This window comes from Streptococcus parasanguinis ATCC 15912, from assembly GCF_000164675.2.
Lineage (GTDB): Bacteria > Bacillota > Bacilli > Lactobacillales > Streptococcaceae > Streptococcus > Streptococcus parasanguinis.
Window position 1 is genome coordinate 1,038,089 of the sequence record NC_015678.1, and the last position, 922,746, is coordinate 1,960,834.

The window sequence follows — 922,746 nt, forward strand, 5'->3', positions numbered from 1 at the left end:
TAAGTTCGCGTTTTTAACGGCAAATCTATGTTATCAAAAAGTCGTAGAATTTCCTGTGTCTGTTCAGTAGGTAAATGCTCTAGCGCTACCTCAATATGATTTCGTAAATCCTCGCTTGTTGCTCTCTTGTTTTTAAAACTGATATAATCATTTGTTACGTTTAGCTGAAAATATCTTTTATTGTGCGTAGTCATTACATTCTTGGCCAAATCCCAGACGGATTCTAGCCTCTCTAGGCGTAACAATTCTGGATCTAATTCCATCTTGAAAAATTCTAACAAGCTATCGCAATGAGCTAAAGACTCTGACCACTGCGCAAAGTCTGAGCTTTCCGTAGTACCTTTCGGTCTTTCTCTATGACTTTGTGTATAGATCAGACCACCGCCTACGTGTTGGTTAATCTGTTGCAAATAATCTCCCAAGGAACCCCCGAACTGCAGTGATTTTAAATTATCAATACTATCAATAATAACCACTTGAAAAGCGTTGTTTGGTACTTTTTCTTTTACAACTTTGGCTAAATCTTCTAAGGCTGTTGACTTTGGAAGAGTTAAGATAGAAATATTGTCAAGATCTTTTTGCTCAACTTCTAAAAGTTGGGCAATCTGCATGAACTTACTAAAACAGTCGTTTTCTTTATGATTTGTATTGATATACAAGACGTTGAAAGCTCTTTTACTCTTCCACTCTAGCCAATTACTCCCCTGGGCTAAAGATAAAGCTAGGGAAATAACTACGCTAGTCTTTAAGGATCTTCTTGGCGCCGATATACCCAATACTTGCCCGCGTCTCAACAATCCTGTCAAAATGCTAGCAGATGGCCCTATTGTCTCTGCAGGAACTTGTCCTAGTTTTTTAATTTCTGTCATTAGTTATCCTTTCTGGTTTTTCAATCTTTTCTTTTTCATTTTCTTTAATTGTTGTAACTCTTTGCGTTGCTCAAGCGTTAATTGTCTATTTTTCCAAGTGTAGCCGTTGGTAGTCCGGACAGATTTTCTCTGTCCGGGGAATCTTTCAAAGCTAGCCATTTTCCACCCCCAGAAACTTCAGCAAGTCAGAAACTCTATAATAGATTTTCCTAGTATCTTCTAGCGGGGGCTGGTAGCGTCTTAGACCTGCATTTTCCCACTTTTGTAACGTCTTATATTTTATGTCCAATTCTTCCATAGCTACCTGAGCTGAGATTAAACCTGTCAAACGCGGTTTAAGTATATCACGCGCCTCCAGGTATTTTTCTACAAGGTTTAAAACACCATGGGCTAACTCGTTTTCACTTTCTTTGCTTAAACTAAACATAGTCTTCCGCCCCCTTCAGTAGTAACTTATAGCTCTCTAAATCGGCATTCAAAAGGACAGTTAGGCGCTTCTGCTCCTCTTGTACTTGGTTATAGAATGCCTTTGCTCCGTCCAGTAGCTCCTCTTTGTTAGCTGGGATAAAGTAGTCTCCGAAAGCCCCATGACGTACCCCAACGATAGGAACGCCGTAGCGCGTGATCAGACGGCTGATAATGTCCTGGACGGTTCTTTCTGCTAGTTTAGTGATTAAGCTGATTTCAGCCCCAGTGATAGAGTTCTCAGCCCCTACCTTGATTAGTTTTAATACTCGCTTGTCATTCAGTGTTAGATTCATTCAATTCCTCCCCATACATTGACCCCTGCAAGTTGAATATAACGCCCATAATCAGGGCTTAAATCCTCGCTAGGTGTTTCTATTGTCTGTTTGCTTTCTCGCTCAATTTGGGCGCTTTTTTTGCGGTCTCGGTGGTTTAGATAAAGCAGCAAGCCAATCAATACCACAACAAAGACAATCGCCTGTGTGTTGCTTAAATCTAGTTCATTCATGCTATGCCCTCGCTTGATAGCTCTTGATATAGTCCACTTGTTTTCTATGATCCATCTTCAGGAAGTTGTCCACCTCTTCGGTGCTTACTTTTCGATCTACAAAATCAGCAATAAACTGAAAGAGGTTTGGGCGTTTCTCCTTGATTTCAGCCATTTGTTTATCAAATTCTGCTTGTGTCATGTTGTTTAGGTCTGTTGTCATATTCTTCCTCCATTGGCCTTTTAATTGTCATTTCCTATACAGTTAATTCCCACGCCTAGAGTCGCCAAAGTTTGAAAGCGTGAGAAAGTACTAATTTTAAGAGTTAGCGCTCTCCGTATGGTCAAAATGTCCTAAATATGCTATAATTTAGGTATAAATCTTTACTAAAACCCTTTTAATAATAGCTTGCCTGCTTTGTTAAATTCATTTTAGTGTTAGTGTGAAAGGCTTTGCTGATTGGTCTCGGTAAGCCTTTTTTGTTGCAATCACGCGCTTTCTAGGCGTGTTTTTTTATTTCTGAATACCATGGACTTGATTTCCTGATAACTCATATTCAAGCCAATCATGGCTATTACCATGTCCTCAAATGCTTGGTACTGCTCCAGCTCGTCACTGGTCAAGCTATCAATGCCGTTATAGCCCCCACGTTCTTCCCTTAACTGTTTAGCGTTCCTGTCGGTTACTACCTTTAGTAGTAAGTTATTCATGGTACTATGCGCGTGCTTTGGTGCTTGTTCCCAGTTCTCAATACTGTCATGCAGTTTTTTTCTTTTTGGCTTTTCTAGAGCCCTCTGCATACGAAACTTAGAAAGTTCCTCACGCATTTCAAAGAATGCTTTGACTAGGTTAGTTTTGAAGTTGGCCACTTGCTCGGTATTCTTTAAGAATGTAACTAACAAGGTCGCCTGTTGCTCATTTAAAATATAGTCCTTGGTATTCTGGCCACTTTCCATAGCTTGGATTTTAAATCCAAGCTTTCCGAACTGTTCAAACCTTGTTTGATGTTTGCGGATAGTTCTTGTAATTGTATGATGTTGCAATCCCGTACACCCTGCCACAATACTACTCAGTGTATACGGCTCTTTTTTGCCGTCCATGTAGACTAGTTCCATTTGTTTGCTCCTTTCTATTTATCCAACCTTTAACAAATCATCAATCGTAACTTCTAAAAAGTCAGCTACTTTCTGCAATGTCTCAAAAGTCGGATTTTTTGAACGCTCATAATACAATGCCGTCAAAGTGCTTTTTGATAGCCCTGTTTCTCTTGCAACATCTGCCACCTTCAAGCGTTTCTTTGCTAAAATAACACGCATATTATTTTTCAAATGTCTTACCCCCTTCTATTATCTTTAAAAGCTATCTCCAGCATAATAGATTGAAAAGTGTTACGCTGGAAATTTTAACGGACATTTTCTGTCCGATTCGGTTTGATTATACAGACATTTTTTGTCTTTGTAAAGGGTATTTTTTATTTTATTGGACTTTTTTTGTCTGTTTTGAGAAAAAGGATGATATAATACGTTTGAAAGGTGTTGATATAAATGAATAGATTGAAAGAGTTACGTAAAGAAAAAAAGCTATCTCAAAAGGAAATAGCAAAAGAAATGAGCATATCAGAAAAGACTCTATCACGCTGGGAAAACGGAGAAAGCCAAATTAAACCAGAAAAAGCCCAGCAACTAGCTGACTGCTTCGGGGTAAGCGTTGGGTATCTGTTGGGGTATAGTGAGTATAGAGATAGCCAAGAAGCAAGTTATCAACTTTACCAAAAGGATCCCGATGATCCATATAACCATGTAAAGGCTAGGGTTTATTCTATTCTTGGCGATGATTTAATGAAGGTGCTGGAAGAGCAATATATAACTGGTCATGATGAGCCTGATTATTCCAATCTCACTTCATTCTTATCTGCAGTAAACCAACTTTCATATACCGATGAAGAAGAGTTATTACTAAATTATGGAATACTCCCTAAGGAAGATAAAAAGATAATAAAGAATCTGGTTTCTGATATGGCTGAAAAAGTAAAAATAGCCAATAAAAAAGAGCCTTGGCGAAAAGGATTCTAAACCCACGCGCCACAATATAGAAAATCTTGTAAGAAAGGAAACGTATGGAAGATTTAAGTAAAAGATTAGTTAATAAAAGTATCGAAGCTTTTATTATGGGGCTTGAAATATATAACAAACCTACAATTAAGTATAGAATTGAGGGGTTTAGTTTTTTTATCTGTAACGCCTGGGAATTAATGCTAAAGGCTTATATCATTAATAATAATGGTGAAGAATCAATATATTTTAAGGATAGTAAGGATAGAACGATATCATTAGAAAATGCAGTTGAGACAGTATTTCCAGATAAACATGGATCATTACGAAAAAATCTAATTCGAATTATAGAACTTAGGAATACTAGTACCCACTTCATAACAGAAGATTATGAACACATCTATGCCCCATTATTTCAGGCATGTGTTTCTAATTATATTTCTAAAATGCAAGAATTTCACAATGAGGATATCACAAAACAGATTGCACAAAATTTCTTGACTTTATCAGTCCGCATCGACCAACTTAATCAAGAAGAAATTCGAGCCAAGTACTCTCCTAAAATGGCAGAACGTATACTCGCCGAGCAAGATAAAATTGAAAATGAAATATCTACTAATAATTCTGACTATGCTGTACCTGTTGAAACTCGATTTTATATCACTAAGCGAAAACAAGATGCTGATTTATTTGTTAAACTTGATAATACTGCGGAAACGAGTATAGGTATAGTTAGAGAAATTAAAGATCCAAATGCTATCTATCCATTAACTACTAGGGAAGTTATTAAAATTGTTAATAGACATCTTAAATCAAAAGGGATTCTATTAACAAAAATAGTCGGTGGAGAAAAACAAAAAAAGACGTTTACAACAAACGACTTACAACTTTTTAATACATTTTATGATATCAAGACAAATCAACGTTATTGCTACCATTATAAAATTGGTAATCGATACGGATACTCTCAAATCCTCTGCGATTTTATAATTGAGGAAATCGAACGAAATCCTGAAACGTTCGTAGAAAACTTGAAAAAAAGACAAAAAAAATAAGATAACCCCAGGCATATGTGAATTCTCGTCCATCGACTTACTCCCCTTTGGGAACACAACGTTAATCCTTCGCAAGTTATCTTGTTAATTCTATTATACCACGCGCGTGGGAAATGTAAAGTGTTTTGTTAGCTAACTGGTAAACTAACTTTAGAAAAAAAACTCTCAAAAAACACTGTAAAATAAGTGTTTTTACCACTTAACAATTAAGCATATAATTTACCTATCTAACTCTTTAAAATCGAATACAGAGCAATCTGTGAAGCCCTAGCATGATTTAAACCACACACTAAAACCTTTTTAATAATAGCTTGCCTGCTGATGAATTAGAAAGGTTTAGATCATGAAAATTACAGAACATAAAAAGAAAGACGGTACAACTGTATACCGTGCTAACATTTACTTAGGGATTGACCGAGTAACGGGAAAAGATGTAAAAACTAGTATCACGGCTAGAACTAGAAAAGAGGTCAAACAGAAAGCCAAAGAAGCTGAAATAGACTTCATTCAAAATGGTTCTACTAGATTCAAAGAAGCGACAATTAAAACATATAAAGAACTCGCTGAATTATGGTGGGAAAGCTATAAGCATACAGTAAAACCAAATACTCAAGGCAACATGAGTAAGATTTTAAATAAACATATCCTGCCATTATTCGGGGCTTATAAGCTGGATAAACTAACCACTCCACTAATTCAAAACATAATTAACAAGTTAGCTGGAAAGACAAATAACGGGGAGCAAGGGGCTTATTTACACTATGAGAAAATCCATACTGTAAACAAGCGTATCTTACAATATGGTGTGGTTATGAAAGCCATACCATTTAACCCAGCTCGTGAGGTCATTCTCCCAAGAAATACCCAGAAAGAAAAGCGCCAAAAGATTAAACACTTTGATAACATTGAGTTAAAAACGTTTTTGGACTATCTGGACAACTTGGATAGTGATAGATACCGCTATTTTTACGAGAAAACACTTTACAACTTCCTGCTTGCTACTGGTTGCCGTATTAATGAAGCGTTGGCGCTGGAATGGTCTGATATTGATCTAGACAATGCTATTGTTCACGTCACAAAGACACTAAACCGTATGCAAGAGGTGAATAGTCCTAAATCAAAATCTAGTTACCGTGATATCGATATTGACCCCAAAACGGTTACAATATTAAAACAGTACAAACGTAGGCAAACCCAAGAGGCTTGGAAGATAGGACAAACTGAAAAAGTAGTCTTTTCAGATTTTATCCATGAATACCCGAATAACAGTACTCTTTTTACAAGATTAAAAACACATTTTAAACGTGCTAAAGTGCCTAATATTGGTTTTCATGGTTTCCGCCACACTCACGCTAGTTTGTTATTAAATGCTGGAATACCATATAAAGAACTCCAACATAGACTAGGACACTCCACCTTATCTATGACAATGGACACATATAGTCACCTCTCAAAAGAGAGTGCAAAAAAAGCCGTTTCATTCTATGAAACAGCTCTAGGGAGTTTGTAACTGAACAAATAACTGAACAAAGTCAGAATACAATGTATTACGACAAGCAAGAAACCCTATAACAACGGGTTTTCTGATAATTCTATCTTTAAATTAAAAGATTTTATGATAGAATAGAGGGGATTTTAATCAAAAGGATGAAGTTATGAATAATTTGATTGAACTACAAGACGTCAATTTGATCCGCAATGGAAAATCTCTTTTAAAAGAGATTAACTGGCAAGTGAAAGAAAATGAATGCTGGGCCATTTTAGGCCTCAATGGGGCAGGAAAATCGACTCTCCTCAAACTTCTCATGTCTGAATATTGGGCTAGTTCTGGCCAGATAACTGTCCTTGGAACCCGCTTTGGAGAAGGAGGCATTCCTGAGTTGCGTAAGCGTATTGGGATCGTTAGCTCCTTTATTTCAGAAAGACTGCCAGAGCATCTTTTGACAGAACAAATTGTCCTAACTGGTCAATACAAGAGTAGTATTTTATATGTTGAATACGGGGAGGACGAACTGAATTGGGCACGGGATATGCTAACTTCAATTGGAGCTAGCTCTTTGATCGGCCGCAAATACCGTGAACTCTCCCAGGGAGAAAAGCAGACCGTCCTCATTGCACGAAGCCTCATGGACCAGCCAGATCTGATCATTTTCGACGAAGCTTCAAGTGGATTGGATCTCTTTGCCAGAGAAAAACTACTCCGTCAGATCCATCATATCAAACAACTGGATCACGCGCCAACCATGATCTACGTCACCCACCATGCAGAGGAAATTACAAAAGACATGACCCATGTTCTCCTACTCAAACATGGCCAAGTTGTCGAACAAGGACCAAAGGAAAATATCCTAACTCCTCATGTCCTTAGCAAGTTTTATCAAGCACCAGTATCCCTTATTGATCTTGGAGATGAGCGACTTTTTGTTAAACCAGATATCAGGAATGACAAAGACAATGAATCTAAATAATCCTATAACAAAATAGTGCTAAGACAAATGAGCTTAGCACTTTTTAAATCTTTAAATATCTTTTCTAGATGACCTCACTATCAGTATGAACGCTACACCGAGCAAGAATAACCCTAGAATTTCCAAAGCTATCATGATCTTTGTACCAGTTTCTGGAAGGAATTTCTTAGAGGTAGACTTGCTAGTTTTCTCTGGTTTCCCTGGTTTTTTTGGACTCTCTGGTTTTTTAGGTATATTCGGTGTTGTAGGTGGGGTAGTTGGCTTATGACTATTGGTTAGAACGATATTATTTCCATCTTGTACCGTTTCTGTCAATACATAACCTTGAGGTACTTCCACTTCACGAACCGTATAGGAAATCGCTTTTCCTTTAGAATTCTCAGGGAGATTTGAAAAAGTATAGGTCCATTTATTGGCTTCACTTAACTCAACTACATCTCCACTTTTTTGACCATTTGCATATAGTTGTACCTTGATCGTCTTAGGCCGAATTCCATCCTTGTTATTTTCATCATCCCAATATTTAGTTACAGTGAGATGCGTCTGACCCGGTACATAGGTATTGGTCAAGATATAGTTAACTTGGTCAATACTTGCAGAATAATCTGACACCTTTTCTTCCTCAAGGGTGTAGACAATTTCTCGACCATTTTCATATTTTGGAAGATGATCAAAGCTACCTGTCCAAGCTGTGGTAGCTGTTACAGTTCTGCTCTCAACCTTCTTTCCATTCGCAAGTAAGTTAACAATAATAAAGTTCGGACGTACACCATCTTGATTATCAAAATCTTTCCAAATTTTTGTAAATGGAACAGAGACTACTTCTGGTGTATAGGTATTTGTGAGATTATACCCCTCTACACTTGTTTCATAGTCAGGGACACCTTCTTCCGAGATCGAATAATCCACTACTTGACCGTTTTCATATTTTGGAAGATCTTTGAACTGATAGTTCCAGTGACCGTCTTTATCCGATTTGACTGTTGTTTGATCAATCTTCACACCATTTGCAAGTAGATTTACTGTAATTTCTTTCGGACGTTTTCCATCTCGATTATTGTCATCCTTCCATATCTTACTACCAGATACTTCTATCGTTTCCAAAGTATTCACAAGGACGATATGTTCCATGTCTTCATTATTGGTAGCTTCAACAGTTGAAATATAACCTGATACTCCTACTTCTTCTACAGAGTATGTTCCTGTCTCATCCAATTCCGTAAAAATACCACTCCATTGGTTATCAGCATTCAATTCTAATGTCTTGCCTTCTACCTCAACTCCATCTTTTAATAACTTAACTGTAATAGAGCTTGGTCGATTCTTATATTGGTTATCCTTATCGTTCCATTTTTTTGTCACCTTAAGTTGACGATGATTAGCCTTTTCATTAGAAATAGTCAGTGTCAATACTCTACTATTTACATCATATTGGGAATTTTCTGGACTAAAATCATTTTCTGAGATAGATACAGGGTCTTTCAACAATTGATAGCCATTAGGAGCCACAACCTCTGCCACCGTGTAATTATCTCTTAAAAGGCCTGGAACAATCAAGTCACCATTGGCATCACTTGTAAATATTTCTGACTCTTGACCATTTTCGGTATGTGTAATCGTTTGGTTATTCGATACACGCGTGATCTTAAATTGAGCCCCCTGTAAAGGATCACCATTATTATTTTGCTTATGGAGTTTGATGCTATAAATATAGCCATCTAACCGTCCTCCAGGAATTTGCCATAATACTTTTGATTGAGCTCTACTCTCTTCAATTTGATAACCATTTAGGGTAACTTTATTATCAAATTTTTCACCATCTTTTGGTGAATAGTTTAGTTTTACATTATAACGAATACGATAGGAGTCATTCTCTGAAATATCCCCTAATTTTATTTCAAATGTTTTATCAGAAGGAAATGCAATCTCATATGGTACAGATTGGGCATTTTTAAAGACCCAATCACCACTTTCCCACAGCCATTGCCCCTTCTCAACAATAAACGAATTGCGATCATATTGCGCATTAGAGAATTGTAGTGTATCCCGTATAATTGCATTTTTTATATTGGTTGGTTTACGATTGACTCCAATTGTATAATTTATAATCGGATCATTGGTATCACGATTGATAGAGCCTACCTTCGATATTGGATAATTTTGGGGTTGTGCTATACCGATATATTTAACGGGAGGTTGAGGTGGTGTGGTTTGAACCACTTTGTTCTCTACAATCAAATTGATTGGAATTTCTTTTGCATTTGGTACTAACTTATGATCTATACGAACATAGAAAAAAACATTTCCTGTGATATCAGAGTTATGCTCCACATAATCAGTATAGGTAAGAACTATTTTCTTTCTATCTTTGTCTACTTTTGCAGATGCAGCAACCTGACCTTTCCCATCTAATACTTCAAAATCCTGACTATTAATGATCAAATCTGTTGGAACCGCAATAGTTGTTGTATCTCCAGCTTTAACTTGATGATTTGGAAGTTTTAGTGTGGCATCAATTCGAAAAGTCGCCCATGGTTCTAATGACCAATTTAAAAGTCCTCCTTCATTATTAGTATATTTCACACTTGTAATCACATCATCAACTGCTTTTGGAGTATTGACTGTCGCGACTCTATCTTCTCCCGATGTTGATAGAGTTCCAGAAACAGGATCATTACTATTACTTAAAGCTTCACTTGCTAGTACGGCCTCTGTACTAGAAGAAGACGTGGTGGTGGTCTCTGCCAATATACCTACTGGCATCACAAACATTGAAGAGACCAGAATGAATAGACTTGCTAGATGTATCCATTTAGCAGGCCATTTTTTTGTTTCCTTTAACCGTTTCATAAAATTTCCTTTCCCACTTGAGATAATCCCAAAAAAACAATGGATCGAATACCGAATAAATTAAAAAATATATCCATATATACTCTGCTATCCACCTCGATTATAGTACATTTAAAATAAAAGTCAATACTTTATCGCTGTTTTTTTATCAAAAATATTCCCCGAAAATCTAAAGTTGTAGAATTTTAGTGAAACTCGTTTGAAAGTTACAATATTTATTTTCCAAATAGAAAAAAGGAAGGGCAAAATGTCGGCTCTATAATTTCTGTAGTGGGTAAAATCACCATAGGAATTACGGAGCCTATTTTGTTGTAGAAAAAAAGTCCCATAAGACCTATAATGAAAAGTGACCAAACCATCATTAGAAAGAATCTTATGGAACAATTAAATTTTATCACAAACTTACTCGGAATTAAAGACAAGAACATCAAAATCTTGGATTATCTTGATGCTGGAACGCATAAAGAAGTCATCGCTAAGCTCGATTATCCTGCCCCTAAATGTCACAACTGTCAAGAACAAATGGCTAAATATGACTTTCAAAAAGAATCTAAAATTCCCTACCTCGAATGTGCAGGATACAAGACTCTCATTCGATTGAGAAAACGTCGTTTTCGTTGTAAGGTCTGTGGGAAAATGGCTGTATCAGAGACCTCCTTAGTCAAAAAGAATCACCAAATCTCAGCGATCGTCAACCAGAAAATCACTCAAAAATTAATCGAGAAAGTCCCTATGACGACTATCGCAGAAAGTCTATCTGTCTCTACTTCGACAGTCATTCGTAAATTGAAAGAATTCAAATTCAAGACAGATTTATCTTTCCTTCCAACTCACATGTCTTGGGATGAATACAGCTTCAAGAAGGGGAAGATGAGCTTCATTGCACAGAATTTTGATTCCAGAAAGATCGTAGCTATTCTGGATGGGCGGACTCAAGTAACTATTTGCAATCATTTCCTTCGTTATTCTAGACAGGTGAGAAATCGTGTGAAAATCGTTACCATGGACATGTTTAGCCCCTACTATGATATTGCCAGAAAACTTCGCTTTCGAATTTCAAGGCTCAGGCTGAAACAGTCCCCCAGACTGTTTCACTCCCAAACGCTAAAATCGTTCTGGATCGTTTTCACATTGTCCAGCATCTCAGTCGAGCTATGAACCGTCTTCGCATCCAAATCATGAATCAGTTTGATCGGAAATCGCACGAATATAAGGTACTGAAACGTTACTGGAAACTCATTCAACAAGATAGCCGTAAACTCAGCGATAAACGTTTTTATCGCCCAACTTTTCGATCACACTTGACCAATAAAGAGATTCTCGAAAATCTTCTTTCATACTCTCAAGAACTTAGACAGCACTACGACCTCTATCAACTATTACTCTTTCATTTTCAAGAGAAACAAGCTAACCATTTCTTTGATCTTATTGAAGAAGCAATTTCTTGTGTAAATCCTATTTTTCAAACTGTTTTTAAGACCTTTTTGAAAGATAAGGACAAGATCATGAACGCACTGGAGTTGCCATACTCAAATGCAAAACTAGAAGTTACCAATAATCTTATCAAAGTCATCAAGCGCAATACTTTTGGCTTCCGGAACTTTGAAAACTTTAAAACTAGAATCCTCATTGCTTTGAACATCAAAAAGGAGAGAACCAAGTTGGTCCTCTCCAGGTTATAACTTTTCATCACCCACTACAGTTGACAAAGAGCCAGATATTAAGCTTCATCTTCTTTTTTACGTTTCGCAACCAAACCTAGACCTACAAGACCAAGTGCAGCACCAAGTGCGGCAACTCCAGATTTAGATTGTTCACCAGTGTTTGGCAACTCACGACCTTTAGGTTTTTCTGGTGTTACCGGTGTTGGTGGTGTTGGTGGTGTTGGTGGTGTTACCGGTATTACCGGTGTTGGTGGTGTTACCGGTGTTGGCGGTATTACCTTATTGTTAAACTCAGTATCTTCAGGCATTTGTGAAGTAAGAGTCAACACTTTACCATCTTTAGTTACAGTAACTCCAACAGTCGCTACCATCTTATCGTACTCAACTCCAGCATCTGTACCTTTCACTTCTTCTACGTGATAGATATAAGTACCTTCTTGACCACGTTTGAACTCTAGAGCTGAAAACTTGATCTTACCTTCAGCATCATTGCTTACAGTTTCAATCACATTTCCTTTTTCGTCCTTCAGAATAAAACTAAACTCACCAGCCTTCAAGGCACGACCATCAAGTTTCTTAGTGAAATTAAACTGTGCTTTAACTGGAGCTACAAAGTAGTTATTGAAAATTGTGTCATCTGTACCAGTTGCTTCACCTCCCGATGCAATCATTTCAGTCTTAGCACTTAAAAGACCTGTAGTAATATCTTTAGTAACAGTAACTTTAACTGCGATAGTCATACTATCATAGTCGATGTCTGTATCTGCTCCGACTACTTCACGAACAGTGTAAGTATGAGTTCCTTCTTTATCATATGAAATAGCGTCAAATTGGATCGTGCCGTCTGCCGCATTCTTCTTCGTTTGGAGAACTTGACCGTTTTCAAGCAACTCGAAGCTGAAAGCATCTGCCTCTAGGGCTTTGCCTTCAAGTTTCTTCGTGAACTTGAATTGGGCACTGGTTGCTGCTGGGGTGAACGTATTATTGAACTCTGTATCTGTTGGAAGAGCTTTGGTCGCTGTAAGGGTATGACCATCTTTCGTGACAGTAACTGTTACCTCTGCCTTCATTGGGTCATAACTCATTCCTGCTTCTGAACCTGCTACTTCTTCTACAGCGTACTTATGAATACCAACCTCATTATTCTTATATGTGAGCGCATCGAAGGCTACTTTACCTGAAGCATCATTGGTCTTCGTTTGAAGAACCGTACCATTCTCATCTTTCAAGACGAAGCTGAACTCACCATCTTTTAGAGTGCGTCCTGCCAAGACTTTACTAAAGTCAAATTGCGCTGTCACTGGGGCTACCGCATAGTTATTAAACTCGCTATCCGCTGGCATAACAACATTGGCTGTCAAGATACCAGTTGTTGCGTCTTTTGTGACCTTAACTGTCACTTCGGCGTTCATAGTATCGTAATCAATATCTGTATCTGTTCCGGCTACTTCACGAACAGTGTAGGTATGTGTACCTTCTTTATCATATGAAATAGCGTCGAATTGGATCGTGCCGTCTGCCGCATTCTTCTTCGTTTGGAGAACTTGACCGTTTTCAAGCAACTCGAAGCTGAAAGCATCTGCCTCTAGGGCTTTGCCTTCAAGTTTCTTCGTGAACTTGAATTGGGCACTGGTTGCTGCTGGGGTGAACGTATTATTGAACTCTGTATCTGTTGGAAGAGCTTTGGTCGCTGTAAGGGTATGACCATCTTTCGTGACAGTAACTGTTACCTCTGCCTTCATTGGGTCATAACTCATTCCTGCTTCTGAACCTGCTACTTCTTCTACAGCGTACTTATGAATACCAACCTCATTATTCTTATATGTGAGCGCATCGAAGGCTACTTTACCTGAAGCATCATTGGTCTTCGTTTGAAGAACCGTACCATTCTCATCTTTCAAGACGAAGCTGAACTCACCATCTTTTAGAGTGCGTCCTGCCAAGACTTTACTAAAGTCAAATTGCGCTGTCACTGGGGCTACCGCATAGTTATTAAACTCGCTATCCGCTGGCATAACAACATTGGCTGTCAAGATACCAGTTGTTGCGTCTTTTGTGACCTTAACTGTCACTTCGGCGTTCATAGTATCGTAATCAATATCTGTATCTGTTCCGGCTACTTCACGAACAGTGTAGGTATGTGTACCTTCTTTATCATATGAAATAGCGTCAAATTGGATCGTGCCGTCTGCCGCATTCTTCTTCGTTTGGAGAACTTGACCGTTTTCAAGCAACTCGAAGCTGAAAGCATCTGCCTCTAGGGCTTTGCCTTCAAGTTTCTTCGTGAACTTGAATTGGGCACTGGTTGCTGCTGGGGTAAACGTATTATTGAACTCTGTATCTGTTGGAAGAGCTTTGGTCGCTGTAAGGGTATGACCATCTTTCGTTACAGTAACTGTAACCTCTGCCTTCATTGGATCATATGTCATTCCTGCTTCTGAGCCAGCGACTTCTTCTACTGTATACTTGTGAACACCTACTTCCTTGTTCTTGTAAGTGAGCGCATCGAAGGCTACTTTACCTGAAGCATCATTGGTCTTCGTTTGGAGAACTTGACCGCTCGCATCTTTCAAGACAAAACTGAACTCTCCATCTTTTAGAGTGCGTCCTGCCAAGACTTTACTAAAGTCAAATTGCGCTGTCACTGGGGCTACCGCATAGTTGTTAAAGGTCTTATCATCTGTACCAGTTACTTCGCCACCTGTTGAGGTCATCTCTGTTTTTGCTGTTAACAGACCTGTTTCCTCATCTTTCGATACAGTTACTTTCACTGCAATCGTCATATCATCGTAGTCTACATCTGGTTTATCACCCTTCACCTCTTTTACTGTGTAGTTGAAAACACCAACATGATCAAATGATAAGTCACTGAAAGTAATTTTCCCATCAGCTTTGTTAGTAACTGTTTCATTAACATTGTTATCACCAATTAGTGTAAAGCTGAAATCCCCCGCATTTAGACTACCATTGGATAGGACTTTGTTAAATTCTAGACCTACTTTTACTGGGGAAGGAGTATAGGTGTTATTGAATTCGGTGTCCGTTGGCATAATTGTATGAGCTATGTACGAATTACCATCTTCATCTACTGTGATACTCACTTCTGCTTTCATTGCATCGTAGTTAATACCTGCTTCCGTACCTGGTACTTCTTCAACCGTATAGTGATAAACACCAGCATAGTTAAATAACTGTGGAATAAAAGTAATATGGCCAAAACTATCATTTTTTTGTGTATCAACCACATTACCACTTTGGTCAACTAGATTAAAGGTGAACTCACCAGCCGTTAACTTTCTTCCTTCAAGACGTTTTGTAAACGCTAAATCAACCCTTGCTGGTTGTTTTGCCTTTGAAGCTGAACCTGAACCACCTGCTTTAAATGCAAAAGTTGCTTGGTAACTTTGTTCTTCACCAGTGTTGTAAGTGATTTTGATATTATTACCGTGTTTTTCTTGTAACTCCTCATTGGTATTAGGTACATTTTTTAATCGCGTCATATAGCGAACATAAACAAGCTCATTCAATTGCGCTATCTTAAAAGAAAAACCAGTTGGGCTTTCTTTGATATTTTCCAATAATTGAATTGCATTACCTTTGGAAACCCATGGAGTAATTGACTGAACTCTTTCAGCTCTAAGAGCTTTACCGTTCCATAAATCTACATTATCTGAAGGAATAGATGTCGCAAGTCCTAAACGCCAAGTTTCTTTCGTTTTAGTATCAAATTCATCCAAAACAGGATCCCCATCTTGAACTAGGACTTGGTCATCTGGAAGCGTATCAATTAGTTGGTAATTTGTCAAAACTTGAGGAGCTACCAAACTACCTGAGTTTAGACGGATAGTCCATCTGATTAGTTCAGGATGACCAGTTACCGCTTCACCATATTTTGTTACCTTTGTTTTTTCTACCGGTACAGGAGCACTCTCCGGACCTACTGTTACTGTAATTTTTCGTCCACTAAAATTGAGTTCTGTTGGAACATTTGGTTTAACATATGATTTCCAACCGGTACTAAAGGTTAAGGTAAATTGTTTTGCAATTTTGTTTTTCTCATAGTAATCTGTAAAAGTAGTTATCACTTTATTACTGATTGAATCTAGAAAAGCATTACCTATTATTTCACCACTAGGACCAGTTACATCATAATGCAAACTTGTAGGAATTCTAATTGCATCGGGAATATCGACAACGACTTTATCATTTTGTTTTATCTCTAATTCATCAGGTAGTTCCATATGAATGACTGTTTCTGCAGGAGCATATAGACTGTTCCCATTTGGAAAATTGACTTCAACATTAGGATTTTTCACAGTAATTGTGTCACCTGTTTTTTCATAAGTTGTTGTACCACCTGATGAAGGCAATTCTCTTTTAGACCGTCTTGACCTAGTTGTAGGTTGTGATTCAGTTTTTTTCTCGCTAGCTACAGGCACAGAGCCTTCGGCACTGGCTTTTGAAGTTGGAGAAGCTGACTCAGCTGGTGCAACACTAGTGCTAGCTGGTGTTGCAACTTCATTTGATTGTTTTTCAGTCTTTTCCCCTTTAACCACATGTGCAGGGGCTTCGGCACTAGCTTGTGAAGTTGGAAGGGCTGATTCACTCGGCGTAACACTAGTGCTAGCTTGCGTTACAACTTCATTTGCTTCAAGACCAGATTCCTTGTATCTCTCGCCTTGATTCTCTTGTGCAACAACTGAAATTTGTGAATCTGTATTATTCTTCACTTCGTCCGCATAAACGTTTCCTTCCACAAATACCAGTGTTGATAACAACACAGAAGCAACCCCGATAGTGTACTTTCTAATAGAAAAACGTTCTTTAGAGTCGGAAAATATATTTTTCATGCTTTTTTCTTCCTAGTTAGTGTTAATAGTTTGTTTAAATTGTATCATATTACGCTTTCATAGGCAAATATTTAAAATTTTCTTCAATTGTTTTCAACACGTGGAAAATTTATGAAAATATTACAAATATCTACAATTGACAAAGAGCCGCTTTTCATCACCCACTACAGTTGACAAAGAGCCTATATGCTCTGCTATCCACCTCGGTTATAGTACATTTAAAATAAAAGTTCAATACTTTATTGCCGCTTTTGTCAAAAAAACTCCCCTAAAATCCTGCATTGTGGATTTTTTGTGAAACTCATTTGAAAGTTACAATATTTATTTTCCAAATAGAAAAAAGGAAGGGCAAAAATGTCCAACCTTTAATATATAGTTATCAAACCAGTTGATTGTTCATTGGGCTACCTTGAACAAGTAGATAAAACTTGAGAAGCAAATTACCTAGTTCCTCATTTTCTTTTTTAGATCAGAAAAGTAGCTAATGGACGAACCGAATATCTCATATCTACGATGAATCAAACGGGCCACTAGAAGAATTAATCCTTGCAGAAGCGAGGGGCTTTCTTACAAAGAACTATCGATTTCGTGCATACTCGATCATATCGTATGGAAGAGTGTTGGCACTTTCTCTTAGGGAGTAGCTTTCTAATTCATTGACATTTTGACGCATGCGACGCGCTTGCTTGGCGGTAATCAGGTGTTGCGCTTCGTATTCAAAAATAATCTTACGCTCCAAATAATAGCCTCTCAACATTTCATCGATATTATTCGGTTTCACGCGATTAATAACCCGCTCCACAAAGGCTCCACTAGTAATAATGGCCGTCTCTCTCAGACGAGATTCTTGTAGAAAAGAGATCAAACTGCTCCTATAAACCCCTTTGAGGTCTTCCAAACTTTCGATGATGATTTCTGTATTGGCCAGATAAAGGGCTGCAATCTGGTCATAATCAATGGCCTCTAACTTGCTGTCTTCTCGGGTCAACCAGTTTCGCAAGCCAGACCCAAAAGTTAAGATCTCATGAACTAATAAACGCAAGAGACGGAAAGACACCAAGAAGTAATAGGTTAAGCGAGACGAAAGGTTGCGATTGACCCGTTGCTCCATATTACGAAGATAGCGTTGGTAGACACGGTAGCCCCGCTCGCGCATCTTTCCTTCTTCGTAGGCTTGTTCCAAGCCGTCACTTTCAATACTCAAAATCAAGAGCTTCAGCTGTTCCCAGTCCTTTTGAATGAGCTTATTTTCTTGGCTTAGAATCAAATTTTCAATCCGATCATGATAGTTATCAATCGCCGCATACAAGGGCCCCTTGTGCTTACTATTCTTTAGGTCTGCTTCTAATTCCATGACGACATCATTTAAAATCGCGATCTGCATCAGGTAGTTATTGGTTTCTTCCTTATCTTCTGATAATTTTGGAAGCACCACTAAGCCAGCAATAAAGCTGACAAGGGTAACTCCTGCCACTAAAAAGAGTAGGACGGGGTATTCTTTTTCGATTTTGGTTGGAATCAAAAGGATCGTCGCAATCGAAACTGTTCCCTTCACACCCGAAAAGGTCAGCAATAAGGCATCTTTCAGATAATTTCTCAATGATTTTTTTAGTCGAACCGTTCGAAACCAATAAAAGAGGTAAACCATGACAAAACGAATTAAAAAGAGCAAGGTTGTCAAAAGAAAGACAGAAAGAACTAAAAGAAGATTGTTGTAAATAGGACTACTTAAGATGGGCTTAGCGATCATTTCTAGTTCCATTCCCAAAATCACAAAGACTGACCCATTTAAGATAAAGTTGACCGTATTCCAGACGGTATGGCTCACAGTATCCACCCGAGCTTCAAGAAGGGTAATGTGCTTAAAGCGACTGGCTTTTAGGATCCCTGACACGACCACAGCGATGATACCAGACACATGGAGTTCTTCTGCTAAGAAAAAAGTCAATAACGGGAGACTCAATTCTAATAACAATTCACTGGCAATATCACTAGCGCGAACACTCAAGAGTAAGGTTTGCAGCCAACGGTTCACAAAGGCCGTCAAGATTCCTACTGCAAATCCTCCTATAATGGAGATTCCTAAGGAAATCCCTGCCTCTCCAAGGGAGAAACTTCCGGTCGCAAGGGCTGCCAAGGCCACTCGAAAGGCAACTAGACCTGAGGCATCATTTAGTAACCCCTCTCCTTTTAAGATATTCGAAACCCGCTTTGGAAAGGTAAAGCGCTCAGACAGGGAAGCAAAGGCTACTAAGTCTGTTGGACCTAGAGCTGCCCCTACGGCCATACAGGCTGCTAAAGGAAGACTCAGCCACAAGGAGTGAGCTGCCCATCCCAAACTAATGGTTGAGATAAAAATCACTGGAAAAATCAAATAAAGAATGATGCGCCAGTGCTTTAAGACAGAAGTAATATCTGCTTCTTCTGCCTCTCGAAATAACAGAGGGCCAATGACCAAGGCCAGAAAGAGTTCTGTATCTAGATGAAAATTTTCTTCTGGGACAAAGAGGGCCCAAACGATCCCTAGTAAGATTTGAATCAAAGGCAGAGGAAGGCTCGGCACAAGTTTATTGGTGACATTTGAGACGATCAAGATCATCGAGAAGATCACTGCATAAAGGAGTAATTCCATCTTCCTCCCTCCCTAGCGTTCTTGGCAACAAGTCTCAAATTGCTGTTTTAACTCCGCAATCTTTTGGTCTGTCTTGGTTACATCCTTGTGCTCAATCTTCTTTTGGCACCGTTCCATCTCAAGCGCAACCAATTTCTTTTTTATTTTGAGCATCTTTTTGGTCATATGGGCTTCATCATAAAAACCGATTGCACGCTCGTGAATGGTTGATTCAACAAAATGGTGTCTCAATCCTTCAATTTTATTTTTTAAATATTCTTTATCCATGACGATAGCTTTCTAATTTTTCAATCATGACCAAAAACGGTGGTTGGTTCACTTGATTCAGTGTCCGGTAGATGGTCGCTGTATATTCTTTTTGTGGGAGCTGGCTGACAAAGTCCAGCACTGCATCACGCTCGATGTCTCCTCCCTCATGACCATAATAGATCATCAAAGCCATTCGACCACCTTTTTCTAGGCGAGCACAGATTTTTTCCATCGCTTCAATAGTAGTAGCCGGAAGAGTAATGACCGATTTATCCGCAGATGGCAGATAACCTAGATTAAAAATAGCTGCTTTGAGGGTCTCCACATATTGGTCCACATGCTGGTGGCCATCTAAAATCAACTGAACATGCTGAAGCCCCAACTTTTCCAATCTTTCTTGGGTATTTACAAGGGCCTGTTCTTGAATATCAAAGGCATAGACCTGGCCTGCTAGTTTGGCTAAAAAGGCCGTATCATGTCCATTTCCCATGGTGGCATCTACCACGACATCTTCTTTGGTGATGACTTCTGCTAAAAATTGATGGGCCATTTCAAGTGGTCGAAGCATTGGCACTCTCCTTTTCTTCTAGCTTACATCCTTGAGTACTTCCACGACGACGCATTTCAGTTTCAATAGCGTTTAAGACTTCCCATTTGTTGAGGCTCCACATAGGGCCAATCAACATATCCCGTGGTGCGTCTCCTGTAATCCGGTGGATGACGATATGTTTGGGGATAATTTCTAACTGGTCACAGATGACCTTGACATATTCTTCCTGGCTCATGAGTTGGAGTCGTCCTTCATGATAGTCTCGTTGCATCCGTGTATTGGTCATCAAATGCAAGAGATGCAACTTGATACCATCAATTTCATTATCGGTCACACAACGGCGAACATTTTCTACCATCATCTCATGCGTTTCCCCCGGAAGGCCATTGATCAAATGGGACACGATCTCAGCCTTCGGCACCTGTTTGCGAATCCGCTTGACTGTTTCAACATAGAGGTCATAACTATGGGCCCGATTGATTAATTGAGACGTCGCTTCATAAGTCGTCTGAAGCCCCAACTCAATCGTCACATGCATGCGATCGGTCAGCTCTGCTAGATAGGCCAAGGTATCATCTGGTAAACAATCCGGACGCGTACCGATGTTGATTCCTACTACTCCTGGTTCATTGATGGCCTGCTCATAACGCTCTCGAATGACGTCCACCTTATCGTGGGTATTGGTGAAATTTTGAAAATAGACCAGATACTTCTTCACATCCGGCCATTTCCGATGCATAAAGTCAATCTCTTTGTAAAATTGTTCTCGAATCGGAGCTTCTGGGGCCACAATGGCATCTCCTGAACCCGAGACCGTACAAAAAGTACAGCCACCGTGGGCGACTGTTCCGTCACGATTAGGACAATCAAAGCCTGCATCAATAGGGACTTTAAAGGTCTTTTCTCCAAATAAGGTTCGATAATAATCATTCAAGGTATTGTAGGATTTCATACCCTTCATTATAGCAAAAAAAGAGTCGAACTCAAAACACGAGTCCAACTCCTAGTTGTTAGTTATTTTTGCTTCCCTGTAAAGCGCCATTGAAACCGCAAGCGATCGTACAAGGGGTACTCAAATTGCAAGACAGCAAAGCCCAAAATCATACTGCCGAGAACGTCTGAAGGATAGTGGACCCCGACATAAATACGGGAGACCACAATGGTCACAATTCCCATAACCAGCAAACCTTGAAGACAATAGCGGGCTGTTTTATGTTTTACATGCTGGCCGATCATGAGGATCAAGCTTCCCAAAACAAGGGTAGACGCCAGTGAATGACCACTTGGAAAAGAAAAGCCTTTTTCCTCTACTAGATGAAGAATACTTGGTCTCGGTCTCTGGTAGATATTCTTTAGAAGAAGAACCAAAAGACCAGTCAATACCAGATTGCTCCCCAGAAAGAGGGCTTCGCTGTACCATTTCTTACAGGCAAAGACAGCTAGCAAAAGACCCACCCAGATGACAATGATCTTGGTATCCATGACATGGGTTACCTTGGTAAAGAAGGCTGTCAGTGGTGCAGGCAGATCGCCTCGAATAGTAGATTGAAGCGCGCTATCAAAACCAGTTAATTGTTGCGGGTAGAAACGAATCACATACCCGAGAATGACAAAAATGAGAAGGGCGAAGCTTGCCTTCGCCCAATGTTGTTGTTTATTTTTCATATTTTTTTCAAAATCGGTTGCAAAAGAGTGTAGATCAATCCAAATGCGATGGCCCAAATCACTCCTTCGATCAGGTTAAATGGTGCAACCATTGCGGCTAAATAGTGGACAAGCCCTAGTGTTTTCGAAATATCATAGTTCATAAAGCGAGCATACAAAGGGATTGCATAGACATAGTTCACCAATACCATCGTGATACTCAAGCTGATCGTTCCAATAATCGTAGCTAGGACAAATCGGCCATGGGTCCGTTCCTTGTTCCAAATCCATGCAAAAGCAAGAACAAAAACAAGAACTCCAATGATATTGATTGGTAGTCCGATCAAGGTTTCAAGCCCCTTATTATTAAGAGCTAATTTAAGAACAGATCGGATCAAGGTCACCCAAACAGCACTTTTAAAATCCAACAAGACCAAAGCCAACAAAATGGCGATGATACTCAAATCAATTTTGAAGAAATCTATCAAGAAAGAAAATTGATAGAACATCAAAATAAAAGATAATGCGGATAAAACAGCCACTAGGGTCAGTTTACGTGTATTTGTCATAACAGGTTCCTCCAATTTTTTAAAAATTAGAGAAGCTGGAAAGACGTCTACCCCATCATTCTACTCTAAACTATTTAAACAAAGCTTAAACTAGAGAACATTCTAGTCACTTTAGCTGGTCCCCATAGAAACACACCGCTAGTCAATCATAGCACCTAACGTTTTATTCCTATGCATCAGCTCTAAACAGATCAGAATAGCTGTCAGTCTATTCGTCTCTCGTCTTCTCCCATCCAGACTATACTGTCGGTTGTGGAGTCACACCACATCAGCTTGCGCTCGCGGACTTCTTTTAGAGTATGGAAATGGAGATTTTTCTTTTAAACGATACGACAAGCTGTAGGCATAACTTCTCGTTAAGCAAAGCTTAGCAACAAAGTATAAAAGAAAAAGAACATTTCCTAGTAAAAGTCACCGCCGGTCGGGAATCTCACCCTGCCCTGAAGACCTTTTTATGATAACAAAAAAAACCTGCCTAGGCAAGTTTTTGTAACGTTATGGATTACATGGTTCGGTTTTTAATTTTTCGTCCTTATTTGAGCTTGTCGTGCTCATAACGATGACTCAACTCCAGCCCCTTAAAGCCCTGCTGGCGAAGCGCCTCATAGACAATCATGCAGACGGTATTGGAGACATTTAAACTACGGACATGCTCATCATTCATCGGAATGCGAATGGCCTTCTCTTCGTACTGGCGCATAAAATCTTCCGGCAATCCTTTGTCCTCGCGTCCAAACAAGAAATAATGGGATTTCCCATCCTGATAAGAAACGTCCGAATAAGTCTGATTTGCAAACTTAGACACCAAGTGCACCTGACCGTCACGCGCTGCTTCCATAAACTCTTCTAAGCTATCATAGAAACGGACATCCAGCTTGTCCCAGTAATCGAGTCCTGCTCGCTTCATCTTGCGATCATCGATCGGAAAAGCCATGGGACGAATAATATGTAAGGGAGAATTGGTTGCCGCACAGGTCCGTGCAATATTGCCCGTATTTTGTGGAATCTGAGGTTGGAACAAGACGATGTGGTTTTGAGCTGCTGACTCTTGGTAGTCCAGTTCTTCAATATTCATACTCGATCTCTTTCTGATAAAAAAATAGCCACACTGCCCGGAGTCAAGCTCAGCAAACAGCGTGGTTACAGCTTCATTAACTTAACTCACAACAGGTTTGAGGTAAATCAACGAAGGTACTTTTTAAGTATATCACTTTTGAAGCTCCTGTCAATAGTTTTTTTAGATTTTTTTAAGAAACTTTATCAAAGTTTTCGATCCCTCCTCATTCTTCTATTTTGACAATTTTTCCCACTTGTTCTTAGCTTGGTAAGATTCCTCCAGAAAGTCCTTAAAATAGATGAATTTTTCTTGAAAATAGAGTATGATAGAAGCATACTCTGGAGGTAATCTATGAAAATTATTGTTGTTGGTGGAGGAAAGGTCGGAACGGCCCTTTGTCGTTCTCTCGTTGCTGAAAACCACGATGTTATTTTGATCGAAAAAGACGAATCCGTTCTCAACCATATCACCAAACGGTTTGATATCATTGGGATTTTAGGAAATGGCGCAAACTTCAAGGTCTTGGAGCAAGCAGATGTTGAAGACTGCGATATCTTCATTTCCATGACCGAGTACGACGAAGTGAATATGGTTTCTGCTGTTTTAGCTAAAAAAATGGGAGCCAAAGAAACCATCGTTCGGGTGCGGAATCCGGAATATTCCAATTCCTACTTCAAGGAAAAAAATATCTTGGGCTTCTCCCTGGTTGTCAATCCTGAATTGCTGACAGCTCGTTATATTGCTAATATCATTGACTTCCCAAATGCCCTTTCTGTGGAGCATTTTGCAAACGGCCGTGTTGCCTTGATGGAATTTAAGATCAAGCCAGATAGCAATCTCTGCGATATGAGCCTATCCCAATTCCGAAAGAAATACGGAAATGTCATTGTTTGTGCGATCGAGCGTGGCAATGAACTCACGATTCCAAATGGAGACTTTGTTTTGCAGCCCCAAGACAAGATTTTCGTGACAGGAAATAGGATCGAGATCGTTCTCTTCCACAACAATGTCCGACCTCAAGTCATTAAGAGCATGATGATGATTGGTGCCGGAAAAATTGCCTACTATCTGCTCAATATTCTCCAGGATGTGCGCCGCAAAATCGATCTCAAGGTCATCGAGGTCAATCGCGAACGAGCTGAATTCTTTAGCCAAGAATTCCCTGACCTCTATGTCGTCCATGGAGACGGAACCGCTAAAGACATTCTTTTAGAAGAGAGTGCCAATAATTTTGATGCTGTGGCTACTTTGACAGGGGTCGATGAAGAAAACATCATCACCTCCATGTTCTTGGATTCTGTCGGAGTCAAAAAGAACATTACCAAAGTCAACCGAACCAGTCTGTTGGAGATCATTGGCGATCAGGATATGACCAGTATTGTCACTCCAAAACGCATCGCTGTAGACACCATTATGCACTTTATTCGCGGGCGCTACAATGCACAGTTCTCAAACCTAGAAGCCTTGCACCATGTCGCAAACGGCCGGATTGAAACCTTGCAGTTTCAAATTAAGGAAGACAACAAACTAACCCAATATCCCCTCTCTGAATTGAAATTGAAGAAGGGCGTTTTGATCGCTGCCATTATTCGAAACGGCAAGGCTATTTTCCCGAATGGGGATGACCGTTTGATGGTAGGGGATCGGATTATCGTGACCACCTTGATTCAAAATGTCACTAAAATCTACGATCTACTTGAGAGGTAAGCCTGATGAATAGAAGCATGATTCGTTACCTCTTATCCAAACTCCTCTTAATCGAGGCAGGTCTCCTAATCGTTCCCCTAGTGGTCGCTGCAATCTATCGGGAACCTGCCAAGGTCTTTGTCTCCATTGGAGCAACCATGGCCATCCTACTTGCGTTTGGCCTCCTTGGTAGTTTTCACAAACCTAAGGATTTTCACATCTATGCTAAGGAAGGAGTCCTGATTGTAGCACTTTGTTGGATCCTATGGTCCTTCTTTGGTGCCCTTCCCTTTGTCTTTTCGGGCCAAATTCCAAACATTATCGATGCCTTCTTTGAAGTCAGCTCCGGCTTTACAACAACAGGGGCAACGATTTTAGACGATGTGGGTGTCCTCAGCCACTCTCTCCTCTTTTGGCGTAGTTTTACCCACTTGATAGGGGGGATGGGAGTATTGGTCTTTGCCCTTGCGATTATGGACAATAACAAGAACAGCCACCTGGAAGTCATGAAGGCAGAGGTTCCTGGTCCAGTATTTGGCAAGGTCGTTTCCAAATTAAAAAACACGGCTCAAATTCTCTACTTCTTGTACTTGGGTTTGTTCTTTCTCTTTGTGGTTCTTTATTTCCTTGCTGGCATGCCCCTGTATGATAGTTTCGTCATCGCCATGGGGACGGCTGGTACTGGGGGCTTTACCGTCTTTAACGATGGGATCGCCCACTACAATAGTAGTTTGATCACCTATTTGGTCAGTATCGGGGTCTTAGTCTTCGGGGTTAACTTTAACCTCTACTACTTCCTCATGATTCGAAAATTCAAGGCCTTCTTTAAAGATGAGGAATTGCGGACCTACATTACTATTGTAATCCTATCTAGCGTATTGATTGCCTACAATTGCCTCCACCTTTATGCTAATGTTGCGAAGAGCTTTGAGATTTCCTTCTTCCAAGTTTCCAATATCATCACCACCACCGGTTTTGGTTATGGGACAACGGAAAAATGGCCTCTTTTCTCACAATTTATCCTCTTGATGCTGATGGTGGTCGGTGGGTCTGCTGGCTCGACCGCTGGTGGGCTAAAAGTCATTCGGTGCTTGACCTTATGGCGAATCGCAAAAAATCAGGTTCTTTCGACCTTGTCTCCAAATCGCGTTTTGACCTTGCATGTCAACGATACGGTACTCGATAAGGATACCCAACATCAGATCCTCAAGTACTTTACAATATACAGTTTTATTACGATCGGCTTACTCTTTGTAGTGAGTCTAGACAACAATAACTTCATGACGGTTGTCAGTGCTGTCTTTAGTTGTTTCAACAATATTGGACCTATGATTGGTACGGGTCAAACCTTCTCCATCTTTAGTCCGATTTCAAAACTGTTACTTTCCTTAGCCATGATTGCCGGACGGCTTGAAATCTATCCAATGATTCTGCTCTTCCTGCCTAAAACATGGTCTAAACGCTGATAAAACGAGAGTGTTATAAAAAAATGAGGCTGGGACAAAAGTCCTAGCCTCTTAATTGTTTTTGGATTGTCGAGCAAGACGCAGTGGTTGAGTGGGCTCTACAACGCTGATTTCATCAGCATTTACAGCCCTACTCAACTGTGCGGAGGTGGGACAACGAAATCGAATTCTAACGAATTACCGATTTCTGTCCCACTCTCATTTCTGTTTATTTGTGATCGTCCTATTTTGATTCTTCATTTCGTCTCAGACTAAAGTGGTCTGGCAGAGGGTCTGGTCCCGCTTGGGTACCAGGATGGCATCGCAAGATTCTCGCAACCCCCATCAAGACACCTTTCACACCAAAGCGTTCAATCGCTTGGATCATATAATTGGAACAGGTCGGTTGAAAGCGACAAGAAGGCGGAAATATGGGAGAGATCCATTTTTGATAGCCTCTGACCATAGCAATCAGGATTTTTTTCATGATTTTTTAGATTTAGTCACTGCTAGATTGTGCAACTGGCTAATTTCTTTTTTGTTCAAGCGACGGTATTCACCCGGACGAAGTCCTGAGACATCTAGGTTTCCAAACTGGGTTCGGGAGAGTTTGTCCACTAAAAGTCCTACAGCTTCAAACATCTTTTTGACCTGGTGGTTGCGCCCTTCATGAATGGTCAACTGAACCACTGAACGGTTCTTTTCAACATCCACTTTTAAGATCTCGTAAGTCGCTGGCTTGGTTTTCTTGCCATCAATGGTCACCCCTCGTGTCAAGGGACGCAAATTTTCCTTATTGGCAATCCCTTTGACACGCGCCACATAGACCTTATCAATCTCATTACGTGGGTGAATCATCTCATCTGTAAAATCACCATCATTGGTCAAAATCAAGACACCAGATGTATCCCAGTCCAAACGTCCCACTGGGTAGATACGCTCTGGCACTTGAGATAAAAGGTCAACGACTGTTGTCCGCCCTTTATCATCAGATACACTAGAGATGACGCCACGTGGCTTATTTAAAAGATAGTAGACCTTTTCTTCGTTGTAGATTGGAGTGCCTTCTACTTCAACCTGATCACCGGTCTTAATAATAGTCGCTAATTCACGCACAACTTGGCCATTTACTGTAACCAAGCCTTGCTTGATCAGTTCTTCGGCCTTGCGACGACTAGCCACGCCTGCATGGGCAATATATTTGTTAATTCTCATCTAGTTCCTCTGTTCTCTCTGAAAATAATTGACCTTCCTCTGGATCAATGTCCACTTCCTCAACCTTTGGTAATTCCTCCAAATGATTGATTCCCATATAATCCAAAAAATACTCCGTCGTGACATACAAATTGGGACGCCCGAGGACTTCTTTTTTCCCATCCTCTCGGATCAGATCAAATGACAGTAGTTTGGTAATGGCACCGCTGGAATTGACACCCCGAATATCATCGACCTCCACACGGGTGATTGGTTGCTTATAAGCAATGATTGATAAGGTTTCGAGGGCAGCCCGAGACAAACTTTGATTCATGGGCGTTCTAGAATAGTCTCGTAAAACTGAAGCGTAGTCTGCCTTTGTCACCAATTTATAACGGGAAGCTGTCTCCATCAAACACAGACTGGTATCTGTGTCCTCCTGGTATTTTTTGCTTAATTTTTCTAAACTTTGCACCACACCTGTCGGAGGTAAAGAGAGAAGGTCTGCGATTTGTCTGGCAGTAATTCCTTCTTCACCTGCTACAAATAAGAGTGCTTCAATTTCAGCTAATTTGCTCATGTTCAATCCTATTTAAGTAAATTTCTCCAAAAGCCCTATCCTGGATCACCGTTACTTCTTGAATCTTGATCAATTCAAGGGTTGCAAGAAATAGAGTAATGACCTCTTGGAGATCCGTTGCTTCTAGAAACAAGTCCTGCAAGAGAACTTGTGAGCGATCGTGGAATCGGTGACGCAGCTGGTCCATCAGATCCTCAATCTTGTATTCATCCTTTACAATGGTCGTATGGTTCTGACGGAATTCTTCTTTTTTCTTGGTCAATAGTTTTGAGAAAGCCAAGAAAAGATCCACCGTTGTACGATCGTGAAGCAATTCCGTATCGTCGTAGACCAATTCCATCTTGGGTTTTGAATAATAGAGGGCGCGCTCCTCGTGCTGTGAGGCCATCAACTCTCCTAATTGCTTGTAAGTACGGTACTCTTCCAATTGAGAAAGGAGGTCCTGCTCGAGATCCTCTGCTTCATCCATCTCCTCTGCAACCTTAGGAAGAAGTCTTCGACTCTTGATCAAGGTTAGTTGACTAGCCATCAGCATGTATTCCCCTGCTACCTCTAGTTTCATCGCCTGGAGAGTCGCCAGATAAGCCAGATACTGTTCGATCACCTCAATCAAGGGGACCTCATAAATATCCATCTGGTATTTAGAGACCAAGTGGAGCAAGAGGTCCAAAGGCCCTTCAAAATCTTTAATTTTAATATCCATTATTTATATTTTTCTAATGTCACCATGGTTTTTAGGCCCAATTCACGCGCAATACTAAAGAGATCCACACCGAGTTCACGTTGTTTCAAAATATATTGCTCACGAATCGATTGCGCCGAAAGGTCTTGATTCCCTTTTTCGATCAAGAAGGCTTCTAATTGTCGGAATCCCCACTGACGGGAGTAGCATTTTCCTTTATTATCAAAGAGATAAATACCATCTAGGAAGAGTTGCAATTCATCCAGTAACGGCTCTGGAACCTTTAAAACCCGTTTTTGGCCATCTTTGCCCACTCGAATGACATGAAAGTCCAGCTGAATATCTTCGACCTTGACTTGGAGGATCTCACTTGGCAACAAGCCCATCTCCAGAATCAACAAGGCCATCAAGCGTCCCTGTGGGTTAGTTGATTCTTCCCAAAAATGGGTCAGATCCAACAATTCCCGATCATGGGTCTTGGCCGGTTGAATTTTAGGCAAGACCAAACGATGGTATTCAGAAATAAAGCGTTCTTGATACAAATAATATAAAAATTGGTTGACGGCGGATAATTTTCGTTTTTGAACCGCCGGTTTAAAATCTTTAATCGAAGCTTGGTAAATTCTCAAATTTGTCGGTGTCACTTTTCCATGGATCGACTCAATAAATTGGTCCAAATCATAAAAATAGGCAGACTGAGAATTTTCACTTAATTCTTTTTGATCAATAAAACTTGCAATAAATTCTTTCATTTTGGAATCATCTCGTATTCATTTGAAAAACCATGCATTAGCGAATTGATGGCTTTAAGAATCGATTTCCGTGTAATAATCCCTTGGAAATAGCCTTCTTCATCCACCACCGAAAGGAAGGAGTCATCCACCAACTTGTGCAGGACTTCTGTCAAATTGAAGTCTAAGCCGATGACCCCGACCTCTTTTTTTGCAACGTCTACGATATCCATCGAGGCAAAAGTCTCCTCAGGAATCTCGTGTTTCAATTGATAAGATAGAATATCCGTTAGGGAGATCGTCCCCACAAACTTGCGTTCATCCGTCACTACCGGAATACGACTATAGCTAATCTGGCTCAACAACAAGACAGCATGGTCTACATTGTGGTTATCAATCAAGACCGCTAAATTTTTGGCTGGAGTTAAGAACGTCTCTTCCTGCGCCAGCAAGAAACGTTCAAATTCCTTTGCTATCATCTGCTAAACTCCTTTGTCAATTCAGGATACAATACATGGTCTCTCGTGTAGTACTCTACCTTGTAATGAGAATCATCTATCTCAATTTTAGCATAGAGACACTCTCGAATCAGACCGCGTGGTTGACTGATCGATCCAGGATTCACAAAGAGGGTTCTTCCTTCCTTCCAAGCATCTGGGATATGAAGGTGGCCGTAAAGACAGATATCTGCTTCTTCCTCTTGGGCCCACAGATCCAATTTTTGAAAACTAAAATTGATCTGGAAGAGATGCCCATGGGTCTGGATGATCCGTGTTGGCCCTAGTTGGGTCACCAAGCGTTCTGGATAGCCATCATAAAAATCCATATTTCCTTGGACAACGTGGATCCCTTCCCAGACAGGATCGTCACTTTTTAGCTCAGAATCCCCATTGTGAAAGATCCCATCGACCTGGCCTAGGTATTTTTCTTTAATAGCTTCAACAACGGAGCGGTCTCCATGCGAGTCACTCATCACGATGATTGTTTGCTTTGCCATGATGGAAATACCTCCAATAACTTTTTAACAGCTAAAGCACGATGCGATTGTGTATTTTTTTCTTCAAGTGTTAATTCAGCGGCAGCACGGCCCGTTTCCCCAACTAAGAAGAGTGGATCATAGCCAAACCCGTTTTCACCCTTAGGTTCAAAATTAATATACCCTGGCCAATCAGCTTCAACCACCAAGCTTTCCTTGCCTGGCCTTGCAACCACCAAGGTCGTATGGAACTGGGCTGAACGATCTTTCAAGTCAAAAACCATGGCCAATTCATGCAACAATTTCGCATTGTTTTCCGTATCTGTCGCACCAACTCCCGCAAAACGAGCTGACCAAACTCCTGGTAAGCCTCCCAAGATATCTACCTTCAAACCTGAATCATCCGCTAAGACTGTTTTCCCAGTTAGCTCTGCGATGGTTTCAGCTTTTAGGCGGGCATTCTCCTCAAAAGTCATCCCTGTTTCTTCGACTTCTGGAAGCTCTGGATACTGATTGAGGTTTTCCACTTCAAAGCCTAGCTTTTCAAACATATTACGGAATTCTTTGGTTTTTCCCTCATTTCGAGTCGCAATAAGAATCGTATCTTTGACCTTGTCTTGCCCTAAAAAAGCTTCCAAATCCACCCCATCACTTGGCAAATGCAAATAGAGCAATTTCCCTTTTTCAACCAAGAGCAAGGCACCTTGACGCTGGACAATTTCAAAAGATCTTCCCTTGACTTCATTCAAGATTTTCGTCAAAAAGGTTAGGAAACGAAAGGCTGATCCATAGCGCATCACCGATAGATTGAGAGGAAATCCTTCAGGATCCTTGGCAAAGAGAAGTTCCAGCTGGTCTAACAGAGTGGAAGCTTCCGCAGGCACTTGACTAAATTGGTTGTAGTCTGCATCTTCTCCCCATTGGGCAATATACCAATCTTGGGAATCTTTGTATTCAAATAGTTTGTCACTCATAAATTTACGTGCTCCACATTCACTGAACGTTCTAGCCATTTTTCGGCAATCGCTGCAAAGCTATTGGCATTTGCAGTGGTATAAAAGCGGTGGGTCTGCTCTAAGAGTTCGCGGCTCTTATTGAGCTCAAAATAGTTTAATAAGACGGAAATATCCCGAACACACTCCGCTCCACTATCAATCAATTTGACATCCGGTCCCATCACATTTTGAATAATCGGTTTTAACAGGGGATAATGGGTACATCCCAAGACCAAGGTATCAACCTTTCCAACTAGTGGTTTTAGGGTTTCGTAAACCACCTTTTTGGTCACACTGGATGCCAACTCGTTGGATTCCACTAAAGGAACAAACTTGGGACAAGCTAAACTGGTGACTTTCATATCTGGTGCCAGACTTTGAATCTTCTCTTTATAAATTCCAGAAGAAACTGTCATCGGTGTCCCAATGACCCCAATTTTTTGATGGGTCGTTGATTTAATGGCTGCAGAAGCTCCGGGCAAGATCACTCCCAAGACAGGAATATCAAGTTTTTCCTTTACTTCTTCCCAAACCACTGCCGTCGCTGTATTACAAGCTAAAACAATCATCTTGACATTTTTGGTCAGAAGGAAGTTCACCATCTGCCAAGTATACTCGCGAATTTGGTCTGCTGGTCTAGGACCATAAGGTGCACGTGCTGAATCTCCAATATAGACGACATCTTCGTGAGGAAGCTGACGGAGCAATTCGCGGACAACAGTCAAGCCCCCTACTCCAGAATCTAAAAAACCAATCGGTCGGTTATCCATATCTCTTCCTTCCAAAAGGAGGGACTAAGAAATTCCTCCAAGCCCCTCTCATTTATTATCGTGAGATTGCCCCACTCTTATTTTTTCTTGTTTTTCGCCATTGCTGATTTTTGTTGGGTCACAATTTGGCGATAGACTTGTTGAACTTTTGCTTCGCTTGGACGTTGGCCACTCGCACCTAAAAGTGTGCGGACTGCTTCAACATTCAAACGTGGATTTGATGCAAATTCTTTTTCAAATTGACGACGAAGCAAGAACATTCCTGCAACCATCCCACCAAAGAAAGCCAAAATAATCAACAAAATTCCTAAAAAGAGATTCATACAATTTTCTCCGATCCATTATTTTTACATAACTATCATTATATCAGACAATCGCTTATTTTTCAATGTCAAAGCCGTAGAGTGTCGCAAGATAATCTTCTGGTTTTTCTGCTCGACGAATCAAACGGGCCTGCCCATCTTCTTGAAGCAAAACTTCTGCAGAACGCAATTTGGCATTGTACTGATACCCCATTGAAAATCCATGGGCTCCGGTATCATGGATCACGAGCAAATCTCCAATCTCCGTCACTGGTAATTCACGTTGTTTAGCAAATTTATCGTTATTTTCACAGAGACTTCCCACAACATCGACCACTTCAGTCGGTCCATCTGGACGATCCATATTGGTAATATGGTGATAAGCACCGTACATAGCCGGTCTAAGAAGGTTCACAGCTGAAGCATCGACACCCACATAGGTCCGGTAGGTTTTCTTTTTATGCGTCACTCTGGTTACCAAAAGACCGTGTGAAGCTAGCATAAAGCGACCAAGTTCGGTATAGATTTTCACATGGCCAAGTCCTGCCGGTTTGAGAATCTCATCAAAAACGCGGTGCACGCCTTCCCCAATAATGGCAATATCATTTGGTTCTTGCTCTGGCTTGTAATTGACCCCAACTCCACCAGAGAGGTTGATGAAGCCCAAATGGACACCTGTTTTCTCGACGACTTCCACTGCCAATTCAAAAAGTTGACGCGCTAGCTCTGGATAGTAATCGTTGGATACTGTATTAGAAGCTAACAAGGCGTGAATGCCAAACTCTTCCACACCCAGTTCTTTCAACTCGATAAAGGCTTGAATCAATTGCTCCTTGGTCATTCCAAACTTGGCTTCTTCCGGATTGTCCATAATATCGGTTCCCAGTTCAAAGACTCCACCAGGATTATAGCGACATGAAATAACCTTGGGGATGCTGGTCACAGACTTCAAGAAAGCAATGTCTTCATAGGCATCCAGATTGATGGTTGCCCCTAATTCACGAGCATAGACAAATTCATCGGCTGGCGTGTTGTTAGAAGAAAACATGATCTCTTTTCCACTAAAACCAAGTTTATCTGCCATTAACAATTCGACGTAGCTGGCAGTGTCAACTCCACAGCCCTCTTCTTGCAAAATTTTTAGGATCGATGGGTTCGGAGTCGCCTTAATGGCAAAGTATTCTTTAAAACCTTCATTCCAAGCAAAAGCTTGATGGAGGGCACGAGCCGTTTCACGAATTCCTGCTTCATCATAGAGATGGAAAGGGGTAGGGAATTCTTGGGTCAAGCTTTCTAATTGTTCACGGGTTACAAAAGGTGTTTTCATAAGCGCTCATTTCTATTCTTTAGTCACTATTAGTATAGCACAAGTCGAAAGACAAAAAAAGCCGAGGCAACTGCCCCAGCTCAATTTCTCTTTGATTAGTCGTTTCTTCCGAAGATACGAAGAAGGCTGATAAAGAGGTTGATAAAATCAAGATAAAGTTCCAAAGCCATCGCTACTGCCCAGCCTGTCGCAGGTTGACCATTTGTTTGATCATAGACATAGCGAATTTTTTGGTTATCCCAAGCTGTCAAGCCTGCAAAGAGGAAGACAGAGATAATACTCAAGATATAGTCCATTCCAGAACTTCTCAAGAACATGTTCACAACAGAAGCGATGATCACACCGATCAAGACTCCCATCAAGGCTCGTCCCATACCTGAAAGGTCTTTTTTCACGACGCGTCCGATAGCTCCCATGACAATAAACATCAAGGCACTGACCAAGAAAGCCTTATAAACTGTCGCTTGCATGTAGCGAGCAATGATAAAGCTCAAGGTAAAGCCATTCAAAGCTGAGTAGATCAAGAAGATCGGAAGAGCAGACGGGCTATTTTTAACAGCCTTCCCACTGGCAACAAAGACCAAGATCAATTCTACAACGACTGCTGCATAGTAAACCATTGGTGCTGTTGTCAAGATTTGAACGAAGAAATCTTGAAAGACTGTCATCATCAGGCCAGACACAAGGGCTGAAATCCCTACACCGATCCCAACTAATGAATAGATTTTATTATAAAAAGCATTCAATCCACTTTGTTCTTGGATTACTGAATCATTATACATATAAACAAGTTCCTTTCAAATTTGTTTACTATGATTTTAACATTTTTCGATGAAAAAATCTCCTTTTGGCCATCTTTTTACGCCAAGGTTCTGAAGCTTCCTTAACAGCCCAGTATTTATCCACCATGGTCACCACGAAGGATTCTTTGTAGCGAGGCGGAGCAAGGGTAGCTCCCCACATGTGTTTAATGATGATATCTTCTTCCTTAGCATTAAGATCTGTAATCTTTCGCGCATTTCTCACGGCAATGCGTGGATGGATCCAGGCGTGACTCTTGGTAAACTTGGTCTCGCGCCAATCATAGTAAAAGAGGTCATGCAAGAGGCCACCCCGAGCCGTACTTTTAGCATCCCAGCCAAATTTTTTAGCCAGTTTATAACTAGTATAGCTAACATGAATGGAATGCTCCAAACGATTGGAATGAATATGATGAGGGATGTCGGCTAATTTTTGAACCTTAGGGTGCTGGATCAACTGTCCCACATAGGTCATGTATTCTTTGTCACGATGATATTGCATCAGATCACCACCTTTTCTTGATAGGCTCTCCCAATAAGATTTCCACCAATTTCTTTTTTCAACTTAAGTATACTGCTTTTTCTCAAAAATTCCTTAAATAAAACATCAAAATTCCAGCTGCTACTGCAACATTCAAACTCTCAGCCCGACCCGGCATGGTAATATGAACCAGCTGGTCGGCTCGTGTAGCCATTTCTGGACTGATGCCCTTGCCTTCATTGCCCATTACCAAAATCAATTGATCAATCTGAGGGAGTTGACGGTAATCGATGGAAGCTTCTGATAGCGTCGTTGCGAGGACCGCTAGATTGGATTGACTAGCTCGTTCAAACAGTTCTTCTCGGTCCAGTTTCCAGATAGGAAGATGGAAATGACTACCCTGCATGGATCGAAGAGTCTTGAGACTATAGAGATCTGCGGATGCTTTCGAAAGCATGACACCATCAAAGCCGGCTGCATCTGCTGTTCGAATCATGGTTCCCACATTACCTGGATCTTGGACATCCTCCAAATAGAGGTAACGACCTTGTAACTGATATGGAAGGACGGGTTGCTCTAGAAGAATCTCTGCGACAATTCCTTGAGGGGTCTTCGAATCAGCCAAGAGACTCAAGATCTCCGAAGTCACGACAGTGACGTTTTGGATATTCTCTACCCGGTCTAAATAGGCTTCTAAAACAAAGACCTGACGAATCTCCGCCTGATTTTCTACTGCCTCTTCAAAGAGATGCCAACCTTCAATGAGATAGGAATCTGTCCGATATTTTTTTTGATGTAATTTTTTAGCATTTTTGATTACATTATTGGATTTAGACGTTATAATATTCATAGACCTATTATAGCATAAAGAAAAAGAAGAAATCATACCTCAGATAGATTTCTTCGAGTCAAGGAGGATGAACATGCAAAAGGTAAAAATGATTGCCCAAGGACGGGTTCAAGGAGTTGGTTTTCGCTGGGGAGTCTGCAGTCTTGCTTTAGAGATCGGTGGGATTACTGGCCGTGTCTGGAACAATGACGATGGGACGGTTGGTATTCTAGCTCAGGCAGAGTCTAGCAGTCAAATGGCCAAATTCATCCAAGAAATACGCAAAGGTCCTACGCCGTTTGCGCATGTGACTTATTTGGATGTTACGCTAGCAAACTTTGAAAACTATAAGGACTTCAAAATTTCAAATTAAGACTAGAGAACTATTGTGTATTTTCAAAAAAAACAGTAGAATAGAAAGGTAACATTTTAAAAAAGAAGGAACGATTTGTGAAAAAAAATAAACTTGCATTATTGGCATCGATGGGACTAGCTTCGCTCGTCTTCTTATCAGGATGCGTGAGTGTCGATCGGAAAACTGGAAATCCAACTGGATTGATTTGGAATCTTCTTGGCCGTCCAATGGGCGAAGCCATCAAATTCTTTGCTAATAACCTTGGCTTGGGCTTTGGGATCGGGATTATTATCGTCACCTTGATCGTGCGTTTAATCATCTTGCCACTTGGTTTGTACCAATCATGGAAGGCAACCTACCAATCTGAAAAGATGAACTACTTGAAGCCTATCCTTGGACCAATCCAAGAGCGCATGAAGAACGCTAGCACACAAGAAGAAAAGCTATTGGCGCAACAAGAATTAATGGCTGCTCAACGTGAAAATGGGGTCAGCATGTTTGGTGGAGTTGGATGTTTACCACTCTTGATCCAAATGCCATTCTTCTCTGCCCTTTTCTTTGCGGCTCAGCACACCAAAGGGGTAGCAGAAAGTAGTTTCCTTGGTATTGCTCTTGGAAAACCAAGCTTGCTCTTGACAGCTATCGTAGCGGTTCTCTACTATATCCAAAGTATGCTCTCTCTTCATGGGATTGAAGATGAAACCCAAAAGGAAAGTATGCGTAAAGCATCACTGATGAGCCCGATTATGATCGGTGTCTTCTCATTGATCTCTTCAGCCGGAGTGACTCTTTACTGGGTAGTCGGTGGGGTGATCCAAATTATCCAACAATTTGTCATCAACTACTTGATTCGTCCAAATCTTCGCAAACGGGTCGCTGAGGAATACAAAAACAATCCTCCAAAAGCGACTAGTCACCGTGTGAAAAAAGACGTTACACCAACTGCAACGACACAAATTCAACACAAACCAAAAAACAACCGCAATGCAGGAAAACAACGCAATAGAAAGTAGTACAAACTTCTAAATTCTAGCGGAATTACTGAAGCACCTGAACCCTCTAGTTCAGGTGCTTTTTTAATCCCTTTCAATCAATCAACGAAAAATTTACACCCTCACAAGTGGATTAAGAGCACAAAGAAGCAAGTCCTCTTTGAGTGCTTGCTTTAAGACCGTTTTTACCTAAGTAATGTTAAAAAATAAAATGATATAAACTATTAGGTTCATAGAGCAGATACCGAAACTTTCCGCCGTGAGAAAAGTGCCTGAAACAATTATGTTTCAGGCACTAGGGGAGTTTTGAAACCTTAGGTTCAAAACTAAGTCATGGAACTTCGTAGAAGTTCGCTGACGTCCGTACTCACTTAAGGAAAGGTTCTAAGAGGACTTTGTCTTTAATCTGAAACAAGCCCTTTTGGAGAGCCTGCCCTTTATATTTATGCTGTTTTTTCTACGTTCAAAATTTTCACTTGGTAGCTTCCAGCTGGTGTCTCAACAGTGACAACGTCACCTGTCTTCTTACCAATCAATGCGTGACCGATTGGGCTTTCGTTCGAGATCTTCCCTGCAAAGGCATCTGCCCCTGCTGAACCGACGATGCTGTATACTTCTTCATCTGTTTCGCCAACTTCTTGAACTGTAACGGTTTTTCCGATCGCTACTTCGTCTACTGCAACAGCGTCACTATCGACGATTTCCGCATAACGGATTTTTGTTTCCAAACTAGAGATTTGACCTTCCACAAAAGCTTGCTCATCTTTTGCTGCTTCGTACTCAGAGTTTTCTGAGAGGTCACCGTATGAGCGAGCGATCTTGATCCGTTCTACCACTTCAGGTCGACGGACCAATTTCAATTCTTCTAATTCTAGTTCTAATTTTTCTTTTTCTGCTAGGGTCATTGGGTATGTTTTTTCTGCCATTATTCTTCTCTTTCTATTATTTGAATGAAAAAGCTGTGGACGCGCCACATGCTTTTTCTAGTTTGAACTTGCTTGTGTCAATTTACTATTGACGTGTTCTTCTACATTTTTATTGTGTTCTTCGTATGTCTTAGCGAAGAAGACTTCACCATTTTCGACATTTGCAACAAAATACAAGTAGTCTGTCTTACTTGGGTTCACCGCCGCTTCGATCGCTGATACTCCAGGGTTATCCACTGGACCAGGCATCAAACCGGTATTCTTATAAATATTATAAGGTGAATCCAGCTCTGTATCGATCGTTGCATCTTCTTTCAAGGTCGTCTTTTGACCAAGCTTCCCTTCGGCATAAAGAATTGCAATATTACTTTGCAAAGGCATGTCTTGGTTCAAACGGTTATAGAAGACACTTGCGATATCTTTGCGGTCTTGATCCGTCGCCCCTTCTTTTTCAACCAAGGAAGCAAGGGTCAATACTTCGTTTACATTGATGTTCTTGCTCTCAAGTGTTTCATAATACGGGGTTAAGTTTTGATCCATGGCCGCCAGCATCTGATCGATCATTTCTTTCACTGTGGTATCTTTCCCATAGTTATAAGTTGCTGGGAAAAGATAACCTTCCAAACGGTAGCGAACACCAGAATCCTTACTTGGCAGGTTAGCCAAGAGCTTAGGATATTTGGCCACCATCTTCTCAATAAAGGCATCATCCTGGACAGCCTTCAAGAAATCTTCTTTCTTAAATGGAGTCTTTCCTGCCTTCTTACTAGAGACATCTGCTGTGATAGCCGTCGCAATCTGATCAATGGTATAGCCTTCTGGAATCGTCACCTTTCCAAGAACTGGAGCCTGAGGAGTTTTGGTCCCCTCTTCCTGCAGTTTTTGGATAATGGTTTCTAGATCCATGCTCTTTTGAAGGTTGAAATAACCGGATTTAAAATTGCTATAGTTCTTGAATTTGGTATAGTAGTTAAAGAACTGACCATTTTTCACGAGTCCTTTTTTCTCAAGGATCGCGCCAATCTCACGATTACTTGAACCTGCTGGAATCTCAACCGTCACGAATTCTGTTGCATTTTTATCCATTGGCTTGACAGCTGAGTGGATATAGGTCACTGCAAAGATCCCTGTAGCCACGATCACAACCAGCAAAAGGCTGACCACTGTCCGCACAATTCGTTTAGCGATTTTATTTTGTTTCTTTTGTTTTTGTTGGCGCTGGTTACGAGAAGAGCGCGATAAGCTTTCCTCTACCGGTTCCTGACTTGGTTCTTTTATAAAAGGCTTTGTGGACTCACTCTTTTCTTCTACAATAGGAGTCGCCTTTTCTGGCTCCACTGGTATTTCTGTGGAAGCCACAACAGCTTCTTCTTTTGGAGGTGGTGTTGCTTCTTCCTCCTCTTTCAGTGAAGAAGGGGTTTCAATGCTTCGATCAGGTAGATCATACTCTTTTTCGATCTTTAGAAGTTGCTCATTTGCCTCTTCTAAGTCTCTGAGGATCTGCTCTTTGAAGCTTAATAACTTCTCACTGTCTTGTGATTTATCAGTCAAATAATTGACCTCCCTCATCATAATCCTTAATATTATATCTTAAAAGATTTAGAAAAGCAATACAAATCGCCCTTCTTCTTCAAAATACCTATTTAATCAAGGTTTTCATTTCCCCAGACCAGATTGTGCCAAACTTCACCCGCATATTGGGATTTCGAAAGACCTTCATTGGTGAATCCTTGCTTCTCGTAATAAGGAATCAAATAATCATGACAGGTTAGATTGATCCCTTGACGATGATCTTTCACCGCAATCTCTTTCATCGCCTCAAGCAAGAGGGTTCCAACCCCTAGCCCTTGGGCTTCTTTGGCAATGGATAGACTCGTAATGGAAATAAAACCCTGTTCTAGATGGCTTAGATCTTCAACCTCTGAAAAAGAGGAATCGATCAAATAGCGCTCCGGTCTAACAGGTCCTTCTAAATACCCTAAAATCTGACCTTGGCACTCTGCTACAAGAAAAGTCGCTTGAATCTTTTCGATATGATCTCTTAAAATCTCACGCGCAATCGCTTCTTCTTCTGAGAAATTCTCAAGCTCAATGCGCTCGATAGCATCCAAATCCTGCAGCTCTGCTTGTCTAATGTGAATTTTTTCTTTCATCATTTACTCTTTCTATCGTTCCCAAACCATATGGACACCTCGATCAGACTCAGCTTCATCTCGAAATCCTTGCTGGGCAAAGTAAGAAAGTAAGTTTTCTGAACAATCGATCCAAATAGCTTTCTTTTCCTTTTGAACAGCTAGATCCTTTAAAGCAGCGATCAGAATAGCACCATATCCTTGACCTTGAAAAGTTGGCCTCACTGCTAATCGCAATACGATGAGGTCCCCCTTTAAATGATGGTCTTCTGTCGCCAACAAGTAAGCCACAGTATCGCCACCTTGCTCTGCAAGCAAAGAAATGGCTTCCTTCGAACCTAGCGCTTCCTCAAGAGTGGCCCTGTGCTCCTTTCCTTCATTGTCATGAAGTTCTTCTTCTAGCAATAACAGCTGTTCTTGATCAGCCGGGGTGATTTGTCGAATCATCATCCTGCTCTCCTCATTTCATGATTCTTCAGCGGACAGATAAATTTGAGTCTGGAACCAATCGATTCCAGACTCAATCATCTCTTTATTGTACACTATGTGTCAAACTAGATAATAAACGCTCAAATGAGTATTCATAGGTTTGAATATCTCCAGCTCCCATAAAGACATAGACCGCATTGTCATGGTCAAGAAGAGGAGAAACATTCTCAGCTGTAATAATCGCTGAACGTTTGACAATTTTTGCTTCCAAATCTTCAACCTTCACATCTCCGTGATCGACTTCCCGTGCAGAACCATAGATCTGTGCCAAGTAAACAGCATCTGCTTGATTCAACGCTTCAGCAAATTCATCTAAGAGGGCAATGGTCCGTGTAAAGGTGTGTGGTTGGAAAATGGCTACGATTTCTTTACTTGGATATTTTTGACGAGCCGCATCCAAGGTAGCAATAATTTCTGTTGGATGATGCGCAAAGTCATCGATGATCACTGTTCCGTTAACCACTTTTTCAGTAAAGCGGCGTTTCACTCCAGCAAAAGTCTTCAAATGCTCGCGGACCAAATTTAAGTCAAATCCTGCAATATGAAGCAAGCCAATAACTGCTGTAGCATTCATGATGTTGTGGCGACCAAAAGTTGGGATATGGAATTGCCCCAAGTCTTCTCCACGGAAATGAACATTGAAGGTTGACCCAGTCGTTGAACGAAGCAAATTGCTTGCTACAAAATCATTATTCTCTTTGTCAAAACCATAGTAATAAATTGGTGCAGATGAGGTAATCCGACGCAATTCTTTGTCTTCCCCGTAGATGAAAAGTCCCTTACTGATTTGTTTAGCATAATCGTTAAAGGCATTAAAGACATCTTCTAAACTTGTGAAATAGTCTGGATGGTCGAAGTCAATATTGGTGATGATACTGTATTCAGGATGATAAGGCATAAAGTGGCGTTCATACTCATCTGATTCAAAAACAAAGTATTTAGCTGCAGCAGAGCCACGACCTGTCCCATCACCAATCAAATAACTGGTATCGGTGATATTTGATAAGACGTGAGAAAGCATCCCTGTTGTTGAGGTTTTTCCGTGTGCTCCGGCAACCCCCATGCTGACGAAGTCACGCATAAATTCACCAAGAAATTCATGGTATCGTTTATAGGTTAGGCCGTGCTCATCTGCATAAGCGATTTCCACATTGTTATCTGGACGGAAAGCATTCCCAGCAATGAGGATTTTGTCCCCTTCTAAATTTTTCACATCAAATGGATAAATTTTAATTCCTGCTTGTTCCAAGCCACGTTGCGTAAAGTAATACTTTTCAACATCTGACCCCTGAACTGTATGTCCCATTTGGTGAAGCATGAGAGCTAAAGCACTCATCCCTGCTCCTTTAATTCCAATAAAATGGTATGTGTTAGACATGTTTTCTCCTTATTCTTGATCTAGATGGGTTAAATCCAATTCTTGCTTGATCGGCTGTGGTTTCAACTTGTGCTGATCGTTATTGTATATTTGGCTGGTCTTTAAGAAATCATAATTGTTTTTCTTTTCAGTAGGTTCTGCGACTTCTGGTTCTTCTGCAGATTCGAACTCAGCAAGGATCAACTGATCCTGACGCAAGCGTTTGCTATATTTCAACAATTCGCCCGGGTTTTCCTTTTGGAAAGGTGCTGTTGGCTGGCCAGGTTTTCGTTCTGAAATAAACGGTTTTTTCCGCTTACTTGTGGTAGCCACTGGCTCTGTAGTCAGGTAGGGAGCTGTACGTTTCTTTTTCAAATCTTCACGCGCACGCTCTCTAGCTTCCTCTGCATAACGATTGGCAGGACTTTTTTTATCAATCGGTTCTTTAAAATCAGGTTTTCTTACTGGCCGTCTTTTTGGCAGGGGCTCTTCTAATGATTGATGATAAGGATGCTTGGGTTTGGTATTTTCAGCAATTGGTTGCCATTCCAAATAATTTTTATCTACATAATCGCCTGTAATGTTACTAATCAAGTCTGTATCATCATACAGGTTCATGTGGGGCATCTCTGTTAACATCAACTCATTATCCCCTACTTGAGGAAAATATTTTTCTGTCATGCTTTCTTCCTTTCGACACTCCTTTAATTATAAACTATTCACAGAATTTTTCAAGCTATTCTGATTGAATTCCAAGAATCTCACGAATTTCCTCAACAGATAAACTAGATCGTGTTTCCGTTCCATCTAGAATCGTTGAGACCAAGTGTCTTTTAGATGCTTGGAGTTCCTGGATTTTTTCTTCAATCGTTCCACGGGTGATCATGCGGTAAACCTCAACATTTTGTTCCTGACCCATTCGATGGGCACGGCCAATAGCCTGGTCTTCCACTGCAGGATTCCACCACAAATCGACTAAGATGACAGTATCGGCTCCAGTGAGGTTCAATCCGACTCCTCCTGCCTTCAAAGAAATGAGAAAAGCATGGCGCTCTCCAGCATTAAAGGCATTGGTCATTTCTTGACGATCTTTAGCCGGGGTGGAACCCGTGATTTTAAAGGAAGTCATGCCAAGCTGATCAATCTCTTGCTCTAGGATATCCAACATACCTCTGAACTGGGAGAAAATCAAAACTCGATGGTCACCATCCTTGATTTGACCCAAAAGATCTCGAAGGCTCTCCAATTTTCCACTATCTCCTTGATAGTCTTCCATAAAGAGGGCTGGAGTATCACAGATTTGACGAAGGCGCATGAGACCTGAGAGAATTTCAACCTTACTCCGATTTAATTCTTCCTCACTAGAACTTCGAACCCGATCTTGAATTTGCTTTAATTGGGCTAAATAGATCGTTTTTTGGCTTTCGTCCAACTCATTGTGATAGGTTGTTTCAATCAAGTCCGGTAATTCTTGGAGTACTTCATCTTTTTTCCGTCTCAGGACAAAAGGTTTGACAAATCGCGCAATGGTCTCAGGACTCAACTTTTGAAATTCTTTTTTAGCTGGAAACAGACCAGGAAGAACAATTTGGAAAATGGACCAAAGCTCTCCCACATGGTTCTCAATCGGTGTCCCAGATAGAGCAAATATATGCGGCACCTCAAATCCACGTAAGTGTTGAGCAATCTTGGTTTGGGCATTTTTCATGACCTGAGCTTCATCTAAAATTAGGTATTCATATTGATTTTTCTGGTATTCCTCCACATCCTGACGGAAAGAGGCGTAACTCGTAATGACTACCTGAGGATTGGTTGCGATAAGTTCATCGCGATGTTGCTTGAGGCCGTAAACGACTGTTACTTCCATCTGAGGAGCAAATTTTGAAAATTCTTGTTTCCAGTTGTAGATGAGACTAGACGGAGCTAGAATCAAGATTTTAGTTTCTTTTTTTGCAACACTGGTCAAAAAGGAAATGGTCTGTAGGGTTTTCCCAAGCCCCATATCATCCGCTAAAATACCACCAAAACCATAATGATTTAGCATGGAGAACCATTTGACCCCGATCTCTTGATAATCCCTTAGGGTTGCTTGGATTGTCATCTGAGGAAGTTGGTAATCTTCTGGATGAGTCAGATCATGAGCCAAATTTTGAAATTCTTCTGAAAAATGAACATTGTCTTGATCTGCCAACAAATCAGATAGCTGATAAGCAGCAATCCGGCGGGCTTGTAGTTTCCCACCCTTGCTCATCTTAGCGCGCAGATCTGCTAAAGCCCGACTGATCTTCTTGGTTTCTTCATCAAAGACAAGAACTTTCCCTGTATGGCTGACAAAATAATCTTCTTGCCCCACCAGTGCTTTGAGGACCTGGTCCACTTCAGCTGGATCTACACTCTCAAAGTCAAAGCCAATCTCCAGTAGACTGCCATTGGTTTTCACATCAATTTTTGGACGCTCCACTTGATAAAGATCTAAAAGGCTATCAGAGAGGACGACCTCTCCTAAGGCTTCAAAAGTCGGGATCTGTTGGTGAAAGAATGGATAGATTTGCTCACTTGATAAAGGACTTCTTTGAGAAGAAAAATCATCCGTAAAACCTGCTGCTAGCATGGTTGCAAAGACTTCTTGTTCCTTATCAAAATCACTGGAATAAGGAAGATTGAGAAGCTCCTCACGCGTGGTCACCGCACGATCTTCGTATTGAAAGACCACATCTAGTAAAACAGTCTGGTCCTGTGCCAAATCAAAATGAAATTCTGGAGTGAAATCATGGATTAGAAAACTCGTCGGTGCTGTTATTTGCCCCAGTTTTTTAAACTCTTTTAAACTATAGGAAAGTTTGGTCTGGTCCGTTGGATCAAAATGCAGGCGTTTTTTTCGATCCTGATCCATTGGAAGATCCTGGATAGCCTTCCATAGGGTCCGCTGTTGGGGGGTCAGGTGATAGAAGACACCATTTCGAAACAGATAAACAGCAGACTCGACGACCTTCACCTGTGGCTCAGTAATGATCAATTCGTAAAAATCACCATGGTCTTCCACCTGAAAATGAAAGAGATCTTCCTCCCCATGGACATCCTGAAAATAGACCTCTGAAAAGTCATACAAGCTATATTGCAGGAGAAAAGAATCCAAATTCATCAGTAATTCCACAGCTTCTTCAAAAAGAGTCGGTGGAAAATAGAGATGGCGCCCAGCATTTGGAAAGAAATCTTGCTCTTTCGATCCACCATCTGTGACCAAGCCCTGTAGGAAATTGATCACATCCTGGCTAGCCCTATCAAATTCTAAGTAAGAAATAGGTTCATAATAACTTTTACCGATAGCAAAATGACCTTCTTTTTGAAGGGTCTGCAAAAAAGCTAGCACATCTCTGATCACATAAGAGCGCTCGTCTGGCAAGCGACGAATGCGAAGGGTCCACAAGAATTGACCAGAGTATTCATCCTCCTGCCCAACGGCTGATAAGACATAGCGGGTTTCTTTCTTTTCGATTTTTGGAAGGACCTGGTCTAAAAACAAACTTCCAAAAGAGACCTTTTCCTGAGTTTCCTCTGTTGCAGTGGCATCTTCTTCAAGACTTGCAAGAGCTGCTTTCCCACTGTCATCGTTCTTCAGATAAGCTTCTACAGCTGCCAGATGTGTACAGAATTTTTTCTTTTGAAAGAAAGCACAGCTACAAAAAACGGCATCGTCATCCAAACTGTAACGCAAGCTTTCTTCTTCCACCCGAAAATACAGGTATTTTTCTTTTACTTCCTGAAGGGAAACTTTCCCAGCTTCATAGAGAAGGCTCCCTTGTGAACGAACCTTCCCAGGAATTAATTTTGCCATCTTTACCACCTTAGATTAATCCCTTTATTATACCATATTTCAAAGTATAGTTAAAATTAATTCGATAAAACTGATTAAAATAGGCGTTTTCGGGCAATCTACTATTCAATGATACTCACATAAAAAGTCCTTAAAGCTCCTAAAAAGTTCACAAAAAATGCCCCTCAAGGGGGGCAATCTATTCACGAGTTCAGCAGGCAAGATCTCTCACTGTCACACGATGCTTTTTTATATTCTACATCTATATCTTTCCCGTTAATGATCGACTTGATCTTGTGAATTGTCTTTTATTAAGGCATTTCCAATCATCATGTACAATGTTCCCAAGCATAAAAGTTTGATGAAGGACCAAAAAATCCCAAGGACAGCTAACCCTTTTACCAATAGAGAGTAATAACTTTCTTGGACAATCTCTCCATAAAATGTCATCGATGATATCATGATCACCCATTCCCAAATGATTAGAATGAGTGAGGCACCATAAAGAATAGCCATCCCCCAAAAGATCAAAGAATTCTTTAAAAATTTTCTCACGACACGTACAAGTGCCCATAAGCATAACAAAGAAACAAACAAACTTAATTCTATTTCAGACATAGTTTCACTTTCTATTCAACCCATTTAAAGACATTAGTCTTTTTCTTCTACTTAGTTAGTCTTTCAGATGTTCATATAAAAAGGACCCTTTTTGTCTCTTGCAGTTGACAAAGAGTCCTTTTTTATTTTTCAGTCATGTTCAAACTTTACTGAACCTTGACCATCCCATTTTCTTCTAACATTTTTTTCGTTTTAATATAGTCAGTTAAGTCCTTCAATTTATTATTCGACTTAAAAGCTTTGTTCCAAGTTTTTAGGTCCAATTTTGAAAAATCTGTCACTATATGGATCTGCAAATGGCCTGATTTAGATTTTTCAACAGAATAGTCCATTCCCTTTATATGCCCATAATTTTCAAGCAAACTATCCTTCGCTGAGTTAAATTCCAATGAGTCAGAAGCATCAATATCGGGCAGTTCTTTCCAGAACTCCGTCTTAAGAATCTCCTTATTTTTTATGGTCAGAATAATTGATTCATCCCCATTCCCATAGGATCCCTTATACTTTTCTTGACGTATTGATTGACAGGCTGTTAAAAAAATAATGATGAGGCTGGGAAGCAAAAATTTCATCAAAACAGTTATTTTTCGCATATTCCCTACTTCCGTTTTCGCGCAATCAAATGGATTGGAGTTCCTTCAAAAACAAAGGCCTTGCGAATTTGGTTCTCCAAGAAGCGGAGGTATGAGAAGTGCATCAGTTCTTCTTCATTTACAAAGACTACAAAGGTTGGTGGCTTGGTTGCCACTTGTGTCGCATAGAAGATCTTGAGGCGTTTTCCTTTGTCGGTCGGCGTTGGATTAATGGCAATGGCATCCATAATCACATCGTTCAAGACAGCTGAGGGAATCCGCGTATTTTGACTCTCACTGATCTGTTTAATCATCTCTGGCAACTTGTGCAAGCGTTGTTTGGTAAGAGCAGAGACAAAGACAATCGGAGCATAAGAAAGGTATTGGAATTGATCCCGAATGTCATCCTCCCACTGCTTCATGGTATGGTTGTCTTTTTCAATGGTATCCCATTTGTTGACAACAATGATCATACCTTTACCAGCTTCATGAGCAAAGCCAGCGATCCGCTTATCATACTCCCGAATCCCTTCTTCGGCATTAATGACCATCAAAACCACATCTGAACGGTCGATGGCACGCATGGCACGCATAACAGAATATTTCTCAGTGTTTTCATAGATTTTACCAGACTTGCGCATACCAGCTGTATCGATCATGGTAAATTCTTGGCCATCTGCATCGGTAAAATGGGTATCAATGGCATCCCGTGTGGTTCCTGCAACCGGGCTAGCAATCACGCGGTCTTCTCCAAGGATCGCATTGATCAAGCTTGATTTCCCAACATTCGGGCGGCCAATCAAGCTAAATTTGATGATATCTGGATTCTCTTCTTCTGTTTCATTCGGAAGATTTTCGATGATGGCATCGAGCACATCCCCAGTTCCTATCCCGTGGACAGAGGATACCGGTAGTGGCTCACCCAGTCCTAAGGCATAAAAGTCATAGATATCATTGCGCATCTCTGGGTTATCCACCTTGTTGACAGCCAGAATCACTGGTTTATGGGTCTTATACAAAATACGAGTGACATATTCATCCGCATCCGTGATCCCTTCTTTTCCAGAAACAACAAAGACGATCACATCTGCTTCGTCCATGGCGATTTCTGCCTGATGCTTAATTTGTTCCATAAATGGGGCATCTACGTCGTCAATTCCCCCTGTATCAATAATACTAAATTTCCGATTCAACCACTCAGCTGTTGCATAAATGCGGTCACGAGTGACTCCTTCTACATCCTCAACGATGGAAATCCGCTCACCGGCAATCCGGTTAAAGAGTGTAGATTTTCCGACATTGGGACGGCCTACAATCGCAATAGTTGGTAGGGCCATGATTTCCTCTTTTCTAATGAAAGGCGAGATTTCGGTTCAAGAACGCCTCTCTTCATTTCATAATAGTTTGTGTTTTTCTAGTAGTTTTTTGGTCTCTTCTTGTTCAGGTTGACCAAATTGAGCTGCAAGGCGCTCGCTCCAGCTGTCTGTTACACGCGCTCCAGCATAATCTGCCTGAACCTTGTCATAGGCAGTCACAACTGATAGGTCTTGTTCTTGGTATTCTTCTTCAAAAGCAATCTGCTCCAAGGGTAAGCGTGGTTTCACCGCATGCTGCTGATTAGGTACTCCAAGAGCAATCCCAAAAACAGGGTAGGTATAGTCTGGCAGACGGAAGAGTTCTGCAACTTCCTCTGAACAGTAGCGCAACATGCCGATAATGACTCCACCATAGCCGAGACTTTCAGCTGCCAATAGCGTATTTTGAGCTGCTAGAGCCGCGTCCACTGAGGTGATCAGTAAGTTGTCCACCCCTTCAGGATGGAAATCCTGCTCATGAAGTTTGACAGCTTTTTCAGCACGGTTTAAATCCCCAACAAAGAGAAGAAAGACGTCTGATTGGCGAATCGCTTCTTGGGGAAGCAAGTCGTAGAGAGCTTCTTTCTTTTCCTTGCTTTTGACCACAATCACAGAATAAGACTGAAAGTTTTTCCAACTTGATGCCATCTGCCCAGCTGATAAGATTTCCTTGAGGTCAGCTTCTTTGATGGCTTCTTCCTTAAACCGGCGAACAGAAAAATGAGCATTCATTAAACGGATGGTTTCATTCATCGGCGATTGACTCCTTCCAAATGGATTTCCTTGGCTAAAAATTTCACGCGCTCCATGACACGTTTGGCCTGCCAGGTTTCATCCCCATTGCGCGAAGACGCAAAATGACGTTCCAACTCTTCAAAATTAAAGTTAGAAGTAAAGAAGGTTGGGAGATTTTCCTGCATCCGGTGCTGCAGAATCACTTGTAAGATTTCGTCTCGTACCCAGGCTGACATCTGTTCCGCACCGATATCATCGAGAATTAAAATTTTGGCTTTTTTCACCTGATCGACGGTTTCTTTGACCAAGCCCGAACTGATGGCATTTTTGACATCGATAGCAAAACTTGGGAAATGTAGTAGAGTGGTAGAGGCCTGGCGTTTTTCGGATAAATCATGAGCCAGGGCTGCCATCATGTAGCTCTTTCCTACTCCAAAATCACCATAGAGGTAAATTCCCTTTTGATACTCGGGATAGTTGGCTACAAAATTAGCTAATTCCTCAAAGGCCACAAATCGTCCCTTATCATCGAGCTCTACCTTGGCTAGACTCGCTTCTTTCAAAGTTGAAGGGAGATTGATCAAGTTAAGACGTTGGTTGATCGCAGCACGTTTTTGAGCTTCGATTAACTCTGGTGTCTCCTCATAAGCGACATCCGCATATCCTTCATTCATGGTGAGGATGGGTTTATAACCTTTGGCAATATAATCCGGATCTCCCAATAAGAAACGGTTGCGCTCACTGATGTATTGATTAAATTTTGAAATACTACGACGAATTTCTTGCTCAGACAAAGACCGGTCTTTGATAAAGGCAGCGACTTCTTGGTCTGCCAAGATCTGTGCGACCAAATCCTCATAGTTAAATTGACGCGCACGATTCATGTGAGACATGGTTTGACCTACACTTTCCATCTACTCACCTCCTTGATTCAGTTTTTCTAACAGGCGTTGTTTCTCTTTAGCGAGATCCACCTTTTCTTCTTGACTGGTTTGATTTTGATAGTTCGGTTGACTCCACTTAGGAACATTACTTGGCTTGCCCTTGGCTGATGTAGGACTCGTCCCCTTGTTTCCTTGAACCTTAGCCTGTTTCTGGCGTTCCCGGACTTTTAAAATCGCCAGTTCCGCACTGTTGACTCCTTGGTAAGAAAAGTCATTTCCCACTTTCAAAGCATACTTTTCATTGAGATTAGCAGACTGGGTCTTGTTAAAGGTCAACAATAAGATAATATTGATCACCTCATCTAGTAAACCTAGATCAGCTAACTTAGATAGAGTCTTGCGTTCACTCTGCGTAATGGTCGCATGGCGCGCCTTCTTAATCTCCGCTAAAAATTGTAAGCTAGATTTTGCCTTAGCTTCCCTAAGAATGGTTTCTTCCTGACGGCTATAGGACATACGTGGTTGCTCTTGGCTAGCCTGAGCTAATTTTTGTTTCATTCTCTTTGGAGAGACGATACGGTCTACAGCTGTTTCTTTCGCCAGGAGATAAGTTTCATACCAGGTCCATTGTTGCTCTTCTGCGATGGCAAAGAGGGCAAGAGTTGCTTCTCCTTCATCCGCAAAACGAAGTCCATCACGCCCCATCATTCGCTTAAACATCTCCATATCAAACTGCTGTTTCTTACTTGGAACAACAGTCGCTTCCCCAGCATCTAGTCCAAAGACTTGCGAGAAGGAAACTTGCCTTCTACTCCCTAAAGAGCGCGCTGGGAGCAAATTCTCTACGGCCTTTTCCCCGATTTTCTTTTCAAGCAAGCGTTTATAGACGGCATTGGAAAAGAATTGCTCCGCCTCAAGAGGAGCGTGCAACCGGATCGCGATGCCAGCTTCCTCCTCAAAGATATCGATCAATCCCATAGCAATCAAACGATCAAAAGCAAGTAACAATTGAGGAAACCCCATATCAATGTGGTTTAAGATTTGGGCAAGTAGATGTTTTTTTTCACCTTGATCATAAGATGCGAGCAGAAAGCGATAGACCGTCACGGTTTCCATCTCTAAAATAGGCAGGTAATACTGCTCTAATGCAGGCCCTGCCGGTGGAAGAATGTTATTTTTTAAAAATGAGAACGGAGTATTGGGCTTCATCTATTTTTCCTTTTTCTTCTTGGTTCCCTTCGTGATTTGTTTCAAGAGGGTCTCTAATTCACCGACATCCTTGAAACTCCGGTAAACACTAGCAAAACGGACATAGGTAATCTCATCAAGGTCCGCCAACTCATCCATAACCAAAGAACCAATACACTCACTGTTAATTTCATTATCGCTTTGGCTACGAACCTTTTGTTCGATCCGGTTTACAATTTCTTCGATTTCATCACTGGATACAGGTCGTTTTTGTGCCGAGCGGATAATACCATTAAAGATTTTATCACGAGAAAATTGCTCACGTGTTCCATCCTTTTTAACAACCACTAGGGTCCGTTCTTCCACTCGTTCGTAGGTAGTAAAGCGATAATGGCATTCTTCGCATTCACGACGACGACGAATGGTGTTCCCGTCTTCAGCTTGTCGACTATCCACCACACTAGACTTACTTCCACCACATTTTGGACAACGCATTTGCTACCTCCTTAAACTGTTTTAACACTTCATTTTACCATAAAATGAATCGTAAAGAAAGCAGAAGAACAGGAGATCTCCTTGTCCCCACTCCTCTTTTACAAATTAAAAAAGTCCTAAAACAATTTAAAACTAAAATCATTCTAGAACTCTCATTTGATTTTAAAGAGATAATTCAGCTTCTAAGCCATAGTGATCACTCACAAGCGGTTTATTTTGACCATCAAAAATGACATGTAGACGCTTAATTTCCCATTCTGGACTTGCAAAGACGTAATCAATTCGCAGTGGTACCTGATTATCCGTCCAGCCATCGATTCCAGGGCCTACAGTATAAGTGCCCTTTGTTTCTTTGGCTTCAATAAAGCTATCTTGGAGCTTTAGGGAACTTGATAAAATCGTTTCATACCCCTCTTGGCCAGCAGGATTATTGAAATCACCCGCTAAAATAAAGGGTTTTTCTACTTGGTTAAAATACTTTTCAATTCGTGGCCACTCAAATTGGAAACCTTTGTCCCACCAAGAAAGATGAACACTGCCAACAACGATCTCTTTTCCATCCACACTCGTATGAGCAACGGCCACTCGACGGGTATGGTAGTCCGTTGGATCATCCATATTGGATACCAAAATCTCATCTGCCTTCAAGGGTTGACGTGAAAGAACTGCCACCCCTTCATTGAGGTGATCATAGCCGATATGGTTGTAGGCCCAAGTCCAATAGTAGTGAAGCCCTTGGGCAGCCAACTCTTCAACCAATACGTGAACAAAGTGATCCTTGTGAATAGCCACGGCTGATGGCGCGGCTTGATAATACTCATCTGTTTCAACTGTTTCTGAGGCCATCTCTTGATTGACCTCTTGGAAACAGATCACATCATATTGTGCTTCTAAAATTTGTTCCTTGAGGGTTTCAAATTTTTGCTGGGCATTCTCTTCCATCCAACTATGGGAATTTAATGTTAAAAATTTCATCCCCTGATTTCTCCTTCTTTCCAAATCAAGAAACGGCAAGAGGCCGGGTGCACTGCCCCAACCTCATTTTCTTTGCCGACGTCTCTTATAATTCTACTGTTGCAACTGGAGCATTTGCTGCCAATTTACCAGTATGTTCGACCTTAACAGATTTAATCGCATCTGCATTTGTGAAGACAACAATTGTTGAAGTTTCACGACCTGCTTCACGGATCGCATCAAGGTCTGCTTCTACCAAGAGGTCTCCAGCAGCCACTGTTTGACCTTCAGTAACTTTAACTTCAAATGGTTTTCCTTCAAGACTAACTGTATCTAGACCGATATGAACCAAGACTTCCAAACCATTATCTGTTACCAAACCAAGGGCATGTTTGGTTGGGAAGACGCTAGTAACTTTACCAGCAACTGGTGAAACGATATGGCCATTTTCAGGCTCAACCGCAAATCCGTCACCCATCATTTTTTGTGAGAATACAGGATCTTTCACATCTTCAATGTTAATCACTTCACCATCTGCAACGGAGTGAACTTCATCTGTTACCCCTTTAAAGGTTGCTTCAGCCTTTTGAACTGCTGTCATTTGGCTAGGAAGTGTTTCAGGAATGACTTCACCTGAATCAAGAACGTCTTGAATATCAGATTTCAATACGTCAGCTTTAGGTCCGTAGATCGCTTGGACACCTTGTCCTTTCATGACAAGACCCATAGCACCTTCAGCTTTCCATTGTTCTTCTGTTCCGACTTTTTCAGCGTCCTTAACGGTTACACGAAGACGAGTCATACATGCGTCAACGTCTACGATATTGGCACGTCCACCAAGAAGGTTGATGATGTTAATGACTTGTGAGCTTGCTGAGCTTGTAGCAGCACCTGCTGCTGCACCATCTCCTGCAGGGGCATCATCATTTTGTTCATAGTTACCGTTACGTCCTGGAGTTGCATAATTGAATTTCTTAATCATGAAGTTAGCAATAAAGTACATGATAAAGGCAAATAGGACTGTTACCCATACAAAGTTAAAGATATCTAATGCCAAACCAGCGTTGATGGCCATTGGGGTACGTGTCAAGAACTCGATTGAACCGAATGAGTGGACACGAAGGTGAACCAAGTCAGCCATTGCAAAGGCAGCTCCTTGAACAAAGGCATAGATTAGGTATAAAGGTGTTGCAATGAACATGAACATGTATTCAATTGGTTCCGTAACACCTGTCAAGAATGTAGCAAGGGCAGTTGCAAAAAGCATCCCTTTGTATTTTTCTTTCTTATCTGGGTCCACATTGCGATAGATAGCAACTACAACCCCCATCAAGATACCGAAGGATCCGATCATTTGACCAACTTTGAAACGAGCTGGTGTGTACGCATGAAGCAAGTGTTGATATTGGCTAGGGTCTGCCTTCTTCAAGTTAACAAGGTCTGTTACCCAAGCTAACCAAAGTGGATCTTGTCCAAATACAGTTGTTCCTTTGGCAGCACCTGTAAGAACTTGGTAACTACCACCCAATTGAGTATAGTTGATTGGAATGGTCAACATATGGTGAAGACCAAACGGCAAAAGAAGACGTTCCAAAGTACCGAACAAGAAAGGTGCCAAAACTGGAGCTGTTGATTGTGAGTTGGCAATCCAAATACCGAATCCATTAATTCCTGATTGAACTACTGGCCACAAAGCTGCTAAAAGCAAGGCTGTAATGGCTGAACGAACGATAACAACGAATGGTACAAAGCGTTTCCCGTTGAAGAAAGAAAGGGCTTCTGGGAGTTTACGGTAGTTGTAGTATTTATTGAAGGCTGTTGCTCCAACGAAACCTGAGATAATCCCTACAAATACCCCCATATTAAGAGCTGGAGCTTCAAGAACACTGATAAAGTAGTCCGCAACTTTAATCGATCCACCGAAGATTGTGTGTACTGTAGCAGCCTTATCAGTCAACATTGCTGATGTGACTCCGAAAACTGCACCGGTAATACGGTTAATCAAGATGAAAGAGAGACCAGCTGCAAAGGCACCCCCTGCACGCTCTTTGGCCCAGCTACCACCGATAGCGAGTGCAAAAAGGATGTGAAGGTTACCGATAACCCCCCAACCGATTTGTTCGAGAATCCCACCTGTAATAACAAGTGGAGATAAATTCGGGTTGATCATAGGGATTGATTTCCCGATTGAAATCATCAACCCAGCCGCTGGCATGACAGCGATAACGACCATCAAGGCCTTACCAAACTTCTGCCAGAATTCAAAGCTAAATAAACTTTTGAATGATCCTTTGTTCATCATTCAACCTCCTTATATTGTTTAAGGCTCTGTTTTAAGAAAACGTTTGCGCTTAATTTGTTTCTAGTATACCATATTTTAAAAATTTGTAAAGCCTTACATTCATTTTTTTCTCCAAATTTTATCTTTTTTTATCTTTTTTAAGCCAAATTCTTTTTAAAACTCATTCTTTTTTCAACGCAAACGATTTCTTTGAAACTAAAAAACATTCGAATCCTTAAAGGATTCGAATGTTTCATTCTAACTCATCTTGCATGGCATAGCCAATACCACGAACTGTTTTAATATAGCTTTTTTGACCTGGGAGATCAATCTTCCCACGGAGATAACGGATATAGACGTCAACAATATTGGTTTCACCCGTACTTTCATACTTCCAGACACTCTCCAATAACTGCTCACGTGTTACCGCTCCCTTGCTTCCCATCAGGGTCGCTAGGAGGTCATATTCTCTGCGGGTCAAACTAATCATGTCCTTCCCACGATAGACGGTATGGTGTTCCACATCAATGCGCAAATTGCGGTATGACGTTGGGATTTTCATCTGGCTACAATGTTGGTCAATATAATCACGTCCTCTAAAAATGGCTGTGATCTTATCTACCAAATCGCTGATAATAAAGGGTTTGACCATATAGGAAACGGCAAAGCGCTGAATACTCTCTTTGTGCTCAGCAATTTTTTCGCGACTATCCAAAACAATCAAAACAGAAGCTGGGCGAATCCGACTGATTTCCTCTGCGAATCTTTCACCAGACATATCTGACAGATCGTAATTAAACAAGATCAGATCATATTTGGTCGCAGCAATCAACGCCAGACCTGCTTTTCCATCTTCGACCACATCAACTTGATACCCCTCTTTTTGAAGTTCCAAATCAATGAAGCGAGCGATTTGCTTCTCATTTTCTACTAGTAGAACTCGTTTGACCATAGGGCAAGATTATTTTTCGTCGTACCAAGAATAGTGGAAGGTACCTTCTTTGTCTTTACGTTGGTATGTGTGAGCACCAAAGTAGTCACGTTGTGCTTGGATCAAGTTCGCGGGAAGATCCGCTGAACGGTAGCTATCGAAGTAAGTGATGGCTGCTGAGAAGGTTGGTACAGGTACACCTGCTTGAACAGCAAGAGCTACAATGTCACGAACTGATTGTTGGTACTTAGCAGTGACATCCAAGAAGTACTCATCCAATAGAAGGTTAGCAAGATCTGCATCGCGGTTGTAAGCATCTGTGATCTTTTGCAAGAAACGAGAACGGATGATACATCCATCGCGCCAGATAGATGCGATGTCCGCAAATGGCAAGTTCCAATTGTTTTCTTTAGAAGCGACGCGCAATTGAGCAAAACCTTGTGCGTATGAGATGATTTTTGAGAAGTAAAGGGCTTGACGGATTTTTTCAATCAATTCAGCCTTATCTCCTTCAAATTTGAATGCAGCTGGTTTTGGAAGAACCTTGCTTGCATGAACACGTTCTTCTTTGTAAGTAGAGATGTAACGAGCAAATACTGACTCAGTAATGAGTGACAATGGCACACCAAGGTCAAGCGCTGATTGACTAGTCCATTTACCAGTTCCTTTGTTTCCTGCAGCATCCAAGATGTAGTCTACGATAGGTCCATCTTGACCTTCATCGTCTTTGCGTCCAAGGATATCAGCAGTGATTTCGATCAAGTAGCTGTCTAATTCACCCTTGTTCCATTCAGTAAAGATTTCAGCCATGTCTTCTGCAGAAAGTCCAAGCAAGTGTTGCATGAGGTCATAGCTTTCTGCGATCAATTGCATATCACCATACTCGATCCCGTTATGGACCATTTTTACGTAGTGACCAGCTCCATCAGGACCGATGTAAGTCACACATGGTTTTCCATCTTCAGGCGCTTTTGCAGAGATTTCTTCAAGGACGTCAGCTACCAAGTCATATGCTTCTTTTTGTCCACCAGGCATGATAGAAGGACCTTCAAGGGCACCTTTTTCACCACCAGATACACCAGTACCGATAAAGTTGATACCAGAGTTCGCCAACTCTTCGTTACGACGGATGGTATCTTTATAGAAAGTATTTCCTCCGTCGATCAAGATATCGCCTTTATCCAAATGTGGAAGAAGGGCTTGGATGGTTGCGTCTGTACCAGGTCCTGCTTGAACCATAAGCATGATACGACGTGGTTTTTCGATTGAGTTTACGAAGCTTTCGATATCATAGCTTGGCACAAAGTTTTTATCAGGATGGCAAGCAATTACATCTTCTGTTTTTTCTTTACTACGGTTATAAATGGCAACTGTGTAGCCACGAGATTCGATATTAAGGGCAAGGTTACGACCCATTACGGCCATACCAACAACACCAAAGTTTGCTTTAGTCATGTGACACTCCTCTTTATAGTTTGCCTTTATTCTACCATTTTTCCTCCTCAAAAGAAAGCAGAAAATAGCTTCCCGCCTTCTCTAAGAGGGAGAAGATCATGCAAGTCATTTGATCTTAAAAACAAAAGTGCCCGAGAAACAGTTCTCAGACACTTCCTGATGAATGACATTAATCTTCTTTAGAAGCTAACTCCTCTGCTTCAATGACCGGTTGTTCTCCTTCTTTGAGTTTATTGACCGTCATATTAACTCCAAGAGCTCCTGCTAGCAATTGACGAATATCAAATCCAGCTCCTTGAGAGACTTGGTCGATACTTTGCATGATATCGCCCACCATCTTAGAAGCATTGCCTTCCCCGTACATGGTGATCTTATCAACCTTGGTTAATGGTTCTGCGACAGCACGCGCAATTTCAGGCAACTTGTCAACGACCATTTCAGTAATGGCTGCTTCTTGCATTTTCTTCATCGCTTCGGCCTTTTGGTCCAAACCTTTGGCCTCGGCTTCCAGTTTCAAGCGAATGGCTTCGGCCTCGGCACGACCTTTGGCTTCAATAGCTTCAGCCTCTTGCAATTGGGCAAATTTCTCAGCTTCGGCTTGGGCTTTCCGAGCTTCGGCTTCTTTTTGTGTTTCGAAGAGTTCTGCTTCTGCCTTGCGTTGGCGTTCAATCAATTCTGCTTCTGCAGCTTGTTGACGAGCATATTTTTCAGCTTCAGCTTGTTTGCGGATGTTGGCATCCAATTCCTGTTCACGAACCTTTACTTCGCGCTCTTTGACTTCCGCTTCTTTTTCCTGTTTCATGATATTAGCTTCGGCTGCCACGCGCTCTTGTTCACGACGTTGCACTTCTGCCTCAATCCCTTTAGCGGCATCTGCTTTTGCTTGGGCAATATCTGCTTCTTGCTTGAGGGCTGCTTGTTTGAGTTTTAATTCATTTTGTTTTTGCGCGATTTCAAGATCGGCAGCGACGCGTTTGTCGTTAGCCAATTTATCTTGTTCTGCTTCAACTTCCTTGCGTTCACGTTCTGCTTTGGCTTTGGCAATCAAGGCATCTTTCTTAATGGTTTCAACATTCTCAATCCCGAGGTTATCGATGACTCCCCCTTCATCAGAGAAGGATTGAACCGTAAAGGCGATGACTTCTAGACCCATTTTAGCCAAGTCTGGCGCTACGTTGTCTTGCACTTTTGAGGCAAACTCTTGACGGTCATTGACCATCTTACGGAGTTCCATCTGACCGATCACTTCCCGCAGGTTTCCTTCCAAGACATCTTGGACAGAATTGGAAATATCTGTCGTATTCCAGTTCAAGAAGTTTTCTGCAGCCCGGGCAATCATTTCATCGGTTGTACCGATTTTTAATTTAACAGCTGCATCGGCACGGACGTTAATGAAGTCCAGTGTTGGGACTGCTTCGGACGTCCGAACATCTGTCGAGAATTGCTCAATATCAAGATAAGAGCGTTGTTCGACAAAGGGAATCATAAAGCCAGCTTTCCCACGCAAGTGACGTTGCTTCCGAAGACCGGTAATAACCACGACTTCGTTGGGTTTAGCGTTCACATAACCTTTAACAAGCAAAATCAAAATAATAACTGCGACTATTAGGCCGGTAATCAACCAACCTGGAATAAATAAAGTATCCATACTTTTTCTCCTTTTTTAGAGGTCTCCCCTCTGTTATTTATTAATCCTAGTATATCAAAAGAAGGCCTTTCCTCAAAGAAAAGACCTGTATTTATGTCTAAATTTATCAAATGCAATCTCTAGCTTATTCTTCGTCAAACAAGCCATTTAGACCGGCGAAAGGACTGTTTTCTTCTTTCTTAATCGCTTGAGCGGCTTGGTATTCTTCTTCGGATAGGATTTTCCAATCATTGCCTTCGATAAAACCTTGTCCAGCCTCTTCTTCTGGAGTGAGAACCTTGAGAGGAATATTGAGCAGGATATTATCCGCTACACTCTCACTCAGATCAATCTTCCCACCTTCGATTGGCAGGATCAAGTCTTCCTCTAGGGCCTCGATATCTGCATCAGACTGTACATCCTCAGCAAACACCTCTGTTACAGGATAGCTCTCTTGAAGCTCAACAGGCTCCATGCTACGACTAGATGCCAAAACGATGGTGTAGCTCAACTGATAATCCAAGACATAGAGGCCTGTATCATAGGCTACTCGTCCTGTCGCTGTCACATTCTTTAAATCAAGAATTTCTGGATTACGCTTTTGCAATTCCTTGAGTAAATCCAACTCTTGATCAAATGCTAGTCCTTCAGGATTTTTACGGATTTCTTGTGTATATAAGTTCATTCTTTTGTCCTCAAATCTTCTAGATACTACTAGTATATCATGAAGCCGCCCCTCAACCAAGAAGTCTCCTCAAAAATTTGTTATAATCATGAAAAAAGATGAAGGAGATCTGATGGCAAGAGTTTACAATTTATCATTTTCAACTGTATACACAGCTTTAGTCCAAAAAGTCTTACGAAAGGGTGGAAAAGAGATAAGCCTTGACCAAATCACCTCGCGATTAACAGGCTATTCTCTGGCGGAACTAAAAGAATGGAAAAAGAGTGACGGAAGTTATGGAGATTTCTTTCGCCAAGCTCCCGCCTATCACCCCAACCGGACATTGATTACTGGGAAAATTTGTGGCGTGCAAATTGAAACGATTCAGGATCCTTTGATGCAAGAAATTCGCCGCTTAGATCGTCTGGCTGATTGGTTAAGTAAGGGAAAGACTGTTGAGCAATTGGTTGAAAAATACCAGCTAAAAAAGGAGAAGTCATGAAAGAAATCGGAGCTGTTTTTCGACAAATACGTGAAAGTCGCCACATCTCTTTAGAGGAAGCAACTGGAGGCGAATTTTCACGCTCTATGCTGTCGCGATTTGAAAGAGGAGAAAACGATCTGACGACGCAACGGTTTTTTCAGGCTTTGCAACAGATCAAAACCAGCCTCAGTGAGTTCTCTCATCTAGCAGGAATCGATCAGCACTCCTTTATTCCCAAATTGTTGAAAGAGCACTATGAAAACATGAGCTTGGAACACGATCAAGCCTTGTACCAAAGCTACCAGCTAGCCTATCAGAAAGATCAGAAAAAAGAAGACTTCTTAGCCAGCATTATTCTCAAGGCCAAAATCCTTGGCTTATATCCTGAGGTAGAGTTGGCTGCTAGCCAAGAGGAACTAGATTTCCTCTATGACTACCTCTTCTCTGTCATGGTCTGGGGAAATTTTGAGTTAAGCCTATTTTCACTGACCTCTCCTCTTTTCTCTAGTCAGCTCTATCGACAATACACAGAGGAGTTGGTCCAACGGGAGGATTTCAAGCTTCTCCTAGATTCCTCTCGTCCTGCCATCAATTCTATTTTCCTTAATGGCTTTTTTCTCGCCATTAGTTCAAATGAATTTGAAGATGCAACCTATTTTGATCAGCTGATCAAGGACCACTTTTACTCTGAGAACGAAGCCTACCTTCGGACGGTTTATCTCTACGCCAAAGGAGAATTTCTCTATCGAAAGGGAGAAAAAGAAATCGGTCTTGAAAAGATGGAACAGGCCATCCAGGTTCTCTCTATTCTGGATTGTAAGGACAGTGCCAACTACTACAAACAGGGCCTGCAAGAACTGATCAATAAATCCTAAAAACTCACAGATCTACTCTGTGAGTTTTTGTTGAAAATATGCAACATTAATTTTTTCTTGCTTTTTAGGTTTACAATAGGACTATCAAGTAAAGAAAGAAGGTTCTTCCCATGATGACCAAACTAAAAAACCACTTCCTCCGCTTTCTTCTCTCACATACCAGCGTTTATCTGAAGGATCAGGAACTTCTTCTCTCTGATGATGAGAAACTAGACCTCTTCAAACAGATCTTTCGATCCATCAAACAAGTCCTACAAACTAATCACGTGAAGGAGGAAGGCTCATGAAACTCTTAGCTCGTAATAAAATTTTTGCCTTACTTAGTCTTTCTCGCTTTTTGAATACCCTTGGCGCTGCCATCTACAATCTGGTCTTTGTGGTCTTTGCTGCCAGTATGCCACAACCGAGCCTAGCAGTTGGCATTGCCAATCTCATTGTATTTATTCCCAGCCTCTTTACCATTTTTGTCGGCATGAAGGCTGACCACACGAAGAAAAAAGCTAACTGGTTGATCCGCATCGGCTATCTCCAAGCGATGCTCTTCATCCTTATTGCTCTCATGACCAAGATTCCGGGTTACCTAGCCTTTTCGATTGTTTGCTTCTTAAACATTGTTTCAGATTGTTTGAGCGATTATCGAGGAGGCTTGCAACTCCCCATCATGAAAAAGAACATCCCCGACGAGGATTTGATGGAGGCCTATTCCTTCAACCAACTACTTAGTATGGTCTGCTCGATTTCTGGACAAGCCCTAGGGGTTTGGCTGCTAGCCATCAGCCATCAAAATTTTGCTCTGGTCGCTTCAATCAATGCGCTGGCTTTTCTCCTGTCTTCCACTTGTCTCCTGATGAGAAAAAAGCAGCTGACACATGATCCCGTCATTGAGCCCAAAAGTAAGAATTCTTTGGTACACGAATGCCAAGAGATGTACCAGAACGCCAAAAGTATTTTTGCAGATGAGGAGGTTCACCACTTTGGCAAGTTGCTCTTCTCATTGGTTCTCATCAATGCCCTTGGGGGATCCATCTCAGGTATCTACAATCTGCAACTGCTTCACTCCCCCTTCTTTCAGTTGAGCTTTAGCCAATCCCTCTTGATCTTAGAGGCAGTGACTATTTTAAGCATGGTCTGGGCTAGCCTGACACCCCACGATTATTTTTCCAAGCAATCGCTCCACCATATCCTCCTGTGGATCGCAGGTGGGCTGACCATGCTTGGTCTCACAAATATCCTGGTACACTGGGACATTCTTTCCCTTCTACTCATCACTTTCCTTGGTTATCTTGTAGCAAAAATCAACCCAAAAGTTTCCAGTCTTTTAATGAGTAAATTGCCCGCTGAAAAATTAGCTTCTACCTCTAACTTTTTGGGACTGATGGTCAGCTTTGCCATGCCACTTGGGACAGCTCTCTTTTCTAGTCTAGCTATCTGGAGCCTTCCCCTAGCGTGGGGGATCTTTGCCATCCTTGGTTTCACTACCCTCCTCTTAACTACCAAATAAAAAATCCACCGTTTGGTGGATTGATCTTGAAGACAAAGTTATCTTAAAAACTTTCCTTAGGTGAGGACGGACATCAGCGAACTTCTTCGAAGTTCCATGACTTAGTTTTGGACCCAAGGTTCCAAAACTCCCGAGTGCTAGAAACACAATTGTTTCTAGCACTTTTCTCACAGCGGAAAGTTTCAATAGATGAGTTAATAATTCTAAAGAATAAATTTCTTTTATTTGTATAGAATTTATTAGATTTATAAAGAAAAACAGTTTTCCCACACTCTCAATCCTGCTAATGATGGATTTTTTTACATTTTTCTTAAACGTGCCACCCGCTCAGCAATGGGTGGGTGGGTATAAAAGAGTTTTTGCAATCCGGATTCTTTTTTAGGATCGTTGATAAAAAGAGCACTGCTCGCATCATCGACATGTCGTTGCATTGGTTCGCTATTGTCTAGTTTTAACAAAGCATTGATCATCCCTTGAGGATTCCGCGTCAATTCAACACTTGAAGCGTCTGCTAGGAACTCCCGTTGACGAGAAATGGCTAACTGGACCAAGGTCGCTGCTAATGGCGCTAAAACGATGGTAAGCAGGGAAAGGATCAACATAACAATCTCCAAACCACCGCTACCTTCTCGATCATCGTCCCGGCTACGGCCACCGCCCCACCACATCATCCGGCCACCAATACTAGAAAGCATGGTGATGGCACTGGCAAGGGCAACCGCAATCGTGGAGATGCGGATATCGTAATTGCGAATATGGCTGACTTCATGTCCGATAACTCCCTCCAATTCCTCACGGTTCATCACAGCCAGTAGACCTGTTGTCGCTGCAACGGCTGCATTTTGAGGATTAGACCCTGTCGCAAATGCATTCATGGATGGATCATCTACAATATAAACTCGAGGCATAGGGATTTGAGCTACCATGGCCATATCTTGTACAATATGGTAGAGTTGAGGGGCTTGCTCTTCCGTTACCTCACGCGCCCCGTTCATCCGCATGACAACTTCAGTTGATTGGAAAATCATGCTAAAGGCATAGATTCCACCAATAATCAAAGCTAGGATGACGCCACCAAGGGAAGAGCCTAACCAGAGGTAGCCAACGGCTGCTCCGATGATAGCCAAGAGTATGAAAAAAGCAATAAGGAGAATCCAGGTTCTCCTTTTATTGCTTGCAATTTGGTCAAACAGCATATTAGTCTCCTAATCCGCTAAAGTCCACCTTTGGTACTGCTTTTTCTTCTTCAGGCACTTGAAGGAATTCAGCCTGTTTGAAGCCAAACATTCCAGCAATCACGTTTGTTGGGAAAGTTTCCAATTTCACATTATAGTTGCTTGTGACACTGTTGTACAATTGACGAGCATAAGAAATTTTATTTTCTGTGTTGGTCAATTCTTCTTGCAATTGCATGAAGTTGGTGTTAGCTTTCAAGTCTGGGTAGTTTTCAGCCACCGCAAAGATGCCTGCTACTTGACGAGAAAGAGCATCGCTGGCCGCCATTGCTTCTGCAGGTGAAGAAGCTTGCGCTACTTGTTGGCGAAGTTGAGTCACTTTTGCAAGTGTATCTCCTTCGTACTTGGCATAGCCTTTAACGGTTTCGATCAAGTTTGGAATCAAGTCATTCCGACGTTTCAATTGCACATCAATTTGACTCCATGCTTCGCGAGTTTGCATCCGGCTTTTCACCAAACCGTTGTATACTCCTACTACAATTAACACAAGGACCACAATGATCCCAAGAATAATCCAAATCATTTTATTGAATTCCTTTCATTTCTTTCTACCAGTATATCAAATTTCCCTTATTTTGTGGTAAAATAATAGCATGAAACCAGAAGAATTTTATGTCCGTTTAGCCGATCTCGGCTTCCCATTAACTGATCGCCAAAAAGAGCAATACGAACGGTATTTTGAGCTCCTCGTTGAATGGAATGAGAAGATTAATCTCACTGCCATCACCGCAAAAGAAGAAGTCTATCTCAAGCATTTTTATGATTCTATCGCACCCATTTTACAAGGTTTGATCGAAAACCAACCTATCCGTCTCTTGGATATCGGAGCTGGTGCTGGCTTTCCCAGCCTTCCTATGAAGATTCTTTTCCCTGAGCTGGATGTGACCATCATTGATTCCCTTAATAAGCGGATCAATTTTCTCCACTTGCTGGCTGAAGAGTTGGGCTTAAATGGGGTTCATTTCTACCATGGACGAGCTGAAGACTTTGCGCAAGACAAGGCCTTTCGTGCCCAATTTGATATCGTAACTGCCCGCGCCGTTGCCCGCATGCAGGTCCTCTCTGAACTGACCATCCCTTACCTGAAAGTAGGGGGACGGCTCCTTGCTCTCAAGGCTAGCAATGCTCCAGAAGAGTTGGAAGAAGCCAAAAATGCCCTGAGCCTGCTATTTAGTAAGGTTGAAGACAATCTACAGTATGAATTGCCAAACGGGGATCCACGCTATATCACTGTTGTCGAAAAGAAAAAAGAAACCCCCAATAAATACCCAAGAAAAGCAGGTATGCCCAATAAGCGGCCATTGTAGTAAGATACAAAGGGCCAAGCGGATAAAGTCAAATAAGAGGCTGGGACAAAAGTCCTAGCCTCTCAATTATTTTTGGATTGTCAAGCAAGACGCAGTGGTTGAGTGGGCTCTACTACGCTGATTTCATCAGCTTTTACAGCCCTACTCAACTGTGCGGAGGTGGGACGACGAAATCGAATTCTAACGAATTACCGATTTCTGTCCCACTCTCTTTTTTATTTTTGTTTCAATTCTGTTCGCAGGGCTTCTTGCTGCTCTTTTGTCAGATGAACGCCCTTACTCGCAACAATCTGGCTAGAGACTTTGTTAGCAAATCTTAAGGCTTGCGTCATATCTAAACCTTCTAAACGAGCGGATATAAAAGCTCCCACATGGCTATCTCCAGCACCTACTGTGTCGACGACTTCTGTTGGAAAACCGTCTGCCTCATACCAGTTGCCATCGTAGGCAACCGCTCCGTTTTCACCCAAGGTGACAATGACTAATTGTCCCGTTCTCTGATACAAGTGTTCGATGGCTGGCTGGATCTCTCTACACCCTGAAAAAGCCAGTGCTTCAGCCTCATTAACATGGAGAATTGGATGCAAATCATAAATTGCTTCCAGTCGTTCCTTTGGAATCAAGAGTCCACGTGGCCCAGGTGCGAAAATCACCTGGCCTTCTAGTTTCGAAACAGACTGGACCAATGCAAGACCGGTTGGCTCCTCAACTTCAAGGCCACACAAGTAGATGTAATCAAACGGATCTGTCTCGATCTCTTTTAGCCACTCTGCTTGGAAGCTATACTCCACTCCGTGGTCCGATAAGAAAGTCCTCTCACCATCAGACTCTACAAAGCAGTAACAGCAACCATTGGCCCCTTCTAATGAGAAGCTAGAGGAAATCCCTAATTGTTTCAGCTCTCTCCGGATAAAATCACCATACATCCCAGAACCGACTGGCGAGACAAACTGGTAGGGTTGCGACAAAAAATGAAGGATATTGACGACATTAAAGGCACAACCTCCCACAGACCATTGCTGGTGATCAATATGGGCATCTCCTTCACGACTTGGCAAACAATCCAAGTAAATCATCACATCACAAACTGTAGAACCAATAATTAACGCAGCTGTCATCTTTTTCTCCTTACTTTGCCTTCTATTATACCAGAGGAAACATAAAAAACAACCAACCCCTTGTGGAGTGGTTGCTTCTCATTTTAATCACGGTAAACGGGTTGAGGGCCAAAGGTTTGGGAAACCGGCATGATTTCAATCCGATTGACATTGACATGCTTGGGCTGTTGGATCAACCAAGCTACGGTGTTGGCAATGTCTTCAGGCTGAATGGCATGGGCATCGCGATAGAGGGCCTCTACCCGTTTTTCATCCCCTTTAAAGCGAACAGAAGAGAACTCTGTCCCTTCACAAAGACCGGGTTCAATATTGCTGACACGAATCTTCTTGCCAGCTAGATCCGCCCGAAGATTGAGGGAGAATTGCTTGACAAAAGCCTTGGATGCCCCGTAAACATTGGCCCCTGGATAAGGCACAGTTCCTGCTGTAGAGCCCAAATTAATAATATAGCCATCATTTCGTTCCACCATCTGAGGCAAGATTTTCCTTGTCAGATAGGTCAAGCCGACAATATTGGTCTGAATCATGGTCAGCCAGTCTGCGACCTCTGCTTCATAAGCTAGGGCGAGGCCTAGAGCCAAGCCAGCATTATTAACCAAAACATCCACTCTCTCCCAAGCTTTTGGCAAACTGGCAAGTGCATGATCTACCTGAGAAAGATCCGTCACATCCATTTGCAGGGGATAAAAGGCTTCTCCCAGCTCTTCTTGGAGAGCCTGTAATTTTTCAATGCGTCTAGCTGATCCGATCACACGGTATCCATCTGCTACTAAGCGACGGCAAATCGCTTGACCAAAACCAGCTGAAGCTCCTGTTACTAAAATCGTTTCTGACATGTCATTACCTCCATGGATTGTAAAAACGTCCCTGATTGAGAAAGATCAGGACAATACTCAAAACCAGAACAGCCAAGGCTGATAGAATCATCCCATAATCTTTCATTTCCATGGCTTGATGAGAATACCAGGTCCGCTTTTTATTTTTACCAAAGCGACGTAATTCCATGGCTGTAGAAATACTGTCAATCCGCTCAAGGGAGCCAAAGATTAAGGGAGAGATGATTTGTAAATTGCCTTTGATCCGCTGGATCAGCTTGGCCTTTTTGGACAATTCCACCCCTCTAGCTTCCTGAGACAATTTAATCGTTTGATATTCTTCTTGTACGTCAGGAATGTAACGCAGAGTCAAGCTGACAGAATAGGCAATCTTGTATGATACGCCAATTTGGTTGAGGCTTGAAGCAAACTGACTAGGATGGGTCGTCATCAAAAAAATCAAGGCTAGAGGTATGGTACAGACATACTTAAGAGCTAGATTAAAAAGATAAAAGAGTTCCTGCGAGGTGATACTATATGAACCCCACCCCTTCATCAGTACCGTTTTTGCCCCATAGATCTCTACACCATACTGAGGGGCAAAGAGATAGACCATGACAACATTTAACAGTGCAAAAACAAGAGCAAATGCAAGTACAAATGAAATATCCCGAAAACGAATGCGGGCAGTAGAGAACAAGGCCAGAGCACCCAGACCAATTCCTAAAAGGAGCCGAGTATCATAACTCAACATGGCGGCAAGAGATACAAAAAGAAGAAAGAGTAACTTACTCGCACCTGAAAGGCGATGAAGAAAACTCGTCCCCTCATGGTAGCCGACTAATCGATGCTTCATGATCTACTCCTTTCTGTTGCATATAAAACTGCGTTAGCGCCAAGGGATCCATTCCTAATCGATTGGCTAAGGCAAAAATCGAAGTCTCTTTGAGATTAGCCTCTTGTAAAATATCCGGATGAGTGAACAGCTCTGCAGGTGAGAGATCAGCTAGAATTTGTCCGTCTGATACCACAAGTGCACGATCAGAATAATCCAACATCAGTTGCATATCATGGGTAATCATGACAATGGTATGGCCTTTTTCTTGCAAGCTATCTAGAAATTCCATGATGTCAGTGTAATTGCGCTGGTCCTGACCTGCTGTCGGCTCGTCCAAGACCAAAATTTCTGGTCCTAAAACTAGTATAGAGGCGATGGTCACCCGTTTCTTTTGCCCATATGAGAGGGCAGAAATCGGCCATTTACGAAACTCATAGAGACCACAAGTTTTCAGTGCTTGATAGACACGCTCCTTAATATCTTCTTCCGATATCCCCCGCAAGCGCAAACCTAGAGCGACTTCGTCAAAAATCATATTGGTTGAAATCATTTGATTGGGGTTTTGTAGGACATAGCCTACTCGCTCAGCCCGTTCCTTGACACTCTCCTGCTTGATATCTTCGCCTCTAGAGGTGTATTGTCCTTCTGTGGTAATGAATCCACAGATGGCTTTCGCAAGAGTTGATTTCCCTGCCCCATTCTTCCCGACAATCGCTAAGCGCTGCCCTTTCGGAATCGTGAGGGATATATTTTTTAAGATCGGATGATTTTCTTGATAAGCAAAGGAAATCTGCTCCAACTTCAATAGTTCTTCTGCTTCACCAGTTTTAGTAAAGGTCGCTTCTGGAATCACACAATTTACATCATCCAGTTGGATATCGTCCAAACGATCCAGATGCTCCAATTGATTGATATCCTGACCAAGCTGGCGAAGAGTTGTTAAATAGAGGGGTTCTCGAATCCCATTTTCAGCCAGAAGTGTCGTTCTCAACAACTCATCTGGTCGACCATTAAAGAGAACTTGTCCTTGATTGATCAAGATAACCCGATCGACAGGACGATAGAGTACATCCTCTAAACGGTGTTCGATAATAATGGTGGTCGTCCCCTGTTCTTCATGAATCTGATCAATCAGATCAATAATATCCTGACCCGATTTGGGATCTAGATTAGCCAGTGGCTCATCAAAGAGGAGGATCGGACTTTCGTCAATCAGAACGCCCGCCAAGCTGACCCGTTGTTTTTGCCCACCGGATAAATCTTGAGGCCGATGATCCAAGAGCTTCATCAAATCTAAGCGTTCTGCCCAACTCTGCACACGCTCTTTCATCGTTCCCAGCTCAACCATGTCATTTTCAAGGGCAAAAGCCAAGTCTTCTGCGACACTCAAACCGATAAACTGGCCATCTGTATCTTGCAAAACCGTACTGACCAAATGAGATTTCTCATAAATACTGAGATCAAAGGTTTCTTTCCCCTGAATGAGGAATTGCCCACTACTGGTTCCCTTATAGATATTGGGGATAATCCCATTTAAGCACTGGCCAATGGTTGACTTGCCAGAGCCAGATGGCCCAACAATCAGAACCTTTTCCCCCTTATAAATGGTTAAGTTGAGATTTTTCAAGGTTGGTTCAGACTGTGCCTTGTATTGGAAGGAAAAATCCTTCAGTTCAATCATTGCTTCTTTCATTTAGTTTGCCTTTTCCCAAAAGAGCGCAAATTGGATGGCTAACTCCGCGATGCGATCCTTGCTATCTAAATCCTCATGACTAGATAAGGTTCGGATATCCCATTTTTCTTCCGAGAGGTGGTCAGCTGCATAGAAGAAATGGCAGAGCTCAAAGCCCCTATAAGCTGCTAAAGCTGCCACTGCCGAACATTCCATATCCACACAGATGGCTCCTGCTTCCTTTCGTCGCTTCATCTTGTCGATGGTTTCTCGGTAGGGTGCATCTGTCGTCCACACTTTTCCCGACTGATAAGAAACCTTATGACTGTCCAGAAAGGCTTGGAAGAGAGGGAGGGTTTTCTTATTTACTTCCACTTCATCACTAGCCGGAAGATAGTGGTAACTAGTCCCCTCGTCGCGAAGAGCAGCTGTTGGAATGATGATGGAAGTCGCTTCAATATCTCGATCTAAAACTCCACAGGTCCCAAAAAGAACGAGTTTTTCCATCCCAAATTGAATCAGATCCTCTATAATCCCCACACAGGAAGCAGCCCCAACGGGTGCATTAAAGGCACCAATCTGTTGGTCTCCAATAGTGATCCCATAGACCAAGACTTCAAAATTGGCCATGGAGGTTCTTGCAATGACCTCATGATCGTAATTCTCAAGGAGGCGAGCAAAAGTTACTCTTGAAAAGCAAGAGATGACAACTTTGGGAAATCCTTCAATTGGTTGGTGTAAGTCTTGTGGATTGATAATCGCCTGTCGATTGGCATCAAATTCTTCTAACAGCATTTCGTGCACCTCTTTCATTCTACTTCTAGGCCCCTATTATACCATAATTAGCCTAGTCATTGGTTTTTGATCAAAGGAAGAGTATAAAAAAAAACTGCTCCCAGACGTTAGATTTTTCGGATCAAATGTCTGAGGGACAGTTCACTGCGATATTTTTTACTTGTTTTCCAATTGCGCTAATTCTAGCAACCGTTCTTTGGACAATTTTTTAATTTCAATTTGACTAGCATCTAGCAGCTGGAATTCATCTGGCTCTAGCGCTGCCAATAGATTCTTCAGTGCAAGAGACCCAATTGGATGGTAATTTTCTGGCTTATCCGGATCTCCATCGATCGCAACCAATAGAACTTGCCAATCAATGATACCCGCTAAGCCCACAATTTCTACATATTCTGCAGGAACATGTGGCACGCTTGGCAAGACCGTATCCGTATCTTCTGTCAAGCTATAGCTGGCTAAGAAGGCTCCTGTCTCCTCCTGTTGATAAAAACGGACTTGACTGAAATAAGCTGCACTATATTGAATCTTCTTGATAAAGGCAGAGTAGGCTTCTAGTGGATGGACATGGTTCAAGACTTCCTGCACTGTATCCCGATCCAAATAGACTGGATGAGCGAAGCCTTGTACTTCAAACTCTTTTATATCTTTTTCTTTCGTCACATTACCCAACGTTTCTAGGATAACGACTTCATAATCAAAATGGAAAATAGAATCTGGAGTATAGCTCACGCCGTCACTAGCCACAATCTCCGTTCCTAATACTTCTGCGAGGCGACTAAGCCATCGAAGGGCCAACTGCCAATCTTCTTCTATCGCAAAAGAGGGCACCTGAATTTGATAAGACTCTTCTTCATCAAAATAGCGTAACTGCAGAGGAAGACCGCTCTTACCAAATACGATACAGTTCAAGCCTTCAAAATCATTTAAAGGACGATGAAGGGTGGCAGGATCATAGTTGTAGGTCGTCAACCCTTCCACCAATTTAAGAACTTCCTGTGCTGCGAGTACTTTCTGATAGCCAAATAAGCTCTTTTTATTTTTGATTGAAAACACGATACTCATTTGTTTTCTCCTTTGTGAAATCGCTTACCTAAAGTATAGCACAATTTTCAATCAATTTCCATATAAAAACAGCCTGAGCTTTCAGACTGTTTGTTTCCATTATGCAGGTGCTCCATCAAGCGTTTCACCGATAAGGGCCAAACGCTCAGCAACCTCTGCTTGTGACAAGTTGTGTTCTTCAACATAACGATTGCGAGGGTGAACCCGGCACTCATGTGAGCAACCACGGAGGTACTTGTCTTCATTTTCTTCTGAAGTCAAGATGCGACGGTTACAGAAAGGATTTCCACAGTTGACATAGCGTTCGCATGGCGTTCCATCAAACCAGTCTTTGCCGACAACGCTTGGATCGACATGGTTGACGTCGACTGCAATCCGCTCGTCAAAGACGTACATTTTCCCATCCCACAGTTCGCCTTGAACTTCAGGATCTTTCCCATAAGTGGCGATTCCACCATGCAATTGACCAACATCTTTGTAGCCTTCACGGACCATCCAACCTGAGAATTTCTCACAGCGGACTCCACCCGTACAGTAGACGACAACACGCTTGTCCATGAATTTTCCCTTGTTATCACGAACCCATTGTGGCAATTCACGGAAATTGCGGATGTCAGGACGAATAGCGCCACGGAAGTGACCAAGATCGTACTCGTAGTCATTTCGAGTATCAAGGACAACGGTATCTTCGTCGAGAAGAGCTTCTTTAAACTCTTTTGGAGACAAGTAAGCACCTGTTGTTTCAAGAGGATTGATGTCATTATCGAAATTATCATCTTCTAAACCAAGGTGGACAATCTCTTTCTTATAACGTACAAACATCTTCTTGAAAGCTTGCTCTTCTTCCTCATCAATCTTGAACCAGAGATCTTCCATCCCTGGAAGGCTGTGAACGTAGTCCATGTATTTTTGCGTTGTTTCGTAGTCACCAGAAACAGTTCCATTGATTCCTTCGTCAGCCACTAGGATACGCCCTTTAAGACCGATTGATTTACAGAAAGCCAAGTGGTCGGCTGCAAATTGTTCTGCATTTTCAATGGGGGTATAGAGATAATAGAGTAATACGCGAATAGGTTTTGCCATGTCATTCTCTTTTCTAAGATTAAATTATCAGAATTTTTAATTCAACTATACCAGTATACTCTCCCAAGAAAACGAATGCAATTTATTTGACTGAAAAATAAAAGCCTGGGATTCCAGACTTTTATACGACGAAACCAAAGCTCCTCCTTCCTACTCTTCCTTTTCCAACTGATCCAGATAGGCTTCATAGCGTCTTTTCTCAACTTTTGCAAGAAGCATCACAAGGGTATTCACTCCCCATACAATTGGAAGATTCAGTAAAAAGGTAATAGGAAGTACTAGTAAGAATTTTGAATGAAAGGGATTTGCCTGATAGACAGCCTGGTTTAATTGAAAATTTTGAGCCCAGATGAACAAGGAGAGAATAGAGGTTACTGCTACAATTCCCGTCACATTTAGATAGCTATAACTGATAAATCTCACACCCAATCGTTGACAACGCACCGAATAATAAAATCCTGAGACGATGAGTAAGGCTACCACCATGATTGGACTCAGCCCCACCTTAGATGTAAAAATGGATCCCACACTAAAAACAGTTAAGGCAAGGAAAAGAAAACCAGCTGTCTCAGCCCCAGCCTTATTAGCTAAGCCTTCTTCTCGTTCATCTATGATTTGTTTGTTCAGCAATTGTAATCTCATCTCTTCCTCCTTATTCTTCATCCTCTAACTCTGCCTCGATCTTCTCTTGTTTTTTCCGATTGATAAGAGCAAGTGGTTTTTCAAGCAGATCTGTCAGGAGGGCAAAGACGAGAATTTCTAATAGAATTTTGACCAGATATTTGGGACTCAACATAAAGCTCGTTGCTTCTCGCTTTCCAATCATATCCATAGCTGTCACAAGCACAGCAAAGAATAGACCTGACCCAAGGCGACTCAACCAGCTATCTTTTTCTAACATATCTCGAACATCAATCCCTGAACTGATCCTTCTTAGCAGAGCATAAGTTCCCATGGCAATCAGAAGGAACATCTCAGGTAGATAAGCGACGAGATCTAAGTCCAGGATACTGGATTTCACAAAGGCGGATAGGGCAATAAAGCAGGTCATGCCAAGGACAAGTTCTCCTGCGATTTTTCCATCCAGTAGCATGGTCCGTTCATCTTTTACAATTGGTTCTTTCTTTTGTTTCATATGTTTCCTCTTTCTATGTTAAAACTGTTACTCCCAGAACAGTTGATCCAGCGTCTTATCCAAGGTCTTACAAATGGCAAGGCAAAGGCTGAGGGTCGGATTGTATTTCCCTGCCTCGATCAGGCCGATGGTCTGGCGTGTCACCCCGATAGCATCTGCAAGATCCCCCTGGGTCATATCATGCTCGACCCGGGCCATTTTTAATTTGAGATTTTTCGCCACATGCTTTTCCTTTCTTGTTTTTATAACTTTATTATACACTATATTTTCTATTTTGCAATATATATCTTACATTTTGTAAAAAAATATTTTTTACAAAACAAAAAAAGCCTGGTTTCCCAGACTTTATCTTCTTATTTATGATTAGTCTTTAGACAAACTTCCGTCTTTTGTTTGGGTACGAGCATAGGCAATCAAGAGAAGAGAACCTGCAACAGCTACTGTTAAAGCATTAAAAGAACCCGCAACAACACCTTGTAGGAAGACTTTATTGGCACTTTCCTTGTAGATCAAGACATCTCCAACTGGAGCAATCAAGCCCCAGATCACAAGGTTGGATACGATTTGAACGACGTTAAAGACAATTAATTCTTTCTTTGTCACTTCCCCCTTGAGTTCACCGATTTGTTTGCGGAAGAAACCAACAAAGAGTCCAAACAAACCACTTGAAATGATCCAAGTCCACCAAAGACCACCTGACATAGCGTCCTTAATAGCATGACCAATCAAGCCGATTAAGAAGCCGACAATCGGGCCAAAGACTACACTAAAGAGAGCTTGAAGGGCATATTGCAACTGAATGCTCGTATTCGGTGCAGGTGCAGGGATTTGCAACATAGCAATCACGACAAAGAGGGCTGCTCCAACCCCAATAGCTACAACATCTTTAATTGAAAATAATGATTTCTGTTTCATTATGATATCTCCTGTTAATTTTCCATTTTTCTAATCTCGATATGCCAAGAAGCCCCAACTCCTACATTATAGGCCTTGGCAAAGGATCCCTGGTTGATGGCAAGACCAACACGGTAAAGGGAATTGATATAAAGGATTGGCTGTCCAATTCGCACGTCGGCGAAAGACTTACCGTAGGTTACTTGGTTTTGGTAAACCAGCATGTCATTGTTATAGATGGTTACTTCAAAACGTTCCCCAAATTCGGGTGCCAAATGATTGAACTCTTCCCGAGTAATGGAAGTCCAAAGAGAACCAAAGCGCACATCTAGGATGTCAACTGCACCTTTAACAAGATCGTCCTCAAAAACCGTCTCAACCACTGGGATTTCCACAATATGTTCGACACTGAGTTCTGGTCCGACTTCTTCAAAACTAATATGGCCACTGGCCAACTTAGCCCCTGTATAGGCGTAGACATCACGCCCATGGAAGGTATAAGAAAACTCTGTATTGGCTCGACGGTTCTTCACCTCTGAAATCTCACGGATAGCAACAATCCCTACATGTTTCTTGATAAAAGAGAGAGTTCCATTATCCGGAGTGACAATGTATTGATTTTTCGCCGTTTTAGCTACGACACTCTTTCGTTTGGAACCGACACCCGGATCGACCACCGAAACAAATGTTGTCCCTTCTGGCCAGTAATCTACTGTCTGAAAGAGACGGTAACTCCCTTCAAAAATATTGTAGGGGGTAATATCATGAGTTAAGTGGTGAATTTTAAGGGTTGGTGATTCTTCTAAAGCAACCCCAATCATAGCTGATACTGCCCCATCCACCAGACCGAAGTCTGACTGAAGAACTAGTAAATTATTGTGCATCTTTATCTCCTTTTTTGGCCAATAATGGAAGAAGGATGTTCGATAGTCCCCATCCTAATCCAGCACCTAGTATGACCGTGAGGACAAACCAAGTGATGGTCGCTAGATCTGGTGATACCATCACCCGATTGACATAGTCTATCGATTTACCACGATCCAGTAACGACATGCGGTAACTGGCTGGATAGAACCACATCATAAGAATGGGCCCTGTCGTCGCAAAGGCAAAAATGACAAAAGACAAGGCATTTCGTAAATTCGAGCGAAAACGACCACTTGAAGCGACCATCTCCGCAAAACTTCCGGCGATCAAGGCTGGAATAAAGGCCCCTGCACCATGACGTGAAAGGAGAAAGAAGGATCCGATCACGCAGCCAACTATAAAGATAGATCCAACTCCTTTTATTTTTTCTAGAAAATAGCGGTAGATCGTCCCGCCAAACAAGGCTGAAAAGGCAGGAGCATAAAACATATTTCCTTGATGATCGACCAGATTTCCAACTAAGACCCCCAGTCCAATCGCAACAAAATAGAGGAAGACGAAGGCTCCGACTTGTTTCATATGATTCACATTTATTCTATTCATTGGATACTGATCCTAACGGTGGCTAATTTTCTTCGAAAGGAAGTCCCCGATAAATTGGACTAGAACGATAAGAATCAGGATCAATAAGGTCGCCACAAAGATGACATCATTGTTAAACATGTTTTTCCCATAGTTGATGGCCAAGGTTCCTAATCCTCCAGCACCAACGGCACCCGCCATGGCGGTTTCTCCGATCAAGGAAATGATGGTCACTGTTGTCACACGGATCAAATCAGGAAGCCCTTCACGAAGGTAGACACCAACAATATCCCAGAAGGTTGCCCCACTAGCTTGCGCTGCTTCAATCACACCTCCATCCAATTCGGACAAGACCACTTGGACTTGGCGGGCAAAGAATGGAAAGACAGCCAAAGACAGCGGAACAAGGGCTGCTGTAGGACCGATGGTATTTTTCAAGAGCAAGTAGGTCAAAGGATTAATAAAGGCCAACAAGATAATGAAAGGAATGGCGCGGAACAAGGAAGTAATCTTATCCAAAATTTGGAAAACGATTCTATTTTCGATGACACCACCTGGACGGGTCAAGACTAACAAAAGCCCTGTCACCAAACCTAAAAATCCACCAATAATGAAGGAAATAACGGTCATGTAAAGAGTCAAGTAAATAGCGGTTCCCCATCCATACTGGCCAGACCACCCTAATTTATAGACATTTGGTAAATATGTTTGAATTAACTGGATCATGCTTTTCTCCCATCTTTCACAATAGTCACGGAAACTCCTGCGTTTTCTAACTCAGCTTTGGCCGTTTCCAGATTTTGATTTTCACCTGATAAGATGACCACCAATTCTCCAACAGGCGTGTTATCAAGGATCTCGATGTTCCCAAATAAAATGTTGGCGGATACTTGGTACTGCTTGTAAATATCATTGATGATAGCTGTATCTGTCACAGAACCCGCATACTTGAGATGCGCTAGAACCGAATCATCTGGTAAGTTCTTAACAATCGCTTGTTGGTTGATTTTCACCATGGCTTCATCGATTCCTGTTGCAACGGTGATAAAGTCTTGCGTCAAGGCATTTTTCGGATTCGAGAAGATATCTAAAACAGATCCTTCTTCAATCAGCTCACCATTTTGCATGACAGCTACCCGGTTGGCAATATCTTTAACAATTTGCATCTCATGGGTGATCAAGACAATGGTTAAACCAAGTTTTTTGTTTAACTCTTGCAACAAAGCTAGAATTTGTTTGGTCGTCTTTGGATCCAAGGCTGAAGTTGACTCATCTGAGATCAAAATCTTTGGATCGTTGGCAAGGGCACGCGCAATCGCTACCCGTTGCTTTTGACCACCAGACAATTGTGCTGGGTAGTTTTCTGCACGGTCAGATAGACCAACCAAATCCAACAATTTCGCTACTTTCTCATTCTTTTGTTCTTTGTTTAATTTAGAATGTTTAAGAGCAAATGCTACATTTTCTGCGACAGTCATTTGAGCCATCAAGTTGAAGTGTTGGAAAATCATTCCGATATCCCGACGTTTCTCCCGAAGGGCAGCCGGTTTCAAGGTCACCTGATCTTGATAAATCACATCTCCGTCCACAGTGATGGTTCCGGCGCTGGGCACTTGCAAGAGATTGATCACCCGAACCAAGGTCGATTTCCCCGCTCCGGAATACCCTACAATCCCATAGATATCGCCTTCATTAATATGAATGGTCACATCTTTGACGGCTTGGATCTGACGTTTCTTTTGCTGGAAGGTCACATCAATGTGGTCCAGCTGAATCATTGCTTTACTCATAACTTGCTATTAACTCCTTTATCAATTCAATATGGGTGTAATAATCGGCAATTTTCACATTTTCGTCGCCCCCATGATCACGGCTATTGGCATTGCCAATTCCAAAGGCTGCCATCGGCACCTGCAAAGCCTCAAATACCGTATGCATTGGCCCTGTTCCCGCTGTTGTTGGAAGAACAGAAACTCCTTCTCTATAGAAGTCTTTGGCCAGCCGAATGACATTTAAAATCGATGGGGCACTCATATCACTTCGGTAACTCATTTCACCGAGAGTATAGACCAATTCGACCTGATCATAGCCATTTTTCTTCAATTGCTGATTGATCTTTTCTAAGACATCCTTGGGATCCAGTCCAGGAACCAAACGCACCTCCATCTTAGCACGCGCCTCTGCTGGAAGAATCGTTTTAACACCTTGGCCTTGGTAACCAGAGCCAAAACCTTCAATATTCAGGGCTGGTTCAAAATAGAAACGGCGCAGGAATTCTTTTCGGTCTTCCTTCAAGATTGGGAGGGTTAGACCATAGGTTTCCGTAACATCTTCTGGCCCTTTGTTGGCATATTGCTCGATCAAAGCTAGCTCGCGTTCATTGGGTTCTTGGATCTGATCGTAAATCCCATCCACCAAGATTCGGCCTTCTTTGCCACGTAGGCTTGCGATGGCATTTAACAAATACCAGGAAGCAGAGTCTACTACACCGCCATAGCTGGAATGAATATCCACTTCTGCACTCTTCACCACCATATCAAAGGTGACGATCCCCTTGCTACCACCGGAAATTTCCAACTGACCCTGATTATTTCGGGTACCTTGTTCCCAGACTAAGAGGTCTGCCCCACGCAAGTGTTTCTTGTGTTTGGCCAAATATTTATCCAAGTCCGTCGATGCAGACTCCTCTGCCCCTTCGATGATAAAGGTGATATTGACTGGCAAATCGCCACTTTCACGAATGTATTTTCGAAGAGCTGTGAGACGAGCCGTGATATGCCCCTTGTCATCATCAACCCCTCGACCGTACATGGTCCCATAATGAACTGATAAGGTGAAGGGATCTCCCGTCCAAGGTTGGTCTCCATCAGCTGGTACCGTATCATAGTGGTTATAAAAAATGATGGTTTTGGCTTCAGGATTTGGCGAGAAAAATTTGGCAATCACAAAAGGTGCTGTATAGCTATCATCCACTTCGACTTTAGCTCCTGCAGCTGTAAAAATTTCCCCCAAGTAGTTGGCTACTTCCTTGAGACCAACTTGTTGGGCAAAGATGGATTTTTTTGAAATCAAGGTTCGCAACACTTCAAAATAATGTTGTGCGACCTCATCATTTTCAAATTTACGGATTTGTTCCGCTTCTGTTGCAAAAGGCATGCATTCCTCCTAATACACGATAAGAGGTAGAGAATTGCTTCTCCACCTCCTTCATACACTTGAGATCGAATCTTAGAAGACTGGTTGGTCCATTCCTTCTGAAGATTCTTCGATCACTTTCTTCACATTGTCTTTGTGATAGGCTTTGATGATTTCTTTGATAGCTTTTGCTTTATCAGATTTTTCCCAATCTTTCTTAGCAGCGATCAAGTTGTACCATTGTTTTGAGTTGTTGTCTTTCTTTTCAACATAGATAGCTTTTTTGAAATCAACGCCTGCTTCACGAACGAAGGTATTGTTGATGACTGCAGCATCTACTGATGGAAGAGCAGATGGCGTTTGTGAAGCATCCAATTCAGAGATCTTCAAATCTTTTGGATTTTCTTTGATGTTTGACACGTTAGCCAATTGTCCATCCTTAGTATCCAATTTAATCAAACCAGCTGATTGCAAGACATACAAGGCACGGCTTTCATTTGTTGGATCATTTGGCACAGCGATTGTTCCACCCTTAGGAATTTCTTTAATTGAAGTGTATTTGTTTTTACCGTTTTCTGTACCAGAGTAAAGACGGATTGGAGCGATGTAAGTATCTGCTACTGCAACAAGGGCCTTGTCGTTTTTAGAGTTCCAGTTATCAAGGAAGTTGTAGTGTTGGAAAGCATTGATATCCACGCTACCATCTTTTACAGCCACGTTTGGTTGTGAGTAGTCTGTAAATTGAGTGAATTCCAATTTGATTCCTGTTTTAGCGTCATCCAAGTTCTTTTGAACTTGATCCCAACGAGCTTTTTCAGTGTCGCTCAAAGTCATGACACCTACTTTTACAGTTGTTTCACCATCTTTGCTAGATGATTTTGAAGAACCACATGCTGCAAGAGCAAATGTTGCAATAGCTGCAAGAGCTGTTAAACCAAGAATTTTTTTCAATTTCATTTTGAAGTCTCCTTTAATTAAATATTATTCTTTAATATCTTTTGCTTCTGGTAGATAAGTTCCACCAAAGTATTTTTTAGACAGTTTTTCAAGGGTTCCATTGTCATAGAGTTCCTTGATACGTTTGTTGACAAATTTTTGAAGATCTTTATCTTCCTTTGCAATAATTGGATACACATAAGGTTGTTGATCGCTTGGAAGCTCGATAACCTTCAGGTTGTCATAGCCTTGATCACGAATGATGGTATCCACTGAGATCCGTTCGAAAATCTTGTAATCTGTACGACCATCCGCTAGATTAGCCATGATGGTTTGAATGGTTCCATCTGTGTATTGCAAGTTAGTTGGATTATCTGAATGTTTTTTATTGTAATCTTCTAATTGTTTAGCAGTAGATGTTCCTTGAACAACTTCTGTTTTCTTACCACCCAAGTCATCCAAAGATTTAATAGAAGAATCTTTTGGTACGACCAATACTAATGGATTTCGAGCATATGGATTTGGATAGAGGTATTTTTCTTCCCGCTCTTTTGAGTAGCTAATGTTGTTGGCACCGATTTGGAAACGGTCACTATCTAAGCCAGCAAAGACTGAAGACCACTCTGTTTTGTTAAAGTTTACTTCATATTTGTCTGAACCTTTGAAGATTTCACGCAAAACTTCGATTTCATAACCGGTTAGCTTGCCATCTTTTTCTTCGTAAGAGAATGGTTTGGTTGTCCCAACAGTCCCAACTTCAATGGTTTTCTTACCACTGGCTGATTTGCCAGATGAACATGCTACTAAAGCACTGGTTGCAAGGACTGCAACTAATCCTAAAGTAGAATACTTAATCACTTTTTTTAGATTCATAGGATCTCCTTATTCGTTTCAGACACATAAAACACCATTTTAAAAGTATTTTTTTATTTTATCAAAAAAGCATTTGCTTGCCTAATATATATTTTTTATGGAGGTGATAGTTTTTCTTTATCACACTTCTTTGGCTTTAAAATATCGCAATAAAGCTTGCGCATTTTCAACATAATAGGGAACTGATACCTCAAAGGCTGCATCATCGATGGTCATGTGATCATGATGAAGGTCTGGCGCATCCGGCTCTCCGTTTGAACCGATAAAGGCAAAGACTCCAGGAATTCGCTCTTGGTAAAAGGCGAAGTCTTCTCCAGCAGTAGAAGGATTTGCTGGAAGCACCTCAGCCAAATCTTGTGAAGCTTCCCAAACTACTTTCGTTAATTCCTCATCATTAAAGGTAACGGGCGGGGTCACACCCCACTCAAAAGCCACATCCACTTCAAGGCTTTTCGCTATGTGACGAACGATAGAAACAAAGTGTTCTTTCAACTCCCTTTGCACACTCGGATTAAAGGAACGAATGGTTCCTTCAAAATAACCTGATTTAGGAAGTACATTCCAAGTAGAACCCACATCCAGGTGCGTAATGGACAAAACAGCAGTTTCAAAGGGAGAAACGGTCCGTGAAATTAATAATTGTAAGTTCTGAACCATGGTTGTGACAGCCGTTACAGTGTCAACTCCCAAGTCTGGTCTCGCAGCATGACTACTGACCCCTGTCACGGTAACCTTGAATTTCTCAACCCCTGCCATCATAGCTCCAGCATTCAAGGCAAGTTGCCCTGCTTTTAGCTGGGGAATATTGTGAAAACCAATAATTCCTTGAACATCCTCCAACAGTCCTGTTGCTAAAACATCAGAAGCACCCTCTGAGATTTCTTCTGCTGGTTGAAAGATCAAGCGTACGGTTCCTTCAAGCTGGTCTTCTTTTTCCTTGAGAAGAGCTGCTGCTCCTAGAAGACTGGTTTGATGAAAATCATGGCCACATGCATGCATGACTCCTGGATTCTGACTTTTGTAGGGCAGATTTGTTTGTTCCAAAATTGGAAGGGCATCGATATCTGCTCGAAGTGCCACCACCGGTTGGTCGGACCCAATTTCTGCAATCAGACCAGTTTTTAATCCACTCTCTAAAATATGAATCCCCAACTCCTCTAAACGCTCCTTTAGAAAGGCAGTTGTCTGGTATTCTTGACCAGACAATTCCGGGTGTTGGTGGATATAGTGGCGAATCTCTGCTAACTCTTCATAAGAAAAAGACACAAGCCTTCATCTCCTTTCAAACTTAAAATTATTTTATCACGAATAGGTGTTTCCGTCTAATTCCTGTTTCTTGGGTTTTGATATAGTTTTAAACTATAGATAAAAACATTCCTAGATCTATGTCCTAGAAGTGCCAACTTCCGCATTAAGAAAGATTTCCCTCGAATTTTTCCATAAAGCTATCACTATTATAGGCTTTTTCTACTTCCCACTTGCCATCTTTCTTAACAAAGGGCAACTGGTAGTCGTATCGATCTGGCGTCGTCAAGGGACGATCTGCAAGAGAAGCCATCATTTCCTCTCTATAGGCTTTGTTTTGAGCCTGATTCGCCTCGATGATCCCTGGGTAGTCTTTACGATGTTCTTGATAAAAGGTCTGCATGTGGTTTAAGATCGTCTTTTCCATGCTGACAGTCTCAGGATTTAGACTAATAACCACCTTGTCCGGGAGATATTGTTTAACCTTGTAAGTTAATTTAGCGCGCTTTGCATTTTCCTTTTCATAAGCATCGATAAACTGGGTCACTTCTTCTTCAGGAAATTGATAATCGTATAGTTTGCGAGTAAAGTCAGCCGCAAATTTCGCACGGAAATCACTGGCTTCCTTTTTCAAATCAGTTCCCAAAACAAAAACATCATCCTTTTTGACCTTTCGTTGGCCACTGAAGTAAACTTGATTGATGTATTCATCTGCTAGAAGAGTGGAAGCTTCCACCTTGTCCTCATACTGAGAAGAATCCACCGCAAATTTTAAAGGCTTGGATTTTTTATCAGAGCTATAGGTTTTTCGTTCATACTGCACTTCATATTTTTTACCTTTTTCGACTGGAAAAACGATATAGCCAGTTAATTTTTTATCCTGGGCCAACTGATCACTCTTGAGCAATTGGAAGGCTTCACTTTGGTCATAAATTCCTGACTGCAATTTGACCTTGTTATTATCCTCATCGTAAATGGTGATATCTGAATCTGACACGTTGATAGATTCTTTGGCAACATTTTTAAATTCTAATTGAAGGGCTAAATAGGTCCCGTCTTCTGAGTCATTGAGGACAGGTGGCTTGATGTATTGCCCTCCTTTTAAACTCACCTCGACTTGACCGTCAGATGCGGAACTTTTCGCTGCTTTTTCTGTCTTTGCTTGCTACGAATTTGTCTTTTGAGCAGTAGTTCCACAAGCTACTAGACTCAAGGTCGCCACAGCAAATAAGATCCATTTTAAAATCTTTTTCATCCTCATCTCCTTAAAAAATTCTTTCCCTATTCTAACATCTTTTTCTAACTATGTATACGCTATATAGTGATAACTCTCCCTCAGAGGACGAGAATCACAAAAAGGCCAAGACTTTCGTCTCAACCTTTTTACTGAAAAAAAATTGGTTTTGGTTTTACAAGATTCCTTTTTCTTTTTGAATCATGAGATCCTTGAGGGAAATCAAGAGAACTGCAAGAAGGATCATGGCCATCCCGATAAAATCAATGGCAAAGAAATGTTCATTCATAATGGCAAAAGCAAAAAATACAGCTGAAATGGGCTCAATCGAAGCAAGAAGGCTACCTTTGACCGGTCCAACTAAGCTAGTTCCTTTCAAAAAGACGGTATAGGCAAATATGGTCCCAATTACCACTAAGCCAATTAAGCCCATCAGATTATCCATGCTATATTGGCCATGAAAAAGTCTTCTTCCTGTAAAGGGAATCATCATGAGTCCTGGGATGAGCATACCGATACCAATCACCAACATACTACCCCATTTTTGAATTAATTGAATAGGCAGAATGATGTAGAGGGCATAGGCAAAGGCAGAAACAAGCCCCCAAGCTAGCCCTTTAGGAGTGATCGCCAATTGATTGAGTTGACCATGGGTTGCAATGAGAAAGGTCCCTGCAATGGCTAAGACCATCGAAATGATTTCAGATACCGTAGGAGCTACCCGGTCTTTGATACACGAGTAGGCCAAGACACCTACTGGACAAAGATACTGTAAAACAGTTGCCGTACCAGCATTTGTCGCATGAATCGCTTCTAAATAGGTCAATTGAGTCATTAACAAACCCAAAAATGCAAACAAGAGCAAGGGCAAATAAGACGAACGGTCTGTTAGAAAGGCTCTCACTCTTTTCTTATCCGCTAGAAAGGCTAATAGCAATAGAACTGCTCCCGAAATAATTAAACGAATCGTTGTCAAACCGATCGCTGTAAATCCATGAGCCATCAGGTATTGACCACAAGCTCCTGATAAGCCCCAAGCGATCCCAGCAATCAAGGTCATGAGCGTCCCCTTCATCGTCTTTGACATAGTCCCCTCCCAAATCTGTTCCTTACTTTTATTGTATCATAAAAGGCCGAAACTACACGTTTCAGCCTTTCATTATTTTATATAAGTTTATTAGCTTATTCAGGTTGAACCAAGATCTTGATTTGGGATTTATCTTGTGTTAATTCAATAAATCCTTCTTCAACGATATTTTCCAATTTAATTTTCTTGGTAACCAATTTCTCAGCAGAGAAGTAACCTTGTTCCATCAATTCCAAGACTTTAGGGAAGATATGACGGTAAGCAATAATTCCTTTGAGGGATTTTTCTTGAATAGCGAATTCATTTGGATTGATGCTCGCTTCACGTTCCCAGATAGATACAACCATACATTCCCCAGCTTTATGAACAGCTGCAAGGGCTTGGCCTAAAACAACTGGAACCCCAGTGACTTCATAAGAAACATCTGCTCCACCACCTGTCAAACGATGGATGGCTTCTACGACTGTTTCTCCTTCTTCTGGGCGAACAACGATCGCTCCCAATTCTTCTGCTTTAGCTTGGCGTTCAGGAGACAATTCAACCGCATAGATTTTTGATGCTCCTGCTGCACGGAGGGCTTCAACGATCAAGAGACCAATTGGGCCTAAACCAAAGATAACAGCTGTATCACCAGTTTTCAAAGCAGATTGACGAACTGCATACACAGCTACAGCAGCAGGTTCTGTAAGAGCGGCTTGTTCATAGCTCAAGCTATCTGGAATCACATGGACAAGATCACCATCAAGGACACAATATTTAGCAAAACCACCATCTGCAGCGAGGCCGACGAAGTTCAAGTTTGGATCAAGGTTATAATCACCAATTAAGTTGTGCTCTGCAAGAATTGGTTCGATGGTTACACGATCCCCAACTTTGACACGAGTGACATCACTTCCGACTTCTACAATTTCACCAGAGAATTCATGTCCCAAAGTAACTGGTGCTTTTTGACCAGAATAAACATGTTCTTCTGTTGGAATGAAGATTGGGCCGTCCAAATATTCATGCAAGTCTGTCCCGCAAATCCCCGTGAACTTAACTGCCACCTTTACTTGATGTGGTTGTACTTCAGGTACTTCCACCTCTTCAATACGAACGTCTTTTGCTGCATGCCAGCGTGCTGCTTTCATAGTAGCCATAGGATGGTCTCCTTGTTTTCATGATTTTTAGTTTTCTTTTCAGGAAACTTTATATACCACATTGTAAACGTTTTCTTTCTGCTTGTCAAGGAAAAACTGAACAAAGAAGACAATGAAGAAATAAACCTAGTGATGACTTCTTTTCCTCTCCACATTACAAGACTTTTTCTGTATCCGACAAACCTCCAATCTCCACCCCAAAATCCAACCAAGGACCAGGAGATAATTTTCAAGCGCACCGATCCCATTGACTGGCAAATGATAGTTGAGATAAGCAAATAAATGATTCGTCCCAATTCCAATCCCACCTAGGATCAAAGCCAATAGAACCGTCCGAAGATAAAACCAATCGTATTTGAGATTGACAGCAATGAGAATCACAAGAACTGCCACATTCCAAATTCCAATCTCCCGTTGCCAACCGACAGAAACACCATATCCCGAATGACTTCCCATATAGGATGGAAAGAATAGCTGGAAGATAATCGCTCCAGACATGGCGATGATAAGTAAAATAAATAAGAATCTTAACAACCGATTCATCTTCTTCCTCCTTTAAGAAAAAACTGATTAATCTCTTGACACTTGTTTTCTGTTAAAACAGGAACACCGCTACTGTTTAAATAAAATGCAATATAGTCTAATTTTTGTGAGAATGAGATCATTTCTTCACCTGATATAGTTGGATCAAGCCACACATCAATTAATAGAGATAGTGTTGTGGCTGTCTCTAAAGGATATTTACAAGAAAACTCGCCCTTCTCATTTCCTTGATGAATGATTATTCCTACATATTTGGAAAGAATATTCACCGTATTTTTTAAAGAAAACAACAAACCAAACGGTATTTTTTGTGCCCAGTCAATACCAGTAAGCTGTTCCATATTCTCATTGCCTATTAAATAATCTACTAATTGTAATAGACGATCTGTTGATGAAACTTCTTCGTTCTTTGACAATTCTTCTAGAAAAGTTGAGAGGGCAATCGTTTCTTTTTCCATTAAGAGTTGTAGAATCTCTTCTTTACTTTTGAAGTGATGGTAAACAGCCCCTTTTGACAATCCTGTCGCCGTTACTAAATCAGCCATCGTTGTTTCATTATAGCCTTTATTTGAAAACAAGGATAAAGCCACTTGAATAATTTGATCTTTACTTCTTTTTGATTTTATTTCTTGTTTCAAGTAACTTCCCTCCTTAAAAAACAGACCATCGGTCTGTTTTTAATTTTATTAAATTCAGAAGACTTTGTCAATTAAATTCCATTTTTCATCCCCTCTGAAAAAGTAAAAACAGACACAAAAAGGTGCCTGTTAGAATGTAAACATATACTGAAACTTTCCGCCGTGAGAAAAGTGCCTGAAACATAATTGTTTCAGGCACTCGGGAGTTTTGAAACTTTAGGTTCAAAACTAAGTCATGGAACTTCTTCGAAGTTCGCTGACGTCCGAACTCACTTAAGGAAAGTTTCTAAGATGTCTCTATCATGAATCCGACAGATACTTCCTAGTAACTGTTCCTTTTATTCACTATCTTTCAACTTAGCCAATTCTTGGGCAAGTAACTTGAGTGCTACTTGTGGGTTGGCTTGGCCTTTGGTTGCTTTCATAAGGAAACCTGTGAAGGCCTTGTCAGCGTTACGTTTACCTGACTTGAAGTCGGCTACGGCTGCTTCATTGTCTGCAAAGACTTGGTGGATGATTGGGATTAAGACTTCAGGATCTGAAATCTGTACCAATCCAGCTTTTTCGACGTATTCACGCGCACCGCCACCATTTTTCGCCAAGTGAACGAAGACTTTCTTGGCAATTTTAGATGAGATGGTTCCATCTTCGATGATGGCAATCATTTCAACCAAGTTTTCTGGTGTCAATTGGATTTCTTCCAGCGTTTTGCCTTCTGCATTCAAGAATTGTGCCACTTCACCTTGGAGCCAGTTAGACACTTGTTTAGCATCGCCACCAAGAACTACAGCTGCTTCAAAGAAGTCAGAAGTGACTTTCGTCGCTGTCAATTGGTTGGCATCATAGTCAGACAAGCCAAGCTCTGCAACGTAGCGAGCACGACGGTCTTTTGGAAACTCTGGCAACTCAGTACGCATTTCCTCGATCCACTCATCTGAGATTTCAAACAATGGTAGGTCTGGTTCTGGGAAGTAACGGTAATCCGCTGCTCCTTCTTTGACACGCATAAGAATCGTGCTCTTGTTAGCTTCATCATAACGGCGTGTTTCTTGACGAATGACCCCACCTGAACGCAAGATTTTCGCTTGGCGCTCAACTTCGTATTCAAGACCCTTACGGACGTTTGAGAAAGAGTTCAAGTTTTTCAACTCCGTCTTGGTACCAAATTCCTCTTGACCGTATGGGCGAAGGGAAATGTTGGCATCGACCCGCATCGATCCTTCTTCCATCTTGACATCAGAAATACCAGTGTACTGGATGACTTCTTTCAAAGCTGTCAAATAAGCATAGGCTTCTTCAGGAGAACGCATATCGGCTTCAGAAACGATTTCAATCAATGGAACCCCTTGACGGTTAAGGTCTACATAAGAGAATCCATCTGTTCCGTGGGTATTCTTACCGGCATCTTCTTCCAAGTGGGCCCGTTCAATCCCGATTTTCTTAGTTGAGCCGTCTTCCAATTGCACTTCAATCCAACCGTTGTAACCGATTGGCTCGTCAAATTGCGAAATTTGGTAGGCCTTTGGATTATCAGGATAGAAATAGTTCTTCCGGTCAAAGTGCATATGCTGATGGATATCCATATTCAAGGCCAAAGCAGCCTTGATACCAGCATCCACAACACCCTTGTTCAAGACAGGAAGCACCCCTGGGAAAGACCAGTCAATCACATTGGTATTGGCATTTTGCTCGTTCCCAAAGTGGGCAGAGGTTGGTGAGAAAATTTTTGAGTTTGTATTCAATTCAACGTGGACTTCAAGTCCGATGACTGTTTCAAAGTTCATTAATTGTCACCTCCGAAAATAAGGGGTTGTTGCTTGTGGTAATCCGTCGTTGCTTCAAAGGCAGCAGCAGCTTGATAGATGGTTTCTTCAGAATACTTCGGACCAATCAACTGCAAACCAACTGGAAGACCTTGCGCAAAACCTGCAGGAATCGAAATCCCTGGAAGACCTGCCAAGTTGACTGGAATAGTCAAGAGGTCCGCCAAGTACATGGCAACCGGGTCATGGTTGAGCGAATCCAAATCAAAGGCTACACTTGGAGCTGTTGGACCAAGGATAAGGTCGTAATCCGCAAAGACTTTTTCGAAGTCTTGGATAATAAGGGTACGGACTTGACCAGCTTTCTTGTAGTAAGCATCGTAGTAACCAGATGACAAACTAAAGGTACCAAGCATGATCCGGCGTTTGACCTCATCACCAAAGCCTTGACTACGAGTGTTCACGTAGATATCATCCAAGTTTTTAGCATCTTCCGCACGGAAACCATAGCGAATCCCATCGAAACGTTGCAAGTTTGAAGAAGCTTCAGATGAAGCGATGATGTAATAAACGGCAACCCCATATTTAGAGTGTGGAAGGCTAACTTCTTCGACAGTTGCTTCCAATTTTTCAAAGTGTTTGGCCGCATTAAGGATGGTTTCTTTGACTTCTGGGTCGATCCCTTCACCGAGGTATTCCTTTGGAAGGGCAATCTTCATGCCTTTGATGTCTTGACCAATCTTAGAAGTAAAGTCTGCTACGCGCACTGGCGCTGAAGTTGAATCCTTAGCATCTTCACTGGCAATAACATTGAGCAAGAGGGCATTTTCCTTAACGGTTGGAGCGAAAGGTCCAATTTGGTCGAGTGAGCTACCAAAGGCAATGAGACCAAAACGGGAAACCGTTCCATAAGTTGGTTTGAGACCAACAATCCCGTTGAAGGCAGCCGGTTGACGGATAGAACCACCTGTATCTGAACCAAGGGACAAACGGACTTGCCCTGAAGCGACAGAAGCTGCTGAACCACTAGAAGATCCACCAGGCACCTTGCTGTGGTCCCAAGCATTCTTGGTTGGTCCATAGTAAGAAGTTTCTCCAGATCCACCCATGGCAAATTCATCCATGTTGGTCTTCCCGATGACAATCATATCTTTGGCTTTGGCATTGGCAACAGCTGTCGCATCAAAGATTGGCTCGTAGTTGTAGAGCATTTTTGATGCCGCAGTAGTCAAGATGCCATCTGTTGAGATATTGTCTTTGACAGCGAGTGGAATCCCTGACAAGAGGTTATCTGCATCAATTCCCTTTTCATCAATGGCCTTGGCTTGCGCAAGAGCCACTTCTTCTGCCACCGTTACAAAGGCATTGACGGCTTCTTCACGCGCCTTGATATCGTCAAGCGTCGCTTGTGTCAATTCCGTTGCCGAAATTTCCTTAGAGACAAGGAGGTCGTGCAACTCTTCAATGGTTTTATGGTTGAATGACATTAGGCATCTCCTCCATCTTCTAGGATAGCTGGTACCTTGATGTAATAATTGTCTTTTTCCGGTACATTTTTAAACAAGCGGTCACGGTCAGTCCCTTTTTCAGCAACATCCGGACGCAATACAGTCTTACGATCAGCCATGGTCGTTGTTGGGGCAACACCGGTTGTGTCCACTTCTTCCAACAATTCTACCATGTCGACAATCTTCGACAAGGTTGTCGCAAACTCAGCAGTCTCTTCTGGGGAGAATTTCAATTTTGAAAGATTGGCAACGTGGGTTACCTCTTCTTGCGTAATTTTCATCTTGCTTCCTTTCGTGAAATGATAATTTCCAATACCTTCTATTTTATCATAATTTTAGCTTTTCATGTTGCATTAAAATAAGAAAAAGAGATGAGACTAATTGAGAACTGCACTCAACTAATTCCATACTCTTTATTTATTTTCACTTAAAGTTTTATCTACCAAGCTTGCCCCTAAGACATGCTTGAAATGATTCAAGGCAAACTGATGATTTTCATGAGTGAGCGACGCCACTGCAGGTTCCACGACTTCGATCTGATAGCCGAGGTTGTAGGCATCAACCGCTGTATGGAGGACACAGATATCAGTCAAGACACCTGTCAAAATAACGGTATCTACATGACGTTCTCGAAGGCGGATATCTAGGTCCGTTCCTGAAAAAGCAGAATAATGACGTTTGTCCATCCAAAAGACGCGTGGATCCGCTTTGTGCTCCCGATAAAAATCTGCCAAAGGGCCGTACAAATCACGTCCGCTGGTCCCAATGATATTATGAGGTGGGAAGAGCTTGCTTTCAGGATGAAAAGGATCCTCTACATCATGCGCATCAATGGCAAAAAAGATATAGGCTCCTTGGTCAAAGGCCAATTGGGTCACCTGAGCAATGGTCTCGGAAATGGCTTGTGCAGGAGCACCTGCCGTAAGCTTACCATCATCTGCTACGAAATCGACAGTGTAGTCAATTGAAATCAAGGCTTTGGTCATTAGTAATCTCTTTTCTTAATTTCTTCAAAGATATCTGGAATCAACACTTTGAGATAGGTTCCCTTCATTCCAAGAGAACGGCTTTCAATAATGCCAGCTGACTCCAATTTCCGAAGTGCATTGACAATCACAGAGCGGGTAATCCCAATACGATCCGCGATGATAGAAGCGGTCAACTGCCCCTCGTTTCCTTTCAATTCACTAAGGATAGCAGATACGGCCCGCAATTCAGAGTAAGATAAGGTATTGACGGCCATATTCACTGCTGTCCGGCGACGAATATTCTTCTCATCTTCCTCGCGTTGGTAGTTCAACATTTGAATTCCTACCACGGTACTAGCAATCTCAACCAAGATCAAATCATCGTCGTCAAACTCTTTATCATTCCGCCAAATGATCAAAGACCCCAAACGAATCCCAGAAACATGAATGGGCGCAATTGTCGTCAAGCCTTCAGGAAATTCAGACTTGGTCTCTACTGGAAAGACTGTCAAATCATGCTCGATGGGAAGGTTTGCTTCTGTATCATAAACTAAGCTTGCTGCCTTGGCATAATCTTCTGGTAATTTTTTATTTTGAAAGAAAGCTTCTACTCGGTCATTGTTAGTCTTGTAACGCATGAAATAACCAAGAAGGGTTCCCTTGCTATTAATAATACAAGCATTACAATTGATAATATCCGCCAATTGTTGGGCAATATCATTGTAAGGCATCTCGACTTGCAACTGCTCATCAGTCCGTTTCAAGATGGATGTAATTTTACGTGTCTTTTCTAATAAGTTTGCCATAATAAACCTCGCATATAGTCAGCTAAAGTATATCATATAAGTGTGGGAATTTCAATCAAATTATCTGAAAATTATTTATTTTTCCTACAATTATGCGCAATTCAGAAAAATGTCGATTCGATGGCATGGAATTTATAGAATGAATCAAAAAAAGATTGAAGACCTTCATCTTCAATCCTTCATGATAATTAGCGTTTGTATTGTTTCAAGAAACGAGTCATTTTTTCTTGAATTTGAGCCAATTCATCCACACGTGGGAGGTAAACGATCCGGAAGTGATCTGGGTCCTTCCAATTAAAGCCACGGCCATGAACCAAGAGAATTTTTTCTTGTTTCAAGAACTCTAAAACAAATTGTTCATCATCATCCACGCGATACATGTCCCGATCAATCTTAGGGAAGATATAGAGACCAGCTTTGGGCTTAACAGCTGAGAGGCCTGGAATATCATTGATAGCTTTGTAAATAAAGTTGCGTTGTTCGTAGATTCGACCACCTGGAAGCAAGAGTTCATCCACGGATTGATAGCCTCCAAGAGAGGTTTGCACAACTTGTTGAGCCAAGACATTTGAACAAAGACGCATATTGGACAACATGTTCAAACCTTCGATATAGCCCTTCACATGATGTTTTGGTCCGGATAGAACCATCCAACCAACACGGAAACCGGCAATCCGGTGAGATTTTGACAAGCCATTCATACTCACACAGAAGAGATCAGGCGCTAAACTTGCGATAGCCGTATGTTTTTCACCATCCATGACCAAACGATCGTAAATTTCATCCGCAAAGATGATCAAGTTATTTTGACGAGCGATCTCTACAATCTCAAGCAGGATCTCATCTGGATAGAGGGCACCTGTTGGGTTATTCGGGTTGATGACAACGATAGCCTTGGTATTCGAGGTAATTTTCGACTTGATATCCTCGATATCTGGATACCAGTTTGCTTCTTCGTCACAAAGATAGTGAACCGCGTTCCCACCAGCTAGGCTGACTGCCGCCGTCCAAAGAGGATAGTCTGGCATCGGTACCAATACTTCATCCCCATTGTCCAAAAGCCCTTGCATGGACATGACGATCAGCTCACTCACCCCATTTCCAAGGTAAATATCATTGATATCGACATTTGGAATTTTCTTCAATTGACAATACTGCATGATGGCCTTACGGGCTGAAAAGATCCCTTTTGAATCCGAATAACCTTCACTATCACGCGCATTCATGATCAGATCATGGATGACTTCATCTGGAGCTGTAAAGCCAAATTCAGCAGGATTTCCTGTATTCAAACGAAGAATCTTTTCTCCATTTGCTCGCATGCGCATCGCTTCTTCCAAGACTGGACCACGAATATCGTAAGCGACATGTTCGAGTTTGCTTGATTTATTATATTCCTTCATTTTCTGCCTCGATTCACGAAATTATCTCTATTATACCACTAGTTCAAATAGAGTACAAACCGAGGACTTTAAAAATCCTGCAAAAATATACTAGAAAAAGCGAGACTTTACCTTTACATTCTAGCCTAAAAGGGATAAAATATAAGTGTATAAGGAATAGAGTTACCTTCTATTCTATCCATGTTTTCAAGCTATAAGGAGGTAGGATTATGTCTCAAAAATACGAAAACATTATGGTCGCTGTCGACGGTTCCCATGAAGCAGAATTAGCCTTTGAAAAAGGGGTTAATGTTTCTCTTCGCAACGGCTCTAAATTGACTATTGTCCACGTCATCGATACCCGTGCCCTTCAAAGCGTCTCAACTTTTGATGCTGAGGTCTACGAAGAATTGCAAGAAGAAGCCAATGAATTGCTCAAAGGCTACAAGGAACGTGCTGAAAAAGTCGGCGTTCAAAATGTTGTGACTGTTGTAGAAATGGGAAATCCAAAAGTCCTCTTGGCCAATGATATCCCAAGTAAAGAAGGGGTTGACCTTATTATGGTCGGAGCTACCGGACTCAATGCATTCGAACGGTTAATGGTCGGATCTTCCTCAGAATATATCCTTCGCCACGCCAAAGTAGACTTACTAGTGGTACGTGATAAGGATAAAACCATGTAAGCAACAAAAAGTTTGGAACAAAGGTTCCAAACTTTTTGAATGTAGACAAACTATTGTTTTACATAAAACAGCTAGATGATTTTCAAAAAATGACTTTTATTTTTTGAAGATTAAATACTTTCCGCCGTGAGAAAAGTGCTAGAAACACTATTGTTTCTAGCACTCGGGAATTTTGAGAGTAAAACAGTTCCGGGAACTGTTTTAGCCTGAGCCCAGAAATTGAAAAGCGAAGGGGTTCAAAACGAATTGAACACGGGCTGCGGATTGTGTCAAAAGCGTAAAATACATTAGTACTAAATCCAAGACACAGTAGCTGATTGAATTCTTCTCCCGCCTTTTAGCCCGGAGGAAGAATCCTAATCAGCCTTGTGGGGGCAGGACAACGAAGCAATCCCATACAACAGTGCTTCTGTCCTACTCCCTATTTTGACTTTATCCGCGAACGCCCTTTGTATGTATCTTAATAAGTCATGGAACTTCCTGGATTGCTGAAATCATCCACTGGATCATTTCACCTAACGTCCGTACTCACCTAATGAAAGTTTTTCAGAAGACTTTATCTTCAATCTGAAGAGGCTGGGACAAAAGTCCTAGCCTCTCAATTATTTTTGGATTGTCGAGCAAGACGCAGTGGTTGAGTGGGCTCTACTACGCTGATTTCATCAGCTTTTACAGCCCTACTCAACTGTGCGGAGGTGGGACGACGAAATCGAATTCTAACGAATTACCGATTTCTGTCCTACTCTCTTTTTAGTTGTCTTTCTTTGCTTCTTTTTGTTTTGCATGTTTTTCGTAGGCCTTCAGCTGGCGATCAAGTTCTTTTTTGATGGCTGGTTCTGGAGCGTATTTTTCTTCCCAATCATCTGGCTTCAGAATTTTGTGGGTTACTGGATCAAAGTGCGCCTTTCCATCTGGGAAAATCTTGCCCATATTGGCCCGGTGAACAATCTCAAAGACCTCTTCAGGATCGACCCCCATTAGAACAAAGCTACCATAAGTCAGATAGAGGGTATCAATCAAGGCATCAACCTGCCCTACCATGGAGATCTCAGCTGGATGTTTGCTACGAACCTTATCTGCAGCCTTATCCAAAGCTTCGTGAAGAGCTGCTACCGAGCGGTCAAATTCTTCCTCATTACGGCTAGCTGCTCGGACAAATTCTACCAACTCCTCTTGCTTGAACATGGTTCGATAAAGGGCTTCTTGAGGCTGCCAGACAACAGGTTTTTCTTGAGTTTCTCCATCCATCACGCCATGGAAGGTTTTGACCTTATTGAAGTGATCATCCTTAGAAAGAAAGAGTTCTTTCTCTGAGAGAATACCAAAGTGTTGCAGGGCCTTTTGGATGCCATCCTTGCCATTACTAGTCGTTGTATGCTTGGCAATCGCCTTGACACTGGTCGTTCCATTTCCCATCGCAATGGACAAGCCAACACCTGAAAGCATCTCTAAGTCATTATCAGAATCTCCAAAAGCCATCACCTCATCAATGTCAAAGCCAAATTCCTGACCAACGATGCGAATCCCTTCTAACTTGGAAATCCCCGGGTTGAGGACATCTGCCGCAAAAGGACTGGAACGTGTGAATTTCAGATGTGGAAACTCTTTTTCAATTTTTGCAGTCTCTTCTGGACTCGATAAGATCAACACTTGGTAGATCGGTTCTTGCGCGAGTGCAAAGAGGGTGTCCTGATCTTGTGGGACGACCTTGCTGACCACTTTGTTAAATCCACGACTGACTGTACGAGCCATTTTGCGGGGTACAAAGCGACTAGACCAGGTTGAAATAGGACTCATCCCAAAACTCATAATCCGAGAACCAAATACCCCATCCTTGCTACCGAGAGCAATTTCCTTACGGTGTTCTCGAGCATAGTCAATTAGTTGGTGCAGACTCTTTTTATCGATTGGGCTGGTAAACAACACGCGGTCCTTGGTCAAAATATACTGACCATTATAGGTCACTGCGAAATCAAAACCATAGCGTTCCATAAACGGTTTGACAAAGGCCGGTCCCCGCCCTGTCGCAAGGCCTACATAGATCCCTTCTTCCTTTAAAGACTGAATGGCTTTTTCTGTTGATTTTAGGACTGCTCGACTATCATTAACCAAGGTTCCATCGATATCAAAAAAGACTGCTTTTATTTCCATGTCTACTGTTTCTTTCTTTTTATGATAAAATAAATTATATCACATATTCCAAGGAGCTTCACATGTTTAAGAAAATTTTAGCACTACATACTGGAGGGACCATTTCGATGGCAGCAGATGACTCTGGAGCAGTGATTACCAATGAAGTCAATCCCATGACCCAAGTCACTTCACCAATTGAAGGAATTGCAGTCACCTCAGAGGACTTCTTCAACCTTCCCAGCCCTCAAATGACCCCTCGTCACATGTTAGCCCTATATCAAAAAATCAAAGAGGAAGCTCACAACTACGACGGCATCGTTATCACCCACGGGACAGATACGCTGGAAGAAACGGCTTATTTCTTGGATACCATGGAGTTACCAGAGATCGCTGTGGTCATTACAGGAGCTATGCGAAGCTCCAACGAGCTCGGAAGCGATGGCGTCTATAATTTTCTGACAGCCCTTCGAGTGGCTGCCGATCCAAAAGCACGCGATAAAGGCGTCTTAGTCGTCATGAACGATGAAATTCATGCGGCTAAGTACGTCACCAAAACCCATACCACCAATGTCAGCACCTTCCAGACACCAACCCACGGTCCACTAGGTTTGGTCATGAAAAAGGAAATCCTCTTCTTTAAAACAGCCGAGCCAAGGGTGCGCTTTGATCTCAATACCATCGATGGGTTCGTTCCGATCATTGCTACCTATGCAGGGATGAAAACCGATCTACTGGACATGCTGGATCTTTCAAAGCTCGATGGCCTCATTATCGAAGCCTTTGGAGCAGGAAACATCCCTAAAGAAACGGCACATAAACTCCAAGAATTCATGGATGCAGGACTTCCAATCGCTTTAGTATCACGCTGCTTCAACGGGATCGCTGAACCCGTCTACGCATATGAAGGAGGAGGCGTCCAACTCCATCAAGCAGGTGTCTTTTTCATCAAAGAATTAAATGCCCCCAAAGCTCGCATCAAACTTCTCATCGCCCTCAATGCTGGCCTGAAAGGACAAGAACTCAAAGACTATATCGAAGGGTAAAATAAGATACAAAGGGCATAGCGGATACAGTCAAAATAGAGAATACGACGAAGAATCCAAAAGATTCTAGGAGGATTCATCTTTTTGACACAATCCGCAGCCCGTGTTCAGTTAATAAGATACAAAGCCCGTAAAATACAATCTTAAAGGGAGTAGACTGGAATCCAAAGAATTTCCTCTCTACTCCTTTTTTATATTTTAGTCTAAATGTTCTTTCTTTTCTAAATAAAGCGAGAGCAAATGCCAATCGGGGTGTTCGCGCCAATCTGGCGTGGCTACGATCTGGCTGGCAACTTTCCTTGCTTCTTCCAGAATGGGATAATCTTCTACCAAATCCGCCACTTGAAATTCTGGAATCCCAGATTGACGGGTTCCAAAGATTTCACCTGAGCCTCTCATTTTCAAATCTTCTTCCGCCAGCACAAACCCATTGGTTGTCTCTGTCATGATTTTCATGCGCTGCTTGCCACTATCTGTCTTAGGGTTGGCTACTAGAATAGCATAGGATTGCTTGTTTCCCCGCCCAACCCGGCCTCGTAGCTGGTGAAGCTGACTAAGACCAAACCGATCTGCATCCATAATGACCATAACGGTTGCATTGGGTACGTTGACTCCTACTTCAATAACGGTCGTAGACACCAAAACATCGACTTGGTGCTCTTTAAAGGCCTGCATGATGGCATCTTTTTCTTCACTTTTCATCTTCCCGTGAAGAAGAGAAATGCGTGCTCGCTGACCAAAGAAGGCCTCTAGCTCTTCTTGGAGAGCAAGGGCGTTTTTCAAATCTAGCGCCTCTGACTCCTCAATCAATGGGGAAATAAAGTAAGCTTGAGAACCTTTGCCAAGTTCTTTGACTAACCAATCGAGAACCACTTCTAACTGCTCATGCTTGACCCAACGTGTGATGATTTCTTTGCGTCCCGCAGGCATCTGATCAATAATGGACACATCCATATCTCCAAAGGCTGTAATAGCCAAGGTCCGAGGGATGGGGGTCGCCGTCATCATCAGAACGTCTGGATTTTGTCCTTTTTCTCGAAGAATACGGCGCTGGGAAACCCCAAAACGGTGCTGCTCATCAATAATGACCAAGCCAAGATCTTGGTAGTGAACTCCCTCTTGAATCAAGGCATGTGTTCCCACAATCAGTTGAACTGTTCCTGATGCGATCTCTTCTAAGACTTCTCGTTTCTCAGCCACCTTTAACCCTCCTGTTAGAAGGGCAATTGGCAAATCTGGAAAAAGATTTTGCAAGCTTTCCTTGTGCTGCTCTGCCAAAATCTCCGTTGGAACCATCAAGGCTGCTTGCTTCCCAGCGCTTAAGGCTGCATACATAGCAAGACCGGCCACGACTGTCTTCCCGCTTCCTACATCCCCTTGAAGCAAGCGGTTCATATGATAAGGAGAAGCCATATCTGTCAAGATTTCATTCAAGCTGTTTTCTTGAGCTTGCGTTAGCTCAAAAGGAAGCTGTTTTTTTCGTTCTGCTAATTTTTCTGGATCACAGGCCAAGGAAATCCCTTGGCTGGCATCGTGGTTTTCTTCTTTTAGCACTTGGAGTTGCAGCTGGAAAAAGAGGAGCTCTTCAAATTTTACCCGGCGAAGAGCTTGCTTGTACTCTGCCAGATCCTTAGGAAAATGCATAGCTTGCACTGCTTGGGAACGAGACATGAGTTGATAACGATCTCGTAAGATTTGGGGTACATTCTCTTCTAAAAGCTGGTCCAAGCCCTGGTCGAATGCTATTTTGATCAATTTCACCAGGCTGTTTTGGCTGACTCCTTGTGTCACTCGATAGACCGGCTGCAAATCATCTTCCACTTGAGCCAGGAGTTTCATCCCTGTCAAACTCCCCTTGGCCTTGTCCCATTTCCCAAAAATCGCCACTGTCTGCTGAACCTCAATTTTGTCTGCTAGATAGGGTTGGTTGAAAAAATTAACCGCAATGACCTGGTCTCCCTGTTTGATCGAAAAACGCAAGCGATTTCGTTTGTAGCCATAATATTGGACATTGGCTGGTGTTGCTACCACCCCAGAGATGACGGCTTTTTCCCCATCTTCCAACTCTAAAACATTGCGCGTTTTGAAGTCTTCATAGCGAAAGGGGAAATACAAGAGCAGATCTTCTAAGGTTTCAATCCCTAACTTTTTAAATTTTTCCGCCGATTTTGGACCGACTCCAGGCAGTACCGATAAGGGTTGGTGTAGATTCATTTCTCCTCCTTTCTTTTATAAAAAAGCAGGTCCATCCGGGAAAATCCCACCTGCTTCTTCTTATTCTTCACCTGTATAGTCACGAGGAATCCGATCACTCAAGAGACAGACCACTTCATAATTAATAGTACCACGGTAATCTGCAACCTCTGTTGCCGTGATTTCTTTCTCGCCCTCGCGTCCAATCAGGGTAACCTTGGTCCCCAGAGGCAATTCTTCGGGAAGGCGAACCGTTACCTGGTCCATCGAAACGCGACCAACAATGGGACAATAATCACCCTTAATCAGTACATGGAAATTTTGCATCTCTCGGATCCAGCCATCCGCATAGCCGATAGGAATCGTCCCGATCCATTGGGATTCTTCCGTCGTATAGGTTGCCCCGTAGCCAATATCTTGACCAGCTTCTAACTGTTTCACATGAACTAATTCGCTCACCAAACTCAAAGCTGGCTTGATTTCATAAGGCAAGGCTAGCACAGAACCACTCGGATTCAAACCATACATGACATCTCCCAAGCGCACAGCTGTGAAAATCGTATCCGCATGCCACAAAGAGGTAGCAGAATTACTAGCATGGACAATAGGAGGAAGGGTTTCAAGAGCAGCCAATACTTCTTTGAAAAAGTGGTATTGCGCTTGGAATTTTCGATCATCTGCTTCATCTGCTGTCGCAAAATGAGTAAAGATTCCTTCAATTTCAGCTCCAGCTGCCAAGAGGAGGCGTTCAGCCACTTTGATGTCTTCGATAGTTCGGAATCCGATCCGCCCCATTCCTGAATCCACCTTGATATGGACCTTCAATCCTGAAAGATCTGCTTCTTCTCCAAGCAATTGGTCCAACCAAGCAAGACTGGCCACCGTTAAGCGGATGTCATGCTCTTTGGCTAGATTCACTGTTTCACTTGGCACAACTCCCAAAATCAAAATAGGGTGTTGCAAGCCTTCTTCACGGATTTCGAGGGCTTCATCCATATTGGAAACACAAAAACCATCTACCTGAGGCGCCAATTTTTGGGTTACTGCAACGACCCCATGACCATAGGCGTTGGCCTTGACGACTGCATATTTCAAAGCTTGACTCGGAATATGCTCACTGACTTGTTGCACATTAAAGGCAATGGCATCCAAATCGACTCTTGCAACAGTTGGTCTATGTTTACTTGCTTTCATTTTTTTCCTCCAAAATGACACTGGTCGACACTAGGTCTCCCTTGTGACTGATCGAAATCCATACCTTCCCAGAAAAAGGAGACTTGGAAAAATAGGGGGCTCCGTGGGCATCATTTAAAATTTCTAAATCTTGAAAACCAACCGGTCCAATCCCTGTTCCCATTGCCTTCGAAAAGGCTTCTTTGGCGGACCATCGGCCCGTTAAATATTCCATTTTCCGTTTCCCAGACAATTCCTCAAAGCGCTCTCGCTCAGCCTCGGTTAAGACCTTTTCAGCGAATCGAGTATTCTTCTGATAGGCTTTTTCAATCGCAGCGATCGATTCGATATCGATGCCATGTCCTTTGATCATCTTGTTTTATCCTTATTTATTGTTTCAGTATCGTTTTACTGACAAAAGAGAAGGGGCTAAAGAATCACTCCTTCCGCCCCTGCCTTTTACTTATTCATCGTTGCAATTTCTTTGACCAAAGCCTGTGTTTTTTCCCAACCTAGGCAAGGGTCTGTGATGGATTGACCATAAACCACTGGCTCATTTTGACGGCCATCTTCTAGATAGGATTCAATCATGAAACCACGAACTAAAGTTGCCAAATCCTTGTTCCAAGCACGGTTCATCATGGTTTCTCTCACGATGCGTACTTGCTCTTCGAATTGTTTGCCAGAATTGTCATGGTTGGTATCCACCAGAATGAAAGGATGTTGCAAGCCCATTTCGCTATAGCGTTTTGCTGCCGCTAGCAAATCTTCATAATGGTAATTAGGAATATTCTTACCACTTGCATCCAAGCCTCCACGAAGGATCGCATGGGCTAAAGGATTTCCTGATGTTTCCACTGCTTGGGCATTGAACAAAAAGTTTTGGGGGTGTTGAGCCGCATAAATCGCATTGAACATAACAGAAAGATTTCCAGAAGTTGGATTCTTCATACCTGTCGGAGCAGAGATCCCACTAGATACAAAGCGGTGCTCCTGATCTTCAACCGAACGCGCTCCAATGGCATGATAGGAAATCAAATCTTCAACATAAGGAAGACTTGCTGGATAAAGCAACTCATCCGCAGTTGTCAAACCAGTTCCTGTAATCACACGATAGTGGAGATGTCGGACTGCCTTCAAACCATCCACAAAGCTTGGTGCTGCATGTGTATCTGGTTGGTGCATCAAGCCTTTATAGCCATCCCCATTGGTCCGAGGTTTAGCCGTATAGACCCGCATCACAATGAAAATCTGATCTTTGACTTGCTCTTGCAAGTCTGCCAAGCGACGGGCATAGTCCATCACAGCTTCTTCATTATCAGAAGAGCAAGGTCCAATCACAAGAAGGATCCGTTGGTCTTCTCCTTTGATAATAGCTTCCAACTCTCGATCACGCGCTTCTTTGCGCTCCAAGGCTGGACCTTCCAAGCGGTAAAGCGAAGTGATCTCTTGCTCATCAATCTTATTACTCTTTGTAATGAATACCATACAGCCTCCTTTTGTTTCTATACCTTCATCTCTCTTCTCATTGAGAAAAAATCAAAATTTACGTCCGTGACAGTTTTTAAATTTCTTACCTGAACCACATGGACACAAATCGTTACGTTTCACTTGTGACAAATCAATGCCTGACGGAATATCTTGTTGCGCTGCAATATTGCGAGTCGCAGTTGTTGAAATACTGTGTTCCGTACGTGGACGTTCTTGCTCGTGAATTTGGGCTTTCATCATGAGACGAGTCACATCAAATTCAATCGATCCGATCATATCGTTAAACATACGGAAACTTTCCGATTGGTATTCTACCACTGGGTTATTTTGCGCATATCCACGGAGTCCAACGGCATTTCGCAATTGATCTAAGGCATCAATATGGTCAGTCCACTTGCTGTCCACCACACGAAGGATCAAGACTTTTTGGAATTCTTGCACAGACTCTTCGTCACGCAATTTCGCTACTTGACTAGCATAGATTTCTTCTGCACGTGCATACAAGTAATCAATGACTTCCTTGTCAGATTTTCCTTCAATATCACTTTCAGAAATGGTATCTTCAGGAACCAAATTGTATTTGGCAAAGTTCAGAATCGCTTCAATACGTTCTTCCTTGCTTGAATGGCTAGCTCCTTCAACAATTCGTTTGATGGTCCGTTTGATCATGGCCTTGATTTCAGGTGCCAAGTCACGGTTAGCTGTGATGACATCATAGCGTTCAGCGTAGATAATTTCCCGTTGTTCCCGCATCACGTCATCGTATTGAAGGACTTGTTTACGGGTATCGTAGTTGTTTCCTTCAACCCGTTTTTGAGCACCCTCTACCTGACGGGTGAACATGTTTGAACGAATCACCGATTCTTCTTCGCTCAACTTGAAACGATCAAGCACTGCTTTGATCCGTTCAGAACCGAAACGACGCATCAATTCATCTTCAAGAGACAAGTAGAATTGAGATTCACCTGGATCCCCTTGACGTCCTGAACGTCCACGAAGCTGGTTATCGATCCGACGGCTTTCGTGACGTTCTGTCCCGATGACACAAAGACCACCGAGTTCGCGAACCCCTTCACCAAGCTTGATATCGGTACCACGCCCGGCCATGTTGGTCGCAATGGTAACAGCACCACGTTGACCAGCGTTCATGATGATTTGCGCTTCTTTGTAGTGGTTTTTCGCATTCAAAACTTCGTGAGGGACACCTGCTTGAACCAACAATTGAGAAAGGTAATCACTGGTTTCAACGGCAACGGTACCTACTAGGACTGGTTGACCTTTTTCATGACGAGACTTGACATCTTCCACAACAGCCTTGAATTTTGATTTCAAGCTTGGGTAGAGAAGGTCTGGATGGTCAATACGGGCAATCGGACGGTTGGTTGGAATTGGAATCACGCGAATGTTATAAATTTCACGGAATTCTTCTTCTTCAGTTTTCCCTGTCCCTGTCATCCCTGATAACTTCTTGTACATACGGAAGAGGTTTTGGTAAGTAATGGATGCAGATGTTTTGGTTTCTTCTTGAACTGGAACACCTTCTTTAGCTTCGATCGCTTGGTGAAGACCATCAGAATAACGGCGACCTTCCATGGTCCGACCAGTAAATTGGTCGACGATCAAGATTTCTTGATCTTCGCTAACCACATAGTCGATATCCAAGATCATGATGTAGTTTGCGCGAAGGGCGTTGTCGATAAAGTGAGTCAAAGCTACGTTTTCAATATCATACAAGTTTTCAAGATTAAAGTAGCTTTCCGCCTTATCGATTCCTGAATCAGACAAACCGATGGTTTTAGATGGGACATCGATAATGTAATCATCCTCTGTCAAAGTCTTCACATAAGCATCTGTCATGTGATAGAGCTGGCTCGTATCAGAAGCTGTCTGACCAGAAACGATCAACGGTGTACGAGCTTCGTCAATCAAGATCGAGTCTACCTCATCAACCAAGGCATAGTTCAATGGACGTTGAACCATGTTTTCTGCACGAACAACCATGTTGTCACGCAAGTAGTCAAACCCGATCTCTGAGTTGGTTGAGTAAGTGATATCACAGAGGTAAGCTTCTTTTTTCTCAGCTGGAGATTTCGCTGCAAGGTTGATCCCTACTGAAAGGCCTAGCCATGAGTAAAGTTCTCCCATCTCTGTTGCATCCCGCTCTGTCAAATATTCATTGACAGTAACAACGTGCACCCCTTTGCCAGACAAGGCATTCAAGTATACCGGCATGGTTGCTGTCAGGGTTTTTCCTTCCCCTGTACGCATCTCTGGAACGTCACCATGGTGAAGGACGATTCCCCCCATGACCTGAACCTTGTATGGGAACAAACCAAGGACCCGTTTTGCCCCTTCACGAACAACTGCAAAAGCCTCGTACAAGAGATCATCTAAAGACTCACCATCTTGGTAGCGTTGCTTAAACTCAACTGTTTTCGCTTTTAATTCATCATCTGTCAAAGCTGCCATTTGCTCTTCATAAGAAAAGACCTTGTCAGCCATTTTTTCAAGGCGTTTGATTTCGCCTCGATCATTTTCAATAATTGTTTTTAATAAATTTGCCATTTTTTTCCTTACTTTGAAACTTCCAAAATCTAAAATGTTCTTTTAATTTTAGCATTTTTCTAATATTTTTTCAAGATTAAGACTATGTCTTACAGGACTTTTGAATGGATACTATTCCTCTCAGATCATTCAAAAAATGCCTGCCAAAGCAGACATCTTATAACATAGAAAAAACTATTTTTAAGTAGAATAAGTTAAGTGATTCTGTATTGAAATCATAATGAGTTCTAATATTTAAAATGAATCAAGAATATACTAAAACTTTTCTAACAGCGGAAAGTTTTTTAGACAGCTTTATTTTTAATCCGAATTGCCTCTCAAACAGATATCTTTTCTTTATGCGATGGTTATTCAGACAAATGGTAAGAATAACTTGCCACAACTACTTCTTCATGCCAACGAAGAGCGTACTTCAATTTCAAACTCATTTGGTTGTGGAGAATATTTTGCCAATGTTTTTTAGGAATGAATTGAGGGACTAAGACTGTGACGGTGTTGCCTTTTTCCTTGGCCTCCTCAGCTACTTTTGAGACAAATTCAACTGTTGGTTGGATAATATCCCGGTAACTCGTCATGACATTTTCAAAGCGAATATGAGGGAAATAATGCTTAAATTCTTCTGCTACCTCGGCATCTTTGACCTTGGTTTCTTCCGTTGAGACGTGCATTGCCACAACATCGTTTCCTAGGCTATTTGCATAACTCATAGCTCCCACACTTACCTGAGTGACATTCCCAACAAGGACAATCACGGTATTCCCCACATAACTTGTCTTTTCAATCTGACCTCCCAAGCGCAATTGGGCCGCAACTTTATCATAGTGATTACGAATGCTCAAGAACATCCAAAGCAAGAGACCAATAATAGGGAAGAAGGGCCAAATCTCACGCAAACGGAATAATAAGAGGATCAAGACAATCCCATAACAGATGGCTGCCCCCAGGATATTGGCAAGCGAATACTTAAGAAATCCTTTTTGATATTGGCGTTTCCAGTGGATCACCATCCCTGTTTGAGAAAGGGCAAAAGGAATGAAGACCCCAATGGTATAAAGCGGAATCAAACTTTCTGTTTGCCCATCAAAGATCAAGAGCAAGACGATGGCACCAATCGCCAAGGTTAAAATCCCATTGGAATAGCCCAGACGATCCCCTTTTTCCATATACATGTGTGGCATGTATTTGTTTTTAGCCATGTTAAAGGCCAACATTGGAAAGGCTGAGAAACCGGTATTCGCCGCAACTGCCAAGATCAAGGCTGTTGATAATTGGAAGACGTAAAAGAAGGCTTTTCCGACTGGGGAATTCCCTAAGATAGCTTGGGCCATTTGGGCTAGAGTTGTTACCCCTTTTGCTGGAACGACACCCACCCAGTAATTGAGGAAGGTAATCCCTGCAAACATGATCCCCAAAATCAAAGCCATAATGGTCAAAGTAGAGGCCGCATTCTTTGCTTTTGGTTTCTTAAAGAAAGGAACCGAATTGGAGATAGCTTCAACCCCTGTTAGGGAAGCTGATCCACTTGTAAAGGCCCTCAATAAGAGAATGACACTAACCCCTGAAATGGTTTGACCCACATGAGCAGTTGCGTTATAGGCCAAATGGCCCGTCAAAATTTGGATCACACCATAGCCAATCAAGGCAATGGTACTGACAATGAACAGGTAGACCGGAATCATCAACGATGTGGCCGATTCGCGCAGTCCCCGAAGGTTCATCAGCATCAAAATCAAGACCAACAAAATGGAAATGTGAAGATTATAAGGATGAAGAGATGGAATCGCTGACGTGATGGCATCTGCACCGGAAGAAACAGATACCGCTACTGTCAGCATGTAGTCGACCAAGAGACTGCCACCAGCGATCAATCCCGCTTTGGGAGACAAATTCTCCGTAGTCACCATGTAGGCCCCTCCCCCTTGAGGGTAGGCATGAATGACCTGACGATAAGAAATCGTTAAACTAGCTAGAAGAATCAGGACCACAATCCCAATTGGAATGGACCACCAAATAGCTCCTGCTGATACCGTCATCAAGACCAAGATAACTTGCTCTGGACCATAGGCAATAGAAGAAAGTGCGTCACTAGAGAGCATGGCCAAGGCCTGCATTTTCCCAAGCAATCCGCCTTCACCTTCTGCACCAGATTTCAACGGACGGCCAATAAACCATTTTTTCAATGTTGAAAACATAAAAAACTCCTTGAAAAAAGATCATGAGGCCGGGAATTCCCTGCCTCTTTTCATAAAACAGGGGTTATTCTACTCCTTTTTTTCAAGACTGTCAACTAAAATTGTGAAATTTTCATAAAGCTTTCATTGTGTTCATTCAAGCTCTCTTAGATCGGTCCGCTTCTTTTCAAATTGATCCAAGCAAAAAACGAGGCTGGGACAAAAATCCTAGCCTCTCAATTATTTTTGGATTGTCGAGCAAGACGCAGTGGTCGAGTGGGCTCTACTACGCTGATTTCATCAGCTTATACAGCCCTACTCAACTGTGCGGAGGTGGGACGACGAAATCGAATTCTAACGAATTACCGATTTCTGTCCCACTCTCACTTTTTTATTTTGCTTGATTTTCGACATAAAAGGCAATGACATCCGAAGTGTACTGGGCTGTGCCAGCTCCAAACTTGTCGATGTTTTCCTTGAATTCTGGATTATAGACATAGCCTTTGCCGATATGGCCAAAAACCTCTATAGAGCAGTCAAATCCATACGTTCGAATCGCATCTAAAAGTTTGGCGGCTTCTTCTTGGTTTTCCGATGCTGTTACTGGCAAACCAGCTTGGAGGTTTTTCGCCAAGACTTGGAAGACTTGATTAAAGGCTCTTGTCGCCTCCTCTTCTCGACCTTTTTGACGTTCAAGCGCTTGGTCCATGACTTCTTGACCGTACTTATCTACCGCCTCTTGCCGGTATTTTTGAGTATCTTGGTAGCTAAATCCAGTAAATTTTTCCTCAATGGTCATTTTTCTTTCTCCTTTTTGTTCTTGAATGGTTTTTTGCAAGGTAGAAATCAAGGTATCCAGACGTTGTCTTTTTTGAGTCAAATAGTCCAACTGTTTGGTCAAATGGAGCAATAAGTTAGATTTTTCTTCGGCTAAGAGTTCTGCTATTTGGTCTAAGGAAAATCCTAGATACTTGTAGTAGAGAATCACCTGTAATCGTTCTAAATCTTCTTGACTGTATGTCCGATAACCATTTTCAGATTTCACAGGGACGAGAAGTCCTATCTTATCATAGTGGTGCAAGGTCTTGACAGAGACACCTGACAGCTCTGCAGCTTCTTTGATATGGTACATGATTTCCTCCTTACAAGGATAGTATAATCCCTCCCCTTAGGTCAGAGTCAAGACTTAACATAAAAAATTGTTTTCAGATAAAAAAGGCTTGAGTTGTTTCACAGCTTTTAACCCAAACCCTTTCTTTTTTATGGATGACTTACGATCAATTCTAAACCTTGCCCTTCCAAAGTCCAAGATTCAACATCGCTCGGTAAGATAAAGTGGCTTCCCTTTTGAATAGGATAATCCTTTCCATCTACCGTCAATTTCCCTTCTCCGGCTAAGACACTCAATAAGCTGTAATCAGCAGTCTTTTCAAAATCAGCTTTTCCAGTCAGTTCCCACTTATAAACAGTGAAGAAATCACTGGCAACCAAGGTGGTCATTCGAAGATCATCGATCACAACTGTATCTGGATGGCTATTGGCAGGCTCTCCAATGTTCAAGACATCAATTGATTTTTCCAAGTGAAGTTCCCGCAAGTTTCCTTGAGCATCCTTGCGGTCAAAATCATAAACCCGGTAAGTGGTGTCACTCGACTGTTGGGTTTCAAGAATCAAAATTCCAGATCCAATGGCGTGCATGGTCCCACTTGGCACATAGAAGAAATCTCCAGCCTTGACAGGAACTTTTGTCAGCAAGGCATCCCAGTCCTTATCCTCAATTTGCTGGCGGAGTTCTTCTTTTGACTTGGCATTATGTCCATAGATAATCTCAGATCCTTCATCAGCCGCAATCACGTACCAACACTCAGTTTTTCCAAGTTCTCCTTCATGCTCCATTGCATAGGTATCATCTGGGTGCACCTGTACACTGAGCCAATCGTTGGCATCCAAAATCTTTGTTAATAAAGGAAAGACAGGCTCTTTACGATTACCGAATAATTCCCGATGCTCTTGATAGAGCTGATCCAATCCCATTCCTTCGTATGGACCATTGGCTACTTTAGAAACTCCATGTGGATGGGCTGAAATCGCCCAAAATTCACCGACATGGTCGCTCGGAATTTCGTAACCAAATTCTTCTTTCAGACGAGTTCCTCCCCAAATTTTTTCCTGCATGACTGAATGTAAAAATAATGGTTGTCCCATAATATCCTCCTCGCATTTCATGTTTCTATTATACAAAAAAAGAAAGTTTTTGAAAGCCCTTTCTATTGTTTTCCTCTCTCGCCAGAAACTTTATTTTTGTGTATAATGAAAGGGATGACACTAAAAGAAAACATTATCCAACTGGCGCATTCTATTGGGATTTCAAAAATTGGATTTACAACTGCTGATGACTTCGCTTATTTGGAAAAATCGCTCCGCTTGGCCGTTGAGGAAGGACGGAATTCTGGATTCGAGCATAAGAATATTGAAGAGCGCATCCAACCCAAATTAAGTCTCTCCTCCGCCAAGACCATCATCTCAATCGCTGTCGCCTACCCCCACAAACTCAAGCAACAACCTCAAAAAACAGCCTATAAAAGAGGAAAATTCACTCCCAACAGCTGGGGATTAGACTACCATTATGTCCTTCAAGACAAGCTCAACCGTTTAGCTGCTGGGATTGAAGAAATGACGCAAGATTTTGAATATAAGGGCATGGTCGATACTGGAGCACTGGTTGATACGGCTGTCGCCCAACGAGCAGGGATTGGCTTTATCGGAAAAAATGGCTTGGTCATTTCAAAAGAATACGGTTCTTACATGTTTCTGGGGGAATTGATTACCAATCTCGAAATTGAACCAGATCAGCCTGTCGACTATGGTTGTGGAGACTGTCGACGTTGTTTAGATGCATGCCCAACCTCCTGTTTAATCGGAGATGGCTCTATGAATGCCAAACGCTGTTTGTCCTTCCAAACTCAGGACAAGGGCATGATGGACCTAGAATTTCGCAAGAAAATTAAAACGGTCATCTATGGATGTGACATCTGTCAGATTAGCTGCCCTTATAACAAAGGGCTAGATAATCCCTTAGCAACAGAAATCGATCCAGATCTGGCTCATCCAGAATTGCTTCCCTTTATAGAACTGTCCAACGGACAATTTAAGGAAAAATTCGGGCATGTTGCTGGAAGCTGGCGAGGTAAGAATATCCTCCAACGCAATGCCATTATCGCACTGGCCAATGCCAATGACCGCTCATCCATCCCTAAACTCCTGAACATCATCGAGACCTCGCAAAATCAGATCCATATCGCAACGGCTATCTGGTCTTTAGGGCAACTGCTACGTGAAGTCACGCCGGACCTTGTTGAGCTCTTACGGAATATCAAACATCCGACCGATGCTATCATAGAAGAACGAACAGCTTTCTTTGAAAAATTCGGCATTCAGGCAGATTCACAGCTACAATGAAAAAACACTAAGATTGTAACCTTAGTGTTTTTTTAGTTCCTTCAAGAAATACCAACTACCCATCTCTACTTGGTTAAAGCAAATCTCACTTGAATAGACTTCCTTGTAGCCATTTTTTGTATAAAAATAGACATTTCCTTTGGTATTGGTATAAAAGGCTAGTTTTTTTCCTTGGATCTCTTCCAAGAAAGGCTCAATTCCTTCTGTCATAAATCGACTGCCATAGCCCTGCCGTTGGTGTTTAGGGGCGACTGCGAGAAGCATCAAATACCAATCAAAGTCTACATTTTGCTCCAATTCCTTATCCGTGTCCTCCATAAATTTAAAGTAGGCCAACATATTTTTCAAGGAAATAAACTTGAGCAAACCGAATCCCCCATTTAAGAGATAGGCCCGAAAAGGAATCGGTCCCTTTTGCAACAAGGCAACTGCATAAATTTCATCATTTTGTTCTGCCACAAGGCACATATGGTGCTTAAGAAAAACCTTTACCAGGATGCGCATCATTGCCTCAACAAAGGCAGGATATTGCTTGGGATCCCGAACCAAATCCTTGATGACTTTTAAAAATAGATAGTCCTCAAAGGCTGTACTGGCTACTCGAACCACCTGATCCAGATCTGCTTTTTCTGCTTTTCTGTACTTCATCGCCTCTCCTCTTCTATGTTATCTTACTAGTATACAATACCAGTCGCCATTATACAAAGGTCATTTTTTAGCAATTTGTTCATTTAAACCAGCCAAAAAAGTCCTCCCCAGGCGAGTCCCAGTCCCCAAGCGACGAGGACATCCTTGGGATAATGAACCCCTCCAAGAACTCGGACAAGGGCTAATAGAAGAGATAGAAGCATGGAGCACATTCCTAGCGGAAGAGACAACTGACAGACACACATGGAGATAATGGTCGCCGAAAAAACATGTCGGCTAGGAAAGGAATGACCGGATGAATTTTTTTCTAATAAGGGTTGAATGTCCCATTTCTCATAAGGTCTCGGAACATTGACCCAATGACGAAAGAGGCTAAATAAGACAAAACCCGACGCAGGAATCCAGATGAAAGACCAGATTCCTCCCATTGAAGTTTTCTTTAAAAACAGCCAACAAAAGACCAGGACGTAGATGCCTGGCATGGCAAACGTCAAAATTCGATTCATCCTTTGAAGGACCTGTACAAGATATGGTTCTCTCGAAAAGGGCAGGGTTAGCCAACGATAAAATTTCGGATAATCTCGAAGGTTCGTTTTCATATTGGTCCCCCTGTCTTTTATCATTTTTTCGTACTACTAGTATACGCGATCCTTAGAAAACCTGTCAAGCAAGGCTTCTTTTTTCTTATTTCTAGCTTTTTTCTCACTATCAGGCATCTGAAGTCAATCTTATTCTCAACAAGATTCGTCTTTTCCATTCCTTCTTCCAGCATAAAAATAGGATAGAAGCACTCAGAATTGCCTTCTATCCTATTTTTCACTTTACATTTCACGCCCTTTGTATCTTGTTGTTACGCCACTTCTTCTGTGAATTGGCTATTATAGAGATCAGCATAGAAACCATTTTGGCTCATGAGTTCTTGGTGGTTACCCTGCTCGATAATATTTCCATCTTTCATCACAAGAATCAGATCCGCATTGCGGATAGTGGACAAGCGATGGGCAATAACAAAGGAGGTTCGGCCTTCCATGAGTTTGTCCATGGCTTTTTGAATCAACTCTTCTGTACGGGTATCGACAGATGAGGTTGCTTCATCCAAGATAAGAAGCGGGGCGTCCTTCAAGAGGGCACGCGCAATGGTCAAGAGTTGCTTTTGACCAACGGACAAGGTCACTGAATCATCTAATACAGTATCATAGCCATTCGGCAAGGTCCGAATAAAGTGATGGACCCCAACCGCTCGGGTTGCCGCTTCGACTGCTTCATCTGAAATATCGGTTTGATTGAAGACAAGATTTTCCCGAATGGTCCCTTCAAAGAGCCAGGTATCTTGTAAGACCATCGAAAAGGCATCATGAACTTCTTCGCGGCTTATGGACTTAGTATCCACACCATCGATGGCAATTTTACCAGCTTGAATGTCATAAAAGCGCATCAAGAGATTGACCATAGTGGTCTTACCAGCACCTGTCGGACCAACAATAGCCACTTTTTGCCCCGGTTTGGCTTCAGCAGTAAAGTCATGGATAATAGTCTTATCTGGTGAATAACCAAAGCGCACATGCTCAAAGGTGACATGACCTTCGGGTGTTTCCAATTGACGTGTTTTTTGGGATTCATCTTCCATTTCTTCTTCGTCTAAGAATTCAAAGACACGCCCCATAGCAGCACTAGCTGATTGCAATTGGGTAATTCCTTGCGCCATTTGACCAATTGGTTGGGTAAAGATGCGGACATAGGTCATAAAGGCCACAATGGTCCCGATGGTAATATCCCCATTAATGGTGAGGACAGCCCCAACGATACAGACCATGACATAACCAAAATTCCCTACAAACTGCATCAAGGGCATCATGATTCCTGAGAAGAATTGGGATTTCCACATGCTATGGTACAAATCTTGGTTGATGGCATCAAAATGATCTTTGGCCTGATGACGGCCATTGTAGGAAATGACGACATTGTGTCCACTATAGATTTCTTCGACATAGCCTGAAACTTTGGCAAGATTATCTTGTTGCTGTTTAAACAAAGGCTGACTCTTAACCATAATAATGCTAGAAAGAGCAAAGCCACCAAAAACAGAAAGGATGGCGGTCAAAGCTAAATGCCAGTCCGTCTTAAACATCATAAAAATGGAGCCGATCAATAAGACGATGGAGGAGACCATTTGAACCAAGCTTTGGTTAAAGGATTGGGTCATCAAATCCACGTCATTGGTCACACGAGACAAGGTATCTCCTTGTTCATGGCTATCAAAATATTGGAGGGGCACGCGATTGATCTTCTCAGCAATGGCATTGCGCAAGCGTTCTGCAAAGCGCTGAATCATGGTTGAGATAATGAAACTACTGCTGTAGGACACCAGTGCTCCAACTCCATAAAGGATGGCTAAGGTCAGGGCAATCGAAGTGATCTTATCAATATCAATGGCGCCTCCCATCCCTTTTGTAATGGTATCTGTAATTTCTTTTAACTTATCCGGTCCAATAACCGTGATTACACTCGATACGATCGAAAAGAGGATAGCAATTCCCAAAAATAGGTGGAAGCCCTTCAAATAGGGAGAAAGTTGGCTCCAAAGGGATGTTTTTTGTTTTGTCTTATGCATGTTCCAACTCCTCCTTAGATAATTGTGAATAGGCAATTTCTTGATAGACTTCATTGGTCGCAAGCAATTCCTTGTGGGTACCTTGACCGACGACCTTCCCTTGATCCAAGACCAAAATCAAATCTGCATCCATAATAGTCGAAATCCGTTGGGCAACGATCAATCTAGTCGTATCTGCAAGCTCTTCTTTCAAGGCTTGTCGCAGAATCCGATCCGTTTTGTAATCCAGGGCTGAGAAGGAATCATCAAAGATGAGGATCTCGGGCTTGCGAGCCAGGGCCCGTGCAATGGCCAAGCGTTGCCGTTGACCGCCAGAGAAGTTGCTTCCTCCTTGCGCTACTTCTGTATCCAAGCCTTTTTCTTTTGCGGCCACAAACTCTTTGGCTTGGGCCAATTCAAGAGCTTTCCAGATGGCTTCATCCTCTAATTTTCCTTGACTACTTTCTCCAAATTCCATATTGGAGCGAATCGTGTCGCTAAAGAGCACTGCTTTTTGGGGAATGTAGCCGACTTTATTGTTCAATTCTTGGTGGCTATAGCCCTTGACATTGACGCCATCCACTAAGATCTTTCCTTCTGTCGCATCGTAAAAACGTGGGATTAAATTGACCAAAGTGGATTTCCCAGAACCAGTTGATCCGATGAAGGCAACAGTTTGTCCTTTCTGAGCTGAGAAGGTCACGTGTTCAATCACAGCACGAGAAGTCCGTCCATAGCGAAAGGAAACATCTTGAAATTCTACACTTCCTTTTTCTCCAGACTCAGTATTGGACTCAGATGGAAAATCAACAGACGGCTCTAGAGCCAAGACCTGATTAATCCGTTTTGCGGATACCAAAGCACGAGGAAGAATAATCAAGATGGCCACCATCATCATAAAGCCAATGACAACCTGCATGGCGTAAGAGGAGAAGGTGATCATATCGGAGAAGACCTTGGTCCGATCCGCTAATGCAGGACTGGTGAAGATCTTTGTAGGATCTTTTGGCATGGCGATATCATTGATCAAGTGCGCCCCAATCCAGTAGATAGCAAGGGTCAACCCACTTGATACCACTGTCATGACAGGGTTCATCAAAGACATCAAACGGTAAACAAAGAGATTTAGACGGGTTAAGCCCTTGTTTTCAGCCTGGAATTTTTCATTTTGATAAGCTTCCGCATTGTAAGCACGAACGACCCGCACCCCAGTCAAACTCTCCCGTGTCGTCGCATTCAAGTCATCGGTCAAGCCCTGAACCTTTTGCTGGCGCGGAAAGGCAATCAGAACCAGAACAGAAAGCAGAATCAAGACCATCAAGACTGCTATCCCAACAGACGTTGTCCAAGCATCGCTCTTGCCCCAAATCTTGGTCAAAGCCCAAATTGCCATAATGGGACCACGCGTCACGACTTGCATCCCCATGACGATCATGATTTGTAACTGGGTCAAATCATTGGTCGTCCGAGTCAAAAGAGAGGGAACGGAGAATTTCTTGATCTCGGCATCAGAGTAATCCATCACTTGATGAAAAATCTCTCCTCGAAGTCGCGTCGTAAAGCTGGCAGCGACTCTTGAAGCTAAAAAGCCCACAAAAACTGCCATCAAAAAGCTTCCAAAAGAGAAGAGCAACATCTTGCTTCCCGGATCCATGATATCCGAAACCTTGGTCCCCTCCTTGGCTAAGAGGGTCGTGATATCGGATAAGTATTCAGGAGTCTTTAAATCCATCCAAACAGCCAGACAGATAAAGACCGTACTAAGGGCAATCATGCCCCATTCTTTGGCGGTTAACCGCCGAAACATATTGATCATTCCTCGCTCCTTTTTTTCATATTCTCATAAAATTGATGCATGACCTTGAAAAAGATGGCCAATTCTTCTTCTGATACACCAGCCATCATCTTCTGGTCCACTTCCTCAAAGAATTGTTTCATGTCATTCAACTTGTTTTTTACACTGTCTGTTAGGTAGACATACTTGGCCCGTTTATCGGTCGGACTAGCCTTTAAATAAATAAAGCCATTTTTCTCCATCCGCTTGATCAGGTTACTCGTCACGGATTTTGCGATATGAAGTTCCTGCTCAACATCCCGAATCAAGGTCACTTTTCCCTCCTTTTCACGATGAGATAAGAAGCTCAATACCTGACCTTGGGGTCCTGCGCTAAATTCGAGCCCTCTCTTCTTGGCCTCTCTTTCTACCATGAGGTGAATGAGATGGCCGATCTTTTTAAATTCTTGTAACGGTTTGTCCATCATTCCTCCAAATAGTTCTCTTAAGAACTTTAAAGTTACTATGAGAACTATTTTAACACGAAAAAGATCCCTGTCAAGAAAAAAGTTTCCATAAGAACTAAAAAAATGGAGCCGAATCGACTCCATCCTTCATCTTTAGATAATAATGCCTTCTAGATGATCCATTTCATGCTGACAGATCTGGGCTGGAAATCCTGACAAATGAATTTTTTTTGCTTTCCAATTCACATCTCGATAGGCCACTGAAATCTCCTCATAACGAGTGGTCGGCCGACTCCCCACCAAGGACAAGCATCCTTCCTCTGTTTGGTAAGGCTTTTTCTTTTCAAGGAGAACAGGATTAAACAGGACCAGATTTTCGCTTCCCATTCGGATAATAATCGCCCGCTTTTTCACCCCGATCATATTAGCCGCTAAACCGACACACTCAAGGAGATGAGCATTTAAGGTGTCCTGCAAATCCAAAGCCAAAGTGCGATCCTCAGGTGTCGCTTCTTCTGACTTTTGACCCAAGAATAAGACATCTTTTACAATATTCTTTTTCATTCCTTCCTCACTTCTTGATAGATAGACGAAAGAAGAGAGTGGGACAGAAATCGGTAATTCGTTAGAATTCGATTTCGTCGTCCCACCTCCGCACAGTTGAGTAGGGCTGTAAAAGCTGATGAAATCAGCGTAGTAGAGCCCACTCAACCACTGCGTCTTGCTCGACAATCCAAAAATAATTGAGAGGCTAGGACTTTTGTCCCAGCCTCCTCGCTCTTGTTTCTAACCTCTAAGAGACAATTGCTTCTTATTTTTTAAGCTTCTCACTCACTTCTTTTGCAAGGACAAAGTTCCCCAAGGTCGCTGAACCATTGCCAGCAACTGCAGGTGTCACAATGTAATCTCTCACATCTGGTACAGGGAGGTAACCGTTCAAGAGAGCAGTAAATTTCGTGCGAACACGATCTAACATGTGTTGTTGAGCCATGACTCCTCCTCCAAAGACAATGACGTCTGGGCGGAAGGTAACTGTCGCATTCACTGCTGCTTGTGCGATGTAGTAGGCTTGAATATCCCATACATTGCTGTTGAGTTCAATGTTTTCCCCACGAATACCTGTACGAGCTTCCAGACTAGGACCAGCCGCAAAGCCTTCCAAACAGCCATTGTGGAAAGGACAAACACCCTTGAATTCTTTTTCCACATCCATTGGGTGTTGAGCCACATAGTAGTGCCCCATTTCTGGGTGTCCAGCTCCCCCGATAAACTCGCCACGTTGGATGACACCAGCTCCGATTCCTGTTCCGATTGTATAGTAAACCAAGTTTTCGATATGACCACCCGCATTATTGCGTGCGACCACTTCTCCATAGGCAGAACTATTCACATCTGTCGTGAAATAGATAGGTACATTCAAGGCACGTCGGAAAGCCCCAACGATATCTACATTGGCCCAATTTGGTTTTGGAGTCGTTGTGATGAAACCATAAGTGTTTGAATTTGGATCGATATCAATTGGTCCAAATGAACCAATCGCAAGCCCAACTAGATCCTCAAATTTTGAGAAAAATTCAATACACTTATCAATCGTCTCAATTGGCTTGGTTGTTGGAAATTGTACTTTTTCCACAACATTATAGTTTTCATCACCAACTGCACAAACAAATTTTGTACCGCCAGCTTCCAAACTTCCATATAATTTTGTCATGTTGGCTCCTTTTTTATTATGAAAAATATCCTGTATTTATTATAGCATATTTTGTAGTCAATCTTTTTCTCTTCTCTAAAGAAAAAACACACCTTTTTTGAGAAATAAAATTCAAGGACTGGAGATGATAGACCAGTCCTTGAGAACTTATTTTTCGATTAAGCTTTAACTTCGATGATTGCATCACCCTTCGCAACAGATCCAGTTGCAACAGGTGTGACAGAAGCAAAGTCAGCTGTGTTAGTGACGATCACCATAGTTGTGTCTTCAAGACCAGCTGCGGCAATTTTCGCTGCATCAAATGTACCAAGGACATCACCAGCTTTAACTTTATCGCCTTGAGCTACTTTTTGATCAAATCCTTCACCGTTCATTGATACTGTATCAATCCCAACGTGGATCAAGATTTCAGCACCATTAGCTGTTTTCAAACCGTAAGCGTGACCCGTTGCAAAAGCAATGGTTACTTCAGCATCCGCTGGTGCATAGACAACGCCTTCAGTTGGTTTGATAGCAATTCCTTGTCCCATCGCTCCACTTGAGAAGACAGGATCATTCACATCAGCAAGAGCTACTGTACTACCAACGATAGGAGAGATGATCGTTTCGTCTTGAAGAGATGCTGGAAGAGCTCCAGTTGTTTCTTCTTCAACCAGACGTTCAGTTGTCGCATTTTCAGAAGCAACCACAGGAGCTTCATCTTCATAACCAAACATGTAAGTCAATGCAAATCCAAGCGCAAATGAAACTGCTACCATAAGCAAATATTGAGCAAGTTGACCATTACCAATATAAAGCATTGTACCAGGAATGATAGTGATACCATTACCTGTTCCAGCAAGTCCAAGGAGAGATGCCAATCCACCACCGATTGCACCTGCGATCAATGAAAGGAAGAATGGTTTACGGAAACGCAAGTTAACCCCGAAGATAGCAGGCTCAGTGATACCGAGGAAGGCAGAAAGTGCTGCTGGGAAAGCTAAAGCTTTCAATTTTGCATTTTTAGTTTTCACAGCTACTGCAACTGTCGCAGCACCTTGGGCTGTCATTGCTGCAGTAATGATCGCATTAAACGGATTAGCATGATCGGCTGCTAACAATTGAACTTCAAGTAAGTTAAAGATATGGTGGACACCAGATACGACAATCAATTGGTGAACTCCACCAATGAGCAATCCACCAAGACCAAATGGCAAATTAAGAATTGCTTTTGTACCAATTAAGATATACGTTTCAACTACGTGGAAAACTGGCCCAATAACGAATAATCCAAGAATTGACATCACGAAGAGTGTCACAAAAGGAGTAACCAAAAGATCTAATACATCCGGAACTACTTTTCGAAGTGATTTTTCAAATTTTGCACCAAGAACCCCGATAATGAAGGCTGGAAGAACAGATCCTTGCAACCCTACGACTGGAATAAAGCCGAAGAATTTCATAGCAGTCACTTCACCACCGGATGCAACCGCCCAGGCATTTGGAAGCGAACCAGACACAAGCATCATACCAAGAACGATACCAACTGCTGGATTCCCACCAAAGACACGGAAGGTTGACCAAACGACAAGACCTGGCAAGATGATGAAGGCCGTATCCGTCAAAATTTGAGTATAAGTCGTAACATCTTCTGGAAGAGTCACACCAAGGGCATTCAAGAGTCCACGGACACCCATGAAGAGACCTGTCGCAACAATAACTGGGATGATTGGTACAAAGACATCACCGAAAGTACGGATCGCGCGTTGGAACCAATTTCCTTGTTTAGCTGCTTCAGCTTTCATCTCAGCCTTAGTTGAGGTTGGTAATCCAAGAGCTACTACTTCATCGTAGATCTTGTTTACAGTACCAGTACCAAAGATGATTTGGTATTGACCTGAGTTAAAGAAAGCACCTTGTACTTTTTCGATATTCTCAACAACATCTTTGTTGATTTTTGATTCATCTTTTACCATCACGCGAAGACGAGTCGCACAGTGAGCAACACTGCTAACGTTCTCAACCCCACCGATTGCATCGATGACCTGCTTTGCAATTTCTGTATTTGACATTTTGCAAAAATCTCCTTGTTTTTTTGTAATGTAAACGGTTAAACCGTTTCTACGTTTTCAATTGTACCACGTATTGAAAATATGTCAACCGTTTTGCAGGATTTTTTTGAAACTTTTTAAACTATTTTGACAGTTTTTGATAGGATGTAAGAATTTTCATTCGTATAATCGTTTTAACAACGCTGTTAAGGGGTACTTCTTAGTTTTTTTGTTTTCAAAAACTTTCACATTTTCATTCATTTTCATTTTTAAACCTCTTTAAAACACCTTCTTTTAGATGTCAAGCGTTTGACATTTTTAGCTGTTTTTTCCATTTATCACTTGCATTTTTAATGGGAAATCTGTACTATGGAAGTAAGAAAAAATTCGGAGGAATAAAATGGAATGGACAACTGAACGTCGTTACCGACGTTACGAAGACTGGACAAGGGAGGAAAAGCAAGCCATCCAAGATCTTATGGCGAAATCTCCTTGGCATACACACTATCATGTTGAGCCAAAAGCTGGTCTCTTAAATGATCCTAACGGTTTTTCCTACTTTGATGGAAAATGGATCTTGTTTTACCAAAATTTCCCATTTGGTGCAGCCCATGGGTTAAAATCATGGGTACAAACAGAAAGTGAAGACTTGGTTCATTTCAAAGAAACTGGGGTAACGCTTCTTCCAGACACAGATCTGGATAGCCACGGAGCTTATTCTGGTTCTGCTATGCAGTTTGATGACAAACTTTTCTTATTCTATACTGGAAATGTTCGTGATGCTGAATGGGTCCGTCATCCCTACCAAGTCGGTGCTTTAATGGACAAAGAAGGAAAGATTGAAAAAATTGACAAAATCTTGATTGATCAACCGGCTGACTCCACTGATCACTTCCGCGACCCACAGATTTTTAACTTTAAAGGCCAATACTACGCCATCGTTGGCGGGCAAGACCCTGAGAAGAAAGGATTCATCCGTCTTTACAAGGCTGTAGATAATGACTATACCAACTGGGTTGCAGTCGGTGATTTGGATTTTGCAAACGATCGGACAGCTTATATGATGGAGTGTCCCAACCTCGTCTTTGTTGGAGACCAACCCGTTCTCCTCTACTGTCCTCAAGGATTGGACAAATCAGTCCTCGATTATGACAATATCTATCCAAATATGTACAAGATTGGGGCAAGCTTTGACCCAGAAAAGGCCAAAATGGTCGATGTATCTGAATTACATAATCTTGACTACGGTTTTGAAGCCTATGCCACTCAAGGATTCAATGCACCTGATGGGCGTGCCTATGCTGTTAGCTGGTTAGGTCTTCCTGACGTTTCTTATCCAACCGATTCCTATGACTACCAAGGTGCTCTTTCGCTGGTCAAAGAATTAACCATCAAAGATGGCAAGCTCTACCAATACCCAGTTGAAGCAATCAAGGACTTGCGCGCTGAGAGTGAGGAATTTGCCAACAAGGCACAAACCAAGAACTGCTATGAATTGGAATTGCAGTTTGAAAAAGATAGCCTGAACGAAATCGTCCTCTTTGCAGATGCAGAAGGAAAGGGCTTAGTTCTAACATTTGATCTAGCTAAAGGATTGGTCACAGTGGATCGTAGCCAGGCAGGCGAGCAATATGCCCAAGACTTCGGTACGAGCCGTAGTTGCACGATCGCTAACCAAGCGACAACTGCTAATATTTTCATTGACAATTCGATTTTTGAAATCTTTATCAATAAAGGAGAAAAAGTATTTTCTGGTCGGGTCTACCCACATGCAGATCAAAATGGAATCTTGATCAAGTCTGGAACCCTTACTGGAACTTACTACGAACTTGATTATGGTCGCAAAGCTAACTGATGTCGCCAAACTTGCTGGCGTCAGCCCTACTACTGTCTCACGGGTGATCAATAACAAAGGGTACCTGTCTGAAAAAACGATCCAAAAAGTCCAAGAAGCCATGAGAGAATTGGGCTATAAACCCAATAATGTCGCACGTAGCTTGCAAGGAAAGTCAGCCAAGTTAGTTGGCCTAATCTTTCCCAACATTAGTCATGTTTTCTACGCTGAATTGATCGATAAATTAGAACACCAACTTTTTAAACATGGCTATAAGACCATCATCTGCAATAGTGAACATAACTCTGAAAAAGAGCGCGAATATATTGAAATGTTGGAAGCGAATCAGGTAGATGGCATCATTTCAGGAAGTCACAACTTAGGAATCGATGATTATAACCGGGTGACCGCTCCCATCATTGCCTTTGACCGCAACCTCTCCCCAGAAATCCCTGTTGTCTCTTCAGATAACTACGCCGGCGGGGTCCTAGCTGCAGAAACCTTAGCTAAAACAGGTTCCCAAAACATCATCATGATCACAGGAAATGATAATTCGAATTCCCCGACAGGTTTGCGTCATGCTGGCTTTGCTTCCGTCCTTCCTGATGCTCCAATCATTAATGTTTCCAGTGATTTTTCTCCTATTCGCAAAGAAATGGAAATCAAACAGATCTTAACCCACCAAAAACCAGATGCTATTTTTGCATCAGATGATTTGACGGCTATCTTGATCATGAAAGTTGCAAAAGAGTTAGAACTCCAGATTCCTCAAGATCTTAAAGTAATCGGCTATGATGGCACTCAATTTATCGAAAATTATACTCCTGAACTGACAACCATCCAACAACCTCTTAAAGATATTGCGATCCTCATGGTTGATCTTTTACTTCAAAAAATTGAAGGAAAAAAAGTAACGACAACAGGTTATTTCTTACCTGTTAGCCTCCATTCTGGAAAAAGTGTCTAAAACAACCCCTACAGTTCTATACTGTAGGGGTTATTATTCGTCAAAAAAAGGCTGGGCAAAAACTGTCTAGCCTTTTATATTTAATAGAAATAACTGTATGACGCAGTGGTTGATTGCTCAAAGCACTGCTTTGAGGTGGTGGATAGGACTTGCGAAGCAAGTTTCCTAAGTATTTGTTCGCCTTTTAAGCTCCAAAGATGACCTAATGAGGGAAACAAAGTTTCCTTTATCCACAACCTTCAACAGTCTCCCATACTGTTGAAGCTATGCGTGGGTGGGAAAATTGAAAAGGTTTGGGGAACCTTTTCAACCTTATTTAATTTTAAGAGTTCTTTCCCACTCCCTTTTCATTATTCTTCTGTCACAAATTGACTGAGGACACCATTGACAAATCGTGAAGAGATTTCATCTGAAAAGGCTTTGGCCAATTCAACTGCCTCATTGACTGCGACGATCTGTGGTGTATCAAACTCTGTTATTTCATAAATTCCAAGACGAAGGATGTTTTTCTCTACCAAGGTCAAGCGTTCTACTGTCCAACCTGCTTTCAAATGTTGACCGATTTGTTGGTCCAATTGATCTTTAGACTGATAAACACCAGTCACGAGATTCATGAGAAAGGCAGGAAGATCAACTTCTTTGTCTTCTGCTATGTCCTTATCATGTAGATAAGCAAAACGACAAGCTTCAATAATGTCCCCATCGTATTCCAAGGCCATCAAGGCTTGAAAAGCACGCTCGCGCAGCTCTCGACGTGATTCTAATAAAATTTCATCAGTCATTGAGAAAGTCCTCGTTAAACAAGTCTTTCAAATCTGGTTTTGGAGATTTTTCGGTTGCGATCCCAACAACGTGAATGTTGACAGCATCCAAGGTTACATCTGCCATATCATAAACCGCTGACTTGACCGCTTTTTGAATCGCTACCGCGACAGATGGTACAGCAACTCCGTATTCTAAATAGAGATAGATGTCTACTGAAACTTGACCATCTTCCTCGGTATGAAGGTATACGCCACGTCCAAGCGAACGTTTTGATAAGCTATCTGAAACACTTTTATTTTCAAGTGAATAGACACCTTCTACTTTTGCTGTCGCAATCGCAATAATTTTTTCTAATACACGTGGTGCAATAACGATGTCACCAAATTGTTCAGTTGCCATAGAAGTTCCTTTCTATTTGACACCCTGAGATGTCTCTTATGCACGAGAAACGTAAGTTCCTTCAGTAGTGTTAATGACCAATTTTTGTCCAGCTTCGATGAAGTCAGGAACGTTTACGACCAAACCAGTTTCCATTGTAGCAGGTTTACCAGAACCAGTCACTGTAGCACCCTTGATAGATGGTTGAGTTTCTGCAACAGTCAATTCAACAGTTGTAGGAACTGTTACACCGATCACTTCGCTTCCGTAGAATTGAATTTTTACTTCTGAGTTTTCAAGGATGTAAAGCAATTCTTGTTCTACGTTCACAACTGGAATTTCATATTGGTCATATGTTTCAGTGTTCATGAAGTAGGCTGTATCATCCATTTTGTACAAGTATTGAGCTGGAACAGTTTCGATAATCGCTTGTTCAAATTTTTCTTCTGGACGGTAGCTTGTATCAAATGTTGAACCAGTACGGACATCACGCAATTTCATACGCATGATAGTGTTTCCTTTACCTGGTTTGTGGTGGCTAGCTTCCAAAACGCGGATCAATTTTCCATCAGCTGTTTCAAAAGTCATACCAGCTTTCAATTTACTTGCTTCGATCATGTTTTATTACCTCTTTTTTAAAAATAGATTACTCTTTATTGTAACACACTATTTGATTTTTCTCAAACAGCAATCTTCTCTTTTTGAGAAGAAAGGATTGCTATGGACCGCCCCTGATCCATACACATCCAAATTCCCCTTTGCTTCTTTCGTGTTTTGTTATTGTAGTTCCTATACCAAAATGGATAGGACTCCAAATAAGATGTCTGGGAGAAGAATTACTCTACAATTCATTTCATAGTCTTCTCTTCACATCTCTGTCTAAACAGAAGTTAAGAAAAACGTATACTTTAAAGGACAATCAATTCTTTAGGAGCAAGGGTCAAGACTTCACAGCCTGTTTCTGTGATCAAGAGGTCATCTTCGATCCGCACACCAGAGAGGCCTTCGATATAAATACCTGGCTCATCTGTTAAGACCATCCCTGCTTGAATCGCTTCTTTAGACGTTTGGCTGAAGTATGGTTCTTCGTGAATATCTAGTCCAATTCCATGACCGATTCCATGCGTAAAGTATTGGCCATAGCCGGCTGCTTCGATCACATCACGTGGGATTTTATCAAAATCACGGAAGCCAAGTCCATCTTTAGCAGCAGCAATCAAGGCTTGATTGGCTTTCAAAACGGTTTCGTAAATTTCTCTTTCCTTGTCGCTGACATGTCCTGCATAGATAGTCCGTGTCATATCACTGACATAGTGGTCATACAAGCAACCAAAATCAAGGGTCAAGGCATCTCCTGCTGAAATGACCCGATCACTTGGAGTCGCGTGAGGCATCGCAGAGCGTTCACCAGCTGCTGAGATAATATCGAAAGATACACCAGAAGCTCCCAACTCCCGCATTCTAAAATCGAGGAAAGTCGCTGCTTCCAACTCTGTCGTTTGCCCTACCTTGATATAATCCAAAATATCATGGAAGGCTTGGTCAGAGATGCTACAAGCTTTTTTAATGGCCGCAATCTCCGTTTCATCTTTAATCAAGCGCAATTCCATCACAAAGTTCGCTAGGGATTGAAGGCTAATGCCATTGAAAACAGAAGCCATGCGGGCATGGTAGGCTACTGTCACTTCGTCCTCAAAACCAAGTTCTTTGATTCCAAGGTCTTTAACGATCTCTGCAGCTGCAGTCAACTCATCGCGGGTTTCCACAATCTCTACCAAGGGGAAACAAGTCGCATGGGCATGGATGGTGTAGCGCGAATCTGTAAAGAGGACCACACGTTCTTCTGTCACCAAAGCAGTCCCGTTTGAACCCCAGAAATTGGTCAAATAATAAACATTTTTCAAATTGTTAATCAATACCGCTTTGAGGTTTTGGGCTTTCATTTTGTTTCTTAAGTTGCTGATCCGTTGATTCATTGTAATTTTCCTTTCAAATATTGTCCTGTGTAACTGGCAGGATTTGCTGCTACTTCTTCTGGCGTTCCAGTCGCAATAATGGTTCCGCCACCGACACCGCCTTCTGGTCCTAAATCGATGATATGGTCTGCTGTCTTAATGACATCCAAATTGTGCTCAATCACAAGGACCGTATTGCCATCATCCACAAATCGCTCTAAGACTTTGATCAAGCGAGAAATGTCTTCGGTATGAAGTCCGGTCGTTGGTTCATCCAAAATATAGAAGGATTTTCCTGTAGAGCGCTTGTGCAATTCAGAAGCCAACTTCATCCGCTGCGCTTCCCCACCTGAAAGGGTGGTCGCTGGTTGCCCCAGCGTTACATAGCCCAAGCCCACATCTTGGATGGTCTTGAGTTTGCGTTCAATTTTTGGAATGTGCTTGAAGAATTCAACTGCCTTGTTGACCGTCATATCCAGCACTTCTGCGATATTTTTTTCCTTGTAGTGGACTTCTAATGTCTCACTATTGTAACGACGTCCATGGCAGACTTCACAAGGAACAAAGACATCCGGCAAGAAGTGCATTTCAATCTTGATGATCCCATCTCCTGAGCAAGCTTCACAACGCCCACCCTTGACATTGAAACTAAAGCGACCTTTTTTATAGCCCCGAATTTTGGCTTCATTGGTCTGAGCAAAGAGATCGCGAATATCATCAAAGACACCTGTATAGGTCGCTGGATTGGAACGAGGAGTCCGACCAATCGGGCTTTGATCAATGTCGATCAAGCGATCGATATGCTCAATCCCCTGAATGGTCTTGTATTTCCCTGGTTTTTCCGAATTGCGGTTGAGCTTTTGAGCGATGGCTTTTTTCAAGATGCCATTGATCAAGGTCGATTTCCCAGAACCGGAAACGCCAGTGACCGCAATAAATTTTCCTAGAGGAAAACGCGCCGTGATATCTTGCAAGTTGTTCTCACTGGCCCCTGTAATTTCAATAGAACGACCATTTCCTGAACGGCGCTCTGTTGGAACCGGAATCTTGCGCTTGCCGGACAAGTACTGTCCAGTGATGGATTTGCTGTTGCGAGCCACCTGCTTTGGAGTTCCTGCTGCAACGATCTCTCCACCAAAGACACCGGCACCTGGGCCGACGTCGATCAGGTAGTCTGCCTCTCTCATGGTATCTTCATCATGTTCGACGACGATCAAGGTGTTGCCTAAATCGCGCATCTTCTTGAGGCTGGCAATCAGGCGGTCATTGTCCCTTTGATGGAGGCCAATAGACGGCTCATCCAAGATGTAAAGGACACCAGAGAGGTTGGAACCGATCTGGGTTGCTAAGCGAATGCGCTGGCTTTCTCCACCTGATAAGGTTCCAGCCGATCGTGACAGGGTCAAGTAATTGAGCCCCACATTGTTTAAGAAGGTCAAGCGATCCTTAATCTCTTTTAGGATCGGTCTTGCAATCGTAGCTTCATTGTCCGTTAAGACCAGCTTGTCCACGGCTTTTAAGTGGTCCGCAATCGAAAGATCTGACACTTCCCCGATATGCATCCCTTTTTCTCCTCCGACACGAACAGAGAGAGCCTGGTCATTGAGACGGTAGCCATAGCAGGTCGCACAGGTCAATTCGTTCATATAAGAGCGCATTTGGTTGCGAGTGAAATCACTATTGGTCTCACGGAAACGACGGTGAATATTGTTTACGACCCCTTCAAAAGGAATCTCAATATCCCGAACTCCACCAAACTCATTTTCATAGTGGAAGTGGAATTCCTTGCCATTTGAACCATAGAGGACCAAGTCCTTTTCTTCTTGAGAAAGATCGGAAAACGGCTGATCCATATCAACGCCAAAATGGATCATGGCCTGCTCCAACATCTGTGGATAATAGTTGGAAGAGATCGGATTCCAAGGCGCTAGTGCTCCTTCCCGAAGGGTTAAACGATCATCTGGCACCACCAAATCCAAGTCCACCTCTAGCTTAATGCCCAGCCCATCACAGTCTGGACAAGATCCGAAAGGCGCATTGAAAGAAAAGAGGCGGGGCTCTAATTCAGGAACGGTAAAGCCACAGACTGGGCAAGCATAATGCTCAGAAAAGAGTAGCTCCTTGCCATCCATGGTATCAATCACCACATAACCATCCGCAATCCGAAGAGCTGCTTCAATCGAATCAAAGAGCCGCGAGCGGATGCCCTCTTTGATCACGATTCGGTCCACCACCACTTCAATCGTGTGCTGCTTGCTTTTAGATAGTTCTGGAACCTCTGTCACATCATAGATCTCACCATCGACCCGCACCCGGACATAGCCGTCTTTTTGCACCTTTTCAATAATATTCTTGTGCTGGCCTTTTTTCTTGCGAATAATAGGGGCTAGAATTTGCAGGCGTTGGCGCTCTGGTAATTCCAAGACTTGATCGACAATTTGCTCAACCGAAGAGGCTGTAATCGCTCCATGCCCATTGATACAATAAGGCGTCCCTACACGCGCATAGAGCAAGCGCAGGTAGTCATTGATCTCTGTTGCCGTCCCCACTGTAGAACGGGGGTTTTTACTGGTCGTTTTTTGGTCGATGGAAATGGCTGGACTCAAGCCGTCAATGGAGTCCACATCTGGTTTTTCCATATTTCCCAAGAATTGCCGGGCATAGGCCGATAAGCTCTCCACGTAGCGGCGCTGGCCTTCTGCATAGAGGGTATCAAAGGCCAGACTGGACTTTCCAGAACCAGACAAACCCGTCACCACAACTAATTTGTCCCGTGGAATTTCCATGTCTATATTTTTTAAATTATGGGCGCGTGCCCCATGAATGACAATTTTATCTTGCATGTTCTTACTCTAATCACCTTTTTGTTAACCTCCATTATAACAAATTTTTTAGTATTCTTTTATCCAAAACCGTCCTTTTTCTGATATAATGTTAAGGTGTAAAAAAACAAGGGGAGGCACCATGAAACAGGTCTTTTTATCGACAACGACTGAATTTAAGGAAATAGAGACGCTGGAACCCGGTAGCTGGATCAACCTTGTTAACCCTTCTCAAAGTGAATCGATGGAAATCGCCTCTGCTTTTAATATCGATATTGCAGACTTACGGGCACCACTCGATGCGGAAGAAATGTCCCGTATGACCATCGAAGATGAGTATACCTTGATCATCGTCGACGTTCCCATTAAGGAAGAGCGGAACAATCAGACCTACTACGTGACCATTCCGCTAGGGATTATCCTGACAGAAGAGGCTATTATCACGACTTGCTTGGAGAAATTGCCACTTCTCGATATCTTTATCAACCGACGCTTGCGGAATTTCTATACCTTTATGCGGTCGCGCTTTATCTTTCAAATCCTCTATCGCAACGCTGAACTCTACTTGTCTGCGCTTCGTACCTTGGATCGCAAAAGCGAGCAGATTGAAAGTCAATTGCACAAATCAACGCGTAATGAAGAGCTGATTGAGTTGATGGAGTTGGAAAAAACCATCGTCTACTTTAAGGCCTCTCTGAAAACCAATGAGCGCGTGATCAAGAAATTGACCAGTGCTACTAGTAACATCAAGAAATACCTAGAAGACGAGGATCTGTTGGAAGATACCTTGATCGAAACCCAGCAGGCCATCGAGATGGCAGATATTTATGGAAATATCCTGCACTCCATGACCGATACCTTCGCATCGATCATCTCCAACAACCAGAACAACATCATGAAGACCCTGGCCCTCGTCACCATTGTCATGTCCATTCCGACCATGATCTTTTCGGCCTACGGGATGAACTTCAAGGACAATGAGCTTCCGCTCAATGGCGAACCCCATGCCTTCTGGCTGATTATTTTCATCGCCTTTGCCCTGACTGGGTCTCTTGTCGTCTACCTCATCCATAAAAAATGGTTCTAACACCTACTAATAACACTAAGGAGTATTTATGTCTCAATTTGATTTGAATCAACTAAGCAAGAAAAACCAAGAATTTATCCGGATCGCCAAACACCAATTGCTTGAAAACGGAAAGACAGAGGAAGAAGCAGAAAGCCTCATCCAAGAAATTCTTCCAGCTATCCATGAAAACCAAGGAAAAGGAATTCCGGCACGGACCCTTTTTGGAGCTCCAACTGTATGGGCGAACTCTTTCAGCGAGAAAGAACGCTATGAAAAAGAGCATCCGAAATTAAACGATGCTCCCTCTCTCATGATTTTGGATTCCTTCCTCTTTATCTTTGGTGTCTTTGCTGCGATTAGTGCCTTCATGAACTTGGTCGCACCGCGTCGTACTGGCTATGGTTTGATCACCTTGATCCTTGGAAGTTTGACAGGGGCTTTGCTCTTATATCTCATGTACTACTTCTTCTATCAGTATATGGATGGCACCAAAGATCGCAGCGAGCGTCCTTCTCTTTGGAAATCCATGCCGATTCTTGTTGGAGTCATGTTCCTTTGGGTCATTGTCTTGTCCTTTACTTCCTTACTTCCACAGGTTCTCAACCCAACTATTCCAGATGTCCTTGCCATCGTTTTAGGAGCTCTAGCGCTTGTCCTTCGCTTCTACCTCAAGAAACGCTTTAATATTAAAAGTTCGAGCACAGCACCTGCAACTCGACGTTAAAAAGAAACGGATGAAGTTTTCATCCGTTTTTGTTTTACTGTATTTCCCTGTTCAATCTTTTTGAAAAGGGAACTATATATCTGTTTACACAACCACAATATGTAGTATTTCGACAATATTAAAAAAGGCGACTTCCAAATTGAGGAAATCGTCTTTTTATTAAATTAAATTTGCGTAGGGTAAACTTTTTATATATTCTTCTATATAAAGCCAATCTATCTCTCCGAGATTATTTTTGGGGAGATATAACTCTGTGTTTTTGAAACGTTCTCCACTCCAGCTTCTACCGAAAGAATATTTGTAACGTTCTTTGTCTAAAATAGTTATCAAAAACATTGCAGTATACTTGTTCAAATGCTCGCTATATCCAACAGAAGTTTTACCATTCATTCCTATGAATGGTTCTGGTTGATATGTTGAATATCCTCCGCTTCCATCACCCAAGTTCACAAAAACTATTCCGTTTCCATTAGAAATATACTCTTCATTTCCTTCTTTTGAGACAAATCTATCAAACCCATTGTCTTTTTTCTTAGCTGCAATATATGGAATATCCATGCCTTGAATGAGGTCAAAAGTAGTAGCTCCTTTTGTTCCTTCAATATTATCAAAAACTTTGTTTATATTGAAGTAATCCCAATTTATTTCATCAATATTTTTATCGGGTGTAGGAAATATAGTCGTTGAATTACTCAATTTTTCACCTACAAAATTTGAAAGTAAATTTATTTCTTGAAATTCTGATAGTCCCGTTTCTTCAAGTAACGACAATTCTTGTTTTGAACGATAAAGAAGGTAATCAGATATAGTCTTAACAAAATCCCTATTGGATAACTCATCATAGTTTGTTCGAGAATGAGCATATACTGTCCATTCATCACCTTTTTTGATTTTAGTTCGAATAATGTTGTACCCATCCGATGTATTTCCGTGAATAAGTTCATTGAGTAGTTTTTCTTCAATATCATTCCAATGGTCGTATATATCTGTTCTACCCTTGTTTTTGGATAATATAAAACCATCATTTTTCAAATCATAAAAAACAACATCATTATTATAATCGTGAGGAAGATGTGTTTCAAAAACAGCTATTGCTGTACTGGTTGAAGCGTTAGGTTGAAATAGGTCTTTTGGCATATTGATGACATATTTCAAAGTATGCTTAGATAGAATCTTATTTCTAAGCGATTTATCCTTGAAGTACATTGATAATGGAGCAATTACCACCCCATACCTTGAACAATTGTCTAACAGTTTTTTCAAGAATGTTATTTCTTTTGGAGTAGGGTCATCCTTGTTTTCTTTACCTGAATATGGCGGATTGATAAATCCAATCGTCGGTTTTACTTCTTTTAAAATTTTGTCAGCTTCTTTATCATTAACAGAATCCAGATTGTATATTCTAGATTTTCCATCTCCTCTGAACAGCATATTTGAGATAGCACAAATATACATTGTAGAATTAATTTCAAATCCGAGTAACTGATTTTCTTTTATGTTTTTTTCATCTGCACCCTGTATAGATAGTAGTTTATTCATTCCAGCAATCAAAAATGCACCAGTACCACAACAAAGGTCTAAAATTACATCGTTTGCTTTTAAGGGTATGAGTTTTGTAAATAAGCCAGTTATATGCCTTGGGGTTAGCACAATCCCTTTCTTTACGTTAGATACTCCTGCAAATTTTAGAAATTCTTCATAAAATTTACCCATAATATCATAGTTTGAATTGGTTGAGAAATGATTATTAAACAGTGGGATGACTTTTTGATTCAACTCATCTAGAATTTGTTTAAGAATTGCAGTGTTTTGCAAATTTACATCTGTTTTTATTGAACCCAACTCTCCTTCTAAAGCTCTCAGTTTATTTTCAGGAATACCTTCTTTTTCTAAAATTCCCTTTACCGTAGGATATAGGTTATCAAGTATTTGAATTGGAGTATAGCTAGGGTATAAATCGGGAAAATTATTGTAAAAATTCTCAGATTTATTGTAGAGACAAATCATTAGTACAGCAAGTAGTGTAGGTCGTTTTTGCGAATCAATTGACCGTAACAGATTATTTACCTTCTTACTTACTTTTGTTATATCTTCAATCGCTTTTTCTTCGTCAAGGTTGTTGAATAGTGCCAAAAATTCCGTCTCAGTAAGAAAATTAGACACCTTGTCAATATATTTGATATTTTGTTTTGTGTCTATATAATAGCAGCTAAACTTATGCTTGTACTCATCATACACATCCCCGCTAACAGCAATTCCAACAACTTTCCACGTGGAGAACTCTTTAATCGCAAATTTACTTAGATACCATTTGAGTCCTTCTACACATCCTTTTTTGATACTATCTAATTCGTGTTCCTGTATTGTTGGTTTTTCTTCAACAAGAATTAATAATCTTTTTTCCTTATTACAGTAAATTCTATCAGGAATACCATTTTTCCCGTTCATTTCCTTAGAAGAGTGCGATAGAACTTCAATTATTTCACTTGTTAATTTTGATTCTGTCTGGCTATCATCCCAATCAGAAACATTATAACCTAATTCTTGAAGTTTTTGAGTGACGCTTGGTGTAACTATCTTATCTTTTCTAACCATTTACGCCACCTCATTTCTGACAACAGAAAAGACCTTCTCACAAAAACATGAAAAAGTCTTCAAAAGGGGTTGACAAAAAGGCTGACTAGCTACATAATCAGCTTGATTTGATTTGATTTGATTTGATTTGATTTGATTTCTGTCATATTTTTCTCCTTGCTTATATAACAATACTATTATATCATAAAATACTAGTCTTGAAAAGAATTATACCCAAAACTACACCATTTTGTTGATTTTTGTGTTTTAAATGATATAATAGTTTTAGAATATAAAAGGAGCAGAGAGATGTTAGGTGAGTTTAAGTCATTGTACGATTTGATGAATGCTTTCCCAAGTGATTATCATTGTGAACAACATTTAGAAAAAATTCGTTGGAATGGCTATGTAGTCAGTCCTTTTGATGAAACATCTAAGGTTTATAAATGCAAGAATGGTAAATATAGGTGCAAGAATACTGGTAAATATTTTAGCGTTAAAACTGGTACGATGTTTGATAATACTAAAGTCTCTCTTCAAAAATGGTTTATCGCTATTTGGATGGTGACTTCTCATAAAAAAGGTATTTCCTCACTTCAACTTTCAAAAGACATTCACGTTACTCAGAAAACTGCTTGGTTTATGTTAGAGCGTATTCGTAGATGCTTTGGCTCAGAAAATAACAATGAGTTGGACGGAACTGTCGAAGTAGATGAAACCTATATTGGTGGTAAAAATAAGAATCGTCATAATTCTAAAAAGGTCAAAAATACACAAGGTCGTTCTCTAAAAGATAAAACTCCAGTTGTCGGTATGGTTGCACGAGAAGGAAAATTAAATGCTTATAAAGTAAGGGATACAGGTATAAAAACTCTGACAGAACAAGTCGTTAAATTTGTTAAAGATACCGCTCAACTTTACACTGATGAATGGTTAGGTTATAATAAAGTTGCGAAGATGTATGACCACGCTTTTGTAAACCATGGTGCTCATGAGTATGTCATTGATGATATTTATACAAACACGATTGAAGGTTTCTGGGCAGGACTTAAACGAGGGGTATTAGGAATTTACCATTCATGGTCTAAGAAACATTTGCAGGACTACGTGGATGAATTTGTATTCCGCTATAATACTCGTAGTATGGCGGATAATGACCGCTTCAATCTTCTACTAGCATCTTCAGGAGTTCGTACAAAATACAAGGAGCTAATCCATGGATAAACTACATGCAGAAATGGAGCGAACAGTTTCCAAAACGATTGACAATAAGTTAGTAGATTACCAAATTTCTCTATCTGATAATTTTTACAAGAAATATCTCAGTTATTATAATTGCCCTTATACTCAGGCAGTTGTTAAATCGCATCGGAAATTTTTCCAAGATTTATCGTATTATGCAATTTACCAAAAGCTCGACGATATTACAAAAATCAGCATACAGAATCGACTTTCCGAACTAGATACTCTAGTAGATATTTCAGATAGCAAAGAGGAGTTCAACACTTTCTTTTATAAAAAGTTTCGGTTTGAATTGCCTGATATTCCTTTTGAAGAGAAAAAGTTAGAACTTTCTGATTTTGATTTAAAACTACAACAGGCTTTGAATTATAATCCTAAAGAAGATAAACAGTTAAGAAAGAGAAAAAGTTAGACTTTTAAATATAAACGACAATAACATGAACTAGATTTCATAGGAGGAAGACGATGGATTGGTATGATTATATGATAAATGCATCCAAGCAATCACGTTTCAATTCAAGTCATTGGTTTCGTTATTTGCGAAAAGTCATTTTTGAAGACCATTCTTATTTAACAAATGAGGATGTTGAGAAATTACTAGTCTCCAAAGAATTAACTGATTTTCAAAAGGTTAGCTTAAAGTATGCCATTCAAGAGCACACACCAACTCATGAATATGTGATTTCGTTAAATAAGCCAGCTAAATTAGCCAATGTTCAAAAAATGATGGAGAAATATAAACATGGATAAAATGAAACCTGTCTTTGAAGCCTTGAATAAGGAATTGGTTCAGGCAAATCTTACTTTGACCATTATCTGTGTTGGTGGCTATGTCTTGGAATATCATGGTTTGCGTGCAACGCAAGATGTGGATGCTTTTTACGAAGAAAGCCAAAAAATCAATGAAATTATCGCTCGTGTCGGACAAGAGTTTAATCTTAACACTCACGAAGAGCTATGGCTCAACAATAATGTGGCAAATATGAACAAACAGCCGCCGTTAAGTTTATGTGAAACCTTGTACTCGTTTGAGAATCTAACGGTTTTAGCAACCCCGATTGAGTATGTGTTGGGAATGAAGATGGTGAGTACTAGAAAACAGGATTTAAAAGATATTGGTGCGATTATTAAATACAAGCATTTTCGTTCGCCATTCAACACCTTTGATGGTTTGAAAAAAATGGGCTTTGATAGTATTGACTTCTCAGTTCTCCTAGAAGGTTTTAGCTATGCTTATGGCATGGATTGGTTAGAGAACTTTTTCAAAGAAAATCAAGATAAACTTAGAAAATATTATTGACATCACATTAAAAGACGATTTCCATTTCGGAAGTCGCCTTTTTTGTATATTTCGGAAGCACTCCATATTGTGGTTAGTGTAAACAGGTATATAGTTCCCTTTGAAAAATAGAGGACTAAGTCATCATTGTTTTCACAAGAACTGTAAGGGGCCAAGGGGTGATCCCTAAACCAAACCCCAGATCCATCTGGGATATAGCCCCGTTTGACATACAGTCTTTGAGCTGGGCCATAACCCGAGTGTAAACCAACCCCTAAAGTAACAATCTCTGATAGTAGCCAGACTCTTTTTTCTGCCTCCTCTAAGAGTTGATTCCCAATCCCTCGATTTCTAAATGGTTCAAAAACATTAAAATCAGATAGTTCAGGATAGACTCCCACGAAAGGGCCGTGCTTGGCAGCAGGCAATATAGTGATATAGCCTGCCACAAATCCATCCGACTCAGCTACTAATACGTCCCTCTCTCTATTCTCCTGCTCCTGAAAATAGCTAGTCAAGATATCCTCTCTACCCGGCCACCCTTGGTGGATAAAAGCTTGAGAGATGTGCTCAATATCTGCCTTTATCATCCTCCTGATGATTACACCTTCCTTCATAGTTCCCTCCTTGATACCTTTCTCCCCTCATTATAGCATAATCAGAGCTTGGGAAAGGTCAAAGAGCTTCACACGGACCTAACACACTATCACATTTCTATGCTCGCAAAAAAAGATCCAAAGGATCTGAAAAAGAGGTCCACTGGACCTCAACTCGCTCTTACATTTCCACGCTCGTGAAAAAAAGACCCGTTAGGGTCTTAATTCGCTCTCTTGTTTTCTAGCTCATGAAAAAAAGACCCGTTAGGGTCTTTTTTTTAATCTTCGTTTACGAAAGGCATCAAAGCCATTACGCGAGCGCGTTTGATAGCTGTTGTTACTTTACGTTGGTTCTTCGCTGAAGTTCCAGTTACACGACGAGGAAGGATTTTCCCACGTTCTGAAACGAAACGGCTAAGAAGCTCAGTATCTTTGTAATCGACATATTCGATTTTGTTTGCTGCGATGTAATCAACTTTTTTACGGCGTTTGAATCCGCCACGACGTTGTTGAGCCATGTTTAATTCTCCTTTATAGTTTTAATTCGTTAAACCCATTCTTAGAATGGAAGATCGTCGTCTGAGATATCCATTGGATTGGCTCCAAATGGATTTTCTTCACGACCAAAGTTTGGCGCTGCATTGCTTGGTTCAGATCCACCAAAGCTTGGGGTTGCATTTCCAGCAAAACCACCGTTGCCTGATGAATAGCCACCACCTGCATGCCCTTCGCGTGCTGCACGGCTTTCCAATAGTTGGAAGCTGTCTGCTACGACTTCAGTGACATAAACACGTTGACCTTGCTGGTTTTCGTAATTACGTGTTTGAATGCGACCGGTAATCCCAATCAAAGCACCTTTCTTAGCCCAGTTGGCTAAGTTTTCTGCTTGCTGACGCCAGATCACACAGTTGATGAAATCGGCTTCGCGCTCTCCATTTTGACTCTTGAAGTTGCGGTTGACAGCTAGGCTGAAAGTAGCAACTGCTTGATTGCTTGGAGTGTAGCGAAGTTCAGCATCACGGGTCATACGACCGACAAGTACAACATTGTTAATCATAAGTCACCTCTGATGATTTCTTACGCGTCAACTTTTACGATCATGTGACGAAGAATGTCACCGTTGATTTTTGAAAGACGGTCGAACTCGTTAAGAGCTACAGCGTCGTTCGCTTCAACGTTTACGATGTGGTAAAGTCCTTCACGGAAATCTTGGATTTCGTATGCAAGACGACGTTTTTCCCAATCTTTTGATTCAACAACAGTTGCACCGTTGTCAGTCAAGATAGAATCGAAACGTGCTACCAAAGCGTTTTTAGCTTCTTCTTCAATGTTTGGACGAATAATATAAAGAATTTCGTATTTAGCCATTGATAATGTTCCTCCTTTTGGACTAATGACCCCCTGTCTTTGCAAGGGGTAAGTGAGGTTTACTCACAAGAAACTATTATACCAGACTTTTCGAACAAAGGCAAGAATTATCTTTAGGATTTAAAAAATGATTTCGGACGTTCCCTTCTAAAGGAAAAAAATGCCCTAAAAAATGACATTTTATAGTAGAAACTACTCCCCTTCTTCCTCTCCTTTCCTTAAAGAAAACTGATATCAGTTAGCTTTAAGCTTGAGTCTTTATACTGGCTACAACAAATCTCAAGAAACGAGGAACGATTATGAATTATCTTATCATCCCCGCCTATCAACCGGATCTGAATCTTGTCAAACTGGTTCGCTTGGTCCACGCTAAAAGCGATCTCCACATCATCGTGGTCGACGATGGGAGTGACGCTGACAAGAAAATGATTTTTGACAAATTGGAGGGTCTTGCGACAGTTCTGACTCATGAGCACAACCAAGGAAAAGGGCAAGCTCACAAGACTGCTTATGACTACATCCTAGAAAGAGGCACCTGTGGAAGCATTGTTACAGCTGATGCAGACGGTCAGCACAAAATTTGGGATATTTTCAGGGTTGTTAACCAATCTCAAGAGCATCCTGGAACACTTATTCTAGGAGCCCGCGCCTTCTCTGGAAAAGTTCCTTTACGTTCTGCTTTCGGGAATAAATTGACCCGCTTCTTGTTTAAGCAACAAACAGGAGTGGCAGTCAGCGATACCCAAACGGGCTTACGGGCTTTCACTACGAATCTCTTGCCTTTCATGCTTGAGGTTGAAGGACAACGGTATGAGTACGAAATGAATGTGCTCCTCGCAGCAACCAAGTCCTTCCCCATCGTGGAAGTTCCCATCGAGACGGTCTACATCAATGACAACGAAGGCTCCCATTTCCGACCTATTCGAGATGGCCTCATGATCTACAAGGACATGTTTAAGTTTGCCCTCTCTTCCCTCAGTAGCTTTATCGTGGATTATCTGGTCTACGCCTTCTTTCTTTTCGTGATGATGGCCGTGCCCATTAGTCTACGTATTCTCCTAGCGAATGGGATCGCTCGTGTGACGAGTTCCATCTTTAACTACTCGACCAATAAGCACCTGGTCTTTAAGAACAAAGACAGCGTCACTAAAACCGGAAGTGGCTACTTTGGCCTAGCCCTTGGTCTCTTTATTCTCGATACGCTCTTGATTCGACTCTTCTATACTGCTTTCGGGCTCAATCTCCTGATCAGTAAGATTGTCGTCGGCTTCCTCCTCTTTCTGGTCTCATGGGTGATCCAGAAAAAAGTGATCTTCAAAGAAAGGACTGCTACCCACCATGAAATTCTTTAAAAAATCCTACACCTATGCTGCCTGCTTTGGCCTGCTTTTGACCAGCAGTTTTAGCTACTCGATGCTCAAGACATTTGTCTTATCCGATGCCATCCAAACCGTAAAAGCTACGACTACGGACACTAAGGCAGCCAAAAAAGCAGCTGCATCGGCTACAACGACTGATACTAGCTATTCAGATGACAATATCCAGGTGAGCCTAACAGAAAAAACGATTGAAAATACCCAGGTTTACATTGCAGATATCACAGTCAGCTCATCTGACTACCTCAAAACAGCCTTTGCACAAAACACTTACGGAACCAACGTGACTGCTAAGACCTCTGTCACAGCTGCCAACAACAGTGCCATTCTAGCAGTGAATGGTGACTATTACGGGGCTAACAGTACAGGATACGTCATCCGAAATGGAGTGGTCTACCGCGATACCGTTCGGGAAGATTCAAGCAATGGGGACCTAGCCATTTACAAGGATGGATCCTTCAAAATTATCTATGAAGATGAGATCTCAGCGGATCAATTGGTCAAAGACGGGGTCGTCAATCTCCTCGCTTTCGGTCCTTCCTTAGTTGAAAATGGAGAAATTACCGTCGATACCAACTCAGAGGTCGGGCAATCTATGGCGTCAAATCCACGGACAGCGATTGGGATCATCGATGAAAACCACTACATTATCGTCGTATCGGACGGCCGGACTTCAGAGAGTGAAGGGCTTTCTCTCTACCAATTAGCGGAAGTGATGAAGTCTTATGGCGTTAAAACAGCCTACAACCTGGATGGTGGTGGATCTTCTACACTTTACTTCAATGGCCAAGTTATTAACAAACCAACTACAAATGGTACTATCTCAGAAAGGGCGGTGAGTGACATTGTCTACATCGGTTACTAATCCTATTAAACAACGCTTGAAAAAGACCATCCTATGGTACATTCTTATCTCGGCTTTCTTCTTTGTCGGAAGTCGCATCTATGAACACTTTAGTTTTGGCGAAACCTCTGCCTTCATGCACTACCTCTTCTTGATTCCTTTGATCGGTGGTGCCCTACTAGTGCTTCTACAGTTGATAGTGAAAGGCTTCTCTCGCCTGAGTCTCAATCTTTGGAATTCAGGAGTGGCTACCCTCACAGCCGGAGCCCTCTACCGAGGGATTGTCAACCTCTCTGGTCGATCTACCACAATGGATCAGCCCTATTATTACCTTGGAGTTGCCTTTCTAGCACTGGCTCTGATCAGCCTCTTCTTTGTCCGCAGTGTCTGGGTGGAGAAGGCATCCGCTTAGTCAGAAAACAATCTTAAAAAGAAATCAGATTTCCAGAAAGGCTCCAGCTTTTATACGAGATAGCTATTTTGCCAAGGATACTATAGAGTTTTCATTCTTTTTAAGGATGATTTCCTATAAAATACTCAAAAACGAGCAGTTCTATGTATAGAACCGCTCGTTTTTGAGTAACATTTTTGCAACTTATTCCTGTCGCATTTACTTGACCCGTTTAAACTTTGCAAATTTGGATATAAGAGCTGCCTGTTCGTCCGTAAGATCAACATTATCCCCTTGAAAAGTTAATACATCTCCCTCAATTTTGTATCTCACTTTTTCGTCATTTTCTTTAGAGGATATCAACTTCTGCTTTTGATCTACTTTTAAATCTACTGATTTTTCTGTCTTGTTACCAAGTATACTAACAAAACCAGATATTTTTCCTTTCTCACCCTTTATTTCAAGGGTGAGTTTAATTTTAAGTTGATCAATGAATAGTTCTGCTCCTTCTATGGAATTTCCTTGTTCTTTAAGGATACTTTTTATATCTTCTGTACTAGGTTCAAATACATAAACCCCATTATCACTGCGTGTAAAACTGGAGCAAGCTACGAGAATTACAGCAACAAAAGCTAATAATGTGGCAAATACAATACGCTTCATATGTTTCATAGAGAATCTCCTTTTCTAATCAAGACAATTTTATCACAAAAATAAACCGTTTTCAACGCACTGCTTATCCTTCTTTAGAAAGGCTAAAGACTTTCTTGTTACTACCAGCATGTTCTTGTTGTTTTCCTTTTAGTTCCATCTGTGATGAGTTATCTGATATCATTTTTATCATTTCCAGCTATGAAATAGAAAACGAGCAGTTCCAACTATAGAATTGCTCGTTTTCCGACATGTCAACAATTTTATTTATGTTTACAAATCTTCACGTTTTTTGCTAGCTACAAAGCCTGCTAAAGCTAGTGAGGTCATGCCAAAGAGGCTAAGGACTGTTGAAGTCAAGGCTTCTTGTCCTGTTTTTGGAAGGCCAGTTGCTGGTGTAGCAGCTACTTCTGCTTGACCACCCGTATGATAAGTGACAGCAACTGGTTTGTTTGTTGCCACTTCTTTTGTTTCGCTTGCAGCTGGTTGAGCTGGAGTTCCTGGACTTTCGGATACCGCTAGTTGGTCTGGGGTCACTGGGGTTTCTGATTGACGACTTGGCACTTCATCTATCACTAGTGTCGGATTTTCTGGTTGAATCCATGGTTCCACAATCGCTCCACTGTGCACCTCTGGGGTTGGCTTGATAACGTCTTTGACCAAAGAGAGAAGATGGTAGTTGATCCGATTGCTCACTTCATAAAGGAAATCATTTTCCGCAACATGATAGCCTGCCGGGAGATCGACATGAACACGATAGGAACCGTTCATCAGCACGGTCTCAAAGCGCAGCAGATCATAGATGCTTTGTGGAAGAAGTCGGCTGATACCGTCATTCCCTACCACTTTTACAACCGTTCCGGCTGGGACTGGCTGATCAAATCCAATGGTCAATTTGTTTTCATCTAAATAATGGAAGGCAAAGGTTACTTTTGGATGTGGATTCTCAGGTGAAACAGTCACCTTTTTCACCAGCTCTGTTCCCCAATCATAATGGTAATCAGATAGGGTGATCTTGGCTGTATAAGTACCAAAAGGCAAGTCTGGGAAGCTACCACCATTGTAGGAAGCATTGAACTCTCCTTCCACTACACGTCCTTGGTCGTCCACCACTTGGTAACGAACGACGGATGGATAATAAGAAATGACTTCGCCACTGCTATCTGTGAAGACGACTTCTAAGGTCCCCTTTTCAGCCTTCGGTTTTTCAGACTCTGTCTCACTTGGTTGTTCATCTGAACTGGCTTCATTCGTCGAAGTCGTTGCCTCTACTTTCTTTCCTTCGATGTCCATCTCAGTGGTATTGTAGACCTTATCCCAGATGGTATAGCGAACAGTAGAAGGGTCCACCCCTTCTGGAAGAAGATAGCTACCGTCCTCTTGGGGTTCCAAGGCCACTGTTTCCCCGTCCTTGACATAGGACAGATAAGTCCCTGCTAAGCCACTACCGGTTTCAAGTACCTTACCTGGGCGGAAAATCCGTGTTGCTGGATCGTACTGAGCACTTCCAGACTCGATGCTTGGAGCCGTATTGTCAATCTTAACCTTGAAGTTAAGCTCTTGTTGCTTGGCACCTGAAGCAGTTGGACGGTAGGTGATCACAAATTGGTATTCCCCATCTGGTAATTGCTTGCCGTCTTTGTCCAAGCCTTCCCAAGAGATTTCATAAAACTCTTCACTGCGATTCCCAATCCGGTAACTCCAGTCCGTCTTACGGTGGACTTCATTTCCAACCTCGTAAATTGGATTAGCACGAGTTGTGTCCTCCTTCTTGTAGACTGATAGGTGTACATTTTCAACATTGCGAAGCATGACGGCTTTTACCTTGACACTATCAAAGCTGGAATCGTTGTTCGGAGAGAAGTAGAGTTGATCCCCGTCAAAGCGATCCCCATCCTGACCAAGAGTTTTGGCTACGGATTCTCCATTTTCATAGACATAACTAATCAAAGAGGTAAAGTGATTGTCTGGATGACGCTCTGGAGTTTCTGGGACTTTTCCATCTGGGTAATCGGTCTTATCCTTGTAGTAGTAAAACGGCTTGTCGCTACCTGTATATTCGTAGATAGGCTTTTCAATGCCACGCAGATTTTGGTAATCCCCATGGAAACCAACATAAGGGAGGCTGACCAGATGTTTTTGACTGCTGGCATCTTTAACCAGTACAAAACCTTCTAAGAAATAACCATTTGGCATTTGCTTGCTGAGTTCTTCCTTGTACTTGCTTGCATCAACTGCTACGTGGATGGTCCGCTGACCATTGGCTGGGATAGTGACCGTTTCCTTACCGTCTAGCGTTTTTAATAGACGAGGATGGAGGGTGAATTTGCCATCTTGAACTTGATCTGTCTGAAGAGTAGTTTCATATCGGACAGACTTATCTTGATTGGAAAGATTGTGGATGGTCACATCAAATTCAAAGGTATCTGTGACATTGCCAAGTGTCAGGCTACTTTTAGCATCTTTTGCTGTCACATAGAGGTCTCCTAGAGCTGCTGCTGTGACATCCATGACCCCTGCTCCTTGCTGACGAACAGAGGAATAGGCATGTGTTTCCTCATCTACATGAGGGATCGCTGTACTCATAGTCATTTGTTTGACTAGAACCTGTAGTTGTTCTGGGCTAAGATGAGGGAAGCGCTCCTTCAAGGCTTGTTTCACCAGTGCAGTGGCTCCCGCAGCATGAGGAGAGGCCATGCTGGTTCCCCTATCCATATAGTACTCTCCATTATTAACAGATGAGTAGATCATTCCTCCTGGAAGGGTGACATCCGGTTTGAGATCCCCATCAGCTGATAGCCCCCAAGATGAGAAGTCAGATAGTTGATTGGCTGCATCGTAAGGCACACGTTTGAATTTATTGGCAATATGGAGCTGGTAATCATTGGCATGTTGAGCCAAAACAAGTCCAGCAGCGTGGCCAATAACCCCAACTGGGAATCGTTCTCCGAGCCCTTCTAAATCAAAGCCTACAGGATTATTTCCCTGTTCCTCTGTTTGGTAAAAGATCACACCTGTAGCACCAGCTCTTTTGAGCTCTTTGACCTTGTCCACATCCGAAACTTCGCCACCTCGCTCAGTAAGAACTAAGTGCCCATTGATACTATCTGCTTGGTAGTGGTCGATCCCTCCCTTGTCCACATGGAGATAGCTTTGAGGGATGGTTGTCCGAAAAGCGTCGCGTTCTACAAAGGAATGCATCGGAATCTTGCCATCTGGGAAGTCCACGGAACCTTTTAACGCATCTACGGTCAGGCTTGCTTCTGTCGACTCATGCTTGGTGAGACTATTAATAGACGCGACTGAGATGACATTTGGATTGACGGATGGCGTCCCTGTCATTCCATAATCTGGTGTGGTAGCCAGTGGTTTGCTGTGCCAGAAGCCATTAGTCGCCATATTGGTAGAGGCAACTGTAATGGTTACTCCCGCCTTTCTTGCTGTATCAAAGGCCTGGCGGGTGATCTCTCCAACATCATAAACAGAACCTGATGCTGTTCCCAAACTCATATTGATGGAATCCGCCCCTAATTTGACCGCATCTTCTACCGCCTTAGTGTAGATGAAATTTTGAACTTGACCGCCCTTGGTATCTGAGAAAACACGTAGAAACATCAGTTGGGCTTCTGGAGCAACACCACGGATAATTTCACCATTTGGAGAGGGTTGAGAAGCATTTCCCACAGCAGTTCCTGCTACGTGAGCTCCGTGTGAAATTGGATCGTCTTCTTTGACATTGTCATCCATATCACTGTAGTTGTGAACGTAGACGATTTTATTGTTGTACCATTTACCGTAAGTGATCCCCGCTTTTTTCTTAGCCTCTTCAATTTCCGCCTCACTCTTGTACTTGGCCTTACTGATATCTGTTAGACGGAAAACATCATGGGCAGGGTCCACACCGGAATCAATGATCGCAACTACCTGCCCTTGACCCTTGATTCCCTTATCCCAGAGTGGTTGTAAATTGATCAGACTATTTTCTTCACTGACCTTGGTCGTAGTTGAAGTCGGTGATGCAGGTGCGGGCTGTGTTTCCGCCACTCTGGTCCGACCAAGTGGAGCATAATCTACAGCATCCACACGCGCTAGTCCTCGAATCTTTTTAGCATCTCCATAAGTCGTCTCTAGAGCCAAGCCGTTAAAAAGCAGATTAAAGTCATACAATTTTTTGAATTGAATGGATTGCTTTTCGAGCTCTTTCAAAAACTGTTCATGATCCTGATTGGTTTTTTCAATGCGAGTTTCTTTTGAAGTCGGAGATACCTCTCCAATCCCATCAGAAACCTTTTCTTTCAAGCGAACCAGGATCTCAACTGGGCTTGTTTCTTCTAAATTTTCCTTTACTGGTTCAATAGGGGTCGTAATTGGAGCAGCAACCCCATTTTCGTTTGGTGCTTCCGCAACTGAAGGTGAAGCCTTCTCTGCCTTTACTTGATTTGTAGTCGAACTGCTTGTATCGATTGAAGATGAAGGTAGAGACTGATTTGTCTTTTCCTTACTCTCAATCTCAGCTGTAGCAAGGTTCTTAGAAGCAACATCTTCTATAACTGAAGTGGGCATACTGTCCTTAGTAGCCGAAAGCGGTTCTGCTGTTTTCTCATCTGTTGTCGCGGTTTCTGGCACCACTACAGAAGGCTCTAAGATGGACGGTGTTGGTACGATCGCATCAGCTGAAACCGCTGATCCCATTAGAAAGGTACCAATCAAAACAGAAGCGACTCCAATCGCATATTTACGAATGGAAAAACGCTGTTGTCGATGAAATTCCATAAAAACTCCTTTATACACAACAGGTTAAGGAAGTTGTCATACTCCCTTAACCTCAATGCTATTCTCTTATTCTTGATCCGGACGATTCTTCTTCAATCGGATAGCACCAAAAGTGAGAAGAAGAACCATCAAACCGATCATTCCTGTTTGTTCATTTTCTTGTCCTGTATTTGGAAGAGAAGGTGATGATTGACTTGTAACCTCCTTAGTCGACGGATCCATTTCTGATACTCTTTCAAGATCTTTCTGGAACATTGGACGGATATCTGTCTGTTTCGCGACTATTGGATGTGTCTCGTTTTCATCTGGCCGTTTTCCTTTTTCACCTTCTTGCGTCGTCGTTGACGGTTGAGGAGATGGAATAGGAGAAGATGGAACAATCGGATCCTCTACCTGATTATCTGAAACTTCGACAAAACTAGTTAAGTAGCGATTAATGCGCTCACCTACTGTATAGAAGAAATCATTCTCTACTGCGCGATAACCTTTTTGCAAATCAATATGGATCTGATAATCTCCATTAACTAGAATCTTTTCAAAGGTCTTTGGTTCGTAAAGGGTTTGATCCAACTCCACTTTTTGCCCCGTCCTTTTATCGATGGCAAAGACACGGGTTCCGTTTGGAAGCTCTTTATCAAAGACAAGATCAAAGCGATTTTTATCAATATAATGATAGACAAATTTGACCACACCTTCTGGATGCTCTTTGCTCAATTCCACCGTTACCGTTGTTGGAGATACCCAAGAGTAGTTTTGGTCTTGACCGACGACTTTTACAGTGTAGGTTCCAAATGGAAGAGTTGGTAATGGATCTTCATAATAAATATTAAATTCCTTATCAACCCGATTTCCTCGACTATCAAATACTTGGTAACGCATCATTTCTGGATATTGATTGGTCGCTTCTCCTTTTTCATTGACAATTTGTACCTCTAAGCGTCCCACTGTGGCTTCACTAGTTTCATGTGTCGGACTTGCTTCCTCTGTTCCAGTATTTTCTGTCGTCACCTCGTCTGAAACGGTCTTTCCATCCAGAGTCATGGTATTGGTATTATTGACCCGGTCCCAAATATAGAAGCGTACTGTTTCTAGATCCACTCCGTCAGGGATAAGATAGGTTCCATCTTCGTTTGGAGTGATTTCTACTTCCTGACCATCTTTTTGGTAAGAGAGGTATTTACCAGCTAGCCCACTACCCGTTTCAACAATCTCACCTGGCTTAAAGAGGCGAGTTATCGGATCAAAAAGATCTGTCGTTTTTGCCAGTTGAGGTACTTGCTTATCGACCTTGACCTTTAAGACAATCTCTTGAGGTTTGGCACCAGGTGTGCTTGGACGATAAGTGACCACATATTGATAATCTCCATCTGGCACAAGCTGATTATTTTTATCTTTTCCACTCCAACGTGTCGCATACAGAATCTTACTACGATCGTTGATCCGCCAGCCATAATCTGATTTCTTCTGGCTCTCATTGCCTTTTTCAAAAATTGGATGTTCTCTCTTGACGTCATCCGCACGATAAACCGTCAAATGAATATTGTCCACATTTCTTAAGACCACTGCATTGAGTTTGACACTATCATAGGATCCATCCCCATTTGGCGAGAATACGAGACTATTTCCATCATAGTGCCCGTCTTTTTCTCCCAAGACAACCTGTACTTTTTTGCCCCCTCTCCAAATAGAGCTGACTAAGGCAGTAAAGTGATCCCCTGGGTCTTTTTCAGGGTGCTCCGCTTTTTCATTTGCGTAATAATAGAATGGTTTTTCATCCCCAGTGAAGGCATAGATGGGTTTTTCAATTCCTGGTAAATCTTGATAGTTTCCTTTAAAACCAATATATGGAAGACTCACTAGGTCTTTCTTAGTTTTGGCATCTTTAAAGAAGACAAAACCTTCTAAAAAGTAACCGTTTTTCATTTGATTCGTGAGCTCACTTGTATAGTTACTGGTATTCACAGAAATCGGAACCGTCACACTTCCCATAGCAGGAACATGAATAGTTTTTTCTCCTTCTTGATCCAGTAGTTGGCGCATCTTCAAGGTAATACGTCCATTTTCTACTTGATCGGTATTGACGACCGTATGATAAGTGAATTCTTTTGCTTCTGAACTAAGATTATGTACAGTGACATCAAACGTGAAGGAATCTTTAACATTTCCAAGGGTCAGACTACTATTTGCTCCTTTTCCACCTGTTACAAAGACATCGCCAAAAGCTGCTGCTGCAGCATCCATAAGACCAGATCCTTGTTGACGAACCGAGGAGTAACTGTTGCTTTCCTGATCAAAATGAGGTTTGGCTGTACTCATGACTAATTGTCGCAAAAGCGTATGGATTTGCTCTGGGCTATAATTTGGGAATCGTTGTTCTAAAGCTTGCTTAATCAAGGCTGTCGCCCCTGCCGCATGTGGTGTCGCCATACTCGTACCTGCATCCAAGTCGTACGAACCATCTGGGATAGCAGAGTAAACATTTCCACCCGGCAAAGTAACATCAGGCTTCAACATTCCTTCAGCGGTTAATCCCCAGCCTGTAAAGTAGAGCATCTTATTCGCTTCACTATAGGGTACTTTCTTAACTTCTTGATGGAAAGTGATCGTATATTCCCCAGCATGTGTAGCTAGCTCTTTCCCGATAGAATGACCAAGTACACTGACAGGATAGAAGGATCCCCAATACCCCATGGAAAGATTTTGAAGGGTATCTCCTTGTTCTTCATTTTGATAAACCAGGACCCCTTTTGCTCCAGCTTGTCTGAGGGCATTGACCTTATCTTCATCTGATACATCGCCACCACTTTCAACCAGTGCAATTTGGTCTTTTACAGCAGCATTTCGATAAGTATCTTCTCCCCCCTTCGGTACATAAACATAAGACTGTGGTCCTTCTACTGGAAAGATCAAGCGATAGACAGGAAGGTCAATCAGACCATTCTGGAATTCTTCCTTATTTTTTAGAGCTGGAACTTCTAAACTAATTTTTGTTTCATGTGTAATGCTATTATTGAAAGCACCAATCGCTAGAACTCCCTTTTCAACAGCTGGTTCATCCATTGTTCCAGTATCCGGTGCATCTGCTTTTGGCTTAGACTGCCAGTATCCACTCACGGCATAATTCCCTGCTGCAGCATTAATGATAACACCTGATTTTCTTGCAAACTCAAAAGCTTGACGCGTCAACGGATTGGTATCAGCTTCTGCCCCATTGACACCCCCAAAACTCATATTGATAGTATCTGCCCCCAACTTCACAGCATCTTCTACAGCCTTTGCTACAATAAAACCTTGTTCGGTCATCCCTTTCTTATCTGAGAAGACCCGCATAAAGATGAGTTGTGCCTCTGGAGCTACCCCCTTAAGTAGTTCTCCTGTTGGCACTGGTTTTGTTGCATTTCCTACTGCAGAGCCCGCCACGTGGGTCCCGTGCGAACGCGGATCATCCTCCTTGATCTCATCATTCATATCCGAATAGTTATAAGCATAAATCACCTTATCGTTGTACCACTTACCATAAGTAATTCCGGCCTTCTTCATGGCCGCTTCCATCTGCTCTTTATTCTTGTATTTGGCTCTACTCTTATCCGTTAAACTAAAGAAATTATGATCATAGTCTAGGCCAGTATCTAGGACAGCAACCACGCTCCCTTGCCCCTTGATTCCCTTATCCCACAATGGTTGAAGATTAATCAATTCATTTTCATCACTTACCTTGGTTGGGACCAGGGTCGTCTGCTTCTTCGGAAGATTCTGGTTTTCTATAGTTGTAGAAAGAGGGGTAATCTCAACGTTTTCAACTCGAGCTATCTTGCGAATCTCCATGGCATCCTTGTAATTCGTCTCCAAGACAAATCCATTAAAGACCAAATCAAAATCAGCTAATTTTTTATATTGAATTCCCTTTTCATCTAGCTCTTTTAAAACTGCCGTTTTGATTGGGAGATTATTCCGAATTTGGTCTGCAATACTTGGAGAAGTTGCTACATCCTGTTTTTTCGTCTCCAAACGTACCAAGGCCTGAACACGTGCTTGATCTGTTACAGTTTCCGAAACACCTTCTTTATTGGCTACTGAAGAGTGTTCTGCTACTTTTTTCTCCAGTTCCTCTTTCTTTTCGACTCCCTTCTTTTCAGATTTAGGATTAGAAGCGGAATCTACATTCCCATTTGAATCTGCTGTTTCAGGAGATTTCTCAGGTGTTGGTTGCTCTTGCAAAAAAGTTTCCTTACTTGATTCGTCAGTTGGAAGAGCTTCCTCCGAATTTTTTTCCAAACCAGATAACGGTTGAACCTCTTCTTTCCCTTCTTGCGCTACAATTGCAGGTGGTTCTACCGTTCCCTCCTGTTCCTGCGCTAAAACAGCCGGACCAAAAAAAAGGCACCCGACTACCACTGATACTAAACCAACGGCATATTTACGGAAAGAAAATCGTTGTTGTCTGTCATTTCTCATAACCAGACCTCCTTGTTTGTTGTAAGCGTTTACTACGCCTTCATTTTAGTCCTTCTTTTATGTAAAGTCAATGCGGTCTGTCAAAATCTAAAATAAGTATAATATTTAGTTTATTTCTGACAATTTTTCTTTATCAATAATGAAAGAAAGCGATTGGTTTTGAAGATGAAACCTTTTGGTAAAGACACCCCTCTCAATTAAAAACAAAAAGGAAGCCCTCTTAGAGAGGATGCTTCCTAGTTTTGATTAATTTTCTTCACGCTTTTTGCTAGCTACAAATCCTGCTAAAGCTAGTGAGGTCATGCCAAAGAGGCTCAGGACTGTTGAAGCCAAATCTTCTTGACCTGTTTTTGGAAGACCAGTTGCTGGTGTAGCAGCTACTTCTGCTTGACCACCCGTATGATAAGTGACAGCGACTGGTTTGATACTTGCAACTTCTTTCGTTTCAGGTGTAGTTGATTTAGCTGGGATAACTGGGCTTTCAGGTTGAGGAGTTGGGGTAGCCGGAGTTACTGGAGCTACAGGATGGACTGGATTTTCAGGACTGACTGGATCGACTGGCGCTGGCTGTGGTTCTGGAGTTGGTTGAGGTTCTGGAGTAGGTGTATCTTCTTCCACTTTTTCCACAAAGGTCTTATTGCCCAAGATTGAAGCAGACAACTTCTTCCCTGCCTTATCCAAATCTTGGATGTACTGGATAAAGACTTCTGTATCCGGATTGATAGCCCCGATCAATTTGGTATCGCGGAAGACTGAGAAACCATCTCCACCCCCATACAAGAAATCATTGATAATCGCTTTATAAGTCTTGTTGCGATCGATTTCGGTACCGTCTGCCTTGTAAGCTTTCACGACCTTATAAGGATTTTCTTCTGTGGCATCCGCTGGTTTTGTGTAGGTATACTTGATGCCAGCCATTTGCAAGAAGTAGAGTTCTTTCTCATCATACTGTTGGTCTAATGCCTTGTAGATTTGGTCTCCAGTAATTTCAACTACTTGAAGGATATTTCCAAATGGTTGCACCGCTTGAGCTGCACCCCAAGTTACTGTTCCGTCTGGTTTCACCACGAGGTCTGCACGGATTCCTCCATTGTTGGTGAAGGCAAAGTCAACATCTGGATAACCTGATTTTTTGGCAATATCTAGTTGTGCAACTGTGACCAAATCTCCAACAGCACTTTCTTTTTGCGCATTCAATTCACGGGTAATATTTTCAGCCTTGTCTGCTGTACCGATTTTTGCTTCTGTTACCTTTTTAACCGTCGCATTGGCATCATCGATGATCGCTTGAACCTTGGCATCTTTTGCTTTGCCTTTAGATGGATCTACCGCAATAATTTTAGCAGTTGGAGCTTTGACAAAGTCAGCTGTATCTGTATCTAGGACCCCACGGACATCCGAGTAGGCTTTCCCTTGAGACGTACCTTGAACGATCAAGGTATTTCCGACCATCCCGTTTGTATATTGGTGATTATGACCTGCAAAGACGATATCCACTGAGTTTTCAGGATAGATTTGATTTAATTTTTTGATCATGTCTGCAGCCGGACCTTCTGCGACACCGTTTTTACTTGTTGCAGCGACGTGAGCTAAAACGACGATCGCATGAACCCCTTGGTCATTCAATTCGCGGGCATATTTAGCAATTGATTCCGCTTCATCTAAAACACGGTATTGTTCATGATTTTTACGCAAGACGAGATTTGGGAATTCTGTCGTAACGACCCCAATAAATCCAACCTTAACCGTCTTGTCATTCACTGGGATTTCTTTAATTGCATATGGTTTCCAATCAAATGGAATTTTATTGGTATCTTTGTCCACCAAGTTGGCAATGACAACTTCCTGTTTGGAAGCTTCATGATGATAATCATCCACAATTTTGTTGAATTGACCAGGCGTTGGGGCTTCCCCCTTCATGATCCGGTTGTATTCAGCGAGCCCTTCATCAAACTCATGGTTTCCAAGGGTTCCGTATTCAAAGTTCATTTCATTGAAGACTTTTACAGTCGGTTCATCTTGAAGCAAGGCAGAGTTAGCTGGACTAGCTCCGACCATATCTCCAGCTTGTACACGGATGCTGGCATTTGGCGTTCCTGCATTCTCCGTTTCAAAGTCTTTTTGTGAATCATTTAGATAGGTTGCCAAAAGTGGGGCTGTTCCTGCATTCTTCACAGTTTCACCTTCTAAACGAGCTGTCCCAGTTTGTTCCAAGGCGCCGTGGAAGTCATTGACTCCCATGAACTGCACTGGCAATTCATCCGCAAAAACGCTATTAATCGTAAAAACACTGAGACCCGCAACAACCGCTAGGATACTGCTTTTCAAGATAACTTTTTTCTTCATAGAATACTCCATTTTCTAATTTACGCTACTCCTCTAATCAAAAGGAGAAAGTAGAAGAATTGATTTGCTACAATCAGCTCTTCCATTTTACTATTTTTTCGACTTTACTTCAATGTTTCTCTGAAAGCTCTTTCATTTTTTAGAAAAAATGTGTTTTCCAAACATCTTTTTTCATCCTTTTTCTTTCGTCACTTGATTTTCATCACAAAAGAGGCTGGGACAAAAGTCCTAGCCTCTCAATTATTTTTGGATTGTCGAGCAAGACGCAGTGGTTGAGTGGGCTCTACTACACTGATTTCATCAGCTTTTACAGCCCTACTCAACTGTGCGGAGGTGGGACGACGAAATCGAATTCTAACGAATTACCGATTTCTGTCCCACTCTCTTTTCTTATTTATTCACGTTTTCCCATTTCCAGTTTTGAACTTCTGGAATGTCGTCTCCGTTTTCACGGATGTAGTCATGGTGGAAGGCGATTGTTTCATCCATCTTCGCTGCAAATGCGCTTGCTGCTTCTCCAAGAGCTGCATTAGCTGCATCTTGTGCCAAGTGGAAGCGATCCAACTCAGACATCACACGCATATCAAATGGTGTGGTGATATCCCCGTTTTCACGGTAACCATGTACACGAAGGTTATGGTTGTGACGGTTAAAGAAGATATCACGGATCATGCCTTCGTAACCATGGAAGGCAAAGATGACTGGTTTATCAGTTGTGAAGACTTTGTCGAACTCTTCATCTGAAAGTCCACGCGCATCCACGGATGGGTGACGCAATTTCAAGATATCCACAACGTTGACAAAGCGGATCTTCAATTCTGGGAAGGCTTTGTGCAAGATTGTGATAGCTGCAAGAGCTTCTAAGTTAGGCTCAGTACCTGCAGCTGCAATAACAAGATCTGGCTCTTCATCTGCTGAAACAGTTGATGCCCAATCGATCACCTTGTATCCTTCACGAACCAATTCTTCTGCTTCAGCTGCTGAGTAGAATTGAGGACGTGGGTGTTTAGAAGAAACGATCAAGTTGATCATATCTTCTGCCTTGAAAGCTTCATCCATCACCGCAAGCAAGCTATTGGTATCTGCTGGCAAGTACTCGCGGATATATTCAGGAGTTTTTTCTGCCAAGTGAGTCAAGATACCTGGATCTTGGTGAGTGTAACCATTGTGGTCTTGTTGGAAGACAGTTGAAGTTGCAATCAAGTTCAAGGCTGGGTAGTTTTTACGCCATGTTGTATGTGTCTTAGACTTACGCAACCATTTGAAGTGTTGAGTAATCATAGAATCCACGACACGAAGGAAGGATTCGTAAGAAGCGAAGAATCCATGACGACCTGTCAAGACATATCCTTCAAGCATACCTTCTGCTTGGTGCTCTGACAATTGAGAGTCAATGACACGACCAGCAGGGCTCAAGGCTTCATCGTAGTCTGGTTTCATACGTCCTAACCATTGACGGCTTGTACGAGTGAAGACTTCTTGAAGACGGTTTGATTTGGTTTCGTCTGGACCAAAGATACGGAAGTTATCTGGGTTCGCATCTACCAAGTCTGCCGCATACTTACCAAATTCGATCATGTCTTGAGCCATGATTTCACCTGGTGTGTTGAATTGAAGGGCATGTTTCTTCCAATCAGCTGTGTTCATTGGTTTGATCACACCAGCATTTGTGATTGGGTTCATAGCCATTCGACGGTCACCTTTTGGTGCAATTTCGGCAATTTCAGGAACTAGTTTACCAGTTTCGTCGAACAATTCAGCTGGACGGTAAGATTCCAACCATGAAAGAAGGGCATCGACATGCTCCATGTGGTGAGCATCTACTGGGATTGGAACTTGGTGCGCACGGAATCCACCCTCGATTGGTGTTCCTTCCCATGCTTTTGGACCAGTCCAACCCTTAGGAATACGAGCAATCAAGACAGGATATACTGGTTGAGTTGCTTCTTCAGCAGAACCTTTACGAGCTTCTGCTTGGACTTTCTTGATTTCTTCAATTGCTTCATCCAATTTTTCAGCGAACAAAGCGTGGGCAGCTTCGTGGTCTTCTGAAATCGCAGTGACATTCGCAAAGATTGGTTTCCAACCAAGACCTTCAAAGAAGAGGGCCAATTCTTCGTCTGTTTTGCGCTCGAAGATCGTTGGGTTGTGGATCTTTCCACCATTGAGGTAGAAGATTGGAAGGATAGCCCCATCGTTGACTGGGTTCAAGAAGGTATTTGACAACCAACCAGCCATCAATGGACCTGTTTCTCCTTCACCGTCACCGATAACTGTGGCAGCAATCACATCTGGATTATCCAATACAGCACCTGCAGCGTGAGAAAGGGCATACCCAAGTTCTCCACCTTCGTGGATAGATCCTGGTGTTTCAGGCGCCGCGTGAGAAGCGATTCCTCCTGGGAATGAGAAGATCTTACATAAGTGTTTGAAACCTTCTTCATTTTGTGGGATGTTTGGATTTAATTCAGTATAAGAACCATCTAAGTATGAGTTAGACACCATTACTTGTCCACCATGACCTGGTCCTTCAATGTAGAACATATCCAAGTCGTATTTGTTGATGGTACGGTTTAAGTGAGCATAGATAAAGTTTTGCCCTGGTACAGTTCCCCAGTGTCCGATTGGGTGAGCTTTCAAGTCATTTTCAACGACTTCGCGCTTCAACAATGGGTTATCTTTCAAGTACATTTGAGCAGCTGAAATGTAGTTGGCTGCACGCCACCAAGCGTCTACTTTATCCAAGTAAGCTTTGCTGTTATAATCGACAGTCATCTTGTCTCCTCACAATTTCTAGACAGGTCTGTTGAACAACCTGTTCGTTTGATTAATAGTTTAAACAATCTGTTTTCGAGTCAAACAGATGATATTGAAGAAAATATTCAATATTACTTCTATTCTATCAAGAATTTCCCTTTTTGTACATTAGAAAGTAAGAAAAATATTCTTTGAACGTCAAATTTTATTTTCCCACTAAAGCGGTACCATTCCCTAGAATGATACAATTTAAAAAAGACTTCGCTGATTTTTACAAACCAGCAAAGTCCCAAATGAAATGGAGTCGGTTAAATGACTTTTTGACCTTTCTTGTAGACATCTGTCACTAGATTTGTCGCAAAGAAATAGAAAAGATAATCTAGATTTGGTGCATCAAAGATGGTAATGTCAGCCTGTTTGCCAACATCGAAAGAGCCGATTGTTTTAGCACGATCAACTGAATAGGCTGCATTGATGGTCACCGCATTGAGAATCTCTACTGGAGTTAGGCGCATCATGAAGCAACCCAGATGCATGGCAAACTGGAGATTGGCTGTCGGACAAGACCCTGGGTTGCTGTCCGTTGTTAGGGTAATGGCCATCCCAGCGTCCAACATCTTACGAGCCGGTGCATAAGTATCTTCCATCAAGCTAAAGGTTGTGGCTGGTAATAGATTGCCAATCACTTTTGCTGCAGCTAGTTTTTGAATACCTTCATCCGTAATCACCATCAAGTGTTCTGCGCTGGTAGATTCCAATTCAGCCGCCACATCAACACCACCAATGGATTCGATCTCATCGGCATGAATCCGCAGTTTGAATCCCATCTCCTTAGCTTTAGAAAGAAGATAGCGAGATTCATCTGCTGTAAAGACACCTTTTTCACAGAAGATATCACAGAACTCAGCTAGCTTTTCTTCCTTCACTTTGGGAAGCATTTGTTCCACAATGAGATTTAAATACTCTTGGGAACGGCCCTTGTACTCTGTGGGAATCGCATGGGCTGCCATAAAGGTTGATACCAAGTCTATTTGATGATCCCGATCCAGTGCAGCGACAACATCCAACTGACGTTTTTCTGTTTCCCAATCCAAACCGTAACCACTTTTGGCTTCAACAGTAGTCACCCCATGACGCAACATGTAATCCAACAGTCGTTCGGATTTGTCATAGAGATTATCGAAGGAAGCTTCTCGTGTCGCCCGAACTGTGCTCAAAATCCCTCCGCCTTGGGCGAGGATGTCTAAGTAAGAAACACCTGCTAACTTTTTCGCAAATTCATGCTCCCGACTGCCTCCATAGACCAAGTGGGTATGGCAGTCAATCAGGCCAGGGGTCGCAACTTTTCCCTCACAGGATTTCACTTCCGTATGGTCGTCAATCAGTTCTGGATCTGGTTGACCTGTCCCAACCGCAAGAATCTTTCCATCTTTAATGGCGATATAAGCATCTGAAAGAATTTTTGCCTCTGCCATCTCCTTGCCATAAAGAGGATGACCCAGATCATTCGGACAAAACAACTGGTTAAAGTGGGTTAATAGGATATCAGCAGACATATGAAACATTCCTTTCTATTTCCATTGTTATTCATTTTACAATTCTACAGGAAAAGCGTCAAAAAAAAGTCAAAAAGTTTTTCCCTCATTTTTTTTTGCTTTATTAAAAATTATATTTTTTTTTGACTCTTTATTGACGTTTCTTCGATACAATAAAGAAAATATAAATTCACAGTCCAACTATAAGGAGGGTTCTGCTATGTCATTTATAGACGAGAAAGAAATTGCAGCTGCTATGTCTGTCAAACTTGACTTTGATGTCCTACCTGAAAAGGCGACTTTTCAAGAAGGCATCCGTCGTGCACCTGATAGAGGCTTCCGATTAACGCAAGCTCAGACTGAAATTGCCCTTAAAAATGCTTTGCGTTACATTCCTAAAAAATTCCACCAAGAGTTGATCCCAGAATTTCTGGAAGAACTAAAAACTCGTGGTCGGATCTATGGCTATCGCTTCCGTCCAAAAGATCGGATCTATGGAAAACCAATCGATGAGTACAAAGGAAAATGCACAGCTGCTAAGGCTATGCAGGTCATGATTGACAACAACTTGAGCTTTGAAATTGCTCTTTATCCATATGAATTGGTCACTTATGGGGAAACAGGATCTGTCTGTGCCAACTGGATGCAATACAACTTGATCAAGAAATACTTGGAAGTCATGACAGAAGACCAAACCTTGGTGGTTGAATCGGGTCACCCTCTGGGTCTCTTCAAATCGAAACCAGAAGCTCCTCGTGTCGTCATTACCAACGGTCTCTTGATCGGTGAGTATGACAACATGCGCGACTGGGAAATTGCTGAAGAAATGGGAGTGACGAACTACGGTCAGATGACGGCTGGTGGCTGGATGTACATTGGTCCTCAAGGGATCGTTCACGGTACTTTCAACACCCTTCTCAATGCCGGTCGTCTCAAACTTGGTGTGCCTGATGACGGCGACTTGACCGGTAAACTCTTCATCTCGTCTGGTCTCGGTGGTATGAGTGGAGCTCAAGGGAAAGCAGCTGAAATTGCAAAAGCGGTTGCCATCGTTGCAGAAGTAGACCGCTCTCGGATCGAAACCCGTCACTCTCAAGGTTGGATTAGCCAAGTAACCGACAGTGCCGAAGAAGCTGTGAAATTGGCTCAAGCAGCACTGGAAGCTGGTGAATCAACTTCGATTGCCTACCATGGTAATATCGTAGACTTACTCGAATATGTCAACGAACACCAAGTTCATGTTCACCTCTTGTCTGACCAAACCTCTTGCCACAACGTCTATGATGGTGGCTATTGCCCAGTTGGCATTAGTTTTGAAGAACGGACACGTTTGCTGGCCGAAGACAAAGAAACCTTCCATCGCTTGGTCGATGAAACCTTGGCTCGTCACTTTGCAGTGATTAAAGCTTTGACGGCTAAAGGTACCTACTTCTTCGACTACGGTAATGCCTTCATGAAATCTGTTTACGACTCAGGCATCAAGGAAATTTCTAAGAATGGCTTGGATGACAAGGACGGCTTCATTTGGCCATCTTATGTAGAAGATATCATGGGACCTATGCTCTTTGACTATGGATACGGTCCATTCCGTTGGGTCTGCCTCAGCGGTAAACACGAAGACTTGATTGCAACTGACCATGCAGCGATGGAAGCGATCGATCCAACTCGTCGCTACCAAGACCGCGACAACTACAACTGGATTCGCGATGCGGAAAAGAACCAATTAGTCGTTGGTACACAAGCTCGTATCCTCTATCAAGATTGCATGGGCCGTGTCAACATTGCTTTGAAATTCAATGAACTCATTCGCCAAGGTAAGATCGGACCGGTCATGATCGGACGTGACCACCACGACGTATCTGGTACAGATGCTCCATTCCGTGAAACATCAAACATCAAAGATGGTTCGAACGTTACTTGTGATATGGCGGTTCAATGTTACGCTGGTAACGCTGCTCGCGGTATGAGTCTCGTTGCTCTCCACAACGGTGGTGGTACTGGTATTGGTAAGGCCATCAACGGTGGATTTGGGCTCGTCCTAGACGGTAGCCACCGGATCGACGAAATCATCAAATCTGCCATTGCCTGGGATACCATGGGCGGAGTTGCTCGTCGGAACTGGGCACGGAATAACCATGCCATTGAAACAGCGATCGAGTACAACCGTCTCCATGCAGGAACAGACCACATCACCATTCCTTATCTGGCAGATGAAGATTTGGTCAAAGAAGCCGTTCAAAAATTGTTTTAACATCAAAAAATAAAAACTGAGAAAGGGGAGGAAATACAAAGACCTCTCCTCCCCACCTTCTCCTATAAAAAGAGGTAATCATATGGCAAAAATTGTTGAGTGTATTCCAAACTTCTCTGAAGGACGCAATCAAGCTGTGATTGACGGATTAGCAGCCACAGCAAAAAGTATTCCAGGTGTTACGCTACTGGACTACTCGTCTGATGCCAGCCACAACCGCAGCGTCTTTACACTCGTTGGGGATGAAGAAAGCATTCAAGAAGTGGCTTTCCAATTGGTGAAATACGCTTCTGAAAACATTGATATGACCAAGCACGAAGGCGAACACCCCCGTATGGGGGCAACAGACGTTTGTCCATTCGTTCCCGTTAAAGATATCACTACTGCTGAATGCGTTGAGATCGCTAATAAAGTGGCCGAACGCATCAATCGTGAATTAGGTATTCCAATCTTCCTTTATGAAGATGCTGCAACTCGCCCAGAACGGAAGAACTTGGCCAAAGTGCGTAAAGGACAATTTGAAGGAATGCCCGAAAAATTGTTGGAAGAAGACTGGAAGCCAGACTACGGTGAACGCAAGATTCACCCAACTGCAGGGGTTACAGCTGTCGGTGTCCGGATGCCACTCGTTGCTTTCAATATCAACCTTGACACAGACGACCTAGAGATTGCCAATAAAATTTCTAAAATCATTCGTGGATCAAGCGGTGGATACAAATACTGTAAAGCGATCGGTGTCATGCTAGAAGATCGTAACATCGCCCAAGTCTCTATCAATATGGTCAACTTGGAACAATTCCCATTATATCGTGTTGTGGAAACTGTTCGTTTCGAAGCGCAACGTTACGGTGTTCGCATCATCGGAACAGAACTCATTGGACTGGCTCCTGCTAAAGCTTTGATCGACTCTGCTGAATATTACTTGCAATTAGAAGACTTTGACTACAGCAAACAAGTCTTGGAAAATCACTTGTTGGGTTAGAAAGGGAGTTCTATGAAACTAGTTGACTTAAGTATTACGGAGTTTGCCAAAGTCCTTGGTTCGGATGCTCCAGCTCCAGGTGGTGGTTCTGCTGCTGCCCTATCCGCTGCGAATGGGATTTCCCTTACAAAAATGGTCTGTGAACTGACCATTGGAAAGAAAAAATACGCTGAATTCGAAGACCACATCAAAGGGGTTCACGAAAAAAGCGCTCAACTCCAAGACCAGTTACTAGAAGCCATTGACAAGGATACAGAAGCTTTCAACGTCGTATCAGCTGTCTTTGATCTTCCAAAAGAAACGGAAGAAGAGAAAGCTGCTCGTCGTGAAGCCATGCAACAAGCTTTGAAACACGCAACAGTATCTCCTTTCTCTATGATGGAGCTCATCGTTGAGGCTCTTAAAACCACCAAAGAAGCTGTCGGCAAGTCCAACACCAATGCGGCTAGTGACCTAGGGGTAGCTGCTCTGAATCTTAAAGCTGGCCTACAAGGTGCTTGGCTCAATGTCTTGATCAACATTTCAGGAATCAAGGACCAAGACTTCGTCCAAGAATACCACGGCAAGGGACTTAAACTCCTCCAAACAGGCTCTAATCTTGCAGACAACATTTACCAAACCATTTTAGAAAGTCTATCATAAACCTAACAAACAAAAAGAAAGAAGGGATTCTATGGTTTTATCGGATATTGAAATTGCCAATTCTGTCCAAATGAAGCCCATCACCGCTATCGCTGCTGAACTTGGATTGACCGAAGACGACATTTCGCTCTATGGAAAATACAAGGCAAAAATTGATAGCAACCAACTGGTACAACTCAAGAATAAGGAAGATGGAAAGCTGATCCTCGTGACAGCCATCTCTCCGACACCTGCTGGAGAAGGAAAGACAACTACCTCTGTTGGCTTGGTCGATGCTCTTTCAGCTATTGGTGAAAAAGCCGTCATTGCCCTCCGCGAACCTTCTCTTGGCCCGGTCTTTGGGATCAAGGGCGGAGCTGCCGGTGGCGGGTACGCCCAAGTGGTTCCAATGGAAGATATCAACCTTCACTTTACCGGAGACTTCCATGCCATTGGGATTGCCAATAACCTCCTTGCAGCCTTGATTGACAACCATATCCATCATGGGAATGAGTTGGGCATCGATTCTCGTCGCATTACCTGGAAACGGGTGGTCGATATGAACGACCGTCAACTCCGTCATATTGTCGATGGCCTTCAAGGAAAAACAAACGGGGTTCCTCGTGAAGATGGCTTTGACATCACAGTGGCTTCTGAAATCATGGCTATTCTCTGTCTCTCAGAAAATATCCTTGACCTCAAAGAACGTCTTGATCGCATCATTATCGGGTACAACTACCAAGGACAACCGGTCACAGCCAAAGACCTCAAGGCTGGAGGTGCCATGGCAGCTGTCCTCAAAGATGCCATCCATCCAAATTTGGTGCAAACCCTGGAGCATACCCCTGCCATCATCCACGGCGGACCATTTGCCAATATCGCCCACGGCTGTAACAGTGTGCTGGCTACTAAACTAGCCCTCAAATATGCAGACTATGTTGTGACAGAAGCTGGTTTTGGAGCAGACCTCGGTGCTGAAAAATTCATCGATATCAAGTGCCGCATGGCGGGACTCAAACCTGCTGCCGTTGTCCTCGTCGCAACCATCCGTGCCCTCAAAATGCATGGTGGAGTTGCCAAAGCAGACTTGGCTACTGAAAATGTCCAAGCCGTTATCGATGGTCTACCAAACCTAGACAAACACTTGGCCAACATCCAAGAAGTCTATGGTCTACCTGTGGTCGTTGCCATTAACAAATTCCCACTGGATACAGAAGCCGAACTAGAAGCTGTCTATGAATCTTGTAAGAAACGTCACGTAGATGTCGTCATTTCGGATGTCTGGGCAAAGGGTGGGGCTGGTGGCCGTGACTTGGCTGAAAAAGTCATTCAACTGACTCAAGAAGAAAACCACTTTTCTTATGTCTATGACGAAGAAGACAGCATTGAAACAAAATTGACCAAGATCGTCACAAAAGTCTATGGTGGTAAAGGCATCAGCTTAACACCAGCGGCCAAACGCGAACTCAAAGAATTGGAAGCTCTGGGCTTCTCAAACTACCCAATCTGTATGGCCAAAACCCAATACTCCTTCTCAGACGATGCGAAGAAGATGGGAGCACCAAAAGATTTCACAGTTAAAATCAGTAATCTCAAGGTAGCTGCCGGAGCTGGCTTCATCGTAGCTCTCACTGGTACCATTATGACCATGCCTGGCCTACCAAAAGCACCTGCCAGTGAAAAGATTGATATCGATGCCCACGGCAATATCACTGGTCTCTTTTAAGAAAGAAGGCGTCCTATGGTGACTCTCCTTCATCTTACCCCCGCAGATTATCAAATTTCTACTTGGTCCGGTGGCCAAACCACCCAACTCTTTCTCTCCCCAGAGGGAGGAAGTTATCCAGATCGGACCTTTGACTTCCGCCTCTCTACTGCAACGGTAGAGGTTAAAAAAAGTAACTTTACCGATCTTACCGGCTACCACCGAATCTTGATGCCCTTGAATGCCTCCATTAGGCTCACCCATCACCATAAAGAAGTGGTTTTGAACCCCTTTCAAAGCTACTTCTTTGATGGGGGAGATCCTGTATCTAGCCAAGGGACTTGTCAAGACTTTAATTTGATCTACAAACCTTCTTATCAGGGGCATATGAGTGCTATATCCCCAAAAGATAGTGTCAAAAGTCAGAGTCGCTATCAATTGATCTATGCTCTCTGTCCGCTAACACTCAAATGGGGAACCAATCATTCTCAAACCCTCCAAACTCACGAGCTCCTGGTGATCGAACAAGCATCTCCTCTTCAAGAGATGACAATCACGTTTTTACCCCATCAGTCTGGGGAGCAACCGATTGCTATCTGGACTGGACTACAATAATGTTCACAAAGGAGAAACATTATGAACGGAGCACATAAACAGTCGATTGAGGAACAAGAAAAAGCGAAATTCAGCTTTAGCGGTGCCACTCTTTACGGTATCAACGCCGTAATCGGATCTGGTATCTTCCTCCTCCCTCAAAAAATTTATTCTGGCCTCGGACCAGCTTCTCTAGCTGTCATGTTCGGAGTAGCCATTCTCGTCATGCTACTATCAGCCTGTCTGGCTGAAACAGCTGGCTACTTCGACAAAAACGGTGGAGCCATGCAATACTCAAAAGCCGCTTTCGGAGACTTCGTTGGCTTTAACGTTGGGATTCTCGGTTGGGCCGTTACCGTTATCGCTTGGGCTGCCATGTTAGCCGGCTTTGCTAAGATCTTCATCATCACCTTCCCAGCATTTGAAGGCTACAACCTTCCGATCAGTATCGGTATGCTGATTCTCTTGAGTCTGATGAACATTGCCGGTCTGAAAACCTCTAAGATGTTTACTCTGACAGCTACTGTTGCAAAATTAATTCCAATTGTCCTCTTCTCACTCTTTGCCATCTTCTTCATTTCCGGTGGCGTGAGCAAGGGCAACTTCACACCTTTCCTTCAATTGGAAAGTGGAACAAGCCTCTTCAGTTCTATTTCTAGTACAGCCGTCTACATCTTCTACGGTTTCATCGGATTTGAAACCATGTCTATCGTTGCAGGGGAAATGCGCAACCCTGAAAAGAACGTTCCCCGCGCTATCTTGGGATCCATCAGTATCGTATCTGTCCTCTACATGTTGATCATCGCTGGAACAATCGCCATGCTTGGTGGTCGCATTATGCAAACCGGTGCACCAGTACAAGACGCATTTGTCGAAATGATTGGCCCTATCGGAGCTCCCCTCGTTTCTTACGGAGCCCTTATTTCAATCGCCGGTCTAAACATCGGTGAATCCATCATGGTCCCTCGTTTTGGTGCCGCATTAGCAACTGAAAAACTCTTGCCAGAAGGGCTTGGAAAAACAAACTCTAAGAATGCCCCTGTCATTGCCATTATCATCTCTGGTATCTTCGCTTTCTTACTCTTGTTATCTGGCTCTTTTGAATCCTTAGCAACCTTTAGTGTTGTCTTCCGTTTCTTCCAATACATTCCAACTGCTTTGGCAGCCATCAAACTCAGAAAAATGTACCCAGACAAAAAGGTTACCTTCCGAGTACCATTTGGTCCCGTTATCCCAGTTCTAGCCGTTGTGGTCAGTATCTTGATGATTGCAGGGGACAACCTAATGAACTTTGTTTGGGGTGCCATCGGTCTAGTGATCGCAAGTGGACTCTACTTTGTTTTCCACGGCGATAAACTACATAAATCTAAAGCCCTTCCTCACTAATTTTCTTTACACAGTAGATGGGAACAGAGACGGGAGCGAAGCTCGGTTTTGCTCCCTAACCCATCTAGGACTCCACGAATATCAAACCTGAGCCCTTTTCTCTATGAATCTTTTCATTTTTTTAGATCCATAGACAATGGGCCCATGTTTGGTATTCAAACCGAAGTAAACAACACTACTTCCACAGAACAACTATTCATAATCGGAGGTTTTATATGACTCAATTGATTCATTTAGATGGTAATAGCTTAACACTCGAAGAAGTCATCGCAGTAGCTCGTCACGGTGCCCAATGTGAGCTTGATGAACAAGCCAAAGAAGCCGTTATCGCATCCCGTAAAATCGTTGATGACATTGTCCGGGAAAAACGAGTCGTCTATGGTGTAACTACTGGCTTTGGTTCCCTCTGTAATGTCAGCATCTCTCCAGAAGATACTGTTCAACTGCAAGAAAACCTGATCCGAACTCACTCATCTGGCTTCGGTGATCCACTTCCTGAAGATGCTGTTCGTGCCATCATGCTGATCCGTATCAACTCACTCTTGAAAGGTTATTCTGGCATTCGTCTGTCAACTGTTGAAAAACTGTTAGAATTGCTCAACAAAGGAGTCACTCCTTATATCCCTGAAAAAGGCTCTCTCGGAGCTTCTGGAGACTTAGCACCACTTGCACATATGGTTTTACCAATGTTGGGTCTTGGACGTGCCTACTACAAAGGAGAACTTCTCAGTGGTCAAGAAGCCTTAGATCGTGCTGGAATTGAAAAGATCCAATTGGCTGCTAAAGAAGGGCTTGCCTTGATCAATGGTACGACTGTTCTAACGGGTATCGGGGCTCTTGCGACATATGATGGAATCCAATTGCTTAAACTATCTGACATTGCCGGTGCTCTCTCAATGGAAGTCCACAATGGGATTACCAGTCCATTCGAAGAAGATCTTCATACCATCCGTCCTCAAAGTGGACAACTGGCAACTGCTCACAATATCCGTAACCTCCTTGAAGGAAGCAAGAACACAACCGTTGCGACTCAACAACGGGTCCAAGATCCTTATACACTCCGCTGTATCCCTCAAATTCATGGAGCCAGCAAGGATTCTATTGCTTACGTAAAAGAAAAAGTTGAAATCGAAATCAACTCTGTCACAGATAACCCAATCATTACCAAGGAAGGACACGTCATCTCAGGAGGTAACTTCCACGGTGAACCAATGGCGCAACCATTTGACTTCCTAGGGATCGCCCTTTCTGAAATCGGGAACGTATCTGAACGTCGGGTGGAACGCTTGGTCAACAGCCAACTCAGTAAATTACCATCCTTCTTGGTTAAACACCCTGGACTCAACTCAGGCTTCATGATTACCCAGTATGCTTGTGCATCCCTTGCATCGGAAAATAAAATTTTGGCTCACCCTGCTAGTGTCGATTCTATTCCATCTTGTGAAAACCAAGAAGATTTCGTCAGCATGGGAACGACTGCCGCTCGTAAAGCAGCAGAAATTCTTAAAAACTCGCGTCGCATCGTTGCTACTGAAATCATGGCAGCTTGCCAAGCCTTGGATCTCAAGCCAGAAAATCATGAACTTGGTAAAGGGACAAAACCAGCTTATGAGCTGATTCGTCAAAAACTGAACTTTATTGAATTTGACAAAGATATCGAAATCTTCGAAGAACTCAATAAAGCATCTGCTGTTGTCGAAAGCGAAGAATTCTTAGCAACCATCGAAAAAGCAGTTGACTTAAGGATTCAATACTGATACAGTAAGGATAAAGCAAAAACAGAGGCTGGCGATCTTCTCAGCCTCTGCCTGCTTTCAGAAAAATAAGGGAGGCGACAAGCTTGCTCACAAACTACTATCCAATGACCTACAGCTACTACCAAGGTAGCATCGAGGACAATCCCTACACTGCCAAATGGGGAATGGTCACCAAATTTTTAGACCTAAACGACGAGACTCTCACACCATTTGAGGGGATGACCTTTGGGATCATCGGCTTTAAGAGCGACAAAGGAGTCTATATCAACAATGGGCGTGTAGGAGCGGTTGAGGGTCCTACAGCCATCCGTTCTCAAATCGCTAAACTTCCATGGCACTGGGGAACCAATGTAACAGTATATGATGTGGGAAATATTGACGGGCCCAACCATTCGCTAGAAGAACTCCAAGAAAGTCTCTCACAAGCGATCCAGCGCATGTACCAATTAGGGATCCAACCTATTGTCCTAGGAGGCGGTCACGGAACTGCTTACGGCCACTATCTAGGGATTCAATCCAGTTTGGAAAAAGATGAACAACTGGCTGTGATCAATCTGGATGCCCACTTTGATTTGCGTCCTTACGACCAAACCGGGCCCAACTCTGGAACAGGATTTCGTCAAATGGCTGATCATGCGAAAGACAGGGGTCAGGACTTCCCTTACCTCATCCTTGGGATCCAAGAGCACAATAATAACCTCTTCCTCTTTAATTACGTTGCTAAAACACCAAGCATTGATTTCTTAACCGGACAAGACCTCTTCCAGATGAGCCACCAAGCCATTCTGGATCGAATCGATCAATTTTTAGAAAACCAAACTGCGATCTATCTGTCTATTGATATGGATTGCTTTGCGGTCGGCTCTGCTCCTGGTGTTAGTGCCATCCAATCACTTGGTGTCGATCCTAAACTGGCCCTCATGCTTCTCCAACACATTGCTGCCAGTGGCAAACTAATCGGATTTGATGTCGTGGAAGTTTCTCCTCCTCATGACATTGACAACCATACTTCAAACCTTGCTGCGACCTTTATCTTTTACTTGACCCAAATATTGGCGCAACAAAAACTGAACTAAGAAGATTTCTACACACATAAAAAGCATAGAAACACCCATTGCTAGGGTATTTCTATGCTTTTTTTTATTTTCAGACACAATGATCTTTGCCTGAAAGGAGGACAGGCCACTTAGCCTTCTCTTATGATTTAGGCAAGAGACACTACAGGTCTTTTAATTTCTTAAGAAACTGACGATCTCTATAGGGATTTAAGTGTTGCTCTGCCACCTTTTTGTAGTAATTCTTATCTTCTTTCAAGAAGGTGCTCAGGGCAGGAGCGAGCTCTTCTCCCTTCTCCTTTTGATTAGATAAGAATGCTAATAGATAATGAACCATCCCCTTATCCCGTGAATTAGCAGATGGTTTCATCGTCCTTTCTTTTCGAGCCAGATAATCCGCAACCTTCTCCTGATCCCCTTGCTGACAAGCAATCAAGGATTGGTAAAATTCGAGCAATTCTTCCTTCCAAGGGAAACGAACACTGGACAAAATCTTCTGAGCTCTGTCAAAACAGAGGCGAGCTTGGATCAAATCTCCCTTCCAATAATAGGCGATCCCAAGATCAATATCAAATACGACACGGACGGAATCAACAGCTTGATCTCCCACCAAACGTAGAACCTCTTCTAAGTGGGTGACGGCTACTTGGAAATGGCCTCTCACTTGCTCGATTTCAGCGAGGTAGGCCAAAGAAGCCGCAATTTGAATGGCATACTTGGCCTGCATGCTATTGGTCAAACTAAAGCAATCAATAGAACGATACAGATGCCGGGTCGCCTGCTCCTCATCCCCAACCATCAGGTGATACAAGCCCTTCAAACGCAACTGGATCGCGATGACCTCATGATTATTAGCTTGGATGGCATCTTCCAAAGCCAAATCTGTATAATAGGCCATCTCAGAGATATTTTCAGTTTGAATGCAATAATAAATGATTTGCCGATAACCCTCTAAGAGGAAGTCGGATTGCTTGAGTTCCCGCGCATAGGAGATGACTTTTTGGATATCATGAATCCCCTTTTGATACTCCCCACTTCGAATAAAATAGCGACCTTCTAGGTACAAGTAACGCAATTGTAAATACTTGTATTCTCTATCTCTTTGGTGCCTTGAAAAGAGGTTATCTAATTCTTGGCGTATGCGGGATAGCTCTCCAAAAATGTCCAAATGACTATTTGTACCATCTGATAGGACCCCCTCATCTACCTTGGAATATATCGGAAACAGCTCATGCTCCAGCTGAAGGATTTCTTCTAAATAGGTCAACTCAAAAGATAAGGAACGCAAAAGATTTTGGGATTGCTTGTATTGGTAGGCAATTTCCTTATAAAGAAGAAGGTCCGTCGAATCTTCTAAAGTTTCTTCCAATTTTTGCGCAATTTGTTGGTGGAAGAGCCGCCGTCTAGCTGGCGAAAGAAGATGGTAAAAGTACATGGCTACCAATTGCTTGCAGAATTGAACCATGAGAGCCTCGCCTTCTTCCACGATTGAGACGATCGCTCTTTCAGATAAAGTCTCGATTAATTCTGTCAAAACAGGAAGCTCTGTAGCCGTCAATTCCGCCAGGATGGACAGGGAGATCGGCTTATGAAAACAAGATAAGTAGTGAAGAAGGGCCTCTTCCTCACTGCTCATGTCCCCGAGTTCCTGAGAAAGATAAGCTTGAATGATATCCGGCAAGGGCTCTAAATTTTCATTTTCTTTCCACTCTTCGATATAGCTGGACAGCAAGAACGGACTGCCTTCACTCCATTCGACCATCTGCTCCATCACTGCCGGCTCTATTGCTCCCAGTTCCCCTTTCAAGAGAGCACGACTTTCACTAGGATCAAAATTGGTCAACTCTAGTTGAGACAGCCGTTTCTCTACCTTTAAGCTCCCCAAGAAGTTAACGAAGAAATCTGGCAGAGGCTCTTCAGCCGTAAAAATTAGTTGCCATTTCTCCTGGTTTCTTCTCTCCTCAAGTTGTTTCACTTTTTCTAGAGACGCTACATCGATCCACTGAGCGTTTTCAAGCAGGATCAGGAGCGGTTTTTCTTTGCTAAGGCCTTGAAGCTGATTCCATACAGAAATGAGATCATCCTCCTCTTCCAGAAGGGAAATCCCCATCTCATCCCCCAGTTTCTCTAGCGCTTGTCTGAGATCATTCCAGCTGCTTCCTTCGTAGCGTTGACTGGTAGCTTTTCCTTCCACCTTGATAAAGTTAAAACTGCGATTGGACATCAAGACCAACTGCCGCAAGAGACGTTTCTTACCTGTTCCAGATTGCCCCATCACGAGAAAAGGACCTACCGCCTCACCCGTCTCGACTAAGGAAAGGTATTCCTCGAGTTGCGAGAGTTCTTGTTTCCGACCAAAGAAGGAAAGTTCACGGATATTCAAGCAATTGGTCAGTTTATGAGTTCGTTTGGCTTCCAAAACGGAGTGATAAAGTTCCTCAATCGCTCGACTGGGACGCACACTGAGCTCGCGATCCAATAAATCAACTAGCTTATAATAGGTCTCGAAAAATTTTCCTAGCTGGTGATGGAAGCTATAATACTCCATCAAGAGCTGGTAGTTTTTCTCTTCATATTCATCCAGCTCTACCAAATGATGGAGTAACCATTCTATACTAGGATCTGCAAAACCGACCTGCTCAATTTTTTGATAGCAGCTTTCGACATAGAGCTTCCTATAAGCATCTCGTTTGCGAGAAGCCCACTGATCAAAGTCTTCATCATCCTTGACATAGAAGCCCTCTAAAAAGTCTCCCCGATAAAGATCCAAGGCACTTAGTGGATCTTTTTCAAAAAGCTGAACATCCAAAGAAAGACTCAAGTCGGGATTAAGGGCCAAACTGCTCCGACTTGGTGAGACAATGATATCTCCTTCAAAGATTTTATTGGCTTGGTAAACCGTATTCCGTAAGTTTTTGCGAGCTACTTGGTTTTCCTTATCTCCCCAAAGAATACCGGCGATTTCATCGCGGTTGACCTGGCCCATGACTGCCAAGTAATAAAGTAAGGCCTCCATCTTCGAAAAAGAAAACCGAATATCTTTCTGATTGAAAACAACCTTAGGGGGTCCAAATAACTTTAACGTGAGATCTTTCTTCATTGCAAGCGCCTCCAAAAACTTCATATTAATACTATAAAAAAAAAGTTGGCTTTTAGCAAGTGATTTATCCAAATAAAAAGAGATTGAGAACGATTCTTTCTCAATCTCTACACTTCCTACTAAAAGTGTTGATTAATTCACTTCAAAATTCGGTTGATGATCAAATAACGCCTTTGTTGCTTGGTAGACGTGGTAAGCGACATCTTCATTGTTCATGGTGTAAAGGTGGACACCTGCCACATCTTGAGTAACCAAATCAACGATTTGATCAACTGCATAAGCCAAACCAGCTGCGCGAAGAGACTCTGGATCATGCTCATACTTGTCCAGAATGGCTTTAAACTTCCGTGGGATATGAACATTTTCACAAGTCTTAAGGAGACGAAGGGCCTGATTGCGATTGAGAATCGGCATCACTCCTGCATGAATGGGAATATCGATCCCAGCCAAGGTACACTTATCTTGAAAATCATAGAAACGCTCATTGTCAAAGAAAAGTTGAGTGACCAAGCTAGAGCACCCTGCATCTACCTTCTTTTTAAGATTTTGAATATCTGAAATTTGGTTTGGAGAATCTGGGTGTCCCTCAGGATAACAAGCACCAATCACCTCAAAATGGGGAGCCTCTGTTTTAATAAATTCAATCAGATCCGTTGCATAACGAAAGTCTTTTAAAGGTTCCACACCAGGGATAATATCCCCACGCAGAGCCAAAATCCGATGCACCCCAACTTCATTTAACTCCTGAAGAGTATCAGCCACTTTTTCCTTAGTCAAATAGACGGCTGGTAAGTGAGCAATTGTCGGAATAGACAATTCATTTTGAATGTAATTGGCTAAAGCAACCGTCGTCTCTTTGATATTGTATTTATTATTGCTAGCGGTCACACTAATAAAGTGAGGAGCTAGCTCCTGCATATTTGCCAAGGCACGTAAGAGTTTGGCATTGCCTACTTCAGGATTTGGAGGAAAAACTTCAAATGACAAAGACGGTGTGTGTTGTGACATATTCTATCCTTTTCTTTTGTTTCGTTGATCAAGAACTCTGAGCCACTATTTCTAGGATAAGGGATGAGTCGAAAACCCTCTACACGATGATAGAAGGTCCTCGAAGCATTTCTTACAAGTGTTCACGCGCTTCTTTAGCGGCATTAACCAGCTTGATCAAGCTTTCTTTTGTTTCTTTAATTCCGCGAGTCTTCAAACCACAGTCAGGGTTGATCCAAACTTTGCCACTTGGTACTTTAGCCAAGATTGCTTCGATAGTGTGATCAATTTCACCGTCTTGTGGGACACGTGGTGAGTGGATATCGTAAACCCCAGGTCCAACTTCTGTTTGGAAGTTTTTCGCTTTCAACTCATCCAAGATTTCAAGGTTTGAACGGCTTGCTTCAAATGAGATAACGTCCGCATCCAAGTTATCGATCGCTGGGATGATATCTGTAAATTCTGAGTAACACATGTGAGTGTGGATTTGTGTGTCTGGGGCTACTGTTGAGTGTACCAAACGGAAGGCTGGAATCGCCCAATCAAGATAGTCTTCGTACCAGTCGCTACGACGAAGTGGCAATTTTTCACGAAGAGCAGCTTCGTCGATTTGGATGATTTTCACGCCTGCCGCTTCAAGGTCAAGAACTTCATCCTTGATTGCAAGAGCAATTTGAAGAGTAGAATCCTTGATAGAGATATCTTCACGTGGGAATGACCAGTTAAGGATGGTAACAGGTCCAGTCAACATCCCTTTAACCGGTTTGTCTGTACGGCTTTGTGCGTAGCTAGACCATTTCACAGTGATTGGGTTAAGACGAGTCACATCACCCCAGATGATTGGTGGTTTCACCCCACGCATACCGTATGATTGTACCCAACCATTCTTAGAGAAGAGGTAACCAGACAAGTTTTGACCGAAGTACTCAACCATGTCGTTTCGTTCAAACTCACCGTGTACAAGTACGTCAAATCCAACTTCTTCTTGCCATTTGATCCATTCGTCAATCGTTTCAGCAAGGAAGGCATCGTATTCTTCTTGTGTTAATTCACCCTTACGGAAGGCCAAACGTTTAGCACGAACTTCCTTAGTTTGAGGGAATGAACCAATGGTAGTTGTTGGAAGTGCTGGAAGCTTGAAGGCTTCTTTTTGGATTTCTTCCCGTTCTGCAAAGGCTGGCAAACGAGTGTAGTCTGCTTCTGTCAAGGCTGCGATACGAGCATGAAGTTCAGCATTTGCTCCGACACGTTCAGTTGCAAAGAGTTCTTTGTTGGCAGTAAGAGCTGCTTCACCTTGACCGTTGCGGATAGCATCCAAGTCACGAAGTTCTTCCAATTTTTCAACTGCAAAAGCAAAGTGGTTCAAGATAGCTGGTTCAAAGTCTTCATTAGCAGTTGTAAATGGCACATGAAGAAGGGAGCAAGAAGTCGTCAAGACAATCTTTTCAGCTGGAACTTGATCCAAGATTTCCAAGCTCTTTTCATAGTTGTTGCGCCAGATGTTTTTCCCATTCACAATACCAGCATAAAGGGTCTTATCAGCTGGGAAGCCACCTTTCACTAATTCAAGTGTTTTCTTCCCTTCAACAAAGTCAAGACCGATACCATCTACTGGCAAGTTTATAAGGTCATTGTAGACATCACGAACATCACCAAAGTAAGTTTGGATCAAGACTTCAAGGCCTTTCTTGTCAGCCAAGAGTTTGTTGTAGAGGTTCAAGAAAAGAGCCTTTTCTTCAGCTGACAAATCTTTGACAAGAGCTGGCTCATCGAGTTGAATACGAGTCGCACCAAGCTCAGCCAATTTGGCAAAGACTTCTTGGTAAGCAACAACCAAGCTGTCTACGAAGTCTTCAGCTTTCACACCATCTTCAAAGTCAGATAATTGAAGGAAAGTGAATGGTCCAACCACTACCGGACGAGTGTTGATCCCCAATTCTTTGGCTTCTTGGTACTCATCAAAAATCTTGTGACCAGCCAATTTCACTTCTGTTGTTTTTTCAAATTTAGGAACGATGTAATGGTAGTTGGTGTTGAACCATTTTTTCATTGGAAGGGCACGGACATCCCCTTTTTCACCTTGGTAACCACGCGCCAAAGCGAAGTATTGTTCAAGGTCTGTCAAATCCAAGTTTTGAACAGATGCAGGCACGACGTTGAAAAGGAAGGCTGCATCAAGGAAATTGTCGTAGTGTGAGAAGTCATTTGAAGGAATCTCTGAGATGCCTTGTTCTTTAACAATGTTCCAGTGTTTTGCACGCAAGTCTTTAGCAGCTGCCAAGAGCTCGTCTGCTGAGATTTCTTTTCTAAAGTATTTTTCAGTTGTAAATTTTAATTCACGGAATTCACCCAAACGTGGGAAACCGATAATTGTAGTTGACATGTTGTGTCCTCCAAAAATTCTAATTGACACTATCATATCAGAAGATAGGAATCTTGTATAATTGCTTTTACACGAATTTTGATATAGTCAAAAACTATAACACAGATTTAATGGGCCTTGAGACCAGAGATCAAAAGCAAAAACTAGGACTTCTTATAAAGATTTCCTATAGCCCAAGCATCCCCCAAACCATTTTTGAGCGGTTTTTGAGCGGATTGCACTAGAAGAACAGTCCTTAAAAAGTAAAGCAGGCCTTCTCTACTGAGAAAGACCTGTGCAAGCATAAACAAACTGCTTCTGTTTACAAATCTAAGAAATTCTATAAAAATGTATTCGTTAAAATGATTCTATTATCTACTGAAACTTTCCGCCGTGAGAAAAGTGCTAGAAACACTTTTGTTTCTAGCACTCGGGAGTTTTGAGAGTAAAACAGTTTGGGAAACTGTTTTAGCCTGAGCTCAGAAATTAAAGAGCGAAGGGGCTCAATACGAATTGAACACGGGCTGCAGATTGTGTCAAAAAGATAAGTTTTCCTAGAATCAAAAGATTCTGCGTCAAACTTCCTATTTTGACTTTATCCGCAGACGCCCTTAGTATCTTGATTTAGTCATGGAACTTCTTCGAAGTTCGCTGACGTCCGTACTCACCTAAGGAAAGTTTTTTAGATGACTTCGTCCTCATTCTGACAGGCCTTCTCTATTGAGAAAGACCTGCTTCTACGAGGAAGTAATTTCCTCTATTTTTTCATTTGCTTCATTAGGCTAATTTGACACAGAAGGCATCCCAAGGGGCTAACTTGCCTGATTCGAGGACTTGTTCGACCTTGGTATTGGCAATGAGAACCTCTTCAACCCCATTGACGAGTGGCAACTCTTGCTCTTGACTGGAGAGATTGACAACCACCAAATATGCTTGCTCTCCTTCTACCCGCTTGTAGGCAAAAACCTTGTCTGCTGCGTCCACCAATTCATAATCAGCAGTCACAAGCCAAGGGTACTCCTTTCTCAAAGCAATGAGGGCTTGGTAGGTATAGAAAATAGAGTCTGGATCTGCTAGGGCAGCCTCCACATTGATCTCTTTGTAGTTTGGGTTGACCGCAAGCCATGGACGACCTGTCGTAAAGCCGGCTTCTGCTTCATCATTCCACTGCATCGGTGTCCGGGCATTGTCCCGACCAATATGGCGGATTTGATCCATGATCACTTCGAGCGGCACGCCTTTTTCTAAGGCTTCATGAGCATAGTTGATCGACTCAATATCTTCTACGTCCTCAAGGGTCTTAAATGGATAGTTGGTCATCCCGATTTCTTCCCCTTGATAGATATAAGGAGTTCCCTTCATCAAGTGAAGCAGAATCGCTAAAGCCTTGGCAGATTTGACACGATAGTCCCCATCATCCCCCCAAGTTGACACAATCCGTGGCAAATCGTGGTTGTTCCAAAAGAGGGAATTCCAGCCCTCCTCTTCTCCTAATTCCGTCTGCCACTTGGTGAAAATTTCTTTCAATTTTGGTACATCCAATTCCTTCGCGTAGTGCCACTTTGGTTGACCCGGTTGGTATTGAAGGCCGATGTGTTCAAATTGGAAAACCATGGACAATTCTTGATTTTTTGGATTGGAGTATTGCTTGGCAATCTCTGGAGTCGCCCCCCAAGTTTCACCCACTGTAAGCAGATCCTTATCACCAAAGGTCGCTTGATTCATTTCCTTCAAGTAAGGATGGAGCATGGGACCATTGCTGATGATTTCCTGATCTGGAATCTTACCGATCATATCGATCACATCCATACGGAAGCCACCAATTCCCTTGTCAATCCAGAAATTCATCATGTCATAGATGTGATGACGGAGCACCTCATTTTCCCAGTTAAGGTCTGGTTGCTTCTTACTAAAGTTATGCAGATAGTATTGGCCTGAAGCTTCATCGAACTCCCAAGCAGAGCCACTAAAAGCAGAAATAATGCCATTGGGTTCATCGCGCCAAATATAGAAATCCCGCTTTGGACTGTCTGGATGTTCACGCGCCTCGATAAACCAAGCATGCTCATCAGAGGTATGGTTGACCACCAAGTCCATGATAATTTTGATCTTGCGTTTCTGACCTTCTGCGATCAATTCTTCCATATCTTCCATGGTACCAAAGATGGAGGCAATATCCTCGTAATCCGAGATGTCATAGCCGTTATCATCCATGGGACTCTTGTAAACTGGTGAGAGCCAGATGGCTGTAATCCCTAGATTTTCCAGATAGTCTAGCTTGCTCGTGATCCCCTTGAGATCCCCGATGCCATCGCCATTACTATCCTTGAAACTTTTTGGATAAACTTGGTAAATTACGGCATTATGCCACCATTTTTGTTCCATTTTTTCTTCTCCTTCATGATTGTGAAATCACTTTCATCATACAAAAATAGGGGTGAAATTGCAAGAATTTACAAGTCTTCATTCTCTTCACTGGAATAAATCACTTCAAAGAGACGTTGGCGCAAGCCTTCCTCCAAAGGCGTGATGACCTTCATCAACTGTTTCCAATCCTTGGCTCTTGAACAGGCCGCAAATAAATCATTTTTCCTATCGTAGGCCAGGTTGGCAGATTTTAAGAGCTCAAACATCCGATCTTCTTTGGCAATCGGACGCGATTGCAGCTCACCCATCGCAATTTCTTGACTTTGATTGTCCACTATGATAGGGTCCGTCTCAAAGGTATGGAGCAAGAAACGGTGCTGTCTCTTTTCAGGAAGCAGCGCTAGATCACCTGATAGATCCAGCCTAATCTTTCTTTCATCCCAATCGACTGTTAGGCGGGTTTCAACCTTGCCAGCTCCTTCTCCTTCAACGAGTACGAAGGAACGATTGTCACCTGGGAAGAGATGCCAGTCTAGCATTTCTGGAAGGTCCACTCCTGTCTGTGGTTGTGCATCCATAGGGATGATGGCTCCTGCACGTGCAAAGACTGGAATATCCTGGCTGGTCCTAAAGACCGTGAGCTTGCCTCTTCCTTCATACTTCCAATCATGGAAGAAATCGTACCAAACGCCGTCTGGGAACCAAACACTCACAGAAGCACTATGAAAGACAGGATCCAGCGCTTCGGTAATTGGCGCCACCATGAGTTCACTGCCAAAGAAATATTGATTTTTCGCTTCATAAGCCTCTTCTTCATTTGGGTAGTGGTAATAGAGGGGTTGAACCAAGGGCAGCCCTTCTTCGTGCGTTGCCACATTCATGGTGTAGAGATAAGGCAGTAAGCTATGGCGCAGGCGCAAATACTGCTTCATCAAGCGACAGGTCTCAGGAGAGTAAAACCACGGTTCCTTGCTGTTAAAGGCATTACAAGAACTATGAAGACGATTGATCGGGCTAAAAACCCCAAACTGCAACCAGCGAAGAGCCAAGTCTTCATCATAGTAGCCCCGCATATGGCCACCGATATCGTGACTCCACCAGGTGTAGCCGATATTGGAAGCTGTGCTGGTAAAATAGGGTTGAAAGGCTAGGGATTCCCAAGTCACAATAGTGTCCCCTGAAAAACCAATCGGATACCGATGGCTGCCGGGACCCCCATATCGTGATAAGATGAGACCAGCTTGGCCTGTTCGGCAATTATCTACATAATGATAGTGATTTAACAACCAAAGGGGATCCATCTTGCCATGACTACCTTGCTGCCAATCAATCCACCAAAAGTCCACTCCTTGATCTTCCAAAGGATGGTGGACATCTTCGAAATAAGCTTCGCGAAAGGCTGGACTGTAAAAGTCAAAGCCAGCCGCTTCTTCTTTTTCCGCATCCAGTCCCAAGCGTTTTGCGACCATGGGATAAGCATCTTCGAAAGCGCGAATTCCATCTGCCGGATGGACATTTAAGGTCACCTTTAAACCACGCTCATGCAGGCCATTTAAGAAGGTAGCTGGATCAGGAATCAAATCCCGGTTCCAACTATAGCCAGTCCAACCACTTCCAAAGCGAGCAGGAATCGCCGTCTTGTGCCAGTCCATATCGATCACACTGACTGCAAGAGGCACTCCTTCTGCTTTGAAACGATCCATCAAATCTGTATACTCCTGACTGGTATAAGGCCAATAGCGGCTCCACCAGTTTCCCAGAGCATAACGTGGCAAGAGGGGTGGCTGTCCTGTCAGATGGTAAAAATCTTTCAAGGCACCTAGATAATCGCGCCCATAACCGAAGAAATACAAATCCACTTCTGGATAGGGCCGTGCTCTAAACCCGCTTTCGTCATCATACAAGTAGGAAGCGGAATCGTCTAAAAGAGCATAACCGGCCTTGCTCAAGATCCCATCTTGCAACTCCATAGCCCCATCGACCTCGTCAAGCGTCCGACTGGTCCCCTTTAAGGTCTCCGGCTGATCTCCATAATGCCACCGGCTCCCATAGACTGCATACTGACCCTTGAGTTCGATAAAAAGCCGATCCGGGGCAAAAGGTCCCTTTTCAAAATGGAGGTGGAGATGCTCTGTATGAAGATCGAGGACCTCTTCTGTCTCTATAACCTCGCAGGCAACAGGTCCAAAATCTCGATTTTGTACAACTTGCGTCTGACCATCTTCAAAAACACCATCCTCTGAGTATTCCAAGCGCACCAAGGATTCCGTTAATACGGAGATCCGATAGTTTTCTCCCTTTATCACTGGTCCTGCCATTTATTTTTCCTCCTCTTTTTATAGGGCATCTGACTCGCCCTCTTTTCATCTGCTTCGCCTCACAAAGTAAGCGCTTACGATTTTACTATAGCACTCAAAAAAAGGCCTGTCAACACTTGACAGAGCCTTTCCTAAAATTTTATAAGATCAACTCCCCCAATTGATCAAGAGATACATGAGACTCGAGCCAAACATATCTGCCAAGGCATGCATGAGGAAAAATGGCAAGAGATTCTTGACGACTTTCTTGTACATGAAGTAATAAAAGAGTCCATAAATGACGCCAATCACAAAGGCCCAGAGAAGCCCTTGATAGGTGTGGAAGGAAAAGCGGATCAGGGTTGAAAAGGCCAGCGCCTTCCACTTGTTCTTCTCACTTACCGAAGTCATTAAGCCCAAAAAGAAAAATTCTTCATAAAATCCATTGAGTAAGCCATAAGCAATCGCCATGGGACTCAAAGCCATGAACTTATGGAGGATCTGCATAGGATCGATAAAAGGCCAAAGACTCGGACTTAGGTAATTGTATTCACCCGAAACCGTTGAGATTACATCCCCAAAAAGTCCCATCGCTGCAAAGAGCAGGGGCACCCAGATCAAGGTGGACCACTTGAAGCGGATTGGCAATTGTTTAAAATCAAAGCGACGGAGCAACAAGTAAAGAAGAGCTAGAGTCAGCAAGATCAACTGCAAGGTCATATTGCTGGAATAAGCAGCCCCTTCACTTGCAGTATTGCTACTGCTTGTGGCTACTGCAGTCTGCGCGACTGGCTGAAAACTGGCTAAAAACAGCTGGGTCGAGCGGACAATGAATTGCCCAAAGAGAATGACCGTCACAATGCCAATATCAAACCATTTGAGCTCTTTTAAGGGCTGTTTGGGTCGTATTCTGTTAAAAAATGTCATCTTTCATCCTTCTATTCCCACAATGGAAGTATTTTTGTTTCTCTTACTTTAGCAATCAATGCTTAAAGAAGAGTTAACCTAGAGAAGAAAAAAACGACCTTTGGGCCGTTTCCATTACACTATTAGTCTAACAAATCTTGGATTCTATCTAAATATTGGTTGTCTGTCACTGCCATCACGCGCACCCCTTCAGGCCAGATAAAGTCGGGACCAATCTGAATATGAAGCGGTTGGTCTTCCGCATCTCGATAGCCGATAATATTGAGATGGTACTCCTCTCTGACAGCCAAGTCCTGAAGGCTTTTTCCTACCCAGCTAGCTGGAACCGTAAACTCAGCCACCACCACTGCTTCATCCAACTGGAAGACTTCAATCCCGTGTTGGAAGAGGATCATCTTAGCGAGGGACATCCCCGCTTCTACCTCTGGTAGGATGACCAAATCAGCTCCAATCTTCTCAAGGACTTCCTTGGTCACTTCATTCTTGACCTTGGCAATGACGTGCTCGACGCCAAGTGCCTTACAGTGCATGACCGCCAGGACACTTGATTCCAAGTTTTCTCCCGTCGCAATGACGACTGTGTCACAGTTCCCAATATCTGCCGCATCCAAGAGGTCCATTTCCGTAATGTCTCCAACAATCCCAGTTGTAATCATAGATTCATACTGGTTGATCACATCTTCATGATCGTCAATTGCAATGATATCCACATCCTGGTCCTGCAGGGTTTTTAAGACACTCTGTCCAAAAATCCCTAATCCCAGAATTCCAATGGTTCGATTTGCCATAAGTCTCTCCTATCCGATAATGATGTCTGCCTTGGCATATTGCAAGGCATCTGCCTTTTTGGCCTTGTAATTGTTCAAGCTGACCATAAGGGTCAAGGGGCCGATCCGCCCAATAAACATGAGCAGCATGATGATGCCCAGCCCTGCTCCATTTAAGGTCGAGGTCACATTAGCCGTCACGCCCACTGTCGCTAAAGCCGATACCACCTCAAAGACCAAGTACAGAAAACGTTGACCATCCGGAGTCACGAGACAAAGACCAAAGAGTCCAAGGAGAAAAGTCAACTGGAAAATCACTGCCGTCCCCAAAGAGCGTTGGACCAAGTCTGGAGCGATGGTGCGCTTACCCAGGTTGGTATGTGGCAAGCCGAGCAACTCTTTGCGCGCTAAGAGAATCAGCACCAAGAAGGTGGTGATCTTCATCCCTCCTGCTGTCCCACCTGGTGCCCCACCTAGGAACATCTGGAGGATATAGACAAAGAGTGTCACAGGTCGGACTGCTGTATAATCCAGTGAGGCAAAGCCAGCCGTCCGCATACTGACCGTTTGGAAAAAGCTGACCAAGATCTTCTCTCCCAATGGCAGGGACCCAATCGTTGCCGGATTATTAAACTCGGTCAAGAGGCTGGTTACTGTCCCAAAGAGGAGAATCGCAGCTGTTAACCAGAGAACCACCTTGGTATGAAAGCGAAGAGTCCGTCGTCCTGATTGGTTACGGGCCTTGGTAGCTAGGTCAAACCAGACCATGAAGCCCAAGCCCCCAGTAATGATCAGAGCAGATAAGGTCAGATTGACCAACCAATCGGTCTGGAAACTCATCATACTATCGCCCCCAAAATTATCAAAGCCCGCATTACAAAAGGCGGAAACCGCAACAAAGATGGAGTTGAAGATCCCATGACCCCAGCCAAAGCGAGGAATAAAGCGAGTCATGAGAAGCAAGGCCCCGACACCTTCGATGGTAAAGGTGGTAATAAAGATGGAGCGGACAAAACGGGCCAAACTTTGGTTATTGCTAAAACTAAAGCTATCCCGAATGGTCTGCCGGTCCTTGTAACTGAGCTTTTGTCGGCTCTCCATAAAGAAGAGACCGATAAAGGTCAAAATACCTAGGCCTCCGATCTGGATCAAAAGCATACAGATCAATTGCCCCCAGCCATTATAGGTCGAAGCCACCGACTGGGTAAAGAGCCCTGTCACACAGACCATGGAAACCGCTGTAAAAAGATGGTCGATATAGCCTGCTGTTGAGCTTGCTTGCTGGACAAAGGGCAGACTCAGTAAGAGCGAGCCGATCAAGATGACTAAGGCAAAACTGAGAAAGATCCGCCTTGCTGGAGACAGGCCTTTAATCTTGGACTGCCATTGTTTAAAAAATGATTTGACTAACATAGCTTCATTGTATCATAAAAGTGGATTGGACTCACAAGTGATGAACCATTTCTAGGCATAATTCTAAGGCCTTCTCGAAAGCTTCTGAACCCCAGTCACGCTGGTCATAATTTTCCAGGTCTGCAAGCGAATCTGCCGTAAATAGGAGCAAGCCCCAAACCGCCCCACGAAGTTGGGCCACTGCAGCAAGGGAGGCACACTCCATCTCCACCACACTACACCCTTCTTCGATGCGATAGGCCACCTTGTCAGGTGTTTCCCTATAAAAACCGTCGGTCGACCAGGTCATGACCTCTTGATAAGGAATGGACTCTTGTTTGAGAACTGTTTCAATAGCAGTCAGGGCACGACCGTCCACCTCTATATAACGGGAGGGCGCGACATAATGGTAACTGGCTCCCTCATCTCGCAAGGCCTTGGTCGGGATTAAAAAAGCATTTTCTTCTATATCCACCAAGACCCCACAGCTACCTGCCGATATAATCTTCTTCACTCCATAGCCAATCAACCAATCCATGAATTGAGCAGCAGCTGCAGAGCCAACTGGTGCTTGCGCCAAGCAGATTTCCTCTCCTTGGTGCTCCATGACATAGACCGGATAGGTCTTGGTAGCTGAGACAAAGCTAGCTACTTGTTTGGCTCCGACAGTTTCCGCAAAGCGCTCAATCTCATCTTCCAAGAAAGCATAGATGCATTTTTCAGGTAGGTGCAGATCGAGTCCCTCATGAGTCGGCATAATGACTGCTTGCGGATTGTCATCAAACTCTAAAATGGGTATTTCATGTCGATGGATCATTCCTTCTCCTTTTTGACGGGTATTTCTTTGATGACACGGGCTGGATTTCCTGCAAGGACCACATTGTCTCCAAAGGACTTGGTGACCACTGCTCCTGCGCCAGCAACCACATTGTCACCCAGCGTCACACCAGGAAGAATGGTGACACCTCCTCCTGCCCAGAAGTTGTCTCCTATCGTAATCGGCGCCCCGTATTCGAGACCAGAATTGCGCTCATCTGGATCCAGTGGGTGCAAGGGCGTCAAAAATTGGCAATTGGGACCAATCATGGCATTATTGCCGATCGTAATGGGACAAATGTCCAACATGGTCAAATTGTAATTGGCATAGAAATTTTCTCCCAGATGGATATTGACCCCATAATCTACAAGAACCTGTCGATTAAGATAGAGGTTTTCACCGGTTGATCCAAACCACTCTTTGATGATGGATGCCCCTTTTTTGGGATCCACCTCTTGGTTAAAGGCCTCTTGTTTCTCCCGAGAGGCTTGGGCTAAAGCCCGTAATTCAGGGTCCGCAGGTCTATAATAGTCACCCGCAATCATTTTTTCATATTCACTGGCCATAAGGAAACCTCCACGTTATTTTGACATATTATAGCAGAATTCCCCCTTTAAAACAAACGTCAGTAATAAGGTTTTCTAAGAAAAAGATCACAAGCACTTAAATACACTTAAGAAAACTTGCACCCGCTTACAAAATGATGTACAATAAAGACAAGAACAGCAAGAAGGAGCGAATTCATGTACCAGGAACAACGGCTCGAAAAAATCCTAGAACTTTTAGAAGAGCGAAAACAGCTATCCGCTAAAGAAATGGTCGATTATTTCAAGGTCTCAAAAGATACTATCCGCAGAGACTTTGCCCTTCTGAGCCAACGCCAGCTAGTCCGTAGGACCCATGGTGGACTTCTCCCCTTAAACAAAGAACCCGTCCCTTCTTACCTAGACCGCAGTCAGAAAGCCAACAAGGAAAAGACTGCCATGGCTCAAAAGGCCCTGCAATTGATCCAAAATGGACAAGTGATTTTTCTCGACGTTTCCACCTCGATGACCCTGCTTGCTGGCATGCTGAAGAAGGAAGTCACGGTCTATTCGCATTCCCTTGACAATGCCATCCAGCTCAGTAGCCATTCCCAGGTTGACGTTCATCTCTTAGGCGGGAAATTCTACCCTAAAAACCGCTTCTACTATGACGCGAATCAAGCACACATACTGGACAATCTTCGCTTTGATCTTGCTTTTTTTGGAGCGAGTAGCTTAGCCAATGGCGAAGTCACCTTTGAGGATGCTGAAGACGTTGCAGTCAAGTCTCTCGTTTTTGAACGGACTCGTACCAAGGTGCTGGTGGCAGAAAGTGCCAAGTTCCACCAACATGCCAACTACTATCTCGCTCGACTCCAGCAATTTGACTATTGGATTACCGATCAAAAACCAAGTCCTGACATCCTTAAACAAATCGGCAGTGAAACCACTATTCTCTATTAGGAGGTCCTCATTATGTCTCACATTCGTCTCATCATCAGCGATATCGATGGCACCATCTTAAATGACCACCATCAGATCGATCCACAGTTGGCAGCATTGATTCCGGATTTAAAACGCGAAACCATTCCTTTCGTACTGGCCTCTGCTCGCTCTCCAAAAGGGATGGCTCCCATTGCCAGAGAACTCGGTATAGAAGACTGCCCCATGGCTTGCTACAATGGTGCCTTGATCCAAAAGGGAGAGCAGGTTCTTTTCGAGCATCCTTTGGACAAGACGGAAGCCCGGAACTTTATCGACTGGGCCAACCAACACTTTCCTCAGGTTTCGATCAACCTCTATAGTGGAAAAGACTGGATGACCGACCGCCTTGACCAATGGAGTCATGAGGAGGCCCGGATTACAGGGGAAAAACCTCTCATTCTTCCCCTATTAGATCCTTTGCTGGATCCGACAAAGCCCCTTCACAAATTGCTCTTAATCGGGGAGCCAGAAGAGATCCAAACTCTCTATCGCACTATTTCTGCCGACGACTTCCCTTCTACCGCCTTTTATCTCTCCAAAGCCAACTACCTAGAAGTCACAGCTAAGAACGTTTCCAAAGAAGATGCTCTGATTGAGCTCGCCAACTACTACCACTTGAACTTAGAAGAAGTCCTCACCATGGGAGACAACTTCAACGACCTCCCTATGCTCAAAAAAGCAGGCATCGGGGTCGCTATGGGCAACGCTCCACAAGAAGTGAAAGAGGGAGCAGCAGTCGTGACAAAGACCAACAATGAAAACGGGGCTGGACAAGCGGTTGAAACCTATGTGTTGATTTAGAAACATAAATAAAGTGATCAACTAATATTTTTTTGCTATTTAAAGTATGAGATATTTACTAACTAAAAAAATTCTAGTAGATTTAAGATTCTACTAGAATTTTTCATTATCTGACATCAAGCATAGACTCGCCTTCGTCCATATCCTTGTACGATGGGGACAGCTCTTGACTTTTCAAATAAATACCTTGGGTTTCAATTTTTCTCATTACTTTTCAAAATCTGATAAATGACCGTATTTTTCATCTAAACCACGGCTGAACCACCGGCCGTTTAGAACTTGAGAAATGAGAACTTCTTTTCTTTCCTGACTAATACTACTGTCAGATGCAATTTCTTCTAATAAACTTATTTACCCCACAAGAAAGCAATCATCGGCTCATCAACTAAAGCTGTTTCATGAAGTTTACTGTGTTGGCCATCAGGACCTGTGATTTCCTTTTCTTGATAGGATTTGACATGTCCTTTAAGCAGGTAGCCCAAAGATTGACTAGACAAATTGGTCACGCGCTCATCATTTCCTTTATCTGTATTGCCATAGATGTTAAGAACTTCAACCTGATCTTGAGGGTAGTGATTTCCAAGAGACAAGAGCTCTTGATAGGACTCTGTCATGCTAGATGGTTTTCCTTCGTCATCTAGTGTGATATTTTCCTGTTCATCCATACCTATGATTCCGTTAAAGTGACCAGCAATATCCACTTGTTTGACCAATTTAGGTAGTCTCGTATCACTGCCGTGTTGGAGCATATAGTAGACGATGGCCGTATTCCCGTATGAGTGAGCAACCATATTCATCTCCGTAATTCCATAAGTATCTTGGAGAGCCTTGACAACAGCGTAGGCATAGTTGCCCTGATCCTGAGTGCTAGCTCCTCGATTATTGTCAAAATTGACTAGGACAATCGGATTGACAGCATCTTTAGGAATGGTTCCTTTTAGAGTGACTGTCCCATCCTCAGCTACCTTAGCTTCGATGATGGTTTGAGTAACTCCAGCTTTTTTAGCCGCATTAGCCATATGTCTTTCTACACGACTACTCGAACCCCAACCATGAAAAAAGATGGTCGGACGGCTTGATTGGATATATGTTTTTCTTGCTTCTGCTTTTACGGTCTGCGCTTGGTTTTGATGTAGTAAATACCAACCACCAGCACAAACAAGGGCAAACATTGCTAAAAGACTGAAAAGTAACGTTTTTTTCTTCATAAATACCTTTCTGATTGGCTTTTTGTAGGAGTTAGATGATCCTAAACTCTTTAACTAGCAAAGCTGTTTACGAACTCATTTATCTTACATATTTTCCTTTAGGAAGCGTTCCATCTCTTCAAATGGAATCACATCCAACTGATCGTAAAGGTCTGTGTGACTAGCCCCTTCGACCGTAATCATTTTTTTATTATCGCCTGTGAGTTTTTCAAAAGCATCTTTTCCCATGTAATAGGAATGCGCTTTGTCACCATGAATTACGAGCACAGCATTTCGAATTTCATCTGTGTAATAGAGGAAACGGGTATTGGCAAAGCTTGTATTGCTCTGAACAGCCCAACCATTGTTTGAATTAAGACTGCGTGCGTGGTAACCCCGAGGTTGTTTGTAATTATCAAAATAATCTTTCACAAAGTATGGAGCATCTTCTGGCAAAACATCAGGCACCCCACCTGCTAGTTGCATTTCGCCAGTTTGTGCATCCAAGGTCCGTTGTTTGGCAAGTGCCAGACGTGCTTGGTAACGAGCTTCTTCATTGTCCTGATCATCAAAGTAGCCATTTCCTGCAATACGAGACATGTCATACATGGTTGATACAATAGTCACCTTGATACGAGGATCGATGGCAGCTGCATTCAGGGCAATACCACCCCAGCCACAGATACCGATAATCCCGATACGGTCGGCATCCACCTGATCATGAGTCACTAGGTAGTCTACAGCTGCTTGATAGTCTTCTGTATTAACATCCGGTGAGTTGATAGAACGTGGGTAACCACCTGATTCACCAGTATAAGAAGGATCAAAAGCAATCGCTAGATAGCCACGTTTCGCCATTTCCTGAGCATAAAGGCCAGAAGATTGTTCCTTCACCGCTCCAAATGGACCAGATACCGCAAGTGCTGGTAGTTTTCCAGTCACCCCTTTTGGTTGATAAAGATCTGCTACTAGAGTGATGCCGAAGTGATTGGTAAAGGTAACCTTTTATGTTCCACTTCCTCGCTGAGTTTAAAAGTCTTATCCCATTCTTGTGTGAAATTCATTGTTTCAGTCATTAGTTTTCTCTTTTTTCTTGATGAGTTTATTATAGCTTCTCTGAATAATATACTCCAATATCTATTTTCTATACCTTCTATGCCTAAAAAGCATTATATGTTATACTAGAGCTATGGATATTCGGATTTTACATTACTTTGTCACCATCGCTCAGGAGAAAAACATCACTCGCGCTGCTGAACGCTTGCTCATTACCCAGCCAACCCTATCTCGACAGCTCAAAGAGTTAGAAGAGGGATTAGGTGTTTCTTTGTTTCATCGAGCCAATCGTGAGATGACACTAACAGAAGATGGTCAGTATCTTTATAATCGGGCACAAGAAATTTTACAATTAGTCAGTAAAACAGAGGAAAATCTGACCCGAAAAGGCGAGATTGGAGGAGACCTTCATATAGGTACAGCTGAAACAGCTAGTTTCGATCTCGTAGCAGATGCCTGTCGCAGTTTGCTAGAAATCTACCCTCAAATACGTCTCAACTTTTACGACGATAAAGCGGATAGCCTTTATGAGAAGCTGGACAAAGGCACTCTTGATTTCGCACTTGTATTCACACGTACTGTCCCAGCCAAATACAAGATGATTCAACTTCCTAGAAAAGACCGATGGGGTGTTTTGGTCCCTAAGAATCACCCCTTGACAAACCTCGAACAAATCACAGTAGAGGAAATTGTGAGCTATCCGCTCATTGTCTCTAATCAATCCGACATTGACAAATCAGCTTTTGCTAACTATGACTATAAAGTAGTTGCTACTTATAATCTTCTCTATACCGCAAGTCGTCTGGTTCAAGCAGGTCTTGGCATCGCTCTGTGTCTTGACGGAATTGTAGATCATCCTGAACTGGTTTTTCTTCCTTGTACTAACCAAGGTGATGAAGGTTTCTACCTTATTTGGAAGGACAGCCATGATCAAACCGCCACTGAGAAAGCCTTTCTAGAAGAAATTGAAGCGCAACTTTATGAAATGGAGAATTAATCTCACTTCTATCGAAGCAAGCATCAAACCTTATTACAGCCCTCGCAACCTGTACGAGAGGCTTTTTCTTTTTTATCATTTATTGGAGAAAATCTATTTCCCCTTTTATGGTATAGAAAAAGGCTTGGGAATACAACTAACTGTTGCATCTCCAAGCCTTTGATAGAACTAGAACTGACCTAGTCAAACACAATCATAGACTTAATAGACTTGCGTTCATCCATGTCTTTATAAGCTTGATTAATATCTTCCAATTTATAACTTGTGGTAAAGACACGTCCTGGATTAATATCGCCATCAAGAACTGCTTTTAACAAAACTTGTTTGTCATAAGTAGTAACTGAAGCTGCTCCACCTGCCACCGAAATGTTTTGGGCAAAGGTCGAACCAAGGGCACGGTTATTGTAGTGAGGAACGCCGACAAATCCCATGCGCCCTCCATTGTGAAGAACACCAAGGGCTTGGTCTACGGCTGCTGCGGTACCCACACATTCAAGAGCCGCATCTGCTCCGCCGCCGAGGATTTCACGGACCTTGGCAATCCCTTCTTCACCACGCTCAGCCACAACAGCTGTCGCACCTGACTCCAAGGCCATTTGTTGACGGTCTTGGTGGCGACTCATAAGGACAATTTGAGAAGCTCCACGCATCTTAGCTGCGATCACCGCACATTGACCCACGGCACCATCCCCGATAACGACCACCTTGTCACCTTTTTGCACATTAGCTACACGCGCTGCATGGTAACCGGTCGGCATGACATCAGCAAGTGTCAAAAGTGACTTGAGCATGGCTTCTGTATAATCAGATGGTTGACCTGGAATCTTGACAAGGGCCCAGTTAGCATACTCAAAGCGCATGTACTCTGCTTGAACCCCATCAGACCAGTTGGTGCCGATATGGCGGTCACAAGTCCCATCATAGCCAGCACGACAGGCGTCACACTCCCCACAACCATGGGTGAAAGGCGCGATGACAAAGTCTCCTGGTTTGACCGTTGTAATGGCCTCACCGATTTCTTCAACGATCCCAATAGCTTCGTGGCCACTATTTTGATGACCTGCTTCAATATCTGGATTGCGGTAACTCCAAAGGTCTGAACCGCAAACGCAAGTACGGACAATGCGAATAATGGCATCATCTGGTGCTTCGATGTGTGGACGCTCCACTTCTACAAGGCCCACTTGCCCAGCTTTTGTATAGACTGTTTTCTTCATAGGAACAACCTACTTTCTATTGCTTACTTACCTATAGTATACACTTTTTATCGAGCTCTAGCCCACTTCCTGATTTAAAACTCCATCATTTAATCATATTTTTTCCATACTTCTTTTCTAGCATTTTCTTAATCAGATAGGGCATTTTGACATTTTCGCGGCCTTTCTTGGCAATTAACTTCTTCACAAAATCTGGCATTTGGATATCATTCTCTTCTTCCAAAATCTGACTCGTGCTTGATGGAGCTTCCAACTCATCAAAGGTCTCCAGCTGAGGTTGATAGTCACTATAGTCACCGTCTATATGAGACTGAATTGTCGAAAGAAGTGCCTTGATTAAACGAGGATCGCTATTTGGCATAGGAGGTCTGTGATAGGCTACACCTAGCTCTTGGCAAAGCTCCTTACATTCCACATCATTGTCAAAAAGAACCTCAATATGCTCACTAATAAAGGCAATCGGAACAAAAATATAGTGGTCAGGATGCTCCCTCTCATTACGAAGGTATTCTAAGACATCCGGCTTAATCCAAGGAATACCAATATCACTCTCACTCTGCCAAGTATTGGTGTACTGCTCCTCTTCAAGCCCTAAAATCTCCGCAATCAAGCGACTATTGTCATAAATCTGATCGATATAAGGGTCACCAAAATCTAGTGCCAAAACTGGGACACTGTGGGCTGAAAAAATCACCTTATAACTGTCGTCTCCAATCTGATCTAAAACCTTTTGGATCTCATCAGCCCAATAGTGGAGTAGGTCAGGTTCTCGGTACCAGTCCTTGATAATTTGGAACTTTATCTGACCACTTTCTAAAAATTTTTCATAACCCATGACAGAATAGTAGGAATAATGGGGCTCTAGAATCAAACACAAACACTCTTCAATTCCGTCATTCTCCATCTCTTTAATCGTATCAGTGATGAAAGGACGGGAAAATTTATTAGCAAAGTAGACCGATGCTTGATTTCCAAGAGCAGTAGCAACCAAGTCCACTTCTTCCTTTGTTATCCTTTGGAGCGGCGTTCCACCGATTCGGACATAATTGTCATATAAAGTCTGAATTTCATGCGGTTCAGGACGTACCCCACGGCGTATATTTGTGAAAAATTCCGCTACTCCTTCATAGGTAATCTCTTCTGGCGAACCAAAAGTCATCATCAACACAGCTCTTTTACTCATAATTACTCCTTGTTCCACATTTGTTCTATTTTATCACGAAAAGGCTTACTTTAGTGAGCTTAGTATCAAAAAAACTCCTAGAGATAAACTCTAAGAGTGAAAATAACTATTCTTAATGGTGATGAATATGTCCATGACTTTGATTCACTTCCAACTCTTCGATCTTGCGTTTGTGAGCTCGGTGAGTTGCCAGGTCTTCATCAACCTCAATGGTAACGTTTTGAAAGCCACAATCTTTGAGCAAGGTGCGAATAGACTCTTTACAGACCTCCATATGGTTGACATGCTCCAGACAAACATGGACAATGGCATTTTTCTCTAAGCCGTCCATGGTCCAAAGATTGAGCTGATTGATACTAGCGACATGGTCCAACTCTTCCAAATCCGTCTTGATCTTCTGGATATCCACTCCTTCTGGTACAGCATCAAGGAATATCTTGAGTGTGCTCCAAAAACGTGGAATGGCTTTTGACAGAATAAAGAAGGAAATCGCAAGAGACAAGAGCGGATCCAGAATATACCAATCGGTAAATCGCAGAACAATCGCCATCAGGATGACGGCCAACCAGCCCAAGGTATCTTCCAAAAAATGCAGGCTGAGAATGGATTCGTTCTTGGTTTGCCCCTTACGAATGACGAGGCTCGCTAGCACATTGATGCTGACGGCAATAATTCCAAGCCAGAGAATCCCCTCATCATTGACAGGTTGTGGGTGAAAGAGTTTCGTTATATTTTCCAAAATAACCAGAACGGACCCTGTCATGAGAATCACAGCTGTTACCATGGCCCCTAAAAGGCTAAAACGCTTGTAGCCCAAGGTATAGTGGCTGTCTTCTTCACGGTTGGAAATACTCTCCAAAAAGGCGGAGATCCCAATAGCGATCGCATCTCCCAAGTCATGGACCGAATCCGCAAGGACTGCGCTGGATCCAAAAATCCCTCCTGCAATAAACTCAACAATGGCATAACTCAAATTCAAGAAAAAAGCGATCCAGACCGCATGTTTTGTCTTCATAATCCTATTTCCTTTGTTATAATAGATTCATGAACATCATGTTCATTATCATTATCTAACATTCACAACAGAAAGGATAGGGGCAAACCGTTTAGGGTGTACGTTACTGAACAGTTTGTTCAAAGTGTCCATATGACTGCTCAGGATCGTCGCATTACTAAGACTCGAAAAGCCATCTATCAAGCTTTTTTACAATTACTCAACCAAAAAGACTACGAGGCCATCACGGTTCAGGAAATCATAGACCTTGCTGATGTGGGGCGATCAACCTTTTACAGCCATTACGAGAGTAAGGAGTTATTGCTAGATGAACTCTGTCAAAAACTCTTTCATCACCTCTTTGAGCGTGCTGAACACCTCTCTCCGCAAGACTACCTGGCCCATATCTTCCAGCATTTCAAGAAAAACCAAGACCATGTGACCAGTCTCTTGCTCTCTAAAAACGATTATTTTATCCGTCAGCTGCGAAAAGAACTAGAACACGATGTCTACCCAATGGTATCCGACGAACTTATCAAGTCCCATCCAACCATCCCTCACTCTTATCTTCAGCACCTGGTCATTACCAACTTTATCGAAACCCTCAGCTGGTGGCTCAAAAAAGGAAAAAATTATAGCGAACAAGAAGTGATCCAGTTTTATTTGGAGATTTTAAAAGTGGGCTCGAACTAGAAAGGAGTATTTTCAATGACCAGCGTGCAATTTTATTTTCTCTTTCCAGCGCTCTTCATGCTTCACGAACTGGAAGAAATCATATGGATGCCATCCTTTGTCAAAAAATTATCAGCACAGTTTCCAAATAATCGAATCCTTTCTTATTACACGCCTTTTGCTTTCAATGCTATTGTCTTGGAGCAATTTCTAATCCTGCTTCTATCACTTTTTCTTAGTTACTGGTTTAGCAACTATACTATTTACTCAACCATTGTGATTGCTTATATCTACCATGTGTTCGGACATCTGATTCAGACAGTCGTTATTCGAAAATATGTGCCTGGATTGTTAACGGGCATTTTAACGAGTTTGTTTACTGTATGCAATCTCAAAAATGAAATTCCAATTAAACTCTATGGTTACTCTCTTTTGACTTTGTTGGTTATCATTTTGAATCTTGTATTATCATTTGTGGTACTTCATAAAATGAGTCGTAGGTCTTGATATATAATCCTCATATCCAAAATCTCTTCTTTGAAAGGAAACTCTATGTTCTTCTCCATTCTTCTCAGCTTTTTTACAGCCTTCTTTGCCCTTGCTTTTGCTCTTCTTCACTTATTGGCTTCTCTTTCTGAAGTTAAAAAAGGGAATCACACTCTAGGAAATACATTTCTCCTCATCGGAAGTAGTCTTGCGACCTTATCTCTCACCCTCTACTTCTTTTTACCGATTGTCGCTCTAGTCCTTTGGCTGATTGGCTGTGGTTTGATTTGCTACGGGGCCTATTGGAATGGGAAACACAAAGGAAACTTCCACCCAGCCCACCACCTGATTCGGATGGGCATCGCTCTGGTTCTTACCATCTTGTTAGCCTTGTTATAAGAAAAGCTCAAGTTTTAAAAAAACTTGAGCTTTTGTATTTGCTATTTGTTAAGCCATCAACAGCATGAGAATAGGGATCACCACCATGGTTGCAAGGGTCGTCTCTGTCACCATGACTGCTGCATAGTCACTATCAGCACCGTAGAGTCTGGCAACAACTGGCGCATTGGTCATCACAGGCATGGCGGACTGGATGATAAAGACTTGCTTCATCAGGCTTGGAAGAGGCAACCAGTAGACGATGGAAGCCATCAAAAGAGGGGCAACCAGGAAGCGACCTAGTAGAATCAATAGCTGATCTTTTCCCAGAACCAACTGCTTCACACCTACATGAGACACTGACAAACCGATGAATATCATGGATAAGGGGGTCGTTAAATTGCCCAGATACTGCAAATCACTGGCTAGAAAAGCTGGCAACTTGATCTGCAGCATCACCATGACTAGCCCCAAGAGAAAGCCCATCAGGGGCGGAGAAAAGACTTTTTTCAGACTCGTTTTGAGATCAAACTGCGCTTCTCCCTCACCATCCCTCTGAATCAGATAGGTTCCCAAGGTCCAGAAAAAGGTCGTATTACACATGTAATAGATCAAAACATAGGGAATGCTGGCATCCCCAAAGAGGGCTTGGTTAATGGGAAGCCCCACGAAGATGGTATTGGAGTTAAAAAACATGGAAATAAAGAGGCCACGACGATCCTGTCTCACCGCAAAGATCCTTGCTACTCCTGTCGCGATGCCAAGTAAAATAACCATAGACAGGGCAGGAAACCGCAAGGCTGGCAACATTTTAAGTAGATCTGCTGCTGTGAAGCGCTGCGTAATGGTGTAGAGCATATAGCAGGGAAGAGCAACTTGAGTGACCAATTTAGCGAGTAGGCCACGCGACTTGTCATCGAACCAGCCTTTTTCACCAATGACAAAGCCCACTAAAATCATACCCAGAATGACGAGAATCCCTGATATGCTCCTCAAAAATATGTCCATGTTCTCCCCTTTTCTTTTTTAAATTTGAACTAAAAAAACCATTTTTTACAAGTCTCAAAAACTACTCTAGTATATCATAAAAAGAGGTGGGGCAACATGCCCAACCTCATGCATTTTATTAATTGTCACTAATACCCCTTCTTAGCAGCTTTCGTCCATTGGTACCAACCAACTAGACTGTTGATAAGGTAAATCAAGAAAAACCAATAAAATGGTGGGGACTATGGCGAAAATAGATGATTCAGTTAAAAAGAATGTTCCAGAATTGCGATTTAAAGGATTCACGGATGAATGGGAACAGCGTAAGTTGGGAGACGAAGTTCGAATAGTGATGGGACAGTCTCCTAATTCAGAAAATTATACTGATGATCCTAATGGGCGCTAAAAATGCGAAGACCTATGAAGACCTATTTTGTATTAGTCAAACAAAAGATCCAAAAGAAATGGTATATGATTATGACCATGAAACAAAGTAAAATCAAACCGAGTGATCTGAGGAAGCACCCGATGATCATGAAACGTTATTAAACACAAAAGTCACCCATGTGAGTTCTTGCCAGAAGCTGAAGTTAATCCTTCAACCTGGAAAACCCGCAGAGGTGACTTTTTCTATACATCTCGATTTTTCTGGTAATAATCATTAACCGATAAATATGTCTGTGAATCACCCAGCGACTCCGCTATGTCCATAATCCGCGGTGGTAGTAATCCCACTCGCTGGACAAGTTCGTGATCGCTGAACAATTCCCGTGGACTGCCGGCGAAGCCAAACTTCCCGTGTTCCATAACATACACCGACTCAAACTCGGCGGCGACCCAATCCATGTCATGGGTGATGGTCACAACTTGGTGGCCCGAATCAGCCAACTGATGGAAAATTGCGGTCAACTTGCGCCGGCTTTCCCAATCAAGCGACATCATCGGCTCATCAAATAAATAAATCGCCGGATCCACTGCCAAAACTGTGGCAACGCTTAACAGCTTGCGTTCCGACAATGACAGGTCATATGGACTTTCAGCTTTTTTATCATCCAAGCCAACTCTTTTTAGAGCCGCTAAAGCCCGCCTCGTAATCATGTCGCGGTCATCCATGACCTGCGCGACACTCCACTCCACCTCTCGTTGAACGGTCGGGTTGAAAAGCTGATCGTCAGGATTCTGAAAAGTAATCCCAACCTTCAGTAACTTTTCGACTGGTTTAAGATCATTAAAATTTTCTCCATCGATCTTAATCACACCGGTTTGTGGTGTCAGCAAGCCCGTCAACAATTTGAAGAGCGTTGATTTGCCGGCACCATTTTGGCCGACAATCGCCACCATCGGATCGGCGAAGTGTTTGTCTTCAACATCCAAGCTAAAGGACCGTTCCGGATAAGTGAACGTCAGGTGATTCAGTTCAATTGTGGACATAAAAAACCTCCTTCAGTTCAGCGTCATTCACCGGATACCGGCCATCAGCCAAGTGCCAATCCATTTTTTGAGCAAGTTGCTGGATTGTCGGGGCTGGAATCTGCCAGTCAGCTGCCAAATGATTAAACACCTCACCCGGCCTGCCCTGGGCTACCATTTGACCCTCGTGCAGCACCCACACAACGTCGGCGACTTCGCACAAATCGTCAATTTCACTGGTGACAATGAAGACAGTCGTCTCTTTGACTTGGGCCAGCCATTGGAAAAATTGTCGGCGGCCAAGGGGATCCATCTGACTGGTCGGATCATCCATAATCAAAACAGCCGGGTTAGTCGCAATCGCCGTGGCAATTGCCAACCGCTGGCTCTGACCACCGGAAAGGCTCTCGGGACGCAAATTCAGCTGTTCAATCAGCCCCATTTGCGTGGCAACTTCTTCAACCCGTTTTTGAATCAGTCCTTCAGCCATTCCCTGATTAATCAAGTCAAAGGCGATTTCATCGGCAACCGTGTCTGCCAACCCGCTTAGTTGGCCAGCTGGATTTTGCAGTACAACTCCATTCATGGCATTATAAACGGGCCAATTGTCGGACACTCGCTGGCCAAACATGTGCCAGTCGCCCTCAATCTCAGCAGACACCATTTTGGGAATGACCCCTGCCAGCACACGGCACAAAGTCGATTTGCCGGAGTGGCTATTCCCGATAATCCCAACCACCTGGCCGGTATGAACCTCCGCGTTAATCTGACGCAGTTGTGGTTGCTCAGTACCCGGATAACGGGTGGTCAAATTTTCAATTACAATCCGTTTATCTTCGTCCATATCTTCCACCCAATCAATAAAATTGCCAATCCAGTCAGACCAATGTGCAGCGTCCGCGACAGGCGATACACGCGCTGGGAGGTTCTGACAGTCCTGTTGAGATTATCAAAACCTCTCAGTTGGAGAGAAATCGACCGCGCCATCGATTGATCCAAGGTCTTAATCACCAATGGAATTAGAACCGGTAGGACTGACTTTAATTTCTGAATCAACGTTTTTTGCGGATTGGTTCCGCGAACTTTTTGTGCCTGCTGGATTTTCCGCATATTGCGCATCATTTCCGGCAAAATATAACACACCGACATCAGAACGTAGACGGTTTTATAAGACAATCCGGACAGTTCCAAATAGGCCGCGTTTTCTGAAATACTCGTGGTCACCATAAAAAAGCCACTGGTCAAAATAATCACCAATACTCGACAACCCAGAGTGGTGGCGTAAATCAGGCCTTCTTTGTAGAACGACACCCCAAGCACAGAAAACAGCACAGTTTGATTCCGACTGTAAAATAACCCTTGGATGATCAGCATGGTGCAAATCAGAAACAGGCTGAATCCCAGCGCCTTAAAGATGGTAGAACTCAATTTGGAAAATAACAATAGCAGTGTTGCGACAAGAATTAATCCGGCCTGAAACAATAAATTCATACTGGCAAAGCTCAACAACGTCATGTCCAAGATGAACAAGAGCTTAGTAATCGGATCGATCACCTGGTACCACTTGAGCTTGACCCGTGGCGCTCCAGAAATCAATGGTTGATCAGTCATCATTTATCACCGCTAAAGAAGTGCACCATCCGCTTCGGCAGCTGACGATAGATGAAGAATGCCAGGTAGGCCACGCAGACTTTATCCAAAATATCCAAGACAAACTCATCGGTAAATGAGGCCAGCCACACTGGTGCATGATTGGCGACCATTACCGCAAACAATGAGTCACCCCAAGCGATACCGGTCTGACCACCCCAAAAGATGACGTTGAGTGGCGTTGAAATGACAGCTGAAACGATGGCAATAATAATAGCAGAAACAAATACTCGTCGCACTGACGAGAACCACCCATTGGCGTGCAAAACTCCGACAGTAATCCCAATTCCGATGCTGGTAATCGCATACACGGTTGAAATTGGCGATAAGGTCAGCCCATAGATCACGTTGTTGATGAAACCACTGATGGCACCTGCAACCGGCCCAGCCAACATGCTGGCAAGAAAGGTTCCCAAAGACCCCAGCCAAACGGGCAACTTTAACCCCTCCGCCAAGGCTTTGGCAACATAGTTAATCCCCACGGCAGCGGGAATCAAAGTCATGGTGGCAGCACTTAACTTAAATTTCCACATACTGGTACGATGAATCGGTTCTGTTTTCATAATCTTCTCCTTTTGTTTTTAAAGAGCCGTGTCTGTTTAGACTTTCGGACGCAACGCTCTATAGATTTTTGATTTGAACTGTCTTTCCTTTCACAGATCCCTTAGTCGACATCAGGGACTCTCTTGAAAATGATTGTTCAACAGTTCACAACTAATCATACGCCGATTTCATCAGAAGTCAAGAATTTTCTGAAGTTTTCTTGAAAACGTTCGGGAATTGAAAAAAGCTACACAAAGCTAGAGGAAATTGCCCTTACTAAGTCATAAAAAAGACTTCATCTTAGCCTAGATTGGTGAAGTTTTTTGATTTTTCTTCTTATCTCGTACCCACAGCATAGCTAGCCCAAAGAGGTGACTGCCAAACAGGCCGGTCACAAAAATCAGCTTGCCCCTATCTGGATAAGTAAGGGGGAGGCTGCTAAAGCCATAGCGAGCCCACTCGATAAAGATCGGATGCGAAAAGTAAAGGGCTATACTCATTTGCTTTAAATACTGCAAATCATAGCTTTTCAAAAAGGACGATCGCAGGCAGGCATTGACCAAATAAACGGTCACAAAGGGAAGTAGAAAGAAAAAGTTCTTATCAATTCCTTCGTGTTGAAAAATGATGATTCCTTCTAGACAGAGCAAACCAAAGGCAAGAGCTAGCTTTTGCCAACGGTGAATTCTAAAAGCTTGTGCATGAAAATGATCATACAGATAGTAACCCATATAGATAAAAATGGGCGTGTAAAAGAGACCATTTCGCGCTGTAAAAAATAAATTGCTGTAGAGCTGGTAACCTTTGAGAAGACTTGTGGTGTCCAGATAAGCCGAATAGGTCTCGATCAAGCCCCAGCAATAGAGGAGCAAGGCCAGGAAACCCGTCCAAACCATGCCTAGGCGTTTGACTAATTGATTGACCAAAAACAAGCCCAGCAAAAAGGCCGGGATATACCAGAGTTGGTAGCACATGCCCAGATAGATCAGTGCGATGAGAACACCTGCAGGAAAGAGATAGACAGGAAGATGAAGACTAGAAAAAAAGACCCAGGCATACGGAAGGTAAACAAAACTCCAAAACAAATAGGTTTTTACGATTTTGACCAGATAGGCCTTCATTTTCTGAGAATCCCCTAGTGATTGCTTGAGGAAAAAGCTGGCACAGACGATAAAAAATGGAACCGCTAGCCGGCCGAGCATACTCTTAAGACCAAAATGCAGTGGCTCATAGGAGGTCAAGCGACCACTATGCACCAATATCACTGCAATCGCAAAGAGGTATTGAAAAAAGCTGATACTAGAGGTGTTATAGAGGGGATTCTTTTGCATATTCCTACTCCTTGCCCAATGCAGTTTCTATGGTTATTTTAGCATGAAAGGGAAGGCCAAGCAAGGAATCTTACATCCTTATCTACCTTTTTTCCTCTATTTTTGATATACTCAAAGCATGCATAAACAAACCATTATTGATTTTAAAGAGCTTGGATTGCGCCACCTTTTCACCAAGCCCATAAAGGAATTAAAAACTAGAAACCTCGACCAGGTAGAGGCTCTTCTTAGAGAAGTCGAAGCCTACCAGGAGCAAGGTTTTTATGCTGTTGGCTATGTCAGCTATGAGGCTGCTCCTGCTTTTGAGAAGAAATTTGCTGTCCATCCAGCACCTCTTATGGGAGAGTATCTCCTCTATTTTACGATCCACGAGGAGGTCGAAACCCTTCCTTTTCCAGAGGACTATGGGGCAGTGGATCTTCCAGCCAATTGGAAGGAAGAGGTAGAGGCACCTGCTTATCAAGAAGCTATCGAGACCATCCATCACCATATCCGCCAGGGAGATACCTACCAGGTCAACTACACTGTCCAGCTTTCTCAAGAGCTTAAGTCTGACCCTTTGGCCATCTACAACCGCTTAGTGGTTGAGCAGAAAGCCCGTTACAATGCCTTCATCCAGCACGATGATGTCTCCATCCTCTCCATCAGTCCTGAGCTCTTTTTTGAGCAAAACGACCGGCTACTGACCACGCGCCCTATGAAGGGAACGACGCGCCGTGGTCTCACAAACCAAGAGGATCTTCAAGAGGCTGCTTGGCTAGAAGCCGATCCAAAAAATCGAGCAGAAAACATGATGATCGTGGATCTCCTCCGCAATGACATGAACCGGATTTCGGAAATTGGAAGTGAGCAGGTGACCCGTCTTTGCCAAGTCGAGCAATACTCCACCGTTTGGCAGATGACCTCGACCATTGAAAGTCGCTTGCGAGCTGAGATCGACCTGGTCCAAACCTTCCGAGCTCTCTTTCCTTGTGGCTCGATTACAGGAGCACCGAAGATCTCCACTATGGAAATCATCCAAAAGACGGAGAAGGCTCCTCGAGGTGTCTACTGTGGAACGATCGGCATCCTTCTTCCAAAAGGGAAACGGATTTTTAATGTAGCCATCCGGACTCTTCAAATGCAGGGAGATCAAGCCATCTATGGCGTGGGAGGAGGCATCACTTGGGACAGCAAATGGGAAAGTGAATACCAGGAAACCAAGCAAAAATCGGCTGTCCTTTACCGGCAAGAGCCTCACTTTGAGCTCCTGACGACCGGCCGCATCCACCAAGGAGAGTTGTCTTTCTTAGACCAACATGTAACACGCTTGAGAGAAGCTAGTCGCTACTTTGCCTATCCTTATGATGAGCAAAAACTCCTGAAAGAACTTCAAGAAGAGCTCGCTCATTTGGAGTCCAACCTTGACTATCGTTGTCGGATTGCCTTGCAAAAAAACGGGACCTTCCACCTAGTGATCACGGAGCTGACAGACTTGCCAGCTGGCTATCTACAGGCCCAACTGACAGAGCAGAAGCTTGATTTAGCAACGCCATTTACTTATTTCAAAACGAGTCAGAGAGACCATCTCAACCAGTCAGATCACGAGCAAATTTTCCATCTGCCAGACGGAAGCTTGCTAGAGACGACGATTGGCAATCTGGTGCTGGAGATAGAGGGACAACTCTACACCCCACCAGCTCACCTCCCCTTACTCGATGGCATTTATCGGCGCCATCTTCTTGAGACCCAGCAAGTTGAAGAAAAACTCTTAACTCTGAACGATTTAACAGACGCTGATCGTATTTATGCCTGCAATGCTCTTCGTGGTCTCTACGAACTCGATTTTCAAAGAAAGGATTCCTGATGAAACTTATTTTTTTACATGGACTAGGGCAAGATGTCCTCTCTTGGCAAGGAGTCCAATTTGCACTTTCACCCTTGCACTCCAAAACTTTTGATATTTTCTCCCATCCAAAAGAAAGCTATCAGGAAGTCAAAGAAAGGTTGATGGAGCGCCTCCAGCAAGAAAGCGAACCCTTTATTCTGGTAGGACTCTCACTAGGTGGCGTGCTCGCTCTTGATCTCTCCAGACAAGACTTCCCGCAACTCAAGGGCTTGGTCCTTGCAGGAACTCAATACAAACTCAACACCAACCCCCTCTATCGGCTCCAGATCCTTCTCTTTCGTCTACTTCCCAAGCATGTCTTTGAAAAACAAGATGCCAATAAACAACAGATGATTCAAATCTTGACCGAATTAAAAGGGCTCAATTTAACCGATACCGCAAAAGCTTGCCCTCTCCCTAGCTTGGTTGTTTGTGGTAGCAGAGATTGGGCCAATCAATCTTCTTCTAAAAAATTGGCCAAGCTCCTGCCAAAAGGCCGCTATCAAGAAATCGCAGACGGAGGTCATCTACTCAATACCGAGAAACCCTATGAACTCGCGCAAGCCATCAAAGAGTTTGTTGCTGGGTTCTAAAATTAAGAGGCTGGGACAAAAGTCCTAGCCTCTCAATTATTTTTGGATTGTCGAGCAAGACGCAGTGGTTGAGTGGGCTCTACTACGCTGATTTCATCAGCTTTTACAGCCCTACTCAACTGTGCGGAGGTGGGACGACGAAATCGAATTCTAACGAATTACCGATTTCTGTCCCACTCTCTTTTTTTAGAAATATTTGAGAATTGCTTGATAGTTATTTGAAAAGCAAGCTGTATACTAAGAGTGTAAAGAAAACAACTAGTCATTTGGACGAAGGAGAAAACCATGGAAAAAGTATTAGAAATTTCCCATTTGAGCAAAAAATTCGGTCATCAATACGCCTTAAATGATGTGAATCTCACCATTCGCAAAGGCGACGTCTACGGCCTGATCGGTAAAAATGGCGCAGGGAAAACCACCCTCATCAAGGTCATCACCCAGCTGATTCAAGAAACCAACGGAAGCGTCTCTCTCTTTGCTTCTACAAGTCGCTCCCAGTGGACGCAAGCCCTGAAACGGGTCGGATCCGTCATTGAGAGTCCCGTGGCTCACAAGCATATGACCGCCTATCAAAACCTGGTCTACTATTGCAAGGCTCGCCATATTCCCAATCCCGACCAGGTCATCAAAGAAACCTTGAACTATGTCGGCCTGAATAATACGGGTAAGAAGAAATTCCGCGATTTTTCACTAGGGATGAAACAACGGTTGGGAATTGCGATTGCGCTCATTGCCAAGCCCGACTTCCTTATTCTGGACGAACCCATCAATGGCCTTGATCCAGTCGGAATCAAGGAATTCCGTCAGATGATCAAGCGCCTCAATGATGAACTCGGCATGACCATCCTCATTTCCAGTCACATCCTCTCTGAACTCTATCTGGTTGCCAATCGTTTTGGCATTGTCGACCAAGGGCGCCTGATCAAAGAAATTAGCAAGGCTGAATTCGAAGAACAAGGAGAAGACTACATCATCCTCAAGACCAGTCAGCTAGCCCTTGCGAGTCAACTGATCCAGGATCAGCTCCATCACCGTATCAAGGTCATCGATAAGGATGGAGAAATCCATATCTTCGGACAGACTCACGATATTAAAGTCATTGTCAAAGCCCTCGTTCAAGCGGATATCGACGTGGATGAAATCTACTATGCCCGCCAGGATCTGGAAAAATTCTTTACGGACTTGGTAGATTAGTCAAACCACCGTCTCGTATTACTTATCCCACATATTTCATTTAGGAGATTTATCATGTTGCATACCATTCAAGCAGATTTTTACAGACTTTTTCGCTCCAAAGGTTTTTGGATTACAGAAGCCATTCTCGTTCTTAACATCCTGTCTGGAGTCATCTTTGGAGCTACCGGCCACGTTGGCGTCAATACGGAATCCAAATTACCCCAAGCAACCGAAGTTTGGACGGGCTTTAAAGCCTTGACCAACTACTCTTCCAGCATCAGTGTGACCATCCTCTTTACCATTATTGTCATCACCTTGGTCCTGGGAACAGACTTAACGCAAAACTTATACAAGAATAGCCTGGCCTATGGCGTTTCTCGCACTAGCTACTACTTTGCCAAAAGCGCAGTCGTCCTGACCATTGCTCTCTTTCAATTTCTTGTTTCTTATGGTCTCGTCTTCTTGATCGCGACCCTCTACAATGGACTTGGCACCATGCCAGAGCACTTCTTGGCTCATTTTGGTCTGACTGTGCTGATTCAGTTCCTCTGCACCTTGGCTTGGGTCAGTATCATTTCCTTCCTCCTCTACGCCAGCCAATCCATCACCTTGGCCTTCGTTGGCTACTTCATCGGAAATATCCTCTTAAGCCTGCCTGCGCTCTTCTTTAAAGATATTGACATTTTCCACTTTATAAACTTGGAGTTCCAATATTCCTTGGTCCAAAGTACAACAGCAACGACCAACACTCTCTCGATTGCCCTTGGATTCATCCTTGTTTTTGGCTTCCTAGGACTCGCTACTTTTAAACACAAAGATTTATAACAAACAGGCTTGACGATTGGTCAAGCCTGTTTGTTTAGTGTAATGGTCAAGATAAACCAGTCTGCCTCCGTTGCCAATTGCAAGTCGCCCCCTAAGATCTCTACAAAATTTTGAATAATGTAAAGGCCCAAGCCAGATGACTCTTCTGTGTCCGATAAATTCTCAGAGTAGAAGCGACTAGCCAGTTGGTCTAAATGCTGGATCGGTTGTTGCACGATATTGCGCAGCTCGACCCGAATCGTGTCCACGTCCGAGGTCAAGGTCAAACGTGCCTGCTCCTTTCCATGCTTGAGGACATTGCTGAGCATATTTTGCAAGAGGCGCTCCCAGAGCTCGGGATCCGTAGCATAATGAAGATGCTCTTCTAGCTCTACCTCTAAGGCAATCCCCGCCTCAGACAAGCTATCGTAATACTGGAATAACTGCTGAGTTAGGACTTGGCTGAGATCGACGTCTGAAATCCGAGGCTGAATGGCTCCCTCCATCAAGCGTCTGTATTCCAAGAGAGATTCCAGGCGTTTTGAGACGACTTGAAGATTGGAAGCAATTTTCTTCAGCTTTTCCTCTTCCTGCGTCCCACCCTTGATGATTTGTTGGGTATAGCCCGACGCAATGGTCAAAGGCGTCCGAATATCGTGAGCAATATTACTGATAGCCATATCCAAGGTCTTTTTCTCTTGAAAGGCAATCCGATTGGTCCGCTCGATCTGATCAAAGAGATCACTGACCTGCTTGGTCAAGGCGACCAATTCTTTTTTTGAGACCTGGGAGGTCAGTCGTACCCCACTCCCACTTTGAAGCTTCTTTTGAATCTGCTCCCGCAAATCCTTTAAGGCAGAAAGCAAGCGAGCATAGCCCAAACCCAAGAAAAGGACAAGGACGACAAGAATTAGAACTAAAACCCACATTACTTGTCTCCTTTCAAGCGAACACCCAAGCCCCAGACCGTTTCAATATAGTCCTCATCTGGATCGAGCTGAGCAATTTTCTTTCGGAGATTGCTCAATTGGGCATTGAGCGTATTGTCTCCAGGCAGATAAACTTCTTCCCAGACCGCCTCATACAATTCTTCCTTGGTGAAAATCTTCTTTGGATGAACCAGCAAGGTCTCAAAAATTTGAAATTCTTTTTTGCCCAAACGAAGCGTCTGTTCTTCAGACTCCAGTTCAAAGGTTTCTGGATTTAAGACCAAATTCTTAAAGGAAAGCTTTTGCGACGCTTGAGCTTCCTGTACTACCGTCGGTTGATTTCTCAACTGCACCGTCACCCGAGCTGCCACTTCGTCCAGATTAAAGGGCTTGACAATATAATCATTGGCACCTGCAAGGAGGTACTGGCTAATGAGGTGTTTGTCTCCAAGAGCCGTCATCATGATGACTGGCACCTGACTCTGCATACGGATCTCCTCAAGGACCTGGTCCCCATTCTTCCCTGGAAGCATGATATCCAGAAGGACCAAATCAATGGCTTCTTGCTGGAAGAGCCGTAGCCCTTCTGTACCTGAAAAAGCCTGAAGGACCTCATGATCTTCACTTAAGAGACTGTATAAAATTTCTTGGATATCATTATTATCCTCGATTAATAAAATCCGTGCCACTTGCCTCGCTCCTTTTTTCTTTTCTTGCGAAATCAGTTCTATTCCCCTAGCCTATCAAATAAAGGGACCTTCGTCAATCAAAAATGCAAAGAAAACACTCGACCAAGTGAAGGATTCCTCTTGATCGAGTGCTCATTTAATTGACAGAAGCCCCATTTGTCGCAATGACTTCTTTGTACCAATAGAAGGATTTCTTACGTGAGCGGGCCAAGCTTCCCTTGCCTTCGTTGTCCCGGTCGACATAGATAAAGCCGTAGCGTTTCTTCATTTCTCCTGTCCCGGCAGAGACCAGGTCAATACAGCCCCAAGTCGTATAACCCCAGAGGACAACGCCATCTTCGTTGATGGCCTCCCGCATGGCCTTGACATGGGCTGCGAGGTAATCAATCCGATAGTCATCCTCAATCTCCCTGGCTTCATTTGGGGTATCAACGGCACCTAGTCCATTTTCTACAATAAACATGGGTTTTTGATAACGATCCCAGATGGTGTTCAGCGTAATGCGGAGACCAAGAGGGTCAATCTGCCAACCCCATTCTGAGCTTTCTAGGTAGGGATTCTTCAGAGAGGCAAAGATATTGCCCGCTGTTTTCTCCCTTTCAGCTGGATCCCCTGAAGCGACCCGACTAGCATAGTAGGAGAAGGAAATAAAGTCCACTGTATGGTCTTTCAACAATTGCAGGTCCTGCTCCGTCATCTCAACCGTGATTCCCTGACGCTCCCACTCTTTCTTGGCATAGTTAGGGTATTCCCCACGCGCCTGCACATCGATGAAGAAATAGTTTTTGCGGTCTTCTTCTAGACCAGCCCAGACATCTCGTGGAGCACAGGTATGCGGATAGTTTTGCCCTGCTGCAAGCATACAGCCGACCTTATTGTTAGGATCAATCTCATGGGCTAGCTTGGTAGCAATGGCTGAAGCAACCAATTCATGGTGAGCTGCCTGGTATTTGACTTGCTCCTCATTCTCCCCTTCTTCAAAGCAGAGACCTGCTCCCATAAAAGGCGCATGGAGGATCATATTGATCTCATTAAAGGTCAGCCAGTATTTGACCAAGCCCTTGTAGCGAGTGAAGAGGGTCCGGCAGAGTCGTTCATAACATTCCAACATCTTACGACTACGCCAACCTCCATACTCGGTAATCAAATGCATGGGACAGTCAAAGTGGGTAATGGTCACCAAGGGTTCAATGCCATACTTATGGCACTCCTTAAAGAGGTCTTCATAGAACTGTAGGCCTGCCTCATTCGGCTCTAGTTCATCTCCTTTAGGGAAGATCCGAGACCAGGCAATGGACAAACGATAGGTTTTAAAGCCCATTTCCCCAAAGAGAGCAATGTCTTCCTTGTAGCGATGGTACATATCAATGCCATCCTTAGCTGGATAAAAATAGCCCTCTTCAAAGTCGAACATCTTTTTCTGACCCGTAATAATGGCGTGACGATCAGGCCCAATCGGCACCACATCCACATTGGCCAAGCCACGGCCATCTTCATTATATGCTCCCTCACACTGGTTAGCAGCCGTCGCACCACCCCAAAGGAAACCATCTGGAAATTGAAGTTTGTCGGTCATCTCTCTACCTCACTTGATTTGATAGTTCTATTATACCCTTCTCTTTCCAAAAAATCCTACAAGATCCTATGAAAAACTGATACTATTCTAAGGTAACTCCTACACTTGGGAACATAAAAAGACCGGATAACTCCGATCTTTTTAAGTTCCACTCCAAGAACGTTTAAATTTTTTGATGAAAAATTTGATAATAGAATTACCTACTTCATACGATAAAAATCAAGCACTAGTCCGGAAGGGCCTTCAACTAACAGGCTTTCGGTTCCCCAATCGGTTACAACTGGGCCGTTTAAAACCTGGATACCAAGCTCTTTCAACCGTTTGTAGTTCTGGTCTACATCCTCAACCTCGATATGAAGAATGATTCCTGACTGAAAATTTTCCAAAGGAATCAAATGATTTTGAGACAACATGAGACAGTGACTGCCAATCGTGAACTGAGCAAAACTATCATCAACATAATCAGCCTTTTTATCCAAAATACGCTCCAAGCTAGCACAAACTTGGGTAACATCTGAAACGATAATATCTAATTGATTTAAATTCATTTCTTATCCTCCACAAAAAGACCGGATGGCTCCGATCTTTTCAAGTTTCTCTCTATGAAAATCAATGAATAAAATTTACAAACTTTACATTTGATTTTCGACGAGAAGAATTATTTGATTGCGCGTGATTGCAACCCTTCTTCTTCCAAGAAGAGGCGGAATGGTACGAGTTCTTCTGCTTCGTATTTTTCCTTGAAGGCTTTGATAGCTTCTTCTGAGTGCTGTTTTGGATCCAACTCAAGAACTTCTACTGGAAGCGGACGGTGTTGCGTGATACGAGCATCAATCACAACTGTCTTACCTTCTTTGTTGAGTTTCACAGCTTCTGCAACGACTGCATCGATATCTTCAATACGGTTTACTGTGAATCCAACAGCTCCTTGTGCTTCTGCAATTTTCGCGTAGTCAGCGTTAGGGAAGTCAACACCAAACAAGTGTTTGTTTGTGTCTTCGTATTTGTTCTTGATGAAGGCATACTCAGCATTTGAGAAGACCACGTTGATGACTGGAAGGTTGTATTGAACGTTAGTAATCACGTCTGGGTAGCACATATTGAAGGCTCCATCACCCATGATGTTCCATACTTGGCGATCTGGATTGTCTTTCTTAGCAGCGATACCACCAGGAAGGGCGATCCCCATCGTCGCAAAGAGTGGAGATGTCCGCCACATGTTCTTCGGTGTCATGTGAAGGTGACGAGTTGATGTTTGAGTTGAGTTACCGACATCGATTGAGTAGATTGCATCCTCATCAGCGTATTTGTTAATAGCGTTGTAAACTTGGTACAATTGAAGCGCACCCTCAGTTTTACCTTCGAGTTTGTTCATGTAGTCGCGCCAGTTTTGGTTGTTCTTCACGTTAGCACGCCACCATGGAGTAGACTCAACTGGGTTTACTTTATCAAGGATTGCTTTGGCTGCTTGACCTGCATCTCCAAGGATAGAAGCGTCAAGGGCATGGCGTTTACCAAGTTTGTAAGGGTCGATATCCACTTGGATGAATTTTTCAGTGTTCTTGAAGGCTTCGTAAACTTCAGCAAATGGAAAGTTTGAACCAAGGAAAAGAACAGTATCTGCTTCGAAAACCACTTCGTTGGCTGGTTTCCAACCAACACGGTAAGCAGAACCTGTCAATCCTTCATAGTTCCATTCGAAGGCTTCAAAGTTTTTACCAGTTGTGATGATTGGTGCTTTGATCTTGCGTGATAATTCAGTGATGACATCACCCGCACCAACTCCACCGAAACCAGCGTAGATCACTGGACGTTCCGCATTGTTCAAGATTTCAACTGCTTTGTCAATTTCAACTTCGTTCAAGGCAGGAGCGATAAAGTGACGTTCATAAGAACCTGATCCGTAGTATGAGTTTTCGTCGATTTCTTGGAAGCCAAAGTTTACTGGAATTTCAACAACGGCTGGACCTTTTTTAGAAACGGCAGCACGGCAAGCTTCGTCGATTACTTTTGGCAATTGTTCTGCGTAAGCTACACGTTTGTTGTATACAGCGATACCGTTGTACATTGGGTTTTGGTTAAGCTCTTGGAAGGCATCCATGTTCAGCTCGTTGTTTGGACGTGATCCAAGAATGGCAAGGAATGGAGTGTTATCCATCGCTGCATCGTAAACACCGTTGATCAAGTGAGTCGCACCAGGTCCACCTGAACCAACTGCAACCCCGATAGAGCCACCAAATTTAGCTTGCATAACTGCTGCAAGAGCACCAGTTTCTTCGTGGCGAACTTGCAAGAAACGGATATCTTTGTCTTCAGCCAAAGCGTCCATGAGTGAGCTAAGTGTTCCAGATGGGATACCGTAGATCGTATCTACACCCCATGTTTTCAATACGTTAAGCATTGCTGCAGATGCAGTAATTTTTCCTTGAGTCATTTTAACTCTCCTTTATAATCTATTTCGATCCTTTAAAAATGCAGCATAGCGCTTCTACTTCATCTTTGCGATCATCTCGCCTTGAAAATGAGTTTTTTCAGACTTTTCTAATGAAAACGATTTACAAAACGATTACAGTATTAATTTATCACAAAGAGATTCACATGTATAAAGATCTGCTCAAAGATGCTCAATCCCTATTCCATAACAGATGACTATTTTGAGAAAATTTCACAAACTATCCTACAATAGGATTTTATGCTATATTTTGTTACCTGATTTTTTCCCTTAGAGCTGTAAGAAAAGATAAAAAAGAGAGTGGGACAGAAATCGGTAATTCGTTAGAATTCGATTTCTGTCCCACTCTCTTTTCTCACGGCGGAAAGTTTTTGGTATTTCTTGATTCAATCTAAAAATTGAAACTCATTTGTCTTTCTTCGTTGAATCACTTAACTTATATTACTTAAAAAAGTTATTCTACATTCTAAGCGATACTGCATGCTATACCACTTCTTATTTTCATTAATCAATCTTCGCGACATTGAGGAGTAGCGAGCTGGTCAAAACAGACAAAGAACTAAGGGCCATAGCAAGACCTGCTAGTTCTGGATTGAGGGTCAATCCCAGTCCTACAAAGACTCCAGCAGCAATTGGAATCCCAAGGATATTGTAGATAGAGGCCCAGAAGAGATTGAGTAAGATCCGACGGAAGGTCTTTTGACTCATGTCAAAGGCGCGCACAACGCCAAGTAAATCATTTTGCGTGAGCACGATACCTCCAGACTCGATCGCAATATCCGTACCCGATCCCATAGCAATCCCAACATCTGCAATCGAAAGAGCAGGAGCATCATTGATCCCATCTCCAACAAAGGCGACCTTACTAGCTTCTTGCAGTTTTTGGATGGCGCTAGCTTTTTCTTGAGGAAGGACATCAGCAATGACGGTGTCAATTCCCACTTGCTTAGCAATAGCTTGGGCCACCCGTTCATTATCCCCCGTTAACATGACCGTTTTCAAGCCCCGTTCTTTGAGCTTTTTGATCGCTTCTTTTGAGCTAGCCTTCGGAGCATCTTGAATGGCAATCAAGCCAATCACTTGCCCATCCACAGACAAACTGATCACTGTTTTGGCCTGCTCTTGCAAGTCTACCATCCGTTTTTCAAGCTCCGGATCCATCGCTGTCCCGTCATGAAGTTTGCCATTTCCCAAGGTCACCAACTGCTGGTCGATCTGACCTTGGACCCCTTTTCCTTCAATCGCTTGGAAGTTTTCCACAGGGGATAGCACCAAACCTTTTTCTTCTGCTTGGGATAACACCGCTTGGGCTAGTGGATGTTCTGAAAAAGTTTCAAGACTAGCAGCCAGTGTCAAGACACGCGCTTCATCTCCTACCACATCGGTTACGAGCGGTTGGCCAATGGTGATGGTCCCTGTCTTATCAAACACAACGGTTTGAATCTTTTGCACTTCTTGAAGAACTGTTCCATTTTTAATCAGAACCCCCATCTTGGCACTACGGCCGGTTCCGACCATGAGGGCTGTTGGGGTTGCTAAACCAAGGGCACAAGGACAGGCAATAATGAGGACAGAGACTGCGTAGAGCATGGCCTCTTGAAGCGACGCACCCAGAAGCACGGACCAAACCCAGAAAGTCGCAATGGCCAAAATCGTCACCACTGGAACAAAGATACCTGAAATCTTATCCGTCAAATCTTGAATAGGAGCACGACTGGATTGGGCCATTTTGACAAAGTCCACAATTTGAGATAAGAGGGTCTCACTACCGACTTTTTCAGCCTTAAAGAGAATGGTCCCATTGCTGTTGATAGTGGAGCCGATAACTGCATCACCAACTGATTTTTCCACAGGCAAGCTTTCACCTGTCACCATCGACTCATCAATGGTCGTACTTCCTTCTACAATCGTCCCATCAACCGCAATCTTTTCCCCAGGACGGACCCGAATCAAGTCATCAATTTGGATATCTTCTGCCGCCACCTCGACATAGTTCCCATCACGGAGAACTTGAGCCGTTTTTGCCTGCAAATCCAACAACTTTTCCACGGCCTCGGAGGCATTGTTACGCATCCGTTCTTCAAAGATTTGCCCTAAGAGGATAAAGAAGATGATAAAACCCGCAGCCTCAAAGTATACTGGCTGACCAGTAAAAAGGGCAAATACACTATAGACATAGGCTACCAGGGTTCCAAGAGCTACCAAGGTATCCATATTGGAATGGTGCTTCTTAAATGAGGCCCAGGCACTCTTGATAAAAGGAACTCCTGCTACCAACATGATCGGCGTTGTCGCTAGAAAAGTCCCCCAGCGACTGACTGGATGGGATACAAAGCCTGCCATCATCCCGATCATCAAGATCAATAAGGGAAGAGTAAAGATACTAGTAATCCAAAAGCGACCCAGTAAACTCAAGACACGACGGCGTTTTTCCACAACCGTGTAGGAACCCTTTTGCATCTTCATTCCACATGAAAACTCAAAGTCCCCTGTTTCTGTCGGGGTAAAGGAAATGACCTTATCCACACCGACTTCCAAAGGCTCTAAAATCCCCTGATCTTCAAACAAAATCTCCTTGTAACAGCCGGAAGGATTGACCCGATGGAAGGTGATTTCAGCAGGAATCCCTTTTTGGAGTTGAAATTCTTTGGGACTATAGCCCTTTTCTGCTGTAATACGGATCTTTTGCACTCCGTTTTCCACAACTGCTTTTTGTTTTTCTGCCATACCTACTCCTTTATTCCACAATCATGTGACCATGCATCATATTCATACCACATGAATACCCATATTCGCCCGCTTTTTCTGGCGTAATTTCAATGACATGTTTTTCACCCAAAGGCAAATCTTCATGCACCCCAAAGTCTGGAAAGACCACTTGGTCAAGACATGAAGAGGGATCCTTGCGGTTAAAGATGATCCGGGCTGGAACATTCTTTTTCAGAACGATGGTTTCAGGCGAATAGCCCCCCATGACTTCGACTTCAATTTCTTGATAACCTGATTTTTGACGAGCGTGGTCACTCATCTTTTCATGTTCTGCAAAGAACCACCAAGCAATAAAGACAACCACAAGTATACAAACAATACTAATCACCAATCCAAACATGAAATTTCCTTCTTTCTATTACATACAATTGCAAGGGACTATTTCGACAGCCTCTGCTTTCTTTTCTTCAAGGACCTGCTGCAGCTGATTAAGATCTGCTAGCGTAAAGTCACTCGCCTGAATCACGTTTTCAAGCACCTGAACAATCCTTTTTGAACAAACCTTGTCCTTCACATCCTCAACGACCAAGTCTAAACTCTGGTCCTGCGTCAACAGAGCCGAGTAGACAAAGGCTTTGCCTGCTTTTTCTCTAGTCAGACACCCCTTTTCCACTAAGCGCGTCAAGAGGGTCTTGATCGTCGACTTCGACCAATCAAAGCGCTCGGACAAGACTGCGATCAAATCCGTGCTGGTCTGCTTGCCTTCCATCCAGATAATCTTCATGATGCGCCATTCCGCATTGGAAATTTGCATAGCCTCTCCTTTCAAAATCTACATTTGTAAATCTTATAATGCTATTCTACTCCTAAGATTTACATTTGTCAACCTTAAAAAATAAAAAAATTTCCTCTTGGAAATAGGGGAAGGTAGACAATCTGTTTTTACAAAAAATCATCTAAAGAGCTCTAAAAATAAATAGAAAAAATTTCAATTATAAGAACCATCAAAGCATCTATTGAAACTTTCCGCTGTGAGAAAAGTGCCTGAAACAATTATGTTTCAGGCACACGGGAGTTTTGGAACCTTAGGTCCAAAACTAAGTCATGGAACTTCTACGAAGTTCGCTGACGTCCGTAACTCACCTAAGGAAAGTTTCTAAGAGGACTTTATCTTCAATCTGAAAGCTTCCTTTGAAGATTTGTCTGATTGGGCTTTTTTTCGCTCCCTATTTTTGTCTCTATAACGTCTCCTGCAGAGCTTGAGCTAGGATGCGGTAACCAGCCACACTTAAATGAAGGCCATCTGTCGTATAGGCTTCTGCCAACTGCCCCTCTTCATCCAATAAAGACGAATACACATCGACATAGCTGACCTGGTGGTAGGCCTGGGCCAATTCTTGATAGGCCTGGTTGAGGGCTTGAATTTTTTCATTGGTCCGGATATAGACTTTTTGTTTGTAGCGCTCTCCTTGACTGACTGGTAGAACCGAGATCAGGTTGATGTTCGTCAGTGGAAAGTCACGCATGATCGCTTGTAAGACTGCTTCTACATTATCTAAGGTATCCTTTTGAGGAATTTCTTTTCCGATATCATTGGTCCCAATCAAAAGAAAGATCTGATCCACCGCCGTTCCAAAGACATGGGCGTCTAGATGCTCACGAAGGAGAACCGTCTTATAGCCTCGCACTCCTCGATTGACCATGTGCTTGGGACTTTGTAATAGTTCATGAATGGGAAAATACTCTACGATGGAGTCTCCGATAAAGATCAAACCAGGCTCCTTCAGAGGGTCTTGATTGAGTTCCCGATAGGTTGTTATGATTTTTTCCTGCTCCTTTAAGAGCCAGTCTTCTAACAGTTGTACTGCCATCTAATTCTTTCCTTTCACTTGTTCCCAGGGGGTCAATCCTAGATACTCTTCGATCACCTGGTAGACACCACCTTCTTGATGGCTCGGCGCTAAGTGTTTGGCAACAGCCTTGACAGCTTCTTCTGCATTGGCCACAGCATAGGAGTGAGTAGCCATTTCAAGCATTTCGATGTCGTTTCCGCTATCCCCAAAGGCCATGACCTGGCTAGCATTAAGCTGCCACATTTCCATTAATTGAGCCAATCCCCAAGCCTTGTGAATGCCTGCTTGTAAGAGATCCATGCTGCCAAAACCGCTCGAAACCGCCATGAGCTGATCTCCAAAAGCCCGCTGGACTTCTTGGCTCACTTGATCGAGACGATCCAAGCCAACCACCAAGCTCATTTTAAGCACCTGATCAAATAGATCTGCTGTCAATTCCGGAACAAACTTCATCCGCTTGTACAAGGCTTCAATCACTTCCGGCTGCATGAATTTCTCAACTTCTGTAAAGACCGTGCCTTCCTTGACAAAGCCACCATTGACAGCTGAGACAACCAGCTGGTCTGAAATTTCTCGCCCCTTAAAATAAGCAAGAACCGCCTCTACAAGTTCTCGATCCCAGAATTTTCCTAGAATCATCTGGTCATCCTCAAAAATCCGAGCTCCATTGGCTACGACCAGAGTCACCCGTTTGACCAAAGGACCCAAGAGCTGGCGCATGCGATGAATTTCATTTCCCGTCGCAATGACAAAGCGAATCCCTTTTTGATCCAAGTGGTCCAACAGCCTTTCCAGACGCGGAAGATCCACCTCTCCTCGCTCATCTAATAAGGTCCCATCCATATCTGTTGCAATCAACTTAATCATACAATCTAACCTTTTCCCTTTCAAAGGGTGTAAATTATCTGGTTCCATTATACCACAGATCAAGCAAGTCAAAACTGCCCGTGAAAACAGGTGGCTTCCTCTTGGGCTGAAAGTTGTTACTGATGGCCAAAGGATCTTATAAATATAAGCCCTTTTCTACACTTTCCTGAACCAACTCTTCCGTCAGTTTCCATAACACTTTGGATTCACTTTTTATAAATTTTTTCTTTTCTAATACCATCTCTGAACGGATATGATCGGGATTATAATCGACCTCTGACACTTCCAAGTGATTGATCAGTGGTACCAATGCATCAATCACTCTTGCATATCTTGCCTCGGCACTCTGTCCTTTTTCAAACTCCAACCACGAATTTTTCATATTCACATATGTTGCTTCTGGAAGGAGGCTCATTGTTTTTTCTATAGATGCTAGCTCTCTATCATGAGCATGAAGCTTTTTTTCATCATCAAACACCCAAGTATCTCCAGCATAAATCTCACCTAAATCATGGATCAGTAACAGAGACATGACCTTTTCCATATTCAATTTTTCAGGATAATAATCTTGCAGAACCATCGCAGCGATCGCACCCTGCCAAGAATGCTCGGCACTATTTTCAAACCGTCCATCAAGAGTTCTATTAAACCTTGTTACTGACTTTAATTTCTCGATTTCTTTAATAAATTCAACTGTCTGATTCAAATCACTCATGACGACTCCAACCTCCCTATTCGAAATTACGACTATCATACCAAAAATCAGGTTTTCCATAAATGAATTCCCGTATTTGCAAAAGAAAAGGAAAATAATTCAGATTGGATACAAAATCATCTTAGAAACTTTCCGTTGTGAGAAAAGTGCCTGAAACAATAACGTTTCAGGCACTCGGAATTATTGAGACCTTAGGCTCAATAATTAGTCATGGAACTTCTTAGAAGTTCGCTGACGTCGTACTCACCTAAGGAAAGTTTTTAATATGACTTTGTCTTAAATCTGAAACTACTGCTTAGCTTCTATTTTTCACCCAACAAAGGCCCAAATAATGGCAATCAGCACTGCCGGAAGGAGATTGGCGACCTTGATTCGTTTGCCCCAAATGAGGTTGATCCCTACACAGAGAATGAGGCTGGAGCCAACTAGGGACAGATTCGAAAGGGCTTGTGGAGTCATGATCGGTGCGATCAAATTGGCCAACAGCGTGATCAAACCTTGAAGGATCACAAGTGGTACCACTGCAAAGATCGCTCCCTTTCCTTTTGAAACGGTCAAGACCAAAACGATAACCATATCGAGAATAGCCTTGGCCAACAAGGTCGAGGTGTCGCCTGTCAGGCCATCCTGGACGGCTCCGACCACCGCCATAGCCCCAATACAAATGGTCAAGGCCGTGGTCATAAAGGCATCAACAAAGCTGGTATCGCCTTGGTTGCCCGTCTTTTCCTTCAGCCAGGTTCCCAAGCGCTCAAAGCCTTCCTCAATCTTCAAGAGTTCCCCGATAACGGTCCCGATCACTAGACTCAGAATCAACATCATACTGCCGTGACTTTCTACATGACTTCCATGCACCACCAGCATCTTTTCCAAGGTCCCTGCGATGCCCAAGACAAAAACAGCAACTCCTGTCACTTTCAGAAGGGTCTCATGAAAATCTTCTGACAAACGTTGACCGATGAGCAATCCTAAAAGCCCACCAAATACGACCCCTAAGGCATTATAGAAGGTCCCCAAACCGATCATTTACAAACTCCTTCGTTCATTTTTATTCTTTTTCAATTTCTTTCAAAGACCAGTGCCCCGTCTCTTCATACTGGTCAATCAAGTCCTTGGCTGTTTGCGTAATCTCCTCTGGATAATGCAGGCTTTCTAGTGTATTGACCGCATTCTTGGTCACGGCTGACCCTGGCTTGATCTGGTAGTCAAAGACGATCTTGCCATCCACATAGCGACTGTCAAAATGGTAATTATCATTGACTTCACCGGAGGCCGCGACCAGCTCAATATCATGGCTGGAAATCATGTAGAGACAGTTTTGGGCAGCCAACCAGCGGACAATTCCAAGGCCTGATCCGATCCGCTCGATGGTATTGGTCCCCTTAAAGAGCTCGTCAATAAAGAAATAGTGAAAACCAGGCTCGTTCAAATGCTGAATCATACGCAAAATAGCTTTACTTTCAGTGATAAAGTAGCTATCTCCAACTTCAATATCATCGCTTACATCCATAGCCGTTAGGACATGACCGTAAGGCAGGGCCAAGCTTTCTCCATAGGCAAAGCCCAGCCCTTGAGCCAGAATAGCATTGATAGCGACGGTCTTCAAATAGGTCGATTTCCCAGACGCATTGTCCCCACTGATGACCATATTTTTTTGAAAATGCACATCATTTGCAATCGGATTGGACAGCAAGGGATGATAGAGCGTCTCACCTTCAATTCCACCCGTCTCTGTAAAGACTGGCTGACAGACCACTTCTAGATCCCGCTTATGGCGCAAGAGACTAATAGCAACTTCCATCTCCCCTAGCAGATCCAGAAGCTTCTGGGCCTCTTTTTGATGAGCTTTCACCTGATTGTAAATATAAACCTGAGCGATCTGCGGGAGTAAAAAGAGGACATTGAGGTAGAGGAGAATAATTTCCATCTCAGAGGTCCCCGTTGGACTCTGCAAAACACTGGCAAGGATCCGCGTTTTCTTAAAGGGTTTGACTGCCTGCTTGAGCTCTTCTTGTTGTGGCAAGGCTAGATGGCTCAAGCGTTCTGCCGAAGCAAAGATGCGGACCAGATAACTAACATTGTCCAGACGGATTTTATTGGACCAATTGCGCAAACTTGAAAAGACGATATTAAAGACCACACTGATCACCAAGAGGGTAATCGCCCCAACTGGCTCAAAGGGAATGGCAAAGAGACAGAGGATTGGAAGACAGGCCAAGGCTATATAGAGGGGCAAACCTGCATAATGCTTGCCAGGATTTGCGACAATGCTACGCGCCATGTTGTGGTTCTTCTTGCCCAGTTGGTTGAAAATGACCTGGACCTTGAGGCGCAAATCAGGATGCTCTTCAAAGAAGGCTTCTAAGTCATGAAGCTGGTCCTGAGGCTGGAATTCCAGCAGGCGCATTTTTTGATAGAGAGCTTCTGCTCCAAGGCTCGATTGGGTATAGTTGAGCTGATCAAAAACCGCATCCAAAGCCAAATCATGCCAAGTCTGATCATCCACTTGGCTATCGATCGTCCTTCCCTTAGCTGGATAAGCCAGACTGTCTATCAAACTTTCTTCTGTGTCTTTCTTGCGAAAGAAAGGCGCTCCATCCCAAGCTTTTTTCAGCTTTTGCTTGAGGCGGATAGCCGTCAGAAATTTGGTTGCCCAAATTACCACCATCAATCCTAGAATCCCAAGCGGAATCCAGTTCACATTTCCTTCCATGTTCTATTCCTTTCCACTCTGAGGCCAGTCCAAGTGAACATGTTCCTTCATTTCTCGGTAAGCCGCGTCCACTCTCTCCTTGGTCTCCTCATCTAGCTTGTCGCGGTATTTGCCACCTTGAATAAAATCTTCCAAAATATAGGTCTGGTACTTGTACAACTCATAGCCTTCAGGAGAATAGGTCCCCTTCGGAGTTCGACTAACCCAGGTTGGATGAGCAGTAGCTGTCTTAATCTTTGTCTTGCGGCCGACCTTTTCGATGGTCACATCCATCAAGACTCCTCGCTCTGTCCACTGGGCAGTCTCCACGTCTCCCATGGTTTCCAGACGCTGATTAGAAAGGAAATTCCCCATCGAGTAGATGATGAGCTTGTTTTGACCATCTTTATTGACCACTTCAGCAGGCTCTACAACATGGGGATGCCCGCCAAAGACAATATCAGCTCCCCATGAAATCATCTTATGGTAGAGCTCTTTTTGCTCTTCTGTCGGCTCCAACTGGTACTCGATTCCCATCTGGGGCATGACAATAGTAATATCGGCCTCTTGCTCTGCCTTTTGGATCTCCGCCTTCATCCGCTCTTCATCCAGATCAGACAAGACATCTGCTTGCTCTTCTGGAGTAAGGGTCGTTTCCATTCCATTAAATCCATAAGCGTAGGCTAGAATGGCAATCTTGATGCCATTCACTTCCTTGATCACCAAGGGGGCCTGGCCTCTCTTTTTATGCGTGTAGACACCGACAGGTGTGATACCTGCATCTTCAAAGGCCTTGGCTGTCGAATAGACCCCTTCTAGACCTGAATCCAGGATGTGGTTGTGTCCCAAATCCATGACATCATAACCAGCATCCTTGATGGCTGGTACGACTTCGCTCGGCGCATTAAAGAGGGGGTAACCTGACAAATAGTAATTCGGGTTAATAGTTCCTTCAAAATCACCCAAGGCTAGATCCGCTTTTTGTAGCCAGGGTTTGACATACTCATAATTTTCATGAAAATCATAGCTCCCATCTTCTTTTTGCGCGCTCATATAGACCAAATCATGGTAGAGCTGGTCTCCATTGGCCATGATCCGAGCTGTATGAGGAATCTGATCAGCCGGTGTTTTTGCCTTGTACACTACTTCTGGCCGTTCAGTTGCGGTGATCGGAAAACCTTGGAACTTTTGTACCCACAAGATGGCATTGGCCACGATGAAAACAACAGACAAGAGCACATAGACAAACTGTTCATTGGTCAGATAAATCTTTGAAAAGAGACGATCAAAAGCCCAGTCAAAGGCTGCCGATAGCTCTTTTCCTATTGTTTTGATGGTCCCTTTCACACTCTCCCACTTCTCTAACATTCCTACCTCTTCTTCGTACCTAGTTTCTCCAATGATCCACCAACAGATTGAGCTGTCATTGAAATACTTTCTCTTCATTGTATCACAATTTTTAAGAAGAGAAAAAAGAGAGCAGGACAGAAGCGCCATTGTTTAGAAACGCTTCATCGTCCTGCTCTTGCACAGTTGATTGATTCATATAAATGGTCGCAAATCACTTCTTATCGTTTGATTTGGACAAGCTAATCGCAACCATGACAAGACTTAGGAAAAAGCCGAAAGCAACCCTTTTGTCGTCCGATTCATAAAAGGTTGATGAAATACAAAATGATTATAGGCAGTAAATCCTAATCCAATTAGAGTCACCATAGCTGAAAGCGCAAAAACTATTCGCCATAAATTTCTATTTTTCATCATAAACTCCGTTTTTTGATCTGCGAGAAAGCCCCTCTTATTTCAAAGCTTTTAACAAATAACCATAGCCTTCTTGCTCCATTTCCTCTTTTGGAATAAAGCGCAGAGAGGCCGAATTGATACAATAGCGAAGACCTCCTTGGTCTTTTGGTCCATCGGTGAAGACATGGCCGAGATGGGCATTGCCTGAGCGGGAACGAACTTCGATCCGCTCCATCCCGTGGCTATGATCTTGGTAATAGTGGACAACATCTTTGGCAATGGGACGAGAGAAACTTGGCCATCCACAGCCAGAAGCAAACTTATCCTTGGCAAAAAAGAGAGGTTCCCCCGTCGTAATATCCACATAAATCCCCTCTTCAAAGGTCAGATCATAGGCATTGTGGAAAGGACGTTCTGTCGCGCTTTCTTGAGTGACTTGGTACTGCTCTGCTGTCAGTTTCGCCTTTAGGATTTCTTGATCTGGCTTCTGATAAGCTGCTGGATCAATCAAGGGCTGCTCAGCATCTGTCACATCGATATGGCAATAGCCTCCAGGATTCTTCTTGAGGTAGTCTTGGTGGTAGTCCTCAGCTAGGATGTAGTGGCGCAAAGGTTCTAGTTCAACCGCTATTTTGTTGCCCAGTTGCTTCTCTTCTTCCGCAAACACTTGGGCGATCACCTCACGGTCTGCCTCGTCTGTATAATAGACACCGGTCCGGTACTGGCGTCCTCGATCATTTCCTTGCTTGTTAATGGACAAGGGATCGATCACCCGGAAATAGTAGAGCAGAATCGCTCGTAGGGTGATTTTATCTGGATCGTAAATGACCTGAACGGTCTCTGCATGATCCGTTTCCTTGATCAGTTGGTAATTGGTCGTTTCTACCTGGCCATTGGCATAGCCCACCGTCGTCTCTTCTACACCCGGGATCCGTGAAAAATATTCCTCTAAGCCCCAAAAACAGCCACCTGCTAGATAAATCTCTGCCATCTTTTTTCCTCGCTTCCTGCATTCCCCACAAGGAACGCTTGACATCTATTAGCTCCATCATAATCCAAGAGCCTCAGATTTTCAAGGATTCTGCATCAAAAATCCCTTCTACTATACTAGTAAAAGGGATAAAGGCATTCCCACTTATTTTTCAAATAAGAAAAAGAGCGAGTAATAAAAATTCCAAAACGATAGGGTTAACTGATGTAGAAAATCATGAAGGACTACCATGACCAACACCTCCTCTGAATATCTGTGGACAAACTCAAGGCACATCAACTACAAAACCACCGTCGGTCCATAGACCTGTAACTGAGGCTTCACAACCTCGTAATGCCAGTGATCATAAGCTCGCCAAGCTTGAAAGGCCTCTTCGTTCAAAGCTAGCCCACCCAGACCAATCAATAAACTGGCGGTCTGATAAAACTTTTCCAACTCAATCAACAGACGATTGTCAACCCGCCTAGCCTTTCGTAAACCTTTCAACATCTGATCTAGATTTTCTCGAAATCGAAGGGCATCTGGACTGGGGGTGAATCCTTTAGAAAAGGCTGTTTGAAGAAGGATGATCGTCGTCCTTGCCTCTTGAATCACGTCCCTTTCTTCCATATAAATCACCTTCCTTTTCACCTCCATTGTACACCTTTTTCTCTCTATAAAAATGGATAATTCCTAAAACTAGGAACAGAATGATCTCTCTTGATAAGAAACCATAAAAAAATCCCCAAGTTTCCACTTGAGGAAGTTCTTTTCGAAAGATTAGTCAATGTAGTGCAATTTCCCACGGAAGTCTTCCAGACTTTGGTAGCCTTTTTCTTCCATGATGGCTTTGAGCTCCGCAGTGATGCGGTCAAAAGCTCCTACTCCTTCTTTATGCAGCGTCGTTCCGATTTGCACCATACTAGCCCCACAAAGGATATGCTCAAAAGCATCCCGACCAGTCAAGACACCCCCAGTCCCCACAATCTGAATTTCTGGATTCAACCGTTGGTAAAAGGCATGGACATTGGCGAGAGCCGTTGGCTTGATGTATTCTCCACCAATCCCACCAAAGCCGTTCTTAGGACGGATCACCACGGATTCATCCTCAATGTAGAGGCCATTTCCGATCGAATTGACGCAGTTGACAAACTTGAGCGGGTATTTGTTAAAGATCGCTGCTGCTTGATCAAAATGAACGATATCAAAATAAGGTGGCAACTTGATCCCAAGAGGTTTGGTAAAGTAGGCAAAGACCTCGGACAAGATCCGATCTGTCGTATCAAAATCATAGGCAATCTGAGGTTTTCCAGGGACATTGGGACAAGATAGGTTCAACTCTGTCAAGCCTTTAAAGTCACTGTCTTGCACCTTTTTCAAGATGGTATGAGTTTCTTCAGGAGACATGCCGACGAGAGATAAGAAGAAGGTCCGATCTGGATCCGTTTCTTGCAACTCCAATAAGTAATTCAAATAATAGTCCAACCCTTGGTTAGGCAGCCCCATCGAATTGATCGAACCAAGTGGCACATCTTGGTAGCGTGGCTCTGGATTACCAGCACGGAATTCTAAGGTCGCTGTCTTGGTCACAAAGGTCCCAGCAGCTGAGTTCTTCACTTCTTCTAATTCCTCAGTGGTCATACAGGCTACACCTGCCGCATTCATCAAGCAGTTGTCAAATTCAAAACCAGCAATTTGCGTCTTTGTCGATACCATCTTGTACTCCTTTTTTGAAACACCACCAACAGAATCGTTCGGGATGCTCTCTATTTTCTTCTTTCATTATACCATCACTTGGAAGCTTCCGGACAATCAAAGCTAAAAATTCTTCCAAACATTCGGACTTTCCTAGTCGCGATAAAATTTTCAGAAAATTCAACTTTTTTCTTTACAAGCCAAAAAAAGTCTGCTATAATGATCCATGTAATAAAACATGACATTGTTTGTCAACTGTCTCAAAACCACTCCCCTAGCGGGTTTGCTGGTTTTCGTTTCATTCACAAAGGAGAATTAACATGACAACTGCTAAAGAATATATCCAAAGCACCTTCGAAACTGTAAAAGCTCGTAACGGCCATGAAGCTGAATTCCTTCAAGCTGTTGAAGAGTTCCTCAGCACTTTGGAACCTGTTTTTGAAAAACATCCTGAATACATCGAAGAAAACATTTTGGCTCGTATTACAGAACCTGAACGCGTGATTTCTTTCCGTGTTCCTTGGGTTGACCGTGAAGGAAACATCCAAGTAAACCGTGGTTACCGTGTTCAATTCAACTCTGCTGTAGGTCCTTACAAAGGTGGTCTTCGTTTCCACCCAACTGTTAACCAAGGGATCTTGAAATTCCTCGGTTTCGAACAAATCTTCAAAAACGTCTTGACTGGTCTTCCTATCGGTGGTGGTAAAGGTGGATCTGACTTCGATCCTAAAGGAAAAACAGACGCTGAAGTGATGCGTTTCTGCCAAAGCTTCATGACTGAATTGCAAAAACACATCGGTCCTTCTCTTGATGTCCCAGCTGGTGATATCGGGGTTGGTGGACGTGAAATCGGATACCTTTACGGTCAATACAAACGCCTTCGCCAATTCGATGCTGGTGTCTTGACTGGTAAACCTCTTGGTTTCGGTGGTAGCTTGATCCGTCCAGAAGCAACTGGTTATGGTTTGGTTTACTACACTGAAGAAATGCTCAAAGCAAACGGCGACAGCTTTGCTGGTAAGAAAGTCGTGATCTCAGGTTCTGGTAACGTTGCTCAATACGCTCTTCAAAAAGCAACTGAACTTGGTGCAACTGTTATCTCTGTATCTGACTCAAACGGTTACGTGATCGACGAAAACGGTATTGACTTCGACCTTCTTACAGACGTCAAAGAAAAACGTCGTGCACGTTTGACTGAATACGCTGCTGAAAAACCAACTGCTACTTACTACGAAGGTTCTGTATGGACTTATGCTGGTAACTATGATATCGCTCTTCCATGTGCAACTCAAAATGAAATCGATGGCGATGCTGCAAAACGTTTGGTCGCTCAAGGTGTAAAAGTTGTCTCTGAAGGAGCAAACATGCCAAGTAACATCGATGCCATCAACGTATACAAAGAAAATGGTATCCTTTACGGACCTGCTAAAGCAGCCAATGCTGGTGGGGTTGCTGTATCTGCTCTTGAAATGAGCCAAAACAGCCAACGTCTTTCATGGACACGCGAAGAAGTGGACGGACGTTTGAAAGACATCATGACCAACATCTTCAACACTGCTAAAACAACTGCAGAAACTTACGGTCTTGGTAAAGATTACCTTGCAGGTGCCAACATCGCTGCCTTTGAAAATGTCGCAAACGCGATGATTGCACAAGGTCTTGTATAATCAATCGATATTTTTCTTTAAGACCTTCGGGTCAAAGCCTCTCAACTCCTGAAACCAGTATGTTTCAGGAGTTTTTTTATAGCTACCAGCCTCTGTCAAGACAACCCGACCAAGGGAGGAAAGCCATTTTTAAGACAAGGGACTCGACCGTCTCTAGTGAGGAGATGTGAGCCATCTCTTTTTCTGTATCTTTTTCTAAAAAAATTTTATTTTTTTACTTTTTCCCCTTGCATTTTTAATAAATTAGTATTAAACTGTAGCAAAAGGAGGTGTGCTTATGTTTCTTTTAGCTCAAGAAAAATCAGATACGATCGAATTCCTTAAGTCTGAATTGGTCCAATTACTCTCCAATATGCGACAAGAAATCGCAGCTAGCCGTCAATCACAGACTGGCACAGCTTGCCATCATATTGAATATTGCATGGACAAGATCCAAAGGGCAAAAAGTTCCGTAGCCATTGCCCTCCCGATCGAATCCTTAAATCTTGAAATCACGACTATGTTGCGCCAGCAACTCATCGTTTTGCCACCAGAGGCTCGAAAAAATTGGGACCAGATTAAAAAGCTGGACTTCAAATACTGCCACTTAAAATAGACCAAAAAAGAGAGTGGGACAGAAATCGGTAATTCGTTAGAATTCGATTTCGTCGTCCCACCTCCGCACAGTTGAGTAGGGCTGTAAAAGCTGATAAAATCAGCGTAGTAGAGCCCACTCAACCACTGCGTCTTGCTCGACAATCCAAAAATAATTGAGAGGCTAGGACTTTTGTCCCAGCCTCTTTTTTGTATTACATGATCCCATTCTTTCCTGTCGGTAGGCTAATCCCTGCTTCCATCAAGGCATCATGGTAGAGTTTATAGTAGGTGTGATAGACAGTCGTCTGGGTTCCATTTTGCGCAGTCATCGCGATGCGGAAGGAATAACGACCATTTTTTTCGATCTGTGGGCCTAAAATCGTAGGACCTGTCAACACCTCTGGGTGTTTATCTTGTTCAGACTGATTGACCTGAGCAATCACCTGATAGATCTTGTCGAGATCGGTATTTGCATCTAGCGGAATATCGATCAGCACGCGCATATCGCCACGTGAGAGATTGCTGACGACGGTGATGTTGCGATTCGGGACAAAATGGAGAGTTCCATCAAAGTCTCGCACCTGAGTCGTGCGAATCCCGACACTGCTGACGATTCCGGCAATATTGATAGATCCATTCGTGAGACGAACATTGTCTCCCACATCCAACTGCCGTTCTAAAAGGATGAAGAAACCATTGACCAAATCGGAAAGAAAGCCCTGGGCTCCCATCCCAATCGCCACCCCAGCAATCCCAGCACCAGCCAAGAGACTAGAGACTGGAAGGCCCAGAATCGACAAAATCCAGTAGATCAAGATGAAATACAAACAATAGTTTAAGAGGCTCTCAACCAAGCGGAGAATCGTATTTTTACGGGCTTCATCCTGCACCGTATACTTAAAGGAAGGGGTTAATATCCGCTTAACCAGGCTATGGATGACCTTTTTAGCGATAAAAAATAAGAGAAAGACAAAAATCAGAGAGATACATTTTGATATCAGATCATCAAAAATCTTTGTCCAGTCTATTTTACTGAAATAACGTTGGAGAGCTTGACTCATTTATTCGGGCCTTTCTATCAAAGAATAGTATGATTATATCAAATATTCGGAAATAAGGCTATTTTTTGAAAATTTCATTGCTTTTCCCCCCTAACTATCGTATAATATTCCTTAATTATTTTTTTAAGGAGGTCTTACATGATTCATCGATTGATTACCACTTGGAATAAAACCAACCTTATGAAAAGGATCGCAATCGGGATTGTACTTGGAGTCATCCTAGCACTTATCTTCCCGAAAGCAACTGGCATTGGACTCTTAGGTCAGTTCTTTGTTGGGGGGCTCCGTGCGATCGCACCTCTTCTGGTCTTTGCGCTCGTCGCAAATGCCCTCTCCCAACACCAAAAAGGGACAGAGACCAATATGAAAAAGGTCATCGTCCTCTATCTCCTAGGAACCTTTGCTGCTGCCTTCGTTGCTGTTTTGGTCAATTACATCTTCCCGATCACCATTACCCTGACTGGAAAGGCCGCTGAAGGATCCTCTCCAAACGGGATTGGCGAAGTGATTAGTAACCTCTTGCTCAAGATCGTCGACAACCCGGTCAATGCCTTGCAGCAAGCCAACTACATTGGGATCCTTTCTTGGGCAACCGTCTTTGGGATCGCCATGAGAGAGGCGAGCGAACATAGTAAGGACCTCCTCCAAACCCTAGCAGACATCACTTCAAAAATCGTTGAGTGGATTATCAACCTAGCTCCATTTGGGATCTTAGGCTTGGTCTTCACGACCATCGCTGGCCAAGGACTCAGCGCCCTTAGTAACTACGGGATTCTCTTACTTGTTTTGGTTGGTACCATGGCATTTGTAGCCCTGGTCATCAATCCATTGATCGTCTTTTTCATGATTCGCAAGAACCCTTATCCCCTTGTTTTTAAATGCCTCCGTGTCAGTGGGGTAACAGCCTTCTTCACTCGAAGTTCTGCAGCCAACATCCCTGTCAATATGCGTCTCTGTGAAGAATTGGGGCTGAATCCAGACACCTATTCTGTCTCCATTCCACTTGGTTCAACTGTAAACATGGCAGGCGCAGCCGTGACGATCAATATTTTGACGCTCGCTGCTGCCAATACCTTGCACATTCAGGTTGACTTTGGAACGGCGCTCATCCTGAGTGTCGTAGCGGCTATCTCTGCTTGTGGAGCATCTGGAGTTGCGGGAGGATCTCTCCTTCTCATCCCTGTTGCTTGTAGCCTCTTTGGCATCACCAATGATTTGGCCATGCAAGTCGTCAGCGTCGGCTTTATCATCGGGGTCATCCAAGACTCTTGCGAAACAGCCCTCAACTCTTCGACAGATGTGCTCTTCACTGCCATCGCCGAAATGAGCAGCTGGCCAAAAGAAAAACGCTATTAAATGAGCCTATCTCAAATAGACAAGAAAACCCAGACCTCGCGATCTGGGTTTTCTTATTTCTTAAAGTATTGTTTGCTTTCTTTGATGATGACAGGGGAGAGAGCTAAAAGGGCGATCAGGTTGGGCAAAGCCATCAGCCCATTCACAATATCCGCAATCACCCAGACCAGATCCAGCTTAAGGAAGCCTCCTAGTCCAACCATAAAAACAAAGAAGGTCCGATAGAGGTTGATATGTTTGACGCCAAAAAGGAATTCGAAACACCGCTCTCCGTAATAAGACCATCCAAGTATGGTCGTGGTCGCAAAAAGCACCAAGCATAGCGTTAGAATGATGCCTCCGACTGGACCAAAGACGCCTGTAAACGTATCCTGAGTCAAGGTACTAGTGCTGCCCTTAGCCATCCACTCACCTGAAACCAATAACGAAAGTCCTGTCAAACTACAGATGATAATGGTATCAATAAAGGTTCCTGTCATGGAGATCAAGCCCTGCTCGACTGGCTCATTGGTCTTCGCCGCTGCTGCTGCAATTGGGGCAGATCCGAGACCAGATTCATTAGAGAAAACTCCACGCGCCACCCCTTTTTGGATAGCCATTTTAACCGTTGCTCCTGCAAAACCTCCCATGGCTGCGGTCCCTGTAAAAGCACCCGAAAAGACTGCTTTTAAGGCTGGAAGCAATTGGTCCAGATGCAAGACAATAATCGTGACAGTCGCAAAGATATAGGCTGCAGCCATAAAAGGAACCACTTTTTCAGAGACTTTGGAAATCCAGTGAATCCCACCAAAGATGATAGTCGAAACCACTAGCGCAATCACTACACTAGCCACTTCTGGAGCTGTTCCAAAACTGGCTTGAAGGGATCCCGTAATGGAATTAACCTGGGTCATGGTTCCGATCCCAAAGAGAGCCACCAAAACTCCTGCAACCGCAAAGAAAATAGCCAGTGGTCGCCACTTCTCTCCCATCCCGTGAAGAATGTAGTACATCGGACCACCTGAGATATGACCGTTGTCATCCTTGGTCCGATAACGAATGGCTAAGAGCCCTTCTGCATACTTGGTCGCCATTCCAAAGAAGGCTGCCATCCACATCCAAAAGAGGGCACCTGGGCCACCTGTCTGAATCGCTGTAGCTACCCCTACAATATTCCCCGTCCCTACAGTAGCCGCTAGAGCTGTCGCAAGGGCTCCGAAACTCGAGATATCCCCGTGTCCCTCATCTTCTGTAAAGATCAAGCGAAAAGCTTTTGGAAGGTAGCGTATCTGAAGCAAACCCAAGCGAAGGGTCAGGTAGATCCCTGTTCCTACCAAGAGCACCAACAGCGGGGCGCCCCACACTAAATTATCGAGTTGCTGAAAAAACTGCAATACATGATCCATTTTCTGTCTCCTTTTTCATCGACCGCTCGACAGAAAAGAGAAAAAGAAAGAGCACATGTCAAACATGTACTCTGGTCCTGCTTAAAATAGGCGCTTTCCCTATCTTTCGCTCTGTCCTTTTACCTGAGAGTTTGAGTAGATGCATCCTCTACCTTGCCCCTTCGGTGCCATTTATGGTCTCTCCAGAGTTCCGTCCATTCACAGTCACTCACGCTCCTGCAAACTTCATTCGGTCGTATATAATTTTCTCTATTTTAATCGATTTTCAAAAGTTTGTCAATCGTTTCTGAAAATATCTTGTAAACCACCTGAAAATACACGGTTTTTAATCACTCAAGGAGAAGTGATTGGTCATAAGGTTGCTAGCATCGAGCAAAATCTTGTCCAAGAGTTGATCTGTCGCTTCCTGGATTTGATCACTCATGGCTTGGTTTTCCGCTTCAAAATCAACGGTTTCACCTGCTGCAAGTGCACGATCGACTTTATTGATGCGCGCATGTCCCCAGGACATTGTCGTTTCTTGGTAATCGTCCAAATCACCAACATGGTGAGCATAGTGAGAATCTGCCAGTCCCGCAATAATCCGGTTGGCCCAGTAGAAGGAATCCGTTGTTACCTTAGCCGTCGTATTGGCAAAGTAGTCTGGCGTTGTATCCACTTGGGTAAAGAAAGGAACAGCTGTATTGTAAGGCATGGAGCCATAAGAAATCCATTGGATGCCTGTCGTTTCTTGTGGTTTATTGGGACGCAATTGCAGAATCGCTGTCTGGCTGGTCCGGTTGATCCCGATCGTCCGGAAGGTCCGCTGACTCACGTGATCTCCTTCAGGACCATAAGGATCGTAGATAGTGTCTTGGTAGTGGTTGCTCAAGACATATTTGACATCTTCAATCGTCACCTTACGATAGGGTTTTTGACACCAAGGAATCTCAAAGCTCCGTGGATCCTGCTCGATTTCAGGATTGAGGAAACGCTGGATGGCCCAAGCCCGCGGTGTATTGTAGTGACGGTCCTTGTCTTTTTGGCTACCAAAGGCATAGCGTGGATTAAAACCTTTCCCTTCTTGATCCAGAATCAAATGGTGCTCTGTGACAAAACGTTCAAGATCCGGGTCACAAAGAAACTCATCTGGATTGCCAAATTCAAAATAATCACTTCCCAGTTGGTTTGGGTTGGTCACATAGGCATCGTCAGGGACACGGCGCGCCATCCAGTGGTGACCTCCGATGGTTTCCAACCACCAGATTTCATTCACATCTGAAATCGCGATCCCGTTAGACTCATAAGTTCCATACTCTTCCAAGATCTTTCCGAGACGCAAGACCCCTTCGCGGGCAGTCTTGACATAAGGCAAGACCAAGGTCAGCATGTCTTCCTCACCGATGCCACTCTCTACAAGAGGATCTGCCCCTAGCACACGGCTATTGGTCGTAATGGTCTCTGTCTCACTCATGGCTACATTATAAACATTGATCCCAGCTTCTCCCCAGATCCCGTCTTTAGGAATCGCATCTGGAACCGCTGTATAGCGAACTGGATTATCTGGCAAGTCGATTTCAAAAGTTGATAAAACAGACTTGTAATGACGCGGTTGATCTTCTGGTTTGACCACGATCAATTTCTTGGGCGTAAAAACGCCATTTTGAGAATCCTCCGTTCGTGCTACAATGGTCGAACCATCATAGCTAGCATTTTTTCCGACTAGAATCGTTGTACACGAATCTGCACTTTCACGTTTACGCATGCGTATCCTCCCAAATCATTCATTGCCTCTATTATAACACTTTTAAAAGGGAGGACCTACTGAAAATCAGATATAAAAGCGAATCCTTTTCAACAACTTTCAAATATTTTCATTATGTAAGATTTTAAAAAAACTAGCTGATAAACAGCTAGGATTTAGAATGTAGATAAAATTTTTTACTTAAAACAACTTAAGTGATATAGAATAATTAAAACTGATACATACTAATAGGCTCATTCAAACATATATTGAAACTTTCCGCCGTGAGAAAAGTGACTGAAACACAATTGTTTCAGTCACTCGGGAGTTTTGAGAGTAAAACAGTTTGGGGAACTGTTTTAGCCTGAGCCTAAAAATTGAAAAGGGAAGGGGCTCAAAACGAATTGAACTCGGGCTGCGGATTGTGTCAAAAAGATAAGTTCTCCTAGAATCAAAAGATTCCGCGTCAAACTTCCTATTTTGACTTTATCCGCAGACGCCCTCTGTATCTTAATTTAGTCATGGAACTTCTTCGAAGTTCGCTGACGTCCGTACTCACCTAAGGAAAGTTTCTAAGATAACTTTTTCTTCAATCTGAATCTAGCTGATGAACAACTAGGGCTTAACTTATCCTTTAAACGTAACAATAGTCGCGCCGCTTCCGCCCGCATTTTGGGGGGCATATTCAAAACTCTTGACATGTTTGTTGCGGCGGAGATACTTGGTCACCCCTTCACGAATAACTCCCGTCCCAATCCCGTGGATGATATCGACTTGGGCCATATTGTTGAGGAGGGCCTGATCGATAAAGCCATCTAGCTCTTGCATGGCCTCTTCATAGCGTTTTCCACGGAGGTCCAGACGCGCTCTCGGACCACTCGTGTTCGAGCGTTTGACGACATTCACCTGGTGTTTCTTAGGTTGAGCCGCTTCTTTTTCAGCCTTGATGAGGTTGAATTCTTTTTCTTCCAAGGTCATCTTGATCAAGCCGACTTGCGCCTCCCAGCGGCCATCTTTGAGTTGCTTGACCAGGGTTCCACGTTGGCCATAGCTGATAACCAAGATTTCATCTCCTACCTTAGGAGCACGCGCCTTTTTGGCTTTTTTCAAAACCATATTTTTTGAAAGGTCGACGGTCTCAGGCGCTAGTTTTTTCAACTGAGCCTTGGCCTCAATAATTTCATGTGGTTTCAACTGGGATTTAGCATGAAGGCCTTGAAGGATCCGGTCACTCTCTGAAAGGGCCATGTCCACAATTTCCTTGGCCTCTTCTCTCGCCTTATTGAGCTCTGTTTCTCTCTCTCGGGTCAGTTCGTTATAGAGTTTTCGAAGAGCGCGATTGAATTTGAGATTTTCTTGCTCGACCTCTTGAATGGTATCCAAGCGCTTGCGACTTTCTAAGGTCTGCGCCTCCAATTTTTCAATAATTTGATTGACATCATTATCCGTATTGGTCATCTTCATGGCATCCTGGATAATAGTCTCAGACAAGCCCAAACGGCGGGCAATTTCAAAGGCATTGGAGCGGCCAGGAACTCCTTGCATGAAGCGATAGGTCGGACGTAGACTCGCTGTATCAAATTCCATACTGGCATTTTGCACTCCTGCAGTCTCAATTCCATAAGCCTTGAGCTCTGGATAGTGGGTTGTCGCCATGGTCTTAATCCCGCGTAAACGCAGGTCTTCTAGGATAGCAATAGCAAGGCCAGCCCCCTCTTGAGGATCGGTTCCAGCCCCCAACTCATCCAGAAGGATCAAGGAGGCAGTATCCACTTGATGTAAGATAGATACGATATTGGTCATATGACTGGAGAAGGTCGACAAGCTCTGCTCGATCGATTGTTCATCTCCAATATCCGCAAAGACCTGTGAGAAGATGCCCACACGACTACCTGGATCTGCTAGGATGGGAAGACCAGACTGGGCCATAATTTGCGCTAATCCCAGCGTTTTTAGCATGATGGTTTTCCCCCCTGTATTGGGACCGGTAATCACGATTTCTGTCAAGTCCTCGGTAAAATGTAGGTCATTCGCGACAGCATTTTCAATCAAGGGATGACGTAGTTGCAAGAGCTGAACAGAGCGATTGCTGCTAACCTCTGGTACCACTGCCTTACAATCGCGCATAAACCGATACTTGGCTTTGATCAAGTCCAAGTGACCGATAATCCAAGCGTTATTTGCAATCTCTGCTGCATGAGGGCGCAGGGTGTCAGACAATTCCTCCAGAATCTGAATGATTTCATACCGTTCATCGGCTCGATGGTTGGCAATTTCTTCATTAAGATTGACGACTGCCCGAGGCTCGATATAAACGGTATTCCCGCTGGCTGAGATATCGTGGACCACCCCTGCAATGCGGTTACGATAGGTGTTTTTTACTGGTAGAACATTGCGGCCATTCCGACTAGCAATCACAGCATCCGCTAACATATCGGCCTTGCTTTTCAGCAGGTCTTGGAGAATCTCTCTGACCTGGTGTTCATTTTCCTGGATTCGACGGCGGATTTTGGCCAATTTTTCACTGGCAAAAGACTCGACAAAGCCTCCTTCGTTGATAGCTTGAAGCCCACCTTGTAGGCGTGGTAAATCCACCAAGTTGTCAAAGAGGCGATTGAGCCTTTCCAGACGGACATTTTCCAAGTTGTCGTAGAAATCCTTGAGCTCATGTGTCACCCGAAGGACCGCTTTTAGCGCTAGTAATTCATCGATATTGAGGGATGCCTCCATCTCCAAACGCTTGGCCACTGGACGGACATCTTGAATCGTCGACACGGCAAAGCGAGGCTCTTCCAAGAGGATCTGCTCCATATCTTCCAACTCCATAAAGGCCGTTTCGATGCTTTCTCTTTTATCAGTTGGAGTAAGGGTTGCTAGCTCCATCTCCCCTTGTTCTGTCTGTAGATAGGGTTCAAAGAGTTGCTTGACCTTGTCAAACTCCAGAATATCTAAGATTTTTTTATTCATATTTCTCCTACAAAAAAAGTGAGCGTCCTTCCTTGAATCGGACTTGTCTCACTCCTTTCTTCATTTTTGCTCCTTAAGCTCCGATAATCGCAGTCACCCACAAGTTGTGGAACAGACTGGAACTGATCGGGGTATGAAGGATGATAAAGCGGATCAATCCACTTGCATTTAGTCTATTTTGGATGGAAGCCATGGGAACCGTTGAGAGGACAGTCAAGCCCATCTGGATGACCAAGAGAGTTATCACGACGGCGATCACACCCGCTCCAATTTGATACTTGCGATCCTCCAGTTTTTCTGGCTGGGGTACCAAGTGCATAAAAATCCCAATCACACGACCAATCAGATAGACTATCGCAAAAATCAATACATAAGCTAAACCTGCATAAAAGATGTCATCTAATTGAAATAGGTAGCGGTTGGCATAAAAATAATTCACCGATTGCCGAGTAGGACTCGAAAAAGGAACCCATAGAGACAACACCTTGGCCAGTCCCTTGTAGCTACCACCTGCAATCAAGAGGGCCACTAAGGTCACTAGAAAGTAATAAGACTGGAGGATAATCCCTCTTGCATAGCCAATATAAAAGCTCCATGCCAAAATCAATAAGATTAAGAAAGTTAACATGTATCTCCTCTTATTTGGATGATTTATCCTTTAAGTCGTCTAAAGCCTTGCGACGAAAATCATCTAATTCTTTTTCTTTGTCGTCAAACTCAATCTCGCGATTCAATTGCATGGACAAACTGTTTACTGCCAATAAGATCGCGATGGTTTCGTCATCTGCCTCTGGCATTTGTTCCTTAATTGCTTGGTATTTTTCTTTCGCAACACGTTCGACTTCTTCCATAAACAAATTATCATGGTTGGTTGTTAAAGTGAGCGCTTTGTTTCCAAATGTAAATTTATATCTATTTAAGCTCGCCATAAAAATCACCTCACGGTATTATACCAAAAAAGGCTAGCTTTGTCAGTAGCAAAGCCCCTCTTCACAGGGATTTTCCAGTGAATTCTTTCTTTCTTTTTGCTCCCTCTCTCCCTGAATTTGTGGTACAATAGTGGTTATGGAAAGTATGACACTCACTCCAACACAGGAGCAAATTCTTGATTTTGTCCATACCTATCGCAGTTCTCTCACTCAAAGCAAGAACCCTCATATGGATTATTTCTTTCGACTAGAGGGAGCGACCGTTTCGATCTACAAGTCTGGAAAAGTCTTGCTTCAAGGCAATGACCTTACTCCTTACCTGACCTTTTTCGGGCATGATGCTGAGAACCCCAAGAGTTCTACTACTTCATCTGCACGACAAGATCTCGCCATGATCGGAACCGACGAGGTCGGAAACGGCTCTTATTTTGGTGGACTCACCGTCGTCGCATCCTTTGTCACACCTGACCAGCACGACTGGCTCAAAAAGCTCGGTGTTGGGGATTCAAAGACCTTGGATGATCGAAAAATTCAGCAATTGGCTCCTCTCCTTGAGGAAAACATCCAGCACCAAGCACTCTTATTATCCCCAAAGAAGTACAATGAAGTCATTGCTTCTGGCTACAATGCTGTTTCAGTCAAAGTGGCCCTGCACAATCAAGCTATCTATCTTCTATTAAATAAAAGAGTCCAAGCAGAGCGAATTGTGATCGATGCCTTTACGACGGCTAAAAACTACCAAAAATACGTGAAAGCTGAAAAAAATCAGGTCTCCCAAGCTATTGAGTTGGAAGAAAAAGCAGAAGGTAAGTATTTAGCTGTTGCAGTTAGTTCCATCATCGCCCGCAATCTCTTCCTTCAAAATCTGGAAGATCTGGGCAAGGAACTGGGCTTTAATCTCCCTAGTGGAGCAGGGGCTAAATCAGACCAAGTCGCTGCTAAATTGCTTCAGACCTACGGGATGAAAGCTCTGGATTATTGTGCCAAACTCCATTTTAAAAACACAGAAAAAGCAAAGAAATTACTAGAAAGATAAGTTATGTCAAAAAGAAGTTCAAAACATTCATCTAGCTCACCAGTGGTGAGGTTCCTTAAAGAATGGGGCCTCTTCAGCATCATTGTTGGTCTCATCATCGCCTCACGTATCTTCCTTTGGGCTCCGGTCAAGGTGGATGGCCATTCAATGGATCCAACCCTGGCTGATAGCGAGTACCTCCTTGTGGTCAACCACCTCTCGATTGATCGTTTCGACATTGTCGTTGCCAGTGAAAAAGACGACGACGGCAAAACCAAGGACATCGTCAAGCGGGTCATCGGTCTTCCTGGAGATACCATCCAATACGATAATGATACCCTGTATATCAATGGAAAAAAGACCACTGAGCCCTATTTGAAAGACTACATCGCTCGTTTCAAAAAAGATAAATTGCAATCGACCTATACTGGAAAAGGGTTCGAAGAAAATGGAGAACTCTTCCGCCAATTGGCCAATACAGCTCAAGCTTTTACTGTAGACAAGGATGGCAATCCTAAATTTACCTTGAAGTTGCTCGACGATGAATACCTCTTACTCGGAGATGACCGGATCGTTTCAAAAGATAGCCGTCAGGTCGGAGCTTTCAAGAAAGAACAAATCAAAGGGCAAGCCGTCTTTAGACTATGGCCTATCTACCCTTTCAAAACTTATTAGTATAGATCAAAAAACTAAGGCTGAGGCAATACGTCCCAGCCTTGCTTTATAAAAAGGAAAGAAATGATGGAATATTATTTTTCTGGTACTATTGAGCGCATTATTTTTGAAAATCCTAGCAGTTTTTTTCGAATCCTCTTACTCGACATTAGCGATACAGATGCAGAAGACTTTGATGATTTTGAGATCATTGTGACAGGCACCATGGCAGATATCATGGAAGGCGAAGACTACACCTTCTGGGGGGAGCTGGTCCATCATCCTAAATACGGAGAACAACTCAAAATCAGTCGCTATGAACGTGCCAAACCCTCTAGCAAGGGCTTGGTGAAATATTTTTCCAGCGATCACTTCAAAGGAATTGGTCTCAAAACGGCTCAAAAAATCGTGGACCTCTATGGGGACAATACCATTGACAAAATTCTGGAAGCTCCTGAAAAATTAGAAGAAATTACTGGTCTCTCCAAGAAAAACCGCCTAGCTTTTGTGGAAAAACTTCGTCAGAATTACGGAACGGAACGCATTCTCGCCCAACTAGCCAATTATGGCATTCCCAATAAATTGGCCTTTCAGATCCAGGATTTCTACAAGGAAGAAACTCTCCAGATCGTGGAGCAACAGCCCTACCAATTGGTGGAAGACATCCAAGGTATGGGCTTTAAAATCGCGGACCAACTAGCAGAAGAATTGGGTATTGCAAGTGACGCTCCCGAGCGTTTCCGAGCAGGTCTGATCCACAGCCTCTTTAGCTACTCTATCGAGACTGGAAATACCTATATCCAAGCCAAGGACCTCCTGCGCTATACCATTGACCTTCTAGAATCAGCTCGTCCAGTAGAATTGGATCCTTCCACTGTCGCCCAAGAATTAGGCCACCTCATCGAGGAAGACAAGGTCCAAAACGTGGACACCAAGATCTTTGACAACAGCCTTTTCTTTGCGGAAGAAGGGATTCGCAGCCATATTGGCCGATTGCTGGAGAAGGGTAAAAAAGCTTCGTTTGACCCTGAGAAAATCAACCAAGCTATCGAGGAGGTTGAAAAAGATCTGGGGATTCGCTACGATGCGATTCAAAAAGAGGCGATTCACCAAGCTATCCAAAACAAGGTCTTTATCCTCACCGGGGGACCAGGGACAGGAAAGACTACCGTTATCAATGGGATGATCAGCGTCTATGCCCAACTCCACCAGCTGGATCTTCGGAAGAAAAAAGACCTGCCGATCCTGCTGGCTGCCCCAACGGGACGAGCAGCTAGGCGCATGAATGAGCTGACAGGACTTCCGAGTGCCACTATCCACCGCCATTTGGGGATGACTGGGGATGATGACACCAGCCACTTAGAGGACTATCTGGATGCAGACTTTATCATTGTGGACGAATTTTCCATGGTTGATACCTGGCTGGCTAATCAATTACTTAGCAACATCGCAACAGATACGAAACTCTTGATTGTGGGGGATGCCGACCAATTACCTTCCGTCAGCCCTGGTCAGGTCTTGGCTGATCTCTTGCAGATCCCAAGCATCCCTCAGACCAAACTCGAACATATTTTCCGTCAGAGTGAGGACTCGACCATTGTCTCACTAGCAGGAGACATTCGCCAAGGCAAGCTACCTCAAGATTTCACAGAACGAAAAGCTGACCGCTCTTATTTCGAAGCTGGAAGCGAACACATCCCTAAGATGATCGAACAAATCACTTCTGCTGCCCTTCGTAGTCAAATCCCTGCTCGAGATATCCAAGTCTTGGCACCCATGTACAAGGGCCAGGCCGGCATTGACAATATCAATACGCTCATGCAAGACCTTCTCAATCCAGCTGTCAAAGATCAGGTTGTTTTTGACACACCAGACTGCCAATACCGCGATGGAGACAAGGTCATCCATCTGGTCAATGATGCAGAAAGCAATGTCTTTAACGGAGATATTGGCTACATCACCGATCTTCTCCCAGGAAAATATACAGAATCCAAGCAAGATGAATTGACCATCCAATTTGATGGCAATGAAATCGTCTACCCGCGCAATGAATGGTACAAGATTCGCTTAGCCTATGCAATGAGTATTCACAAATCGCAAGGAAGCGAGTTTCCGGTGGTGATTCTACCCATTACCAATCAAAGCCACCGGATGTTGCAACGTAATTTGATCTATACTGCCATCACGCGCTCTAAGAGCAAGCTGATTCTCTTAGGGGAATACAGCGCCTTTGATTACGCCACTAAAAATACTGGTACTGCGCGCAAGACCTACTTGGTTGAACGCTTTAAGGACCTGGACGGAGGCGAGGCGACCAAGGACTCTTCTTCATCCGTTGACACCGCTTCTGCTACAGTCGAATCCGCACGAAGCAAGGAAGGGACTGTTGAAACGAAGACTGAGCCTGATGAACCGACTGTCTATCGACTGACTGAAGACAATCTCCACACCATCTCTCCTATGATCGGACTGACTGAAGAAGAGATTGCAGCCTTTTTTGATGTCAAACAACCTAATTGATATCCCAAAAAATTAAAATAATCTATTTTTTAAGGCACATTCAAATACAGCTGAAATTTTTCGCCGTGAAAAAGAGGCTGGGACAAAAGTCCTAGCCTCTCAATTATTTTTGGATTGTCGAGCAAGACGCAGTGGTTGAGTGGGCTCTACTACGCTGATTTTATCAGCTTTTACAGCCCTACTCAACTGTGCGGAGGTGGGACGACGAAATCGAATTCTAACGAATTACCGATTTCTGTCCCACTCTCTCAGGAGTTTTGAAAGTAAAACAGTTCGGGGAACTGTTTTAGTCTGAGCCCAGAAATTGAAAAGCGAAGGGGTTCAAAACGAATTGAACACGGGCTGCGGATTGTGTCAAAAGCGTAAAATACATTAGTACTAAATCCAAGACACAGTAGCTGATTGAATTCTTCTCCCGCCTTTTAGCCCGGAGGAAGAATCCTAATCAGCCTTGTGGGGGCAGGACAACGAAGCAATCCCATACAACAGTGCTTCTGTCCTGCTCTCTATTTTGACTTTATCCGCGAACGCCCTTTGTATGTATCTTAATAAGTCATGGAACTTCCTGGATTGCTGAAATCATCCACTGGATCATTTCACCTAACGTCCGTACTCACCTAAGGAAAGTTTCTAAGATGACTTTGTCATCAATCTTAGGCGACTAGTGAACAGACTAGTCGTCTTCTTTTTCTTCCACCAAAGGCAACTCGGTATGAGCCACGAAATTGGTCATGGTGACACCCAAGAGGCGGATTCCAGTATTTGTCGATTCAATTTCTTGAAAAATATGACGAGCGGAACGATTGATCCGCTCAGCCTCTCGTGTTGGCTCCGTCAGGGTGATCCGCTTGGTCAGGGTGGTGAAGTCTCCATAGCGCACTTTTAAGACCAAGGTCTTGCCTTGCTTGCCGTGTTTTTCCAGCGATTGGGCCACCTTACTGGACAGATTGGCAATTTCTTCTAAAATATCATCTTCAGCATAGAGGAGCTTGCGGTAGGTCCGCTCTTTTCCGATCGACTTGCGGATGCGATGGCTCTTGACAGGGCTATTGTGAATGCCTCGCGCCTTGCGGAAGAGATCATAGCCAAAGCGTCCAAATCGATCAATCAAGGTCATCTCTGGGATGGCTAAAAGATCCGCACCAGTATAGACCCCCATCTCATGCAGCCGCTCCACTGTCTTCTTTCCTACCCCGTGAAATTTGGCAATGTCCATCTGGCTCAGGAAATCCTCGGCATCCTCCGGCAAGACCACCGTTAGGCCACGGGGCTTTTGGTAGTCACTTGCCATCTTGGCCAAAAACTTATTATAAGAGACACCCGCTGAAGCTGTGAGATGCAGCTCTTCCCAGATCGCATGCTGAATCAAGCGGGCAATCTTGACAGCTGATTTGCTCTGGATTTTATTTTCCGTCACATCTAGATAGGCTTCGTCAATACTCATGGGCTCGATCAGATCTGTATAGCGCTTGAAAATTTCACGAACCTGTTCGCCCACCTCTCGGTACTTCTCATAATTTCCAGAGATAAAAATGGCTTGAGGACAAAGGTCCAGCGCTTCTTTGGAACTCATGGCCGAATGAATCCCATATTTCCTTGCTTCATAGTTACAGGTCGAGACCACACCTCTCCCACCTGACTGACGAGGGTCCTGGCCAATTACGACAGGCTTCCCCTTTAAACTAGGGTTATCTCTTTCTTCGACGGCAGCAAAAAATGCATCCATGTCAATATGAATAATCTTGCGACTCGTATCATTCACTAATGGAAATATCAGCATTTTTCACCCTCCTTCTTTACCATTATAAGAAGAAAATTTCAGAATTGCAAAAATCGACTCTCCAGAAAACATGAAAATTGATGGAAAACCGTGTTTGTTTTCAAAAATATAGTACAGTATCGCAGAGGATTTAAAACTGTATTATAAAAGAATCTGTTGTTTTTCGCAATTCACCTTTGTGTAACCGGTTTCTGTATGGTATACTACTAGTGTAAATGCAACAGATGTAGTTGCTAGAAAGATAATAGAGGAAAATAGTAATGGTTGTTAAAACAGTCGTTGAAGCACAAGATATTTTTGACAAAGCCTGGGAAGGCTTCAAAGGTGAAGATTGGAAAGAAAAAGCAAGCGTTTCTCGCTTCGTTCAAGCTAACTACACACCATATGATGGAGATGAAAGCTTCCTAGCTGGTCCAACTGAACGTTCTCTTCATATCAAAAAAATTGTTGAAGAAACAAAAGCTCATTATGAAGAAACTCGTTTCCCATACGATAACCGTCCAACATCTATCGCTGATATCGCAGCTGGATATATCGACAAAGAAAACGAAGTGATCTTCGGGATCCAAAACGATGAACTCTTCAAGTTGAACTTCATGCCAAAAGGTGGTATCCGTATGGCGGAAACTACTTTGAAAGAAAATGGATACGAACCAGATCCAGCTGTTCATGAAATCTTCACTAAATATGTAACTACTGTAAACGATGGTATCTTCCGCGCTTACACTACAAACATCCGTCGTGCCCGCCACGCTCACACTGTAACTGGTCTTCCAGATGCATACTCTCGTGGACGTATCATTGGGGTTTACGCTCGTTTGGCTCTTTACGGTGCTGACTACTTGATGGCTGAAAAAGCAAGCGACTGGAACTCTATCACTGAAATCGATGAAGAATCAATCCGCCTTCGTGAAGAAGTAAACCTTCAATACCAAGCTTTGAAAGAAGTTGTTCGCTTGGGTGATCTTTATGGTGTAGACGTTCGTCGTCCTGCCTTCGATACAAAAGAAGCAATCCAATGGACAAACATTGCCTTCATGGCTGTCTGCCGTGTCATCAACGGTGCTGCTACTTCTCTTGGACGTGTGCCAATCGTTTTGGATATCTACGCTGAACGTGACTTGGCTCGTGGTACTTACACTGAATCAGAAATCCAAGAATTCGTTGACGATTTCGTTATGAAATTGCGTACTGTTAAATTTGCTCGTACAAAAGCTTACGACCAATTGTACTCAGGTGACCCAACCTTCATCACAACTTCTATGGCTGGTATGGGTAACGATGGACGTCACCGTGTTACTAAGATGGACTACCGTTTCTTGAACACTTTGGACAATATCGGTAACTCTCCAGAACCAAACTTGACAGTTCTTTGGACTGACAAATTGCCATATAGCTTCCGTCGCTACTGTATGCACATGAGCCACAAACACTCTTCTATCCAATACGAAGGTGTAACAACAATGGCCAAAGACGGATACGGTGAAATGAGCTGTATCTCATGTTGTGTATCACCACTTGACCCAGAAAACGAAGAACAACGCCACAACATCCAATACTTCGGTGCTCGTGTTAACGTACTTAAAGCTCTTCTTACTGGTTTGAACGGTGGTTACGACGATGTTCATAAAGACTATAAAGTATTTGACATCGAACCAGTTCGTGACGAAGTTCTTGACTTTGACACTGTTAAAGCTAACTTCGAAAAATCTCTTGACTGGTTGACAGACACTTACGTAGATGCTTTGAACATCATCCACTACATGACTGATAAGTACAACTACGAAGCAGTTCAAATGGCCTTCTTGCCAACTCACCAACGCGCAAACATGGGATTCGGTATCTGTGGATTTGCCAACACTGTTGATACCTTGTCAGCAATCAAATACGCTACTGTTAAACCAATCCGTGACGAAAATGGATATATCTACGATTACGAAACAATTGGTGAATACCCACGTTGGGGTGAAGATGACCCACGTTCTAACGAATTGGCAGAATGGTTGATCGAAGCTTACACTACTCGTCTTCGTAGCCACAAACTTTACAAGAACGCTGAAGCAACTGTTTCACTTCTTACCATCACTTCTAACGTTGCCTACTCTAAACAAACTGGTAACTCTCCAGTCCACAAAGGGGTATACCTCAACGAAGATGGTTCTGTGAACTTGTCTAAATTGGAATTCTTCTCACCAGGTGCTAACCCATCTAACAAAGCTAAAGGTGGATGGTTGCAAAACTTGAACTCACTTGCTAGCCTTGACTTTGGTTATGCAGCTGACGGTATCTCATTGACTACTCAAGTTTCACCACGTGCTCTTGGTAAGACTCGTGACGAACAAGTTGATAACTTGGTAACCATCCTTGATGGATACTTCGAAAACGGTGGACAACACGTTAACTTGAACGTTATGGACTTGAACGATGTTTACGAAAAGATCATGTCAGGTGAAGACGTTATCGTTCGTATCTCTGGATACTGTGTAAACACTAAATACCTCACTCCAGAACAAAAAACTGAATTGACACAACGTGTCTTCCACGAAGTTCTTTCAATGGATGATGCATTGAGCTAAGATTCAAGCAAATCATATAAACCAGTCGGAAACGGCTGGTTTTTTCATCCCATCGCAAGATTATTCTGAATTTTGAAAGAGTTTAAGAGCCTACCACATAGAGTTTGACAGCGCTTTCTTCGAATGTTATAGTAGAGCTGTAAATAATATAGAAGGGGTGATCCTATGTTTTTAACATTTGTTCTCGCTATTATTTGGCTCTTTATCTTGATTGCACTGATCTTTTTAGCAACCCTTCTCGTCCAGGATATGACCGTGCAGCATCACCACCCGAGTTAACGAATGATAAGACTAAACAATAGCTATTCTAAACGAATTCAGAAAGGATAAGAAACAAACTAGAATTGTCAGATTTTAGTTCTGTCTCTCGTCCTTTTTTGCTATAATAGAAACAGATTATTTAGTAAGAAGGAAATTATGGAAGAGTCAAAACAGATCAACCAAGTGATCGACGTTCTGATGTTAGCTGGAACTCTCCTGTTAGAAAGCGGTTCTGAGATCCACCGAGTCGAAGATACGATGATCCGGATTGCCCATTCACAGGGAATCGACGATTGCAATGCTTTAGCGATGCCGGTCGCTATTTTCTTTTCAATCGAGAATGCCAATATCACGCGTATGAAACGGATCTTACGGACCAATTACAATATTGAAAAGGTCTGTGATGTTAACCAGATCTCTCGTCAACTGGTCTCTGGAGAGATGGATCTCTCTCAAGCCTACCAGGCCTTGAGAGAGTTAAAAAATAAGCGCGTTCCTTATACCAATCTCCAGTTGACCATTGCGGCGACTCTCAGTGCGCCTTTCTTCTCCATCATGTTTGGAGGAAATGTCTACGACGCGATTGGGGCAGTCATCGCAACTGTTTTTGCCTTTTCTTTTTCACTTGTCGTTGAGAAATACGTTCGTATTCCTTTTGCAACAGCCTTTGCGGCCGCCTTTATCTTTGGATTTTTAGCCCATATCTGGGCCAAATATAGTGGTTTTCCTTCCAATACGGATCTCATTATCGCTGGCTGTGTCATGCCCTTCGTTCCTGGAATTGCCATGACCAATGCTGTACGGGATCTTATGAACAACCACCTCAACTCAGGGATGAGTAAACTTTTTGAGACCCTCCTTATCACACTTGCACTTGGTGCCGGAACTACGGTCGCCCTAGTCCTTATGAAATAAAATGATGAACCTAACTGAATTTTTAATCCAAGCGGTGGCCAGTTTGATTGCCATCATTACCTTTTTAATCGTCCTCAATGTGCAACGCTCCATGCTAATCCCTGGAGGAATCCTAGGCATGAGCATTTGGTTGCTTTACTATGTACTAAAAGGGCCTACCAATGTCATCGTAGCAACCTTTATCGCCGCTATTGTAGGATCCTGTATCAGTCAGATTTTAAGTATCGTTCTCAAGACTCCTGTTGTGGTCTTTATGTTATCCATTCTCGCCCCCTTAGTTCCTGGATATATTTCCTATCGGACGACTTCCTTTTTTGTCAGTGGCCAATATCGCCAGGCAGTGACCAGCGTGACCCTGGTGGTTATTCTGGCCTTGGTGATTTCCATCGGGATGGCTAGTGGCTCTGTCGTCTTGAAACTGTATCATTCTTATCAACGTTATCAGAAAAGAAAAGCAGCTAATGTAAACTAGCATTGATTACTTTTCTTTTTATGATTGTCTGTAGACTTATAAAATACATACGCGAATGCTCCAAGCAAATCACTAGGAACTAAAAAGATCTCTAACTATTAAGTAGGAGCTGTATAGAAACTGGTGAATAGAAAACTGATTTGATGCTTTTCCCTCCTTAAAATATCATCAAAGACACAGATAATTGAATTTTCAAGGACCCCCTATTACCTAAAATTAGGACCTTTTAGAATCATCTACTCTATCATTCACCCATTCCTTTTAGTAAACAAAAGTTGAGTCTTTTTCTTTATTATTCTCTATTTTGACCTTCCACATTAATTTCTAACCAGCAACGATTCAAATTCGATCCTAAGAATGATTTCCAATAGGATCTAGCTTTTTCAAGGGAATTTTGCTCTTAAATATGGTAGAATAGTAACGAAATATACTAGTAGATATCAAATAAAAAAGAGGTTAAGAATGACAATTGGGATTGATAAGATTGGTTTTGCGACGAGTCCTTATGTCTTGCGTTTAGAAGATTTGGCTACTGCTCGTGATACCGATCCCGAAAAACTAAGCAAGGGTCTTCTCTTAAAAGAACAAAGTGTTGCGCCGATCACAGAAGACATCGTCACATTGGCTGCTACTGCAGCAGATGATATTTTAACAGACGAAGACAAAGAAGCGATCGACATGGTGATTCTTGCGACAGAATCTGGAATTGACCAGAGTAAGGCTGCTGCTGTGTTTGTCCATGGCTTACTAGATATCCAGCCTTTCGCCCGCTCTTTTGAGATGAAAGAAGCCTGCTATGCTGCGACTGCTGCCTTGGATTATGCTAAACTCCATGTTGAAAAATTCCCACAGAGTAAGGTTTTGGTCATTGCCAGTGACATTGCTAAATACGGAATTGGGACTCCTGGTGAACCAACACAAGGGGCTGGAGCAGTTGCTATGCTGATCAGCCACAATCCTCGTATTCTATCTTTTAACGATGACAATGTTGCCCAAACACGTGATGTCATGGATTTTTGGCGTCCAAATTATGCGACAACTCCCTTCGTGAATGGAATTTATTCAACGCAACAATATCTAGATTCTCTGAAAACAACTTGGGCGGAATACCAGAAACGAACTGGCCTTGCCTTGACAGACTTTGCAGCTGTCTGCTTCCACTTGCCTTATCCGAAATTAGCTCTCAAGGGCTTGAAAAAAATCTTGGATAAGTCATTATCAGAAGAGAAAAAAGATCAATTACAATACAACTTTGATCAATCGATTCTATACAGCCAACGCGTGGGAAATATCTACACTGGATCTCTTTTCCTAGGCTTGCTGTCACTACTGGAAAATCAACCCCAACTCAAAGCTGGGGACCGAATCGCCCTCTTTAGCTATGGAAGTGGAGCGGTTTCTGAGATCTTTAGTGCCAATCTCGTTCCTGGTTTTGAGCAACTCTTAGATCACAAACGCATGGAAAAACTGGACCAACGTACGGTTCTTAGTGTTGCTGACTACGAACGACTCTTTTATGAGGAAGTAGATCTAGATCCTAGTGGCAATCAAGTGTTTGAGCCTGCTACGCATCAAACTTTTGCTTTGACAGAGATCAAGGAACACCAACGCACTTACCAGAAAGTAGAAAAATAATGGCACGATTACCAGGTTTTGCAAAACTTTCTCCCACAGAACGCATAGAGGCCTTACTGAAGGAAGGCCTCTTAACTTGGGATGAAGCACAGATCTTAAAAGAACAAAAGGGACTTCCCCTTTCTATTGCAGATCAATTGACGGAAAATGTCTTGTCGACTTTTGACTTGCCTTTTAGCCTTGCTCCTTATTTTCTGATCAATGGTCGTGACTATGTCCTTCCCATGGTCACAGAAGAGCCTTCCGTGGTCGCGGCTGCCAGCTTTGCAGCCAAGCTCATCCAACGTTCGGGCGGTTTCACCACCCAGGTGCACCAGCGCCAAATGATTGGTGAGATTGCTCTGACGGATGTTGAAGACGTAGAAGTTGCTAGCAAGCGCATCCTAGAGGACAAGGAAACCCTTCTTCAGCTCGCTAATGAAGCCTATCCTTCGATCGTTAAGCGTGGAGGTGGAGCGAGGGATCTTTGGGTCGAAAACAAGGGGGACTTTCTTATTGTCTACTTGGCTGTCGATCCCAAAGAAGCCATGGGGGCCAATATGCTCAACACGATGCTGGAGGCTCTGACCGATCGCATCCAGAAACTCTCTGGTGGTCAGGCCTTGATGGCAATTTTATCCAACTTGGCTACTCGCTCTTTGGTGAGTGCACGGTGTGCCATCGATTTTAAAGTACTGAGTCGAAATCCTGAGGAAGCCATTGAGATTGCCCACCGGATGGAGCTAGCTAGCCAACTGGCTCAAGTGGATCCTTACCGTGCGGCCACTCATAACAAGGGAATTTTTAACGGGATTGATGCCCTGGTCCTTGCAACAGGCAATGACTGGCGGGCCATCGAAGCAGGAGCCCATGCCTATGCTGCACAAAGTGGTTCTTACAAAGGCTTGAGTCACTGGACAAGTCAGCCGAAAGAGAAAAAACTCTATGGAGAGATCACCCTGCCAATGCCGGTTGCGACAAAAGGAGGCTCGATTGGCCTCAATCCAACGGTTCAAGTCAGCCACCGTTTGCTAGGAGAGCCTTCTGCTATTGAATTAGCTGGTATCATCGCTTCGCTCGGTTTGGCGCAGAATTTCGCGGCCCTCAAAGCCCTTGTCACCACAGGGATTCAAGCAGGACATATGAAACTCCAAGCACGCTCCCTAGCCCTTCTAGCAGGAGCTAAGGAAGAGGAAGTTCCACGATTGGTCAGCCAACTCCTTGAAAACAAACCCTTTAACTTAGAAAAGGCACAAACACTCTTACAAGAATTGAGAAAATCATGACCACCCGTCAAACGGGTGGTTTGTACCAGGGCTATAAGCCCAGACAACTAGCCAGCGCCTAAAGACGCTGGCTTTCACTTTGTTCAAGCCTTATTGCATTTGACTCGTCACAAGCCTCTCAAAGAGGCATATGTACTACTTGCCACTATCCCTAAAGGGATCTTCATATTCTTTTACACTCAACTTATCTAAAGCAATATCTTTTCGCTCTTGTTCCTGAATGTATTTCTTTATTGTGGCTTCGTTGAGGCCAACTGTACTTACATAATATCCCTCTGCTCAAAAATGTCGATTTCCAAACTTATATTCCAGATTTGCGTGTTTATCGAACATCATTAGAGCACTTTTACCTTTTAAATATCCCATGAAGCTTGCAACACTAATTCTAGGTGGAATGCTTACCAACATATGAACATGATCTGGCATTAAATGGCCTTCGATAATCTCAACACCTTTATAACTACATAATCTATGGAATATTTCTCCCAAACTACTTCGATATTGATTATAGATCACTTTTCGTCTATACTTAGGGGTGAACACAATGTGATATTTACACATCCATTTTGTGTGTGATAAACTATGTGCTTTTTGAGCCATATTTTTCTCCTCTCGCTTTACAATTGGCTTGAACACCTTAATTGTATCGCGTTTGGAGTTTTTTTGGTATAACCTTCGATGCGCACCCGCATAGCGGGTGGTTTTTTTGTCTCGCACCTAACGGAGCGAGACGGACTGAAAGTCACATAATAAAAGAACTAAGACCCATGTCTTAGTTCTTTTGTGTTTGAAAAAATTTTCTTATTGTTTTAAAAATGGCAACTCGGGATGTTTCTTGGTATAGAGCACCACTTCGATAAAGGTCCCTACTTGGACGGCAAAGAGCAGTCCGACGAGAAGATTAATCCGATGGTCTGTTTCATAAAACGGAGAGTTCCATAAGAAGTGATTGGCTACTGTTGAGAGAACACACCAGAGCCCAAAGAGTTTTTCCTTTTGCTGGGTCACTTGAGACAACAAGAGGAAGACACCAACTGATACAACAGCTGTATAGAGGGCATGTGAAGCTAATCCACCAGAGATACGGTTAATGGCCTCAGTGACAGCGGCTAATTGGCTGGTTTTTGTTTGGCGGGCAACGTACCCTAAATCCTCAATGATCTGAAAACCAAAGCCAGAGCCCAAGCCGGCAATTAGAATCGCTTTTAGATCTTTTTTGCTAACCATCAAGACTACCCAAAAGGCAACCAGGGCCTTAAAGAATTCTTCTGAAAATGGTGCCGTCAAGGCATCGGTCCACTTGTTAAAGACAGTGGCATCCTTGATCACCTGGCTATTCATAATATCAATCAAGCTATTGCCTGAAAAGCTCAACCAGCCTGCTACGAAGGCTCCTCCAAACATGGCAATCCATAGGATGTAGGTTGGTACGGACAACTGCTTGCCCAATCGTTTTGAAAAGAGATAGAGCGGGATAATAATAGCAGCTAAGACAGACAAGTTTAAGACCAAGTCTCTGCCTGCAGACTGGCTAAATTCTTGTTGAGAAAGATGACCGAGTTCAAACTCCAAGCCAATTCCTGCAAACAGTAGAAAAAGATAAATCGAGGCTCTTTGAATTTTAGTCATCTTGTTTTCCTCCCTTTTGTTTCTTTGAGCGAATCAGGTAGATCACAATCGCTAGAAGGGTTGCCCCGAATAAGCCTGCTGCTAGAATGTAATCATAGTCAAATTCAACGAGATCAATCTTTTCTTCATAAGCAGCATCTTCTTCGTCATCTAGATCTTGCAGGGCACTTTTTCCGTGTTCATCTGCTACCTTTTGTTCTGCTTCTTTTCTGATTTCTTGCAAGCGTTCGAAGGTTTTCTCAGCTCTTGCCAAGCTTTCCTCTGTTGCCTTCTTACTAGCTTCTTCAGGCTGAGAAGCAAGGGCGATTTGTTCCTGATCACTCAGATCTTGTTCGACCATCCACTGAGACTCCAATCGTTCCATTTCAGTACGAATCGCCCCATCTTCGAATAAATCTGGATACTTGGCCACAAGGTCATTGATTCTTGAAATGGTCCAATACCAAGAGCGATCATTGTAATGATCCCCTAATTCTTGGTAGGCCTGATAGGTGTTGAGAATATTGCCATAGTAGGGTAGGTATGGAGCATTTCGTGGACTACCCATCGACAGCCACATGGTGCCTCCACCTGCACTCGCTGGGACATCATCTTTCAGTTGGAAAATATGGGCCTCCATGACATTTGGATTGGAAATAGGGTATTTATAAACCGCATCAAACTCTCCTTTTTTCGGAATGCCTTTTCCATCCAGCTCCATTTGGTCCTGTGGTTTATATTTGGTTCCTTCCAAACGATTGCGTTGGAGATTCATGGCATCGCGGAGAGTTAATTTCCGATCTGTTGTATGAAGAAGTTCAAAGGACGAATCGTCATATTTAACAGGAGAGCTTGGGTCTAACGATTTGATTCCCGACCAAACCCGTGAGCGATCTGCTTCTTGCAAAGGCGGATTATAGGATTGAGAAACGTGGAATTTTCCGTCCACTTCCTTATAGCTATTGGCTTCTTTGGCGACTTTTTCAAGATCTTTTGAAGCGATCGTGCGTTCGGTATCCGATAGATCGACATGCCCTAAGAAGAAGGTATTTGGAAAGACCGCAAATCGATCCTCTGGGAATAGAATCGCCGCATATTGATGGCCAGATAGGATTTCCATATACCAGACGCCTTCTTTATCGGCAATGGTCACAATATTTCCTTCTGCAGCGCCTTTTTCTTCAATGATTTTAGCAATGAGTTCGACCCCTTCTCTTGCGGTTTTCACACTAGGGAGAACGATACTTGTCAAGCCCGATTCTGCGAGGCCATCCTTGACATAGGGATCCACCTTTTGGATCTTGTCATTTGCTGAAGCAGATACAGTGGCAGAAATGGAAACTCCATATTCATTGAATCCTGCTTCGTCAAAAATTCCCTGATCAGGGGTGACATCTGGAACCGCTGTATACTTATAGCTAATCTCTGGCAAGGGATACTGAAAACCGTTGGCAGCATCTTCAAAGATGGCTCCTTTTTTATTGTAGACACGCTCTCTGACCACAAAATTTTTATTATGGTTGGGCTCTAAATCTTCGGTACGCCCTACCAAGGTCGAGCCATCGGCAGTCAATTTCTTCCCGATGATGAACCCTGTACAAGCCTCAACAGGTTGAGCAATCAACAAAAGCGGAAGCAAGGCTGCTACAGCTGATCGAAAATAGTGCTTCTTCATCCTAAACTCCTTTTTAAAAATGTTTTTCCTTATTTAGTATACTCTTTTACAAGCCTGTTTTGCAAGCGATTCCAGCAACCGTAAACGATTCGTAAACTATCAGAATTTTTGAGGTGAAACACTTTTTCAAAAAAGAAGAGGCTGGGACAAAAGTCCTAGCCTCTCAATTATTTTTGGATTGTCGAGCAAGACGCAGTGGTTGAGTGGGCTCTACTACGCTGATTTCATCAGCTTTTACAGCCCTACTCAACTGTGCGGAGGTGGGACGACGAAATCGAATTCTAACGAATTACCGATTTCTGTCCCACTCTCTTTCATTTTTTCTGTTGATTCGCTTGCCACAATTTTCCATAGAGGAGATAGTCGACTTCACGGAGCTCTTTCAGGTTCTGACAACCGAGCGCACAAAGGAGCAATCTGAGGTCTTCTTTCCATCCTTGGACAAGGACGATCACTTCTTCAATGCTCTTAGTCTCTACCATCTCAAGAAAAACGCGGGAAAGTCCTACGCCACGTGCTCCAAGGACCAAGGCCTTGACCATATCAAGGGGATGACGGATGCCCCCACTTGCTAGGACCTCAACCTGATCTATCTGATCCTGTAACTGTAAGAGACACTGCGCAGTTGACTGTCCCCAATCATCCAGATAAGCGCGATTGCCACCACGACGATTCTCAATATAGGCAAAACTAGTACCACCACGTCCAGAAATATCAACGGTTTTAATCCCAGCCTCTAGCGCTGCCTGAACTGTTTTGGGATCCATACCAAAGCCAACTTCCTTCAGGACTACAGGTACATGAAAGCCCTGCCCATAGCTCTTGAGATGGTCTTTCCAAGTGTGGAAAATCCGCTCCCCTTCGGGCATGAGCAACTCTTGCATCAGATTCACATGGACTTGAAGAAAGAGGGGGTGTAGCTCTTCCACTGTCCGCAAGCCCAAATCTGGCTCTTTATCGATGCCAATGTTGGTTGCTAAAAGAAGATGAGGATGGTCTTTTTTGACCGCATACGATTGATCGTTCGGATCCTTCAGTGCTGCGCTGTAAGAGCCAGTCACAAAGAGAATCCCACAGGCTTCGGCTACTGCTGCCAACTTTTGATTGATCTCTTTGGCCCGTTTACTCCCGCCTGTCATGGCATTGATATAAAAAGGAACCTCCCAATCACGCCCTGCGAAATGGGTTGTCAAATCAATCTCCGCTAGATCCACAAGGGGGAGGGATCGGTGAATCAGCTCGATCTCATCAAAGCTATTATAGGAGGAGCTTTGCTCCAAGGCATAGCGAATATGCTGGTCTTTTCGATTTTCGCTCACGAATCTCCCATCCTTTCTTGGTAAATGACTTCAATATTCTTTTCCTTCCAGCGCTCTATCAAGGTCTGAGTCTCAACTGGGTCAAAACTAAGGGCGATTCCACAGTCGCCTCCTCCAGCACCACTGGATTTGGCACAGACAGAAAGGCCCTCTGTCGCTTCTTGCAGCTCTTTTAGAGCTGGGGTATAGATCAAAGGGTTCAAAGACTTTAGGTTCTTATCGGCACGTTTGATACTGGTCTCAATTTCTTTTTGGTTCCCTTCACGGAGACCTTTTTCAAGAATCTTCACTGCGCTCTGACTTTCTTTGAGAAAGACTTCATTAATCGCCCCCTTGACCTGGCGGATCAAATCACTTGAAATCGCTGGTTCCTTGGTCCAACCGACCAGAAAATCATAAGAGATGGCTGGCTGGATCAAGCGGATCTGGTAGTCCCAATCCAGGTCTAAAACTTGTGAAAGAGGCTGAGAAGTCAAGACTTCATGCAACCAAGCCCGATCAAAGGATTGGTAATAAATTAAGTCCTCGTAGGCAATACAAGCCAAATCGCCCATGGAACCATTGTCCCCTCTTTGCACCAAGACCACTGCTGCTAGTCGAAAGAGCAGGTCCGGATGTAGGTCTAGTTCATACAGAGCAGCCATGGCCTTGATCACGAGCAAGACCACACTTCCGCTGGAACCAATCCCATACTTTTTCCCCTCTTCGCCCAACGTCCCTCTAAGGTGAAGATCAAAGGGTTTAGGGGATATCCCCTGATCTTTCAGCCACTCTTCCATGAGCTGTATGGTCTCTTGAATCAAGGCGTAGTCCTTATTTGGGGTCAAATCCACCTGGTAACCAAAAAGGTCTGAGGCTAGCTGGTAGGCTGTTGCTTCTTGGATGGTAGCTGACAGATAAATAGGAATAAACTGAATCACAGCTCCATAACCAGGTGTTAGCACTGCGTATTCTCCAGCTAGATAGAGCTTGCCTCCGGTCTGTACCTGATACTTAGTCTTCATCTTGAGGATCCTTTGTCTTAGATACGATGGTCCGATAGCGGGCATCAAATAAAGGCATCAGCTGATCCAAGTCTTCTTCTAAACAGAGAACCTTAACGTTTGGCCCTGCATCCATGGTGAAGTAACAAGCATGGCCTGCTACGCGAAGCTCACGGACAAAGTCCATGGCTTTATGGCTTTCTTCTGTCAAGTAGCTAAAGGCTGGAGTGGCTGTTCTAGTCGTCGCGTGCATAGCAAGGGCATTGCGCTCTGTCAACTGACCGACCTGTTCAAAATCATTGCCAGCTAGATAGTCCAGCATGTCCTTGTAATCTTGTCGAGACTCTTCGATCCATTCTTTGAAATTAGTCGAAGTCTCCATGCAGCGTTTCATCCCTTCCCGGCTGGAAACGGGCTTTTGCTTGTCATTGAGGACCAACATGATCATTGCTAATTTCAGGTCTGTCTTGACCTTATAAATTTCTCCACTTTCTTTGTCCCAGGCTGCTAAGGGACCAAAGAAAGACCGCGAAGAAGAGCCCGAAGCAAACTTGGCTTTTTGAGCTAATTCCTCCTGGGTCAAGCCCAAATCATAGTACCGATTACAAGCCTTGACGAGAGCAGAGAGCCCGCTTGAGCTAGAGGACAAGCCTGCTGCGGTTGGCATGTTGTTGCTGGTATCCACCCGAACAAATCCCGCTTCATTTACTGGCTTCAAGCCATCAATCACAGCTCCAATTTTGGCTTGCTCAGCTGGATTTTGGAATTCCCCATCGATGTAAAATTCATGTGCAGTCGCATCTGCTGGCAAGGGAGAGAGACTCGTCTCTGTATACATATTCTCTAAGGTCAACGAAATCGAACTGGTCGAAGGGACCATCTGTTTGGCATCTTCTTTTCCCCAGTATTTGATAATCGCGATATTGGCATAGGACTTAGCCTTTACAGGTTTTCGATCCATGTATGGTGCGCTCCTTCTTTTTCTAATGCATGGGCAATGGTTGCTGCTTCACGAGAATCCTTGACGAGGGCAATCACACAACCACCAAGACCACCCCCGCTCATTTTAGCGCCTAAGGCCCCGTTTTCAAGGGCAACAGCGACCAAATGGTCTGCTTCAACACAGCTGACACCGACGGCTCTCAAGTGGTCATGACAAGTAGTCAGAGCCTGTCCTAGGCTCGTTAGATCATTCATTTTCAGAGCCTCTTCCACCTGCTGGGTCAACTGACCAATCTCATGGAAATGGGACAAAACTTCCTGCCCTTTGGCTTCAACCTTTTGAATCGCCTCACGGGTATTGCCGTGAATTCCCGTATCCGCAATCACCAAGCTCGCTTTTATACCCAGCTCCAGCGGGTAAAAGCCGACATTTCGGATGAATTTAATGGCTTGATCGCTCAAACAAGTCTTGGCATCGAGCCCACTTGGATTCATATGGGCAATGGTTTCTGCTCGATTGACCAGGATTTCTAAGGTCTCATCATCCAGCTCCTCTTGATAATAGTCAAAAACGGCGCGAATGGCTGCGATACTCACCGCCGCAGACGATCCCATCCCCCGTTTTTCCGGTACCATGGACTGAATCCGGCAGCGAATCCGGGCTTCTTTTATCCCGAGGTGCTCAAGAGACGCAAAAACTGCCATGGACAAGGTGTCATCTTCAAACAAAACCCAGGGACTGTCTGCCGGAATGATCTGGCAGATCACTTCGATATGATGGAGAGGCAAAGCAATAGCCGGATAACCATAGACCACCGCATGCTCTCCAATTAAGATAATTTTACTATGCGCCCTTCCGACGCCTATCTCTTTGTTCATATTCATCTCGTTCTATTAAGGTCATTACTATTTTAATATAAATCAGCCAAAAAAGCGATGCTTTTGAAGGAAATCCAACCTAAGACGGAGTTGAGTTCTATCTGACAGATAGCAAAAGGCCAGGATCCATCATCCTAGCCTTCCATTTCTATTTTTCACATTCTTGTTTGATCAAGTCCATCAAGGAGTTGCGGTCCAGGATCCATTGGGCCCGTTCATCCTTCTCATAGGTCCGGTTGGACAAAAAGATCACAGCTTCCTGCCTCTTGCGATTGTACATGATGAAGGTTCCTGTATAGCCCGTATGATCCAACCAGTCCCCCTCTAGATTCCATCCAAGAGCGCGGGTCTTGCCCTCTTCACGCGCAAAATTCTGAGACAAGTCACGCGAAAAATCCTCCTTCAGATAATGCTCTAAGAAGCGCTCTAGATCAGCAAGAGTTGAAAAAAGTCCAGCACTTCCCGCATGACAGCCCAGAACTCTCGCTTTGGGATCATGAACACTTCCAGAAGCAAGGCCACGAACCGTTGGCACCGCCTTTTCGACCGGTCCAAACCGTGTTTCTGTCATCTTCCAAGGTGTAAAAATCAGCTCGTCAAATAAACGATCCAAGGGCTGGTGAAACCTGTCTTCTAACCAAAAGCCCAGCAGAAGAAAATTGACGTCGGTGTAATGAAAACTCTTGTCTTCTTTCAACTGCAAATTTTCAAGGGCTGTTTTCAACTGTCTCGCATCCAATTGATCCCGGTTGGGGATAAAAGGATCGAGCCCAGAAGTATGGGTCAAGAGTTCCCGGATGGTTGTCTTCTCATGAGCAAAACGCGGGTAAAACTCTTTAAAGGGGCGATCGAGCGCAAGCTCCCCTTTCGCATACAAAAAGGCACAGATGGTAGCGACTCCGACGACCTTACTGACACTGGCCAGATCATAGACCAGGTCAGCCACTACTGGCTCTCCTTTTTCAGGATCCGCTAGTCCCAGATAGTGCTCACTCCACTGACCATTGCGGTAGAGCGCAAGAGAGGCACCTGGATAGATGCCTTCTTGGATTTGTTCGGTAATTTTTTCGATGATTGCATTCACGCTCATCACTCCATTCTTATTCTTCATAAGAAATATGGACCTGATCTTGATTGGCTTCAAACCAGAGTTCGATCTGACTTGGATCCTTGGCAATCAAGAAAGTTCCCTTACGGTGCACAAAATCGACAGCTTCTCCCAAGCGTTCTTTCAAGTCTTCCACATCAAAAGATGCCAATTCGACCTTGATCATGCTCAAATCCCAAGTAACCTTGTTCTCCACTTGGAGATCTTCTCCTTGGGCTTCCTGTAAATGGATAAAGTGGGCCAAAGCTGGCAAGTTGCTATGGAACTTCTCAGACTCAGCAAAATCGGCCACATTGACCTCAAGAAAGTCCACATCAAAGCTCGTCAAACCTTTGAAATCTTCTGGAAGTTCAACAAGAGGCGCTTTCTCCAAAGGTTCTAGGCTTTCAAGATTTTCTTCAGCATGCACGAAAATGGTATCTCCTTGAGGAGACACAACTTCAAAGGCGCGGCCATTAACTCCTTGGTAAAGGGCGCTTGTTTCTGGCTGGCGGGCCAACAAGTAATCAATTTCTTGAGCTTGTGCCACTTTCACCACGATGCGACCCAATTTCTTTGGACCTTCGACCTTACGCGAACGCATACTCGGTGACTCTTCTAAGACAATTTTTTCTACTTTTGAGGCATCTCCTAAAGATAGGAGAGCTCCTTCTTCCACTAATACTTTCATTCCCAATATCTCTTCATAAAAGCGTTGATTGACATTTCGGTTATTCACTTTCAAGACTGGGATCACTCTTACGATCTGATTTGCTGTCATAACTTCCTCCAAGCACTTTTTATTGTAAAAGATTTTCTGGCTTTTTACAAGAAATTTTGCGCAGATTTATGAAAAACTCTATCGACAAGCGCTTTCCTTATTTTCTTTAGACAATCCCTTTTTGATTCAGTATAATAGAAATTGGAACGATGACAGCGCTGATGCGACTGCTCACTCAAATCGAGATGTGAACAAGATAGGAGAATCCACCATGAAATTTAATCAATTTAGCTATATTCCTACAGCCAATGACACGATGAAAGAAGAGTTGGCTCTTTTGGGCTTTAACTTCCAAGAAGAGAGCGATCCGAAAAAAATGTTGGGAGCCTTTGTCCGCCAAGTATCTTTCCAATATAAGGACACAGACTATGCCTTATCGACTCTTGTAGCAGATAAAGAAACCGATTTGCTGGCCTTTTTCAACTCTGAAAAACCCTTAACAGCAGATATTTTTTATACAGTTGCCTTTCAATTACTGGGCTTTAGCTTTTTTGTCGATTTTGATGATAGTGAAGCCTTTCGCAAGGAGACGGCTTTTCCCATCACATATGGCTCTCTCCTAGAAAATCTCTACCAACTCTTAAACACCCGCACCAAACGAGGCAATACCTTGATCGATCAGTTGGTCAGCGATGGTTTGATTCCTGAGACCAACCAGTATCACTATTTTAATGGTAAGAGCCTCGCGACCTTTACAAGCCAGGATGCTATCCGTGAGGTCGTTTATGTCGAAAGTCGGGTCGATACCGACAAGGATGGCCTGCCAGACTTGGTTAAGGTCAGCATTATCCGTCCTCGCTATGAAGGCAAGATTCCAGCTGTAATGACCGCAAGTCCTTATCACCAAGGGACTAACGATAAGGCCAGCGACAAGGCCCTCTACAATATGAATGTCGACCTGGAGGTCAAAGAACCTCATACCATTCAACTAGAAGAACCTCAATTAACAGTAGTCGAACCTGTCGGTCAAGCTGAAGAGGTGGAGGAAGCCGAAGAGCTCCTGACCCATATCAACTCCAGCTATACCTTAAACGACTACCTGCTGCCACGCGGATACGCTAATCTCTACGTATCTGGAGTTGGAACAAAAGATTCGCAAGGGCTGATGACCAACGGAAATTACCAACAAATCGAAGCCTACAAGAACGTTATCGACTGGCTCAATGACCGTTGCCGAGCCTTTACAGATCATACACGCAAGCGTCAAGTCAAGGCCGATTGGTCTAATGGAAAGGTCGCAACCACCGGGATCTCTTACCTTGGAACCATGTCTAACGGCCTTGCGACCACAGGTGTGGATGGTCTAGAAGTCATCATTGCAGAGGCTGGGATCTCTTCTTGGTACAATTACTACCGTGAAAATGGTCTCGTGACAAGTCCTGGTGGCTATCCAGGTGAAGATTTTGATTCCCTTGCCGAATTAACCTATTCACGCAACCTTTTAGGTGGGGATTATTTACACCACAATGCGGCCCACCAAGCCGATCTAGACATCGTGAAAAAAGAGCTGGACCGAGCTTCTGGAGACTACAATCAATTCTGGCACGATCGGAATTATCTCTTAAACGCAAATCAGGTCAAGGCAGAGGTGGTCTTTACCCATGGCTCCCAAGACTGGAACGTCAAACCACTTCACGTTTTTAACATGTTCCAAGCCCTTCCAGCAAGCATCAAAAAACACCTCTTCTACCACAATGGTGCCCATGTCTACCTCAACAACTGGCAGTCCATTGACTTCCGTGAGAGCATGAATGCCCTTCTCTCTAAAAAATTGCTGGGCTACGATTCAAGCTATGAGTTGCCAACTGTCATTTGGCAGGACAATACAGGAGAACAAAGTTGGACTTCCTTGGATGATTTTGGCAACCAAACAAGTCAGCGGACCTTCCTACTCGGAGATGGTGAAAAAGTCATCCAAAACCGCTACGAGACAAAAGATTACGAGCGCTATGGCAAGGCTTATCCGACCTTCTTAAGCGATCTTTACCAAGACAAGGCCCAACAGGTGACAATCGATCTTCCAATCGAAGAAGACCTACACCTCAACGGGAAAGCTCGCCTTCACCTGCGACTTCACTCCAGCACCAATAAAGGCCTTCTCTCAGCCCAACTCTTAGAGCTTGGAAGCAAGAAATACCTCCAACCCTATCCTGCAGTCTTATCGGTCCGTACGCTGGATAACGGTCGCTACCATATGTTAGACAACTTGACTGAATTGCCATTTAAGGAAGCCGGCCAACGAGTGATTTCTAAAGGTTATCTCAACCTCCAAAACCGGCATGACCTCTTAGAAGTTGAGGCCGTAACGCCAGGCGAGTGGATGGAATTTGACTTTGAACTCCAACCAACCATCTACAAGCTCGAAAAAGGCGCAACCCTTCGCTTGGTCCTCTACACGACGGACTTTGAAATCACTGTGCGTGATCAAACCGATTACCAACTCACCATCGACTTAGCACAATCAAGCCTCCATCTTCCTGAAATGACAGAGGCCCACTAATCGTGGTATCAAGGCTTAGCCTTTCTTTGCTTCATTTGACAGCTTAGCCTACTTATGTTACTATCTAATAGAGTATTTCATAGAAAAAGATATTAGAGGAAGTTATGGCGATTGAAAAAACTGTCAGCGAAATTGCTGAAATTTTAGGAGTCAGCCGCCAGGCGGTCAATAACCGTGTCAAGGCGTTGGCTCCAGAAGATACACAAAAAAACGAAAAAGGGGTTACCGTTGTAACCCGTAGTGGCTTGATCAAGCTCGAAGAAATCTACAAAAAAACTATTTTTGAAGATGAGCCAGTCAGCGATGATGTGAAGCAACGCGAATTGATGGAAATTTTGGTAGATGAAAAAAATGCTGAAATCGTCCGTCTCTACGAGCAACTCAAAGCCAAAGACGAGCAACTCGCTAAGAAAGATGAACAGTTGCGCGTGAAAGACGTTCAAATTGCTGAAAAAGACAAGCAATTGGACCAACAACAACAATTGACTTTACAAGCAATGAACGACCGCGATACCTTGAAACTTGAACTCGAACAAGCCAACGAAAAAGTTCAAGAGCAAGAAAGCAAAGGTTTCTGGGCACGCGTTTTCCGTCGATAATCCGGGGCTGGATCCTACCAGTCCCTTTTCTTTTCTAGCACAGGAGATTTCCCATGAAAGCATTAGAAGATTATATCGCCTTTGATCTCGAATTTAACCAATACGAAGGCGCCTATCAGATCATCCAGGTGTCTGCCGTACGCTTTACGGACGGTAAAGAAGTCGATCACTACGACTCCTACGTTTACACCGATAAGCCCCTAAAAAGCTTTATTAACGGCCTGACTGGCATTACCCAGGACAAGATCCAAAATGCCCCACAACTAGAACAGGTCCTCAGCGAATTCAAGGCCTTTGTAGGAGACCGGCCCTTGATCGGATACAATGCCAAAAAAAGCGACCTACCCATTCTGCTTGAAAATGGGCTGGATCTAGAAGACCAGTACGCTGTCGATGTCTTTGACGAGGCTTTCGAACGTCGTCCATCTGACCTCCACGGCATTAAAAATCTCCAACTCCACACCGTTGCAGAATTTTTGGGAGTTGCAGGAAAATCACACGATAGCTTAGAGGACGCCCGCATGACAGCCCTTGTCTACGAACAATTCCTCGAATTTGATCAAGGCCGCACCCTCCTTGAAGAGCAAGAGAACTTCTCCACCAACCCCTTCGGAGGCTTGGACTTATCCGGATTTTTTGATGAATAAAAAGAGGCTCAACACTGAGCAGTACTCCTAGAGTTAGATGTTTTCATATCTTTCTTTGGGGGTGCTTTTTATTTCATTTCTGTAAAGATTGACTAAAGTAAATTTTCATCCGACAGACAAATAGAGCATTTTCAAAGGCTTAACTTAAAATATTAGTTATTAAAGATTTAATCATTTCTAATTTTTTGAATATTCATTGACCAGACTTATTTTTAGATGTATAATGAGCATGTAAAATATATCACAAAGAATAATATGTAATAAGATTTAATGATTATATCTGATATTTCTCAATCATAGGGTTCTATTTTCTAGGAGAGATTTATGATTAATATCTTTAAATATCTTGATAAAAAAACAAAATACCTAACCATTATTGGGGCACTGGCAAATGGGGGTCTCGCTTTGGGGCAACCCTTGGTTGTTGCCAAAGCATTATCGATAGATCAAAATAACCTTACCTATTCTTCTATTTGGAAATTTGCCTTCTTTGGTTTTTCTGTCTATTTCGCTTTGTATAGTCTAATGTTATTTTGTAATCATGCAAATAATGTCTTTCGACGTGAAATTCACATGAATATCCGAACGGCACTTTTTCAGAAGTTAATGGAAGACAGGGAATATAGTGAAGATGAAAAGATTACCATGCTGACACAGGATATGGAATTTTTAGGAGATAACTTTTTTGAACGCTATATGTCTATTTCATGTTGGGGATTTGGGGCACTGATTACGGCGATCTATATCATTGCCCAAAATGTTTTATTGGATTCTATCTTTGTTTTCTTCACGATCTTACGTCCCATTCCACAATTCTTGATGAATAATAAGCTAAAGAATTCAGGGGATGAAATGTCTCAGGGAAGAACAGCCGTTCATAACCAAATCTCTGATAGTATTCGAGGGGCTCAAACCTTGCGGATGAATCAGGCCTTGCCTGAAAATTCTCAGCGCGTCTGGAATATCAACCTACGTTATCAGCGAGCCATTCAAAAGTTTGTTTTTACTCATAATATTGTTTTCTTTTGTAATGGTTTTATGGTCTTTCTGAGCCAAGTACTCCCCTTGGTATTAGGGTTCTTCCTTGCTATGCAGGGTCATCATGTTTCAGTAGCTAGCCTAGTGGCTATGTATATTGCTGCTGGTCAACTGGTAGGGCCTATCCAAAATATCATGTATGATGTGGTTGAAGTACAAGGAGCCAAAACAACGGCAGAAAAGATTTTCGGAATTTTAAATCGAGCAGATGATAGTGAATCGGACAATCATTCGATCTCTCAAGTAGAAGAACTAGAAATTTCTCATTTAAGTAAATCTTATAATGGTAGAGAGATTCTTCGCGATCTTAATCTAGCCATTCGACAAGGCGAAAAAGTCCTCATCAAAGGGCCAAGTGGCTGTGGGAAATCAACCCTCTTCCGAATGATCACATGGGAAGAAAAGCCGGATGCCGGAACGATTACTTGTCGTACAAGGGATGGAGTTAAAACAAGTCACTTTGTTCGTCAGGTAGGTATCATCAGTCAGCATCCTTTCCTCTTTAATGATACTATTCGCTACAATCTCAGTTTGGGACAAGAGTTTTCAGATCAAGAATTGGAAAATGTTTTGAGACAGGTCAAACTCGACCATGAACTAACTGATGGACTTGATTTTGTAATCACTAATAACGGAGAAAATATTTCAGGTGGACAACGAGTCCGGATTGAACTAGCCCGCTTCCTTCTTCGTAAAAAGGATATTTTATTAGCAGATGAGGTAACTGCAGCTCTTGACGTAGAAAATAGCCAGATGGTTCGTGACTTGATTTTCTCACTACCGATGATGGTGTTAGAAATCGCTCACCATATTGATGATGAAAGTCGATACGATCAAGTCATTGAACTAAGAAAAGAATAAAACTACTGACACTAACCTGAAAACAAATCGTTAGTATATCAAAGAAAGAAAAAAGAGAGTGGGACAGAAATCGGTAATTCGTTAGAATTCGATTTCGTCGTCCCACCTCCGCACAGTTGAGTAGGGCTGTAAAAGCTGATGAAATCAGCGTAGTAGAGCCCACTCAACCACTGTGTCTTGCTCGACAATCCAAAAATAATTGAGAGGCTAGGACTTTTGTCCCAGCCTCTTTTAAATGAGTTCTAATTTTGAAATGAACCAAGAAAAAATACTAAAACTTCCTTAGCTTAAAATGGCAATTTCCCTGCGAAAGCACCGAGTTTTTTCTTGGTTGCAGCATCAATTTCTTCAATGGCAGCATTGATGGCTTGAACCGTCATATCAGAAAGAGTTTCTGTATCTTCTGGGTCGACCACTGCAGCATTGAAATCGATGGAAACAACCTTCTTATCACCTGTAAGAGTTGCAACAACCAAGTCCTGAGCAGATTTCCCTACAAATTGAGTTGCAGCTAATTCTGCTTGGCTTTGCTCCATTTGCTTTTGCAATTTTTGAGCTTGCTTCATCATATTTTGCATATTCATCATAGCAATGACATTCCTTCCAACTTCTGAAATTTACAGTTCATTATACCATTTTTTAGACGCTTGGAAAAGCTTTGGATAGTAATCATGAAAAGCTTCTTTCACTCTAGATTGATTTTTAAGCTTTCACTACAAAATGAAAGAGACCCTTCTTGAGCCTCTCTCAGAAAATAATAAAATGTATTAGGATAAAATCATCGAAGCCACAATTGGACTAATGAATACATACAAAATTCCTGTGATCCCTATTGCCAATCCTGCCATAGCACCGGCCACATGACCATACTTAAACGCTGTCCCTGTTCCTACTGCATGTCCAGTTCCTCCAAGGGCTAACCCAATAGCTACTGGATCTTTTATTTTTAACAGTTTCAATATCGTTGGACCCAAGACACTTGTTAATAATCCAGTTGCTACAACTACCACAAGAGTGATGGTCGTAATTCCTTGCATTTTTTCAGTAATCCCAACTGCCATTGCAGTCGTAACCGATTTTGGAAAGAGCGAAATGGCTAGAAAGTACTTCATTCCAAATGCTTTCGCAATCAAGGCTGTAAAAATCGTATTCACAATAACTGCCACTGTCGAGCCAATCAGAATACTCCGTGCATGATGCTTCATCAAATGGAAACTTTTATAGAGAGGAATCCCCAAAGCGACTGTCGATGGTCCAATCAACTGATTTAACAGGGAACCACCGACATAGTAATCTTTATAAGAAATTCCTGTAATCATTAAGAATAAGATAACGATTACTGTAGCCACTAAAAGTGGCGTTGTTATTGGATGGGGATACCTGCGGAAAATTAACATTCCAATCAAATAAGCCCAAATAGATAAGACAATCCCAAATAAAGGATTACTCGCAAAATTAGCCATGCTTGCGTCCTCCTTCTGGATAATCACCTTCAAAACGATTTTTTATAAAACTAACCACGATTGCAATTAAAGCCACATTGATGACCAAGGCTCCAACTAGAATCAACATGATCGGAAATAGATAAGGAGCAATCACATGGAATTTATCCATGATACCGACCGCAGGGGGAAGAAACAGAATCGTCATGTTAGCTAACAAAAAATTTCCTACCATATTTACGTGGCGCATGCGTAATAATTTAAACTGCAATAATAAAAATAGGATCAACAGCCCGATCATACTCCCAGGAATTGGTAAGTGCAACCCATCCGAAATGATTTCACCAATTAATGAAATCGTGAAAATAATCGTCAGTTGTACATATAATTTCATCTTCATCTCCCTTTTTATAGATCATTTCCAATAAGGATTCATATCCTCGCTTCTGTCTACTTAGAAGTAAACATCCATTTATCCCTATCAGTTTACTCCTTTTCGGAAAATTTGCAAGCTTTTTTCTAAAAAAATAAAACAAATTACCAAAAATTGAAGCTACTATTTTGATTCATGGCATCCATTTTATGATACAATGAAACCAAAAACGGTTAAGTTACCACGAAAGGATCTACATGACTCATTTTCACACCATTGTCATCGGTGGTGGCCCAGCAGGTATGATGGCGGCCATTGCCAGCGTCTCTTATGGCCAACCTACGCTACTGATCGAAAAAAATAAAAAGCTCGGTAAGAAACTCGCTGGTACCGGAGGAGGCCGCTGTAATGTCACGAACAACGGGACCTTAGACGATTTGATGGCCGGTATCCCTGGAAATGGCCGTTTCCTTTACAGTGTGTTTTCCCAATTTGATAATCATGATATCATCCAATTTTTCACCGATAATGGCGTCAAGCTGAAAGTCGAAGATCATGGTCGGGTCTTTCCTGTTAGTGATCAATCCCGCACCATTATTCAAGCTTTAGAGAATAAGATCCTTGAGCTAGGTGCTAGCATTGCCACCAACTGTGAAGTGGTCTCTGTCACCAAGCCAGAAGACGTCTTTATCGTCAAATCTGCTGAAAAAACATGGACAGCTGACAAGCTGATTGTCACAACTGGTGGCAAATCCTACCCTTCCACTGGCTCTACCGGCTACGGACACGATATTGCCCGCCACTTCAAGCATAGCATTACGGATCTAGAAGCGGCAGAAAGTCCTCTTTTGACAGATTTTCCACACAAGGCTCTCCAAGGCATTTCTCTGACAGATGTGACCCTCAGCTACGGTAAACACATCATCACACACGACCTTCTCTTTACCCATTTTGGACTTTCTGGCCCTGCAGCCCTTCGGATGTCCAGCTTTGTTAAAGGCGGGGAAATCTTATCTCTGGACCTCCTTCCGACCACTTCTTCTCAAGAGTTAAAAGACTTTCTAGAAGAGCATCGAGAAAAGGCGATTAAAAATAGCCTCAAAACCCTTCTTCCTGAACGGTTAGCTGATTTCTTGGCGCAAGGATTACCTGAAAAAGCCAAGCAACTCACTCCTAATCAGACAGAAGAGCTCATCCAAAAGATCAAAGAGATGCCTATCCCCGTCACTGGGAAGATGTCTCTAGCCAAGTCCTTTGTGACCAAGGGCGGTGTCAGCCTTAAAGAAATCAATCCTAAAACCCTAGAAAGCAAGCTCGTTCCTGGACTCCACTTTGCAGGAGAAGTCCTCGATATCAATGCCCATACAGGCGGTTTTAATATCACATCCGCCCTCTGCACCGGTTGGGTAGCAGGGAGCCCTCATTACTGATAGAAATTCACTAACTTTATTCTCATCTATTGAAATAAAATTTTTAAAAATTCTTTACAAGTTAGTATTTACTTGATAGAATGGATTGGTATAAAATTTATAAAGGAGATTATTAGAATCATGGATTTTGATTTTAGTGTTAAACTCTTTTCAGAGTTTATTGGAACGGCTTTGCTACTTATCCTCGGAAATGGTGCAGTTGCAAACGTCGAATTAAAAGGAACTAAAGGTCATCAAAGCGGTTGGCTTGTCATTGCGATCGGATATGGGATGGGAGTAATGATTCCAGCCTTGATGTTCGGTAATGTTTCAGGAAACCACATTAACCCAGCCTTCACTCTTGGACTTGCAGTTAGCGGACTCTTCCCATGGGCAAATGTTTTACCATACATCGTTGCTCAACTTCTTGGAGCTATGTTTGGACAATTGGTTGTCGTTGCGACTCACCGTCCATACTACATCCAAACTGAAAATCCTAACAACATCTTAGGAACATTCTCAACCATTTCTAGTTTGGATAAAGGAACTCCTGAATCACGTAAGGCTGCTACCATTAATGGCTTCATCAACGAGTTTGCCGGATCATTCGTCCTTTTCTTTGGTGCCCTCGGCTTGACGAAACATTTCTTTGGTGCAGAGGTTGCAGGTCTGGCTCAAAAAGCTGCTGCTGAACAAGGAGGAGTCTTTGATGCTACCACATCAGCAGCAAAATTGGCTTTATCACAAGCACACGCTTCAGGTTTAGGAATTGCTCACTTGGCTCTTGGTTTCCTTGTTATGGCTCTTGTTACGTCACTTGGAGGTCCTACTGGACCTGGTTTGAACCCTGCACGTGACTTTGGTCCTCGTTTGGTCCATGCCTTCCTTCCAAAGTCTATCTTGGGAGAACACAAAGGGGATTCTAAATGGTGGTATGCTTGGGTACCAGTTGTAGCCCCAATTCTTGCTGCTATCTTAGCTGTATTATTGTTCAAAGTTATCTATCTTCGTTAATCTATCTAAAAAAACGAACTCGATTTTCCATCGAGTTCGTCTTTTTATTTTTCTTTGGTTAATGAAAAACGGAAATCATTGTATTTGTTGTAGTCAAATGGTGTATTGGTAGCCGTTGTGAAAACAATCGGTGTATAGTGTCCTTCTTCCAAGATAAAACCAGGTTCGAGTCGGAAGTCAGCGACACCTAGACCTGTGATCCCAGGAAGCAAGGCATCAGCTCCATCAAGACCTTCAGCATCCCAATAGTAGATATTGCCTGTTGCTTGGACGGCTCTTGCTGTATAGGTAGCTGTCCGAGTTGGTTCGCTATCATTTTTGAAGCTTACAACCGTCGTCACGTTCCCATTGGCATCCACTGTCATTTTAATCGCATCCGCTTGTGGGCTAGATCCTACCCAAGTTCCCACCAATTCTGCAGGGACAGTAGCTTGCGTCGTAGTAGACGCATTCTCGGTCTTACCAGAGTCTTTTGAAGTTGTCGCGCTACTTGCTTGAGTCGAAGAGCTAGCTGTATCGTTTGCCTGAGAAGAAGATGCTGCACTCTTTTTGCTATTAGTTTTGGCTTTTTTCTCTACCTTGCTGGTAGATGCTTTTGCGGATGAGGTAGCTGTCTTTTTATCCTTTGCACCACAACCACCGAGAGCTAGACCAAGTGACGCAGCCACCAGAACAGCGGCACTCCAACGGAAGATTGATTTTTTCATAAGATCACCTCTTTATCTTTCTGACTCCCATTATACTCCAATTGTTACAAAAATCAAGTTTTTTTGTAACAATTGTAATTTTTTTGTAACATATTTTTACATTTAAAACACCAATCGTAATAGGGCGATCAAGACAATTCCAAACAAGACGGTTCCCATAAGGTTTTTGTAACGAAAGGCTACAAAGAGACTGGGAATGGTCACCACTAGGTCCAACCAGTGAAACTGCGGGAGACTTCCAATTTTTCCATCTACTAAGCTTGATAAAACCAAGGCAAAGATAATGGAAATGGGCAGGTATTTGAGAAAGCGGGTCACAGGAGCCGGCAGTCCCTTGTATTTGACTAAGAGGAAGGGCAAGATCCGAGGAATCCAGGTAACGAGGGCTGAGGCCAGAATGGCCATGAAGATATAACTATTCACGCGCATCACAGACCACCCCCACAAAACAGCCGATCAAGGTCGCAGCTAGCACAGCTAGCGGTTGCGAAACAAAAAAGAGTAAGAGAAAGAAACTCACTGCTACTGCTAACAGCACCATGAGCATGGTCTTGGTCTTTTCTGTCAGTTGCATTCCTTGAAACTGGGCTGCAAAAATCCCAATAAACATAGCCACTAAGGCAAAATCAAGCCCAAAAGCCTTTGGATCAGGTAGGAGAGATCCCAGAGCTGTTCCGATAACCGTCGCACTGATCCAAGCCACATAGCCTACTAGATTGTTCCCATGCATCCAAGGAACTGTAATGGTGTCCGTCTTTAACTTCTCACTCAAGTAGACCCCATAGCTCTCATCGGTCAGGAGACTACCAATCCCAATGGTATGAGCAAGACTAGCATACTTAAAGTCAGACGACGTATGCAGACTCATCAACATATTACGGAGATTGATCAAACACACCGTCAAGGCCATATTCAAGATCGAAGAATGGGCCGCAATCAGAGAGATCATCGCAAACTGGGCCGCCCCAGCATAGACCAAGACACTCATCAAGGCCATCTCCAAAGGAGAAAGATAGGGAGACGCCACCACACCGCAAGCCAGGCCAATACTGATATAGCCCAAAGCCGTCGGTAGCGCGTCCCTCACCCCCTGCCAAAAATCTTTTTCCACTCTCTCGCTCCTTTCTGAATCATTGACTTCTATTATAACACAAGAAAAAAGGTTGAAAAAGGAGATCTGGTATAGAAAGGATAACCCCTCATTATACTCCTATCTTTCCCCTACTGATTCACTTTTAAATCCGACATCTCTAATGACATCTTTTCTTCTTGTGTCATGGTCTCAACAATTTGTTTTTGCTTGCTAGATATTGGCAGGATCAAAATCGTAGCAGATTGATCCGGCAATACTCCACTGTCACTAATTTTATAACCAATCCGTTGATGTTGATAACTGAATTGCCCATCATATTTCCAACTCAATGAAAACTCAAAATCCTTATCAATTTGAAATCCAGCTTTGTTAATCAATAGAAAAACGGCATATTCTTGTTGATTTGATGAGAAAGTTGCACCCGTATAGTTGATCGATAGGCTTCCTTGATTTCCAAGATCTGGGTATTCCTTGGTTAATTTCTTCCCTAGTTCAATTACATTTGATTCTTTCCCTTCATATTGTGGTCCCACCACAAACTGCAAGCCTTTTTCATTTTTAACAGATGTGGACTCTTTTGAAGTCTGCTCCGTTTTGCTTGGTGAAGAATCTTTTGATTCCTGTCGAGACTGGGCGCATGCTGTTAATGATAGAAGCGCTATGAACAAAATGATCGTTTTGTTCATGATTTTTACTCCTTTATTCTTGTCCATTTCATTCTAGTTACTTTTTTCGATAACTATCTCTTCTACACTATCAAGCCTTAAATTCCCTGTTTTCGCTCCTAAAAGAACTGGAACTTTACCAAATTCGAAGGTCAATAGAAAAGCCATAAGAATACCACCTATCACTAAAAAGATCCCTTCTGTTCCATTGTTGGTGAATAAATACATGGCTAAACAGGCCAGTAAGACAAGATTTAATAGATGGGCATCAAAAATTTGCTTTCTTTCTGGTATCGGCTTGAAAGTCACCCTGTATCTCTTCCTAGCTGTAGGAAATAGATTCTTAACCTTTTTACGAGCCTTTTCTATAGAAAATCGAAAGAGCACAAAAGATATAAGCATGGCAACCACAAATAAGACTATCTTTAGAAAAATTTGCTGACTAATGGCGTACTCACTGAATCGATTTTTTAAGAGACTATAAACCGCTCCAACAAATGGCTGGACTATGATAGCTGCTGTCGCCCATTTAATTTATTGATGGGTGTGCCAGGAATTTCATCTTTTTTATCTACTTCCATCATCTCAACAGTGATAGCTTCCGTCGGCCACCCCCAATAATAGAGCTTAGGCTTCATGGTACTAGCATCTAACAGAAATTTTTTACCATTGTACTCTACCAGTTGGTGACAGAAAATACTTGTTTCTTTATATTCTAACATCCTATTTACTTCCTACATGCTTTCAACATAGCATCCTAGACGGTACCAACCTGATCAAATCCAGATTTCTTCTCCCAATCTTCCAGATAAGGCTTTACTCACTCAATTCACCACCTTTTCCATTGTAGTATTGTTTAAACTCATCATAAGAACGTATTTCATGTTCTTGACCATCTATTGAGTACCGAGCTTCAATTTTTACACCAGGTAAGGTGTCCTGTCCTTTAGGTGCAAACCAATAAAGAAGAGTATCAAACCATTCCTTACTACTTAACAACTGTAATCTAGGTTCAATCCAGTACTTACCACTCAACATTTTCTCTTTGAACTCCAGATAATGTACAAATAAATTGATATCTGTATATACATTCTTAGCCTGTTTCTGAAATTTAAATCCTGCTTGAAGGTCAAAACCGGTATTCTTATCGATTAATTCCATTAAATTTGTATAGTCTATAATTTTTTCCTTAACTGCACTGCCCTCTGGGACGGCATACTTGCTGTAGTATTTCTGTTCATCCAACTTGTAATAAATATTTTTCTCATCACCGATATCACGTTCCATTGCTCTACGAGACACATAATAGCCCATATCCACAACACTCACTCCGCTATTAATATTTATTTGATAATCATTAATAAAAGCTTTTGGTTCTGTCTTTCGAATCTCATCTAAAACATTTACGGTTGTTTCTTTAAATTGATTGTCAATATCGTAATATCGGAATCCGACATACTCCCATTTTATTCTGTCATCGCTTTTTACATAGTCAAAACCAACCAGATACTTCCCATCAGCCAAGGTTAGATCTTTACTCAAAACAAATTGATTTTTCTCACCAAATAGCTTAACATCCTTGAGATTCCCTTCATGGATGACTTTGGTTGAGCTAGGTCTTTTTCAACAGAATTTTTCTTAGTCTCTGAAGGTTTAAAATAGAGTACTAAACCAACTACAATGATTGCTAGGAAAACCAGTTTCAAACTTAAAAATTTTTTCAACATCTCCACCTACTTTTTATAGAACTATACTTGTTCCACCAATCTTTCATTCCTTCTATCATACCGAATTTTCTTTGGACTCGCAAATCCGCTACTAGTTGGTGAGATCCCAGCAAAAAAGCCATTGGAATCGCACATCCAATCGGCTCCTTTTTCTTATTCAATTCCTTCAAAGGCTAGGCTTGGTTTGGCGTTGAGGTCCCAGCCTGCGAAGTTTTCTTTGTTCCATTCGCTGACGCTGGCATAGGCGATCATCCCTGCATTATCCCCGCAGAGGCGCAGAGGCGGAATGATGACCTTGACATCGGTGATCTCAGAAGCCAAGCGTTCACGAAGGCCTTGGTTGGCTGCGACCCCACCAGCAACGACTAGGGTTTTGACTGGATATTTCTCCAAAGCCTTCTTGGTCTTGGCCATGAGAATGTCTAATACGGCTGCTTGGAAACTCGCTGACAGGTCTGCATTGGAGAGGCTTTCTCCTTTTTGCTGCGCATTATGGTGCAGATTGATAAAGGCCGATTTGAGCCCTGAAAAAGAGAATTCCAGATTGTCTTCCTTGATCATGGCCCGTGGGAAATCGTAGATATCAGCCCCTTGGTGGGCTAGTTGATCAATTTCACGTCCTGCTGGATAGGTCAAGCCCATCACGCGCCCGACCTTGTCATAAGCCTCTCCGACAGCATCATCACGGGTCTCTCCGACGATCTTATAATCACCCGCTTCACTGACGTAGACTAGTTCTGTATGTCCTCCACTCACCAGCAAGGCCAAAAGTGGAAATTCTAAGGGCTCGACGCTTTGAGCGGCCATCAAGTGCCCTGCCATATGATTGACAGGAATCAAAGGAAGTCCATGCGCCCAGGCAAAGGCCTTGGCTGCTGCTAGGCCGACCAAGAGAGCTCCAACCAGGCCTGGACCGTAGGTGACAGCTACAGCTGTGACATCGACTTCTGTGATGCCAGCTTCTTCCAGGGCTTCTTCAATACAAGCGGTGATGACTTCCACATGGTGACGAGAGGCTACCTCAGGCACCACCCCACCAAAACGCTTGTGACTTTCGATTTGACTGGCAATGACATTGGACAAGAGTTGGTCGTCATTTTTCAAGACAGCCACACTGGTCTCATCACAAGATGTCTCAAAAGCCAAAATATATCTATCTTTCATTTGGGTTCCTCTTCATGATCACAGCATCCTCTATGGGATCGTGATAGTAGTTTTTCCTCCGTGCAATTTCTTCAAAATGCATTTTTTTGTATAGGCCTTGGGCCGGTTGATTGGACACGCGCACTTCTAAGAAAATCTCTTTTTGGTCTGGCAACTGCGCGAGTAACTGCTGAGCTAGGCCTTGGCCTTGAAAGGCGCGCTTGACCGCAATCTGTAAGACCTCTGCTTCATAAAGAGTCTCTTGAATGGCAACAAACCCAAGGACTTGTCCTTCATCCACAGCTAGGAAATAGAAAATCGATTCCTGCTCTAAATCAGCTTGGATCTGCTCCAACTTCCAGGGACTAGCTTCATAGACATCTTCCAGCACAGCGAGAATAGCAGCCGCATCTTGGCTACTCCCTTTCCTGATTGTTCCTTTCATCATAGGCGCTTGATGTAAGAGGTCGTTGTTTCTGTGTGGTCTTTGAGCCAATTTTCCTCTGCTTCGACCCGTTTGAGATAATGAGGGACAAAATCATGGAGGCTGGCAGGCGCTTGTTTGAGACCGAGACGTCCGATTTTCACTGCATCTGGCAAGGTTTCATAGTAAGTAGCACTTGGCAGACTAGAGGCGATCTGCTCCTTAAAGGCCGTGACTTCTCCGACAAAGGTGACCTGCTCACTCGTCGCTGCACGGTCTATAACTTCCTCAAGTGGAAAATGCCCTTCTGGTGCAACCAGCTGATCATTTTGGTAAAAACCCGCATAAACGTTGTTCCGACGGGCATCCATGACGGTCACTACCAAACCTTCTAGATCATCTGGCACTAAGGCTAAGAGGCTCGAAACCCCGACCAAGTCAATCCCTAAGGTATGAGCCAAGGTCTTTGCGGTTGCGACTGCAATGCGCAGCCCAGTGTAGCTCCCAGGACCTTCTGCCACCACAATGCGATCCAAGTCCTTGGGTGTCAAGTCAATTTGTTGCATCAAAAAATCGATGACCGGCATCAAGGTAATACTATGATTCTTTTTAATGGTTAATGTTGTTTCTGCAAGTAGAGTCTCATCTTCTAAAATCGCTACAGAAAGAGCCTTACTCGAGGTATCAAATGCTAATAATTTCATTTCCTACTCCTCTTGAACTGGATTATATTATACTACAAATTCCCTTCAAATCCCAGCGAAACTCTCCTCTAGAGCGCAGGATTTTCATATCCAAAACCGCTCAAAAGCTTCTCTATTATAGCCCTTTGCCTCTCTGACTTTTCCAGTCTATCTTTTACTTACAGGCAAATTTATGATATAATGATAATTAATTGTATCGAATCAGGTCCACTAGTTGCGAGTAGGAAACTCTAGTGATTACACTCCTTCGTAGCTAACAAATAGACCGAAATAATGAAAGGAAAATTACTTCATGATTTACAAAGTTTTTTATCAGGAAACAAAAGACCGCAACCCTCGTCGTGAAACCACGCATGCACTTTATCTCGATATTGATGCACCAAATGAACGCGAAGGACGCATCCAAGCTCGTCAATTGGTTGAAGCAAACACAGATTTCAACATTGAATTTATCACACCACTTTCTGAGCAACACCTTGCTTACGAGAAAGAGTCAGGTGCTTTTGAACTAACGGAGTATTAATCCATGGCTTATACCTTAAAACCTGAAGAAGTTGGTGTATTTGCCATTGGTGGACTTGGAGAAATCGGAAAAAATACCTACGGGATCGAATACCAAGATGAAATCATCATTGTCGATGCCGGGATCAAATTTCCAGAAGATGACCTCCTTGGGATCGACTATGTAATCCCAGATTACTCTTATATCGTTGACAATATCGATCGAGTCAAAGCGGTCCTCATTACCCACGGACACGAAGACCACATCGGTGGGATTCCTTTCCTTTTGAAGCAAGCCAATGTCCCTATCTACGCTGGACCTTTGGCGCTTGCCTTGATCCGTGGAAAATTAGAAGAGCATGGTCTTCTTCGTGATGCCAAACTCTACGAAATCAACCAAAACACTGAGCTTCAATTTAAAAATCTTAAAGCAACCTTCTTCCGTACGACTCACTCGATTCCAGAACCTTTAGGGATTGTGATTCACACCCCTCAAGGAAAGATTGTCTGTACCGGAGACTTCAAATTTGACTTCACACCTGTTGGAGAACCGGCTGACCTCCATCGTATGGCGGCCCTTGGGGAAGAAGGCGTTCTCTGTCTGCTTTCAGACTCAACCAACGCGGAAATCCCAACCTTTACTAACTCTGAAAAAGTGGTTGGCCAATCCATCATGAAGATCATCGAAGGCATCCATGGGCGCATCATTTTTGCCTCCTTTGCTTCGAATATCTTCCGTCTCCAACAAGCTGCTGAGGCCGCTGTTAAGACCGGTCGTAAGATCGTCGTCTTTGGACGCTCGATGGAAAAAGCCATCGTCAATGGAATCGAGCTTGGCTACATCAAGGTCCCTGCTGGAACCATTATCGAGCCAAATGAGATCAAAGACTATGCGGCCAATGAAATCCTGATCATGTGTACAGGAAGCCAAGGAGAGCCAATGGCAGCCCTCTCTCGGATTGCCAACGGAACGCACCGCCAAGTGCAACTCCAACCAGGAGATACTGTGATCTTCTCTTCTAGTCCAATTCCTGGAAATACAACCAGTGTGAATAAATTGATCAATACGATTTCTGAAGCGGGGGTCGATGTCATTCACGGGAAGATCAACAATATCCATACTTCTGGACACGGGGGGCAACAAGAACAAAAACTTATGCTCCGCTTGATCAAACCAAAATACTTCATGCCTGTCCATGGTGAATACCGGATGCAGAAGATCCACGCAGGACTTGCGCGTGATTGCGGAGTGGAAAAAGACAATATCTTCATCATGAGTAATGGTGATGTCCTCGCTCTAACAGCCAACTCTGCTCGAATCGCAGGAAGCTTCAATGCTCAAGATATCTATGTCGATGGAAACCGCATCGGTGAAATCGGGGCTGCTGTCCTTCGTGACCGGAGAGACCTTTCCGAAGACGGTGTCGTGCTTGCTGTTGCGACTGTTGACTTCAAATCGAAGATGATCCTGGCTGGACCAGACATCTTGAGCCGTGGTTTTATCTACATGCGTGAATCAGGAGATCTGATCCGTGAAAGCCAGCGCATCCTCTTCAATGCAATTCGCATCGCCTTGAAGAACAAAGATGCCAATATCCAAACCGTCAATGGTGCGATTGTCAATGCTCTTCGTCCATTCCTATACGAAAGCACGGAACGTGAACCCATCATTATTCCAATGATTCTCACACCAGATGACGAAAATTAAAAAACAACCAGTTGAGACCACTGTCTCAACTGGTTTTATGATGACTTTTTGAGGATCAAAAAGAGAGTAGGACAGAAATCGGTAATTCGTTAGAATTCGATTTCGTCGTCCCACCTCCGCACAGTTGAGTAGGGCTGTAAAAGCTGATGAAATCAGCGTAGTAGAGCCCACTCAACCACTGCGTCTTGCTCGACAATCCAAAAATAATTGAGAGGCTAGGACTTTTGTCCTAGCCTCTTTACTCTTGTTTCTTAATAAAGATCTAAATAGTTGTCTACTTCCCATTGAGATACGAAGGTCGCATAGCTTGCCCATTCGATTCGTTTGGCTTCAAGGAAGCTGGTGTAGATGTGTTCACCCAAGGCAGCTTTCACCACTTCGTCTTCTGTCAAGGCTTTCAAGGCATTGTGAAGGGTAGAAGGAAGATCTGTGATTCCAGCTGCTCTACGTTCTTCCGGTGTCATCACATAGATATTTTCTTCGATCGGAGCAGGTGCTTCGATTTTATTTTCAATCCCGTGAAGGCCAACTTCAAGCAAGACTGCCAAGGCTACATAAGGATTGGCCATTGGGTCTACGGAGCGTAATTCCAAACGAGTTCCCATACCACGTGATGCTGGCACACGTACCAATGGGGAACGGTTGCGGCCTGCCCAAGCGATATAAACAGGTGCTTCATATCCAGGAACCAAACGTTTATAAGAGTTGACGGTTGGGTTGGTCACCGCTGTAAAGTTATATGCATGCTTGATCAAGCCACCCAAGAAGTGATAAGCTGTTTCTGACAATTGCATACCCTTTGGATCTTCTGGATCAAAGAAGGCATTGTTGCCATCTTGGTCAAAGAGAGACATATTACAGTGCATACCTGATCCGGCAATTCCAAATTTTGGTTTGGCCATAAAGGTTGCATACAAGCCGTGTTTACGGGCGATGGTCTTCACAACGAGTTTAAAGATTTGGATCTTGTCACAAGCGCGAAGAACTTCGTCATACTTAAAGTCGATTTCATGCTGACCAACGGCTACTTCGTGGTGACTGGCTTCTACTTCAAAGCCCATCTTGGTCAAGACATTTACGATTTCACGACGAGTGTTATCTGCAAGGTCTGTTGGAGCCAAGTCAAAATAGCCACCTTTGTCGTTTACTTCAAGAGTTGGATCTCCATTTTCGTCCAACTTGAAGAGGAAGAATTCTGGTTCTGGACCAAGGTTAAAGGATTTGAATCCAAGTTCTTCCATATGACGAAGGGCACGTTTTAAGTTGCCACGTGGGTCGCCCGCAAATGGTTTCCCTTCAGTCGTATAGACATCACAGATCAAGCCAGCTACGCTACCATTTTCATCTCCCCAAGGGAAGACTGTCCATGTATCTAAATCTGGGTAAAGATACATATCTGACTCGTTGATACGGACAAATCCTTCGATAGAAGAACCATCAAACATGGCTTTATTTGAAAGAACCTTGTCCAGTTGCTCATCGGTAGCTGGAATTTCGACGTTCTTCATGGTTCCCAAAATATCAGAGAACATCAAGCGAATAAAAGTAACATTTTTTTCTTTTACTTCACGGCGAATATCTGCAGCAGTAATTGACATTTTTGTCTCCTTAAAATAGATTACAAGCATATGAAATGATCAACGAAATTGACCATATGGCGATGGGGAAGATGTGAAGCGACTTTGCTGAATAATGTCACGATGAAGAGCCTTACGGATCTCTTCTTGACTGACAACCTTGGTTTGCTCTTGCTCTTTTTCCGCATATTTCTTCTTAATATCCGCAATATTGAAGCCATCTGAGATATAATCTTTGATCTCAAGCAGGCGGTCCATATCGTCCAACGAATACATGCGGCGATTGCCTTCTGTCCGATCAGGAGAAATCAATCCCTGATCTTCATAATAACGAATCTGGCGAGCTGTCAAGTCGGTCAGCTTCATAACACTGCCAATCGGAAAGACTGCCAGCGAGCGTCGTAATTCCTTTTCCTTCATACCGTTCCTCTTTCTATTCTATTATATCGAAAAAAAAATCTATGTCAAGATTAAATGTTATATAATCTTACATAGGTTTTTTGTGTTTCTTGAGAAAATCGCGAATGCGATCCACATCCGAATTGACCAAAATCGCAACGAAAACGCCAATAAAGGTCTCAAATATTCGGGCAAAAACATACAAGAAGGTTTCTCCGTTAGGAATTGAGAGGGTAATGATCAGCATTGCCGAAACTCCTCCGATAATTCCTGCTTTATTATTCATAGCGACATTTGTCATAATGGTTAACATGGTCGCAATAGGTACAAAAATAAGAGTCACCCAATACGCCCCATGAAAGAGCGTTTTTAAAAGGAAGAACAATACGGCATAAAAACCTCCGATACTGTTGCCCATGACACGCGAAGCCCCGAAGTAGACACTCTTATCAAAGTCTTCCCTCAAACTAAAAACAGCTGTCAAAGTCCCGATCTGAAGGCCTCGCCAGCCAAATATTCCAAAAATAAGTAGTACAATAAAAACGGCAATCCCTGTTTTAAAGGTTCTCATCCCCAAACGGAATTTGGACCAATCAAATTTGTGTCGTTTAAAGTAATCCATGGTCACCTATCTTTCTATTTCTATTATTCTACCATATTTTCAGAAAGGAGAGAACAGTTATCAATAGAAAGAAAAAAGAGAGTGGGACAGAAATCGGTAATTCGTTAGAATTCGATTTCGTCGTCCCACCTCCGCACAGTTGAGTAGGGCTGTAAAAGCTGATGAAATCAGCGTAGTAGAGCCCACTCAACCACTGCGTCTTGCTCGACAATCCAAAAATAATTGAGAGGCTAGGACTTTTGTCCCAGCCTCTTTCATTCTATTTAGATTATTTATCTGTAAGAGCAGCCAATCCTGGAAGTTCTTTACCTTCAAGGAGTTCCATAGAAGCACCACCACCAGTAGAGATCCATGAGAATTTGTCTGCACGGCCAAGGTTGATCGCAGCAGCAGCTGAGTCACCACCACCGATGATTGATTTAACGCCTGGTTGTTTCACGATAGCGTCCATCACACCGATTGTACCAGCTTGGAAGTCAGGGTTTTCAAATACACCCATAGGTCCGTTCCATACAACTGTTTTCGCACCAGTCAATTCTTGGTCGAATTTAGCGATTGATTTAGGACCGATATCAAGACCAAGGAATCCTGGATCTACTGCTTCACCTTCAGTGTCTTTCACTTCAGTGTAGTCAGCAAATGCGTTCGCTTCTTTTGAGTCAACTGGCAAGATCAATTTGCCGTTTGATTTTTCAAGAAGAGCTTTCGCCACATCCAATTTATCTTCTTCTACAAGTGAGTTACCGATTTCGATACCTTGTGCTTTGTAGAATGTGTAAGTCATCCCACCACCAATAAGGACTTTATCAGCTTTTTCAAGCAAGTTTTCGATAACACCGATCTTGTCAGATACTTTAGATCCACCAAGGATAGCTACGAATGGACGTTCTGGAGCTTCAACTGCTTCTTTGATGTAAGCAATTTCATTTTCAAGAAGGAATCCAGCAACAGCTTTATCAACGTTTGCAGAGATACCAACGTTAGATGCGTGTGCACGGTGAGCAGTACCGAATGCATCGTTTACGAAGACACCATCTCCAAGTGATGCCCAGTATTTACCAAGTTCAGGATCGTTTTTAGATTCTTTCTTGCCATCAACATCTTCGAAACGAGTGTTTTCAACCAAGAGAACTTGTCCATCTTCAAGAGCGTTAACAGCTGCTTCCAATTCAGCACCACGTGTAACACCTGGGATAAATTTAACTTCTTGACCCAATTTAGCAGCCAAGTCAGCAGCTACAGGAGCAAGTGATTTACCTTCTTTATCTGCTTCTTCTTTTACACGTCCAAGGTGAGAGAAGAGGATTGCACGTCCACCTTGTTCAAGGATGTACTTGATAGTTGGAAGAGCTGCAGTGATACGGTTATCGTTAGTGATCACGCCATCTTTTACAGGAACGTTGAAGTCAACACGAACGAGAACTTTTTTCCCTTTCAAGTCAACGTCTTTAACAGTCAATTTTGCCATTAGATATGACTCCTTCTTTTTTTAATACATGATAATTATATCACAAAAGCTGTAAAAGAGGTAGAAAAATCCAATGCTTTTCCCCTCTAATTCACAGGATCCGAACGACACTTCTAGATACAAGATCAAACCTCTCTAGTTTTCACCAGAGAGTTTTTTTTGAGAGTGACTTTTTAAGTGAACGAAAGAATCCTGTAAAAGCCTTACTCTTCTTTCTTCTTACCAGCCAAGAGGAAGGCGCCTAAGGCTGCTAGGAGAACAGCTTCAGCTGCAAAGGAAGCTTCTAGGCTAGCCGTATTTGGCAAGTGTTCCGATTGACTTTCTTTGCTTGCATCTTTTGTTTCTTGCTGAACAGTCGGCTGTGAGTTTACTCCTTGGTGGGCACTTAACAACTGATGGATCTCTTGATCAACCATATCCTTGTGTTCTTCCTCTTGATGACCCGGTTGAGTAGAAGTCGTTGGGGTCAACTGATCCACTTGAGAAGACTCTGTAGGCTTCAATGAATTAGCTGGATCCGAAGTCACTGGGGCAGCTGGTTGGACTGGCTGATTTGGTTGAACTGGTTGAACAGGCTGATCTGGTTTAGCCGGTTCCTCTGGTTGGATCGGTTGGTCTGGTCCTTCCGTTTTGGCTGGCTTATAGACAATCGCATAGTGGGTAAAATGAGGAGCGGTAAAGATGACCACATCTCCAACTCTCTCAAAGGCCAAGGATTGAGGAGCTTGACCTTCAGGGAAGAAGAGGACTTGCTCCACTTCTTTATCCTTATCCACAGGAATCTTCACAAGGGATGAATAGTGCGTATCGATGTCTTGACCGCTTGCATCCACGCCTTCAATATCAAAGACGATTCCTTCTCGGCCCTTCAGCTCTTCTTTTTCTTCCTGATTGGCTTCAACTTTTGCGACTTTTAGTCCTTTGACAACGGTTGGCTCTAAGTTGGAGAATTGAACTTCGACTCCAGTCGCAGGGTCTACAAAGACCGCTGGCTTATCTTCTTTCAGGAGTGCAATCAAGGTCTCTAGACTTGTCTTAGCTGTTTCAAGCGCTTCAGGAGTGAGTTCTGAAGAAGCTAGGAGCTCTTTATTTTTCTCAATCAGTGCCTGCAAAGCCTCACCAGAAGGGTGATTTGGCTTGCTTGCTAATAGAGCAGTCGCTTCTGTTGTTAGGGCAGAGAGAGCTTCTTTTTCTTTTGTTAGATTAGCTTGACCATCCAAGGCTTTCAAGAGAGCGGTCAATTGGTTCAACTGCTCATTGACTTGATCTTGTGTGCTGGTATCATGCTCTTTCAAGACTTTTTCAGAAGCAGCCATTCCAGCCAGCAAAGCTTCTTTGACTTCAGGAGTCGCAAAAGTAAAGTCTACTTTGGCTTTTGCAGCTTCAGCCAATTTTTGCTTGAGGTATTCATCGTTGAGAGCTGGTTTTGGATTGACGAGGACATCAAAGCTTGTGCTAGCTCCTTTGTAATGGACAGTGAGGGTTTGACGACCTTCCTTAGTCGTATCAAAGCCAGTTACTTCCACACCTTCATCTGTCAAGGCATGCGTTTCGGTCGTTTCATCTTCAAAGACGACTGTAAAGCGTCCGCCTTCTTTCTCCAATGCTTCTCCGACAATATATTCCACTTTTGGTTTGTCGGTCAATTCTAGACCAGCAACTGCTTTTTCACCCGCTTCCTCTGCACTGACCACAAAAACAGTGAGAGTCTTATCCAATTTCTGACCAAGGTAAGAAACTTCTAGGTGTTGTTCTCCAAGCTTGCTACTGTCAAATCCATGGATCTCTACACCTGAGTTGGTGAGGTTGACCAGTTGATCTGCTTGGCCATCTTTATAATGAACGCGGAGAGTCGCCCCTTTTAAGGAAAGGGCATCGCCTTCCCGGTAGACCTTCTTAGTCAATCCATCTTCAAATTGAAGTCCCGCAATTTCTTTATCATTCTTTGGAACTTCGATCGCCAAAACATTACTGATATCTTTACCAGGTTCTTGCGCACGATAGTATAGAAGAGATGGGGTTGATTCAAAAGCAAGCGGTTTAAAAATGAGATTTCCAGCTTGATCGGCTGTCATGGTCGCAATTGGGCTAGTCGCTTCTTTATCGGCATAAAGAGTCAGAGTAGTATTAGCTGGAACATCTTTGAAACCGACTTGGACAAAATGATTACCTAGGTTTTGCGCTGCAGCATGTTTCATCGGGATGTTGACCGTTTCCGTATCCAGACTTTCATACATCTTCCAGTTGTAAATCCGGATGGCTTGCCATGGAGTTCCGTTATCTGCCGTAATGACATGGAGACGCCATTCTTGAGCCTTGATCGGATGATCAAGTGTAATGTCAGACACATGGGCTTTATTGCCACGAACTTCCTTAGCGAGCTTCCATTCACCCGCTTCATCCTTGTAGTAAAGGTCGAAGTCACGGGTATTCATCTTGCCATCGTCGACAGATTCTCCACCCGCACCGGCATGGTCCATGACCCAACGAACAATGGTCCGTGGTTGTGTCAAGCGAATATCGACGGTTCCACTCAATTGAGCAGAGGACCATTTATCTGAAAGACTGGTAATGGTACCATTTAACATCCCCTCGATGCCTTCACTACCATCCGCATCTGGGAAGCTCGAACCGATCACTTTGGCTCCGATGACCACGTTTGGTGCTAGGGCTTTTGGAAGACTGGTATCTGACACGGTCATACCCCAATCAAAGGCCACAGTTCCTGCATCTGAACGTTGGCCGTTCTTCCCAACTGCCACAACCTTGAGGTCCTGAGTCGTTCCTTCAGCACTTGCTGAACGGCTAACTTTTGGTAGATAGACGGTTGTTGCAGAAGACCCTGTTAAGAGACGCCAGTTGTCGCCATCTTTTTCATAGACTTCATAATAATCCGCATCTGCTACCCCTTTAAAATTAAGGACTGCTTCTGCTTCTTGCGCATTTTGTAGGCGTTTTGCACGAACGGATACTTCTGCTGGAGTAGCTGGTTTCTCTTGGTTCGACGTAATCGACAATTGGCCAAGATTAAATTTGTAGTCTTTGACATCCGTATCATGGTCAAAGAACATCTTCACAGCATAAATGGTTTTGCCAGCCAAACTTCCCAAATCAAAGGTTTGAGTAGACCAATCCGCACTCGGTGTCAATTCTTTCCATTCGTATTCAGAGTAGTCTTCTTTTGTGGCAACAGCTACCCAGGCAGCTGCTCCGACCCCACCTTTATGACTGACGCTTAATTTTGTCGTTTCTGTCACAGGAATCTTGGTCGAATAGAGCATGACATTTTGACTGCTATTGGCTTTTAAATCTCCTTCAAAGGCTAGAGAATTTCCTCCATTGTAGGCTTGATCAAAATCATAGCGACCTTTCAATGGTGTACTATCTTCACTATGCTCTACCCACCAACGCCAGGTTGGAAGGTAGCCTGAAACAGAACGGTAGTTCCATTCCCCTTCTTTAGAAATCTTGCCGTCCACAAACCAGTGTTTGCCATGTCCAGTATTAAAGGAAGTATTGAAATCTTCACTTGTAATAGGAGTTTTGTCCACAACCAAATTAGACATTCCATACCAAGATTGGTCTGCTGGTTTCCCTTTAGTCGGATCTCCTTGGAAACCTGTCCAGAATAGATCTTCATGGGTATGGTATCCTTCTCCAGTTTTTCCTAGACCTGTAATCGTATCTGGCGCATAAAGACCAAGGGATAGACGCAACTTGCCATGTTCATCTAAAATGGCATTCCAGTCTACATTAGTCTTATAAGAGCCTCCTTTTTGGAGCTCGAGTCCAGCAAGAACATCATAAGGATTCCGGTTAATCCATTTGGCTGTACTGATGGAATAATCAACTTCTGATTTGCCCCAGTTAAAGTTAGCAAAGAAGGTATCCACTGGATTTTCCCCATTTTCTGGCTGCATGAAATTGTAGTTGTATTCTCCCAGCGCATTCTCATGGTAACGGCCATATTCATAGGTCATAGCATCATACCAGGAATACTTAATCGGATAATTCAGACTCTTCGCATATTCCTTGGTATAAAGAAGAAAATCTCTCAATTTTGGACCCAATGGTTCTACAAGATTTCCGGTCGTTTCTTGGTTGATAAAGTAACCATCAAAGCCATAGTACTTGGCAAGTTCGACTAATTTACGGGCGATCGGGAAGGTTTTAGAGCCTTCACTATCTTCTTTCAAGGTTTCTGCAAAATGTTCTTGATCCTTGATGCTGCTAGACCAGTTATAAAAGATTGTCCCATAAATAGGAACCCCATTTCGGTGGGCAGCATCGATCACATCTGCTGATGGGACCAGCCCTTCCCAAAAGACCATAGAATCCAAATATTGCCAGTAATCAAAAGCATAGGCCTTAAACTCTTCCCCGCCGACAGACGCATGATCCTTGGCTTTGGAGTTCATGTTTGACAGCGCTTGGATCTTCGCTTCAGGGTTGGCTTGTTCATTAATTTGTTTTCCTTGGAAACGACTCGCAAGTGGAACGCTTGCTCTGTTCATATCGTCATCCACTCGTTTTCCTGGTTCCCACTTCAAGAGATCGTCCCAGGTATCGAACTTAACTTCTTTGGGTCTTAATTGTTTTTCTTCATTGGTTGGTAAATCAGCCACTTTTTCAGCAGTAGCTTTCGGTTTTTCAGTCTCTGAAACAGCTGGATGATCTGTAGTTGTCGAGCTAGCTTCTGTACTTGTAGGGCTAGCCTCTGGAGTGAAAGCTTCTGTGGCCGGTTTTGCAGGATCAGCTGTAGGAAGTGCCGCATCTGCAGTATAGACGCCAGCTTCTCTCACTAGATGATTGACCTCTTCAGTCGCTACTGAAGAGGTTTCCAAGGGTTGTTCACTAGTAGAAACCGTCTCATCTGCAGAGACAGCGCCTGTTCCTAAAAATGCTAACCCAATCAATGCGGAACAAACTCCCACACTGAATTTTCGTATACTAAATCGTTCTTTCTTTTCAAATAGATGACCTTTCATCTTGACCTCCTTGTATGTTTTTTTCTATTTCTTGAGCGATTTCCATTGGCTCCTTTCTATACGACCTGTAATCGCTTTCATTTCGTTGTATTAGAAATCTCCAATCAAGAATAGGATACCTTAATCTATTTAGCACTGTCAATCTATTTTGGCAATTCCTATAATATGATGAGAAAGCCCTAAAAAAAGTACAAAAAAAGAGGAGGTTTCCCTCCTCTCATCATACGCATGAATTATTTAGCAATTTTTGCGAAGTATTCAAGAGTACGAACAAGTTGTGCAGTGTAAGACATTTCGTTGTCATACCATGAAACAACTTTAACCAATTGTTTACCGTCAACGTCAAGAACTTTAGTTTGAGTTGCGTCAAACAATGATCCGTAAGACATACCTACAACGTCTGAAGAAACGATTGGATCTTCAGTGTAACCGTATGATTCGTTAGCTACTGCTTTCATAGCTGCATTTACTTCATCAACAGTAACGTTCTTTTCAAGAACAACTACCAATTCAGTAACTGATCCAGTTGGAGTAGGAACGCGTTGTGCAGCTCCGTCCAATTTACCGTTCAATTCAGGGATAACCAAACCGATTGCTTTAGCAGCACCAGTTGAGTTAGGAACGATGTTAGCAGCACCAGCGCGTGCACGACGAAGGTCACCTTTACGGTGTGGACCGTCAAGGATCATTTGGTCACCAGTGTAAGCGTGGATAGTAGTCATCAATCCTTCAACAACACCGAAGTTATCTTGAAGAGCTTTAGCCATTGGAGCCAAGCAGTTTGTAGTACATGAAGCACCTGAGATAACTGTTTCAGTACCATCAAGAATATCGTGGTTAGTGTTAAATACGACTGTTTTAACATCTGATCCACCAGGAGCAGTGATAACAACTTTCTTAGCACCACCAGCATGCAAGTGTTTTTCAGCAGCTGCTTTAGTAGCAAAGAAACCAGTTGCTTCAAGAACGATTTCTACACCGTCGTTAGCCCAGTCGATTTGTTCTGGATCACGTTCAGCAGAAACTTTAACGAATTTACCGTTAACTTCGAATCCACCTTCTTTAACTTCCACAGTACCGTCGAAACGACCTTGAGTTGTATCGTATTTCAACAAGTGTGCAAGCATAACTGGATCTGTAAGGTCGTTGATGCGTGTAACTTCAACACCTTCTACGTTTTGGATACGACGGAAAGCAAGACGTCCGATACGACCGAAACCGTTAATACCAACTTTAACTACCATTCGTGATTTCCTCCTTATGAAAATCAAAAAAATTTTTTGTGAAAAGAGTAACTTGACACAGCGCCAAACATCTTTTAACAGTCTCTATTATATACTTTATTGCATTAAAAAGCAACTATTTCCCAACGAAAAGCAAGATTTATCATAGTTCGAGACCTTTTTTATTAAAGTTTTTCACAAAGTCTTAGTCCATGGAAATGACGTTTCCTCTACTACCATTTAACCTCTAGCCTTTCCAGACAAACAAAAACCCTTCCCTAAACGGGAAGAGTTCTCAGATTTGGTAAATTAAGCTTCACCTTTAGCTTTTTTAATGATTTCTTCTTGTACTGATTTTGGTACATCTTCGTAGTGGTCAAATACCATCATGAAAGTACCACGTCCTTGAGTTGCAGAACGAAGAACAGTAGCGTAACCGAACATTTCGGCAAGCGGTACATAAGCACGAACGATTTGGCTTGCACCGTGTGCTTCCATACCATCTACACGTCCACGACGAGCAGTTACGTGCCCCATAACATCCCCAAGGTTTTCTTCAGGAACTGTGATGGTTACAAGCATCATTGGTTCAAGGATAGCTGGTTGTGCAGTCTTAGCAGCTTCTTTAAGTGCAAGAGATGCAGCGATCTTGAAGGCAGTTTCAGATGAGTCGACATCGTGGTATGAACCATCGTAAAGCTTAGCTTTCACGTCAACCATTGGGTAACCAGCAAGAACACCGTTAGCCATAGATTCTTGAAGTCCTTTTTCTACTGCAGGGATGAATTCACGTGGAACCACACCACCGACGATCGCATTTTCGAACTCGAATCCTTTACCTTCTTCGTTTGGAGTAAATTCGATCCAAACATCACCAAACTGACCTTTACCACCAGATTGACGTTTGAAGAATCCACGTGCTTGTGTAGAAGCGCGGAATGTTTCACGGTAAGATACTTGAGGAGCACCAACGTTAGCTTCAACCTTGAATTCACGTTTCATACGGTCAACAAGGACATCCAAGTGCAACTCACCCATACCAGAGATAACTGTTTCACCAGTTTCAGGGTTTGTTTCAACGCGGAATGTTGGATCTTCTTCAGCCAATTTTTGAAGGGCGATACCCATCTTGTCTTGGTCTGCTTTAGATTTAGGCTCAACCATCAATTGGATAACTGGTTCTGGAACTTCGATTGATTCAAGGATGATTTTTGCTTTTTCATCTGTCAATGAGTCACCAGTTGTAGTATCTTTCAAACCAACGGCAGCAGCGATATCTCCAGAGTAAACTGTTTCGATTTCTTTACGAGTGTTGGCGTGCATTTGAAGGATACGTCCGATACGTTCACGTTTACCTTTAGAAGTGTTCAATACGTATGAACCTGAGTTCAAGACACCTGAGTAAACACGGAAGAATGTCAAGCGACCTACGAATGGGTCAGTCATGATCTTGAAGGCAAGAGCTGCAAATGGCTCTTCATCAGATGCTGGACGTTCTTCTTCTTCGTCTGTATCTGGGTTTACACCCTTGATTGCAGGGATATCAAGTGGACTTGGAAGGTAGTCAAGGACTGCATCCAACATCAATTGAACCCCTTTGTTCTTGAAGGCAGAACCACAAAGTACTGGGTAGAATTCAACGTTGATTGTCGCTTTACGGATACCAGCTTTCAATTCTTCGTTTGTGATTTCTTCCCCTTCAAGGTATTTCATCATCAAGTCTTCATCAGTTTCAGCAACTGCTTCAACCAATTTTTCACGGTATTCTTGAGCTTGTTCAAGGTATTCAGCTGGAATATCTTCTTCAAGGATATCTGTACCAAGGTCGTTCGTATAGATTTCAGCTTTCATCTTGATCAAGTCAATGATTCCGCGGAAGTCATCTTCAGCACCGATTGGCAATTGAATTGGGTGAGCGTTTGCTTGAAGACGGTCATGAAGTGTGCTTACTGAGTAAAGGAAGTCAGCACCGATTTTATCCATCTTGTTTGCGAATACGATACGTGGAACTCCGTATTCAGTTGCTTGACGCCAAACTGTTTCAGTTTGAGGCTCAACACCTGATTGTGAGTCAAGAACGGTTACAGCACCGTCCAAAACGCGGAGTGAACGTTGAACTTCGATAGTGAAGTCCACGTGTCCTGGTGTGTCGATGATGTTTACACGAGTGTCTTTCCATTGAGCTGTTGTAGCGGCAGATGTGATAGTGATACCACGTTCTTGCTCTTGCTCCATCCAGTCCATTTGTGACGCACCTTCGTGAGTTTCACCGATTTTGTGAATCTTACCAGTGTAGTAAAGGATACGCTCAGTTGTAGTTGTTTTACCAGCATCGACGTGAGCCATGATACCGATATTACGAGTTTTTTCAAGTGAAAATTCGCGTGCCATGAGGTTTGTTTCTCCTATATTTTTTATTTCTATATTCTATTATAACATGATTTAATAAAAACGGATAGGCAGGACCTACCCGTTCTCAGTGTTTTCATGCTAAGTTTTGGTTCCAACTTGTAAGAAAAGTTGAATTGGGTTCAAGAGCCGACAAAGCTTAATTGAACCCGGGCCAAAAGCTCGGAAAATAGATAAGCTTTCCTAGAATCTTCGATTCTTCGTCAAGCTTCCTAATTTTCAGTCGCTTTTTTAACACCCTCAGTATCTTGATCTTACCAGCGGAAGTGTGCGAATGCACGGTTAGCTTCAGCCATACGGTGAGTATCTTCACGTTTCTTAACAGCTGCACCAGTGTTGTTCGCCGCATCCAAAATTTCTTTTGCAAGACGATCAACCATTGTGTGTTCACCACGTTGACGAGCGATTGTTACCAACCAACGAAGTCCAAGTGTTGTACGACGTTCTGGACGAACTTCAACTGGGACTTGGTAGTTAGAACCACCGACACGGCGAGCACGTACTTCAAGTACAGGCATGATGTTTTCCATAGCTGTTTCGAATACTTCAAGAGCATCGTTCCCAGTAGCTTCTTTAATTTGTTCGAAGGCTCCGTAAACGATTGAAGCAGCTGTACCACGTTTACCATCAAGCATAACGCGGTTGATAAGACGAGTAACTAATTGTGAATTGTAAAGCGGATCTGGCAATACATCGCGTTTAGGCGCACGGTTTTTACGACTCATTTCTCTTTATCCCCTTTCCTTATGCTTTTGGACGTTTAGTACCGTATTTAGAACGGCCTTGTTTACGATCGTTTACACCTGCAGTATCAAGTGCTCCACGGACGATATGGTAACGTACCCCTGGAAGGTCTTTTACACGTCCACCACGAAGAAGAACCACGCTGTGTTCTTGCAAGTTGTGTCCGATACCTGGGATATAAGCAGTAACTTCGATCAAGTTGCTCAAACGTACACGGGCAAATTTACGAAGGGCAGAGTTAGGTTTTTTAGGTGTCATTGTTCCAACACGAGTTGCAACACCACGTTTTTGTGGTGAAGAAACGTTTGTTTGAACTTTTTTATGACTGTTGTAACCAACGTTCAAAGCTGGTGATTTAGATTTTTCTACTTTTGATTTACGCGGTTTGCGAACCAATTGGTTAATTGTAGGCATCTACATTCTCCTGTGAATTTTTTTATTTTTGGTGATGATACACTTGGTGACAGCTACCATCTGTGTGTACTTTTGCAACATTTGTCAGCACGTCCCTGTACACTCTTGAGAGACCAAAAGTAAAAAGTACCGTCTATTATTATAACATGACGGCACTTTGTTTGCAAGATCTTTTTTCTGTTTTTTCAAGAAGTCTAAAAGTTAAACTATTGAGCTGTTTGAGACGGAGTTTGCGTCCCTGCATCTACAGTGGGTGTATATTGTTGTTGCTGTTGTGATTGGATTGTCGCGTCTGTCGTGTTCGCTCCTGTATCTGTATTTGAATCTGTTTGATTCTGATGAACAGCCGTTGTGTCTTCCTCATAGGTTAAACCATAATAGTTCGCAATGTATTGGATACGAGCTTCTAGTGATTGTTTTTGAGTTGCATCATTCACTTTCTTAACAGCTGTTTGCGCAGCAGTTACAGATTCTTGACTCGGATTTTTCTCCATTTGGTCTACTGCTTTCTCTGCAGCTTCAATATTTTTCTTTTCTTCCTTCTTTTCTTTTTCTTCCTTTGTTTCCTTTTTCACTGGAAGAGCCCCTGTCTTTTTAGCGGGTTGGATCTCTGTCGTTACTTGGGCTGCCGTATTCTTTTTCACTGTATACAAACCAGCTACTAAAATAAAGGATAAGGCTAAAACAGTCACTAAGCGAATCCACAAAGGGCTGTTATCAAATCGATCTAAGATTCTTTTCACTTTTTGATCCTCCTTTGTATCCTTTAGTCAAAGATATTTCCAACTTCAACATTCAATTTATTTTCTTTCACATCAATATTGGTCACTCGTAATAAGGATTTGTGTTCAAAGAATTCGCGATCTGTTGAAGCATTATCAGCAAAAACAGCTACCCCTGCTAATTCCGAATCGAATTCAGCCAAAAGACTGACCATCCCGTTGATCGTTCCACCGCCTTTTAGGAAATCATCCACAATCAAAACCCGACTTCCTGCTTTTAGACTACGTTTTGAAAGGAACATTTTTTCAATACGGTCGCCACTAGATCCTGAAACATAGTTAACACTGACGGTTGATCCTTCTGTGATTTTTAAATCACGGCGGACAATAACAAAAGGAACATTCAAGACGTTTGCCACTGCATTGGCTAGAGGAACTCCCTTGGTCGCTACAGTCATGACAGCATCAATCTTCTTATTACGGAAGGCTTTAGCAATGATACGGCCGATACGATTCAAAATCTTTGGATTGCTTAAAAGATCAGATAAGTAAATGTAACCCCCAGGAAGAATACGGTCACTTTCAGACAATTGCTTGCAGAGGTCTTGAACGATTTCTTTTGATTCCTCGTCTGAGATAGAGGGCGTAAAAACAACGCCTCCTCCAGCTCCTGTGATGGTTTCAATATTTCCAATTTCCATCTCTTCAAAAGCCCGCTTAATAATCACGATATCTTCTGAGATAGAAGATTTAGCAGACTCATACCTTTCTGCAAAGGTATTGAGGCTAGTCAATTCATAGGGATGGTTGATCAAGTAATTAGAAATTACAACCATCCGTTCACTTCTTCTTAATTTCATTTTCTCACCATGTAGTTTTTTCTATCATTATACCATAAGAAGCGAAAAAAACGAACATTCTGATTTACAGAAGGCCGTTTTTCCCTAATTTTTTCTTTTTTTTGGAATAGTTTCCGTATTTATCTCTGTTTTTACTGATCGATATTCGGTTTATAGAAAGATCGGTTTTCCATAGCGAAAATCTTGTTGGTCATCTCGCCAGGACCAACCAAACCTAGAGCTGTTGTCATCATCATCATTTCTGCATCCAAATTGTCGATCATATGAATAATCTCTGCTTCCATGATCTTTGGACGAACAGGACTACCGTATTCGAGTAATCCATGGTGACTCAAGATCACATGGCGAAGGACAATTACCTCTTCTTTTTGGTCATCAATCTTCAAGTCTTGCAAGACTTTGGTGATTTCTTCATCTATCAAAGCAATGTGACCAATGAGATTGCCCCGAACAGTGTATTCTGTATTTTCAGGACCCGTCAACTCGATCACTTTAGCCAAATCGTGTAACATAATCCCTGCAAAGAGCAAACTCTTATTCAATTGAGGATAGATATCGCCGATACTATCTGCCAAGCGGACCATGGTCGCTGTATGATAAGCGAGACCTGCTTCAAAGGCATGATGGTTGGTCTTAGCAGCTGGATAGCTATAAAACTCTTTCTCATATTTTCCATAGAGGGCACGGACAATCCGTTGCCAAACTGGATTTTCAATTTTGAAAATCATGTTTGACAGGTATTCATGCAATTCCTTGGGATCTACTGGTGGTTTTTCCTTGAAGTCTGCTGGATTGTTGGGCTCTCCTGCTTGTGGCAAGCGCATATTCAATTGATTAACTTGTGGAGTATTATTGTAGACCTCCCGACGACCAGCCATATGGACCACGCGCCCAGCTGTAAAGCTCTCTACATTGTGTGGTTGGGCATCCCATAGTTTGCCTTCGATCGTGCCGGTCTCATCCTGAAAAACAAAGGCTAGATAGTTCTTCCCAGCCCGCGTTTGACGCACTTCTGCTGACTTGATCAAATAGAATCCTTCGAACAATTCATCTTTTTTCATTTGGTTAATTTTGACCATCATCTTCTCCATCTTCTATATATACATCTAGTCCCAGCAGGTCCTCATCGCTTTCGATTTGGCGGAGTGTCCGCTCGATGGCACTGGTCCGTCTGGTTAGCAAATCATCAATATTATTGGAAGCATTCTTTAAATGGCGTTGAGTCTTGGCCAAAATCCCTCCAAACTTATGGAATTCTGATTTGACCGATCCCAACACTTTACTAATATCGTCTGCACTCTTTTGGATGTTGAGCGTTTTAAAGCCAACAGACAAGGAGTTCAAGAGGGCTGATAGGGTGCTTGGACCTGCCACTAAAATTTGTTCGTCCCGACGCAAGCGATCGAAGAATTCTGGATTGCGAACCACTTCGGAATAGAGGCCTTCGGTTGGCAAAAAGAGAATTCCGAAATTAGTTGTCGCTGGTGGAAAGAGGTATTTTTGTTGGATATCCTTAGCAAAACGCTTGATACTAGCAAGAAGAGCCTTGCGGTAACGCTCAATTTCCTCTTTCTCTCCTGATTCATAAGCTTCTTCCAGACGATAGTAGTCTTCCAGTGGGAATTTAGAGTCAATCGGCAGATAGACTGGCTCCTCTCCTTGCCCTGGAAGCTTAATGGCATATTCCACGCGCTCACTGGATTGAGGAACGGTGACAAACTCTCGCTCATACTGGGCTGGGGTCAAGATATCTTCAATGATTTGGCCCAGTTGCAATTCGCCCATAATCCCACGCGTCTTGGTATTGGAGAGAACTTTATTAAGGGTTCCGACATCCCGCGCCACCGTCTGCATTTCTCCCAGCCCTTTGTTGACCGACTCCAATTGTTTTGAAACCGTCTCAAAGGAGGTCTGCAAACGGTGTTGCAAGGTTTTCTCCAATTTTTCTTCTACCGTTTGGCGCATCTGTTCTAGCCGCACTTCATTGGACTCTTGGATCTGGCGCATGCGCTCATCTGTTTTGTCCCGATTTTTAGTAAAGTGCTCATTCATCTCAGCGCGCAGAGCCGTCGTCTGCTGGTGGATCTCCACTCGCATCTCGGTCAAGCGATCTGTCAGGGCGATCTCTAACTGCTGATTGGTAATCTGGCTTGCTTGTCTTTCTTTTTCAAAACGATAGTCCAACTGGTCTGTCAAATGATCCTCGTGGTCTTCCAGCATCTCTCGTAAAGCCGGTCTTGTATCATCTGACCGTTGCAAGAAATAGATGAGGAGGCCCAGATTGAGCAGGCCAATCAGAAGCAGAATGATATTCATATTAACCTCTGTCTTTACTATAAACAATGACAAGATAGCCACGATCAAGACTCACTTGAATCGGTTGATCCAAAAATTCATTGGAGCCATACATGGCCTTCAAAAAATAATTCTCCTGATGGATCGGATACTTGGCCCCTGTGATCTCTAAGTGGCCTTCTCCGACAGGCATAAAACCAACATAGGACATGGCTGGATCCGGCTGAATCTCATGGCAACCAGCTGGTCTGTAGATCAAGCGATTTTGACCATCGACTAATTGGATCTGGTCCATGTAGGGAGCTAGGTCTGGATCGGTTGGCAAAAAGATATTGGACAAAAAGTGATCCAAACGACCGCCAAAGGCACCATAAACGGTGACAGCAGCCTCTGGATAGGCCTCAAAGGTCGCTTTCAAGGCCAATTCCAAATCCGTATCGTTCTTTTCAGGAACGGATTGAACAACTTGTTTGGCTTGGGTTCGGATCTGGCGCAAATCGGTCTCAGAGACAGAATCGAAATCCCCCACAGCTATATCTAAAGGCAGACCTTTTTCCAGTAACTTCAAACAGCCACCATCAACGCCTACATAAACGTCATGATCTTTTGGCAAGAGCGCGCTGTCACCTCCTGCCAGTATTGCGATGTTATCCATTTACAGCATCTCGGAGCGTTTGAACGCGCTCATTGACATCTCCATTAAAGACATAAGAGCCTGCTACAAAGACATTGGCCCCGGCTTCTTTGGCTTGCGAAATACTTTGGTCATCAATTCCACCATCCACTTCGATATCAAAGTCTAAGCCTTTTTCTTCACGAAGAGCGGCTAATTCGCGCACCTTGTCCATGGTTTCAGGCAAGAAGGCTTGGCCACCGAATCCTGGATTAACGGTCATAACCAAGACTTGATCCACCAAATTCAAGACATGTTTGATACTGTCTACAGGAGTCCCTGGGTTGATCACGACACTAGCCTTCACACCCGCTTGACGAATTTTTTGAAGAGCTCCGTGAATATGGGGAGTAGCTTCTACATGGATACTGATGATATCAGCTCCTGCACGGGCAAATTCTTCGATATGGTGTTCGGGATTGGTGACCATCAAGTGGCAATCAAAGACCAACTTGCTATGTGGACGCATGCTCTCTACGACACCAGCCCCGAAGCTAATATTAGGCACAAAATGGCCATCCATGACATCGATATGGGCATAGTCAGCTCCAGCTGCTTCTAAGCGTTTCAATTCACTTTCAAAATTGGCATAATCGGCACTCAAAATTGAGGGGGCTAATTTCATTGTTTTCATTCTTGTATTGTCTCCTATTTTGGCATTTTTTTCGAAACTTTTTTATAGGTTTCGCGACGATTTTCAATCTCACTTAAAAATTGCAAGTAATCCTCATAACGGAAAGTCGCAATTTCCTCTCTTTCAACGGCTGGTTTCACCGCACAAGCTGGCTCATGCGTGTGGGTACAGGTACGAAATTTACAAGAGTGGCTCACGTCGGCGATCTCTGGGAAGGCTTGATTTAAGTCTTCACTGGTCGTCACTTCATAATCAAGGGAGGAGAAGCCAGGCGTATCTGCGATCTTTCCTCCATTTAAATGGTAAAAGCTGACAGCTCGAGTCGTGTGTCGACCGCGCCCCAGACTATCTGAAATCTCACCCGTTTCAAGCTCCAGATCCGGAGCGATTTTATTGAGCAAGGTCGATTTTCCTACACCGGTCTGTCCCATAAAGACTGTGGTTTGATTGGTCAAAAGGGGCAAGAGTTCCTCAATCGACAAGACAAAATCATAGCCAATAGCCTGGTAGATTCCTTGGTAGTAGTGGATGTCTTCCATATTTTCTAACAAGTCCAGTTTTGAAATATAGACAATGGGATGAATCCCCTTATGCTCCAAAAGAACCAGAAAACGATCTAAAAGATTGGCGTTGAAATCCGGTTCCTTAGCTGACATGATGACTACTGCCTGATCAATATTGACAATAGGAGGGCGCACGAGGCTGTTTTTTCGAGGCGCAATGCTCAAAATGTAGCCTTCTGAATTCTCTTCAGCAGAGAACTCCACCTGATCCCCCACATAAGGAGTCTGTCCTTTTTTTCTAAAATTTCCACGAGCCCGTGTCTGGTAAATGTACCCGTCTGACTCCACGTAGTAGAAGCCAGCCAAGGCCTTGACGATGGTTCCTTGCAAATCGCACTCCTTTGAGTTTAATACTCCTATTATACCAAAAAATGCGAAATAAGGCTGGAATGCTTGTTAAGAAAATCTGGAACTAGTTTCAGCAATTTTTTTAAGGATAATAAGGAGAGAACTTGCAACCGCTTCCAAATTTAGGTATAATAAATGTGAAAAACATTCATAAATAAGTTGCATGTGGGAAACTAGAGACAAGCATGATAGAAAGGAAGTGAAGACCAGAAACGCACCTTGTTTCAACGCTCACTTGGCTGAACAAAAAATTTTTCTTTGTTCTTCGTTTTTAGATGGAGGTTCTTTATGAGTCTTTCTTTTCTTTCTAAGCAAAATCCCTTGATTGACAATATCAAAAAGGGAAAATTTCTGACACCTTGGTTTTTGGCTCCGTTCATCTTGTATTACATCACAGAGTACATGTCCCCTGTTAGTACGGCATCGACTAGCTTCTTTCTCAATAAGCAACACTGGATCCCAGACTGGTGGAATATCCTTGACCTTTGGTCCTTCCTCTATACCATTATTGCCTTTTTCCTTTGGGTTCGCTTGATTGAAAAACGGCCTATTCGAACCATGGGATTTTCCAAAGGAAATGGGCTTTCTGAATTCGCCAAAGGTTGCCTTGTGGGAGGCATCATGATCACAACAGTCTTGATCGTCTTTTTAGTCACAGGGAATGCCACATTCCATCGCATTCAATTTAGTATGCCATTTCTTGTATCTTGGATTTTGGTCTTGATCGGCTATATTTTCCAAACTGCGGCAGAAGAAATTTATATCCGTGGTTGGTTGATTCCAACTATCTCCTACCATACCAATGCCCTTCTAGCTATCCTCATCTCAGCTACTATGTTCTCCTACTTCCATATGAATAACAACGGTGCTTCTTGGTTCTCTACTGTTCATCTCTTCTTCTTTGGGGTCTTTACAGCAGTCTATGCCCTGAAACGCGGGAATATTTGGGGACCTTGTGGCTTCCACTTTGCCTGGAATTTCCTGATGGGAAATGTCTATGGTTTTCATGTCAGTGGCTTTGATAGCGAATCATCCTTGATGTACTTCACAACTTCAAATCACACCTTGATCACCGGTGGTGAATTTGGTCCTGAAGGGGGTATCCCGGGATTAGTGGTCTGCATCTTAGCTCTTTTATGGGCCATCTTTATCCTCAAAGATACCTCCAAGGAGCAAGATAGCCTATATCCTGCGGCATTGAAATGATCTATTGATAAAGGAACAGGAGCCATCTGTAGGCTCCCTGTTCCTTTTTTTCCTTGGCATTTTTCCTAAAAAGTGTATAATAGAACTATGCGGAGGTGGTGGAACGGCAGACACGCATGCTTCAGGCGCATGTGCCCTTTCGGGCGTGAGGGTTCAAATCCCTTTCTCCGCATCTTGGAAAGGTGGCCCAGCTCGGTACGGCACCGGACTCGAAATCCGGCAAGTGGATTTTATTCACGCGCGGGTTCAAATCCCGTCCTTTCCTTCAACAATAAACAAGACATGAGCTACGAAGCTCATGTCTTTTCTGTTATTTTATTCCTGCTTCTAGAAGGCCATCTGCTAGGCGAGCGAAGTCTTCTAAGCTAAGAGCTTCTCCTCGTACAGAAGGTTGCAGGCCTGCAGCTTGGATTCCTGCTTCCAGTTTGGCTTTGATTTCTTCGGTCTTGCCAAAGCGACTGGTCAAGTTGTTCCAAAGGGTTTTGCGACGGTGGACAAAGCTAGCCTTGCTGACAGAGAAGAAGAAATCTTCATCCTTGACGGTTACTGCTGGTTTTTCACGACGGACCATCTTGAGGATGGCAGAGTCGACGTTTGGTGCTGGCACAAAGACGGTGCGAGGCACAATAAAGGCTACCTTAGCAGTCATATAGTATTGGACTGCAATGGATAAAGAACCATAAGCCTTGGTGTTGGGCTCAGCTGAGATGCGGTCTGCCACCTCTTTTTGCATCATGACCACAAATTCTTGGAAAGGAATCTTGGATTCGATCAAGTGCATGAGGATGGGAGTTGTGATGTAATACGGAAGGTTGGCCACTACCTTAATCGGAAGGTCTGGATTTTTAAACTCTGCGATGTACTGGTTGAGGTCTACCTTGAGGATGTCTTGGTTGACAACCGTGACATTGTCAAAATCACGCAAGGTATCCGCCAAAATGGGAACCAAGCGGTCATCAATCTCAAAGGCCATGACTTCTGCAGCATTTTCTGCCAAAAACTCAGTGAGAGCTCCAATTCCGGGACCGATTTCGATGACATTGACCTGCTTATCAATCTCAGCAGTATCCACAATCTTTTGAAGGATGTTGGTATCGGTCAAGAAGTTTTGACCGAAGGATTTTTTAAAGGTAAAACCGTGACGCTCCAGCACTGCCTTGGTCACGCTATAATCTGCAATTCTCATTTTTTCTCTTTTCTAATCAGTTTAAGGGTAAAGGATCCCCTCTACTTCCGTCTTAATAACGGGCCATCGCCTCTTCGACTTGGGCCAAACAAATTCCAAACAACTCCAAGCGTTTGATCAATTGTTTGCCATTGCAGTAGCCGATGCGCAAGGCTTCTCCTAGATATTCCCGTCGTTTGCGACTATCGTTGCCCATCAACAGACCAAGACGCATCAAATCAGTCTTTGTGATATCAAAGAAATTCTCATCTTCATAGGAGCCCACAAGTCCAGCTAGGGCTTTTTCTAAGTCTTCAAAACTGGCATGCTCCACTCCAAGAGAACGCCCCTTAGTCTTGGATTTGGGGACTGCTTCGCCACGATTTAAAAAGGCATGTTTGGCCTGGGGCACCTCTTGCATAATGATCTTGCGAATTCGCTCGCCATTATAGTCTGGATCGGTAAAGACAATGACCCCACGCAACTCTTGCAAGCTAGCAATTCGTTCCAAGTCATCTTGATCGATCGCAGAGCCTCGGGTTTCATAGGTATCCACCTCATAAAAACGACGGAGATTGGCTGTGTCGTCCTTGCCCTCCACGACAATCACTTCTGGTATTTTTCTTTTCTCAGTCAAGGCCAAATACCTTTCTTGCATTGTCATAGGTTGCCTGAGCCACTTCTTCTGTTGTTAAGCCACGTAGTTCTGCAATAAAATCTACCACATAACGAGTGTAGGCTGTTTTATTTTCCCGACCACGTTTGGGAACTGGTGCCAGGTAAGGGGCGTCTGTTTCAACCAAGATCTTCTCGAGCGGAAGGCCAGCTGCCGCTTCTTGGACATCTGTTGCCTTCTTAAACGTCACTACTCCAGAAAAGGAGATCATCATTCCCAGATCCATGAAGCGTTTGGCTTCTTCTAGACTTCCTGAGAAAGAATGCATGATCCCACCGCGAGGACCGACTCCTTCACTCTTGATGATGGCATAAGTATCTTCTAAAGCATCGCGTGTATGCACCACAAAGGGGAGGTCCAAGTCCTTAGACAATTGAATCTGACGACGAAAAACCTTTTCTTGGACATCTTTTGGTGCCGTCATCCAGTGGTAATCCAGACCGATTTCTCCGAGTGCGACGACTTTGGGATGTTTCAACTGTTCAAGTAAATAGGCCTCCACTTCAGGACTATAATCGCCTGCCTCAGTGGGGTGCCAACCCAGCGTGAGATAGAGTTCTGGGTGCTGGTCTGCCAAGGCTATTCCTCGCTCAATCGTCGGTTTGTCAAAACCAACGATATTATGGGCTACAACGCCCATTTCCTTGGCCAAATCGAGCTCTTCTTGTTCTTTTCCTGCGAATTCTTCCACATTGAGATGGGTGTGGGTATCAAAAATCTGCATGATCTTCCTTTTCTTCCGAGTTTTTCTTCTTTCTATTATAGCAGAAAGCGCCTCTAAATTCACTTTCGGACAAAACAAAAACCAGTAGTCTCGAGTTTCTACTGGTTTTTAGGTTTTTATCTGAATTACGCAGCCAAAACTTTGCGTCCTTTACGACGACGAGCTGCCAATACGCGACGACCGTTTTTAGTTGACATACGGTTACGGAATCCGTGTTTGCGCGCACGACGAAGTTTACTTGGTTGATAAGTACGTTTCACGATGAATACCTCCTCATAGATTTTGTATTCGTTTAGCCGGCTAGTTGTGATCAGTTACTAAACATACTTTACTATTCTATCGGATTCAACTCTATTTGTCAATAGCTATGGCAAAATTGTTGCAAATACAGGTCGGAGAAAACCTTTCTACACCTGACGGGTTGCCAAGTAATAGGGTTCCAGAGCCACCAGCGCCTCTTGCAACTGATCCAGGATATCCTCAAGAGAATCTTCCTCAACTAGAGAAATATCGTATTTGACGAGGACCTTACGAACCGCCCCTTCTGCTACTGCTTGCAACAGATCATGGCGATTTTTTTCTGTTCCTTCTACCCTTTGACTCTCTCCATTTTTCTGGACGAAATAATAAACCGGCTGAGAGATAGGAAGGACGAGAACCTTATGTTGTTTTTGAAGACTCTGCTCGTCTTTTTTTCGCTCGATAAAGCTCACCTCTAAGGAAACACCAAAATCAACTGCGTCTCCATAAAGTCTCAAAGCAAACATGGGTTCTGCCATCGTCCCTTCTCCTTTTAGATAGGCCCAAAAATGAGGCCGCAAGACTTGAGCCTGGTTCATCCATTGGCTAGTCCGATCCTGCTCCAAGTAAGGGTGACGCTTCTGAAAGGCTGAGACTAAATCGGTGAATTCCTTACGAGCCACTTGAGCTAGTGCACGATACTGCTCCATCTCCGAGGCTAGCCCCCCTGCCTTTGCCGGTGTCTGGTAGTGAATTCCTTGAAGCTTTAAAAACTCTCGAATCGCTGCAAATGTCATCTGCTTCCTTTCTAATCCTAACAAAAAGGGAGAGATCGGCTCAATCCCGTCTCTCCCTTATGGGAAATAATAGCTAGATTATCCTTCGATGTCTACCACCACGTAACGGTTTGGTTCTTCCCCTTCAGAGTAGCTAGTGACTCCTTCCATCTTAGAGACGATCCGGTGAATGATTTTCCGTTCACTGTTTGACATTGGATCTGTCTGTTGGGCTTGCCCATCTTCGAGAGCACGTGTTGCCAACTTCTGAGCATAGCTTTGAAGAACTTCTGCCCGGTGTTCTACATAGTCATTAACATTAATGGTAATGTAAAAATTCTTTGAGTAGCGGTTATAGAGGTAATTTTGCGCCAAGAGTTGAAGAGCCTTCAAGACTTTTCCATGATAACCAATCACGCGCCCAGGCTCATTGGTATCAATTTGCATATTGACCGTACGGCGGTTGTGACTGCTTGAAATGGTTGCATCGACATCCATTTCATCAACCACTGTTTGAACATAGGCTGTCACATCAGCTACGACTTCTTCGATATTGTAGTTTTCCTCTACCTCGATACCAAGGTTTGAGAAATCAGACTCGCTTGATTCTTTTGTCGCTGGTTCTTTGACTTTCTCAAGGATATGCTCATGCCCTTTTTCTTCAAGAACCGTATTCGCTTCTTTTTCATGTTTGAGAATCTCCGTCTTGATTTCTTCAGAGACGACTTCTCCCTCTTTTTCAACCTTCTTAATCGCAGCAACCACGCGCCCAAGGTCAACTGTTGCTTCGCTCACGGTCTTGACCGGCTCGTTTTGTGCATTAATTTCGTCCGGTACGCCTTTGACAGCTTTTTGATTGGCTTTGACGACCGTTGTTTCTGCAATCGGCTCAATCTCTACTTGGGCTGGCTTCTTCCCAAAAAAGCCAAGAAAACCTTTCTTCTCACGTGCTACAACTGTAATATGTGCCTTCATACGGGGAATATCTAAATCGTTCAGGCCTTTTTGAATCGCTTCTTCAACAGTTGCTCCAGTATATAGGACCATATGTCCACCTCTTTCTTATTTTTTCTTTTTCTGTGCTTTGTTTAGGGCACGGCGTTTTTGTTTTTCCATGTCGCGCGAAGCTTGCTCTTTTGCTTCACGCTCTGCAATAATCTTGAAGGGGTTGTTCAAGAGATAGGTTTGCCCGACTTGGTAAGCATTTGAAGTCACCCAGTATAGTGCGACCCCACTGGCTGAGAACAAGGCAAAGAAGAAGATCATCACAGGCATCACATACATCATAGTTGTTGCACTTCCATTGCGCTCTGGCATGGCTTTATTGGTCAACCAACTACTGAAAAATGTGAAGAGAGCTGCAAGGACTGGCAAAATATAAGTCGGGTCGATCGCGCCAAGATCCAACCAGAGGAAGTGACCAACTTTAAGGAATTCGACACGGCTCAGTGCTTGGAACAAGGCCATCAGAACCGGCATCTGGATTAAGAGAGGAAGGAAGGCTGAAGACGTTTTGACACCTTTTTCCTTGTAGAGGGCCCGCATCTCTTCAGAAAGCTTGGTCCGACTATCTAGGTCCTTCCCAGGATACTTAGCTTGTAATTCCTTGAGTAGGGGTTGAATTTCCTGCATCTTGCGGGTTGAATTCATTTGATACTGGAAGAGGGGCAAGAGGACCGTCCGAATAACAATGGTAAAGACGATAATCCCTACACCGATATTGCCGCCAAACGATAAGAAGCGGATAGCTTCTGCAAAGAAGTAGACGAAGCGTTCCCAACCACCTGTCGACTGAGCTGTCACTTGAGAGGTTCCACAAGCTGTCAAGACCAATAAGGCCGCTCCTAATAATCCAGTTAACTTCAGTTTCTTTTTCACTTTATTCCCTTTCTTGGTAGACATGCGCTAATTTTAAGACATGTACAAGATTTTTCTCTACTTGATGAAAGTCGAGCTCCTCCACTCCTTTACGAGCAATAACAACAAAATCATCGGTCGTAAGGAAGGCTTGGTGTTTGATCAAAACATGGCGAATCAAACGTTTGATGCGATTTCTGGTCACAGCATTTCCCAGTTTCTTACTAACAGATAGACCGACTCGAAAATGTGGTTGGTCTTTGCGCAAGCGGTAAACAACGAATTTCCGATTGGCAACATTTTGACCACTTTTAAAAATAGCATTAAAATCTTTGTCACGTTTGACGCGGTAGCTTTTTTTCAAACCTCAACTCCCTCTTTTAAATTTATTCTATTATACCATATTTTCAAAAAAAACCAATCTCACTCAGGAAATCGGTTATTACTTGAATACAGATAAAAGTAAAGGCAAGGTGTAGTAGAGATTGAGCAAGATATGAGCCAAAATAGGAGAAAGGAGCGTCTTACTCCGATAATACAGGATCCCAAAAATCACACTCGGCAGGAGATAGATGATACAAGCCCCCAGCGAAAAGGGATTGTGGAGAAAATGTAGGCCACTGTAGATGAGGGCTGGAAGCCAAATCTCAGCATAGAGTTTCCAGCCTTTGAAGTAGGCATTCACCAAGGCTCCACGAAAGATCAGCTCTTCTGTCACCGGCCGGATAATAACCATTGCAATCACTAGGATAAGCACCCCTGTGGGGCTAATTTCCCGTGGAAACAGACTCAAAACGGCTGCCCGTCCTTGAACAAAACCACTGATGAAGTAGTCCAACCAGTAAACCAAACAGGCCGCAAAAACGGCTTCTATCAGAGCTTGAAGAGGGTTCTTCCCCAGCTTAAATTGCGCTTTTTTAGAAAAACGGTAGACCAAAAATCCTGTAAAGACTGCATAGAGGCCTTCTAGGCCAAATAAGGTCCAATAATAGCTATTGGCGCTTGCTACACTATTGGAGACGTACTGGCCCAAAGGGCGAAATTGGGGCCGAACATAAAAATAAAACAAGAGCAGAAAAAGGGGATAAAGCAGCGAGATCTTTCCTTTAATGAATTTCATAGATACCTTTCCTATAGAGTATGACAAATCGTATAGTGCATCTTACCATAATCGTGACAAGGTTTCAATGAAAAAGGATGACTTCCTACTCCCTGAGATAGACCACATAACCTCCTAAAACAGCGACTAAAATCAAGAGACAAAGAAGAGTTTCCATCCATACGAGAGCTGTCAAGAAAGGCCACTGCAACAAGCCTTGGGCCATTTTCAAAGAGGTCGCTGTGATGACCGTTGGAAAGGTCAGGGCTGAAAAAGCAGGTTGAAAACCTTCTTTGATCATTCTCGGTAGACGCGTCAAAACAAAGAAATAAAAACCTTGTGAGGCAACTACCATGATCAGTAAGAACCAGACAGGAAGGCTCGCTCCACCCACACGAACCAGAGCTGCTAAAAGAAGGGAAAATGGAGCGCAATAGATGCCTTCTTGGCCCAACAGATGACTGGGCAAGGGGGACTTCTTCAAATCATGATAGATAAGGGGATAAAGAAGAAAGGTCAAACCAAAACCAATCACTAAAGCGAGATAAGCAATCTCTCTTATTCCTACAACTGGATAAGTCAAGGCTGCTACTGCAATGCCCACATAGAGAACGGTCCAACTTGGAGTGGCATTGGCTCTTGGTCGCGCTAGGATATGGGTCTTGGTAAAATAGAGAATTAAGCCCAGATCCAAGAGAAAGGCAGACCACCAGACCAACTGTGATAGACCTCCAAAGGCGGGAAAGAGGCGCAAAAGATAGGTGGATAGAATCATCCCTGCCATGGGAAAAGTCGCCATCCCAGATAAAAGGGCTGGTTGTTGGAATTCTATCTTGGTTTCTTGCCAGCGAATCGCATGGTAAACTACAAAGAAAAACCAGAAGAACAAACCTGTCAGACTAAAGGCGTGGGCAAAGAAAGGTAGCGAGTCTGCAAGAAGGTTGCCAGCGCCAACCAGTCCTAACAGACAGCCTGAAAATACTAAGGGGATCTTTTTCATCGGGAGCTCCAATCATGTTGTCGCTTTCAGTATACCATAAAAACAGAGGGAACAGCATCAAAAAAGAAGTCATACAAATATGTGCTTCCCCCAAAAAAGAGGCTGGGACAAAAGTCCTAGCCTCTCAATTATTTTTGGATTGTCGAGCAAGACGCAGTGGTTGAGTGGGCTCTACTACGCTGATTTCATCAGCTTTTACAGCCCTACTCAACTGTGCGGAGGTGGGACGACGAAATCGAATTCTAACGAATTACCGATTTCTGTCCCACTCTCTTTTTGGAGGGCCATACAATATCCGACTTCTTTTTTAGTATCGGTGATTTTTCTACATCATTGATTACATTCGATGCTAATGGAAGGAGGAATCAGCCCGTAGAAACAGCATAAATTCCTCCTTCCTTTTAATCATTCAGCTTGCATGCCTATTTCTTCTTGCAAACGAGCTCGGAAAACAGCTGGTTCAATGCTACTTGATTGGGTAATTTGCTGAACCACAGCTTCTTTGTATGTCTCTACAGATTGGTAGATTTCCCGGATACGCGCTACAAAGTCAGCTTCCTTTCCTTGTTCAAAGATATTTTCTTGCGCAATATAACGTCGATCATGTAAAGTGTGTGAAAAGCCTAGAATAATTTGCTGGTGTTCAAATGCTTTACGAACAATACCTTGTACCTCGCCATAGTGGTTAATATCCAAATAAATACTTGACTGAACCAATAATTCTTTGATTCGATCTTGACTAATATTTTGGTATAAGACAACGTTAGGATAGCGGACCATTGAAGAAAGTACTGGAGACATTTCCGTTAACGCTGCAATTCTAAAAGTAACATCCGGCAACTTCTCTACTAGCTCCGTTAGAGCCTCAATTTGATCAGAATTAGTCAAGACAAAGGTATCCTTACGAATATCTTCTTTAACCTGAAAATCATAAATGTAGCCCAACGGCATAAAGAATCTGTGTTGTTCTGCTGATGTTAATTCTAAAGCACGTTGGTAGGTGCTATTCTGAGGAATCACAATTTTATTGGTACGCAAATTTGGAGTAGATAAAATAAACTGCATATTTCCAGGCAATTCATCATAAAGAGGTTCCTGCCAAATTAAGAGATCATGCCCCTCAACACCTTTATTTCCCAAGTGTAGACTGACATTGAAGGAGAGGGCCAGTGTATTATAGATCACTTTATCTAGATTAAAACCTCTATATTCTAGATAGAACATGAAATAATCTAAGCGACTCTTGAAAATTTTCATAGGGGAATTAGGCAAGGTTAAGATCAAATCACCTGTTTGATGATTTTCTGTCAGGCGCTCAATCGTTCCCTCCAAATAAGTGGTCACTAAGGGTTGTCCTTGACCATCACAAGTCGTAACAGCAATCTTGCGACCGTATTGATCATAGCGCTCGATCATCACAACTTGATTTTTGTCATCCAACCACTCTACACGTTCAACAATACGCTTATAAGAAGCTATATGATAATAAATACGAGCCTTCTCCTGACCATAATAAGTCACTTTCCCCATATTGTTATCACCAGAAATTTCCCAAAAATCTGGAACTAGGACTTCATTAAAATAACGTCCTCGTTTTTCACCTTCTGGCTGTCCTAAGAAATAAAGGAAAGGAGACTCTACACCGTCTGGCAAGAAACCATCTGGCTCTAGAACGACTGTCGGATGATGAAAACCTGACTTCTGCATAGAATGAAGCAAATCTTGGCTCTCACGAGAATAACTATCAAATACATTCAGCATGTGTCACCTCTTCTATCAATTGAGACCAAGCTTCTTCTACTCGGCTGGTCAAAAAGTCTTCCGCACGCGTATAAGATGCTTGGCGCATATTCGCTAGCTCTTCATTTTGGTAGAGCAAAACAATCTTTTCAGCATAGGAAGAAGCAATATGATCCACCACTTGATCAGAAGAAGATGGAATCAGATAGCCATTTCTTCCTTCTGTTACAAAGGTCTGATTGCCATAAGGAACATCAAAACCAATAATCGGAAGACCAGAACCGATAGCCTCCATCAAAGTCAAACCAAAGCCTTCGCTAGTCGATGCAGATAGGTAAACTTCATAGTTCTTATAAATCTCTTCAAGATTGGCATGTCCTTTGAGATGGACATAATCTGTCGCCCCCAATTCATCGATAAGAGAGCGCAACTTCCCCTCTTCTCCACCATTGCCATAGATATCAAAGGATAGCTCCGGTAACTCTTTTTTGGCACAGACCACTGCTCGGACCAACCAATCAATATGTTTCTCAGTAGCTAAGCGAGAAGCTGTAATCATAGAGAATGGCTTGCGATTTTCATTTTGTGGCAAGCTTGCAAGACTACCAACCGGAATGGTATAGATAGCAGGTCGATGGTTGGTGTATTTGGCAAACTGCTCTGCTAAGATTTCTTTTTGACGGTCGGTAGCGACAATAAAGAAATCCACCTTGTCCGCATTTGTAAATTGGTAGTCGTAATAGTTATTCCACAAGATGTACTGATCATCAACATTATTGGCACTGAAATGCTCTGCATGAACAACCACACCCAGGCGAGCTTTTTGGGCTTCTTCAAAGATAGGCTGCCCGATATTGGTTTCCCGATCTAAAATAACCAAATCTTGTTTGGTCAATTGAAGGGTCTGCATGAAGTAACGAATCAATTCTTGCCGACCAACTAGGAAGCGATCTGGAAAACGGTAGACTTCACGACCATCCGCCATCTGCATGCTGTAGGCAACCGTCCCGTCTTCATTGTAAAATCGGCGCTCAATCAAGTTGGCTTGATTATCCTTAGGAATAAAGTACTCGGTACAGTAACGAGTGTAGGAGAAATAATCCTTTCTCACCAAGATCCCTCTGGACACATACTCGCAGCGTTCTACATAGGGACTGTTTTCTTCCCGCAGGTAGCAGGTCAAAAAGTTGTCTTGGTCCTCATAAAAGAAGCGCTTGATCTTACCATCAACTTCTTCACGAGTGGGTTTTCCTGCAAATCCTGCTAAGACCTGATCAATCGTATAGGTCGTAGGTGCTATCTTTATATCCGTGAAATGGCTGTAGAGCCAGATGATTTCATCATTTTTAAAACCGATATTTTCTGTTAGATGCTGGATATTATCGGCAAGGATCATATCCATAAACACAAATTTGGCTGGTTCATGGATATTGCGTAACAACTGAGCACGATAGGCCTGGGCATACTCGACACCACTGCTGGCCCAACCAATTCCCAGGTTGATATTATATACTGTCATAATGTCCTCTTTTGTGGAAAATGCAAGGCGCTTTTCCTTTTTTAATTTCTACATTACAGAATGTGGAGGGAGATATATGCCCCAACCACATTTTAACCGATTAGAAAAAACTAATCTTTTCCAATTAGTACGACTAACATTATAACACACAATTTACTATTAAACACTGGATGAATACTTCAAAAAACAACATCCTACTCCCTCGAAATACTTGTTCTTCAATTATTATTTTAAAAGTTTCCTTTTATCCTATCCATTAAATATAAAAAGGGAGTGAGACTGAACGAATTTAAACTAAATTCGTTCGTAGTCCCACCCCTTTAAAGGTTATATAGCCTAAGATTATAGCTAAAAGAAACTTTCTTTGTAAGTTCTCACCACTGCCTCGAAGCAGTGTTTCAAGCACTTATAACTATTAGTCATCGAAGGTTGGGCACTTTGTTTCCAACCTCTCTCGTACTGAAGAATAAAGGTGAACAAACTTCACTACTGTTCAATTACTCCATCTTCATCCTCATCTTTTCTTCTTTTAGCAACAACTCCTAAACCAAGTAAGCCTGTCAGTAGACCAAGTCCTAGGGTAGCTGTATTAGCTGACTGATCACCTGTTTGTGGCAATTTCGCATGTGTCTCTGACGACTGTGCTGAGGCCGAAGCAGAAATACTTGTACTTAGAGAAGCGCTTGTGCTGGCTGATTCACTGGCACTGGTTGAAGCACTTTGTGAAGCTAAGGTACTTGCAGATTCACTCGCACTCGTTGATGCACTTTGGGAAGCCGATGTACTTGCGGATTCGCTCGCGCTGGTCGAAGCGCTTTGTGATGCACTGGTGCTTGCAGATTCTGATGCACTCGTTGACGCGCTCAATGAAGCTGAGGTACTTGCTGATGCTGAGGCGCTCCTTGAGACACTTTGCGATGCAGAGATGCTCTCAGATACAGACACACTAATAGAATCCGAGATAATAACACTATTAATATCAATGCTATCAAGAGAGTGGATCGCCGGATCTCCCTTACTTGTAATGACAGAGTTTGATGCACTGGTTGAAGCACTCATTGATGCAGACGTACTTGCGGATTCGCTGGCGCTGGTCGATGCACTCATCGATGCTGAGGTACTTGCTGACGCTGACGCGCTCGTTGAAGCGCTTTGTGAAGCACTTGTGCTTGCTGATTCTGACGCACTTGTTGAAGCGCTTTGTGATGCTGATGTACTTGCGGATTCAGAGGCACTAGTTGAGGCACTTTGTGAAGCTGAGGTACTTGTGCTTGCAGACTCACTTGCACTTGTTGATGCACTTTGCGATGCTGAGGTACTTGCTGATTCAGAAGAACTTGTTGATGCACTTTGCGATGCACTTGTGCTTGCGGATTCGCTCGCACTTGTCGATGCGCTTTGCGATGCAGACGTACTTGCGGATTCGCTTGCACTTGTCGAAGCGCTTTGTGAGGCTGACGTACTTGCTGATTCACTTGCACTTGTCGATGCACTCATTGATGCACTGGTACTTGCTGATTCACTTGCACTTGTCGAAGCGCTTTGCGATGCGGACGTACTTGCGGATTCGCTCGCACTGGTTGAAGCGCTTTGTGACGCTGACGTACTTGTGCTTGCAGACTCACTTGCACTGGTTGATGCACTTTGCGATGCGGACGTACTTGCTGATTCACTTGCACTTGTCGAAGCGCTTTGCGATGCGGACGTACTTGCTGATTCGCTCGCACTGGTTGAAGCGCTTTGTGACGCTGACGTACTTGCGGATTCGCTTGCACTTGTCGAAGCGCTTTGTGAGGCGGATGTACTTGCGGACTCTGACGCACTTGTTGATGCACTTTGCGATGCTGAGGTGCTTGCTGACTCTGACGCACTTGTCGATGCACTTTGCGATGCTGAGGTGCTTGCTGACTCACTTGCACTTGTCGATGCACTTTGTGAGGCGGATGTACTTGCTGATTCGCTCGCACTTGTTGAAGCGCTTTGTGAGGCTGAGGTACTTGCTGATTCGCTCGCACTGGTTGATGCACTTTGCGATGCGGACGTACTTGCTGATTCGCTCGCACTGGTTGAAGCGCTTTGTGAGGCGGACGTACTTGCGGACTCTGAGGCGCTAGTTGAAGCACTTTGCGATGCGGACGTACTTGCGGATTCGCTCGCACTTGTCGAAGCGCTTTGGGATGCGGATGTGCTTGCTGATTCAGACGCACTTTGCGATGCGGACGTACTTGCGGACTCTGACGCACTCGTTGAGGCACTCTGTGACGCTGACGTACTTGCGGATTCGCTCGCACTGGTTGAAGCGCTTTGGGATGCGGATGTGCTTGCTGATTCAGAAGCACTTGTCGAAGCACTTTGCGATGCGCTAGTACTTGCTGATTCAGAAGCACTTGTTGAGGCACTCATTGATGCACTTGTGCTTGCTGACTCACTTGCACTTGTTGATGCACTTTGCGATGCGGATGTACTTGCAGATTCAGAAGCACTTGTCGATGCGCTCATTGATGCACTTGTGCTTGCGGATTCAGAAGCACTTGTCGATGCGCTTTGCGATGCTGAGGTGCTTGCTGACTCTGACGCACTTGTCGAAGCGCTTTGTGATGCAGACGTACTTGCTGATTCTGACGCGCTGGTTGAAGCACTTTGCGATGCAGATGTACTTGCTGACTCTGATGCACTTGTTGACGCACTCTGTGACGCTGAGGTACTTGCGGACTCGCTCGCACTGGTTGATGCACTTTGGGAAGCCGATGTGCTTGCAGATTCAGACGCGCTCGTTGATGCACTTTGCGATGCTGAGGTACTTGCGGATTCGCTCGCACTTGTTGAAGCACTTTGTGAAGCTGACGTACTTGCGGACTCGCTCGCACTTGTCGAAGCGCTTTGTGAAGCACTTGTGCTTGCTGATTCTGACGCACTTGTTGATGCACTTTGCGATGCGGATGTACTTGCAGATTCGCTCGCACTGGTTGAAGCACTTTGTGACGCTGACGTACTTGCGGACTCGCTCGCACTGGTTGAAGCACTTTGTGATGCAGACGTACTTGCGGACTCACTTGCGCTGGTTGAAGCGCTTTGTGATGCGGACGTACTTGCGGACTCACTTGCGCTGGTTGAAGCGCTTTGTGATGCGGACGTACTTGCGGATTCGCTCGCACTTGTTGAAGCGCTTTGTGATGCGGACGTACTTGCGGATTCACTGGCACTGGTTGAAGCACTTTGCGATGCGCTAGTACTTGCGGATTCAGAAGCACTTGTTGAAGCGCTTTGTGAAGCTGATGTACTTGCGGACTCACTTGCACTTGTTGACGCACTTTGCGATGCGCTAGTACTTGCAGATTCAGACGCGCTCGTTGAAGCACTCATTGACGCTGAGGTACTTGCGGACTCTGAGGCGCTAGTTGAAGCACTTTGTGAAGCTGACGTGCTTGCGGATTCACTTGCACTAGTTGAAGCACTTTGTGAAGCACTTGTGCTTGCTGATTCTGACGCACTTGTTGATGCACTTTGCGATGCGGATGTACTTGCAGATTCGCTCGCACTGGTTGAAGCACTTTGTGACGCTGACGTACTTGCGGACTCGCTCGCACTTGTTGAAGCACTTTGCGATGCTGATGTACTTGCTGATTCGCTCGCACTGGTTGAAGCACTTTGTGACGCTGACGTGCTTGCGGATTCACTTGCACTAGTTGAAGCACTTTGTGATGCTGAGGTGCTTGCTGACTCTGATGCACTAGTTGATGCACTTTGCGATGCTGAGGTACTTGCTGATTCAGACGCGCTGGTTGAAGCACTTTGCGATGCGGACGTACTTGCGGATTCACTTGCACTCGTTGAAGCACTTTGTGAAGCGGACGTTAATGCAGATTCTGAGGCGCTTGTGCTTGCTGACTCTGATGCCGACGTTGACGCTGATTCTGATTCTGATGCTGACGTTGAAGCTGACTCAGAACGATATTTCTTCTCTGAAACAGTTTCATCTTGACTATAGACTATCGGTGAATATGGCTGGCTACCCGATGCTACTTTAGCATTATCTTTATAGTAGACAGTTGCAATTCCATCCTCACTTACATCAATGCTAGAAATACGATTGCGACCGTTTGGAACAATCTTGTCGTGAGCTTTTTTAATCTCTTCGCGAACTTTTTCCTTATCAGTTTCTGTTAAGTGATTTTTATCCTTAACTTCTGTCACATCAATAACAGGCTTGTTAAACAAGTTTTGCAACTGATCTTGTTGAATTCGAATTTCTCCTACATCAACACTGTTTCCACTAGGATCTGTAGCAGTGAGCCATCGTCCCCAAGTGTTTCCTGATCTCCACGCAAGATCTTCATTAGTATTAACATTTATAGTAAAGGTAGTTTGGTCATCATTTGTTAAGGTACTGATTATGTTCGTGATAGGACCAGTTCCCCACTCAGGTCTATTTTCGAAGAAGTCTGTTAGGTCTTTTCTATTACCAGAGACCTTCAGTGTGACTAATTTACCACTATTATCTTTACCTGTATAAGTAATCTGGATATTATCCCCAGCATAGAACAGATATCGACCATTACTATCTTTCTTAGGTTCTTGACCATTTACTTTGACTGTGTAAGTGATTGTTGGTTTTACACGCTCTGGAGTGATTGTTCCTGAGGCGACTTCTGAGTTCAATCCATCAACTGTTGACTTAGCTGTCACATTACCTGTCGGAAGAAGACCATTATTACCATCATAAGCTTTCTTCAGATCTTGGGGATCAAAAGTGACGCTATTATCAGTAGCTTTTACATCTTTAGTAAAAGTATGTCCAGCTAATGTCAGGGTTACAGTTGATCCCGGTGTGACATTTGTTACCACAATCGAGCGATTTGGCAAGCCACCTGTCTCATTAGTTGAATCAATAGAAATCTCTGGAGTTTGCGGATTAACTGTGTAAGTGATTGGAACTCGTTGTTTGACACGTACTCCCGTACCATCTACAGGTAGTTCAACTTCCACATCTTTTGTAAATCGTCCCACTTGTGAAAGATCTGGAGCACCATCAGCCCATCTGAAGTTCGTCTTATTTACATTATAATCAGGCGCACCTGTCACTTTCGTAATAGAATCTTTTGGATTGGCAACTACTTGTTTATATGTATCATCATTTATTTGACCCTGAGTAAAGATGTAAGAACGATTAGTCTCAAACTTATAAACATTATGAATAACATCTACTGTCTTGCTGAGCAATTTCGAACTATCTGTCTCACCAAGACGACCTTTAGGATATGTAAAAGTTAATTTGAAGCGTTGTTGCCCAGCTTCTGTCGTAGTGATAGGAGCTTCTGACAAGCGAGCTCCATCTTCATTTGTCCATGTTTGTCGAGAACCACTTGGGAACCAAGCATCTCCCGACTTATACACATAGTCAAGCCAGTTTGAACCATTACCATTGTGAGGAGTTGTTCCTTGGATATCATTGATAGGATCTTTAGACGTGATTGTAGACATGGTACTGTATGTAACAGTAACATCATCTGTAGATCCATCTGCGTATGTGACTGTCGCTACAGCTGTTTTATTATCCCCAGAGTTAGTTGTGTCAATTGGTGTTTTCCAAGCAACAGTAGCACCTTGCGGTAATTGTTTCCCACCTTCAAGCTGAACAAAGTTAGCCGCATTTGACAAATCACTAGCTGTTTCGCCTACATATGTATAGACAGTTGGAGTCTTAGCCACAGCGTTATATTTATCCGTCTGATTTTTGATCACAAACTTGACATAACCATTGTCAGCAACACCATTCTTCGTATGAACACTATCTGTGACGCCACGATCATCCGTCGCTATCAAATAGCGTTCAAATGATTTGCCCGCCGGGATACTTTTATCAAGCGTGCCAGTAATGGTAATAGTTGCATTTGACTGGTTAGTTAAGCTAGTAATTGGATTTGAACGATTAATTCCAGTATATCCTGCATAGTTTGTACCATTAGCATTGTCAGCTGTACCTTGTGTTTCAAACTTCAAAGAGGAAATTTCCCCAGAATCATCTGTCGCACTAAAGGTTAGGTTAGTAGGCTCACCACGATAGATATCGATTTCTTTGACATCTGGTCTATCATATGGAATCACCAATTTTGGACGTTCATTAACTGTCACTGACTGTGGAATCGGAGTGCTACGAGTTTCATCTTTATAGACAATCGTTGCTGTACCATTTGCTTGAACTTCAATATCTTTGATACGGTGAGTTGTCTGATTATTCTTAGCATAGATGGCATTCTTAACAGCTGTTTTTTCAGTTTCTGTCAAGTTATTTTTATCTGCAACAGGTGTAAATTCAGGATTTGTCACTGAAAGACGGTCTTTAAGTTGTCCTTGAGTGATACGAACATTACCGGTACCAACAGTCCCGTTGACATTTCCTACTTGGTCTGTTGCGACAGCATTTCGTTGCCAAGTATTCCCTGACTTCCACTCCAGATCATCTTTCATATGAGCGTTGACTGTGATTGTAGCAGGATTTGCTGGTGTAGCTGTAATATCACCTGTCAAGAGTCCTACAGAACCTGTACCGTATTTAGGGTCTTCAAAGAAGTTATCTCTCAATCCTGGTTGGCTTCCATCTGCTTTAGGAACAATCTTGAACTCTTTTAACTTACCACTATTATCAGTTGCAGTAAACTTAATTGTGAAGTCATCACCAGCATAAACGATATGTTCATTTCCACGACTAGCGACTGGACTTGGAGTCGCTGGAATAGTCTGACCATCACGCGTCACTGTAACAGCGGGAACAGGCACTTCCGTTTCCGCTCTTACGCTGGCTTGGACGATGTCTACAGTGTTATCACGATAGGTAATGGTGATTTCACCAGTGTTAGACACTGTAATTTCTTTACCACCTTCAGAACCCTTCACGTAGTCAGCACTTGATAGGATCGTAGCATTTTGGTTCTTGAAGTTTGCTAGGATTTGAGCTTTCTCAGTCTCGCTTAAAGATGACGGGTTGTTAACTGTAACAGTGTCGCCACTAACAGGATTGTTACGCTCGTTGAAACCTTTGATGTTAAGCGTCAAGCGACCCAAAGTACTTTGTTGAGCAGTGTCAAACACTTTGAAGTCGAGATTGTAAACGCCTGGAGTCATTGGCTTCCATCCGTTATCACGGCCAATTGTCCCACCTACAACTGAAGTATGTTCTTTAGGATTCTGTCTATTAGAATAATAAGGTTTAAATCCTTGATTACCAATTGGGGTACGACTCATGGTCAAACCAGTGATGATAGTATTATTCGGATCAGCTAACATAGTTAGCACCCCTTTGTCATCTCTCATAACAAAAGGAATTCCGTTTGCTCCACCTAGAACCTCATCATTATATACTTCAACATAAGAAGGGGTGATCGAGATAGTAGGTGCTTTATCGGTTGCTCTTTGACCTGTACCAGTAGGAACCGAACCATTCATAACTTGGGTGTAATTGCCCGAAGTGGTAGAACCATCAAACGGTCTACTACTTGTAGCCACTTGGGCATTCAAAGTAGCTTCACTAGAATTATTATTTACAGTAGCATAGATCCAAATAGTCGCTTCAAGATTCCTATTCAAATCATGACGCTTATTGAAAATATATTCATTTCCTGAACCACCATTTTTTCCATAGGTTGGCCATTGAAAAGAACACGAGTGATGGTTGTATTTTTATCCACTTGAGCAATTAGACCCGCGTAATTAAGCGGACTCTGTGAATGCATATTAATACGCCAGCTTACCTCTCGACTCCCACTCACAAAGGTTCCTTGTTCGAGAGAAGCAGTTGTATGCTCATTTTGTGTAATAGGCGCAAATCCTCTAAGATTTTCTCCCTTTGGTATTATTTGTCCATTACGGCTATCACGTTTACCTGAGTTTGCACGTAAAACCGCATTAGCGATAGAGTTACGAGCCGAAGTAGCGGATTTGATCACTTGCCCTAGGTCAACATTTGGTTCCTTGAGCGCTGACTCAATCTCAGTAGTAGCAGTCTTAACTTTGAGAATAGCTGAATCTGTATCCGGTAAATCTACTGCCTTAGCAAGGTATTCGCCCATTTCGGCAGACAATTTTTCAAGTTTCTTGCGATCTTCTTCTATTTTCTTATATGTTACTTCAGATGTTGATGTTATCGCAATAGTTGCTGTAGCTGTAGAAGTAATATTCGTGGTTTGACTATTTAAATCTACCAAGCTAGAAACCATGTGAGAATCAATAACTTGAACTTCAGAATCTACTCTAGAATTTAATTTTTCACCAGAAACAACTTGAGAGTCAATAGGCTCTGATGACATAGAAAGTGATGAACTCATCGATTCTGAGGCACTGGTTGAAGCGCTTTGGGACGCTGAAGTGCTGGCTGATTCTGAAGCCGATGTCGATGCTGACTCTGATGCAGACGTGCTAGCTGATTCTGACGCACTCGTTGACACACTCAATGAATGAGACACAGAAGCTTCTACAGAGGCTGACTCTGAAACAGAGGCTGACGCTGCTTCTGTTTGTGATTGTGTTTGTAAAGGCTCTGTTGAGTGACCTAAAACAGCTGAATCCGATGCCGCCAAAACATCTGTCGCTGGACTTACCGCACGCTCAAGAGCAGATGCATCATTCGATTCATCTGCTTGTACACGATATGTCGTAGCTGCTCCAGTTAACAAGGCCCCCGTGGTTAACAGTCCCTTTAATAAGTGCTCTTTTACTGAAGAAGGTGCGTTTTCTTCGAGCTGTGTCACTCGGACGCTGGCCTTATCAACTCCTCCCTTGAGGACTCGGAACAGTCCAAAATAAGAAGTCGCTGCACGGAGCCAATGTTTTCCTGATTTTATTAATTTGAAACGTGTCACGCGATCTGTTTCGCGATATTCACCTTTGGTTCGTTTAAAATGCATACGTTCTTTTTCCTACCATATAGTATTTTTTTACAATACTTTTTATTATATCAAACCATCTCTGCTATGACTAGTATCTTGTTGAAATTTTTTCAACTATTTTAAATATCCAAGTTCTCCTTCTAGACGCTATCCCTATCCAAATAAATTACTGGTACTACACACTCATTTTTGTTCTAAAAAAGTGCATCTAAAATGATGCACTTGACTCAATCTTAACTTGACCACTAATTGTAAACGAAAATCATCAGGAAAAGAAGTAACACTAAAAGAGCTAAACTCGTCACCAAGGTCCCGATTTTTAGCAAAGGCTGGCTTGACCAGTAACTACCTTTTCCGATATTGCTCATAGCATCATTAGAAAAAATCTGTGTTTGCCGTGGCTGTAGTGTAATCAATACAATTAGTAGAACACTTAAAACAATCAATAGGATTAAACATAAAACTTCCATAATCACCTCAACAAACCAAGCAGGGTAAAGAGAAGACCGACGATAATCACCAAACCAAACAAAGTGGTGAAGATTTTATTAATCCTTTCGCCTGTTGTCGCTTTTTCTTTTTTGATTGGCTTTTGCTTTAATTTTTCCATGCGCCCTTCAACTTCTTCGTGAAATAGATCTTTCTTTGACATAGTTTCCTTTCTTTTTATGGGAAATGGGTCACAATCTCACCATTTGGTGAGACTAAGATTTGGCTTAGTAGCAGATTACGTACCATATCTTTTTTGATTTGTGATTTCATTGCCTCAAAACCAGCAAAGGCTTCTTGGTAATATTCAACGATAGGGTTTTTGCGGCTTGCTTGTTGCCCACCAATAGCCTGTTGCAACTGTTGCAAATAGTCTACCTGTTCAACCCAGTTATCATCAATTGCTTTTAACATCGCTAAACATTGGAAATAGCGAACAAGGTCAAAAGCTTCTAAGAGTTCTTTTTTTCGATTCAATTCTTCATACGCGAAATGATAGATCAAAGAAGCAACTGCTCTTTCATCTAGTAAATCAAGGTTTTCTGGTATTTGATCAATCTGAAAACTGATATTGTTGAGAATAAAGTGATACAAATCTTCCTTTTTTGTTAGGTTTCCCTCTTTTACGACATTTTCTATATAATCATGAAGGACAGCATCTATGGTATCATTCAAGTCTTGGTCTTGATAAATCAAGTGATCACGTTGTCCATAGATTAACTCCCGCTGGATATTCATACACTCAGCATATTCTAATGTCTGACGCCGTGAAAAACGGCTTGCACTATCACTTGCTCTTTGGGCTTTTTCAACCAACCTACGGTAACGACGCCCTGTTAGTTCCTGATAATGAACACGATCGTCCACATTGTAATCTTTGTAAAAATTATGTACCCACTCAGGCCCGAATTTTTTGATGACATCGTCTTCTAAGGACACAAAGAACTTCGATATTCCTGGATCTCCCTGACGTCCAGAACGACCGCGAATCTGTAAATCTATCCGTTGACTTTCCATTCTTTCTGTCCCAACGACCACAAGACCACCCAACTCTGCTACACCAGGACCCAATTTAATATCGGTCCCTCTTCCGGCCATAGAAGTCGCAACCGTAACAGCACCCATCTGACCTGACTCCGCAATCATCTCAGCTTCTCTGGCAACATTATTGGCATTTAAGAGGTTATGAGCGATTCCTTCTCTGAGGAGCAAATTCGAATAAAGTTCAGACATCTCAACAGATCCAACAAAAATGAGAAGAGGATTGCCAAGTGCATGGTAGGTCTTAATACACTCTAAAGAAGCATAAACTTTTTCTGGCAAGGTCACATAGAGATTATCTGGGTAATCTACCCTTTGTTTGGGACGATTGGTCGGAATCTGAATGACTTGCATTCCAAATGTATCTAGAAATTCTTTCTCAGCTGTCTTCCCGGTCCCAGTCATTCCTGAAATCTTCTTGAATTTTCGAAAGAGGCTCTGATAAGTAACGGAAGCCATCGCACGCGTCTCGGGAGAGAGTTTGACTAACTCTTTTGCCTCAATTGCTTGATGGAGCCCACCTTGTAATTTGGTCAACTCCATTAGGCGACCTGTTGCTCGATCAAGTAGGACAACCTCAGCTCCCATATCTCCTTGGCGAACGATGTAGTCTTTATCTCTTTTAAAAAGTTTATGGGCTCTCAATGCATAGATGAGATGTCGAGCAAATTCTCCATTATCTTTTGCATAAAGATTATCAATTCCCAGATAAGCTTCTGCTGAATGGGCTCCTTTTTCTGTCAGCCAAACCTCACCTTTTTCTTCTTTAAAAATGTAGTCTTCCCCTTCAACCATTGTGGTCATAAGGGTATTGATCATGCCATAATAATTTGATTGTACACGAGGAGATCCCGAAATGATTAATGGCGTTTGAGCACTATCTAATAAAACCGAGTCAACCTCGTCGATAATCGCGTAGTTAAATGGACGTAAAAATTTCCCTTCTTCATTCGATGCCAGATTATCGATTAAGTAATCAAATCCGAGACCGCTATTCGTCGTATAGATAATGTCAGACGCATAAATCGCACGTTTATCTGATGCTTCCAGATCTTCTCCATCTGGTGCAAATGGAACGCCGATAGATAAGCCTAGAAACTCATAGACCTGTCCCATCTCTTCCGCGTCACGTTTGGCTAGGTATTCATTGGTTGTGACAAGAATAGCCCCTTCACCCGTCAAAGCATTTAGATAAATAGGCATGGTAGCTGTCAACGTTTTTCCTTCTCCCGTACTCATCTCAGCGATATGGCCCTGGTGCATCACAATAGCTCCCATGACCTGTACATCGTAAGGAAACATCCCTAAAACACGCCGATCGGCTTCACGGACCACTGCATAAGCTTCTGGCAATAAATCATCTAGCGTTTCACCTTGTTCCAGACGCTTTTTAAAGGTAATCGTCTTATCCCTTAATTGTTGATCTGTTAATGGTTCGATCTGCTCAGCCCAACTATTGACTTGATGAAGTAATTCTTTGACAGATTTCATCGGTCTTAAACGTTTAAACATGTCCATCACCTACTTCTTCAATGTCCATCCCTTTAAAGTTCAACTCCAGCACGCCTGCACTCAACAAAGCAATACTATAATAATAGGCTTCCTTAGGGTAGACAAATGTCACCGAATGACTCTTTTCAATAATTTGTTTCACTTCCTTATCATAGCGATCCCAAAAACTTACTTTGAGATAAACCGAATCTTGCGGAACCGTCGTATAAAAAGCATCTAGTCGGTAGGTCTGACCCTTTTTCAATAAAGGCAAGACTGGCTGGGTCCGACTTCCTTGATAATTTTGTATGGCAGTCCAAGAATGTATCTCCGTTCCTGAAGCCACTAAAGGATTATAAAAACGAACCGAACCATCTTGAAATTGTTCAACTTGTGAACCATGCATATAGGTTCTCATATTCGCTCCCCATAAAATTTGAGGTGTTTTCATATATGTCATCTCTATCCTTTTCTTCCAAAATCATTTTCCAGTATCATTCGATAAAAATTGATAAACCAGGTTGTCGCAGTGGTCGAATCATCATTGTGTCGTCCTGTGGTTCCCTTGCTGAGGATTTTAGCACCTGAATAATAAAGTGCAGTGGTCAAATCGTCATAGGCAGTTGGATCCATATCTTCATCCTTCATATAAGAAAGGCCAAAGGTTGTATTGCTAAAATCTGCCTGCTTAAACTTGTCCCAAAAACGGTTATCCAGTTCCTGAACCTCAGCATTCTCTAAACCACCTGTCTGCATATGAAGGACATCAATTCCTGTTGGAAAGACTTCCGGCGCTAACAACCGTGCTCTATTTCCAATCGTTCCTATATTTGTAAGAGGCTTTGCAACAATAATGGCATGCGGCTCAAAATCAGCACCATAATACAAAGAAGGATAAGTCCCCATTGACATTCCAGAAAAAATCAGTTGGTCCTGATCAAATCCCAAATAATCTAAATAGTGCTGGATGGTATCTCGTACACCTTGCTCTAACTCATCACTCCCCATATAAAATGCCCCACCTAGTAATCGGGGATCTGAAAATAGAAGAAAGGGAGTCCCCATCGAACGCATCATCCAATACCCCTCAAAACCTTCTGCCGGGCGAAAACCTGCAAAATACACGGATAAGGGTGGCTTGAAATCTCCTGGATGAAAGAAGTAATTCAATTCTTGACGATGACGATCATGTAAGATGCCTCCTCCTAATAGGTACTTCCCAAATTGGAATCGTGTCCAACGTTGATGAAGATTCCCAACTATGAGACGCCCTTGCCCCTTGGCTTCAAGAGTTGCAGATATCATATAGGTCATCTCTTGGTCTAGGACAATCGCGCCTTCACGCATCTCTTCTTCACTGACAATGACCGTCTTTGCAATATCGGTAACAGCACCTTCTGGGATCACTCTTAAAACCAGCTGACACTGACAAGTCTCTTCTTTTTCAAACTCCAACCACAATTCGACAGGTCTATCTTTATCGACTCGTATATTATAAGACCAATTTAATAGGGGTTTAAAAGAAGAACCATAGTCTCCTTCAAGGCACATATTCTCATGACCATTATAGGTTACCTTCCCTTTAAATCGTGGTTGTACCTGAATTTGGAAAGGAAACAGTTTATCACCGTACTGGCCTGAAAATAGCGCCTTCGGTAAGATCCGAAGGAGTTCCTGAGGACGAGAGAAGTCAGCCGGTACTGCACACACCTCTTTTGTAAATTGTTTTACACGCGGATCGACAATTTTGATAGTTTCATCATAGAAAACAGTATAGGGGGCCAAATAATCACGTAAATCCGATAACAGCCACAAGGCGAGCGGATCATTTACTAAAACTGCATCAAAACTTTTTATTTTCCCCTGCTTCATTCGTGCCTTAATATCACTTGCTAGCCCGGCACGCAGGTAGATCCATGTTATATTTTGGGGAAGCTCTAACTGGTTCATCCAATTATCACGTCCAATTTGCAAAATAGTCACTTTAGACATTTTATTTCTCCTTCAAGTCATTTTCCCATTTTGCGACAAAGCGATCCCCTGTATTTTCTCTGATCTTATCAATTGCAGCAATTAAAGCTTGATTCCAATGTTTTAATTGACCTAGATAATAGTATGCGGCTTCCTCAAAGTCTGCTAATTGTTCTAAAATATAACCATTCTCTAAGTGACTAACATAATCAGAAGCTACAATATTTATCTGAGGGATCCCTGCGCTGATACCAGCAAGCTGGGTGTATCGATGAGGTTCAGGACTCAGATCGACAATCAGACGTGTGTACTCCAATTCCCTCATCAAAGTTGTTTCATCAAGAAGGTTTACAAAGTCAAAACGATACTCCATTTCTTGATTTTCTACTAACTTATTTTCAGCCCCTTGACTTTCTTTAATAGATACAAAATCATCTAGTCGAAAGGACCTTGAAATGAGGTCTTCTACTCCTTTTTTCAAACTTTCAAAGTCAGCATGCTGGGCATTGAAACAACCAAACAACACCTTCGTTCTAGGGTATTTAGCTACAAATGCCAATACTTGATAAATGGCATCCATATCCAACTGGTCTAAATCGATCTGATAAAAAATTTTTGATTCTTTTACACGTTGACTCATCCCTAGAGAAAGTCGCGTATCATAGGGCGCCATATGTCGAACTTTTGACGCCTGATCTGGGAAATATTCACAAACCTGATCCACAAACTTCTGATGATCACTAACCACTAATTGGGTTGCCTTTAAATAGGGTTCGTAATCTTCTATTGAATCTGATTGATTCCTCTCTTTAAACCAGGTTAAAACCTTTTTGCTCTCCTGAGGAAGATGCTCAAAAACATCTCGGTTCATCCTTCGTTCAGAAGCCACTACAAAACAATCCGAGCTTTGGGCCTGTTCTTCAAGATAGCGATCAAAGAACTCCCAAATAACCTCTTCCAAATTAAGATAGTAGTCTTTTTTAAAGCGATGCTTCATATCCGGATTGCAGACAATTCCACGTCCATCAAGAAAATGGCACAACTGCCATATCCCTTCTGAATTCATATAGGCACGATAACTTGCCTGCCCATCTTGAAATTGAAGAACACTGGAAACAAAGCCACGATCATCATAAATCACTTCTCTCAAGATTTGACCATTTCGAAAATAGCGGATCATGCTCAGATATCCTTCGGGTCCTAGTTCAATTTCGGCGTAACGTTGCCCCCTCTTCTCTACTACAATTGCAAAGGGGGTATAGATAAAATCACAATCATCTCCCCAGCTTAAATCCTTCACTTGAAGGCAACGCATGGGTTGATCGAGAATTCCTTGAATCGCATCAAAAACTGAGAAATAATTGGCTTCTAAAAGATCGTATCGATGCAAAAAATACCGTAAATGAGGTTGGTAGGTCAACAACAATAGGGTCGGATCCAGATCCTGTTCTTGAAAGATTCTCACTTGATGGAGTGTATCATCAAAATCAATTTTTTTTCTTCTATTGTACCATGGGGTCATATCTGGTTGCCAAAACTCAACCCCTTGCCCGTACCAAGCAGGAATAAAATAGTACATAGTGCTCCTTTTCAATGACTTTATTTTGATTAAAATTCACGCGCTTATCCCCACAACAAAGCGGGGGGATAGCATTAAAGATGCCTTTTCTATAGAAAACCAATCTTCCATAAGCAAAGACCAAAACTTTTTCTACTGGGCTACGAACATCGTAGTGATAGGTAGCCAGACAATTGATTCATCTAGCTGCCTATCACTCTCAAAACATTCTTGAGAGCGATCGTATTTGCACCAGCATTTCTCACTATCATTCTACTCAAACAATCCCTTGTAGGATTCATTTAGTGTCAAGGCTTTTACTTCTTCTCGAATATTATAAACCATCCCACTAAAAATCAGAAACATACCTGGGATCATACTTAATTGTAGATATTGTGGATCCATTAAAACGACCAACATGGGGCCTCCCGCCATCAAAACAGTATATACTGCTCCAATAACTGCAAATCTCATGACTAAACGATTCAGGAATCGACTAGTATCGGGACCAGGATAAATACCATAGATATATTCGCCGGACTTCCGCATCCGCTCTGAGATTTGTTCACCACTGACATTTACAAAGGCAAAAGCAATGGACAAAACAAACAGAATCAGTTGGTAGAGCACCAGCCAAAGAGGTTGCCCAATTGTGAGAGCCGATATCCATTTAGGAATCCAGTCAGCTTTAGGAAGTACCATCCGCAACAAGAGCAGCACATACTGAGGAATAGAAACCATTGAAATGGCATACATAAAAGGCATCCCACCTGCTGGTGTCAACATAATATCCAAATAAGAGTATTGTTTAAACCGATTATGAATATCAATTTTATTTACTGGAATCCGATAGCGCGCCTCCTGGAAAGTAACAGAAACGTAGAGAAAGATCACACCCATGACAACCAGTAAGAGAATAAAATCCAAGCCAACATGCAAGCGTTGGATACTCGTCACAATCTGTTGTGGAATATTCGCTACCATACTAGCCATCAAAATCACAATAGAACCGCCAATTCCCATGAAAGAATTCAGGTCTGACAGCCAAACCAGAAAGAAGGCCCCCGCTATTAAAAGCAACGTATTTGTGGCAATTGCTAGTCCCTTGGGGATGCCCGCCTCAATCGGTAAGTTGAGAGAAACAGCCAATGACTGGATCAAAGCAATCCCTAATGTCAAATACATTCGTCTCCGATCTTGAATTTCTATTGGTAATTTCCCTAAGTTTGACTTTTTCGAAAGTGTGAACATTTGCCAGAGAATCATGGCAGACATCCAGGGGGATAAGCCGACAGAGAAGACAGAAAGCGACTTTAGATTCCCTCCCATCATGGCACTTGTAAAAGTTAACGAGTAAGTGGCTCCACCTAAAAAGTTAGGATCATCTAGATTGACAAAAGGTAATAGCAATTGGCTTCCTAACATATATATAAAGAGGAAAAACAAGGTCCAAGAAATCCGTTTTAAAACAACGGTATGTCGAAATCTGCTCACAATAAGTCTGGCCCCTTTCTATTACTTCTACGCTCTTCAATATAATGACGTATAGCTGCCACCATTTCTTCTGGATGTTCATGAGAAAAAACAGCCTGATAAGTTTGTCCCTGTCCCTGGGTATTTTCAAATGCAAACATCGCGATTCCGGCCTGACCAACCAACTCATATATCAATGGAATTTTATCAAAATGATTGATATCTAAATAAAGATCTACCTGTGGTAACTGTTGCTCAATCAAAAGCGGATACGTATTCGGATAAAGACTCACATTCGGATATTGTGATAAACGTAATAACTCTACTGCCATATAAGTATAAGCAGCGATTTCAAAATGAACTTCCGGAAGGTGTTGGACCAAATATTCTATCTGTTCTAAGAGATAAGAATTCGTTAGTGTATAACAGGTTAGAAGGGGCTTGGAATTTTTTGGTCCCAACTCAAAGCCACGTTCTTTCCAATGACTCATCACCTCAGACCATTCCATTAGATGATACCGCCACCATTGGTCACGTAATCTCACTACTGAAAATTGGTTCCACGGTTTATCAGGAGAGATATAATGAAGAATCAAAGGAAGCGGGACCAAAGGGATTTCAAACACAAAACGATGACCAGCTTCCCCTGCTCCCGCATCAAAGCCAATTTGAAAATTGTAAATATCATCCAATTTTAAATAGCGATCTTCAAATACCATATTGAGAATCGACTGATCCCCTTCTCCCACATTTGCATGTTCGCGCTCTGTCGTTTCGACTAGAACCTGACGGATTTGCTGATCCTTCCAAAGACGGTTATTGATCAATAATACGCCCGCATTAAAACCGATTCCCGCATCAAAACAAGAACGAACGGCAGCAACATAATTCTCTCCCAACTCCTGATTGAAAAGAGAATCAAGATTCCCAGTCACAACAAGATCACTATCCAAATAAAGAACCTGATCCTCCTGAACAAAATCTGGAATAAAATACCGTGCAAAGGTCATATGGTTGATATGACCCAGTTTGTTCGTCCAATTCATCTGGAACTGTGGTCCAATCAACTTAATATCAAGAAGCTCTCCTCCAAGTCTCTCCACATGCTCTCTCGTGGCACGGAACCACTCAACTGGGATATCTTGATTGAAAAGGTATATTTTAAGCTGGCGATTGTGATAGCAAAGAGATTTTAAAGTGGTCTCTATCTGACGAATATAAGCATAATCTCCTGCCAATACTACTGCATTTTTATTATTCATGTATCTTTCTTATTCTATTGGCAAACGAGATAAGTCTGCCACGATTTGTTTGGTGTAGGTTTCATCCTCGATGAATTCAATATCTTGGTCAAAATTATATTCTGCCGTGTGTTTGTGTTTCAACTTGACTTTCGTCTGTGCTCCCATCTGCAGCCACTCGTATTCTGAATCAATATGCCCAATATCCAGTGCTTGGTAACCATCATTCGCCAAATGAGCAGCCAATACTTTTGCGGTTGGGCCTAACATAATCAGAATTAAGCGATCCTCCGCATATTGGCGAATCGTGGCCTCGATTGTGTCCACATCCTTATAAGCATTGTGTGAAGAACAAACAATTCGTAGGATGGAGTTTGCACGATCAAACAGATCATTACCCACCCCAGTACGAGAAGTTGCTCCTTCAACAATCAGAATATCCCGATTCTCCCACAGTTTTTTAAGTTTGTCAAACTGGGAGGCTGCTCGACTTTTATCTTTAAAGTCAATATAAGGGCGTGAAATAAAGGTAGATCCATAGCAAGGAGCTGGAGCAATTTCACGATAAAACTGATCATAATGATCCAAATGCTTTTTCCAAAAATCTTCTGCCCACCATGTAAATTGGAAGCGATCTTCGAAAGCATCTGGCAAACAGACTAAGAGTTTTTCTGAACTGTTCATTCCAACCAACTCACGTAGAGATCGTGCCAGTTCAGGATGATAATCTTGGTAGGCGATAGAATGGCCAGCTATTAGATTGATTTCACCATCTCCAAAACGAATGACAGATGAATGATTTTCCCTAATGAAGTCCAGACTCTCATCAATGGACTTAACCGTTGGTAGAGGGAGAATTTTAGGCAAGCTTCCTTCCTCATCCAACTGTTCAATCGCCGTGATCAGTTCCTGTAGTCGCTCACTTGAAAAAAGAAACTGCCCATGGTTCCCGTGTTGGGTTTTATAAAAACCAAAACTAGGAATCCCCACCAATTCTACCTGTGATAGAATCTCACCAGCTTCATCGCCATGATTAATATCCAAATAAAGATCCGCACTATGAATCAGCTGGTTCAACCGCTCCTGATTGATCGCAGGATACAAACTAACATTGGGATGTTGCTTTAATTCGACTAACTTAGGCCCCATAGCTGTCCAAGCACCGATATGAAACTGTACAAAAGGAAGAGCACAAACCAGTTCTTCGATTGACTCGAGATCTTGCGTTTGGGTCATGGTAAAGGAGTGCAATCGTGGAAGCTCGTGAACTTCTCCCCATTTCCCTGTCTTTATACGCTCTTTAATGAGTGAATGCATTTGTTCAATCGTGTTGACCTCTAACTGCGCTTGCTCACTATGTCTGGTTTCTGGGAAGGACAAGATCGGTTTCCCTATTTTCGCATAAGTCGCCAAGGTTGCTTGATCAGCAGTACCATAGTTAATATCTAAATAGGCAGCAGAACGATGGATAAGTTCTTCCAATACTGGAGGGACGACTTCTGGATACAATCTCACATTTTCATATTTTGCAAGACGCACCAATTTCTCTCCCATTTCCGTATAGGCTGCAATATGGAACAAGACCTTCGGATGTCCCTGAATCAATTCCTCAAGGTTTTTAAAGGTTTGAGAATTGGTCAAATTGAACAGATGGAGCTCATAATCTGGATCCATTTCTATCTGGAAGTCCCCCATATGGTGAGACAAGACCTGACTGTAATCCATATCATGAAAGGCCCACCATAATTGGCGGAAACGATTGGCACTTAGCGTCGTCCATGGTTTTCGGTGAGAGACAAAATGCACAATATAGGGATCTTCACTATCTATAAAGTGATTTGGCCAATGACTCATAAAAGCAGTCACGTCATGACCAACTTGGAGGTTCATCCTTTTATCCAAGGCCAACCATCTATCACGAAAGACCTTATTAAAGATTGTCTGATCCCCATTAAATTTAGGAATATTTCCTTCTAGAGCTTGCTGGAGTGAACCATTCGTCTCATTCACCAACTGCTCTGTCATATTTTCTCGTTTCCACAAACCATTGTCAATTAATAAGACACCCGCATTAAAGCTTTGGTTATCTGTGTCCATCACGGCTGCAATCGGGTAGTCCTTCATATCTATTTCAAAGATATCCTCTAAGTTCTTTAGAACCAGCAAATCCGCATCGAGATACAGCACCTTTTCCTCTGAGATATACTTGGAAATAAAATAGCGAGAATACGTATCCATACTAATATGTTCCTGAGTCCACCAGGTATCCTTCAGATCATCTGGATTCAATTTGACATCAATGAGGTCGCCCCCTAAGAGCTGAGCCATCTTCCGTGGTTTTCGAAACCAGTCTGGAAGGATATCTCGATTCAAAACATAAATTTTCACATCTTTATTGTGATAAAAGATGGATTTTATAGTCGTCGATAACTGAGCGGTATAGTTCTGATTTCCTGCTAGAACAATCGCTCGACTTTTTGTATCATGCATGAACACTCTTCTCCTTGATCCGTCTTTTTACCAGTACTTGCTGGTAAGCTTCCATGTCTCCATGTTTTAAGGTCTCTTCTTCATGAATGGCCAATCGCCACTTGTAAGCAGCAATTTCTGCATCTATTAAGCCCTTTGGAGCTCCGATCAATTGAAGAATCATCATGCGTTCTTCGATACTTTGTAACGGATAAACATCTGCAAGATTGACCGTTTTGGTCACACTTGTCTCACGTTTACGATGCAGATAGATGGCACGGTTCATATAGACAATTTTATCAGCTTGTAGATAGACCTTGTAGGTCGTATAATCATCCTCTACCGTTTTATCTGTTGGATAAACAATCTCTTTAAACAATTCCGCCTTATAAAGCTTTGCCCAAGGGACCGTGAAACATTGGCTCAGATTATACTGCCCATCATATTGATGTTGGAACCACTCAAAAGGAGAATAGATACGCTCGAAATAATCATTTCCCCCAACATGGATTAAAAAATTCCCCTCTTCTTCCATAAATTGAGTGAAATTTCCAATTGCAATATCTGCATCTGCTTTTTTCAGCAAATGATATAAACTCTCGATATGATCCAGTTCCAACCAATCATCATTATCCACAAAGAGAATGTAGTCTCCCGTCACCGCTTCTAAAGCACGATTCCGACTAGATCCAACTCCTCCATTAGGCTTATGATAGACCTTCACTCGAGGGTCCTGAGTCTTGTAGCGTTGGCAAATAGCGGCAGAACCATCCGTTGAACCATCGTTGACTAAGATAATTTCTAAATTTTGATAGGTCTGTTGGATGATACTATTTAAGCAATTTTCAAGATAGGCCTCTGAATTATATACAGGGACGATGACACTAATTTTTTCCATTTTTTCCATTTTCTTTTATATTTTAGCAGAGAGTGCGATGTGAAAGGTATTCATCACTTGCAGGCCAGACAAAAGATTGAATCAACTAACAACTTCTTAGTGATATAGCCCTCTTTAAGGAGGAAAGCAAAGCCTTGGGCCCTATTACTGATTTCTTGATACATTTTTGGATCCATATTTTGAACCAATTGATTGGCTTCTTCCAAACTGTTCACAGCAAATCCTAAGCCACGCTCTTCTATCAGGTGACTATTTGATAAGGTGTTGGGTACAATCACAGGAATTCCTGCTGCAAGATAGGTGCTAAGCTTATGTGAAATATTCATTTCGTAGTAGTCAACATTCTCCCCATCGTTGTACTGGGTATTCCAGACAAGACCAAATCCTCCTTTAGATAGTTCCATCAGGAGTTCTTCATTTCGCTTCCACCCTTCAATCACCAAATTGGCTTCTGGATTGCTCTTTGGCTCATTCGCAAAAACTCGCAAAGGAGTTTCATAAACCCAATTTTGCAACTCTGGAAAACGTGTCAAAGATCCTGCAAAGAAAATCTCTTTTTTAAATCCTGGTTGGTTCAAACTGAGGTTATGAGGATGATCCCAAAATTCTTGAATCAAGACTTTTTCCACCGTTAGCCCTTCTTTACGCAGACGATCTACCATCTGCTGTGATGGCGCGATGATAACATCTGCTTGGTTGAACATATCCATATAAACTGGCATGAGGTAGGCATTATCTCGGAACATCAGTGGAACAACATCATGGATGAACACCACTAATTTGACCCTCAGATCCTTCATCTTCGCTACAAATTCCGCATCAAATTCCCAACCATTCCAAGTTGGTGATTGAAAGATAACAATATCTCCAAATGAGATACTAGCCATGATCCCATCCAGACGCTTGCTTCGTTCCCCTGGACTATCTGTCGTGATATTATAAAAATAGATTCCGATTTCACGAAAACCCATTGAACGTGCAATTTCTGTCACAGCATTCTGAGCTAAGATAACAGTGCTATCGCCTGCCATACCATATAGATTTGTAATATGTACTTTCGTCATAGTTTCCCTTCTTTATTTTCTGTCATTTGAACTATCCTCTTTAACTCTTCTTTTGTTGCTAGCGTCGGATGCATCTTTTGCTTATCATAGGCTGATTGATATCTTTTAGGATCTTCCAGCTGAGATAGTTCATCGATCAAGTCTGTAACGGCATCTTTTTGAAACAAGTGATCTTTTGTATAAACATTTGGTCGGTGACAGGTTTCTTCAAAGGCATATAAGATCATTCCTTTTTCAAGAGCCATTCGATTTCCGTCTAAAATTTCATTTGCATAAGCGATATCTAGGTAGATACGGCATTGATCTAATAACCGCTCATAATTCTCACCTGAAATTCCTGGATAAAGGTGAACATTTGAGTAATCATTGAGACGCACTAATCGTCCCCCCATTTCTGTCAAGGCTGCAATATGAAACTGAAAATGAGGAAGAGCGTTCACAAGAACTTCAATTTGTTCGATCTCTTGAGTGTTTGTCAAAATGAGAACCTGTGGCTGAAATTCCCTCAAGTCTCCCAAATAAGTAGGGAATAATACTAGCGAATGAGGCGCCATAACAATGTTAGGCTCACGAACGAACACTTTTACACCCTTGTTCACCAGAAGAGCAAGTTCTGCTTCAGAAAGAGTTGACCGACCATAGAAGATAATCTGTTCCTTCTCAAGTTTGGGTAAGGCCTTCAACAATTCTGGATCAGACAAAAAGACTGTTTCAGCCTGCAAAAGGGCTTCTTGAAGAAGGACCTTTTTCGCTTCTTCTATAGAGGAAACCCCCTGTTCTAACCCATCGATCGCTTGATAGATCGCACGATCATGTTGATGAAATAGATAGAGTTTCCCCATTCTATCATTCGTATAAATAGAGAGATGGCGTTCATTTGCACTCCAAACTTCTTTCAGAAAGAGGCTACCAGATCGATCATAGTGGTCACTCGCAGAGCAATGACCATCTGGATCATACCAATCTACTTTTTTAACCCTTTGAGGGTGATCCTGAAAACAGTCTATCTTTCCCCTCTTCATTCCATCAGAAACAATATCCCCATTCGCACACACTTCCCAAAACGGGGGTAGCGGAAGGCTGGTCATATGCAGAGGTGAGTCCACTTTCTGATTGAAAAAAATAGAATCCAGAATATTTTCTAACTGTAGAGATTGGATCGATAGCCCAATTTGTTCTAAGTCCTTCCTCAATCTCTCGTCGTCTAAGGTCCATTCATTGACTAGATAATACATCGCTATTCTTCCCCTATTTCACCAAAAAATCTCTCCATTGTCCAATCATTTGATCTGTCATATAGTGTTTCGCCAATTCATAAGAACCTTCTCTTAGTCTATTCAATTGCTCGAAAGCCTTCTGCATCGCTCCATTCAAGTCAGCAACCACTTCTTCATGTGATCGATCTACAAACGGAACGATAAAACCATTTCGATCATTTTTTATAAAAGTGGGATTCCCATAAGGGACATCTGTCCCCACCATGACAAGACCAGATCCTATCGCCTCTAGCAAGGTTAAGCCAAACGTTTCCCACTCGGAAGTGGCCAAATAAAGTTCATACTCCTTAAAACGAGTTTGAAGATCTTGGTGCCCCTTGAGATGAATATAACTTTGAGCATTTAACTGCTTAATTTTTTCTTCTATTTCTTGCCAAAGCATACCTTGACCATAAATGTCCAATGTAACCTCTGGGATTTTTTCATGCAAGGCCACTACCGCATCGATCGCTAGGTCCAATCTCTTTCTCCGCTCAAACCGGGCCGCAATCATCAAGCTATAAGATTTGCGATTATCAGCATATTGCAAGCCTTCAAGCCCACCGACAGGCAAGACCGATACAGGCTTAACAGTCGACAGATCCCGTTCTAATTCTTCCTTTTGCGCTTCCGTAGATACAATGATATGGTCGAAATAGTTAGCATACTGAAAAAGAAGGAAATATTCGGAATTGATACGGTCACCCCAATGGTGTATCGAATGAAGGACACACGATAAGGTTGCTTCTCCCTTCATTTTTAAAAGAGTCTGTGTAAAGGGAAGACGCTCTAAACGATCCACAATGATATGGTCTTTTGCAGAGAACTGTAAGGTGCCGATCGCTTGGCTCAAAAGCTCCGACTCATTATAAAACCAATGATCCCCCTGCCGATAGACCGATTTCGTCAGATCACCTGGTGTCTTTTTCATTTCCTCTAAAGCTACGGAACCATCCAAATTATAAAAAAGGCGCTGAAAGACTCTTGCTTCTAAGCCCGCATCAGTGGGAACAGCTGTAAAATATTCTGTATAAAGCTTTACACTCCCGTAATGTTCCCTACGAAGAAGATGACCAGCTACATAATAATCGACATAATCAACATAATTTGACTTAAGAGTATTTCGATGAAAGACAAGTGAAATCCCATTCTCTTCCGGAAATATTAACTCTTGATCTCGTTCAATTGGAGTGGAATGAAGATTCAAACCTTGCTTCATTTTCTCCACACTCATTGTCAAGGTCATATCACGCTGATCTGTTAGTAACATATGTGCTAGAATGATTTCATCTTCCGCATATCCCAAAGATAAATAGTAATCCCATTTATATCTAGGAGGAACTTGTGTAAAGACAAAACGTGCTGGGCACCCCAGTTTCCTAAAGATTTGTCCACGGTAAGCCTGGGCAACATCAACACCGTTAGGCTCTAATTCCACCATCAGATTAAAAGTGTAAATCATTTCTCCTCCAAGCAAGTTCCAGTTGTACTCTGATAACGATCTTTCTCTCTCCACAAGCCTAATCAGCCAATGTGACCAGATAAGATTTAATTTCTTCCACCATCATTTCAGGGTTCTGAACCGGATAAACATGACTTGCACCAGACTGGTCCTTGCTGGTATTGTCAAAGGCGTAGATTGGTTTTCCAAGTTTATGAACTTCCTGTGTAATCGACATAATTTCATTAAAATGATTGATATCAAGATAAAAATCTATTTTTTCCAAAACGGTTTCAAAATTATATCGGTTAAAGCAAGGGTAGATTGTCACATTAAGATAGCGTTGAAGATCAACGACTTGCGATGCAAAAGTTGTATGGGCTAGAATATGGAAATGTACATTGGGCATGGCTTGAATCAGGTACTCCAAATGTTCCATTTCACACGCATTTGTGAAAATAGCCGTATTATAGGGTTCCTGTACAGTTAAAGCTCCTAAATCACGATTTGTGATTTCTGTGCGCAATAATACATCTGACCAATCTAGAGCATAATAGAACCACCAGCGATCACCTAAACGGTTATTGAACACCGCCTGCCAGGGCTTACCAGCCGTATAATGGATAATAGAAACCTTTTTATGCTGTTTTGATTTGATATACCATTCATCACTTTGAGGAGAAGAAGTAGCCACACTATCCATACCAACCATGAAATTATAGCTTATATCTAATTCTTTCCACTGGCCAATAAAATAACGATTTAGAAGACCTTGATCACCATATTCATCTTCATGGTATTGATCCGCCAATTCAAACAGTTGTGTGGAAATGTCATGTTCTCTCCAATACTTATTATTAATCAGCATGACTCCTGAATTAAAATTTGTCTGTTGTAAATCATCTCGAACAGCAGCTAAAGGACTATCACCGAGGTCTATCTCAAACAAATCCGTCAAGTCCCCATCTACAATAATATCTGAATCAAGGTATAAAACCTTTTCCTCCTCTACTACCTCAGGAATAAAAAAACGGAAATAGGCCGCATAAGATAAATGAGCCATTGGAAGATGATACTTTCGTAAGTGGTTATCTGAAATCTTCGCATTGACAATTTTTGAGTTGATTTTCTCCAAACGTTTGCTCATCACACGAAACCATTCCGAAGGAAGGTCATCATTAAAAACGTAGAATTTAATGCTATCATTATGCGCACAAACTGACTTGATTGTTGTTTCTACCTTGTCCATGTACCCATTGTCGGCGCCTAACGCTATAACTTTATTCATATAAACCTTTCTATTTCAATCTAACTCCAACTTAATCTCATTTATCATCAAATCCACCTCAGAAACGGGAAAAACCTTGCTTCGTCCGCAATCATCATGATTTGTGACATCAAAAGCATAAACAGGCTTTCCCATATTATGTACCTTATTGATAATATCAGCGATTTGATTTCCATGATTAATATCCAAGTAAAAATCGAGCTTTCTTATAATGTCATCAAGATTAAATGGTGTGAACCCTGGATGAATCGATACATTTCCAAATTTTTGTAGATCGATAACAGAAGAGGCAAAAACGGTATGAGCCAATATTGTAAAATGCACTTGTGGAAGTTCTTTTAGAAGTATTTCAATTTGTTCTAGTTCACAAGAATCCGTAAAAATAGCTGTATAGTACTTTGGTGGTTCTATGAGAGTATACCAATCACCCACCTCATTTTCATTAACGGGATTTTTTCTTAACAGAACATCTGACCAATCCACACTATAGTAAAACCACCACGTCGAACGATAACGATTGTTTGAAAGATGATACCATGGTTTATCACCTGTATAGTGAATAATTAGCGGATAAACACCTTCCGGTAAGGCCGAATCATACCAAGATCGATCATTTACGCTTTGTGCCAATGTATCCATACCGAGCATAAAATTATTTAAGCGATTTAGTTTTTTCCATTGGCCTCTAAACAAGATATTTAAAATTCCTTGATCACCAAATACAGTTTGATGATACTGTTCTGTCAATTCTAGCAATTGTGAGGCAACTTGCTCCTGTTTCCATCTTGCGACAGGAACAACCATCATACCAGAATTAAAATCACCTGTATAATCACCATCAAAATAATCAGGTACCCCCGCCAACATATATTCTTCTAAGTCAACATTATATAAGTTATCTAGACTTCCCGTTACAATGATATCCGAGTCCAAGTAAATTGCTCGTTCTTCCTCAACAAATTCACCAATAAAGTAACGAAAATAAGCCGCATAGGATAAATAACTAATGGCTAACCGATAATTTCTAAGCGAATGGTCTGAAATTTTCACATTTACAATTTCTGAATGGATCGTTTTCAATCGTTTGTTCATCACACGAAACCATTCCGAAGGGAGGTCATCATTAAAAACGTAGAATTTGATATGGTCATTATGCGCACAAACTGACTTAATCGTTGTTTCTACCTTATCCATGTAGCCATTATCGGCCCCCAGTACAATTGCCTTTTTCATTTCTATTTCCTTTTTTCAGTTTACTATATCCACAGCATATCCAAACAATCGTCTTTGAATTTCTCCCACCATCATTTCAGGCTTTTGATAGGAAAATACACTACCTCCCAACTCTGTCCTGTGAGCCACATTATCAAAAGCGAAAACCGGTTTCCCCTTTTCAAATGCCCGATCCACAATAGAATCCACCTGATCCCAATGATTAATATCCAGATAGATTTCTGATTGATCTAATAAATCCTCTATAATATCATCATGGTGGACATTTGTATATAAGGTTACATTCTCGTACTTCTTAAAGGCTTCTAAGCGATCTGAAACATTGGTCTTGGCTGCAATATGAAACGAAACTTCTGGAAGATTTTCTACCAAATACGTCAGGTTTTCCAGAGTGTCTGAAGCTGTCAGAGTAAAGACATGATGCTCTAATTGCGGACGCTCTTTTATGATGAGTTCCTCTTTACTTACAACAATGGAGTTACTTGGAATATCCTTATGAATGACTGCTCCTGCACCAATAATAACATTGTCACCGATCGTGACTCCCTTAAGAATCACAACATTGGCACCAATCCAACAATTTTTTCCGATCGAGATCTTTCCGTAATTAAAAGCGATTTTTTCTACGTGGTAGTTGGAATATTGATGATTACTATCGAAAATACGAACGCCATCTCCAAACATGGTATCCTTACCAATTTCAATATGATATCCACAATGAATGGAACAGTTAATATTAAAAAAAACGCGATTTCCGAGTTTCAGGGTTGCTCCATTCCCCACCTCTAGGCAAACAAAAGAACGCAAGGTAACATCCTGCCCCAGTTCGACATGAGCTGTAGGGTCAATTGAAATCTGTTGAAATTTACCATCCAATTGAAATTCTGTCATTTATTCTCGTACCTTTCTCATATTACAAATCGCATCAACCAATCCTTGCCAATCTTCCATTGGGAATACCTGTTGATGATGCTCTGTCGATTTCACTTCTTCAAAAGCCAAGATTGGCTTATCTTCCAACTGAAAACGATCTAAGATTTCTATTGTCTTTTCGCCAGGATTGATATCCAGTAATACATCACTCAAGGTAACTAACTCTGCATCTAGGTTAGGCATGTTATTAATTCCTGAGTATACAGTTACATTTGGGTAGACGAGCAGGCGTGCAAGCTCGTCGGATACTAGAACACGCGCAGCAATCTTAAAGCAAACATTCGGTAAGCGTTGAATCAGATCCTCCAAATGAGGAATTTCTGCTACACTCGTATAGACCAAGCAAGTAAGCGGACGACCTTCTGGGTAGAGATCTACTTCACGCAGTGGAGATAAATCAAGATTATTAGAAACTTCCGACCAATCCAATTGCGCATAAAACCACCAAACATCCCGATAGGTCTGTGCCGCTAGCGGAAACCATGGTTTCCTATGAGATAAATAATGGAGAACCTTTGGAAACTCTTGACCTTCTGGAATTTGATAATCTGTAAAATGATTGTGCAGCACAACATGATTCAGATCAAATGGCAGTTCATACCAATTGTTTTCAAATACCATATTTAAAATAGATTGATCTGCCTGGTCCACTCGATCGTGCCATTCATTCGTCATTTCAATCAGGTATTGACTCATTTGTTTGGCTCTCCAATAAGCATTGTCAATCACTAAAAAGCCGGCATTGAAGATTTCTCGGTTGTAAAAGACACGTCCCCCATAATCTCGGACTGCTGCGACAGGATATCCCTTTAGATCCATTGTAAAGAGATCATCAAGTGGCCCCGTCACTACCATATCACAATCCATGTAAATCACGCGCTCTTCTTTAACAAAATCCGAAATAAAGTACCTCAAGAAAACAGTATAAGATATATCTGTCTTGTACTGTTGGATCTGCGAACTCGTGACACGACAATTTACAATGTCACTATCAAAACGAACAAGATGACGATTCATCCCCGTAAACCACTCCTGTGGGAAATCACCATTGATGAGGTAAAAACGGATATTCCGATGGTGGTAAAGGACTGATTTCATCGTTGCCAAAACCTGATCTAGATAAGGATAATTGGCAGCCAAAACAATAGCCCGTTTTTCTCCACGATGCGGTTGTGATATCAAACTCAAGGCTTGGTATTTTTCCGAAATTTGTCGATAAGCCTCACTATTCTCTAAACCATGAAATCGACTGTTCGCCAAGCACGCCTTTAATACCATTTGATAAAGATTGATCGTTTTTTCAAGAGGATACCCCCGGTTGGCTAAAAGCGCCAATTTTTCTTCCATCTCACAAACCAAGGCAGGCATCCACTCCCCAGTCCAAGTATGAGAGAAACTACCCGTGCGTTCTCGATAAGCATATAAACCTTTATTCAGATAGACCACTCTCTCACTGCTCAAAAAAGCCTTGAGGCTCAAGAAACGATCCTCTCCTATTCGATCCTTTGAAAATTGTAACTCATCAAACAAGGAACGTTTATAAAGTTTCCCCCAAGCAGAGAGGAGCGCAAAACTCTTATTAAACTTTGTCTCATAAAGTCCATCAATCAGCTGTACAGGGGTATAGAGGCGCTCATAATAATCCTGCTCCCCCATAAAGAAATAAAAGAGACTCTCTGCATCATTAAAGAGATAATAATTAGCGGCCACTATATCTGCATGATAAGTTATTAGTTTATCATACAGTTCTTCAATATAAGTTTTCTCTATCCAATCATCTGAATCAACAAAGGTCACATAGGCACCAGATGCTTCTTGCAATCCTATCATTCTGGTGTCAAAAACACCGGAATTTCCCTTAATATGATAGGTGATTCGTTCATCTTTTTCAAGATACTCTCGACAAATCGCATCACTTCCATCTGTTGAGCCATCATTGATGATTAGAATCTCAAGATTTTGATAGGTCTGCTGAAGAATGCTATCCAAACACTGTCTAAGGTATTTTTCAACGTTATATACGGGTACAATTACACTAACTTTTTCTGTCATTTTTACTTTTTACTTTTTTTATTTGGGAAGATATTCTGCAATAAAGGCAGAGAGATCCTTACTCATCATACTTTCTAGTCGTTCTGCAACGACTTGTTCTGGCCAATCCCACCAGGAAATCTTTTGCATTGCCAAACGCTATTCTTCATCTTCAATACGATAACGGATGAGTTTTGCTGGATTTCCTCCAACGATTGCATACGGCGCTACATCCTTTGTCACAATAGATCCAGCCGCAATTACCGCTCCATCTCCAATTGTAACTCCCGCCATAATTTGGACATTGTTACCAATCCAGACATCATTCCCTACAAGGGTAGGTTTACAAAGAACATGATCATCCGAAATTGGCAAAGACTGATCTGTATAAAATTTTTCTAAGCTCTTAAAAGGATACGTCGTCACCAAGTCAAGAGCATGATTGGCGGTCACAAAGTAGACATTCTGTCCAATAGAGCAATAATCCCCTATGATAACCTTTCCACCATGATCAAAGTCAACCAACAAAGGAATGCCATAAGTATGTGGCCCCACAGTTAAGGCACCATAATCAATTAAATGACGACTTGTGAATTTCGTTTTGAAATCGAATAAATCTGATCGCAAATCATAAAGACGCAACTCGAGCGGAATGGTTTGCTGATGCATTCCTTCCCAATAGGAATAGCCTTCCTCCTCATAACAACAGGTAAAGGTGGCTGTCAATTGCTTATCCTTGGAAAACAAACGAATCTGATGATTTTCAACATCCCAATATCGTTCGTTATCATGACCTTCTCCACCAATATCTTGGATCTGCCCATCAGGTGACAATCGAAAATAACGCGAATATTGCTTATTCTTATGTGAAAACACACAATACCGACCGACTACAACTGCCATTTTTCCTCATTTCTATCTAACCATATTTTTTTACATCAATAACTAGTACAAATAGGCTGAAATAGTTGGAAAATCAACCTCCAACCGGCCTTATTGCCACGTTATTATTATACCTTATTTCAGATAGTCGATCCATACCTTTGGCTGAAATTATCCGTATCTGATGGAAAAGTTAGAGACAAAATAATACAAAAACAGGGGGATCTGAACAAATCTTGAAATGTTCTCCATGATCACCCCTATTTCATATTTTATTTTGTAATTTTTTCCAACATGCTTTCAATGTGTTGGATGGATTTTTCGCGTCCAAGCAAGTAGATGGTATCTGGCAATTCAGGACCATGCATCTCACCTGAAACGGCGATTCGGATTGGCATAAAGAGGTTTTTCCCTTTGATACCAGTTTCTTTTTGAACCGCTTTGATTTGTGGGAAGATATTTTCTGCCACAAACTCATCGTCTGACATGGCTTCGAGTTTCGCTTTGAAGGCTTCAAGTACAGTTGGCACTGTTTCACCAGCCATGACTTCTTTCTCTGCTTCTGTCAATTCTGGGAAGTCTGAGAAGAAGAGGTCTGTCAATGGAACGATTTCATCCACTGATTTCATTTGTGGTTTGTAGAGTTCAACCAATTTCTCAGCCTTGTCTGTCAAACGTCCTGCTTCTTCGAGGAATGGTTTTGCCATTTCAAAGATGGTCGCAAGATCCGCATTCTTGATATACTCATTGCTCATCCAGTCCATTTTCTTCTGGTCGAAAGCTGCTGGAGACTTGCTGAGACGATTTTCATCAAAGAGCTTGATGAGTTCTTCGCGAGAGAAGATTTCGTCTTCCCCACCAGGGTTCCAACCAAGAAGAGCGATAAAGTTAAAGACTGCTTCTGGAAGGTAACCTTTCTTCCGGTAATCTTCGATGAACTGAAGGGTATTGGTATCACGTTTAGACAACTTCTTACCAGTTTCAGAGTTGATGATCAAGGTCATGTGACCGAACTCTGGCGCTTCCCAGCCAAGGGCTTCATAGACCATGAGTTGTTTTGGGGTGTTGGCAATGTGGTCATCTCCACGGATGACGTGAGAAATTTGCATATCGTGGTCATCGATCACAACGGCAAAGTTGTAAGTTGGATAACCATCTTTCTTTTGGATGACCCAGTCCCCACCGATATTGCCACCTTCAAACTCGATATCGCCTTTGACCATGTCATGCCATTTGTAGATACCAGACTCATTCACCACCAGACGAACAGTTGGAATGATGCCTGCTGCTTCACGTTCTGCGATATAAGCTGCTTTTTCTTCTTCGCTCATGCCGAGGTATTCATTGATGTAGCGAGGTGTTTCCCCAGCTGCTTCTTGACGTTCACGTTCAGCTGCCAACTCTTCTTCAGTGACGTAAGATTTATAGGCTTTTCCTTCAGCTAGCAATTGGTCAATGTATTTTTGATAGAGTTCCAAGCGTTCTGATTGGCGGTAGTTTTCATGCGTCTCTGGACTTTCGTCCCAGTCCATGCCCAACCAACGAAGGTTTTCAAGCTGTGAACGTTCTCCGTCTTCGACGTGACGTTTGCGGTCCGTATCTTCGATACGGATGATAAAGGTTCCACCATGGTGACGCGCATACAAGTAGTTAAACAATGCTGTACGAGCGTTTCCGATGTGTAATAGCCCTGTTGGACTTGGTGCATAACGCACACGAATATCTTTTGCCATATTTCTCTCCTCTTATCTTGTTCGCTATTTCTAGCGCATTTATTCAATCGTTCCTATTATACCACAAAGAAAGCGGGACTGAAATGAATAAGTGAGCTTTCTAGCTTTTCTTCCTATATATGAAAAAAGTCAGAACAAATGCTCTGACTGATATCCAATCTATTGGTATCTTATTTTAACCGTTCTTCTAATTCAAAATCGATTGGCAGGGTTTGTAAAAAGTGCTCCAACTCACGTTCCCAGTAGAACCATTCGTGCTTGCCTGGACTGTGGGTATAGGTGACATCCAAACCCAACTTTTCTAATTCCTTGACTTCAAAATTATTGGCCTCATAAAGGAAATCCTGCTCCCCACACCAGATCCAGAGTTTGGTCTTCTTATCTGAAAACTTCTTGGCAGCAGTCTCTAGCGAATAGGGACTAGTCGTCCAATCCTCAATCTCTCCAAAGATCCCCTTCCAAAAAGCTGGTTGCTCCAAGTCATTGTTTTCAAGGTCTCTATCGTGGAAACTCAGAGCACCGGAAAAACTAGCCGCATGGGAGAAACGATTTGTCTTGAGAGCCAAGAGCATCGATCCATAGCCACCCATGGATAGACCAGCAATAAAGGTCTTCTCCCGTTTCTTGGTCATATTAGGGAAGAAGCGAGAAAGAGTCTCTGGCAATTCCTCCGCAATGGCCGTGTAGTAATTGTAGCCATACTGGGTGTCTGTGTAAAAGCCATTATTGGTATTAGGCAGGACCACGATCAGATTGGTATTTCGAAGAATGCGCTCCACATTGGTCCGTTTCAACCAGGAGTGGTGGTTTCCATTCATCCCGTGCAAAAGATAAAGGACTGGAATATCCGTATCTGCTGGATCTTCCACGCGCGATGCATCGGGATAAAGGACGGAAACGCCCCACTCCATCTTCAAGGCTTCTGAATAATACTCAATCTGCATAACTGCCATTTGATTTCCTCTTTCTACTGTTAAAAACACTCGGCAAGCCTTCGGCCACCAAGCGTTTCGTTTTCTACTATTATTTCACTTCCATCACAACTGGTAGGATGGCTGGACGGCGTTTGGTTTGTTCAAACAAGAACTTAGACAAGTTGTCGCGTACCAAACCTTTTAACTCACCCCAGTCAAAGCTGTCTTGTGCCAAATAGCCTTCAACGCTTTGGTTGACCAATTCGCAACTTTCACGAAGAATATCCCGACTCTTCTTAACATAGACAAAACCACGGGTGTGCACGCGCGCTTTGGAAATAATTTTCTTCTCTTTGCGATTCACTGTGATCGCCACGATAAAGATCCCGTCTTCTGACAAGACCTTGCGGTCACGAAGGACAATATTCCCCACATCACCAATGGCATTCCCATCGATCATGACATCTCCAGCTGAGACGCTACCAGCAGGGACAAAGTCCCCCTTTTCGTACTCCATCACAGTTCCGCGTTTTGGAATAAAGATATTTTCAGGCAAGATACCGACTTCCATCGCTACCCGCGCATGGGCATCCAATTCGCGGTATTCCCCTTGGATCGGGAAGAGATATTTAGGACGAAGAAGGTTGATCATCAACTGCAAGTCCCGTGCGTTTCCGTGACCAGATACACGCAAGCTTGACGTGATCAATTTGACAATTCCACCTGCTTGGTAGACCATGTTTTCCACACGAGCCACCACAGCTTCTTTAGCAATAGATGGTGTTGTAACGATGTAGACCAAGTCCCCATCTTTGATTTCCACATAGCGGTGACGGCCAATAGACATCTTGCGCAAACCGTTGATCGGCTCACCCATCCGGCCTGTTTCCAAAATGATCAATTCATGATCTTCAAAACGGCTCATTTCTTTTGGCTTGATCAAGAGTTTTTCGTTGGCAAGAGACAATTTGTTCAAGCGAATAGCTGTCCGGACGATGTTTTCTACATCAAACCCTGTCAAGACCACTCGACGGCCAGTCTCAGCCGCAGCATCAAAGACCTGCTGGATCCGTGAGAGGTTGCTGGCTACCGCCGCCACGATGACACGACCATCCCAGTCCGCAATGGTGTCCAGGATCTCATCGCCCACTTCTTGCTCACTAGCAACTTGAATCTTACTATCCGCATTGGCTGAATCACTCAAGAGCGCAAGGACACCCTCACGTCCAATTTCAGCTAGGCGGGCAAAATCAGTTGCATACGACTCACTTGCAGTTTGGTCAAATTTAAAGTCTCCTGTATAGACGATATTGCCCTCAGAAGTACCAATCACAATCCCAATACTTTCAGGGATGGAGTGAGTTGTTTGGAAGAAGGAGACGACGGCATCTCCAAAGTCAATTTCAGAATTTTGATCGATGACATGGAAGTCATTGAATTTCTTCACACTGTCATTGCCTTTCACAAAGAGTTTGGCCAACTCAATAGTCAACTCTGTCCCGAATACAGGGACCTTCGCTTCCGCCAAAAGATAAGGCAAGGCCCCAATGGCATCCGCATGACCATGGGTCAAGAAAACACCCGCAATGCGGTCCTTATTTTCAAATAGATAGTCCATATTAGGGATGACGACATCCACCCCAAGTTGCTCATTTTCTGGATACTTCAAACCTGCATCCAAGACAAAAATCGAATCGTTCACTTCGGCAACGTAGAGATTTTTCCCATTTTCTCGAACACCGCCAAGAGTGACTAATTTAATACTACTCACTGTTGTCTCCTTTAGTGTGATTATTTTAATACTTACGGTCCTTGGTCGCCCAAGTCGAATTACAGCTTTGCAAATACTTGCATATCCACTCTATTATACAATTTTTTTCTCTTTTTTTCAAAAAGCTTTCCACAGCAAAAAAGTCCTCTCATCTGAAGTAGATGAGAGGGCTTCTAGGCGCCTATTTTTAGGGGGAAAAGACCCTAAAGATGGTAATCTCCCCGTTTATTTTCAATGATCCGCATAGCTGCCTTGATCACATGAAACTTGCCTAACAATTCCTCTAGGCGCTTACTATTTCGCTCGCTCAATTGGCCGTTCTTTACTGCTTGGGACAGGCGATAAAAATCATCCAAGTCCTCCCCAATGTTTTCAAACAGCTCTTTGGCTTCCTTGAGTCGGTAGCGATTGACTAGGTGGTTCACATCTTTTTTGAAGGAAGTGACATTGCTTTCATGAATGTCCGTATAAGCTTCCTCTTCTTCCTTAGATTCTTGGTAATTGACCGCCTTAAAACAAGTGATGAATTCCCGACTTTTGATATTGCAGACAAAGATAACACCATCATTGGCTACATAGGCTTCCGTGTTAGCTGGTTGAACCACATTGCTATCATAAGGAGAGAGGGAGGGGAGGTGTTGGTTGATCCACCTGTTCAGGTGCTGATCATCTACGCCAAAGCGCTCAAAAGCTCTCTGCCGAAAATGGTCACGACAACTATATTCTTGCGCATATGACAATCCCATACTCTCACCTCCTCCTGAATATTTTATAAAAATGGCCTCCAGTCTTACGGGACTAGAGGCCTGGTCTGCTTTACTGACTTGGTGCAATTAACCTTTTGGCTAACAAAACAATGTTTATGATGTTGATTTCATTTAATAGTATTTGTGTAAAATACCAGAGGTTTTCTTTGCTATCCCAAATCCAAATGATTAGTTTCCGACTGGACGCATTGAAGTTTGAAAACCTTTACAAAAAGCTTCTACCTACTATTTCCACGTTTTCTTATGTCTCCGAGCAAACTAAGCAGGTTCGCCCGACCGTCCAACCGATCCGACACACACGACATGACTGCTCTTTTACGATAAGAGCATGAACAGATATCAGCAAAACAGACCTAAAACGAAGTAACCTAAATGATATCTCTACAAGGCATTGGTATCAATCCCTTCTTCATCTTTCTAACTATATTATACTCACCTACCAGAATAATTGCAAGCGATTTCAGCTGAAACTAGTTCCTATTTTTATGTGGTTTTATTGATGATTTAAGAAAAAGAAAAGAGGCTGGGACAAAAGTCCTAGCCTCTCAATTATTTTTGGATTGTCGAGCAAAACGCAGTGGTTGAGTGGGCTCTACTACGCTGATTTCATCAGCTTTTACAGCCCTACTCAACTGTGCGGAGGTGGGACGACGAAGCGTCCACAATCGTATAGATTCTGTCCTACTCCCTATTTTGACTGTATCCGCTACGCCCTTTGTATCTTATTCTTTCTCAAATAATTGATAGTAGTCTGCGATGGTCATTTGGGCTTTTTCTTCTTGACTGAGGTCTTGGACGATGTGCCCGTCTTTCATCACAATCAAGCGATTTCCATATTTCAAAGCATCTTCCATGTGGTGGGTGATCATAAGAGCAGTAAGAGCGTCTTGTTTCACAAACTGATCCGTCAAGGTCATGAGGGCCTGACTCGTTTTTGGATCCAAGGCTGCAGTGTGTTCGTCTAGAAGCAAGAGTTCTGGACGTTTCAGTGTCGCCATCAACAGACTCAAGGCTTGTCGTTGCCCACCCGATAGAAACTCAACGGCTGTATCGATATGATTTTCCAAGCCATTGCCGATCTTAGCAAGGACTGTTTGAAACTCTTCTTTATAGCTGGCCAAGTGACGCGGGATCAAGCCACGTTTTTCTCCACGAAACTTCGCTACCAAGAGGTTTTCCGCTACTGTCATGCGAGGCGCTGTGCCCATTTTAGGATCTTGAAAGACCCGCGATAAGTACTTGGCTCTTTTTTCAGGAGAATAGTTGGTTACATCTTCCCCCAAAATATAAATCTTCCCACTGCTCACCGGAAGCGTCCCAGCAATAGTATTAAAGAGGGTTGATTTTCCAGCTCCATTGCCCCCCAAAATTGTGATAAAATCATGCTCTCGAATTTCCAAGGAAACATCATCCAGAATGACTTTTTCTTCGTTCATCCCATTGCTCACAGCTTTGGTTACATTTTTTAATTCTACAATTGCTGTCATTTACTGAATTTCGCTCCTTTCATGATTTTTCCCTTAAAGGTTGGAATCATCAGGCAGATTGCTAGGATCAAGGCACTGAAAATCCGGATATAGCTGGTATTGATACCAAGCGCAATCACAGCCCAAATCAAAAATTGGTAGGCGATCGATCCGACTGCGACGCTGAGCAAACGCTCCGTCAAGGTGACATTTGAAAAAAGAACTTCCCCAATAATGAGACTAGCAAGTCCAATAACGATGACACCAATCCCACGTGAAGCGTCGGCATAACCTTCTTGCTGGGCCATCAGTGCACCAGAGAGGGCAATAATCCCATTTGAAATCACCAAACCCATCAATTCCATCTGGTCGGTATTGATCCCAAAACTTTTAGCCATGTCAGAATTGTCACCTGTCGCGATATAGGCTTGACCCAAACGTGTATCTAAAAAGAAAATCAAGCCAAGAATCACAAGCGTTACGAAAATCAAGCCAATTAAAATTTCACTTAAACCTCCAGCAAAGGGAAGATAATCTTGAATTTTTTTATAACCCAAGAGTCCCAGATTGGCCCGTTGCATCACAAAAAGAATGACTGAGTTACAAGACGTCATCACAAGAATTCCTGACAAGAGCGTAGGGATTTTCCCTTTTGTATAGAGAAGACCCGTCGCAAGTCCTGCCAAGCATCCTGCACCAATAGCAGCAAGCGTCGCTATAAGCGGATTGACCCCCTTGGTAATCAAGGTCACCGCCACCGCTCCTCCAAGCGGAAAGGAACCTTCAGTTGTCATATCTGGAAAATCTAGAATTCGGAACGTCATAAAGATTCCTAACCCTAAAATGGCCCAAATCAAACCTTGTGAAACAATTGAATTTATCATAGTTTCTCCCTTCGATAATAGTAGTTTAATTGTAACATAAATATGGAGGAGAACCTATAGCTTTGGAAGAATTAATTCTAATCTGTGTTCTAACTTCCTAAAATTCATTTTCCTTTTTCAGTCGATTCGAACAAACCATCTCACCGGCATCGCAGAGATCAATAGAAAAAAACGAACGATAGGTACCTTGCCTTTGTGAAAACCAAGGTTTTTCATTCGTTTTTTCTATCATCAAGTTTGATCTTTGGAAGTATTTCTAGTCGCTTTGTTTCCTATCTTGCTCTACGACAATAAGGGTGTGAAGTTCTTCCACTCCAAACCCTACTGTTATTCCAATTTCAAGTGGATTCATTCCCCTTGTTGCCGACAGTTTGATCTTTCAAATTGCTGTACTAGTATACTGTTTTCTCAATTTTAAGTCAATGAAATTCTACTGAAACTAGTAACAGAATTATTTCTGATATATTTCACACCTCTATTTACATGGTTTTTCTACTTCTATAATAGATAAACAAAGAGGCTTGCTCTCTCAAGCAAAGCCTCTTCATTTTTGAACTAAAATGGTCACCTCATCAACAAATTTGTCGATGCCACCTCCATTTTAGTCTTCGCGTTTTTTACGTTTTGCAAGTCCCGCAAGTCCGACCATACCAAGTGCCGCACCTAACAATGCAGCAGACGCTGATTGCTCTTCACCAGTTTCAGGAAGTGCTGGAGCTGGAGGAGTTGTAGGTGTTGGTGGTGTTGGCGGTGTTGGTGGTGTTGGCGGTGTTGGCGGTGTTGGTGGTGTTGGCGGTGTTGGCGGTGTTGGCGGTGTTGGTGGTGTTGGCGGTGTTGGCGGAATAACAGTGTTATTAAACTCTGTATCTTCTGGCAACTTAGTAGTAGCTACTAATACCTTACCTGCTTTATTTACCACGATACCAACAGTTGCAACCATCTTATCGTATACAACACTAGAATCAGTGCCACGGATTTCTTCTACATGATAGATATAGGTACCTTCTTCTCCACGTTTGAATTCAAGAGCGGTTACTTCTTTTCCTTCTTTATTGGTATATTTAATTGGAGTGAATTTGATGTTTCCGTTAGCATCATTTGTTACTGTCGTAACCACAACACCATCTTTGTCTTTAAGCACGAAGCTGAATTCGTTAGCTTTAAGCTCACGGCCTTCCAAGCGTTTAGTGAAGTTGAATTCCACTTCAACTGGTACGTTGTTTACACGTTTTTCAGTTGGTTTGCTTGGTTTTTCAACTTTCTTAGTTGTTGGGTTGTAGTAGTTTACTACTTGAGCCGCAGTGTTTTCGATATCTACACCACCAGGTACATCAGCTTTCACTGTTGTTGGGATGTCGAACTTGTAGTAACGTCCAAAGGCGAACTTAGTTGTATCGATAACTTGTGTGTTGTCTGCGTCGCCAAGTGACTTAGTGAAGCCATCTTTAAGGGTTGCAGTGATCACACCGTTGTTCACAGTGATATCGAATTTATCTGTTACTTCTGCGCCTGTTACTGAATCGTAAGCTTTGATCTTAGTAGAATCAAGTTCCAATTTAGCTTCATCGTAGTCATCTGAGATTCCTACTGATTGGATGTTGTCCTTGTTAGCTGCGTCAAATTTAGTTGTATCCAACCATACTTGGTAAACCAACTTGTCGCCACGGTTCACAGTCTTAGTGTTCAAGTTTTCTTTTTCGTTGTTTGATGCATCGTCCGCATATGGGTCCGCATTGGTATCTGCGTACTTGTCTGCCAACTCTTTATCATCATCAACGAGCTTGTCACCTGTGATATCGTATTTCTCTTTAGAAACAACGTATTTCTCTGGTTGGAACTTAGGTTCTTCTGGAGGAGTCACACGGTTGTTAAACTCTTTATCCGCAATTTCGCCAACAGTCGCGATCAGAACTTTAGCTGTTCCGTCGTGTTTCACTGTGACTGTCACATTCGCTTTCATAGTGTCGTATGTAACGGTTGCGTCGCTTCCTTTAACTTCTTCTACTGTGTAGTTGTGTACGCCTTCTTGACCCTTCTTGAATTCAAGAGCTTTGAACTTAACGTTACCAGCCGCATCATTGCTTACAGTTTCAAGAGTATTACCTTCTGAATCTTTAAGAACGAAGCTGAATTCGTTAGCTTTCAGTTCACGACCTTCCAAGCGTTTAGTGAAGTTGAATTCCACTTCAACTGGTACGTTGTTTACACGTTTTTCAGTTGGTTTGCTTGGTTTTTCAACTTTCTTAGTTGTTGGGTTGTAGTAGTTTACTACTTGAGCCGCAGTGTTTTCGATATCTACACCACCAGGTACATCAGCTTTCACTGTTGTTGGGATGTCGAACTTGTAGTAACGTCCGAATTCGAATTTAGTTGTGTCGATGACTTGTGTGTTTTCAGCATCCCCAAGTGACTTCGTGAAGCCATCTTTAAGGGTTGCAGTGATCACACCGTTGTTGACAGTGATATCGAATTTATCAGTTACTTCTGCGCCTGTTACTGAATCGTAAGCTTTGATCTTAGTAGAATCAAGTTCCAATTTAGCTTCATCGTAGTCATCTGAGATTCCTACTGATTGGATATTGTCCTTGTTAGCTGCGTCAAATTTAGTTGTATCCAACCATACTTGGTAAACCAACTTGTCGCCACGGTTCACAGTCTTAGTGTTCAAGTTTTCTTTTTCGTTGTTTGATGCATCGTCCGCATATGGGTCCGCATTGGTATCTGCGTACTTGTCTGCCAACTCTTTATCATCATCAACGAGCTTGTCACCTGTGATATCGTATTTCTCTTTAGAAACAACGTATTTCTCTGGTTGGAACTTAGGTTCTTCTGGAGGAGTCACACGGTTGTTAAACTCTTTATCCGCAATTTCGCCAACAGTCGCGATCAGAACTTTAGCTGTTCCGTCGTGTTTCACTGTGACTGTCACATTCGCTTTCATAGTATCGTATGTAACGGTTGCGTCGCTTCCTTTAACTTCTTCTACTGTGTAGTTGTGTACGCCTTCTTGACCCTTCTTGAATTCAAGAGCTTTGAACTTAACGTTACCAGCCGCATCATTACTTACAGTTTCAAGAGTATTACCTTCTGAATCTTTAAGAACGAAGCTGAATTCGTTAGCTTTCAGTTCACGACCTTCCAAGCGTTTAGTGAAGTTGAATTCCACTTCAACTGGTACGTTGTTTACACGTTTTTCAGTTGGTTTGCTTGGTTTTTCAACTTTCTTAGTTGTTGGGTTGTAGTAGTTTACTACTTGAGCCGCAGTGTTTTCGATATCTACACCACCAGGTACATCAGCTTTCACTGTTGTTGGGATGTCGAACTTGTAGTAACGTCCAAAGGCGAACTTAGTTGTATCGATAACTTGTGTGTTGTCTGCGTCGCCAAGTGACTTAGTGAAGCCATCTTTAAGGGTTGCAGTGATCACACCGTTGTTCACAGTGATATCGAATTTATCTGTTACTTCTGCGCCTGTTACTGAATCGTAAGCTTTGATCTTAGTAGAATCAAGTTCCAATTTAGCTTCATCGTAGTCATCTGAGATTCCTACTGATTGGATATTGTCCTTGTTAGCTGCGTCGAATTTAGTTGTATCCAACCATACTTGGTAAACTAATTTTGATCCACGTTCAACAGTCTTAGTGTTTAAGTTTTCCACTTCATTATTGATGGTATTGTCCGCATATGGGTCCGCATTGGTATCTGCGTACTTGTCTGCTAACTCTTTATCATCATCAACGAGCTTGTCACCTGTGATATCGTATTTCTCTTTAGAAACAACATATTTCTCTGGTTGGAACTTAGGTTCTTCTGGAGGACGAACTGTGTTATTGAATTCTTTATCAGCTGGTTCTGTCACGTTTGTGATTAAGGCTTTGGCTGTACCATCATGAGAAACAGTAACAGTTACAACAGCAGCCATTGTGTCGTAATCGACAGTTGCGTCTGTACCCTTAACCTCTGTTACAGTGTACTTGTAAGTACCTTCTTGACCCTTCTTGTATTTAAGGGCAGTAACCGTTTCACCAGCTTTATTTGTGTAATCTACTGGGGCAAACTTGATCTTACCAGCTGCATCGTTGGTTGCAGTTGCAATCACAACATTGTCGCTGTCTTTCAACTCGAATGTGAATTCGCCAGCTTTCAGATCACGGCCTTCCAATTTCTTAGTGAAGTTGAATTCTACTGAGATTGGAACACTGTTGACACGTTTTTCAGTTGGTTTGTTTGGTTTTTCAACAGTCTTGCTTACTGGGTTGTAGTAGTTAACAACTTGTGCTGCCTTGTTTTCGATATCTGCACCAGCTACGACATCGTCTTTCACTGTTGCTGGGATATCAAATTTATAGTAGCGTCCAAATTCAAACTTAGTCGTATCAATGATTTGAGTATTTTCAGCGTCTCCAAGTGACTTAGTGAAGCCATCCTTAAGGTTCGCTGTCAGAACACCATTGTTATCAGAGATATCGAATTTAGTCGTAACGTCTGCACCAGTAACTGAATCGTAAACCTTGATATCTGAAGCATTAACAGTCAATTTATCCTTGTCGTAGTTATCTGTGATTCCTACTGTTTGGATATTGTCTTTGTTGTTTGCGTCAAATTTAGTTGTATCCAACCATACTTGGTAGTAAAGTTTTTGACCACGTTCAACTGGTTTCGTATTCAAGTTTTCATCTTCGTTGTTGGCAGTTGTATCGACATATGGGTTTGTATTTGTTTCACCATATTTATCTGTCAATTCAGAATCGTCATCAACGAGCTTCGTACCTGTGATATCGAATTTCGCTTTAGAAACAACGTATTTCTCTGGTTGGAACTTAGGTTCTGTTGGTGGAGTGACACGGTTGTTGAACTCTTTATCAGCAGGTTCTGTCACGTTTGTGATCAAGGCTTTGGCAGTACCATCATGACTTACTTTAACAGTTACCACTGCAGCCATTGTATCGTAAGTGACAGTTGAATCTGTACCCTTAACCTCTGTTACAGTGTAAGTGTACGTACCTTCTTGACCCTTCTGGTATTTAAGGGCAGTGACAGTTTTACCAGCTTTGTTTGTGTAATCAACTGGAGTGAACTTGAAGTTACCGTCTGCGTCGTTGGTTGCAGTCGCAATCACAACATTGTCGCTATCTTTCAACTCGAATGTGAATTCGTTAGCTTTAAGAGCACGACCTTCCAATTTCTTAGTGAAGTTAAATTCTACTGAGATTGGAACATTGTTGACACGTTTTTCAGTTGGTTTTTCAGGTTTTTCAACTTTCTTACTAGTTGGGTTGTAATAGTTTACAACTTGAGCCGCAGTATTTTCGATATCTGCACCAGCTACCACATCGTCTTTCACTGTTGTTGGGATATCAAATTTATAGTAACGTCCGAATTCGAATTTAGTTGTGTCGATGACTTGTGTGTTTTCTGCATCGCCAAGTGACTTCGTGAAGCCAGCTTTCAAGTTAGCAGTGATCACACCGTTGTTGACAGCGATATCGAATTTATCAGTTACTTCTGCACCTGTTACAGAGTCATAAGCTTTGATGTCAGCTGCATTAAGATTTAATTTAGCTTCATCATAGTTATCTGAGATACCAACTGTTTGGATGTTGTCCTTGTTAGCTGCGTCAAATTTAGTTGTATCCAACCATACTTGGTAAACCAATTTAGAACCACGTTCAACAGTCTTAGTATTCAAGTTTTCTGCTTCGTTGTTTGATGCATCGTCCGCATATGGGTTCGCATTTGTATCTGCGTACTTGTCTGCCAACTCTCTATCATCGTCAACGAGCTTGTCACCAGTGATATCGTATTTCTCTTTAGAAACAACATATTTCTCTGGTTGGAACTTAGGTTCTTCTGGAGGTGTTACACGGTTGTTAAATTCTTTATCAGCTGCATCTGTTACGTTGGCAACGATTGCTTTAGCTGTACCATCGTGTGAAACAACCACTTTAACAGTAGCAACCATTGTGTCGTATTTGACAGTTGCATCTGTACCAGGAGTTTCTTCTACTGTGTAGTTGTAAGTCTTACCAAGATCATCACGACCAAATTCAAGAGTCTTGAAGACAATCTTACCAGCAGCGTCATTCTTCACGCGTTCAACTTCAACGCCGTCTTTCTTCAATACGAATTCGAATTCCTTGGCTTGAAGTTCACGACCTTCCAAACGTTTCGTGAAGTTCATTTCCACTGGAACTGGAACGCTGTTGACACGTTTTTGTGTTGGTTTTTCAGGTTTTTCAACTGTCTTGCTTACTGGGTTGTAAACGTGAACTGTTTGGTTGGCTGTATTTTCAATATCAGCACCAGCTTTAACAGATTCTTTCACAGTTGCTGGAATATCAAATTTATAGTAACGTCCAAATTCGAACTTAGTTGTGTCGATAACAGGAGCATTGACTTTATCTTTGATAAATTCATCTTTAGAAGTTGCAGTGATTGTACCATTTTCAACTTTGATGTCGAATTTATTGGTTACTTCTGCACCAGTTACTGAATCGTATGCTTTGATGTCAGCTGCATTGACGTCCAATTTATCAGCGTCGTATGTATCAGATACACCAACGTATTGGATGTTGTTTGCTTCAGTGAATTTAGTCGTATCAAGCCATACTTGGTAAACCAATTTAGAACCACGTTTAACTGTCTTCGTATTCAAGTTTTCTGGTTCGTTGTTGTTCGTCTTGTCTACATATGGATCTGCATTTGTTTCAGTGTACTCATTTGTCAACTCATCGTCGTCATCCATCAACTTCTTACCAGTGATGTCATATTTCTCTTTAGAAACGACAAATTTTTCTGGTTGGAATTCTGGAGTTTCTGGTGGAGTGACTTTGTTGTTGAATTCTTTATCTGCAGTACCATCAGTAGCGTTACCGTTGGCATCTTTACCACCTGTTGATGTCACGTTTGTAACAGTTGTCAATGAATGACCGTTCTTCGCAACTTCAACAGTCACTGTAGCCTTCATTTGGTCGTAAGTCATTCCGAATTCTTTGTTTTCAGGAATAACTTCTTCTACAGTATAAGTGTGAGTACCAACTTTAGTATTGTCGAATGACAATTCTGAGAAGGTAACATTACCGTCAGCATCATTCTTAACTGTTTCAACAACGGCACCATTCGCATCTTTCAATACGAAGCTAAATTCACCATCTTTAAGAGTACGACCTGCAAGAGCTTTCGTAAAGTCGAACTTGGTCTTAACAGGAGCTACAACGTAGTTGTTAAAGACTTTGTCATCTGCGCTTGAAGCAAAACCGCCAGTACCACTGTATTTAACAGTTGCTTGTAAATCACCATGAGCATCTTTTGTAACCTTTACAGTCATAGTTACTTCCATAGCATCATAGTCGACATCCTTGTCTCTGCCAGCTAATTCAGTGATAGTATATGTATAAGTACCTTCTTTTGTATATGACAATTCAGAGAAGGTTGCCTTACCATCTTTATTTGTAACAGTTTCTTCCACACCAGGTGAAGATGAGTTTTCCTTAATCTTGAAGCTGAATTCACCATTTACAAGGACACGGCCTTCCAATTGTTTTTCTACTTCTGGTTTCACCTTGATAGTTTCTGTCTTATCGTAGTAATAAATTGGTTGTTCATACGGTGTCAAAGTGTTGAGCAAGTCAACGTTTGTACCGCTACCATAAACTCCACGTTCTAATTGAGCGTTAGTTATACCATATCCAATTCCATCTCCTAAGAATGGTACGAATACAGTATGATATGGTGTATATCCTGCAGATTTTTGGAAATCAAATGGAACTTCTTTACCGTTTGGATAGTTAGTTTTTGCTCCCGTTTTTGGATCAGTTACAGTATGTGCAATAGTGTAAAGAGGTGATTTTTTAACGACTAATTCCTGTGAATTCCATTCAGCTGGTTTAATCGGCTTAGTTTCTGCGATTAACATATAGCCATCGGTACTTAATGAACCATCAGAACGTTTGCTTTGTTGTCTTGGATCTAGCAAGTAAATACGAATAACGACTGAACCATCCTCTCCAACAACTTCTTTAATACGTTTAATACCATAACGGTCCGCATCCATAAACCTGGTACCAACCGTATACGGACGACTGACATATCCAGAAGTCGAATCTGGATTGGCAGTTTGATAGAGCTTGTAAGTTGTCTCTTTGGTAACATTATATCCGAGGCTTTCAGTTCTTTTAAACTGACGCTCTCCAGATGCTGTGAAGTTTTGACCTTCCATAGCTTTAAGAGTGTATGAAGCCAAGTTTACTTCATTGCCATTTTCTTTATAATCTTGAACAGTTTTATCTGTTTTATTGGCGTTAAATGTTGGGTTATTTTCATCAACTACTTTATAGTAAGTTGTTTTATTGATTGTTACTGGTATTTTAGCGTTTGAGTCAGTAATTGTACGACCATTATAAGCTGGTTCAACAGCATTTAAAATATCAGTTGTAACACGAGCGTTATAGACCGCAGTAAAAAGTGCTTGCTCTGCAGGTGTAAGTTGGTGTCCAGAAGCCACTAAATCTGTGATACTCTTTCCAACTTCATATCCATTTTGAATAAATGGTTGAGTTGCTCTACCTCTTCCAAAAGTACCTTCTTTATAATCTACTTGGAAAGTTAATTCACTATTAGACGCCGCTGTAGTAGTTGTAAATTTTTGAACACCACTAGAAGCGGTAATCGTTCTAGTCTCAACTACACTACCAGTATTTTTGTCGAGCAATTCAACAGTTGTATCGGTAGAGTCATCAAATCTCTTATAGGCACGCACATAATATTTTGTATTATAACGCTTATTGAATTCAGTTAAATCCCAAATAGCGTATGTATACCAATCTCCTTCTTTTCTCGCGTAACCAGCTGGTACAGTTTGAGAACTTACAGTTGCACCGTTCGGATCCGTCATGTCAGGTGTAGCAACTTCACCATCTTTTAGGTAAGTTGTTACAGTAAGCGGCTCGTTATTATGGTCTGTCAAAGCACGACGGTTACGACGGCTACGACTTGTTGCCAAAGCACCAGCATTCGCTGTTTCTGTTGAAGCAGCTGAAAGGGTTGTCGCAGAGGTAGTCGCTGTAGAATCCGCAACTGGTTTGTTTGCAGATGCATTTAAGGGTTGAACAGCTGGGTTGGCTGCAAGAGAAGTTGTTGCTGTCTCAGCCCCTTCAGAGGAAGAGGTTGCTTCAGTGGTTGCAGAGGTAGTCGCTTTTTCAGCCTTCGCCTCTGTTGAAGACTTCTTATCCTCAGATTTCTTATCTTCAGACTTCTTATCTTCAGACTTCTTATCTTCAGATTTTTTATCCTCAGTTTTCTTTTCTTCTTTTGACGCTTCTTCTGTCTTCTTTTCTTCTTCAGAAGCTTTGGATGTTTCGGTAGTTGCCTCAGCCTTTTCACTGGAAGACGTCGTAACTGGCTCAGAAGTTGCTACTAGCGCTGCAGGAGCTTCATAGCTTGAGCTCTCAGTAGTTGTCGTTTCAGCCACTTCTTCTGTCGATGATGCTGTTTCTGTTGCTGCTGTTTCTGTAGAAGATTCAGGCGTCGCTGTTACTTCCTCAGCAGATGCAGATGGAACACCCGCAACAAAAAGTGCTGTCCCTAGTAAAACTGAACAGACACCCACACTATACTTGCGCAAAGAAAAGCGCTGTCGTCTATTAAATATATCTTTCACTTATATCATTCTCCTTATTCATTTCATGGCAAAACCATACATAAATCATAGTATCAAAAAGGTAAAAAAGCTGTCAAACTAATGATCCAAAAGATTCCAAATCCTTCGCCTTTTGCACAAATTAGCTAGTATTCCTGAAATCCTTCAGCCTAAATATCATATTTTTCCCCAATCGTGCAATTTCTCAATCTAGAAAGCAACACTGTCCTGACGGGGAATGGAATAGCTTGTAGACTTTTTACAAATGTACCTGTTGAATCCATCCAGTATCCACATCATAAACTGCCCCTGAAATCACTACGTCATTTGGAATCAGTGGAGACCTTTTGAGGAGCAACATATCTTCACGGACACTCTCTTCAACATCTTGAAAAGGTAGGAAATCTTGATTCCCAACATCAACACCAAGTTCCTTCTTTAAATGCTGTCGAAAGGCTTCGTTTTCAAAGGTTTGAGCGCCACAATCTGTGTGGTGTAAGACTACGATTTCTCGGGTTCCCATCTGTTGCTGAGAGATGACCAGGGACCGGATCATATCCTCCGTTACGCGTCCACCAGCATTCCGTAAAATATGGGCATCTCCAAGAGCGAGACCAAGCGCTGGGGCAACGTGAAGACGAGAATCCATACAAGTCACAATCGCCACTTGCGTTTTCGGCTTGATAGGAAGATGAAGATCTCCGTGTAGTTCAACATAAGCTTGATTAGCTTTTAAAAAATTCTCAAAGTAGGACATGGCCACTTCCTTTCTGGAAAACAAAATATTTTGAATTCCAAATTATTTATACCCTATCTTACCATCTTTCCGTTAGCTTGTCAGCTGATTCTAATCTGCCTAGCCAAAAACCTTCTTCAAGACTTCACCAATGGTCGTCACCCCAATTACCTGAATCCCAGCTGGCGGGGTAATCCCCGTCAGAGAATTTTTCGGAACATAAATCTTGGTAAAACCAAGTTTAGCAGCTTCATTGATCCGTTGCTCGATCCGGTTGACCCGGCGGACTTCTCCAGTCAAGCCCAACTCTCCAACGAAACACTCTTGCGGGTTGGTTGGCTTGTCCTTGTAGCTGGAGGCAATGGCTACGGCCACGGCTAGGTCGATAGCTGGCTCATCCAATTTGACGCCACCTGCAGACTTAAGATAGGCATCCTGATTTTGGAGCAAGAGGCCTGCGCGTTTTTCTAACACCGCCATGATGAGACTGGCCCGATTGAAATCAAGCCCAGTTGTCGTCCGCTTGGCATTTCCAAACATGGTTGGCGTCACCAAGGCCTGCACTTCGGCTAGAATCGGACGTGTTCCCTCCATAGTAACTACGATAGAGGATCCAGTCGCGCCATCTAAACGCTCTTCTAGAAAGACCTGACTAGGATTGAGGACCTCGACCAGGCCACCTGATTGCATCTCAAAGATTCCGATCTCATTGGTCGAGCCAAAGCGGTTTTTGACGGCTCTCAGGATTCGGAAGGTGTGGTGGCGTTCGCCTTCAAAGTAGAGCACCGTATCCACCATATGCTCCAGCATCCGAGGCCCTGCCAAGGTTCCTTCCTTGGTCACATGACCGACGATAAAGATGGCAATGTTATTAGTCTTAGCCAACTGCATGAGCTCAGCTGTTACCTCTCGCACCTGAGAGACTGACCCCTGCACCCCTGAAATTTCAGGAGACATAATGGTCTGGATAGAGTCGATGATGAGAAAATCTGGCTGGATGCGCTCCACTTCTGCTCGCACGCTCTGCATATTGGTCTCAGCATAGAGGTAAAACTCACTGTCGATATCCCCTAAGCGCTCTGCTCGGAGTTTGATCTGCTGGGCCGACTCCTCCCCACTGACATAGAGGACCGTTCCCACTTGAGACAGTTGAGTCGAGACTTGAAGGAGCAGGGTCGATTTCCCAATCCCTGGATCTCCCCCGATGAGGACCAGACTTCCCGGCACCACACCTCCACCAAGGACGCGGTTAAATTCCTCCATCTCGGTCTTGGTCCGATGGACATTGATAGAGGTCACGTCCGCCAATTTCATGGGTTTGGTCTTTTCACCCGTCAAGGATACCCGTGCATTCTTGACCTCTGCGACCTCGACCTCCTCGAAAAAAGAAGACCAAGAACCACAGTTAGGACAGCGCCCTAGGTATTTGGGTGAATTATAGGCACAATTTTGACAAATAAATGTCGTTTTTTTCTTAGCGATGATAAACCTCTTTCTAAATCTCTATCTCACACTCAATCACTTGACAAAAATCAATCTTCTCATTTGGCACAAACTGGCGCATGAGCATTCCGTGAGTTACAATGATAATAGTTTTATAATTTTTATATTTTTCCAAAGCTCTTAAAAAACGATGGCGCATCTCTATATCAGTTTCATAGCGATAAGGAGAATCTTCAGATAAACCTCCTTGATGTTTTAGATAATATTCATGAGCTACCAATACACTAGTTAAATCAGAGTTAGTGCCATCTAAGTCTGGACGCCACTCATGAAAAAATGGCTCCACAAATAAGTCCAATCCTGTTTCAACTGCTATATAATGTGCTGTTTCTAAAGCCCTCGTCACAGACGATGAAATAATAATCTCTGCCTTTCCAAAACATGCAGTTTTAGCAACTTCTTTTGCCAGACTGCGACCTTTTTCTGTCAATGGTGCTAAATCACGACCAAAACCACTATAGAGTTGGGGATTTTCAAGTTTATCAAGCATACTATAATCTGGCTCCCCATGACGGACAAAGATAATCTTCATCTTAGTACCCTGTTGACCCAAATCCACCCGTCCGCACGCCGTCTGCTTCATCCCCATCTGCAATCAAGAAAGGAGCAAAGACAGCCTGAACTACACGTTCCCCAACTTCAAGGACGACTTCTTGGTCCGTAATATTTTTCATCTGAGCAAAGATATGGCCTTCATTCCCTGGATTGCCGTAGTAGTCTCCATCAATGACACCCACAGAGTTAATCAAGACCAGACCTTTTTTACGAGGGTTAGAGGAACGATCATAGAGATAGAGCACCTCGCCCGCTTGCATATAGGCCTTAACACCAGTCGGAACGAGGACGATTTCCCCAGGAGCAATCACCGTGCGTTCTGCCACTTTTAAGTCATAGCCGGCCGCATGCGCTGTCTCCCGCTTTGGCAGCAAGTCCAGATTAGTATAGGCTGATACAAGTTCAAATCCACGAATTTTTATCATCTTCATTTCCTTTCTTTCCACTAGAAAACTTAAAATATCTCGCCTCCTATTATACTACATCTGTAAGCAAAAAATACTGTAGTCTCACTTATATTATTCGCAAGACAGTCGAAAAAAGTTTAATTCCAATTTTTGGGTTCATCCTTTTACTCTGCCTGTAGATAATGGCGCGCCCCTGAGACAGAACCCTGCTTATCATGCGATTTTTATGTTTGCCATCTAAAAAGAGACTCTGTCCTTTGGGACAAAGCCTCCTTAATAATTGCACAGTACCCTTCAACCTAAATTCGATTGGGCGATCAATTATTCATTTTTATCTTTTTTGCGTTTTGCAAGACCTGCAAATCCAAACATACCAAGTACAGCCCCTAACAATGCAACAGCCGTTGATTGTTCTTCACCTGTATTTGGAAGTTTAGCAGATTCAGTTTTCTTAGAAGAAACCGTTGCTACACGATCTTGATGATCAGTTTGTCCATTCATTTCTTCAGTTGAAACTATCAATCGTTCTGACGGAATTACAACAGTCTTCCCGTCTAATTCTACAGTAGCATTACCATAATGATCTACCTTAACTGTTGAACCTGGATTCACTTGTTTGATCTTAGCAGCAATTTCTGAACGCTCTTCATCAGTTAGATTTGATGGATCCTTAACTAGAGTCTTTTCACCTGGAATTTTAACAAAGGTATTCGAAGTCTTATCAGGATTGTTATCTGAATTTGAATTATTGTTACCCTTATTACCAGATTCTGAAACTTTTGTAATCGTTTGTTCTGGTGCCAAAATTGCTGTTGTACCATCTGGGAAGGTTACTGTAGCTGTACCATCGTTACCCACTTCTACCTTACTTGCTGTAGGGTTAGCTTTCTTAACTTCGTCTGCTATCTTAGCTTTTTCCGCATCTGTAAGAACTGATGGGTTCACTACTGGGGTAACAGCTGGAGCCTTAACAGCTTTATCAGTGGCTTGAACTGGATCACTTGCGTCTGATGTTTGACCATCTTTCGTTGCTTTTACAGTTACTGGGCCTGCTGGAATATCAACTGTTGGTGTAATAGTAGCTTTACCAGTGTTATCAGCTGTAGCTTCACCAATCTTGTTGCCATCTTTATCGTAGAGGGCTACTGTTGATCCTGGTTCTGCTGTCACTTCAACTGGGGTCTTAGTGCCGGCTTTACCTGTTAGATCTGTATCGACAACTGGTTTAGATGGAGCTGTTGGAGCTTTAGTTACAAATTCTGACAATGGTTTTGTATCTTTAGAACCATCTTTATAGGTTACAACAACATTGTTTCCATCTTTTTCTACTTTATCAACAACTTTTGAAGCATCTTCTACTTCTTGACCTTTTTTGTCAGCTAAACGTGCATCTGGATTGTTTTGAGAATATTCAACTTTAACTTTCTCTTTAATTTTTTCAAACTCTTTATCAGTAACATTGTTAGCATCTGATATGGCTACTTTATCTGCTTCTGATGGAGTTTTGATATCATATTTCTTAGTTTGTGCTTTTAATACGAAAGTTACTGCACCTGGGTCAGTTAGATATGTACCAACAATTTCTCCATTATTTTTAGTTTTGGTTGCATTATTAGAAATCTCTGCACCATCTGTATCAGTTGCAGTGGCAAAACGAGTTACAAGTTCTAATGAATCTGATTCTGTTTTTGGTAATCTATTTTCAGCAATACCAGAAACTTGTCCTGTTACTTTGATTTTTGCTGGGGTATTTGTTTCAGAATTAATCGCTGTTACAGTGTAGCCCCATTCATTATCTTGTTTTTCTGGATTCCCATCAACGTTATTTAGGGCAATATTTCCACCTTTTTTGAGTGAAGCTGATTTAATTTTTCCAGAATCGTCGTTAAATGTGATATCAACGTCTGCATCTTCACCAGTATAAAGATAAACTTCTTTTTTGTTTGGAGCAGGATCTGAATACGGAATCTCTACTGTTGGAGCCTCGTTTTGACGTGCAGGATTTACAACTACAGTAACTTCAATCTCGCCTGACTCTTTACCTTGGCTATCAACAGCTTTATACTTAACTGTATAAGTGCCTAGGGTATTTGTATCAACTGTCTTGGTTGCTGCGTTACCGTTTACTGAAACAACTTCAGCATGAACCTTATCACCTAGTGTTGCTTGAGCATCATCTTCTTTATCTGCTACTGTCACAAGAGATGCAAGGTCAAGTTGATCACCTTGTTGAACAGTTTTTTTGTTTCCTTCAACAGCTGATGCAATAGTTGGAGCTTGGTTTTCTACACCGCGTGGTTGCCAGCCAGCCACACTTGAGAAACCACCTTCCATCACGTTTGAGATAGATGATACTTCTGTACCTGCAATCTTATCAGCCATTGTAAGGACAATCGTATCTTGGAACTTCCCGTGTTCGTAAGATTTGACAGTTGCCTTATCTGACTTCTGTGACACCCATGCAGCTGAGGCATTGTCACGTTTGACTGGAATCTCGACTGATTGACCTGCAGTATTTGTATAGCGCATGTAGGCAATCCCTGCATCGTGAGGAACCTTAAGAGTCACCTCTTTTTGCCCTGCAATAACAGCATCTTGATTAGTAGACAAGTTTGAAGGTTCAACCGTTGTCGCACCGATAGATACTGGAACTGTACGACGACTACTTTCTGTTCCGTCAACCGTTTGAGTCACCTGAACAATTTGACGTGGTTTAATAGTTGCACCATCACCCTGATTGTTGTTCAAGGCTGTTGGAAGCTCTCCTGTAGTCCAGTTCCCACTACTATCAACAGTTACATTGCCGATATTCTGTTCGCGACCATCGACATAAAGCTTGATAGTTGCCCCTGGAATTCCTGTTCCAGAAAGTGTACTTGAAGTTGAAGCCACTGTCTGAACTGGAACGTTGACAGAGGTATTGTTCAAATTCGGAGTCACATTTGGTGTTGCAACCTGACTAACCAAGTGCTTGTCATACTTACCTGAAATAGCATACCAGTTATTTCTTGGTAGCCCTGTCTTGGATTCAATTCCGGCAATATAAGAAATGTTTTGTGATGAGTCTTCAACTACTGTACGGTACTTAATAGTAAACTTGCGAGCGCTAGAAGCGTTAGCTAATTGAAGGACATAAACCTTTTTAGTGTCCCCCATGACACCGCTAAGACCATTTACATTATTGTAATCACTTCCGACAGTATTTTTGACACGCCATTCAAGTCTATTCCCGTCATCAATGAACTGAACACCTTCTTTATTTGCTACACCGGCATTAGGCTCCTTGTTTGCATCTTTCCAACCATATCGGTCAACGAAAGCACCATCATACTACCAAAATAAGCGAGCAACCAAATAAGAAGTGTTTCCCCTTTTTAATCATCCGCCAATTTTTTTGTTCTGTATTTCTCCTATTAAAATACATTTAAACATCTCCTTTTTACTATATAGTGCATTTTCGCAATTAAATTATATTATAAAATATAAATTTTATCAAACAAAATATGCCTAAAATGTCTCGCTTAAGAAATTGAAGGGAATTTTTGTGAAAATGTTGTTTAATACTATTAACTAAACTAAAATAAATATACAAAAAGATAATAAATATTTTTTAAACATCACATAGGACATCTGACAAAAACAAAAAAAGACAAATACCAAAAATGATATTTGTCTTAACAGGCTCAATTATTTCTGTAGTGGGGAAAACCACTGTAGGAATGACGGAGTCTATTTTGTTGTAGATAACAACGAGAAAAGAGGAAAATCATACGATTTCCTCATTTCTCAAATAGATACATCTAATCTATCAGGTTATTTACTCTTCATCTTTTCTTTTTTTTGAGATTAGTAAACCACCTGTTAGAGCAGATAGGATTGCCAAGACAATTGATGCTACTGATTGTTCTTCACCTGTATTTGGAAGTTCTCCAGATTCAGATTTCTTAGAAGAAATAGTTGCTACTCGTCTTTGGCGAACAGGTTGAACCTTGATTAAATCTAGTTCAGATTTATCAGCTAATGTAGTACCACCTGCCTTAACTGGGTTCACAACTGGCGCTGTTGGAGTTGTCTTATCATCTGCTTTCGCTACTGTTGCTGTAGTTGGAGTAGATGTATTACCTGCATCATCTGTCGCTGTTACAGATACTGTGGTGCCTTCCTTCAAGCCACTGACTGGAACGCTGAAGTTACCATCTTGGTCAGCTTTAGCTGAAACTTTAGAACCATCTGGAAGAGTGACTTCCACAGTTGATCCCGCTTCAGCTGTACCTGTTACTGCAGTATCACCTGCCTTAACTGGGTTCACAACTGGTGCTGTCGGAGCTATCTTATCATCTGCTTTCGCTACTGTTGCTGTAGTTGGAGTAGATGTATTACCTGCATCATCTGTCGCTGTTACAGATACTGTGGTGCCTTCCTTCAAGCCACTGACTGGAACGCTGAAGTTACCATCTTGGTCAGCTTTAGCTGAAACTTTAGAACCATCTGGAAGAGTGACTTCCACAGTTGATCCCGCTTCAGCTGTACCTGTTACTGTAGTATCACCTGCCTTAACTGGGTTCACAACTGGTGCTGTCGGAGCTGTTGTATCTTGAAGTTTTCTAAAGATATGAGTTACAGTACCTTCAGTTTCATCAGTTAGAGTTCTAACAAATACATAACCATCAATCTCACCATGTTCAAATGCTTCATTAGATTCACCTAATTCAGATGGAGCTTTTGCATCTGCTGGTTTCAATTCATTACCATCTTCATCAACCCATTTAGTAATGATTAATTTCGGCAAATCAAATGAATCTGGTAATTCACCTTTTTCTGAAGAATAGACAGTCTTAGCACCTGTAAGAGTTGCTGTTGTACCATCTGGGAACGTTACGGTTGTGTCACCATTCGCTGATACTTCCGCTTGTGCTCCTGGGTTCGCTGCTTCTACTGCGGCTTTAACGGCATCTTTTTCTGGTTGAGTTAAGGCTGTTGTATCTTGAACTGGTGTCTTAGTCGTTGGAGCTTTAACACCTTTAGAATCAGCTTCTTTAACTGTTTGAGCACCTGTAAGAGTTGCTGTTGTACCATCTGGGAACGTTACGGTTGTGTCACCATTCGCTGATACTTCCGCTTGTGCTCCTGGGTTCGCTGCTTCTACTGCGGCTTTAACGGCATCTTTTTCTGGTTGAGTTAAGGCTGTTGTATCTTGAACTGGTGTCTTAGTCGTTGGAGCTTTAACACCTTTAGAATCAGCTTCTTTAACTGTTTGAGCACCTGTAAGAGTTGCTGTTGTACCATCTGGGAACGTTACGGTTGTGTCACCATTCGCTGATACTTCCGCTTGTGCTCCTGGGTTCGCTGCTTCTACTGCGGCTTTAACGGCATCTTTTTCTGGTTGAGTTAAGGCTGTTGTATCTTGAACTGGTGTCTTAGTCGTTGGAGCTTTAACACCTTTAGAATCAGCTTCTTTAACTGTTTGAGCACCTGTAAGAGTTGCTGTTGTACCATCTGGGAACGTTACGGTTGTGTCACCATTCGCTGATACTTCCGCTTGTGCTCCTGGGTTCGCTGCTTCTACTGCGGCTTTAACGGCATCTTTTTCTGGTTGAGTTAAGGCTGTTGTATCTTGAACTGGTGTCTTAGTCGTTGGAGCTTTAACACCTTTAGAATCAGCTTCTTTAACTGTTTGAGCACCTGTAAGAGTTGCTGTTGTACCATCTGGGAACGTTACGGTTGTGTCACCATTCGCTGATACTTCCGCTTGTGCTCCTGGGTTCGCTGCTTCTACTGCGGCTTTAACGGCATCTTTTCTGGTTGAGTTAAGGCTGTTGTATCTTGAACTGGTGTCTTAGTCGTTGGAGCTTTAACACCTTTAGAATCAGCTTCTTTAACTGTTTGAGCACCTGTAAGAGTTGCTGTTGTACCATCTGGGAACGTTACGGTTGTGTCACCATTCGCTGATACTTCCGCTTGTGCTCCTGGGTTCGCTGCTTCTACTGCGGCTTTTAACGGCATCTTTTTTCTGGTTGAGTTTAAGGCTGTTGTATCTTGAACTGGTGTCTTAGTCGTTGGAGCTTTTAACACCTTTAGAATCAGCTTCTTTAACTGTTTGAGCACCTGTAAGAGTTGCTGTTGTACCATCTGGGAACGTTACGGTTGTGTCACCATTCGCTGATACTTCCGCTTGTGCTCCTGGGTTCGCTGCTTCTACTGCGGCTTTAACGGCATCTTTTTTCTGGTTGAGTTAAGGCTGTTGTATCTTGAACTGGTGTCTTAGTCGTTGGAGCTTTAACACCTTTAGAATCAGCTTCTTTAACTGTTTGAGCACCTGTAAGAGTTGCTGTTGTACCATCTGGGAACGTTACGGTTGTGTCACCATTCGCTGATACTTCCGCTTGTGCTCCTGGGTTCGCTGCTTCTACTGCGGCTTTAACGGCATCTTTTTCTGGTTGAGTTAAGGCTGTTGTATCTTGAACTGGTGTCTTAGTCGTTGGAGCTTTAACACCTTTAGAATCAGCTTCTTTAACTGTTTGAGCACCTGTAAGAGTTGCTGTTGTACCATCTGGGAACGTTACGGTTGTGTCACCATTCGCTGATACTTCCGCTTGTGCTCCTGGGTTCGCTGCTTCTACTGCGGCTTTAACGGCATCTTTTTCTGGTTGAGTTAAGGCTGTTGTATCTTGAACTGGTGTCTTAGTCGTTGGAGCTTTAACACCTTTAGAATCAGCTTCTTTAAATACATACTTCAGTAACTGTCCACCACTTCTAAGTGTTACAGTATTGGCTCCCGAGTTATATGTTTCTGCTTTATCAGAATTAACTTCTTTAAGTGTATAACCTTTAGCTTTTATTTTCGTAATAGCTTTTTGTACTGCTTCGATATTACTCAAATTAACAACTTGATCTCTATCTCCTGGGATCGCACTACTTGCTGCGAGCTCATTACCCGCTTCATCATAAAAGGCTACTTGTACAATTTGTGGTGCTGTAAACTCAAATTTTTCGATTTGTACACGTTGCAAGTTGGTACCAGAACCTGTACTTCCTAAGAATGACAAAGCATAAGTTGCATTTGAGTTATTAAGAGCAGTCTTAGCATTTGGTGCAATGGTTGAAGCATTCGCAGTCTTCAAATTAGTTGACCATTTTTCATTACCGTAAGTTACAATAAACTCTTTTGTTTGACCTTTATATTCGATTTTAAAATCTACCCATTGACCATTTGGATTTGGATTTAATGCTTTCGCATCACCTACAGTCGTTACTCTTCCTGCAGCATTTGATGAGTAGAAGGCACCAAAAGCATTACTTCTCCATGCATTACCACCATATTTAGGGTCAGCTGGCGCATTGTGGCTAGCATTTGGAGTAGTTGTATTATGCCATGAGTCAAGTTTGAAACCGAAGGCGTTTTTAATAGTCCCCATACCGATGGAAGCACCAGATTGACCAATAGTATCTACATTCCCTGTATGGAAAACGAAACCGACTCCATCTCCACCATCTCGACCATTTACTTGATGTCCTTCATATTTATCACCAATATCTACCTTACCAGTAAAGGTAAAGTCTTCCTTAGGATCGATTTTAAAACGAAGGTAAGCACTACCAACTTGACCAGATACATCATCTGTTAATTTAATCGTACCTGACGTTTCATCATAATTTGCCGTACCACCTTCTTTAAAGAAACTATCAAAGTTATCTTTCGTTACTGTAACACGATCAAGCCTTGTTTCGTCCACTGCACGTGATGTGCCCTCAGAAAGTGATCGCCTATTTCTTACTCTAGTAGTAGTTGTTGCTTCTGTAGTTACTCCAGACGTCGCCTCAGTAGCCACTGTAGTAGCTTCTTTAACACTTGCTACAGCTTGAGTCAAACGTTCAACACTTTGATTAACTTCTGCTTGGCTTGCAGTTCCGTCAGCAACTAATGCTTCTGCTTCTGCAATTGCTGCTGCCACTTCAGCTTTAACTGAAGCTTCTTGACCATCCAAGTTTTTAGCTTTTGCTTGGGCCAAAACAACCTCTAATTTAGTTTTATCAACTAAAGGTAATGACGGTACTGTCTCAGCTCCTGTTGAAGCTGTCGTTGCTGAAGTAGCTGTACTCGTTTCAGTTGATGTAGTCACTGCCGGAGCCACATAGGTAGTTGAATTCCCAGTGGCTTCCGATGAAGTAGGTACTGTAGCTTCAGCCTTATCTTCAACACTATCAGCTTTAACTGTTGGAGCAGCTAAAGTAGCCCCAATCGCAAAGACAAGCGAACAACCAAACAAGAAATGCTTCCCTTTTTTGATCATCCGCCAGTTTTTTTGTTGTGCATTCTTTCGATTAAAATACATCAAACAATCTCCTTTTTTATATTCCACTTATTTTAACAAATATTACTACATATGTCTATTTATTTGTACTTATAAAAATTGACTCTATAATTTCTGTAGTGGGTAAAACTATCATAGAAATTACGGAGCCTATTTTGCTGTAGAAAAAGGTCAAAAATAAGAGGCTGGGACAAAAGTCCTAGCCTCTCAATTGTTTTTGGATTGTCGAGCAAGACGCAGTGGTTGAGTGGGCTCTACTACGCTGATTTCATCAGCTTTTACAGCCCTACTCAACTGTGCGGAGGTGGGACGACGAAATCGAATTCTAACGAATTACCGATTTCTGTCCCACTCTCTCCTTAATAATTGCATAATACCCTTCAACCGAAATTTGGTTGGGCAATCAATTATTCATTTTCATCTCTTTTGCGTTTTGCAAGACCTGCTAAACCTACTAAACCAAGTGCAGCACCTAACAGAGTTACTGTGCTTGCATCAGTCACACCTGTTTCTGGTAAAGCTGGTGCTTTTGGAGCATCAGGTGTTGCTGGTTTTGTTGGTTCTGGCTTCACTGGTTCTGGCTTCACTGGTTCTGGTTTAACTGGATCTGGCTTCACTGGTTCTGGTTTAACCGGATCTGGTTTCACTGGATCTGGTTTCACTGGATCTGGTTGAGGAGTTGGGACAGCTTTCTTTCTATACAAGACAATTGTCACAAAATCTTTACTTTCAGCTGTTAAACCAGTGATGGCATCCACCACCAGTGGACTTGCTTCATAACCTTCAATAACAGGAGATGTTACTGCATCAAAAGTTGTGTCTCCATTATCTGCAACCCAAGAAGTAGCACTAAGGACTTCATTGGTTGCTGGATTTACCATCACCACCCGACGGAAAGTTACTTGGTCTGTATGATCTGGAGCCAGAGTTTCTCCCGTAATAGCATCTTTATAGTGAATAGTTTCGTTAACTACTTTGGCCTCTTGACGAGGGACAGCTTGAAGTTCCAAAAGAATGGTGGTGTTGCGACCAATCGCATCTGGATCTGTTGGATTATTCGGATCTACAGTTCCTGCAGTTGCATCGTACCCATAGACTGTTTGGCCTTCTTTGATCTTGTAACCAGCTGGAATTGCAGGAAGTGCTGTAGGAGCTGCCTTTGTTGCATCTGTTTCGTTGTTCTTATAGATTGTTTCCGCCAAGACATTTCCATTTTGGTCTACCAACTGAATATTACCAAGCTTGAATAATTGAATTTTTTTAGCAAAATTCTTATCAACTTCTACGGAACCATAACCATCCTCCGGTATATACAGAATCGCATCAACCTCTTTCACCTTTGTGTAGGCTCCTGGAGTTACAGGCGTAGGAACTTTAATAAATGTATAGCTACCACTTGAAGGCACCTCTGGGGCATCTGCTAAGGCACGACGTGAACGTGTCCGCGGTGCTACACTTTCCAAACTTGCTACTTCTGTATGAGATACAGGAGCGTCTGCCAAGGAACGACGTGAGCGAGTTCGTGGAGTATTTGGCTCATTATCTGAAATTGGAGTCGCACTAACAAACTTCCATGCCTGAGGTGTCATTTCTCCAGTTACCAAATTGACAAGGACAATCCGCTCGAAGACCACTCGTTCACGGACCGGTTTCGGTACGATAATGCCTTCTTCTTTAGTAAAGTAACTTACAGTACGTGTCGCAGTGGCACGACGATTTAAGATCTTATCAACGTTCTTCGGCCAATTTGGTGTGTTTGGATCTGTTGGATCGTATGGGGTATCAGGAGTTGGATTTGGATCCTCTGGCCCCACTGGTACCACACGTTCACGTACAACTACCGTGAATTCTTGATCTACTGATGCATCAAAGTCGAAGTTCTTGCTTGAAGCACTTGTGAAGCCATCACTTACCAACTCGTAACCTTTACGATGGAGTTCGTTAATCTTATCAGTAGTGGTGTAGGCAATCACTTCACCCGATTTACCATTAACAGTATCACGAGCTACCTCTACATTACCTTTTTCATTGATATACTTGATGATCGCTTTTTGTGCATCTTTGACATAGGTTACAACTTCTATAGTATCTGCAGCTCCGGCTTGTACTCCTGACACAGCTGGCACAACCAATTTATCTGCTGTATAACCCTTAATCACTGGTGATGTAACAGCATCAAAGGTGTCATCTGTTGTTGTCCAAGGACGGTAATCAATGTGACCTGTTACCAAATTGACATAAGCGAAGCGTTTGAAGTGAAGTGTTTCTGACACATCTTCTTTCGCTTTTGAACCATCTTCGTAGACATATTTCACAGTACGAGTGACATCATCTTTGTTAACAATGTCTTTAACTGGATCTGGCCATTTTGGTGTATCTGGATCTTTTGGATCAACTGGTTTGTCTGGGGTTGGAGTTGGTTTGTCTGGATCGATTGGTTCGATACGTTCACGAAGAACCACGGTAAATTCTTGATCCACTGATGCATCGAAGTCGAAGTTCTTGCTTGAAGCACTTGTGAAGCCATCGCTTACCAATTCATAACCTTGACGTTTGTATGATGAAATCTTAGCTGCTGTGCTGTAGTCAATTGCTTCACCGGATTTACCAGCAACTGCATCACGACTCAACTCTACATTGCCTTTTTCATTGACATACTTGATGATCGCTTTTTGTGCATCTTTGACATAGGTGACAACTTCTACAGTATCTGCAGCTCCGGCTTGTACACCTGATACAGCTGGCACAACCAATTTATCTGCTGTGTAACCTTTAATCACTGGTGATGTAACGGCATCAAAGGTGTCATCTGTTGTTGTCCAAGGACGGTAATCAATGTGGCCTGTTACCAAATTGACATAAGCGAAGCGTTTGAAGTGAAGTGTTTCTGACACATCTTCTTTCGCTTTTGAACCATCTTCGTAGACATATTTCACAGTACGAGTGACATCATCTTTGTTAACAACGTCTTTGACTGGATCTGGCCATTTTGGTGTATCTGGATCGTTTGGATCAACTGGTTTGTCTGGAGTTGGAGTTGGTTTGTCTGGATCGATTGGTTCGATACGTTCACGAAGAACAACGGTGAATTCTTGATCCACTGATGCATCGAAGTCGAAGTTCTTGCTTGAAGCACTTGTGAAGCCATCGCTTACCAATTCATAACCTTGACGTTTGTATGATGAAATCTTAGTCGCTGTGCTGTAGTCAATTGCTTCACCTGATTTACCAGCAACTGCATCACGACTCAACTCAACATTGCCTTTTTCATTAACATACTTGATGATTGCTTTTTGTGCATCTTTAACGTAGGTGACAACTTCTACAGTATCTGCAGCTCCGGCTTGTACACCTGACACAGCTGGCACAACCAATTTATCTGCGGTGTAACCTGGGATCACTGGTGATGTAACGGCATCAAAGGTGTCATCTGTTGTTGTCCAAGGACGGTAATCAATGTGACCTGTTACCAAGTTGACATAAGCGAAGCGTTTGAAGCGAAGTGTTTCTGACACATCTTCTTTCGCTTTTGAGCCATCTTCGTAGACATATTTCACAGTACGAGTGACATCATCTTTGTTAACAACATCTTTGACTGGATCTGGCCATTTTGGTGTATCTGGATCGTTTGGATCAACTGGTTTGTCTGGGGTTGGAGTTGGTTTGTCTGGATCGATTGGTTCGATACGTTCACGAAGAACCACGGTGAATTCTTGGTCAAATGCTGTATCAAAGTCAAAGTTCTTGTTTGAAGCACTTGTGAAGCCATCACTTACCAATTCGTAACCTTGACGTTTGTATGATGAAATCTTAGTTGCTGTGCTGTAGTTGATAGCATCACCTGATTTACCAAGAACTTCATCACGACTCAACTCAACATTGCCTTTTTCATTGACATACTTGATGATCGCTTTTTGTGCATCTTTAACGTAGGTCACAGTTTCTTCAATATCAGGCGCTGTAGGTTCAACCCCTGTTACGGCAGGGATCATATTTTTATCAGCCGTATATCCTTTGATAGTTGGTGTAAGTACAGAGTCAAATGTTCGATCATTTGAAGTCCATTGACGATATTCTACATGACCTGTTACCAAGTTAACATAAGCGAAACGTTTAAAGTAAAGTGTTTCAGTAACATCGTCCTTCGCTTTTGAACCATCTTCATAAACATAATGGATTGTCCGAGTTACAGTTTCTTTATTGACAATATCCTTGACTGGATCTGGCCATTTTGGTGTATCTGGATCATTTGGATCAACTGGTTTGTCTGGGGTTGGGGTTGGTTTATCTGGATCGATTGGTTCGATACGTTCACGAAGCGTTACGACAAATTCTTGATCCACTGATGCATCAAAGTCAAAGTTCTTATTGACAGAATTTGTGAAACCATCATTCACCAATTCGTAACCTTGACGTTTGTATGATGAAATCTTAGCTGCTGTGCTGTAGTCAATTGCTTCACCGGATTTACCAGCAACTGCATCACGACTCAACTCAACATTGCCTTTTTCATTAACATACTTGATGATTGCTTTTTGTGCATCTTTAACGTAGGTTACAACTTCTACAGTATCTGTAGCTCCAGCTTGTACACCTGACACAGCTGGCACAACCAATTTATCTGCTGTGTAACCTTTAATCACTGGTGATGTAACGGCATCAAAGGTGTCATCTGTTGTTGTCCAAGGACGGTAATCAATGTGACCTGTTACCAAGTTGACATAGGAGAAGCGTTTGAAGTGAAGTGTTTCAGTAACATCATTCTTCGCTTTTGAGCCATCTTCGTAGACATATTTCACAGTACGAGTGACATCATCTTTGTTAACAACGTCTTTGACTGGATCTGGCCATTTTGGTGTATCTGGATCGTTTGGATCAACTGGTTTGTCTGGGGTTGGAGTTGGTTTGTCTGGATCGATTGGTTCGATACGTTCACGAAGAACAACGGTGAATTCTTGATCCACTGATGCATCGAAGTCGAAGTTCTTGCTTGAAGCACTTGTGAAGCCATCGCTTACCAATTCGTAACCTTGGCGTTTGTATGATGAAATCTTAGCTGCTGTGCTGTAGTCAATTGCTTCACCGGATTTACCAGCAACTGCATCACGACTCAACTCAACATTGCCTTTTTTCATTAACATACTTGATGATTGCTTTTTTGTGCATCTTTAACGTAGGTGACAACTTCTACAGTATCTGCAGCTCCAGCTTGTACACCTGACACAGCTGGCACAACCAATTTATCTGCTGTGTAACCTTTAATCACTGGTGATGTAACAGCATCGAAGGTGTCATCTGTTGTTGTCCAAGGACGGTAATCAATGTGGCCTGTTACCAAGTTGACATAAGCGAAGCGTTTGAAGTGAAGTGTTTCTGACACATCTTCTTTCGCTTTTGAGCCATCTTCGTAGACATATTTCACAGTACGAGTGACATCATCTTTGTTAACAACATCTTTGACTGGATCTGGCCATTTTGGTGTATCTGGATCGTTTGGATCAACTGGTTTGTCTGGGGTTGGAGTTGGTTTGTCTGGATCGATTGGTTCGATACGTTCACGAAGAACCACGGTGAATTCTTGGTCAAATGCTGTATCAAAGTCAAAGTTCTTGTTTGAAGCACTTGTGAAGCCATCACTTACCAATTCGTAACCTTGACGTTTGTATGATGAAATCTTAGTTGCTGTGCTGTAGTTGATAGCATCACCTGATTTACCAAGAACTTCATCACGACTCAACTCAACATTGCCTTTTTCATTGACATACTTGATGATCGCTTTTTGTGCATCTTTAACGTAGGTCACAGTTTCTTCAATATCAGGCGCTGTAGGTTCAACCCCTGTTACGGCAGGGATCATATTTTTATCAGCCGTATATCCTTTGATAGTTGGTGTAAGTACAGAGTCAAATGTTCGATCATTTGAAGTCCATTGACGATATTCTACATGACCTGTTACCAAGTTAACATAAGCGAAACGTTTAAAGTAAAGTGTTTCAGTAACATCGTCCTTCGCTTTTGAACCATCTTCATAAACATAATGGATTGTCCGAGTTACAGTTTCTTTATTGACAATATCCTTGACTGGATCTGGCCATTTTGGTGTATCTGGATCATTTGGATCAACTGGTTTGTCTGGGGTTGGGGTTGGTTTATCTGGATCGATTGGTTCGATACGTTCACGAAGCGTTACGACAAATTCTTGATCCACTGATGCATCAAAGTCAAAGTTCTTATTGACAGAATTTGTGAAACCATCATTCACCAATTCGTAACCTTGACGTTTGTATGATGAAATCTTAGCTGCTGTGCTGTAGTCAATTGCTTCACCGGATTTACCAGCAACTGCATCACGACTCAACTCAACATTGCCTTTTTCATTAACATACTTGATGATTGCTTTTTGTGCATCTTTAACGTAGGTTACAACTTCTACAGTATCTGTAGCTCCAGCTTGTACACCTGACACAGCTGGCACAACCAATTTATCTGCTGTGTAACCTTTAATCACTGGTGATGTAACGGCATCAAAGGTGTCATCTGTTGTTGTCCAAGGACGGTAATCAATGTGGCCTGTTACCAAATTGACATAAGCGAAGCGTTTGAAGTGAAGTGTTTCTGACACATCTTCTTTCGCTTTTGAACCATCTTCGTAGACATATTTCACAGTACGAGTGACATCATCTTTGTTAACAACGTCTTTGACTGGATCTGGCCATTTTGGTGTATCTGGATCGTTTGGATCAACTGGTTTGTCTGGAGTTGGAGTTGGTTTGTCTGGATCGATTGGTTCGATACGTTCACGAAGAACAACGGTGAATTCTTGATCCACTGATGCATCGAAGTCGAAGTTCTTGCTTGAAGCACTTGTGAAGCCATCGCTTACCAATTCGTAACCTTGGCGTTTGTATGATGAAATCTTAGCTGCTGTGCTGTAGTCAATTGCTTCACCGGATTTACCAGCAACTGCATCACGACTCAACTCAACATTGCCTTTTTCATTAACATACTTGATGATTGCTTTTTGTGCATCTTTAACGTAGGTGACAACTTCTACAGTATCTGCAGCTCCAGCTTGTACACCTGACACAGCTGGCACAACCAATTTATCTGCTGTGTAACCTTTAACCACTGGTGATGTAACAGCATCGAAGGTGTCATCTGTTGTTGTCCAAGGACGGTAATCAATGTGGCCTGTTACCAAGTTGACATAAGCGAAGCGTTTGAAGTGAAGTGTTTCTGACACATCTTCTTTCGCTTTTGAGCCATCTTCGTAGACATATTTCACAGTACGAGTGACATCATCTTTGTTAACAACGTCTTTGACTGGATCTGGCCATTTTGGTGTATCTGGATCTTTTGGATCGACCGGCTGATCTGGAGTTGGAGTTGGTTTGTCTGGATCGATTGGTTCGATACGTTCACGAAGAACGACAGTAAATTCTTGATCCACTGATGCATCGAAGTCGAAGTTCTTATTAGCTGCATCATAGAAACCATCGCTTACTAATTCAAAACCACGACGACGATAGGAGCTCACTTTTTCATTTGTGCTATAATCAATCGCTTCACCGGATTTACCGACTACTTCATCACGGCTCAATTCTACATTGCCATTTTCGTTCACATATTTGATGATCGCTTTTTGAGCTTGTTTTACAATGACAATTTTTGTATCTCTACCGATCGCATCTAAGTCATCTTTTTGGTTTGGATTCACCGTTTGGCGCGCCGCATCATAACCATACACATTTTGACCCGGTTTCACTTCCCAGCCAGTTGGGGCAGTAGGAACTTTTGTAAACCAGGCACGAGTTGGATCTGATGGATCATTCTCATATTGTTTGTGTGCTGCATCAGCCTGGTTTGTAGCAATTTCTCCCGTCGGGGTGATATAGTTTCCTTGCTCATCAACCAATACAACTGATCCGAGTTTCTTGTACCATACTGCGAAGTTGAAATCTTCCAAATGATCTGGATCGACTACTAGGGCCTCAATACTGGCTTTATCTGCATAAAATCCAGGAAGGATTGGTGTCATGACCTTCTTAAACTCATAATCTGGATTTTCTGACGTTCCAGCCCCCGCTTCACGGAAGCTACTACGTCTATTGTAGTTACGACGTCTTGCAATGTACGCTTCCAATGAAGAACGATATTGTTCTTGAGCTTCTTTTGAAAATGCAATATTAAAACCGCCGTCAGGATTTTCTGTAGCATTCTTAAGATCAAGACCAGGAACTTTTTTATCTACATCCAATTGCTCTTTCTTAAGATCAACTGGTTTATCTTCTGATTTTTTATCGGTAGAATCTGCTTTTTTCTCAGCTTCCTTCACTTCTGATTCTTCAGATTTCACTTCAGTTTCAGGTGCTTTTACTTCTGATACTGTTTCTTCCGTTTTCGCTTCGTTCTTGCTATCCTTGGCATTTTCTTTCACTTCTGCCTGAGAAGCTTGTTCTTTAGCAGGTGTTTCTGTTTTTGCTTCTACCTTTGGTGCTTCCGCTTTTTCAGTAGATACCAAAGCCGCATTAGCAGAATAAGTAGGTGCTTCTTGCGTAGATGCTTCTTGAGCAGAAACTGCCGACACCTTTGGTGCTTCTTGAGTCGAAGTCACAGGTGCTTTTGAGGCATCATCAATTTTCACTTCTGTATCTGCTGAAGCAATAGTTGTCCCTGCTAAAACTGATCCAATCAAAACAGAAGCAACACCTATAGAGTATTTCCGAATTGAAAATCGTTGTTTCCTATCAAAATTCATTTTTTTCTCCTTTTTTCAAATTGAGTATTGGCTGTGCTAGCTTTTTAAAACTGCACAACCAATCCTCCTTGATGTTTCCTAAACTTTTGGTGGACGACGCGAGCTTCTGCCACGTGTCAACACTGGTTTCGCAACATAAACATGCTTGTTCGCAGTAACAGGTGCCTTACGAGACGGACCAACCACTGTCCGTTTTTCAACAGCTGGTGATTCACTTGGTACAAGTGGTGCTGGACTCTCAACAGCTTTTGTCTCTGTCGGCTTCACAACTGTAGTCGGAGTCGGTGAAACAACCTTCGGACTAACACTTGCTTTTTCAGGCGCTGGAGTAGCTACAACCTCTGAAACTTCTAGTTTTGAAGCGGTAGGTGCGCTTGAAGGTGCTACAGAATGAGCATTAGCTTTCAAACTTCTTACACTTGGTTTAGGTGCAACCGCATGAGGGCGAGATACTTCAGACGAAGAGTTCCCAACAGGTTGAACCGGCCCCTCCTCATTCACAACTTTACCAATACGCCAATTAGAGTAATCGATATGTCCTGTCACTAAGTTGACATAAGCTGTTCTTTCGAATGTCACCTTGCGAATAATCGTCTTAAAGACTTCTTTTCCACTCTCTTCTTCTCTGAAGCGGATTGTTTGCGTCGCTGTACGTTCCAGCTCCTTCATATCCTTGACTTCTTTTGGCCAACTAGCTGGATCCTCTGGAGTTACTGGAATACCTGGAACTGGTTTCGGATCTTGTGGTGTTACCGGTTCAATCCGTTCTTCAAGAGTAACGACAAATTCTTGGTCAACAGACACATTTGTATCATAATGCTTATCCGCAGCATTCGTAAAGCCATCTTCAAGAAGTCGATAACCTGCTTTCTTATAAGCAGAAATTCTATCAGCTGTACTGTACTCAATCAGAGCTCCACCACGGCCTTCCATCTCATCTTTTGCAAGTTCGATATTTGAAGTGACGTTAACATATTTAACACTTGCTTTTTGCTTATCTTGCTTATAAACGACAACTGTCTCATAATTTGTCAATTGGACATTGTCTACAATGTTCCGCCAATATGTTTCTGAGACTGTGCGACGACCACCTTGAGTCACAACAACATCATCTTTAATATTTGCAGGATTAAATGTCACCGTTACACGGCTAGCTTTCGTTCCCACTGCCAAACCTGGTACGTTCGTAGATAGAATTTCAGCTTTATAGCCTTCAACTTCAGGCGAGACAACAGTATCATAGGTTGCCTTACTATTTGTAGTACCCGCAAGTTGCCAGCCAGTGTCTCCAATGCCATCCCCATCAATATCACGGACGATATATTCTGTCTTACCGTAGGCAGCTAAGAATTCATCTCCATTCGCTACGCTGGAACTCTTCAGCACCTTCTTGAATTGATCTTGATCAATTGCCACTTCTAATAGACGTTTCCAATCCGATGTTTGAACAACAACTTTTGGTTTTCCATTTGCATCTAAAACAGGTGAACCATCTTCGTAAACGTAACGAATCGTATTTGTATGGGTTGCATGTGGATTAATACTTGTTCCATTTGATACCCAGATATTTTGGCGGTTTGCTGTGACTGGATCAATTCCATATGTCTTATCCGTTGCAAGAACCCCACCTGAAGAAGAACCTGTTTGAACAGAGGTGGATGAGCTAGGATTGATTTCTGGTTTTCCACCAGGTTTAAAGCCGGCAATACTCATTGCCCCGCCTTGGATATCTGTCCAAACTGAACTCATCCTGTTTTTGCTCACAACATCTCGACCATCACGGTTCAGTGAGTATACTGTATAAGTACCAGCACCACGGTTTACACGAGTACCAGTCGGACCATTAAATTCAATATGGTTACCAGATTCTCTTGAACCATTAGAAATGTAAAGAATATTACCATGACCAATTTGTTCTGGATTGTTTCCTTGGGCAATTCCAAATGGAAGCTTACCTGTAATCTCTCCAGCCGAGCGTCCTTCAGAATTTGTGTAACGCATAAAGGAAACATAGAGTGGATTATTGAATTGGAAGACTACATTCGTACTTGCACCAAGTGGCACCGAAATGAGCTCTGCATAATAGTCCGTATTATCATCGCGAACGTCAACAATTGAACCTTTATTCGCTTGGAATAACGGCTGATCTTTCCGACCATGTTTTGAATCCAAGTTGATGACATCATCCCAAGGATTGGCTCCACGATTATCCATTTGAACACGGAAAGTTGCATAATCATCTACTAAAATAGAGCCATTTTCATTCAAACCAATATAGTTGTAGGCATTGTAACTTCCTGAAGGTCCTCCACCACTCTTAGGACCTTTTCCTACAGAGTGGAAGGTATTCGTTGATTTCTTACCAAATACAACACGTGAATTGTCTCCAAAATCAATAGCTGTTCCACGCCCCTTGTTTTCAAAACGAACGCGTGAGTTCTCTCCAGTTGTGAAGGTTGCGTTATTTCCAAAAACCAATCCATCACGACCAGTGAAATTGAAGCTTGCATGTTCTCCAATGGTAAGACTACTCTTTCCATTTCGACGGAAGGCATTTCCTGTTCCGTAGCCTCCCCAACGGTCCAGGTGGGTTAACCCATCTGCTGGACGTCCCATTCCAAGTGAGATAGCCTGACCAATGCTTGTATTTAGAGTAAGTTTCGAATCTTTACCAGTTACGACCGTTCCTCCATGTTCCATGAAGATACCAGCATTATGGTAACGAGCACTTTCCGTTCCATTGTTCGTATTCATGTTAATAGTGAGGCTTGCTCCATCATTCACACGAACAGTTGAACCACCTGCAAGGTTGATACCGTCCCCTTGTGAAGAACGATTCAAGGTCAAACTCGCTCCGTCAGCAACTGTGACAGATTTAGCATCGTGAATATTTGCTTCACGTCGCAATACTGAGTGCCCAGCAGATCCAACATTCCGTTGCACATACTGGGTCTGACCGTTTGCAGAACGGTAGCTATCACTAACAGTCGAACTTGTTTCCCCTTTTACAATGACGTCGGTATTCCCGCCACCACCATAAAGGGAAGAACCTTGACTTTTTACATTTTCAAATGTAACGGTATTGGCACCTGTTGTTGAAGAAAGATCAACAGCACCTTTTGAGTTACCCGTAGCAAGTTGAAGATTCTTGAAAACCAAATTCCATGCACTTGAACCTGTAAACTTCAAGCTATTTGATAATAGATCCAAGCTTGCTTGATCATTTCGACCTTGGATAACTACATTACGGCCTTGTGAGTTGATCGCAACTGTACGGTCAACCGAATTCACACGACCATTATCAGTATTACCATTGTCTCCAGTCGCTACGACGTTTCCTGAAATGGTGATATTCTGAATAGAATTATCATTCAATGCAGAAACAAAACCATTCCAGTTTGAAACCACACGTGAAGTTACTTCACCACTATTACGAAAACCACTTGTACCTGTAGCTTCACGAGATACAGTTTCAGTTGGCTCAGCTGTAGCTTCCTTCCCTGCTTCTTTATCACCCTCATGTTGCGAATCAGTAGCTACAGAAGGTTGCACAACTGCTGCAACATTGTACGAAGTTGGTGCAGACGATTCCCCTGTGACCGGTTTTGAAAGAGCAATCTCTTTGTCCGATGTCGCTTCACTAGAAATTACATCTGAAGACGAGTCAGCAGGATTTTCAACTTCATCAGCCAAAACCGTCTGAGTACCAGCTGCAAACAAGGCCGTTCCCAACAATACGGAACAAACGCCAACAGAATATTTCCGAAGGGAAAACCTTTGGCGTCGATTGAATATATCCTTCATGTCCATAAAACTCCTTTTCATTTCGAAATTTAAGTATTTAAACCTCAAACTAATTCTAGCATAAATGTCATGATATAATTCTATGTGTGACAACTTCTGTCAAAATCATATGGTTTTGACCATTTTTTCTAAAATTTGTTTAAAAATATAAAGCAAAAACCGAATGTTTTTAAAAAATTATAATTTTTAAGAACTATTGGTTCACTTTTTTAAACATGTATTTTATACTGTCATAGATCTTTATTTTTTTATTCCTGCTATTTTTACTCCTCCTTCCATTTGCATTTCCATCTCCTCTACATTCGCTTTTTGCCCATATTTTATAAGAACTTTCGACGATTATTTTAAACTTTCTATATTATTAGAAAATCAGATGAGAGATAAAACGATATCATTTTCCCACATTTCCTTCAGGAAAACTCTCCCTTTGGTCTATTTTCACTACATAGTAATTTACGAAAATTCTAAACAAAATTTTCAAAAACGATCTTTTTTCCACCAATTTATTGTGTGCCATTTTTTCACATATAAACCACAGTATTTCATTAGATCCTTTCTCATCTTGTAATGAGCAGTGAATCATTTCTATCAAACTATGAGGAGAGTGCTCATCTTTTGATAGCCTACAAAAATGCAACAACGGCCTTGTCCCTCTTAAAACGAGGAACAAGGCCGTTGCTCAATCTTTTATACATTCATTTTCTACTTGATAAAAGGTCCTTCCGTTATAGAACTTCGTGTGCGCATTACAATTCCTGTAATAAATAACGGAAGAGTTCTAAATTCCCTTCTTCTTCATTGACCAAGTATTCTGGATGCCATTGTAATCCCATAATCCGATGACCGTCTACTGCTTCTATCGCTTCGATGGTGTGATCGCGCGGATCAAAGGCAGTCGCACGGAAATTTGGTGCAAGATCCTTGATACTTTGACGGTGAACGGAATTGATTCGACTGGCCTGTCCAAAGAGTTGCTCCACCACACTACCTTTTTTAGTCTCGATAGAATGGGAAGTCCCAAACGGAAGTCCTTGCCAATGTCCCTCGATCTCTTGATTGAGTGTTCCTCCAAAAGCCACATTGATCAACTGAACCCCACGGCAGATTCCTAGAACCGGTTTGTTTTGGCGTACTGCTTCCTTCAGTAGGGCAAGCTCAAATTGGTCCCGTTCGATATTGTAATCATCACTCTCAATGGTTTTTTCTTCGCCATAGAGACTAGGATCGACATTTTGGCCTCCACTTAAGATCAACTTGTCAATCGTTTCAACATAATCCTTGACTAAGGAAGGATCTCCCATCGGGATGACCATTGGAAGTCCTCCTGCTTGACGGATTCCTTCCGCAAACTGACTAGACACGGAGGAATGAAGGTTTTTCCCTTCCGGGTCAACCGGACAGAGATTAGCGGATACTCCAACAATTGTTCTGCTCATATTCATTCCTCCTTCATTTTAACTACTACTTATCTTACCATCCATTAGTGATCGTGTCTAATATGTATTTTTTAAAACCGTGATAGATTTTATTTATCACCCTCACCTTCCTCACAAAACAATTGATGATCATACAAGTTTTTTTACCTATATTATGTTAAAATAGAGAGGAAAATAGAATCGTCCTTCAAGGCACACATTAGGCCGTTTCGAAGGCGCAAGCGCTAGATTCCTAGCCTTGTTGAAAAATAGACATAGAAATGGAAGATACAATGGAAAAACAAACCGTTGCAGTATTGGGTCCTGGTTCATGGGGAACAGCCCTTTCACAAGTCCTCAATGATAACGGCCATGAAGTCCGTCTCTGGGGAAATATCCAAGAACAAATCGATGAAATCAATACCGCTCATATCAATCAACGCTATTTCAAAGACATCGTTATTAGCGATCAAATTACCGCTACGACTGATCTGAAAGCTGCCTTGGACGGAGTAGACGCTATCCTTTTTGTAGTTCCTACAAAGGTGACCCGCTTGGTCGCAAAACAAGTCGCTGAAACACTAGATCACCCTGTAACAGTGATGCACGCTTCTAAAGGGCTAGAACCTGGTACACACGATCGGATTTCTCAAATCCTTGAAGAAGAAATTCCTGCTTCTCTTCGCAGTGAGGTAGTGGTCGTCTCTGGACCGAGTCATGCAGAGGAGACCATCGTACGGGATATCACCCTCATTACAGCAGCTTCAAAAGATTTAGAGGCTGCACGCTATGTTCAAGAACTCTTTAGCAATCACTACTTCCGCCTGTATACCAATACAGATGTCATCGGAGTGGAAACTGCTGGAGCCTTGAAGAATATCATCGCTGTCGGAGCTGGGGCCCTGCACGGTCTTGGTTATGGTGACAATGCCAAAGCAGCCATCATCACGCGCGGTCTCGCTGAAATCACGCGCCTTGGCGTTAAACTCGGAGCTAGCCCATTGACTTATAGCGGTTTATCTGGGGTCGGTGACTTGATCGTTACCGGAACTTCTGTTCACTCCCGTAACTGGCGAGCTGGGGATGCTCTCGGACGTGGGGGAAAATTGGAAGATATCGAAGCCAACATGGGCATGATTATTGAAGGGATCTCTACGACAAAAGTCGCCTATGAGCTGGCGCAAGAATTGGATGTCTATATGCCGATTACACAAGCTATTTACCAAGTCATCTATGAAGGAAAAGATATCCGCGAAGCCATTCACCACATGATGAGCAATGAATTTAAAGAAGAAAACGAGTGGAAATAAGTTAACCACCCTAACATCAATCCTACCTTTTAGAAAGGAAACTATATGACTAAAGTTAGAAAAGCAGTCATTCCTGCGGCTGGTTTGGGGACACGCTTCCTCCCAGCTACTAAAGCCTTGGCCAAGGAAATGTTGCCAATCGTTGACAAACCTACGATCCAATTTATCGTAGAAGAGGCTCTGAAATCTGGGATTGAGGAAATCCTTGTCGTAACAGGGAAGGCCAAACGTTCGATCGAAGACCATTTCGATTCTAACTTCGAATTAGAATACAATCTCGAGCAAAAAGGCAAGACTGACTTACTCAAGTTGGTCAATGATACAACAGCGATCAATCTTCACTTCATCCGCCAAAGTCACCCTCGAGGTTTAGGAGACGCGGTTCTTCAAGCCAAGGCCTTTGTTGGAAACGATCCTTTTGTCGTCATGCTGGGAGATGACCTCATGGACATCACTAATGATGATGCCTTGCCACTTACCAAACAATTGATGAACGACTACGATGAAACCCATGCGTCAACTATCGCTGTGATGGAAGTCCCTCACGAAGAGGTTTCTTCTTACGGTGTGATCGCACCTCAAGGCGAAGGGATTAACGGTCTTTATAGCGTTGAAACTTTTGTCGAAAAACCAAACCCAGAGGATGCGCCAAGTAATCTCGCTATCATTGGACGCTACCTCTTAACTCCTGAGATCTTTGCGATCCTTGAAAATCAAGAACCAGGTGCTGGAAATGAAATTCAATTGACGGATGCGATTGACACGCTCAATAAAACACAGCGCGTCTTTGCTCGTGAATTCACTGGAGATCGCTATGACGTCGGTGATAAATTCGGCTTTATGAAAACTTCGATCGACTATGCCTTGAAACACCCTCAAGTCAAAGATGATCTCAAACAATATATTATCGAACTCGGAAAAGAATTAGAAGCGTCTGAAAAAACTGCAGACTAATCATTCACAAATCTACAGAATACAAAAGAGGCTGGATAAAAATCCGGCCTCTTTCGTTTCATTGGACTTGGTCCAATTCACTTTTTAATTCTTATTGTTTAAGGATGAACATTGTAAGAATAATTTGTATTTGGGAAAGTTTCAACAGTTGCTTTTGCGAAAGATGAACCAAAACGATTGTTCTCATTGCCACCATTACCAGCTGAAACTGCTTCGGATGGATCTTGAGCTTTTGCTTCTGGTTTCACAAATGTTTCAACTTTAGTAGAAACATAAGATTCCTTATCTTTTGTAGCTGCATAACCGAAGCGGTTATTTGGATTGCCTTCTTCATTGACTTTGGTTTGAATTGGCTGAGTTTTTTCTGGCTGTACTGGTTTTTCAGGTTGAACTGGTTTCTCAGGTTCTACTGGTTTTTCAGGTTGAACTGGTTTTTCAGGTTCTGGATCTTTGTAATTATCTGGCAATGATGCACGATATGGGTCATCCTTGCGTCCAGCTTCAACTAAACGAGCATGCATGTCTGCTTCATAAGATTTGAAGTGTTCAAACATCTTCTTAGATAGTGCAAGAGCATTTGCTGTAACTTCATCTTCTACTGCTTTAGCAGCTTCTGGATTGTCTTTCAGAGCTTTATATTTCGCATCACTAGCTTCTTGTTCAATAATCAATTGTTTTTCCAATGCTTTCCAGTGATCTTGAACAGTTTTACCAAAGATATCTTGATTATTGATCGCCATGTTGTCAATATGCCATACTGTCCAATACCATGAATTCGGATCATAGGTAGCAGTTTGAGGTTTAAAAGCCTTATAGGTATCTTTTACATTTCCATAAAATGGAACATACGGAGTGTTCCGAGATGGTCCCATACCAAGCCATAAAGTACCACCAAATGATTTTGGAAGGTTTGGATTGATTTGGTAGACATGGGCATCGATGACGTTTTCATTTCCTAAAGCATACTTGTATTGGTCTTTCCGAACAGTATCGTTACTACCATTGTCTCCTTGTTTCTTGACACCAATTTGATCATCTGGTACAAAACGACCATTCAAATGTTCAAAACGGTTCCGTTGGAAAGCAAAAGCATCTTCCAAAGTAAATTTCTTGTTAGGATCTGTTGGTGAGCGGAAGAGTTCATACTCATCATCTTCATAGGTCACTTTCGATTTTGGATCCAAAAGGGTGATTCCTGCATAAGTACGTGAACGGTCCCCTTCAGCATATTTATCTGGTCCATAAGATTTTGCAATATGGAAGTTGCCATCTTTGTCTGTCTTGTAGTTACCAGATTCTTTGGCTACTTTTTCAACATCTTTCGAAGCGATCACATTTTCCTTGTCATTTAAATCAACATGACCAAGGTAATAGGTATTTGCAAAGACTGCATATTTGTCTTCTGGGACTTTTACCGCTACATATTGGTGACCAGAAAGAATTTCCATATACCAAGTTTCTTTTTGGTCTGCAAAAACGACAACATTCCCTTCTGCTGATCCTTTTTCTTCAATGACTTTAGCTAGGAATTCAACCCCTTCACGAGCAGACTTAACGCGCGGTAAAACCACGTCCAACATAGCAGCTTCTGGAATTCCGTTTTCTGTCAATGGGTCGGTCTTCAAGACTTTTTTGTTTGGAATTGCTGTAACAGTTGATGTCATAGAGACGCCGGCTTCGTTAAATCCGTGTTCACCAAAGGCACCGTTACTACCATCTCCACGAGCAGAGTCATAAGTCGCTGTGTATTTCATTTCACTAGCAGCATGTGGATAGGTAAAACCATTGGATTCGTCTTCCAGTTGATCCCCTTCCTTATAGTTCTTCGCATCAACAACCACAAAGTTTTTGTTGTGCTTTCCACCATTTGGATAGTAAGGGTAGTCTTCTGTCCGACCAAAGAGAGTGGTCCCATCCTTGGTCAATTGGCGACCAATGATAAAACCACAACAGGCTTGAACAGCTTGAATCGGTAGGAGCAAAAGCGTCATCACTACCAATGAGAGTTTTAACAACCATTTTTTCATGGCAAATCTCCTTCATTTTTTGTACTCTTCTTAACATAAGAGTACATTTTTGATTTTTATACCTCCAGTCTACACCTTTTTTCAAGTTATTGCAAGCGCTTTCTAAAGTGAATTTTTATACCTATCTTAGGACTGACAAGCCATATACTCCCAAACTAACTCACTATTTATTTGAATTTCTTAATTATGTTATTATAAAAACATAGAATTCATTATAATTCAATCAATTTTCTGTCAGTTTACAGTTTGACTACATTTTTTAGAAAAAAAAGGAGGCTGGGACAAAAGTCCTAGCCTCTCAATTATTTTTGGATTGTCGAGCAAGACGCAGTGGTTGAGTGGGCTCTACTACGCTGATTTCATCAGCTTTTACAGCTCTACTCAACTGTGCGGAGGTGGGACGACGAAATCGAATTCTAACGAATTACCGATTTCTGTCCCACTCTCTCTTAAAATAGATTCAAGATTTTACCTAAGAAATATAGTAAAAGCAAGAGATAAGATAGGGCCGCACTCATCTGATAGGTTCTGTTCATAAAGCGAGCTTCCCCTCTTACTGGAAAGACATAAGCCAACATGACCCCAGCTACTAATCCACCGATGTGCCCCGACATACTGATCCCTGGCATGAAGCTAAAGATCAAATTGACCACAATCAAGCTGGTATAGGACTGACTCAAGTGGCGAATATAGGGACTTTGGACAATAAAGCGCAGAGCACCAATGGTCCCAAACAGTCCAAAGAGGGCTGTAGAAGCTCCTGCTGCAATCACATCTGGCGTAAAAATAGCGACAAAGACATTGCCCATCATGCCTGATAAGAGATAAAGAGCTAAGAAAGCCTTCGATCCAAAGAGATCTTCTGCCAAACGTCCCAAGTAATAGAGAGTGATCATATTGAGCACAAAATGTTCTAGACCGATATGAACAAATGTAGCTGTCACGATTCGCCATAACTGGCTAGGATCGACTTTCACAACCTCTCCAATAATCCCACCGCTATAGTAAACAGCTGCACCTGTTTGGTAGTCACTTCCAAATCGGATAAACATGGAAAGAAAGACTGCCGTTGTGACGAGCAACAAGATGCTGGTCACAGGATAACGACGATCAAAGAGTAACTTCATAGACTAGCACCTCCTGAACTGCCTGATCAAAAGTATCTGGCTGAAAATCCTTCTGCTGAATGGAATAAATCGTACTAACCGTTTTTCCAGTAAAATCTTCCAAATAACGATCATAATAGCCACCACCATAGCCAATTCGGTAGCCTTTTGACTGGAAGACCACGCCTGGTACATGGATCAGATCAATCTCTGACTGATCCACAACCCTTCCTTTTTCATTGGGCTCCAACAAACCAAAGCGTGTCTTTTCCAAAATGTCAGGATCGTATTCCACAAATTCCATCCGCCCTTGTGCATAGGTACGGGGAACACAGACGCGTTTTCCAAGTTGAAGAGCTTCCTCGATCAAGCCAGCTGTGGAAACTTCATGGTCAAAAGACAGATAGGTCGCAAGGGTCTTTGCCTCCTGAAAAGCTGGTAGCTCCAAGAGGCGCTGAGTCAGCTCTTCATCTGCTTGAGTTTTCACGGATTCTGGCAACTGTTTCATGGCTGCTATAGTTTCTTTTCGTAGTGTTTTCTTCATACCTACTCCTTTTGTCTAGCTTTTATTGTATCATTTTTTAGGAAAGATCCGAACAGTTTTTATAAAACAAAGAAAAATCCAACTCCAGACGGAGTTGAATCATTCATTTATTGGTTAGCCTTCATTTTCAAAAATTTACCAATGTTTTCCACAGCAAAGGGAAGGGCTGCTTCATTTGGGCTCATCTTCGGATGGTGCAGGGCATAAGGGGTATCAATCCCCAACCAGAACATGACCCCAGGGACCTTACTCAAGAGAAAGCCGAAGTCTTCTCCTGTCATCGCAGGCAGAATATCAATCAGGTTCACGTCTTCCTCAGCTGTGAAAAAGTCCATGAGTTCTTTGGCCAATTCTGGTTGGTTTTCCACAGGCAGGTAGCCTCCTTGCTTGAGTTCCAGGTCCAATTTCACATCAAAGGCTGCTGCAACTCCTTCTGCAATGGCTTTGACCCGTTTTTGAGTCAGAAGGTTCATCTCCATGGTCAAGGTCCGAATGGTCCCATGAAGGAAGGCTGTCTCAGCAATCACATTATTGGTTGTTCCTGCATGCATGGAACCAAAGGTCACCACAGCACCTTCAATCGGATCGACATTTCGACTCACAACCGATTGGACTTGGGTAATGAAGTAAGAGGCTGCTACAAGAGCATCATTGGCCTTATGTGGAAAGGCCGCATGCCCTCCCTTACCTGTAAAGGTAATCTTGACTTCACAGGTCCCCGCAAAAAGGGTACCCGTATTGGTCGCAATGTCCCCCACCTTCAAATCAGGGCGTACATGCAGACCATAAAATTCATCAGGGAGCCAGTCTCCAAAAGCATTGTCCTTATACATGAGCATACCACCAGCCTCATTTTCTTCAGCTGGTTGAAAGAGAAAAAGCAGGTTATTTTTTGGTTGTACTTGAACCAGTTGATCCAAAAGCCCAAGAGCTGTCGTCATGTGCATATCATGACCACAAGCATGCATCCGTCCTTCGTGCTTGGAGGCAAAATCAAGGCCCGTTTGTTCCACAATAGGTAAGCCATCGATATCCGTCCGCCAGCCGATCGTTTTTTCAGGTGCAGCCCCATGGAGATAAACCAGGATCCCGGTCCGCCAAGTCCGTTGCTCTACAAAGTCCTTGCCCGCTGTGATCTCTGCGATTCGCTCTAAGAGGTAGGCTTGGGTTTCAAATTCTTCCAAGCCAATTTCAGGGATTTGGTGCAAATCCCGTCTGATTTTGATTAAATCCAATGTCATAGTCGTCTTCTTTCTATTAGAATAGAGGCCTTGCGGCCTCTACCATTCCTATCTTACAAATTACGCAAGGCGTCTTCCAACGCTGTTTTTTGTTGGGTTTTTTCATCGATTTCCTTGATGATGCGAGCAGGGACACCAGCTACGACCACATTTTCAGGGACATCTTGAGTAACGATAGCTCCAGCGGCAACGACTGAACCGTTCCCTACTTGAACCCCTTCAATCACAACTGCATTGGCACCAACCAAGACATTGTCACCAATCCGAACAGGCTCAGCAGAAGCTGGCTCAATGACACCCGCAAGAACGGCACCTGCACCGATGTGGCTGTTTTTACCAACTGTTGCACGGCCACCAAGGATAGCCCCCATATCAATCATGGTTCCTGCACCGATTTCAGCGCCAATATTGATGACAGCACCCATCATTACGACAGCATTGTCTTCGATGGTCACTTGGTCACGAATAATAGCACCCGGTTCGATACGCGCATTTAGATAGCGCTTATCAAGCAAGGGAACAGCTGAATTACGGCCATCTTGTTCTACCACATAATCCTTGTTCTCTGTCAAGTTGGCAAGTAGAGGCTCGATATCTGTCCAGTCACCGAACAAAACATTGCCAAGCTTGGTGACAGAAGCAGGAACAGCTGTTGCCAATTCCCCTTCAAAGGTTACTTTCACATTTGTTTTCTTTTCTGCATTTCCAATAAAAGCGATAATTTCTTGAGCAGACATTTTTTGTGCTGTCATAAGATTCTCCATTCATTTCAATTAAAGGTATTCATATTATACCACAAACCCAAAGAGATGAACACCTTGGCTATCGTTGAAACCGATGGCGATGTAGGCATTCTGAATCGGCTTCCTTTGAATGGACTCAGGGCTCTACTAGTTATCCTTCGCAAATAGACTCGTGTGTTCATTTCGAAATACACTCCATCTTTGTTTCCCATTGTCATTCACTTTCAGTTATTTTAGCACCAGTTTACTTCCCTTTTTCTTCAATTCCATAACTACTTCTGGCTCTCCTGGCATTTGATAAGTCGCTTGAAAACCTTCTCCACCATCTAGAAGCTCGCCCCAAACCAAACGTTGGGGATTTCCTAGTTTCTTAATGAGCTGGGCGAATTCTGTACCTTTTTTTCCTTTTTCAATAGTGATTTCTTTCTTACTGGTTGCCTTCTCTTTTGCTTCTAATAAATTCGTCGCATCAACCATCGTTAAGCGATACCCCTGGTCTTTCTCTTGTTCAAACCACAGACTGACATTTTTCTTCTCTTGATCTGTCTGATTGGCTACATAAGTCAAAACGAGAACCGTTTTAGAGCTATTGGCTGTTTTAGTGTAACGAACTTTTTGAGCCTTTCCCCATTTAGTCACAACCGTTTCCAAGCGTGTCCCCGCTTGTCGGCTCTGTTTTAAACGAACCTTCAAATTCACCACAGCTTCGATCGTCCACTGAAACCGCTTGGCTTTTTGTTCGCCTGCCACCAGATTTTGGTAGTTTTTAGGCTGGAAACTGGTGAGGCTTCTATCTTCCTTGATATCAGTATCCTGTTCTTGCACCTGGATAGTCGAAATCGACAGTAAAAGACCTAAAACAAAACACAAAGAAGGTAGTAAGAGTTCTTTTCTGTTCTTTTTGATCCACTCTAGCATTCGCTTTACCCCTTCTTACTCAAACGATACTGGCCACTCTGATCACGCTCAAAAGTCAAAGATACCAATCCATCTGTCACCTGGTAAGACAGGGCCAAAAGGTGTTTATCCTGAGTTCGCGTTAAACTAAGTGAGTTAGGAAGCCCTGATTTTTTCAAGACTTCCTCTACCATTGTTCCTTTTTCCTTTTTCCCATCTAGTGTCTGATAGCCCGTAAAATCTGCCAACTTCAAATCCTTTTTCTTCTTGTAGAGAGACGAATGAGGGACAAATCCTTGAACTGCACTTAGATAAAAGACACCATCCTGCTCATGAAATTCTATTTTATAAGGATAGATTCCTTTCACAGGAGTCCCATAGCCTAGCTGGACTTGCGCTCCAAAACTCGTATCTTCTTGTGTAAAACTCACTGCTTTTCCAAATTTTTTGACGAATGCAGATAAAGTCACCCAATTTTTTTGTGTCTTTCCTTCTCCCCTTGCAAGCTCCAGTGAAAGCAAATTTTCTAGATCCGGCTCTTTGGAAGAAGAAGCGACAAATCGCTGACTATTTTCTTTCATTTGAGACAAACTCAACAAGCGATCTTTTGGCAAGGTTTTAACTGGATGAATCACAAAAACCAAGCTAGCACCAACGACAAAAGCTAGCAAAGCACTTGCAAGTGTTTGGAGGATTTTCTTATGATCTCTGATCCACTTTTTAATTTCTTCCATCCTTTATGCTCTTTCTATTCAAACTCTTTCTATTGTATAGAAAATTAGCGTATTTGTCTCGTCTTATGTGAAAGAAAGAGGCGCTTGCCTCTTTCTTTTCTTTTATTCATTGATTTAGTAACTGTCTTTACTACTCAAGAGGAAATCTCCATTTTCTTGGCGAATAAAGGTCAAATCTACATAGTCCCCATTTTTCTTTTGGAAGTCCATGAGCATTTCCACCTTGTCTGAATAATCAGATGAACTCACCGTCAGATTGACTGCATCACCGTATTTTTCTAAAAGCTCTTTGTAAGAGGTCCCTCCAGCACCGGTCTCACTATTTCCAACTTTGAATCCATCTGCAAAGTTATCCTCAACCGTAAGATTTTTCCCAAATTGATTAAATTCAAATTTGACAAGCTGTAATTGTTTTCCCTTCTTAGAGAAGGTCGCTTTGACCTCTTTATTATAAGAGTTATCATCCCAGAATAATTTCAATTCTCCACTATCAAATTGAACAGAACTAGCCTTTCCATAAGCGTCGACCATTTCCTCAGGAGTCTCCCCATCATCCGTTCCAGTCAAAAACTGAAGTTGCTCGATATCAGATTGTTCCCAGCTAAAATTGGCTTCCACATCTTCTGCGGTCAATTGCTCCAAATCGATATTGGAAGAAGAACCAGACTGGTTGCCTGACCAAGAAGTCTGCTTTCTAGATGATGATGTACTAGGGCTGGCATGACCAATTAAATAGCCACTGACTCCACCGATAAGGAGACCCACTAAAATTCCAAGGGCAAAACGAATAGCCTTCTTGTCTGCAGTATCCATCGGTCTTCCAACAGGAGAAAGAGGAGCTTGTGGAATAGGTGTCTCAGGAACAGGCACTGTTTGCGGACTAACTGGTTCAGATACTGTGTTTTGAGGAGCTTGAGGCGCAGGCTGGAATGGAGGAGCCGGTTGGGAAGCAACAACTACATCTGGATGTTCTCCAACAGTCGTTTCAGCCATCTCTGGAAGTTCCACCGTTTCTGAAATGGCTGATTCCTTTAATTCCTCCTTACCATCTGTTGCCTCTACCTCTGGAGTTCCCTCAGATTCTGGAACCTTCAAATCTTCGGCTTCTTCTTTTGGGACAAAAATTGGCGCAGCCACATCAAAATGAGGCGCTCCATCTAAGGGAGTATGTTTCATAAATTGTTCTTGATCTTTCTCGGACATTTCGAATTCTCCTTTTTATTCTTCTATTCTACTATAACATAAAACCAAGCAAGGACCAACTCCTGTCTTGATGGACTAAAAAAGATCGGAGAGATATCCGACCTTTTAGATGCTTATCTTAAAATTTCTTGCGAAGGGAGACAATAGCAATTCCTGCAAGTGAGAGCAAGCCCAATGTTGCCAAAACGACACCTGTTTCTTGACCTGTTTTTGGCAATAAACGGCCAACTACAGATTTGCTTGAGTCGCTTGAATTTGAGGAAGAACTAGAAGAAGAGCTTGAGCTCGATGAAGAAGTCGAACTTGAGGAGCTTGAAGATGAGCTGCTTGAAGATGAGCTCGATGAACTACTTGAGCTAGAAGAGGAACTGCTTGAGCTACTTGAACTTGAAGATGAGCTACTTGAACTTGAGGATGGGCTTGTTGTACTTGGTGAAGTCGACCCATCTGTCCCAGGACTTTTATAGCCTGTAATGAAATTACGATAAATTGGGTTGGAACTTTCAAGTGAATCCACCATCAAGCGTCCTGACTCATCATAAGCAAGGGACACTGTTACTTCCCCTTCTCCATTATCCAACTGTTTAAAGCGACCATCATTTTTTGTAGTTTGACGAATATAGAGTTTAACAGTTCCAGAATTCAGTCCAGAGAGATCCACATCATCAAATTCAATCGTCCCATCTGCTGTATTTTGCCCTTTAGCAACGGTCTCTTCTTCGCCACCTTCAGATTTGTAGATCAATGCAAATTGGTAGGCTCCTGCATCATGCGCACTTTCTTTCTTGCCTTCACGCGCTCCCACTACATCGACACGACCTGTTTTCAATTTCAAAGAAAGCTGATTCGATTCGAAACCTTCATATGTTGGTTTTTGAACAAGGTCTAGCTGACCATTTTTGTACTCATAAATCGCAGCTTTTGTATTCGCAGAAACTGGGTGGGCAATAGCCATTCCACCAAGCATAGATGAAAGTAACAAGAATTTAGCCAAGTTCTTTTTCATAATTTTCATTCCTTTTTCAAATATTTTCATTCGTTTTATATTTTATAATATGAAACGACAAATGACAACTTTTATGTTCAAATAACTTTTTTTATTAAAGGATTTGAGTATAAAATCCGTGTCTATAGCCATTGTCTAGCTAGAACCCCTTTATCATCAGTATTTTAGAAATGAGATTAGCAAATGATCGAGAATAATGACTAATTAGTGTTTTTATAATTGAATCCAAGGGGAAAAAATATGAAATTATTTTACAAGTAAAAAAACGACCTCTGGCGAGATCGTTTTGTCTATTGATTAAAGACGAGCGTTGAGTTCTGCTCCAAGTTCTTCAAATCCTGGTTTACCAAGAAGGGCAAACATATTTTTCTTGTAGGCTTCAACACCTGGTTGGTCAAATGGGTTGATCGCGTTCAAGTAACCTGAAAGGGCGATCGCCAATTCGAAGAAGTAGATGGCATAACCAAGAGTGAAGGCATCTTGCTCAGGAAGAGTTACGTACATGTTTGGTACATCACCGTCTGTATGGGCAAGAAGAACACCGTCAGTTGCTTTTTTGTTTACGAAGTCAACGTCTTTTCCTTGGAGGTAACCAAGTCCATCAAGGTCTTCTTCCAATGTAGGGATGATCACGTTCTTACGTGGTTTGTCCACACGGACAACTGTTTCAAACATGATACGAGTTCCTTCTTGGATAAATTGACCCAATGAGTGCAAGTCTGTTGAGAAGTTTGCTGAAGTTGGATAAATACCTTTTTGGTCTTTTCCTTCTGACTCACCAGCCAATTGTTTCCACCATTCTGAGAAGTATTGAAGAGATGGTTCGTAGTTAACCAAGATTTCAGTTGCATATCCTTTACGGTAAAGGATGTTACGAACAGCTGCGTATTGGTAAGCTTCATTTTCAGAAAGTTTGTCTGAAGTGTATTCTTTACGGGCTGCATTCGCACCTTCCATAAGGGCTTTGATATCAGCACCTGATGCAGCAATTGGAAGCAATCCAACTGGTGTCAAGACTGAGAAGCGTCCACCGATATCATCTGGAACTACAAATGTTTCCCAACCATTGGCATCTGCTTCTACTTTTACAGCACCTTTGGCACGGTCAGTTGTTGCGTAGATCCGTTTGTTGGCTTCTTCTTGACCATATTTCTTCACCAAGAGTTCTTTGAAGACACGGAAAGCGATCGCTGGTTCAGTTGTTGTACCTGATTTAGAAATCACGTTGACTGAGAAATCTTTATCTGAAACATACTCTACCAAGTCAGCAAGGTAAGTAGATGAGATGGAGTTTCCAGCATAAAGGATTTGTGGAGCTTTGCGTTCTTCTTTTGTTTGCAAGTTTGCAAAGTGGTGGTTCAAGAAGTCAATGGCAGCTTTCGCTCCAAGATATGATCCACCGATACCGATCACGACCAAAACATCGCTGTCTGCTTTGATTTGTTCAGCAGCTTTCAAGATGCGGTCAAATTCCTCACGGTCATAATTTTCAGGAAGGTCCAACCAACCTAGGAAGTCACTACCAGCACCTGTTCCTTTACGGATCAATTCATCAGCTGCAGTCACTTGTGGTTGCATATATTCCACTTCATGTGGGGCAACAAATTTACCCAAAACTTTTGAGTAGTCAAATTTAATATGAGACATGTTATTCCTCCAATATTTCTTCTCCTCTATGATATCGCTTTACAGGGATTTAATCAAGGAAAACCATCCTATAAAACGTTTTCATTTGCTAATTTTTTTATTTTCACAAATCAAGCAACGACGCAATAGCAATCGTTTGCATATTTGTACTATTTTTGACTAGAAAATCAAAAAAAAGAGGCTTCTTCCGAAGCTCTATTTTCACGCTATTATTCTTTGAATCCGCTAATGAATTTCAAGATGACTCTAGTGAGTGATAGCCCTCACGTCGCTTCACTCCTCAGGATCAATATCTCTAAGTTCAGTTGCGACTTCCAGGCTTACCTCACTAAGAGCTATAGAAAAAGAGCACACAGTTCACTTCGCTTAGGGCTGCTGGATTCCTCCCCTGACCCGCTTCACGCAGAACTGTTGCTCCGATAGGTATTATATCATAATTTGTGGATTTTGCAAAGGTCCGGTTTTTATTCTTGTGTTTCGGCCTTGGCTGCGAGTTTGGCTTGTTTTTTTCGTTCTCGACCTTGGCGGAAGAAGGTCTGCATGATGGCTGCACATTCTGCTTCCAAGATTCCTGTTTCTACTTCGACTCGGTGATTGAGGCGTTCATCTGCCAAAATGTCGTAGAGACTACCTGCTCCACCGAACTTCTGATTGGTCGCCCCGTAAATCACCTGGGGAATCCGAGCTAGACCAATGGCACCACTACACATGACACAGGGCTCAATCGTGACAAAAAGCGTCGTATCCAGCAGGCGCCAGCTATTTTCACGCTGATTGGCCTCCTCGATCGCCATGATTTCCGCATGCATGACCGCCCGCTGCAGCTCCTCACGCGCATTATGTCCACGCCCGATAATCTGACCATCCTTGACCAAGACACAGCCAATCGGTATTTCATCATTGGCGAGGGCAATCTCCGCCTCCTTCAGGGCTTCCCTCATAAACATCGCTTTTTCCTCTATCGTGTAGTCCATCTCTTCCTTCTTCCTTTTAGTTTCTTTGTTCATTATACCATAGGCAGCTTACGACTCACAAAAAAAGCCGCCGATTGGGCGACTCTTATGGGAGATTATTATGAAAAAGTTTAGGAGGTTTAAACAAAGTTAGGAGGTCTTTGTTTATGCTTCTAGTATAGCTGGCCTATCTTAAATAAAGCTTAAGTTCTCTGAGTATTGATGATTTTGGAAATATCACCACTTAGAATCTCAAAAATATCTGACAAATTGCTGGCTTACTACTATCCGCTTTGTCGCAGAACCAACTATTGTGGCATCGCTCATCCTTTACGTAACTCAAGGATTTGGTCATAGCGCTCTTCTTCATCAATATGATGGGCTATTTCTAGTACCGTGATCGGCAAAGAAAAGATTAGGTCTCTAACCAGACGACTATTTTTTTCGTCCAAAGCTGATGTCACTTCGTCCGCTAATAAAATATCCTTCTCGCGTAAGAGAAAACGAGCCAACTCTAATCTGACACGCTGACCTCCTGAAATGTTTTCACCATTATTATGAATTTCTACATTCAAAATATCCTGAAATTCATCTATTAAGCCAACTCGGTCCAATACCTCCAATAATTCATGGTCCTGAAAAGGCTGACCAAAAGTTAGATTATAGCGGATAGTATCGTTAAACAGGAAGGGATGCTGGCTAATTAAACCGATATTCCCTTGGAAATGACTCGTTATTTGATTTCCATCATACTGAACGAAAATGTCACCCTCATCACATACTTCTTCTCCTAAAATCAAGCGAAAAAGAGTCGTCTTTCCAGACCCGCTCGGTCCTTTGATTAAGACCTTCTGACCTACTGAAATCGTCGCCGTCAAATCAGAAAAAAGCTGACGTTCAGCAAAACTTTTTGAAATATGATTTAAGCGCAACGATTCGAGATTTTCAACAAATTGATCCTTTGTCTCTTCGAAATCAGGTTCTTCCTCGATAATCTTAAACAGGCGGTTCGCAGTCGGCAAGGCACCTTGGAGATTGGCTGCACTGTACATCAGAGTTTGGATCGGTTCTACCAGCATCCCCGCAGCAACATACATAGAGATGAGGCTTGTAATAGAAATAGAATTTCCCTGTAAACTCAAATAAAAGCCTAAAGCAAGAGGAACAACCTGACTAAAAAAGACCATAAATCCATTAAAGAAAAAAATAATATTATGTGTGAAACAAAATCTTTGGATGGCTTTTTGATATTCTCCGTTTAAATCATTCACGCGCTCTTCATTCAGCCTCATGGCCTGATTAATCCGTAAGGTTTGGCTGCCTTGCATACTATCCGAGACAAGCCCATGTAATTTCGTTCTAAGCTTGGACCAGCTGTCTCCCGAATCTTGTAAACGACGATTCATGATGAACTGAGGAATAGGTCTCATAATCGTAAAAATGACAAAAATAAGTCCTAAGAGAAAATTTTGTGAAACAATATAAATGGCTGTAACAAGGGCGACAAATCCCCAACTCACCATAACATTTATATTTTCCAAATAATTATCGCCCACATATTCCATATCTTGAGTTAGCAGACTAACTTTTTCATCATTGGAAAATTTAGGATTCAATATGACTTTCTTAAATAAAAGGGCACGGACACTTTTGTTGATTTCTCTTCGGAATATATTGTGCGAATAGTTTGAAAACAGCATCAGACTATAAATAACAAGATAGACAGACAAACCAAATAAAACAAAATTGAGAATTTTTCCATAAGAAAGGCCGTCTTGATCTAACTTCAAGGCCTTCGTTAAAATCAGAGGTTGCGCCAACACCAAACCACTATTCACAATACGCCCTAAAAAAATAGGAAAAAGATACTTCTTATCAATGTACTTATAAATATTTCTCATAATTATCATCCATCAAAATAGAGGGATAGCACAACCCTCTTCTCTAATTTATTTAAAATCGTGATTATTTACAATCACAATTATAGTTAAATACTCTAGGTTTAGCATTCATTTTGTCATCGAATTTGTTATTCACTTTAACCTTCATGATATCTTCCTTTCTAGTCCACATCTAAAATGTCATTATAAGATTTTGACAAAGCGAAAAGTGCTAAATTTTTACGAATTTTTTCCTTCACACTTTTACATAGATAGCGTGAATTTGTCTTCGTAATTCGCTTGGCCATCGGACAATAGCCAGATTTACAGATTAAAACAAATGGGCACTCTTTGCAACTTGCATCAAGCCGAATAACCCAATCATTCAGTTTACTGTAATTCACAAAACCTTTATTAATGTTACCGAAAATATTTTGAGGTTCATATAAAGCAACTGTACATGATTGAACAATTCCTCTTACATTAAACATAAAATGATTTTTTCGATTAGAATAGCAGGTATAATTATTATTCACTACAACTTCTGGGGAAGAGATATGATATCCTGAAGTTACAGCTAACTTAGATAATTCAAAACTTGCATCTTTATCCAGTAAAGTAACGCAGTAATTTATATCTCTATCTCCTTTGCCCCAATTTCCAATATTATGATAAGAAATCTTAAATCTGGAATCATCTTTGAAATAGATACCATCATGTGTTAAAAACTCTTTAACATTTTGATAGTTATCTTTACTTACATTAAAGCGAATCACACAAATAAAATCAAATTTACTTTCTTGCATTGCTTTCAAATTATCGAATATACGATTATACGACAACCCACCGTTTTGCAATACTCTCTGATTATTATGACTTTCTTCATCTCCATCCAAAGTTATCTGGTAACTAGTCACTTTAAATTTTTCATTCAAATATCGAAACTTATTCTTAGTCAATAAATAACCATTCGTAGTGATTGCACTTTGATAATGAATCTGATATTTCTCACATAAATCTATAAAAACAGGAGACAACCGCTTGATAGTTTTATATCCCAACAGTGGTTCTCCTCCAAACCAGCCTACTGACAAATACTTATACTTCCCGGACTGAAGTTTTTCTTTCAAAAATTGGACAATGGCATCTTCTGTCTCTGTTGACATAGCAATATTTTCAAATTTTTCATAACAATACTTACACCGAAAATTACAATCTCCATGTGTCAAAATTGTTAGTTCCAATAATTCAGCATCTGTATCGCTTATTTTAGATAGATACTTTTCGACCTCATACTCACCCTCACTTAAATATTTATTTTTATCAAGATAAGCATGAAACTCTTTCCTAATCACATCATTGCTGTCGACTACTCTATTCAATTCATTCGTAAGAAAAAATGAATGATTGGTTTTAGTATTAAAATACAACGTACCATCATCAGTACTATATTTTAATATATATCGTGACAAATTCATATTATCACCTCTTAATCTGTGTGACTTAACCTACAGTAAGTGTACACCGATAGAAATATTAAATCAAGCAATATTCAGCAGACTAGAAAAGTTCCAACTTTTAATATTTTGGAAAAGGTTATCCTATAAAAGCTGCAATTTCGCCAACTTCTTGAGCAATATAGGTGGCGCCGGCTTCTTCCAATTCTTCCCTGCTTCCAAAGCCATAAAGGACACCGATAGAATCAAGCTTTTGCGCTTGAGCGCCAAGCACATCGTGCTCCCTGTCTCCAATCATGATGGTATGCGCCAAATCTGTAATCCCATTTTGCTCCAAGGCATACTGGATAACATCGCTTTTTTTACTACGTTTTCTATCCATGGTCGCACCAGCGACAAAGTCAAAATAATCATACAAACCAAAGTGTTTGAGAATTTGAATGGAAAATTCTTCAGGCTTTGACGTAGCTACAATCAACTGTTTGCCAGCCTGCTTGAGAGAAGCCAGCAAGTCAGGAACGCCTAGATAGACCTCATTTTCATAAAGGCCTTTTTCGGAAAAATACTCATGATAGTAGTCAATGGCCTTTAAACATTCTTCCTTAGAAAATCCATAAAAGCGCTCAAAAGACTCCTGCAAGGGCGGACCGATGAAAACTCTCAATGCTTTCTTGTCTGGCACTTGAATCCCATATTTTCCTAAGGCATAGGCCACCGAGTTGGTAATCCCTAGTTCTGAATTGGTCAAGGTGCCGTCTAGGTCAAATAAAATCGTTTGATACATTTTTTCCTCTTTCTGCTTTCAAAAAGAGGCTGGGACAAAAGTCCTAGCCTCTCAATTGTCTTTGGATTGTCGAGCAAGACGCAGTGGTTGAGTGGGCTCTACTACGCTGATTTCATCAGCTTTTACAGCCCTACTCAACTGTGCGGAGGTGGGACGATGAAATCGAATTCTAACAAATGACCGATTTCTGTCCCACTCTCTTATCTTCATTTGCTTATAAACTAGACCACACACTTTCAAGGATATTGGTTTGGTCACGATCTGGTCCGACTGAGAAGGTTGAAATGCGCACACCAACTAATTCACCGACACGGCGGACATAGTTGCGGGCATTTTCTGGAAGCTCATCCAAGTGGCGGACACCTGTGATGTCTTCTGACCAGCCTGGTAATTCTTCATAGATTGGTTTGCAACGTTTGAGTTGCTCCAAGCTTGCTGGGTAGTGGTCGATGCGTTCCCCATCCAAGTCGTAGGCTACACAGATTTTCACTGTATCCAAGCCGGACAGAACGTCGATCGAGTTCAAGCTAAGGTTGGTAATTCCTGACACGCGACGGCTATGGCGCATGACAACTGAGTCAAACCAACCAACACGACGAGGACGACCGGTTGTTGTCCCATACTCATGGCCGACTTCACGGATCCGATCACCCACTTCATCGAAGAGTTCCGTAGGGAATGGGCCATCACCAACACGGCTAGTGTAGGCTTTACATACACCGACAACCTTGTCGATCTTGCTTGGGCCGACACCTGATCCGATGGTCACCCCACCTGCGACTGGGTTTGAAGAGGTTACAAATGGATAGGTTCCTTGGTCGATATCCAACATAACCCCTTGGGCTCCTTCAAAGAGCACGCGCTTGCCGTTATCCAAAGCATCGTTCAAGATAACAGAAGTATCGGTTACATATTGCTTGATTTGTTGACCATATTCATAGTATTCTTCGAAGATATCGTCAAATGACAGAGCCTCTGCATCATAGAGTTTGGTAAATTGACGGTTCTTTTCTTCCAAGTTGATACGAAGACGTTCCGCAAAGACGTCGCGGTCCAAAAGGTCCGCGATCCGGATTCCCACACGCGCAGCCTTGTCCATGTAGGCTGGTCCAATCCCTTTGATGGTCGTTCCGATTTTGTTGTCGCCTTTAGACTCTTCTTGGAGACGGTCCAATTCGATATGGTAAGGAAGGATGACATGGGCACGGTCAGAGATACGAAGGCTGTCCGTTGATACTCCTTCTTCATGGAGATAAGCTAACTCTTTGACCAATGATTTAGGGTTGACCACCACGCCGTTTCCGATGACAGAGATCTTTTCAGGGAAGAAGATACCAGAAGGAATCAAGTGCAACTTGAACTTTTTGCCATCGATTACGATGGTGTGCCCGGCATTGTCCCCACCTTGATAGCGAGCAATGACTTCTGCATTGGCTGATAGGAAGTCTGTAATCTTCCCTTTTCCTTCATCACCCCATTGGGTTCCTACTACAACAACTGATGTCATAATTCTTTTTCATATACCATAGATAGTTGCCTATCTATGCCTTTCTTCAAACTAAGGGCAGGAGTCTCACCTGCAAGTTTGTCTTACACTCTATTATAAGCAATTTTTAATGTTTTTTCAAGATCCACTCGGCTATCGTTTATTTTTCTCCTTTCTTTTTAAACCAACTTCTCTATGAAACTCGTCTTTTACTTGGAAATTGCTTCTTTCTAGAAATAACGTTCGGAATTTTCTTTTCTTCTCGTCCTTCTTCTGAAACGACTGATTTTCAGAATTCTCCTTGTCCCCACTTTGCTTGATTTGTGCTAAAATAGTAGGTATGGACAAAATTATTAAAACTATCTCAGAAAGTGGTGCTTTTCGTGCTTATGTACTAGACAGTACAGAAACTGTACGAACAGCCCAAGAAAAACATCATACACAAGCTAGCTCCACGGTCGCACTTGGCCGTACCCTCATTGCCAGCCAAATCTTGGCGGCAAACGAGAAAGGAGATACTAAAATTACGGTCAAAGTCCTTGGAACTAGCTCACTCGGAGCCATCATCACCGTGGCAGATACCAAGGGAAATATTAAAGGCTACGTGCAAAATCCTGGAGTGGATATCAAGAAGACTGCGACTGGTGAAGTTCTGGTGGGACCATTTGTCGGAAACGGAGAATTCTTGGTCATCACAGATTATGGTACGGGAAATCCTTATAACTCCATGACCCCTCTTGTAACCGGTGAAATCGGAGAAGACCTGGCCTTTTATCTGACGGAAAGCCAACAAACACCATCTGCAGTTGGACTCAATGTTCTTTTGGATGAAGAAGACAAGGTCAAGGTGGCTGGTGGCTTCTTGCTCCAGGTCTTACCCAATGCCAAGGAAGAAGAAATCGCGCGCTTTGAAAAACGCATCCAAGAAATGCCTGCCATCTCCACACTTTTGGAATCTGAAGACCATATTGAAGCTCTTCTTGCCGCTATCTATGGGGATGAACCTTTCAAACGCCTCTCTGAAGAAGAACTTCGCTTTCAGTGCGACTGCAGCCGTGAGCGTTTCTTGAACGCTTTAGCAAGTCTGCCAGCTAGTGATTTAAAAGAGATGAAAGATGAAGATCACGGTGCAGAGATTACCTGCCAATTCTGCCAAACCCACTACCACTTTGACGAAAATGACTTGGAGGAACTCATTCGTGACAAATCTTAATACGCCATTTATGATCGGGGATGTCGAAATCCCTAACCGTACTGTCCTAGCCCCAATGGCTGGAGTGACCAACTCGGCTTTCCGGACCATTGCCAAAGAACTGGGAGCAGGGCTCGTTGTCATGGAAATGGTCTCTGACAAGGGAATCCAGTACAACAATGAAAAGACACTGCATATGCTCCATATCGATGAAGGCGAAAATCCTGTATCGATCCAACTCTTTGGAAGCGACGAAGACAGCCTCGCACGCGCAGCTGAATTTATCCAAGAAAATACCAAGACCGATATCGTCGATATCAACATGGGTTGCCCGGTGAATAAAATCGTCAAGAACGAGGCTGGTGCGATGTGGCTCAAGGACCCAGACAAGATCTACTCCATCATCAATAAGGTTCAATCCGTCCTAGATATTCCATTGACGGTCAAGATGCGGACGGGTTGGTCGGACCCTTCCCTAGCAGTTGAGAACGCCCTCGCTGCTGAAGCTGCGGGTGTCTCTGCCCTTGCCATGCATGGACGGACTCGGGAGCAAATGTATACGGGGCATGCGGATCTTGAGACCCTTCACAAGGTTGCACAAGCCCTGACTAAGATTCCATTTATCGCAAACGGAGATATCCGTACGGTTCAAGATGCCAAACAACGGATCGAAGAAGTCGGTGCTGATGCGGTCATGATTGGTCGCGCTGCTATGGGTAATCCTTATCTCTTCAACCAAATCAACCACTACTTTGAAACAGGTGAAATCCTGCCTGATTTGACTTTTGAAGACAAGATGAAGATTGCTTACGAACACTTGAAACGCTTGATCGATCTCAAAGGTGAGCACATTGCCGTTCGTGAATTCCGTGGCCTCGCCCCTCACTACCTCCGTGGTACCTCAGGTGCAGCCAAACTCCGTGGCGCCATCTCCCAAGCCAGCACCCTAGCAGAGATTGAAGAACTCTTACAATTAAAAGCATAGAAACACAAAAAGCAGAGAGTGGGACAGAAATCGGTAATTCGTTAGAATTCGATTTCGTCGTCCCACCTCCGCACAGTTGAGTAGGACTGTAAAAGCTGATGAAATCAGCGTAGTAGAGCCCACTCAACCACTGCGTCTTGCTCGACAATCCAAAAATAATTGAGAGGCTAGGACTTTTGTCCCAGCCTCTTTTTATAGATTATCTGTTTGCAGGCCGAGTTGTTTGACTCTGGCGGTGTAGTAGCTCATGATCAAAAAGAGGTTGGCTGTGATCAGCCAGATGGCCCATTGGTGAATGAAATGCATGAGGATGGCTACGCTAATAGCTCCTGCAACAAAGCTTCCAACAACAATCCCGTAATTCATGGCCTGACGCCGATACTCGTCCAAATCTCCCTTTCCTCGAGTGATTCGGTACAAGGCCGTCAGCATCTTGCGATAATTTCCGGAAGTCATAAAGATCACATAAGGGTGATTTTCGATGAGGCTCCCTGTAAAGGTCAACATCATCATCCCTGTCCCAAAAGCAATAAAGGGAACTTCTACAGGTGGTATGACAGACACCAAGGGAATCAGGAGTGTCACCACAAACAAAGGAAGCAACATCTTGGTCCGCCAAAAGGCTGTCTTGCGATATTCTTTGATATGGAGGGCAACCAGAAAGCCGATCGAGAAAAATATAATCGATGAAAAACGCATGACGGTATTTTCGACACGGGGATCGTGCCAATCAGCGATGAGAAGCAGGAGGTTCCCCGTTTGGGTCGCGACCAAACTCCGGTAGTGCATGTGGCAAAAAACATCAAGACCCCCTCCGATAAAACCAAGCAGAGCCCCCATCAGTCGTGTATTTTGTGGTAAAATTATTTTTTCTTCCATCGTCTTGTCTCTTTTGATCTCAATTATGTTTATTATACCACTTTGCACACAAGTGGAGCAGGAAAAATCAGAAAAAGCCCTTCCGTTACTAAAAGTAAGGGAGGGCTGGTAGAATGAACCCCGCTCGATCTACTGTTTTAAGCGATAGGTCTTGCGTGGTTTTTTCTTAGGTACCCGCTTGACACCCACTTCTTCCACGAATTCTCCGAATTTTACGAGGAAGTTATTGCTAACGATGGGACGTCCTGGATTGATCAAATTGACCAATTCGGTTGCTTCATAAACGGTGAAAGGCTCCTCTAACAGATAGAGGAAGGTTGGATTCCAGTCTAAACGCCCCTGAATCCGCTTGATCGATTCTTGAATGATTTGATAATGGTCAAAGGCAAAATCAGAAGCAGCTAAGGGTTCTCCATCGAGCAAACACTGGGATTTTTTGAAATCGACATCGAGAAAAACGACTTCCTTGGCATCGTCACCTGCATGGGCTAAGTCTACTGCTTCTGCTGGCAGATAGACCAGATGGGCGATGGTAATGACCCAGCCTCTGGGGTCCCGCCCAGGGGTGGAAACGGTCATGAGCTGCTCCACCTTATTCACTGGCAGATCGAGCCCAACTTCTTCTTTGACTTCTCGGATACAGGCATGAGTCGCATCTTCATCCTTGTTCACAAAGCCCCCCACCAAGGCGAGGCGGTGTTGATAAGGGTGGGCTTTGCGGCGAATAGCTAAGAGCTTGAGCTTGCCTTCAACAAAACAGTAAGCTACCATGTCCGCTGTGACACTTGGAGTTTCATAAGTCGGCAGGTCTTGCTCCTTATACCACTTGAGAAAGTCTGCTTCACTAGCGACCGTCTCAAAATACTCTTTCTCCGTCATTCCTGCTGGAATCGAAAGAGTTTCCATCTAAGCCACCTCCTTCTTGAGGGCTTTGGTCCATTGGTACCAGCCCACTAAACTATTGAGCGTGTAAACCCAGTACATCCCTTGAATGTGAAGACTCTGATCCCACCAGAGATAGATACTAAAGACGTTGGTCGCAATCCAGAAGATCCATTGCTCCCGGTAAAGGCGGGTCATTAGGAGCTGGCCGACCCCGTTGGTCGCATCGGTGATACTATCACGGAAAGGGCGAGCGCTATGGATACTTTGATACGCGAAGCCCATACCGATCCAAATCACAGCACACAAGGCCAAATAGCGCATCCACTCGATTAAGTTCAATTTCTTGGCTTCAAAGTGAGATTCTTCGACCTTACCTTGATCATTGATCCGATTAGAGAGCCAAACATAAAGACCGATCGGTTGCATGATGAAGAAATAAAGAGTTGTCAGAACTTCCCCGTAGAAGTTTTTATTGAGGGCTAAAACAAGGTAGATAGCGGAATTCACTGCTCCAAAGAGGTAGTTACTAGCACGCCCTTCGGCAACCAGGATAACACAGACAATGCCTGTCCAAGAGGCAAACAGTCCCAGCCAATCATGCTGTCCTGTATGATTGGTCCATTCTAAGAAGAAGGGAACACTGGAAAGAAGCAGGAGATAGACCCATTGAAAGGCTGTGCGTCCTACAAAAAGGTCCTTCCATAGAAGTTTCATAATATTGACAAAGCCTTGCTTTTTCGCTTCTCGGTGAACATTTCTAAAGTCTTGGCTAAAAGTTGCGAATTTTTCAGATAGGTTTTTCATAAGCTGCTCCTCAGTCGGCTTGGTAGATGGCATCGATCACCTTCTTGGCTTCTTCGTAGTTGCCGAGGTAGTCTGATGCGAGGAAAGTGGTCGGAATGTTTCCTAGGTATTGCTGGCGCAATTGGTCCAGGTAATTTGAAAAGCTGGTACGGATCTCTTCGTCAGCCATGGTCATGTCTCGGAAACCATCATTGACATAAGAGCCGATCGGCTGTACAAAGAGGATCAAATCCCATTTTTCTTTGGAGAGAATACTGACAAAGAGGTTATCGAAGGTATCGGTCATGCTGGTATCCTGACCTTCGACCTCCATGTAGTAGTCGTAATAACCCTTGGTCACCAGGGAATTGGTATCTGCGATGACAAGGCCTCGATTGGCACTACTATCGATGAGCTTGGAGGTTTGATCATACTGTCCTAAGAGTAGGTAATAGTAATCTTTTGGAGTGAGCTCATCATCTCGAACATTGTTCTTGATCTGGTATTCACGGGCATACTCAAGACTAACAGGTGCATCGTAAAAGCGGGCTAAGTCCTTTGCAAGGGTCGTTTTCCCGTTGCTGGCGCTCCCCATGATCAAGACTTTTTTCGTGAACTGGCGACGGAAGGGCTGGGCGATGTATTTCCAGTATTTGCTTGGATTTTCCCGGATCATGGTGGCAGAGATCCCGAAGCGACGCTCCTCTAAGTGAACTTCAAACCCTCTCGCTTCCAACTCTTCCTTGTAAGCTTTCTCCCCCACATAAAAGATCAACTCTTCTGTCTCTGTTTGATACTGGATGGTGTTTAGGGCTGTCTGTAACCAAGGCTCCCAGCCCAAGGGATAACGAGGAAGTTTCGTCTCATCTAGCTTATAGATTTGAGTCAATTCATCATTAGAGAAGGCTTCGCGGATATAACGGAAGCGTTTTTGTAAGGTCAATCCCACTTCTTCGCCACGATCCCCTTCATAACCAGAAACGATGACACGAACGCGATCACACTGACGCTTGGCCCGCTGGATCAGGTCAATATGCCCTTGATGAAGAGGCGCAAAGGTTCCAAAAACCAGGGCAATTCTTTCTTTTTTCATACTGACTCCTTTTTATAATTTTTTATAAATAGATTTTCTTTATGTTTTTATTATAAACTATATTTTCTATCTGTCAATAGTTTTTTATAAAAAAATATATTTTTATTCGAACCAACAAAAAAAGATCTGAAAAGAGAAGCTTATCCTTTCAGATCTTTCGAATTTTATTCACGAGTGAGGGAGTGGCTGACACCGTCTTTCAGAACTGTCACACTGGACACAGAGCCATCTTTTCCAACTACGATATCTAGAGTCGCTGCAGACCCATCGCCTGCTGAGAGATTAGCATGGTAATGACCATCATCCAAAGTATAGTTATAAGCGCTGATACCATAGGCTACGGGTTGGCCCCCAGGAAGTTGGATGGTCACTTGACCACCTTGGCCAATAGTAACTCCAGTGTCGCGTTTGTCAGACCAATTCCCAGCTGCTGCAGAGAAATCCCCTGCTGCTACCGAATAGACTCCCTTGTATTGGGCATTCTCCGTAGCAGAAGCTTGCTTCTTAGCATGGGCATGACCGTCTTCTAGACTTGGCAATTTTGCTTTCGCTGGTGTTGCTGGAGTGGCTACTTCTTTTGTTACGGGTGCTGCTGGTGTCGCTTCTTCAGCTGGAGCAGGTGTTTGACTAGCTGCAGCTTGGTTATTTTTGCTACCAACGGTATGACTTTCTTCTGATTTGCTATCAGAGGATGAAGAGGCAATCGGATCTTTACTAGTGATCACTTTTTTCTTAGAAGAGCTTGTTTGTTTGACTTGACTGGTCTTTGAACTGCTTGCTTCTGAAGTTTTTTCTTCTTTATTCCCGCCACAAGCTCCTAGGAAAAGAATAGCTGTCAAGGCTAGGGCTGCTAGGGAAATGATTTTTTTGTTTTTCATAACAAAACCTCTTTTGTAACATTTGTAATATTTTGTAACATTATTGTAACACTGTTATATGAGGCTGTCAATAGTTTCTCAAATATTTTTCTAATTTGAAAGAAGTTTTAAATAAGCTCCTAAACTTTAACAAAAAAAGCCGGACAAACTAGCCGACTAGAGCACGTAGACAAATTGTTCTTTTATACAAATATAATACCTCCTATAAAGATAATATAATTTTATTCGTTAGGGGTACTCAATGATCTACTGAAACTTTCCGCTGTGAGAAAAGTGCTAGAAACACTATTGTTTCTAGCACTCGGGAGTTTTGGAACCTTAGGTCCAAAACTAAGTCATGGAACTTCTTCGAAGTTCGCTGACGTCCGTACTCACCTAAGGAAAGTTTCTAAGATAACTTTATCTTTAATCTGAAGCCGGACACACTGTCCAGCTCCTCATTATTGATACACTTCTTGATAGAATTCGATCTTGTCTCCTTTTTTAACAGTGGTTTCAGCAGCACCTTTTGGAGCCATTTCGCCATTGATCTTGTACATCCAGTAAAGACCTTTGGCTTCATCTTGGCTGTGACCGTCAATCGAGGTGATCATGCCATTTTTTTCTTCAATCTTGTAGTTGGCTTTGAGCACTTTCATGAGGTTACTCTCTTCTGCCACTTTCAAGGTTTTCGATTGCGCTTTTTGACCTTCTGGCGTCACGCTAATTGTAATCGAAATTTCGTTTTTCTTGGCAACTTCTGTGCTAGAAGCAGTTGTTTGATTGTTTGTGCTATGAGACGGAGCGCAACTCGCTAAAAGAAGAGCTGCAAGTAAGGTCATCAAGCTAGAAATGATTTTTTTCAACATAAAATCTCCTAAAGATTTGATAGATAATGGGATAGAAAATGATCGTCGACAGAGCATGGGCAAGGTTAAAACTAAAACCATTGACCAAAGCATAGGTCCACCAAGGAATATGGTAAATCAAGGCATAAACACTATCGATCAAGACCCCATAAGCAAAGGACAGTAGGCCCACAAAAAGGATCTGAAGGACAAAGGGCAACCACTTGTAACAGATACGCCAAAGGAGCATCAAGCAACCAAAGGCGACAATCTGAAAGAACACAATCAGGCTCATCCCCAGGAAAAAGGCGGAGACAAACATGGTGATCATCATCACAAGAAAAGCAAAGCTATACCCTTCAAATATCACTAAGAGAAAAAAGATGGCAGAAATAGGTTGGACATTTGGAAAAGGGGCAAAAGCCTGACGTAGAGCGACACAAAGGGCCGCCAAAAGCGAAATACGGGTTAATCGCTGAAGCGTCATGACGTCCTCCTAGACAATCTCGAACTTGATCGTTCCGGCTGTCGTTCCAACCTTGATGGTTTGCCCTTCTTGGGCTTGCCCTTTCAGCAATAGCTCTGCTAGTTGATCTTCCACTTCGGTCTGCAAGACACGACGCAGTGGGCGAGCTCCCATTTCTGGATCGTAGCCTTTGGTTGCTAGCAACTTGAGCGCTGAAGGCTGGAATTTGAGAGTCATGTCTTGTTCGGCCAAGGTCGCGATGAGCGGTTTGACCATGACTTTCACCACCTGCTGCATGTCCTCGCTTGAGAGACTATGGAAGACCACCTTTTCATCAATCCGGTTGATAAACTCTGGACGATAGGTCTTCTTCAACTCTTCAAACATGCGTTTTTCCATATTGGCCTGATCAAAGCGAATATCTTTGGCACCAAAGCCAACTGTCTTATCATCCCGAAGGGCTGTTGCTCCCAGATTTGAGGTCATGATGATAATGGTATTGGAGAAATCAATCTTCCGGCCTTTGCTATCGGTTAAGACTCCGTCATCCAAGACTTGCAAAAGGACATTAAAAATATCTGGGTGGGCTTTTTCCACCTCATCAAATAAGAGAACTGAATATGGTTTGTTGCGAACTTTCTCGGTCAATTCGCCTCCTTCTTCGTAGCCCACATAGCCTGGAGGGGCACCGTTGAGGCGGCTAGCCGCAAATTTTTCCATGTACTCACTCATATCAAAACGGATGAGGGCCGATTCATCATCAAACAGAACTTCTGCCAAAGCTTTGGCTAGCTCTGTTTTTCCGACACCGGTAGGTCCTAGGAACATGAAAGAACCGATCGGACGTTTATTGCTACGAATACCTGATTGATTGCGTCGAATAGCCCGACTGATACTCGAAACGGCTTGGTCTTGACCAATCACGCGCTTGTGCAATTCTGCTTCTAAGTTTAGGTACTTCTTGGCATCGGTTTGGGTCAGTTTTTGAGTTGGAATACCCGATAATTGGCTCAAGGTCACCAAGACATCTTGGTCAGTGACTTCTTTTTTGTAGACAATGGGAGCGGCCTCTACTTCTAAGAGTTGGGCTGCTTTCTTCCACTTGCCATCCATCAAGGCCCGATCCAAGGCGGTCAACTCTTCTTTTACATGACCGTTGGAATCGCGGTTTTGTACGGTAGCTGCCGCTTCATCCAAGAGATCAATGGCTGAATCTGGCAATTGACGGCTGGTCAAATAGCGGTGGGCATATTTGACAGCTGTTTCGATCGCTTCATCAGTAATGGTCACATGATGGTGGTCCTGATAGGTCTCTTTCAAGCCTTGGAGAATTTGGATGCTATCTGCAACACTTGGCTCTTCAATGGTGACTTTCGCAAAACGCCGAGAGAGGGCTGCATCTTTTTCGATATGCTTTTGGTACTCATCTTGGGTCGTTGCTCCAACTGTACGCAAGGTTCCTCGTGCCAAGGCTGGTTTTAGAATATTGGCTGCGTCTAGGGTCGAATCAATGCCGGATCCTGACCCCATAATGGTATGCAGTTCATCGATAAAGAGAATCACGTGACCGTCTTCTTCGATGTCCTGGATGATATTGTTCATCCGTTCTTCGAAGTCTCCACGGAAGCGCGTCCCTGCAACGACATTCATGAGATCCAATTCCAGGACACGCATTTGTGCGATTTCAGCTGGAACATTGCCACTAGCGACACGCTGGGCCAGACCTAATGCAAGGGCGGTTTTCCCGACCCCTGCTTCTCCCACCAATACAGGATTGTTCTTCGTCTTGCGGCTGAGGATTTGGATCATGCGTGAAATCTCTGCATCCCGGCCGATCACAGGCTCAATCTGGCCTGCCCGCGCCATTTCTGTCAAATCACGGGTATAATCTTCAAGACCTCCACTGGTGCTTGGGGGCATGCCCATCATATTTCCCATGGTTTGGCGGTTAGGGTTTTGAGCCCGATAAAGACTCCGAATGGCTTTGATATCATTCTTGTCCCAGCCTGCCTTGTCTTCTAAATTCTTGCGAAGGGAGGCAATAGGAACTCCCTTGTCTTGCTCTGTAAAGGCAAAGCCGGCAAACTCCATGACTTGGCTAGCCAAGGTCCCACGGTCTGCTAGAAGAGAGAGGAGCACATGCTCTGTTCCCAAAGTCTTGGCATGAAGGACCTGGGCAATCTCTCTTGCGTGCTTCATAATCGCTTCCATCCGATAAGAAAATGGGAAGATTTCATACCGATTGTCGCTTTGAAAAGCTTGACCTGTAATATGCTCCGCTGCATCCTGAAACTCATCGATCTGCATAGGATAATCGTTCAGTACAGAACCTGCCACGCTATAGGGATTATTGGCCATAGCCGTCAGGAGATGCCAAGTATCTAAGGTATGCCCCTGATAGTGGCCTGCTAGTATTTGGGCCGCTTCTATACTTTCTAACAGTGCTGTTGAATAGTTCATCTAGTCGGTATTTCCTTTTCTATCTACTTGTTGAATGATTTTTTTCAGCATCGTTGCTCGTAGGATGAGAGCATCTCGACCTAGGACCTCATCGGAGGTCGTCGCAAGCAAGAGCTGAGCCTCACGTTTTGTCAATAATTTTTCTTCATAGAGCATCTGGAGGATATCATTGAAGACCTGCTGGCTGATGGTCTCTCCAATATTGGCTGCCAAGTCTTGGAGCATCTGATGGTGATCTGAAAACTGGACCTTGCCAATGCGGATATAGCCACCACCACCGCGCTTGCTCTCTACAATATAGCCTCGGCTCTCGGTAAAACGAGTCTTAATGACATAGTTAATCTGACTGGGTACGACCTGAAAGACATCGGCTAACTCACTTCTTTTGAGCTCTGCCATGCCAGCTTGAGCCAGCAAGGCCTTAATATAAGCTTCGATGCTATCAGATGTGTTCTTATTTGCCATGATGCTCCTTTCTGGCTTGTTTTTTTCTAGATGGATGCTCTGTTCTTTGGCCCATAAAAAATGGCCTTGGAGTGTTCCTTCTCATCATTGACCTTATTTGACTATTATACAATTTTTACGGCTGTAAATAAAGCAAAGACTCCATGGAAATAGGAATCTCTTAAGGAAAGGAGAAAATAAAAGAGAGTGGGACAAAAGTCCTAGCCTCTCAATTATTTTTGGATTGTCGAGCAAGACGCAGTGGTTGAGTGGGCTCTACTACGCTGATTTCATCAGCTTTTACAGCCCTACTCAACTGTGCGGAGGTGGGACGACGAAATCGAATTCTAACGAATTCCCGATTTCTGTCCCACTCTCTTATGACAAGAATGAACTACTCTTTGCGACGAGCGAATTTCGCGCCTCCGCCCAAGAATCCTAGACCAAGAAGGCCTAACCAAGCAAAGAAACCACTTTCTTTTGTACCGGTTTGAGGAAGTTTTCCTTCCGATTGCAGAGTCGGACTTTCAACACCTTCTTTTTCCGAATGGTCTGAAGTCAAAACAGAAACTGCTTCTGGGGTTTTCAGTTGCAAGAGAACGGGTCTTTCTTTTTCTTTTTTGTCTTCTGTTTGAGAAAGAGTCATAACTTCTGGCTGCTCCTTACTTGGAGTGACAGGAGTGGTAGGAGTCGGCATATCAGCTATCAACGAACTTTCTTCCGCTTCCTTCGTTCCGACTTCTGTGATCTGGTCCTGAGCCTCCACTTCGACAAAGGCATCGACTTCTGTCCGAATTTCTTTGCCTTCTTCTTGTCGAACCTCAATCAATTTCAGCCGGCGTCCGACCTTCCCTGCTTGAAGGATCCGGCTCTCGCCCTTGGCCAAGTCCTTGTTCTCACGTGTTTGACTCTCAAATGGAATCTCCTCCGCTTCGATGAGAAGTTCTGGTTTTTCAAGAATCAAATCCCGAACACCTTGATCTGGTCGTGTCTGCGTCAGCGGTTCATAATTGCGAGCATCTTCTAAGATAGTTTCAAGGGCTTCCACTTGATTAGCTGCAGCAACCAAATCTGGTCGCTCTTGATCCAACAACTGCGTCAAGTCCGTCAATTGTCCTTGAACCGTCGGTTTGAGGTCTGCTTTCAAGCGCTCGAGAGAAGTAGCCTTGATCTTTTCTACTCCTTCTCTGATGATCTGTTGTAGCTCTTCTTGACTGAGCAACTGGCTATCTTTCCCTGATAGGATAAATCGATCTACCTGGATGGCTCTAGATGACTGAGGGTCATTGAGGGCTGGATCTAGGTGCAAGCGTAGCTGGTGGTAGCCTTTTGCTAGACCTTGCAGATTGACCAAACTCTGGTCGAGCTTGCGTTGGTCTCCATAGCCACTGAAATAATGGTCGCCGTCGATCTCATAATCATGGCCACGCCCTTCTTCGAAGGCTATTTCTTTTCCATCCAGAGTGACGCTGTAGAGACCATGACTTGGGTCGACTACTCCTCGGACCTCCACACCGGTTCCCTTAAAAGTGATGGTCACTTCAATGTGTTTCTTGCCTTCTTCATCGGTCACTTGGTTAAAGCTCGACCAAGATTCTGTGCCATTTGAGAAGTCTTTGTTGTCCGTCTCATGGTGCCAACCTTGGCTATAGTGCAGTTTCGGATCTTGGTCATCTACTTCTTTGCGATTTTTTGGCAACTGGTCCTCGTTCATTACTTGGACTGTCAGTTCTGGAATAAAGCCGACCAGACTTCCTTGATCCGGATGGAGCAATTTGACCTTAAAGTCATAGACGTCGGTCGCTTTTCCTGCAAAATCAAGGGTTGGAACTTGGACTGTTTTTTCTGTTTCGCCATCAGCGAACTCAAGGGTGACATTGGTATCTTTGTAGACCTTACCATGAACCCCTGTTCCTGGTTCTGTGATTAATTTCAGACTGGCACTTCCTTTAGAGCCACCTTTTCTCTTGACGACGACTTGCGCTGGGTCGCCTTTCTTAACGGCTAGGGTTGGCTGAGCAAACTCAAAGAGACCCTTTTCTTGGTTATTGAGAGCATAAATCCCTTCCGTTGCGATCGCATCTCCCTTGCTATTGACCAAGGTCAAGGTGTGGGATCCTGCTGCCAAGTCCGGTGTTTCATAGACCTTTTGGCTACGTTTGCGGCTTGGACTTTGGGTATTGACGGTCGCTAGCTTTTGGCCATCGACATAGACATCCATTTCCCCGTGACCAGGGTCGACAGTTGCGACCACATAGGCTTTGGTGCCTTCAAATTGATAGGTCACCGAAGCTCCCTTTTTCTTGGTCCACATAGAGGTGCCTCGAACACCTTCTCCCTCTTCATTCCACTGGCCATTGGCCCGCTCAGCTGTCCGATCAGAATGATAAGTCAAACCAAGCGGATAGCCATCGGTTTCTTCAATGCTAGCTGGGGTCTTATAGACAGAGACTCCGTTCAAGATTGGAGTAGCTTGGGCATCAGTGATGGACACCCGGATATAGCGACTATCAACTGGTTGCCCTTTGATCAATCGGCGGTATCCCACAGTTGAACCAGCTCCATAAGGAACCCATTGGCCATTCACTGCCACATCAATAGTAAAACCGGAAATCCGTTGGCCTTTCTCAATCGTTTCTTTGAGCTCTACTACATCAAAGTGTCGCTCTTTTCCAAGATCGAGAACAAAAGAGCCGGTCTTGGCATCATCTGCAGGTGCCCAACTGGTCTTTTCATCGCCATCTGTCAAATGGCTGGCCTTGTAGAGCGGATTGCATCGTGTCGAGTCAGCTTCTACTAAAGCTCCTGCCGCATAGTTCACACTGTAGAGTTGGTCCAAGGTCTGACGGAATTCTTTCAAACGGGCCACATCGGCATCCGCAAATTTCCCGTCTTGGTTGGGTGGAATATTGAGCAGAAGCGGGGTTCCACGGCCGACCGATTTGAAGTAAATGTCCATCAATTCGCGCAAGGACTTAGGCTCTTGATTGTCATGATAAAACCAGCCGGAGCGAATAGAAACATCCGCTTCTCCCACTGAGTATTGCTTCCCTTCCGGATCCCCGTGATTGAGGTAACTATTAGATGGATTGTTGCGGATCTTATCTGGATTGACCTTTTGCCAAACCGGATCTCCGGCAATCCCCTTTTCATTTCCAATCCAACGAACATTGGTCGGCTCAGCTGAGAAGATGGCAATATCCCCTTGGGCCTTGCGAATGGCTTCAAACCACTTGTCAAAGGTATAGGTGACTTTTTGAGCCCCATCGCCACGCGCTCCATCCATCCAGACTTCTACGAATTTACCCTTGTTCCCATATTTTGGATCTTCAAGGATTTCCTTAAGCTGGTTGAGATAGTATTCATTGTATTGGTCCTCTGTATCCACATGGTAGAGCGGGCTGTGAGCATCCCAAGGAGAGAGATAGACCCCCATGCCCATGTCATACTTGCTGGCAGAAGCAGAAACCTCGGCTAGGACATCGCCTTTTCCATCTTTCCAACCACTTTTGGCAATGGTATGGTCGGTGTATTTGGAAGGGTACAAGAGGAAGCCATCATGGTGCTTGACGACCATGATGGTCCGTTTGAAGCCCGCGTCCTTGAGTGTTTTGATCCACTGATCGGTATCCAGATGCTCTGGATAAAAATAATAAGGGTCTTCTTGCCCATCTCCCCATTCACGATCGTAGTAGGTATTCATCCCAAAGTGGATGAAGGCTGCTAGTTCTTCGCGGTGGTATTGCATTTGGGCCTTGCTTGGAAGCGGACCATAGTCTGCAATCTCAGGCTCCTCATCTAGAGAAGTGGCTGGTTGGCTTGCTTCTGTCCCTTGACTGACTGCGCCGTTTTCTTTCTCACTAGTAGCTGCTGAGGCATGCTCTGATTCTTCTTGGTGCTCGTTCACAGTTTTCTCCTCCTTTCCTTGGTGATCGACATCGCTTGTTTCAACCCGTTCTTCACGTGGTTCACTATTCTCAGCTTGTTCCTCTGCGTAACTGGTAGTAGCTCCTAAAAAACAAGTCGCTACGACTACCGAGCAGACGCCTACCGAGAGTTTACGAATGCCAAATCGAATTCTCTGATCAACTAATCTTTTTCCCATATTCTATTCCTTTATGTCATCAGGTAAAGAGGGTGGGGCTTCCCATCCTCCTTCTTTTACCTGTGAACTTTTCACCGTTTTTTACTAGTTTCTCTAGCCGTCTTACTTGGCCTTTTTGGATCTTTTTTTCTGATCGTCCAGCACAGCACTGGCAAGGCCTGCTGCTAGGATTCCAGCAACGAGGCTTGCGACGCTTTCTTCCGTTCCCGTATTTGGTAATCTACCTTCGGAAACTGGAGCAGCTGAAACTGCTGGTGTTTGAGCGGTTTTCTCGACTTCCTCCCCTGCTGCATCTGTCCCTTCCTGGCGCACCGCTTTGACCTCAAGAGATGCTTGAGGAGTTGCGGTAGCTACTGGTCCTTCTGAGACATGAGAAGTCTCTGGGTTCGGAAGCGGTTGTGGCTCTGGCTGCGGTTGTGGTTCTGGTTGTGGAGTGTCTGGAAGCACTTCTTTCGTGCCCACCTCTGTGATTTCTGCCACTGGATCTAGCTCTACAAAGGCATCCAGTTCCTTCCGGCTTTCCACACCATTTTCTTGAGAAACTTCCACCAAGCGCAATTTGCGGCCTTTTTGACCTTCTTGAACCACACGTTTCTCACCTTTTGGAAGATCCGCATTTGGACGTTCTAGGCGTTCAAAGTCCATCTCTTCTGGCTCAATCACCAACTCTGGTTTGGTGTGGACCAGATTCTTAACCCCTTCTTCGGGAATGGCTGAGCCTGTAGGTGCTTTTGCGGATAGAGAAAGTTGATATACTTTTTCGAGCTTGCCATCTTCTGAGACAACCTTGACAAGAACCGGAGCATTGGCACTTTTAGCATCGATGACCGTAACGGCTGTTCCATTCTTGCCTTGTGCTGAAACGATTGGACGATCCCCCTCATACTCTAGATGATAATCTGTCACATCTGGTTTAAAGCCTTCTAGATCTTTGCCATTGACTTGGATCGTGACATCAGTTGTTGCCTGAGCCTCTTCTGTTGGGGCATAGGCACTCAATTCAATGATTCCGATTCCTTTAAGATTTTCATCACGAACCATTCTTAAACGGATGGCTTTGGTTCTGGTTTCATTGAAGCTGAGGTTAGAGATATAGCCAGCTTCAAAGTCATAATCTAAGCTATAAGGAATTTCTTCCCAGTTAGAGGCTTGGTTAAATGGATGATCTGGAAGATTCTTCAGATTGCCATAATCATCCGGAACCTCAAAGTCTGGACCAATATAGCGTTCAAGAACGGTTTTCGTTGGTAGGCCTGTTTCCTGATCTGCAAAGAAGTCGACCGCTACTTTATTGACCAAACGCTCTGTTACTTGACCATTTTTCTTGAAGATGAGACCAGCAAAGGCTTCGGTTTGTTCTGGTTCTCTCTTCCAGTTGGTCCAACGATAGTATTCGTTGTAGCCACCATCGTTGATGTAATCGATATAGTCGATTTGATTTGGATCGAGATCATTGGTTTCACTGGCAAATGCCCTGGTATCCTCTGCATTGTAGTCACGGTTCACAGAAAGGTTCTCTCCTGTCTTTTCTGACACCCGGACAGTCAGCTGAGCTGTCAGATCATAACCGAGGACCTTTCCTTCTAACGTGAAGCTACCTTCGTGAGAAAGCGCATCAGCTGGGATAGCCTGCCAGTCCACCGTAAGTTCCTTGCGTTCATAGCCTGTGTCCCCTTGGAAGTAAACGCCTACGGTAGATGGTAGAACCAGATCTTGACCGACTTTCACAAAACGGCTACCTGCTTCCACTGCTACTGGGACAGCTTGTTTCAATTTTTCTGCATCGCTTGTGAGATGGAGGCGGTATTCTTGTAAGATGGTGCCGTCTTCTGCTTTATGGATGACACGGATTGGCTCCCCTTCATGGACACTTGGCACAACCGTTGCAAGACCGTGATGGCTGGCTGTCGCTTCCACTTGTGGATAAGCCCGATCACGCGCATCGATGTAGTAATCGGTCACACTTGGATTAACACCTGGTAAAACCTCACCGTTGACACGAATGGTCACCTGGCTCTTTTCTTCTGCCGCAACCTTATTGGCAAATACCTGAATCTCTGAAATAGAGCTTCCACGTTTGCCTTCTGGTGTCTTCATGCGGATCCGAACGGCATAGGTGTCGACTTTATCAAAACTGAAATGATTCATCTTGCCAGCTGCTACCGGTTCTTCAACGGTTAGGTTGCTGACTTCTTTCCAGTTAGCTGGATTGTTAAATGGATGGTCTGTTTCGTCTTTAACACGATTTGGATTGCTTGGAACTGTTGGGATTTGTTCCCCTGTATAGTACTCAATCACATATTCACTTGGAGCTCCAACGCCGTGGTCTTCGTGGAAACCTACATGGAGGTTGTCCACTGCTCGCTTAGTCAAGATACCAGAATCCCCAAACAAGATCCCAACCGAATCTTCCGCATTATCACGGCCCCAGTTGGTCCAACGGTTAGCTGGAGCATCGGTAAAGGAGATGACCTTATCATTGACCTTAGCAACTGGATCCGCATCGTTAGAATCACTTGCAAAAGCGAGTGGCAAGACAGAGCCTGTCCATTGCTCTGCTACGTTGGCCCCCTTGACTGTGTTTGCGGAAACACGAATATGAAGACGCGTTGAAAGATCGGTTCCTTCTACACGACCAGAGAGGATAACTTCTCCTTCTTTGGCCAAGAGTTGCGGATCGACCGCATCCCATGCCACCTTGGCAGTATAGGTCTTGCCATTAGAGTGATAGGTCCGTACGCTTTCTGGAAGAGCTGGTTTTTCGCCGACTGGAGTGGTAGTGCTGACTTCTTCTACAGCGATAATGCCTTCAACCGTCACTTGAGCTTGGGCTTCTTTCTCCACACCCTCTACATGACCGGTGACTGTAAAGCTATGGTAATCCCTAACCTGATCCGCTGTTACAGCATCCCAGGTCACGTGTTTTTCTTTAGGGAATCCCTTGTCATACTCAACCAAGACGGTTTCTGGAAGAGCTGGCAACATGTTTCGATCGGTACTGATTCGTACAGGACGCACCTTGACAACCGTCTTTTCTTCTGGATTTGGCGTGATGGTAAAGCTGACTTCTCCTGTTTGTCCTTGGAAGTTGGCTTCTAAATGAACCAGCCCTGCTTCCCGCAATTCCAAACCTTTCTTAGTCGTAACTGCTTTTCCTTGACTACCAGCTCTTGTCTTCACATCGATTTGATCTGCTTTCAGACTCGCTAGACTACCATCTTGGTAATGGGCAATGACTTCAAGTGGTACCGTTTGGTCTTCCTTGAGTTCTTGCCCTTCTGGCAGACGCAATTCTAGGCGCTCAATCCGTGGACTTTCTTCTTGGAATTGTACCACATAGGTCTGTACTGCTCCCGTATCCTTAGCAGTTACAAAGATTTGAGCTTTCAAACCATTTTCGCGGCTAGCTTGTAGGACCGTCACTTGGGCATTTTCTGCACTTGCTGTGACTTGACCTGGCTCTTGACCATAAGCGAGGGAACGGAAAATAGTATGGTTGCCACTACCAAATTTTGGAAGAGCTACTCCATCTAGCTGAACCGTTGGTTTCTTAGCCTCGGCTACATCTCCTCCTGCAACCACTAGTGTCGCTTGGACCGTTTCCCCATTGCCTAGGAGTCCTGTCGCTTTCAAGCGTGCTCCTGGTGTGGACAACTGATCTTCTTGACCAGCTTCCAAGGTCCATTGATCGACCTCATAGTGGGCAGTGGTCCCATCGGTGAAAACTAATTGCACAGCCTTATCCACCGTCGCTAGATTTGCTCCCTGTGGGATTTGTTTGATGACTGGAAGGACTTGTTCCACGCCGATCACATCGACCAGAGCTTCGACCGTGCGTCCTTGAACATGACCTGTCACACGGACTTGGCCAGCACGGCTATAGTCTGCCGCATCCCATTCAACGGCTTCTTCTTGGGCTTTGCCATCGCTATAGACCACATTGACCTTACTTGGCAAGGTTGGTTCTTCTCCTAGATAAGCACTTTGTCGAACAGGTTCCACACCTAATACAGTGCGTTCTGCTTGGTCCTTCTTACCTGTAAAGAGGCTGACTTGGTCTGATTGCAAGCGATCTGAGTCTGCATACAGAGTAAAGGCACCCGCCTGCTCAGTTGATTTGACAATCACAACCCCTTTGCCATTGAAGGCTTTGCGTTGCCATGAGCCATCTTCCTGCGCTTTGTAGCGTTCACGGCTGGCTTGTTCCCCATTATCGACACCAACAATTTGGCCCTGTCCATGCAAATGGAAATGCACCAAATTATTGGCTGTTGGTACGACACGACCTTCTTTATCGACGATTTCATAGGTAATATAGGTCAAATCCTTACCGTCCGCTGCGATCGCATGTTCTTCTTTCAACAAACGAACACCCGCAGCCTTGCCGGCTGTTTCGACTTGATCTTTCGCGATCACTTCTCCTGCTTCGTTGCGCGCAATAGCTTCCACTTTACCTGGTACATAAGGGACCAACCACTCTAGATAGAGTTCATCCGGATTTGCCCCTTCTTGGTAAGTCCGGCCATCAGCTGTGGTCTTCTTGGTAAAGGTCTTCACTCCTTGTGATTCCCCATTGACAATCAATTCCACACTGTGGGCATTGGAGAAGGCACGAACAGGAATCCGACCTTCTTCATCCATGACACGATTGGCTAATTCTGGATTGTCCCAGTTCCAATGTGGCAAAAGATGGACCATCGGATGTTTCTCAGCCGATACCCATTGACTTTGGTAAAGATAAAAATCATTCTTTGGAAGGCCGGCAGTATCGACAATACCGAAATAAGAACTTTTCACAGGTGTGTCATTTTGGTTGTGCCATGGGGTTGGCTCACCGATATAGTCGGTACCGGTCCAGATAAATTGTCCTGCATAGCCGGCATGATCACGGTCAAAGGTCCAAGAGGCTGTCGCTGTCCGACCCCAACCAACCCGGTCATTGCCGTAGTCTGATTGTTCATAGTGGCGGTCTTCTTGGTTGCTTCCTACCCATTCTCTTTCAGGATGGTAGTAAGAGCCCCGTGTCCGCGTCGCAGAAGAGGTTTCAGAACCATAAATGAGCCAGTGTGGATGTTTCGCCCGTAAGCTTTCATAGTTGGCTTCTGAATAGTTGAAGCCAACCGCATCAAGCTCTGCTGCTACCTTTTCATGGCCTCCTGAGCCATCACCAAAGCGGAATTTATCGGCTCCCATAGTGACATAGCGGGTTGCATCCACGTTCTTGATGGTCTTGACCAACCGACGAACAGTTGCGACAGATTTGTCTGAACCATCTGCTTCACCGACTTCGTTACCGATCGACCACATGACAATGGCTGGATTGTTCTTGCCCCGCTCTACCATGGTCCGTAGATCGTAATCGGACCAAGTATCGCCTTTCCGTGCTTCTGGGTGAGTGGCATCCTTTTCAAAGAAACGACCGTAATCGTATTGTTTCTTGCCACCATACCAGGTATCAAAAGCTTCTTCTTGGACCATCAAGCCCAACTCAGCTGCAATTTGCAAAGTTTGTTCACTCGCTGGGTTGTGGGTCGTCCGGATCGCATTGACTCCCATATCCTTCATCTGTTTGAGACGACGGTATTCAGCCTTGTAATTTTCCTCAGCTCCAAGAGCCCCGTGGTCATGGTGAAGAGATACCCCGTGGAATTTCGTCGCCACCCCATTGAGGAAGAAGCCACCTTCTGGCGTCCAGTTCAGATAGCGATAGCCAAAGCGTTCCTTTTGCACATCGACCAACTGCGAATCCCGATAAACCCGCGTATACAAGGTATAGAGAGCTGGATGATCCGTTTTCACATCCCAGAGGGTTGGTTTTTCAACATGCAAGGTTTGAGATAGGTTGATCTCTTGACCTGCTAGAACAGCTTGTGCTTCACTGCGCGTTTTTTCGCTCACCACTTGGCCATTTTGATCGACAATTTCATATTCTGCATAAATACTATGGGCTTGATCATCCTGGTTAACAATGCGACTCTTCACCACTGTATCTACTGCCCCATTTTGCTGTTTTTCCAACTGAGGGGTCGTAATCGTAGTCCCATACTGCGCTAAATGAACCTTGTCCGTTACACTCAGCTTAACATCCCGGTAAATCCCACTACCTGAATACCAACGGCTACTTGGTTGTTGATTGACCACATGAACCGCAATGGTATTCTCGCTTCCATCCGCATTCAAATAAGGGGTAATATCATAAGAAAAGGCATTGTAGCCATTTGGATAATGACCGACGAATTGTCCGTTTACATAGACTTTGGAATCCATATAAACCCCGCCAAATTCCAAGCGGACCTTCTTATCTAGATCTTTGTCGTCCAAACGGAAGGTCTTACGATACCAAGCATCCCCTCCGTTTAATTGCCCCCCTTCATTTTGAGCAGGAGAGTTGTGATCGAAATCAAAGAAAATAGACCAGTCATGAGGAAGATCTAATTTTTTCCAATCCTTGACATCCACTTGACGCCCTTCTGCACCAGGAGCTGCATTTAATTTAAAATACCAATCTTTATTAAAATCACGTTCTCGATCTTGCACAATATCCTCCGCTACACGATTTTGGTCTGGAGCAGCTGTTTCTTCTGTTCCTGTAGCACGCTCAGATGAAGCTGAAACGGGCTGGCCTTCGCCTTGAGGCGCTGGCTTTTCCTCAGCTCTGGTAGGGGTGATGACAGCTGGAGCTTCTGAAACCCTTGCACCAGCTTCAGGAACTTCCGTTTCTGAGTTTTCCGTCACAACACTTAGTGTCTCCATCGAAGTCGGTTCACTTTCGAGGGCTGGCTTTTCTTCCGCATGGACCCTTGAAAGACCCAAGGCAGAAATCCCAATCACAACAGAACAAGCTCCAACTGAGAGCTTACGAATACTAAAAACAGGACGCTTTTCAAAAAAAGACTTTCCCATAAAAACCTCCTCTTAGGATTAAAACTCTTATTTGTAAGCGCTTTCTTACAATCGTAGACGCTTCCAAAAATCACATATTAACTATACCAAAAAAAGAGGACCGATAGGTCCCAATTTCACTCCAACTATAGTTAGATTAAGAACTCCTTTAATTAGTGGAAATCTCCGTAACCCAAAAAAGAGGCTGGGACAAAAGTCCTAGCCTCTCAATTATTTTTGGATTGTCGAGCAAGACGCAGTGGTTGAGTGGGCTTCACTACGCTGATTTCATCAGCTTTTACAGCCCTACTCAACTGTGCGGAGGTGGGACGACGAAATCGAATTCTAACGAATTACCGATTTCTGTCCCACTCTCTTTTATCGTTTCTCTTATAATCCTGGTTCTTGACCAAGTTCAGCAGCAAGCATCCAAATGTTCTTTTCAAGCTCTGCTTTTGCCCCAACAAAGATATCGTTGGTTACATCGTCGCCTTCAGCGTCGGTAACATCCAAAGCTTTTTGGTAAAGTCCATCTAGGTAATGGAAGATTTCAAGAACACGTGTTAAGCTTTCTTCTACATTTTTCGTAAATGTTCCACGGCGTTCTTCAATATTGCTGTGTTCCAAAAATTCAGTCATGCTAGAATAAGGAGCGCCACCAAGAGTGATCAAGCGTTCGCTCACTTCATCCAAGGTTGCATCCAAGCTGTCCATGTATTCGTCCATTTTTGGATGCCAAACCATAAAGCCACGTCCACGCATATACCAGTGTACTTGGTGAAGGGCAATGTGAGCGACGTAGAGATCTGCTACGACTTGGTTCAAGAGGGCTTTTGTTTCTGGAAGAGTTTCTTTATTAGAAGGTGCAAAAGTTGCTACATCAGTAGCTGCTTCATGTTTCATAGTTGTCATATCGTTTCTCCTTTTTATAATGATTCTAATTAACTATATCTTTATTATATGCTTCCTCCATCAGAAAGTCAAGATAAAAGATTTAAAAAGATTATTCCAAAGCTGGAATTGTTGCCAATTGAAAGAAGATACGATAGAATGAAGAAGACTAATCGAAAGGCTTGACCAATGAAATATATCTTTACATTCCTAATCTCCATGGTTCCCCTTGTTGAATTGCGCGGGGCCATCCCTTTTGCCATTGCAAATGGTATTCCCTTATGGACAGCGCTCCTAATCGGAGTGATCGGAAATCTTCTCCCTGTCCCTCTGATCTTCTTCTTCGCCCGCCATATCCTCACTTGGGGCGCAAAAAAACCGATCATCGGAGGCTTTTTTAGCTGGTGTCTCAATAAAGGGCATAGAGGCGGACAGAAATTAGAAAAAGCTGCAGGAGACAAGGGAATCTTCTGGGCCTTATTGCTCTTTGTGGGGATTCCTCTTCCGGGAACTGGTGCCTGGACTGGTGCCCTTGCAGCTTCTATCCTTGACTGGGACTTCAAACGCAGTAGCCTCGCAGTCATGCTGGGAGTGATCCTAGCCGGCCTCATCATGGGAACCCTGTCCCTGCTCTTAGGAATCGATACCTTCGCACATTAAGCAAAAGAATGAGCCCATGATATCAATTCACATAATATTTTCTCTGAATCTTTCCTTAGGTAAGTACGGACGTCAGCGAACTTCTATGAAGTTCTATGACTAATCAAGATACAAAGGGCGTCTGCGGATAAAGTCAAAATAGGAAGTTTAACGAAGAATCTTTAGATTCTAGGAAAACTTATCTTTTTGACACAATCCGCAGCCCGTGTTCAATTAGTTTTGAACCTAAAGTTTCAAGCACTTTTCTCACGGCGGAAAGTTTCAGAAAATATTTGGATGAATCTCCGGTAACGTCTGTTATTTTTGAAAACAAAGTTTGTTTAATATTATAAAACAGCTTAAACAATGATATAAGATATTTTCCACACAAAAAAGAGGTTCCCTTCGAAACCTCTTATTTTTTTATTCTTAGTTATTAAGAGCTGCTGCCATTGTAGCTGCAACTTCTGCTTCAAAGTCATTTGAAGCTTTTTCAATACCTTCACCAACTTCAAAACGAACGAATTCGATAACTGAAGCATTTACTGATTCAAGGTAAGCTTCCACTGTCTTGCTGTCATCCATGATGTAGACTTGTGCAAGAAGAGTGTAGGCTTGGTCAACTTTTGTGTTGTCCAAGAAGAAGCGATCCATTTTACCTGGGATGATTTTATCCCAAATTTTTTCTGGTTTACCTTCAGCTACCAATTCAGCTTTGATATCTTCTTCAGCTTGAGCAACCACTTCGTCAGTCAATTGTGCTTTTGAACCGAATTTCAAGTGTGGAAGAGCTGGTTTACCAACCATTGCACGGCTTTCGTTATCTTGGTCGATAACGTGATTCAATTGTGCCAATTCATCTTTCACGAATTGTTCATCCAATTCTTTGTATGAAAGAACAGTTGGTTTCATTGCAGCGATGTGCATTGAGATTTGTTTAGCAAGTGCTTCATCTCCACCTTCGATCACAGAGATAACACCGATACGTCCACCGTTGTGTTGGTAAGCACCGAAGTGTTGTGCATCTGTTTTTTCAAGCAAAGCAAAACGACGGAATGAAATTTTTTCACCGATTGTAGCTGTTGCAGATACGTATGCAGCTTCAAGAGTTTCACCTGAAGGCATTGTCAAAGCAAGAGCTTCTTCGTTGTTAGCTGGTTTACCTTCAGCGATCACTTTCGCTGTTGCGTTCACCAATTCAACGAATTGAGCGTTTTTCGCAACGAAGTCAGTTTCAGCATTTACTTCAACTACTGCTGCAACATTTCCGTCTACATAAACACCAGTCAAACCTTCAGCGGCAACACGGTCAGCTTTTTTAGCTGCTTTAGCCATACCTTTTTCGCGAAGCAATTCAATCGCTTTTTCGATATCACCTTCAACTTCAACCAATGCCTTTTTAGCGTCCATGACACCGGCACCAGATTTTTCACGCAATTCTTTTACAAGCTTAGCTGTAATTTCTGCCATTTTGATTCTCCTATATTTTTTAATAAAATAAGAGGGTCGGGCTGAGCCCTGCCCTCTTAGGTTCGTTACTTATTGAATGAAATTAAGCGTTGTCGCCTTCTACAACTTCAACGATTTCTTCGATTGAATCAGCTTGACCTTCAGTAGCTGCCAATTCAGCTTCTACTGTAGCAACACTGTCTTCACCTTGACGTCCTTCGATAACAGCGTCAGCCATTTTCGCAGTGATCAATTTAACAGCGCGGATAGCGTCATCGTTCGCTGGGATGATAACATCGATATCATCTGGGTCAGTGTTTGTGTCGACCATCGCTACAACTGGGATACCCAATTTCTTAGCTTCTTTAACAGCGATTTGTTCTTTATGTGGATCCACAACGTACATTACGTCTGGGATACGAGGCATGTCTTCGATACCGCCCAAGAATTTTTCAAGACGAGCGCGTTGTTTGTTCAACAATGCAACTTCTTTCTTAGGAAGAACTTCAAAAGTTCCATCTTCTTCCATGCGTTTGATTTCTTTCAAACGAGCGATACGTTTTTGGATTGTTCCCCAGTTAGTAAGAGTTCCACCCAACCAACGGTGGTTGATGAAGTATTGACCTGAACGAACAGCTTCTTCTGCAACAGCATCAGCAGCTTGTTTCTTAGTACCTACGAACAAGATCACTGCATCGTTTGCAGCTGCATCACGCATGAAGTCGTATGCTTGGTCTGCATATTTTACAGTTTGTTGCAAGTCGATAACGTGGATTCCGTTACGTTCTGTGAAGATGTACTTAGCCATCTTAGGGTTCCAGCGACGAGTTTGGTGACCAAAGTGTACACCAGCCTCAAGAAGTTGTTTCATTGAAATTACTGCCATGAGTAAGTTCTCCTTTTTTGTTTTTTTCTCCTCTCTCAGACGTCAACTTGCAGCACGACCACAAGGGCAACGGCGCCACAATGGATCCGAGATGAGTATTTTGTTGTTTTAGACAACTCTATAAGTATAGCAGAAATCCCTAGAATTCGCAAGCCATTTGAGAGATTTTTTCAACTTCCTCCTTCTACAATCATTTGAGCCAAAAAGTTTTTCTTGACCAATCTTATTTTTTAGGTTACAATAATATTTGTTATGGCGGTATAGCCAAGTGGTAAGGCACGGCTCTGCAAAAGCTTGATCGTCGGTTCAAATCCGTCTACCGCCTTGATAATAAAATTTTTTATCATCTTTTATCTTTTAAAAATTCCCCTAGCAATAGGGGTTTTTTTGTTGCACTTCAGGTTTCTTTCTTAATGATGGATTTCCTAAAGCTCTTCTTTTCTATGCCAAGCACACCTCAAAAAATCCTAACAAATACTCTATGTAAACCAAGGGTCCCCAAAAAATGATAAAATTGTAATTGTCCTATCTGCTGCAACTACCAAGTACTTTAAAATTGTTACCGATCTAAAAAAACATCGAAGAAAAGAGAGAGTGGGACAGAAATCGGTAATTCGTTAGAATTCGATTTCGTCGTCCCACCTCCGCACAGTTGAGTAGGGCTGTAAAAGCTGATGAAATCAGCGTAGTAGAGCCCACTCAACCACTGCGTCTTGCTCGACAATCCAAAAATAATTGAGAGGCTAGGACTTTTGTCCCAGCCTCATTTCGTTTCTTACAATTCAGCAATTTGGTTCAAGTTCACTTCTGCAACCGTATCGTTACCGAACATAGAAATGACCATTTTCACCTTGTTGTTATCAATTTCAGTGATCTTACCAGTATAGTCTGTGAAGGCACCGTCGATGATACGAACTGTATCGCCCACCTTGACATCCAAATCAAACTCTTGAACAGTTTGACCCATAGAGAGCAAGATACTGCGGATTTCTTCTTCCAACAATGGGGTTGGTTTTGAACGGTTCCCGTGTGATCCGACGAAACCAGTAACGTTCGGTGTATTCCGAACGACAAACCAAGCTTCATCTGTCATGACCATTTCTACCAAGACATAACCTGGGAATCGGTTTTCTTCGATTTCTTTTGTTTTACCATTTTTCTCAACTTGTACGGTTTGAGTTGGAATCTCTACACGCAAGATATTTTCTAACATATTGTAAGTTTGCGCACGTTGCAAAAGATTCTCTTTTACCTTGTTTTCATATCCTGAGTAGGTTTGTAGTACAAACCAGCCTTTATCAAAACTGTCCATTTGGGCATCCTTTCTTTCTGTTTAGCCTGCTCGAGCTTTTGTGAACATACTAAAAAAAGCCTCTTGGCTTTCCTTTTCCTAGCTTCATTATACCACATTTTGTAAGAATGCAAAGAGGTTTGCTGATTTATTTTTAAGAAAAGACCACAAAAAGTGGGAGTGGGAAAGAACTCTGATATAAAAAGGTTGAAAAGGTTCCCCAAACCTTTTCAATCTTCCCACCCCCGCATAGCTCCAACAGTCTAGGAGACTGTTGGAGGTTGCAGATAAAGGAAACATTGTTTCCGTCCACATAGGCCATCTTTGAAGCTTAAAAAGCGAACAAAGACTTAGGATACTTGCTTCGCAAGTTTTATCCGCCACCTCAAAGCAGTGCTTTGAGCAATCAGCCACTGCGTCTTGCAGTTATTCCTATCAAAAATCAAAGGCTGGACAGTTGTTGCCCAGCCTCTTGGCTTCTTTTCTTAAAAGAAATTGATCATGTGCAATAGGCCACGTGCAATGACTTTGTCGAACAAATAAATCAAAGCTACAAAGAAAGCGGTGTACTCAATCACTGAGATAAAGTTTTTCCATCTTTCCTTGCGATTTGGCCAAGTTGTATCTTTTAGTAAGACGAAAATATCTTTAATGAATTTCACAACTCTCTCCTATCGTGTTTCTTTATGGATGGTATACTTACTGCAATGCTTGCAGAATTTATTGACTTCTAGACGTGTTGGTTTTGGTGTCCCACTCAACTTAATGGAGTAATTGCGTGATCCGCAAACCGTACACGCTAGACTTGCTTTTTTTAGTGCCATAACGCCTCCGTTCACCCCATTATAGCAAGATTTCTACATTTTGACAAGAATAGAAAATCTAGTGTCCAGAAAAAAGCAAATCTAAAGCGTTATCCCACTGGTTTTCTCCTCATTTTTGGTAAAATAAAACAAAAGGAGACGAATATGAAAAGTGATCACCTAAAAGAGAGTAACAACATTGAAGATCGGCGAGGGCAAAGCTACTCCCAGTCTTCTAGCAACAGTAACCTTGGCGGGGGGATTTTACAGATCTTACTATCGCCTGGAAGCTTCAAGAGTAAGATCATCATTATCCTCCTCATAGTCTTTCTAGGAGGAGGAGCTAGCCTTGGAGGTCTCTTTGGAAATGGGACTTCTTCTCAACCTTACCAGTCCACCCAAGTCACGCGCACCAACAAGACCCATGTCGACGATGCAGATGCCCAGTTCGTCAGCAAGGTCCTTGCCACAACAGAAGATCATTGGCACAAGGTCTTTCAAGCCGAAGGACGGACCTACCAGGAGCCCAAACTAGTCTTCTATACTGGACGGACAAAGACAGGCTGTGGGGTAGGTCAAGCATCGGCTGGCCCTTTCTACTGTCCAACCGACAAGAAAATTTATTTGGATATGAGCTTCTACAAGGAATTGACAACCAAATACAAGGCTAGCGGTGACTTTGCCATGGCTTACGTGATTGCCCACGAAGTCGGGCACCATGTACAAAACGAGCTGGGAATCCTTGGCAAATACCATCGGATGCAACAAGGTCTTTCTGAAAAGGAACGAAATGCCATCAGTGTCCGCATTGAGCTACAAGCCGATTACCTAGCAGGTGTCTGGGCCCGCTCCATTCAAGACCGAAATCTTCTAGATATCGGCGATATCGAAGAAGCTATGAATGCAGCCCATGCCGTCGGTGACGACACTCTCCAGGAGCAAGCCTACGGCTACTCGGTGCCAGATAGCTTTACCCACGGGACTTCGGAACAACGCATGCGCTGGTTCAAACGGGGCTACCAGTACGGAGATCTCCAACACGGCGATACCTTTAGTTTGTCAGATAGTGAACTTTAAACAAATAGAGGCTGGGACAAAAGTCCTAGCCTCTCAATTATTTTTGGATTATCGAGCAAGACGCAGTGGTTGAGTGGGCTCTACTACGCTGATTTCATCAGCTTTTACAGCCCTACTCAACTGTGCGGAGGTGGGACGACAAAATCGAATTCTAACGAATTACCGATTTCTGTCCCACTCTCTTTTTGATTAGAAACCAAGCCAGCCTTTGAAGGTATCCCAAGCGTTTTTTGCTTTTCCTGGGATATCGGCCTCGTCGATTGCTTTTTTCGCATCATCGACCATATTCGACGCCTTCTCTTTGACATCCTCAAAGAAACCTTTGTCTTCTTTGCTGTCTGTTTCTGTATTTTCTTCTCCGACTGGCGCAATGCCATTTTCAGCATAAGAGTTCTTCACCGAGTCAAACTGAGTACCGTCTGTATAAGGCAGGACACTGTTGGCAACATTGCGGAAGATCTCTGACGCCGTTCCAGCACTACTGTCCGTCAGGTAGTGATTTTCATCGGTCGTTGGGAAACCAAGCCATTGACTGATGACCACATCTGGCGTGTAGCCGATCACCCATTGGTCTCCAGAGAGGTCCTTGTTAAAGCTGGTCTCTGTCGTACCGGTTTTCCCTGCCATGGTATAGCCATAAGGTGCAGCATTAACCCCTGTACCATTACTAAAGGTACCAAGCATCATATTGGTCATCTTATCTGTCGTTGAACCACTAAGCACTCGGGTTGATTTCTGGCTGTGGCTCTTGACCACTTGGCCACTTGCATTTTCGATCTTGGTAATGAGGTGAGCATCATTCATGACCCCGCCGTTAGCAAAGGTTCCATAGGCCTGAGCCATCTGCATCGGATTGGTTGTCACACCAGCTCCCAAGGCAACGGCAAGCGACTTGTCCACCTTGTCCATGTTGAGTCCGAATTTTTTCCCGTATTCAAAGACCGTATCGAGACCCAAATCATTAGCGGTCGCTACGGCAGGAAGGTTAAGGGATTCTGCCAAGGCCTGGTACATCGGTACCGTTGGGCTAGACTGGATTCCCGCGTAGTTATTAACCTCATAGCTTCCATATTGAGTGGTACTATTGTCCAATTCCTTATTGGTCGACCAACCTGCCGCAACGGCTGGGCTATAGACCACTAAAGGTTTAATGGTAGATCCTGGACTACGGGCAGCCTGGGTGGCATAGTTGTAGGTACGGAAACCTGGATTTTCATCACTGCCGACGCGCCCTACGAGAGCCCGAACCCCTCCGGTCTTAGGATCGAGTGCCACACTACCAGATTCCGCGCGCGTGCCGTCTTCCGCTACTGGGAAGAGGGCTGTATTGTCATAGATCACCTGCATACTTGCTTGGTAATTTTGATCCAGCTCAGTATAGATCCGGTAGCCATTTTTGACAATGTCTTCTTCGGTCAGGCCGTATTCATTGACCGCTTCATTGATAACCGCATCAAAATAGGATGGGTAGCGATAATCCTCCGACTTACCTTCATAGGCATCGATCAGCTGGCCATGGATATCGACAGCAGCAGACTGATCAGCTGTTTTCTGGTCAATATAACCAGCTGCCACCATATTTTGGAGGACCGTATTGCGGCGATTGGTCGCATTCTCTACCGAATAGAGCGGGTTATAGATTTCAGGCCCCTTGAGCATACCTGCGAGAACCGCAGACTGATCCAAGCTTAATTGACTGGCTGAAACCCCAAAATACTTCTTGGAAGCATCCTCAATACCCCAAACCCCATTTCCAAAATAGGCATTGTTGAGGTACATGGTGAGGATCTCTTTTTTACTGTATTTCTTATTGATTTCAAGCGCCAAGAAGAATTCCTTGGCCTTGCGCTCCACCGTCTGGTCCTGAGACAGGTAAGCATTCTTGGCTAGCTGCTGGGTGATGGTCGACCCCCCACCTGAGCGACCCAGAGTCAAAATCGCTAAGAAGAAACGACCATAGTTGATCCCGCTATTCTTGTAGAAGCTCCGGTCCTCTGTTGCGACCACGGCATGTTGCAGATTCTCACTAATGGCATCGAGTTCGACATAGGTTCCTTTTTGCCCGGTCAAACTTCCCGCCTGGTCCCCATTCTTATCATAGATAATGGTAGTCGCCTTCAGTGCATTCTGCAAGTCCTTGACGTTGGTCGTCTTAGCGAGGTAGAAGAGATAGCCTCCCGTCAAGAGGCTAAAGCCTAGCCCAATGATCAGGAGAATCTTGGTCAAATGGAAACGACGCCAAAAACGACGGAAGGGATGCTGAGAGAGAGGCTTGCTTCTGTGCTTGCCTGAGCGACTATAGGTCGGCTCTACTGTCTCTTCCGGTAGTTCCGTGTCTGGCACTTCTTCTGCCACCGCTTTGGGCGGATGATCCTTTCTAAAAAAAGTGATCAGGTTCTCAAATAATTTTTTTATTCTATTCATACCTGTTATTGTAACACCTTATCCTTGTCCTAGCAAGAAAAGATCGCTCATTCCCTTCTCCCATTTAGTTTTCTTTAAGCTTAGATTTTGCTACAATAGGGTCATGAACTATCAATTTACCATTCCACATTCCTTTCCCCAAATGACTGTGAAAGAGCTGCTTGAGGACTACTTCCTCATTCCCCGTAAGATCCGGCATTTTTTACGAACCAAGAAGCACGTCTTGGTGAATGGAGAGACCATCAACTGGCAGAGCCCCGTTCAAAAAGGAGACCAGATCCAGCTGATCTTTGACGCGGACGATTACCCTGAAAAAGAGCTCCCAGCCGGAGACCCGAATCTGGTCGAAGAACTCTATCAGGATGAGCATGTCATCATCGTCAATAAGCCTGAGGGCATGAAAACCCATGCCAATGAACCGACAGAAATTGCTCTTCTCAACCATGTTTCCAGCTATGTTGGATCTACCTGCTACGTCGTGCACCGCCTAGACAAGGAAACCAGCGGAGCGATTTTATTTGCCAAAAACCCTTTTATTCTGCCCATTCTCAACCGCATTTTGGAAGATAAAAACATCCAACGCGAGTACTGGGCCTTGATCCAAGGTAGCTTAGCACAAAAAACCATCGTCTACAAGGATAAAATCGGACGCGATCGCCACGATCGGCGCAAGCGCCTGGTCGATCCACGAAAAGGACAGTATGCAGAAACTCAGGTGACGCAACTGAAAAAAATCGGGCGAAACAGCCTGGTCAAATGCCAGCTCAAGACGGGACGTACCCATCAGATCCGGGTTCATCTCTCCCATCATGGACACCCGATTGTCGGGGATCCTCTCTATAACCCTGCACGTGGAGAGCGACTCATGCTCCATGCTCACCGCTTGACCTTTACCAATCCATTAACCCTTGAAACCATCCAAGTCGAGGCCCCTTCCAAGAGTTTCGAAGAAGGATTGAAAAACTGAAAAAAGAAGCAAAAGAACATAGCCCTGTCAATCAAGGCTATGTTCTTTCAATTTTCGTAGTTGAAATTTTAACGGTCATCTGACTCTTTTAATGTCTGTTTTTTCCCATTTTTTGAAAACAAAAACAATCCAAGTATAGTTGTCAGTCCTCCCAAGATACTCAGAATCCATTGAGAACCTGTGACTCCTGTACGTGGCAAATGTTGTTGGCCCGAGTCAACTTGCTTGTAATCAGCAGTAGCTGTCGAGTCAACTATCTCTTTAAATGTCGGATCCACTGTTTCTTTTGTTACATTTTTCGATGGTTTTAGAACATCTTGTTGAGGATGATTTATCGGAGTATGAGGTTGAACAGGAATAGGTTCTGGTGTTGGCGTTGGTGTTGGTGTTGGAGCTGCCATTTCATACTCATATACGACATGAGTTGTTCCTTCTTTTAAGAAACCTGATGTAGGTGCAGATGATGGAGAAAGACCGACTAATACATATTTTTGACCATTCACTATGAGTGATTGAGGTTGCTCATTCACATTCTCCGCTGCATTATACGGTAACGGTTGTCCATTTGAACCATAAATTGGTAGCGTTGGAGTATCGATATAACGGTCCCGCAGTTGCCTATCGGTCCCTTTCAAGACATAATCCACAACAACATCCCCTTGGGACAAAGTTGATACATCCTGATCAGCCATATCTTCTGTCTCTGATACGTAATATGTAGCAGAACCATTTCTTAGCGTATAGATTCGAACAAAATTAAAAAATGTCTGTTCATCAATATTCGTATCATTTGGAATCGTAGTCCAATCACCATTGTTCGGAGTAATATAGGTTTTCGGGTTCGATACAGATCTAATCAAGTGACCATCACGAACATAACTCTCATTAATTAAGGCTGGATTCGCTAAAACACCAAGATCCTCAACATCATTATTTGAGTACACACTATGCGAAGAATACTCCTCCAAATGTTGAGATCCGTTCTCATAGCCAGAGAGCCCACCCTCGCTACTTGACTTCCAGTCCATTCGAGCATCAATCGCTAAATACTTGATTTTCTTGGCCTCTTCTAGTGGAAGAGTGACAGCAACTCGAACTGCTTGACTTTTAGAAAAATTCGTATAAATGCTATACGACAACATTTTTTCACTATCAACAAAATCGTATTCCTTATTATTAACCACATAAGGAGTCTGACCAGAAGCGACTTCTTCTGCAGTTGGAAGATTAAATGGTATGTTGTCGTGATCCTCATTCAGAGTTTCACGATCAATCACCTTCATAGGGGCATTGACCGCAACAGGATTTCCATTTTCATCCCTTGTCCCAACTAATGTAAAATCCACCTTTGCTTCTGCAAGATTCGGAATCCGAATTGCAAGATCACTCACCGTCAACATTTGATCACTAGAGTGCATTCTTTGATAAGCAACTGTATAGGAGTAGGTGACATGTTCTCCATCGCTACTGAGTGTTGCAGGATGACCTTCTACATTCACATGCCCACCGTCACTTACAATATTATCTTGTTGAGAAGAAGCCACGCTCTCTGGTTGCATCACAGGACTCGCTTCATTTAAATCTTGAGAATTAGATGTCAAAACAGTTGATGGTGCTGAAGAAGCACTATCTGTATTCTCATCTGCGTAGGCAATTGTTGACGTAAAGGCATTTAAAGTAACTACTGAAAATACTGCAATTCCTAATTTTGTCAATTTTTTCATTATTCGTCTCCCTTTCATAAAAATAATAGACCGGTTCACACCAAATATTATTTTTATCACTATTTATTGAAATGGTACGACAAAGAAATCCTATTGTCAAATAATTATTTCAACTTCAAATTATCCTACACAAATTCCGAATAATAGCCTAAAAAACAGAAACATCATCAAATTTTTTCCCCCTTTATTACAAATTAAACAAAAAATAACAGAATGTAGACAAATCCTTTCAGCAATAAAAATTTCCCCTTTTAGAGACTGGATACAATATATTGAAAACTCTTAGAAATGCTGGTATACCACTATTTTTTAAGAGTTTTTACTTTCTATAATAAAAGAAAAAGATTGAAGAAAATTGTCCAAAATGGACTTTTTCTTCAATCTGAAAAGAAGCAAATGTTTCTTTTTTATTATTGATAACGTGGGCTAGCAAATCCTCGGATATTGCCATGACCGATTCGGTAGGTTTTTCTACGAACCTGATCATTTGAGTTTCCTTCAATGGTATGAATAATCCCATTTGAAACGCTCTCAACAATTCCAATGTGGTCTGCAAAACCATTGTTAGGTTGGCTATCTTGATCCCAGTTGAAGGTGATAATATCCCCTGCTTTTGGTGTAGAACCTCCATCTTCATTCCAAATTCCAAGACGTTTGAAAATCTGAATGTGACGTTCGACCCCACATTCACGACCAACTAAATCGCTAAGACCTTCGCGTTGGAAAATCGTTGTTACAAAGACATCACACCAGTCATCTGTATTCTTCACTGCATAACCTACAGGGAGAGGACGCACACTGTTATAATCATTCACTAATTGTTGATGTGCCGCACTACCTCCACGGATCCCAACCAGACTGGCTGCAGCTCGTAGAACACGATCCCGTTGACCACTGTCAACACGAGGACTCAAGCCTGTTTGTCCAGTTGTACCACGCGGATTCAAGGCCGTTTGACCAAGGTTAAATCCTTCAACTCCACCATCGACATAGTCTACATAAACGTGTGTCGTATAGTTGCCAGCAAGATTCTTATGGTTAACAGCCGAAACATGAACATCCGTCTGCGTACCGGTCGGTGCTGTTGAATACCAGTAAAGATTTTCTTGGTGATCTTGAGACCAGGCTGCGACACGAACATTTTTAATTTGACGACCCTGAGGGGCTTGATCCACTTCTACCGTATAAGTCCCTGCTTCTACATTGACATTTTTAATAAAGGCACGTGTTTTCGTATTGGCATTACGGAACTCAACTTCAGTTGAAGAAGCCAACACGCCAACTCGACTACCGTCATTTTGAATATAGTAAAGGTGGACATAGTACAAGCCTGTAGAATTTTTGTGGTCGCTCGCTGTGACGGATACTTTGTAATCTCCATTCGCTTGACGCGCTGCTTCATACCAGCGGATATCATCTTGGCCGTCCTTAGCAGACCAGATAGGAACCTGAACAGTACGAACGCCCTTAGGACTGTAGACATCCTTGATGATGACGTCAAAGGTACCTGTATCCTTGTTGTTGTTTTCGATAGAAAGGGTACCGGATAATAGTTGTTCTTTCTTATATTCCGCAAAGGCTTTTTGAACAAATTGGCGTTGGCCCTGTGCATCGTAATAGAAGATCTGCGCTTCATAGCGCCCATCGACATTTTCATGGTCGCTTGCCTTCGCTACAACTTTATAAGAGCCATCTGATTGACGAACTGGGGTATACCACTTGATATCATCCATACCTTTGGCATGTGACCAAAATGGGATCTTGATCTCTTTGTAATTCTCAAACCCTTTTAAGTTCTTAGCGGTTATCGTAAAGGTTCCTGCTGACTTATCTACATCAATTGAAAGATCTGCCGATACTGGTACGTTTGGCTTACCTGTTGAATATTCCGCAAAGGCTTTTTGAACAAATTGGCGTTGGCCCTGTGCATCATAATAGAAGATCTGTGCCTCATAGCGCCCATCGACATTTTCATGGTCGCTAGCCTTCGCTACAACTTTATAAGAGCCATCTGACTGACGAACCGGGGTATACCACTTGATATCATCCATACCTTTGGCATGTGACCAAAATGGGATCTTGATCTCTTTGTAGTTCTCAAAGCCTTTTAAGTTCTTAGCGGTTATCGTAAAGGTACCTGCTGACTTATCTACATCAATTGAGAGATCTGCCGATACTGGTACATTTAGCTTACCTGTTGAATATTCCGCAAAGGCTTTTTGGACAAATTTACGTTGACCCTGTGCATCGTAATAGAAGATCTGTGCCTCATAGCGCCCATCGACATTTTCATGGTCGCTTGCCTTCGCTACAACTTTATAAGAGCCATCTGACTGACGAACCGGGGTATACCACTTGATATCATCCATACCTTTGGCATGTGACCAAAATGGGATTTTGATCTCTTTGTAGTTCTCAAAGCCTTTTAAGTTCTTAGCAGTAATCGTAAAGGTACCTGCTGACTTATCTACATCAATTGAAAGATCTGCCGATACTGGTACATTTGGCTTACCTGTTGAATATTCCGCAAAGGCTTTTTGGACAAATTGGCGTTGGCCCTGTGCATCATAATAGAAGATCTGTGCCTCATAGCGCCCATCAACATTTTCATGGTCGCTTGCTTTTGCTACAACTTTATAAGAGCCATCTGATTGACGAACTGGGGTATACCACTTGATATCATCCATACCTTTGGCATGTGACCAAAATGGGATCTTGATCTCTTTGTAATTCTCAAACCCTTTTAAGTTCTTAGCGGTAATCGTAAAGGTTCCTGCTGACTTATCTACATCAATTGAAAGATCTGCCGATACTGGTACATTGGGACGTTTGCCAATAGATACCTCTGTTGAAGATGTCGTTACGCCAATTTGTTTCCCATTTAGCTGGTTGTAGTAGAGATGGATGTTGTATTTACCCGTTGAATTTTTATGGTCGCTGGCTTTCACACTAACCTTGTAGGTACCATCGTTTTGTTTGGCAGCCACATACCATACCAAATCATCCTGACCATTCACATCTGACCAGATTGGAACGGATACAGATGCAACGCCATTTGGAGCCTTGACATCTGAGATTAAAACATCAAAGCGTCCTGTCATTGTGTCATTGTTAATGACGGAAATCTTTCCACTCAAATTACCTTGGGTTGGATCCGACGTCTGTTTATAATTTGCTGTAAATCGCCCTGTATAATCAATATTATGATCAAAAAGGTGTTTCCCTGGAAGTAATTCTGCTTGAGAAGAGAACTGCCAAGCTCCTGCCTTTCCATTATAACGAAGAGTTTTAGCATCATTCGCAGAAAGTTTCGGTGCTGGATACTGAGCAACCCAAAAGTTTTCAATCCCAAACTGCGCAGTATTAACAGGTCCTTTTTTATGGAGATTATTTTCATCTAACCAGCTAGCGCTCGTGTAAAACATGAGATTGGTATAGCCATTTTTTCGCATCTCATCAGCCCATGCTTGGGTATTGCGGTTAATATTTGGTTGCATTTTAGCATCCTCAAAGTCATTGACCATAAGAGTGCTTTTTGGAAGCCCCAATCTTTGAGCCGCAGCTATATAAAATCTTGCTTCTGCACGCGCAGCTTCTTCCGTTGTATAACGTGAAAAATGGTAAGTGGAAACTTGCAACCCAACCGCCTGTGCATTTCGAATTTGTGAAGCCGCATTTGGATTGTTATACCAAGTGTTTTCTGTTAATTTAACAACCACACCACCAACGCCCTTATTTGCAAGAACGCGATAGTCTTCTACACTGATATCCCCATTGTGACTACTAACATCCACGAAGGTCTTTGGCTGTACAGCTACATCTGTTGAGCGACTGGCAGGAGCATGAGAACCCGCGTCAAAAAAAGTAGACGCTCCTACTGAAGGTTTTTCTTGAGGAGCTGCTGTAGTTGACTCGGTTGCAGAGGCTGTTTCTTCAGAACTCACAGACGACGTAACTGCTGAAGCTACAAGTTGAGAAGCTCTTTCTGTAGATTCGACAACAGTCGCTGGAGCTGTGTAGCTTGTTGCAGGGACAAGCTCTTCTCCCGTTTTCGTTTCAACAGACGGTGCCACTTGTTGGTGATTGTTATCCGCTGTAACTGGTTCGTTTGAAGTCACTTCATCAGCTTTCGCTACTTGTGCAGATACAGAAAGTAACAAAGCTGCACTTGCAAAATAGATTAGATCTTTCTTTCTCATCGTTCTTCCCTTATACATATTTTATACTTTACCTATTTTACCACACGGCTTAATTGATTGAAAGTTTTATAGTGGAAATTTTCTAAATTAGTGATAAAAAATGGAGATAGCACTTGGCTTCTCCATTGTTAAATATACATCTATTTTTATCACCTATAAGATTTCTAAAAATTTTTTTATAGTTGCTTCCTTCAGTATCACAAGCATAATGAAGTAAAATAAAAAGTATAAAATTCCAGATAATCCTAAATGAAAAATAAGATTATTTATTACAACTAAATGGTTTATCCCCAGAACAAAAATTCCTGACAGAAGTGCTGAAGATGCGAATTTCATAATTGATCTAAACGGAATATTTCCCCTTAAATAATCTACAGAATATCTATACTGAACAAACATTTGCGTAAACTCAGCTATCAAAGTAGCAAGAGCTGCGCCTAAAACGCCTAGTATCGGCATAAGGAAGAAATTTAACATTAAATTCACAAATGCTCCACTAGTCACTGCGTTCATAAAATATTTCTCTCTCCCCGTTGGGATTAAAATCTGATTCCCTGTGATATTTGAAAAACCAGAAATCAGCAATATAGGCATTAGCATTTGCATTGCTACAGTGGCTTCCACATACTCATTGCCTCCCAATAATAGAATACTGTTTTTAGCCTCCAACATAAAAAATACAGTTAATGGAATCGAGATGAAAAATATGACAGATATCGATTCACGCATAATAGAATTAAATTTCGAGGTTTGTTTCTGACTTATATAGAATGAAAAACGAGGCAATAGAACTGTACTTATTGATGTTACAACAGATAGTAAGATCCACTTTACCTTAGTCGCAACAGAATAAAGTCCAACAGCTTTATTTCCATTTATAAACCCTAACATTACTGTATCTAGATTAGTGTAGACGTTCACCGCAAGCAATGACGCAAATAAGTACCACATCGGTTTTACATGATGTCTAAATTTCAAATCCTTTCTTATCTTGAATGAGACGTATCTTCTACATTGAATAATATTTAAAGCATTAGAACTTAGAACTGAAAACAATGTTATCCCAGCATATATAACATAATTATCTGCCTTACGCACCAATAAGAATGTTAATATCAGTGATACAAATTTTAATAATATAGAACGCTTTGTAATATAAGAATATTCCTCAATACCACTGTAAAACCAATTAAGAGAAAGTGGGGATACAAGAATCGTAATACAGGTGATCAGCAATAATCCCATTTCAGATCTCAATTGTTCAACACCAAAGCTAACAAATAAAAGTAGAATTGAGACAATGACCGACATAAAAATATTAATCAATGTTAATTCTTGAAATACTTTTGTTAATTCTTCTTTATCCTCACGAACTTTTGCAACTGCTCGTATCCCATAAGTCGAAATTCCTAGAGAAGCCACCAAAACACAATAACTACTGATAGAAGTGAAAAACGAGGTGGTTCCTAGTCCAATTGGGTTTAGTATTCTAGATACGTATGGAAATGTAACCAGAGGAAAAACAATATTAGATAATGTTAAAAGAATATTATAAATTGCATTTACCTTGATTGATTTTTCTTTCATTCTTAAATCCCATCCTTTAATTTCAAAACCAACCTTCTAATTCCAAAAACAATCGTGCAATATGTTTTAGGCAGTATGGTTAAGAATGGTACTTTATCAAACAATTGATAAGAAAAGTCTACCCACAACAAATCTTTTTTCGCTACTAGTAATCTTTTTCTCGAAAATCTTACTTTTTCTTTAACAACAACTTCTCCGAAGTTTTCGACAACCTCTTCTCTAAGAGAGTTTCGTAAATTGTATAGTTTTGGAACAAACACACATTCTTTTTTCAACGAATTAACAAGAAATAAATCATATAATTCATATGGAAGAAATTCTGTCCTAGTATAGGCATCTAATAAGATATCGATCCCCTCAATCAACTTTTGTTGAAAATCATTAACTTTTTCAAATACTTTAACATGTTTGAAATGCTCGTCTAAAATCGGTAATATCTTACCATTAACATTATCATAGGCAACAACTGGACCATGATCAGCAACAAAAATATCCTCATAAATTTCATAATTTCGGCTAATAATATCAAAAAAAGGTGTCTTATGAGGGAAGTCATTAAACATGATCCCAAATTTATTATTTTTAGATATCGATTGATAACCATTGTACTTAAGACCAAAATAATATCCCACAACTTTCTTATCCGGTAATGCCTTTTGAATATTATCTTGGATAGTCCCTTTCCATCCTATATCAACGATATAAATGCTGTCATCTTGAGTCAAACTCGTTACATAATTCCTAAAATTGCTGTCTTTTGCTTTCTCCAATTTATATCTTTTTATAAAACATGGATTTGATTTCAATTTTTCAAGAACTACTGAATTTCTATCAATTTTATGAGTCATATCAACTTGCAAATCAGAAGATATATTGCTGATCTCATCTCTTGAAAAATTTAAATTAAGTAAAAAATTCTCTAGACTAATCCTTTTATATTGCCTAAAAATAATATCAAAACTTTCTATTTCTAATTTTTCAAGTGATGGGTATAGAGTTGATCTTCTCGATACATAAAAATAGTCTGTATTGATTTTATTTTCATGGAAGTAACTATTTTGATACTGATCAAACAACGTTTTTAATAGTTGACCTTCACGTGAGCAAAATAAAATTTGTTTGACCCCATCTTTAACTAGCTGGACATGCAACTTCGAAATAAAATACAGTATATCTGCAATGAATCCGTTAAACGGAGCAATTTCTGCATTAAAGTACAACGTTTTTCTATACAAGTTTTTTAGTTCTTTTTTATCAACAATAGAACCTGTTACATGTTTATACTCTTTAAAATAAGATGCCAGACCGAGATTCATTGGATTTATTACATCAGATTTATAATTATCTCCAATCATCGTTACACTTTCAGGTGCCACATTCAACCGAGATAAAAAAACTTCATATAATTTTCCTGTCGATTTTCGAGCATTATATTCACTTGAAACAAAAATATCTTTAAAATATTTCCTGATTCCAAAATGAATTAAGACTTGATTCAATAGAGAACTATCTGCGTAAAAGTCAGAAATAATATAAAGCAATTTTCCGTTTTCATATGCTTGACAAATAAACTCTACCGTATCATTATCTAAGTATATATGCTCGATCTCGATTTTAGTTTCTAACTCTTTTGCAAATGTTAGAAATTCTTCTATCGTTGCTATAATAGGCGAATCTGCTAATCTATTTAATTCTTTAAATAGCTCTCTTAATAAATTATCATAAGGGACCTCTTCCAGCCCTTGTTTTTTAGTGTCATATTCAACTTTTTTTCTGGCTTTGTAAATCGAGGATGGGGTCACAGAAAAGTTTAAATATAATGAAATTTCCTTAGCCCACTGAAATAAAATAGTTTCAGGATCACAATCACGATGAACAATCGTATCAAAAAAATCAAAAGCTACGATATTCGTATCTATTTTCTTTTCATTAATTGTAGTCATGTTTCCACCTAATTATCCATCAGAATCCTAACAATCTGTTTACAAGCCGTACCATCTCCATAAGGATTACTTGCTTGACTCATTTTATTGTACTCTGTTTCGTCTTCAAGGAGGAGTTTAAAATTCTCATAAATATTCTCCTCATTTGTTCCAACCAACTTCAAGGTTCCTGCAGCAATACCCTCTGGACGTTCTGTCGTATCACGCATTACAAGAACTGGTTTTCCTAAGGAAGGGGCTTCTTCTTGGACACCTCCTGAATCCGTTAAAATTAAGTAACTTTGATTCATAAAATTATGAAAATCAATAACTTCTAACGGCTCAATAATTTTCATACGTTCATTTTCTCCGAAAACCTTACTTGCAAGTTCTCTTACTCTAGGATTTTTGTGAATTGGGTAGACTACCTTCACATCTTTGTACTCATTTAATATACGTTTCACAGCTTTAAACATATGTTCCATTGGTTCCCCAAGGTTCTCACGTCTATGGGCTGTCAACATAATTAATTTACTTCCCTTAGCCCAATCTAAAATAGGATGACAATAATTTTCCTGAACGGTTGTCTTTAGTGCATCAATTACAGTATTGCCAGTAACAAAAATATTTTTTCGTCCCTCTTTTATCAGATTCTCTTTTGAAACTTCTGTTGGAGCAAAATTATATTCTGAGATGATAGAAGTTGCTTGTCGGTTAAATTCTTCTGGAAATGGGCTTTTTAGATTATACGTCCTTAAACCAGCTTCAACATGCCCAACTTTAATCCCCATATAAAATGCAGCTAAGGATGTTGCAAATGTCGTGGTCGTATCCCCATGCACAAGAACAATTTCTGGCTGTTCTTTTTCTAAAACCATTTGAATTTTATCCAAAATAGATGTTGTGATTGTGAATAATGTTTGGTTTTCCTTCATAATCCCCAAATCATAATCTGGTTCAACTTTAAAAACCTCTAACACTTGTTTTAACATTTCTTTATGTTGGCCTGTGACACATACAATCGTTTTTATTGAATCATTCTGTTTTAATTCGTTTACCAAAGGACACATTTTAATCGCTTCTGGACGTGTTCCAAAAACTAACATTACTTTTTTCATGATATACTACTTTCCACTCAAAAAATTAAGATTTGATTACAATAAAAGGGTAGGCTGCATCAATTCTATCTGTTACACCATCCCAATAATACTTTAAGATCTTTATATTATTTTCCTTACCTATCAATAGCCTAAAAAGAAATCTAGCATACAGGTATAATAAAAATTTGATAAACTGATATCGACTTCCTATATTTCTTTTCACAAATACCACTCTGTTCCTGTTCATTAAATACTCTTGTAAGCCAGATACCGATTTTATTGAAACAGAGCCTTTATGATATATAAAATAATTTGTTAAACAAATATTTTTATAGCCCATTAGTGTGGCTTTATAACACCATTCAGTTTCTTCAAAAAACAAAAAATAATTCTCAGGAATATAGCCTATTTCCTTAAGGAGACTTGTTCTAAATAGCATACATGCCCCACCAATATAATCACTTTGTACAATAGCAGGTAATTCTTTTCTTGATAAATGATGATTTTTTAATGTAACATATCCCTTATCTAAAAAAATATCTCCCCCTGTCGATTGTATAAGATCTCTATTCTTGTATTCTACAAGAGCAGGGCTGACAAAAGCAATTGAATTATCATTATGCAACTTTTGTACACATGCAGTCAAAAAATCCTCTTCAATAAGGGTATCATTATTTAATATACAGATAAATGGGTAACCTCTTTTTTCTGCTATTTTTATACCAATATTATTTCCATTAGCATACCCATGATTCACTCTACTTGGAATCACCTCAATATTATTTAATGAATTTTTTAATTTTTCAATGCTATCATTGGAAGAGTTGTTATCTACCACAATAATATCAAATTTTTCATTCTCAATACTTGATTGTAGACTTCTAACGCAATCGATTGTGTCCTGATAATTATTATAGTTCAAAATAATAAAACATACTTTATCCATTCTTATTGTCCTTCCGCTTTAATTGATAATCATAAAAGAATACCATAGCAAGAATTATTACAAGAGAATAACTTCTCTGACTGCCAAAAATATTAAGAGAAGGGGCTGTAATCAAAATATTTGCCATCAGACCTATGAATAAAGATCGTTCATAAATGTATTGTTTCGTTTTCATTCGTCGGATTAATTTCGTTAACATGTATAAAAGATAACCATATAAGAAAATAGCCAGTAGACCAAATTGAACAAATAACTCTATAAAACCAAGGTCGTCTAAATACATTTGAACTCTTCCTGGTCCAAATAAAATGAAATAACTATTAGGGTTTGAACTAGTTAATATCCCCAGCCCATTTATCCAACGGTAATCTGTTAATAGTCCTAGATAGTATTTTAACTCCCAATATCTATATCCTAATCCCATATCAGAGGTACCATTATTAAATGCATCTATCCAATTCTTAAACCATTCACTTCCTCCAAAAAAGAAGAAACAACTGATGCCTACAATGACAAATAATAAATATAATGGCATATAAGGAAATTTATGATAAACATACATTAGAATCATCGAAAATATTTGAGGAAATATTAACATTCTCGTTTGATTTACAAATATGGCAAATAGCAACATAAACATCAATGTATAAAGATATTTCTTATCTCTATACTTGAGAAAGAGATAAAATGTTAAAAACATAGCAATGGAAATTAAAGGAGTCCCATCCACTCTAATTGATGTTTCGTTTCTATACCATAATTTACCAAATTCCATCAATATATTTGGAAAGAGATTGGCCTTCAAAAATGTAAATGAGAACCACGAGAAAAATCGAAGTAGCAAAGATACGGACAGAATACTTAGTGTATTATCCAAAATTCTTTTCATTTTTTTCTCATCATTCGCAAAAAGATAAATCAAAACAAAAAATAATAGAACCCAAGTATATTGTCTTATAGCATAGAAAATTTCAATGGAAGAATAGAAATAAGTATTGGTTGCTCTTATGATTTGATAGAGAACACACGACAAAAAAGTAATACCGAAAAAAAATGCTGATCTCGATATATTTCTGATATTTAGAAGTAGCGTTGGAATCATAAGAATTAGAGTAGTTATCGATACCACGGTTAGTAAATTTCTATGAACAAACAGACTAACATTTAAAAACAAAAACAAACCCACAGAAAGCGCTACAGAAATATAATAAAGTAATTCCACTAATTCTATACGAATTCGTCTCACATTTGCCTCCATTATCTCAATTCCTCAATTAATTTTTCAATTGTAGAAACTCTGTTTTCCCAATTGTTGGCATTTAAGAATTGCTCTCTTGAATCCTGATCGTATTTAATATCTGTTGCCTGCAATAACAATTTTAGTTGTTTCTTATATTCATCATAACTATCATATGAATAAGTAAACTTACTAAATCTCTCTATTTCCTTATACCTAACCGTCAAGATATCTTTATTAAAATTGATGTACTCATACAATTTTACAGGATCAACTGCTTCAACAATATCATTTAATGTAAATGGCATGATGAGTGCATCAGCATCTTTTATATTAGAATAAATATCTTGGTGGTCAACACTACCAAGGTACTTGATTCTATCGTTTTCAGGGATAGTCACTCCACTTACTGGCCCAATTAATCGATACTCAATATCCTCAAATTCATTTAAACTTTTCAACAGAATATCAAAATCAAACCAATGGCTGATGGTCCCAACATAAGCGAAAATATATTTTGGGCCTTTTCTTTTTTCTGCTGGTACTTCTAATATCTCCCCATTATATCCGTTTCTAACAACTTTAAGTTTAGAGTCATCGATTACTTCTTGAAAATCTTTCAACAAATTGGAGCGTAATTTTTCACTAGATACCAAAATGAGGTCTGCCTTAGCAATTAATTTAGTTTCAAGTTCCTTGATTCGTTGCTGCTCGCTATTTTCAGTAATGAAAGCTGTATGATAATCCATACAGTCATAAATAACCTTTCCTTTATAGTTATTATCAAATCTTTCAAATTGATTAGGATGTGTTAAATAAACAATATCTGGATCAAACTTTCTTGCTACTTTTTTTATCTTTCGGGAAACAATCCAATCATTTACTGCCTTAAGTTTTGCAAATCTAGTTATAAAGGGGATACTATAAATGCGGGAAAGCTTCACACTATTTTCATTCCTATTTAGAGTGAGACCTTTTCTATTATACCAATATCGATAAAGAACTTCCACATGGTAATTCTTAGACAATCCTTCTGCAATGAAGTGAGGTCGTTGTTTTATCCAATTCCATTCAACGTTCATTACATAAAGTATTTTTTTCATGTTATCTTTCCTTCCCCATCAATTCTAAGAAATAACTAGAAGATTCAAAATTACACTTGTTTGAAAAGATAGTTTTTTCTACCAAATTTGAATATACCTGATTTGTCGCAACATTTTGATGATGGAGAACTTTTATCTCTGGTGTATATAAACGTTTGTATCCTTTTTTTTCACATTCATAGTCCAGAATTTCTGTTTCAAAATAGAAAAATGTATTTGGATTAAAAGCAAACTTCTCATTTTTTATATAATCTTTAGAGTATACGATAAAAGAGCCATGTAAAATTGGATTTACGACGGTTTTCTTATAATTGCTTTCTGAATTTCTTCTTTTCCGATAGATAAGTGTTCGTAATTTTTTACTTGCTTTAAGCCAACACTTTATTTTCAAATAAAGACTGATCTGACTTTCTTTTTTATATTTTTGATTTAATTTTTTGACTTCATCATAAGTATAATGTGAACATCGTTTTGGATTCTGATGAAGATGATAAGTCGTTGAATAAATATCAGGACCGAGTAAATGAAATTTTTCTCGCTCATATATTTCACTAACTTTTTCCTCGAAATTGTTAGTTTCTATTTCCACATCATTATTCATAATGACAATAAAATCAGGGTTATATTTCAATTTAGAATATTGATAGGCGACATTATTTCCTTTAGCAAATCCTAAATTTTCGTCATTTATTAACACATCAATTTCTTCATCATCTTTATAAAATTCCTGTAACTGTTCTCCTGTTCCGTTATTTGAGAAATTATCAATGATGATTATTTTTTTCTGATTGCAATTACTTTCCTGTATAGATTTCACACAAGAAACCGTCTCATCATAAACCTTGTAATGTAAAATGATATAACAAAACAAATTCTTACCCTCCTATATGCGACTTTCTATCTTCTTCAGCAGGTTCTTCGTAAAAATAGTTTTCACCATACAGCCTCTTCAGATAATTATCATAATCAGACGGAACTCTATACTCTGTGTCTTCAAATCTCAAAAAAACACCTTTTCCCCAAATCTCGGAAGGCATCACTTCTTTAGTGAATAAAGAAGCATTTACTGTACCAGCATAACGTTGTTTTTTCCAATCATATCGCTTATACAACCTATCCAGTCGGTTGTAAACTGAATTTTGAGGAAACAGTTTTGCAAAACCTAGTTTTTTAAACAATCCAATCAGCAATTTCTGCTTTTTAGAATGCATATCAATATGATCGCCTTTATAAGTTGTTCCCAAACTAGCTAAAAAACGGTACCAATACACTTTAAGGTAATACACCTTTCTGACTAAACTATTGTTAGGAGCGCCATCAAGAGGTATGATATCAATAAGATGCAAGCCAAGATTTGTATTTCTGGGTAGTCCCAATTTTATTCTCTCATCTTCAAGTAGGAAAAGACGTGGAAAATAACAGTGTAATTCTTCACAATACTGATGACAAAGGACCTGATACTTGCCTGCAATTATTTTATTTTCAAAAATTTGTGGTAGCCGATCATAATCTTCCCTAGGAACAGCAATATCCACATCATCATCCCAAGGGATAAACCCTTGGTATTTAACTGCTCCCATCACACTTCCGCCTCTCAAGAAGAACATTAGATTATTTTCTTTACAAATCTTGTTGAATTCTTTTAAAGCATCCAGCTCAATTTCTTGAATTTTTTTTAAGACTTCAAACTGTCCCATTATTTCACCCGCTTTTTCTCTTTTACAACTTTATAAATAAAACTAACATTTCCCACAAAATAACGCTTAAAGAGCCGTTTGGGTTCATTGGCCACACGAAACAACCACTCTAAATTTGCTTTTTGCATCCACATTGGCGCGCGCTTGATATGACCTGATAGGACATCAAAACTTCCTCCAACTCCCATAAAGACAGAGTTTACTCCATTGTCCATAAACTTCTGGATCAAGTACTCCTTTTTAGGAGAAGTAATGCCGACAAAGACAAAATCTGGATCTTTTTTTCGAATATCTTCTTGAATAATTTCTTCCTCTTCAGCAGAAAAATAACCATTTCGACGGCCAACTACCTGTAAATTTGGATAATCTTTTTTAAAGACGGCTAACATATCAGTTAATACTTCCTCTTTTGCTCCAAATAAATAGACAGAATAACCTTTTTCATTGGCTAAATGAAGAAGTTCTTGCATCAAATCAATTCCCGCTACACGCTCCGGTATTGGAGAACCTAAAAATTTACTAGCTAAAACCACAGATGCCCCATCTGCATTGATGATTCCTGATTCATTAACAATCTTTCTAATCTCCTCATCATCATGGCATTGATTGATCTTATCAGCATTTACTCCCATTAAATGGAGAGCCTTCTTTTCAAGTACATAGCGCTCAACTGAATTGACCGTCTCTTGCATTGTTAACGGGTCTATATCTATACCTAATATGTTGATTCTTGCTTTTTTCATCTTTCTCCTAACATGGAAAGGACGAAGCAGGCTTCCCCTACTTCGCTCCTTCTTTCCTAAGCACAACCTTTATGGTTTTAAGCAAGATCTGAATATCTCTCCAGATCGTCCAATCGTCCATGTACGCAACATCCAGTTTGACAACCTCGTCAAAGTCGGTAATCTCACTGCGTCCGCTCACTTGCCAAAGGCCAGTAATTCCCGGCTTGAAACTGAGGCGCCGTTTTTGAGCAGGTGTATATTCTTGGTATTCATCGACCGTTGGGGGACGAGTCCCGACTAGACTCATATCCCCAATTAAAACATTGTAAAACTGTGGTAACTCATCGAGGCTGGTCTTACGGATAAAGCGACCAATCGGTGTTACTCGCGGATCGTTCTCCATCTTGAACATGCCACCTGTCATGGTATTTTGAGCCATGAGATCTTTTTTAATTTCCTCAGCATCCACGCGCATAGAGCGGAATTTATAAAAGTTGAAATACCGTCCGTTCTTACCGACCCGCTTTTGTACAAAGAAGGCAGGACCGCCATCCTTACGGATCAGAGGGACTAGGACGATACTCGCCACCCCACAAATCAAGAGGCCAAAGAGAGCCCCCACAATATCCAAGAGACGCTTTGCAAAAACATGGCTCGGTTTGTAAAAATTGGTCGAGAAGGTGACAACACTTAGTCCCCCAACTTCTCGAACCCGTTTATTGCCTAGGGATGCGAAGTTAAAGGCATTGAGGTTGACCGATACGTCAATTCCCATACTCTCAAACTCTGAAACCAATTCACTGATATTATAATCCTCACTTGGCAGGTTAATGAATACCTCATCCACCACTTCCTTGGTAACGAAAGCCATCATTTGATCCGGTTGCACGATCCGCACACCAGAACGGGTGAAACGTGTAGTATCCATAACCGTCACACCAATCAGTTCCCCATGAAAAAGACTTCCAGAATGTAACGTATCTAAAACTTTTTCCATCCGACTAGTTGCTGTAATCAGGAAGATCTTCCTACTACTTTTCAGGTGGGAAGCAACCGACCGTCTATACCTTTTGAGCATAAGGTCCATGACGTAAACAGAGAGCGTATTAAGAAGGAAAAAATAAATCATCCCTCGACGAGAGATCGAAAAAAAACCTTCCATCATAAACCAAGTAAATGTGATGGCTACTGAAAAGAATACATTGTATTTCAGTACTTGTAGCAACTCATCCAAATAACCTCTTGCATAAAAACGGTTGGCCAAATTGCTGATGTAAAATACAACAAAATGCAAGAGATAGAGAATAGCAATCGACTGAGGCGTGTATTCTGCATTCTTAAAGAGACTTACAATGTATGCCGAAAATAGGACTGCTAAACTTTGAAAGAGAACAATAGTTAATTTTTCAAGTTCGATTCTTTCTTCTCCCATTTCCTTTAATTCCTATTCCTTATTTCTTTCCGTACTCTCCGTAAGATCCGTATCCTCCGTACGAACCATACTCAGCAGCTTTGATGTTAAATTTATTGAGAATGACTCCTAAGAAAGGAGTTCCCGTTTGTTCCAATTGTTCTTTAGCTTTTTGAACCATTTTACGTCGGTTTGTACCGGATTCAACCACCAATACTGTTCCATCACAGCGTTGGGCGATAATCGCCGCATCAATTACGACTCCAATTGGAGGGGTATCCACAATAATGTAGTCATAGTGCCTGCGCAAAGCTTCCATCATCATCGTAAAATTCTTACTTTGCAAAAGACCTGTTGGATTGGGCGCTATCTGACCCGACTCAATAATATCTAAATTTGGGAATTCTGTCGTATATAGGACTTGGTCCAATTGGCTCTGACCAGATAAGAAATCAGTCAAGCCTTGGATCTTCTCACGACTACGGAAAACACCTGTCATCACAGAGTTCCGGATATCGCAGTCAACCAAGAGAGTTTTGTAACCCGCACGTGCAAAAGCTACTGCTAAATTGGTCGATGTCGTTGATTTTCCCTCATTTTCTTGAACAGATGAGACAGCGATGACTTTTAGGTCTACCCCGCTTAATTGAATATTGGTCGCAAGAGCATTGAAATACTCCTCCGCCTTATGGATTTCTTGTAATTTATTTTTTGAAATTTCTAATGTATTCATGCTATCCTCGGTCTACAATTTCTTAATATCTGGCACAACACCAAGTAGGGGCAAGCCCATGAGTTCCTCTACATCTTCTGGTTTCTTGACACGATCATCTAAGACTTCTACCACTACCAAGAGGACCACCATCAGGCCAGCTCCAGCAACAAATCCGAGAAGGACATTGCGCTTGATGTTTGGTGAAGACGGTGATTGGGGCACTTCCGCCTCATCCAAAGTTGTGACATCGGACACCTTGGTCACGGAAGTAATCTTCTCAGCCGCTACATTTCGAAGGCCATTCGCAATCCGGGCAGCTTCTTTCGGATCTCCATCTTTAGCTGTGATCGAGAGGATCCGGGTATCTGTTGGAACAGAAACATTGATCTTTTTTGATAACTCAGCTGGCGTCATATTGAGTTTAAGTTCCTCGATAGCCTGACTCAAGACATTTTGAGAAAGGATAATTTCACGATAGTCTTTAACCAAGTAGGCACCCGCTTGTAAATCTGAGTTTGTCAAGGCATTGTTGTCCTGATTTTGACGGCTGACCACATAGATACGGCTAGTACTTTGGTATTCTTTCTTGGCTAAAAAGGCACTATAGCCAAATGCTGCAATGGCAAAGACAAGCGCGACCAAAATGATTGAAAATTTGCGTTTCCACAGAACCTTCAGCGTAGCGAAAACATCGATTTCCACTGCTTGATTTTCTTGATTATTCATGTTCTAATTTACTCCTTCATGTGGATTTTTCTCCACGTGTTTTATGGTTAGATTAATTCATCTGCTAACAAGAGTTCTTGATTGCCGACAAAGAGAGCTTGTGCGCGTTGTTCTCCGTATTCTTCCTTGATCAAGTGATAAGCTTCTGCCATATAGGGTGGCCGTTTATCCACATTGTGCATGTCACTGGCCACAAAGTGTACCAAGTCTTTTTCTAAGAAATACCGAGCTCGTTTTTTCAGTTGTTTTTGCTCATCCCCAAAGAGACGAGGCTTGAGAACACTCGAGCTATTGATCTGCATGTAACACCCCATATCAATCATCTCTTGCACGCGCTCCTCATTTTTCTCCAAGCACTTGTAGCGCTCGATGTGGGCCACTACTGGTGTGATGCCTAGATGAAGCAAGCGATCCAAAGCAGTATGAATCTCCTTATAAGGCGTTCCCATGCTGAATTCGATCAGAGCAAAACGCGTCTCTGCCAGACTGGGAATGGTCTTTTCTTCCAGTTTTTTCAAGACATCATTGGTAAAGTAGATTTCTGCCCCGTAATAGATCTTCAAATCTGGTGCGACTTGCGCCGCAATTTTCTTCACTTCTTGAAAATTTTCTGCAATTTTTTCTTCAGGGGTTTCAAACATCCCCTTGCGACGATGAGAAGTAGAGATAATAGTCCGTACACCTTGGCGATAGCTTTCTTCCAATAAGGCACGCGTATCTTCTCTTGTCTTTGGTCCATCATCCACATCAAAGACGATGTGCGAATGGATATCAATCATTTTTCATTTCCTTCCATTACCTTTTGAATGGTTTCCTTAGCTTTTGTCAAGCTTCCTTGATCCAACTCCATGACATAGAGGTTGGATCCAGGCATAGCATAAGATGGCAAATCGGTACGCCCTTGTCCGGTGATTGCTTGGGAAGTCACTTCATAAGAGCCACCCGTTTCCAATTGGGTATTGATCAGGTTCATCATAGTTGGTAACTGCATGTTGGTTTGAACGGAATCTTGGAGGTTTCCGATAATCTCATTGTAGTTACTCAAGACCTTTGTAGAGGTCAACTTTTTGATAATCGCCGCAATAACTTTTTCTTGGTTTTTCCCACGGTCATTGTCGCCACCTTGAAGAGAGTAGCGTTCTCGAACAAAACCGAGTGCTTGCTCTGAATTCAAATGGACCTTTCCAACTGGGAAATGGAACTTGCCATGAAGGCTCGTGAATTCTTGGTCATTTTCCACATCGATTCCCCCTAGAAGGTCAATTAACTTGAGGAAGGAAGTGAAATTGAGACGAACGTAGTAGTTAAGCTTGATATCATAGAGATTCTCAAGGGTATGAATAGAAGCATCCACTCCGTAGATCCCCGCATGGGTCAACTTATCATTTTGGTTGTTACCTCCATCCGCAATCGGTACATAGGCATCCCGTGGTGTCGTTGTCAATAGGACTTGCTTGGTCTTACGATTGACCGTCATGATGATATTGACATCTGATCGAGAAACCGATGTTACCGGACCATAGGTATCGATCCCGCTAACATAAATGTTAAAGACATCCGCATTGGCAGACACCTTGCTCGTCGCTGCCACTTCTTTCCGGATTTTGTAGGAGTAGATTTTCTTTAATTTCTTCGCATAATCGGCATCTTCTGTAGCAATCGTATCCTCAAAGGTACTATTCAACACTATAGCAGTGGCACTACCGTCTTGCAAGCTCTTATAGGCATCCAGATAAGTCGGTGCGTCTACTACGGAGATTTCCTGTCCCTTGGTCTTTTTGATATTGTCCAAAAGAGCCGTAAGGTTGGCTTCATTATTGTTGCCCTTTGGCGTCACCACTTCCTTGATTTCTTTGATATCTTTAATGTCACTGTCTTTCTTGACATAAACTGCCATCTCAAACTCTGTATAGTTGGAGTGCCCATTGACATTGCTAGTCAGATTCAAGAGTTGTTGACTGGCAAACAGAACTCCTGAGCTAATCAGCAAACCGCCCAAAAGCAAGACTACGGTCGTCTTTTTAGCCTGGTTTCTAACAACAAACCAAGTAGATAAGAGCAAGAAGACAGCTAGTAGTGCAATCACGAGAACATTGACATAGCGAAAAGCCAAGATATTATTGGCTAGCATGGTATAGATCGCCCAAATAGCTGTTAGAAACAAAAAAATAAGCAAGACGGAATTAATGATTCGCATTTGCCCCCATTTTTGAATTGAGCGACGGCTTCGTCTCCTTTGCGACATAAAAACCTCCAATTAGTAGTTTGTCATATTTATTATAACACATTTCTACTAAATGACGCATTATTTATCACTTTTTTGTCCATTAAGTACAATTAAAATGCAACGAGCCTCTGTAAACGATCGTATGCCTTGCATATTTATGCATAGAAACTAAAAAAAGGCTGGACCAAAATGCCCAACCTCCAATGAATGATCGTCATCACTATATAGCGCGCTGATATATTGTTCAAAGTCCCGCTTTGAGGGAGTGACTTACGAAATAAATTTCTTTCATTTTTTTCGTATTTCTATCCCAGAGCTCATCTCGCATCTTCTACCTCCAACACTCTCCAGGGGCGTTTGCCCATTACGAATCTGAGACTATTGAAAAAATTTGGAAGTCTTTTTAAACTAAGACTAGAAATACGAAAGCAGAACGATTTTTAAATAAAATTCGTTCTGCCCTACTTCTTTACAAATGCTCTATAGCAAATCATCCCGTTTGACCTGTTCAAAACTTTCTTTGCCATCATTGAGCTTGTCCCAGATGACAACCTTTCCTTCTTTTAATGATTTTTGAACATCAATAATCCGCTGGTTAGAAGACCCTCGGAACTGCAACATGAGGTTGCGTTTACTCTTATCATAGCGGCCATCGACCAGAATATCAATCAGTGAGAGAAGCTCTAGTTTGTCTGGTGTCTCTAGCATCATTTCTTCCCAGGTGTAGCCTGTCCATGACCAGATGTCTTTTTCCGGCAATTCTTTCCGAATGCGTTTAACGAGAGGCAAAAGAATTCCAGTATTCAGGAATGGCTCTCCACCGAGTAGGGTCAAACCTTGAACATAAGGTTGGGCCAGATCTGCCATGATCTGCTCTTCTAACTCTTTGGTATAGGGAATGCCTGCATTGAAAGACCAGGTTGCTACATTGTAACAGCCCTCACAGTGAAACATACAACCCGCCACATAAAGGGAGTTGCGCACCCCTTCTCCATCGACAAAGTTAAAAGCCTTGTAATCGATGATGCGTCCTTGACTCAGCTCCTCACTCTTCCATTCGCCTGGTTTTGGTGTATTCCATGTCATCCTTCTACTCCACTTCTATCCAATAACGCTCCGTTCCATTTCGAACATCTTCAAATTGGCCGCCATTAGCTAAGATAACCGCTCGGCTGGCAGGATTTTCCGTGCTACAAGTCACCAGAGCACGATGGATGTTCTTTTCTTTAGCTACTTGCAGACCTTGATGGAGAGCTTCCTTGGCATAACCTTTTCCCCTTTCAGAAGGGCGGATGGAATAACCGATATGACCAGCATAATTCAGCAATCCCTCATTTAGTCTCAGCCGTAGATTCAAAAAACCTAAAGCATGACCTGAGTCATCAAACAATACGAACTGAATTGATGGGACGCGATTTTCAGGCAATCCTATTCCCATTTCTTTATTAAGGTTAGTTTCTAGCCACTCCTCATAATCAAAGTTTTCAGCATCCCAAAAGCCGCCATCGTGGGCTGATTGAGTCTGTTCAAACTCTGCCATCATCTCTAAAATTGTTTCTTTATCTGCCAATGTCGGTCTGCGTAATTCCATCCTTACCTCCCCATAAGAGAAAAGCGAGAGCGGACTCTCACTTTTTCTTATTTTTATTTAAAAATTGCTCTCTCAGGCTGGCTACTCGGTCTTTTTTATTGATTCCACCCTTTGAATGCTTCTCGTGGAATCGTTGAACCTGAGCCTTACCTTTATCATCTAATTGATATTTTCCCATAATGTCCTTTTCTAACCTGTCACTTGGTGGCCAGCTGATTTGATAGTGGATCCATTCATGTGTTTGACCCGTGCAGCGATTTCCTTATGACGGCCATTGACCATCGGACGAGCTTGAGGGTTTCCTAGATAACCACAGGTCCGTTTGACCACATCAACCGTTTTCGGATCGCTGTTGCCACAGTTTGGACAAGCAAATCCGCGCTCAGTCGGCGTGAAATCTCCTTCAAAATCACACTTGTAACAACGGTCAATCGGCGTATTGGTTCCGAGATAACCGACCCGGTCATAGGCATAATCCCAAACCGCCTCAAGGGCTTTTGGATTTTGTTGGAGCACAGGGTATTCACAATAGTGGATAAAGCCACCAGAAGCTCCAGCTTCAGGATAAACTTTTTCAAAATCCAACTTCTCAAATGGCGTTGGGTTCTTACGAACATCGTAGTGGAAACTATTGGTGTAGTATTCCTTGTCTGTGATATCCGGAACCTTACCAAATTTCTCCGTATCCAGACGACAGAAGCGGTCTGTCAAGCTTTCTGACGGTGTCGAATAGATAGAGAAGTGGTAATCATACTGGTCAGACCATTCTTCCACGCGCGCTTTCATATCCTTGATGATATCAATCGTGAATTGTTTTGCTTCTGGATTGTGTTCCCAATTTGGACCATAAAAGACGGTTGCGACTTCATAGAGTCCGATATAGCCAAGAGAAACAGTTGCTCTGCGATGACGGAAGAGCTGATCTACCTGGTCATATTTACCCAAGCGTTTCCCGAAAGCCCCATATTGGTAGAGAATCGGTGCATTGGCTGGTGTTGCTTCTTTGGTGCGTTCCACCCGGTAAACCAAGGCATCTTCAGCGATGTTCATCCGTTCATTAAAAATTTGCCAGAATTTTTCCTTGTCGCCGTCCGACTCCAAAGCAATCCGGGGTAGATTGACTGTCACGACTCCAAGATTCATCCGGCCAGAATTGACTTCCACACCATTCTCGTCCTTCCAACCTTGAAGGAAAGAGCGACATCCCATCGGCACCTTGAAGGAGCCTGTTAATTCTACAATCTTGTCATAAGACAAAACGTCTGGGTACATGCGCTTAGTGGCACATTCCAAGGCCAATTGCTTGATATCATAGTTAGGAGTTCCAGGTTCTAGGTTGAGCCCCCGCTTGAGGGTAAAGATCAGCTTTGGAAAGATGGCTGTCCGATGTTCCGATCCAAGTCCCTTGATTCTAATTTCCAAAATCGCCTTTTGGATTTCCCGTTCGAAGCGATTGGTTCCAAGACCAAAGCCAAGCGAAGTAAAGGGAGTTTGTCCGTTCGAGGTAAAGAGCGTATTGATCTCATATTCCAGCGATTGCATGGCATCATAGATATCTTTTTGAGTCTTGCTCCAAGCATAGTCCTCTTGCTTTTCAGGAAGTACCCACTCTTTGGCATCTGCCAAGTGTTTTTGGTAGTTCTTTTCTGCATAAGGGGCCAAGACTTCATCGATCCGGTCAGCTGAGCACCCCCCGTACTGACTAGAAGCTACATTGGCAATAATCTGCGAGATTTGTGCCGTTGCAGTTTGGATAGACTTAGGACTTTCGACTTCTGCATTCCCAATCTTAAAGCCATTTCTGAGCATGCCTTCAAAATCGATCAAACAGCAGTTGGTCATCGGTGTATAAGGACTATAGTCCAAATCATGGTAGTGGATGTCCCCTTTTTGGTGGGCATTGGCTACGTGTTTGGGCAACATTTTAAGACCAATAGACTTACCAACGATCCCCGCCGTCAAATCCCGCTGGGTATTAAAAACGTCGCTGTCTTTATTGGCATTTTCATTGACGACAGCTTGGTCCTTGTTAAGGAGTTTGCCGATGGTAAAGTTGATGTCCGTCGCTTTTGAGCGCTCAAAATCCCGCTGCGTCCGATAAGTAATGTAGCTCTCAGCAATCGCATATTCGTTAGCTTGAAGCAATTCATGTTCAACGACATTTTGGATCTCATAGATCTTCACGCCATTTGGGAATCGCTCCAAGATCTCTGCGATCACACGATCGACAATGGCTTCTAGTTTGGCTTCCAGCACGGGAGTGAGAGAAGCCACTTCTTCTGTCGCCTTCAACAAGGCTTTATAAATTTTTTCAACATCGAATTGAACACGACGGCCATCTCGTTTTTCAACAAAAATATCCGGGGCCATTCTCAGTTTTTCTTCTCTCAAGGTGATCATACCAAACATGCCTTTCTTCATTCATTTACATACAAGTTGTATTATACCACTCCAAAAATAAAAATCAATATCTTGTGGTGAAAATTCTAAAAAACTTTCCAAAACACAAGATATTGATTTCATTAAGACCGTTGATAGAGTTTGAAATGACGGTATTTCTTCTCAACTAGACGGTAATTTTCTTTCAGCAAGTTCTTCATATCAGAGGTCAACTCTACCTGATTGTTGACTACAATATACTTGGGTTCAGACCGATCGATTTGTTGAATCACATTGGTCCGATTTTCATTTATCCCCAGATAAGAAGTTGGGGTCAATAAAGCAGATGCCGCCAAACGATCGCTTTCTTGATAGAGAGTAGCCGTCGCATCCCAAGCATAGATGGTATCCTTCGACTTGGTGTGATGGTTAATATAGCTGGCAATAGCGCTCCGTTCACTTGATTGGCCAGACTGAAGCACGACATCTTGAACCACTGGATTCGCCAACAGATAGACAAGGGCTACTAGTGGTAAGAAAACTTGGCTCGTAAAGTAAGCAGCCCAGACTTCCTTGTTTTTCTTCTTCCGACCACGACGTTCAGTACCCTCGCTCGCTTCCCCATCACGTGAGAACCAGACTGCAAACAAGGGAAGAACAAATGGCAACATCGGTAACAATTGGTAAGCGCCCTGTTCAGGAAGACCAATAGACACAACGAGGACAACCAGACTACCTACCCATCCCATAAAGCGGAAGATCCGGCGAGCACTGCTACTTTGCTTGGTAAAGGACATCAAAAAGGCAGAAACTAGACCGAAGGCGAGCGCCAACAAGCCATAATAAATGGCATTACTGAAGGCCTGTCCATTACTAAAATTCAAGGCATTAAAGACATAGGTTACTTGGTTAATGGCATAGCCAAAAGTTTGATTCCAAACGGTCACATACCCAATTGGATAAAAGACGAGTGAAAAACCAAGAAGAGTAGCCAGCAATTGATAAAAGCCACGCGCCCATCTTTTCTGCTTGATATTAAAGGCTGTTAATCCAAGGAAGGCCAAGAAGTAGAACAAGGCACTGGTCATTGGATCAATCAGGAAAGCCACAGCTGCAATCGCACCGTAAAGGATAAAACCTTCGTCCTTACGATGCCCAATCAGATAAGCCAAAATAAAATTCATGCTAGCAAATAGGATTGGAAAACTAAAGAAAGTTACATAAGTCCCGCCAAAACCAAGGCCTAGCACCAAGAAATAAAAGAGTAACTGGACATTATTCGCTGTGTCTTTATCAGACACCAGTAAACGCACAACCCGATAGAGATAGGTACCCGAAAAGAAGAGGGCAATCGCTTGGAGAATCATCAAGAGCCAATGGCCACCAGCCAAGCTTCCCAACCAGTTAATCGCATAATAGAGCAGACCATTGGTTCCGTAAAAATCACCAAACGGTACTTGGCCTTTGGTCATAGCCCAGCCAGCATACAAGTTTTGAGATTGTTGATTGGTTGCAAAACGGGTTAAAAACGGCACCCCGACATGCAATAAACTAATCAAGAGACTCAACACAAAAGGAATCGCTAGGGGCACTGGACGCTTGGATTGACGACGGATCGACTCAACTGCCACATCTGCCTCTAGCTCTTCCGTATTCTCTTCTACCTTAGATGCTTCCACTTTTGTCGCTTCAACTCCCGCCTTACGCGAACGACGACTCATCCGACTAAGCGGTTGCTCCGGTTCCTGTTCCGATTCTTGTGTAGGTTCTGCTACTGCTTCTGGCTTTGCATCACGAATAGGCTCTGATACCTCCATTGCAACCGGCTCCTCCAAAGCTTCCGCCTGCTGGCTATGAGTCGGCTCTTCTTCACGAAAGACTGATTTATCTAGCACTTCGCGAATCTCACGTGTATCCTGAAAACTATCTCCCACGTGAATCCCTAATTTTTTCGAAGTCATTTCTTGCTCTTTTTCGCTCATTCTTTTTCCTTTTTCTAGATCTTTGCTCTTTCCTTTTAGAAAAAAGCCCATTATCTTCTCTAGTATACCAAATTCTGCCGACCCTGTCAGCCTCTTATCACATAGTCATATGTAAAAAGAGTCAGGCATCTCGATTCCTGACTCTGATTTTCGTTTTTATACATTTACAACATCGGTGCGAACAATTGCATAATTTCCTTGATTAAGCTTTGGTGCCATGTAAAGCGGAAGGTATCCTCTGTAATTTCTTGAGACACTTCAAAGATATGGTCAAAGTCCTCCCGAATCTTTTTCAAGGCAGGCGTCCGATACATCCAGATGGCATTTTCATAGTGATGGACCAAACTGCGGTAGTCAAAGTTAATCGACCCTACAACCGCCATTTCGTCATCTGCCAGGACTTGCTTGCTATGGACAAAACCAGGTGTATACTCATAAATCTTTACTCCTGCATCCATCAGATCCAAGTAAGCCCCACGAGTTACGATTTGGATCAATTTTTTATCTGGAATATGCGGGGTCACGATCCGAACATCTACCCCTCGAAGGGCTGCATTGCGGATATCCTCTGTCAAATCATAGTCAATGATCAAGTAAGGAGTTGTGATGTAGACATAATCCGTTGCTTGATTGATCATATTTTGATAAACCGTCTTTCCGACCTGCGACTTGTAAATCGGCTTTGGTCCACTCCCATAAGGAATGTAAAGCCCTTCTCCCTCAACCGCCTTGTTTTCAATATGGTAGCGGTCAAAATCCTCGATTTCCCCACGATTGATGTACCAGTTCATGAGGAAGAGTCGCGTTAAGGCCTTAACAGCTCGTCCATCCAAACGGATGGCACTGTCCTTCCAGTGACCAAAACGCTCAATGTGATTAATGTACTCGTCTGCCAAATTGACACCACCTGTATAGCCAATCTGCCCATCAATAACCAAAATCTTGCGGTGGTCACGATTGTTATAAGCCACTGTTAAGCGGGGGATCACCTTGTTAAATTTATGGGCATCAATTCCCATCTTTCGCAACCGTTTGGTATAGTTCCCTGCTAAGGTCGCCATACAGCCGATATCATCATAAAGGAGTTTGACTTCAACCCCCTCTTTTACTTTCTGTTCTAAAATCTCTAGGATGCTGTTCCACATCAAGCCCTCGTCAATGATGTAAAACTCGATGAAGATAAATTTTTTCGCTGCTCGCAGATCCTCTAGTAGTTGCGCATACATCTCCTCCCCTAGAGGGTAAAAGGTCGATGCCGTCCCATTGTAGAGATCCGCATTGTGGTCCATGGATAAAATCGACTTGACCAAGCCATAAACCGCCTTGCTTTCTTGCTTGAGCTCCTTACGCAACTGATGACTATTGTCCTCTCGAAACTTCATAGACTCCATATTTTCCAACTGGATCATTTCCTTCTTGGACAAACGTCGCTCTCCAAACATGAGATATAAGAGCGATCCAAAGACAGGAATGACAGCAATCAAGAGCCAGGTCACCTTATTTTCAGGAGGGGTATTGCGATTGACAATAGCCAAGATCGTCGTCACGTATAAGAGCCCAATGACTGCAACAGATAGCCAATGAGGGAACCACCTATTGAGCCAAAAGAAGGCTGCAAAGGATGCCCAAAGTTCAAAGCCCATAAACAAAATACTAAATCCATATTTGGACATTAACAGACGTAATTTTCGAAAGGTCACAGCATCCTCCTTTTTTCTTTCTACTAGTATACCAATTCTTTTTACCCGATGCAACGACCAGCTAAACCTCCTTTTAGATAGACAAAAAGACTAAAGATATGTCTTTAGCCTCTCAATTATTTTTGGATTGTCGAGCAAGACGCAGTGGTTGAGTGGGCTCTACTACGCTGATTTCATCAGCTTTTACAGCCCTACTCAACTGTGCGGAGGTGGGACGACGAAATCGAATTCTAACGAATTACCGATTTCTGTCCCACTCTCTCTTGTTTCGTCCCTTATTGCTTGGTCAAAACAATAATCCCTTGATCATCCTCTGCTTGCTCCAGATCTTCTAGCGATAACTGATCCCCTTCGATCCGATAGCGATAAGGCTCATCCCCGATACGCATGGATTGATTGACCGGATCAATACTGACCTCTTTGGTCTCTTCTTCTCCATCAGTATCTTGCACCGTAAACGTGCCTTTTTGCCCCGCCACAACTAAGAGAATCATATTTTCCTCGTCCTGTCCTCGATAACTGCCATCTATGGACACTCCTTCTTTCTGTTCTTCACTCGCTGAAGTCACAGTCTGTGATGAAGCAGACGTCTGTTTGCTCGAAGTCTGTGTTGCTTTTTCTTGCTGGCTACAAGCAGTCAGAAAAAGGGCTACCGCCAAGGTCATTATAAACATGATTTTTTTCATTTAGATCGACTCCTTTCGCTATAACCGTACACTATCTACCACCAGTATACGCCAAGAAAGTCTTTAGGTCAATTGTTTACCCCTCTAATAAAAATGCCCTTACCTCCGCAATAAAATACAAGGATCCTGTGACAAATAAGACTTCATCTGGACGACTCTGATCCATAAATTCTTTGATATAGGCCTTGTAGTCAGCTACATAGGGCAGGTCTTGTCGGTCTCCTTGTGCCACCACTTCTCCGTAATGGAAGGTCGTCAAAATCAATTCAGCTTCTGGCAAACCTGTTTGAAGCGTTTCGAGCATCCCGCTATAATCTTTTCGCTTAAGGGCTCCAAATAAAATCTTCACGCGTTTTCCTGCTAAGCTATTGGCAAACTCGATCAAACGCAACATAGCGTGAGGATTATGGGCGCCATCCAAATACAACTGGTCGCCAAACAACTCTAGACGTCCCGGCCACCGCGTCTCTTGTAAGGCCAGTTTGACCTGATCCATATCCACTTCTTGATCTAGACCCTCCATGTAGAGGAAAAAGGCCTCCAAAGCCACTGTAGCATTTTCCCGTTGGTAATCACCCTTCAAGCCCAGAGACGGCAAGACAAGTTCCACGCTTTCATTCCAAAAATGATCCTGCTCTAAGCCAAAATCTTTCTCGAAGGCGTGGAGATCCACAGCTAATTCCTTCGCTTTTTCTTGACAAACAGCTGCAGCTTCATCGGATAAGGGTCCCACTACAGCTTTCTTGCCCTTCTTAAAGATTCCTGCCTTTTGCTGAGCAATTGCGGCAACAGTCCCTCCCAGCGTTTCCTGATGATCAAGGCCAATCGAAGTGATCACTGCGATCTCTCCTGTCACTACATTGGTGGTATCTAGAAGTCCACCGATACCGACTTCCAACAGGACCACATCCACTCCTTGTTCCTTAAAATACAAAAGGGCCATGAGACAGATAATCTCAAAATAAGAGAGTTGATCCTGGGTTTGAAGCAAGGTCTGCTCCATTTGTTGGACTTCTTGACCAATCCGAGTAAAATCTTCATCTGAAATCGGCTGATCCCCAATACAAATCCGATCATGGATACTGATCATATGAGGAGAGGTAAAGGTCCCAACTTTCTTTTCGTGAGCCATCAACAATTGACGCAGAAAGGCGATTGTGGATCCCTTCCCATTGGTTCCTGTCACATGAAGAATCGGATAAGCCTTATCCGGCCTCCCTAAAAGGCTCACTGCCTGCTCCATACGATCCAGTCCCGATCGAAAATTCAGACCGATCCGACTATTCATCCATTGCTCAATCTTATTCACATCTTCCTCCTAAAAGAAAAAAGCGACAAAACCTCTTCTGACGTTTGCGCTCCTTTCTTTTGTAGTTATTTCTTTCTCATTTTTACAGCAAGTCCCCGGGCTTACCAACTTCTTTCCAATTTCTTGGAGTTGGGCTGATACAGTCTCCCAGACTGTATCACTCCTCCATAAAGCTGTTGAAGACTTCTTCGATCATGTCCCATTCTGCATCTGAGTCTTCTGGGATTGGTTGAAGGTCACCTTCTGTTCCGTCTTCGTTTTCTGTAAATGAATATGCTTGGATTTCAACTTCGCCATTTTCATCTTCCTCTGCATTTGCAGGGATCAAAAGGACATAGTTCTTTCCAAATTCTTCTTTGCCATCGATGGTCAAAAGAATTTCAAACAAGGTTTCATTTCCTTGTTCATCCACCAATGTGATTAATTCACGTTCTTCATGGTCGTGGTTATGATCATGTGCCATACTATTCTTCCTCGTTTTCTTTCTAAAAATTACGATCTAAATAATTTTGTAAAATGAGCTGCGCCGCTAACTTATCAATAACTTTTTTGCGTTTGCTACGGCTAATATCTGCTTGCTCAATCAACATCCGCTCTGCAGCAACTGTTGTCAACCGTTCATCTTGATAGTCGACTGGCAACCCAAACTTTTCAGCAATCATCGTGCCATAAGCCTGACTGGCTTCCACACGCGGTCCGCTGGTGTTGTTCATGTTTTTCGGCAAACCCACAACAAAACGGTCCACCTTGTATTGAGCCACTAATTCGGCTAAGCGCTCCAAACCGAATTCTTTTTTGTCTTCATCGATTTGGATGATTTCAAGACCCTGAGCTGTAAAACCGAGAGGATCACTCACAGCAACCCCAACTGTCTTTGAACCAACATCCAATCCCATAATTCTCATTAGAGGTCTATTCCTTGCCCTTTCAAATAATAACGTACCAATTCTTCAACGATTTCATCTCGTTCATATTTACGAATTTGGTTCCGTGCATTATTATAACGAGGTACATAGGCAGGATCACCACTGAGTACGTATCCTACGATTTGATTAATTGGATTGTAGCCTTTTTCATCCAGTGATAAGTATACATCTTTCAAGGTCTCGCTAATTTCCTTACGATTTGAATCATCAAGATTAAAACGTACTGTTTCATCTGTAAATCCCACAAGAACACCCTCTTTCCTTAGAATATTACTATTATACCATAATCAAGAGTTTTCCACAACGGTCAAGTCCTTGATTTTACGGCTTTTTCAAGCATTTTTGAGCTTTTTCAACTAAACTGTTTTTTATTTTTGCTCACTCGCTCCAGCATTGATGAGGTTGTCCGCAAATTGGCTCGGTGTCAGCTTCAACAACTCCGGCAAGTGATTGTTTTTGAAGTAGGTCATACCTTCAGCCTTCTTCACATCCATTGCTTCAAAGTCATAGGTGATGGTCACCTTGTATTCATTCTCATTTTCCAAGGTCAAATCAGCTGTGAAGCCAGGAACTGTCAATGCTTCCTTAAAGGCATCATCCTTGGTAAAAGATTCTCTCAATTGCTTTTGCGCTTCTTCGACTCCAACCTGTTGGATCCCTTTTTTCAGTTCCTCATCAGTTGCCGTCACATTGACGGTCTCTAATTTTTTAAAGGTATTCCCCACATAGGTGACAATTTGCGTCTGTTGTGTGCCCTTATCATCCTTTGGAAAGACAAAGGTTCTTGTAATTACTTGATTTTCTTCAGCTTTTTGTAAGATACTCTTATTATCCTTTTGTAGCTGTTCTGCTTTCGCTTTGATTGCTTTTTGCTCACTTGAGGTTGGCGTTTTCACTTGCTTTTTTTGACCACATCCTGTCAAACACAAGGCAAGTGCACCCAATAAGAAGATTTTTCTTTTCATTTTTCATTCCTTACTAGTTATTGTTTTCTAAAATATTGTATCATAGATTTCGTAAATTGGCGCAGTAAACTGCTATCCATTTCTATTTTGAACAAGAAAAAATCAGAAACAAACCGTTTCTGATTTCAATCGCTTTAAAGTGCAGCACGCATCCGTGCTTCCGCATTTTCTACATTTCGAACAGATCGTGGCAAGAAAGCACGAATATCATCTTCTTTGTAGCCCACTTGTAGACGTTTGTCATCTACTAAGATCGGACTTTTAAGAATACGAGGTGTTTCCATGATGATGTCAATGACTTCATTGACACTCAAGTCTTCGATGTCCACTCCTAGATTTTTAGCGTATCGATTTTTTGAAGAGACAATACTTGCCACTCCATTTTCAGTCTTTGTAAGGATATCCAACAATTCTTCTTTGGTGATTCCTTCCTTACCGAGGTTTTGTTCTTTATAAGTTAGCTGGTGAGCGTTGAGCCAAGTCTTTGCTTTTTTACAGCTGGTGCAACTTGACACTGTATAAATTTTAATCATGCATGCACTCCTTTCGCTACACGATAATACTATCGTATTAAATTATAACACAAAAACCATCAGTCTAGCGACCTATTTTGAAAAAAATTAATCTTCAATTTCAATTGCGTCATCTAAATCTAGAGTTACTTCTTCTACGACAGGAGCTACTTCTTCAGTTTTATCAAGGCTTTTCACCGCTTCGTCTTCTTCGATCAAACCAAAATGTACCCGAACCTTGTGGTCGATTTCGTCAAAAATTTCTGGGTGGTCAGCCAAGAATTTCTTAGCATTTTCAGATCCTTGACCAATTTTTTCGCCATTATATGAGTACCACGCACCCGCTTTTTGAATGATATCCAAATCTGTTGCAATTTTAACCAATTCACCCGTACGTGAAATTCCTTCCCCGTACATGATTTCAACCATGGCTTCTTTGAACGGTGGAGCTACCTTGTTCTTTACAACCTTGATCTTAGTTTCCTTACCAACGTTGGTATCTTTTTGGTCCCCAGTCCCCTTGATTTGAGTATTCCCACGGACATCTAAACGAACCGAAGCATAGAATTTAAGGGCACGACCACCAGGTGTGGTTTCAGGATTCCCAAACATAACCCCAACTTTTTCACGCAATTGGTTAATAAAGATGGCAATGGTCTTGGTCTTGTTGATGGAAGCTCCGAGTTTGCGCATCGCTTGGCTCATCATCCGCGCTTGCAAACCAACGTGGCTATCCCCGATATCTCCATCGATTTCCGCACGTGGTACCAAGGCAGCAACAGAATCGACAACCACCAAATCAACCGCACCTGAGTCGATCAATTTACCAGCAATTTCAAGTCCTTGCTCCCCTGAGTCTGGTTGAGACAAGAGAAGTTCGTCGATATTTACTCCAAGAGCCGCTGCATAAGATGGATCCAAGGCATGCTCCGCATCGATAAAGGCTGCAATGCCTCCTTCTTTCTGTGCTTGAGCTACTGCATGGAGGGCAACGGTTGTTTTACCAGATGATTCTGGACCATAGATTTCGATGATCCGACCTTTCGGATAACCACCAGCACCCAAGGCAATATCAAGCGCCAAGGAACCAGAGCTCATGACTTGTACTTTTTGCTCTGCACGTTCACCCAAACGCATGATGGATCCTTTACCAAAGTCTTTTTCGATCAACTTCAGGGCATCGTTGAGCGCTTTTTCACGCTCATCTCCAAATTTCTTAGTGATATCATCTAATTTTTTCTGTTTTTTCGCCATTCTTTTCTCCTATTTTTTGCTATACAGGAAATGCACTCCACTCACCAACGATTTCCGTCCTTTGAAGGCACATTTTCTATCCATTTTTAGAATTATTCTTCCATTTGGCACAAGCTTCATTATACCAAATTTTCACCATTTAATACAGCCAAGCGTACCAAATTAAAGGCATGAAGAACTGCAATTTCGCGGACATCCGCCCGGCTACGTCCAGCGATATTGACTTGGACACTATCCACTCCATTTGGAGTCGCAAGTCCGATAAAGACGGTCCCTGCTGGATGCCCTTCTAGACTATCTGGCCCCGCAACTCCGGTTAGGCTAACACCATAATCGGATCCTGTTAACTTACGGGCCTGTGACGCCATGGCTTGAGCTGTAAAATGAGACACTACTCCATGTTGCTCCAACTCTTGAGCTGGAATGGACAACATCTTGCTTTTTTCTTCCAAACTATAGGTGACAAAACCACCCGCGAAGATGCTGGACGCTCCTGAAAAATCTGCCAGAGTCGCTTGGAAGAGGCCAGCCGTCAGGCTTTCTGCAGCTGTAATAGTCTTACCAGTCTGTTTCAAAAGATCAAAGGCAACTTTGGCCATCGAATTGTCATCCCCATAACCGTAAAACAGGTCGTGTAAGGGTTGATGGTCCAGGGTGTGGCGTGATAAGATTTCCTTTTCTAAGACATCGAGCTTAGCATCCGCTGAGGCTTGATCCTTCGCCTTTGTAGACAGACGCAAGGTCACTTCTCCTGTCTTGGCATAAGGGGCCACCGTCGGATCACTCTGCTCTTCAATGATATCTGCTAGGATCGTAACCAGCTGGCTTTCCCCAATCCCAAAGAAGCGCAAGACTCTTGAAAAGAGCTGTTCCCCTGTTGTCAAATGAGGCACCAATTGTTCATTGACCATGGGTTTTAACTCACTTGGCGGACCAGGTAGAACGACATAGGTCACATCATCGACTTCAATCAAACCTCCAACCGCGAGACCTGTACGGTTTTGAAGGGGGATTGATCCGGCGATCATTTGTGCTTGTCGCTCATTATTGGGCGTCCGGACATAATCAGGGCGACTGGCAAAGAAGGTGTCGAGTTTAGCAAGCGCTGTCGGATCAAAAACCAGTTCTTTCCCTAAAAACTTAGCAAGGGTTTGCTTGGTCAAATCATCCTCTGTTGGCCCAAGTCCACCGCATAAAATCACCAAATCACTGCGTTTTGAAGCTGTCTCAATGGTCGAGAAGAGACGGCCTTCATTGTCTCCTACCGCCACATGATAATAGACATCAATTCCTAAACTAGCCAATTTTTCAGACAAGAATTGAGCATTGGTGTTCACAATTTGTCCTGTTAGAATTTCTGTTCCAACTGCAATAATTTCCGCCTTCATGGTGCCTCCCACTTATACTATTCGTAATTATCATTTCATTTTAACACAATTTCCTAAATTATTTAAAAAACAGATTGAAGATAAAGTCCATTTTGGACAACTTTCTTCAATCTTTTTCTTTTAGAGTATAAAGTAAAAAACTCTTAGAAATACTATTACATCAGCATTCCTAAGAGTTTTAACTATGTGGTAATCGACTTCTAAAGGGCTATTTTCTATTGTGGATAGAGCTTATCTCTATTCTGAAGCAACCATATCGTGGTTGCTTTTTACTACTTTCTTGATCTAAAAGCCTTCTTCTGACTCTAATTCTTGTTGTTCCCCCTCATCTTTTGTGATACAATAGCATCAATTTTTTTAGGAGGATAATATATGGCTTCTACTATTGGTATCGTAAGTTTATCTAGTGGGATTATCGGAGAGGACTTTGTCAAGCACGAAGTGGACTTGGGGGTCCAACGACTCAAAGACCTGGGACTCAAACCTATCTTTTTACCTCATTCACTAAAAGGCTTAGACTTTATCAAAGAACATCCTGAAGCTCGTGCGGAGGATTTGATTCAGGCCTTTTCTGATGATAGCATTGACATGATCTTATGCGCCATCGGTGGAAACGATACCTATCGTTTATTGCCCCATCTTTTTGAAAATGACCAACTACAAAAGGTTATCAAACAAAAGATTTTTCTTGGCTTCTCGGATACGACCATGAACCATCTCATGTTGCATAAACTAGGAATCAAGACTTTTTATGGGCAATCCTTTTTAGCAGACATTTGTGAATTAGACAAGGAAATGCTGGACTATAGCCTTCACTACTTTAAAGAATTGATTGAGACTGGAAGAATCTCAGAAATCCGCCCTAGTAACGTTTGGTATGAGGAACGGACTGATTTTAGTCCCAAAGCCTTGGGAACACCTCGTGTCAGCCATGCAAATACAGGTTTTGACTTGCTACAAGGCAATGCTCAGTTTGAGGGAGAAATCCTCGGTGGTTGTCTTGAGTCTCTCTATGATATTTTTGACAACTCTCTACACGCAGATAGCATAGACCTCTGCCAAAAATACAAACTTTTCCCTGACTTGTCAGACTGGGAAGGAAAGATCCTCTTGCTAGAAACAAGTGAAGAAAAGCCTGAACCTGACGACTTCAAAGAGATGTTGCGGACTTTGAAGGACACTGGCATATTCGCGGTCATCAGTGGACTCTTGGTCGGAAAACCTATGGATGAAACTTTTTATGACGACTATAAAGAGGCACTATTGGATATCATTGATAGCAATATCCCGATTGTCTATAATCTGAATGTCGGACACGCAACTCCAAGAGCCATTGTCCCCTTCGGAGTCCACGCCCATGTAGATGCAACGGAGCAAGTCATTCGCTTTGACTATAACAAATAAAGCTGAGATGAATTTCTCAGCTTTTTTTCTATATTCTCAGATACTCTAGTTACCTATACTCACTAATCACCGTTTTTCCAGTCACAATCATTCTCATGATCATTGACCAGGCCTGCTGCTTGTAGGTAGGATAGGACCGCAACGGGGCCTGTAAACTTAAAGCCACGCTTTTTGAGGTCCTTGGATAATTTCTCAGATAAAGTCGTCTTAGCTGGTGCTTGACTGTAATCTGAAACATCATTGACGATGGTTTTCCCATCGACAAAAGACCAAAGATAAGCATCAAACGATCCAAATTCTTCCTGGACTTGTAAAAAGGCTTGAGCATTGGCCCGTGTCGCATAGATCTTAGCACGATTTCGGATGATAGCTGGATTGTCCATCAAAGCCTCCAGTTCCTCATCCGTCATCTCCGCGACACTTTGAAAGTGATAGCCATGAAAAGACTCTCGGAAAGCCTGCCGTTTATTGAGGACCGTTTCCCAAGATAGTCCAGCCTGATAGGTCTCCATACAGAGCAACTCAAAAAGTGCTTGGTCATCATGGAGAGGCTGACCCCATTCCTCATCATGGTAGGCTACATAGAGAGGGTTGCTCATTTTGACCCAGCCACAGCGTTTTGGCATCCTCTTCTCCTATTTCACCAACATCTTAAGGGCAGACTTGATATAGTTTTCAGCAGTATCAGAAGTTCCTTCAAAGAACTTCTTGATTTTCTTGAGTTCCGTTGCCTTGTAGCCTAGAGCCAACATGGCTTCCATGGCTTCTTCCAAGGCTTGGTTTTCTTCTGCAACTTTGGCTTTGGACTGAGCCGGTGCATCTTCTAGATCAAGATTGATCTTACCTTCTAGGTCCAAGACCATCTGTTGGGCTGTTTTCTTGCCGATCTTCGGAAACTTGGTCAAGTAAGTGATGTTCTTGCTTTCAATGGCTTGGACAAGGCCTGCATTGTCATCCGCAGCAATGATAGCCAGAGCTGAGACAGGTCCAATCCCAGAGACTGAGATCAAGTTTAAAAAGAGCTGTTTCTCTTCCTCTGTCGCAAAGCCATAGAGAAGGTGAGCGTCTTCACGGACCACTTGGTGCAGATAGACTTGCACCTCTTGATTCATTTTGCCAGAGTAGGCATAGGGATTGGCCACATGCAAGAGATAGCCGATCCCAGCTGTTTCTACCACAATGTATTTAGCAGTGATTTTCGTTAAAATTCCTTTAATGTATTCGTACATAATCTTCCTTTATTGTTTGTTTAATACTTGCCCAATTCCCGTAGACTGGTGTGATTTTCTTGAATACGTCGGAACATCTTTTCCATATCTGACTTGGTAAAGTTAACCAAGACGGGACGGCCGTGGGGGCAGTTATAAGGGTTGTCACATTGGGACAGTTGATAGATCAGGTCGCGTGCAGAGTAATCGTCCAGTGTGTGGTTGGCCTTGATAGAGCGTTTGCAGGACATCATGATAGCCAACTCAGCCCGGTATTTCTTGATGGACACTTCCTTGGTCAAGAGGAGCATATCACACATTTCATAGATACCCGACTCGATCTCTTCCTCCTTCATCCAGATCGGATGCTCACGTAAGATCAACTGGTTGGCTCCGTATTCTTCTAAGTAGACGCCCACTTCTTCTAGGAGGTGCTTGCGCTGTTGTAGGCGGATTAGATCGTCTGCAGGGAACTCAAAGATATAGGGCACCAGCAGTTGTTGCTGACTGCCGTCTACGTCCCCGATGCTCTCCCGGTATTCTTCGTATTTGACCCGCTCTTGGGCCGCGTGCTGGTCAATGATATATAGGCCCCCATTTCCTTGGGCAAAGAGATAGGTTCCATGCATCTGACCAAAATATTCCAACTCTGGGAAGGTCGAATGTTCTTCCCCATCCAATTTATCATAGGCCTTGTCTAGACTAGCCAGATCCAACTCTGGATGATCCAGTTCATCATAAACCACAGCCTTTCTTTCCGCAAACTTGATCGCGCTTGTTGGTTTTTCTACTGGGTTTTCTTGGATTCTAGCTTCAGTAGCAGTCTCATCTGCTAGAGGTCGTTGAGGATCTGCCACTTCTGGTCGAAGCTTGAAATCTTGGCTCTCTCGGTCATAATAGAGGCGGTTTTCTTTTAAAGGCAGGGTTGTCTGTACTGGCTTTTCTGTTCGGCGAATGGTCGACTTGGCTAGATTTTCTAGAGCATCCGGAATCAGGTCCTGCTCTTTCAAAGCGTTCGCAATAGCCTGGGAGATCAAGGCCATCAGTTCTCGTTCTTTGGAAATACGAACCTCTTGCTTGGTCGGGTGAACATTGACATCCGCTAAGTAAGGATCGATCTGGATATTAATGATCGCGAGTGGAAAGCGCCCCACCATGAGTTTACTGCCGTAGCTGTCTAAAATAGCTCGATTGAGCAAGAAATTCTTGATGTAACGGCCGTTGATAAAGAGACTGATGTAATTGCGATTGGCACGAGTCAATTCAGGCAAAGACACAAAGCCCGTCACTTCAAAATCTAGGTCGCGATTTTCAATGGCCACTATCTTCTTAGCAGACGCAAGGCCATAAACACCCGCAATGGCTTGCCGGAGATTGCCAGTCCCCGCTGTTTTGGTCATTTCTTTTCCATCATTGATCAAGGTAAAGGCAATCTCAGGATGGGCCAAGCTCAAGCGATTGAGAATATCCACGATATGGGATAGCTCTGCCTGCTGGCTCTTTAAATACTTGAGACGAGCAGGTGTATTAAAAAAGAGATCTTCCACTGTGATCTTGGTCCCGACAGGGCTTGTCGCTGGCTCCACTTCCTCAATTTCACCACCCTTTGCGACCAATTTGGTCCCGTGGACAGCTCCTTCTTGCGCCGTTAGAAGGGTTAGAATACTGACAGAAGCAATGGAAGGCATGGCCTCACCACGAAAACCAAGCGTTCGAATACGAAAAAGATCCGCTTGACTCTTGATCTTACTGGTCGCATGTCGACGGAGGGCTAAAGCGACCTCATCGTGCGCAATTCCTTCCCCATTGTCTGTAATCCGAATCGACTTCAATCCTGCTTCTTCGATTTCAACAACGATCTGGCTAGCCCCAGCATCGATCGAGTTTTCAACCAACTCCTTGACCACACTAGCAGGTCGTTCAATCACTTCACCCGCCGCAATCTGATTGGCTAAGACTTCTGGCAATTCAATAATCTGTGACATGTCTGCTCCTTTACCTATTTTTTCACCGATACATGTAGCTCTATTATACCACAGATCTACAAGACTCCCTTTCTTAAAAAACGTAGGCTTGTCCCCATCTTCTTCCTTAAAAACCGCATAGGCAAAGAAAACGACCACATAGACAAATCCCCTTGTCTTCCCTTTGGAAAAAGTGTTTAATAGTAGTGTAAAGAAGGAGCCGGGCTAGCAGGCCAACCGACTTTACCCAAAGGAGGGAGAAACGATCTTATGAAAGTTGAAGTACAAATTGATTCCCACTTCCAAGAAGAAGCGGTGATGATCACAGCACCTGCACTGTCTGCGCGTGTAGAGAAAATCCGAGACTTTGCGAGAGAGCTGGATCAAAAAGGGCGCTTACGTGCCAAAAAAGATGGGGAAGCTTATCTGATCGAAAGCCAGCTATTCCAACGTTTTTACATTGAAAATCGGCAAGTGATTGGTGAGACCATGACAGATCAATTTATCCTGACTGGTCCACTCTATCAGCTATCTGAAGACTTACCGACCTTCTTTCTCAAAATTTCCCAATCTGAAATTATTAACACCCAATCCATCGATCACCTGCACTTTACCAGTGGAGGATCGGTGCAAATCTATCTCAAAAATGGGAGTCTGACCTACTCCTCCCGTCGTTACTTAAAAGCCATTAAGGAGAAATTATCATGCTAAAACAATCTTTTTCTGACGCCCTGAAAGGGATTCTCATTGGGCTCATCTTATCCATCTTCTTTTCCTATCTCTTCTCACCTGAGTTGTACCTTCCCTTAAGTCCCAACTCTGCAGTCGGCCACTGGATGTTCTTGCATCATGTTCACGGCTCACTGGTCATGCTCTATTGTGCCCTCGTTTGGGGTGCAATTGGGGTCCTCTTTAGCTTCGGAAGTCTCCTCTTTCAAAAAGACTGGAGCCTCTTACGGGCTACTCTGAGCCATTACCTACTCATGTTACTTGGGTTTATTCCTCTGGCTACTTTGGCCGGCTGGTTTCCAGCACGACTCGGATTTTACCTCTCACTCGTTGTCGAATTCACCCTCGTTTACGTGATCATCTGGTTAGTCTCTTATCATTTTTATAAAAAACAAGTTCAAGAAATCAATCAAAGCATTACTAACCACTAAGAGAAAAAAGACTGGGCAAAAACTGTCCAGTCTTCGATGTTTAATAGGCATAACTGTATGATGCAGTGGTTGATTGGTATCTTTGTTCGCTTATTAAGCTCCAAAGATGACCTATGTGGACGGAAACAATGTTTCCTTTATCTGCAACCTCCAACAGTCTCCCAGACTGTTGGAGCTATGCGGGGGTGGGAAAACGAACTCTTTTTATCCAATCAGAGTTCTTTCCCACTCCCTTTTTTACAATTTCTTTTTCAATTCGGCGACTGCCATCATGACTTCCATGGGAGTCATATTGTAGAGATCCAGATTCTTCAATTCTGTGATCACTGCATTTTCTGTCTCTTCCTCAAAGAGGGACATTTGTTCAGCAACCTGTGAAGACACTTCCTTTTTAGGAGTTGCATCCACAAGCGGTACTTGCTGGGCTTGTCCTTCGAGCTTGGTCAAAATCGCATCCGCCCGCTCCAGCAACTCTTCTGGCAAACCAGCGATCTTGGCCACGTGAATCCCATAGGACTTATCCGCTGGGCCGGGTTCAATCTTGTGCAAGAAGGTAACCTGACCATCTCGCTCCAAGGTCGCAATATGGACATTTTCCAAATGGGACAAGGTCTCTGAGAGTGCTGTCAACTCATGGTAATGGGTCGCAAACAAGGTTTTGGCACCGGTTCGATCGTGAATGTATTCGATGATGGACTGGGCGAGGGCCATCCCATCATAGGTCGCCGTTCCCCGTCCCAACTCATCAAATAAAATCAAGGACTGGGGCGTTGCCTTGCGAATGGCGTGATTGGCTTCCATCATTTCCACCATGAAGGTAGACTGACCCGATACTAGGTCATCAGCAGCTCCGATTCGGGTATAAATTGCATCAAAGATTGGTAACTCGGCCCTTTGCGCTGGAACATAGGAGCCAATTTGGGCAAGAATCACAATGATCGCCAATTGGCGCATATAGGTAGACTTCCCGCTCATGTTTGGCCCCGTAATCAGCTGAATATCCCGTTCTTCATCCATAAAGATGCTATTAGGAATATAGGACTGGGCTCCCATCACTTTCTCAACAACCGGATGACGACCTTTGTCGATCGTGATTCGTCGTTCTTCATGAAAGAGGGGACGATTCAACTGTTGTGACTCAGCGACGCTGGCTAAACTTTGTAAAACATCAACCGTCGCAATCGCCTGAGCTAACTGTTGCAGACGTTGGATATACTTGCCAACTTCTTCCCGAATCCGCATAAAAATCGTATATTCCAGATTTGCAGACTTCTCACGCGCCTCCAGCATATCTCCTTCGATGCGTGCCAATTCCTCCGTACCAAAGCGTTCTGAATTTTTCAAGGTCGCCTTGCGGAAAAAGTGAGCAGGCACGTGACTCAATTGAGAATTGGTGACATGAAAATAGTAGCCGTCCTTCTTGTTGTAATCGATTTTGAGACCTGTAATGCCGCTGGCTTCGCGCTCCTTGGCTTCAATCTCAGCAATCCAACCGGTACCATCCCGAAGAACAACACGGTACTGGTCCAATTGCTCGTCAAACCCAGTACGGATGATATTTCCCTCTGTAATAACAGCAGACGCTTCCGGAGCAATAGCTGAGGTAATCAAGCGATGCAACTCGGGAAGTTCATCCAAGCGTGCAATTAAGACATCTAAGACTGGATCACCAATCCCCAGTAGAATCGACTTGATCGTCGGCACATGCCCCAGAGTATCTCCTAGCCACAAGAGATCCTTAGGATTGATCTTACCAAAGGAAATCCGACTCGCTAAGCGTTCAATGTCATAGACCCCTTTGAGGCTGTCGGTCAAATCGCTCCGTTCAAAGAAATGATCCATAAAGACCTGAATGATGTCCTGGCGCTCTCGAATCCGTTTCAAATCGACTAAGGGTTTCTGAATCCAGGACCGCAACAAACGGCCTCCCATGGCCGTCTTGGTTTCATCCAAATACCAATACAAGCTACCATGTTTCTTCCCAGTCCGTGCATTCTCTGTCAAATCAAGACTAGCCTTGGTCGCAAAGTCCATCTGCAAGAAATCGCAAATCTCATAATGATGGGCTTTTTTGAGGTGACTCAATTCCCGCATTTGTGTCTGGTGGACATACCGGAGAAGTTTTCCAGCCGTTTTCTTTTCTAGCTCACTCAACTGATCCCCTAAGAGTTGAACATCGTCAAGCGCCGTCTCTACATGTGACAGCAAAAGATTCATCTGGCTAACAAACACACGCTCTTCTTGTTCTGGCAACTCATAACCCAGGACCACCTCACGCGCACGTAAATTGCGGATTTCTCCACAAACCATGCTAAAGTCATTGAGGGTCGTCACCTGAAACTCCCCTGTCACCAGATCCATATAGGCTAGCCCAAAATCATTTCCTGAACGATCCAAAGCAACCAGGAAGTTATTCTCACTATCCGGCTTGGTCGAATCCACCACTGTACCCGGCGTAATCACCTGTACGACTTCACGCTTAACGACCCCCTTGGCTTCTTTGGGGTCTTCCATTTGTTCTGCAATCGCGACCTTATACCCCTGTTCAATGAGAACATCAATATACTGCTGGGCCGAGTGGTAGGGAACACCCGCCATAGGGATCGGATTCTCTGCATTTTTATTCCGTGAGGTTAAGGAAATCTCTAAAATTTGAGCTGCAGTCACTGCATCTTCATAAAATAATTCGTAAAAATCTCCCATTCGAAACAGCAAAAAGGCATCCGGATAGTCTTTTTTGATATCTAGATACTGCTGCATTCCAGGGGATATTTTTTCTACTGTCATACTTCTTTATTCCTTACTGTTGCATCATTTGCTGACGCAAGCTCCATAGATGAAAACAGGAGTAGATAGCTCACTATCTTCCTCCTTTTGACATCTCTCTTTCTCTCCAACGGGGCTTGACTACTGCATCATCCCTAAAATTTCATTTTGAATTTCAATGGCTGCATCTTGGTCACGACAGACAATCAAGAGGGTATTGGCCCCTGCTACTGTTCCCAAAATACGCTCATCTGACATTTCATCTACACCATTGGCCAAGAGAGCTGCTTCTCCTAGCTCTGTCCGCAAGACCAAGGTGAATTCTGCTCGTGAGACAGACTTTGCATGGCTGGACAACATAATATAAATCTCTGCCACCTCAGGCTCATTTGGCAAAATATAATACAACTGGTCTTTTCGTTTCACCTTGACTAGACCCAGATCTCGCAAATCTCGTGATAGAGTTGTTTGCGTTACAGCAATTCCTTTTGCTTCTAATCGATCCTGAATCTCTTTTTGAGTCGACAATTTTTCATTTCGAATCATTTGTTGAATCAAAAGGTGACGTTCTGTCTTTTTCATTGGACCTCCACTTTTGAATAAATATACTTTAAATTATACCAAAAAAATTGAAAATTCGCTCAGAATTGTGTTAAAATAATAGTTAAAAGGACTAAGGAGCTAATATGAACAATAAAGAACTCATTGCTAGTGAATTGGCCAAAGTGATTGACTCTCTTGACCAAGATGCTATTTTAAATTTGCTTGAACAACCAAAATCATCTGATCTTGGTGACATTGCTTTTCCAGCCTTCTCACTTGCAAAAGTGGAACGCAAGGCTCCTCAAGCAATCGCTGCAGATATTGCTGAAAAGATCGACCAAAGCGCCTTCGAAAAAGTCGTTGCAACTGGACCTTACGTGAACTTCTTCTTAGACAAATCTAAGATCTCTGATCAGGTAATCAAATCCGTCATCGAAGCAGGTGCAGACTACGGTCAACAAGACGAAGGTCATGGACAAAACATTACCATCGACCTTTCAAGTCCAAATATCGCAAAACCATTCTCAGTTGGTCACTTGCGCTCAACCGTTATTGGGGATGCTCTTTCAAACATCTTCCGCAAAATGGGCTACAACACGATTAAAATCAACCACTTAGGGGACTGGGGTAAACAGTTCGGTCTCTTGATGGTGGCCTACAAAAAATGGGGTAGCAAGGAAGCTGTCGAAGCCAACCCAATCGATGAATTGCTAAAACTTTACGTTCGAATCAACGCTGAAATCGAAAACGATCCTGAGCTTGATGAAGAAGGACGTAAATGGTTCAAAAAATTGGAAGATGGGGATCCAGAAGCAACTGAATTGTGGCAATGGTTCCGTGATGAAAGCTTGGTGGAATTCAACCGTATCTACAAACTCCTCGGTGTTGAGTTTGATAGCTTAAACGGAGAAGCTTTCTACAACGACAAGATGGATGAAGGGGTTCAAATCCTTGAAGACAAAGGCTTGTTGAAAGAATCTAAAGGGGCTAGCATCGTTGAGTTGGATGATGTCAACCTTCCACCAGCTATGATCAAAAAATCAGACGGTGCAACCCTTTATATCACTCGTGATATCGCAACTGCTATGTATCGTGCACGGACTTACAACTTTGTGAAAAACATCTATGCTGTAGGTCAAGAACAATCCAACCACTTCCGTCAGTTGAAAGCTGTTCTGAAGAAAATGGGATTTGACTGGAGCGACGATATGGTTCACGTTGACTTTGGTTTGGTGACAAAAAACCGCCAAAAATTGTCAACTCGTAAAGGAAATATCATCCTTCTCGAACCAACTCTTCAAGAAGCGATCTCTCGTGCCAAAGCTCAGATCGAAGAAAAGAATCCTGAACTTGAAAACAAGGAAGAAGTGGCACATGCAGTCGGTGTTGGCGCGGTTAAATTCTACGACTTGAAGACGGACCGCCGCAACGGTTATGACTTCGACCTCGAAGCCATGGTATCCTTCGAAGGAGAAACTGGACCTTACGTTCAATACGCATACGCTCGTATCCAATCGATCCTTCGCAAAGCCAACTTTACACCATCAACAGATGCTACATACAGCTTGAGCGATCCTGAAAGCTGGGAAATCATCAAGCTTCTCCAAGACTTCTCTCGTGTTGTCAAACGTGCTGCTGAAAACTATGATCCATCCTTGATCGCAAAATATGCCATCAACTTGGCTCAAGCCTTCAACAAATACTATGCACACACTCGTATCTTGGATGAAAGCCCTGAACGCGAAAGCCGTCTTGCTCTTAGCTACTCAACAGCAGTCGTCTTAAAAGAAGCCCTTCGCTTACTTGGTGTCGATGCACCTGAGAAAATGTAAAATGCCACAAGTAGTTGGAACAACTATTCCCAAATAGAAAAAAGGAGATGATTGATCTCCTTTTTTCTTTAAATGAACAAAAAACGCTGAGAAATCAGCGTTTTTTATAAATGATACAAATCCTCTATAATAGTAGCCACTTTTTTGATGTCTCCCAACATCCCCCGCATTTCAAAATCGGCTAACATAGGGAAACCAAAACGTTGGCTGTATTGCTTAGCAGTTAGACAATATTGATTGTTAAAATTCCGATTGCCTGATCCAACCACTCCTAAGCACTTGCTGGCGTTGTCTCCATAAGCAATAAAATCCGCAACATCTGTCGTCAAAATTTCCACATCACCATTATCAACACCATTTCCACCCTCCAAATAGGTTGGCAAAAAAGTGATAAAAGGATTGGTCATTTCAAAGAAGGGCTGGCCCTCTTTGACTAGGTCTTTCACATGAACTTTCTCGATTTCAAGTTCAGGATGGGCTTCCAGCAAGTAGTCACTTAAGCGACGGACAAAACTCTCTGTATTCCCACTCAGACTAATATAAACAAAGGATACTTTCATCTTTTTTCTCCAATCAAGAAGCTCTCTTATCCTCTAAGAGAGCTCCATTCAAACTTATCTATTATGCCCTAGCTTGAGCTTTTCTCAAACGCAAGGTTTTATACAAAACAATTCCAAGGAAGAGAAGGGATAAAGCAGTCAAGAGTAACAAAGCAATGGACGAAGATGCCAGATATCGTTGGCGAAGGGACGGGGTTGAAAAACTAGCTAATAGTGGACGCCCTGCAAAATAATTATAGCAAGAGAAGGCTTGACTTAATAAAATCTGCCCCATGTAAGTATAATGGGCTGTTAACAGATCCTGCTTCATAAAGAGGAAATAGAAAGTTGCCAGTAAGGCAATCAGAATCAGGGAAACAAATAAAAAGGTTAGTGGAGACTGATTGAGTTGGGCTGATTTCTCATAATATGCCACATAGTCAGCCTTGTCTTGAGCCGTTGTTAAACCAAGTTGTTTCGCAAAATCATCTGTCAGCTCAAAACTCTTTGAAGCTCCAAAGGTTGAGACAGCTGAAGTCAGGGTTCCAACCGTAGAGAAAAATAACAGGATGTAAAGATAGATAGGTTTCTTTTTCATACAAACTCCTTTTCATTTCTTACACCCTATTATATCGCGATACAGATAGAAAGGCAAGCGCCTCAAAACCGTGGAAGCACTTGCCTGATCACTGATTCGTTCAAATGAAATTCATTCGGAAAAATAATGTGTACAAAAGATGAAAAAAGACATCGTAACTGTTTTATTGGGATTACTAGAGATATAACGGAGTCCTATAAACATTCATTCGAACACCACCAGTATATCTCATTTCTTTCTTCTTGTGTCATCTATTTCTATTCTGCTTCATTTCGACACGATTTGGTCTATAAAAGCCATTTCCTCTCCTCATCCAAAAACTATTCTGTTCTTTTTCTCAACTATTTGGTCATCACTCTATCAAAAAAGCCAGAAGAGCTTGCCTTCTGACTTTCTTTATTTAGATGAATGAACGAAAGAAATAAGAATTAATCCTCTTTCTTCTTGCGAGCAAGACCTAGTCCGAACAATCCAGTCATCGCACCTGCAAGAACAGCTACAGTTGAGCTTTCTGTACCTGTATTTGGAAGCGCAGGTGTTTGTGGTTGTGCAGATTGTACGGGTTGTTCCGGAACTTCCGGAGTTGGTGGAACAATTGGTGTTGGTGGGGTATATGAAGTTGGTGTTGGTGGAATTTCTGTTTTCCTTACCACTTTGTTCTTATGCCATTTCACTCTAACTTCTGGTTTCACCGGTTTAGCATTTGGAACAACTTCCAAAGTCGGTGGAGTTGGAGCAGTGGGTGGAATTGGAGCAGTAGGCTTTTCAGGTTCTTTACCTGGATTTTTAGGAACTGCCACCTCTGAATTAATGGCAAACCAATAAACCGTCGGTTGTCCCATTGCATTTGCTCCATTTGCTGTAAATACAAGATGCCCGTCTAACATCTTAAGTCCTGCACCACCATAATAGAGATACTTCGAATCTGGATTGTCCCATCCTTCGAGGGCCGAAGAGGTCTCCCCATTAAACGCTGAACCATGTTCAATATATTGATTATCTTTCAGTGATTTCACTTCTTTGGTAGTAGGATCATAAGACACACTAGAATTCGGAATTGCGATATACTTATTATTTCCAATATTCACCGATTCTATATGTTCTAATGTTTCAAACTTTTTCTTCGGTGTAAAGGTTAGCTTTCCTGTTGTAGAATTAATAGTATAAACGCCAATAATATCATCTTTACCATTCAACGTATAGTTGTCTGTCCCAATATTGTGACCATTCCCAGTACCTGATACATTGACGCTTGTCGCATCGATAACTGTTTCTTCACTAACTACGAATTCACTTCCATTAAATGTTGTTTTCTGAGCTACAATTTTGATTGGATTTTCCGCAGAGATGGTTACCTCGGCAGATCCAAAGTCAGGGATCCCATTTTTTACAACAACCGCATTGTGTTCAATGCTCATCGATGACCCGTCTGCATAGGGGTTCCAAGTCCCACGAACCGTATTCCCATTCTTATCCTTAGCTTCCACTGTAAGAGCACGAGGTTTATCTCCACTTTCGACATAAGAAGCACCTGTCCAGTGATTCAACGAATTTAAAGCAACTATGGCATTGTGTTTAGTAAGATCAAACCGACGACCATTCCCATCATAAAATTCAACATCGACAGCAACCTTAACTGGTTTAAGTTTATTGGTCGAAGCACCGACCGTCAAAGTGACGGTTGGATCAGCACTCACAGCTGCGATTCCTTTCCCGTCATTTGAAGGAAGACTGATAATTTCATATCGATAAATTACACGTTTGATTGGATTTACATTCACATTTTCACGCATACTCGATTTATTTAAATTATCATAAGTAACTACAAATTTATCTCCCTCTCTAACAAGGATGTATTCCGTTTCCCTGTTTGTCCAAGGGCTTGTAGAAACGATATCCGAACTCATCAATTTATTTGAGTCATATTGATGTACATTGCTCGTATTTAGACGGGCTTGGGCATCTTTGGTAAGATAGGTATTAATTCCATCGATTTGATGGATCGCATTCGTTTCACGTTGGAAGGTTAAATCTTGAACAGTTTCTAAATTTTTGAGATCGCTAAACCCATTATCTTCCATGTAGCTGTCGTACATTTTCTTAGCAATCTTGTACTGTTTCAATAATTCTTGATATTGTGCTAATTTAGCTTGGTAAGAAAGAAAATCCAATTCATACTGCTCTCTCTTCTCGTTATAAGTAGCAAGTTCAGATTTGTATTTTGCTTCCGCTTCCGCATTTCTCTTTTCAATCAATGTAATTTCTTGAGTTTTTGCTTCATACTCTGCTTTTGCTTTTTTGTAGTTTTCGACTACTGTGTTGATTTCAGCTGTTTGAGCTTTATTATCTGCTTCGGCTGCTGCGATAGACGGTTGGACTTTTTCAGCTTCTTCTGTAACTGTCACACCTTCTGCAACTGCAGCTGCTTTTGCTTTTTCAAGTTCTGGTGATTCTACATATGTTGTCGTAACTGTTTTATTTCCTTCTGTCACAGTTGTAGACGTCAACTTAGAGCTTGCTACTGTATCTGTAGCGGTTACTTCAGTAGCCGGTCCCGTCTCCTCGTCAGCTTTTACTTCTGCTCCGTAAGTGTTTACAGTAGCCAATCCAGCAACGGCCAATGAAACAACACCGACTGATAATTTACGAATTGAAAATTTTTCTTGCTTCGAACACTGTTCACGATAGCTTTTCATTTTCAATATTCTCCTTTTTAGTCAAAAAATCTCACGGCAGGTGCAAAAAAATGCTACTACCAGTTAATTACATTGTATCACAATCAACTATTTTAAAAGATGTGTTAATATAATTTTTTATTTTACTCTAAATATATAGCGCTTTTATTTGCTAACATTTCCAATTTTTTCGTTGAAAATAAATGCACTATGTATTGAAAAAATAATGGATTTTCAAGGCATTTCCTCTGTTTTTTATTTTTAAAACTTTCACCACTAAACAAAGATAGGTACAATAAATGTTTATATTCCATCGGTAAAGAACAAACTCCAGAAACTTAAATTATGTAACTTTTTCCCTTATGTATTTTGCAGATTCAAAAAAAAAGACATCGTTAAAATTCCCATTTGATAGCCATTAGGTTTCATTTTTTATCTTTTTCCTTCAAACAAGAAAACCATTCTCAATTATGAGGAGCTTCTCAGTTTATTTGAAAAAAATGTCGTATCTCTATCTTCATCCTGTTGCACATCCCTAAAAGTTCACCAGTGGCCTCTCTCAAAGCTACAAAAAAGACCAAGATCTGAAGGACCTTGGTCTAACAACTAGTGATTAGTTTAAGTGCCAGATGTCTTCGTTGTACTGAGCGATCGTACGGTCAGATGAGAAGAATCCTGCTTTCGCAATGTTAACGATGACTTGATCCAACCATGCATCACGATCTTCGTAGTCAGCCAACATGCGTTCTTTAGTTACAATATAGTCTTCCAAATCAAGAAGAGTCATGAACCAGTCTTTGTTGATCAATTCATCGTGAAGACGAGTCAAGCGTTCTTTGTTCCCAACTGCAAGAACGGCATCGCTGACGATGAAGTCTACCAATGGTTTGATGGCTTCACGTTCATAGAAGTCTGCTGATTTGTATGCTGATTTGGCATAAAGATCGATAACAGTTTCTGAATCTTCACCGAAGATGTAGATGTTGTCACGTCCAACCAATTCAGCGATTTCCACGTTGGCTCCATCCATAGTACCAAGTGTCAATGCACCATTCAACATGAATTTCATGTTACCAGTACCTGAAGCTTCTTTCGAAGCAAGAGAGATTTGCTCAGAAATATCGCTAGCTGGGATCAAGTAGCTTGCAGCAGTTACGTTGTAGTTTTCTACCATAACAACTTGCAAGTGTGGAGCTACTGCTGGATCGTTTGCAATCACTTCAGACAAGCAAAGGATCAAGTGGATGATATCTTGTGCAATGGTGTAGGCAGGAGCTGCTTTACCACCAAAGAGAACAGTGATTGGGCGAGCAGGGATATTTCCAGCTTTGATGTCCAAGTATTTGTGGATCACATACAAAGCGTTCATTTGTTGACGTTTGTATTCGTGAAGACGTTTGATTTGGGTATCAAAGATAGAATTTGGATTGATTTCCACACCTTGATGGTCTTTCAAGAAACGAGCCAATTTCCGTTTGTTGTGAGACTTGATGTTTTCCAATTTTGCTTTGACTGCATCTTTATCTTCATAAGAAAGAAGGTCTTCCAATTTAGATGCGTCATGGTGCCAGTCACGTTCGAGGATATCATCCAAGTAGTGTGACAAGGTTGGGTTAGCGTGCATGAGCCAACGACGGAAAGTGATACCATTTGTTTTGTTGTTGAATTTTTCAGGGTAAATGTCGTAGAAGGCTTTCAACTCAGAATTCTTCAAGATTTCTGTGTGAAGTGCTGCTACCCCGTTTACGCTAAATCCATAGTGGATATCCATGTGTGCCATGTGTACGCGATCATTCTCATCGATGATTTGAACAGCTGGATCTTTGTATTCAGCGCGAACACGGCGGTCCAATTCTTCAATGATCGGAACCAAGTGAGGAACCACTTCTTGCAAGAAATCAAGAGGCCATTTTTCAAGGGCTTCCGCAAGGATTGTGTGGTTAGTGTAGGCCGTCATGCTACGAACGATAGAGATGGCTTCATCCATTCCAATACCACGTTCTGTCAAAAGACGGATCAATTCAGGGATGACCATTGATGGGTGAGTATCGTTGATTTGGACAACAGCATAGTCAGCAAGGTCATGCAAGTTGCTTCCTTTTTCGATGGCTTCGTCGATGATCAATTGTGCACCATTTGATACCATGAAGTATTGTTGGAAGATACGGAGCAATTCCCCTTGACGGTTACTATCATCTGGGTACAAGAAGAGGGTCAAGTTGCGAGCGATATCTGTCTTGTCAAAGTTAATACCATCTTCAATAATAGATGAATCAACTGAATCCAAGTCGAACAAACGCAAACGGTTCTTGGTATCAATCTTGTAACCAGGGACATCGATATCATAAAGGGTAGAAGTCAATGTGAAGTGTGCAAATGGCACTTTGTAGCTACGGCTTGAACGAACGAGCCAGCTTTGGTCAGTTAACCATGCGTTTGGAATGGTTTCTTGTTGGTTGTTTTTTAATACTTGTTGGAACAAACCAAAGTGGTAGTTCAAACCAACCCCATCCCCTGTCAAACCAAGGCTTGAGATAGAGTCGATAAAGCAGGCTGCCAAGCGTCCCAAACCACCGTTACCAAGTGATGGTTCCAATTCCACTTCTTCGACTTCGATCAAGTCTTTACCAGCATCTGACAATTCTTTTTTAACATCGTCGTAAAGACCCAAGTTGATCAAGTTATTAGACAAGAGTTTACCGATCAAGAACTCAGCTGAGATATAGTAAACTTTTTTCTTACCAGTATTTAATTTCTTTTGGGCACTTGCTTGCTTGGTGTAATTAAGCAAAGCAAGGTACAATTCTTCATTTGAACATTCTGCAATTGTTTTTTGATGATGGTCAATCACATATTTTTGTAATGATTCCATGTTGAGTGTCTCCTTTGTTTCAACAATTTTTTAATAGGGGGAAAGATTATTTTTCTGCTTTTTTAAAGTCTTTGTTTTCACGACGATAGATCGTTGTGAAATCAAGCAATTCTTGCTCAACAGCTGGAGTTAATTGATCCGCTGTCATTCGCCATGACCAGTTACCACCGAGAGTAGATGGGAAGTTCATCCGAGCTGAGCCATCTAACTCAAGCAAGTCTTGCATCGTAGCAATCGCCATGAAGCTGACGGAAGCAAAGACTGTGCGAAGCATAGCATGTGGGACAGATTCGTACTCTTTCCGGTTGGTATAACGAGCAAGGTACTCACGAGTTGGATCGTCGATTTCATTTCGGTACCATCCAAGAACTGTGTTGTTATCATGTGTTCCAGTGTACATCACAGAGTTGTTTGGTGCCAAGTGAGGGCTATCGATACTTTCATCGTCAGGATTGAAGGCAAATTGAAGAATCTTCATTCCTGGGAAGCCAGTACGTTCGCGAAGCTCGATGACTTCGTCTGTCATGAAGCCAAGGTCCTCAGCGATGATGTTCAAATCACCGAGCTCTTCCTTCACGGCTGCAAAGAGTTTGTAGCCAGGACCTTTGACCCATTTACCAGGTGCGGCAGTTTCAGAACCAGCTGGGATTTCCCAGTATGATTCGAAACCACGGAAGTGGTCGATCCGAACGATGTCATAGATCTTGAAGCTTTCACGCAAGCGTTCAATCCACCATTGGTAGCCATCTTTGTCCATTGCTTCCCAGTCATAGATTGGGTTCCCCCAAAGTTGACCAGTTGCTGAGAACTCATCTGGCGGGCATCCTGCAATGCAAGTTGCTTTTCCGTTTTCATCTGTTTTGAAGAGATGAGGATTAGCCCACATGTCGCTTGAATCTTCTGCTACATAGATTGGCATATCTCCCACAATTTCAATGTGGTGGTCGTTAGCATAAGCTTTCAAGGCCAACCATTGTTGGAAGAAGAAGAATTGAGTCACACGATGGTAAGTCAATTTATCAGCCAATTCTTCACGGTATTTAGCCAAAGCTTTTGGCTCACGCGCACGAATAGCTGCATCTGGCCACTCTGTCCAAGCTTTCAAATCAAAGTGTTCTTTAATAGCCATGTATTCTGCGAAGAGCTCCAACCAAGAAGCATTGGCTTCACAAAATTCTTGGAATTCTTTTTGATCACTTGATTTTAAGAAATTCGCAACTGCTTTTTCAAGCAAGGGACGACGTTGTTCGAAAACCTTTGCATAATCCACTTGAGTAGGATCTTGACCAAAGTCCACTCCTTTAAGGTCTGCTTCTGTTAACAAACCTTGCTCGATCAAAAGATCGAAATCAATAAAATGAGTGTTCCCAGCAAAAGCTGAGAAAGATTGGTATGGAGAATCTCCATAACTAGTTGTACCAAGCGGCAAGATTTGCCAGTAACGTTGCTTGGTTCGAACGAGGAAATCAACAAAATCATATGCTGATTGTCCGAATGATCCGATTCCGTATTGTCCAGGAAGGGAAGAAATGTGCATCAAAACACCACTTTGACGTTTTTTCATGGGTTACCACCTCTTTTTATTTCTTTGAAGCCTGCGATTCGGTGCACGGTATGGGTATCGTTGCAGAGTCGTATCCAGCTCTCAAGCGGCTCTACTCTTTGTTAAAAATCGAACAGGCGCAACTCAGTTTACGCAATTTTTGCGAAAACGTTTGCGTACCATGCCATTATAAACTTTTTCCATATTTTCTGCAAGGGGTTTCTTAAAAACTTTTTAACTTTTTTTCAGAGTGCCCTCATCCCTAGTGTATTCTTTCCTTTGGCTAATGTCAACAAAATAATCTATTTTATAGAAGAAAGTTCGGAATTAAAATATTTTTAAAAAATTTTTTCAAAAGCACTTGCAAACGTTTTCGTCTTGTGATATACTTAAGTCGTTTTAGGAAAACATTTGTCTAAAACGCTTTCTAATTATTATCTTTTTTTTATTCTTTAGGAGGAATAAATCATGAAACGTACAATTTTACGTAGTGCTGCTGTACTTGGTACAGTTGGTTTTGCCGGCTTCTTACTTGCTGCTTGTAGCAATAGCTCATCAGGTTCTTCTGAGGCAAGTAAAGAAATCAACGTCTATGTAGACAAAGGCTACAAATCTTATGTTGAAGAAGCTGCAAAAGCTTTTGAAAAAGAAAATGGCGTAAAAGTTAAAATCAAAACTGGTGATGCTCTTGGTGGATTGGATAACCTTTCCCTTGATAACCAATCTAAAAAAGCTCCAGACGTTATGATGGCACCATACGACCGTGTAGGTGGTCTTGGTAACGATGGTCAATTAGCTGAAGTGACATTAAACAAAGATAGCCATACAGATAAAACAACTGAAGCTCTTGTAACAAACGGTGGTAAAGTTTACGGTGCACCTGCCGTGATCGAAACTTTGGTTCTCTACTATAATAAAGACCTTGTAAGCGAAGCTCCAAAAACATTTGGTGACCTTGAAAATCTTGCAAAAGATAGCAAGTACGACTTCGCTAGCGAACCTGGTAAAACAACTGCCTTCTTAGCTGACTGGACAAACTTCTACTACACTTACGGTTTACTTTCAGGTAACGGCGGTTATGTATTTGGTAAAGACGGTACAGATCCTAAAGATATTGGATTGAACAACCAAGGTTCTGTCGATAGTATCGAATATGCAAAAACTTGGTATGCTAAATGGCCAAAAGGTATGCAAGATAGAAAAGGTGCTCCTAACTTCATCCAAACACAATTCCAAGAAGGAAAAACAGCTGCTATCATCGATGGTCCTTGGAAAGCTGCTTCATTGAAAGAAGCTAAAGTAAACTACGGTGTCGCAACAATTCCAACCCTTCCAAACGGAAAAGCATACTCTGCCTTTGGTGGTGGTAAAGCTTGGGTTATCCCTTCAGGTGCGAAAAACCTTGACGGCGCTCAAAAATTCATTGACTACTTGACAAGCACTGATCAACAAAAAGCTTTGTTTGACAAGACCAATGAAGTTCCTGCTAACACAGAAGCTCGTAAATATGCGGTTAGCAAAAACGATGAATTGACAACTGCCGTTGTTGATCAATTCAAGAACGCTCAACCAATGCCAAATATCTCAGAAATGAGTGCTGTTTGGGATCCAGCTGCTACTATGCTTTTCGATGCTGTAAGTGGTAAAAAATCTGCAAAAGCATCTGCTGACGATGCAGTGAAATTGATTAAAGAAACCATCGAACAAAAATTCGGTAGCAAATAAGACAGTTTTTAGGTGTGAGTAAGAGGTTGGAGACAAAGTCCCAACCTCTTATGTTCAATTTTCAAGCACAACTTACTGTCTGACTTGTCTTCTTGCTCTCTAGCAAGGACATTATAAGGAGATTTGAATGACTACAGAACAAAACCCAAAAAAGGCTATGTGCCTCTCTTTGATCCCGGGTCTTGGGCAAATTTATAACAAACAAAAAGCTAAAGGCTATATTTTTCTTGCAGTGACTGCTCTCTTTCTCGTTTACTTCATTGGAATTGGAGCTGGAGAATTATCGAAGTTAGTCACACTTGGAACCGTTCGTGGACAAGATAATTCCCTCTTTATCTTGATTCGTGGGGCCTTCCACTTGATCATCACTGTTGTTTACTTCCTATTTTACGCCTTAAATATTAAGGATGCTGGAACAGTTGCTAAACGCATCAACAATGGGATTACCGTTCCAAAAACCTTGAAAGATATGGTTCATGCGATCTATGAAAATGGGTTCCCTTATCTTTTGATTATCCCTTCTTATATCGCTATGACCTTTGCGATTATCTTCCCAGTTTTGGTTACCTTGATGATCGCCTTTACCAACTATGACTTCAAACATACCGCACCAACAACCTTGTTGGATTGGATCGGGTTCCAAAACTTCACTAACATGTGGACCTTGAGTACCTTCCGTTCAGCCTTTACATCTGTTCTTGGCTGGACCTTGATTTGGGCTCTCGCAGCATCAACTCTTCAAATTGTACTCGGTATTTTGACAGCCATTGTGGCAAACCAACCATTCGTAAAAGGAAAACGAATCTTTGGGGTTATCTTCTTGCTTCCTTGGGCTGTTCCAGCCTTCATCACTATCCTTACATTCTCAAATATGTTTAACGATAGTGTCGGTGCCATCAACGCCCAAGTTATCCCATTGTTTGCAAAGATCTTCCCATTCTTAGATGGTGTCTTGATTCCTTGGAAGACAGATCCTACTTGGACAAAAATCGCTTTGATTATGATGCAAGGTTGGCTTGGCTTCCCTTATATCTACGTCTTGACTTTGGGGATTCTTCAATCGATTCCAAACGATCTTTACGAAGCTGCTTATATTGATGGTGCCAATGGTTGGCAAAAATTCCGCAACATCACTTTCCCAATGATTATGGCTGTTGCAGCACCAACCTTGATCAGTCAATACACCTTCAACTTTAACAACTTCTCCATCATTTACTTGTTTAACGATGGGGGACCCGGTTCTGTCGGAGGAAATGCTGGATCTACAGATATCTTGATTTCTTGGATCTATAAGTTGACAACTAATACTTCTCCTCAATATTCAATGGCCGCAGCGGTAACCTTGATTATCTCTGTGATCGTGATCTCAATCTCAATGATTGCCTTCAAGAAACTACATGCATTTGATATGGAGGATGTATAAAATGAAAAATTCAGTTCAATTTAAACGCCGCCTCAATCATTTCTTGACTTACCTGTACATGGTGGTTCTTTCAATCATCATTATCTACCCGCTGTTGATTACGATCTTATCAGCCTTCAAGTCAGGGAACGTCAGTGCCTTTACACTTGATTTTAGTGGCAATCTTAGTTTTGATAACTTCTCAAAACTTTTCTCTGAAACTCCTTATGGCACTTGGTATATGAATACCTTGATCATCGCGATTATTACGATGGTGGTACAAACCAGCATTGTCACCTTCGCAGGTTATGCCTATAGTCGTTACAACTTCTTAGCGCGTAAGCAAAGTTTGGTCTTCTTCTTGATCATCCAAATGGTCCCAACTATGGCAGCCCTCACAGCCTTCTTCGTTATGGCTTTGATGCTGAATGCCTTGAACCAACCTTGGTTCTTGATCTTCCTTTATGTTGGTGGTGGTATTCCAATGAATGCTTGGTTGATGAAGGGTTACTTCGATACCGTTCCAATCTCACTTGATGAATCTGCTAAATTGGATGGTGCAGGACACTTCCGTCGCTTCTGGCAAATTGTCCTTCCACTTGTTCGTCCAATGATTGCCGTTCAAGCACTTTGGGCTTTCATGGGTCCTTTCGGAGACTATATCTTGTCTAAATTCTTGCTTCGTGATGAAGTGAACTATACTGTAGCCGTTGGTCTTCAAACCTTTATCAGTGACCAAAAAGATCAAAAAATCGCCTTCTTTGCAGCCGGTGCTATTTTGATCGCGGTTCCAATCTGTATCCTATTCTTCTTCCTACAAAAGAACTTTGTTTCAGGCTTGACAGCTGGTGGGGATAAAGGATAAAATAGAACCTTATTTCAAACACATTTTATTTTTAAGTTAAGGGTAGTATGGTGGATGCTTTACTACCCTTCGTTAAGAATAAAATCAATCAAAGAGATTCCTCTTTGCATCTCTGATTCTCTTATGTTTAGAAAGGTCATCTCATGCCCTATCCTTTTAATTATTTCGCAAGTATCTTCAATTTCCGCTCTTCTTTTGCAAACCGCAAAAAGCTGAGTTGGTTCCAAATGATTTTTACTTCTTTCTTTCTGATTTCTGTCACACTATTACCAGTGGCTCTTCAAAACGCTCAACTCAAAACCTATCCCTTAACAACCTTTGTCAGCGATGTGTTTGATCCCTTATCAAATGACGTCATGAAAGATATCCAAGAACACGTCGTGATCAAAGACCAAGAGCTCACCTATACAGGAACTAGCCCTGTACACAAGACTTCAAAAGGACAGGTTGTCTTGGGCCAAGAAGCAAAGGCGAGTGAAGGCAAGGAGTTAACCCTCCATTTTGGTCGAAAACAGTTGATCATCTCAAAAGAAAATAAAGAACTCGCTACCGTCTCATACCAGGCTATCAATCAAGAGAGCCTCCGGGATAAAAAAAGCTTCACTCAAGCTATCTCTAGCGATTGGTTCCGTGAAAATCGACTCCCTGTCAGTCTCTTTCTCGTGATTTTCTCTGGCTTCTTATCGACAGTCAATTATTTGATTCTCATCGTAGGGGCATCTTTCTTCCTCTACTTGACACGAAAATCTCGACTCTTTTCACTACAAACTTTCAAGGAATGTTTCAATTGTATTCTGAATTGCTTGGGACTCCCTATTTTACTGAGTGTCTTCATCAGTTTACTATTCCATCAAGTATTTACTACGACGATCATGATCCAAAATGTCTTATTTGTACTCTATCTTGCTATGGTATTTTATAAGACCCACTTCCGTGATCCAGACTATCACCGCTAGGAGGTTTTCTCATGCGTGTTACCATCAAAGATGTGGCGAAACTCGCTGGCGTCGCGCCTTCAACTGTCACGCGCGTCATCCAAAACAAATCCACGATTAGTGATGAAACAAAAAAACGTGTCCGTGAGGCCATGGTCGAATTGGACTACCATCCCAATCTTAATGCTCGCAGCCTTGTCAGCCAATCTAGTCAAGTCATTGCTTTGGTCCTACCAATCGACAGTGACGTCTTCTACCAGAATCCTTTCTTCCCAACTGTTTTAAGAGGGATTACCCAGATCGCGTCAGACAATGATTATGCCATCCAAATCTGTACGGGGCAAAATGAAGAACGGCGGCTCGACAACCTCAAACAACTCATCTACGGAAATCGTGTAGATGGTTTGATTTTCCTTTATTCCAACCCGAATGATCCCCTCGTTGAATTTGCGATCAAAGACAAGTTCCCCTTCCTCATTCTCGGAAAGGCAGCTTCACCTTTTGTATCGCTAGTGGATAATGATAATATCAAGGCTGCATTTGATGCGACGGATTATTTCATTCAACAAAACTACCGAAAAATTGCTTTTATCGGGGGAAACAAAGAACTGTTCGTATCTCAAGACCGCTACGAAGGTTATAAAGAAGCCCTCCAAAAAGCAGGGATTCCTCTCGATGAAAAACTGGTTCATTTCTCATTTGGTTTTATGTTGGAAGACAATTCTTATCAAATGATGGAGAGCCTTCCCCTAGCAGAGTTAGATGCCATCATGACAACCGATATTCTCGTTGCTGAAGGGGTGCGCCAATACCTATTAGAACACCAGCTGACAATCCCGATTATTTCCTTTGATTCGATTAAGCCACGACTCGATATTGAAGCCTATATTGACATCAATGCAGTGGAACTCGGACGTGAGTCTGTTCGGACAATTCTACAAATTATCAAGGATCACAAAGAAGGAAAAACCGTTTGCTACCGTCAATTGATTGACCATACCATTACGAAACTCTAGGAGTCTTTATGTCTACATTTACTGCTTATTTAGATGACCAAGACCTCATTCGTATCCAAAAGGGAGAGGAGCATATCCTTCCTTTTTATTTGAAAACGAACCAAGGTCATCTTGCCTTAATCCCTGTCAAAACGTCAAGTGCAGCGACTGACACAGGAGACTATTTCTTAAGCCCTATTCCACTTGAACTCGGAGAAGAGTACACCATCTACGATGCTACTGGAAATTCTTCTATACTCCACTATCGAAACATCGTTCGCAAACCCATTTTCGATCAAACCTTCACCTATAGTGGAGAGGATCTAGGAAGTTTCTACACACCAAGTCAGACGCAATTTAAATTCTGGGCACCCATTTCTCAAAATGTGACCCTCCATATTGAGGATCGTATGTATCCAATGACCCGTACAGAAAACGGTGTCTGGGAACTCATGCTCAAAGGGGATTGGGAAGGAACTGCCTACCACTATGAGTTTCGTGTCAATGGCCTAGAACGTCGGATTCATGATCCCTATGCTCTATCCTCTTTAGCGAACTCTGGAGATAGCTTCGTCATCGACCGGAAGAAGATCACACGTCCTATCAGGCGTGCCACTCGTCAATTAGACCCAACAGAAGCAATCATCTACGAGATGAGCGTTCGGGATTTCTCTGCCCAGAAAGAGGCTGGCTTTAAACATCCGGGTAAGTTCAAAGGCTTGACAGAGTCGCCCCAACTCAATGGTGAGATCCTTGGATTTGATTACCTTCAAAAACTGGGCATTACCCATGTACAGTTACTTCCTGTCTATGATTTCGGTAGTGTCGATGAAGAGGATCAATGGAAATCCTACAACTGGGGTTATGATCCTGTCCAATACAATGTTCCAGAAGGAAGCTATGCGAGTGATCCTAACGATCCTTATGCGCGAATCCTAGAGCTCCAAGACACTATTGACACTTATCACCAGGCTAATCTGAGTGTCATCATGGATGTAGTATACAATCACGTCTACCAGGCAGATGAGTACGCTTTTGAACAGATCGTTCCTGGTTATTTCTACCGTTATAATGCAGAGGGAGAGCGGACCAATGGAACCTTCTGTGGAAATGACGTAGCAAGTGAACGCTCCATGGTGAGACAGTATATCAAGCAATCCCTCAAACAATGGGTTTCCCTCTACGGCTTTGATGGGTTTCGCTTTGATTTGATGGGAATCCTAGACATTCAAACCATGACAGAGATTGCAGAAGAACTCCGTGAAATCTATCCTAACATCTATCTCTATGGGGAAGGGTGGAAGATGGATACGGGCCTCTCTGAAGATCAGCTCGCTCACCAGTATAATTCGAAACGATTACCAGCCTTTGGCTTTTTCAGTGATAACTTCCGGGATACGGTCAAGAGAACACTTGTAGCCGGTCACCGTCGTGAGAGTCAACATCCTGCAAATGATTTTGCTAACATCCTAACAGCAAATGTTGGTAAAGTAAGGCCTGCTCATTTCACCCAACCTCAACAAGCCATTCAATACGTCGAATGCCATGATAATGCAACTGTTTTTGATTATTTCCAACTTGAAAGGGAAGAAATTCGCCTAGAGGAGCGAAAAGCTCTCTCACGCCTCGCTCTTCATCTGGTATTATTATCCCAAGGAGTACCTTTTATCCATGCTGGCCAAGAACGTTACCGCACAAAAGGGCTCGAAGACAACACCTACAACTTGCCAGATAGTCTCAACCAATTGGACTGGACATCCCTTTCAAAATGCCAAGAAGAAATTTCTTTTCTTGAAGAATTGATTGCTTATCGAAAATCACAGCCACTCCTTCGTTTGAAAAAAGGGCAAGAGATTCGAGACTACTGTGATGTCAAATGGTTGTCTGACCATCATTTTATCTACACGATTGAGAAAGATCGTGAAAAAATAACGATTCTTGTCAATATCAGTGATCAAGAACAGACCTATCAACATCCGAGCGATAGTCAGCTGCTATTTGCTTATCCTCATGCCAACCTCCAAGCGCCTATTCCTAAAGGAAAGAAACTTTCTATTCCTGCCCATAGTTGGCTCCTTCTCCGCGAAACTAAATCAACAAAATAAGAGGCTGGGACAAAAGTCCTAGCCTCTCAATTATTTTTGGATTGTCGAGCAAGACGCAGTGGTTGAGTGGGCTCTACTACGCTGATTTCATCAGCTTTTACAGCCCTACTCAACTGTGCGGAGGTGGGATGACGAAATCGAATTCTAACGAATTACCGATTTCTGTCCCACTCTCTTATTTTTATTCTTCTGTTTCTACAAAGCGTCCAATGATATGAACGTTTTCTGAAATGGTGATAAAAGCTTGAGGATCAGCTTTTTTCATAATATATTTGAATTCATTAAACTCTGCACGCGTAATAACTGTCAGCAGAACCGCTTTTTCCTGATGGTTATAGGTTCCCTCTGCATTGTGGATAATGGTTGCTCCACGATGCAATTTTTTATGAATCTTTTCAATAATGGCATCCGGCTGGCTCGTTACGATCATTGCCTGCATCCGTTTTTGCTTGGTAAAGACAGCATCCGTTACTCGACTCGATACGAAGATGGGAATCATAGAGTAAAGAGCATACTTCCAACCAAAGGTCAGACCAGCGATCAACATAATGGTCCCATTGACCAAAAAGGAGATGCTGCCGACATTCTTTCCTGTCCGTTTTCGAATCGTCAAACTGACAATATCCGTTCCTCCACTGGAAATGTTGTTCCGAAGAGCAAAACCAATCCCTGTTCCCATGACAACCCCACCAAATAGGGCATTCATGATCGGATCGTTGGTCAACGTAATCACTGGCACGAACTGAATAAAGAGGGAACTCATCGAAACCGTAATAAAGGTAAAGATGGTAAATTTATGGCCAATTTGATACCAAGCCACAATCATCAAAGGGATATTGATGGCATAAAAGGTTAAGGAAACGGGAATCGTAAAGCCAATAAAGCGTTGGCTCAGAACAGATAAAATCTGAGCTAGACCTGTTGCACCGCTGGAGTATACATGTCCTGGTTGAAAGAAGAAGTTGACGGCAATCGCTGATAGAAAACCATACAGCAAGGAAGCTGACACTTTTTCATCGTATTTCTCACGGGAGATGCTCTTCAGCACGCGCAATAATTTAATGTTATAAGCTAGTCGCCGCACATGATAGCGAAATAGCTTATGAAAGCGAATTTTTTTCATTTTCAATCCATCGATTAGAAGAAAAGGAAAATCTTAGAGCAACTGATTCCTAGACTCTCCCTTTTCTCTCTTGTCCTATTCTTGCTCTGCTACTTCTACTTGAAGATTTAACTCATCCAATTGCTTTTCAGAAACGACAGAAGGAGCTTGTGTCATTGGATCTGTCGCCTTGTTATTCTTAGGAAAGGCAATGACTTCCCGAATATTATCTTCACCTGCAAGAAGCATCACGAAGCGGTCCAAACCAATCGCCAATCCTCCATGTGGTGGGAAACCATAATCCATTGCTTCCAACAAGAAACCAAATTGTTCATTGGCAGCTTCTTTTGTAAATCCAAGTGCCTTAAACATCCGTTCTTGTAAATCTTTATGATTAATCCGTAGGCTTCCTCCACCTAATTCATAGCCATTTAAGACGATATCATAGGCAATTGCTCGAACTTTTGAAAGATCTCCTTCCAATTCATGCTCTGTTTCAGCTTGTGGGAGTGTAAATGGATGGTGAGCAGACATATAACGGCCTTCTTCTTCAGACCATTCAAACATTGGCCAATCCACTACCCAAAGGAAGTTGTATTGATTGTTGTCAATCAAGTCAAGCTCTTTCGCAAGACGAACACGCAAAGCACCAAGCGTTGCATTGGCTACTTCAAGAGTATCTGCTACAAAGAGAACTAGATCTTTGTCTTCTAACTGTAAAGCAGCTGTCAAGTCACTTGTCAAGTCTGTCAAGAACTTCGCAACAGGACCGTTCAAAGTACCCTCAGCATATTTCACCCAAGCAAGACCTTTTGCACCGTATTGCTTCGCAACTTCTGTCAATTTATCGATGTCTTTACGAGAGTAATGATCCGCTGCACCTTTGACAACAATCGCCTTAACTGTTGGAGCTTCTGAAAAGACTTTAAAGTCTACACCCTTGACAAGATCTGTCAAGTCTTGAAGCAACATTTCAAAACGTGTATCTGGTTTATCTGAACCATACAAGGCCATGGCATCATCATAATTCATCCGTGGGAATGGGAGTGTTACTTCAATTCCCTTGGTTTCTTTCATAACACGGGCAATCAAGCCTTCTGTGATATCTTGGATTTCTTGATCACTCAAGAAAGAGGTTTCCAAGTCGACCTGTGTAAACTCAGGTTGACGGTCTCCACGTAAATCCTCATCACGGAAACACTTCACGATTTGATAATAGCGGTCAAATCCAGCATTCATCAACAATTGTTTTGTAATCTGAGGACTTTGTGGAAGGGCATAGAAATGACCCTTATTGACACGAGAAGGAACCAGGTAGTCACGTGCTCCTTCTGGAGTTGACTTAGAAAGAAACGGTGTTTCCACATCAATAAATTCTAATTCATCTAAGTAATTGCGGATCGAATGAGTTACTTTTGCACGGAGTTTGAGATTTTCCAACATCTCAGGACGACGAAGGTCTAAGTAGCGGTAACGAAGACGGGTATCATCATTGGCTTCAATTCCGTCCTTGATTTCAAATGGTGTTGTTTTAGCAGTATTAAGAACCGTAATAGCTTCTACCTTGAGTTCTACTGCTCCAGTTGGCAAGTTCGGATTAGCTTGTTCACGAGCTTCCACAAGACCTGTCACTTCTACAACATATTCACTACGGATGCTTTCAGCTGTAGCCATCACTTCTGCACTAACTGTTTCTGGATTGATCACCAATTGCATGATTCCTTCGCGGTCGCGTAGATCGATAAAGATCAAACCACCCAAGTCACGACGACGGCTAACCCATCCTTTCAAGGTAATATGAGTTCCAATGTGTTCTTCACGAACACGTCCAGCATACATTGAACGTTTCATTTCTAATTAATCTCCAAACTAATATTCTTCCTTCTATTTTACCATAAAGACCAACAGAAAGTGGCCTTTAGCTCAACTTTTTCAGTCAGCAACTTCTTTAGTTATCGTGGCTGACTTCTTCCTTCTTTTTGGGATCATCGTAGAGAGTGGGTGCTAGCACCTTCATTAAAGTCGCTGTCCCAAATCGCAAGACAGCTGCTGCTAGTCCAAAAATAGGGGATAGGTAGCGGAAAAAGAAATCTCCCCTAAGTGCGTAGGTCATGCCACCCACAATAAAAAAGATCACAATTCCCTGAACGATTGCGTAAAACCAAATTTTTTTCACACTATTTCTCCTTTTCACAAACTAGCTGACTTATCCACTGTTTTTTATTACTTATCCACAAAAATGTGGATAACTTTAACCTGTTTTCCCCTCAAAAGAGGAAGTTTCATCAGCATCAGGACTTGCTTTCACCCATTTACAAGTAAGTTTCCCACAGCCTGTGGGTAACTCTCTTGCTTATTTGTGACTTTCTCGTCACTTTCCTCACAAATCAAGGAGCCAGGATTCGATCCTGCCCCCTTTGATCAAGCATTATTTAAATTCGTCCGGTGTCCCTTTATATTGGGCCCAGTCTTTACTGAAGAAGCGATCATTTAGATGGTAAGTTGGTGCTTTTTCAGCCTTTGTGACAAAGGGATTGACCGCTTTATCAAAGGCTAGCCAACCATTCCATCCCATATGAATCGTGTCTTCCATAAAATAGGACTGATCACCATCTTTAGAAAAGTCTGCAATATTAGTAAAACCTTGACTTTCCAATTGGTAACGAATCTTTTGAACAGCCTGTTCATACATGTCTTGGCTCAAGCCTGTGTATTTCATCCATTTGGCATTAACTGGAGGAATGACAAAGATAACATTGGTCCGAGATTTAGCAAACTGGTCTAGAACCAATTGCAAGTCATTGTACTCTGGAGATTGAACATAGGATTCGTTTTTTTGGAAACCTTTTAGTTTCTTCAACTTCATTTTTAAACGGGTATTGTAAAAATGATTGCTGATCCCAAGGTCGTTGTTATTGGTTTTGACTTTTGCTTCAGCCGTTGCAATTTCTTCCAATTTCTCATATGAGAATTGATCTGGTAAATCTTGTAGACGTTTTTTGACCTTCTTATCGTAATTCCCGTTTGTACGCGTTGCAAGATTACTAAACAAAGCATCTTCGCGTTGGACAAGGTGGGAAACAAGCTGGTTCAAAGACTGATCAAATCTGGAAATTTTCTTTCCTTGAGAAATATTCGTTACAACACTTTGAAAGGCGACATTTGGATACTGTTGTAACAGACGCTTTGCAGCATACTGGGATGCAGCATCCTGTTGGTGATTTGCAATAAAGCTATTCAACTGATCGCTATTAAAGAATTGTTGAAAGGCAGAGGAATCATAGCCCTTCTTAGTGAACCATTGCGGAGAAACTACATAAACAGCTGTATTGTCCTTGAGTTCTGGCAAAATCTGTTGCATCCCAAAATACTGGTTCAAAGAAGCCGCACCACGTTCTCCTAAAAAGTAGGGTCTGTAATTGCGGTCATATTTTTCAGCCAAAACTGCTGGATGCACCACATCAAAACGCAACCATTCACTTGAGCCGAAATAAGGAACAAAGCGATGCTGTGGATCCGAAAGTGCTTCTTGCTTCTTTGTACGACTCTTGAAGCCTTCTGCATTCAGACTAACCGCAGCTTTTTTCTCTTCAGTATAGTTGTGCTTATGATTGATTGGATAAAAGAATAATAAAGCTGCTACCATGAGGAGCGCGCAAAATACGGGCCCTAAAATCAGCCACAAACGCTTAAGCATTCTGAAGCTCCGTTACACCTTCTACGATCTTGTTAGCAGTATTCCAATCATCGCGTCCAAATTCAGATACAGGAACACGGATTCCAAAGCGATTTTCCAGTTCCACAATCAATTCGACTGTTCCCATACTATCAAGGACACCCGCATCAAAGAGATCCTCATCCATCATGTCTGAGACATCTTCCATAAACAATTCGTCAATAATTTCAATTACTTGTGATTTTACATCCATTTTTCTATACTCCTTTTATTTCAATTTTGGAAACCATTGTTGATCCAAGAATCCTGAGAAAATCAGGAAGGACAGCATTACCGTGTTAAAGGTGATAAAGATCCCTAAAGCTTTGGTCCAACGATTGTCCGGTATAGGATCCAATCCTTTTGCTTTTCTTTCTTTATTGATGGTCTTTTTCTTGCGAATCCAAGCATCATTGATAACCAGTCCAAGCCCATGGAAGAGCCCATAAGCGATGTAGTACCAGGTCACCCCGTGCCAGAAGCCCATGACCAACATATTGATAATATAGGCAACATTTGAGGTGGTAATCCGGCTCTTGAATACTTTATTGCGCATCAATACCATCACGAGACGCATAAATACAAAATCACGGAACCAGAAAGATAAACTCATATGCCAACGATTCCAGAATTCCTTTAAGTCACGTGATTTAAAGGGACGATCAAAGTTGATGGGACTTTTAATCCCCATCAGATTGGAAGCTGCTAAAGCAAACATCGAATAGCCCGCGAAGTCAAAGAAGAGGTCAAAGCCATAGACATACATGACTCCCAGCGTTCCGATATTGAAGAATCCACCTTGAGACAAGGCATAGGTCTGCACATGACCTAACAATAAGTGGCCAAAAATATGAGCTAGGATAAATTTGTAAAGGAAGCCATACATGATATACTTAACAGCTTGCTCCAACATATCCAATAATTCTTCACGCTCAGGAATGGCTTTATAATCCTCATTAAAACGCTTGAAACGATCAATCGGCCCACTTGAGAAGGTCGGCATAAAGAGCATGAAGCGTAAGAATTCCCAGAGTGTGAATTCTTTCAAGACACCATCTCGCATTTCGATGATCATTCCGACAGCCCGGAAAGTTAAATACGAAATCCCTAAAAATCCAAACAAGGATTGGTGCCCATTCTTGATCGCTGGCTCCACCTTAACAAAGATCAGGGGCAAGACAGACAAGAAGGAATGAAGATAGAAAATCCACTTATTGTCCGCTTTCTGACGATAAATCTTGTAGGAATACACAATCAAGATTTGCCAGACTACGTAAAAGAGCAGGGCATAAATTTGCTTGAGATTCGAACCTGTCAGCATCAAAATGATAAAGATCAGACTCACAAGTCCTTCATATACCGGAAATCTCTTTTTGAAAAAGAGGCCCACAAAGATCGGCAAAAAAGCTAGAATGAGGTAGATAAAATAGATCGGTGTTCCATAGTGTTCTAAATGAGGGAGCTGTTTCAAAAACTCGATCATCGGTTGTTAACCTCGCTAATCAACCCTTTGATGTCGATTTTCCCGTTTGGTGTTAATGGCAGGTTGTCACGATAGAGGAATTTTGAAGGCATCATATAAGACATCATGATGTTTTCTAAATCTTCCTTAATAGCTTTCGTGATATCAATTTCGCGCTCAAATTGTTCTTTGACGCCCTCTTTTAAGATGACATAGGCCAAGAGATTTTGGACCTTGTGATCTTTATTATAACGCGGTACTGCGACTGCTGAGTCAATATACTTCGATTTATTCAAGTTTTGAGAGACATCCTCTAGCTCGATACGATAACCGTTAAACTTAATTTGGAAGTCCATCCGTCCACCGTAGAGAAGGAGACCTTCATCCGTCATGGTTCCGACATCTCCCGTATGGTAGGCTGGAAGACCTTCAAATTCGAAGAAGGCTTCTGCTGTTTTCTCTGGATTATTCATATAACCTTTTGAAACGGCTGGGCCAGATACGATAATCTCCCCTTGCTCACCATTTGGCAATTTGTTACCTGCCTCATCAATGATGAAGGTTGGAGAATCTTCTTTGGTATAACCAATTGGTAGACGTTTCAAAGTAGCTAACATCTCATCTGTTACGGCTACAGCCGAAAGAGCTACAGTTGCTTCCGTTGGGCCGTAGGCATTGATGATGCGTGCATTTGGGAAACGCTCACGCAATTTCTGAGCCGTTTTAACGGTCAACTCTTCCCCATCAAAGTAGAAATGGGTGATTCCTGGCATCTTTTCAGCATTGAAATCCTCAGACAACATGGCCATATCTGCGAAAGATGGTGTTGAAGTCCAGATAGCAATCGGAAGAGAAAAGATCGTCGCAAAGAGTTGTTTGAAGTCTTGAGTGATAGCTGATGGAAGGGCGAAAAGCGTTCCTCCAAGAGCTAAGGTCGGTGCCCAGTACATGACAGACAAGTCAAAGGAATAGGGCGGTTGCGCCAACATTTGCGGACGCTCTGGCGTTGCAAATTCCTTGTCCGTAATCATCCAGTTGGTAAAGCTGAGCAAGTTATCGTGCGAAATTTGCACCCCTTTTGGCTTTCCGGTTGTCCCTGAGGTAAAGATGATGTAGTAGTTATCATCCCCTTTGACTGGATGTTGCAAGTCATAGGCATGCTGAGCCGCATAAGCTTCACGCACTTGCTCCAAAGACATGATTGGAGCAGCTGGGTTTTCCAATGGAAATTCATTGATGGCAATAATCAAGCTTGGCTCTGCTACTTCAACAATGGCAGACACGCGCTCCAAGGCAGAGTGGCTATCAATTGGGATATAGGCATGGCCAGATTTTGTCAAGGCCACAAAGGTTGCTAACATTTCATATTCTTGTCCACCAAAGACCACTACAGGTGACTTTTCAGGAAGTCCCATTTGGTCAAGGTGGGCAGCCAAGCTATCTGAATCAGCCTTCAATTGGCCATAGGTATGCTCCTCACCAAGGACATTGTAAACCGGATAGTCTGGTTGTAGTTGCGCATAACGTTCAATTGTCTCGATCATATCAGTAATTGGTTGGTTTGACACGGCTAGGAGTCTCCTTTTCTAAAATTCGTTGTAGATAAAGCCACCCTGACCTTGACCAAGGTAACTAAAGAAATAAAGTAGGGCTAGGAAAATGGCGAAATACAAGACCGTCTGCCCGATAAATTTATAAAGTGTTTTATGTTTCATAAGTTTCACTCTTCATTTTGGTTGTTACTCACTATTTTACCATTTTTTATACCAAGTAAGCAATTTTAAACATAGTGAGAATGTGGTAGAAAACGTTATCATTTCAGATCATTCAAGCCGTCTAACAAAAGTATTTTTCTTTAATCAGTTTTCTGGTTGAAATCTTATTCTATTTCACAGTCCCCTGATGAATCAACTCTAGACACTTGTCCAGATCCACGTCTCTTTCAAAATGGGTAGGTGTCCAAGGAATCTCTATATCTGGTAGAACACCCTGATCCGTCATTCCTTTACCTTGATCCACGCTTAAACAGCGAGAAGTGGGAAACATTAAACAAAAATTATCATAATCAACCGTACAACAATTAGAGTAGTCTAGAATTCCGAGAGTTGGTCGACCCACCACCGTTACCTTCTTAAACTGCTTCATCATATGGACGAAATTATCTCCAGAAGAAGCGCAGTAGATATCTGACAAGATAAAGATCTGTTCAGGATAGTGACTTCCTCTGACCTCTGGGAAAAATTCCTCGCTTTCTTCCTTATACGGTACATAGCCTTCTCCCCGATGGCGGAGCAAATCCTCTCTCATATCTTCAAGCAGCTTAACTGTTTCAGGACTAATTTCTTCCTGTTGCATCCAGTTCTCAAAGTCTTTCAAGCGCAGGTCAACATTTCGCTCCGTGTAGAGAATTTCCATGCCATCATCATCCCAATCAATGCCTTCATAGCCCTGATCCTTCTCTAAACCTAGATGCAATAGAGGGATATATAAAGAATCTGTCCCTCCTCCGTTCTGTCGGACATCAATGAGAAGAAACTTGATTTCCGTCATCATCGGTAAACACTCTTGATATACCCGACTAATAGCTTTCTCATCCATAAAGTTATCCAGACGAAGATAAAGAATCTCATCGTCTAATCGTTTCCAAAAAATATGATCCTGGATCGGTTCTCGACTGGGTACTACTTCAATGGACTTTTCTATCCCTTCTCGAAGCAGGGTGACACTAGTTGACTGAGAGACCAAATCTGCCCATTCTCTATAATGTCTTTCGGGGTTCTTGCTAATAAAATAGTCTTTATGAAGAGAAGCTATCTGATCCAAGTCACTCCCATCCAGACCTAGGATCTGATCTCCTACTTGAAGACCAGTATCTTCATTAGCTTCCTCAACATACAATTTCTGTCCATTTATTCTCAAAAGAAACCCTTTTTGACTGGCTTTTTTATCTCGAAAGGAAACATGCCCGATCACCCCAAAACTAGCTAGGTAAGTCTTGACTTGATAGAGAAAGGCATCATCTGTCATATCATCTGTAATGTTTTCTCGAAAAGGCTCTGGATCGCATCCTTTTCGATCCTTGATGGTAGATGAATCATGGGTCATAATAGAGACGACATCTTCAAAAATAGCAGTCTTTTTCATAAAGGATTCCTTCAATTTTTTAGAAACAGTATACCACTTTTTCTTAAAAAGTTCTTAAAACCTTAAAAAACTATCCTAAAGTAGGATAGCCGTTATAGATTCTTTCTTTTCTTCGCTTTCTTTGTCAGAGCGACATCACAATTTTCAATCTTGCTAATCAATAGATTGGCAAGGGCAAAATCATCGATGTTCGATTTCATATTTACCTCATAGTTCAAGGTCAGTTGTTCTCCAGCTTGGGCCGTTGTGACAGAAATAAAGTCAATTTCTGAACAACTTTGGTCTAACAACTGGCTGATTTGTTCTGCAACAGACTCCTGTTTTGTGACGGTAATGGTCAAATGACGGCGCCGTTGATGGTCTGCCTTACTCTGTTTGCTCTCTAATACCAGCCACACCCCTAGTAAAGAAAGGGTTGATAAAATGGCCAATAAAAGATAGCCCGATCCAGCTGCCAGTCCTATAATCATGGCTAAGAAAATGGCAATCAGCTCTCTCGAACCACTCGTAGCCGAACGAAAACGAATCAAACTAAAGGTCCCTGCCACTGCAATCGAGGTTCCCAAACTTCCATTGACCAAAAAGATGACTAAGGTCATCATACAAGGAAGCAAGGTCAAACTAATGACAAACTCTCGAGTGTAAAGTGTTCGGTATTTATAGGTCCAAGATAAGGCCATCCCTAGAAAGAGGCTGACCAAAAGGGCCAGCAGTAAGCGCAAGGGATCCACCGTTGCTGTGGCATTATTAAAAATAGAATCAAATAGATTAGACATAGGCAGCACCTACCGTTTCTTGAACTGGCCTTGGGGCATAATCCAAACCTTGTGATTTATGATAAGCACAGCTATATTTTGAAAATTTTTGCTTCACCAAACCATACTTCTCTAAAATATCCTTTAGCCATTTAGGTTCTTGGCCAGGAGCCTTAATTTCCATGATCACGAAGTCATCCTCTAGTAGAGGTTCTCCTTTCTTCCCATCAAAAAGGCTAACAGCCTGATCTCGAAAGACTAGGTTTTGATCGATTGTCACGCGAATCTTCTGATAAGGATAAACCTGAATGGATTTCTTTTCTTTGAGAGACAGACGATCATAGTAAATGAACATCCGCGGTTCCAATCGATGACCATAACGTTTGCGCAATCTCTGAATCTCTTGCACTAAGTCTGGATCTTGTATCTGATGATCTACTGTCCCATCTGTCATCAAGTTGATAATGGCTTGCGAAGTAGCAACTAGACGGAATTTATGGCCAATTCCTTCTTCATCTTTTGACTTCACCTCTAGAAACACTGGACTGTCTGCTTGAGGTTTTTCTATATAAGTCCGCATCCGAATTTTTTCACGGCGGTGTTGTTTGGCAAGAGCATCTTGAATGACATCAAAATTTTCCGTATCAAAATAAATGTTTGAAATGGTTGAGGTTGGGTAATCATCTTCTACGACGTATTCTTTTAAGTCTTTGATCAAGTCCTTCGCGTCATCTTTTGCGACGATATATTTTGTTTCGATTCGTTTGAAACTTGTCTCAATTGTTTTTTTCATGTTTCTTCTCCTTTAAGGGGGGCTATTGTTTCTAAACTTCAGTAAGTATGAATACGACTTACGTACTTTCTAGTTTAATGGGACTTTCTTAACTGGTCATTAAGCCAAACTTAAAGAAAACTAAAGTTAAGGTTCCTTTCAGAAAAACTTTAGGAAACTTTCAGCTAGCAACTTTAGACTAGGAGCATATCAATTGAACGAGAGGAAAAGCTCATGAAATCAAACAAATGGAAATTTTTATTAACGGGGGCCGCAACCCTCACCTTACTGACAGCTTGTACCCAGGCATCATCACAATCAGCTACAAAAAGCAATACTGCACAAACAACCGCTACTTCTACTTCAAAAAATAAAACAAACAATTCCAACTATTTTACAGATAAGGACAAGGACAGCTCTTATGATGAAAGCAAAGCCTCTACTGTAAAACTGTCTGGATCTTCTGCAAGTGTATCAGGTGACGGCGTAGCTGTATCTGGATCAACTGTGACCATCTCAAAGGCTGGAACCTATGTCATCTCTGGTGAATCCGATGGGGTTCAAATCAAGGTCGAAGCAGGTGACTCAGATGATGTTCACATCGTCTTGAAAGGCGTTACCATGACCAACACCAACGCGCCAATTTCTGCTACGAAAGCCGGGCATGTCTACCTGACTCTAGCGGATGGCACGACCAATACCTTGTCTGATTCAAGCTCCAACACTGATGAAGATGCCGATGTGGTGATCTTCTCTAAGGGCGACCTCACCATCAATGGTTCAGGTACGCTCAACATTGACGCCAAGAAGAACAACGGGATCAAGGCCAATGACACTCTCCATATCACAGGTGGAACCTATAAGATCACGGCTGTAGGAGATGCCTTCAACGTCAATGACGAACTCAATATCACTGGTACGACCATGACCATCGATGCAAATGAAGATGCAGTCAAGGTGGATAATGATGAAGATACTTCGGTCGGAACCATGTATCTTTCAGATAACAAAATGACCATCACCGCAGGAGACGATGGGATCCATGCTTCTGGTGATCTGATCATCGATAGCGGAACCTATGAGGTAACAGAGTCTGTCGAAGGTCTCGAAGGAAAATCGATCACCATCAACGGTGGAGATATCACCATCTATGCAACCGATGACGGTGTCAATGCAGCCAATGCTAATGCCAACCAAGATGAAATTTTCTTCACCATGAATGGTGGAACACTCAACGTTGAAGTTGGCCAAGGCGATACCGATCCAATTGATTCGAATGGAAATATCACCGTTACCGGAGGAACCATTAAATTAACGGGACAATCTGGATTCGACTTTGATGGTACTGCTACCTACACTGGCGGAGACATCTATATCAACGGTGAAAAACAAACGGAAATTGTCAACTCCATGCCTGGAGGCGGTGGGGCTCCAGGCGGTGGCGGACCTCAAGGCGGTGGAACTGGAGGTGGGCATCCATAATAACAAATAAAGGCAGGATTTCTTCCTGACCTTTTTTTGTTATCCTTTTTATGATAGAATAGAAAATCAATCAGCTTATCGAAAGGAACATGATGAAAAAACAAACACTCCCTCTTTTCTTCACACTCTTGCTGTCTCTTCTTTTTCTCTCAGCCTGTGTGCCGGACCTTAAGATCAATTTTAAAAAAGAACCCACTACTAGCACCTCAAAAAAGAAAACCTTTAAAAAAAGTAGCTCGAGTCGTTCAACTAGTTCAAACAGCTCAAGCGACTCCTCTAGCTCGCCTTCAACCACTACGCAGTCCTCTTCTAACATCGTCACAACCGAAGGACTCCCTAAAAATGCTCAAGAAGCTCCAAAAGATAAGATTTATGCGACAGGGAACCTAAAAGTGACCTACTCTAGAAATGGCGATAATATTTTTGCCCAGACGCCGGATTATGAAGGATATACCACTGCCCTTGTCCAAAAAATACTTGGGAATCCAGAGAAACAAATAACAGACCCTACTTATATTGCCGAATCTTTTGAAAATACCGAATTAGAAAATATTAAAGGACTCTACCACGAGGGGAAAATCACAGGAGAACAAGCTCACGCCTTTTTAATGGGAGCCGTTGATCTCAAACAAGCTTCTAAATTTGGAGTAGACTATACCATTTACACCTATAAAAACAACACCATCCAACTGGTCTTTGAAAACGACCAACTTCTCTATATTACACCAAATCCTGATGTTGTCTTCTTTAAATAATAAGAGAGTGGGACAGAAATCGGTAATTCGTTAGAATTTGATTTCGTCGTCCCACCTCCGCACAGTTGAGTAGGGCTGTAAAAGCTGATGAAATCAGCGTAGTAGAGCCCACTCAACCACTGCGTCTTGCTCGACAATCCAAAAACAATTGAGAGGCTAGGACTTTTGTCCCAGCCTCTTGTTTCACATGAAACAAAAAACTCCCAACACATTCTGTTGGGAGTTCCTGAAGATTAGTCCTCTTCATATTTTTTTGGATTATAGAACCACATTCCTAGTCCTGCAAAAAGGACAATGGTCATCAGAAGGAAGGCCACTTGATTTCCAATTTCTCCTGTCATCGAAATCGTTTGACGAAGACCAGAAACGGTATAACTCATTGGCAAGAATGGATGAATGGCTTGGAAAAAGCCATTTGTCAAAGCAAGAGGATAAGTTCCTGCACTAGAAGCCAATTGCAAGAGCAAGAGGATCAAGGAAAGGAAATCACCGATCTTTCTTTGCCATGTTGTCAAAGCAGTCACGATAGACATGAAGGCCACACTACCAATCACACAAAGGAAGAGAGTAGCCATCTCATGATTAGCTGATAAACCAATCAAGTGAACGGCACCATAGACCAAGACTCCTGCAATCACCGCAATTGTTCCGTTGACCTCAAAGCGAGATTTAAACCATGCCCAGCGACTTTCAGGATGACGACCGGATGGCAATTTTGCAAAGATCATATTGGTTGACAAGGCACAAACAAAGAGTGCTACCGAGATCATATAAGGAGCCATTCCGACACCATTCACCGGGACATTGTCACGGTCTGTTTTAGACAAAGTGACAGGATCTGCTAAGGTTTTAGCGTTTTCTTTTTCAGTTGTAGCCACATTCAATTGTCCCTTAGCATCGTTTAATCCTTGACTCAAGGTTTGGCTTCCTGTTGCTAATTCACCTAAACCATTTGTCAATGTTTGGCCACCTGCTGCTAATTTGCTGGACCCATCCGAGATTTGATTTGCACCGTCGGCTAGTTTATCAGCACCAGTCACCAATTGACCTGATTTTTCTGTCAACTGATTGACACCAGTGACAAGTTTGTTGACACCACCTGCCAACTCTGGAGTTTTGCTGTTCAATTGCCCTACACCGTCAGCTAATTTTCTAGCACCGGCAACCAATTCACCCGACTTACCTGTTAATTGGGTCGCGCCTGAAGCCAGTTGATTCATGCCTGATGTCAAGGCAGGCATCTTCCCATTTAACTCACCTAGACCAGAAGCCAATTGATTGCTTCCTGCAAGTAATTCTGATGATTTACTATCTAGTTGCCCAACACCTGCTGCTAACTGACTAGCCCCATTTGTTAAAGTACTGCTATTCGTCTGAAGTTGGGTTGCTCCATTAGCGATTTTATCGACACCAGCTGTATAAGCGCCGATCCCTTGACTGATGGTTTGACTAGCTGGCAACAATTGTCCACTAACTGCGGATTGGATCTTAGACAAGCCACTTGACAAGTTTGTCAAGGTAGAAGAAGCTGTCGGTAAAACTTGATTGGCTGCCGTTTGCAGTTGTGTCAAGCTATTCCCTGTATTCAAACTACCTTGGATCGTTTGAATCGTTGTCAAGATTCCTTGAGCCGCCGTTTCACTCGAGCTTGGGCTCGATGAGATCGCCGCATTGATCTCCGCTTGTTGGTCAGCTGTCATTGCTTGATAGGCTGCTGTTCCTTGCACACTTGCAAGGGCATTTGCACGATCTGCTTGGGCTGAAGCAAGGATTGATTGAGCTGAATTCGCAATACTCGTCAATCCAGACGAAAGTTGACTGGTATCTACTGAAGCATTTTGAATCGCCGCATTTAATTGGTTTAAACCAGCTGCCAATTGATCAATCTGAGCAGATTGGCTTGTAGAAGCTTGTAGCTGGCTTGATAATGTTTGAATACCTGATTCTAATTGTGAAACCCCATTTCGAAGGGTAGCAGATTGACTACTTAATTGACCCGCTCCCTCGGATAAAGTGGCAACTCCATTTGTATAGGTCACTAAACCATTTGAAAAGTTAGATAGACCCGAATTCAATTGACGCACACCATTGGTATAATTTCCAAGACCATCATTGAGGGTCCCCATACCACTAGTTAACTGACCAACTCCTGAGGCCAACCGAGGGGTTTGACTCGCCATTTGATTGAGACCATTTCCTAATCGATCCACTCCGGTAGCGTAAGCCATCAAGCCTGTATTAAAAGTACCAAACCCATTATTTAATTGATTGACGCCAGATACCAAATTTGGAAGTTGACCAGCCATTTGATTGAGACCATTTCCTAATTGACCAACACCATCTGTATAGGCTGCTAGACCTGTACGAAGAGTAGTAGCACCATCTGAAAATGCTAAGCTTGAACGAGCCAATGTATTCAAATTAGTAGATAGTGTTTGACCACCATCTTCCAATTTACTTGCACCATCTGCTAATTTAGCACTTCCATCTGCCACTGTCCCCATACCAGTTTTAAGCGATCCCATTTTGGAAAATAAAGCTGTTGTATACGTATTGGTCACTTTTTCAGCCACTGACTGCTTCATTTTTGTCATCGCAGTGTCGCTCATTTTCCCTGCGATAAAACTATGACCACTGGACGTTTGGTAATCAATGGTCATCTGTTCCGGATGATTGGTTAAGATGGAGCTAGCTTTTTTTGAAAGATCCTCAGGCAGGGTTACAATCATATAATAATCGCCATTTTTGAGACCATCTTTCGCAGCTTTCTCATCTACAAAATGAAAATCAAGTGAGTCATTGTCCTTCAAATTGGACACCATGTCTTTTCCGATTTCCATTTTTTGTCCATTATATGTAGCAGATTGATCCTTATTGACAACCGCTACAGGAAGATCCGAAACCTGGCCATATGGATCCCACATGGAAGATAGAAAAATAATATTATAAAGAGCTGGAATCAAAGCAACTCCAATCATGACAATGATAAATGTTGGCTTTTTAAGAACAGCCTTCCATTCTTTCATCATATTTTTTGTCTCCTTTTTATACACATTGTCTAAATTTCTGATATAATAGATTATACAGTTTTTAGAAATTTTCACAAGTAGAAAATCTTATTTTTAGACACTGTGTACAATTTTGTGCAAAAAGGATTAACAGATGACTGAGAGCAATAAACGATTAAAAACAAAACGAAATATCGAGGAGGCGATGGTTCGACTACTCGAAAAGGAATCATTCGATCAAATCACAACGGTTGAGTTAGCACAAGAATCCGGCATTAGTCGCTCTAGCTTTTATACCCACTATCGAGACAAGTATGACATGATCGAGCGCTACCAACAAGCACTCTTTCACAAGCTTGAATATATCTTTGACAAACACCAAGATGACAAGCGCCAAGCGATTACAGAAGTGTTCGAATTTCTAACCAAGGAACCACTCTTTGCGGTTCTTCTGACAGAGAATGGAACCAAGGAGATCCAAACCTTCTTACGACATAAATTACAGATTCTTCTGGTTGATAGTCTGCAAGAGCGCTATAGTCATAAATCATTAACAGATATTGAAAGAGTCTACAGTTCTGTCTATCTGACCAATGCCTTCTTCGGAGTCTGTCAAATGTGGGTTTCGCGCGGAAAAAAAGAAAGCCCTCAACAAATGGCTGAATTTTTAATGAAAATGCTACGGTAACAGTCCCTCCTGATCTATCTAGATCAGAAGTTTTTTTATTAGCAGGTTTAGGTTTTTTTAAAAAAAAACTGTCTCATGTAATAAAACAGCTTTAGAGAATTTGTAAGTGAACAAAAAGGGGAGCAAAGCCAGAAATCAACTCTTTAAGACAAAACAAAAAGCCCACTGTTGTAGGCTTTCTGTTAAGTATATCTTAAAATTAAAGCATTTTGTTGTAGAATTCAACGACAAGTGCTTCGTTGATTTCTGGGTTGATTTCATCGCGTTCTGGAAGGCGAGTCAATGAACCTTCAAGTTTATCAGCATCGAATGATACGAATGCTGGACGTCCAACTGTAGCTTCAACAGCTTCAAGGATAGCTGGAACTTTAGCTGATTTTTCGCGAACTGAGATCACTTGACCTGGAGTTACACGGTATGAAGGGATATCAACGCGTTTTCCGTCAACAAGGATGTGACCGTGGTTAACGAATTGACGAGCTTGACGACGAGTAGTCGCAAGTCCAAGACGGTAAACAACGTTATCCAAACGACGTTCCAAAAGAAGCATGAAGTTGAAACCGACAGTTCCTTCTTTAACTTTAGTAGCTTGTACGAACAAGTTACGGAATTGTTTTTCACCAAGTCCGTAAGAGAAACGAAGTTTTTGTTTTTCAGCTAATTGCAAACCGTATTCTGACAATTTTGAACGGTTGTTTGGTCCGTGTTGACCTGGTACGTAGTTACGACGTGCCAATTCTTTACCTGTACCTGTAAGTGACAAGCCAAGACGGCGAGATTGTTTCCAAGATGGTCCTGTATAACGTGACATTTAAAATGTCCTCCTATAAAAATAATTTTTGTAGGAAATAACGTTTTAGACAAACCTGATTCGTTCAGAAAGCCTTCGCCCAAACAGCAAAGGTTACTTTTCTAGCTGACTTCCTGTTGACGAGCTTCATTTTGTCCTGCTGTCATTTCGCACAAATTCTATTCTATCACGGAATAGAAACTTTGTAAAGTCCTTCAAAACAATTTCAATGAAATTCAGACAATAATTCTATAATTCGTTTTTTATATTGCAATTGTTGCCAGTCCCTATCCGTTGCTGGATCCCATTTTAAAGGAAGATCTGCAATAATTTCACCGGGATTATGATTCAAGATATAGATCCGGTCACTCAATGTCAAAGCTTCTTCGATACTATGAGTGATCACTAGAGTGGTGAGGCCAAGACGTTCCTTACTTTCTAGATACCAGTGATAAAGATCCTGCCTTGTCAATTCATCTAAGGCACTAAAAGCTTCATCTAATAGGAAGACAGCATGACCCAGAAGATAGGTTCTCAATAGCGCCACCCGTTGCCGCATCCCCCCACTCAGCGCATTGGGATAAAGGTTAGCGATACTTCCCAATTTAAATTCATCTAACAATTTTAGAGCTGTAAATGTCGCCTCTTCCTTAGGAATCTTTTTTAATTGAAGGGGAAGAATAATATTTCCCAATACCGTCTTGTGTTCTAACAAAAGATCCTTTTGTAGCATATAGCTGACTTTCCCAAAGGAGATAGGGGCATTATCTACTTCTATAGCGCCCTTTTGTAAGGGAAGGATCCCAGCAATTAAATTAAACAAGGTTGATTTTCCTACCCCACTCGGACCTAGAATAGAGACGATTTCTCCTTTTTGCACTTCTAGTGATACATTATTTAAAACTGCTTTATCTCCAAAAGAGAAACTTACATCTTTTACGGTTAAAATATCAGTCACCTACCAATTCGTTTGTAAAACCTTTGTCTTCTAAGTCATTTGAAACCAATCCTTGCTCTTTTGCCCAAGCATAAAAAGCATTCCAACGTTTGGAGTCAAACTGCCCCCATTTATCCTTGTCTGAAGCATATTGACTGGAAAGATATTTTTGAGAAGCTAAAACAAAATCACGCTGATTAGCTAAGGCAGGGGCCTGTTTGATCAAGATATCCGCTGCTTCTTCTGGATGCTCTATAGCATATTGGTAGCCTTTTTTTACCGCTTGAATGAATTTTTTTGCTTCCTCTTTATGAGACTTCAAATAGTCATTGTTAGCAATAATAACAGGCGAATAGTAGTCAAATGCAGGAACAAAATCTTTCATATAGAAGAAATTGGTCTTCATTCCCTTTTGCTCAGCCAAAATTCCATCCCAACCGTGATAAATCCAAGCAGCATCAAAGACCTTATTTTCAATCGGAGTAATGGAATTTGAATCACTATTTGGAACCAATTTTACTTGATTAAAATCAGCCCCTTCTTTTTTCATCATCGATTTGATCATTTCCAACTCAATCGGATCATTCCAGGTACCATACTTCTTACCAACCAAATCTTTTGGACTTGTGATCGCTGCATCTTTTCTTGAAATAATCCCTGACGTATTGTGTTCGACAATAGCTGCAACAGCGGTAATACCCGCACCTTTATCCAATTTCTTGGCCATAGAATCTTGGAAATAAATTCCAAATGGAGCTTTCCCATTGATAATCAAATCAGAACTACTGTCTTCCGGAGGAAGTTTTATATCTACATCCAGTCCTGCATCTTTAAAGTACCCTTTTTTCTTAGCTACATAGAGACCCGTATGATTGGTATTCGGGGTCCAATCTAGAATAAAATCAATCTTTTTCAAATCGCTTGACGATTGCTTTACAGAATTTTGACAAGCACTCAAGAAAACAAATCCCAATATTATTGAGAAAAATAAACCTATTGACTTTTTCATCATTCATACCTCTTTTACATTTTTGTCAATTTTATTTTACAAGCTTTACAAGTTTGTCAACCCTTTCTCCATTTTAGAATGGGTTTTTCTAATTGGTCAACGAGAAACATACCGAGCAAACTAATAGCAGAAATCAATACAATGATCGCAAACATCGTATCATACTGAAATAACTTCTTCGATTGAATCATATAGACCCCCAATCCATCAAAACCTCCTAACCATTCTGAAACGACTGTACTGATAAAAGCATAGGAAACGCTCACACGTAAACCTGCAAAAAAATAAGGAAGCGCTGCAGGAATTTTATAATGGACTAAGGTCTGAAAGCGATTGGCTTGCATAATCTGAAACAATCTCAGAATATCTTGATCGCAATGCCGAAAACCATCTAACAGACTGACTACGATGGGAAATACCACCGTAATAATGATCAAAACCAGTTTTGGAAGCATACCATAACCAAACCAAAGAACCAGGATAGGGGCCAAGGCAATCGTCGGAATGGTTTGAATAACAACCATAAAAGGATAGACCAGATCATTCACCCATTGAAAACTATCCATGAGAATCGCAAAGCCAGCAGCAAGAAGAACCCCTATAACAAGTCCGATCAAGGCCACTTGAAGGGTAGACAAACTGTGATGAATCAAAAGAGCTCTATCTCGTACAAAGGCATTCCCAATTTCAAGTGGCGTTGGTAATACAAATTTGGGGAGGATATTTAAAAATCCTGCTAACTGCCATAAGACAAGAAGACTGCTAAAACCTGCAAATCCTATCAATTGTTTTGAATATCTTTTTACAAGAGACATCGTAACCTCCTTTCTAACAAATAAAAAACGCCTCCAAAATAGGAGACGGATTGCACAAGGTCACTCATAACGAAAAATACATTTCATTTGTTTCCTACGCTGGCATTACCCAGATCAGGTGCGGTCGAAGCTTACACTTCCTCTCAGACTGTACACAGACTCCCATATGTATTTATTATAATAACTGATTTAGACGATAAAAGCAAGGAATTAATCCAAATAACGAATTAAATTCTTCTCTGTTAAAATATCTGAATAGGTGTAAGACTCCACGTAGGTATTAGCTGGTTCACCTGGTAAGCTATTGTCGTTCGTATACTCGATAATAAATAAAGAAGGATAGACCTCAATCAAGCGTCCAAATTTATTTTTTTGACGTTTCCGTCCATTTTCAAGTGTCATTTCAACCACTTGTCCTTCATGAGCCTTGATCTCTTCTTTAATTTTTTTCATTTTTGCAACATCTGTAAATGCATCACTCATCTTATTGATCCTCTCTCTTTGAAATACTTGAGAATTTATTGTATTCCTTTTGGAATATTAATTCGACTGTCCCACGCGCACCAGAACGGTTTTTCTCGATAATCACTTCAACCGTATTATTGGGCATTCCATCTTCTTCCTCTTCACCAGCTCGATCATAATAATCATCACGGTACAAGAAAGCAACAATATCCGCATCCTGCTCAATCGATCCAGATTCACGAATATCAGAAAGAACAGGACGTTTATCTTGGCGCTGTTCCACGCCACGTGACAGCTGACTCAAAGCAATAACCGGAACTTTTAGTTCCTTTGCCAAAATCTTTAACTGACGAGAAATTTCTGAAACTTCCTGTTGACGGTTTTCTCTTCCAGTCCCTGTAATCAGCTGCAGGTAGTCAATCAGAATAAGACCGAGATTCCCTGTTTCCTGCGCTAATTTTCTTGCTCTCGAACGAATCTCAGTGATCCGAATTCCTGGGGTATCATCGATGTAAATACTCGCATTGGCTAAATTTCCTTGAGCAATGGCATATTTCCGCCATTCTTCATCCGTCAATTGACCTGTACGAATCGAATGGGATTCAATCAAGCCTTCAGCTGCTAACATCCGGTCAACCAAACTTTCAGCTCCCATTTCTAATGAGAAAATAGCAACTGTCTTATCCAACTTTGTCCCGATATTTTGAGCAATATTTAGAGCAAAGGCTGTTTTACCTACTGCAGGACGAGCTGCTAAAATAATCAACTCTTCCTCATGTAGCCCCGTCGTCATATGGTCCAAATCTCGATAGCCTGTCGCAATACCCGTGATATCAGAGGTTTGAAGCGAGCGGGCTTCTAAGCTACCAAAGTTTATATTCAAGATGTCCCGAATATTTTTAAACCCACTACGATTTGCGTTTTCACTAACATCAATCAGAGCTTTTTCAGCACCCGCGATGATTTCATCTGAAGTACTTGCTCCATCATAGGCTTGATTAATACTTTCCGTCAATCGAGAGATCAACCGACGTAGAACAGCTTTTTCGGCTACAATCTTCGCGTAGTACTCTGCATTGGCTGAAGTTGGTACTGAATTAATGACTTCTACCAAATAGGAGAGACCACCAATATTTTGGAGATCTCCTTGACTATCTAAAATATTTCGAACAGTCGTTGCATCAATCGCATCCCCACGGTCAGCTAGATCGATCATGGCCTTAAAAATTAAGCGATGTGAATACTTAAAGAAATCCCCAGGCTCAATATATTCACGAACAAAGACCAATTTCCCCTCATCAATAAAGATGGCCCCCAGCACTGATTGCTCCGCCTGGATATCCTGAGGTTGTGTTCTTAATTCCTCTATCTCAGCCATAAAAAACCTTTCTATCGATCGTGTTTACCCTTCGTTTACACGAATATTAATCACACCTGTAACATCTTGATAAATTTTAACAGGAACATCAATCAAACCTGTTGAACGAATTGGAGAGGAAACTTGAATATGACGTTTATCAATTTTAATACCAAATTGTTTCTCAAGCTCTTCTGCAATCTTTTTATTGGTAATAGAGCCAAAAGTACGACCATCTGGTCCAATTTTTTCGGTAAATTGAACAACCGTAGCTTCTTCTTCCAATTTCGCTTTAATCTTTTGCGCTTCTGCTAACAATTCAGCGTGGGCTTTTTCTTCTGACTTTTGCTTTCCACGAAGTTCACCGATTGCTTGGGCATTGGCTTCTTTCGCAAGATTTTTCTTGATCAAAAAGTTTTGTGCATAACCAGTAGGCACTTCTTTAATTTCGCCTTTTTTACCTTTACCTTTTACATCCGCTAAGAAAATAACTTTCATTCTACATTCTCCTTTTCAATAATTACTTCGTTTTCAATAGTCTCAATCAGTTGTTGACGAATACTCATCAAATCTTGACCCTCAATTTGAGAGGCTGCCGAATTAAAATGACCTCCTCCACCAAGTTGTTCCATGATACGCTGTACATTGACTTTGCTTCGACTTCGTGCAGAAATCGAGATGGTCCCACTTTGGTTGCAAGCAATGACAAAGGTTGCTTCCACTTCAGACATGGCCAACATACTATCAGCTGCCTTACTAATAGTTACTGAATCATAGGCTTTAGTCGTGTTGGCACAAGCTACGATGATATGTGGCAAAATCTTTTCACCTGTTAAGATCAGCTCGTTCACTTCGCGGTACTCGTCAAACTGAATTGCAGAAATCTCTTGAATGGCTACGCTATCACTCCCTCTCGAGCGAAGATAGCTTGCCACATCAAAGGTCCGACTCGTAACACGTGCAGAGAAGTTCTTAGTATCCAGCATGATCCCAGCCATCAAGACACTTGCTTGAATTTTCGTTAACCGATTTTTCTTCGATTTCTGGAACTGAATGAGTTCACTAACCAATTCACTCGCACTACTTGCACCACTCTCGATATAAGTGATCAGAACATTTTCAGGAAAATCATCATCACGACGGTGATGGTCAATAACTATAATCTGTTGAAATTCCTTATAGAATTCTTTAGATAGGGTCAATGCTGTTTTAGCATGGTCCACCATAATCAGCAAGGAGCGATCCGTTACCATTTGCAAAGCTTCCTCTACAGTAAGGAGTTTTGTAACCTGCTCATCCTCTAGTTTTGCAATCGCTCTTGAAATATCACTAGCCATTGCATGCGGGTCATAGACCACATAAGAGGAAGCCAAAATATTGCTTGAGAAAAACTGCATTCCCACAGACGCTCCTAAAGCATCCATATCCAAGTTTCTATGTCCAACAATGAAGACTTGATCAACGGATTTAATCTTATCCGAAATAGCTGTCATCATAGCGCGTGTGCGAGTCCGAGTCCGCTTCACAGCCGAAGCTGTTCCCCCGCCAAAGAAAATAGGGTTTTTCTGTTCATCATTTTTCTTGACAACTGCTTGATCCCCACCACGAACTTCCGCAAGGTTTAGGTTCAAGAGAGCCACTTTACCAATCTCATCATGCTCGCCGTCACCGTAAGAGAATCCCATACTTAAGGTAATAGGTAGCTCACGCTTTTTAGCTTCTTCACGGAATTGATCGATGACTGAAAATTTTGATTCCATCAACTGTTCTAAGACCGTATAGTCTGTAAACAAATAGAAACGATCCATCCCCACACGTCTGTAAAACATATGGTAATGAGCTGTAAACTCTTCTACAAAGTTGGCAATAAAACTATTGATATTGCTAATATCAGAGTCTGAAATGACATCCTCTAGATCATCATAGTTATCAACAGAAATAATACCGATAACGGGACGAGTTGTCACCAATCCCACAGTTGCTTCATACTCACTGGAAACATCAAAAAAGTAAACAACACTAGACGTCTGATCAAAGTAAACGGAATATTTCTTATCGGCTACAGTGACAAAATGACCTTTATCCTCAAACAGAGTGTTGAGTAACTTTTTCAATGATTCAACATCAAAGTCCCCATCATCTGTTGAAAAAATCAATTCAGCATAAGGGTTGAACCACTCTACTTCATTTGATTCTTCATTAATTTTGATAACTCCAACAGGCATTTTATCAAGGAGGGATGCTAATCCGCTTTCTGCCTGATGGTTAACATATTGTATTTGTTCTAATTCATCTAACTCTGAAATTTGTAACTGGTATTCAAATAAAGCAATCAATCCAGCTAAGACTAAAAAAATTGCAATGAGAGTTACATAGCCTTTGCCAAAGATTCTTAAAAAAATTGCTAAAATTGCAAATGAAATAAAACCAATTAACACATAATGGATGAACGATAAACGAAATTTTTTCATCATAAACCTCTTCTCGGAATTATACCATAAATAGAGGTAAAAAGCGAGGTTTCTCTCTATATTACAGAGAAGATTGACCCGTAAAAAGCTCTCTCTATGCTTCACTACTTTGTAAACATCGTTTACAGATGTGTAAATAGCAACAAAAGATTTCAATCCATAAAATTGAGGCTGAAACATCATCTCAGCCCCATTTTATTAGTGGTTTGCTTTGTTTTTGGAGATGCTCCGAGATTTACCTTCTAAGTAAACCATTAAAATAGAGATATCCGCTGGATTGACACCTGAGATACGACTTGCTTGACCAATCGTTTCTGGATTAATTAATTTAAATTTTTGACGCGCTTCGGTTGCAATAGAGTCAATATCATCCCAGTCAATATTCGCAGGGATTCGTTTTTCTTCCATACGCTTCATTTTTTCGACTTGGTCCATTGCTTTTGAAATATAACCTTCGTATTTAATTTCAGTTTCAATCAATTCAATGATTTTATCATCCAGTTCTTCAGCTGCAGGACCGATAAATTCTACCACATCTTGGTAAGAGACTTCTGGTCGTCTCAAGAATTCTTTAGCAGTGACAGCATCTGTCAATGGTTTAAAGCCCATTGTAGCGACCTTCTCATTGGTTTCCTTTACAGGCTTTAACTTAATGCTATCCAAACGCTTCATCTCATTTTCAAACTGATACTTCTTGGTTTCGAAACGTTGCCAACGTTCATCATCTACCAATCCAATTGCTCGTCCCATTTCTGTCAAGCGCATATCTGCATTATCATGACGCAAAATCAAACGGTATTCTGCACGACTTGTTAACAAACGATACGGTTCGATCGTTCCCTTTGTTACCAAGTCATCGATCATAACCCCAATATAGCCATCACTACGTTTCAAAATGAGTTCTGGTTTTCCTTGGATTTTTAGAGCAGCATTGATCCCCGCAATAATCCCTTGACCAGCGGCCTCCTCATAACCAGACGTTCCGTTGGTTTGGCCAGCTGTAAAGAGACCTGAAATTTTCTTGGTTTCCAAAGTTGCGCGCAATTGATGAGGCAAAACCATATCATACTCAATCGCATAACCCGTTCGCATCATTTCAGCCTTCTCAAGTCCCTTAATAGAATGAACGAGATCCCGCTGAACATCTTCTGGTAAACTCGTTGACAGCCCCTGAACATAGACTTCTTCTGTATTTCGTCCCTCTGGTTCTAAGAATAGTTGATGACGCTCTTTGTCTGCAAAACGGACAATTTTATCCTCAATGGACGGACAATAGCGAGGACCTACTCCCTTTACAACCCCTGTAAACATAGGTGCCCGGTGTAAATTATTCTGGATAATTTCATGGCTATGCCCATTCGTATAAGTCAACCAACATGGAACCTGATCCTTTACATAATCTTCATCACGCGATGTATAAGAAAAATGATTTGGAGCTTCATCTCCAGGTTGAATTTCCGTTTCGTCATAGTTAATTGACGACGCCTTTACACGAGGTGGGGTCCCTGTTTTGAAACGTCCAATTTCTAATCCTAGCTGTTTGAGATTATCGGCTAAATTGATAGAAGCTAGACTATGATTAGGCCCTGATGAATACTTGAGATCTCCAATGATAATTTCTCCGCGTAAAGCTGTCCCAGTAGTGACAATAACAGCCTTTGCCCCATACTCTTGGTGAGTCGCAGTCCTTACACCAACAACCTTACCATTCTCCACCAAAATCTCATCAATCATAGTTTGGCGAAGAGTTAAATTATCTTGGTTTTCAACCGTTTTCCGCATTTCTTTTGAGTAAAGTTCTTTGTCTGCTTGAGCCCGAAGTGCACGAACCGCAGGACCTTTACCAGTATTGAGCATTTTCATTTGGATGTAGGTCTTGTCGATGTTCTTCGCCATTTCTCCACCGAGGGCATCGACTTCACGCACGACAATCCCCTTAGCAGAACCACCAATAGAGGGATTACAAGGCATAAAAGCCAGCATTTCAATGTTAATAGTCGCAAGTAAGACCTTACAACCCATACGGCTAGCAGCTAGAGAGGCTTCTACTCCCGCATGCCCCGCACCGATTACAATGATATCGTATTCTTCTATAAAGTTATAATTCATTCTATTTCTCCTATTCTTTAAGATGGATGTGTCGTAATTGTCCGTCCCATTCTGGTAGGGCTGATTTTAAAAAGGCTGGTTTCAGGTCAACAGTGTGTAAATCATCTAAAGCAATCCAACGGCAAGGTAATTGCTTTGTATCTTCCTGCATGACCAAAGGTGCATCTTCCAGTAAGTCCACCAAATAATGAAATTCAATGTTATGGTAGTGGATTCCAGCTTGTTCAAAGTGATTTTCAACCACGAAAGCTAACGGACCTGCTGTAGATGTAACACCAAGTTCCTCTTTGACTTCCCGAACTACAGCATCTTCTGTAGTTTCATTGACTTGAATAGCACCTCCGATTGTATAACAGCCGTCCTCATCTTCTATGACGAACAAGCGATTATCTTTTACAATCAAAGCAGTCGCTCTCACACCAAAAACAGTAGAACCTATTTTCGTCCGAAAATCCTGTTGCCTCATTTTACTTCCTTTCGAAATCACACAAAAATAGTCAAAACTCTGAGAAGTGCAGGACAAAAAAGCCTACAACATCCATGAGCTTTGACCATCATGACTATTGTTAAAGTTATTTTATCAAATCAAATCGTTTTGTCAATGCAAATCACTATTTGAGCAAGGTCTGCACACTGACGATAATCATCTGTATTCCTATCGAGAATAGTAAAAGTCCCATCATTTTCGTTATAATTTTCATCAAATTTTCTCCCAAGAAGCCTGCAATTTGTTTTGCACTTCTTAACAGGAGATAAGTGATGACACATAGTAGAGCAAAAGCAACTACGGTTATCAGTTGATTCTGCAAACCTCCATTAGCCAAATTTAAAGCAGTTGTAATTGTACCCGGTCCCGCAAAAAGTGGCATTGCAAGAGGAGAAATAGCAATAGACATTGGATCTGAATTTACTGCTTGCTGCTCCATTCCTTTATAGCTGGGTGAATGATTACCATTAATCATATGATAACCGATAACGGCCACTAATATTCCACCAGCAATTCTGAAAGAAACAATTGTAATTCCAAATACTTTAAAAATGAAATCTCCTGAAAAGATAAAAATAGTTACAATAACAAAGGCAATCAAAAGACTCCTAAAAGCAATTTTTCGTGAAATTTTTTGACTATCATCTGCTACTAAAGCCATGTAAGCAGGAAGATTTGAAATTGGGTTCATTATAGCGAAAAATGCCATAAATGCATAAAAAAATTGAGAACTCATCGTTTTTACTTAACTCCAGTTAGACATACTGACAAACTTTTCCGTCTTTATACGCTTGGTCAATAATACCGCCGCCCAAACATTCCTGACCATCATAGAAAACAACGGCTTGACCAGGTGTAATAGCACGCTGAGGTTCAGCAAAAATAACCTCTGCTTTATCACCTTTAACCTTTACAGTAACTTTACTATCAGGTTGACGATAGCGGAACTTAGCTGTACATTCTAACGTAAACTCTTCTGGCATCTCTCGTGTAAAATGAACTTGACTAGACTGTAAACTTGTTGACATCAATGCTTCATGATAGAAGCCTTGACCAACATAAAGAATATTTTGACTGAGGTCTTTACCAACTACAAACCATGGAGCATTGTCTCCACCTTGTTGGCCCCCAATTCCAAGTCCACCCCGTTGACCGATTGTGTAATACATCAAACCAGCATGTTCGCCCATATCTCGTCCATCGATGGTCATCATTCGACCTGGTTGGGCAGGAAGGTAGTTCCCTAGAAACTCTTTGAAATTCTTTTCTCCAATAAAGCAAATCCCAGTTGAGTCTTTCTTTTTAGCTGTTGCCAATCCAGCTTCTTCAGCTAGACGGCGAACCTCAGGCTTTTCCAAATGTCCCAATGGGAACATGGTTTTTTGAAGTTGTTCTTGTGACAGCTGGCTTAAGAAATAAGTTTGATCCTTCCCGTTGTCAACGCCACGTAACATATGGACAATGCCGTCTTCATCGCGAACAACTTGAGCGTAATGTCCTGTAGCTACATAATCCGCTCCCAATGTCATCGCATAATCTAAGAAAGCCTTAAACTTGATTTCCTTATTACACATAACATCTGGATTAGGGGTACGGCCTGCACGGTACTCTGCTAAGAAATATTCAAAGACACGATCCCAGTATTCTTTTTCAAAGTTGACAGAATAGTAAGGAATGCCAATTTGGTCTGCAACCGCTGCTACATCTTTGTAATCTTCTGTAGCTGTACAGACGCCATTTTCGTCTGTGTCGTCCCAGTTTTTCATGAAGATGCCGATGACATCGTAACCCTGTTGCTTTAATAATAAAGCTGTTACAGATGAATCAACACCACCACTCATACCAACAACAACACGTGTTTTCGAGTTATCACTCATAGATTTCTCCCATCTTTTCGTTTCTCACGATTGAAGGTCGTGGTTTGCTTCAACGATTGAAGGTCGTTTTGAGCAGTTACCATTTTAACACGCTTTATATTAGAAAACAAGCATCTTACTATTCTTTTTGTTGATCAGGATCGATGGGTTTACAAGTCTGTAAATTTAAAAAGAGTCCTATTAAAGAACTCTTTTCAAACGAATTTAATACCAACCATTTGCTAACCAGAAATTTTTAGCTGCTGACCATGATCCATAACGGTTGACAACATATTGATTGGCCACTTTTTCTTGGTTTGCAGGTGATAAATCACCATTCAAATAAGTGATAGTCAATTGGTAACGACCATAATATTGGCCATTTTGTGCTGTATAACTACCACTTGACTCTTTTTGGGCAATCCATTCCTTAGCAGCTGCATCTTCCGCACTCAAGCCATCTGAAGCAGAGACAGTAGTTGTTACTTGTGTAGTATCAGTTTTACTAGTAGTAGCTTGCTCCGTAGTTTTCTGCGTTGTATTTGCATCTTCAATCTCAAGAACTTGTCCAACTGAGATGAGATTCACGTTACTAATCTTATTTTTCTTAGCAATCGCATCAACCGTTGTGTTTTTCTCTTTAGCAATAGCTGATAAAGTATCACCTGATTTTACAGTATAAGAATCTGCATTCGCTACAATTGGAAGGAAAAGTCCTGCAAGTAAACTAAGTCCAATAATTCGTTTCATCATTTGTTTTTTATTCATTATTATGTACTCCTTTATTGGTATACCTCTATACTACACAAGAAATATTTCATATTTATTGAAATTATATGTCAAATATTTCAGTCAGATGTTAGAAATACTAAAAATCCAGGATAATATAAATGCTTTAAGCCCCCTTTAAGATTTCTCAGATATTTCGGGAAAAATAGAAGAAATCATCAGCCATATCTGATATAATGAAGTAAAGTGATCACAAAGGAGCAGAGCATGAACTCTTTAAAATTCCAATCAGTTTTTGATATTATTGGACCTGTGATGATTGGCCCATCCAGTAGTCATACTGCAGGTGCTGTTCGAATTGGTAAAATTGTTTCTTCTATCTTTGGAGAGGAGCCAAAAGAAGTTGAGTTCCAATTATTTAATTCCTTCGCTAAAACCTATCGTGGTCATGGAACAGATTTAGCCTTAGTAGCAGGCATCTTAGGAATGGACACAGATGATCCTAGAATCCCAGATAGTCTAAAAATTGCACATGAACGAGGCATTCGGATTGTTTGGTCTATTCAAAAAGAGAGCAATGCTCCTCACCCAAACACAACAACCATTACTGTTAAAAATGATCATAAAACGATTTCTGTCACTGGAATCTCAATTGGTGGTGGGAACATACAGGTTACTGAGTTAAATGGCTTTGCCATCTCGCTAAATATGAATACTCCAACCATTATCATTGTTCACCAGGACGTCCCTGGGATGATCGCCCATGTCACAGAAGCTCTTTCTCGCTATGATATTAATATTGCACAAATGAATGTAACACGGGAAAAAGCTGGAGAAAAAGCGATTATGATTATAGAAGTTGACTCAAGGAGTTGTGAAGTAGCGATCGAAGATATCCGTAAAATTCCTCATCTTCATAATGTCAACTTTTTCAAATAAGGAGTTCATATGTTTTATTCAATTGTAGACCTCGTAGAACAAGCAAGCACACAATACGAAGGAAACGTCGCAGAGTTAATGATTGCAACTGAATTTGAACTAACTGGTCGTGAACGAGAAGAAGTCCTACGATTAATGACCCGTAATTTAGAAGTGATGATTGATTCTGTAAAGTTAGGGTTAAATGAAAACCACTCTCGTAGTGGGTTAACCGGTGGGGATGCCGCAAAATTAGATCGCTATATCAAATCAGGAAAAACGTTATCTGACTTGACCGTCCTAACCGCAGCGAAGAATGCTATTGCTGTCAACGAACACAATGCTAAAATGGGACTGGTCTGTGCAACACCCACTGCAGGATCTGCTGGCTGCCTTCCCGCAGTTCTCACTGCAGCAACCCAAAAATTAGGGTTAAACCGTCAGCAACAATTAGATTTTTTACTGACAGCTGGGGCTTTTGGTTTAGTCATCGCCAATAATGCTTCTATTTCAGGTGCAGAAGGTGGTTGTCAAGCAGAAGTTGGTTCTGCTTCAGCTATGAGTGCGGCAGCATTGACACTAGCTGCTGGGGGAACTCCTTATCAAGCGAGTCAGGCAGTCTGTTTTGTCATCAAAAACATGCTTGGGCTCATTTGTGATCCAGTGGCAGGACTCGTGGAAGTTCCGTGTGTCAAACGGAACGCAATGGGAGCCAGCTATGCCTTTATTGCTGCTGATATGGCCTTAGCAGGCATTGAATCAAAAATACCTGTTGATGAAGTTATTGACGCCATGTACCAAGTTGGTTCTAGTCTTCCAACTGCCTTTAGAGAAACAGCTGAAGGAGGATTGGCAGCAACACCAACCGGACGTAGATTACAAAAAGAGATATTTGGGGAATAATATGCAAGCCTTATTTTTTGACTTAGATGGAACATTAGTTGACAGTTCCAAGGGAATTACAGAGAGCTTTCAACATACATTCGATACTTTGAAGGTTCCTCAACCCGATCTCAAAACCATCCGTAGTTTTATGGGACCACCTTTGATTTCTAGTTTTGAAGCTACTCTTCCTGAAGCTTTGGTAGATCAAGCAGTGACTATCTATCGCCAGTATTATCATGAAAAAGGGCAATACAAATCAACTCTATTTCCTCAAATAGTTGAAACTTTGAAAGCAATACAAGATGAAAGCATTCCCCTTTATATAACTACTTCAAAACATGAACCAGTTGCTTTACAGATGTGTCAAGATTTAGGTATCTCTAAATACTTTAAAGGAATTTATGGATCAAGTTCTGATCGTACCCACAAAGCCGATGTCATTCGATACGCCTTGTCAATCAATGACCTTCCAAAAGAGGAAACAGTGATTATTGGAGACACAAAATTTGACCTCATTGGAGGTCAAACAGTTGGTATAAAAACCATGGCAGTCACTTGGGGTTTTGGAGATCTTGAAGAACTACTTCTTTACTCACCAGATTTTATTTGTCATTCTCCACTTGATATCCTTGAGGCATTAAAAAAATAGGTTTACAAATTTGTAAACCTATTTTTTTAATAACCCCAAGCTGACAAACCTTGTGAGTTGTATGCATTATATGCTGCCTGGATTTGATCATCAACTGTTGCAGTTGAACCCCAACCTGGCATTGTTTGGAATAAACCACTTGCACCAGAAGCATTTGCTGCATTCACCTGACCATTTGATTCACGGGCAATGATTGCTTCCCAAGTAGAGGCAGGTACACCTGTCATCTCAGCCATGCGAGAAGCTGCATATGCTCCTTGCTCACCAGCAGTATTACCATTTGATAGAACAATTCCACCATTTGTTGATTGTGCAGAAGTCACTGCAGCATTTGCTGCATAAGTTGTTTGTTTTTGAGCAGTTTGTGCTGTTGCAGTTGCTGTAGGTGCACTTTCAGCAGGTTTTGCCTGCTCTTGCGGAGCAACCTTATCAACCATTGATTTAGAACGCTCACCTAATTCAATAATTTGTCCTGCATAAATTAAATCTTCATTGGTAAGGTTGTTAGTTGAAATAATATTTTCTAATGAAGTGTTATTTTCAAGTGCAATTTTTGATAGAGTATCTCCAGACTTCACTTCGTAAGTTTCAGCATTCACTGTAGCAATACCAGAAATGAAAAGTGATGCTGCTGAAATTAGGGAAGTAACTGTCCATTGGAACTTTTTACTGTTCATGAATCCTATTCTCCTTTCGAACATAATTCTATAATACACACAAAATGTTACAATTCGTTATAAAATATATTACAAATGTTACAAGAATATGAGAATTTAATGTAAAAAGCGCCATATATAGCGCTTTTTCTTTATTTTTGAATCAAAATGGCTCCCTTTATCCATTTTTTAGATAAAAAACGAATAACATCAGGCATAGAATAACTAGTAATGCTAAGGTATCTTTTAATCTCCACTGTAAACTCCGATAGCGCGTCCTTCCTTCCCCTCCTTTGTAGCCTCTCGCTTCCATCGCAATCGCAAGTGCATCTGCACGTTTAAAACTAGAAGCAAATAGAGGAATGAGGATAGGAATAAAGGAACGAATCCTTTTTAATAGATTTCCTTCTCCAAAATCTACACCACGCGCCCTTTGAGCATTCATGATTCGATTCGTATCATCCACTAAAGTTGGAACAAAGCGCAAACTCATAGATAGCATTAACCCAATTTCATGTGCTGGAACCTTAATCAATTTTAGCGGTGTGAGGATCTTTTCAACAGCATCTGCTAAACTTAATGGTGTCGTCGTCACTGTTAAAATCGTCGAATAAAAAATGATTAAAATAAACCTACAAAATATGATAGCAGCTTGCATCAATCCTTGATCGGTTAATTTTAAAAACCACCATTGATACAAAATTGTTCCTTGAGAGGTCGCAAATAATTGGAAAATAGTTGTAAAAGCAATGATAAAAATCATTGATTTTAAGCCTTTGACATAAAAACTAACCGAAATCTTCGTTAGATACATTAAAACAAAGATGAAACCAAAGAGCAGGAGATTTGTCTGCAAGTTATTGGCCCAAAACAGAAGAAAAATGAACAAAAACATTGAGAGCAACTTCCCACGAGGATCTAGTTGGTGGATAATGGAGTTTCCAGGAATATACCTTCCCAAAATCATATTATTCATGAAGTAACAGCTCCTTTAGTTCCTCAATTTTGATTGGTAGTCTGCCCAGAGAAAGCCCTCTTCGTTTCAATTGAAGAGCAAAATTCGTAATTTGTGGAACTCCTAATTGAAGTTTTTGTAAATAATCAACCTGTTGAAAGACTTCCCTTGGGGATCCTTTTAGGACAAGTTTTCCCGCTTCCAAAACAAATACGGTATCTGCAAAATTGGCTACATCATCCATCATATGAGTTACCAGAACTAGGGTCATCCCATTTTTATGTAATGCCTCAAACAGCGCCATCAATTCCTTTCTCCCAGCAGGATCTAGCCCTGCTGTCGGCTCGTCCAATACTAAAATCTCTGGTTCTATAGCTAAAATACCCGCGATCGCAACTCGCCTCATTTGTCCACCAGATAGTTCAAATGGACTTTTATCATAGATAGCCTCTTCTAGACCAACGATCGCTAATTTTTCTTTAGCTATTTCCTCAGCTTTGTCCTTAGGTACCCCAAAATTCTGTGGTCCAAAGGCTACATCAGCTAGAACGGTTTCCGCAAATAGCTGACTTTCTGGAAATTGAAAAACCAAACCGACTTTTTTTCTCAGGCACTTCATTTCTTTTGGCTCAGAATTGTTATCTAAAACAAAATTTTCAAATTGAATCGTTCCTTTAGTCGGACGCAGTAAACCATTTAGTAATTGCAACAAAGTAGACTTGCCACTACCAGTATGCCCAATGATGGCTGTATAAGATCCATCTTTTATTTCCAAACTAATATCAGAAAGCGCCTGCCCTTCAAAAGGACTTCCCTCTTGATAAGTATAATAGACATTCTTTAAAGAAATTCCCATAGTTGGTCTAATAACTCACTTTCTGTTAGATAGTCCTGCTTTAGCGGAAAATGCGAGCTGAGAGATTCTTGGACCTGCTTACTAAAAGGCTTATCTAGTCCAATCTCATTCAGATCATTTCTTGAAAACAATTCCCGCGGCGTCATAGAAGACTCTAGTTTTCCTTTTTGAAACACGAGTGTTCGATCACTTAAGGCAATTTCGGATAAATCATGGGTAATGGAGATAATCGTTAATTGGAACTTTTTCTGAAGTTCTCTCATTACTGCCATTAGGTCCTCTCGGCCTTCCGGATCTAACATACTAGTTGCTTCATCAAGGATAATAATAGTTGGTCTCAAGGCGATAATACCTGCTATAGCCACTCGTTGCTTTTGACCACCTGACAAACGAGATGGTTCACGATCTTTAAACTTCAGCATACCAACTTGGTCAATAGCCTTTTCCACACGTTGAAGCATTTCTCCCCGTGGAATTCCTTGATTTTCTAAACCAAAGGCTACATCATCTTCTACTGTCGCACCAACAAATTGGTTGTCAGGATTCTGAAATACAATTCCAATTTTACTACGGATTTCCCATATAGTTTCACGAGTCAGTTTTTTTCCATCAATGTAAATCTCACCAGACTCAGCTTCCAAAAGACCATCAATCAAGCGTACAACTGTAGATTTCCCACTACCATTGTGTCCGACAATCGAAAGCCACTCTCCTTGTTTCACGTGAAACGAAACCGTGTCAATTTGATATTCTTCTACTGTTTTATCGTATCGAAAGGATACATTTTTTAGCTCAATAATCTGTTTCATTTATTTAAATGTGTCTTTAAAGAGATAACTACTTCCCTTAAAGTAGTCGTAACCAGAATAAATTGTGAAAATCAATGCAATATAAAGCAACACTTGCCCTGGAAGAGTCCAATGGCAAAGCAAAAAGATAATGGCAAACATTTGGCTAAAGGTTTTAATTTTTCCTGGCATAGCTGCAGCAAGAACTGTACCACCTGTCTCAACAAGTAGAAGACGCAAACCAGTAACAGCTAACTCACGACAAATGATAACGGCTGCAATCCAAGCAGGAACCATTTTTAATTCAATCATCATGATAAAGGCTGACATAACCAATAATTTATCCGCCATTGGATCTGCAAATTTACCAAAATTACTAACCACATTCCATTTTCGTGCTAGAAAGCCATCCAAATAATCTGTAATACTTGCAATTGCAAAAATAACTGCTGCTACAATATGTCCTAGATAAGAATGACTTAAACTTAAAATAGCAATAAAAATAGGAATCATCACAACCCGAATTAATGTCAATGCATTAGGAATATTTTCTTTTTTCATACTTCCTCCAAAAAATAAACTATCTTTCCATCTATTTTACAGATGCTGTAAATCCATAAAAATATACGATATAAATCACAAAACCAAGAATAGCAAAGCTAATTAGTAGATAATACAAGATTGGTAACCAGCTTGCTTTCTGTCTTAATTTCCTTGAATGAAGCTCTTCGTCATCTACAAGGATTTCTTCATCAAATAACAACTCTTTTCCTTCACGAAAAGCTGTCAATAGAATGGACTCATCTAACCCCAAAGCCCATGATAGCTTTTTTAGATAGATCTGGGCATAAAACGGACTTGGTAGTAGATCAAACTCATCGTTTTCCAACGCTTCTATATAAGGAATTTCAATGGCTGTCTTATTTGACACGTCCTGTAAACTTAAATGTAAATTTACTCTTGACAGTCTTAATACCTGACCAATTGTTCTCTTCTTCATTTTTTCCCTTCTTGATACATTGTTTACTACTTTTGAAAAATCATATAGTCAACCATCTCAGCCTGATCAATGAATTTATGACCTAATTTGATGATATCTTGTAAACTAATACTTTGTAAAATCTTTGGAAGATCATAAGATGTGCTACCGTCTGAAAAATAATCAAACTGAGTTGCACTATACTCAAGCGAATTTAAACCTTGTAAGAAATCACCAAACATTTCGCTTTTAATCGTATCCAAATGTTCCTGATTCACATCTGGATCCTTATCAAATTGTTTGATAGCTGACCTAAATTGATGAGATAAGGAGACTGGTTCTTTGGTATCCATTGTCAAAATAACAAAATGAAATAATTCTTCAACCTCCACTTCGAGTGTCAATGAGTTGTCAATCTTCCCTGCTTCATATAAACTTTGAAACCGTTGCGAAGTCCAACCAAACATCATCGAAAATAGTAATTTTAACATTAATTTATAGCGGAATTTTTCCTCTTCTTTAATGTCATCATTTCCCCGAATTCCAATTGCCAATTTAGGAGTCGCCACATCCATTCTGCAGGATTGATTCAGTTTCACTTCGTTTTTTTCTACAGGAAAACGTTCCATCTTGATCGAAGGAAGTTGGGAAATTTGATCATATTCTTTTAAAACTTGTAATATCGGATCAACATCGAATTTTCCTATCACTAATAAGTGCATTTGAGAGGGATGATAGAATAGATCAAAATTTTCATGGAGATTATCGATTGTAATATCAGAAATTGAGTCTCTTGTCCCAGCAATATCATCTGCTAACGGTGTTCCAGGATATAAATTTTCTAAAGCACCAAAAAACAATCGATAGTCTGGACTATCTTGGTACATTCCAATCTCTTGTTGAATGATTTCTCTTTCCTTAGATACAGATTTTTCTGTAAAGGAAGCCTTTGAAACCATCTCCAATAACAATTGAATATTTTCAGGGACTTTTGAAGTTGTTGAGAAAAGATAACTTGTCTTTGTAAAGCTTGTAAAGGCATTACTTTCCGATCCTAAATGAACAAATTTTGTTAGATAATCTTGACCTTTTTCATCTTCAAATACTTTGTGTTCTAGAAAATGAGCAATTCCTGCAGGATATTGTCTTTCATCACCATTCACTAGAATTCGTGTGTCCACTGAACCAAATTTGGTTGTGATCATTCCATAGGTTTCATAATAATCTTCTTTTGGGATTAAATGAATGGTCAATCCGTTTGACAAGCGTGTAAAGTAGACCTGCTCGCCTACTGATTCATAGTATTTTTCTTTAATTTTCAATCTTTACACTACTTTCCTTCCATAAAATAAACAGACTGTAAATTAATTGTTTTTGCCGTCTCAATAATTTCTTCTTTACTAACCTTATTGATAGATTCTAACCACTCTTCTAGAGAAAGAACCTTCTTTCCAAGCATCGTTTTCAGATATTCCCTTTCAATCAGGGTATTTTGTCGATCCTGTGCTAATAAGGTCGTATTTATCAACATTTCTTTTGTCAATTGAAGCTCTGACTCTGTAAACTTGCCTCGTTTTAAATCATTCAACTGTTTCATAATCAAAGTCATTACTTTGGTACGAGATCCCTTATCAATGCCTGCAAAAACTCTCATAAAGCCTGTAAAAATATCAAAATGGCTAGAGATGGTATAAGCAAGACCTTCTTTCTCACGAATTACTTGAAAAAGTCTTGAATGCGAGAAAGCTCCCAGCATCCCATTTAATACAACTAGTGGGATATGGAGAGATTCTCCATACTGGGTAGAAAAATGATAACCTAATTCTAAAATAGATTGTTGATTTTGTTTTTGCTCTAACTTTTCTCTAACAACATTTGTAAAAGGTTGTTGATAGTTGACAGACAAATTGTTATCACGTGGCTTGAATTCAAACTGGTTCACTCGATCCACAATAGCGACCTCATTAAAATCGCCTATGAAAAAGAAGTCAATGTTATCTAATTGGAGCATCTGATGAAACTGTTCAAGAGAACTTTGAGCTGTCTCTTGTCTCACTAAATCAACTTTCCCCAATCTTGACATCCCGATTGTTTCGTCTTCAAAAAATAGTTGATTCAATTGCCCATGTGCATAATAATAAGGCTCTTCAATTTCCGACTCCAAATCGGAAATTGTATTTTTCTTTTCAACGTCAAAGGTATCACTGTCAAAGTGATCTTCTACTACCAAAGGTAAAAAGAAGATGGTTTCTATAATGTCCAAAACCTCATCAGTAAGAACATTTTTCTTGCTCAAAAAATCATCGCGCACAAAGGAAATATTCAAATCAACATAATGAACACGCCCCCTCTTAGAGACTGACGTTGACAATTCTACCCCGTATAGACTCGCTAATTTTTCACGGAATAATTGTGAAGTTGGATATTTTTGATTTGCAGTTTCCATCATACAAGCTGCCAAAACACGCGCAGCCACGGTATTTTCATCTAATGGCGATGAAAAACGGACCTTAATTTTATTGGTTTTAAATTTTTTTGATTGAAGAAAGTGAAGATTCACGCCCTTTACTAATTCCATTTTCATCCTCGTTCTACTCAATAGTAACTTTCATTATAACACGAAATCACACTAAAATCCTAATTCAAACTGTGAAAAAGCTTCTCAAATCACTCAACATTCTCTACCCTAGATAAACTAAAAATATGGTATAATAACACGCAAAGAGGTGAACTATGAATTACAAATTATTTGATGACTTTATTACATTGCAAGCAATCTTAAAAGAACTCGGTATTATACAGAGTGGTGGTGCAATCAAAGCCTTTCTTCAAGAAAAAGAAGTCTTTGTTAATGGTGAATTAGAACAACGGAGAGGCCGTAAACTTCGTGTCAACGATCAAATTAACATTCCTGAACTGAGCATGACTATCACCATTCTTGAACCTTCTCAAGAGGAAATAGAAGAGCATCTTAAAGAGAAGGAAGAAAAGGAACGTGTTGCTGAACTTGTCAAGCAACTCAATCAACAACAAAAGAAACAACCGACAAAGACTAACAAAAAAGAAAAAGCAATTCGCTTTCCTGGTATCTCGTAATGTGGTTAAAACAGTTATCCATTCAACATTTTCGTAATTATCAAGAACTAGAAGTCGAGTTTCATCCTGGATTAAATATTTTCCTAGGTCAAAATGCTCAAGGAAAGACCAATATTCTCGAATCAATTTATTTTCTAGCTTTAACCAGAAGTCATCGAACACGAAATGATAGAGATCTCATCTATTTTGAATCCACAGATTTTAAAGTTTCTGGTCAATTACAAAGAGAAACTGGTCCTCTTCCATTGGAAATCTCCTTGACACCAAAAGGTCGGATAACTAAGGTAAATCATTTGAAACAAGCCAAATTATCGAACTATATTGGCCATATGAATGTTGTCCTTTTCGCACCCGAAGATTTGCAACTGATCAAAGGATCACCTGCAGGACGTCGAAAGTTTATTGACATTGAATTAGGTCAGATGAAACCTCTCTATTTATCCGACTTATCTCAATACAACCATGTACTGAAACAAAGAAATAGTTACCTAAAAAATTCGGAAAAAATTGATGCTACATTTTTGGAAGTCTTAGATTCACAACTAGCTAGTTTTGGAAGTCGCGTCATCTATCATCGGCTTGAGTTTATTAAAAAATTAGAAGCTAAAGCAAAAGAAAAACACACTCGACTTTCTGACAACAAAGAAGACCTATCGATTCAATATCAGTCAACTGTTTTTTCTGAAGATGGAAATGATATAGAAGAGCAGTTTCTCTCTATGTTGGAAAAAAACCGTCAGAAGGATATTTTTAGAAAAACAACAAGCATTGGACCCCACAGGGATGATTTGGCATTTTTTATCAATAATATGAATGCTACCTTTGGTAGTCAAGGCCAGCATCGAAGTGTTGTTCTCTCTCTAAAATTAGCAGAAATCGAATTGATGGAAGAAATCACAAGAGAAAAGCCTATTTTATTACTTGACGATGTCATGAGCGAACTTGACAATTATCGTCAACTTCAACTACTTGAAACTATCTCTAATAATATTCAAACATTTATTACAACGACAACTCTTGATCATTTAAAAGAACTGCCTGAGGAGTTGAAAATTTTTACTATTCAAGCCGGTCATATCAAAACAGCATCTTGACAACGCTGTCAAGATGCTGTTATTTTTGTTTACAAATGTGTAAATTTATTGTGCTGAGTAGTTAGGCGCCTCGTTTGTAATTTGCACATCATGAGGATGGCTTTCTTTCAATCCGGCACCACTCATTTCGACAAATTGTGCATGATCATGTAAATCTTGAATAGTTGCTGCACCAACATAACCCATACCTGAACGAATACCACCGATCATTTGGAAGACCATATCTGCTACAGATCCTTTATAAGCAACGCGTCCTTCAATTCCTTCAGGGACCAATTTATTGGCTTCATTGACAGATCCTTGGAAGTAACGGTCGCTAGAACCTTTCTTCATTGCTGCAATAGATCCCATACCACGGTATGTTTTAAATTTACGACCTTGGAAGATTTCTGTTTCACCTGGTGCTTCATCTGTACCTGCAAGCATTGAGCCAAGCATAACCGCATTTCCACCAGCTGCGAGTGCTTTGACAATATCTCCTGAATACTTGATACCACCATCAGCAATGATCGTTTTTCCATATTCACGAGCTACAGCGGCTGCATCATAAATGGCAGTCACTTGAGGAACACCAACCCCTGCAACAACACGAGTTGTACAGATTGATCCTGGACCAATTCCGACCTTAACTACATCTACCCCTGCATCAAATAATGCACGAGCACCTTCAGCAGTTGCAATATTTCCTGCAATCAAGGTACGATCTGGGAAGTGAGCACGAATTTCTGCAATCTTACGAAGAACACCCGCAGAATGTCCATGAGCAGTATCAATGACAATTGCGTCTGCACCAGCTTCAAAAAGAGCTTCTGCACGTTCAAAAGTATCTGAAGTAACCCCTACGGCACCAGCCACAAGCAAACGACCAAATTCATCCTTAGCCGCATTTGGGAACTCGATAACTTTTTCAATATCTTTGATTGTAATCAAGCCAGAAAGACGACCATTTTCATCTACCAATGGTAATTTTTCAATACGGTGCTCTTGTAGAATGCGTTCAGCTGTTTCCAAATCAGTTCCAACCGGTGCAGTCACCAAATTTTCACTTGTCATATGATTTGAAATAGGTTGATTGTAATCAGAAATAAAACGCAAATCCCGGTTTGTAAGGATACCAACTAATTTACGATTTTCAAGTGTTTCAACAACAGGAACACCACTGATTCGGTATCGTCCCATCAACTCATCTGCTTCTGCAATTGTATGAGACGGAGTCAAATAGAACGGATCAATGATAACCCCATTTTCAGAGCGTTTTACTTTGCGTACTTCATCTGCCTGTTGCTCAATTGACATGTTTTTATGGATAACACCAAGTCCACCAGCACGTGCCATAGCAATTGCCATTTGACTTTCAGTCACCGTATCCATAGCAGCAGTAATGATTGGGATATTCAAGCGTAAATTACTTGCTAATTGTGTACTTAAATCTGCATCATTAGGCAATACGTGACTTTCTGCTGGAATCAAAAGCACGTCATCAAATGTAAACCCTTTTTTTAAAAACTTTGTGTCCCAATTAGACATTAGCTGGATCCTCTTTTCTTTTTATTTGAGCAAGGCTCGAATTTTTATTGTTAATATCATACCATTCTATGGCAATTTGTCAATCATTTATTGGTAAATTATCAATGAGCAGTAAAGAAATGTTCGCTATTAATGAAGTCGTTTTATTTTTTAAAATAGGTAATTCCCATCGCAGATTTTACTTCATCCAGTGTTTGAGCTGCTACATTTCGAGCGCGCTCACTTCCTTTTTCAAGAATAGAGTAGACTTCGCCCATATCCTTTGCAAACTCAAGACGTCTTTCACGAATCGGTCTTAATTCACGATCTAAAATTTCTAAAAGATATCGTTTGGTCTTTACATCACCAAGTCCACCACGTTGATAATGTTCTTTCATTTCTGCAATTTCAGCTGCATCTTCTGGACGGCCAAATACATCCAGGTAATGAAAGACCATATTACCTTCAATTTTTCCTGGATCCTCTACTTTAATATGATCAGGATCAGTATACATACTCATCACTTTTTTCTTTAAAGTATCTGCATCATCAGCTAGGTAAATGCCATTATTCAACGATTTAGACATTTTAGCATTTCCATCTAAACCAGGTAAGCGCCCTGCTGCTTCATTTTCAGGATAAATCCCTTCTGGCTCCACCAAAGTATCTGTATTGTAAGCATGGTTAAAGGAACGAACAATCTCACGAGTTTGTTCAATCATTGGCTTTTGGTCATTTCCTACCGGAACAAAATTCGCTTTAAATGCCGTAATATCGGCTGCTTGCGAAATAGGATATACCAAAAATCCTGTAGGTATACTCTCACCAAAACCTTTTTGAGAAATCTCGGTTTTTACAGTTGGGTTTCTTTCAAGTCGTGCCAAAGATACAAGATTCATGTAGTACATGGTCAATTCTGCCAGTTCAGGGATCTGACTTTGAATGAAAATCGTTACTTTTTCAGGATCTAGTCCAGCTGCAAGATAGTCCAAAGCGACATTTCCAATAGACTCCACAATCGTTTTTGGATCTTTTGCATGATCCGTCAAAGCTTGCTGGTCTGCCAAAAAAACAAACATATTATATTCGTCTTTATTCTGTAGCAAGACCCGATTTTTTAAAGAACCAACATAGTGGCCAATGTGGAGTTTTCCTGTTGGTCTATCTCCTGTCAAAATGATGGGTTTTGTCATATTCTTCTCCTTAATCGTTATCCCTATCATTATAGCACTTTCTGGTTCAAAATGTTAGTCTATCCTCTATGTTTGTAATGAATTAAAAGTTTACTACTTTGTCAACTTGATTTACAGGGTTGTAAAAATAAATTGACACTAAAAAAGTTGAATTTTCCCCTATTTTCTAGTAAAATTAAGACATTATAGAAAGAGGAGAAAATCATTGCTTACAGTATCAGACGTCTCACTACGTTTTAGTGATCGAAAATTGTTTGACGATGTCAATATCAACTTTACAGAAGGAAATACATACGGTCTTATCGGTGCCAACGGTGCTGGAAAGTCAACCTTTTTAAAAATTTTAGCTGGAGATATTGAACCAACAACTGGTCATATTTCTCTTGGCCCTGATGAACGTTTGTCCGTTTTGCGTCAAAATCACTTTGACTACGAAGACGAACGGGTCATTGATGTTGTCATTATGGGAAATGAAAAGCTCTACAACATTATGAAAGAGAAAGATGCTATCTACATGAAAGAAGATTTCTCTGATGAAGATGGTGTCCGTGCAGCTGAACTTGAAGGTGAATTTGCCGAACTCGGTGGATGGGAAGCAGAAAGTGAAGCATCTCAATTGCTTCAACATCTAAATATTTCAGAAGACCTTCATTATCAAACTATGAGCGAGTTAGCCAATGGGGATAAAGTGAAAGTTCTCCTAGCTAAGGCACTTTTTGGTAAACCAGATGTTCTTCTTTTGGACGAGCCGACCAATGGATTGGATATCCAGTCCATTACCTGGTTAGAAGATTTTCTGATTGATTTTGAAAATACAGTTATAGTTGTATCCCATGACCGCCACTTTTTGAATAAAGTCTGCACTCATATGGCGGATCTCGACTTTGGAAAAATCAAACTTTACGTCGGAAACTATGATTTCTGGAAAGAATCTTCTGAACTTGCAGCAAAATTACAAGCAGATAGAAATGCAAAAGCTGAAGAAAAAATTAAACAATTACAAGAGTTTGTCGCACGTTTCTCAGCCAACGCTTCAAAATCAAAACAAGCAACTTCGCGTAAAAAAATGCTTGACAAGATTGAACTTGAGGAAATTGTTCCATCTAGTCGGAAGTACCCATTTATCAACTTTAAAGCAGAGCGCGAAATTGGTAACGATCTCTTGACAGTTGAAAATCTTTCTGTCAAGATTGATGGAGAAACCATCCTTGACAATATCAGCTTTATCTTACGTCCTGGTGACAAAACCGCCCTTATCGGACAGAACGATATTCAAACAACCGCTTTGATCCGTGCATTGATGGATGATATTGAATATGAAGGAACTGTCAAGTGGGGAGTTACAACTAGTCGATCTTATCTACCAAAAGACAACAGCCGGGATTTTGCAGGTGGTGAAAGTATTCTTGATTGGCTTCGTCAATTTGCAAGTAAAGAAGAAGATGACAATACTTTCCTTCGTGGTTTCTTAGGACGTATGCTCTTTTCGGGTGACGAAGTTAACAAGTCTGTCAACGTCTTGTCAGGGGGAGAAAAAGTTCGTGTCATGTTGTCTAAATTGATGCTCCTCAAGTCAAATGTTCTTGTACTGGATGATCCAACCAATCACTTGGATTTGGAGTCTATTTCAAGTTTGAATGATGGATTGAAGAATTTTAAAGAATCGATTATCTTTGCCAGCCATGACCACGAATTCATTCAAACACTCGCCAACCATATTATCGTTCTTTCAAAAAACGGCGTAATCGATCGCATTGATGAAACCTATGATGAGTTTCTTGAAAATGAAGAAGTTCAAGCAAAAGTGAAAGAACTTTGGAGTCAATAATAAAAATTAAGAGCCCTGGAATAATGATTTCAGGCTCTTTCAGTAGAAATATATGAATAAAACAAAGCTAAAAACATCCCTATTTATAGTATCTTCTTTCCTGATTCCAGCTATCATAATGTTCTTTATTTACCTTTCACAAGGAATCTACTGGAACAGTGATACATCCCCATTGTTAGGAGATGGTTATCATCAGTATGTCATTTTTGATACTACACTTCGAAATATTTTACATGGGACAGATAGCCTATTTTACAGTTTTCAAAGTGGACTAGGTATTAATTTCTATGCACTCAGTAGCTATTATCTAGGAAGTTTCTTTTCTCCTCTTGTATACTTCTTTAATGTACAATCCATGCCGGATGCTGTTTACCTCATCACTCTTCTTAAATTTGGAGCAATTGGGCTAAGCGCTTATATTAGTCTACATGGAATCTTTTCTAAAATCCCTAGATGCCTGGTTCTTACTCTTTCAACCTCATTTGCTCTTATGAGCTTTGCCATCAGTCAAATTGAAATCAAAACTTGGCTAGACGTTTTTATCTTGGCACCATTAATTCTTTATGGATTCAAAAAACTAATTTACAATGAGGGAGAGGTTCTCTACTTTATCAGCTTAACCAGCTTGTTTATCCAAAATTATTATTTTGGATTTATGATGTCTATTTTTCTCATTTTATGGTACTTGACACAACTGTCATGGAACATCAAAAAAATTGGAAAACGGTTCTTTCATTTTGTGATTGTATCTCTTTTATCAGTTATAACAAGTCTTGTGATGTTATATCCTACCTTCTTAGATTTACGCACTCATGGAGAAAGTTTTTCAAAGGTTGACAGTATCTTTACAGAAAAAAGTTGGTATCTTGATGTATTTGCAAAAAATTTCATTGGAAGTTTTGACACTACTAAATATGGATCAATTCCAATGATCTACGTGGGATTATTTCCACTTCTATTAGCGATCACCTTTTTCTTTGTAAAGTCGATCAAGTTTCACGTGAAACTTTCTTACATTATACTCTTGACCATTCTTATTTTGAGTTTTCGTTTTCAATTATTAGATCTCCTTTGGCAAGGTATGCACGCGCCAAATATGTTTCTTCATCGATACTCTTGGATCTTTTCTTTGACGATTATTCTGATGGCAGGAGAAGTACTAAATCGAATAGAGGAGATCACTTGGATTCGTTTTAGTTTTGCTAATTTCCTCCTCATTCTAGGATTTGGAGCAACTGTCCTTTACAGCAATCACTATAAATTTTTAGATGCAGTCAATTTCATTGTTACTTTTGAATTTTTAATTGCTTTCTATTTGGTCTGTCTAGGATTTATCCTAAAAAAAATACCGCCTAGACTTTTCTATCTTTCGATCCTTTTTTTCTCCATCTTTGAATTATCGGTGAATAGTTATTATCAAATGGAAGGAATTGCGAATGAATGGGTCTTTGCTTCTCGGTCATCCTACGAACGCGACTTAAAAGCCATCCAATCCTTAGTAAGAAGGAAGACAGACTCAAATTATCGGACTGAGATTCTACAGCCACAAACGGGCAATGATAGTATGAAGTATGGTTATAATGGAATTTCTCAATTTTCATCTGTACGAAATACGGATGCGAGCTCGACATTGGACAAACTTGGATTTAAATCTGAAGGAACCAATCTCAATCTTCGATACCAAAATAATTCTATTTTAATGGATAGTCTATTTGGTGTTCGCTATAATTTGAGCCAACAACCTGTTCAAAAATTTGGATTTAAAGAGATTGCAACCAAAAATGGAGTCTCACTTTCAGAGAACGAATATGCCTTACCAATCGCCTTTTTGTCAGCAAAAACTTATAAAAATGCTTCCTTTACAAATTTAACACTGGATAATCAAACACGATTCATCCATCAAATCACGGATGAAAAATATAAATTTTATAAGAAATTAAATATTCTGTCGCATACTTCACAAAATACTACATCTTCGTTGCAAACTGCAAAAATTGAAGAAGATAGTCATCTATCCTACGCAAGTATTCAATATGAAGTAATGGTTCCTGCCCATAGCCAACTATATGTCAATGTTCCAAATTTACAATTTTCAAATGATGATCGGAAAGAGATTGAAATCAGCTACAATGGACAGAACCAACGCTATACTATTGATAACGCCTTTCCATTCTTTTCGATTGGCCATTTTGACACAGGGGAAACAGCTACTATTCGTATGAGTTTTCCAGAAAATTCGACAGTCTCCTTTGATACACCAGAATTTTTTGCTCTGGATCTTGACCAATATACACAGGCTATCACCACCATTCATCAACAAGAAGTTGCCATTCACAAAAATAAAAATAGAGTGGTAGCAGCCTATAACGCAGATAGAGATACTACCCTTATTTTTACACTTCCTTATGATAAAGGCTGGTCAGCTAAACAAAATGGAAAATCTATCCAAATTCATCGCATCCAGAAAGGATTGATGGGAGTTCATGTTCCAAAAGGATCAGGAACTGTCACCTTAACATTTATTCCCCAAGGTTTAGTTGAGGGAGGCATTTCCTTTTTCGTTGGAATTATTCTCTTTTTCCTCTACGAATGGAGACAAATAAAAAGACGAAAAAACTAAGGAATATAAATATCGTTCACTTATAAATAAAAGGCTAGGATAGCAATTATCCTAGCTTTTTCAAAATAAAAAAACACCCAAATGGGTGCTATACTAGCTCCGCCAGTAGGACTCGAACCTACGACATCATGATTAACAGTCATGCGCTACTACCAACTGAGCTATGGCGGAATGAGATATAGTCCGTACGGGATTCGAACCCGTGTTACCGCCGTGAAAAGGCGGTGTCTTAACCCCTTGACCAACGGACCATATATTCATTAACAGAACATATCTCATTATATCAGAATATAACTAATTGTCAAGCACTAAATTCTAAATTTTGCTCTTCAATTAATTTTTTGACACGTTTGATATTACTTCTTGAAATTGGACAAGAATACCCTTCTTTCAACAGCAGCTGTTTCTTTTTCTTATCCATTCCAATGATCATACTTCTATTTACGATAAAAGATTGATGAGGACTAAAATATCTCTCCTCCACATCCTTCTCCAAGACATCTGATAAACTTCCTGCAATTTCTTTTTGAAAATTTTTCCCAACTAAGTTTAATTTATAAGCTGAACCAACCGTTTCGATATAAAGAATATCCTTAAATGGAATTTTAATTTTTTTATCTTTAAAATCATACTCAAAATAATCTGTCAAATCATCATTTCCAATTTGAATAGTTGTCAAGTACTCAATACACTCCTTAATTTTTAATCTAAATAAATCTTCATTCAAATTTTTATCAATAAAATCCAAGGCAGATACTTTATAACGATAGGTAATAGAAGCAAATTCCGATTTTGTAGTAATAAAAACAATAATGGCATAAGGATTTGCTTCTCGTATTTTTTGAGCAATTTCTAGCCCACAATACTCATTGTCTTGGATGTGAATATCTAGAAAATATAATTGGTGGATCTCAGAATGCTGGATATAATTTTCAAATTCTGTAATTTTACCGGTAGAAATCACTTCAAGTTTAATTTCTAATTCCTTAGCAATTTCTGCAATATGTTTTTCTACCCGTATCTGTTGAGAGAGCTCATCTTCTAATAAAAAAATCTTCATTCTTGTTCATATCCTCCAATCTTCAAAACTTGTAAAAAACGATTTCCTTGCAATTCCGTTTCTAAAAACATCGTTCCATAATTTGCTAAGATTTTTCTCACATTATTTAATCCTAGCCCTCTGTTTTCTCCTTTTGTCGAATACCCTTCTTCATATATTTTTCTTATATCAAAAGTGATTTCGTTTGTCGTATTATGAATCACTAAGTAAACAATTTTTGAAATGGAGAAAATAGCAATATGAACCTTCTTTTCTTCTGCTTCTTTTGAAGCTTCCAAAGCATTCGTCACTAGAATCCCAACAATTCTCACGATATCCAATAAATCGACTGCTAGTTGCTCAATTGGTTCACTTGTTTCAAAGGTCATTTCTACCCCAGCATCTCTTGCATCCAACCAACCTCGAATCAAAATACTTCGTAAAGCAGAATCTCTTATATTGACTAAATTAAATCCTGATAATTCTTCTGCGTTAATTTTTTTATAACTTTTTTCCAATACTTCTCTATGGATTCTTCGAATTTCTGGAATATTTTCTTCCTCAATGGCTAGTGACATAGAAATAACTAAATTTCCTAAATCATGACGAAACCCCCTTACAATAGAATAGAGACTTTGAATCTCAGCCATATAACGACTCATTTGTTGCTCAGAAAATTCTTTATACTCCAGTTCCAAATTTTTTCGATACTGATCTCGCTCAATTTTCATGTGGAATAGGCTGACTACAAAAGTGAAAAAACAAATCGTTGCCAACATACTTCCAAAATTTTTAAATTGCGCTTGTTCACTAATCCATAAAGCAAAATTGATCACTACAAATATAGCAAAATAGACAGAAATCAATATCTTTAAATACTTTTCAAATTCTTCTTCATAAAAAGGAGTGAAATCAAATTCAAATAAGTCAATTAACTTCAAAATGATTCCTAAAGAAACCAAACGAATAAACATATTATAAACAATCGAATGAGCTGCTACAAAAGCATCTCCTATTACTGAAGAGACAATAATCGTCAGAAATGTTGCTGTTCCTTCAACCGCTAAATAAGTAAAAAAAGAATAAAAAATAGAACACAAACGATTCGTTCGATTGGCATAATGATAATAAGGGTATAAATAAACCGGCCACAAGAGCATATTCAAATCGGAAAGTTGAATATTTGAAAATAAAGTCATGTCTAAAAATACTAAAAGGCTCTCAAAGAGTAAAACAAAGGTACTCAGAAGAAAGATATACGGAAATCGATGTTCTTGATATATTTTTTCGTCTACTAATGCAAACGTCAGAACAATGATCCCCCCTAAAATAAAGGACAAGACTAATGACTGAAACACACAAACTCTCCCACTCTGTTTTTCTATTTTATTATACTCTGGTATTATTATAAAAAAATAAATTTTTATATACAAAAATTATAATATAAAATAGAATAAAATTAAAGGGATCAGATGAAATTGTAATGTTTTTAATGAATTTGTTACACGATTGAAAACTACTTTACATGATTTTTATAATTTAAAATCATTACTATCTAGGGATTTTAACTATTTTTAAGAAAATTATGACTTGTTTTTTTAAAATTTTTATCTTTCTATTCCATTTTTACAAAAAATAAGCAATGATGAAATAATATACATTTTGTAAAAAAAAAAAAACGTAAGTACAAACCACGTTTTTTATTTGATCCCAGCAGGATTCGAACCTGCGACCGTTCGCTTAGAAGGCGAATGCTCTATCCAGCTGAGCTATGAGACCGAACTTACTTCATTTTAGCAGAAAAAGGAAGGAGCGTCAAGGTTATTTATGGTAAGGACTCCCCTGTTGAATCATGAAAGCACGATAGATTTGTTCCACCAACACTAATTTCATCAACTGATGAGGAAGAGTTAATTGACCAAAGCTCATTAATAGATTTCCTCTTTTTTTCACTTCAGGAGACAGACCAAGACTGCCTCCAATAACAAAAGTAAGGTTTGAATAACCAGATGTCATAATCTGGTCAATCGTTTGACTAAATTTCTCTGAAGGAAATTGTTTTCCTTCGATGGCCAATACAATCACATATTCCTTATCTGAAATTTTAGAGAGAATTCGTTCCCCCTCTTTTTCAAGAATTTGTTGATTTTCGAGTTGACTAGCACGATCTGGAGTTTTTTCATCAACTAACTCAACCTGTTCTACTTTTGCAAATCGACCAAGCCTTTTAATATACTCCGCGATCCCATCTTTTAAGTATTTTTCTTTTAATTTTCCAACGGTTATCAATTTTATTTTCATTCCCCTATTGTAGCATAATTCTTCAATTCCACAAATAATCCACAGCTATAGAAAGGAAATCTATTCTATAAAGTCCTTTTTAAAGCCATTTCTCAACTAATTTCTACAAGTTATCCACAAATTGTGGATAACTTTAGTTATTTAAGATATAATTAAGAAAGTTTGTCTATACTTTAGACAATTTGATAGCCTTAGGAGGAAAATATGAAATCTTCATCTAATTTACTGAAAAAAGTTGGGAACATAGCCCTCATTTTTGTTGTAGGTTTTCTAGGTGGGATTCTTGGAACCTTTTTAACCTTAAAAACATCTCATTCTTCTACTTCAAATACTGAAAGTAAGCAAGTCCACTCAACCACTGTTAAAACAGCTTATAAAAACACAACCTCAACTAGTGAGGCCGTCGATAAGGTGAAAAATGCTGTAGTTTCTGTGATTACTTATTCTGATTCTTCGAATCAAGGAGTGTTTGAAAAAGAAGAAAACCCTGACTCACAAATTTCTAGTGAAGGTTCTGGGGTCATTTATAAAAAAGAAGGAAAATATGCCTACCTTGTTACCAATACCCATGTGATCAATGGTGCTAAAAAAGTAGATATTCTTTTAGCAGATGGTAATAAAGTCTCTGGAGAAGTAGTTGGGTCAGATGTCTATTCTGATATTGCAGTAGTTCGAATTAGTGCGGATAAAGCAAAGGCAGTAGCTGAATTCGGAGATTCAAACCAATTAACGGTCGGTGAGACTGCAATTGCAATTGGCAGCCCTCTTGGAACAGATTATGCTAATTCTGTTACCCAAGGGATTATTTCCAGCCAAGGTCGCAATGTGAAATTGAAAGCCGATAATGGACAAAATATCTCTACACGCGCTCTACAAACAGACGCAGCCATCAACCCAGGAAACTCTGGAGGTCCATTAATCAATATTCAAGGACAAGTCATCGGGATTACCTCAAGTAAAATTTCAAATAACGGACAAACTTCAGTAGAAGGAATGGGATTTGCAATTCCTGCAAATGATGTTGTCAATATTATCAAGCAACTAGAAGAAAAAGGAAAAGTAGTTCGACCAGCTCTTGGAATCCAAATGATGGATTTATCCAACCTTTCAACTTCTGATTTAAGCCAATTAAAACTACCTGAAAAAATCTCTGGAGGAGTACTGGTTCGTTCAACACTTGAAAATATGCCTGCTTCAGATAAATTGCAACGCTACGATGTGATCACAAAGATCGACGATACAGATATCGAGTCAACTGCAGATTTACAATCTGCCCTCTATTCTCACCAAATCAATGATACGATCAAGGTCACATTCTATCGTGATGGAAAACAACAAACAACTTCTATCAAGTTAACAAAATCAACTGAGGATCTTAGTGAGTAATTCTTATCCTCTTGACATACTTGTAAACACACCTTTACGAATTTGTAAAGGTGTGTTATTCTATTCATAAGATGGAAAAATTAGAAAAGATAGCGGTAAAGGACATTCGAACTAATCCTTTCCAACCAAGAAAAGTATTTGATCAAGAAAAATTAGAAGAACTGGCTCAGTCAATAAAAGAAAATGGCTTAATTCAACCCATTATTGTCAGAAAATCTCCAATAATTGGTTTTGAATTGCTTGCAGGTGAAAGACGTTTTAGAGCTTCAAAAATTGCTGGATTAGAGCTTGTTCCTGCGATTATTAAAGAGTTAACGGATCAAGAAATGATGCGACAAGCCATTATCGAAAATCTTCAACGAGAAGATCTCAATCCAATCGAAGAAGCTATATCCTACCAGAAACTAGTTGATCATGGCTATAAGCACGACCAAATCGCTCAATTTATGGGAAAATCTAGACCCTATATCAGCAATATGCTTCGCTTGTTACATCTAGCTCCCTCTGTTCAAGAAGCAGTCATTCAAAATGATATTTCTTCGGCTCACGCTCGTGTTCTTGTTCCTCTTGATGAAAAAGAGCAATGCTTTTGGTTGGAGCGAATCAAACAGGATCATTTAAATGTTCGAACATTAGAAAACAAGATCAGTTCAAAAAGAAAACAGAAAAATAAAAGAGTAAAAGAAAACTTCCTACTAGAAGAGGAACAACGATTGAAAAAAATATTAGGAACAGATGTGACGATACACTCCTCTTCTCAAAATAAAGGAACTATCCAAATTTCTTTTTCAAGTCTTGATGAATACCAACGAATTATCAACAGCCTCAAATAAGGCTGTTATTTTTATTTTTGTATCGACAAGCTTTTCCACCATAAAAATCTTTTACAAATAGTAGAAGAACAGGGATATTCTCTAGTTATCCCCACTTTGTGGATAACTTTTAAAAACAATGTGAATTCAAATCCACAACTTGTGGAAAAGTTTTAAAATATAATTTACTTCCTAAAAATTTAGCCTGTGGAAAACTATTTTCGTTTGTGGTAGAATAGGAGTAAGTACGATTTGATACAATTCCAGAAAAGGAGGGGAGTCTTATAGTGTCACAAGAAGAGCAATTTTGGACTCGTTTTTTAGAATTAGCCCAATTACAACTAAAAGATAGTGCGTATGACTTTTTTGTCGCCGATTCAAAATTAGTTAAAATCGATGGAGAGACAGCTACCATTTATCTTGATGGTAATTATAAAGAATTATTTTGGGAAACAAATCTAAAAAACGCTTTGATCACAGCCAGTTTTGAAGTCTACAATACAGATTTAAAATTCCAGTTTATTTTTGAAGATCTCGAAGAACTTCCTAACAGTCATAGCAGTGAGAATAGGAGACTATCTTCAGGTAGCTTGACAACCGAACCGTTGCCTAAAATTGATACAGGTCTGAAATCGAAGTATACCTTTGATAATTTTGTGCAAGGAGATGGAAATATTTGGGCTAAAGCAGCAGCGCTTGCAGTTTCTGAAAATCTTGCAACAACTTACAACCCTCTCTTTATCTATGGTGGACCAGGGCTTGGAAAGACTCACTTACTGAATGCAATTGGAAATCAAATCCTAGAAAATATTCCCAATGCACGGGTCAAGTATGTCCCAGCAGAAACCTTTATTAATGAATTTTTAGAGCACCTTCGATTAGGAGAAATGAAGACTTTCAAGAATACCTATCGAAGTCTTGATCTTTTATTAATCGATGATATCCAGTCACTTGGTGGGAAAAAAGTAACCACTCAAGAGGAATTCTTTAATACTTTTAATGCCCTCCATAGCGACAACAAACAGATTGTTCTAACAAGCGATCGAAGTCCAGATCATTTAGATAGTCTCGAAGAGCGGTTGGTTACTCGTTTCAAATGGGGATTAACGCAAAATATAACACCACCTGATTTTGAAACTCGAATTGCCATCTTACGGAATAAAATTGAAGATCTAGACTATATTTTTCCTAATGACACACTTGAATATCTAGCTGGTCAGTTTGATTCAAATGTCCGAGACTTAGAGGGTGCCTTAAATGATATTTCCTTAATGGCAAAGGTGAAAAAACTAAAAGAAATTACGATCGATGTTGCAGCTGAAGCTATTCGAGCTCGTAAAAACGACAGTAGCCAGATGCTTGTCATCCCCATTGAAAAAATTCAAGAAGCTGTAGGGGCTTTCTATGGAGTCAGTGTAAAAGAAATCAAAGGTTCTCGAAGAGTTCAGAATATTGTCCTAGCACGACAAGTAGCCATGTATCTTTCAAGAGAGATGACGGACAACTCACTTCCTCGAATCGGAAAAGAATTTGGAGGAAAAGACCACACAACTGTGATTCATGCCTATGAAAAAATTAAAAGTATGGTAGACACGGATGATAATCTACGACTTGAAATCCAAAGTATCAAGAAAAAATTAAATTAATCTGTGGATAACTTTCTCTAAACCTCTAGGGGTTATTCACATTTTTTAACAAGTAACTATTCAATTCGTATATAGGGTTCCGAGAGTTTTCCACAATTTTCACACAACCTACTATTACTATTAACTTACTAATAATAAAATAATAAAAAGGAAAGACCATGATAAATTTCTCTATTAATAAAACTTTATTTTTACAAGCACTAAATACTACAAAAAGAGCTATCAGTTCAAAAAATGCTATTCCAATCCTCTCCACGATTAAAATTGATGTAACTCCAGAAGGAGTAGCCTTATCTGGATCGAATGGCCAAATTTCGATTGAAAACTTTATTTCTATCAAAGATGAAAATGCTGGTTTATTGGTGACTTCTCCAGGTTCTATTTTATTGGAAGCAACTTTCTTTATTAATGTGGTTTCAAGTTTACCAGATGTTACTTTAGATTTTAAAGAGATTGAACAAAAACAGGTTCTTTTAACAAGTGGAAAATCAGAAATTACACTTAAAGGAAAAGATGCAGATCAATATCCACGTATTCAAGAAATTGTTGCAAGTAATCCATTAGTTTTGGAAACAAAATTATTAAAACAATTAATTAATGAAACGGCATTTGCAGCAAGTGTACAAGAAAGTCGTCCAATTTTGACAGGTGTTCACTTTGTTTTATCAGATAATAAAGATTTAAAAACAGTGGCAACTGATTCTCACCGTATGAGTCAAAAAGTGATTACACTGGAGAAAAATGGAGACAACTTTGATGTTGTCATCCCAAGTCGTTCTCTTCGTGAATTCACCTCTGTCTTTTCTGATGATATTGAAACAGTTGAAGTTTTCTTTGCTAACAATCAAATTCTCTTTAGAAGTGAACACATTAGTTTCTATACCCGTTTGCTAGAAGGAAATTACCCTGACACAGACCGTCTGATTCCAACAGAGTTCAATACAGAGGCAACCTTCAATGTGGCTAACCTTCGATTTGCAATGGAGCGTGCTCGTCTTCTTTCAAATGCGACTCAAAACGGAACGGTTAAATTAGAATTCAAAAATGGGGTGGTTTCTTCCCATGTTCATTCACCAGAAGTTGGACGAGTAAATGAAGAGATCGATACTAGCGCCGTTTCAGGAGAGGATTTGTCCATTAGCTTTAATCCAACTTATTTGATTGAGGCGCTCAAAGCTATTGACAGTGAACAAGTTGTTATTCGCTTTATTTCTTCTGTTAGACCGTTTACATTGGTTCCAGAAGGAAATGAACAAGGGTTCATTCAATTAATTACGCCAGTTCGCACAAATTAACAAAGGTGAATCATGTATACGTTAGGTGATTTTGTAGAAATGAAAAAGCCACACGCTTGTGTGATAAAAGAAACAGGCAAGAAGGCAAATCGTTGGGAAATTACGCGACTTGGTGCAGACATAAAAATTAAGTGTAGCAATTGTGATCATGTGGTCATGATGAGTCGCCATGATTTTGAACAGAAAATGAAGAGAGTATTATGAAAGGTTCGGTCACTTATGTGACCGAACCTTTTCGATTATTTTAATTCTTCAAATTTTCCATTTTTAACTTCTTTGAAACCACTTTGTTTCATCAGATCTACAGTTGATTTGTAGCTGATATAGTCGACTTTTTTATCTTGTTGTGTTGTTACTAATTTCTTTTCAATTAGTTGATCTAAGTCTGCCTTTTCATAATTTAGTGTTGTTTTTTCAACCATATAATCGTCTTTGTATTCAGCAGAATGTGTGAATCCTTTGACATCCTTGTATTCTTCATCATATTTATCGATCATTTCCTTTAATTGATCTTTCGTAACTCCCGCTTCTTTGTAATAAATAGTAGTGGTGGTTTGGTTACTGATCGCTTTATCTCCTTTATGTTCTATTGTAATACGAACATCTGTTTTCTTTTCTTGGCTGATTCCCTGAAGATAGGATTTTTGAACAGATTGTTGTCCACAAGCTCCAAGAAGAAAGAGAGTAAAGATAGCAATTAAAGAAAGAAAAATAGATTTCCATGTTTGTTTTTTCATCTGAAAAACTCCTTTGTTCATTGTTAAATAGAGTATACCATATTTATCTTTTTAGAACGTTACAGTTTGATGAAAAATCTAGTTTCAAAGGTCATGAAATATTTCATTTTTCATCACTTGTCTTTTGAATTATGTTATAATGAAAGAGATTGAAATTTGAACGGAGAAAAAAGAAAAATGGCATTAACAGCAGGTATCGTTGGCTTACCAAATGTTGGTAAATCAACCCTATTTAACGCAATTACAAAAGCAGGAGCAGAGGCCGCAAACTATCCCTTTGCAACTATTGATCCTAATGTCGGGATGGTAGAAGTTCCAGATGAACGACTTCAAAAATTAACTGAAATGATTACTCCTAAGAAGACGGTTCCTACAACATTTGAATTTACAGATATTGCGGGGATCGTTAAAGGGGCTTCTAAAGGAGAAGGACTTGGTAATAAATTCTTGGCTAACATCCGTGAAGTAGATGCCATTGTCCATGTGGTACGTGCTTTTGATGATGAAAATGTCATGCGGGAGCAAGGTCGTGAAGATGCCTTTGTCGATCCACTGGCAGATATTGATACCATCAATTTAGAATTAATTTTAGCCGACTTAGAGTCTGTCAATAAACGCTATGCGCGTGTAGAAAAAATTGCTCGCACACAAAAAGATAAGGATTCTGTTGCGGAATTTAATGTTCTACAAAAAATCAAACCAGTTCTTGAAGATGGAAAATCAGCTCGGACCATTGAATTCACGGAGGAAGAACAAAAAGTGGTGAAAGGACTTTTCCTTTTGACTACCAAACCAGTTCTTTATGTAGCAAATGTGGATGAAGATGTTGTTGCAGATCCAGACTCTATTGACTATGTGAAGCAAATTCGTGACTTTGCGGCAACAGAGAATGCGGAAGTAGTGGTGATTTCTGCGCGTGCTGAGGAAGAAATTTCTGAGCTAGATGATGCAGATAAACAAGAATTTTTAGAGGCGATTGGCCTAACAGAGTCTGGAGTTGATAAACTTACGCGTGCAGCTTATCACTTGTTGGGACTTGGCACTTATTTCACAGCTGGTGAAAAAGAAGTGCGTGCTTGGACCTTCAAACGTGGCATGAAAGCTCCTCAAGCAGCTGGAATCATCCACTCTGATTTTGAAAAAGGATTTATTCGTGCCGTGACCATGTCCTATGATGATTTGGTCAAATACGGTTCTGAAAAGGCTGTTAAAGAAGCAGGACGCTTGCGCGAAGAAGGAAAAGAATATGTTGTCCAAGATGGGGACATCATGGAATTCCGTTTTAATGTATAAGATAGCTAAAAAAATGTAAAGGTTGGAAAAAATATTTCCAACCCTTTTAGTGTTTTGAAAGGAAAGAGATGACGAAATTAATTGTTGGATTGGGAAATCCAGGTGATAAGTATTTTGAAACGAAACACAATGTAGGCTTTATGTTAGTTGATCAAATGGCAAAGTCTTTAAATCTTACTTTCTCCCATGATAAGATTTTTCAAGCTGATATCGCCTCAACATTTTTGAATGGAGAAAAGGTCTATTTTGTAAAGCCAACCACTTTTATGAATGAGAGTGGAAAAGCAGTTCATGCCCTTCTGACTTATTATGGTCTGGATATTGAAGATCTTTTGGTTATTTACGATGATTTAGATATGGAAGTTGGCAAGATTCGTCTTCGAGCTAAAGGATCAGCTGGAGGTCATAACGGAATTAAATCGATTATTAATCATATTGGAACTCAGACTTTTTATCGAATTAAGATTGGAATTGGAAGACCTAAGCAAGGCATGTCAGTGGTTCATCATGTCTTAGGAAAATTTGATAAAGACGATTACATCACTATTCTACAAACAATCGATCGAGTAGAAGAAGCGGTTAACGATTACTTGGTAGAAGAAAATTTTGAAAGAAGCATGCAGAAATACAACGGGTAAGTAGATGAATGTAATTGATTTAGTGAGTCAAAACTCCAACCTTCTATCCTGGCAACAAGGTTTGCAAAAAAATAATAGGGAATTGATCTTAGGATTGTCTGCGACCACAAAGGCTATTGTAATGGCTTCAGCATTTGATTCTATTGAAAAAGCAGTCCTCATCACTTCCAGTTATAACGAAGCAGAACGATTGGCCAGTGATTTTATTGCCTTACTTGGAGAAGAGAAAGTCCATACATTTTTGGGAGATGATAACCCTTTAGCAGAATTTGTTTTTGCTTCACAAGAAAGGCAATTTGCACGATTAGAGGCTTTGAACTTTTTATGTCAAGAAGATCGTCAAGGCATCCTTGTGACCAATGTGAGTGGTATAAAACTACTATTACCTTCTCCTAAAGTTTTTGCATCTAGCATTTTTCAATTGAAGGTTGGTCAAGAAATAGACTTAACTACTCTGAGTGACACATTACAAAAGATTGGCTATCAAAAGGTGAGCCAAGTTTTGCAACAGGGAGAGTTTAGTCTACGAGGAGATATTTTAGATATCTTTGAGATTGAACAACTCAAACCCTATCGGATTGAATTTTTCGGAGATGAGATTGATGGAATCCGAATCTTTGACCCAGAAAGTCAGCGTTCTGTTGAAAATGTTGAAGAAGTTCAACTGAAGGCAGTGAGTGATCTATTGTTGCAAGAGGAAGATTTTATCCGTGGTCAGCAACAAATCGAACAATTGCAAGAACAGAGCGCGAATGAAGAATTTAAATCTTATCTAGCAGAAATTCTAGGAGATATTTCTCAAAGGAAACTCCATCCGGATCTTAGAAAATTTATTAGTTTCTTTTACAAGAAACAATATACCCTATTTGATTATCTCCCTAAACATACTCCAGTCTTTCTGGATGATTATCAAAAAATAGCAGATCAAATAGCAAGATTTGAACTAGATACAGCTAATCTTTTGACGGAAGATTTACATAAAAATAGAGCTTCTTCTCGCCAAGTGTATTTTGCAGATACCAGTACAACATTACGAAAATATACGCCTGCAACTTATTTTTCAAACTTTCAAAAAGGATTGGGAAATCTGAAGTTTGATCATTTGTATCAATTCAATCAATATCCAATGCAGGAGTTTTTTGGACAATTTGATTTACTAAAAGAGGAAATTGAACGGTATCGAAAATCAAACTATACTGTTATTGTCCAAGCAACTTCTCATCACAATCTTCAACAGCTCCATAAAAATTTAGAAGAGTATGGGATTCGATTAGATTATATTGATGGGGATACGATCATTCCTCAAGCTAGTCAATTAGTCGTTGGAGGATTAGCTCACGGTTTTCAATTTGTTGATGAAAAAATTGTCTACATTACAGAATCAGAGATTTATCAGAAAAAGATCAAACGAAAGATTCGCAGGCAAAATATTTCCAATGCAGAACGCCTAAAAAATTATAATGAATTGGAAAAAGGGGACTATGTTGTTCACCAAGTTCATGGTATTGGTCAATATTTGGGAATTGAAACGATTGAAATTTCGGGTGTCCATCGTGATTATGTTTCAATTCAATATCAAAATGGAGATCGCATCTCGATTCCTGTCGATCAGATTCAGATGTTGTCCAAATACGTTGCAAGTGATGGAAAAGCGCCAAAAATTAACAAGTTAAATGATGGGCGTTTCCAAAAAACGAAGCAAAAGGTTCAGACCCAGGTGGAGGACATTGCAGATGATTTGATAAAACTTTATGCTGAGCGTAGTCAATTAGAAGGATTTGCCTATTCCAAAGATGATGAAAATCAAGAGGCTTTTGAACAAGATTTTCCATATATTGAAACAGATGATCAATTACGTTCCATTGAAGAAATCAAAAAAGATATGGAATCGAATCGTCCGATGGACCGATTGCTGGTTGGAGACGTCGGTTTTGGGAAAACAGAGGTCGCTATGCGAGCAGCCTTTAAGGCAGTAAATGATCATAAACAAGTAGCAGTGCTGGTTCCTACCACTGTGCTTGCCCAACAACATTATGCCAATTTTAAGGAACGTTTTGAATCTTTTGCAGTAGAGGTTGCTGTTTTAAGTCGTTTCCAGAGTAAGGCAGAGCAGAAAGAAACGCTTGAAAAGTTGAAAAAAGGACGAGTGGATATTATTATTGGAACTCACCGACTCTTGTCCAAAGATGTTGTTTTTTCAGACTTAGGCTTAATCGTGATTGATGAAGAACAACGTTTTGGAGTGAAGCACAAAGAAACCTTGAAAGAATTGAAAAAAAAGGTGGATGTGCTTACCTTGACAGCTACCCCTATTCCTCGAACTCTTCATATGTCTATGCTAGGAATTCGAGATTTGTCTGTCATCGAAACACCTCCGACCAATCGGTATCCTGTGCAAACTTTTGTATTAGAGACCAATCCAACCATTATTCGAGACGCTGTGTTGCGGGAGATGGATCGTGGAGGACAGGCCTATTATCTTTACAATAAGGTAGATACAATTGAACAAAAGGTGTCTGAATTAAAAGAGTTGATTCCAGAGGCTTCGATTGGCTTTGTTCATGGCCAGATGAGTGAAGTTCGCTTGGAAAATACCCTATTGGATTTCATTAATGGCGAATACGATGTCTTAGTGACGACAACCATTATTGAGACAGGTGTGGATATTCCAAATGCCAATACACTCTTTATTGAAAATGCGGATCATATGGGACTTTCAACTCTTTATCAACTAAGAGGTCGTGTGGGACGAAGCAATCGAATTGCTTATGCTTATTTGATGTATCGTCCAGACAAATCTCTTACAGAAGTGTCTGAAAAACGTTTAGAAGCTATTAAGGGTTTTACTGAGTTGGGGTCTGGATTTAAAATTGCTATGCGAGATCTATCGATCCGTGGAGCAGGGAATATCCTTGGAGCTTCTCAATCTGGTTTCATCGATTCAGTTGGTTTTGAAATGTATTCCCAATTGTTAGAAGAAGCTATTGCTAAAAAACAAGGCCAAGAGCATCGCAGGCAAAAGAGTAATGCAGAGTTGAACCTTCAAATAGATGCGTATTTACCTAATGAATATATTTCAGATCAACGTCAAAAAATTGAAATTTACAAACAAATTCGTGAAATGAATTCTGCGACTGACTATGAATACTTGCAAGATGAATTGATCGATCGTTTTGGAGAATACCCAGATGTTGTCGCCTACCTACTTGAAATTGGTTTAGTGAAAGCATATTTGGATCAAGTCTTTGTCCGTCTTATTGAGAGAAAACAACAAAAAGTGACAGTGAAATTTGAACCTATTGCAAAACAACTGTTTTTAACACAGGATTATTTCAAAGCTCTGTCAATGACGCAGTTGAAGGCACAGATTGCAGAAGAAAAGGGATTGATTGAAGTGATCTTCGATATTCGAAAGAAGAAAGATTTTGAAATTTTAGAAGCTCTGAAGCAATTTGGTCAAACCTTATTGGAAATTAAACAGGAAAAAGAAGAGGACTACAGTTCTTAGCTCATTTTTCGCATTTTATGTATAAAAAATGATACAATACTATGTTAGAGGTGACAGTATGAGATTAGATAAATATTTAAAAGTTTCTCGCATTATTAAGCGTCGTCCTGTTGCAAAGGAAGTTGCAGATAAAGGGCGAATCAAAGTCAATGGAGTATTAGCCAAAAGTTCAACGGATTTGAAAGTGAATGATCAAATTGAAGTTCGTTTTGGAAATAAAGTATTGACGGTTAAAGTCTTGGAAATGTTGGATAGTACAAAAAAAGAAGATGCATCCAAAATGTACGAAATAATTAGTGAAACAAGGATAGAAGAAGATGCCTAAAAATATCGTTCAAATGAACAATAAATATATCAAAGACGAAAGTCAGCGAAAACGTTTTTTAGAAGAAGAAAGAAAAAAACGCAATCGTTTTCTAGGGCTCGTTTTGATATTGGTCATGTTACTGTTTATTCTTCCAACTTATAATTTAGCCCAGAGCTATCAATCGCTACAAGATAAAAAAGAACAATATAAACAGTTGGAAAAAGAGTATAAAGAAACAAGTGAACAAAAAGAATACCAACAAGACATCGCTAAAAAATTAAAAGACGATGATTATGCAACAAAATATGCACGCGCCAAGTATTCTTTTTCAAAAGATGGTGAATATGTTTATACCATCCCAGATTTACTCCCCCAATAATCGATGGAAAATATCTTACAAACAGTTAAACAATTTCTTGAATTTTCGGATGAAAAATTAGAGGAATTAAAAAAGAAAAACCAAATGGTCAAACTTCAAAAGGATGAAAAGGAAAGGAATACAAGTGTCTAAACGATTTCTGCTCCTATTGTTAGTTCCAATTTTATTTATTGGGTCTCAAGCAGCGAGTGTCGAGCAGTCTGAGTCTTCTCAGACAATGGCTCATCCATCAGAAATTTATTTTTCTTCAATTCCAGCGAACCCTAATGTCTATCGCAAAATTTCTGTTTTTTCTGATCCTCAGTTGAAAAAAGCAAAAGGAGAAATTCTTCCCAACACACCGTTTACAATCGAACAACTCTTTGTAAATGATGAAAGAAAAGCTGTATTTAAAATAGCAGATAAAGGATATGTATTAGCAGATTCTTCTGTCATTTTTTCTGATGTTGTACAAGAAACACAAGAAAAAAAACAAGCCATGTGGCTAAAACCTGGTTTTAAAGTGTACGACCGACCCTTAATAAATGGTGCACAAGAAAAAAATACACCTCTTTCTCCTTATACAAAAGTGACAGTCTTACGTACAGCTAAGACTTTACGAGATGAGTTTGTGGAGATTGAAGGTCAAGGCTGGGTGAACAAAGCATTCGTCACTGAAAAAGATAATCGAATGGAAAAAGTCCAGGACTTGTTAAATAGTAAATACAATTCTTCTTCGTATGGAATCTATGTGAAACAATTAGAGACTGGAAATACTGCTGGGATCAATCCGCAAAAAGAAATGTATTCTGCCAGTGTAACGAAATTACCATACTTGTACTATGTCCAAGAACAACTCAATAAAAAAGCCATTTCTCCATCTACAACCTACAAGTATATTCCAGAAGTAAATGATTTCAAAGGAGGCTATGAACCAGAAGGAAGTGGTAGTCTTTCAAAAACACCAGATGGAAAAGAATATAGTGTTCAAGAGTTGGTAGATAAAATTGCAAAAGAATCAGATAATGTTGGACATAATATCTTAAATTATTATGTCACTCATCAATCAGATCAAGATTTCCAAAAAACTTTGGATAAAATTGCAAAAAAACATTGGGATGTTGAAAAAAGAGAAGCATCCGCTGAAATGGCTGGCAATGTCATGGAAGCTGTTTATCAACAGAATGGCCCTATTATTGATGCGCTCTCCTCTACAAAATATGATGATCAACGGATTGCGCGTGACCTTCCAGTAAAGGTTGCTCATAAAATTGGAGATGCCTATGATTTTAGGCATGATGTTGCGATTGTATACACAAATTCACCCTATGTAATAGCCATTTTTACAGATCATTCGAATTATGATACGATTTCCAACATTTCAAAAGATATCTATGAGGTATTGAAATAATGGAAAAGCGATTTTTAGAGTTTTGTGAAAAACAAGATCTATTTACTCCCCATCGCCGTGTTTTGGTTGCCTTATCTGGTGGATTGGATTCAATGAATCTGTATGAACTTTTATATAAGAATAAAGAACGATTGAAAATCCATCTGGTACTCGCTCATGTCAATCATGGACAAAGACCAGAATCAGATTTAGAAGAAAGTGAACTTCGAACGCTAGCTGATAGGCGAGAGACACGTATTCATGTGGCTCACTATTCGGGTGATTTTACGGAAGCAAAAGCTCGTACCTTTCGTTATGATTTTTTTAAACAGATTATGGAGAAAGAGGATTGCACCGCTTTAGTAACGGGTCATCATGCAAATGATCAAGCTGAAACAACTTTCATGCGCTTGATACGAGGAACAAAATTACGCCATTTAAGTGGTATTCCTGTACGCCAACCATTTGGCAAGGGTGAGTTAATCCGTCCTTTGTTAACTTTTACCAAAGATGAGTTGATGGAAATCCCTCACTTTGAAGACAGTAGCAATGACTCACAGGACTATTTTCGAAATCGTGTACGCCATCAATACCTTCCAGAATTTGAAAAAGAAAATCCCCAAATGCAAGTAAGTCTTCGTTATTTAGCAGAGGAAGTGACTCATTGGCACCAAGCACTGAAAGAATTGACTAGCGAGTTAACCATTCAAGATTTATCTTCTTTTAGAACGTATTCTCATTCTGTACAATCATTCTTATTAGAAGAGTATCTGGCACAATTTCCAGATTTGCAACTTGGTAGGGTACAGTTTCAAGAATTATTAGATTTACTGCGAAAAAAAAGAAATTGCGTTCATTATTTAAAGTCGAATTATGAACTACATCAAGAATATGATTTCTTTGAAATACAAAAAATCAGTCAAAAGTCGGATGACCAACTCCTTCCATTTTTGTTAGAATTTGGGAATATCTTTGAAATTGCAAATTATAAACTATCTTTTGGACAACCATTAGTAGGGGAAAATGTAGAAATTCTTTCTGTTTCACGCGAAACTCCCATCTTAATTAGAAGGAGAAAGGAAGGAGATCAGCTGCTTGTTAATGGACACCATCAAAAATTAAGACGATGGTTTATCAACCATAAAATTCCAATCTCTCTTCGGCAAAAGGCTCTCATTATAGAACAGAATCATAATATTCTTTCTGTAGTGGGATTGGTAACGAGTGATTTGAGTCAGCCCTCAAAAAGTGGTATAATGAAAGATAGTCTTTATATTCAAAAAATAGATAGGTAAAAACATGTTAGAAAAAGATATAAAAAAAGTATTAGTTTCACATGATGAAATTGTAGAAGCAGCAAAGAAATTGGGTGAAACCCTAACAAAAGAGTACCAAGGAAAAAATCCAATTTTTGTTGGAATTTTGAAAGGCTCTGTTCCATTTATGGCAGAGTTGATCAACCACGTAGATACACATATTGAATTGGATTTTATGCTGGTTTCAAGTTATCATGGTGGTACAGCAAGCTCAGGTATTATTAATATTATCAAGGATATCGACCAAGATATTACTGGTAGAGATATTTTATTTGTAGAAGATATTATCGATACAGGCAAAACCCTCAAGAGTCTGAAAGAACTCTTTGAAGAACGAAATGCAGCATCTGTAAAGATTGCTACCTTACTGGATAAACCTGAGGGACGTTTGGTTGAGATTGAAGCAGATTACACTTGCTTTACGATTCCAAATGAGTTTGTTGTCGGATATGGTTTAGACTATGATGAAAATTATCGTAACTTACCATATGTTGGTGTATTAAAAGAAGAAGTGTACTCAAAATAGAGGAGACTAGATGAATAACAGAAAAAACAACGGTTTTGTTCGAAATCCTTTTCTGTATTTGTTGATTATTGTAGCGGCTGTGACAGGATTCCAGTACTTTTTTGCGGGTAATGGAGTTGGTCAAAGTCAGCAAATCAACTACACAGAATTGGTCAAGGAAATTAAAAATGACAATGTAAAGACGATTAGTTACCAACCGAATGGTAGTGTGATTGAAATTGCAGGGACCTATAATAAAGCAAAAGAATCAAAAGAAGATACAGGAATTCAATTTTTTACCCCAAGTGTTCAAAAAGTATCTCGCTTTACTAGTGTCATCCTTCCATCTGATATCACCGTCAATGAATTACAAAAATTAGCAGCTGACCACAAAGCAGAAATCACAATCAAGCGTGAGAGCTCAAGTGGCATGTGGATAACAATTCTCACTTCAATTGTTCCATTTGTTATCGTCATGTTCTTCTTCTTCTCTATGATGAACCAAGGCGGTGGCGGAGGTGCCAGAGGCGCAATGAACTTTGGTCGCAATAAAGCCCGTGCTGCTAATAAAGAAGATATTAAAGTTCGTTTTTCAGATGTGGCAGGAGCTGAAGAAGAAAAACAAGAACTTGTTGAAGTAGTTGAGTTTTTGAAAGATCCAAAACGCTTTACTAAATTGGGAGCAAGAATCCCAGCAGGAGTGCTTCTTGAAGGCCCTCCTGGAACTGGTAAAACCCTTTTAGCAAAAGCAGTAGCTGGTGAAGCTGGGGTGCCATTCTTCAGTATCTCTGGTTCTGACTTCGTTGAAATGTTTGTCGGAGTCGGTGCTAGCCGGGTTCGTTCACTTTTTGAAGATGCTAAAAAAGCAGCACCAGCCATTATCTTTATCGATGAAATTGATGCTGTTGGGCGCCAACGTGGTGTAGGTCTTGGTGGCGGAAATGATGAACGTGAACAAACCCTCAACCAACTTTTGATTGAGATGGATGGTTTTGAAGGCAACGAAGGAATCATTGTTATCGCAGCAACTAACCGTTCTGATGTCCTTGACCCTGCCCTTCTTCGTCCTGGCCGTTTTGACCGCAAAGTATTAGTTGGACGTCCAGATGTGAAGGGGCGTGAGGCAATTCTTCGTGTTCATGCTAAGAATAAGCCACTTGCTCAAGATGTGGACTTAAAATTGGTTGCTCAACAGACACCAGGATTTGTCGGTGCTGATCTCGAAAATGTTTTGAATGAAGCAGCCTTGGTTGCAGCTCGTCGAAATAAAAAAGTAATTGATGCTGCTGACATCGATGAAGCAGAAGATCGTGTTATTGCAGGTCCATCTAAGAAAGATCGGACGATTTCACAAAAAGAACGAGAAATGGTTGCTTATCACGAAGCTGGTCATACAATTGTTGGTTTGGTCTTATCAAATGCTCGTGTGGTTCATAAAGTTACCATTGTTCCACGTGGTCGCGCAGGCGGTTACATGATTGCCCTTCCAAAAGAAGATCAAATGTTACTTTCTAAAGAGGACATGAAAGAACAATTAGCAGGGCTCATGGGAGGACGTGTTGCCGAAGAAATTATTTTCAATTCGCAAACAACAGGTGCTTCAAATGACTTTGAACAAGCAACCCAAATGGCACGTGCGATGGTAACAGAATATGGTATGAGTGAAAAACTTGGACCGGTTCAATATGAAGGAAATCATGCGATGTTTGGTGCTCAAAGCCCACAAAAAATGATTTCAGAACAGACGGCTTACGAAATTGATGAAGAAGTTCGTGGTCTATTGAATGAAGCCCGTAATAAAGCTGCGGAAATTATTCAAGGAAATAGAGAAACGCATAAACTGATTGCTGAAGCTCTATTAAAATATGAAACCTTGGATAGTGTTCAAATTAAATCATTATACGAAACAGGAAAAATGCCTGAAAATTCAGAGCATGAATTAGAAGAAGAAGCAAAACCTCTATCATATGATGAGATTAAGTCAAAATTAGAAGAAAACAACTAATTTAAAAGAAGGAAAATATTTCCTTCTTTCAGAACGTAGACAAACCCTACCAGCAATAGAAACATTGCTATTTTGTAGGTTGGGTACCATATAGTGAAAACTCTTAGGAATGCTGATATCGCGCTATTCTTAAGAGTTTTTTACTTTCTCTATTTTTTAAAAAAGACTGAAGAAAATCGTCCAAAATGGACTTTTCCTTCTTTTTTATTAAAAAAGTGTTGACAGAGTAAAAATATTCTGTATAATAGAATATGTTGTAAAAATGGTCCGTTGGTCAAGGGGTTAAGACACCGCCTTTTCACGGCGGTAACACGGGTTCGAATCCCGTACGGACTATTGATAAACTGTCACCAAGTGGCAGTTTTTCTTTGTATTTGGACAAAATAGTTAAAATAATGACCAAATAGTTGAAAAAACGTGCAGAATAGAAAAAAAGTCCATTGGGCTTCTTTATTTTTATAAAATACAGATAAAAGTAAAGGAGAGCTTATGGAATTTAATAAAATGTATCAAAAAGTAAAATATATCGTAAGAAAATGTGAAAAGGAATATTATATTCAGTTATGGGAAAAGGATGATTGGGAACAAGAAGGACAGCTAACTCTCTTTGAACTTTATCAAAAAAATCCTGAAATTGAAACAAATGAAGAATTACTTTATAAATACTTTAAAACGAAATTTAGAAATCATATTAAAGATAAAATAAGACAACAGGAAAGTGATAAAAGAAAAATAAATAGACTTCCCTATGTTGAAATAGGAGAAATTAGCCACAGAATTTCATCAAGAGAAATATATTTAGATGAGTTGGTTGTACTAAGAGATTCTTTAAAACGTTTTAAAGAAAAATTAACAGTAAAAGAAAAAGAACAATATGAAGCATTACTAACAAATAGAAGATGTCTAGGAAAAACAAAAATGAAAAAGAAATTAGAAAACTATCTAAAAGATTTTAAAAATTCTATTTAAAAACAAAAAGTTAAAAGAGTTAAAAAAACTTGCCCTGTTGTAAAATGAAGTGCAACAAAAAAGACATGTTCATCTGACATACTAGAGTTGCGAAAAACAGTATAAAGGAAAATGAACGTGTCCACAAATTATTCTACCACAAATCAAGCCTACAAACACTTATCTGAAGGTGAACGAGGAAAAATTGAGGCTTATTTATGCTCAGGAATCAAACCTGCGGAAATTGCTCGTCGACTGGGGAAAAATCGCTCTACTATTACTTGTGAAATTAATAAAGGTTCCATAACACAAGTGAAAAAAGTAAATGGGCAGAAGGTTTACTATCAACACTGTTATGCAGATGCTGTCCAAAATCGTTATCGTTATGCTAGAGAAGCTAGTTATTATCTGAAACTGGATCGTGTTTCAGACGACTTTCTGATAGAATTTACAGAAGCTATGAAAGAGAAACCAAGAATACATAGCGTGGATACATTTGTTCACACCTATAAATTAAAACATGTAGATGTAGTTGTACCTTCAACCAAGACGCTCTATATCTATATCCATCATGGATTGTTAGAGATTATGGTTATTGATTTGCCAAGAGCAGTGCGGATCTGTAAGAAATTTAGCAAGCGCCCCTTTACCAAGAAACATCTAGGAAAGTCAATTAAAGAAAGACCAGAAGAGATCAATAATCGTTCCCGTTTTGGAGATTGGTAAATCGATTCTGTTCTGGGGGGAAAGACAGTAGGAGAACCTTCTATTCTGACCTTGGTAGAATGACAAACACGTTATGCTATCACAAAGAAACTCGTAGAGAAGAAGACAGAGTATGTCAATCAAGCCGTATTAGAGTCTATGAAGCTTTACCCGATTAAGTCCATCATTACGGATAATGGAAACAAATTTTTTCATTGGGTGAGATAGAGGGCTTAGATGTTTATTTTGCTCATGCCTATTCATCTTATGACCAAGGTACAAATGAACATTTCAATGGACTACTAAGAGAGTTCATTTCAAAGGGCATCAATGAAAGACCGAGACGAATCCTTGGTTATCAGTCCGCAAAAAAAGCCGTTTGAGCTAAATCAAACAGCTTGAGAAAAACTCACTTAATCAGAGGGACACCTTTGTTGTACTTGACTTGACAATTGGTAAGTAAAAAAACTTTCAAAAAAAATAAAAAAAAATCAAAAAAAGTGTTGACAGTAAGGAGAGGTCATGATATACTAATATAGTTGTCGCGAGAGAGCGACAAAGACCTTTGAAAACTGAACAAGACGAACCAATGTGCAGGGCACTACAACTGAAGTTGTAGTAACTGAACAATAAAAAAACAATAAATCTGTCAGTGACAGAATGAGTTTAAGACAAACAATTATTTTAATGAGAGTTTGATCCTGGCTCAGGATGAACGCTGGCGGCGTGCCTAATACATGCAAGTAGAACGCTGAAGCTTGGTGCTTGCACCGAGCGGAGGAGTTGCGAACGGGTGAGTAACGCGTAGGTAACCTGCCTCTTAGCGGGGGATAACTATTGGAAACGATAGCTAATACCGCATAAAAGTCGACATTGCATGATGTTGACTTGAAAGGTGCAAATGCATCACTAAGAGATGGACCTGCGTTGTATTAGCTAGTTGGTGAGGTAACGGCTCACCAAGGCGACGATACATAGCCGACCTGAGAGGGTGATCGGCCACACTGGGACTGAGACACGGCCCAGACTCCTACGGGAGGCAGCAGTAGGGAATCTTCGGCAATGGACGGAAGTCTGACCGAGCAACGCCGCGTGAGTGAAGAAGGTTTTCGGATCGTAAAGCTCTGTTGTAAGAGAAGAACGAGTGTGAGAGTGGAAAGTTCACACTGTGACGGTAACTTACCAGAAAGGGACGGCTAACTACGTGCCAGCAGCCGCGGTAATACGTAGGTCCCGAGCGTTATCCGGATTTATTGGGCGTAAAGCGAGCGCAGGCGGTTAGATAAGTCTGAAGTTAAAGGCTGTGGCTTAACCATAGTACGCTTTGGAAACTGTTTAACTTGAGTGCAGAAGGGGAGAGTGGAATTCCATGTGTAGCGGTGAAATGCGTAGATATATGGAGGAACACCGGTGGCGAAAGCGGCTCTCTGGTCTGTAACTGACGCTGAGGCTCGAAAGCGTGGGGAGCAAACAGGATTAGATACCCTGGTAGTCCACGCCGTAAACGATGAGTGCTAGGTGTTGGGTCCTTTCCGGGACTCAGTGCCGCAGCTAACGCATTAAGCACTCCGCCTGGGGAGTACGACCGCAAGGTTGAAACTCAAAGGAATTGACGGGGGCCCGCACAAGCGGTGGAGCATGTGGTTTAATTCGAAGCAACGCGAAGAACCTTACCAGGTCTTGACATCCCTCTGACCGCTCTAGAGATAGAGCTTTCCTTCGGGACAGAGGTGACAGGTGGTGCATGGTTGTCGTCAGCTCGTGTCGTGAGATGTTGGGTTAAGTCCCGCAACGAGCGCAACCCCTATTGTTAGTTGCCATCATTTAGTTGGGCACTCTAGCGAGACTGCCGGTAATAAACCGGAGGAAGGTGGGGATGACGTCAAATCATCATGCCCCTTATGACCTGGGCTACACACGTGCTACAATGGCTGGTACAACGAGTCGCGAGTCGGTGACGGCAAGCTAATCTCTTAAAGCCAGTCTCAGTTCGGATTGTAGGCTGCAACTCGCCTACATGAAGTCGGAATCGCTAGTAATCGCGGATCAGCACGCCGCGGTGAATACGTTCCCGGGCCTTGTACACACCGCCCGTCACACCACGAGAGTTTGTAACACCCGAAGTCGGTGAGGTAACCTTTTGGAGCCAGCCGCCTAAGGTGGGATAGATGATTGGGGTGAAGTCGTAACAAGGTAGCCGTATCGGAAGGTGCGGCTGGATCACCTCCTTTCTAAGGAAAAGGAACCCTGTACGTTGGTCTTGTTTAGTTTTGAGAGGTCTTGTGGGGCCTTAGCTCAGCTGGGAGAGCGCCTGCTTTGCACGCAGGAGGTCAGCGGTTCGATCCCGCTAGGCTCCATTAACACTGTAAGGGTGTTAAGCTTGAACATTGAAAATTGAATATCTATATCAAATAGTAACAAGAAAATAAACCGAAACGCTGTAAATATTTAAAGAGTTTAGGTCGCAAGACCAAAAATAAGGTTAAGTTAATAAGGGCGCACGGTGGATGCCTTGGCACTAGAAGCCGAAGAAGGACGTGACAAACGACGAAATGCTTTGGGGAGCTGTAAGTAAGCGATGATCCAGAGATGTCCGAATGGGGGAACCCACTAGCTAATGGCTAGTACTCCTATCTGTTAAGGATAGGTAGAGGAAGACGCAGTGAACTGAAACATCTAAGTAGCTGCAGGAAGAGAAAGCAAAAGCGATTGCCTGAGTAGCGGCGAGCGAAACGGCAGGAGGGCAAACCGAAGAGTTTACTCTTCGGGGTTGTAGGACTGCAATGTGGACATAAAGAGTATAGAAGAATGACATGGGAAGGTCAGCCAAAGAGAGTAAGAGCCTCGTAATCGAAATAGTCTTTATACCTAGCAGTATCCTGAGTACGGCGGGACACGAGAAATCCCGTCGGAATCTGGGAGGACCATCTCCCAACCCTAAATACTCTCTAGTGACCGATAGTGAACCAGTACCGTGAGGGAAAGGTGAAAAGCACCCCGGGAGGGGAGTGAAATAGAACCTGAAACCGTGTGCCTACAACAAGTTCGAGCCCGTTAATGGGTGAGAGCGTGCCTTTTGTAGAATGAACCGGCGAGTTACGATATGATGCGAGGTTAAGTTGAAGAGACGGAGCCGTAGGGAAACCGAGTCTGAATAGGGCGCAATAGTATTATGTCGTAGACCCGAAACCATGTGACCTACCCATGAGCAGGTTGAAGGTGAGGTAAAACTCACTGGAGGACCGAACCAGGGCACGTTGAAAAGTGCTTGGATGACTTGTGGGTAGCGGAGAAATTCCAAACGAACTTGGAGATAGCTGGTTCTCTCCGAAATAGCTTTAGGGCTAGCGTCGACATTAAGATTCTTGGAGGTAGAGCACTGTTTGGGTGAGGGGTCCATCCCGGATTACCAATCTCAGATAAACTCCGAATGCCAAAGAATTATGGTCGGCAGTCAGACTGCGAGTGCTAAGATCCGTAGTCGAAAGGGAAACAGCCCAGACCACCAGCTAAGGTCCCAAAATAATTGTTAAGTGGAAAAGGATGTGGGGTTGCACAGACAACTAGGATGTTAGCTTAGAAGCAGCTATTCATTCAAAGAGTGCGTAATAGCTCACTAGTCGAGTGACCCTGCGCCGAAAATGTACCGGGGCTAAAACAATTTACCGAAGCTGTGGATACCTTTATAGGTATGGTAGGAGAGCGTTCTATGTGTGGAGAAGGTGTACCGTGAGGAGCGCTGGAACGCATAGAAGTGAGAATGCCGGTATGAGTAGCGAAAGACAGGTGAGAATCCTGTCCACCGTAAGACTAAGGTTTCCAGGGGAAGGCTCGTCCGCCCTGGGTTAGTCGGGACCTAAGGAGAGACCGAAAGGTGTATCCGATGGACAACAGGTTGATATTCCTGTACTAGAGTATGTAGTGAAGGAGGGACGCAGTAGGCTAACTAAAGCGTGCGACTGGAAGTGCACGTCTAAGCAGTGAGGTGTGAATTGAGTTAAATGCTTAATTCTGTAACATTGAGCTGTGATGGGGAGCGAAGATTAGTAGCGAAGTTAGTGACGTCACACTGCCAAGAAAAGCTTCTAGCGTTAATCATACTCTACCCGTACCGCAAACCGACACAGGTAGTCGAGGCGAGTAGCCTCAGGTGAGCGAGAGAACTCTCGTTAAGGAACTCGGCAAAATGACCCCGTAACTTCGGGAGAAGGGGTGCTGGCTTTGAGTCAGCCGCAGTGAATAGGCCCAAGCAACTGTTTATCAAAAACACAGCTCTCTGCTAAATCGTAAGATGATGTATAGGGGGTGACGCCTGCCCGGTGCTGGAAGGTTAAGAGGAGTGCTTAGCGTAAGCGAAGGTATGAATTGAAGCCCCAGTAAACGGCGGCCGTAACTATAACGGTCCTAAGGTAGCGAAATTCCTTGTCGGGTAAGTTCCGACCCGCACGAAAGGCGTAATGATTTGGGCACTGTCTCAACGAGAGACTCGGTGAAATTTTAGTACCTGTGAAGATGCAGGTTACCCGCGACAGGACGGAAAGACCCCATGGAGCTTTACTGCAGTTTGATATTGAGTGTCTGTGCCACATGTACAGGATAGGTAGGAGCCATAGAGATCGGGACGCCAGTTTCGATGGAGGCGTTGTTGGGATACTACCCTTGTGTTATGGCCACTCTAACCCGGTAGGTTTATCATCTACGGAGACAGTGTCTGACGGGCAGTTTGACTGGGGCGGTCGCCTCCTAAAAGGTAACGGAGGCGCCCAAAGGTTCCCTCAGAATGGTTGGAAATCATTCGCAGAGTGTAAAGGTATAAGGGAGCTTGACTGCGAGAGCTACAACTCGAGCAGGGACGAAAGTCGGGCTTAGTGATCCGGTGGTTCCGTATGGAAGGGCCATCGCTCAACGGATAAAAGCTACCCTGGGGATAACAGGCTTATCTCCCCCAAGAGTTCACATCGACGGGGAGGTTTGGCACCTCGATGTCGGCTCGTCGCATCCTGGGGCTGTAGTCGGTCCCAAGGGTTGGGCTGTTCGCCCATTAAAGCGGCACGCGAGCTGGGTTCAGAACGTCGTGAGACAGTTCGGTCCCTATCCGTCGCGGGCGTAGGAAATTTGAGAGGATCTGCTCCTAGTACGAGAGGACCAGAGTGGACTTACCGCTGGTGTACCAGTTGTCTCGCCAGAGGCATCGCTGGGTAGCTATGTAGGGAAGGGATAAACGCTGAAAGCATCTAAGTGTGAAACCCACCTCAAGATGAGATTTCCCATAACTATATGTTAGTAAGAGCCCTGAGAGAAGATCAGGTAGATAGGTTAGGAGTGGAAGTTGTGTGAGCAATGGAGCGGACTAATACTAATAGCTCGAGGACTTATCCAAAGAGTCAGAAGATATTGACAAAGTTAGGTTTAGTTTGTTAGAATATAGATATTCAATTTTGAATGTTTAAACATTCAGAGTTAAGTGACGATAGCCTAGGAGATACACCTGTACCCATGCCGAACACAGCAGTTAAGCCCTAGAACGCCGGAAGTAGTTGGGGGTTGCCCCCTGTGAGATAAGGAAGTCGCTTAGCAAGAGATTGAGCCTAGATGATCTAGGCTCATTTGGGAGTTTAGCTCAGCTGGGAGAGCATCTGCCTTACAAGCAGAGGGTCAGCGGTTCGATCCCGTTAACTCCCATAGGTCCCGTAGTGTAGCGGTTATCACGTCGCCCTGTCACGGCGAAGATCGCGGGTTCGATTCCCGTCGGGACCGTTAAGATAATGAAAATTATTTTAAGACTCGTTAGCTCAGTTGGTAGAGCAATTGACTTTTAATCAATGGGTCACTGGTTCGAGCCCAGTACGGGTCATATTTTGCGGGTTTGGCGGAATTGGCAGACGCACCAGATTTAGGATCTGGCGCTTTACGGCGTGGGGGTTCAAGTCCCTTAACCCGCATAGAAGAATAATAATGAGCCGGCTTAGCTCAGTTGGTAGAGCATCTGATTTGTAATCAGAGGGTCGCGTGTTCAAGTCATGTAGCCGGCATTTTTTTATATAAAGAAAGCGATGCGAACGTAGTTCAGTGGTAGAACACCACCTTGCCAAGGTGGGGGTCGCGGGTTCGAATCCCGTCGTTCGCTTGAGGAGGCCGGGGTGGCGGAACTGGCAGACGCACAGGACTTAAAATCCTGCGATTGGTAACGATCGTACCGGTTCGATTCCGGTCCTCGGCATAGATTTAGGTTGAAAGAAGCACCCTTAGCTCAACTGGATAGAGTACCTGACTACGAATCAGGCGGTTAGAGGTTCGACTCCTCTAGGGTGCATGGTCGTGAGACTATGTAAGAATAGAATAAGGAAGAGCACCCTTAGCTCAACTGGATAGAGTACCTGACTACGAATCAGGCGGTTAGAGGTTCGACTCCTCTAGGGTGCATAAGGCGAAAGCTTTAGATCGGGAAGTAGCTCAGCTTGGTAGAGTACTTGGTTTGGGACCAAGGTGTCGCAGGTTCGAATCCTGTCTTCCCGATATTATGGCGGTGTAGCTCAGCTGGCTAGAGCGTCCGGTTCATACCCGGGAGGTCGGGGGTTCGATCCCCTTCGCCGCTATATTGTTGATCTTGTTGGACCTTTAGCTCAGCTGGTTAGAGCTCTCGGCTCATAACCGAGTGGTCGTAGGTTCAAGTCCTACAAGGTCCATTATAAGTTTTGGAGGATTACCCAAGTCCGGCTGAAGGGAACGGTCTTGAAAACCGTCAGGCGTGTAAAAGCGTGCGTGGGTTCGAATCCCACATCCTCCTTTTTAATTAACGCGGGATGGAGCAGCTCGGTAGCTCGTCGGGCTCATAACCCGAAGGTCGTAGGTTCAAATCCTGCTCCCGCAATTTGGCTCGGTAGCTCAGTTGGTAGAGCAATGGATTGAAGCTCCATGTGTCGGCGGTTCGATTCCGTCTCGCGCCATTTCCTTTGTTAATAAGCGGGTGTAGTTTAGTGGTAAAACTACAGCCTTCCAAGCTGTTGTCGCGAGTTCGATTCTCGTCACCCGCTTTGAACAATTGTTCATTTTTTACCAAGTTGTTTAACTTGGGCGCGTAGCTCAGGTGGTTAGAGCGCACGCCTGATAAGCGTGAGGTCGGTGGTTCGAGTCCACTCGTGCCCATTTTGGAGAATTACTCAAGAGGCTGAAGAGGACGGTTTGCTAAATCGTTAGGTCGGGTAACTGGCGCGGGGGTTCGAATCCCCCATTCTCCGTATAACTATGAAGTTTGAGATAGGATCTCAAACTATTTTTTGTATTTTTGTAGGTTTTTTATGTTATTGAAACGTTTTTTTAAGATATTTAGTCTCTTGTTTGTTTTAGTTGTAGCAGGGGTTCTGTTTTTATTCCCATCAGTTCGAAATACTATTGTTATAAAATCTTCTGATGTTTTAACTATTTTTGATCAAGCTATTTCTATTCCGTTTTCTGTGATTGAGTCTAAGTCAAATGACATTAAAAATTTATCAAAAATTAATGATGAAAATATTTCTTTAAAGTCTAAAATATATCAGATAGATATTAATCACTCTAAACTAAATCGTTTAGAGTCTGAAAATAAAGAGTTAAAGGATTTATTGAATTTAAAAAATTCGGTATCAGGTTCAAAACAAGTTGTTGGGGAGATTGTTGACAGAAATTACAGTTCTTGGAATGAACAATTTGTGATTGATAAGGGGAGTTCTGATGGAATTTCAGACTCAATGTTTGTTCTTTCTTCAGGGGGGGTTATCGGAGTTGTTGATAACTTGGAGAAAAACTCTAGTAGAATTAAATTACTGGTTGGGAATGATATTTCTTCTCAACATTTGACACTTAAGATTGAAGATAAAACACAATCTATCTTTGCTTTATTAATTGGCTTTGATGATAAAACGGGTGAATTTCGTTTGCTGCAAATTGGTGATTCTGTTGACATTAAAAAAGGGTCTCTTGTTTCGACAAGTGGGCTTGGTAAATATAAGACCAGTGATTTACCTGTTGGTACGGTATCTTCAGTAAAAAAAGCATCAGATCAGTTAGGACAAGAAATTAGAGTAAAACCTAAAGCAAGTTTGGATGTTAATCGTTATGTACTTCTGATTGGAGAATAATGTGAGATTATTACGCAAATACTATTTTTTTCCTTTGTTATTGTTTTTGTCTTTGTTTATTGATGGGCAATTTTCTTTCATTTTCTCGCGTTTTATTCCAAATCAATTTGAAGCTATTTCATTTCTATTTTTTTATGGCTTTATGATGTTGAGTCTCTATTTTTCAGAGATATCTTGTATTTGGTTGGGTATTTTCTTTGGTTTTTGTTTTGATGTGTATTTTCTAAATACTCTTGGAATCTCCTTTTTGCTATTTCCATTATTACAAATAATATTTTATCATTGGAATCAAGTTATTCTACTTAATCGTTTAACTCGCTTTTTAACATTTTTACTAACGATTTTTTGTTTTCAACTTCTTGCTTCATTTCTTGAGATTTTTTTAATTGGTATTAAATTTGATTTATTTTCGTTAGTTGTTTTTCAAATTGCACCAAGTTTACTTTTGAATTTATTTTTATTACTAATTTTTCAACCTCTATTTGAAAAGATTTATTTATAAATTCGAAACAAAAATGTAACAATAGCGTAACATAAATTAGTGATAAAATTTGTTATACTAGTTAGTGTCTTATTGGAAAGGGAAAATTATCTAATGAAGAAAAAATTATTTGCTACAATCTTGTTGAGTACAGTTGCCTTGTCACAAGGTGCTGTGGTGGCTGGTGTGTCAGCTGACTCCACAGATGATAAGATTGCTGCTCAAAATAACAAAATCAATAGTATTAACCAACAACAACAAAGTGCACAAGCTCAAGTAGATCAAATTCAAGGTCAAGTATCCGAAATTAAAAAGCAACAAGCGGATCTTCAAGCTGAAAATGATCGATTGAATGAGGAATCAGAAAAATTGTCTGCTGAGATTGATGAGTTATCAAAAAATATTGTTGCTCGTCAAGAATCGCTTGCAAATCAAGCACGTAGTGCTCAAACGACAGGAACTGCTACAAGCTACATTAATGCGATTGTGAGTTCTGGTTCTTTAACAGAAGCTATTTCACGTATTTCTGCTATGAATGAAATTGCAGATGCTAACAACAAGATGTTGCAAGAGCAAAAGCGTGATAAAGAAGATATTGCTCAGAAACAAAAAGAAAATAATGATGCCATCAATACTGTTATTGCAAACAAACAGCAATTAGAAGATGATGCGCAGGCTTTGACTACAAAAGAAGCTGAATTGAAAGTGGCACAATTGAACTTGGCGGCTGAAAAATCGACTGCTGAAAATGAAAAGAATGCTTTGTTGCAACAAAAAGCTGAGGCTGAAAAAGCAGCGGCAGCGGCAGCAGCAGCTGAAGCAGCTTACCGTGCTAAACAACAAGAACAACAGGCTGCTGTGAAGGCTTCTGCTAATACGACTCTTCAAGCACAAGTACAGGCAGCAGCACAAACACCTGCTACGGCTTCAGCAGCACAACCAGTTGCTCAAACTCAAGCAACAGCTCAAGCGGCAACTGTTTCTCGTCAAACATATAGTTCATCTGCATCATCTTATCCAGTTGGTGAATGTACTTGGGGTGCGAAGACATTGGCTCCATGGGCTGGCGATTACTGGGGTAATGGTGGTCAATGGGCAGCAAGTGCAGCAGCAGCTGGTTTCCGTACTGGATCTCAACCACAAGTTGGTGCGATTGCATGTTGGAATGATGGTGGTTATGGACACGTAGCTGTTGTTACAGCCGTTCAATCTACAACAAGTATCCAAGTCTCTGAGTCTAATTATTTAGGTAATCGTAGTATTGGTAACTACCGTGGATGGTTTAATCCAGTTAATGCTCAAGGTACTGTTACTTATATCTATCCAAACTAAGAATAACATTGAAGTAGAACATTAGTTCTGCTTCTTTTTTTGAGAGAATTTAGGTAGTGATAGTTTTTGTATTTTCCATAAATTAATATTTGAATATTTGATAAAAAAGCGATAAAATGATTACAGGAGAAATTTGTGCTGACTGTACAATTTGGTTTTAGATTTTAGTGGAGGAAATCATGTCATTTTCTGATTTAATGCTCTTTGCCTTGTCGTCAAATCAAGAATTGGCTCAACGTGTGTCTCGTGAAATGGGACTACCGCTTGGAAAGTCAACGGTTCGTCAATTTTCTGATGGAGAAATTCAGGTTAATATTGAAGAATCAATTCGTGGGAAAGATGTTTATATTTTACAATCGACTAGCTCACCGGTTAACGATAATCTAATGGAAATTTTGATCATGGTAGATGCGTTGAAACGTGCTAGTGCGCAATCTATTAATGTGGTGATGCCGTATTACGGCTATGCTCGTCAAGACCGGAAAGCTCGAGCTCGTGAACCAATTACTTCTAAGTTGGTAGCCAATATGCTTGAGGTTGCTGGAGTTGATCGTCTGTTGACAATTGATTTGCACGCTGCTCAAATTCAAGGTTTCTTTGATATTCCTGTGGACCACTTGATGGGAGCTCCTTTAATTGCTGATTATTTCGAGCGCCGTGGTATGATTGGAAAAGACTATGTTGTTGTCAGTCCAGACCATGGTGGAGTAACCCGGGCACGTAAGTTAGCTGAGTTTTTGAAGACGCCAATTGCAATTATCGACAAACGTCGGAGTGTTGATAAGATGAATACGAGTGAGGTCATGAACATCATTGGGAATGTTGAAGGTAAGACTTGTATTTTAATTGATGATATGATTGATACAGCAGGTACGATCTGCCACGCGGCTGATGCTCTTGCAGAAGCTGGTGCTGTTGAAGTCTATGCGAGCTGTACACACCCTGTCCTATCAGGGCCAGCAATGGAAAATATTCAAAAGTCAGCGATCAAGAAGCTGGTTGTCTTGGATACAATTTATTTACCAGAAGAACGCTTGATTGATAAGATTGAACAAATTTCGATTGCGAAACTTCTTGCTGAGGCTATTATTCGTATCCATGAAAATCGGCCACTTTCACCTTTGTTTGAAATTGGAAATGCGAAGAAATCTTAAAAATAATGAAGAGGCTGGGGAACTAGTCTCTTTTTTAGGAAAGGAGATGTTATGAAAGTAGTAGAATGGTGGCAGAAACGGGAAAAAGAAAAGAAACAGAAAAAATTGCTCACTGCAGCACAAAAGTTAGAAGCTAAGGCGGATCCGAGTTTACCGAAGAAAAGATTACCAAAGAATGGCGCAGTGAAATAAACAAACCAAATATGAAAGAGATCGTTGGGCGGTTTCTGAAAGAATGATAGTAAATATCATGGAACGATTCATGAAATTGTTTTGGATAGGTATTTGAAAGAATGAACAGGATGTAATATAAACAACCAAATACTTAGTGGAATTATTAATGTAAACTAGGATTTATCACTATTGTGAAGCTGTAGGAAGTGTATTCGGAATGGCTCTCAAATCTTGTATGTTTTGCATTTAAATAAATAGAAATCTTAAACTTTTTTTAAAAAATAAGAAAAAAAGTCTTGACATAGGAAGAATATCCTAGTATACTAGTCATAGTTACGAAGTAACGATTAATTTTTGAAAAGAAAAAAGGAGATAAAACAATGAAAAAAGTTTTATTATCATCAGTAGCAGCTCTTGCAGTATTTGCTGCAGCAGCACCTGTATTTGCACAAGGTGAAAACCCAAGTGCATCTAACCAATTGATCCAAAAGAAATATGTTTCATGGCGTGATGCAGCAGATGAAGCTAACACTCAAGTAGCAGCTCATGAAGCAGAAATCAAAGAAGAAACTCTTCGTCAACCAGGCGTTGTAGCAGCACAACAAGCTCTTGATAAAGCTAATGCAATTGTTGGTCATGACCACGAACAAGCGGTAAAACGTGCTCAAGAAGACTATAACACTGCTTATAACGAAGCATACAACACAGTTCGCAACCGTTACATCCAAGTTCTTCAACAAAAATACATTGAAGCTGCTAAAGCTCAAGGTAACTACTACGATGAAACAGCTGTAGAAGCTAACCGTACAAATGAACAACGTATTGCAGATGACATCAAAGCTCAAACTGGTAAAGACGTTACTGTTACTAAAGATGAAAATGGTAACTATGTAGTTAAAGACGAAAAAGGTAACGTTGTTGCTACTGTTGACAAAGACGGTAAAACAGTTAAGGCTGATGCTAAAGCTGGTAAAGCTCTTCCAAAAACAAGCGCAGTTAAATAATTTGATTATTAATTAGCTCGAAACGAATATCACTGAGTCCTAGGGCTCAGTGATATTTTTTAGAGAAAAAATCGTCATAAGGAGATCAATGAAATGAAAAGAGCTGAGAAAAAAGCTTCAAATAAATTAGTTGGGATCATGATTGCTCTTGCTGCAGTTGTCGTAATTGTTGCTGGTTTTATTTTCTTCAATCCATTTGGGGGAGGGAAATCTTCTAGCACAGCTAAAAAGACAACTAGTACAAGCTCAACCAAACAAGCAGCTAAATATGAACCAAGTCAAGAAGAAAAAGATTATTTAAAAAATCGTTTTGCCCAATTAACTGCGGTTAATCCAGAAACAATTGGTTATGTTTATGCACCAGGTACTGAATTGGATGAACCAGTAGTTCAAACGACTGATAATGAAACCTATTTGAATAAGACTTTTGATGGTGGGAACGAACCTCTTATGGGAACTGTTTTCATGGATACCGATAACAAAAAGGACTTTAGCGATCGTTTGACTTGGCTCTTTGGTCATGCACGTGGCAGTAAAGTTGCAGATCATCGCATGTTTAATGATGTTAATTTCTATGATAAACAAGATTATTTTGATCAACATCCCTATGTTGTGATTGAAACTCCTGATCGTAAATATTACTACGAAGCGATGTGCTTGGTTATCGTCCCAGAGGATACTGCTTTTTATCGTACAAGCTTTACAGATGATAAAGATTTTACAACGCAGTTGAAAAAAGTTTACGAAGATGGGCAAACGAAGAATCCTAATATCAAGATTAAGGCATCTGATAAATATTTGGTATTGTCAACTTGTCGCGAAGAGGATGAAACCATTCGTGCAAACCTTTATCTTCGTCAAATCCCTGATTCAGAAATGAAGGATTTTGTGGCGAAACATGCAGATCAATTGAAATATGTGGCAACACGTGGTCAACAATAATAACAAAAAGGCTTAGGCCTTTTTTGTTATGTCTAGTATTTGTAGGAAATGTCTTGTAATCTGTTCATCTATCTTCTTTTTATCCTATATCTAGTAGGTTGAGCCTTTGCGATGGACTTCCATTTATAGTATAATGAATATAAGTGTATTTGGAGGTGTTTTATGGATTTAACGAAACGCTTTAATAAGAATCTAAATCGGATTGAAGTTTCTTTGATTCGTCAGTTTGACCAATCAATTTCTTCCATTCCTGGTGTCTTGCGTTTGACTTTGGGGGAACCGGATTTTACAACTCCTGAACATGTGAAAGAAGCTGGAAAGGCTGCTATTGACGCGAACTTTAGTCATTATACAGGAATGAGTGGCTTGCTGGCTTTGCGTGAGGCTGCGAGTCAGTTTGTGGCTGATAAATATGGTATTTACTATTGTCCTGAGGATGAGATATTGGTGACGATCGGTGCGACTGAAGCCCTGTCTGCAACTTTGACAGCAATCTTGGAACCTGGAGATGTAGTATTACTCCCAGCACCGGCCTACCCTGGTTATGAACCCATTGTGAATTTGGTTGGGGCGGAGATTGTCGAAATTGATACGACAGCAGATCGTTTTGTCTTGACTCCTGAAAAGTTGGAAAAGGCGATTCTAGAGCAGGGTGAAAAATTGAAGGCTGTTATTCTCAATTATCCAGCTAACCCAACGGGTGTTACTTATTCGCGCGAACAGATGGCGGAATTGGCTGCTGTCTTAAAAAAATATGAAGTCTTTGTGATTTGTGATGAAGTCTATTCAGAGTTGACTTATACTGGAGAAGCGCATGTCTCTATGGCATCCTTCATTCCTGAGCAGACCATTGTCATTAATGGCTTATCTAAGTCTCATGCCATGACAGGCTGGCGCCTTGGCTTTATCTTTGCCCCAGCTGCATTGACGGCCCAACTTATCAAGAGTCATCAGTATTTGGTAACAGCTGCTGGAACTATGAATCAGTATGCTGCGATTGAGGCCTTGACTGCTGGTCGGGATGATGCGGAGCCAATGAAGAAGGAATATGTGAAGCGTCGTGATTATATTATTGAAAAAATGTCCGCGCTTGGGTTTGAGATTATTAAGCCGGATGGAGCTTTCTATATTTTTGCTAAAATCCCAGCTGGTTTTAATCAAGATTCCTTCGCTTTCTTGCAGGATTTTGCGCGTGAAAAAGCGGTTGCTTTTATTCCTGGTGCTGCTTTTGGTCAATATGGTGAAGGTTATGTGCGTTTGTCGTATGCAGCCAGCATGGAGGTTATCAAGGAAGCTATGAAACGCTTGAAGGAGTATATGGAAGAACATGCTGGAGTCAATTGAGACCCGGGGAATTGTCCTGTATAATCGGGAATTTCGTGAGGATGACAAGTTGGTCAAAATCTTCACGGAGAAGTCAGGCAAGCGGATGTTTTTTGTGAACCATGCAGGAAAATCACGGTTGAATTCCATGTTGCAACCATTGGTAACGGCAGATATGTTGCTGAAAATTAATGATGATGGGTTGAGTTATATTGATGATTTTCAAGATGTGCAGGTTTATAAGAAAATCAATGCAGATCTTTTTGCCCTTTCTTATGCGACCTATGTTCTAGCGCTTGCGGATGCAAGTATTCATGATAATCAGGTGGATCCGGCCTTGTTTGCTTTTTTGGAGAAGACCTTGTTATTGATGGAAGAGGGACTGGATTATGAGGTTTTGACCAATATTTTTGAGATTCAGATTCTATCACGGTTTGGAGTTATCTTGAATCTGCATGAATGCTGTTTCTGCCATCGAGTTGGACTTCCTTTTGATTACTCTTTTCGGTATAGTGGGGTCCTTTGTCCGGATCATTATGATCGGGATGAGAGACGAGCCCATTGGCATCCGAATGTTCTCTATTTATTGGATCAATTTCAAGCGGTACGATTCAGTGAGCTAGAGACCATTTCCCTACAAGCGGAGATGAAAGCAGCTTTGCGTCAGGCAATCGATCAGTTGTATGAGGAGTATGTAGGGATCCATTTAAAAGCTAAAAAGTTTATTGATTCCTTGAGTGATTGGGGAGCGATTATGAAAGATTCATCTGGAGGTGAAACATGAAAAAAATTGCAGTAGATGCAATGGGGGGCGATAATGCACCTCAAGCCTTGGTAGAAGGCGTGAATCAAGCCATTCGTGATTTTGATGATATTGAGATTGTCTTGTATGGCGATGAAACAAAAATTAAAGACTATTTAACCGCAACAGAACGTGTCTCGATTGTGCATACGGAAGAAAAAATCGATTCAGATGATGAGCCAGCGCGGGCTATTCGTCGGAAGAAACAGGCTTCTATGGTCTTAGCTGCCAAGGATGTGAAGGCTGGTGATGTCGATGCCATGCTATCTGCGGGAAATACAGGTGCCTTGTTGGCAGCAGGTTTCTTTATCGTTGGACGGATCAAAGGGGTGGAACGTCCAGGTTTGATGTCCACACTTCCGACGGTTGATGGTCGCGGGTATGATATGCTAGACTTAGGTGCCAATGCGGAAAATACACCGGAGCACTTGCATCAGTATGCTCTGATGGGGTCTTACTACGCGGAAAATGTTCGTGGGATTCAAAAACCACGTGTGGGTCTATTGAATAATGGGACAGAAGCTAGTAAGGGAGATCCTTTGCGCAAGGAAACTTATCAATTGTTATCTGAGGATGAGTCGATTCATTTTGTTGGAAACGTGGAAGCGCGTGACTTGATGGATGGCGTTGCTGATGTCGTTGTGGCGGATGGTTTCACGGGAAACGCTGTTTTGAAAACGATGGAAGGAACGGCTTTTGGAATCTTGAAGCAATTGAAACAAGCGATTGCCACTGGAAACTGGAAGGCGAAATTGGGAGCTTTTCTGCTCAAGGACCGTTTGAAATCATTGAAACAAACCTTAGATTTCTCAGATGTTGGAGGGGCTGTCTTGTTTGGTCTTCAAGCACCTGTTGTTAAAACGCATGGTTCGAGTGATGCCAAAGCAGTCTATAGTACCATTCGTCAAGTTCGAACCATGTTAGAGACAGATGTTATTGGAAAATCAGTGAAGGAATTATCGAAAAAGGATTAATATATGAGTAAACAGAATGAAATTTTAGCTACGATTGAAACATTTCTTAAAGATCGCAATGGGGAAAATTTTCAAGTATCCTTGGAATCAGATTTACGCAAGGATTTACAGGCGGACTCTGTTGAGTTGATGGAATTTATTATCAATCTTGAGGATGAATATCAAATGGAGATTCCAGATAAGGCCATTGATGAATTTAACACAGTGGGAGACGTTGTCGACTATATCGAAAAACGAACTGCTGTCCATTAATTGAAAAAGGATCGTTCAGAGATTATTCTGAATGGTCTTTTTTTCTGTTCTTTTCATTCGGATTCTGCTTATATTGTACGGAATTTTATTGAAAATACACTTTGTATGTGATAGAATGAAGGTGATAAAATACGAAAGGCGAACAAAGTCATGACCAATCAACTGATTTATACTGGAAAAGCTAAGGATATCTATACTACTGAGGACGAACATGTGATTAAGTCGGTCTATAAGGACCAGGCCACTATGCTAAATGGGGCTCGTAAGGAGACTATTAAGGGAAAAGGTGTGCTAAATAATCAGATTTCGTCTCTTATTTTTGAAAAATTGAATGCTGCGGGTGTTGCGACGCACTTTATCGAACGTATCTCTGATACCGAACAATTGAATAAGAAGGTTAAAATTATTCCTTTGGAGGTGGTTCTTCGTAACGTGACGGCAGGTTCTTTTTCTAAACGTTTTGGCGTTGAAGAAGGTTTGGATCTGGAAACTCCAATCGTTGAATTTTACTACAAGAACGATGATTTGGACGATCCATTCATCAATGATGAACATGTGAAGTTTTTGGATATTGCCAATGATGAGCAAATTGCCTATATCAAAGAAGAAACACGTCGCATCAATGAATTGCTGAAAGATTGGTTTGCACAAATTGGTCTTCGTTTGATTGACTTCAAATTGGAATTTGGTTTTGATAAGGATGGCAAGATTATCTTGGCAGATGAATTCTCTCCAGACAACTGTCGTCTTTGGGATGCTGAAGGACACCATATGGACAAGGATGTTTTCCGTAGAGATTTGGGTAGTTTAACGGATGTATATCAGGTTGTGTTGGAGAAATTACAGGGCTTGAAGTAATCTTTTTGAAACGGAAAACCTTCGTCTTCGATAACATGTTTGAATAGAAATAAAGGAAATAAAATGGATAAACGTATTTTCGTTGAGAAAAAAGCTGATTTTCGTGTGAAATCGGACTCTTTAGTAAAAGAATTGCAGCATAATCTTCAGTTGAAAACGTTGAAGGATCTTCGGATTGTTCAGGTTTACGATGTTTTTGGTTTGGCAGAGGACTTGTTTGCGCGTGCGGAAAAACACATCTTCTCTGAGCAAGTGACCGATACTGTTTTGGATGAAGCTACGGTTCAGGCTGATCTTGAGAAATATGCTTTCTTTGCGATCGAAAGCTTGCCTGGTCAATTTGACCAACGTGCAGCATCTTCACAAGAAGCTTTGCTTTTGCTTGGTAGTTCAAATGATGTAACAGTGAACACAGCACAACTTTACTTGGTTAACAAGGATATTGATGCGAATGAGTTGGAAGCTGTCAAAAACTACCTTTTGAACCCAGTGGATTCTCGTTTCAAAGATATCACTGTTGCCATTGCGAAACAGGATTTCTCTGAGTCTGACAAGACTATTCCAAGCTTGGATTTCTTTGAAACTTATACGGCAGAAGATTTTGCACAGTATAAGGCTGAGCAAGGATTGGCCATGGAAGTGGATGACCTTCTCTTCATTCAAGATTACTTCAAATCCATTGGACGGGTGCCAACTGAGACTGAGTTGAAGGTTTTGGATACTTACTGGTCTGACCACTGCCGTCATACAACTTTCGAGACTGAGTTGAAAAACATCGACTTCTCAGCTTCTAAATTTGAAAAACAATTGCAAGCGACTTATGACAAGTATATTGCCATGCGTGATGAGTTGGGACGTACAGAAAAACCTCAAACTTTGATGGATATGGCGACTATTTTTGGCCGTTATGAGCGTGCAAATGGTCGTTTGGATGACATGGAAGTGTCTGATGAAATCAATGCCTGCTCTGTTGAAATTGAAGTGGATGTCAATGGTGTCAAAGAACCATGGCTTCTCATGTTCAAGAACGAAACGCACAACCACCCAACGGAAATCGAACCATTTGGTGGAGCGGCTACTTGTATCGGTGGTGCCATTCGTGACCCATTGTCAGGGCGTTCTTACGTTTACCAAGCCATGCGTATCTCAGGTGCTGGTGATATTACAGCTCCAATTTCAGAAACTCGCGCTGGTAAATTGCCACAACAAGTGATTTCTAAAACAGCGGCTCACGGTTATTCTTCATATGGTAACCAAATTGGTCTTGCAACAACTTATGTTCGTGAATACTTCCACCCAGGTTTCGTTGCTAAGCGTATGGAGCTAGGTGCAGTTGTCGGTGCGGCTCCTAAGGAAAATGTTGTCCGTGAGAAACCTGAAGCAGGTGATGTCGTGATTCTTCTCGGTGGGAAAACTGGACGTGACGGTGTCGGTGGTGCGACAGGTTCTTCTAAAGTTCAAACGGTTGAATCTGTTGAAACAGCTGGTGCTGAGGTTCAAAAAGGGAATGCCATCGAAGAACGGAAGATTCAACGTCTTTTCCGTAATGGGGATGTGACACGTCTGATCAAGAAATCAAATGACTTTGGTGCTGGTGGTGTCTGTGTGGCTATTGGTGAATTGGCAGATGGTCTTGAAATTGATCTAGACAAAGTGCCATTGAAATACCAAGGTTTGAATGGTACAGAAATTGCCATCTCTGAATCTCAAGAACGGATGGCTGTCGTGGTCCGTCCAGAAGATGTAGATGCCTTCGTTGCTGAATGTAACAAAGAAAATATTGATGCTGTTGTTGTTGCGACAGTGACTGAAAAACCAAATCTTGTCATGCACTGGAATGGTGAAACCATCGTTGATTTGGAACGTCGTTTCCTTGATACAAACGGTGTACGTGTGGTTGTAGATGCTAAGGTGGTTGACAAGGATGTCCAGCTTCCAGAAGAACGTCAAACATCTGCTGAAACCCTTGAAGCTGATACTCTTGAAGTCTTGGCTGACCTGAACCATGCCAGTCAAAAAGGGTTACAAACTATCTTTGATAGCTCAGTTGGTCGTTCAACAGTTAATCACCCACTCGGTGGTCGCTACCAAATCACACCAACGGAAGCTTCTGTACAAAAATTGCCAGTCCAACATGGCGTGACAACAACTGCATCTGTCATGGCGCAAGGGTTCAACCCATATATCGCAGAATGGTCTCCATATCATGGTGCTGCCTATGCAGTCATCGAAGCAACAGCTCGTTTGGTTGCTGCTGGTGCAAACTGGTCTAAGGCTCGTTTCTCTTACCAAGAATACTTCGAGCGTATGGATAAACAAGCAGAGCGTTTTGGTCAACCAGTATCAGCTCTCCTTGGATCAATTGAAGCTCAGATTCAACTTGGTTTGCCATCTATCGGTGGGAAAGACTCGATGTCTGGTACCTTTGAAGAATTGACAGTACCACCAACCTTGGTTGCTTTTGGGGTAACAACTGCGGATAGCCGTAAGGTTCTTTCTCCAGAATTCAAAGCTGCTGGTGAAAATATTTACTACATTCCTGGTCAAGCTTTGGCACAAGAAATTGACTTCGATCTTATTAAATCTAACTTTGCTCAGTTTGAAGCCATCCAAGCTGACCATAAAGTCACAGCTGCATCAGCTGTTAAATATGGTGGTGTGGTTGAAGCTCTTGCCCTTGCAACATTTGGTAACCATATCGGAGCAAATGTCGAATTAGCTGACCTTGACACTAGCTTGACAGCCCAATTGGGCGGATTCATCTTCACATCGCCTGAAGAAATTGCAGGTGTTGCCAAGATTGGACAAACAGTAGCTGACTTTACACTTACTGTCAATGGTGTAACGCTTGATGGACACAAACTTGACAGTGCCTTCCAAGGTAAATTGGAAGAGGTTTACCCAACGGAATTTGCACAAGCAACTGAGTTGGAAGAAGTACCAGCTGTGGCATCAGATGCTGTGATCAAAGCAAAAGAAACAGTTGAAACACCAGTGGTTTACATCCCAGTATTCCCAGGTACCAACTCAGAATATGACTCCGCTAAGGCCTTTGAAAAAGAAGGTGCCAAAGTTAACCTGGTACCATTTGTTACACTCAACGAAGAAGCGATTGTCAAGTCTGTTGACACCATGGTTGACAACATTGAAAAAGCCAACATTATCTTCTTTGCAGGTGGTTTCTCAGCAGCGGATGAACCAGATGGATCAGCTAAATTTATCGTGAACATCTTGCTCAATGAAAAAGTACGTGCAGCTATCGATAGCTTCATCGAAGGTGGTGGTTTGATTATCGGTATCTGTAACGGATTCCAAGCCCTTGTTAAATCTGGTCTTCTTCCATATGGTAACTTTGAAGATGCAAGTAGCACGAGTCCAACCCTCTTCTACAACGATGCCAACCAACACGTGGCTAAGATGGTGGAAACACGGATTGCCAACACGAACTCACCATGGCTTGCCGGCGTGAAAGTTGGTGACATTCATGCCATCCCAGTATCACACGGTGAAGGTAAATTTGTCGTGACAGCTGAGGAGTTTGCAGAGCTTCGCGACAATGGTCAAATCTTTACCCAATATGTTGACTTCGAAGGTAAACCAAGCATGGATTCTAAATACAATCCAAATGGATCTGTGAATGCGATCGAAGGTATCACCAGTAAGAACGGTCAAATTATTGGGAAGATGGGCCACTCAGAACGTTTCGAAGACGGTCTCTTCCAAAATATTCCAGGAAATAAAGATCAACATCTCTTTGCATCAGCAGTTAAATACTTTACTGGAAAATAAAAGGTATACAAAATGACATACGAAGTTAAATCTCTTAATGAGGAGTGTGGAGTCTTTGGGATTTGGGGACATCCAGACGCAGCAAAACTCACCTATTTTGGTCTTCACAGTCTCCAACACCGAGGACAAGAGGGAGCAGGCATCTTGGCTAATGATCAAGGAACCTTGAGACGTCATCGGGATACAGGTCTGCTTTCAGAAGTCTTTCGGAATCCTACTAACTTGGATAAGTTGACAGGAACGGGAGCGATTGGCCATGTTCGCTATGCGACAGCTGGGGAAGCTTCGGTGGATAACATCCAGCCCTTCCTCTTTCGCTTTCATGATACGCAGTTTGGACTGGCCCACAACGGGAATTTGACCAATGCTAAGTCCCTCAAACGGGAGTTGGAAAATAACGGAGCGATCTTTAGCTCAACTTCTGATTCAGAAATCTTGGCCCACTTGATTCGTCGGAGCCACAACCCATCCTTCATGGGTAAGGTGAAAGAAGCCTTGAATACAGTGAAAGGTGGATTTGCTTACCTTCTCATGCTGGAAGATAAGCTGATTGCGGCCTTGGATCCAAATGGTTTCCGTCCTCTTTCGATTGGGAAAATGGCTAATGGGGCCATCGTAGTTTCCTCTGAAACCTGTGCCTTTGAAGTGGTTGGCGCAGAGTGGATTCGGGATGTAAATCCGGGTGAAGTCGTGATCATCGATGATAACGGCATCACTTACGACAACTATACAACGGACACCCAATTGGCTGTTTGTTCGATGGAATATATCTACTTTGCCCGCCCGGACTCCAATATCCAAGGGGTCAATGTCCATACAGCTCGTAAACGTATGGGGGCTCAATTGGCACGTGAATTTAAACATGAAGCAGATATTGTGATCGGTGTACCGAACTCTTCACTTAGTGCAGCTATGGGATTTGCAGAAGAATCCGGCCTACCAAATGAAATGGGCTTGATTAAAAATCAATATACCCAACGGACCTTTATCCAACCAACACAAGAACTACGGGAGCAAGGGGTTCGGATGAAGCTCTCTGCCGTATCCGGTGTCGTGAAAGGCAAACGGGTTGTCATGATCGATGATTCTATCGTACGTGGGACAACATCACGTCGAATTGTGAAGTTATTGAAAGAAGCAGGAGCTACAGAGGTCCACGTAGCAATCGGTAGCCCAGCCCTTGCCTACCCATGTTTCTACGGGATCGATATTCAAACACGTAAGGAATTGATTGCTGCCAATCACACAGTAGAGGAAACACGCGATATCATTGGTGCAGATAGCTTGACGTATTTGTCAATCGATGGCTTGATTGATTCTATTGGAATCGATACAGATGCCCCAAATGGCGGTCTTTGTGTGGCTTACTTTGATGGAAAATATCCAACACCTTTGTATGACTACGAAGAACGCTATGTGGAAAGTTTGAAAGAACATACTTCTTTCTATTAAGAGCAGTGCAAAAGAAAAGGAATGAAACAAATGACAAATAAAAATGCTTATGCTCCACGTCTCACTACTGACTAAAAGCTAAAGCATTTGTCAGTAGACGCTTTGCCCTATGGGACCAAAGCTAGAGACCTGACTAGTATTTTTAGATAAAATAATTGTTTATCTAAAAATACGTCGCACTCTTTCTCAAAAAAAGAAAAGGATTAAAAAATGACAAATAAGAATGCATACGCTCAATCTGGCGTAGACGTTGAAGCAGGTTATGAAGTTGTTGAACGGATCAAAAAACACGTAGCTCGTACGGAACGTGCAGGTGTTATGGGAGCTCTCGGTGGTTTCGGAGGCATGTTCGACCTTTCAAAATCAGGTGTCAAAGAGCCCGTTTTGATCTCAGGTACAGATGGTGTCGGTACTAAACTCATGCTTGCTATTAAGTACGACAAACACGATACGATAGGTCAAGACTGTGTCGCTATGTGTGTTAACGATATCATCGCTGCAGGTGCGGAGCCCCTTTACTTCCTTGACTACGTAGCAACTGGTAAAAATGAACCAGCTAAATTGGAGCAGGTTGTTGCTGGTGTTGCTGAAGGTTGTGTGCAAGCTGGTGCAGCCCTTATTGGTGGTGAAACTGCTGAAATGCCTGGTATGTATGGTGAAGACGACTATGATTTGGCAGGTTTCGCGGTAGGTATCGCAGAAAAATCTCAAATCATCGACGGCTCAAAAGTAGCTAAAGGGGATGTGATTCTTGGACTTGCTTCAAGCGGTATCCACTCAAATGGTTACTCACTTGTTCGTCGTGTCTTTGCGGACTATACAGGTGAAGAAGTTCTCCCAGAATTGGAAGGGAAGAAACTCAAAGACGTTCTTTTGGAACCAACTCGTATCTACGTCAAAGCAGCATTGCCACTCATCAAAGAAGAATTGGTCAACGGAATTGCCCACATCACAGGTGGTGGTTTCATCGAAAATGTACCACGTATGTTCTCAGATGACTTGGCTGCTGAAATTGACGAAAGCAAAGTCCCAGTTCTTCCAATTTTCAAAGCTCTTGAAAAATATGGCCAAATCAAACATGAAGAAATGTTTGAAATCTTCAACATGGGGATTGGTCTCATGCTTGCGGTGAAACCAGAAAACGTTGAACGTGTCAAAGAACTTCTTGACGAACCTGTTTATGAAATCGGTCGTATTGTGAAGAAAGATGGCGCAAGTGTGGTGATTAAATAATGGCTAAAAGGATTGCTGTATTTGCCTCTGGCAACGGCTCAAACTTCCAGGTGATTGCAGAACAATTTCCAGTAGAATTTGTTTTTTCAGACCACCGGGATGCCTATGTCTTAGAACGGGCCAAGAATCTTGGTGTGGCTAGTCATGCCTTTGAACTCAAGGAATTTGACAATAAAGTAGCTTATGAAGAAGCGATTGTTCACCTCTTGGATGAACACCAAATTGACTTGGTTTGCTTGGCGGGTTATATGAAAATCGTCGGTCCAACCTTGCTAGCAGCTTATGAAGGCCGTATCATCAATATTCACCCGGCTTATCTCCCTGAATTCCCTGGTGCTCATGGTATTGAGGATGCTTGGAATGCAGGTGTTGATCAGTCTGGTGTGACTATCCATTGGGTGGATTCTGGTGTTGATACCGGTAAGGTTATCAAGCAAGTCCGTGTACCGCGCCTTGAAGGGGATACCCTTGATACTTTCGAAACGCGCATCCACGAAACAGAGTACAAGCTCTATCCAGAAGTCTTGGAACGTTTGGGAGTAGTACGGAAATAAGGAAGCCATTGATCGGAAAGAACATTTTCGACTGTAGCAGATAAAGAACTTTTTTAAAAAAGGAAAAGAAAGAAAATGACTAAACGCGCACTAATTAGTGTATCAGATAAAGCGGGCATTGTTGAATTTGCCCAAGAACTCAAAAAACTTGGTTGGGACATTATCTCAACAGGTGGGACCAAAGTTGCCCTTGACAATGCTGGAGTAGATACCATTGCCATCGATGATGTGACTGGTTTCCCAGAAATGATGGACGGTCGTGTAAAGACCCTCCACCCAAATATCCACGGTGGTCTCCTCGCTCGTCGTGACCTCGATAGCCACCTTCAAGCAGCTAAGGACAATAATATCGAATTGATTGACCTTGTTGTGGTCAACCTTTACCCATTCAAGGAAACCATCCTTAAACCAGATGTGACTTACGCTGACGCGGTGGAGAACATTGATATCGGTGGACCATCCATGCTTCGTTCAGCAGCGAAGAACCACGCTAGCGTAACGGTTGTGGTAGACCCTGCTGACTATGCTGTGGTGCTTGACGAGTTGGCAGTCAACGGCGAAACCACATACGAAACTCGCCAACGTCTGGCAGCTAAGGTTTTCCGCCACACAGCAGCCTATGATGCCTTGATCGCAGAATACTTCACAGCTCAAGTGGGTGAAAGTAAACCTGAAAAACTTACTTTGACTTACGATCTCAAGCAACCAATGCGTTACGGTGAAAATCCTCAACAAGACGCAGACTTCTACCAAAAAGCTTTGCCAACGGATTACTCCATCGCTTCAGCAAAGCAGCTGAACGGTAAAGAATTGTCCTTCAACAATATCCGTGACGCTGATGCCGCTATCCGGATCATCCGTGATTTCAAAGACCGTCCAACTGTTGTGGCCTTGAAACACATGAACCCATGTGGGATCGGTCAAGCTGACGACATCGAAACTGCTTGGGACTACGCTTATGAGTCTGACCCAGTATCCATCTTCGGTGGGATCGTGGTTCTCAATCGTGAGGTGGACGCTGCGACATCTCAAAAAATGCATGGCGTTTTCCTCGAAATCATCATCGCGCCAAGCTATACAGATGAAGCGCTTGAAATCTTGACAACCAAGAAGAAAAACTTGCGGATCCTCGAATTGCCATTTGACGCTCAAGATGCTAGTGAAGTGGAAGCAGAATACACTGGTGTTGTTGGTGGTCTCCTCGTTCAAAACCAAGACGTCGTCAAAGAAAGTCCCGCTGACTGGCAAGTGGTTACCAAACGCCAACCAACTGATACAGAAGCGACAGCTCTTGAGTTTGCTTGGAAAGCTATCAAGTATGTGAAATCAAATGGGATCATCGTGACCAACGACCACATGACACTTGGTGTTGGCCCAGGTCAAACCAATCGTGTGGCATCTGTCCGTATCGCTATTGATCAAGCTAAAGACCGTCTTGACGGCGCTGTTCTTGCTTCCGATGCCTTCTTCCCATTTGCAGATAACGTAGAAGAAATCGCAAAAGCGGGTATCAAAGCCATCATCCAACCAGGTGGTTCTGTTCGTGACCAAGAGTCAATCGAAGCGGCTGATAATTATGGTTTGACCATGGTCTTTACAGGTGTGAGACATTTTAGACATTAATCAAATAAGGCGCTCATTCAACGATGAGTGCCTTTTCTGCTGGTTAAGAAGACCTTAATCGGGGTAGATGTAGGTGACGGTTCCCCAGATGGGGTTGGTTGGATCGAACCAACCGCGGAAGTTGTCGATATAGCGGTGGCCGTTGTAGTTAGCCTCTTGGATCTGAATTTTTTGGTCATGTTCGACGTCCGTAACCAAGGCGACATGGCCATATCCCCCATTGTCCCAACAGGCGATGGCACCGACCTCTGGAGTGTCTCCTGTCCGGAATCCCGCAGCGCGTGCACTAGCTGCCCACATGCCGCCATTTCCCCACCAGTTGTGAGCCCAAGGGGCTAATTCTTTGGCTCCCCAGGTACACTCACCGATTGGATAGGTATTTCCCGGGTGTGTCGCGAGTGGAGTGAGCCTTGGCTTTGCCTTTTCCACTTGAAAGCTAGTGGGGAATAGTCCTTTTAGTTGTCCCTGGCTTTTCTGGTAGACGTGGAGATGAAATAGCCCGCTTCCCTTGTGTTTTTGAACTTGAAATCGCAGTTGGAAATGTCCAGGTGCGATCTTCTTTGCGGGATACCAGACCAGATCATCCTGCCCATTTTCTTCAGACCAGATGGGGAAGACAATCTCGTCAACGTCTTCGAATAACTTGAGCTGGATGTCAAATTCTTGTGAGGAGATGGGTGTGATCGTGATCTTGGGTTGGGAGGAGGCGAGGTCTTTTTGCTGGACGCTGGTCGTGAGAGGGTAAAGGCCGGTTAACTGTTCATTTGCCTCCACCCCATAGACATGAACATGATAAAGTCCGGCTTGATCAGAATGGTTGGTCAATGGCACTTGTAGGTCAAATCCCTTGTCACTGCGTTCCACAGGATACCAAATCAGGTCATCTTGGCCATTTTGATCAGACCAGACGGGAACTTGGATCTTTTGATACTTATCCGGGACGTTTCCAAGATGAATCATCAGCTGCCCTTTTTCGGCATAGATAGCATTGGTTGCTTGATCTGCATGGGCAATAGAGGCTTGCATCCCCCATGTCGCACAAGTCAGTACAACAAATTTTTTGATCGTTTGCATAATACTCCTTTTCGTCAATTAGTAGGTCTCACCTATACTATTCGGAAAAAAATGAGAAATAGGAGAAAATAGCAAAAAATGTTTGGATTCTACTGGAAATAGGAGACTTTTGCTGAAATCATTAGAATAAAACGAACGATTATGATATAATTTAATAAAATAATTCGCAAAAGAGGTTCGAGATGAAACTTTTGGTTGTTGGATCTGGCGGTCGTGAGCATGCGATTGCTAAGAAATTGTTGGAGCCTACAAACGTTGAGCAGGTTTTTGTGGCTCCTGGTAATGATGGGATGCGATTAGACGGTCTTGATTTGATCAATATCGGAATTTCCGAACATTCTAAGCTGATTGACTTCGCAAAAGTCAACGATATTGCTTGGACCTTTATCGGTCCAGATGATGCCCTTGCAGCTGGTATCGTGGATGATTTCAATGTGGCTGGACTCAAAGCCTTTGGTCCTACCAAGGCTGCGGCTGAGCTGGAGTGGTCTAAGGATTTTGCTAAGGAAATCATGGTCAAATACGACGTTCCGACAGCAGCCTATGGAACCTTTTCAGATTTCGAGGAAGCTAAGGCTTATATCGAGGGGAAAGGCGCTCCAATCGTCGTCAAGGCAGACGGCTTGGCCCTAGGGAAAGGTGTCGTCGTTGCGGAGACGGTTGAGCAAGCAGTTGAAGCCGCTCACGAGATGCTTTTGGACAATAAATTCGGTGATTCAGGTGCGCGTGTGGTCATCGAGGAATTCCTTGACGGAGAAGAGTTCTCTCTCTTTGCCTTTGTCAACGGGGACAAGTTCTACATCATGCCAACGGCACAGGACCACAAACGTGCCTACGATGGGGACAAGGGTCCTAACACTGGTGGGATGGGTGCCTATGCGCCAGTTCCTCACTTACCACAGAGCGTGGTTGACACGGCGGTTGACACTATTGTCAAGCCAGTTCTTGAAGGCATGATTAAAGAAGGGCGTCCGTACCTTGGTGTCCTTTACGCGGGGCTTATCTTGACAACTGATGGACCAAAAGTCATCGAGTTCAACTCACGCTTTGGAGACCCTGAAACGCAAATCATCTTGCCTCGTTTGACATCTGACTTTGCACAAAATATCACTGACATTTTGGATGGCAAAGAGCCAGCCATCACTTGGACGGACAAGGGTGTGACATTGGGCGTGGTTGTAGCCTCAAACGGCTACCCACTCGCTTATGAGAAGGGTGTCAAGCTTCCAGCCAAGACAGATGGTGACATCATCACTTACTATGCTGGTGCCAAATTCGCTGAAAACGGGCAAGACCTCCTCTCAAACGGAGGACGCGTTTATATGCTCGTCACAACAGCAGATACTGTCAAAGACGGCCAAAACATCATCTACAACGAACTCAATAAACAAAACACAGAAGGCCTGTTCTATCGTACGGATATCGGTAGCAAGGCGATAAAGTAGAAGTACAAGAATAGCGCGACGAAGTCGCTAAACCCGATAATGGTCGCCGTGGTGAAAAGACCGGAACAGCATCTGTTCTGGTCGGGGGAAACTTTGAGACCTTAGGCTCAAAGTTTAGGAATGAAACCGAAGGTTTGCTTCCGTCCCCACCACCTAAGACCATTATCAAAAAAAGAAAAAGGAAAAATTATGACTAAACCAGTAATTTCCATCATCATGGGCTCAAAATCCGACTGGGCAACCATGCAAAAAGCCGCTGAAGTCCTCGACAACTTCGGCGTTGCTTACGAAAAGAAAGTTGTTTCCGCACACCGTACACCGGACCTCATGTTCAAACATGCCGAGGAAGCACGTAGCCGTGGCATCAAGGTCATCATCGCAGGTGCGGGTGGTGCTGCTCACTTGCCAGGTATGGTTGCTGCTAAAACAACCCTTCCAGTTATCGGGGTACCCGTCAAATCACGTGCCCTTAGTGGTGTGGATTCGCTCTATTCCATCGTTCAGATGCCAGGCGGAGTGCCTGTCGCAACTATGGCGATCGGTGAAGCGGGTGCGACCAACGCTGCCCTCTTTGCCCTCCGTCTTCTTTCGGTAGAGGACCAGGCTATTGCGACAGCGTTAGCAGATTTCGCAGAAGAACAAGGAAAAATCGCAGAGGAGTCTACAAATGAGCTCAACTAAAACCATTGGCATCATCGGTGGTGGCCAGCTCGGTCAGATGATGGCGATCTCAGCTATCTACATGGGACACAAGGTTATTGCGTTGGACCCAGCAGCTGATTGCCCAGCCTCCCGTGTGGCAGAAATCATCGTGGCCCCTTACGACGACGTGGATGCCCTTCGTCAGTTGGCGGACCGTTGTGATGTTCTCACTTATGAATTTGAAAATGTCGATGCTGACGGTTTGGATGCTGTTATCAAAGATGGACAACTCCCACAAGGGACAGACCTCCTCCGAATCTCCCAAAACCGGATCTTTGAGAAGGACTTTCTTTCCAACAAGGCCCAAGTCACTGTAGCACCATATAAGGTCGTAACTTCTAGCAAAGACTTGGCAGATATCGACCTCTCGAAAAACTATGTCCTCAAGACAGCGACCGGTGGTTACGACGGCCATGGTCAGAAGGTCATTCGTTCAGAAGCAGACTTGGAAGAAGCATACACTTTAGCGGACTCAGCAGACTGCGTTTTAGAAGAGTTCGTCAACTTTGATCTTGAGATTTCAGTCATCGTGTCTGGTAATGGCAAGGACGTGACGGTTTTCCCAGTTCAGGAAAATATCCACCGCAACAACATTCTTTCAAAAACCATTGTGCCTGCTCGCATTTCAGAAAGTCTAGCTGAAAAAGCCAAAGTCATGGCAGTACGAATCGCTGAACAACTGAATCTCTCTGGTACACTTTGTGTAGAAATGTTTGCGACAGCAGATGATATCATTGTCAATGAAATCGCGCCACGTCCACACAACTCAGGTCATTACTCAATCGAAGCCTGCGACTTCTCCCAGTTTGATACCCATATCTTGGGAGTTCTAGGAGCACCACTCCCAGCAATTCACCTTCATGCTCCTGCTGTTATGCTCAATGTTCTCGGCCAACATGTCGAGGCTGCTGAAACATATGTGACAGAAAATCCGAGCGCTCACCTCCACTTATATGGTAAACTAGAAGCAAAGCACAACCGCAAAATGGGACATGTGACTTTGTTTAGTGATGTGCCAGACGAGGTTGAAGAGTTTGGGAAAGGGATTGATTTTTAAGTGAAAATAGCGATTCTAGGACTTGGAGTCATCGGGACCACTTATGCCTACGCCTTTCAAAAAGCAGGCCATCAAGTAGAGCACGTACTGAGAGATAGTAAGAAAAGCACTGCTCCGAAGGAGTTGTCGGTTGATCTGCTAGATGGTCGCTATCATTCCAAAGGTGAAAATAAACACGACACCTATGAGGTTCATGTGGCGGAAGCTGATTCGGAATATGATTTTATTTTTCTGAGTGTGCGTCATGGATTTGTCAAAGAAGCTGTGGAAACCTTGCGAAATAATCAGATCAAAGGGACTCTTGTTTTCTTCTGTAATTTCTGGGATACTCGAAAAGTGGTACAGGAGTGGGCAGGAGATTATGACTATATTCTGGCCTTTCCGACAGCGGGCGGTCACATGCAGGAGGACCATTTGGATGGTGTCTTGTTTGACCATTTAATGCTAGAAGGTGAGCAAAAAGCACAGATTTCTAACTATGCTGATCTGACAACTTTACTGACTTCTGCAGATTTGAAGTGGGAAGTGCCTCATGATATGGTCGAGTGGATTTGGATTCATATGGCGATTAATGCGGGTGTCACTTCAACAGCTGCTCGCTCAGGAAATCTGGAAAATCCAGAAGAATTGGCTCTGAACTTGATGAATAGTTCATCGGAATTGTCATTGGCCATCAAGACCATTCGAGAAGCTTTGAAAGTCGTAGAAGCGCGTGGCGTGAATTTGAAGCTTTATAAGGCAGAACTCTTACCCTACAAAATTCCCGCTTGGATAGCCGGTAAAGCCATGAAAGTCATGTTTGCGAAAAATGAGCTGACCCGAAAAATCATGACCTTGCACAATGACAAACAGGACATCTTCTATTGTTGTCAAAGTGTTTATCAAACTGGTCAGGAATTAGGTGTCAAGATGCCTATTCTGGAAGCAAATATGAAGGGCATTTCGATTTAGGAGGTTTTATGATTCAACTCATTGTCAACGCCTTTGTTGAAAAAGAGAAGACAGGGGCAGTCGTCGAAGTCTTGTATGCTAGTAGCGATCACGAAAAAGTGAAAGCTAAGTATGAAGAGCTGACTGCTCAATATCCTGAAAACTATTTAGCCATCTATGATGTCCCGATGGATACGGATTTGAATACACTGGATCACTATCCATCTGTGTGGATCGGGAAAGAAGAATTTGAATAAAAGACTGTTGGTTGCTAACTGATGTGAAACATCAAAAGAAAGGAAAATTAAACATGATTGATAGATATAGCCGCCCTGAGATGGCGAACATTTGGACTGAAGAAAATAAATACCGTGCTTGGCTTGAGGTGGAAATCTTGGCTGACGAAGCATGGGCTGAATTGGGAGAAATCCCTAAGGAAGATGTGGCTTTGATTCGTGAAAAAGCGGACTTTGACATCGACCGTATTTTGGAAATCGAGCAGCAAACTCGTCACGATGTGGTGGCTTTCACACGTGCGGTTTCTGAGACGCTTGGTGAAGAACGTAAGTGGGTTCACTATGGTTTGACTTCTACTGACGTAGTAGATACGGCCTATGGTTACCTCTACAAACAAGCCAACGACATCATCCGCAAGGACCTTGAAAACTTCCTTAACATCATTGCTGACAAAGCGAAAGAACACAAGTTCACCATCATGATGGGTCGTACGCACGGTGTGCACGCTGAGCCGACAACTTTTGGTCTTAAATTGGCAACTTGGTACAGCGAAATGAAACGGAACATCGAGCGTTTCGAGCATGCGGCTGCTGGCGTGGAAGCTGGTAAAATTTCTGGTGCGGTTGGTAACTTTGCCAACATCCCACCATTCGTTGAAAAATACGTCTGCGACAAATTGGGTATCCGTGCTCAAGAAATCTCTACACAGGTCCTTCCTCGTGACCTTCACGCTGAGTACTTTGCAGTTCTTGCGAGCATCGCAACATCTATCGAACGTATGGCAACGGAAATCCGTGGTCTTCAAAAATCTGAACAACGTGAAGTGGAAGAGTTCTTTGCCAAAGGTCAAAAAGGGTCTTCAGCAATGCCTCACAAACGTAACCCAATCGGTTCTGAAAACATGACAGGCCTTGCGCGTGTTATCCGTGGTCACATGGTGACAGCTTATGAAAACGTAGCCCTTTGGCACGAACGTGATATCTCTCACTCATCAGCTGAGCGTATCATCGCACCAGACACAACAATCTTGATTGATTACATGCTCAACCGTTTCGGAAACATTGTTAAGAACTTGACAGTCTTCCCAGAAAACATGATCCGCAACATGAACTCTACATTTGGTTTGATCTTCAGCCAACGTGCGATGCTTACTTTGATTGAAAAAGGCATGACACGTGAGCAAGCTTACGACCTTGTTCAACCAAAGACTGCCCAATCATGGGATAACCAAGTGGACTTCAAGCCACTTCTTGAATCAGATCCAGAGGTAACTTCACGCCTCACTCAAGAAGAAATCGACGAAATCTTCAATCCAACTTACTACACCAAACGGGTGGATGAAATCTTCGAACGCATCGGTTTGGGTGACTAATCGCAACGAAAAACGGGAATTTGAAAAATAGACGAAAGAGGCTGGGCAAAAACTGTCCAGCCTTTGATGTTTGATAAGAATAACCGCAAGATGCAGTGGTTGATTGCTCAAAGCACTGCTTTGAGGTGGTGGATAGGACTTGTGAAGCAAGTATCCTAAGTCTTTGTTCGCTTATGAAGCTCCAAAGATGACCTATGGTGACGGAAACAATGTTTCCTTTATCTGCAGTCTTCAACAGTCTCCCAGACTGTTGAAGCTATGCGGGGTGATAAGATCGAAAAAGTTCGGGGAACCTTTTCGATCTTTTTTAATTCCTCGGAGTTCTTTCCCACTTCCTTTTTTAAACTTTTTATAGCCAAACTATCACTAATTATATATATTTTTATAGAGGGCTTTAGAAATCGCTTTCAACGTGTTATACTGAACCTATAAAAAAAGACCGAGGTGTCTCAGTCTTTTTGGTTCTTAGTGATCGCGACTACAGGAGATGAATTTAATCTTGTAGTAGTCACCGCGTTTATAGGTTTCCGTGTATTCAAGGATTTGGCCAGTTGCTTCTAGCTTGGTCGTCTTCACTTGTTTGACCGTTGGGAAATTTTCGTCGATCTTTAATACTTTGGCCACCTTGCTAGGTGTAGGGAAGACGATTTCGTTGACTTCTTCGAAGTGCTCATCATTCATATGAATGTGGTAGTCTTCTTTGAAGCGATCATAGATAGAGCTATAGTATTCCAAATTTGGATAGTTTGGATTGATGTATTGTTCAGGAATATAGGTTTGGTGGAAGATATACGTATCATCCTCTATTTGACGAGTCCGTTCGATCTTATAGTAGAATTGCGTTGGATTGAGGCCTAGTTTGTCTAGGATGTTCAAGGTATTTCCGCGTTTAATAGAGAGAACTTTGACTTTGGCCTTTTGGATGGGGAAAGTTTCAACATCTGAAAACTCAACCAGTTTGTGTTTTCGAGCACGAGAAACAAAGGTCCCTTTTCCTTGCTGGCGGACAATGTAACCATCAGTAGCGAGGTCGTTCAAAGCACGGACAACGGTGATAGAGCTGACATCATAAATTTTAATGAGTTCAGCTTCCGTATAAAATTTATCTCCATTTTCAAATTTTCCTGAGATAATTTGCTGCTTCAATTCATCTTTGATGTGTTGGTACTTTGGAATTGCCATAGTGCTACCTCTCTTTAGATTTCTCTTATGTAACCTTATTTTAACATATTTTTTACAAAAGTGTTGACATTTTTAAAATAATTTATTATATTAATAAATGTAAGTGATTACATACAAGAAAGGGAGGCGTTTATGGATGTTTTTGAAATTCGCGATGATTTCTATTTAAAAGGTCAACCTTTCAAGATTTTGTCTGGAGCGATTCATTATTTTCGAATTGATCCTGCTGACTGGTATCATTCCTTGTTTAATCTAAAGGCCTTGGGGTTCAACACGGTTGAGACTTATGTGCCATGGAACGTGCATGAACCCCGCAAGGGGCAGTTTGACTTTAGTGGTCGATTGGATCTAGAACGTTTCATTCAAACAGCCCAGTCCCTAGGACTTTACATGATTGTAAGACCGTCGCCCTTTATCTGTGCAGAGTGGGAATTTGGTGGATTGCCAGCCTGGCTCTTGGAAGAAGATATGCGCATCCGCTCATCGGACCCAGCCTTTATCGAAGCGGTTGATCGTTATTATGATCACTTGCTTGGGTTGTTGACACCCTACCAAGTGGATCAGGGTGGTCCAATCCTCATGATGCAGGTGGAGAATGAATATGGCTCTTATGGAGAGGACAAAGCTTATCTGCGTGCCATTCGGGATTTGATGAAGAAAAAAGGTGTGACCTGTCCCCTTTTTACATCAGATGGTCCATGGCGAGCAGCGCTAAGAGCAGGAACCTTGATCGAAGAGGACCTCTTTGTGACAGGGAACTTCGGCTCCAAAGCAGCTTACAATTTTGGCCAGATGCAAGAATTCTTTGACGAATACGGCAAGAAATGGCCCTTGATGTGTATGGAATTCTGGGATGGCTGGTTTACCCGCTGGAAGGAACCCGTGATTCAAAGGGAGCCAGAGGAGTTGGCAGAAGCTGTACATGAGGTCTTGGAGCTTGGCTCCATCAATCTCTATATGTTTCATGGCGGAACCAATTTCGGCTTTATGAATGGTTGCTCAGCTCGGGGAACGCTCGATTTGCCACAGGTGACGTCCTATGACTATGGGGCTTTGCTCAATGAGCAGGGCAATCCGACAGAGAAGTATTATGCTATTCAAAAAATGATGGCGACCTATTATCCGGAATACCCACAGCAGGAACCGCTTATCAAAGAGTGTTTGCCAGAACAAACCTTGCAATTGGCAGCCAAGACTAGTCTTTTTGGGAATCTGGACAATCTGGCTCAGGTTGAGACCAGCCTTTATCCCGAAAAGATGGAAGAGTTGGGGCAAACCACAGGTTATCTACTATATGAGACAGACCTTGAGTTGGATGCGGAAGAAGAAAAACTGCGCATCATTGATGGTCGGGATCGGGTACAAATTTACCTAGATGATCGCCATGTAGCAACACAATACCAAACAGAGATCGGTGAAGATCTTTTTATCAAAGGAAAAAAGAAAGCGGTTACGAATTTAAAAATCTTGCTTGAGAATATGGGACGTGTCAACTACGGGCACAAGCTCTTAGCTGATAGCCAGCACAAGGGCATTCGTACAGGTGTCTGTGTGGATTTGCATTTCCACCTTCATTGGAAGCAGTATCCACTGGATTTACAAGATCTCAGTCAGCTCGATTTTTCAAAGGAATGGCAGGCAGGTGCTCCAGCCTTTTACCGATATGATTTTCAGCTGGACCACACCCTTGATACCTATCTAGATATGACAGGATTTGGAAAGGGGGTCGTCTTTGTCAATGGCCATAACCTTGGCCGCTTCTGGGAGGTCGGACCGACCACTTCACTTTATGTGCCTCATGGTTTCCTCAAAGAAGGAGCCAATAGCCTGATCGTCTTTGAGACAGAAGGGCGGTACCAAGAGACACTTCAGCTTGTTCAACAACCTACATTCAAAGAAGTAAAGGGGGAAAACTTATGACTATTGTAGGATGCCGTATCGATGGACGTTTGATCCACGGGCAGGTAGCCAATCTTTGGACTACCAAACTAAATGTTTCACGTATCATGGTGATCGATGATGAAGTCGCTCAAAATGATATCGAAAAAAGTGGCTTGAAACTAGCGACACCACCTGGTGTTAAGCTTAGTATCTTGCCAGTCGCAAAGGCTGCGGAAAATATCTTGGCTGGAAAATATGATAGCCAACGACTCTTTATCGTAGCTCGCAAACCAGATCGTTTCCTTCGTTTGATCGAAGCAGGCGTTCAGCTTGAAACGCTGAATGTCGGCAATATGTCTCAATCCGATGAGACCCGCGCGATTACCCGCTCGATCAATGTGGTGGACGCGGACGTGGAAGACTTCAACAAGATCCACGAAAAAGGTGTGAAAATTACGTCTCAGATGGTGCCAAACGACACTGCAGAAGACTTTATGAAGTTATTAAAGTAAAAGAAAATTTTTAGGAGGAAATTGTCATGATACAATGGTGGCAAATTTTACTACTTACTTTGTACTCAGCTTATCAAATCTGTGATGAGTTGACGATTGTTTCATCAGCAGGCTCACCAGTCTTTGCTGGTTTCATTACAGGACTTGTTATGGGGGATTTAGGAACAGGTCTCTTTATCGGAGCTTCTCTTCAATTGACAGTACTCGGTGTTGGTACTTTTGGTGGAGCTTCTCGTATTGACGCAACATCTGGTGCCGTTCTTGCAACTGCCTTCTCAGTAGCGCAAGGCATTAAACCAGAAATTGCGATTTCAACTATTGCCGTTCCCGTAGCTGCTCTCTTGACTTATGCAGATATCCTTGGCCGTATGAGTACTACTGCCTTTGCACACCGTATTGATGCGGCAATCGAACGCTTTGATTATAAAGGGATTGAACGCAACTACCTTCTTGGTGCGGTTCCTTGGGCTCTCTCTCGTGCCCTTCCAGTCTTCTTGGCTCTTGCCTTTGGTGGTGCTTTTGTCCAATCTGTTGTTGACTTTGTTGCAAAATATCAATGGTTTGCAAACGGCTTGACACTTGCAGGTCGCATGCTCCCTGGTCTTGGTTTTGCAATCTTGCTTCACTACTTGCCTGTGAAACGTCACCTTCACTATCTTGCCCTTGGTTTTGGCTTGACAGCGATGTTGACAGTGCTTTACAGCAATGTTCAAAGTGTTGGTGCTGCAATTTCTTCTATGCTTGGAACAGATGCTTTTGCAAAACTTCCAAAAGAACAAATGGTTGCTTTCACAAACAACTTCAAATCTGTATCTATGATCGGGGTTGCCATCATCGGTATCTTCCTTGCAGTGCAACACTTTAAAAACAGCCAACGTACAGTTGTAGCTGCTCCAGCAAGCAATGTAGAAAGCGGGGAAATTGAAGATGACGAATTCTAAGAACTACAAACTCACTAAAGAGGATTTTAAACAAATCAACAAACGTAGCCTCTTCACCTTCCAATTGGGTTGGAACTACGAACGGATGCAGGCTTCTGGTTACCTTTACATGCTTCTTCCACAATTGCGGAAAATGTATGGAGACGGCACACCTGAATTGAAAGAAATGATGAAATTGCATACGCAATTCTTCAATACTTCTCCATTCTTCCACACCATTATCACTGGTTTTGATTTGGCTTTGGAAGAAAAAGATGGTGTCAACTCTAAAGATGCGGTTAACGGGATCAAGACAGGTCTCATGGGACCATTTGCCCCTCTTGGAGACTCTATCTTTGGATCTTTGGTTCCAGCTATTATGGGATCTATTGCAGCAACCATCGCATCACAAGGTCAACCATGGGGGATCTTCCTTTGGATTGCTGTAGCAGTTGCGTATGATATCTTCCGTTGGAAACAGTTGGAATTTGCTTATAAAGAAGGTACCAACTTGATCAACAACATGCAAAGTACCTTGACAGCTTTGATCGAAGCAGCTTCTGTACTTGGTATCTTCATGGTCGGTGCCTTGATTGCAACCATGATCAATGTGGATGTAACCTGGATGCCACACATCGGGGACAAAGCCATCGATATCCAAGACATGCTCAATTTGATCTTCCCACGCTTGGTTCCAGCTATTATCACAGGTGTGATTTACTGGTTGCTTGGACGTAAAGGAATGAACTCAACTAAAGCCATCTTGTTGATTATCGTCGCAGCGATTGCCTTTTCTGCCTTTGGTCATTTCTGCTTCGGCATGCAATAATGGAGTAAGGTATGGCAAAAGAGTTAGTATTGGTCAGCCATGGTCGCTTTTGTGAAGAGCTTAAAGCGAGCACAGAGATGATTATGGGACCACAAGAATCCATCCATACGGTTGCACTCTTACCAGAAGAAGGACCAGAAGACTTTACTGCTAAATTTGAAGCAACAGTCCAAGGTCTAGAAGACTATATTGTATTTGCTGATCTCTTGGGAGGAACTCCTTGCAACACCGTGAGCCGCTTGATCCTTGAAGGACGTGCGATTGACTTATACGCAGGGATGAATCTTCCGATGGTCATCGAATTCATCAATAGCAGCCTGACTGGTAATGAAGGGGACTACCCTGAACGTGCAAAAGAAAGTATTGTCAAGGTCAATGACCTCTTGTCAAACCTTGATGATGATGAAGATGAGTAGGTTGGTATGGGAGTCTGGGAGCATTATCTCAGACTCCTTTCCCATTTATCAACGTTAGATTGTAGAAAGGAATAACAGTTTCTATGTTAGACTATACAAAAGAAGACTTGCAGGAGCTAGGAGCAGAGATCACCAGTCGTGAGATCTACCAACAACCAAGTGTTTGGAAAGAAACGGCTCGCTTGTACCAAGAAAGAAAAGCGGAAATAAAAGCTTTCTTAGAAAAAATTGGGCAAGAGTATGACTATATCAAGGTCATCTTGACAGGGGCTGGGACCTCAGCCTATGTGGGAGATACCTTGGTTCCATATTTGCAGGAAGTGCATGATGAACGCCACTGGAATTTCCAATCGATTGCGACGACGGATATCGTAGCTCATCCTCAAACCTATTTGAAAAAAGAGGTTCCGACGGTTTTAGTATCCTTTGCCCGGAGTGGCAATTCGCCAGAAAGTGTCGCAACCGTGCAGTTGGCCCAAGATCTGGTTGATGAACTCTATCAGATCACCATTACCTGTGCCGAAGAAGGAAAACTGGCCCAGCAAGCCCACGGGGATGAGCGCAATCTCTTGTTTCTCCAACCAAAAGAAACCAACGATGCTGGCTTTGCGATGACCTCTAGCTTCACCTCCATGCTCTTGACAGCTCTCTTGGTCTTTGATCCAAGCGAGGAAGAGATCAAGGAAAACCGAGTATCAGAGCTGGTTCATCTGTCTGAGCAAATCTTGGAGAAGGACCGTGAGGTCAAAGAAGTGGTCGATCTAGACTTTGAGCGGGTGATCTATCTGGGGGCAGGACCTTTCTTTGGCCTAGCCCATGAAGCCCAGCTCAAGATTTTAGAATTAACCGCAGGCAAAATCGCGACCATGTACGAGAGTCCTGTCGGCTTCCGTCACGGTCCAAAATCCCTCATCAATGACCAAACCCTCGTCTTGGTCTTTGGTTCCATTGATCCTTATACCCGTCAGTATGATCTGGACTTGGTTCGAGAAGTTGCAGGGGATCAAATTGCCCGTCAAGTTGTCCTCTTGACGGATCAAGTTGCAGGGATTGAGCATGTACGGGAAGTGTTAGTAGAAGCATCAGCAGACTCACTAGATATTTACCGTGCCTTCCCATACATTATCTATGGTCAATTGATTTCTCTCTTGACTTCGCTCAAGGTGCAAAATCGCCCAGATACGCCTTCACCGACTGGTACCGTCAATCGGGTTGTGCAAGGGGTGATCATTCATTCATTTCATAAAGAATAGCCACTAATTTTCTATAAAAAGTGGAGTGTTTCTTCTTGTGAAACTGATACAATGGAGAAAAACAGTGAGAGGAGAAGGTTTGTGAAACAGTATCAAGAAAGCGTGTTTGGAGAATGGCAGAATCAAGAGGTTCGGGCTTATCGCCTCGAAAATGACAAGGGCTATCAATTATCTGTCATGACCTATGGGGCGACGATCTTAGAATATGTGACGCCTGATAAAGAAGACCAGTTTGCTAATATTATACTAGGCTTTGATCGCTTTGAGGACTATGTGGGTAATAGCCCTAAATATGGGGCTAGTATTGGCCCGGTAGCAGGCCGGATTGCAGGAGCCAGCTTTGAACTCAATGGTCAAACCTATCGTTTGGAAGCTAATAACGGTGCCAACTGCAACCACAGTGGACCGACGGGTTGGGACAGCGCCTTGTTTAGCGTGGAGTCGGTAACGGATCAGGAAATCACTCTCTACACAGAGCGTGCAGATGGTACCGGCGGTTTCCCTGGAAATCTCAAGATCTGGGTAACCTATGGTTTGACGGAAGATGGTGAACTCGAGATTGCCTATCGGGTAGAAACGGATCAAGATACCTTGGTCAACCCGACAAACCACAGCTATTTCAACCTATCTGGGAACTTCACCCAAGCGATCAACGACCATGTCTTTCAGATCAACCATCAAGGGCTTTACCCTATCCATCCTGACGGTGTCCCTCTTCAGACCGTGGATAGAGAAAGTCCAGTTGTTCAGCATCTCTATCAAGCTATGCTCTTGGAGGATCTTTTTAAGGACTCTGATCCGCAAATCCGCCTGGTAGAAGGATTAGACCATCCATTTGCTCTTCCAGAAGGGCATGAAAATGCTGGCTTTCTTTACCATCAGCCATCTGGACGCTTTTTGACCTTCAAGTCAGAAGCCCCAGCCTTGGTAGTGTATTCAGCCAATTTCGTAGACGAGACTGTTCATCTGCAAGGTCAACCAATGGTTCAGCACAATGGCTTGGCTCTAGAATTCCAAACAGTGCCAGACGCCATTCACAGTGACCAAGCTGAAAAGGTCATCTTGAGAGCAGGTCAAGTCTTTACCAGTAAGACTAGCTACCATGCCATCGCTAAGAAATAAGGAGGAAAGGGGTGACTCAAACAAGGATGTGAAATCCTTGCTTGGGACATCCTCTTTTTCTCGAAAAAAATTTTTTAGAAAAACTATAAGGAAAGTTTAAGCTTCCTGTCGTATACTAATACCATCATCAAAGACCTCCTAACTTTGAATGATAAAACTCCTAAAACTTTTTCATAATAATCTCCCTATAAGAGCCACCAAAACCGGTGGCTTTTTTTCTGGGAGTGAGACAGAACAATTTTTTAAAATTGTTCGTTGTCTCACCCCCGCACAGTTGATTAGGTAATCTTTGAAGCTATAAGAGCGAACAAAGATACCAATCAACCACTGCGTTATGTAATTATTACTAAACCTATTTCATCTAACCAAGCCTGATAGGGACGTAGACGAGTTTAGGTGCGTTGACGCAGTTCGAACGACAGAGAGAACTAGGATCTTTAAAAAACACATTCTATTTGTGGTACCGAAGGTATCATTTTTTGCTATAATAGACTGTATGAGTAGAATTTTAGACAATGAAATCATGGGCGATGAAGAGGCTGTTGAACGGACGTTGCGCCCGCAATATTTACATGAATATATTGGTCAAGATAAGGTCAAGGACCAGCTGAAAATCTTTATTGAGGCGGCTAAGCTTCGGGATGAAGCACTGGATCATGTCCTTCTTTTTGGCCCTCCGGGGCTTGGGAAAACCACCATGGCTTTTGTCATTGCCAATGAACTGGGCGTCAACCTCAAGCAGACTTCTGGTCCTGTCATTGAAAAGGCCGGTGACCTGGTAGCTATCCTCAATGATCTAGAGCCTGGCGATGTCCTCTTTATCGATGAGATCCATCGTCTGCCTATGTCAGTCGAAGAAGTGCTTTACAGCGCCATGGAAGATTTTTACATCGACATCATGATTGGCGCTGGTGAGAGCAGCCGGAGTGTCCATCTGGACCTTCCTCCCTTCACTTTGATTGGGGCGACAACGCGAGCAGGTATGTTGTCCAATCCCTTGCGCGCTCGCTTTGGGATTACCGGACACATGGAATATTATGAGCAAGATGATTTGACAGAGATTGTCGAGCGGACCGCGGAGATATTTGAGATGGAAATTACCCACGAGGCTGCCGAAGAGCTTTCTCTTCGTAGTCGTGGAACTCCTCGGATTGCCAACCGTTTGCTTAAACGGGTGCGCGATTTTGCTCAGATCATGGGCGATGGCTTGATTGACGATAGCATTACCGACAAGGCCCTCTCCATGCTAGATGTGGACCATGAAGGACTGGACTATGTCGATCAAAAGATCCTGCGTACCATGATTGAAATGTACGGCGGTGGCCCGGTCGGTCTTGGGACTCTATCAGTCAATATTGCCGAAGAGCGAGAGACTGTTGAGGACATGTATGAGCCTTACTTAATTCAGAAAGGCTTTATCATGCGGACCCGGACAGGGCGCGTGGCGACCCGTAAGGCTTATGAACACCTGGGTTATCCCTACAATGGAGACTAGAAGAAGATGCTGACGGAAGAAGCGATAGTAGAACAGATCCAAGCGGATCAAGAGATGATGAAAGTCTTGACTATTATTCGAGATCTAGACTTGGCAGATGCCTGGTTAGCGGCGGGTGCGGTCCGCAATTTCATCTGGAACCAGCTCTCTGGAAGACCAGGGTTTGATGCGACGACCGATATGGATCTGGTCTTTTATGACCCTGAGATCAGCTATGAGGAGACGCAGCAGATCGAGCAGAAATTAAAGAAGACCTATCCTCAGTACGCTTGGGAAGTGAAAAATCAAGTCTATATGCACCAGCATAGTCCGGGGACAGCTCCTTATCGCAGTGCCTGTGATGCGGTTTCTAAATATCCCGAGCAGTGTACGGCTCTTGCGGTTCGCTTAAGGAAAGAGGGACAGTTAGAACTCTTTCTCCCTTATGGGACAAGCGATATCGAAGACTTCATCGTTCAGCCGACTCCACATTTTTTAGCCAGTCCAGATCGCTTGGCGGTTTATACAGAGCGGATGAAAAAGAAAAATTGGCAGAGTAAATGGCCTCCATTAGAGGTTCGTTTTCCAAAATAGAGAAACAGATCAGATTTGAAAAAGGAATCTGATTTTTCTTTAAAATGATGGAGCCCCTTTGTCATCTTTCTGTCACATTTTTGTTATAATAGTAATAGTATGCTGGTTTTCCTTAGTGGAAAGTGAAGAGCTCAGCTAGGTTGGGCAGTCCGAACAAGGAGTTAGGTGGAATCATGAAAAAAATCGTCTTTGTCTGCTTAGGAAATATTTGTCGGAGCCCCATGGCGGAGTTTGTCATGAAGGATTTGACAGATCAGTATGAGATTGAAAGCCGTGCCACCTCTAGCTGGGAACATGGCAATCCCATCCATCGGGGAACCCAGAGAATCTTTCAAAAATACCAGGTCCCTTATGATCCAGCCAAGACTTCTTTACAGATCAAAGAAGAGGATTTTTACAACTTTGATTTGATCCTAGGGATGGACGCAAATAATGTGGCAGATTTGAAGCAAATGGCTCCTGTAGGTACAGAGCACAAGATTCATCTTTTTGCTGCTGAAAGTGTGCCAGATCCATGGTATACTGGTGATTTTGAGGAGACCTATCGCAGGGTTCTGGCTGGCTGTGAAGTCTGGTTGGGTCAGCTGGCAACTTCCGAAGAGTTTGATATGTGAGAGAATACAGGATATGAAAGAATTATTTGAGACCTACAAGGTCTATCTGACACGAAAAAATTTAGAAATAGTCGCATTGATCGTCATGATCTTATCTGTTTTAATGGTCTTCCTTTCAGCCATTCCTGGTCAGGGAGCCTTGACGCTTGATAAGGGGTCTATCCGTTATAACGGAACCTTAGTCCGTGGTAAGATGAATGGCAAGGGAACCGTCACTTTCAAAAATGGGGATACCTACACAGGCAACTTCGTCAACGGTTCTTTTAGTGGTTATGGCAAGTTTAAGGCCAAGGATGGTTGGACTTATGAAGGCTATTTTGTCAACGGGCAGCCGGAGGGTAAAGGTACCTTAACCACAGAAGCCAACGTCGTATACAAAGGAACATTCAAGCAGGGGATTTATCAAAATGCGCATTAAATGGTTTTCACTAGTCCGTGTCACAGGACTCTTATTGGTATTGCTTTACCATTTCTTCCAGAAGGCCTTTCCTGGAGGCTTCATTGGGGTAGATATTTTCTTCACCTTCTCAGGATTTTTGATTACAGCGCTCTTGATCGATGAGTTTGCGCGCAAGCAAGAGATCGACTACCTGGCTTTCTTGAAGCGACGCTTTTATCGGATTGTACCGCCCCTCGTCTTTATGGTCTTGGTCGTGATGCCCTTTACCTTTATGGTCCAACGTGACTATGTGGCTAGTATTGGCACTCAGATTGCGGCGGTCTTTGGTTTTGTGACCAATTTCTTTGAGATGGCAACGGGTGGTAGTTACGAAAGTAACTTCATTCCGCATCTCTTCCTTCATACCTGGAGTTTGGCTCTAGAAGTTCATTACTATGTGCTATGGGCACTTTTGGCATGGTTTTTGGCTAAGAGGGCTAAGACTGTTGGGAAATACCGAGGTATGCTCTTCCTGGCGTCCAGCGGACTCTTTCTCTTTACCTTCTTGTCTATGTTCATCCGCGCCTTTCTGACAGCCAATTTCTCAACCATCTATTTCTCAAGCTTTACTCACATCTTCCCTTTCTTTGCGGGATCATGCTTAGCGACGGTGACAGGAATTGCCAATGTCAGTCCTAATTTCACACGGATGGTACAGTCTTGGAGCATGAAAAAGACACTATCAGTCTTGGGTGGAAGCTTTGCCTTCTTGTTTGTGGTCAGTCTTTTCTTGCCATTTGATAGCTTATGGACCTATCTATTTGGCTTTCTAGCAGCGACAATCGCAGCTTGTGCTATGATTCTGTCGGCCCGCATTCTCCATGAAAAGACGCCAGACAAAAAAGAACCAGCCATCCTTAATTTCTTGGCAGATACCAGTTATGGCGTTTACCTTTTCCACTGGCCTTTCTTTATCATCTTCTCTCAACATTTGGGAAATATGATGGCGGCTATTGTGACGACTATCCTATCCTTGATTTTGACAGCTTTATCTTTCTATATCTTAGAGCCAACCATTGCAGGCAAGGAACCTCGTGTCTTTGGCATGAAGATGGATCTCAGTTTTTTGACCAAGCCGATCTTTTATCTTATGATTCCTTTGACCTTGCTGATGATTGGAATTTCGGCCTTTGCGCCAACAGTTGGGGCCTTTGATGAGAGCCTGGTTGTAAGTGGCCTCAATCAAGCAGATAGCAAAATGCAGGTTACACGGACGCAAGTGGACAATGCGACTGCAACAGACTATAACGTCTCAAATGGTGTGACTATGATCGGAGATTCGGTCAACTTGAGGGCACAGGATTACTTGACAAATGCGATCCCTGGGATCCAGATTGATGCTGTAGTGAGCCGTCAGTTAGAAAATGGGATGAAGGTTTTCGAGACGGATATCTCCAATAAAGTTCTCCTTAAAAATGTGGTCATTGCCCTAGGAACTAACACCGTCAGCAACTACAAAGAGCTACTGGATCAGTATGTTGAAAAACTACCAAAAGGTCGTCGTTTGATTCTTGTGACACCATATGACGGTCGTTATGCGAGTGATCAGTCCAGTGAATCGGTCCAAACCCGTCTCTATGAGTTGGAATTGGCTAAGAAGTACGACTTTATCACCATTGCGGATTGGTACCAAGTGGCGGTGGAAAATCCAAACATTTGGGTCGGAACTGACTCGGTTCACTTCAATATGGAAACAAATGGTGGGGAGCTCTATGCCCAAACGGTCAAAGAAGCCCTAGATAAAGCGGAAAAAGGTCCAGTTAAGAAGTAGGTAGACTTCTTTGAAATTGCAATAAAACAAATAAATTAAACAGAATAAAAGCAACTTTTTACTTGTGGAAGGTTGCTTTTTTTAGTAAAATATAGAAAACGCTTACAAAAATTAAATGAAAATGTCACTTTGTGAAGAAAAAATTTTTAAAATAATTTCTTCACAATATAGCTAAAGAAAACCTAGTGAAAAGAGTGTATAGATAAAAACTTCACAAACTTATAGAAAAATCTTTGTGAATGTTGCTTGGAAGTGTTTACAAAAATCTTAAAATAGAGTACAATTATATTGTGAAATAATTAACAAAACGAAATTTCTTACACTATTCTTGAAAATTTCCGAAAACATGAAAAAGTTCTAGAAAAGGATAAGGGTTTCAAACATTGGAGGAAAGCATCAAATGGCTGATAAAAAAACTCTCTCACCTGAAGAAAAGAAACTCGCTGCTGAAAAACACGTAGACGAGTTGGTGCAAAAAGCGCTGGTGGCGCTTGAAGAAATGCGCAAATTGAATCAGGAACAAGTGGACTACATTGTTGCGAAAGCATCTGTAGCTGCTCTTGACGCACACGGTGAACTCGCTCTTCATGCATATGAAGAAACTGGTCGTGGGGTCTTTGAAGACAAAGCGACCAAGAACTTGTTCGCTTGTGAACACGTTGTGAATAACATGCGTCACACGAAGACAGTTGGTGTCATTTCAGAAGATGACGTCACTGGTTTAACGCTAATTGCTGAGCCAGTCGGAGTTGTCTGCGGGATCACTCCTACAACAAACCCTACTTCAACAGCAATCTTTAAAGCATTGATTTCCTTGAAGACACGGAACCCTATCGTCTTTGCCTTCCACCCATCTGCTCAAGAATCATCAGCTCATGCGGCACAAATCGTACGCGATGCGGCAATTGCAGCTGGAGCACCTGAGAACTGTGTGCAATGGATTACCCAACCTTCTATGGAAGCAACCAGTGCCCTTATGAACCATGAAGGAGTTGCTACGATCCTTGCGACCGGTGGGAATGCCATGGTGAAAGCGGCATACTCATGTGGGAAACCAGCTCTTGGGGTCGGTGCCGGAAACGTACCTGCTTATGTTGAAAAATCAGCTAATATCCGCCAAGCAGCACACGATATCGTCATGTCTAAATCATTTGACAACGGAATGGTTTGTGCGTCTGAACAAGCGGTCATCATCGATAAAGAAATCTACGATGAGTTTGTTGAAGAATTCAAATCTTACCACACTTACTTTGTTAACAAAAAAGAAAAAGCCCTTCTTGAAGAGTTCTGCTTCGGCGTAAAAGCGAACAGCAAGAACTGTGCGGGTGCGAAATTGAATGCGGACATCGTTGGGAAACCAGCAGCATGGATCGCTGAACAAGCTGGCTTCTCAGTCCCAGAAGGAACCAATATCCTTGCTGCAGAATGTAAAGAAGTTGGTGAAAAAGAACCGTTGACTCGTGAAAAATTGTCACCAGTCATCGCTGTCTTGAAATCTGAAAGCCGTGAAGACGGAATTAACAAAGCTCGCCAAATGGTTGAATTCAACGGTCTTGGTCACTCAGCAGCCATCCATACTGCTGATGAAGAATTGACCAAAGAATTTGGTAAAGCAGTCAAAGCTATTCGTGTTATCTGCAACTCTCCTTCGACTTTCGGTGGTATCGGGGATGTTTACAATGCCTTCTTGCCATCATTGACACTTGGATGTGGTTCTTACGGACGCAACTCTGTTGGGGACAACGTTAGTGCCATCAACCTCTTGAATATCAAAAAAGTCGGACGCCGGAGAAATAACATGCAATGGATGAAACTTCCTTCAAAAACATACTTTGAACGTGATTCAATTGAATACCTACAAAAATGTCGTGACGTTGAACGTGTCATGATCGTTACAGACCACGCTATGGTAGAGCTTGGTTTCCTTGATCGTATCATCGAACAGCTTGACCTTCGTCGCAACAAGGTGGTTTACCAAATCTTTGCAGACGTAGAACCAGATCCAGATATCACAACCGTTGAACGTGGTACAGAGATCATGCGTGCCTTCAAACCAGATACCATCGTCGCTCTTGGTGGTGGATCTCCAATGGATGCGGCTAAAGTAATGTGGCTCTTCTATGAACAACCAGAAGTGGACTTCCGTGACCTTGTACAAAAATTCATGGATATTCGTAAACGTGCCTTCAAGTTCCCATTGCTTGGTAAGAAGACCAAATTTATCGCTATCCCAACAACATCTGGTACAGGATCTGAAGTAACGCCATTTGCCGTTATCTCTGATAAAGCAAACAACCGTAAATACCCAATCGCAGACTACTCATTGACGCCAACCGTTGCCATCGTAGACCCTGCCTTGGTATTGACAGTTCCTGGATTTGTAGCTGCTGATACTGGTATGGACGTATTGACTCACGCGACTGAAGCTTACGTATCACAAATGGCAAGTGACTACACTGATGGTCTTGCTCTTCAAGCTATTAAACTTGTCTTTGAAAACTTGGAAAGCTCAGTCAAGAATGCGGACTTCCATTCACGTGAAAAGATGCACAATGCGTCAACGATCGCAGGTATGGCCTTCGCCAATGCCTTCCTCGGTATTTCTCACTCAATGGCCCACAAGATCGGTGCGCAATTCCACACCATCCACGGACGGACCAATGCGATCTTGCTTCCATACGTTATCCGCTACAACGGTACACGCCCAGCCAAGACAGCTACATGGCCTAAGTACAACTACTACCGTGCAGATGAAAAATACCAAGATATCGCTCGTATGCTAGGACTTCCATGTTCTACTCCAGAAGAAGCCGTTGAAGCTTACGCAAAAGCTGTATACGAACTCGGTGAACGCTGTGGTATCGAAATGAACTTCAAAGCACAAGGAATCGATGAAAAAGAATGGAAGAAACATTCTCGTGAATTGGCCTTCCTTGCTTACGAAGATCAATGTTCACCAGCTAACCCACGTCTTCCAATGGTAGACCATATGCAAGAAATCATCGAAGATGCTTACTATGGTTACAAGGAACGCCCAGGACGTCGTAAATAAGACGCTAACGAACTATTGATGTTTATCAGCTACCCCTACTCTTTCGAGTGGGGGATTTTTGATGGGATTTTCAAATTTTATGCTGACTATGGAAATTGTAAAATCGACTTTATCTTGGCAATTTAGGGTTGGAATTCTCTTTCTTTCATAGAAAATTAGACTTTTTTTAATAATCTGTGCTATTTTTATAGCATTGCGAGCTAATTTATGTTACCCTATAATGTGTGAATCTGCTTGTAGTTGAAGGGTTATGATAGCTTTTCAGTTATAGGAAACAAATAATAAGGAACTTAGAAAGGAGGCCATCTCATATGGAGTTAGAAGGTGAAGTGCAAGGAAGACAAGATCAGGCACAGAAAATTATTGACATACCCCAAAGAGATCAGGAAACTTCCACTTCAGAAAATCAGCCATCATCTGCTTCGGTGGTCTCCATGTATGGGCAGGAAAGGCCTGGTCAAGGTAGTGGGCAATCGTCCAGCATTTCTAGCCTCCATCAGCAACTAGCGAGTGCGTCTGGGACCCAGACCATTCAATTGCGGGAGAAATTAGTGCTGGCAGTAGCGCAGAATGCTTCAGCGCAAGCCACTGTGTTTGAGGCAGAGGTCAAGGATAAACTGGAAGAGGCCAAGGAGATGGTTTCCCATAAAGTTGCTGAGGTGTCTCAAATGGCCCACAGTATGGCTCAATTTTTAACAGACACAGAAGTGGAGCAACTATTAGGGGAGTTCTCCATGGATACTTGTTGGGACCAAGCAGTAGAGGAGGAGAACCTCGCCCAAGCAAAGGCCTACTCTACTCGCTTGTCAGATTTGGCGGGTCAGTTGGAGGCTGCATCAGCTCAATTGGTGGACTTGGACAAGGGACAAGCGACGGCCTTTGATTTTTCATAAGTAGGAGAAAAAGATGTTAGAGATCCTGGGAGAGGACAGAGAACGAATTGAGGAGCTCCATCGAGAGATTAAAAAGGAGCAAGAGCGGATTGCGATCAGAAGTTTGATTGCAACGCAAAAAGCCTTGATGATGTTGGAAGGGATGAGTTTGCAGGTAACCTTGGGCGGTCAATCTGAAAAGATGCGCTCTTTTGCTACAACGACCCTGGTTAGTGATTTGAAAGATGGATTTACAGGAGGAGCAGCGGACGCGGTAGAAACAGCACTGAAATCAGTGAAGAAGCCGATTTTATTGAGTCCGATTAAAGGAGGTATGTGATGTACCATTCAGGAAATAGTGAATTGGAACAACTAGAAGATCGACATTACCGCTTCAATCAAAAGCTTAGTGAGCTGGAGTGGGATTATGCGGATATGCGTATGGATGTTCGCCAACATACAGAAAATTTAGTGGACTGGCTGAGTGCCCTACATTTTCAAGCCCCAAGTGCGGAGGCTCAAAGTGGCTTGGAGCGTTTATTTGCCTTGCAAGAAGAGTTTGAGGCAGAACTCAAGCGCTATGAAGAGCGCTTAGAAGAAGAGCGTGAGCGCGAACAGCAAGAGTACTACAAGCAGCGTCAACAATTAGAACAAGGTGATTGAAACATTCCTCTGGTAGAGATAAGAGGAATGTTTTTGTTTGCTCAAAAAACTTTTTAAAATATGCTCATAAATTCTTGTAAGCGTTTGCTTAGTATGTTATAATATTCACAAATAAACGAAAATAAAATGGTTTTATCAAACCAACAAAGAAAAGGAGTCTCTTATGAAAGCTGCAACCTATGTATCTGCAGGCAATCTGCAACTGCTGGATCAACCAAAACCAGTGATCAAAAATCCAACGGATGCCATTGTGCGTGTCTTGAAGACAACCATCTGTGGGACAGACCTCCACATCCTAGGAGGAGATGTGCCAGCTTGTAAGGAAGGCACAATTTTAGGCCACGAAGGAATCGGGATCGTCGAAGAAGTCGGTGATGCGGTTACGAACTTCAAGGTGGGCGACAAGGTCATTATCTCTTGTGTCACAGCTTGTAACACCTGCTACTACTGTAAACGTAGTCTGCCTTCTCACTGTGAAGATGGTGGTTGGATTTTGGGTCACTTAATCAATGGGACCCAAGCAGAGTATGTCCACATTCCACATGCTGATGGTAGTCTTTATCATGCGCCTGAAACTGTGGATGACGAAGCTTTGGTCATGCTCTCAGATATTCTCCCAACGTCTTATGAAATTGGGGTGCTTCCATCTCATGTAAAACCAGGCGATAATGTCTGTATCGTTGGAGCTGGTCCAATCGGCCTTGCGGCTCTCTTGACCGTTCAGTTCTTCTCACCTGCTACGATTATCATGGTAGACTTGTCTGAATCTCGTCTTGAAGCAGCCAAGAAATTTGGGGCAACTCACACCATCTGCTCAAGTGATATCGCTGAAATCAAGGCCTTTATCAATGAAGTGACCGAAGGTCGTGGTGTCGATATCTCCATGGAATGTGTGGGCTATCCTGCTACTTTTGATGTCTGCCAAAACGTCATCTCTGTCGGTGGTCATATTGCCAATGTCGGTGTCCACGGAAAACCAGTTAGCTTCAATTTGGACGATTTGTGGATCAAGAACATTACCCTTAACACCGGTCTTGTCAATGCCAATACCACTGAAATGTTGCTCAATGTCTTGAAATCAGGTAAGATTGATGCGACTAAGCTCATCACCCACCACTTCAAACTCTCAGAAGTTGAAAAAGCCTATGATGTCTTTAAACATGCGGGTGAAAACCATGCACTCAAGGTGATTATCGAAAACGATATCAGTGAATGAAGTGGCAACTAATGTTTGTTCATAGTTTTTTTAGACGGACCAGAGATATTCTGGTCCTATTTTCAATCCCAAATAGCAGATGATTCCTTGCAAAATAAATTCATTATCTTATAATAGAAGTGCAGAAAACGATTACATAAAGAGAAAGGTGTGATCTTATGAAACGGTTTTGTTATCATCGTGAATTCTGGATGGACTTCCATTTCTGGATCTTAGTCTTGCTTTTAGCGGCTGTAGCTTTGACGATGCGAGCTCCGCTTTCGGTAGTTAGCCTAGCTTATCTTGCTTTTGTTGGGATTTTGATCCTTCTTCAGGTCTTTCAACCACCTGTATCGACACGTCAGTATCCAGAAGGTAGCTACCATTTCAATTGGACCTTCTATCGTGATACCCGACTGTATATCGATCTCTTTTTACTAGCAGGTCTCTTGGCAGGCCCAATTGCTTCATCGGATATGGTCTATTGGATCTTGCTTGGAGCCGTCGTCGGCTCTATCGGCTTTGTATTTGTCGTAAAGGAAAAAGCAACTCAAAAGATGGCCTAGGGAATCATCATGTCCTAGATCCCTGAAACTAGTTTCAGGGATCTTTTTATTTTTTCTAAAATGTGAAACTATAATCCAATTACACGATTAACATTGTAAGCGCTTCAAAAATAGATTATAATCATTTTACAAGTACTCGAGTTGCCTTATTATCAAAGGAGAAGGAGTTATGTCAAAGATTACAAAAGATGAACTGATTGAACAAATCAAAGATGGCATCATTGTTTCTTGTCAAGCCCTCCCTCATGAACCGCTCTATACAGAAGCAGGAGGAGTCATTCCTCTCTTGGTCAAAGCGGCTGAGCAGGGTGGAGCTGTCGGAATCCGAGCCAATAGTGTCCGGGATATCAAGGAAATCAAGGAAGTGACCAAGTTGCCGATCATTGGGATTATCAAACGCGATTACCCACCTGAAGAACCCTTTATCACGGCTACTATGAAAGAAGTCGATGAGTTGGCAGCTTTGGATATCGCGGTCATTGCGCTTGATTGTACTAAACGTCCGCGTCATGATGGGTTTTTGATTAGTGACTTTATCCATCAAGTCAAAGAGAAATATCCAGACCAACTCTTGATGGCTGATATCTCTACTCTGGAAGAAGGATTGACAGCTGTCGAAGCGGGAGTGGACTTTGTCGGAACGACCCTTTCGGGCTATACGGACTACAGTCCAAAGGTTGATGGTCCAGATTTTGAACTGATCCATCGCCTCTGCCAAGCAGGAGTGGATGTCATCGCAGAAGGTAAGATCCACTATCCGGATCAGGCCAAGAAAATCCATGATCTCGGGGTTCGCGGCATCGTTGTAGGTGGTGCCATTACCCGACCAAAAGAGATTACAGAGCGCTTCGTCGCGGCCTTAAATTGAGAAAACAAAACAGTAGATTGAAGGAGGAGGAGACCGAATAGAGAGTAGTCGAATCTGAAACAAGAACAAGAATAGGCGTCCTCATTGAGGATAACCCCCTGTAAGAGTAATCTTACCGCAATTGTGAGGAGAAATCACATGAAAATGAAAAAAGTATTGTGCTCGTTGGTAGCTGGTGCAGCTCTTCTAGCACTCGCAGCTTGTGGCTCTGGCGGAGGATCAAAATCAGAATCTTCTGGTGGAAATTCTGGTAAAACAGAAATTACCTGGTGGGCGTTCCCAGTCTTTACTCAAGAAAAAGCAGAAGATGGTGTCGGAACCTACGAAAAATCAATTATTGCAGCTTTTGAAAAAGCGAATCCAGATATCCACGTGAATTTGGAAACGATTGATTTCAAGTCAGGTCCTGAAAAGATCACAACGGCTATTGAAGCAGGAACTGCTCCAGATGTGCTCTTTGATGCGCCTGGACGGATCATTCAGTATGGTAAAAATGGAAAATTGGCTGATTTGAACGATCTCTTTACCGAAGATTTTGTCAAAGATGTCAATAATGAAAATATCATTCAAGCCAGCAAGGCAGGCGACACAGCTTACATGTATCCAATTAGTTCAGCACCATTCTACATGGCGATGAATAAGAAAATGCTCAAAGATGCAGGCGTGTTGGATCTTGTCAAAGAAGGCTGGACAACAGACGATTTTGAAAAAGTCTTGAAAGCCTTGAAAGACAAAGGCTACACACCAGGATCACTCTTCAGTAATGGTCAAGGTGGAGACCAAGGAACTCGTGCCTTCATTGCTAACCTTTACGGCGGTTCTGTTACAGATGAAAAAGTAACCAAGTATACAACCGATGATGCGAAATTTGTCAAAGGTTTGGAAAAAGCTTCTAAATGGATCAATGATGGCTTGATGATGAATGGTTCTCAATTCGATGGTGGAGCAGACATCCAAAACTTTGCGAATGGTCAAACTTCTTACACCATCTTGTGGGCGCCTTCACAAAACGGTATCCAAGCTAAATTGTTGGATGCAAGTAAGGTCGAAGTAGTAGAAGTGCCATTCCCATCTGACTCAGGCAAGCCAAAATTGGAATACCTTGTCAATGGATTTGCCGTCTTCAATAATAAAGATGAAAAGAAAATTGCTGCTGCTAAGAAATTTGTACAGTTCATCGCAGACGACAAAGAATGGGGTCCAAAAGATGTTGTGCGTACAGGAGCCTTCCCAGTTCGTAGTTCATTTGGTAAGTTGTACGATGACAAACGGATGGAAACCATCAGCACTTGGACAAAATACTACTCACCATACTACAACACAATCGACGGTTTTGCAGAAATGCGGACCCTATGGTTCCCAATGTTGCAATCTGTTTCAAACGGGGATGAAAAAGCAGAACCAGCTTTGAAGACCTTTACTGAAAAAGCAAACGAAACCATTACGAAAAAATAATCAGTCTATGAAGCGGACCTAAGTCTTTCATAGAAATGAGAATTTGCAGGCCCCTTCGAATCCGTATCTCTCTTTTTGGAATGGAACGAAGGGGTCTTCATTCTTTCTGGATCTTCTTTTCTTAAGTCGTAAGATATGTTTAGAAAAGAAAATAGAAAAAGAACACTAGGAGGTGCCTTACTGTGAAGGTAAACAAAATCCGAATGAGGGAGACACTCGTTTCCTACGCATTCCTAGCACCCATTTTACTCTTCTTTACGGTCTTTGTCCTAGCACCCATGATCATGGGCTTTGTGACAAGTTTCTTCAACTATTCTATGACATCCTTTAAGTTTGTCGGTTTAGAAAATTATTCCCGTATGTTTGCGGATAAGGTCTTTGTGAAGTCCTTGATCAATACCGTCATCATCGTTATCGGATCCGTTCCGATCGTCGTATTGTTCTCCTTGTTTGTGGCTTCTCAGACCTACCATCAAAATGCGATTGCACGTTCCTTCTACCGTTTCGTCTTCTTCCTTCCAGTTGTTACAGGGAGTGTAGCGGTAACGGTTGTGTGGAAATGGATCTATGATCCACTATCAGGGATTTTGAACTTTGTATTGAAATCTGGACATGTCATCAACCAAAACATTTCTTGGTTGGGGGACAAACACTGGGCTTTGATGGCCATCATCATTATTTTGTTGACCACTTCAGTTGGTCAACCGATCATCCTCTACATCGCTGCTATGGGAAATATTGATAATTCCCTCGTAGAAGCCGCGCGTGTGGATGGTGCGACAGAACTGCAAGTTTTCTGGAAGATCAAATGGCCAAGCTTGTTGCCAACAACTTTGTACATTGCCATCATCACGACCATTAACTCTTTCCAATGTTTCGCCTTGATCCAATTGTTGACATCTGGTGGTCCTAACTACTCAACGAGTACCCTTATGTACTACCTCTATGAAAAAGCCTTTAAACTCTCTGAATACGGTTATGCCAACACCATGGGTGTCTTCCTTGCGGTGATGATTGCCATTATCAGTTTTGCGCAATTCAAGATCCTTGGAAACGACGTAGAATACTAAAGAAAGGAGCCTCAGATGAAACCAACACAAAAGAAACCCATCACTGCCTTTACAGTGATTTCAACGATCATTTTGCTCCTTTTGACAGTCTTGTTCATTTTCCCATTTTATTGGATTTTGACAGGGGCCTTTAAGTCTCAACCAGATACCATCATGATCCCACCTCAATGGTGGCCAAAGACACCAACCATGGAAAACTTCCAACAGTTGATGGTACAAAACCCAGCCCTACAATGGTTGTGGAATAGTGTCTTCATCTCTCTAGCAACCATGCTTTTGGTGTGTATGACCTCTTCCTTGGCAGGTTATGTCTTGGCTAAGAAACGCTTCTATGGGCAACGAATTCTCTTTGCTATCTTTATCGCGGCCATGGCCCTTCCTAAACAAGTTGTCTTAGTTCCATTGGTACGGATTATTAACTTTATGGGAATCCATGATACCCTTGCAGCGGTTATTCTACCATTGGTTGGATGGCCATTCGGGGTCTTCTTGATGAAGCAATTTAGTGAAAACATCCCAACAGAACTCTTAGAATCTGCTAAGATCGATGGTTGTGGAGAGTTGCGAACTTTCTGGAGCGTTGCCTTCCCAATTGTCAAACCGGGATTTGCAGCCCTTGCCATCTTTACCTTTATCAACACCTGGAACGACTACTTTATGCAATTGGTAATGCTGACCTCTCGTCAAAACTTGACTATTTCACTAGGGGTTGCGACCATGCAGGCTGAAATGGCCACCAACTATGGCTTGATCATGGCTGGGGCAGCCCTAGCTGCAGTGCCAATCGTTACGGTCTTCCTCGTGTTCCAAAAATCCTTTACACAAGGGATTACCATGGGAGCGGTCAAAGGATAAGTCGTCTGCTTGGACAAACGATAGTTGTGTACAGATCGGTTTGCTAGGCTGAGAAGTATCGAAAGGATGAGAATATGATATTTGATGATTTAAAAAACATCACCTTTTACAAAGGAATCCACCCCAATCTGGATCAGGCCATTGACTTTCTCTATGAGCATCGGAAGGATTCTTTTGAATTGGGGAGATACGATATTGATGGGGATAAGGTCTTTCTCGTCGTTCAAGAAAATACCCTCAACAAAGCAGAAAATGATCGCTTTGAACACCACAAAAGATATGCCGATTTGCATTTATTAGTAGAAGGGCATGAGTTTTCGAGTTATGGATCTCGTGTGACAGGTGAGGCTATCGCATTTGATGAAGCATCGGACATCGGTTTTGTCCATTGTCAGGAGTCTTATCCGCTTCATCTAGGCTATCATAATTTTGCGATTTTCTTTCCAAGGGAGCCTCACCAACCCAATGGCTATGCAGGGCAAGAAGATATCGTGAAAAAATATCTATTTAAAATTGCGATCGATTGATCACGTTTGAAAGGAGTGCCTATGTCATCTAAGGGGGCAGGATTGATCAAAACCGTTTTTAACACGGACAATGTAGTGATGCGTATCAGTGAGAAGGTTCTTGACTTGGTAACCGTTAATCTTTTATTTGTGCTAAGTTGTTTACCCGTTCTCACGATTGGAATTGCGAAAATTAGTTTGTATCAGACCTTATTTGCCATGAAGCACCAGCGTCGTGTTCCGGTGATTCGTAGTTATGCGAAGGCTTTTCGGGACAATTGGAAAATAGGCTTGCAACTAGGAAGTTTAGAACTGATTGTTGCAGGTATTTGTCTCTTTGATTTATTCTTATTTTGGGGGCAAACTTCCCTAGCTTTCCAAGCTTTGAAAACCATTTGTTTAGGCCTCTTTCTCTTTCTTGTGTTGATCTTATTGGCTGCTTATCCGATTGCGGCCCGCTACCAATTGGATTGGAAAGAGTGTTTGCAAAAAGCCATGATTGTGACAGGCTTGCATTTTCCTTGGTTCTTTGTCATGGGAAGTGCTCTCTTGCTTCTATGTATGGCTCTTGCAAGCTCAGTTTTAGCTTTCCTATTGGGGCTTATGATCTTTTTCTTGTTTGGCTTTTCAAGCTTGGCTTTTGCACAAGTTGGATTAATGGAAAAGATTTTCGCCCAGTACCAAGAATAAAATGAATTTATTAGTGACAAAAGGAGAAAAAATGTCAGATTTAAAAAAATATGAAGGAGTCATCCCCGCTTTTTACGCCTGCTATGATGACCAAGGAGAAATTAGCCCGGAGCGGGTACGTGCGCTGGTAGAATATTTTATCGCGAAAGGTGTGCAGGGCTTGTATGTCAACGGATCCTCTGGCGAATGTATTTACCAGAGCGTGGCCGATCGCAAGCTGATCTTGGAAGAAGTGATGGCAGTAGCTAAAGGGAAATTGACCATCATTGCTCACGTAGCCTGCAACAACACCAAGGATAGCGTGGAATTGGCACGACATGCAGAAGAACTAGGAGTGGATGCCATTGCGGCCATTCCGCCGATCTATTTCCGCTTGCCAGAATACAGTGTGGCCCACTACTGGAATGAAATCAGTGCAGCCGCACCCAATACAGACTTTGTCATCTATAATATCCCGCAATTGGCAGGGGTTGCTTTGACACCGAGTCTTTACAAGGAAATGTTGAAAAACCCACGGGTGATTGGGGTCAAGAATTCTTCGATGCCTGTTCAGGACATTCAAACCTTTGCTTCTTTCGGAGGCGACGACCACATTGTCTTTAATGGTCCAGATGAACAATTCTTAGGTGGCCGTCTCATGGGAGCGCATGCTGGGATCGGTGGTACCTATGGTGCGATGCCAGAACTTTTCTTGAAGCTCAATCAGCTGATTGCTGAGAAAGATTTAGAGACTGCGCGTGCCTTGCAGTTTGCCATCAATGATATTATCGGAGTCTTGACGTCTGCTCATGGCAATATGTATGCAGTCATCAAAGCGGTTTTGCGCATCAATGAAGGTTTGGACTTGGGATCTGTTCGCTCCCCTTTGACGCCAGTAGTAGAAGCGGATCAAGAAGTGATTCAACGTGCTGCTCAACTCATTCAGGACACAAAAGCCAGATTCCTTTGATCAAAGGAGGTCTAGATGAATCCATATGTTGTAATTGATATCGGAGGGACCAGTATCAAGTATGGTCTAGCTGATGCAAAAGGGCAACTCCTAGAGACCCATGAAATGCCAACGGAGGCCCAAAAAGGAGGACCTCACATTCTTAACACAACAAAGGAAATCGTAGCCCGTTATTTGAAGAAGCATCCCTTGGCAGGGGTTGCGATTTCTTCGGCCGGAATGGTCGATCCTGATAAGGGAGAAATCTTTTATGCAGGCCCACAAATTCCCAACTATGCAGGCACCCAATTCAAAAAGGAAATTGAAGAGACCTTTCAGATCCCTTGCGAGATTGAAAATGATGTCAACTGTGCCGGTCTCGCAGAGGTCACTACAGGCCATGCAAAAGGATCGAACAATGCTGTTTGCTTGACAATTGGGACAGGGATCGGCGGTTGCCTCTTGCTCGATGGTCAAGTCTTTCATGGCTTTAGCAATTCAGCCTGTGAGGTTGGCTATCTTCATTTGCCAGACGGTGCCTTTCAGGATCTAGCTTCAACGACGGCTTTGGTCGAGTATGTGGCAGAACATCATGGTGATCCTGTGGAACAGTGGAATGGTCGTCGGATCTTCAAGCGGGCAACGGAAGGAGATAAAATCTGTATGGCTGGAATTGATCGGATGGTGGCCTATCTTGGAAAAGGACTGGCCAATATCGTTTATGTGGTCAATCCAGAGGTCATCGTTCTTGGAGGGGGGATTATGGCTCAGGAAGCGATCCTGAAACCTAAAATCTATCAAACACTGTGTGCGGAACTCGTTCCTAGCCTAGCAGATAAGATCCGTTTGGAATTTGCCCACCATCAAAACGCCGCGGGTATGTTGGGGGCTTACTACCACTTTAGACAAAAACATGGAACATAAAACAAGTCGCGCTGGCGACTTGTTTTTGATTCATCAAAAAAAGCATGAAAGATGAAGAAAATCTGATCTTTCATGCTTTTTAAATAGGGAGACCATATTAAGATTTTCGAGAACGTTGACTAGAAAGCTTTTTGTTTTCCCAGTAGCTATTAAAGACAATTTCCTTTTGTTCTCGGCTTTTATTAAGGAAATGAGCATAGATCAAATCGACCACAATGAGGAGTGGTAAAATCGCAGAGATTCGATCGATATAGGTACTACTAGGAAGGGGTGCGGCCGGTAACACTTCTGTGAATCCTTGGTGGATAGCAGCAGGATTAGCGGTCACAAGAACCGTCTTAGCCCCTTTTTCTTTGGCATCCAAAAGACTGTCTGTAATGGAATTTGTGCTTCCTGATAATGAGAAACCGATGACTAAACAAGAGGAATCGAGAATACTGGTCGTCCATGTAAACCCATCTTGATCGGTTAGGGCTTCACAAACAACCCCCAGGCGCATAAAGCGCAATTTCATTTCTCGAGCGACTAAACCGGAACTACCAATCCCGAAGAAATAGACTCGGTCCGCTTGATCAATTAGTTCAGCTACCCGATCTAATTGGGAATCTTTTACCAGACTTTCAGTGACGTTACTGATATGGTGGTAGCGTTGCAAGACACTGAGAGTGAGTTCGTCATGCTCTTGCACCTGTTTTTGATTTTTGGTTTCTTCGTTAAAGTGATAGACAAATTCCCGATAGCCAGTGAAGCCACATTTTTGAGAGAAACGCGTTAAAGCTGCCTTTGAGACATGGAGTAACTCCGTTACGCGAGAAGAGGACAGGGAGTGCTGTCGTGCTTCGGATGATAAAAAGTACTGGGCAATGTCGCGTTCCATATCCGTTAACTCAGCTTCGTGGCTGGCGATAATAGTGCGTAAATCTTGATCTTGTTTCACAGCAATCCTCCTTTCTCACGAGATGAAATAACAGGATGCTCCTATAATATATTACACATTATAACATGGGTAACCGCTTTATTCAAGTAAAAGCAAGTAAGAAATACTGAAACTAGGAACAGGATAGGAGAAAAGAAGAGAACGCTACCAATCTTGGCAGTTGGGGCTTGTTGGTTGTCCACAATCTTCTGAAAATTCCCGGTTGGGCCTGAACAAACGATATGAATTGTGGTATAATTTAAGATAATTGTACTGTTGTTGGAAGAACAATAGTTGAATAAGGAGGTGTGACGATGTCGAATGCAACACTCGAGATGATGCAAGAGATCGAGCAAGCCGCTCAGGGCGTGATCGTAGGCTATGAAGCTCAAGTTGAACAAATCCGAACGGATTCACGCGATCGCCTTGCAACAGTGGCACAGCATTACGATGAGGAAACCAAGCAATTGGTCACAGAGGCAGAAAAAAACGCCCAGGAAAGACTCGTCCGTTTAACGAAAAATCTGGAAGAAACGGTTGCGCGCAATGATGCCAAGGTACAAGAGGCGATGACCGATAAACGAGCTGGGTTAGTTGAAGCCATTGTAGAAAAGGTGGTAGCAAGCTATGGCCGTTAGTCAGATGCAAAAACTGTCCCTCATCTTGCCCAAAGATGACTTGGACAGTCTCCTACTAGCGCTACAGTCTGAGGCAAAAATCCAGATTTATGACCTCAGTGAACAGGAAGAATGGCAGGCTGCCTTTGAGGCAAATACCTTGTCTCAACCCTTGACAGAGGACAATCGTCAAGCCTTGGTAGAGCTGCAAAAACGTCAAGAACAAGTTGAAAAAATGATTCAGACTCTAGAGCCCTACATGCCTGAGAAGAAGGCTCTGCAAGCTCTGAAGGAAGAACCCTTAAGCTTGTCTTTTGATGACTTGCAGGCTCACGGGATGATTCGAGACGAGGATCTCCTATTGACCAAGTTGAAACGTCAATTGCGCGTGTTAGACAAGGCTCGTCAGAAGATTGCGGATGCAAAGGGAGAGATAGAGCGCTTAGAAAAATGGCGACCGTTAGAGGTGACACCAGCTGCCCTCGCTACTTTTCACTATGTGCATGGCTTGATCGGGACGATTCCGAATAGTGATACAGACGCTGTTCGTTCTTCCTTAAAAGCTCATCCAGAGCTGGAGTTAGAAGAAGTCTTTACGTCTGAGACTGAACACGGCTATGTCATCTTGTATCGTTCGGGAGACCGTGTAGCTGTTCAGGAACTTCTGGAAGAACATGGGTTCAAAGAATTGGACTATGAAGAAGAGCAGGTCCCGGCCGCCTACTTGGATCGCCTAGAAGGGGAAATCAAAGAGCAGGAAGCTGTAGTTGCAGCCACCCTAGCCGAGTTGCAAAACTCCCAGAAGGAGTTGGACCAGCTCAAGTACCAGATGGATTACTTGTTGAGCTTGGGAGCTCGTGAGGAAGCCAAGGCGCTTCTTGCCAGCACGCAAAGTTTGGTAGCCTTAGAGGGTTGGATTGAAACATCCCAAGTGGCCTCATTACGAGACTTCTTGCAAGAAGGCTTTGGATCTCGGGTCCTACTAGAGACACGAGATGTGACGGAAAAAGATTGGGATGACGTTCCGATCCAGTTGCGAAATAATGCCTTGGTAGAGCCTTTTGAATTAGTCACAGAGATGTACGCCCTACCTAAGTATTACGAGCAAGATCCGACACCGATCGTTTCTCTCTTCTACTTTGTTTTCTTTGGCATGATGGTCGCAGATATCGGTTATGGACTGTTACTAACGGTAGCGACAGGCTTTGCCCTTAAAGCCTTCAAGCTCAAGCCTGGTACAGCGAAGAACCTTCGTTTCTTCAGTCTCCTCGGGATTTCAGTTGCCCTTTGGGGTGTGGTCTATGGCTCTTTCTTTGGATTTGAGATGCCTTTTGCCCTGATCAGTACGACCAGTAACGCCATGACCATCCTGATCCTTTCAGTGGTCTTTGGTTTTGTCACTGTCTTAGTGGGACTGTTCCTAGGGGGGATGAAAAATATTCGCCTCAAAGACTACACGGAAGCCTATAATGCTGGCTTTGCTTGGGTCTTGATCCTACTTGGTTTAATGCTTCTAGCAGTAGGCAATATCTTGCCAGGAATGAGCCTTCTAGTTCCGATCGGCAAGTGGCTGGCTATTTTGAATGCCATTGGGATCTTGATTGTTTCCATTGTCAGTGCCAAGAAGCTATCTGGTCTAGCCTCTGGTCTCTTTAACCTCTACAATGTTAGTGGGTATGTTGGAGACTTGGTCAGCTTCACCCGTTTGATGGCCTTGGGCTTGTCTGGAGCTAGTATCGGTTCGGCCTTTAACCTCATTGTCAATCTCTTCCCACCGCTTGGACGGTTTACGGTAGGGCTTCTGCTCTTTATCGTCCTACATGCCATTAATATGTTCCTGTCCTTCTTGTCAGGATATGTGCATGGAGCCCGTTTGATCTTTGTGGAGTTCTTCGGTAAGTTCTACGAAGGAGGAGGCAAGCCATTTCGTCCTCTCAAACCTTCTGAACGCTATATTAAAACAAAAAAATAAGTATTATCTTTAATAAATAGGAGTATATTCATGGAATCTTTAGCATCATATTTTTCAGCCCATGGGGGCGCCTTCTTTGCAGCATTTGGTGTAGCGATCGCCGTTGCACTTAGTGGAATGGGATCTGCCCTTGGGGTTGGTAAAACGGGTCAAGCAGCAGCAGCGCTCTTGAAAGAACAACCTGAAAAATTTGCCCAAGCCTTGATTTTGCAATTGTTGCCAGGTACACAAGGTTTGTACGGTTTCGTTATCGGGATCTTGATCTGGTTGCAAATTAAGCCAGATATGCCACTTGAAACAGGGGTTGCTTACTTCTTTACAGCTCTTCCAGTTGCGATCGTTGGTTATTTCTCAGCCAAACACCAAGGAAATGTTGCGACAGCAGGGATGCAAATCTTGGCCAAACGCCCTGAAGACATGATGAAAGGGGTTATCCTTGCGGCCATGGTTGAAACCTACGCCATCTTGGCCTTCGTTGTGTCCTTCCTATTGACCCTACGCGTCGGCTAAGACCTAGCTTTGATGGATTCGCCTCGCGAGGCGAAAAACACAAGACGCATGCAATAGGAGAAAAAACGATATGGATGAACAAACCCAATTAAAGGATTCAATCTTGGCCCAAGCCCACGAAAAAGGGCGTAAACTCTTAGAAGAGGCCAAGGAAACCATCCTAAAAGAAGAGACTGCGCAAGAAGAGCGTTTGATTCAAGATAAACTCAATCAACGCTCCGAGCAGCTCAAGCGGATTCAACGTCAATTGCAACGTGAAACCCAACAAATCGAAAATAAAAAACGCCAATCAACCCTTGTCACCAAGCAACGAGTCTTAAAGGATCTCTTTGCAGATGCTTATGAAGCGATGGTGGCTTGGCCCCTTGAAAAGGAAATGCAGTTTGTAGATGCGGTCTTAGAGCGCTATCAGGGACAAGTTGTGACCCTGACCTTCGGGGCGGTGAGCGCTGCTAAATTTGATTCAGCAGCTCTCGAGAGATTGAAGCAGACGCATCAGAATGTGACAGTTGCAGATGCAACAATCCCAGCTCAAGCAGGCTTTGTCCTGTCGGTTGGGAAGATTGATGACAACTATCTCTACCGTGATTTGGTGGATTCCATTTGGGAGCAAGAAAGCTACCAGATGGCAGCCAGCATTTTCACAGATGAAGAGAACTAGGAGGTTGCAATGAGCGAACGGACCTATTCTCAAGTCAATACAGGAATCAGCGTACGTGAGGCTAGTTTTGTCAGTCCCAGTCAGTTCGAGCAGTTGCTTGCAAGTCCCTCCAGCGAGAGTCGAGAAGTCTTGCTACAAGGTACACCTTATGCTTTAGATAGCAAGGAGATCAAGGATTTAGCAGCCCTTGAAGCCCGCCTGATGGCAGCCTTGTTGGCAGAATACCAATGGGCTTTCGAAGTGGCCCCTGAGTCAGACTTGGTTAGCCTTTTTACCTTGAAATACACCTATCATAATCTCAAGGTTTATCTAAAACACAAGGCGACAGAGCGCAAGTTAGGGCACTTATTGATCCCTATCGGCCCTTATTCTCTCGATGTGCTCGAGCATTTGGTGGCGACCTTTTCTGCGGAGCATTGTCCGGCCTTTATGGCGGAAGAAGTGGCTGCAACCTGGCAAGAATTCCAAGACTATCAGGACTTGCGGGTTCTCGAAATCGGGATGGATTTAGCTTATTTTAAACACCTGAGATACTTAGGGGACAGTCTAGATCATCCAATTCTGAAGCAGTTGGTGGACGTGACCATTGACTTTTACAATGCGATTACGGTCAAGCGGGCCTTGGATCAGCAAAAACCGCATAGCTTTATGCACCAATTACTTTCAGATGAAGGGAGCCTCAGTGCCCATCAGGTGATCGACCTGCTAGAATCCGGTCAGTGGTTGACCTGGTTTTATCAAGTTAATCCACTGGCCTACGATCTCGCCTTAGAGACTTATGAAGAAAAGATGCGCACCGGTCAACTAAAGACCGTAGAGTTGGAGTATTTAGAAAGTTTGGTGAAATTCAGTCTTCTAGACGCTGGCCGTTTTGAAGTCGATGGACCACTCCCTCTTGTTCGTTATCTTTACGGAAAAGAGTTAGAGGTGACCAACCTTCGTTTGGTCCTCTCTGGTTTGGATAATGGTTTTCCGCTAGCAGAAATCAAAGAAAGGATGAGACCGATTTATGGACAAACAGACCTATAAGATCGCCGTTGTGGGCAATCGGGACGCCATCCTTCCTTTTCGCCTGATTGGCTTTCAAACCTATCCGGTCACAGAGCCACAAGAAGCGATCAATACCTTGCGAAAACTCAGTCGGGAAAACTTCGGGATTATCTACCTGACAGAGGATATTGCTCAGGCCATTCCAGATACAGTAGCTTTTTACGACCAGCAGCTGACACCGGCTCTGATCCTTATCCCGACCCATAGAGGGACTACAGGACTGGGCCAACAGCGGATTCGTGATAATGTCGAAAAAGCAGTAGGACAGGATATTTTATGAGAACAAATGAATTTGGTCAAGCGATTGGCGATGCACTGCCGGATTTTACACCGGGGCTTCTGCCAGCTATTGAGCGGATCGAAGGTCGCTATACCGTGATCGAGCGCCTCTCAAAAGAAAAACATGGAGCAGATCTTTATCAGGTCTACGGGCCGGACTCTCCAGCGGCTATGTGGACCTTTCTGTTCAAAGGCCCTGCCCGCAATGAGGAGGAGTGGGACCGCTTATTAGATGATCTTATGACAGCCCAAGGTCGCTTTTACTATGCGATTGTAGACAAAGATTCAGGCAAGGCTTTGGGAACTTTCTCTCTCATGCGGATCGATCAAGCTAATCGGGTGATCGAAGTCGGAGCAGTGACCTACTCACCAGCGCTCCAAAAGACACGCATGGCTACGGAAGCCCAGTATCTGTTAGCGCGCTACGTGTTTGAAGATTTAGGCTACCGCCGCTATGAGTGGAAATGCGATGCCTTAAACCAAGCATCTCGCAAAGCAGCTGAGCGCTTAGGGTTCACCTATGAAGGCTGTTTCCGTCAGGCTGTTGTTTATAAAGGTCGGACCCGTGATACAGACTGGTTGTCCATCATTGACCAAGAATGGCCAGAAATCAAACAGCGCTTCGAAGCCTGGTTGGATCCAAGCAATTTCGACGCCAATGGCCAACAAAAGCAATCTCTAAGAGAGATAGCACAAAAGTAAAACAAAGAAACAAAGGATTCCCAGGAGGAATACATGACTCAAGGAAAAATTATCAAAGTTTCCGGTCCCTTGGTGGTTGCATCAGGGATGCAGGAGGCCAATATCCAAGACATTTGCCGGGTCGGCGATCTTGGTTTGATTGGCGAAATTATTGAGATGCGGCGGGACGAAGCCTCTATCCAAGTATATGAAGAAACGTCTGGAGTTGGTCCAGGAGAACCAGTTGTAACAACCGGAGCTCCCCTTTCTGTTGAATTGGGACCAGGCTTGATCTCTCAGATGTTTGACGGGATCCAACGCCCCTTGGAACGCTTCCAAGAAGTTACTGCCAGTGACTTTTTGGTTCGTGGGGTGCAAGTTCCAAATCTAGATCGTGACACCAAATGGGCCTTTGAACCAAGCGTGACAGAAGGAACAGAGGTGGTTGCAGGAGACATCGTCGGTACCGTTCAAGAGACCAATATGGTGGAGCACCGCATCATGGTGCCCTTTGGTGTGAGTGGACGTGTGACCAAGATCGCAGCAGGTTCTTACACAGTAGAAGAGCCGGTTTATGAGATCGAGCGGGCAGATGGTAGCCTCTTTACTGGTACTTTGATGCAAAAATGGCCGGTTCGTCGAGGCCGTCCCTTTGCACAAAAACTCATTCCAGTAGAGCCTTTGGTCACGGGTCAACGGGTCATCGATACCTTCTTCCCTGTGACTAAGGGTGGAGCTGCAGCTGTTCCTGGTCCTTTCGGAGCTGGAAAGACAGTTGTGCAACACCAGGTAGCCAAGTTTGCCAATGTAGACATCGTAATTTACGTTGGTTGTGGGGAACGTGGAAATGAAATGACGGACGTTCTGAATGAATTTCCAGAATTGATCGATCCAACGACTGGTCAATCCATCATGCAACGGACCGTTCTGATCGCCAACACTTCGAACATGCCAGTAGCGGCGCGTGAAGCTTCCATCTACACAGGGATTACCATCGCCGAATACTTCCGTGATATGGGCTATTCCGTTGCCATCATGGCGGACTCTACTTCTCGTTGGGCAGAAGCTCTCCGTGAAATGTCTGGTCGTCTAGAAGAAATGCCAGGGGATGAAGGCTACCCAGCCTATCTTGGTAGCCGGATCGCCGAATACTACGAGCGTGCAGGTCGGGTCAAGACACTTGGAACCACTGCGCGTGAAGGTTCGATTACCGCCATCGGTGCCGTTTCCCCTCCAGGTGGAGACATTTCAGAGCCGGTGACCCAAAATACCTTGCGGATTGTCAAGGTCTTCTGGGGACTAGATGCTCAATTGGCTCAACGTCGTCACTTCCCAGCCATCAACTGGTTGAGTTCTTATTCGCTTTACCAAGATGAAGTCGGTCGCTATATCGATCTACATGAACAAATCAGCTGGTCTGAAAAAGTGACCCGCGCTATGAATTTGCTTCAAAAGGAAAGTGAATTGCAAGAAATCGTCCGCTTGGTTGGTCTAGATTCCTTATCTGAAAAAGACCGCTTGACCATGAATGCGGCCAAGATGATCCGTGAAGACTACCTGCAACAAAATGCCTTTGATGAGGTCGATACCTATACCTCTTTCAGCAAGCAGGTGGCCTTGTTGACCAACATTTTGACCTTTGACCAAGAAAGTCAAAAAGCACTAGAATTGGGAGCTTACTTCACAGAAATCATGGAAGGAACCGTAGCTCTTCGAGACCGCATTGCCCGGAGCAAATTCATCCATGAGGACCAGTTGGCAACCATTCAAGCCTTGAAAGAAGAAATCGTAGAAACCCTACACCAAATCGTCGCAAAAGGAGGAGTAGACAATGAGCGTGATTAAAGAATACCGTACTGTCAGCGAAGTTGTTGGCCCCTTGATGATTGTCGATCAGGTCGAAGGGGTTCACTACAATGAACTGGTAGAAATCAAGCTCCATGATGGAACGACCCGTCAGGGACAAGTCCTCGAAGTCCAAGAAGACAAGGCCATGGTCCAGCTCTTTGAAGGATCTAGCGGGATCAACTTGGAGAAAGCCAAAGTCCGCTTTACCGGACGTCCCCTAGAACTTCCTGTGTCTGAAGACATGGTCGGACGCATCTTTAACGGGATGGGCAAACCGATCGATGGCGGTCCAGAGATTATCCCAGAGAAGTACTTGGACATTGATGGACAAGCCATCAACCCTGTTTCGCGGGACTATCCGGATGAATTTATCCAGACAGGGATCTCAGCCATTGACCATTTGAATACCCTAGTTCGGGGCCAAAAACTCCCAGTATTCTCAGGTTCTGGTCTTCCTCACAAGGAATTGGCGGCTCAGATTGCTCGTCAAGCGACGGTTCTTAATTCGGAAGAAAACTTCGCCGTGGTCTTTGCGGCCATGGGAATTACCTTTGAAGAAGCCGAGTTCTTTATGAACGACCTTCGGGAGACAGGAGCCATTGACCGCTCTGTCCTCTTTATCAACCTAGCCAACGACCCAGCTATTGAGCGGATTGCCACTCCTCGGATCGCCTTGACAGCTGCCGAGTATTTGGCCTATGAAAAAGACATGCACGTCTTGGTTATTATGACCGACATGACCAACTACTGTGAGGCCCTTCGAGAAGTATCTGCTGCCCGCCGGGAAGTTCCAGGACGTCGGGGCTATCCAGGTTACCTTTATACCAACCTCTCAACCCTCTACGAACGTGCAGGACGCTTGGTTGGAAAGAAAGGATCTGTGACCCAAATTCCGATTCTCTCTATGCCGGAAGATGACATCACCCACCCCATCCCTGACTTGACAGGCTACATCACCGAAGGTCAGATTATTCTGTCCCGCGATCTCTACAATAGTGGTTACCGCCCACCGATCAATGTTCTTCCATCCCTTTCTCGTTTGAAGGACAAGGGTTCTGGTGAAGGCAAAACTCGGGAAGACCATGCGGCGACCATGAACCAACTCTTTGCGGCCTATGCCCAAGGAAAACAAGCCAAAGAACTGGCTGTAGTGCTTGGGGAGTCTGCCTTGTCAGATACCGACAAGCTTTATGTTAAATTTACGGACCGCTTTGAGCAAGAATACATCAATCAAGGTTTCACCACCAATCGGACGATTGAGGAAAGTTTGGATCTCGGTTGGGAACTCTTATCCATCCTTCCACGAACAGAGCTTAAACGGATCAAGGATGAGATGATTGACAAGTATCTGCCAAACAAAGAGGATTAGCCTATGGCACGATTAAATGTAAAACCAACTCGGATGGAGCTTAATATTCTCAAAGAGCGCCTCAAGACAGCAACCCGGGGGCATAAGTTGCTCAAGGATAAGCGGGATGAACTCATGCGCCGTTTTATTGAAGCTGTGCGTGAGAATAATCGTCTGCGCCAAAAGGTAGAGGCAGCGCTGGTGGGCAATATGCAAGATTTCGTGATGGCCAAGTCCTTAGAGAGCGACCTCATGGTGGAAGAAATCTTTGCCGTTCCTACGCGAGAAGTGATGCTTCATATTGAGGAAGAAAATGTCATGAGTGTGCGCGTGCCCAAGCTCCATGCTCGTATCGATAATCCATACGGAGATGATGAAGGGGACGTGGTTTATAGCTACTTAGCCTCCAACAGTCAAATGGATAGCACGATCCAAGAAATGGGGGATCTACTCCCAGATTTGCTCAAGTTAGCGGAAATCGAAAAAAGCTGCCAACTCATGGCAGATGAAATCGAGAAAACCCGCCGTCGAGTGAACGGACTCGAGTATGCGACCATCCCAGACCTCAAAGAGACTATCTATTATATCGAAATGAAACTCGAAGAAGCCGAGCGCGCCAACCTCGTCAGAATCATGAAGGTAAAATAAGATACAAAGCCGTTAAGCAACTCAAAGGAAAATAGGGAGCAGGACAGAAGCACTGTTGTATAGAATGCTTCGTTGTCCTGCCCCCACAAGGCTGATTAGGATTTTTCCGAGCTCTTAAAGCGAGAGAAAAATCCAATCAGCTACTGTGCCTTTGAAGTTAGTACTATTACAGTTTGCGTTTTTCACCCAGCTTTTCAGCCCGGCCTCAATTACTTAAAAAATACAAGAACCTCATCGAGGAACGGCTCCTGGATGAGGCTTTTTTTCACCCTCTCACTCTTCTTCCACTACCCTATTTTTATGTTACTAGTTTGTAACAATGTGACAAGAAAGACGAAATATTACAAGAAAAATACAGTTTTGTTAAATAGACAAAAAGACCTTTTATTATTTTTAAATTGTGATAAGATAGAGTAGTAGTTCATTTGTTCAAGAAAATATTGAGCAAAAAAACAATGAAAAAAGAGGATAAAAGATGAAATTAAAAGTTAATACGAAAGCCTTGATCGCTTCAACAGTAGCTCTTGCAGTGATTCCATTTACAAAAGCCACTGCAGAAACACTTGAAGATTGGGTAGCTCGCTCAGTAGATGAAATCAAACATGATATCCAACAAAGCGGTGAAAACCAACAAACTTATACCATCAAATATGGTGATACATTGAGTTCGATCGCAGAAGCGCTTGGAATCGATGTACATGTGTTGGCAAACTTGAACAACATCAGCAACATGGATTTGATCTACCCAGGTACTGTTTTGAAAACAACAGTAAATGATCAAAAAGAAGTAACTTCAGTTGAAATCCAAACTCCTCAAGCAGGTTCGACAGATGCAACCGTTGCAAGTGCTGACTTGACAACAAACCAAGTGACAGTTGATGACCAAACAGTCGCTGTTAACGATTTGTCTAAACCAGTAAACGAAGATAACAAAGCTGTTCCAGTTGCTCCAGCAGCGGGCACTCAAGAAGCTCCAGTAGTTGAAGTACCAGCAACAGAAACGCCAGCACAACCAGCTGTTCCAGAAACACCAAGCTACGGTGCTCCAGCTACCAATGTTGAAATTCAAAATCAAGATGTAGCGCCAGCTGCTCCTCAATCTGCTCCTGCAACAGAAGCACCTGCTGAAACACCAGCTTCTGCTCCTGAAGCTCCAGCAGAGGAAGCTCCAGCACAACCAGTAGCAGAAACGACTGCTACACCTGAAGTGCAACCAGTAGCATCAACTCCAACAAGCGGAAATACGATTCCAACTGATCCAAATCTTAAACCGCAAGCGGAAGCTTTCCGTCAAGAAATCGCGGCGAAATTTGGTATCACAAACATCGGTGGTTACCGTAAAGGGGATCCAGAAGACCATGGTCAAGGACTTGCAGTAGACGTAATGGTTCCAACAAGTTCTGAACTTGGAGATCAAGTTGCTCAATATGCAATTGACAACATGGACCGTGCAGGTATCTCATACATCATCTGGAAACAACAATTCTACATGCCAGTCAACAACATTTACGGACCAGCTAATACATGGAACCAAATGCCAGACCGTGGTGGAGATACAGCAAACCACTACGATCACGTACATATCTCATTTAACGGATAATAAAACTTCGAACTAGGACAAGTGCCTAGTTCTTTTTTTGTATGCACAAAAAAGGCCGGAAGACGAATCTTCCAGCCAGACGATGGTTATAAAATATGATCGACTTTTTCCACCTGATAAAGAGCAAAGGCCATGATAATGGTTAAGACCAGTAGCATGAGGATAGCTGGTGTCCAAGAGTGGAAGAGAGATTTGCTGTAGCCGAAGAGGATGGGACCAAAGGCTGCAAAGACGTAGCCTCCTGTTTGAGCAAGACCGGAAAGTTGAGCTGTTTTTTCAGGTGTGCTGGATTTCATGGAGAAAGCGACCATGAGGTAAGGGAAGAGCGAACTAACGGAACTTCCAATTAGGGCATTTAATACCAACCAGTAGAAGAAGTTGCTAGTTGGGATTAAGAGCATGGCTACCCCCAGAATCCCTGCTCCGACAACAATCGTAAGCATCAAGCGTCGATTGCGATCGGATAACCGTGTCGTTAAACTTGGGATCGTTAAGGAGAATGGGAGACTGATCAGGGTGAACACGGAGGCCAGTAGTCCAGATTCAACCTTTGAAAGGCCAGCTTGAACAGCCATGGTCGGAAGCCAAGTCATACTTGTGTAGAAAAGCAGTGACTGCAAGCCTCCAAAAATCATGATAGCCCAAACATATTTATTGGTATACCACTTGCTACTAGATTCCGTAGTAGCTGTCTTTTTTAGATGGTGGTTGTAGCGAAGGTTAGGAATCCAGATGACCAAAGCAAGAGCACATAAGGCTGTCAAGATGTTGACCAAACCTTGCCAAGAAGTGGCTTTGGTGATCGGAACGGCCACAGAAGAGGCGATCGCTGTGGACATCCCCATAGAGGTGATGTAGAGAGTTGTTAGCACACCGAGTTGCTTAGGCCGATTGGCCTGAATCAAGCTTGGAAGCAGCACATTGAGAAAGGCAATACTTGCTCCAATCAAGATGGTTCCCAGATAGAGAAAGGGAAGATTGATAATCCGAATGGCAGATCCGATCGTAATCACGATCAAAACTAGGAAAAAGAGGCGCTCAATCCCCAACCTTTTAGCAAATTGAATCGCAAAAGGTGAGAAAATGGCAAAGGTGAGAAGTGGTAAGCTAGTCAATAGTCCCAGAGAGCTCACATCTACCCCCAAACCAGCAGCGATGTCAGACAAGACCGTCGGAAGCGTAGTAAATGGTGTTCGTAAAACAATCCCAAGCATAATGATGCCCGGGATGAATAGCATAGAATGTGTTTTTTTCATAAATCCTCCTCAGACAAAAATTCCCTTCATTATAACATAGATCGAGCATAAATTGGAGTATTTGTACAAATGAAGGAGAAGGACCGTAGTTTTCGCTGTCGCTCGAACTGCATCAACGTACCTAAGCTCACTAACGTTTGCTAAAGGAATAAGGACCGTAGTTTTCGCTTCGCTCAAACTGCATCAATATCTCTAAATTCGGTTGAACTCTCTGAGTTCACCTCATTAAGTATTAAAAGGATCGTAGTTCTCACTGTCGTTCGAACTGCGTCAATGTACCTAAGTTCGTCTAAGCCCCTATTGGACTTGACTCACTAAGGTACATAGAAAAAGCCACCGGTTTTGGTGGCTCTTATAGGGAGATTATTATGAAAAAGTTTAGGATTTTCTATCAAACAAAGTTAGGAGGTCTTTATTTGATGGTTTTATTATATGGCGGTTTGCTTAAAGAAATCTTAAGAAAAGGCGCTGATCGAAAGAATCGGTCTGAAGTCTGAGACGCCTTTATTCGCTGAAGAAATCAATGCCGGTTTTGTTGAGTTCATTGACCCGTAACATGAATTTTGTTTTGATTTGAACAAGCGGGCTTCCGAAATTTTCGAGTGCAATCAAACCTTCCAGGGCTTTTAGGACCTGCTTGGCACGGTAAACCCCTTCCTTGTCATTTAAGCCAAGGAGGGCATAGACCTGCATAAATTCTAACTGCATGGAAATACTGGTGTTTAAAATCGGTTTGCGCTTGCGAAGCTGGTTAATCGATTGAAGAAAATTTAGAGCTTCTAAGTAGAGTTCTTTTTTAATAAGATAGTTGGCTAGATTTAACAGTAAAGAGGCCAATGCATTGGCAGAGTAGGCAGAATAACTGCTTTCAAAAAGTTCCAAGGACTCCTTTCGAATCTTAGCGACGACTTCATAGGGCAAGACAGATAAAAGGGCAATGGTGAAGTCTTGCTCAATTTCATTTTGATAGGCAAACGGTACTTCTTGAGCGATTCGTTGAATCGAGACAGGTGCATCCTCCAAGTGGATTTCTTTTCCCATCGCGTTATTGACATTGATTTCAAGCGAACGCAAATAGAGTTGCCAGAGCTTTTTGTTCTCCTCTGCAACAGGTGATTTTTCGTGCTTTAAGCGCTCAATAATGGACAGAAAATCCATGTTTTCTTGATTGATGTGTTTCATCAAAATGGGGCTGAAATTTTGAACGGTTAAGCCAGGATAATGGGACAAAAAGGTGTCCCAATCCACCCCCATAGACAGCAAGAGGCGAGAGAAGGTCTCGATGGTTACTCCTTTTTGAGAACGCTCAAATTGGCTGAGGAACTGAGGAGAGACAATGTCTGCAGCGACTTCTTTTAGAGAAAGACCGCGTGCTTCACGAATTTTACGGAATGTTGGACCAAATGACGAAGATGAGGACATAGAGGGACTTCCTTTCAATTATCATACCATTAGTATACCTCAAAAAGGGATGGAATTAAACTCAGAGTTTAATTTTTGACAAAAAAACTAGAAATTCTTCGATTTTTAAGAAAAATGAAACTATAGTTTACATGGCTCTTTTTTAGGGAGGGATTTTTGATAAAATAAGGTCAATTCTAGAAGATAAGCTTATAACAAAAGGAGATTTACAATGACGACACAAGAAATTTTACAACTATTAGATGAAAAGCGCGTGCTAACAGCCCCTGCAGCAGTTGCTTGGGATGAAGTTCAGCGGCAACAAAACCGTTTAAATAAAGCAGCGAAGAGACTCAATGGGCCAATCACGGTCACACTGGCCCTCAATCTTCTTTTTGCTTTTACTATTTTTCTCTTAGAACAAAGTCACCTGATGCACGGTTTTCTATTGATGCTCGGGTTGATGGGCGGGCTGATTGCTTTCAAATACTTTGTATTTGTAGCCCCAGCCAAGCAGGCTCTTGCCAATGCCCAGGCCCTTTACAACCAGGAAATCAGCCAACCAGCCTACCAACAAGGGATGCAAGGTTTCCCGCAAAAATTTTACAATTACCACGACCTCTTCCGACTATATAACTTAATCGCAGAAGGCCGTGCCTCTACCTTGCCAGAAGCCTACAATCTGCTTGAAATGCAACAATTCCATGAAACGCAAGTCAATCTGCAAGAAGAAGCCAATGCCCTACAAGCCGATATTGCACGTAGCTCAAGAGTCAGTGCCGTTGCTAATGTAGTCACTGCTTACAATACTTATCGTATCCACAAAGATATGTAAGAAAAGATAAAAGATAAAAGATGAAAAAGCCCTTCAAGAATTCTGATCGAAAATCAGAGCTCTCGTGGAGGCTTTTTTATTGTCTTGTAAAAAGTAGTTCCGAACGGCATCCATGTATTTAAGCTCACTGGTGCTCGTAAAGAGAATAAGGAACGTAGTTCTCACTATCGTTCGAACTGCGTCAATGCACCTAAGTTCGTCTAAGCGCCTATTGGACTTGACTCACTAAGAATAGTAAGGAACGTAGTTTTCGCTTCGCTCAAACTGCATCAATATCTCTAAATTCGGTTGAACTCTCTGAGTTCACCTCATTAAGCATTATAAGGACCGTAGTTCTCACTGTCGTTCGAACTGCATCAATGTACCTAAGTTCGTCTAAGTCCCTATTGGACTTGACTCACTAAGGTACATAGAAAAAGCCACCGGTTTTGGTGGCTCTTATAGGGAGATTATTATGAAAAAGTTTAGGATTTTCTATCAAACAAAGTTAGGAGGTCTTCATTTGATGGTTTTATTATAAGGCTGATTTCTTAAAGAAAACTTAAGAAAAGACGCTGCTTATAAGAATCGGTCTTAGGTCTGATATTTTTTTACAACAGAAACTATTTAGATCTTTTTTCTAAATAGAGTTGACAAGCCCATCCGAAAGTGCTAGAATCTATTTAGAAAGAAATCTAAATAGATTAGAGGAGATAGAGAATGAATTTTGCGCAAACATTTAAAGCTTTATCGAATCCGATAAGAAGAAGTATCTTAGAACTGCTAAAGGCGGGGAAATTATCTGCTGGAGATATCGCTGGTCACTTTGATGTGGCAGGAGCGACCATTTCCCATCATTTAAGCCTCCTCAAGCAGGCAGATTTAATTCGAGAGGAAAAAGAGAAGAATTTTATCTACTATGAACTCAATACTTCTGTCTTGGAGGATTTAATGGTCTGGCTCGTTGATTTGAAAGGAGACTCTACTGATGAAAACGAATAAAAAACTATTGCTATTAACTTCTATGGTGATCCTTTTCCCCATGCTTTGGGGGCTGATGATTTGGTCGCAATTGCCTAACCAAATCCCGATTCACTTCAATTTTGCTGGCCAGCCCAATAACTTCCAATCGAAACCCCTGGTTGTGTTTGGTCTTCCTATTTTCGATCTCATGGTGCATCTGTTTATGATCTTTATGATCGGTCGCGATTCTAAGAATAGCGCTATGAATGAAAAAATGATCAGAGCGATTTACTGGTTGACCCCAATCGTTTCCTTAAGTACCTCCTATCTCATCTATAGCAAGGCGCTAGGATCTACTACCAATCCATCAGTTTTTGTTTCGGTTCTGCTGGGTCTCATCTTTGTAATCATGGGCAATTACATGCCTAAGCTAAAAGTGAATCACACGGTTGGAATCCGTCTGCCTTGGACCTTACAGAGTGAAGATAACTGGCACAAAACCCATCGCTTGGCAGGAAAGTTGTGGGTTCTCGGAGGCTCGATCCTTCTTCTTGAAGCAGGCCTTCAATTCGCGCTTTCTTATGTACTGGTGGTAGTCATCCTCGCCATTGTGTTTATCCCTATGGTGTACTCTTATCAATTAAGTCGGAAAAATCGTTAGTAGGGAGGAAATTAGATTTTTAAAGAAAACAACCGGAGAAGAAAACCTATCTGCTGGGATTTTCCATATGTGGATAATAAAAGTATTTCAGACTGAAGAAAAAGTCCATTTTGGACAATTTTCTTCAGTCTTTTTTTAAAAATAGAGAAAGTAAAAAACTCTTAAGAATAGCGCTATATAAGCATTCCTAAAAGTTTTCACCATATGGTACCCAACCTACAAAATGGCAATGTTGCTATTGCTGGTAATGTTTTTAGTAATTTTGTTGATTTTGCCCTCCATTTGTAGTATAGTTATGATGGCATATAAGCTACTATATAGTAAAAAGGAGATCATTAAATGTATTTTAATAGAAAAAATACAGAACAAAAGAATTGGCGAATGATTAAAAAAGGGAAACATTTCCTATTTGGCTGTTCTCTTGTACTGGCAATCGGAGCTGTGATGGCAGCACCATCCGTTAAAGCAGATGAAGCAGATGCTAAGGATGCAAATGGAGTATCTGCTTCAGCAAGTGAAAATGAAAGTGCTACGATTACATCTGGAACAAACCCTTCAACGTATTCGGCACCAGCAGAAACAACTGCAACACCTGTAGTAACTACCTCAAATTCCTCAGCGTCTGTGGAATCAAGTTCTACAACTCAAAAAGAATCAGATTCTGTTCAAGCGCCAAGCTTAACTACAGTAGCAGATGCATCAGCATTAACTGCTGAAGAAATTTCAAATGTTACAGAAGCAATTAAAGGTTCAAATCCGACTGCAGTTTCTGTTCAAGTTAGCAATGATGGATCTGCGGTTGTAACATTTGCAGATGGCTCAAGCGCAAGCTTGTCAGCTTCTCAAACAGTTAAAGTAAAGGTGGAAGCTACATCTGGTTCAGAAACTCACTCACGTTCTCGTCGAGCTGCTGCTCCAGCAAATGGAACTACACGCTCTTTTGACTCTGAACTTCAGAATGAAGCTCAAAGGAAAGCTATCTACAGTCCAGGTGTGAAGGGTGAAAAGCAAACTTACGAAGGAACAGTTTGGCTTTACCGTAATGGAACAGTCAATAACGATAGCCAAAAAGATGCAAAACGCCTTGGTGGTGTAAATGTCTACCTTCAGTATGTAACTGGTAAAGGTTTTGTGTCACCAGTTTATAAGACAACAAGTGAACAAGATGGAACTTTTGTATTTGACTTGTCTAAACCATTAGCAAACCGCCTAGGAGCAACAGGTGAGTTCAAACTTGCAGGAGACCCTAAGTTTGCTATCCGTACTTGGGTAGAAAATCCAGATCCAACAAAATACACTGTCATCAAATCAGGTGACCAACGTACAGGTTTCCACGGACGTCTTAGCCGTTTGAATGAAACTTGGGATTTCACGGCTGGTATCAACCGTATTGTTGGTGGTCAAGTAGTTCTTCAAGAAAAACCAAATTCTGAAGACTATCTATTGAAACCAGAAGCAGATCGTCAGACAGGTGACCAAGCGGACGGCCAATTTTCACGTAAAGGTGATTATGGTACAATCCGTGGTAAAGTGTGGTACGAACTTCGTGACCCAAGTGGTTCTGACGCACGTATGTATAAAAAAGACAGCTACGACATTAATGCTACAAATGTTAAGGTAGCAGCTTCATACGTTAATGATGAAGTGACACGTCTTTTTGACAAATGGAAAAGTGAACACTCTAATTACAAGCTTGACGATTTCAAGGCTGCTCAAGCTGAAATTATCAGAGATTATGAAGCGAGAAATGGGAAAGGTTCTCATATCGCTGAAACTGTCGTAGTACCAGTTGATAAAGACGGGAACTATCGTATTCCATTTCGTGGTCTTTATGGTGTGAGCGCTACTCAGGCTAATAGCGGTCTTAAAATTTCACATAAGATTTCTGACCAAGAGTTTGGAACACTTGTTAAAGATGAAGATTTAGACAATGAACATCTTATGAAGTGGAATGGAACTATTGGACAAAAACACCGTCACATTAATACGGATTATGTTTATGCCACTGTTCTTGTCAATGACTATGCTATTTGGAGCAATAACTACCAATCAAATATGTTTGAAGGTACGTCTGATGCTGTACTTCCAGTGGGACCTTCATCACTTGCGGCAGCAAATATTTCAAATACAAACTTTGCTCTAATCGCACCACAACCAATGCACGACATCTTGGTGTATGACAACTCTGATCACTTTGCTAAACCAGGAAATACTGCTGAAAGTACCACTGGTGGACTGATGCCGTCACGTGAATACCAAATCCGTTGGTTCAAAAATGGTCAAGCGATTGGAACAGCAACAACTGTAACGTCGACAGCAGATGGAACTGCTAGCTCAGTACCGTTTACTGTGCCATCTGATCTTACAGAAGCAGCTATCTATACGTCTGCTGTATTCCTTCAAGGTGAAAACACAGATGATCTCCATTCAGCTTTGGCACTTGATTCATTTACAGCCGTTCCTAATGAAGATGCAGATAAGTATACTCCAACACCTAAGGACCAAACAGTCAATGTAGGTGAAACTCCAGATCCTAAGAAATCAATTGGTAACGTAGGTGATCTTCCAAATGGCACTACATTTGAATACAAGACACCAGTAGATACAACAACCCCAGGTGATAAGAGTACAACCGTCGTTGTGACTTACCCAGATGGATCTAAGGATGAAGTTCCAGTAACAGTTAAGGTAGTAGATCCACGTACCGATGCGGATAAGAACACGCCAACACCTAAGGACCAAACGGTCAATGTTGGTGAAACTCCAGATGCCAAGAACTCTATCGGTAATGTTTCAGATCTTCCAAGTGGTACAACCTTCGAGTACAAGACACCAGTAGATACAACAACCCCAGGTGATAAGAGTACAACCGTCGTTGTGACTTACCCAGACGGTTCTAAAGATGAAGTACCAGTTAAGGTAACTGTTAAAGATCCACGTACCGATGCGGATAAGAACACGCCAACACCTAAGGACCAAACGGTCAATGTTGGTGAAACTCCAGATGCTAAGAAATCAATTGGTAACGTAGGTGATCTTCCAAATGGCACTACATTTGAATACAAGACACCAGTAGATACAACAACCCCAGGTGATAAGAGTACAACCGTCGTTGTGACTTACCCAGATGGATCTAAGGATGAAGTTCCAGTAACAGTTAAGGTAGTAGATCCACGTACAGACGCGGATAAGAACACCCCAGTAGCGAAAGATCAAACTGTTAAAGTTGGTGACACACCAGATGCCAAGAAATCAATTGGTAATGTCTCAGATCTTCCAAGTGGTACTACATTTGAATACAAGACACCAGTAGACACAACCACAGAAGGTGACAAAGACGCTACAGTAGTGGTTACTTACCCAGATGGTTCTAAAGATGAAGTACCAGTTAAGGTTACTGTAGCCGCAAATCCAACTCAAGCTGATGTAAATACTCCTGTAGCTAAAGATCAAACCGTTAACATTGGCGACACACCAGATGCCAAGAACTCTATCGGTAATGTTTCAGATCTTCCAAGTGGTACAACCTTCGAGTACAAGACACCAGTAGATACAACAACTACAGGTGATAAGAGTACAACCGTCGTTGTGACTTACCCAGATGGATCTAAGGATGAAGTTCCAGTAACAGTTAAGGTAGTAGATCCACGTACCGATGCGGATAAGAACACCCCAGTAGCGAAAGATCAAACTGTTAAAGTTGGTGACACACCAGATGCCAAGAAATCAATTGGTAATGTCTCAGATCTTCCAAGTGGTACTACATTTGAATACAAGACACCAGTAGACACAACCACAGAAGGTGACAAAGACGCTACAGTAGTGGTTACTTACCCAGATGGTTCTAAAGATGAAGTACCAGTTAAGGTTACTGTAGCCGCAAATCCAACTCAAGCTGATGTAAATACTCCTGTAGCTAAAGATCAAACCGTTAACATTGGCGACACACCAGATGCCAAGAACTCTATCGGTAATGTTTCAGATCTTCCAAGTGGTACAACCTTCGAGTACAAGACACCAGTAGATACAACAACTGCAGGTGAGAAGGATGCGACAGTAGTGGTAACTTACCCAGACGGTTCTAAAGATGAAGTACCAGTTAAGGTAACTGTCAAAGATCCACGCACAGACGCGGATAAGAACACCCCAGTAGCGAAAGATCAAACCGTTAAACCAGGCGATCAACCAAACGCTAAGGATTCAATCGGTAACGTAGGTGACCTTCCAGAAGGAACTAAGTTCGAGTACAAGACACCGGTAGACACAACAACAGAAGGTGACAAAGACGCCATTGTTGTGGTGACTTACCCAGATGGTTCTAAAGACGAAGTTCCAGTTAAGGTAACTGTTAAAGACCCACGTACAGATGCAGATAAGAATACCCCAGTAGCGAAAGATCAAACTGTTAAACCAGGCGATCAACCAAACGCTAAGGATTCAATCGGTAACGTAGGTGACCTTCCAAAAGGAACTAAGTTCGAGTACAAGACACCGGTAGACACAACAACAGAAGGTGAAAAAGATGCCATTGTAGTGGTAACCTACCCAGATGGCTCTAAGGATGAAGTACCAGTTAAGGTAACTGTTAAAGCCCCACATGCAAATACGGACAAGAACACACCAACTTCTAAAGACCAAACAGTGAACAAAGTTGAAACACCGGATGCTAAGAACTCAGAAAAAGAAATTCAAGTACAAAAGGTATCTGTTTCTGATAAGAAAGCTGAATCTGCTAAACTTCCAAATACAGGTGAAGAACAATCAACATCTATTGCATTGTTAGGTGCTGTACTTGGTATGTTTGGACTTGCAGGGCTTGCAAAACGCAAAAAAAACGAAGACTAAATTAGGTGACCTTGATATTTTTGTTGATTAGGTTGTAGTCTTTGTTCTAAATAAAACTTTTTGTCAACCGTAGTAAGGTTGATGAAAGGTTACAATCTGGAGAGGACCAAATTGGTTCTCTCTTTTTGATGTATAAAGAGATAAGGATTTTGGTTTTAAAAGCCTCTCTAACTTTTGTAGGAGAGGCTTGTTTATAATGATCCGTCTTTTTATTTTATCTTAAAAAGGTAGAGTTTGAATTGAAATATAGCGCAATATACAGCATTTTGCAAAAAGAAAAAAGCCTTTGAAATCAACGTTTCAAAGGCTTTTTCCTACTTAATTATTTAACTTCTGTAAACACAACGTGTTTGCGAAGTTTTGGTGAGTATTTCTTCAATTGAAGACGGTCTGGAGTGTTACGTTTGTTTTTAGAAGTAAGGTACAAGCGTTCACCAGATTCTTTGTGTTCAAGTGTAATATTTACGCGCATGGTATCTCCCTTCTATTATTCAGCTGATGCAGCTTTAGCGATCTTACGTCCTTTGTAGTATCCTTTAAGTGATACACGGTGTGAACGTGAGTAATCTCCAGTTGCTTCGTCAAAGTTTACAGATGGAGCTGTTACTTTGTAGTGCGTACGACGTTTGTTTTTCTTCGCTTTTGATGTGCGACGTGCAGGTACTGCCATTTCGTTTTTCTCCTTTTAAGATATAAATTCAATTAGGTTTGATTTTCATCAACTTTAACAGTATAACAAAACTTTTTTGTAAAGTAAAGTTACTTGACAAAAAAATTGAAATTTTTGAAAGAAACTTTTCTGTTGTCTGTTCCTTCAAAGTTCTTGCCTATCTTTGTGGCCTCTTTTATGCTATAATGGTAAAAAATATAACGAGAGGAATGACATGACAGAATTAGACAAACGCCATCGTAGTAGTGTCTACGATAGCATGGTAAAATCTCCCAACCGTGCCATGCTTCGCGCGACGGGAATGACCGATGAAAGCTTTGAGAAACCGATTGTCGGAGTGATTTCGACATGGGCGGAAAATACCCCTTGTAACATCCACCTCCATGATTTTGGGAAATTGGCCAAAGAAGGTGTAAAAGATGCGGGAGCTTGGCCGGTTCAATTCGGAACCATTACGGTTGCCGATGGGATTGCTATGGGGACTCCAGGAATGCGCTTCTCCTTGACGTCACGTGATATCATTGCGGATTCTATCGAAGCTGCTATGGGCGGTCACAACGTGGATGCCTTTGTAGCCATCGGGGGCTGTGATAAGAACATGCCTGGTTCGATGATCGCCATTGCCAATATGGATATCCCAGCGATCTTTGCCTACGGAGGAACCATTGCACCGGGTAATCTGAACGGCAAGGATATCGACTTGGTTTCTGTTTTCGAAGGAATTGGGAAGTGGAATCACGGCGATATGACCGCTGAAGAAGTGAAGCAATTAGAGTGTAATGCCTGCCCTGGCCCTGGTGGCTGTGGTGGGATGTATACGGCCAATACCATGGCGACAGCGATCGAGGTCCTTGGTATGAGCTTACCAGGTTCATCTTCTCACCCTGCTGAATCAGCGGATAAGAAGGCCGATATCGAAGAAGCAGGTCGTGCTGTTGTCAAGATGCTGGAAATGGGACTCAAACCATCGGATATCTTGACCCGTGAAGCTTTTGAAGATGCGATTACAGTGACCATGGCGCTAGGTGGTTCCACCAATGCCACTCTTCACTTGCTTGCGATCGCTCACGCAGCTAACGTGGACTTGACGCTTGAAGACTTCAACGATTTCCAAGAGCGCGTGCCTCACTTGGCTGACTTGAAACCATCAGGTCAATACGTTTTCCAAGACCTTTACAATGTCGGTGGGGTGCCAGCCGTCATGAAATACCTTCTTAAGAATGGTTTTCTTCACGGAGATCGCATCACATGTACTGGTAAGACTGTTGCTGAGAACTTAGAAGCCTTCGCTGATTTGACGCCAGGTCAAAAAGTTATCATGCCGCTTGAAAATCCTAAACGTGCCGATGGTCCATTGATCATCCTGAAAGGGAACTTGGCTCCAGAAGGGGCGGTTGCCAAAGTATCAGGTGTGAAGGTCCGTAACATCACGGGTCCTGCTAAGGTCTTTGACTCTGAAGAAGCTGCCATTGAAGCCGTTCTTTCAGACGAGATCGTGGATGGCGACGTTGTTGTTGTTCGTTTCGTAGGTCCTAAGGGTGGTCCTGGTATGCCGGAAATGCTGTCCTTGTCATCCATGATTGTTGGGAAAGGACAAGGAGACAAGGTGGCTCTCTTGACAGACGGCCGCTTCTCAGGAGGTACTTACGGTCTCGTTGTTGGTCACATTGCGCCTGAAGCTCAGGTTGGTGGCCCAATCGCCTACCTCCACACTGGGGATCTGGTGACAGTTGATCAAGATACCAAAGAAATCACCATGCATGTCTCAGACGAAGAATTGGCGAAACGGAAGGCTGAAACAACTTTGCCACCACTGTATAGCCGTGGGGTTCTGGGTAAATACGCCCACATCGTTTCTTCAGCATCACGTGGTGCTGTAACCGACTTCTGGAATATGGAACAGTCTGGTAAACAATAATTGCAAGGACGACTTTGTCCAAAGAGAGAGTGGGACAGAAATCGGTAATTCGTTAGAATTCGATTTCGTCGTCCCACCTCCGCACAGTTGAGTAGGGCTGTAAAAGCTGATGAAATCAGTGTAGTAGAGCCCACTCAACTACTGCGTCTTGCTCGACAATCCAAAAATTATTGAGAGGCTAGGACTTTTGTCCCAGCCTCTTTTTTGGCTCAAAGTCGCTATTTTTAACCCTGTCGCTGAAGCGTATGAATATTACTTTTTGGGGGATTTGAGTGTATTATCTGTCATTTTTCTTGTAAATCCGTCTATAATTTGCTATAATTGTGACTAATCGAATCAATCCTTTAATACTGTCCAGAGAGGCAGGCAAGGAGCTATGGAAATGAAAGGCCTGGGAAGACCAGCCTATATTTTGTGTATCTCCTTGTTGTGGGGGATTTTTTTGTATAGTTGAAAAGTGGTTTGATGAAAAAGAGAAATCGTCGATGATGGAGCATGAGCACTCCCTTATGATTCGGTCATCGAAGGTAGATGTTTTTATTCAGCCATAACTTGTTGCATCTTTAATTTAGGAGGTTTTTACGATCGTGAATAATGTAAAATATGATGTATCTGATATGCCAAAACCAGGCTTGCTGGTTGGTCTGTCTTTCCAGCATTTGTTTGCCATGTTTGGGGCGACAGTACTGGTACCAATTTTGGTTGGAATTGATCCTGCCATTGCCCTCTTCTCATCTGGTTTGGGAACCTTGGCTCACTTAACCGTGACCAAGTATAAGATTCCAGCCTACATGGGATCTAGTTTTGCTTATATTGCTGCTATGCAGATGTTGATGAAGACAGATGGAATCGCAGCAGTTGCCCAAGGTGCCATGGCGGGTGGTTTGGTCTACCTCTTGGTGGCCTTGATTGTCAAGTTTGCTGGGAATGCCTGGATTGATAAAGTACTTCCACCGATTGTAGTGGGCCCAATTATCATTGTGATCGGCTTGAGCCTTGCCTCAACAGCTGTGAGCGATGCGACCATGATCGATGGAAAATACAGCGGTACGAGCCTGCTTATTTCAATGGTCACTCTTTTTGCTGTTATTCTCTTTAATATGTATGGCAAGAAAATTATCGGAGTGATTCCTATTTTGCTAGGGTTGATCGTAGGTTACCTCTTCTCTCTTGTCTTAGGTCTGGTTACCGGCCAAGAGATTGTCCACTTTGCATCCGTTGCTTCAGCCAAATGGTTCCAAATTCCAAGCTTTGATATCCCATTTGTTAATTATGATTTTAAATTGTACCCAAGTGCCATTTTGACTATGGCTCCAATTGCTTTTGTGACGATGACAGAGCACTTTGGTCACGTGATGGTCTTGAATAGTCTGACAGGTCGAGATTTCTTCCAAGATCCTGGTTTGGACCATACTCTTACAGGAGATGGTTTGGCACAAATCATTGCAGGATTTTTCGGAGCTCCTCCGGTTACATCTTATGGTGAAAATATCGGGGTGATGGCCTTGAATAAGATCTATTCAGTATATGTCATCGCAGGTGCAGCAGTGATTGCGGTTGTCATGAGCTTTATTGGTAAAGTATCAGCTCTTTTGAATTCGATTCCGACCGCTGTTTTGGGTGGTATTTCGATCGCCCTCTTTGGAGTAATTGCGGCCAGCGGTTTGAAAATCTTAGTTGAAAACAAGATTAATTTTGATAATAAAAAGAATCTCTTGATTGCAAGTGTGATCCTAGTATCAGGAATCGGTGGTTTGGTTTTCCAAATTGGGGGACTTCAAATCACTGGTGTCGCAACGTCAACAATTCTTGGGATTGTGTTGTATCAAATCCTTCCAGAACCAAAAGTTGATGAGGCTTAGTCCATTCTGGTAGTGAACAAGTTTGAATGGATTCAAACATCATAAAAAACGAGGAACAAACTCTGATGGCAGAGCTGGTGTTCCTCGTTTTTTATGATGGATCGGATTTCCAAAGAGGTCTTCCTTCATTAGTTGACTGCGTTTCTTAAATGGTAATAATTGTTATCGTGGTGGAAGACCAAGGGCGATGCGCCCGTATCGGCTGATTCGTGTAATTTTCCAAGCGGGTGACCAGGTCACTTCGACCTTGACATCTTCGATCCCTTCGATCTCTTTTAGGCGAGCGACGATTTCGATCGGAAGGCTCTCAGCACAGCTACAAGCCGTATCGGTAAAGGTCATAACCACCTTGCAAGTGCCGGCTTCATCTAGATGGATCTCGTAGATCAGTCCCAGATTATAGACATCTAACTCAACATCGGTATCAAATACAAGCTCCAATTTTTCGATTAACGACTTCTCTAGTGCCAGGGCACGGTCATTGATTTTGATATCCTCTCTCATCGCAAGATCCTTTCAGTGTAGTATGGATTCCATTTTCTCATAATTCAGGCTATAAGGCAAGAAGAGAAAGAGGTTTTGAACGTGTCGAACGAAGGAAATTCAGTCCAGCCTCCATTTCTCTTCGAATTTGTGGTAAAATAGAGGCAAAAGTAAGACAAAGGATGAAGGCTATGAAATTACAAAAACCAAAAGGGACCCAGGATATCCTTCCTGGCGATTCAGCGAAATGGCAATATGTAGAAGGCTTTGCACGCAAGGTCTTTGCGCGATACCATTATGATGAAATCCGCACACCGATCTTCGAACATTATGAAGTCATCAGCCGTTCAGTAGGGGATACGACGGATATCGTTACCAAAGAAATGTATGACTTCTATGATAAGGGAGACCGTCATATCACGCTTCGTCCAGAAGGAACAGCTCCTGTTGTCCGCTCCTATGTAGAAAATAAACTCTTTGCGCCTGAGGTACAAAAACCAAGTAAGTTCTATTACATAGGCCCAATGTTCCGTTACGAACGTCCTCAAGCAGGTCGTTTGCGTCAATTCCACCAAATTGGGGTAGAATGCTTTGGATCGAGCAATCCTGCAACGGATGTCGAAACCATTGCCATGGCAGCGCAATTCCTGAAAGAATTAGGAATTGACAATGTGATCTTGCACTTGAACACCTTGGGAAGCCCTGCCAGTCGTCAGGCTTATCGTCAAGCCTTGATTGATTACCTCTTGCCAATGAAGGATCAATTGTCTAAGGACAGCCAACGTCGCTTAGAAGAAAATCCGCTTCGTGTCTTGGATTCAAAAGAAAAAGAAGACAAGGCGGCGGTTGAACAGGCTCCTTCCATCCTAGACTATCTTGATGAAGAAAGCCAAGCGCATTTTGATGCGGTTCGTCGGATGTTAGAAGACTTGGGGGTAGCCTATGTCATCGATACCAATATGGTGCGTGGCTTGGATTACTACAACCACACGATTTTTGAGTTCATTACAGAAATTGAAGGCAATGAATTGACAGTCTGTGCAGGTGGTCGCTATGATGGGTTGGTTGAATACTTCGGTGGCCCTGCGACAGCTGGTTTTGGATTTGGTATCGGTGTGGAACGGATCCTTCTCGTTCTTGAAAAGAAAGGCATTGAATTACCGATCGAAACAGGCCTAGATGCCTATATCGCTGTCCTAGGAGATGAGGTCAATGAAGCAGCGCTTAGCTTGGTTCAAGCCCTTCGAATCCAAGGTTTCAAGGCAGAACGTGATTACCTTGGACGCAAGCTCAAGGCACAATTTAAGTCAGCAGATGTCTTTGCGGCCAAAGCCTTAATTACCTTAGGAAGTAGTGAAGTTGAGAGTGGTCAAGTTACTGTGAAAAATAACCAAACTCGTCAAGAAGTAACGGTAGCTCTTGAAAGCTTGAAGAAAGACTTTCCATCTGTTTTAGCAGAGTTGGGATTGGCTTGATCAAATCTTTCAGACACCTGTAAAACAGATTCGCATGGGAGTAGGAGCAAAATCGTTGCACCTGCTCTCTTTTATCTAGCTTCTGTTTGCCGACCTTTGCCAAGATTTGGCGAAAAGCCGTTAAATTTTCTGACATTTATGATATAATGAGAAGACTACTAGTAAAGGAATGAATCAGTCATGACATTAGTTTACCAATCAACACGAGATGAAAAAAATACTGTAACAGCTAGTCAAGCCATCCTTCAAGGATTGGCGACAGATGGCGGTTTGTTTACCCCAGTCTCTTATCCTCAAGTAGAGCTGGATTTTGATACCCTCAAAGACGCTTCTTACCAAGAAGTGGCCAAGCTTGTTTTGTCAGCCTTTTTGGACGACTTTACAGCAGAAGAGTTGGACTACTGTATTTCTCATGCTTATGACAGCAAGTTTGATACTCCAGCTATTGCTCCTCTTGTCAAACTCGATGGGCAGTACAACTTGGAACTCTTCCATGGTTCCACCATTGCCTTTAAAGATATGGCTTTGTCGATCTTGCCTTACTTTATGACAACAGCAGCTAAAAAGCACGGTTTGGAAAATAAAATTGTCATCTTGACGGCGACTTCTGGAGATACAGGAAAAGCTGCTATGGCAGGTTTTGCCGATGTTCCAGGGACAGAGATCATTGTCTTTTATCCAAAAGATGGTGTCAGCAAGGTGCAAGAATTGCAAATGACGACTCAAACGGGGGACAATACCCATGTCATCGCGATCGATGGAAACTTTGACGATGCCCAAACCAATGTCAAACACATGTTCAATGATGTGGCGCTTCGTGAAAAATTAGCAACCAACAAGATGCAATTCTCATCAGCCAACTCTATGAACATTGGTCGTTTGGTGCCTCAGGTTGTCTATTACGTATACGCCTATGCGCAATTGGTGAAGACAGGCCAAATCACAGCGGGAGAAAAAGTCAACTTTACCGTCCCAACAGGAAACTTTGGAAATATCTTAGCAGCTTTCTATGCCAAACAAATCGGTCTTCCAGTTGGAAAATTGATCTGTGCGTCAAATGAAAACAATGTCTTGACAGACTTCTTCAAAACACATGTCTATGATAAGAAACGTGAGTTCAAGGTGACCACTAGCCCATCAATGGATATTTTAGTCTCTTCAAACTTGGAACGCTTGATTTTCCACTTGGTAGGCAATGATGCCACAAAGACCAAAGAATTGATGGAAAGCCTCGTTGCAACAGGTCAGTACCAATTGTCCAACTTTGATGCAGACATCTTAGATTTGTTTGCGGCTGCATACGCAGATGAAGCAGAAACTGCTGCAGAGATCAAGCGGGTTTATGAAGCGTCTGATTACATCGAAGACCCTCATACAGCCGTAGCATCAGCCGTTTATCAAAAATACCGGACCCAAACAGGGGATACTGCTAAAACAGTTATTGCCTCTACAGCAAGTCCTTACAAATTCCCAGTTGTAGCAGTAGAAGCGGTGACAGGCGAGACAGGTCTAGGCGATTTCGAAGCCTTGGCTAAATTACACACACTCTCAGGTGTTCCTGTGCCACCGGCTGTAGACGGCCTTGAAACTGCACCGGTTCGCCATCGTACAAGCGTGGCAGCCAAAGACATGCAAGCAGCCGTAGAAGACTACTTGGGACTTTAATTCTCTGTATTAGAAAGATCAAAAGAGCCGTTTGGCTCTTTTATATACTCATGAATTCGTACAAAAAAATCTTAAACATCGCCCTTCCTGCCATGGGTGAAAATTTCTTACAAATGCTGATGGGCATGGTGGATTCTTATTTAGTGGCTCACCTGGGCTTGATTGCCATTTCAGGTGTTTCCGTCGCAGGGAATATCATCACGATCTATCAAGCCATCTTTTTGGCACTGGGTGCGGCAGTTGCCAGTGTCATGTCCAAAAGCTTGGGCGAAAAAAATCAAGAAACCATTGCCTACCATGCGACAGAGTCACTGAAGGTGACCTTATTGTTGAGTGCTCTCTTAGGAGGGGCTTCGCTGTTATTTGGACGCCAGATGATTTCGCTGTTGGGGACTGAAGCTGCAGTAGCCGAAAGCGGGGGGATTTACCTTTCCTTGGTCGGCGGGACCATTGTTCTCTTAGGATTGATGATGACCTTGGGCTCCTTGGTTCGGGTGGCCAACAATCCACGTCTTCCTATGTATGTGAGCCTGTTGACCAATCTATTAAATGCTCTGTTCTCCTCTGTGGCCATTTTCCTTTTTGGCTGGGGCATTGTCGGCGCGGCTTTGGGGACGGTGCTGGCCCGTCTGGTGGGCGTCCTCCTCTTGTGGCAAAAGGTTCGTCTGCCCTTTGCACCCCTTCGTTGGGGATTGGATCGTAAGCTCTTGAACTTAGCACTTCCAGCTGCCGGAGAGCGCTTGATGATGCGGGCTGGAGATGTGGTGATTATCGCGATCGTGGTCGCCTTTGGAACCGAGGCAGTCGCAGGAAATGCCATCGGAGAGACCTTGACCCAGTTTAACTACATGCCGGTGTTTGGAGTGGCCACAGCGACGGTCATGCTCGTAGCACGGAGCCTGGGTGAAGGTGATCTTGAGCAGCTTCACCGCCTTCGAAAGCAGTCTTACTGCTTGTCCTTTGTGTTGATGTTGCCCATTGCTCTGGGAGTTTTTTGGGGGGGCACTCTTCTGACCCATCTCTACACACAGGATGTGAAAGCGGTAGAAGCTAGCCTATCGGTTGTCCTCTTTTCTTTGTTGGGAACACCATTTACAGCAGGAACGGTCATCTATACAGCTGTTTGGCAAGGCTTGGGAAATGGGAAACTTCCATTTTATGCAACGACGATTGGCATGTGGGTCATTCGAATTGGAGCCGGTTATCTGCTTGGAGTAACCCTTGGCTTTGGCCTTCCAGGGGTCTGGACGGGGACCTTGCTAGACAATGGCTTTCGTTGGCTATTTTTGAGTCAGCTATATAGACGAACAGTAGGAGAGGAGAAAAAATGACAAAACGAGCCTTTATTTGGGATTTGGATGGGACCTTGCTGGATTCCTATGATGCTATTTTAGCAGGTCTTGAGGAAACCTATGCAACTTATCAGCTTCCGTTTGACCGAGCGAGGATCAAAGACTACATCTTGAAACATTCGGTTCAAGATCTTTTAGTAGCGGTGGCGGAGGAGCATCATCTGGATGTGACGGACTTAAATCATCGCCGAGCTGAAAGTCTAGCAGAGAAAAATGCCCAGGTCCTTCTGATGGATGGGGCGCCTGATGTCCTAGCCTGGGGACAAGTAGCTGGAATTGAGCAGTTTGTCTATACCCATAAGGGAGAGAATGCCTTTGTCATCCTACGGGACTTGGGCCTGGAATCTTTTTTTACAGAGATTTTGACCAGTCAAAGTGGTTTTGCCCGCAAGCCTGACCCAGAAGCTGCCATGTATCTGATGGAGAAGTACGGGTTGGAGCCAGAAAATACCTACTATATTGGGGATCGGAGCCTGGATATTGACTTTGCAAGAAATAGCCAGATTCAGAGTATCAATTTCTTGACGTCTGACTATCAAGGCAATCATCAGATGAACACCTTACTAGATATCCCAGGTATTTTAAACGCTGAAAAGAATCTGTAAAGAATTTGTTTTCATTTTGAAATAAAGTCGTAAGCTTTCTTTAAGAAATGTCCGCTATAATAGAATCATAAACAAAGACCTCCTAACTTTGTTTAGAAAAATCCTAAAACTTTTCTTTTTCATAATAATCTCCCTAAGAGTCGCCAAATCAGGCGGCTTTTTTTGTGTAAAAAAACAGTGCAAGCTCTTTTCCTTGCAAGAGGATATGAAATATTTTATAATTGATTAGTCAATTATTGATTTATCAAAAATAATACGGAGAAGGAATATGGCAGAAATAAATGATTTGCTCTACCAACTACGTTTGGCAGATCAATCAACTACGCAACTTTTTGAAAAGCGCCTAGGGATTAGCTTAACGCGTTATCAAATTTTGCAGGATTTATTAGAACAAGCGCCTTGCAATCAGATCGCGGTTCAGGAACGCTTGCAGATTGATCCAGCGGCCTTAACCCGGCATTTCAAAATATTGGAAAAGGAAGGGTTTGTCCATCGGAGTCGAAATCCAAAAAACCAGCGGGAAATCTTAATTCATTTGACGGATACGGCCTATAATCGTTTGGTCAAACATCCCCCTCGCCATCATGTGGCGGTGAAAGAACAGATGAGTCGGATTTTGACTGCTCAAGAACAAGAGCAATTTTCTTACCTGCTGGACAAATTAGTATCTGGCATTGAACAAATAACAGTCGAATAAAAAGGAGAATCTACGATGTCATTACTGACGATTATTTTAGCAAGTCTTGCTGCACTGGAGCATTTATATATTTTTTATTTGGAGAGCATCAGAACCACATCTGATACCACAAGTCGGGTTTTCAACATGGATAAAGAAGAACTCGTCCGCCCATCTGTGACCTCTTTATTTAAGAATCAAGGAATATACAATGCCTTGATTGGTGTCTTCCTCTTGTATGGATTGTTTGTCTCTAAAAATAGTGAAGTTGTTACGATTTTTGTGCTCTTTATTATTGGAGCAGCGGCCTACGGTGCGATGACAGCCAATAAAAAGATTATCTTGACCCAAGGCGGTCCTGCAATTTTAGCTTTGTTGAGTATCCTATTTTTGGGATAAAAAGGACGTGCCGATAGGAATCTTTGAGCTGATTTTATTAAATTAGTGTAGAAAAAAGTATAAAAAAAGACTAAAAATTTTATTGACTTTCGAAAAAAAAGGGTTATAATGGTAGCAACAGAAAAGTAATGAGTCGGCTATTTTCAGGGAGCTTGTGGGAATTGTGAACAAGCAATAGCGACTGATGAAAATTGGACTGTTATGATCAATGAATTCTAACCCATGTGAATTCGGTTGGCACCCCTTACCGTGCAACTCCTTGATAGAGGAGATAGAGATGTAGGGAAAGACCAGCTAATTTTCCCTATAAAAGAGGTGGCACCGCGGACACTACGCCCTCACACAGTTTTTGTGTGAGGGCTTTTCTATGTGCCTTAGCAAGCAAAGCGAGCTTAGGCACATTGATCCCAAAGCGCAAACAGAGCGATGGGATAACCTTGATCGCCTTAGCAAGCGAAGTAGGGTGCGGTTGAATTCCTTAGAATAAAAGAGTTCTAGAAGAGAGGTTTCTGATATGAAAAAAGTTTTATCTGCTGATGTGTTGAGTCCAATTTTGGCTTATATGCGATTGGATGCGCCCCATAAAATGATCTTGGAGTCGATCCCTCGTGAAAAAGAGAATGCGCGTTTTTCAATTGTAGCCTATCGGCCGGTCAGTGAAGTCAAGTTTGAAAATGGCGTCCTCTATAACAATGATCAAATTGTTGAAGAGGATCCTTTGGACTTTTTGAATCGCATCACGGTCAAAAGGAAAACTTCAGAAGAGCTTCCTTTTAACGGTGGGGCAATTGGATTTGTCGGCTATGACTTGATTGGCCTCTATGAGAACATTGGTTCCATTCCGGAAGATACGATCGGCACACCTGATCTCCACTTTTTCTTATATGAAAGCTATGTGATTTTTGATCACAAAAAGGAAAAGGTCTATGTGGTGGAAGAGAACCTCTATAGTGGACGGAGTGAAGCAGAGCAAGCGTCGAGCTTGGAGCAAGTATTAGCGCAATTGGCAAGACCTGCAAAAGAAGAGTTTCAGGACAAGGACCTGCATGCGCTTCATTTCCACAATCATTTGGAGCAAAAAGAGTTTGAGGAAATGGTGGCCCTAGCGCGGGACTATATTCGAAAAGGAGATATGTTCCAATGCGTGCTCAGTCAACGTTTTTCAGCTGATTTTTCAGGTAAACCATTGGATTATTACCGCAATTTGCGCGTGACCAACCCTTCGAATTATCTCTACTTTTATGATTTTGGGGAGTACCAAATTATCGGTGCCAGTCCAGAAAGTCTGGTGTCGGTCAAGGATCGAGTGGTGACGACCAATCCCATTGCTGGCACACGTCCCAGAGGGATCGATGAAGAGGCTGATCGGCAATTGGCAGCTGATTTGGCAGGGGATCCAAAAGAAGTCGCAGAGCACCGGATGTTGGTGGATCTAGGGCGAAACGATATTGGGCGTATCGCTCAAAATGGGTCAGTTGAAGTGACCAAATATATGGAAGTGGAATTCTTTCGTTATGTGATGCACCTGACGAGTGTGGTCAAGGGGCAATTACTTCCTGGACTAGCCTCCATTGAGGCTCTGAAGGCGACTCTTCCAGCTGGGACCGTTTCGGGTGCTCCCAAGATTCGAGCCATGAAGCGGATCTATGAAGCAGAAAAAGAGAAACGCGGGGTCTATGCAGGTGCTATTGGCTATCTCTCTGTGACGGGGGATCTCGATTTTGCTATTGCGATTCGAACCATGATCCTCAAAAATAAGAAGGCTTATGTGCAGGCAGGAGCAGGAATCGTTTATGATTCGATCGCTGAAAATGAATACCAAGAAACCGTCAATAAGGCAAAATCAATGACAAGGATTGGAGAAGAAGGATGATTTTATTAGTCGATAATTACGATTCATTTACCTACAATTTAGCACAGTATATCGGAAAATTTGATGAGGTCCAGGTGCTTCGAAATGATGATCCGGATTTGTACCAAGTTGCCCAAGAAGCAGATGCCTTGGTCTTTTCTCCAGGTCCAGGTTGGCCAAAGGACGCGGGCAAGATGGAGGAGATGATCCGAGATTTCGCAGGGGTCAAACCAATCTTGGGGATTTGCTTGGGGCATCAAGCGATTGCGGAAGTTTTTGGAGGGCGCTTGGGATTGGCACCACAGGTCATGCATGGCAAACAAAGCCAGATCCAGCTAGAAGCTCCCTCTCCGCTATACGCGGGTGTCGCAAAAGAAGTCCCAGTTATGCGCTACCATTCGCTGACGATTGAAGACATGCCAGAGGATTTTGTCATTACCTCTCGAACGACGGATGATCAAGCGATTATGGGAATTCAACACCGTAGCTTACCGATTTATGGTTTTCAATACCATCCAGAAAGTATCGGGACGCCAGATGGGCTCAAGACCATCGAAAATTTTGTCAAACTAGTCAAGGAGCGGAAGATGAAACAAGTGCTTGCAAAAGTAGCGGAAGGAATGGATCTAACCAGTGCAGAGTTAGAGGCTGCTATGGAGGAAGTCGTTGCTGGTCGTGCTTCAGAAGCACAGGTGACGGCCCTTCTTCTAGGCCTCAAAATGAAGGGGGAAACGGTTGAAGAGCGGACGGCTATTGCAAAAGTGATGCAGGCCTATGCAGTCGCTATTCCTACAGAAGTTCAAGGAGCAATGGACAATTGTGGAACGGGGGGCGATCGTTCTTATAGTTTCAATATTTCAACAACAGCTGCCTTCGTCCTTGCTGGTGGTGGCATCAAGATGGCGAAACACGGAAATCGTTCGATCTCTTCTAAATCTGGTTCTGCGGATGTGCTAGAAGCGCTAGGGATTAACCTTGATTTGGGTCCAAAAGACTTGGGACGAGTGTTTGAAAAGGCGGGAATTGTCTTCCTATTTGCCAAAAATCTACATCCTGGCATGCGCTATATTATGCCCGCTCGCTTGGCATTAGGGGTTCCAACGGTGATGAACTTAACCGGTCCTCTTATCAATCCGATTCCTCTAGAAACCCAGCTATTGGGAACCAGTCGTCCGGATATGCTGGAAAGTACGGCAGAGATTCTAAAGAATTTAGGTCGAAAACGCGCAGTGGTAGTGAGTGGTCCACAAGGTTTGGATGAGGCAGGCCTTGATGGAGAAACCCAGCTGGCTATTCTGGAAAATGGACAGGTTACCTTATCTAGCTTTCAACCAGAAGATATAGGAATGGAGCGCATCGAAATTGATCAAGTACGTGGTGGAGACGCCAAACGCAATGCGGAAATTTTGCTCAGTGTCTTGAAGAATGAAGCAAGTCCCTTCTTAGAGGTGACTGTCTTGAATGCTGGCCTTGGTTTTTATGCCAACGGCAAGGTAGATTCTATCAAGGAGGGGATTGCCTTGGCACGTGAAGTGATTGCCAGTGGGGCTGCCCTTGAGAAATTGAGATTATTACAGGAGTATCAAAAATGAGTCAAGAATTCTTGCCAAAGATTCTAAAGGAAAAGGCGCGTGAAGTGGCTGAGATGAAAGAAGAGGAACTCCAACCTTTGCGCGAGACCTACCGCCTGTATGATTACCTAAAGAGTCATCCAGAAAAGCTTCAGGTCATTGCGGAAGTGAAAAAGGCTAGCCCGAGTCTGGGAGATATTCATGTCGATGTGGATATCGTCGCGCAGGCTAAGACTTACGAAGAAAATGGGGCCGTGATGATTTCTGTCTTGACTGATGAAGTGTTTTTCAAGGGCAGTATCGAGTATCTCCGGGAAATATCTAGTCAAGTACGTATCCCCACCCTCAACAAAGATTTCATTGTGGATGAAAAGCAAGTGATTCGGGCGCGAAACGCAGGGGCGACCGTGATCTTGTTGATTGTTGCAGCCTTATCAGAGACTCGTCTGCAAGAGCTCTATGAGTTTGCGACCCATCTTGGCCTGGAGGTCTTGGTGGAGACCCATAATCTGACAGAACTAGAGGTAGCTCACCGGATTGGTGCTCAGATCATCGGGGTGAATAATCGCAACTTGGTGACCTTTGAGACTGATCTTCATACTAGCCTAGAATTGGCGACCAATTTTGAACAAGAACCGGTTTACATCTCGGAGTCTGCTATTTTCGCAGCAGCAGATGCGCGCATGCTGGCTCCTTATTTTAGTGGCATTCTCGTTGGGACAGCCCTCATGAAGGCAGACAATGTGGCTGAAAAAGTAAAGGAGTTGCAGATTGACAAAGGTTAAAATTTGCGGATTGTCCACTCCGGAAGCCGTCCAGACCGCTATTGAAGCCGGTGCGGACTACATTGGTTTTGTCTTTGCACCAAGCAAACGGCAAGTCACGTTGGAGCAAGCTCGGCAGTTGGCTACAGGCATTCCAAAGGGAGTTCAAAAAGTCGGTGTTTTTGTATCCCCACAAAGAGAAGAAGTGGAGCAAGCTTGCCAAGTTGTGGGCTTGGACCTGATACAATTGCATGGACCGATGGATGAAACCATCTTGCAAGACCTTCCCCAACAAACGATTCGCGCTGTTCAAGTGGGGAAAGATGCAGTTCTTCCTGAGACCAGTGCCGATTATCTGCTCTTTGATGCTCCTGTAGCAGGAAGTGGGCAGACCTTTGACTGGCAAAAGCTCGAAACCCAAAACTTTACAAAGCCCTTCTTTATTGCAGGGGGCTTGACAGTAGATAATGTAGCAGATGCTATTCGCTTCTTTCATCCTTATGCGGTGGATGTATCCAGTGGGGTCGAGACAAATGGAATAAAAGATCAAGAAAAGATAAAACGATTTATAGAAAGGGTCAAGCATGGCATATAAACAACCAGATAAAAACGGATTTTACGGGCGGTTCGGGGGACGATTTGTCCCTGAAACCTTGATGACAGCAGTTTTAGAATTAGAAGAAGCCTATAGAGAAAGTCAAGCAGATCCTTCTTTTCAAGCAGAATTGGATCAGCTTCTGAAACAATATGTCGGTCGGGAAACACCGCTCTATTACGCTAAGAATCTAACCAAGTATGTTGGTGGAGCCAAGATTTTTCTTAAAAGAGAAGACCTCAACCACACAGGGGCTCATAAAATTAATAATGCCCTAGGACAGGTTTTATTGGCACATCGGATGGGCAAAAAGAAGATCATCGCAGAAACAGGGGCTGGACAGCACGGTGTTGCAACTGCAACGGCTGCTGCTTTATTTGATATGGAATGCACCATCTACATGGGGGAAGAAGATGTCAAACGCCAAGCCCTCAATGTCTTTCGGATGGAATTGTTGGGCGCCAAGGTTCAATCAGTAACAGATGGGTCGCGTGTCCTCAAGGATGCGGTCAATGCTGCTCTTAGAGCTTGGGTAGCAAATGTGGAGGATACCCACTATATCATGGGATCTGCTCTAGGACCTCACCCATTCCCAGAGATTGTCCGTGATTTTCAAAGTGTCATCGGTAGAGAAGCCAAACGCCAATTTGCAGAGCAAAATGACGGGGCGCTGCCAGATGCCGTCCTAGCCTGTGTAGGAGGTGGATCGAACGCTATTGGGCTCTTTTATCCTTTTGTTGAGGATACATCTGTTGCCATGTATGGGGCAGAAGCTGCTGGGCTTGGAGTGGATACAGACCAGCATGCAGCAACCTTGACCAAGGGACGTCCGGGAGTCCTTCACGGCGCCTTGATGGATGTTTTACAGGATGCCCATGGACAGATTTTAGAAGCCTTTTCGATTTCAGCAGGTCTCGATTATCCTGGGATTGGGCCAGAGCATTCTTATTTCCATGACATCAAGCGGGCAACCTATGTGCCTGTGACAGACAAAGAAGCCCTAGAAGCCTTTCAATTGCTTTCGAAAGTAGAAGGAATCATTCCAGCTCTGGAATCGAGCCATGCTATCGCCTATGCGGTGAAATTGGCTAAGGAGATGGGGCCTGAAAAATCCATGATCGTTTGCTTATCAGGTCGTGGGGACAAAGATGTGGTACAAGTCAAAGACCGCCTAGAACAAGAGAGAGGAGAGTAAGATGGGAAAGACCTTAACAGATCATTTACAAAAGTTGAAAGACCAGCAGCAAGGGATCTTTGTTCCTTATATTATGGCAGGAGATCATGAAAAAGGCTTGGCAGGTTTGCAGGAAACCATCCAATTTTTAGAGGGGCTTGGTGTCTCAGCGATTGAGGTTGGCATTCCTTTTTCGGATCCGGTGGCAGATGGTCCTGTGATTGAAGAGGCAGGATTACGCAGTTTAGCCCATGGGACGACGACAGAGGAACTGGTGCAAACGATCCAGCGTCTGGAGACAAGTGTTCCTTTGGTCATCATGACCTATTTCAATCCCTTGTTCCAATATGGTCTAGAAAACTTTTTTAGAGATGTAGAAGGAACAGCAGTCAAAGGAGTGATTATTCCCGATCTTCCTCATGAGCATGCGGATCTGGTAGAGCCTCTATTAGCGGATAAAGACATCGCCTTGGTGCCACTAGTGAGCTTAACCACAGGAATCGAGCGCCAAAAGAAATTGATCCAAGATGCAGAAGGATTTATCTATGCCGTTGCTGTCAATGGAGTGACGGGGAAAGCTGGTAGCTATCGAGATGATTTGGATCACCACTTGGCCCAATTACACGAAATAGCATCCATTCCTGTTTTAACAGGTTTTGGAGTTTCCAGCATGGAGGATGTTCACCGTTTCAACAAGGTCTCAGATGGGGTTATTGTGGGGTCTAAAATCGTTAAGGCTCTCCACCAAGGGGAGACAGACGCCATCGCTCGTTTTATTTCTCAAGCAGTGAAGGGCTAGAAGGTTCATTCCATTCATCATCAGCTTGATTCTCCTAGATCAAGCTCTTTGTCTACTATTTTAAACATTCCCCTCGTTTGTCTTTACAAACGAGGCTTTCTCGTTACAATAGAGGTAGTAACAAGAAAAGAGGAGAAGAGAATGATAAGCCCTGAAGAGATTGATCAAGTTGTCCAGTCAGGTCCTTTTGAACCAAGCTGGGACTCTCTTAGCCATCAAGTCTGTCCAGATTGGTATCGAGATGCCAAATTTGGAATATTTATCCACTGGGGCGTCTACAGTGTACCTGCCTTTGGTTCGGAATGGTATTCGCGAAATATGTATATCCAAGGGAATCCTTGCTATGACTATCATCGAGAGCATTTTGGAGACCAGGCCAGCTTTGGCTATAAGGATCTCATTCCTCTTTTTACAGCCGATCGCTTTGATCCGGCATCTTGGCTGGATCTCTTTCAAAAAGCGGGAGCCCAGTATCTTTTTCCAGTTGCGGAGCACCACGATGGTTTTCAGATGTATGCCTCTACTCTCTCGCCTTATAATAGCTTAGAAATGGGGCCGAGACGAGATGTCTTAGGAGAGCTGAGGAAGGAAACAGAAAAACGTGGCCTGCACTTCTGTACGTCCTCTCACCGGGCAGAACACCAGTTTTTCTTTTCACATGGCAAGGAATTCACTAGTGACATTCCGCAAGAAGTCCCAAGAGACAGCCTTTATTGGCCAGCAGAGCCAGAGCCCAAGGATCATTTTGATCTGACTTCCAAGCCTTATCCAAGCAAAGAATTCTTGGAAGACTGGCTTTTGCGAACCTGTGAACTGGTGCGGGACTACCAACCAGAGCTCCTATATTTTGACTGGTGGATCCAGCATGAGAGTTTCCGTCCCTACTTGATGCGCTTTTTGGCTTATTATTACAATCTAGCAGCACAAGAGGATCACAAGGTGGCTGTTTGTTACAAACAGGACGCCCTCCCTTTTGGTTCAGGAATCGTTGAGATGGAGCGGGGAGGATACGGAGAGATGCAAGTCTTTCCGTGGCAAATGGATACCGCGATCGCCCGTAATTCTTGGTGTTATACCCAGGATCTAGCCTATAAGACCAGTAAGGAATTGCTGCAAAATTTAGTTGATGTTGTGGCCAAAAATGGCAATCTTCTGCTCAATATTGGACCCAAGGCAGATGGCACGATCCCTGAGCAAGACCAAGACATCCTCACAGAGATCGGAGACTGGCTGGCGGTAAATGGAGAAGCCATTTATCAGAGTCGGCCTTGGCGGGTGTCATCAGACGGACCGACCGAGGCCCAGGAAGGTTCCTTCTCAGATGGGCAAGCGCCACTCTATACTAGCCAAGATTTCCGCTATACCATGCGTGATGGCTTTCTTTATGCTATCCAGCTGGAACCAAGTGGAAGGACGGAAGGGTTGACCTTGCCGTCTCTCGCCTATGATCTCAAGCAACCGAGAATTCTTCATGCGCGCATTCAAAAGCTAGAGCTCCTTGGAGAAAGCCAGCCCCTTTCTTGGAGCCAAGATGAGACAGGGCTCCATCTTCAGTTACCAGCTTGTAGCAAAAAACAACCGCGTGTTTTGCGCCTCAGCTTTTAGTTTTCTTGAAGCTTTCTATAAGGAATTGTTTAGGTTTCTCTTGTATACTGTACTCATTCAATAAGAAATGAGGTACAGAAAATGAAAATCTCAGTTAATTATCCAAAACGCTTTAAGAAATTGCCACAACAAGGTTCTTGTTACGGCGAATAAACACTTCTCTTCATTTTTCATAAGAAACTCCTAAAGAAGGCTCTACCCGGAAGGGTAGAGTTTTTATGTACCAGAGACCTTGTGATTCGTGGTATAATAGGCCTATGGAAAAAAAGAATAAATTATTACTCATCGACGGGTCTTCCGTCGCTTTTCGTGCCTTTTTCGCACTCTATCATCAAATCGATCGCTTCAAAAATGCCAATGGTCTGCATACCAATGCGGTCTATGGCTTTAATCTCATGTTGAGCCATCTCTTGGAGCGCATCCAACCAACCCATGTCCTCGTTGCTTTTGATGCAGGAAAGACGACCTTCCGGACGGAGATGTATGCCGACTACAAAGGGGGCCGTGCAAAAACTCCAGATGAGTTCCGTGAGCAGTTTCCTTTCATTCGTGAGCAATTAGATCATTTGGGAATCCGCCATTATGAGCTGGCCCAGTATGAAGCGGATGATATTATTGGAACGCTAGATAAGATGGCAGAAACTACCTCGGTGCCCTTTGATGTGACCATTGTCTCTGGGGATAAGGATTTAATCCAGCTGACAGATGATAATACGGTGGTTGAAATCTCCAAAAAAGGGGTGGCAGAGTTTGAAGAATTCACTCCAGCCTATCTGAAAGAAAAGATGGGACTGACACCAGAGCAATTTATCGACCTCAAGGCCTTGATGGGAGATAAGTCGGATAATATCCCGGGTGTCACCAAAATCGGAGAAAAGACCGGGATCAAACTACTCCTAAAGTACGGCTCTCTTGATGGCATTTACGAGCATATCGACGAGATGAAGGCTTCTAAGATGAAGGAAAACCTCATCAACGACAAGGAGCAGGCCTATCTGTCTAAGACTCTCGCAACCATCGATACCAATGCTCCCATTGAAATTGGGCTGGACGATATCACCTATACGGGCCCTCATCTAGAAAATCTCGCCAAGTTTTATGAGGAGATGGGCTTCAAGCAACTCCGTCAGGCCTTGGATCTCAGTGGAGAAGAAGCAGCTCCTGTAGCTATTGACTATACAGAAGTCGAGCAAGTTGCTTCAGATATGCTCACGGAAGATAGTTTCTTCCATTTTGAGATTTTTGGGGACAATTACCATACGGAACCCATCATCGGTTTCGCATGGGGGACCAAGGGTCAGCTCTACGCGAGTACAGATACTGGTCTTTTACAAACACCGATTTTCAAAGAATTTCTCGAAAAAACGCCCCTCAAGGTCTATGACTTCAAGCGGGCCAAGGTCTTGCTCAGCCACTTGGGCATTACCCTTCAAAATCCCGCGTTTGACAGTCGATTGGCCAAGTATCTCTTGTCGACCGTAGAGGACAATGAAATTTCAACCATTGCGAGTCTCTATAGTCAGATTGCGCTGCCGTTGGACGAAGTCGTTTATGGCAAGGGAGTCAAAAGAGCCATCCCAGAAAGGGCGGTCCTATTAGAACATTTGGCACTGAAAGTCGCTGTTCTACTGGATACCGAAGAGCCCATGGTGGAGCAGTTGCAAGCCCATGACCAGCTAGATTTGCTCTATGATATGGAGCAACCACTAGCAGCTGTTTTGGCCAAGATGGAAATCGCGGGGATCAAGGTAGAGCGCCAGACCCTAGAAGACATGCAGGTGGAAAACGAAGTGGTCTTGGAGCGCTTGACCCAAGAAATTTACGAGCTGGCGGGCGAAGAGTTTAACATCAATTCTCCAAAACAATTGGGGGTCATCCTCTTTGAAAAATTGGAACTTCCTCTTGAATACACCAAAAAGACCAAAACCGGCTATTCAACAGCCGTTGATGTCTTGGAACGCCTGGCTCCAATTGCACCGATTGTGTCTAAGATTCTTGAATACCGCCAAATTGCTAAGATCCAGTCGACTTATGTCATCGGTCTTCAAGATTGGATTTTGGAAGATGGGAAGATCCATACCCGCTATGTACAGGATTTGACGCAGACGGGCCGTTTGTCCAGCGTGGATCCCAACCTGCAAAACATTCCTGTCCGTTTGGAACAAGGCCGTCTCATCCGCAAGGCCTTTGTCCCAGAAGAGGAAAATAGTGTCTTGTTGAGTTCGGACTATTCACAGATCGAACTGCGCGTCTTGGCTCATATTTCGGGAGATGAGCATTTGATTGATGCCTTTAAACATGGGGCAGATATCCATACATCGACTGCTATGCGAGTTTTCAATATTGAAAAACCAGAAGATGTGACGCCGAACGACCGGCGGAATGCCAAAGCAGTGAACTTCGGTGTGGTTTATGGAATTTCCGACTTTGGACTGTCTAACAACCTAGGGATCAGTCGAAAAGAAGCCAAGGCCTACATTGAGACTTACTTCGAACGCTACCCTGGTATCAAGGACTATATGGAGAGAGTGGTACGGGAAGCGCGTGACAAAGGCTATGTAGAAACCCTCTTCAAGCGTCGTCGGGAGATTCCAGATATCAATTCTCGCAACTTCAATGTTCGAGGCTTTGCGGAGCGGACGGCTATCAACTCACCAATCCAAGGATCTGCAGCAGATATCTTGAAAATTGCCATGATTCACTTGGACCAAGCGCTAGAAGCAGGAGCATACAAGACCAAGATGCTTCTTCAGGTGCACGATGAAATCGTTCTGCAAGTACCAAGTGATGAACTGGCAGCGATCAAAGAACTTGTCAAAGAGACCATGGAATCCGCTATTGAACTTGCAGTACCACTGGAAGCTGATGAGAACGAAGGCAAAACATGGTATGAAGCCAAATAAGATTAAGTTTGTTCAAAACAGAAAGCGGTAGGAAACTTTTCAGTTTCCTACCGCTTTTAACTACAAACACTTGCAATGCCCTCCGTATTGTTATACTATTTAAAGAAAGGAAACGCATACAAAAGGAGATTCTTATGGCTTATTCATTTCGCAATCCTAGTGATGGTATTATCAAACATTACCTAGAAACCAGCAAGATCATCGCTGTGGTTGGATTATCTGACCGTGAAGATACGACCAGTCATCGTGTTAGCAAGGAGATGCAAGAGCGGGGCTATCGGATTATTCCTGTCAACCCTCGTGCAGCTGGTGGCCAGATTCTTGGAGAAACGGTGTACGCTAGCTTGCAGGAGATTCCTTTCCCAGTAGATATCGTCGATGTATACCGTCGCAGTGAGTTTTTACCAGATGTGGCACGTGATTTTATTGAGACGGATGCAAAAATTTTCTGGGCACAATTGGGACTGGAAAATCAAGAAGCAGAAGAAATTCTTCAAGGAGCAGGTCGAGAAGACATTGTCATGAACCGCTGTATCAAACGGGAACACACCCGACTGATCTTAGGAGACTCCCTATACGGTTTATAAATGATAAACAATTGAATAGAAGAAAACCCCAGCAAGCTGGGGTTTTCTTCTTACTCTTATTCAGTTTCATGGCTTGGATAGTCTGTGAAATGGCGCGGCCCTTGTTTAATCTGCTTGATTTGATCATAAAATGCAATTTGGCAGTTGATAAAGTAAGGCATGGTATAGAAGCCGATGACATCGCGCGTGAAGTAATTCAAGAAGTACCAACCAATCAAGGTTAGATCGAGCACCAAGCGATTGCTGCGGAACCCTTTCATGGTTTCACGACTTTGGCGAAGCACTCCAAAGGCTCCCTTGTAGTCGCCGTCTCGTAATTGCTCATAGAGGATCAATTCGACCAAGCTGAGACTGTAGTATTGTGGCAGGTAAAAGAGGAGGCCGAGTAGGCCCAGCACGACACCGGTAGTCATCAGAGGCATTTGTTGCATGAGAGATTGGAATTCAGGACTGGAAGCACTCAGAGTGCTAGGGTTGCTCACCTTGTCGTAAATCGCCAAAAATCGAATGCTGGCGTAGGTGCTGATGAGGCTCCCTACATAGAGGATGAGTCCCCATAAAAAGAGGACGACTTGCTTCAAGATCAAGGTGGCAAATACAGAGGTAAAGCGATCTTGTTTAAAGATATCTAACACGCGTGTTCGGTGTTCGATCTTGGGATTAATCGTATCTAAATAGCTAAAAGTCGCACCGACCACTAAAATGGAGATGACAAAGGAGACGACAGAAGGAAAGAGCTGCCGCTGGATCATGTAGATACCTGCTTGCTGCAAGGTCATGTCCGGTAGTAGATCGACCAGATCTTGCCCACTTAAGAGAAAATTAGCAAGAATGGTCAACAGGACCGGTAAGGCGAAAAGGATAGCTAAGCCCGGTTGCTGGACTTGCATGGTACGTGCCCGGAGGCGAATCAGTTTAAGGTTCATAGATGACACTCTCTTCATAGTAGTACTTTTTATTATAACATAAGTCCGTGACAGAGCCGGTAAAATTTGGTACAATCGTACAGGTGCTCACAGGAAAACTGTGACAGGAATAAGAAGGCTGGGACTGTTTTTCCCAGTACGGAGGTAACCATGACAGATTCACCGATTCAATATCGATTAATCAAAAAAGAAAAGCATACAGGTGCTCGTCTGGGAGAAATTATTACCCCTCACGGGACCTTCCCGACCCCAATGTTTATGCCTGTAGGGACTCAGGCAACCGTTAAGACCCAATCGCCAGAAGAACTCAAGGAAATGGGTTCCGGAATTATCTTGGCCAACACCTACCATCTCTGGCTTCGTCCGGGGGACGACTTGGTCGCAAAAGCAGGAGGACTGCACCAGTTCATGAACTGGGACCAGCCCATTTTGACAGATAGTGGAGGCTTTCAGGTCTATTCATTGGCGGATACCCGCAACATCACCGAAGAAGGGGTAACCTTTAAAAATCACCTCAACGGCTCGAAGATGTTCCTCTCTCCAGAAAAGGCCATCTCCATCCAAAACAATCTAGGAAGCGACATCATGATGTCCTTTGATGAATGCCCTCAGTTCTATCAGCCTTATGATTATGTGAAAAAATCGATCGAACGGACCAGTCGTTGGGCAGAACGTGGGCTTAAGGCTCACCGTCGCCCTCATGATCAAGGTCTTTTCGGGATTGTCCAAGGGGCTGGATTTGAAGACTTGCGCCGTCAGTCTGCTCAAGATCTGGTCAGCATGGACTTCCCAGGCTATTCTATCGGTGGCTTAGCTGTTGGGGAAAGCCATGAAGAGATGAATGCCGTGCTGGATTTCACAACTCCACTCTTACCAGAGAACAAGCCACGCTATCTCATGGGAGTAGGAGCTCCAGACAGTCTGATCGATGGCGTTATTCGTGGAGTGGACATGTTTGACTGTGTCTTGCCGACGCGGATTGCGCGAAATGGTACCTGTATGACCAGCCAAGGACGCCTAGTGGTGAAAAATGCGCAATTTGCAGAAGACTTTACACCGCTGGATCCTGAATGTGATTGCTACACTTGTAAGAATTACACCCGAGCTTATCTTCGCCACCTCCTCAAGGCAGATGAAACCTTCGGCATTCGCTTGACCAGCTACCACAACCTGTACTTCTTGATCAACCTCATGAAGCAGGTCCGTCAAGCCATCATGGATGACAATCTTTTAGAATTCCGTGAGCATTTCGTCGAAAAATATGGCTATAATAAATCAGGACGGAATTTCTAGGAAAAGCTAAATAGGAAGAAAAAAGACTACAGCCATCTGAGAATAATAGGAATAACTGCTAGACGCAGTGGTTGATTGGTATCTTTGGAGCTTGTTAAGCTCCAAAGATAACCTAATCAACTGTGGGGGGGCGAGACGACGAACAAATTGGATATAAATTTGTTCTGTCTCGCTCCCTTTTCCTATATAATAGCAACTTTTTTAGCACTCTATTTCTTCCGAAAACACTTTCATCAAAAAAACGAAAAAAATCTTCTCAAATCCCTTGCATTGGGCCTTTGTTTGTGTTAAACTACTATGGTGCTGTGAAAAACAGCTATTAGCTTTGATGCAAGAGGTTGCGACACGCTCGGTTGCATTGCCACGCAACACGCGTCGGTTTTCTTGTGGAGCTAGCCTATTATCTTAAATAGACGAAAAGGAGAAAAAGATGGCAAACAAAAAAATCCGCATCCGTTTGAAAGCGTACGAACACCGTACACTCGACACAGCGGCTGCAAAAATCGTAGAATCAGCTACTCGTACAGGTGCACAAGTTGCGGGTCCAATCCCACTTCCAACTGAGCGTAGCCTCTACACAATCATTCGTGCGACTCACAAATACAAAGATTCTCGCGAACAATTCGAAATGCGTACACACAAACGTTTGATCGACATCATCAACCCAACTCAAAAAACAGTTGACGCTTTGATGAAATTGGATCTTCCAAGTGGTGTAAACGTAGAAATCAAACTTTAATCTAAAGGTTGATCCAGAGCATGAAAAACGCTCGTTAAAAACTTTTTGAATAAAAAACTATAGAAAAGGAACTATTTTCTCATGACAAAAGGAATCTTAGGGAAAAAAGTGGGAATGACTCAAATCTTCACTGAAGCTGGCGAATTGATCCCTGTAACAGTTATCGAAGCAACTCCAAACGTTGTTCTTCAAGTTAAAACTGTTGAAACAGATGGTTACAACGCTATCCAAGTTGGTTTCGATGACAAACGCGAAGTATTGAGCAACAAACCTGCTAAAGGACATGTAGCAAAAGCTAACACGGCTCCTAAGCGCTTCATTCGTGAATTCAAAAACGTTGAAGGCTTGGAAGTTGGTGCTGAAATCACAGTTGACACTTTCGAAGCTGGAGACATTGTTGATGTAACTGGTACTTCTAAAGGTAAAGGTTTCCAAGGTGTTATCAAACGCCACGGACAATCACGTGGACCTATGGCTCACGGTTCTCGTTACCACCGTCGTCCAGGTTCTATGGGACCTGTTGCACCTAACCGCGTATTCAAAGGTAAAAACCTTGCAGGACGCATGGGTGGCGATCGTGTAACGATTCAAAACCTTGAAGTTGTACAAGTTGTTCCAGAAAAGAACGTTATCCTTATCAAAGGTAACGTACCAGGTGCTAAGAAATCTCTTATCACTATCAAGTCAGCAGTTAAAGCTGGTAAATAATAAGGAAAGGGGAATACAGTCAAAATGGCAAATGTAACATTATTCGACCAAACTGGTAAACAAGCTGGCGAAGTTGTTCTTAACGATGCGATCTTTGGTATCGAACCAAATCAAGCAGTTGTGTTTGATGTCATCATCAGCCAACGTGCTAGCCTTCGTCAAGGAACTCACGCAGTTAAAAACCGTTCAGCTGTTTCAGGTGGCGGACGCAAACCATGGCGTCAAAAAGGAACTGGACGTGCTCGTCAAGGTTCTATCCGCTCTCCACAATGGCGTGGTGGTGGAATCGTCTTCGGACCAACTCCACGTAGCTATGCGTACAAACTTCCTCAAAAAGTTCGTCGCCTTGCACTTAAATCTGTTTACTCAGAAAAAGTTGCTGAAAACAAATTTGTAGCCGTTGATTCTCTTGAATTTACAGCTCCAAAAACTGCTGAATTTGCAAAAGTTCTTGCAGCTTTGAGCATCGATTCTAAAGTCCTTGTTATTCTTGAAGAAGGAAATGAATTCGCAGCTCTTTCAGCTCGTAACCTTCCAAACGTGAAAGTTGCGACTGCTACAACTGCAAGTGTTCTTGACATCGCAAATAGTGACAAACTTCTTGTTACTCAAGCAGCTATCTCTAAAATCGAGGAGGTTCTTGCATAATGAATTTGTATGATGTTATCAAAAAACCTGTTATCACTGAAAAGTCAATGGCTCAACTTGAGGCAGGCAAATATGTATTCGAAGTTGACACTCGCGCTCACAAACTTTTGATCAAACAAGCTGTTGAAGCCGCCTTTGAAGGTGTAAAAGTTGCGAATGTGAACACTGTAAACGTAAAACCTAAAGCAAAACGCGTTGGACGTTACACTGGTTTTACTTCAAAAACTAAAAAAGCTATCATCACGCTTGCAGCTGATTCTAAAGCAATCGAGTTGTTTGCTACTGAAGCTGAATAATCTAAGGAGGAAATATCGTGGGAATTCGTGTTTATAAACCAACAACAAACGGTCGCCGTAATATGACTTCTTTGGATTTCGCTGAAATCACAACAAACACACCTGAGAAAACTTTGCTTGTTTCTCTTAAAAACAAAGCAGGTCGTAACAACAACGGTCGTATCACTGTTCGTCACCAAGGTGGTGGACACAAACGTCATTACCGTTTGATCGATTTCAAACGTAACAAAGATGGAGTTGAAGCAGTCGTTAAAACGATCGAATACGATCCAAACCGCTCAGCTAACATCGCGCTTGTACACTACACTGACGGTGTGAAAGCTTACATCATCGCCCCTAAAGGTCTTGAAGTAGGTCAACGCATCGTATCAGGACCAGAAGCAGATATCAAAGTCGGAAACGCTCTTCCACTTGCTAACATCCCAGTTGGTACTTTGATCCACAACATCGAATTGAAACCTGGTAAAGGTGGAGAATTGGTACGTGCTGCTGGAGCTTCTGCTCAAGTATTGGGTTCTGAAGGTAAATATGTACTTGTTCGTCTTCAATCAGGCGAAGTTCGTATGATTCTTGGAACTTGCCGTGCTACAGTTGGTGTTGTCGGAAACGAACAACATGGACTTGTAAACCTTGGTAAAGCGGGACGTAACCGCTGGAAAGGTGTTCGCCCTACAGTTCGTGGTTCTGTAATGAACCCGAATGATCACCCACACGGTGGTGGTGAAGGTAAAGCACCAGTTGGACGTAAAGCGCCATCTACTCCTTGGGGTAAACCTGCGCTTGGTCTTAAAACTCGTAACAAGAAAGCGAAATCTGACAAACTTATCGTTCGTCGTCGCAACCAAAAATAATCATAAGCAACTAGCTTACACTTTCCGCCAGCTCGGTAGCGCTGCCTAGCAGCGCAAGCCGCTGTGGTACTAAATTTTAAAGGAGAAAATTACAAAATGGGACGTAGTCTTAAAAAAGGACCTTTCGTCGATGAGCATTTGATGAAAAAAGTTGAAGCTCAAGCAAACGACGAAAAGAAAAAAGTAATTAAAACTTGGTCACGTCGTTCAACGATCTTCCCAAGTTTCATCGGATACACTATCGCAGTTTATGATGGACGTAAACATGTACCTGTTTACATCCAAGAAGACATGGTAGGTCACAAGCTTGGTGAATTTGCACCAACTCGTACTTACAAAGGTCACGCGGCAGACGACAAGAAGACACGTAGAAAATAAGGAGAACATAAATGGCAGAAATTACTTCAGCTAAAGCAATGGCTCGTACAGTGCGTGTTTCACCTCGTAAATCACGTCTTGTTCTTGACAACATCCGTGGTAAAAGCGTAGCCGATGCCATCGCTATTTTGACATTCACACCAAACAAAGCTGCAGGGATCATCCTTAAAGTGTTGAACTCAGCAGTAGCAAACGCTGAAAACAACTTTGGTTTGGAAAAAGCTAACTTGGTAGTATCTGAAGCATTCGCAAACGAAGGACCAACAATGAAACGTTTCCGTCCACGTGCGAAAGGTTCAGCTTCACCAATCAACAAACGTACAGCTCACATCACAGTAGCTGTTGCAGAAAAATAAGGAGGTAAACTCGTGGGTCAAAAAGTACATCCAATTGGTATGCGTGTTGGTATCATCCGTGATTGGGATGCCAAATGGTATGCTGAAAAAGAATACGCGGATTACCTTCATGAAGATCTTGCAATCCGTAAATTCATTCAAAAAGAATTGGCTGACGCAGCCGTTTCAACTATTGAAATCGAACGCGCAGTAAACAAAGTTAACGTTTCTCTTCACACTGCTAAACCAGGTATGGTTATCGGTAAAGGTGGAGCAAACGTTGATGCACTTCGTGCAGCTCTTAACAAATTGACTGGTAAACAAGTACACATCAACATCATTGAGATCAAACGTCCTGACTTGGATGCTCACCTTGTTGGTGAAGGAATCGCTCGTCAATTGGAACAACGTGTTGCTTTCCGTCGTGCACAAAAACAAGCGATCCAACGTGCTATGCGTGCTGGAGCTAAAGGAATCAAAACTCAAGTATCAGGCCGTTTGAACGGTGCAGATATTGCCCGTGCAGAAGGATACTCTGAAGGAACTGTTCCACTCCACACACTTCGCGCTGATATCGATTACGCTTGGGAAGAAGCAGACACTACTTACGGTAAACTTGGTGTTAAAGTATGGATCTACCGTGGTGAAGTTCTTCCAGCTCGTAAAGACGCTAAAGGAGGTAAATAACCAATGTTAGTACCTAAACGTGTAAAACACCGTCGCGAATTCCGTGGTAAAATGCGCGGTGAAGCAAAAGGTGGAAAAGAAGTAGCATTCGGTGAATACGGTCTTCAAGCTACAACTAGCCACTGGATCACAAACCGTCAAATCGAAGCTGCTCGTATCGCCATGACTCGTTACATGAAACGTGGTGGTAAAGTTTGGATTAAGATTTTCCCACACAAATCATACACCGCTAAAGCTATCGGGGTACGTATGGGATCTGGTAAAGGGGCTCCTGAAGGTTGGGTAGCACCAGTTAAACGTGGTAAAGTGATGTTCGAAATCGCTGGTGTATCTGAAGAGATCGCACGCGAAGCACTTCGTCTTGCTAGCCACAAATTGCCAGTTAAAACTAAATTTGTGAAACGTGAAGCAGAATAAGGAGAGGTCATGAAACTTACAGAAGTAAAAGAATTTGTTAAAGAACTTCGTGGTCTTTCTCAAGAAGAACTCGCGAAGCGTGAAAATGAATTGAAGAAAGAATTGTTTGAACTTCGTTTCCAAGCAGCTGCTGGTCAATTGGAACAAACTGGACGTTTGAAAGAAGTGAAAAAACAAATCGCTCGTATCAAAACTGTTCAATCAGAAGCTAAATAATAGACTAGGGAAGGAGAATTTCAATGGAACGCAATAATCGTAAAGTTCTTGTTGGACGCGTTGTGTCTGACAAAATGGACAAAACAATCACAGTTGTAGTTGAAACTAAACGTAACCACCCAGTCTATGGTAAACGTATCAACTATTCTAAAAAATACAAAGCTCATGATGAAAACAATGTTGCTAAAGAAGGCGATATCGTTCGTATCATGGAAACTCGTCCGCTTTCAGCTACAAAACGCTTCCGTCTTGTAGAAGTCGTTGAAAAAGCGGTCATCATCTAATCATACCTGAAAGGAGAAAACGTAAATGATTCAAACAGAAACTCGTTTGAAAGTCGCTGACAACAGTGGCGCACGCGAAATCTTGACAATCAAAGTTCTTGGTGGTTCAAAACGTAAATTCGCGAGCATCGGTGATGTAATCGTTGCATCTGTAAAACAAGCTACTCCTGGTGGTGCGGTTAAGAAAGGTGACGTTGTAAAAGCTGTTATCGTTCGTACTAAATCAGGTGCTCGTCGTAAAGATGGTTCATACATCAAGTTTGACGAAAATGCAGCAGTGATCATCCGTGACGACAAAACTCCTCGCGGAACTCGTATCTTTGGCCCAGTTGCACGTGAATTGCGTGACGGTGGTTTCATGAAGATCGTATCACTTGCTCCAGAAGTACTTTAATCAATCAAAAACAAACACAGTCCCCTGGCTTAGCCAGGGTGCCCATCGGGCGTAAGAATAAAAGGAGAATAAAATGTTTGTAAAAAAAGGCGACAAAGTTCGCGTTATCGCTGGTAAAGACAAAGGCGTAGAAGCTGTTGTTCTTACTGCTCTTCCAAAAGTAAATAAAGTTGTTGTAGAAGGTGTAAACATCATCAAGAAACACCAACGTCCAAATAACGAAAACCCTCAAGGCGCAATCGTTGAAAAAGAAGCTCCAATCCATGCTTCTAACGTTCAAGTTTTGGACAAAAACGGTGTTGCTGGACGTGTTGGCTACAAATTTGTAGACGGCAAAAAAGTTCGCTACAACAAAAAATCAGGCGAAGTGCTTGACTAATCACGAAGGAAAGGAGAAGTATAATGGCTAATCGTTTAAAAGAAAAATACCTTAATGAAGTAGTACCATCATTGACTGAACAGTTCAACTATTCATCAGTTATGGCTGTGCCAAAAGTTGATAAAATCGTTTTGAACATGGGTGTTGGTGACGCAGTATCAAATGCTAAAAACCTTGAAAAAGCTGCTGAAGAGCTTGCTTTGATCTCAGGTCAAAAACCATTGATTACTAAGGCTAAAAAATCAATCGCCGGCTTCCGTCTTCGTGAAGGTGTTGCGATCGGTGCAAAAGTTACCCTTCGTGGTGAACGCATGTACGAATTCTTGGATAAATTGGTAACAGTTTCACTTCCACGTGTACGTGACTTCCATGGTGTTCCAACAAAATCATTTGATGGACGCGGGAACTACACACTTGGTGTGAAAGAACAATTGATCTTCCCAGAAATCAACTTTGATGATGTTGATAAAACTCGTGGTTTGGATATCGTAATCGTAACTACAGCGAACACAGACGAAGAATCACGTGCATTGCTTACTGGCCTCGGTATGCCGTTTGCAAAATAATATAGGAGGTAAAACTAATGGCTAAAAAATCTATGATTGCTAAGAACAAACGCCCAGCGAAGTTCTCTACTCAAGCATACACTCGCTGTGAACGTTGTGGACGTCCACACTCAGTTTACCGCAAGTTTAAACTTTGCCGTGTTTGCTTCCGTGAATTGGCATACAAAGGTCAAATCCCAGGTGTCACAAAAGCATCTTGGTAATATTATGATACAAAGAGCGTAACAACCCCAGCAAAAATAGGAGATTTGGTGCAGGAGCGTTGCTCCAAGACAAATCTATCTTTTTTGCCCAGGTTGTAGCTCGTGTTCAAATGAGTATATTCTCGTTTGCATGTATCAAAACTATCTGAGCCTAGCTCAATCATTAACTAGCAAGTGCAACTTGCAAACTACTAGTAAGAGGAGAAATTATAATGGTTATGACTGACCCAATCGCAGACTTCCTTACACGTATTCGTAACGCTAACCAAGCAAAACACGAAGTACTTGAAGTACCTGCATCAAACATCAAAAAAGGAATTGCTGAAATCCTTAAACGCGAAGGTTTTGTAAAAAACGTTGAATTCATCGAAGATGACAAACAAGGCATCATCCGTGTATTCTTGAAATACGGACAAAACGGTGAAAAAGTTATCACAAACTTGAAACGTGTATCTAAACCAGGTTTGCGTGTTTACAAAAAACGTGAAGATCTTCCAAAAGTTCTTAACGGACTTGGAATTGCTATCCTCTCAACTTCTGAAGGTCTGCTTACTGATAAAGAAGCACGCCAAAAGAATGTTGGTGGAGAAGTTATCGCTTACGTTTGGTAATATTTAGCTCCCAATTTCGTTGTGACTCTTCATTATTGTCTCTTGTCTAACCCAAAGTTATGTCTGCGAGACAATGCCTCGATTCACTTAGAAATTGAGACCTAAACATTAACTTTTAAATCAAAAAGATTTAAACCCCGTGAAAACTGGCCCGCAAAGGCCTGACAATTTAACAGGAGAATAAAAAACATGTCACGTATTGGTAATAAAGTTATCGTGTTGCCTGCTGGTGTTGAACTCACTAACAATGACAACGTTGTAACTGTAAAAGGACCTAAAGGAGAACTTACTCGTGAGTTCTCAAAAGATATTGAAATCCGTGTGGAAGGTACTGAAGTAACACTTCACCGTCCAAACGATTCAAAAGAAATGAAAACAATCCACGGAACAACTCGTGCCCTTTTGAACAACATGGTTACTGGTGTATCAGAAGGATTCAAGAAAGAACTTGAAATGCGCGGGGTTGGATACCGTGCACAACTTCAAGGATCAAAACTTGTTTTGGCTGTTGGTAAATCACACCCAGACGAAGTTGAAGCTCCGGAAGGAATTACTTTTGAACTTCCAAACCCAACAACAATCGTTGTTAGCGGAATTTCAAAAGAAGTAGTTGGTCAAACAGCTGCTTACGTACGTAGCCTTCGTTCACCAGAACCTTATAAAGGTAAAGGGATCCGTTACGTTGGTGAATTCGTTCGCCGTAAAGAAGGTAAAACAGGTAAATAATGTAGTTTGGTTGTTTTTCAACCAATCTTCATCTTACCAACTCAGTGCTTAGCACATGATTTTAAAATTAAGAGGTGAAAATTGTGATTTCGAAACCAGATAAAAATAAAATCCGTCAAAAACGCCACCGTCGCGTTCGCGGAAAACTCTCTGGAACTGCTGATCGCCCACGTTTGAACGTATTCCGTTCTAATACAGGCATCTACGCTCAAGTAATTGATGACGTAGCGGGTGTAACGCTCGCAAGCGCTTCAACTCTTGACAAAGAAGTTTCAAAAGGAACTAAAACTGAACAAGCCGTTGTTGTCGGCAAACTTGTTGCTGAACGTGCAGTTGCTAAAGGTATTTCTGAAGTGGTGTTCGACCGCGGTGGATATCTATATCACGGACGTGTTAAAGCTTTGGCTGATGCAGCTCGTGAAAACGGATTGAAATTCTAATAGGAGGACACTAGAAAATGGCATTTAAAGATAATGCAGTTGAACTTGAAGAACGCGTAGTTGCCATCAACCGTGTAACAAAAGTTGTTAAAGGTGGACGTCGTCTTCGTTTCGCAGCTCTTGTAGTTGTTGGTGACCGTAATGGCCGTGTTGGATTTGGTACTGGTAAAGCTCAAGAAGTTCCAGAAGCAATCCGTAAGGCTGTTGAAGATGCTAAGAAAAACTTGATCGAAGTTCCTATGGTTGGAACAACAATTCCACACGAAGTAACATCAGTATTTGGTGGAGCTCGCGTATTGTTGAAACCAGCTATCGAAGGGGCTGGAGTTGCTGCAGGTGGTGCAGTTCGTGCCGTTGTTGAATTGGCAGGAATCGCAGATGTGACATCAAAATCACTTGGATCAAACACTCCAATCAACATCGTTCGTGCGACTGTTAATGGTTTGGCACAATTGAAACGTGCTGATGAAGTTGCTGCTCTTCGTGGTATTCCAGTTTCTGACTTGGCTTAAGAAAGGAGATTCAAATGGCTCAAATTAAAATTACTTTGACTAAGTCTCCAATCGGACGCATCCCGTCACAACGTAAAACTGTTGTAGCACTTGGACTTGGCAAATTGAACAGCTCAGTCATCAAAGAAGATAATCCTGCAGTCCGTGGTATGATTACTGCAGTATCTCACTTGGTAACTGTTGAAGAAGTTAAGTAATTAAACTTAATTATAAGTGTTTTAGGGGTTATGAGATTTATTCTCAGCCCCTAAAACTAAATTTATTCGTATAGGCGAGTTTGTAGTTGGGACACCTTTTCCTGATTACATGCGTTAGCAATTTACAAAAGAGGAGAAAATATATAATGAAACTTCATGAATTACAACCTGCTACAGGTTCACGTAAAGTCCGCAACCGTGTTGGTCGTGGTACATCATCTGGTAATGGTAAAACTTCTGGCCGTGGTCAAAAAGGTCAAAAAGCTCGTAGCGGTGGCGGTGTTCGTCTTGGTTTTGAAGGTGGACAAACTCCATTGTTCCGTCGTCTTCCAAAACGTGGATTTACAAACATCAATGCTAAAGAGTATGCTATTGTGAACCTTGATCAATTGAACGCCTTTGAAGATGGTGCTGAAGTAACTCCAGTAGTACTTGTAGAATCAGGAATTGTAAAAGCTGAAAAATCAGGTATCAAAATTCTTGGTAACGGAGAATTGACTAAAAAATTAACTGTGAAAGCAGCAAAATTCTCCAAATCAGCTGAAGAAGCTATCACTGCTAAAGGTGGTTCAGTTGAAGTCATCTAAGTGAGGTGACCTATGTTTTTTAAATTATTAAAAGATGCGTTTAAGGTAAAACAAGTACGATCAAAGATTTTATTTACGATTTTTATCATTCTTGTTTTCCGCATTGGAACCACGATTACGGTGCCAGGTGTAAATGCGAAAATTCTGAACAACCTTCAAGATGTGTCCTTCTTGAACATGCTCAGTTTAGTTTCGGGAAATGCTATGAGGAACTTCTCGGTTTTCGCTCTAGGGGTTAGCCCATACATCACAGCTTCGATCGTCGTGCAACTTTTGCAGATGGATCTGTTACCTAAGTTTGTTGAATGGGGCAAACAAGGGGAAGTTGGTCGAAGAAAGCTCAATCAAGCGACACGCTATATTTCTTTGGTTTTGGCCTTTGTCCAATCCATTGGGATTACAGCCACCTTCCACACCTTGTCTCAGGCGAAATTAGTCGCTACTCCAAATGCCAAAACTTATCTGTTAATCGGTGCGATTCTGACGACCGGTTCCATGATTGTCACTTGGCTTGGAGAACAAATTACAGATAAAGGGTACGGAAATGGTGTTTCAATGATTATCTTTGCAGGGATTGTGTCATCAATTCCTGAGATGATTAAAGAAATCTATGAAAATGCATTTGTGAACGTTCGCTCTGGTCAAATGACCAATTCCCTCATTTTTGTTGGAGTTTTAATTCTTGCAGTTATGGTTATCGTTTACTTTACAACCTTTGTAGAGCAAGCACAATACAAGATTCCAGTCCAATATACAAAGATTGCTCAAGGAGCTCCATCAAGTTCTTACCTTCCTTTGAAAGTGAACCCAGCAGGAGTTATTCCTGTCATCTTCGCTAGTTCGATTACAGCAGCGCCGGCTGCAATTTTCCAAGTGATTAGCGCTATGGGCTATAATGCAGGATGGGTGAAAACAGCTCAAGCTATGTTGGCAACAAATACACCAACTGGTGTAGCGATGTACGCCTTATTGATCATTCTCTTCACCTTCTTCTACACGTTTGTTCAGATTAATCCTGAAAAAACGGCAGAAAACCTTCAAAAGAGTGGCGCCTATATTCCGGGTGTTCGTCCTGGTAAGGGAACAGAAGAGTTCATGTCTCGTTTGCTACGTCGTTTAGCAAGTGTTGGATCAGTATTTCTTGGTTTTATTACTATCATTCCAATCCTAGCTCGAGATTTATTTGGTTTGACAGACGCAGTTGCTCTTGGAGGAACTAGTTTGTTGATCATTATTTCAACAGGTATTGAGGGAATGAAACAATTAGAAGGCTACTTATTAAAACGTAAGTATGTCGGATTTATGGACACAACAACAGAATAGATTAAGGTTGACTTTGTCAGCCTTCTATTTTGTTTTTAAATGGAAATAGGAATTCGCTCCTGCTTCCATTTAAAAACAAAATAAGGAGAATTCATCATGAATCTTTTAATTATGGGGTTGCCTGGAGCAGGTAAAGGAACTCAAGCAGCTAAAATCGTTGAAGAGTTTCACGTAGCGCACATCTCTACTGGCGATATGTTCCGCGCAGCGATGGCTAACCAAACTGAAATGGGTGTGCTTGCAAAGTCATACATTGATAAAGGTGAGTTGGTACCAGATGAAGTTACCAATGGGATTGTCAAAGAACGCCTTGCTCAAGATGATATCAAAGAAACAGGTTTCCTTTTGGATGGGTATCCACGTACAATTGAACAAGCTCATGCTTTGGATCAAACTTTGTCAGATCTTGGCATCACATTGGAAGGTGTCATTAACATCGAAGTAAATCCAGAAAGTTTGTTAGAACGCTTGAGTGGCCGTTTCATCTGTCGTACTTGTGGTGCAACTTACCACAAAGTATTTAATCCAACAAAAGTTGAGGGAACTTGTGATAACTGTCAAGGTCATGATTTCTACCAACGTGAAGATGATAAACCAGAAACGGTTAAACGTCGTTTGGATGTCAATATTGCACAAGGAGAACCTATCATTGAGTTTTATCGTTCAAAAGGACTCGTACATGACATCCAAGGAAACCAAGATATCAATGATGTATTTTCAGACATTGAAAAAGTCTTGTCAAATTTGAAATAAAAGCGTTTTTCATGCTTGCAATATTGGACAACTAGTGTTACAATTAGTTAGTCTGACTTATAATTGTTACCTCTGTGCTCAGAGGAATGAATCGAAATTTATGGAGGTACTTTTGCGTGGCAAAAGACGATGTGATTGAAGTAGAAGGTAAAGTAGTTGATACTATGCCGAATGCTATGTTTACGGTTGAACTTGAAAATGGACATCAGATTTTAGCAACAGTTTCTGGTAAAATTCGTAAAAACTATATTCGTATTTTAGCGGGAGATCGTGTTACAGTGGAAATGAGTCCGTACGATTTGACACGTGGACGTATCACATACCGCTTTAAATAATCGAAAAACTTGGAGGGATAAAAATGAAAGTAAGACCATCGGTCAAACCAATTTGCGAATACTGTAAAGTAATTCGTCGTAATGGTCGTGTTATGGTAATTTGCCCAGCAAATCCAAAACACAAACAACGTCAAGGATAAAATAGAAAGGAGAAAACATGGCTCGTATTGCTGGAGTTGACATTCCAAATGACAAACGTGTAGTAATTTCATTGACTTATGTGTACGGTATCGGACTTCCAACATCTAAGAAAATCCTTGCTGCTGCAGGTGTTTCTGAAGATATTCGTGTTCGTGATCTTACACCAGATCAAGAAGATGCTATCCGTCGTGAAGTTGACGCAATCAAAGTTGAAGGTGACCTTCGTCGTGAAGTAAACTTGAACATCAAACGTTTGATGGAAATCGGTTCATACCGTGGTATCCGTCACCGTCGTGGACTTCCAGTTCGTGGACAAAACACTAAAAACAATGCTCGCACTCGTAAAGGTAAAGCTGTTGCGATTGCAGGTAAGAAAAAATAAAATAAAATAAGGAGGTAAAAATCTTGGCTAAACCAACACGTAAACGTCGTGTGAAAAAGAATATCGAATCTGGTATTGCTCACATTCACGCTACATTTAACAACACAATTGTTATGATTACTGATGTGCATGGTAACGCAATCGCTTGGTCATCTGCAGGTGCACTTGGATTTAAAGGTTCTCGTAAATCTACACCATTTGCTGCTCAAATGGCATCAGAAGCTGCTGCAAAAGCTGCTCAAGAACACGGACTTAAATCTGTTGAAGTAACTGTTAAAGGTCCTGGTTCAGGTCGTGAGTCTGCTATTCGTGCACTTGCTGCTGCTGGTCTTGAAGTAACTGCAATCCGCGATGTAACTCCTGTACCACACAATGGTGCTCGTCCTCCAAAACGTCGCCGTGTATAATCATCAACAATTACACAGCTTTTCGTTTAAGAGGGAGTATAGCAAATGATTGAGTTTGAAAAACCAAATATAACAAAAATTGATGAAAACAAAGATTATGGCGTGTTTGTCGTAGAACCACTTGAACGTGGTTATGGTACAACACTTGGAAACTCACTTCGTCGTGTACTTCTGGCTTCACTTCCAGGTGCAGCTGTCACTTCAATCAACATTGAAGGTGTACTCCACGAATTTGATACCGTTCCAGGAGTCCGTGAAGACGTTATGCAAATTATTCTTAACGTTAAAGGGATCGCCGTTAAATCTTACGTCCAAGACGAAAAGATTATTGAACTTGATGTAGAAGGACCTGCAGAAGTAACTGCTGGAGATATTCTTACTGATAGTGACATCGAAATTGTAAACCCTGATCATTATCTATTTACAATCGGAGAAGGAGCATCTTTGAAAGCAACGCTTACTGTAAACAGTGGACGTGGCTATGTTCCAGCTGATCAAAACAAAAAAGATGATGCACCAGTGGGAACACTTGCTGTAGATTCAATCTATACGCCAGTGACAAAAGTCAATTACCAAGTTGAACCAGCACGCGTTGGTAGCAACGATGGATTTGACAAGCTAACCCTTGAAATTTTGACAAATGGGACAATTATTCCAGAAGATGCCTTAGGTTTGTCTGCCCGTATTTTGACAGAACACCTAAATCTATTCACAAACTTAACTGAAATTGCTATTGCGACAGATGTTATGAAGGAAGTAGATACAACTTCTGATGATCGCATTTTAGAACGTACGATCGAAGAATTAGATCTTTCAGTTCGTTCATATAACTGTTTGAAACGTGCTGGCATTAATACTGTTTACGATTTGACTGAAAAATCAGAAGCAGAAATGATGAAAGTTCGTAACTTGGGACGTAAGAGTCTAGAAGAAGTTAAAATCAAACTTGCCGACTTAGGCCTTGGGTTAAAAAACGATAAATAGAGGAGGAATACATGGCTTACCGTAAACTAGGACGCACTAGCTCACAACGTAAAGCGATGCTTCGCGATTTGACTACAGATCTTATCATCAATGAAGCAATTGTAACAACTGAAGCACGTGCGAAAGAAATCCGTAAATCAGTTGAAAAAATGATTACTTTGGGTAAACGTGGTGATTTGCATGCACGTCGTCAAGCTGCTGCATTCGTACGTAACGAAGTTGCATCACAAAACTTTGATGAAGAAACAGGTAAATACTCAGAAACAACTGCACTTCAAAAATTGTTCTCTGAATTAGCACCTCGTTATGCTGAGCGCAATGGTGGATATACTCGTATCCTTAAAACTGAACCACGTCGTGGTGATGCTGCGCCAATGGCTATCATCGAATTGGTATAATATCATCAATTTTGTTGAGTGTTATGATGATGGAATACACTGTTATTCTTAGTCTAGCTCTGGTCTACCGCTGGGGATTTTCCCCAGCGGGAACACTCATCATATTGAATGAATGGTAGACGCTTGTTTACGAAATTGCTTTAACTTAAAACAATTTCGTAAGCAGGCGTTTTGTCTTGCTTTTCATGATGAGTAGTCGAGAATAGCAAAAAATGATATAATGGAACCCATATCTCCAATAGAAGAAAAAAGGATTCAATGACAAAACAACAAGCAATTAAATTACTAAAAGAGAAGTATCTTAGTAATATGAAAGAGGATTCGGAACTCTTTGTCGGAGTTGAATTAGAGTTTCCGATTGTAGAAACAAATGGAAATAAAACAAATATAGAGGTGACGAAAAATCTTTTTCGAACCTTAGCAAACTTATCAGATTTTGAAGTCGAAAAAAAGGATGACGATCAAAATCCAATTCAATTGGTTCACTGCTCTTCTAAAGATCGTATTCTATTCGAGTTGAGTTACAATACAATTGAATTTGCATTTGAGAGAGCTCATTCTATAGATGAGGTAGCCAAACGTTTTGAGGCCTATTTGAAGATCATTCAACCGATTTTGCAAGAAAATAATCACGAAATTCAAGGGCATGGAATCCATCCTCTATGGAAAGAAAATGATAATAGCCCGGTGAAAATCGAACGATACAAGATGTTAATGGCTTTCCTTGCAATGAATGGTACAGGGATGAAAACACACCCCTATCCTTCGTACGGAGCATTTATATGCGGAAACCAAGTTCAATTGGATGTAAGGCGCGATAACTATATTCGCATCATTAATGCATTTAATAAAATTGAAGCAGCAAAAGCATATTTGTTTTCTAACTCAGAATTTTCATCAGAGGCTTGGGATACAAAAATTGCAAGAGATATCTTTTGGGAAGAATCCTTACATGGTTATTATAGGGAGAATGTAGGAATTTTTCCTAAGGACTACCAAAGCGAAGAAGAGTTTTTTAATAATCTTGCTAGAACGGCTATTTTTACAGTAACTAGAGAAGGTAAATCTTATTATTTTAAACCAATTCGAGTGGAGGACTATCTAGATCAAAAAGAAATTATAGCCTATACGACTGATGGAAATGAGAAAAACATTAACCCCGTAAAAGAAGACCTAAAACAACATCGAACTTACCAATTTCAAGATCTAACCGCCCGTGGTACAGTGGAATTTAGAAGTGTTTGTACACAACCATTAGAAACAACCTTTGCCCCGATAGCATTTGAGCTAGGCTTATTTGTACAGTTAGAAAAACTAGAAAACTATTTAGAACATTGTTCATTCTTAAAAAATGAAAAACAGGACTATAGGAACCTCAGAAAGAAATACTCAAAGAAAATTCTAAGCAAAGAAGAAAAAGAAAAAATAAAAACCTTTTCAAAGGAACTTTTAGAAATATCTAAGTCAGGATTGCTTGAAAGAGGCTATGAAGAGGAAAAATATTTAATCATTGAGAAAGAATTAGACTAAGAGAAAAGCCTGTATTATGGGCTTTTTTCGATTTTTTTAAAAAAATCTTAAAAAAAATAAAAATTTTTTTAAAAAAGTGTTGACAGTAAGGAGAGGTCATGATATACTAATATAGTTGTCGCGAGAGAGCGACAAAGACCTTTGAAAACTGAACAAGACGAACCAATGTGCAGGGCACTACAACTGAAGTTGTAGTAACTGAACAATAAAAAAACAATAAATCTGTCAGTGACAGAATGAGTTTAAGACAAACAATTATTTTAATGAGAGTTTGATCCTGGCTCAGGATGAACGCTGGCGGCGTGCCTAATACATGCAAGTAGAACGCTGAAGCTTGGTGCTTGCACCGAGCGGAGGAGTTGCGAACGGGTGAGTAACGCGTAGGTAACCTGCCTCTTAGCGGGGGATAACTATTGGAAACGATAGCTAATACCGCATAAAAGTCGACATTGCATGATGTTGACTTGAAAGGTGCAAATGCATCACTAAGAGATGGACCTGCGTTGTATTAGCTAGTTGGTGAGGTAACGGCTCACCAAGGCGACGATACATAGCCGACCTGAGAGGGTGATCGGCCACACTGGGACTGAGACACGGCCCAGACTCCTACGGGAGGCAGCAGTAGGGAATCTTCGGCAATGGACGGAAGTCTGACCGAGCAACGCCGCGTGAGTGAAGAAGGTTTTCGGATCGTAAAGCTCTGTTGTAAGAGAAGAACGAGTGTGAGAGTGGAAAGTTCACACTGTGACGGTAACTTACCAGAAAGGGACGGCTAACTACGTGCCAGCAGCCGCGGTAATACGTAGGTCCCGAGCGTTATCCGGATTTATTGGGCGTAAAGCGAGCGCAGGCGGTTAGATAAGTCTGAAGTTAAAGGCTGTGGCTTAACCATAGTACGCTTTGGAAACTGTTTAACTTGAGTGCAGAAGGGGAGAGTGGAATTCCATGTGTAGCGGTGAAATGCGTAGATATATGGAGGAACACCGGTGGCGAAAGCGGCTCTCTGGTCTGTAACTGACGCTGAGGCTCGAAAGCGTGGGGAGCAAACAGGATTAGATACCCTGGTAGTCCACGCCGTAAACGATGAGTGCTAGGTGTTGGGTCCTTTCCGGGACTCAGTGCCGCAGCTAACGCATTAAGCACTCCGCCTGGGGAGTACGACCGCAAGGTTGAAACTCAAAGGAATTGACGGGGGCCCGCACAAGCGGTGGAGCATGTGGTTTAATTCGAAGCAACGCGAAGAACCTTACCAGGTCTTGACATCCCTCTGACCGCTCTAGAGATAGAGCTTTCCTTCGGGACAGAGGTGACAGGTGGTGCATGGTTGTCGTCAGCTCGTGTCGTGAGATGTTGGGTTAAGTCCCGCAACGAGCGCAACCCCTATTGTTAGTTGCCATCATTTAGTTGGGCACTCTAGCGAGACTGCCGGTAATAAACCGGAGGAAGGTGGGGATGACGTCAAATCATCATGCCCCTTATGACCTGGGCTACACACGTGCTACAATGGCTGGTACAACGAGTCGCGAGTCGGTGACGGCAAGCTAATCTCTTAAAGCCAGTCTCAGTTCGGATTGTAGGCTGCAACTCGCCTACATGAAGTCGGAATCGCTAGTAATCGCGGATCAGCACGCCGCGGTGAATACGTTCCCGGGCCTTGTACACACCGCCCGTCACACCACGAGAGTTTGTAACACCCGAAGTCGGTGAGGTAACCTTTTGGAGCCAGCCGCCTAAGGTGGGATAGATGATTGGGGTGAAGTCGTAACAAGGTAGCCGTATCGGAAGGTGCGGCTGGATCACCTCCTTTCTAAGGAAAAGGAACCCTGTACGTTGGTCTTGTTTAGTTTTGAGAGGTCTTGTGGGGCCTTAGCTCAGCTGGGAGAGCGCCTGCTTTGCACGCAGGAGGTCAGCGGTTCGATCCCGCTAGGCTCCATTAACACTGTAAGGGTGTTAAGCTTGAACATTGAAAATTGAATATCTATATCAAATAGTAACAAGAAAATAAACCGAAACGCTGTAAATATTTAAAGAGTTTAGGTCGCAAGACCAAAAATAAGGTTAAGTTAATAAGGGCGCACGGTGGATGCCTTGGCACTAGAAGCCGAAGAAGGACGTGACAAACGACGAAATGCTTTGGGGAGCTGTAAGTAAGCGATGATCCAGAGATGTCCGAATGGGGGAACCCACTAGCTAATGGCTAGTACTCCTATCTGTTAAGGATAGGTAGAGGAAGACGCAGTGAACTGAAACATCTAAGTAGCTGCAGGAAGAGAAAGCAAAAGCGATTGCCTGAGTAGCGGCGAGCGAAACGGCAGGAGGGCAAACCGAAGAGTTTACTCTTCGGGGTTGTAGGACTGCAATGTGGACATAAAGAGTATAGAAGAATGACATGGGAAGGTCAGCCAAAGAGAGTAAGAGCCTCGTAATCGAAATAGTCTTTATACCTAGCAGTATCCTGAGTACGGCGGGACACGAGAAATCCCGTCGGAATCTGGGAGGACCATCTCCCAACCCTAAATACTCTCTAGTGACCGATAGTGAACCAGTACCGTGAGGGAAAGGTGAAAAGCACCCCGGGAGGGGAGTGAAATAGAACCTGAAACCGTGTGCCTACAACAAGTTCGAGCCCGTTAATGGGTGAGAGCGTGCCTTTTGTAGAATGAACCGGCGAGTTACGATATGATGCGAGGTTAAGTTGAAGAGACGGAGCCGTAGGGAAACCGAGTCTGAATAGGGCGCAATAGTATTATGTCGTAGACCCGAAACCATGTGACCTACCCATGAGCAGGTTGAAGGTGAGGTAAAACTCACTGGAGGACCGAACCAGGGCACGTTGAAAAGTGCTTGGATGACTTGTGGGTAGCGGAGAAATTCCAAACGAACTTGGAGATAGCTGGTTCTCTCCGAAATAGCTTTAGGGCTAGCGTCGACATTAAGATTCTTGGAGGTAGAGCACTGTTTGGGTGAGGGGTCCATCCCGGATTACCAATCTCAGATAAACTCCGAATGCCAAAGAATTATGGTCGGCAGTCAGACTGCGAGTGCTAAGATCCGTAGTCGAAAGGGAAACAGCCCAGACCACCAGCTAAGGTCCCAAAATAATTGTTAAGTGGAAAAGGATGTGGGGTTGCACAGACAACTAGGATGTTAGCTTAGAAGCAGCTATTCATTCAAAGAGTGCGTAATAGCTCACTAGTCGAGTGACCCTGCGCCGAAAATGTACCGGGGCTAAAACAATTTACCGAAGCTGTGGATACCTTTATAGGTATGGTAGGAGAGCGTTCTATGTGTGGAGAAGGTGTACCGTGAGGAGCGCTGGAACGCATAGAAGTGAGAATGCCGGTATGAGTAGCGAAAGACAGGTGAGAATCCTGTCCACCGTAAGACTAAGGTTTCCAGGGGAAGGCTCGTCCGCCCTGGGTTAGTCGGGACCTAAGGAGAGACCGAAAGGTGTATCCGATGGACAACAGGTTGATATTCCTGTACTAGAGTATGTAGTGAAGGAGGGACGCAGTAGGCTAACTAAAGCGTGCGACTGGAAGTGCACGTCTAAGCAGTGAGGTGTGAATTGAGTTAAATGCTTAATTCTGTAACATTGAGCTGTGATGGGGAGCGAAGATTAGTAGCGAAGTTAGTGACGTCACACTGCCAAGAAAAGCTTCTAGCGTTAATCATACTCTACCCGTACCGCAAACCGACACAGGTAGTCGAGGCGAGTAGCCTCAGGTGAGCGAGAGAACTCTCGTTAAGGAACTCGGCAAAATGACCCCGTAACTTCGGGAGAAGGGGTGCTGGCTTTGAGTCAGCCGCAGTGAATAGGCCCAAGCAACTGTTTATCAAAAACACAGCTCTCTGCTAAATCGTAAGATGATGTATAGGGGGTGACGCCTGCCCGGTGCTGGAAGGTTAAGAGGAGTGCTTAGCGTAAGCGAAGGTATGAATTGAAGCCCCAGTAAACGGCGGCCGTAACTATAACGGTCCTAAGGTAGCGAAATTCCTTGTCGGGTAAGTTCCGACCCGCACGAAAGGCGTAATGATTTGGGCACTGTCTCAACGAGAGACTCGGTGAAATTTTAGTACCTGTGAAGATGCAGGTTACCCGCGACAGGACGGAAAGACCCCATGGAGCTTTACTGCAGTTTGATATTGAGTGTCTGTGCCACATGTACAGGATAGGTAGGAGCCATAGAGATCGGGACGCCAGTTTCGATGGAGGCGTTGTTGGGATACTACCCTTGTGTTATGGCCACTCTAACCCGGTAGGTTTATCATCTACGGAGACAGTGTCTGACGGGCAGTTTGACTGGGGCGGTCGCCTCCTAAAAGGTAACGGAGGCGCCCAAAGGTTCCCTCAGAATGGTTGGAAATCATTCGCAGAGTGTAAAGGTATAAGGGAGCTTGACTGCGAGAGCTACAACTCGAGCAGGGACGAAAGTCGGGCTTAGTGATCCGGTGGTTCCGTATGGAAGGGCCATCGCTCAACGGATAAAAGCTACCCTGGGGATAACAGGCTTATCTCCCCCAAGAGTTCACATCGACGGGGAGGTTTGGCACCTCGATGTCGGCTCGTCGCATCCTGGGGCTGTAGTCGGTCCCAAGGGTTGGGCTGTTCGCCCATTAAAGCGGCACGCGAGCTGGGTTCAGAACGTCGTGAGACAGTTCGGTCCCTATCCGTCGCGGGCGTAGGAAATTTGAGAGGATCTGCTCCTAGTACGAGAGGACCAGAGTGGACTTACCGCTGGTGTACCAGTTGTCTCGCCAGAGGCATCGCTGGGTAGCTATGTAGGGAAGGGATAAACGCTGAAAGCATCTAAGTGTGAAACCCACCTCAAGATGAGATTTCCCATAACTATATGTTAGTAAGAGCCCTGAGAGAAGATCAGGTAGATAGGTTAGGAGTGGAAGTTGTGTGAGCAATGGAGCGGACTAATACTAATAGCTCGAGGACTTATCCAAAGAGTCAGAAGATATTGACAAAGTTAGGTTTAGTTTGTTAGAATATAGATATTCAATTTTGAATGTTTAAACATTCAGAGTTAAGTGACGATAGCCTAGGAGATACACCTGTACCCATGCCGAACACAGCAGTTAAGCCCTAGAACGCCGGAAGTAGTTGGGGGTTGCCCCCTGTGAGATAAGGAAGTCGCTTAGCAAGAGATTGAGCCTAGATGATCTAGGCTCATTTGGGAGTTTAGCTCAGCTGGGAGAGCATCTGCCTTACAAGCAGAGGGTCAGCGGTTCGATCCCGTTAACTCCCATTTAAGCGGGTGTAGTTTAGTGGTAAAACTACAGCCTTCCAAGCTGTTGTCGCGAGTTCGATTCTCGTCACCCGCTTTGAACAATTGTTCATTTATTACCAAGTTGTTTAACTTGGGCGCGTAGCTCAGGTGGTTAGAGCGCACGCCTGATAAGCGTGAGGTCGGTGGTTCGAGTCCACTCGTGCCCATTAATAGTATGGTCCGTTGGTCAAGGGGTTAAGACACCGCCTTTTCACGGCGGTAACACGGGTTCGAATCCCGTACGGACTATATTTTTGGAGGATTACCCAAGTCCGGCTGAAGGGAACGGTCTTGAAAACCGTCAGGCGTGTAAAAGCGTGCGTGGGTTCGAATCCCACATCCTCCTTTTTAATTAACGCGGGATGGAGCAGCTCGGTAGCTCGTCGGGCTCATAACCCGAAGGTCGTAGGTTCAAATCCTGCTCCCGCAATTTGGCTCGGTAGCTCAGTTGGTAGAGCAATGGATTGAAGCTCCATGTGTCGGCGGTTCGATTCCGTCTCGCGCCATCAATTCAATAATTCGGAAGGGTAGCGAAGAGGCTAAACGCGGCGGACTGTAAATCCGCTCCTTCGGGTTCGGGGGTTCGAATCCCTCCCCTTCCATCCTTTACGGGCATAGTTTAAAGGTAGAACTAAGGTCTCCAAAACCTTCAGTGTGGGTTCAATTCCTACTGCCCGTGTTAATAATTATGGCGGGTGTGGTGAAGTGGTTAACACACCAGATTGTGGCTCTGGCATGCGTGGGTTCGATCCCCATCACTCGCCTATTTATTATTTGTATTATTGGGGTATAGCCAAGCGGTAAGGCAAGGGACTTTGACTCCCTCATGCGTTGGTTCGAATCCAGCTACCCCAGTTTAATTTATGCCGGCGTGGCGGAATTGGCAGACGCGCTGGACTCAAAATCCAGTGTCCGCAAGGACGTGCCGGTTCGACCCCGGCCGCCGGTATAGATTAAAAGACAAGATTTTTCAATCTTGTCTTTTTTGTTTTCGAATTACTTTTTATTTCATTTTCAATAAGTATGTTCTTTTTGGAGTATTCTATAGATTCGAGGTAACATTATCATCGTATAGATCAGGAGAGAAATTCCTCCAAATATGAATATCAGACCTCCGTTTATTTCTTTTTGAAATAGATAAGTAAATACAATGGTACCTATCGGCATGATAGACGTATTTAGTGTGAACAAAGTACTCATTACTCTTCCTAAATAATTTGTTTCAATACTACTTTGAAGATAGGTCATGACAACAATATTTAGAATAACAAGAGTGAATGCGATAATTCCCATAAATAAACCGCCAACGGAAGAAATAATCACTTGGGTGTTACTAGTTTCAAATGTAATTCCCAAACCAACGATAGCGATGGTTAGAAGAAAAAGTGGAATGCGAATTCTATTAGAGAGAAGTGTGTTATTTTCTTTTTTGTCTGGCAATAGTGACATAGATACACTGGCTAATAACATTCCAAACGCAGACATAGTTTCTAGGATACCTACTGTTGCATTATCTAATAAGAGTTGCTCTTTGACTACAAATGGTACTCCAATGCTAATGGAAGTATAGAAAAAATTCAGTACAACACTAACAAGAATAATATATTTGACAATCTGATTTTCTTTTAAGAAGTGGATAATTTCTTTGACCCCGTGTTGATGCTTTTCATTCTGTTTAATCTTAGCTTCTTGCTCTTCATGTTCATAGAAGAATTTCATGGTAAGTAAGACACCTAAAGAAAGGATATTTGCAATGATTTCTATAAGAATAAAGCCTGAGAAGCCTAACCAATTATAAAGAATGACTCCAATAGCTGGGGAAAGCATGGTTGCGATAGCAATGGCGGTTTGTGTAACAGAGCTTAATCGTTGAATTTTTGTATCATTTACTAACTCGTGGATAGAGGCTGAATAACAAGTATCATTGATGTTGACTGTAATAGAGTGGAGTACGACAAACGGGATTACGAGGTATAAGATAGTAGACGAATTCGTTAAAAAATATAAAGCATAAAACAGAAGAAAGATTATAAGCCTAAAGATAAAATTATAAATTAAGATCTTTTTATGACGATAGTGGTCTACGAAATTACCGATTGGGACCAAGAAAATCAAACTAACTAAAGGATAGATGATCATGTTGATTCCAAAACTCATTGCAGATTTTGTTTGGTCCAGTAACATTAATCCTAAAGAGAAATTAAAAGCTTTTCCACTTAAAGAACTAATAAAACTACTAATAAAGTCTTTAATGATTTGTCTATTAGACATTTGATCACTTATTAAATTCTTAATATTAATCCCCTCCATTCGTTTCAACATTGCTTCGGTTATCTAGTCCTATTCAATCAACCTGTGTTGTAAGGTAATTGGAATATTAGATAGACCATAATTTTTGTTAATTAAGATTTTACCAATTATACTAATAAAAGTATAATAAAAAATGTAAAAAATATTTTATTTATGTTTACTCATTATATTTCTCTCTTGCTTTGACAATATCTAAATTGGTACCTTCTCACGTACAACTTTTAAAATAGAATATATTTTACAATCGTTAAAGGATTTCAAAATGGAACAGATTGCTTTATTTTGCTTTTTATAGGCTTTAACTTCATTCTAGATATTAATACTATTTGTCACAATTCTTGACATCGCTTTCGAACGAGAGTACAATAATTTTGAGGGCAAGATGGTTTATCTCTTTTATTTGGGAGGTGTCAGACATGCAAATCTATTTTGTTTATTCTATTTTCTATCTATTATCACGCGTAGTAGCACTTGTAGTTCTAGCTTATCTTATTAAGTTACTCATTGCTCGTTTAAAAAGAAACTAAGTAACATTTTGCCCAAATAGTAGTTATTTGGACTTTTTGCTATACTTTAGCCTAGTGGATTAAATTTATAAAGGTAGTGTTTAGCATCTTCTTGTTGAGAGATTTTATTTTATGAAGGTTGTTTATAGTTGAAAGGGGAAAATAGATGGTCTCTAAAATTGATACAGCTTGGGACTTGTTTCTGGAGGGAAAAACATCAGAAGCTAAAAAGTTGGTTGAACAAGATTTTTCCATTGATACCTGTACAGATTTTAGCCTTTTAAATCTGATGGGGTATTTATTATTGGCAGAAAAAGACTATGCCTCGTGTACCCGTATCTTTGAGAAATACATTTTATTAGCTCAACAAAATGAAGATAAAGAACATGAACACATTGGATTACATCAATTAGCGATGATTTACAGAGATCAGGGTGATTTTCATAAGGCTTTAAAGCTCATTGAAGATGAAGAGAAGATAATTGAAGAGTATTTTCCAAATGATAATCTAAAGAAAGCTGTAAATAACTACGAACAAGGCTATGTGAGATTGAAATTAAACAATCTTGATGAAGCTCTTACATTCATGAATCTGTCACTGGAACAATCTTTAGAGACAGATGATGTGATTTCTCAAGCTTGTAGCTATAGAGGGTTAGGGGAAATCTATTTAGCCTTGAAAGATACGGAATTATCCAATAGACATTTCAAACGAGCTATAGAACTTTTCGAAAGTGTTGGAGAGTTTGAAGGGGTAAAGGAAATTGAGGAATTGATTAATCGATGATTTTGCATTTAGATTTTGTCATTAGTTTGTTCTTAAAAAATGTAGATATGAAATTGACAGTATAGACTAGGATTCAGGACCTTGTTTTTTTCTCTAGAGGATATCTATTATTCCTTGAGGCTATGGGAACGTTAGACTATCTTTAACATATATTTACAAAAGAGTATAATTCCTTTCTTCAAAAAAGCAGTTTTGATATACTATATTTAATTAGAATACAAAAAATTTTAGAGAGAAGGAGATAAAAAGAGTGGACAAACAAACCATTTTTTACTGCTATAGAATGACTCATGATTATGGTATCAATCCTTGTGTTTTTACAGAAAATTATGATACAACTCCCAATCTTCTTACCGAAGGAGGGTGTATGCTTCAGTTAAGAAGGAATATTAAAAAGAACTGGGCGGATAAAATAAACTCTAAGTCGGTAGATGCTTACATAATGGCTGTAGCAGGGCATTCAAATGATGGGAAAAAATGGAGAGATGATCAAGGGATGTTTATCACTCCAAAATATAATCATCTAATTTTTGTTGCTAAAATTAGTGAAATTTTAACAATGAAAGAATATTTACTTTCTCCAAAATCTAATAATAGAAGAGATGCTTATACTTATCAATGGCTGATTGAAAAGAATGGATTAAACCAATCAAGTTTTATGAATGAAATAGTGATTCTTGCAGACCGTTTTAATTATTTTGGTAAGTCTCCACTTAAAATTCCTAAAAAAATTTTAGACTTTTTTCCGATGGGAGAACGAGCAAGAATAAATGGGAAACCATTCCCAAGATGGAATGCTAAAAATGGATTTTATAATTCGGAAGAGAGATTTACTGATGTGTTAGAATTAATGGAATTTGCTGAAACTATACTAGGTTCACAAAACAAAGTAATGGATTTGCCCTATCATCCATTCTTTATACGAGGAAAAGAATTGTGAAAATAATTTTATCAAGAAAGGGATTTGATTCATCCAATGGTTCCATCCCGAGTCCTATATTACCTGACGGGACGCTACTTTCATTGCCAATACCTGCCAAGTTTGATAGTATCTCTTTTGACGACTTAAACTATAACGGAGTATTATTTTCAGATATCTTAAGACAACTAAAAGGGAAAGAAGATAAAACAAATCATTATAATTGTCATCTTGATCCAGATATAAGAGGAAATCTTAGGAATACTCCTGTTTCTAACTGGAGAGCAGCATTTGGTCAAATTAAAAGCTCACAGGGATTATTAAGAAATCAAAATGTTTCTATCGGCGATCTTTTTCTATTTTTCGGATGGTTTAGACAAACCGAAGGAGATATTTACAACGGAACATTGCAATTTAAAAAAGATGCCCCGGATTTAAATATCATTTATGGTTATTTGCAAATTGGTAATATGATGAATGATAAAGAATCTCTGCAAAATATGTATCCATTTCATCCTCATTCTTGCGACCATATGAGTAATTTGCAATCAAATATGCTTTATATCCCAAGTGAAAACTTATCATTTTTACCTCAAGAAAAAGGATATGGAACTTTTAATTTTCACGATGACAGAGTATTAACAATGAATGGTAAATCAAGAAGTGTATGGAAAGAGATACCAGCGCTTATGCCTGAAAATATAAATGGGAATCATAAAAATTCTGCTAAAGATTGTGGTTTAAAATATTCTGGTATATGGCAAGAAAAAGTTTTGTTAGAAAATGAATTATCAAATTCTTGGGCTAAAGAGTTATTTTTGTTATAATAAAAAAAAACACTTACCTAATTAAAGGAGAAAATAAAATGATTACATTAACTGTTGAAAAAGATTGGACTGGGAAATACACGTTTATAGTTTCGAATGGATTTGATAGTCAAAGTTTGACACCAGGAACATTTGTTTCAGATTTTCAAATCGACCAAGCTAAACAAAACATTCAGTATGCCGGAAGTATTGATGATGGTATTAGAGTAGTAAAAAATGCTTTAGGAATTTTCTAAAAGAAAAATATTAGAGTCATTTATACAAAAATTAGACCTAATTTATGTCTAGTTTGTTAATATTCCATATACCTAAAATAATCGTACAAGTGTCTTGAATACCTCTGGATGAATATAACCTATTGGGACATATCGTCTATTCTCTGATGATGCTCTTAGAACGATACGGTATGAAGTGTTACCAAAAAGTTACTAAAATTTGAAAAATGAGTCTATTTTTCAAGATTCAAAAGGCTTAAAACCCTATTAAATCAAGGTTGTAAGATTTAAATACTGTAGTTATGGAACTCAAAATCCAGTGTCCGCAAGGACGTGCCGGTTCGACCCCGGCCGCCGGTATAGATTATAAAGGAGTTTTACTCCTTTTTTTGTTTTAATTTTTTCTTTTTTATGATATAATTAACCGGTAAAGTTTCTTTTGGTGAATTAGAAGGAGTTAATTTTGTCTGAAGTTGCAAATAAAATCGATCGATTTTTAAATTCTATTTTATTGTTATCAGAAAATCAGCATGAAATTTTGGTTGGTTCTTGTACAAGTGGTGTTTCATTAACCAACACTCAGGAACATATTTTGATGCTGGTTGCTGATGAAGCTCTAACCAATTCTGTCTTAGCTAAGAAATTGAATGTTAGTCAGGCTGCTATCACGAAGGCCGTGAAGCCCTTATTAAGTCAGGGAATGCTGGAGACTTATCGCGATGAAAATGATGCTCGGGTTCTCTATTACCGTTTAACTGAGATTGGTAAGCCGATTGCATTAGAGCATCAGCACCACCATCAGCATACCCTTCACACTTATGAGGATGTTTTGTCGAAGTTTACTAAGAATGAGCAAGGGGTCATTTCGCGGTTTTTAGATTTATTGGAAGAGGAGTTATAGTTTGAGGTATATTACGGTTTCAAATTTATCGTTCTATTATGATCGAGAACCGGTTCTGGAAGGGATCAATTACTACTTAGATAGTGGAGAATTTGTTACGCTGACTGGTGAGAATGGAGCTGCTAAGTCAACCTTGATTAAGGCTAGTCTTGGGATTTTACAACCCAAGGTCGGGACTGTTGAGATTTCAAAGACGAATATTAAAGGAAAGAAGTTAAGGATTGCTTATTTGCCACAACAGATTGCTAGTTTTAATGCAGGGTTTCCCAGTACGGTCTATGAATTTGTGAAGTCAGGTCGGTATCCTCGTAAAGGATGGTTTCGAAAGTTGAATGAGCACGATGAAAAACATATTCTGAAGAGTTTAGAATCTGTTGGAATGCTGGAATTCAAGGATCGGGCGATTGGTTCTTTGTCTGGTGGTCAGAAACAGCGGGCTGTCATTGCTCGGATGTTTGCTTCAGATCCGGATATCTTTGTTTTAGATGAACCGACGACAGGGATGGATGCGACGACAAAGAGTGATTTTTATGAGTTAATGCATCACAGTGCGCATCACCATCAAAAATCTGTTTTGATGATTACGCATGATCCTGAAGAGGTTAACCAATTTGCGGATCGGAATATTCATTTGGTTCGTGACCAAAGCTCTCCTTGGAGATGTTTTAATGTCCATGATAATGAAGGGGAGGGTGACCATGCTTGATTTATTCCAGTATGATTTTATGCAACGGGCCTTGTTGGCTATGGTTGCCATGAGTCTTTTTTCTCCTGTACTAGGGATTTTCTTGATTTTAAGACGGCAGAGTCTGATGAGTGATACGCTGAGTCACGTCTCTCTTGCGGGTGTCGCTTTTGGGCTTTTCCTTGGGATCTCTCCAACGCTCTCGACCATGATCATTGTCATTATTGCTGCGGTTTTTCTTGAGTATTTGCGGACCTTATTTAAGGACTTTATGGAGATCGGGACGGCAATTTTAATGTCCACAGGTCTTGCCCTAGCTTTAGTACTGATGCGCGGTGGTGGGAAGAGCTCCATGAGCTTGGATCAGTATTTGTTTGGTTCTACCCTAACCATTACGGATGAACAGGTGATCGCCTTATTTGTGATTGCTTTCGTTGTATTAGTGTTAACGGCCTTATTCTTGCGGCCTATGTATATCTTGACTTTTGATGAAGATACGGCCTTTGTAGATGGCCTTCCGGTTAGGACCATGTCTATCTTATTTAATGTGGTGACAGGGGTTGCTATCGCTTTAATGATTCCTGCAGCAGGATCGTTATTGGTTTCAACCATCATGGTCTTACCGGCTAGTATTGCCCTGAAATTAGGGAAGAACTTCCGTGGGGTCATGCTGATTGCGGTCATCGTTGGTTTTATCGGGATGTTTAGTGGGTTGATTTTGTCTTATATTGCAGATACACCGGCAAGTGCCAGCATCACGCTTTTATTTGTGGCCTTGTTCTTGCTTGTGAATCTTGGATCACGTTTGAGGAAGTAGATATGAACTTTAAAAAATTTGGTTGGTTTTTATTAGTGGCTTTGACCCTTGTTTTGACAGCTTGTGGCAAAAGTCAGAGTCAAAATGGGAAATTAAAAGTGATGACCACTTTCTATCCTGTTTATGATTTTACAAAAAATATTGTCGGAGATGAAGGAACGGTAGACCTGCTCATTGGAGCGGGATCAGAGCCTCATGAATATGAATTGTCTGCTAAGGGGCGGGCTATGATTCAAGATTCGGATGTTTTCGTCTATGAAAATGAAAATATGGAAACGTGGGTTCCAAATCTTTTGAAATCAATGAAGGATAAGAAAACCAAAGTGATCGATGCTACCAAGGGCATGGTCTTGCTTCCTGGATTGGAAGAGGAACATGAACACGAAGGGGGCGAAGAACACCATCATGAATATGATCCTCACCTTTGGCTCTCTCCCCATCGTGCCATGAAGATGGTAGAGTCGATTCGTGATCAGTTGGTGGCAGCTTATCCAGATAAGAAAAAGACGTTTGAGAAAAATGCCCAAGCCTATCTGAAGAAATTACAGGCCTTGGATCAAGCTTATCAGGATGGGTTGAAAGATGCGAAACAAAAGAATTTCGTGACCCAACACGCGGCTTTCCGTTACTTGGCCTTGGATTATGGCTTGAACCAGGTGGCTATTTCAGGGATTTCACCTGATAGCGAGCCTTCTGCTGCACGATTGCGTGAATTGACAGAGTATATCAAGAAAAATGAGATCAAGGTGATTTATTTTGAGGAAAATGCTTCTAAGTCCTTGGCGAAAACCTTGTCTTCTGAAGCTGGTGTTGAGTTGGCTGTCTTAAATCCTTTGGAAAGCCTGACGGATCAAGAAATGAAAGATGGCGAAGACTACGTTTCTGTCATGAAGGAGAATCTGAAGGCGCTAGAGAAAACAACGTCACAAGCTGGTAAGGATATTCAACCGGAACATGAGGAAGATACTAAGACGGTTCAAAAGGGCTATTTCGAGGATCGTCAAGTGAAGGATCGTAGCTTAGCAAATTATGCGGGCGATTGGAAATCAGTTTATCCATACTTGCAAGATGGAACTTTGGATCAGGTCTTTGATTATAAGGCAAAATTAAATCCAACTATGACGGCTACTGAGTATAAGGAATATTATACAAAGGGTTACCAAACAGATATTGATCGGATTAAGATTGATAAGGATTCAATGGAGTTTTATCAAAAAGGATCTTCTAAGAAATATACCTATAAATACGTAGGTAAGCACATTTTGACTTATAAGAAGGGGAATCGTGGTGTTCGTTATCTCTTTGAAGCCAGGGAGAGCGATGCGGGAGACTTCAAATATGTTCAATTTAGTGACCATGAAATTACTCCGGTAAAGGCAGCTCACTTCCACATTTTCCATGGAGGAAAGAGTCAAGAGGCGCTTTATGATGAGTTAGAAAATTGGCCAACTTATTATCCTTCGAACTTATCTGGTTTAGAAGTGGCACAGGAAATGCTGGCTCATTAAGAGCTGTATCAAAAGAGAGACTAGGACTGATTATCCCGGTCTCTTTTTGACTAAAAATGAGGAGTGAAGCTTGTCAAATGCTTGAAAATACGTTACAATGAAAGGGCTTTAAACTAAAAAATGTATGAGGAATTTTAAATGAAAAAAGTTGGTGCAATTCTTGTGAGTCTTCTCAGTGTGGTCCTGTTGATAGCTTGTTCGCAACAGGGAGCGAGCAAAAAATCAACCGCCTCCTCTAGTCAAACGACGACCTCTTCTGAGGTCAAAAAGACGGATGCGTCTAGTTCGGAAGTGAAGGAGAAAGAAAAAAAGAAGAGAAAAAAGAAGTGAAGAAAATGGATCTTGAAGCGATTGCCAATGGAGATTACAGCAGTATTGCTGGTGTCTGGCAAGATGATAAAGGAAATAAGCTGGTCTTTAACGACAAAGGTTTGGTTTCACAAGAGTTAGAGGGCTATGGAGCTTCTTTGACGGATTATGGAACCGCCTCAGAAGGCATTTATGGTGGTCGTGATGGGGGCTTCTTGTTGGAGTATATTCCTGCTGGAGTAACTATTGGTGATCAGGTCGATGATCAAGGACAAGTCGTCTTTAAGGATACATCAGATGCCTCTAAAAACCGTTTGTGGTCTGGTGTTGGTATCGCTAGTTTTGGGGAACAAGGCTCGATCTACTATCATGTAGGAGATGAATAATGGAAAAAAGAGGCTGGGACAAAAGTCCTAGCCTCTCAATTATTTTTGGATTGTCAAGCAAGACGTAGTGGTTGAGTGGGCTCTACTACGCTGATTTCATCAGCTTTTACAGCCCTACTCAACTATGCGGAGGTGGGACGACGAAATCGAATTCTAACGAATTACCGATTTCTGTCCCACTCTCTTTTTCTTATGCATGTGGTGGGAGCCAAGAAAGCTCAAATTGGAGCAATTGGGCTTTAAGGAGATCTTGATGGGAAACCTCTTGTTTCTCTTTGCCATCTAATAGGGCTTTTTGGATGAAATAGGCGCCTGCAGTATGTGAGTTGGCGCAAATTTTGAGCTCTTGCTTGGGAAGATGGAGAAGGACTTCTTTAAAGAGAGGGAGGCCCAGATCATAGATTGGTTTTCCTGGACAGGTTGGATAGAGCCCAAGGGCTGACCAGAGGTACCAAGCAGATAGACTACCATTGTCCTCATCACCTGGATAGGCTTGGAAATCTTGATGGAAAGCTTGGGAACGGATCTGGTGGATCAGGAGATTGGTGTATTCGGGATGAAGACTGTAACGGAAGAGGTAGGGAATGTGAAAGCTCGGTTGATTGGAGATGGCAATCTGCCCAAATGGGGCTTGGGCCATTTCACTCATTTCATGGATTTCATAGCCATATCCTCTTACATCAAATTGAGGTCTTTGATTGGCCAGATCCAGCAGTCGTTGGGTGAAGGCTTTTTTACCGCCCATTAGCTCTATCAGGCCGGAGAGGTCGTGTAAGACTCCAAAAGTAGCCTGGGTTGCAGAACATTCTGCATAATCTCCTCCCCAGCTGGTAGGAGAGAAGGGCTCTTTAAAGTTTCCATTGGTGGATCGTGCCCTCATAAAGCCTGTTTGGGCATCATACAATGTTCGGTAGGAGAGGCTGGAAGCAGCATAGCGAGCGGCTGTTTCTGTATGCCCCAATTGCTTGGCAACGGTAGCAATGCAAAAATCACTATAGGCGTAATCTAGGCTATGGCTCACACTTTCGTGAAAATCATCGGGTAGGTAGCCAAGGACCTTGTAGCTTTCATTGCCATGGCGACCAAAATGTTGAGTAGGATCTGTTTTTTGGGCCGTCTGGAGCATAGCTGTGAGCATGTTTTCATGTAGGTCTGGTGAGATCCCTTTTGTGACAGCATCCGCAAAGACTCCATCGATGAGGATACCTGGCATCATTCCTCGTTCATCTGGGGCCAACCATTTTGGTAGAAAACCAGTATCCTTGTAAGTATTTAAAAATCCTTCGAGAAAGTGACGGTAATAATCGGGGTAGACAAGGCTAAAGAGCGGAAAAGATGTTCGGAAGAGATCCCAGAATCCGATATTGGTATAAGCTTTTCCTGGTTTGATTTCATTATGAGTGACATCCAGGTGCCAGTCATTCCCCTTGCTATCTGTTTCATAAAAGGTTTGAGGGAAAAGGAGGAGTCGGTACAGGCAATGGTCGAAAAAGGCTTGGTCACGCCCTCCGGCATCTTTTACTTCAATTCGTTTTAGCAGCTGATTCCATTGATCGGCTGCTTCTTTTTTAGCTTCCTCTAGGGAAAGGTGGGGAAGATGACTGTGAGCCATGTCTTGGGACAGATAAGAAGTTCCTAATTGGACGGTCACTTCATTGCTAGCAAAGGTCAGAAAAAGATCTTGATCGATGTGAGTGACGCTCTCAATCGGCTGGCTAAATTGCCACTGGAGATAGAAAGAGTAGGAAGTATCTGCAGTATGGGCCTGATCCAGAATGCGGAAGTGGCAGGTTTGGTCTGTCAGGGTCAAGTCCTCTAGTTCATTTGCTGCATGAAAGCAGAGAGTCAGCTTTTCTGGTGCTCGAAAGCGCATGACAGCCCCATAGTGGCTTGGAACCAGCTCGCTTTGAATCTGATAACGTTCCGAACAAATACGGAGGTAGTGGGGCTGGAAAACGGCTTCTTTCATCGAATAACTGCTTTGACGACGGAAGAGATCGGAACTTGCAACTTCCCCTATGATGGGCGTGATGAGGCACCAAGCGTAGTCTCCTATCCAAGGACTAGGCTGGTGGGTAAGGCGAAATCCCTGAAAAATAGGGAGATTGGGGTTGAAAAACCAAGCCCCTTGTTCGTGTGTCGTCTGGGGAAGGAAGTAGTTCATCCCAAAAGGGACTCCTGTATAAGGGAGGGTATTTCCGTGGGAATAGTGGGGATGATTATCACTTCCCCAGCGGGTATCGATGGTCTGGCAATGTGTGCGCATCTTGTCTCCTTTTTCTTCATCAACCTTAAATGATCTGTGTTTTTTCTTGGAACATGCGGTGGTATTTTCTTCATTGTATCAAAGTATTGTCAAATATGATAGCGTTCTTATCAAATGGAAAATTTTGTAGAAAAAGGGCTATAGTTTGCGTATGTATTTCCCATTTGAAATCTTTTATACTGAATAGGAAAGAATCGATACGTGTGAGGAAAATAAATGACCTATTCAAAAGAAATTGTGCGAGAATGGTTGGATCAGGTGGCTGAGCGAGCTAAGGAGTACCCTGAGTGGGTGGATGTCTTTGAACGTTGTTATACAGACACTTTGGATAATACAGTTGAAATTTTAGAAGACGGTTCAACCTTTGTGTTAACAGGGGACATCCCAGCTATGTGGTTGCGTGACTCAACGGCTCAATTGAGGCCTTATCTTCATGTGGCTAAAAGAGATCCCCAATTGCGCCAGACCATTGCTGGTTTGGTCAAACGTCAGATGACCTTGATTCTCAAGGATCCCTATGCTAACTCTTTTAATATTGAGGAGAACTGGAAGGGTCACCACGAGACCGACCATACCGATTTGAATGGCTGGATTTGGGAGCGCAAGTATGAAGTGGACTCGCTTTGCTATCCCTTGCAATTGGCTTACCTCCTGTGGAAGGAAACTGGTGAGACTAGCCAATTTGATGAAACCTTTGTCACAGCGACCAAGGAAATCCTTCATCTCTGGACAGTGGAGCAAGACCACAAGAATTCCCCTTATCGCTTCGTTCGGGATACGGATCGTAAGGAGGACACGCTGGTGAATGATGGCTTTGGGCCAGATTTCGCTGTGACAGGGATGACCTGGTCAGCCTTTCGTCCAAGTGATGACTGCTGTCAGTATAGCTACTTGATTCCATCCAATATGTTTGCAGTAGTTGTTTTGGGTTATGTCCAAGAAATCTTTGCAGCATTGAATCTAGCTGATAGTGAGAGTATCATTGCAGATGCCAAACGCCTCCAAGCGGAGATTCAAGAAGGGATCGAAAACTACGCCTACACGACTAACAGTAAGGGCGAGAAGATCTATGCTTTTGAAGTAGACGGTTTGGGAAATGCTAGCATCATGGATGATCCAAACGTGCCAAGCTTGTTGGCAGCTCCTTATCTTGGCTACTGCGCGATCGACGATGAGGTCTACCAAGCTACTCGTCGGACTATTTTGAGCTCTGAAAACCCTTACTTCTATGAAGGGAAGTACGCAAGTGGACTCGGAAGTTCTCATACCTTCTATCGCTATATCTGGCCGATTGCTTTATCCATCCAAGGATTGACAACGACAGATAAAGCTGAGAAGAAATTCTTGCTGGATCAGTTGGTTGCCTGCGATGGTGGAACAGGTGTCATGCACGAAAGTTTCCACGTGGATGATCCAACCAAATATTCGCGTGAATGGTTCTCTTGGGCCAACATGATGTTCTGTGAATTGGTCTTGGATTACTTGGATATTCGCTAATGAGCTGTCGCTCAACAGATTCTGGGAAAGAATCAAAAATATATTTTTAAATTTAAGTTAGAATGAGGTTTTACTCATGGAAAATGTTGTTGTACATATCATCTCTCACAGCCACTGGGATCGTGAGTGGTATTTACCTTTTGAAAGTCACCGCATGCAATTGGTGGAACTCTTTGACAATCTCTTTGATCTTTTTGAAAATGACCCTGAATTCAAAAGTTTCCACTTGGATGGACAAACCATTGTCCTTGACGACTATTTAGAAATTCGCCCTGAAAACCGTGACAAGGTGCAACGCTATATCGACGAGGGCAAGCTCAAGATTGGTCCCTTCTATATTTTGCAGGATGATTACCTGATCTCTAGTGAAGCCAATGTCCGCAATACCTTGATCGGACAGGCTGAATGCGCTAAATGGGGCAAATCTACTCAGATTGGTTATTTCCCGGATACCTTTGGAAATATGGGACAAGCTCCTCAAATCCTTCAAAAATCAGGCATTCACGTAGCAGCTTTTGGGCGTGGTGTCAAACCAATCGGCTTTGACAACCAAGTCCTCGAAGATGAGCAATTTACCTCTCAATTTTCTGAAATGTACTGGCAAGGGGCGGATGGTAGCCGTGTGCTGGGTATTCTCTTTGCCAACTGGTACAGTAACGGGAACGAAATTCCAGTGGATAAAGATGAAGCTTTGGCTTTCTGGAAACAAAAATTGGCAGATGTTCGCGACTATGCCTCAACCAACCAATGGTTGATGATGAACGGTTGCGACCACCAACCGGTTCAACGAAACTTGAGTGAAGCTATTCGTGTGGCTAACGAACTGTTCCCTGACGTGACCTTTATTCATAGCTCCTTTGATGAATATGTTCAAGCAGTGGAAAGTGCGCTTCCTGAACAATTATCTACGGTTACGGGAGAATTGACCAGTCAGGAAACCGATGGTTGGTACACACTGGCAAATACGTCTTCCTCTCGGATTTATCTCAAGCAAGCCTTCCAAGAGAATAGCAACTTGCTCGAGCAAGTGGTGGAACCTTTGACCATCATTACTGGTGGGCATAACCATAAGGATCAATTGACCTATGCCTGGAAGACACTCTTACAAAATGCGCCACACGATAGTATTTGTGGATGTAGTGTGGATGATGTTCACCGTGAGATGGAAGTTCGTTTTGCCAAGGTTAATCAAGTCGGAAACTTTGTCAAGACTAACCTTCTGAACGAATGGAAGGGTAAACTAGCAACTCAAAAAGCCCAGAGTGAGCACCTCTTTACGGTCATCAATACTGGCTTGCATAATAAGGTGGATACCGTCAGCACGATTGTCGATGTAGCAGTTTGTCCATTTAAGGAATTGCACCCGACAGAGGGCTTCAAGAAAATGGCCACTTTGACCTTGCCAGACTACCACGTAGAAGATTTAGATGGGCATCTTGTAGAAGCAGAGATTGAGGACTTGGGGGCAAGCTTTGGCTATACCCTGCCTAAGGATAAATTCCGCCAACCCTATATTGCGCGTCAAGTGCGCGTGACGGTTCCAGTTCATTTGGCAGCCTTGTCTTGGACAACCTTCCAGCTCTTAGAAGGCAAAGCACCTCATCATGATGGTCTGTTCCAAAATGGGGTGATCGATACGCCATTTGTAACCCTTAGTATCGATGATGGCTTGACCCTCTATGATAAAACGACCAATGAGGCTTATGAGGATTTCCTTCGCTTTGAAGATCGTGGGGATATTGGAAATGAATATATCTACTTCCAACCAAAAGGAACAGAGCCGATCTATGCGGAGTTAACAGCTTATGATGTCTTGGAAAACAATGCTCGCTATGCCAAAATCTTGCTCAAGCATGACTTGACGATCCCGGTCAGCGCGGATGAACAATTGGATGCGGAGCAAAGAGGCATTATCGAGTTTATGAACCGCAAGGCAAGTCGCTCAGAAGAGCTGACAACCATCCCTCTTGAAACGGAGATGACCATCTTTGTAGATGATCCGCAAATTCGCTTCAAGACGCGCTTCACCAATACTGCCAAGGATCACCGTATCCGTCTCCTGGTCAAGACTCACAATACACGTCCAAGCAATGATTCTGAAAGTATCTATGAGGTGGTCACACGGCCAAATAAACCGGCTGCTTCTTGGGAAAATCCTGAAAATCCCCAACACCAACAAGCCTTCGTCAGCTTGTATGATGACGTCAAAGGGGTAACAGTGGCCAATAAAGGATTACATGAATACGAAATCCTTGGAGACGATACGATAGCTGTAACCCTTCTCCGTGCTTCCGGTGAACTTGGTGACTGGGGCTATTTCCCAACACCAGAAGCACAATGTTTGCGGGACTTTGAGGTTGAATATGCAGTAGAATGCCATCAAGCTCAGGGGCGCTTCTCCGCTTATCGCCGAGCGAAAGCTTTGCAGACACCGATGACCAGCCTTCAAGTTGAAAAACAAGAAGGAAGTGTAGCAGCGTCTGGTAGCTTACTCAAGCATACAGCCTTGACGCATCCTCAGGTTTGCCCAACAGCCTTTAAGGTAGCAGAAAATGAAGAAGGTTACATCCTTCGCTATTACAACATGAGCCAAGAAAATGTGCGCGTGTCAGAAGGACAACAAACGGTTGTCGATCTTCTGGAACAACCGTATCCGGTTCATACAGGTTTATTGGCACCGCAAGAAATCCGGACAGAATGGATTAAAAAAGAAGAAGTATAGCTGGTTGCAGCTGAAGAAACAATAAAAGGAAAGGAGGAGCGAAAAAGTAAGAACCGACTGCTGACTCGCTCCTTTTTACAGGTAAAAGCAATGACCATTGCAACGATCGATATCGGAGGGACTGGGATTAAGTTTGCTAGTCTCACTCCTGATGGAAAGATTTTAGATAAGGCCAGCACCCCAACTCCAGAAACTCTAGAAGATTTGTTGGCTTGGTTGGATCAACGCTTGTCAGAACGTGACTACCGTGGGATTGCCATGAGTGTGCCAGGAGCCGTTCATCAAGAAACAGGGGTGATTGAGGGGATCAGCGCCATTCCTTACATCCATGGTTTTTCATGGTATGAGGCTCTTTCTCATCATAAGCTCCCTGTCCATCTAGAAAATGATGCCAACTGCGTTGGGCTGAGTGAACTCTTAGCTCATCCTGAGATTGAAAATGCAGCCTGTGTCGTCATTGGTACAGGAATCGGTGGGGCTATGATTATCAATGGCAAGCTTCACCGTGGTCGTCATGGCTTGGGCGGTGAGTTTGGCTACATGACAACCATCGAACCTGCAGCAAAGCTCAATAACTGGTCACAACTAGCATCAACAGGAAATATGGTGCGCTATGTCATTGAAAAATCTGGTCAGTCTGACTGGGATGGCCGCAAGGTGTACCAAGAGGCGGCAACCGGCAATGCCCTTTGCCAAGAAGCTATTGAGCGCATGAATCGCAACCTAGCCCAAGGACTGCTCAATATCCAGTATCTCATCGACCCAGATGTCATTAGCCTGGGTGGCTCTATCAGTCAGAATCCAGATTTTATCAAAGGGGTTCAAAAAGCAGTGGACGCCTTTGTGGACAGATATGAAGAATATACAATTGCTCCAGTGATTCAAGCTTGCACCTATCAGGCAGATGCCAATCTCTACGGTGCCCTTGTGAACTGGTTACAGGAGGAAAACCAATGGTAACTTTTACAGGACTTAGTCCCAAACAAGCCCAATCTATCGAAGTATTAAACAATCACATTTCTCTACCAGATGTAGAAGTGGCAGTCGCTCAGTCTGACCAAGCTTCTATCTCTATCAAGGGTGAGAAGGGGCAGTATCAACTGACCTACCGTAAACCTCATCAACTCTACCGTGCTTTATCTGTGCTAGCAACAGCTTTAGCAGAAGGGGACAAGGTAGAGATTGAAGAGCAGGCGGCCTATGAAGATTTAGCCTATATGGCGGACTGTTCGCGCAATGCCGTGATCAATGTCGCATCAGCCAAGCAGATGATCGAAGTTCTAGCTCTCATGGGCTACTCAACCTTTGAGCTTTACATGGAAGACACCTATCAAATCGAGGGGCAACCTTACTTTGGTTATTTCCGTGGAGCTTATTCTGCTGAAGAGTTACAGGAAATCGAAAGCTACGCCCAACAGTTTGACATGACTTTTGTCCCCTGCATCCAAACCTTGGCTCACTTATCAGCCTTTGTCAAATGGGGTGTCAAGGAAGTGCAGCAACTCCGCGATGTAGAAGATATCCTCCTCATCGGTGAAGAAAAAGTCTACGACCTGATTGACGGTATGTTTGCGACGTTATCTAAACTACAAACTCGCAAGGTCAACATCGGGATGGATGAAGCCCACTTGGTTGGTTTGGGACGCTACCTTATCTTGAACGGTATTGTGGACCGTAGTCTCCTTATGTGTCAACACTTGGAGCGCGTGCTGGATATTGCGGACAAGTACGGTTTCCACTGCCAGATGTGGAGCGATATGTTCTTCAAGCTCATGTCAGCAGATGGCCAGTACGACCGTGAGGTGGAAATTCCAGAAGAAACGCGTGTTTACCTTGACCGTCTCAAAGACCGTGTGACCTTGGTTTACTGGGATTATTATCAAGATAGCGAGGAAAAATACAACCGAAACTTCCGTAATCACCATAAGATTAGTCAGGATATTGCCTTTGCTGGTGGTGCCTGGAAGTGGATTGGTTTTACGCCCCACAACCAATTTAGTCGCTTAGTAGCTATTGAAGCCAATAAAGCCTGCCGTGCCAACCAGATCAAGGAAGTCATCGTGACGGGATGGGCAGATAATGGTGGGGAAACAGCCCAGTTCTCTATTCTACCAAGTCTGCAAATCTGGGCGGAACTCAGCTACCGCAATGATTTAGAGCGTTTATCTACTCATTTCAAGACCAATACAGGCCTCTCAGTTGAGGACTTCATGCAGCTGGATCTAGCCAACCTCTTGCCAGACCTACCAGGTAATATACATGGTATCAACCCCAACCGCTATGTCTTTTATCAGGATGTCCTCTGTCCAATCCTTGACAAGCACATGACTCCTGAACAGGACAAACCACACTTTGCCCAGGCAGCTGAGATTCTTTCTGACATTAAAGAAAAAGCTGGTGTTTACGCCTATCTCTTTGAGACCCAGGCTCAGTTGAATGCTATTTTAAGTAGTAAAGTGGATGTAGGTCGACGCATCCGTGAGGCCTATCACGCAGGTGATAAAGAGAGTTTGCGACAAATTGCTAGAGAAGAATTGCCAAAATTAAGAAGCCAGATTGAAAACTTCCATGCTCTCTTTAGCCACCAATGGTTGAAAGAAAACAAGGTCTTTGGTTTGGATACCGTAGATATCCGGATGGGTGGACTCTTGCAACGGATCAAGCGAGCAGAAAGTCGGATTGAAGACTATCTAGCTGGTTCCATCACATGTATCGATGAACTAGAAGTAGAAATCTTGCCATTCAACGATTTCTACGGAGATCAGGACTTCGCAGCCACAACGGCTAATCAATGGCATACCATTGCGACTGCTTCGACCATTTATACAACGTAAAGAATGCCAAGTTGGATGACAGATATCTCATCCACGGTCGATAGGAGTAGAAGAGGGATTGTACTTACGATCACCCTTTTCTACTCTTTTTTTAAAGCTATGTCATAAATTTGTAGAATTTTTTCTATAATTAGGAGTTTGAAAATGTAAACGGGCTATCTTATAATAGGTGATGTAAACGCTACCAAAGCGAAAAACACGCTCAATGCTCAAAGGGGGGAGTTAGATGAAAAAGTTTGTAAGGACTCTGAGAGAAAATTTCATTTTTCTTTTAATGGTCTTACCTGGTGCAGCGTGGTTAATCTTATTCTTCTATATTCCGGTTTTTGGAAATATCGTAGCATTTAAGGACTATCATATTACGGGAGAGGGCTTCATCGACAGTGTCATGAAGAGTAAGTGGGTTGGCTTTGACAACTTCAAGTTCCTCTTTAGTTCCAAAGATGCTTACATTATTACAAGAAACACGGTATTGTACAACTTAGGATTTATCTTCTTAGGATTGATTGTTTCCGTAGGGATTGCCATCATCTTTAGTGAGTTGAGATCAAAAAGAGTGGTCAAGGTGCTTCAAACCTCCATGCTCTTCCCATACTTCTTATCATGGGTTATCATCAGCTTCTTCACCGATGCCTTCCTTAACGTGGACAAAGGATTGGTCAACCACATCTTAGCTTCATTTGGTATGAAAGCCATCAATTTCTATTCGGAATTGTGGATCTGGCCAGCGCTTCTCCTCTTCTTAGGAATCTGGAAAGGCTTTGGTTATAGCAGTGTCATGTACTATGCAACCATCATGGGAATCGATCCAACCTTCTATGAAGCAGCGACCGTGGATGGTGCGTCTAAGTGGCAACGCATTCGCAACATCACCATTCCTCAGTTGTCTTCCTTGATTACAGTTTTGACCATTCTTGCAGTCGGAAATATCTTCCGCGCAGACTTCGGTCTTTTCTACCAAATCCCGCATAATGCTGGAGCGCTCTATAGCGTGACCAACGTTATTGATGTTTATGTCTACAACGGTTTGACCAAGTCAGGGGATATCGGGATGACAGCAGCAGCCGGTCTTTACCAATCGGTTGTCGGTTTAATTCTTGTTTTGATCTCAAATATCTTTGCTCGCCGCATTGATAAGAATTCCGCTCTCTTCTAGAAAGGAGGATCGTATGAAAAAATCAACCATTCAAAAAGAAAAAATTGATAATGTCGGGATCCATTCTTTCAGTAAGAAGAGCAACTTCTTCTTTACCTTGTTGTTGACCTTGGTCGGCTTGACCTGTGTGCTTCCCTTCATCTTCGTTGTCATGATCTCTTTGACAGACGAACAAAGTTTGGCAGTCCATGGATTCCAATTCTGGCCAGCAAAATTTGGATTTGATGGTTACCTCTTCTTGGTACAGTTCAAAGACAAAATCTTGCAAGCCCTCTTCATTACCTTGTTTGTGACCATTGTGGGAACAGCATGTAATGTCTTTATCACAACGACCTATGCTTACGCTATCTCACGGAGTACCTTTAAATACCGCAAGTTCTTTACCGTATTTTCACTCCTTAGTATGCTCTTTAGTGCAGGGTTGGTTCCAAGCTACATTGTGACCACTCAACTCTTGCAGTTGGGTGATACCATCGGGGCTTTGATTATCCCAATGTTGCTCAGTCCATTTAACATCATCTTGATGCGGACCTTCTTTAAACGGACCATTCCAGAAGCCATCCTTGAATCCGCTCGGATCGATGGGGCAAGTGAAACACGGATCTTCTTCCAAATCTGCTTGCCATTGTCTCTACCAGGGATTGCGACTATCAGTTTGTTCACTGCTTTAGGGTTCTGGAACGACTGGTTCAACGCCCTCCTCTATATTAAGAGTGACAACCTTTACCCATTGCAATACCTCTTGATGCAAATCCAAAACAATATGGATTACATCGCTAAAAACGTCGGGGTATCCGGCCAATTGGCAGGAGCTGTACAATCCATCCCACGGGAAACGGGACGTATGGCCATGGTGGTTGTGGCAACAGTGCCAATCGCCATTCTTTATCCATTCTTCCAACGCTACTTTGTAAAAGGCTTGACCATCGGTGGTGTGAAAGAATAAAATCGTTCATTGAAAATCAACAGAATTTTCAACATATAACTTAGTCTATAAAGAAAATAACATAAAGGAGATTTTTCTTATGAAAAATTGGAAAAAATACGCGTTAGCATCTGCTAGTGTCATCGCTCTTGGAGCTACTCTTGCTGCTTGTGGAAACCTTACAGGGAACAACAAGAAATCAGCAACAACTGAAGACGGGAAACCAATCATCAAGATGTACCAAATCGGTGACAAACCAGATAACTTGGATACCTTGTTAGAAAATGCCAACAAGATCATTGAAAAGAAAGTCGGCGCAAAATTGGATATCCAATACCTTGGTTGGGGTGACTACGCACAAAAAATGAACGTTATCATCTCATCTGGTGAAAACTATGATATCGCCTTTGCTAATAACTACGTGATCAACGCTCAAAAAGGTGCTTATGCTGACTTGACAGAATTGTACAAGAAAGAAGGGAAAGACCTTTACAAAGCACTTGACCCAGCTTACATCAAAGGGAATACTGTAAACGGCAAGATCTATGCTGTTCCAGTAGCAGCTAACGTTGCATCTTCTCAAAACTTTGCCTTCAACGGACCACTTCTTGAAAAATATGGTATCGACGTTTCAAACGTGAAAGACTATGCTTCCCTTGAACCAGTCTTGAAAGCCATCAAAGAAAAAGATCCAAACGTTGTTCCATTTGCAATGAACAAGAGCTACGGTGGACCTTCAGATGACTTCGACTATGTGGCTGTTGATGGACTTCCATTCGTAGTTGACTTGAAAGGTGACACCACTAAGATCGTTGACCGTTATACAATTCCACGTTATGTAGAAAACTTGAAGACTCTTCACAAATACTACGAAGCAGGATACATTCCAAAAGACGTAGCAACTAGCGACACTGGTTATGATCTTTCTCAAGATACATGGTTGGTTCGTGAAGAAACAGTAGGACCAGCTGACTACGGTAACAGCTTGCTTACTCGTGTAGCAAACCGTAAGATCGACATCAAACCATTTACTGAACTTTACAAGAAGAACAACACTACTCAAGTAGCTAACTTTGTTATCTCAAACAACTCTAAGAACAAAGAAAAAGCCATGGAAGTGTTGAACCTCTTGAACACTGATCCAGAACTTTTGAACGGCCTTGTTTATGGACCAGAAGGCAAGAATTGGGAAAAAGTTGCCGGCAAAGAAAACCGTGTCAAAGTCTTGGATGGCTACAACGGAAACACTCACATGTCTGGATGGAACACTGGTAACAACTGGATTCTTTACATCAACGAAAACGTAACAGATGAACAAATTGCACAATCTAAGAAAGATTTGGAAACTGCAAAAGAATCCCCAGCACTTGGCTTCATCTTTAACACAGATAAAGTGAAATCAGAAATCACAGCTCTTACAAATACTTTGAACCAATTCGCAGGTGCGATCAATACTGGTACTGTGGATCCAGAAGTAGAAGTTCCTAAGATGCTTGAAAAATTGAAATCAGAAGGTGCTTACCAAAAAGTACTTGATGAAATGCAAAAACAATACGACGAATTCCTTGCTTCTAAAAAATAAGAACAGGTAGTGCGAAAAGGCTTTGGGGCTGTCTCCAAGGCCTTTTCACTCCTCTATGAAAACAGATCTTGGAAATGAAAATTGAGATTTCAATAGAAGAATGCAAATTTGAGGAAAGCGTTTTATTTTTATGATATAATAGAATGACTAATTGGAAAAGAGGCTGAAACATGGGAAAAATCATTGAGTTCATTTTTACGAGAGTCTATGTTGCTATGCTGGTAACAGGGATTTTTTGGGTTTTGACGATCTGTGGGGGTGTTCTGCTAGGAGTAGGACCAGCCGGCACCACAGTTATGAGCCTCTATGCAGAAAATGGCATGTCTTACAAAGACTATCACTGGTCACGCGCTTGGGAACTCTTCAAAGAAAATCTGGTCCCAGCCAATCAAGTCTTTTACACCTTCTTTGCGATTGAAGGGGTTCTCCTCTATGGCATGTATCTCATGATCCAGATTCCTCACTTGAATTTCTTCCAAATTTTGGTTCTCTTGTTTAATCTGGTTTTCCTCTTGGTTGCGCCTTTAGCTTATGCCGTTTATTTGAAATTGCAAGTTCATTTCGATCTCTCTTATGCCAACAGTATCAAGCTCAGTTTGATCGGAATGTTGCTGGATATTCGTCCAGTTCTGAAGCTCATCCTTGGAACAGCGCTACTTGGCGTCATTAGCTACTATATGCCAGCCCTTCTCTTTTTCGTCTTGATCGGTGTATGGCATTTCTTTGTCAATGATATCTTTGACCCTGTCTATCAAAATATCCACGAAAAATTGGTATCCTAACGATGAAAAGAATCTGGTTAAGTACGCTTTTAAAATTTTACGCCTATGTCATGGTGGCCATTTTGACCATCATGGGCCTGGTCGTCGCGGGGATCTCTTGGAAAAACCAGCAAGCTGATGCAGATCGGATCGCCCAACGGGTTTTGACCGAAGTCGTGACGGATCTCGAGACCTCTTATCAGCGGGTTACACAAGAAGGCCGTAGTCTCGTTGAAAACCCTGCAAAATTAGAAGGAGTTTATCGCTATTTTACCTTGACGCCATCGGAATATGAGACTTGGCGATTGAATGCCCAATTCCCTTCTTATATCCAGTTGTCTCTACATAAGAATATTGATAGCCTCTATTTGAGCAATAAAAACATAGAGGGCATCGATGTCACCTTGTCTGATTACAAGACGGTATTTGTCTCCACACGGCAATCGAAGGGGGGCAAGCAGGTCTCAGCGGACCATTACAAGGCTCCTGTGACAGCTATTCCGGTTCCTTTGACAGACCCGACAACGGGAGCCGGAGTTGGGATTGCTTATATGACCTTGGACCAGGAAATTTTGACGGCAACGATTGATAATGCCAGAGGCGATCTTCCAATCGCTGTGCGGATCTTTACGCCCTTTGGGAAAGAGATGTACCATGAAGGGGATAAGGGACAATCGAAGGATATTAAATGGCAAACCCGTAGCACGATCTATGGCTACAAGGTGGATGTAGCTGTTTCTGAAAGTTATCTGGTCAAAAAGGGTCTAGCTAACCTGACCACTTTTCTCTCTATTGCTTTCCTAATTTTCTTGATCCTTTACTTGTTATTAGGTCAGATTTTCAAAAATTACCGGCGTCAAGTCCTCGATTTGGTCGATACCATGAATCTGATCAGTCAAGGCGATAGTGAACGAAGGATTGATACCTCGACCAAGGACCAAGAACTGCTGGTTATTGGTAATATGATCAATACCATGTTAGACAATATGGATAAGAATATTCGGGATATCGACCAGCTACAGCTCAGCCAAAAAGATGCCAATATGCGGGCACTACAAGCCCAGATCAATCCCCACTTCATGTACAATACACTGGAATTTATCCGGATGTACGCCGTCATGCAAGAGCAGGATGAATTGGGCGATATTATCTATGAGTTTAGTAGTCTCTTGCGCAATAATATCTCAGATGAGCGAGTGACGACAGTTGAAAATGAGCTCGAATTTTGCCGCAAATACAGCTACCTCTGTATGGTGCGTTATCCAAAATCGATTGCCTATGGCTTTAAGATCGATCCAGGCTTGGAAAAAATGAAGATTCCAAAATTTACTATCCAGCCTTTGGTTGAGAACTATTTTGCACATGGGGTGGACCACAAACGCAAGGATAATGTGATTAGTGTCAAAGTCTTGCAAGGAGAAGGGCAAGTCATGATCCTGGTTAGTGATAATGGGCGTGGGATGGAAGAAGAACAGCTAGAAAAAATTCAAGAGATACTAGCCAATCGCAATCCACGCTCAGAAATCGAAGAAAAGAGTGGCCGGCAGTCCATCGGAATTGTCAATGTCCATGAACGCATGCTACTCTATTTTGGAGATCGCTACCATATCCATGTCTTCTCCCAACCTCACCATGGAGTGACTTATACGATAACCATTCAAGATGAATAAAGGAGACAGAATGTACAAAGTCTTATTAGTAGACGATGAGTATATGATTACAGAAGGGTTAAAAAAATTAATCCCCTTTGACCACTGGAATATGGCAGTGGTCGCAACTGCTGAAGATGCAGACCAGGCTCTTGATTATGTGCGAGAGCATCCGGTGGATGTGGTGATCACGGATGTCAATATGCCTGGCAAGACCGGACTTCAGATGATTGCAGAGATGAAGGATTTGATGCCAGATGTTGCTTTTATCATTATGTCAGGCTATCAGGATTTTGAATATGTCAAAACAGCCCTCAATTTGCGCGTGGCAGACTACTTGCTCAAACCTGTCAATAAGGTGGAGATGGGCAATATCCTAGAAAAAATTCGGAACCAAATCCAGCAACCAAGCCAAGAGTTGGCCAACCGTTTGATTCACGATGATATCTCTGAGGAAGAGTTTTGTCGGTATATCGCAGACCGGAATTCACTGTGGATTGGGGTTGCTAAGGAGAAAAAAGGTTTTATCAGCTCGTCTTACCAAGTTCTAGGGCAAAATCTTCAACTCTTTATCTCAGATCAAGAAGAAGAAGCCATGATTGAGAAGGCCTTTGAGCCTCCGTATAAGGAGCACTTTCATCAATTTAAGGACCTAGTAGAGCGGAGCCTCTTTTATGGGGCGATCCCTCTCAATCAAGATGAAGAGGTCTTCATTACTACGAACCGGCCTACCGGGTGATCATGCAAGGAAATATCCAACAGATCTTAGAAGAACTGGACTGGTTAGAAAAAATGATCCTTGAGAAGACACCTAAGGTTTCACTGACCAAGCAGCTCTTTATCCAATTTTTGATGGATGTCTTTCATTTGTTTGAATACCTGCAAGGAGATGATTTGGCCGATGTGGTTAAGAAAGTCCATGATGCTGCCACCTTTAGCGAGATGATTGGCTTTATCCAGGAAGAGTTGTCACGTTTCTTATCCCACTATCGGATGAATGAAAATGTAGCGAGTGTCCTCCAAGTGATTAGCCGTGATTACCAAAAAGAGCTGTCACTCAAGGACATCAGTCAGGCTCTCTTTATCAATCCAGTCTATTTAGGCCAATTGATTAAACGAGAAACCAATGCGACTTTCGCAGAACTCCTCAACAAACAGCGGATTAAGGCTGCCCAGCAGCTCCTCTTATCGACCAATGACAGCATTGAAGATATCTGCTATAAAGTCGGTTACAGTAATGTAGGCTATTTCTACAAGGTTTTCCGTAAACTCTGTGGAAAATCGCCTAAAACCTATCGCTTACAAGTCATGACAGAGCATGCAGAAGATGAGTAAAAGGCTGAGACAAATCGTCTCAGCCTTTTAATTGAAGACAAAGTCTTCTTAAAAACTTTCCTTAGGTGAGTACGGAACAGAAGGTTAGAGACTCTGAAGCTAAGTTTTGAGTATTTTTTTATTTGACAAATATAAGTAGACAATGTATACTTTATAAAAAGTAGACGGCGTATACTTTGGTAAGGAAAGGTGGTCAAATGAAACGGAATACGGAAGAACTGAAAGAAAAGTTAATTTCGGTCGGCATTGAAGAAATCAGAACTAACGGGATTGACCGGATGTCTATGCGTACAATAGCTCAAAAATGTAGGGTGACTCATGGAGCTCCCTATAAGCATTTTGGAAGTAAAGATAGATATATTCAAGTGGTTATGGAACACTTATCAATGTTTTTTTTGACAAATATGATACAAGGGATTGATACTTCCATAGATGCAAGAACTCAACTAACTCTGATGGGCTGTAACTTTGTAAGGTTTGCCCAAGAAGAAACCTATCTATTTGAAGCATTATTTATCAAATTTCCATATAACTATTTGGAGCTATCCCAGGAAACTATTTCAGTCAACTCCTCTTTACCAGGATTTGAACATTTTAAGTCGGTAGCGTTAAGACTTAAAGATGAGGAATATCTTTCTAGTAGTGACGCAGAAATTTTGATCCATTTTTGGAGTTTTATTGCTGGTTTGGCTCTATTGGTAAGGAGTCCCGTTGGAGAAAGCTTTAAAGAGAATGATGTTCAAAAGACCGTCAGAACGATGCTTGATATTTATATAAAAGGAGATAGCTGATGAATGTTTTAATAATCTATTCACATCCGAATGAAACAAGTTATAATGCATCAATCCTTCAAACTGTGCAAAAGCATTTAGCACCAGAGCATAGGGTTAAAATAGTAGACTTATATAAAGAAAACTTTGATCCGGTTTTACGTTTTGATGAAAGGCATAAAAGGAGAGATTTACAGCATAATGAAGACATGAAACCGTATAAAGATTTATTGAGTTGGGCGGATCAGTTGATTTTTATTTTCCCTACTTGGTGGAGTGGAATGCCAGCTATTTTAAAAGGTTTTATTGATCGTGTTTTTGTTGCAGGTTTTGCTTATCAGAATGGACCTCGAGGTCCGGTGGGGCAACTAGATGGAAAAGCGTGGATCATTACGACGCATAATACGCCAAAAATGTTTCTTCCTTTTTCTCAAGACTACGCAAAGGTTCTAAAATCCCAAATCTTGAAACCCTGTGGTATTAAACCGGTTAAAGTGACACAAGTTACACGAGTGGAGTATATGAGTGATCGTCAACGGAAAGAAGAACTCGAAAAAATCGCACAAATAGCCAAAAGGATTTAAAAAAGTGCTTTACAAGTCATGACAGAGCATGCAGAAGATGAGTAAAAGGCTGAGACGATTTGTCTCAGCCTTTTAATTGAAGATAAAGTCTTCTTAGAAACTTTCCTTAGGTGAGTACGGACGTTAGGTGAAATTATCCAGTGGATGATTTCAGCAATCCAGGAAGTACCACGACTAATTATTGAACCTAAGGTTTCAATAATTCCGAGTACCTGAAACAAATGTGTTTCAGGTACTTTCCTCACGGCGGAAAGTTTCAGTAGATGATTGGATAATTCTAACGAATGAACTTTTTTAGGATTTTATTAGATTTGTAAAGATGTCTCCTCCTAGAATCTAATGATTCTGCATCGAATACCCTATTTTGACTTTATCCGCTACGTCCTTTGTATCTTGATTTTCCCAACCAGTAGCTCAGCTTCAATGGTGATTTCTGTGAGTTGGGTCCAGTCGATTTTTTCTTGGTCTACGTGAAATAGAAGAGGGGTCATGGCGAGGAGCGCCTGGCGTTCTTCAGGAGTTAAACTCTTGGTGAGGCTGACCGTTTCGGATGAGAGGATCTGGCAGTGGTCTTCAAAGTGCACCAAAATTTCCTGGTTGGAGTAGGACTGCTTGGTCAATTGATCTTGGGCCAACTGACGAATTTCTTTTAGATGAGAAGAGGTTGGAACGACCTTAATGATGACACCTTCAGCCTTTAAGACACGCTCAAATTCAGCGTAATTAGCCGGGGAGAAGATGTCCAAAATGACATCCATACTCTTGGATTGAATGGGTAGATGAGCCAAGTCTCCTACAAACCAATTGACCTTCCAGCTAGCGTCGCTCTTGGCAGCTAGTTGCACAGATTCCTTGGAAAGATCAAAGGCATAGAAAGTAGCCTTGGGATAGGCTTCTTGTAACTTTCGGGAGTAATAGCCTTCTCCGCAACCGATATCTAGAATTCTGGCATCACTGGTCGGAATTTTTTGTCCGATCGCTGTTAGAATCAGCTCATAAAAACCTGCTTCCAAGATTAGCTGGCGATTCTGGAAATTTTCTTTGTCATAGTCCTTCGATTGTTTGATCTGGGGAGCCAGGTTGACATAGCCAAATTTCGCTAAATCAAAAGAATGGCCCTTGGGACATTTAAAACTGGTCCCCACAAGTTCTAGGTCCAATTGACAGATGGGACAGGCAAAAGCAGTGGCTGTTTGAAATCGTTGTAATTTTGGTTTAATCGGTGTATTCATATTAGTAGTGTAACAAAAGAGCCTCTAGATAGCAACCGATGCTTTAATGAGGCTCCAATTGGTTGAGAAATATGATTTTGAGTCTATGCCACTCCATACAGAATATGAGCTGACAAAAAAAGGTAAGTCACTGATGCCGATTTTAAAGGACTTGAATCAATGGGGAAAAGAATGGTTGTAATAAATTTTTTCCTCATTTTAATCTCTTCTATCTCGCCACTCATCTCTTCATTTTAACCACTTAGCCCCAAAAGCCGTTTTTTAAACGGCTTTTTTGCTAGACTGGTTCTATCAAAAGGAGAGAGAACATGATATTACAAGCTAAAAACATAAGCAAACAGTATGGAAATCATTTAGCCGTAAACAATATTCACTTACAGTTTGAAAAGGGAACGTTTAATGCGATTCTAGGACCAAATGGGGCGGGGAAATCAACTACGATTTCCATGTTGATTGGTTTGAAACAAGCAACGCAAGGTGAAATCATCTATGAACCAGGTACTAAAATTGGTGTGGTCTTCCAGACTAGTGTCTTAGATGAGATGCTAACGGTTAGAGAAAATCTGACCATTCGTGCCAGACAGTACAAAGGCATAAAACCAAATCATGTGTCTGATCTTATTGATCATCTAGGCCTATCAGCTTTCCAAAAGCAGAAATACGGGACGCTTTCAGGTGGCCAAAAGCGTCGGGTTGACATTGCGCGTGCTCTGCTCTCACAACCAGACATTCTTTTCTTAGACGAACCAACGACAGGTTTGGATATCCAAACCCGGAAGTCTATTTGGGATTTGCTCTATCAATTGCAGAGAGAAGAGAAAATGACTGTTGTTTTGACCACGCATTATCTTGACGAGGCAGATGAAGCTGATCAGATTTATATTGTGGACCATGGGAAAGTGATTGCTCAGGGATCAGCACGAGATATTAAGAGCCAGTATGCAAAAAACATCTTGAAGATTCGTTTCAAGGAGATGCAGCAGATAGAAAGTCCTGAAAATTCAGGAATGTCAGTAGAACAACAGGGATCATTAGAATATGTTTTTCAACCCGAGAGTGAAAGGGAAGCCATTGATTATCTGGCACAAGTTAGAGATAAAATAGCCCATTTTGAGTTTCGTCCAGGGACCATGGATGATGCCTTTATTGCACTTACAGGAAGGGAGGTTCGCTAATGCTAACCTTACTAAAGCGAAATTTTTTATTGTACTTCAGGAATCGTTCAGGAGTTTTCTTCTCCCTGTTGGGAGCCTTGATTTCCTTTATTCTTTATATTATTTTTCTTCAAAAAAATCTAACAGATGCTTGGGCTCAGCTCCCCAATAGTGGTCCTGTGTTAAATAATTGGTTAATGAGTGGGACGCTGGCTGTGACAGGGATTACGACGAGTCTGGCTGCCCTGACTCAGTTGGTAAAGGACCGTGAACGTCAAGTAGATCAGGATCTTTATTTATCGGATCAAGGGAAGTGGCGGTTACCATTTTCGTATCTAACGAGCGCAATCATCATCTCTTTTTTCATGCAAGTCTTTATGTATGTGCTGATGTGTGGCTATTTTAGAGAAGTTCCATCCCTATCTCTATTACCTGAAGTGCTCCTTATTATGCTGTTTAGTAGCCTGCTTTCTAGTTTAGTGAATGCCATTTTTGTTTATTTTTTCCAATCCGTAGATAGTCTTGGAAAGTTTGCGACCATAGTGGGTACAGCTTCTGGTTTTTTGGTAGGGACTTATGTACCTTTAGGTGTTCTACCTGATTTTGCACAATTACTAATGAAGTGCACTCCAGCAACTTATATTGCATCACTTTATCGGCAAGTACTCATGAAAGAAGCATTAAGTGAGACCTTTAAAGGTCAAGATAATCTTCTTCAAGAATTTCAAGAAAAAATGGGTGTTCAGCTGAAATGGCAAGCTTTATTGACAAAGGAACAAACATACCTTATAGTGTTAGGAGGCATTCTTCTAGCTTTGAGGATTTGGATTTCCTTAGCAAAAAGATCGAATAAAAGAAAGTAAGTGAGAATTGGAGTAGGAATGAAGATTCGTTTTGAGGAAAAACAGGATATTCCAGAAAACAACCCCTGTGTGGTCATTCAAGCCAAGCAATTATCTGATCAAGCACGAGAGGTGATGGATTACCTCGAACAATTTTCGACAGTGAATCAAGTAGTGATTCCTATCAAAACAGATGATCATTTAATCATGGTGAAAATTGATGACATTATTCTAGCCGAGATTGATAAGAATCAGCTAACCATTTATACGACAGACAAAACGTTCACCGTCAGAGATACTTTGACAAAGTTTCAACATCGGATTAATCGTCGTAATTTTTTACAGATATCACGCCACGCGGTGATGAATATCGACCATTTGGAATCGCTATCGGATAGTTTTTCAGGCAATATGATGGCTAAACTGACACGCGGAGTAAAATCAAGTGTCAGTCGGAAATATGTCAAATCCTTGATGGATTATTTAGGGGTATAGGAGAAAGTGATGAAACGAGTTATAGCTTATTTTGTATCTGGTATGAGGACAGGTTCCTTCTTTTATTTGTGTTTGGTGTTATTATCCCATCTCTATACCAACATCGTCTATCCCGCTGTAAATGCCCGCAACATCCTGGCGATCTTTTTAATGAGTGGAACAATGGGAGTCTTGACGTTCATTCTTGAGGAAGAAGAGTTTTTGACCTATAGTTTGCGTGTGGCCTTGCATTTAGTTGTGACAGCTACCATCTTAGCATTGACCTACTTATTTTTTGGCTGGGGGGCAGCCTTACGGAGCCCGATTCCTTGGTTGATCTTTCTAGCCATTTACGGCCTGATCTGGCTGTACCAGATTTGGCAACTCCATAAAAAAACTCAACGAATCAACCAAGCATTGTTGCATCGCAGAAAAGGGAAATAGTCCCAGAAAAAAGTGTATAAGAAAACCACGAAGTTCATACCAAACTTCGTGGTTTTACTTTCTTAATAAGTCAAAACAAAGTATTTTTTCTTACCGCGACGGATAACGGTCAATTCATTTTCTAATTTATCGCTATCGCTCAAGACATAGTCAAGGTCTTGGATGCGTTCGCCGTTGACGTAGATAGCTCCATTTTGAACATCTTCGCGGGCTTGGCGTTTAGAATTGACCACACCAGCTGTGACCAAGAGTTCAACAATGTTGAGGTTGTCTTCTGCTTGGACCTGGTAGTTTGGCACACCACGAAGGCCTTGTTTGAGTTCTTTGACAGAAAGGTTTTTGATGTTTCCTGCAAAGAGTTGTTCTGTGATGTTGAGGGCTTCCTTGTAGGCTTCTTCGCCGTGGACAAGGGTGACCACTTCACGTGCCAAGATCTTTTGAGCTAGGCGTTCATGAGGAGCAGCCTCAAACTGTTTGCGGATCTCTTCAATCTCATCAAGTGACAAGAATGTGAAGATCTTCAAGAAGCGCACAGCATCCGCATCCATCACATTCATCCAGAATTGGTACATTTCGTATGGAGATGTTTTGTCTGCATTGAGCCAGACCGCATTGCCTTCTGATTTACCGAATTTCTTACCAGTTGCATCTGTGATCAAAGGCACAGTCATAACATGACCAGTTTTATCTGCTTTACGACGCATCAACTCAGTACCGGCTGTCATGTTTCCCCATTGGTCAGATCCACCGATTTGAAGGGTTACATTGTGCTCTTGGTTGAGGACGTAGAAGTCATAGCCTTGCATAATTTGGTAGGCAAACTCTGTGTAAGAAATCCCTGTCTCAATCCGTTTTTTAACAGATTCTTTACTCATCATAGCATTGACCGTAAAGTATTTCCCGACATCACGAAGGAAGTCAATAAAGCTAATGCTTCCGAACCAATCGTAGTTGTTGACCATTTCGGCTTTATTGTCCCCATTTTCAAAATCGAGGAAACGAGACAATTGCCCTTGAATGGAGCGAACCCATTCTTGAACAGTTTCTTTTGTTTGGAGACTACGTTCAGCATCTTTGAAGGACGGATCTCCAATGAGACCAGTCGCACCGCCAACGAGCGCGTAAGGTTTGTGGCCTGCTAATTGAAGACGACGGCTCGTCAAGATGGCAACCAAGTGGCCAAGGTGAAGGCTGTCAGCAGTTGGATCATAACCAGTATAATAAGAAACCTGACCTTCTTCCAGTGCTTTGCGCAAGGCTTCTTCATCCGTCGTTTGAAATACCAAACCACGCTCTTTTAGCTCATCAAAAATGTGCATGTGTCTTTTCTCCTTTATAAGTTTATTCATTTCTCTATTCTACCATAAACCACAGAAATGGCAATGCTTTCCATCATTTTCTTGATCTTATCCAAGAAGAGTGAGTGACGATTTCTACGCTCTTGTGATTGAAAACAAAGGGCCTAATCTGCTATAATATAGGGAACAAGGAGAAAGAATCAGTGAATCAATTAAAAGAGAAGTTGCAAGATTTTTGGAAGAAAGTCCAAAAATTCTTTGCAAATATGTATACAGAAACTCCAAATAAGGAAAAAAAAGAAGAGAGCAGTTGGTCTATTGGTGATATTTTTGCGACCTCTTTACGGACCCTCAAACTCTTGTGGGATGTCATGATTGCCCTTTCTATTTGCCTCTTTTTATTTGGTGCAGGGATCGGGATTGGTTATGCTGCGAGTCTCTTTAACAATGTTAAGGCTCCGAAGACAGAGGAATTGGTCCAGCAGGTGCGTAATGTTAGTAGCGTTTCAAAACTGACCTATTCTGATAAGAGTTTGATTTCAGAAGTAGACAGTGATTTGATCCGCACACCAGTAGCTGGAGATGCTATTTCAGACAATGTCAAAAAGGCTGTGATTGCTACTGAGGATGAGAATTTTGAAAGCCACAAGGGGGTTGTGCCCAAAGCCGTTCTTCGGGCGACGCTTGGATCTGTAGCCGGCGTTGGCTCCTCTAGTGGGGGATCGACCTTGACCCAGCAGTTGATCAAACAGCAAGTCGTCGGAGACGCTCCGACCTTTACTCGTAAGGCGACAGAAATTGTCGACGCCCTTGCCTTAGAGCGAGGGATGGATAAAAACGAAATCCTGACCACTTACTTAAATGTTTCACCTTTTGGACGAAACAATCGTGGACAAAACATTGCGGGTGTGGAAGCTGCGGCTCAAGGGATCTTTGGAGTCTCTGCGAAAGACCTGTCCGTTCCACAAGCGGCCTTTATCGCAGGGCTGCCACAAAGTCCGATTGTCTACTCCCCTTATGCTGCAGACGGTAGCCTAAAGAGTAAGGAAAATCTAGAGTTAGGTTTGGCGCGTGCCAAAGACGTCTTGTTCAATATGTACAGGACAGGAGTCTTATCGAAAAAAGACTACGAAACCTATGCTCAGTATGATTTGACCAAAGACTTCATCGCTTCGGATGGCATCGAGAAAACGCCACATGACTACCTCTATTTCCAAGCCATGAAAGAGGCGAAAGAGGCCATGTATGATTACTTGATCAAACGAGACAATGTGACCAAGCAAGACTTGAAAAATAATGAGACGGTTAAGTCTTATCAAAAATTAGCTGAAAGTGAGTTGCGTGAAGGTGGCTACACCATTCAAACAACCATTAACAAACCGGTTCACAATGCGATGCAGGCTGCAGTGGCGAATTTTGGAAACATCTTGGATGATGGAACGGGACTTGTAGAAGTTGGGAATGTCCTCATGGACAATCGAACCGGTGCGATTTTAGGTTTTATCGGTGGACGTAATTTTGATGGCAACCAAAACAACCATGCCTTTGATACTGAACGTTCACCAGGGTCGACTATCAAACCGCTGTTGGCCTATGGGATTGCCATTGACCAAGGCTTGATGGGAAGCAATAGTATCCTTTCTAACTACCCAACTAATTTCTCAAGTGGCGAACCGATCATGCACGTAGATAACCGAGGAACGGCCATGATGGATCTTCGTGAGGCTCTCAATACTTCATGGAATATCCCAGCCTATTGGACCTACCGAACCCTACGTGAAAAAGGGGTGGATGTTCCCTCTTACATGAAGAAGATGGGCTATGATATCTCTGAATACGGAATTGAGAGTCTGCCGATGGGTGGGGGCATTGAGGTCACTGTTGCTCAACATACCAATGGTTACCAGACCATAGCCAATAATGGAAACTACCTCAAGCGTTACATGGTAGAGCAAATTATTGATCGGGATGGGGATGTGGTCTACAAGCATGAAGCAGATCCTGTTCGTGTCTACTCTCCAGCAACGGCAACGATTATGCAAGATCTCTTACGTGGAGTGCTCACATCTGGGGCAACCACAACCTTCAAATCACGGCTTAGTCAAGTCAATCCAACGCTGGCTGGTGCTGACTGGATTGGAAAAACTGGTACCACTAATTCAAATGGGGATATGTGGTTGATGTTGTCCACGCCAACTGTCTCTCTAGGAGGGTGGATTGGTCATGACAACAATGCCTCCATGCAGGCACTAACAGGATATAACAATAATGCTCAGTATATGGCACAATTAGTGAATGCGATCTATCAAGCAGATCCGAGTCTTTTGGGTGTCCAAGACAAATTCACTTTCGACAAGAGTGTGATCCGTTCTGAAGTACTCAAATCGACTGGTGAAAAACCAGGCCGCGTCAATGTGAATGGTCGAGATGTCGATGTGAGTGGTCAAATGGTAACCAGCCTTTGGGCAAAAAATGGAGCTCCAACCACTCAGTATCATTTTGCGATTGGAGGTTCTGACAGCGATTATCAGAACGCTTGGGCGGCTATTCTAGGTAATGCTGGTGGCAATCAAAACACTAATAACCGAAATAATAATACAAATAGTAGTGAAACAAGCAGTAGTTCAAGTAGTAGCAATTCAAGCAATAATTCTACAAATCGAAACAGCTCAAATCGTGACAATCGGCGCTAGTCTGATCTAGTAGAAAACCTAGTGAAAGTCTTGATTTTTGAAGGAAAAAACGATATAATAGTTACAACTAATTTGTCGTGTGCTTTATTTGAAATATTGTCCAAATAAGAGCTTACAGCAGTTAAATCTTACTTGAATAAGTCGATTTAGCTGCTCTTTTTGTGTCTATTTTTAGGGAAAATTATAGCTTGTTACAGAAACTTAATTTTTCTAAAAATTACAAAAATGACAAATGAGGGGAAGAGACAGCTCTTCACGTGATGCAAATCACACTAATGTAGTTAAAATCGGATAGGTGGTAGAAATCGTTTTACTAAGCTATCCTAGTATGGAAAAAGGAGTAAAAAACTTTGGCAGGACATGACGTTCAATACGGGAAACATCGGACCCGTCGTAGTTTTTCAAGAATCAAAGAGGTTCTTGATTTACCAAACTTGATTGAAATCCAGACAGACTCATTCAAAGATTTCTTGGATCATGGCTTGAAGGAAGTATTTGAAGATGTGCTTCCCATCTCAAACTTCACGGATACAATGGAATTGGAATTTGTGGGTTATGAAATCCGCGACCCCAAGTATTCGCTTGAAGAAGCGCGCATCCACGATGCCAGCTACTCAGCACCAATCTTTGTGACCTTCCGCTTGGTCAACAAAGAAACAGGTGAAATCAAGACCCAAGAAGTTTTCTTTGGTGATTTCCCAATCATGACTGAAATGGGAACCTTTATCATTAATGGTGGAGAACGGATTATCGTATCTCAGTTGGTCCGCTCACCAGGTGTCTACTTCAATGATAAGGTGGACAAGAATGGTAAGGTTGGTTATGGATCAACTGTTATCCCGAACCGTGGGGCTTGGTTAGAGCTTGAAACTGACTCAAAAGATATTGCTTACACGCGCATCGACCGCACACGTAAAATTCCATTTACAACTCTTGTGCGTGCTCTTGGATTCTCTGGAGATGATGAAATCATCGATATCTTTGGGGACAGCGAATTGGTTCGCAATACCATTGAAAAAGACATCCACAAAAATCCAATGGATTCACGGACAGATGAAGCCCTCAAAGAAATCTACGAGCGTCTTCGTCCAGGTGAACCAAAAACAGCGGAAAGCTCACGTAGCTTGTTGGTAGCCCGTTTCTTTGATCCACGTCGTTATGACTTGGCACCAGTTGGTCGCTACAAGATCAACAAGAAACTCAATATCAAGAACCGCTTGTTGAACCAAACAATCGCAGAACCATTGGTAGATGCTGAAACAGGGGAAATCCTTGTAGAAGCTGGTACTGTTATGACGCGCGATGTGATCGACAGCATCTCAGAACAATTGGATAACGGTTTGAACAAAATCACCTACATTCCAAATGATGCTGCTGTTTTGACAGAACCAGTTGAATTGCAAAAATTCAAAGTTGTCGCTCCAACAGATCCAGACCGCGTTGTCACCATCATCGGAAATGCCAACCCATCTGACAAAGTACGGATTGTGACTCCAGCTGACATCTTGGCAGAAATGAGCTATTTCTTGAACCTTGCAGAAGGCCTTGGCCGTGTAGATGATATCGACCACCTTGGAAATCGTCGGATTCGTGCCGTTGGTGAATTGCTTGCCAACCAAGTGCGTCTTGGACTTTCACGGATGGAACGAAACGTTCGCGAACGGATGTCTGTACAAGATAACGACGTCTTGACACCACAACAAATCATCAACATCCGCCCAGTGACTGCAGCAATTAAAGAATTCTTTGGATCTTCACAGTTGTCCCAGTTCATGGACCAACACAACCCGCTTTCTGAGTTGTCTCACAAACGTCGTTTGTCTGCCTTAGGGCCTGGTGGTTTGACACGTGACCGTGCCGGATATGAAGTGCGTGACGTGCACTATACCCACTATGGTCGTATGTGTCCAATCGAAACACCTGAAGGACCAAACATCGGTTTGATTAACAACTTGTCATCCTACGGACACTTGAACAAATATGGTTTCATCCAAACTCCATACCGTAAAGTAGACCGTGAAAAAGGTGTGGTGACCAACGAAATCGTTTGGTTGACAGCCGATGAAGAAGATGAGTACATTGTCGCACAGGCTAACTCTAAGTTGAACGAAGAAGGTGGTTTTGCTGAGCCAATCGTTATGGGACGTCACCGTGGTAATAACCAAGAATTCCCATCTGATCAAGTCGACTACATGGACGTTTCTCCAAAACAAGTAGTTGCTGTTGCGACAGCATGTATTCCTTTCTTGGAAAACGATGACTCTAACCGTGCCCTCATGGGTGCCAACATGCAGCGTCAGGCTGTCCCATTGATCGATCCAAAAGCACCTTATGTGGGTACTGGTATGGAATACCAAGCAGCCCATGATTCAGGAGCTGCAGTGATTGCTCAATATGATGGTAAAGTCACTTATGCAGATGCGGACAAGGTAGAAGTTCGTCGTGAAGACGGTTCGCTTGATGTCTACCATATTCAAAAATTCCGTCGTTCAAACTCAGGTACTGCCTACAACCAACGGACCCTTGTAAAAGTTGGCGATGTCGTTGAAAAAGGCGACTTTATTGCTGACGGTCCATCGATGGAAAAAGGGGAAATGGCCCTTGGTCAAAACCCAATCGTCGCTTACATGACTTGGGAAGGGTATAACTTCGAGGATGCCGTTATCATGAGCGAACGCTTGGTGAAAGAAGATGTCTACACATCTGTTCACTTGGAAGAATTCGAATCAGAAACACGCGATACCAAGTTAGGCCCTGAAGAAATTACCCGTGAAATTCCAAACGTCGGGGAAGATGCTCTTCGTGACTTGGATGAAACAGGTATTATCCGTATTGGTGCGGAAGTAAAAGAAGGCGATATCCTTGTCGGTAAGGTAACACCGAAGGGTGAAAAAGACCTTTCTGCTGAAGAACGTCTCCTTCACGCGATCTTTGGAGATAAATCTCGTGAAGTGCGTGATACTTCTCTTCGTGTACCTCACGGTGGAGATGGAGTCGTTCGTGATGTTAAGATCTTTACGCGTGCAAACGGAGATGAATTGCAATCTGGTGTGAACATGTTGGTTCGTGTTTACATCGCACAAAAACGCAAGATTCGCGTCGGAGATAAGATGGCCGGTCGTCACGGAAACAAAGGGGTTGTGTCTCGTATTGTTCCAGTTGAAGATATGCCTTACCTTCCAGACGGTACACCGGTTGATATCATGTTGAACCCTCTTGGGGTGCCATCACGTATGAATATCGGTCAGGTTATGGAACTTCACCTTGGTATGGCAGCTCGTAACTTGGGCATCCACATCGCAACACCAGTCTTTGACGGAGCAAGCTCAGAAGACCTCTGGGATACTGTGAAAGAAGCTGGTATGGATAGCGATGCCAAGACCATCCTTTACGATGGACGTACAGGTGAGCCGTTTGACAACCGTGTTTCTGTCGGTGTCATGTACATGATCAAGCTTCACCACATGGTTGATGATAAACTCCATGCCCGTTCAGTCGGACCATACTCAATGGTTACCCAACAACCACTCGGAGGGAAAGCTCAATTTGGTGGACAACGTTTCGGGGAAATGGAAGTGTGGGCCCTTGAGGCTTATGGTGCATCAAATGTCCTTCAAGAAATCTTGACTTACAAGTCAGATGATGTCAACGGACGTTTGAAAGCTTATGAAGCGATTACCAAAGGTAAACCAATTCCAAAACCAGGTGTACCAGAATCCTTCCGCGTTCTTGTCAAAGAATTGCAATCTCTTGGTCTTGACATGCGTGTCTTGGACGAAGATGATCAAGAAGTGGAACTTCGTGACCTCGATGAAGGGGAAGACGATGATGTGATTCATGTGGATGACCTTGAAAAAGCACGTGAAAAAGCAGCCAAGGAAGCAAAAGCGGCCTTTGATGCTGAAGAATCAGAAAAATAATCAGTAAAAATGATTGTCCTGCGAGAAACCAATGTTTCTGACAGGATGATTCGATAACAAGATGCAGACACAAGGAGGTGGCAAGAAAGTTTCCTTTCTTCCCCCACCTAAGCTGTATCCAAATGAAACAAGTATGAAAACAAGGAAAGGTAAGAAATAGTGGTTGATGTAAATCGTTTTAAAAGTATGCAAATCACCCTAGCTTCTCCAAGCAAGGTCCGTTCATGGTCTTATGGAGAGGTCAAGAAACCTGAAACAATCAACTACCGTACATTGAAACCAGAACGTGAAGGTCTCTTTGATGAAGTCATCTTTGGACCTACAAAAGACTGGGAATGTGCGTGTGGGAAATACAAACGGATCCGTTACAAAGGGATCGTTTGTGACCGCTGTGGGGTTGAAGTAACACGTGCGAAAGTTCGTCGTGAACGCATGGGGCACATCGAGTTGAAAGCACCTGTATCACACATCTGGTACTTCAAAGGAATCCCTTCTCGTATGGGATTGACTTTGGATATGAGTCCTCGTGCCCTTGAAGAAGTCATCTACTTCGCAGCTTACGTGGTGATCGATCCAAAAGATACTCCACTTGAGCACAAATCCATTATGACGGAACGCGAATACCGTGAACGCTTGCGTGAATACGGACCAGGTTCCTTTGTAGCTAAGATGGGTGCAGAAGCGATCCAAGACCTCTTGAAACAAGTGGATCTGGAAGCTGAAATTGCTCTCTTGAAAGAAGAATTGAAGACTGCAACTGGTCAAAAACGTGTGAAGGCTGTGCGTCGTTTGGATGTCTTGGATGCCTTCTACAAATCTGGCAACAAGCCAGAATGGATGGTCCTCAACATCCTTCCGGTTATTCCACCAGATCTTCGTCCGATGGTCCAATTGGATGGTGGCCGTTTTGCTGCCTCTGACTTGAATGACCTTTACCGTCGTGTGATTAACCGGAACAACCGTTTGGCGCGTTTGCTTGAGTTGAATGCCCCTGGTATCATCGTGCAGAACGAAAAACGGATGCTCCAAGAAGCTGTTGATGCTTTGATCGACAACGGTCGTCGTGGTCGTCCGATCACAGGACCAGGTAGCCGTCCACTGAAATCATTGAGCCACATGCTCAAAGGGAAACAAGGACGCTTCCGTCAAAACTTGCTCGGTAAACGGGTGGACTTCTCAGGACGTTCCGTTATCGCCGTTGGTCCAACTCTTAAGATGTACCAATGTGGTGTGCCACGTGAAATGGCCATCGAGCTCTTTAAACCATTCGTGATGCGTGAAATCGTTGCGCGTGATATCGTACAAAACGTTAAAGCTGCAAAACGATTGGTCGAACGTGGAGATGAACGCATCTGGGATATCTTGGAAGAAGTGATCAAAGAACACCCAGTTCTCTTGAACCGCGCACCGACCCTTCACCGTTTGGGGATCCAAGCCTTTGAGCCAGTCTTGATTGACGGGAAAGCTCTTCGCTTGCACCCACTTGTCTGTGAAGCCTACAATGCTGACTTTGACGGTGACCAAATGGCCATCCACGTACCACTTTCAGAAGAAGCCCAAGCAGAAGCTCGTATCTTGATGTTGGCTGCTGAGCACATCTTGAATCCGAAAGACGGGAAACCAGTCGTTACCCCATCTCAGGACATGGTTTTGGGGAACTACTACCTCACTATGGAAGAAGCTGGTCGTGAAGGGGAAGGCATGGTCTTCAAAGATCGTGATGAAGCAGTGATGGCCTTTCGTAATGGCTATGTTCATTTGCATACACGTGTCGGAATTGCGACCGATAGCTTGGACAAACCATGGACAGAAGCGCAACAACACAAGATTCTCTTGACAACTGTTGGTAAGATCCTCTTTAACGATATCATGCCTGCAGAGCTTCCATACCTTCAAGAGCCAAACAATACCAACTTGACAGAAGGCGTTCCAGCTAAGTACTTCTTGGAGCCTGGTCAAGATGTGAAAGCGGCGATTGAGAAATTGGAATTGAACGTTCCATTCAAGAAGAAAAATCTTGGAAATATCATTGCGGAAATCTTCAAACGCTTCCGTACAACCGAAACTTCTGCTTTCTTGGACCGCTTGAAAGACTTGGGTTACCATCATTCAACCCTTGCTGGTTTGACAGTGGGGATTGCCGATATTCCGGTCGTTGAAGATAAGGCAGAAATTATTGAAGAATCTCACAAACGTGTGGAACAAATCACCAAACAATTCCGTCGTGGTTTGATCACGGATGACGAACGCTACAATGCCGTTACAGCTGAATGGCGTGCAGCTCGTGAGAAATTGGAAAAACGCTTGGTGGATAACCAAGATCCGAAGAACCCAATCGTTATGATGATGGACTCTGGAGCCCGTGGTAACATCTCAAACTTCTCGCAACTTGCCGGTATGCGTGGTTTGATGGCCGCTCCAAACGGACGGATCATGGAATTGCCAATCCTTTCAAACTTCCGCGAAGGTTTGTCTGTATTGGAAATGTTCTTCTCAACTCACGGTGCCCGTAAAGGGATGACCGATACGGCCCTTAAGACAGCCGACTCAGGTTACTTGACTCGTCGTTTGGTTGACGTTGCCCAAGACGTCATTATCCGTGAAGATGACTGTGGAACAGACCGTGGACTTGTGATCCGTGCCATTACTGATGGTAAGGAAATGATCGAGCCATTGGAAGAACGCTTGACAGGTCGTTATACGAAGAAATCTGTTAAACACCCTGAAACAGGTGAAGTGATCGTTGGTCCAGATACTTTGATTTCAGAAGACTTAGCACGTGAAATTGTCAATGCTGGTGTTGAAGAAGTCACTATTCGCTCTGTCTTTACATGTAACACCCGCCATGGTGTCTGCCGTCACTGTTATGGTATCAACTTGGCGACTGGTGATGCGGTTGAAGTGGGTGAAGCAGTCGGAACCATCGCTGCCCAATCTATCGGGGAACCTGGTACACAGTTGACCATGCGTACCTTCCACACGGGTGGGGTTGCCTCAAATACCGATATCACTCAGGGTCTTCCTCGTGTCCAAGAAATCTTTGAAGCCCGCAATCCAAAAGGGGAAGCGGTCATCACTGAGGTCAAAGGGGAAGTCACAGCGATCGAAGAAGATGCTTCTACACGTACCAAGAAAGTCTTTGTTAGTGGAGCAACTGGTGAGGGTGAATACGTTGTCCCTTACACTGCCCGCATGAAAGTCGAAGTGGGAGATCAAGTCTCTCGTGGTGAGGCTCTTACGGAAGGATCTATCCAACCAAAACGTCTCCTTGCCGTTCGTGATGTCTTGTCTGTTGAAACTTACCTTCTTGCGGAAGTACAAAAAGTATACCGTAGCCAAGGGGTAGAAATCGGCGACAAACACATCGAGGTAATGGTTCGTCAAATGATCCGTAAAGTACGTGTCATGGATCCAGGAGATACAGACCTTCTCATGGGTACTCTCATGGATATTACAGACTTTACAGATGCTAATAAGGATGTCCTTATCTCTGGTGGAGTTCCTGCGACTGCGCGTCCAGTTCTTATGGGAATCACCAAAGCCTCGCTTGAAACCAATAGTTTCTTGTCAGCGGCTTCCTTCCAGGAAACAACTCGTGTTCTTACTGACGCGGCGATCCGCGGTAAGAAAGACCATCTCCTTGGGCTCAAGGAAAATGTTATCATCGGTAAGATTATTCCTGCTGGTACAGGTATGGCCCGTTACCGTAACTTGGAGCCACAAGCGATTAATGAAATTGAAATCATCGAAGAAGTGCCATTAATAGATGGAACAGTCGATGAAGTTCAAACAGCTGAAGTCGTAGAAGAATAAGGGCCTGTTGCCTCTAGTAGGGCGATGAAAGAAAAGCTAAAAGAGAGAAGATCGAATGGTCTTCTCTCTTTTTATACGTAGAATAGTCCAAAGAAGTCAGAACCAAGTGTTCTGTTTTTTTGGGTTCTAAAAATAATAAAAAATAACTAATAAATGTATAAAAAACCTATTTTTATTTTACTAAAAATTTAAACATCTCAAAACAAAAGGGGTGAAATATTGATAATTAGTGATTTTATTGGATATGTATTACAAAGCCTAAAATAAATAAATGACTAACTATTAGTAATTTGTAAATAAAACACGAAAAAATGTTTGACAATTAAACTAATTGGAGGTAGAATGAGAAAAGATGTACATATATTAAAAAAATGTTGATATAGCATGCATTTCAACGGGAGAAGTTTATGGAAAAATTGAAAATAGTGGTTGTTTTTGGAACTCGACCCGAGGCTATAAAAATGGCTCCTTTGGTGTTGGAATTGCAAAAACAAAGTGAAATGATTCAAACTGTTACAGTAGTCACTGCTCAGCATCGTCAAATGCTGGATCAAGTCTTAGAGACCTTTAAAATTGTACCAAATTACGATTTGAATATCATGGGGAAAAGCCAAACCTTATTAGAGATTACAACTAAGATTTTAGATAAACTAGATCCAATCATTAAAAAAGAAAAACCAGATATGGTATTGGTTCATGGAGATACAACAACTACTTTTGCTACCAGTTTAGTTGCTTTTTACAATCAAGTAAGAATTGGTCATGTCGAAGCTGGTTTGCGGACTTTTGATAAATATTCTCCATTTCCAGAAGAGATGAATCGCCAAATGACAGATAATTTAGCAGATCTGTATTTTGCACCGACTGGCGAAAGTAAGGCTAATCTATTAAAAGAAAATCATTCCGATTCTTCCATTGTGGTCACAGGGAATACAGCTATTGATGCACTGAAACTCACTGTTCAGGAAGATTATCATCATGAGGTCTTGGATCGATTGGATCCAATCAAAAAATTGATCCTCGTAACGATGCATAGAAGAGAGAATCAAGGATCCCCGATGAGAGCTGTATTTGCTGCTTTAAGGGAAATGGTTGATCAAGAACCAGATATAGAAGTGGTATATCCGGTTCACCTGAGTCCGGCAGTACAAGAAGTAGCGTATGATCTTTTGGGAAATCATGAACGAATCCATCTCATCGAGCCATTAGATGTTTTTGATTTCCATAATTTAGCTTCTAGAAGTTACTTTATTATGTCAGATTCTGGGGGTGTCCAGGAAGAGGCCCCATCATTAGGAAAACCAGTATTGGTATTGCGAGATACGACAGAACGCCCAGAGGGAGTTCAAGCAGGAACCTTAAAATTGGTCGGTACGGATCCTGAAACCATTAAATCTACGATGACAGAGCTGTTAAATGATGAAAAACTGTACTTTGAAATGGCAAATGCACGAAATCCTTATGGGGACGGAAAAGCCTCTGCCCGAATTGTACAAGCTATTAAACATTATTTTGCTTTGGGAGATGCCGTTGAGGAATTTCATGAGGGAGATGAAAACTAATGAAAAAAACTGATAAGTTAAGTAGATGGTTGCTGATTCTGATCGTTTATGAAGTTCTTCTATTTCTGTACTGCTTATTTTTTGCAAAAGAAATTCTTATTGAAGAAGGACTGTTCTTGATAACAGGGTTATTTGCTGCTATTGTTTTGTCTGATTTATTATTGACGTGGACGATCCTTCTTTCATTTGCCTTTGGAATTGTATTCTTAGTTGCAGGTATTGTCTATATTCCATTTCACCAGTCTTTGCTACTACTCTTCAGTTTTCCGCTATTGATTGCAATCTTAATTCAAGTTCGAGATCATCTTTTCAAAGAACATGCAAAAATAAAGGATCAAGAATCAGAAGCTGATGTAGATTATTGTAATCGATTTGAATCCTATGAAGATCGAAATAATACGAAGATCCAAGCCTTATTAATTCACTGGTCTCATGAGGAATTATTTTTCAAATTACAGCCTGGAGAATATAGCCAAATGTTGAACCAAATCCACGATCTTTTATCCCAATATGTCAAACAAGATGAAAGTTTGTATTATGTATCGGATGGTAATTATTTATTTTTATCTTCTGATAGCCAGAGGGATCTGAAAAACGAATATGACTCCGTGATAAAAAATCAATTGGAAAACCTTGTTTTTTGTGGAGAAGATGGAGAGCAATCGGTGCAATTTCAATCAGGATTTGTTGTAGTGGATCAAACAAATAAAACAAAGTATGGTGATTATAAAGATTTGATTAGTCATTTAAAACGTCAACTAGAGACAGATATCATTGTTGAATATTAGGAGGGAAACATGACATTAACGAATTTATTTTTTAACATGGCCGTAGGTATCAGTGTATTTTTTGTTTTATGCTTCATTGTATTATTTGTGGATTATATGATGATTTACCATTCTGTGAATAAAAATTTTAAGGCGGTGCACCATGATTAGTCAAATTGTGATGATTATTGCCCTGATTTCGATTTGGTTATCTTTAGCCTGGGGACTGGTGATTCTCTTCTCGGCCGTTCATTTTTGGTTCAAACATAGTGATTTTCGTGTCAATACGGATCCCCTTCCGTATTACCCTAAAGTGACCATTGTTGTACCAGCTCATAACGAGGATGTGGTTATTGCTCAAACAGCCAAAGCGATTCTTGACATGAACTATCCACATGATCGTGTCGAATTATTGCTGTTTGCAGATAATTGTTCGGATAGGACCTATGAAGAGTGTCTTTCAGTCCAAGCATTGCCAGAGTACGCAGGACGCGATTTAACAATTATTAATCGAAGCGGAACAGGTGGAAAAGCAGGTGTTCTTAATGATGCTTTGAAGATGGCTACAGGAGACTATATCTGTGTTTACGATGCAGATGCTATGCCTGAAAAGAATGCACTTTATTTTTTAGTGAAGGAAGTACTTAAAGATCCGGAACGTCATGTGGCATCCTTTGGTCGAAATAAGACGCGAAATGCAGGGCAAAATTTTTTAACACATTGTATCAATCAAGAAATTGTCGTCACCCAACGGGTTCACCATGTCGGCATGTGGCATCTCTTTAAGATTGGACGGATTCCAGGGACAAACTTTATTATCCAAACCGAATTTGTAAAGAGTATTGGAGGCTGGAAAAATGGTGCCTTGACAGAGGATACGGATATCTCCTTTAAGATTATGCAAAGTGGGAAGTTGATTGCTCTCGCGTATAATTCAGAAGCTTTTCAACAGGAACCAGAAACTCTGAAGAGTTATTATATGCAACGTAAGCGTTGGGCAAAAGGAAATTATGAGGTAGTTCTTTCCAACTTTAAACATCTATTTGGAAAAGGAAATTGGCGTGTGAAGTTGGAAGTCATTAATTACTCCTGCATCTTTTTTTGGTTTAATGCAGCGATCATTTTATCAGATTTGATTTTTTTCGCAAACATTTTAGCTATCTGTATCCATTCAGTCGTCCCAGGAATTCAAATACCATTTGCCTTTGATTCTGATAATATTTATATTGCTCAATTAATGTTGTTTAATTGGATTTTGATGATTGGAATTTATCTTCTTCAGATCAATGTTGCACTAGCATCGCAGTTTGGTCAGGCAACGATCAAACAAATTTGGTTAGCCCTGGCCGCGTATTTCACCTATTCACAACTGTTTATTATTGTATCTGTTGATGCTGTTTCTTCTATTGTGATGGATAAACTGTTGCATCGTGAGGGAACAAAATGGGTTAAAACAAAACGATTCGCGGGGTAGGAGATTTTATGAAAATGAAAAAGTTTAGATATTTATGGTTTGTGATTATTCTTTGCATTTTCTGTATGACCTTATTTTTTGCGAGAACTAGAAGCAAGATAGAGATGCGAAATCGAATCTATCGCCAGTGGAATCAACAGTTTGTTGTTTCAAAGGGGAAGGAATCTTATATTCGTACTACCAATGATTCAAATCAGACAGTCGTCTTATCTGAGGCGCAAAGTTACGGGATGTTGATTACAGTAGAGGCTGCAAAAAAAGGCCAGGCCTACCAAGAAGACTTTGACCGTCTCTATCAATACTATCTGAAACACCGCTTAGGGGATACCCAGTTGATGTCTTGGAAACAAACGATCTCAGATGGAAAGGTTTCAGCTGAGGATCATAATGCAACAGATGGGGATCTTTATATTGCTTATTCTTTGCTAGAAGCGTCCCATCAATGGCCAAAGCAAGCTAAAAAATACCAAGCTCAAGCTAAAGCTATTTTAGGAGATATCTTAAAATATAATTACAATGAAGAAACAGGTGTTCTAACAGTTGGAAATTGGGCTAATGGGGATTCGGATTTTTATCATTTGATGCGGACTTCTGATACACTGCCAGCACAATTCCAGGTCTTTTATGAAGTTACGCAAGATCCCAAGTGGTTAGATATTAAAGAAAAGATGTTGAAGCAACTAGATACGATTAGTTCGCAATCGAATACAGGTTTATTACCTGATTTCATTTGGGTAGAGGAACAGGGAACTCGTGTGGCAGATCCGAACACGATTGAATCTAAGTATGATGGGTCTTATTCTTATAATGCTTGCCGTCTTCCATATAATCTCGTTCAAAGTAAGGATCCAGTCAGTCAAAAAATGGTAAAAAAAATGTTAGGTTTCTTTAATGATCAGAGAAACTTATATGCTGGATATGATTTGAAAGGGAAGGCATTGAATAATCATCAGGCTGCAAGTTTCCTTGCACCAATAATTTTTGCGTCTGAAAGAGAAAAGAGTTATTTAAAATTGGTTCAACAGAATAAATATATATTTACACAGGATCTTCCTCTTAATAACTATTATGACGCAACAATGACAACCATGATCGCACTTGAACTGTTCTAATCATTTGAAGTTAGAAAAAGAGTCTCACAAGATAGCACTTCTATTTTGTAGGGGCTCTTTAATTTATTTTCAAAAAAAAGTCCCAAACTGAATCTGACCGTCTATTTTCAAAAAAAAGAAATGGGAAGTTTATGAAAATTACTTGAAAATTCATTCTGTGAGCAGAAAGCTTTTATTCTCAAAGGATTTTCTATATAATAGAGGATATAAAGGATGGAAGAGTTTATGTATCGAGTGATTGAAATGTTTGGGGACTGTGAGCCCTGGTGGTTTTTGGATGGATGGGAAGAAGATGTCGTCAGTAGTCGGAAATTTGAAGACTATTATCAGGCTTTAAAATACTACAAGCAGAAGTGGTTAGATTTAAATGCGCACTTTCCAAGTTATAAGAGTAGAAGTGATCTCATGACAGTTTTTTGGGATTCCAAAGAGCAAGAGTGGTGTGAGGACTGCAGTGAAGATGTGCAGTTATTCCACTCGCTCGTTCTTTTGGAAGATGAACACAAAATTCCAAAAAGCAAGCTCCGTCCAGGTTACGAAAAGGAAAAAGGGAGTCGGAAACACCGTTCTTGTCAATTTACTCTTGACCCGAATAAGAGTACAAAATCCCTGTCATAAGAAAAATCAGAAGATTTTTTAGAGCGATCTAGAAAGTCTTCTTTTTTGTTTTCTTTTTCGAATAGTATAAGTGAGAGGAGGAACTATGGTTCAAGAAATTGCAAAAAAATTGATCCGTATGGGGAAGAAGGAAGAAGCTCAGGATCTCTACTTCATTCCTCGGAAGGAGGAGTATCAGGTTTTTATGAGGGTTGGAGATGAGAGGCGTTTTGTGCAATCCTTTCCTTTTGAGGAGATGACGGCTATTATCAGCCATTTTAAATTTGTAGCAGGGATGAATGTGGGAGAAAAAAGGCGCAGCCAGCTAGGATCGTGTGATTACCCTTTGGAGAATGGAGTGGTTTCGATTCGCTTGTCGACGGTGGGGGATTATCGTGGCTATGAAAGCTTGGTCATTCGGCTTTTGCATGATGAGGAACGCGAATTGCGGTTTTGGTTTGATCAGTTGCCAGACTTGAAGAAGAAATTGGCTGGTCGTGGGCTTTATCTCTTTGCGGGTCCCGTTGGTTCGGGAAAGACCACTCTCATGCACGCTCTGGCGCAAGAGCGCTTTGCAGATCAGCAAGTCATGTCCATTGAAGATCCTGTCGAGATCAAGCAAGAGAATATGCTTCAGCTCCAGCTGAATGACCAGATCGGCATGACCTATGACAACCTGATCAAACTCTCCTTACGTCATCGACCGGATCTTCTCATTATTGGGGAGATCCGAGATAAGGAAACGGCCCGTGCAGTTGTACGAGCTAGTTTGACAGGGGTCACCGTCTTCTCTACGATTCATGCCAAGAGCGTTAGAGGTGTTTATGAGCGCCTTTTAGAGCTTGGAGTGAGTGAGGAAGAACTCAAGATTGTTTTACAAGGTATTTGCTACCAACGATTAATTGCAGGAGGAGGTGTTGTCGATTTTGCAACGGAAAACTACCAAGAGCACTCGGCCAGCCGCTGGAACCAACAAATGGATCTCTTGGCTCAATCGGGATATATCCAGCTGGCTCAGGCGCAAGCCGAAAAAATTATCTACCGCTAAACAAAAGCAAATCATCGAATTATTTTTGAATCTTTATTCGAGTGGTTTTCATCTGTCTGAGATCGTCGATTTTCTGGGTCGCTCCCACCTAGTGGAGAGTCGGTTGGTCTCTCAGATGCGGGAAGATCTCTCTCGTGGGAAGAGTTTCTCAGATATGATGGCGGGGATCGGTTTTTCAGATGCGGTCACGACACAGCTGTCTCTCGCTGAGCTCCATGGCAATCTTGCATTGAGCTTGGAGAAAATCAGTGCTTACTTAGAAAACATGTGCAAGGTCAAGAAAAAGCTGATTGAGGTCAGCACTTATCCTCTTATCTTGCTTGGATTTTTGGTTCTGATTATGCTAGGCTTGCGCAATTATTTGCTCCCTCAAATGGATGCTCAAAATATTGGGACGCAATTGATCAGTTCCTTCCCCCAACTCTTTTTGGCCTTAGGAGCGGGACTGGTGACCTTCTTCTTACTCGGCTTTCTCTATTACCGCCAGTCAGGCAAGATCAACGTTTTTAGAACTTTGTCTCATCTGCCTTTCGGGAAAGGCATGATTCAAGCTTATTTGACAGCCTATTATGCCAGAGAATGGGGAAATCTGATTGGGCAAGGATTGGAATTGTCTCAGATTTTTTCCATGATGCAGGAGCAAAAATCCCAGCTTTTTCAAGAAATTGGAAGGGATTTAGCTCTTTCTTTAGATCGTGGCCAGTCCTTTTCAGAGACGGTCAGGGGGTATCCTTTTTTCAAAAAAGAATTGCCCCTTATGATTGAATATGGTGAAGTCAAATCAAAGCTCGGAAGTGAGCTAGAAATCTACGCTGAAAAAACCTGGGAAGATTTCTTTCGTCGGGTTCACAAGGCTATGAATGTGATACAACCTTTGGTGTTTGTCTTTGTAGCTCTTGTGATTGTGTTACTCTATGCAGCCATGTTGCTGCCGATTTATCAAAATATGGAGGTTCATTTATGAAAAAATTAAAAACCTATAAGGTTAAAGCCTTTACACTTATTGAAATGTTGGTGGTCTTATTGATCATCAGTGTGCTCTTATTGCTCTTTGTGCCGAATTTGACCAAGCAAAAAGACTCCGTGAAAGAGACAGGAAATGCAGCGGTTGTGAAGGTGGTCGAAAGTCAGGCTGAATTGTACGAGCTCAATCATACCAATGACCAAGCCACTCTAGCAAAACTGATTGCTGATGGAAATATTACCAACAAACAAGCAGAATCCTACCGTTCCTATTATGCGAAAAATAGTGGAGAAACTCGTGCGGTTGCAGATTAAGGCCTTCACTTTGGTGGAGACCCTTCTGACCTTGATGATCGTTAGTTTTATCTATCTGGGCTTATCGGGATCGATCAAGACGAGCTTTCAGCAGGTAGAAGAAAAAGTATTTTTTGCAGAGTTTGAACACCTCTATCAAGAAAGCCAGAAAATAGCGCTGGCAAGGCAAACGGAATTGGATGTTGAAGTGACTGCAAGGAAGATTCAAACGCCTTATCAGACGGTGGAGATTCCTGATTCTGTCATTTTGCAAGATCCTAAAACTATTCGTTTAGACCGTGCAGGTGGCAATTCATCCCTGGCCAATGTTCACTTTCAGACACAGAGAGGAGTGGTGACCTATCAACTGTCGCTTGGAAATGGGAAAATTAAAAAAAGAATCCGTTCCCGCTAGTATTCTCATAGAATCTTTGGTAGCCTTGAGTTTATTTGCCATGATTACGACCTTATTGTTAGGGGAGATCCGCCGTTCGCGCAAGGAGCGACTAGCGGATTTTAAAGAGGTAGAAGTCTTATCTGTCGCTCAAATGGCACTTCAGACAGGGCAAAATCATCTTGAGGCCAATGGTATTCAGGTTCAAGTCGAAAAAGATGCCGATCAACTCACGGTCTATCATCAAGGAAAGGTGGTGCTGCATGTGGAATAAAGAAAAGGTCAAGGCCTTTACCCTTCTCGAAGCCTTGGTCGCTCTCTTAGTGCTTAGTGGGGGAGTGTTGGTCTTTCAAGGCTTGACCAAGCTTCTGCATGCTGAATTGGACTACCAGGCGCATCAAAAGCAGGAAGAATGGATACTTTTTCAGCAACAATTGCAGGTGGAATTGGACCGGAGTCATTTTGAAAAAGTAGCGGACAATCATATCTACTTGGTTCAGGATCAAAAACCAATTGCTATTGGCCAATCTAAAGGAGATGATATCCGAAAAACAGATGATAAGGGCAGGGGCTATCAGCCTATGATTTCAGGTGTTCGCTCTAGCCAAATTTGGCAGGAGGGAGATTTGCTTCATCTGCGGTTGGATTTTGAAGAAGGTCTAGAAAGGGAGTATGTCTACCATGTGGTACCAGCGATACAAAATGAAAAAAGTTAAGGCTGGTGTCTTGCTTTACGCTCTCTTGATGGCAGCGATTTTTAGTCTCTTGCTTCAGTTTTACCTGCACCGTCAGGTTGCGGAGAGACGAATCTTAGAGACGAGTCAAGAGCGTCTTCGGGCCTATGCTTTGGTGCAATTGGCTCTTGAAAAGAGAAAGAGTGATGAGAAGACATCAGAGATTCATTTAAAGTCTGGAACAGTTCAGCTAAGGCAGGATACTGGTTTTCTTCATGCCCAAGCTGAGATAAATGGCGAAAGCTATGAGTTTATCCTTCCTGTAAGGGAAGAAAAAGAAAGTAGCAAGAGTCAAAAAGAAAAGAAGAAGACACAGAAAGATAAGGAGAAGGCAGGGAGCGAAACGCCTTCTGAAGAGACGCCAAACGAGACCAAGGAACCATCAGAAAATAGCGAAAAAGACTAATTTTTGGTATGATAGGGTGCGGAGGAAATCATGAATTTCGAAAAAATTGAACAAGCCTATACCTATCTATTAGAAAACACTCAAAGTATTCAAAATGAATTGTCGACCAACTTTTATGATGCCTTGATTGAACAGAATGTCATGTATTTGGAGGGCAAGACAGACCTAGACATTGTTAAAAACAATAGCAAAAAATTAAAAGAACTAGGTTTAAGTAAGGAAGAATGGCGCAGAGCCTACCAATTCCTTTTTATGAAAGCTGCTCAGACAGAACCTTTACAAGCGAATCACCAGTTCACACCAGATGCGATTGGTTTTATCATTACATTTTTGATCGATCAGTTGGCTAAAAGCGACCAACTGGATGTCTTAGAAGTGGGAAGTGGAACCGGAAATCTCGCTGAGACTATTGTCAACAATAGCCGTCTCACGATTGATTACTTGGGATTGGAAGTAGATGATCTCTTGATTGACCTATCTGCTAGTATCGCAGATGTGATGGAGTCTAGCGTTGTCTTTGCACAAGGCGACGCGGTGCGTCCACAAGTTTTAAAAGAAAGTGACTTGATCGTTAGCGACTTACCGATTGGCTATTATCCAGATGATGCGATTGCACAGCGCTATCAGGTAGTGAGCTCCGAAGGCCATACCTATGCCCATCACCTCATGATGGAACAGGCTTTGAAATATCTGAAACCTCAAGGAGTTGCCATCTTTTTAGCTCCAAATAACCTCTTGACAAGCCCTCAGAGTGATCTGTTGAAAGCTTGGCTAACAGACAAAGCCCAAATCCTTGCCATGTTGACCTTGCCAGAATCTCTTTTTTCAAATCCAGCCTATGCTAAGACGATTTTCGTCCTACGAAAACAAGAAGAAGAGTCTGTTCAGCCCTTTGTCTATCCTTTTACCGATCTCCAGGATCAAGATCAGGTGGTTCACTTCATGGAAAGTTTCCAAAACTGGTTAAAGGATAGTGAAATTTGATCAAAGATCTGATATAATAGAGGAAGTGAAAACGCTTAATGAGGTGAATATATGTCGAAAACAATTTCTATTAATGCAGGAAGCTCTAGTTTGAAATGGCAATTGTACCAAATGCCAGAGGAAACTGTTCTTGCAAAAGGGTTGATTGAACGGATCGGTTTGAAGGATTCTATTTCAACCGTTAAATTTGATGGACGCTCTGAAAAACAAGTATTAGATATCCAGGACCATACACAAGCTGTAAAAATTTTGTTGGATGATTTGATTCGTTTTGATATTATCAAATCCTACGATGAGATTACAGGTGTGGGCCACCGCGTCGTTGCTGGCGGAGAATACTTCAAGGATTCTGCCTTGGTAGATGACGAAGTCCTTCGAAAAGTAGAAGAATTGTCTTTGTTAGCACCTCTTCATAATCCTGCAAATGCAGCTGGAATTCGTGCCTTTAGAGAGATTTGTCCAAATATTACCAGTGTTGTGGTATTTGATACTTCTTTCCATACAACCATGCCGGAAAAAGCTTATCGTTACCCTCTTCCAACTAAATATTACACAGAAAATAAGGTTCGTAAATATGGCGCTCATGGAACCAGTCATCAGTATGTAGCTGGTGAAGCTGCTAAACTTCTTGGAAAACCATTAGAAGAATTGAAATTGATCACCTGCCACGTTGGAAATGGTGTATCTGTTACAGCGGTTGACAAGGGAATCTCTGTCGATACCTCAATGGGCTTCACCCCTCTAGGTGGAGTCATGATGGGAACCCGTACAGGGGATCTCGATCCAGCGATTATTCCTTACTTGATGGAGCATACAGAGGATTTCAATAAGCCTGAAGATATCAGCCGTATCCTCAATCGTGAATCAGGTCTTCTGGGTGTTTCTGGATCTTCTAGCGACATGCGGGATATTCATACAGCGATGCACAATGGAGACGAAAAAGCCAAATTGGCATACGATATCTTTATCGATCGTTTGCAAAAATACATCGGTCAATACTTAGCTGTCTTGAACGGGGCAGATGCCATCATCTTTACAGCAGGAATCGGTGAAAATGCAGTAAACGTTCGTTCTTCTATTATCAATGGAATCAGCTGGTTTGGCTGCAAGGTCGACCCTGAAAAGAACGTCTTTGGAGCTATCGGAGATATTTCCACAGATGATTCACGTGTGAAGGTATTGGTGATTCCAACGGATGAAGAGTTGGTGATTGCGCGTGACGTTGAACGTTTCAAAAATCAGTAAACTGAAATAAAGTGAGAAGGCTGGAGGCGAAAGCCCCAGTCTTCTTATTTTATACAAGAAAGAGGTTGTCCATTGAAAAATATACAGTCTTTTATTCGAGAGCACCCATTATGTCAGAATGCCCTCTGGCTCCTTCTTTTTGTGCCCTTATTCTTTCTCTCACAATTCCCCCTCATCACCATGGTTTATTCCCTTCAAGAAGGAGTAGATGCAAGGTGGGTCACTATCCTCACTCTTTTGGCGACAGTGGCAGTACTCTTTGTTTTTTATAGGGTCATCAAGATGAGCCCTCTGGAGAACTTAGATGTTCGGGTCATAACCTGGCCGGCTCTGGGGAGAAATTTTCTTTTTCTTCTCTTGTTGATGGCTAATAACCTGCTAGCCTATCCCTTGTTGAAACAAGAGGCAGGTGGTACGACGGCAAACCAAGCGGCTCTGAATGAACTACAATCTCATGCTCCTTTTCTTGCTATGGGAATGGTCGTGATCCTTGTCGCTCCGATTCTAGAAGAGCTGCTCTGTCGGGCCATCATCCCTCGTTTGATCTTTCGAGGGGCAGAACCGATCGGTTACTTAGCCGGTGCTCTCTTTTTTACTTACTTGCATGGACCGAGTACCCTAGGGGAATGGGTAGCTTACGGAGGCATGTCCTTGATCTTAACTTGGGTGGCTTATCGCTACCAGCGGATCGAGTATAGCATCTGTCTCCATATGACCTTGAATGCGCTAGCTTATTATTATCCAGCTGTATTCCTCCTTTGTTTATTGCCGGTATCGAGAGTTTTCTTCCATGATAAATTATGATAAAATGGTAGGTACCAATGAGTTTTGATGCAGAACCTTCGTACAGAAGGTCAGAAAAATAAGCAATCCGTATGGAGAATGAACTCAGAGGTTTAGAACATTTGTTCTAGCCTCTTTTGTTCGCAATCATGCTGTAGGAAGGGAATCAAAGGAGGACGAAAATGATTGATAATAAATGGCTGAGTGGCCAAGGGACCCTTCTTTGTGGGATCTTAAATGTCACTCCGGATTCATTTTCTGATGGCGGTAAGTATACGAGTGTAGATGCAGCCTTGCAGCAGGCGAGAAAACTGATCCAAGAAGGAGCTCAACTCCTCGATATCGGAGGAGAATCAACCAGACCAGGTAGTCATTATGTGGAGATCCAAGAAGAGATTGACCGCGTGGTTCCGGTGATTAAAGCCATTCGGAAAGAAAGTGATGTCTTGATCTCAGTAGATACCTGGAAGTCACAGGTGGCAGCCGCAGCGCTGGAAGCTGGAGCTGATATTGTCAACGATATTACTGGTTTTCTTGGAGATCCTAAGATGGCTGCTGTGGTTGCGGAGCATGAAGCGAGCGCGGTTCTCATGTTTAATCCAGTGATGGCAAGACCGCATCATCCAAGTTCCACTATCTTTCCACGTTTTGGTTTTGAACCAGTCTTTTCAGAGCAAGAACTTCAACAGATGGCTCAAGAACCGATTCAAGACTTGATGTGGACCTTCTTTGACCGCTCTCTTGCGGTAGCGAAAGCAGCTGGTGTCCAGATGGATCGTATCATGCTGGATCCTGGGATTGGTTTTGGTTTGACCAAGCGTGAGAACTTACTCTTATTACAAGAACTTGGGACGATTCACCAAAAGGGGTATCCGATCTTTCTAGGGGTCTCCCGCAAACGCTTTGTGGTCAACATTATTGAGGAGGCTGGATTTGAGACAGATCCTGCAACGGAGACTGGTTTTTGGAATCGGGACCTGGCTTCGAGCCATTTGACCAGTATTGCAGCCAGTCAAGGAGTCGAAGTAGTACGGGTGCATGATATTCCCCTTCACAAGATGGCAGTCAGTCTGGGGCAAGCCATTTTCCAAGCCCAAGAGGCAGCAGATACCAATTTAAAACAATACAAGTAAATGAAGACAAAAGAACATCAGTTGGATCTTCGTTGGCTAGAAGCCTATCGTTCCCAAGATCCACATTTCGGTTTGGAGCGCATGGAAGCTCTCATGGCTTTGAGAGGAAATCCTCACTTAGACTGTCGGGTCATTCATGTTGCGGGGACCAATGGCAAAGGCTCTACCATTGCTACCTTATCCCAACTCTTGAGGCTGGCAGGTTTACGCGTTGGAGTTTTTACCTCTCCTTATCTGATCCATTACAATGACCAAATCACCATTAATGGCGAAGCTATTGCGGATCAAGACCTGCAAACCTACCTGGATAGTTACCAGCAGCTCCTGGAAGCTGAAGAATCAAGGGCTATCTTTCAAGGTTTGACTGAATTTGAAGTGATGACGGCGATTGCCTATGATTATTTTGCTCACGAGGAGTTGGATTATGTGATCATGGAAGTCGGTATGGGGGGACGACTAGACAGTACCAATGTCTGTCAGCCCGTTCTGACTGCGATCACTTCGATTGGCTTGGATCATGTCGCTCTTCTTGGGCCAGATCTGGCTTCCATCGCCCGTGAAAAGGCAGGCATCATTAAGCCAGGAATTCCTCTGGTTCTAGGGAAATTAGAAGCAGAAGCCAGCCAAGTCATTGAAGGCATTGCGATTCAGGAGCAGGCACCGATAACAGCCTATGACAGAGATTACAAAGTTGAGCTAGAAACCTCTTGTCTATCAGGTCAATCCTTTTCTTATCACAGTTCCAAAAGAGAAAAAGCCTCTTATCAAGTAGCGCTCTTGGGTCATCACCAGGCTAGAAATGCAGCTCTTGCGATCAGTATCTGTGATGTACTTTTTGAAAGAGAAGGGCGTGAACTCTTGTCAAGAGAGTTAGTGGATGAGGCCTTGCATCAAGTCGTCTGGCCTGGCCGGATGGAAGTGGTCTCGCAAAATCCCATGATCTTGCTAGATGGGGCCCATAACCCCCACGCCGTTGCGCCTTTAATCGCAAGTCTTCGGGAACTGTTCCCAAGTCAAAAAAAGACCATTCTTTTTACCTGCATCCGGACCAAAGCGTTAGAAGAGATGCTCATTCAGTGGCAGGAACTGGAAAATAGTCGCTTGATCCTCACGACCTTTGAAGATCCAAGAGCCTATTCTCAAGAAGAGATAAAAGCTGCTGCGAAAAAGCATCAGCTTGAGAAAGTCAACTGGCAAGAGTTTCTACAAAACTGGCAAGCTGAAGGCGATGAGCTCCTCATTGTAACGGGGTCGCTCTACTTCCTTAGCCAGGTACGACCTTATTTATTAAAAACAGAAAAATCCAACTAGGAGATGATATGGATACAAAGAAAATTGAAGAAGCAGTGAAAATGATCATCGAGGCAGTCGGTGAAGATGAGAACCGTGAGGGCCTTCAGGAAACGCCGACCCGCATTGCCAAGATGTACCAAGAAATCTTTGCGGGACTAGGGCAGACAGCAGAAGAGCACCTGTCTAAATCATTTGAAATCATTGATAACAATATGGTGGTCGAGAAGGATATCTTCTTCCATTCCATGTGTGAGCATCACTTTTTACCATTTTATGGAAAAGTGCACATTGCCTACATTCCAAATGGCCGTGTGGCTGGGCTTTCAAAACTGGCTCGTACGGTCGAGGTTTATGCTAAAAAACCACAGATTCAGGAACGTTTGACGGTAGAAATCGCAGATGCCTTGATGGAATATCTTGGAGCACAAGGAGCACTTGTCTGGGTAGAAGCAGAGCATATGTGTATGAACATGCGTGGTGTCCGTAAACCTGGGACCGCTACAGTGACAACTGCAGCGCGTGGAGTGCTTGCGACAAATAAAGACTTAAAAAATGAAGCCTATAAACTCATGGGCCACTAATGGCTGGCTATAAGAGGTGAACAGAGTGGATCAATTACGGATCAAGGACTTAGAGGTATACGCCTATCACGGTGTTTTTCCGGCAGAAAAAGAATTAGGACAACGCTTTGTCCTAGACCTATGGGTAGATTATGAGATGACTCGTGCTGCCCGCACAGGTGATTTGGAAGCTTCGATTCATTATGGGATCTTGGCGGAACAGTTGACCGAGTGGATGCAGGCAGAAAAAATCGATCTGATTGAAACGGTGGCCTTTCAGTTGGTTCAAAAGATTTTCGAAAGCTATGCCTTTGTAGAAAAAGTTCGTCTGGAGTTGAAAAAGCCATGGGCTCCTGTTCCCTTGCCATTAGAGACTTGTTCGGTGACAATCGAACGGGAGAAAAAACGGGCCTTTATTGGGCTTGGCACCAATATGGGAGATAAACAACTGCAACTAGAGACGGCGCTAGAAAAAATCAAGGATCGAGGCATTCGCCTTCTTCAGACATCCACAAGGATTGAAACAGAACCTTGGGGAGGAGTGGAGCAGGACACCTTTTTGAATCAAGTGGCAGAGGTTGAAACCTGGATGACCCCAGAGGATTTACTAGAGACCTTACTTGCCATTGAGCAGGAAATGGGGCGTGTCCGTGAGGTCAAGTGGGGGCCGCGTGTGATCGATCTAGATCTGCTCTATATGGATGACACCATTTGTTACAGTCCGAGCTTGATCTTGCCACATCCTTATGTGGCAGAACGTGCCTTTGTCCTAGAGTCTTTGAATGAAATTGCTCCTCATTTTGTGGACCCTGTTCAAAGAAAGCCCATTCGCCAATTATGGGAGGCTGTCAAATAGTCCCTCTTCTTTGCATCATAAAAAAACAATCCCTATTCGAGGGATTGTTGAGAGCGTTGAGAAACGAATCTTTAATAAAATCTAATCAATTCTTTAAAAATTATACTCGTTATAGTTATTCAATCATATTCTGAAACTTTCCACCGTGAGAAAAGTGCCTGAAACGACTCAGTTTCAGGCACTCGGAATTATTGAGACCTTAGGCTCAATAATTAGTCATGGAACTTCGTAGAAGTTCGCTGACGTCCGTACTCACCTAAGGAAAGTTTTTTTAAGAAGACTTTGTCTTCAATCTGAACACTCCCTCGAGCAGGGAGTGTTTTTGTTTGTCTTAGTTTATTTACGATACAAGCGATCGTATTGGTAGACAGGATCCATGGTAACGTTGATACCGAGCTTGCGAAGGACGTTCTTGTCTTCGTCTGTCAGCATCACGGTTGAGTGGGCTTCACTGCCTTTCAACTTGCCTAATTCTTGCATAGCAAGCTTAGCATCTTCGTTGCTCATGGCTGTAATGGCAAGGGCGATGAGGATCTCGTTCGAGTGAAGACGAGGATTGCGGCTACCCAAATGATTAATCTTCAGACCTTGGATAGGTTGGACATATTCTGGCTCGATTAATTTGGTTTCTTTATCAATATGCGCCAATTTTTTGATCGCATTGATCAAGAGGGCTGCGGTTGGGCCAAAGAGATCAGAGGTTTTTCCGGTCACCATCTCGCCGTTTGGCAATTCAAGGGCCAAGGCTGGCTCACCTGTTTCTTCTTCTTTCTGACGAGCAAGAACGGTCACTTTCCGGTCATTTGGAGTAATGCCCAAATCATTCATCAAGAGCTCAATCTTCTTGACAGCTCCTTCACCGACACGCTCTGCTTTAACATCCAAAATGGTTTGGTAATAGCGACGGATGATTTCTTGTTGGGAAGCTTCAATCGCAGCGTCATTGTCCACAATGGCAAAGCCAACCATGTTGACGCCCATGTCTGTTGGAGAAGCATAAGGTGAGGTTCCTAAGATGCGTTCCAACATGCGCTTCAAGACAGGGAAGATTTCGATATCGCGGTTGTAATTGACAGTTGTTTCCCCGTAGGTTTGAAGGTGGAAAGGATCGATCATATTGACATCGTCTAGATCTGCAGTCGCTGCTTCATAAGCCAAGTTGACTGGGTGGTGCAAAGGAAGATTCCATACTGGGAAGGTTTCAAACTTGGCATAACCTGATTTGATCCCATTTAATTGGTCATGGTACATATTGGACATACAAGTTGCCAGCTTACCAGAACCAGGTCCAGGAGCCGTCACAACGACCAAATTGCGACTAGTTTTGATGTAGTCATTTTTCCCCATCCCTTCAGGAGAGATGATGTGGTCCATATCAGTCGGATAGCCCTTGATCGGATAGTGGAGATAAGAGGCGATCCCGCTCTTGTCCAGTTGTTTGCGAAAGGCGTCTGCTGCAGCTTGTCCAGCATATTGGGTGATGACAACGGATCCAACATAGATGCCGAGTTCATTGAATTTGTCGATCAAGCGCAGTACTTCTTGGTCATAAGAAATTCCTAGATCTCCACGGGCTTTTGAGTGCTCAATATTGTTGGCATTGATGGCAATGACAATCTCCACCTGGTCGCGCAATTCTTGGAGTAACTTGATCTTATTGTCTGGTTCGTATCCAGGGAGGACACGAGCAGCGTGGAAGTCCTCTAACATCTTACCACCAAATTCAAGGTAGAGCTTGCCATCGAATTGGTTGATCCGCTCAATAATGTGGTCACGTTGCAAGTTCAAATACTTTTCAGAACTAAAAGCTTGTTTTTTCATGTAAAACTCCTGTATATAAGGGAAGGGCCTGCCACACGAATCCAAGGATGAGTGTTCCGTTCCCTACCATTTCATTCTTTCATATTATATCAGAAAACAGATGGAAGATAAAATATTCTAAGATACTTTCCTAAGGGGAATGTGGATGCCGAGGGGCTCAATGGTGACTCACGCTGGAAAGTTTCAAAGAGAACCTTGTTTTCCCTCTAAAAAAGCCCCTTACGGGGCTCCAGATCGATGCTACTTAATAGTGTTTAATCAAATCAACTGTAGAGCGATCCAATTTCTTAACCAATGCTTGTAAGAAGGCTTGCGCTTGCAAGAAATCATCCATGGCATAGAGGGTTTGGTGAGAGTGGATGTAACGTGCACAGACACCAATGGTTGTTGATGGGACTCCGCCATTCTTCAAGTGTGCTGCACCTGCATCGGTACCACCTTTGGCACAATAGTATTGGAATTTGATGCCCGATTCTTCAGCCGTAGTGAGCAAGAAGTCTTTCATATTTGGTAGCATGATGTGACCTGGATCGTAGAAGCGAAGCAGTGTTCCTTCCCCAATCGCACCTTGGTCTCCAAAGACATCGGCTGCTGGCGAACAATCTACAGCAAGGAAGATTTCAGGATCAAATTTAGTGGTTGAAGTGTGGGCTCCACGAAGTCCCACTTCTTCTTGAACGTTGGCCCCTACATAGAGTTCGTTGTTTAAGGCTTGTCCAGAAAGGCTCTTGGCCAATTCGCTGACCATCAAGACACCGTAGCGGTTATCCCATGCTTTTGAGATGACGTTTTTACCATTAGCAGTAAGAATAGCAGAGCTATCTGGGACCAAGGTATCTCCAGGACAGACCCCATAGCTTTCAGCTTCGGCTTTAGAGCTAAAGCCAGCATCAAAGACGATGTCGCTAATGGCAGGTACGGTTGGTCCACCTGTTCCACGTGTCAAATGAGGAGGAACAGATCCTGAAATAGCAGGGTATTCACGTCCGTCACGTGTAAAGAGTTTGAAGCGTTGGCTGCTGACGACCATCGGATTCCAACCTCCGATTGGGACAACACGGAAAGTCCCATCAGCTTTGATTTCGCTGATCATAAAACCAACTTCGTCCATGTGGGCAGCTACTAAGATACGAGGAGCATCGGCAGCTGTTGAATGTTTGACCCCAAAGATCCCACCAAGACCATCTGTCACGATTTCGTCCACATGAGGGGTCAATTGTTGGCGCAAATAATCCCGTACAGGAGCTTCATGACCTGAGATAGCAGGGATTTCAGTTACTTCTTTGATTTTAGAAAATAAATCAGTCATAGGTTACCTTCTTTCTGATGTTATTTTATCACTTTTTCTACAAGGATGGTAGCGTTATTATGGAAATCAGTCTCTAAAAGCGGAGGGAGAGATCTAGCCTAGACCGTTGTCCCTCTGCTTATTTTGTGTTACAATAGGCACTATGAAAGCTAAAAAAATTATTTTGTCTAGTCTGGCTGTAGCAAGTGCAGGAGCTCTTGCGGCCGGTGTTTATAAAATTGCCAAAGATCAAAATCGTCTCCGTACCCAAGAAGAGTTGGTAGCAGAAGTGCGGGAACAAATGGAAGCCATGGGGACGATTGCGACTCTGTATGTGGAACTCTACGAGTCTAGTGAAGAGCGCTTAGTAGGTGGTGTCATTTTTGAAGATGAGCGCCATTACCGCTTTGTCTATGAGGATGGTCTCTTGCATTATGAAGAGGAAAAACTATGATTACACCAAATTCTCTAGAAGAAATTGCTTCTTATGTAGAGCAAGAGGGCAAGAAAGTCTTTGTCTTTTCAGCCGACTGGTGTGGGGATTGCCGTTACCTCAAACCTTTTTTGCCGGAGATTGAGGCTGAAAATCCCGAATTTACCTTTATCTTGATTGACCGCGATGCCTATATGGATCTGGCGAAAGTCTGGGATGTTTATGGGATCCCAAGTTTGGTGGTTCTGGAAAAGGATAAGGAAATCGGTCGGTTTGTCAATCGGGATCGGAAAACCAAAGCGCAGATTACAGCATTCTTAGCAGGATTAAAATAGGAGAAAATCATGATTGTAACATACAACAAAGAACAAGTCGGCGATGTATTGATGCTGACCTTGAAAAATAGTGGAGAAGCAAAGCTCGCGGTTGAGAGAAAAGGAAAAGTAGCTCGCGTTTACCGTGAGGACAACCAAGAAACCGTTGCCTGGAATATCTTTGATGCCTCATCTTTCTTCGCCATCGAAGGCAATGGCCAAGTCTTTTTGACAGATGAGCAAGTAGTTCGTTTGAATCAAGAATTGGAAAGAGAAGGTTTCGCAGAACGTTTGGTCAACGATCGGGAACCAAAATTTGTGGTTGGAGAAATCCGTGAAATGGTAGCCCATCCAGATAGTGACCACTTGAATATCTGCCAAGTAGCAGTTGGACCAGATAAGACAGTTCAGATCGTAGCAGGAGCTCCAAATACGCGAGTGGGTCTCAAGACCATTGTCGCTCTTCCAGGTGCCATGATGCCGGATGGTAGCTTGATTTTCCCTGGGGCCCTTCGTGGAGAAAAAAGCTATGGCATGATGTGCAGTCCACGTGAATTGCACTTGCCAAATGCTCCTCAAAAACGAGGCATTATTGAATTGGATGATGCAGAAGTAGCAGGGACACCTTTTGATCCTGCTCGTCACTGGAACGAATAAAGAGAAGAATCTAGGATGTTTTGGATCCTAGATTTTTTTGATAATTTTGGTTTGTCACCTCCATTTTTTGAAATTTTTTCGAATAAATAGATAGGAGGTAAATGATGTATAATAAAGTTATTTTAATCGGTCGCCTAGTAGCGGCTCCAGAATTGCATAAAACCAGCACAGACAAATCCGTTGCCCGAGTGACCGTTGCGGTCAATCGTCGCTACAAGGACCAAAATGGAGATCGAGAGACGGATTTTGTTAATGTGGTTGTCTGGGGGAAATTGGCTGAAACCATGGCTAGTTATGCCAGTAAAGGAAGCTTGATCTCTTTGGATGGAGAGATTCGGACACGCCGCTACGAGAAAAATGGGGTCATGCAGTATGTGACAGAGGTCCTCTGCCAAAGTTTTCAGTTGCTAGAGAGCCGCGCTCAGCGAGCGATGCGTGAAAATGGTGGAACGGGAGATTTGGCCGATATTATCTTAGAAGAGGAAGATCTTCCTTTTTAGAGGAGATAAAGAAAGCTGGTTTGTTAAAAGACCAGTTTTTTAATATTTTTCAGAGAGATTATTCGGTGTTTATTCTTTTTAAAAGGATTGGAAAATTGATCTGCACAATAAAAACCAGCACTTTTTTTGAAAAAGTAGTAAAATAAAGTAATATATATTCAAAATTTTCAGAAAAGGAACGGAGTTTGAAGGGGAAAGAAGAAAGAAAAGAACTGTTAAAATGGCTGATAAAACGGGTTCTACTGGTGATTCCAGTGACCTGCATCCTCTTGTGGATCTATGCCGTTTGTCAAACCAGTAGCATCAAGGATCAGACCAAGATCGGTGTCACCTATATGACCATGAACAATGAGTTCTATAAAAGTATTCATTCGGAAATAAGTCGAATTGCCGATGAGAAAGAGGCTCTTGTCTATGTCCGAGATCCAGAATTGGACGAAAAAAGGCAGAGCCAGCAGATCGATGATTTTTGCGCTCAAAAGGTAAATGTGATTGTGATTAATCCGGTCAAAGGAGATAGTCAGCCCATTTTAAGGGCTCTTAAAAAAGCTAGAAAACAAGGAATTAAGATCATTGCAGTTGATACCCAGATCAAGCATTTTAAGCCGGATGCCAGCATTGTCTCCGACAACTACCAAGCAGGAGTCTTGATTGCAAAAGAGCTGATGAAACGCTCTTCAAATGCTCGGATCCTTCTCTTGGAGCATAAGGGGACTGTTTCAGCAGATACGCGGATTCAGGGATTTAAGGATACCATCAAAGGACATGGGTCATATGAGATTATCTCGGAACTAGAAACCAAGGGTCAGACGGAGATCGCTATGCCAGCTGTCCGTAAGTTCTTGCAGTCAGGGGGAAATGTCGATACTCTAGTTTCCTTGAATGACCGTTCAGCTATAGGAGCTTTAGCAGCGATCAAGGAGCAAGGGATCACCCATTCCATTGCGATCTATGGGATTGATGGCTCACCAGATATGAAAACCTTGCTGCACTCGACAGATGATGTTGTAGGAACCGTTGCCCAGTCTCCTTTGAAGATGGGAGACCGCGTGATGGAGGTCATCCAAGATATGGCTGATGGGAAGAGCTACCAAAAAGAAATAACCATTCCGGTTCAGATGATGACAAAGGAAAACATCGATCAATTTGATGTGAATGGGTGGCAGTAATGAGAAAATTTAGAGGTGTGAGATACAGTTTGGCCATCCTGATGGTCGTGAATTTTATCGCTGTGATGCTCAACAGTATCATCTATCTTCAAGCAACCAATTATATCATTGCCCAACGACAAGCTTCCCTATTAGTAGAACGCTTAGAGCGCATTCCTTTTGCGCCCTCTACAACTTTTTGGTTGTCTGCACTCTTATTTGCTGGGATTGCCTTGATTTCCATGAGTCGTTATCGGTCTCAAACGAGTCGATGGTCCATTTTTGATAAGTGGAACATTCTGGAGATCCTCCTGATGTTGCTCTTGATGTGGGTCCAAAATGTAGCTTATAACGGGCTCATTCTCTTGGTTTTTGCGGATATCTTCTATGGTTCCAAAGAGTTGAATACCAAGCGAGACCGCAAGTATTGGTTTGCGTTTATCCTAGTGAGTTTCTTGATGCTTCTTGTGACCAATTCAGACGTCTTTTCGCTTTTCTTTCCGATTCCTTCTCTGGATGTCTATATTCATTTTTATCCTGCCTCCATTCGGATTCTGGCCTTTTTCTTAAAGAATTCCCTCTATGCCTTGAATATGGTGCTCTTCATTATTTCGCTTTTGTTCTATATTATGAATGTTCTTGCGGAAAACCACGAAGTGGAAGAAGAGTTGGCCATGGTTTCGAAGGTCAATACGGAGTTGAACAACTATATGGCCTTGTCTGAGAAGATTGCAGAAGATCGGGAGCGCAAGCGGATTGCTCGGGAGATTCACGATACCTTGGGACATGCGCTAACAGGGATCTCGGCAGGTTTAGATGCTGTTGGAGTCTTGATTGATATCGATCCCAATCGGGCAAAAGAGCAGGTAAAAAGCGTATCAGAAGTTGTCCGGGAAGGGATTCAAGATGTGAGAGGCTCTCTCAACCGCCTCCGTCCAGGTGCCCTTGAGGGACGAACCCTCAAAGATGCTTTGGAAAAGATGATCCGCGAGTACCAGACACTTTCCAACTTGCAGGTTGATTTATATTATGAATGGGTCGATGTCGATATGGACGTCATGATTGAAGATACGATCTTTCGTGTGATCCAAGAGTCTATGACCAATGCGGTTCGCCATGGTCATGCCAGTCAGATGAGCCTTCATTTTTTTGAGGATGAAGAAGATTACCTGATCGAGTTGCAGGACAATGGGGTTGGGTTTGAAACCTTGACCTATGGCTATGGGCTCAAGCAGATGATGGAACGAATTTCTATCCTAGGAGGACAGCTTCAATTTGAAAGTCGCGATGGATTTTTCACGCGCGTCAGTTTACCGAAATATAAAGAAGGGAGATAGAGATGGTGATAAAAGTAATGGTGGCAGATGACCAGGCCTTGATTCGAGAATCTCTGAAAATTATTTTGTCAGCCCACCCCGATATCGAAGTGGTGGCCACGGTGGAAGATGGGAATCACGTCTTATCTAGCATTCCGCAGACACATCCTGACCTGATCTTAATGGATATTCGGATGCCAGGCATGGATGGGGTTTTGGCGACAAAAGAAGTAAAAGAGCATTATCCGGATATCAAAATTATTATTTTAACGACCTTTGACGATGATGAATTTATCTATAGTGCGCTCAAGTATGGTGCTTCAGGTTATCTTTTAAAGGGAGCTTCGACAGAGGAACTCTATGAAGCGATTAAGGTGGTGTATCAAGGCGGAGCCATGATCAACCCGAATATCGCTAGTAAAGTCTTTCAAATTTTCTCACAAATGGCCAAAACCAACTTCTCTATTGCTGTGGATGAGGACAATGTTAAGGATTTGAGCACGACGGAATGGCGCATTATCCAAGAAGTCGGCTATGGGGAGTCCAATAAAGAAATTGCGGCCAAACTTTTCTTATCAGAAGGAACCGTGCGCAATTACTTATCAACGATTTTGGCGAAATTAAACCTACGAGATCGAACGCAATTAGCGATCTGGTCAGTCCAAACAGGAGTGACGAGACGTGATTTTTCTAAAGGAAATACAGAATGAAATTGAAGCGAAAGCATCTTTGTTGGGGGATCGGTCTCCTTGTTGTGCTCTGTGCAAGCGCAGGTTTTTATTGGTGGAAACAGCAACCGACCGTACTCCATATCGGCGTTTATGCAGGTTCTAGCTGGGATGTGCCAACTAGTCAACGTTCCCATGCCTTGGATCGTGCGATTCAAAAATTTGAGAAATCCCATCCCCACGTCCGTGTAGAGTATGAAAATGGGATTCCGCAGTCAGATTATTCAGATTGGCTCTCTGAAAAGATTGTTTCAGGAAAGACGCCAGATGTGTTTATGGTCTCTGAGCAAGATCTTTCCTTATTAGCAGCGCGGGGTGTGCTAGAAAAGTTAAACGGCTATATGGATCGAAAAGATCAAGCTGCCTTTTATCCCGTTGCCTTTGAATCGGGTGTCTTTCAGGGGCAAACCTATGCCTTGCCTTATGAAAGCAATCCGATTTTGATGTGTGTCAATAAAGATCTCTTGGATAAAGAAGGCATCGCGGTTCCCAAAGAAGGTTGGACCCTTGAAGAGTTCTATACGATTTGCAAGAAACTAACCAAAGATACCAATGGGGATGGGCAATTGGACCAATTTGGGAGTACAGAATACACCTGGAAAGAAGCCTTGGCGGCAAATGGAGGTTATCTCTTCCAAGGTGGCATGCTCAAGCTGACAGCTCCAGAGGTGAAAGAGTCTTTGACTTTTCTGCAAAAATTGGAAGATCTAAATAAAAATTACAAGGTGAGCTCTAAAGATTTTGACCAGGGGAAAGTCGCCTTCTATCCCATGACCTTAGCCCAATATCGGACCTATAAACCTTATCCCTACCACGTTTCTAAATATTCAAACTTCACCTGGACCTGTATCCCGATGCCTGCTAAGTCAAAAACGACCAAGGCAACCTTAGTCACGACGACTTCTTTTGCTATGTCGGCTCGAAGTTCTCATTCCAAGTTAGCTTGGGAATTGATGCAACTCTTAACAGAGGATCCAGACATTCAACAAACCCTCTTTGCCCAATCCCAAGGGATCTCTGTCATGCCACAGGTCGTCAAGAGTCGCTCTAGTAAAGACCTTCTGCAGGTGGATGATTTTGGAACAGATTCCTTGACCAATCAGACCTTGAACCGCATCATGGAACAAGCTGTTGAAAGTAGTCCTAAAAATGTCTCAAAAGAGGTGCTAGAAAAGCTAGACTACTTGATTGGCAATGCCTTGCGCGATCAGGATGTCGAGAACCGCTTGCCTCAAATTCAGAGGGAGATTGAGAGTAGTCTACAGGTAGGAGTTTAGAGCAAAATAAGATGGCATTTTGTCAAGTGACAGATGTCATTTTTTAATTGCTAAATGTCATATTGGGAATGTGACATTTGACAATATAAAAACGCTTTCAAATAGTCTACAATAGAGTCAAATAAAGGAGGCGTAGAAAAATGAAATACCTCGTTTTGGTCAGTCATGGTGGACTGGCAGAAGGTCTAAAAACATCACTGGCCATGTTTGCTGGTGACAAGTTGGATCAGGTCATCGCAGTTGGACTCAAAGAAGGAAAATCGGTTGATGACTTCGCAGTTGATTTTAGAGAGAGCATTTCAGGATTGACAGCTGATGATTCTGTTTTGGTCTTGGCAGATATCGTAGGTGGTAGTCCATTAACCACTGCAGCCACGGTTCTAGAAGAAGCTGGAAAGCTCGATGGAGCCTTGATCCTTGGTGGGATGAACCTTACCATGGCCTTGACGGCAGTTGTGATGAAGGATGTGTTGGATGGAGACGATTTATCAGCCACCATCTTATCAGAAGCACGATCTGCACTACAGCCTTTTGAAGTTTCAGCCACTAGTGCTGAAGAAGATGATGACGATATTTAATAGGGAGGTACCTTATGGTAGTAACATTTGTACGGATTGATGACCGCATGATTCACGGTCAGACAGTCACACGCTGGGCAAAAGAAAAACCATGTGATGGTTTGATTGCCGTAAACGATGCAGCAGCATCAAACAAGGTTTTGATCCAAGCTTACAAAGGCGCATCAGACAAGAAAACCTTTGTATGGACAAAGGAAGCCTTTAAGGAAAAATCAGCAAAAGTAACAGAATCAGATAGTCGTTACTTCTTGATCACCAAAAATCCAATCGATATGAAGGAAATTTTGGTCGACCAAGGGTTTGTCCCAGGTGATGTCAAAGAAATCATCGTTGGCCCTGCAAATGATCGTCCAGGTGCTGTGAAATTGGGGAATAACCAATCCATCACTCAGGAAGAAGCAGAAGCCTTCCAAGCCATTCAAGCAGCAGGCTACAAGGTGAAATTCCAATTGTTGCCAGATGTTTCCATCGGTTATTGGGATGATTTCAAATCAAAATTTGGTTTTTAAACCCAACAGTCTTATCTGTTAGGTAAATAAATTTACAAACAAAAGGAGCGTTTGTTATGACAATTTCATGGATTCAAGCAATCTTGCTTGGTATTTTCGCCAGCTTGTCTTCAATGCCTGGTATGGGAGGTTCCAGTATCGGGAACTATACACTCGGTCGTCCCTTGATCGGTGGGTTGATTTCAGGTTTAATTCTTGGAGATGTGACAACTGGTATTATGGTCGGGGTTGCCCTTCAAGTCGTTTATATCGCCTTGGTAACACCTGGTGGTACCGTATCTGCCGATGTTCGTGCCATCTCTTATATCGGTGTTCCTCTTGCTATCTTGTTTGTGCATGCCAATAACATCACAGATGAAGCAGGAATCGCCGCAGCTGCAGCTCCAATCGGTGCAGCTGTTGGGACAATCGGTACAGTTCTTTTCTACGGTACCGCTACTATGAACTTGGTATGGCAACACATTGGTTGGAAAGCCGTTGAAGAAGGAAACTTCAAAAAACTCTACGCAGTTGACTGGGTTTACCCTTGGATCTCTCACTTCCTCTTCTCTTTCCTTCCAACAATGATTATCACCAAATACGGTGAAAATATGGTTGATTTGATGAAACAATACCTTCCTATGGATGGTTACTGGATGAAAGCCCTCTTTACAGTCGGTGCTCTTCTCCCATGTGTCGGTATTGCCATCTTGTTGAAACAAATTGTTACAGAAGCAACTGACTTCATTCCATTCTTTGTTGGATTTACCTTGGCGAAATCTCTCGGATTGAACTTGGTATCCAGTGCCGTTGTTTCATTAATCTTTGCAGTAATCTACTATGAACTTGAAGTGATCAAATCGATGAAAGCTGCTCCTGCTGGAGCGGTGGATCTAGACGATGATGAGGAGGATATTTAAAATGGCTGATAGAAAGAAAATTTCAAAGAAAACATTAGCAAAAGCATTCCATCATTGGTATTATGGTCATTTGACTTGTTTCTCTCAAGAACATATGCAAACCTTCGGGTACTTGACTTCTATGCTTCCAATCGTAGAAGAAATGTATGACACAAAAGAAGAACAAAAGGATGCTATGCAAACCTATACGGCCTTCTTCAACACTGAACCACAACTTGGATCTCTTGTTGTAGGGATCACAGCTGGTTTGGAAGAAGCGCGTGCAAACGGAGATGCAGTAGATGGCGAAACCATCAACGGTATGCGTGCCGGTTTGATGGGACCAATCGCTGGTATTGGTGACTCATTGGTCGTTGGTACCTTGATTCCAGTTCTCTTGGGGATTGCCCTTGGACTTTCTAAAGGTGGTAACATCGCTGGTGCTCTCTTCTACATCGTCGTATGGAACCTTTTAGTCTACTTTGGTATGCGCTTTGCCTTCTTCAAAGGTTACCAATTAGGGGATAAAGCCGTTGAATTCCTTGTAGGACCAAAAGGACAAGCTCTTCGTAAAGCGATCAGCGTTGTCGGTGGTATGGTTATCGGTGCCGTAGCAGCTACTTGGGTATCTGTTACAACAGCCCTTCAATTTAAGAATTCTGAAGGAAAAGTCTTCTTGAACATTCAAGAAAAGATCGATGGTGTTTATCCAGGTCTCTTGACAGCAGCCTTCATCACTCTTTGCTGGTGGTTGATGTCTAAGAAAAAAATTTCACCAAACAAAGTTATGTTACTTCTCGTTGTAGTTGCTTTGATCGGTGTTGCCCTTGGTATCTTCGACCCACATCTTAAATACTAAGGAAAATAAAAAACGGATTTGCTAGTAGGAGTTTTTGAGAATGAAGTGAATTGACCTCCTTTACTTGCACTTCATTCTCAATTTTTATCAGGAGGAATCCCATGGTTACAAAACAAGAACTTGTCAATGGATATGAAACTGAAATCAAGTACCAACGTCACATGCTTGAAAACCTTGGTCGTTGGTTCAGCTTACTCTTTATCATTGCCAGTATTGGTGTGGTATTGATCTATCTCTTTCACAAAAGTTTCCTCCCACTCTTGATCCTCGGGATTTTACTAGCCTTGGTTGGAATTTTAGGCATGATTGTTTTTGGATACGGCATCTACCGCGGGCGGATTAATCTTCAAAAAGTGATCGATGATTTCAATCAAAAATTGACAATTTTAAATTGATATTTTAGAAACATCTCATTTATTTTTGAGGTGTTTTTTTCTTGACTATTTCTGACCAAGTGATACAATAGAAACATAAGTTAGCACTTACGTATAGAGAGTGCTAAAAACACGTATGGAGGAATGAACATGTTAAAACCATTAGGAGACCGTGTGGTCTTAAAAGTAGAAGAAAAAGAACAGACTGTTGGAGGTTTTGTCCTCGCAGGTGCGAGCAAGGCCGATACAAAAACAGCTGAAGTAGTGGCCGTTGGTGAAGGTGTGCGTACCCTAAGTGGTGAACTCATCGCCCCAGCTGTAAAAGCAGGAGATCAAGTTTTGGTTGAAAGCCACGCAGGAATTGAAGTTAAAGATGGGGAAGAAACCTACACTATCGTTGGAACATCAAACATTCTTGCAATTGTAGAGTAAGAGAGGAAAGAGGTAAGAGAAATGGCAAAAGATATTAAATTTTCATCTGATGCACGTTCTGCAATGGTCCGTGGTGTCGATGTCTTAGCAGATACAGTGAAAGTTACGTTGGGCCCTAAAGGACGCAATGTGGTTCTTGAAAAATCATTTGGTTCACCCTTGATCACAAATGATGGGGTGACCATCGCAAAAGAAATCGAATTGGAAGACCATTTTGAAAATATGGGTGCCAAATTGGTGTCAGAAGTGGCTTCTAAGACCAATGATATCGCAGGTGACGGTACAACGACCGCAACGGTTTTGACTCAAGCCATCGTCCGTGAAGGGATCAAAAACGTCACTGCAGGTGCTAACCCAATTGGCATCCGCCGTGGGATTGAGACCGCTGTTGCAACAGCAGTAGAAGCTTTGAAAAACAATGCGATCCCAGTATCGAGCAAGGAAGCGATTGCTCAAGTAGCTGCTGTGTCTTCTCGTTCTGAAAAAGTTGGTGAGTACATCTCTGAAGCCATGGAAAAAGTTGGTAAAGATGGAGTCATCACGATTGAAGAGTCTCGTGGAATGGAGACAGAACTGGAAGTCGTTGAAGGTATGCAATTTGACCGTGGTTACCTCTCACAATACATGGTCACTGATAATGAAAAAATGGTGGCAGACCTTGAAAATCCATACATTTTGATCACTGACAAGAAGATTTCAAATATCCAAGAAATCTTGCCATTGTTGGAAAGCATTCTTCAAAGCAACCGTCCACTCTTGATCATCGCAGATGATGTCGATGGCGAAGCTCTTCCAACACTTGTCTTGAACAAGATCCGCGGTACCTTTAATGTCGTAGCTGTCAAGGCACCAGGATTTGGAGATCGCCGCAAAGCCATGCTAGAAGATATTGCCATCTTGACAGGTGGTACAGTCATTACAGACGATCTTGGTTTGGAATTGAAAGATGCAACCATTGAAGCACTTGGTCAAGCAGCTAAAGTTTCAGTCGATAAAGACAGCACGGTCATTGTCGAAGGTTCTGGTAACCCAGAAGCGATCGCTAACCGTGTCGCTGTTATCAAGTCACAAATCGAAACCACAACCTCTGAATTTGACCGTGAAAAATTACAAGAACGTTTGGCCAAATTGTCTGGTGGTGTTGCCGTGATCAAGGTCGGTGCTGCAACAGAAACAGAATTGAAAGAAATGAAACTCCGTATCGAAGATGCCCTTAATGCGACTCGCGCAGCCGTTGAAGAAGGGATCGTTGCCGGAGGTGGTACAGCTCTTGTCAATGTCATCTCTGCAGTCGCAACCCTTGAATTGGAAGGGGATGAAGCGACCGGACGCAATATCGTTCTTCGTGCTTTGGAAGAGCCAGTGCGCCAAATTGCCCACAATGCCGGTTACGAAGGATCTATTGTGATTGATCGCTTGAAAAATGCCGAAGTCGGAACAGGTTTCAATGCTGCAACAGGTGAATGGGTGAATATGATTGATGCAGGAATCATCGACCCAGTTAAAGTGAGCCGTTCAGCCCTTCAAAACGCCGCTTCTGTAGCGAGTCTGATCTTGACGACTGAAGCAGTCGTAGCTAACAAACCAGAACCAGTAGCCCCAGCAGGACCAGGAATGGATCCAAGCATGATGGGTGGGATGATGTAAGACACTTCGGCAAGCACCATGGTGCCTTGCCGAAGTGTCTTACTAAGAAAATAAAGAAGGCGTTATCGTCCTTCTTTATTTTCCGTCGTAACCGCTACAAATGATTGAGGCTTTGCCTCTAATCATTTGACGCCAGCCGCTATGTTGCGGCCTACCTAATCATCTTACTAGCTCAAAGGGAGTGGAAGATTCTTTCTAATCTTCGCGACCAATCATAGGGTGAGCTGACTGACGCAGTAGTTGATTGCTCAAAGCACTGCTTTGATGTGGCGGATAGGACTTGCGAAGCAAGTTCCCTAAATCTCCCTTCGCTTCTTAAGCTCGGAAGAGCTCTAATCAGCCTTGCGGGGGCGAGACAACGAACGAGTTTTTATAAAAACTCATTCTGTCTCGCTCCCTTTTTATTGTGCTTTGGGATTTTCATTGGTTATGGAATAATATTTTTATTTTAAATTTTGTAACAGAAATGATAAATACTAATTAAAGAGGACTTGCGTAGATGCTTGAAAATCAAGCGTTTGCGGTGTTTTAAGGCGGAGAAATATTTGCCAACAAATTGCAATACAAATTAACTGATTTTGTAATAATTCTAGTGTATACTAGTAAGAGTAGATCACAGGTCTACATTGTTGCAAGGGGAGAACTTCCCACATACATGTCTATTGACAATAAAACTTGATCGTAATATCGCTGCTAGTAAAATGAGAGTTTGAACATAGCGTAGATTTTATCGACCTTTTTCATATTAAAAAATATTTTTCAAATTCCCCTTGCGCAAGCTCTTCCGGATTCCTCCGGGAGAGTTTTTTTGTTAAGGAAAAAAGGTAGAAGGCCTTTTGAGTCTCTTTTGAAAGAGTGGCTCAGCAGGCATCATTTATGGTAAAATAGAACATATTCGTAGAGGGGAAGGAGTGAGGACTTTGTTGAAGATTTTTGTGTTAGAAGATGAATGGATCCAACAATCGCGTATCGAAGCGGTCTTGCAGGATCTCATCCGTCAAAAATCCTTGCAATGCAAAGCGCTAGAAGTGTTTGGGAAGTCAAGCCAGTTGCTGGATGCTATCACAGAGAGAGGCGCTCATCACCTATTCTTTTTAGATATCGAGATTAAAGGTGAGGAGAAAAAAGGTCTGGAGATCGCAAAAGAGATTCGTAAGAAAGATCCCCATGCGACCATTGTCTTTGTCACCACCCACTCTGAATTCATGCCCATTACCTTTCAGTACAAAGTGGCTGCCTTGGATTTTATTGATAAAACGCTGGGTGAGGAAGAGTTCAGAGAGAGAATCAGCTCAGCCATCGACTATACCTTGGAGCAAGCTGGGACCACGATTGCGCAAGATGCCTTTACATTTGAGAGTGCGATGGCGCGTGTACAAGTTCCTTTTAATAAGATTTTGTATGTTGAAACGTCTCCAACCATTCACAAGGTCATTTTACACACCCAGGAAGAGCGCTTGGAATTTTACGCTAGTATTGCCGATATCGAAAAAGCAGATCCCCGCTTGTATCGGTGCCACCGCTCCTTTGTGGTGAATCCGCAAAATATTACGAAGATTGATAAAGAAGCCAAGAAAGCTTTTTTTGAAAATGGGGACAATTGCTTGATCTCACGGACCAAGTACAGAGGCTTACTGGAAGCTTTGAAAAAATAGAAGGGAGAAAGAATTGCTGTTAGATATTCTAATGTCTTACCTAAAGTTCTTCGTCAGCATGCTGATCTATCGTCATATCAGTAGACAAGAGTTCACCTTGCGCTGGCTCTTTTTGTGCCCCTTCTTCTTTGCAATTATCTTTACCCTTGTGCCACCGGTAGGCTTTTTTGGCTATTTCTTAGTATTTATTGCCTATAGTTTCTATCGAAATCGTAACATACGACACCTTTTGAATATTTTTTACGGGCTCTACCCGGTTGTCATGGAGAGTCTCATTGGGCGCCTCCTAGCCTTTTATGTCTTTCCAATGCTAGGGATCGTACTTGTTCATGAGGCATCTGTCAGCTGGTATGATGCTCTACTTGAATTGCTGGTCTTTCCTGTTTATATAGGAATCACTAAATTGTTAAAACTAGATTTTACAGATCTAAAAGTAGGATTTCAACGGCAGTATTTTAATCGTTTCTTACTTCCAATGGATCTTTCCATGTTTGTGTATTTGCTCAGTGTTGTAGGTCTGGTGGTTTTTGAGGATATTATTCCGCATGCAGATGCTTTGCGGAAACAGTTAAATGGTATTTATTTGATTTTGTTTTTTGTGATGCTCTTGTATTTCAATGCAGTGTCCAAAGAACGATTGAAACAAGAGATTCTGGAACAAAAAGATAGGCAACTGCAGGAGTTAGCCACCTATAGCCAACACGTCGAAATGCTCTACGGGGAGATTCGTGCCTTTCGTCATGATTACCTGAATATTTTAACCAGTCTCAAATTAAGTATTGAGCATGAAGACCTCAACGCGATCAGGGAAGTCTATGAGAATGTTCTTCGAGAGAGTGGCCAACAATTTTACGATAGCAAGTTTGATATTGCCAAACTCAGTCACATTGAAAATCCAGCTGTAAAAAGTGTTCTGTCCGCAAAATTAATGGAGGCTCAAAACAAAGGGATTGGGATCTCTGTCGAGATCGATGAACCTGTTCGTGATTTATTCATCGAGGTTTTAGATTTCATCACCTTCTTATCCATCCTTTGTGACAATGCTATCGAAGCGAGCCTTGAATCAGAGGACCCCCAGCTGACTCTTGCCATGCTTCAGGAGACGAACTCCCTCATCTTAATAGTTGAAAATAGTACAAAAGCTGAAAAAATAGAGTTAGCGAGAATTTTTGAAAAAGACTACTCGAGTAAAGGAGAGGGCCGCGGTCTTGGCTTGTACAAGATCCAACAATTACTGGAAAAGTATCCCAAAACGACAGTGTCTACCAAGAGTTCAAACTACCGATTTACTCAGAGCCTGACCTTTTGGAAGGAATAATGGAAGAGAGAGTGGGACAGAAATCGGTAATTCGTTAGAATTCGATTTCGTCGTCCCACCTCCGCACAGTTGAGTAGGGCTGTAAAAGCTGATGAAATCAGCGTAGTAGAGCCCACTTAACCACTGCGTCTTGCTCGACAATCAAAAATAATTGAGAGGCTAGGGCTTTTGTCCCAGCCTCTTTTTTGACCATTCACGACGATTTTCTGACCGATTCTGACAGAGAGCTACAAAGACTGTCCCTTTGAAGTATACTGTATACAAGATCAATAAGAAAAGAGGGATCGTATGTTTCAGGTAGCATCTATTACAAAATCATTTAAGGAGAAAGCTGTATTAAAGGGAGTGTCTTTTTCGATAGAAGAAGGAGACAAAATTGCCTTGCTGGGAAATAATGGGGCAGGTAAAAGCACCCTGTTCAATATTATCGCTGGACAGCTCCAGGCCGATTCGGGGACGATAAAGACTTCGCTTGATTTTCAAAGAGAAATTGGGATGATGCCTCAGGGGGATCTGCTCATCGAGGATCTAACCGTTGCTGAATTCGTCGAATTAAAAAGCCGGATGAATCAGCTGAAGCAGGCTGATATCAATGGACTCTTAGAAATGGTCGAATTAAGAGAATCAAGAGAGCAGATGGTGGGAAGTCTTTCCGGTGGTCAAAAGAGACGCTTGTCCTTGTTGGTAACTATTTTGAATCATCCAAAGTTGATTTTTTTAGATGAGCCAACGACTGGCATGGACTTGGAAGCAGTGGATAACTTTTGGAAACTACTGGAGCAGCAAGAATTTACATCTGTTGTGGTGACCCATGATTTCAACCAAATTGATGCCTTTTTTACAAAAGTCCTGATTTTAAAAGATGGTCGAATTGCTGCCACAAAGGTTGTTGAGGATATTCACCAGGCTGGTCAAACCATTGAGCAGTATTTCCGAGAAGAGATGAATAAAGGAGGGGAACAAGCATGAAAAAGATTCAATTAAAACAAGTTTTACGAAATAAGCGCTTTGTATTATTCACCATTATTTTACCCATAGGCTGGTATCTCTTCTTTTATCAGCTTCAAAAAGGGGTTTCGCCAAGTATTTTATTAGGTATTGCCGTATTTATCGGGGTCATTGGCAATAGCCTTGCAACCTTTAGTAAGCGTATCGCCTCAGATATTGGGTTTTATTCTTTTGAATCCCACTTTACAAGCTATAGTGTCAAGAACTATTTATGGGATCAATCGATCGTACAACTGATTCTGAACAGCTTGATCTTTTTAGCAGTACTAGTAGTTGCTGTTCTAGGTTTTCACTTTCCAGTGACGACTAGCCTGTTGGTACAATTTTTCCTCTTATCCTTGATGGGGATCTATTTTAGCGTGATTGGCTTTGTACTTGGGGTCAGAGTAGATGCCAAGACGATTGATACCATTGGCTTTCCTGTTATTATTTTGGCAGCTATGACCATTATTCCCTTTGATACGCTTGGCGCAAGTGGAGGATTTATGGACTTAGTTGGCAAGCTACAACGGGCTTTCCCAGGTTATTATTATACAAAGCTGATCCAAGATTTAACCGAGAAACAAACGATCGATGCTAGCCAATTAGGACTCTTTGTTGCCGTATTTGCATTGAATTTGTTATTTTTCTATCTGCTCGTACCCAAAGGAAAAATGGGGAACTAAGAGCAGTTAAAAAGAGAGTGGGACAGAAATCGGTAATTCGTTAGAATTCGATTTCTGTCCCACCTCCGCACAGTTGAGTAGGGCTGTAAAAGCTGATGAAATCAGCGTAGTAGAGCCCACTCAACCACTGCGTCTTGCTCGACAATCCAAAAATAATTGAGAGGCTAGGACTTTTGTCCCAGCCTCTTTTGTGCATAAAAAAATGCCCCCTACAGGGCTCGAACCTGTGACCCATAGATTAAGAGTCTACTGCTCTACCAACTGAGCTAAGGAGGCAAATATAAAAAGCTGTATTGGTGCCGAAACTTCACGATTTGTATTGAACCCGCGCAATTAAGCAGGTGGGCAACTCGCTCTGACTTAGCTGCTTCCGCGTGAAACGGCCTGCATACTGCCAGAAGTCTTTTGTTTCCCTAATAATACAAAAAATAGTCGGTCAACACTTAAGTGTGAAGTCGTACACCACAGCGTTTCTATATGTATATGATACCACATTTTGAAAATATTTCAAGGGAAAATCTCAATTTTTTGAAACCGATGTCACTTTTTCTTAAATTGATCAATCTTCTCCTTGGTGGCTCCGAGAGCACGCTCGTACTTGCCGTTTTCATTGGGAATAAAGTAGGACGCGTGTTTGAGCTTGTCTGGCAGGTAGTCCTGATTGACCCAGTTGCTAGGGTAGTTGTGAGGATATTTATAGTTTTGCGCATTTCCCAGTTCCTTGCTTCCAGCATAATGACCATCGCGGAGGTGGCGAGGAATAGGAAGGTTGCCAGAACTTCTAAGATCAGCCAGCGCCTTGTCCATCGCAACGTAGGCTGAGTTGGATTTAGGCGAAAGGGCTAGATCGATGACGATGTTGGCGATGAGAATGCGGGCCTCAGGAAAGCCGATGCGCTCAGCTGCTTGAAGGGCTGTTACGGTATGAATCTGCGCATCTGGATTGGCCAGACCGATATCCTCATAAGCGATGACGGTCAAGCGACGAGCGAGGCTGGGTAGATCTCCGGCTTCGATCAAACGAGCGGCGTAGTGGAGACTAGCATCGACATCCGAACCACGGATAGATTTTTGCAGAGCAGAGAGTACATCGTAGTGGCCATCTCCATCTTTGTCCATGGTGATATAGCTGCGCTGGAGGCTGTTTTCCATGATCTCTAGCGTAATATGGCGAATCCCTTCTGCATTTTCAGAGGTCGACAGCACCGCCAGATCGAGAGAATTAAAAGCAGAGCGAAGATCTCCATTGGTCGAGGTAGCGATGAAATCCAAAGCGTCCTCATCGAGAACGACAGGAAAGTCAAAGCCACGCTCGGGATCATCTAAGGCCGTTTTCAGAGCTTGCTTGACCTCCTCCGTCGTCAACGGTTCCAGCTCAAAGATCTGTACGCGGCTACGAATAGCGGGTGTGACAGAGAAAAAGGGATTTTCAGTTGTTGCACCGATCATGATGACCAGACCGCTTTCGAGCAAAGGCAGGAGAAAATCTTGCTTGGTTTTATCAAGGCGATGGATTTCGTCCAAAAGCAGGACCAAACCACCAGAAAATTTGGCTTCCTCTGCGATTTCTTGGAGGCGTTTTTTACTGTCAACCGTTGCATTAAAGGTCCGAAAGGCATACTTAGTCGTTCCTGCGATCGCAGAAGCAATACTGGTCTTTCCGATCCCCGGAGGTCCATAGAGAATCATAGAGGACAGACGATTGGCCTCGACCATGCGACGAATGATTTTGCCTTCTCCGACCAGGTGCTGTTGACCGATGACTTGATCGATCGTCCGTGGTCGCATACGGAGTGCGAGATTGTCGGGCATTTCCTTCTCCTTTCTAGCTTTGTCTCCTTTCAAAGAGGCAGTTTTTATGGTAAGATTGTAGTAACTATTGTATCATATTCCGCTCTAAGAGTGGGAAATTAGAAAGAGGACGCTATGTCTAAATACGGATTTTTGGATGTTTTAGAAGAGGAGATGGACAAGGTTTTTCCCTTTGATTTTGAGATCAATTGGGATAAGAAAAACCATGCGGTAGAAGTGGCTTTTCTCTTGGAAGCGCAAAACACAGGCGGGGTTGCCCTGGTTGATGAAGCTGGAGAAGAGTCTGACGAGGATATCTTCTTTGAAGAAGCCGTCATTTTCTACAATCCAGCCAAGTCTCATGTGGAAGAAGATGCCTATTTAACAGCGATTCCTTATGAGCCGAAAAAAGGCTTGTCTCGTGAGTTTCTAGCTTATTTTGCGACTTTCCTTCGAGATACAGCTGAGCTGGCCTTGGATGAGCTCATGGATTTCTTAGCAGACGAAGAAGCAGAGAGCTTTGAGATCGTCTGGAACCAAGAAGTTTTTGAAGAAGGCAAAGTCGGCCTAGAAGAAAGCACCTTTTATCCTTATCCGAGATATTAGGAGGGAAAGCTCATGCTTGAGGATTGCTTAGAAGAACGGTTCGAATTTACGGGTTGTAAAATTGCCTTGATTTGTGATGGGCAAATTTTGACCATCTTGCGCGATGACAAGGAGGATATTCCCTGGCCTAATATGTGGGAATTACCAGGTGGTGGTCGGGAAGGAAATGAGACCCCTTTTGAGTGTGTGGCGCGTGAGATTTATGAGGAATTGAGCATCCAACTGTCGAAAGCCGATGTGATCTGGTCCCGGCTCTACCCCAGTATGCTAGATGGAAATAAAAAATCCGTCTTTTTAGTTGGGAGGTTGACACAGGAACAGTTCGAAAGTATCATCTTCGGAGACGAGGGCCAGGGCTATAAGTTAGTGAGCTTTGAAGAATTTTTAACTTCAGATCGAGTTGTTCCCCAATTGCAAGAACGAGTGAGAGATTATATGGAGGAAAGTTTATGATAACACTTGAGAAAGCAGGAGCAGAGGATTTAGAAACCATTATTGCCATTCAAAGAGCCAGTTTTAAGGCAGTCTATGACAAATACCAAGATGAATATGATCCCTATCTAGAAGATCGCGAGCGAATCAAATGGAAATTAGTTGAGCGGCCCCATAGCTATTACTACTTTGTGAAAGAAAACGAAGAGAAGATTGGTTTTTTACGAATTCATACCAATGAAGAGTTAACGGAAGCTTGGTTGGGGACTGCAGCGATTCTGCCTCCGTATCAGGAAAAAGGGTATGGATCTGAAGGATTACGCTTGCTAGAAGAGGAATTTTCAACCGTTAGACAATGGGATTTGTGTACGGTGTTTCAGGATGCAGGCATGGTCGCCTTCTACGAGAAGAATGGCTACCAACAAACCCATATCGAACCTGAAAAAGAAGGCATGGATATGGTCTACATGAAAAAATTGATAGAGAAATAGAAAGGATGGTTCGGTTAAATTTCTAAACTGAACCCGCCCTAAACACTGTGCTAAAAAGATAAACTTCTCATAGACACAAGCGTCTTCAGAGAGTTTCCTATTTTGGCTTTGTGTTTTAAGGGCTTGGTATCTTAATTATGGAAACATGGCAAGAGTTAAAAGTTACAGTGAAGCGTGAGGGAGAGGAGCTAGTCTCTAACCTCTTGATTGAGCTGGGCGCCCAAGGGGTAGCGATCGAAGACAGCATGGACTATGTGGGAAATGTCGACCGTTTCGGTGAGATTTTCCCAGAGGTTGTGCAACAAGAAGAAATCGTGGTGACGGCCTACTACCCGGACACGGTTGATGTAGCAGCGGTTGAAGCGGATTTGCAGGCGCGTCTTGCAGAATTGACCGACTTTATGGATTTAGGAGAGATCAAGATGGGAACGACTGCCTTGGCTGAGGAAGACTGGGCCGACAACTGGAAGAAGTACTATGAACCAGCTCGTATCACTCATGACTTGACCATCGTGCCGTCATGGACAGACTATGAAGCGACTGCTGGAGAAAAGATTATCAAGCTGGATCCAGGGATGGCATTTGGAACAGGAACCCACCCAACAACCAAGATGAGCCTCTTTGCCTTAGAGCAAGTTCTTCGTGGTGGGGAGACAGTGCTAGATGTGGGGACAGGATCAGGCGTCCTTTCCATTGCTAGCTCCCTTCTGGGTGCTAAGGAAATCTTTGCCTATGACTTGGATGATGTAGCGGTTCGCGTCGCTCAGGAAAATATTGAGCTCAACCCGGGCATGGAAAACATCCATGTAGCTCCAGGCGATTTGCTCAAGGGCGTGGAGATTGAGGCAGATGTCATCGTGGCCAACATCTTGGCGGATATCCTTATCCATCTGACGGATGATGCTTATCGCTTGGTCAAGGACGAAGGTTACCTGATCATGAGTGGCATTATCAAGGACAAGTGGGACATGGTACGTGAGTCGGCTGAGTCAGCTGGATTTTTCCTTGAAACCCACATGATCCAAGGGGAATGGAATGCCTGTGTCTTCAAGAAGACCAAGGACGTCTCCGGTGTGATTGGAGGCTAGCATGCAGCAGTATTTTGTAAAAGGCTTGGCTAGCTCACCTGTCACCATCGAGGACAAGGAAACCAGCAAGCACATGTTTCAGGTTATGCGCCTGAAAGAAGATGATGAGGTTACTCTAGTCTTTGATGATGGGATCAAGCGCTTGGCGCGCGTGGTAAATGTAGAAAGCCGTCAGTTAGAGTTAGTTGAGGAATTGGCTGACAATGTGGAGCTACCAGTCCAAGTGACCATCGCATCAGGCTTTCCCAAAGGAGACAAGCTGGAGTTTATCACTCAAAAAGTGACAGAACTAGGTGCTAGCCAGATCTGGGCATTCCCCGCGGACTGGTCCGTTGCCAAGTGGGACGGCAAGAAATTGAGTAAAAAAGTCGAGAAACTAGAAAAAATCGCCCTCGGAGCAGCTGAGCAAAGTAAGCGGAATCTTGTTCCAAGCATTACCCTTTTTGAGAAAAAGGCAGACTTTCTAGCCCAACTCGACCAGTTTGACCGCATCGTGGTGGCCTATGAAGAGTCGGCTAAAGAAGGAGAGGCGGCTGCTCTGATTCAGTCGCTGACAGGATTGGAAGCTGGAAGTAAACTACTCTTTATCTTTGGACCGGAAGGTGGTCTTTCACCTGCGGAAATTGAGTCTTTTGAAGCTAAAGGAGCAATCCTTGCAGGACTTGGCCCTCGTATTCTTCGAGCAGAAACAGCACCACTCTATGCTCTCAGCGCCGTGAGTGTTGTTACAGAATTAATGAACTAACGAAGTGAAGGAATCACTTCGTTAGTTTTTTTTACAAAAATCTTCTATTTTCAAAAATTTTTACGAATTATAAAAGTAAGGAGAGGATGCATATGAATAAAAAAGAGAATAGACGACGTTTGATATTTTCTGTGATAGTTGTTGGACTCTTGATCTGGGTTGGGTCAAAAGTAAAGGATCATCTAGAATTCCAACAAGAAATGGTCCGAATTGTACATAGTAATGAAGTAAAGGAGTTGATTGTATATGATTTGAAACAGAAAGACCCGGAGGCGTTTACAGATCAAGGCAAGATCCAATCGTATGAAATCGATGATGAAACGATCGAACACAATCCAATGGGAGGGATTATGTTTGAGGTGATTATAAATGGAAATAAAAAAATAACAGGTAGTATGGGATTAAGGAAATATAGCGAGGATGGGCCGATTGAATCTGTGGGAATGGATGAATCTGAAGGCCTTCAAAAGCTGATGGAAGAGTAAGCTTACTGTTTGCTGGTAAACAATCATCAATCTGAGAAAGTAACTCATTCGGTTTGATATCTGTTCCAAAATTTTAAAAAAATTTAGAAATTGCTGTCACGTTTTCGAAAATTTTTACGAATTATTAAAGTAAGAGTAATAAAATTGAAAACTAAATAGTGTAAAGTGATACTACTAACACTTTATGGAGGATGAGGATGAAATCAAAAAGAAAAATCGGTCGTTATCTATTTGGAGTACTACTATTAGGAGTCTTGGTATGGGGAGGTCTACTTGTAAAGAACCATCTTGATTTTCAAAATGAAATGGTTGAGATTGTGCATAGTAAGGAAGTAGAAAAGTTGATAGAAGAAGAATTAAAGGCAACAGATCCAGATGCCTTAACACCAAAAGGCAAGATTCGCTCCTATGCGATTGATAATAAGACGATTGAACACAATCCAATGGGGGGGATCATGTTTCGTATCATTATCAATGGAGATAAGGAAATAACTGAAAATTTTGGATTAAGGAAATATAGCGAGGATGGACCAATTGAACAAGTGGGAGTGAGTAGATCTGTAGAGTTGCGAAAATTATTGGAGGAGTAAGTTTGGTATACACAGACAAAGAAAAAAATGACATCGCTTGGCAAGAATATTCTAAATTGAATGTTGGTAAGGATGTTTTAATTGGGAAAGGAAAACAAGAAAGAAGAATAGGCTATGTTTCTGAAATTTTTGGTCGACCACCAGAAAAGGATATGGTCACCTCTCCTCAAGACTTGGAAGCACGATTTCTAGGAGACATATCTGGTTTAAATGGTTATATTGTGACAGATAAAGAAATCACTCAGGAGACCAGACCAGAAGATGTGCATGAAGTAACAATTTTGTTTGAGGGATCGGAAGCTAAATTTGATCAAAATTTTATGGGAGCCTTGAGAGACTGGGGGCTAACCGATGCTCCAACTGCATTACAAATATCAATGGCTAAAAGACTCGGGATCAAAACGGGGAAAACCTCCCAGCTTGACGCGGCTTCGAAAGAAGTAAAAGCAGCAATGGATCGATATCCGAATGCGCGTTTCAAATTTTATGCTCATTCTTTAGGGGGCTTAAATATCCAATCTTCACTTGGTTCTTTGGAGGATAAATATTTAGATAGAATTGATGGGGCTTATATATATGAAGCACCCAACCTTTATCCACAGTTAAGTGATGCAGAAAAGAAACAGGTCGATAAGATTAAATATAAAATTTTTAATTTTATAGACAAGCGTGACTTGGTCACATGGGAACATTCTGAAGAAGGGAATGAAGGAGTTGTTGGAACACTTGTTCGGATTGACAGTAAGGATGCAGGTGGTTTTATAAAACAACATATGTGGGGAGGTTACGACTACAAGGCTGGCTACTTGAATGTCAAAGAAGAGAGTTTAGATGATTATCGGTTAGCTCGAATAAAGCAGACAAAAGAACAACTGCAGTTAAAGAAACAAGCGCTGGAGTCTTGGAAGAAAAGCGGACTCTCCGGAAGTGACCTCATTTCCATGGACACCATTCAGGCAATGGGAATAGTGGAGTCGCTGAAGGAATTTGCTCTCATAGCCTCTGATTATATTTTAGCTGTCTGTGATTTCGGTATTGCAGATATAAAAGGAACCTGGGAGACATTATTAGCTTCTTGTCGTTCAACTGTATCAGGGACCCGTTGTACAGAAAGTGATATCATAAATGCACTTGCTCAAATTGGCGCAACGAAAGAAACGATTGAGATGAATCGCATTACAGAATTAGAAAAAATTAAAAAAGATACTCTAAAAATAAAAGAAAGTATTTTTAGTCTATCAACAGACATGGCGAAAGGAATTGCAACTGTAATAGGCACGGATGTTGCTCTGGCAAGCCAACTTCAATTGCAATGGTAAAGAATGGGTAACAAAGAGATTGAATACATTAATGCGATTAGAGAAGTAGAAGAAAAATGGAATGGTACTGAAGAAGAATTAAAAATGGAGATGAAAGAACTAGAGAAAAGAATGAATCATATCCATGATCAGTATTGTTTTACAAAACAAAACATTGAAATGATGGAAGAGGAAGTCGGATATTTCTCTAAGATGATGGATAATACGGAAATTTTATCGGATTATTATCGGGAATTATCAGATGTTTATGAAGAATTGAATGCAGAGCACTATCACGAACTAGCTCATATTGAGCAATTGCGTCAGTTAAAACAAAAAGAATTACAGCTAGTCTCTGAAAAATATGCGAATGAGATTGCAAAATTACGAAAGGAGATGTATGTCGAATATTGATCTTACAAATGATTTAACATACGAAGATAAGCGTTTCATGGCAGCTCTTCTTAGTGTTAAATTTATGGGGAAAATAGCCTTAACAAAGGCTACTATTGATCAAAAAAGCATTAAAAAGAGAATTTCATCTAGTTTAACAGAACTTGAAAGTTCTCTAGATCAGGTTATTGGAACTATTGATTCGGATTTGGCTGGAAAATTTTCAAACTCTGTTAAAGAAGGGGTTGGAAGAAAGAAATTGGAGTTAAACGCTTTGCAAGAGTTTTGTAAGACAAAGTAGTATCCGTATATTAAAGTAGCTTCATTGGTTCCCATCTGCTTCTAAAAGTGTTAAAATAGTATCCAAGAAACTGGAGAAAATGAATGCCGAAAGAAGAGAATTTAACAGGGGACCAAGTCGTTGCCCTTACAAAAAAATATTTATCACCTGAAGATGTTGCTTTTGTGCAAAAGGCATTGGTCTATGCGGTTGATTGCCATAGTGGGCAATTCCGTCAATCTGGCGAGCCTTATATCATTCATCCGATTCAAGTGGCAGGAATCCTTGCCAAGCTGAAGCTGGATGCTGTGACGGTCGCCTGTGGCTTTTTGCATGATGTCGTAGAAGATACGGATGCGACTTTAGATGATTTAGAGCGCGAATTTGGTCATGATGTGCGCGTGATTGTCGATGGGGTGACCAAGCTCGGGAAGGTCAAGTACAAGTCCCATGAAGAGCAGTTGGCGGAAAACCATCGCAAGATGCTCATGGCCATGTCTCAAGATATCCGTGTCATTTTGGTCAAATTGGCAGACCGCTTGCATAATATGCGTACTCTGAAGCATTTACGCAAGGATAAGCAAGAGCGCATTTCGCGTGAGACCATGGAAATCTATGCGCCACTAGCCCACCGTCTCGGGATTTCCAGCGTCAAGTGGGAGCTTGAGGATTTGTCTTTCCGTTATTTGAATGAGACAGAATTCTACAAGATTTCTCATATGATGAAGGAAAAACGTCGCGAGCGAGAAGAGTTGGTCGAAGAGGTTGTCCACAAGATCGAAACCTATGCTGGGGAACGCCATCTGCATGGGAAAATTTATGGTCGACCAAAGCATATCTATTCGATCTATCGCAAGATGCAGGATAAGAAGAAACGTTTTGATGAAATCTATGACTTGATTGCCATTCGCTGCATTCTGGATACTCCAAGTGATGTTTATGCCATGTTAGGCTACATCCATGAGCTCTGGAAGCCAATGCCGGGGCGTTTTAAGGACTATATTGCCAACAGGAAAGCCAATGGCTATCAGTCTATCCATACGACGGTCTATGGCCCTAAAGGACCGATTGAATTCCAGATCCGAACCAAGGAAATGCACGAGGTCGCTGAGTATGGGGTTGCGGCTCATTGGGCCTATAAAAAAGGTATCAAGGGTCAAGTCAACAGCAAGGAATCGGCTATTGGGATGAACTGGATCAAGGAGATGATGGAACTCCAAGACCAGTCAGGCGATGCCAAAGAATTTGTTGAAAATGTGAAAGAAGATATCTTGGCAGAAGAGATTTACGTCTTCACACCAGATGGAACTGTGCGCTCGCTTCCGAAAGATTCCGGACCGATCGATTTTGCCTATGAAATCCACACCAAGGTTGGGGAAAAAGCGATTGGTGCCAAGGTCAACGGCCGGATGGTGCCCCTCAATACTAAACTTCGGACGGGAGATCAGGTGGAGATTATCACCAATGCCAACTCCTTTGGTCCGAGCCGTGACTGGCTGACACTTGTTAAAACCAGCAAGGCGCGCAATAAGATTCGTCAGTTCTTTAAAAATCAAGACAAGGAATTGTCGATTAACCGTGGTCGGGACCTCTTGATGGCCCAGTTCCACGAGCATGACTTGGTAGCCAATAAGTTCATGGACAAAAAGCACATGGACAAAGTGCTACAAAAATCAAGTTACAAGACAGAAGAAGCCTTGTTTGCGGCGATTGGTTTTGGAGAGATCGGAGCGATTACCATCTTTAACCGCTTGACGGAGGATGAACGCCGGGAAGAAGAGCGGGCTAAGGCACGCGCAGAAGCAGAAGAGCTGGTCAAAGGTGGCGAGGTCAAGGTTGAAAATAAAAAAGACACCTTGAAGGTCCGTCACGAAGGTGGCGTGGTTATCCAAGGTGCTTCTGGACTCTTAATTCGGATTGCTAAGTGCTGTAACCCAGTTCCAGGTGATGAAATCGTCGGCTACATCACCAAAGGGCGTGGTGTTGCGATTCACCGCCGAGACTGTATGAATCTTCGCGCTCAAGATAACTACGAGCAACGATTGATTGATGTCGAGTGGGAAGACAATAATACGACCAAGGACTACATCGCCCATATTGACATTTATGGACTCAACCGTGCAGGTCTTCTTAACGACGTGCTCCAAGTCCTCTCCAATACAGCTAAGATGATCTCAACTGTCAATGCTCAACCAACCAAAGATATGAAATTTGCCAATATCCACATTTCCTTTGGGATTCCGAACCTATCGATGTTGACAACAGTTGTGGATAAGATTAAGAGTGTGCCGGAGGTGTACTCTGTTAAGCGTACCAACGGCTAGTCTTCTGCGAAAATCTACTTCATACTGCGTTAGTTTCGACTGGCCTAACTACAGTTATGCCTGCGTCTCACTGCCTTGTCTGATGTTGATTTTCTTTGAAGAAGCTAGGATATGTTCAGAACTCTTTTATTGCTTGGTTAGCTCGTCGTCTGAGGTTGATGTTTTTTGAAGGTCAGCAGTGAATGTTCGATAGATTTATAAAATAGGATAATAAAATGAAATTAGTGATTCAACGGGTCAAGAGTGCCTCGGTTTCCATTGATGGTCAAGTCTACAATGCGATCCAGCAAGGTTTGCTGCTTTTGGTGGGAGTAGGGCCTGAGGATGACCAAAAGGATTTGGAATATGCGGTTCGAAAGGTATCGCAGATGCGTATTTTTTCAGATGAGGAAGATAAGATGAATCTTTCAGTCAAAGATATCCAAGGAGAAATTTTGTCGATTTCTCAATTCACCCTCTTTGCGGAGACAAAAAAAGGCAACCGTCCTGCTTTTACAGGGGCTGCCAAGCCAGATATGGCCAGTCAGTTATATGATGCCTTTAATGATCAATTAGAAAAAGAAGTCCCTGTCAAACGAGGGATCTTTGGAGCCGATATGGCGATTGAATTGATCAATGATGGTCCAGTGACGATTTTGCTAGATACAAAAAATCCATAAATAAGAAAGCATGTGGTCGGATTAGACTGCATGTTTTTCGATATAAAGTTGTTGGGCGATCACTTGGTTGATAGAAATTTCTTGTCCATGGATAACGAAGTGATAGAGGCCTGTGTAGTCATCGTACCGTTGAAACGCGATGGTATCACCAATTTGGAGATGGATCTGGTCTAAGAATTTTAACAATTCATAGGTGTCGTAGACCCTTTGCAGAATATACAGACCAGGTTGGGTCGTTTCACTGAGACGGCCTTGGTGGGCTTCGACAAGCCTTTCGCCTTTCTTTGGAATTGTCCCACCGTGAGGGCAGGTCTTAGGATTCCCAAGCATGTGATCCAGTCGGTCGATGAAATGTTCAGAAACGGTATGCTCGAGAACTTCTGCCTCTTCATGGACTTCCTCAGTTGTGTAGCCAAGATTTTCCAGCAGAAATACTTCGATCAAGCGGTGCTTGCGGTAGAGATCAGAGACCAATTGCGAGCCCAGATCTGTTAGTAGATAGCCATGGGTCTTATCTTTCACCAAGAGGCCCTCAGAGATCATGCGCTTAATCATCTCGGTCACAGCGGGTGGAGAGACCTGCATGCGACTAGCGATTTCCTTATTACTGATTTTTTCTACTTCTGTGCCAATTTCATAAATACACTTGAGGTAATCTTCTTTGTTTGGTGTCATGCTTTCCTCTTTTCTTCGCTCACTTCTAGTATATCAAAAAAATCCTCAAAAACGCTAGTGGAGTAATGAGAATTGTCTCAAGCTCCAAAAGATGGTAGTATAGAATCATAGAAAGGACGGCATCATGAACAGACGGGAATTAGCGAGACTAGGCTGGAGAGAAAATAGTTTAGCCTATCTAGAGAAGCACTTGCAGGGATACAAAGATCCACAAGCCTACCAAGAACAATATCAGTCTGTCTTTTTCTTTGCCAGTCCTCTGTTTCAAAACATGTGGTTTCAAGAGATCAAAGATCTAACGGAAACTGCTGCCCAAGACTTGCTGAGGGGAGTCATGAAAATTCTTCTTATGCCAAGTGACTTGTCTGGAACTTGTGAAGAAACAGCCTTTCTTCTGAGTAGGATGGCTCCAGATTGTCCACCAGGTTCCGACTTTTGGAAGGCTTTTTCACGCGTCGTGCAAATCGCTTTTAAAAAGGATCACTTAGCAGATCAGTCGGGAGATCAGCTCTTGAAACGCCAGGTTCACCAGTTGCGCTACCTACTTTCAAGTTACCAGGCACAATGGATTCGGACGCATGAGGCAAGAGCTGGACAGACTGACGAAGAGGCCTTACAAGCTTACCTACAGGAGGCTAGAGCGATCACGGTGGATGCTTATGCGGCTGCTCGTCTTCACAATAAGGTCTCCCTAAGGTCAGATGGTCACCTTCATTATCCATCAGGGGCTTTCCAACAAGTCAATTTCAAGGTCTTGTTAAATTTTCATACGGAGTATATTCTCGATCTAGCTGGGCATTTCCTCAATGAAGTCGATCCAGTAGAAATTTCTGAAAATGGCATTGTCAATGGTGCCAGTTTTAACTACGGGTTGGCTAGGGGCCGGACCCATAAGGACTTAGATATTGACCCCGTCAAAGCTTGGGACCCAGCCTTTCGCAAGCAGGTCCTCTATCAGCAAGGTGTTCGCTATCTAGCTCCGAAGAATGACCGCGGTATCGAGGGATACTGGAGTCGAAAAGGAGTCTTTGCACAAGGAGGCCAGAGCTACAAGCAACAAGTAGCAAGACGCGTGCGAAGTTTCCTCAGAGGCATCCCTCGCTTACGCTGGCGGGTTCTCCTCCAGAATGGGCTCCATCGGATTTTATAACAACGAAAGAACTGTTATTTTACATAAAATAGCCTAAGAGATTCTTAAAAGAAGTTAAAACAGTTAAGTTCTTAGAGCTGATCTATCAGGTGATGAGCCTTTCCGCTGTGAGAAAAGTGCTTGAAACATTGTTGTTTCAAGTACTCGGGAGTTTTGAAACGTTAGGTTCAAAACTAATTGAACACGGGCTGCGGATCGTGTCAAAAAGATAAGTTTTCCTAGAATCAAAAGATTCTGTGTCAAACTTCCTATTTTGACTTTATTCGCGAACGCCCTTTGTATCTTGCTAAGTCATGGAACTTCCTAGAAGTTCGCTGACGTCCGTACTCACTTAAGGAAAGGTTCTGAACAGATTTTGTAGATATAGAAAAGAGGTCGCAGACCTCTTTTTTCGTTTATCCAAGTACTTTGACGGCTTCGATTGCAGCGTCGTAATTTGGTTCGCTGTTGATGTTATCTAGGTATTCAACGTATGTGACCTTGTTATCTGCATCTAGGACCAAAACAGCGCGCGCAAGCAAGTGCCACTCATTGATCAAGAGGCCGTAGGCTTTTCCGAAGGAATGGTCGTAGTAGTCTGAGAGCATGATAGCATTGTCGATCCCTTCAGCAGCACACCATTTACCTTGAGCGAAAGGAAGGTCGACAGAGACCGTCAAGACGACAGTGTCTTCCAAGTCCGATAAGGTCTTGTTGAAGTGACGTGTTTGCATCGAACAGATCCCTGTGTCGATGGATGGGATGATGCTGAGGACTTTTTTCTTCCCAGCAAAATCAGCTAAAGATTTCTTCTCCAGAGCTGGAGTAATCAATGAAAAATCATGGGCCATTTCCCCTACTTGAAGTTGAGATCCGGTAAAGGTAACAGGGTTTCCTAAAAATGTTGCCATAAAAAGACTCCTTTTTTGTTTTTATTGTACCTCAATACCGGAGGAGGGGCCACTGATTTGTTTAGAAATCTGAAGGGTTACTGACTCAATCCTTCTGCGATCTTGTCTAAGTTCCACTTCATCATGCTGTAGTAGCTATCGCCCTTTTCTCCTTCTTTGGCAATGGAATCCGTGAAGATCTTTGCATAGATTGGGATGTCGGTATCTTTAGAGACAGTTTTCATAGGACGTTCATCGACGCTGGATTCAACAAAGAGGGCCGGCACCTTGGTTTGACGGAGCTTTTCTACCAGTGTTTTGATTTGGTCAGGTGTGCCTTCTTCTTCCGTATTGATTTCCCAGATATAGGCAGATGGGACGCCATAGGCTTTTGAGAAGTACTTGAAACAGCCTTCGCTGGTCACAATCATCTTTTTCTCTTCTGGGATGTTATTGAATGCTTGTTTGGCTTTTTGGTCTAGCTTGCTGAGTTTTTCAGTGTAGGCTGCTAGATTTTTTTCGTAGAAGTCCTTATTTTTCGGATCTTTGGCGATCAATTGTTTGGCAATGTTTTTAGCGTAGAGGATCCCGTTTTCGAGATTGAGCCAAGCATGTGGATCTTCTTTTCCAGCTTGGTTTTGGCCTTCTAGGTAGATGACGTCGACTCCCTCGCTCACTGCGAAATAGTCCTTGTTTTCTACTTTATTGGCATTTTTGACCAACTTGGTAAACCAAGCATTTCCACCGGTTTCGAGGTTGATCCCGTTGTAGAAGATCAGGTCTGCTTGCGAAGTTTTTTTGACATCTTCTGGTAGTGGTTCGTATTCGTGGGGATCTTTGCCGACGGGAACGATACTGTGCAGTTCGATCTTATCCCCAGCAATATTTTTGGTCATATCTGCAAGGATGGAGTTGGTGGTGACCACTTTCAATTTACCAGAAGCTCCAGAAGAAGCCCCCTTGCTACAGGCTAGAAGGCCAAATAAGAGCGCCACAAAGAGGGCGAGGACAGAAGCGATTTTTTTCATGTGTTTCTCCTTTAATGAGATGAAAGAGCGTGCTTGTTCTTTCTCTGCTTAGGAGCGATAAAAAAGCTGATGAGAAAGAAGACGGCAGAAGTGAGGACAATACAAGATCCAACGGCGATGTTCAAGCTATAGCCAATAAAGAGTCCCAGAATGGATGCAAGAGCTCCTAGGCTAGAGGACAAAAGCATCATGGACCAGAGGTTATTGGCATAGAGGTAGGCCGTCGCAGCGGGTGTAATAAGCATGGCGACGATGAGAATGGTTCCGACACTTTGCATAGCAGTAACAGAAACCAATGTCAAGAGCACCATAAGGAGGTAGTGGTAGACCTTGACCCGGATGCCCATGGATTGAGCCAAAACTGGATCAAATGAAGTGAGAAGCAAGGGGCGAAAAAGCAGGACAATCACCAGCAAGACCGCCACCCCAATACCGATGGTCATCCACATATCCTGGTCTTGCACGGCCAAGATATTCCCAAAGAGGATGTGGAAGAGGTCGGTGGAACTTTTTGCGACTCCAATCAGGATGACTCCTAAGGCGAGGAAAGAAGAAAAGGTAATCCCTATCGCTGTGTCGCTCTTGATGATGGAGTTGCTCTTGATATAGGTGATAAGGATGGAAGCTAGAAGTCCAAAGACAATGGCGCCAATAAAGAAATTGATGCCAAGGATAAAGGACAGGGCCACCCCTGGAAGGACTGCGTGCGAGATGGCATCTCCCATGAGAGACATGCCTCGCAAAATAATGAAGCATCCGACAGCTCCAGCGACAATACCGATGGCAATGGCTGTGATCAGGGCATTCTGTAAGAAGTGGAATTGCTGTAATCCATCGATAAATTCTGTAATCATCCGACGCCACCTCCTATAAAGAGTTCATGCCCATAGGCTGCATGCAGATTCTCCTTGGTAAAGGTTTCCTCTGTTTTCCCAAAAGCGATCAGCTTGCGGTGAAGGAGGAGGACCTTGTCAAAATAAGCTGGGACCTTGCTGAGGTCGTGATGGACAATCAGGATGGTCTTGCCTTCTTGTTTCAAGGTCTGGAGGGTCTGCATGATGATGTCTTCGCTGACAGAGTCAATCCCTGCGAAGGGCTCATCCAAAAAGATGACATCCGCTTCTTGGACCAGGCAACGGGCAATCAGCACCCGTTGGAATTGCCCTCCCGAAAGCTGACCAATCTGGCGATCTGCTAGATCAAGAAGATTGACAAGTTTCAAGGCATTTTCCACTTTTTTGAGGTCCTCTTTGCTTTTTCGCTTGAAGATAGAAAGATGGGGATAGAGACCCAGTGAGACACACTCCCGCACCGTGATGGGGAAGTGGAAATCAATAGCGGATTTCTGTTCGACGTAGGCCACTCGTTGAAGAACTTGGCTGAGATCTTTTTGATCGAGCTGGACCTTTCCCGAATGGGGGAGAAGTCCTAGCATGGCCTTGATCAGGGTTGATTTCCCAGCTCCGTTGGGCCCAAGAATTCCTAGGATGGTTGGCCCCTGGATGGTGAGGGAAAGATCCTCCAAGGCCAGTGTTTGCTGGTAGGCAACACTTAGATGTTCAATTTGAATCATGATTTTGCTCCTTTAGTATTAATATACATGAATAAAAAAATTAAGTCAAGTTAATTAATAAAATAATTCAGCTTAAATCACTTGAAATCATTGAAAAAAGTTCCTATTTTTGATAAGGTTATTAGAAAAGAATGAAAGCGAGAAGATCATGGTACGTTTACAAGATGATTTTTATGATTACGTCAATGGGGAATGGGCTGAGACAGCTGTGATCCCTGATGACAAACCGTCAACTGGTGGTTTTATGGACTTGATCCAAGATATCGAAAACTTGATGTTGGATATCACTGGGAAATGGCAACGGGGAGAAGAGCTACCTGAAGACAGCATTCTGCAAAACTTTGTCAAATACCACAAAATGGTGGCAGATTTTGATGCGCGAGAAGCAGCTGGTGTGGCACCAGTCATGCCTTTGATCAATGAAATTAAGGCTTTGTCTTCTTTTGAAGACTATACCAGCAAGTTGGGTACCTATGAACTAGCTGGCAAACCAAATCTCATGCCATTTAGCGTGTCACCAGACTTTATGAATGCCCAAATGAATGTCTTGTGGGGAGAAGCACTCGGTTTGATCTTGCCTGATACGACCTACTATGAAGAAGGCAATGAAAAAGGCCCAGAGTTATTGGCTGTTTGGCGTCAAATGGTTGAAAAGCTCTTGGCAAAATTTGATTTCTCAGAGGAGGAAATCAAAGACATTCTGGATAAAGTGATTGCGGCGGATGCAGAATTGGCCAAATATGTCTTGTCAAACGAAGAAAAATCCGAGTACAATAAACTCTACCATCCTTATGAGTGGGCAGATTTCAAGGCCTTGGTTCCAGAATTGCCACTCGATACCTTCTTTACAGAAGTGATCGGGCAAACGCCAGATACTATCATTGTTCCAGAAGAGCGCTTCTGGAAGGAATTTGCGCCAAAATACTACTCGGCAGCCAACTGGGAAACCATTCATGCCAAATTGAAACTCAGTGCAGCTCTTTCTTGGACGTCTTTCTTGACTGAAGAAATCCGTGTCTTATCTGGTGAGTATAGCCGTACGATTACAGGGACACCAGAAGCCCGTCCGAAAGAAAAAGCCGCTTTGGCTTTGGCAGAAGGACCTTATAGCCAAGCACTTGGCCTTTGGTATGCAGGAGAAAAATTCTCACCAGAGGCGAAAGCAGACGTAGAGCATAAAGTAGCGACCATGATTGAAGTCTACAAGGATCGCTTAGAAAAAGCAGACTGGCTCGCTCCTGAAACTCGTGAAAAAGCCATTGTCAAGCTCAATGTCATCACACCACATATCGGCTACCCTGAAAAATTACCTGAAACATACGCCAAGAAGATCATCGACGAAAGCAATACCTTGGTGGAAAATGCTCAAAAATTGGCTCAAATTTCCATCGAGCATGTCTGGAGCAAGTGGAACCAACCAGTTGATCGGAGCGAATGGCACATGCCAGCTAATATGGTCAATGCTTACTATGATCCGCAACAGAACCAAATCGTCTTCCCAGCAGCGATTTTACAGGCACCTTTCTATGACCTTCACCAATCATCATCAGCCAACTACGGCGGAATCGGTGCGGTCATTGCCCATGAAATCTCCCACGCCTTTGACACCAATGGAGCATCCTTTGACGAGAACGGTAGCTTGAAAGACTGGTGGAAACCAGAAGATTACGAAGCCTTTACCGCTCGGACTCAAAAAGTCATCGATCAGTTCGAAGGCCAAGATTCATACGGTGCTAAGATCAACGGGAAATTGACTGTTTCTGAAAACGTAGCAGACCTCGGCGGTATCGCTGCAGCTCTTGAAGCAGCGAAAAAAGAGGAAGATTTCTCAGCAGAAGAATTCTTCACTAACTTTGCTCGCATCTGGCGCATGAAAGCTCGTACAGAGTACATGCAACTCCTCGCAAGTGTCGATGTCCACGCACCAGGAAAACTCCGTACCAATGTTCAATTACCAAACTTTGACGAATTCTTTGAAAACTTTGATGTCAAAGAAGGTGACGGCATGTGGCGCGCACCAGAAGACCGTGTGATCATTTGGTAGTTTAAGATACTAAGCCCGTAAAAAAAGCGAGAAGAAAATAGGAGATTGACCATGTGGGCCATGCCCACCAGGCAATCTCTCTTTTTCTCGACGCTTTTAGGGCGAGTTCAATTTCGCGATACTAGTTTCGCTGATTAAAGGAAGTAGTCTCGACTTCAGTTAGGCGATTGATTGATTTTCTTGATTGCTCGTGAAAAAAACTAAAAATCCCCAAAGCCAAGTTTCAACCTACTGAAACTAGCTGTGGGGATTTTTGAGTGGATTAGAAATAACAATGGATGTCATGATCTAAAAAAACTTGCTGGTAGTCATACAAGTCTTCGGGGTGCAGAGCCTTTATTCCTTCCATTTCATAACGACGTCCTAATAGTTTGTATTTATTCTCACCAAACTGGTGAAATGGGAGAAGTTGTACTTGATCAATATCTAAGGAGTTGAAAAGAGTGGAAAATTCTTCTGCATCGGCTAAAGAATCATTAAACTGAGGGATCACAGGTATACGTAAAACAATCTTTTTTTTCTCTTTAAAAGCGTAATGGATATTTTCGATGATTAAACTATTATGAACACCGACTTTCTTTTTGTGTTTGAGGCTATTGTAGTGCTTCAAATCGGTATAAATGAAATCAACATATTGGATCAGGTCAATAAATTTTTCGTGTTCCACAAAAGCAGTTGTCTCGATGGCAGTATGAAGACCTCTCTCTTTAGCAGCTTTCAGTAGTGCTTTTGCAAATTCGAATTGGGCAAATATTTCACCACCAGATAAGGTCATACCGCCTCCAGATTCCTCATAGAAATCAATATCTTTCATGACTTCATCAATAATTTCATCTACTGTTTTTTCTTGTCCAGTTGTTCCGGGAGCTTTAGTAACCGCATCAAGCATCGGTTCAGGGTTCATTCGCTGTGATTCGGGATTAGAGCACCACGGACAACGCAAAGGACATCCTTTCAGAAAAACAGTTGTTCGAATTCCTGGTCCATCATGAATACTGAAGTGTTGAATATTGAAAATAATACCGCGTGTCGTTCCCATATCTATTTCTCCTTCTTGCTGATATTTGTATTATATATTTTTTTAGAAACAAAATCAATTACGAATGAAACTTTTCTCCCTTATATTTTTTAAGAAAATTTGATAAAATAGAGAAGAGGTAAGAAATATGAAGCGTTTAGAAGAAATTTTAAAACTAGTTTCGCAATATGAAAAAATTGATGTCAATACACTTTCTGAAACTTTAGAAGTCTCAAAAGTAACGATTCGAAAGGATTTAGATAAATTAGAATCCAAGGGTCTTCTTCATAGGGAACATGGTTATGCTGTATTAAATAGCGGTGATGATATAAATGTCCGCCTGTCTTTCCATTATGATACCAAAAGAAAAATTGCCCAAGAAGCAGCAAAATTAGTACAGGATAACGAAACTATTCTCATTGAATCAGGTTCAACGTGTGCTCTATTAGCGGAAGAAATCTGTCAAACAAAGAAGAATGTGAAGATTGTGACAAATTCTTATTTTATTGCAGATTTTGTTCGAAATTATGACTCTTGCAAAATTATATTATTGGGAGGAGAGTTTCAAAAAGACTCCCAGGTGACAGTTGGTCCTTTGTTGAAGCAGTTAATCCAATCTTTTCGTGTAAAAAATGCATTTATTGGTGCAGATGGCTATGATGACGCATTGGGGTTTACTGGTAAAGATATGATGCGTAGCGAAGTTGTTCAATATATGTCTCAGGTTTCTGAAAATATAGTGATCCTGACAGATTCCAGCAAATTTCAAAAGAAGGGCAATGTCAGAAATTTTGCCTTGTCTCAAGTACAACGCGTGATTACAGATAAGGAAATATCATCAGAGGCGATGAGAAAACTTGAACAAGCAGGGATATCCCTTACCATGGTATAGTTAGGAGAAGGATTGTGAAATATGAACGCAAAAAACTGTTAGCTAAGCTTGCTTATCTATACTATATTGAAGAAAAGAGTCAATCGGAAATTGCTACTGAAACAGGAATTTATCGAACAACAGTTAGTAGAATGTTGACAGAGGCTAAGAAAGAAGGGATTGTCAAAATCGAGATTGAGAATTTCGATAGTAAACTGTTTCGTTTAGAGAATTACGTCAAAGAAAAATACAATCTGCATGAATTGGAAATTGTCCCTAATATTGCAGATGAGTCTTTGAAGGATTTAGAACAACGCTTGGCCCAATCGATTGCTAGTATGGTTCGCTCTCTTTTACAAGATGGAATGAACATCGGTTTTTCCTGGGGGAAAAGCCTTAGTCTTCTTGTTGATTGTATTGGGAGTAAGCGTCTAGAAAATGTATACTTCTATCCATTGGCTGGTGGTCCTAGCCATATTCATGCTCGTTACCATGTGAATACCCTCATTTATAATATGGCTAGCAAATTTCATGGAGAGTGTCGTTTTATCAATGCGACAATCATTCAGGAAAATAAGGAATTGGCAGAAGGAATTCTCACTTCAAAATATTTTGATGACTTAAGAGACAGTTGGGAAAATTTGGATATTGCGGTAGTAGGTATTGGTGGCCCTGCTGATACACATAATCCACAGTGGTTTGATATGCTAACAGAAAAAGACTTTACAGAACTCAGATCTGAGGCAGCAGTCGGAGAGGTTTGTTGTCGATTTTTCGATCAGGAAGGAAAACCAGTGTATCAAGATTTACAAGAAAGAACAGTTGCTATCAGATTGGAAGAATTGAAACAAATCCCAAAAACAGTTTCTTTGGCATATGGAGAAAGAAAAGCGGGGGCAATACTATCAGTGATCAAAGCTGGTTATATTAATCATCTCGTAACTGACGAAGCAACGATTATAAAAATGCTAGAATTGGATGGAGATGCTAATTTTTTAGAATAATAAGAAGATTGCTTACATTTGTGGGCAGTTTTTTTATAAGGTGTAATAGCACAAAAGTGCAACAATAATAAAAAGACAAACATATGTTTCAAAAATCGTTGACGGTGAAAGATAAAGATGATATATTGTTGTTAGAAATAAAAGCGCTTTCAAAAAGTAAAGGAGGCTTCGTTATGGAAGTCATTGTTGCGGACCAAATTATTATGGGATTGATTTTAAATGCGGGTGATGCTAAACAGCATATTTACCAAGCTTTATCATATGCTAAGGAGGGCGATTTTACATCTTCTGAAGACGAAATTGCGAAAGCAGATGCAGCATTGCTAGAAGCGCATAACTTGCAAACACAATTTTTAGCCCAGGAAGCAGGTGGGACAAAGACAGAGATTACAGCTTTGTTTGTGCACTCACAAGATCACTTAATGACTTCAATCACAGAGATTAACTTGATCAAAGAAATGATTGACTTACGTAAAGAACTTTCAGCGAAACAATAAGGAGGAAAATAAGATGAAAATTGGATTGTTTTGTGCAGCAGGATTTTCAACAGGAATGTTGGTAAATAATATGAAGGTGGCGGCTAAGGAATTAGGGATTGATGCTGAAATCGATGCCTATTCTCAAGCAAAATTAGCAGATTTTGCTCCTGAAATCGATGTCGCTTTGTTGGGCCCTCAAGTAGCTTATACTTTGGATAAATCAAAAGCGATTTGTGAGGCAAACCATATTCCTATTGCTGTCATCCCTATGGCAGATTATGGGATGTTGGATGGTAAGAAAGTACTAAATCTAGCTCTAGAATTGCTAGGAGAAAAATAAGGAGGCTTCCCATGTCTAATTTTAATTCTCAGAAAATTATCGCTCCAATCATGCGGTTTGTAAACTTGAAAGGAATTATTGCTCTTAAAGATGGGATGTTAGCGATCCTTCCATTAACGGTAGTTGGTAGTTTGTTCCTGATTATTGGGCAATTACCATTTGAAGGCCTTAATCAGGCTATTGCTAGTGTATTTGGCGATACGTGGACAGAGCCATTTATGCAGGTTTATTCAGGAACATTCGCCATCATGGGCTTAATTTCGTGCTTCTCCATTGGTTATTCATATGCTAAAAACAGTGGAGTAGAACCCTTGCCAGCAGGAGTTTTGTCCCTATCTTCATACTTTATCTTGTTAAAATCTTCTTATGTACCAGCTAAGGGAGAACCAATTGGTGATGCCATTGCAAAAGTATGGTTTGGTGGTCAAGGGATTATCGGGGCTATTATTATAGGTCTGGTAGTTGGTGCGATTTATACTGTGTTTATCCAAAGACACATTGTTATTAAAATGCCAGAACAAGTACCTCAAGCCATTGCCAAACAATTTGAAGCGATGATTCCTGCTTTCGTGATTTTCTTACTATCAATGATTGTCTATATCGTATCAAAAGTAGTGACAAGTGGCGGTACTTTCATTGAAATGATCTATGATGTCATTCAGGTTCCTCTACAAGGTCTAACAGGATCACTTTACGGAGCGATTGGAATTGCCTTCTTTATTTCGTTCTTGTGGTGGTTTGGTGTGCACGGACAATCAGTTGTCAATGGTGTAGTAACAGCATTGCTACTTTCTAACCTGGATGCCAATAAATCAATGTTGGCAGCTGGGAAGCTATCCGTTGAAAATGGTGCTCACATTGTAACGCAACAATTCCTAGATAGTTTCCTTATTTTGTCTGGATCAGGTATAACCTTTGGTTTGGTTATTGCTATGCTTTTTGCAGCAAAATCAAAACAATACAAAGCTTTAGGTAAAGTAGCTGCTTTTCCAGCACTATTTAATGTCAATGAACCAGTTGTGTTTGGTTTTCCAATTGTCATGAATCCAGTGATGTTCCTTCCGTTTATTATGGTACCTATATTAGCGGCTGTTGTAGTGTATGGCTCGATTGCGATCGGATTTATGCAACCATTTTCTGGGGTTACTCTACCTTGGAGTACACCAGCTATTATCTCAGGATTTATGGTTGGTGGGTGGCAAGGTGCCATTGTACAGGTAATTGTTTTAGGAATCTCAACGCTTGTTTACTTCCCATTCTTTAAATTCCAAGATAAATTGGCTTATGCGAATGAACTAGAAGCCGAAAAATAGTGTCCTAAAAGATAGTGGCACATATGTGCTGTTTTAGATAGAACTAGCTATTCTACAGAGTATTTATTGAATTTCAAACGATTAAATGCTACTATAGTTACGAAAGAAAACAAAATAATTTCAAAAGAAAGGTTTATCAGATATGACAAACACAGTAGAAGTAGCAAGAACATCTATCAAAACGGACTATTTTGGTAGTCTAACCGATCGGATGAACAAATATCGGGAAGATGTATTGAACAAGAAACCTTATATTGATGCAGAACGTGCTGTTTTGGCAACAGAAGCCTATCGGGAACACAAGGAGAAACCAAATGTTTTAAAACGGGCCTATATGTTAAAACAGATTCTTGAAAATATGACCTTGTATATCGAAGATGAAACGATGATTGTTGGGAATCAAGCCTCTTCGAATAAGGATGCTCCTATTTTCCCAGAATATACATTAGAGTTTGTATTAAATGAATTGGATTTATTTGAAAAGCGTGACGGGGATGTCTTCTATATTACAGAGGAAACAAAAGATCAGCTAAGAGCAATTGCTCCTTTCTGGGAAAATAATAATCTCCGTGCACGTGCTGGAGCACTTCTTCCAGATGAAGTACAAGTCTATATGGAGACTGGATTCTTTGGTATGGAAGGAAAGATGAATTCAGGGGATGCCCATTTAGCTGTTAACTATCAAAAACTTTTGCAGTATGGTTTGAAAGGTTTTGAAGAAAAGGCGCGTGAAGCGAAAGCTAATCTTGATTTAACAGATCCTTCAAGTATTGATAAATATCATTTCTATGATTCGATTTTTATCATTGTGGATGCAGTTAAAACCTATGCAGAGCGTTTTGTGAAGTTAGCAACTGAAATGGCAGAGACAGCAGGTCCTGAACGTCGAAAAGAATTATTGGAGATTGCTCGTATTTGTTCGAAGGTTCCATATGAACCAGCAGAAACTTTTGCAGAAGCTGTTCAATCTGTATGGTTTATCCAGTGTATCCTACAGATTGAATCAAATGGTCACTCTTTGTCGTATGGACGTTTTGACCAATACATGTATCCTTTTGTAAAGGCTGATCTGGAAGCAGGTCGTGAGACAGAAGCAAGTATTGTAGAGCGTTTGACCAACTTATGGATCAAAACAATTACAATTAATAAAGTTCGTAGTCAAGCTCACACCTTCTCATCTGCAGGTAGTCCCCTTTATCAAAACGTTACCATTGGTGGCCAGACACGGGATAAAAAGGATGCTGTTAATCCATTGTCTTACTTAGTATTGAAGTCAGTTGCTCAAACCCATCTTCCACAACCGAACTTAACCGTTCGTTATCATGCTGGTTTGGATGCCCGCTTTATGAACGAATGTATTGAGGTTATGAAGCTTGGCTTTGGTATGCCAGCTTTCAATAACGATGAAATTATTATTCCATCCTTTATTGCAAAAGGCGTGCTTGAAGAAGATGCTTATGATTACAGTGCAATTGGATGTGTTGAAACTGCAGTTCCAGGGAAATGGGGTTACCGTTGTACGGGTATGAGTTATATGAACTTCCCTAAAGTATTGCTCATTACAATGAATGATGGAATCGATCCAGCATCTGGCAAACGATTTGCACCAAGTTTCGGTCATTTTGTGAATATGAAGTCATTTGATGAGCTAAAAACTGCCTGGGATAAAACATTACGGTATTTGACACGTATGAGTGTCATCGTTGAAAATGCAATTGACCTTGCTCTTGAAAGAGAAGTACCGGATATCTTGTGTTCTGCTTTGACAGATGACTGTATTGGTCGTGGTAAACACCTTAAAGAAGGTGGAGCAGTCTATGACTACATTTCTGGTCTTCAAGTTGGTATTGCGAATCTATCTGATTCTCTTGCGGCGATAAAGAAATTAGTCTTTGAAGAAGGACGACTAACACCACAAGAACTTTGGCATGCTTTAGAAACAGACTACGCAGGTGAACGTGGTAAAGAAATTCAAGAGATGCTGATTCACGATGCTCCTAAATATGGAAATGATGATGATTATGCGGATCAATTAGTTACGGATGCTTATGATATTTACGTAGATGAGATCGCTAAATATCCAAACACACGTTATGGTCGAGGTCCAATTGGTGGTATCCGTTACTCAGGAACTTCCTCTATTTCAGCCAATGTGGGGCAAGGACGAGGTACTTTGGCGACACCAGACGGCCGAAATGCTGGAACTCCATTAGCTGAAGGATGCTCACCATCTCATAATATGGATCAACATGGACCAACATCTGTTCTGAAATCAGTTTCAAAATTACCAACAGATGAAATTGTTGGTGGTGTATTATTAAACCAAAAAGTAAATCCTCAAACTTTAGCAAAAGAAGAGGATAAGTTAAAATTAATTGCTTTACTCCGTACGTTCTTTAATCGTTTGCATGGATACCACATCCAGTATAATGTAGTTTCTAGAGAAACGCTTTTGGATGCGCAAAAACATCCAGAAAAACACCGTGACTTAATTGTACGTGTAGCAGGCTATTCAGCTTTCTTCAATGTACTATCAAAAGCCACTCAAGATGATATTATTGGACGGACAGAGCATACCCTATAGTAAAGAGGTTTGTTTATGGAATTTATGCTTGATACTTTAAATATAAATGAAATAAAAAAATGGGCTCGAGTGTTACCCCTTGCTGGGGTAACCTCTAACCCAACAATTGCCAAAAAAGAAGGAGAAATCGACTTCTTTAAACGGATTCATGAAGTTCGGGAGATCATTGGCGAAGCTCCTTCTATCCATGTGCAAGTTGTTGCGAAAGATTATGACGGTATTTTAAAAGATGCTGCGAAAATTCGACAAGAATGTGGCGGAAATGTTTTTATTAAAGTTCCGGTTACTCCTGAGGGGTTGGCAGCTATCAAAACATTAAAATCAGAAGGTTATAAAATTACTGCAACCGCAATTTATACTGTATTTCAAGGTCTTTTGGCTATTGAAGCAGGCGCAGATTACCTTGCTCCCTATTATAATCGAATGGAGAACTTGAATATTGATTCAGCACAGGTAATAGCACAATTGGCAGAAGCAATTGAAAAAAATCATTCATCAAGCAAAATTCTGGCAGCGTCCTTTAAGAATGTTGGTCAAGTCAATCGGGCATTCAAAGAAGGAGCACAAGCGATTACTGCTGGAGCAGATGTGTTTGAAGCAGCCTTTGGAATGCCATCAATTGGGAAAGCAGTGGATGATTTTGCAAACGATTGGGCAACCATTCATCATCAGAATATGATTTAATGAAAGGAGAGGAAGATGCGAATTTTTGCAAGTCCCTCACGCTATATTCAAGGTGAAAATGCCTTGTTTGAAAATGCGAAAACGATTCTTGAATTGGGAGATCATCCAATTCTTCTCTGTGACCAACTAGTTTATGAACTTGTAGGGGAAAAATTTGAAAAATATCTCTTGCGGTTTGGATTTGAAGTATTACCTGTCTTCTTTAATGGAGAAGCTTCAGACAATGAAATTAATCGTGTGGTTTCTTTAGGGAAAGAGCAAGGTTGTAACTTGATTATTGGTTTAGGTGGAGGAAAGACTATCGATAGTGCTAAAGCTATTGCCGATCTTTTAAAATCACCAGTTGTGATTGCTCCTACCATCGCTTCTACAGATGCCCCAGTTTCAGCCTTGTCTGTTATTTATACAGATGAGGGTGCCTTTGAGCGCTATATCTTCTACTCAAAAAACCCAGAATTGGTCTTGGTGGATAGCAAGGTGATCTCTCAAGCACCAAAACGCTTGCTTGCTTCTGGTATCGCAGATGGATTAGCGACTTGGGTCGAAGCGCGTGCAGTCCTTCAAGCCAACGGAAAAACTATGTTAGGGAAGCACCAAACTCTAGCGGGTGTCGCCATTGCACAACGTTGTGAAGAAACCTTATTTGCAGACGGTCTTCAAGCCATGGCTGCTTGTGAAGCCAAAGTCGTAACCCCTGCTCTTGAAAACATTATTGAAGCTAATACCCTTCTCAGTGGTATTGGATTTGAAAGTGGGGGATTAGCAGCTGCCCATGCCATCCATAATGGCTTTACAGCCCTTACTGGGGACATCCACCATTTGACTCATGGTGAAAAAGTAGCCTATGGAACCTTGGTTCAATTGTTCTTGGAAAACCGTCCTAAAGAAGAATTGAACAAATACATTCGTTTCTATCAACAAATTGGTATGCCAACCACTCTGAAAGAAATGCATCTTGAAAATGCAAGCTACGAAGATCTTCTTAAGGTTGGTCAACAAGCCACCATCGAAGGAGAAACCATCCATCAAATGCCATTTGAAGTGAAGGCTTCTGATATTGCCCAAGCCATCGTAGCAGTAGATGCCTACGTTCAAGGTTTGGCCTAAATCAACATCTATCATTCACAGAGAATGTAGACAAACCAAGAACTCCCATACCTTACGGTAATGGGAGTTCTTTCTCTATTTTCTTCTTTTTGGATCGGTTTGTTTAAAGATCAGGTATAAAATTCCGGCAGGCAGGAAGCAGAAGAGCCACATGGCATCTAGTCCCTTGCTTTTACTGCTAGAGTTCGTTGCTTTAGACTCACTTACGGTCATCCCAGCTTTAATGCTTGGGGATACCTGTTGCAAGCCGTTCTGGACGACTAGGCGGTTGTCTTCCAGTTTAAGGGCTGGCTTCGTCCCCTTCTTAACGGTCGCATAGAAGTCTTGCTTCAGTTGAATGGTCTTCCCATCGATTTTGTGCTCACCTGCAGAGAGGACTTTTTTATACTGGTAGTCTGCGAACATTTTCTCAGCCAGGGTATTCCCGATTTGATTGCGGTAACTTTCGGCGATCTCGACATCGTAGTTCCCAACCCCCAAAATCACTTCGATAATCCGCTGTTTACCTCGCTTGGTTGTCGCGGTGTAGTTGTAGTCAGCAGTTGGGCTGGATCCAGTTTTGAGTCCATCTGTCCCTTTGAGGGCGAACTTTCCACCTTCGAGGGAAGTATTGTAGTTATCGTAGCTTTGCTCGTAGGGGGTTCCTTCCATGATAGTAGTGTGAGCTTGCTTGGTGTATTCCAACATTTCTGGTAGGTCGTTTACGATGTGATAAGCCAGAATAGACATGTCCCGCGCTGTGATTTCGTTATTCGCATTGACATCGTAGCGCTGAGGATTGTAGTAGCCCTGAAGGACCGAAATCATCGCCCCATTTGGATTATGCCATTTAGTATGACTCATCCCCATTTCTTGTGAGTACTGATTCATTAAGTCCAAAAACTTATCGGGATCATTGTCAGTGACGGCGTTTGCGAGCATAATCACGGCCGCACTGGAAGATGGAACAAAGAGCATCTTGATCAATTCAGATACTTTGTAGTCAACACCAGCTACAATAGGTGAGTTACTTAACAGATTGTTTTCCGAGATGGCTTGGTCTGCCTCTGTTGCTGTAACCACGGTATCATATTTGATCTTGCCTTCTTTGAGGGCCCGAAAGACTACATAGGCACTCATGAGTTTGGCCATGCTTCCTGAGTCCCGGACCGTGTCGATATTGTCTCCGTACAATATAGCTCCAGTATTGGCGTCGATGACGATGTCAGCCTTAGGCTTGTAAAAATCATCCAATACCAGTCCAGCATCGGCTGCGATTTTCATGACATCTTCTTGCTGGTAGATGTCGTCCGCAAAAGCAGTGGAAATAGGGCCAAATGCCAAGACTCCTACAAGGAGGGACAAGAGGCTGTGTTTTAGTCGTTTGTGTAAATGTCTCCCATAATTCATAGATTCCATTATATCATACAGGTCAGGGATTCAACTTTAAAAAATTCTAGAAAAAGAAGAAATTGAAAAAATAAAGAAGAAATAGAATAATTTCGCAGTAAAAGCGTTTACATTTCCCTAGAAAGTGCTATAATTTAAATTGAGTATAACATTTTTTACAATGAGGTGATTTATATGAACAAAGGGAAGGTACTCTTAGCTACCAGCGCTCTGCTTTTATCAGCTGGTGTACTGGCAGCCTGCTCAGGAGGGAAATCTAGTAGCTCTGGTGGTCAGACCTATAGCTATGTCTATACCCAGGATCCGGATACACTGGATTACTCGATTTCCAATAAAAAATCGACTTCCGAGTTTACAGGAAATGCGATAGATGGCTTGTTGGAAGTGGACAAGTACGGGAACTTGATCCCATCGCTTGCTAAAGACTGGACTGTTTCCAAGGACGGCTTGACCTATACTTATAAACTCCGCAAAGGGGTCAAATGGATGACTTCTGAAGGGGAAGAATATGGAGAAGTCAAGGCCAAAGACTTTGTCACAGGTCTCAAACACGCGGCAGATAAGAAATCACAAGCGATTTACTTGGTCCAAAAATCTGTCAAAGGTTTGGATGATTATGTTTCAGGGAAAACATCCGATTTCTCAACTGTTGGAGTAAAGGCTATTGATGATTATACCGTTCAATATACCTTGAGCCAACCAGAAAGTTTCTGGAATTCTAAGACTACAATGGGGATCTTGATGCCGGTCAACGAAGAATTCCTGAAATCTAAAGGAGATGATTATGGCCAAGGAACTTCTCCGTCTAGTATCCTCTACTGCGGTCCTTATTTGATCAAATCTATCACTTCTAAATCTTCTGCGATATTGGAAAAGAACCCAACATACTGGGATGCGGATAATGTTAAGATCAGTAAAGTGAAGTTGACCTATTATGATGGACAAGACTCAGAATCCTTGATTCGTGGGTTTGATAACGGCGACTATACAGTTGCCCGTGTTTTCCCAAATGGTTCCAACTATAAGAGTGTAGAGAAGAAGCACAAAGACGATATCGTCTTTACTGACCAAGGTTCATCTACCTACAACCTTTCCTTCAACATTGACCGTCAGGCTTATGAAATCACTAAGAAGACCACTGATGCTCAAAAGACTTCAACTAAGAAAGCAATCTTAAATAAAGACTTCCGTCAAGCCATTATGTTTGCCTTCAACCGCAAGGCTTATGTAGCGCAAACTAACGGGGAAGCGGGTGCCAATAAGGTTATCCGTAATACCTTTACGCCACCAAACTTTGTCCAAATCGATGGCCAACAATTTGGTGATGCAGTAGAAAAAGACTTGGAAGCTTATGGGGATGAATGGAAAGGGGTCTCTGTCGCAGATGGAAAAGACACCCTCTACAATCCAACCAAGGCCAAAGAAGAGTTTGCCAAAGCCAAGGCAGATTTGCAGGCTCAAGGAGTTGAATTCCCAATTCATTTGGACCTTCCAACTTCTTCAACTTATACAGAAGGGATCAAACAAGCTCAATCCTTTAAACAGTCAGTTGAATCTACACTAGGAGCAGAAAATATTGTCATCGATTTGAATATGATTTCTGAAGATGATCTGCAACGGGTGACTTACTTTGCTGAAAGTGCTTCGCAACAAGACTGGGATTTGAACAATAACTTGGGTTGGGGACCAGACTATACGGACCCATCTTCTTACATCGACATCACTAGTGGTAAATCCGGCGAAAACGCCAATTCTTACTTTGGATTCGATGCTGGTACGGATAATGCAGCCGCAAAAGCAGCTGGCTTTGATGAGTACGATCAATTAATTGAAGACGCTCAAAAAGAAAACACCGATGTCAACAAGCGTTATGAAAAATATGCTGCCGCTCAAGCTTGGTTGACCGATAGTGCCCTCTTGATTCCGATTCATTCGGATGGAGCCTCTCCAGTCGTTCGTAAGACTGTACCATACTCTGCAGCCTTTGCATGGACAGGCCACAAGGGTCAATCCTTCAACTACAAGTATTTAGAAGTTCAAGATAAGGTCGTAGCGGCTAAAGACTACGACAAAGCGCGTGAACAATGGAAGAAAGAAAAAGAAAAATCCAATAAAAAAGCGCAAGAAGAACTTGAAAAGCATGTGAAATAGACTTTTCTTGAAGAAAACAGGAAAGACAGGTCCCGTATGGGACCTGTCTTTTTCTTTGTCTGAACCTTTAAAAATCGCCTAAAAATGGTATAATAGGAGCATCACGAAAATTGGAGAGACGCTATGAGTTTTTACAATCATAAAGAAATCGAGCCTAAGTGGCAAAAATACTGGGCTGACCATCACACCTTTAAGACAGGAACAGATGCTTCAAAACCTAAGTTTTATGCATTGGACATGTTCCCTTATCCATCTGGAGCGGGTCTTCACGTAGGACACCCAGAAGGCTACACAGCGACTGATATCCTTAGCCGTTTCAAACGTGCGCAAGGTTACAACGTCCTTCACCCAATGGGCTGGGATGCCTTTGGTTTGCCTGCAGAGCAATACGCTATGGATACAGGGAATGACCCAGCGGAATTCACAGCAGAAAACATTGCCAACTTCAAACGCCAAATAAATGCGCTTGGCTTCTCTTACGACTGGGACCGTGAAGTCAATACGACAGATCCAAACTACTACAAATGGACGCAATGGATCTTCACTAAACTTTACGAAAAAGGTTTGGCTTATGAAGCTGAAGTACCAGTAAACTGGGTTGAGGAACTAGGAACAGCTATCGCTAACGAAGAAGTTCTTCCAGATGGAACCTCTGAGCGTGGGGGCTATCCAGTTGTCCGCAAACCAATGCGTCAATGGATGCTTAAAATCACTGCCTATGCGGAACGTTTGCTCAACGACTTGGATGACCTTGACTGGCCAGAGTCTATCAAGGACATGCAACGCAACTGGATTGGTAAATCAACTGGTGCTAACGTTACTTTCAAAGTAAAAGGGACTGACAAGGAATTCACCGTCTTTACAACTCGTCCGGATACCCTCTTTGGTGCGACCTTCACTGTTTTGGCGCCTGAACATGAACTAGTAGATGCCATCACGACACCTGAACAAGCTGAGGCTGTAGCGGACTACAAACACCAAGCTAGCCTTAAATCAGACTTGGCTCGTACAGACCTTGCCAAGGAAAAAACAGGGGTTTGGACTGGAGCTTATGCGATCAATCCTGTCAATGGTAAAGAAATCCCAATCTGGATTGCGGACTATGTTCTTGCTAGCTACGGTACAGGTGCTGTTATGGCCGTACCTGCCCACGATGAGCGTGACTGGGAATTTGCTAAACAGTTTGGTCTTCCAATCGTAGAAGTCTTGGAAGGTGGAAACGTTGAAGAAGCTGCTTACACAGAAGATGGCCTTCACGTCAACTCTGACTTCTTGAACGGTCTCAACAAAGAAGAAGCGATTGCTAAAATCGTGTCTTGGCTAGAAGAAAAAGGCTTTGGTCAAGAAAAGGTTACCTACCGTCTTCGCGACTGGCTCTTTAGCCGTCAACGTTACTGGGGTGAACCAATCCCAATTATTCATTGGGAAGATGGGACTTCGACAGCTGTTCCAGAAAGTGAACTCCCACTTGTCTTGCCAGTAACCAAGGACATTCGCCCTTCAGGTACTGGTGAAAGCCCACTAGCCAACTTGACAGACTGGCTGGAAGTGACTCGTGAGGATGGTGTCAAAGGTCGTCGTGAAACCAATACCATGCCACAGTGGGCCGGTTCAAGCTGGTACTACCTCCGCTATATCGATCCACACAACACTGAGAAATTGGCTGACGAGGACCTCCTCAAACAATGGTTGCCAGTCGATATCTACGTGGGTGGTGCAGAACACGCCGTGCTTCACTTGCTTTACGCTCGTTTCTGGCATAAATTCCTCTATGACCTTGATGTTGTACCGACTAAAGAGCCATTCCAAAAACTCTTTAACCAAGGAATGATCTTGGGAACTAGCTACCGTGACCACCGTGGTGCTCTTGTGGCAACTGACAAGGTTGAAAAACGTGACGGTTCCTTCTTCCATGTGGAAACAGGGGAAGAGTTGGAGCAAGCGCCAGCTAAGATGTCGAAATCCCTCAAGAACGTTGTCAACCCAGACGATGTGGTGGAACAATACGGTGCGGATACCCTTCGTGTCTATGAAATGTTCATGGGACCACTTGACGCTTCTATCGCTTGGTCTGAAGAAGGCTTGGAAGGAAGCCGTAAGTTCCTCGACCGTGTTTACCGTTTGATTACAAGTAAAGAAATCGTTGCGGAAAACAATGGCGCTCTGGACAAGGTTTACAACGAAACCGTTAAATCTGTCACTGAGCAAATCGAGTCGATGAAATTCAACACAGCCATTGCTCAACTCATGGTTTTTGTCAATGCGGCCAACAAGGAAGACAAACTCTATGTGGATTACGCCAAAGGCTTTATCCAATTGATCGCCCCATTTGCACCTCACTTGGCAGAAGAACTCTGGCAAACAGTCGCAGCAACAGGTGAGTCTATCTCTTATGTGGCTTGGCCAACATGGGACGAAAGCAAATTGGTTGAAGACGAAATCGAAATCGTTGTCCAAATCAAAGGTAAAGTTCGTGCCAAACTCATGGTTGCAAAGGACCTTTCACGCGAAGAATTGCAAGAAGTCGCTCTAGCTGACGAAAAAGTCAAAGCAGAGATCGACGGTAAAGAAGTCGTAAAAGTGATTAGTGTACCGAATAAATTGGTTAATATTGTTGTAAAATAAAAAATGAATCCTTCAGAGTTCAGCTCTGGAGGTTTTTTTGTATTGCTATATGCTATAATAGTCCCAACTAAGATAAAAACACAGTTCTGGTTGGTAGTCCAGACGTAGGCAAGCCTATCAGTAACCTTCCTCCTTGGTTGTCCATTCTTAGGGATAGATTTAAGGAGGTGCTGTCGTGGAAACAATTTCAATTGGATTGACAGTTTATTTTGAAGATGGATTTTGGCATGGTTTGTTCGAACAAGTGTATCGAGAAACTTATCAAGTTTGTCGTGTGACATTTGGTCAGGAGCCAAAAGATGATGAAATTCTAGAGATGTTACAGACTCAGTTTACTCATTTATCTTTTAGTCCAGAAGCTACAGTTAAGCAACCTGTAAAAATCAAGAATCCTAAACGATTACAGCGATCTGTGAAGAAACAAGTAAAGAAGAAAATTTCTTCCAAGTCGAAAGAACTATTGCAGTTGCAGTATGAGGAAAGGAAAAAGATTTCAAAACATCAATCTAGTGTCCAAAAGCAATTGCTCAAACAAGAGAAATTCGAACGCAAACAGCAAAAACGAAGAGACAAGCATAAAGGACATTAACCCTTATCTCTTTCATAAAAAAGCTTCGGTAGGAAGAAACTACCGAGGCTTTTTTAATAATTTCATTCTGCATTACAGTGAACAGATGTAAAACTCAGTGTCGTTCTAAAAGGAGTTTAAATGTTGCTCTTCTTCCAAGAAAAATTGTGAAAAAAGAGAAAAAGTCTGGCAATTTTGAGGTCGTCAAGAATTCTTTAAACATCATCTTAGAAAAAAATATTATTTCTATATCGAAATAGTTGACAGATGTAATTGAAGGTGTTACAATTCGGGATATAAAGTTCGATATCGAACTAAAATCCAAAGAAAGATATGGTGTTTTATAATGGATTATTTGAAAGTACTAGTCGAAGAGATTCATTCGGTTGTAGTGGCAACGGTTGATGAAAAAGGGCATCCACATACAGCTGTTATGGACATGATGTGGGAGGATGGCAAAACAGTTTATTTTTTGACTGCAGATTTTAAACCCCTCTACAAACGGCTTAAGGAAGATGGACGTGTTGCATTAACAGGGATGACACAAGGAGCCAGAACCATGGATCGTAAATCCATTTCCTTAACAGGTCAGGTAGAATGGATTGGAAAAGAGTATCTAGAAAAGTTGCTAGAAGCTAATCCATACATGTATGAGATTTATCCGACAGAGGAGGGGCGTAGTCACCTACAAGTCTTTCGTTTTAAAAAAGCACTAGGGGACTTTTATGATTTGACGCAATTGCCTCCCTACCAAGCAAGATTTGAAATTGAGGGATGATAAGATGACAAAGATTCAAGAAGCAAAGAAAATCATTGAAGAAGCAGATAAAATTGTGATTGGAGCGGGAGCTGGCTTATCTGCAGCGGCTGGCTTAACCTATTCAGGCTCACGTTTTGAGGTTTTCTTTAAAGATTATATTGCTCGTTACGGCATGCAGGATATGTATTCTGCCGGATTTTATCCTTTTGAGACTCCTGAGGAGCGTTGGGGGTATTGGGCCAAGCATATCTATCATAATCGTTACCAGCCAGAGGGACTTTCGCTTTATAGAGATCTTTTCGACTTGGTTAAGGACAAGGATTATTTTGTGATTACGACCAATGTAGATGGGCAGTTTATGAAGACAGGATTTGCTCCGGAGCGTTTCTTTGAAGTGCAGGGCAATTACGGAGAATGGCAGTGCTCCGTTCCTTGTCGTCAGAAAGTCTTTGATAATGAAGGAGCTGTCAGGGAGATGATAAAAGAAATCAAGGACTTGAAAATTCCAACTGACTTGATACCGTATTGTCCTCATTGTGGGACTCCAATGACCATGCATTTACGTGTAGACCAGGCTTTTGTCCAAGATGAGACTTGGGAGGCTTCTTATGAAGCTTATCTAGGATTTATAGAAGGGATGGAAGATCAAAAGGTTGTCTTCTTAGAATTGGGTGTCGGATACAATACGCCGACCATCATTCGCTATCCTTTTGAGAAAATGACAGCAGTATTTCCAAAGGCCCATTTGATTCGCCTCAATCGTGATGATCTTGAAGGTTTTGCTGCTACAAAGGAAAAGACAATTTCTATAAATGATGATATGAGGGAGGTACTCCAACAATGGCTAGCAGACTAGAATATTTGATTGATGTTTTAAAAAGCGAGCAGGGATTGACAGAACTAGAGATTCCTGAAAAGGTAGAGGAGCAAGAAGTGTTATATCGGGCTCTTCAAAATGTCCGCTATCCAGCACCAGTAACAGCCGACTTTCTCTACCAACAAGACCGTTATTTACAAGAAAAACTAGTAGAAAAAGGAGTTGTGGACTTGAACGACTTAACTCCCATTCAGCCCAATCTCTACCTGTGGCAAGGAGATATCACTCGTTTGGCGGTTGATGCCATTGTCAATGCGGCCAACAGTAAGCTTTTAGGTTGTTTTGTACCTAATCATTCGTGTATTGACAATGCCATTCACACAGCTGCAGGGGTTGAATTGCGTCTAGCCTGTCATGAGCTCATGCAGGAGCAAGGAAGGGATGAAACTACAGGTCAGGCAAAAATCACCAAGGCCTACAACCTACCTTCTCGCTATGTCCTTCATACAGTGGGACCCATTGTCTATGAAGAAGTGACGGAGTTGGAAAAACGTCAGTTAGCGTCATCTTATGAAGCGTGTTTGACCTTGGCTTATGAAAAAGGTCTGAGAAGCTTAGCCTTCTGTTGTATCTCAACAGGAGAATTTCATTTTCCAAATGAAGAGGGAGCCAAGATTGCGATAGAGACGGTTTTACAGTTTCAGAAAAAACACCCTGATATGATAGTTGTATTCAATGTTTTTAAAGATCTGGATCACGCGATTTACGCAGACTTATTAAAAAAATAATATTTCGATAACGAAATAGTTAACAGATGTAATGAAAAGAATTACAATGAGTTCAGAAAGTTCGATATAGAACAAAAAGGAGATGAAATGAACAAAATGATAGGGGGCTACCAAGCTTTACAGATACGCTTATTGAACGGGCGACTTTTTCAAAAACTCTTGAGCAAGGAACCAGATGCTCAATACAGAAGTGAACAAGGGAAAATTTTAACGATTTTGTGGAAGCAAGAGTTGGGGTGCGCTACTGCAACAGATATCGCTCTTGCGACGGGTCTAGCCAATAATACATTGACCAGTATGGTTAAGAAATTGGAAGAACAAGGCTTGGTCACGATTCAACCTTGCACGCAGGATAAAAGGAAAAAATATATCTCTTTGACAGACCTCGGTTGGGCGCAAAAAGAAATTGGAGACCGCGTTAGTAAAGAGTTGGGTGAGATTTTCTACCAAGGATTTTCGGATCAAGAAATTCAAGAATTTGAAGCCTATCAAGAGCGGATTATCACAAATCTAAAAGCTAAAGAAAATGACATCTAGGGAAAGGAGGCAACAGTTATGATTGGAATGACAGGTGTAACAGGGAAATTAGGTTCCTATGTGGCTGATCTTGTCGATAAAAAAGGAATTGCTTCTATCCATCTGGCAAGAAGTCCAGAGCGTGTAAAAGTCTACGCATCAGCGGAAATCCGTAAGATGGTGTATGCCAATACTCCAGAGGTGGTTGAGGCCTTAAAGGGTATCGATGTCTTATTGATGGTCTCTGCTCGGGAAAATCCAGAGCGTGTTGAGGAACACAAGAGTTTTTTAGATGCCGCAAAGCTTGCTGGGGTGCAGCATATCGTCTATACCTCCTTTTACGGAGCAGATGAAAAAGCAACCTTTACCTTGTCTCGAGATCATGTCCAGACGGAAGCCTATATCAAGAAGTTAGGATTCACCTATACATTTTTGAGAGATAATTTTTACTTGGACTTCTTTATTGATATTGCTCTTGAAAATGGAGAAATTCGTGGTCCGGCTGGCAGGGGCTGTGTGTCAGCTGTTGCCCGTAAGGACACTTCTAGGGTCGCAGCAGAGATTCTCTTAAACCCTAAGGAATGGGAAAATCAAACCTTGAATCTAACAGGACCAGAGGATCTTTCCATGGAAGAAATCGTAGCGCTTCTCTCAAAAGAGACCGGTAATGCCATCACATATGTAGACGAATCGGTAGAAGAGGCCTATGAGTCACGGAAAAAATGGCCAGCACAAAACTGGGAGTACGACGCTTGGGTCAGTACCTATACAGCTATCAAAGTTGGGGAACAAGCTGGGTTTTCAACAGATGTCGAAAAAGTCCTAGGGCATCCAGCAAGTAGTCTATTGGATATTCTTAGAGACAGAAAACTTATTGAGGAAAAATATGATTGAATACAAACATGTAGCCTTGCGCTACACGGATAAAAACATTTTAAAAGATGTCAACCTCCGCATTGAAAATGGAGAATTTATGGTGCTAGTGGGTCCTTCAGGATCTGGAAAGACCACCATGCTCAAGATGGTCAATCGTCTCTTGGAGCCGACTGATGGCAATATCTATATGGATGGGAAACGCATCAAAGACTATGACGAACGGGAGTTACGTCTCAGTACCGGCTATGTCCTTCAAGCTATTGCCCTATTTCCTAACTTGACCGTTGCGGAAAATATTGCTCTCATTCCTGAGATGAAAGGGTGGAGCAAGGAGCGAATTGCTTCTAAAACAGAAGAACTCTTGGATAAGGTGGGGCTCCCTGCTTCAGAGTATGCAAAGCGCATGCCTAGCGAGTTATCGGGTGGGGAACAACAGCGGATTGGCATTGTGCGAGCTATCATTGGGGAACCAAAGATTCTATTGATGGACGAGCCTTTTTCAGCCTTGGATGCCATCTCTCGCAAGCAGTTGCAGGCTCTTACCAAAGATTTACATAAAGAATTCGGTATGACCACTATTTTTGTTACACACGATACTGACGAAGCCTTGAAATTAGGGGATCGCATTGCGGTGCTACAGGAAGGAGAGATTGTGCAGGTGGCGGATTCTGAGACCATTCTAGCCCAGCCAACCAACGACTTTGTCGCAGATTTGTTTGGAGGTGCTCACCATGTCTAAACTACTTACAACCTTTCAAGAACGTTTTGGGGACTGGCTTACAGCCCTTGGACAACACTTACAATTGTCTCTGTTGACCTTATTGGTTGCTATTTTTCTGACGATTCCGCTGGCGGTTTATCTAAATAGCCACAAAAAAGTGGCGAACTGGGTGCTACAAGTGGCGGGTATCTTCCAGACCATTCCCTCAATGGCTTTGTTGGGTCTCTTTATTCCTTTCATGGGGATTGGAATCTTACCGGCCCTTACAGCTCTAGTCATTTATGCTATTTTCCCGATTTTGGAAAATACAATCACAGCCTTGAACGGCATTGATCCTAGTCTTGAGGAGGCTGGGGTTGCTTTTGGAATGACCAAGTGGGAGCGGCTCAAGAAATTTGAAATTCCACTGGCCATGCCTGTCATTGTATCGGGGGTTCGTACAGCAACCGTTATGATCATTGGGACAGCGACTTTAGCCGCTCTTGTTGGAGCTGGAGGATTGGGTTCCTTTATCCTTTTGGGGATTGATCGTCGGAATGCTAGTCTCATTTTAATCGGCGCAATCTCATCAGCCATTCTGGCCATTCTATTTAATCTTATTCTCAAATGGTTGGAAAAGGCAAAGTTGCGTACGATTGTTGCAGCCTTTGCGGTGATGCTCCTTGGTTTGGGAGCGAGTTATGCTCCAAGCATGATGCCTCAGAAAGAAAAAGAAAATCTAGTCATCGCTGGGAAATTGGGGCCTGAACCTGAAATTCTCATGAATATGTACAAACTTCTCATTGAGGAAAATAGTGACATGACGGTGATGGTTAAGCCTAACTTTGGGAAGACAGATTTCCTTTATCAAGCGCTTAAAAAGGGCGATATCGATATCTATCCAGAATTTACAGGGACCATTACAAGCTCTCTCTTGCAACCAGCTCCTAAAGTGAGCAATGATTCTGAAGAAGTTTTCAAAGCTGCGCGTGATGGGATAAAGAAACAAGATAATCTAGCTTTGCTCAAACCCATGGCTTATCAAAACACCTATGCGATTGCTGTTCCGAAAAGTATTGCGAAAGAGTATAATCTGAAGACAATTTCTGATCTCAAGAAGGTTCAAGACAAGCTCAAAGCTGGTTTCACCTTGGAATTTAATGACCGTGAGGACGGGAACAAAGGGCTTCAATCAGTTTATGGACTAAATCTTAATGTAGCTACCATGGAGCCGGCACTTCGCTATGAGGCAATCCAACAAGACAATATCCAAATAACAGATGCCTATTCAACAGACCCAGAAATTGCTCAATATGATCTAGTTGTTCTAGAGGATAACCAACACCTCTTCCCACCTTACCAAGGAGCACCCCTCATGAAAGAAGCTCTTCTTAAGAAACATCCAGAATTGGAAGGTATTCTTAATAAGTTATCTGGTAAAATCACAGAGAGCCAAATGAGTCAAATGAACTACCAAGTCGGAGTAGAAGGTGAGCCTGCTGCTAAAGTAGCGCGTGACTTTTTGGTAAAAGAAGGGTTGATGAAAAATTAACAAACCATTCTCAAGTCTTTGCACTTGAGAATTTTTTAATAGAAAGCAATTTTATATCCTTTCAGCAAGCTTTTGGGGTAGAAGGGGAGACCTTCTCTTCAAAAAAACTCCATTGAGTCTGGCTTAAAATTGTGTTACAATAAGCCTTGAAAATGAATGAAAGTATATGGAAAAAGCATGAAAAAACGACCAGTAATTGGAATTACAGGAAATGAAAGACCCTTCCCGGATGATCCAGACGCGAATATGAGCTATGCGGCGACTGGTTTTGTCGAAGCGGTCAAAGAGGCAGGAGGGATTCCCTTGATCTTGCCAATTGGAGATGCAGCCTTGGCTAAAGACTATATATCGATGATTGATAAGCTCATCATCACCGGTGGACAAAATGTCTTGCCCAAGTTTTACGGAGAAGAAATCACCATCGACAGTGATGACTACCTCTTGAAACGTGATCTCTTTGAGTTGGCCTTGATTGAAGAAGCGCGTGCGGCTAAAAAAGCGATCTTTACCGTTTGTCGTGGGACCCAGCTCTATAATGTCGCTCTAGGGGGAACGCTGTATCAAGACATTGAACACCATTGGCAAGACAATCCAGGTCAGTACACCAGCCAAGAGTTGGTGACCAAGGATCAGACAATCCTGCAAGAGATCTATGGTAAGACCAGTCGCATCAATTCTTTCCATCATCAAAGTATTAAAAACTTGGCAGATGGCCTAGAAGTGATCGCGCGGGATCCTAAAGATGACGTCATAGAAGCCGTTCAATCCATAGATGAGAGTCGTTTCCTCGGCGTTCAGTGGCATCCGGAACTGCGTTTTGACAAGAGCCCAGCAGATCGTAAGCTCTTTGAATATGTCGTGAATGACTTATAATGAGGACCAGCTTCCTTAGGAATTTTTCCTAAGGGGCTTTTTCTTTAATCTGCGTAAGAAAGACTGTAAATTGTGCCTAGGTTTTGGAGGAGGATTCGCTACAATAGAGCTAGTAGAATGAGGAGGATTAGGACATGTATCAATTTCCAAAGGATTTTTTATGGGGGAGTTCGACCTCGGGCCCTCAAACAGAAGGGCGTTTCGCCCAAGATGGAAAGGGAGACAATCTCTGGGATTACTGGTATAGGATCGAGCCCAACCGCTTTTATCAAGGGCAAGGACCAGAGAAAACATCGACTTTTTATGAACACTGGGAAGAAGATCTGGACCTCTTGTTAGAAACTGGGCACACCGCCTTTCGAACCTCTATTCAGTGGTCCCGTATTTTCCCAGAAGGACGAGGGGAGATCAATCAAGCAGGCGTTGATTTCTACCGTCGTGTCTTTGAAAAGATAAAGGAAAAAGGGATTCACCTCTTGGTCAACCTCTATCATTTTGATTTACCGATGGCTCTTCAAGAGCAAGGGGATGGTTGGGAAAATAAAGAAACCGCCTATGCTTACCAAGAATATACGCGTTTTTGTTTCAAGACCTATGGAGATCTGGTCGATCAGTGGATCACCTTTAATGAACCCATTGTCCCTGTGGAGTTTGGTTATTTTTATGATGCCCATTTTCCTCATAAGGTAGATGCAGCAGCAGCAGTAAAAGTAGCCTACCACACCCAGTTAGCAAGCTCTCTAGCAGTGAAGGCCTGTCACGAGGTGGATCCTAATTTCCGTATCGGAATTGTGCTCAATTTGACACCAGCCTATCCTCGGAGCCAGCATCCAGAAGATGTGAAAGCCGCGCGCATTGCCGAGCTCTTTCAAGCCAAATCCTTCTTAGATCCATCTGTTCTTGGTCATTATCCTGAAGAATTAGTGGAGATCCTACGAGAGCGTGATCTCTTACCGGATTATGATCCCTTTGAATTGCGCTTGATCGAGGAAAATACGGTGGATTACCTAGGAGTTAACTATTACCAACCACTCCGTGTGGCGGCTCCTCGTTATGCTCCAAATCCAGCATCTCCCCTACTCTTTGAACAATTTTATGAACCCTATGTTATGCCAGGCCGCAAGATCAATCCCCACCGTGGTTGGGAAATCTATGAGCAAGGTTTGTATGACATTGCCCAAAATATCAAGGAAAACTATGGCAATATCGAGTGGATCCTGACAGAAAATGGAATGGGGGTTGAAGGAGAGGAAAAATTCCGCAAGGACGGAGTGATCCAAGACGACTACCGGATTGACTTTGTCAAAGACCATCTTCGTGAGCTCCACCGGGCTATTCAAGATGGTGCCAACTGTAAAGGCTATTTGATCTGGACCTTTATTGACTGCTGGTCATGGCTCAATGGCTACAAGAACCGCTATGGTTTAGTTGAGTTGGACCTCGAAAGTCAAAAACGAACCCTCAAAAAATCCGGTCATTGGTTTAAAGAACTAAGCCAAGCCAATGGATTTGAGAAGTAGACAAACTGCTCTTTTATAAGAATCAATCAACTTCTATAAAAATAAAAAATTTTATTCGTTAGAGTTATTCAACAGTGAGAAAAATGCCTAAACTATTCAGTTTCAGGCACTTTTTTCACGGCAGAAAGTTTTTAAGATGATTTTTACTTCAATCTTAACTCTGACTTAACTAGACCAATTTTCTTGAATTTCCTAGTTGACAAACTGGAAGAAGCATTGTATACTGACTCCGCTGGTTGCTTTTTAGGTAAATTAGACTAGACCAATTTTAAAGTAACTGAGAAATCGACCATGGGTCGTTTGACTAAGTAAAGGGGAAAGTATAGCAAGGCTATATCGTAAAGACTATGTGCGGAATCGTTGGTGTTGTAGGAAATACAAATGCTACTGATATTTTGATTCAAGGACTTGAAAAACTCGAATACCGAGGCTATGACTCTGCGGGTGTTTTTCTGGCTAGTGAAGGCAAGAGCCAATTGGTAAAGGCAGTTGGCCGCATTGCAGAATTGTCGTCTAAGGCAGAAGGTGTCGAAGGAACAGCTGGGATCGGACATACCCGCTGGGCCACTCACGGAAAACCAACTGAGGACAATGCTCACCCACACCGCTCTGAAACAGGTCGCTTTGTATTAGTCCACAATGGGGTTATTGAAAACTACCTTGAAATCAAGGAAGAATACCTAGCAGGTCACCATTTCAAGGGGCAAACAGATACAGAAATCGCCGCTCACTTGATCGGAAAATTTGCTGAAGAAGATGGCTTATCTACGCTTGAAGCCTTCAAAAAAGCCCTCCACATCATCCGTGGGGCCTATGCTTTTGCTTTGATGGATGCGGAAGATCCAAGCACCATCTATGTGGCAAAAAATAAATCACCACTCTTGATCGGTCTTGGCGATGGCTACAATATGGTCTGCTCTGATGCCATGGCCATGATTCGCGAAACCAACCAATACATGGAAATCCATGACCAAGAGTTGGTCATTGTCAAGGCTGACAGCGTTGAAGTGCAAGACTATGATGGAAACGTCAAAGAACGGGATAGCTACACGGCTGAACTCGACCTTTCTGATATTGGAAAAGGGACTTACCCATACTACATGCTTAAAGAAATCGATGAGCAACCAACTGTCATGCGTAAGTTGATCCAAGCCTATACAGATGAATCTGGTCAAGTAGTGGTAGACCCAGCTATTATCAAGGCTGTTCAAGAAGCAGACCGGATCTATATCCTTGCGGCTGGTACCTCTTACCATGCTGGATTTGCTTCTAAAAAAATGTTGGAAGAGTTGACGGATACCCCAGTAGAACTCGGTATTTCATCTGAGTGGGGGTATGGTATGCCGCTTCTCAGCAAGAAACCACTCTTCATCTTTATCAGCCAATCTGGTGAAACAGCCGATAGCCGCCAAGTATTGGTCAAAGCCAATGAAATGGGCATTCCAAGCTTGACAGTGACCAATGTTCCAGGTTCAACTCTTTCACGTGAAGCAGACATGACCATGTTGCTCCATGCTGGTCCTGAAATTGCGGTAGCTTCTACTAAGGCTTATACGGCTCAAATCGCAGCCCTTGCCTTTCTGGCGAAAGCTGTTGGGGAAGCCAATGGCAATGAGAAGGCCAAAGCCTTTGATTTGGTGCACGAATTGTCTATCGTTGCCCAATCGATCGAATCAACCCTTTCAGAAAAAGAAGTGATCGACGAAAAAGTTCGTGGCTTGTTGGAAACAACCCGCAATGCTTTCTATATCGGACGTGGCCAAGATTATTATGTTGCCATGGAAGCCAGTTTGAAACTAAAAGAAATTTCTTACATCCAATGTGAAGGCTTCGCTGCGGGTGAGTTGAAACACGGTACTATCGCTCTGATCGAAGAGGGTACACCGGTCATCGCTCTCTTGTCTGATCCAGTCCTAGCCAGCCACACACGTGGAAACATCCAAGAAGTGGCAGCACGCGGGGCTCATGTTTTAACCATTGCAGAAGAAAATGTCGCTAAAGAGACAGATGATTTGGTCTTGACAGCGGTTCACCCTTACCTCTCTCCAATCTCAATGGTGGTACCAACCCAATTGATTGCCTACTTTGCAACCCTTCATCGTGGGCTCGATGTTGATAAACCACGGAACCTTGCTAAGTCTGTAACCGTTGAATAAAATTATCTATATAGAAAAAAACATCCTCGTTAGGTTTTTCCTAGCGAGGATGTTTGCTTTATTTATCAAAACCTTGCAAGGCTTTAAGACGTTCCTCTGTTTGTCCCTTGGCATCTAGTTTTTTACCTTGGTAAACAGCAGATTCCCATGATCCATACATTGGATTTGGGAAGATGATGAATTTTTCACCAAATTCTTTTTGCAATTCGTCCAATTTCTTGTCGCGATCAGCTTCAGAGGTCTTAGAGAAGTCTGCAAAGTCGACCAGGTTGTCCCCGAAGAGCAAGACAAGATTGGTCTTTTCTTGTACAGCTTGGCGACGGCCTTCTTTTGATTTGACGCCATCTTCTAAGAACATGAGGTGGTCACGCCCTTGAACAGGAATGCCTTCTTTTTCAAGGTTCTTAATGGTATCATCTACTTGAGAGGTTGTACGGTCAGAAATGTAGTAGATTTGAACCCCGTTTTGATCCGCATATTGAAGGAAATCTTTGGCACCTGGCACCGCTTTTGCGGCTGCTTTTTTCACCCAAACATCCCAATCTTTAGGATTGAAGGCCGTACCATCTTTGACGTTTTGAACTTGGTAAGGGCTGTTGTCTAAAACAGTTTCGTCCAAATCCAAGACGATGGAATAAGGCTTATCAGAAGGAGTTTGGAGGATCTCTTTCAAACGGTCAGTAGCGACATTGTAGCCTTGTAAATACAAAGCCTTGGTTTCTGCTGCCTTTTGGTACCAGAGAACAGACATGGTATTTTCTTGTGAGCGCTGTTGATCATAGGTCATCGTCACCTGATTTTTAGTGCTGCTTGCTTTTGTCTCTTGCGTTTTAGTGGTGTTGCTACCACAACTCGTCAGTAAAATGACAGAAGCAAGAGCAGAAACGATGGTAAAGGTGGTTTTTGTTGTTTTCATAAACCGTACACTCCTTAAAATTTTTCTATAAAAATTATACTCTTTTCAATCTTGCATGACAAGAAAGAGGAGAAGGGGATCCAGGGAATGGTAAAATGAATAGGAAGAAAGAAATGTTGATATGAAGGGCTTTTTCACCTCAATAGATGCCATTTTTAAGCTTAAAAGAAGGGATATAGTTTTCTGTTATAACCGGATCAAGAAAAGATCAAAGCGGTCCTTTTCTTCTAAAATGAAAAAATAGAGAAAGATACCCGCAAGTCCCTATTTTCAAGGACTTGCGCTTTTTTGATACCTTTTTTAATAAAGAAATTTTAAGGCCTTGATAGGGAAAATATATTATTCAGCTACTTTTCGAGGTGATATCATGGTTACAAATTCCAGAGGGAAAGCAGTTAGCCTTTCTATTGGAGAAATATTGAGGAGGATTCACAGTATGAGTAAAAAAGAATTGGTTCTTCGTGCCATTCGAGGCGAAACAGTAGAGCGAATCCCTGTAGGATTTTGGCTCCATTATGTGACCCAAGAAGAAAAAGAATTGGGTCTAGACAATCCGGCTGTAGTAGAAAAAAGTATTCAGGGACACCAACACTATGTAGAAGAAATTTCACCTGATTTTGTCAAGATCATGAGCGATGGCTTCTTCCGCTATCCGAGTGCTCTTTATTCGAAAGAGATCCAATCAATCCAAGAATTAAAGGATATTCAACCGATTGGAGAGCATCATCCTTGGATTGAAAAACAAATTGAAGTGGTCAAGGAGATTCGTTCTCATTTCCATGAAGAGATTGCTTCTTTCTACAATATCTTCTCGCCCATTTCTTATTTGAAACGCTGGTTCCGTACGGACCAATCCCGTGGAGACCAAGTGATTGCAGACTTTATCAAGGAAGATCCAGAAACTTTGGCCCATGTTCTTGATGTGATTGCAGGGGATATCGCCACTTTAAGTCGCCGCTTGATCCAAGAAGCAGGTATTGAAGGGATTTACTTCTCAACCCAGCAGGTCCAAGATGAGCGTGTGACAGATGAAGAATACCGCAAGTTCATTGAGCCTAGCAGCATCGCTGTCCTAGAAGCAGCCAATGAAGCTGGAGGCATCAATATCCTTCATATTTGTGGTTTTGAAGGGGCCAGCAATGAAGTGGAACTCTTCAAGGATTATCCGGCTCAAGTCATTAACTGGGCGACCCATCATGAAGGCCTTAGCCTAGCCGCAGGTCGTAAACTTTTCGGTGATCGTGCCGTCTTGGGTGGCTTTGTCAATGGCAAGAAAGGTTTGCTCTACCAAGGGGAACGAGAAGCTATTGAGCAAGAAACGCGTCGCTTGGTGGCTGAAGCCGGAAGTCGTGGTTTGATCCTTGGAGCAGACTGTACCGTGCCAGATGATTTCCAATTGGAACGCTTAGATTGGGTACGTCAAGCAGCTGTATTGTAAGAAGAAAGGAGAGGGAGATGAAAAAGATCAATGTATGGTGTATCCTGGTAACCGTTTTGTTTTTGCTTCTAGGGCTGAGTAAAGCCACTCTAGCAAGCAGTCAGGGGAAAGCAAAAAAAGATCCAGATATGGCAAGACTGGAGAGAATTCCAGCCCATAGTCTCTCCCTCCTTCGCCCATCTGATCTAGCAGGAATTCTTCTTCTCGAAGATCAGTGATAAAAAAAGATGAAGAACTTGATAAAAAATATATATTAGTCAAAGCATCATTGAAGTGATAAGATAACAAACAAGAAATGAATAGAACGAGGTAAGAACATGTCCGCAAAAAGAGAATTAGTGTTAAAAGCTTTTAAAGGAGAAGCGGTTGACCGTGTGCCAGTTGGATTTTGGCATCATTTTACAACAGAAGAAGAATGGTTGAAAGGATTTTCTAATCCGGAAATTATTGAAAAAAACCTCAATGGCCATAAAAACTTCCTTCACAAGGTCAAACCAGACTTTGTCAAACTCATGAGTGATGGTTACTTTGCTTATCCAAATCCAGCCATTCACAAAGGCCTTGAAAATATCTCTGACTTAGCAGGGATTGAACCACTCGGAGCAGATCATCCATGGATCACAGAGCAAGTAGAGCTCGTTAAAAAAATCCGTACCGGTTTTGAAGAAGACATTGTGGCTATCTACAATATCTTTGCTCCGGTGACCTACTTCAAATGGTTGGTTGGAGAAGTTTCAGGAGGAGATGACTTGATCGCAAACTTCATCGATCAAGATGCAGCAACTCTTAAAAAAGTATTGGATACAATTGGCCAAGATATTGCAAGTTTGAGCCAACGAATCATCAAAGAAGCAGGAGCAGACGGGATCTACCTCAGTGTTCAAAGTATCCAAGATGCGCGGGTTACACAAGAAGTTTATAAAAACATTATTGCACCGAGTGAACTCCATGTCTTAGAGGCAGCCAATGAAGCCGGTGGCGTAAATATTCTTCATATCTGTGGTTATGAAGGAGCTCGCAATGATATCCATCTCTTCACAGACTACCCAGCCCAAGTCATTAACTGGGCAGTCGGACCAGAAGGAATCAGCCTAGCAGAAGGACGCGAAATCTTCGGTGGACGCACGGTTCTTGGTGGTTTTGAAAATGGCAAAAATGGTCTTCTCTACACAGGAGACAAGGCTGCGATCCAAGCAGAAACCAAACGCATCATCGCAGAAACAGGAACGACAGGATTGGTCATTGGTGCCGATTGTACCATTCCAAGTGACATTGATGAAGAACGAATCGAATGGGTTCGTGAAGCTGCAGCAGAATAAGGAAAATAGAAAGAGGGAGAACAGAGTATGAGTAAAAAAACATGGATTATCGGTGGGGTGGCAGTTCTTGCCATTGCAGGTGCAACTATTCTTGGACGGAGCTTGAACCATGCAAACGACAGCAAAGGCTCAACAGGATCGAACAAGGTAACAACCTTGAAAGTAGCCCACACTCAAAACTATGTACCGTATGATTTCGTTGATGAAAAAGGAGAATCAGATGGCTATGAAGTAGCTGTGCTCAAAGCCATTGATGAAAAACTACCAGACTACAAGTTTGAGTACACTGGAACAAGTGATGACGATCTCTTGATCGGTCTAGAATCTGGTAAATACGATATCGGAACCAAAGGAGCTTGGTATACCGAAGAACGTGCCAAGAAATTTATCATTCCAAAAGAACCAATCGGAGCAAGTATCATCGGATTTACCGTTCGGAAAGAAGATGCGAATAAATACAAGAATATCGATGACTTCGCTAAAGAAAAAGGAAAATTGGTTCCAATTTCACCACAAAATGCGCAGTGGAATGTTATTAAAGAATACAATGAAAAGCATAAGGACCAACAAATCGAATTAACAGCTGCCGAATCTTTCAAAGTCGCAGATGCCTATGCTTGGGTTCTTGAAGGACGTTACGATGCCTTCTTTGACATCAAACTTTCCTTTGAAAAAGCTGTCACAGATAAAGATGGTTCTTACCACCAATATGCGGACAAACTGAGCTGGTTTGCCTACAAAGGAATTCCAACTTACCCATTGATCCATAAGGATAAGAAAAACGAAAAATTTGCGGAAGCATACAGCAAGGCCATCAAAGAATTAGAAAAAGATGGCACACTTGCTAAATTGTCGAAAAAATATTTCGGTGAAGATGTCTTCAGTTATGTAGATAAAGAGAAATAAGATGAAACTGGGTGCGTATAGCCCCAGCTTCCTTATTTCTATACGGATACAGAAAGGAAAAGAAACATGGTCTCATACGACATTTCCAAGGTCTGGTCATTTCTTCCAACCTTGGTCCAAGCTCTACCAGCGACCCTAGCTTTGATGTTTTTAACGACGGTTCTCGGTTCTGCATTTGGCTTGGTTTTGACCTGGGCACAAGTATCAGAAGATAAGGTAGGAGCAGGTCTGGCAAAAGGTTATGTCTTTACTTTGCGTTGTACCCCTCCGATTGTCTTGCTCTTTTTGGTCTTTTATGGACTCCCCCAATTTTTGAACTGGTGGTTGGGCATTGACATTGACCACTGGTCCAAGTTTGTCTTTGTCCTTGTTGCCATGTTTCTTCTCTTTGCCGCTATGATCTCTGAGGTCTTCAAGGCAGCCTATTTGGCCATTCCAAAAGGTCAGATGGAAGCGGGCTTGAGTATCGGCTTGACGCCAGCTCAAACCATTTGGCGGATTGTCCTTCCCCAAGCCTTTCGCGTGGCTCTTCCAAATATGACGACTGCCATCTTGAACCTCATGCGCGATGCCGCTTTGGCTTATACCATTGGCTTTATCGATATCATGGGAGCAGGCAACAACTTGATCAGCCGCAATCTTGGGAATTATTCCCTCGAAACGTATACAGCTGTAGCAGTAATCTACTGGGGAATTGCCCTTGTGATCTCCTTCTCCGCTCAACTCCTTGAGAAACGACTCAGTGTAACAGAAAGGTAGCTTATGGATTTCAATTTTATTAGTAAAGCATTTCTAGCCACCTTGGGTGGTGTTCCAGTGACCCTTCTGATCATGGTCGTATCGATTCTCTTGAGTTTTTTTCCGGCCCTCTTTTTAGCACTCGGTCAGATTTATAAGGTCAAAGGTGTTCGCAGTTTCTCAGTGATTTACTTAGCATTTATCCGCGCGACGCCTCCGATTCTCTTGATTCTCTTCTTTTATAGTCTCTTTCCCAGCCTCTTAAATAGCTTTTTTAAGAGTATTGGCAGTCACTTTAATGTCTTTGAGATCAATCCCATTTACTATGCCTTTATCATCTTTAGCTTGATGACAACAGGGAGTCTGGCTGAAATTCTCCGGTCAGCCATTCTGACGGTGGATAAGGGCCAGCTAGAAGCAGCGCAAGCCATTGGTTTGACCAATCGCCAAGCCTATATCCGCATTGTTTTTCCACAAGCCTTGCGTTCAGCCCTTCCCAATTTGTGTAACTTGGTTATCAACTTGGTCAAAGGAACCTCCCTTGTCTTTGTCATGACCATCAAGGATATTACCGCCATTGCCAAGGTCGAAGCCTCTTATGGCTATCAATATTTTGAATCCTATCTAGTGATTTTTATTCTTTATATTGTCATTTGTGGGGTGATTCAGTGGGGATTCAATCGCTTAGAAAAACGCCTGACACTCGCATAGAAGAAGGAGAAATAAGAAGATGTTAGAAGTAGAACACGTATCGAAAAAATTTAAGGACCACCAAGTCCTGGTAGATGTTAATCTCAAGGTCAACCAAGGGGATGTCGTCGTTATTTTGGGTCCATCTGGATCAGGAAAAACAACCTTCCTTCGCTGCCTCAACCACTTGGAAAAGGCAGATACAGGCCACTTAACCCTAGGTGGAAAAGAGTACGACCTCTCAAAACTCAGCAAAAAAGAGATTCTAGAAATCCGCCAAAAGACAGCCTTTGTCTTCCAGCATTACAATCTCTTCGCTAACAAAACAGCGCTTGAAAATATCTTAGAAGGCCTGGTTGTAGCCCGTAAGATTCCAAAAGAAGAGGCTATCCAACGGGCAGAATCAGCCCTTGAAAAAGTTGGTCTCCTCGCTTACAAGGATTACTATCCTTCTCAATTGTCAGGGGGCCAGCAGCAACGGATCGGAATCGCGCGTGCCATCGCAGTGAAACCAGATGTGATCTTGCTGGACGAGCCGACTTCAGCGCTAGACCCAGAGTTGGTCGGGGATGTCTTAGATGTTATGAAGCAATTGGCCCAAGAAGGAGTAACCATGGTTGTCGTAACCCATGAGATGGGCTTTGCGCGTGATGTGGCCAACCACGTCATCTTTATGGATGGCGGACACATCATTGAAGAAAATGAACCGCATGAATTCTTCAACAGTCCAAAAGAAGAACGAACCAAACAATTCCTTTCACGGATTTTATCCGATGCTACCTACAGTGTCGAATATATGATTTAACAGGAGACACACCCAGTAAGGGTGTGTTTTTTAGGATCTGGAAAAAATTTTTAAAAATTGGCTCATTTTTTAAAAAACATTACGAATAATATAAGTGAGAGGGAACATATGACTGATAAAAAACAACGATTAATGCTACTATTTTTACTGACTTTGTTTTTAGGAGGTTGCAGTCTTTTTACGGATAAAGCTGCTGAGAGAAGGGAAATGATTCAGATCGCAGAAAGCACGAAAATGGAGCGAGCGATAAAACACTTGTTAATCAGTATCGATCCTAAAGCTTTCACTTCAGAAGGGGTCATTCACTCCTATACCCTGATAAAAGGTGAATTGGAATACAATCCAATGGGAGGGATGAATATCACTCTCGTTATCAATGGCGATAAAAAGTTAACGATCGATACGACTGTTCAAATGGAAGATTCAGGACAGTTCGAAGCAGGTAGTTACGGTATTTCAGCAAAATTAAGTGATCTGTTAAGTGAAGCAGAAGAGGATGGGAAATAAACTCATTTAGTGGAGTCGTTCATGGAAGCATCAAAGGAAAATAGGAAAACTAAAATAAGATGGACGTTATGGTTATTGCTAACCACTTTGTTTCTAGGAGGATGCAGTTTTATTACCGGACGATCTACAAAGAAACGAGAAATGATTCAAATCGCAGAGAGTAAGAAGATGAAAGTAGCGATTGAAAACATGTTAACAAAATTAGATTCGAAGGCCCTAACGCCAGAGGGAAAAATAAAATCATATAAAATTTCTAAAGATGATTTAGATTATAATCCGATGGGAGGGCTATTAGTAAAAATAGTTATAAATAATGATGAAAAGTTAGTTTTAAGCACAACTATACAAGAGGACGCTACAACAGGGAAATATGAAGAGACCTATTTTGGGGAAACAGAGGAGTTAAGTGATTTATTAACTAGCAATCATTCAGGTAAATACCCCTAATATAAGTAAATAGAAACATTTCTGAATCAAAACCAATATATTACATTAATAGCTAGTGCTTGTAACGATTTGGCAACATTTTTTAACAAAAGTAACATTTTAGGTATGAATAGAATTTTGTATAATAAATTCTAAGAAACCTGAAGAAAGAATGGGAAGAAGATGAAAAAAAGTAAATTTATTGTGTTGATAATGGTAGTATTTAGCCTGAGCTTAGGAGGATGTAGCTTTTTTAATGGACAATCTGCCAAGAAACAAGAAATGATTCAAATCGCAGAGAGTAAGAAGATGAAGGTAGCAATTGAAAAATATCTAAAAAACCTGGACCCGGAAGCACTGACTCCAAATGGGAAAATAAAGACTTATAGGATTTTAAAAGATAAATTGAAATATAATCCAATGGAAGGGATTAATATTGAGGTTGTTATTAATAATGATGATAAGTTGATTGTTGATATGGTAGTAATAGAAAAGGAATCAGGATTATATCATGTTGCGGCATCCAGTACACCTACAGAGTTGGACGAACTTTTAGAAGGGAAATATTATGGACAATAATTCAATAGATTCAGATTATCTACATAAGGAGGTGGCTTTATTAGAATATGTTCCATCAGAAATTGGGAAAAAGCAAACTATTGAAAATGGAAAATATTATATAGGCCATACCGCTCACATTTATGATAATGTAAATGACAATGAGGAGCAGGTCTTCGTTCTTACTAATAATGGCCAAGGCGCGCAACAAAAAGCAGTCCCCTATTCTGCCTCAGATGAAGCGCGAGCCCAGATCCATGACGTGACAGTTTTGATGAAGGGATCTGAAACTGAAACAAGTACACAAAAATTACTCCATGATACGTTTACGGATTGGGTAAAGACAGATTTGCCAGCAGCTTCCAATATTTTGAACCCTGGTGGTGCGAGCGAGTATGCAACCGAATATGCGAAGAATTATGTGCGTGATAAGGCTAAAGATAGTTTTAACAATGCTGTAGAAGCTTTCGAAGATGCAATTATTCCTACATCTGTTAATCTTCCACCGGAGGCCACTCCCGTTGGTAGGTTCATACAAAAAGCGATGGACAATCCTGTCAGCAATTTCGTACAGGAAAAAGCATCAGATATGGTCGGTTTTTTTGCAGAAAGAACAGCCGAAGAACAGGTTAAATTTCCTGCTTTAATGGGAGCTGCTTTTTTAAAAAAATACAATGATGAAAACGGGACTTTCCCGCCTCCGCAATTTAAAGATGCTGCAGCTCATTTGAAAGAGGTGATCCGAAAATACCCTAATGCCAAGATCGATCTATACGGTCACTCTCTGGGGTCTATGAATATTCAGTATGCTCTTGCCTGCTTGACGGAAGAGGAAGCTTCTCATATTGGGACCGTCCATTTATATAATGGCCCTAATGCCTATCCCATCTTAACACTCGAGCAAAAAGCGCGTATAGATTCGCTGAAGTACAAAATCTACAACCACATCGACCATAAAGATTTGGTTAGCCTGGGCTATCAGGATTCTGGAAGCAAGGAATCCAGTGGGATTGTCAAGCACCTCAAAACTAATGATTTAAAAAATACTGGCCTGCAACATATGATGCATGGTTATATCTATGATAAGGATGGGAATTTGGTTCTTGAAAAGGGAACGGAAGCCATCACTCGCAAGGAAATCATTGAAGAGCGGATGAAGGTTTACTATCGCTTAAAGGATAAATTGCAAAAAACAGGTGGTGGACTGAGCTCAAGTGAACGGATCTATCTGGATGCTTTGCAGGCGCGCTTGGCTTCTGATGAGCTGATTCGAGTAGTGGATGAAGGGCTGGAGCAAGCTCAGAAATCTAAGGTACAACTGGATACGGATTTAGAAGCTTTGGAGAAAGTATTACAGACCGTTCCGAAAGGCTTCATTCTCAATCTTGCCGAAGTAGAGGAGGCTTATGCACAGGCTGGTGCAACAAGGCAAACAGTTGTCACTGAAGTAAGAGAAAGGTTTGACAATCGTTTGGCTGCATATCAGTCCTTATCAAATAAATTTCATACTTTAAACGAGCAAGTGAATGCAGGAATTGAGCTCTTAAAAGCAAAAGATCAAGAAATAGCAGGAGAAATGAACCAGTGGGAACAACTAGCTTATTAATTTCATCTACTCTTTCGAAAAAGGAAAAGAAACTAGATCACTTGGAAAGAGAGTTTCAAAAAGCGCGCTTGGAGCTAGATGAAAAGCGTTGCCTAGTGGAAAGAAAACAGCAGCTCTTCACCCAGATGCTGGAAGAAGAATATGCGATGGCAGCTTCCTTTTTACAAAAGCAGGCGGTTGATGTCAGTTGTGGATGGGAGTCCCTCCATCGCTGTATCGAAGAGTATGATCTCGAAGCTAGAGAAGCTGCACAAGTAGCCTTAAAACAGATCGAAATCGAGGAAGAGAATTTATGGCAATTCTACCGGAAAGATAGACGTCAACTGGAAGAGGAGTTTGCACAAGATAAAGTTTCATAGTATAGAAGAGGAGGAAGTATGGGTGATAATCCAGTTAAAGATTTTTTTGATTTAGATATGAAAGATAAGATGAGGATCATCGAAAGTCGAAAGAAACTTGAAAAAGATTTAATCCGGGTTGTCTATGCGCCCGTTTTATTGACCTGCAAAGCAGGAGTTGAGAAGCGTTACAATGATGGATTGACTGCGATTACAACAGTAGCCGAAGCAGAAGTCCAGGTAGTTGGAAAACAACTGGATCAGTCCATGGTGGGTCAATTTGCTAAAAATGTACAGACGGCTATTCAAGAAAAAGCTGGCAAATTTAAATCTATCTAGCCAAGTACTTCTATTTAAATGTGGAATCTGGAGTGACATCCAGATTTTTTTAATAAATTTAAAAATTATGTAAAAAAGTGTTGACAAAGAAATCAGTCTGCGTTATAATAATTTATGTAAACAAAAAGAGGTTGGGAAAACCTACTGGTTTACAAGATCAATAGTGGAAAGGAGATGGTGGTATGCTATTTCCAGAATTAAGACAACTAATTGATAAAAGGAAAAATAGAAACCGTTAGCCTGTAGGGCTATTATTAAATAAATGAATTAAAATTATGTAAACAATCAAATAGCAGCCAATTGGTCTGCTAATTTTCAAGAATGAATTAAAATTATGTAAATTAGAGGTATACAATATGAATAACAACTTTAACAATATGGATGATCTTTTCAATCAACTAATGGGAAATATGGGTGGTTTTCGTTCTGAAAGCCGTCGCTACATGATCAACGGTCGTGAAGTGACACCTGAAGAATTCGCAGTTTACCGCCAAACTGGTCAACTTCCAAATGAAGGAAGCGAGCAAGTGCAACACCATCAAGGTAAGGGAATGAAACAAGATGGGATCCTTGCAAAACTTGGTCGCAACTTGACCGAAGAAGCTCGTGAAGGAAAATTGGATCCGGTCATCGGACGTAATAAAGAAATTCAAGAAACTGCTGAAATCTTGTCTCGTCGTACCAAGAACAATCCTGTCCTTGTAGGGGATGCCGGTGTTGGTAAAACAGCAGTTGTAGAAGGTTTGGCACAAGCTATTGTGAACGGAGATGTTCCAGCTGCTATCAAGAACAAAGAAATCATCTCGATTGATATTTCTGGTCTAGAAGCTGGTACGCAATACCGTGGTAGCTTTGAAGAAAATATTCAAAATCTGATCCAAGAAGTCAAGGCTATGGGAAATGTTATTCTCTTCTTTGATGAAATCCATCAAATTCTTGGTGCAGGTAGCACAGGTGATGGTCAAGGGTCTAAAGGTCTTGCGGATATTATCAAACCTGCCCTTTCACGTGGGGAATTGACAGTCATTGGGGCAACTACTCAAGATGAATACCGTAACACCATCTTGAAGAATGCGGCTCTTGCTCGTCGTTTCAACGAAGTGAAAGTCAATGCTCCTTCTGCTGAAGATACTTTCAAGATTCTCCAAGGGATCCGTGATCTTTATGAAAAACACCACAATGTCATCTTGCCAGATGAAGTTTTGAAGGCAGCAGTTGATTATTCAATCCAATACATTCCACAACGTAGCTTGCCTGATAAGGCCATTGACTTGGTCGATGTGACAGCTGCTCACTTGGCAGCCCAACATCCAGTAACAGATGTCCATGCTGTGGAACATGAAATTGAAGAAGAAAAAACCAAACAAGAAGAAGCTGCTGCTAAAGAAGATTACGAAGTAGCTTTGAAAGCAAAAGTTCGTATCGAAGAACTTGAAAAGAAAATTGCCAACCACACAGAAGACCATAAGGTAACAGCAACAATCAACGATGTGGCTGAATCTGTAGAACGGATGACGGGTATTCCAGTTTCTCAAATGGGTGTAACCGATATCGAACGTTTGAAAGATATGGGTCACCGTTTGCAAACTAAGGTTATCGGTCAAGATAAAGCCGTTGAAGCAGTGGCACGTGCTATCCGTCGGAACCGTGCAGGATTTGACGAAGGTAACCGTCCAATCGGTAGCTTCCTCTTTGTAGGTCCTACTGGTGTCGGTAAGACTGAGTTGGCTAAACAATTGGCTCTTGACATGTTCGGAACCAAAGATGCGATCATCCGTTTGGACATGTCAGAATACAGCGACCGTACAGCCGTTTCTAAATTGATTGGTACGACAGCTGGTTATGTTGGATATGATGACAATAGCAATACCTTAACAGAACGTGTTCGCCGTAACCCATACTCAATCGTTCTTCTTGACGAAATTGAAAAGGCGGATCCTCAAGTGATCACCCTTCTCCTTCAAGTCTTGGATGATGGTCGTTTGACAGATGGTCAAGGGAACACGGTCAACTTCAAGAACACTGTGATTATCGCTACTTCAAACGCTGGCTTTGGTTACGAAGCCAACTTGACAGAAGATGCGGATAAACCAGAACTCATGGATCGTTTGAAACCTTACTTCCGTCCAGAATTCCTCAATCGTTTCAACGCTGTCATTGAATTCTCACACTTGAGCAAGGAAGACCTTTCTAAGATTGTCGATTTGATGTTGGTAGATGTCAATAAGACCCTTTCTAAGAAGGAAATCGATTTGGCAGTGAGCGATGCAGCCAAAGAATATATGACTGAAGAAGGTTATGATGAAGTGATGGGTGTTCGTCCACTCCGTCGGGTAGTTGAACAACAAATCCGTGACAAAGTCACAGACTTCCACTTGGATAATTTGGATGCCAAACATCTTGAAGCTAACATGGAAGATGGTGTACTTGTGATCAGAGAAAAAGATACCAAGAAAGAAGAAAATACGGATAAAGAAGCAGAATAACTTCTGACAGTGATAGAAAAAATGGGGACTGCTATAATATAGCAGTCTTTATTTTTTCTTCCCACCCGGGGGAAATTATTCGCCTGATAGAATCGAAAACACCAAAAATGTGCAAAAAAATATTAATAATTAGGGAAAATCATAGGAATTAAGCAAATTTATTAATAAATAAAGAAAATAAGTATATAATCTATAAAGTAAAAAAATTTGAGGAATGGAAGTATGATGAACAATACAATTGATATCTACTCAACTCCCGAATACAAAAAGGTTGAAGCTGTTGTTCAGTTGATGGTAGATGGTCGTTTAACGAGCTACCGTGTTGCAACTGAAACCAATATCAGCAAAATGAGCTTAGCGACTTTGACCAAGGGAACGAGTAAAATTAAAAATATTACCTATCAAACAGCCTTGGCCTTGATTGATTGGTATGATGAGAATCATGAAAAGTATGGCATTGAGATTGACTAGTCAGTAGCCCACTTTTCGTGGTTTTTTTCTTTTTCATCAAAACTTGCCTCCTCTTTGAGGCTGGAGTCTGATTTGCTTGAAGAGGATGGGAAAACTTGAAAAGACAGGCAAAATTTGATATAGTATAGCATATATGAAAATTAAAGGAGAAACATATGCAAGGCGGAAGTTTGCTAATTATGCTCGTTCTTATGGTCGGTTTGATGTACTTCATGAGCCGTAGCCAAAAGAAACAGTACCAAAAACGGATGGAAAGTTTGAATAAACTTCAAAAAGGAAATGAAGTCATCACGATTGGTGGCTTGTACGGAACTATTGATGAAGTCGATACAGAACGCAAGACGGTTGTCTTGGATGTTGATGGTGTCTACCTGACCTTTGAATTAGGAGCGATCAAAACAGTTCTTCCTGTATCAGAAGGAATCTCAGCCACTGCTACAGAAGGTGCTAGCTCAGATGCCGATTCAGCCATCGAAGAATAATTATCAAAGAAGAGGCAAAGGCCTCTTTTTTGATGGGCAAATAGGACGATGTGATGAAAGAAAGTACTGCTGGTTCAAAATAGAGGCCATAGTCCCTATTTTATGGGGATTTATGGTATAATGAAGCGATAAATATTGAAATAGGTAGAAAAACATGTTTCGTTTTAAGAAGAAAGAAAAAATCGAGATTCCTTTAGAAGTCCCGAAACACATTGGGATCATTATGGATGGCAATGGTCGCTGGGCGAAAAAGCGGATGCAACCGCGTGTCTTTGGTCATAAAGCAGGGATGGAAGCTCTCCAAGAAGTGACAATTGCAGCGAAAAATATGGGGGTTCAGGTCTTGACAGTCTATGCCTTTTCTACGGAAAATTGGGCACGCCCTGAAGATGAAGTTAAGTTTATCATGCACTTGCCAGTTGAGTTTTATGATCGCTTCGTTCCCGAATTGCATCGCAATAATGTCAAGATTCAAATGATCGGTGATACCAAGAAATTACCCAAAGAAACCTTAGAGGCTTTGGAAAGAGCAGAAGCGATGACTCACCTCAATACTGGCTTGATTCTGAATTTCGCACTCAATTATGGTGGACGTGCAGAGATCACTCAGGCTGTGAAGCAAATCGCCCAAGAAGTCTTGGATGCGAAGTTCAGTCCAGAAGATATTACAGAAGAAGTGATCGCAGATTATCTCTACACCGAAAGTTTGCCACGTATTCTAAGGGATCCGGATTTGATTATCCGTACAAGTGGGGAGATCCGTTTGAGTAACTTTCTTCCTTGGCAGGCTGCTTACAGTGAGTTGTATTTCACGGATGTGATGTGGCCCGATTTTGGAGAAGAGGCACTAAGAAGTGCCGTAGTAGAATATAGCCATCGCCACCGGAGATTTGGCGGTGTTTAGGAGAAGATGATGACGAAAGATTTACAAAAACGTGTGATTTTTGGAGGGATTGCCCTACTCTTTTTCATTCCAACAGTAATGGTTGGAGGGGTGTTCTTCCAGATTGTAATTGGTTTGATTGCTATGCTAGGTGTTCATGAACTGCTCAAGATGAAAGGGCTTGAAACAGCGACCTTTGAAGGTGCGCTCGCCATGTTAGCGGCCTTTGTTTTGACCTTACCGATCGAGGACTACCTTCCTTACCTTCCAGCAGATGGCAATATGATTGCTTACGGTTTAATCGTCTTGACTCTAATGGGAACAACTGTTCTCGCTCAGAATTACAATTATGAGGATGTGGTCTATCCCATTGCTTCCAGCTTTTATGTTGGACTTGGTTTCCATTCCTTAGTAGATGCTCGAATTGCTGGTATCGACAAGGTTCTTTTAGCCCTCTTTATAGTCTGGGCTACTGATTCAGGCGCCTACCTTGTGGGAAGTCAGTTTGGGAAACGTAAGCTCATGCCTACGGTTTCTCCCAATAAAACGGTGGAAGGTAGCCTAGGTGGAATCCTATCTGCAGTTGTTGTGACCGTTCTTTTTATGATCATTGATCGCTCTGTAGCGGGTGGACATGGTTTTTTTGCCATGATCTTCTTTACTATCCTTTTTAGTATTGCAGGTCAATTTGGCGACCTCGTAGAGAGTGCGATTAAACGCCACTTCGGTGTCAAGGATTCTGGGAAATTTATTCCAGGACATGGCGGTGTTCTAGACCGCTTTGATAGTTTGATTTTTGTCTTTCCCTTGATGCATTTCTTGGGCTTGTTCTAAGACAGAAGAGATAGAAAGGAAACCACGTATAGAACGATGCAGTTTATTGCCTTTATAGTTATTTTTGGAGTGATCGTTCTCGTTCACGAGTTTGGTCATTTCTATTTTGCAAAAAAATCGGGCATTCTAGTGCGAGAATTCTCGATCGGGATGGGACCAAAAATCTTTGCCCATATTGGTCAAGATGGAACAGCTTATACCATTCGCATTCTACCTTTAGGTGGCTATGTTCGTATGGCTGGCTGGGGTGAGGATACAACTGAGATTAAAACCGGAACGCCTGTCAGCTTGACAGTAAATGAAGCTGGTAAGGTCGTCCGGATCAATCTTTCTGGAAAGAATCTGGATCAGACAGCCCTTCCCATGAATGTTACCCAGTTTGACTTTGAAGACAAACTGGAAATTACGGGCTTGGTTCCCGATGAGACCAAGACCTATGGTGTCGATCATGATGCGACCATCGTTGAGGAAGATGGGACAGAAGTGCGGATTGCACCCAAAGATGTTCAGTATCAGAACGCCAGCATTTGGGGACGATTAATCACCAACTTTGCGGGTCCTATGAACAACTTTATCCTCAGTATTGTCGTCTACTCACTTCTAGCCTTTATGCGCGGTGGTGCGATTGACTACTACAGCAACAATGTTCAGGTGGCACCCGATGGGGCGCTTGCTAAGGTCGGTGTCAAAAGCACTGTTCAGATCCTTCAAGTCAACAACGATACCGTTAGCAACTGGGATGAACTGACAGATGCTGTCGAGAAGGCAACCAAGGACAGCAAGACGACTCCTGAATTGACCCTGAAAGTCAAGACAGACGGCCAAGAAAAAGAAGTCAAAGTGAAGCCAACCAAGTCAGGGGATCGTTACTATCTGGGTGTGACAAACGGCCTCAAGACAGGATTTGTAGATAAACTCTTGTCTGGTTTTACAGATACCTGGAATACAGCGACACGGATTTTGGGAGCTTTGAAAGATATTATTTTCCACTTTAGTCTCAATAAACTGGGTGGTCCGGTTGCCATCTACAATGCCAGCTCACAAGCTGCTCAATTAGGGATTCCGGCAGTGTTATCTCTTATGGCCATGCTCTCTATTAATATTGGCATCTTCAATCTAATCCCGATTCCGGCTTTGGATGGCGGGAAAATCTTGATCAATTTAATCGAAGTGGTTCGGAGAAAACCACTAAAACAAGAAGTAGAAACCTATATGACACTTGCAGGTGTAGCTGTAATGGTTATTTTGATGATTGCTGTCACCTGGAATGATATTATAAAATTATTTTTGAAATAGAAAAGGATATTGTCCATGAAACAAAGTAAAATGTTGATTCCAACGCTTCGCGAAATGCCAAGCGATGCCCAAGTCATTAGCCATGCTTTGATGTTGCGTGCAGGTTATGTTCGCCAAGTATCAGCTGGTGTCTATTCTTATCTGCCCTTAGCAAATCGAGTGATTGAAAAAGCAAAAGGCATCATGCGCCAAGAATTCGAAAAAATTGGAGCAGTAGAAATGCTAGCTCCAGCCCTTTTGAGTGCGGATCTCTGGCGTGAATCTGGTCGTTACGAAACTTACGGGGAAGACCTCTATAAGTTGAAAAACCGTGAAGGCTCTGACTTTATCTTAGGTCCAACTCATGAAGAAACCTTTACCGCTATTGTGCGCGACTCGGTAAAATCTTACAAGCAATTGCCATTGAATCTCTACCAAATTCAACCAAAATACCGTGATGAAAAGCGTCCACGGAACGGTCTTCTTCGGACCCGTGAGTTCATCATGAAAGATGGTTACAGTTTCCATGCTAACTATGATAGTTTGGATGTTACTTATGATGAATACAAGGCGGCTTATGAGCGTATCTTTACCCGTAGTGGAATCGACTTCAAGGCTATTATCGGAGATGGTGGTGCCATGGGTGGAAAAGATAGCCAAGAGTTCATGGCTGTAACACCTGCTCGTACAGACTTAGATCGTTGGGTGGTTCTAGACAAATCCGTACCTTCGTTTGATGAGATCCCAGCAGAAGTCCAAGAGGAAATTAAAGCAGAATTGCTTAAATGGATGGTTTCTGGGGAAGATACGATTGCTTATTCAAGCGAATCAACCTATGCTGCGAACTTGGAAATGGCTACCAATGAGTACAAGCCAAGCAACCGGGTTGTGTCTGAAGAAGAAGTCAAACGCGTGGAAACACCAGGTGTTAAATCTATTGATGAAGTAGCAAATTTCTTGAATGTTTCAGAAAGTGCAACGATCAAGACCTTGGTCTACATTGCCGACGGTGAGCCTGTAGTAGCTCTACTTGTTGGAAATGATCAGCTTAATGAAGTGAAGTTGAAAAATTACCTTGGAGCTGATTTCTTTGAACCTGCAACAGAAGTGGAAGTGAAAGAATTATTGGGAGCAGATTTTGGCTCTCTTGGTCCAGTAGATCTCCCTGAAAATGTCAAGATTATCGCAGACCGCAAGGTTCAAGATAGTCGCAATGCAGTAGTCGGTGCCAATGAAACAGGCTACCACTTGACTGGTGTCAACCCAGGACGTGATTTTACTGCGGAATACGTCGATATCCGTGAAGTTCGTGAAGGTGAAATCTCACCGGATGGTAAAGGCGTCTTGAAATTTGCACGAGGGATCGAGATCGGTCACATTTTCAAACTCGGCACACGCTACTCAGCTAGCATGGGAGCAGATGTCTTGGACGAAAACGGCCGTGCAGTTCCAATCATCATGGGTTGCTATGGTATCGGTGTGAGTCGTCTTCTTTCAGCGGTTATGGAACAACATGCACGCCTCTTTGTCAATAAGACACCAAAAGGGGAATACCGTTACGCTTGGGGGATTAACTTCCCTAAAGAATTGGCGCCATTTGATGTGCATTTGATTCCAGTCAATATCAAGGATGAAGCGAGCCTTGCTTTGACCAATCAGATCGAAGAAAGCTTAGTCAATAAAGGCTACGAAGTCTTGGTGGATGACCGAAATGAACGGGCTGGTGTCAAATTCAGCGATAGCGATTTGATTGGACTTCCAATCCGCGTAACAGTTGGTAAAAAAGCAGCTGAAGGCATCGTTGAAGTGAAAATCAAAGCAACAGGAGATACCATCGAAGTTCATGCAGATAATCTCCTTGAAACCCTTTCAATCTTGAACAAATAAGAAAAAGCTTTCTGAGCCTTAACCATGTGTTAAAGAAATGCTCAGAGAGTTTTTTTATGGCCAACATTACAACGGTAAGGGTTATGGATGAGATAGAGATGAGTAGAATATTTTTTCATAGAGATTTCTTGTAGGTGAAGAATTGTCTTGGTGCTAGAATAAAGGGGATTTTCTATACTGATCTCCTTGTATGATATAAACTTCTGAAAGCAAAAATGGGAATTTATACAAAAAAATCTAATACTACTCAAAGCGTAAGTATAAAATCGACATTTACGCTCTATGTGTTGAGTTAATATATAGAAAAAATACATCTCTTTCACACAATCAAATTGTTACTAATTAAAGACTATTGGGGCAGGCTTTTTTGAATATATGTTACATTTTTGTTACAAAAAATTACATTGCTGTAACAAAGTTACAATGTTTTATCAGTTTGCCCTATAATATTGACATTCTCACAATATTTCATTAAGATATTTTTAAGTAAATAATACTGGGAGAGGAAAAAGGGAAAATATACAGTTGTCTGGAATTTCACTAATTCATTCTAATGTATTGTTTATGAAAAAAATATAAGGGTATCAGCCCAAAAGGAGAAAAATATGGCTCAAATTAAATTAACTCCAGAAGATCTACGTGCTTCAGCACAACGCTATGCACAAGGTTCTCAAGAGATCGATCAAATCCTTACTACTTTGACTCATGAACAACAGGTCATCGATGCAAACTGGGATGGATCTGCATTTGATAGCTTTGAAGCACAATTCAACGAATTGTCTCCAAAGATCAAACAATTCGCTCAATTGTTGGAAGACATCAATGGTCAATTGATTAAAGTTGCTGATATCGTTGAACAAACTGACCAAGATATCGCTGCACAAATCCATTAAGATAGTCTTGGAGGTGATCTTACTTCTCGTAGGTAGATCACCCTTTTGTCTTTTGATATATAGAAAATAGGGGTTAGGTCCATCCATCCCTAACCCCTATTTTGTATTTATGATTAGAAAAAGGAAAAGGTATGGAAGTTAAAAATAAAAAATGGTTAAAATACATTGGTCAGAGTGCTGTTGTTCTCCTTTTGATGGGGGCTGTGGTCGGTCTCTATACGACTGTTCAAAAGGATCAAAAACAAAATGAAGCTAAAACCGTACAGACAACAGAAAACACCAAGCTCAATATTGCAGTTGTCAATGAAGACCAAGCGGTTAAGCTGAATGGTAAAGAATACAATCTTGGTGCCAGTTATGTAAAAAATATCGAGCGAGATAATTCACAAAGCTGGTCTGTACTGCCACGTGGAGCTGCTGAATCTGGTCTTGCAGATGGAAAATACCAATTGATGATCGTTATTCCAAGTGACTTTTCAGAGAAAGTTCTTGAAGTGAATGCAGTCAACGCGGAAAAGACTACAGTCACTTATAAGGTCAACGCTGCCGGAAATTCACAGGTTGAAAATGAAGCAAATAAAGTAGCCAAGGATATTGTTTCGGACTTGAGAAGCCAGTTGGTAGATATGTATATGGTCAGCATTTTGAGCAACCTTTATACAGCTCAGAAAAATGTGGAGACGAGTAACAAAATTCAATCAACGAATATTGGTTCTTATCGTAGCAATTTGTTGGACTCAGCTTTGGATTCGAAGAATATTTTCCCGAGTCTCTATAGCTTGTCCACGTCATCGGTGGAATCCAATAATGCCTTAAAGACGGTACTGGAATCATATACGCAGGCTTTTGATCAATTGACTCAATCCCAGAATCAGTATGGTCAAAATTTTGATGCTCTTGTAAAACAACGCTCTGAAGATAAGATTAGTTACGAAGACTTCATGAATCAACTGATGTCTATGAACCAATCTGTTCTCAGCGAAAATACGAAGGAATTATACAAGAATCTTCAACTGAATCAAGAAAATCTTACGAAGCAATTAAACCAACCAGTTGAGGGTGATGCTTCAGGAACGAAGACTTATGCAGGTTTAACCAAAGATGTTAATGATCGTGTTGCAGATCTAGAAAAAGGCATAAAAGCGGAGCGTCAAAAGTTAGAAGATCATGAAAAGAACATCGACACTTCTGTGAAAGAGAAACTCTTGGGCTACTATGGTCTAAAGGAAGGAGAGAAGGTTACCCTTCGAACCTTATTAGGTAAGTCAAGTATTGAAGTGATTAGCAAGGCACGTAAGGCTGCTGATGAGGAGATTCAAACTGCGATTGAAGCACTTCCAGGTTTGGATTTAAAAAGTTTCGATCTGAATAAGTATGGAAATCTTGATACAGCGATTGATTTTGATGGAAGTTTTGCAGCTTCCCTGGGAACCCCAAAAGGAAGCGCGGATAATTTGAAGAAATTAGCGCAGGAAGTGGATGCCAAATCAACCGTTATCGCGAACATCCTCAATGCAAAAGCCGGGAAACAGAAGGTTAGTATTCTAGCTCCTGCAGGGATTAAAATAGACTCTTGGACCTATGACGGCAAATCTTACGCTGGTGGGGCTGAGCAGGAAGTGACGATTCAGGATGATAAAGAAATAGCCATTCAATTCAGTGAAGATGGGGCTCCAATTCCAAGTCCTTCAGAGATAAAAATTATTGTGAATGGTGTTGTTTCAACTAATGTAACTGTGTCAGCAGAAGACTTGAAAAAAGCTGTCGCAAGTTATGCAAGTGAAGCAAGTAAAATTGCCTTAGCTTATCAGCATGCGCAAACGTTGATGAATGCTTACTATCCAAAAGATAGCAAAGGAGAACGTCATTCAATCTATGATCCAATTGAAGATATCGATTTGACTGATGCCTTGACTGATATTGTGAAGACAGCTGTTGTAAACAATATCAAAGATTATCGCACAAGCATTGAAAAAGATGAATCAGGGGACGAAACTAAGAGTGTCAAAGCACAGCTAGATGGTACTCTCCAACGATTGCAAGATTTAGGTCCACAGTTGCAACGTAACCTTGAAGAGATTGAAAATAGTAACAACGAGTTGACTAAAAATATCAATGATCAACTGCAACAATATGCAGATCTCCAAAAACGCTTAGAGAGCATCTCGAATGCTCAAGAATCAAGCAACCTTGCTCAAACTAAGACGGACGTGGACTTGTCGGCTCTTGGTTCGGAATATACATCATTGTTGAGCTCAACTGAAGGGGTAAAGACCTCTTCGCGTAGTAATGTAGATGCCGCAAATTCAACCAATGAAATCTTTAATCAATTGAACAAGGAATTACAACGAGCGCAAGGTACCACGGAGAAATTGTCTAGTAATGCAGAGAGTTTGATGAGTGAATTTGATAAGGAATTGTCTGAAAATGGGAACTTCGTCGAAGCGTTCCGTAAAGTCTTCAACAATGCCTATGAAAATGGAGTACCAAATGAAGTCTTGCTTGACTTCTTGTCAAATCCAGTTGCAGAGAAATCTTCTTCTGTGAAAGCGACCATCAATGTCTACCGTCCATTTATCTGGATCTTTATGTTGGAAGTCTTGAGCCTCTTTACAGCTTATCTCTTTGCGACGCAACCAATTATTCGCAAGGTGAAAGACCGTTTCAAATTGGATCGTTTGCAAGAATCGGATCTCTTAACTGTCGGTGTCCTTGTAGGACTTTCCCTCATCCTTGGACTTGTGATCGGAATGATTTCAAGTATCCAACTCTCTGTTGGTCGTGAATATGTTCCTTCGTGGGTATTACTAGCAGTATTGGCGGGATTTGTATTGGTACAACTGCAATACCTTCTCTTGAAACACTTCCGTGTGATTGGAATGGGACTGGCCTTCTTCATGTTGATCAGCTATGTCTACTTATCAAGTGCGATCGGAACGACTGCGACCTTGTCGGGCCTTCCAGCATTTGTGAAAAATATTAACCTCCTCTCTATTCTAGAAGGACAGTTTGCGGGTTACTTTGATGGACAAACAGCTGGATTTACCGTCTTCTTTGGATTGTTGGTTTTCTTCGGCCTTTTGACTGTTGCCAACATCTTCCTTCCAAAGAAGTTTACTCAAACAAAGGAAATTGAATCAAACTTATGAAAAAAATGATGTATCTTCTCTTTGTCCTTAGTCTCTTGCCAGTAGCTGTTGTTTCTGCAGATGATTTTATTGATAATCGTCTGCAGGTCAACAACTCACGTCTTGAGACAGAAGAGGAAAAGACACTTGGTGGCCAATTGGATGCCACTGAGTCTCTTTTCAATGAGAAGGATCAGAAAAAATTAGCAGATGAAAAACGCAAGCAAGAGAAACAATTGACCGATTCAGACGGCCAGTTGTTTTCTGCTATAAAGGGAAAGAAAAAAACAGAGCCTGAAGCGGATCTGTTCCAGCCTGAAAATCAAAAATTATCTAAATTCGAGTCCAATGTGGAGGACAATTCGGCCAGTTTGTCGGATTTTATTCCAGCCTTGCAAATGCTGGCTTGGAGTGCCCTTCTCTTTGGAATTGCTGGCTATATTTCCTATCGAATCTATAGAAAAGAGGCCTAAATGGAGCAACATATCAATGTCACCTTCCGTATGAATGGTGCAAGCCATGACCTCCGAATCCCGACGCGGATGGAGGTGCGACGCTTGATTAGGGAATTGGATCAGATCTTTGGGTCTGCCATGGAGCCTAGAAGCAAGTATCAGTTGCGCGTGGTAAATAAAGGAATCTTGCTGGATGAAGGCAAGGTGGTACAAGAGTATCCGATCACAAGTGGTGATCTGATCGAGATTGAGGAGTGGTAAGGTGAAAGAAGAACAATTTACACTGGAAGAACAAGTCTTCCGTTTTGAAAAAGAAGAAACGAGCTGGCGGCTGGACCTCAAGCGTTCAGAAGTGGATAGCCAGGATTTACGCAATTTATGGATTTTGGATCTCCATCATCCCTTGTTTTTAGAGCAGAGCATGACAGCTGATCAAGACCAGATTCATCTGACCTATCAGACAGATGCGCTAGGCTTGAGTGCTGAAGAAATTCAAGAATTACCGGTTTCAGACCGTCTGCGTCTAGCTATCAATGTCTTGGATTTGGCGCCGGTCTTGGAGCTTCCGGTGACCTTTATGTTGCATCCCATCAATTTGTTTGTGACCAAGGATGCGCAAGTCAAAATCGCTTACCGCGGGGTTCCAGGAATGATGGTGCCACGTAAGTGGGATCAGGTCGAATTCTTGCGCCAGGCTAAGTGCTATGCTGTCACTCTTTTTGGGGACTGGGATTTCATGGAGCTCTATCAAGGCACGCTCGAATTAGAAGATCTACCAGATTTCTTGGTGGAAATCCGTGATGCCGCTAGCTTAGAAGAGATGAAAGCTCTCTTAGAGAAAGCCTACCAAGAACGCAAGGAAGAGGAAGAAAAGACCTTGACCTTGGTTTCCAGCCGTCAACACCGAATCTTTAAGTTGGCAACCGTATGGCTTTCAGCTGTAGTGGCCCTCTTGCTCTTGCCTTTGATCTATTTGGTCTTTTTCCAAGCACCCTTTAAAGAAAAGTTGCTTCAAGCGGATACAGCCTATCTCAAGGTAGACTACACTGGCGTCATCGATGAGTTGGAAGGGATCGCTCCAAGCAGTCTTCCAACGACACAGAAATATGAGTTGGCGACGTCTTATTTGCAAGGCTTGAATTTCTCAGAAGACCAAAAGAAGGTCATCCTCAATAACGTCACGCTCAAGTCAGACAGTCTCTATCTCCACTACTGGATCTATATCGGTCGTCATGACTTTACCCAAGCGCTGGATACAGCCAAACGGATCGACGATTCAGACTTGATCATCTATGCCCTTCGTAAAGAAATCAAGGCGACACGTGATAGCGAAAAACTCTCTGGTGAACAGCGCGAGAAGAAACTCTCTGAGCTCGAGGGCGAATACAAGAAATACTGGGATGCCCGCTCTAAACTCTTGGAAGCAGAGACAGATGAAACCAAAGCTTCCACTAGCAGCTCAACAAGGGCTTCGTCTACAGAAGGCTCCTCAACAGAAAGCTCGTCTTCTACAACTGCAAGCTCGACTAAGTCTAGCGAACATAAGGAGTAGTCTATGAAAAAACGTATCATACTCTATAAAAAAGGTTTTCGCTATGAGCTAGCGCTAGAAGAGGGAAAAACAGCGACCGTATCGAATCAAGAAACAGCTCAGTTGACTCTGGCTTCGCAAGAACATCCCCTTCATTTCCAATGGAGTCAAGGGGAAATCTTCTACCAGTATGGTGAAGACAAGGGCGTGCTTGAAAATAGTAAGATTCTTGGAGATGTAGTCTGCTACTTGGCGACAGGAGAAGTCCATACCTATGAACTGTTAGACAAGGAAGAGATTCTCGTAGCAGATGAAAAGGGTGCGGATGTGCGCTTGCACTATCCAGTGCGCTTTCTTCTTGTGAAAAAAGACCAGACTTGGGCTTGCCAGCTTTTATCTGGAAAACTCTACCATAACCATAAACTCGTCAGTGAAGCGACTTTTCCACTGGCCTTTGGGGATGAGCTGGCCATTGGAGATGTGACCTTTAAGCTCTATCCAGAAGAATTTGGTGTGGAAGGGGCTGTCGAAGTGAGTCCTTATCTGGTGCGACGCTTGCATTCACGCTATGACTTTTACAAGGACTATCCAGAGTACCACCGGTCTCCGCGGATCATCTACCGGAGTTCGGAAGACAAGATCTTGATCAATCCTCCGGGAGCGGAGCCTCAAAAGCCATCAGATGAACTCTTGAAGTTGATCATGCCACCCCTCATCATGGTTGGGGTGACCCTCTTGATCACCATTTTCCAACCGCGGGGTCTCTATATCATCGCGACGGTATCCATGTCTGTGGTCAGTGTGATCTTTTCAGTCCAAGGCTTCTTCAAGAATCGTAAGAAATACAAAGAAGACAAGAAAGAGCGCGTGGAACTCTACCATCTCTATCTCAAGGACAAGGCCAAGGACTTGGAACAGCTATCTCGGAAGCAGAGAGAAGGCATGTTTTACCATTTCCCAGCAATTGAAGACTTGACAAATATGGTCAAACGCTATGACTCGCGGATCTACGAAAAAACACCGCTTCATTTTGACTTTTTGGCCTATCGTTTGGGCTTGGGTAAGGTTCCAACCAGCTATGAGCTCAAATATGGTCAGGAAGAGCGTAGTGGGAAGAAAGATGCCTTGGAAGAAGAAGGCTATGCTCTGTTCCAAGCTCATCAAAAGATCGACAATCTTCCGATTGTAGCCAGCCTTAATCGGGGACCTGTAGGGTACGTCGGCCCTCGTCCCATCGTGCTAGAACAGTTGCAACTCCTCGTTGCCCAATTGGCTGTCTTTCACTCATACCATGATCTGACTATTATTCCGATCATTCCAGAAGAAGAAAAAGAAAGCTGGGATTGGATGCGCTGGTTGCCTCATGCGACCCTGCAAGATATGAATGTCCGTAGCTTTGTCTACAATCAGCGGACACGCGATCAGGTCTTGAACAGTCTCAACCAGATCCTCAAGCTCCGCAAGGCGCAAAAAGAGGAAGAAAAAGCCAATGATACCAAGATCTTCCACCCTCACTATGTGGTCCTCATCACTGATGAAACCTTGATTTTGGACCATGTCATCATGGAGTTCTTCCGTGAGGATCCGACAGAGCTCGGCTGCTCCATTATCTATGTGGCAGACGTGCTCTCATCTCTTTCTGAAAATATCCAAACGGTTATCTCCATCAAGGACCGCAACCAAGGGCAATTGCTCTTGCAAGAAGGGGTTCTTCGCGAGCTCGACTTCCAATTGGACCACTTCCCTGAAGGCTATGACAAGGAAGCCATCTCGCGTGGCCTTGCGCCTCTTAAGCATATCCAACAGCTCAAGAGCTCAATTCCAGACTCGGTGACCTTCCTTGAAATGTACCAGGCGGAAACTTTTAATGATCTCAAGGTCTTGAGTCGTTGGGAGAGTCATGCCCCTTACCAAAGTTTGGCCGTGCCGATCGGTCTGCGTGGGAAGGATGATTTGGTCTATCTCAATCTCCATGAAAAAGCCCATGGACCACACGGCTTGATCGCAGGGACAACCGGTTCTGGTAAGTCTGAAACCATTCAGTCTTATATCCTGAGCCTTGCCGTCAACTTCCACCCACACGATGTGGCTTTCCTCCTCATTGACTACAAGGGTGGGGGAATGGCTAACCTCTTCAAGGATCTGCCTCACTTGCTTGGAACCATCACCAACTTGGATGGTGCCCAGTCTATGCGGGCCCTAGCCTCTATCAATGCGGAGATCCATCGTCGGGAGCGCCTCTTTGGCCAATATGGGGTCAACCATATCAACCAATACCAAAAGAAATTTAAACTCGGTGAAGCAACCGAACCGCTTCCTCACCTCTTCTTGATTAGTGATGAGTTCGCCGAACTCAAGGTCAACCAACCAGACTTCATCAAGGAGTTGGTCTCTATCGCGCGTGTCGGGCGTTCCCTCGGGGTGCACTTGATCCTTGCGACGCAAAAACCTTCTGGGGTCGTGGATGACCAGATCTGGTCTAACTCCCGCTTCAAGCTAGCCCTCAAGGTGGCAGACCGTGGTGACTCCATGGAGATGCTGCGGACGGCAGATGCGGCTGAGATCACCCAGACCGGTCGTGCCTACCTCCAAGTCGGAAATAACGAAGTCTATGAACTCTTCCAAACCGCTTGGTCAGGAGCAGACTACCAGCCTGAGAAGGACCAGCTAGGAATCGAAGACCATACCATCTACTTGATCAATGAACTGGGCCAATACGAAGTTCTCAACCAAGACCTCTCCGGTCTGGATATGGCAGAAGAAATCAAAGAAGTGCCAACAGAACTGGATGTCATCGTGCAAGAAATCAACCATTTGCACCAACAAGAAGGCATCGCAGCTGTGGCCCAACCATGGTTGCCACCGCTCAAAGAGCGGATCACGCTGGATGAGTTGGACAAGGTCGTGCCAATCGAGGCTTGGCAAAAACGAACAGCTCCAAGCGTCCTGATCGGGGTCGCCGATATCCCGCAAGCGCAAAAGCAAGAAGCAGTCGCTATCGATCTGTCAAAAGATGGGAATATCCTCCTTTACGGAAGTCCAGGTACAGGAAAGACCACTTTCCTCCAGACTGCCGCTATGGATCTAGCTCGCAAACAGAGTCCAGAAAATCTGACCATGTACCTGCTGGATTTTGGAACTAATGGTCTAGCACCCTTGACTCAATTGCCACATGTGGCCGATAGCCTCTTACTCGATCAGACAGAGAAAATCCAGAAATTTATCCGAATCATCAACCGCGAGTTGGATCGCCGCAAGAAACTCCTCTCTGAGCATGGTGTCGGCACCATCGCCCTCTACCGTGAAGTGACCGGTAAGCAAGAGCCAACCATGGTCATCCTCATGGATAGCTATGAGTCTATGAAGGAAGAGCCTTATGAGACAGACCTCTTCAAGCTCTTCATGCGGATCTCCCGTGAAGGTCTCAGCATCGGTGTGCACCTGATCATCACAGCTAGCCGTCAGAACAACCTACGGGCTCAGCTCTATTCAAACTTCAAGCACCAGCTGACCTTGCCACAAAATGATATCTCTGAAGTCCGCGGTATCGTGGGAGCAACCCCACTTGCGGCCACGATGGAAGACATCAAGGGACGCGCCCTCATGAAGCGTGACGAAGTCGATGTCGTCCAGTTTGCCCTACCAGTAGCTGGAGACAATGATATCCAAATCATCAACAACCTCCGCGACCAAGTCCAAAGTCTCAAAGAGATGTGGACAGGCCACACTCCAGCAGGCATCCCAATGGTGCCAGATGAGTTGACAGAAGCAGCCTTCTACGGACGTGAGGATGTGAAAGAGTCTATGGAAAATCTAGAATTTCCAATTGGACTTGACTTTGAAATGGTCAAAACGGTCAAGATTCCATTTGATCGCATGAAAAATCTGGTATTTATGGCGGACTCTCCAGAATCACTGGAAAATCAGCAAAAACATTTGTTAAATACAGCACTTCAATTTGGATCAAAATTACATATTATGCTTGTGGATCCATTGGAAGAATGTGTTGCTTATAAGGATAAAGTTTCTACTTATATTAGTAGCAGTCAGGAAATTTCTGAAATTGCTAAACAATTAATCTATGAGGTTGATCGTCGTCTTGAAAAAGATCTGTATTCAGACTGGTTGATCATGATGCCAACTATTAAGGCAATTGTTGATCAAGGACTCACAGAAAAAGATCTACGCTATCTATTTGACAATGGACCACGAGTAGGTATGCACTTTGTAATAGGAAGCGAGTATGCCTATCTTGGAAATAACATCAATGAGGTACCGAAATATCTCAAAGGGAATGCTCAATGGTTTATGATCGGTATGAGATTGATGGATCAAATGTTCCTTGATAAGCCTTATAATAATCGAGAAGCGCGTCTTGCTTCAGATGAAATCTACTTGCATGATCGCAAGCAAGCTATTAAACTTAAAATCACTAAGAATGGATAGGGAGGTAACTATATGACACCAATACAGAGTAGAGAAGAAGTCGCAAGTTCTATCGCTTCAGGAATAGCGAGTGCATCAGGAAGTATAACATCAGCTAGTACCGTCACATTAGATGGATCGAGTGAGTATCCAGGAAATAGTACAGCAACACAGAAAATTCCAGAAGAAGCCAACTATGCAGTCTCAATTAGTGGTGTACTAAATGATTTTGTAGAATTGATTCATGGGGTTGCAGCAGAATTTGTAGCCATGGATAGTAATATCGCATCTAACATCGATGCCAATACATCTAATTTACCAGAAACCAGTGCAGCTCCTAGTGAGAGTGGAGAGTTTGTACCAAATTCAGGATATTTTGCGGAATAATGAAACCAATCACCTTAGAAGAGATCGATAAAAAGAAGAAAAACATTGCTCAATCGCTCGATCAACTGAACCTAGAGAAAAGGAAAGTGGAACGAGCAGAGAAGGAAATGTTGGAACTACATCGACAAAGCTTAAAACCTCTTCGTCAGATCTTAACGCTTCCTATATCTTCCAAAGACTACCAAGTCTATGAAAATCTAATCGTGAGTGTAGAAGGCATCGGAGCTATGGTTGAAGAATGGTCTGAAGGACGAAGAGCGGATATTAAGAAGCAAGAAAATCAGCTGGATGAGCAATTAAATGAACTCTACCACGCTAGAAAGAAACTATTAATAGAACAGGAGTCGAAAAAGTAATATGGTCAAAATGGTATTAGGATCATCGGATGCACAAGGACAGACCATGTCTTCCGTTGGGAAAGCTAGGGTAACAGCCTATAACTCAGCTGTCACAGCTCTCTCTAACTTTAATGGAGCAGGTGACTTGCAAGGGAGTGCTTATGACTCTGGGAAACAATATGGAGTGAGTGTGATTACGCCACTGATTAAAGGGGCAATCATGTATTCTGAGTACCTCAGTGAAGCCGTACCCAAACTCCCCTCAAAATATCGGTCAGAAGTTGGGGGAGAAGATCTGGATTCAGCCGTACTTGAAAGAGAAATCCAAAGCCTTGAAAGTAGTATTAGTAGCCTTAGAGGTACTTTTCGTGCTATGGAAAGTAGTGATCATGCGGATAAGAGTCTCCTGCAAAATATATCTTCTCGCATGGATAGTTTAACATCTCAAAAAAATGAGAAGATGGACAAACTTCGCAAGCTGAATCTATTTGCGGGAAGTTCCAATGAAGTTTTCTCAGGAGAAGGTGCTAAGAGCATGGACACTGTGGTGAAAAACTTGGCTTCCGGATTGAATATGATACAGGGAGATTTTGCGAGCTTTGGAGGGACCTTCCCAAAACATTCTGGAAAAACGTTGAACTGGGCTAAGAGTATCGAAGGCGAATGGGATAAGAAAGCCAAGATTGATGAAGATTATCAGAAGGTTCTGGAGAAGGCAAATCAAGGTAAGGAACTATCTGACGATGATGTGAAAGCTTTGGAAGCTTATAAAAAACGTTATGGAAGGGAATTACCAAAGGTAGTCGAAAGTGCTCTTGAACAGTATCTTTTTGATAAGGCAATTGCTGAAATATTTGGTGATAGCGGTGTCGAATATAATGAAACTGGTTTATTTGATGTTTTAAGTGCAATATCTAGTAATGATTGGTTTAAGAGAGTGAAACAGTTAACTGATTTAGCTCCTTCTAAATTAACAGGGGCATTTTTGAAATCAGATGGTGCGTGGGAAATTTTAGCATATCTTGAGAACAAAGGTCCGAAAGGTGCAAAAATTGCGAATAAAATTTTTGACACAATGGTTGCATGGAGTGAAGTACCTGGTAAATTAGGAAAATGGGAGCTAGGAAATTTCAAAATTGGAAAAGCTTTATCTAAGGGATACAAGTTTTTTGCTGATGGAATGGAAAAAGTACAAAAATGGTCAAGTCCGTTTAAAGCATTGGTTAAATCAGGATTACAAAAGATTACAGGTATAAAATCATTCGGAGATTACATAACTAAAGGTTTAGGAGAAGGTGAAAAATTAACTGGATTATTTGGAAAAGGTGCTAAGTTTTTTGGAAAGGGTGCTAAATTATTTGGTAAAGCGGGAACTGTATTTACCTTTGCAGACCTTGGAATTACTGCAATATCCAGTGGAGCTGAAGAATATAGAAAGACTGGAAATTTAGGAAAAGCTGCAGGGAAAGGTGCGCTTTCAGCAGTTGCCAGTGTTGGACCATTGGAAGGTGCAACTATAGGTGCGACCTTTGGAGGAGTACCTGGTGCATTTATTGGTGGGTTTATAGGCGGTGGAATACAAGTTATTAAAGCGATAGATCCAAAATTCTTTGATAATCCTGTAAAAGAGACAAAGAAAATGATTGATGGTGCGGGTAAAGCTTTGAAAAATTTTGGAGGAGCTATATCTAAGGGAATTGGTGGAATAGGTAAGGCATTAGGATTTGGGTGAGAGATATGAGTAAATCTATTTTTTATGCTAGTTTTGAAGAGAGTTTGAATTTATTAGATGATGTATCACTACAGTTTGCTAAGAAAGATTATTACGAACATTTAGGGAAAGGTTTAAATAATGGGAAACCAAGTATTGGTTTTAGAATAAAAAGTATTCTCTTTAGTATTTTGTTTGTATTCGGAGGGAATTTTCTTCTTGCCTTATTCGCCTTTTCTTTGAGCGATGCAGACCCTAAAGATCTAACCTTGCCGGTTCATAAGCCGTCACTGTTGACCCCTGAATTATTTCTGATTTGCTGTTTTATATGGCTATCACTTGTTCTTATTGGTAAAATTTTTCGAAAACCATTTATCCGTCCATACAGATATCGATTTCATATTGTAACTTGTTTAATTTGGTTCTGTATTGAATTTAATTTATTAGGAATAACAGTGGCTTTACCAACTTTGAAACCATTAGGTATTTATTTTATCTATTTTCTACTACTAATTATTGGGCTGTTATTTATTCGTTCTGAGAAAAGAAGTTTGACTAATCGTATTTTTGGTGAAAAAAGTGGCGATACTATACTTGATAGAGTAGCACGTAATATTGCTCTATATGGTTCAGGTTTATTGGGTATTGCTGTAATTATTAAAGGAGTTTTATCCTTTTCAGGAGTAGCAATTTCACAAAATTTAACCCTATTAGCTTTATTATTGACATGGATCGTCTTAGATATCGGATTCTTAGCAATGCTTGCTTTTATGGAGTTTCCTTTCTTTTTAGAAGGTTATTACAAATGGAAATATCCTGAAGAATACCGCGAGTGGGAAGGGAAAACTGTCGAAGAGTGGTATGGAAAAAAATATTTTAAAAAACACAAGGAGTTATTAAAAAATGAATAATAAAAAAGAATTATTACCGTTAGGTAGCATTGTCTATCTTCAAGAAGGGACACAGAAATTAATGATTGTTGGTCGTGGAGTCATTTTTGACGACGAGGAAACTGGAGAACAAATGTTTGCTGACTACATGGGTGTCTTATACCCATTAGGTCTTCAAACAGAATCGACAATTTTCTTTCAACATGAAAATATTGACAAAGTGGTATTTGAAGGCTATTCAGATGAGGAAGAAGATCGATTTTTAGAAATTTATGAGAGTTGGACCAAAACACTCACAGTTCCTAGGAAAGTGATCAAGTAATGAGAGTGGAGAGGGAAAGGCTCTAAGTCTGCATGATTCAAAGGTTTCGGATGGAATCTTTGAGCTGAAAACAAGGAAATTATTTTCTGTCATGAGATTATTTTAGGAACTTTAAAGTGACCACATCCATAGGAAATTTATTTCACAAGTTTTTCCTAACCTAAAAAGTTACTTTGATCTATCATTCACTGTATCAAGCTAGTTTTTCGAGTATTATTTTGAGAGGCTATACTTTTGTTCAGTGTTAAAGAATTATGTTTTGAAGAATATACTTTTAACCACCTTTGGGTGGTTTTTTATCTTGTGGTAGTATTTTTCCCTTAGAATACAATCCATTTTAAGGGAAAAAACAATTTTTAAGGGAAAATATTATAAAGAAGGGAGGACAAAGGTTTACTCCTATGACTTTTCTCAACTCTCTCCACCTAGTGACGAACTTGCTCTTCAAACTAAATTTCGATATGATAGTAGAAACTGTTTTTTAAATCCAACTCGATCATAAAAGGAGGGAAATGAGACATGAAAAAGATGATGGTATTACTGGCGAGTGTACTTGTTTTAACAGCTTGTACTCAGCCTAAAAGGAACTGTTAAAAATATATCTAATGTTATAGGTGGATTTGGAAAGGCACTAGGATTTGGGTAAAAAAATGAAAAAGAAATCGATCTTCAAAGCAAGTTTTGAAGAGAGTTTGAATCTAGAAGATGATGGATTCCGAAAGTTACAACAGGAACAACATGATAAAATTGCTAAATTTTTTAAGAAAGGCCAGGCATCACTTTGGTTTCGAATTCGAAGTTTTATTGTAGGTCTAATTTGTCCTGTCGGATTTAACTTTATATTGCTTGCTGTATCTTTAGGATTTCGTGATAATGAGACTTTGACTCTTCCGATAGCCAAGCACGTGTCATTAACGGCAGATGTTTTTTTGATTTTTCTTATGCTTTGGTTACTATTCGTACTGATTGGGAAATTTATTAAACGAACTTATCTTTTGCCTTATCGCTATCAGTTTCATGCTTTTACCTTTCTGCTTTGGTTTTTATTAGAAATAGATCTGATAGTTAATGACATTCTATTAGCAAATTTGGCATTTTGGGAAATTATTGCTATCTATGGAGTAATAATGGTCTTCATTTACATGATGCTTAGTGTGGAGTTAACAGGATTAAGAAAGCTTATGTATGATGAGGAGAGACAAGTGACTTTTCGTGATAAGGTTGCTAAAATAATTTCTATTTACGGCATGGGGATTTTAGGGATTAGTATTGTTATAAAACATATTTTTGGAATCTTTACTATAGATATTTCAAATTCCATGAAAGCATTGGGTTTTTTACTCCTATGGGTCTTTTGTAATATTGTGGTGTTTGCAGTAATTGTTTTTATAGGTTTACCATATTTTCTCCAAGCCTATTATCAATGGAAATATCCTGAAGAATACCGCGAGTGGGAAGGAAAAACTGTCGAAGAGTGGTATGGAAAAAAATATTTAAAAAAACATAAGGAGTTATTAAAATAGGATTTGGGTAAAAAAATGAAAAAGAAATCAATTTTTAAAGCAAGTTTTGAAGATAGTTTAAATTTGGAAGATGATGGTTTTTTACAGTATCAATTGAAGGATCAAAATAAAAAAGTATCCAACCCCCCAAGTAATATATTTGGCTATTTCAAAAATGCTCTCCTATATAGTATATTAACACTCATTTTTCCGATTGGATTCAACTTCTTATTATTAGTTTTTTCAACAATGCTTTTTAGCAGTGATCCAAAAGATTTATCTCTTCCTATATCCAATCACAATTTTTTAACAGCTGAAGTTTATGTAATTGGGTTATTGATTTGGCTTTTCTTCGTATTAATTGGCAAAGCTTTTAAGCCGTTATTTATTACCCCTTATAGAACTCACTTTCATGTCATCACGTTTTTGATCTGGTTTGCTATAGAATTTGATCTCGCTGCTCTTGGTTTAGCATTACCTTTTCTAACAAATTTAGGAATTTTTGCTCTAGTTTGTATTTTTTTAATCTTAATTTATTGGATGTTAAGAACAGAACTTAAAAGTTTGAAAAACCGAATGTATGGAGAAGTTAAGTCACCTACCTTACAGGATAAAATTGCTAAGGGGATTGCTATTTATGGATCAGCTATATTAGGATTGGGCGTGATTGTTAATGGTACTTTAAAAGCCTTATCCATTGATTTTTCCCCTTCCTTAACTGTTTTCGGCCTTTTTATATGTTGGATCGTGATCAATATTGGTTTAATGGCAATGCTTATTTTTATGGAGATTCCATATTTTCTTTATGCATTCTACAAATGGAAATATCCTGAAGAATACCGCGAATGGGAAGGTAAGTCTGTTGAAGAGTGGTATGGAAAAAAATATTTAGCAAAAAGAGGATGGAAGGAGTATTGATTTGTCGAAATTAATGTATAAAACAACCTTAATGATGGTGTCCTTGATAGCATTAATTGGTTGTGGTCAAAAAGAAAAAAATTCCCAAAGCTCCGACGATACCGGAAACTCTAAACAATTTTTCATTTACAATCCTCAAGCAGAAATCAAAAATTTTGAATTTATCAATGATCATAATGGGGTTGTCGTAGAGTGGGATTTTAATAAAAAGGAAAAAGAAGAATCGCAGTCTGCCACAACAAATGCTAGCTGGGTGACTGTAAATTCAGATTATTTGGTTAGAAAAAGAGCAAAAGTGAGAGATTCAGGCGCTACCAAAAAGATGAAGTCAGATGAATACTTTTATCTTGATATTTATCATTTAGCTAATCAAAAAGCAAGCAAGAAAGAAGTTAATATTTGGCAGAAATTAGTTGACTATTTGGACGAGGATGATTTTGAATTGATCGGTTATTTATCAACTCTTAGAAAATTTGAGAATAACGATTATGCAGTACTAACTATATATAGCGAGAAAAATTACCGTTATTTTCTATTGAATTTAAAAACGCTGAAAATTGATGGTGAAAAAACAAGTAAAGAACTAGAGGAGAACGGAAGAATTGCTCTTGAGTTAGATTCCACTAAAGCTTTTTCAGCAGGAGTTAATCAGCTTGGAAATAGCTTTTGGAAAGCAGATACTTACAAAGGAAATATCAATCTAAAAAATAATAACCGATCTGCTTTTAACTTATTTTCAAAGAAAGATAGTTTTGCTTATAAAGTGATAAAGTCTGAAAATGGAATGATTACAAATGGGAGGGAATTATTGGATCTTGAGTCAGAATTTATTCCTGTTGGAAAATCTGTCTATGAGGATCTCTATATACCATCAAAATGGAGTATCAACGGGAAAAATCAAAAGATAGTTTCCTATGATGAGATTCAAGAGTATTATAATGGTGAGATTGAAAAGAGATCACTAGTATCATAAAAGTGATCCCGTTCGTATTCACTCTATACAGGTAGGGTTGGAAAACTATCGGATTTGAATCCGTACCAAACCTTGATAAAGAGTCAATGTTGTGATTTTCAATTATTAGAATGAATGAAATCAAATTATGAAAATTGATAAGGATACAATAAATAAGTGAATCACCGCTCGTTCGGTGATTTTTTCGTCTTCACTTCTCCCTCGAATTAATCCTTAAATTGTGATAAAATAAGGGTTACGAATGTTTTTGACTGGTCTGTTTTTTCTTAGAGTCGGGCTAGTCAAAAGCGAGCAAAAGAATCAAGATCAAGGGAGAAACAATGTCCAACACCTTTGAAATTTTAATGAATCAGCTGGATATGCCGCTGGAGATGCGATCTTCCAGTGCCTTTTTGCATGCGGAGATTCAAGAAGTCGTGGTGCACAAGGTCAGTCGGGTTTGGGAGTTCCGCTTTGCCTTTGCGGAAGTTTTGCCGATTGCTTTGTTTAAGGAATTGCGCCAGCGCTTGAAGGACGAATTTTCAAAGACGGGAAACCAAGCGACCTTTAGCATCCAGGTGATGAATCCAGACTTTTCTGAGGATTTATTGCAGGCCTACTACCGAGAGGTCTTTGAGGAAGGACCTTGCGCTAGTCAAGGCTTTAAGGGGCTCTACCAAGACTTGCAGGTGCGCGCGGAAGGGCAGGAATTGATCATCTCAGGGCCTTCTTCGGTTGATACGGAGCATTTTCGTAAGAACCATTTGCCAAATCTTGCCAAGCAGTTGGAAGCCTTTGGTTTTCCGCATTTCACCTGTCGGGTGGAGTCTGATGAGGAGTTGACAGAGCAAGAAGTGGCGCGCTTTGAGGAGGAAAATGAAAAGATATTCCAAGCGGCCAATGAAGAGACCTTGCGGGCTATGGAATCCTTGGCCCAGATGGCTCCACCACCAGCGGTTGAAGAAAAGCCAGTTTTTGACTTCAAGGCTAAGAAAGCTGCGGCTAAACCCAAGCTAGACAAGGCCGAGATCACTCCGATGATCGAGATCACGACAGAAGAGAACCGGATTGTTTTTGAGGGTGTGGTCTTTGACGTGGAGCATAAGGTGACACGGACTGGTCGGGTCTTGATCAGCTTTAAGATGACCGACTATACCTCGAGTTTTTCCCTTCAGAAATGGGTCAAAAATGAGGAAGAAGCCCAGAAGTTTGACATGATCAAGAAGAACAGCTGGCTACGGGTGCGGGGAAATATCGAAATGAACAATTTCACGCGCGACTTGACCATGAATGTCCAAGACATCCAGGAAGTCGTGCATTATGCCCGCAAGGACCTGATGCCAGAGGGTGAGCGCCGGGTGGAATTCCACGCGCATACCAATATGTCGACCATGGATGCCCTGCCGGAAGTCGAAGAGCTGATCGCCAAGGCAGCTGAGTGGGGCCATAAGGCGGTGGCCATCACCGACCATGGCAATGTGCAGAGTTTCCCGCATGGCTTTAAAGCAGCCAAGAAAGCTGGGATCCAGCTGATCTATGGGATGGAAGCCAATATTGTAGAGGACAAGGTGCCCATCACCTATAACGAGGTGGATCTGGACCTCAATGAAGCGACTTATGTGGTCTTTGACGTGGAAACGACGGGACTTTCAGCCATTTACAATGACTTGATCCAGGTCGCTGCTTCTAAGATGTACAAGGGCAATGTCATTGAGGAGTTTGACGAGTTCATTGATCCGGGGCATCCTTTGTCCGCCTTTACGACCCAATTGACAGGGATCACCAACGAGCATGTTCGGGGGGCTAAGCCCTTGGTACAGGTCTTGAAGGAGTTTCAGGCCTTCTGTGAGGGAACGGTTCTCGTTGCCCACAATGCTACCTTTGACGTAGGCTTCATGAATGCCAACTATGAGCGTCATGGCCTTCCCAAGATCACCCAGCCGGTCATCGATACCCTGGAATTTGCCCGTAACCTCTATCCAGATTTTAAACGGCATGGATTAGGGCCATTGACCAAGCGCTTTGGAGTAGGCTTGGAGCACCACCACATGGCCAACTACGATGCGGAAGCAACGGGGCGCCTGCTCTTTATCTTCATCAAAGATGTCGCTGAAAAGCATGGGGTGACCAATCTTAAGGATCTGAATATCGATTTGATCGATGAGAATTCTTATAAGAAGGCGCGGGTCAAGCATGCGACCCTCTATGTCAAAAATCAGACTGGCCTTAAGAACATGTTTAAACTGGTTTCACTTTCTGGGACCAAGTATTTCGAAGGAGTCCCACGGATTCCAAAGACTGTGCTGGACGCCCACCGCGAGGGCTTGATCCTCGGATCGGCCTGTTCAGAAGGGGAAGTTTTTGATGCGGTCATGTCGCAAGGTGTGGATGCGGCAGTCGAAGTGGCCAAGTATTACGACTTTATCGAGGTTATGCCACCGGCTATCTATGCACCCCTCATTGCCAAGGAGCAGGTCAAGGACATGGACGAGCTCCAGACCATTATCAAGAGCTTGATCGAAGTGGGAGATCGCCTCGGCAAGCCTGTTCTTGCGACAGGGAATGTCCACTATCTGGAGCCGGAAGATGAGATTTATCGGGAGATCATTGTCCGTAGTCTCGGTCAAGGGGCTATGATCAACCGGACCATTGGGCACGGAGAAGATGCCCAGCCAGCGCCACTGCCAAAAGCGCATTTCAGAACCACCAATGAAATGCTGGATGAATTCGCCTTTTTGGGAGAAGACTTGGCGCGCAAGATTGTTATTGAAAATACCAATGCGCTCGCAGAGACCTTTGAGCCGGTCGAAGTGGTCAAGGGCGACCTCTATACGCCATTTATCGACAAGGCCGAAGAAACAGTTGCGGAATTGACCTATAAGCGAGCCTTTGAAATCTATGGTAATCCGCTCCCTGATATTGTCGATCTGCGAATTGAGAAAGAATTGACTTCCATCTTGGGGAATGGCTTTGCCGTGATTTATCTGGCATCGCAAATGCTGGTGCATCGTTCCAATGAGCGGGGCTACCTGGTTGGGTCGCGTGGATCCGTTGGATCCAGCTTTGTCGCGACCATGATAGGGATCACTGAGGTCAATCCACTTTCGCCTCACTATGTCTGTGATCAGTGCCAGTACAGTGAATTCATCACAGATGGTTCTTATGGATCTGGTTTTGATATGCCAGACAAGGATTGTCCAAACTGTGGCCATAAGCTCAGCAAAAACGGGCAGGATATTCCTTTCGAAACCTTCCTTGGTTTCGATGGGGACAAGGTACCCGATATCGATTTGAACTTCTCCGGGGAAGACCAGCCGAGCGCCCACTTGGATGTCCGCGATATCTTTGGGGAAGAATATGCCTTCCGGGCAGGAACGGTAGGTACGGTCGCAGCTAAGACTGCTTACGGTTTTGTGAAGGGCTATGAGCGTGATTTTGGCAAGTATTACAGAGATGCCGAGGTCGAGCGCTTAGCTCTCGGTGCAGCTGGGGTCAAACGGACGACTGGTCAGCACCCGGGGGGAATCGTTGTTATTCCAAACTATATGGATGTCTATGACTTTACTCCGGTCCAGTATCCGGCAGATGATGTGACCGCTGAATGGCAGACCACTCACTTTAACTTCCACGATATCGATGAAAACGTCCTCAAACTCGATGTCCTGGGACATGATGATCCGACCATGATTCGGAAACTCCAAGACTTGTCGGGTATTGATCCGAACGATATCCCTATGGATGATCCAGGGGTCATGGCTCTCTTTTCTGGGACGGAAGTGCTAGGGGTAACAGCTGAGCAGATCGGAACGCCGACAGGGATGCTGGGGATTCCAGAGTTTGGGACCAACTTTGTTCGGGGCATGGTCGAAGAGACCCATCCGACGACTTTCGCAGAGTTACTTCAGCTCTCTGGTCTGTCTCACGGTACCGATGTGTGGTTGGGAAATGCCCAAGATTTGATCAAGGCGGGCATTGCCGATCTATCGACCGTTATCGGGTGTCGGGACGACATCATGGTTTACCTCATGCACGCGGGGCTCAAGCCTAAGATGGCCTTTACCATCATGGAGCGGGTGCGGAAAGGCATGTGGCTCAAGATCTCAGAAGAAGAGCGCAATGGCTACATCCAAGCCATGAAGGAAAACAATGTCCCTGAATGGTACATCGAGTCCTGTGGGAAGATCAAGTACATGTTCCCTAAAGCCCATGCGGCGGCCTATGTTATGATGGCCCTTCGTGTGGCCTACTTTAAGGTGCATCATCCACTTTATTACTACTGTGCTTACTTCTCGATTCGGGCCAAGGCCTTTGACATCAAGACCATGGGGGCCGGCCTTGAGGCCGTGAAAGCGCGGATGAAGGAAATTGCTGAGAAACGTAAGAACAACGAAGCTTCCAACGTAGAGATCGATCTCTACACCACCCTTGAGATTGTCAATGAGATGTGGGAGCGGGGCTTCAAGTTTGGCAAGCTAGACCTCTATCGCAGTCAGGCAACAGAATTCTTGATCGATGGGGATACATTGATTCCGCCATTTGTCGCTATGGATGGCCTGGGTGAGAACGTTGCCAAGCAGATCGTGCGGGCGCGTGAAGAAGGAGAATTCCTTTCTAAGACCGAGCTCCGGAAGCGTGGCGGTGTTTCGTCTACCCTGGTTGAAAAGATGGATGAGATGGGCATTCTTGGCAATATGCCAGAGGATAACCAGTTGAGTTTGTTTGATGATTTGTTTTGATGGAGGGAATCCATTTACAAAAGTTGATCCAGTTTCATCTAATGAAAAACGAATGCCAGGTAGAAAGCTATTGTATATCCAATGGATTTACAACAGCCTTCTTTTTTGTTACAATGATAGATAGAAAGAAGGTGAGAATATGTCAAAGACGAGCATGAGTATCCGTTTGGATAGTGAGGTTAAGGAGCAGGCCCAACTGGTGTTCAATCATTTGGGAATGGATATGACAACAGCTATCAACATTTTCCTTCGTCAGGCTATTCAATATCAGGGCTTACCTTTTGATGTTCGATTAGATGATCATGGGAAGTTGCTCCAAGTAGTAACGGATGTAGAGCAAAATCGGAATATGAGTCAACCCTTTGAATCAGTCTCAGACTTGATGGAGGACTTGCGTGCTTAAGATTCGTTATCATAAACAGTTTAAAAAAGATTTTAAGTTAGCAATGAAGCGTGGTTTAAAGGCAAACTTGTTAGAAGAAGTTTTGAATTTTCTGGTTCAAGAAAAAGAACTTCCTGTCAGATATCGTGACCATCAACTGACCAACTCCAATCATTTCCAAGGTGTTCGGGAGTGTCATATCCAGCCCGATTGGCTTTTGGTTTACAAAGTAGATAAGGATGAATTGATTTTAAACTTGCTGAGGACAGGAAGTCACAGTGATTTGTTCTAGAAACAAAGGAGGAGAACATGAAGTTAGAAATTTTTGCAGAAGACAAACCAGCTGAAAAAGTCTTTGAGTACAAGCTAGAGGTGGCAGACAATGTGCTGCTCCTTTCCACCGCCATGCTCTCAGGAGCGATTGCTCTAGCCGGCTTATTTTCAGCCTTGAAAGATTAACTGACAGCCTCTATTTTCCTTTTGGAAATAGAGGTTTTTCAGTCCTTTCAGATCTGATAAGTGTTTTCTTTGGCACTGGATTGTGTTACAATTTTTAGTAACGATTGTTTATGACAAGGAAATAGAAAAGATGAAACAAAGGAGAAGCGCGTGGCAAGATATTTAGTAGGGCCTTACAACAATAGTTGGAACTTTATGGATGCGCTTGAAAAAGCGCAGGATGGAGATACCATCGAGTTTGAAAATGGGTATGTCTTTCAATGGCCGACAGATGAGGTGATTGTGATCAACAAGAGCCTTCATTTTGTGGGGCATGTAGTTCCAAATCCAAATGGTAATGGGCGCATGTTTAACAACACGATTGAGGCTTCTTTCCGATTTGTAGAGGGAGCTCAGGTGACATTTGAAGATCTGTGGTTTAAAGTTGGTGGGAACCATACTGCCTTGACCTTATGGAATGAGTCAGCTATCACTTGTAAACAGGTCTATTTTGAAATCACCACTCCGACAAATAGTGAATTTTTTATCTATATGGATACGCATTCGAAAATGACATTGGATGGAGTTGGGATGAAGGTTCCGGAAAAACACCAAAGTGTCATCGGAATGTCAGCATCGGAATTGTCCATTCAAAATTCAACGATTTTTTCTAAGATAGACCTATCAGAAGGCTCTAAATTGGCCTTAGAAAATGTCCATATTGAAAAATTTGGGAATAATACGATTCATGCCAAGGACTCAGAAGTGGTCGCAAAAAATTCAACGATTACAGGCGGGGATCTGGAAAAGGATTTTCCACCAGTTTGGTTGAGGAATGTCATCTGGGAGTCTGAAAACTGTAAAATTGAGCTGCCTACCGGTACTGGAGTCTGTCTTGACAATAATGTTCAATTCAATTCGGATTCGGATCGTATGACCTCCATCAATTCATTCAATAGTATGATCCGAGCTCACCAGGCTACTTTTACAGAATTTTTATGCGTCTATGAAGAGTCCTTTGCTTTCCTGACTGGAGAAACAACCTTCTTGAATGAGAATGCCCAAACCATTTCATTTGGAGTTTTCGATGATGGTGTGCTGATGGCTGAGCATATGATTTGTCATAAGATTGCGGATCCCAATATACGGCTTCAAGGTGGAGCCTTTGCGAAGGTGGGCACCATGACCTATAGGCAGGGCGATGCGCGTGATCTGACCAAGGAAATCGAGGATGACTGTGACTATCTTGTTGGCAGAGAAGTGGCGAAGGGCAATGCGCAAGTAGTTCCTACGAGACAGGCGACGGATGCAACGGTGGCTCCAACCACCGCAAGAGACTCTGGACCAGAGAAGAAACAAGATGCTCTTCAAGAACTCAATAGCCTGATCGGTCTTGAAAAAGTCAAACATGAGATCAAGAAAATGATCAACATGGTGGAATTTAACAAGAAACGAATCGCCAGTGGCAAGGCACCTGAAAAGCAAACCTTGCATGCTGCCTTTATGGGAAATCCTGGTACAGGGAAAACGACTGTGGCTCGTCTGTTGGGAAAAGTGCTCTTTGATGCGGGTGTTCTCTCAGGGGAAGAATTCCGTTTCGTGGAAGCAACGGAGTCCGATCTGATCTCTTCAAATATTGGGGGAACGGCTGAACAGACCCAAGCCCTGCTTGAAAAAGCGCGAGGAGGCATCCTCTTTATTGATGAAGCCTATAGCTTGGATAAAAAGGACAGTGGTGCGGACTTTGGGATCGAGGCGATCAATACCATCCTCAAATTTATGGAGGACAATCGCGATGACATCATGATTATCTTTGCCGGCTATACCAAGGAAATGGAAGAGTTTTTAAAGACTAATCCAGGCCTTCGTTCTCGGGTGCCAAATAATTTCATCTTTGAAGATTTCACAGGAGATGAGATTGTCCAACTGGGTGAAATGATCCTAAGCAAAGGAGACTACAAACTCGAAGACCGGGATTACTATGCGCGGCATGTTAAGCGGGCTTATGATGGCTCGCTAGATAAGAGCAATGGTCGCTGGATCCGCAACCTGGATGAGCAATTGACCAAGACCATGGCGGATCGGGTGGTGGCCCAAGGTTCTGACGATATTGAGACCATCCTCAATAGCGATATCGATGCTGTCCTTAACCAAGGTAAGTATCAAGCAGGAGCCGACAAGGAAGAAGATGGGATGGCTGCCCTCAACCGTTTGGTTGGAATTGCCAAGGTGAAAGAGCAAGTCGAACAATTCGTAGCCATGGCTGAGTTCAATCAAAAACGGGCTGAACAAGGTGGCATCATCGAAGACACGACCTTGCACTCTCTCTTTCTTGGAAATCCCGGTACAGGGAAGACCACCGTGGCCCGCATTTTGGGCAATATTCTCTTCCAAAAAGGGGTTATCAAGCAGAAGAAATTCATCGAAGTTTCGCGGAGCAATCTGGTTGGAGGCTACCAAGGTCAAACAGCCTTGAAGACGCGTGAAGTTTTAGAGAGTGCACTGGGTGGAGTCCTCTTTATCGATGAGGCCTATACGCTCTATACCGGTTTAAATGATGATTTTGGGAAGGAAGCCTTGGACGAAGTCCTCAAATTTATGGAGGACCACCGCCGCGATATCGTCATTATCTTTGCTGGTTACACGAAAGAGATGCACGACTTCTTGCAGGTCAATTCAGGTCTGCAAAGCCGGATCCCGACTACATTTGATTTTGAAGACTACAGCCCAGATGAGATTGTGGAGATCGGTCTGTTAGGTTTGCGTAAGCAAGGTTACCAGGTCAATGAAGCCCTTTATGGAGAGATTGTGAAAGGGAATTATATGCGTGCCAATGACCATAGTAATGGTCGCTGGGTTCGCAATCTCAATGAAAAACTCTTGCGCCAAGTATCAACTCGGGTAACCCGTGAAGGTAGTACAGACTACAATTCCATTTTGGATCAAGATTTGGAAGCTTTGAGAGAGAATAGCAGTTCTGAACAACCCCATACCGTGGATGATCAAGGTTATGTTCTTCCTTAAGCTAGAAGGATCAATAAAAAGGAGGCTGGGACAAAAGTCCTAGCCTCTCAATTATTTTTGGATTGTTGAGCAAGACGCAGTGGTTGAGTGGGCTCTACTACGCTGATTTCATCAGCTTTTACAGCCCTACTCAACTGTGCGGAGGTGGGACGACGAAATCGAATTCTAACGAATTACCGATTTCTGTCCCACTCTCTTTTTGCATGGACTTATGGTATACTAGGAGAAGATTATTCACTTATGAAGGAGAAAGCAATGGTTTTACCAAATTTTAAAGAAAATCTTGAAAAATACGCTAAATTGTTGGTTGCGAACGGCATCAACGTGCAACCTGGCCATACCTTGGTCTTGAACATCGATGTGGAACAAAGAGAATTGGCCCACTTGATTGTGAAGGAAGCCTATGCCTTAGGGGCACACGAAGTGATTGTCCAATGGGCAGATGACTTCACTACCCGGGAAAAATTCCTCCATGCACCGATGGATCGCTTGGACAACGTGCCTGACTACAAGATTGCAGAGATGAACTACCTCTTAGACCACAAGGCTAGTCGCTTGGGTGTGCGCTCGTCTGATCCAGGTGCCTTAAATGGTGTTGATGCAGAGAAGCTTTCTGCCTCAGCTAAGGCTTTGGGCATGGCCATGAAACCAATGCGCATCGCCACTCAATCTAACAAGGTCAGCTGGACAGTTGCTGCTGCAGCAGGTTTAGAATGGGCGAAAAAGGTCTTCCCAAATGCGGCGAGCGACGAGGAAGCAGTGGACCTTCTTTGGGATCAAATCTTCAAGACTTGTCGAGTGTATGAGGAAGATCCAGTCAAGGCTTGGGAAGAGCATGCAGCTATTCTCAAGAGCAAGGCAGATACACTAAATAAGGAACAATTCTCAGCTCTTCATTACACAGCACCTGGAACGGACTTGACTCTTGGCTTGCCGAAGAACCACGTCTGGGAATCTGCCGGAGCTATCAATGCCCAAGGTGAAGGTTTCTTGCCAAATATGCCGACAGAAGAGGTCTTCACAGCTCCTGACTTCCGTCGTGCAGAAGGCTATGTCACCTCTACAAAACCGCTTAGCTACAATGGAAACATCATCGAAGGCATCAAAGTGACCTTTGAAAATGGAGAAATTGTGGATATCACAGCTGAAAAAGGCGATCAAGTCATGAAAGATTTGGTCTTCAAAAACAAGGGAGCGCGTGCCTTGGGTGAATGTGCCCTCGTACCAGACCCAAGCCCAATTTCACAGTCAGGCATCACCTTCTTTAACACTCTCTTTGATGAAAATGCCTCTAACCACTTGGCCATCGGGGCAGCCTATGCAACCAGCGTAGAAGGTGGCGCAGAGTTCACAGAAGAAGAACTCGAAGCAGCCGGCCTCAACCGCTCAGATGTCCATGTCGACTTCATGATCGGCTCAAGCCAAATGGATATCGACGGCATCCGAGAAGACGGCACCCGCGTCCCAGTCTTCCGCAACGGAGATTGGGCAATATAGGGAGCAGGACAGAAATCGGTAGACGCAGTCTCGATTTCGTAGTCCTGCCCCCACACAGTTGATTAGGAAGTACGAGTACCGTAGGTAGGAGTAGTTCCAATCAACCCCTGCGCCGAGAGACAGAAATCGGTAGACGCAGTTTCGTAAAAAAAGTAAGGTAGTAGTGATGATTCACTACTACCTTACTTTTTGTCATTTACGCTATTCTAAAATCAAGAGACCTTCTTTGATTTCAAATGGGTTGTTTGGGTTGATGCGGTCATAGAACATGATGCCGTTGGTGTGGTCGATTTCATGTTGAACGACGATGGAGTTGTAGCCTTTGAGTTTGATGCGTTTCTTTTCCCCATCTTTTGTGAAATACTCAACAGTCACGCGGGCATGGCGAACCACATAGCCTGGGACGTTGCGGTCTACAGAGAGACAGCCTTCCCCGTCGCCAAGCGCAGCATCTTGAACAGAATGGGCGACAACCTTTGGATTATACATGACTTCTTGAAGGCTATAGGCTTCTTTTGGTGGGTTGCCATCAGCATCTTCTGGATTGGGAACCAAAACAGCGATGATTCGTTTTGAGATATCCAGTTGAGGGGCTGCGAGTCCCACTCCTCCACGGAGGCCGAGTTTTTCAGCCATGACAGGGTCTTGAGAATGGTGCAAGAACTGCATCATTTTTTCACCCAGGATAATTTCCTGATCAGACAAAGGGAAGGTCACGTCTTCTGCAACAGCTCGAAGTGTTGGATTTCCTTCGCGGATAATGTCATCCATATCAATCAAATGGGATGCTCTTGTAACTTTTTCAATTGCTTTCATCGTTTTACTCTCACTTTCTTTCTACCCTCCATGATAACACAAAAGAGCCTAAAATTAAAGTTATCTGTCGACGGTTTCCGCATGTTTGATGGACAAATCATTCATCCTTTTTGCATCTAAAATCGTATAGACTCGCCCTTCTCTTTGGACTAAGCCCTCTTCGATCATCTGCTTGATGACACGGCTAAGGTGGCGGTAGCTGATCCCAAAACGCAGGGCTAGCTGATTCATCTTGGGCTTGAGGGTCCCATTTTCATCGCAATGCTCCAGAAAATGCGTAGCGAGGCGTTCCTTGACCGAATAATGAAAGTTGGCAGGAGCCAAATAGTTGATCTGGTGCAATTTCTCAGCCAAGGTCTTGGCCGTAGAGCGCAAAAAGGTTGGATCAAGCAGGAGGCGCTTCTTAAAGTGCTGGGCTGGGAGCTGGACGACTAGCGAGTCTTGGTCAGCAATGACCGATGTGATACAGACCCGATCTAGCAGGAGCTCAATCTCTCCTAAGAGTCCAGGTTTTTCTTGGATTTCAAGGATGGTGTCGCTACCATTTTCAAGACTGTGGATAATCTTGAGCCGGCCTTTGAGAAAATAAGGAATGACATCTTGCTCAGAGCCTTGGCGGCAGATATAATCTCCAGCCTGATAGAGAACGAGGTCCAGCTGGCTAAGACAGTCGCCTGGAAATATCTGGTCCAATTGGTAGTCTGTGATGATATCCTTGAGTCTTGTAGATGGGGAAATTTTTTTCATCTCAATCTCCTAAAATAGGACAAATGTCCTATTTTTCTATTTCTAAATTGATTATACTAGGATTCTATTGAAAATACTAGTTTGAATCTTTTCTGAAAAAAACTAGTAAAATCAAAATATTACCAGTAAAGTGTAGGAAATAAAAAATGAAAAAAACAATGGAAAGAATCAGTCTATTGAGCTTGTCGCTCATGCTGATCTCATCCTTTTCAATTACAGCCGGTTTGCCGGCTATGAAGGCCTATTTTAGCCACTTCGGATATTCAGCAGGCCAGGTGGAACTCTTGGTTTCCCTGCCAGCCTTTGCGGTCGTGGCTATGCTCTTTTTAAATAGCCTGATCGAGCGGTGGATGAGTGAGCGCCAGATGATTGTCGTAGGGCTTTTGCTCTTTTCAACTAGTGGGCTCTTGCCTTTGATTGTGCAGGACTATCCTCTCATCTTTCTGAGTCGTCTGATCTTTGGCTTGGGGACAGGAATGATCAATGCCAAGGCTATTTCAATTATCAGTGAGCGCTACTCAGGCAATGATAAGACCCGGATGCTGGGTTATCGGGGGTCTGCTGAAGTAGTGGGTTCTGCCATCTTGACCTTTATTGTGGGACAACTCTTACCCCTAGGCTGGCCAGCGATCTTTGCCGTATATGGTGGTGGTTACTTGATTTTACTCTTCTATATCCTTTTTGTCCCTTATCCTAAGGAGAAAAAACAGGCTAGCTTGAAGGAGAAAAAGAAAGGTTCCGCACGCCTTCGCTCCCCTCAATGGCGTTTTAGTCTAATGCTAGCTGTGATTGCTGGTATCATCATTTGCTTCAATTCTATCATTAGCCTACGAGTGCCGGATATCATTGTTGACGCTCGTATGGGAACAGCGACAACAGCTGGAACCGTCTTGAGTCTGATGCAATTAACAGGGATTGTAGCAGGGGTAGGCTTTGCCAGTTTGACACATGTTTTCAAAAAGAACTTGCTCATGATCATGTGCTTTGGTTTCGGTCTAGCTCTGGCCTTGATTGGCCTGTCCGGACAGTTGTGGAGCTTAGTTCTAGGAACCCTCTTAGCAGGATTTACCTACAGTACGGGAGTCACCAGTATCTTCTATCACCTATCTGAAAAAATCCCGACCAATCTCCTGAACCTTGCGACCTCGCTGGTCTTGATTGGCTGCAATCTCGGATCAGCCCTCTCTTCTTTCTTCATCCAGTTGGTGACGCCACTAGCTCCTTCCAATCACCTGCTCTTTGTCTGGATTGGCGCTTTGATGGTCGGAACGGGAGTCTTCGCCTCGCAATTGTTAGCACGAACGAAATGATAGAGAAATCATTTCGTTTTTTTAATTCAATTGATTGCGTCCTGTCACTAGCTCGTGTTATTATAGGAGGAGTGTGAAAAAAAGATTAGTTTAAAGGATAGAATAATGAAAAAAATCATGGAGAAAGTGAGTATTCTCGCGCTTTCATTTATTTTGACGACCTCGTTTTCGATTTCGAGTGCGCAGTCGGCCATGTTTGCCTATTACAGGGGAATTCCTCACAGCATGATTGAGCTCTTGGTCTCGCTTCCTTCTGCCGGGATCATGGTTTCACTCATCTTCAATAAATGGATTGGGCGCCTATTTTCAGAGCGTCAGATGATTGTGACAGGCTTAGTTGCTTACGCTCTATGTGGCTTTATTCCCTTAATCAGTCCAGCTTATCCGGTTGTCTTTTTGTCTCGGATTATTTTCGGGATGGCAGTTGGTTTGCTCAATGTTTCTGCCATTGCCATTATCAGTGAGCGCTATAAAGGGAAGGAACGCGTTCAAACCCTTGGTATTCGTGGTTCTGCGGAGGTTGTTGGGACGGCCGTTTTAACCTTTGGAGTCAGCCTTTTGATTCGCTTTGGCTGGCAGGCTGCCTTTCTCGTCTACGGTATCAGTATTCCTATCTTACTTTTGTATCTCTTATTTGTGCCATATGGATCTACGACGGAAGCAGTGGAGGAAAAACACCGGGATGTCAAGATGACAGGGGGGCAATGGCAGACAGCACTCGGCTTAGCGGTCGTTGCGGCAGCTATCGTCTTGTCTAATGTCATGATCACCGTTCGGATTCCAAGTGTGGTAGAGCAAGTGGGACATGGAACTGCCCAAACTGCTGGGATTATTTTAGCAGCCATGCAATTTGTCGGAATTTTGGCAGGTTTGGCCTTCTCGCCTTTAACGCATCTATTCCGCGATCGTTTATTATTGGTTTCGGGAGTAGCTTTTGGTGTGACCCAACTATTGATCGGTGTCTCTCCAAATCTCTTGATTCTTGCCCTTGTAACCATTGCTTCTGGCTTCGCCTACAGTGTAGCTCTTACAACAGTTTACAATGTCTTATCTGATAAGATGCCAGCAGGGGTCTTGAGCCAGGCAACATCCATTGCAGTTTTGGGATGCAGTACAGGTTCGATCGCAACGACCTTTGTCCTTAGTCTATTAGGGACGATCTCATCTGCTCCAGTCTTTATTTTTGGATTTTCTGGTATCCTCATGATCCTGGTTTCATTTTTTGGCCTTTGGATTGTGCGAAAGAGCAGGAAGTAATTATGCGGCTAGATAAATTTTTAGTGGATTGCGGCGTGGGGAGCAGGACTGAGGTCAAGCAACTCCTCAAGCAAAAGAAAATTGCAGTGAATGGAAAAAAAGAGACAGCAGGAAAGCTACAGATTGACCCAGGCAAGGATCGGGTGACCTTTATGGGGGAAGACTTGGTCCATGAAACCTTCGTGTATTATCTGCTCAATAAACCAGCTGGGGTTATCTCAGCGACTGAAGATGATCACCACCAAACTGTGCTGGATCTATTAGATGAGACAGCCCGTCATAAGGAAGTCTTTCCTGTCGGACGTCTGGATATCGATACCCATGGCTTGCTCCTTTTGACCAATAATGGCAAGCTCGCTCATGCCATGCTTTCGCCGAAGAAGCATGTGTCGAAGATTTACCGTGCCCAAGTAGCTGGGATCATGGATGAGGCAGATGTAGCCCGTTTTGAAGCAGGCATTGCCCTCAAAGACTTTACGACCTTACCTGCGAGATTGCAGATCTTAGAGGTGAATGAGGCAAATGCCAGCTCCTACGTCGAAATCGAAATCGCTGAAGGAAAATTCCATCAGGTTAAGCGTATGGTCGCTGCCTGTGGCAAGGAAGTGGCGGATTTAGAGAGGATCTCTATGGGTCCTCTAACGCTAGATCCAAGTCTAAAATTGGGAGAATGGCGAAGACTTCAGCCTTCAGAACTGGCCTCTTTAGAGGTGTTCGGAGTTCCCTTATAAGCGAAAAAACAAGCAGTCTGACTTTAACGGACTGCTATTTTTTATTTGTATCAATAAAATGAACTGAATAGGCAAAAATGAAACAATTCGCTTGTGCTATCAAAATAAATTGATTATAATGAAAAAAGATAGGTTGTGCGTAAATTCACAATATGTAGTGATAATTTTTTTACTAACATACCATATCTAGTAAACGTAGAAAAAGGAGAAAAATCGTTTATGAAAAAGTGGCTCTATTCTGTTGTGACAACAGTTGCCCTATTTTTACTAGCGGCTTTAGGATTTGCCAAAACGGATAGGATTACCAAGGTACATGCGGATACGATCAATAGTATCATTACATCCGTGGAGTTTTCGAAGTCCTCTGGGGGATCTCTAACAGATCCGATTGGTGTCTGGGAAAGTTTTCAAGTAAAAGCGAAGTTTGAGTTACCCGATGGACAAGTAAAGTCGGGAGACAAGACAGAAATTGAACTTGGAAATGATTTTAAAGTCTTGGAAATGGACACAGTTGACCTACTGGATCCTAGCGGTCAAAAAGTTGCGACGGCGACAGTAGACAATCAAAGAAAAAAGATTACAGTGACCTATACAGACTATCCTGAAAAAATGGCTCATGTGACAGGTTCATTGCGTTTCTTTGTGCGTGTGGATCACCAAGTTGTCAAAGATCAGAAAATGCTTGATTTTAGTCTTTCCATTAATGGTGTGTCTAAACCGTTTGGGAAAATTGAGTACAAAGGGGTCAATCCGGGTGAAAATCCTCCTACTCCAGAAGTCTTTAGCAAATGGGGATGGACCAACTCAGATGATAAATTAAAATTGACCTATACCTTGAACATCAATCAAGGGCATACCGCCCTCCATAATATTGATATTAAAGATCAATTGGCTTTTACAGATGGAAAGATCAAAGTAGATTCTGTTAATATCCATACAGGAACTTGGAGGATCAGTGACGAAGATGGGGCATATCATTTAAGAGACACCACGAACGTCACCAAGGACTATTCTCCGGTTGTCAGTGCTGATGGTCAATCTCTAACGGTTCACATTGGGGATCTAGCTCCCGAGCAAGGAATGACCATTCGTTATGATGTCTATTTGGACAAGGTACCGGTGATCAATACAGCTTACAAAAATCATGCAACTATGACAGCTACGGAGGTCGAGGAGCAAACTAAAGACGCAGTCATCCTGTACCAATTCCTTGAAGGAAACTTTAATGGTGAAAAATATTCATTCACTATCCATAAAAAAGGAGAAAATGTTCAGGCTCTTGCAGGTGCTACCTTTGCTGTGACAGCAGATGATACAGGTGAGCAAGTTGGGATCATCACAACAGATGAGGATGGTGTTGGAACCATTACTGGCTTGATCAAGCAAGCTTATACGGTTCAAGAGATTCAAGCTCCAACAGGCTATATTCTCTCAGAAGAGCCAATCAAGATCAGCAAGGACGATTTTGGAAATGACCTCGCAATTTCTCGTGATGTTGTGAACCAAAAAGAAAAGACCAGCATCTCTGGTCAAAAAACATGGAATGACAATGATAATCAAGATGGCAAACGTCCATCAAAAATTACTGTCAATCTCCTAGCAAACGGTCTTAAAGTGGCTTCTAAAGAAGTAAAACCAGATGCAACAGGGAATTGGGCCTATCGTTTTGATAATCTCGATCTTGTCGACGATGCTGGGAATATCATTGCCTACACCGTTTCAGAAGAACCTGTTGCAGGGTACGAAACAACTGTTGAGGGAACGAATATTACTAACAATCGTATACCAGACATGACAGAAGTAGTGGTTAAGAAAGTCTGGGATGATAAGGAAAATAAAGACGGTCTTCGTCCAGAAAGAATCACTGTCCGCCTTCTTGCAGATGGTCAAGAAGTGGCTGTGAAAGAAATCACAGCGACTGATAATTGGCAGGCAAGCTTTACGGATCTACCTGTATACAAGGACGGCAAGAAGATTGTCTACACCATTACAGAGGATCCAGTAGCTGGTTATACAAGCAACATTGATGGTTTCACGGTAACGAATCGTCATATCCCACCGACAACACCACCAAGCACCCCGCCAACGACTCCACCTACAACCCCTCCTACAACGCCATCGACGACACTACCAACGACCCCGCCAAGCACACCGGAGAAACCCGAAACTCCAACTACACCAAGAGAAGGAAAGAAAAAAATTCTTCCATCAACTGGTGAAGTTATTGCTTACGGGTTGACCATACTCGGTGCCCTCTTAGCAGTTTTTGCTTTGGCTTTGCTCTTGCGTGGTAAACGGAAAGAGAAATAAGCTTCATACCGATAAAGAGGCTGGGACAAAAGTCCTAGCCTCTCAATTATTTTTGGATTGTCGAGCAAGACGCAGTGGTTGAGTGGGCTCTACTACGCTGATTTCATCAGCTTTTACAGCCCTACTCAACTGTGCGGAGGTGGGACGACGAAATCAAATTCTAACGAATTACCGATTTCTGTCCCACTCTCTTTTGAATAAGTTGCTTGAAGAATGAATTCGTTAAGCTGTCCAAATTATTGAGGTTCTTTATAGAAAAGAGAAAAGTTCCTCTCTTATAAACTCATCTTAAAGGAAACATAAGTGTTTGACAGAAAGATGAAATCTTGGTAGAATAAGAAGGTCGAATAGACAACTAACTCTTTCTTGGTAGCAGGCTATGCCAAACCTGCCACTCGGATAGAGCATAAAGAAAAGGAGCTTATCATGGCAATCTCAAAAGAGAAAAAAAATGAAATCATTGCACAATACGCACGTCACGAAGGTGACACTGGTTCAGTAGAAGTACAAGTTGCTGTCCTTACTTGGGAAATCAACCACTTGAACGAACACATCAAACAACACAAAAAAGACCACGCTACTTACCGTGGTTTGATGAAGAAAATCGGTCGCCGTCGTAACTTGTTGGCTTACCTTCGTACAAACGACGTTAACCGTTACCGTGAGTTGATCAACTCTCTTGGACTTCGTCGTTAATTCAAGATACAAAGGCCGTCAAAAGTACAAAGCAAAAATAGGAAAATTGACGAAGAAGCTTCAGCTTCTAGGAGATTTTATCTTTTTTGCCAAGTGCTTAGGCCGTGTTCAATTGAATACAAAAAAAGTTACTCTAATATAGGGTGACTTTTCTTTTTCACTAGAATTATAGTACAATCTTCGGTTCGTCGCCTTGTCTAGAAACGTTTTATACAGCAAGAATGGAGCCCTCTGAATTCAGAGGGCTGTTTTGTTGTCTTTTCCTTATCGAACAAGATCCATCATTCTGAGAAGTCGTTTTGTTTGACAGATGTAATGCATAGAGTTACAATTGATGCATCATAAGAAATAGAGGTTATCGCTATGATTGATATTACATATCTAGACAGTGCAAAACAAGAAAGAGTCATGCATTTTGATTCCTACGAAGAGTTTGAACGCTCCCAACAAGCCTGCTTGATTGGGGTAGCAGATTTTTATCCTGTTGTGAAACTGGCCTATAATGGTCATGAGTTGGATTACCAAGGGACTTACGGGGATGTCTTCTTCTATTTGATGAAGCAAGATTTGACGCAGTACCAAAACTAAAGGAGATAGAAAATGGCAAAAGCAATTACAGACGCAACATTTGAAGCAGAAACAAAAGAAGGCTTGGTCTTGGTAGACTTTTGGGCAACCTGGTGTGGTCCATGTCGCATGCAAGCTCCTATTTTAGAAAAATTATCGGAAGAACTTTCGGAAGATGAGTTAAAAATCTTGAAAATGGATGTGGATGAAAATCCAGAAACAGCGCGTGCTTTCGGCATTATGTCCATCCCAACCTTGCTCTTTAAAAAAGATGGGCAGGTTGTTAAACAAGTAGCAGGAGTGCATACCGCAGCACAAATTAAGGCCATTGTGGCGGAGTTGAGTTAATACAAAAAGAGTAAGATGGGAAGCGAATCGTTGTATCTTACTCTTTTTGTATTGAAGTTTTAAAATTGGCTCATTGAGTCAAGAGCTCCATAATCTCTTCGATACTTGATTTGCTACCTTTTTTTAGATAGTTTTCTTTACTACCTTTTTTAAAAGATGACAAATTTGGTACCGTCTTGATATTCATATCATGTGCAAAGGATGTGATATCTTTTCGCTCTTTTGAATCGTTATCAAGGTAGTAAACAGTCTGATTCGTTTTTTGAATAGCAACCGCTAACTTGGGAGCGAATTTTTGGCAGTATGGACATGATTCACGTCCGATGTAAAGGATAAAATTTTCTTTGTTGTTGATTTTGTCTTTTACCTCAGATAGACGAATCTTTTTGACGTAAGTCATTGCTTCTTTGTAAGAATCTGGGGTAATAATTTCTCCCTTTTTGAAATTCATGTATAAGATAGCAAGAAGGGAGATTATACAAATAGAAAAAATAAGAATCGTAGTTTTCTTATTCACAGGCGATTCCATCTCCATCTCTATCTAAGCGAGCGCTATAACCAGGTTGTCCTCTGTAAAGTGGTGCAGCACCTGCAGCGCGTGCTTCACTACAATTTCGATAGCTCCCTTGTTGAGGTTGTGTGACAAATGCTTGTTGTTGCTGCGCTTGTTGGGCAGCTGTAGCTTGTCTTGCCTGCTCAGCGGCTGTGGCTTGTCGAGCTCGTTCGGCTTCAGCAGCTTGTTGTTCCCTGACAGTAATGGCATTTTGTACTAATCCAACACGATGAGTTAAGCGGTCTTTTGTTCCTTGATCCGCTACATTTGCGATAGCAGCTTGAGCTGGAGCAATGTTTTCTGTTACTTGATTATTTTCTAATGCTTGTACAGCAGCTTCTGCTTGATCCGCAAGTTGTTTTGCTTCAGCCTCTTTCTTTTCACGCTCTTCTTTTTCTTTTCGTTCTTGTTCTTCCTTTGCCTTTTTCTCTTTTTCTACTTTCTCTTGTTCATCGCGTTCTTTTTTAGCTTTTTCTTCTTTTTGAACGAACCCTACCGGTTTTTCAGTTTCGTTCTGAGAAACTTCATTTTGATTTGAACAAGCTCCAAATAATAACGCAGTTAAAATTGTTAAAATCAATCGTTTTTTCATAATGTTACTCCCTTCGGATATTTATCCAAGAACATCATACCACAACATAAGAGCGCTTTCAATCACTAACTGGTGATATTTAAATAAAAAATCAGACTTAGAATAAACTAAGTCTGAAATTTGTTCTTATTCTCCCAATTCTGCACTATAGGCAATAATTTGATCCACAGTGTCTGAAAGGAATTGGATGGTATCGCGGAGTGGTTTGTCAGTTGAGATATCTGCTCCGATGATCATGGCTGACTCAAGTGGCGTCTTGCTACCACCTGATTTAAGGAGGTCCAGCCAATCTTTGGCTCCGTTTTCGGAGTTCTTCAAATGCAGGTAACCCGCTGTTGAGATAACCAAGCCAGCTGAGTAAGTGTAGCTGTAAAGCCCCATATAGTAGTGGCTTTGGCGCATCCAGGTCAAAGCCGCGTCATCATCGATCTCAACGGCGTCGCCCCAGAATTCTGTCAAGACTTCCTTCATGATGCTATTGAGCTTGCTAGCACCGAAGGTACCACCTTCTTCGATCAGGGTGTAGACCTTGCGTTGGAAGGCTGCTTCCAACAAGTGGGTGATGAAGTTGTGGAAGTAGGTGTCTGTCAAACGGTGAGCCAAGGCAAAACGTTTTTGACGAGGATCGTCAAACTGGTGTTCCAAATAGTCGCTGAGGAGGAGCTCGTTAAAGGTAGAAGGAGCTTCCACATAGTAGGTCGACATGTGGGCGTTGAAGTAGCTTTGGTTGTTGTCTGAGAAGATGAATTGACCAGAGTGTCCGATCTCGTGGATCAGAGTGTAGACATCGCTCATCCGTCCTGTCCAGCTCATGAGGACATAAGGATGGACGCGGTATGGATCGGCCGCATAACCACCAGAATCCTTGCCTTCATTGGCCGCAAAGTCTACCCAGCGTTCAGTTTGGTAGCGGGCGATTTCGCGTGAGTATTCTTCTCCAAGAGGTGCTACAGATTTCATGACCAAGTCATAAGCGTCATCAATGGTAACGTCAGGGTTGAGTGCACTGTCCAAGTCCAGCTTCCAATCAGCAAAGGTCATTTTTTCAAGGCCGTTGACCTTGGCCACGTGTTTGAGGAATTTTTGAGCGACCGGAGCAAAGTCCTTCATGATCAGGTCAATCTGACGATCAAACATGGCACGATCTACTTCCTGCTCAGCTAGGAGATAGTCAAAGACAGAATCGTAGCCTCTCATATCTGCAATCAGTTTTTCAGACTTGACTTGAGCTAGATAGGTAGCAGCAGCCGTGTTTTGGTGCTTGCGGAGACCTTCTGAGAAGGAACGAAAGGCTTTTTCACGAACTTCCGCATTCTCATGGTTTTGGTAGAAGTTTTCATAGGTAACAAAGCTATTCTTGTAGACTTTTCCATCCACTTCAAAATCAGCCATTTCAAAGTCACCTGCCCGCATCTTGGTATAGATGTCTTGTGGTCCGTAGAAGACTTCACCCAGGTTGGTCAAGGTCTTTTCCACATCAGCTCCCAAGTAGTGAGCTTTTTTAATTTTAGCCTGACGAATGGCAAAAGTGAGGTGAGGGAGTTGCCCCAGGCGTTCGAGGACTTCTTCATCCGCTTCTACCAAAGCATCATCAAAGAAGGAAAGTTCGACGCTTGCCCAAGTTTCGAAATCCATCCCTGCTTGGGCAATCTCTGCGAAAGCTTCATCACCAAAGTCAGTGGTTTGGGGCATAAAGCTGTAGTTGCCAATGTGGCTGAGTTGGATTTGAATTTGTTCAAAGACCGCAAAGGCAGCTTCAAAGTCTTCAAAGGTGTGGAGGTTGCCCTTGTAGTTACGGACAAATTCATTGATTTCTTCACGTGTTTTTTCAATGGCGCGCAAGAAGTCTTCCTGGTCTTGGTAGAGGGCTGTGAGGTCCCAGAGTTCGTTCTCAGGAAATTCAGAACGTTTTTTTAATTCCATAATTTTCTCCTTTTGATCGGTGTTCTTCCTTAAGTATAGCAGAAAACAGGATAGAAACATAGAGGGAGAGGGGAAAATGCTTGTGTAAAAATCTTGAAAAGAGCTGGAAAAATTGACCATTTTTGATATACTAGGATAGAGATGAGGAGGTTTTTATGAAAAAGGTCGTGATTTCACTACTGGCGGGTGCGTCCGTTCTAGCTCTAGTGGCTTGTACGCCCAAACGTTATGAACGCCAAAGTAAACCAAAAACGGCAACGTCATCATCGGTTAAAAAAGAAAAGAAGGATACAGGTCAGAAGTATTATCAAGAGGTTTTGGAGCGGTATGCTAAGTATGATACAGCTCTTAAAAATGACGATAAAACAGGCCTGTTTGCGGAATTAGGTAAAATACAATCCGGTTCAGAAGAAAGCATCTATCTAGATGCTTTGGAGCGCTTGGAAACTCCGGTAACCTTTCAGTATGCTTTTACAGACTTGAACCAAGATGGTGTGGATGAGCTCTTGGTGTCCAATCAATACACTGGAAACAAACAGTATGTTTCTGCCATCTATTACCTCAAAGGTAAAGGAGCCGAATTGCTGCATACAGCTTATACAGCTGCGGTGGGTGGTTATCGCTCCAGTTTAGAAGTTTTCGATAATGGACAAATCGTCTATGCTACTTGGCAATCTGTGAGCCCAGACCGGGAATTGACCCTTTATTCGCTAGGAAAAGGGGAAGCCAAGGAAGAAAAGAAAGCAACCATTCAAATTGGTGGGAACCAAACAGCAGAGCAGGCTCTTGGGATGTCAGCCAAGCAGTTGGATCTCAGTAAGCTAGACTGGAAAAAATTTGACGGTTCAGGCGACTCCAAATCAACAGCAAAAGCAGAAGAGAAAAAATCAGTAAGCTTCCAAGTACAAGTTAGCGTAGCCGATCTTCGTATTCGAAAAGAACCGTCTACTTCAGCTCCCTCTGCAGGGATGATCACAAAAGGCATTTACACCATTACGGAAACCGTAGATGCGGATGGTCATACTTGGGGCAAGCTTGAATCTGGACAAGGCTGGATCGCCCTTGAATTCACAACGCGTGTGGATGGTTCTAAATCAGCAAGCTCAAGTAAGAAAAGCAGCGGAATGAATATTCAAGAAATTCAGAACGGTGATTTTTCAAGTATTGCAGGAACCTGGAAAAATGGGAAAGGTTGGACGCTTGTATTTGATGGAAATGGATCAGCAGATCAGGTTTTCTTGAATGGTGAAAATATGCTGGTCAATCGAATTCAACCAACGGATAATCATCTTAGTGGAGGTTTCAGTAATCCTAAGCATAAGGTTGGTGGTGCGATTATCAGATTTATTCCGGCAGGAGTTACTCTTCCTGTTTATGTTGAACAGAAAGCAGATCCTTCTGATAGTGGGAAAGATCGTATTTGGGCAGGTCAATCAGCATGCTGGGAAGAGAGTGACTTCTTCTACCGTGTGGACTAAGAAAATAAGGAGACAAACATGAAAAAAATTGGAACATATTTACTAGCTGTAGCCCTCTTGCTTTCCCTAGCAGCTTGCGCCCCAAAACGCTATGAGCGTAAGCACAGTCCGGTAGGAGCTTCATCGGTCAAAAAATCATCTGACCAGGCCCAAGAAAAAGAGCAGTCAGAAGAAGCTAAGTCAGATGAACATGATAAAGAAGCCATTGGGACCTTGTCAAAAGCAGACCAAGCGGATATCTATTCGATTATTGAAAACAGTGCGTCTTTAACCTATTCACTTCAGGTGCAACCGACTCGTTTGCTGGAGTTGAACAACGATCACAGTGCAGTTGAAGGCTACTCGCAAGACATGTTCATTGATTACTACAATACCTACACGCCAGAAACCTATAATTTACAAGATATCATTGATAAATTGAATGCAGAAGAGACATCGGACTCTATTCGCAGCCTTTCACAAGACCAGCTGATCCAACTAACAAATGAAAAGAAAGACGGCTGGATCTATTCGACAAAAGACAAGGCCTTCTACGAAATTGTAGCTGGTGGTCGTGGCGGAGCGATGCCACCGATGGAAATTCCTTCACCAGATGAATGGGTGATCAATGAAGATTCGGTTGAAGTGACAACGACCATCCAAGGGACTTCCGATCCATACAGACGTTTTGTCTTGAAACGTAACAACAAGAACTACAAGGGTGGAACACACAAAACACGCTTTTATGTCGACAGCACAGAATTTGTGAAATCGTAAAAATAAATAAAGGCTATATCTAGCTCTAGAATTTTAAAATAAGTGGAAATCAAATATTCCTCGAAAAAGGCTTTTAAAGCCTTTTTCTTTTGGACTTGAATATGGTAAAATAGAGGTTATACGTGCTTGGATACAAAGATGAGGATATAACATACAGTAAGGCTGTTGCAATCCATATCTCGTTGAGTTGGGTGGCCTTGGTATCTTGAGTAACTGAATTTTGGCCTCATTTCTTAGGAAAAAAGATAAGATTCCTAGCACTCATCGAGTGTGGCGTCACCTTCCTATTTTTCTACAGAAATGTTCGGCAAGCCGAACCGTCCAAAATATCTTGAGTAATTGAACCCGGCCGAAAAGCTGTGTAAAAAAGATAAACTGTCTTGTCTTCATCGAAGACTTCGCCAGTTTCCTATTTTTACTTTGCTTTTTGCGGCCTTAGTATCTTGAGAATTGAACCCGCCTACAACTCTGTGGAAAAAGATAAATCTACCTAGGAGCGTTCGCTCCGTCGTTCGATTTCCTATTTTCCTTTGAGTTGCTTAACGGCTTAGTATCTTGATAGTTGAACACGGGCTAAATCCCTAGTGAAAAAGATAGATTTCCTGGTGTGCGTGGCACACTGCGTCAATCTCCTATTTTCATACGGGATTCTTCACGCCCTTTGTATCCTGATTTTTGTAGGCAAGTCGTATAATTTTATCAATCCAAAGGGGATTACAATGACAAAACAAGTGTTTCAAACGACTTTTGCGGGTCGTGAGTTAATCGTAGAGACGGGTCAGGTTGCGAAGCAAGCAAATGGCGCTGTTGTCGTGCGTTATGGTGAGTCAACTGTCTTGACGGCAGCTGTCATGTCTAAGAAAATGGCAACTGGGGATTTCTTCCCACTTCAAGTCAACTACGAAGAAAAAATGTATGCGGCTGGGAAATTTCCTGGTGGCTTTATGAAACGGGAAGGTCGTCCTTCTACAGATGCGACCTTGACAGCGCGTTTGATTGACCGTCCGATCCGTCCTATGTTTGCGGAAGGTTTCCGTAATGAAGTGCAAGTCATCAACACAGTCCTTTCTTACGATGAAAATGCATCTGCCCCAATGGCAGCCATGTTTGGTTCATCATTGGCTCTTTCTATCTCAGATATTCCGTTTGACGGACCAATCGCTGGGGTACAAGTAGGCTATGTGGACGGGGAAATCATCATCAACCCAACGCAAGAACAAGCAGAGCGCTCTCTTCTTGAATTGACAGTAGCTGGTACTAAACACGCTATCAACATGGTAGAGTCTGGTGCCAAAGAATTGTCAGAAGAAATCATGTTGGAAGCTCTTCTCAAAGGGCACGAAGCCGTTAAAGAATTGATTGCCTTCCAAGAAGAAATCGTTGTGGCAGTTGGGAAAGAAAAAGCAGAAGTTGAATTGCTTCATGTAGATGCTGACTTGCAGGCTGAAATCATCGCAGCCTACAACAGCGACCTTCAAAAAGCGGTTCAAGTAGAAGAAAAATTGGCTCGTGAAGCTGCGACTCAAGCAGTCAAAGACCAAGTCACAGCAGTTTACGAAGAAAAATATGCAGACCACGAAGAGTTTGATCGCATCATGCGGGACGTGGCTGAAATCTTGGAACAAATGGAACACGCAGAAGTGCGCCGTTTGATCACAGAAGACAAGGTTCGTCCGGATGGTCGTAAGGTCGATGAAATCCGTCCTTTGGATGCACAAGTTGACTATCTTCCTCGTGTGCACGGTTCAGGTCTCTTTACGCGTGGACAAACGCAAGCCCTTTCTGTCTTGACCTTGGCACCAATGGGTGAAACGCAAATCATCGATGGTTTGGATCCTGAGTATAAGAAACGCTTTATGCACCACTACAACTTCCCACAATACTCTGTAGGGGAAACAGGTCGTTACGGTGCGCCTGGTCGTCGTGAAATTGGTCACGGTGCTCTTGGTGAGCGTGCCCTTGCTCAAGTATTGCCAAGCTTGGAAGAATTCCCATATGCCATCCGTTTGGTAGCAGAAGTATTGGAATCAAATGGTTCTTCATCTCAAGCATCTATCTGTGCGGGAACACTTGCCCTTATGGCTGGTGGTGTGCCAATCAAGGCCCCAGTAGCTGGTATTGCCATGGGTCTCATCTCAGATGGAAACAACTACACCGTATTGACAGATATCCAAGGTTTGGAAGACCACTTTGGAGATATGGACTTCAAGGTTGCTGGAACTCGTGACGGGATTACAGCCCTTCAAATGGATATCAAGATCCAAGGGATTACTGCAGAAATCTTGACAGAAGCGCTTGCCCAAGCCAAGAAAGCTCGTTTTGAAATCCTTGACGTGATTGAAGCAACCATTCCAGAAGTGCGTCCAGAATTGGCGCCAACTGCTCCGAAAATTGATACCATCAAGATTGATGTCGACAAGATCAAGATTGTCATCGGTAAGGGTGGAGAAACCATCGATAAGATCATCGCTGAAACAGGCGTTAAGATTGATATCGACGAAGAAGGGAACGTATCGATCTACTCGAGCGACCAAGATGCCATTAACCGTGCTAAGGAAATCATTGCTGGTTTGGTGCGTGAAGCCAAAGTGGATGAAGTCTACCATGCCAAAGTGGTTCGGATTGAGAAATTCGGTGCCTTTGTCAACCTCTTTGACAAGACAGATGCCCTCGTTCACATCTCTGAAATGGCTTGGACTCGTACCAACCGTGTCGAAGACTTGGTAGCGATTGGCGATGAAGTGGATGTCAAGATTATCAAGATTGACGAAAAAGGTCGTGTCGATGCTTCTATGAAGGCACTATTGCCACGTCCGCCAAAACCTGAACATTCAGAAGAAAAAGGTGAAAAGGGTCCTCGTCATGGCGATCGTCCTCGTCACCACAACAAAGATCACAAACCTAAAAAAGACTTTACCATTACACAAAAAGATTCAGAATAATCATTAGAAAAGGAGGAGCACGGTATGGGATGGTGGCGTGAAACCATCAATATTGTAAAAGAAAATGACCCAGCAGCGCGTACCTCGCTGGAGGTCCTTTTGACCTATCCGGGCGTCAAAGCACTGGCAGCTCACCGTGTTTCCCACTTTTTGTGGAACCATGGATTTAAGCTCTTGGCGCGGATGCACAGCCAATTCTGGCGTTTTTGGACCCAGATTGAGATCCATCCAGGTGCGACCATTGCTTCTGGTGTCTTTATCGACCATGGAGCGGGCCTCGTTATCGGGGAAACAGCCATTGTTGAAAAAGGCGTTATGCTCTACCATGGGGTGACCCTTGGGGGAACAGGAAAGGATGTCGGCAAACGCCATCCAACGGTACGTGAAGGAGCCTTGGTCTCCGCTCATGCCCAAGTCATCGGCCCAGTGGAAATCGGAGCCAAGGCCAAAGTCGGAGCGGGAGCTGTCGTCGTCTCAGATGTACCAAGTGATGTAACCGTTGTCGGTGTTCCTGCCAAGATTGTGCGGGTGCACGGTCGAAAAGACGAACCAGTCATTCATCAAGAAGAAGAAAAACGGGAATACTACATGAACAAGCTGGAGCATGCTAAGGAAGCCAGCCATCGGTCTTCGAGTTTGTAAGGAGATCGCTACGTGATTCAATCAACCAATACATTGAATGACCACCAACTACTGGAAGCAAAGGCCCTTATTGCCATTTGTCAGAAGTATGACGGAACGTTTCGGGATCCTTATCTCTCCAATATGCTCAATTTTGATCCCGATATGCCGGCCTTTTTCCTTTATTATGAAAAAGGTGAACTTGTTGGCCTATTAACTATCTATGCGGATGACCAAGATGTGGAAGTAGCGATCCTGGTCCACCCTAATCATCGTCGTCAGGGAATTGCGCGTGCTTTGTATAGAAGTTTTGAGAAAGAAACGGCATCTTATCCAATTGAGTCTGTGACTTTTCAGACAGAGCGTATTTTTCTAGAGCGCCATCCTGATTTTGCCAGCAATTGGGGACTGGTTGAGGATGACGAAACAGAAACCTGGTTAGGACGTGATCGAACCACTTATGCATTAGATTCCCGTTCGGATGTCGATGTGCTCTTGGCAGATCCTTCTTATCTTGAAGCCATTGCCCAGCTCCACCACCAAACCTTTTCAGATGAAGTGGAAGCACCGGAAGTGAGCCACAGATACATTTCAGAGGCTTTGAAGGATCCTGATAGTCTGCTGTACATATTACTCAAAGAAGGTCAAGTGATTGGCGTTTGTACGGTCGATGTATCTGGAAAATGCAATTACCTTTATGGACTTGCGATTGCTGAAGTCTATCGTGGGCAAGGTTACGGAAGCTATCTAGCAAAATCCCTCATCAACCAACTCATTGAGCAAAATGATAAGGAATTTCAGATTGCAGTGGAAGATAGCAATGTAGGTGCCAAACGCTTGTATGAAAAGATTAGCTTTATCAAACAGACTCAGGCGGTTTATCTAGATAGGAAAGAGTGAATAAATGTTACTAGAAGAATTTGAAAATGTACCTGCTGTGATAGAGCCAACTGATCGAAGCCTTCTTAGTAGTGGAGAAATTTGTGACACTATTATTCTGTCTTTTAATGGAGAGATAGTGGAAAGAGTCAAGCAGATAGACGGAGTCTATGAAGGTGGTTATCTCACCAACCTAAATGGCAAATTTCCATGGTATATCTATGAAGTAGATGGACTTAAACTTGCAGTTGCTATGGCTACTATTGGAGCTCCAATGGTTGTGGGTTTCTTAGAAGAACTCAAAGCGAGAGGTTTTAACAACTTTATTGTTCTGGGCTCTTGTGGAGTTCTAGATCAGTCTATTCAAGCAGATAAAATTATTATACCAAGTTCAGCTCTACGTGATGAAGGTACAAGTTACCACTACGCTCCAGCAAGTGATGAGATTTCTTATGATGAAGCGCTTCTCTCAACTCTGGAGAACGCTTTGAACAAATCTGGTATTGAGCACATTCGGACTAAAGCTTGGACGACAGATGCCTTCTATCGTGAAACAGCTGCTAAGGTTAAACGAAGACTTGCAGCAGGAGCGAAAGTTGTAGATATGGAAGCTTCGGCTATCATGGCTTGGGCTCAATATCGACAAGCCAAGGTCTATCAATTTTTCTACACGGCTGACTATGTGGATCATCACAATCACGAATGGGATGCTAGACGTGAAGATAGAAAAGCAGATGCTATGACTTTCTTTAAGATTGCTGTCGATATTGCGTTAGAGTTGGAAAAATGAGAATATAGATTCAAAATCTAAAAACAGAAAGGAAATGAAGCGTGTTAAAAATTTATGATACCATGTCTCGTGATTTGCGAGAATTTATCCCCATCGAGGAAGGAAAGGTCCGCATGTATGTTTGTGGGCCAACGGTTTACAACTATATCCACGTAGGGAATGCCCGCTCAACGGTGGCCTTTGACACGATTCGTCGCTACTTTGAGTATCGTGGCTACGAAGTTGCCTACATTTCCAACTTTACAGATGTGGATGATAAGATCATTAACCGTGCCAAAGAAGAAGGCATTACTCCACAGGAAGTGGCAGACAAGTATATTGCGGCCTTCCGTGAGGATGTAACGGCTCTTGGCGTGAAACCTGCAACCCGCCACCCTCGTGTGGTCGAGTTTATGGATGACATCATTCGTTTTGTCGCTGACTTGATCGAAAAAGACTATGCCTATGAGAGCCAAGGCGATGTCTATTTCCGTGTGGAAAAATCCCACAACTATGCTAAGTTAGCCAATAAAACTCTAGAAGACTTGGAACTAGGCGCTTCAGGTCGGACAGATGAAGAAACAGCTCGCAAGGAAAATCCAGTCGACTTTGCCCTCTGGAAGGCTGCCAAACCAGGTGAGATTTCTTGGGACAGCCCTTGGGGACCTGGTCGTCCTGGTTGGCACATCGAGTGTTCAGTCATGTCAACGGGGATTTTAGGGGATACTATTGATATCCACGGTGGTGGAGCTGACCTTGAGTTTCCTCATCATACCAATGAAATCGCTCAATCAGAAGCTAAGACTGGAAAAACTTTTGCCAATTACTGGATGCACAATGGCTTTGTCAATATCGATAATGTCAAAATGTCTAAGTCCTTAGGAAACTTTATCACTGTGCATGATGCATTGAAGACTATCGACGGCCAAGTGCTTCGCTTCTTCTTTGCGACTCAGCACTATCGCAAGCCCATTAACTTCACAGAAAAAGCGGTGCGCGATGCGGAAACCAACCTCAAGTATTTGAAAAATACCTATGAGCAACCTTTCACAGGAGAAGTGGATCCAGCAGACTTGGAAGGCTTTGTGGACAAGTTTATCGCGGCTATGGATGAAGATATCAATGCGGCAAACGGGATTACCGTCGTCTTTGAATTGGCTAAATGGATCAATTCAGGTCACTACAACCAAGACGTCAAGGATGCCTTGACCAAGATGTTAGAAGTCTTTGGAGTGGTCTTTGTCGAAGAAGTCTTGGATGCAGATATTGAAGCCTTGATCGCTGAACGTCAGGAAGCGCGGGCTAAGAAAGATTTTGCGCGAGCAGATGCCATTCGTGATGAATTGGCTGCGCAAGGAATCAAGCTCTTGGATACAAAAGAAGGTGTAAGGTGGACACGTGATTGATGTCAATCTAATCAATGGGATTGCCCTTGCCTTTGAGGGAGATGCGGTCTATTCCATGTATATTCGCAGACACCTGATTTTTCAAGGGATGACCAAGCCTAATAAGCTTCACCAGGCTGCCACCCGCTATGTCTCTGCTAGAGCTCAGGCAAGCTTGATTGAAAGCATGCTGGAGCAAGAAATTCTGACGGAAAAAGAGTTGGAGATCTACAAGCGCGGTCGCAATACCAATAGCCATACCAAGGCCAAAAATGCCGATGTCGTGACTTATCGGATGTCGACGGGCTTTGAGGCTGTCATGGGCTATCTCCATATGACGGGGGAGCTTTCTCGTCTAGAAGAGCTGATTGACTGGTGCATCCAGCAAGTAGAAGAAGGAAGAAAGCAGTGAAAAATATCAGAGAGTGGTTTCCTCATGCAGAGGTGACGGATCAAGCCAATCCACCAGCTGGTTATGTAGCCATTCCCCTTCAGGCTCATCAATGGTTGCTGCTGAAGGAAGAAGAGTTAACCGAGCGAGAAAAACAATTGATTTCCTGGTTGGGCGGTGAAGAAGAGGTTGCCCCTAATCCTTGGTACCAGTACCTGATCGATGGAAAGGGAGAAGCCCCTCAAGTCATCCAAAAAATGCAGCTTGTCTATTGCCACCTCTCGCATTCAACAGCGGAAGGGACGGCTTCTTGGCTAGAGATGATGCAGACACTCTTGCCCAACTTCCGAGCAACCTTGCAACTGAGCGGACAAGATTATGTGCTTATTCTGGACCAAGATCAGACTTTGCCTGTGGCCGATATCTTAAAAGATACCGTCTCTGCCATGGAGTATGACTTCAATATTCGTTTATCTATCCTGGTCGGGCAAGTATGGACCGAGTCTAAAGACGGGAAAGTGTCTCCTGTCATCCGAGCAGAACAGGCGGTCTTTCGAGCTTGGATTCGAGAAGGCCATCAAGGTGTCTATCGCTTTTCCCAACTCTATCTGTGGGGAATCGAGCAGGCAGATCTGGATCTCACCCCAATCAAAGCAAGCTTGCATCAGTTGATTGAAAGTCAAGATCAATTGCAAGACATCATTGTTGCTCTTTGGGACAATGGGGCAGTCGTAACCAAGGCCGCCCAACAACTCTATCTCCACCGCAATTCGCTCCAATACAAGATTGATAAGTGGGAGGAGTTGACGGGTCTTCAGTTGAAAAATCTGACAGATCTAGCCCTGTGTTATCATTTGGTCTTACAAGATGTGATTTAAACGGAATCAATCTAGAGTTTTGTGCAACTTGCACAAAACTCTTTTTCTTTTTTGTGAGACTTGCCATAGATTTGTAAAACGTTTTCATTTACAATAGAATTATAAAAATCAAAGGAGTACCATCATGGTAGAATTGAATCTTAATCACATTTATAAAAAATATCCAAATAGCGAACACTACTCAGTTGAAGACTTCAACTTGGACATCAAAGACAAAGAATTTATCGTTTTCGTAGGTCCTTCAGGATGTGGTAAATCAACTACTCTTCGTATGATCGCTGGTCTTGAAGACATCACAGAAGGTGAATGTTCGATCGATGGTACTGTTGTAAACAACGTAGCACCTAAAGACCGTGATATTGCCATGGTATTCCAAAACTACGCTCTTTACCCACACATGACTGTGTACGATAACATGGCATTTGGTTTGAAATTGCGTAAATACAGCAAGGAAGATATCGACAAACGTGTACAAGAAGCAGCTGAAATCCTTGGCTTGAAAGAATTCTTGGATCGTAAACCAGCTAACCTTTCTGGTGGTCAACGTCAACGTGTGGCTATGGGACGTGCCATTGTCCGTGATGCAAAAGTGTTCTTGATGGACGAACCTTTGTCAAACTTGGATGCTAAACTTCGTGTATCCATGCGTGCTGAAATCGCGAAAATCCACCGCCGTATCGGTGCTACAACAATCTATGTAACCCACGACCAAACAGAAGCGATGACATTGGCTGACCGTATCGTTATCATGTCTGCTACTAAAAACCCAGCTGGTACTGGTACAATTGGACGTGTGGAACAAATTGGTTCTCCGCAAGAAGTGTACAAGAACCCTGTTAACAAATTCGTAGCTGGATTTATCGGAAGCCCTGCCATGAACTTCATTAACGTGAAGTTGGAAGGTGGACACATCGTTACTAACGGCTTGAATTTGAAAGTTCCAGAAGGTGCTTTGAAAGTCTTGAAAGAAAAAGGTTATGATGGTAAAGAATTGATCTTTGGTATCCGTCCAGAAGACGTGAATACAGAAGCTGCATTCCTTGAAACTTTCCCAGAATCAGTAGTAAAAGCAACGATCTCTGTATCTGAATTGCTTGGTTCTGAATCTCACTTGTACTGCCAAGTTGGTGACAACGAATTCATCGCTAAAGTAGATGCGCGTGACTACCTTGAAACAGGTGCAACCATCGAACTTGGATTTGACTTGAACAAAGCTCACTTCTTCGACAAAGAAACTGAAAAGACAGTATACTAATACCTACTGGCGCTATAGAGACTGAGACAATGTGTCTCGGTCTCTTTCATTTTAAGGAGACAAAACATGGAAAAAGACTGGTGGAAGGGGAAGGTCGCTTATCAGATTTACCCAAAAAGCTTCAAAGATAGCAATGGTGATGGCGTTGGAGATTTGAAAGGCATCACGGAGAAACTCGATTACCTTCAAGACTTAGGGATTGATATTCTCTGGTTATCCCCTATTTACAAGAGTCCTTTTATTGACCAGGGTTATGATATTTCTGACTATTATGCCATTGATCCTATTTTTGGAACGATGGAAGATATGGAAGAGCTGATCGCGGAAGGTAAGAAACGGGGCATTTCCATCATTATGGACTTGGTGGTCAACCACTGCTCCAGTCATCACGAATGGTTCCAAAAAGCTCTAGCGGATCCAGATGGCCCTTATGCGGATTACTTTTATTTCATCGAAAGTGACAAGGAACCCAACAACTGGGAAAGTTACTTTGGAGGCAGTGTCTGGGAACCGGTTCCTGGCACCAACAAATACTATCTCCATTCTTTCCACAAGGATCAGCCAGACCTCAATTGGCAAAATCCTGTCTTACGCGAAGAGATTTACACCATGATCAATTGGTGGTTGGACAAGGGAATTGCCGGTTTCCGGATTGATGCCATTATCAATATCAAAAAGGATTTAGAATGGCGTTCGCTTCCGTCCGATCGTGATAACGGCTTGGTCCCAGTGCCGGAATCGCTGGTCAATGCCCAACCGATTGAACCTTTCCTGCAAGAGTTAAAGGAGCGTACTTTTGCCAAGTACAATGCCTTCACTGTGGGGGAAGTTTTCAATGAAACCGATGAAGAGTTGCATTTCTTCATCGGAAAAGACGGTGTCTTCTCATCGATCTTTGACTTCAAACAAACCATGCTGGGACAAGAAGGAAAAGGCTGGTTCGACCATGCTCTTCCAACTGCAGATGAACTCAAGGAAAGTATTTTCCAAGCCCATGAGCGCGCGGATAGCATTGGGGTGCTCTCGACCATCATTGAAAACCACGACGAACCTCGTGGCGTGTCCCATTATATTGCGGAAGGTCCGGTAAACGATACCAGTAAAAAGGCCTTGGGAACCATTCAAATCTTGCGTAAGGGAATTCCTTTTATCTATCAAGGCCAAGAAATTGGAATGGAAAACCAAGTCTTTGAATCGGTGGAGGATTTTGATGATATCGCGACCATCAATGGCTACCATGTCGCGAAAGAAGCTGGTTTGAGTGAGGAAGAAGCCTTGGCCGCGATTGCCAAATACAGCCGGGACAATGCGCGAACCCCCATGCAATGGTCAGCAGAGCCAGGTCTGGGCTTTAGCGATGGGTCAGCCTGGTTGATCAGCCCAAAACCAAATGTTTCCATCAATGTGGAAGATCAGGAAAAGGATCCAAATTCCATCTTGAATTATTACCGCCAGCTGACGGCCTTGTATCGCCATCCCCTCTATGGGAATACCATCCGGTTCGGGGATATGATCCCAGCTTATCGGGACCGAGAAAACATCATCGCCTTTGAACGCCGTGGGGACAAGCGTCTCTTGGTTGTCAGCAATTTCCAAAATAGCCAGGCCACCTTAGAGTTGCCAGCTCCGATTAAAACGGTCGTTTTAAATAATACTGCAGGATTATTCCAAGAAGGAGACCAAGTGCTAGAATTGGTCCCTTACCAAACGGTTGTGTTGGAATTGGTGGAATAAGGAGAAACTTTGCATCAGTGTTAGGATTTAATGTAGAATAGTATGTTCATTAAATATTCTGGAGAACATTATAAAAGTTTTCTATACTTTAGAATCAGTCAAGTATAAACTGAAACTTTCCGCTGTGAGAAAAGTGTTTGAAACATTATTGTTTCAAACACTCGGGAGTTTTGAGAGTAAAACAGTTTGGGAAACTGTTTTAGCCTGAGCCAAGAAATTAAAGAGCGAAGGGGTTCAAAACAAATTGAACACGGGCTGCGGATACAGTCAAAATAGGAAGTTCTCCTAAAATCTAAAGATTCTGCGTCAAACTTCCTATTTTGACTGTATCCGCAGACGCCCTTTGTATCTTGATTTAGTCATGGAACTTCGAAGAAGTTCGCTGACGTCCGTACTCACCTAAGGAAAGTTTTGAAAGATATTTTATCTCCAAAAAGAACCTTCGCGTCTGCGAAGGTTCTTTTCATGTCATCCAAGTCTAAACCTGGAACTTACTCAACTTCTTTCTTTTTCAAGAGGAGGAAGCCTCCGCTAACGGCTAACAAGAAGCCGGAAAGAATGAAGTGCGCAGTTGTGTCTTCTCCAGTTTGTGGCAATTGTGCCTTGGCTGGACTTTCTTGGAAGCTTTGTCCTACTTGGTAAGTCAAGGCTTGCACGCTTTCTTCATTTTTAGTTGTCATTTCTTTTTGTGGAAGGAGCACTTTAGGAGTATCCTTCTTGGCTAAGATTGGCTGTGGATTGCTTGTTTGGTTATGAATTGGAACCACCACTTGATCTGGTTCTTTAGCTGGAACGTAATCCATCAAACTTGCCAACTTGCTGCCAAAGATCGCATTGGTTACCCAGCGGAAGAAGTGGACAGGGTGTTGACGGTTGGTTGGATTTCCTGCATAGACAAAGAGTGGTTGTCCCATCAGTTCTCCAGAGATGGCCATGACTTTGTTAGCCAGAACATCGTTATGTGGCCACCAACCTGCAATATAATAATCGCTCGGAGCGATGCTCATCAAGGTCTTGAAATGCTCTGGAACCTTTTCAATCCAGTTTCCTGAGTTGGAGTAGAAGAGGGTATTCTTCTTGTATCCGCTGGTCAATGGATCCTGATCATCAATGATGGCTTTCATCAAGCCTTCGTAGTCACTACCGCCTTTTAGTTTTTCAGCGTCAAATCCTGTAAGAACTCCCAATTTTTCCAATTTTTGCATGGCTTCCCCACCAATGACAAGGGTTGGTTTTTTACCAAAAATGGAAGCGTCAAAGCGGTTGCTTTCCAAAATAACAACATCCGCTTCTTCTGGCGTATTGACGATTTGGAAGCCTAATTTTTCAAGGACCAAACTAGTATGAGCAGGCGCATCTACTCCAGCCCAATTATAGTGGTAGTTTGGAGAGTAGACCTTCATCGGTTTCAAGGTTGGGCCGCTTGGTATCTTGTAGAGGGCATCACCATAAATGGCATAGTTTGGTAGGAGCGAAGCAAAGGTATCGCGGTCAACGATGTAGCCATCATCTGTTAGGTAGACAGATTTTCCTTGTGCAATAGCCTGGTTGACAGCTTTAACGGCACTGGCTGAAGTATTTGCGATCACATAGTAAGGAGCTTTTGGATCGATCTCAGAGGTACGAGTGGCGCGGGTGGTGGTGACTTCTCCTAATTTTCCGTTGAAAAGACCATCCGCAAAGACAGGTTCGGACTTGAACCCTCTCATATCTGGGAAGTTGACCAGCAGCTCTGCATACATAGCAGCCCAGGCAGATTCGTTGGAGCCCTTGTAGAGAATATGGTTGGCATAGCCACGTTTGGCTTGGGCCATGTCAATGACTAAGTCCCCTTTTTTATAGTTACCAATATCTTCTTTGAGTTCCTTAACGAGGACACCATTGCGTTTGAAGTAGTCGATCATATTGAAGGCTTCTTGGGCATCGTTGTCTTTGTCGAGGCTCATTGGGATGACGTAGTAGTCTGGGAAGAATTTCGGACGACCGTTTTTCACACGTCCAACGATTTCTCCATTTGGGCCGACCAGTTCATTTTCGGCTTTTGGATCTTCGGTTTTATTGAGACCGCGCAGGTAGAAGTTGAGACGCATCTCAAGGAGACGGTCTGTATCTTGGTTGAGGAAGTCAATTCCGCCTAGGACAGCATTGCGACCCGCGTTATAGGACTCTTGGTTAGATTCCGGAATTTCGATAGTATGGCCTAAGATACCATGGTAGACAGCATAAACCCCTGTATAGCCAGAGAAGGAGTCATCCCAGCCATCGCCCCAATCCAGTTTTGGAATGATGTAACTATTGTATTTAGAATTGGCAACTCCTGCCCGTCCCATATGATGGGCATTTTCTAGCATCAGGTCTGACAGAAGATCGTATTCGAAGTTCGGATCATGTGGTGGCGTTGCAGGTTCGATTAAGAATTCTTTGACAAAACCGTGTAAGTCGTAGAGAGCGATCGGATTCCATTTGTTGATCATTTGGATAACCGTGCGAACTTCAGGGTTGGTTTGGTAGCTGGCATCCCGGTTTGGATCGAGCCCGTTTGCTAGGGCCCGCAGGTTGAGAGCATCCCCATCTGGGTTTTCCGTGAAGTCAAATAAGAAGATGAATTTATTGAGCAAGGTTGGAATATCTAGAGTGACAGTTTTAGCATTTCCAGCTTCATCTGTAGTGTTAAAGGTCACCTTTTCCTTGGTCGCAAAAGTATTGAAGAGGCCTGTGATGATATCAATGCCTGGCTGTTCATCCGCGTGGGTGTTGTGGACTAAGACAGGTAATTTGTAATCCAAGGTCTTGTCTTTTAGTGCGGCTAGCATTTCGCTTGGCTTAGTCAAAGCTGTAGGGTTGGTACTAGAAAGGTAGTGATCGATGCTGGCTTGGTCCTTGCTCACGATCCCCATCTTCATATCCCGGCCTTGGGCACTCTTGCCAAGAGTTTCCAGCTGCACCAAACGATCAGGTTTCGCTTCTTCCTTGGATTTTTCGATAGCAGCTAGCATTTCTTCATGTGTATGGTAGTCTTGGTATGGTCGAAAAACAAGGGTCTTATTGATGGTGATTCCTAAGTCTGCATTGGTTCCGACCAGCTCATGATTGCCGATGTAGTTGCGGTAAGTCCGGCGAATATTATTTGGGCTACGAAGACTGAGATCTTCACCAAAGAGATCCTGCACGTCAATGTGGAGATCCAGATCATTTCCGTTTGCGGTCTCTGTGATGGTAAGGAATGGATCCTTGCTCAGTGTTCCTGTCTCCATATCCCAGGTTTTCCACTCAGAGAGAGGCTTATTGTCTAAAGTCCAGCTGATCTTGCCAGCAGCTTGAGCTTTTTCTTGGACTTTGTCATCAATCGTACTCTTTTCAGAGAGATAAATGGTGCTATCTGCCAATCGTGTCGCTTGGTCAGCGGTCGTTGTAGCACGGTTAGTGACTGGACTAGCGGCTGGAGTAACTTCTGTAGTAGAAGTCGCATCAGAAGTCGCTGCTCTTTCTGCAGGACTAGCAGGAGTTACTTCTGTGGCTGTAGCGGGACTAGTCGTCTCGGCTGTCACAGGTTGCTCAGTAGCAGGTGTCGCTTCAAGGACCGTGCTTGGTTCCGTTTGAGGCGCTTCTAAGCTATCGGCTGAAGCTTGGCCATGACCGATAACGGAAAGCAAGACAGCCGCTGAGAGGCTGAGTGTTGTAGTGTACAAATGTTTCTTATACGAAGACTTCATATAGAAGACCCTCCTTAAAAATGTTATTACAGTTCCAGTATATCATTAAAAGAAAACGTTTACAATATATGTGCAAAAAAGAGGGTGGATAAAAATCCAGCCTCTTGAAATGACATTTGAAAAACAGATGATAGGGTAGTTGCTTCCTCGAACAGTCTCCCCTATTTATTCGTTAACTTTATGAAATTGTTGGTAAAAATCAACCTTGATCTGGATGAAATTTTCTAAGTCTCTTAAAAGTTGGAGTAAGGTAGCGCGTGTTTCAAATTCCTCACGGGTCTTAGGAAGAGGGCGTTCGCGGAAGATCGCCAAATACTGAGTAATATCATCTAGAAGATCTTGGGCAGGATTTTCCTGACTTAACTGTTGAGCCGTCTTCTTAAAAAGTTCAGCAAGGATCATACTTTCACTCGCCGCCAACTGACAGCGGTTGACGTTTTCTGCCATATCTCGCAGGATATCGTTTTGTCGCTTGCGCATTTCGAAGTAGTGAATATGGTAGTTGGTTTGGTGAAAGAGGTGGTTGGAATGGTCTAGATAAACTAGATTTAAAGCGTCCTTTAGGATACCATCCAACTCCTTAATCAAGCGAGCATCATTGCGACCATCCCCTTTACCAAGAAATTCCACAAAACGACCAAGGATCTTTTTCAGTTGGTCTTCAACAACATCATGGTAATGATCGATCGCCGCCTGATTCGAAGGCATATAGAGATTGGCCAGCAAGGCAAAGCTGGTTCCAATTAAAAAGAGAGCAAGTTCATTGAGCAAGAGTCCCCAGGAAGTAGACTGCTCAATCAAGAGATGGGTGACCAGCACCGTACTAGGCGTGATGCCGATCTGCCAGCCCAATAGAAAGGCACAAGGAACATAGAGAGCGATAAAGACACCCAATGCCCAGAGGTTGAACCCTAAAAAGGAAAAGGCGAGACTTCCGATAGCAAGGGCCAGCAAGGTTGACATAAAGCGCTGGTAGGCCTGCTTGATGGTGCTGCGACGTGTATCCGAGATACTCAAGATGGCAATGACGCCAGCTGAGATGGCATAGGTCAAGCCCAGAGCATAAGCAAGGGCCGCTGCTAAACAGGTGGCCAAGGTGAGCTTGATGGTTCGTTGAAAAAGAGGCATGGCTTCCTTTCTAGTTCGGTTCGTTCATTGAGATAGATTTGATTTCATTATATCATGAATTGGCCTCTTCCTCCTTTCTTGTGGTATACTAGTTCTATGGAAAATAACGATATCGTATACGGTGTTCACGCAGTCACCGAGGCTTTACAAGCCAATACAGGCAATAAATTATATATTCAAGAAGACCTACGAGGAAAAAATGTCGACAAAATCAAGGCCTTAGCAGCTGAGAAAAAAGTGTCAATTTCTTGGACTCCAAAGAAAACCCTGCAGGAAATGACAGAAGGAGCTGTTCACCAAGGCTTCGTTCTTCGTGTGGCAGCCTTTGCTTATACAGACTTGGCAGTGATTCTGAAACAGACAGTCCAAGAAGAGAACCCGCTTTTGTTGATTCTCGATGGCTTAACAGATCCGCACAATCTTGGATCCATCTTGCGTACAGCTGATGCGACCAATGTCTCAGGCGTCATCATTCCTAAGCATCGGGCAGTAGGGGTAACCCCAGTAGTTTCAAAAACTTCTACCGGAGCAGTGGAACACATTCCCATTGCACGTGTGACAAATCTTAGCCAAACCTTAGACAAGCTCAAGGAAGAAGGCTTCTGGATCTTTGGGACCGACATGAACGGCACGCCATCTCACCAGTGGAATACGGCTGGTAAGTTAGCCTTGATCATCGGCAATGAAGGAAAAGGGATCTCAGCCAATATTAAAAAGCAAGTCGATGAGATGATCACCATTCCCATGAATGGTCATGTGCAAAGCCTCAATGCCAGTGTGGCAGCAGCCATCCTTATGTATGAGGTCTTTCGTAATCGACTATAATCCTAGAAAGGCAATGATATGAAACGAAAAATCTTATTGGTTGACGGCTATAATATGATTGCCTTTTGGCAGGAGACCCGCCAGCTCTTTCAAAAAAGTGAGCTCGATGCAGCCCGCAATATCCTTCTGCAAAAACTGAGCCACTATGCTAGCTTTGAAGGGATCGAAGTCATCTGTGTCTTTGATGCCCAGTATATGCCAGGAGTGCGGCAGACCTATGAGGAGTTCAATGTTCAGGTGGTCTTTACCGGTGAGGATGAAACGGCAGATGACTATATCGAGCGCTTGGCGGCAGAGCTCAACACGCCCCTCCACCAAGTATCGGTCGCAACCAGTGACTTAAATGAGCAATGGACTGTCTTTGCTCAAGGGGCCCTTCGGGTATCCGCTAGAGAGTTAGAAAAACGGGTCGCAGTCGTCAAAGGAAACCTCAATCAGGCGCAGCGAGGGGTCAACGATCAAAAACCACCCATGCGACCACTCGATCACGAAGTATTACGACAATTACAAGAAATGATGGGAGACAAGTAATGACATTTGCTATTTTGACAGATTCGACCGCAGATTTAGATCAGAACTGGGCCAAGGAACACCAGGTGACCATTCTTGGGTTGACCATTGAGTTAGATGGGACGGTTTACCAGACAGTTGGCGAAGGTCAATTGACCAGCCCTGAGCTTTTAGAAGCCATGAAAAATGGAGCTAAACCGACAACCAGTCAGGTCAATGTGGGCCAATTTCAGGAAACCTTTGAACAATTTGCCAAAGAAGGGAAAGACCTGCTTTATGTAGCCTTTTCATCGGTCTTATCTGGGACTTATCAGAGTGCAATCATGGCACGAGACCTGGTTTTAGAAGACTACCCGGAAGCCGTGATCGAGATTGTCGATCCGAAGGCTGCTGGGATTGGAGAGGGATATCTGGTCATGCGGGCAGTAGCTGCGCGTGATGCAGGCCGTTCATTAGCAGAAGCCAAGGAAGAGATCATGGACCTAGCGCCAAGACTGCGGACTTATTTCCTCGTCGATGATCTCTATCACCTCATGCGTGGAGGCCGTCTTTCCAAGAGTGCTGCGATCATGGGAAGTTTGGCCAGTATCAAACCCATTCTCTGGATTGATGCGGAAGGGAAATTAGTGCCAATTACGAAAGTTCGTGGACGCAAAAAAGCTATGCGAGAACTACTGGAGCTGATCAAAGCAGATATCGGTGAAAGCACAGCCTTGGTATCTTATACCAACGATCTAGAAGGAGCCGAAGCACTGAAGCAAGAAATGCTTGCGCTTGAAGGCATCGATGAAGTTCTTGTGATGCCTCTTGGACCAGTTATTTCAGCCCACGTTGGCCCGAATTCCTTGATCGGATTTGTCATTGGAAAAGAAAATCGTAAATAATTTTCCAAATCGGTTGACTTTTATCTTAGAATTTTGATACAATAGTAGGCGGTATTGTTTACCCCATTTGTAAGGCCCCGGAACCTTTCAAATAACTCGCGGACCGGAACATCCGCCCTGTAAACAAAAACGACATTCATATAGGAGAAATCATGAACAAAACTACATTCATGGCTAAACCAGGCCAAGTAGAACGCAAATGGTACGTTGTTGACGCAACTGATGTACCTCTTGGACGCCTTTCAGCAGTTGTTGCTAGCGTGCTTCGCGGAAAAAACAAACCAACATTCACACCTCACACTGATACAGGTGACTTCGTAATCGTTATCAATGCTGAAAAAGTTAAATTGACTGGTAAAAAAGCAACTGATAAGATCTACTACACTCACTCAAACCACCCAGGTGGATTGAAATCAATCTCTGCTGGTGAACTTCGTTCTAAAAATGCAGTACGTTTGATCGAGAAATCAGTTAAAGGTATGCTTCCACACAATACTCTTGGCCGCGCTCAAGGTATGAAATTGAAAGTATTCGTTGGAGCTGAGCACACTCACGCTGCACAACAACCAGAAGTTCTTGATATTTCAGGACTTATCTAAGGAAAGGAACAATAAAGTATGTCACAAGCACAATATGCAGGTACTGGACGTCGTAAAAACGCTGTTGCACGCGTTCGCCTTGTTCCAGGAACTGGTAAAATCACTGTTAACAAAAAAGATGTTGAAGAGTACATCCCACACGCTGACCTTCGTCTTGTAATCAACCAACCATTCGCAGTTACTTCAACTGTAGGTTCATACGACGTTTTCGTTAACGTTGTAGGTGGTGGTTACGCAGGTCAAGCAGGAGCTATCCGTCACGGTATCGCTCGTGCCCTTCTTCAAGTAGACCCAGACTTCCGCGATTCATTGAAACGCGCAGGACTTCTTACACGTGACTCACGTAAAGTTGAACGTAAGAAACCAGGTCTTAAGAAAGCTCGTAAAGCATCACAATTCTCAAAACGTTAATCAACACGATTATATCAACGTTTCAAAGCACTCAAGAGTTTACCTCATGGGTGCTTTTTCTATGTTTTTTGAAAAAGTTCACCTCAAAGTTTACCTTATTTTCACCTTATTGTTTAAGAGACTGTAAGGCAAATTCACCGACTGCCATAGGGACTACATTAGAGGTATTGACATAAATCTGTGTTGTACCTGTGTCGCTATGTGTCAGAGCTTCAGAAATAGCTTCTAAGCTCATTCCTGCCTGTTTAGCGAGTGTTGCTCCAGTATGACGTAGTTTATGTGGTGTAGCGTGTGTAAGCTCTGGGTGTCGCTTTCTGATAGTTTTCATCTTATTATTGAGATAGTCAGAATGTAAAGGTTTATTGATATTTCCTCTGGTATCTATGTAAGTGAAGATGAATTGTTCTGGATTAGTGATGATACCAAACTTTGCCAGTTCATATTTTTGTTCTTTTTTCCATAAAGTCAGAAGTTGAAGCAAGTCGCTAGAAATAGAAAAGATAGTTTTTTTATTTCCTTTGGTAGATTTTACTTGTCCGTATCTATCTAAAGCCTGAATTAACTGAATCTGAGATTTTGAAAAGTCGATATGTTTCCACTGGAGAGCATATGTTTCTGATTTTCTATCTCCAAGGAAAAAAGTGAGATAAAAAAGAACGTAATCTTTGAGTGATATTTTATCGTTCTCTAAATCTTCTTTAAAGGCTGTGAACCATTCTTGGAGTTGCTCATGAGTTAAAAATAAATCTTCATCACGTTTTGATTCTGCAAGTTGAATTTTTTTGACAGCCTTAATTCGTCTTAAAGTTTTTGCAACTCTGTTTGCTTCAATATATTCAAGTTCTTCCGCCCAATCAAAAATAGAAATAACGTAACTTCGTAAAGTCTTAAAATTTGCATATTCGTTAGCTTTTGACGTCATCAAATTTAGAATAACCTGTTTATTTTGGTTTAAAAATTGAATCGTATAGTTGCCAAGAAGTGGTAGTATATGCTTTTCAAAACATGTTTTGGTATTAGCAATTGTTGACCTGCTTGGTGGCTTAGAAGTAGATGTAGTTTGTCCTGCTTTGTAGGATTCCCACCAAATATTATTATAGAAGTCTGAGAAAAGAATATCTTCTTTTCCTAGTCCCGAAAAGACGTTGTCTTCAATTTGGTTTAGCTTCGTAAGTAGGTCTATCTCTGCTTGTCGTGCCTCCTTTCTTGTTTTAAATCTTTTATCATAATAGTTATTGTTAACGATACCAAGAGGCATTCGTGCTTCTAATGGTATATAGACTTTTAAGCGGTAAGTTCCGTTTTTTGTCTTACTGATAGTCATGATATTCTCCTTTATATCGAACCAGAAAATATCATGACCATTATAAAATAAAAATCTTGATTTTTCTAGTTGTTACTGTTTAGCCAGCGGTCAATAGAATCTTTGTGGAATCGAATTGTTTTTCCAATTTTGATTGATGGAAGCCCCTTTTGAATCCAAAAATCAAGAGTATTATTAGAGATCCCTAAATATTCACAAGCTTGTTGCTTATTTAGATAGGGGCAGTTTAAACTGTTTTGTCCTAATTGTTGTTCAATTTCTTTTTGAATAAGGTTGGATAGTAGTAGTTGAATTTGGTGAATTTGCTCATCTGGTAGGATTACTTGCATTCGTTATCCTCCTTCCCATATCTAGAATGACGGCGTGAGTCCAAATATTTTGCAAAGAAGTAAGTTTTATCCATAACTAAACCTAGCAACTGTTGATTATCTTTTCTAGCGTATCTGACTAAGTTGTTAAATTCTGTAAAATTGTGTTCCTCTATGATATCGATTACCATTGAAAAAAATTCGTCACTGTTGTTGCTAATCAGGAATTTATCCAGTTCAAAACCACAACCAGTTTCAATTTCGTTGATATCGTACAGAGTCTTTTCAGGATTTTCTGCATGAGTGAAGTAGTCATACATTCCTTTAGGAGACATAACAGGTTCTACATGGGCAGGTGTATTGAGGTTCTTAGTTAGTAATTCGGAAACTTGAGAATAGCTTTTGAGTGAATCAAAATATAATGCTCCATGCTTGTGAGCTTTTTTAAATTCTCCCGTTTCCTTATTGATGTCTTTGTCGTGCCATGGGCTGAGAACAAAAGGGATATGCATGTTCTCTAAAACATCCAGATAATGCTCAGGGGCACTTTCCTGATAGAGAAGGAAAGCCCACTTGTTCGAGCGTTTTTCTTTAGCCATTTATTTCCTTTCTATGATTGATGATTATTGGTGTAATGGGGGTCGTAGTAACCCCATTACATGTGCATAGATGATTTTGAAAACACGGGGCTTTTGGCTTTCACTTTGTGAGCCAAGCCCCATATTTTCCCTTATCTCTTAGTTCCTGTAAACCAAAGCTTATTACCTTTTCGATATGGTGAAGAAAAATAATAGTTTGGATTGCTACTTGAAATTTCTTCCTTGATATCATCTTCCATTTCTTTCAGTAACTTTTGAGCCTGTTGAGTTCTTGGAATGGCAAGTAAAACAGTGACAGTTTCTTTTCTTACATCTACCGTACACCCTAAGACAGAGTGATTGAAGCTTTTTAAAATAGGGTTGATGCGAGTAACAGTCTGATTCTCAATTGTATTCATTGGTTCAGATTGTTCATCTTGCTTCAGAAATTGTCTCATTCTAGAAGTCTGGTAGATAGACTTGAAATAATTCCATAATGAATCTTTTAAAAATCTTTGAACTAACTCAATGATAACCAAAAGAGCAGGAACGAGAATAAGGCAGAATGACAATACTTGAATGTAATGTTCAAGAGCAGTCAGCTTATCTAGTATTGTTGTAAAAAGTCCCTGCATTCCAGAGAGTTTGGTGGTTTCTAACATTTGAATAAGTAAGTTGATTCCAATCCTAAAGAGAAAGCTAAACAAGGCAAGGACTATTAAGTTCGCATTTAGGTTGTAGGTCGTTTGAAAGAAAGTTTTTTTCATAGGTTACAGAATGCCTTTCTTTGTATAGTAAGTAGGGCAAAGGAGAGGTAAAACTTGATAAGGATGTTCATTATCAATAATTTGAATAAGTCCAGTTCCTTTTCCTATAGGGATAACAATGCCTTCAGGGTCTAGATCGGGGAATAGAAATTGTGTTGTCTTCTTGTTGATATTACCAATTTGAATTAGAACATTTAATTGCTCCCTAACAGATATAGGTATAGTATTATAGTCATAGCGCTGGCTAACGAGCAATAGATGGATAGATGTGGCACGGCCCAAAAGAGAAACTTGTGATAAGAGAGAGAAGAATGAATCTTTTATAGTTTTATTGACTCCCTCGGTCAACGCTAACACTTCATCAATGACAATTGTAAAATGTTCAAATTTATGATCTGGATTATCATAGAGAATCTCCTGCCTCTGTTGGATAAGATTCAAGCAGATACTCAAATTCTCGTTGATTTCTGAAACAAAGTCAGACTTAGAACGATTCTTTTGAGGATGTAGAACCGGAATGCCATGTTCGCGAGCCCATCGACTGGGTGTATCAAATTTGGGATCTACAATTATTAAATCTGAAATGTTTTTTAGTAGACTAAGAAAATAGGTCAGAGCGTAAGACTTACCAGAACCGCTATTCCCAGCGATAGCCATAGAAGTTACTTTGTTGTAGTCAAGATTAAGATTTTTCATGATGGGAATCAGATTTCCCTTTTGTTTTGCCGTGAATTCTTCCAAATCAGCAATCACTAGACGTTCAGAAATGCCTGCTTTCCAAGGGAAGAAGAGTCCACGCTGTTTGTATCTAGCGCCATAAAATAAGCTGAATTTTGTTTGAGAAGAGTGAAGCGAGGATAAAGAGCAGCATTCGCAATTAGGAAAATTTTCTGATAGAGTTCATCATCAATGATATAACCAGCTGGCAAACGAGGAAGAAAGAGGAATCCTTCTTCCATAATTTTGCAGTCAAAGCTGTTAGTATAGCTAGTTTCTCCTTGCATAATGCTTCCAAGTCCCATATTGAGGCTTTGGAGCAGATATTGTCCTAGTTCTCGATTTGTCATTATTTAACCTCCTTGAGATTGTCAGCTTTGAAGTAGACGTTAAAGCCAACTTCGCAAGCTTGAAGATTATCAAACTGTACCAATGCCTTATAAGGTGGTAGCTCCACTTCGGATTCAAATTTGACGGTAAAGGGCGGAAGTCCTTTTTGTGAGAACCAAGCTTTATAAGCGATGATTTCACCTGTTGGTTGGCCGTCTTCAAATTTAATTTGTGCTTCTAGTTCGGTGCTTAAGCAGAGAATGCCCTGCTTGTTATCAATATATTCATTAGCAGTATTGACTGAGTAGCCACCTTTGCGATTGCGTGTTTTCATTAGATTTACCTCTTGTTTGATTATTTGTCTTAGCTAAGAACAATTTTAGTTTAACGTAGATTCAGAAAGTAGACTGTCAGTTTTCTTGACAGTTTACTTTTAAATTTGTGATATTAAACAAGCTAATTCAGATAGCCAATCAGTTAATTTTTCAGCAATTTGATGAGAAGTTTCTTCCGCGGGGAAATCTGAAATAAAGTTTGACAAAGAGCATAGGAAAATTTCTTTGTTTTTTTCAATGAATTGAGATACTTCTTTCTGTGAGATATGAGAAAAATTTTTTGCTAATACCTGCTTTAGAAGCGTGTCTTCAAATACAGGATCAGTTAATATCATAGTTATTATATTTTTAATCAGCAATAATTCGAATTTATTATTCGGAAAAAATAATTCTCTTGGATTTTTATAATGTAAACTAGTTTGAAAAGCTAACGAAGCGTTGAAACTAATATTTCTTTTTCCTTTCAGAATTTGCCCAACAGTTGTTTCGGATAATAATTCAACGCCTCCACCAGCTATCTCATATCCAATTTGATTTTGCAATATTTCTAGCTCGTTTACCTTTTTCTTGAGTTCTTCACCTAACAACTTGCAATACAATTCTGATATCACTTTTCTATATGATGTCATTTTACTTCCTTTGCGTCAGAAGACGGAAAGAAACTAAATAAATCCCAACCGCTAGATGTTAAAAAAGCACACTAAATCAACGGCGAAACCCTACAAGGTATAGACAACTAACAGATATGTCGATACTTTTAGTTTCTATCCGTCCATTCGATGCGCATCATATAGGACTTATTATTTATGTTTGAAAGCAGCAAATTGCACTTGACTTTATCTTATGCATCTTTTATTACTTTCATATATAATTAAAACAAAAGTAATAATTTTTATGAACCTGGGATTGAGGGATTTTTATGACTGGCAAAATTTATTCAGAATCGTTTTTTATCGACTATGTATATAATGATAGACAATTATCCATTGCATATAACCTATTGAGACATGTCTTCTTAATGAATACTTTAGATCGTGGGACATATAAACTCTTGGGACATGAATTTAATCAATGGGATGAAGATACTTTCAATTTATTAATTAACAAACTACAAAAGCTATATCATGAAAAATTTACAGTAGATAGTATTACCAATTTATGGAATAGTGGTGACTCAACAATACATTATGATAAGGAAACTATTCGCAAAAAATTAAGGATTTTTGAAAAAAGAGAAGATATTTTGGATCAATATCTTTTCTCCCTAAATGATAAATTAGAGATTTTAAAGTATGTTTATTATTCTTTATTCGGTAAAGATGCTGAAATTATAGGGAAAGTTTTATGTACAATCCACGAAGAAATTCCTCATAAATATTCTATTAATTCTAAGGGGCAAACTTCTAATGAGTTTGAAAGAAAACTAAATCTTTATTATCTAAAAGATATTGAAAAATTGGGTTTGACATTAGATATTTCAAACATTTCCTCTAAAAATGAAGAATTTATCATTTTTAAATCAATAGAGGATAAAATAAAAGCTCTTCTAAATATTGAAGAGCAAATTGAAAGGAAATATCATCTAAAATTTAAAAAAACAAGTTCGAAATACTGCACTGCATCTATTGGTGGTCTAAAATACCCTCTAACAAATATACCGATAGACTTCCTAAAATATAACGACAATATCATAATTAATGAACAGGACTGTTTTTTAACAATTGAGGATAAAGTGTATTATTTTGATATTCCTTCCTTTACAACTGAAATTAAATCTGAAAATACGAAAACAAAATTCAAAGAGGGAAACCTTCAAAAAGTATATAATGCACCTTTTGTCAGTGAGTTTATAAAATTCTTGAGGGAAAATTTAGAAAAAAGTAATCGTACATTTAAAAAAGTACATTATTATGATTTTCCAACACGTAATGAAATATACAATTCTTTACTAACTTTAAAAGATAATAAGGAATTATTGATAGATCAAGTGGGATTCATTAATAATCAAATAATAATTATTATTTTAACGAGATTGATTGATAGTTTTTTTGCAAAAATAAACTTGATGAACAACTTGCATTCAATATTAGTAATCTTCTGTGGAATCCATTACAAAGCTACTTTCAGCAAATACTACACTCTTTCAGATAAATTAATTAGCAGTATATTAAACACCATTCTATACTTATCTTCAAATTTTTTTTGTTATACTTTACAAAATATATTACTTGAAGATGATGGACTCTACTGTTCTAAATTTAATTTATATTTTGAAAACCAAGATGTCGACAATCAAATTGATTTGTTTGAATTATACCTCAAATACTGTTACCAATGCGTTAAAGTTCTATATAGAGACACTCTCTTACCTCTTGTAAAGGATATAAACCATTATTGTAACATTAAGAGTTTACTCTTAAATTTTAATGAAACAATTAAAGTAGAAGGACTAAACAGAGAAATGAATTTTGAATATTCTTGTTTAATGAGAGAAATAACTTCAATTGAAAAGTCATACCAGAAAATAATAAACCGCTTAGAAGAAGAATATGAATTGTACGATAGTGAAAATCATCAAATGTTAGAAAAATATTATATGAACCTCTCAGATAAATTAGTTAAAGATGTAGAAAAGAGATTTAATTCTTTTATGCTTGGTGAACTAAACTTAGATTGGGATGTTTATTTTCAAAAGGGAAATTTCTATGAAAAATTTGAATTAGAATACCAAAACTTTATCTCTCAGTTAAGAGCGGTTATACCTATTTTTATGGTTGAAAAGAATTTTTCTGATAATGATAAAAAGCTAATGAAAAGTTATTTGGACACGATTGGCATTGTAATATAAAAATCAGGAGATTAAACTTAATGCTCTCCAACTCGATGAACTACTTGAACTTGAAATTTAGAAATAATCTGGAAGTTAAAAATCTATTTAACTAGTAAACAACTGATCAAATTGTGAGTTTATGAGATAATATTATCAAAAGTTTTATTGGATTATATCTGTTTTGATTTTACAACTAAAAATATATAGTATCAGCAACAAAGCTATTTCTCTTGAATTTGCCAATTTTTATTAAAGAAACCGCGACTAACTTAAAATTTGTGAACTTCTATTTAAATAATAAAAATTATGGTAAACTAATATTGAACAACAGAAAAAGCCTATGAATATTGATTTCATAGGCTTTTTTACTCACTTATGGTAGGTAAATAGTTCAATTTTTTGAAACAAAGTGGCAGTATGAAAAGAGAAGTAGAAAAATTTATATGACTGGTAAATCCAATTAAGGAAAAATAACAGATTTTCATTTAAATACTTGACATTATTTTTCTAAGTGGTAGTCTAGAAATAGAAAAATTCATCAAAAATATTTGATATGAGGTGGAAGTTATTACGGATTTTACAAAAGATGCTCAAATTTTTAAAGCATTAGCTGATGAGAAGCGCTTGTTAATTCTAGATTATTTAAAGAATGGTGAAAAGTGTGCTTGTGTTTTGACTGATGAATTGGGGATTGCACAGTCTGCTTTATCGTATCATATGAAAATTTTATGCCTGTCAGGTATAGTCTCTAGTCGTCAAGAGGGGAAGTGGAAACATTATAGCCTCAGTGATTCTGGGCGAAGTTTTGCTCTTAATCGATTTAAAGAACTGACTGCTTTAGGGGAGGATTCCTTAGCAAGTTGTCATTGTCATCAAAAGTCATCTTAGTATGACTTTTAGATTTCTAAAATACATCAAAAAAAGTTAATGTGTAGAAAGGGACATTATGTGGTTATTTATCCAAGAACAAATTTTAGGAATGAAATGGTTAAATGAAATAATTGGCCGGTTATTGTCAATTGTCGGTGTAAATTTAACATCACGACTAGGAGGAAGTCTACAATTTTTCTTTTATGATGTAATTAAAATAACAATTTTATTATGTATCTTAATTTTTTCTATCTCGTATATCCAAAGTTATTTTCCTCCTGAACGAAGTAGAAAAATTTTAAGTCACTATGATGGTATTGTTGCAAATATTATTTCTGCCCTATTAGGGACAGTAACACCATTTTGTTCATGCTCTTCAATTCCCTTATTCATGGGATTTACAAGTGCTGGACTACCAGTTGGTGTCACATTTTCATTCTTGATTTCTTCCCCAATGGTAGATCTGGGTAGCTTAGTTCTCTTGATGAGTATTTTTGGCAGTAAAATAGCTATTATCTATGTTGTTCTTGGTTTAGTTATTGCAGTTATTGGGGGAAGTATCATTGAAAAACTAGGAATGGAAGATTATGTTGAAGATTTTGTTAAAAATGCTCATATGCAGATCGTCGAAAAAGAAAAGCTAACTTATAAAGATAGGCTAGATTTTGCCAAAGAACAAGTGGCTGATACTGTTAAAAAAGTATTTCCATATATTTTAGTTGGTGTTGGTATTGGTGCAGTTATACATAACTGGATACCGGAGAATTGGGTATCTGGTACCTTGGGAAGTAACAATCCTTTAGGTGTTATTTTAGCAACTTTAATTGGGATTCCTATGTACGCAGATATTTTTGGTTCGATTCCAGTAGCAGAAGCATTATTAAGTAAGGGAGCACAACTTGGAACAGTTTTATCGTTTATGATGGCGGTTACAACACTTAGCCTTCCGTCAATTATTATGCTAAAGAGAGCGGTTAAACCTCGTCTACTCATTGCGTTTATTATCATTTGCACAGTTGGTATTATTTTAGTTGGGTATCTATTTAATATATTACAAAATTTTATTTTTTAGGAGGATATAATTATGTCACAAGATTTATCAAATCAAATTATTTTTAAGATTCTGGGTTCTGGATGTAAGAAATGTAACTTGTTAGAAGAACATGTTCGACAAGCTTGTAAAGATGAAGGACTGGATGTAATAATCGAACATGAAAAGGATTTTTCTAAGATAGCAGAGTATGGTGTTATGTCTACTCCTGCTTTGGTATTAAATGAAAAAGTTGTTTCGACAGGAAAGGTTTTGACAGTTGATGATGTTAAAAAATTGTTCATGACACCATTAAATGATTAGTCATTTTTAGATATAAAAATTGTATAAATTTTATTAAAAGGAAGGATAGATACTAGTGATAATAAATTACTGGTATAAACGTGAGATATATGGAACAAGTTACAATTTATCACAATCCCAATTGTGGAACTTCTAGAAATGCTCTAGCTATCATTAGAGCGGTTGGAATTGAACCTACTATTATTGAGTATCTAAAAACACCACCGACAGAGCAGAAATTGAGGCAACTTTTATTACAAATGAACATGAGTGCCAGAGAATTATTACGAACAAATGTTCCTGAATTTGAAGAATATGATTTACAAAAAGATAAAACAGAACAAGATATTATAAATGCAATGATGGTAGAACCTATCTTGATAAATAGGCCAATCGTGGTAACTGATAAAGGAACTTTATTATGTAGACCATCAGAAAAAGTCTTAAATATTTTACCTAAGTCGCTTGATAAAGACTTTATTAAAGAAGATGGCGAGATAATTAGTAGTAGTTCTAGATAAATGATAAGAAAAAGCAACTTTTGCCATCTTGAAAGTGTGTAAAATATATCAGAATTACAATATTTGATATTTTGCTTTAACTTCAATCAGACAAAAATCAGATAAAATTGCATTCTAAACAAATAAAAAGCCTAGAAACATTGGTTTCATAGGCTTTTAGTTTACTCAATTATTTAACCTCTGTAAAGGTTGTTAATGTTATTTTAGCACCATTTAAACGTTGTCATATCAACGTTTCTAGATTGTTCTATAGAAAATGTAGTCATAAATGTAGTCATTTTGCTATGCCGTCAATTTTGCAATTTCTTTGAGGTAGATTTCAACTGCTTCTGCCTTCTTTTTCGGTGCCAATTCAGCATAAGTGTCCATTGTCGTTTTAATAGACTTATGTCCCATTCTTATCTGGAGTTCTTTCCAGTTGGCACCAGCATTCAGCATCAAAGAAGCATGTGTATGACGGAAAAGATGGAAACCATAGTTTGGTAGTCCCAGCTCAGTCAAACGCTTTTTAAGCGTTGCACGTTCATTTCTGTCACACATATAGTTCCCGTAAATTGTCGGGAAAATTAAATCCACAGTCGGTAAATCGTGACTCACAAAGTAATCACTCATCTCAGCATGAAAAGCTTTCAAGTCATCTAAGACTTGTCTCGGGACTGCAACTCTTCTGTTACCAGCATCCGTTTTGGCACTGTTCTTACAAACAATCTCGCCCTTAATCCCAAGTTTCTTATTTCCAGCTTTCCACATTAGCGTCTTATTGACGATAATTTCATTAGCATTAAAATCTAAATCATTAATCGTCAAAGCTAGAAGCTCGTTGATTCGAAGTGCGGAAGCTAGCAGCGTGTCGCAGATAACTTTAAATCTTCGATTAGCTCGTGTATCAGGAAGAGTAGTAAGATAGTTCAGCCAAGTAGCCAAATCCTCTCCGTGCAATACCATGATTCTCTCCTTTACCACCTTCGGTTTTGGAGGGATTTTTACTGTCCGAGCTGGATTATGAGAAAGATCGAAATTCGTAATCCCATAATCGAAAATATCACTGAGTTTATAGATAACTGCACCGAAATCTTTTGCGTGTCCCTTTTTGGATTTCTTTACACCGGATTCAACAGACTTTTTAGATTGTTGGGCTAATTTATTAACCCAAATCTGAATATCTGCAGATTTTATCTCTTCAGGCCTATATTCTCCAAACTTAGGGATGAGATAGGTATCAAGATAGCTTCGAACTCGATTGATCGTATTCTGAGAAGTCACCCAAGTTACAAAACTGACAAACCAGGCTTCAGCTAACTCTTCAAAGTTGTTAATCAGCAAGGTCTCTTTGATCGTTGAGCCCTTCGCTTCAAATTCAATCCGAGCTTGAATGATTTTTCTATCAAGACTTTTTAGAGTTTTAGCGGTAATAGATGATGTAACTTTTTTCCCAGTTTTAACATCCACACCAATATACACACCACGTTGGGTATAGCTAATAGTTCCATTACTCTTGGTAGTTTTAATGACTTTTCGATTGTTGTGAAAAATAGTTTCCTTCTGCATAGTAGCCTTTCACGTTCGAATATATAAAAGGCTAAAATAACAACCTCACACTATTCCATGTGATATTACTATTTTAGCACATTTTTAAAGTTAAGGAGTTAAATAGTTTATTACATCCTCCATTTTGTAATAAACCGTCCGAGTTCCCTCAATAGGTGGTTCAAGACGCTTTAGCCCCGTCTTTTCCCAGGATTTTAGAGTGTTGGGAGATATCTGTAAAATCGTTAAGAGTTCTTTCTGAGTTATAATCTTTAAATTTTGTTGTCTTTCAATTTGTTTCTGACAAACAGATACTAAGCAAATCAACAATTGTTCAATCTGATCAAGTTTTGTATTTTCAATATTTGTCATCGGTATTTTCCTTTCTTGTTTTATCGTGTCTTCTTGAATCTAAATATTTAGCAAAGAAATAAGTTTTATCCATAATTAACCCTAACAATTGTGTATTTTCTTTTCTAGCAAATCTTACTAGTGCGTTAAATTCTGTAAAATTATGCTCTTCAATGATATCAATTACCAGCGAAAGGAATTCATCATTGTTGTTACTGACGATAAATTTATCTAGCTCAAATCCGCAACCCGATTCAATTTCGTTGATATCGTACAGAGTTTTTTCAGGATTTTCTGCATGAGTGAAATAGTCATACATACCTTTAGGAGACATGACGGGTTCTACATGAGATGGTGTATTAAGGTTCTTAGTCAGTAACTCAGAAACCTGAGAATAACTTTTAAGTGAATCAAAATATAACGCCCCGTGCTTGTGGGCTTTTTTAAATTCTCCTGTTTCCTTGTTGACATCCTTATCATGCCATGGGCTGAGGACAAAAGGGATATGCATTTCCTCAAGAACTTCTAAATAATTTTCAGGAGAACTTTCTTCATATAACAAGAAGGCCCACTTATTCGACCTTTTATCTTTTGGCATCGACCTTCACCTCCTTTCTTTTGTTCTTATTTATTAGGAGAATTCTAAATTGTTTTTGGTAATTCATACTAGAATTTGATTATTGATCACTGATGTACTGGGGGTCGTAGTTGCCCCCAGTACAGTTATTGTTAAAAATTACAAAAGGCAGTGCTCTTGGCTATCATTATATGAGCCAAGCACTGCCTTTTGCTATACTCTCGTTGCTTTAAACCAGAATTTATCTCCTTCCCTAGTAGGAGCTGAAAAAATATAACATGGATTATAACTAGAAATTTCTTCCTTAATTTGCTCTGTCATTTCTCGCAGAATCTTTTGTGCTTGCTGAGTCTTTGGATATTGCATTACGACACTTACACTTGAATTCCTGACGTCTATCGTACATTTAGATATAGAATTGTTAAAACTTTGTACGACAGGATCAAAGCCTGTTTTGGTTGTTTGATTATCCTTATCACTGATTGCTTCGTTTCTTTCATCTTGTTTCAAAAAATGTCTAAATCTAATTGTTTGAAAAATCGATTTGAAATAATTTAAGACAGAATCATTTCTAAATCTTTGAAGTAGTTCAATCCCAATAAGAAAAATAACCAAAGTTATTAAGATAATCGATAACAATTTACTAAAGTATTCGATTATTCCTAATTTTTCTTGAATAAGAGAGAATATATTTTTAAGTTGTGGAATTTGAATATTTTTAGATAATTCCCCAAGTTGACGTAAAGCCAGATTTAAAATAATGCTTAGAAATCCAAAATAAATCAGCCAAACATTAACATTATATGTTTTCTGGAAAAAACTCTTTCTCATTGCTATAAGATACCTTTCTTAGTGAAATAAGTTGGGCAAAGTAGAGGAAAAACTTGATAAGGATGTTCATTATCGATAATTTGAATTAGTCCAGTCCCTTTTCCCGTAGGAATAACAATTCCTTCAGGATTCAAATCTGGGAAAAGAAATTGAGTTGTCTTCTGATTAATGTTCCCTATCTGAATCAGAACACTAAGTTGCTCTCTAACTGATACCGGTATTGTATTGTAATCGAATCGCTGGCTCACTAACAGAAGGTGAACCTTAGTTGCTCTCCCAAGCAAAGCGATTTGTGATAACAGAGAAAAGAATGATTCCTTAATACTTTTATTAACTCCTTCAGATAGAGCAAGCACTTCATCTATTACCACAGTTAAATGTTTAAAATGATATTCATGATTATCATATAGCAGTTCTTGACGCTCCTGGATAAGGTTTAAGCAAGAGCTTAAATTTTCATTTACTTCTGAGACAAAATCGGATTTTGAGCGATTTCTCTCAGGATGAATGACAGGAATTCTATTTTCTCTTGCCCATCTTGATGGTGTGTCAAACTTTGGGTCAACAATGATCAGTTCTGAAAAACGCTTGAGCAGACTAAGAAGATATGTTAAAGTATATGATTTTCCTGATCCAGAATTTCCAGCTATAGCTATCGAGGTGACTTTATTATAATCAAGCGACAAATTTTTCATAATTGGTAGGTAACTTTCTTCTTGCTCAATAGCAAATTCTTCTAAATCTGAAATAATCAGTCTCTCAGATACTCCTTCTTGCCAAGGGAAAAATAATCCTCTTTGAACGTGAATATCATCTGTATCAAGAGATATAAAATAAGCTGAATTTTGTTTAAGAAGAGTGTATCTGGGATAGAGAGAGGCATTAGCAATTAAAAAAATTTTTTGGTATAGTTCATCGTCAATTATATAGCTGGCGGGAAGGCGTGGGATAAAAATAAAGCCTTCCGAAGTAATCTCTAGTGTATAGCTGCTCGTGAAACTGGTCTCTCCTTGCATCAAGGCTCCTAGCCCCATGTTAAGACTTTGTAACAGATACTGATTCAATTCTTTCTGATCCATTATATAACCTCTTTAACATTTTTTGCACGGAAATAAACATTATAACCAACTTCACATGCTTCAAGGTTATCGAAATCAACAATTGCTAGATAAGAGGGCAGATGCACTTCTGATTCAAATTTCACCTGAAAAGGAGGTAGTCCCTGCTGTGAAAACCACGCTTTATAAGCAATGACTTCTCCAGTAGGTTGATTGTCTTCAAATTTAATTTGTGGTTCTAATTCATTACTAAGACAGTAAATTGCTTGCTTAGCATTGATGTATTGTTTTGCGGTGTTAGTCGAATACCCACTTGTACGATTGTGTGTTTTCATAATATTATCCTTTCTTTATAAATATAGAATTAGATTGACATGCTCGGTTTAAGTCAGAGCTAGACTTTCTACTAGAACATAGTTTCACCTCCTTATCTTTAAGGAGAAAAAAGCAGAGATTTGGTCATCTCTGCTAAATTTCTAAAAATATTTTTTTAATTCTTCTAATAAAATTTTTCGAGCTTTTTCATAATGACGCTGAATAGTTTTATGACTACTATATTTAGTTTCTTTTGTGAGTTGTAGAGCTGATTTGTTATTGAGTGCCATTTGCAAAAAAATATAACGATCTTCTTCTGTAAGTTTTGAGAGTGCAATAATAAGATGTTCACGAAGTTCTTTGACAAGCAGCTGATTAATTGGATTAAAAGTGTTATCAGCATACTGATCGATAAACTCTGTTGTTCGTCCTTCATTTACTATTTTTGAATTCAAGCTTAAAAGGTTATAATACCTATCCTTTCGTTCTTGATTTTTTATATTCTGATCAAGTAAACGACAAACTTCTTGCCAATTCTGAATTTTCACAGCTTCTAAAATTCTGCGCTCACGACGTTCTTCTATTTTAGACATAGTCTAATACTCCGTTTCTATCGTCCTTAAAAATGGAAAGAATAGAAACTCATATGAGCAGATATTGAGGGCCGAGGTGCAAAAAGGCACACCAAATTAAACGGCGAAACAATTAATGCTTGATATGACCTTTTTCGTCATATCGTCATATTCGTTTCTATCCGTCCACTTGATGCGCATCTTATAGGACTATACTTTTTTTGCAAGATTTTTATCTTGTTCTTATATTATAGATTGTCCAAAATGCAAATAATAGGACAAAATATTGCCAGAAATGGAAATAGTTAAACCACTTGAAATTACTGAGTTTTTAGAGTAAATTAAATGAGAGAGAAAAAAATATTTCTAGGAAATGAGTAAGAATGCTAACAAAATTTAATGATGAAATTTTAGAATTACCATTTAAGGCTTCAATGAAAATGAAAAATCAAAAAGAGTTATATTTCACGATTAGAGAAATTACCAATCATTTGAGAATCAATTGGGGCACCTATTCGGTTGGAGAAAAACCTATCGAAATTGATTATGGTTATGATTTTGTTTGCAAGGCTATTACAGAATCTGATAATGACTTATATATCAATAATTCGATCTCAGAATATTTAGAGAAAAGAAAAGACTCAATTATTGTAATTGAGTCAATTGTAGCTTGTTTAATTCAAAGAAAAAGCAATGTAAATATAGAAAAAAGAAACATATTAAAAATTCATAAGATTTTATTTGATATATATAATAGCAAAGTTGAGCCCTTTGAAAATAGATATATAGAAAGAGAAGGGATTGAATTATTTATAGAATATATTTTTTTAAAGTTATTGATTTATTTAAAAACAGATTGTTATTTTTCAATTGAAGAACTAGTCTATAGATATAATAATCTATTTTTTCCTTATTTTTTTGACGGAAGTGGCGCTATAAAAAACAATTATGATACAATTAGCAAAAATGAACTTTCTAAAAAGGTAAGTCAGTTAAAAAAAGATGGGACTTTCGGTACTTCAGATATAATCGAATTAAGACATAAAGGTATTTTATCTAACTATGTAAATGAGAAATCCTTATCTACTATTGAGCAAAGTTACAATAAACTAAACCGATTAATAAACAATAGTACTTATTCTATTGCTAAACTAGAAAACTTTACTAAAGAATGTATTGAATTAAGTAACCTCATTAATAAAGATTTTACACCTTTTCTAGATATTTCTTTAGATAATAAAACAACTGAATGGAAGCAATTATTAAATACTTTTTTCAATGAAAAATATGTTTTAATATATACTCTATGGGCAGTAGATTGTATTATTGATGATGTTCTTTCTTATGACGAACTCTCTTTAAACTTTAATGAGTATGAGGAATCTTTTTGGGAAAGATATCATCCACTGATCAAAATATTTAACAGAGAAAAGTTAAAAGAGTTGTATTATCTAACACTAGGTTTTATACTTCTATACGAGCATCGAATCAAATTCGGAAAATTTGATTATCGGTATTTCATATATATATGTAATACATTCCCAGAATATAAAAACTATGTTGAAGAAGTTAGAATCATTTTTAAAGGAACTAAAGGGAGTACCATTTTCTCCAAAGCGTTTGAAAAATTTATTTCACAAATTATTTTACCTAAATCAAAAACAAACATAAAAGATAGAGAGAACTGGAAATCTATTAAAAAATTCATTACTGGAAATATTAATAATAATGCTTTACAAGATGTAATATTTGATAATATTAAGTACACAGATAAAAAGATAAGTAATTTTCTAAGCTCTGTAGAAAATTACTACAATCAAATAATCGATGACACAAATAAGAAAGTGATTCAACTAAATTTAGGTAAATATGAAATTATTAGCCCTGTTACTGAACCAATAAAAGAAGAGGAGTTAGAACAAAATAACACAATAATTCTAGGCAATTTCGAAAACAACGGAAGAAAAGAACTGGGAATGATTGTAAACGGGGAGTACTCTTCAATTACTGTAGAACAACTATATTCTCCAAATCATACACCTGCAAGCAAATTCCTTTTAAATGAATTCTTTAATTCTAAAAAATACCTGTATAGAATGATCTATCCTAATCATCATATTGATGATGGAATCATATATTTTTATGACTTAGATGATACAAGCGGGAGATATAAAACGTTTGATAATATAAATATTGAAAACGAAGCAATTCTACACGATACTCGCTATGGAAGATTTTCTATTGACTTATATAGAAAAAGTCTCAAATTAACTGAAAATGGATGTTATAACGGTTTAGGAGAATATAGAATCAATTTGATTAATATAAAATTTAATTGGCAGGATCATTCAATTACTTCTGAAGCATACCATATAGAAAAAGGAAAAGTAATAGTTGAGTTCGAAGCAATTGGCTAAACTTTTTATAGGAGGGAAAATGAACGATTTTTTAAACGGAAAAATAGTTTATTTAGATGAACAAGCTATTTTTGATTTTTTAGAACTTTATCAAGATGGAGTACAGTCGGAAATTATTAAAAAAATATCAGAAACAATGGTAGGAAGTGAAGCCGATAGTCAAATAGGGGTGAGTTTCTTAGCTAGATTAAAAGTAGGCTTTTCTGGAAACGCTTCTTTTCAACGAAGTGGGGTCATAGAGTCTCAAATTACTTCTACATTGTTAAGTAATTTCAAGAAAATTATAACGCAAGGAGAAAGTCATGATTCCAAAGTTGAATGTCTAAATAATATAAAACTGTATATAGAAAAAGACTCACCCGCATTTTATCGCAATATTACTCCTGTTCTCGATATGATAAAAGATATCAATGAACTAAGTAACGCAAGTGCAAGTGATAAAAGTAACTTTAATGGAATCGAAATTCGAAATATCGAGAAAACATTAGATAAACTATCTGGATATTATGAAATAAAAGGAATAGATACAGATAATAAAGAAATGATTGTCCGTTTTAATATAACTGGATTACGCAATAATTACACTTTGAGTGATTTAACTAAAATGAATATTAAACTGTATGGAATTAAGGTAGGAACAGTAAATTCAATAGATTTAAAATTCGATACATTGATTGATAGGCTATCAAATCATAATACGCTAGGACTTGATTTTGATGAAGAACAAGAGGAAACTCTTCAAAAATCAATTCCTATCTATGACATTCTATTGGCAGGTGTTTAATGGTTAAATATAATGTCTTTTTTGAACCTGTACTTGAATTCAACAAACGTATGTCTGGATTTGAAAATTATATTTCCTTTTCTGAAGTATTAGCAGACTGGAAGAAAGATTCCACTATTGAGGAGCTTTCAGCGCTGCTAAATGAATATGATATTTGTATTTTTAGAGTTGATACATACTCTCTAGCTACGAGTCTAGTATTTGAAAATATTGAGCTTTTAAATAAATTATTTAAATTAGCTGAAATTTCAGAGGTCTACATCCATAACCCCCCAAAGAAATTTTAAAACTCGCTAAAACAACAAATCCCTCAGGAACAACTATTTATTAGCAATAAATCTTTCGAAAAAATTTCGGAACAGGAAATTATTCAAGTAAAAATTGATTTAAACGCAAGAATAATCGGTCAAGATAAAGCGAAAAAAAGTATATTAAGAAAATTAGTGGCTCAATTAGTACGACCAGGCTGCAAGCCTCTAGTTTTAATGTTCTATGGTGATCCAGGAATTGGAAAAACTGAAACAGCTAAGCAATTGTCGGCGACTCTATTTCAAAATGAAGAGATTGTCAGAGAACAGATGTCTATGGTTGGGGGTGAATCAAGTGTAAAATACTTCAAATCAACAACACATAGTGAAGATTCATTTTCCAAAACATTACTTAATAGAGCATCAAATGTCATTTTGCTTGATGAATTTGCACTAGCCCCATCTTTCTTCCATACTACTTTTTTTCAGATGTTTGATGAAGGAATTTACGAAGATCAAAATTATAGAGTTGATTTAAGAAATTCAATAATAATCTGTACTTCGAACTATAAAAGTCGTTCAGAATTGCAGAATAACATTGATGATGCACTATTGAGTCGCTTCGATGGTTTTATTAAGTTTTCTCCATTAAGCTTTAAGGAAAAGAAGAACATTTTGGAGTTAGTTTACAATCAAATAACTAGTCCGAGTAATATGATGTCTAATTATACTAATCATCTAAATGAAATGGAGATATTGACTGAAGTTACAAATAAATTAGAATCTTTACGTAATGTTAGAGAAATACGAAAGTATGTAGAAGATATTATTGCAGATAAGTTGTTAGAATTTATAATTAATAGTGGAGAATAAAAAATGGTAAATCAAACTGATTTTGTAGATCATCTTAGAAAGCGTATGAACATATCTATCGAGGAGGGATTTTATATTGAATCAATCTCTTGCTCATATGCAATTATCGAGAATAGAACAAAGAGAATTGTTGAACACTTAGGTAAAAGAGCAAGGAAAATGAGTCTAGATCAAAAGATTGAGTTTATTTATAACGAAATCAGAGAAAAAAATCAGAATACTGACTCCGATTTAAAAAAACTAATAGGTTATCTAAAATATCGACTAGAGAAATCTGATATCATGATTGTTGATCCGGTAAAAAGCTATAATGATTGCAAAAGTGATAAACTGTCTTTTTGTAACATTAATAAAGTTTATAAGTTTAAAGAACAAAGAAATAAACTTGTACATGATTTAGCAACCTATGATAGTAGTAATCCAAGCTTAATTGATTTTGATTCTTATATTAACTTAGCAATGTTGGGGAAATATGTTGCCGAAGAGCTATCGCGAATTGCATCTGGTTTAAAGAGAAAAAAATCAGCTTTATGATTGATTCATCTTATTATTTTTGATAATATTTTAAATGTAGAGTACATAACATTATGTCGCGCCAAGGATTGGCGTTGGGGACTTAAAACTCCTACTCTACCTTTTTAATTTTCTGAATGTCTTAACAAAATTATATTAAAAAGAAAAAGACAGTAGAGTTAAATCTACTGTCTCAGAACGTAGACAAACGTCATTTTTGGCGTTTGTTTTTTTGTATTTTCAAAAATATTTTGTGTTCACCCTTGTGGAACCAACCACTCTCAGGATCTGTCGTTGAGATTTTCTTTTCTTCTTTGATAAATATTCTCCGCAATTTTCAACATACAGGTCACTCCTTTTATGACATTTCCTTTTTATTAAATACAATAATAGAACTAATAACACAAATAATTATTAGTACAAAAGTTGTAAAAATAGGAATGTAATAATCATAAAAACCTATTCCCTTTATTATATTTACAGGCTTTCCAATTAAGGCAATCGGCATATATTTTACAATTTCTTCTTTTAGAGAAAGAAGAAATTGTATCACTACACCGCCTGTGACGAATAATAATGTCCCTATCACATTTTTAGTAATGACACTGCCTAGTATCTCTAGTGAAATCAAAAATATTCCAAAAATTAGTGGAAGAAATACTGCCATTAGGATATTCTCAATAGGAAATGTATTCCCAAAAAAATACTTTGTATATCCAAATGCTACAAGAAAGCAAATACAATATGAAAGAATCCACATAATTGCATCAAAAAAACATTTTGATATTATTACTTGATATCTTGGTAACCCCTTTGATAGCAAATTTATTAAAGTTCCTTTTTGAATCTCATTCGTAACTTGTGTACTGAACAAAATCACAAGACCAACCATTCCTATTTGGTTGACGTTCTTAAAAAATTGTACCCAAGAATCAATTTCTGTTGGAGTATTAACCTTGATATCAATGCCATCAGTTGCAATAGCTTGAAGGATTTGAGGAGTCAGTTTTGCTGTAAGTGGACTTAGCAATCCAATAAATATAAACAACAATAAAAGTCCCAACATCTTTTTTGTCCTAATGTTTTCAATTGATTCTTTTTTTATCAGTGAAAAAAATATTCTCATGACTTAATTACCTCCATGAAAATATTTTCTAATGTTGGCTCTTTTACACTAAACTCAATAGGGAGAATATTCTCATTATGAAGTTCAGATAATATCTCAAATGCTTTCTTTTCAGAATCTACTTGTAAAAAGCTCAACGTGCTTTCTTCCTCTTTAAAATTCATTTTCGAAATAACATTATTGTTTTTAAACTTATTCAACTCATCAATAGATTTAAACCTTATCTCAATTTCATTTGTACGTTTCATATTTTTCAGCTCATCTATTGAGCCCTCTAATACGTTTTTACCGCCATCTAAAACAACAACATGATCACAAATTGCTTCAACATCAGATAAAATATGCGTAGAAAAAACAACCGTCGTTGTTGATTTTATTTTTCTAATAATCTCTAATATTTCTTTTCTGCCAACTGGATCAAGAGCCGAAGTAGGTTCATCACAAATCAATAATCTAGGACTATTTAAAAGAGCTTGTGCAATTCCTAAACGTTGTTTCATACCTCTAGAAAAACCATGTATTCTTTTGTCAATTCCATCTAGTCCAACTAATTCTAATAATTCATTACTTTTTTTTACTATCTCATCATTATTAAGCCCAGTTATTGAACCGCATAATTTAAGATATTCTTTCGGTGTCATATAACCATAAAACTCAGGTACATCTGGTAAATAACCAATAAACCTATTTGTGCTTGTCTGACCATATTTTACTTTTTCACCAAATACTTCAATAGACCCTTCATCAATTTTCAAAAATCCCAAAATCATTTTCATTGTTGTCGTCTTACCCGCACCATTTTTGCCCAGAAATCCAAATATAGTTTTTTCAGGAATAGCTAAAGACAGTCCATTCAAAATATTATGGCTCCCAAAAGATTTATATAGATTTTCTACTTTTAGAGCATCCATTATTCATTATCCTTTCCTATTATTAAATAGAAAATAGGACCAATAATTTGTATTAAAACTACTACAACTATCCACATTGCCTTGTTCCCAAATTTAAACTTGTCGTGTTTTAATACATGGTTCAATGCGTAAATCATAAGCCCAATTTCCAGAACAACTATCGGTATTAAGATTGGTAAATATTCTCTAATAAATTCCATTTTAAATCCTCCTTACGTTATTTTTATGTTATTTATATTATAGCAGTTTACTTTATTGACTTTCAAGAAACTATATCTTCTTTTGTTAATTTTTCTTCAACTTCCATTTTATTATCCTTCATAAAACTCTTCTTGTGATTTAGAGTAGCAACAACTCCAGCTTATCATATTCAATAGACAAATATTGGCCATTAGATAAAATTACAATTCTTCGGAATCACAACGACTAGCTTTATAATAAGCCAAAATTCGATTCTATTATCAATACAATCATATCATAAAATATAAGGGTTTACTTAGAAGTTTGAAAAAATCATTTCGCTATCTTTAAGTAGTATTTCCTTGATATTTTTTCTACTTCTTTTTTTCCATACTTATATAGTAGACAAATTTTTAAAAAAGAACAAAAACAGAAAATATGATGATATTTTATCATGTTTACTAGGGTAGGTATATGAATAAAATTAATTATTCAATACGTTTTACTTAAAGTAATTTTGAAAAAACTAAGTATGCATTATAGTATTCTTTCAGCTCCGTTTTCGAAGCAAATTCCAAATCATACTCACATCCGTCATTATGAGGTGATTTAGATAGATTTTCCTTATTTTCTCATTTATAACTAAGTGTACTTTGCAACAACTAGAACAAAATAGTTAGTGTTAATACTTAAGTTTTGTCCCAGCTTTGCCATTTTGATATTCCTTTTATTACTCCTGAAGTTCTAGTCCCTTATGATTGTAAATACAATATTGAAATTTGTTTTTTGTAAACATAAAAACCTTTCTTGTTATCGGTAATTAAACTTTAATTTTAAAATACCTGAGACGTGTAGTCACATAAAAGCCACAATTATTTTTACTAGACAACACAAAACGCTCTAGGCAATATGACTAGAGCGTTTTCTATATATCCGAACATCTAATTTATTTCACAAAAAATGTAGTCAAAAATGTAGTCATTCGGTTGATTTTCATTGCAATACATTGAAATGAAAAATTTCAAGAATCGCATTAAATCAAGGGTTTCTCGTTCCTACTGAAACGTAATGACCTATTATTTAACTTCTGTAAAAGTTAACTTATATGCTTACAAAGCTTATTTTAACAGCCTTTACGACTGTTTATGAAGAAAAGGTAGAGAAAAAGGTAGAGTTTCAAATGACTGTTAATTTTCACCTTTTATTTGTGAAAGTCGTTCCATTAAAATATCGACTGCTTCATTCTTTCGGTTAGGATCTAATTCCGCATAGATATCCATTGTGGTTGAAATAGATTTGTGACCCATACGTTCTTGTAATTCTTTCCAATTTGCTCCAGAGTTGAGCATTAAAGATGCATGAGTATGGCGGAATAAGTGAAAACCATAATCAGGTAAACCTAACTCTTTTAATCGTTTAATAAGAGTAGCTCGCTCATTTCGATCAGTCATGTAATTTCCATAGATAGTGGGAAATATCAACTTAGATTTTGGAAGCCCATGTTTTTCGAAGTAATTATTCATTTCATTGTTAAAATCTTTAAGTTCTTGAATAATGGTAATAGGTACTGATACTTTGCGATTTCCTGAATCAGTTTTCGCAGAATTTTTACAAATAACCTTACCTTTAGTACCTAAGGTTTTATCTCCTCTCCTCCACATAAGAGTTTTATTTACGTTAATTTCTGATGATTCGAAAAGTAAGTCATCAACTTCCAATGCTAATAGTTCATTAATTCGTAAGGCAGAAGCTAAAAGAGTATTACAAATAAGTTTAAAGCGC

General features: G+C 42.1%; 803 protein-coding genes, 40 tRNA genes, 6 rRNA genes, 2 other RNA genes, 12 pseudogenes and 2 riboswitches (2 of these 865 only partly in view). Of the genes and pseudogenes, 441 read left to right on the plus strand and 422 right to left on the minus strand.

Features of this window, described 5'->3' with window-relative positions; genetic code table 11:
• The 8 genes from HMPREF0833_RS04925 to HMPREF0833_RS04955 form a co-directional block, all read right to left on the minus strand.
• On the minus strand, positions 1-869 hold the 5' portion of the coding sequence (locus HMPREF0833_RS04925; protein WP_013903990.1) for an AAA family ATPase. 361 nt of this gene lie to the left of the window's left edge; the window shows 869 of its 1,230 coding nt (coding positions 1-869); the start codon lies at positions 867-869; the stop codon falls past the left edge of the window.
• 3 nt (positions 870-872) lie between these two features.
• Complete coding sequence (locus HMPREF0833_RS10905) at positions 873-1,028, minus strand: hypothetical protein (protein ID WP_013903991.1); 156 nt, start codon at positions 1,026-1,028, stop codon at positions 873-875.
• Positions 1,021-1,296 (minus strand): hypothetical protein, encoded by a 276-nt coding sequence (locus HMPREF0833_RS04930; RefSeq protein WP_013903992.1) that lies wholly within the window; start codon positions 1,294-1,296, stop codon positions 1,021-1,023. The genes HMPREF0833_RS10905 and HMPREF0833_RS04930 overlap by 8 nt, the downstream gene beginning before the upstream one ends.
• Positions 1,289-1,630, minus strand: coding sequence for a hypothetical protein (locus HMPREF0833_RS04935; protein WP_013903993.1), 342 nt, complete (start codon positions 1,628-1,630; stop codon positions 1,289-1,291). The genes HMPREF0833_RS04930 and HMPREF0833_RS04935 overlap by 8 nt, the downstream gene beginning before the upstream one ends.
• Complete coding sequence (locus tag HMPREF0833_RS04940; protein ID WP_013903994.1) at positions 1,627-1,842, minus strand: hypothetical protein; 216 nt, start codon at positions 1,840-1,842, stop codon at positions 1,627-1,629. Before HMPREF0833_RS04940 ends, HMPREF0833_RS04935 begins: the two co-directional genes overlap by 4 nt.
• A gap of 1 nt (position 1,843) precedes the next feature.
• Complete coding sequence (locus HMPREF0833_RS04945) at positions 1,844-2,044, minus strand: hypothetical protein (RefSeq protein ID WP_013903995.1); 201 nt, start codon at positions 2,042-2,044, stop codon at positions 1,844-1,846.
• 266 nt (positions 2,045-2,310) lie between these two features.
• Positions 2,311-2,937 (minus strand): Rha family transcriptional regulator, encoded by a 627-nt coding sequence (locus HMPREF0833_RS04950; protein ID WP_013903996.1) that lies wholly within the window; start codon positions 2,935-2,937, stop codon positions 2,311-2,313.
• Between the two features lie 18 nt (positions 2,938-2,955).
• Positions 2,956-3,150 carry a helix-turn-helix domain-containing protein gene (locus tag HMPREF0833_RS04955; protein ID WP_000794674.1) on the minus strand — a complete coding sequence of 65 codons (195 nt, stop codon included), beginning with the start codon at positions 3,148-3,150 and terminating at the stop codon, positions 2,956-2,958.
• A gap of 216 nt (positions 3,151-3,366) precedes the next feature.
• Between HMPREF0833_RS04955 and HMPREF0833_RS04960 the strand changes: the two genes are divergently transcribed.
• The 4 genes from HMPREF0833_RS04960 to HMPREF0833_RS04975 all read left to right on the plus strand — a co-directional run bounded on the left by HMPREF0833_RS04960 (position 3,367) and on the right by HMPREF0833_RS04975 (position 7,396).
• Entirely contained in the window at positions 3,367-3,894 is a 528-nt protein-coding gene (locus HMPREF0833_RS04960; protein WP_013903997.1) for a helix-turn-helix domain-containing protein, read from the plus strand.
• A gap of 44 nt (positions 3,895-3,938) precedes the next feature.
• A complete protein-coding gene (locus HMPREF0833_RS04965; RefSeq protein ID WP_013903998.1) occupies positions 3,939-4,928 on the plus strand; it encodes a DUF3644 domain-containing protein in 990 nt (329 codons plus the stop codon).
• A 343-nt stretch (positions 4,929-5,271) separates the two neighbouring features.
• Positions 5,272-6,438 (plus strand): tyrosine-type recombinase/integrase, encoded by a 1,167-nt coding sequence (locus tag HMPREF0833_RS04970; protein ID WP_013903999.1) that lies wholly within the window; start codon positions 5,272-5,274, stop codon positions 6,436-6,438.
• 145 nt (positions 6,439-6,583) lie between these two features.
• Positions 6,584-7,396: an ABC transporter ATP-binding protein gene (locus tag HMPREF0833_RS04975; protein WP_013904000.1), complete on the plus strand. Its 813-nt coding sequence runs from the start codon at positions 6,584-6,586 to the stop codon at positions 7,394-7,396.
• 51 nt (positions 7,397-7,447) lie between these two features.
• Here the strand turns inward: HMPREF0833_RS04975 and HMPREF0833_RS04980 are convergent, their stop codons facing one another.
• The gene (locus HMPREF0833_RS04980; RefSeq protein ID WP_013904001.1) at positions 7,448-10,246 is read right to left on the minus strand and encodes a Cna B-type domain-containing protein; all 2,799 of its coding nucleotides are present in this window, start codon (positions 10,244-10,246) and stop codon (positions 7,448-7,450) included.
• Between the two features lie 375 nt (positions 10,247-10,621).
• Between HMPREF0833_RS04980 and HMPREF0833_RS10340 the strand changes: the two are divergent.
• Positions 10,622-11,928 (plus strand): annotated as a pseudogene (locus tag HMPREF0833_RS10340) (transposase).
• Between the two features lie 38 nt (positions 11,929-11,966).
• On the opposite strand, the gene HMPREF0833_RS04995 reads toward HMPREF0833_RS10340, so the two are convergent.
• The 8 genes from HMPREF0833_RS04995 to trmL all read right to left on the minus strand — a co-directional run bounded on the left by HMPREF0833_RS04995 (position 11,967) and on the right by trmL (position 23,479).
• Positions 11,967-16,760: a YSIRK signal domain/LPXTG anchor domain surface protein gene (locus HMPREF0833_RS04995; protein WP_013904004.1), complete on the minus strand. Its 4,794-nt coding sequence runs from the start codon at positions 16,758-16,760 to the stop codon at positions 11,967-11,969.
• Between the two features lie 577 nt (positions 16,761-17,337).
• Positions 17,338-19,392, minus strand: coding sequence for a cation:proton antiporter (locus tag HMPREF0833_RS05000; RefSeq protein ID WP_013904005.1), 2,055 nt, complete (start codon positions 19,390-19,392; stop codon positions 17,338-17,340).
• A 12-nt stretch (positions 19,393-19,404) separates the two neighbouring features.
• The gene (locus HMPREF0833_RS05005; protein ID WP_003005673.1) at positions 19,405-19,659 is read right to left on the minus strand and encodes a hypothetical protein; all 255 of its coding nucleotides are present in this window, start codon (positions 19,657-19,659) and stop codon (positions 19,405-19,407) included.
• Complete coding sequence (locus HMPREF0833_RS05010) at positions 19,652-20,209, minus strand: tRNA (mnm(5)s(2)U34)-methyltransferase (RefSeq protein WP_013904006.1); 558 nt, start codon at positions 20,207-20,209, stop codon at positions 19,652-19,654. The genes HMPREF0833_RS05005 and HMPREF0833_RS05010 overlap by 8 nt, the downstream gene beginning before the upstream one ends.
• On the minus strand, positions 20,193-21,152 hold the full coding sequence (locus HMPREF0833_RS05015) for a TIGR01212 family radical SAM protein (protein WP_013904007.1): 960 nt from the start codon (positions 21,150-21,152) through the stop codon (positions 20,193-20,195). The genes HMPREF0833_RS05010 and HMPREF0833_RS05015 overlap by 17 nt, the downstream gene beginning before the upstream one ends.
• A gap of 53 nt (positions 21,153-21,205) precedes the next feature.
• Positions 21,206-21,856 (minus strand): phosphatase PAP2 family protein, encoded by a 651-nt coding sequence (locus HMPREF0833_RS05020; RefSeq protein ID WP_041818351.1) that lies wholly within the window; start codon positions 21,854-21,856, stop codon positions 21,206-21,208.
• On the minus strand, positions 21,853-22,404 hold the full coding sequence (locus HMPREF0833_RS05025; protein WP_013904009.1) for an ECF transporter S component: 552 nt from the start codon (positions 22,402-22,404) through the stop codon (positions 21,853-21,855). Before HMPREF0833_RS05025 ends, HMPREF0833_RS05020 begins: the two co-directional genes overlap by 4 nt.
• Before the next feature lie 217 nt (positions 22,405-22,621).
• Positions 22,622-22,856, minus strand: a riboswitch (FMN riboswitch).
• Between the two features lie 80 nt (positions 22,857-22,936).
• Positions 22,937-23,479, minus strand: coding sequence for a tRNA (uridine(34)/cytosine(34)/5-carboxymethylaminomethyluridine(34)-2'-O)-methyltransferase TrmL (gene trmL, locus HMPREF0833_RS05030; protein WP_013904010.1), 543 nt, complete (start codon positions 23,477-23,479; stop codon positions 22,937-22,939).
• A gap of 333 nt (positions 23,480-23,812) precedes the next feature.
• On the opposite strand from trmL, the gene trkA reads away from it, so the two are divergent.
• Positions 23,813-25,168 (plus strand): Trk system potassium transporter TrkA, encoded by a 1,356-nt coding sequence (gene trkA, locus HMPREF0833_RS05035; protein WP_013904011.1) that lies wholly within the window; start codon positions 23,813-23,815, stop codon positions 25,166-25,168.
• Positions 25,169-25,173: 5 nt separating this feature from the next.
• Positions 25,174-26,613, plus strand: coding sequence for a TrkH family potassium uptake protein (locus HMPREF0833_RS05040; protein ID WP_013904012.1), 1,440 nt, complete (start codon positions 25,174-25,176; stop codon positions 26,611-26,613).
• 223 nt (positions 26,614-26,836) lie between these two features.
• Here HMPREF0833_RS05040 and yidD read toward each other — a convergent pair whose 3' ends face one another.
• From yidD to HMPREF0833_RS05110, 14 genes are all read right to left on the minus strand, one after another.
• Positions 26,837-27,079, minus strand: coding sequence for a membrane protein insertion efficiency factor YidD (gene yidD, locus HMPREF0833_RS05045; protein ID WP_013904013.1), 243 nt, complete (start codon positions 27,077-27,079; stop codon positions 26,837-26,839).
• Positions 27,076-27,807: a pseudouridine synthase gene (locus HMPREF0833_RS05050; protein ID WP_013904014.1), complete on the minus strand. Its 732-nt coding sequence runs from the start codon at positions 27,805-27,807 to the stop codon at positions 27,076-27,078. Before HMPREF0833_RS05050 ends, yidD begins: the two co-directional genes overlap by 4 nt.
• Positions 27,797-28,366, minus strand: a complete 570-nt coding sequence (gene scpB / locus HMPREF0833_RS05055; RefSeq protein WP_013904015.1) for an SMC-Scp complex subunit ScpB — start codon at positions 28,364-28,366, stop codon at positions 27,797-27,799. The genes HMPREF0833_RS05050 and scpB overlap by 11 nt, the downstream gene beginning before the upstream one ends.
• Positions 28,350-29,069: a segregation/condensation protein A gene (locus HMPREF0833_RS05060; protein WP_013904016.1), complete on the minus strand. Its 720-nt coding sequence runs from the start codon at positions 29,067-29,069 to the stop codon at positions 28,350-28,352. Before HMPREF0833_RS05060 ends, scpB begins: the two co-directional genes overlap by 17 nt.
• Positions 29,069-29,800 carry a site-specific tyrosine recombinase XerD gene (gene xerD, locus HMPREF0833_RS05065; protein ID WP_013904017.1) on the minus strand — a complete coding sequence of 244 codons (732 nt, stop codon included), beginning with the start codon at positions 29,798-29,800 and terminating at the stop codon, positions 29,069-29,071. The genes HMPREF0833_RS05060 and xerD overlap by 1 nt, the downstream gene beginning before the upstream one ends.
• Positions 29,797-30,258: a cyclic-di-AMP-binding protein CbpB gene (gene cbpB / locus HMPREF0833_RS05070; RefSeq protein ID WP_013904018.1), complete on the minus strand. Its 462-nt coding sequence runs from the start codon at positions 30,256-30,258 to the stop codon at positions 29,797-29,799. The genes xerD and cbpB overlap by 4 nt, the downstream gene beginning before the upstream one ends.
• Positions 30,255-30,776, minus strand: coding sequence for a metallophosphoesterase (locus HMPREF0833_RS05075; protein ID WP_013904019.1), 522 nt, complete (start codon positions 30,774-30,776; stop codon positions 30,255-30,257). Before HMPREF0833_RS05075 ends, cbpB begins: the two co-directional genes overlap by 4 nt.
• A complete protein-coding gene (locus tag HMPREF0833_RS05080; RefSeq protein ID WP_013904020.1) occupies positions 30,752-31,729 on the minus strand; it encodes a nucleoside-triphosphate diphosphatase in 978 nt (325 codons plus the stop codon). Before HMPREF0833_RS05080 ends, HMPREF0833_RS05075 begins: the two co-directional genes overlap by 25 nt.
• Positions 31,726-32,520: a glutamate racemase gene (gene racE / locus HMPREF0833_RS05085; protein WP_013904021.1), complete on the minus strand. Its 795-nt coding sequence runs from the start codon at positions 32,518-32,520 to the stop codon at positions 31,726-31,728. Before racE ends, HMPREF0833_RS05080 begins: the two co-directional genes overlap by 4 nt.
• 77 nt (positions 32,521-32,597) lie before the next feature.
• The gene (locus HMPREF0833_RS05090; RefSeq protein WP_013904022.1) at positions 32,598-32,843 is read right to left on the minus strand and encodes a YneF family protein; all 246 of its coding nucleotides are present in this window, start codon (positions 32,841-32,843) and stop codon (positions 32,598-32,600) included.
• Positions 32,844-32,898: 55 nt separating this feature from the next.
• Complete coding sequence (locus tag HMPREF0833_RS05095; protein WP_003008367.1) at positions 32,899-34,149, minus strand: diaminopimelate decarboxylase; 1,251 nt, start codon at positions 34,147-34,149, stop codon at positions 32,899-32,901.
• Positions 34,150-34,244: 95 nt separating this feature from the next.
• Positions 34,245-34,931 (minus strand): Bax inhibitor-1/YccA family protein, encoded by a 687-nt coding sequence (locus HMPREF0833_RS05100; protein WP_003008369.1) that lies wholly within the window; start codon positions 34,929-34,931, stop codon positions 34,245-34,247.
• Between the two features lie 28 nt (positions 34,932-34,959).
• Positions 34,960-35,451: an HDIG domain-containing metalloprotein gene (locus tag HMPREF0833_RS05105; RefSeq protein ID WP_013904023.1), complete on the minus strand. Its 492-nt coding sequence runs from the start codon at positions 35,449-35,451 to the stop codon at positions 34,960-34,962.
• Between the two features lie 82 nt (positions 35,452-35,533).
• Positions 35,534-36,280 carry a TrmH family RNA methyltransferase gene (locus HMPREF0833_RS05110; protein WP_013904024.1) on the minus strand — a complete coding sequence of 249 codons (747 nt, stop codon included), beginning with the start codon at positions 36,278-36,280 and terminating at the stop codon, positions 35,534-35,536.
• A 73-nt stretch (positions 36,281-36,353) separates the two neighbouring features.
• Between HMPREF0833_RS05110 and HMPREF0833_RS05115 the strand changes: the two genes are divergently transcribed.
• Both HMPREF0833_RS05115 and yidC read left to right on the plus strand, forming a co-directional pair.
• The gene (locus tag HMPREF0833_RS05115; protein WP_041818353.1) at positions 36,354-36,632 is read left to right on the plus strand and encodes an acylphosphatase; all 279 of its coding nucleotides are present in this window, start codon (positions 36,354-36,356) and stop codon (positions 36,630-36,632) included.
• Positions 36,633-36,709: 77 nt separating this feature from the next.
• Complete coding sequence (gene yidC, locus HMPREF0833_RS05120) at positions 36,710-37,627, plus strand: membrane protein insertase YidC (protein WP_013904026.1); 918 nt, start codon at positions 36,710-36,712, stop codon at positions 37,625-37,627.
• Positions 37,628-38,049: 422 nt separating this feature from the next.
• Here yidC and greA read toward each other — a convergent pair whose 3' ends face one another.
• The 20 genes from greA to HMPREF0833_RS05220 all read right to left on the minus strand — a co-directional run bounded on the left by greA (position 38,050) and on the right by HMPREF0833_RS05220 (position 60,104).
• Positions 38,050-38,532, minus strand: coding sequence for a transcription elongation factor GreA (greA, locus tag HMPREF0833_RS05125; RefSeq protein WP_013904027.1), 483 nt, complete (start codon positions 38,530-38,532; stop codon positions 38,050-38,052).
• Positions 38,533-38,589: 57 nt separating this feature from the next.
• Positions 38,590-40,116, minus strand: a complete 1,527-nt coding sequence (mltG, locus tag HMPREF0833_RS05130) for an endolytic transglycosylase MltG (protein WP_438363290.1) — start codon at positions 40,114-40,116, stop codon at positions 38,590-38,592.
• A 59-nt stretch (positions 40,117-40,175) separates the two neighbouring features.
• Positions 40,176-40,685, minus strand: coding sequence for a GNAT family N-acetyltransferase (locus tag HMPREF0833_RS05135; RefSeq protein WP_174221308.1), 510 nt, complete (start codon positions 40,683-40,685; stop codon positions 40,176-40,178).
• A 12-nt stretch (positions 40,686-40,697) separates the two neighbouring features.
• Positions 40,698-41,114, minus strand: coding sequence for a GNAT family N-acetyltransferase (locus tag HMPREF0833_RS05140; protein ID WP_013904030.1), 417 nt, complete (start codon positions 41,112-41,114; stop codon positions 40,698-40,700).
• A gap of 82 nt (positions 41,115-41,196) precedes the next feature.
• On the minus strand, positions 41,197-42,531 hold the full coding sequence (gene murC / locus HMPREF0833_RS05145) for a UDP-N-acetylmuramate--L-alanine ligase (protein ID WP_013904031.1): 1,335 nt from the start codon (positions 42,529-42,531) through the stop codon (positions 41,197-41,199).
• A 9-nt stretch (positions 42,532-42,540) separates the two neighbouring features.
• Positions 42,541-43,191: a hypothetical protein gene (locus HMPREF0833_RS05150; protein WP_013904032.1), complete on the minus strand. Its 651-nt coding sequence runs from the start codon at positions 43,189-43,191 to the stop codon at positions 42,541-42,543.
• Positions 43,192-43,246: 55 nt separating this feature from the next.
• Positions 43,247-46,345 (minus strand): DEAD/DEAH box helicase, encoded by a 3,099-nt coding sequence (locus HMPREF0833_RS05155; protein WP_013904033.1) that lies wholly within the window; start codon positions 46,343-46,345, stop codon positions 43,247-43,249.
• A gap of 255 nt (positions 46,346-46,600) precedes the next feature.
• Positions 46,601-46,942, minus strand: coding sequence for a hypothetical protein (locus tag HMPREF0833_RS05160; protein WP_013904034.1), 342 nt, complete (start codon positions 46,940-46,942; stop codon positions 46,601-46,603).
• 146 nt (positions 46,943-47,088) lie between these two features.
• Positions 47,089-47,535 carry a DUF1307 domain-containing protein gene (locus HMPREF0833_RS05165; protein WP_013904035.1) on the minus strand — a complete coding sequence of 149 codons (447 nt, stop codon included), beginning with the start codon at positions 47,533-47,535 and terminating at the stop codon, positions 47,089-47,091.
• Positions 47,536-47,540: 5 nt separating this feature from the next.
• Positions 47,541-48,851 carry a ribosome biogenesis GTPase Der gene (gene der, locus HMPREF0833_RS05170; RefSeq protein ID WP_003005632.1) on the minus strand — a complete coding sequence of 437 codons (1,311 nt, stop codon included), beginning with the start codon at positions 48,849-48,851 and terminating at the stop codon, positions 47,541-47,543.
• 57 nt (positions 48,852-48,908) lie between these two features.
• Positions 48,909-49,622: a nitroreductase family protein gene (locus HMPREF0833_RS05175; RefSeq protein WP_013904036.1), complete on the minus strand. Its 714-nt coding sequence runs from the start codon at positions 49,620-49,622 to the stop codon at positions 48,909-48,911.
• The gene (gene dnaI / locus HMPREF0833_RS05180) at positions 49,619-50,518 is read right to left on the minus strand and encodes a primosomal protein DnaI (protein WP_013904037.1); all 900 of its coding nucleotides are present in this window, start codon (positions 50,516-50,518) and stop codon (positions 49,619-49,621) included. The genes HMPREF0833_RS05175 and dnaI overlap by 4 nt, the downstream gene beginning before the upstream one ends.
• Positions 50,519-51,697, minus strand: coding sequence for a replication initiation and membrane attachment family protein (locus HMPREF0833_RS05185; RefSeq protein WP_013904038.1), 1,179 nt, complete (start codon positions 51,695-51,697; stop codon positions 50,519-50,521). It abuts the gene before it with no gap.
• Entirely contained in the window at positions 51,698-52,171 is a 474-nt protein-coding gene (gene nrdR / locus HMPREF0833_RS05190; protein WP_003017391.1) for a transcriptional regulator NrdR, read from the minus strand.
• 162 nt (positions 52,172-52,333) lie between these two features.
• A complete protein-coding gene (locus tag HMPREF0833_RS05195; protein WP_013904039.1) occupies positions 52,334-53,146 on the minus strand; it encodes an endonuclease/exonuclease/phosphatase family protein in 813 nt (270 codons plus the stop codon).
• A gap of 85 nt (positions 53,147-53,231) precedes the next feature.
• Positions 53,232-55,427, minus strand: a complete 2,196-nt coding sequence (locus HMPREF0833_RS05200; protein ID WP_013904040.1) for a PTS transporter subunit IIBC — start codon at positions 55,425-55,427, stop codon at positions 53,232-53,234.
• A gap of 232 nt (positions 55,428-55,659) precedes the next feature.
• Positions 55,660-56,358: a response regulator transcription factor gene (locus HMPREF0833_RS05205; RefSeq protein WP_003017362.1), complete on the minus strand. Its 699-nt coding sequence runs from the start codon at positions 56,356-56,358 to the stop codon at positions 55,660-55,662.
• A gap of 9 nt (positions 56,359-56,367) precedes the next feature.
• On the minus strand, positions 56,368-57,792 hold the full coding sequence (gene gndA, locus HMPREF0833_RS05210) for an NADP-dependent phosphogluconate dehydrogenase (RefSeq protein ID WP_003017375.1): 1,425 nt from the start codon (positions 57,790-57,792) through the stop codon (positions 56,368-56,370).
• A 169-nt stretch (positions 57,793-57,961) separates the two neighbouring features.
• Positions 57,962-59,440: a flotillin family protein gene (locus tag HMPREF0833_RS05215; protein WP_003005145.1), complete on the minus strand. Its 1,479-nt coding sequence runs from the start codon at positions 59,438-59,440 to the stop codon at positions 57,962-57,964.
• Positions 59,441-59,564: 124 nt separating this feature from the next.
• Positions 59,565-60,104 (minus strand): YceD family protein, encoded by a 540-nt coding sequence (locus tag HMPREF0833_RS05220; protein ID WP_013904041.1) that lies wholly within the window; start codon positions 60,102-60,104, stop codon positions 59,565-59,567.
• Positions 60,105-60,213: 109 nt separating this feature from the next.
• On the opposite strand from HMPREF0833_RS05220, the gene HMPREF0833_RS05225 reads away from it, so the two are divergent.
• The 3 genes from HMPREF0833_RS05225 to HMPREF0833_RS05235 all read left to right on the plus strand — a co-directional run bounded on the left by HMPREF0833_RS05225 (position 60,214) and on the right by HMPREF0833_RS05235 (position 62,943).
• Positions 60,214-60,585: a DUF2200 family protein gene (locus HMPREF0833_RS05225; RefSeq protein ID WP_174221309.1), complete on the plus strand. Its 372-nt coding sequence runs from the start codon at positions 60,214-60,216 to the stop codon at positions 60,583-60,585.
• A complete protein-coding gene (locus tag HMPREF0833_RS05230; protein WP_013904043.1) occupies positions 60,582-61,442 on the plus strand; it encodes a helix-turn-helix domain-containing protein in 861 nt (286 codons plus the stop codon). The genes HMPREF0833_RS05225 and HMPREF0833_RS05230 overlap by 4 nt, the downstream gene beginning before the upstream one ends.
• Before the next feature lie 283 nt (positions 61,443-61,725).
• The gene (locus tag HMPREF0833_RS05235; protein ID WP_013904045.1) at positions 61,726-62,943 is read left to right on the plus strand and encodes an MFS transporter; all 1,218 of its coding nucleotides are present in this window, start codon (positions 61,726-61,728) and stop codon (positions 62,941-62,943) included.
• Between the two features lie 299 nt (positions 62,944-63,242).
• On the opposite strand, the gene htpX is transcribed toward HMPREF0833_RS05235, so the two are convergent.
• Together htpX and HMPREF0833_RS05245 are read right to left on the minus strand one after the other, a co-directional pair.
• Positions 63,243-64,139, minus strand: coding sequence for a zinc metalloprotease HtpX (htpX, locus tag HMPREF0833_RS05240; RefSeq protein ID WP_013904046.1), 897 nt, complete (start codon positions 64,137-64,139; stop codon positions 63,243-63,245).
• Position 64,140: 1 nt separating this feature from the next.
• Positions 64,141-64,701, minus strand: coding sequence for a LemA family protein (locus tag HMPREF0833_RS05245; protein ID WP_003017390.1), 561 nt, complete (start codon positions 64,699-64,701; stop codon positions 64,141-64,143).
• 70 nt (positions 64,702-64,771) lie between these two features.
• Between HMPREF0833_RS05245 and rsmG the strand changes: the two genes are divergently transcribed.
• Entirely contained in the window at positions 64,772-65,485 is a 714-nt protein-coding gene (gene rsmG / locus HMPREF0833_RS05250; RefSeq protein ID WP_013904047.1) for a 16S rRNA (guanine(527)-N(7))-methyltransferase RsmG, read from the plus strand.
• A 215-nt stretch (positions 65,486-65,700) separates the two neighbouring features.
• On the opposite strand, the gene HMPREF0833_RS05255 is transcribed toward rsmG, so the two are convergent.
• The 30 genes from HMPREF0833_RS05255 to HMPREF0833_RS05400 all read right to left on the minus strand — a co-directional run bounded on the left by HMPREF0833_RS05255 (position 65,701) and on the right by HMPREF0833_RS05400 (position 93,624).
• Positions 65,701-66,603: a carbohydrate kinase family protein gene (locus HMPREF0833_RS05255; protein ID WP_013904048.1), complete on the minus strand. Its 903-nt coding sequence runs from the start codon at positions 66,601-66,603 to the stop codon at positions 65,701-65,703.
• Positions 66,604-66,686: 83 nt separating this feature from the next.
• Entirely contained in the window at positions 66,687-67,439 is a 753-nt protein-coding gene (locus HMPREF0833_RS05260; protein WP_013904049.1) for an SDR family NAD(P)-dependent oxidoreductase, read from the minus strand.
• A gap of 4 nt (positions 67,440-67,443) precedes the next feature.
• Entirely contained in the window at positions 67,444-68,274 is an 831-nt protein-coding gene (locus HMPREF0833_RS05265; RefSeq protein WP_013904050.1) for an energy-coupling factor transporter transmembrane component T family protein, read from the minus strand.
• On the minus strand, positions 68,246-69,949 hold the full coding sequence (locus HMPREF0833_RS05270) for an ABC transporter ATP-binding protein (RefSeq protein ID WP_013904051.1): 1,704 nt from the start codon (positions 69,947-69,949) through the stop codon (positions 68,246-68,248). The genes HMPREF0833_RS05265 and HMPREF0833_RS05270 overlap by 29 nt, the downstream gene beginning before the upstream one ends.
• Positions 69,950-70,723: a nucleoside phosphorylase gene (locus HMPREF0833_RS05275; protein WP_003018328.1), complete on the minus strand. Its 774-nt coding sequence runs from the start codon at positions 70,721-70,723 to the stop codon at positions 69,950-69,952.
• A 156-nt stretch (positions 70,724-70,879) separates the two neighbouring features.
• Entirely contained in the window at positions 70,880-71,785 is a 906-nt protein-coding gene (locus HMPREF0833_RS05280; protein WP_013904053.1) for a DUF4299 family protein, read from the minus strand.
• Positions 71,786-71,884: 99 nt separating this feature from the next.
• Positions 71,885-72,868 carry an oxygen-dependent tRNA uridine(34) hydroxylase TrhO gene (gene trhO / locus HMPREF0833_RS05285; protein WP_013904054.1) on the minus strand — a complete coding sequence of 328 codons (984 nt, stop codon included), beginning with the start codon at positions 72,866-72,868 and terminating at the stop codon, positions 71,885-71,887.
• 150 nt (positions 72,869-73,018) lie between these two features.
• Positions 73,019-73,510 carry a DUF6773 family protein gene (locus HMPREF0833_RS05290; RefSeq protein WP_041818356.1) on the minus strand — a complete coding sequence of 164 codons (492 nt, stop codon included), beginning with the start codon at positions 73,508-73,510 and terminating at the stop codon, positions 73,019-73,021.
• 10 nt (positions 73,511-73,520) lie between these two features.
• A complete protein-coding gene (locus HMPREF0833_RS05295; protein ID WP_013904056.1) occupies positions 73,521-74,003 on the minus strand; it encodes a DUF6773 family protein in 483 nt (160 codons plus the stop codon).
• Positions 74,004-74,030: 27 nt separating this feature from the next.
• Positions 74,031-74,225 carry a helix-turn-helix transcriptional regulator gene (locus HMPREF0833_RS05300; RefSeq protein ID WP_003005328.1) on the minus strand — a complete coding sequence of 65 codons (195 nt, stop codon included), beginning with the start codon at positions 74,223-74,225 and terminating at the stop codon, positions 74,031-74,033.
• Positions 74,226-74,366: 141 nt separating this feature from the next.
• Positions 74,367-74,918 (minus strand): ECF-type riboflavin transporter substrate-binding protein, encoded by a 552-nt coding sequence (locus HMPREF0833_RS05305; protein ID WP_013904058.1) that lies wholly within the window; start codon positions 74,916-74,918, stop codon positions 74,367-74,369.
• Positions 74,919-74,932: 14 nt separating this feature from the next.
• Complete coding sequence (locus tag HMPREF0833_RS05310) at positions 74,933-75,781, minus strand: SAM hydrolase/SAM-dependent halogenase family protein (protein WP_013904059.1); 849 nt, start codon at positions 75,779-75,781, stop codon at positions 74,933-74,935.
• The gene (locus HMPREF0833_RS05315; protein ID WP_013904060.1) at positions 75,771-76,367 is read right to left on the minus strand and encodes an MptD family putative ECF transporter S component; all 597 of its coding nucleotides are present in this window, start codon (positions 76,365-76,367) and stop codon (positions 75,771-75,773) included. The genes HMPREF0833_RS05310 and HMPREF0833_RS05315 overlap by 11 nt, the downstream gene beginning before the upstream one ends.
• 12 nt (positions 76,368-76,379) lie before the next feature.
• Entirely contained in the window at positions 76,380-77,072 is a 693-nt protein-coding gene (locus tag HMPREF0833_RS05320; protein WP_003008487.1) for a methionine ABC transporter permease, read from the minus strand.
• Entirely contained in the window at positions 77,069-78,136 is a 1,068-nt protein-coding gene (locus tag HMPREF0833_RS05325; RefSeq protein WP_013904061.1) for a methionine ABC transporter ATP-binding protein, read from the minus strand. Before HMPREF0833_RS05325 ends, HMPREF0833_RS05320 begins: the two co-directional genes overlap by 4 nt.
• Positions 78,129-79,502, minus strand: a complete 1,374-nt coding sequence (locus HMPREF0833_RS05330; RefSeq protein ID WP_013904062.1) for a M20/M25/M40 family metallo-hydrolase — start codon at positions 79,500-79,502, stop codon at positions 78,129-78,131. Before HMPREF0833_RS05330 ends, HMPREF0833_RS05325 begins: the two co-directional genes overlap by 8 nt.
• Positions 79,503-79,574: 72 nt before the next feature.
• The gene (locus HMPREF0833_RS05335; protein WP_013904063.1) at positions 79,575-80,438 is read right to left on the minus strand and encodes a MetQ/NlpA family ABC transporter substrate-binding protein; all 864 of its coding nucleotides are present in this window, start codon (positions 80,436-80,438) and stop codon (positions 79,575-79,577) included.
• A 24-nt stretch (positions 80,439-80,462) separates the two neighbouring features.
• The gene (locus HMPREF0833_RS05340; protein ID WP_013904064.1) at positions 80,463-81,290 is read right to left on the minus strand and encodes an amino acid ABC transporter substrate-binding protein; all 828 of its coding nucleotides are present in this window, start codon (positions 81,288-81,290) and stop codon (positions 80,463-80,465) included.
• Positions 81,291-81,410: 120 nt separating this feature from the next.
• Positions 81,411-82,556, minus strand: a complete 1,146-nt coding sequence (locus HMPREF0833_RS05345; RefSeq protein ID WP_013904065.1) for an amidohydrolase — start codon at positions 82,554-82,556, stop codon at positions 81,411-81,413.
• A 145-nt stretch (positions 82,557-82,701) separates the two neighbouring features.
• The gene (locus tag HMPREF0833_RS05350; RefSeq protein ID WP_003018327.1) at positions 82,702-83,646 is read right to left on the minus strand and encodes a DUF4352 domain-containing protein; all 945 of its coding nucleotides are present in this window, start codon (positions 83,644-83,646) and stop codon (positions 82,702-82,704) included.
• 298 nt (positions 83,647-83,944) lie between these two features.
• Positions 83,945-84,856 carry a DMT family transporter gene (locus HMPREF0833_RS05355; protein ID WP_013904066.1) on the minus strand — a complete coding sequence of 304 codons (912 nt, stop codon included), beginning with the start codon at positions 84,854-84,856 and terminating at the stop codon, positions 83,945-83,947.
• A gap of 95 nt (positions 84,857-84,951) precedes the next feature.
• Entirely contained in the window at positions 84,952-85,995 is a 1,044-nt protein-coding gene (locus HMPREF0833_RS05360) for a 2,3-butanediol dehydrogenase (RefSeq protein ID WP_013904067.1), read from the minus strand.
• Positions 85,996-86,121: 126 nt separating this feature from the next.
• On the minus strand, positions 86,122-86,538 hold the full coding sequence (locus tag HMPREF0833_RS05365) for a hypothetical protein (protein WP_013904068.1): 417 nt from the start codon (positions 86,536-86,538) through the stop codon (positions 86,122-86,124).
• Positions 86,535-87,176, minus strand: coding sequence for a TetR/AcrR family transcriptional regulator (locus HMPREF0833_RS05370; RefSeq protein ID WP_013904069.1), 642 nt, complete (start codon positions 87,174-87,176; stop codon positions 86,535-86,537). Before HMPREF0833_RS05370 ends, HMPREF0833_RS05365 begins: the two co-directional genes overlap by 4 nt.
• 338 nt (positions 87,177-87,514) lie before the next feature.
• On the minus strand, positions 87,515-88,960 hold the full coding sequence (gene gatB, locus HMPREF0833_RS05375; protein ID WP_013904070.1) for an Asp-tRNA(Asn)/Glu-tRNA(Gln) amidotransferase subunit GatB: 1,446 nt from the start codon (positions 88,958-88,960) through the stop codon (positions 87,515-87,517).
• Positions 88,960-90,426 carry an Asp-tRNA(Asn)/Glu-tRNA(Gln) amidotransferase subunit GatA gene (gene gatA / locus HMPREF0833_RS05380; RefSeq protein ID WP_013904071.1) on the minus strand — a complete coding sequence of 489 codons (1,467 nt, stop codon included), beginning with the start codon at positions 90,424-90,426 and terminating at the stop codon, positions 88,960-88,962. Before gatA ends, gatB begins: the two co-directional genes overlap by 1 nt.
• Complete coding sequence (gene gatC, locus HMPREF0833_RS05385; RefSeq protein WP_002884769.1) at positions 90,426-90,728, minus strand: Asp-tRNA(Asn)/Glu-tRNA(Gln) amidotransferase subunit GatC; 303 nt, start codon at positions 90,726-90,728, stop codon at positions 90,426-90,428. The genes gatA and gatC overlap by 1 nt, the downstream gene beginning before the upstream one ends.
• 132 nt (positions 90,729-90,860) lie before the next feature.
• Entirely contained in the window at positions 90,861-91,433 is a 573-nt protein-coding gene (locus HMPREF0833_RS05390; protein WP_013904072.1) for a cysteine hydrolase family protein, read from the minus strand.
• Entirely contained in the window at positions 91,433-92,221 is a 789-nt protein-coding gene (codY, locus tag HMPREF0833_RS05395; protein ID WP_013904073.1) for a GTP-sensing pleiotropic transcriptional regulator CodY, read from the minus strand. The genes HMPREF0833_RS05390 and codY overlap by 1 nt, the downstream gene beginning before the upstream one ends.
• A gap of 188 nt (positions 92,222-92,409) precedes the next feature.
• Positions 92,410-93,624: a pyridoxal phosphate-dependent aminotransferase gene (locus tag HMPREF0833_RS05400; RefSeq protein WP_013904074.1), complete on the minus strand. Its 1,215-nt coding sequence runs from the start codon at positions 93,622-93,624 to the stop codon at positions 92,410-92,412.
• 209 nt (positions 93,625-93,833) lie between these two features.
• Between HMPREF0833_RS05400 and HMPREF0833_RS05405 the strand changes: the two genes are divergently transcribed.
• Entirely contained in the window at positions 93,834-94,286 is a 453-nt protein-coding gene (locus HMPREF0833_RS05405; protein WP_003018301.1) for a universal stress protein, read from the plus strand.
• A 750-nt stretch (positions 94,287-95,036) separates the two neighbouring features.
• Here HMPREF0833_RS05405 and HMPREF0833_RS05410 read toward each other — a convergent pair.
• Positions 95,037-96,437 carry a Cof-type HAD-IIB family hydrolase gene (locus HMPREF0833_RS05410; protein ID WP_013904075.1) on the minus strand — a complete coding sequence of 467 codons (1,401 nt, stop codon included), beginning with the start codon at positions 96,435-96,437 and terminating at the stop codon, positions 95,037-95,039.
• A gap of 62 nt (positions 96,438-96,499) precedes the next feature.
• Here HMPREF0833_RS05410 and HMPREF0833_RS05415 point away from each other — a divergent pair, with 62 nt between their 5' ends.
• Positions 96,500-97,462 carry an asparaginase gene (locus HMPREF0833_RS05415; protein ID WP_003008546.1) on the plus strand — a complete coding sequence of 321 codons (963 nt, stop codon included), beginning with the start codon at positions 96,500-96,502 and terminating at the stop codon, positions 97,460-97,462.
• 198 nt (positions 97,463-97,660) lie between these two features.
• Here the strand turns inward: HMPREF0833_RS05415 and recG are convergent, their stop codons facing one another.
• The 8 genes from recG to manA all read right to left on the minus strand — a co-directional run bounded on the left by recG (position 97,661) and on the right by manA (position 109,260).
• Positions 97,661-99,676, minus strand: coding sequence for an ATP-dependent DNA helicase RecG (recG, locus tag HMPREF0833_RS05420; RefSeq protein ID WP_013904076.1), 2,016 nt, complete (start codon positions 99,674-99,676; stop codon positions 97,661-97,663).
• Between the two features lie 60 nt (positions 99,677-99,736).
• Positions 99,737-100,849, minus strand: coding sequence for an alanine racemase (gene alr, locus HMPREF0833_RS05425; RefSeq protein ID WP_013904077.1), 1,113 nt, complete (start codon positions 100,847-100,849; stop codon positions 99,737-99,739).
• Positions 100,836-101,201, minus strand: a complete 366-nt coding sequence (gene acpS, locus HMPREF0833_RS05430; protein WP_013904078.1) for a holo-ACP synthase — start codon at positions 101,199-101,201, stop codon at positions 100,836-100,838. The genes alr and acpS overlap by 14 nt, the downstream gene beginning before the upstream one ends.
• Positions 101,202-101,287: 86 nt before the next feature.
• Positions 101,288-102,316, minus strand: a complete 1,029-nt coding sequence (locus HMPREF0833_RS05435) for a 3-deoxy-7-phosphoheptulonate synthase (RefSeq protein WP_013904079.1) — start codon at positions 102,314-102,316, stop codon at positions 101,288-101,290.
• Positions 102,317-102,367: 51 nt separating this feature from the next.
• On the minus strand, positions 102,368-104,884 hold the full coding sequence (gene secA / locus HMPREF0833_RS05440; RefSeq protein WP_013904080.1) for a preprotein translocase subunit SecA: 2,517 nt from the start codon (positions 104,882-104,884) through the stop codon (positions 102,368-102,370).
• Positions 104,885-105,231: 347 nt separating this feature from the next.
• On the minus strand, positions 105,232-107,076 hold the full coding sequence (locus HMPREF0833_RS05445; protein ID WP_003014500.1) for an APC family permease: 1,845 nt from the start codon (positions 107,074-107,076) through the stop codon (positions 105,232-105,234).
• A gap of 370 nt (positions 107,077-107,446) precedes the next feature.
• Positions 107,447-108,187: a MerR family transcriptional regulator gene (locus tag HMPREF0833_RS05450; protein ID WP_003015140.1), complete on the minus strand. Its 741-nt coding sequence runs from the start codon at positions 108,185-108,187 to the stop codon at positions 107,447-107,449.
• A gap of 128 nt (positions 108,188-108,315) precedes the next feature.
• The gene (manA, locus tag HMPREF0833_RS05455; protein WP_041818357.1) at positions 108,316-109,260 is read right to left on the minus strand and encodes a mannose-6-phosphate isomerase, class I; all 945 of its coding nucleotides are present in this window, start codon (positions 109,258-109,260) and stop codon (positions 108,316-108,318) included.
• A 114-nt stretch (positions 109,261-109,374) separates the two neighbouring features.
• Here manA and queG point away from each other — a divergent pair, with 114 nt between their 5' ends.
• Positions 109,375-110,514 carry a tRNA epoxyqueuosine(34) reductase QueG gene (gene queG, locus HMPREF0833_RS05460; RefSeq protein ID WP_041818358.1) on the plus strand — a complete coding sequence of 380 codons (1,140 nt, stop codon included), beginning with the start codon at positions 109,375-109,377 and terminating at the stop codon, positions 110,512-110,514.
• Positions 110,515-110,535: 21 nt separating this feature from the next.
• On the opposite strand, the gene HMPREF0833_RS05465 is transcribed toward queG, so the two are convergent.
• The 8 genes from HMPREF0833_RS05465 to HMPREF0833_RS05500 form a co-directional block, all read right to left on the minus strand.
• On the minus strand, positions 110,536-111,162 hold the full coding sequence (locus tag HMPREF0833_RS05465; protein WP_013904083.1) for a GNAT family N-acetyltransferase: 627 nt from the start codon (positions 111,160-111,162) through the stop codon (positions 110,536-110,538).
• A gap of 83 nt (positions 111,163-111,245) precedes the next feature.
• Positions 111,246-111,761: a phosphatase PAP2 family protein gene (locus HMPREF0833_RS05470; RefSeq protein WP_041818498.1), complete on the minus strand. Its 516-nt coding sequence runs from the start codon at positions 111,759-111,761 to the stop codon at positions 111,246-111,248.
• A 251-nt stretch (positions 111,762-112,012) separates the two neighbouring features.
• Positions 112,013-113,773, minus strand: a complete 1,761-nt coding sequence (locus HMPREF0833_RS05475; protein WP_013904086.1) for an ABC transporter ATP-binding protein — start codon at positions 113,771-113,773, stop codon at positions 112,013-112,015.
• Positions 113,766-115,568, minus strand: coding sequence for an ABC transporter ATP-binding protein (locus tag HMPREF0833_RS05480; protein ID WP_013904087.1), 1,803 nt, complete (start codon positions 115,566-115,568; stop codon positions 113,766-113,768). Before HMPREF0833_RS05480 ends, HMPREF0833_RS05475 begins: the two co-directional genes overlap by 8 nt.
• Complete coding sequence (locus HMPREF0833_RS05485; protein ID WP_041818359.1) at positions 115,565-116,011, minus strand: MarR family winged helix-turn-helix transcriptional regulator; 447 nt, start codon at positions 116,009-116,011, stop codon at positions 115,565-115,567. The genes HMPREF0833_RS05480 and HMPREF0833_RS05485 overlap by 4 nt, the downstream gene beginning before the upstream one ends.
• A gap of 135 nt (positions 116,012-116,146) precedes the next feature.
• Positions 116,147-116,557 (minus strand): peptide deformylase, encoded by a 411-nt coding sequence (locus tag HMPREF0833_RS05490; RefSeq protein ID WP_013904089.1) that lies wholly within the window; start codon positions 116,555-116,557, stop codon positions 116,147-116,149.
• A 247-nt stretch (positions 116,558-116,804) separates the two neighbouring features.
• A complete protein-coding gene (gene scrK / locus HMPREF0833_RS05495; protein WP_003016958.1) occupies positions 116,805-117,704 on the minus strand; it encodes a fructokinase ScrK in 900 nt (299 codons plus the stop codon).
• Between the two features lie 158 nt (positions 117,705-117,862).
• Complete coding sequence (locus tag HMPREF0833_RS05500; RefSeq protein ID WP_013904090.1) at positions 117,863-119,755, minus strand: sucrose-specific PTS transporter subunit IIBC; 1,893 nt, start codon at positions 119,753-119,755, stop codon at positions 117,863-117,865.
• A gap of 379 nt (positions 119,756-120,134) precedes the next feature.
• Between HMPREF0833_RS05500 and HMPREF0833_RS05505 the strand changes: the two genes are divergently transcribed.
• Both HMPREF0833_RS05505 and HMPREF0833_RS05510 read left to right on the plus strand, forming a co-directional pair.
• Positions 120,135-121,589, plus strand: coding sequence for a sucrose-6-phosphate hydrolase (locus tag HMPREF0833_RS05505; protein ID WP_013904091.1), 1,455 nt, complete (start codon positions 120,135-120,137; stop codon positions 121,587-121,589).
• Positions 121,570-122,535, plus strand: a complete 966-nt coding sequence (locus HMPREF0833_RS05510; RefSeq protein ID WP_003016955.1) for a LacI family DNA-binding transcriptional regulator — start codon at positions 121,570-121,572, stop codon at positions 122,533-122,535. Before HMPREF0833_RS05505 ends, HMPREF0833_RS05510 begins: the two co-directional genes overlap by 20 nt.
• Positions 122,536-122,885: 350 nt before the next feature.
• Here HMPREF0833_RS05510 and nusB read toward each other — a convergent pair whose 3' ends face one another.
• From nusB to uvrA, 5 genes are all read right to left on the minus strand, one after another.
• The gene (gene nusB, locus HMPREF0833_RS05515) at positions 122,886-123,317 is read right to left on the minus strand and encodes a transcription antitermination factor NusB (protein ID WP_003015705.1); all 432 of its coding nucleotides are present in this window, start codon (positions 123,315-123,317) and stop codon (positions 122,886-122,888) included.
• Entirely contained in the window at positions 123,310-123,699 is a 390-nt protein-coding gene (locus HMPREF0833_RS05520) for an Asp23/Gls24 family envelope stress response protein (RefSeq protein WP_003005404.1), read from the minus strand. The genes nusB and HMPREF0833_RS05520 overlap by 8 nt, the downstream gene beginning before the upstream one ends.
• Before the next feature lie 36 nt (positions 123,700-123,735).
• Positions 123,736-124,296, minus strand: a complete 561-nt coding sequence (gene efp, locus HMPREF0833_RS05525) for an elongation factor P (protein WP_003005479.1) — start codon at positions 124,294-124,296, stop codon at positions 123,736-123,738.
• A gap of 290 nt (positions 124,297-124,586) precedes the next feature.
• Positions 124,587-125,654: a M24 family metallopeptidase gene (locus HMPREF0833_RS05530; protein WP_013904092.1), complete on the minus strand. Its 1,068-nt coding sequence runs from the start codon at positions 125,652-125,654 to the stop codon at positions 124,587-124,589.
• Entirely contained in the window at positions 125,651-128,476 is a 2,826-nt protein-coding gene (uvrA, locus tag HMPREF0833_RS05535) for an excinuclease ABC subunit UvrA (RefSeq protein WP_013904093.1), read from the minus strand. The genes HMPREF0833_RS05530 and uvrA overlap by 4 nt, the downstream gene beginning before the upstream one ends.
• A gap of 121 nt (positions 128,477-128,597) precedes the next feature.
• Between uvrA and HMPREF0833_RS05540 the strand changes: the two genes are divergently transcribed.
• Positions 128,598-129,542, plus strand: a complete 945-nt coding sequence (locus tag HMPREF0833_RS05540; RefSeq protein ID WP_003005422.1) for a magnesium transporter CorA family protein — start codon at positions 128,598-128,600, stop codon at positions 129,540-129,542.
• Between the two features lie 28 nt (positions 129,543-129,570).
• Positions 129,571-130,248 (plus strand): DUF1129 domain-containing protein, encoded by a 678-nt coding sequence (locus tag HMPREF0833_RS05545; protein WP_013904094.1) that lies wholly within the window; start codon positions 129,571-129,573, stop codon positions 130,246-130,248.
• Between the two features lie 159 nt (positions 130,249-130,407).
• On the opposite strand, the gene HMPREF0833_RS05550 is transcribed toward HMPREF0833_RS05545, so the two are convergent.
• Positions 130,408-132,843: an HsdM family class I SAM-dependent methyltransferase gene (locus HMPREF0833_RS05550; protein ID WP_013904095.1), complete on the minus strand. Its 2,436-nt coding sequence runs from the start codon at positions 132,841-132,843 to the stop codon at positions 130,408-130,410.
• Between the two features lie 288 nt (positions 132,844-133,131).
• On the opposite strand from HMPREF0833_RS05550, the gene HMPREF0833_RS05555 reads away from it, so the two are divergent.
• From HMPREF0833_RS05555 to HMPREF0833_RS05570, 4 genes are read left to right on the plus strand one after another with little or no spacing between them, the layout of a single operon-like run.
• Positions 133,132-134,046, plus strand: a complete 915-nt coding sequence (locus tag HMPREF0833_RS05555; protein WP_013904097.1) for an IS1595 family transposase — start codon at positions 133,132-133,134, stop codon at positions 134,044-134,046.
• Positions 134,039-134,476, plus strand: a complete 438-nt coding sequence (locus tag HMPREF0833_RS05560; protein WP_013904098.1) for a hypothetical protein — start codon at positions 134,039-134,041, stop codon at positions 134,474-134,476. Before HMPREF0833_RS05555 ends, HMPREF0833_RS05560 begins: the two co-directional genes overlap by 8 nt.
• Before the next feature lie 53 nt (positions 134,477-134,529).
• On the plus strand, positions 134,530-134,814 hold the full coding sequence (locus tag HMPREF0833_RS05565; protein ID WP_013904099.1) for a hypothetical protein: 285 nt from the start codon (positions 134,530-134,532) through the stop codon (positions 134,812-134,814).
• A complete protein-coding gene (locus HMPREF0833_RS05570; protein WP_013904100.1) occupies positions 134,807-135,364 on the plus strand; it encodes a DUF6036 family nucleotidyltransferase in 558 nt (185 codons plus the stop codon). Before HMPREF0833_RS05565 ends, HMPREF0833_RS05570 begins: the two co-directional genes overlap by 8 nt.
• 98 nt (positions 135,365-135,462) lie before the next feature.
• Here HMPREF0833_RS05570 and HMPREF0833_RS05575 read toward each other — a convergent pair.
• The 4 genes and pseudogenes from HMPREF0833_RS05575 to rpsF form a co-directional block, all read right to left on the minus strand.
• A pseudogene (locus tag HMPREF0833_RS05575) lies at positions 135,463-135,960 on the minus strand (GNAT family N-acetyltransferase); the annotation flags it as partial.
• Between the two features lie 257 nt (positions 135,961-136,217).
• Positions 136,218-136,457 (minus strand): 30S ribosomal protein S18, encoded by a 240-nt coding sequence (rpsR, locus tag HMPREF0833_RS05580; protein ID WP_000068664.1) that lies wholly within the window; start codon positions 136,455-136,457, stop codon positions 136,218-136,220.
• Between the two features lie 41 nt (positions 136,458-136,498).
• Positions 136,499-136,996 carry a single-stranded DNA-binding protein gene (locus HMPREF0833_RS05585; protein ID WP_003008622.1) on the minus strand — a complete coding sequence of 166 codons (498 nt, stop codon included), beginning with the start codon at positions 136,994-136,996 and terminating at the stop codon, positions 136,499-136,501.
• Between the two features lie 20 nt (positions 136,997-137,016).
• The gene (rpsF, locus tag HMPREF0833_RS05590) at positions 137,017-137,307 is read right to left on the minus strand and encodes a 30S ribosomal protein S6 (protein ID WP_003005040.1); all 291 of its coding nucleotides are present in this window, start codon (positions 137,305-137,307) and stop codon (positions 137,017-137,019) included.
• Positions 137,308-137,606: 299 nt separating this feature from the next.
• Between rpsF and HMPREF0833_RS05595 the strand changes: the two genes are divergently transcribed.
• Genes HMPREF0833_RS05595 through HMPREF0833_RS05605 form a run of 3 tightly spaced genes read left to right on the plus strand, consistent with a single transcriptional unit; the run spans position 137,607 to position 139,939 of the window.
• Positions 137,607-138,659 (plus strand): bifunctional glycosyltransferase family 2/GtrA family protein, encoded by a 1,053-nt coding sequence (locus tag HMPREF0833_RS05595; protein WP_013904102.1) that lies wholly within the window; start codon positions 137,607-137,609, stop codon positions 138,657-138,659.
• Positions 138,646-139,548, plus strand: a complete 903-nt coding sequence (locus HMPREF0833_RS05600) for a phosphodiester glycosidase family protein (RefSeq protein ID WP_013904103.1) — start codon at positions 138,646-138,648, stop codon at positions 139,546-139,548. The genes HMPREF0833_RS05595 and HMPREF0833_RS05600 overlap by 14 nt, the downstream gene beginning before the upstream one ends.
• A complete protein-coding gene (locus HMPREF0833_RS05605; RefSeq protein WP_013904104.1) occupies positions 139,529-139,939 on the plus strand; it encodes a hypothetical protein in 411 nt (136 codons plus the stop codon). Before HMPREF0833_RS05600 ends, HMPREF0833_RS05605 begins: the two co-directional genes overlap by 20 nt.
• Positions 139,940-140,137: 198 nt before the next feature.
• On the opposite strand, the gene HMPREF0833_RS05610 is transcribed toward HMPREF0833_RS05605, so the two are convergent.
• From HMPREF0833_RS05610 to hutI, 6 genes are all read right to left on the minus strand, one after another.
• The gene (locus tag HMPREF0833_RS05610; protein ID WP_013904105.1) at positions 140,138-140,590 is read right to left on the minus strand and encodes a hypothetical protein; all 453 of its coding nucleotides are present in this window, start codon (positions 140,588-140,590) and stop codon (positions 140,138-140,140) included.
• A 252-nt stretch (positions 140,591-140,842) separates the two neighbouring features.
• Positions 140,843-145,342: an SGO_0316/SGO_0317 family LPXTG-anchored serine peptidase gene (locus HMPREF0833_RS05615; protein WP_013904106.1), complete on the minus strand. Its 4,500-nt coding sequence runs from the start codon at positions 145,340-145,342 to the stop codon at positions 140,843-140,845.
• Between the two features lie 66 nt (positions 145,343-145,408).
• The gene (locus HMPREF0833_RS05620; protein WP_013904107.1) at positions 145,409-149,797 is read right to left on the minus strand and encodes an SGO_0316/SGO_0317 family LPXTG-anchored serine peptidase; all 4,389 of its coding nucleotides are present in this window, start codon (positions 149,795-149,797) and stop codon (positions 145,409-145,411) included.
• Positions 149,798-150,043: 246 nt separating this feature from the next.
• A complete protein-coding gene (locus HMPREF0833_RS05625) occupies positions 150,044-152,143 on the minus strand; it encodes a surface-anchored 5'-nucleotidase (protein WP_041818360.1) in 2,100 nt (699 codons plus the stop codon).
• 390 nt (positions 152,144-152,533) lie between these two features.
• A complete protein-coding gene (locus HMPREF0833_RS05630; protein WP_013904109.1) occupies positions 152,534-154,918 on the minus strand; it encodes a phosphoketolase family protein in 2,385 nt (794 codons plus the stop codon).
• 290 nt (positions 154,919-155,208) lie between these two features.
• On the minus strand, positions 155,209-156,456 hold the full coding sequence (gene hutI / locus HMPREF0833_RS05635; RefSeq protein ID WP_041818361.1) for an imidazolonepropionase: 1,248 nt from the start codon (positions 156,454-156,456) through the stop codon (positions 155,209-155,211).
• A gap of 199 nt (positions 156,457-156,655) precedes the next feature.
• Between hutI and HMPREF0833_RS05640 the strand changes: the two genes are divergently transcribed.
• The 8 genes from HMPREF0833_RS05640 to hutG all read left to right on the plus strand — a co-directional run bounded on the left by HMPREF0833_RS05640 (position 156,656) and on the right by hutG (position 166,807).
• The gene (locus HMPREF0833_RS05640; protein ID WP_003005205.1) at positions 156,656-158,686 is read left to right on the plus strand and encodes a urocanate hydratase; all 2,031 of its coding nucleotides are present in this window, start codon (positions 156,656-156,658) and stop codon (positions 158,684-158,686) included.
• An 82-nt stretch (positions 158,687-158,768) separates the two neighbouring features.
• On the plus strand, positions 158,769-159,668 hold the full coding sequence (gene ftcD / locus HMPREF0833_RS05645) for a glutamate formimidoyltransferase (RefSeq protein WP_003008641.1): 900 nt from the start codon (positions 158,769-158,771) through the stop codon (positions 159,666-159,668).
• Positions 159,669-159,680: 12 nt separating this feature from the next.
• Complete coding sequence (locus HMPREF0833_RS05650; protein WP_013904112.1) at positions 159,681-160,310, plus strand: cyclodeaminase/cyclohydrolase family protein; 630 nt, start codon at positions 159,681-159,683, stop codon at positions 160,308-160,310.
• 31 nt (positions 160,311-160,341) lie between these two features.
• Entirely contained in the window at positions 160,342-162,015 is a 1,674-nt protein-coding gene (locus HMPREF0833_RS05655; protein WP_013904113.1) for a formate--tetrahydrofolate ligase, read from the plus strand.
• Positions 162,016-162,030: 15 nt separating this feature from the next.
• The gene (locus tag HMPREF0833_RS05660) at positions 162,031-162,609 is read left to right on the plus strand and encodes a HutD/Ves family protein (protein ID WP_013904114.1); all 579 of its coding nucleotides are present in this window, start codon (positions 162,031-162,033) and stop codon (positions 162,607-162,609) included.
• Positions 162,610-162,630: 21 nt separating this feature from the next.
• Entirely contained in the window at positions 162,631-163,974 is a 1,344-nt protein-coding gene (locus HMPREF0833_RS05665) for an APC family permease (protein ID WP_013904115.1), read from the plus strand.
• 215 nt (positions 163,975-164,189) lie between these two features.
• On the plus strand, positions 164,190-165,731 hold the full coding sequence (gene hutH / locus HMPREF0833_RS05670) for a histidine ammonia-lyase (RefSeq protein WP_003018756.1): 1,542 nt from the start codon (positions 164,190-164,192) through the stop codon (positions 165,729-165,731).
• A gap of 83 nt (positions 165,732-165,814) precedes the next feature.
• Positions 165,815-166,807, plus strand: a complete 993-nt coding sequence (gene hutG / locus HMPREF0833_RS05675) for a formimidoylglutamase (RefSeq protein WP_013904116.1) — start codon at positions 165,815-165,817, stop codon at positions 166,805-166,807.
• 142 nt (positions 166,808-166,949) lie between these two features.
• Here the strand turns inward: hutG and HMPREF0833_RS05680 are convergent, their stop codons facing one another.
• The 10 genes from HMPREF0833_RS05680 to HMPREF0833_RS05725 form a co-directional block, all read right to left on the minus strand.
• Positions 166,950-169,886 (minus strand): AAA family ATPase, encoded by a 2,937-nt coding sequence (locus HMPREF0833_RS05680; RefSeq protein WP_041818362.1) that lies wholly within the window; start codon positions 169,884-169,886, stop codon positions 166,950-166,952.
• A gap of 132 nt (positions 169,887-170,018) precedes the next feature.
• The gene (gene metF, locus HMPREF0833_RS05685) at positions 170,019-170,894 is read right to left on the minus strand and encodes a methylenetetrahydrofolate reductase [NAD(P)H] (RefSeq protein WP_013904118.1); all 876 of its coding nucleotides are present in this window, start codon (positions 170,892-170,894) and stop codon (positions 170,019-170,021) included.
• A gap of 112 nt (positions 170,895-171,006) precedes the next feature.
• On the minus strand, positions 171,007-173,256 hold the full coding sequence (metE, locus tag HMPREF0833_RS05690) for a 5-methyltetrahydropteroyltriglutamate--homocysteine S-methyltransferase (protein ID WP_041818363.1): 2,250 nt from the start codon (positions 173,254-173,256) through the stop codon (positions 171,007-171,009).
• 756 nt (positions 173,257-174,012) lie between these two features.
• The gene (locus HMPREF0833_RS05695; protein WP_013904121.1) at positions 174,013-175,620 is read right to left on the minus strand and encodes an alpha-glucosidase; all 1,608 of its coding nucleotides are present in this window, start codon (positions 175,618-175,620) and stop codon (positions 174,013-174,015) included.
• Positions 175,621-175,688: 68 nt separating this feature from the next.
• Positions 175,689-177,920, minus strand: a complete 2,232-nt coding sequence (locus HMPREF0833_RS05700; RefSeq protein ID WP_013904122.1) for a glycoside hydrolase family 31 protein — start codon at positions 177,918-177,920, stop codon at positions 175,689-175,691.
• A 147-nt stretch (positions 177,921-178,067) separates the two neighbouring features.
• The gene (locus HMPREF0833_RS05705; RefSeq protein ID WP_013904123.1) at positions 178,068-178,826 is read right to left on the minus strand and encodes a CPBP family intramembrane glutamic endopeptidase; all 759 of its coding nucleotides are present in this window, start codon (positions 178,824-178,826) and stop codon (positions 178,068-178,070) included.
• A 122-nt stretch (positions 178,827-178,948) separates the two neighbouring features.
• On the minus strand, positions 178,949-179,614 hold the full coding sequence (locus HMPREF0833_RS05710) for a potassium channel family protein (protein WP_003008667.1): 666 nt from the start codon (positions 179,612-179,614) through the stop codon (positions 178,949-178,951).
• 9 nt (positions 179,615-179,623) lie between these two features.
• A complete protein-coding gene (locus tag HMPREF0833_RS05715; RefSeq protein WP_013904124.1) occupies positions 179,624-181,006 on the minus strand; it encodes a TrkH family potassium uptake protein in 1,383 nt (460 codons plus the stop codon).
• A 31-nt stretch (positions 181,007-181,037) separates the two neighbouring features.
• Positions 181,038-181,802 carry a nucleoside phosphorylase gene (locus HMPREF0833_RS05720; RefSeq protein WP_013904125.1) on the minus strand — a complete coding sequence of 255 codons (765 nt, stop codon included), beginning with the start codon at positions 181,800-181,802 and terminating at the stop codon, positions 181,038-181,040.
• The gene (locus tag HMPREF0833_RS05725; RefSeq protein ID WP_013904126.1) at positions 181,799-182,368 is read right to left on the minus strand and encodes a sugar O-acetyltransferase; all 570 of its coding nucleotides are present in this window, start codon (positions 182,366-182,368) and stop codon (positions 181,799-181,801) included. The genes HMPREF0833_RS05720 and HMPREF0833_RS05725 overlap by 4 nt, the downstream gene beginning before the upstream one ends.
• A 177-nt stretch (positions 182,369-182,545) precedes the next feature.
• Between HMPREF0833_RS05725 and HMPREF0833_RS05730 the strand changes: the two genes are divergently transcribed.
• On the plus strand, positions 182,546-183,289 hold the full coding sequence (locus tag HMPREF0833_RS05730; protein ID WP_013904127.1) for a DeoR/GlpR family DNA-binding transcription regulator: 744 nt from the start codon (positions 182,546-182,548) through the stop codon (positions 183,287-183,289).
• Positions 183,290-183,301: 12 nt separating this feature from the next.
• Positions 183,302-184,111 (plus strand): Cof-type HAD-IIB family hydrolase, encoded by an 810-nt coding sequence (locus tag HMPREF0833_RS05735; RefSeq protein ID WP_013904128.1) that lies wholly within the window; start codon positions 183,302-183,304, stop codon positions 184,109-184,111.
• 347 nt (positions 184,112-184,458) lie between these two features.
• On the opposite strand, the gene HMPREF0833_RS05740 is transcribed toward HMPREF0833_RS05735, so the two are convergent.
• A complete protein-coding gene (locus tag HMPREF0833_RS05740) occupies positions 184,459-185,319 on the minus strand; it encodes an alpha/beta hydrolase (RefSeq protein ID WP_013904129.1) in 861 nt (286 codons plus the stop codon).
• An 84-nt stretch (positions 185,320-185,403) separates the two neighbouring features.
• A pseudogene (locus HMPREF0833_RS05745) lies at positions 185,404-186,374 on the minus strand (alpha/beta hydrolase).
• A 113-nt stretch (positions 186,375-186,487) separates the two neighbouring features.
• Between HMPREF0833_RS05745 and HMPREF0833_RS05750 the strand changes: the two are divergent.
• Positions 186,488-187,351, plus strand: a complete 864-nt coding sequence (locus HMPREF0833_RS05750) for a LysR family transcriptional regulator (protein ID WP_013904131.1) — start codon at positions 186,488-186,490, stop codon at positions 187,349-187,351.
• A 179-nt stretch (positions 187,352-187,530) separates the two neighbouring features.
• Here HMPREF0833_RS05750 and HMPREF0833_RS05755 read toward each other — a convergent pair whose 3' ends face one another.
• From HMPREF0833_RS05755 to HMPREF0833_RS05765, 3 genes are all read right to left on the minus strand, one after another.
• Entirely contained in the window at positions 187,531-188,568 is a 1,038-nt protein-coding gene (locus tag HMPREF0833_RS05755) for a zinc-binding dehydrogenase (protein WP_013904132.1), read from the minus strand.
• 85 nt (positions 188,569-188,653) lie between these two features.
• A complete protein-coding gene (gene hemH / locus HMPREF0833_RS05760; protein WP_041818364.1) occupies positions 188,654-189,751 on the minus strand; it encodes a ferrochelatase in 1,098 nt (365 codons plus the stop codon).
• 112 nt (positions 189,752-189,863) lie between these two features.
• A complete protein-coding gene (locus tag HMPREF0833_RS05765; RefSeq protein ID WP_013904134.1) occupies positions 189,864-190,766 on the minus strand; it encodes a cation diffusion facilitator family transporter in 903 nt (300 codons plus the stop codon).
• Between the two features lie 132 nt (positions 190,767-190,898).
• On the opposite strand from HMPREF0833_RS05765, the gene HMPREF0833_RS05770 reads away from it, so the two are divergent.
• The 3 genes from HMPREF0833_RS05770 to HMPREF0833_RS05780 are packed head-to-tail and all read left to right on the plus strand — an operon-like array spanning position 190,899 to position 192,302.
• On the plus strand, positions 190,899-191,438 hold the full coding sequence (locus HMPREF0833_RS05770; RefSeq protein WP_222846884.1) for a TetR/AcrR family transcriptional regulator: 540 nt from the start codon (positions 190,899-190,901) through the stop codon (positions 191,436-191,438).
• Between the two features lie 15 nt (positions 191,439-191,453).
• Positions 191,454-191,924, plus strand: coding sequence for an HXXEE domain-containing protein (locus HMPREF0833_RS05775; protein ID WP_013904136.1), 471 nt, complete (start codon positions 191,454-191,456; stop codon positions 191,922-191,924).
• A 45-nt stretch (positions 191,925-191,969) separates the two neighbouring features.
• Positions 191,970-192,302, plus strand: a complete 333-nt coding sequence (locus tag HMPREF0833_RS05780; RefSeq protein ID WP_013904137.1) for a hypothetical protein — start codon at positions 191,970-191,972, stop codon at positions 192,300-192,302.
• 48 nt (positions 192,303-192,350) lie between these two features.
• Here HMPREF0833_RS05780 and HMPREF0833_RS05785 read toward each other — a convergent pair whose 3' ends face one another.
• Positions 192,351-193,289 carry an AEC family transporter gene (locus HMPREF0833_RS05785; protein ID WP_013904138.1) on the minus strand — a complete coding sequence of 313 codons (939 nt, stop codon included), beginning with the start codon at positions 193,287-193,289 and terminating at the stop codon, positions 192,351-192,353.
• A gap of 223 nt (positions 193,290-193,512) precedes the next feature.
• On the opposite strand from HMPREF0833_RS05785, the gene HMPREF0833_RS10910 reads away from it, so the two are divergent.
• Together HMPREF0833_RS10910 and HMPREF0833_RS11015 are read left to right on the plus strand one after the other, a co-directional pair.
• Complete coding sequence (locus tag HMPREF0833_RS10910) at positions 193,513-193,674, plus strand: hypothetical protein (RefSeq protein ID WP_169309956.1); 162 nt, start codon at positions 193,513-193,515, stop codon at positions 193,672-193,674.
• A gap of 14 nt (positions 193,675-193,688) precedes the next feature.
• On the plus strand, positions 193,689-193,817 hold the full coding sequence (locus HMPREF0833_RS11015; protein WP_002878297.1) for a hypothetical protein: 129 nt from the start codon (positions 193,689-193,691) through the stop codon (positions 193,815-193,817).
• Between the two features lie 81 nt (positions 193,818-193,898).
• On the opposite strand, the gene HMPREF0833_RS05795 is transcribed toward HMPREF0833_RS11015, so the two are convergent.
• The 5 genes from HMPREF0833_RS05795 to HMPREF0833_RS05815 all read right to left on the minus strand — a co-directional run bounded on the left by HMPREF0833_RS05795 (position 193,899) and on the right by HMPREF0833_RS05815 (position 198,202).
• Entirely contained in the window at positions 193,899-194,699 is an 801-nt protein-coding gene (locus HMPREF0833_RS05795) for an energy-coupling factor ABC transporter ATP-binding protein (protein ID WP_013904140.1), read from the minus strand.
• Positions 194,686-195,522, minus strand: a complete 837-nt coding sequence (locus HMPREF0833_RS05800; RefSeq protein WP_013904141.1) for an ABC transporter ATP-binding protein — start codon at positions 195,520-195,522, stop codon at positions 194,686-194,688. Before HMPREF0833_RS05800 ends, HMPREF0833_RS05795 begins: the two co-directional genes overlap by 14 nt.
• Positions 195,498-196,289, minus strand: coding sequence for an energy-coupling factor transporter transmembrane component T (locus HMPREF0833_RS05805; RefSeq protein WP_174221310.1), 792 nt, complete (start codon positions 196,287-196,289; stop codon positions 195,498-195,500). Before HMPREF0833_RS05805 ends, HMPREF0833_RS05800 begins: the two co-directional genes overlap by 25 nt.
• Positions 196,289-196,891 (minus strand): hypothetical protein, encoded by a 603-nt coding sequence (locus HMPREF0833_RS05810; protein ID WP_013904143.1) that lies wholly within the window; start codon positions 196,889-196,891, stop codon positions 196,289-196,291. Before HMPREF0833_RS05810 ends, HMPREF0833_RS05805 begins: the two co-directional genes overlap by 1 nt.
• Positions 196,892-197,176: 285 nt before the next feature.
• Positions 197,177-198,202, minus strand: a complete 1,026-nt coding sequence (locus HMPREF0833_RS05815) for an acyltransferase family protein (RefSeq protein ID WP_013904144.1) — start codon at positions 198,200-198,202, stop codon at positions 197,177-197,179.
• 118 nt (positions 198,203-198,320) lie between these two features.
• Between HMPREF0833_RS05815 and pabB the strand changes: the two genes are divergently transcribed.
• The 4 genes from pabB to HMPREF0833_RS05835 all read left to right on the plus strand — a co-directional run bounded on the left by pabB (position 198,321) and on the right by HMPREF0833_RS05835 (position 202,663).
• Positions 198,321-200,048, plus strand: coding sequence for an aminodeoxychorismate synthase component I (gene pabB, locus HMPREF0833_RS05820; RefSeq protein WP_013904145.1), 1,728 nt, complete (start codon positions 198,321-198,323; stop codon positions 200,046-200,048).
• Complete coding sequence (locus HMPREF0833_RS05825) at positions 200,048-200,662, plus strand: alpha/beta fold hydrolase (RefSeq protein WP_013904146.1); 615 nt, start codon at positions 200,048-200,050, stop codon at positions 200,660-200,662. The genes pabB and HMPREF0833_RS05825 overlap by 1 nt, the downstream gene beginning before the upstream one ends.
• Before the next feature lie 285 nt (positions 200,663-200,947).
• The gene (locus HMPREF0833_RS05830; protein WP_003018764.1) at positions 200,948-201,856 is read left to right on the plus strand and encodes an ABC transporter ATP-binding protein; all 909 of its coding nucleotides are present in this window, start codon (positions 200,948-200,950) and stop codon (positions 201,854-201,856) included.
• 54 nt (positions 201,857-201,910) lie between these two features.
• On the plus strand, positions 201,911-202,663 hold the full coding sequence (locus HMPREF0833_RS05835; protein WP_013904147.1) for an ABC transporter permease: 753 nt from the start codon (positions 201,911-201,913) through the stop codon (positions 202,661-202,663).
• A 20-nt stretch (positions 202,664-202,683) separates the two neighbouring features.
• On the opposite strand, the gene HMPREF0833_RS05840 is transcribed toward HMPREF0833_RS05835, so the two are convergent.
• From HMPREF0833_RS05840 to HMPREF0833_RS05925, 17 genes are all read right to left on the minus strand, one after another.
• Positions 202,684-203,571 (minus strand): sensor histidine kinase, encoded by an 888-nt coding sequence (locus HMPREF0833_RS05840; protein ID WP_013904148.1) that lies wholly within the window; start codon positions 203,569-203,571, stop codon positions 202,684-202,686.
• Positions 203,571-204,260, minus strand: a complete 690-nt coding sequence (locus HMPREF0833_RS05845; protein ID WP_013904149.1) for a response regulator transcription factor — start codon at positions 204,258-204,260, stop codon at positions 203,571-203,573. The genes HMPREF0833_RS05840 and HMPREF0833_RS05845 overlap by 1 nt, the downstream gene beginning before the upstream one ends.
• Positions 204,261-204,396: 136 nt before the next feature.
• Entirely contained in the window at positions 204,397-205,836 is a 1,440-nt protein-coding gene (locus HMPREF0833_RS05850) for a 6-phospho-beta-glucosidase (RefSeq protein WP_013904150.1), read from the minus strand.
• Between the two features lie 200 nt (positions 205,837-206,036).
• On the minus strand, positions 206,037-206,384 hold the full coding sequence (locus HMPREF0833_RS05855; RefSeq protein ID WP_003017645.1) for a VOC family protein: 348 nt from the start codon (positions 206,382-206,384) through the stop codon (positions 206,037-206,039).
• 110 nt (positions 206,385-206,494) lie between these two features.
• Positions 206,495-208,270, minus strand: coding sequence for a pyruvate oxidase (gene spxB / locus HMPREF0833_RS05860; protein WP_013904151.1), 1,776 nt, complete (start codon positions 208,268-208,270; stop codon positions 206,495-206,497).
• Positions 208,271-208,792: 522 nt separating this feature from the next.
• Entirely contained in the window at positions 208,793-211,015 is a 2,223-nt protein-coding gene (locus HMPREF0833_RS05865) for a heavy metal translocating P-type ATPase (protein ID WP_041818365.1), read from the minus strand.
• A 10-nt stretch (positions 211,016-211,025) separates the two neighbouring features.
• On the minus strand, positions 211,026-211,397 hold the full coding sequence (locus tag HMPREF0833_RS05870; protein WP_013904153.1) for a cupredoxin domain-containing protein: 372 nt from the start codon (positions 211,395-211,397) through the stop codon (positions 211,026-211,028).
• An 18-nt stretch (positions 211,398-211,415) separates the two neighbouring features.
• Entirely contained in the window at positions 211,416-211,811 is a 396-nt protein-coding gene (locus HMPREF0833_RS05875; RefSeq protein ID WP_003015985.1) for a CopY/TcrY family copper transport repressor, read from the minus strand.
• Positions 211,812-212,235: 424 nt separating this feature from the next.
• Positions 212,236-212,868, minus strand: a complete 633-nt coding sequence (locus HMPREF0833_RS05880) for an SGNH/GDSL hydrolase family protein (protein ID WP_013904154.1) — start codon at positions 212,866-212,868, stop codon at positions 212,236-212,238.
• On the minus strand, positions 212,869-213,717 hold the full coding sequence (locus HMPREF0833_RS05885) for an HAD family hydrolase (RefSeq protein ID WP_041818366.1): 849 nt from the start codon (positions 213,715-213,717) through the stop codon (positions 212,869-212,871).
• 136 nt (positions 213,718-213,853) lie between these two features.
• Positions 213,854-214,432 (minus strand): HD domain-containing protein, encoded by a 579-nt coding sequence (locus tag HMPREF0833_RS05890; RefSeq protein WP_013904156.1) that lies wholly within the window; start codon positions 214,430-214,432, stop codon positions 213,854-213,856.
• Positions 214,433-214,741: 309 nt separating this feature from the next.
• Positions 214,742-215,458 (minus strand): DUF554 domain-containing protein, encoded by a 717-nt coding sequence (locus HMPREF0833_RS05895; RefSeq protein WP_013904157.1) that lies wholly within the window; start codon positions 215,456-215,458, stop codon positions 214,742-214,744.
• 22 nt (positions 215,459-215,480) lie between these two features.
• On the minus strand, positions 215,481-217,145 hold the full coding sequence (locus HMPREF0833_RS05900) for a MutS-related protein (protein WP_013904158.1): 1,665 nt from the start codon (positions 217,143-217,145) through the stop codon (positions 215,481-215,483).
• Positions 217,146-217,148: 3 nt separating this feature from the next.
• Positions 217,149-218,492 (minus strand): CapA family protein, encoded by a 1,344-nt coding sequence (locus HMPREF0833_RS05905; protein WP_041818367.1) that lies wholly within the window; start codon positions 218,490-218,492, stop codon positions 217,149-217,151.
• Between the two features lie 430 nt (positions 218,493-218,922).
• The gene (gene msrB / locus HMPREF0833_RS05910; protein WP_041818368.1) at positions 218,923-219,858 is read right to left on the minus strand and encodes a peptide-methionine (R)-S-oxide reductase MsrB; all 936 of its coding nucleotides are present in this window, start codon (positions 219,856-219,858) and stop codon (positions 218,923-218,925) included.
• A 279-nt stretch (positions 219,859-220,137) separates the two neighbouring features.
• Positions 220,138-220,494: a hypothetical protein gene (locus tag HMPREF0833_RS05920; RefSeq protein WP_013904163.1), complete on the minus strand. Its 357-nt coding sequence runs from the start codon at positions 220,492-220,494 to the stop codon at positions 220,138-220,140.
• A 123-nt stretch (positions 220,495-220,617) separates the two neighbouring features.
• Complete coding sequence (locus HMPREF0833_RS05925) at positions 220,618-221,553, minus strand: dihydroorotate oxidase (protein ID WP_003016837.1); 936 nt, start codon at positions 221,551-221,553, stop codon at positions 220,618-220,620.
• A 299-nt stretch (positions 221,554-221,852) separates the two neighbouring features.
• Between HMPREF0833_RS05925 and gdhA the strand changes: the two genes are divergently transcribed.
• On the plus strand, positions 221,853-223,199 hold the full coding sequence (gdhA, locus tag HMPREF0833_RS05930; protein WP_003004977.1) for an NADP-specific glutamate dehydrogenase: 1,347 nt from the start codon (positions 221,853-221,855) through the stop codon (positions 223,197-223,199).
• A gap of 277 nt (positions 223,200-223,476) precedes the next feature.
• Positions 223,477-223,794, plus strand: a complete 318-nt coding sequence (locus HMPREF0833_RS05935) for a hypothetical protein (protein WP_013904164.1) — start codon at positions 223,477-223,479, stop codon at positions 223,792-223,794.
• A 193-nt stretch (positions 223,795-223,987) separates the two neighbouring features.
• Here HMPREF0833_RS05935 and HMPREF0833_RS05940 read toward each other — a convergent pair whose 3' ends face one another.
• Positions 223,988-224,836, minus strand: coding sequence for a mechanosensitive ion channel family protein (locus HMPREF0833_RS05940; RefSeq protein ID WP_013904165.1), 849 nt, complete (start codon positions 224,834-224,836; stop codon positions 223,988-223,990).
• A 138-nt stretch (positions 224,837-224,974) separates the two neighbouring features.
• On the opposite strand from HMPREF0833_RS05940, the gene sstT reads away from it, so the two are divergent.
• Positions 224,975-226,192, plus strand: a complete 1,218-nt coding sequence (sstT, locus tag HMPREF0833_RS05945; protein ID WP_013904166.1) for a serine/threonine transporter SstT — start codon at positions 224,975-224,977, stop codon at positions 226,190-226,192.
• 53 nt (positions 226,193-226,245) lie between these two features.
• On the opposite strand, the gene HMPREF0833_RS05950 is transcribed toward sstT, so the two are convergent.
• The 5 genes from HMPREF0833_RS05950 to HMPREF0833_RS05970 form a co-directional block, all read right to left on the minus strand.
• On the minus strand, positions 226,246-227,577 hold the full coding sequence (locus HMPREF0833_RS05950; RefSeq protein ID WP_003018226.1) for an alanine/glycine:cation symporter family protein: 1,332 nt from the start codon (positions 227,575-227,577) through the stop codon (positions 226,246-226,248).
• Between the two features lie 101 nt (positions 227,578-227,678).
• Positions 227,679-227,773: riboswitch (glycine riboswitch) on the minus strand.
• Between the two features lie 129 nt (positions 227,774-227,902).
• Positions 227,903-229,321 carry a C69 family dipeptidase gene (locus HMPREF0833_RS05955; RefSeq protein ID WP_013904167.1) on the minus strand — a complete coding sequence of 473 codons (1,419 nt, stop codon included), beginning with the start codon at positions 229,319-229,321 and terminating at the stop codon, positions 227,903-227,905.
• A gap of 606 nt (positions 229,322-229,927) precedes the next feature.
• Entirely contained in the window at positions 229,928-232,267 is a 2,340-nt protein-coding gene (locus HMPREF0833_RS05960; RefSeq protein WP_013904168.1) for an endonuclease MutS2, read from the minus strand.
• 73 nt (positions 232,268-232,340) lie between these two features.
• Positions 232,341-232,895, minus strand: coding sequence for a CvpA family protein (locus HMPREF0833_RS05965; protein ID WP_013904169.1), 555 nt, complete (start codon positions 232,893-232,895; stop codon positions 232,341-232,343).
• Positions 232,896-232,905: 10 nt separating this feature from the next.
• Entirely contained in the window at positions 232,906-233,196 is a 291-nt protein-coding gene (locus tag HMPREF0833_RS05970) for a hypothetical protein (protein WP_003005477.1), read from the minus strand.
• A gap of 136 nt (positions 233,197-233,332) precedes the next feature.
• On the opposite strand from HMPREF0833_RS05970, the gene rnhC reads away from it, so the two are divergent.
• The 3 genes from rnhC (at position 233,333) to recD2 (ending at position 237,385) form a co-directional block, all read left to right on the plus strand.
• Positions 233,333-234,232, plus strand: coding sequence for a ribonuclease HIII (gene rnhC, locus HMPREF0833_RS05975; RefSeq protein WP_013904170.1), 900 nt, complete (start codon positions 233,333-233,335; stop codon positions 234,230-234,232).
• 3 nt (positions 234,233-234,235) lie between these two features.
• On the plus strand, positions 234,236-234,886 hold the full coding sequence (gene lepB, locus HMPREF0833_RS05980) for a signal peptidase I (protein ID WP_013904171.1): 651 nt from the start codon (positions 234,236-234,238) through the stop codon (positions 234,884-234,886).
• 66 nt (positions 234,887-234,952) lie between these two features.
• Entirely contained in the window at positions 234,953-237,385 is a 2,433-nt protein-coding gene (recD2, locus tag HMPREF0833_RS05985; RefSeq protein WP_041818369.1) for an SF1B family DNA helicase RecD2, read from the plus strand.
• Between the two features lie 673 nt (positions 237,386-238,058).
• On the opposite strand, the gene dinB is transcribed toward recD2, so the two are convergent.
• Entirely contained in the window at positions 238,059-239,165 is a 1,107-nt protein-coding gene (gene dinB, locus HMPREF0833_RS05990; RefSeq protein ID WP_013904173.1) for a DNA polymerase IV, read from the minus strand.
• A gap of 260 nt (positions 239,166-239,425) precedes the next feature.
• Here dinB and pflB point away from each other — a divergent pair, with 260 nt between their 5' ends.
• From pflB to HMPREF0833_RS06015, 5 genes are all read left to right on the plus strand, one after another.
• Positions 239,426-241,741 (plus strand): formate C-acetyltransferase, encoded by a 2,316-nt coding sequence (pflB, locus tag HMPREF0833_RS05995; RefSeq protein ID WP_013904174.1) that lies wholly within the window; start codon positions 239,426-239,428, stop codon positions 241,739-241,741.
• Positions 241,742-242,158: 417 nt separating this feature from the next.
• Positions 242,159-242,917 carry a threonine/serine exporter family protein gene (locus tag HMPREF0833_RS06000; RefSeq protein ID WP_003016764.1) on the plus strand — a complete coding sequence of 253 codons (759 nt, stop codon included), beginning with the start codon at positions 242,159-242,161 and terminating at the stop codon, positions 242,915-242,917.
• A gap of 4 nt (positions 242,918-242,921) precedes the next feature.
• Positions 242,922-243,389, plus strand: coding sequence for a threonine/serine exporter family protein (locus HMPREF0833_RS06005; protein ID WP_037617035.1), 468 nt, complete (start codon positions 242,922-242,924; stop codon positions 243,387-243,389).
• 462 nt (positions 243,390-243,851) lie between these two features.
• Positions 243,852-245,024: a hydroxymethylglutaryl-CoA synthase gene (locus HMPREF0833_RS06010; protein ID WP_013904175.1), complete on the plus strand. Its 1,173-nt coding sequence runs from the start codon at positions 243,852-243,854 to the stop codon at positions 245,022-245,024.
• Positions 245,024-246,289: a hydroxymethylglutaryl-CoA reductase, degradative gene (locus HMPREF0833_RS06015; RefSeq protein WP_013904176.1), complete on the plus strand. Its 1,266-nt coding sequence runs from the start codon at positions 245,024-245,026 to the stop codon at positions 246,287-246,289. Before HMPREF0833_RS06010 ends, HMPREF0833_RS06015 begins: the two co-directional genes overlap by 1 nt.
• A gap of 135 nt (positions 246,290-246,424) precedes the next feature.
• Here HMPREF0833_RS06015 and tnpA read toward each other — a convergent pair.
• From tnpA to HMPREF0833_RS06060, 9 genes and pseudogenes are all read right to left on the minus strand, one after another.
• A pseudogene (gene tnpA, locus HMPREF0833_RS06020) lies at positions 246,425-246,889 on the minus strand (IS200/IS605 family transposase).
• Positions 246,890-247,090: 201 nt separating this feature from the next.
• Positions 247,091-247,918: a PrsW family glutamic-type intramembrane protease gene (locus HMPREF0833_RS06025; protein WP_013904178.1), complete on the minus strand. Its 828-nt coding sequence runs from the start codon at positions 247,916-247,918 to the stop codon at positions 247,091-247,093.
• Positions 247,911-249,572, minus strand: a complete 1,662-nt coding sequence (locus HMPREF0833_RS06030; RefSeq protein WP_013904179.1) for a C69 family dipeptidase — start codon at positions 249,570-249,572, stop codon at positions 247,911-247,913. The genes HMPREF0833_RS06025 and HMPREF0833_RS06030 overlap by 8 nt, the downstream gene beginning before the upstream one ends.
• A 314-nt stretch (positions 249,573-249,886) precedes the next feature.
• Positions 249,887-250,891, minus strand: coding sequence for a type 2 isopentenyl-diphosphate Delta-isomerase (fni, locus tag HMPREF0833_RS06035; protein ID WP_013904180.1), 1,005 nt, complete (start codon positions 250,889-250,891; stop codon positions 249,887-249,889).
• Positions 250,888-251,895: a phosphomevalonate kinase gene (locus HMPREF0833_RS06040; RefSeq protein WP_013904181.1), complete on the minus strand. Its 1,008-nt coding sequence runs from the start codon at positions 251,893-251,895 to the stop codon at positions 250,888-250,890. The genes fni and HMPREF0833_RS06040 overlap by 4 nt, the downstream gene beginning before the upstream one ends.
• On the minus strand, positions 251,885-252,835 hold the full coding sequence (mvaD, locus tag HMPREF0833_RS06045) for a diphosphomevalonate decarboxylase (protein ID WP_013904182.1): 951 nt from the start codon (positions 252,833-252,835) through the stop codon (positions 251,885-251,887). The genes HMPREF0833_RS06040 and mvaD overlap by 11 nt, the downstream gene beginning before the upstream one ends.
• Entirely contained in the window at positions 252,817-253,695 is an 879-nt protein-coding gene (mvk, locus tag HMPREF0833_RS06050) for a mevalonate kinase (protein WP_041818501.1), read from the minus strand. The genes mvaD and mvk overlap by 19 nt, the downstream gene beginning before the upstream one ends.
• Positions 253,696-253,843: 148 nt before the next feature.
• The gene (locus HMPREF0833_RS06055; RefSeq protein ID WP_041818370.1) at positions 253,844-254,785 is read right to left on the minus strand and encodes a serine hydrolase domain-containing protein; all 942 of its coding nucleotides are present in this window, start codon (positions 254,783-254,785) and stop codon (positions 253,844-253,846) included.
• Between the two features lie 10 nt (positions 254,786-254,795).
• Positions 254,796-255,563 (minus strand): CppA N-terminal domain-containing protein, encoded by a 768-nt coding sequence (locus tag HMPREF0833_RS06060; RefSeq protein WP_013904185.1) that lies wholly within the window; start codon positions 255,561-255,563, stop codon positions 254,796-254,798.
• 211 nt (positions 255,564-255,774) lie between these two features.
• Here HMPREF0833_RS06060 and HMPREF0833_RS06065 point away from each other — a divergent pair, with 211 nt between their 5' ends.
• The 4 genes from HMPREF0833_RS06065 to HMPREF0833_RS06080 all read left to right on the plus strand — a co-directional run bounded on the left by HMPREF0833_RS06065 (position 255,775) and on the right by HMPREF0833_RS06080 (position 261,208).
• Positions 255,775-258,063, plus strand: a complete 2,289-nt coding sequence (locus HMPREF0833_RS06065) for a Xaa-Pro dipeptidyl-peptidase (protein WP_041818371.1) — start codon at positions 255,775-255,777, stop codon at positions 258,061-258,063.
• 104 nt (positions 258,064-258,167) lie between these two features.
• A complete protein-coding gene (locus tag HMPREF0833_RS06070; protein ID WP_003008835.1) occupies positions 258,168-258,662 on the plus strand; it encodes a DUF536 domain-containing protein in 495 nt (164 codons plus the stop codon).
• 53 nt (positions 258,663-258,715) lie between these two features.
• Complete coding sequence (locus tag HMPREF0833_RS06075; RefSeq protein ID WP_013904187.1) at positions 258,716-259,309, plus strand: 3'-5' exonuclease; 594 nt, start codon at positions 258,716-258,718, stop codon at positions 259,307-259,309.
• A 324-nt stretch (positions 259,310-259,633) separates the two neighbouring features.
• The gene (locus tag HMPREF0833_RS06080; RefSeq protein ID WP_013904188.1) at positions 259,634-261,208 is read left to right on the plus strand and encodes an ATP-binding cassette domain-containing protein; all 1,575 of its coding nucleotides are present in this window, start codon (positions 259,634-259,636) and stop codon (positions 261,206-261,208) included.
• Positions 261,209-261,495: 287 nt separating this feature from the next.
• Here HMPREF0833_RS06080 and HMPREF0833_RS06085 read toward each other — a convergent pair whose 3' ends face one another.
• The 3 genes from HMPREF0833_RS06085 to HMPREF0833_RS06095 form a co-directional block, all read right to left on the minus strand.
• Positions 261,496-261,795 carry a YbaB/EbfC family nucleoid-associated protein gene (locus HMPREF0833_RS06085; protein ID WP_003005613.1) on the minus strand — a complete coding sequence of 100 codons (300 nt, stop codon included), beginning with the start codon at positions 261,793-261,795 and terminating at the stop codon, positions 261,496-261,498.
• A gap of 180 nt (positions 261,796-261,975) precedes the next feature.
• Positions 261,976-262,671 carry an LrgB family protein gene (locus HMPREF0833_RS06090; protein ID WP_003008843.1) on the minus strand — a complete coding sequence of 232 codons (696 nt, stop codon included), beginning with the start codon at positions 262,669-262,671 and terminating at the stop codon, positions 261,976-261,978.
• Complete coding sequence (locus tag HMPREF0833_RS06095) at positions 262,664-263,044, minus strand: CidA/LrgA family protein (RefSeq protein WP_041818372.1); 381 nt, start codon at positions 263,042-263,044, stop codon at positions 262,664-262,666. Before HMPREF0833_RS06095 ends, HMPREF0833_RS06090 begins: the two co-directional genes overlap by 8 nt.
• 236 nt (positions 263,045-263,280) lie before the next feature.
• On the opposite strand from HMPREF0833_RS06095, the gene HMPREF0833_RS06100 reads away from it, so the two are divergent.
• Together HMPREF0833_RS06100 and gla are read left to right on the plus strand one after the other, a co-directional pair.
• Positions 263,281-264,453 carry a BaiN/RdsA family NAD(P)/FAD-dependent oxidoreductase gene (locus HMPREF0833_RS06100; protein WP_013904190.1) on the plus strand — a complete coding sequence of 391 codons (1,173 nt, stop codon included), beginning with the start codon at positions 263,281-263,283 and terminating at the stop codon, positions 264,451-264,453.
• 120 nt (positions 264,454-264,573) lie between these two features.
• Positions 264,574-265,446 carry an aquaglyceroporin Gla gene (gene gla / locus HMPREF0833_RS06105; RefSeq protein WP_003003137.1) on the plus strand — a complete coding sequence of 291 codons (873 nt, stop codon included), beginning with the start codon at positions 264,574-264,576 and terminating at the stop codon, positions 265,444-265,446.
• A gap of 44 nt (positions 265,447-265,490) precedes the next feature.
• Here the strand turns inward: gla and HMPREF0833_RS06110 are convergent, their stop codons facing one another.
• The 10 genes from HMPREF0833_RS06110 to tsaB form a co-directional block, all read right to left on the minus strand.
• Positions 265,491-266,153: a hypothetical protein gene (locus HMPREF0833_RS06110; RefSeq protein ID WP_013904192.1), complete on the minus strand. Its 663-nt coding sequence runs from the start codon at positions 266,151-266,153 to the stop codon at positions 265,491-265,493.
• Positions 266,154-266,255: 102 nt separating this feature from the next.
• The gene (locus HMPREF0833_RS06115) at positions 266,256-266,582 is read right to left on the minus strand and encodes an AzlD domain-containing protein (RefSeq protein WP_023919193.1); all 327 of its coding nucleotides are present in this window, start codon (positions 266,580-266,582) and stop codon (positions 266,256-266,258) included.
• Positions 266,569-267,264 carry an AzlC family ABC transporter permease gene (locus tag HMPREF0833_RS06120; protein ID WP_013904194.1) on the minus strand — a complete coding sequence of 232 codons (696 nt, stop codon included), beginning with the start codon at positions 267,262-267,264 and terminating at the stop codon, positions 266,569-266,571. Before HMPREF0833_RS06120 ends, HMPREF0833_RS06115 begins: the two co-directional genes overlap by 14 nt.
• 110 nt (positions 267,265-267,374) lie before the next feature.
• Positions 267,375-267,932 carry a hypothetical protein gene (locus HMPREF0833_RS06125; RefSeq protein ID WP_255309071.1) on the minus strand — a complete coding sequence of 186 codons (558 nt, stop codon included), beginning with the start codon at positions 267,930-267,932 and terminating at the stop codon, positions 267,375-267,377.
• Between the two features lie 33 nt (positions 267,933-267,965).
• Entirely contained in the window at positions 267,966-268,445 is a 480-nt protein-coding gene (locus HMPREF0833_RS06130) for a DUF443 domain-containing protein (protein WP_306420060.1), read from the minus strand.
• Complete coding sequence (locus HMPREF0833_RS11025) at positions 268,418-268,633, minus strand: DUF443 domain-containing protein (protein ID WP_013904197.1); 216 nt, start codon at positions 268,631-268,633, stop codon at positions 268,418-268,420. Before HMPREF0833_RS11025 ends, HMPREF0833_RS06130 begins: the two co-directional genes overlap by 28 nt.
• A 94-nt stretch (positions 268,634-268,727) precedes the next feature.
• A complete protein-coding gene (locus HMPREF0833_RS06135; protein WP_013904198.1) occupies positions 268,728-269,453 on the minus strand; it encodes a hypothetical protein in 726 nt (241 codons plus the stop codon).
• Positions 269,454-269,791: 338 nt separating this feature from the next.
• Entirely contained in the window at positions 269,792-270,802 is a 1,011-nt protein-coding gene (tsaD, locus tag HMPREF0833_RS06145; RefSeq protein WP_013904201.1) for a tRNA (adenosine(37)-N6)-threonylcarbamoyltransferase complex transferase subunit TsaD, read from the minus strand.
• Positions 270,792-271,229, minus strand: a complete 438-nt coding sequence (rimI, locus tag HMPREF0833_RS06150; RefSeq protein WP_013904202.1) for a ribosomal protein S18-alanine N-acetyltransferase — start codon at positions 271,227-271,229, stop codon at positions 270,792-270,794. The genes tsaD and rimI overlap by 11 nt, the downstream gene beginning before the upstream one ends.
• Complete coding sequence (tsaB, locus tag HMPREF0833_RS06155; RefSeq protein ID WP_013904203.1) at positions 271,226-271,909, minus strand: tRNA (adenosine(37)-N6)-threonylcarbamoyltransferase complex dimerization subunit type 1 TsaB; 684 nt, start codon at positions 271,907-271,909, stop codon at positions 271,226-271,228. Before tsaB ends, rimI begins: the two co-directional genes overlap by 4 nt.
• Positions 271,910-272,201: 292 nt before the next feature.
• On the opposite strand from tsaB, the gene HMPREF0833_RS06160 reads away from it, so the two are divergent.
• Both HMPREF0833_RS06160 and rnjA read left to right on the plus strand, forming a co-directional pair.
• Positions 272,202-272,432, plus strand: a complete 231-nt coding sequence (locus tag HMPREF0833_RS06160; RefSeq protein ID WP_003008866.1) for a DNA-directed RNA polymerase subunit epsilon — start codon at positions 272,202-272,204, stop codon at positions 272,430-272,432.
• Positions 272,433-272,435: 3 nt separating this feature from the next.
• Positions 272,436-274,118: a ribonuclease J1 gene (rnjA, locus tag HMPREF0833_RS06165; RefSeq protein ID WP_003015245.1), complete on the plus strand. Its 1,683-nt coding sequence runs from the start codon at positions 272,436-272,438 to the stop codon at positions 274,116-274,118.
• A 251-nt stretch (positions 274,119-274,369) separates the two neighbouring features.
• On the opposite strand, the gene glnA is transcribed toward rnjA, so the two are convergent.
• From glnA to rsgA, 16 genes are all read right to left on the minus strand, one after another.
• Positions 274,370-275,716: a type I glutamate--ammonia ligase gene (gene glnA, locus HMPREF0833_RS06170; protein WP_041818373.1), complete on the minus strand. Its 1,347-nt coding sequence runs from the start codon at positions 275,714-275,716 to the stop codon at positions 274,370-274,372.
• 39 nt (positions 275,717-275,755) lie between these two features.
• Positions 275,756-276,115, minus strand: coding sequence for a MerR family transcriptional regulator (locus tag HMPREF0833_RS06175; protein WP_003012408.1), 360 nt, complete (start codon positions 276,113-276,115; stop codon positions 275,756-275,758).
• Between the two features lie 67 nt (positions 276,116-276,182).
• On the minus strand, positions 276,183-276,716 hold the full coding sequence (locus tag HMPREF0833_RS06180) for an FUSC family protein (RefSeq protein ID WP_013904205.1): 534 nt from the start codon (positions 276,714-276,716) through the stop codon (positions 276,183-276,185).
• 268 nt (positions 276,717-276,984) lie between these two features.
• Complete coding sequence (locus HMPREF0833_RS06185; RefSeq protein ID WP_003015928.1) at positions 276,985-278,184, minus strand: phosphoglycerate kinase; 1,200 nt, start codon at positions 278,182-278,184, stop codon at positions 276,985-276,987.
• 203 nt (positions 278,185-278,387) lie between these two features.
• The gene (locus tag HMPREF0833_RS06190) at positions 278,388-283,172 is read right to left on the minus strand and encodes an endo-beta-N-acetylglucosaminidase (RefSeq protein ID WP_013904206.1); all 4,785 of its coding nucleotides are present in this window, start codon (positions 283,170-283,172) and stop codon (positions 278,388-278,390) included.
• A gap of 233 nt (positions 283,173-283,405) precedes the next feature.
• Positions 283,406-284,416, minus strand: a complete 1,011-nt coding sequence (gap, locus tag HMPREF0833_RS06195; protein WP_006154814.1) for a type I glyceraldehyde-3-phosphate dehydrogenase — start codon at positions 284,414-284,416, stop codon at positions 283,406-283,408.
• Between the two features lie 288 nt (positions 284,417-284,704).
• Complete coding sequence (gene fusA, locus HMPREF0833_RS06200) at positions 284,705-286,786, minus strand: elongation factor G (RefSeq protein WP_003003071.1); 2,082 nt, start codon at positions 286,784-286,786, stop codon at positions 284,705-284,707.
• A 272-nt stretch (positions 286,787-287,058) separates the two neighbouring features.
• Positions 287,059-287,529, minus strand: a complete 471-nt coding sequence (rpsG, locus tag HMPREF0833_RS06205) for a 30S ribosomal protein S7 (protein WP_003003105.1) — start codon at positions 287,527-287,529, stop codon at positions 287,059-287,061.
• Between the two features lie 19 nt (positions 287,530-287,548).
• Positions 287,549-287,962, minus strand: coding sequence for a 30S ribosomal protein S12 (rpsL, locus tag HMPREF0833_RS06210; RefSeq protein ID WP_001142332.1), 414 nt, complete (start codon positions 287,960-287,962; stop codon positions 287,549-287,551).
• Between the two features lie 206 nt (positions 287,963-288,168).
• Positions 288,169-288,705 carry a hypothetical protein gene (locus tag HMPREF0833_RS06215; protein ID WP_013904207.1) on the minus strand — a complete coding sequence of 179 codons (537 nt, stop codon included), beginning with the start codon at positions 288,703-288,705 and terminating at the stop codon, positions 288,169-288,171.
• Positions 288,706-288,728: 23 nt separating this feature from the next.
• The gene (purR, locus tag HMPREF0833_RS06220) at positions 288,729-289,544 is read right to left on the minus strand and encodes a pur operon repressor (protein ID WP_003015959.1); all 816 of its coding nucleotides are present in this window, start codon (positions 289,542-289,544) and stop codon (positions 288,729-288,731) included.
• Positions 289,545-289,675: 131 nt separating this feature from the next.
• Positions 289,676-290,623 carry a 3'-5' exoribonuclease YhaM family protein gene (locus HMPREF0833_RS06225; protein ID WP_041818374.1) on the minus strand — a complete coding sequence of 316 codons (948 nt, stop codon included), beginning with the start codon at positions 290,621-290,623 and terminating at the stop codon, positions 289,676-289,678.
• Positions 290,610-291,860, minus strand: coding sequence for a DNA recombination protein RmuC (locus tag HMPREF0833_RS06230; protein ID WP_041818375.1), 1,251 nt, complete (start codon positions 291,858-291,860; stop codon positions 290,610-290,612). The genes HMPREF0833_RS06225 and HMPREF0833_RS06230 overlap by 14 nt, the downstream gene beginning before the upstream one ends.
• Before the next feature lies 1 nt (position 291,861).
• Complete coding sequence (locus HMPREF0833_RS06235; RefSeq protein WP_013904210.1) at positions 291,862-292,494, minus strand: thiamine diphosphokinase; 633 nt, start codon at positions 292,492-292,494, stop codon at positions 291,862-291,864.
• On the minus strand, positions 292,487-293,146 hold the full coding sequence (gene rpe, locus HMPREF0833_RS06240; protein WP_013904211.1) for a ribulose-phosphate 3-epimerase: 660 nt from the start codon (positions 293,144-293,146) through the stop codon (positions 292,487-292,489). Before rpe ends, HMPREF0833_RS06235 begins: the two co-directional genes overlap by 8 nt.
• Positions 293,147-293,160: 14 nt before the next feature.
• A complete protein-coding gene (rsgA, locus tag HMPREF0833_RS06245; RefSeq protein ID WP_013904212.1) occupies positions 293,161-294,039 on the minus strand; it encodes a ribosome small subunit-dependent GTPase A in 879 nt (292 codons plus the stop codon).
• A gap of 306 nt (positions 294,040-294,345) precedes the next feature.
• On the opposite strand from rsgA, the gene HMPREF0833_RS06250 reads away from it, so the two are divergent.
• From HMPREF0833_RS06250 to HMPREF0833_RS06260, 3 genes are all read left to right on the plus strand, one after another.
• On the plus strand, positions 294,346-295,263 hold the full coding sequence (locus tag HMPREF0833_RS06250) for a CPBP family intramembrane glutamic endopeptidase (protein ID WP_003015941.1): 918 nt from the start codon (positions 294,346-294,348) through the stop codon (positions 295,261-295,263).
• 89 nt (positions 295,264-295,352) lie between these two features.
• Positions 295,353-295,435: transfer RNA gene (locus HMPREF0833_RS06255), tRNA-Leu, on the plus strand.
• Between the two features lie 4 nt (positions 295,436-295,439).
• Positions 295,440-295,528 (plus strand) — tRNA-Ser (locus tag HMPREF0833_RS06260).
• 45 nt (positions 295,529-295,573) lie between these two features.
• Here HMPREF0833_RS06260 and rsmA read toward each other — a convergent pair.
• The 54 genes and pseudogenes from rsmA to HMPREF0833_RS06520 form a co-directional block, all read right to left on the minus strand.
• The gene (gene rsmA / locus HMPREF0833_RS06265; protein WP_013904213.1) at positions 295,574-296,449 is read right to left on the minus strand and encodes a 16S rRNA (adenine(1518)-N(6)/adenine(1519)-N(6))-dimethyltransferase RsmA; all 876 of its coding nucleotides are present in this window, start codon (positions 296,447-296,449) and stop codon (positions 295,574-295,576) included.
• 52 nt (positions 296,450-296,501) lie between these two features.
• Positions 296,502-297,086: a ribonuclease M5 gene (gene rnmV / locus HMPREF0833_RS06270; protein ID WP_013904214.1), complete on the minus strand. Its 585-nt coding sequence runs from the start codon at positions 297,084-297,086 to the stop codon at positions 296,502-296,504.
• The gene (locus HMPREF0833_RS06275) at positions 297,058-297,828 is read right to left on the minus strand and encodes a TatD family hydrolase (protein ID WP_013904215.1); all 771 of its coding nucleotides are present in this window, start codon (positions 297,826-297,828) and stop codon (positions 297,058-297,060) included. The genes rnmV and HMPREF0833_RS06275 overlap by 29 nt, the downstream gene beginning before the upstream one ends.
• Before the next feature lie 125 nt (positions 297,829-297,953).
• Positions 297,954-298,088, minus strand: a complete 135-nt coding sequence (gene rpmH, locus HMPREF0833_RS06280; RefSeq protein WP_000831905.1) for a 50S ribosomal protein L34 — start codon at positions 298,086-298,088, stop codon at positions 297,954-297,956.
• 147 nt (positions 298,089-298,235) lie between these two features.
• Entirely contained in the window at positions 298,236-298,865 is a 630-nt protein-coding gene (locus HMPREF0833_RS06285) for a hypothetical protein (protein WP_013904216.1), read from the minus strand.
• A gap of 78 nt (positions 298,866-298,943) precedes the next feature.
• Positions 298,944-299,891 carry an RNA-binding cell elongation regulator Jag/EloR gene (jag, locus tag HMPREF0833_RS06290; RefSeq protein WP_013904217.1) on the minus strand — a complete coding sequence of 316 codons (948 nt, stop codon included), beginning with the start codon at positions 299,889-299,891 and terminating at the stop codon, positions 298,944-298,946.
• A gap of 15 nt (positions 299,892-299,906) precedes the next feature.
• Complete coding sequence (locus HMPREF0833_RS06295; protein ID WP_041818502.1) at positions 299,907-300,722, minus strand: YidC/Oxa1 family membrane protein insertase; 816 nt, start codon at positions 300,720-300,722, stop codon at positions 299,907-299,909.
• Between the two features lies 1 nt (position 300,723).
• The gene (gene rnpA, locus HMPREF0833_RS06300) at positions 300,724-301,065 is read right to left on the minus strand and encodes a ribonuclease P protein component (protein WP_003002960.1); all 342 of its coding nucleotides are present in this window, start codon (positions 301,063-301,065) and stop codon (positions 300,724-300,726) included.
• A 78-nt stretch (positions 301,066-301,143) separates the two neighbouring features.
• A complete protein-coding gene (locus HMPREF0833_RS06305; protein WP_013904219.1) occupies positions 301,144-301,821 on the minus strand; it encodes a CPBP family intramembrane glutamic endopeptidase in 678 nt (225 codons plus the stop codon).
• Positions 301,822-301,906: 85 nt separating this feature from the next.
• On the minus strand, positions 301,907-302,800 hold the full coding sequence (locus tag HMPREF0833_RS06310) for a TDT family transporter (RefSeq protein WP_013904220.1): 894 nt from the start codon (positions 302,798-302,800) through the stop codon (positions 301,907-301,909).
• 405 nt (positions 302,801-303,205) lie between these two features.
• Complete coding sequence (gene gtfB, locus HMPREF0833_RS06315) at positions 303,206-304,561, minus strand: accessory Sec system glycosylation chaperone GtfB (protein ID WP_013904221.1); 1,356 nt, start codon at positions 304,559-304,561, stop codon at positions 303,206-303,208.
• Positions 304,545-306,059 (minus strand): accessory Sec system glycosyltransferase GtfA, encoded by a 1,515-nt coding sequence (gene gtfA, locus HMPREF0833_RS06320; RefSeq protein WP_013904222.1) that lies wholly within the window; start codon positions 306,057-306,059, stop codon positions 304,545-304,547. Before gtfA ends, gtfB begins: the two co-directional genes overlap by 17 nt.
• A 486-nt stretch (positions 306,060-306,545) precedes the next feature.
• A complete protein-coding gene (locus tag HMPREF0833_RS11135) occupies positions 306,546-309,422 on the minus strand; it encodes an LPXTG cell wall anchor domain-containing protein (RefSeq protein ID WP_371094393.1) in 2,877 nt (958 codons plus the stop codon).
• A 720-nt stretch (positions 309,423-310,142) separates the two neighbouring features.
• Positions 310,143-313,502: pseudogene (locus tag HMPREF0833_RS11140) on the minus strand (Rib/alpha-like domain-containing protein); the annotation flags it as partial.
• Positions 313,503-313,639: 137 nt separating this feature from the next.
• The gene (locus HMPREF0833_RS11110) at positions 313,640-314,959 is read right to left on the minus strand and encodes an accessory Sec-dependent serine-rich glycoprotein adhesin (protein ID WP_013904224.1); all 1,320 of its coding nucleotides are present in this window, start codon (positions 314,957-314,959) and stop codon (positions 313,640-313,642) included.
• A 227-nt stretch (positions 314,960-315,186) separates the two neighbouring features.
• On the minus strand, positions 315,187-315,411 hold the full coding sequence (asp5, locus tag HMPREF0833_RS06335; protein ID WP_041818376.1) for an accessory Sec system protein Asp5: 225 nt from the start codon (positions 315,409-315,411) through the stop codon (positions 315,187-315,189).
• A 2-nt stretch (positions 315,412-315,413) separates the two neighbouring features.
• Positions 315,414-315,593, minus strand: a complete 180-nt coding sequence (gene asp4, locus HMPREF0833_RS06340; protein WP_013904226.1) for an accessory Sec system protein Asp4 — start codon at positions 315,591-315,593, stop codon at positions 315,414-315,416.
• A gap of 14 nt (positions 315,594-315,607) precedes the next feature.
• Positions 315,608-317,983: an accessory Sec system translocase SecA2 gene (secA2, locus tag HMPREF0833_RS06345; protein ID WP_041818377.1), complete on the minus strand. Its 2,376-nt coding sequence runs from the start codon at positions 317,981-317,983 to the stop codon at positions 315,608-315,610.
• A complete protein-coding gene (gene asp3 / locus HMPREF0833_RS06350) occupies positions 317,976-318,422 on the minus strand; it encodes an accessory Sec system protein Asp3 (protein WP_013904228.1) in 447 nt (148 codons plus the stop codon). Before asp3 ends, secA2 begins: the two co-directional genes overlap by 8 nt.
• A 2-nt stretch (positions 318,423-318,424) precedes the next feature.
• Positions 318,425-319,954, minus strand: a complete 1,530-nt coding sequence (gene asp2, locus HMPREF0833_RS06355; protein ID WP_013904229.1) for an accessory Sec system protein Asp2 — start codon at positions 319,952-319,954, stop codon at positions 318,425-318,427.
• Between the two features lies 1 nt (position 319,955).
• Entirely contained in the window at positions 319,956-321,512 is a 1,557-nt protein-coding gene (gene asp1, locus HMPREF0833_RS06360) for an accessory Sec system protein Asp1 (protein ID WP_013904230.1), read from the minus strand.
• A gap of 252 nt (positions 321,513-321,764) precedes the next feature.
• Positions 321,765-322,985: an accessory Sec system protein translocase subunit SecY2 gene (gene secY2, locus HMPREF0833_RS06365; protein ID WP_080559862.1), complete on the minus strand. Its 1,221-nt coding sequence runs from the start codon at positions 322,983-322,985 to the stop codon at positions 321,765-321,767.
• Positions 322,982-324,226: a glycosyltransferase gene (locus HMPREF0833_RS06370; RefSeq protein ID WP_013904232.1), complete on the minus strand. Its 1,245-nt coding sequence runs from the start codon at positions 324,224-324,226 to the stop codon at positions 322,982-322,984. Before HMPREF0833_RS06370 ends, secY2 begins: the two co-directional genes overlap by 4 nt.
• Before the next feature lie 9 nt (positions 324,227-324,235).
• Positions 324,236-326,695, minus strand: coding sequence for an SP_1767 family glycosyltransferase (locus tag HMPREF0833_RS06375; protein WP_013904233.1), 2,460 nt, complete (start codon positions 326,693-326,695; stop codon positions 324,236-324,238).
• Positions 326,688-327,572 (minus strand): glycosyltransferase family 2 protein, encoded by an 885-nt coding sequence (locus HMPREF0833_RS06380; RefSeq protein ID WP_041818505.1) that lies wholly within the window; start codon positions 327,570-327,572, stop codon positions 326,688-326,690. The genes HMPREF0833_RS06375 and HMPREF0833_RS06380 overlap by 8 nt, the downstream gene beginning before the upstream one ends.
• Before the next feature lie 53 nt (positions 327,573-327,625).
• Entirely contained in the window at positions 327,626-328,636 is a 1,011-nt protein-coding gene (locus HMPREF0833_RS06385) for a sugar transferase (protein WP_013904235.1), read from the minus strand.
• Positions 328,633-329,871 carry a glycosyltransferase family protein gene (locus HMPREF0833_RS06390; RefSeq protein WP_013904236.1) on the minus strand — a complete coding sequence of 413 codons (1,239 nt, stop codon included), beginning with the start codon at positions 329,869-329,871 and terminating at the stop codon, positions 328,633-328,635. The genes HMPREF0833_RS06385 and HMPREF0833_RS06390 overlap by 4 nt, the downstream gene beginning before the upstream one ends.
• Before the next feature lie 13 nt (positions 329,872-329,884).
• On the minus strand, positions 329,885-331,354 hold the full coding sequence (locus tag HMPREF0833_RS06395; protein ID WP_013904237.1) for a glycosyltransferase: 1,470 nt from the start codon (positions 331,352-331,354) through the stop codon (positions 329,885-329,887).
• A gap of 58 nt (positions 331,355-331,412) precedes the next feature.
• Complete coding sequence (locus HMPREF0833_RS06400) at positions 331,413-332,621, minus strand: glycosyltransferase family 8 protein (RefSeq protein WP_013904238.1); 1,209 nt, start codon at positions 332,619-332,621, stop codon at positions 331,413-331,415.
• A 15-nt stretch (positions 332,622-332,636) separates the two neighbouring features.
• Positions 332,637-333,854: a glycosyltransferase family 8 protein gene (locus HMPREF0833_RS06405; protein ID WP_013904239.1), complete on the minus strand. Its 1,218-nt coding sequence runs from the start codon at positions 333,852-333,854 to the stop codon at positions 332,637-332,639.
• 15 nt (positions 333,855-333,869) lie between these two features.
• A complete protein-coding gene (locus tag HMPREF0833_RS06410) occupies positions 333,870-334,745 on the minus strand; it encodes an acyltransferase (RefSeq protein WP_013904240.1) in 876 nt (291 codons plus the stop codon).
• On the minus strand, positions 334,746-336,839 hold the full coding sequence (locus HMPREF0833_RS06415; protein WP_013904241.1) for a glycosyltransferase: 2,094 nt from the start codon (positions 336,837-336,839) through the stop codon (positions 334,746-334,748).
• Between the two features lie 138 nt (positions 336,840-336,977).
• Entirely contained in the window at positions 336,978-337,721 is a 744-nt protein-coding gene (locus HMPREF0833_RS06420) for a CatB-related O-acetyltransferase (protein ID WP_013904242.1), read from the minus strand.
• A 251-nt stretch (positions 337,722-337,972) separates the two neighbouring features.
• Positions 337,973-339,433 (minus strand): glutamate--tRNA ligase, encoded by a 1,461-nt coding sequence (gene gltX, locus HMPREF0833_RS06425; RefSeq protein WP_013904243.1) that lies wholly within the window; start codon positions 339,431-339,433, stop codon positions 337,973-337,975.
• Between the two features lie 170 nt (positions 339,434-339,603).
• Positions 339,604-340,386, minus strand: coding sequence for an alpha/beta hydrolase (locus HMPREF0833_RS06430; RefSeq protein WP_013904244.1), 783 nt, complete (start codon positions 340,384-340,386; stop codon positions 339,604-339,606).
• Positions 340,387-340,456: 70 nt separating this feature from the next.
• On the minus strand, positions 340,457-342,118 hold the full coding sequence (locus HMPREF0833_RS06435; RefSeq protein WP_013904245.1) for a ribonuclease J: 1,662 nt from the start codon (positions 342,116-342,118) through the stop codon (positions 340,457-340,459).
• Between the two features lie 203 nt (positions 342,119-342,321).
• Positions 342,322-342,864: a hypothetical protein gene (locus HMPREF0833_RS06440; RefSeq protein WP_041818378.1), complete on the minus strand. Its 543-nt coding sequence runs from the start codon at positions 342,862-342,864 to the stop codon at positions 342,322-342,324.
• A 743-nt stretch (positions 342,865-343,607) separates the two neighbouring features.
• The gene (locus HMPREF0833_RS06445; RefSeq protein WP_013904247.1) at positions 343,608-344,372 is read right to left on the minus strand and encodes an ABC transporter ATP-binding protein; all 765 of its coding nucleotides are present in this window, start codon (positions 344,370-344,372) and stop codon (positions 343,608-343,610) included.
• Positions 344,369-345,235, minus strand: coding sequence for an ABC transporter permease (locus HMPREF0833_RS06450; RefSeq protein ID WP_013904248.1), 867 nt, complete (start codon positions 345,233-345,235; stop codon positions 344,369-344,371). Before HMPREF0833_RS06450 ends, HMPREF0833_RS06445 begins: the two co-directional genes overlap by 4 nt.
• 601 nt (positions 345,236-345,836) lie before the next feature.
• Positions 345,837-354,893 (minus strand): SspB-related isopeptide-forming adhesin, encoded by a 9,057-nt coding sequence (locus HMPREF0833_RS06455; RefSeq protein ID WP_041818379.1) that lies wholly within the window; start codon positions 354,891-354,893, stop codon positions 345,837-345,839.
• Between the two features lie 238 nt (positions 354,894-355,131).
• On the minus strand, positions 355,132-355,629 hold the full coding sequence (locus tag HMPREF0833_RS06460) for a beta-class carbonic anhydrase (protein WP_013904250.1): 498 nt from the start codon (positions 355,627-355,629) through the stop codon (positions 355,132-355,134).
• A 99-nt stretch (positions 355,630-355,728) separates the two neighbouring features.
• A complete protein-coding gene (gene radA, locus HMPREF0833_RS06465) occupies positions 355,729-357,066 on the minus strand; it encodes a DNA repair protein RadA (RefSeq protein WP_257000682.1) in 1,338 nt (445 codons plus the stop codon).
• Positions 357,067-357,103: 37 nt separating this feature from the next.
• Positions 357,104-357,643, minus strand: a complete 540-nt coding sequence (locus HMPREF0833_RS06470; protein WP_013904252.1) for a histidine phosphatase family protein — start codon at positions 357,641-357,643, stop codon at positions 357,104-357,106.
• A 1-nt stretch (position 357,644) separates the two neighbouring features.
• Complete coding sequence (locus tag HMPREF0833_RS06475; protein ID WP_115276793.1) at positions 357,645-358,088, minus strand: dUTP diphosphatase; 444 nt, start codon at positions 358,086-358,088, stop codon at positions 357,645-357,647.
• Between the two features lie 306 nt (positions 358,089-358,394).
• Positions 358,395-361,229 carry an LPXTG cell wall anchor domain-containing protein gene (locus HMPREF0833_RS06480; RefSeq protein WP_013904254.1) on the minus strand — a complete coding sequence of 945 codons (2,835 nt, stop codon included), beginning with the start codon at positions 361,227-361,229 and terminating at the stop codon, positions 358,395-358,397.
• 169 nt (positions 361,230-361,398) lie between these two features.
• Complete coding sequence (locus HMPREF0833_RS11145) at positions 361,399-361,497, minus strand: KxYKxGKxW signal peptide domain-containing protein (protein ID WP_080559864.1); 99 nt, start codon at positions 361,495-361,497, stop codon at positions 361,399-361,401.
• 393 nt (positions 361,498-361,890) lie between these two features.
• The gene (locus HMPREF0833_RS06485) at positions 361,891-362,862 is read right to left on the minus strand and encodes an Ig-like domain-containing protein (RefSeq protein ID WP_013904255.1); all 972 of its coding nucleotides are present in this window, start codon (positions 362,860-362,862) and stop codon (positions 361,891-361,893) included.
• 96 nt (positions 362,863-362,958) lie between these two features.
• Positions 362,959-363,831 (minus strand): annotated as a pseudogene (locus HMPREF0833_RS11150) (hypothetical protein); the annotation flags it as partial.
• Positions 363,832-363,845: 14 nt separating this feature from the next.
• Complete coding sequence (locus HMPREF0833_RS06490) at positions 363,846-364,202, minus strand: hypothetical protein (protein WP_013904256.1); 357 nt, start codon at positions 364,200-364,202, stop codon at positions 363,846-363,848.
• A gap of 77 nt (positions 364,203-364,279) precedes the next feature.
• The gene (locus HMPREF0833_RS06495) at positions 364,280-366,406 is read right to left on the minus strand and encodes a lectin-like domain-containing protein (RefSeq protein ID WP_013904257.1); all 2,127 of its coding nucleotides are present in this window, start codon (positions 366,404-366,406) and stop codon (positions 364,280-364,282) included.
• Positions 366,407-366,792: 386 nt separating this feature from the next.
• Entirely contained in the window at positions 366,793-371,520 is a 4,728-nt protein-coding gene (locus HMPREF0833_RS06500; protein WP_257000674.1) for a mucin-binding protein, read from the minus strand.
• The gene (locus HMPREF0833_RS06505; protein WP_013904259.1) at positions 371,520-375,143 is read right to left on the minus strand and encodes a mucin-binding protein; all 3,624 of its coding nucleotides are present in this window, start codon (positions 375,141-375,143) and stop codon (positions 371,520-371,522) included. The genes HMPREF0833_RS06500 and HMPREF0833_RS06505 overlap by 1 nt, the downstream gene beginning before the upstream one ends.
• Positions 375,144-375,221: 78 nt before the next feature.
• The gene (locus HMPREF0833_RS06510) at positions 375,222-378,947 is read right to left on the minus strand and encodes a mucin-binding protein (RefSeq protein ID WP_255309072.1); all 3,726 of its coding nucleotides are present in this window, start codon (positions 378,945-378,947) and stop codon (positions 375,222-375,224) included.
• A gap of 746 nt (positions 378,948-379,693) precedes the next feature.
• Positions 379,694-380,383 carry a gamma-glutamyl-gamma-aminobutyrate hydrolase family protein gene (locus HMPREF0833_RS06520; RefSeq protein WP_041818382.1) on the minus strand — a complete coding sequence of 230 codons (690 nt, stop codon included), beginning with the start codon at positions 380,381-380,383 and terminating at the stop codon, positions 379,694-379,696.
• A 272-nt stretch (positions 380,384-380,655) separates the two neighbouring features.
• On the opposite strand from HMPREF0833_RS06520, the gene HMPREF0833_RS06525 reads away from it, so the two are divergent.
• Both HMPREF0833_RS06525 and galU read left to right on the plus strand, forming a co-directional pair.
• Complete coding sequence (locus HMPREF0833_RS06525) at positions 380,656-381,672, plus strand: NAD(P)H-dependent glycerol-3-phosphate dehydrogenase (RefSeq protein WP_041818383.1); 1,017 nt, start codon at positions 380,656-380,658, stop codon at positions 381,670-381,672.
• 45 nt (positions 381,673-381,717) lie between these two features.
• Positions 381,718-382,626 (plus strand): UTP--glucose-1-phosphate uridylyltransferase GalU, encoded by a 909-nt coding sequence (gene galU / locus HMPREF0833_RS06530; protein WP_013904264.1) that lies wholly within the window; start codon positions 381,718-381,720, stop codon positions 382,624-382,626.
• Between the two features lie 98 nt (positions 382,627-382,724).
• Here the strand turns inward: galU and HMPREF0833_RS06535 are convergent, their stop codons facing one another.
• The 16 genes from HMPREF0833_RS06535 to HMPREF0833_RS06605 form a co-directional block, all read right to left on the minus strand.
• On the minus strand, positions 382,725-384,653 hold the full coding sequence (locus HMPREF0833_RS06535) for a C69 family dipeptidase (RefSeq protein ID WP_013904265.1): 1,929 nt from the start codon (positions 384,651-384,653) through the stop codon (positions 382,725-382,727).
• Positions 384,654-385,102: 449 nt separating this feature from the next.
• The gene (locus HMPREF0833_RS06540) at positions 385,103-385,780 is read right to left on the minus strand and encodes a rhomboid family intramembrane serine protease (RefSeq protein ID WP_013904266.1); all 678 of its coding nucleotides are present in this window, start codon (positions 385,778-385,780) and stop codon (positions 385,103-385,105) included.
• Positions 385,764-386,303, minus strand: a complete 540-nt coding sequence (locus HMPREF0833_RS06545; protein ID WP_013904267.1) for a 5-formyltetrahydrofolate cyclo-ligase — start codon at positions 386,301-386,303, stop codon at positions 385,764-385,766. Before HMPREF0833_RS06545 ends, HMPREF0833_RS06540 begins: the two co-directional genes overlap by 17 nt.
• A 107-nt stretch (positions 386,304-386,410) precedes the next feature.
• A complete protein-coding gene (locus HMPREF0833_RS06550; protein WP_013904268.1) occupies positions 386,411-387,544 on the minus strand; it encodes an N-acetyldiaminopimelate deacetylase in 1,134 nt (377 codons plus the stop codon).
• A gap of 53 nt (positions 387,545-387,597) precedes the next feature.
• Positions 387,598-388,296 carry a 2,3,4,5-tetrahydropyridine-2,6-dicarboxylate N-acetyltransferase gene (gene dapD / locus HMPREF0833_RS06555; RefSeq protein ID WP_041818384.1) on the minus strand — a complete coding sequence of 233 codons (699 nt, stop codon included), beginning with the start codon at positions 388,294-388,296 and terminating at the stop codon, positions 387,598-387,600.
• Positions 388,297-388,515: 219 nt separating this feature from the next.
• The gene (locus tag HMPREF0833_RS06560; protein ID WP_013904270.1) at positions 388,516-389,205 is read right to left on the minus strand and encodes a hypothetical protein; all 690 of its coding nucleotides are present in this window, start codon (positions 389,203-389,205) and stop codon (positions 388,516-388,518) included.
• A 5-nt stretch (positions 389,206-389,210) separates the two neighbouring features.
• Entirely contained in the window at positions 389,211-389,918 is a 708-nt protein-coding gene (locus HMPREF0833_RS06565) for a hypothetical protein (protein ID WP_013904271.1), read from the minus strand.
• 114 nt (positions 389,919-390,032) lie between these two features.
• Positions 390,033-391,121, minus strand: coding sequence for a hypothetical protein (locus tag HMPREF0833_RS06570; RefSeq protein ID WP_013904272.1), 1,089 nt, complete (start codon positions 391,119-391,121; stop codon positions 390,033-390,035).
• 118 nt (positions 391,122-391,239) lie between these two features.
• Positions 391,240-392,127 (minus strand): LPXTG cell wall anchor domain-containing protein, encoded by an 888-nt coding sequence (locus HMPREF0833_RS06575; protein ID WP_229040425.1) that lies wholly within the window; start codon positions 392,125-392,127, stop codon positions 391,240-391,242.
• 297 nt (positions 392,128-392,424) lie between these two features.
• Entirely contained in the window at positions 392,425-393,774 is a 1,350-nt protein-coding gene (locus HMPREF0833_RS06580) for a glucose-6-phosphate isomerase (protein WP_003002120.1), read from the minus strand.
• 330 nt (positions 393,775-394,104) lie between these two features.
• Positions 394,105-394,199, minus strand: an RNA gene (ffs, locus tag HMPREF0833_RS10175) — signal recognition particle sRNA small type.
• Positions 394,200-394,238: 39 nt separating this feature from the next.
• Positions 394,239-394,748 (minus strand): tRNA adenosine(34) deaminase TadA, encoded by a 510-nt coding sequence (gene tadA, locus HMPREF0833_RS06585; protein ID WP_003016809.1) that lies wholly within the window; start codon positions 394,746-394,748, stop codon positions 394,239-394,241.
• A 302-nt stretch (positions 394,749-395,050) separates the two neighbouring features.
• Positions 395,051-396,628 (minus strand): ATP-binding cassette domain-containing protein, encoded by a 1,578-nt coding sequence (locus tag HMPREF0833_RS06590; protein WP_003016812.1) that lies wholly within the window; start codon positions 396,626-396,628, stop codon positions 395,051-395,053.
• A gap of 161 nt (positions 396,629-396,789) precedes the next feature.
• A complete protein-coding gene (locus HMPREF0833_RS06595; protein ID WP_003016815.1) occupies positions 396,790-398,085 on the minus strand; it encodes a radical SAM protein in 1,296 nt (431 codons plus the stop codon).
• A gap of 118 nt (positions 398,086-398,203) precedes the next feature.
• On the minus strand, positions 398,204-398,848 hold the full coding sequence (locus HMPREF0833_RS06600; protein WP_003002091.1) for an HAD family hydrolase: 645 nt from the start codon (positions 398,846-398,848) through the stop codon (positions 398,204-398,206).
• 214 nt (positions 398,849-399,062) lie between these two features.
• On the minus strand, positions 399,063-400,355 hold the full coding sequence (locus HMPREF0833_RS06605) for an adenylosuccinate synthase (protein WP_013904276.1): 1,293 nt from the start codon (positions 400,353-400,355) through the stop codon (positions 399,063-399,065).
• Positions 400,356-400,674: 319 nt separating this feature from the next.
• Here HMPREF0833_RS06605 and hslO point away from each other — a divergent pair, with 319 nt between their 5' ends.
• Together hslO and dusB are read left to right on the plus strand one after the other, a co-directional pair.
• A complete protein-coding gene (hslO, locus tag HMPREF0833_RS06610; RefSeq protein WP_013904278.1) occupies positions 400,675-401,547 on the plus strand; it encodes an Hsp33 family molecular chaperone HslO in 873 nt (290 codons plus the stop codon).
• Positions 401,534-402,511: a tRNA dihydrouridine synthase DusB gene (dusB, locus tag HMPREF0833_RS06615; RefSeq protein WP_003012894.1), complete on the plus strand. Its 978-nt coding sequence runs from the start codon at positions 401,534-401,536 to the stop codon at positions 402,509-402,511. The genes hslO and dusB overlap by 14 nt, the downstream gene beginning before the upstream one ends.
• Before the next feature lie 192 nt (positions 402,512-402,703).
• Here dusB and HMPREF0833_RS06620 read toward each other — a convergent pair whose 3' ends face one another.
• The 12 genes from HMPREF0833_RS06620 to HMPREF0833_RS06675 all read right to left on the minus strand — a co-directional run bounded on the left by HMPREF0833_RS06620 (position 402,704) and on the right by HMPREF0833_RS06675 (position 423,125).
• Complete coding sequence (locus HMPREF0833_RS06620; protein ID WP_013904279.1) at positions 402,704-403,390, minus strand: YoaK family protein; 687 nt, start codon at positions 403,388-403,390, stop codon at positions 402,704-402,706.
• A gap of 129 nt (positions 403,391-403,519) precedes the next feature.
• On the minus strand, positions 403,520-404,296 hold the full coding sequence (locus HMPREF0833_RS06625; RefSeq protein ID WP_003015125.1) for an NUDIX domain-containing protein: 777 nt from the start codon (positions 404,294-404,296) through the stop codon (positions 403,520-403,522).
• Positions 404,297-405,079, minus strand: a complete 783-nt coding sequence (pnuC, locus tag HMPREF0833_RS06630) for a nicotinamide riboside transporter PnuC (protein WP_041818385.1) — start codon at positions 405,077-405,079, stop codon at positions 404,297-404,299.
• A 10-nt stretch (positions 405,080-405,089) separates the two neighbouring features.
• On the minus strand, positions 405,090-406,151 hold the full coding sequence (locus tag HMPREF0833_RS06635; protein WP_013904281.1) for an AAA family ATPase: 1,062 nt from the start codon (positions 406,149-406,151) through the stop codon (positions 405,090-405,092).
• Between the two features lie 164 nt (positions 406,152-406,315).
• Positions 406,316-407,029 carry a hypothetical protein gene (locus HMPREF0833_RS06640; RefSeq protein ID WP_003015121.1) on the minus strand — a complete coding sequence of 238 codons (714 nt, stop codon included), beginning with the start codon at positions 407,027-407,029 and terminating at the stop codon, positions 406,316-406,318.
• Positions 407,030-407,469: 440 nt separating this feature from the next.
• Positions 407,470-407,877: a DUF4430 domain-containing protein gene (locus tag HMPREF0833_RS06645; protein ID WP_013904282.1), complete on the minus strand. Its 408-nt coding sequence runs from the start codon at positions 407,875-407,877 to the stop codon at positions 407,470-407,472.
• Entirely contained in the window at positions 407,855-408,343 is a 489-nt protein-coding gene (locus HMPREF0833_RS06650; protein WP_013904283.1) for a hypothetical protein, read from the minus strand. Before HMPREF0833_RS06650 ends, HMPREF0833_RS06645 begins: the two co-directional genes overlap by 23 nt.
• Before the next feature lie 9 nt (positions 408,344-408,352).
• A complete protein-coding gene (locus HMPREF0833_RS06655) occupies positions 408,353-410,782 on the minus strand; it encodes an ATP-dependent Clp protease ATP-binding subunit (protein WP_013904284.1) in 2,430 nt (809 codons plus the stop codon).
• Positions 410,783-411,247, minus strand: a complete 465-nt coding sequence (locus HMPREF0833_RS06660; RefSeq protein WP_003002068.1) for a CtsR family transcriptional regulator — start codon at positions 411,245-411,247, stop codon at positions 410,783-410,785. It lies immediately after the preceding gene.
• A 373-nt stretch (positions 411,248-411,620) separates the two neighbouring features.
• The gene (locus HMPREF0833_RS06665) at positions 411,621-415,331 is read right to left on the minus strand and encodes an alpha-L-fucosidase (RefSeq protein ID WP_013904285.1); all 3,711 of its coding nucleotides are present in this window, start codon (positions 415,329-415,331) and stop codon (positions 411,621-411,623) included.
• A gap of 102 nt (positions 415,332-415,433) precedes the next feature.
• Entirely contained in the window at positions 415,434-422,234 is a 6,801-nt protein-coding gene (locus HMPREF0833_RS06670; protein ID WP_013904286.1) for an Ig-like domain-containing protein, read from the minus strand.
• 369 nt (positions 422,235-422,603) lie between these two features.
• Positions 422,604-423,125 (minus strand): Dps family protein, encoded by a 522-nt coding sequence (locus HMPREF0833_RS06675; protein WP_013904287.1) that lies wholly within the window; start codon positions 423,123-423,125, stop codon positions 422,604-422,606.
• A gap of 168 nt (positions 423,126-423,293) precedes the next feature.
• On the opposite strand from HMPREF0833_RS06675, the gene HMPREF0833_RS06680 reads away from it, so the two are divergent.
• Positions 423,294-423,764 carry a COG2426 family protein gene (locus HMPREF0833_RS06680; protein ID WP_003002130.1) on the plus strand — a complete coding sequence of 157 codons (471 nt, stop codon included), beginning with the start codon at positions 423,294-423,296 and terminating at the stop codon, positions 423,762-423,764.
• A gap of 408 nt (positions 423,765-424,172) precedes the next feature.
• On the opposite strand, the gene tsf is transcribed toward HMPREF0833_RS06680, so the two are convergent.
• Together tsf and rpsB are read right to left on the minus strand one after the other, a co-directional pair.
• Complete coding sequence (gene tsf / locus HMPREF0833_RS06685; protein ID WP_003016974.1) at positions 424,173-425,213, minus strand: translation elongation factor Ts; 1,041 nt, start codon at positions 425,211-425,213, stop codon at positions 424,173-424,175.
• Between the two features lie 82 nt (positions 425,214-425,295).
• Positions 425,296-426,078 carry a 30S ribosomal protein S2 gene (rpsB, locus tag HMPREF0833_RS06690; protein WP_003016971.1) on the minus strand — a complete coding sequence of 261 codons (783 nt, stop codon included), beginning with the start codon at positions 426,076-426,078 and terminating at the stop codon, positions 425,296-425,298.
• Positions 426,079-426,332: 254 nt separating this feature from the next.
• Here rpsB and HMPREF0833_RS06695 point away from each other — a divergent pair.
• Positions 426,333-426,403, plus strand: a tRNA-Cys gene (locus HMPREF0833_RS06695).
• Between the two features lie 450 nt (positions 426,404-426,853).
• On the opposite strand, the gene nusG is transcribed toward HMPREF0833_RS06695, so the two are convergent.
• The 3 genes from nusG to rpmG (HMPREF0833_RS10415) all read right to left on the minus strand — a co-directional run bounded on the left by nusG (position 426,854) and on the right by rpmG (HMPREF0833_RS10415) (position 428,193).
• Positions 426,854-427,390, minus strand: coding sequence for a transcription termination/antitermination protein NusG (nusG, locus tag HMPREF0833_RS06700; protein ID WP_003002077.1), 537 nt, complete (start codon positions 427,388-427,390; stop codon positions 426,854-426,856).
• A gap of 464 nt (positions 427,391-427,854) precedes the next feature.
• Positions 427,855-428,031: a preprotein translocase subunit SecE gene (gene secE / locus HMPREF0833_RS06705; RefSeq protein WP_003002261.1), complete on the minus strand. Its 177-nt coding sequence runs from the start codon at positions 428,029-428,031 to the stop codon at positions 427,855-427,857.
• Between the two features lie 9 nt (positions 428,032-428,040).
• Positions 428,041-428,193, minus strand: coding sequence for a 50S ribosomal protein L33 (gene rpmG / locus HMPREF0833_RS10415; RefSeq protein ID WP_003009043.1), 153 nt, complete (start codon positions 428,191-428,193; stop codon positions 428,041-428,043).
• Between the two features lie 144 nt (positions 428,194-428,337).
• On the opposite strand from rpmG (HMPREF0833_RS10415), the gene ypfJ reads away from it, so the two are divergent.
• Positions 428,338-429,249 carry a KPN_02809 family neutral zinc metallopeptidase gene (gene ypfJ / locus HMPREF0833_RS06710; RefSeq protein ID WP_013904290.1) on the plus strand — a complete coding sequence of 304 codons (912 nt, stop codon included), beginning with the start codon at positions 428,338-428,340 and terminating at the stop codon, positions 429,247-429,249.
• Positions 429,250-429,438: 189 nt separating this feature from the next.
• Here the strand turns inward: ypfJ and pbp2a are convergent, their stop codons facing one another.
• Complete coding sequence (pbp2a, locus tag HMPREF0833_RS06715; RefSeq protein WP_013904291.1) at positions 429,439-431,673, minus strand: penicillin-binding protein PBP2A; 2,235 nt, start codon at positions 431,671-431,673, stop codon at positions 429,439-429,441.
• Positions 431,674-431,776: 103 nt separating this feature from the next.
• On the opposite strand from pbp2a, the gene HMPREF0833_RS06720 reads away from it, so the two are divergent.
• Entirely contained in the window at positions 431,777-432,640 is an 864-nt protein-coding gene (locus HMPREF0833_RS06720; protein ID WP_013904292.1) for an RluA family pseudouridine synthase, read from the plus strand.
• Between the two features lie 68 nt (positions 432,641-432,708).
• Here HMPREF0833_RS06720 and HMPREF0833_RS06725 read toward each other — a convergent pair whose 3' ends face one another.
• The 31 genes from HMPREF0833_RS06725 to HMPREF0833_RS06870 all read right to left on the minus strand — a co-directional run bounded on the left by HMPREF0833_RS06725 (position 432,709) and on the right by HMPREF0833_RS06870 (position 468,651).
• Positions 432,709-434,364, minus strand: coding sequence for an LPXTG cell wall anchor domain-containing protein (locus HMPREF0833_RS06725; RefSeq protein ID WP_041818386.1), 1,656 nt, complete (start codon positions 434,362-434,364; stop codon positions 432,709-432,711).
• 410 nt (positions 434,365-434,774) lie between these two features.
• On the minus strand, positions 434,775-438,563 hold the full coding sequence (locus HMPREF0833_RS06730; protein ID WP_041818387.1) for a GBS Bsp-like repeat-containing protein: 3,789 nt from the start codon (positions 438,561-438,563) through the stop codon (positions 434,775-434,777).
• A gap of 153 nt (positions 438,564-438,716) precedes the next feature.
• Positions 438,717-440,150 carry a flippase gene (locus HMPREF0833_RS06735; protein WP_013904296.1) on the minus strand — a complete coding sequence of 478 codons (1,434 nt, stop codon included), beginning with the start codon at positions 440,148-440,150 and terminating at the stop codon, positions 438,717-438,719.
• Positions 440,151-440,152: 2 nt separating this feature from the next.
• The gene (locus HMPREF0833_RS06740; RefSeq protein WP_013904297.1) at positions 440,153-442,093 is read right to left on the minus strand and encodes an HAD-IA family hydrolase; all 1,941 of its coding nucleotides are present in this window, start codon (positions 442,091-442,093) and stop codon (positions 440,153-440,155) included.
• 8 nt (positions 442,094-442,101) lie between these two features.
• The gene (gene wecB, locus HMPREF0833_RS06745) at positions 442,102-443,190 is read right to left on the minus strand and encodes a non-hydrolyzing UDP-N-acetylglucosamine 2-epimerase (protein WP_013904298.1); all 1,089 of its coding nucleotides are present in this window, start codon (positions 443,188-443,190) and stop codon (positions 442,102-442,104) included.
• Positions 443,191-443,215: 25 nt separating this feature from the next.
• Positions 443,216-444,118 carry a glycosyltransferase family 2 protein gene (locus HMPREF0833_RS06750; RefSeq protein WP_013904299.1) on the minus strand — a complete coding sequence of 301 codons (903 nt, stop codon included), beginning with the start codon at positions 444,116-444,118 and terminating at the stop codon, positions 443,216-443,218.
• Positions 444,111-445,364, minus strand: coding sequence for a polymerase (locus HMPREF0833_RS06755; protein WP_227197823.1), 1,254 nt, complete (start codon positions 445,362-445,364; stop codon positions 444,111-444,113). The genes HMPREF0833_RS06750 and HMPREF0833_RS06755 overlap by 8 nt, the downstream gene beginning before the upstream one ends.
• An 11-nt stretch (positions 445,365-445,375) precedes the next feature.
• Complete coding sequence (locus HMPREF0833_RS06760) at positions 445,376-446,458, minus strand: glycosyltransferase (protein ID WP_013904301.1); 1,083 nt, start codon at positions 446,456-446,458, stop codon at positions 445,376-445,378.
• Between the two features lies 1 nt (position 446,459).
• Positions 446,460-447,329 carry a glycosyltransferase gene (locus HMPREF0833_RS06765; protein ID WP_013904302.1) on the minus strand — a complete coding sequence of 290 codons (870 nt, stop codon included), beginning with the start codon at positions 447,327-447,329 and terminating at the stop codon, positions 446,460-446,462.
• A gap of 4 nt (positions 447,330-447,333) precedes the next feature.
• Positions 447,334-448,155, minus strand: coding sequence for a LicD family protein (locus tag HMPREF0833_RS06770; RefSeq protein WP_013904303.1), 822 nt, complete (start codon positions 448,153-448,155; stop codon positions 447,334-447,336).
• Entirely contained in the window at positions 448,155-448,898 is a 744-nt protein-coding gene (locus tag HMPREF0833_RS06775; RefSeq protein WP_013904304.1) for a WecB/TagA/CpsF family glycosyltransferase, read from the minus strand. Before HMPREF0833_RS06775 ends, HMPREF0833_RS06770 begins: the two co-directional genes overlap by 1 nt.
• 37 nt (positions 448,899-448,935) lie before the next feature.
• Positions 448,936-450,312, minus strand: a complete 1,377-nt coding sequence (locus HMPREF0833_RS06780) for a sugar transferase (RefSeq protein WP_013904305.1) — start codon at positions 450,310-450,312, stop codon at positions 448,936-448,938.
• 19 nt (positions 450,313-450,331) lie between these two features.
• Complete coding sequence (locus HMPREF0833_RS06785; RefSeq protein WP_013904306.1) at positions 450,332-451,024, minus strand: tyrosine-protein kinase; 693 nt, start codon at positions 451,022-451,024, stop codon at positions 450,332-450,334.
• A gap of 12 nt (positions 451,025-451,036) precedes the next feature.
• Positions 451,037-451,732 carry a Wzz/FepE/Etk N-terminal domain-containing protein gene (locus tag HMPREF0833_RS06790; RefSeq protein WP_013904307.1) on the minus strand — a complete coding sequence of 232 codons (696 nt, stop codon included), beginning with the start codon at positions 451,730-451,732 and terminating at the stop codon, positions 451,037-451,039.
• A gap of 47 nt (positions 451,733-451,779) precedes the next feature.
• A complete protein-coding gene (cps4B, locus tag HMPREF0833_RS06795; RefSeq protein WP_003014511.1) occupies positions 451,780-452,511 on the minus strand; it encodes a capsular polysaccharide biosynthesis protein Cps4B in 732 nt (243 codons plus the stop codon).
• Positions 452,508-453,977, minus strand: coding sequence for an LCP family glycopolymer transferase CpsA (gene cpsA / locus HMPREF0833_RS06800; RefSeq protein WP_013904308.1), 1,470 nt, complete (start codon positions 453,975-453,977; stop codon positions 452,508-452,510). Before cpsA ends, cps4B begins: the two co-directional genes overlap by 4 nt.
• 462 nt (positions 453,978-454,439) lie before the next feature.
• Positions 454,440-455,045: an anaerobic ribonucleoside-triphosphate reductase activating protein gene (gene nrdG / locus HMPREF0833_RS06805; protein ID WP_003014547.1), complete on the minus strand. Its 606-nt coding sequence runs from the start codon at positions 455,043-455,045 to the stop codon at positions 454,440-454,442.
• A 4-nt stretch (positions 455,046-455,049) separates the two neighbouring features.
• Positions 455,050-455,550, minus strand: coding sequence for a GNAT family N-acetyltransferase (locus tag HMPREF0833_RS06810; RefSeq protein WP_013904309.1), 501 nt, complete (start codon positions 455,548-455,550; stop codon positions 455,050-455,052).
• Between the two features lie 37 nt (positions 455,551-455,587).
• Positions 455,588-455,728: a hypothetical protein gene (locus HMPREF0833_RS10815; RefSeq protein ID WP_003002079.1), complete on the minus strand. Its 141-nt coding sequence runs from the start codon at positions 455,726-455,728 to the stop codon at positions 455,588-455,590.
• A gap of 11 nt (positions 455,729-455,739) precedes the next feature.
• Entirely contained in the window at positions 455,740-457,950 is a 2,211-nt protein-coding gene (nrdD, locus tag HMPREF0833_RS06815) for an anaerobic ribonucleoside-triphosphate reductase (RefSeq protein WP_041818508.1), read from the minus strand.
• 122 nt (positions 457,951-458,072) lie between these two features.
• Entirely contained in the window at positions 458,073-459,911 is a 1,839-nt protein-coding gene (locus HMPREF0833_RS06820) for a glycosyltransferase family protein (RefSeq protein ID WP_041818509.1), read from the minus strand.
• Positions 459,912-460,075: 164 nt separating this feature from the next.
• On the minus strand, positions 460,076-461,611 hold the full coding sequence (cls, locus tag HMPREF0833_RS06825) for a cardiolipin synthase (protein ID WP_003014523.1): 1,536 nt from the start codon (positions 461,609-461,611) through the stop codon (positions 460,076-460,078).
• Positions 461,612-461,886: 275 nt separating this feature from the next.
• Positions 461,887-462,297: an SP_0198 family lipoprotein gene (locus HMPREF0833_RS06830; RefSeq protein WP_013904313.1), complete on the minus strand. Its 411-nt coding sequence runs from the start codon at positions 462,295-462,297 to the stop codon at positions 461,887-461,889.
• 76 nt (positions 462,298-462,373) lie between these two features.
• Positions 462,374-463,606: a bifunctional folylpolyglutamate synthase/dihydrofolate synthase gene (locus HMPREF0833_RS06835; RefSeq protein WP_013904314.1), complete on the minus strand. Its 1,233-nt coding sequence runs from the start codon at positions 463,604-463,606 to the stop codon at positions 462,374-462,376.
• Between the two features lie 157 nt (positions 463,607-463,763).
• On the minus strand, positions 463,764-464,069 hold the full coding sequence (locus tag HMPREF0833_RS06840; protein WP_003001941.1) for a DUF1292 domain-containing protein: 306 nt from the start codon (positions 464,067-464,069) through the stop codon (positions 463,764-463,766).
• Between the two features lie 22 nt (positions 464,070-464,091).
• A complete protein-coding gene (gene ruvX, locus HMPREF0833_RS06845) occupies positions 464,092-464,511 on the minus strand; it encodes a Holliday junction resolvase RuvX (protein ID WP_003014525.1) in 420 nt (139 codons plus the stop codon).
• Positions 464,511-464,777, minus strand: coding sequence for an IreB family regulatory phosphoprotein (locus HMPREF0833_RS06850; protein ID WP_003002070.1), 267 nt, complete (start codon positions 464,775-464,777; stop codon positions 464,511-464,513). The genes ruvX and HMPREF0833_RS06850 overlap by 1 nt, the downstream gene beginning before the upstream one ends.
• Before the next feature lie 123 nt (positions 464,778-464,900).
• A complete protein-coding gene (locus HMPREF0833_RS06855) occupies positions 464,901-465,497 on the minus strand; it encodes an SP0191 family lipoprotein (protein WP_013904315.1) in 597 nt (198 codons plus the stop codon).
• A gap of 134 nt (positions 465,498-465,631) precedes the next feature.
• On the minus strand, positions 465,632-466,030 hold the full coding sequence (gene spx / locus HMPREF0833_RS06860; protein ID WP_003009108.1) for a transcriptional regulator Spx: 399 nt from the start codon (positions 466,028-466,030) through the stop codon (positions 465,632-465,634).
• A gap of 87 nt (positions 466,031-466,117) precedes the next feature.
• A complete protein-coding gene (recA, locus tag HMPREF0833_RS06865; RefSeq protein ID WP_013904316.1) occupies positions 466,118-467,263 on the minus strand; it encodes a recombinase RecA in 1,146 nt (381 codons plus the stop codon).
• 119 nt (positions 467,264-467,382) lie between these two features.
• Entirely contained in the window at positions 467,383-468,651 is a 1,269-nt protein-coding gene (locus HMPREF0833_RS06870; protein ID WP_013904317.1) for a competence/damage-inducible protein A, read from the minus strand.
• A 372-nt stretch (positions 468,652-469,023) separates the two neighbouring features.
• Here HMPREF0833_RS06870 and HMPREF0833_RS06875 point away from each other — a divergent pair, with 372 nt between their 5' ends.
• On the plus strand, positions 469,024-470,055 hold the full coding sequence (locus HMPREF0833_RS06875; RefSeq protein WP_013904318.1) for a S66 family peptidase: 1,032 nt from the start codon (positions 469,024-469,026) through the stop codon (positions 470,053-470,055).
• A gap of 62 nt (positions 470,056-470,117) precedes the next feature.
• Here HMPREF0833_RS06875 and HMPREF0833_RS06880 read toward each other — a convergent pair whose 3' ends face one another.
• The 3 genes from HMPREF0833_RS06880 to mutL are packed head-to-tail and all read right to left on the minus strand — an operon-like array spanning position 470,118 to position 473,248.
• Positions 470,118-470,681: a DNA-3-methyladenine glycosylase I gene (locus tag HMPREF0833_RS06880; RefSeq protein ID WP_013904319.1), complete on the minus strand. Its 564-nt coding sequence runs from the start codon at positions 470,679-470,681 to the stop codon at positions 470,118-470,120.
• A gap of 9 nt (positions 470,682-470,690) precedes the next feature.
• Positions 470,691-471,284, minus strand: a complete 594-nt coding sequence (ruvA, locus tag HMPREF0833_RS06885; RefSeq protein WP_013904320.1) for a Holliday junction branch migration protein RuvA — start codon at positions 471,282-471,284, stop codon at positions 470,691-470,693.
• Positions 471,285-471,304: 20 nt separating this feature from the next.
• Positions 471,305-473,248, minus strand: a complete 1,944-nt coding sequence (gene mutL / locus HMPREF0833_RS06890) for a DNA mismatch repair endonuclease MutL (RefSeq protein ID WP_041818388.1) — start codon at positions 473,246-473,248, stop codon at positions 471,305-471,307.
• 249 nt (positions 473,249-473,497) lie between these two features.
• On the opposite strand from mutL, the gene HMPREF0833_RS06895 reads away from it, so the two are divergent.
• Both HMPREF0833_RS06895 and HMPREF0833_RS06900 read left to right on the plus strand, forming a co-directional pair.
• Entirely contained in the window at positions 473,498-473,938 is a 441-nt protein-coding gene (locus HMPREF0833_RS06895; protein WP_003018046.1) for a LytTR family DNA-binding domain-containing protein, read from the plus strand.
• Positions 473,932-474,387 carry a DUF3021 domain-containing protein gene (locus tag HMPREF0833_RS06900; RefSeq protein ID WP_013904322.1) on the plus strand — a complete coding sequence of 152 codons (456 nt, stop codon included), beginning with the start codon at positions 473,932-473,934 and terminating at the stop codon, positions 474,385-474,387. Before HMPREF0833_RS06895 ends, HMPREF0833_RS06900 begins: the two co-directional genes overlap by 7 nt.
• Before the next feature lie 237 nt (positions 474,388-474,624).
• Here HMPREF0833_RS06900 and mutS read toward each other — a convergent pair whose 3' ends face one another.
• Both mutS and argR read right to left on the minus strand, forming a co-directional pair.
• Positions 474,625-477,174: a DNA mismatch repair protein MutS gene (mutS, locus tag HMPREF0833_RS06905; RefSeq protein WP_013904323.1), complete on the minus strand. Its 2,550-nt coding sequence runs from the start codon at positions 477,172-477,174 to the stop codon at positions 474,625-474,627.
• A 120-nt stretch (positions 477,175-477,294) separates the two neighbouring features.
• Positions 477,295-477,735, minus strand: coding sequence for an arginine repressor (gene argR / locus HMPREF0833_RS06910; protein WP_003009125.1), 441 nt, complete (start codon positions 477,733-477,735; stop codon positions 477,295-477,297).
• A 104-nt stretch (positions 477,736-477,839) separates the two neighbouring features.
• Here argR and argS point away from each other — a divergent pair, with 104 nt between their 5' ends.
• Positions 477,840-479,528 (plus strand): arginine--tRNA ligase, encoded by a 1,689-nt coding sequence (gene argS / locus HMPREF0833_RS06915; RefSeq protein WP_013904324.1) that lies wholly within the window; start codon positions 477,840-477,842, stop codon positions 479,526-479,528.
• 104 nt (positions 479,529-479,632) lie between these two features.
• On the opposite strand, the gene nrdI is transcribed toward argS, so the two are convergent.
• From nrdI to malQ, 5 genes are all read right to left on the minus strand, one after another.
• On the minus strand, positions 479,633-480,088 hold the full coding sequence (gene nrdI, locus HMPREF0833_RS06920; protein ID WP_003018043.1) for a class Ib ribonucleoside-diphosphate reductase assembly flavoprotein NrdI: 456 nt from the start codon (positions 480,086-480,088) through the stop codon (positions 479,633-479,635).
• 61 nt (positions 480,089-480,149) lie between these two features.
• On the minus strand, positions 480,150-480,665 hold the full coding sequence (locus HMPREF0833_RS06925; RefSeq protein ID WP_003018024.1) for an ABC transporter permease: 516 nt from the start codon (positions 480,663-480,665) through the stop codon (positions 480,150-480,152).
• A 428-nt stretch (positions 480,666-481,093) separates the two neighbouring features.
• Positions 481,094-483,361, minus strand: coding sequence for a YSIRK signal domain/LPXTG anchor domain surface protein (locus HMPREF0833_RS06930; protein ID WP_013904326.1), 2,268 nt, complete (start codon positions 483,359-483,361; stop codon positions 481,094-481,096).
• Positions 483,362-483,953: 592 nt separating this feature from the next.
• A complete protein-coding gene (gene glgP, locus HMPREF0833_RS06935) occupies positions 483,954-486,212 on the minus strand; it encodes a glycogen/starch/alpha-glucan family phosphorylase (RefSeq protein ID WP_013904327.1) in 2,259 nt (752 codons plus the stop codon).
• 46 nt (positions 486,213-486,258) lie between these two features.
• Positions 486,259-487,776, minus strand: a complete 1,518-nt coding sequence (gene malQ / locus HMPREF0833_RS06940; RefSeq protein ID WP_013904328.1) for a 4-alpha-glucanotransferase — start codon at positions 487,774-487,776, stop codon at positions 486,259-486,261.
• Positions 487,777-488,223: 447 nt separating this feature from the next.
• Between malQ and HMPREF0833_RS06945 the strand changes: the two genes are divergently transcribed.
• The 6 genes from HMPREF0833_RS06945 (at position 488,224) to pulA (ending at position 495,782) form a co-directional block, all read left to right on the plus strand.
• A complete protein-coding gene (locus HMPREF0833_RS06945) occupies positions 488,224-489,480 on the plus strand; it encodes an extracellular solute-binding protein (protein WP_013904329.1) in 1,257 nt (418 codons plus the stop codon).
• A gap of 127 nt (positions 489,481-489,607) precedes the next feature.
• Entirely contained in the window at positions 489,608-490,903 is a 1,296-nt protein-coding gene (locus HMPREF0833_RS06950) for a sugar ABC transporter permease (protein WP_013904330.1), read from the plus strand.
• A 1-nt stretch (position 490,904) separates the two neighbouring features.
• Positions 490,905-491,747, plus strand: coding sequence for a sugar ABC transporter permease (locus HMPREF0833_RS06955; RefSeq protein ID WP_041818389.1), 843 nt, complete (start codon positions 490,905-490,907; stop codon positions 491,745-491,747).
• Between the two features lie 143 nt (positions 491,748-491,890).
• Entirely contained in the window at positions 491,891-492,703 is an 813-nt protein-coding gene (locus HMPREF0833_RS06960) for a DUF1189 family protein (RefSeq protein ID WP_013904332.1), read from the plus strand.
• Positions 492,704-492,714: 11 nt separating this feature from the next.
• Entirely contained in the window at positions 492,715-493,698 is a 984-nt protein-coding gene (locus HMPREF0833_RS06965; protein ID WP_013904333.1) for a LacI family DNA-binding transcriptional regulator, read from the plus strand.
• Between the two features lie 8 nt (positions 493,699-493,706).
• Entirely contained in the window at positions 493,707-495,782 is a 2,076-nt protein-coding gene (gene pulA / locus HMPREF0833_RS06970) for a type I pullulanase (RefSeq protein WP_013904334.1), read from the plus strand.
• A gap of 181 nt (positions 495,783-495,963) precedes the next feature.
• On the opposite strand, the gene HMPREF0833_RS06975 is transcribed toward pulA, so the two are convergent.
• The 11 genes from HMPREF0833_RS06975 to HMPREF0833_RS07025 all read right to left on the minus strand — a co-directional run bounded on the left by HMPREF0833_RS06975 (position 495,964) and on the right by HMPREF0833_RS07025 (position 506,753).
• Positions 495,964-496,905 (minus strand): YitT family protein, encoded by a 942-nt coding sequence (locus HMPREF0833_RS06975; protein WP_013904335.1) that lies wholly within the window; start codon positions 496,903-496,905, stop codon positions 495,964-495,966.
• A 75-nt stretch (positions 496,906-496,980) separates the two neighbouring features.
• Positions 496,981-498,735 (minus strand): aspartate--tRNA ligase, encoded by a 1,755-nt coding sequence (aspS, locus tag HMPREF0833_RS06980; RefSeq protein ID WP_013904336.1) that lies wholly within the window; start codon positions 498,733-498,735, stop codon positions 496,981-496,983.
• A 97-nt stretch (positions 498,736-498,832) separates the two neighbouring features.
• Positions 498,833-499,060 (minus strand): hypothetical protein, encoded by a 228-nt coding sequence (locus HMPREF0833_RS06985; protein WP_041818390.1) that lies wholly within the window; start codon positions 499,058-499,060, stop codon positions 498,833-498,835.
• A 252-nt stretch (positions 499,061-499,312) separates the two neighbouring features.
• Positions 499,313-500,581: a D-alanyl-lipoteichoic acid biosynthesis protein DltD gene (gene dltD / locus HMPREF0833_RS06990; protein WP_013904338.1), complete on the minus strand. Its 1,269-nt coding sequence runs from the start codon at positions 500,579-500,581 to the stop codon at positions 499,313-499,315.
• Positions 500,574-500,813: a D-alanine--poly(phosphoribitol) ligase subunit DltC gene (gene dltC, locus HMPREF0833_RS06995; protein WP_003002265.1), complete on the minus strand. Its 240-nt coding sequence runs from the start codon at positions 500,811-500,813 to the stop codon at positions 500,574-500,576. Before dltC ends, dltD begins: the two co-directional genes overlap by 8 nt.
• 15 nt (positions 500,814-500,828) lie before the next feature.
• Positions 500,829-502,082: a D-alanyl-lipoteichoic acid biosynthesis protein DltB gene (dltB, locus tag HMPREF0833_RS07000; RefSeq protein WP_003017621.1), complete on the minus strand. Its 1,254-nt coding sequence runs from the start codon at positions 502,080-502,082 to the stop codon at positions 500,829-500,831.
• Entirely contained in the window at positions 502,079-503,629 is a 1,551-nt protein-coding gene (dltA, locus tag HMPREF0833_RS07005; protein WP_013904339.1) for a D-alanine--poly(phosphoribitol) ligase subunit DltA, read from the minus strand. Before dltA ends, dltB begins: the two co-directional genes overlap by 4 nt.
• A gap of 18 nt (positions 503,630-503,647) precedes the next feature.
• Positions 503,648-503,776: a teichoic acid D-Ala incorporation-associated protein DltX gene (locus HMPREF0833_RS07010; protein WP_003002102.1), complete on the minus strand. Its 129-nt coding sequence runs from the start codon at positions 503,774-503,776 to the stop codon at positions 503,648-503,650.
• Between the two features lie 169 nt (positions 503,777-503,945).
• A complete protein-coding gene (locus HMPREF0833_RS07015) occupies positions 503,946-505,205 on the minus strand; it encodes a S41 family peptidase (RefSeq protein ID WP_013904340.1) in 1,260 nt (419 codons plus the stop codon).
• Positions 505,206-505,297: 92 nt separating this feature from the next.
• Complete coding sequence (locus tag HMPREF0833_RS07020) at positions 505,298-505,981, minus strand: DUF4956 domain-containing protein (protein WP_013904341.1); 684 nt, start codon at positions 505,979-505,981, stop codon at positions 505,298-505,300.
• On the minus strand, positions 505,974-506,753 hold the full coding sequence (locus HMPREF0833_RS07025) for a polyphosphate polymerase domain-containing protein (RefSeq protein ID WP_013904342.1): 780 nt from the start codon (positions 506,751-506,753) through the stop codon (positions 505,974-505,976). Before HMPREF0833_RS07025 ends, HMPREF0833_RS07020 begins: the two co-directional genes overlap by 8 nt.
• 213 nt (positions 506,754-506,966) lie before the next feature.
• Here HMPREF0833_RS07025 and HMPREF0833_RS07030 point away from each other — a divergent pair, with 213 nt between their 5' ends.
• Together HMPREF0833_RS07030 and HMPREF0833_RS07035 are read left to right on the plus strand one after the other, a co-directional pair.
• Positions 506,967-508,214: a carbohydrate-binding domain-containing protein gene (locus HMPREF0833_RS07030; RefSeq protein ID WP_013904343.1), complete on the plus strand. Its 1,248-nt coding sequence runs from the start codon at positions 506,967-506,969 to the stop codon at positions 508,212-508,214.
• An 89-nt stretch (positions 508,215-508,303) separates the two neighbouring features.
• Complete coding sequence (locus HMPREF0833_RS07035; protein ID WP_013904344.1) at positions 508,304-508,969, plus strand: DUF4947 domain-containing protein; 666 nt, start codon at positions 508,304-508,306, stop codon at positions 508,967-508,969.
• 233 nt (positions 508,970-509,202) lie between these two features.
• Here the strand turns inward: HMPREF0833_RS07035 and HMPREF0833_RS07040 are convergent, their stop codons facing one another.
• On the minus strand, positions 509,203-511,998 hold the full coding sequence (locus HMPREF0833_RS07040; RefSeq protein WP_041818392.1) for a YhgE/Pip domain-containing protein: 2,796 nt from the start codon (positions 511,996-511,998) through the stop codon (positions 509,203-509,205).
• A gap of 133 nt (positions 511,999-512,131) precedes the next feature.
• Between HMPREF0833_RS07040 and HMPREF0833_RS07045 the strand changes: the two genes are divergently transcribed.
• A complete protein-coding gene (locus tag HMPREF0833_RS07045; protein WP_003001962.1) occupies positions 512,132-512,665 on the plus strand; it encodes a TetR/AcrR family transcriptional regulator in 534 nt (177 codons plus the stop codon).
• Positions 512,666-512,864: 199 nt separating this feature from the next.
• Here the strand turns inward: HMPREF0833_RS07045 and rpsD are convergent, their stop codons facing one another.
• From rpsD to apf, 13 genes are all read right to left on the minus strand, one after another.
• Entirely contained in the window at positions 512,865-513,476 is a 612-nt protein-coding gene (rpsD, locus tag HMPREF0833_RS07050) for a 30S ribosomal protein S4 (RefSeq protein WP_003002210.1), read from the minus strand.
• Positions 513,477-513,681: 205 nt separating this feature from the next.
• Positions 513,682-514,413 carry an ABC transporter ATP-binding protein gene (locus tag HMPREF0833_RS07055; RefSeq protein WP_013904346.1) on the minus strand — a complete coding sequence of 244 codons (732 nt, stop codon included), beginning with the start codon at positions 514,411-514,413 and terminating at the stop codon, positions 513,682-513,684.
• On the minus strand, positions 514,406-515,401 hold the full coding sequence (locus tag HMPREF0833_RS07060) for an ABC transporter substrate-binding protein (protein WP_041818511.1): 996 nt from the start codon (positions 515,399-515,401) through the stop codon (positions 514,406-514,408). The genes HMPREF0833_RS07055 and HMPREF0833_RS07060 overlap by 8 nt, the downstream gene beginning before the upstream one ends.
• 56 nt (positions 515,402-515,457) lie before the next feature.
• Positions 515,458-516,216, minus strand: a complete 759-nt coding sequence (locus HMPREF0833_RS07065; protein WP_013904348.1) for an ABC transporter permease — start codon at positions 516,214-516,216, stop codon at positions 515,458-515,460.
• Positions 516,217-516,426: 210 nt separating this feature from the next.
• Entirely contained in the window at positions 516,427-516,699 is a 273-nt protein-coding gene (locus tag HMPREF0833_RS07070) for a Veg family protein (RefSeq protein ID WP_003009183.1), read from the minus strand.
• Between the two features lies 1 nt (position 516,700).
• Complete coding sequence (gene dnaB, locus HMPREF0833_RS07075) at positions 516,701-518,059, minus strand: replicative DNA helicase (protein ID WP_013904349.1); 1,359 nt, start codon at positions 518,057-518,059, stop codon at positions 516,701-516,703.
• A gap of 24 nt (positions 518,060-518,083) precedes the next feature.
• A complete protein-coding gene (gene rplI / locus HMPREF0833_RS07080; RefSeq protein WP_003002156.1) occupies positions 518,084-518,536 on the minus strand; it encodes a 50S ribosomal protein L9 in 453 nt (150 codons plus the stop codon).
• Positions 518,533-520,509 carry a GGDEF domain-containing protein gene (locus HMPREF0833_RS07085; protein WP_456301895.1) on the minus strand — a complete coding sequence of 659 codons (1,977 nt, stop codon included), beginning with the start codon at positions 520,507-520,509 and terminating at the stop codon, positions 518,533-518,535. The genes rplI and HMPREF0833_RS07085 overlap by 4 nt, the downstream gene beginning before the upstream one ends.
• Positions 520,510-520,707: 198 nt before the next feature.
• On the minus strand, positions 520,708-522,618 hold the full coding sequence (gene mnmG, locus HMPREF0833_RS07090; RefSeq protein WP_013904351.1) for a tRNA uridine-5-carboxymethylaminomethyl(34) synthesis enzyme MnmG: 1,911 nt from the start codon (positions 522,616-522,618) through the stop codon (positions 520,708-520,710).
• Positions 522,619-522,628: 10 nt separating this feature from the next.
• Positions 522,629-523,084: an NUDIX hydrolase gene (locus HMPREF0833_RS07095; RefSeq protein WP_013904352.1), complete on the minus strand. Its 456-nt coding sequence runs from the start codon at positions 523,082-523,084 to the stop codon at positions 522,629-522,631.
• 145 nt (positions 523,085-523,229) lie between these two features.
• On the minus strand, positions 523,230-523,841 hold the full coding sequence (locus tag HMPREF0833_RS07100) for a MarC family protein (protein ID WP_013904353.1): 612 nt from the start codon (positions 523,839-523,841) through the stop codon (positions 523,230-523,232).
• A gap of 19 nt (positions 523,842-523,860) precedes the next feature.
• The gene (mnmA, locus tag HMPREF0833_RS07105) at positions 523,861-524,982 is read right to left on the minus strand and encodes a tRNA 2-thiouridine(34) synthase MnmA (RefSeq protein ID WP_013904354.1); all 1,122 of its coding nucleotides are present in this window, start codon (positions 524,980-524,982) and stop codon (positions 523,861-523,863) included.
• Positions 524,983-525,186: 204 nt separating this feature from the next.
• Positions 525,187-525,729 (minus strand): aggregation-promoting factor, encoded by a 543-nt coding sequence (apf, locus tag HMPREF0833_RS07110; protein WP_013904355.1) that lies wholly within the window; start codon positions 525,727-525,729, stop codon positions 525,187-525,189.
• 228 nt (positions 525,730-525,957) lie between these two features.
• On the opposite strand from apf, the gene sdaAB reads away from it, so the two are divergent.
• From sdaAB to HMPREF0833_RS07125, 3 genes are read left to right on the plus strand one after another with little or no spacing between them, the layout of a single operon-like run.
• Complete coding sequence (sdaAB, locus tag HMPREF0833_RS07115) at positions 525,958-526,629, plus strand: L-serine ammonia-lyase, iron-sulfur-dependent subunit beta (protein WP_013904356.1); 672 nt, start codon at positions 525,958-525,960, stop codon at positions 526,627-526,629.
• 9 nt (positions 526,630-526,638) lie between these two features.
• Positions 526,639-527,511, plus strand: coding sequence for an L-serine ammonia-lyase, iron-sulfur-dependent, subunit alpha (gene sdaAA, locus HMPREF0833_RS07120; protein ID WP_003002222.1), 873 nt, complete (start codon positions 526,639-526,641; stop codon positions 527,509-527,511).
• A 1-nt stretch (position 527,512) separates the two neighbouring features.
• Positions 527,513-528,142: an HAD hydrolase-like protein gene (locus HMPREF0833_RS07125; protein WP_013904357.1), complete on the plus strand. Its 630-nt coding sequence runs from the start codon at positions 527,513-527,515 to the stop codon at positions 528,140-528,142.
• A gap of 26 nt (positions 528,143-528,168) precedes the next feature.
• On the opposite strand, the gene HMPREF0833_RS07130 is transcribed toward HMPREF0833_RS07125, so the two are convergent.
• The 8 genes from HMPREF0833_RS07130 to yfmF form a co-directional block, all read right to left on the minus strand.
• Positions 528,169-528,819, minus strand: coding sequence for a LysM peptidoglycan-binding domain-containing protein (locus HMPREF0833_RS07130; RefSeq protein WP_003018425.1), 651 nt, complete (start codon positions 528,817-528,819; stop codon positions 528,169-528,171).
• A gap of 157 nt (positions 528,820-528,976) precedes the next feature.
• The gene (locus HMPREF0833_RS07135) at positions 528,977-529,774 is read right to left on the minus strand and encodes an energy-coupling factor transporter transmembrane component T family protein (RefSeq protein WP_003018404.1); all 798 of its coding nucleotides are present in this window, start codon (positions 529,772-529,774) and stop codon (positions 528,977-528,979) included.
• Positions 529,767-530,609 carry an energy-coupling factor transporter ATPase gene (locus tag HMPREF0833_RS07140; RefSeq protein WP_013904359.1) on the minus strand — a complete coding sequence of 281 codons (843 nt, stop codon included), beginning with the start codon at positions 530,607-530,609 and terminating at the stop codon, positions 529,767-529,769. Before HMPREF0833_RS07140 ends, HMPREF0833_RS07135 begins: the two co-directional genes overlap by 8 nt.
• Positions 530,594-531,418, minus strand: a complete 825-nt coding sequence (locus tag HMPREF0833_RS07145; protein WP_003018376.1) for an energy-coupling factor ABC transporter ATP-binding protein — start codon at positions 531,416-531,418, stop codon at positions 530,594-530,596. Before HMPREF0833_RS07145 ends, HMPREF0833_RS07140 begins: the two co-directional genes overlap by 16 nt.
• Positions 531,419-531,958: a CDP-diacylglycerol--glycerol-3-phosphate 3-phosphatidyltransferase gene (pgsA, locus tag HMPREF0833_RS07150; RefSeq protein ID WP_003009208.1), complete on the minus strand. Its 540-nt coding sequence runs from the start codon at positions 531,956-531,958 to the stop codon at positions 531,419-531,421.
• Positions 531,959-531,989: 31 nt separating this feature from the next.
• Positions 531,990-532,397, minus strand: a complete 408-nt coding sequence (locus HMPREF0833_RS07155; protein ID WP_013904360.1) for a helix-turn-helix domain-containing protein — start codon at positions 532,395-532,397, stop codon at positions 531,990-531,992.
• 26 nt (positions 532,398-532,423) lie between these two features.
• Complete coding sequence (gene yfmH / locus HMPREF0833_RS07160) at positions 532,424-533,698, minus strand: EF-P 5-aminopentanol modification-associated protein YfmH (RefSeq protein ID WP_003018391.1); 1,275 nt, start codon at positions 533,696-533,698, stop codon at positions 532,424-532,426.
• 8 nt (positions 533,699-533,706) lie between these two features.
• On the minus strand, positions 533,707-534,954 hold the full coding sequence (yfmF, locus tag HMPREF0833_RS07165) for an EF-P 5-aminopentanol modification-associated protein YfmF (RefSeq protein WP_003018399.1): 1,248 nt from the start codon (positions 534,952-534,954) through the stop codon (positions 533,707-533,709).
• Between the two features lie 155 nt (positions 534,955-535,109).
• On the opposite strand from yfmF, the gene yaaA reads away from it, so the two are divergent.
• Positions 535,110-535,472, plus strand: coding sequence for a S4 domain-containing protein YaaA (yaaA, locus tag HMPREF0833_RS07170; protein WP_003018408.1), 363 nt, complete (start codon positions 535,110-535,112; stop codon positions 535,470-535,472).
• Positions 535,472-536,566 (plus strand): DNA replication/repair protein RecF, encoded by a 1,095-nt coding sequence (recF, locus tag HMPREF0833_RS07175; RefSeq protein ID WP_013904362.1) that lies wholly within the window; start codon positions 535,472-535,474, stop codon positions 536,564-536,566. Before yaaA ends, recF begins: the two co-directional genes overlap by 1 nt.
• Positions 536,567-536,611: 45 nt before the next feature.
• Here recF and guaB read toward each other — a convergent pair whose 3' ends face one another.
• Together guaB and trpS are read right to left on the minus strand one after the other, a co-directional pair.
• On the minus strand, positions 536,612-538,093 hold the full coding sequence (gene guaB, locus HMPREF0833_RS07180; protein ID WP_003009220.1) for an IMP dehydrogenase: 1,482 nt from the start codon (positions 538,091-538,093) through the stop codon (positions 536,612-536,614).
• A 143-nt stretch (positions 538,094-538,236) separates the two neighbouring features.
• Entirely contained in the window at positions 538,237-539,265 is a 1,029-nt protein-coding gene (trpS, locus tag HMPREF0833_RS07185) for a tryptophan--tRNA ligase (protein ID WP_003002236.1), read from the minus strand.
• A gap of 205 nt (positions 539,266-539,470) precedes the next feature.
• Between trpS and HMPREF0833_RS07190 the strand changes: the two genes are divergently transcribed.
• The gene (locus tag HMPREF0833_RS07190; RefSeq protein ID WP_013904364.1) at positions 539,471-541,093 is read left to right on the plus strand and encodes an ATP-binding cassette domain-containing protein; all 1,623 of its coding nucleotides are present in this window, start codon (positions 539,471-539,473) and stop codon (positions 541,091-541,093) included.
• Positions 541,094-541,145: 52 nt separating this feature from the next.
• Positions 541,146-543,713, plus strand: coding sequence for a YfhO family protein (locus HMPREF0833_RS07195; RefSeq protein WP_013904365.1), 2,568 nt, complete (start codon positions 541,146-541,148; stop codon positions 543,711-543,713).
• A 97-nt stretch (positions 543,714-543,810) separates the two neighbouring features.
• Here the strand turns inward: HMPREF0833_RS07195 and HMPREF0833_RS07200 are convergent.
• The 6 genes from HMPREF0833_RS07200 to rlmH form a co-directional block, all read right to left on the minus strand.
• Positions 543,811-543,884 (minus strand) — tRNA-Asn (locus HMPREF0833_RS07200).
• An 8-nt stretch (positions 543,885-543,892) separates the two neighbouring features.
• Positions 543,893-543,964 (minus strand) — tRNA-Glu (locus HMPREF0833_RS07205).
• Between the two features lie 50 nt (positions 543,965-544,014).
• Complete coding sequence (locus HMPREF0833_RS07210) at positions 544,015-544,773, minus strand: response regulator transcription factor (protein ID WP_003018434.1); 759 nt, start codon at positions 544,771-544,773, stop codon at positions 544,015-544,017.
• Complete coding sequence (locus HMPREF0833_RS07215; protein ID WP_041818394.1) at positions 544,770-546,110, minus strand: sensor histidine kinase; 1,341 nt, start codon at positions 546,108-546,110, stop codon at positions 544,770-544,772. Before HMPREF0833_RS07215 ends, HMPREF0833_RS07210 begins: the two co-directional genes overlap by 4 nt.
• A gap of 347 nt (positions 546,111-546,457) precedes the next feature.
• A tRNA-Arg gene (locus tag HMPREF0833_RS07220) sits at positions 546,458-546,531 on the minus strand.
• A gap of 42 nt (positions 546,532-546,573) precedes the next feature.
• Positions 546,574-547,053 (minus strand): 23S rRNA (pseudouridine(1915)-N(3))-methyltransferase RlmH, encoded by a 480-nt coding sequence (gene rlmH, locus HMPREF0833_RS07225; protein WP_003009233.1) that lies wholly within the window; start codon positions 547,051-547,053, stop codon positions 546,574-546,576.
• A 204-nt stretch (positions 547,054-547,257) separates the two neighbouring features.
• Here rlmH and HMPREF0833_RS07230 point away from each other — a divergent pair, with 204 nt between their 5' ends.
• From HMPREF0833_RS07230 to HMPREF0833_RS07250, 5 genes are all read left to right on the plus strand, one after another.
• Positions 547,258-548,439, plus strand: coding sequence for a S1C family serine protease (locus HMPREF0833_RS07230; RefSeq protein WP_013904367.1), 1,182 nt, complete (start codon positions 547,258-547,260; stop codon positions 548,437-548,439).
• A 71-nt stretch (positions 548,440-548,510) separates the two neighbouring features.
• Complete coding sequence (locus HMPREF0833_RS07235; protein ID WP_013904368.1) at positions 548,511-549,272, plus strand: ParB/RepB/Spo0J family partition protein; 762 nt, start codon at positions 548,511-548,513, stop codon at positions 549,270-549,272.
• Between the two features lie 266 nt (positions 549,273-549,538).
• Positions 549,539-550,897: a chromosomal replication initiator protein DnaA gene (dnaA, locus tag HMPREF0833_RS07240; RefSeq protein ID WP_003018430.1), complete on the plus strand. Its 1,359-nt coding sequence runs from the start codon at positions 549,539-549,541 to the stop codon at positions 550,895-550,897.
• Between the two features lie 158 nt (positions 550,898-551,055).
• Positions 551,056-552,192, plus strand: a complete 1,137-nt coding sequence (gene dnaN / locus HMPREF0833_RS07245; RefSeq protein WP_013904369.1) for a DNA polymerase III subunit beta — start codon at positions 551,056-551,058, stop codon at positions 552,190-552,192.
• 12 nt (positions 552,193-552,204) lie between these two features.
• Positions 552,205-552,396: a DUF951 domain-containing protein gene (locus tag HMPREF0833_RS07250; protein WP_003018426.1), complete on the plus strand. Its 192-nt coding sequence runs from the start codon at positions 552,205-552,207 to the stop codon at positions 552,394-552,396.
• 35 nt (positions 552,397-552,431) lie between these two features.
• On the opposite strand, the gene HMPREF0833_RS07255 is transcribed toward HMPREF0833_RS07250, so the two are convergent.
• On the minus strand, positions 552,432-552,929 hold the full coding sequence (locus HMPREF0833_RS07255; protein ID WP_003018398.1) for a DUF1307 domain-containing protein: 498 nt from the start codon (positions 552,927-552,929) through the stop codon (positions 552,432-552,434).
• Positions 552,930-553,106: 177 nt separating this feature from the next.
• Here HMPREF0833_RS07255 and ychF point away from each other — a divergent pair, with 177 nt between their 5' ends.
• The 52 genes and pseudogenes from ychF (at position 553,107) to purH (ending at position 591,966) form a co-directional block, all read left to right on the plus strand.
• The gene (ychF, locus tag HMPREF0833_RS07260; protein WP_003009244.1) at positions 553,107-554,222 is read left to right on the plus strand and encodes a redox-regulated ATPase YchF; all 1,116 of its coding nucleotides are present in this window, start codon (positions 553,107-553,109) and stop codon (positions 554,220-554,222) included.
• A 68-nt stretch (positions 554,223-554,290) separates the two neighbouring features.
• Positions 554,291-554,860, plus strand: a complete 570-nt coding sequence (gene pth / locus HMPREF0833_RS07265) for an aminoacyl-tRNA hydrolase (RefSeq protein ID WP_003009246.1) — start codon at positions 554,291-554,293, stop codon at positions 554,858-554,860.
• Positions 554,861-554,864: 4 nt separating this feature from the next.
• The gene (gene mfd, locus HMPREF0833_RS07270; protein WP_013904371.1) at positions 554,865-558,368 is read left to right on the plus strand and encodes a transcription-repair coupling factor; all 3,504 of its coding nucleotides are present in this window, start codon (positions 554,865-554,867) and stop codon (positions 558,366-558,368) included.
• 58 nt (positions 558,369-558,426) lie between these two features.
• On the plus strand, positions 558,427-558,693 hold the full coding sequence (locus tag HMPREF0833_RS07275; protein WP_003002258.1) for an RNA-binding S4 domain-containing protein: 267 nt from the start codon (positions 558,427-558,429) through the stop codon (positions 558,691-558,693).
• Positions 558,686-559,054 carry an FtsB family cell division protein gene (locus HMPREF0833_RS07280; RefSeq protein WP_003009251.1) on the plus strand — a complete coding sequence of 123 codons (369 nt, stop codon included), beginning with the start codon at positions 558,686-558,688 and terminating at the stop codon, positions 559,052-559,054. Before HMPREF0833_RS07275 ends, HMPREF0833_RS07280 begins: the two co-directional genes overlap by 8 nt.
• Positions 559,055-559,057: 3 nt before the next feature.
• Positions 559,058-559,186 carry an SP_0009 family protein gene (locus HMPREF0833_RS11055; RefSeq protein ID WP_003018429.1) on the plus strand — a complete coding sequence of 43 codons (129 nt, stop codon included), beginning with the start codon at positions 559,058-559,060 and terminating at the stop codon, positions 559,184-559,186.
• Positions 559,158-560,444, plus strand: coding sequence for a serine hydrolase (locus tag HMPREF0833_RS07285; RefSeq protein WP_013904372.1), 1,287 nt, complete (start codon positions 559,158-559,160; stop codon positions 560,442-560,444). Before HMPREF0833_RS11055 ends, HMPREF0833_RS07285 begins: the two co-directional genes overlap by 29 nt.
• Positions 560,444-561,718 (plus strand): tRNA lysidine(34) synthetase TilS, encoded by a 1,275-nt coding sequence (gene tilS / locus HMPREF0833_RS07290; protein ID WP_013904373.1) that lies wholly within the window; start codon positions 560,444-560,446, stop codon positions 561,716-561,718. The genes HMPREF0833_RS07285 and tilS overlap by 1 nt, the downstream gene beginning before the upstream one ends.
• A gap of 4 nt (positions 561,719-561,722) precedes the next feature.
• The gene (gene hpt, locus HMPREF0833_RS07295) at positions 561,723-562,265 is read left to right on the plus strand and encodes a hypoxanthine phosphoribosyltransferase (protein WP_003018402.1); all 543 of its coding nucleotides are present in this window, start codon (positions 561,723-561,725) and stop codon (positions 562,263-562,265) included.
• A 10-nt stretch (positions 562,266-562,275) separates the two neighbouring features.
• Positions 562,276-564,249, plus strand: a complete 1,974-nt coding sequence (gene ftsH, locus HMPREF0833_RS07300) for an ATP-dependent zinc metalloprotease FtsH (RefSeq protein WP_003002062.1) — start codon at positions 562,276-562,278, stop codon at positions 564,247-564,249.
• Between the two features lie 264 nt (positions 564,250-564,513).
• Positions 564,514-564,585: transfer RNA gene (locus HMPREF0833_RS07305), tRNA-Glu, on the plus strand.
• Between the two features lie 153 nt (positions 564,586-564,738).
• Complete coding sequence (locus HMPREF0833_RS07310; RefSeq protein ID WP_013904374.1) at positions 564,739-565,218, plus strand: hypothetical protein; 480 nt, start codon at positions 564,739-564,741, stop codon at positions 565,216-565,218.
• A gap of 111 nt (positions 565,219-565,329) precedes the next feature.
• Positions 565,330-566,304, plus strand: a pseudogene (locus HMPREF0833_RS10425) (IS30 family transposase).
• Positions 566,305-566,585: 281 nt separating this feature from the next.
• A 16S ribosomal RNA gene (locus tag HMPREF0833_RS07320) occupies positions 566,586-568,133 on the plus strand.
• Between the two features lie 53 nt (positions 568,134-568,186).
• Positions 568,187-568,259, plus strand: a tRNA-Ala gene (locus HMPREF0833_RS07325).
• A gap of 123 nt (positions 568,260-568,382) precedes the next feature.
• Positions 568,383-571,282 (plus strand): 23S ribosomal RNA (locus tag HMPREF0833_RS07330).
• Positions 571,283-571,362: 80 nt separating this feature from the next.
• Positions 571,363-571,478 (plus strand): 5S ribosomal RNA (gene rrf / locus HMPREF0833_RS07335).
• The 16S, 23S and 5S rRNA genes sit together here with 19 tRNA genes alongside, the layout of an rRNA operon.
• Before the next feature lie 33 nt (positions 571,479-571,511).
• Positions 571,512-571,584, plus strand: a tRNA-Val gene (locus tag HMPREF0833_RS07340).
• Positions 571,585-571,586: 2 nt separating this feature from the next.
• A tRNA-Asp gene (locus HMPREF0833_RS07345) sits at positions 571,587-571,659 on the plus strand.
• Between the two features lie 24 nt (positions 571,660-571,683).
• Positions 571,684-571,756: transfer RNA gene (locus HMPREF0833_RS07350), tRNA-Lys, on the plus strand.
• Positions 571,757-571,762: 6 nt separating this feature from the next.
• Positions 571,763-571,844: transfer RNA gene (locus tag HMPREF0833_RS07355), tRNA-Leu, on the plus strand.
• Between the two features lie 17 nt (positions 571,845-571,861).
• Positions 571,862-571,934 (plus strand) — tRNA-Thr (locus HMPREF0833_RS07360).
• Between the two features lie 23 nt (positions 571,935-571,957).
• Positions 571,958-572,029 (plus strand) — tRNA-Gly (locus HMPREF0833_RS07365).
• A gap of 7 nt (positions 572,030-572,036) precedes the next feature.
• Positions 572,037-572,122 (plus strand) — tRNA-Leu (locus tag HMPREF0833_RS07370).
• 19 nt (positions 572,123-572,141) lie between these two features.
• Positions 572,142-572,215: transfer RNA gene (locus HMPREF0833_RS07375), tRNA-Arg, on the plus strand.
• Between the two features lie 36 nt (positions 572,216-572,251).
• A tRNA-Arg gene (locus HMPREF0833_RS07380) sits at positions 572,252-572,325 on the plus strand.
• A 19-nt stretch (positions 572,326-572,344) separates the two neighbouring features.
• Positions 572,345-572,418 (plus strand) — tRNA-Pro (locus tag HMPREF0833_RS07385).
• Positions 572,419-572,424: 6 nt separating this feature from the next.
• Positions 572,425-572,498: transfer RNA gene (locus tag HMPREF0833_RS07390), tRNA-Met, on the plus strand.
• A 16-nt stretch (positions 572,499-572,514) separates the two neighbouring features.
• Positions 572,515-572,588, plus strand: a tRNA-Ile gene (locus HMPREF0833_RS07395).
• Between the two features lie 11 nt (positions 572,589-572,599).
• Positions 572,600-572,689, plus strand: a tRNA-Ser gene (locus tag HMPREF0833_RS07400).
• A 10-nt stretch (positions 572,690-572,699) separates the two neighbouring features.
• Positions 572,700-572,773 (plus strand) — tRNA-Met (locus HMPREF0833_RS07405).
• 3 nt (positions 572,774-572,776) lie between these two features.
• Positions 572,777-572,849 (plus strand) — tRNA-Phe (locus HMPREF0833_RS07410).
• Positions 572,850-572,865: 16 nt separating this feature from the next.
• Positions 572,866-572,936, plus strand: a tRNA-Gly gene (locus HMPREF0833_RS07415).
• Positions 572,937-572,974: 38 nt separating this feature from the next.
• Positions 572,975-573,048, plus strand: a tRNA-Ile gene (locus tag HMPREF0833_RS07420).
• Positions 573,049-573,052: 4 nt separating this feature from the next.
• Positions 573,053-573,140, plus strand: a tRNA-Ser gene (locus HMPREF0833_RS07425).
• 60 nt (positions 573,141-573,200) lie between these two features.
• On the plus strand, positions 573,201-574,019 hold the full coding sequence (gene mreC, locus HMPREF0833_RS07430; RefSeq protein WP_013904377.1) for a rod shape-determining protein MreC: 819 nt from the start codon (positions 573,201-573,203) through the stop codon (positions 574,017-574,019).
• A 1-nt stretch (position 574,020) separates the two neighbouring features.
• Complete coding sequence (gene mreD, locus HMPREF0833_RS07435) at positions 574,021-574,521, plus strand: rod shape-determining protein MreD (RefSeq protein ID WP_014712608.1); 501 nt, start codon at positions 574,021-574,023, stop codon at positions 574,519-574,521.
• Positions 574,522-574,614: 93 nt separating this feature from the next.
• Positions 574,615-575,832 (plus strand): peptidoglycan hydrolase PcsB, encoded by a 1,218-nt coding sequence (gene pcsB, locus HMPREF0833_RS07440; protein WP_003015415.1) that lies wholly within the window; start codon positions 574,615-574,617, stop codon positions 575,830-575,832.
• A 179-nt stretch (positions 575,833-576,011) separates the two neighbouring features.
• Positions 576,012-576,986 (plus strand): ribose-phosphate diphosphokinase, encoded by a 975-nt coding sequence (locus HMPREF0833_RS07445; protein ID WP_003015400.1) that lies wholly within the window; start codon positions 576,012-576,014, stop codon positions 576,984-576,986.
• A gap of 51 nt (positions 576,987-577,037) precedes the next feature.
• Complete coding sequence (locus tag HMPREF0833_RS10915; RefSeq protein ID WP_013904380.1) at positions 577,038-577,178, plus strand: hypothetical protein; 141 nt, start codon at positions 577,038-577,040, stop codon at positions 577,176-577,178.
• A 362-nt stretch (positions 577,179-577,540) separates the two neighbouring features.
• Positions 577,541-578,164 carry an amylase-binding adhesin AbpA gene (gene abpA, locus HMPREF0833_RS07450; protein ID WP_013904381.1) on the plus strand — a complete coding sequence of 208 codons (624 nt, stop codon included), beginning with the start codon at positions 577,541-577,543 and terminating at the stop codon, positions 578,162-578,164.
• Between the two features lie 93 nt (positions 578,165-578,257).
• The gene (srtB, locus tag HMPREF0833_RS07455) at positions 578,258-579,106 is read left to right on the plus strand and encodes a class B sortase, LPKTxAVK-specific (protein ID WP_013904382.1); all 849 of its coding nucleotides are present in this window, start codon (positions 578,258-578,260) and stop codon (positions 579,104-579,106) included.
• 162 nt (positions 579,107-579,268) lie between these two features.
• Positions 579,269-580,450: a pyridoxal phosphate-dependent aminotransferase gene (locus tag HMPREF0833_RS07460; RefSeq protein WP_013904383.1), complete on the plus strand. Its 1,182-nt coding sequence runs from the start codon at positions 579,269-579,271 to the stop codon at positions 580,448-580,450.
• Positions 580,434-581,213, plus strand: coding sequence for a DNA repair protein RecO (gene recO / locus HMPREF0833_RS07465; protein WP_003015298.1), 780 nt, complete (start codon positions 580,434-580,436; stop codon positions 581,211-581,213). The genes HMPREF0833_RS07460 and recO overlap by 17 nt, the downstream gene beginning before the upstream one ends.
• Positions 581,210-582,205 carry a phosphate acyltransferase PlsX gene (gene plsX, locus HMPREF0833_RS07470; RefSeq protein ID WP_013904384.1) on the plus strand — a complete coding sequence of 332 codons (996 nt, stop codon included), beginning with the start codon at positions 581,210-581,212 and terminating at the stop codon, positions 582,203-582,205. Before recO ends, plsX begins: the two co-directional genes overlap by 4 nt.
• A 3-nt stretch (positions 582,206-582,208) precedes the next feature.
• Positions 582,209-582,457: an acyl carrier protein gene (locus HMPREF0833_RS07475; RefSeq protein ID WP_013904385.1), complete on the plus strand. Its 249-nt coding sequence runs from the start codon at positions 582,209-582,211 to the stop codon at positions 582,455-582,457.
• A gap of 150 nt (positions 582,458-582,607) precedes the next feature.
• Positions 582,608-583,315 carry a phosphoribosylaminoimidazolesuccinocarboxamide synthase gene (gene purC / locus HMPREF0833_RS07480; RefSeq protein ID WP_013904386.1) on the plus strand — a complete coding sequence of 236 codons (708 nt, stop codon included), beginning with the start codon at positions 582,608-582,610 and terminating at the stop codon, positions 583,313-583,315.
• Positions 583,316-583,378: 63 nt separating this feature from the next.
• Complete coding sequence (locus tag HMPREF0833_RS07485) at positions 583,379-587,104, plus strand: phosphoribosylformylglycinamidine synthase (protein WP_013904387.1); 3,726 nt, start codon at positions 583,379-583,381, stop codon at positions 587,102-587,104.
• A gap of 12 nt (positions 587,105-587,116) precedes the next feature.
• Entirely contained in the window at positions 587,117-588,556 is a 1,440-nt protein-coding gene (gene purF / locus HMPREF0833_RS07490) for an amidophosphoribosyltransferase (RefSeq protein ID WP_013904388.1), read from the plus strand.
• 210 nt (positions 588,557-588,766) lie between these two features.
• Positions 588,767-589,789, plus strand: coding sequence for a phosphoribosylformylglycinamidine cyclo-ligase (purM, locus tag HMPREF0833_RS07495; protein ID WP_013904389.1), 1,023 nt, complete (start codon positions 588,767-588,769; stop codon positions 589,787-589,789).
• Positions 589,789-590,343: a phosphoribosylglycinamide formyltransferase gene (purN, locus tag HMPREF0833_RS07500; RefSeq protein WP_013904390.1), complete on the plus strand. Its 555-nt coding sequence runs from the start codon at positions 589,789-589,791 to the stop codon at positions 590,341-590,343. The genes purM and purN overlap by 1 nt, the downstream gene beginning before the upstream one ends.
• Positions 590,344-590,418: 75 nt before the next feature.
• Positions 590,419-591,966 carry a bifunctional phosphoribosylaminoimidazolecarboxamide formyltransferase/IMP cyclohydrolase gene (purH, locus tag HMPREF0833_RS07505; protein WP_013904391.1) on the plus strand — a complete coding sequence of 516 codons (1,548 nt, stop codon included), beginning with the start codon at positions 590,419-590,421 and terminating at the stop codon, positions 591,964-591,966.
• 54 nt (positions 591,967-592,020) lie between these two features.
• On the opposite strand, the gene HMPREF0833_RS07510 is transcribed toward purH, so the two are convergent.
• Positions 592,021-593,040, minus strand: coding sequence for a GBS Bsp-like repeat-containing protein (locus HMPREF0833_RS07510; RefSeq protein WP_013904392.1), 1,020 nt, complete (start codon positions 593,038-593,040; stop codon positions 592,021-592,023).
• 182 nt (positions 593,041-593,222) lie between these two features.
• Here HMPREF0833_RS07510 and purD point away from each other — a divergent pair, with 182 nt between their 5' ends.
• The 6 genes from purD (at position 593,223) to purB (ending at position 598,783) form a co-directional block, all read left to right on the plus strand.
• Positions 593,223-594,485, plus strand: a complete 1,263-nt coding sequence (gene purD, locus HMPREF0833_RS07515) for a phosphoribosylamine--glycine ligase (protein ID WP_013904393.1) — start codon at positions 593,223-593,225, stop codon at positions 594,483-594,485.
• 189 nt (positions 594,486-594,674) lie between these two features.
• Positions 594,675-595,166: a 5-(carboxyamino)imidazole ribonucleotide mutase gene (purE, locus tag HMPREF0833_RS07520; RefSeq protein WP_013904394.1), complete on the plus strand. Its 492-nt coding sequence runs from the start codon at positions 594,675-594,677 to the stop codon at positions 595,164-595,166.
• A complete protein-coding gene (purK, locus tag HMPREF0833_RS07525) occupies positions 595,153-596,244 on the plus strand; it encodes a 5-(carboxyamino)imidazole ribonucleotide synthase (RefSeq protein WP_013904395.1) in 1,092 nt (363 codons plus the stop codon). Before purE ends, purK begins: the two co-directional genes overlap by 14 nt.
• A complete protein-coding gene (locus tag HMPREF0833_RS07530; RefSeq protein WP_013904396.1) occupies positions 596,245-597,195 on the plus strand; it encodes a ketopantoate reductase family protein in 951 nt (316 codons plus the stop codon).
• A gap of 8 nt (positions 597,196-597,203) precedes the next feature.
• Entirely contained in the window at positions 597,204-597,431 is a 228-nt protein-coding gene (locus HMPREF0833_RS07535; protein WP_013904397.1) for a hypothetical protein, read from the plus strand.
• Between the two features lie 53 nt (positions 597,432-597,484).
• Complete coding sequence (purB, locus tag HMPREF0833_RS07540; RefSeq protein WP_041818395.1) at positions 597,485-598,783, plus strand: adenylosuccinate lyase; 1,299 nt, start codon at positions 597,485-597,487, stop codon at positions 598,781-598,783.
• A 465-nt stretch (positions 598,784-599,248) separates the two neighbouring features.
• Here the strand turns inward: purB and HMPREF0833_RS07545 are convergent, their stop codons facing one another.
• Positions 599,249-599,965: a GntR family transcriptional regulator gene (locus HMPREF0833_RS07545; protein WP_013904399.1), complete on the minus strand. Its 717-nt coding sequence runs from the start codon at positions 599,963-599,965 to the stop codon at positions 599,249-599,251.
• A gap of 132 nt (positions 599,966-600,097) precedes the next feature.
• On the opposite strand from HMPREF0833_RS07545, the gene HMPREF0833_RS07550 reads away from it, so the two are divergent.
• The 26 genes from HMPREF0833_RS07550 to HMPREF0833_RS07675 all read left to right on the plus strand — a co-directional run bounded on the left by HMPREF0833_RS07550 (position 600,098) and on the right by HMPREF0833_RS07675 (position 625,434).
• Entirely contained in the window at positions 600,098-601,885 is a 1,788-nt protein-coding gene (locus HMPREF0833_RS07550; RefSeq protein WP_013904400.1) for a glycoside hydrolase family 35 protein, read from the plus strand.
• Positions 601,882-602,358 carry a PTS system mannose/fructose/N-acetylgalactosamine-transporter subunit IIB gene (locus tag HMPREF0833_RS07555; protein ID WP_003009322.1) on the plus strand — a complete coding sequence of 159 codons (477 nt, stop codon included), beginning with the start codon at positions 601,882-601,884 and terminating at the stop codon, positions 602,356-602,358. The genes HMPREF0833_RS07550 and HMPREF0833_RS07555 overlap by 4 nt, the downstream gene beginning before the upstream one ends.
• 26 nt (positions 602,359-602,384) lie before the next feature.
• A complete protein-coding gene (locus tag HMPREF0833_RS07560; protein ID WP_013904401.1) occupies positions 602,385-603,299 on the plus strand; it encodes a PTS mannose/fructose/sorbose/N-acetylgalactosamine transporter subunit IIC in 915 nt (304 codons plus the stop codon).
• The gene (locus HMPREF0833_RS07565; RefSeq protein ID WP_003015398.1) at positions 603,286-604,107 is read left to right on the plus strand and encodes a PTS system mannose/fructose/sorbose family transporter subunit IID; all 822 of its coding nucleotides are present in this window, start codon (positions 603,286-603,288) and stop codon (positions 604,105-604,107) included. Before HMPREF0833_RS07560 ends, HMPREF0833_RS07565 begins: the two co-directional genes overlap by 14 nt.
• 11 nt (positions 604,108-604,118) lie before the next feature.
• The gene (locus HMPREF0833_RS07570) at positions 604,119-604,523 is read left to right on the plus strand and encodes a PTS sugar transporter subunit IIA (RefSeq protein WP_003002366.1); all 405 of its coding nucleotides are present in this window, start codon (positions 604,119-604,121) and stop codon (positions 604,521-604,523) included.
• Between the two features lie 83 nt (positions 604,524-604,606).
• Positions 604,607-605,776: an SIS domain-containing protein gene (locus HMPREF0833_RS07575; RefSeq protein ID WP_013904402.1), complete on the plus strand. Its 1,170-nt coding sequence runs from the start codon at positions 604,607-604,609 to the stop codon at positions 605,774-605,776.
• An 81-nt stretch (positions 605,777-605,857) separates the two neighbouring features.
• Positions 605,858-606,898 (plus strand): aldose epimerase family protein, encoded by a 1,041-nt coding sequence (locus HMPREF0833_RS07580; protein ID WP_041818396.1) that lies wholly within the window; start codon positions 605,858-605,860, stop codon positions 606,896-606,898.
• 496 nt (positions 606,899-607,394) lie between these two features.
• Entirely contained in the window at positions 607,395-608,393 is a 999-nt protein-coding gene (ruvB, locus tag HMPREF0833_RS07585; RefSeq protein ID WP_013904404.1) for a Holliday junction branch migration DNA helicase RuvB, read from the plus strand.
• A 6-nt stretch (positions 608,394-608,399) separates the two neighbouring features.
• Positions 608,400-608,966 carry a nucleotidyltransferase family protein gene (locus HMPREF0833_RS07590; RefSeq protein ID WP_013904405.1) on the plus strand — a complete coding sequence of 189 codons (567 nt, stop codon included), beginning with the start codon at positions 608,400-608,402 and terminating at the stop codon, positions 608,964-608,966.
• A 173-nt stretch (positions 608,967-609,139) separates the two neighbouring features.
• The gene (locus HMPREF0833_RS07595; RefSeq protein WP_041818398.1) at positions 609,140-609,580 is read left to right on the plus strand and encodes a low molecular weight protein-tyrosine-phosphatase; all 441 of its coding nucleotides are present in this window, start codon (positions 609,140-609,142) and stop codon (positions 609,578-609,580) included.
• Between the two features lie 13 nt (positions 609,581-609,593).
• On the plus strand, positions 609,594-609,998 hold the full coding sequence (locus HMPREF0833_RS07600; protein ID WP_013904407.1) for an MORN repeat-containing protein: 405 nt from the start codon (positions 609,594-609,596) through the stop codon (positions 609,996-609,998).
• On the plus strand, positions 609,988-611,790 hold the full coding sequence (locus HMPREF0833_RS07605) for an acyltransferase family protein (protein WP_013904408.1): 1,803 nt from the start codon (positions 609,988-609,990) through the stop codon (positions 611,788-611,790). Before HMPREF0833_RS07600 ends, HMPREF0833_RS07605 begins: the two co-directional genes overlap by 11 nt.
• A 400-nt stretch (positions 611,791-612,190) precedes the next feature.
• The gene (gene adhE / locus HMPREF0833_RS07610; RefSeq protein ID WP_003015387.1) at positions 612,191-614,842 is read left to right on the plus strand and encodes a bifunctional acetaldehyde-CoA/alcohol dehydrogenase; all 2,652 of its coding nucleotides are present in this window, start codon (positions 612,191-612,193) and stop codon (positions 614,840-614,842) included.
• A gap of 311 nt (positions 614,843-615,153) precedes the next feature.
• Entirely contained in the window at positions 615,154-615,735 is a 582-nt protein-coding gene (locus tag HMPREF0833_RS07615) for a hypothetical protein (RefSeq protein WP_013904409.1), read from the plus strand.
• Positions 615,736-615,748: 13 nt separating this feature from the next.
• Positions 615,749-616,054 carry a hypothetical protein gene (locus HMPREF0833_RS07620; protein ID WP_003002376.1) on the plus strand — a complete coding sequence of 102 codons (306 nt, stop codon included), beginning with the start codon at positions 615,749-615,751 and terminating at the stop codon, positions 616,052-616,054.
• Positions 616,054-616,377, plus strand: coding sequence for a hypothetical protein (locus HMPREF0833_RS07625; protein WP_003009394.1), 324 nt, complete (start codon positions 616,054-616,056; stop codon positions 616,375-616,377). Before HMPREF0833_RS07620 ends, HMPREF0833_RS07625 begins: the two co-directional genes overlap by 1 nt.
• Positions 616,378-616,540: 163 nt before the next feature.
• A complete protein-coding gene (locus tag HMPREF0833_RS07630; protein ID WP_013904410.1) occupies positions 616,541-617,593 on the plus strand; it encodes a zinc-dependent alcohol dehydrogenase family protein in 1,053 nt (350 codons plus the stop codon).
• A 158-nt stretch (positions 617,594-617,751) separates the two neighbouring features.
• Positions 617,752-618,138 (plus strand): hypothetical protein, encoded by a 387-nt coding sequence (locus HMPREF0833_RS07635; RefSeq protein WP_041818399.1) that lies wholly within the window; start codon positions 617,752-617,754, stop codon positions 618,136-618,138.
• A gap of 169 nt (positions 618,139-618,307) precedes the next feature.
• A complete protein-coding gene (locus tag HMPREF0833_RS07640; RefSeq protein ID WP_013904412.1) occupies positions 618,308-619,006 on the plus strand; it encodes an N-acetylmannosamine-6-phosphate 2-epimerase in 699 nt (232 codons plus the stop codon).
• Positions 619,007-619,144: 138 nt separating this feature from the next.
• Positions 619,145-620,461: an extracellular solute-binding protein gene (locus tag HMPREF0833_RS07645; RefSeq protein ID WP_013904413.1), complete on the plus strand. Its 1,317-nt coding sequence runs from the start codon at positions 619,145-619,147 to the stop codon at positions 620,459-620,461.
• Between the two features lie 182 nt (positions 620,462-620,643).
• Positions 620,644-621,531, plus strand: a complete 888-nt coding sequence (locus HMPREF0833_RS07650; RefSeq protein WP_013904414.1) for a carbohydrate ABC transporter permease — start codon at positions 620,644-620,646, stop codon at positions 621,529-621,531.
• A gap of 15 nt (positions 621,532-621,546) precedes the next feature.
• Entirely contained in the window at positions 621,547-622,386 is an 840-nt protein-coding gene (locus HMPREF0833_RS07655) for a carbohydrate ABC transporter permease (RefSeq protein ID WP_003002334.1), read from the plus strand.
• A 74-nt stretch (positions 622,387-622,460) separates the two neighbouring features.
• Positions 622,461-622,913, plus strand: a complete 453-nt coding sequence (locus tag HMPREF0833_RS07660) for a YhcH/YjgK/YiaL family protein (protein WP_013904415.1) — start codon at positions 622,461-622,463, stop codon at positions 622,911-622,913.
• Between the two features lie 21 nt (positions 622,914-622,934).
• On the plus strand, positions 622,935-623,582 hold the full coding sequence (locus tag HMPREF0833_RS07665) for a DUF624 domain-containing protein (RefSeq protein WP_013904416.1): 648 nt from the start codon (positions 622,935-622,937) through the stop codon (positions 623,580-623,582).
• A gap of 31 nt (positions 623,583-623,613) precedes the next feature.
• Entirely contained in the window at positions 623,614-624,531 is a 918-nt protein-coding gene (locus HMPREF0833_RS07670; protein ID WP_041818400.1) for a dihydrodipicolinate synthase family protein, read from the plus strand.
• A 15-nt stretch (positions 624,532-624,546) separates the two neighbouring features.
• On the plus strand, positions 624,547-625,434 hold the full coding sequence (locus HMPREF0833_RS07675) for an ROK family protein (protein ID WP_013904418.1): 888 nt from the start codon (positions 624,547-624,549) through the stop codon (positions 625,432-625,434).
• A 97-nt stretch (positions 625,435-625,531) separates the two neighbouring features.
• On the opposite strand, the gene HMPREF0833_RS07680 is transcribed toward HMPREF0833_RS07675, so the two are convergent.
• A complete protein-coding gene (locus HMPREF0833_RS07680) occupies positions 625,532-626,371 on the minus strand; it encodes a MurR/RpiR family transcriptional regulator (protein WP_013904419.1) in 840 nt (279 codons plus the stop codon).
• A gap of 293 nt (positions 626,372-626,664) precedes the next feature.
• Between HMPREF0833_RS07680 and HMPREF0833_RS07685 the strand changes: the two genes are divergently transcribed.
• The 11 genes from HMPREF0833_RS07685 (at position 626,665) to HMPREF0833_RS07735 (ending at position 637,564) form a co-directional block, all read left to right on the plus strand.
• The gene (locus HMPREF0833_RS07685) at positions 626,665-626,988 is read left to right on the plus strand and encodes a hypothetical protein (RefSeq protein ID WP_013904420.1); all 324 of its coding nucleotides are present in this window, start codon (positions 626,665-626,667) and stop codon (positions 626,986-626,988) included.
• Positions 626,978-628,939, plus strand: a complete 1,962-nt coding sequence (locus HMPREF0833_RS07690) for a V-type ATP synthase subunit I (RefSeq protein WP_013904421.1) — start codon at positions 626,978-626,980, stop codon at positions 628,937-628,939. The genes HMPREF0833_RS07685 and HMPREF0833_RS07690 overlap by 11 nt, the downstream gene beginning before the upstream one ends.
• Before the next feature lie 30 nt (positions 628,940-628,969).
• On the plus strand, positions 628,970-629,449 hold the full coding sequence (locus HMPREF0833_RS07695) for a V-type ATP synthase subunit K (protein ID WP_003009435.1): 480 nt from the start codon (positions 628,970-628,972) through the stop codon (positions 629,447-629,449).
• A gap of 70 nt (positions 629,450-629,519) precedes the next feature.
• Positions 629,520-630,110: a V-type ATP synthase subunit E family protein gene (locus tag HMPREF0833_RS07700; RefSeq protein ID WP_013904422.1), complete on the plus strand. Its 591-nt coding sequence runs from the start codon at positions 629,520-629,522 to the stop codon at positions 630,108-630,110.
• A 9-nt stretch (positions 630,111-630,119) separates the two neighbouring features.
• Positions 630,120-631,139 carry a V-type ATPase subunit gene (locus HMPREF0833_RS07705; protein WP_013904423.1) on the plus strand — a complete coding sequence of 340 codons (1,020 nt, stop codon included), beginning with the start codon at positions 630,120-630,122 and terminating at the stop codon, positions 631,137-631,139.
• Positions 631,120-631,440, plus strand: coding sequence for a V-type ATP synthase subunit F (locus HMPREF0833_RS07710; RefSeq protein WP_003009443.1), 321 nt, complete (start codon positions 631,120-631,122; stop codon positions 631,438-631,440). Before HMPREF0833_RS07705 ends, HMPREF0833_RS07710 begins: the two co-directional genes overlap by 20 nt.
• Positions 631,437-632,141, plus strand: coding sequence for a GNAT family N-acetyltransferase (locus HMPREF0833_RS07715; protein WP_013904424.1), 705 nt, complete (start codon positions 631,437-631,439; stop codon positions 632,139-632,141). Before HMPREF0833_RS07710 ends, HMPREF0833_RS07715 begins: the two co-directional genes overlap by 4 nt.
• 33 nt (positions 632,142-632,174) lie before the next feature.
• Positions 632,175-633,965, plus strand: a complete 1,791-nt coding sequence (locus tag HMPREF0833_RS07720; protein ID WP_013904425.1) for a V-type ATP synthase subunit A — start codon at positions 632,175-632,177, stop codon at positions 633,963-633,965.
• Positions 633,952-635,337 carry a V-type ATP synthase subunit B gene (locus HMPREF0833_RS07725; protein ID WP_003002370.1) on the plus strand — a complete coding sequence of 462 codons (1,386 nt, stop codon included), beginning with the start codon at positions 633,952-633,954 and terminating at the stop codon, positions 635,335-635,337. The genes HMPREF0833_RS07720 and HMPREF0833_RS07725 overlap by 14 nt, the downstream gene beginning before the upstream one ends.
• A gap of 3 nt (positions 635,338-635,340) precedes the next feature.
• Positions 635,341-635,964: a V-type ATP synthase subunit D gene (locus HMPREF0833_RS07730; protein WP_003002380.1), complete on the plus strand. Its 624-nt coding sequence runs from the start codon at positions 635,341-635,343 to the stop codon at positions 635,962-635,964.
• Positions 635,965-636,439: 475 nt separating this feature from the next.
• On the plus strand, positions 636,440-637,564 hold the full coding sequence (locus HMPREF0833_RS07735) for a M23 family metallopeptidase (protein ID WP_013904427.1): 1,125 nt from the start codon (positions 636,440-636,442) through the stop codon (positions 637,562-637,564).
• A gap of 86 nt (positions 637,565-637,650) precedes the next feature.
• On the opposite strand, the gene HMPREF0833_RS07740 is transcribed toward HMPREF0833_RS07735, so the two are convergent.
• Both HMPREF0833_RS07740 and HMPREF0833_RS07745 read right to left on the minus strand, forming a co-directional pair.
• Positions 637,651-638,820, minus strand: coding sequence for a CynX/NimT family MFS transporter (locus HMPREF0833_RS07740; RefSeq protein WP_013904428.1), 1,170 nt, complete (start codon positions 638,818-638,820; stop codon positions 637,651-637,653).
• Positions 638,821-639,324: 504 nt separating this feature from the next.
• On the minus strand, positions 639,325-640,242 hold the full coding sequence (locus HMPREF0833_RS07745; protein ID WP_013904430.1) for a helix-turn-helix domain-containing protein: 918 nt from the start codon (positions 640,240-640,242) through the stop codon (positions 639,325-639,327).
• Between the two features lie 211 nt (positions 640,243-640,453).
• Here HMPREF0833_RS07745 and HMPREF0833_RS07750 point away from each other — a divergent pair, with 211 nt between their 5' ends.
• The 4 genes from HMPREF0833_RS07750 (at position 640,454) to HMPREF0833_RS07765 (ending at position 647,504) form a co-directional block, all read left to right on the plus strand.
• Positions 640,454-641,056 carry a hypothetical protein gene (locus HMPREF0833_RS07750; RefSeq protein WP_013904431.1) on the plus strand — a complete coding sequence of 201 codons (603 nt, stop codon included), beginning with the start codon at positions 640,454-640,456 and terminating at the stop codon, positions 641,054-641,056.
• Positions 641,057-641,755: 699 nt separating this feature from the next.
• Positions 641,756-642,037: an autorepressor SdpR family transcription factor gene (locus HMPREF0833_RS07755; RefSeq protein ID WP_003009465.1), complete on the plus strand. Its 282-nt coding sequence runs from the start codon at positions 641,756-641,758 to the stop codon at positions 642,035-642,037.
• On the plus strand, positions 642,024-642,659 hold the full coding sequence (locus HMPREF0833_RS07760) for an SdpI family protein (protein ID WP_013904432.1): 636 nt from the start codon (positions 642,024-642,026) through the stop codon (positions 642,657-642,659). The genes HMPREF0833_RS07755 and HMPREF0833_RS07760 overlap by 14 nt, the downstream gene beginning before the upstream one ends.
• A gap of 339 nt (positions 642,660-642,998) precedes the next feature.
• Complete coding sequence (locus HMPREF0833_RS07765; protein WP_041818401.1) at positions 642,999-647,504, plus strand: Rib/alpha-like domain-containing protein; 4,506 nt, start codon at positions 642,999-643,001, stop codon at positions 647,502-647,504.
• Between the two features lie 322 nt (positions 647,505-647,826).
• Here HMPREF0833_RS07765 and rpmG (HMPREF0833_RS07770) read toward each other — a convergent pair whose 3' ends face one another.
• Both rpmG (HMPREF0833_RS07770) and rpmF read right to left on the minus strand, forming a co-directional pair.
• Positions 647,827-647,976, minus strand: coding sequence for a 50S ribosomal protein L33 (rpmG, locus tag HMPREF0833_RS07770; RefSeq protein ID WP_001265622.1), 150 nt, complete (start codon positions 647,974-647,976; stop codon positions 647,827-647,829).
• 15 nt (positions 647,977-647,991) lie between these two features.
• Positions 647,992-648,174: a 50S ribosomal protein L32 gene (gene rpmF, locus HMPREF0833_RS07775; protein ID WP_003009516.1), complete on the minus strand. Its 183-nt coding sequence runs from the start codon at positions 648,172-648,174 to the stop codon at positions 647,992-647,994.
• A 214-nt stretch (positions 648,175-648,388) separates the two neighbouring features.
• Between rpmF and ilvD the strand changes: the two genes are divergently transcribed.
• A complete protein-coding gene (ilvD, locus tag HMPREF0833_RS07780; RefSeq protein ID WP_013904435.1) occupies positions 648,389-650,092 on the plus strand; it encodes a dihydroxy-acid dehydratase in 1,704 nt (567 codons plus the stop codon).
• Positions 650,093-650,679: 587 nt separating this feature from the next.
• On the plus strand, positions 650,680-651,954 hold the full coding sequence (locus tag HMPREF0833_RS07785) for a uracil-xanthine permease family protein (protein ID WP_013904436.1): 1,275 nt from the start codon (positions 650,680-650,682) through the stop codon (positions 651,952-651,954).
• A gap of 162 nt (positions 651,955-652,116) precedes the next feature.
• On the opposite strand, the gene HMPREF0833_RS07790 is transcribed toward HMPREF0833_RS07785, so the two are convergent.
• Positions 652,117-652,458 carry a metal-sulfur cluster assembly factor gene (locus HMPREF0833_RS07790; protein ID WP_013904437.1) on the minus strand — a complete coding sequence of 114 codons (342 nt, stop codon included), beginning with the start codon at positions 652,456-652,458 and terminating at the stop codon, positions 652,117-652,119.
• A gap of 170 nt (positions 652,459-652,628) precedes the next feature.
• Between HMPREF0833_RS07790 and hisS the strand changes: the two genes are divergently transcribed.
• The 16 genes and pseudogenes from hisS (at position 652,629) to HMPREF0833_RS07865 (ending at position 670,459) form a co-directional block, all read left to right on the plus strand.
• Positions 652,629-653,912 (plus strand): histidine--tRNA ligase, encoded by a 1,284-nt coding sequence (hisS, locus tag HMPREF0833_RS07795; protein WP_041818402.1) that lies wholly within the window; start codon positions 652,629-652,631, stop codon positions 653,910-653,912.
• A 180-nt stretch (positions 653,913-654,092) separates the two neighbouring features.
• The gene (gene thrC, locus HMPREF0833_RS07800) at positions 654,093-655,577 is read left to right on the plus strand and encodes a threonine synthase (protein ID WP_013904439.1); all 1,485 of its coding nucleotides are present in this window, start codon (positions 654,093-654,095) and stop codon (positions 655,575-655,577) included.
• A gap of 50 nt (positions 655,578-655,627) precedes the next feature.
• On the plus strand, positions 655,628-656,908 hold the full coding sequence (locus tag HMPREF0833_RS07805; protein ID WP_013904440.1) for an MATE family efflux transporter: 1,281 nt from the start codon (positions 655,628-655,630) through the stop codon (positions 656,906-656,908).
• A complete protein-coding gene (locus HMPREF0833_RS07810; RefSeq protein WP_013904441.1) occupies positions 656,905-657,534 on the plus strand; it encodes an HAD-IA family hydrolase in 630 nt (209 codons plus the stop codon). Before HMPREF0833_RS07805 ends, HMPREF0833_RS07810 begins: the two co-directional genes overlap by 4 nt.
• A gap of 268 nt (positions 657,535-657,802) precedes the next feature.
• Positions 657,803-658,231 carry a MarR family winged helix-turn-helix transcriptional regulator gene (locus tag HMPREF0833_RS07815; protein WP_003009542.1) on the plus strand — a complete coding sequence of 143 codons (429 nt, stop codon included), beginning with the start codon at positions 657,803-657,805 and terminating at the stop codon, positions 658,229-658,231.
• A 15-nt stretch (positions 658,232-658,246) separates the two neighbouring features.
• Positions 658,247-658,609 (plus strand): DUF1304 domain-containing protein, encoded by a 363-nt coding sequence (locus HMPREF0833_RS07820; RefSeq protein WP_013904442.1) that lies wholly within the window; start codon positions 658,247-658,249, stop codon positions 658,607-658,609.
• A 514-nt stretch (positions 658,610-659,123) separates the two neighbouring features.
• Positions 659,124-660,482 carry an anthranilate synthase component I gene (gene trpE / locus HMPREF0833_RS07825; protein WP_013904443.1) on the plus strand — a complete coding sequence of 453 codons (1,359 nt, stop codon included), beginning with the start codon at positions 659,124-659,126 and terminating at the stop codon, positions 660,480-660,482.
• Positions 660,479-661,039 (plus strand): annotated as a pseudogene (locus tag HMPREF0833_RS11060) (aminodeoxychorismate/anthranilate synthase component II); the annotation flags it as partial. The gene trpE and the pseudogene HMPREF0833_RS11060, both read left to right, overlap by 4 nt.
• A 9-nt stretch (positions 661,040-661,048) precedes the next feature.
• Positions 661,049-662,053, plus strand: coding sequence for an anthranilate phosphoribosyltransferase (trpD, locus tag HMPREF0833_RS11065; RefSeq protein WP_041818513.1), 1,005 nt, complete (start codon positions 661,049-661,051; stop codon positions 662,051-662,053).
• A complete protein-coding gene (trpC, locus tag HMPREF0833_RS07835; RefSeq protein ID WP_013904445.1) occupies positions 662,050-662,817 on the plus strand; it encodes an indole-3-glycerol phosphate synthase TrpC in 768 nt (255 codons plus the stop codon). The genes trpD and trpC overlap by 4 nt, the downstream gene beginning before the upstream one ends.
• On the plus strand, positions 662,804-663,391 hold the full coding sequence (locus tag HMPREF0833_RS07840; protein ID WP_013904446.1) for a phosphoribosylanthranilate isomerase: 588 nt from the start codon (positions 662,804-662,806) through the stop codon (positions 663,389-663,391). Before trpC ends, HMPREF0833_RS07840 begins: the two co-directional genes overlap by 14 nt.
• Entirely contained in the window at positions 663,381-664,586 is a 1,206-nt protein-coding gene (trpB, locus tag HMPREF0833_RS07845) for a tryptophan synthase subunit beta (protein WP_013904447.1), read from the plus strand. Before HMPREF0833_RS07840 ends, trpB begins: the two co-directional genes overlap by 11 nt.
• 1 nt (position 664,587) lies before the next feature.
• On the plus strand, positions 664,588-665,364 hold the full coding sequence (gene trpA / locus HMPREF0833_RS07850) for a tryptophan synthase subunit alpha (protein ID WP_013904448.1): 777 nt from the start codon (positions 664,588-664,590) through the stop codon (positions 665,362-665,364).
• 141 nt (positions 665,365-665,505) lie between these two features.
• Positions 665,506-666,969: an alpha-L-fucosidase gene (locus tag HMPREF0833_RS07855; protein WP_013904449.1), complete on the plus strand. Its 1,464-nt coding sequence runs from the start codon at positions 665,506-665,508 to the stop codon at positions 666,967-666,969.
• Between the two features lie 257 nt (positions 666,970-667,226).
• Positions 667,227-669,872, plus strand: a complete 2,646-nt coding sequence (gene polA, locus HMPREF0833_RS07860) for a DNA polymerase I (protein WP_013904450.1) — start codon at positions 667,227-667,229, stop codon at positions 669,870-669,872.
• A 134-nt stretch (positions 669,873-670,006) separates the two neighbouring features.
• Entirely contained in the window at positions 670,007-670,459 is a 453-nt protein-coding gene (locus tag HMPREF0833_RS07865; protein WP_041818403.1) for a CoA-binding protein, read from the plus strand.
• Between the two features lie 56 nt (positions 670,460-670,515).
• On the opposite strand, the gene HMPREF0833_RS07870 is transcribed toward HMPREF0833_RS07865, so the two are convergent.
• Positions 670,516-671,385, minus strand: coding sequence for a DUF975 family protein (locus HMPREF0833_RS07870; RefSeq protein ID WP_013904452.1), 870 nt, complete (start codon positions 671,383-671,385; stop codon positions 670,516-670,518).
• Between the two features lie 150 nt (positions 671,386-671,535).
• Here HMPREF0833_RS07870 and tgt point away from each other — a divergent pair, with 150 nt between their 5' ends.
• The 47 genes from tgt to HMPREF0833_RS08100 all read left to right on the plus strand — a co-directional run bounded on the left by tgt (position 671,536) and on the right by HMPREF0833_RS08100 (position 695,333).
• Positions 671,536-672,678 carry a tRNA guanosine(34) transglycosylase Tgt gene (tgt, locus tag HMPREF0833_RS07875; protein WP_003010858.1) on the plus strand — a complete coding sequence of 381 codons (1,143 nt, stop codon included), beginning with the start codon at positions 671,536-671,538 and terminating at the stop codon, positions 672,676-672,678.
• A gap of 430 nt (positions 672,679-673,108) precedes the next feature.
• Positions 673,109-673,417 (plus strand): 30S ribosomal protein S10, encoded by a 309-nt coding sequence (gene rpsJ / locus HMPREF0833_RS07880; protein WP_003009585.1) that lies wholly within the window; start codon positions 673,109-673,111, stop codon positions 673,415-673,417.
• Positions 673,418-673,498: 81 nt separating this feature from the next.
• Positions 673,499-674,125 carry a 50S ribosomal protein L3 gene (rplC, locus tag HMPREF0833_RS07885; RefSeq protein WP_003010846.1) on the plus strand — a complete coding sequence of 209 codons (627 nt, stop codon included), beginning with the start codon at positions 673,499-673,501 and terminating at the stop codon, positions 674,123-674,125.
• Between the two features lie 24 nt (positions 674,126-674,149).
• The gene (gene rplD, locus HMPREF0833_RS07890) at positions 674,150-674,773 is read left to right on the plus strand and encodes a 50S ribosomal protein L4 (RefSeq protein ID WP_003009591.1); all 624 of its coding nucleotides are present in this window, start codon (positions 674,150-674,152) and stop codon (positions 674,771-674,773) included.
• Entirely contained in the window at positions 674,773-675,069 is a 297-nt protein-coding gene (locus HMPREF0833_RS07895; RefSeq protein WP_003009593.1) for a 50S ribosomal protein L23, read from the plus strand. The genes rplD and HMPREF0833_RS07895 overlap by 1 nt, the downstream gene beginning before the upstream one ends.
• Before the next feature lie 17 nt (positions 675,070-675,086).
• Positions 675,087-675,920 carry a 50S ribosomal protein L2 gene (rplB, locus tag HMPREF0833_RS07900; RefSeq protein WP_000512900.1) on the plus strand — a complete coding sequence of 278 codons (834 nt, stop codon included), beginning with the start codon at positions 675,087-675,089 and terminating at the stop codon, positions 675,918-675,920.
• Between the two features lie 96 nt (positions 675,921-676,016).
• Positions 676,017-676,298 (plus strand): 30S ribosomal protein S19, encoded by a 282-nt coding sequence (rpsS, locus tag HMPREF0833_RS07905; RefSeq protein ID WP_000533766.1) that lies wholly within the window; start codon positions 676,017-676,019, stop codon positions 676,296-676,298.
• Between the two features lie 11 nt (positions 676,299-676,309).
• A complete protein-coding gene (rplV, locus tag HMPREF0833_RS07910; protein ID WP_000818139.1) occupies positions 676,310-676,654 on the plus strand; it encodes a 50S ribosomal protein L22 in 345 nt (114 codons plus the stop codon).
• A gap of 12 nt (positions 676,655-676,666) precedes the next feature.
• Positions 676,667-677,320 carry a 30S ribosomal protein S3 gene (gene rpsC / locus HMPREF0833_RS07915; protein ID WP_003002336.1) on the plus strand — a complete coding sequence of 218 codons (654 nt, stop codon included), beginning with the start codon at positions 676,667-676,669 and terminating at the stop codon, positions 677,318-677,320.
• Positions 677,321-677,323: 3 nt separating this feature from the next.
• Complete coding sequence (gene rplP, locus HMPREF0833_RS07920) at positions 677,324-677,737, plus strand: 50S ribosomal protein L16 (RefSeq protein ID WP_000960947.1); 414 nt, start codon at positions 677,324-677,326, stop codon at positions 677,735-677,737.
• Between the two features lie 9 nt (positions 677,738-677,746).
• Positions 677,747-677,953, plus strand: coding sequence for a 50S ribosomal protein L29 (gene rpmC / locus HMPREF0833_RS07925; protein ID WP_003002350.1), 207 nt, complete (start codon positions 677,747-677,749; stop codon positions 677,951-677,953).
• A gap of 23 nt (positions 677,954-677,976) precedes the next feature.
• Entirely contained in the window at positions 677,977-678,237 is a 261-nt protein-coding gene (rpsQ, locus tag HMPREF0833_RS07930) for a 30S ribosomal protein S17 (RefSeq protein ID WP_003009600.1), read from the plus strand.
• Positions 678,238-678,262: 25 nt separating this feature from the next.
• Positions 678,263-678,631, plus strand: a complete 369-nt coding sequence (rplN, locus tag HMPREF0833_RS07935) for a 50S ribosomal protein L14 (RefSeq protein ID WP_003002384.1) — start codon at positions 678,263-678,265, stop codon at positions 678,629-678,631.
• Positions 678,632-678,704: 73 nt separating this feature from the next.
• Entirely contained in the window at positions 678,705-679,010 is a 306-nt protein-coding gene (rplX, locus tag HMPREF0833_RS07940) for a 50S ribosomal protein L24 (RefSeq protein WP_003002315.1), read from the plus strand.
• Between the two features lie 23 nt (positions 679,011-679,033).
• Positions 679,034-679,576: a 50S ribosomal protein L5 gene (rplE, locus tag HMPREF0833_RS07945; protein ID WP_003009606.1), complete on the plus strand. Its 543-nt coding sequence runs from the start codon at positions 679,034-679,036 to the stop codon at positions 679,574-679,576.
• A gap of 17 nt (positions 679,577-679,593) precedes the next feature.
• The gene (locus HMPREF0833_RS07950; protein ID WP_001085699.1) at positions 679,594-679,779 is read left to right on the plus strand and encodes a type Z 30S ribosomal protein S14; all 186 of its coding nucleotides are present in this window, start codon (positions 679,594-679,596) and stop codon (positions 679,777-679,779) included.
• Between the two features lie 212 nt (positions 679,780-679,991).
• Positions 679,992-680,390, plus strand: coding sequence for a 30S ribosomal protein S8 (rpsH, locus tag HMPREF0833_RS07955; RefSeq protein ID WP_003010897.1), 399 nt, complete (start codon positions 679,992-679,994; stop codon positions 680,388-680,390).
• Between the two features lie 189 nt (positions 680,391-680,579).
• Positions 680,580-681,116, plus strand: coding sequence for a 50S ribosomal protein L6 (rplF, locus tag HMPREF0833_RS07960; protein ID WP_003017011.1), 537 nt, complete (start codon positions 680,580-680,582; stop codon positions 681,114-681,116).
• A gap of 83 nt (positions 681,117-681,199) precedes the next feature.
• Positions 681,200-681,556 carry a 50S ribosomal protein L18 gene (gene rplR / locus HMPREF0833_RS07965; RefSeq protein WP_003010871.1) on the plus strand — a complete coding sequence of 119 codons (357 nt, stop codon included), beginning with the start codon at positions 681,200-681,202 and terminating at the stop codon, positions 681,554-681,556.
• A 17-nt stretch (positions 681,557-681,573) separates the two neighbouring features.
• Positions 681,574-682,068 (plus strand): 30S ribosomal protein S5, encoded by a 495-nt coding sequence (gene rpsE, locus HMPREF0833_RS07970; protein WP_003016997.1) that lies wholly within the window; start codon positions 681,574-681,576, stop codon positions 682,066-682,068.
• Between the two features lie 14 nt (positions 682,069-682,082).
• The gene (gene rpmD / locus HMPREF0833_RS07975; protein WP_002894509.1) at positions 682,083-682,265 is read left to right on the plus strand and encodes a 50S ribosomal protein L30; all 183 of its coding nucleotides are present in this window, start codon (positions 682,083-682,085) and stop codon (positions 682,263-682,265) included.
• Between the two features lie 146 nt (positions 682,266-682,411).
• Positions 682,412-682,852 carry a 50S ribosomal protein L15 gene (gene rplO, locus HMPREF0833_RS07980; RefSeq protein ID WP_003002405.1) on the plus strand — a complete coding sequence of 147 codons (441 nt, stop codon included), beginning with the start codon at positions 682,412-682,414 and terminating at the stop codon, positions 682,850-682,852.
• A 12-nt stretch (positions 682,853-682,864) separates the two neighbouring features.
• Positions 682,865-684,175 carry a preprotein translocase subunit SecY gene (secY, locus tag HMPREF0833_RS07985; RefSeq protein WP_003017005.1) on the plus strand — a complete coding sequence of 437 codons (1,311 nt, stop codon included), beginning with the start codon at positions 682,865-682,867 and terminating at the stop codon, positions 684,173-684,175.
• 96 nt (positions 684,176-684,271) lie between these two features.
• Entirely contained in the window at positions 684,272-684,928 is a 657-nt protein-coding gene (locus HMPREF0833_RS07990) for an adenylate kinase (protein WP_003017039.1), read from the plus strand.
• Between the two features lie 116 nt (positions 684,929-685,044).
• Positions 685,045-685,263 (plus strand): translation initiation factor IF-1, encoded by a 219-nt coding sequence (infA, locus tag HMPREF0833_RS07995; protein WP_001029883.1) that lies wholly within the window; start codon positions 685,045-685,047, stop codon positions 685,261-685,263.
• Positions 685,264-685,286: 23 nt separating this feature from the next.
• Positions 685,287-685,403, plus strand: coding sequence for a 50S ribosomal protein L36 (gene rpmJ / locus HMPREF0833_RS10455; RefSeq protein WP_001808836.1), 117 nt, complete (start codon positions 685,287-685,289; stop codon positions 685,401-685,403).
• 17 nt (positions 685,404-685,420) lie between these two features.
• A complete protein-coding gene (gene rpsM, locus HMPREF0833_RS08000; RefSeq protein ID WP_003009631.1) occupies positions 685,421-685,786 on the plus strand; it encodes a 30S ribosomal protein S13 in 366 nt (121 codons plus the stop codon).
• 23 nt (positions 685,787-685,809) lie between these two features.
• Entirely contained in the window at positions 685,810-686,193 is a 384-nt protein-coding gene (gene rpsK / locus HMPREF0833_RS08005) for a 30S ribosomal protein S11 (protein WP_003002390.1), read from the plus strand.
• Positions 686,194-686,238: 45 nt separating this feature from the next.
• Positions 686,239-687,177, plus strand: a complete 939-nt coding sequence (locus HMPREF0833_RS08010) for a DNA-directed RNA polymerase subunit alpha (RefSeq protein WP_003009635.1) — start codon at positions 686,239-686,241, stop codon at positions 687,175-687,177.
• An 11-nt stretch (positions 687,178-687,188) separates the two neighbouring features.
• Positions 687,189-687,575 (plus strand): 50S ribosomal protein L17, encoded by a 387-nt coding sequence (rplQ, locus tag HMPREF0833_RS08015; protein WP_003002399.1) that lies wholly within the window; start codon positions 687,189-687,191, stop codon positions 687,573-687,575.
• 258 nt (positions 687,576-687,833) lie between these two features.
• A complete protein-coding gene (locus HMPREF0833_RS08020) occupies positions 687,834-689,105 on the plus strand; it encodes a glutamyl-tRNA synthetase (RefSeq protein ID WP_013904453.1) in 1,272 nt (423 codons plus the stop codon).
• A gap of 259 nt (positions 689,106-689,364) precedes the next feature.
• Positions 689,365-690,912, plus strand: a 16S ribosomal RNA gene (locus tag HMPREF0833_RS08025).
• A 53-nt stretch (positions 690,913-690,965) separates the two neighbouring features.
• Positions 690,966-691,038, plus strand: a tRNA-Ala gene (locus HMPREF0833_RS08030).
• Between the two features lie 123 nt (positions 691,039-691,161).
• Positions 691,162-694,061 (plus strand): 23S ribosomal RNA (locus HMPREF0833_RS08035).
• A gap of 80 nt (positions 694,062-694,141) precedes the next feature.
• Positions 694,142-694,257: ribosomal RNA gene (gene rrf, locus HMPREF0833_RS08040) — 5S ribosomal RNA — on the plus strand.
• A gap of 33 nt (positions 694,258-694,290) precedes the next feature.
• A tRNA-Val gene (locus HMPREF0833_RS08045) sits at positions 694,291-694,363 on the plus strand.
• Between the two features lie 5 nt (positions 694,364-694,368).
• Positions 694,369-694,439: transfer RNA gene (locus HMPREF0833_RS08050), tRNA-Gly, on the plus strand.
• Positions 694,440-694,477: 38 nt separating this feature from the next.
• Positions 694,478-694,551, plus strand: a tRNA-Ile gene (locus HMPREF0833_RS08055).
• Positions 694,552-694,561: 10 nt separating this feature from the next.
• A tRNA-Glu gene (locus tag HMPREF0833_RS08060) sits at positions 694,562-694,633 on the plus strand.
• 7 nt (positions 694,634-694,640) lie between these two features.
• Positions 694,641-694,730 (plus strand) — tRNA-Ser (locus HMPREF0833_RS08065).
• A gap of 10 nt (positions 694,731-694,740) precedes the next feature.
• Positions 694,741-694,814 (plus strand) — tRNA-Met (locus HMPREF0833_RS08070).
• Positions 694,815-694,817: 3 nt separating this feature from the next.
• Positions 694,818-694,890, plus strand: a tRNA-Phe gene (locus HMPREF0833_RS08075).
• Between the two features lie 15 nt (positions 694,891-694,905).
• Positions 694,906-694,986 (plus strand) — tRNA-Tyr (locus tag HMPREF0833_RS08080).
• Between the two features lie 6 nt (positions 694,987-694,992).
• Positions 694,993-695,063 (plus strand) — tRNA-Trp (locus tag HMPREF0833_RS08085).
• Between the two features lie 12 nt (positions 695,064-695,075).
• Positions 695,076-695,148, plus strand: a tRNA-His gene (locus HMPREF0833_RS08090).
• A gap of 19 nt (positions 695,149-695,167) precedes the next feature.
• Positions 695,168-695,239: transfer RNA gene (locus HMPREF0833_RS08095), tRNA-Gln, on the plus strand.
• 10 nt (positions 695,240-695,249) lie between these two features.
• Positions 695,250-695,333 (plus strand) — tRNA-Leu (locus tag HMPREF0833_RS08100).
• Positions 695,334-695,398: 65 nt separating this feature from the next.
• Here the strand turns inward: HMPREF0833_RS08100 and HMPREF0833_RS08105 are convergent.
• Positions 695,399-696,655: an MFS transporter gene (locus HMPREF0833_RS08105; protein WP_115276759.1), complete on the minus strand. Its 1,257-nt coding sequence runs from the start codon at positions 696,653-696,655 to the stop codon at positions 695,399-695,401.
• A gap of 711 nt (positions 696,656-697,366) precedes the next feature.
• Here HMPREF0833_RS08105 and HMPREF0833_RS08110 point away from each other — a divergent pair.
• The 9 genes and pseudogenes from HMPREF0833_RS08110 (at position 697,367) to HMPREF0833_RS11155 (ending at position 704,554) form a co-directional block, all read left to right on the plus strand.
• Entirely contained in the window at positions 697,367-697,987 is a 621-nt protein-coding gene (locus HMPREF0833_RS08110) for a tetratricopeptide repeat protein (protein WP_013904455.1), read from the plus strand.
• A gap of 250 nt (positions 697,988-698,237) precedes the next feature.
• A complete protein-coding gene (locus HMPREF0833_RS08115) occupies positions 698,238-698,927 on the plus strand; it encodes a hypothetical protein (RefSeq protein ID WP_244100948.1) in 690 nt (229 codons plus the stop codon).
• Positions 698,924-699,733, plus strand: coding sequence for an Nmad3 family putative nucleotide modification protein (locus HMPREF0833_RS08120; RefSeq protein ID WP_013904457.1), 810 nt, complete (start codon positions 698,924-698,926; stop codon positions 699,731-699,733). The genes HMPREF0833_RS08115 and HMPREF0833_RS08120 overlap by 4 nt, the downstream gene beginning before the upstream one ends.
• 38 nt (positions 699,734-699,771) lie before the next feature.
• Positions 699,772-699,969 carry a hypothetical protein gene (locus HMPREF0833_RS08125; protein WP_013904458.1) on the plus strand — a complete coding sequence of 66 codons (198 nt, stop codon included), beginning with the start codon at positions 699,772-699,774 and terminating at the stop codon, positions 699,967-699,969.
• Between the two features lie 442 nt (positions 699,970-700,411).
• A complete protein-coding gene (locus tag HMPREF0833_RS08130; RefSeq protein WP_003004547.1) occupies positions 700,412-700,849 on the plus strand; it encodes a zinc-dependent MarR family transcriptional regulator in 438 nt (145 codons plus the stop codon).
• A gap of 1 nt (position 700,850) precedes the next feature.
• Positions 700,851-701,555, plus strand: coding sequence for a metal ABC transporter ATP-binding protein (locus HMPREF0833_RS08135; protein WP_003018182.1), 705 nt, complete (start codon positions 700,851-700,853; stop codon positions 701,553-701,555).
• Positions 701,548-702,351, plus strand: coding sequence for a metal ABC transporter permease (locus tag HMPREF0833_RS08140; protein ID WP_003018174.1), 804 nt, complete (start codon positions 701,548-701,550; stop codon positions 702,349-702,351). Before HMPREF0833_RS08135 ends, HMPREF0833_RS08140 begins: the two co-directional genes overlap by 8 nt.
• A 2-nt stretch (positions 702,352-702,353) precedes the next feature.
• Positions 702,354-703,859, plus strand: coding sequence for a zinc ABC transporter substrate-binding protein AdcA (locus tag HMPREF0833_RS08145; protein ID WP_013904459.1), 1,506 nt, complete (start codon positions 702,354-702,356; stop codon positions 703,857-703,859).
• Positions 703,860-703,997: 138 nt separating this feature from the next.
• Positions 703,998-704,554 (plus strand): annotated as a pseudogene (locus tag HMPREF0833_RS11155) (DUF6287 domain-containing protein).
• A 190-nt stretch (positions 704,555-704,744) separates the two neighbouring features.
• Here HMPREF0833_RS11155 and HMPREF0833_RS08155 read toward each other — a convergent pair.
• Positions 704,745-706,820, minus strand: a complete 2,076-nt coding sequence (locus tag HMPREF0833_RS08155) for a GH92 family glycosyl hydrolase (protein ID WP_013904462.1) — start codon at positions 706,818-706,820, stop codon at positions 704,745-704,747.
• Between the two features lie 216 nt (positions 706,821-707,036).
• Between HMPREF0833_RS08155 and HMPREF0833_RS08160 the strand changes: the two genes are divergently transcribed.
• The 12 genes and pseudogenes from HMPREF0833_RS08160 (at position 707,037) to HMPREF0833_RS08215 (ending at position 722,635) form a co-directional block, all read left to right on the plus strand.
• On the plus strand, positions 707,037-708,317 hold the full coding sequence (locus HMPREF0833_RS08160) for a glycoside hydrolase family 125 protein (protein WP_013904463.1): 1,281 nt from the start codon (positions 707,037-707,039) through the stop codon (positions 708,315-708,317).
• Positions 708,318-708,393: 76 nt separating this feature from the next.
• The gene (locus HMPREF0833_RS08165; protein WP_013904464.1) at positions 708,394-711,039 is read left to right on the plus strand and encodes an alpha-mannosidase; all 2,646 of its coding nucleotides are present in this window, start codon (positions 708,394-708,396) and stop codon (positions 711,037-711,039) included.
• A gap of 90 nt (positions 711,040-711,129) precedes the next feature.
• Positions 711,130-711,999 (plus strand): ROK family protein, encoded by an 870-nt coding sequence (locus tag HMPREF0833_RS08170; RefSeq protein WP_013904465.1) that lies wholly within the window; start codon positions 711,130-711,132, stop codon positions 711,997-711,999.
• On the plus strand, positions 711,993-713,873 hold the full coding sequence (locus HMPREF0833_RS08175) for a beta-N-acetylhexosaminidase (RefSeq protein WP_013904466.1): 1,881 nt from the start codon (positions 711,993-711,995) through the stop codon (positions 713,871-713,873). The genes HMPREF0833_RS08170 and HMPREF0833_RS08175 overlap by 7 nt, the downstream gene beginning before the upstream one ends.
• A gap of 226 nt (positions 713,874-714,099) precedes the next feature.
• Positions 714,100-715,029, plus strand: a complete 930-nt coding sequence (locus tag HMPREF0833_RS08180; protein ID WP_003019179.1) for an ABC transporter permease — start codon at positions 714,100-714,102, stop codon at positions 715,027-715,029.
• A 13-nt stretch (positions 715,030-715,042) separates the two neighbouring features.
• Positions 715,043-715,975, plus strand: a complete 933-nt coding sequence (locus tag HMPREF0833_RS08185; protein WP_003004100.1) for a carbohydrate ABC transporter permease — start codon at positions 715,043-715,045, stop codon at positions 715,973-715,975.
• 79 nt (positions 715,976-716,054) lie between these two features.
• Positions 716,055-717,536 carry an ABC transporter substrate-binding protein gene (locus HMPREF0833_RS08190; RefSeq protein WP_013904467.1) on the plus strand — a complete coding sequence of 494 codons (1,482 nt, stop codon included), beginning with the start codon at positions 716,055-716,057 and terminating at the stop codon, positions 717,534-717,536.
• Positions 717,537-717,706: 170 nt separating this feature from the next.
• Positions 717,707-718,318: a YesL family protein gene (locus HMPREF0833_RS08195; protein ID WP_003019096.1), complete on the plus strand. Its 612-nt coding sequence runs from the start codon at positions 717,707-717,709 to the stop codon at positions 718,316-718,318.
• A gap of 2 nt (positions 718,319-718,320) precedes the next feature.
• On the plus strand, positions 718,321-719,967 hold the full coding sequence (locus HMPREF0833_RS08200) for a sensor histidine kinase (RefSeq protein WP_013904468.1): 1,647 nt from the start codon (positions 718,321-718,323) through the stop codon (positions 719,965-719,967).
• A 10-nt stretch (positions 719,968-719,977) separates the two neighbouring features.
• A pseudogene (locus tag HMPREF0833_RS08205) lies at positions 719,978-721,281 on the plus strand (response regulator transcription factor).
• 197 nt (positions 721,282-721,478) lie between these two features.
• Positions 721,479-722,072 carry a TetR/AcrR family transcriptional regulator gene (locus HMPREF0833_RS08210; protein WP_013904471.1) on the plus strand — a complete coding sequence of 198 codons (594 nt, stop codon included), beginning with the start codon at positions 721,479-721,481 and terminating at the stop codon, positions 722,070-722,072.
• Complete coding sequence (locus tag HMPREF0833_RS08215) at positions 722,072-722,635, plus strand: NAD(P)H-dependent oxidoreductase (RefSeq protein WP_013904472.1); 564 nt, start codon at positions 722,072-722,074, stop codon at positions 722,633-722,635. Before HMPREF0833_RS08210 ends, HMPREF0833_RS08215 begins: the two co-directional genes overlap by 1 nt.
• A 377-nt stretch (positions 722,636-723,012) precedes the next feature.
• Here HMPREF0833_RS08215 and HMPREF0833_RS08220 read toward each other — a convergent pair whose 3' ends face one another.
• The gene (locus HMPREF0833_RS08220) at positions 723,013-723,867 is read right to left on the minus strand and encodes a methyltransferase domain-containing protein (protein WP_013904473.1); all 855 of its coding nucleotides are present in this window, start codon (positions 723,865-723,867) and stop codon (positions 723,013-723,015) included.
• Positions 723,868-723,904: 37 nt separating this feature from the next.
• Between HMPREF0833_RS08220 and HMPREF0833_RS08225 the strand changes: the two are divergent.
• From HMPREF0833_RS08225 to HMPREF0833_RS08245, 5 genes and pseudogenes are all read left to right on the plus strand, one after another.
• Positions 723,905-724,048 (plus strand): annotated as a pseudogene (locus HMPREF0833_RS08225) (winged helix-turn-helix transcriptional regulator); the annotation flags it as partial.
• Between the two features lie 127 nt (positions 724,049-724,175).
• Positions 724,176-725,042, plus strand: coding sequence for an ABC transporter ATP-binding protein (locus tag HMPREF0833_RS08230; protein ID WP_013904475.1), 867 nt, complete (start codon positions 724,176-724,178; stop codon positions 725,040-725,042).
• Positions 725,042-725,884, plus strand: a complete 843-nt coding sequence (locus HMPREF0833_RS08235; RefSeq protein WP_013904476.1) for an ABC transporter permease — start codon at positions 725,042-725,044, stop codon at positions 725,882-725,884. Before HMPREF0833_RS08230 ends, HMPREF0833_RS08235 begins: the two co-directional genes overlap by 1 nt.
• An 18-nt stretch (positions 725,885-725,902) precedes the next feature.
• A complete protein-coding gene (locus HMPREF0833_RS08240; protein WP_041818408.1) occupies positions 725,903-726,358 on the plus strand; it encodes a LytTR family DNA-binding domain-containing protein in 456 nt (151 codons plus the stop codon).
• A 9-nt stretch (positions 726,359-726,367) separates the two neighbouring features.
• Positions 726,368-726,781, plus strand: coding sequence for a DUF3021 domain-containing protein (locus HMPREF0833_RS08245; protein WP_003019129.1), 414 nt, complete (start codon positions 726,368-726,370; stop codon positions 726,779-726,781).
• Between the two features lie 62 nt (positions 726,782-726,843).
• Here HMPREF0833_RS08245 and tyrS read toward each other — a convergent pair whose 3' ends face one another.
• Positions 726,844-728,100, minus strand: coding sequence for a tyrosine--tRNA ligase (gene tyrS, locus HMPREF0833_RS08250; protein WP_003004779.1), 1,257 nt, complete (start codon positions 728,098-728,100; stop codon positions 726,844-726,846).
• Positions 728,101-728,282: 182 nt separating this feature from the next.
• Here tyrS and pbp1b point away from each other — a divergent pair, with 182 nt between their 5' ends.
• The 22 genes from pbp1b (at position 728,283) to folK (ending at position 754,710) form a co-directional block, all read left to right on the plus strand.
• Positions 728,283-730,772 carry a penicillin-binding protein PBP1B gene (gene pbp1b, locus HMPREF0833_RS08255; RefSeq protein ID WP_041818409.1) on the plus strand — a complete coding sequence of 830 codons (2,490 nt, stop codon included), beginning with the start codon at positions 728,283-728,285 and terminating at the stop codon, positions 730,770-730,772.
• 350 nt (positions 730,773-731,122) lie between these two features.
• Positions 731,123-734,692, plus strand: coding sequence for a DNA-directed RNA polymerase subunit beta (gene rpoB, locus HMPREF0833_RS08260; protein ID WP_013904479.1), 3,570 nt, complete (start codon positions 731,123-731,125; stop codon positions 734,690-734,692).
• Positions 734,693-734,851: 159 nt separating this feature from the next.
• The gene (gene rpoC, locus HMPREF0833_RS08265) at positions 734,852-738,505 is read left to right on the plus strand and encodes a DNA-directed RNA polymerase subunit beta' (RefSeq protein WP_013904480.1); all 3,654 of its coding nucleotides are present in this window, start codon (positions 734,852-734,854) and stop codon (positions 738,503-738,505) included.
• Positions 738,506-738,912: 407 nt separating this feature from the next.
• Positions 738,913-740,067, plus strand: a complete 1,155-nt coding sequence (wecB, locus tag HMPREF0833_RS08270; protein WP_013904481.1) for a non-hydrolyzing UDP-N-acetylglucosamine 2-epimerase — start codon at positions 738,913-738,915, stop codon at positions 740,065-740,067.
• Entirely contained in the window at positions 740,067-740,855 is a 789-nt protein-coding gene (locus HMPREF0833_RS08275; RefSeq protein ID WP_013904482.1) for a hypothetical protein, read from the plus strand. The genes wecB (HMPREF0833_RS08270) and HMPREF0833_RS08275 overlap by 1 nt, the downstream gene beginning before the upstream one ends.
• A gap of 142 nt (positions 740,856-740,997) precedes the next feature.
• A complete protein-coding gene (locus HMPREF0833_RS08280) occupies positions 740,998-742,308 on the plus strand; it encodes a glycosyltransferase family 2 protein (RefSeq protein ID WP_013904483.1) in 1,311 nt (436 codons plus the stop codon).
• Between the two features lie 8 nt (positions 742,309-742,316).
• Positions 742,317-743,420: a glycosyl hydrolase family 8 gene (locus HMPREF0833_RS08285; RefSeq protein ID WP_013904484.1), complete on the plus strand. Its 1,104-nt coding sequence runs from the start codon at positions 742,317-742,319 to the stop codon at positions 743,418-743,420.
• Positions 743,421-743,645: 225 nt separating this feature from the next.
• Positions 743,646-744,038 carry a DUF1033 family protein gene (locus HMPREF0833_RS08290; protein ID WP_037617571.1) on the plus strand — a complete coding sequence of 131 codons (393 nt, stop codon included), beginning with the start codon at positions 743,646-743,648 and terminating at the stop codon, positions 744,036-744,038.
• An 85-nt stretch (positions 744,039-744,123) separates the two neighbouring features.
• Positions 744,124-745,065: a competence type IV pilus ATPase ComGA gene (comGA, locus tag HMPREF0833_RS08295; RefSeq protein ID WP_013904485.1), complete on the plus strand. Its 942-nt coding sequence runs from the start codon at positions 744,124-744,126 to the stop codon at positions 745,063-745,065.
• Positions 744,998-746,029 (plus strand): competence type IV pilus assembly protein ComGB, encoded by a 1,032-nt coding sequence (gene comGB, locus HMPREF0833_RS08300; protein WP_115276785.1) that lies wholly within the window; start codon positions 744,998-745,000, stop codon positions 746,027-746,029. The genes comGA and comGB overlap by 68 nt, the downstream gene beginning before the upstream one ends.
• A complete protein-coding gene (gene comGC / locus HMPREF0833_RS08305) occupies positions 746,026-746,343 on the plus strand; it encodes a competence type IV pilus major pilin ComGC (RefSeq protein ID WP_003019171.1) in 318 nt (105 codons plus the stop codon). The genes comGB and comGC overlap by 4 nt, the downstream gene beginning before the upstream one ends.
• Positions 746,333-746,737 carry a competence type IV pilus minor pilin ComGD gene (comGD, locus tag HMPREF0833_RS08310; RefSeq protein ID WP_041818518.1) on the plus strand — a complete coding sequence of 135 codons (405 nt, stop codon included), beginning with the start codon at positions 746,333-746,335 and terminating at the stop codon, positions 746,735-746,737. The genes comGC and comGD overlap by 11 nt, the downstream gene beginning before the upstream one ends.
• On the plus strand, positions 746,703-746,990 hold the full coding sequence (comGE, locus tag HMPREF0833_RS08315; RefSeq protein ID WP_013904488.1) for a competence type IV pilus minor pilin ComGE: 288 nt from the start codon (positions 746,703-746,705) through the stop codon (positions 746,988-746,990). The genes comGD and comGE overlap by 35 nt, the downstream gene beginning before the upstream one ends.
• Entirely contained in the window at positions 746,980-747,432 is a 453-nt protein-coding gene (gene comGF, locus HMPREF0833_RS08320; protein ID WP_003019060.1) for a competence type IV pilus minor pilin ComGF, read from the plus strand. The genes comGE and comGF overlap by 11 nt, the downstream gene beginning before the upstream one ends.
• Positions 747,389-747,856, plus strand: coding sequence for a competence type IV pilus minor pilin ComGG (comGG, locus tag HMPREF0833_RS08325; RefSeq protein WP_255309063.1), 468 nt, complete (start codon positions 747,389-747,391; stop codon positions 747,854-747,856). Before comGF ends, comGG begins: the two co-directional genes overlap by 44 nt.
• A gap of 30 nt (positions 747,857-747,886) precedes the next feature.
• Entirely contained in the window at positions 747,887-748,840 is a 954-nt protein-coding gene (locus tag HMPREF0833_RS08330; protein WP_013904490.1) for a class I SAM-dependent methyltransferase, read from the plus strand.
• A 51-nt stretch (positions 748,841-748,891) separates the two neighbouring features.
• The gene (locus tag HMPREF0833_RS08335) at positions 748,892-750,085 is read left to right on the plus strand and encodes an acetate kinase (RefSeq protein WP_013904491.1); all 1,194 of its coding nucleotides are present in this window, start codon (positions 748,892-748,894) and stop codon (positions 750,083-750,085) included.
• 72 nt (positions 750,086-750,157) lie between these two features.
• Positions 750,158-750,889: a CPBP family intramembrane glutamic endopeptidase gene (locus HMPREF0833_RS08340; RefSeq protein ID WP_013904492.1), complete on the plus strand. Its 732-nt coding sequence runs from the start codon at positions 750,158-750,160 to the stop codon at positions 750,887-750,889.
• 161 nt (positions 750,890-751,050) lie between these two features.
• On the plus strand, positions 751,051-752,001 hold the full coding sequence (folP, locus tag HMPREF0833_RS08345) for a dihydropteroate synthase (protein WP_013904493.1): 951 nt from the start codon (positions 751,051-751,053) through the stop codon (positions 751,999-752,001).
• Positions 752,002-753,312, plus strand: coding sequence for a bifunctional folylpolyglutamate synthase/dihydrofolate synthase (locus HMPREF0833_RS08350; protein WP_013904494.1), 1,311 nt, complete (start codon positions 752,002-752,004; stop codon positions 753,310-753,312).
• Positions 753,313-753,320: 8 nt separating this feature from the next.
• A complete protein-coding gene (folE, locus tag HMPREF0833_RS08355) occupies positions 753,321-753,875 on the plus strand; it encodes a GTP cyclohydrolase I FolE (protein WP_013904495.1) in 555 nt (184 codons plus the stop codon).
• Positions 753,876-753,900: 25 nt separating this feature from the next.
• Positions 753,901-754,710, plus strand: a complete 810-nt coding sequence (gene folK / locus HMPREF0833_RS08360) for a 2-amino-4-hydroxy-6-hydroxymethyldihydropteridine diphosphokinase (protein ID WP_013904496.1) — start codon at positions 753,901-753,903, stop codon at positions 754,708-754,710.
• A 336-nt stretch (positions 754,711-755,046) separates the two neighbouring features.
• Here folK and HMPREF0833_RS08365 read toward each other — a convergent pair whose 3' ends face one another.
• Both HMPREF0833_RS08365 and pepA read right to left on the minus strand, forming a co-directional pair.
• Positions 755,047-756,531: a DUF1846 domain-containing protein gene (locus HMPREF0833_RS08365; RefSeq protein WP_003019066.1), complete on the minus strand. Its 1,485-nt coding sequence runs from the start codon at positions 756,529-756,531 to the stop codon at positions 755,047-755,049.
• Between the two features lie 244 nt (positions 756,532-756,775).
• Positions 756,776-757,840 carry a glutamyl aminopeptidase gene (pepA, locus tag HMPREF0833_RS08370; RefSeq protein ID WP_013904497.1) on the minus strand — a complete coding sequence of 355 codons (1,065 nt, stop codon included), beginning with the start codon at positions 757,838-757,840 and terminating at the stop codon, positions 756,776-756,778.
• 142 nt (positions 757,841-757,982) lie between these two features.
• Here pepA and HMPREF0833_RS08375 point away from each other — a divergent pair, with 142 nt between their 5' ends.
• The 17 genes from HMPREF0833_RS08375 to HMPREF0833_RS08455 all read left to right on the plus strand — a co-directional run bounded on the left by HMPREF0833_RS08375 (position 757,983) and on the right by HMPREF0833_RS08455 (position 772,442).
• Positions 757,983-758,273: a DUF4651 domain-containing protein gene (locus HMPREF0833_RS08375; protein ID WP_013904498.1), complete on the plus strand. Its 291-nt coding sequence runs from the start codon at positions 757,983-757,985 to the stop codon at positions 758,271-758,273.
• Complete coding sequence (locus tag HMPREF0833_RS08380) at positions 758,270-758,587, plus strand: thioredoxin family protein (RefSeq protein WP_013904499.1); 318 nt, start codon at positions 758,270-758,272, stop codon at positions 758,585-758,587. The genes HMPREF0833_RS08375 and HMPREF0833_RS08380 overlap by 4 nt, the downstream gene beginning before the upstream one ends.
• 9 nt (positions 758,588-758,596) lie before the next feature.
• A complete protein-coding gene (gene ytpR, locus HMPREF0833_RS08385) occupies positions 758,597-759,223 on the plus strand; it encodes a YtpR family tRNA-binding protein (protein WP_013904500.1) in 627 nt (208 codons plus the stop codon).
• Between the two features lie 104 nt (positions 759,224-759,327).
• Positions 759,328-759,723 carry a single-stranded DNA-binding protein gene (locus HMPREF0833_RS08390; RefSeq protein WP_003019117.1) on the plus strand — a complete coding sequence of 132 codons (396 nt, stop codon included), beginning with the start codon at positions 759,328-759,330 and terminating at the stop codon, positions 759,721-759,723.
• 185 nt (positions 759,724-759,908) lie between these two features.
• Positions 759,909-760,892 carry a substrate-binding domain-containing protein gene (locus tag HMPREF0833_RS08395; RefSeq protein ID WP_013904502.1) on the plus strand — a complete coding sequence of 328 codons (984 nt, stop codon included), beginning with the start codon at positions 759,909-759,911 and terminating at the stop codon, positions 760,890-760,892.
• Positions 760,892-762,208, plus strand: coding sequence for a sensor histidine kinase (locus tag HMPREF0833_RS08400; RefSeq protein WP_013904503.1), 1,317 nt, complete (start codon positions 760,892-760,894; stop codon positions 762,206-762,208). Before HMPREF0833_RS08395 ends, HMPREF0833_RS08400 begins: the two co-directional genes overlap by 1 nt.
• 5 nt (positions 762,209-762,213) lie before the next feature.
• Entirely contained in the window at positions 762,214-762,897 is a 684-nt protein-coding gene (locus HMPREF0833_RS08405) for a response regulator transcription factor (protein WP_037585171.1), read from the plus strand.
• Positions 762,894-764,192: an ABC transporter substrate-binding protein gene (locus HMPREF0833_RS08410; RefSeq protein ID WP_013904504.1), complete on the plus strand. Its 1,299-nt coding sequence runs from the start codon at positions 762,894-762,896 to the stop codon at positions 764,190-764,192. The genes HMPREF0833_RS08405 and HMPREF0833_RS08410 overlap by 4 nt, the downstream gene beginning before the upstream one ends.
• 140 nt (positions 764,193-764,332) lie before the next feature.
• Positions 764,333-764,770, plus strand: coding sequence for a PTS sugar transporter subunit IIA (locus tag HMPREF0833_RS08415; protein ID WP_003019069.1), 438 nt, complete (start codon positions 764,333-764,335; stop codon positions 764,768-764,770).
• A 14-nt stretch (positions 764,771-764,784) separates the two neighbouring features.
• Positions 764,785-765,279: a PTS system mannose/fructose/N-acetylgalactosamine-transporter subunit IIB gene (locus HMPREF0833_RS08420; RefSeq protein ID WP_000261775.1), complete on the plus strand. Its 495-nt coding sequence runs from the start codon at positions 764,785-764,787 to the stop codon at positions 765,277-765,279.
• A gap of 56 nt (positions 765,280-765,335) precedes the next feature.
• The gene (locus HMPREF0833_RS08425) at positions 765,336-766,178 is read left to right on the plus strand and encodes a PTS mannose/fructose/sorbose/N-acetylgalactosamine transporter subunit IIC (RefSeq protein ID WP_003019182.1); all 843 of its coding nucleotides are present in this window, start codon (positions 765,336-765,338) and stop codon (positions 766,176-766,178) included.
• Positions 766,162-767,016 carry a PTS system mannose/fructose/sorbose family transporter subunit IID gene (locus HMPREF0833_RS08430; protein ID WP_037617561.1) on the plus strand — a complete coding sequence of 285 codons (855 nt, stop codon included), beginning with the start codon at positions 766,162-766,164 and terminating at the stop codon, positions 767,014-767,016. The genes HMPREF0833_RS08425 and HMPREF0833_RS08430 overlap by 17 nt, the downstream gene beginning before the upstream one ends.
• Positions 767,017-767,117: 101 nt before the next feature.
• Complete coding sequence (locus HMPREF0833_RS08435; protein ID WP_003004348.1) at positions 767,118-767,411, plus strand: hypothetical protein; 294 nt, start codon at positions 767,118-767,120, stop codon at positions 767,409-767,411.
• Between the two features lie 129 nt (positions 767,412-767,540).
• On the plus strand, positions 767,541-767,822 hold the full coding sequence (gene groES / locus HMPREF0833_RS08440; RefSeq protein WP_041818410.1) for a co-chaperone GroES: 282 nt from the start codon (positions 767,541-767,543) through the stop codon (positions 767,820-767,822).
• A 21-nt stretch (positions 767,823-767,843) separates the two neighbouring features.
• A complete protein-coding gene (gene groL / locus HMPREF0833_RS08445; protein ID WP_013904507.1) occupies positions 767,844-769,469 on the plus strand; it encodes a chaperonin GroEL in 1,626 nt (541 codons plus the stop codon).
• Positions 769,470-770,389: 920 nt separating this feature from the next.
• Positions 770,390-771,124, plus strand: coding sequence for a response regulator transcription factor (locus HMPREF0833_RS08450; protein WP_041818412.1), 735 nt, complete (start codon positions 770,390-770,392; stop codon positions 771,122-771,124).
• A gap of 13 nt (positions 771,125-771,137) precedes the next feature.
• Complete coding sequence (locus HMPREF0833_RS08455) at positions 771,138-772,442, plus strand: sensor histidine kinase (RefSeq protein WP_142743558.1); 1,305 nt, start codon at positions 771,138-771,140, stop codon at positions 772,440-772,442.
• Here HMPREF0833_RS08455 and HMPREF0833_RS11080 read toward each other — a convergent pair.
• The gene (locus tag HMPREF0833_RS11080; RefSeq protein ID WP_080559870.1) at positions 772,398-772,583 is read right to left on the minus strand and encodes a hypothetical protein; all 186 of its coding nucleotides are present in this window, start codon (positions 772,581-772,583) and stop codon (positions 772,398-772,400) included. The genes HMPREF0833_RS08455 and HMPREF0833_RS11080 overlap by 45 nt on opposite strands.
• Positions 772,584-772,730: 147 nt before the next feature.
• On the opposite strand from HMPREF0833_RS11080, the gene HMPREF0833_RS08460 reads away from it, so the two are divergent.
• Together HMPREF0833_RS08460 and HMPREF0833_RS08465 are read left to right on the plus strand one after the other, a co-directional pair.
• On the plus strand, positions 772,731-773,411 hold the full coding sequence (locus tag HMPREF0833_RS08460) for an ABC transporter ATP-binding protein (RefSeq protein WP_013904510.1): 681 nt from the start codon (positions 772,731-772,733) through the stop codon (positions 773,409-773,411).
• Entirely contained in the window at positions 773,408-774,115 is a 708-nt protein-coding gene (locus HMPREF0833_RS08465; protein ID WP_013904511.1) for a hypothetical protein, read from the plus strand. The genes HMPREF0833_RS08460 and HMPREF0833_RS08465 overlap by 4 nt, the downstream gene beginning before the upstream one ends.
• Before the next feature lie 203 nt (positions 774,116-774,318).
• On the opposite strand, the gene HMPREF0833_RS08470 is transcribed toward HMPREF0833_RS08465, so the two are convergent.
• From HMPREF0833_RS08470 to HMPREF0833_RS08475, 3 genes are all read right to left on the minus strand, one after another.
• Positions 774,319-774,391, minus strand: a tRNA-Lys gene (locus HMPREF0833_RS08470).
• A 5-nt stretch (positions 774,392-774,396) separates the two neighbouring features.
• A non-coding RNA gene (gene ssrS, locus HMPREF0833_RS10470) (6S RNA) lies at positions 774,397-774,589 on the minus strand.
• Positions 774,590-774,655: 66 nt separating this feature from the next.
• A complete protein-coding gene (locus HMPREF0833_RS08475) occupies positions 774,656-775,927 on the minus strand; it encodes a replication-associated recombination protein A (protein WP_041818415.1) in 1,272 nt (423 codons plus the stop codon).
• A gap of 114 nt (positions 775,928-776,041) precedes the next feature.
• On the opposite strand from HMPREF0833_RS08475, the gene HMPREF0833_RS08480 reads away from it, so the two are divergent.
• The 12 genes from HMPREF0833_RS08480 to dtd all read left to right on the plus strand — a co-directional run bounded on the left by HMPREF0833_RS08480 (position 776,042) and on the right by dtd (position 785,297).
• On the plus strand, positions 776,042-776,512 hold the full coding sequence (locus HMPREF0833_RS08480) for a DUF3013 family protein (RefSeq protein ID WP_003014200.1): 471 nt from the start codon (positions 776,042-776,044) through the stop codon (positions 776,510-776,512).
• A gap of 12 nt (positions 776,513-776,524) precedes the next feature.
• Positions 776,525-776,965 carry an NUDIX hydrolase gene (locus HMPREF0833_RS08485; RefSeq protein WP_013904513.1) on the plus strand — a complete coding sequence of 147 codons (441 nt, stop codon included), beginning with the start codon at positions 776,525-776,527 and terminating at the stop codon, positions 776,963-776,965.
• On the plus strand, positions 776,962-777,435 hold the full coding sequence (locus tag HMPREF0833_RS08490) for a GNAT family N-acetyltransferase (RefSeq protein ID WP_013904514.1): 474 nt from the start codon (positions 776,962-776,964) through the stop codon (positions 777,433-777,435). The genes HMPREF0833_RS08485 and HMPREF0833_RS08490 overlap by 4 nt, the downstream gene beginning before the upstream one ends.
• A 137-nt stretch (positions 777,436-777,572) precedes the next feature.
• Positions 777,573-778,523, plus strand: a complete 951-nt coding sequence (prmA, locus tag HMPREF0833_RS08495; RefSeq protein ID WP_013904515.1) for a 50S ribosomal protein L11 methyltransferase — start codon at positions 777,573-777,575, stop codon at positions 778,521-778,523.
• A gap of 1 nt (position 778,524) precedes the next feature.
• The gene (locus HMPREF0833_RS08500) at positions 778,525-779,268 is read left to right on the plus strand and encodes a 16S rRNA (uracil(1498)-N(3))-methyltransferase (protein WP_013904516.1); all 744 of its coding nucleotides are present in this window, start codon (positions 778,525-778,527) and stop codon (positions 779,266-779,268) included.
• Between the two features lie 92 nt (positions 779,269-779,360).
• Positions 779,361-779,753, plus strand: coding sequence for a DUF1310 family protein (locus HMPREF0833_RS08505; protein WP_041818416.1), 393 nt, complete (start codon positions 779,361-779,363; stop codon positions 779,751-779,753).
• A 191-nt stretch (positions 779,754-779,944) separates the two neighbouring features.
• Entirely contained in the window at positions 779,945-780,343 is a 399-nt protein-coding gene (locus HMPREF0833_RS08510; protein WP_013904518.1) for a DUF1310 family protein, read from the plus strand.
• Positions 780,344-780,345: 2 nt separating this feature from the next.
• Positions 780,346-781,662 (plus strand): hypothetical protein, encoded by a 1,317-nt coding sequence (locus tag HMPREF0833_RS08515; protein WP_013904519.1) that lies wholly within the window; start codon positions 780,346-780,348, stop codon positions 781,660-781,662.
• Positions 781,663-781,665: 3 nt separating this feature from the next.
• Positions 781,666-782,055, plus strand: a complete 390-nt coding sequence (locus HMPREF0833_RS08520; protein WP_013904520.1) for a hypothetical protein — start codon at positions 781,666-781,668, stop codon at positions 782,053-782,055.
• Positions 782,042-782,335 carry a hypothetical protein gene (locus HMPREF0833_RS08525; protein WP_013904521.1) on the plus strand — a complete coding sequence of 98 codons (294 nt, stop codon included), beginning with the start codon at positions 782,042-782,044 and terminating at the stop codon, positions 782,333-782,335. Before HMPREF0833_RS08520 ends, HMPREF0833_RS08525 begins: the two co-directional genes overlap by 14 nt.
• Before the next feature lie 83 nt (positions 782,336-782,418).
• Entirely contained in the window at positions 782,419-784,638 is a 2,220-nt protein-coding gene (locus HMPREF0833_RS08530; protein ID WP_013904522.1) for a RelA/SpoT family protein, read from the plus strand.
• Positions 784,639-784,853: 215 nt separating this feature from the next.
• A complete protein-coding gene (dtd, locus tag HMPREF0833_RS08535) occupies positions 784,854-785,297 on the plus strand; it encodes a D-aminoacyl-tRNA deacylase (protein WP_013904523.1) in 444 nt (147 codons plus the stop codon).
• Positions 785,298-785,318: 21 nt separating this feature from the next.
• Here dtd and HMPREF0833_RS08540 read toward each other — a convergent pair whose 3' ends face one another.
• The gene (locus tag HMPREF0833_RS08540) at positions 785,319-785,972 is read right to left on the minus strand and encodes a metal-dependent transcriptional regulator (protein WP_013904524.1); all 654 of its coding nucleotides are present in this window, start codon (positions 785,970-785,972) and stop codon (positions 785,319-785,321) included.
• Between the two features lie 124 nt (positions 785,973-786,096).
• On the opposite strand from HMPREF0833_RS08540, the gene HMPREF0833_RS08545 reads away from it, so the two are divergent.
• Positions 786,097-787,122 carry a DUF3114 domain-containing protein gene (locus HMPREF0833_RS08545; protein WP_013904525.1) on the plus strand — a complete coding sequence of 342 codons (1,026 nt, stop codon included), beginning with the start codon at positions 786,097-786,099 and terminating at the stop codon, positions 787,120-787,122.
• A gap of 395 nt (positions 787,123-787,517) precedes the next feature.
• On the opposite strand, the gene tpx is transcribed toward HMPREF0833_RS08545, so the two are convergent.
• The 4 genes from tpx to HMPREF0833_RS08565 all read right to left on the minus strand — a co-directional run bounded on the left by tpx (position 787,518) and on the right by HMPREF0833_RS08565 (position 790,592).
• Positions 787,518-788,012 (minus strand): thiol peroxidase, encoded by a 495-nt coding sequence (tpx, locus tag HMPREF0833_RS08550; protein WP_013904526.1) that lies wholly within the window; start codon positions 788,010-788,012, stop codon positions 787,518-787,520.
• A gap of 77 nt (positions 788,013-788,089) precedes the next feature.
• Positions 788,090-789,019, minus strand: coding sequence for a metal ABC transporter substrate-binding lipoprotein/fibrin-binding adhesin FimA (fimA, locus tag HMPREF0833_RS08555; protein WP_013904527.1), 930 nt, complete (start codon positions 789,017-789,019; stop codon positions 788,090-788,092).
• An 11-nt stretch (positions 789,020-789,030) separates the two neighbouring features.
• Positions 789,031-789,873: a metal ABC transporter permease gene (locus HMPREF0833_RS08560; RefSeq protein ID WP_013904528.1), complete on the minus strand. Its 843-nt coding sequence runs from the start codon at positions 789,871-789,873 to the stop codon at positions 789,031-789,033.
• A complete protein-coding gene (locus HMPREF0833_RS08565; RefSeq protein ID WP_013904529.1) occupies positions 789,870-790,592 on the minus strand; it encodes a metal ABC transporter ATP-binding protein in 723 nt (240 codons plus the stop codon). The genes HMPREF0833_RS08560 and HMPREF0833_RS08565 overlap by 4 nt, the downstream gene beginning before the upstream one ends.
• Positions 790,593-790,740: 148 nt before the next feature.
• Here HMPREF0833_RS08565 and HMPREF0833_RS08570 point away from each other — a divergent pair, with 148 nt between their 5' ends.
• Positions 790,741-792,636 (plus strand): M13 family metallopeptidase, encoded by a 1,896-nt coding sequence (locus HMPREF0833_RS08570; protein WP_041818420.1) that lies wholly within the window; start codon positions 790,741-790,743, stop codon positions 792,634-792,636.
• Between the two features lie 262 nt (positions 792,637-792,898).
• Here the strand turns inward: HMPREF0833_RS08570 and HMPREF0833_RS08575 are convergent, their stop codons facing one another.
• On the minus strand, positions 792,899-793,675 hold the full coding sequence (locus HMPREF0833_RS08575) for a glycyl-radical enzyme activating protein (protein WP_014712829.1): 777 nt from the start codon (positions 793,673-793,675) through the stop codon (positions 792,899-792,901).
• A 127-nt stretch (positions 793,676-793,802) separates the two neighbouring features.
• Here HMPREF0833_RS08575 and HMPREF0833_RS08580 point away from each other — a divergent pair, with 127 nt between their 5' ends.
• The 8 genes from HMPREF0833_RS08580 (at position 793,803) to HMPREF0833_RS08615 (ending at position 802,036) form a co-directional block, all read left to right on the plus strand.
• Positions 793,803-794,546: a DeoR/GlpR family DNA-binding transcription regulator gene (locus HMPREF0833_RS08580; RefSeq protein ID WP_003014225.1), complete on the plus strand. Its 744-nt coding sequence runs from the start codon at positions 793,803-793,805 to the stop codon at positions 794,544-794,546.
• 14 nt (positions 794,547-794,560) lie between these two features.
• Positions 794,561-795,529, plus strand: a complete 969-nt coding sequence (locus HMPREF0833_RS08585) for a sugar-binding transcriptional regulator (protein ID WP_013904532.1) — start codon at positions 794,561-794,563, stop codon at positions 795,527-795,529.
• 173 nt (positions 795,530-795,702) lie between these two features.
• The gene (locus HMPREF0833_RS08590; RefSeq protein ID WP_041818422.1) at positions 795,703-796,026 is read left to right on the plus strand and encodes a PTS lactose/cellobiose transporter subunit IIA; all 324 of its coding nucleotides are present in this window, start codon (positions 795,703-795,705) and stop codon (positions 796,024-796,026) included.
• 13 nt (positions 796,027-796,039) lie between these two features.
• Entirely contained in the window at positions 796,040-796,348 is a 309-nt protein-coding gene (locus HMPREF0833_RS08595) for a PTS sugar transporter subunit IIB (RefSeq protein ID WP_013904534.1), read from the plus strand.
• An 11-nt stretch (positions 796,349-796,359) separates the two neighbouring features.
• On the plus strand, positions 796,360-797,661 hold the full coding sequence (locus HMPREF0833_RS08600; protein ID WP_013904535.1) for a PTS sugar transporter subunit IIC: 1,302 nt from the start codon (positions 796,360-796,362) through the stop codon (positions 797,659-797,661).
• 142 nt (positions 797,662-797,803) lie between these two features.
• A complete protein-coding gene (locus HMPREF0833_RS08605; protein ID WP_013904536.1) occupies positions 797,804-800,245 on the plus strand; it encodes a glycyl radical protein in 2,442 nt (813 codons plus the stop codon).
• 15 nt (positions 800,246-800,260) lie between these two features.
• Positions 800,261-800,929, plus strand: a complete 669-nt coding sequence (locus HMPREF0833_RS08610; protein ID WP_003014188.1) for a fructose-6-phosphate aldolase — start codon at positions 800,261-800,263, stop codon at positions 800,927-800,929.
• 15 nt (positions 800,930-800,944) lie between these two features.
• Positions 800,945-802,036: a glycerol dehydrogenase gene (locus tag HMPREF0833_RS08615; protein WP_013904537.1), complete on the plus strand. Its 1,092-nt coding sequence runs from the start codon at positions 800,945-800,947 to the stop codon at positions 802,034-802,036.
• A gap of 75 nt (positions 802,037-802,111) precedes the next feature.
• Here the strand turns inward: HMPREF0833_RS08615 and HMPREF0833_RS08620 are convergent, their stop codons facing one another.
• The gene (locus HMPREF0833_RS08620) at positions 802,112-803,434 is read right to left on the minus strand and encodes a DUF1958 domain-containing protein (protein ID WP_013904538.1); all 1,323 of its coding nucleotides are present in this window, start codon (positions 803,432-803,434) and stop codon (positions 802,112-802,114) included.
• A 165-nt stretch (positions 803,435-803,599) separates the two neighbouring features.
• Here HMPREF0833_RS08620 and HMPREF0833_RS08625 point away from each other — a divergent pair, with 165 nt between their 5' ends.
• The 13 genes from HMPREF0833_RS08625 to glmS all read left to right on the plus strand — a co-directional run bounded on the left by HMPREF0833_RS08625 (position 803,600) and on the right by glmS (position 819,327).
• Positions 803,600-805,576, plus strand: coding sequence for a peptide ABC transporter substrate-binding protein (locus tag HMPREF0833_RS08625; RefSeq protein ID WP_013904539.1), 1,977 nt, complete (start codon positions 803,600-803,602; stop codon positions 805,574-805,576).
• A 123-nt stretch (positions 805,577-805,699) separates the two neighbouring features.
• Positions 805,700-808,201: a leucine--tRNA ligase gene (gene leuS, locus HMPREF0833_RS08630; protein ID WP_013904540.1), complete on the plus strand. Its 2,502-nt coding sequence runs from the start codon at positions 805,700-805,702 to the stop codon at positions 808,199-808,201.
• A gap of 175 nt (positions 808,202-808,376) precedes the next feature.
• Positions 808,377-808,790 carry a YjdF family protein gene (locus tag HMPREF0833_RS08635; protein ID WP_003018360.1) on the plus strand — a complete coding sequence of 138 codons (414 nt, stop codon included), beginning with the start codon at positions 808,377-808,379 and terminating at the stop codon, positions 808,788-808,790.
• Between the two features lie 325 nt (positions 808,791-809,115).
• The gene (locus HMPREF0833_RS08640; RefSeq protein ID WP_003018364.1) at positions 809,116-809,547 is read left to right on the plus strand and encodes a pyridoxamine 5'-phosphate oxidase family protein; all 432 of its coding nucleotides are present in this window, start codon (positions 809,116-809,118) and stop codon (positions 809,545-809,547) included.
• A 4-nt stretch (positions 809,548-809,551) separates the two neighbouring features.
• Positions 809,552-810,385 carry an SIR2 family NAD-dependent protein deacylase gene (locus HMPREF0833_RS08645; protein ID WP_013904541.1) on the plus strand — a complete coding sequence of 278 codons (834 nt, stop codon included), beginning with the start codon at positions 809,552-809,554 and terminating at the stop codon, positions 810,383-810,385.
• The gene (locus tag HMPREF0833_RS08650; protein ID WP_013904542.1) at positions 810,370-811,134 is read left to right on the plus strand and encodes a protein-ADP-ribose hydrolase; all 765 of its coding nucleotides are present in this window, start codon (positions 810,370-810,372) and stop codon (positions 811,132-811,134) included. The genes HMPREF0833_RS08645 and HMPREF0833_RS08650 overlap by 16 nt, the downstream gene beginning before the upstream one ends.
• Before the next feature lie 87 nt (positions 811,135-811,221).
• The gene (locus tag HMPREF0833_RS08655) at positions 811,222-811,671 is read left to right on the plus strand and encodes a MarR family winged helix-turn-helix transcriptional regulator (RefSeq protein ID WP_013904543.1); all 450 of its coding nucleotides are present in this window, start codon (positions 811,222-811,224) and stop codon (positions 811,669-811,671) included.
• An 18-nt stretch (positions 811,672-811,689) separates the two neighbouring features.
• Complete coding sequence (locus tag HMPREF0833_RS08660) at positions 811,690-812,544, plus strand: SDR family oxidoreductase (protein WP_013904544.1); 855 nt, start codon at positions 811,690-811,692, stop codon at positions 812,542-812,544.
• Positions 812,537-813,265 carry an ABC transporter ATP-binding protein gene (locus tag HMPREF0833_RS08665; RefSeq protein WP_003018342.1) on the plus strand — a complete coding sequence of 243 codons (729 nt, stop codon included), beginning with the start codon at positions 812,537-812,539 and terminating at the stop codon, positions 813,263-813,265. The genes HMPREF0833_RS08660 and HMPREF0833_RS08665 overlap by 8 nt, the downstream gene beginning before the upstream one ends.
• Positions 813,258-814,778: an ABC transporter permease/substrate-binding protein gene (locus tag HMPREF0833_RS08670; RefSeq protein ID WP_013904545.1), complete on the plus strand. Its 1,521-nt coding sequence runs from the start codon at positions 813,258-813,260 to the stop codon at positions 814,776-814,778. Before HMPREF0833_RS08665 ends, HMPREF0833_RS08670 begins: the two co-directional genes overlap by 8 nt.
• 177 nt (positions 814,779-814,955) lie before the next feature.
• A complete protein-coding gene (locus HMPREF0833_RS08675) occupies positions 814,956-815,651 on the plus strand; it encodes a gamma-glutamyl-gamma-aminobutyrate hydrolase family protein (protein ID WP_255309064.1) in 696 nt (231 codons plus the stop codon).
• A 134-nt stretch (positions 815,652-815,785) separates the two neighbouring features.
• The gene (locus tag HMPREF0833_RS08680; RefSeq protein ID WP_013904547.1) at positions 815,786-817,171 is read left to right on the plus strand and encodes a glycoside hydrolase family 1 protein; all 1,386 of its coding nucleotides are present in this window, start codon (positions 815,786-815,788) and stop codon (positions 817,169-817,171) included.
• 347 nt (positions 817,172-817,518) lie between these two features.
• Positions 817,519-819,327 carry a glutamine--fructose-6-phosphate transaminase (isomerizing) gene (gene glmS / locus HMPREF0833_RS08685; RefSeq protein WP_013904548.1) on the plus strand — a complete coding sequence of 603 codons (1,809 nt, stop codon included), beginning with the start codon at positions 817,519-817,521 and terminating at the stop codon, positions 819,325-819,327.
• A 58-nt stretch (positions 819,328-819,385) separates the two neighbouring features.
• On the opposite strand, the gene HMPREF0833_RS08690 is transcribed toward glmS, so the two are convergent.
• The gene (locus HMPREF0833_RS08690) at positions 819,386-820,243 is read right to left on the minus strand and encodes a 5'-nucleotidase, lipoprotein e(P4) family (RefSeq protein WP_003004374.1); all 858 of its coding nucleotides are present in this window, start codon (positions 820,241-820,243) and stop codon (positions 819,386-819,388) included.
• Positions 820,244-820,679: 436 nt separating this feature from the next.
• On the opposite strand from HMPREF0833_RS08690, the gene HMPREF0833_RS08695 reads away from it, so the two are divergent.
• The 40 genes from HMPREF0833_RS08695 to HMPREF0833_RS08890 all read left to right on the plus strand — a co-directional run bounded on the left by HMPREF0833_RS08695 (position 820,680) and on the right by HMPREF0833_RS08890 (position 865,760).
• On the plus strand, positions 820,680-821,681 hold the full coding sequence (locus tag HMPREF0833_RS08695) for a uroporphyrinogen decarboxylase family protein (RefSeq protein ID WP_041818425.1): 1,002 nt from the start codon (positions 820,680-820,682) through the stop codon (positions 821,679-821,681).
• A 17-nt stretch (positions 821,682-821,698) separates the two neighbouring features.
• Entirely contained in the window at positions 821,699-821,899 is a 201-nt protein-coding gene (locus tag HMPREF0833_RS08700; RefSeq protein WP_003016096.1) for a hypothetical protein, read from the plus strand.
• A 99-nt stretch (positions 821,900-821,998) separates the two neighbouring features.
• Entirely contained in the window at positions 821,999-823,000 is a 1,002-nt protein-coding gene (locus tag HMPREF0833_RS08705) for a uroporphyrinogen decarboxylase family protein (RefSeq protein WP_013904550.1), read from the plus strand.
• A 27-nt stretch (positions 823,001-823,027) separates the two neighbouring features.
• A complete protein-coding gene (locus HMPREF0833_RS08710; protein ID WP_003004175.1) occupies positions 823,028-823,906 on the plus strand; it encodes a transporter substrate-binding domain-containing protein in 879 nt (292 codons plus the stop codon).
• Between the two features lie 66 nt (positions 823,907-823,972).
• Positions 823,973-824,665: an amino acid ABC transporter permease gene (locus HMPREF0833_RS08715; protein WP_013904551.1), complete on the plus strand. Its 693-nt coding sequence runs from the start codon at positions 823,973-823,975 to the stop codon at positions 824,663-824,665.
• A gap of 3 nt (positions 824,666-824,668) precedes the next feature.
• On the plus strand, positions 824,669-825,355 hold the full coding sequence (locus HMPREF0833_RS08720; protein ID WP_013904552.1) for an amino acid ABC transporter permease: 687 nt from the start codon (positions 824,669-824,671) through the stop codon (positions 825,353-825,355).
• 19 nt (positions 825,356-825,374) lie between these two features.
• Positions 825,375-826,139: an amino acid ABC transporter ATP-binding protein gene (locus tag HMPREF0833_RS08725; protein ID WP_003016067.1), complete on the plus strand. Its 765-nt coding sequence runs from the start codon at positions 825,375-825,377 to the stop codon at positions 826,137-826,139.
• A 108-nt stretch (positions 826,140-826,247) separates the two neighbouring features.
• The gene (locus tag HMPREF0833_RS08730; RefSeq protein ID WP_013904553.1) at positions 826,248-826,646 is read left to right on the plus strand and encodes a DUF1310 family protein; all 399 of its coding nucleotides are present in this window, start codon (positions 826,248-826,250) and stop codon (positions 826,644-826,646) included.
• Positions 826,647-826,667: 21 nt separating this feature from the next.
• Complete coding sequence (locus HMPREF0833_RS08735) at positions 826,668-827,093, plus strand: DUF1310 family protein (protein WP_013904554.1); 426 nt, start codon at positions 826,668-826,670, stop codon at positions 827,091-827,093.
• 162 nt (positions 827,094-827,255) lie between these two features.
• Positions 827,256-827,651 (plus strand): DUF1310 family protein, encoded by a 396-nt coding sequence (locus HMPREF0833_RS08740; protein ID WP_013904555.1) that lies wholly within the window; start codon positions 827,256-827,258, stop codon positions 827,649-827,651.
• Positions 827,641-829,236: an alpha/beta hydrolase family protein gene (locus HMPREF0833_RS08745; protein WP_013904556.1), complete on the plus strand. Its 1,596-nt coding sequence runs from the start codon at positions 827,641-827,643 to the stop codon at positions 829,234-829,236. Before HMPREF0833_RS08740 ends, HMPREF0833_RS08745 begins: the two co-directional genes overlap by 11 nt.
• Positions 829,215-829,595, plus strand: coding sequence for a hypothetical protein (locus tag HMPREF0833_RS08750; protein WP_013904557.1), 381 nt, complete (start codon positions 829,215-829,217; stop codon positions 829,593-829,595). The genes HMPREF0833_RS08745 and HMPREF0833_RS08750 overlap by 22 nt, the downstream gene beginning before the upstream one ends.
• 18 nt (positions 829,596-829,613) lie before the next feature.
• Positions 829,614-829,913: a hypothetical protein gene (locus HMPREF0833_RS08755; RefSeq protein ID WP_013904558.1), complete on the plus strand. Its 300-nt coding sequence runs from the start codon at positions 829,614-829,616 to the stop codon at positions 829,911-829,913.
• A gap of 356 nt (positions 829,914-830,269) precedes the next feature.
• On the plus strand, positions 830,270-832,399 hold the full coding sequence (locus tag HMPREF0833_RS08760; protein WP_013904559.1) for an AAA family ATPase: 2,130 nt from the start codon (positions 830,270-830,272) through the stop codon (positions 832,397-832,399).
• 225 nt (positions 832,400-832,624) lie between these two features.
• On the plus strand, positions 832,625-832,870 hold the full coding sequence (locus HMPREF0833_RS08765) for a hypothetical protein (protein ID WP_037616900.1): 246 nt from the start codon (positions 832,625-832,627) through the stop codon (positions 832,868-832,870).
• Positions 832,871-833,025: 155 nt separating this feature from the next.
• Entirely contained in the window at positions 833,026-833,352 is a 327-nt protein-coding gene (gene yajC, locus HMPREF0833_RS08770) for a preprotein translocase subunit YajC (RefSeq protein ID WP_003016077.1), read from the plus strand.
• Positions 833,353-833,506: 154 nt separating this feature from the next.
• Complete coding sequence (locus HMPREF0833_RS08775) at positions 833,507-834,256, plus strand: isoprenyl transferase (protein ID WP_003016124.1); 750 nt, start codon at positions 833,507-833,509, stop codon at positions 834,254-834,256.
• Between the two features lie 9 nt (positions 834,257-834,265).
• On the plus strand, positions 834,266-835,069 hold the full coding sequence (locus HMPREF0833_RS08780; protein WP_041818427.1) for a phosphatidate cytidylyltransferase: 804 nt from the start codon (positions 834,266-834,268) through the stop codon (positions 835,067-835,069).
• Positions 835,070-835,105: 36 nt separating this feature from the next.
• Positions 835,106-836,365, plus strand: coding sequence for a M50 family metallopeptidase (locus tag HMPREF0833_RS08785; protein ID WP_013904562.1), 1,260 nt, complete (start codon positions 835,106-835,108; stop codon positions 836,363-836,365).
• A gap of 15 nt (positions 836,366-836,380) precedes the next feature.
• Complete coding sequence (locus tag HMPREF0833_RS08790) at positions 836,381-838,231, plus strand: proline--tRNA ligase (RefSeq protein WP_003016137.1); 1,851 nt, start codon at positions 836,381-836,383, stop codon at positions 838,229-838,231.
• A gap of 605 nt (positions 838,232-838,836) precedes the next feature.
• Positions 838,837-839,124 carry a WXG100 family type VII secretion target gene (locus HMPREF0833_RS08795; RefSeq protein ID WP_003016069.1) on the plus strand — a complete coding sequence of 96 codons (288 nt, stop codon included), beginning with the start codon at positions 838,837-838,839 and terminating at the stop codon, positions 839,122-839,124.
• A 131-nt stretch (positions 839,125-839,255) separates the two neighbouring features.
• Positions 839,256-842,273 (plus strand): type VII secretion protein EsaA, encoded by a 3,018-nt coding sequence (esaA, locus tag HMPREF0833_RS08800; RefSeq protein WP_013904563.1) that lies wholly within the window; start codon positions 839,256-839,258, stop codon positions 842,271-842,273.
• Complete coding sequence (essA, locus tag HMPREF0833_RS08805) at positions 842,270-842,725, plus strand: type VII secretion protein EssA (protein WP_013904564.1); 456 nt, start codon at positions 842,270-842,272, stop codon at positions 842,723-842,725. The genes esaA and essA overlap by 4 nt, the downstream gene beginning before the upstream one ends.
• Complete coding sequence (locus HMPREF0833_RS08810; RefSeq protein ID WP_013904565.1) at positions 842,726-842,968, plus strand: EsaB/YukD family protein; 243 nt, start codon at positions 842,726-842,728, stop codon at positions 842,966-842,968. It begins immediately after the preceding gene.
• Between the two features lies 1 nt (position 842,969).
• A complete protein-coding gene (gene essB / locus HMPREF0833_RS08815; RefSeq protein WP_013904566.1) occupies positions 842,970-844,259 on the plus strand; it encodes a type VII secretion protein EssB in 1,290 nt (429 codons plus the stop codon).
• A 3-nt stretch (positions 844,260-844,262) separates the two neighbouring features.
• Positions 844,263-848,684, plus strand: a complete 4,422-nt coding sequence (gene essC, locus HMPREF0833_RS08820; protein ID WP_013904567.1) for a type VII secretion protein EssC — start codon at positions 844,263-844,265, stop codon at positions 848,682-848,684.
• A 12-nt stretch (positions 848,685-848,696) separates the two neighbouring features.
• Positions 848,697-849,050, plus strand: a complete 354-nt coding sequence (locus HMPREF0833_RS08825; RefSeq protein ID WP_013904568.1) for a TIGR04197 family type VII secretion effector — start codon at positions 848,697-848,699, stop codon at positions 849,048-849,050.
• Positions 849,050-849,406 (plus strand): DUF3958 family protein, encoded by a 357-nt coding sequence (locus tag HMPREF0833_RS08830; protein ID WP_013904569.1) that lies wholly within the window; start codon positions 849,050-849,052, stop codon positions 849,404-849,406. Before HMPREF0833_RS08825 ends, HMPREF0833_RS08830 begins: the two co-directional genes overlap by 1 nt.
• Before the next feature lies 1 nt (position 849,407).
• Positions 849,408-851,120 carry a hypothetical protein gene (locus tag HMPREF0833_RS08835; protein ID WP_013904570.1) on the plus strand — a complete coding sequence of 571 codons (1,713 nt, stop codon included), beginning with the start codon at positions 849,408-849,410 and terminating at the stop codon, positions 851,118-851,120.
• A gap of 5 nt (positions 851,121-851,125) precedes the next feature.
• Positions 851,126-852,010, plus strand: coding sequence for a membrane protein (locus HMPREF0833_RS08840; RefSeq protein ID WP_041818520.1), 885 nt, complete (start codon positions 851,126-851,128; stop codon positions 852,008-852,010).
• Positions 852,003-852,311, plus strand: coding sequence for a DUF4176 domain-containing protein (locus HMPREF0833_RS08845; RefSeq protein ID WP_013904572.1), 309 nt, complete (start codon positions 852,003-852,005; stop codon positions 852,309-852,311). The genes HMPREF0833_RS08840 and HMPREF0833_RS08845 overlap by 8 nt, the downstream gene beginning before the upstream one ends.
• A 650-nt stretch (positions 852,312-852,961) precedes the next feature.
• Positions 852,962-853,834 carry a hypothetical protein gene (locus tag HMPREF0833_RS08850; RefSeq protein ID WP_013904573.1) on the plus strand — a complete coding sequence of 291 codons (873 nt, stop codon included), beginning with the start codon at positions 852,962-852,964 and terminating at the stop codon, positions 853,832-853,834.
• A gap of 15 nt (positions 853,835-853,849) precedes the next feature.
• The gene (locus HMPREF0833_RS08855) at positions 853,850-854,731 is read left to right on the plus strand and encodes a hypothetical protein (RefSeq protein WP_013904574.1); all 882 of its coding nucleotides are present in this window, start codon (positions 853,850-853,852) and stop codon (positions 854,729-854,731) included.
• 1 nt (position 854,732) lies between these two features.
• Positions 854,733-855,704, plus strand: coding sequence for a hypothetical protein (locus tag HMPREF0833_RS08860; RefSeq protein WP_227197384.1), 972 nt, complete (start codon positions 854,733-854,735; stop codon positions 855,702-855,704).
• A gap of 320 nt (positions 855,705-856,024) precedes the next feature.
• The gene (locus tag HMPREF0833_RS08865; protein ID WP_013904576.1) at positions 856,025-860,419 is read left to right on the plus strand and encodes a PolC-type DNA polymerase III; all 4,395 of its coding nucleotides are present in this window, start codon (positions 856,025-856,027) and stop codon (positions 860,417-860,419) included.
• A gap of 139 nt (positions 860,420-860,558) precedes the next feature.
• Complete coding sequence (locus HMPREF0833_RS08870) at positions 860,559-860,822, plus strand: type II toxin-antitoxin system RelB/DinJ family antitoxin (protein ID WP_009732165.1); 264 nt, start codon at positions 860,559-860,561, stop codon at positions 860,820-860,822.
• On the plus strand, positions 860,815-861,093 hold the full coding sequence (locus HMPREF0833_RS08875) for a type II toxin-antitoxin system YafQ family toxin (protein WP_013904578.1): 279 nt from the start codon (positions 860,815-860,817) through the stop codon (positions 861,091-861,093). The genes HMPREF0833_RS08870 and HMPREF0833_RS08875 overlap by 8 nt, the downstream gene beginning before the upstream one ends.
• A 17-nt stretch (positions 861,094-861,110) precedes the next feature.
• Positions 861,111-861,260, plus strand: coding sequence for a hypothetical protein (locus HMPREF0833_RS10850; protein WP_003004689.1), 150 nt, complete (start codon positions 861,111-861,113; stop codon positions 861,258-861,260).
• 150 nt (positions 861,261-861,410) lie between these two features.
• The gene (locus tag HMPREF0833_RS08885) at positions 861,411-864,263 is read left to right on the plus strand and encodes an AAA family ATPase (RefSeq protein WP_041818429.1); all 2,853 of its coding nucleotides are present in this window, start codon (positions 861,411-861,413) and stop codon (positions 864,261-864,263) included.
• A 255-nt stretch (positions 864,264-864,518) separates the two neighbouring features.
• Positions 864,519-865,760, plus strand: coding sequence for an aminopeptidase (locus tag HMPREF0833_RS08890; protein WP_003015886.1), 1,242 nt, complete (start codon positions 864,519-864,521; stop codon positions 865,758-865,760).
• A gap of 201 nt (positions 865,761-865,961) precedes the next feature.
• On the opposite strand, the gene def is transcribed toward HMPREF0833_RS08890, so the two are convergent.
• Complete coding sequence (gene def, locus HMPREF0833_RS08895) at positions 865,962-866,576, minus strand: peptide deformylase (protein WP_003004253.1); 615 nt, start codon at positions 866,574-866,576, stop codon at positions 865,962-865,964.
• Between the two features lie 60 nt (positions 866,577-866,636).
• Positions 866,637-867,323, minus strand: a complete 687-nt coding sequence (locus tag HMPREF0833_RS08900) for a cyclic nucleotide-binding domain-containing protein (protein WP_013904581.1) — start codon at positions 867,321-867,323, stop codon at positions 866,637-866,639.
• A 146-nt stretch (positions 867,324-867,469) separates the two neighbouring features.
• Here HMPREF0833_RS08900 and HMPREF0833_RS08905 point away from each other — a divergent pair, with 146 nt between their 5' ends.
• The 7 genes from HMPREF0833_RS08905 (at position 867,470) to trxA (ending at position 874,542) form a co-directional block, all read left to right on the plus strand.
• Entirely contained in the window at positions 867,470-868,633 is a 1,164-nt protein-coding gene (locus tag HMPREF0833_RS08905) for an MFS transporter (RefSeq protein WP_013904582.1), read from the plus strand.
• 105 nt (positions 868,634-868,738) lie between these two features.
• Positions 868,739-869,890: an MFS transporter gene (locus HMPREF0833_RS08910; RefSeq protein ID WP_013904583.1), complete on the plus strand. Its 1,152-nt coding sequence runs from the start codon at positions 868,739-868,741 to the stop codon at positions 869,888-869,890.
• Positions 869,891-869,892: 2 nt separating this feature from the next.
• Entirely contained in the window at positions 869,893-870,621 is a 729-nt protein-coding gene (locus HMPREF0833_RS08915; protein ID WP_013904584.1) for a pseudouridine synthase, read from the plus strand.
• A gap of 219 nt (positions 870,622-870,840) precedes the next feature.
• A complete protein-coding gene (locus tag HMPREF0833_RS08920; protein ID WP_013904585.1) occupies positions 870,841-872,931 on the plus strand; it encodes a Cna B-type domain-containing protein in 2,091 nt (696 codons plus the stop codon).
• 426 nt (positions 872,932-873,357) lie between these two features.
• Positions 873,358-873,627, plus strand: a complete 270-nt coding sequence (rpsO, locus tag HMPREF0833_RS08925; protein WP_003004251.1) for a 30S ribosomal protein S15 — start codon at positions 873,358-873,360, stop codon at positions 873,625-873,627.
• A 363-nt stretch (positions 873,628-873,990) separates the two neighbouring features.
• The gene (locus HMPREF0833_RS08930) at positions 873,991-874,215 is read left to right on the plus strand and encodes a DUF4649 family protein (RefSeq protein ID WP_013904586.1); all 225 of its coding nucleotides are present in this window, start codon (positions 873,991-873,993) and stop codon (positions 874,213-874,215) included.
• 12 nt (positions 874,216-874,227) lie between these two features.
• Positions 874,228-874,542 carry a thioredoxin gene (gene trxA, locus HMPREF0833_RS08935; protein WP_003013593.1) on the plus strand — a complete coding sequence of 105 codons (315 nt, stop codon included), beginning with the start codon at positions 874,228-874,230 and terminating at the stop codon, positions 874,540-874,542.
• Positions 874,543-874,612: 70 nt separating this feature from the next.
• Here trxA and HMPREF0833_RS08940 read toward each other — a convergent pair whose 3' ends face one another.
• From HMPREF0833_RS08940 to pepF, 3 genes are all read right to left on the minus strand, one after another.
• Complete coding sequence (locus HMPREF0833_RS08940) at positions 874,613-875,059, minus strand: thioredoxin domain-containing protein (RefSeq protein WP_231082284.1); 447 nt, start codon at positions 875,057-875,059, stop codon at positions 874,613-874,615.
• A complete protein-coding gene (locus tag HMPREF0833_RS08945; protein ID WP_013904588.1) occupies positions 875,052-875,687 on the minus strand; it encodes an excalibur calcium-binding domain-containing protein in 636 nt (211 codons plus the stop codon). Before HMPREF0833_RS08945 ends, HMPREF0833_RS08940 begins: the two co-directional genes overlap by 8 nt.
• Before the next feature lie 126 nt (positions 875,688-875,813).
• A complete protein-coding gene (gene pepF, locus HMPREF0833_RS08950; RefSeq protein WP_041818432.1) occupies positions 875,814-877,610 on the minus strand; it encodes an oligoendopeptidase F in 1,797 nt (598 codons plus the stop codon).
• A gap of 155 nt (positions 877,611-877,765) precedes the next feature.
• On the opposite strand from pepF, the gene HMPREF0833_RS08955 reads away from it, so the two are divergent.
• The 11 genes from HMPREF0833_RS08955 to HMPREF0833_RS09005 all read left to right on the plus strand — a co-directional run bounded on the left by HMPREF0833_RS08955 (position 877,766) and on the right by HMPREF0833_RS09005 (position 890,698).
• Positions 877,766-879,088 carry a DUF6287 domain-containing protein gene (locus HMPREF0833_RS08955; protein ID WP_013904590.1) on the plus strand — a complete coding sequence of 441 codons (1,323 nt, stop codon included), beginning with the start codon at positions 877,766-877,768 and terminating at the stop codon, positions 879,086-879,088.
• Positions 879,089-879,106: 18 nt separating this feature from the next.
• The gene (locus HMPREF0833_RS08960) at positions 879,107-879,844 is read left to right on the plus strand and encodes a hypothetical protein (protein WP_013904591.1); all 738 of its coding nucleotides are present in this window, start codon (positions 879,107-879,109) and stop codon (positions 879,842-879,844) included.
• A 719-nt stretch (positions 879,845-880,563) separates the two neighbouring features.
• Complete coding sequence (pnp, locus tag HMPREF0833_RS08965; RefSeq protein ID WP_041818433.1) at positions 880,564-882,786, plus strand: polyribonucleotide nucleotidyltransferase; 2,223 nt, start codon at positions 880,564-880,566, stop codon at positions 882,784-882,786.
• 24 nt (positions 882,787-882,810) lie between these two features.
• Complete coding sequence (gene cysE, locus HMPREF0833_RS08970) at positions 882,811-883,428, plus strand: serine O-acetyltransferase (protein ID WP_003018264.1); 618 nt, start codon at positions 882,811-882,813, stop codon at positions 883,426-883,428.
• A 12-nt stretch (positions 883,429-883,440) separates the two neighbouring features.
• The gene (locus tag HMPREF0833_RS08975) at positions 883,441-884,307 is read left to right on the plus strand and encodes a GNAT family N-acetyltransferase (protein ID WP_013904593.1); all 867 of its coding nucleotides are present in this window, start codon (positions 883,441-883,443) and stop codon (positions 884,305-884,307) included.
• 4 nt (positions 884,308-884,311) lie between these two features.
• A complete protein-coding gene (locus HMPREF0833_RS08980) occupies positions 884,312-885,076 on the plus strand; it encodes a nucleoside phosphorylase (RefSeq protein WP_013904594.1) in 765 nt (254 codons plus the stop codon).
• Positions 885,077-885,117: 41 nt separating this feature from the next.
• Positions 885,118-886,461, plus strand: coding sequence for a cysteine--tRNA ligase (cysS, locus tag HMPREF0833_RS08985; RefSeq protein ID WP_013904595.1), 1,344 nt, complete (start codon positions 885,118-885,120; stop codon positions 886,459-886,461).
• Positions 886,454-886,852 carry a Mini-ribonuclease 3 gene (locus HMPREF0833_RS08990; RefSeq protein WP_003004765.1) on the plus strand — a complete coding sequence of 133 codons (399 nt, stop codon included), beginning with the start codon at positions 886,454-886,456 and terminating at the stop codon, positions 886,850-886,852. The genes cysS and HMPREF0833_RS08990 overlap by 8 nt, the downstream gene beginning before the upstream one ends.
• Positions 886,849-887,709 carry a helix-turn-helix domain-containing protein gene (locus HMPREF0833_RS08995; RefSeq protein ID WP_013904596.1) on the plus strand — a complete coding sequence of 287 codons (861 nt, stop codon included), beginning with the start codon at positions 886,849-886,851 and terminating at the stop codon, positions 887,707-887,709. The genes HMPREF0833_RS08990 and HMPREF0833_RS08995 overlap by 4 nt, the downstream gene beginning before the upstream one ends.
• A gap of 124 nt (positions 887,710-887,833) precedes the next feature.
• A complete protein-coding gene (locus tag HMPREF0833_RS09000) occupies positions 887,834-888,964 on the plus strand; it encodes an ABC transporter ATP-binding protein (protein ID WP_013904597.1) in 1,131 nt (376 codons plus the stop codon).
• A gap of 66 nt (positions 888,965-889,030) precedes the next feature.
• A complete protein-coding gene (locus HMPREF0833_RS09005) occupies positions 889,031-890,698 on the plus strand; it encodes an alpha-glucosidase (RefSeq protein ID WP_013904598.1) in 1,668 nt (555 codons plus the stop codon).
• A gap of 491 nt (positions 890,699-891,189) precedes the next feature.
• Here HMPREF0833_RS09005 and HMPREF0833_RS09010 read toward each other — a convergent pair whose 3' ends face one another.
• The gene (locus HMPREF0833_RS09010; protein ID WP_013904599.1) at positions 891,190-894,411 is read right to left on the minus strand and encodes an LPXTG-anchored zinc carboxypeptidase; all 3,222 of its coding nucleotides are present in this window, start codon (positions 894,409-894,411) and stop codon (positions 891,190-891,192) included.
• Positions 894,412-894,576: 165 nt separating this feature from the next.
• Positions 894,577-895,539: an aromatic acid exporter family protein gene (locus HMPREF0833_RS09015; RefSeq protein WP_013904600.1), complete on the minus strand. Its 963-nt coding sequence runs from the start codon at positions 895,537-895,539 to the stop codon at positions 894,577-894,579.
• Positions 895,540-895,635: 96 nt separating this feature from the next.
• On the opposite strand from HMPREF0833_RS09015, the gene rlmB reads away from it, so the two are divergent.
• The 5 genes from rlmB to rpsI all read left to right on the plus strand — a co-directional run bounded on the left by rlmB (position 895,636) and on the right by rpsI (position 898,768).
• A complete protein-coding gene (gene rlmB, locus HMPREF0833_RS09020) occupies positions 895,636-896,364 on the plus strand; it encodes a 23S rRNA (guanosine(2251)-2'-O)-methyltransferase RlmB (RefSeq protein WP_013904601.1) in 729 nt (242 codons plus the stop codon).
• An 18-nt stretch (positions 896,365-896,382) separates the two neighbouring features.
• On the plus strand, positions 896,383-896,895 hold the full coding sequence (locus tag HMPREF0833_RS09025; protein ID WP_013904602.1) for an NYN domain-containing protein: 513 nt from the start codon (positions 896,383-896,385) through the stop codon (positions 896,893-896,895).
• Positions 896,895-897,758 (plus strand): DegV family protein, encoded by an 864-nt coding sequence (locus HMPREF0833_RS09030; protein ID WP_013904603.1) that lies wholly within the window; start codon positions 896,895-896,897, stop codon positions 897,756-897,758. Before HMPREF0833_RS09025 ends, HMPREF0833_RS09030 begins: the two co-directional genes overlap by 1 nt.
• Positions 897,759-897,910: 152 nt before the next feature.
• Entirely contained in the window at positions 897,911-898,357 is a 447-nt protein-coding gene (gene rplM / locus HMPREF0833_RS09035) for a 50S ribosomal protein L13 (protein WP_002876943.1), read from the plus strand.
• Positions 898,358-898,375: 18 nt separating this feature from the next.
• Positions 898,376-898,768 (plus strand): 30S ribosomal protein S9, encoded by a 393-nt coding sequence (rpsI, locus tag HMPREF0833_RS09040; protein ID WP_000075969.1) that lies wholly within the window; start codon positions 898,376-898,378, stop codon positions 898,766-898,768.
• A gap of 106 nt (positions 898,769-898,874) precedes the next feature.
• Here rpsI and HMPREF0833_RS09045 read toward each other — a convergent pair whose 3' ends face one another.
• The 7 genes and pseudogenes from HMPREF0833_RS09045 to HMPREF0833_RS09075 form a co-directional block, all read right to left on the minus strand.
• The gene (locus HMPREF0833_RS09045; RefSeq protein WP_013904604.1) at positions 898,875-900,092 is read right to left on the minus strand and encodes a site-specific integrase; all 1,218 of its coding nucleotides are present in this window, start codon (positions 900,090-900,092) and stop codon (positions 898,875-898,877) included.
• A gap of 65 nt (positions 900,093-900,157) precedes the next feature.
• Positions 900,158-900,421 carry a helix-turn-helix domain-containing protein gene (locus HMPREF0833_RS09050; RefSeq protein WP_013904605.1) on the minus strand — a complete coding sequence of 88 codons (264 nt, stop codon included), beginning with the start codon at positions 900,419-900,421 and terminating at the stop codon, positions 900,158-900,160.
• On the minus strand, positions 900,412-900,999 hold the full coding sequence (locus HMPREF0833_RS09055; RefSeq protein ID WP_013904606.1) for a replication protein: 588 nt from the start codon (positions 900,997-900,999) through the stop codon (positions 900,412-900,414). Before HMPREF0833_RS09055 ends, HMPREF0833_RS09050 begins: the two co-directional genes overlap by 10 nt.
• Positions 901,000-901,130: 131 nt before the next feature.
• On the minus strand, positions 901,131-901,745 hold the full coding sequence (locus HMPREF0833_RS09060) for a hypothetical protein (RefSeq protein WP_013904607.1): 615 nt from the start codon (positions 901,743-901,745) through the stop codon (positions 901,131-901,133).
• Between the two features lie 3 nt (positions 901,746-901,748).
• Positions 901,749-902,812, minus strand: a pseudogene (locus HMPREF0833_RS09065) (cell division protein FtsK).
• On the minus strand, positions 902,812-903,126 hold the full coding sequence (locus HMPREF0833_RS09070; protein ID WP_013904610.1) for a hypothetical protein: 315 nt from the start codon (positions 903,124-903,126) through the stop codon (positions 902,812-902,814). The pseudogene HMPREF0833_RS09065 and the gene HMPREF0833_RS09070 overlap by 1 nt, the downstream one beginning before the upstream one ends.
• 99 nt (positions 903,127-903,225) lie before the next feature.
• Entirely contained in the window at positions 903,226-903,756 is a 531-nt protein-coding gene (locus HMPREF0833_RS09075; protein WP_013904611.1) for a hypothetical protein, read from the minus strand.
• A gap of 290 nt (positions 903,757-904,046) precedes the next feature.
• Between HMPREF0833_RS09075 and HMPREF0833_RS09080 the strand changes: the two genes are divergently transcribed.
• From HMPREF0833_RS09080 to arsC, 5 genes are all read left to right on the plus strand, one after another.
• Positions 904,047-905,975 carry a hypothetical protein gene (locus HMPREF0833_RS09080; protein ID WP_013904612.1) on the plus strand — a complete coding sequence of 643 codons (1,929 nt, stop codon included), beginning with the start codon at positions 904,047-904,049 and terminating at the stop codon, positions 905,973-905,975.
• A gap of 540 nt (positions 905,976-906,515) precedes the next feature.
• Positions 906,516-906,845, plus strand: a complete 330-nt coding sequence (locus HMPREF0833_RS09085; RefSeq protein WP_013904613.1) for an ArsR/SmtB family transcription factor — start codon at positions 906,516-906,518, stop codon at positions 906,843-906,845.
• 58 nt (positions 906,846-906,903) lie between these two features.
• Positions 906,904-907,899, plus strand: a complete 996-nt coding sequence (locus HMPREF0833_RS09090; RefSeq protein ID WP_013904614.1) for a permease — start codon at positions 906,904-906,906, stop codon at positions 907,897-907,899.
• A 12-nt stretch (positions 907,900-907,911) separates the two neighbouring features.
• On the plus strand, positions 907,912-908,181 hold the full coding sequence (locus tag HMPREF0833_RS09095) for a thioredoxin family protein (RefSeq protein WP_013904615.1): 270 nt from the start codon (positions 907,912-907,914) through the stop codon (positions 908,179-908,181).
• Between the two features lie 89 nt (positions 908,182-908,270).
• Positions 908,271-908,681, plus strand: a complete 411-nt coding sequence (gene arsC / locus HMPREF0833_RS09100; RefSeq protein WP_013904616.1) for an arsenate reductase (glutaredoxin) — start codon at positions 908,271-908,273, stop codon at positions 908,679-908,681.
• A gap of 282 nt (positions 908,682-908,963) precedes the next feature.
• Here arsC and HMPREF0833_RS09105 read toward each other — a convergent pair whose 3' ends face one another.
• The 7 genes from HMPREF0833_RS09105 to HMPREF0833_RS09135 form a co-directional block, all read right to left on the minus strand.
• Entirely contained in the window at positions 908,964-910,229 is a 1,266-nt protein-coding gene (locus HMPREF0833_RS09105) for a tyrosine-type recombinase/integrase (RefSeq protein ID WP_013904617.1), read from the minus strand.
• 90 nt (positions 910,230-910,319) lie between these two features.
• Entirely contained in the window at positions 910,320-910,580 is a 261-nt protein-coding gene (locus HMPREF0833_RS09110; protein WP_013904618.1) for a MerR family transcriptional regulator, read from the minus strand.
• Complete coding sequence (locus HMPREF0833_RS09115; protein ID WP_013904619.1) at positions 910,567-911,157, minus strand: replication protein; 591 nt, start codon at positions 911,155-911,157, stop codon at positions 910,567-910,569. Before HMPREF0833_RS09115 ends, HMPREF0833_RS09110 begins: the two co-directional genes overlap by 14 nt.
• 192 nt (positions 911,158-911,349) lie before the next feature.
• On the minus strand, positions 911,350-911,967 hold the full coding sequence (locus HMPREF0833_RS09120) for a hypothetical protein (RefSeq protein WP_013904620.1): 618 nt from the start codon (positions 911,965-911,967) through the stop codon (positions 911,350-911,352).
• A gap of 2 nt (positions 911,968-911,969) precedes the next feature.
• Positions 911,970-913,046, minus strand: a complete 1,077-nt coding sequence (locus HMPREF0833_RS09125; RefSeq protein WP_013904621.1) for an ATP-binding cassette domain-containing protein — start codon at positions 913,044-913,046, stop codon at positions 911,970-911,972.
• The gene (locus tag HMPREF0833_RS09130; RefSeq protein ID WP_013904622.1) at positions 913,046-913,360 is read right to left on the minus strand and encodes a hypothetical protein; all 315 of its coding nucleotides are present in this window, start codon (positions 913,358-913,360) and stop codon (positions 913,046-913,048) included. The genes HMPREF0833_RS09125 and HMPREF0833_RS09130 overlap by 1 nt, the downstream gene beginning before the upstream one ends.
• A 141-nt stretch (positions 913,361-913,501) precedes the next feature.
• Positions 913,502-913,933: a hypothetical protein gene (locus HMPREF0833_RS09135; RefSeq protein ID WP_013904623.1), complete on the minus strand. Its 432-nt coding sequence runs from the start codon at positions 913,931-913,933 to the stop codon at positions 913,502-913,504.
• A 362-nt stretch (positions 913,934-914,295) separates the two neighbouring features.
• Between HMPREF0833_RS09135 and HMPREF0833_RS09140 the strand changes: the two genes are divergently transcribed.
• From HMPREF0833_RS09140 to HMPREF0833_RS09155, 5 genes are all read left to right on the plus strand, one after another.
• Positions 914,296-916,329, plus strand: a complete 2,034-nt coding sequence (locus HMPREF0833_RS09140; protein WP_013904624.1) for a hypothetical protein — start codon at positions 914,296-914,298, stop codon at positions 916,327-916,329.
• Between the two features lie 19 nt (positions 916,330-916,348).
• Positions 916,349-917,113 carry a DUF6414 family protein gene (locus HMPREF0833_RS09145; protein ID WP_041818435.1) on the plus strand — a complete coding sequence of 255 codons (765 nt, stop codon included), beginning with the start codon at positions 916,349-916,351 and terminating at the stop codon, positions 917,111-917,113.
• Complete coding sequence (locus tag HMPREF0833_RS11085; RefSeq protein WP_013904626.1) at positions 917,113-917,400, plus strand: hypothetical protein; 288 nt, start codon at positions 917,113-917,115, stop codon at positions 917,398-917,400. Before HMPREF0833_RS09145 ends, HMPREF0833_RS11085 begins: the two co-directional genes overlap by 1 nt.
• Before the next feature lie 114 nt (positions 917,401-917,514).
• Positions 917,515-918,234 carry an AAA family ATPase gene (locus HMPREF0833_RS11090; RefSeq protein WP_257000684.1) on the plus strand — a complete coding sequence of 240 codons (720 nt, stop codon included), beginning with the start codon at positions 917,515-917,517 and terminating at the stop codon, positions 918,232-918,234.
• 3 nt (positions 918,235-918,237) lie between these two features.
• Positions 918,238-918,768 carry a hypothetical protein gene (locus tag HMPREF0833_RS09155; protein ID WP_013904628.1) on the plus strand — a complete coding sequence of 177 codons (531 nt, stop codon included), beginning with the start codon at positions 918,238-918,240 and terminating at the stop codon, positions 918,766-918,768.
• Between the two features lie 337 nt (positions 918,769-919,105).
• Here HMPREF0833_RS09155 and HMPREF0833_RS09160 read toward each other — a convergent pair whose 3' ends face one another.
• The 4 genes from HMPREF0833_RS09160 to HMPREF0833_RS09175 all read right to left on the minus strand — a co-directional run.
• A complete protein-coding gene (locus HMPREF0833_RS09160) occupies positions 919,106-919,873 on the minus strand; it encodes an ABC transporter permease subunit (protein WP_013904630.1) in 768 nt (255 codons plus the stop codon).
• Positions 919,870-920,784, minus strand: a complete 915-nt coding sequence (locus tag HMPREF0833_RS09165) for an ABC transporter ATP-binding protein (protein ID WP_013904631.1) — start codon at positions 920,782-920,784, stop codon at positions 919,870-919,872. The genes HMPREF0833_RS09160 and HMPREF0833_RS09165 overlap by 4 nt, the downstream gene beginning before the upstream one ends.
• Positions 920,784-920,984 carry a PLDc N-terminal domain-containing protein gene (locus tag HMPREF0833_RS09170; protein ID WP_013904632.1) on the minus strand — a complete coding sequence of 67 codons (201 nt, stop codon included), beginning with the start codon at positions 920,982-920,984 and terminating at the stop codon, positions 920,784-920,786. The genes HMPREF0833_RS09165 and HMPREF0833_RS09170 overlap by 1 nt, the downstream gene beginning before the upstream one ends.
• A 1,167-nt stretch (positions 920,985-922,151) precedes the next feature.
• Positions 922,152-922,746 carry the final stretch of a tyrosine-type recombinase/integrase gene (locus tag HMPREF0833_RS09175; RefSeq protein ID WP_013904633.1) on the minus strand. Its footprint extends 677 nt past the window's final position, so only the last 595 of its 1,272 coding nucleotides appear in the window; its start codon lies off the right edge, out of view; its stop codon occupies positions 922,152-922,154.

What these genes read in the sequence shown, in the direction of transcription:
- HMPREF0833_RS06520 (WP_041818382.1), bottom strand. Translation starts at nt 380,383, where the DNA reads ATGAGCAGAACAATTGTTGGAGTATCCGCTAATCTCTGTCCGGTTGAC.
- dltB (WP_003017621.1), bottom strand. Translation starts at nt 502,082, where the DNA reads ATGATCGAGTTTTTGAAACAGCTCCCTCATTTAGAACACTATGGAACA.
- yajC (WP_003016077.1), top strand. Translation starts at nt 833,026, where the DNA reads ATGCAAGGCGGAAGTTTGCTAATTATGCTCGTTCTTATGGTCGGTTTG.
- HMPREF0833_RS07095 (WP_013904352.1), bottom strand. Translation starts at nt 523,084, where the DNA reads ATGAGGCAACAGGATTTTCGGACGAAAATAGGTTCTACTGTTTTTGGT.
- HMPREF0833_RS05870 (WP_013904153.1), bottom strand. Translation starts at nt 211,397, where the DNA reads ATGTTTGGATTGGTGATTAGTATTGTTTGTATACTTGTGGTTGTCTTT.
- HMPREF0833_RS06675 (WP_013904287.1), bottom strand. Translation starts at nt 423,125, where the DNA reads ATGACAACTATGAAACATGAAGCAGCTACTGATGTAGCAACTTTTGCA.
- hslO (WP_013904278.1), top strand. Translation starts at nt 400,675, where the DNA reads ATGGACAAAATTATTAAAACTATCTCAGAAAGTGGTGCTTTTCGTGCT.
- HMPREF0833_RS06575 (WP_229040425.1), bottom strand. Translation starts at nt 392,127, where the DNA reads ATGAAAAAGAACTTGGCTAAATTCTTGTTACTTTCATCTATGCTTGGT.
- HMPREF0833_RS07475 (WP_013904385.1), top strand. Translation starts at nt 582,209, where the DNA reads ATGAGTAAACAGAATGAAATTTTAGCTACGATTGAAACATTTCTTAAA.
- HMPREF0833_RS06830 (WP_013904313.1), bottom strand. Translation starts at nt 462,297, where the DNA reads ATGAAAAAAATCATGTTTATAATGACCTTGGCGGTAGCCCTTTTTCTG.
- ftcD (WP_003008641.1), top strand. Translation starts at nt 158,769, where the DNA reads ATGGCAAAAATTGTTGAGTGTATTCCAAACTTCTCTGAAGGACGCAAT.
- HMPREF0833_RS06735 (WP_013904296.1), bottom strand. Translation starts at nt 440,150, where the DNA reads ATGAAAGAAAAATCAATCAAGGTAAATGCAATTTATAATATTCTTTTA.
- guaB (WP_003009220.1), bottom strand. Translation starts at nt 538,093, where the DNA reads ATGTCTAATTGGGACACAAAGTTTTTAAAAAAAGGGTTTACATTTGAT.
- HMPREF0833_RS09165 (WP_013904631.1), bottom strand. Translation starts at nt 920,784, where the DNA reads ATGGATGCTCTAAAAGTAGAAAATCTATATAAATCTTTTGGGAGCCAT.
- hutH (WP_003018756.1), top strand. Translation starts at nt 164,190, where the DNA reads ATGACTCAATTGATTCATTTAGATGGTAATAGCTTAACACTCGAAGAA.
- HMPREF0833_RS07670 (WP_041818400.1), top strand. Translation starts at nt 623,614, where the DNA reads ATGTCAGATTTAAAAAAATATGAAGGAGTCATCCCCGCTTTTTACGCC.
- HMPREF0833_RS08565 (WP_013904529.1), bottom strand. Translation starts at nt 790,592, where the DNA reads ATGATTCAAATTGAACATCTAAGTGTTGCCTACCAGCAAACACTGGCC.
- ftsH (WP_003002062.1), top strand. Translation starts at nt 562,276, where the DNA reads ATGAATAACAGAAAAAACAACGGTTTTGTTCGAAATCCTTTTCTGTAT.
- HMPREF0833_RS04970 (WP_013903999.1), top strand. Translation starts at nt 5,272, where the DNA reads ATGAAAATTACAGAACATAAAAAGAAAGACGGTACAACTGTATACCGT.
- HMPREF0833_RS08175 (WP_013904466.1), top strand. Translation starts at nt 711,993, where the DNA reads ATGGTAACTTTTACAGGACTTAGTCCCAAACAAGCCCAATCTATCGAA.
- mvk (WP_041818501.1), bottom strand. Translation starts at nt 253,695, where the DNA reads ATGAACAAAGAGATAGGCGTCGGAAGGGCGCATAGTAAAATTATCTTA.
- HMPREF0833_RS05205 (WP_003017362.1), bottom strand. Translation starts at nt 56,358, where the DNA reads ATGGTCAAACGAGTTCTACTAGTAGAAAATGAGAAGCAAATCGCTCGC.
- gtfB (WP_013904221.1), bottom strand. Translation starts at nt 304,561, where the DNA reads ATGCTGAATGTATTTGATAGTTATTCTCGTGAGAGCCAAGATTTGCTT.
- folE (WP_013904495.1), top strand. Translation starts at nt 753,321, where the DNA reads ATGGATACAAAGAAAATTGAAGAAGCAGTGAAAATGATCATCGAGGCA.
- HMPREF0833_RS05340 (WP_013904064.1), bottom strand. Translation starts at nt 81,290, where the DNA reads ATGAATCTAAAAAAAGTGATTAAGTATTCTACTTTAGGATTAGTTGCA.
- HMPREF0833_RS05105 (WP_013904023.1), bottom strand. Translation starts at nt 35,451, where the DNA reads ATGCAATATCATCGTGACAAAGAATACATGACCTATGTGGGACAGTTG.
- HMPREF0833_RS08720 (WP_013904552.1), top strand. Translation starts at nt 824,669, where the DNA reads ATGGATTTCAATTTTATTAGTAAAGCATTTCTAGCCACCTTGGGTGGT.
- HMPREF0833_RS05110 (WP_013904024.1), bottom strand. Translation starts at nt 36,280, where the DNA reads ATGAATATTATAACGTCTAAATCCAATAATGTAATCAAAAATGCTAAA.
- HMPREF0833_RS08945 (WP_013904588.1), bottom strand. Translation starts at nt 875,687, where the DNA reads ATGAAAAAACGATTGATTTTAACAATTTTAACTGCGTTATTATTTGGA.
- HMPREF0833_RS08185 (WP_003004100.1), top strand. Translation starts at nt 715,043, where the DNA reads ATGAAAAAATCAACCATTCAAAAAGAAAAAATTGATAATGTCGGGATC.
- HMPREF0833_RS08665 (WP_003018342.1), top strand. Translation starts at nt 812,537, where the DNA reads ATGATTGAATACAAACATGTAGCCTTGCGCTACACGGATAAAAACATT.
- HMPREF0833_RS07140 (WP_013904359.1), bottom strand. Translation starts at nt 530,609, where the DNA reads ATGGGAATTTCTTTAAAGAATGTCTATTATACTTATCAAGAGGGAAGT.
- yfmF (WP_003018399.1), bottom strand. Translation starts at nt 534,954, where the DNA reads ATGGAATTAGTAAAGGGCGTGAATCTTCACTTTCTTCAATCAAAAAAA.
- HMPREF0833_RS08840 (WP_041818520.1), top strand. Translation starts at nt 851,126, where the DNA reads ATGAGTAAATCTATTTTTTATGCTAGTTTTGAAGAGAGTTTGAATTTA.
- HMPREF0833_RS07070 (WP_003009183.1), bottom strand. Translation starts at nt 516,699, where the DNA reads ATGAGTGATGCATTTACAGATGTTGCAAAAATGAAAAAAATTAAAGAA.
- HMPREF0833_RS06900 (WP_013904322.1), top strand. Translation starts at nt 473,932, where the DNA reads ATGCTAAAACAATCTTTTTCTGACGCCCTGAAAGGGATTCTCATTGGG.
- HMPREF0833_RS06595 (WP_003016815.1), bottom strand. Translation starts at nt 398,085, where the DNA reads ATGAATTTGTCACGATATATATTAAAATATAGTACTGATGATGGTACG.
- HMPREF0833_RS11085 (WP_013904626.1), top strand. Translation starts at nt 917,113, where the DNA reads ATGGTTAAATATAATGTCTTTTTTGAACCTGTACTTGAATTCAACAAA.
- HMPREF0833_RS07655 (WP_003002334.1), top strand. Translation starts at nt 621,547, where the DNA reads ATGAAACCAACACAAAAGAAACCCATCACTGCCTTTACAGTGATTTCA.
- rpsR (WP_000068664.1), bottom strand. Translation starts at nt 136,457, where the DNA reads ATGGCTCAACAACGTCGTGGCGGATTCAAACGCCGTAAAAAAGTTGAT.
- HMPREF0833_RS05795 (WP_013904140.1), bottom strand. Translation starts at nt 194,699, where the DNA reads ATGTCCACAATTGAACTGAATCACCTGACGTTCACTTATCCGGAACGG.
- trhO (WP_013904054.1), bottom strand. Translation starts at nt 72,868, where the DNA reads ATGGCAAAACCTATTCGCGTATTACTCTATTATCTCTATACCCCCATT.
- HMPREF0833_RS05090 (WP_013904022.1), bottom strand. Translation starts at nt 32,843, where the DNA reads ATGAATCTCTTTTTAGGAATTTTGTTGATTATTTTGGCTTTCTTTGGT.
- HMPREF0833_RS06565 (WP_013904271.1), bottom strand. Translation starts at nt 389,918, where the DNA reads ATGGAAGAAATTAAAAAGTGGATCAGAGATCATAAGAAAATCCTCCAA.
- HMPREF0833_RS05725 (WP_013904126.1), bottom strand. Translation starts at nt 182,368, where the DNA reads ATGGCCAGTGAATATGAAAAAATGATTGCGGGTGACTATTATAGACCT.
- HMPREF0833_RS05485 (WP_041818359.1), bottom strand. Translation starts at nt 116,011, where the DNA reads ATGGACAAACCGTTACAAGAATTTAAAAAGATCGGCCATCTCATTCAC.
- HMPREF0833_RS07820 (WP_013904442.1), top strand. Translation starts at nt 658,247, where the DNA reads ATGTCATTACTGACGATTATTTTAGCAAGTCTTGCTGCACTGGAGCAT.
- rpsI (WP_000075969.1), top strand. Translation starts at nt 898,376, where the DNA reads ATGTCACAAGCACAATATGCAGGTACTGGACGTCGTAAAAACGCTGTT.
- HMPREF0833_RS07675 (WP_013904418.1), top strand. Translation starts at nt 624,547, where the DNA reads ATGAATCCATATGTTGTAATTGATATCGGAGGGACCAGTATCAAGTAT.
- HMPREF0833_RS05160 (WP_013904034.1), bottom strand. Translation starts at nt 46,942, where the DNA reads ATGTCTGAAATAGAATTAAGTTTGTTTGTTTCTTTGTTATGCTTATGG.
- HMPREF0833_RS07595 (WP_041818398.1), top strand. Translation starts at nt 609,140, where the DNA reads ATGAAAAAAATCGTCTTTGTCTGCTTAGGAAATATTTGTCGGAGCCCC.
- HMPREF0833_RS05650 (WP_013904112.1), top strand. Translation starts at nt 159,681, where the DNA reads ATGAAACTAGTTGACTTAAGTATTACGGAGTTTGCCAAAGTCCTTGGT.
- rpsM (WP_003009631.1), top strand. Translation starts at nt 685,421, where the DNA reads ATGGCTCGTATTGCTGGAGTTGACATTCCAAATGACAAACGTGTAGTA.
- HMPREF0833_RS05010 (WP_013904006.1), bottom strand. Translation starts at nt 20,209, where the DNA reads ATGCTTCGACCACTTGAAATGGCCCATCAATTTTTAGCAGAAGTCATC.
- HMPREF0833_RS07145 (WP_003018376.1), bottom strand. Translation starts at nt 531,418, where the DNA reads ATGAAACAGATTATTGAGCTAAAAAATGTATCCTTTCGATACGATAAA.
- HMPREF0833_RS05700 (WP_013904122.1), bottom strand. Translation starts at nt 177,920, where the DNA reads ATGGCAGGACCAGTGATAAAGGGAGAAAACTATCGGATCTCCGTATTA.
- HMPREF0833_RS08655 (WP_013904543.1), top strand. Translation starts at nt 811,222, where the DNA reads ATGAACAAAATGATAGGGGGCTACCAAGCTTTACAGATACGCTTATTG.
- HMPREF0833_RS04980 (WP_013904001.1), bottom strand. Translation starts at nt 10,246, where the DNA reads ATGAAACGGTTAAAGGAAACAAAAAAATGGCCTGCTAAATGGATACAT.
- HMPREF0833_RS08830 (WP_013904569.1), top strand. Translation starts at nt 849,050, where the DNA reads ATGAAACCAATCACCTTAGAAGAGATCGATAAAAAGAAGAAAAACATT.
- rplQ (WP_003002399.1), top strand. Translation starts at nt 687,189, where the DNA reads ATGGCTTACCGTAAACTAGGACGCACTAGCTCACAACGTAAAGCGATG.
- HMPREF0833_RS08415 (WP_003019069.1), top strand. Translation starts at nt 764,333, where the DNA reads ATGAAATACCTCGTTTTGGTCAGTCATGGTGGACTGGCAGAAGGTCTA.
- HMPREF0833_RS07130 (WP_003018425.1), bottom strand. Translation starts at nt 528,819, where the DNA reads ATGAACAGTAAAAAGTTCCAATGGACAGTTACTTCCCTAATTTCAGCA.
- HMPREF0833_RS06635 (WP_013904281.1), bottom strand. Translation starts at nt 406,151, where the DNA reads ATGAAAAAAGAAAGAATTGCCCTGGTTTTTGGAACCTTTGCGCCTCTT.
- HMPREF0833_RS07280 (WP_003009251.1), top strand. Translation starts at nt 558,686, where the DNA reads ATGCCTAAAAATATCGTTCAAATGAACAATAAATATATCAAAGACGAA.
- ruvA (WP_013904320.1), bottom strand. Translation starts at nt 471,284, where the DNA reads ATGTACGAATACATTAAAGGAATTTTAACGAAAATCACTGCTAAATAC.
- HMPREF0833_RS08435 (WP_003004348.1), top strand. Translation starts at nt 767,118, where the DNA reads ATGGTTACAAAACAAGAACTTGTCAATGGATATGAAACTGAAATCAAG.
- tsaB (WP_013904203.1), bottom strand. Translation starts at nt 271,909, where the DNA reads ATGAAATTATTAGCATTTGATACCTCGAGTAAGGCTCTTTCTGTAGCG.
- HMPREF0833_RS05780 (WP_013904137.1), top strand. Translation starts at nt 191,970, where the DNA reads ATGTTCTTCTCCATTCTTCTCAGCTTTTTTACAGCCTTCTTTGCCCTT.
- HMPREF0833_RS07485 (WP_013904387.1), top strand. Translation starts at nt 583,379, where the DNA reads ATGGATAAACGTATTTTCGTTGAGAAAAAAGCTGATTTTCGTGTGAAA.
- purM (WP_013904389.1), top strand. Translation starts at nt 588,767, where the DNA reads ATGACAAATAAGAATGCATACGCTCAATCTGGCGTAGACGTTGAAGCA.
- HMPREF0833_RS07735 (WP_013904427.1), top strand. Translation starts at nt 636,440, where the DNA reads ATGAAATTAAAAGTTAATACGAAAGCCTTGATCGCTTCAACAGTAGCT.
- HMPREF0833_RS06055 (WP_041818370.1), bottom strand. Translation starts at nt 254,785, where the DNA reads ATGAGCGTGAATGCAATCATCGAAAAAATTACCGAACAAATCCAAGAA.
- HMPREF0833_RS06185 (WP_003015928.1), bottom strand. Translation starts at nt 278,184, where the DNA reads ATGGCAAAATTGACTGTTAAAGACGTTGACTTGAAAGGGAAAAAAGTT.
- HMPREF0833_RS07640 (WP_013904412.1), top strand. Translation starts at nt 618,308, where the DNA reads ATGTCAAAGATTACAAAAGATGAACTGATTGAACAAATCAAAGATGGC.
- HMPREF0833_RS07550 (WP_013904400.1), top strand. Translation starts at nt 600,098, where the DNA reads ATGGATGTTTTTGAAATTCGCGATGATTTCTATTTAAAAGGTCAACCT.
- HMPREF0833_RS08930 (WP_013904586.1), top strand. Translation starts at nt 873,991, where the DNA reads ATGATTGATATTACATATCTAGACAGTGCAAAACAAGAAAGAGTCATG.
- yidD (WP_013904013.1), bottom strand. Translation starts at nt 27,079, where the DNA reads ATGAAAAAAATCCTGATTGCTATGGTCAGAGGCTATCAAAAATGGATC.
- HMPREF0833_RS09015 (WP_013904600.1), bottom strand. Translation starts at nt 895,539, where the DNA reads ATGCCTCTTTTTCAACGAACCATCAAGCTCACCTTGGCCACCTGTTTA.
- HMPREF0833_RS08595 (WP_013904534.1), top strand. Translation starts at nt 796,040, where the DNA reads ATGAAAATTGGATTGTTTTGTGCAGCAGGATTTTCAACAGGAATGTTG.
- xerD (WP_013904017.1), bottom strand. Translation starts at nt 29,800, where the DNA reads ATGAAAGAATTTATTGCAAGTTTTATTGATCAAAAAGAATTAAGTGAA.
- groES (WP_041818410.1), top strand. Translation starts at nt 767,541, where the DNA reads ATGTTAAAACCATTAGGAGACCGTGTGGTCTTAAAAGTAGAAGAAAAA.
- HMPREF0833_RS07065 (WP_013904348.1), bottom strand. Translation starts at nt 516,216, where the DNA reads ATGTCTCTTGTAAAAAGATATTCAAAACAATTGATAGGATTTGCAGGT.
- HMPREF0833_RS06480 (WP_013904254.1), bottom strand. Translation starts at nt 361,229, where the DNA reads ATGGGGGACACTAAAAAGGTTTATGTCCTTCAATTAGCTAACGCTTCT.
- HMPREF0833_RS07030 (WP_013904343.1), top strand. Translation starts at nt 506,967, where the DNA reads ATGAAATCAAACAAATGGAAATTTTTATTAACGGGGGCCGCAACCCTC.
- HMPREF0833_RS05115 (WP_041818353.1), top strand. Translation starts at nt 36,354, where the DNA reads ATGCAAAAGGTAAAAATGATTGCCCAAGGACGGGTTCAAGGAGTTGGT.
- rpsJ (WP_003009585.1), top strand. Translation starts at nt 673,109, where the DNA reads ATGGCAAACAAAAAAATCCGCATCCGTTTGAAAGCGTACGAACACCGT.
- HMPREF0833_RS07040 (WP_041818392.1), bottom strand. Translation starts at nt 511,998, where the DNA reads ATGATGAAAGAATGGAAGGCTGTTCTTAAAAAGCCAACATTTATCATT.
- HMPREF0833_RS08625 (WP_013904539.1), top strand. Translation starts at nt 803,600, where the DNA reads ATGAACAAAGGGAAGGTACTCTTAGCTACCAGCGCTCTGCTTTTATCA.
- HMPREF0833_RS08715 (WP_013904551.1), top strand. Translation starts at nt 823,973, where the DNA reads ATGGTCTCATACGACATTTCCAAGGTCTGGTCATTTCTTCCAACCTTG.
- HMPREF0833_RS05680 (WP_041818362.1), bottom strand. Translation starts at nt 169,886, where the DNA reads ATGAAGAAAGATCTCACGTTAAAGTTATTTGGACCCCCTAAGGTTGTT.
- HMPREF0833_RS09130 (WP_013904622.1), bottom strand. Translation starts at nt 913,360, where the DNA reads ATGAAAACACACAATCGTACAAGTGGGTATTCGACTAACACCGCAAAA.
- HMPREF0833_RS05540 (WP_003005422.1), top strand. Translation starts at nt 128,598, where the DNA reads ATGAAACAGGTCTTTTTATCGACAACGACTGAATTTAAGGAAATAGAG.
- jag (WP_013904217.1), bottom strand. Translation starts at nt 299,891, where the DNA reads ATGGTCCTATATACTGGAGCAACTGTTGAAGAAGCGATTCAAAAAGGC.
- HMPREF0833_RS08580 (WP_003014225.1), top strand. Translation starts at nt 793,803, where the DNA reads ATGAAGCGTTTAGAAGAAATTTTAAAACTAGTTTCGCAATATGAAAAA.
- HMPREF0833_RS05470 (WP_041818498.1), bottom strand. Translation starts at nt 111,761, where the DNA reads ATGAAAACGAACCTTCGAGATTATCCGAAATTTTATCGTTGGCTAACC.
- HMPREF0833_RS07950 (WP_001085699.1), top strand. Translation starts at nt 679,594, where the DNA reads ATGGCTAAAAAATCTATGATTGCTAAGAACAAACGCCCAGCGAAGTTC.
- HMPREF0833_RS07620 (WP_003002376.1), top strand. Translation starts at nt 615,749, where the DNA reads ATGTTAGAGATCCTGGGAGAGGACAGAGAACGAATTGAGGAGCTCCAT.
- HMPREF0833_RS05960 (WP_013904168.1), bottom strand. Translation starts at nt 232,267, where the DNA reads ATGAATAAAAAAATCTTAGATATTCTGGAGTTTGACAAGGTCAAGCAA.
- HMPREF0833_RS08390 (WP_003019117.1), top strand. Translation starts at nt 759,328, where the DNA reads ATGTATAATAAAGTTATTTTAATCGGTCGCCTAGTAGCGGCTCCAGAA.
- HMPREF0833_RS06305 (WP_013904219.1), bottom strand. Translation starts at nt 301,821, where the DNA reads ATGAAATTCATTAAAGGAAAGATCTCGCTGCTTTATCCCCTTTTTCTG.
- uvrA (WP_013904093.1), bottom strand. Translation starts at nt 128,476, where the DNA reads ATGCAAGATAAAATTGTCATTCATGGGGCACGCGCCCATAATTTAAAA.
- HMPREF0833_RS07870 (WP_013904452.1), bottom strand. Translation starts at nt 671,385, where the DNA reads ATGAACCTTAAACTGATTCGCCTCCGGGCACGTACCATGCAAGTCCAG.
- HMPREF0833_RS06015 (WP_013904176.1), top strand. Translation starts at nt 245,024, where the DNA reads ATGGCACGATTACCAGGTTTTGCAAAACTTTCTCCCACAGAACGCATA.
- secA2 (WP_041818377.1), bottom strand. Translation starts at nt 317,983, where the DNA reads ATGTTTAAACGTTTAAGACCGATGAAATCTGTCAAAGAATTACTTCAT.
- HMPREF0833_RS11055 (WP_003018429.1), top strand. Translation starts at nt 559,058, where the DNA reads ATGGAAAATATCTTACAAACAGTTAAACAATTTCTTGAATTTTCGGAT.
- purF (WP_013904388.1), top strand. Translation starts at nt 587,117, where the DNA reads ATGACATACGAAGTTAAATCTCTTAATGAGGAGTGTGGAGTCTTTGGG.
- HMPREF0833_RS05280 (WP_013904053.1), bottom strand. Translation starts at nt 71,785, where the DNA reads ATGAGTATCGTGTTTTCAATCAAAAATAAAAAGAGCTTATTTGGCTAT.
- HMPREF0833_RS08560 (WP_013904528.1), bottom strand. Translation starts at nt 789,873, where the DNA reads ATGATTACAGAATTTATCGATGGATTACAGCAATTCCACTTCTTACAG.
- HMPREF0833_RS06065 (WP_041818371.1), top strand. Translation starts at nt 255,775, where the DNA reads ATGAAATTTAATCAATTTAGCTATATTCCTACAGCCAATGACACGATG.
- HMPREF0833_RS10915 (WP_013904380.1), top strand. Translation starts at nt 577,038, where the DNA reads ATGAAAGTAGTAGAATGGTGGCAGAAACGGGAAAAAGAAAAGAAACAG.
- folP (WP_013904493.1), top strand. Translation starts at nt 751,051, where the DNA reads ATGATTGATAATAAATGGCTGAGTGGCCAAGGGACCCTTCTTTGTGGG.
- HMPREF0833_RS07015 (WP_013904340.1), bottom strand. Translation starts at nt 505,205, where the DNA reads ATGAAAAAGACTGCTATTTTTGAAGATGTCGTCTCTATTATGACCCAT.
- lepB (WP_013904171.1), top strand. Translation starts at nt 234,236, where the DNA reads ATGTCAAAAAGAAGTTCAAAACATTCATCTAGCTCACCAGTGGTGAGG.
- HMPREF0833_RS06010 (WP_013904175.1), top strand. Translation starts at nt 243,852, where the DNA reads ATGACAATTGGGATTGATAAGATTGGTTTTGCGACGAGTCCTTATGTC.
- HMPREF0833_RS08735 (WP_013904554.1), top strand. Translation starts at nt 826,668, where the DNA reads ATGGAAGCATCAAAGGAAAATAGGAAAACTAAAATAAGATGGACGTTA.
- HMPREF0833_RS07805 (WP_013904440.1), top strand. Translation starts at nt 655,628, where the DNA reads ATGAATTCGTACAAAAAAATCTTAAACATCGCCCTTCCTGCCATGGGT.
- comGF (WP_003019060.1), top strand. Translation starts at nt 746,980, where the DNA reads ATGTGGAATAAAGAAAAGGTCAAGGCCTTTACCCTTCTCGAAGCCTTG.
- essC (WP_013904567.1), top strand. Translation starts at nt 844,263, where the DNA reads ATGAAAAAACGTATCATACTCTATAAAAAAGGTTTTCGCTATGAGCTA.
- HMPREF0833_RS06525 (WP_041818383.1), top strand. Translation starts at nt 380,656, where the DNA reads ATGGAAAAACAAACCGTTGCAGTATTGGGTCCTGGTTCATGGGGAACA.
- HMPREF0833_RS05075 (WP_013904019.1), bottom strand. Translation starts at nt 30,776, where the DNA reads ATGGCAAAGCAAACAATCATCGTGATGAGTGACTCGCATGGAGACCGC.
- pcsB (WP_003015415.1), top strand. Translation starts at nt 574,615, where the DNA reads ATGAAGAAAAAATTATTTGCTACAATCTTGTTGAGTACAGTTGCCTTG.
- glmS (WP_013904548.1), top strand. Translation starts at nt 817,519, where the DNA reads ATGTGCGGAATCGTTGGTGTTGTAGGAAATACAAATGCTACTGATATT.
- HMPREF0833_RS07745 (WP_013904430.1), bottom strand. Translation starts at nt 640,242, where the DNA reads ATGTCCTCATCTTCGTCATTTGGTCCAACATTCCGTAAAATTCGTGAA.
- HMPREF0833_RS08280 (WP_013904483.1), top strand. Translation starts at nt 740,998, where the DNA reads ATGATTAGTCAAATTGTGATGATTATTGCCCTGATTTCGATTTGGTTA.
- HMPREF0833_RS05850 (WP_013904150.1), bottom strand. Translation starts at nt 205,836, where the DNA reads ATGACCGACAAACTTCAATTTCCAGATGGTTTCCTTTGGGGTGGTGCG.
- HMPREF0833_RS06395 (WP_013904237.1), bottom strand. Translation starts at nt 331,354, where the DNA reads ATGATTTACACTTTTAATCTGATGGTGGAATTAGAGCCTAACGGTGTT.
- HMPREF0833_RS07895 (WP_003009593.1), top strand. Translation starts at nt 674,773, where the DNA reads ATGAATTTGTATGATGTTATCAAAAAACCTGTTATCACTGAAAAGTCA.
- HMPREF0833_RS05755 (WP_013904132.1), bottom strand. Translation starts at nt 188,568, where the DNA reads ATGAAGAAAACAGTCTATACAAAAGCTGGGCAAGTGGGCCTTGTAGAA.
- HMPREF0833_RS05185 (WP_013904038.1), bottom strand. Translation starts at nt 51,697, where the DNA reads ATGAAGCCCAATACTCCGTTCTCATTTTTAAAAAATAACATTCTTCCA.
- glgP (WP_013904327.1), bottom strand. Translation starts at nt 486,212, where the DNA reads ATGGAATCATTACAAAAATATGTGATTGACCATCATCAAAAAACAATT.
- HMPREF0833_RS06540 (WP_013904266.1), bottom strand. Translation starts at nt 385,780, where the DNA reads ATGAAGTTACTCTTTGATCGTCGTTATCCTGTGACCAGCATCTTGTTG.
- HMPREF0833_RS09115 (WP_013904619.1), bottom strand. Translation starts at nt 911,157, where the DNA reads ATGCCAAAAGATAAAAGGTCGAATAAGTGGGCCTTCTTGTTATATGAA.
- rplC (WP_003010846.1), top strand. Translation starts at nt 673,499, where the DNA reads ATGACAAAAGGAATCTTAGGGAAAAAAGTGGGAATGACTCAAATCTTC.
- HMPREF0833_RS07035 (WP_013904344.1), top strand. Translation starts at nt 508,304, where the DNA reads ATGATGAAAAAACAAACACTCCCTCTTTTCTTCACACTCTTGCTGTCT.
- HMPREF0833_RS05325 (WP_013904061.1), bottom strand. Translation starts at nt 78,136, where the DNA reads ATGAGTAAAGCAATGATTCAGCTGGACCACATTGATGTGACCTTCCAG.
- HMPREF0833_RS07600 (WP_013904407.1), top strand. Translation starts at nt 609,594, where the DNA reads ATGAAAGAATTATTTGAGACCTACAAGGTCTATCTGACACGAAAAAAT.
- HMPREF0833_RS05565 (WP_013904099.1), top strand. Translation starts at nt 134,530, where the DNA reads ATGGATTGGTATGATTATATGATAAATGCATCCAAGCAATCACGTTTC.
- HMPREF0833_RS05480 (WP_013904087.1), bottom strand. Translation starts at nt 115,568, where the DNA reads ATGATCAATATGTTTCGGCGGTTAACCGCCAAAGAATGGGGCATGATT.
- HMPREF0833_RS05245 (WP_003017390.1), bottom strand. Translation starts at nt 64,701, where the DNA reads ATGATTTGGATTATTCTTGGGATCATTGTGGTCCTTGTGTTAATTGTA.
- HMPREF0833_RS08790 (WP_003016137.1), top strand. Translation starts at nt 836,381, where the DNA reads ATGAAACAAAGTAAAATGTTGATTCCAACGCTTCGCGAAATGCCAAGC.
- ruvX (WP_003014525.1), bottom strand. Translation starts at nt 464,511, where the DNA reads ATGAGAATTATGGGATTGGATGTTGGTTCAAAGACAGTTGGGGTTGCT.
- gdhA (WP_003004977.1), top strand. Translation starts at nt 221,853, where the DNA reads ATGACAACTGCTAAAGAATATATCCAAAGCACCTTCGAAACTGTAAAA.
- HMPREF0833_RS09080 (WP_013904612.1), top strand. Translation starts at nt 904,047, where the DNA reads ATGACTGGCAAAATTTATTCAGAATCGTTTTTTATCGACTATGTATAT.
- HMPREF0833_RS06925 (WP_003018024.1), bottom strand. Translation starts at nt 480,665, where the DNA reads ATGAAAAAGAAACCTATCTATCTTTACATCCTGTTATTTTTCTCTACG.
- HMPREF0833_RS05660 (WP_013904114.1), top strand. Translation starts at nt 162,031, where the DNA reads ATGGTGACTCTCCTTCATCTTACCCCCGCAGATTATCAAATTTCTACT.
- rplM (WP_002876943.1), top strand. Translation starts at nt 897,911, where the DNA reads ATGAACAAAACTACATTCATGGCTAAACCAGGCCAAGTAGAACGCAAA.
- mvaD (WP_013904182.1), bottom strand. Translation starts at nt 252,835, where the DNA reads ATGGATCGAAAACCTGTAAAGGCTAAGTCCTATGCCAATATCGCGATT.
- HMPREF0833_RS05805 (WP_174221310.1), bottom strand. Translation starts at nt 196,289, where the DNA reads ATGACTGATCAACCATTGATTTCTGGAGCGCCACGGGTCAAGCTCAAG.
- HMPREF0833_RS04975 (WP_013904000.1), top strand. Translation starts at nt 6,584, where the DNA reads ATGAATAATTTGATTGAACTACAAGACGTCAATTTGATCCGCAATGGA.
- HMPREF0833_RS06600 (WP_003002091.1), bottom strand. Translation starts at nt 398,848, where the DNA reads ATGTATCAAACGATTTTATTTGACCTAGACGGCACCTTGACCAATTCA.
- HMPREF0833_RS05545 (WP_013904094.1), top strand. Translation starts at nt 129,571, where the DNA reads ATGTCTCAATTTGATTTGAATCAACTAAGCAAGAAAAACCAAGAATTT.
- nusB (WP_003015705.1), bottom strand. Translation starts at nt 123,317, where the DNA reads ATGACTGATGAAATTTTATTAGAATCACGTCGAGAGCTGCGCGAGCGT.
- HMPREF0833_RS05865 (WP_041818365.1), bottom strand. Translation starts at nt 211,015, where the DNA reads ATGGCAGAAAAACAAAAAGCAGTTGTGGAAAACGGAGTGCAAAAGATC.
- HMPREF0833_RS05825 (WP_013904146.1), top strand. Translation starts at nt 200,048, where the DNA reads ATGAAACTTATTTTTTTACATGGACTAGGGCAAGATGTCCTCTCTTGG.
- HMPREF0833_RS07275 (WP_003002258.1), top strand. Translation starts at nt 558,427, where the DNA reads ATGAGATTAGATAAATATTTAAAAGTTTCTCGCATTATTAAGCGTCGT.
- sdaAA (WP_003002222.1), top strand. Translation starts at nt 526,639, where the DNA reads ATGTTTTATTCAATTGTAGACCTCGTAGAACAAGCAAGCACACAATAC.
- HMPREF0833_RS08180 (WP_003019179.1), top strand. Translation starts at nt 714,100, where the DNA reads ATGAAAAAGTTTGTAAGGACTCTGAGAGAAAATTTCATTTTTCTTTTA.
- rplN (WP_003002384.1), top strand. Translation starts at nt 678,263, where the DNA reads ATGATTCAAACAGAAACTCGTTTGAAAGTCGCTGACAACAGTGGCGCA.
- asp3 (WP_013904228.1), bottom strand. Translation starts at nt 318,422, where the DNA reads ATGACATATATGAAAACACCTCAAATTTTATGGGGAGCGAATATGAGA.
- HMPREF0833_RS05445 (WP_003014500.1), bottom strand. Translation starts at nt 107,076, where the DNA reads ATGTTTTCAACATTGAAAAAATGGTTTATTGGCCGTCCGTTGAAATCT.
- HMPREF0833_RS08510 (WP_013904518.1), top strand. Translation starts at nt 779,945, where the DNA reads ATGAGGATGAAATCAAAAAGAAAAATCGGTCGTTATCTATTTGGAGTA.
- fusA (WP_003003071.1), bottom strand. Translation starts at nt 286,786, where the DNA reads ATGGCACGCGAATTTTCACTTGAAAAAACTCGTAATATCGGTATCATG.
- HMPREF0833_RS04960 (WP_013903997.1), top strand. Translation starts at nt 3,367, where the DNA reads ATGAATAGATTGAAAGAGTTACGTAAAGAAAAAAAGCTATCTCAAAAG.
- rlmH (WP_003009233.1), bottom strand. Translation starts at nt 547,053, where the DNA reads ATGAAAATAAAATTGATAACCGTTGGAAAATTAAAAGAAAAATACTTA.
- HMPREF0833_RS08245 (WP_003019129.1), top strand. Translation starts at nt 726,368, where the DNA reads ATGAAACGAGTTATAGCTTATTTTGTATCTGGTATGAGGACAGGTTCC.
- HMPREF0833_RS08705 (WP_013904550.1), top strand. Translation starts at nt 821,999, where the DNA reads ATGTCCGCAAAAAGAGAATTAGTGTTAAAAGCTTTTAAAGGAGAAGCG.
- HMPREF0833_RS06670 (WP_013904286.1), bottom strand. Translation starts at nt 422,234, where the DNA reads ATGGGAAAGTCTTTTTTTGAAAAGCGTCCTGTTTTTAGTATTCGTAAG.
- argR (WP_003009125.1), bottom strand. Translation starts at nt 477,735, where the DNA reads ATGAAAAAGACAGAACGTCACCTTTTGATTCAACAAATGATTCGAAAT.
- rpsG (WP_003003105.1), bottom strand. Translation starts at nt 287,529, where the DNA reads ATGAGTCGTAAAAACCGTGCGCCTAAACGCGATGTATTGCCAGATCCG.
- HMPREF0833_RS06310 (WP_013904220.1), bottom strand. Translation starts at nt 302,800, where the DNA reads ATGAAAAAGATCCCCTTAGTATTTTCAGGCTGTCTGTTAGGACTGGTT.
- HMPREF0833_RS07060 (WP_041818511.1), bottom strand. Translation starts at nt 515,401, where the DNA reads ATGAAAAAGTCAATAGGTTTATTTTTCTCAATAATATTGGGATTTGTT.
- manA (WP_041818357.1), bottom strand. Translation starts at nt 109,260, where the DNA reads ATGGGACAACCATTATTTTTACATTCAGTCATGCAGGAAAAAATTTGG.
- HMPREF0833_RS11145 (WP_080559864.1), bottom strand. Translation starts at nt 361,497, where the DNA reads ATGTATTTTAATAGGAGAAATACAGAACAAAAAAATTGGCGGATGATT.
- HMPREF0833_RS05320 (WP_003008487.1), bottom strand. Translation starts at nt 77,072, where the DNA reads ATGATCCAGTTAATTCAAACATATTTACCAAATGTCTATAAATTAGGG.
- HMPREF0833_RS07615 (WP_013904409.1), top strand. Translation starts at nt 615,154, where the DNA reads ATGGAGTTAGAAGGTGAAGTGCAAGGAAGACAAGATCAGGCACAGAAA.
- HMPREF0833_RS05150 (WP_013904032.1), bottom strand. Translation starts at nt 43,191, where the DNA reads ATGACAGAAAAATATTTTCCTCAAGTAGGGGATAATGAGTTGATGTTA.
- HMPREF0833_RS05665 (WP_013904115.1), top strand. Translation starts at nt 162,631, where the DNA reads ATGAACGGAGCACATAAACAGTCGATTGAGGAACAAGAAAAAGCGAAA.
- HMPREF0833_RS08230 (WP_013904475.1), top strand. Translation starts at nt 724,176, where the DNA reads ATGATATTACAAGCTAAAAACATAAGCAAACAGTATGGAAATCATTTA.
- HMPREF0833_RS06440 (WP_041818378.1), bottom strand. Translation starts at nt 342,864, where the DNA reads ATGGGATTGTCATATGCGCAAGAATATAGTTGTCGTGACCATTTTCGG.
- esaA (WP_013904563.1), top strand. Translation starts at nt 839,256, where the DNA reads ATGGAAGTTAAAAATAAAAAATGGTTAAAATACATTGGTCAGAGTGCT.
- HMPREF0833_RS09025 (WP_013904602.1), top strand. Translation starts at nt 896,383, where the DNA reads ATGAAACGAAAAATCTTATTGGTTGACGGCTATAATATGATTGCCTTT.
- HMPREF0833_RS04995 (WP_013904004.1), bottom strand. Translation starts at nt 16,760, where the DNA reads ATGAAAAATATATTTTCCGACTCTAAAGAACGTTTTTCTATTAGAAAG.
- HMPREF0833_RS06230 (WP_041818375.1), bottom strand. Translation starts at nt 291,860, where the DNA reads ATGAATATCATTCTGCTTCTGATTGGCCTGCTCAATCTGGGCCTCCTC.
- HMPREF0833_RS08290 (WP_037617571.1), top strand. Translation starts at nt 743,646, where the DNA reads ATGTATCGAGTGATTGAAATGTTTGGGGACTGTGAGCCCTGGTGGTTT.
- HMPREF0833_RS05135 (WP_174221308.1), bottom strand. Translation starts at nt 40,685, where the DNA reads ATGAAAGAAAAAATTCACATTAGACAAGCAGAGCTGCAGGATTTGGAT.
- HMPREF0833_RS07195 (WP_013904365.1), top strand. Translation starts at nt 541,146, where the DNA reads ATGAATAAAACAAAGCTAAAAACATCCCTATTTATAGTATCTTCTTTC.
- HMPREF0833_RS08145 (WP_013904459.1), top strand. Translation starts at nt 702,354, where the DNA reads ATGAACTTTAAAAAATTTGGTTGGTTTTTATTAGTGGCTTTGACCCTT.
- HMPREF0833_RS08240 (WP_041818408.1), top strand. Translation starts at nt 725,903, where the DNA reads ATGAAGATTCGTTTTGAGGAAAAACAGGATATTCCAGAAAACAACCCC.
- HMPREF0833_RS08110 (WP_013904455.1), top strand. Translation starts at nt 697,367, where the DNA reads ATGGTCTCTAAAATTGATACAGCTTGGGACTTGTTTCTGGAGGGAAAA.
- recD2 (WP_041818369.1), top strand. Translation starts at nt 234,953, where the DNA reads ATGGAATATTATTTTTCTGGTACTATTGAGCGCATTATTTTTGAAAAT.
- HMPREF0833_RS05765 (WP_013904134.1), bottom strand. Translation starts at nt 190,766, where the DNA reads ATGAAGACAAAACATGCGGTCTGGATCGCTTTTTTCTTGAATTTGAGT.
- HMPREF0833_RS08845 (WP_013904572.1), top strand. Translation starts at nt 852,003, where the DNA reads ATGAATAATAAAAAAGAATTATTACCGTTAGGTAGCATTGTCTATCTT.
- HMPREF0833_RS05570 (WP_013904100.1), top strand. Translation starts at nt 134,807, where the DNA reads ATGGATAAAATGAAACCTGTCTTTGAAGCCTTGAATAAGGAATTGGTT.
- HMPREF0833_RS05530 (WP_013904092.1), bottom strand. Translation starts at nt 125,654, where the DNA reads ATGAATCAACGGATCAGCAACTTAAGAAACAAAATGAAAGCCCAAAAC.
- rpmG (WP_001265622.1), bottom strand. Translation starts at nt 647,976, where the DNA reads ATGCGCGTAAATATTACACTTGAACACAAAGAATCTGGTGAACGCTTG.
- HMPREF0833_RS05015 (WP_013904007.1), bottom strand. Translation starts at nt 21,152, where the DNA reads ATGAAGGGTATGAAATCCTACAATACCTTGAATGATTATTATCGAACC.
- rpmJ (WP_001808836.1), top strand. Translation starts at nt 685,287, where the DNA reads ATGAAAGTAAGACCATCGGTCAAACCAATTTGCGAATACTGTAAAGTA.
- cysE (WP_003018264.1), top strand. Translation starts at nt 882,811, where the DNA reads ATGGGATGGTGGCGTGAAACCATCAATATTGTAAAAGAAAATGACCCA.
- HMPREF0833_RS05260 (WP_013904049.1), bottom strand. Translation starts at nt 67,439, where the DNA reads ATGTCAGAAACGATTTTAGTAACAGGAGCTTCAGCTGGTTTTGGTCAA.
- HMPREF0833_RS06660 (WP_003002068.1), bottom strand. Translation starts at nt 411,247, where the DNA reads ATGGCAAATAAGAACACATCTGATAGCATCGAAGCTTATATTAAGGCC.
- HMPREF0833_RS08740 (WP_013904555.1), top strand. Translation starts at nt 827,256, where the DNA reads ATGAAAAAAAGTAAATTTATTGTGTTGATAATGGTAGTATTTAGCCTG.
- essA (WP_013904564.1), top strand. Translation starts at nt 842,270, where the DNA reads ATGAAAAAAATGATGTATCTTCTCTTTGTCCTTAGTCTCTTGCCAGTA.
- HMPREF0833_RS07790 (WP_013904437.1), bottom strand. Translation starts at nt 652,458, where the DNA reads ATGAGAGAGGATATCAAAATCAATGACCGTGCCCTGGCACTAGAGAAG.
- asp4 (WP_013904226.1), bottom strand. Translation starts at nt 315,593, where the DNA reads ATGTCAAAGAAAGATCTATTTCACGAAGAAGTTGAAGGGCGCATGGAA.
- HMPREF0833_RS08670 (WP_013904545.1), top strand. Translation starts at nt 813,258, where the DNA reads ATGTCTAAACTACTTACAACCTTTCAAGAACGTTTTGGGGACTGGCTT.
- HMPREF0833_RS09160 (WP_013904630.1), bottom strand. Translation starts at nt 919,873, where the DNA reads ATGAGAATATTTTTTTCACTGATAAAAAAAGAATCAATTGAAAACATT.
- HMPREF0833_RS09030 (WP_013904603.1), top strand. Translation starts at nt 896,895, where the DNA reads ATGACATTTGCTATTTTGACAGATTCGACCGCAGATTTAGATCAGAAC.
- HMPREF0833_RS07255 (WP_003018398.1), bottom strand. Translation starts at nt 552,929, where the DNA reads ATGAAAAAACAAACATGGAAATCTATTTTTCTTTCTTTAATTGCTATC.
- HMPREF0833_RS10910 (WP_169309956.1), top strand. Translation starts at nt 193,513, where the DNA reads ATGGCGAAAATAGATGATTCAGTTAAAAAGAATGTTCCAGAATTGCGA.
- HMPREF0833_RS05400 (WP_013904074.1), bottom strand. Translation starts at nt 93,624, where the DNA reads ATGAAGGAATATAATAAATCAAGCAAACTCGAACATGTCGCTTACGAT.
- comGC (WP_003019171.1), top strand. Translation starts at nt 746,026, where the DNA reads ATGAAAAAATTAAAAACCTATAAGGTTAAAGCCTTTACACTTATTGAA.
- HMPREF0833_RS07590 (WP_013904405.1), top strand. Translation starts at nt 608,400, where the DNA reads ATGCTGACGGAAGAAGCGATAGTAGAACAGATCCAAGCGGATCAAGAG.
- pabB (WP_013904145.1), top strand. Translation starts at nt 198,321, where the DNA reads ATGCATAAACAAACCATTATTGATTTTAAAGAGCTTGGATTGCGCCAC.
- HMPREF0833_RS06895 (WP_003018046.1), top strand. Translation starts at nt 473,498, where the DNA reads ATGAAAGTTGAAGTACAAATTGATTCCCACTTCCAAGAAGAAGCGGTG.
- HMPREF0833_RS07155 (WP_013904360.1), bottom strand. Translation starts at nt 532,397, where the DNA reads ATGAAGAAGAGAACAATTGGTCAGGTATTAAGACTGTCAAGAGTAAAT.
- HMPREF0833_RS08865 (WP_013904576.1), top strand. Translation starts at nt 856,025, where the DNA reads ATGTCCAACACCTTTGAAATTTTAATGAATCAGCTGGATATGCCGCTG.
- HMPREF0833_RS05275 (WP_003018328.1), bottom strand. Translation starts at nt 70,723, where the DNA reads ATGCTGTTAGAAGAATTTGATGCCAATCGACAGGCGATTATCAATCCA.
- pth (WP_003009246.1), top strand. Translation starts at nt 554,291, where the DNA reads ATGACGAAATTAATTGTTGGATTGGGAAATCCAGGTGATAAGTATTTT.
- HMPREF0833_RS06680 (WP_003002130.1), top strand. Translation starts at nt 423,294, where the DNA reads ATGAAATATATCTTTACATTCCTAATCTCCATGGTTCCCCTTGTTGAA.
- HMPREF0833_RS05810 (WP_013904143.1), bottom strand. Translation starts at nt 196,891, where the DNA reads ATGAAAACAGAACCGATTCATCGTACCAGTATGTGGAAATTTAAGTTA.
- HMPREF0833_RS08610 (WP_003014188.1), top strand. Translation starts at nt 800,261, where the DNA reads ATGGAATTTATGCTTGATACTTTAAATATAAATGAAATAAAAAAATGG.
- HMPREF0833_RS07720 (WP_013904425.1), top strand. Translation starts at nt 632,175, where the DNA reads ATGACTCAAGGAAAAATTATCAAAGTTTCCGGTCCCTTGGTGGTTGCA.
- HMPREF0833_RS05100 (WP_003008369.1), bottom strand. Translation starts at nt 34,931, where the DNA reads ATGTATAATGATTCAGTAATCCAAGAACAAAGTGGATTGAATGCTTTT.
- HMPREF0833_RS05155 (WP_013904033.1), bottom strand. Translation starts at nt 46,345, where the DNA reads ATGGCAAAATTAATTCCTGGGAAGGTTCGTTCACAAGGGAGCCTTCTC.
- pepA (WP_013904497.1), bottom strand. Translation starts at nt 757,840, where the DNA reads ATGACTGATTTATTTTCTAAAATCAAAGAAGTAACTGAAATCCCTGCT.
- HMPREF0833_RS08675 (WP_255309064.1), top strand. Translation starts at nt 814,956, where the DNA reads ATGAAAAAACGACCAGTAATTGGAATTACAGGAAATGAAAGACCCTTC.
- HMPREF0833_RS08725 (WP_003016067.1), top strand. Translation starts at nt 825,375, where the DNA reads ATGTTAGAAGTAGAACACGTATCGAAAAAATTTAAGGACCACCAAGTC.
- nrdI (WP_003018043.1), bottom strand. Translation starts at nt 480,088, where the DNA reads ATGAAAGTATCCTTTGTTTATATTAGTCTGAGTGGGAATACAGAGAGT.
- spx (WP_003009108.1), bottom strand. Translation starts at nt 466,030, where the DNA reads ATGATTAAAATTTATACAGTGTCAAGTTGCACCAGCTGTAAAAAAGCA.
- HMPREF0833_RS09170 (WP_013904632.1), bottom strand. Translation starts at nt 920,984, where the DNA reads ATGGAATTTATTAGAGAATATTTACCAATCTTAATACCGATAGTTGTT.
- HMPREF0833_RS06275 (WP_013904215.1), bottom strand. Translation starts at nt 297,828, where the DNA reads ATGCAGATTTTTGATACCCACACCCATCTCAATGTGGAAGAATTCGCA.
- HMPREF0833_RS11015 (WP_002878297.1), top strand. Translation starts at nt 193,689, where the DNA reads ATGAAGACCTATTTTGTATTAGTCAAACAAAAGATCCAAAAGAAATGG.
- HMPREF0833_RS06570 (WP_013904272.1), bottom strand. Translation starts at nt 391,121, where the DNA reads ATGTCCGAGAAAGATCAAGAACAATTTATGAAACATACTCCCTTAGAT.
- HMPREF0833_RS05840 (WP_013904148.1), bottom strand. Translation starts at nt 203,571, where the DNA reads ATGTGGGTTTTAGTTCTAATTCTTGTCGTCCTTGTCCTTTTCTTGGGT.
- HMPREF0833_RS06725 (WP_041818386.1), bottom strand. Translation starts at nt 434,364, where the DNA reads ATGAAAAAATTGACAAAATTAGGAATTGCAGTATTTTCAGTAGTTACT.
- HMPREF0833_RS05020 (WP_041818351.1), bottom strand. Translation starts at nt 21,856, where the DNA reads ATGAAAAATAAACAACAACATTGGGCGAAGGCAAGCTTCGCCCTTCTC.
- polA (WP_013904450.1), top strand. Translation starts at nt 667,227, where the DNA reads ATGGAAAAAAAGAATAAATTATTACTCATCGACGGGTCTTCCGTCGCT.
- HMPREF0833_RS08210 (WP_013904471.1), top strand. Translation starts at nt 721,479, where the DNA reads ATGAAACGGAATACGGAAGAACTGAAAGAAAAGTTAATTTCGGTCGGC.
- recG (WP_013904076.1), bottom strand. Translation starts at nt 99,676, where the DNA reads ATGAATCTACACCAACCCTTATCGGTACTGCCTGGAGTCGGTCCAAAA.
- HMPREF0833_RS05230 (WP_013904043.1), top strand. Translation starts at nt 60,582, where the DNA reads ATGAAAGAAATCGGAGCTGTTTTTCGACAAATACGTGAAAGTCGCCAC.
- recO (WP_003015298.1), top strand. Translation starts at nt 580,434, where the DNA reads ATGCTGGAGTCAATTGAGACCCGGGGAATTGTCCTGTATAATCGGGAA.
- thrC (WP_013904439.1), top strand. Translation starts at nt 654,093, where the DNA reads ATGACATTAGTTTACCAATCAACACGAGATGAAAAAAATACTGTAACA.
- rpsQ (WP_003009600.1), top strand. Translation starts at nt 677,977, where the DNA reads ATGGAACGCAATAATCGTAAAGTTCTTGTTGGACGCGTTGTGTCTGAC.
- comGG (WP_255309063.1), top strand. Translation starts at nt 747,389, where the DNA reads ATGTCTACCATGTGGTACCAGCGATACAAAATGAAAAAAGTTAAGGCT.
- HMPREF0833_RS06950 (WP_013904330.1), top strand. Translation starts at nt 489,608, where the DNA reads ATGACTACAGAACAAAACCCAAAAAAGGCTATGTGCCTCTCTTTGATC.
- tadA (WP_003016809.1), bottom strand. Translation starts at nt 394,748, where the DNA reads ATGGACTACACGATAGAGGAAAAAGCGATGTTTATGAGGGAAGCCCTG.
- rplO (WP_003002405.1), top strand. Translation starts at nt 682,412, where the DNA reads ATGAAACTTCATGAATTACAACCTGCTACAGGTTCACGTAAAGTCCGC.
- HMPREF0833_RS07125 (WP_013904357.1), top strand. Translation starts at nt 527,513, where the DNA reads ATGCAAGCCTTATTTTTTGACTTAGATGGAACATTAGTTGACAGTTCC.
- HMPREF0833_RS05550 (WP_013904095.1), bottom strand. Translation starts at nt 132,843, where the DNA reads ATGGTTAGAAAAGATAAGATAGTTACACCAAGCGTCACTCAAAAACTT.
- HMPREF0833_RS07810 (WP_013904441.1), top strand. Translation starts at nt 656,905, where the DNA reads ATGACAAAACGAGCCTTTATTTGGGATTTGGATGGGACCTTGCTGGAT.
- HMPREF0833_RS05885 (WP_041818366.1), bottom strand. Translation starts at nt 213,717, where the DNA reads ATGATTAAGTTGATTGCAACAGATATGGATGGGACCTTATTAGATGAG.
- HMPREF0833_RS07445 (WP_003015400.1), top strand. Translation starts at nt 576,012, where the DNA reads ATGTCATTTTCTGATTTAATGCTCTTTGCCTTGTCGTCAAATCAAGAA.
- HMPREF0833_RS06730 (WP_041818387.1), bottom strand. Translation starts at nt 438,563, where the DNA reads ATGAGAAAGAAAGATCTAATCTATTTTGCAAGTGCAGCTTTGTTACTT.
- HMPREF0833_RS05405 (WP_003018301.1), top strand. Translation starts at nt 93,834, where the DNA reads ATGTCTCAAAAATACGAAAACATTATGGTCGCTGTCGACGGTTCCCAT.
- hutI (WP_041818361.1), bottom strand. Translation starts at nt 156,456, where the DNA reads ATGTCTGCTGATATCCTATTAACCCACTTTAACCAGTTGTTTTGTCCG.
- HMPREF0833_RS05060 (WP_013904016.1), bottom strand. Translation starts at nt 29,069, where the DNA reads ATGGATATTAAAATTAAAGATTTTGAAGGGCCTTTGGACCTCTTGCTC.
- HMPREF0833_RS08155 (WP_013904462.1), bottom strand. Translation starts at nt 706,820, where the DNA reads ATGCGCACACATTGCCAGACCATCGATACCCGCTGGGGAAGTGATAAT.
- HMPREF0833_RS09045 (WP_013904604.1), bottom strand. Translation starts at nt 900,092, where the DNA reads ATGACTATCAGTAAGACAAAAAACGGAACTTACCGCTTAAAAGTCTAT.
- HMPREF0833_RS05875 (WP_003015985.1), bottom strand. Translation starts at nt 211,811, where the DNA reads ATGCAAATTTCCAATGCGGAATGGCGCATCATGAAGATTATCTGGATG.
- rplV (WP_000818139.1), top strand. Translation starts at nt 676,310, where the DNA reads ATGGCAGAAATTACTTCAGCTAAAGCAATGGCTCGTACAGTGCGTGTT.
- HMPREF0833_RS08430 (WP_037617561.1), top strand. Translation starts at nt 766,162, where the DNA reads ATGAGGAGGATATTTAAAATGGCTGATAGAAAGAAAATTTCAAAGAAA.
- HMPREF0833_RS09155 (WP_013904628.1), top strand. Translation starts at nt 918,238, where the DNA reads ATGGTAAATCAAACTGATTTTGTAGATCATCTTAGAAAGCGTATGAAC.
- HMPREF0833_RS05215 (WP_003005145.1), bottom strand. Translation starts at nt 59,440, where the DNA reads ATGGATACTTTATTTATTCCAGGTTGGTTGATTACCGGCCTAATAGTC.
- HMPREF0833_RS05890 (WP_013904156.1), bottom strand. Translation starts at nt 214,432, where the DNA reads ATGAGTGATTTGAATCAGACAGTTGAATTTATTAAAGAAATCGAGAAA.
- HMPREF0833_RS05900 (WP_013904158.1), bottom strand. Translation starts at nt 217,145, where the DNA reads ATGGAAGGAAATGTGAACTGGATTCCGCTTGGGATTCTAGGATTGATG.
- HMPREF0833_RS08855 (WP_013904574.1), top strand. Translation starts at nt 853,850, where the DNA reads ATGAAAAAGAAATCAATTTTTAAAGCAAGTTTTGAAGATAGTTTAAAT.
- HMPREF0833_RS06030 (WP_013904179.1), bottom strand. Translation starts at nt 249,572, where the DNA reads ATGAAGAAGCACTATTTTCGATCAGCTGTAGCAGCCTTGCTTCCGCTT.
- HMPREF0833_RS06225 (WP_041818374.1), bottom strand. Translation starts at nt 290,623, where the DNA reads ATGGTCAAAATTAACCAAATGAAAAAAGATGAATTGTTCGAAGGATTC.
- HMPREF0833_RS09125 (WP_013904621.1), bottom strand. Translation starts at nt 913,046, where the DNA reads ATGGATCAGAAAGAATTGAATCAGTATCTGTTACAAAGTCTTAACATG.
- HMPREF0833_RS06760 (WP_013904301.1), bottom strand. Translation starts at nt 446,458, where the DNA reads ATGAAAAAAATACTTTATGTAATGAACGTTGAATGGAATTGGATAAAA.
- HMPREF0833_RS05935 (WP_013904164.1), top strand. Translation starts at nt 223,477, where the DNA reads ATGTTTCTTTTAGCTCAAGAAAAATCAGATACGATCGAATTCCTTAAG.
- HMPREF0833_RS08285 (WP_013904484.1), top strand. Translation starts at nt 742,317, where the DNA reads ATGAAAATGAAAAAGTTTAGATATTTATGGTTTGTGATTATTCTTTGC.
- spxB (WP_013904151.1), bottom strand. Translation starts at nt 208,270, where the DNA reads ATGACTCAAGGAAAAATTACTGCATCTGCAGCAATGCTTAACGTATTG.
- HMPREF0833_RS08235 (WP_013904476.1), top strand. Translation starts at nt 725,042, where the DNA reads ATGCTAACCTTACTAAAGCGAAATTTTTTATTGTACTTCAGGAATCGT.
- groL (WP_013904507.1), top strand. Translation starts at nt 767,844, where the DNA reads ATGGCAAAAGATATTAAATTTTCATCTGATGCACGTTCTGCAATGGTC.
- HMPREF0833_RS09055 (WP_013904606.1), bottom strand. Translation starts at nt 900,999, where the DNA reads ATGGCTAAAGAAAAACGCTCGAACAAGTGGGCTTTCCTTCTCTATCAG.
- HMPREF0833_RS06250 (WP_003015941.1), top strand. Translation starts at nt 294,346, where the DNA reads ATGAGTCTTTCTTTTCTTTCTAAGCAAAATCCCTTGATTGACAATATC.
- rnmV (WP_013904214.1), bottom strand. Translation starts at nt 297,086, where the DNA reads ATGCAAGAAAGGTATTTGGCCTTGACTGAGAAAAGAAAAATACCAGAA.
- HMPREF0833_RS07575 (WP_013904402.1), top strand. Translation starts at nt 604,607, where the DNA reads ATGTTAGACTATACAAAAGAAGACTTGCAGGAGCTAGGAGCAGAGATC.
- purR (WP_003015959.1), bottom strand. Translation starts at nt 289,544, where the DNA reads ATGAAATTAAGAAGAAGTGAACGGATGGTTGTAATTTCTAATTACTTG.
- HMPREF0833_RS06640 (WP_003015121.1), bottom strand. Translation starts at nt 407,029, where the DNA reads ATGAAAAACAAAAAAATCATTTCCCTAGCAGCCCTAGCCTTGACAGCT.
- rnjA (WP_003015245.1), top strand. Translation starts at nt 272,436, where the DNA reads ATGGCTTATACCTTAAAACCTGAAGAAGTTGGTGTATTTGCCATTGGT.
- HMPREF0833_RS05560 (WP_013904098.1), top strand. Translation starts at nt 134,039, where the DNA reads ATGGATAAACTACATGCAGAAATGGAGCGAACAGTTTCCAAAACGATT.
- HMPREF0833_RS07695 (WP_003009435.1), top strand. Translation starts at nt 628,970, where the DNA reads ATGGAATCTTTAGCATCATATTTTTCAGCCCATGGGGGCGCCTTCTTT.
- HMPREF0833_RS08330 (WP_013904490.1), top strand. Translation starts at nt 747,887, where the DNA reads ATGAATTTCGAAAAAATTGAACAAGCCTATACCTATCTATTAGAAAAC.
- HMPREF0833_RS08920 (WP_013904585.1), top strand. Translation starts at nt 870,841, where the DNA reads ATGAAAAAGTGGCTCTATTCTGTTGTGACAACAGTTGCCCTATTTTTA.
- HMPREF0833_RS08960 (WP_013904591.1), top strand. Translation starts at nt 879,107, where the DNA reads ATGAAAAAAATTGGAACATATTTACTAGCTGTAGCCCTCTTGCTTTCC.
- tpx (WP_013904526.1), bottom strand. Translation starts at nt 788,012, where the DNA reads ATGGCAACATTTTTAGGAAACCCTGTTACCTTTACCGGATCTCAACTT.
- HMPREF0833_RS06445 (WP_013904247.1), bottom strand. Translation starts at nt 344,372, where the DNA reads ATGACAGCAATTGTAGAATTAAAAAATGTAACCAAAGCTGTGAGCAAT.
- HMPREF0833_RS07100 (WP_013904353.1), bottom strand. Translation starts at nt 523,841, where the DNA reads ATGAGTTCTCAATTTTTTTATGCATTTATGGCATTTTTCGCTATAATG.
- purC (WP_013904386.1), top strand. Translation starts at nt 582,608, where the DNA reads ATGACCAATCAACTGATTTATACTGGAAAAGCTAAGGATATCTATACT.
- HMPREF0833_RS06095 (WP_041818372.1), bottom strand. Translation starts at nt 263,044, where the DNA reads ATGAAATTATATGTACAACTGACGATTATTTTCACGATTTCATTAATT.
- HMPREF0833_RS06450 (WP_013904248.1), bottom strand. Translation starts at nt 345,235, where the DNA reads ATGATAAATTCAATTGTTTCACAAGGTTTGATTTGGGCCATTTTAGGG.
- HMPREF0833_RS04950 (WP_013903996.1), bottom strand. Translation starts at nt 2,937, where the DNA reads ATGGAACTAGTCTACATGGACGGCAAAAAAGAGCCGTATACACTGAGT.
- rpmG (WP_003009043.1), bottom strand. Translation starts at nt 428,193, where the DNA reads ATGGCACTAAAAAAAGCAAGTCTAGCGTGTACGGTTTGCGGATCACGC.
- dinB (WP_013904173.1), bottom strand. Translation starts at nt 239,165, where the DNA reads ATGCTGATATTTCCATTAGTGAATGATACGAGTCGCAAGATTATTCAT.
- trpE (WP_013904443.1), top strand. Translation starts at nt 659,124, where the DNA reads ATGAAAAAAGTTTTATCTGCTGATGTGTTGAGTCCAATTTTGGCTTAT.
- HMPREF0833_RS05200 (WP_013904040.1), bottom strand. Translation starts at nt 55,427, where the DNA reads ATGATGAACAAAGGATCATTCAAAAGTTTATTTAGCTTTGAATTCTGG.
- HMPREF0833_RS05500 (WP_013904090.1), bottom strand. Translation starts at nt 119,755, where the DNA reads ATGTCAAATACAGAAATTGCAAAGCAGGTCATCGATGCAATCGGTGGG.
- HMPREF0833_RS08760 (WP_013904559.1), top strand. Translation starts at nt 830,270, where the DNA reads ATGAATAACAACTTTAACAATATGGATGATCTTTTCAATCAACTAATG.
- HMPREF0833_RS08500 (WP_013904516.1), top strand. Translation starts at nt 778,525, where the DNA reads ATGCAGCAGTATTTTGTAAAAGGCTTGGCTAGCTCACCTGTCACCATC.
- HMPREF0833_RS05555 (WP_013904097.1), top strand. Translation starts at nt 133,132, where the DNA reads ATGTTAGGTGAGTTTAAGTCATTGTACGATTTGATGAATGCTTTCCCA.
- HMPREF0833_RS07535 (WP_013904397.1), top strand. Translation starts at nt 597,204, where the DNA reads ATGATTCAACTCATTGTCAACGCCTTTGTTGAAAAAGAGAAGACAGGG.
- HMPREF0833_RS07605 (WP_013904408.1), top strand. Translation starts at nt 609,988, where the DNA reads ATGCGCATTAAATGGTTTTCACTAGTCCGTGTCACAGGACTCTTATTG.
- HMPREF0833_RS06160 (WP_003008866.1), top strand. Translation starts at nt 272,202, where the DNA reads ATGATTTACAAAGTTTTTTATCAGGAAACAAAAGACCGCAACCCTCGT.
- HMPREF0833_RS07730 (WP_003002380.1), top strand. Translation starts at nt 635,341, where the DNA reads ATGGCACGATTAAATGTAAAACCAACTCGGATGGAGCTTAATATTCTC.
- HMPREF0833_RS05415 (WP_003008546.1), top strand. Translation starts at nt 96,500, where the DNA reads ATGTTTAAGAAAATTTTAGCACTACATACTGGAGGGACCATTTCGATG.
- HMPREF0833_RS09070 (WP_013904610.1), bottom strand. Translation starts at nt 903,126, where the DNA reads ATGAAAACACGCAATCGCAAAGGTGGCTACTCAGTCAATACTGCTAAT.
- HMPREF0833_RS08640 (WP_003018364.1), top strand. Translation starts at nt 809,116, where the DNA reads ATGGATTATTTGAAAGTACTAGTCGAAGAGATTCATTCGGTTGTAGTG.
- rpsS (WP_000533766.1), top strand. Translation starts at nt 676,017, where the DNA reads ATGGGACGTAGTCTTAAAAAAGGACCTTTCGTCGATGAGCATTTGATG.
- HMPREF0833_RS05895 (WP_013904157.1), bottom strand. Translation starts at nt 215,458, where the DNA reads ATGATCGGTTTGGGGACCTTCTATAATGCCTTAGGGGTCGTATTTGGT.
- leuS (WP_013904540.1), top strand. Translation starts at nt 805,700, where the DNA reads ATGAGTTTTTACAATCATAAAGAAATCGAGCCTAAGTGGCAAAAATAC.
- HMPREF0833_RS05140 (WP_013904030.1), bottom strand. Translation starts at nt 41,114, where the DNA reads ATGATGATTCGACAAATCACCCCGGCTGATCAAGAACAGCTGTTATTG.
- dltC (WP_003002265.1), bottom strand. Translation starts at nt 500,813, where the DNA reads ATGGATGTAAAATCACAAGTAATTGAAATTATTGACGAATTGTTTATG.
- HMPREF0833_RS07545 (WP_013904399.1), bottom strand. Translation starts at nt 599,965, where the DNA reads ATGGCAATTCCAAAGTACCAACACATCAAAGATGAATTGAAGCAGCAA.
- HMPREF0833_RS05920 (WP_013904163.1), bottom strand. Translation starts at nt 220,494, where the DNA reads ATGGAGGTGAAAAGGAAGGTGATTTATATGGAAGAAAGGGACGTGATT.
- rpmC (WP_003002350.1), top strand. Translation starts at nt 677,747, where the DNA reads ATGAAACTTACAGAAGTAAAAGAATTTGTTAAAGAACTTCGTGGTCTT.
- HMPREF0833_RS07230 (WP_013904367.1), top strand. Translation starts at nt 547,258, where the DNA reads ATGAAATCTTCATCTAATTTACTGAAAAAAGTTGGGAACATAGCCCTC.
- HMPREF0833_RS08590 (WP_041818422.1), top strand. Translation starts at nt 795,703, where the DNA reads ATGGAAGTCATTGTTGCGGACCAAATTATTATGGGATTGATTTTAAAT.
- HMPREF0833_RS05410 (WP_013904075.1), bottom strand. Translation starts at nt 96,437, where the DNA reads ATGGAAATAAAAGCAGTCTTTTTTGATATCGATGGAACCTTGGTTAAT.
- HMPREF0833_RS06880 (WP_013904319.1), bottom strand. Translation starts at nt 470,681, where the DNA reads ATGCCAAAACGCTGTGGCTGGGTCAAAATGAGCAACCCTCTCTATGTA.
- HMPREF0833_RS08780 (WP_041818427.1), top strand. Translation starts at nt 834,266, where the DNA reads ATGACGAAAGATTTACAAAAACGTGTGATTTTTGGAGGGATTGCCCTA.
- HMPREF0833_RS05080 (WP_013904020.1), bottom strand. Translation starts at nt 31,729, where the DNA reads ATGAGTGACAAACTATTTGAATACAAAGATTCCCAAGATTGGTATATT.
- HMPREF0833_RS06750 (WP_013904299.1), bottom strand. Translation starts at nt 444,118, where the DNA reads ATGGATAAAGTATGTTTTATTATTTTGAACTATAATAATTATCAGGAC.
- HMPREF0833_RS08530 (WP_013904522.1), top strand. Translation starts at nt 782,419, where the DNA reads ATGCCGAAAGAAGAGAATTTAACAGGGGACCAAGTCGTTGCCCTTACA.
- HMPREF0833_RS05925 (WP_003016837.1), bottom strand. Translation starts at nt 221,553, where the DNA reads ATGGTATCGACAAAGACGCAAATTGCTGGTTTTGAATTTGACAACTGC.
- HMPREF0833_RS08605 (WP_013904536.1), top strand. Translation starts at nt 797,804, where the DNA reads ATGACAAACACAGTAGAAGTAGCAAGAACATCTATCAAAACGGACTAT.
- HMPREF0833_RS05050 (WP_013904014.1), bottom strand. Translation starts at nt 27,807, where the DNA reads ATGAGAATTAACAAATATATTGCCCATGCAGGCGTGGCTAGTCGTCGC.
- HMPREF0833_RS06495 (WP_013904257.1), bottom strand. Translation starts at nt 366,406, where the DNA reads ATGTATTTTAATCGAAAGAATGCACAACAAAAAAACTGGCGGATGATC.
- metF (WP_013904118.1), bottom strand. Translation starts at nt 170,894, where the DNA reads ATGTCACAACACACACCGTCTTTGTCATTTGAAGTTTTTCCTCCAAAT.
- gatC (WP_002884769.1), bottom strand. Translation starts at nt 90,728, where the DNA reads ATGAAAATTACGCAAGAAGAGGTAACCCACGTTGCCAATCTTTCAAAA.
- HMPREF0833_RS08505 (WP_041818416.1), top strand. Translation starts at nt 779,361, where the DNA reads ATGAATAAAAAAGAGAATAGACGACGTTTGATATTTTCTGTGATAGTT.
- dapD (WP_041818384.1), bottom strand. Translation starts at nt 388,296, where the DNA reads ATGACAGCACAAAAAATGTCTGCTCAAGAAATTATCGCTTTTATTGGA.
- HMPREF0833_RS11025 (WP_013904197.1), bottom strand. Translation starts at nt 268,633, where the DNA reads ATGTTAGAATATAAAGAAACAAGTATTTTCTGTCACCAACTGGTAGAG.
- HMPREF0833_RS05610 (WP_013904105.1), bottom strand. Translation starts at nt 140,590, where the DNA reads ATGAAACATATGAAGCGTATTGTATTTGCCACATTATTAGCTTTTGTT.
- HMPREF0833_RS06505 (WP_013904259.1), bottom strand. Translation starts at nt 375,143, where the DNA reads ATGAATTTTGATAGGAAACAACGATTTTCAATTCGGAAATACTCTATA.
- HMPREF0833_RS07630 (WP_013904410.1), top strand. Translation starts at nt 616,541, where the DNA reads ATGAAAGCTGCAACCTATGTATCTGCAGGCAATCTGCAACTGCTGGAT.
- HMPREF0833_RS06380 (WP_041818505.1), bottom strand. Translation starts at nt 327,572, where the DNA reads ATGGAAAAAATTAGTGTCATCGTCCCTGTATATAATTCAGAGGCCTAT.
- HMPREF0833_RS06285 (WP_013904216.1), bottom strand. Translation starts at nt 298,865, where the DNA reads ATGACATTTGCAGCGATTCGAGAGTTTTTAAAGCTTCAAGGAATTCAC.
- rpsH (WP_003010897.1), top strand. Translation starts at nt 679,992, where the DNA reads ATGGTTATGACTGACCCAATCGCAGACTTCCTTACACGTATTCGTAAC.
- HMPREF0833_RS08480 (WP_003014200.1), top strand. Translation starts at nt 776,042, where the DNA reads ATGTCTAAATACGGATTTTTGGATGTTTTAGAAGAGGAGATGGACAAG.
- HMPREF0833_RS09095 (WP_013904615.1), top strand. Translation starts at nt 907,912, where the DNA reads ATGTCACAAGATTTATCAAATCAAATTATTTTTAAGATTCTGGGTTCT.
- nrdG (WP_003014547.1), bottom strand. Translation starts at nt 455,045, where the DNA reads ATGACATGGAATACACCAAAACCAGGCGAATGGAAGAGTGAGGAGCTG.
- HMPREF0833_RS08615 (WP_013904537.1), top strand. Translation starts at nt 800,945, where the DNA reads ATGCGAATTTTTGCAAGTCCCTCACGCTATATTCAAGGTGAAAATGCC.
- HMPREF0833_RS06100 (WP_013904190.1), top strand. Translation starts at nt 263,281, where the DNA reads ATGACTCATTTTCACACCATTGTCATCGGTGGTGGCCCAGCAGGTATG.
- HMPREF0833_RS06005 (WP_037617035.1), top strand. Translation starts at nt 242,922, where the DNA reads ATGAACCTAACTGAATTTTTAATCCAAGCGGTGGCCAGTTTGATTGCC.
- HMPREF0833_RS08650 (WP_013904542.1), top strand. Translation starts at nt 810,370, where the DNA reads ATGGCTAGCAGACTAGAATATTTGATTGATGTTTTAAAAAGCGAGCAG.
- greA (WP_013904027.1), bottom strand. Translation starts at nt 38,532, where the DNA reads ATGGCAGAAAAAACATACCCAATGACCCTAGCAGAAAAAGAAAAATTA.
- tyrS (WP_003004779.1), bottom strand. Translation starts at nt 728,100, where the DNA reads ATGCACATTTTTGATGAGCTAAAAGAGCGTGGTTTGGTATTTCAAACG.
- HMPREF0833_RS07710 (WP_003009443.1), top strand. Translation starts at nt 631,120, where the DNA reads ATGGACAAACAGACCTATAAGATCGCCGTTGTGGGCAATCGGGACGCC.
- HMPREF0833_RS06390 (WP_013904236.1), bottom strand. Translation starts at nt 329,871, where the DNA reads ATGTATTATCTAGTCAATGAATGGACCTTAGACGACGAGAGATTGAGG.
- HMPREF0833_RS06955 (WP_041818389.1), top strand. Translation starts at nt 490,905, where the DNA reads ATGAAAAATTCAGTTCAATTTAAACGCCGCCTCAATCATTTCTTGACT.
- purN (WP_013904390.1), top strand. Translation starts at nt 589,789, where the DNA reads ATGGCTAAAAGGATTGCTGTATTTGCCTCTGGCAACGGCTCAAACTTC.
- hpt (WP_003018402.1), top strand. Translation starts at nt 561,723, where the DNA reads ATGTTAGAAAAAGATATAAAAAAAGTATTAGTTTCACATGATGAAATT.
- asp2 (WP_013904229.1), bottom strand. Translation starts at nt 319,954, where the DNA reads ATGTCTAAAGTGACTATTTTGCAAATTGGACGTGATAATTGGATGAAC.
- HMPREF0833_RS05025 (WP_013904009.1), bottom strand. Translation starts at nt 22,404, where the DNA reads ATGACAAATACACGTAAACTGACCCTAGTGGCTGTTTTATCCGCATTA.
- ypfJ (WP_013904290.1), top strand. Translation starts at nt 428,338, where the DNA reads ATGAAAAGTGATCACCTAAAAGAGAGTAACAACATTGAAGATCGGCGA.
- HMPREF0833_RS06415 (WP_013904241.1), bottom strand. Translation starts at nt 336,839, where the DNA reads ATGACAGAAAAAGTTAGTGTAATTGTACCCGTATATAACGTTGAAAAA.
- trpB (WP_013904447.1), top strand. Translation starts at nt 663,381, where the DNA reads ATGGCATATAAACAACCAGATAAAAACGGATTTTACGGGCGGTTCGGG.
- HMPREF0833_RS09010 (WP_013904599.1), bottom strand. Translation starts at nt 894,411, where the DNA reads ATGAAGTCTTCGTATAAGAAACATTTGTACACTACAACACTCAGCCTC.
- HMPREF0833_RS05655 (WP_013904113.1), top strand. Translation starts at nt 160,342, where the DNA reads ATGGTTTTATCGGATATTGAAATTGCCAATTCTGTCCAAATGAAGCCC.
- HMPREF0833_RS08645 (WP_013904541.1), top strand. Translation starts at nt 809,552, where the DNA reads ATGACAAAGATTCAAGAAGCAAAGAAAATCATTGAAGAAGCAGATAAA.
- mnmA (WP_013904354.1), bottom strand. Translation starts at nt 524,982, where the DNA reads ATGAGTGATAACTCGAAAACACGTGTTGTTGTTGGTATGAGTGGTGGT.
- HMPREF0833_RS05235 (WP_013904045.1), top strand. Translation starts at nt 61,726, where the DNA reads ATGAAACTCTTAGCTCGTAATAAAATTTTTGCCTTACTTAGTCTTTCT.
- rplI (WP_003002156.1), bottom strand. Translation starts at nt 518,536, where the DNA reads ATGAAAGTTATTTTCTTAGCGGATGTAAAAGGTAAAGGTAAAAAAGGC.
- secY (WP_003017005.1), top strand. Translation starts at nt 682,865, where the DNA reads ATGTTTTTTAAATTATTAAAAGATGCGTTTAAGGTAAAACAAGTACGA.
- HMPREF0833_RS06665 (WP_013904285.1), bottom strand. Translation starts at nt 415,331, where the DNA reads ATGGGAAAAAGATTAGTTGATCAGAGAATTCGATTTGGCATTCGTAAA.
- HMPREF0833_RS05310 (WP_013904059.1), bottom strand. Translation starts at nt 75,781, where the DNA reads ATGCACAATAATTTACTAGTTCTTCAGTCAGACTTCGGTCTGGTGGAT.
- HMPREF0833_RS05520 (WP_003005404.1), bottom strand. Translation starts at nt 123,699, where the DNA reads ATGGCAACTGAACAATTTGGTGACATCGTTATTGCACCACGTGTATTA.
- rplP (WP_000960947.1), top strand. Translation starts at nt 677,324, where the DNA reads ATGTTAGTACCTAAACGTGTAAAACACCGTCGCGAATTCCGTGGTAAA.
- HMPREF0833_RS05715 (WP_013904124.1), bottom strand. Translation starts at nt 181,006, where the DNA reads ATGTTAGTCAAATCATTTTTTAAACAATGGCAGTCCAAGATTAAAGGC.
- scpB (WP_013904015.1), bottom strand. Translation starts at nt 28,366, where the DNA reads ATGAGCAAATTAGCTGAAATTGAAGCACTCTTATTTGTAGCAGGTGAA.
- HMPREF0833_RS07990 (WP_003017039.1), top strand. Translation starts at nt 684,272, where the DNA reads ATGAATCTTTTAATTATGGGGTTGCCTGGAGCAGGTAAAGGAACTCAA.
- HMPREF0833_RS08520 (WP_013904520.1), top strand. Translation starts at nt 781,666, where the DNA reads ATGGGTAACAAAGAGATTGAATACATTAATGCGATTAGAGAAGTAGAA.
- HMPREF0833_RS08400 (WP_013904503.1), top strand. Translation starts at nt 760,892, where the DNA reads ATGAGAAAATTTAGAGGTGTGAGATACAGTTTGGCCATCCTGATGGTC.
- HMPREF0833_RS05720 (WP_013904125.1), bottom strand. Translation starts at nt 181,802, where the DNA reads ATGATCCATCGACATGAAATACCCATTTTAGAGTTTGATGACAATCCG.
- HMPREF0833_RS06025 (WP_013904178.1), bottom strand. Translation starts at nt 247,918, where the DNA reads ATGACTAAAATTCAAAGAGCCTCGATTTATCTTTTTCTACTGTTTGCA.
- aspS (WP_013904336.1), bottom strand. Translation starts at nt 498,735, where the DNA reads ATGAAACGTTCAATGTATGCTGGACGTGTTCGTGAAGAACACATTGGA.
- HMPREF0833_RS05905 (WP_041818367.1), bottom strand. Translation starts at nt 218,492, where the DNA reads ATGTTAGAGAAGTGGGAGAGTGTGAAAGGGACCATCAAAACAATAGGA.
- HMPREF0833_RS09075 (WP_013904611.1), bottom strand. Translation starts at nt 903,756, where the DNA reads ATGACATCATATAGAAAAGTGATATCAGAATTGTATTGCAAGTTGTTA.
- HMPREF0833_RS04935 (WP_013903993.1), bottom strand. Translation starts at nt 1,630, where the DNA reads ATGAATCTAACACTGAATGACAAGCGAGTATTAAAACTAATCAAGGTA.
- rpmF (WP_003009516.1), bottom strand. Translation starts at nt 648,174, where the DNA reads ATGGCAGTACCTGCACGTCGCACATCAAAAGCGAAGAAAAACAAACGT.
- HMPREF0833_RS08020 (WP_013904453.1), top strand. Translation starts at nt 687,834, where the DNA reads ATGACAAAACAACAAGCAATTAAATTACTAAAAGAGAAGTATCTTAGT.
- HMPREF0833_RS05695 (WP_013904121.1), bottom strand. Translation starts at nt 175,620, where the DNA reads ATGGAACAAAAATGGTGGCATAATGCCGTAATTTACCAAGTTTATCCA.
- HMPREF0833_RS06820 (WP_041818509.1), bottom strand. Translation starts at nt 459,911, where the DNA reads ATGAGCGAAAAAGAGCAAGAAATGACTTCGAAAAAATTAGGGATTCAC.
- HMPREF0833_RS05775 (WP_013904136.1), top strand. Translation starts at nt 191,454, where the DNA reads ATGACCAGCGTGCAATTTTATTTTCTCTTTCCAGCGCTCTTCATGCTT.
- HMPREF0833_RS06000 (WP_003016764.1), top strand. Translation starts at nt 242,159, where the DNA reads ATGGAAGAGTCAAAACAGATCAACCAAGTGATCGACGTTCTGATGTTA.
- HMPREF0833_RS07645 (WP_013904413.1), top strand. Translation starts at nt 619,145, where the DNA reads ATGAAAATGAAAAAAGTATTGTGCTCGTTGGTAGCTGGTGCAGCTCTT.
- rplD (WP_003009591.1), top strand. Translation starts at nt 674,150, where the DNA reads ATGGCAAATGTAACATTATTCGACCAAACTGGTAAACAAGCTGGCGAA.
- HMPREF0833_RS10850 (WP_003004689.1), top strand. Translation starts at nt 861,111, where the DNA reads ATGAAGTTAGAAATTTTTGCAGAAGACAAACCAGCTGAAAAAGTCTTT.
- HMPREF0833_RS05970 (WP_003005477.1), bottom strand. Translation starts at nt 233,196, where the DNA reads ATGGCGAGCTTAAATAGATATAAATTTACATTTGGAAACAAAGCGCTC.
- HMPREF0833_RS09050 (WP_013904605.1), bottom strand. Translation starts at nt 900,421, where the DNA reads ATGCAAGTAATCCTACCAGATGAGCAAATTCACCAAATTCAACTACTA.
- HMPREF0833_RS05965 (WP_013904169.1), bottom strand. Translation starts at nt 232,895, where the DNA reads ATGTTAACTTTCTTAATCTTATTGATTTTGGCATGGAGCTTTTATATT.
- wecB (WP_013904481.1), top strand. Translation starts at nt 738,913, where the DNA reads ATGGAAAAATTGAAAATAGTGGTTGTTTTTGGAACTCGACCCGAGGCT.
- HMPREF0833_RS09105 (WP_013904617.1), bottom strand. Translation starts at nt 910,229, where the DNA reads ATGCAGAAGGAAACTATTTTTCACAACAATCGAAAAGTCATTAAAACT.
- HMPREF0833_RS07250 (WP_003018426.1), top strand. Translation starts at nt 552,205, where the DNA reads ATGTATACGTTAGGTGATTTTGTAGAAATGAAAAAGCCACACGCTTGT.
- rpsB (WP_003016971.1), bottom strand. Translation starts at nt 426,078, where the DNA reads ATGGCAGTAATTTCAATGAAACAACTTCTTGAGGCTGGTGTACACTTT.
- HMPREF0833_RS09145 (WP_041818435.1), top strand. Translation starts at nt 916,349, where the DNA reads ATGAACGATTTTTTAAACGGAAAAATAGTTTATTTAGATGAACAAGCT.
- HMPREF0833_RS08160 (WP_013904463.1), top strand. Translation starts at nt 707,037, where the DNA reads ATGACCTATTCAAAAGAAATTGTGCGAGAATGGTTGGATCAGGTGGCT.
- mutL (WP_041818388.1), bottom strand. Translation starts at nt 473,248, where the DNA reads ATGTCACAGATTATTGAATTGCCAGAAGTCTTAGCCAATCAGATTGCG.
- HMPREF0833_RS04965 (WP_013903998.1), top strand. Translation starts at nt 3,939, where the DNA reads ATGGAAGATTTAAGTAAAAGATTAGTTAATAAAAGTATCGAAGCTTTT.
- HMPREF0833_RS06875 (WP_013904318.1), top strand. Translation starts at nt 469,024, where the DNA reads ATGGCTTCTACTATTGGTATCGTAAGTTTATCTAGTGGGATTATCGGA.
- dnaN (WP_013904369.1), top strand. Translation starts at nt 551,056, where the DNA reads ATGATAAATTTCTCTATTAATAAAACTTTATTTTTACAAGCACTAAAT.
- trpS (WP_003002236.1), bottom strand. Translation starts at nt 539,265, where the DNA reads ATGACAAAACCCATCATTTTGACAGGAGATAGACCAACAGGAAAACTC.
- HMPREF0833_RS05450 (WP_003015140.1), bottom strand. Translation starts at nt 108,187, where the DNA reads ATGTACCATATCAAAGAAGCTGCAGAGCTGTCAGGTGTCTCTGTCAAG.
- HMPREF0833_RS06770 (WP_013904303.1), bottom strand. Translation starts at nt 448,155, where the DNA reads ATGGGACAGTTTGAAGTCTTAAAAAAAATTCAAGAAATTGAGCTGGAT.
- HMPREF0833_RS08730 (WP_013904553.1), top strand. Translation starts at nt 826,248, where the DNA reads ATGACTGATAAAAAACAACGATTAATGCTACTATTTTTACTGACTTTG.
- rsmA (WP_013904213.1), bottom strand. Translation starts at nt 296,449, where the DNA reads ATGAGAATTGCAGATTATAGCGTGACCAAGGCAGTGCTGGAGCGTCAC.
- HMPREF0833_RS08810 (WP_013904565.1), top strand. Translation starts at nt 842,726, where the DNA reads ATGGAGCAACATATCAATGTCACCTTCCGTATGAATGGTGCAAGCCAT.
- HMPREF0833_RS07855 (WP_013904449.1), top strand. Translation starts at nt 665,506, where the DNA reads ATGATAAGCCCTGAAGAGATTGATCAAGTTGTCCAGTCAGGTCCTTTT.
- HMPREF0833_RS08755 (WP_013904558.1), top strand. Translation starts at nt 829,614, where the DNA reads ATGGGTGATAATCCAGTTAAAGATTTTTTTGATTTAGATATGAAAGAT.
- HMPREF0833_RS06930 (WP_013904326.1), bottom strand. Translation starts at nt 483,361, where the DNA reads ATGAAAAGCTATCGTGAACAGTGTTCGAAGCAAGAAAAATTTTCAATT.
- apf (WP_013904355.1), bottom strand. Translation starts at nt 525,729, where the DNA reads ATGAATAAAAAACAAATGATGAAACGAATTATTGGACTTAGTTTACTT.
- HMPREF0833_RS06080 (WP_013904188.1), top strand. Translation starts at nt 259,634, where the DNA reads ATGATTAATATCTTTAAATATCTTGATAAAAAAACAAAATACCTAACC.
- ilvD (WP_013904435.1), top strand. Translation starts at nt 648,389, where the DNA reads ATGACAGAATTAGACAAACGCCATCGTAGTAGTGTCTACGATAGCATG.
- fimA (WP_013904527.1), bottom strand. Translation starts at nt 789,019, where the DNA reads ATGAAAAAAATCGCTTCTGTCCTCGCCCTCTTTGTGGCGCTCTTATTT.
- purK (WP_013904395.1), top strand. Translation starts at nt 595,153, where the DNA reads ATGAGCTCAACTAAAACCATTGGCATCATCGGTGGTGGCCAGCTCGGT.
- HMPREF0833_RS07750 (WP_013904431.1), top strand. Translation starts at nt 640,454, where the DNA reads ATGACGACACAAGAAATTTTACAACTATTAGATGAAAAGCGCGTGCTA.
- HMPREF0833_RS05600 (WP_013904103.1), top strand. Translation starts at nt 138,646, where the DNA reads ATGAAATTCTTTAAAAAATCCTACACCTATGCTGCCTGCTTTGGCCTG.
- HMPREF0833_RS06625 (WP_003015125.1), bottom strand. Translation starts at nt 404,296, where the DNA reads ATGGAAACTCTTTCGATTCCAGCAGGAATGACGGAGAAAGAGTATTTT.
- argS (WP_013904324.1), top strand. Translation starts at nt 477,840, where the DNA reads ATGAACAATAAAGAACTCATTGCTAGTGAATTGGCCAAAGTGATTGAC.
- trpD (WP_041818513.1), top strand. Translation starts at nt 661,049, where the DNA reads ATGAAACAAGTGCTTGCAAAAGTAGCGGAAGGAATGGATCTAACCAGT.
- HMPREF0833_RS06870 (WP_013904317.1), bottom strand. Translation starts at nt 468,651, where the DNA reads ATGAAGGCGGAAATTATTGCAGTTGGAACAGAAATTCTAACAGGACAA.
- tgt (WP_003010858.1), top strand. Translation starts at nt 671,536, where the DNA reads ATGACAGATTCACCGATTCAATATCGATTAATCAAAAAAGAAAAGCAT.
- rpsO (WP_003004251.1), top strand. Translation starts at nt 873,358, where the DNA reads ATGGCAATCTCAAAAGAGAAAAAAAATGAAATCATTGCACAATACGCA.
- HMPREF0833_RS06085 (WP_003005613.1), bottom strand. Translation starts at nt 261,795, where the DNA reads ATGATGAATATGCAAAATATGATGAAGCAAGCTCAAAAATTGCAAAAG.
- HMPREF0833_RS07865 (WP_041818403.1), top strand. Translation starts at nt 670,007, where the DNA reads ATGGCTTATTCATTTCGCAATCCTAGTGATGGTATTATCAAACATTAC.
- HMPREF0833_RS06460 (WP_013904250.1), bottom strand. Translation starts at nt 355,629, where the DNA reads ATGTCCTACTTTGAGAATTTTTTAAAAGCTAATCAAGCTTATGTTGAA.
- HMPREF0833_RS05940 (WP_013904165.1), bottom strand. Translation starts at nt 224,836, where the DNA reads ATGAGTCAAGCTCTCCAACGTTATTTCAGTAAAATAGACTGGACAAAG.
- HMPREF0833_RS06535 (WP_013904265.1), bottom strand. Translation starts at nt 384,653, where the DNA reads ATGAAAAAATGGTTGTTAAAACTCTCATTGGTAGTGATGACGCTTTTG.
- HMPREF0833_RS08620 (WP_013904538.1), bottom strand. Translation starts at nt 803,434, where the DNA reads ATGGAATCTATGAATTATGGGAGACATTTACACAAACGACTAAAACAC.
- HMPREF0833_RS07135 (WP_003018404.1), bottom strand. Translation starts at nt 529,774, where the DNA reads ATGAATAATATGATTTTGGGAAGGTATATTCCTGGAAACTCCATTATC.
- codY (WP_013904073.1), bottom strand. Translation starts at nt 92,221, where the DNA reads ATGGCAAACTTATTAGAAAAGACACGTAAAATTACATCCATCTTGAAA.
- HMPREF0833_RS06180 (WP_013904205.1), bottom strand. Translation starts at nt 276,716, where the DNA reads ATGGATTACTTTAAACGACACAAATTTGATTGGTCCAAATTCCGTTTG.
- dltD (WP_013904338.1), bottom strand. Translation starts at nt 500,581, where the DNA reads ATGCTTAAGCGTTTGTGGCTGATTTTAGGGCCCGTATTTTGCGCGCTC.
- cps4B (WP_003014511.1), bottom strand. Translation starts at nt 452,511, where the DNA reads ATGATTGATATCCATTCGCACATCGTCTTTGATGTGGATGATGGACCA.
- HMPREF0833_RS05620 (WP_013904107.1), bottom strand. Translation starts at nt 149,797, where the DNA reads ATGAGAAATGACAGACAACAACGATTTTCTTTCCGTAAATATGCCGTT.
- HMPREF0833_RS06780 (WP_013904305.1), bottom strand. Translation starts at nt 450,312, where the DNA reads ATGGGAGAAGAAAGAATCGAACTTGAAAAATTAACTATTGTTCTCTTT.
- HMPREF0833_RS09005 (WP_013904598.1), top strand. Translation starts at nt 889,031, where the DNA reads ATGGAAAAAGACTGGTGGAAGGGGAAGGTCGCTTATCAGATTTACCCA.
- HMPREF0833_RS05800 (WP_013904141.1), bottom strand. Translation starts at nt 195,522, where the DNA reads ATGGACGAAGATAAACGGATTGTAATTGAAAATTTGACCACCCGTTAT.
- tsaD (WP_013904201.1), bottom strand. Translation starts at nt 270,802, where the DNA reads ATGAAAGATAGATATATTTTGGCTTTTGAGACATCTTGTGATGAGACC.
- HMPREF0833_RS06775 (WP_013904304.1), bottom strand. Translation starts at nt 448,898, where the DNA reads ATGAAAAAAGCAAGAATCAACATATTAGGTATAGATATAGACCCGTTA.
- HMPREF0833_RS08700 (WP_003016096.1), top strand. Translation starts at nt 821,699, where the DNA reads ATGAAAAAGATCAATGTATGGTGTATCCTGGTAACCGTTTTGTTTTTG.
- HMPREF0833_RS05270 (WP_013904051.1), bottom strand. Translation starts at nt 69,949, where the DNA reads ATGAAAGAAGCAATGATTGAACTGAAGGATTTTTCCTTCCAATACAAG.
- HMPREF0833_RS05220 (WP_013904041.1), bottom strand. Translation starts at nt 60,104, where the DNA reads ATGAACTTATATACACAAGAAATCCGTAAAAATCCTGAAGGACTAGCA.
- plsX (WP_013904384.1), top strand. Translation starts at nt 581,210, where the DNA reads ATGAAAAAAATTGCAGTAGATGCAATGGGGGGCGATAATGCACCTCAA.
- HMPREF0833_RS06115 (WP_023919193.1), bottom strand. Translation starts at nt 266,582, where the DNA reads ATGCGCGTGAATAGTTATATCTTCATGGCCATTCTGGCCTCAGCCCTC.
- HMPREF0833_RS08890 (WP_003015886.1), top strand. Translation starts at nt 864,519, where the DNA reads ATGGTTTTACCAAATTTTAAAGAAAATCTTGAAAAATACGCTAAATTG.
- HMPREF0833_RS05740 (WP_013904129.1), bottom strand. Translation starts at nt 185,319, where the DNA reads ATGAAGAAAAAAACGTTACTTTTCAGTCTTTTAGCAATGTTTGCCCTT.
- HMPREF0833_RS05505 (WP_013904091.1), top strand. Translation starts at nt 120,135, where the DNA reads ATGGAATGGACAACTGAACGTCGTTACCGACGTTACGAAGACTGGACA.
- HMPREF0833_RS09090 (WP_013904614.1), top strand. Translation starts at nt 906,904, where the DNA reads ATGTGGTTATTTATCCAAGAACAAATTTTAGGAATGAAATGGTTAAAT.
- HMPREF0833_RS05165 (WP_013904035.1), bottom strand. Translation starts at nt 47,535, where the DNA reads ATGCGAAAAATAACTGTTTTGATGAAATTTTTGCTTCCCAGCCTCATC.
- HMPREF0833_RS08870 (WP_009732165.1), top strand. Translation starts at nt 860,559, where the DNA reads ATGTCAAAGACGAGCATGAGTATCCGTTTGGATAGTGAGGTTAAGGAG.
- HMPREF0833_RS08010 (WP_003009635.1), top strand. Translation starts at nt 686,239, where the DNA reads ATGATTGAGTTTGAAAAACCAAATATAACAAAAATTGATGAAAACAAA.
- HMPREF0833_RS08475 (WP_041818415.1), bottom strand. Translation starts at nt 775,927, where the DNA reads ATGCCCGACAATCTCGCACTCCGTATGCGACCACGGACGATCGATCAA.
- HMPREF0833_RS07685 (WP_013904420.1), top strand. Translation starts at nt 626,665, where the DNA reads ATGTCGAATGCAACACTCGAGATGATGCAAGAGATCGAGCAAGCCGCT.
- HMPREF0833_RS06490 (WP_013904256.1), bottom strand. Translation starts at nt 364,202, where the DNA reads ATGGTACAACAGCAACTCTTACAGGTGCTCAAACAGTTAAAGAAGCTG.
- HMPREF0833_RS07635 (WP_041818399.1), top strand. Translation starts at nt 617,752, where the DNA reads ATGAAACGGTTTTGTTATCATCGTGAATTCTGGATGGACTTCCATTTC.
- HMPREF0833_RS06550 (WP_013904268.1), bottom strand. Translation starts at nt 387,544, where the DNA reads ATGACATTGGATTTAATCAAAATCAGACGGGATTTGCACCAAATCCCT.
- HMPREF0833_RS05835 (WP_013904147.1), top strand. Translation starts at nt 201,911, where the DNA reads ATGTTGCATACCATTCAAGCAGATTTTTACAGACTTTTTCGCTCCAAA.
- rsmG (WP_013904047.1), top strand. Translation starts at nt 64,772, where the DNA reads ATGAAACCAGAAGAATTTTATGTCCGTTTAGCCGATCTCGGCTTCCCA.
- HMPREF0833_RS06975 (WP_013904335.1), bottom strand. Translation starts at nt 496,905, where the DNA reads ATGAAAAAAATTCGCTTTCATAAGCTATTTCGCTATCATGTGCGGCGA.
- pepF (WP_041818432.1), bottom strand. Translation starts at nt 877,610, where the DNA reads ATGGAATTAAAAAAACGTTCTGAATTTCCTGAGAACGAACTCTGGGAC.
- nusG (WP_003002077.1), bottom strand. Translation starts at nt 427,390, where the DNA reads ATGGACAGTTTTGATAAAGGCTGGTTTGTACTACAAACCTACTCAGGA.
- HMPREF0833_RS09110 (WP_013904618.1), bottom strand. Translation starts at nt 910,580, where the DNA reads ATGACAAATATTGAAAATACAAAACTTGATCAGATTGAACAATTGTTG.
- HMPREF0833_RS08795 (WP_003016069.1), top strand. Translation starts at nt 838,837, where the DNA reads ATGGCTCAAATTAAATTAACTCCAGAAGATCTACGTGCTTCAGCACAA.
- cbpB (WP_013904018.1), bottom strand. Translation starts at nt 30,258, where the DNA reads ATGATAGCAAAGGAATTTGAACGTTTCTTGCTGGCGCAGGAAGAGACG.
- HMPREF0833_RS08660 (WP_013904544.1), top strand. Translation starts at nt 811,690, where the DNA reads ATGATTGGAATGACAGGTGTAACAGGGAAATTAGGTTCCTATGTGGCT.
- HMPREF0833_RS08350 (WP_013904494.1), top strand. Translation starts at nt 752,002, where the DNA reads ATGAAGACAAAAGAACATCAGTTGGATCTTCGTTGGCTAGAAGCCTAT.
- prmA (WP_013904515.1), top strand. Translation starts at nt 777,573, where the DNA reads ATGGAAACATGGCAAGAGTTAAAAGTTACAGTGAAGCGTGAGGGAGAG.
- HMPREF0833_RS07045 (WP_003001962.1), top strand. Translation starts at nt 512,132, where the DNA reads ATGACTGAGAGCAATAAACGATTAAAAACAAAACGAAATATCGAGGAG.
- trpA (WP_013904448.1), top strand. Translation starts at nt 664,588, where the DNA reads ATGGGAAAGACCTTAACAGATCATTTACAAAAGTTGAAAGACCAGCAG.
- HMPREF0833_RS08140 (WP_003018174.1), top strand. Translation starts at nt 701,548, where the DNA reads ATGCTTGATTTATTCCAGTATGATTTTATGCAACGGGCCTTGTTGGCT.
- htpX (WP_013904046.1), bottom strand. Translation starts at nt 64,139, where the DNA reads ATGCTGTTTGACCAAATTGCAAGCAATAAAAGGAGAACCTGGATTCTC.
- HMPREF0833_RS07690 (WP_013904421.1), top strand. Translation starts at nt 626,978, where the DNA reads ATGGCCGTTAGTCAGATGCAAAAACTGTCCCTCATCTTGCCCAAAGAT.
- HMPREF0833_RS08825 (WP_013904568.1), top strand. Translation starts at nt 848,697, where the DNA reads ATGACACCAATACAGAGTAGAGAAGAAGTCGCAAGTTCTATCGCTTCA.
- HMPREF0833_RS10905 (WP_013903991.1), bottom strand. Translation starts at nt 1,028, where the DNA reads ATGGCTAGCTTTGAAAGATTCCCCGGACAGAGAAAATCTGTCCGGACT.
- HMPREF0833_RS06605 (WP_013904276.1), bottom strand. Translation starts at nt 400,355, where the DNA reads ATGACATCAGTTGTTGTAGTAGGAACCCAATGGGGTGATGAAGGAAAA.
- HMPREF0833_RS06655 (WP_013904284.1), bottom strand. Translation starts at nt 410,782, where the DNA reads ATGAACTATTCAACAGCACTGTTAGAAAGTATAGAAGCGGCCCAAATA.
- HMPREF0833_RS05295 (WP_013904056.1), bottom strand. Translation starts at nt 74,003, where the DNA reads ATGAAACAAAAGAAAGAACCAATTGTAAAAGATGAACGGACCATGCTA.
- HMPREF0833_RS08485 (WP_013904513.1), top strand. Translation starts at nt 776,525, where the DNA reads ATGCTTGAGGATTGCTTAGAAGAACGGTTCGAATTTACGGGTTGTAAA.
- HMPREF0833_RS04945 (WP_013903995.1), bottom strand. Translation starts at nt 2,044, where the DNA reads ATGACAACAGACCTAAACAACATGACACAAGCAGAATTTGATAAACAA.
- pulA (WP_013904334.1), top strand. Translation starts at nt 493,707, where the DNA reads ATGTCTACATTTACTGCTTATTTAGATGACCAAGACCTCATTCGTATC.
- HMPREF0833_RS08545 (WP_013904525.1), top strand. Translation starts at nt 786,097, where the DNA reads ATGAACAGACGGGAATTAGCGAGACTAGGCTGGAGAGAAAATAGTTTA.
- HMPREF0833_RS05510 (WP_003016955.1), top strand. Translation starts at nt 121,570, where the DNA reads ATGGTCGCAAAGCTAACTGATGTCGCCAAACTTGCTGGCGTCAGCCCT.
- HMPREF0833_RS08165 (WP_013904464.1), top strand. Translation starts at nt 708,394, where the DNA reads ATGGAAAATGTTGTTGTACATATCATCTCTCACAGCCACTGGGATCGT.
- HMPREF0833_RS05175 (WP_013904036.1), bottom strand. Translation starts at nt 49,622, where the DNA reads ATGAATGAAACCATCCGTTTAATGAATGCTCATTTTTCTGTTCGCCGG.
- HMPREF0833_RS05475 (WP_013904086.1), bottom strand. Translation starts at nt 113,773, where the DNA reads ATGCATAAGACAAAACAAAAAACATCCCTTTGGAGCCAACTTTCTCCC.
- purB (WP_041818395.1), top strand. Translation starts at nt 597,485, where the DNA reads ATGATTGATAGATATAGCCGCCCTGAGATGGCGAACATTTGGACTGAA.
- ytpR (WP_013904500.1), top strand. Translation starts at nt 758,597, where the DNA reads ATGATTGTAACATACAACAAAGAACAAGTCGGCGATGTATTGATGCTG.
- HMPREF0833_RS08695 (WP_041818425.1), top strand. Translation starts at nt 820,680, where the DNA reads ATGAGTAAAAAAGAATTGGTTCTTCGTGCCATTCGAGGCGAAACAGTA.
- arsC (WP_013904616.1), top strand. Translation starts at nt 908,271, where the DNA reads ATGGAACAAGTTACAATTTATCACAATCCCAATTGTGGAACTTCTAGA.
- HMPREF0833_RS07760 (WP_013904432.1), top strand. Translation starts at nt 642,024, where the DNA reads ATGAAAACGAATAAAAAACTATTGCTATTAACTTCTATGGTGATCCTT.
- HMPREF0833_RS05595 (WP_013904102.1), top strand. Translation starts at nt 137,607, where the DNA reads ATGAATTATCTTATCATCCCCGCCTATCAACCGGATCTGAATCTTGTC.
- HMPREF0833_RS05730 (WP_013904127.1), top strand. Translation starts at nt 182,546, where the DNA reads ATGTACCAGGAACAACGGCTCGAAAAAATCCTAGAACTTTTAGAAGAG.
- HMPREF0833_RS07765 (WP_041818401.1), top strand. Translation starts at nt 642,999, where the DNA reads ATGTATTTTAATAGAAAAAATACAGAACAAAAGAATTGGCGAATGATT.
- HMPREF0833_RS08765 (WP_037616900.1), top strand. Translation starts at nt 832,625, where the DNA reads ATGAACAATACAATTGATATCTACTCAACTCCCGAATACAAAAAGGTT.
- trkA (WP_013904011.1), top strand. Translation starts at nt 23,813, where the DNA reads ATGAAAATTATTGTTGTTGGTGGAGGAAAGGTCGGAACGGCCCTTTGT.
- HMPREF0833_RS08380 (WP_013904499.1), top strand. Translation starts at nt 758,270, where the DNA reads ATGATTACACCAAATTCTCTAGAAGAAATTGCTTCTTATGTAGAGCAA.
- trpC (WP_013904445.1), top strand. Translation starts at nt 662,050, where the DNA reads ATGAGTCAAGAATTCTTGCCAAAGATTCTAAAGGAAAAGGCGCGTGAA.
- wecB (WP_013904298.1), bottom strand. Translation starts at nt 443,190, where the DNA reads ATGAAAAAAGTAATGTTAGTTTTTGGAACACGTCCAGAAGCGATTAAA.
- HMPREF0833_RS08125 (WP_013904458.1), top strand. Translation starts at nt 699,772, where the DNA reads ATGATTACATTAACTGTTGAAAAAGATTGGACTGGGAAATACACGTTT.
- HMPREF0833_RS06175 (WP_003012408.1), bottom strand. Translation starts at nt 276,115, where the DNA reads ATGAAGGAAAAGGAATTACGACGCTCGCTGGCAGTCTTTCCGATTGGC.
- comGA (WP_013904485.1), top strand. Translation starts at nt 744,124, where the DNA reads ATGGTTCAAGAAATTGCAAAAAAATTGATCCGTATGGGGAAGAAGGAA.
- galU (WP_013904264.1), top strand. Translation starts at nt 381,718, where the DNA reads ATGACTAAAGTTAGAAAAGCAGTCATTCCTGCGGCTGGTTTGGGGACA.
- nrdR (WP_003017391.1), bottom strand. Translation starts at nt 52,171, where the DNA reads ATGCGTTGTCCAAAATGTGGTGGAAGTAAGTCTAGTGTGGTGGATAGT.
- HMPREF0833_RS08955 (WP_013904590.1), top strand. Translation starts at nt 877,766, where the DNA reads ATGAAAAAGGTCGTGATTTCACTACTGGCGGGTGCGTCCGTTCTAGCT.
- HMPREF0833_RS06420 (WP_013904242.1), bottom strand. Translation starts at nt 337,721, where the DNA reads ATGGCAGTTGTAGTCGGTCGGTATTGTGTGTTTTCACATAAGAATAAG.
- pgsA (WP_003009208.1), bottom strand. Translation starts at nt 531,958, where the DNA reads ATGAAAAAAGAAAATATTCCTAATGCATTGACATTAATTCGGGTTGTG.
- HMPREF0833_RS06740 (WP_013904297.1), bottom strand. Translation starts at nt 442,093, where the DNA reads ATGACTACAATTAATGAAAAGAAAATAGATACGAATATCGTAGCTTTT.
- HMPREF0833_RS06810 (WP_013904309.1), bottom strand. Translation starts at nt 455,550, where the DNA reads ATGGAATTACGCAGACCGACATTGGCAGATAAAGAAACAATTTTAGAG.
- HMPREF0833_RS08215 (WP_013904472.1), top strand. Translation starts at nt 722,072, where the DNA reads ATGAATGTTTTAATAATCTATTCACATCCGAATGAAACAAGTTATAAT.
- efp (WP_003005479.1), bottom strand. Translation starts at nt 124,296, where the DNA reads ATGATCGAAGCAAGTAAATTGAAAGCTGGTATGACTTTTGAAACAGCT.
- rnhC (WP_013904170.1), top strand. Translation starts at nt 233,333, where the DNA reads ATGGAAAGTATGACACTCACTCCAACACAGGAGCAAATTCTTGATTTT.
- trxA (WP_003013593.1), top strand. Translation starts at nt 874,228, where the DNA reads ATGGCAAAAGCAATTACAGACGCAACATTTGAAGCAGAAACAAAAGAA.
- comGE (WP_013904488.1), top strand. Translation starts at nt 746,703, where the DNA reads ATGGGAAAATTAAAAAAAGAATCCGTTCCCGCTAGTATTCTCATAGAA.
- HMPREF0833_RS08190 (WP_013904467.1), top strand. Translation starts at nt 716,055, where the DNA reads ATGAAAAATTGGAAAAAATACGCGTTAGCATCTGCTAGTGTCATCGCT.
- HMPREF0833_RS07285 (WP_013904372.1), top strand. Translation starts at nt 559,158, where the DNA reads ATGAAAAGGAAAGGAATACAAGTGTCTAAACGATTTCTGCTCCTATTG.
- HMPREF0833_RS05490 (WP_013904089.1), bottom strand. Translation starts at nt 116,557, where the DNA reads ATGAAAAAGAATATTGTAAAAGATGTCTTATTCTTGGGTCAAAAGTCA.
- HMPREF0833_RS07570 (WP_003002366.1), top strand. Translation starts at nt 604,119, where the DNA reads ATGGCAAAAGAGTTAGTATTGGTCAGCCATGGTCGCTTTTGTGAAGAG.
- HMPREF0833_RS07565 (WP_003015398.1), top strand. Translation starts at nt 603,286, where the DNA reads ATGACGAATTCTAAGAACTACAAACTCACTAAAGAGGATTTTAAACAA.
- HMPREF0833_RS05095 (WP_003008367.1), bottom strand. Translation starts at nt 34,149, where the DNA reads ATGAAAACACCTTTTGTAACCCGTGAACAATTAGAAAGCTTGACCCAA.
- HMPREF0833_RS05305 (WP_013904058.1), bottom strand. Translation starts at nt 74,918, where the DNA reads ATGAAACAGAAATCATTATTTTCAATTAAAGATGTTGTAGCTATTGGG.
- rpsD (WP_003002210.1), bottom strand. Translation starts at nt 513,476, where the DNA reads ATGTCACGTTATACAGGACCATCTTGGAAACAATCTCGCCGTCTTGGC.
- purD (WP_013904393.1), top strand. Translation starts at nt 593,223, where the DNA reads ATGAAACTTTTGGTTGTTGGATCTGGCGGTCGTGAGCATGCGATTGCT.
- HMPREF0833_RS06040 (WP_013904181.1), bottom strand. Translation starts at nt 251,895, where the DNA reads ATGAAGACTAAGTATCAGGTACAGACCGGAGGCAAGCTCTATCTAGCT.
- HMPREF0833_RS07740 (WP_013904428.1), bottom strand. Translation starts at nt 638,820, where the DNA reads ATGAAAAAAACACATTCTATGCTATTCATCCCGGGCATCATTATGCTT.
- HMPREF0833_RS06645 (WP_013904282.1), bottom strand. Translation starts at nt 407,877, where the DNA reads ATGTTGAAAAAAATCATTTCTAGCTTGATGACCTTACTTGCAGCTCTT.
- HMPREF0833_RS07700 (WP_013904422.1), top strand. Translation starts at nt 629,520, where the DNA reads ATGGATGAACAAACCCAATTAAAGGATTCAATCTTGGCCCAAGCCCAC.
- mreC (WP_013904377.1), top strand. Translation starts at nt 573,201, where the DNA reads ATGTTATTGAAACGTTTTTTTAAGATATTTAGTCTCTTGTTTGTTTTA.
- pflB (WP_013904174.1), top strand. Translation starts at nt 239,426, where the DNA reads ATGGTTGTTAAAACAGTCGTTGAAGCACAAGATATTTTTGACAAAGCC.
- murC (WP_013904031.1), bottom strand. Translation starts at nt 42,531, where the DNA reads ATGTCTAACACATACCATTTTATTGGAATTAAAGGAGCAGGGATGAGT.
- gltX (WP_013904243.1), bottom strand. Translation starts at nt 339,433, where the DNA reads ATGGCAAAAGATATTCGTGTGCGTTATGCACCAAGTCCAACAGGGCTA.
- HMPREF0833_RS05265 (WP_013904050.1), bottom strand. Translation starts at nt 68,274, where the DNA reads ATGAAGCATCGATTAGTCGGCTACCATGAGGGGACGAGTTTTCTTCAT.
- HMPREF0833_RS07560 (WP_013904401.1), top strand. Translation starts at nt 602,385, where the DNA reads ATGATACAATGGTGGCAAATTTTACTACTTACTTTGTACTCAGCTTAT.
- alr (WP_013904077.1), bottom strand. Translation starts at nt 100,849, where the DNA reads ATGAAAGCAAGTAAACATAGACCAACTGTTGCAAGAGTCGATTTGGAT.
- pbp2a (WP_013904291.1), bottom strand. Translation starts at nt 431,673, where the DNA reads ATGAATAGAATAAAAAAATTATTTGAGAACCTGATCACTTTTTTTAGA.
- HMPREF0833_RS05630 (WP_013904109.1), bottom strand. Translation starts at nt 154,918, where the DNA reads ATGACTGTCGATTATAACAGCAAAGCTTACTTGGATAAAGTAGACGCT.
- adhE (WP_003015387.1), top strand. Translation starts at nt 612,191, where the DNA reads ATGGCTGATAAAAAAACTCTCTCACCTGAAGAAAAGAAACTCGCTGCT.
- sstT (WP_013904166.1), top strand. Translation starts at nt 224,975, where the DNA reads ATGATTCATCGATTGATTACCACTTGGAATAAAACCAACCTTATGAAA.
- gla (WP_003003137.1), top strand. Translation starts at nt 264,574, where the DNA reads ATGGATTTTGATTTTAGTGTTAAACTCTTTTCAGAGTTTATTGGAACG.
- glnA (WP_041818373.1), bottom strand. Translation starts at nt 275,716, where the DNA reads ATGTCAATTACTGCTGCAGATATTCGCCGTGAAGTAAAAGAAAAAAAT.
- ruvB (WP_013904404.1), top strand. Translation starts at nt 607,395, where the DNA reads ATGAGTAGAATTTTAGACAATGAAATCATGGGCGATGAAGAGGCTGTT.
- HMPREF0833_RS07460 (WP_013904383.1), top strand. Translation starts at nt 579,269, where the DNA reads ATGGATTTAACGAAACGCTTTAATAAGAATCTAAATCGGATTGAAGTT.
- HMPREF0833_RS07755 (WP_003009465.1), top strand. Translation starts at nt 641,756, where the DNA reads ATGAATTTTGCGCAAACATTTAAAGCTTTATCGAATCCGATAAGAAGA.
- HMPREF0833_RS05855 (WP_003017645.1), bottom strand. Translation starts at nt 206,384, where the DNA reads ATGAATTTAAATCAATTAGATATTATCGTTTCAGATGTTACCCAAGTT.
- gatA (WP_013904071.1), bottom strand. Translation starts at nt 90,426, where the DNA reads ATGTCATTCAACCATAAAACCATTGAAGAGTTGCACGACCTCCTTGTC.
- HMPREF0833_RS06110 (WP_013904192.1), bottom strand. Translation starts at nt 266,153, where the DNA reads ATGAAAAAATCAATCTTCCGTTGGAGTGCCGCTGTTCTGGTGGCTGCG.
- cpsA (WP_013904308.1), bottom strand. Translation starts at nt 453,977, where the DNA reads ATGTCGCAAAGGAGACGAAGCCGTCGCTCAATTCAAAAATGGGGGCAA.
- dnaI (WP_013904037.1), bottom strand. Translation starts at nt 50,518, where the DNA reads ATGGAAAGTGTAGGTCAAACCATGTCTCACATGAATCGTGCGCGTCAA.
- HMPREF0833_RS06785 (WP_013904306.1), bottom strand. Translation starts at nt 451,024, where the DNA reads ATGAATACATTAGAAATTTCAAAAAATAAATTACAAGAAATCCATAAG.
- HMPREF0833_RS08540 (WP_013904524.1), bottom strand. Translation starts at nt 785,972, where the DNA reads ATGACACCAAACAAAGAAGATTACCTCAAGTGTATTTATGAAATTGGC.
- HMPREF0833_RS04930 (WP_013903992.1), bottom strand. Translation starts at nt 1,296, where the DNA reads ATGTTTAGTTTAAGCAAAGAAAGTGAAAACGAGTTAGCCCATGGTGTT.
- HMPREF0833_RS08910 (WP_013904583.1), top strand. Translation starts at nt 868,739, where the DNA reads ATGAAAAAAATCATGGAGAAAGTGAGTATTCTCGCGCTTTCATTTATT.
- HMPREF0833_RS09000 (WP_013904597.1), top strand. Translation starts at nt 887,834, where the DNA reads ATGGTAGAATTGAATCTTAATCACATTTATAAAAAATATCCAAATAGC.
- srtB (WP_013904382.1), top strand. Translation starts at nt 578,258, where the DNA reads ATGAAAAGAGCTGAGAAAAAAGCTTCAAATAAATTAGTTGGGATCATG.
- HMPREF0833_RS06545 (WP_013904267.1), bottom strand. Translation starts at nt 386,303, where the DNA reads ATGAAGAAAACACTACGAAAAGAAACTATAGCAGCCATGAAACAGTTG.
- HMPREF0833_RS05465 (WP_013904083.1), bottom strand. Translation starts at nt 111,162, where the DNA reads ATGAAGTACAGAAAAGCAGAAAAAGCAGATCTGGATCAGGTGGTTCGA.
- dtd (WP_013904523.1), top strand. Translation starts at nt 784,854, where the DNA reads ATGAAATTAGTGATTCAACGGGTCAAGAGTGCCTCGGTTTCCATTGAT.
- pnp (WP_041818433.1), top strand. Translation starts at nt 880,564, where the DNA reads ATGACAAAACAAGTGTTTCAAACGACTTTTGCGGGTCGTGAGTTAATC.
- HMPREF0833_RS05335 (WP_013904063.1), bottom strand. Translation starts at nt 80,438, where the DNA reads ATGAAATTGAAAAAAATTCTTGGTTTAACAGCTCTTGCAGCTATTGCA.
- HMPREF0833_RS08425 (WP_003019182.1), top strand. Translation starts at nt 765,336, where the DNA reads ATGACAATTTCATGGATTCAAGCAATCTTGCTTGGTATTTTCGCCAGC.
- HMPREF0833_RS08775 (WP_003016124.1), top strand. Translation starts at nt 833,507, where the DNA reads ATGTTTCGTTTTAAGAAGAAAGAAAAAATCGAGATTCCTTTAGAAGTC.
- HMPREF0833_RS08335 (WP_013904491.1), top strand. Translation starts at nt 748,892, where the DNA reads ATGTCGAAAACAATTTCTATTAATGCAGGAAGCTCTAGTTTGAAATGG.
- HMPREF0833_RS06620 (WP_013904279.1), bottom strand. Translation starts at nt 403,390, where the DNA reads ATGGAAGAAAAAATAATTTTACCACAAAATACACGACTGATGGGGGCT.
- HMPREF0833_RS05255 (WP_013904048.1), bottom strand. Translation starts at nt 66,603, where the DNA reads ATGACAGCTGCGTTAATTATTGGTTCTACAGTTTGTGATGTGATGATT.
- HMPREF0833_RS05770 (WP_222846884.1), top strand. Translation starts at nt 190,899, where the DNA reads ATGACTGCTCAGGATCGTCGCATTACTAAGACTCGAAAAGCCATCTAT.
- HMPREF0833_RS07725 (WP_003002370.1), top strand. Translation starts at nt 633,952, where the DNA reads ATGAGCGTGATTAAAGAATACCGTACTGTCAGCGAAGTTGTTGGCCCC.
- HMPREF0833_RS09135 (WP_013904623.1), bottom strand. Translation starts at nt 913,933, where the DNA reads ATGTCTAAAATAGAAGAACGTCGTGAGCGCAGAATTTTAGAAGCTGTG.
- HMPREF0833_RS06410 (WP_013904240.1), bottom strand. Translation starts at nt 334,745, where the DNA reads ATGACAGAATTTCAATTGGATGGTAAATTTCAACAGATTTCAATTGAC.
- HMPREF0833_RS07020 (WP_013904341.1), bottom strand. Translation starts at nt 505,981, where the DNA reads ATGTCTAATCTATTTGATTCTATTTTTAATAATGCCACAGCAACGGTG.
- msrB (WP_041818368.1), bottom strand. Translation starts at nt 219,858, where the DNA reads ATGGCAGAGATTTATCTAGCAGGTGGCTGTTTTTGGGGCTTAGAGGAA.
- HMPREF0833_RS04940 (WP_013903994.1), bottom strand. Translation starts at nt 1,842, where the DNA reads ATGAATGAACTAGATTTAAGCAACACACAGGCGATTGTCTTTGTTGTG.
- def (WP_003004253.1), bottom strand. Translation starts at nt 866,576, where the DNA reads ATGAAAGCAATTGAAAAAGTTACAAGAGCATCCCATTTGATTGATATG.
- HMPREF0833_RS05880 (WP_013904154.1), bottom strand. Translation starts at nt 212,868, where the DNA reads ATGGCAGTACAACTGTTAGAAGACTGGCTCTTAAAGGAGCAGGAAAAA.
- gatB (WP_013904070.1), bottom strand. Translation starts at nt 88,960, where the DNA reads ATGAACTTTGAAACAGTCATCGGACTTGAAGTCCACGTTGAATTGAAT.
- HMPREF0833_RS08460 (WP_013904510.1), top strand. Translation starts at nt 772,731, where the DNA reads ATGTTTCAGGTAGCATCTATTACAAAATCATTTAAGGAGAAAGCTGTA.
- HMPREF0833_RS05390 (WP_013904072.1), bottom strand. Translation starts at nt 91,433, where the DNA reads ATGACCAAAGCCTTGATTTCAATTGACTACACTGTCGATTTCGTAGCA.
- HMPREF0833_RS11135 (WP_371094393.1), bottom strand. Translation starts at nt 309,422, where the DNA reads ATGAGTGCTTCAACGAGCGCGTCTGAATCTGCAAGTACTAGCGCATCG.
- HMPREF0833_RS05615 (WP_013904106.1), bottom strand. Translation starts at nt 145,342, where the DNA reads ATGGAATTTCATCGACAACAGCGTTTTTCCATTCGTAAATATGCGATT.
- HMPREF0833_RS05360 (WP_013904067.1), bottom strand. Translation starts at nt 85,995, where the DNA reads ATGGCTACTATGAAAGCAGCACGCTGGCATGCAGCAAAAGACGTTCGT.
- scrK (WP_003016958.1), bottom strand. Translation starts at nt 117,704, where the DNA reads ATGACAAAATTATATGGAAGTTTGGAAGCTGGCGGTACAAAATTTGTT.
- HMPREF0833_RS07010 (WP_003002102.1), bottom strand. Translation starts at nt 503,776, where the DNA reads ATGAAACATAAAACACTTTATAAATTTATCGGGCAGACGGTCTTGTAT.
- HMPREF0833_RS05195 (WP_013904039.1), bottom strand. Translation starts at nt 53,146, where the DNA reads ATGAAATTTTTAACATTAAATTCCCATAGTTGGATGGAAGAGAATGCC.
- mutS (WP_013904323.1), bottom strand. Translation starts at nt 477,174, where the DNA reads ATGACAGTAGAAAAAATATCCCCTGGAATGCAGCAGTATCTAGATATC.
- nrdD (WP_041818508.1), bottom strand. Translation starts at nt 457,950, where the DNA reads ATGATCACCTTGAGAGAAGAAAAACTGAGAATGGCCCCGGATATTTTT.
- HMPREF0833_RS08375 (WP_013904498.1), top strand. Translation starts at nt 757,983, where the DNA reads ATGAAAGCTAAAAAAATTATTTTGTCTAGTCTGGCTGTAGCAAGTGCA.
- rpsF (WP_003005040.1), bottom strand. Translation starts at nt 137,307, where the DNA reads ATGGCTAAATACGAAATTCTTTATATTATTCGTCCAAACATTGAAGAA.
- HMPREF0833_RS05000 (WP_013904005.1), bottom strand. Translation starts at nt 19,392, where the DNA reads ATGGAATTACTCCTTTATGCAGTGATCTTCTCGATGATCTTGATCGTC.
- HMPREF0833_RS05955 (WP_013904167.1), bottom strand. Translation starts at nt 229,321, where the DNA reads ATGCGTAAACGTGAAAGTGCAGATTCGTGTACAACGATTCTAGTCGGA.
- HMPREF0833_RS05735 (WP_013904128.1), top strand. Translation starts at nt 183,302, where the DNA reads ATGTCTCACATTCGTCTCATCATCAGCGATATCGATGGCACCATCTTA.
- HMPREF0833_RS09060 (WP_013904607.1), bottom strand. Translation starts at nt 901,745, where the DNA reads ATGAAAAAAACTTTCTTTCAAACGACCTACAACCTAAATGCGAACTTA.
- der (WP_003005632.1), bottom strand. Translation starts at nt 48,851, where the DNA reads ATGGCCCTACCAACTATTGCGATTGTAGGCCGTCCCAATGTCGGAAAA.
- pnuC (WP_041818385.1), bottom strand. Translation starts at nt 405,079, where the DNA reads ATGAAAAACCTATCTGAAAAATTCGCAACTTTTAGCCAAGACTTTAGA.
- HMPREF0833_RS06720 (WP_013904292.1), top strand. Translation starts at nt 431,777, where the DNA reads ATGAACTATCAATTTACCATTCCACATTCCTTTCCCCAAATGACTGTG.
- HMPREF0833_RS05315 (WP_013904060.1), bottom strand. Translation starts at nt 76,367, where the DNA reads ATGAATAGAATAAATGTGAATCATATGAAACAAGTCGGAGCCTTCGTC.
- HMPREF0833_RS06400 (WP_013904238.1), bottom strand. Translation starts at nt 332,621, where the DNA reads ATGAATAAAGTTATAGCGTTAGGCGCCGACAATGGGTACATGGACAAG.
- HMPREF0833_RS07210 (WP_003018434.1), bottom strand. Translation starts at nt 544,773, where the DNA reads ATGAAGATTTTTTTATTAGAAGATGAGCTCTCTCAACAGATACGGGTA.
- HMPREF0833_RS08980 (WP_013904594.1), top strand. Translation starts at nt 884,312, where the DNA reads ATGTTACTAGAAGAATTTGAAAATGTACCTGCTGTGATAGAGCCAACT.
- gndA (WP_003017375.1), bottom strand. Translation starts at nt 57,792, where the DNA reads ATGACTAAAGCAAACTTTGGTGTTGTTGGTATGGCCGTAATGGGTCGT.
- rpsE (WP_003016997.1), top strand. Translation starts at nt 681,574, where the DNA reads ATGGCATTTAAAGATAATGCAGTTGAACTTGAAGAACGCGTAGTTGCC.
- HMPREF0833_RS05750 (WP_013904131.1), top strand. Translation starts at nt 186,488, where the DNA reads ATGGATATTCGGATTTTACATTACTTTGTCACCATCGCTCAGGAGAAA.
- HMPREF0833_RS05815 (WP_013904144.1), bottom strand. Translation starts at nt 198,202, where the DNA reads ATGCAAAAGAATCCCCTCTATAACACCTCTAGTATCAGCTTTTTTCAA.
- HMPREF0833_RS06960 (WP_013904332.1), top strand. Translation starts at nt 491,891, where the DNA reads ATGCCCTATCCTTTTAATTATTTCGCAAGTATCTTCAATTTCCGCTCT.
- gtfA (WP_013904222.1), bottom strand. Translation starts at nt 306,059, where the DNA reads ATGACAGTATATAATATCAACCTGGGAATTGGTTGGGCCAGCAGTGGT.
- mnmG (WP_013904351.1), bottom strand. Translation starts at nt 522,618, where the DNA reads ATGAATTATAACTTTATAGAAGAATACGATATCATTGTAATCGGTGCG.
- HMPREF0833_RS08465 (WP_013904511.1), top strand. Translation starts at nt 773,408, where the DNA reads ATGAAAAAGATTCAATTAAAACAAGTTTTACGAAATAAGCGCTTTGTA.
- HMPREF0833_RS09140 (WP_013904624.1), top strand. Translation starts at nt 914,296, where the DNA reads ATGCTAACAAAATTTAATGATGAAATTTTAGAATTACCATTTAAGGCT.
- HMPREF0833_RS08525 (WP_013904521.1), top strand. Translation starts at nt 782,042, where the DNA reads ATGTCGAATATTGATCTTACAAATGATTTAACATACGAAGATAAGCGT.
- HMPREF0833_RS10815 (WP_003002079.1), bottom strand. Translation starts at nt 455,728, where the DNA reads ATGGGAAAATATCAATTAGATGATAAAGGTAAGGCTCAGGTTCAACGA.
- HMPREF0833_RS08600 (WP_013904535.1), top strand. Translation starts at nt 796,360, where the DNA reads ATGTCTAATTTTAATTCTCAGAAAATTATCGCTCCAATCATGCGGTTT.
- HMPREF0833_RS06375 (WP_013904233.1), bottom strand. Translation starts at nt 326,695, where the DNA reads ATGCATGATACAAAAAGTCGAGCGATTGTTCTAGCAGGAAATCAGAAC.
- HMPREF0833_RS05785 (WP_013904138.1), bottom strand. Translation starts at nt 193,289, where the DNA reads ATGGACATATTTTTGAGGAGCATATCAGGGATTCTCGTCATTCTGGGT.
- HMPREF0833_RS08105 (WP_115276759.1), bottom strand. Translation starts at nt 696,655, where the DNA reads ATGTCTAATAGACAAATCATTAAAGACTTTATTAGTAGTTTTATTAGT.
- asp5 (WP_041818376.1), bottom strand. Translation starts at nt 315,411, where the DNA reads ATGGAAGTTTTATGTTTAATCCTATTGATTGTTTTAAGTGTTCTACTA.
- HMPREF0833_RS08680 (WP_013904547.1), top strand. Translation starts at nt 815,786, where the DNA reads ATGTATCAATTTCCAAAGGATTTTTTATGGGGGAGTTCGACCTCGGGC.
- secA (WP_013904080.1), bottom strand. Translation starts at nt 104,884, where the DNA reads ATGGCAAATTTATTAAAAACAATTATTGAAAATGATCGAGGCGAAATC.
- HMPREF0833_RS05705 (WP_013904123.1), bottom strand. Translation starts at nt 178,826, where the DNA reads ATGACATTTTTTAACAGAATACGACCCAAACAGCCCTTAAAAGAGCTC.
- HMPREF0833_RS06430 (WP_013904244.1), bottom strand. Translation starts at nt 340,386, where the DNA reads ATGGCAGTTATGCAGATTGAGTATTATTCAGAAGCCTTGAAGATGGAG.
- purH (WP_013904391.1), top strand. Translation starts at nt 590,419, where the DNA reads ATGACTAAACGCGCACTAATTAGTGTATCAGATAAAGCGGGCATTGTT.
- HMPREF0833_RS06790 (WP_013904307.1), bottom strand. Translation starts at nt 451,732, where the DNA reads ATGAATAATCAAGAAAATCAAGCAGTGGAAATCGATGTTTTCGCTACG.
- hisS (WP_041818402.1), top strand. Translation starts at nt 652,629, where the DNA reads ATGAAATTACAAAAACCAAAAGGGACCCAGGATATCCTTCCTGGCGAT.
- HMPREF0833_RS05710 (WP_003008667.1), bottom strand. Translation starts at nt 179,614, where the DNA reads ATGGCAAATCGAACCATTGGAATTCTGGGATTAGGGATTTTTGGACAG.
- asp1 (WP_013904230.1), bottom strand. Translation starts at nt 321,512, where the DNA reads ATGTACTATTTTATTCCTGCTTGGTACGGGCAAGGGGTTGAGTTTTGG.
- HMPREF0833_RS06060 (WP_013904185.1), bottom strand. Translation starts at nt 255,563, where the DNA reads ATGACAGCAAATCAGATCGTAAGAGTGATCCCAGTCTTGAAAGTGAAT.
- HMPREF0833_RS07085 (WP_456301895.1), bottom strand. Translation starts at nt 520,509, where the DNA reads ATGAAAAAATTTCGTTTATCGTTCATCCATTATGTGTTAATTGGTTTT.
- yaaA (WP_003018408.1), top strand. Translation starts at nt 535,110, where the DNA reads ATGAATTACAAATTATTTGATGACTTTATTACATTGCAAGCAATCTTA.
- metE (WP_041818363.1), bottom strand. Translation starts at nt 173,256, where the DNA reads ATGTCAACTACAATTATCGGTTTCCCACGTTTGGGTGAATTCCGTGAA.
- HMPREF0833_RS05830 (WP_003018764.1), top strand. Translation starts at nt 200,948, where the DNA reads ATGGAAAAAGTATTAGAAATTTCCCATTTGAGCAAAAAATTCGGTCAT.
- HMPREF0833_RS05290 (WP_041818356.1), bottom strand. Translation starts at nt 73,510, where the DNA reads ATGAGATTACAATTGCTGAACAAACAAATCATAGATGAACGAGAAGAA.
- HMPREF0833_RS07555 (WP_003009322.1), top strand. Translation starts at nt 601,882, where the DNA reads ATGACTATTGTAGGATGCCGTATCGATGGACGTTTGATCCACGGGCAG.
- rpmD (WP_002894509.1), top strand. Translation starts at nt 682,083, where the DNA reads ATGGCTCAAATTAAAATTACTTTGACTAAGTCTCCAATCGGACGCATC.
- HMPREF0833_RS08905 (WP_013904582.1), top strand. Translation starts at nt 867,470, where the DNA reads ATGAAAAAAACAATGGAAAGAATCAGTCTATTGAGCTTGTCGCTCATG.
- HMPREF0833_RS06965 (WP_013904333.1), top strand. Translation starts at nt 492,715, where the DNA reads ATGCGTGTTACCATCAAAGATGTGGCGAAACTCGCTGGCGTCGCGCCT.
- HMPREF0833_RS05040 (WP_013904012.1), top strand. Translation starts at nt 25,174, where the DNA reads ATGAATAGAAGCATGATTCGTTACCTCTTATCCAAACTCCTCTTAATC.
- HMPREF0833_RS07815 (WP_003009542.1), top strand. Translation starts at nt 657,803, where the DNA reads ATGGCAGAAATAAATGATTTGCTCTACCAACTACGTTTGGCAGATCAA.
- HMPREF0833_RS05625 (WP_041818360.1), bottom strand. Translation starts at nt 152,143, where the DNA reads ATGAAGAAAAAAGTTATCTTGAAAAGCAGTATCCTAGCGGTTGTTGCG.
- HMPREF0833_RS06075 (WP_013904187.1), top strand. Translation starts at nt 258,716, where the DNA reads ATGAAAGCATTAGAAGATTATATCGCCTTTGATCTCGAATTTAACCAA.
- HMPREF0833_RS08690 (WP_003004374.1), bottom strand. Translation starts at nt 820,243, where the DNA reads ATGAAAACAACAAAAACCACCTTTACCATCGTTTCTGCTCTTGCTTCT.
- abpA (WP_013904381.1), top strand. Translation starts at nt 577,541, where the DNA reads ATGAAAAAAGTTTTATTATCATCAGTAGCAGCTCTTGCAGTATTTGCT.
- HMPREF0833_RS08275 (WP_013904482.1), top strand. Translation starts at nt 740,067, where the DNA reads ATGAAAAAAACTGATAAGTTAAGTAGATGGTTGCTGATTCTGATCGTT.
- racE (WP_013904021.1), bottom strand. Translation starts at nt 32,520, where the DNA reads ATGGATAACCGACCGATTGGTTTTTTAGATTCTGGAGTAGGGGGCTTG.
- HMPREF0833_RS06405 (WP_013904239.1), bottom strand. Translation starts at nt 333,854, where the DNA reads ATGAAAAAGGCAATTGTACTGGGGGCCGATAATGGCTACATGGATAAG.
- purE (WP_013904394.1), top strand. Translation starts at nt 594,675, where the DNA reads ATGACTAAACCAGTAATTTCCATCATCATGGGCTCAAAATCCGACTGG.
- HMPREF0833_RS07705 (WP_013904423.1), top strand. Translation starts at nt 630,120, where the DNA reads ATGAGCGAACGGACCTATTCTCAAGTCAATACAGGAATCAGCGTACGT.
- HMPREF0833_RS06840 (WP_003001941.1), bottom strand. Translation starts at nt 464,069, where the DNA reads ATGGCACATGATCATAACCACGACCATGAAGAACGTGAATTAATCACA.
- rimI (WP_013904202.1), bottom strand. Translation starts at nt 271,229, where the DNA reads ATGATGAAAGGAACAATCAGGAAAGGGAGTAGCCAAGATGCGGCTGCT.
- HMPREF0833_RS06500 (WP_257000674.1), bottom strand. Translation starts at nt 371,520, where the DNA reads ATGAAAAAAGGCAATGTTGAGTTGAGTCGTGATGCAGTTGCTGGTAAA.
- HMPREF0833_RS08170 (WP_013904465.1), top strand. Translation starts at nt 711,130, where the DNA reads ATGACCATTGCAACGATCGATATCGGAGGGACTGGGATTAAGTTTGCT.
- HMPREF0833_RS08575 (WP_014712829.1), bottom strand. Translation starts at nt 793,675, where the DNA reads ATGGGAACGACACGCGGTATTATTTTCAATATTCAACACTTCAGTATT.
- HMPREF0833_RS05365 (WP_013904068.1), bottom strand. Translation starts at nt 86,538, where the DNA reads ATGAATCGGTTGTTAAGATTCTTATTTATTTTACTTATCATCGCCATG.
- HMPREF0833_RS08220 (WP_013904473.1), bottom strand. Translation starts at nt 723,867, where the DNA reads ATGAATACACCGATTAAACCAAAATTACAACGATTTCAAACAGCCACT.
- HMPREF0833_RS06650 (WP_013904283.1), bottom strand. Translation starts at nt 408,343, where the DNA reads ATGACGCTTCAGCGATTAACCCGTATTTCGCTTTTGGCGGCCCTTTGT.
- rlmB (WP_013904601.1), top strand. Translation starts at nt 895,636, where the DNA reads ATGGAAAATAACGATATCGTATACGGTGTTCACGCAGTCACCGAGGCT.
- HMPREF0833_RS08410 (WP_013904504.1), top strand. Translation starts at nt 762,894, where the DNA reads ATGAAATTGAAGCGAAAGCATCTTTGTTGGGGGATCGGTCTCCTTGTT.
- HMPREF0833_RS08365 (WP_003019066.1), bottom strand. Translation starts at nt 756,531, where the DNA reads ATGAAAAAACAAGCTTTTAGTTCTGAAAAGTATTTGAACTTGCAACGT.
- HMPREF0833_RS08200 (WP_013904468.1), top strand. Translation starts at nt 718,321, where the DNA reads ATGAAAAGAATCTGGTTAAGTACGCTTTTAAAATTTTACGCCTATGTC.
- queG (WP_041818358.1), top strand. Translation starts at nt 109,375, where the DNA reads ATGACACTAAAAGAAAACATTATCCAACTGGCGCATTCTATTGGGATT.
- rplX (WP_003002315.1), top strand. Translation starts at nt 678,705, where the DNA reads ATGTTTGTAAAAAAAGGCGACAAAGTTCGCGTTATCGCTGGTAAAGAC.
- HMPREF0833_RS08915 (WP_013904584.1), top strand. Translation starts at nt 869,893, where the DNA reads ATGCGGCTAGATAAATTTTTAGTGGATTGCGGCGTGGGGAGCAGGACT.
- HMPREF0833_RS08850 (WP_013904573.1), top strand. Translation starts at nt 852,962, where the DNA reads ATGAAAAAGAAATCGATCTTCAAAGCAAGTTTTGAAGAGAGTTTGAAT.
- tsf (WP_003016974.1), bottom strand. Translation starts at nt 425,213, where the DNA reads ATGGCAGAAATTACAGCTAAGCTTGTAAAAGAATTGCGTGAAAAATCT.
- mfd (WP_013904371.1), top strand. Translation starts at nt 554,865, where the DNA reads ATGAATGTAATTGATTTAGTGAGTCAAAACTCCAACCTTCTATCCTGG.
- HMPREF0833_RS08785 (WP_013904562.1), top strand. Translation starts at nt 835,106, where the DNA reads ATGCAGTTTATTGCCTTTATAGTTATTTTTGGAGTGATCGTTCTCGTT.
- gap (WP_006154814.1), bottom strand. Translation starts at nt 284,416, where the DNA reads ATGGTAGTTAAAGTTGGTATTAACGGTTTCGGTCGTATCGGACGTCTT.
- HMPREF0833_RS08195 (WP_003019096.1), top strand. Translation starts at nt 717,707, where the DNA reads ATGGGAAAAATCATTGAGTTCATTTTTACGAGAGTCTATGTTGCTATG.
- HMPREF0833_RS07510 (WP_013904392.1), bottom strand. Translation starts at nt 593,040, where the DNA reads ATGCAAACGATCAAAAAATTTGTTGTACTGACTTGTGCGACATGGGGG.
- HMPREF0833_RS08490 (WP_013904514.1), top strand. Translation starts at nt 776,962, where the DNA reads ATGATAACACTTGAGAAAGCAGGAGCAGAGGATTTAGAAACCATTATT.
- HMPREF0833_RS07235 (WP_013904368.1), top strand. Translation starts at nt 548,511, where the DNA reads ATGGAAAAATTAGAAAAGATAGCGGTAAAGGACATTCGAACTAATCCT.
- HMPREF0833_RS07660 (WP_013904415.1), top strand. Translation starts at nt 622,461, where the DNA reads ATGATATTTGATGATTTAAAAAACATCACCTTTTACAAAGGAATCCAC.
- HMPREF0833_RS06370 (WP_013904232.1), bottom strand. Translation starts at nt 324,226, where the DNA reads ATGAATAATAAAAATGCAGTAGTATTGGCAGGAGATTATGCTTATATT.
- sdaAB (WP_013904356.1), top strand. Translation starts at nt 525,958, where the DNA reads ATGAACTCTTTAAAATTCCAATCAGTTTTTGATATTATTGGACCTGTG.
- malQ (WP_013904328.1), bottom strand. Translation starts at nt 487,776, where the DNA reads ATGAAAAAACGTCAAAGTGGTGTTTTGATGCACATTTCTTCCCTTCCT.
- HMPREF0833_RS05435 (WP_013904079.1), bottom strand. Translation starts at nt 102,316, where the DNA reads ATGGTATTCATTACAAAGAGTAATAAGATTGATGAGCAAGAGATCACT.
- HMPREF0833_RS08835 (WP_013904570.1), top strand. Translation starts at nt 849,408, where the DNA reads ATGGTCAAAATGGTATTAGGATCATCGGATGCACAAGGACAGACCATG.
- rplE (WP_003009606.1), top strand. Translation starts at nt 679,034, where the DNA reads ATGGCTAATCGTTTAAAAGAAAAATACCTTAATGAAGTAGTACCATCA.
- HMPREF0833_RS07025 (WP_013904342.1), bottom strand. Translation starts at nt 506,753, where the DNA reads ATGAAAAAAACAATTGAGACAAGTTTCAAACGAATCGAAACAAAATAT.
- HMPREF0833_RS07310 (WP_013904374.1), top strand. Translation starts at nt 564,739, where the DNA reads ATGGAATTTAATAAAATGTATCAAAAAGTAAAATATATCGTAAGAAAA.
- HMPREF0833_RS06235 (WP_013904210.1), bottom strand. Translation starts at nt 292,494, where the DNA reads ATGGATAACATCGCAATACTGGCAGGAGGTGACAGCGCGCTCTTGCCA.
- rplF (WP_003017011.1), top strand. Translation starts at nt 680,580, where the DNA reads ATGTCACGTATTGGTAATAAAGTTATCGTGTTGCCTGCTGGTGTTGAA.
- HMPREF0833_RS06580 (WP_003002120.1), bottom strand. Translation starts at nt 393,774, where the DNA reads ATGTCTCATATTAAATTTGACTACTCAAAAGTTTTGGGTAAATTTGTT.
- HMPREF0833_RS08710 (WP_003004175.1), top strand. Translation starts at nt 823,028, where the DNA reads ATGAGTAAAAAAACATGGATTATCGGTGGGGTGGCAGTTCTTGCCATT.
- HMPREF0833_RS08745 (WP_013904556.1), top strand. Translation starts at nt 827,641, where the DNA reads ATGGACAATAATTCAATAGATTCAGATTATCTACATAAGGAGGTGGCT.
- hemH (WP_041818364.1), bottom strand. Translation starts at nt 189,751, where the DNA reads ATGAGTAAAAGAGCTGTGTTGATGATGACTTTTGGTTCGCCAGAAGAG.
- HMPREF0833_RS06855 (WP_013904315.1), bottom strand. Translation starts at nt 465,497, where the DNA reads ATGAAAAGAAAAATCTTCTTATTGGGTGCACTTGCCTTGTGTTTGACA.
- HMPREF0833_RS07665 (WP_013904416.1), top strand. Translation starts at nt 622,935, where the DNA reads ATGTCATCTAAGGGGGCAGGATTGATCAAAACCGTTTTTAACACGGAC.
- HMPREF0833_RS05640 (WP_003005205.1), top strand. Translation starts at nt 156,656, where the DNA reads ATGTCATTTATAGACGAGAAAGAAATTGCAGCTGCTATGTCTGTCAAA.
- recF (WP_013904362.1), top strand. Translation starts at nt 535,472, where the DNA reads ATGTGGTTAAAACAGTTATCCATTCAACATTTTCGTAATTATCAAGAA.
- HMPREF0833_RS06090 (WP_003008843.1), bottom strand. Translation starts at nt 262,671, where the DNA reads ATGGCTAATTTTGCGAGTAATCCTTTATTTGGGATTGTCTTATCTATT.
- HMPREF0833_RS05950 (WP_003018226.1), bottom strand. Translation starts at nt 227,577, where the DNA reads ATGGATCATGTATTGCAGTTTTTTCAGCAACTCGATAATTTAGTGTGG.
- dnaB (WP_013904349.1), bottom strand. Translation starts at nt 518,059, where the DNA reads ATGGCTGAGATAGAGGAATTAAGAACACAACCTCAGGATATCCAGGCG.
- HMPREF0833_RS06190 (WP_013904206.1), bottom strand. Translation starts at nt 283,172, where the DNA reads ATGAAAGGTCATCTATTTGAAAAGAAAGAACGATTTAGTATACGAAAA.
- HMPREF0833_RS08420 (WP_000261775.1), top strand. Translation starts at nt 764,785, where the DNA reads ATGGTAGTAACATTTGTACGGATTGATGACCGCATGATTCACGGTCAG.
- ychF (WP_003009244.1), top strand. Translation starts at nt 553,107, where the DNA reads ATGGCATTAACAGCAGGTATCGTTGGCTTACCAAATGTTGGTAAATCA.
- HMPREF0833_RS06470 (WP_013904252.1), bottom strand. Translation starts at nt 357,643, where the DNA reads ATGAAGATTATCTTTGTCCGTCATGGGGAGCCAGATTATAGTATGCTT.
- HMPREF0833_RS05355 (WP_013904066.1), bottom strand. Translation starts at nt 84,856, where the DNA reads ATGTCAAAGACGATGAAGGGGACGCTCATGACCTTGATTGCTGGGATC.
- HMPREF0833_RS07715 (WP_013904424.1), top strand. Translation starts at nt 631,437, where the DNA reads ATGAGAACAAATGAATTTGGTCAAGCGATTGGCGATGCACTGCCGGAT.
- HMPREF0833_RS05330 (WP_013904062.1), bottom strand. Translation starts at nt 79,502, where the DNA reads ATGCCTTTTGCAACAGAAGCGGAACAAATCCGTAAATTTGAAAATGAT.
- HMPREF0833_RS09120 (WP_013904620.1), bottom strand. Translation starts at nt 911,967, where the DNA reads ATGAGAAAGAGTTTTTTCCAGAAAACATATAATGTTAATGTTTGGCTG.
- rpe (WP_013904211.1), bottom strand. Translation starts at nt 293,146, where the DNA reads ATGAAAACAATGAAATTAGCCCCCTCAATTTTGAGTGCCGATTATGCC.
- HMPREF0833_RS11110 (WP_013904224.1), bottom strand. Translation starts at nt 314,959, where the DNA reads ATGCATTTTAAACGAACCAAAGGTGAATATCGCGAAACAGATCGCGTG.
- HMPREF0833_RS06070 (WP_003008835.1), top strand. Translation starts at nt 258,168, where the DNA reads ATGGCGATTGAAAAAACTGTCAGCGAAATTGCTGAAATTTTAGGAGTC.
- HMPREF0833_RS06385 (WP_013904235.1), bottom strand. Translation starts at nt 328,636, where the DNA reads ATGACGAAAGTACATATTACAAATCTATATGGTATGGCAGGCGATAGC.
- HMPREF0833_RS06945 (WP_013904329.1), top strand. Translation starts at nt 488,224, where the DNA reads ATGAAACGTACAATTTTACGTAGTGCTGCTGTACTTGGTACAGTTGGT.
- recA (WP_013904316.1), bottom strand. Translation starts at nt 467,263, where the DNA reads ATGGCGAAAAAACAGAAAAAATTAGATGATATCACTAAGAAATTTGGA.
- HMPREF0833_RS06590 (WP_003016812.1), bottom strand. Translation starts at nt 396,628, where the DNA reads ATGAGAAATATTTATAAGTACATTGATAAGAAGTATCTTTTTCCTATT.
- HMPREF0833_RS05585 (WP_003008622.1), bottom strand. Translation starts at nt 136,996, where the DNA reads ATGATTAACAATGTTGTACTTGTCGGTCGTATGACCCGTGATGCTGAA.
- rpsL (WP_001142332.1), bottom strand. Translation starts at nt 287,962, where the DNA reads ATGCCTACAATTAACCAATTGGTTCGCAAACCGCGTAAATCAAAAGTA.
- trmL (WP_013904010.1), bottom strand. Translation starts at nt 23,479, where the DNA reads ATGAATATTGAAGAACTGGACTACCAAGAGTCAGCAGCTCAAAACCAC.
- HMPREF0833_RS06510 (WP_255309072.1), bottom strand. Translation starts at nt 378,947, where the DNA reads ATGAAGGATATATTCAATCGACGCCAAAGGTTTTCCCTTCGGAAATAT.
- HMPREF0833_RS06125 (WP_255309071.1), bottom strand. Translation starts at nt 267,932, where the DNA reads ATGAACAAAACGATCATTTTGTTCATAGCGCTTCTATCATTAACAGCA.
- HMPREF0833_RS08570 (WP_041818420.1), top strand. Translation starts at nt 790,741, where the DNA reads ATGGTACGTTTACAAGATGATTTTTATGATTACGTCAATGGGGAATGG.
- HMPREF0833_RS07625 (WP_003009394.1), top strand. Translation starts at nt 616,054, where the DNA reads ATGTACCATTCAGGAAATAGTGAATTGGAACAACTAGAAGATCGACAT.
- acpS (WP_013904078.1), bottom strand. Translation starts at nt 101,201, where the DNA reads ATGATCAAAGGACATGGCATCGATATCGAATCGATCGCTGCGATTGAA.
- HMPREF0833_RS08900 (WP_013904581.1), bottom strand. Translation starts at nt 867,323, where the DNA reads ATGAAAAAAATTTCCCCATCTACAAGACTCAAGGATATCATCACAGAC.
- tilS (WP_013904373.1), top strand. Translation starts at nt 560,444, where the DNA reads ATGGAAAAGCGATTTTTAGAGTTTTGTGAAAAACAAGATCTATTTACT.
- HMPREF0833_RS06560 (WP_013904270.1), bottom strand. Translation starts at nt 389,205, where the DNA reads ATGCTAGAGTGGATCAAAAAGAACAGAAAAGAACTCTTACTACCTTCT.
- HMPREF0833_RS05005 (WP_003005673.1), bottom strand. Translation starts at nt 19,659, where the DNA reads ATGGATAAAGAATATTTAAAAAATAAAATTGAAGGATTGAGACACCAT.